The following is a 914,157-nucleotide window of genomic DNA, read 5'->3' on the forward strand; positions in this document are numbered from 1 at the left end:
TTCAGCACCCATTACCTGGCCGCCAAATTCCAGTTGCCACTGGACCCGACCGACGACGCCCACACGCGCCTTGCGCCCTTTGTCCCGGCGGCAAAGCCATGATGGCAAGGTAACGCTACAACCCGCTAAAATGCCCACGGCGTAGTGCTTGACCCTCCAGGCAGCGCTGAGCAAGCTGGGCACCGATCAGGGGCCCCATAAAAACAGGATCATTTAATCAATGGCCACATACGAAATCCTGATAGCCGATGACCATCCGCTGTTTCGCAGTGCGCTGCATCAGGCCGTCACTCTGGGCCTGGGTCCGGATGTTCGCTTGGTCGAAGTGGCCAGCATTGCCGAACTGGAAGCGCGCCTCACCGAAAAATCCGACTGGGACCTGGTGCTGCTCGACCTGAACATGCCGGGTGCCTATGGCTTTTCCGGGCTGGTGCTGCTGCGTGGGCAGTATCCGCAGATCCCCGTGGTGATGGTCTCGGCCCAGGAAGACGCCGATGTGGTGGTGCGCTCCAAGGAGTTTGGCGCCAGCGGTTTCATCCCCAAGTCCAGCGCGATGGAAGATATTCAGCAGGCTGTGCGCACGGTATTGGACGGTGATGTGTCGTGGCCGCCGCAGGCGTTTGAAGAAATCAACGTGTCCGATGAAGCCAAGGCGGCCCGCGATGGCCTGGCGAGCCTGACGCCCCAGCAGTTCCGCGTATTGACCATGGTCTGCGAAGGGCTTCTGAACAAGCAGATTGCCTACGAGTTGAGCGTGTCGGAAGCGACCATCAAAGCCCACGTCACGGCAATCTTTCGCAAGCTTGGGGTGCGTACGCGAACCCAGGCGGCGTTGCTCTTGCAACAACTTGAGTCAATTTCGCAGCATTAAGCTGTTACCGCTTCACGCTTTTTTGACTTTGCGTGATCTAGTTTCCCCACTTCTTTGGTTCAGTTGCCTACATCTATGTCGCCTTTCAAGGGTCAAACCGGTATCAAACGTATCTTCAACGCTGGGGGCTATTCACTGGATGGCCTGCGAGCAGCCTTCACCGGCGAGGCGGCCTTTCGTCAGTTGGTGCTGCTCAACGTCGTCCTGGTGCCGCTGAGCTTTTTCCTGAGTGTCAGCCGGGTCGAGCGGGCGCTGATGATCGCAGTGTGCCTGCTGGCCTTGATCGTCGAGCTGCTCAATTCAGCGGTGGAAGCGGCCATCGACCGTATCTCCCTGGACCTCCACCCTCTGTCGAAGAACGCCAAGGACATGGGCAGCGCCGCGCAATTTGTGGCGCTGACCATGATCGCACTGGTGTGGGCCGTGATCCTCGTCTGATCCTCAGGCAATGCTCGGCAGCACGATCTCGTCGCTGCGCTGGACGCCTGCGGTGAAGGCGCGGCATAGCTCCAGAAACTCGCGCATCGCCGAGGTCTGGTATTTCTGTTTATGCCAGATAAAGTAGAACTGCCGGGCCAGGTCCAGGTCCGGTGTTTCCACCGGCACCAGGCTGCCGCGGCGGAAGGCGTCGCGCAGCGCCAGGCGTGAGATGCAGCCAATCCCCAAACCTGATTCCACTGCACGTTTGATCGCTTCGGTGTGCTCCAGCTCCAGGCGGATATTCAGCGTGCTGCGGTGATGGCGCATGGCTTGGTCGAAGGTCAGGCGCGTGCCCGAGCCTTGTTCCCGCAGAATCCACGCTTCACGGGTCAGCTCGTCCAGACTGGCCGTGCCGCGTTTAGCCAGGTGATGTTGTGGCGCGCAAAACACCACCAGCTCATCCTCCACCCAGGTTTGCACTTCGATATCCGGGTGGCTGCAGTCGCCTTCGATCAGACCCAGGTCAATTTCGTAGTGCGCCACCTGATGCACAATGTTGGCCGTATTCTGCACATGCAGCTTCACCTGGCTTTCGGGGTGCTGCTGCATGAAGCTGCCGATCAGCAAGGTAGCCAGGTAATTGCCGATGGTCAGGGTCGCGCCGACTGCCAGGGAGCCGAAGCCGGACTTGCCGTTGAGCAGGTCCTCGATCTCCTTGGCCTGGTCCAGCAGCGCCACTGCCTGGGGCAAGAGCTGATGGCCGAGGGCGTTGAGGCTCAGGCGTTTGCCGGCGCGGTCGAACAATTGGCAGCTGGATTGACGCTCCAGCTCGGTGATTGAGGTGCTGGCGGCGGATTGCGATAAGGCCAGAAGGCCAGCAGCGCGCGAAACGCTTTCCTGCTGGGCGACGGCGACGAAGACTTGCAGTTGACGGAGAGTAAATCGCATATCGATATAACCGATAACCCTTATCTTAATAATCCAGTTAACAGATATTGTCGCCGCCATTAGAATGCTGTGCAATTGCGCATCCACATCTTTGGCGCAGATCCATTTCCAGGAGTCCCCCGTACATGAGCAACATGAACCACGAGCGTGTCCTCAGTGTTCATCACTGGAACGACACTCTGTTCAGCTTCAAGTGCACCCGCGATCCGGGCCTGCGCTTCGAGAACGGTCAGTTCGTGATGATCGGCCTGCAACAGCCCAACGGCCGCCCGCTCATGCGCGCTTACTCCATTGCCAGCCCGAACTGGGAAGAGCATCTGGAGTTCTTCAGCATCAAGGTGCCCGATGGCCCGCTGACTTCCCAATTGCAGCATTTGAAGGAAGGCGACGAGATCATCATCAGCAAGAAACCGACAGGCACCCTGGTGCTTGACGATCTGAAGCCGGGCAAACACCTGTACCTGCTCAGCACCGGCACCGGCCTCGCTCCATTTATGAGCGTGATCCAGGACCCGGAAACCTACGAGCGTTTCGAAAAAGTGATCCTGTGCCACGGCGTGCGTTACGTCAACGAAGTCGCCTACCGCGAATTCATCACCGAGCACCTGCCGCAGAACGAGTTCTTCGGCGAGGCCCTGCGTGACAAGTTGATCTACTACCCCACGGTGACCCGCGAGCCGTTCGAAAACGAAGGCCGCCTGACCGACCTGATGCGCAGTGGCAAGCTGTTCACCGACATCGGCCTGCCGCCGATCAACCCTGAGGACGACCGCGCCATGCTGTGCGGCAGCCCGAGCATGTTGGACGAAACCAGCGAAGTGCTGAACAGCTTCGGTCTGAAGGTCTCGCCACGCATGCGTGAGCCGGGTGATTACCTGATCGAACGCGCGTTCGTCGAAAAGTAATACCAAGCCAGTCACAACGCAGATCCAAAAAATGTGGGAGGGGCTTGCTCCCGATGACGGTGGATCAGTCACCCGAAACAGTGACTGATACTCCGTCATCGGGAGCAAGCCCCTTCCCACATCTGGTTTGCGTGCTATTGAGCCGGCAGCACTTCCAGCACGCAAATCATCCCGGGCTCCGGATAGTGCCAACGCACATCCACATCCCAGAACTGCGCCCCATATTCGCGCTCTGACGTGGGCACCTGATACGCCGGCCTCGGGTCTTGCGCCAGACACTGCTCAACCAGCTCCACCAGCGGCTCGTCCAGGCGCTGGGCATGGCCTTGCGCCTGTTGCAACGCCGTCTTGAGCCACTGCACGCCGATCAGCTGCGGCGCAGCGCTGGCGACGTCGTTGGTGGCAGTGTCGATGATGTCGGCATACGGCACGTACGGCTTGATATCCAGCACCGGCGTGCCGTCAAGCAGATCGATCCCGGAAATCCACAGCCGGCCCGCTTCCACTTTGTCCAGCTTCACCACCGACTGGCCGATGCCATTGGGCCGATGGGTGGCGCGGGTGGCGAACACGCCCATCGACGTGTTGCCGCCCAGGCGTGGCGGGCGCACTTTGAGGCGCGGCTTGTCTTCCAGCGCTTGATGGAACACAAACAGCAGCCACACATGGCTGACCTGCTCCAGGCCCTGCACCGCCTCACCCTTGTCGAACGGCGCCACCAGTTCCAGCACGCCCCGTGCCGCAGGCGCCAATTGCGGTTGGCGCGGAATGGCGAACTTCTCCTTGAAGCAGGAGCGCACGAAGCCGACAGGCGAGACGTTGTAGGTCATGGCTTACGCACGAACCCGCAGCGTCAGGCCCTTGAGGAAGTTACGCAGCAACTGGTCGCCGCACGGGCGATAGTTGGTGTGGCCGAACTTGCGAAACAGTGCGCTCAGCTCCGGCTTGGACACCGGAAACTCGGCGGCCTTGAGGATGGCGTGCATGTCGTCTTCTTTCAGTTCGAAGGCCACGCGCAGCTTCTTGAGGATGATGTTATTGGTCACCGGCGTTTCGATCGGCTGCGGCGGACGGCTTTCGTCCTTGCCACGCTTGAAGATCACCAAACCATCGAGGAAGTGCGCCATGACTTCGTCCGGGCAGAACACAAAGCCTTCTTCCTCATCTTTTTTGAGGTAGGTCAGCAGGTCTTCCTTGGTCACGTCCATGCCGCCGATCTTGATAATCTCGACCATCTTGTTGTCGCTGATGTCGAGCATGTAGCGCACGCTGCGCAGTACGTCGTTGTGAATCATGGTGGGCAATCCTGGTATTCAACTGAGGACACCGCCCATCAGGCGGTGTCGAGAAAAGGGAAACCGCGTTTTAGAACTTCTCTTTGCCGGACAGATAGCGCCACTGGCCTACCGGAACCTTGCCGATGGACACGCCGCCGATGCGGATGCGGCGAATGGCGACGACCTTCAGGTCAACGGCTTCGCAGAACAGCGCGATCACGCCCGGTTGCGGATTTTTCATCGCAAAGCGCAGGCGGTTTTCGTTCTGCCAGCTGGCCTTGACCGGCGGCAGTTCCTTGCCCTTGTACGTCAGGCCGTGGTTCAGGCGGTTGAGGCCGTGGGCAACCATGTCGCCTTCGACCTCCACCACATACTCCTGCTCGATCTTGGCGGCATCGGCGGTCAGCTTGCGCAGGATCTTCCAGTCCTGGGTGAACACCAGCAGGCCGCTGGCCTTGGCTTGCAGGTCAGCGCTGGCGGTCAGGCGCAGGAAGTGGCCCTTGAGCGGGCGCTTGCTGAAACGGTGTTCTTCGGAGAGCGTCTCGGCGCTGATCGAGGCCATCGCCGTCTCGGCATCCACGCCGGTCGGGGCGTGCAGCAGAATGGTCACCGGCTCCGGCACGGTGGCCTTGGCCTCCGGGTCCAGTTCGACCTTTTGCGTGGTGACCTTGAACTGCGGCTCGTCGATCACTTCACCGTCCACCGAGACCCATCCGCCTTCGATAAACAGCTCAGCCTCCCGACGGGAGCAACCGACCAGTTCGATAAGGCGTTTGGAGAGGCGTATGGGGTCAGTCATGACAAGGGCCGTAACAAAATGGGGCGCCTATTGTACCTGCCTAGCGCCTGTTAATCCCGGCCCCATTTCAGCGCGCATGAAAATGTGGGGGCGGACTTGCCATGGGTGGCTGACGCAAACGCAGATGCAGCAACGGATAGGGCTGGCCCAGGCCGTCATGGGCCGTGCGTCCGACCACTTCAAAACCCTGCTTGAGGTAAAACCCCAGTGCCTTGGGGTTTTGCTCATTCACATCAAGCGCCTCGGCATTCAAATGCGCGATTGCATAACGCAGCAATTGGCGACCCAGGCCCTGGCCTCGGTGCAGCGGGTCGATAAACAGCATTTCCACCTTGCCTGCCGCCACCCCGGCAAACCCGGTGATGCGCTGGCGCGTGTCCTTGGTGCACACCAGCATCACCGCATCGAGGTAGCGGGTGAGCACCAGGTTTTTCAGTAGCACAATGTAACTGTCCGGCAGAAAATCGTGTGTGGCTCGCACGGAGTCCTCCCAGATGCGCGTCAACTCTGCGTAGTCGCCGGTGTTGGGTGTATGGATGACCGAATGCTCGCGCATGTCCGCTGCTCCTTGCCTCGCTCTGCTCTGATGGGCAAAACAATAGACCCAAAAAAGCCCCGCCTCTTGTCCAGAGGCGGGGCTTTTGTATTTCTTTGCAGATTCAGTCGCGCTTTTCGGCCCACAGGTCGTATTCGTCGGCGTCGGTCACGGTGCACCAGACCTTGTCGCCCGGCTTCAAGCCGCTGGCATCGTCAATAAACACGTTACCGTCGATTTCCGGTGCATCGAAGAAGCAGCGGCCAACGGCGCCTTGCTCGTCGACTTCGTCGATCAGCACTTCGATTTCCTTGCCGATGCGCAGTTGCAGGCGCGCCGAACTGATCGCCTGCTGGTGCGCCATGAAGCGCTCCCAACGGTCCTGCTTGACGTCGTCCGGCACCACGGCCAGGTCCAGCAGGTTGGCTGGAGCGCCTTCCACCGGGGAATACTGGAAGCAGCCGACGCGGTCCAGTTGCGCTTCAGTCAGCCAGTCCAGCAAGTACTGGAAGTCTTCTTCGGTTTCGCCGGGGAAGCCGACGATGAAGGTCGACCGGATGATCAGTTCCGGGCAGATCTCGCGCCAGTTCTTGATGCGCGCCAGGGTCTTGTCTTCGAACGCCGGGCGTTTCATCGCCTTGAGCACCTTGGGGCTCGCGTGCTGGAACGGGATGTCCAGGTACGGCAGGATCTTGCCGGCGGCCATCAACGGGATCAGCTCATCCACGTGCGGGTACGGGTAGACATAGTGCAGGCGCACCCACACACCCAGGCTGCTGAGGGCTTCGCACAGTTCGGTCATGCGGGTTTTCACCGGCGCGCCGTTCCAGAAACCCGTGCGGTATTTCACATCGACGCCGTAGGCGCTGGTGTCCTGGGAGATCACCAACAGCTCTTTGACGCCGGATTTGACCAGACGCTGGGCCTCGTCGAGGACATCGCCCACAGGACGGCTGACCAGCTTGCCGCGCATCGACGGAATGATGCAGAAGCTGCAACTGTGGTTGCAGCCTTCGGAAATCTTCAGGTACGCATAGTGACGCGGCGTCAGCTTGATGCCTTGGGGCGGCACCAGGTCGATCAGCGGGTTGTGGTCCTGACGCGGCGGCACCACCTGGTGCACGGCGTTGACCACCTGCTCGTACTGCTGCGGACCGGTCACGGCCAGAACGCTGGGGTGCACGTTGCGGATGTTGCCTTCTTCCACACCCATGCAGCCGGTCACGATGACCTTGCCGTTTTCCTTGATGGCCTCGCCAATCACTTCCAGCGACTCCGCCTTGGCCGAATCGATGAAACCGCAGGTGTTGACCACCACCACGTCAGCGTCCTGATAGGTGGACACCACGTCGTAGCCTTCCATGCGCAGTTGGGTCAGGATGCGTTCGGAGTCGACCAGAGCCTTCGGGCAACCCAGGGAAACAAAGCCAACCTTGGGGTTGGCTTTTGCGATGGTGGTGGACATGTCTAACCTCGGTATTGAATGACGCCGCCGGTCGGGCACGACAAGGCGGTTGCCGGGCACTGGGTGTGCCTCTGATCAAAAAGTGCGCAATTCTAGCGATGGGCGGCGCGCTTGACCAGCTTTATGCAGGGAAATGCGACGAGTGCTGCGCTATGCTTCGCGCCTCTACTCACGGGCCAGCCCCGTGAGTCAATAAAACGTCTGTTACGAGAAGTTAAACGGCGCATGCTAGGGTCCGCTCAGGTGCGTTGTTTATAAGTGGCCGCAGGTCAAAGGGCAGGAGTGGTTGATGGGTCAGGCAAGTAGTCAGGCGGCGGGTGCCGAGCATTCAAACGCCAAGCCGATAGGCATGCTGGTGGCGGCGGTCGGGGTGGTTTACGGCGATATCGGGACCAGCCCGCTCTATACCCTCAAAGAAGTATTCACCGGCGGTTATGGGGTGCAGGTCAACCATGACGGCGTGTTGGGGATCCTGGCGCTGATTTTCTGGTCGCTGATCTGGGTCGTGTCGATCAAATACATGTTGTTCGTTTTGCGCGCCGACAACCAGGGCGAAGGCGGCATCATGGCCCTGACCGCGCTGGCGCGACGTGCGGCGGGGGAGCGCAGGAGACTGCGCAGTTTCCTCGTGGTGTGCGGCCTGTGCGGTGCGGCGCTGTTTTATGGCGACAGCATGATCACTCCGGCGATCTCGGTGCTGTCGGCGGTGGAAGGCCTGGAGTTGGCCTTCGATGGCGTGGATAAGTGGGTGGTGCCCATCGCGCTGGTGGTGCTGGTGGCGCTGTTCCTGATCCAGAAGCACGGCACCGACCGCATCGGCAAGCTGTTCGGGCCGGTGATGGTCACCTGGTTTCTGGTGCTCGGCGGCCTTGGCGTGTATGGCATCACGCTGCACCCCGAAGTGCTCAGCGCGCTGAACCCGATGTGGGCCGTGCGTTTCTTCGAGGCTCACCCCGGCATCGGTGTGGCGATTCTGGGTGCAGTGGTGCTCGCGTTGACCGGCGCCGAGGCGTTGTACGCCGACATGGGCCACTTCGGGCGCAAGCCCATCGCCCGCGCCTGGTTCATCCTGGTGCTGCCGGCGCTGGTGCTCAATTATTTCGGTCAGGGCGCCATGCTGCTGGGCGATCCTGAAGCGGCGCGCAACCCGTTCTACCTGCTGGCGCCAAGCTGGGCACTGATCCCTCTGGTGGTGCTGTCTACGCTGGCCACGGTGATTGCATCCCAGGCGGTCATTTCCGGGGCGTTCTCGTTGACGCGTCAGGCGATCCAACTGGGTTACATCCCGCGCATGCACATCCAGCACACGTCCAGCGCCGAGCAGGGCCAGATCTACATCGGCGCGGTGAACTGGTCGCTGATGGTCGGTGTGATCCTGCTGGTGCTGGGCTTCGAGTCCTCCAACGCACTGGCTTCGGCATACGGCGTGGCAGTGACCGGCACCATGCTGATGACCACCATCCTGGTGTCGGCCGTGATGCTGCTGCTGTGGAAATGGCCGCCGATTCTCGCCGTGCCGGTGTTGCTCTGTTGCCTGCTGGTGGACGGGCTGTACTTTGCCGCCAACGTGCCGAAGATCATTCAGGGTGGCGCCTTCCCGGTGCTGGCGGGGATCGTGCTGTTCGTGTTGATGACGACGTGGAAGCGCGGCAAGCAACTGCTGGTGGAGCGCCTCGACGAGGGCGGCTTGCCGCTGCCGATTTTTATCAACAGCATCCGCGTGCAGCCGCCTCACCGCGTGCAGGGCACGGCGGTGTTCCTTACCGCGCGGCCCGACGCAACGCCCCATGCGCTGCTGCACAACCTGCTGCACAACCAGGTGCTGCATGAGCAAGTGGTGCTGCTGACGGTGGTCTACGAAGACATTCCGCGCGTACCCACTGCCCGACGCTTCGAGGTGGATGCCTACGGCGAGGGCTTCTTCCGGGTGATCCTGCACTTTGGTTTTACCGACGAGCCGGATGTGCCCCAGGCGCTGAAGTTGTGCCATCTGGAAGAGCTGGATTTCAGCCCGATGCGCACCACGTATTTCCTCAGCCGCGAAACCGTGATCGCCTCGCGCATAAAGGGCATGGCGCGTTGGCGCGAAGCGCTGTTCGCCTTCATGCTGAAGAACGCCAACGGCAACCTGCGCTTCTTCAAGCTCCCGGTAAACAGGGTAATCGAGCTGGGCACCCAGGTCGAAATGTAGACCGCAGCGCCCCGGGAGCCGGCAATCGGCTCCCGTCTTTCCTTCTGAACCCTGTGTGATCCACGGTTGTCGACTAGGCTCCAGGCACCGTTGATGTGCCCACAGAACCCGGAAGAGGTGCGCCATGAGTCAACTGCTCGAACCCTATACCCTGCGCCAACTGACCCTGCTCAATCGCATCGTGGTCTCGCCGATGTGCCAGTACTCCAGTGTCGATGGCCTGGCCAACGACTGGCATCTGGTCCACCTTGGCAGCCGTGCGGTGGGCGGCGCCGGGCTGATCTTCACCGAATCCACCGCTGTGACCGCCGATGGCCGTATCACCGCCCAGGACTTGGGTTTGTGGAACGACGCACAGATCGAGCCGCTGCAGCGCATCACCCGTTTCATCGCGGCCCAGGGCGCGGTAGCCGGCATCCAGCTGGGCCACGCCGGACGCAAGGCCAGCACGCACCGTCCGTGGATCGGCAAGCATGGCAGTGTCAAGCCGGAAGACGGTGGCTGGGTGCCGGTGGGGCCCTCGCCGATTGCATTCGACCCTCAGCACACCCAGCCCACGCCGCTGGACGAAGGGCAGATCCAGCAAGTGATCGCCGACTTCGTGGCGGCCGCCAGGCGCGCGTTGACGGCGGGTTTCGAGGTGGTGGAGATCCACGCCGCCCACGGCTACCTGCTGCACCAGTTTCTCTCGCCCATCAGTAACCAGCGCCGGGACCAGTACGGCGGCTCCTTCGAAAACCGCATCCGCCTGGTGCTCGAAGTGACTCGCGCGGTACGCGACGTCTGGCCTCAGGAGCTGCCGCTGTTTGTGCGTGTGTCGGCCACCGACTGGGTGGAAGACGGCTGGAACCCCGATGAAACCGTGGAGCTGGCGCGCCGCCTGAAGGACCTGGGCGTGGACTTGATCGACGTCTCCTCCGGTGGCACCGCCGCCAACGCCGAAATCCCTACCGGCCCCGGCTACCAGACGCGTTTTGCCGAGCGCGTGCGCAAGGAATCCGGGATCGCCACCGGCACCGTCGGCATGATCACCGAGCCGGCACAGGCCGAGCATATCCTGCGCACCTGCCAGGCGGACCTGATCTTCCTCGCCCGTGAACTGCTGCGCGACCCGTACTGGCCCCTGCATGCCGATGACGACCTGGGCGGGCGCAAGGCCACCTGGCCGGCGCAGTATCAGCGCGCGACCCATCGCGACCAGCCGATCCATGAGTCCGATCTGCGCGATTGATGCCGCGCGGGCTGCACCGAAACCCACCCTCACCCGGTGGGTTTTTCTTTGTCCATCTATGTGGGAAAAGGCTGTAGGTATTTGTTACCGAAGCACTTTTTTTAAGTGAATACTCTAAAAAAATCCCACACGGGACGAGATTGTTTCTACGCTTAGGGTATGTCTGGTTTCTGGCCCAGGAAGTCAGTCGGTTTGCCCGCGAAGGTATTGCGCTTCATCGCAGGCAAAGAATGGGCGCAAGGAGCATTTGATCGTTATCAGGAGAAACAGTCCATGGCCAAGTCCTATGGTGTAGCGGGTGTGGTGGCGTGTTTTCTGACCCGCAGGATGTCCCTGCGTGGTCGCAGGTTGAGTTCGGACGAGGCTGAATTGCTGGCGCAGTATCGCGCCCTGACCGAAAACGATCAGGTAGCGATGCGGTATCTGGTGGGGGCGATGAAGAGTGTGTCGCGGTTTTAAAATCAGCGAAAATCAACTGTGGGAGCGGCGGTGCGACGATTCGACTTGCCCGCGAAGGCGATTTTTCGGTGTACATATCCGTTTCTGCGGTAACGGCTGCTGGAGGTTCCGCTCTTACAGCGGGTCACTTTTTGAAGAGCACAAAAAGTAACCCAAAACGCTTCGCCCCAACACTCGGCACCTCGCTCAGGCTCGGTGTGCCCGAACGCAGGCTATGGAGCGTGGGCCGCCGCGATGGGCCATCCTTGGCCCAGCGCGGCTAACCCGGCGTCCTGCCGGGTTACCCACGCTCCAAAGCCTGCGTTCGGCCAGCGTGTTTGACGGGGCGCTCCAGATCAAAAGCAAAAGCGTGGCGGCCTTAGAGCCGACCGGTATCGGGGCGTGTGAGCGCGATCAACTGTGGGAGCGGGCTTGCCCGCGATGACGGCAGGCCAGTTGCTACATGAACAACTGACTCATCGCTATCGCGGGCAAACCTGCTCACATATTTATAACCGGCGCCTCAGGTGTACTTGCGTTTATCCGGCGCAGGCGGGAAGTACTGGTACAGCCAGGTTTCACTCAAGGTGCGGTCCTGGGTGCGGATAAACAGGCGCAGCTCCACCGGTTCCACGCTGTCGCTGGTGGGGTACCAGTCGAACAGGATGCGATAGCCCTTGATGTTGTCGAGCACCAGCACGCTGAAATCCTTGACCTCACCGTGGGAGCAGGTCACCACCGGCTCGATGCCGGTGCCGGCGGGCAGGCGGTCCAGGCCGCCGCCCTTGAAGTCCACGGCAAAGCGGCGCGCCCAGACTTCTGGATAATGCTCGCCGGGTGCCCAGCCCTCGGTAAAGCCGCCCATGCCGGAACGGGTTGCGTCGACCTGCGCCAGCGGCGTGCTGACCGGGGGCAGGGCGCTCCAGTACAACTTGTAGCCGTAATTGAGGGAGTCGCCGGCAGCCACGGGTTTTTTCGGGGTCCAGAAGGCCACGATATTGTCCAGAGTCTCGCCGGTGGTGGGGATTTCCAGCAGGTCGATCGAGCCCTCGCCCCAGGCGGTGGTCGGTTCTACCCACAGGCTTGGGCGCTTGCTGTACCAGTCCACGGTGTCCTGATAGCTGGCGAACTCATGGTCGGTCTGCACCAGGCCGAAGCCTTTGGGGTCGGTGTCGGCAAACGCGTTGAACTGCAGCTTGGCCGGGTTGTTCAACGGGCGGCACACCCATTCGCCGTTACCGCGCCACATCGCCAGGCGGTCCGAATCGTGGATTTGCGGGTGGATGGTGTCGCACATGCGCCGCTCATGGGTGCCGCAGCTGAACATGCTGGTCATGGCCGCGATGCCCAGTTGTTCGATGGCGGTACGCGCGTTGATATGCGCGTCGATTGCCATCACCACCTGATTGGCCTGGCAGTCGATATCGAAGCGATAGGCACCGGTGGCGCTCGGTGAGTCGAGCAGGGCGTACACCACAAAGCGCGTGGCGTTCCTCTCCGGGGTCTCGAACCAGAACTGCGTGAAGTCGGGGAATTCCTCGCGTTTTTTTGCGTAGGTATCAATCGCCAGGCCGCGCGCTGACAGGCCGTACTGGCCGGTGGAGTCCACCGCACGGAAATAGCTGGCGCCCAAAAATGACAACACGTCATGGCGGTCCAGCTCCGGCGCCTTGAACAGCTTGAAGCCGGAGAAACCCAGGTCGCCGGTCAGTTGCCTGGTGTCTACCGTGGTCTTTTCATAGTTGAACAGCGACGGGCGGAAATGCACCTCACGGGCTTCGCGGGTCGTGGGGTCGACACTGTGCATGCGCACCGGCGTCTTGAAGCCCATGCCGACGTGGAAGAACTGCACATCCAACTGGCCGTTCAATTCCTTCCACAGCGAATGATTGCCGTCGTAGCCAATCGCGTTGAAATTTTGCGGGGTCATGTTCGCCAGCGTGGGCGGCAGCACCTGCCGGGTGTCTTTATAGGCTGCGCCAGCGAGCTGTTTGGCCTGGGCCTTGAGCGTTTCAAAATCGAATGCCACGGCCTTGCCATCGGCGGCACGGTTACCGGCCCAGGCCTGCGCGGCCAGCAGGCCACTGGCCGACAAACCGGTGTAAGCCGCAATGGCCATGGACGCTTTGAGCAAATTCCTGCGATGCATAGAGACAACCTGTCGTGAGCAAATCCCGCGCCGTTCCTGGCACGTAATGGATCAGAAATAACGGTTCGGACATGCCTTCGGCCAAACGCAACGGACATTAAACAGACGCCGGATAGCTTAAGCGGTTCGATGGGCAAGGAAAATTGATTGGTGGCACTGTGATAGCTCTGCATGTGCGACAAGACATTTCCAAACCAGCGAAGGGGCGGCTGCGCACTTCACGCTACAAAGGCGGCGTTACATCTGGAAGCACTCTAGCAAGCAGTAAATGTGGCACTTGGTTTTACGCTGAGGTCTGTTTGTCCTATGTACCCAAGTGCCTGGAGGCTATTTATGAATACCCGTGGATTGCTCGATCAGTTGCTTAAGTCTGGTCAGGACATGTTGCAAAAAAAGGCTGGCGGCCAGCGCAAATCGGATGAAAAAGGCGCCCTGGATGGCCTGCTCGGCAGTGGCGGCCTGGGCAGCCTGCTCGGCGGCGCAGGCGGTGGTGCTCTGGCGGCGGGCGCCATGGGCCTGCTGATGGGCAACAAAAAAGCGCGCAAATTCGGCGGCAAGGCGCTCACCTACGGCGGGCTGGCGGCCCTGGGCGTCATCGCCTACAAGGCTTACGGCAACTGGCAGGCGCAGCAGGCCAGCGCGCGCCAGAGCGAACCGCAAACCATCGACCGCCTGCCGCCGGCCCAGGTCGAGCAGCACAGCCAGGGCATCCTCAAGGCGCTGGTCGCCGCCGCCAAGGCCGACGGGCACGTCGACGAGCGCGAGCGCGCGCTGATCGAAGGCGAGTTCACCAAACTGGACAACGACCGCGAGCTGCAAAGCTGGCTGCATGCCGAGCTCAACAAACCCCTGGACCCTGCCGATGTGGCCCGCGCCGCAGGCACCCCGGAAATGGCCGCAGAGATGTACATCGCCAGCGTGATGTTGGTGGACGAGGAAAACTTCATGGAAAAGTCATACCTCGACGAACTGGCCCGCCAGCTCCGGCTGGAGCCCGGCCTGAAGGCCGAACTGGAGAAGCAGGTACGTCTGGCCCAGTAAATACGGGCGGTACGCAAATCAATGATGTGGGAGGCCCCGCTTCTTGTGGCGAGCGGGCTTGCCCCGCGTTGGGGGGCGAAGCGCCCCCAATGAAGGAACCCTCGGTATACCTGATACTACGCGCAGGCTGGTTTTGGGGCTGCTGCGCAGCCCAACGCAGGACAAGCCTGCTCGCCACAGGGAATCTGCGCTTAACTGAACGGCATTAGATCAAGGCTGCTCGCCACAGGGATGTGCTTGCCTGAACCAGTCAGTACTTTTGATACAAACGCACCGCCATCGCAAGCAACCCCCCTCGCACATTCCCCTCAGCTATACTCCCCCCATTTGAATGGCCCTTCGAGGAATTACTGTGAAGAACTGGACCTTGCGCCAACGGATTTTGGCGAGCTTTGCGGTCATTATCGCGATCATGTTGCTGATGGTCGTGGTGTCCTACTCACGGTTGCTGAAGATCGAAGTCAGTCAGGAAGCCGTCAGGGATGATGCGGTGCCAGGGGTCTACTTAAGCTCCATGATCCGCAGCGCGTGGGTCGACAGCTATTTACAGACCATCGACATCATCGGCCTGCGCGAGGAGAAGACCCTCACCAATACCGACAAGAACGACTACAAGTCCTTCGAAGCGCGTATCGAGCAGCAGATGGCCAACTATGAAAAAACCGTGCATGACCAGGCTGACCGCATGGAGTTCGACAACTTCAAGGCCGCGCACATCAATTACAACAAGGTCCTGGCCCAGGTGCTGGAACGCATTGAAGCCAACGACCTGCCCGCTGCCAGTGTGTTGCTCGAAGAGCAATTGACGCCGATCTGGACCGAAGGGCGCATGAAGCTCAACGACATCATCACTGAAAACAAGAACGTGTCCGACCGCGCCACGGCGGCCATTGACGAGGCCGTGATGTCGGCCAAGATCAGCATGGTGGTGTCGCTGATCATCGCCGTCCTCGCCGCCGACCTGTGTGGCCTGCTGCTGATGCGCGCGATCATGGCGCCGATGAAGCGCATCGTCGACATCCTCGAAACCATGCGCACGGGCGACCTGAGCAAGCGCCTGAATCTGGAGCGCAAGGACGAATTCAACGCCGTGGAAACCGGCTTCAACGACATGATGACCGAACTGACCGCCCTGGTGTCCCAGGCCCAGCGTTCCTCGGTGCAGGTCACTACCTCGGTGACCGAGATTGCCGCTACCTCCAAGCAGCAGCAGGCTACCGCCACCGAAACCGCTGCCACCACCACCGAGATCGGCGCTACATCGCGGGAAATCGCCGCCACGTCCAAGGACCTGGTGCGCACCATGACCGAAGTCTCCACCGCCGCCGATCAGGCCTCGGTGGCTGCCGGCTCCGGCCAGCAGGGCCTGGCGCGCATGGAAGAAACCATGCATTCGGTGATGGGCGCCGCTGACCTGGTGAACGCCAAGCTGGCAATCCTCAATGAGAAGGCCGGCAACATCAATCAGGTGGTGGTGACCATCGTCAAGGTCGCCGACCAGACCAACCTGCTCTCGCTAAATGCCGCCATCGAGGCCGAGAAAGCTGGCGAATACGGGCGCGGCTTTGCCGTAGTGGCCACCGAAGTGCGCCGCCTGGCCGACCAGACCGCCGTGGCTACCTACGACATCGAGCAGATGGTGCGCGAGATCCAGTCGGCAGTCTCGGCCGGGGTGATGGGCATGGACAAGTTCTCCGAAGAAGTGCGCCGCGGCATGTTCGAAGTGCAGCAGGTGGGCGAGCAGCTTTCGCAGATCATCCATCAGGTGCAGGCGCTGGCGCCACGGGTGTTGATGGTCAACGAAGGCATGCAGGCCCAGGCCACCGGCGCCGAGCAGATCAACCACGCGCTGGTGCAGCTCGGCGATGCCAGCAGCCAGACCGTGGAGTCCCTGCGCCAGGCCAGCTTTGCCATTGATGAACTGAGCCAGGTTGCGGTGGGTCTGCGCAGCGGCGTGTCGCGTTTCAAAGTCTGATGAGCGACCTCGCGGCTAAACGCGGCGCCGTTACGGCAGCGAAAAAGGCGTTGTTCCTGCTGTTCCACATCGGCAGCGAACGCTTTGCCCTCAAAGCCACCGAAGTGGCCGAAGTGCTGCCGCGCCTGCCACTCAAGCCCATCGCCCACGCGCCCGCCTGGGTGTCGGGCATTTTTGCCCATCGCGGCGCGCTGGTGCCGGTCATCGACCTGAGTGCGCTGACCTTCGGCACCGCCGCCCAGGCCCGCACGAGCACGCGGCTGGTGCTGGTCAACTACCAGCCGCAATCCTGGGCCGCACCGCGCCGGCTGGGGCTGATTCTCGAACAGGCCACTGACACCCTGCGCTGCGACCCCGCCGAATTTAAACCCTATGGCCTGGACAATCGCGAGGCGCCGTACCTTGGGCCAGTGCGCGAAGATGCGGCGGGCTTGACGCAATGGATCGGCGTAAATGAACTGCTCACCGAAGACGTGCGTGCCTTGCTGTTCTCTGCCGAGTTGAGCCTATGAGCAACGACCCGCGCTTTTTTGCCTATTTGAAAGAACGCATCGGCCTGGACGTCGCGTCAGTGGGCGAAGCCATTATCGAGCGTGCCGTGCGCCAGCGCAGCCAGGCGGTGCAGGCGCAGACAGCGGATGATTACTGGCAGCACCTGCAACGCTCCCACGACGAACAGCAGGCGCTGATCGAAGCGGTGATCGTTCCCGAGACCTGGTTCTTTCGCTACCCCGAATCCTTCGCAACCCTGGCGCGGCTGGCCAAGGCGCGTCTGGACGAACTCAAGCAACTGCGCGCCTTGCGCATTCTGAGCCTGCCATGCTCCACGGGCGAGGAGCCCTATTCGATCGCCATGGCCCTGCTCGATGCCGGCCTTGCGCCGCACCAGTTCAAGGTGCAGGGCATGGACGTCAGCCCGCTGTCGGTGGAGCGTGCCCGGCGCGGCGTGTACGGCAAGAATTCGTTTCGCGGCGGCGACATCGATTTTCGCGACCGCCACTTCAGCGAACAGGCCGATGGTTATCACATCGCCGACCGCGTGCGCGAACAGGTGCGCCTGCAAGTCGGCAACCTGCTTGACCCGGCCCTGCTCGCCAATGAATCGGCCTACGATTTCGTGTTTTGCCGCAACCTGCTGATCTACTTTGACCAGCCGACGCAACAGCAGGTGTTCGATGTGCTCAAGGGCTTGACCCACCTGGACGGCGTGCTGTTCATCGGCCCGGTCGAGGGCAGCCTGCTGGGGCGCCACGGCATGCGTTCGATTGGCGTGCCGCAGTCGTTTGCCTTCAGCCGCCATGCGGAACCGGTCAAGCCCGCGCCGGTGTTTGCACCCATGCCCAATCCCGTGCTTGCGCGCAGCGCGGCACCGATGCCGCTGCCGATCAAGCCGCGACCGTTCAGCACGGCCAGCGCCCAGGTGGTGCCGATCAAGGCGCCGCCCTCCGACACGGCCGACTTGCTCAGCCAGATCGCAACCCTGGCCAACGCCGGCAAGAGCGCCGAAGCCCGCGCTGCCTGCGAACGCTATTTGAGCAACCATCCGCCGGCCGCCCAGGTGTTTTACTGGCTGGGGCTGCTCAGCGATGTGGCCGGCAGCGCCCTGGAAGCCCAGGGTTATTACCGAAAAGCCTTGTACCTGGAACCCCAGCACCCGCAGGCCCTGATGCACCTGGCCGCGTTGCTCGAGTCCCAGGGCGACAGTGCGGGCGCGCGTCGCCTGCAGGCACGTGCCGCGCGCAGCGAGCGAGCTGACAGTGAGTCCAAACGATGAGTAGCACCAAGGCGCTCGACACCGCCGGCCTGGACCTGACCCTGGCCGACACCCAGGCCATCGACGATTGCTGGAACCGCATCGGCATCCATGGCGACAAGTCCTGCCCGCTGCTGGCGGAGCATATTCACTGCCGCAACTGCTCGGTGTATTCAGCCGCCGCCACGCGGTTGCTGGACCGCTACGCCCTGCAACAGGAAGACCGCCGCCCGGCAGCGGCCGAGGTCGATGAGGACATCGTCACCCGTTCCCTGCTGATGTTCCGACTCGGCGAGGAGTGGCTGGGGATCGCCACCCGCTGTCTGGTGGAGGTGGCGCCGCTGCAGCCGATCCATTCCCTGCCGCACCAGCGTTCCCGTGCGTTGCTCGGCGTGGCCAATGTGCGTGGCGCGCTGGTGGCGTGCCTGTCGTTGGTCGAACTGCTTGGCCTGGACGCCACCAGCGCCGGGGCGACAGGCGGGCGGATCATGCCGCGCATGCTGATCATCGCCGCGCAGGATGGCCCGGTCGTGGTACCGGTGGACGAGGTTGATGGCATTCATGCGGTCGATGAGCGCACCTTGAAAGCGGCATCGGCCTCCGGCACCCAGGCCAGCGGGCGCTTCACCCAAGGTGTTCTGCAGTGGAAGGGCCGCAGCCTGCGTTGGCTGGACGAGGCACAATTGTTGTCCGCCGTGACCCGGAGCCTCACATGACCCCCGACCAGATGCGCGATGCCTCGCTGCTGGAACTGTTCAGCCTGGAAGCCGATGCGCAAACCCAGGTGCTAAGCGCCGGCCTGCTGGCCCTGGAACGCAATCCCACCCAGGCCGACCAGCTCGAAGCCTGCATGCGCGCCGCGCACTCGCTCAAGGGCGCGGCGCGCATCGTCGGGGTGGACGCCGGGGTCAGTGTGGCCCACGTGATGGAGGACTGCCTGGTCAGTGCCCAGGAAGCGCGCCTGTACCTGCAACCCGAGCACATCGACGCGCTGCTGCAGGGCACCGACCTGCTGATGCGCATCGCCACGCCGGGCAACGACGTCTCGCCTGCCGATATCGCAGCCTATGTGGCGCTGATGGAGCGCTTGCTGGATCCGTCGCAGCCCACGGCAAAGATCGCAGCGCCAGCCGAGCCAGCGCCGGCTCCGACGCCAGTCATGGAAACCTTGCCGCTCGAGCCCGAGCCTGAGCCCGAACCTGCGCCGCCTGCTGCCAGCGAGCCCGCGCGTCAGGGCAAGCGCATGACCGAAGGCGGCGAACGCGTGCTGCGCGTCACCGCCGAGCGCTTGAACAGCCTGCTGGACCTGTCCAGCAAATCCCTGGTGGAAACCCAGCGGCTCAAGCCGTATCTGGCCAGCCTGCAACGCCTCAAGCGCATTCAAAGCCAGGGCGTGCGTGCGCTGGATTCCCTGGATGGCCAGCTCAAGACCCTGAATCTGAACCTCGAAGCCCAGGAGGCCCTGGCCGATACCCGTCGCCTGCTGAGCGAAGCCCAGGCCCTGTTGGCGGAAAAAACCGCCGAGCTGGACGAGTTCGGCTGGCAGGCCGGGCAGCGTGCGCAGGTGCTTTATGACACCGCGCTGGCCTGTCGCATGCGCCCATTTGCCGATGTATTGGCGGGGCAGGCACGCATGGTCCGCGACCTTGGCCGTACCCTGGGCAAGCGGGTGCGCCTGGAGATCGAGGGCGAAAAGACCCAGGTCGACCGCGACGTGTTGGAAAAACTCGAAGCGCCGCTCACCCATTTACTGCGCAATGCCGTCGACCATGGCATTGAAATGCCCGAGCAGCGCGTGCTCGCCGGCAAGCCCGCCGAAGGCCTGATCCGCCTGCGCGCATCCCATCAGGCCGGCTTGCTGGTGCTGGAACTGAGCGACGACGGCAATGGCGTCGACCTGGAGCGCCTGCGCGGCAGCATCGTCGATCGGCACCTGTCGCCGCTGGAAACCGCCTTGCGCCTGAGCGAGGAGGAGCTGCTGACGTTCCTCTTCCTGCCGGGCTTCAGCCTGCGCGACAAGGTCACCGAAGTGTCCGGGCGCGGGGTCGGCCTGGATGCAGTGCAGCATATGGTGCGGCAACTGCGCGGCGCGGTGGTGCTGGAGCAAACGGCGGGGCAGGGCAGTCGCTTCCACCTGGAAGTGCCGTTGACCCTTTCGGTGGTGCGCAGCCTGGTGGTCGAAGTCGGCGAAGAGGCCTACGCCTTCCCGCTGGCCCATATTGAACGCATGTGCGACCTGGCCCCCGATGACATTGTGCAACTGGAAGGCCGCCAGCACTTCTGGCACGAGGGCCGGCATGTCGGCCTGGTCGCCGCCAGCCAGTTGCTGCAGCGCCCGCCGGGGCAGAACAATGACGAAACGCTTAAAGTCGTGGTGATCCGCGAGCGCGACGCGGTGTACGGTATCGCCGTGGAGCGCTTTATCGGTGAGCGCACGCTGGTGGTGCTGCCGCTGGATGACCGCCTTGGCAAGGTTCAGGATATTTCCGCTGGCGCCTTGCTCGACGATGGCTCGGTGGTGCTGATTGTCGATGTGGAAGACATGCTGCGCTCGGTGGACAAACTGCTCAACACCGGCCGCCTGGAGCGCATCGCCCGACGCAGCCAGCAGGCCACCGAAGCGCCGCGCAAGCGCGTGCTGGTGGTGGACGACTCACTCACCGTGCGTGAGCTGCAACGCAAACTGCTGCTCAATCGCGGCTATGAAGTGGCCGTGGCGGTCGACGGCATGGACGGGTGGAACGCATTGCGCTCCGAAGACTTCGACCTGCTGATCACAGACATTGATATGCCTCGTATGGACGGTATCGAATTGGTCACACTCCTGCGCCGAGACACACGCCTGCAATCGTTGCCGGTGATGGTGGTGTCCTACAAGGACCGCGAAGAAGACCGACGGCGAGGGCTCGATGCCGGCGCCGACTATTATCTGGCCAAGGCCAGCTTCCATGATGACGCCCTGCTTGACGCCGTGGTCGAACTGATCGGAGGCGCCCGGGCATGAAGATTGCCATCGTCAACGACATGCCGCTCGCCGTCGAAGCCCTGCGCCGCGCCCTGAGTTTCGAGCCTGCGCACCAGGTGGTGTGGGTGGCGGGCAATGGCCTGCAGGCGGTGCAACGTTGCGCCGAACTGACCCCGGACCTGATCCTGATGGACCTGATCATGCCGGTGATGGACGGTGTGGAAGCCACCCGGCAGATCATGGCCGATAACCCGTGCGCGATTCTGCTGGTGACCGTCGACCGCCAGGCCAACATGAGCCGAGTGTTCGAAGCCATGGGCCATGGCGCCCTGGACGTGGTGGACACTCCCGCGCTGGGCGTGGGCAACCCCAGGGATGCGGCCGCGCCGTTGCTGCGCAAGATCCTCAATATCGGCTGGCTGATCGGCCAGCGTGGCAGCCGCGTGCGCGCCGAAACCGCGCCCCAGCGCACCATGGGCAAACCCCACAGCCTGGTGGCGATCGGCTCCTCGGCTGGCGGTCCGGCTGCCCTGGAAAGCCTGCTCAAGGGGTTGCCGCGGGACTTTCCCGCCGCCATCGTGCTGGTGCAGCATGTGGATCAGGTCTTCGCCGCGGGCATGGCCGAGTGGCTGAGCAGCTCCTCCGGCCTGCCGGTGCGCCTGGCCCGTGAAGGCGAGCCGCCACAGAGCGGCGTGGTGCTGCTGGCCGGCACCAACCACCATATTCGTCTGTTGAAGAACGGCACGCTGGCCTATACCGCAGAGCCGGTGAACGAGATTTACCGGCCGTCCATCGATGTATTTTTTGAAAGCGTGGCCAGCCACTGGAATGGCGATGCCGTCGGCGTGTTGCTGACCGGTATGGGGCGCGACGGGGCACAGGGACTTAAATCAATGCGTGAACAAGGCTATTTGACCATCGCCCAGGACCAGCAGAGTTCGGCGGTGTATGGCATGCCCAAAGCGGCGGCGGCGATTGAAGCCGCTGTTGAAATTCGCCCACTGGACAGGATTGCGCCCCGGTTGCTGGAGGTTTTTGCAAAATGATCAATGCCCCAGTCAACGCCGGCCTGCAGGTGGTAATTCAGGTGACTGCACATGAATGACTTACAGATCGACGACATCAAGACCGACGAAAATGCCGCCATGGTGTTGCTGGTCGACGACCAGGCCATGATCGGCGAAGCCGTGCGTCGCGGCCTGGCCCATGAAGAGAACATCGACTTCCACTTCTGCGCCGACCCGCACCAGGCGATTGCCCAGGCGATTCGCATCAAACCGACGGTGATCCTGCAGGACCTAGTGATGCCGGGCCTGGACGGTTTGACTCTGGTGCGCGAATACCGCAACCACCCGGCCACCGCGAACATCCCGATCATCGTGCTTTCCACCAAGGAAGATCCGCTGATCAAGAGCGCCGCGTTTGCTGCCGGGGCCAACGATTACCTGGTCAAACTGCCGGATAACATCGAGCTGGTGGCGCGCATTCGCTATCACTCACGCTCCTACATGACCCTGTTGCAGCGCGATGCCGCCTATCGCGCGCTGCGCGTCAGCCAGCAACAGCTGCTGGACACCAACCTGGTGCTGCAACGCCTGATGAACTCCGACGGCCTCACCGGGCTGTCCAATCGCCGGCACTTCGACGAATACCTGGAACTGGAATGGCGCCGGGCCATGCGCGACCAGACCCAGCTCTCGCTGCTGATGATCGACGTGGACTTCTTCAAGACCTACAACGACAGCTTCGGCCATGTCGAGGGCGACGAGGCCCTGCGCAAGGTCGCCGCCGCCATCCGCGACGCCAGCAGCCGCCCTTCGGACCTGCCGGCGCGTTACGGCGGTGAAGAGTTCGCCCTGGTGCTGCCCAACACCTCGCCGGGCGGCGCACGGCTGGTGGCCGAAAAGCTGCGCATGGCCGTCGCCGCGCTGAAAATCCCGCACATCGCGCCCACTGAAGGTTCGAGCCTGACCATCAGCATCGGCCTGTCGACCCTCACGCCGGTGCAGGGCACCGATTGCCGGCAGTTGATCATGGCGGCGGACAAGGGGTTGTACATGGCCAAGCATAATGGGCGTAATCAGGTGGGGATCGAATGAGCTGAGTGCGCCGCAAATCAAAGTGTGGGAGGGAATTGCTCTAATGCCAGTCGGTTAAGCGCAGATCCCTTGTGGGAGCGGGCAAGCCCGCTCCCACATTTGATCTTCGTCGCTTTGAGCATTGCGGCCGCTTAACGCAACCCTGCCTTTTCGCCAAGCGGGCTGCCGTTTGCGCCTGTTTGCCGTTATACTCGCCGGCTTTCAAAAGTTCGCCAACGAGTGCTGCCCGCCATGGAAATCAACCCGATCCTGAACACCATCAAGGACCTGTCCGAGCGCTCCGAAACTATTCGGGGGTATCTTTGACTACGATCAAAAGCATGAGCGTCTGACCGAAGTCAATCGCGAGCTTGAAGATCCTGCTGTCTGGAACAAACCTGAATACGCCCAGGAACTGGGCCGCGAGCGCTCGGCGCTGGCGCAGATCGTCGACACCCTCGACGAGCTGAACACCGGCCTGGGCGATTGCCGTGACCTGCTGGACATGGCCGTCGAAGAAGACGATGAAGGCGCAGTGGGCGATGTCGTCGCCGAGCTGGCCCGTCTCGAGGAAAACCTCGCCAAGCTTGAATTCCGTCGCATGTTCAGCCATGAAATGGACCCGAACAACGCCTACCTGGACATTCAGGCCGGTTCCGGCGGCACCGAGGCCCAGGACTGGGCCAACATCCTGTTGCGCATGTACCTGCGCTGGGCCGACAAGCGCGGTTTCGACGCGACCATCATGGAGTTGTCCGCCGGTGAAGTCGCCGGTATCAAGGGCGCCACCGTGCACATCAAGGGTGAATACGCCTTTGGCTGGTTGCGTACCGAGATCGGCGTGCACCGTCTGGTGCGCAAGAGCCCGTTCGACTCCGGCAACCGCCGTCATACCTCGTTCTCGGCGGTGTTCGTCTCGCCGGAGATCGATGACAAGGTGGAAATCGAGATCAACCCGGCTGACCTGCGCATCGACACCTACCGCTCCTCCGGTGCCGGTGGTCAGCACGTAAACACCACCGACTCGGCCGTACGGATCACCCACGTACCGACCAACACCGTGGTCAGCTGCCAGAACGAGCGTTCCCAGCATGCCAACAAGGACACCGCCATGAAAATGCTGCGGGCCAGGTTGTACGAGCAGGAAATGCAGAAGCGCAACGCCGCGTCCCAGGCGCTGGAAGACACCAAGTCGGATATCGGCTGGGGTCATCAGATCCGTTCCTATGTGCTCGATGCGTCGCGGATCAAGGATCTGCGCACCAACATCGAACGCAGCGATTGCGACAAGGTGCTCGACGGCGATATCGACGAATACCTGGAAGCCAGCCTGAAGTCCGGCCTGTAACACCCTCTGTGGGAGCGGGCTTGCCCGCGATCCCCCGCCGAAGGCTGGGGGCAACGAACCTGATGGAATATTTAAAGACATGAGCGACCAACAACTCGACCCGCAAGCCCTGCAACAGGAAGAAAACTCCCTGATCGCCCTGCGCAAGGAAAAGCTTGCTGCCGAGCGCGCCAAGGGCAATGCCTTCCCCAACGACTTCCGCCGCGACAACTACTGCGATGCCCTGCAGAAACAGTACGTGGACAAGACCAAGGAAGAGCTGGCAGAGGCTGCGATTCCGGTCAAGGTGGCAGGTCGCATCATGCTCAACCGTGGCTCGTTCATGGTGATCCAGGACATGACCGGGCGTATCCAGGTCTACGTCAACCGCAAGACCCTGCCTGAAGAAACCCTGGCCTCGGTGAAAACCTGGGACATGGGCGACATCATTGCCGCCGAAGGCACCCTGGCCCGTTCCGGCAAGGGCGACCTGTACGTCGAAATGACCAGCGTGCGCCTGCTGACCAAATCCCTGCGCCCGCTGCCGGACAAGCACCACGGCCTCACCGACACCGAGCAGCGTTATCGCCAGCGATACGTCGACCTGATCGTCAACGAAGATGTGCGCCAGACCTTCCGCGTGCGCTCGCAGGTGATCGCCCACATCCGCAGTTTCCTTGCCAAGCGTGACTTCCTCGAAGTGGAAACGCCGATGCTGCAGACCATCCCCGGGGGGCCGCAGCCAAGCCGTTCGAGACTCACCACAACGCCCTCGACCTGCCGATGTTCCTGCGTATTGCACCGGAGCTATACCTCAAGCGCCTGGTGGTGGGGGGCTTTGAAAAGGTCTTCGAGATCAACCGCAACTTCCGTAACGAAGGCGTCTCGACCCGTCACAACCCTGAATTCACCATGTTGGAGTTCTACCAGGCGTACGCCGACTACGAAGACAACATGGACCTCACCGAGGAGCTGTTCCGCGAGCTGGCACAGCTGGTGCTGGGCAGCACCGACGTGCCGTACGGCGACAAGCTGTTCCACTTCGGCGAACCGTTCGTGCGCCTTTCGGTGTTCGACTCGATCCTCAAGTACAACCCCGAGCTGACCGCTGACGACCTCAACGACATCGACAAGGCCCGCGCCATCGCCAAGAAAGCCGGCGCCAAAGTGCTGGGTTTCGAAGGCCTGGGCAAGCTGCAGGTGATGATTTTCGAAGAGCTGGTGGAGCACAAGCTGGAGCAGCCGCACTTCATTACCCAGTACCCGTTCGAAGTGTCGCCGCTGGCCCGTCGCAACGACGACAACCCGAACGTCACCGACCGTTTCGAGCTGTTCATCGGCGGCCGCGAAATCGCCAACGCCTATTCCGAGCTCAACGACGCAGAAGACCAGGCCGAGCGGTTCATGGCCCAGGTGGCCGACAAGGACGCCGGTGACGACGAAGCCATGCACTACGACGCCGACTTCGTGCGTGCCCTGGAATACGGCATGCCGCCCACCGCCGGTGAAGGTATCGGCATCGACCGTCTGGTGATGCTGTTGACCAACTCGCCGTCGATTCGCGATGTGATTCTGTTCCCGCACATGCGGCCGCAAGCCTGATCGAAGTGAAATCCTGAGCCGCCTTTTATAAGGCGGCTTTTTTATGTGGCGTTTATAAGCGTCAAGCAAACAGCGCCAGGTTTTAATCAAATCCAAGGATGTGTGTGGTGAACCGCGTAATGGCTCAAGAAGGCGCCGCCGGCATTGCTGCTGCCGTGGCTGAAAGTGTCCAGTACCAGGGCCGCAAGGCCAGTCGTCGAGGCAGCGAACAGCGCCGGCAGGAGATTCTCGATGCGGCCATGCGCATCGTGGTGCGTGACGGCGTACGTGCCGTGCGCCATCGCGCCGTGGCGGCGGAGGTCGGTGTGCCGCTGTCAGCCACCACCTACTATTTCAAGGACATCGATGACTTGCTCACCGATACCTTCGCCCAATACGTCGAACGCAGCGCCGCGTTCATGGGCAAGCTGTGGGTGCGCAACGAAGGCCTGCTGCGCGAGATGGTCGCTTACGGCGACGGCAGCCCGGCATCGCGTTCGCAGTTGGCCGATGACATTGCGCGGCTGACGGCGGACTATGTGCAGCGCCAATTGAGCAATCGGCGCGATTACCTGATGGCCGAGCAGGCGTTTCGTCAGGAAGCGCTGCTGAATCCGCGACTGGCCGAACTGGTGCGCTCCCACCAGCAGATCCTGTTGCAGGGCACCGGGCAGTTTTTCCAGGTATTGGGCTCGCGCGAGCCGCAGCAGGATGCCAAAGTGTTGACGGCGATTATCAGTCGGATGGAATATCAGGGCCTGTTGGGCGGCGCAGAGCCGCTGGCCGGTGACGAGATGCTTGAGATCCTCAAGCGTTACATGCATTTGGTGTTGGCCTCGGTGTAGCCATGCCTGTGTGCGATCCGCTTTATGTGGGCGCTGGCTTGCCTGTGATGCAGACTCCCGGGTCATTCAGGCCCACCGCGGTGATGCTATCGCAGGCGAGCCAACTCCCACCCTTCATGGAGTACGCAATGAAAGCCTGGCGTGTCGCGGTCATCGTCCTGTCGTTCCTGCTGCTCAGCGGTTGCCTGGTGACCTTCAAAAACCCGCTGCCCACACGCGAGGCGGCGCCCAGCGAGTTGCTGGGCAAATGGGTCAGCAGGAACGCCTGGGGCGAGCCGCTGAACCTGCAGATTACCCGCGCCGGTGAACAGCGTTACAAAGCCGTGAGCTATCCTTCGACCAAGCCGGGACAGCGTGATGAATACCTGTTCAGCGTGTCGCGCCATGGCGGGCGCTGGTACCTGTCGGCGCCGCTGCCGGCCAAACTGGGCGGGCATTTCATCCTGGCGGGTTTCGAATTCGACGAAAAGCACGAATTGGTGGTCTACAACCTCGACCTTGAGCAGATTCATCAAGCGATGGAACAGAAGACGCTGCAAGGCACTGCCGTGCAAACCGTCGAAGGCGACGGCGTGCTGATCGACAGTCCCGTGGAACAGGTCTTCGCCTACCTGGATGACCCGGCCAACGCCGATGTATTCGTGCAAGCCGCGCGCTACCGGCGCGCGGGCAAATAACGTTTAAAGAGGAAGCACCGGGTGGACGATTACCAGCAGACGATACGCACCTTGTCCGATCGCATTGTGCTGGCGCAAACACCGATTCGCGTGCTCGATGCCGTGAAGTGGGACGAGAACATTCGCCAGGGATTCCTCAAGGCCAAGGGCAGGGAGATGCCCGCCGTTGACCGCGACTATTACCTGAACCGGCCATTGGCGTTCGATTCCAGCGCGGTCAAGCTGGAGTTCCAGAACATTGAGCGCGACATCACCCGTCGCCTCGGCCAGTTCAGCCCGGTGGGGCAGATCATGCGCCGCATGTGCCGCGAATACCGCATGGTGGTGCGCATGCTGGAAGCGCGCGGCACCGAGGACTTCGGCCTGATCTCTCAGGAGCTCTACGGCGCCGCCTCCGATGCCTTTCACGCTGGCGACCCGACCCTGGCCGACCTGGGCCTGATGCTCTCCGACTACCTGAACAACATCGACGGCCGCGGTGACCTCAAGGACGAAGCCAAGACCCTCACCGCCAAGGACGCCGTGGCGCTGCTGCAAACCCGCTTGAACAAAGTGTTTGGCGAGGCCGAAGAGACCATTCGCGTCTTCGAATCCGATGGCATCGTCGCCGACGCCGCAGCCGGCGCCGACTACATCAAGATCCGCGCCGACGCGATGTTCAACGACCGCGACGTGCGCGCCCTGGAAGTGCATGAAGGCCTGGTGCACGTCGGCACCACCCTCAACGGCCAGAACCAGCCGATCTGCACCTTCCTGTCCAAGGGGCCGCCGTCGTCCACCGTGACTCAGGAGGGCTTGGCGATTTTGATGGAGATCATCACGTTCGCCTCCTACCCCAGTCGCCTGCGCAAGCTGACCAACCGCACCCGTGCCATTCATATGGTGGAGGAGGGCGCGGACTTTCTGCAGGTGTTCGAGTTCTTCCGCGAGCAAGGTTTCGAGATTGCCGAAAGCTATGGCAACGCCAGCCGGGTGTTCCGTGGCTCGGTGCCCAACGGGCTGCCGTTCACCAAGGACCTGTCCTACCTCAAGGGCTTCATCATGGTCTACAACTACATCCAGCTTGCCGTGCGCAAAGGCAAGCTGGAGCAGGTACCGCTGCTGTTCTGCGGCAAGACCACCCTGGAAGACATGCGCACACTGCGCCAACTGGTCGACGAAGGCCTGGTGGTGCCACCCAAGTACCTGCCCGAGCAGTTTCGGGACATGAACGCGCTGGCGGCGTGGATGTGTTTTTCCAACTTCCTCAACCACCTGAGCCTGGACCGGATCGAAGCGGATTACTCCAATATCCTGTGACCGAACCCTGGAGCAAACGTTAATTTCAGCCAAATCAAGAGGTTTCAACGGATGAGAATCCTCGGCATCCTGTGCCTGCTGCTCACATTGAGCGGCTGTAGTTCCCTGCTGTTCTACCCCGAACCCGGCCTGCCATTCACGCCGGAAAAAGCCCATTTGCAGTACCGCGATGTCACCCTTACCACCGCCGACGGCGTGAAGCTGCACGCCTGGTGGCTGCCGGTCAAGGCGGGTGTGCCGCTCAAAGGCACGGTGCTGCACCTGCATGGCAACGGCGGCAACCTGGCCTGGCACCTGGGCGGCAGTTGGTGGCTGCCGGAGCAGGGTTATCAGGTGCTGCTACTGGATTATCGCGGCTACGGGCTGTCGCAGGGCAAGCCCTCGTTGCCGGCGGTCTATCAGGATGTGGATGCCGCCTTCAACTGGCTCGACCGGGCCCCCGAAGCCCAGGGACAGCCGCTGATCGTCCTCGGTCAGAGCCTTGGTGGTGCGCTCGCGGTGCACTATCTGGCAGAGCATCCACAGCGCCAGTCCCAACTCAAGGCGCTGGTGCTGGATGGCGTGCCTGCCAGTTATCGTGACGTAGGGCAATTCGCCCTGAGCACGTCCTGGTTGACCTGGCCGCTCCAGGTGCCACTGTCGTGGCTGGTGCCGGATGCTGACAGTGCGATCACGGCCATGCCCCGTCTTGCCGGCGTGCCCAAGCTGTTGTTTCACAGCCTGGACGACCCGATTGTGCCGGTCGCCAATGGCATCCGCCTGTATCAAGCCGCGCCGCCGCCCAGGGTGTTGCAACTGACCCGTGGCGGCCACGTGCAGACCTTTGCCGACAAGACCTGGCAAACCGTAATGCTGCGTTATCTGGATGACCCGCAGCACTTCAATGGCCTGCGCCGCCTGGGGGAAATTCCGAACTACCCCGCTCCTCAGGTCGATTCGTCAGAGACCCCTCAATGAGCGAAGAGCGCAACCTTATCCCGCTGATCCTCACCGGCATCGGCACCATCATCGGTACGGTCGGCTGCCTGTGGTATTACGGCTACCTGCACTTCGCCAAGCCCGAAGATGCGTTGTTGCTCAGCGACTTTACCCTGCTCAAGACCGTGCCGGGCGAGGACTACAAAGTGTCACTGACCCCGGCTGCCCAGGTGGCGCAGTGTGTCGAGGGGGTGCTGGTGATGTTTGATACCGAACACAAAGGCTTGAGTGGCGTGCTGGTTAACAACAAAAAGCAGGCTGTTCGCTGCATGGGCCAGGAAACCCCCACAGTGCGCGAGTAGCGTGTCCCTCACCTGAATCGCCCGATTCCAGAAATATCTGGAACGGTATTGCGTAAGACGCCACTGAGTGACATGTCAGTGTTGCTGGCAGACAACTTACGTATATCGATTCCGGGAGCGTGAACATGATTGGTGGAATGGACGGAATTGGCGCAATCGCCAAGATGATGGAACTGGCCCAGGGCGCAGAAAAGCTGGGCCAGGGTGGTGCGCAAGGCGGCCAGGCGAAACAGGATCCGATGAAAATGCTCATGGAGATTCTGTCCAAGGCCATGGGCGGCGCGCAGGGCGGTGGCGCTGGAGGCGGTGAAGGCGGTCAGATGGACCAGGAGGCGCTTGATAAAATGATGGCCGGTCGCCAAGGCATGGAGGCGATGATGCCGGAGAGTGACAACGGTCGTAAGGTCGAAGTCTGATCGATAAAAAAACCCACCGAAAGGTGGGTTTTTTTACAGCGTCAATCGATCAGTTAGCCATGGAAGAACGTGGCTTGACCGGCTGGTTGTCGTTGGAGATGGTCACTTCAACGCGACGGTTCATGGCGCGGCCCGATGCGCTGCCGTTATCGGCAACCGGGTATTCCTTGCCATAACCCTGGGTCACGATGCGCGAGATGTCCACGCCTTGCTGAGCCAGTGCACGCTGTACGGAAGCCGCGCGGCGCTCGGACAGGCTCTGGTTATACGAATCGGAACCGGTGCTGTCGGTGTAGCCTTCGACAATCACTTTACGATCCGGGTTATCGCGCAGGAACTGCGCCAGCTTGGTGATGTTGACCAGGCCAGTGGATTTCAGATCGGACTTGTTGGTGGCGAACAGCACGTCACCGAAGGTCACCAGGGTGCCACGGTCGGTTTGCTTGGCGTTCAAGCTGTCCTGCAGCTGCTTGATCTGCGCATCACGCGCGTCAAGCAGGGCGCGGGCACGGTCGTCGCCGGCATTTTTCAGCTTGGCTTCGGATTCACGCAGGGAAATGGTGTCTTTGGCCACTTCAACGCGCTGGTTGGTCAGGTACGCCAGTTGGTCGACTTTCTTCTCGTCTTCCTTGTCGCGGTAGGCCTTGTCAGCCTTGTCCAGCCATTCGCTGGCGTCTTTGGTTTCAAGTGCGGCCAGCTTGGTCGCTTGCGGGTTGGTTTGCAGGGCCGTGAAGTTGGTCCGTGCGTTTTCCAGGTTCGCGTTCGGCGGGGTGGAGCAGGCCGCCAGAGCAACGCTCATCGCCAGCAGGGCAGGGATCATCATTTGTTTACGCATAATCGTGTCGTCCTTTCAATTCGATATCAGGTGCGATGCAGTCATCAGTAGCAATGGCTTACTTCTGCTGGATAACGGCCGGGCGCATGCCTTCGCGGCGCAGATCGTCAACCGCCTTCTGGGAATCCTTCACAGCCTGTTCAGCTTTGGCAGCCTGAGCCTTACGCTCGGCGACGCGGGCATCCCACTCGGCTTGTTCAGCCAACTGACGCGCCTTGTCGTAGTTCTTGTCGTGCATGGCAATTTCAGCTTCTTTGAGCTTGTCCTGAGCTGCCTTCATTTCAACGGCCGCAAATTCGGTGCCGCCAGCGCTGACAGCGCTGTTCACCGCGGACTGGGTCACCGCGTACTGTTCGGTCGGAGGATTGCCGGCGCAGCCCGCCAGAACGAAGCTGGTGCCGATTGCCAGCGCGGCCAACTTCAGCCCGCGCAGATGGTTAAACGAGGATTTGGCAGTGCTGGTCTTCATCGTCTTCAACTCCATTGGATAACTCCTGAAAAATATCAAAATCCGGTTCACTGGTTCAGCGGTAGGGGCCGACGGTGAAAAATCGACGTGCCCTTTAAAACGACCGTTCCATGTGATGGCTTACTGGTTGTGACCGGAGGCTTTTTTCAAAAGTTCAGCGGAGATGGCGATTTGCCTAAAAAAATATCTGACTGAATGGTCAGCGTTTGAAACTTGGAACTTTGACGGCGCGCAGCGGTACTCCAAGCCTGCTTGAGGCCCGGAATACAGGGGGTTATTCGCGTTCAGGAGTGCTTCGATTGATCGCCGTCGGCGGATAAATCATGCAGAAAGCGGCGCGACAATTCGAGAAAGCGTGGCGTGGGGCCGACGTCTTCGTATAGCGGATCGCCTTCCTCATCGGTGGCCACCACGTGTTGGCCCTTGACGTAGGGAAAGCTCGCTTCCAGCTCTTCAAGGGCTGCGCCGATCAATTCGCCGAGCAATTCCTCGGTTTGGCGCTTGGGGTACATTTCAGCGATGGCCGAGAGCCTTGCCGCAGCCTCTACGTCCAGATGAATGGCGTACTCGGTCTTGGTCAATCGACCCGTGGCGGTTTCTTCCCAATGCTGGGCCAGATCTCGAATTTTCATGGCAACCTCAATAAAGCCTGTGTCTGCAGGCGGTGATGGGCGTCCAGCCGGCGGCTTGAATGAACCGTCGACTCATGGCTTGAGACTCGCGGCGAGCGCCAAGGTTTAAAGTGTCTTGTCAGAAACCGGCGCGAGCGGCACTCTGGAAAACCTGCGCGTCCCGCAAATTCTGGCTGGAGAGTGGCTGATGAGTGATATCGATGCACGCTTGCGTGAGGATGTTCACCTGCTGGGTGAATTGTTGGGCAATACCATTCGAGAGCAGTACGGCGATGCCTTTCTCGACAAGATCGAGCAGATCCGCAAAGGCGCCAAGGCTGACCGGCGTGGCGCCGGCGATGAGCTGAGCAGCCGCCTGAACCAGTTGCAGGAAGACGAGCTGCTGCCCGTGGCCCGTGCCTTCAACCAGTTCCTCAACCTGGCCAATATCGCCGAGCAGTACCAGTTGATTCACCGACGCGACGAGTCGCAACCCGCGCCGTTCGAGTCCCGCGTGTTGCCTGAGCTGCTGGCGCGCCTGCAGGCCGAAGGCCACAGCGATGAATCCCTGGCCCGCCAACTCGGGCGCCTGGACATTGAGCTGGTCCTCACCGCTCACCCCACCGAAGTGGCCCGGCGTACCCTGATCCAGAAATACGATGCGATTGCCGCGCAACTGGCGCTGCAGGATCACCGCGACCTCACCACTGCCGAGCACAAGCAGATCCGCGAGCGCCTGCAACGCCTGATTGCCGAGGCCTGGCACACCGAAGAAATCCGCCGCACCCGGCCCACGCCAGTGGACGAAGCCAAATGGGGCTTTGCGGTGATCGAGCATTCGCTGTGGCATGCCATTCCCAATTATCTGCGCAAGGCTGATCAAGCCCTGCATGCCGCCACCGGCCTGCACCTGCCCCTGGAGGCGGCGCCGATTCGTTTTGCCTCGTGGATGGGCGGCGACCGCGATGGCAACCCCAACGTGACGGCACCGGTCACCCGCGAGGTCCTGCTGCTGGCGCGCTGGATGGCTGCTGATCTGTACCTGCGCGATGTCGATCAATTGGCGGCCGAGCTGTCGATGCAAAAGGCCAGCGCCGCATTGCAGGCCAAGGTCGGCGACAGCGTGGAGCCCTATCGCGCCGTGCTCAAGCAACTGCGCGAGCGCCTGCGCGCCACACGCCAGTGGGCACATTCCGCGCTGAGCAGCAGCACCCCGGCGCCGGCGGAGGTGTTGCAGGACAACCGTGACCTGCTGGAGCCGCTGCACCTGTGCTACCAGTCGCTGCATGAGTGCGGCATGGGCGTGATCGCTGACGGTCCGCTGCTCGATTGCCTGCGCCGCGCGGTGACCTTCGGGCTGTTCCTGGTGCGGCTGGATGTACGCCAGGATTCCACCCGCCACTGCGCGGCCATGAGCGAGATCACCGATTACCTTGGCCTGGGTCGCTATGAAGAGTGGGACGAAGACGCGCGCATCCGCTTTCTGATGCAGGAGCTGGCCAACCGTCGACCGCTGCTGCCGGCCTATTTCAAGCCTTCGGCCGATACCGCCGAAGTGCTTAACACCTGTAAGGAAGTTGCCGCCGCACCTGAGGCGTCGCTGGGCTCATATGTCATCTCCATGGCGGGCGCGGCGTCGGATGTACTGGCTGTGCAATTGCTGCTTAAAGAGTCGGGCGTGCAACGGCCGATGCGCGTGGTGCCGCTGTTCGAAACCCTGGCCGACCTGGATAACGCAGGGCCTGTGATCGAGCAACTGCTGCTCTTGCCGGGCTATCGCGCGCGCCTGCATGGCCCGCAGGAAGTGATGATCGGCTATTCGGATTCGGCCAAGGACGCCGGCACCACCGCCGCCGCGTGGGCGCAATACCGGGCGCAGGAGCGTCTGGTGGATATCTGCCGCGAGCAACAGGTGGAACTGCTGTTGTTCCACGGCCGCGGCGGCACCGTGGGGCGTGGCGGTGGCCCGGCTCACGCGGCGATCCTGTCGCAGCCACCCGGCTCGGTGGCGGGGCGTTTCCGTACCACCGAACAGGGCGAGATGATCCGTTTCAAGTTCGGCCTGCCGGATATCGCCGAGCAGAACCTCAACCTGTATCTGGCCGCCGTGCTGGAGGCGACGCTGTTGCCGCCGCCGCCGCCCGAACCGGCCTGGCGCCATCTGATGGACGAATTGGCGGCCGACGGCGTCAGCGCCTACCGCGCGGTGGTGCGGGAAAATCCGCAGTTCGTCGAGTACTTCCGCCAGTCTACCCCGGAGCAGGAACTCGGCCGCTTGCCCCTCGGCAGCCGCCCGACCAAGCGCCGTGCCGGCGGCATCGAGAGTTTGCGTGCGATTCCGTGGATTTTCGGCTGGACCCAGACGCGCCTGATGCTGCCCGCCTGGCTGGGCTGGGAAGCGGCGTTGAGCAAGGCGTTGGCGCGCGGTGAGGGCGATCTGCTGGGGCAGATGCGCGAGCAATGGCCGTTCTTCCGCACCCGCATCGATATGCTGGAGATGGTGCTGGCCAAGGCCGACGCCGATATTGCCCGCTTGTACGACGAGCGCCTGGTGCAGCCGGACCTGTTGCCCCTGGGCGAGCATTTACGCGACCTATTGTCGCAGGCGTGCGAGGTGGTATTGGGCCTGACGGGGCAGTCGCAACTGTTGGCCCACAGCCCGGACACTCTTGAGTTCATCCGCCTGCGCAATACCTACCTAGACCCCTTGCACCTGTTGCAGGCCGAACTGCTGGCCCGTTCCCGCGCGCAGGAAGCGGCGCAGGACAGCCCTCTGGAACAGGCGCTGCTGGTGTCCGTGGCTGGTATTGCCGCCGGTTTGCGCAACACCGGCTAAGGTTTTTTGCGTGTTCTCAACGGCTTGCAGTTGAACAAGCGCGACCGCCCAAAACAGGGCGGTCGTTGTTCAGGCACTCGCGTTGCACTCAGGCACACCCAGCCTGCGGAGCACGCGCAGCGTGATTGACTGCGACTTTCGGCGGCTTGTGTGGTTAAGGTCCGCTGTGTATCTTGATCAGCCTTTGGCCGTTTGATCGGCCTCGAACCCTATTTTTACGAGATTGGCCCCACGTGGCGAATCCGAGCGTCATCTCTATAAAAAATTGAGGAGCACATCGATGCGCGTCATTCTGCTGGGAGCTCCCGGGGCCGGTAAAGGTACTCAGGCAAAGTTCATCACTGAAAAATTCGGCATTCCACAAATCTCCACCGGCGACATGCTGCGCGCGGCCGTCAAGGCCGGCACCGAACTGGGCCTGATCGCCAAGAGCGTGATGGACAGCGGCGGGCTGGTCTCCGATGACCTGATCATCAACCTGGTCAAGGAACGCATCAGCCAGGACGATTGCAAGAACGGTTTCCTGTTCGACGGTTTCCCTCGCACCATTCCCCAGGCTGAAGCCCTGGTGAAAGCCGGCGTCGAGCTGGATGCCGTGGTTGAAATCGCGGTTGAAGATGAAGAAATCGTCCAGCGTATCGCCGGTCGTCGCGTTCACGAAGGCTCGGGCCGCGTTTACCACATCGTCTACAACCCGCCAAAAGTGGCAGGCAAGGACGATATCACCGGTGAAGACCTGGTGCAGCGCAAGGACGACACGGAAGAAACCGTGCGTCATCGCCTGTCGGTCTACCATTCCCAGACCAAGCCGCTGGTGGACTTCTATCAGAAACTGTCCGCTGCACACGGCAAGCCGAAATACAGCCATATTCCTGGCGTCGGCTCCGTGGAAGCGATTACCGCCAAGGTGCTTCAGGCACTGAGCTGATCGCTCCTCGATTGTTGACAACGGCCCGCTTGCGGGCCGTTGTTGTTTATACTGGCGCACTTTTTTCCGACCTGGACACCCACACCGATGAGCACCCTGCTGGCCCTGGACACCGCTACCGAAGCTTGCTCCGTTGCCTTGCTGCACGATGGCAAGGTAACCAGCCACTACGAGGTGATCCCGCGCCTGCACGCGCAAAAGCTGCTGCCGATGATCAAGCAACTGCTTGAAGATGCCGGCATCGCCTTGTCTGCCGTCGATGCCATCGCCTTCGGCCGCGGCCCCGGCGCGTTTACCGGCGTACGTATCGCCATCGGCGTGGTACAGGGCCTGGCGTTTGCGCTGGAGCGCCCGGTGTTGCCGGTGTCCAACCTCGCCGTGCTGGCCCAGCGTGCCCTGCGAGAGCACGGTGCAACGCAGGTAGCGGCAGCGATTGATGCGCGCATGGACGAAGTGTATTGGGGCTGCTACCGCGAGACGGCGGGTGAAATGCGCCTGGTGGGTGTGGAAGCCGTGCAGCCGCCCGAGTCCTCGCGGTTGCCTGACGATGCCAGCGGTGAATGGTTTGGTGCCGGCACCGGTTGGGGGTATGGGGAGCGCATCAATGTGCCGCTTGTTGGCCAGGACGCCACCCTGTTGCCCCATGCCGAAGACCTGCTGACCCTGGCACGCTTCGCGTTCGAGCGTGGCGAGGCGATCCCGGCTGATCAGGCCGCCCCGGTTTATTTGCGCGATAAAGTTGCTCAGACCAAGGCCGAGCGGGGTCTCTGATCAAACGATCAGGCCCCTGTGGCGAGCGGGCTTGCCCCGCGTTGGGCTGCGCAGCAGCCCTAAAACCCGGCTCCGCGCAGTGCAGGTACACTGCATTTTATTTAATTGGGCGCTTCGCACCCCAACGCAGGGCAAGCCTGCTCGCCACAGGGCACAGTTGAAGAGGGCGTGGACGCCCAATTCTGCGCCAATCGTCAGAATCTGACCCTGCTTTGAAACATTTTTCAAAATATGTGTTCTAGTTATCACCAGAGCATTTGCGCGCCACGGAAAGCGCCAGTAAAGTGCCATCATTGATTGATAGCGAGCTCGCATCCATGCGTATAGACGGCTTTTCCTCACAGTCCTACCCCATCAAGCGCAAGCCGCGTAAGGCGAACGTTCGGGTGGACGATGCCGTCGAGGATTCGCCCGACTTCATCGAAGTCCACGCCGAAGCACCCGCCCATGCCCAAAGTGGCGCAGGTGCACGTATCAGCGGCCTGCCGGCCCGTCAGCAAGACATGGTCTTCCCCCGCTCCATGAGCAAAAGCGTCGCCACCGCCCTGGCCAGCTACCTGACCACCGCCGGTTTTGTCGAATGGGACATGGAAGTGCTGGGTCTCGACGTCCACATCTGATGCGTCTGCCTTACTACATCGGTTGCCCGTCCTGGAGTGAAAACGCCTGGCGCGAGTACCTGTATCCGGTCGATGCGCGCTCCAGCGATTACCTGGCGCTGTATTCAAAGGTCTTCAATGCCGTTGAAGGCAACACCACCTTTTATGCTCGACCCTCGGCCGCCACGGTGCAGCGCTGGGCCGAGATCATGCCGGATGATTTTCGCTTCACTGCCAAGTTTCCCGGTGACATCAGCCACAGCGGCGACCTGCGCGAACAGTTGCCGGCGGCGGAAAGTTTCGTCGGCTTGATGAGCCCGCTCGGCGAGCGTGTATCGCCGTTGTGGCTGCAATTACCCGCAACGTTTTCACCGCAACGCCTGGGCGAACTGGCCGGGTTTATCGACGGATTGGAACGCCCGATGGCGGTCGAGGTGCGTCATCAGGAATTTTTCGCCAAGGGCGACGCCGAGCGCAGGCTCAACCGCCTGTTGCGTGACCGTGGCGTGGAGCGCATCTGCCTCGATCCGCGCGCGCTGTTCAGTTGCACCGACACAACGCCTGCGGTGCTGCATGCCCAATCGAAAAAGCCCAAGGTGCCAACGCGACCGGCAGCGCTGACGCAATGGCCCCAGGTGCGCTTTATCGGTCATCCAGAGCTGGAGGCCAATGATCCGTTCCTGACGCCCTGGGTGGAAAAAGTCGCCGGCTGGATTGAAGAAGGCCGCACTCCGTACGTGTTCCTGCACACTTCCGACAACCGTCTCGCGGCGCAGCTGGCGTTGCGGTTTCACGCCAGACTGATGGTGCGTCTGCCGGGCCTGCCGGCGTTGCCGACCTTGCATCGTGAGCCCGCAGCGGAGCAACTGGGGTTACTCTAGGGCTCCCTTTCCCGCCAGGAGTCAGTCATGGATGCCCAAACCCTTCGCGCCGAAACCTTCCAGGCCCTGCACACCCGTGATCGCGCGTTCGTGATGCCCAACCCGTGGGACGCGGGTTCCGCCATCATGCTTGCCCATCTCGGCTTCGAAGCCCTGGCCACCACCAGTGCCGGCTATGCCTTCAGCCTGGGGCGCCCGGATGCCGAAGGAGCGTTGTCCCTGGAGGACACACTGGTCAACGCCGGCATGATTGCCAAGGCCACGGCGTTGCCGGTGGCGGCCGATCTGGAAAACGGCTTCAGCGACACCCCTGAAGGCTGCGCCCGGACCATCCTGCGTGCCGCCGCTGCGGGTATTGTCGGCGGCTCCATCGAAGATGCCACGGGCATTGCCGCCGACCCGATCTACGCCTTTGAGCTGTCGGTCGAGCGTGTGGAGGCCGCTGTGGTTGCGGCACGCAGCCTGCCGTTCCCGTTCATGCTGACCGCCCGCGCGGAGAACTTCCTGCACGGTCGCCTGGATTTGCCTGACACCCTGCGTCGGCTGCAAGCCTACGCCGAGGCCGGTGCCGACGTGCTCTACGCACCGGGCCTGCGCAGTGCCGAAGAGGTGCTGGCGGTGGTCAAAGCCGTCGCACCCAAGCCTGTGAATGTATTGATGTCCGGTGGCCTCAAACTCAGCGTGGCGCAGTTGAGCGACATGGGCGTCAAGCGCATCAGCGTGGGGTCGGCCATGGCCCTGGCGGCGTATGGCGAGTTTTATCGGGCGGCGCAGGAGGTGTATGGGTTGGGCACTTTTACCTTTACCGAACGCTCGATGTCCTACAGCCAGGCCAGCCAATTCTTCAAGGAATAAGCGGTGCGCGGCCTGAATGTCACCGGCATGCTGCTGTTGCTCGCGGGCGCCCTCGCCCTGGGTGCCTGGCGCGGCTGGCTGCCCTTGCCGAATCAATGGAACCCCTGGGCGCCGCTGGATGTGCGCGACACGCCCAACCTGTTGACGCGTTTCAAGCTGGGGCGCCTACAGGATGACCTCGCCCTGTGCGGCCAGGTGCTGCAAACCTCGGGCTTGCGCGTCAGCCATCAGGCGGATTCGCCGGCCGATGCTGCGTGCCCGTTGCGCAATGTATTGCGCGTGCAGGGCGCGCAGGTGACCTTGAGCAGCAGCTTTCTCGCCAGTTGCCCACTGGCGGTGGCATTTGCCCTGTTCGAGCGACACAGCCTGCAGCCGGCGGCCCAGGCCGTGTTTGGCCAGGCGGTGACGCGTGTCGATCACCTGGGCAGCTTCGCCTGCCGTAATGTCTATAACCGCGCCGACGGGCGACTCAGCCAGCATGCGTCGGCCAATGCAGTGGATATCGCAGGCTTTCGCCTGGCGGACGGGCGCCGCATCAGTGTGCTCAAGGATTGGCCGGGGGAGGGCGACAGTGCGCGATTCCTGCGCCAGGTGCGTGACAGCGCCTGTAATGATTTCAACGTGGTGTTGAGCCCGGACTACAACGCGGCGCACCGCAATCATTTCCACCTTGATATGGGGCGGTGGTGGGTGTGTCGTTAGGCGGCCAGGCGCAGGTTGTGCGCCACCAGCGGGCGTGCCCAGTAGGCGTCGAAGTCCAGGGCCTTTTGCTGCGCCACCAGCGCTTCGGTCGGGTACGGCTCGGCAGGCGCAGGCAGCAGGTCCAGTTCGAATTCGGCAATTGGCAGGTGCAGCGGGCGCGGTTGCGGCGCAGGGCCTGGCGCAGGTGGTTGCTGGCCGGCGGTCAGCACCAGAGGGCGTACCCAGCCGCTTTCGAAGTTCTGCTGGCGCTGTTGAGCGACGAGTTCTTCTTCGGGGAATGGCGCCGCAGCCGGTGGCAGCAGGTCGGTTTCGAATTCGGCAATCGGTAAGAACAGCGGTTCAGGCGGAGCGATCGGGGTGTCGGTGACGTTGCATTCGCGCTGGGTGAGAATCTGCGACAGCAGGTCGGCGCCGGCGCTTGGCTCAACCGCCGGGTCCGCCACCGCTGGAGCCTGAGCCGCCTGCGCATCCGCCGTCCCGCCCAACTGTTCGGCCAGCGCGCGGGCGAAGAAGTCCTGCCACACATGACTCACCCCGGCCAGCGCTTGAGTATTGCGCAGGCCGTAGTGGTTGTGGGTCGGCAGTACACCGATGGTTAGGGGGAGAATGTCTGACATTTTTCTCGGTCGACGCTCAGCTCTGGCAAAATACCTGACTGTTGGTTTTATCGGCCGTTATTGGCCGATCCTTAATATTTTTGAGCGTAGCGATTGATGAGCGAACAACCAGCGGCCAGCCGCATTCGGGTCGAAGCCTTGACCGACGGATTCCAGGCGCGCGCCGAGCAGTGGGCGGCGCTGCTCGGCTTGCCGGTGCAGCTCGAAGCGGCGGATTTTTCCCTGCAAGTGGGTGAGCACGGCCTGCAACTGCAACAGCTGGGGCCTGACGCGCCGGGGCCGGTACGCGTTGACTTTGTCGACGGCGGCGCTGCGCACCGGCGGCTATACGGCGGCGGCAGTGGGCAAATGATCGCCAAGGCGGTGGGGATTGCTCAAGGCGTGCGGCCACGGGTACTCGATGCCACCGCAGGCCTGGGCAAGGACGCTTTCGTGCTGGCAAGCCTGGGTTGCGAGATGCGCCTGATCGAGCGCCAGCCGCTGATCGGCGCCTTGCTCGAAGACGGCCTCGCACGCGGCGCGGATGATTTTGAAGTCGCGCCGATTGTCGCGCGCATGCAGTTGCTCAAGGGCAACGCCATCGACCTGATGCTCAACTGGCAGGGCGAACCGCCCCAGGTTATCTACCTCGACCCGATGTTCCCGCACCGTGAGAAAACGGCGCTGGTGAAGAAGGAAATGCGCCTGTTCCGCCCCCTGGTGGGCGACGACCAGGACGCCCCGGCCTTGCTCGCGGCCGCCCTGGCCCTGGCCAGCCACCGCGTGGTGGTCAAACGTCCGCGCAAGGCACCCTGCATTGACGGGCCCAAGCCCAGCCATGCGCTGGATGGCAAGTCCAGCCGGTATGACATTTATCCTAAAAAAGCGCTCAAGCCTTAGAAACACGGGCCTCTGTGCGATAAGCCCGCATAAACAACCCCACCACATCCTGAACATGGGCTTCGGCGGCTTGCTCACTTAGCTGTCCGCCGCAGCCATACAGCAGGCGAAAGTTCGCCGTGCCCTTGAGCAGGCAGAAGAAGTGCTCGGCTGCCGTAAACGGTTTGTCGATGCTCAACGCGCCGCTCTGGTCGATCTTGCCCAGCAGGCGCTCCATGCCTTGCAACATGCGCATCGGGCCCGCCTCGAAGAAGATCTGCGAGAGTTTCACGTCCTGATTGCCCGTGGTCATCATCAGGCGATGCAGGTTCACTGACTCTTCACTGTTGATCAACCGATGGAAGCCCCGCGCGATGTTCAGCAGCACCGTCTCTACGGGGATGCCGGCGGGCAGCTCGAAGTACATCACCGGCAGTTGTTCCTCGCAGGTGGCGACCACGGCGGCGGTGAACAGGGTTTCCTTGTCGGTGAAGTGGCTGTACACGGTGAGTTTCGACACACCGGCCTCAAGGGCCACGGCGTCCATGCTGGTGCTGGCGTAGCCATTGCTCAAAAACAGCACCTTCGCTGCTTCGAGGATTGCCTGGCGTTTTGCCATGTCCTTGGGACGCCCAGGGCTGCTGGTGTTCGCGCGATTGTAGGACATTTTACCTTTAATACTGGACTGGTGAGTTTGGTATTAATAACATACCGGTCAGTATAATTATTCCGCGCTCCATTTGCGAAAGGTCCTTCAGCATGCGCAGCACTTTCCTGCCCCTTGCGTTGCCTGCCAGTCTGATTTTCCTGCTGGCCGCCTGTGGCCACGAAGAAGCGGTCCAAACCAGCGTCCGCCCGGCCATGGTGGTGCAACCGCAGCCTTCGGCGCAGGCGATGGACAGCTACACCGGTGAGGTGCGTGCCCGCTATGAACCGGACCTGGCTTTTCGCATCGGCGGCAAGGTCAGCCAGCGCCTGGTGGAGGAGGGCGAGCGGGTCAGGGCCAACCAGCCACTGGCCGAGCTTGATCCGCAGGATGTGCGCCTGCAGCTGGATGCCGCGCGCGCCCAGGTAGCCGCCGCCGAGGCCAACCTGAGCCTGGTGCGCGCCGAGCGGGATCGCTACAAAACGCTGATGGACCGGCAGATGGTCAGCCGCTCGCAGTACGACAACGCCGAAAACCTCTACCGAGCGGGCGAAGCACGGCTCAGACAGATCAAGGCTGAGTTCACCGTGGCCGGCAACCAGGCCGGTTACGCCGTGCTGCGCGCGCTGCAGGATGGCGTGGTGGCCCGGCGCGCGGTGGAAGTCGGCCAGGTGGTGTCCGCCGGGCAGACCGTGTTCACCCTGGCCACCGATGGCGAACGGGAAGTGGCGATCAGCCTGCCGGAGCAGGGCTTTGCCCGTTTCAAAATCGGTCAGCCAGTGTCGGTGGAGCTGTGGAACCAGCCGGACCAGCGCTTTACCGGGCATATTCGCGAGCTGTCGCCGGCGGCCGATCCCAAGTCACGCACCTTTGCCGCACGCGTTGCGTTCACGGGCGGCAAAGTCCCCGCCGTGCTGGGCCAGAGCGCGCGCGTATTCATACAGGCCGATGGCGTTATTGCGCTGTCGGTGCCGCTGTCTGCCCTCAGTGCAGAGAATGGGGCGTCCTACGTCTGGCGCGTGCGCCCGGACAGCACCCTGGAGCGCACCCCGGTGCGTATCGGTGCCTTCGGTGAACACGGCGTACCGGTGCTGGAAGGTTTGAACCCCACGGATTGGGTGATTGCCGCCGGCGTGCATGTGCTCCACGAAGGCCAGCAGGTACGCCCGGTGGATCGTGCCAACCGTGTGGTGAATCTGGCGGCCAAGGAGTAGTCCCCATGGGTTTCAATCTTTCCGCATGGGCGTTGCGTAATCGCCAGATCGTGTTGTTCCTGATGATCCTGCTGGCGGTGGTCGGTACGTTGTCCTACACCAAGCTGGGGCAAAGCGAGGATCCGCCGTTTACGTTCAAGGCCATGGTGATCAAGACCAACTGGCCAGGCGCCACGGCCGAGGAAGTCTCGCGCCAGGTCACCGAGCGCATCGAGAAAAAACTTATGGAGACCGGCGATTACGAGCGCATCGTGTCGTTCTCCCGGCCTGGAGAATCCCAGGTCACCTTCATTGCCCGCGATGCCATGCACTCGGCGCAGATCCCCGAGTTGTGGTACCAGGTACGCAAGAAGATCAGCGACATTCGCCAGACCTTGCCGCCGGATATCCAGGGGCCGTTTTTCAATGACGAGTTCGGCACCACCTTCGGCAATATCTACGCGCTGACCGGTGATGGCTTCGACTACGCCGTGCTCAAGGACTACGCCGACCGTATTCAGATCCAACTGCAGCGCGTAGCGGATGTGGGCAAGGTCGAGTTGCTCGGCCTGCAGGACGAGAAAATCTGGATCGAACTGTCCAACCTCAAGCTCGCGACCCTCGGCTTGCCCCTGGCGGCGGTGCAGCAGGCGTTGCAGGAACAGAACGCTGTCTCCACTGCCGGTTTCTTTGAAACCCCGACCGAGCGCGTGCAACTGCGCGTGTCGGGTAACTTCAAAAGTGTGGAGCAGATTCGCAACTTCCCGATTCGCGTTGGCGAGCGAACCCTGCGTATCAGCGATGTGGCCGATATCCAGCGTGGCTTCAGCGATCCGCCTTCACCGCGCATGCGCTTCATGGGCGCCGATGCTATCGGCCTGGCCGTGGCGATGCGCGACGGTGGCGACATCCTGGTGCTGGGCAAGGCCCTTGAAGGTGAGTTCGCACGTCTGCAAAAGAACCTTCCGGCCGGCATGGAGCTGCGCAAGGTGTCGGATCAGCCGGCAGCGGTGAAAACCAGCGTCGGCGAATTCGTCCAGGTGCTCGCCGAAGCATTGGCCATTGTACTGCTGGTGAGTTTCTTCTCCTTGGGAATACGCACCGGCATGGTGGTGGCCCTGGCAATTCCGCTGGTTCTGGCCATGACCTTCGCCAGCATGTATTACCTCGGCATCGGCCTGCACAAGATCTCCCTCGGCGCCCTGGTGCTGGCGCTGGGCCTTCTGGTGGACGACGCCATCATCGCCGTGGAAATGATGGCGATCAAAATGGAGCAGGGCTACGACCGCTTCAAGGCCGCCAGTTTCGCCTGGACCAGCACCGCCTTCCCGATGCTCACCGGCACGTTGATCACGGCGGCAGGCTTCCTGCCGATTGCCACTGCGCAATCGAGTACCGGCGAATACACCCGCTCGATCTTCCAGGTAGTGACCATTGCGCTGCTGGCGTCATGGGTGGCGGCCGTGGTGTTTGTGCCGTTCCTGGGGGAAAAGCTCCTGCCGGACCTGGCGAAGATTCACGCGGCCAAGCACGGTGCCAGTGGGCCAGATCCCTACGGCACCCCGTTCTATCAACGTGTCAGACGTGTGGTTGAGTGGTGCGTACGCCGACGTAAAACCGTGATTGTGATGACCCTGTTGCTGTTTGTCGGCTCGGTGGTGTTGTTTCGCTTTGTGCCGCAGCAGTTCTTTCCGGCCTCCGGTCGTCTGGAGTTGATGGTCGACCTGAAGCTGGCCGAAGGCGCGTCCCTGAGCAACACCGCCGACCAGGTCAAGCGCCTTGAAGGCTTGCTCAAGCAGCATGTGGGGGTCGATAACTATGTGGCCTACGTGGGCACCGGTTCGCCGCGTTTCTACCTGCCGCTGGACCAGCAACTGCCAGCCACCAGTTTTGCGCAGGTGGTGGTGCTGGCCAGCACCATCGAGGCGCGCGAAGACCTGCGCACCTGGCTGATCGAAACCCTCAACGAACAATTCCCCGACCTGCGCTCCCGCGTCACGCGTCTGGAGAACGGCCCGCCCGTGGGCTACCCGGTGCAGTTCCGGGTGACCGGCGAGCACATCGACGAGGTGCGCGCCCTTGCGCGGAAAGTGGCGGCCAGGGTTCGCGAAAACACCCATGTGGTCAATGTGCACCTGGACTGGGAAGAACCGAGCAAGATCGTCTACCTCAATATCGATCAGGACCGCGCCCGCGCCCTCGGCGTGAGTACCGCCAACCTGTCGCGATTCCTCCAGCGCTCGTTGACCGGCGCCAGCGTCAGCCAATACCGGGAGGACAACGAGTTGATCGAAATCCTGCTGCGCGGCACCGTCCAGGAACGTACGCAGTTGTCGCTGCTGCCAAGCCTGGCGGTGCCCACCGACAACGGCAAGAGTGTGGCGCTGTCGCAGATCGCTACCCTTGAATATGGCTTCGAGGAAGGCATCATCTGGCACCGTAATCGTCTGCCGACCGTGACGGTGCGCGCCGATATCTACGGCAAGGAACAGCCGGCGACCCTGGTCCAGCAGATCCTGCCGACCCTTGCAGATGTGCGCGCCGAGTTGCCGGATGGCTACCTGCTCGAGGTGGGCGGCACTGTCGAAGATGCCGCCCGTGGACAGAACTCGGTAAAGGCCGGCGTGCCGTTGTTCATCGTGGTGGTGCTGACGTTGCTGATGCTGCAACTGCGCAGCTTCTCACGCACGGCCATGGTGTTTCTGACCGCACCGTTGGGCCTGATCGGCGTGACGCTGTTCCTGCTGATATTCCGCCAGCCGTTCGGCTTTGTGGCCATGCTCGGCACCATTGCTCTGTCGGGCATGATCATGCGTAACTCGGTGATTCTGGTGGATCAGATCGAACAGGACATCAAGGCCGACCTTGCGCCCTGGCAGGCGATCATCGAAGCCACGGTGCGGCGCTTTCGTCCGATTGTGCTGACGGCGCTGGCGGCAGTGCTGGCGATGATTCCCCTGTCGCGCAGTGTGTTCTTCGGGCCGATGGCGGTCGCGATCATGGGCGGGCTGATTGTGGCGACGGCGTTGACGCTGTTGTTCCTGCCGGCCCTGTATGCGGCGTGGTTTCGAGTGAGGAAGGACGCGTAGTCCCCGGAACCATTTCTTTCTGGATACCACACAGGGATTACCCGACCGGTAGGTGCCGTCGTACACACAATGCGACGGTTGGGTTGCGATGTGAATTCAACTAGAAAGGAATGTTTATGATCTTGCCAATACTGATGATGCTGCCGATGCAGATGATGAATTCGATGTTAGGGGGAACGGACAAGGCCAGGACCATCGCCATGACAAGGATAAAGGTCAAGGCAATAACAAGCTGGATATCAATATCACCGTCAATAACAGCAACGAAAATTCGACGATGTCGTTCTCGCAAAGCACCAGCAGCTCGTCGGCAGGTCGCATCAGTTATTAAGTGTGCTGACAGGTATGCGCGACATTCGGTTGAGCAAAAAAAAGCCCTGACAGTGTCAGGGCTTTTTCATGCGTCAGTCAGGCTCAGAGCGCACCAAAGACTTTCCTGGCCAGGCTTGTCGCCGCCGCTGCCGGATTCTTGCGAATGGTTTCTTCCTGCTGCGCAATCATCTTGAACAAACCGTCCAGCGCCTGCTCCGTCACGTAGCTTTCGACATTCGCGCTCTTGGCATCCACCGCGCCAAAAGCCGCCGCCTTGCCGGCCAGCGAGTTGTACTGCTGGGCCACGCCGACCTTGTCGGTCGCTGCTTTGACTATTGGCAGGAACTTGGCGCGGATCTGCTCGCGGCTGCTCTTGTTCAGGTACTGGGTGGCCGAATCCTGACCGCCGCTGAGAATGCCCTTGGCGTCGGTCACGCTCATGTTTTTGACGGCGTTGACCAGGATCGGCTGAGCCTGGGTCACGGCGGTTTCGGCGGCTTTGTTCATGCTGGTTTCCAGCTGGGTGACCTGTTCACCCATGCCGAACATCTTGAGCTTGTCGGCGACTTTACCGAGTTTGCCCGGCAGGCCGATTTTCACCTCAGGGTTGTTGCTGAAACCGCCGGGGGTACCCAGTTGTTTCACGGCAATCTGTGCGCCTTGGGTCAGCGCATCCTTGAGGCCGCCACTGGCGTCGCCCTGGGACAGGCTGCCAAGGTCCAGGGCCATGGCGTTGGCACCGAGCAGCAGGCCGGCACACAGGGCAGTCAGGCGAAGCGTGTTACGGAGCATGAAGGGCTTCCTTATGTTCAGAGGTTGATCATTTAATCTAGCGGCTTTGTGCCGGTTCGACCGGCGCCTCGGCCGCGCCATCGACACGGTGCAGCGCCACTTGGCGGATCGACAGGCGAATGTCGGCGGGCAATACGCGCTTGGCGGCGCCTTCGGCCAGCTCGCCGAGCAAATCGTGATAGCTCAACTTGCCGGCATCGTCGCGGCGCAGCACATCTTGCTCCAGCAGCGTCTGGATGAAATGTCGGAAAAGGCTCTTGTCGAAGAATTCCGGGGCATTGAGGCCATGCAGGATCGACAGGCGCTGGGCCATGATCGTGCACAGGTCTTCCAGCTCTTCGGCGCTGATGCTGCTCTGGCCGCTGTTGAGCAGCAGCGAGATTGCCATATAGAAGCGTTGCAGGGTCTGGGCGATGCTCTTGGACAGCAATGTCAGCAGCACGAAATGCCGCGAACTCGGGGCCGGGCGCAGGTACACGTCGTTCTCGAAGCGCAACAGGCCCTGTTCGACAAACGCTTGCAGCCATTGGTCGACCACCGCGTCGAGATCTTCCAGCGACCAGCGGATAAACAGCTCCGATTGCAGGTACGGGTAGAGCGCGTGGGTGTAGCGCAGCATCTGCTCGCGGCTCATGCGCGAGCTGCTCTGGAAGAAGCTCGCCAGCAGGGCCGGCAGGGCGAAGATGTGCAGCACGTTATTGCGGTAGTAGGTCATCAGGACGGCGTTCTGCTCGTCCAGGTAAAGGATCTTGCCCAGGGCATCGCTTTGTTCCGACAGCAGGTCCATGTCCTTGACGTGCTTGATCAGCGCCAGGCCATCACCCTCGGGCACGGTGGTGTACGGCGAATACGGCACGCGGCGCAGCAGCGCCAGGTACAGGTCGAGCTGGCGCGCCATGGCCTGTTCGTCCAGGGCCAGGCGCGTGGTCGAGAGCAAGGCCAGGGCTACCAGATTCACCGGGTTGACCGCCGCCGCTTCGTTCAAGTGGCGCGCCACCTGTTCGCCCAGGCGGTGCGTGGTTTCATGCAGCCACGCCGGCTTGTAGTTCGGAGCCAGTTCCTGGGAACGCCAGTCCGGTTGCTCGCTGTCGAGGAACTCGGCCAGCTTGATCGGCTCGCCGAAGTTGACCGCGACCTGGCCAAAGCGCTGTTTGAGCGCGCCGACCACTTTGAAAATATCGAAGATCGACTCTTTCTTCTTGCTCGCGCCGCGCAGTTCACCGAGGTAAGTGCGGCCCTCAAGCACGCGTTCATAGCCGATGTACACCGGCACGAACACGATTGGCATGCGCGAAGAGCGCAGGAAGCTGCGCAGGGTGATCGCCAGCATGCCGGTCTTGGGCTGCAGCATGCGCCCGGTGCGCGAACGGCCGCCTTCGACGAAGTACTCCACCGGGAAACCCTTGGTGAACAGGGTGTGCAGGTATTCGTTGAACACCGAGGTGTACAGCGGGTTGCCCTTGAAGGTGCGGCGCATGAAAAACGCACCGCCACGGCGCAGCAGGCTGCCGATCACCGGCATGTTCAGGTTTATGCCGGCGGCGATGTGCGGCGGGGTCAGGCCGTTCTTGAACAGCAGGTACGACAGCAGCAGGTAGTCGATATGGCTGCGGTGGCAAGGCACGTAGATCACCTCGTAGCCCTGAGCGACCTGTTGCACACCTTCGATATTGTTGACCTTGATGCCGTCGTAGATCTTGTTCCAGAACCAGCTCAGCACCACTTCGAGGAAGCGGATCGCGGTGTAGGTGTAGTCCGAGGCAATCTCGTTGCCGTAGCGCAGGGCCAGGGCTTTGGCTTTTTCCGGGGTGATTTTTTCCCGTTCGGCTTCATCCAGGATGGCCTGGCGCACCATGGGCATGTTCACCAGGCCCTTCACCAGGTTGCGGCGGTGGGACAGGTCGGGGCCGATCACCGCCGTCTTCAGGTTACGAAAGTGCACGCGCAGGATGCGCTGGGCCATGCGCACGGTGCGTTCGTGCCCCTTATTGTGCTCGATCAATTCGCGCAGGTTGATCGGCGCGGAGAATTGCACCCGGGTCTTGCGCCCCAGGATCAGGATGCTCAACAGGCGGCGCAGGCGCCCGGTGACGGCCCAGCTGTCGGCAAACAGCAGCTTCCACGGGCTGGACTCGCTCTCGGGGGATTGGCCCCAGAACACGCTGACGGGAATGATTTGTGCATTCTCTTCGGCATGTTCGCTGAGGGTGTTGACCAGGCGCGTCAGAGTAGGCGGCGCCCCGCGCTTGTCCTGGCGGCCCAGCCAGTCCGGCTCCGGCGTGAGGTAGAAGAATGCAGCAGCTTCCATCAGCGGGCCCACCGCCACCGGCAGCACCGGGCGCGGCAGGCTGGCCTTGGTGCACTCGGCATCGACCACGGCCAGTTCGGTGAGGGAAGGCGATTGCAGCACGTAGAACACCGGCCGGCTGCGGTCGAGGTTGAGGGTCAGGGACGACTGGTTGATCGTCTCCGAGCGAACCCAGAGGTACAACAGTCGGCGCAAGGTGCCGAACACCAGACGGCGGAACGGGGAGCGGGTCATAGGCGAGCTGCTTGAAGTGGAAAAAACCGAGCAGGCGCTCGGGTGGGTAGTGTGCCGTATTCGCCGAAAATCGGCAAAAAAGCAGCGATGTAAACTTGAGTTGATGGTTTTTGAGCCTGTCTTATACTCGGCAGTTCAATGCACACAACTCAACAATAAAAATGCATGTGGGAGCAAGACGGATGACGACGCGCGAAACCGGCAATGTGAAGTGGTTCAACGATGCAAAGGGTTATGGCTTTATACAGCGTGAAGATGGCAAGGATGTGTTCGTGCACTACCGCGCCATTCGCGGTGAAGGCCATCGCTCGTTGGCCGAGGGCCAGCAGGTGGAGTACGCCCTGGTGAGCGGCGAGAAGGGGTTGCAGGCTGAGGATGTAGTCGGCCTGTAAGTCCACCACTGAACCCATGTGGGAGGGGGCTTGCTCCCGATTGCAGTGAGTCAGCTACAAATAAGCTGGCTGACCCACCGCTATCGGGAGCAAGCCCCCTCCCGCACTTTTGATTGGGTTAACAGTTCACGGTCAGGCGGTTTTCCAGGTGATCTGCTCTTCACCGTCGGCGCTGATGCGAATCCAGGTGTCGGCGCTTTCCTCACCTTCTTCCTCGACCCACGTGCCCGGCGCGCAGCGCACTTCGACGTTCAGCGCGGCAAAGGCGGCGCGGGCGCAGGCGATGTCGTCCTCCCAGGGAGTCTGGTCGCTTTCCAGGTACAGGCTGTTCCATTTGCCAACGGCTTTGGGCAGCCAGGTGACGGGCACGTTGCCGGCCGTGCACTTGTAGGTCTGGCCTTTCTGGACCCAGTCCGAGCAGGCGCCCAGGGCAGCGCCCAGCCAGGCGGCGATGGCCTTGTGGTCGACGTCGGCGTCCTTCAGGTAAATCTCGATATCGGGTTGGCGCATGGATATTCCTCGTTGCGGGATTTTAAAAATCCATTCGCGGGTGCTGAAAAAGTCGGTTATTGAAGCACGAAATAATCGTAGCGCATCGATACGGTGACCAGCAGCGGTTCGGTCGCTTCGATCACCTGTGCACGGCGCTCGGCGCTGGCGCGCCAGCCGTGGGGCGTCATCGCCAGCAGGTTGGCGCGGTCCCCGGGCTCGGCCAGGCTCAGGCTGAACTCGAGAATTTCGCTGTGTGCCAGGCTCATGCCGTCCGGCACCAGGGCCAGGTGCTTGTCATCGGTGTACTCGCGCACTTCGTCGTACAGGCGTTCGCGCAACTCCATCAGGTGGCCGCTGGTGGGGCCGACCTTCATCAGGCCGCCGCCGGGGCTGAGCAGGCGCTTGGCCTCTTCCCAGTCCAGCGGGCTGAACACGCTGGCCAGGAACTGGCAACTGTCTGACGCCAATGGCACACGGGCCATGCTGGCGATCAACCAAGTGACGGCGGGGTTGCGCTTGCACGCGCGTTTGACGGCTTCCCTGGAGATATCCAGTGCATAACCGTCGGCATTCGGCAGGGCTTCGGCGATCTGCGCAGTGTAGTAACCCTCGCCGCAGCCAATGTCCACCCAGCGCTGCGGCGCGCGCTCGGCGGCCAGCTCAGCCAGGCGCCGGGCCACCGGCGCGTAGTGGCCGGCGTTGAGAAAGTCGCGACGCGCCTCGACCATCGCCAGGTTGTCGCCCGGGTCGCGGCTGTTCTTGTGCTGCACCGGCAGCAGGTTCAGGTAACCCTGGCGCGCGCGGTCGAAACGGTGCCCGGCCGGGCACGCCACGCCGTTGTCCACGGGGTTTAGCGGGGCGCTGCAGAGGGGGCAGGCGAGCATCAGGCGAGCAACTTGATCAGGGTCTGGTAGTAGATCTCGGTGAGCACATCAAGGTCGCTGGCCAGGATGCGTTCATTGACCTGATGGATCGTCGCATTCACCGGGCCCAGCTCGACCACCTGGGTGCCGAGGGTTGCGATGAAGCGTCCGTCCGACGTACCGCCGCTGGTCGATGCCTGGGTTTCACGCCCGGTGATCGCCTTGATGCTGGCCGATACCGCATCGAGCAGCGCGCCCGGTTCGGTCAGAAACGGCAGGCCGGACAGCGCCCACTCCACGTACCAGTCCAGGCCGTGCTTGTCGAGAATCTGCGCAACGCGCTGCTGCAGGCCTTCCACGGTGGATTCGGTGGAGAAGCGGAAGTTGAACACCGCCGTCAGGTCGCCGGGGATCACGTTGGTGGCGCCGGTGCCGGAATTGAGGTTGGAGATCTGGAAGCTGGTCGGCGGGAAGAACGTGTTGCCATCGTCCCAGTGCTCGGCAGCCAGTTCCGCCAGCGCCGGTGCGGCCAGGTGAATCGGGTTCTTCGCCAGGTGCGGGTAGGCCACATGGCCCTGCACGCCGCGTACGGTGAGGGTTGCGCCGAGGGAGCCGCGACGGCCGTTCTTGACCACATCGCCCACCAGGGTAGTGCTCGATGGTTCGCCGACGATGCACCAGTCCAGGCGTTCGTTGCGCGCGGCCAGACGTTCGATCACGGCCTTGGTGCCGTGGTGCGCCGGGCCTTCTTCATCGCTGGTGATCAGAAAGGCGACCGAGCCACGGTGGTCCGGGTAGTCCTGCACGAAGCGCTCTGCCGCCACCAGCATGGCCGCCAGGCTGCCTTTCATGTCCGCCGCGCCACGCCCGCAGAGCATGCCATGTTCGTCGATCAGCGCGTCGAACGGATCGTTCTGCCAGGCCTGCAGCGGGCCGGTCGGCACCACGTCGGTGTGGCCGGCAAAGCACAGTACCGGGCCTGCATGCTGGCCGTGGGTGGCCCAGAAGTTGTCCACGTCCTCGATGCGCATCGGCTCCAGGGCAAAACCAGCGTCGCCCAGGCGCTGCATCATCAGCTTCTGGCAATCGGCGTCGATCGGCGTTACCGAGGGGCGACGAATCAGGTCGATGGCAAGTTGAAGGGTCGGCGAAAGGTCGGCATGGGCCGTCATGGGAAAACTCCGGGAAGCGTGTAATGGGCGCAGGACGAATGTGCTGAAACGGCGCAGATCCAATGTGGGAGGGGGCTTGCCTGATCCAACAAAACGGCCGTTATCTTATAGCAAAACGGCGACCAGAGGCCGCCGTTTAGTGCATTACGCAAGTTTTTACGCCGCAGGCACAGGCTCGGGTGCCGCTGCCGGTTTGGGCAGTGACGACAGGAACGCCATGATCAGCGCGGCCACATACGGCAGCGACTGCACCAGCAGCATCACCACCCAGAAACGCATGTCATTGCTCGGCAGGCCCTGCACCAGGTAGATCCCCAGCGCTGCGCCCCACAACAGCAGCATGATGAACATCTCTTCGCGTGCTTCGGAAATCGCCACCCAAAAGCCGTGGTTATCGGCGTTTTTCGGCGTACGGAAGAACGGAATGCTGGTGGTGAAAAAGCCATATAGCACGGCCTTGGCGATGGTGTGAGACAACGCCAGCCCGGCCAGGGCCGCGCAGAACGCGTCCTTGAGGTTCACGCCGACGGCGCGGCGGTACAGGAAGATGATCTTGCCCACCTTGAACACGAACAGCGCCAACGGCGGAATCGCGAAAATCAGCAACGGCGGGTCGACCCGCGTTGGCACGATGATCATCGCCGCCGACCACAACAGCGCGCCGACGGTGAAGAAGATGTTCATGCCGTCCGCCACCCACGGCAGCCAGCCTGCGAGGAAGTGGTAGCGCTGGCCACGGGTCAGCTCGGTGTCCTTGCCGCGCAAGAGGCTCGCGGTGTGACGCTTGATGATCTGGATCGCGCCATAGGCCCAGCGGAAACGCTGCTTCTTGAAGTCGATGAAGGTATCAGGCATCAGGCCCTTGCCGTAGCTGTCGTGGTAATACGCGGCCGACAGGCCCTTCTCGAATACCCGCAGGCCCAGTTCGGCGTCTTCGCAGATGCACCAGTCGGCCCAGCCGAGCTCTTCGAGCACCGAGCGACGGGTCATGGTCATGGTGCCGTGCTGGATGATTGCGTCGCGATCGTTGCGGGTAACCATGCCGATGTGGAAAAAGCCCTTGTATTCGGCGTAGCAGAGCTTCTTGAAGGTGCTTTCGTTCTGGTCGCGGTAATCCTGGGGCGATTGCACCACAGCGATTTTCGGATCGGCGAAGTGCGGCACCATGTGCTTGAGCCAGTTGGGCGACACGCAGTAGTCCGAGTCGATCACCGCGATTACTTCGGCGTCTGCGGCGGTGTGCGGGATCAAGTAGTTCAGCGCGCCGCCCTTGAAACCGGCCAGGGGCGAGACATGGAAAAACTTGAAGCGCGGGCCGAGGGTTTCACAGTAATCGCGCACTGGTTCCCACACCGCCGGGTCCTTGGTGTTGTTGTCGATGATCAGGACTTCGTAGTCCGGGTAATCGAGTGCGGCCAGGGCGTCGAGGGTCTGTTTGACCATCTCCGGCGGCTCGTTGTAGCACGGCACATGGATCGATACTTTCGGGCGGTAGTCCGAATCACCTTCCACCGGCAGGAATTCACGTCGGCGCTTGTGCGTCCACACCGCTTCGGCCAATTCGTGGGCTTCGGTCAGCAACACGATGAACACGCCCATCGCGCCCAGTGCCAGCAGGAATCCAACGGTCAGGCTGAACCAGGTGCTGTACTGCTGGCTGTAGTCGTAGCCAATCCATACCAGCACCGACCCGCACAAAAACGCGATAAAGGTCAGGAAGGTGCGACCGCGCTGACGCAACGCCGAGCCATCGATCATCAGCAGGGTCAGCGAGAGCAGGGCCAGCACCACTGAGCCGATCGCCAGCACCCGCCATTGCGGAATCGCGACCACCGGCCCTTCAAAGTTGAATTTTTGCTGGCGCGCCGCGTTGAACACGCCCCAATAGGCGCCCGCCGAGCCTTCGTCGCTGACCTTCCAGGGCTGGTCGAACGCCTCGATCACGAAATAGTTGAAGCCCTGGCGATTGAGCTTGTTGACCAATGTGCGCAGGTAGATCGCCTGGTCGGCCGGGGACGATTCATTGCCGCCACGCATGCGCCCGTTGCTCGGCCAGCCAACTTCAGACAGCAGCAGCGGTTTTTTCGGGAACAGTTTCTTCAGGTCGCGGGCGCGGTCAAGTACGTACTGGCCGGCCTTGTCCATCGGAATGAACTCCCAGAACGGCAGGATGTGCGCGGCGATGAGGTCGACGTGCCTGGCCAGTTGCGGGTTCTTTTCCCAGATGTGCCACTGCTCGGAGGTGGTTACCGGCACTTTCACGGCGGCGCGCACCCGATCCAGCAGCACGATCAGCGCTTCGGGGGTGATTTCTTCACGGAACAGCGCTTCGTTGCCCACTACCACGCGAACCACGCTGCGCGAGCTGTTGGCGATTTCGATAGCACGCTGGATTTCACGCTCGTTGCGTTCCAGGTCCGGGCTGATCCAGATACCCAGGGTTACCCGCAGGCCGAACTCTTCGGCCAGCTTGGGGATATCGCCCAGAGTGCCGTCGACCGAGTAGGTACGGATGTTGTCCGTCAGCTTGCTCATGATTTCGAGATCGCGACGCATCTGGTCGTCGCTCGGGTACTGGTTTTTCTGCGGGTACTGGCCTTGCTGGAACGGCGAGTAGGAGAACCCCGAGATCTGTTCAGGCCAGTTGGGAGTGGTGACCGGGCGGTTGATCAGCGCCCAGAAACCGGTGAACAGCGCGGCAATTGCCAGCACCACCACCAGGTTGAGTCCAAATTTACGCGATGACATGGCGATTTCGGGTTCCAAAGGGTGTGGAACGAACAGAGGTGTCGGCCTACGCCGAACGGCGCGCATCCTACACCGGCCTTTCCCTGAGCGTACAGCAAGCCGAGAAAAACCTGACTTTGGGCAGCGAAATGCCCGCTAAGTTCTTCACCGGTCAGTTGTCGCTTAAAACTTGCCGCTGCGTAGCCCATAATGCGCGCCGGTTTTTGGGGTAATGGTCATGAGCACAGAAGATCCACGGTTTGCAGGCGTCGCTCGCTTGTATGGCATTGAAGGCCTGGAACGCTTGAAAGCGGCCCATGTGGCGATCGTCGGCGTCGGCGGCGTCGGCTCCTGGGCAGCGGAAGCCGTGGCCCGTTGCGGGGTGGGCGAGATTTCGCTGTTTGACCTGGACGATGTCTGCGTCAGCAACAGCAACCGCCAGTTGCATGCGCTGGACAGCACCGTGGGCAAACCCAAGGTCGAGGTCATGGCCGAGCGCCTGCGCGGCATCAACCCGGCGTGCACGGTGCACGCAGTGGCGGATTTCGTGACCCGCGACACCATGGCTGAATACATCACGCCGAACATCGACTGCGTGATCGACTGCATCGATGCAGTCAACGCCAAGGCCGCGCTGATTGCCTGGTGCAAGCGCCGCAAGATCCAGATCATCACCACCGGCGGCGCGGGCGGGCAAATTGATCCGACGCTGATTCAGGTGTGCGACCTGAACCGCACGTTCAACGACCCGCTGGCCTCGAAAGTGCGCTCGACCCTGCGTCGCGACTACGGGTTTTCGCGCACGGTGACGCGTCATTACAGCGTGCCTTGTGTGTTTTCCAGTGAGCAACTGCGCTATCCGAAGCCGGATGGCAGCATCTGTTTGCAGAAGAGTTTCGTCGGCGATGGGGTGAAGCTGGACTGCGCGGGTGGGTTTGGCGCGGTGATGATGGTGACTGCGACGTTTGGGATGGTCGCGGCGACCAAGGCGGTGGATAAGATTGTGGCGGGGGTGCGCAGGCCGTCGGAGCGTAGGTCTTAAGCAGGTTTAAGGGTGTACATATCCATTGCTGCGGTAATGGCTGATATGGGTTCCGCCCTTACGGCGGGTCACTTTGGAAAAGCCCCAAAGTAACCAAAGGGCTCTTGCCCCAACACTCGGCACCTCGCTAATGCTCGGTGTGCGGCCAGCGTGGTTGACGGGGCGCCTGAGATCAAGATCAAAAGCCAAAGCAAAGCAAAGCAAACCAAACCAGATCAAAAGCAGTGTGATAGCCAACAGACAAATGGAGATCAACTGTGGGAGGGGGCTTGCTCCCGATAGCAGTGGGTCAGCTACCCATAAGCTGACTGACACTCAGCCATCGGGAGCAAGCCCCTTCCCACATTTTGTACAGCGTTCGGCAGCCAAAGCCGGAGTGCGGGCACACCGAGCCTAAGCGAGGTGCCGAGTGTTGGGGCAAAGCGTTTTGGGTTACTTTTTGCGCTCTTCAAAAAGTGACCCGCCGTAAGGGCGGAACCCATATCAGCCGTTACCGCAGCAACGGATATGTACACCCGGATATGTCCCCCCTCAACTCTGCATACAACTCAACGCCCGCATACGCTGCAAAACCGCATTCAACCCATTACTACGCGAAGGCGACAATTGCCGAGACAACCCCAGTTGATTGAACCAATCAGGCAAATCCACCGCCTGCAGCTCAGCCGCCGAAAGCCCGTTAACCCGCGCCAGCAATAGCGCCACCAATCCGCGAATCATCCGCGCCTCGCTGCTGGCCGCAAACTGCCAGTGCCCGTCCTGCAAGCGACCCACCAACCACACCAGGCTTTCGCAGCCCTGCACCAGGTTGGCCTCGATCTTGTCTTGATCCGCCAGTACCGGCAGCCGTTCGCCCCATTGCATCAGCATCCGCGCGCGCTGTTCCCAGTTGCCCACGGCCTGGAACGCTTGCAGCGCGGCCACTGCTTCCACCGGCAATTGGCTCATCGCAACATATCCAGGGCCTGATCCAGGGCCGCGAAGAATCGCTCCAGGTCATCCGAGTCGTTGTACAGCGCCAGCGATACGCGGATCGCCCCGGACAATTGCATGGCCTTGAGCAGCGGCATCGCACAATGATGGCCGGCACGGATGGCGATGCCTTGTTCGGTCAGCAGGTGAGCCAGGTCGGCGTTGTGCGCGCCTTCGACCACGAAGCTGGCCAGCGCTGCCTGCGGCGCGCCCAATACGCGCACGCCGTTGCGCGCGTTCAGGCCGCGCAGCAGGTAGTCATGCAGGGCCGCTTCATGGGTGGTGATGGCGCGCGGGTCCAGGGAACTCAGGTAATCCAGGCTGGCGCCCAGGCCGATCACGCCGGCAATCGGCGGCGTGCCGGCCTCGAAACCCAGTGGCACGGGGCGAAAGTTTGCCGCGTGGTAGTCGACCTGCTGCACCATCTCGCCGCCGAACTGCCAGTGACGCAGGTGATGCAGGGCTTCGTTACGGCCGAACAGCACGCCGACGCCGTCCGGGCCGTAGAGCTTGTGGCTGGAAAACACATAGAAATCGCAGCCCAGGGTTTGCACGTCGTGGCGGCCATGCACAATGCCCTGGGCACCGTCGACCACGCTCAGGGCACCCTTCGCGCGTGCCAGTGCCAGCAAATGTTGCAGGGGTTGCCAGGTGCCGAGCACATTGGACAACTGGCTCACAGCCAGCAGCCGCGTACGCGGGCCGATCAGTTCGGCGGCGGCGTCGAGGTCGATCACACCGGCTGCATCGAGCGGCAATACCACCAGTTTCAGCGCGCGGCGTTTGGCCAACTGCTGCCAGGGTAAAAGGTTGGCGTGGTGCTCCAGGGCGCTGATGACCAGTTCATCCCCCGCATTGAACAAGTGCTCAAGGCCATAGGCCAACAGGTTCAGCGCCGAGGTGGCGCCGTGGGTGAACACGATCTGCCCGCTGTCGCCTGCGTTGAGCCATTGCGCGACCTTCAGACGGCTGTCTTCGAACGCCTGGGTGGCATGGGCCCCCGGCAGATGCTGGGCACGGTGCACATTGGCGGCGCCATTGGCGTAGTAATGGCTGATCGCATCCAGCAAGGCCTGGGGTTTTTGTGTGGTGGCGGCGTTGTCCAGGTAGGTCTGGTCCTGCCGTTGCAGGGTGGCAATGGCCGGGAAATCGGCGCGCCAGGGGGAGGGCAAAAGCATGGTGGTCAAGACTCGTATAAACGAACCGCACCCTGAGGGCGCGGCTCGCCAGTGGCATCGAGTGGCTGCTTAGTTGTGAGCGTGCAGCGCTTCGTTCAGTTCGATGGCCGATTTGTGGGTTTTGCACTCCACGGCACCGGTCTCGGAGTTGCGGCGGAACAGCAGGTCGGTCTGGCCGGCCAGTTCGCGCGCCTTGACCACTTTGACCAGTTGGTTCTGCTCGTCCAGCAGCGCCACCTTGGTGCCGGCGGTCACGTACAGGCCCGATTCCACGGTGTTGCGGTCGCCCAATGGAATACCGATACCGGCGTTGGCGCCGATCAGGCAGCCTTCACCGACCTTGATCACCATATTGCCGCCGCCCGACAGCGTACCCATGGTGGAACAACCGCCACCCAGGTCCGAGCCCTTGCCGACGAACACGCCAGCCGAGACACGGCCTTCGATCATGCCCGGGCCTTCGGTGCCGGCATTGAAATTGACGAAACCTTCGTGCATCACCGTGGTGCCTTCGCCCACATACGCACCCAGACGGATACGCGCGGCGTCAGCGATACGCACGCCGGTCGGGACCACGTAATCGGTCATTTTCGGGAACTTGTCCACCGAGAACACTTCCAGCAGATCGCCACGCAGGCGCGCTTCCAGCTGGCGCTCGGCCAGTTCATTGATGTCGATCGCGCCCTGGCTGGTCCACGCCACGTTCGGCAACTGCGGGAACACACCGGCCAGGCTCAGGCCGTGAGGCTTGACCAGGCGGTGGGACAGCAGGTGCAGCTTGAGGTAGGCCTCGGGCGTGGACGTGAGCGCTGCGTCTTCGGCCAGCAGGGTGGCGACCAGCGGTGTGTGGCTCTCGGCCAGGCGGCTCAGCAGCGCGGCCTGTGCAGTGTCGACGCCTTTAAGCGCGTCGGCCAGTTGCAGAGCCTGGGACACGGTGAACGTGATGGCCTGGTTGCCTTCGGTGTAACCGAGGATTGGCGCGATGGCCGCGACGATTTCAGCCGACGGGTTAAGCAGGGGTTGTGCGTAAAACACTTCCAGCCAGGCACCCTGGCGGTTCTGAGTGCCAACGCCGAAGCCCAGGCTGAACAGGGAATGGGACATGCTGTTACCTCTACAAAAATGGAAGGCTGGCCTACTTGAGGGCCGCCGAATAACTTTCTGGCTTGAAGCCAATCAGGGTTCTGTCTCCGAGATCGAGCACCGGGCGCTTGATCATCGAGGGTTGTACGAGCATCAATTCAATGGCTTTCGACTGATCGAGATCGGCTTTGCGTTCGTCTTCGAGTTTGCGAAAGGTGGTGCCCGCACGGTTCAACACCACTTGCCAACCGTGCTCATCGCACCATTGGGTCAAATGTTCGCGGTCGATACCGGCCGTTTTGTAATCGTGGAACTGATAGGTAACGCCGTGCTCGTCGAGCCAGATGCGCGCCTTTTTCATGGTGTCGCAGGCTTTGATGCCGAAAAGGTGCAACGTTTTGCTTGAATCGGTCAAGGAATTGCCCCCTTTTGGACTAATGAAACCGAAAGATCGCGGATTATGCCATGCCCAGCGGATTTGGGTGCTGTAGGACTTTTGTGCACAAGCCAGCGCAGCATAGGCAGCTAATATGGCACTTCAACTGCCAATTGTTGCCTGATGTGTGTCATTGCAAGTCGATTGTCCGGGAACCCCGCTTTATGCAAACCGCTTACACCGTGCTTATCCTGCTGATGCTGGTCAGCGTTTCGCGTCTCATCGGACGTATCATCCCCCTGCCGTTGCCCCTGGTGCAGATTGCAGCCGGCGCCTTGCTGGCCTGGCCGACGCTCGGGCTGCATGTAGCGCTGGACCCGGAGCTGTTCCTGTTTCTGTTTCTGCCGCCGCTGTTGTTCTCCGATGGCTGGCGCATGCCCAAGCGTGAGTTGTGGCGCTTGCGCGGACCGATCCTGACGCTGGCCGTGGGGTTGGTGCTGTTCACCGTGGTGGGCGCGGGCTATTTCATTCACTGGCTGCTGCCTGCGATCCCGCTTCCGGCGGCCTTCGCGCTGGCGGCGGTGTTATCACCGACGGATGCGGTAGCCGTGTCCGCCATTTCCCAGAATCGTCTGCCCAAACCGCTTATGCACATGCTGCAGGGCGAGGCGCTGATGAATGACGCGTCGGGCCTGGTGACCTTCAAATTCGCCCTGGCGGCGGCGTTGACCGGGGTGTTTTCCCTCGCAGATGCCAGCCTGACGTTTGTGTTGGTGGCGGTGGGCGGCCTGGCAGTGGGTGTGGCGTTGAGCTGGCTGGTCGGCCGCCTGCGCGCCTGGATGATCGCGCGCGGCTGGGACGATCCGGCCACGCACGTGGTGTTCATGTTGCTGCTGCCGTTTGCCGCGTATGTATTGGCCGAGCGCCTGGGCGCGTCAGGCATCCTCTCGGCCGTGGCGGCGGGCATGATGCAAAGCTGGCTTGACCTGCTGCCACGGCAGACCAGCACGCGCCTGCTCAATCGCAGCGTCTGGTCGTTGCTGGAATTCGCCTTCAACGGCCTGATATTTCTACTGTTGGGTCTGCAACTGCCGGACATCATCAAGGCTGTTGTCAGCCATGAGCCGACCGTGTGGCCAACCCTGTTGTATCGCTGCCTGGACGTGATTGCGATTTTCCTGGTGCTGGTGGTGTTGCGCTTTATCTGGGTGCAAAGCATCTGGCGCCTGTCAGTGCTGACCCGACGTATACGTGGGAAAGGTGAGTTGACCCAGGTGCCGACCGCGCGTTCGTGCTGGCTGCTGACCTTCGGCGGCGTGCGCGGCGCCGTGACCCTGGCCGGTGTCATGTCGGTGCCCTTGCTGCTGGCGCCGGGTCAGGATTTCCCCGAGCGCGACTTGCTGATCTTCATCGCGGCCGGCGTGATTCTGTTGTCACTGATTGCGGCCTGCATTGCCTTGCCCCTGCTGTTGCGCGGCATTGAAAAGAGCCCGGATGAAAAGCGCCACAACGAAGTACGCGAGGCCTGGAAGAAAACCGCGGTAGCGGCGATCCATGCGCTGGAGGCCGAGGAGCCCGCCGAAGCGGACCCAGTGGATGCCGCCAAGGCAGCCCTGGCGACCGAGCTGCGGGCGCGGCTGATGTCGGAGTATCGCCATCAGTTGGAGGTGTTCAACGACTCTGCCGAAGCTCAGGCCCTGGCGCTGCAAATGGATCAGCTTGAACGCAAGCTGCGGCTCAAGGCCCTGCGTGCGCAGCGCCTTGAATTGTACCGCCTGAGTCGTCTTCACCAGATTGGTGATGACGTGTTGAGGGAGGTGTTGGCGGAGCTGGATATGAGTGAGGCGAATCTGGGGACGATGAGGCCTGGATAGCTGCAACGTTTACCGGTTGGCACTTGAATTGGCGTCGCTGACTTTGAAGCGGTTGGGCGTATAAAGTGTGCGAATGATTGCCTGGTCTCCGTTGGATAATGAGTAGTTTTGCGGCACTGCTTGTCCATCAATGGTTTCGTTAGCTTCAATGTTGTAATGCATGATTGAGCGGGTGTCGTAGGGGGACAGGAGTACATCGGGTCCGGTGTGAACATCAAACATGTTGATGTCAACCGTATCTGTATCCCAGCCTTGGCTGTCATTCATGGACTTATAGATGTAGTCCTTATCCCAGTTGATCGTGTTAGCCGGGTGTTGGTGTTCATGCTCTATTCCCAGGGCATGCCCGATTTCATGCAAGGCCGTTGTGCGAAAGACTGCCGAGTTGTCATTCCTGTCCAGGTGCATCGTCGGCTCGTCCAGCGGCGTGTTTTTTGCACCGGTGCCGAGCTCCGACCAGCTACCCTGGAAACCCTCGTCATCGCTGATGCGAATATCGCCCTCCTTGCCATCGACAACTTTGAATTGCAGTGCGGGCGTGTGATGAGCCCATTCTCTGAGTGCGTCGATTACCAGTGCTTTACTTCTGTTATCTCTCAGGTCCAATGCGATATGAACAATGCCGTCAGGCCATCTTTTACTTGTATCCGCAACGCCTCTTCTGGTTCGAGATACATGTTCGGAGCCTGAAGCTTCTCTGTGCATGTCAGAGGGATAAGGAATAAAAGTCGATACTTGTATAGGGGAACTCATGCTTTCTGCTCTCGGAATAAGGTACCGAGTAGTGGAAAGCAGGGTTCAATTGGTTCCCAGGGAAAATTGAACCCGCACTGCATTGCACAGTGCGGGATTTGAAAGGAGTTACTGGGCGCGCTGAATGAAATCGCGAATCCGCTCCGCCGCTTCCACGCACTCTGCCAGCGGTGCAACCAGCGCCAGGCGTACGCGACCGGCGCCAGGGTTTACGCCGTCCGCTTCCCGCGACAGGTACGAGCCCGGCACCACGGTCACATGTTCTTGCACAAACAGGTCGCGGCAGAACGCGGCATCGTCACCTTGCACATTCGGCCACAGGTAGAAGCCTCCGTCCGGGTGTTGTACGTCCAGTACCGGCTTGAGGATGGCCAGCACCGTGTCGAATTTTTCGCGATACAGGTCACGGTTGGCCTGCACATGGGCCTCATCCTGCCAGGCCGCAATGCTGGCTAGCTGGGTTTGCACCGGCATTGCGCAGCCGTGGTAGGTGCGGTACAGCAGGAAGGCCTTGAGGATGTCGGCGTCGCCCGCCACGAACCCGGAACGCAGGCCCGGCAGGTTGGAGCGTTTGGACAGGCTGTGGAACACCACGCAGCGCTTGAAATCCTGGCGACCCAGCTCGACGCAGGCACTGAGCAAACCCGGTGGCGGGGTGTCCTCGTCGAAGTAGAGTTCGCTGTAGCACTCGTCGGCGGCGATGACGAAGTCGTATTCGTCGGCCAGGGCGATGAGTTTTTTCAGGGTGTCGACCGGGATGAGTGCGCCGGTGGGGTTGCCGGGGGAGCACAGGAACAGGATCTGGCAGCGTTTCCAGATGTCCGGTGACACCGCGTCGAAATCCGGGTTGAAGCCGTTTTGATCCAGGCACGGCAGGTAATGCGGCTTGGCTCCGGCGAGGAACGCGGCGCCTTCGTAGATCTGGTAGAACGGGTTCGGGCTCACCACCAGCGCATCGTCGCTGCGATTGACCACGGTCTGGGTAAAGGCGAACAGCGCCTCACGGGTGCCGTTGACCGGCAGAATATTGCGCGCCGGGTCCAGCCAGCCCTTGGGCACATTGAAGCGACGTTCGCACCAGGCACCAATGGCTTCGCGCAGTGCCGGGATGCCCAGGGTGGTCGGGTACACCGCCATCTGGTCGAGGTTGTTGCTCAGCGCCTCGGCCACGAAGGAAGGAGAGGTGTGCTTGGGTTCGCCGATGGACAGGGCAATCGGACGCTTGTCCGGGTTTGGCGTGACGCTGCCGAGCAGCGCGCGCAGTTTCTCGAACGGGTAGGGCTGGAGCTGGTTCAGGGCGTTGTTCATGTAAGCCTCGATCATGGTGAACTCGGATCCTGTGGGAGCTGGCTTGCCTGCGATGGCATCACTGCAATCTGTCTGGCAGACCGAGGTGCCTGTATCGCAGGCAAGCCAGCTCCCACATGAATCGGGTTTACAACGTAAAAAATCAGATTGTAAGGCGGGTCAGCTCGACGCCGGGCTCCTGGGTCACGCTCAATTGCTGCACGATCGCCGCCTGCAGGCGCAGACACAGCTCGGGGTCGGACAGCGGCTGGTTGTCGGCATCGGTAATAAAGAACACGTCTTCCACGCGCTCGCCGAGCGTTGCGATCTTGGCATTTTGCAGTGACAGATCGAATTCCAGGAAAATCCCGCCGATGCGCGCCAGCAGGTCGGGGCGGTCGGGCGCGCTGAGTTCCAGCACGGTAACCGGGCGCTGCGCGTCGTTGGAGATGGTGACCTGGGGCGCAAAGGCAAAATGCTTGAGCTGGCGCGGCACCCGGCGCTGGATGATGGTCGGGTAATCGTCCGGGTTGCGCAGGGCGTCGGTCAGGCCATCGCGGATCTTCTTCACCCGCGCCGGGTTGTCGCCGATGGACTCGCCCTCGGTGTCGAGCACGATGTAGGTGTCGAGGGTGAACTGGCTGCTGGAGGTGATCACCCGTGCGTCATGGATGTTCAGGTTGAGCTGGTCCATGGCCGCCACGGTTACCGCGAAGAAGTCGTGCTGGTCGGGCGCATAGATGAAGATCTGCGTGCCGCCCTCGAATTCGCGCTGGGTGGTTTCCTTGATCAGCACCAGCGGGCCGCCATCGGCCGGCTGCTGCAGGATCGCGTCGGTGTGCCAGGCCACATCGCCGGCGGTGTGGCGCAGGAAGTAATCGTCGCCCAGTTGCGACCACAGTTGCTCGACGTCGTCCGGGTCGTTGCCGCCGCGCACCAGAATGTCCAGGGCCGCGCTCTGGGTGCGCCGGATCTGCTCTTCGCGGTCCACCGGGTTTTCCAGGCCGCGGCGCAGGGCGCGCTTGGTCTCGGTGTACAGCTGGCGCAACAGGCTGGCGCGCCAGGAATTCCACAGCGTCGGGTTGGTGGCGTTGATGTCGGAGACGGTCAGCACGTACAGGTAGTCGAGGTGGGTTTCATCGCCGACGATCTGCGCGAAGTCGTGGATCACCTGCGGGTCGGACAAATCCTTGCGCTGGGCGGTGGTCGACATCACCAGGTGGTTCTGCACCAGCCACACGATCAGACGGCTGTCCCACAGCGGCAGTTGGTGGCGCTGGCAGAACGCTTCTGCGTCGACCGCGCCGATTTCCGAGTGATCGCCATGCCGGCCCTTGCCGATATCGTGGTACAGGCCGGCGAGGTAGATCAGTTCCGGCTTGGGCAGCTTGGCCATGAGCTTGCTGGCCAGCGGGAATTTCTCCGACACCTGGGTGTACTGCAACTTGCGCAGATGCTTGATCAGATTGAGGGTGTGGGCGTCGACGGTGTAGATGTGGAACAGGTCGTGCTGCATCTGCCCGACGATAAAACCGAACTCCGGCAGGTAGCGCCCGAGGATGCCGTAGCGGTTCATCCGCCGCAGGTTGCGATGGATGCCGATCCTGCACTTGAACAGTTCGATGAACAGGCTGGTGTTGCGAATGTCGTTGCGAAACTCGTCATCGATCAGGTGACGGTTTTCCCGCAGCAGGCGAATCGTGTCGGCGCGCACGCCTTTGATCTCCGGCTGCTGCGCCATCAGCACGAAAATTTCAAGCATGGCGAACGGGGTGCGGCTGAACACGTTGTCGTTGCGCGCCTCGATGTAGCCGTCGTGCAACTGGAAGCGCGAGTTGATGGGTTGCGGCGGCGCCTCATCCTCGGGCGCGAGGATAACTTCTTCGAAGTGCTGGATGATCAGGTCGCTGAGTTGGGCAATGCTCATTACCACGCGGTAATACTGCTGCATGAAGCTTTCGATGCTGGTCTTTGCGTCTTCGCCCTCGAAGCCAAGCAGGGTGGCGATGGAGCGCTGGTGATCGAACAGCAGGCGGTCTTCCGAGCGCCCGGCGAGCATGTGCAGCGCGTAGCGAACCTTCCACAAAAATTCCTGGGACGACGCCAGCAGGGCGTTTTCGCTTTCGACCAGGAAGCCTTCGCCGGCCAGCGCGCGCAGGTTCAGAGTGCCGTACTGGCGCCGCGCTACCCACAAAATCGTCTGGATATCCCGCAGCCCGCCTGGCGAGCCTTTGACGTTGGGCTCAAGGTTGTATTCAGTGTCGTTGTACTTGTGGTGCCGGGCTTTCTGCTCGGCGCGCTTTGCCAGGAAGAACTCCTTGCTCGGCCACATGTGCGCGGTGCTGGTGACTTCCAGCATGCGCTGGCGCAGGCGCTCGGGGCCGGCGATGGTGCGGCTTTCCATCAGGTTGGTGATGACGGTCAGGTCGGCCCGGGCCTCTTCGGCGCATTCGGCCACCGAACGCACGCTCTGACCGACTTCCAGGCCGATATCCCACAGCAGGGTGAGAAAGCGCTCAATGGAATCGCGAAAGATCTCATGGTCGTCGCTGTCCAGCAGGATCAGCAGGTCGATGTCGGAGTAGGGGTGCAGTTCGCCGCGCCCATAACCGCCGACTGCCACCAGGGCGATATCCGCCTCGCGGCTCCAACTGAACTGCTCCCAGGCCTTTTGCAGGATGTTGTCGACGAACCAGGCGCGATCCTCGATCAGTCGACGAATGTCCCGGCCGCTGCGAAAGCGCGCATCGAGCACTTCGCGGGCCTGGCGGATAGCCTTCTTGAACGCGGCGATGGGGCTCGCCTTCAGGGCCAGTTCGGCCTGGAACTGGCCACGGTCGAAGAGTTCGGGATCCACCTGGGGCATCGATCGGCTTTCCTTTCTATCTATTGAGTCGCACGCAACGTGGGAAAACCAGCGCAAGCCTTATGGCGATACGCGTGCAATCGTGTCGTCAGCGCGCAGGGTGAAGATCTCGTAGCCGGTCTCGGTGACGAGCAGGGTGTGTTCCCACTGGGCCGAAAGCTTGCGGTCCTTGGTGATGGCAGTCCAGCCGTCGCCCAGCACCTTGGTGTCGGCCTTGCCCTGGTTGATCATCGGTTCGATGGTGAAGGTCATGCCCGCCTTGAGCTCCATGCCGGTGCCGGCACGGCCGTAGTGCAGGATCTGCGGCTCTTCGTGGAACACGGTGCCGATGCCGTGGCCGCAGAACTCACGGACCACCGAGAAGCCGTTCTTTTCGGCGTGCTTCTGGATCACTTCACCGATGTCGCCCAGGCGGCAGCCGGGTTTGACGATTTCGATGGCCTTGTACATGCATTCCTGGGTCACCTGGGACAGGCGTTCGGCCCAGACCGGCACGTTGCCGACATGAAACATGCGGCTGGTGTCGCCGAAGTAGCGGTCCTTGATCACGGTGACGTCGATGTTCAGGGTGTCGCCGTCCTTCAGCGGTTTGTCGCCCGGGATGCCGTGGCACACCACGTGGTTGACCGAGGTGCAGATCGACTTGGGGAAGCCCTTGTAGTTGAGCGGCGCGGGGATGGCGCCCTGCACATTGACGATGTAATCGTGGCAGATCTGGTTCAGGGTTTCGGTGGTGACGCCGGGCTTGACGTGTTCGGCGATCATTTCCAGAACGTCCGCAGCCAGCTTGCCGGCGATGCGCATGCCGGCGATGTCTTCGGCGGTTTTCAAACTAACGGTCATACGGGCTCTCTCTAGCGCAACGCGCTGAAATCAATACGGTTCAAGGGCGTGCGATAAAAGGTTACAGAATTCGCACAAGCCGCAAAAAACGCGATTCTATCAGACGCGGGCGGCAAATCATGAGCCCCTGATGATCGCTTCTGTCTATAAGGTGGGGCTAAATAGGCTCTATTCAAAGGGTTACATTCGGGTTGCGCAGGCTGGATGTGATTTCGAGTTCCGTTTTCGTCTTCGCCGTGGTATAAAATGCGCCGCTTTCCGGGGATACCCCGCAGAGCTTAAATCCACACACGTGTCGACACGATGACCTGGGTGCCGGAGGCCTTGATGCCGCTGGTTGGTCATTGGGATACGTGGAGGCCAAACCCGACTTATCAAGGAACTATCATGTCCCAAGTCAATATGCGCGATATGCTGAAGGCCGGTGTGCACTTCGGTCACCAAACCCGTTACTGGAATCCGAAAATGGGTAAGTACATTTTCGGCGCGCGTAACAAGATTCACATCATCAACCTTGAAAAAACCCTGCCAATGTTCAACGAAGCTCTGACTTTCGTAGAACGCCTGGCCCAGGGCAAAAACAAGATTCTGTTCGTCGGCACCAAGCGTTCCGCTGGCAAGATCGTTGCTGAAGAAGCAGCACGTTGCGGTTCGCCGTACGTCGATCACCGCTGGTTGGGCGGCATGCTGACCAACTTCAAAACCATCCGTGCTTCCATCAAGCGTCTGCGTGACCTTGAAGTGCAAGCCGAAGACGGTACTTTCGCCAAGCTGACCAAGAAAGAGGCGCTGATGCGCACTCGCGATCTGGAAAAGCTCGATCGTTCCCTGGGTGGTATCAAGGACATGGGCGGCCTGCCTGACGCTCTGTTTGTAATCGACGTTGATCACGAGCGCATCGCGATCACCGAAGCCAACAAGCTGGGCATCCCGGTTATCGGCGTTGTCGATACCAACAGCAGCCCGGAAGGCGTTGACTACATCATCCCGGGCAACGATGACGCAATCCGCGCTATCCAGCTGTACATGGGTTCGATGGCTGACGCTGTTATCCGTGGTCGCAACCACGTTGCTGGTGGCGCCGAGCAGTTCGTTGAAGAAGCTCCGGTAGCTGCAGCTGAGTAATTGACGCCCTGGCGTTGACTCAGTAAGCAAAAAGGGGGCTTGGCCCCCTTTTTGCCCCCTCGGAAACCGTTTGTCGGTAGCGCAGCTACATGCCTGTAACGTGCAGCGACCTGCAACGGTGATTCGGGAAGAATTGATCCCCCGTTCGATCGGGTGGAATGGTTGAAAACCTATCCAAGAGGAATTTGAAAATGGCAGCAATTACTGCAGCGTTGGTTAAAGAACTGCGTGAGCGTACTGGCGAAGGCATGATGGATTGCAAGAAAGCCCTGGAAAAGGCTGACGGCGACATCGAAAAAGCCATTGATGACATGCGTGCTTCCGGCGCCATCAAGGCTGCCAAGAAAGCAGGCAACGTGGCTGCTGAAGGCGCGATCGCTCTGAAGGAAGACGGCAAATCTGCCGTGCTGCTGGAAGTGAACTCGCAGACCGACTTCCTGGCCCTGCAGGATGACTTCAAGGCGTTTGTTGCCGCCAGCGTTGAAAAAGCGTTCGCCGACAAACTGACTGACGTCGCTCCGCTGATCGAAGCTCAGGAAGCGGATCGCCTGGTACTGGTCGGCAAGGTTGGCGAAAACGTCAACATCCGTCGCCTGGTTCGCGTTGAAGGTGATGTTGTCGGTGGTTACCTGCACGGTAACAAGATCGGTGTTGCCGTTGTGCTCAAAGGCGGCAACGTTGAACTGGCCAAGGATATCGCTATGCACGTAGCGGCCAGCAACCCTGAGTTCCTGTTGCCTTCGGAAGTTTCTGCCGAAGCCATCGAGCGTGAAAAAGCTGTGTTCCTGCAGTTGAACGAAGAAAAAATCAAAGGCAAGCCGGAAAACATTGTTGAGAACATGGTCAAAGGCCGTATCAGCAAGTTCCTGGCCGAAGCAAGCCTGGTTGAGCAGGCGTTCGTCAAGAACCCTGAAATCAAGGTTGGCGAGCTGGCCAAGAAAGCCGGTGCCGAAATCGTTTCCTTCACTTACTTCAAGGTAGGCGAAGGCATCGAGAAGCCGGTCGACAACTTCGCTGAAGAAGTTGCTGCCCAGCTGGCTGCCGCCAAGCAATAAGACAGTTTTAAACTGTCGCCCGAAAGAGGCTGCCCGCTCACGCGCGCAGCCTCTTTTCAAATGGGCAGGCCGATTTAATTTGGCTTCCCTTCGGAACTGGCTTACAAAGCCGTGTTCCGATGGCGCTGTGACAGCGTCCAGCTAGAGTGAACGCAAGCCGTAAACGGCTCGCCAAGAATTTTTAAAAAATACGCCGCAGGAGAGATTCGCAATGGCTCAGCAGGGCAGTGGTTATCAGGCTCGCTATAAACGCATTCTACTCAAGCTCAGCGGCGAGGCCCTGATGGGCTCGGAAGAGTTCGGGATCGATCCCAAAGTGCTCGACCGCATGGCGCTGGAAGTCGGTCAACTGGTCGGTATCGGTGTGCAGGTCGGCCTCGTGATCGGCGGCGGCAACCTGTTTCGCGGTGCCGCGCTGAGTGCAGCCGGCATGGACCGTGTGACCGGCGACCACATGGGCATGCTGGCCACTGTGATGAACGCCCTGGCCATGCGTGACGCGCTGGAGCGTGCCAATATCTCGGCCATCGTGATGTCGGCTATTTCCATGGTGGGTGTGACCGATCACTATGATCGCCGCAAAGCCATGCGCCATCTCAACTCCAAAGAGGTGGTGATCTTTGCCGCCGGCACTGGTAACCCGTTCTTCACCACCGATTCGGCGGCGTGCCTGCGTGCCATCGAAATCGATGCCGACGTGGTGCTCAAGGCCACCAAGGTGGACGGTGTGTACACCGCCGACCCATTCAAAGACCCGCATGCCGAGAAGTTCGATCATCTGACCTACGATGAAGTGCTGGATCGCAAGCTGGGCGTGATGGACCTGACGGCTATTTGCCTGTGCCGCGACCACAAAATGCCGCTGCGCGTATTTAACATGAACAAGCCCGGTGCCCTGCTGAACATCGTACACGGCGGCGCGGAAGGGACTCTGATCGAGGAAGGCCAACAATGATCAACGAAATCAAGAAAGACGCTCAAGAGCGTATGCAGAAGTCCCTGGACTCCCTGAACCATGCATTTGGTCAGATTCGTACAGGCAAGGCTCACCCAAGCATTTTGGGCAGCGTGATGGTGCCGTACTACGGCACAGATACCTCCATCACCCAAGTGGCCAACATCACCGTAAAGGACTCGCGCACCCTGCAGGTCGTGGCGTTTGAGCGCAACATGCTCGGCGCCGTCGATAAGGCCATCCAGAGCGCCGGCCTGAATCTGAACCCGACCAACCTGGGCGAGTTGCTGCTGATCTCCATGCCGGCACTGACCGAAGAAACTCGCAAGGGCTTCACCAAGCAGGCGCGCAGCGCGGCCGAAGATGCGCGCGTTGCCGTGCGTAACATCCGTCGCGACGCCCTGGGCGACCTGAAGAAGCTGGTCAAGGACAAGGAAATCAGCGAAGACGAAGAACGTCGTGCCGTCGCCGATATCGACAAGCTGACCAAGGATGCCGAGGCGCAGATCACCAAGGCTACCGACGAGAAAGAAAAGGACCTGATGGCCGTATAAGGGGTCAGGACGCCTTCATGGAAAAGACCAAGCAGACTGTGCCCTCCGTGGTGCCGCGCCATGTCGCGATCATCATGGATGGGAATAATCGCTGGGCGAAGAAGCGCTTTATGCCGGGTGTTGCCGGGCATAAAGCGGGTGTCGATGCGGTACGGGCTGTGATTGAGGTGTGTGCCGAGGCCAAGGTCGAGGTGCTCACGCTGTTTGCCTTCTCCAGTGAGAACTGGCAGCGCCCGGCTGATGAAGTCAGTGCCTTGATGGACCTGTTCTTCAAGGCCTTGCGTCGCGAAGCCAAGCGCCTCAATGACAACAAGATTAGCCTGCGCATCATTGGTGACCGCTCGCGCTTCCATCCTGAACTGCAGACCGCCATGCGCGAGGCCGAGGCGATTACTGCCGGTGCCGACCGCTTTGTGCTGCAGATCGCCGCCAACTATGGTGGTCAGTGGGATATCGCCCAGGCTGCGCAGCGACTGGCCAGAGAAGTGCAGGCCGGTCACTTGCAACCGGAAGACATCTCGCCCGAACTGTTGCAGACCTGCCTGGTGACCGGCGACCTGCCGTTGCCGGACTTGTGCATTCGCACCGGTGGCGAGCACCGCATCAGCAATTTCCTGCTGTGGCAGCTGGCTTATACCGAGCTGTATTTCTCCGACCTGTTCTGGCCGGACTTCAAACACGATGCCATGCGCAATGCGCTGGCTGATTTCGCTTCCCGTCAGCGTCGCTTTGGTAAAACGAGCGAGCAGATCGAAGCTGGAGCCCGGGTTTAAATGCTTAAACAACGAATCATCACGGCACTGATCCTGCTGCCTATCGCGCTGTGCGGGTTTTTCCTGCTCGACGGTTCCGGCTTTGCACTGTTTATCGGCCTGGTCGTGACGCTCGGTGCCTGGGAATGGGCACGTCTGGCGGGCTTCACCAGCCAGCTGCCACGTGTGGTCTACGCCGCGGTGGTGGCGGTGCTGCTGTTCCTGATGTACATCCTGCCGGACATCGCGCCCTGGGTGCTGGGTGCGGCGGTGCTGTGGTGGGCGATGGCGACATTCCTCGTGCTGACTTATCCGCGCACCAGCGGCCACTGGTCCAGCGTTGCCTGCAAATTGGTGATCGGCCTGCTGATTCTGCTGCCGGCCTGGCAAGGGCTGGTGGAGATCAAGCGTTTCCCGATTGGTAATCAATTGATCCTGGCGGTGATGGTGCTGGTCTGGGGGGCGGACATTGGCGCGTACTTTTCCGGCCGTGCCTTCGGCAAGCGCAAGCTCGCTCCGGCCGTCAGTCCCGGTAAAAGCTGGGAGGGCGTGTACGGCGGGCTCGCGTTGACGCTGCTGATCACGCTGGTAGTCGGTATTGTGCGCGACTGGTCGCTGAAGGAAATTCTCCTGGGTCTGGTGGGCGCAGCGATCGTGGTGTTTATTTCGGTGGTGGGTGACCTCACCGAAAGCATGTTCAAGCGCCAGGCCGGGATCAAGGATAGTAGCAACCTGCTGCCGGGCCACGGCGGCGTGCTGGACCGTATCGACAGCCTCACCGCTGCCATTCCGATCTTTGCCGTGTTGTTGTGGATGATTGCTTCGTGAGTCGTGCGCAACAGGTAACGGTGCTGGGTGCTACGGGTTCGATAGGGCTGAGCACCCTGGATGTGATTGGGCGGCATCCTGAGCGATATCAGGTGTTCGCCCTTACGGGCTTCACGCGCGTGAAGGAATTGCTGGCGCTGTGCGTGCGCCATGTGCCGCGCTTTGCCGTGGTGCCTGAGGCGGCGGCTGCGCGCGGCTTGCAGGATGATCTGCGCGCTGCCGGTCTGGCCACTCGGGTGCTGGTGGGCGAGGAGGGGTTGTGTCAGGTGTCAGCGGACGCCGAAGTCGACACGGTGGTGGCTGCCATCGTCGGTGCCGCCGGACTGCGTCCGACGTTGGCTGCAGTCGACGCCGGCAAGAAAATTCTGCTGGCCAATAAAGAGGCGCTGGTGATGTCCGGCGCGCTCTTTATGCAGGCGGTGCGCAAGAGCGGCGCCGTGCTACTGCCTCTGGACAGCGAACATAACGCCATTTTCCAGTGCATGCCCGGTGATTTTGCCCGTGGCCTCAAGCAGGTGGGTGTGCGTCGGATTCTGCTGACCGCCTCCGGTGGGCCCTTCCGGCAAACCCCGCTGGCGCAGCTGGAGCATGTATCGCCGGAGCAGGCGTGCGCCCATCCGAACTGGTCCATGGGTCGCAAGATTTCCGTCGACTCGGCCAGCATGATGAATAAGGGCCTGGAACTGATCGAGGCGTGCTGGCTGTTCGATGCACGGCCGGAGCAGGTCGAGGTGGTGATCCATCCGCAAAGTGTGATTCATTCCCTGGTCGACTATGTGGACGGTTCGGTGCTGGCGCAGTTGGGCAATCCCGACATGCGTACACCCATCGCCAATGCCTTGACCTGGCCGGAGCGGATTGATTCCGGGGTCGCGCCTCTGGACTTGTTTGCCATTGCCCGCCTGGATTTCGAAGCACCGGACGAGCAGCGCTTTCCGTGTCTGCGTCTGGCGCGCCAGGCGGCAGACGCAGGCAACAGCGCACCGGCGATGCTCAATGCGGCCAATGAAGTGGCCGTGGCGGCGTTTCTCGAACGGCGCATCCGTTTTCCGCAGATCGCGAGTATCATCGACGACGTCCTGAACCTTGAGCCGGTAGTGGCCGTGAATGAGTTGGCGGCGGTGTTCGAGGCTGATACAAAGGCCCGGGCCTTGGCCGGGCAATGGCTGAACCGCAACGCGCGTTAGTCGGTGGGCATGTTTGAGCCTGCGGGCACTGGATTGGAATGCGGAGAAATTAGATGAGTGCGCTCTACATGATTGTCGGCACCCTGGTTGCTCTGGGTGTGCTGGTTACCTTCCACGAATTCGGCCACTTCTGGGTGGCACGCCGTTGTGGCGTGAAGGTGCTGCGCTTTTCCGTCGGCTTCGGTATGCCGCTGGTGCGCTGGCACGACCGTCAGGGCACCGAGTTCGTGATCGCAGCCATCCCGCTGGGTGGTTACGTCAAGATGCTCGATGAGCGTGAAGGCGAAGTGCCCGCTGATCAGTTGGACCAGTCTTTCAATCGCAAGACCGTTCGTCAGCGTATTGCCATTGTTGCCGCCGGGCCGATCGCCAATTTCCTGCTGGCCATGGTGTTCTTCTGGGTGTTGGCGATGCTGGGTAGCCAGCAGGTACGTCCAGTTATCGGCGCGGTCGAGGCGGACAGCATCGCGGCCAGGGCCGGTCTGACGGCGGGGCAGGAGATAGTTTCCATTGATGGCGAGCCGACCATGGGTTGGGGCGCGGTCAATTTACAGCTCGTACGGCGCCTGGGTGAAAGCGGTACCGTCAATGTGGTGGTGCGCGAGCAGGATTCCAGCGCCGAAACCCCGCGTGCACTGGCGCTCGACCATTGGCTCAAGGGCGCCGACGAGCCTGATCCAATCAAATCCCTGGGTATCCGGCCGTGGCGTCCATCGTTGCCGCCGGTGCTCGCCGAGCTGGATCCGAAAGGTCCCGCCCAGGCCGCAGGTCTGAAAACCGGCGACCGCCTGCTGGCGCTCGATGGCCAGCCGCTGAATGACTGGCAGCAAGTGGTCGACCTGGTGCGTGTACGGCCTGACAGCAAAATTGTGCTGAAAGTCGAGCGCGATGCCGCGCAAATCGACGTCCCCGTGACCTTGTCGGTTCGTGGCGAAGCCAAGGCGGCCGGGGGTTACCTGGGTGCCGGAGTGAAAAGCCCGGAGTGGCCGCCGTCGATGGTGCGCGAGGTCAGCTTCGGGCCGTTGGATGCGATTGGCGAGGGCGCGAAACGCACCTGGACCATGAGTGTGCTGACCCTGGAGTCCCTCAAGAAAATGTTGTTCGGCGAGCTCTCGGTAAAAAACTTGAGTGGACCGATAACCATTGCTAAAGTGGCGGGCGCTTCTGCCCAGTCGGGTGTCGCGGATTTCCTGAATTTCCTGGCTTATCTGAGTATCAGCCTTGGAGTTCTGAATTTGTTGCCCATTCCTGTACTGGATGGGGGGCATCTGTTGTTTTATCTGGTCGAGTGGGTGCGTGGTCGCCCCTTGTCGGATCGGGTGCAGGGTTGGGGGATACAGATCGGTATCAGTTTGGTGGTCGGGGTGATGTTGTTAGCCCTGGTCAACGATCTGGGTCGTCTGTAACGCTTCGCTGAATTGCGAATCTGCCGCATTTTGCGGCAGTTTGTTTATTGCCAGTTGGAATAAGAAAGGACTTCATGAAACGTCTGCTGCTAACTGCGGTTCTCACCGTATTGATGATCGCCGAAGTTCACGCCGAGTCCTTCACTATCTCCGATATTCGCGTCAACGGCCTCCAGCGGGTTTCCGCGGGTAGCGTCTTTGGTGCCTTGCCGTTGAACGTCGGGGAACAGGCGGATGATCGTCGCCTGGTGGAATCCACTCGTGCGCTGTTCAAAACCGGTTTCTTTCAAGACATCCAACTGGGTCGCGAAGGTAACGTCCTGGTCATCACCGTCGTCGAGCGACCTTCCGTCGCCAGTATCGAGATCGAAGGCAACAAGGCGATCTCCACTGAAGACCTGATGAAGGGCCTCAAGCAATCGGGCCTGGCCGAGGGCGAGATCTTCCAGCGTGCCACGCTCGAAGGCGTGCGTAACGAACTGCAACGCCAGTACGTTGCCCAGGGTCGTTACTCGGCCACGGTCGAGACCGAAGTGGTGCCGCAGCCGCGTAACCGTGTTGGCCTCAAGGTCAACATCAACGAAGGCACCGTGGCCGCCATTCAGCACATCAACGTGGTGGGCAACACCAAGTTCGATGATGACGAGCTGGTCGGCCTGTTCGAGCTCAAGACCACCAACTGGCTGTCGTTCTTCAAGAACGATGACAAGTACGCCCGTGAAAAACTCTCCGGTGACCTGGAACGTCTGCGTTCCTTCTACCTGGACCGTGGCTATATCAACATGGATATCGCTTCGACCCAGGTGTCCATCACCCCGGACAAGAAACATGTGTACATCACCGTCAACGTCAATGAAGGTGAGAAGTACAAGGTTCGTGACGTCAAGCTGAGCGGCGACCTGAAAGTCCCTGAAGACCAGGTCAAGTCCCTGTTGCTGGTGCAGAAAGACCAGGTGTTCTCGCGCAAGCTGATGACCACCACGTCCGAGCTGATCACCCGTCGTCTGGGCAACGAAGGCTACACCTTCGCCAACGTCAATGGCGTGCCGACTCCCCATGACGAAGACCACACCGTGGACATCACCTTCGTGGTCGATCCCGGCAAGCGTGCCTACGTCAACCGCATCAACTTCCGTGGCAACACCAAGTCCGCCGACGAAGTGCTGCGCCGCGAGATGCGCCAGATGGAAGGTGGCTGGGCGTCGACTTACCTCATCGACCAGTCCAAGACCCGTCTTGAACGCCTGGGCTTCTTCAAGGAAGTCAACGTCGAGACCCCGGCCGTACCGGGTGTGGACGACCAGGTTGACGTGAACTATGCCGTCGAGGAGCAAGCATCGGGTTCGATCACCGCCAGCGTCGGCTTTGCACAGAGTGCCGGCCTGATCCTCGGTGGCTCGATCACCCAGAACAACTTCCTCGGTACCGGTAACCGTGTGTCCATCGGCCTGACCCGAAGCGAATACCAGAGCCGCTATAACTTCGGTTATACCGACCCCTACTGGACTGCTGACGGTGTGAGCCTGGGCTACAACGCCTTCTACCGCACCACCGACTACAAAGACCTCGATGTCGACGTGGCAAGCTACGCGATCGACAGCCTGGGTGCCGGGGTCAACATCGGTTATCCGATCAGTGAGACCTCGCGTCTGACCTTCGGCCTCACCGCGCAGCAGGATGAGATCAAGACCGGTGTTTACACCGTGGATGAGATCTTTGACTTCACCCGTCGTGAAGGCGACAAGTTCCTGAACTTCAAGGCGTCTGCCGGCTGGTCCGAATCGACCCTGAACAAAGGTGTACTGGCGACCCGTGGCCATTCCCAAAGCCTGACTGCGGAAGTCACCACGCCGGGCAGCGACCTGTCGTTCTTCAAGCTCGATTACCGCGGCCAGTTGTTCCAGCCGTTGACCGATAACTACACCCTGCGCCTGCACACCGAGCTGGGTTATGGCGACGGTTACGGTTCAACCAATGGCCTGCCGTTCTATGAGAACTACTACGCAGGTGGTTTCAACTCGGTGCGTGGCTTCAAGGACAGTACGTTGGGTCCTCGTGGTACGCCAAGCCGTGGTCAGGCCTTTACCGGTAACCAGGGCACGCAGGTGGACTCGGACAACGACCCACTGCCGTTCGGTGGTAACGTGCTGATCCAGGGTGGCGCGGAAGTCCTGTTCCCACTGCCGTTCGTGAAAGACCAGCGGTCTCTGCGCACGTCGGTCTTCTGGGACGTGGGTAACGTGTTCGATTCCAAGTGTGACCAGATCACCAACCCGAGCGGTGTGAAGTCCAATACCCAGTGCAACGACGTGAGCCTCAGCAATCTGGCGAGCTCCGTGGGTGTGGGTGTGACCTGGGTGACCGCGCTGGGTCCGTTGAGCTTTGCTCTGGCTATGCCGATCAAGAAACCGGATAACGCTGAAACCCAGATTTTCCAATTCTCCCTCGGCCAGACGTTCTAAGCGTCTGACCCAAGATAACGACAACGGATTCTGTAGGAGTACATCGTGCGTAAGTTGACTCAATTGGTCCTGCTGGCCACTGTGCTGGTAACCACCCCGGCCTTCGCCGAAATGAAAATCGCCGTGCTGAACTATCAGATGGCTTTGCTCGAATCCGACGCGGTCAAGCGTTACGCCGTGGATGCCGAGAAGAAATTCGGTCCGCAACTGACCAAGCTCAAGACCCTGGAAAGCAGCGCCAAGGGCATCCAGGATCGTCTGGTCGCCGGTGGCGACAAGATGCAGCAGGGCGAGCGCGAGCGCCTGGAGCTTGAATTCAAGCAAAAGGCCCGTGACTACCAGTTCCAGTCCAAGGAGCTGAACGAAGCCAAGGCTGTTGCCGACCGTGAAATGCTCAAGCAGCTCAAGCCGAAACTCGACAGCGCTGTGGAAGAAGTCATCAAAAAAGGTGCCTTTGACCTGGTGTTCGAGCGCGGCGCCGTGATTGACGTCAAGCCTCAATACGACATCACCCGTCAGGTGATCGAGCGCATGAACCAGCTGAAGTAAGCCATGACCGCGACTATCAGGCTCGGCGAGTTGGCCGAGTTCCTGGGAGCCACCTTGTGTGGCTCCCCGGAGAAGGAAATCACTGGGCTAGCCACCTTGCAGGAGGCTGGCCCAGCTCAGTTGAGCTTCCTCGCAAATCCCCAATACCGTAAATACCTGGTCGACTGTCAGGCCGCAGCTGTGTTGCTGAAAGCCGCAGACGCCGAGGGTTACGTCGGGGATGCGCTGGTGGTAGCCGACCCGTACCTGTCGTACGCCAAAGCCTCGCACCTGTTCGATCCAAAACCCAGGGCTGCCGGTGGTATTCACCCATCGGCCGTGATCGCCGGGGATGCCCAGGTTGATCCTGCGGCCAGCATCGGCGCCTTCGCCGTGATCGAGAGCGGTGCGCGGATTGCCGCGGGCGTTACCGTCGGCGCGCATTGCTTTATCGGTGCGCGCTGTGAAATAGGTGCCGATGGCTGGCTGGCTCCCCGTGTGACCCTGTACCACGATGTGCGTATCGGACAGCGCGTGGTGATCCAGTCGGGCGCCGTGATCGGCGGCGAAGGCTTCGGTTTTGCCAATGCCAAGGGTGTCTGGCACAAGATCGCCCAGGTCGGCGGCGTATTGATCGGCGACGACGTGGAGATCGGTGTCAACACCGCTGTTGATCGCGGTGCCTTGGCCGACACTGTGATTGGTAACGGCGTGAAGCTCGACAATCAGATTCAGATTGCCCACAACGTGCAGATTGGCGATCACACCGCCATGGCGGCATGCGTGGGCATTTCCGGCAGTACCAGAATCGGCAAGCATTGCATGCTCGCCGGTGGTGTTGGGCTGGTGGGGCATATCGATATCTGTGACAACGTGTTCATTACCGGCATGACCATGGTGACCCACTCGATTACCGAGCCGGGTGCCTATTCTTCCGGTACCGCCATGCAGCCCGCAGCTGAATGGCGCAAAAGTGCAGCACGCTTGAGGCAGCTCGACGACATGGCTCGACGTCTCAAACAGCTGGAAAAGCGTGTTGGGGACGTGACCCCTGACGGTAATGCTTCATCACAAGGCTGATACCATTTCCATATCAAGTGTGCACAGCCGCTAGACTGCCTCCTTGATTTGCCAGCGGGGCGTGCCTTTAGTCCGCCCGCCCCCAATTTTATTACAGGCTTCCCCACGAAATGATGGACATCAACGAGATTCGCGAATACCTGCCTCACCGTTACCCGTTCCTGCTGGTGGACCGCGTAGTGGACCTGAACATTGAGGAAAAGCGCATTCGTGCCTACAAGAATGTCAGCATCAACGAGCCGTTCTTCAACGGTCACTTTCCTGCGCATCCCATCATGCCAGGCGTGTTGATCATCGAAGCCATGGCTCAGGCTGCCGGTATCCTTGGTTTCAAAATGCTCGACCTCAAGCCTGCCGACGGCACGCTGTACTATTTCGTGGGTTCCGACAAGCTGCGTTTCCGCAACCCGGTCACCCCGGGTGATCAGTTGATCCTGGAAGCCAGGTTCATCAGCTGCAAGCGCCAGATCTGGAAGTTCGAGTGCCAGGCTTCGGTGGATGGCAAGGCGGTGTGCTCCGCCGAAATCATCTGTGCGGAACGCAAACTATGAGTTTGATTGACCCTCGCGCAATCATCGATCCGTCGGCCGTTCTGGCCGCAGGCGTGGAGGTCGGCCCCTGGTCGATCATCGGCGCAGGTGTGGAAATCGGCGAGGGTACTGTCATCGGGCCGCACGTGATCCTCAAAGGTCCGACCCGTATTGGCAAACACAATCGTATCTACCAGTTTTCCTCGATAGGTGAAGACACCCCGGACATGAAGTACAAGGGGGAGGAAACACGCCTGGTAATCGGTGATCACAACATCATTCGTGAAGGCGTGACCATTCACCGTGGCACCGTGCAGGATCGTGCCGAAACCACGTTGGGTGATCACAATCTGGTGATGGCCTACGCGCATATCGGACACGACAGCGTCATCGGCAATCATTGCATCCTGGTCAACAACACCGCTTTGGCAGGCCATGTGCACGTTGACGATTGGGCGATCCTGTCAGGCTTCACGCTGGTTCATCAGTATTGCCATATCGGCGCGCACAGCTTTTCCGGCATGGGCACGGCCATCGGCAAGGATGTACCGGCATTTGTCACGGTCTTCGGCAACCCGGCCGAAGCCCGCAGCATGAATTTCGAAGGCATGCGCCGCCGCGGTTTCAGCGATGACGCCATCCACGCTTTGCGCCGCGCCTACAAGACGGTCTACCGCCAGGGTTTCACGGTTGAACAGGCGCTGACTGAATTGACCGAGCCGGCAACGCTGTTCCCGGAAGTTGCGGTGTTCCGTGACTCGATCCAGGCGTCGACTCGCGGCATCACCCGCTGATCATGGCCACTGTGCTTATCGCGCTGGTGGCCGGAGAAGCTTCCGGCGATATTCTGGGCGCAGGCCTGATGCGGGCCCTCAAGGCCCGCCACCCGGCAGTCGAATTCATCGGCGTCGGTGGGCCTCTCATGCAGGCCGAGGGCCTCACGTCCTACTTCCCCATGGAACGTTTGTCGGTCATGGGACTGGTTGAGGTGCTGGGCCGTCTGCGTGAACTGCTGGCACGGCGCAAGCTGCTGATTCAGACGCTGATCGAAGAAAAGCCCGACGTCTTTATCGGCATCGACGCGCCGGATTTCACCCTCAATATCGAGCTCAAACTGCGTCAGGCCGGAATCAAGACCGTGCATTACGTCAGCCCGTCCGTATGGGCCTGGCGGCAGAAGCGCGTGCTGAAAATCCGCGAAGGCTGCGACCTGATGCTCACCCTGCTGCCCTTCGAGGCCAGGTTTTACGAAGAGCAGGGCGTGCCGGTACGGTTTGTCGGCCATACGCTGGCCGATGCGATTCCCTTGCAGGCTGACCGCGCTGCGGCGCGTGCCGAGCTGGGATTGCCTGATGGCCCGTTGGTTGCGCTGATGCCGGGCAGCCGCGGTGGCGAAGTCGGGCGCTTGGGCGCATTGTTTTTTGACGCCGCCGAGCGCCTGCTGGCCATGAAGCCGGGTATTCGCTTCGTGCTGCCCTGCGCCAGCCCGCAACGTCGTGCGCAGATCGAGGCGCTGCTCGAAGGGCGCAACTTGCCGATGACCTTGCTTGACGGCCAGTCGCACCTCGCCCTGGCTGCCTGCGACGCGGTGCTTATCGCCTCGGGCACCGCGACTCTGGAGGCCTTGCTGTACAAGCGCCCGATGGTCGTGGCCTATCGCCTGGCGCCGCTGACGTTCTGGATTCTCAAGCGCATGGTCAAGAGCCCGTACATCTCCCTGCCCAACCTGCTGGCCCAGCGCCTGCTGGTGCCGGAGTTGTTGCAGGACGACGCAACGCCTGCCGCCCTCGCGCAAACCCTACTACCCTTGATCGACGGTGGCGAAGAGCAGACCCGTGGTTTCGACGACATCCACCGCACCCTGCGCCGGGATGCCTCGAACCAGGCGGCCGATGCCGTGCTGAACCTGATCGGTCATACGCAGGAGGCCTTATGAGCAAGCAAATGGGCCTGGATTTCAGCCTGGTTGCACACGCCGACGAGCTGGTGGCCGGTGTCGACGAAGTAGGGCGCGGCCCGCTGTGTGGCGCAGTCGTGACGGCCGCCGTGATTCTCGACCCGAACCGGCCGATCCTGGGCCTGAATGACTCAAAAAAACTCACCGAAGCACGCCGTGAAAAACTCTACGACGAGATCTGTGAAAAAGCGCTGAGCTGGCATATAGCCCGCGCCGAGGTCGAAGAAATCGACAGGTTGAACATTCTGCACGCCACCATGCTCGCCATGCAGCGCGCGGTGGAGGGCCTGCATATCACGCCGAAAATGGCGATGATCGACGGCAACCGTTGCCCAAGACTGGCGATGCCGTCCGAAGCGGTGGTCAAGGGCGACAGCAAGGTGCCGGCGATTGCGGCGGCCTCGATCCTGGCCAAGGTCAGCCGTGATCGCGAGATGGCTGCGTTCGAGTTGATCTATCCCGGCTATGGCATGGGGGGGCATAAGGGCTACCCGACGCCCGTTCATCTGGAAGCGCTGGCCCGGCTGGGACCCACCCCGATCCATCGACGTTCGTTCGCCCCGGTGCGTCAGGCCTATGAGCTGCGCGCGAGCCTGATCGAGGTTTAGTCCCAAAGCTGATGTTTTTGCAAAGGCCCGGTACAATCCCGGGCCTTGTTGTTTCCATGTTTGGACAGGATCACTATGCCGGCTTCATTCGTTCACCTGCGCCTGCACACTGAATACTCGCTGGTCGACGGCCTGGTACGCATCAAGCCGTTGGTCAAGACGCTGGTGGGCATGAACATGCCCGCAGTAGCGGTTACCGATCAGAACAACATGTGTTCCCTGGTCAAGTTCTACAAGAACGCCATGGGCGCCGGGATCAAGCCGATCTGCGGCGTCGACCTGTGGCTGTCCAACAAGGACCCGGATAACCCGCTGAGCCGCATCAGCCTGCTGGCGATGAACGGCGTGGGTTATCGCAACCTCACCGAACTGATTTCCCGTGGTTTTATCGACGGGCAGCGCAACGGTTCGATCATCATCGAGCGCGAATGGGTGGCGCAGGCCAGCGAGGGCGTGATCATGCTCTCGGCGGCCAAAGAGGGTGAGATCGGCATCGCGCTGCTGGGCGGCAACCCCCAGGAAGCCGAAGTGCTGGCGCGCGAATGGATGCAGGTTTTTCCGGATCGCTTCTACCTGGAAGTGCAGCGCACCAACCGCCCCAACGACGAAGAACACCTGCACGCCGCCGTGGCCCTGGCCGACAAGCTGGGCGCGCCGCTGGTGGCGACCAACGACGTGCGTTTTATCAAGAAGGAAGATTTCGAAGCCCACGAAACCCGCGTGTGCATCGGCGAAGGCCGGGCCCTTGACGATCCGCGCCGCTCGAAGAACTACAGCGAAGAGCAGTACCTCAAAAGCGCCGACGAGATGGCCGAACTGTTCAGCGACCTCCCCGAGGCCCTGGAAAACTCCGTCGAGATCGCCAAGCGCTGCAATATCGAAGTGAAACTGGGCAAGCACTTCCTGCCCAACTTCCCGATTCCCGATGGCATGACCATCGATGAGTATTTCCGCAAGGTGTCGTTCGATGGCCTGGAAGAGCGCCTTAGCGTGCTGCTGCCCAGGGACACCACCGAGGACTACGAGGCCAAGCGTCAGGTCTATGTGGATCGGCTGAATTTCGAGCTGGATATCATCATCCAGATGGGTTTCCCCGGTTACTTCCTGATCGTAATGGACTTTATCCAGTGGGCCAAAAGCAACGGCGTGCCGGTAGGCCCGGGCCGGGGTTCGGGTGCCGGTTCGCTGGTGGCCTATGTGCAAAAGATCACCGACCTCGACCCGCTGGAATATGACCTGCTGTTCGAACGCTTCCTGAACCCGGAACGGGTCTCCATGCCCGACTTCGACGTCGACTTCTGCATGGACGGTCGCGACCGTGTAATCGAATACGTGGCCGAGAAGTATGGGCGCAACGCGGTCAGCCAGATCATCACCTTTGGTTCCATGGCGGCCAAAGCGGTCATCCGTGACGTGGCGCGAGTGCAGGGCAAGTCCTACGGCCTGGCTGATCGCCTGTCGAAGATGATTCCGTTCGAAGTCGGCATGACCCTGGAAAAAGCCTACGAGCAGGAAGAAATCCTGCGCGACTTCATCAAGGTCGATGAAGAAGCCGCTGAAATCTGGGACATGGCACGCAAGCTGGAAGGCGTAGTGCGTAACGTCGGTAAGCACGCCGGCGGTGTGGTGATCGCGCCTACGAAACTCACTGACTTTTCGCCTATTTATTGCGACGAAGAAGGCGACGGTCTTGTCACCCAGTTCGACAAGGATGACGTTGAGGCGGCCGGCCTGGTGAAGTTCGACTTCCTCGGCCTGCGGACCCTGACGATCATCGACTGGGCGCTCAAGACCATCAACCGCGAGCGCGCCAAGGTCGACGAAGCGCCGTTGGATATCGCGTTTATTCCGCTGGACGACAAGCCGACTTACCAGTTGCTGCAAAAGGCCGAAACCACCGCCGTGTTCCAGCTCGAGTCGCGCGGCATGAAAGAGCTGATCAAAAAGCTCAAGCCCGACTGCCTGGAAGACCTGATCGCACTGGTGGCCCTGTTCCGTCCGGGCCCACTGCAATCGGGCATGGTTGATGACTTTATCAACCGCAAGCACGGCCGCGCCGAACTGGCCTACCCGCACTCCGACTACCAGTACGAAGGCCTCAAACCGGTACTGGCACCGACCTACGGCATCATCCTGTATCAGGAACAGGTGATGCAGATTGCCCAGGTCATGGCCGGCTACACCCTTGGCGGTGCGGACATGCTGCGTCGCGCCATGGGTAAAAAGAAGCCCGAGGAAATGGCCAAGCAGCGCGGCGGTTTCATTGAGGGTTGCGCGACCAACAATATCGACGCAGACCTGGCCGGTAACATCTTCGACCTGGTGGAAAAATTCGCCGGTTACGGCTTCAACAAATCCCACTCCGCCGCCTACGGGCTGGTGTCGTACCAGACCGCCTGGCTCAAGGCTCACTACCCGGCGCCGTTCATGGCTGCGGTACTCTCGGCGGACATGCACAACACCGACAAGGTCGTGACCTTGATCGAGGAAGTGCGCACCATGAAGCTGCGCCTCGATGCGCCGGACGTGAACGCCTCGGAGTTCAAGTTCACGGTGAACGACGAAGGCCGCATCATCTATGGCCTGGGCGCAATCAAAGGGGTGGGCGAAGGCCCGGTTGAGGCGATCACCGAAGCACGCCAGGATGGGCCATTCACCGACCTGTTCGATTTCTGCGCGCGTGTCGACCTCAAACGCATCAACAAGCGCACCCTGGACGGCCTGATCCGCAGCGGCGCCCTCGACCGCCTGGGCCCTTACTTCCATGATGAGCCCAAGGCGTATCAGGCCAATATCGACCGTAACCGTGCGGTGCTGCTGACCGCCATGGAAGAGGCGATCAAGGCCGCCGAACAGACCGCCCGCACCCATGACAGCGGCCATGCCGACCTGTTTGGCGGTTTGTTCGTCGAAGAAGATGCGGATGTATACGCCAACCACCGCAAGGCCAAGGATCTGACCCTCAAGGAACGCCTCAAGGGTGAAAAAGACACCCTGGGCCTGTACCTCACCGGTCACCCGATCGACGAATACGAAGGCGAGATCCGTCGTTTCGCCCGCCAGCGCATCATCGACCTGAAGCCGGCGCGCGACACCCAGACCGTGGCCGGCATGATCATCGCCCTGCGGGTGATGAAAAACAAAAAGGGCGACAAGATGGGCTTCATCACCCTCGACGACCGCTCGGGCCGGATCGAAGCGTCGCTGTTTGCCGACGCGTTCCACTCCGCCCAGTCGCTGTTGCAGACCGACGCCATGGTGGTGGTGGAAGGGGAGGTCAGCAACGACGACTTCTCCGGCGGCCTGCGCCTGCGCATCAAGCGGGTGATGAGCATGGAGGACGCGCGCACCAACCTGGCTGAAAGCCTGCGTTTGAAGGTGAAAACCGAAGCGCTCAAGGGCGATCAGCTACGCTGGCTGGGGGATCTGCTCAAACGCCACCGTGGCGCCTGTCCGGTGACCATGGAGTACACCGGCAATGACGCCAAGGCCATGCTGCAGTTCGGCGAGACCTGGCGAATTGACCCGGCCGATGGCTTGATTCAAGCATTGCGTGACCAGTTCGGCCGTGACAACGTCTTCCTCCAATACCGTTGACGGCCAGGCAGTTTCTTTTTCATCAAGAGAATCGCCTGATCTCGACGAAACATTTAATCTCGACCTGGACGCGCCTCTCCCTTAAGGTAGGGCGCGAACAGACAACCGGCTGGCCAGGCATGCCCTGGCCGTCGACCCAAGACGGACGCTTATGAACCCGAATTTTCTTGATTTCGAACAGCCGATCGCTGACCTGCAAGCCAAGATCGAAGAACTGCGCCTGGTCGGCAATGACAATTCGCTGAACATTGGCGATGAAATCGCTCGCCTGCAAGACAAGAGCAGCACGCTCACCGAAGACATCTTCGGCAAGCTGACCAGCTGGCAGATCGCGCGCCTGGCTCGCCACCCGCGACGTCCGTACACCCTGGATTACATCCAGCACATCTTCACCGAGTTCGACGAACTGCATGGCGACCGTCACTTCTCCGACGACGCCGCTATCGTGGGCGGCATTGCGCGCCTGGACGACCAGCCGGTGATGGTGATCGGTCACCAGAAAGGCCGTCAAGTGCGCGAGAAAGTGCGCCGCAACTTCGGCATGCCGCGTCCGGAAGGCTACCGCAAGGCCTGCCGCCTGATGGAAATGGCCGAACGCTTCAAGATGCCGATCCTGACCTTCATCGACACGCCGGGCGCTTACCCTGGTATCGACGCCGAAGAGCGCAACCAGAGCGAAGCGATTGCCTGGAACCTGCGCGTCATGTCCCGTCTGAAAACCCCGATCATCGCCACGGTGATTGGTGAAGGCGGCTCCGGCGGTGCATTGGCTATTGGCGTGTGCGACCAATTGAACATGCTGCAATACTCGACCTACGCGGTGATCTCGCCGGAAGGTTGCGCCTCGATCCTGTGGAAAACCGCCGAAAAGGCGCCGGACGCCGCGGAAGCCATGGGCATTACTGCCGATCGCCTCAAGGGCCTGGGTATCGTCGACAAGGTCATCGCCGAGCCATTGGGTGGCGCGCACCGCGACCCGGCTGCGGCCGCCGCTACCATTCGTGCTGAATTGGGTTCGCAATTGGCGATGCTCAAGAAGCTGGATAACGAAGCGCTGCTGGCTCGTCGTTATGAGCGCCTGATGAGCTACGGTCTCTAAGTCGCAGCAATACCAAATGTGGGAGGGGGCTTGCTCCCGATAGCAGTGGTTCAGTCACCCTATGCGTTGACTGACACTCAGCCATCGGGAGCAAGCCCCCTCCCACATTTGCTTTGTGTATGCTCGTATCTCGCATTCCAGAGGGGAGCCCACCTTGATCGCCAAACTCCTGCAGACCCTGGCCCCCTGGCGCAATGCCCCGGCCTGGCACATCGCTTTCTCCGGCGGGCTTGATTCCACTGTTTTGCTGCACCTGCTGGCCTCCCTCGCAAAAACCCAAACCTTGCCCTCTCTGTACGCGGTTCATGTTCACCATGGCCTGCAGGCTGCCGCTGACGCCTGGCCAGATCACTGTCAGTTGATTTGCGACAGCCTGCAAGTGCCCTTGCGCGTCATGCACGTACAGGTGCAGCCCGGCGCAAGTCTTGAGCGCGCGGCGCGGGAGGCACGCTATCAGGCGTTCAGCGAGGTGCTCGGGGCAGGGGAGGTATTGCTGACCGGCCAGCATCGTGACGATCAAGCCGAAACGCTGTTGTTCCGCTTGCTGCGCGGCGCCGGTGTGCGAGGCCTTGCCGCCATGCCAGCGCATCGTCCATTGGCGCGAGGCTATCTGGTGCGGCCGTTACTGGCTCTATCACGCGTCGAGCTCGAAGCCTACGCAGCCGAGCATCAATTAAAATGGATCGAAGACCCTTCCAACGCCGATCCACGCTTCTCACGCAATTACCTGCGTCATGATGTGTTCCCGACGCTGACGCAGCGCTGGCCTCAAGCGGTTGCCAGCCTGGCTCGCGGCGCCGAGCAATTGAGCGAGGCCCGGGACTTGCTGGATGAATTGGCGCAGATCGACCTGCAAACCGCCGATCAAGCTTCAGCCTTTGCCTGGCTGCCACTGCCGTCGCTGGCACTTGGCCCCCTGCAGGCGCTGTCTGACGCGCGCCAGCGAAATGCCCTGCGCCACTGGCTCGCTGCGCTCACCCGCTTGCCCGACAGCGACCATTGGGCGGGCTGGAATTCCTTGCGCGATGCCAAGGGCGATGCACAGCCGCTATGGCATCTGGCTGACGGTGATTTGCACCGCTGTAGCGAGCGGATCTGGTGGCTGCCTTCCACTTATTCGGAATTTTCCGACGCGCCGTTTAGCTGGCCACGCCCGCATAACCCACTAGAGTTACCCGGTAATGGCCGCGTGTGGTGTGAAGGCACCCCGCCAGAGGGGCCGCTTGAAATTCGCTATCGCCAGGGCGGGGAAGTCATGGAAGTGCCAGGTCGAGGGCGGCGTGACCTCAAGCGTTTGCTCAACGAAAGCGGGTTGCCGGGGTTCATGCGTGGCAGATTGCCGCTGCTGTATCAGGGGGAGCGCTTGCTGGCTGTCCCCGCCCTGGCCGGGTTATGGGCCAACTCGCGGGATGGCTGGCAATTGCATTGGATGCCACAGAGCTGCGATCAAGGTTTGAGCTGATAGAGCCTTTCCGGTAGACTACGCTCCCTTCTTGATACAACTTCTGTGGATTCGCCTGAATCGCAGCAGTTGCCGATTACCAAGCAGTCTTTGCTGGGCGATTCCAAAAAATGTGTAGCGATCAACGTACCGGTGTTCCATTGCTGGTCTGTCACCACGCGGCGGTTTTTTTGAAAGGTGCACTGTGATTAATGCAGGTGATCGGGGGCTTCGGCCTTCCTTCGCTTTCCCCGGCGGCTCGGACCGCTTTAACGCAGACTTCTAGGGTTTTTCATGACGCGCTACATATTCGTCACGGGCGGTGTTGTTTCTTCATTGGGGAAAGGCATTGCCTCCGCTTCATTGGCGGCCATCCTGGAGGCGCGGGGACTTAAGGTCACCATGCTCAAGCTGGACCCGTACATCAACGTCGACCCGGGCACCATGAGCCCGTTCCAGCACGGTGAGGTGTTCGTCACTCACGACGGCGCCGAAACCGACCTGGACCTGGGCCACTACGAGCGGTTCATCCGCACGACCATGACCCAGAACAATAACTTCACTACCGGCCGCGTCTACGAGCACGTGCTGCGCAAAGAGCGCCGTGGTGACTACCTGGGTGCAACCATTCAGGTCATCCCGCACATCACCGACGAAATCAAGCGCCGCATCATCAAGGGTGCAGGCGATGCCGACGTGGCGATGGTCGAGATCGGCGGCACCGTGGGTGACATCGAATCCCAGCCGTTCCTCGAAGCCATCCGCCAGTTGCGTTTCGAAGTCGGCGCCAAGCGTGCGATGCTGATGCACCTCACGTTGGTGCCGTACATCGCCACTGCCGGCGAAACCAAAACCAAGCCAACCCAGCACTCGGTCAAGGAACTGCGTTCCATCGGCCTGCAGCCGGACGTGCTGGTGTGCCGCTCCGATCACCCGATCGACATTTCCTCGCGTCGCAAGATCGCGCAATTCACCAACGTTGAAGAGCGTGCGGTGATTGCCCTGGAAGACGCCGACACCATCTACAAGATCCCGGGCATCCTGCATTCGCAAGGCCTGGACGATTTTGTGGTCGAGCGTTTCGGCCTGCAGTGCAATGGCGCGGACCTCTCCGAGTGGGAAGCCGTGGTCGACGCCAAGCTCAACCCTGAGCATGAAGTCACCATCGCCATGGTCGGCAAGTACATGGAGCTGCTGGACGCGTACAAGTCGCTGATCGAAGCGATGAGCCACGCAGGCATCAGCAACCGCACCAAGGTCAACCTGCGCTACATCGACTCCGAAGACATCGAGAACCAGGGCACCGCGCTGCTCGAAGGTGTCGACGCAATTCTCGTTCCTGGCGGCTTCGGTCTGCGTGGCGTGGAAGGCAAGATCACCGCCGTGCAATACGCCCGCGAGAACAAGGTGCCGTACCTGGGCATCTGCCTGGGCATGCAAGTGGCCGTTATCGAGTTCGCCCGTAACGTGCTGGGCTGGAAGGACGCCAACTCCACCGAGTTCGATCACACCAGCGGCCATCCGGTCGTGGGCCTGATCACCGAGTGGGAAGACGCCACCGGCGCCGTCGAAACCCGTACCGAAACCTCCGACCTGGGCGGCACCATGCGCCTCGGCGCGCAGGACTGCCTGCTGGAATCGGGTTCGCTGGTTCACGACTGCTATGGCAAGGACGTGATCGTCGAACGTCACCGTCACCGCTACGAGGTGAACAACAACCTGCTGCCGCAGATCAAAGAGGCCGGCCTGAAAATCTCCGGTCGTTCCGGTGACGGCAAGCTGGTCGAAGTGGTCGAGGCGCCGGATCATCCGTGGTTCGTGGCGTGCCAGTTCCACCCCGAGTTCACCTCGACACCGCGCGATGGCCACCCATTGTTCAGCGGTTTCGTCAAAGCCGCACTGACGCAACATCAGAAGAAGGCGTAACCCTGATGGCCCAGAAGATCATTCGCGTAGGCGATATCGAAATTGCCAACGACAAGCCCATGGTGCTGTTCGGCGGCATGAACGTGCTGGAAAGCCGCGACATGGCGATGCAGGTCTGTGAAGAGTACGTGAAGGTTACCCAGAAACTGGGTATCCCTTACGTGTTCAAGGCCAGCTTCGACAAGGCCAACCGATCGTCCGTGACCTCCTATCGCGGCCCGGGCCTTGAAGAAGGCATGCGGATCTTCCAGGACATCAAGCAAGCCTTCGGCGTGCCGATCATCACCGACGTCCACGAGCCTGAACAGGCAGCCGTGGTCGCCGAGGTGTGCGACATCATCCAGTTGCCGGCTTTCCTGTCGCGCCAGACCGACCTGGTGGTCGCGATGGCCAGGACCGGCGCCGTGATCAATATCAAGAAAGCCCAGTTCCTTGCGCCCCAGGAAATGAAACACATCCTGAACAAATGCGTCGAAGCAGGTAACGACCAGTTGATCCTCTGCGAGCGCGGTTCGAGCTTCGGCTACAACAACCTCGTGGTGGACATGCTCGGTTTCGGCATCATGAAACAGTTCGAATACCCGGTATTTTTCGACGTCACCCACGCGCTGCAAATGCCCGGTGGTCGCGCCGATTCCGCCGGTGGGCGCCGTGCCCAGGTGCTGGACCTGGCGAAGGCGGGCATCAGCCAGTCCCTGGCCGGCCTGTTCCTGGAAGCCCATCCAGACCCTGACAACGCCAAGTGCGACGGCCCCTGCGCCCTGCGCCTGGACAAGCTGGAGCCGTTCCTGGCTCAGCTCAAGCAACTGGACGAACTGGTCAAGGGATTTGCGACGGTAGAAACCGCGTAAGCGGCATTTCTCCGGTAGACTTTCCCACGCTTTATGCTCAGGCATGCGTGCCTGAGCTTTGTCGTCTGCAAGCCTGCCCTGTTGTTCCACCCTTGCGGTCGGTCAAAAGATTTCCTTCAGCTGCGTCGTTTTCGTCAACTTTGGAGTGTTCACAACAATGGCAAAAATCGTCGACATCAAAGGTCGTGAAGTTCTCGACTCCCGTGGCAACCCCACCGTCGAAGCCGACGTGCTTCTCGATAACGGCATCATCGGCAGCGCCTGCGCGCCGTCCGGTGCTTCTACCGGTTCGCGCGAAGCGCTGGAACTGCGCGATGGCGACAAGAGCCGTTACCTGGGCAAGGGTGTACTCAAGGCGGTCGCCAACATCAATGGCCCGATCCGTGACCTGCTGCTGGGCAAGGACCCGCTGGACCAGAAAGCCCTGGACCACGCGATGATCCAGCTCGACGGCACCGAGAACAAAGGCAGCCTGGGCGCCAACGCCATCCTCGCTGTATCCCTGGCCGCTGCCAAGGCCGCTGCCCAGGACCAGGACCTGCCGTTGTACGCCCACATCGCCAACCTGAACGGCACGCCGGGTGTGTACTCCATGCCGGTGCCGATGATGAACATCATCAATGGTGGCGAGCACGCCGATAACAACGTCGACATCCAGGAATTCATGGTGCAGCCAGTGGGCGCCAAGACCTTCTCCGAAGGCCTGCGCATGGGCACCGAAATTTTCCACCACCTCAAGGCCGTGCTCAAAGCCCGTGGCCTGAGCACCGCAGTGGGTGATGAAGGTGGTTTCGCGCCGAACCTGGCGTCCAACGAAGATGCACTCAAAGTGATCTCCGAAGCCGTGGCCAACGCCGGCTATACCCTGGGCACCGACGTGACCCTGGCCCTGGACTGCGCCGCCAGCGAATTCTATGAAGACGGCAAGTACAACCTGTCCGGTGAAGGCCAGGTGTTCAACTCCGAAGGTTTTGCTGAATACCTCAAGGGCCTGACCCAGCGCTACCCGATCATCTCGATCGAAGACGGCCTGGACGAGTCCGACTGGGACGGCTGGAAGATCCTCACCGACAAGATCGGCGAGAAGGTCCAGTTGGTGGGCGACGATTTGTTCGTGACCAACACCAAGATCCTGAAAGAGGGCATCGACAAGAAGATCGCCAACTCGATCCTGATCAAGTTCAACCAGATCGGCACCCTGACCGAAACCCTGGAAGCCATCCAGATGGCCAAGGCTGCGGGCTACACCGCCGTGATCTCCCACCGCTCCGGCGAAACCGAAGATTCGACCATTGCCGACCTGGCCGTGGGCACCTCGGCGGGTCAGATCAAGACCGGCTCCCTGTGCCGTTCCGACCGTGTTTCCAAGTACAACCAATTGCTGCGTATCGAAGAGCAACTGGCGGGTAAAGCCAAGTACAACGGTCGTGGCGAGTTTCGCGGCTGACCGTTAACCGGTTAAAAATGTAAAAAAGTCGACGGACTGCGTCGGAAAACTCACGACAAAGTGAATTTCGACGTTAATCTGTTGGCCATCTAGCACAAGCCTGGTTTTTCCAGGCTTCGTGCTGTCAGTTGCTGCAAAAGTTTTGCATGGCGGTCTTTTTTCACTGGATACCCGATATTCGATGCGCAGTCCCAATTGGTTGTTCCTCGTCTTGCTCTTGTTGCTGGCTGGCCTGCAGTACCGCCTATGGGTGGGTAATGGCAGCTTTGCGCAGGTAAAAGACCTGACTGAGCAAATTGCTGCACAGCACGCCGAAAACGAAATCCTGCTGGAGCGCAATCGCGTCCTCGATGCCGAAGTGCTTGAGCTGAAAAAAGGCACCGAGACCGTTGAAGAACGGGCTCGTCATGAATTGGGCATGGTCAAGGAGGGTGAGACCCTCTACCAGTTGGCCCAATGACTCAGCGTTTGCCGGCCTTCTGGGCCGTGATTCCCGCCGCGGGCGTTGGTGCCCGTATGGCCGCGGACCGTCCCAAGCAATACTTGCAACTGGGCGGACGCACTATTCTCGAACACAGCCTAGGCTGTTTTCTCGATCACCCGATGCTCAAGGGCCTGGTGGTCAGTCTTGCTCCTGATGATCCTTACTGGCCTGGCCTGGCCTGTGCTGCCGACCCGCGTATCCAGCGTGCGGACGGCGGCTCGGAGCGCTCGGGCTCGGTGCTCAACGCGTTGCTGCAGCTCAATGCCCTGGGGGCCGGCGATGAGGATTGGGTGCTGGTGCACGATGCGGCAAGGCCGAATTTGAGCCGCGACGACCTCGACACGCTATTGGCCGAACTGGCGGACGACCCGGTGGGCGGCCTGCTGGCGGTGCCGGCGCGCGACACGCTCAAGCGTGCAGACAAGCGCGGCCGTGTGGTGGAAACCGTTGATCGCAGCCTGATCTGGCAGGCGTACACGCCGCAGATGTTCCGCCTGGGCGCTTTGCATCGTGCCCTGGCTGACAGTCTGGTGGCGGATGCGGTGATTACCGATGAAGCCTCGGCCATGGAATGGTCAGGTCAGGCGCCGCGATTGATTGAGGGGCGTTCGGACAATATCAAGGTGACTCGGCCGGAAGATCTGGAGTGGCTCAGGTTGCGGTGGGCCAATCGTAGATAGTCAGTTAAACCGAGTCGCCTTCATCGCAGGCAAGCCAGCTCCCACATTTGACCGAGGTGTCTGCAATGGCTGCGATCAAGTGTGGGAGCTGGCTTGCCTGCGATGAGGCCGGTGTGGTCAACGCAGACTCACTGGCTGTACTCCGGCCTCCCCGCCAACCCCTCCTTCAAAAAATCCACCAGCTTGCGCACCTTGGGCGACAAATGCCGCTGCTGCGGATACAGCCCCCACACCGCCGTATTCGGCGGCTGATGCGCCTCAAGCAGAGACACCAGCGCGCCACTGTGCAAGTGCTCCAGCACGTAGTAATCCGGCAACTGGCACAACCCGACGCCCTGCAGCGCCGCATCCAGCACCGCCTGCCCGCTGTTGCAGCGCCAGTTTCCCTGGACCCGTTGAGAAAATTCGCGCCCGTCCTGGGCCAGTTGCCAGATATCCGAACTGCCGATCAGGCAGTTATGCCGACTCAACTCCGACAAGCTGTGTGGCCGACCATACCGCGCGAGGTAGGACGGCGACGCGCACACATACATACGCCGTGGCGCCAGGCGGCTGGCGACCATCCGCGAGTCCTGCAGGCGGCCAAGACGGATCGCCAGGTCCAAGCCTTCATGTACCAGGTCCAGCTGTCGGTTGCTCAGTTCGATATCCACGCGTAACTGCGGATACAGCGCCATGAAGCGCGTCACCAGCGGCACGATAAATCGCTCACCGTAGGCCACCGCGCAGGTCATGCGCAGCATGCCCTTGGGTTCGCTGGCCAGGTCGCCGACCGCGCGCAGGGCTTCCTCGCGGCCGTCCTGCAGGCGTTGGCAATGCTGCAGAAAGGTCTGGCCGGCTTCAGTCAGCGTCACCTTGCGCGTACTGCGGTACAGCAACCGCGTTTGCAGGCGCTCCTCCAGGCGCGCCACTTGCCGGCTGATATGGGATGAGGACACCCCCAGCCGCTCGGCCGCCGCCGTGAACTGGCTGCACTCTGCCACCGCCACGAACTCATCAATGCCTTCCCAGCGGTTTTCCAACATTTGATTATCCCTGCACAGCAATAAAGTTTTGCTTTTGTCTGGATTATTAATCAAAGGACGCTGATTTACACTCACGGTCTCAGTTTTAAATTCCCTGGAGAAACCCCGGATGATCAAGTCTCGCGCCGCCGTAGCCTTCGAAGCCAACAAGCCCCTGGAGATCGTTGAAGTGGATGTCGCCATGCCCAAGGCTGGTGAAGTGCTGCTGCGGGTGGTCGCCTCCGGCGTGTGCCACACCGACGCCTACACCTTGTCGGGCGCCGACCCGGAAGGCATCTTCCCGTCGATCCTCGGCCATGAAGGCGGTGCGGTGGTTGAAGCAATCGGCGAAGGCGTGACGTCGGTGGCCGTGGGCGATCACGTGATCCCGCTGTACACCCCGGAATGCGGCCAGTGCAAATTCTGCAAGTCGGGCAAGACCAACCTGTGCCAGGCCATCCGCTCCACTCAGGGCAAAGGCCTGATGCCCGACGGCACCACACGTTTTTCCTACAAGGGTCAGCAGATTTTTCACTACATGGGCACGTCGACTTTTTCCGAGTACACCGTGCTGCCGGAAATCTCCGTCGCGAAAATTCCTAAAGAAGCGCCGCTGGAAAAAGTCTGCCTGCTGGGCTGCGGCGTCACCACGGGCATCGGAGCTGTGCTCAACACCGCCAAGGTCAAGCCAGGCGATACCGTGGCCATCTTCGGCCTGGGCGGCATTGGCTTGTCGGCAGTCATTGGTGCGGCCAAGGCCAAGGCCGGGCGCATCATTGCCATTGACATCAACCCGGCCAAGTTCGAAATCGCCAAGCAACTGGGTGCCACCGAGTGCATCAACCCGAAAGACTACGATCGTCCGATCCAGGACGTGATTGTCGACTTGACCGATGGTGGCGTGGACTTCTCTTTCGAGTGCATCGGCAACGTACACCTGATGCGCGCTGCCCTCGAGTGCTGCCACAAAGGCTGGGGTGAGTCGGTGATCATCGGTGTGGCCGGTGCGGGCCAGGAAATCGCCACGCGCCCCTTCCAACTGGTGACCGGTCGCGTCTGGCGCGGTTCGGCGTTCGGCGGCGTGCGCGGGCGCAGCGAATTGCCAAGCTATGTGGAAATGGCCCAGACCGGCGAAATCCCGCTGGACACCTTCATCACCCACACCATGGGCCTGGAAGACATCAACAAAGCGTTTGACCTGATGCATGAAGGCAAGAGCATTCGTACCGTCATCCACTTCTGAGGTCGGCCATGAGTCTGGAAAACCTGTCCTGCCAGAAAAGCTTCGGCGGCTGGCATAAACGCTACAAGCATCATTCGGCTGTGCTCGATTGCGACATGACCTTCGCCGTCTACCTGCCGCCACAGGCGGAGCAGGGTGGCAAGCTGCCGGTGCTGTACTGGCTGTCCGGCCTGACCTGCACCGACGAGAACTTCATGCAGAAGGCCGGCGCCCAGCGCATGGCTGCCGAGCTGGGCTTGATCATCGTGGCGCCCGACACCAGCCCGCGTGGGCCGGGTGTGCCGGACGACCCGGAGAATGCCTGGGATTTCGGCCTGGGCGCCGGTTTCTACCTGAATGCCACCCAGCAACCCTGGGCCGCGCATTATCGGATGCACGACTACGTGGTGCAGGAATTGCCGGCGTTGGTTGAAGCGCATTTCCCGGCTTCGGACAAACGCGGCATCAGCGGTCACTCCATGGGCGGCCACGGTGCGTTGGTGTGTGCACTGCGCAATCCCGGTCGCTACTTGTCGGTGTCGGCGTTTTCGCCGATCAATAACCCGATGGATTGCCCGTGGGGCCAGAAAGCCTTCTCCCGTTACCTGGGCGAAGAGCGCGCCAAGTGGCGCGAGTGGGATGCCTGCATGTTGATCAGCGAAGCCTCGGAAAAGCTGCCGCTGTTGGTGGACCAGGGCGATCGCGACGATTTCCTCGCCGAGCAGCTCAAGCCCGAAGCCTTGCAGCAGGCGGCCAGGGCGGCCAACCATCCGCTGCAACTGCGCCTGCAACCGGGTTACGACCACAGCTACTTCTTTATTGCCAGTTTCATCGAAGATCACTTGCGCCATCACGGACGCGCTTTGCTCGGTTAATCTGCGGCAAAAGTAGGTAGAATCACGCCCTGAATTAAATCGGGGCGTTTTTTTATGCGTATTGGCCACGGCTACGATGTGCACCGTTTCGCCGAAGGCGAGTTCATCACCCTGGGCGGCGTGCGCATTGCACATCACCGCGGGTTGCTGGCCCATTCCGACGGCGATGTTGTGTTGCATGCCTTGAGCGATGCCTTGCTCGGCGCGGCGGCACTGGGCGATATCGGCAAGCACTTTCCAGACACCGACCCGACGTTCAAGGGCGCGGACAGTCGTGTGTTGCTGCGCCATGTGGTCGGACTCATCCACGCCAGGGGCTGGAAGGTCGGCAACGTCGATAACACCATCGTGGCCCAGGCACCGAAAATGGCGCCCCATATCGAATCGATGCGCGCGCTGATCGCCGCCGACCTGCAAATAGAACTGGATCAAGTGAACGTGAAAGCCACCACCACCGAAAAGCTCGGGTTTACCGGTCGTGAAGAGGGCATTGCGGTGCACTCCGTCGCCTTGTTGCTGCGCGCATGAATGAACTGCAATTGCTGGGCCCGCGGGCTTATGGCGAGGCGCTGGGCAGCGCGGTCCTGAAGGCGACCGCCGAGGACTTCCAGGTCGATGAAGTGCTGGATATTCCGCTGAGCGGCGACGGCGAACACCTGTGGTTGTGGGTGGAAAAACGCGGCCTGAACACCGAAGAGGCGGCCCGGCGTATCGCCAGGGCGGCGGGTGTGCCGCTGCGCACGGTCAGTTACGCCGGGCTCAAGGATCGCCAGGCGTTGACCCGCCAATGGTTCAGCGTGCAGCTGCCCGGCAAGGCCGACCCGGACATGAGCGGTGCGCAAGACGACACCCTCAGGATCCTGGAAATGAAACGCCACAAGCGCAAATTGCAGCGCGGTGCTCATTCGGCCAATGGTTTTACCCTGCGCCTGACGCAACTGGCCGGTGATACCGCCGCCATCGATGCGCGTCTGCAACTGATTGCCCGGCACGGTATTCCCAATTATTTCGGCACGCAGCGCTTTGGCCATAACGGCGGCAACGTCGTGGATGCCCGCGAATGGGCTGCGCGCAAAGCCTTGCCGGAGCAGCGTGCGGTGCGGTCGCGGTTGCTCTCCACTGCGCGCAGTTTCCTCTTCAATAAAGTGCTGGCCGCCCGCGTGGCGGACGGTTCCTGGCAGCGTGCACAGGTTGGCGATTTGCTGGCATTTACCGACAGTCGCAGTTTTTTCCCGGCGGGGGAGGCTGAATGCAACGACCCGCGTCTGGCAATCCTGGACCTGCACCCCACCGGCCCACAATGGGGCGAGGGCGACTCTCCGGCGAAAGGTCTTACCTTTGAACTGGAGCAATCTGTCGCCGCCGGCGAATCTGACCTGCGTGATTGGCTGGTGAATGCCGGAATGAGCCAGGAACGTCGCATTCTGCGGCTGCCCATTGGCGGGTTGACGTGGCATTATCCCCGGCCTGACATTCTGCAATTGGAATTCGTCCTGCCGGCCGGATGCTTCGCCACTGTCTTGGTGCGCGAGCTTGTTGATCTGGTGCCGGTGGGGCAGACGGACAGCCCATGCGTATTCTGATATCAAACGATGACGGTGCCACCGCACCCGGCCTCGCTGCGCTTCATGCTGCGCTCGCGGATTACGCCGAGTGCGTGGTGGTTGCCCCCGACCAGGACAAAAGTGGTGCCAGCTGTTCGCTGACACTTGACCGTCCGCTGCACCCGCACGTCCTCGCCAATGGTTTTATCAGCGTGAACGGTACGCCCACCGATTGCGTGCACCTGGCGATCAACAGCCTGCTTGAGCAGCAGCCGGACCTGATCGTGTCGGGCATTAACCTCGGCGCCAACCTGGGTGACGACGTGCTGTATTCCGGCACTGTCGGCGCGGCGCTTGAAGGGCGTTTCCTCGGGCGAACCTCGTTTGCGTTCTCCCTGGCGTCGCGCCAACTGGACAACCTGCCCACGGCCGCCCATTTCGCGCGCAAGCTGGTCGAGGCGCACGCTTCACTCGACTTGCCGCCGCGCACAGTGCTCAACGTCAATATTCCCAACTTGCCCCTCGGCCATATTCGCGGTATCCGGCTCACGCGTCTGGGCCATCGGGCCCGCGCAGCGGCGCCGCTGAAGGTGGTCGATCCGCGTGGCAAGGAAGGTTACTGGATTGCCGCAGCCGGCGATGCCGAAGACGGTGGCGAGGGCACGGACTTTCATGCGGTGATGCAAGGTTATGTTTCGATTACCCCGTTGCAATTTGATCGCACCTTCAGTGATGCCTTTAGTCGTCTCGATGGCTGGCTGGAGGGGCTGCGCTGATGGCTCGTGAACAGGACGACCTGCTGCGTCGCGGCATCGGGATGACCTCCCAACGCACCCGCGAGCGTTTGATCCAGCGCCTGTATGAAGAGGGCCTGTCCAACGCTCAGGTGCTGGAAGTGATTCGGCGCACACCTCGCCATCTGTTTGTCGATGAAGCCCTGGCGCACCGCGCCTACGAAGACACCGCGTTGCCGATCGGCCATAACCAGACCATTTCCCAGCCTTACATGGTTGCGCGCATGAGCGAGCTGTTGCTGGCGGCGGGCCCATTGGACAAAGTGCTGGAGATCGGCACCGGTTCGGGCTACCAGACTGCCGTGCTGTCGCAGTTGGTGGAGCGGGTGTTCTCGGTGGAGCGCATCAAGGTGTTGCAGGACCGTGCCAAAGAGCGCCTGGTTGAGTTGAACCTGCGCAACGTGGTGTTTCGCTGGGGCGATGGCTGGGAAGGCTGGCCAGCATTGGCGCCGTATAACGGCATTATCGTTACGGCAGTGGCCACGGATGTCCCGCAGGCATTGCTTGATCAACTCGCCCCCGGTGGACGCCTGGTGATCCCGGTGGGGGCCGGTGAAGTGCAGCAATTGATGCTGATTATCCGTGAGGACGACGGCTTTTCCCGACATGTGCTTGGGGCGGTACGCTTCGTGCCGTTGCTCAATGGGCCGCTGGCCTGATCATTTATGGGCAGGCAGTGAATTCCGTTGCGTGGGATGTGTCTTACGGCGGGGTCTATCGAATCACGATGATCAAGCGTTGGTGGTCAACACGATGAGTCTTTCGTTTGCGCCGTGTACCGGTAAAAAGCCAATGCCCAGTTATACTTGCGGCATCTTTCAAGCCTGATACAGGCATTCATGTTCAGCCACCATCAAAGGGAGCGGCGGGTGAGTCTCACAGGTCTTGCGCAGCGTATGAGTAAAACTAGCTTTCAGCGACTGGTGCTTGGCCTTGTCTTGAGTTCGTTACTGGCAGCCTGCTCCAGCACGCCAAGCAGCGGCGCACGGGTCGTTGACCGTACCAAGGCGGTGCCGCAGAAACCTACGGTCACCACCGGGCAATATGTAGTGCGCAAGGGCGATACGATGTTCTCGATCGCCTTTCGTTATGGCTGGGACTACAAGGCGCTCGCAGCTCGTAACAATATTCCCGTGCCCTATACCATCCATCCGGGACAGACGATTCGCTTCGACGGCCGCAGCGGTTCCGCGCCCGTGTCCGTGGTGACAAGCAGTGGGTCTTCGTCATCCTCCTCGAGCAAGACCACCATCACCACCCGGCCTGCCGGTACCGCGGCGCCGACTGTCGCGAGCAGGCCCGCACCCGCGCCGCTGCCTCCTGCGGGCCCTGCGCCGAAGGGCTGGGGATGGCCTTCAAACGGGGTGTTAATTGGAAAATTCTCTTCAAACGGTAGTTTGAATAAAGGCATTGATATCGCTGGGGATTTGGGACAGCCTGTTTTAGCTGCGTCTGATGGGACAGTGGTTTACGCCGGGAGTGGTTTACGGGGCTACGGCGAGCTGGTCATCATCAAGCACAGTGACACCTACGTCAGTGCTTACGGTCACAACCGCAGGCTGTTGGTTCGGGAGGGGCAGCAGGTCAAGGTCGGACAGACGATTGCTGAAATGGGGTCAACGGGGACAGACCGGGTGAAACTGCATTTTGAGATTCGCCGTCAAGGGAAGCCCGTCGATCCGCTGCAATTCCTACCCCGTCGTTGATGTGTTACCAGCCTGTTCCCTCACGTAGAAGGAACAGGCTCCAGCGTTGCCAAGGATAAAGGCGCCGCTTGAGCTTGAGGTCGAACTCACCAAAGGACTATAACAATGGCTCTCAGTAAAGAAGCGCCGGAGTTTGACATCGACGATGAGGTTCTCCTTATGGAGACCGATATCGCTATGGAATCGATGTCGAATGAGGGACCTGCAACACCTTCAGTTCGTACCAAATCCAAGAACGCTTCCGCATTAAAGCAACACAAGTACATTGACTACACGCGGGCACTTGATGCGACGCAGTTGTACCTCAATGAAATCGGTTTTTCCCCTCTGTTGACCCCCGAAGAAGAAGTCCATTTTGCGCGCTTGTCGCAAAAGGGTGATCCGGCCGGGCGCAAACGCATGATTGAGAGCAACCTGCGCCTGGTGGTGAAGATCGCCCGACGTTACGTCAATCGTGGGCTGTCCTTGCTGGACCTGATCGAGGAGGGCAACCTCGGCCTGATTCGCGCGGTGGAAAAGTTCGACCCTGAGCGGGGCTTTCGGTTTTCCACCTATGCCACCTGGTGGATCCGCCAGACCATCGAACGGGCGATCATGAATCAGACCCGTACAATCCGTCTGCCGATCCATGTGGTCAAAGAGCTCAACGTCTACCTGCGGGCGGCACGTGAGCTGACACAAAAGCTCGATCATGAACCTTCGCCCGAAGAAATCGCCAACCTGCTGGAGAAGCCAGTCGCGGAGGTCAAGCGCATGCTGGGCCTTAATGAGCGGGTGTCTTCGGTCGATGTCTCGCTGGGTCCGGACTCGGATAAAACCCTGCTGGACACCCTGACCGATGATCGTCCGACAGACCCCTGCGAGCTGTTGCAGGACGATGACCTTTCCCAAAGCATTGACCAGTGGCTGTCCGAGCTTACGGACAAGCAGCGTGAGGTGGTGATTCGCCGCTTTGGCCTGCGTGGCCATGAGAGCAGCACCCTGGAGGACGTAGGCCTGGAGATCGGCCTGACGCGTGAGCGGGTGCGGCAGATCCAGGTGGAGGGCCTCAAGCGCTTGCGCGAGATCCTGGAGAAGAATGGCTTGTCGAGCGAGTCGTTGTTCCAGTAGTAACGCAGTACAAATGTGGGAGGGGGCTTGCTCCCGATTGCAGTGAAACAGTCACCGGTTGTACCGACTGTTCCACCGCTGTCGGGAGCAAGCCCCCTCCCACATTTTTTGTGCGCGGCATTCCATGGCGCAAAGGCCAGATTCCGGGCATAAAAAAACCCCGCTTTTAAGGGCGGGGTCTTTTCGACTGAGTCAGTACAAGTTAGATAACTTGAACTTCTTCAGCTTGCATGCCTTTCTGACCGCGGGTAGCGATGAAAGAAACCTGTTGGCCTTCTTTCAGGCTTTTGAAGCCGTCGGATTGGATAGCTTTGAAGTGAACGAACAGGTCGTCACCGGATTGTGGAGTGATGAAGCCGAAGCCTTTTTCATCGTTGAACCACTTAACGGTACCAGTTTGGCGATTAGACATGGTGTAACTCCTTGAACAAAGTTAACTGCGACTCAGGAAAAGCCCTGGCCGAGACTGAGTGCAAAGAGCAGGAAAAATTCTTGGAGATGGTTGGATCGAAATTCAACATATCGTGTAGAGATTCTCAGTGACACAAGCAACACAGTGACGCCACCTTAACCGTTTTTCCGGAACGTGCCAATGGTATTTCCACAGGTTTCTATAAATTCGTGACTGGCGGCGGTATTTACAGCGCGCTCTTACGGCAGTCAGAGCCCGACCCCGCTGGCTGTGGCCTGCAGCCACGCGCGCATCCGCGAAGAAATGCCCCGCGCCCTTTGAACCCCATCGCCGGCCCCGGTAAGATGCCCCACAGCCTTTTTTCTACCTCGCTATTCAGGACACCCGCCATGAGCATCAAATCGGACAAGTGGATTCGCCGCATGGCGCAAGAGCACGGCATGATCGAACCCTTCGTCGAGCGCCAGATCCGTGGCGAAGGCAATGACCGCGTGATCTCGTACGGTGTTTCCAGCTACGGCTACGACGTGCGTTGCGCCGACGAATTCAAGGTGTTCACCAACATCAATTCGGCCACTGTCGACCCAAAGAACTTCGACGAAAAGAGCTTCGTCGACATCAAGAGCGACGTGTGCATCATCCCGCCCAACTCTTTCGCCCTGGCGCGTACCGTGGAGTTCTTCCGTATTCCTCGCGACGTGTTGACCATCTGCCTGGGCAAAAGCACCTACGCGCGTTGCGGCATTATCGTCAACGTGACGCCGCTGGAGCCAGAGTGGGAGGGCCACGTGACCCTGGAGTTCTCCAACACAACCACGTTGCCGGCGAAAATCTACGCAAATGAAGGTGTCGCGCAGATGCTTTTCCTGCAGTCCGATGAAGCCTGTGAAGTGTCCTACAAGGACCGTGGCGGCAAGTACCAGGGCCAGCGTGGCGTCACTCTCCCACGCGCTTGATCGAAAGGTCGTACACGTTAAGGGAATTAGTCTGCAAGAAGTGACTCTATTAGGTGTACTGCCTCGGTGCGTGTAAAGCGCGCCGAGCCACGCTTGAGGAGTACCTTATGAAGATTGACCCGCGAATCAGCGCTGAACTTGCCCGGCTTGAACCCAACCAGATTGGTGTTTTAGCCTGGTCCCTGATGGCCAACCCTGCTCACGCGGGTGGCATTCCCGGCCAACCTGAACCGGATTATCCCCAGCCGACCGAGCCAGGCGAGCCCGTCCTCCCGGATGAGCCACCGCCCGCACCTGTCGCCTGATAGATGTGCGGCCAGTCAGTGCCTCACTGAACGGGCCATACCTCGTGATCGCCGATCACAAACAGTCGGCGATCAACGTCCTGCTCAACTGCATAGCCGCCAGTAAATGCGCCGAAGGCCGGCAGAAGGCTGACCTGCGTGCCTATCAGAAAGCACGGCAGGCGCAGGCTTTGCCGGCCCTTGCCGCGCAATCGATACACCGGATGCACATGCCCGGCCAGCACGTGGTGGCTGGGGTGGGCGTCCGGTTCGTGTTGCAGAGCGAAGGGGCCCATCAGAAGCGGTTCGGTGACCACCTCAATACGTAAATCGGCAGGCGGATCGCCCGCACGTTTATCGTGATTGCCGCGAATCAACGTCATTGCCAGATCAGGCGTGCGATCACGCCAGGCCCTTAACGCCCCCAGTGTTCCGCTGGCGTGGGAGCCGGGGCCATGCAGAAAATCCCCCAGAAAGATCACTTGTTCGCAGGCAAACCCGCTTAGCACACGGTCAAGCCTCTGCAGATTGGCCGTGGTGGTCCCCTGCGGCACCGGTTGCCCGAGGCTGCGGTAGGCCGATGCCTTGCCAAAGTGCGCGTCGGCAATCAGCAGCGTACGGCGGGCGGGCCAGTACACGGCCTTGTCCGCCAGCAGCCACAGTTCTTCCCCCTCAAGCGTGACAGAGCAATACATCAACGTTTCCCGTTATCCGCGACTTTTTCCAAGTCCTTGACCATCCGCGCAATACGCTCCGACAGTTTTTCCGAGCTCATGCTCTCGCGCATCCGTTCCACCAGCAGCGGAAAGGCCAGCGGGGTAGGCCGCTCGATCATATGCAGATCGCGTTTGAGCGATGACAGATGCAGCAACGTATCTTCCAGCCGTCGAATATCCAACTCATCACGCAGGACTTCCTCCCCGGCCTGGGTCAGCAACAAGTTGTGCGGATCGTATTGCTTGAACACCTCGAAAAACAAACCACTGGAGGCCTGCACCTGCCGGGTACTCTTCGGCGCTCCCGGGTACCCGGCAAACACCAGCCCGGCAATCCGCGCGATCTCGCGAAAGCGGCGCAGCGCCAGTTCCCCTGCATTCAAGCTTGCGGCAACGTCCGCCAGCAGATGCTCCGGGCTCAGCAGGGCCTCGTTCAATAGACGTGGCCAGTGCACCTCGGTGGCGCTCAGCAGCTCTAGCCCGTAATCGTTCACCGCAATCGAAAACGTCACTGGCTGTTGCTGGCTGACCCGCCATGCCAGCAGGCTTGCCAGTCCCAGGTGCACCTGACGGCCGGCGAAGGGGTAGAGAAACAGATGCCAGCCCTCGCGCGACTTCAGCGCTTCGGCCAGCAGGTGATCGTGGGTGGGCAGCCCCGACCAGCGCAATTGCGTTTGCAGCAACGGTTGCACCGCTTGCATCTCCGGGCCGTCGAAGCGCCCATGCGCCGCCGCGTCAAAGCGTTCGACCACCGCCTGCGCCAGCTCGTTGGAAAGCGGCATGCGCCCGCCATTCCAGCGCGGCACGGCGGCTTTTTTCGCGGTGCTGCGGCGCACGTAGGCGGTCATGTTCTCCACGCGCACCAGTTCCAGCAAGCGGCCGGCAAACAGAAACCCGTCCCCCGGCTTGAGCCGCGCAATAAAACCTTCCTCGACACTGCCCAGATTCTTGCCGCCGCCGCCCTTGCTCCAGTATTTGAGATGGATACTCGCATCGCTGACGATAGTGCCAACGCTCATGCGATGACGCCGCGCCAGGCGCGCATCGGGCACGCGCCAGATGCCATGTTCGTCCGGTTCCACGCGGCGGTAATCCGGGTAGGCGGTCAGCGACAGGCCGCCGTGGCGCACAAAGCCCAGCGCCCAGGCCCAGTCCTCCTCCGTGAGTTCGCGATACGCCCAGGCACCGCGAACTTCCGCCAGCAAGGCATCGGGCGTAAAGCCGCCGCCCAAGGCCATGCTCACCAGGTGTTGTACGAGTACATCCAGCGGCTTGTGGGGCGATTCCCGCGCTTCGATGCGCCGTTCGGCGATTGCATCCTGCGCCGCCGCAGCCTCCACCAGCTCCAGGCTATGGGTCGGCACCAGCGTCACCCGTGACGGCCGCCCTGGCGCATGGCCGGAGCGCCCGGCGCGTTGCATCAGGCGCGCCACGCCTTTGGCCGAGCCGATCTGCAGCACGCGCTCCACCGGTAAAAAGTCCACGCCCAGGTCCAGGCTCGACGTACACACCACGGCCTTGAGCTGCCCGTCTTTCAAGGCGCGCTCCACCCAGTCACGGGTTTCCCGCGACAGTGAGCCGTGGTGCAGGGCGATCAAACCGGCCCAGTCCGGCCGCGCATCCAGCAAGGCCTGGTACCAGATTTCCGATTGTGCACGGGTATTGGTGAACACCAGGCAACTGCTGCTCGAGTCCACTTCGGCCACCACTTGCGGCAGCATCTTCAAACCAATATGCCCGGCCCATGGGAAACGTTCGGTGACGGGCGGCAACAGCGTATCAATGATCAATCGCTTGGCAGTCTGCCCCTGCACATTGATCCCATCGCCCTGTGGGACCAATACCTCCAGCGCGTGGGCCTGATTGCCCAGGGTCGCGGAAATGCCCCACACCATCAATTCAGGGTGCCAGCGCCGCAAGCGGGCCAACGCCAATTGCAACTGCACGCCGCGCTTATTGCCGATCAATTCATGCCATTCATCCACGATCACCATGCGCAGGTGCCCCAGGCTGGCCTCGCTGTCGGCGCGGGCGAGCATCAGGGTCAGGCTTTCCGGGGTGGTGACCAGCGCAGTGGGCTGGCGGCGGGTCTGGCGGGCACGTTCGCTGTTACTGGTATCGCCGGTGCGCAGGCCGACGCTCCAGGGAATCTGCAAGTCAGCAAGCGGTGCTTCGAGGGCGCGGGCGGTGTCGGCGGCCAGCGCACGCATGGGGGTGATCCACAGCACGCTCAGCGGTTCGGCTGGCGGCTTGCGTTTACCGGTGGCCGGCGGGCGCGTGATGGCCAGGCGGTTGAGCGCGGCGAACCACAAGGCGTAGGTCTTGCCGGCCCCGGTGCTGGCGTGCAACAGGCCGGACCGGCCCTGCTTGACCGCCGCCCACACGTCTTTCTGAAACGCGAAGGGCTTCCAACCCTTGGCGGCGAACCATTGCCTGGCGAAGTCGTGGGGTTTTGCCATGCGGCAGCTGACGTCCTGAAGGGTCTATTCCACAGACCCTTCGCGCGGCATAAAGGTTTACTTCAAGTTGCCACTCAAAAATTGCTGCAGACGCTCGCTCTGCGGATTGCCCAGCACCGCGTCCGGCGTGCCTTCCTCTTCCACTCGGCCCTGGTGCAGGAACAGCACCTGGCTCGACACCTTGCGCGCAAAACTCATCTCGTGGGTCACCATGATCATGGTGCGGCCTTCCTCGGCCAGGCCCTGGATCACCTTGAGCACTTCGCCCACCAGCTCGGGGTCGAGGGCCGAAGTGGGTTCGTCGAACAGCATCACTTCCGGCTCCATGGCCAGGGCGCGGGCGATGGCCACCCGCTGTTGCTGGCCGCCGGAGAGAAAGGCCGGGTATTGATCGGCCACCCGCGCCGGCAGGCCGACCTTGTCCAGGTAGCGGCGGGCACGCTCTTCGGCGTCCTTTTTGCTGCAACCCAGCACCCGGCGCGGGGCCATGGTGATGTTTTCCAGCACGCTCATGTGGCTCCACAGGTTGAAGTGCTGGAACACCATCGCCAGCCGCGTGCGCAGGCGCTGTAACTCGGCATCGTCGGCCACGCGCATGCCGTGGCGGTCACTGACCATGCGGATCGCTTTGCCATCCAGGGTCATGGCACCGTCGTCGGGGGTTTCCAGAAAGTTGATGCAGCGCAAAAACGTGCTCTTGCCCGAGCCGCTGGCGCCGATCAGGCTGATCACGTCACCGGTATTGGCCTTGAGCGTGACGCCTTTGAGCACTTGATTGTCGCCATAGCTTTTATGCAGGCCTTCAACGGTCAGTTTGTACATGGGGCGTGCATCCTCAAGGCGAAAGTAGATAGCCGCTGCGGTAGGCCTGTGCGCCTGCGACATGGCCGATAACCATCCCGGCAGTGGCCATGCGGCGCAGCGAACGAGCGTAAAGCAGGCCTGCGTGCCGGCAGTGCACGGGCGTTACGCGGTCGGTAATGGGGTCGATGATCTCGGCGATCAACTGCCCGGCGTGCAGGTATTCCCCCGGCAGGGCGCTGTACACCAGCAAGCCGCCCACTGGCGTGGCCACCGGTTCCACGCCCGCCAGCGGGGTGGCCGGGTAGGGCAGATCGGGCAGCGGCGGCGCCTGGCCGGCAATTGCGCCGAAGTGAATCAGGTAGTCGATGATCGCCTGACAGTCGAGGCTGGCCAGGCCATGGTTGACGTCACCCTGGCCGCGCAACTCGACGGTGACCGCAAAACTGCCCATGGGCAGCGGGAAGCGCTCGCCGAAACGTTGCTGCAATTGCCACCACACCAGGGTGAAACACTCGTCGAAGGACTGCCCGCCCGAGTCGGTGGCCAGCAGGTTCGCTTCGCTGCCGATATAGCGTGCCAGCGGCTCCACCTGCGGCCAGGCCTCGGGCGTGGTGTACAGGTGCGCCACGGCTTCGAAATCGCAATGCAGGTCCAGCACCATGTCGGCATCGCAGGCCAGGCGTTGCAGCACCAAACGTTGGGACTGCAACTGGGTGTCTGCGGTTTGCTCGGCCAGGGCGCCTGACAGCGCGGTGCGCACCCGCTCCACATTGCGCCGGGGATCGTCGTCCAGCAGCGCCTCCACCTGATCGCCGACCTGCGCACTGAGGTCGACAAAATGGCGATTGAAATTCTGCCCGCTTTCCAGCTCGTAGCGTCCCAGCGGGGTGTCCATCAACACCTGTTCCAGGCCGACCGGATTGGCGATGGGCACCAGCACGATTTCGCTGCGCAGGCGCCCGGCTGCCGCAAGTTCGGCCAGACGCTGTTTCAGATGCCAGGCCACCAGCATGCCCGGCAGCTCATCCGCGTGCAGCGAGGACTGGATATAGATTTTGCCGGCGGCCTGTTCCGGGCCGAAGTGAAAACTGTGAATCTGCCGCGCCGTGCCGGGCACCGGCGCGATCAGATCGTGTACCTGATGACGCATGAACACTCCTTAGCGGCTCGGCCCGAGGAAGGCCAGCCAGCGACGCTCCGCCAGTCGAAACAGACCGACCAGTGCGAAGGTCACCGTCAGATAGATCAGCGCGGCGATGCCGAACGATTGAAAGGTCATGTAGGTGGCCGAGTTGGCGTCCCGTGCGACTTTGAGAATGTCCGGCACCGTTGCGGTGAACGCCACGGTGGTCGAGTGCAGCATCAAAATCACTTCGTTGCTGTAGTAAGGCAGCGAGCGGCGCAACGCCGACGGCATGATCACATAGGCATACAGCTTCCAGCCGCTGAGACCGTAAGCCTTGGCCGCCTCGACTTCACCGTGGGCCATGCTGCGAATGGCGCCTGCGAAAATCTCGGTGGTGTACGCGCAGGTGTTGAGGGCGAAGGCGAGGATGGTGCAGTTCATCGCATCGCGAAAGAACGCGCCCAGCAGCGGCTGCTCGCGTACCGCCGCGATGCTGTAGATACCGGTGTAGCAGATCAGCAACTGGATATAGAGCGGCGTGCCACGAAACAGATAGGTGTAGAACTGCACCGGCCAGCGCACCCGGCGTTTGGGCGACACCCGCGCGATGGACAGCGGGATCGACACGATAAACCCGATGACTAGTGCCGCGCTCAGCAGCCACAGGGTCATGGCCAGCCCGGTGATGTGCTGGCCGTCGCTATAAAGGAAGGGGCGCCAGTATTCCTGCAGGAGCTCGATCATCGCACTGCCTCCCGTGAGCCTGCCGAGTAGCGCCGTTCAAGCCGGCGCAGGACGAAGTTGGACGCGCTGGTGATCAGCAGGTAGATCAACGCGGCGATGACCAGAAAATAGAACAGTTGATACGTGCTCTTGCCGGCATCCTGGGCGGCCTTGACCAGGTCGGCCAGGCCGATGATCGACACCAGCGCTGTGGCCTTGAGCATCACCATCCAGTTATTGCCGATGCCCGGCAGGGCAAAACGCATCATCTGCGGGAAGGTCACGTAGCGAAAGCGTTGCCCGCGCTTGAGCCCGTAGGCGGTCGCGGCTTCCAGTTGGCCACGGGGCACGGCGAGGATCGCGCCGCGAAACGTCTCGGTGAAGTACGCACCGTAGATAAAGCCCAGGGTGATGACCCCGGCGCTGAATGGGTCAATCTCGATGTAGTCCCATTCCATGAAGTCGGTAAAACCCGTCAGCCAGATTTGCAGGCTGTAGAAAATCAGCAGCATCAGCACCAGGTCGGGCACGCCGCGAATCAGGGTGGTGTAAAGCTGGGCGGGAATGCGCAGCAGGCGCAGGCTGGACAATTTGGCACTGGCACCGAGCAGGCCCAGCAGGACGCTGACGGCCAGGGACGCGACCGACAACTTGATGGTCATCCACGTACCTTGCAGCAACAGCGGGCCGAACCCTTTCAAGCTGAAGGCACTCAGCCCCAGGGTGTTCAGAAGATCTTCAAACATGAATTCAGGACCTATGGCGATAAAAAAGCGCCCACCGCAAAGCGATGGGCGCCAGCGTGTTATTTACCGCTGTACAGGTTCAGGTCGCCGAAGTGTTTCTTCTGGATGGTGGCGTAGGTGCCATCATCGTGTAACGCTTTGATACCTTTATCGAGCAGGGCCTTGAGGTCTTTGTTACCTTTTTTGATACCGATCGCGGTTTTCGACGGCAGCAACGGGTCGTCGATGGCGGCGCTGACTTCGTAACCTGCGCCGGCCGGCGACTTCAGAAAGCCCAGTTCGGCTTGCAGCATGTCCTGCACCGAAGCGTCCAGGCGACCGGAGGTCAGGTCGGCGTACACCTGGTCCTGGTTGGCGTAGGCCTTGGTGGTCACACCGGCCTTATCCAGTACGGCCTTGGCGTAGGCTTCCTGGATGGTGCCCTGCTCGTAGCCCACGGATTTGCCCTTGAGGGATTCCGGCGTAGAGAACCCTGCGCCTTTCTTGAACACCAGGGAGGTCGGGCCCGAGAACAGCTCACTGGAGAAGTCGATCGCCTTTTCACGGGCCGCAGTCACGGTCATCGACGAAATCACGCCATCGAACTTGTTGGCGTTGAGGCCCGGGATCATGCCGTCGAAATCGCTTTCAACCCATTTGCACTTGACCTTCAGTTCCGCGCAGATCGCGTTGCCCAGGTCGATATCAAAGCCCACGAGGCTGCCATCGGCGGCCTTGGATTCAAACGGCGCGTAGGAGGGATCCACACCAAAACGCAATTCCTTGTATTCCTTGGCCGTGGCTACACCGGCGGCCATGCACAGGGCCAGTGCAGAAAGGGTCAGCAATGCTTTTTTCATTAGGTAATCCCTGGAAACCAAGATAAGCGCTTGTGGCGCGTTTAGGACTGTTACTGAACGGTGTCAGACGGCTCTCAAGTAGCAATTTCTGCACCATAGTTCCGAATGAGCGTTTTAAAAGGCAAGGCGAGGGCGTTGGGAGTGTAGGTGATGCCCAAAAATGGGCATCGAAAATACCGTGCACTCATTCGGATCATTAACGATGATCAAGTTGTGGGAGGGGCTTGCTCCCACAGGGATTTGTATCAGGCGAGGAGGTCCTGCAGGATGGCCAGGTTATCGGCTTCCTCCACCGCCTTGTCCTGGCGCCAGCGCAGCATCCGTGGAAATCTCACTGCAATCCCGCTCTTGTGCCGCTTGGACAGGGCAATGCCTTCAAACCCCAGCTCGAACACCATGCTCGGCGTCACGCTGCTGACCGGGCCGAATTTTTCCACGGTGGTCTTGCGCACGATGGCGTCGACCTTGCGCATTTCTTCATCGGTCAGTCCCGAATAGGCCTTGGCAAACGGCACCAGCGTGCGCTCGGTGCCGGGCGGCCCGTCCCACACGGCGAAGGTGTAGTCGCTGTACAGACTGGCGCGGCGGCCGTGGCCGCGTTGGGCGTAGATCAACACCGCATCGACGCTGAACGGATCGACCTTCCACTTCCACCACAGGCCCATATCCTTGGTGCGGCCAACGCCGTAGAGGCCTTTGCGATCCTTGAGCATCATGCCTTCCACGCCAAGACTGCGTGAGGCTTCACGCTGTTCGGCCAGTGCTTCCCACGTGTCGGCCTGCAACAACGGCGAGGGCAGCAGCACGGGCTGGTCGCACGCGCTGATGACCTGTTCGAGCTGCGCGCGGCGCTCGGCCTGGACATGATTGCGCCAGTCTTCGCCCTGATATTCCAGCAGGTCGTAGGCGAGTACCGCGACCGGGGCATCCTCCAGCACTTTCTTGCTCAATGTCTTGCGGCCAATGCGCTGTTGCAGCAGGGCAAAGGGTTGCACTGCGTCTTTCCACACCACAATCTCGCCGTCGATCACCGTGCCGTCCGGCAGGCCGCTGACCAGGCTGTGCAGCTCGGGGAAGCGCTCGGTTACCAGTTCTTCGCCTCGCGACCAGATCCACAAGCGGCCTTCGCGCTTGACCAGTTGTGCGCGGATGCCGTCCCACTTCCATTCCACTTGCCAGTCCGTCGGCGAGCCGAGCAGCGTGTCGAATTGCTCGACCGGCTGCGACAGGCCATGGGCGAGAAAAAACGGATAGGGCTGCCCGCCGCGTTGCGCATGTTCGTCGGATGATTCAGGCGCAATCAGCTTGAGGTAACCCTCGGCCGTAGGACGATTGGATAAATCGGTGTAGCCCACCAGCCGCTGCGCCACGCGCTTGCTGTCCAGATCGGCCATGGCGGCGAGGGCGCGGGTGACCAGTAGCTTGGACACGCCGACGCGAAAGCTGCCGGTGATCAGCTTGATGCACACCATCAGGCTGGGCTGGTCCAGCTGCGACCACAACGCGGGCAGACGTTCGGCCAGGTCCATTGGCGACAGGCCGCGCAGGGGCAACAGTTTTTCTTCCAGCCAAACGGCCAGGCCATCCTGCGAGGTGTAGGTGGATTCGGGCAATAGCAGGGAAATGGTCTCGGCCAGGTCCCCGACCGATTGGTAGCTCTCTTCGAACAGCCAGGCTTCGATGCCTGACGCTTGGGTGGCCATGTCCCTTAAAAGGCGCGTGGGCACCAGTTGCCGGGGCCGGCCACCGGATAAAAGTACACCGCCCAGGCGGCATCTTCTGGCGGCGCCTGCAGGAAGTAGGCTTGCAATGCGGCGAGCTTGGCATTGCTGGAGGTGGTGGCGTCGAGGTTGGCGTACAGCTCGGCGAAGGCCTTCATGCGGTGGCCTCTTCTTCGTCGTCACCGTATTCGGTGGTGAAGCCCTGGGCGTCCAGGCCTTTTTCCCGCAGATGGCGCACCAATACACCCACCGAGCCGTGGGTGACCATCACCCGTTCGGCGCCGGTTTGCTCGATGGCCCACAGCAAGCCCGGCCAATCGGCGTGGTCGGACAGCACAAACCCCCGGTCTACGCCGCGACGCCGCCGCGTGCCGCGCAGGCGCATCCAGCCGCTGGCGAAGGCGTCGCTGTAGTCGCCAAAGCGCTTGATCCAGCTGCTGCCGCCGGCAGACGGCGGAGCGATGATCAGCGCCTTGCGCAACAGCGGGTCGGTTTTTTTGAAGTCACCTGCGTAAAGGGTTTCGGGAATGTAAATGCCGGCCTCGCGGTACACCCGGTTCAAGGGCTCGACGGCGCCATGGCTGAGGATCGGGCCGATGCTCGCGTCAATGCCGTGCAGGATGCGCTGAGCCTTGCCGAAGGAATAACAGAACAGCACGCTGGCCTTGCCGGCGGCGACGTTGGCCTGCCACCAGTCGTTGATGCCGGCGAAAATCTGCGCCTGGGGCTGCCAGCGATAGATCGGCAGGCCGAAGGTGGATTCGGTGATGAACGTGTGGCAGCGCACCGGTTCGAACGGCGCACAGGTGCCATCGGGCTCGACCTTGTAATCCCCGGATGCGACCCAGACTTCACCCTGGTATTCGAGGCGCACCTGGGCCGAGCCGAGTACGTGCCCGGCCGGATGAAAACTCAGGGTGACGCCGTGGTGCACCAGCCGTTCGCCGTAGGCCAGGGTTTGCAGGTTTATGTCCTGGCCCAGGCGCGAGCGCAGAATGCCTTCGCCGGGCGCCGCAGCCAGGTAGTGTTGATTGCCGGTGCGGGCGTGGTCGCCATGGGCATGGGTGATGACGGAGCGTTCCACCGGGCGCCAGGGGTCGATGTAGAAATCTCCGGCGGGGCAGTAGAGGCCTTCGGGACGGGCGATGACAAGGTCCATGGGGTGACCGGGGAGGTGGGCTTGTCTATTTTGAGGCGGGGGCGAGCGGGTAAGTTCTATCTGAATGCATGGGGCTCAACGGTGGGAGGGGGCTTGCTCCCGATAGCGGTGGATCAGTCAATAAATGCAGTGACTGACACTTTGCTATCGGGAGTAAACCCCCTCCCACATATTGATCCGGGTTCTTCAATAAGAACCCGATTTACTTGCCAGGCGTCAGGGTGAGCCGGTTTTTGCCATACACCTTTTCGAAGTTCTGCGGCTGCATCGGGAAGCTCTGGTACTGCGCCTTGAGCGCCGGGTCAATGCCATTGGCATAGTCGGGGCTGACCGGGTTGCCGGACTGACCGCTGCCGCCCTGGCCCATCATCGGTTCCACCTGACCGAAGTCGACAATCATGCGCAGTGCCGGCACCTGCGTGGTGTCGAAACTCTGGCCCCAGCTGTACGGTGCCGGGTTCAGGGTATTGTGGTCGCCACCACTGGCAAACGGGCCACGGATGACCTGGCCACTGGTGCTCTTCCAGGTGGTGCTGTGCAGTTTGCCCCACTGCCAGGCCGTGTGATCAGTGCCCAGTTGGCTGTCGCCGGCGCTGATCGCGGCGGCGAGGCTGCGGGCAAGGATAGTGGGCTTGTCTTCTTTTTGCGCCGTGCGCACATCGTCCCAGAACGGGCTGTCTTCGCGGCCCAGCAGGTGGTCGGCGTTGGCCGGGTAAGAGAGGTTGGCATTGCTGACAAAGGCTTTCCAACTGGCGCTGGTATCCGGGCCGAGTTCGTCGAGGAAGATCTGCCGCGTACTCTCTTGCAGGAACAGCTCGTAGATCGCCGCGTCGGAGGAGGATGGCGCAAGGCGCCCATCGAACGCCATCAGGCGGCCCAGCGCTTCACGCGCCTTGGCCTGTTCGGCCGCAGGCAGCGCAGCAATCGCCTGTTTCAAGGGCTGGGCCATGCCTGGCGCCTGGAACATGGTCTTGAGCTTGGCGGCGAATGGGGTGGTCTGGTCGTACTGCATGGCGATCATGCTGCGGCTGTCATGCTTGCCGGCGTTGGCCAGTTGCGCCAGGCGCTCGCTGCGCTCCGGTGCGTCCCAGGAATTGGACAGTTGCATGCCATAGCCACGCGGCGCGGTGCGCTGGTTGGCGGTGCCGATCCAGCCCTGGACCGGGTCCTGGTCATAGGGGTGCAGCATCGCGTCGGCGTAGCCGTCCCAGTCAAAGCGCGTGTCCCAGCCCGGCGAGGGCAGCAGGCCTTCGCCTTCGCGGCGGTTGGGGAAGCGGCCGGTGACCTGCCAGCCAATGCTGCTGGCGTCGGCGAACACCATGTTCAGCGCAATCGCACGGATTTCGCGGGTGGCGTCCGACGCCTTGCCGATGTTTTGCGCGCGGGACAGGTCGAAGAACGCATCCAGGCTCTTGTCGTCCTTGAGGTAGGCCGTTTGCAGGGCCAGGCCAAAACCACTGGTGAGTGCCTGGCTGCTGTTAAGCAGGGCTCCGTGGCGGGTTTCGTACACCACTTCACGAATCGAGCCACGGCCCTTGATGAAGAACGTTTCGTTACGCACGCCGGCCGGCAACCACTTGCCGTTGTTCTCGTAGTACAACGCGCTGCCCTGGCGTTTGACCTTCTCCAGGAACAGGTCCTGGGTGTCGCCCTTGACCGTGCTCATGCTCCACGCCACTTTGCCGTTGAAACCGGACAGCAGGGTCGGCAGGCCGGCAATCGAGGCGCCCGCGGCCTGGTATTTCGGCGCGCGGATCTGCACGTAGCTCCACGGCGACGGCGCTTGCGGCTGGGCCGCGAGGTCGTTGGCCAACAGGCTCTTGCCACTGCGGCTGCGTTGCGCGCCGATTGCCCAGTTGCTCGAGGTGGTCACCGCCAGCGCATTGAGCGTGCTCAGTTGCTGGCTGACCGTGTCCAGCCCGGCGAGGCCGGTGATCTGGCTGAGGTTCACGCCTTTGAGCTTATCTGCCTCGGCCAGCGGGATGGGTTCGTCCGGCGCGCTGGGGGTGAGCCAGGCGAGTTTGTCGACGCCGACTTTTTGCGCCAGTACCAGCGAAGACAGCTCTTCCTGCAGGTTGGCCGACTCGCTGAAATTGAGCAGGCAGAACAACAGCGCCGAATCTTCCGGCTTCCAGTATTCGGGCTTGTAGCCGGTCTGGGCCAGGTCCGGCGGCAGCTTGTCGCGGTAGCGGAACAGGTAGGCATTGACCCCGCGCGCATACACTTCGAAGAAGCGCTTGAGGCGTGGACTCGATGCGTTATACAGCTCGCCGGCGCTTTTTTTCAGGTTCACGGCGCGCATCAAGCGGTCGACATCCAGCACGTCAGGGCCGGCCATTTCCGCCAGACGGCCCTGGGCCAGCAGGCGCAGGGTGACCATCTGGGTGATGCGGTCGCTTGCGTGCACGTAGCCGAGGCTGAACAGCGCATCGTGGAAGGTATTGCTCTCGATCAGCGGCATGCCCTGGGCGTTGCGGCGTATCGACACATTCTGGGCCAGGCCTTTGAGCGGCTGCACGCCGGCAACGGGCGGCAGGGTGTCCTGGGTGCTCTGGAGCTGGCAACCGGCCAGGCTTAACGCACTGGCCACTGCCGCGGCAACGCCGAACCGGGGAAGAAAACGTGAGAGGGCTGGCGAGGCCATGGCAAAGCTCCTGCGGGGGTAGTTTTGGGTAAAACATCGCACATCAACGTGGGAGGGGGCTGGCGCCCGATGGCTGAGTGCCAGTCGCTGCATCTGTTGACTGGTCCACCGCCATCGGGCGCAAGCCCCCTCCCACATTTACATCTTCAGGGTGACTTAGACCCCGTGGCACTTCTTGAATTTTTTCTCGCTGCCGCAGGGGCAGGGATCGTTGCGACCAACGTCCTTCAATGCATTGCGCACCGGCTCCTGATGAGCGTGGCCGCAGTTGGGGCCGTGGACATGGCCGTGGTCGTGATCATGGTGCTCGTGATCGTGGTTGCAGTCAGGACCATGGACATGGGGTTGCTGAGTCATCGATGTCGCTCCGGAATAAAATCGCCGGGGATTATCTCGCCATTGTGGGCCACCTGCACGTCATTACCGATGAACAAGCCGGTTTTCAGCTCGCCCTCCAGGCGATAGGGCACGGGCCGGTCGGGGTTTTTGAGCATATGCACCACTTCGCGTATCTGCGGCCAGAGGTTGGTGCGCACCGATACCCTGAATACCGCATGGCTGCGCGGTGCCACGGTGAGCCATTCATTGGACTCGCCTTCGGTCAACACGAAGTCGCCCAGGCTGACCTTGTAGATCAGGCCGCGCACGGTAAGGTCGGCGTCGTCGCGGTTGTCCACGCGGAAATACAGCCTGAATTTCTGTTCCAGCAACTTGGCGCGCACCACTTCGACCTTGACCAGCGAGACGTGAGGCGGCGGCGAATCGTCCTCGAACCACGAGGCGCAGCCGGTAAGACCCAGGGTCAACGCCAGCATCAAGCTGAGTATACGAAGCATGGCGTGTCCCTGTTCTGGTGGTGTTAGAGGTAGCCTGCGCAACATTTCTTGAATTTTTGTCCGCTGCCGCACAGGCACGGATCATTGCGCCCGACCTTCACCTCAACGGTGGGGTCGATGAAGTACCAACGCCCGTCATTCTGTACGAAAGAAGACTGTTCGCGGTGACTATGTTCACCCGTGCTGTCATGCCAGCGAGCGGTAAAGGTCACAAAGGCATGTTCCGGCTGGCCGCCGAGCACTTCGGAACTCTCCACCTCAAGCCCCAGCCAGGTGCTCTGCGCGCTCCAGGCAGCGATGGCGGCGCGGTCGAGGCCGGGTTGCTGGGCCGGCAGCGTGGTCGCCACCAGATAATCGATCAGGCCCAGCACATAGGCGCTGTAGCGCGAGCGCATCAGTGCGCTGGCGCAGGGAGCCGGGTGGCCGTTGTGGTAATGGCCGCAGCAGGCATCCAGCAGGTTGCCACTGCCGCAGGGGCAAATGGGTGTGCTCATGGGTTACCACCAATACTTTCCGAAATTTTCCGGGTTGGCCCAGAAGCGGGCATTGAGCCAGTCCGGTACCTGTTTATAGTCAAGCAGATCGTAGGTGAACAGCGTCAGCACTTGTTCGTCGCGCTGGAAACGCTCGCCGGCCTGCAGGGCCAACGAGAAGAAGTCGGTGTCTTTCCAGCCGCAGGCGTCGAGGTCTGCCAGCACTGCGATGCGACTGGCATTGAGGTTGCGGATGCCGCCGAGCAGCGTCAGGCCCTGTGGCTTGGAAAGGTGTTCCAGGCAATCGACCGCCAGCGCCAGGTCAAAGCGCTGCGCCGCCAGGTGCACAGGCAGCGGACCGGGTTCGGCGACGGCGATAAACGTGTCGGGATGCGCCTGTTTAAACGCCTCCAGCGCCGGAAAGCGGCTGGCGCCCAACAGCAGCAGGCGTTTGGGCTGGTGCAGGTCGAGCAGGGCGGCCAAGGCTTGCTGGGGGGTATGGGCAGAAATACCGGCGGTCATCACAGATCCTCACATCAGAGCCGTAGAGACTAGCGCGGCTGCGCCCGCGGGCCTAGAGCCAGGGAGACAGAAAAAGCGCTGCTGAAGTTTTTTGATGCTTTACTGGCAAATCGCCTGCAGAAGTCGTTACTGTGGCCCTGATAACAATTTGAAAAGAGTCAGGAGCCCCATGATGCGTAAGGTTTTTCTGTTGGCCCTGTTGGTCAGCCCCATTGCCCTGGCCCAGAGCGTCAGTGTCGAAACCAACTCATTGATGCGCCTGCCCAGCAGCACCAGCGTGTTGCAACTCGAGCGCCTGGACGTAGCGGATTACGGCACTTTGCTGATTCCGGCGACGATCAGCCAGGTGACGGTGGAGGAACTGCACCTGGGCCGCGAAGCACGCATCGCCATCGTGCCGGGTAATACCGCGCTGCAACTGCAGGTGCGCCAGGCTCAACTGGAACACGGCAGTCAGATCACCTCGCGCGGAGCCCCGGGCACCCATGAAAAACCGGCCAGGGCGGGGCGCGATCTCACGTTGCGGATCAATTCGCTGACGGCTGAAACATTGTCGGTGGACGCCCGTGGCGGCGCCGGTGCCCAGGGTTATGCCGGGCTCGATGGCGCCAATGGTGAAGACCCGGGTTGCACCTGGGGTTCGGCCGGTCGCGGTTTCAACGGTGATAACGGCGGCGACGGTTTGCCGGGGGCAGCAGGGGCGACGGTACGGGTTGAACTGCCGCAGGACTTCCCGGCCGAGAGCATCAAGGTCTGGGTCGATGGTGGGCCTGGTGGCTTGGCCGGTACTGCGGGTAAACCAGGCAAGGGCGGGCAATCGAAGGGATGCGTGGTGTACCGCGCCGATGGCGGCGACAAGGGCCGGCCTGGTCTGGAAGGGCAGCCGGGGCCGGCCGGGCCTGCGGGGTCTGTGACCCTCCAGCGGCTGTGAGTTGCCTGGCCTGATGCTATCGGGCGCAAGGTCCTTCCCACATTTTGAACTGTGAATACCTTCAAATGTGGGAGGCGGCTTGCTCCCGATAGCGGACTAAAAGGCCGCCTCAGAACATCGGCCGAGCCGAAGCAATCGCCACCACCACCAACCCCACAATCAAATTGACGCCCACCAGCCTGCGAATCTGCCCCAGCGCAGCAGCGCCCGCCGGCCAGTCCTCGGCCACCACCGCCGCGCGCAATTGCGGGAACTTCAGCGCCTGGATGCGGATAAATAAAGCCGTCATCACCAGATACAACCCCATCATGACCTGCACATAACGCGGCGCCGTTTCAAAGCCGCTGAAGCGCAGTTGCAGCAGTCCCACACCGCTGATCGGCAAAACCAGCACCGCCACCCACACCCACACGAAAAAACGTTGAAACACATTTGCCCACAACCTGAGCCGGGCAGGGCCCTCAAGTGCCGCCACAGCGGCGGGACGCAGGATCATCCAGGCGAAAAACATACCGCCAACCCATATCAGGGCGGCCAGTACATGCAGGGTGTAAGCGAGGCTGAAGACGGTCATTGTGGTACTCCGTTCTGCGCGGGATTAATTAGCGGGGTATGATAGCGGCCGATCCGAACCACTGAAAATTTATCCAGCGTTTTTTGCGCCCGACTATCCATGATCAGCACTGAACTCAAAACCACGATCCAGGGCGCCTACTCGCGTTTTCTCGAAGCCAAGAGCTTGAAACCGCGCTACGGCCAGCGCCTGATGATCGCCGAAGTGGCGAAAGTCCTCGGGGATATCGACACCGACGACGAAGGTCGCCGCGAGGGTGACCCTGCGGTCGTGGCCGTTGAAGCCGGCACCGGTACCGGCAAGACCGTGGCCTACAGCCTGGCCGCGATTCCCACGGCCAAGGCCGCCGGCAAGCGCCTGGTGATCGCCACCGCCACCGTCGCCCTGCAGGAGCAGATCGTCTACAAGGACCTGCCCGACCTCATGCGCAACAGCGGTCTGAATTTCACCTTCGCCCTGGCCAAGGGGCGCGGCCGCTACATGTGCCTGTCCAAGCTCGACGTGCTGTTGCAGGAAGGCCATGCGCAAACCGCCACTGCCTCGCTGTTCGAAGAAGAAGGCTTCAAGATCGAAGTCGATGAAGTCAGCCAGAAACTGTTTACCAGCATGATCGAAAAATTGGCCGGCAATAAATGGGACGGTGACCGCGACAGCTGGCCCACCGCCCTCGAAGATGCCGACTGGGCACGCCTGACCACCGACCACAGCCAGTGCACCAACCGTCATTGCCCCAACTTCGGCCAGTGCGCCTTCTACAAGGCCCGCGAAGGCATGGGCAAGGTCGACGTGATCGTCACCAACCACGACATGGTGCTGGCCGACCTGGCCTTGGGCGGCGGCGCCGTGCTGCCGGACCCGCGCGACACCCTCTACGTATTCGACGAAGGCCACCACCTGCCGGACAAGGCCATCGGCCATTTCGCCCATTACACGCGCCTGCGTTCCACCGCCGACTGGCTGGAAACCACCGCCAAGAACCTTACCAAGTTGCTCGCCCAGCACCCGCTGCCGGGCGAGCTGGGCAAGCTGATCGAACAGGTGCCGGAGCTGGCGCGCGAGATCAAGACCCAGCAGCAGTTCATGTTCAGCGCCTGCGAGCAGGTGGCCGATTTCAAGCCCGGCGAAGACGTGGAAGGCCGTGAGCGCCCGCGCCATCGCTTCGTTGGCGGGCTGATCCCCGAGCACATGCGCGAAATGGGGGTTGAACTGAAGAAGGGCTTTTCGCGCCTGACCGATCTGTTCACGCGCCTGACCGATCTGCTCAAGGAAGGCATGGACGGCGAGGTCAACATCGGCATCGCCAGCAATCAGGCCGAGGAATGGTACCCGCTGTTCGGCAGCCTGCTGTCCCGTTCCCAGGGCAACTGGGAGCTGTGGACCGCCTTCACCGTTGAAGACCCGGAAGACAACCCGCCCATGGCCCGTTGGCTGACCCTGTCGGAAAGCGGTGCGCTGTTTGATATCGAGGTCAATGCCAGCCCCATCCTTGCCGCCGAAATGCTGCGCCGCAACCTGTGGAACGTGGCGTATGGCTGCCTGGTAACCTCGGCCACGCTGACCGCCCTGGGCTCCTTCGACCGTTTCCGCATGCGTGCCGGCCTGCCGAAAAAGGCGGTTACCGCCGTGGTACCGAGCCCCTTCCATCATGCCGACGCCGGCGTGCTGCGCGTGCCCGACCTCAAGGCCGACCCGCGTGATGCGCCGGCCCACACCGCCGCGATCATCCGTGACCTGCCGGGCCTGGTTGAAGGCTCGCGCGGTACCCTGGTGCTGTTCTCCTCGCGCAAACAGATGCAGGACGTGTTCGATGGTCTGGACCGTGACTGGCGCAAGCAAGTGTTCATCCAGGGCAACCTGTCCAAGCAGGAAACCCTGAACAAGCACAAGGCACGGGTCGATGGCGGCGATTCCAGCGTGCTGTTCGGCCTGGCCAGCTTTGCCGAAGGCGTGGACTTGCCGGGAGCCTACTGCGAACACGTAGTGATCGCGAAGATCCCGTTTTCGGTGCCGGATGACCCTGTCGAAGCGGCACTGGCCGAATGGATCGAGGCGCGCGGCGGCAATCCGTTCATGGAAATCTCGGTGCCGGATGCTTCACTCAAGCTCGTGCAGGCCTGCGGTCGCCTGCTGCGTACCGAGGAAGACCGGGGCACCATCACGCTGCTTGATCGGCGCTTGGTCACCCAGCGCTATGGCAAGGCTATTCTCAATGCCTTGCCGCCGTTCCGGCGTGAAATTTCCTAAGCCACTGTGGGCGAATTCGCCCACTTCGTGGTCTCTGTTATCGACGTATTTCATCAGGCCATTCATCGGCCGTCTGGAGAACCTTGCTCGTATGATTCGCACGCTGCCCGCTCTTTTTGCCCTGCTGTTCGCCGCGCCCTTGATGGCCGCGCCGGCCGGGCAACAAACGCTGTTCAACTTCGTGCGCCCCGCCGATGTGGTCAAGGTGGCGACCCAGGACGCCAGCCTGCCGCAGTACAACGCCGAGCAAACGGCCGAAGGCGAGGTGCTGCGCCGTATCACCTTCAGCCCTGCGGCCGAACCGAGCCTGGTGCTCAGCCCCCAGAGCGGCAGCTGGGACTGGTCGCAGTCCGGCGCCATGAGCCTGCGTATCCAGAGCGCCATGGACTGGGCCTTGACCCTCTACATCAAGGTGCAGAGCAGCGACGGCAAGACCCTGGTCAGCCGCATCGACCTGCCGGCCGGCCCGGCGCAGACCTTGCTGGTCCCGCTGCAGGCCAATTCGCCCTTGAGCCAGGGCATGAAGGCCGGCCCGCCGATGCCGATCAGCCTCGACGGCCAGCGCGTGTTGCTCGCCGCCAGCAGTGGAGAAATCGACCGCAGCCAGGTGGTGTCGGTGACTTTGTCGATGCTCAAGCCCAATGCCGCCCAAAGCATTCTGCTGGAGCGCTTTGGCGTGCAGGATATCGAACCGGTGATCAAGGCGGCCTATGGCGAACTGGTTGACGCCTATGGGCAATCCACCCGTGCGCGCTGGCCGGAAAAGGTCAGCAGCGACGAGCAACTCAAGGCCGCCGCTGCCCGGGAGCAGCAACAGCTCAAGAGCTGGCTGGCTGAGCGCGACAAGTCCTCACTGGACACATTCGGGGGCTGGAACAAGGGTCCGGCCTTCGAGGCCAGCGGTTTTTTCCGCACCGAGAAGCGCGACGGGCGCTGGTACCTGGTGACGCCGCAGGGCCATCCGTTTTACTCGCTGGGCGTCAACACCGTGGCTGCGGACAACAACCAGACCTACGTGGGCGGTCGCGAATGGATGTTCGCTGCGCTGCCCAAGGCCGGTGAACCCTTCGACAAATACTACGGCAGCAGCGACAACCGCACCGGCAACGGCTCAGGCGAAGGCCGCAACTTCGCCTCGGGGCGCTGGTACGATTTCTACGGTGCCAACCTGCAACGTACCTATGGCAGCGAACACTTTGACCACAAGCGTTGGGTCAACCACACCCTGGACCGTCTGCAGGCCTGGGGTTTCAACACTGTCGGCAATTGGAGCGACGAGGACCTGGCCGACGCCGAACGCGTGCCGTACACCTTGCCGCTGTCGATCGTCGGCGATTACGCCAGCATCAGCACCGGCACCGACTGGTGGGGTGGCATGCCCGATCCGTTCGACCCGCGCTTCGCCATGGCCACCGAGCGCGCCGTGGCCATTGCGGCCCGCGACCATCGCGACGACCCCTGGCTGATCGGCTATTTTGCCGACAACGAACTGGCCTGGGCCGGACCCGGTGATGATCCCAAATCCCGCTATGCGCTGGCCTACGGCACCTTACGCATGACCACCGACGTCCCGGCCAAGCGTGCGTTCCTCAAGCAACTGCGCGACAAATACCGCAACGAAGAAGGCCTTTCCAAAGCCTGGGGCATTCAACTGGCGGGCTGGGAATTGATGGAAGATCCGGGCTTTGAACCGCCGATGCCCAACCCTGAGCACCCGGAAATCGAAGCCGACTTCAAGTATTTCCAGAAGACCTTCGCCGATGCCTACTTCAAGACCATTTCCGACTCGCTGAAATGGCATGCGCCCAACCAGTTGCTGCTGGGCGGGCGCTATGCGGTGAGCACGCCCGAAGCGGTGGCCTCGTGCGCGCAATATTGCGATGTGCTGAGTTTCAACATGTATACGCTCAAGCCTCAGGACGGCTACGACTTCGCCGCGTTGCGCGCGCTGGACAAGCCGGTGCTGATCACTGAATTCAACTTCGGCTCCGCCGACCGTGGCCCGTTCTGGGGCGGCGTGACGCAATTGGCCCGGGAAGAGGATCGTGGTGCGGCGTACGCCACCTTTCTCAAGCAGGCGATGGCCGAGCCTTCGATTGTTGGCGTGCACTGGTTTCAGTACCTGGACCAGCCGGTGACCGGCCGCTTGCTGGATGGCGAAAACGGACACTTTGGCCTGGTGGGTATAACCGATGTGCCATTCCAGGGCTTTGTCGACAGCGTGCGCAAAAGCAACCTGGCGGCGGTCGACCAACTGGGCAAGGCGGCCGAGCAAGCCAGGGCGGCCGGCGCGGTGCGTGAGCATGAAGGCGGCAAGGTCGGGCCGACGGGTGAGGGCGCGGGGAAGGGGGCCGGGCATGCCGGTGGGCATTCCGGGAATGGCCATTGATTCCGCGCTGATGGGTTCACAAATCCTACAAGGGCTGGAACAATGTCCGCCACTTTTAACGGCGTTTTCCGAGGGGGCTTCGGTGCAGGTTCAGGGTCATTACGCGCTCCAGTTTGAAGCTGTGCGCGAAGCGTTTGCCGCGTTGTTCGATGACCCGCAGGAGCGTGGTGCCGGGCTCTGCATCCAGATCGGTGGCGAAACGGTGGTTGACCTGTGGGCCGGCACCGCCGACAAGGACGGGGCCGAGGCCTGGCACAGCGACACCATTGTCAACCTGTTCTCCTGTACCAAGACTTTTACGGCGGTTGCGGCCCTGCAACTGGTGGCCGAGGGCAAGCTGCGGCTGGATGCGCCAGTGGCCAACTACTGGCCTGAATTTGCCGCTGCCGGCAAGCAAGCCATCACCTTGCGCCAGTTGCTCTGCCATCAGGCCGGGTTGCCGGCGATCCGCGAGATGCTGCCTGCCGAGGCGCTCTATGACTGGCAACTGATGGTCGATACCCTGGCGGCCGAGGCCCCGTGGTGGACGCCGGGCCAGGGCCATGGCTATGAGGCGATTACCTACGGCTGGCTGGTCGGTGAGCTGCTGCGTCGCGCCGATGGGCGTGGGCCGGGGGAGTCCATCGTGGCACGGGTTGCACGGCCATTGGGCCTGGACTTTCATGTTGGCCTGGCAGATGAAGAGTTTTATCGTGTTGCCCATATAGCGCGCAGTAAAGGCACTATGGGCGACGAGGCCGCACAACGTTTACTGCAAGTAATGATGCGTGAACCGGCGGCCATGACGACACGCGCATTTGCCAACCCTCCATCCATTCTGACCAGCACTAATAAACCCGAGTGGCGACGCATGCAGCAGCCGGCGGCTAATGGTCACGGTAATGCGCGCAGTCTGGCGGGTTTTTATAGTGGCTTGCTCGACGGTAGTTTGCTGGAGGCCGACATGCTCGAAGAGTTGACCCGCGAACACAGTATCGGGCCGGATAAAACATTATTGACTCAAACCCGCTTCGGCCTGGGCTGCATGCTGGATCAGCCGCAACTGCCCAATGCCACTTTCGGCCTTGGCCCGCGTGCTTTCGGGCACCCTGGCGCGGGTGGTTCGGTGGGGTTTGCCGACCCCGAGCATGATGTTGCATTTGGTTTCGTGACTAATACATTGGGTCCCTATGTACTTATGGACCCGCGTGCACAGAAGTTGGTCGGAATATTGGCCGATTGTCTATAAAGCGCTTGCCGTTTCACAATTTTTTGTTACAAATGCGACTATAAGAAGACGCTGACGGAATAATGCAATTTAACTGTTCTGCAGGCGTCTGTTTATGGGTCAGTCTGACCCCTCCGGTTTTTCTCATTGTGTGGATATCTCATGTTATCGAACAAGTCCTTGGCACTGGCGCTGTGCCTCACTATTACAGGTTGCGCGCAAACGCCACAAAATGATGCCGAAGGAGGGCACTGGTGGTCATTTGGATCCGACAAGGCTGCTACCAAGGACGCAGTGACCCAAACCGACGCCAAGCCTGACGCCAAGCCAACTGCGGGCGCCAAGCCAGCCGCTCCGGCTCCGGCCGCTGCAGCTGCTCCGACACCTGCCACCGCTGCCGCTCCTGCGCCGGCGGCTAAAGCCGACAGCGGCTTCAACTGGTGGCCGTTCGGCGCCAAGAGCACCGACGACAAGGCCGCTGCCGACAAGGCCGACCTGAAAGCCGACGTCAAAGCCGCCACTCCGGCTTCGGACGCTGCGCCTGTCGTCGCCAAGACCGACACCGACACTCACTGGTGGTGGCCGTTCGAAAGCAAGCCCAAGCCATTGGCCAAGGTCGACGTCAGCAACGTGCAGATGCCTGACCCGAAAATTACCCAGGCCTGGCTGGACGACTACGAGCCACGCCTGCGTGAAGCGATCAAGGACAGCAACCTGCAGCTGGAACGTCGCGATAATGTACTGGTGGTGATCGCCCCGGTTGACGGCTCCTACAACCCCAAGCGTCCGGCCATGTTGCTGCCGGTGACCCTGGGCCCGTTCACCCGCGTGGCCAAGGCCGTTGAAGCCGATCCAAAAACGGCCGTACTGGTGCTCGGTCACGTTGATGCCACCGGCACCGCCCCGGCGAGCCAGGCGCTGACCAAGGAGCGTGCACAGTCCATCGCTTCGATCTTCAGCCTCAGCGGCCTGAAGCAGGATCGTCTGATGCTGCGCGGCATGGGCGACCTGATGCCGCGTGCGGCCAACGACAGCAACCAGGGCCGTGCGCTGAACCGTCGCATGGAAATCATGTTCACGCAGCGTACAACCATGTTGGCGCTGCTGAGCAAGTACAACTCGGGCAAGACCCCGCCTGTGGCTGAAATGGTCGCCGTGCAGAATGTTCCTGCACCGGCGCCGGCTGCCAAACCTGCGGCCAAGGCTCCGGCGAAAAAGGCTGCCACCAAGAAAGCCGCTGCCAAGCCAGCCGCCAAAAAGGCCCCGGCCAAACCGGCTGCGAAGAAAACCGCTCCGGTCAAGGCCAAGGCCGATGCACCCGCTGCGGCTGATCAGGCAAAAAACTGAGTCGTTGAACCACAAGGATAAAGCCGCATGACCCAGGCACTGGCCGATATGCGCCGTGATTACACACGGGACGGTTTGAGCGAGGCCCACGCCCCGAGCGAGCCGTTTGCCTTGTTCAGCCAGTGGTTTGCCGATGCGGTGAGCACCGAGCAGGCCCCGGTCGAGGCCAATGCCATGACCCTGGCCACGGTCGACGAGGATGGTCGCCCGCACTGCCGCATCCTGTTGCTCAAGGGCCTGGATGCGCAGGGCTTTACCTTCTTTACCAACTATCAGAGCGCCAAGGGCGAGCAACTGGCGGCGCGTCCGTTCGCGGCCATGACCTTTTTCTGGCCGACCCTGGAGCGCCAGGTGCGCATCGAGGGGCGGGTGGTCAAGGTTTCGCACGAGGAATCGGATGCTTATTATCAGGTCCGTCCCCTGGGCAGCCGGCTGGGTGCCTGGGCTTCTCCGCAGAGTAAGGTCATTCGTGACCGTGAAGAACTGCAGGCACTGCTCAAGGCCACCGAACAGCGCTTCAGCGATACGCAGCCCGACTGCCCCGAGCACTGGGGAGGCTATCGCTTGCTGCCGGAGCGTATCGAGTTCTGGCAAGGCCGTTCCAGCCGCCTGCATGATCGGCTGAACTACCGCCTGCAAGGCACCGACTGGACACGCGAGCGCCTTGCGCCCTGAGCTTCACCTTTCGTCACTCGACTTGAATGTTGCCTGCTGCGCTGGAGTCTTAACTCAACAGATTCCGGGCGCTTTCGGCCGTGCGGCTACACTGGTGAAGAGTGTTGTTGCAGTGTTATCCGCAACGGGACGGAAAACCGTTCGTCGATTTTTCGGGTGATGGCAGTCTGTACTCTGGCTGAATGAAAGCAATTTTCTGACGTGAGTGCCGTGACAGGCGGCAGGTGGCAGCGTCTAATGAATACCTGTCCTTTGGAGTTGATGCTATGCGTAAGTCCGTTTTACTGGTTGCCTGCTTTACCACCCTGTCGTTGCTGCTGGGTGGCTGCGCCTCGAGTCTGACCGGCGACTCGTACTCCCGTGACGAAGCACGTCGTGTGCAGACCGTTCGCATGGGCACCATCGAATCCCTGCGTCCGGTGAAAATCGAAGGCACCAAGACCCCAATCGGCGGCGCTGCAGGCGCAGTCATCGGCGGCGTGGGCGGCAGCGCCATCGGCGGCGGCCGTGGCAGCATTGTCACCGCCGTCATCGGCGCCGTCGCCGGTGACCTGCTAGGCTCGGCCACCGAAGAAGGCCTGACCCGCACCCAGGGTGTGGAAATCACCGTTCGCGAAGACGACGGCAGCACCCGCGCTTATGTGCAGGCCGTGCAGGAAAATGAAATCTTCCGTATCGGTGATCGCGTGCGCATCATGACGGTTGACGGCACCAGCCGCGTTACGCGCTAAACGTCGGTCGTGGAAACACAAAACCCCAACCGGGTGACTGGTTGGGGTTTTTTCGTTTCTGATGCTTTTCGCGGCGTTTATTTCCGGGCGTCAGGTAAACATCTCTATGTCATCCATCGCATCATTCACGGATGCGGATAAGGCGGTGCCCCTTCTTCTTGCTTGTTCGAACGCAGGGATGATTTTCGTCATGTCTATCTCTCCGAATCGACGTGCGATGTGACCTATCGCTACGATAGCGGCTGATGCGATGTCATCGTCAGGGTGCCCGATAAACTGGAGGCACGTGTTTTGTGCCCATCCTCCGTCCATTTCATTCAGCCCAATCGAGATCAATGCCTCTGTTACCTTGCTTCTATCCGTCGTTGCTAAATAACGTACTGCTTCATCGTGATCCAATGATGGGTCGTGGTATCGCATAGTCATTTTGTATCTCCCAATATTTTTCCCTTGCGGTTGGTCTTTCCGGCTCTGATCAAGGCGTTTTTCATCTCCTGCCGTAAGCCACTCCAGGGCCTTACGTGCGCGTGATAGGAGCCTTCAGCTGTGCGGTCTATCACCACAAACTCCTTGGTGTGTGGATCAATTGCTATACGTCTACGCGAGTTGGGTGGATTTACTTCTATCGACTCATTGAGTGAATCCAATCCGTTTTCAGGCCTTTTACTTTTAACTGAGTTTCCCTTCTTGCCGTGATAAGGCGCGTCCTCATACTTCCAGCTTACGACGATATACAGGGGCCTGACCCCGGAGTCCGCGGGGAAGACGAGAATGAAGTCCCTGTACTCAGGCGGGTAAATCGGGTCGACAATAATCGTCGCGGCGTTTTCGGTCGGCGGATATACCCATATGTGCGGTATCGATGGTGCCGCTTCCAGTGCCGGTATTCCGAGTGTATTGGCGGGGTCTGCGGCAGGTGTCCAGATCAGCTCAATGCCATCACCCAAGTGGGCGATGTATTGCGTTCCGGATACCTGAAACTGCACGACATCGACCATCTCCCAGTCGAGATTCTTTCCGGTATAAAAGGCATAGCCCTTGAGCGTGCCGTCGTCTCGTTGTTCGATATGCAGTCGGACGCGAGTGCGTGCCCTGGCCATGGAGCGCAATTGTTCTTCGCTGTAGAGCGCACTGTCACCGAGGTTGGAGGGCCAGACCAGAGCAACCAGGCCTGCCAGAAAGCCTGCACCGACGGTACTGGCACCGGCAGCGGCGATTGCTGCTGTGTGTTCTGCGATGGCGCTGCCGCCTAGTGCCAATGCCCCCAGCCCGGCAGGTATTGCCGCGCCGCTGACTTTTCGCAAGGGCAAACGGCCAGTGGCGTCAGCTTCCAGCGCTCCCAGCAGTGCGTACTCGCCGTAATCCTTGAGTTGATCCAGAGGCACATAACCGGTCGGATCGTGGTAATCGATGAGTGCGTCCGGCAAGTTGCATGACTTGGCAAATACGCAACCCACCTTGGGGTCCTGAGGCGTTGGTGGCTTCACCCGGAAATACGCTTCTTCAGCAATCTGCCGGTCGATCATTTCTCCATGAACGCGCTGCTGGCTTGCCGTCCGGGCCGCTAACTGAGCTTCACTCATGGGCTCAAGTCGTCGATACCCGCCGGTCCCGGTGCCGTAGGATCGCCAGACTTGAACTACGTCCTTGTTGCTTGCCATTGTGCCCTCCTGGCGCGGTGCTTAACGAGATCCGGCGTAGAAGCCGGGTGCCGACGTTAGAGCAAGACGAGGAGGGTGGATGTAGGAAGGAACTGCGAAACAAGGGGGAATTGGATGAAGCAGGAGCCGGCTCACCGGCTCCTGCTAAAAGGGTCAGGCCTTCTTGCGACTTGCCATCGCCGTCACCCCATAACCAATACACGCCGCGAGTATCGATCCGGTGAGGATCCCCATTCGATCCTCCCCGGCAAACTCGCTGGCGCCTGGCACAAACGCCAGGGAGCCGACGAAGAGGCTCATGGTGAAACCGATTCCGCACAGGATCGCCACGCCGAATACCTGGCCCCAGTTGGCACCGGCAGGCAGGGCGGCGAGGCCGGTCTTGATGGCCAGCCAGGTGAGACCGAATACGCCGACGGTCTTGCCGATCAGCAAGCCGGCTGCAATGCCCATGGGGACGTGGTGGGTGAAGCTGTCCAGAGTGACGCCAGTCAGGGAAACCCCGGCATTGGCGAAGGCGAACAGCGGCAGGATGGCATAGGCCACCCACGGGTGCAGCGCGTGCTCCAGGCTCAGCAGCGGTGAAGTTTCAGCATTTTTGGTGCGCAGCGGAATACAGAATGCCAGCGTCACCCCGGCGAGGGTGGCGTGCACGCCGCTTTTGAGCACGCAGATCCACAGAATCAGACCGATGATCAGGTACGGCCCAAGCTTGACTACGCCCAGCCGATTCATCGCGATCAGGGCCACGAGGCAGGCGGCCGCACCGGCCAGCGCAGCACTGGACAGATCGGCCGAGTAGAACAATGCAATGACGATGATTGCCCCCAGGTCATCGATGATTGCCAAGGTCATCAGGAACAGTTTCAGCGACACCGGCACGCGCTTGCCCAGCAGCGCCAGCACGCCCAATGCAAAGGCAATGTCGGTGGCCATGGGGATCGCCCAGCCGGAAAGCGCGGCGGGGTAGTCCTTGTTGATCGCCCAGTAGATCAGCGCCGGCACCACCATGCCGCCAATGGCGGCTGCGCCCGGCAGTACCACCTGGGACGGTTTGGACAGGTGGCCATCAAGCAGTTCGCGCTTGACCTCCAGCCCGATCAGCAGGAAGAACAGCGCCATCAGGCCGTCGTTGATCCACAACAGGGCCGGTTTGGCGATTTTCAGCGCGCCGATCTGCGCCACCACCGGCACATCGAGAAACGCGGCGTACAGGTGCGACAAGGGTGAGTTGTTGATGATCAGCGCCAGGGCGGCGGCCGCGATCAGCAACAGGCCACTGGCGGCTTCCAGCTGGAAAAAACGGGTAAACGAGCTACGCAGAGGCAAGGGATGCTCTCCAATCCAGAGTCAATAGGCGGCTACCCTAACCCGTACCGTTAGTTGTTAAAACAAAAGTTATATTCTTATTTGTTATAAGTGATGGTCTGAGTTGGGTTCGTACTTGAGCCTAGCAATTGTGTGTCCAATTGAGTCGTCACTGTATCTGTGTGATGCGTAGGAAACCCCCTAATATCCTGGTTGAAATCCCTTGAGAACCTCCTGATGAACGACCACCGTAGCTGGGCCCGCGAAGCCATTCGCATCATCGAAGCGGACTTCCAGCGCAGCGCCGACACACACCTGATTCCTCTGACATTACCGGGCCTGCCGGGCATCGAGTTGTACTTCAAGGATGAGTCCAGCCACCCCACCGGCAGCCTCAAGCACCGGCTGGCGCGTTCACTGTTTCTTTATGCGCTGTGCAACGGCTGGCTCAAACCCGGCGCACCGGTGATTGAGGCGTCCAGCGGTTCGACGGCAGTGTCGGAGGCTTATTTTGCACGCCTGCTCGGGCTGCCGTTTATCGCGGTGATGCCGAGCACCACGTCGCGGGAAAAGATTGCCCAGATTGCTTTTTACGGCGGCCAGAGCCATCTGGTCGATGATCCGATGCAGATCTATGCCGAGTCCGAACGGCTGGCGCAGGAAAGCGGCGGGCACTTCATGGATCAGTTCACCTTTGCCGAGCGGGCCACCGACTGGCGCGCCAACAACAACATCGCCGAATCGATCTTCCAGCAGATGCGCTTTGAGCAGCACCCGGAGCCGAGCTGGTTGATTTCCAGCCCCGGTACCGGCGGCACCACCGCGACGCTGGGGCGTTACGTGCGTTATCGCCAGCATTGCACCCGCGTGTTGTGCGCCGATGCCGAGCGTTCGGTGTTCTTCGACTATTACCTGAGCGGTGATGCCGGATTGCGACTGAACTGCGGTTCGCGGATCGAAGGCATTGGCCGGCCACGGGTCGAAGCGTCGTTTCTGCCCAAGGTGATTGATGCGATGGTCAAGGTGCCGGACGCGCTGTCGCTGGCGGCCATGCACTACCTGGCGGGGCGGCTTGGGCGCCGGGTGGGTGGGTCCAGCGGGACCAACCTGATTGGCGCACTGATGGCCGCGCAGCAGATGAAAGCGGCGGGGGAGTCGGGCTCGATCGTGGCTATTTTGTGCGATGGTGGGGAGCGTTATGCCACAACTTATTACGACGAGACCTGGCTGGCGGCCCAGGGGTACGCACTGGAAGGTCTGATCGCGAGTGTGGCGGCCAGTGTGGAACAGGGCGAGCCGTTACCGGACAGCATCCGGCGCGCCAATATCTGAAACCACCCACACTCTGCGCAGGCAACTGCATCCCTGTGGCGAGCAGGCTTGCCCTGCGTTGGGGTGCGCAGCAGCCCCAAAACCAGCCTGCGCGTAGTATCAGGTATACCGAGGGTTTTTTGATTGGGGGCTGCTTCGCACCCCAACGCGGGGCAAGCCCGCTCGCCACAACAAGCCCGCTTGCCACAACACAGTCAGGCCTCGATACCCAACATATCCCGCGCCAGCGCCTCGGCAATCCGAATCCCGTCAACGCCCGCCGACAGGATGCCACCGGCATAACCGGCACCTTCGCCGGCCGGGAACAGGCCTTTCACATTCATGCTTTGCAGCGAATCGTCACGGGTAATGCGCAGTGGCGAAGAGGTGCGCGTTTCGATCCCGGTCAGCACGGCATCGTGCAGCGAGTAGCCCTTGATCTGTTTTTCAAACGCCGGCAACGCTTCGCGAATAGCCTCGATGGCAAACTCAGGCAGCGCCAGGGCCAGGTCGCCCAGTGACACGCCGGGTTTGTAGGACGGCTCCACGCTGCCGATGGCGGTGGACGGTCTGCCCGCAATGAAGTCGCCCACCAGTTGCGCCGGTGCTTCGTAGTTGCTGCCGCCGAGCACATAGGCATGGGACTCCAGGCGCTCCTGCAACTCGATGCCTGCCAGCGGACCGCCCGGGTAATCCACGTCCGGTGTGATACCGACCACGATGCCGGAGTTGGCATTGCGCTCGTTACGCGAGTATTGGCTCATACCGTTGGTGACCACGCGATTGGGCTCGGAGGTCGCCGCAACCACCGTGCCCCCTGGGCACATGCAGAAGCTGTAAACCGAACGGCCATTTTTGGCGTGGTACACCAGCTTGTAGTCGGCGGCGCCGAGTTTCGGGTGCCCGGCGTACTTGCCCAGGCGCGCCGCATCGATCAGCGATTGCGGGTGTTCGATCCGAAAGCCCACCGAAAACGGCTTGGCTTCCATGTACACGCCACGGCCATGCAACATGCGGAACGTGTCTCGGGCGCTGTGGCCCAGGGCGAGGATCACATGCCGGGAGAGAAGCTGCTCGCCGCCGTCGATGACCACGCCGTGCAACTGGCCGTCCTCGATCAGCACGTCAGTCACGCGCTGCTCGAAACGCACTTCCCCGCCCAGCGCGATGATCTGCTGGCGCATGTTTTCCACCACGCCGGTCAGGCGAAACGTGCCGATGTGCGGTTTGCTGACATAGAGAATTTCTTCCGGCGCACCAGCCTTGACGAATTCGTGCAAAACCTTGCGGCCGAGGAATTTCGGGTCCTTGATCTGGCTGTAGAGCTTGCCGTCGGAAAAGGTCCCGGCACCGCCTTCGCCAAACTGCACGTTGGATTCAGGGTTGAGCACGTTTTTGCGCCACAGGCCCCAGGTGTCCTTGGTGCGCTGGCGCACTTCCTTGCCGCGTTCGAGGATGATCGGTTTGAAGCCCATCTGCGCCAGCAACAGCCCAGCAAAGATGCCGCACGGGCCAAAGCCGACCACGACCGGCCGCTCGGTCAAACCCTGCGGGGCCTGGCCCACCACCTTGTAGCTGATGTCCGGCGCGGGGTTGACGTTGCGGTCATCGGCAAACTTGAGCAGCAGGGCGGCTTCGCCCACCACGTTCAGATCGATGGTGTAGATGAAGCACAGCTCCGAGGTTTTCTTGCGGGCGTCGTAGCTGCGCTTGAACAGGGTGAAATCGAGCAGGTCATCACTGGCGATCCCCAGGCGCTGCACGATGGCGGGCCGCAGGTCTTCTTCGGGATGGTCGATGGGCAGCTTGAGTTCGGTGATTCGTAACATGACAGGATCCGGTAGGCGGCGGGCAAACAGGCCGGCTGTTTTGCAAACCGGCGATTATAAGCCCCAACCACGGTTTCCCGTCATGCTAAAACAGCGCAGGCACCAATCAGTCGTCCCGCGAACCACCGAAAGCGGCGCAGCCACGTTGGACTTGACCGTTGATCCGCAATTCGGCGGTCATGTGTTGCAGGCTGCCGCTGACCGGGTCGACGCAGCGTTGCGGGGCCACCCACAGTTCGATGTGCTGGTTATTGGCCTCGGTCATCAGGTTGAAACGGCCATCACCCAGTTGCTCTTCAACATAGGGCACCGGCAGCGGCGGCTGGCCTTCGCGTTCCAGCACCATGCCCTTGGCGGTGACGTTGAGTGCCCAGGCCGGCTTGTGGCCGTTGGCGCGCAGGATCATGCGCTTGAAATCGGGGTCATCGCAGGCCGACGTCGAGCGCTCGACGCGGTAAAGCTGTTGCAGTTCGACTTCACCCTGAGTGCCGGTGGCCACCCCGGAAAACTTGCCACGCAGGTCGGCAAACAGCGCGCCTTGCTGGCCGGCGAGCGACGCGGCCTCCTGCAGGATGCTGGTGCCGCCGGTGTCCTTGACCACGTAGTTACGCTGGTCGCGACACGGCTGGAACAACAGCTTGCCGCCCACTGCCGTGAGTTCGCCTTGCATGCGGGTCAGCCCGACGGTTGACGGTTTCGCAGGCTCCCGCTCGAACATCTGGCAGGCGGCGAACAGGGGGAGCAAGGCACACAGAGCAAGGGTACGGGCGGCACGCATTTTCGGGTCTCCTGACAAGTGCCGCCACGTTACGCAGACTGGCGGTGCATCACAAGTGCGGCACAAGTTATGAGAAATGGCGCATGGCTGATTGGGACGATTCCTATCGTCTAAAGTTAGAGAACCGTGCGAGCGTCGGCATCTTTTTTAAACGGGTACGGCGATGAAAATCAAATTGAGCGTCAGCGTTTTTCTGCTCTGGGCAAGTGTCGCCTTCTCAGACGAGCCCGCGCGGCTCGTCTTCTCGTCAGCGACTGACTTCACGGATATTTCCCTGGGCCTGAAAAAAGCCGAGCGCTCTGATCCGGACCATGTTGAGGTACACGTCAAATTGAGCCCCGAGGCCGAAGCAAGGACAAAGTCCATCACGCTACTGGCCTACCGCAAGTACCTGACGCTCTACGTAGACGGCCATAAGCTCAGTACCGCTATGGTTCAAGGCCAACTGGGCGCAAATATCATGATTGTGGCACCGCGCGCGCTAGTGATTGAGTGGATGAATCAATTCTCGGCCCACACAACCGCTTCTCAGCCCACGATGTAGGTCTGACCGGTCTGCAAGCCTTCCACGCTCTTGGCGTAGGCCAACGCCACGTCGGCAGCGCTGACCGGTTTGTAACCGCGGAAATACGGCGCATAACTGCCCATGGCTTCCAGCAATACCGTCGGGCTCACCGAGTTGACACGCAGGCCCCGTGGCAACTCGATCGCCGCCGCTTTCACAAACGCATCGAGTGCACCGTTGACCAGTGCAGCCGAGGCGCCGGTGCGGATCGGGTCGCGGTTGAGGATGCCGCTGGTGAAGGTGAACGAGGCGCCGTCGTTGGCGTACTCGCGACCGATCAGCAGCAGGTTGACCTGGCCCATCAATTTATCGCGCAGGCCCCGTTCAAAATCGCTGTCGCTCATGTCGCCCAGCGCGACAAAGTTCACGCTGCCGGCCGCGCAGACCAGTGCGTCGAACGTGCCGGTTTGTTCAAACAGTCGACGGATCGAGGCGCTGTCGCTGATATCGGCCTGGAAGTCGCCACTGTGGCGGCCGACGCTGATCACTTCGTGACGTTGTGCCAACTCTGCCTTGACCGCCGAGCCGATGGTGCCGCCGGCGCCTATCAAAAGGATTTTCATCGCGCTGTTCCTCTGGGTTGAAATAAACGTTGGGAGGCCCAGTCTAGGCTGGCTTTTGAAGCGGATAAACGCGCTAATGGGCAACCTTTGGTTTTCAATTGGAAACAGTCCATGAGCGAGATGGATGACCTGGCGGCCTTTGCCGCGTTGATCGAAGCGGGCAGCTTTACCGTGGCGGCCGCGCGTCTGGGCTGCAGCAAGGGGCAGTTGTCCAAGCGCATCAGCCAGTTGGAAGCACAATTTGACGTGGTGCTGTTGCACCGCACCACGCGCAAGCTGAGCCTCACCGCTGCCGGCGTGGCCTTGTTGCCCCAGGCGCAGGCGTTGGTGGTGCAGATGGAATGCGCGCGTCAGGCATTGGCGCGGCTCAAGGACGATGTGGTAGGGCCGGTACGCATGACGGTTCCGGTTTCATTGGGCGAAACCTTCTTTGACGGCCTGTTGCTGGAGTTTTCCAGGCAATACCCGCAGGTGCAGGTCGAGTTGGAGCTCAACAACAGCTACCGCGATCTGGCGCGGGACGGATTTGACCTGGGGGTACGCGCGGGCGACATCGAAAATGAGCGGCTGGTGGCCAGGCCCTTGCTGGCCTGGCACGAGATGACCTGCGCCAGCCCCACCTACCTCGAGCAGTACGGCGAACCGCAGACCCCGGCGGATCTTGCCGCCCATACCTGTTTGCTCAACAGCCACTACAGCGGCCGCGAGGAATGGCTGTACCACCAGCAGCACGAATTACTGCGAGTGCGCGTGAGCGGCACATTTGCCTCCAACCACTACAACCTGCTGAAGAAGGCCGCGTTGGTCGGCGCCGGTATCGCCCGTCTACCGTCCTACGCCTTGCCGGCGGAACTGGCTGACGGACGATTGCGCTGGCTCCTGCGTGATTATCAGACACGGAGCATGCCGATGTACCTGGTTCATCCCTACCAGGGCGGCTTGCCGAGGCGCACTCAGGTATTGGCCGATTATCTGGTGGAGTGGTTCAGGCGCGGCGGCGAGGCGTTGAATCGCCTTTAACGGCAGCGACGGGCGATCAAGTGGTCGATGGACAGCCAGCCCGGGCCCTTGGCGACCAGCAGCAACAACAGTGCGATCCAGGTGCCATGTGTGGGGTAGGCGTCGGGGTAGACGAACAGTTGAATGGTCAGCGTTATGCCGATCAGCGCCAGGGCCGAAAAGCGCGTGGCGAACCCTATCAGGATCAGTGCCGGGAAGAGATGCTCGGCGAACGCCGCCATATGGGCGGCCACTTCCGGCGACAGCAGAGGCACCGCATATTCACTGCGAAACAGCGGCACGGTCGACGCGGCAAGTTTGGGCGCGCCCAGTTCAAAGGTGCCGCTGATCAGGTCTATGGCAAAGCCTTCAACCTTGGTTTGCCCGGACTTCCAGAACACCGCCGCTATCGAGAAACGCGCGAGGAACGCGATCAGGCTGTAGGGGATGCGTTCGAACAGGGCAATGGCCCGTTTTACCGGGCAGGGTGTTGATGTGTTCATGGCGATACCTTCTGTTCCAGATGCGTGATGGTGCCGTGGCTGATCAACAGCCCGAGGCATCGATGCAGGTCGAATTCGCTTGAGGCTTGGAGGGCATGTTCCAAGGCCGTTTCAAGCGCCTTGCCTTGGTGAAGGTTGTTGATAAACGCCACCGAACCGCTGTCGATACTGAAGACCTTGACCGCCAGCCCGTGGCGCAGCACGAGTGCGCCTTGCGCCTGCCACGGGTTTACGCTGGCGATGGCGCCCTCGGTCTGGTGGGCGGCCCATATCGTCACGGCCGCGTAGGGCGAGTGCAGCGTGGCGACGCACGGGTGCAGTTGCAGGCGCGACTGGCCGTTCAGTTGCTCAAGCATGCGCGGTTGATCCAGCGCCGGCATGTCTGCTGCGTGATAGGCGCGCACGCGCAGGCGCTCAAGTCTGGCGACGTCCGCCAGATAGGGCACGCTTTGGGCCGGCTCAAATGCCTGGATAAAATCCGCCAGGGTGCCGCCGTACTCGCTGATCAAGGGGCTGTCGGGCGGGCATGTCTGCACGTAGAGGCCGGCCATGGCGCGGAAGAATTCATCGCCCACCAACTGCCGCGTCACTGGGTAACTGGTCGCCAGCGCATTGATCAACGAGCTGTGCACATTATTGCGATACACCGCAAAACGGCTGGCCGGGTCGGCGCCGTTGCTGCTGAACACGCCCTCGGGGCAACCCGGTTCGTGGGCGAGCAGGGCGGCGCAAAACGCGTGCTGGGTACTCATGCCGTCACCTGCGATAAATGTCGTTCGGCCTGCTGCGCCTCGGCCTGCAGTACGTTGAAGGCCGGCACCTGGTTATCGCGCTCGATCAAGGTTGCGACCGGGCCCGTGCGCGCCAGGACCTGCTCGTACAACTGCCACACCGCGTTGTCGATGGGCGCGCCGTGATCATCGATCAGCAGCCGGTCGCCGAGGCTGTCGATGTCTTCGGCAAAACCGGCCAGATGAATCTCGCCCACCGCACGCAAGGGCAATGCATTGATATAAGCCAGTGGGTCGCGCTGATGGTTGATGCAGGACACGTAGACGTTGTTGACGTCCAGCAGCAGGCCGCAGCCGGTGCGGCGGATGACCTCGCTGATGAAGTCGGTCTCGTCCAGGGTAGAACGCTGGAACAACAGGTAGGTCGACGGGTTTTCCAGCAGCATCGGCCGTTTGAGCGTGCTTTGTACCTGATCGATATGCGCGCACACCCGGTTCAGGGTGGCGGCGTCGTAGGCCAGCGGCAGCAAGTCATTGAGGAACACCGGGCCATGGCTGGACCAGGCCAGGTGTTCGGAAAAGGACTGGGGTTGATAGCGTTCGATCAGCGTGGCCAGGCGAGCCAGGTGCGCGCAATTGAGCGGGCCTTCGCCGCCGATGGACAGGCCTACGCCATGCAGCGACAGCGGATATTGCTCGCGAATCAAGCCCAGGTAGTGATGAAAAGGCCCGCCGGCCACCATGAAGTTTTCGGCGTGCACTTCAAAAAAACCGATGTCAGGGCGGGTTTCGAGCACTTCAATGAAGTGCTCGCTTTTCAGGCCCAGCCCGGCCCGTAAAGGCAAGCCGGGCACCTGAGCCGGTGAGACCGTGTGGTGGGGTAAATGCGTCATCATCGGCACTCAGGTTGGCGGGAATCAGGACTTGGCGGTGAAGGCCTTTTCCTGGCCGAAGCCGGTCGGTGATGTGGTGCTGGGGAGCTGGCCGCAGGTGCCGGCCGGGACCAGTTTCCAGGCGTTGGCCTGGTCCTTGGTTTTGGAGGTGCCGGCGCAGGTTGTGCCGGCGCCCGCGCTGCAATCGTTCTTGCCGGCTTCTGCGACACCGAAGCATTTCTGCATATCGTCGGCGGCAAAGGCAGGGGCGGTGAGGGCGGCCAGGCTCAACGCCAGGACAAGGGAGGTGGCAGACAGTTTGGTGGTCATGGTGTGTCTCCAGCAGTGGGTTGAAGTAGCAGGCTCGATTGCCTGCCTGCACCACTAGAGGCGGTAGGACGATATTCATTACAAGGGCATTCAAAAAAACTGGCTGTTGCCCAAAACCAATGTGGGAGGGAGCAAAGCCCCCTCCCACCGTTCAGAACCGGTTTCGCCAGCGAATGCGGGCTAGCCGCCCAGGTAGGCCTCACGCACTTTCGGATCAGTGAGCAACTGTTCACCCGTGCCCTGCATCACCACCCGGCCGTTTTCCAGCACGTAGGCGCGGTCGGCGATTTTCAGCGCCTGGTTGGCGTTCTGCTCCACCAGAAACACCGTCACCCCGTCCTTGCGCAGTTGTTCGATGATGTCGAAGATCTGCTGGATGATGATCGGCGCCAGCCCCAGGGAGGGTTCGTCCAGCAGCAACAGTTTTGGCTTGCTCATCAGTGCCCGCCCGATGGCAAGCATTTGCTGCTCGCCGCCGGACATGGTGCCGCCACGCTGGCTGAAGCGCTCCTTGAGCCGCGGGAACAGCTGCAGCACCTTGTCCATCTGTTCCTGGTAGTCGCCCTTGTCGGTGAAGAACCCGCCCATGGCCAGGTTCTCTTCGACGGTCAGGCGTGAGAACACGCGACGGCCCTCAGGCACCACCGCGATGCTCTTGCGCATGATGTGCGACGATTCCTGACCCACCAGCTCTTCACCCAGGTAGCGGATGCTGCCGCTGTGGGCCTGGGGCGATCCGCACAGGGTCATCAGCAGGGTCGACTTGCCGGCGCCGTTGGCGCCGATCAGCGTGACGATTTCACCCTGGCGCACTTCCACATTGACGCCGTGCAGGGCCTGGATCTTGCCGTAGAAAGTGGAAACGTTTTCGAATTGCAGCATTTTACGCTTCCCCCAGATAGGCTTTGATCACTTCAGGATTGTCGCGGATCTGCTCCGGCGTGCCGTTGGCCAGGGGCGTGCCCTGGTTGATCACCACGATGTGGTCGGAAATACTCATGACCAGTTTCATGTCGTGTTCGATCAACAGCACCGTGGCGTTGTGTTCCTCGCGCAGCACGCTGATCAGCGCCTTGAGGTCTTCGGTTTCCCTGGGGTTCAGGCCGGCGGCCGGTTCGTCGAGCATGAGGATCCGCGGACGGGTCATCATGCAGCGGGCGATTTCCAGGCGACGTTGCTGACCATAGGCGAGGGTACCGGCGGGGCGGTTGGCGAATTCGGTCAGGTTGACCTTGTCCAGCCAGTACTCCGCGTACTCCATGGCCTCGCGCTCGCTTTTGCGGAACGCCGGAGTTTTGAATAGGCCGGCGAAGAAGTTGGTGTTCAAGTGACGATGCTGGGCGATCAGCAGGTTCTCGACCGCCGTCATATCCTTGAACAATCGCACGTTCTGGAAGGTGCGCACCACGCCCTTGCGGGCGATCTCGTGACCGGCCAGGCCCTGGATCGGCTGGCCATCCAGCAGGATGTTGCCGCCGCTCGGCTTGTAGAAGCCGGTGAGGCAGTTGAACACCGTGGTCTTGCCGGCGCCGTTGGGGCCGATCAGCGCCACCACCTGTTTCTCTTTCACGGTCAGGGCCACGCCGTTGACCGCCAGCAAACCGCCGAAGCGCATGCTCAGATTTTCGACTTTCAGGATCTCGCGGCTCATTTGCGCAGCTCCATGTGTGGACGTTGCATGGGCAGCAGGCCTTGCGGGCGCCAGATCATCATCAGCACCATCATGGCGCCGAACATCAACATGCGGTATTCGCTGAACTCACGCATCATTTCCGGCAGCAGGATCATCACGATGGCCGCAAGGATCACACCCAGTTGCGAGCCCATGCCACCCAGCACGACGATGGCGAGGATGATCGCCGACTCGATGAAGGTGAACGACTCCGGCGTCACCAGACCCTGGCGCGCGGCAAAGAAGCTGCCGGCAAAACCGGCAAATGCGGCGCCGAGGGTGAACGCGGAAAGCTTGATGATGGTGGGGTTCAGGCCCAGTGCGCGGCAGGCGATTTCATCTTCGCGCAAGGCTTCCCACGCGCGACCGATTGGCATGCGCAGCAGGCGGTTGATCACGAACAGTGCCGCCAGTGCCAGCAGCAGCGCCACCAGGTACAGGAACACCACTTTGCTTACCGGGTTGTAGGCGATCCCGAAGTACTCGTGGAAGGTCTGCATGCCTTCGGCAGCGGTGCGGTCGAACGACAGCCCGAAGAACGTCGGCTTGGGGATGCTGCTGATGCCGTTGGGGCCGCCGGTGATATCGGTAAGGTTACGCAGGAACAGGCGGATGATTTCGCCAAAGCCCAGGGTAACGATGGCCAGATAGTCACCGCGCAGGCGCAGCACCGGGAAACCCAGCAAAAAGCCGAACGTGGCGGCCGCCATGCCGGCCAGTGGCAGGCAGATCCAGAAGCTCCAGCCCAGGTAGTGCGAGAGCAGCGCGTAGGTGTAGGCACCCACGGCGTAGAAGCCCACATAGCCCAGGTCGAGCAGGTCGGCCAGACCCACCACGATGTTCAGGCCCAGGCCCAGCAGCACGTAGATCAGGATCAGGGTGGCGATATCCACCGCGCCGCGCGAGCCGAAAAACGGCCAGATCAGCGCGGCCACGATCAGGCCGATGATGATATAGCGCTGGGTGCGCGGCAGGGTCAGGAACTGGCTGACCTTGGGCGACACCAACGGCCCACGGTTGCCCTTGAACAAGGCACCGACCTGCTGGGTAAACAGCACGCGCAGGAACATCAGCACCGAACACAGGGCGATGATGGTCAGCGTCACGGGCCCGGTGCCATGCACTTCCAGGTTGATGCCGACAATGCTCAGCTTGAGGCCCAGCACCGGAAAGGCCACTGCCCACACCAGCAAGGCGCTGAAAAACGCCGATTTAAGATATCTGCTCATACTTTCTCAACCTCCGGACGGCCCAGAATGCCGGTCGGACGGAACAACAGCACCAGAACCAACAGGCCGAACGCGACGACGTCCTTGTACTGGTCGCCGAAGATGTCGGCGCCAAACGCTTCGGCCACACCCAGCACCAGCCCGCCGAGCATGGCGCCCGGAATACTGCCGATGCCGCCCAGTACCGCTGCGGTAAAGGCCTTGAGGCCCACCAGGAAACCGGCGTTGGGGTTGATCACGCCGTACTGCATGCTCAGCAGCACCGCCGCAACAGCCGCCAGCGCGGCGCCGATGACGAAGGTCAGGGCGATGATGTTGTTGGTGTTGATGCCCAACAGGTTGGCCATCTTGATGTCTTCTGCGCAGGCCCGGCAGGCGCGGCCCAGACGGGAGCGGGAGATGAACAGGGTGAGGCCCAGCATGGCCACCAGGGTGACGACGAAGACCAGGATCTGCATGTAGGAAATCAGCACTTCCTGTGCGCCACCCGGACCGAAGGAGAAGCTCCCCGGGATCAGGTTGGGGATGGATTTATCCTTGGAGTCCTGGGACAGCAATACGGTGTTCTGCAGGAAAATCGACATGCCGATGGCGGAAATCAGCGGGATCAGACGGTTGCTGCCACGCAGGGGGCGGTAGGCAACGCGCTCGATACTGTAGCCATAGGCACTGGTCACGATGATCGATGCGAGGAACGCAGCGGTCATCAGCAGCGGCAGTGAGTGGATGCCCATCATGGCCAGCCCGGCAAGGGCGATGAAGGCCACATAGGAACCAATCATGTACACCTCGCCATGGGCGAAGTTGATCATTCCAATGATGCCGTAAACCATGGTGTAACCAATGGCTATCAAGGCATAGGTGCTGCCAATGGTCAGGCCATTAACCAGCTGTTGGAAAAAATGATAGATCTCAGGCATTACAGCGCTCCTAAAAACCCGATACGCATTTCACTGGTGGAGTCATGTTCCGGCCTTGCGCTGTGTTCTGTGAGCACATTTGCACAAAGCGTTTGCCAGCGAACCGCTGGTGACGGTTTTAAGATTTTCAGGTGAGCCAGCGCCCGGATCGCGGGTGACAGGCCCATAAACCTCGTAAAACAAAGCCCACTGCTCTCACAGTGGGCTTGTTGGGGCAGTAACGCCTGGCTTACTGAGGGGAAACTTCGGTTTTTGGTTTGCCGAAGTGCCATTCGTAGACCACGAACTTGAAGTCCTTCAGGTCGCCCTTGGCGTCAAAGCTCAGATCGCCGGTAGGGGTCTTGAAGGTGCCTGCGTGGATGGCTTCGGCCACTTTGGCGGTGTCTTCGCTCTTCGCGGCGGTGATACCGGCGGCGATCACTTCAACTGCCGAGTAGGCCGGGAACACGAATGGACCGGTCGGGTCCTGCTTGTTCTTGGCAAACTCTTCAACGATGGCCTTGTTGGCAGGGTCGGTGTCGAAGGATTTCGGCAGGGTGACCAGCAGGCCTTCGGAGGCGCCCTGGGCGATCTGCGAGATGGAGTCGTTGCCCACGCCTTCCGGACCCATGAACTTGGCGTTCAGGCCTTTCTCTTTGGATTGACGCAGGATCAGGCCCAGCTCCGGGTGGTAGCCGCCGTAGTAGACGAAGTCGACGTTGGCTTGCTTGAGCTTCTGGATGACCGAGGAGAAGTCCTTGTCGCCGGCGTTCAGACCTTCGAAGACGGCCACTTTCACGCCTTTCTTCTCGAGGGTCTGCTTGACGGCGGTGGCGATGCCTTCACCGTATTGCTGCTTGTCGTGCAAGACGGCGACGATTTTCGGTTTTACGTGGTCGGCGATGTAGTTGCCGGCCGCCGGGCCCTGGGCGCTGTCCAGGCCGATGGTGCGGAAGATCAGCTTGTAGCCACGGGCGGTGATTTCCGGGCTGGTGGCGGCTGGGGTAATCATGATGACGCCTTCGTCTTCATAGATGTCCGATGCCGGCTGAGTGGAGCTGGAGCACAGGTGACCAACCACGAACTTGACGCCGTCATTGACCACTTTGTTGGCAACCGCCACGGCCTGTTTAGGGTCGCAGGCGTCGTCGTATTCCTTGGCTTCAAGCATTTTGCCATCGACGCCGCCCTTGGCGTTGATGTCGGCGATCGCCTGCTTGGCACCCATGAATTGCATGTCGCCGTACTGCGTCACAGGACCAGTCTTGGGACCGGCGATGCCGATCTTGATGGTGTCGGCTGCGAACGAATGGCCGGCAACCCCAGCCAGGACCATAGCGGCAAACAGTTTGGAAATCTGCTTAGTAGCCTTATTCATAGTGCTCCACTCATGCTGTTGTATTTTTTATAGTTCCAGCGGCCTTGTGGGCTGCAGAACCGGATCGGATATGCGGATATCCCCCCGGCGGTGCCCTGGCAACTGTACCGGTACAGTGTAGAGCGCCGGTTGATCGCTTGAAAAGCTGGGTGCTGGGGGCAAATCCAGGGGGTGTCGCTTAAATGAAAGTAAAAGACAGAATTGCGGCGGGGTTAATGCCAGCGTTCCGGGCAATCCTTGGCTTTCCTGACACTTTCTTTCGATAACGCATTTGCAACTGGGTTTTTCTGACTGAAGCTCAACGTTATGATTGCGCCGATTTTTTCTTCAGGTGAACTCCCATGACGCAAGAACCTAGCACCCTCTATGCCAAGCTGCTCGGTGAAACCGCCGAAATATCCTGGAAGGAGCTCGAGCCGTTCTTCGCCAAGGGTGCCCTATTGTGGGTCGATGCGGGCCTGGATTTGATCGAGGCAGCCGAGGGAATGGCCGAGGATAACCGCGACAAAGTCGCCGCCTGGCTGGCCGCAGGCCGCCTTGGCGAAGTGTCTGCGACGCGGGCGCTGGACCTGGTGGAACGCGACCCGAGCCTGTGGGCGGTGGTGGTCTCGCCGTGGATTCTGATCCAGGAAAGGGCGGCTCAATAAATGACCGCACAGAAAAGGTGCGTTATTTTGCGCGGTTGAAGTGTGTAGCGGAGTAACCGCTCAAGCGGTGATGGCACCTTGCCGTGGCGAAAGGTCACAGATAGGGTGACGTTAACGTCACGGGAACAGTTTTGAGCAGCGGGGCAGTCGGTAGAGATTGTTTCAGAATGTGGCAGAGCGATCATTATTTTTCGGCTGTCAGGGCTGTCAGATTGTCTTCGCGAGCAAGCTCGCTCTCACACGTGATCACATTCCTGCCGAATGAACACGGTCAAATTGTGGGCGCGGGCTTGCTCGCGAAAAATATCAACGGCGCCGCAGTTCTCATTGAATACCCGCAGCGTCACCGAATCGGCCTGACCAGGGCAGCAGGTCCCGGCTGGCTCTGCGCCGGCTCCTTGACCGCCGAAGCCTCGGGCGCCAGCGGATTACGCAGGTGAATCCCCTGAATCACCCCAATCACTTCACCCGCAGGCACCGCCGGGCTCAGTAGATAGCCCTGGATAAAATCGCAACCATGCTTGTGCAATAAGTCGAACTGCGCCTGGGTTTCCACGCCCTCGGTCACCACGTTCAGATGCAGGGTGTGCGCCATCCCGATAATGGCCTGGACAATCTCGATATCGGCGGCGGACTTGGGCAGGTCCTGGATAAACGAGCGGTCAATCTTCAGCGTGTTGAGCGGTAGTCGCTTGAGGTACGCCAGGGACGAATAACCGGTGCCGAAGTCGTCGATGGCCAGGGATACCCCCAGCGCACGAATGTGCCGCAACAGTGCCAGCGTGCTGCTGATATTGCCCATCAGCGCATTTTCCGTGACTTCCAGTTCCAGACGGGTAGCGGCGATCCCGGTTGAACGCAGGGCGTCTTCGACTTCATCGGCCAACTCATCGCGCGCCAGGTTCAGCGCCGAGCAGTTCACGGTCATGTTCAGGTCGCCATAGCCCTTGTCTGAAAAAACGCTCAAGTCATGACACGCCTGGCGCAACACCCAGTTATCCAGTTCGGCAATCAGCCCATTGCTTTCGGCGATGCCGATAAAACGGTCGGGTGCCAGCAGGCCGTGTTGCGGGTGCTGCCAGCGCACCAGTGCCTCCAGGCGGGTGACCTTGCCCAGTTTCATGTCGAAGATCGGTTGATAGAACAGCACCAGGCCGGTGCGCTCGCGCAAGGCTGCGCGCAACTCTTCTTCCAGCTGCAGCTCCAGGAAGGCGCGGGTTTTCAGGTTGGCGCTGAAGAAATTCAAGCTGTTGCGCCCCGCGTCCTTGGACTGGTAGAGCGCCAGGTCTGCGGTTTTCAGCAGTTCTTCGCAGGTTACGCCGTCATCGGGAAACAGGCTGATACCAATGCTGGTGGTCATCACCATGCGCCGCCCGGCCAGTTCGATGGGCTCTTTCATTTGCTGCATGATGCGTTGGGCCAGGTGCCGCGCTTCGTCGCGGTGGTGGATGCTGATGAGGATGCAGAACTCGTCGCCGCCAAAGCGTGCGACCACATCGGCATGGCTTCGCACCGAGCTCTTGATATGGCTGGCCAGCACGGTCAGCAACTGGTCGCCGGCGTCGTGTCCGAGGCTGTCGTTGATGCGCTTGAAGTGGTCAATATCGAGGAAGATCACCGCCATCATGCCACTGGCAGCGGTTTTCTCCGCGAGCTTCTCCGCGAAGATCTGATTGAAGCCCCGGCGGTTGAGCAGGCTGGTGAGTGCGTCGTAATGGGCCACCTGCTGCAGTGAAGCCCGCGCCTGGTCCAGTTCGCTGAGCAGCGCGTTGACCCGGCGCAGGTCGCGCTCCTTGTGCTGCAACTTCTTGTCGGCCAGGGCGGCGCTGATGCTGCTGCCGATCACCAGCAGCGTGATCACTGCCACCGAGAGGCCCAGTTGGATTGGATTATTGTCCGAAGGTGCGGACAGGTCGGCCCCGGCAGGCACCACCATCTGCATGGCGGCCATGCCGGTGAAATGCATGCTGATGATGCCAGCGCCAAGCACCAGGCTGGCGGCGTATTTGAGCAACTGGTGAAACACCCCCGCGCCGTTGCGCAGGTAACTCGACAGCAACAGGGCCGCGAGGCTGGCGCCGATGGCGATGGCCACGGAGGCCATGAACAGCCCGGCGCCGAAATACACCTGGGCCTGGGAGCGCATGGCCGCCATGCCCACGTAGTGCATCAGCGCGATGCCCATGCCCATCCACAGCGAAGCCAGCAGGTACTGATCAAAGCGCAGGGTCGCGTGGCTGAGGGTTTTCATGGCGAACAGCGACGCGACAAGTGCGATCAGCAGTGAAACGAACGTCGTGATCAGTTCATAGTGAATGGCGATCGGCACCTGAAATGCCAGCATGCTGATGAAGTGGGTGGACCAGATGCCGCCCGCCAGGCACCCGGCGCCCAGCCAGCGCCAGTGGCGACGCGCGGTGGGGTCTTCGACGTGGCCGACGCGCTCGGCCATGTCCAGCGTGCCGAAACCGGCCGCACAGGCGACCAGGTAGGCCAGCAGCACCAGAAAGGGGTTATGGCTGCAATTGAGTAATAAGTGACCGTTGTGCGGAAGGTCGATGAAAAAGTGCAGACCCAGCCATTCCATAGCATGTCCCGTCATTGCGTAGTTGCGTCACGGCATACGGCGATGACCTATGGGGACGAGTATAGAAGGCTCATGGAATTCGCAAGGCGTAATGGCACATTGCTGTCTTTTGATTTTGGCATGCCGGGCATAGCGTTTGGTGCTAAGCGCTGATGGGGAGCGCCAGTTCGAAAGAGGGTGCTTCCAGTGGCAACAGGCCGAACGCCGCGCGGGCCGCATCGCAATCGACGTTCTGCTCGCCCTGGCTCCAGGACGCGTCGAACTCGCGGCACGGGCTTGAGCGCAGTTCATAAATCGAACAGCTGGTGCCTTTGCCCACTTCACCCTCCAGGCTGCAGCAACGCGCGGGTTTCTGGTCGGTGCCGATCATCGCCACGCGAGTCGGGTTGATCTGTACCACCAGGTCATCGGGCACCGTGCCGCCGGATGAGGCGCACTCACCCCAGAAGAAAGACACACGAAAGTATGAACAGCAGGCACCGCAATTCAGACACGGACTGGCTTCGGACATGGGCGTCATCGATAAGAAAGGTAAGGGGGAGGTACAACGGGAAGGCTCGCCATTCTATCCGGGCCGTGGCTGTTGGGAAGAGGGGGACGCACTTATATTTTTTGTAGGAAAAGTCCCGGAATGCCGGGCCAAATCATGCCCTATCAGCTTTACGAATCATTACAGACAAGCGCCGCTTGCCTGACTATGTTGCAGTGACCTGAGCAGGATGCATCGGGCATCGCAGCGCTCATAACAATAAAAAGAGACGGACCCATGCAGAACTCGACCCAAGCGGCGAATGCCTGGCGCATTCTGTTCCTGCTGTTCCTGGCCAACCTGTTCAACTTCTTTGATCGCACCATTCCGGCGATCATCATTGAGCCCATTCGTATGGAATGGCACCTCAGCGACTTCCAGCTCGGCATCATCGGCACTGCGTTCACGCTTGTGTATGCCATCGCCGGCTTGCCGCTCGGGCGCCTGGCGGATACCGGTTCACGCAGCAAACTGATGGGCTGGGGCCTGTTTGCCTGGAGCGGGCTGACTGCCGTCAACGGTCTGGTCGGCAGTTTCTGGACCTTTCTGCTGGTGCGCATGGGCATCGGGATCGGCGAAGCCAGTTATGCGCCGGCCGCCAACTCGCTGATTGGCGACCTGTTTCCGGCGCACCGCCGGGCGCGGGCCATGGGCATTTTCATGCTCGGCCTGCCGCTGGGCCTGTTGCTGGCATTTTTTACCATCGGCTGGATGGTCAAGGCGTTCGACAGCTGGCGCGCGCCGTTCTTTATTGCGGCGGTGCCGGGGATGATCCTTGCGGTGTTCATGTTCTACATCAAGGAACCCAAGCGCGGCGCGGCGGAAACCGTGCAAGTCTCCCAGGAACGCGTCGACCGCCCGATTCGCCGTGTGCTGGCGGTGCCGACCTTCCTCTGGCTGGTGCTGGCCGGGCTGTGCTTTAACTTCGCCACCTATGCGTGCAACTCGTTTCTGGTGCCGATGCTGCAGCGCTATTTTCTATTGCCGCTGCAGGAGGCCGCAGTGGCCACCGGCGTAATCGTCGGCCTGACGGGGCTGGTGGGTTTGACGCTGGGGGGCTGGGTGGCCGACAAGATTCACCAGCGGGTCGCCAATGGGCGGTTGTTGTTTGCGGCGTTCAGCCTGATCATTTCCACCGTCACCACTGCCTGGGCGCTGCACGCCGGACGTATCGAGATTGGCGTGTTCGTGGCGCTGTTCAGTGTGGGCTGGCTGTTTGCGTATAACTTCTACACCTGCGTGTACACGGCGATCCAGGACGTGGTCGAACCCCGTTTGCGCGCTACGGCGATGGCGTTGTTTTTCGCCGGACTGTACCTGCTGGGCGGTGGGATGGGGCCGATTGTGGTGGGCGGGCTGTCTGATCACTTTGCGCATTCAGCGATGTATGCGGCGGGGGCGCAGCAGATGACCGAGGCTTACAAGGCGGTCGGGTTGCATGACGCCATGTACCTGATTCCGGTGGCGCTGTTTCTGACCATGCTGTTTCTGTTCCAGGCGTCGCGCAGTTTTGTGCGCGATGCCAAGAAGATGAAGGAGGGGCTGGGGGCTGTTGAGGTGCCGGATGCGGTGGTGGCTTGAGACCGGGTTGACTCTATCGGGAGCAAGCCCCCTCCCACATTTTATAAGTGTTCACCGTTCAAAATGTGGGAGGGGGCTTGCTCCCGATGCGGCCATCAAAGTCCCTGATATTCCCAAGTGAATAAAAAAGGCCCGCACGGTGCGGGCCTTCCTGTCAGCGGGCAGTGTGGAGATTAACCCGCCACCAGCACCCGGATCGCTTCGAGTCGCAGCGCTGCCTTGTCCAGCATCGCCAGGCCTTGCTCGCGCTGATTGCGCAGCGCCACCAGCTCGCTGTCCCGCACCGTCGGGTTGACTGCCTGCAGCGCGGTCAGACGCCCCAGTTCTTCGTCGGTGTCCGCCGCCAGGCGGCGCTTGGCTTCGGCCACACGCTCGGCATGACGCGGGCTGATCTTCTCTTCGCCGGCGTTGATGCGCGGGGTGAGTTGATCGCGCTGGGCCTGGATGAACTTGTTGGCGCTGGCCCGTGGCACGCTTTCGAGCTGGTCGTTGAGGGTTTCGAACGACACGCGCCCGGACAGGTCGTTGCCGTTTGGGTCCAGCAGGCAGCGCAGCGCCGCCGGCGGCAGGTAGCGACCCAGTTGCAGCGCACGCGGCGCGACCACTTCACTCACGTAGAGCAGTTCCAGCAGCACGGTGCCCGGCTTGAGTGCCTTGTTCTTGATCAGCGCCACCGCCGTGTTGCCCATGGAACCGGACAGCACCAGGTCCATGCCGCCCTGCACCATCGGGTGTTCCCAGGTGATGAACTGCATGTCTTCGCGCGACAGCGCCTGGTTACGGTCGTAGGTGATGGTCACGCCTTCGTCGTCGCCCAGGGGGAAGCTGGCGTCGAGCATTTTTTCGCTGGGCTTGAGGATCAGCGCGTTTTCCGAATGGTCTTCGCTGTCGATGCCGAACGCGTCGAACAGGGTTTCCATGTAGATCGGCAGGGCGAACTGGTCGTCCTGTTCCAGAATGTCCTCCACCAGCGCATCGCCTTCACCCGCGCCGCCGGAGTTGAGCTCCAGCAGGCGGTCGCGACCGGTGTGCAGTTCCTGCTCCAGACGCTCGCGCTCGGCACGGGCCTCGTCGATCAGGGCCTGCCACTCGCTGTCATCGGCGCTCTCCAGCAGCGGCAGCAGGCGCGGGCCGAACTGATGCTGCAAGGCGTTGCCGGTGGGGCAGGTGTTGAGGAAGGCGTTGAGCGCTTCGTGGTACCACTGGAACAGCCGCTCCTGCGGGCTGGTTTCCAGGTACGGCACGTGCAGTTCGATGATGTGCTTCTGACCGATCCGGTCCAGACGGCCGATGCGTTGCTCCAGCAGGTCGGGGTGGGACGGCAGGTCGAACAGCACCAGGTGATGAGCGAACTGGAAGTTGCGGCCTTCACTGCCGATTTCCGAGCAGATCAGCACCTGGGCACCGAATTCTTCATCGGCGAAGTAGGCTGCGGCGCGGTCGCGCTCGAGGATGTTCATGCCCTCGTGGAACACCGTGGCCGGAATGCCGGAGCGTACGCGCAGGGCGTCTTCCAGGTCCATGGCGGTTTCGGCGTGGGCGCAAATCACCAGGACCTTGGTGCGCTTGAGCATTTTGAGCTGGTCGATCAGCCACTCGACGCGCGGGTCGAAGCGCCACCAGCGGTGTTCTTCCTCGACGTCCGGCTGCGATTGGAAGCTGACTTCCGGGTACAGCTCGGCGTGTTCGCCCAGCGGCAGCTCCATGTATTCGTCCGGGTTGGGCAGCGGGTAGGCGTGCAACTTGCGTTCCGGGAAGCCCTGCACGGCGGCGCGGGTGTTGCGAAACAGCACGCGGCCGGTGCCGTGACGGTCGAGCAGCTCACGCACCAGGCGTGCACTGGCTTCGCTGTTGCCATCGTTGACGGCGGTGAGCAGCGCTTCGCCTTCGTTGCCGAGGAAACCCTGGATGGTCTTGTGCGCCTTGGGTGACAGGCGACCCTTGTCCAGCAACTCCTGCACGGCTTCGGCCACCGGGCGATAGTTCTCGCTCTCGGCGCGGAAGGCGTGCAGGTCGTGGAAGCGGTTCGGGTCGAGCAGGCGCAGACGCGCAAAGTGGCTGTCCTGGCCCAGTTGCTCAGGGGTGGCGGTGAGCAGCAGCACGCCGGGGATCACTTGCGCGAGCTGTTCGACCAGCGAATATTCCTGGCTGGCTTTTTCTTCGTGCCAGACCAGGTGGTGGGCTTCGTCGACCACCAGCAGGTCCCAGCCGGCGGCGAACAGCGCGTCCTGGGCCTTCTCGTCATCCACCAGCCACTCCAGCGCCACCAGCGCGAGCTGGGTGTCTTCGAACGGGTTGGAGGCATCGCTTTCGATAAAGCGCTCTTCGTCGAACAGGGCCACCTGCAGGTTGAAGCGGCGGCGCATTTCCACCAGCCACTGGTGCTGCAGGTTTTCCGGTACCAGGATCAGCACGCGGCTGGCGCGGCCCGACAGCAATTGGCGATGGATGACGAGGCCCGCTTCGATAGTCTTGCCCAGGCCCACTTCGTCGGCCAGCAATACCCGTGGCGCGATGCGGTCGGCGACTTCACGGGCAATGTGCAATTGGTGCGCGATGGGTTGCGCACGCACGCCGCCCAGGCCCCACAGCGAGGACTGCAATTGGCGGCTGGTGTGTTCCAGGGTGTGGTAGCGCAGCGAGAACCAGGCCAGCGGGTCGATCTGGCCGGCGAACAGGCGGTCGCTGGCGAGGCGGAACTGGATGAAGTTTGACAGTTGGGTTTCCGGCAGGGTGACCTGCTCGTTCTGCCCATTGAGGCCGTGGTACACCAGCAGGCCGTCGACGTCGTCGACTTCCTGTACGGTCATTTTCCAGCCTTCGAAATGGGTGATGGAGTCACCCGGCGAAAACCTCACGCGAGTGAGGGGCGCATTCCGTAGCGCATACTGGCGTGTGTCGCCAGTGGCCGGATAGAGCACGGTCAACAAGCGTCCGTCCTGTGCCAGAACGGTGCCTAACCCCAGCTCTGCTTCGCTGTCACTAATCCAGCGTTGCCCCGGTTGATACTGCTGCGCCATGCTGCCTGACTCCCGCCGTGAAAAAGCCGACTATCTTAACGGAACAAGGTCCGACCCCCAAGGACTCTGACGAAAACTACTCCGTTTGAGTGGAGGCGCGCGTCTTGAATCGACGGGTGGCGGGCACTTGTGAGTGTCGACTGAGTCACAGGTTGGCGACGCTGCGCTCAAGTCGGTGCGCAGCGCGCCGACAGCCTGAAGATCAGGAGAATAATTATTATGCTGCCACCCATGCTGCCCGTCAGCGTCGTACCGGTCACGTCGCAACTCGACCCGGTAAGGCCCAAGCCGGATATCCCGCCCGTGGTGCCGGTACAGCCGAGTTCCAACGAAAGCACCATCGACCTGAAGAAGGGCGATGCGGAGCAGTCGACCTTTCTGCTGCGCGAGGAACAACGCCGCCAGCAGGAACAGCAGAAGCGCCGCCGAGAAGCGGACCAGGACCCGGAACAGCACCTCGCGATTCCAGGCGACGTGCTCAATGCCGATAACACCGTGCCCGTCATCCCCCTGATCGAGGATGAGCCGCGTCAGGGGCTGTGGGTGGATGTCGAGGTGTGAAGGTGTATTTGCGGTCGCGCGGGGCAGGCCGCATTATTGCGCCATCCCCGCCACTACGTAAGCCAAGCCATGAGTGACGACGACAAGCTGATCGACCTGAATGCCGAACGTGCCAAGCGTGTGCATGACCTCAATGACAAGCGCTTGAATGAAGTGCGTCAGGCGTTTGAACAGGCAATGCCCTTGGCAAAGCCCAAGAAAAAACCGAAGAGCAAGCCGAAAAAGCGCTGAAACAGCGTGCGTCCATTGACCCTGGTCAATTCCTCGCTCCAGACTCTCCGTTAACGTGGCCCTATTGATGTTTATCCGCAAAGGTCTTTGCGGATCACAGGGCACGCAAGGCATTTTGGGCGACTTCGGTCGCCTTTTTTTTGCCTGAAATTCAGCTGCCGAGTATTTGCGGGGTGGCCCCATCCCTGTGGCAAGCCCGCTCGCCACAACGAGTTCGCTCTGCACACAGGATTCGGTGCAGCCAATAAAAAAGGTGCGAACCTCGCGGATCGCACCTTTTTTATTGCAGGCGGCTTATCAGCTGCCCAGCGCCTTGGACGCCAGCCAGAACAACCCGGCCGACAGGGCCACGGTTGCCGGCAGGGTCAGTACCCAGGCCATCAGGATGGTCTTGACCGTGCCACCCTGCAGGCCGCTTTTATTGGCGACCATGGTACCCGCCACACCCGACGACAACACGTGGGTGGTCGACACCGGCAAGGCGAAAATGTTGGCGAAGCCGATCATGGTGGCGGTGGTGATCTGCGCCGACATGCCCTGGGCGTAGGTCATGCCCTGCTTGCCGATCTTTTCGCCGATGGTCAGCACCACCCGCTTCCAGCCCACCATGGTGCCCAGGCCCAAGGCCAGGGCGACCGCCAGAATCACCCAGAACGGCGCATATTCGGTGGTGGCGGTCAGGTCTTTGCGCAGCTTGTCGAGGTCGGACTTCTCACGCGCATCCAGGCCAGGCAACTTGCCGACTTTCTTCGCGGTGTCGTCCAGGCAGAGCAGGTAGCGACGCACTTCGATGCGGTGGTCGGCACTCAGCGAATGATAGTCGGACACGCCTTTCAAGGTGTCGACCAGCGCATTGATGGTCGGCTCGGTCTGCTGCGGGTTGCACTGGAACTTGCCCGGCAGGTCGTCCTTCACGCTTTTGCCCAGTGCCAGGAACTCGCCGAGGGTGGCGTTGTTGCGCTGGTAGAACTGGCTCAAATGCACGGTGGCGTCGCGGGTGCGTTCGATCTGGTAGGTGGTGCTGCCCAGGTCGAGAACGAACTGCGCCGGCACGATGCCGATCAGCACCAGCATGATCAGGCCGATACCTTTCTGACCATCGTTGGAGCCGTGCACGAAGCTCACGGCCATGGCCGAGATCACCAGCACCAGGCGGTTCCAGAACGGCGGGTGTTTCTTGTCGTCAAGCTTGCGGCGCTGGTCAGGGGTCTTGTGCATCTTCGACAGCGGACGCCACCACTTCAGGCCGATCAGCACCAGGGCTGCGACGATGAAGCCGGCCATCGGCGAGAACACCAGCGAGGCGCCGATATCGACCGCCTTCTGCCAGTTCACGCCGTCCGCCAACGGAATATCGTTGATCAGGGCATTGGCCAGGCCGACGCCGAGGATCGAGCCGATCAGCGTATGAGAACTGGAGGCCGGAATACCGAAGTACCAGGTGCCCAGGTTCCAGGTGATCGCCGCTGCCAATAAGGAGAAGACCATGGCCAGACCGTGGCCGGTGTTCACATTGATCAGCAACTCCACCGGCAGCAGATGCACGATGGCGTAGGCGACGCCCACACCGCCGAGCAGCACGCCGAGGAAGTTGAACACCCCGGAGAAGAACACGGCCAGGTGTGGCGGCATGGCTTTGGTATAGATGACTGTGGCCACCGCGTTAGCAGTGTCATGAAAGCCGTTGATGAACTCGAAGGCGAGGACAAAGGCCAGGGCGAGCAACAGGCTCACTAGAACCCACGCATCCAGTCCGCTGAATAAATCGATCATGAAGGTTTTCTGACCCGGTCGTAAGGGGGCGCGATTATGCCAGAAAACCTCGGTAATCGATGCACTAGCTGCTCATCGGTAGCAATCTTCCCGGAAAAAATCTGTGGGAAACGCACGCATCCCAGCGTTTCCGGGGCTTTGACAAGTCGTTGATTTATAACGTGCGGGGCTGCAATGACGCGGTTTTGTCACAAAATCGTCACTTCTGAAACATTTGTATGAAAATTCCCTGGAGGCTGTAGGGCGCTCACCCCGAAGGGCTTATGACTCTTCGGCCTTGAGTTCCTGTTCAATCTTCTCGATTTCCTGAGCAAATGCCTGATCTAGCAAGCTGGCACGCTTGCGCCAAGGCTTGCGCTCCGGCTCAGGCTGCGCGGCGTAGGTGGTGACTTCCCCGCCGTAAACGTCCTTGTAACGTTGTTCCTGGCGCTCAAGTTCCGCGCGCAGTTCGTCTTTCGTCACAGTTGTTACCTAATTGAGTTGAGTTTAATTAATGTGCAGCGATAAGGCAGAAACTCGCGATCGAGGGTTCGAATTGAACAGTTGAACCGTTTAAGTAGAACATTAATGCCCGAGAGGACTTCGTTTAAAACCTTGCGTGTAACCGACGAAGCATTCAACGGGCGCCGTCCGGCGAGCTCCAAAGCCGATACTGATACCGGGCTGACCTCTGCATAGCCTGCATTATAGCGGCGCATTTGAATAACACTACCGGCATAAAGTTAAAAAGCCCTAACTTCGTGTGAGGGTTTTGTTACACAGGAGCCAGTATTGGCTGAAGAAGCTGATGTCATCACTAGTTGTTTTCATCGGCGATGAAGACGGATTAATTCAAGGCGTTATAGCGGGACAAATTGCGATAATCGACTGCTCGTCCGATAATCGCCCAATGACGCTGGCCTCGTCTTGTCTGCCGGGTCGGTGCGGTTTGTAATGGCGAGCAGCCCTCCCTGCGCTTGCAGAACAAGAAAAAGGACCCCAAATGAACGACCAATTGCGTAACGCCTTCGCATCGGTGGCGCCGCCAATCGTGGCTTCACCGGCCAAGCGCATCCAGGCGTTCACCGGCGATCCGGACTTCATGACCTCCCTGGCCCGCGGTCTGGCCGTGGTGCAGGCGTTCCAGGAGCGCAAGCGCCACCTGACCATCGCCCAGATCAGCCACCGCACCGAAATCCCCCGCGCCGCCGTGCGCCGTTGTCTGCACACGCTGATCAAGCTCGGCTACGCCACCACCGATGGGCGCACCTATTCGCTGTTGCCCAAAGTGCTGACCCTGGGCCACGCCTACCTGTCGTCGACCCCGTTGGCCGTGTCCGCCCAGCCGTACCTGGATCGCATGAGCGAGCAACTGCACGAAGCCTGCAACATGGCCACGCTCGAAGGCGATGACATTCTCTACATTGCCCGTTCCGCCACCACGCAACGCCTGATTTCGATAGACCTGTCGGTGGGCGGGCGCCTGCCGGCCTACTGCACCTCCATGGGCCGCATTCTTCTGGCAGCGCTGGACGACGCTTCGCTGCAGGATTACCTCGACCATGCCGACCTGCCCACCAAGACCAGTCGCACCCTGACCACTCCTCAAGCGCTGTTCGAATGCCTGCAACAGGTGCGCCAGCAAGGCTGGTGCATCGTCGATCAGGAACTCGAGCAGGGCCTGCGTTCCATCGCCGTGCCGGTGTACGACGCCTCCGGCCAGGTATTGGCCGCGCTCAATGTCAGCACCCATGCCGGGCGGGTCAGTCGCAGTGAGCTGGAGCAGCGTTTCCTGCCGAGCATGCTCAGTGCCAGTCGCGAGCTGAGTACCCAACTGTTTGCCTAAGCTGTTCGGTGACCGCACAGATCCGGGCGCGATGAATTGACGGTCTTTGCCCGCGCTTATTAATGTGCGGCAGCGCTCCCGGGCGCACCCAATAATAATGACGACCTCAGGTCGTTGGCCCGCCACCGGTGTGGAATAACAATAATGACGCAACCTTCTGTCGGCTCCATCCTGGACGTCCAGTCCTTCATCAATGCCCAGCCACTGTCACGCTACCAGTGGCGCGTGGTGATCCTGTGTTTTCTGATTGTCTTCCTCGATGGCCTCGACACGGCCGCCATGGGCTTTATCGCTCCGGCGCTGTCCCAGGATTGGGGTATAGATCGCGCCAGTCTCGGCCCGGTGATGAGCGCCGCGTTGATCGGCATGGTGTTCGGCGCCCTCGGCTCCGGGCCGCTGGCGGATCGTTTCGGACGCAAGGTTGTGCTGGTGGGGGCGGTGCTGGTGTTCGGCGCCTTCAGTCTGGCGTCGGCTCTATAGCTCGAATGTCGACCAACTGCTGGTGCTGCGCTTTCTGACCGGGCTGGGCCTGGGCGCCGGCATGCCGAATGCCACCACTCTGTTGTCCGAATACACCCCCGAGCGCCATAAATCTTTGCTGGTGACCAGCATGTTCTGCGGCTTCAACCTGGGCATGGCCGGTGGCGGGTTTATCTCGGCCAAGCTGATCCCGGCGTTCGGCTGGCACGCCTTGTTGATGATCGGCGGCATCCTGCCGTTGGTCCTGGTGGTGGCGCTGATACTGTGGCTGCCCGAATCGGCGCGCTACTTGGTGGTGCGCAATCGCGGCACCGACAAGGTGCGCGAGGCGCTGTCTCCCATCGAGCCCACGGTGGTCGCCCAGGCCAGCGCCTTCAGCGTGCCCGAGCAAAAAACCGTCAAGGCGCGCAACGTGTTCGCGGTGATCTTCTCCGGCACCTACAGCGCCGGCACCTTGTTGCTGTGGCTTACCTACTTCATGGGCCTGGTGATTGTGTACCTGCTCACCAGCTGGCTGCCGACCCTGATGCGCGACAGCGGTGCCAGCATGGAACAGGCCGCCTTCATCGGCGCGCTGTTCCAGTTCGGCGGCGTGTTGAGTGCGGTCGGTGTGGGCTGGGCGATGGACCGCTTCAATCCGCACAAGGTCATCGGCACGTTTTACCTGCTGGCGGGGGTCTTCGCCTATGCAGTGGGGCAGAGCCTGGGCAATATCACCCTGCTGGCGACGTTGGTGCTGATTGCCGGTATGTGCGTCAACGGCGCGCAATCGGCGATGCCGTCTCTGGCCGCGCGTTTCTACCCGACCCAGGGCCGCGCCACGGGGGTGTCGTGGATGCTCGGGATCGGCAGGTTCGGCGCGATCCTCGGTGCATGGATGGGCGCCACGCTGCTGGGCCTGGGCTGGAACTTCGAGCAGGTGCTGACTGCGCTGGTGATCCCTGCCGCGCTGGCTACTGCGGCCGTGCTCATCAAGGGCATGGTCAGCCATGCGGATGCCACCTGACTGATACCCCGCTATCGGGAGCAAGCCCCTCCCACATTGGACAAGAGTTAGCTCGCTAACAAATGTTCGATTATCGAACGGTTAGTCGATTATCGGATTGTTTGGCGCCATGCCCTCGGCTTAATCTTCAGGCACTTCGGCGCCACCTCAGCGCCTTTTTCGATCCACACCGGGAGCCCCACCCCATGGCTGACATTCTCACCCTGCGTGATGCGGTCAAGCGCTTCGTGAACGACGGCGACACCGTCGCTCTCGAAGGCTTCACCCACCTGATCCCTACGGCCGCAGGCCATGAAATCATTCGTCAGGGCAAGAAAGACCTGACGCTGGTGCGCATGACGCCCGACCTGATCTACGATCAGTTGATCGGTGCCGGCTGTGCGCGCAAGCTGATTTTTTCGTGGGGCGGCAATCCGGGTGTGGGCTCCCTGCATCGCCTGCGTGACGCGGTGGAAAAACAGTGGCCGCAGCCGCTGGAGATCGAAGAACACAGCCATGCAGACCTCGCCAATGCCTACGTTGCAGGGGCCTCCGGGCTGCCGTTCGCGGTGCTGCGCGCCTACGCCGGTTCCGACCTGCCCAAGGTCAACCCGCTGATCAAGACCGTGACCTGTCCATTTACCGGCGAAGTGCTGGCGGCGGTGCCGTCGGTGCGCCCTGATATCACGGTGATTCATGCGCAGAAAGCCGACCGCAAGGGCAACGTGCTGCTCTGGGGCATTCTCGGTGTGCAGAAGGAAGCTGCCCTGGCGGCCAGGCGCTGCATCGTTACCGTCGAGGAAATCGTCGACGACCTGAATGCGCCGATGAACAGCTGCGTGCTGCCGACGTGGGCCTTGACCGCCGTGTGCCATGTGCCTGGCGGCGCACATCCGTCCTACGCCCACGGCTACAACGAGCGCGACAACCGTTTCTATCAGGCGTGGGACCCGATTGCCCGCGACCGTGGGACCTTTACCGCCTGGATCGACGAATACATCCACGGCACTGCCGATTTCAGTGAATTCCAGGCCAAGCTGGCCACCGCGCAGGAGGCCAAGTAATGGCTTACTCGACCAATGAAATGATGACCGTCGCCGCCGCGCGCCGTCTCAAGAACGGCTCGGTATGCTTTGTCGGCATCGGCCTGCCGTCCAAGGCTGCCAACCTGGCGCGCCTGACCTCATCGCCCGATGTGGTGCTGATCTACGAGTCCGGCCCGATTGGCGCCAAGCCTTCCGTGTTGCCGCTGTCCATCGGCGACGGCGAACTGGCGGAAACCGCCGACACCGTGGTGCCCACCGGCGAGATCTTTCGCTACTGGCTGCAAGGCGGACGCATCGACGTCGGCTTTCTCGGTGCGGCCCAGGTCGACCGTTTCGGCAACATCAACACCACCGTGGTCGGTGACTATCACCAGCCCAAAGTACGCCTGCCGGGTGCCGGTGGCGCGCCGGAAATCGCCGGCTCCGCCAAAAGCGTGCTGATCATCCTCAAGCAGTCGGCGCGCTCGTTTGTCGACAAGCTGGACTTCATCACTTCGGTCGGGCACGGCGAAGGCGGTGATTCACGCAAGCGTCTGGGCCTGCCGGGCGCCGGGCCTGTGGGCATTATTACCGACCTGTGCATCATGGAGCCGGAAGAGGGCACCCATGAGTTCGTGGTCACCGCGCTGCACCCCGGGGTCACCCGCGAGCAAGTGGTGGCCGCCACCGGTTGGGCGATTCGCTTTGCCGACCAGGTCGACACCAGTGCCGAACCGACAGAGGTGGAACTGACCGCCCTGCGTGACCTTGAAGCCCGCACGGCCGCCGCCCACGGCCAAGCGCCTGGAGAAGCCTGATGCGCGACGTATTTATCTGTGATGCCATTCGCACCCCCATCGGCCGCTTTGGCGGTGGCCTGTCCACGGTGCGCGCCGATGACCTGGCCGCGCTGCCGATCAAGGCGCTGATGGAGCGCAACCCGTCGGTGGACTGGAACGCGGTGGACGAGGTGTTCCTCGGCTGCGCCAACCAGGCCGGCGAAGACAACCGCAACGTCGCGCGCATGGCGCTGTTGCTGGCTGGCCTGCCGCAGAGCATTCCCGGCGTAACCCTCAACCGTTTGTGCGCCTCCGGCATGGACGCCATCGGCACTGCCTTTCGCGCCATCGCCAGCGGCGAAATGGAGCTGACGATTGCCGGCGGCGTCGAGTCGATGTCCCGTGCACCGTTCGTGATGGGCAAGGCCGACGCCGCGTTTTCGCGCAACATTAAGCTTGAAGACACCACCATCGGCTGGCGTTTTATCAACCCGTTGATGAAAACCCAGTACGGCGTGGACGCGATGCCGCAGACCGCCGACAACGTTGCCGATGACTACAACGTGTGCCGCGCCGATCAGGACGCCTTTGCCCTGCGCAGCCAGCAACGCACGGCCGCTGCCCAGGCTGCCGGCTTCTTTGCCGAAGAAATCGTGCCGGTGCGGGTCGCCCATAAAAAAGGCGAAACCCTGGTGGAACACGATGAGCATCCACGGGACACCACCCTTGAGGCCCTGGCCAAACTCAAGCCGGTCAACGGCCCCGACAAGACCGTCACCGCCGGCAACGCGTCAGGCGTGAACGACGGTGCGGCGGCGCTGATTCTGGCGTCCGCCGAAGCGGTGAAAAAACACGGCCTCACGGCCCGCGCCCGGGTATTGGGCATGGCCAGCGCCGGTGTTGCGCCGCGTGTGATGGGCATCGGCCCGGTGCCAGCGGTGCGCAAGCTGGTGGAGCGCCTGGGCCTTGCCGTCAGCGATTTCGATGTGATCGAACTCAATGAAGCCTTTGCCAGCCAGGGCCTGGCGGTGCTGCGTGAGCTGGGGATTGCCGACGACGCACCGCAGGTCAATCCGAACGGCGGCGCTATTGCGCTTGGCCATCCGTTGGGCATGAGCGGTGCGCGGTTGGTACTGACAGCCCTGCATCAGTTGGAAAAAACCGGAGGCCATAAAGGCCTGGCGACTATGTGCGTGGGCGTCGGCCAAGGTTTGGCCCTGGCGATTGAACGCGTCTAATAAGAGAGGATTGCTCCATGAGTGACAAGCCCGGTTACCGGCGCCCGCAAGCGGGCACTCAACCTGATTACCTGCACCCGGCCTACCAGTCGACGAACCTGCGTTCGCCGTCCCGGCCGTTGGTGTTCCTGCCCCATTCACTGTCAGAAATTACCGGCCCGAGCATCGGCGCCGAGCGGGTCAATGAGACCGACAACGACCTCACCGCCCAGCATGACGGCGAGCCGCAAGGCGAACGCATCATCATCCATGGCCGTGTGCTGGATGAAAACGGTTTGCCGGTGCCAGGCATCCTGGTGGAAATCTGGCAGGCCAACGCCGCCGGCCGCTACAACCACCCGCGCGACCTGCACGATGCGCCCCTGGACCCCAACTTTACCGGCACCGGCCGCACCGTCACCGACGCCGATGGCTGGTACCAGTTCCAGACCATCAAGCCCGGCGCCTACCCCTGGGGCAATCACCACAACGCATGGCGCCCGGCGCATATCCACTTTTCGCTGTTCGGACCCAGCGTGCTGACCCGGTTGGTGACGCAGATGTACTTCCCCGGCGACCCGCTGCTGGAATACGACCCGATCTACAACTGCGTGCCGGACACCTCGGCCAAGCAGCGCCTGATCGCCAGCTTCGACCTGGAAAAAACCATTCCTTCCTATGCCCTCGGCTACCGCTGGGACATCGTCCTGCGCGGCCGCGACGCCACGCCGATGGAGAAATGAGATGAGCCTGTATGCAACCACGTCCCACACGGTGGGGCCTTACTACCACATCGGCCTGACCTGGCTAAACCGCGAAGACTTGACCGTCGCCGCCACCCTGGGCGACCGCGTGGCGATCAGCGGGCAAGTAGTGGATGGCAACGGCGATGTGGTCAACGACGCCATGCTCGAGGTCTGGCAGGCCAACGCCGCCGGCAAGTACGACCACCCGGAGGATGAGCAGGCCAAACCCGTCGACCCGAATTTCGAGGGTTTTGGCCGCGTGCCAGTGGATGCCGAAGGGCGGTTCCGCTTTACCACGATCAAGCCGGGCAGCGTTCCCGGGCTCAAGGGCACAACCCAGGCGCCGCACCTGGTGGTGCTGGTGTTCGCGCGGGGCCTGGTGAAGCACTTGCTTACGCGGATTTATTTTGCCGGCGAGGCGTTGAATGGGGATGACCCGTTGCTGGCCTGTGTGCCGGCCGAACGGCGCGGGACGTTGATTGCCGAGCAGGATGGGGCCGGTGTGTATCAGTGGAATGTGATTTTGCAGGGCACCGATAAGGAAACGGTGTTTTTCGATTACTGAGTTGGCCTGAAATCCAATCGGGAGCAAGCCCCCTCCCACATTTTGATTTGTGAATACATTCAAAAATGTGGGAGGGGGCTTGCTCCCGATGAGGCCCTTTGAGTCAGAACATCTTCAAACTCTTCTTGCAAGACATGGTTATTGCAAAGTATGTCTAGGCTATACCCGTTCACACTGAGTAAAAAACCATGACAACAACAACGATTCACTACACCGGGGAAGAACGCCGCAAACGTATTTTTGCGATCGTCGGCGCGTCCTCCGGCAACCTCGTCGAATGGTTCGACTTCTACGTCTACGCCTTCTGCGCCATTTACTTTGCCCCGGCGTTTTTCCCCTCGGACGACCCCACGGTGCAGTTGCTCAACACCGCAGGTGTGTTCGCCGCCGGGTTCCTGATGCGGCCCATCGGTGGCTGGTTGTTTGGCCGGGTGGCCGACAAGCACGGGCGCAAGAACTCGATGATGATTTCGGTGCTGATGATGTGCGCCGGCTCACTGGTCATCGCCTTTCTGCCCACCTACAAGGACATCGGCATCTGGGCGCCGGTGCTGCTGCTGATGGCGCGGCTGTTCCAGGGGTTGTCGGTGGGTGGCGAATACGGCACCACAGCCACCTACATGAGTGAAGTCGCCCTCAAGGGCCAGCGCGGTTTCTTCGCTTCGTTCCAGTACGTGACCCTGATCGGCGGGCAACTGCTGGCGGTGTTGGTGCTGGTGATCCTGCAACAGATTCTCAGCGACGAAGAACTGCATGCCTGGGGCTGGCGCATTCCGTTCGTGATCGGCGCCATTGCGGCGGTCATCTCCCTGCTGCTGCGCCGCACCCTCAAGGAAACCGCCAGCACGGACGTGCGCCAGGACAAGGACGCCGGCAGCATAGCCGCGCTGTTCCGCGATCACCGAGGGGCATTCATCACCGTGCTCGGCTACACCGCCGGCGGCTCGCTGATTTTCTACACCTTTACCACCTACATGCAGAAATACCTGGTGAACACCGCTGGCATGCACGCCAAGACCGCCAGCTACATCATGACCGGCGCGCTGTTTGTGTATATGTGCATGCAGCCGCTGTTCGGCATGCTCTCGGACCGGATCGACCGGCGCACTTCGATGCTCTGGTTCGGCGCCCTTGGCACCCTGTGCACGGTGCCGATCCTGATGACCCTGAAAACCGTGACAAACCCGTTCCTGGCGTTTGTGCTGATCTCCCTGGCGCTTGCTATCGTCAGCTTCTATACCTCGATCAGCGGGCTGGTCAAAGCCGAGATGTTCCCGCCCCACGTACGCGCCCTTGGCGTGGGCTTCGCTTACGCCGTGGCCAACGCGATCTTCGGCGGTTCGGCGGAGTATGTGGCGCTGGGCCTCAAGTCCCTGGGCATGGAAAACACCTTCTACTGGTACGTCACCGGCATGATGGCGGTGGCGTTCCTGTTCAGCCTGCGTCTGCCGAAACAGGCAGAGTACCTGCACCACGATTTGTAAGGGATCCGTTATGACGCTGCGCACGAGCAACCAATTGTTCGACGCCTACTTCACCGCCGACAGCATGGCCGAGGTGTTCTGCGACCAGGGCCGCTTGCAGGGCATGCTGGATTTCGAGGCGGCGCTGGCCCGCGCGCAGGCCCGGGTCGGGTTGATTCCGCAGGCCGCCGTCGCGCCGATTGCCCAGGCGTGCCTGGCCTCGCTGTACGACGTCGACGCCCTGAGCGTGGCAATTGCCACCTCGGGGAATTCGGCCATCCCGCTGGTCAAGGCACTGGGCAAGCTGATCGCCAGCGAGGACGCCGGGGCCGAGCGTTATGTGCATTTGGGCGCAACCAGCCAGGACGTGATGGACACCGGCCTCGTTCTCCAGGTGCGCCAAGCACTGGCACTGATCGACGCGGACCTGGCGCGCCTGGGAGACGTTCTCGCTGCCCAGGCCCAGCGCTACGCAGCCGTGCCACTGGCCGGGCGCACCTGGCTGCAGCACGCCACGCCAGTCACCCTGGGGATGAAAATCGCCGCTTGGCTGGGTGCGGTGACTCGCAGTCGCCAGCGCCTGGCGCAGTTGAAGCCGCGCTTGCTGGTGCTGCAGTTCGGCGGTGCGTCCGGCACCCTGGCGGCGCTGGGTGAGCAGGCCATGCCGGTGGCCGAGGCGCTGGCGGCAGAATTGCACTTGAGCCTGCCCGAACAACCCTGGCACACCCAGCGTGACCGTCTGGTGGAGTTCGCTGCGGTGCTTGGCTTGATCGCCGGCAGCCTCGGCAAGCTGGGCCGCGACATCAGCCTGCTGATGCAGACCGAAGCCGCTGAAGTCTTCGAGCCGTCGGCGCCGGGCAAGGGCGGTTCATCCACCATGCCGCACAAGCGTAATCCGGTGGGAGCCGCCGTGCTGATCAGCGCCGCCACCCGTGTGCCGGGGCTGGTGGCGACCATGTTCAGCGCCATGCCCCAGGAACACGAACGCAGCCTGGGCTTGTGGCACGCCGAATGGGAAACCCTGCCGGAGATCTGCCGGCTGGTGTCCGGTGCGCTCAAGCAGGCGTTGCTGGTGAGTGAAGGCCTGGAGGTCGACGCTGAGCGCATGACGCGCAACCTCGACCTCACTCAGGGCCTGGTGCTGGCCGAAGCGGTCAGCATCGTGCTCGCCCAACGCCTGGGCCGCGAAACCGCGCACCATCTGCTGGAGCAATGCTGCAAGCGTGCGGTCGCCGAGGGCCGTCATTTGCGCGCGGTGCTGGCCGATGAAGCGCAGATCACCGCTGAGCTGTCAGCGGCCGAACTGGACCGCCTGCTCGACCCGGCGCACTACCTGGGCCAGGCACACACCTGGGTCAGCCGCGCCGTCACCGAACATTTTGCCTTGAATGCCTGAGGAGGCCGCCGTGCCCTTTGCCCAACTCGCCGACGGCGAACTGCATTACCAACTCGACGGGCCTGCCGATGCCCCGGTGCTGGTGCTGTCCAACTCGCTGGGCACCGACCTGCATATGTGGGATATCCAGATGCCTGCGTTTACCCGGCATTTTCGCGTGCTGCGCTGCGACACCCGTGGCCATGGCAAGTCACTGGTCACGCCAGGGCCCTACAGCATTGAGCAACTGGGCCGAGACGTGTTGGCGCTGCTGGATGCGCTGGGTATTCAGCGCGCGCATTTCTGCGGGCTGTCCATGGGCGGGCTGATCGGCCAATGGCTGGGCATCAACGCCGGCACACGCCTGCAACGCCTGGTGGTGTGCAATACCGCCGCGAAGATCGGCACCCCCGAGGTGTGGAACCCGCGCATCGAGACCGTGCTGCGTGACGGCGCGGCGGCGATGGTAGCGCTGCGTGATGCGTCGATTGCCCGCTGGTTCACCGCTGACTTTGCGGCGGCGAATCCGCACCAGGCGCAACAGATCACCGACATGCTCGCCAACACATCGCCCGCGGGCTACGCCGCCAACTGCGCCGCCGTGCGCGACGCGGATTTGCGCGCGCAACTGGCCTCGATCAAGGTGCCGACGCTGGTGATCGCTGGCACTGAAGATGCCGTGACACCCCCGGCCGGCGGCCACTTTATCCAGAACCATGTGCAGGGCGCCGAATACGCCGAGTTCTATGCGGCGCACCTGTCCAACGTTCAAGCGGGCGCCGCGTTCAGCGACCGCGTTATCGAATTTCTGCTGGCCCACTGACCCAGTGATGGCTGGTCTTGCGGTGGCGAGCGGTATCGTTGTGGCGAGCGGGCTTGCCCCGCGTTGGAGTGCGAAGCGCTCCCAGGATTTTTGGGGCCGCTGCGCAGCCCAACGCGGGGCAAGCCCGCTCGCCACAAAAAAACCGCGCGCCACATTTGCTGTTCAGAGGAGCTTTTTGTGGACGAGAAACAACGTTATGCCGAGGGACTCAAGGTGCGCCGCGAAGTGCTGGGCGATGCCCATGTCGATCGCAGCCTCAACGCCCTGACCGAGTTCAACGGCGAGTTCCAGGAGATGATCACCCGTCACGCCTGGGGCGATATCTGGACCCGCCCGGGTCTGCCTCGGCATACCCGCAGCCTGATCACCATCGCCATGCTGATCGGCATGAACCGCAGTGAAGAGTTGAAACTGCACCTGCGCGCCGCCGCGAGCAATGGCGTGACCCGTGCCGAGATCAAGGAAGTGCTGATGCAGAGCGCGATCTACTGCGGGATTCCAGCGGCGAACGCAACGTTCCACCTGGCCGAATCGGTGTGGGATGAGTTGGGGGTTGAGTCTCGCCAACAAGATCCGACGTGAAATACGCTCAGAAAGGTGGGAGGGGGCTTGCTCCCTCCCACAGGGGACCCTCACATGCTCAACACATCAGTGTGAATCGGCATCCCACACCCAATTCCACACCCCCGGCAGGTGCACCGGCGCATTCACATCCTTGATCGTGCGTGCCAGCGCCGCGTGTTGCAGGGCGGCGGTGTTGGTGTAGAACGGCTCGGCGGCGGTCCTCATGCCATTGACTCGCGCGCTGTCGAGCAGGATCTGCAGATATTCCTGCATGTGCCGCGCCGTGTAGCGGTTGATGTCATGGAAGGTCACCACCACCGGAATCACCCCATCCACTGTCGGCAGTTCGCCCAGGGCAATGTGTTCGCGCACCACCGACAACTGTCGGTACAGGTTGGCGCGCCGCCGGGGGCTGGCGTTGAAGCCCCAGATCTTTCCGTCATTGGCGCTCAGGTCGGTAAGCAACACGGCCATGCCATGGCGCTGGTAGGCGGCGAAGGTGCGCTTGTCGTAATTCCAGAACGGCGGACGCACCAGCACGGGCGGTGCGCCGGTGATCGTGGCAATGTCCGCTGCGCCCAGGCTGAGGGTGCGCTCCAGTTCAGCATCGCTCAACCAGCGGTGGTTGGTGTGAAACGCGGTCGCGGTGTGGAAACCCAGTACATGCCCGGCGGCAAACTCACGCACCATGGTCTTGCGCCCGCGCGCACTGCCGCCGGAACGCGCCCCTTCGGTCTGCACGAAAAACACCGCCTTGATGCCCGGCAAAATCGCGTTGTGCGCCAAGTCACCCAGCACCGAACGGCTCGGGTTGTTGTAGCCCGAGGCGCTGGGACCGTCATCGAAGGTGATTAAAAAGCGGATCGGCGCCTGGGCCTGCAAACGCTGCGCGGTCTGTGGCGTCAAGGCGATGGGCTGGCCGATACAGCCGCTGAGCAGAACCGACAAAAAGACAATGAGGTATTTCATGGCGGCCTTGGCGAAGAGGTAGGCGTCCGTGTCGTTGGGGTCCATATGCCGGGTGAGGGCGCGTGCACAATACAGCATGCACACGCCGCGATCACCGGTATAAATGGCCGCCTGGCCGGGCGAGTCTGATTCAGGCGTAGTGGGTTCGCAGCGCCAGGCCCATTTCTGCGTTCAGCGTGTTTTCGGTAAACGGGGCTGGGTTGGTTGAGGTGGGAGGGGTGGAGGCGTTGTTGTCGAAGTCGAAAGGCGGTGCGTTGCTCACCAGGCCGACGGCTTGCAGTTCGCTGTTGGGTGGGCCCGGGAGCTCGGGTTGATCGCGGGTCGGCGCGCTCGACCCTGGGAGGAAGGTGCCGTTGGCGCCATTCCAGGCGTGCGCCATTTCATGGAAAAGCTGGTTGAGCGGCAAGAACAGCGGATCCGTCCCGTAAATAGTGGCCGGGTTGTAGAAAATCATGCCTTTGTCGGCCCGTGAACCCGGTACTCCGTCCTTTATGTAACCCCACTTGGGGTCGGTGCGTTCTGTGGGAACCTGATTGCTCTGCGCCAGGTGTTGCAGCTCGGTGCTCCAGAAACGGTAGGAATTACCGCGATCACTGGGCACGATGAGAACCGGACTGCCATTTTTTACGGCCATCTCATCCAGCGCTTTCAGCATCTTTTGCCCTTGTGGCGATGTGCGAAGCAAGGTCAGATCGTCTTCGACCCGCGCGACGAAGTCAGGTGGCCCCTGGATACTGAAGGCTTGTCGGCCTGTGTCGGTCGGCGTCACGGGGGTGACCGTTGAGCCTTGTGTGCCCATCAGATGATCTGTCGCTTGTGCATGGATGCGCGCTTTGATCGCATTCGCGCGCAGGGTGTTGCGCCCTGAACCTGAGTAAAACGTGGTGCTGTCGTGGCCCACCAGCAGGTCGTCACCCAGGCCACCGTTGAGCACCGTGTGCCCGTTGCCTGCGTACAACTGGTCGTTGCCTGCACCGCCATCAAGGTGGCTCTGTTTATTGGCCGGCCCGCTGCCGGCGTACAGGCGATCATTGCCGGTATTGCCGTACATTACCGCGTGGCCCCGGCCACCTTTGAGTATGTCGTTGCCCTCGTTGCCTTCGGCGTAGCCAGTGTCGCTGCCGAGGGTAATATCGTCATCGCCACGCCCGCCATATACACAGGTTTTGCCGCCGCCCGCCTGGACCACATCATTGCCGTCTCCGGCGTCGATCTCGACACGTACGTTGACGTTGGGGGCGATGGTAATACGGTCGTCGCCCGCTGCGGACTTGATGTGGAGCAGGGTTGGAATGTTCGAGCGCCCGTCTGGGGTATCGAGTACGTAATCACGACCGTTCACCTGAACGTACAGCTGGCCATCAGGGCGTTGGCTGATATGAATCCGGTCGGCGCGCTCACCTGTTTCGAGGAACAGAGCATTCGCCAGGGTCTCTGGACGCTCAGGGTTTTTCAGGCCAGGGTGAGTGCCTGACCGGCGCGCAGATTTCCATCATCCACCAACACCCTTCTGTGCGTCTGAACAGGCGGTGGGCCGGACGGCGTGTTGGCCGACGGTTGCTCGGGCGCCATGGCGTGGTTGTGATGGGAAGTGACTGTGGTCATGGCCTGTACCTGTGTGTCGGATAAGGTGATGTGCAGCGCCGTCTTACAGCGCATGCCCTTCAGTCGTGCCATGGCAGGGAAACGTTCATGCCTTAAATGAGACAGTTTGCTACAAAAACAGCCACGACCCATCCGTTCGTGGCTGTTATGGGGTGTCTACAACAGGCTGATGGGGTAGCTGACAATCAAGCGGTTTTCGTCGAACTCATTGTTGCTGTAGTCACGCCGCATGCTGGAGTTGCGCCAGCGCATCGTCAGGTTTTTCAGGCTGCCGCTTTGCACGGTGTAGCCCAATTCGCTTTCACGGCCCCATTCCTTGCCGTCCGTCACGCTGCCGGTGTGCACGTTGCTGCCGCTGATGTAGCGGTTCATCAAGGTCAGCCCCGGTACGCCGAGGGCAGCAAAGTTGTAGTCGTGGCGCACCTGCCAGGATTTTTCCTCGGCGTTGTCGTAGCTCGAGTTGTAGCTGTCGTTGGCCAGGGTGCCGCCGCTGGTGCCGTTTACGCGCATCCATTGGCTGTTGCCGCTGAGTTTTTGCAGGCCCACATAGAAGGTGTTGCCGCCGTAGCGTGCGGAGAACAGGCCGGACCAGGTCTTGTTGTCCAGCTTGCCGGCGCGGGCGCTGCCGTCGTCGGTGCCGTAGAAAAAACCGAGGTTGGCGCCCAGGGTCCAGTCGCCCAGGGGCTGGCTGTGGATCAGGTTGATGAACTGCTGGCTGTAGATGTCCTTGAGCTGGGCATTCCACAGGCCGACCTGGGTGCGTTTGTCGTTGAACACGTATTCGCCGCCCTGGAAGTTGAAGCGGTCAGAGGTGAACGCGGTTCTGCCGACCATCGACAGGTCAGTCATGCTGCTGTCGTCGCGCGGGCTGTTGGCGCGGAACTGGCCGCCATACAGGGTCAGGCCGTCGATCTCCTTCGAGGTGATCTGCCCACCCCGCAAGGTTTGCGGCAGTGAGCGGCCATCGTCGGCGCGCAGGATCGGCAGCACCGGCATCCATTCGCCGACCTTCAGTTCGGTTTTGGAAATGCGCGCCTTGAACGCCACGCCCAGGCGCCCGAAGTCGTCCGCCGGGCGGCCATCACGGTCCAGCGGCAGCAACTGGGTGCCGCCAGTGCCGCGCCCGCCATCGAGCTTGAGCGAGTACAGGCCCAGCACATCCACGCCAAAGCCGACCGTGCCCTGGGTAAAGCCGGAGCGCGCATCGAGGATGAAGCTCTGCGTCCACTCCTGTGCGCCGCCCTGGGCCCTGGTCGGGTTGGTGAAATTGCGGTTGAAGAAGAAATTGCGCAAGTTGAGGTTGGCGCTGGCATCTTCGAGAAAGCCGTGTTCCTCGGCGCAGACGGGCAGGGCAAGGCTTGCGACAGCGGTTGCCAGCAATAGCTGGCGCGGGCGAAACGTGCTCATGGCGTAGGACCTGTTGTTATTGGGGTTATGCAGGTGCGCGCATGGTGCGGGGCGGTGCGGGAGCGATGAAAGTGGGGCAGGGCGGGTTTTGGGCGATGATCGAACGCAAGTTGCCGGGTGCCGGGCCCGGCTTTTGCGATTAAGGCTTGGGCGGGGTGAAGTGGGTCCAGGGCACCGCCGGCAGGTAATGCTGGGCGGCAATGATCAGCGCTACCATCGCCACCAGAAACGCCGCTTGCAACGGGCTCCAGAATGCCCAGTGCAGACCGTTCAGCCAGGGCCAGCCTTCGCTGAATCGTTGGCTCATGTGGCCGATGCGTTTTTTGTGCAGCAGGTTGATCAGTAGCGAGCCGGCGTAGGTGACCGCTCCCAGCACGCCGAGCATCAAGCCGCAGGCTATGAGCATGATCACCTGCGGCACACCATGGCGTATCACCAGCCAGTAGTCGTTGGGGTTGAATCGCTTGGGAATCAGGTACTGGGTCAGCCATATATCCTGCACCCTGTATACCGAACTCATGCTCGCCCAGAATTGGGTGACGCGAAATCCGACAATGGCCGGTGCCAACGACATCAACAGGAGGATGAACACGGACATCAAGTCCAACTTGTTCGGTGTGTCGTGGGCAATGCTCAGGCCGATGCCCAGTGCGAAGACTGCCCATAGCCGGATAAACACCTGGGTATAGATCGGCCGTGGCACGAATTTTCGCCAGAAGTACAGGTCGTTTTGATGCAGGCGTTCGACCAGTTGCGGATAGCGCCAGGTCAGGGTGTCTGCCAAGTGCTGACAGGCGTTCCACTCGTTTTCGCCAAACCCGTCGATCATGCGTTTGTGTTGCGTCGCCGTCATCGGCGTGAGCAACAATCGTGCGGCCAGGGCATCGGCTGACATGCGCCGCTTATCCTGGGCCTTGTCTTGCAGATGCTCGTAGAAACTCTCCTGCTCGCAACGCGACACCAGGCTACGCCACATCCACGCCGGTTCCGGAAACACACCTTTCTGGTCATCCCAGCCGAAGGTCTGGCACACGCGCTCGAACATCGGCACGCTCCACTGGGTGTTGTAAAGTAACTGAAGGATCATGCGCTGCCAGTGCTGCTGCAGGTCGAACACCTGCAGCCATGCCTGGCTGTTGAACTGCCTCAACTGGGTGACGAACTCACGCTCGGCCTTTTGCTCCAGCCGTTCCTCCAGGGTCATGCGGTAGGTTTGCAGCAGCTCGTTGCTGAGCGCTTCGTGTTGCCAGGGCGTCATGGCTACCTGCTGCCAGGGTGTCAACCATTCCAGGTGTTGCACGGCCCACAGTGTGATTGCGGTGCGCTCGCCCGGGGCTTCAAAGCAATGACGCAGCAAGGCGGCCTGGAATGCCCCGGTGCACATCTGCTGTTGAGCTTGGGCCCAGCGTTCATCGAGATTGTCGGCGTTCAGGCCCGTGACCAGTGCCAGCGCCGGGTTTGGCGCGGGCGGGTCGAAGGGGGCAGGTTCAAGCGGGCGCACCTGCATCCACGCAGCCGGGTCGTCGAGGCTGGCGCTGATGGCCTCGGTCGCAGGCGTAGCAGCGGCGGGGCCGTCGTCTTCGTGATCGGCCCGCCAGCGCGCTTCATTCAAGCAGTGTTCATAGGCTTCACGCAGGCGCTGAAAGCCCTCGGGGTCATCGTCCGGACGGCACCCCTTGAGCAGCCGCGCATAGGTGCGCTTGATCGTGCGTTCGTCGGCGTCGTCCGCCAGTTGCAATACTGTCCAGCCGTCCATGTGCAATCTTCCTCAGCGCCAGAACCCGTTATCGAGCTGTTCAAGTTGACGGGTCAGTTCGCTGCGAGCCTCTCGGATGCTGCGTTCGTCCTGACTGTCGAGCACCTGCTGGAACTGCGCTGCCCAGTGCCCCAGTTGCTCACGCAGCTCGCCGAGGCTTTCCTGATAGAGACGTTCGAGGCGGGCGGTGAGCACGGTATTGACCTGCTGGTCGCGTGGGTGAATCTTCAACAAGGCCAGCGCCTGCAGGCGTTGCTGGATCTCTTGCGGGCTGAGCACACCGGGGTTGTTCTCGATCACCAGCGAATGCTGTTCACCGGTGAGCGGGATGTTCACCTGGGCTTCGAGCAACCCGTTGTTGTCGTAGGTAAAGCGCACGTCCAGCGAGACTTCGCCCGCCTTGCGCTTGGGCACCGGAATTTCCAGCTGGCCCAGCTCGATATTGTCTTTCACCAGGCGGCTTTCGCCCTGATAGATTTTCAGCAGCACGCGAGTCTGGTCGTCGGCGAGCGTAAACACGCTTTTGACCCGACTCACTGGCACGCTGCTGTTGCGTTCGATCAGCGGCAGATAATGGCCGTTCTCGATGTGGCTGCCATATTGGTTGGCCGTCTCGATGCCCAGGGTGTAAGGGCATACGTCAGTCAGCACCACTTCTTCGAGGGCCGCCGAACGTGCCTTGAGTGCTGCCTGGATCGCCGCGCCGTGGGCGACCACCTGGTCCGGATCAAGGCTGATGGAAGGGAAACGCCCGAACAGCCCAGCGGCGAGTTTGCGCACCAGTGGCATGCGCGTGGTGCCGCCGACCAGCAGAATCTCATCCAGGTCACCCACGCGAATGCGTGCGTCGCGCAGGGCGCGTTCAATCGGCGCGCGCAGGCGTTCCAGCAGCGGTGCGTAGAGTTTGGCAAGTTCGGCCTGGGTGATGGTTTTTACCCATTGCCGGCCATCGACGCGCAGGGCGAACTCGGCGCTGTCGTCCTGGCCCAGGGCTTTGCGCACACGCTCGGCTTCACGGCGCAGGGCTTGCAGCACGCTGCCGGTGGGCGGGAAATCCTCGGCATTGCGCTGGCTGTCGACAAAGTGGTCCAGCAACAGGGTGTCGAAGTCCTCGCCGCCCAAAAAGTTGTCACCGGCGCTGGCGCGCACTTCCATCACACCGTCAAACAGCTCGATGATCGACACGTCGAAAGTCCCACCCCCGAGGTCGAACACCAGGAACGAGGTTTCCTTGTCGCGCTGGTGCAGGCCGTAAGCGAGGGCGGCAGCGGTAGGTTCGTTGATCAGTTTTTCAACGTTGAGGCCCGCCAACTCCCCGGCAATGCGCGTGGCTTTGCGCTGGCCGTCGCTGAAGTAGGCGGGCACGCTGATCACCGCGTCGGTGACAGCCTCACCGTAGCTGCGCTCGATGTCTTCCTTGAGGCTTTTGAGCACCAGCGCCGAAAGCTCTTCGGGTCGAAAGGTGCGGTCACCCAAGCGTACTTCGGTGGCACTGCCCATGTAGCGCTTGAACAGCGATGTGGTCAGGTGCGGGTGAGTATGCAGGCGCTCTTTGGCGGCCTGGCCGACCAGCACGCGACCCTGGTCATCGAGCCCGACTACGCTGGGGGTCAGCAATTGGCCAAGGGCGTTGGGTACCAGTTCGGTAGCATCGCCGCGCCAGACGGCGGCGAGGCTATTGGTCGTGCCCAGGTCGATTCCTACGATCATTACGACAAGCTCCCTCTGTGGTCTGTAAGAATCTGTGACAGATTTTACCCCGAAAGGTTGAAGGGAGCGCAAGACGACGGGGTTACCGCCAGCAAATTCCGAGCATAAAAAAACCGCTTCCGATGACGGAAGCGGTTTTTGATTACACCCGGACGGTCAGAACAACTTCAACTTCGGTGCTTCTTCTTTCACGGGCTCGTTCTGCGCAGTCTGCGCGTTCCAGCCACCGCCGAGGGCCTTGTACAGGTTGACCTCGCTGGTGAGCTGCGCCAGGCGGTCGGTGATCAGCGACTGCTGGGCACTGAACAGCTGGCGCTGGGCGTCGAGGAAGGTCAGGTTGCTGTCCACGCCAATGCGGTAGCGACGTTCGGCCAGGCGGTAGTAATCCTGGTTGGCCGCGACGAAGCCGCGCTGGGCGTCCAGTTGCTGCTTGTAGGTCTCACGCGCGGCGAGGCCGTCGGACACTTCCTGGAAGCCGGTCTGAATGGCCTTCTCGTAGTTGGCCACGTTGATTTCTTTCTGGATCTTCGAGTAGTCCAGGCTGGCGCGCAGGCTGCCGGCATTGAAGATCGGGATGTTGATCTGCGGGGCAAACGACCAGGTGCCCGAGCCGCCCTTGAACAGGCCGCCCAGGTCCGGGCTCAGGGTGCCGGCGTTGGCCGTCAGGCTGATGCTCGGGAAGAACGCCGCGCGGGCTGCGCCGATATTGGCGTTGGCCGCCTTGAGGTTGTACTCGGCCTGTACGATGTCGGGACGTCGTTGCAGCAGGTCCGAGGGCAACCCGGCCGGCACTTCGGCGAGCAGGTCATCGGACAGTGGCTTGCTGGCGATATTCGCCGGCAGGCCGGTGCCCAGCAGCAGGGTCAGGCTGTTTTCGTCCTGGGCCACCTGGCGCGTGTAGCGTGCCAGTTGCACTCGGGCGTTTTCCACAGAAGTGCGCGCCTGGCTGAGGTCGAGGGCCGAGGCCACGCCGACTTCGCTGCTGCGCGAGGTGAGCTTGAAGCTCTGTTCGAACGCGCCCAGAGTGTCCTGGGTGAGCTTGAGCAGTTCCTTGTCGGCCTGCCAGGTCAGGTAGGCGTTGGCCACGCTGGCCACCAGGCTGATCTGCGTGCTGCGCCGTGCTTCTTCGGTGGCGAAGTACTTTTGCAGGGCCTCTTCACTCAGGCTGCGCACACGGCCGAACAAGTCCAGCTCGTAGGAGCTGATCCCGAGGGTGGCCGAGTACTGGCTGGTGATGCCCGATTGACCGGTCTGCGACATGCGTGCCGGGGTGCGCTGGCGGCTGCCGGCACCGTTGGCCGACACGGCCGGGAACAGGTCGGCACGCTGGATGCGGTACTGCGCGGCATACGCGTCGATGTTCAGCGCCGCAACGCGCAGGTCGCGGTTGTTCACCAGGGCGGTCTGGATCAGTTGCTGCAGGGCAGGGTCGTGGAAAAACTGCTTCCAGCCCTGTTCGGCAGCTGCCTGGCCCGGCGCCTGGGCCGACGAATACGCCGGCCCCTGCGGGTACTGCGCGGCCACCGGCGCTTCGGGGCGCTGATAGTCAGGTATCAGCGAGCAGCCACTAAGCACGAAGGCGGTGACGGCTAGGGAAAGTAGCGACTTGCTCATTGGCCAGCCTCGTTAGGAGTGTGCGTGGTTTCAGTCTTTTTGCGCTTGCCGATGGCCGACACGGTTGCGAAGAACAGTGGCACCCAGAATATCGCCAGCACGGTGGCGGTGATCATACCGCCGATCACGCCGGTTCCGATGGCATGTTGGCTGCCTGAACCTGCGCCCGAGGAGATCGCCAGCGGCAGTACGCCGAGGATGAACGCCATGGAGGTCATGATGATCGGGCGCAGACGCATGCGGGAGGCCTCGATGGCCGCCTCGACGATGCCCTTGCCCTGTTCGTGGAGTTCCTTGGCGAACTCCACGATCAGGATGGCGTTTTTCGCCGCCAGGCCCACCGTCACCAGCAAGCCCACCTGGAAGAACACGTCGTTGGACAAGCCGCGCATGCTGGTGGCGATCAACGCCCCCACCACACCCAGCGGCACCACGAGTACCACCGCTATCGGGATCGACCAGCTTTCGTACAGCGCCGCCAGGCACAGGAACACCACCAGCAGCGACAGCGCGTACAGCGCAGGCGCCTGCGAGCCGGACAAGCGTTCTTCGTACGACAGGCCCGTCCATGCGTAGCCGATGCCGGCCGGCAATTGCTTGGCGATGCGCTCGACCTCGGTCATCGCGTCACCCGTGCTGTAGCCCGGTGCCGGGGTGCCGAGGATTTCCATCGCCGCCACGCCGTTATAGCGCGACAGTTTCGGCGAGCCGTAGATCCACTTGCCCGAGGCGATGGCCGACAACGGCACCATCTTCCCGGAGTCGCTGCGCACGTACCATTTGTTCAGGTCTTCAGGCGACATGCGGCTGGCCGCTTCACCTTGTACGTACACCTTCTTCACACGGCCACGGTCGATGAAGTCGTTGACGTAGCTGCCACCCAGGGCAATCGCCAGGGTCTGGTTGATGTTCGACAGCGTGATCCCCTGGGCACTGGCCTTCTCGTCGTCGACGGTGAGCTCGTACTGCGGCTCATCGTTCACGCCGTTGGGGCGCACACCGGCGAGGATCTTGCTCTGGGCGACCATGCCGAGGAACTGGTTGCGTGCCGCCATCAATTTCTCATGGCCGACACCACCCTGGTCCTGCAGGAACACGTCGAAACCGGTGGCGTTACCCAGCTCCAGTACCGACGGCGGCACGATGGCAAACACCATGGCGTCCTGGAACGTCTGCATGAAGTAACCCTGGGCGCGCTTGGCGATCTCGAACACCGAGGTGGAATCGTCACGCTCATCCCACGGTTTGAGCATCACGAAGGCCAGGCCCGAACTCTGGCCGCGACCGGCGAAGTTGAAGCCGTTCACGGTAAACACCGATTTCACGCCCTTGCCTTCGCCCGGCTCGCCTTCCTTGTTGTTGAGCAGGTAGATACGCATGTCGTCGATGACTTTTTGCGTGCGTTCAGCGCTGGAGCCGACCGGGGTCTGCACCTGGGCAAAGATCACGCCCTGGTCTTCGTCGGGCAGGAACGCGGCGGGGATGCGCATGAACAGCCAGATCATGCCGGCGAAGATCAGCAGGTACACCAGGAACGCCGGAATCTTGTGCTTGATCATGTTGCCCACGCCGCGCTCGTAGCTCAGTACGCCGCGGTCGAAGGTGCGGTTGAACCAGCCGAAGAAACCTCGCTTGGGTTGGCCGTGTTTTTCGGGGTCGATCGGCTTGAGCATGGTGGCGCACAGCGCCGGGGTGAAGATCAGTGCAACCAGTACCGACAGCGCCATGGCCGAGACGATGGTGATGGAGAACTGTTTGTAGATCACACCGGTGGAGCCGCCGAAGAACGCCATCGGCAACAGTACCGCCGAGAGCACCAGGGCAATACCCACCAGGGCGCCCTGGATCTGGCCCATGGACTTGACCGTCGCCTCCTTGGGCGACAGGTGCTCCTCGGCCATCACCCGCTCGACGTTTTCCACCACCACGATGGCATCGTCCACCAGCAGGCCGATGGCCAGGATCATGCCGAACATGGTCAGGGTGTTGATGGTGAAACCGAACGCCGCGAGGATGCCGAAGGTGCCCAGCAATACCACCGGTACGGTCATGGTGGTGATGATGGTGGCGCGGAAGTTCTGCAGGAACAGGAACATCACCAGGAACACCAGCACGATCGCTTCGATCAGGGTGTGTACGACACCGGAGATCGATTCGGTGACCACTGGCGTGGTGTCATACGGCACCACTGCCTTCATGCCTGGCGGGAAGAATGGTTCCAGCGACGCCACCGTGGCGCGGATGGCCTTGGCGGTGTCCAGGGCGTTGGCGCCCGAGGCGAGCTTGATCGCCATGCCGGATGCCGGATTGCCGTTGAACTGCGCACTGATGCTGTAGTTCTGGCCGCCCAGTTCGATGCGGGCCACGTCATGCAGGCGCACCTGGGAGCCGTCGGCATTTACCTTCATCAGGATATTGCCGAACTGCTCGGCAGTTTGCAGACGGGTCTTGCCGATGATCGTTGCGTTCAGCTGGGTGCCGGGCAGGGCAGGCAGGCCGCCCAGTTGGCCGGTGGCCACCTGCACGTTCTGCGCGGCGATGGCGCTGCTGACGTCAACCGGCGTGAGCTGGAAGTTGTTCAGCTTGGCCGGGTCCAGCCAGATGCGCATCGCGTACTGCGAGCCGAACACCTGAAAGTCACCGACGCCCGAGGTACGCGAAATCGGGTCCTGGATGTTGGACACGATGTAGTTGGAGAGGTCGTCCTTGGTCATGCTGCCGTCTTCGGACACCAGACCGATTACCATCAGGAAGTTCTTCACCGACTTGGTCACGCGGATACCCTGCTGCTGCACTTCCTGCGGCAGCAATGGGGTCGCCAGGTTCAGCTTGTTCTGCACCTGCACCTGGGCGATGTCCGGGTTGGTACCCTGGTTGAACGTCGCGGTGATGGTCATGCTGCCGTCGGAGTTACTGTCCGAGGCCACATAGCGCAGGTTGTCGATACCGTTGAGCTGTTGCTCGATCACCTGCACCACGGTGTCCTGCACGGTTTGTGCGGACGCGCCTGGGTAAGTCACCTGGATGTCGATGGCAGTTGGCGCGATGGCCGGGTACTGGTTGATGGGCAGTTTCAGGATCGAGAGTGCCCCGACCAGCATGATCACCAGGGCGATCACCCAGGCGAAAATGGGACGGTCGATAAAAAATTTCGACATGGATTACTCCCCTTTGCCGGCTGCGGCAGCAGGAGCGGCAGCGCCGGCAGGCTTGGCGTTGTCAGCCTCCTTGACCTTCACCTCGGCACCCGGCTTGACGTACTGCAGGCCTTCGGTGATTACACGGTCACCGGCGTCGAGGCCTTTTTCCACCAGCCAGTAGGCGCCGGCGGTGCGGTTGGCGACCAGGGTGCGTTGCTCGACCTTGTTGTCCTTGTTCACGATCAGCGCGGTCGGGATGCCCTTGAGGTCACGGGTCACGCCTTGCTGCGGGGCGAGGATGGCCTTGCTGTTCACACCGGCCTGCAACTGGGCGTGCACGAACATGCCGGGCAGCAGGGTGTGGTCAGGGTTGGGGAAGACTGCGCGCAGGGTGACCGAACCGGTGGTCTGGTCGACCGACACTTCGGAGAATTCCAGCTTGCCGTCATGACCATAGTCGCTGCCGTCTTCGAGGGTCAGCTTGACCTTGGCAGCGTTGGCGCCGGCTTTTTCCAGCTGGCCGCTTTCCAGGTCGCGGCGCAGTTTCAGCATTTCGGCCGAAGACTGGGTCACGTCGACGTAGATCGGGTCCAGTTGCTGGATCACCGCCATGGCATCGGCCTGGCCGTTGCTGACCAGTGCGCCTTCGGTGACAGCGGAACGGCCAATGCGCCCGGAGATCGGCGCCAGCACCTTGGTGTAGCGCACGTTGATCTGCGCGGTTTGCATATCGGCTTCGGCGGTCATGCGGTTAGCCAGGGCAGTGTCGTATTCCTGGCGGCTGACCGCTTGCTCATCGACCAACTGCTTGTAGCGGTCGGTGATCGACTGGGTCTGGGTCAGCTTGACCTGGGCGCTTTTCAGCGTGGCCTCATACACCGACGGGTCGATCTGATAAAGCTGCTGGCCTTCCTTCACGTCTGCGCCTTCCTTGAACAGGCGCTTGAGAATGATGCCGTTGACCTGTGGCCGAACTTCCGCGATGCGGTAGGCCGTGGTGCGGCCTGGCAGTTCGGTGGTCAAGGTGAAGGCTTGCGGTTGAATAGTGACTACGCCGACCTGAGGGGTTTGAGCGGGCGGTGCCGCTTCTTCCTTTTTACATCCGCTGAGCAGCGATGCCAGGGCGACGGCAGTGACCAGAGCGGTAACAGCTGGCTTAAGTTGCATGAAGATCCTCGGGTCAGGCGCGCTGAGTGCGCACAAGAAGTGTGGAAGGGTGGAAAACAAGTGAGTGGATAAGTAGCTTGCTACGCAATATACTTACGTTCATGGTTGTTTGTAAACTCTTGACAGGCTTCGTGGAATGTTGACAAAGCAACGTGCGAAGCCTCGATTTCATTACGTTCGGTGCCCATGACGGCGTCGTCCCAAAAATATACGGATGATCGTTCCCGCCTATTAACCGCGCGTTAACGATAGTCTGAAGTGTCCTGATTGAGGTTTTACTGCCATGGTTCGTCGCACCAAAGAGGAAGCTCAGGAAACGCGCAGCCAGATTCTCGACGCCGCCGAGCACGCTTTTTACGAGCGAGGCGTGGCGCGCACCACGCTGGCGGATATCGCCTCGCTGGCGGGTGTCACGCGGGGCGCCATCTACTGGCATTTCAGCAACAAGTCCGACCTGCTGCAGGCGCTGCTCGACACGTTGCACGAACCCCTGGATGACTTGGCCCGGGCCAGTGAAAGCGAGGATGAACTTGACCCATTGGGCTGCATGCGCAAGTTGCTGATTCGTCTTTATCATCAAGTGGCTCTGGACCCGAAAACCCGGCGTATCAACGAGATCCTGTTTCATAAGTGCGAGTTCACCGATGAGATGTGCGACATGCGCCGCCAGCGCCAGACGCACACGCTCGAATGCAACCTGCGCATCGGGCTCACATTGCGTAATGCGGTGCATCGCGGGCAACTCCCGGAAAACCTCGACACAATGCGCGGCGCGGTGTGTATCCACGCCTACATTCACGGCTTGATCGGTCAATGGTTGCTGGTGCCCGACAGTTTTCAACTGCATCAGGACGCCGAGCGTTGGGTCGATGCAGGGCTGGACATGCTGCGCCTGAGCCCCAGCCTGCGCAATTGAGACAAAATGCGTAATTGCATCAGGTTGTGTCAACAGTAAAGCGCAGGAGCGGTCAATCGTCCCTTTGCCTGATTCGTGGGGTGACGTTATATACGGGCTGGCGCGCAGTTGATAGGTAGCCGGCTAAGTATTTTGTAGCGTTATTGTTTCGGTTCTGTGAAGCAATGTTTCCAAAGGGACACATCAGGTTTAAAAATGTGGAAGGGGGCTTGCTCCCGATAGCGGTATACCCGTCAGTAAATCAGCTGACTGGCACACGGCTATCGCAAGCAAGCCCCCTCCTATTTGGTTACAGCGCCAGTGTTGGGTAATCGATATAGCCGACCGGGCCCTTGGCGTAGAAGGTTTCCGGGTGCGCTTCGTTCAGCGGTGCGTCGGTTTTCAGGCGCGCCGGCAGGTCCGGGTTGGCGATGAACGGAACGCCGAACGCCACCGCGTCGGCCTTGCCCGACGCCAGCCAGGCATTGGCGCTCTCTTTAGTGAAGCGTTCGTTGGCGATGTACACACCGCGGAAGGCTTCCTTCAGGCGCGGGCCGAGGCTGTCGCCGGCTTCCTTTTCGCGGGAGCAGATGAACGCGATGCCACGCTTGCCCAATTCGCGGGCCACATAGGTAAAGGTCTCGGCAGGGTTGTCGTCGCCCATGTCGTGGGCGTCGGCGCGTGGTGCCAGGTGCACGCCCACGCGGCCGGCGCCCCACACGTCGATGGCCGCGTCGGTCACTTCCAGCAGCAGGCGCGCGCGGTTTTCCAGGGAGCCGCCGTACTGGTCGGTGCGCTGGTTGGTGCTGCTCTGCAGGAACTGGTCGAGCAGGTAGCCGTTGGCGCCGTGGATCTCGACGCCGTCAAAGCCTGCGGCCTTGGCGTTCTCGGCGCCGGTGCGGTAGGCGTCGACGATGTCGGCGATTTCAGCGGTTTCCAGGGCGCGCGGAGTCGGGTAGTCGGCCAGTGGACGCACCAGGCTGACGTGGCCCGCCGCCTGCACGGCGCTCGGCGCCACCGGGGCTTCGCCGTTCAGGTAGGACGGATGGGAGATGCGGCCGACGTGCCACAGTTGCAGGAAGATCTTGCCGCCCGCGCCGTGAATCGCATTGGTCACATTGGCCCAGCCGCGTACCTGATCGTTGGACCAGATGCCTGGCGTGTCCGGGTAACCCACGCCCATCGGTGCCACTGACGTCGCTTCGCTGAGGATCAGCCCGGCGGAGGCGCGTTGCACGTAGTACTCAGCCATCATCGCATTGGGCACACGGCCTTCATCGGCGCGGCAGCGGGTCAGCGGCGCCATGATGATGCGGTTCGACAGTTCCAGGTCGCCCAGTTTGATCGGATCGAAAATAGTCGTCATCGGAAAAGTACCTTTCTGTTTAAGTGGATCAGTCTGTTCAAGTGGATCAATGCGTCGCAGGGGCCAGGTCGGCATCGCCGCTCTGACGGAAAGTCAGCAGAGTCACCAGCAGCGCGAGGATCGCCAGGGCTGCGGCCGCGAGGGGCACGCTGGTGAGGCCGAAGCCGTGGGCGATCACGCTGCCGCCGACCCAGGCGCCCAGGGCGTTGCCAATGTTGAAAGCGCCGATGTTGAGGGTGGACACCAGGTTTGGCGCCGCCTTGCCAAACGTCACCACGTTGATCTGCAGCGCGGGTACCGCGGCAAATGAGGCGGTGGCCCACAGGAACAGGGTGATTTCGGTGGGGATCAGCGCGACGCTGGTCCAGGTCAGCGCCGTGGAGATCACCGCCATGCTGATGAATACGCCGATCAGGGTGGCCGCCAGACGCTTGTCCGCCAGCTTGCCGCCGATGATGTTGCCCAGGGTCAGGCCCAGGCCGATCAGCAGCAGGGTCCAGGTCACGCCGTGGGGCGAGACACCGGTAACGTCGCCGAGCAACGGGGCAACGTAGGTAAAGAGGGTGAACATGGAGGCGGCGAACAGCGCGGTCATGCTCAGCGACAACCAGATGCCGGCGCCCTTGAGGGCGGCCAGTTCGGCACGCATGTCGAGTTTTTCTTCGTCATGCTTGCCCGGCAGGAAGCGGATGAGGCCGATCAGTGCCACCACACCAATTACCGTCACCGCCCAGAAGGTCGAGCGCCAGCCGGCCTGCTGGCCCAGCGCCGTGCCCAGCGGCACGCCGAGCACGTTGGCCAGGGTCAGGCCGGTAAACATCAGGGCCACCGCCGAAGCGCGCTTGTTGGCCGGCACCAGATTGGCCGCCACCACCGAACCGATGCCGAAGAACGCGCCGTGGCACAGCGCCGTGACCACCCTGGCGAACATCAGCACGTTGTAGTCGCTGGCCAGGGCGCAGAGCAGGTTGCCGACGATGAAAATGCCCATCAACACCACCAGCGCCGCCTTGCGTGGCAGTTTGGCGGTGGCCAGCGCCATGAACGGTGCGCCGATGGCCACGCCGAGGGCGTAGCCGGTCACCAGCCAGCCGGCGCCCGGGATCGACACGCCAAGGTCCGCCGCCACATCGGGCAGCAGGCCCATGATGACGAATTCGGTGGTGCCGATGGCGAAGGCGCTCAGGGCCAGGATGAGTAGCGAGAGGGGCATTGGGGTGTCCTTGGTTAGTGCGCTGCGCTGAGTTCAGCGATGAGCGCCGTGAGGAAAGCCTGGATCACTTCCTCGTTGCGTTTGAAAAAGTGCCACTGCCCGGCCTTCTGGCTGCTGATCAAACCCGCCCGTTGCAAGGTGGCCAGGTGGGCCGACACGGTCGACTGGGACAAGCCGCAGCGCTGGTCGATCTGCCCGGCACAGATGCCGTATTCGTGGTTGTGCAATTGCTCGGGGAACTGCACTTTCGGGTCTTTGAGCCAGGTGAGGATGTCTCGTCGTACTGGGTGCGCCAGGGCTTTTATTATTTCGTCGAGGTCGATGGACATGGCAGGTGCTCGGTGTCGTGCAGCGTTATATCGCGATGAGGCGAACCTTAAATCGTTATAACCCGATATGCCAATATGATTTTGCTCTGAGATCAGCTCAAATCGGTATATCGGGTTATAACGATACGTTGACGGCAGTGCTAGACTGCGCGCCATGAATTATCTCGCACATCTGCACCTGGGCGGCCAACTTCCTGCGCAACTGCTGGGCAGCCTCTATGGCGATTTTGTCAAAGGCCGCCTGCAGGGCCAGTACAGTCCGCAAATCGAAGCGGCGATCCAGCTGCATCGTTCCATCGACCGTTTCACCGACAGCCATCCGTTAATAGGGGAGGCGTTGTCGCGCTTCAGCCTCACGCGCAGGCGTTATGCCGGGATCGTCCTTGATGTGTTTTTCGATCACTGCCTGGCGCGGGACTGGGCGTTGTATGCCGACCAGCCGCTGGAGCATTTTACTGCCCAGGTGTACCGCGTGCTGGCGGCTGAACCGCAACTGCCGGGGCGGCTGGCGCAGATTGCGCCCTGGATGGCAGCGGATGACTGGTTGGGTTCTTACCGCGAGTTTGCGGTGATGGACCAGGTATTGCGCGGGATTTCGCGGCGGCTGACGCAGCCCGAAGAGCTGAGCCATGCCATGCAGGAGTTGCGCACGTTATACGAACCGTTGAGTGACGACTTCCGGCGCTTCTACCCTGAATTGCAGGTGTTCGCACAGTCTCAACTGACAACACAAGACTAAATGTGGGAGGGGCTTGCCCCCGATAGCAAGGGTTCAGCCAGCACATGCAGTGACTGACACGCCGCCATCGGGGGCAAGCCCCTTCCCACATTTTTGACCGTGCCCGCTTCAGGCAGCATAAGCAGGTCGCGCCTCCACGTGCTCAGCCTCCGGCAACGGCCCGAACAACGCCTTCTGCACCGCCTGCTGCGCCTGGAACGCCAGTGCCGCGCGTTCCTGCCCGGCGCAGGCAATCGGCTTGAGCACATGAATCTCGACATCGCCCTGATCATTGGCAAACAGGCGCATCAGGTGCGACAGCAGATCATCATCGCCAATGAACGGTGCCAGCGGGTCGACCTGGCCGTCGCGCAGGTAACGAATCGCCACCGGTTGCAGCGACACGTCGGCATCGATCGCACTGGCCAGCAGGCGCCCGTGGAACGTGCGCAGGCTGCGCCCGTCGGTGGTGGTGCCTTCGGGGAACATCAGCAGTGGGTGCTGTTGCTCGAGATGACGGGTCATCTGTTTGCGAATCAACTGACTGTCGCCCGAGCCCCGACGAATAAACAGGCTCCCGGCCTTGGCTGCCAGCCAGCCCGCCACCGGCCAGGTGCGCACCTCGGCCTTGGACAGAAACGACAGTGGCGTGACCATGCCCAGCAGCGGAATATCGGTCCAGGACACGTGATTGCTCACCCACAGCATCGGCGTGCGCGGCAGCTCACCGTGCACCGTCACGCGAAAGGGCAGGGCATTGCTCAAGCGTGCCATGAAGAACCGCGACCAACGCTGGCGCCGCACCATCGAGTTGGCCACGCCCAGGCGCTCGAACAGGCCAAACACACTGGCCATGCTCAAGCCCAGCGCCACCACCAGCAGCACCCGGGCAATGCGCCCGTACACCCGCAGGCGGCCCATTACACAGCCGCCTTGAAGTGGCGCGCGTAACGCGGGCAGAGGTTGTCGCGCTTGAGCAGGATGAACACGTCGGCCACCTGGAAGTCTTCATCCCAGCACGGCTCGCCGCAGATTTTTGCGCCCAGGCGCATGTAGGCCTTGAGCAGCGGCGGCATTTCGGCGATGACGTTGGACGGCAGGTCCAGCGCCGGCAACGGTTTTTTCGGTTCGGCGCGCAAGTGCTCGTTGCACAGGTAGCGTTCGCGCAGGCGCTGCATGATGGCGTGGGCCTGGATGCCGCCGTCGTGCATTGGAATACTCGCGCAGCCCATCAGGTAGCTATAGCCGCCCTGGTTGAGCACTTCGGCCAACTCGCCCCAGAGCACGGCGATGGTGCCGCCGTTGCGGTAAGCCGGGTCGACGCAGGTACGACCGATTTCCAGGATCGGACCTTGCAGGTGCAGCAGGCCATGCAGACTGAATTCTTCTTCACTGTAGAACCGGCCCAGGGTGCTGGCGGCCTGGTGATCGAGCAGGCGGGTGGTGGCGACCAATCGACCACTGTTCAAATCCCGCACGCCGATGTGGCTGCAGTGAACATCATAGTCATCCATGTCCAGGCCCAGTTCCGCGCCTTTCAGCTTGGCGTTGAATTCGCCGCTGAACACGTTGAACCGCAGGGCCTGTGCTTCCTGCAAAGCCTGTGCGCCAACCAGGCGTTCGGCTTGCAGACGGCGTTCATTGCCGGTGTCGCTGATGCGGGCGATCTGAGTCATGGCGAATCTCCGAGTGCCAGCCACGTTTCGGCCGGTCGACTTGTTTGTCCAAACTCAGGCTATGTAGGCTCGGTGTCATCTCCATGAAACTACGGTGACGGTTGGGTGACACGCCCCGTGTCGCCAAACTGTCATGGGCCTGGGCTAGCCTCGCGGGCTTGAATGCCCCCTTGAGTCTGCGTCCATGGTCAGAGGCCTGTTGTGTGTTGCCCTGCTGTTAGTTTCCGCTGCCGCCCACGCAGAAACCTGGCCCGGCAAGGAGTGGGCCAGAGGTGAGCCGTTGGCCGGGCCCGCTGTCGAGGCACTGGATGCCTACGCGTTTCCTGCGCGCGACGACGCGACCCGTCAGGGCGTTCGCACCGACGCGCTGCTGGTGATCCGCGATGGCCAGATCGTCTATGAACGCTACGCCGCGCCCACCAGCGCCAGCACGCCACACCTGACCTGGTCCATCAGCAAGAGCCTGATGGCCACGGTGCTCGGCGTGGCCTACGGGCAAAATCGCTTCAAACTGAGCGACCCCGCCGCACGTTTTTACCCGCCGATGAAACAGCACCCCAAGGTGACCATGGCCGATTTGCTGCACTGGGCCTCGGGCCTGGACTGGCAGGAAGACTACGAATACGCGCCGCTGAAGTCCTCGGTGGTGGCGATGCTCTACACCCGTGGCCATGGCGACATGGCCGAGTTCGCCGCCGACACCGATGCCACTGTGGCGCCCGGCAAGGCCTTTCGTTACTCCAGCGGCGACAGCAATATCCTCTCTGCCGCGCTCAGGGGCATGCTCGGCCACAAGGCGTACGTGAGTTACCCGTGGGATGCGCTGTTCGAGCCGCTGGGCATTCGCTCGGCCACCTGGGAAACCGACGCCGATGAAACCTTCGTTGCCTCCTCCTATGCCTACCTCACCGCCCGCGATCTGGCGCGGGTCGGCCTGCTGATGGCGCGCGAGGGTCGTTGGGGCGATGAACAGCTGCTGCCCAAGGACTGGGTGGCTTTCAACCGCAAGCCGTTCGACGGCTATAAGGCCGGGCAGGATGAAGCCGTACCGGGCGGTCAGTGGTGGCTCAACCAGGGCACGCCACGGCCCTGGCCCGACGCCCCCGCCGATACCTTCGCCGCACTGGGCCACTGGGGCCAGGCGCTGTTCGTCCTGCCCGACGAACACCTGGTGATCGTGCGCTACGGTGACGACCGCGACGGCACGTACGGCCACAACGAACTGCTCAAGCGCGTGCTCGCGGCGGTGCAGCCATGATCCGTCGTCATCCGATTCTCAGCCTCTTTGCCTTGCTGCTGCTCGTCCTGCTTGGCTGGGTGTGGCATGAGCGCGTCAATCTGCAAGCCTTCCCCGACATCATTGCGGCCTACACCGCCAAGGAATATTGCTCGTGCCGCTATGTGGCGAATAACCCTGCGGAATATTGCCGGGGCTACGTGAAACAATACGTGCCCACCAGCGCGTTTCGTGACAACCCCGAGCGCAGTGAGGTGACGGCGAGTGGGTTGGGGCGCACGCACAGTGCACGGTGGTTGGGCGAACGCCAGGGCTGTCGCCTGACTCCCTGAGACAATGGATTTGCGCAGGTCATGACATTGCGCTTAAGGTTCGTGCAGGTTTTTTGCCACATGAGTCGCTATGTTCTCTGTCAAACCCTTGGCCTTCTTCCTGCTGGCCTGCGCCGCCTTGCCCGCGCACGCCGCCTGGTACCTCGATAACGAATCCTCGCGCCTGTCTTTCGTCACCACAAAAAACACCGAGATCGCCGAAGTGCAGCGCTTTCTGGTGCTGCATGGCAAGGTCGACGGCAAGGGCGCGGCGCAGTTGCAAGTGGAGCTGGAGTCGGTCAACAGTGCCATCCCGCTGCGTGATGAGCGCATGCGCAACGAGCTGTTTGAGATCAAGACGTTCCCCGAAGCGCTGATCAATGCGCAGATCAATCTGCAGCCGATCAACGATCTGGCGCCGGGGGCGCAAATCGAGCTGCGCCTGCCGATAAGCGTCACCCTGCATGGCAAGGTCCAGACTTACAGCGCCGAGCTGCTGGCCACGCGCCTGGATGATCGGCGCTTTCAGGTGGTGACTCTGGAGCCGGTAGTGCTGCATGCCGAGGATTTTGACCTGATGCCTGGCGTGGCTGCGCTGCGCAAGGTGGCGGGGCTCAAGTCGATCAGTTTGTCGGTGCCGGTGGGTGCGGTGCTGATTTTCACGGCGCGCTGACGTGAGTGGCGCGGTGTTCCCGTGGCGCAGCGCCAACCGTTTTGAGTTGTTGATCGACGGACCGTGTTTTTTCCCGCAGATGCTGGTGGGCATCGCCCGCGCCGAGCATCAGGTTGACCTGGAGCTGTACCTGGTGGAGGCGGGGGCGTGTGCCGAAGCGATGGTGCAGGCGCTGGTGCACGCTGCCGAACGCGGCGTGCGGGTGCGCTGCCTGTTCGACGATTACGGCAGCCTGGCGTTCACCCTCGAGCTGCGCAAGCGCTTGACCGACGCGGGAGTGCAACTGCGGTTCTACAATCGCTTGAGCTGGCGCCGCTGGGTGCGCAACCTGTACCGCGACCACCGCAAGCTGCTGCTGATCGACCAGGCAACCGCCGTGGTCGGCGGCACGGGCGTCACCGATGAATTCTGGACGCCAGGGCAGGACAGCGCCGACTGGCATGAAGTGATGGTGCAGATCAACGGCCCGCTGGTGCTGGATTGGCAGGCGCTGTTCGACCGTCAATGGCACGCCAACGCGGCGCGTCGAGCGTGGAAGCCGGCGACCCATTTCGGTTTGCCACGCCTGCCCAAGGTGCCGGCGATCGGCGCGGGCCTTGGTCGCGTCGCCTATGCCGACGCCCGTCAGCATCGCGATATCCTGCAGTCGCTGATCCGCGCCTTGAACAGCAGCCAGCGACGTATCTGGCTGGCCACGCCGTATTTTCTGCCGACCTGGAGCGTGCGCCGAGCCTTGCGCCGCGCAGCCGGGCGCGGGGTGGATGTGCGCCTGTTGCTCACCGGCCCGCGCACCGATCACCCCTCGGTACGTTATGCCGGACATCGCTACTACCCGCGTCTGCTGCGCGCAGGCGTGCAGATTTTTGAGTACCAGCCGTGCTTCCTGCACCTGAAGATGGTGCTGGTGGACGATTGGGTGAGCATTGGCTCATGCAACTTTGATCACTGGAATTTGCGCTTCAACCTGGAAGCCAATCTGGAAGCGTTGGACCCGGCATTGACGCAGGCCGTGGTGAGCAGTTTCGAACGCGATTTTGCCCAGAGTCAGGCGGTCAGTCTGGAGGCCTGGAAAGCGCGGCCGTTATGGCGGCGGGTGAAGCAGCGGGTGTGGGGCTGGATCGACCGGCTGGTGGTCAATCTGTTGGATCGGCGGGGGTAAGCCCCCGCCTGAAACCGCTTAAAACTGCAGCGAATACTGCGCCGTGATGCTCTGGTCCCGCGAGCGTTCACCGCGTTGCTGGTTGAAGCTCAGATCCAGGGCACTGTCACGGCTCAGACGCGCGGTGGCGCCCAGTTCCAGTCGGGTGCTCTGGCGGTCCAGCGGTGCGCCGCTGACACTCATCACCCGCCCGCCATCCCAGGCCGCCCTGGCGGTGGGTTGCAGGTCGCCGCTGGCGCGGGTGTAGGCCAGGCCGCCGCGCAGGCTCAGCCACGACGGCCCGATCTGCGCCTTGCCCAGGTCGAGGTTGACCCGCACACCGCCGGTGGTCAGGTTAACACTGTCTTTCGAGGCTTTACCGCGCAGTGCCGCGATGCCGCTGCTCTCGGTGAAGCCTTCGCTGCGCTGTTGCACATTGGCCAGTTGCACGTACGGCTGCCAATCCCAGGCGTCATGGCTGAACCGGTAGTTGGCTTCGGCAAAGGTCTGCAGGGTGCGGCTGGCGTATTTGGCAGACAGGCGATCCTCTACGCCGGGGAAGCTGACGCGGCGTTTGGTCTCAATCTCATGCCGGGCGTAAGCGATGCCGCCATACAGGCCGAACGCGTCCCAGGTGTGGCCGGCGTGCAGGCCCAACTGGTAGCTGTCGACACTGGCCTTGCCCCGCGAGCCAGCCTTCACGTCGGTGCTGCTGCTGCCTGCCACTATGCCCAGGCGGGTGCCCTGTTCCAACTGATGATCGAAGCCGACCAGCAGGCCCGTGGTGCTGTGGGCTGCACGCGAGGTGCCGCTGTCGCCACCAAGCTGGCCGGACTGGCGAGGCATTTGCACCCACACGCCGCGTTGGGTCGCGTTGGGCCCGGCTGAGCGATGGTCTGGCGCGAGGCGCTGACGGTCGAACACTGCCTGGCGCAATACGCGGCTGTTTTCGATCAGCACTGCCTGGGTGCTGGCATGCAGTTCGCCGCTCAACTGATCCAGGGCTGAGGGTGCCTGGTCGGGGAACAGTGCGGTCAGGCGTTGTGCCAGTGGCGAGGTCAGTGCGTCGCTGTCGGCGGCATTGGCGACGGCCCGCTGGTTGGGCGTTTCGGCTGCCGAAGCCAATGCGCGGCCACGTCCGAATTCCACCAGCAGGGCATTGGCTTGCCTGACCTGGGACACGCTGAGGAACGGCGAAAACTCACGTCGGTCAATCACTGCAAACTCGCCGCTCAAGGCGGCGTTGGCCTGCAGGATGCTGTAGCGCTGGCCGAGGTAATAGCTGTTGGGTTGGGCGCTCAGGTACAGCGTGCCGCCGTTGATCGACGCCTGATTGCTCACCTGCAGTGTCGCCGGCGCGGTCGGGGCCACCAGCCTGGTCATCAAGGTTGAACCGTCAGCTTGTCGGTAGTTACCCTCAACCGCCAGGGAACCGTTGAGGCGCAACGTGCCGCCGTCGACATTGACGTCACCCTTGAGATTATTGGTGCCGTCCAGCTCCAGAATGCCCTGCTTGAGCGTGACGCCGGCAAAGCTGTTATTGCCACTCAGGCGCAGCCAGCCGATACCGGTTTTTTCCAGGCGTCCGGGGCCGCTGATATCGTTGCGCCAATCGTCCCAGGCGCCGCCTTGCCAGACGATTGCACCGCCAGCCGGGCGGTCCATGTTGACCACGGTGTCGACGCGCATCTGGCCGGGACCGTCGATGGCTTTTTTCAGGTTCATCAGGCCCCAGCCGTAGACGTCGTCGACACCTGGGTCACCGAGGTCGGTGGCGGTGGTCAGCAATACGTCGCGGATTTGCGGGTTGTCGAGGTAGGGGAAGCGTTCCATCAGCAGGGCCAGGCCGCCGGTGACGTGGGGGGCGGCCATGGAGGTGCCGGAACTCACCGCATAACCTAATTCAGGTTGATCACCCGTTACTGTGAAGCCGTCGATATCACCGTTCTGGTCCAAGTGGTTCTGTGTTTGTATTGCACCGCTGACCCAGGACGAGTTGATGTCCGTTCCGGGCGCGGCCAGGCACCAGTCTTTGCTGAAGCCGCAGCGCTTGGAAAAATCGCCCAAGGTCAGCTCTCTGTTCAAGTTGACGACGGTCAACCAATAGGGCTCCAACTCTGCAATGGCACGTGGCAGGTTGGGCTGCAGTCCGGCATTTGGCGCTGTTTGAGGAGAGGCGTTTGCGGTGGTCAGGTTGCCTGCTGACCAGACGTGCAGCATCCCATACTTGCTGGCGTTGTCGGCTATGGCCTTGAGTTCTGCATAAACGGGGGTTCCGGTATTGCTTAATGCAATGTCCAGCTCTGCTTCATTCGCAGGGGAAAATGGGCTCCCCCAGCTATGGTTGACGACGCGCGCATTCTGTCTGTGCAAATCGACATAGGCGGCGTCTACCGCTGCAGCTGTCGGAAGAGGGGCTCTCAAAATATCTGTTATGGCAATGGGGCCTCCCAGATAGGTATTGCCGAACTTGCGCACTGCACTCAGGTTGGCCCCGTAAGCCACACCCTGAACCCCGGAGCCGTCACGATTGGCAGTTGCTGTGCCGGCAACGTGAGTGCCGTGTGCATCGTATGTAGCACTTACCAGCCCGAGATATTCATCAAGTTGCTCTCGGGTAAGGTTGCCGTCGGCAATCAGTTCTTCAAGGGTCGCCAATGCTTCGGGTGGCAATGAGTCGATAACGGTTACAGCAGCACGATCGCCTTCGGCGTAGAAGCAGCCATTTTCCAGCGAGGCCCCACTCAGGCAGCCGTTGTCAGCCATAAGCACGCCAATATTCGGCTTCCCGGCAAACTCGCTATGGCGCAGGTCAGTTCCAGAGTCGTAAACCCCTATTTGAACCCCCGCGCCACTCAAACCCCGTGCATAGGCGAAGTCTGCACCGACTGCACCCAACCCCCAGTTACTCTTGAACTCGTCACTGCGTCAACTGGCGGCGTCATGCAGGCGTCCCTGCTCGGTGTAGTTCGCCGCGACAACGGGCGTACCCCACAGGCAGCCGAGCACACAGAGGGTGATGGCATTTCGTTTGAACGATGGTTGAGCAGGCGGTTTTTCAGCGGTCGCTCGAGGGCGAATCGTAGATGACATAGTTCGCACACTTGCACATAAAAATGGGCTGACAGCGTGTGCGAACGGGCGGGGGCATTGATGTAGGGTTAGGCTTGGAGCGCAGAGCGAAAGTGACTTTTTTGCAGGGGATACGTGTCAGCGCGCAAGCCCCCTCTTCAAGTAAGAGGGGGCTGCACGTATTACAACAACTCGAAGGTCTGCTGCTGCACGTCCTGGGAATCCAGGCCGATCTGCACATTGAACTCGCCCGGCTCGGCGGCGAATTTCAGTTGGGTGTTATAGAACTTCAAGTCTTCCTCGGTGATGGTGAAGTGCAAGGTGCGTTCTTCACCCGCCTTGAGCATGATTTTCTGGAAGTTTTTCAGCTCCTTGACCGGACGGATCATCGAGCCGGCCACGTCCTGGATATACAGCTGCACCACCGTTTCGCCATCCACCTTGCCGGTGTTCTTCACCGTGACGCTGGCGTCGAGCTTGCCGGTCTTGTTCAGGGTGGTGGACGACAGCGCCATGTCCGACAGGGTGAACCGCGTGTAGCTCAGGCCATAGCCGAACGGAAACAAGGGGCCGGTGGTGTCATCGAAATACTGCGAGGTGTAGTTGCCCGGCTTGCCCGGGGTGAACGGCCGGCCGACGCTCAGGTGGTTGTAGTAGGTCGGGATCTGCCCCACCGAGCGCGGGAACGTGATCGGCAGCTTGCCCGACGGGTTGTAGTCACCGAACAGCACGTCGGCAATTGCATGACCGCCTTCGGTGCCGGCGAACCAGGTTTCCAGAATCGCGTCGGCTTGCTTGTTCTCGTCGACGATCGACAGTGGACGGCCGTTCATCAGCACCAGCACCAGTGGCTTGCCAGTGGCCTTGAGTGCCTTGATCAGGTCGCGCTGGCTTTGCGGGATGTTCAGGTCGGTGCGGCTGGACGATTCGTGGGACATGCCACGGGACTCGCCCACGGCGGCGACCACTACATCAGCATCTTTGGCGGCCTTGACCGCTTCGTCGATCATTTCCTGGGCCGGGCGGGCGTCATCCACCACTTCCGGGGCATCGAAGTTGAGGAAGTTGAGGTAGTCGACCACGGCCTTGTCGTTGGTGATGTTGGCGCCACGGGCGTAGATGATCTTGCCTTTTTCGCCGATCACCGCGTTCATGCCGTCGAGCAAAGTCACCGATTGCTCGGGTTTGCCGGCGGCGGCCCAACTGCCCATCATGTCGATCGGCGCCTTGACCAGCGGGCCCACCAGGGCGATGGTGGCGGATTTTTTCAGCGGCAGGGTGTCGTTCTGGTTTTTCAGCAGCACCAGGCTGCGGCGCGCGATATCGCGCGCATCGCTGCGGTGCAGGCGGCTTTCGGCGTAAGTGTCGGCCGGGTCGTCCTCGGCCTTGCCGATGCGCAGGTACGGGTCCTTGAACAGGCCCATGTCGTATTTGGCGGCGAGCACTTCGCGCACGGCGTTGTCGATGTCGCTCTGCTCGATCTCGCCGGACTTGAGCAGCCCCGGCAGTTCCTTGGCGTAGAGCGAGTCGTTCATGCTCATGTCGATGCCTGCCTTGATCGCAAGCTTGGCAGCTTCACGCCCGTCCTTGGCCACGCCGTGCTTGATCAGTTCGAAGATCGCGCCGTGGTCGCTCACGGCCAGGCCCTTGAAGCCCCAGTCCTTGCGCAGCAGGTCGTTCATCAGCCAGGTGTTGGCGGTGGCGGGCACGCCGTTGATCGAGTTGAGCGCCACCATCACGCTGCCGGCACCGGCCTTGATCGCCGCGTGATAGGGCGGCAGGTAGTCCTGGTACATCTTGACCGGGCTCATGTCGACCACGTTGTAATCGCGCCCGCCTTCCACCGCGCCGTACAGGGCGAAGTGCTTGACGCTGGCCATAAGGCTGTCGGCATTGGCCGGGCTTGTGCCCTGGAAGGCGTTGACCATCACGCCGGCAATGCGCGAAGTCAGGTAGGTGTCTTCACCGAAGCCTTCGGAGGTGCGGCCCCAGCGCGGGTCGCGGGAGATATCGACCATCGGCGCAAAGGTGATGTCGAGGCTGTCGGCGGCGGCTTCCTGGGCGGCGATGCGCCCGGAGCGGCCGATGGCGTCCATGTCCCAGCTGGAGGCCAGGGCCAGGCTGATCGGGAAAATGGTACGGTGGCCGTGGATCACGTCGTAGGCGAAGAACATCGGGATCTTCAGGCGGCTGTGCATGGCCGCGTCCTGCATCGGACGGTTTTCCGCGCGGGTGATGGAGTTGAACGTGCCGCCGATGCGGCCGGCGGCGATTTCCTTGCGGATCAGCTCGCGGGGCATTTCCGGGCCGATGCTGATCAGGCGCAATTGGCCGATCTTTTCATCGAGGGTCATCTGCCTGAGCAGGTCACTGACGAAGGCGTCCTTGTCCTTGAGCACCGCAGGCTTTGTTTCTGCCCAGGCGGGATGACTGGCCAGAGTGGCAACAAGGCCGAGCAAACACAGCTTCTTCATGAATATCCTTTTTCGGCTCACGGCACAGCACAGGGCTGATCGGCCGAAATGTGGGGAGCGTCTATTGTTGTTCGGGTGTTGTTCAGATAAATGCAGCACACTCTGAACTCTTTTTCGCGCTGGGCATCTTTGTAGCTGATTGGCTCGATGCATGCCAGTGGTGGCGGATTATGCCCCAAGCGTGTTGCTTGTGGGATGAGTCGTCACATTCCATCAAGGTTCGTCAGGAGAAACACCATGCAAGCAGCACACCCTTACCGCTGGGGCTTCAAGGCCGCGGCATTGTTATTGATCAGCACGCTGCTGAGCGGTTGCGGCATCAACACCATTCCCACCCTGGACGAGCAGGCCAAGGCCGCCTGGGGCCAGGTGCAGAACCAGTACCAGCGCCGCGCTGACCTGATCCCCAATCTGGTGGAAGTGGTCAAGGGCTATGCCGCCCATGAACAGGACACCCTCACTGCCGTGATCGAAGCGCGGGCCAAGGCCACCTCGATCCAGGTGGATGCCAGCACCCTCGACAACCCGGAAAAACTCAAGCAGTTCCAGCAGGCCCAGGACGGCCTCAGCGGTGCACTCAGCCGTTTGATGGTGGTGTCCGAGCGCTACCCGGACCTCAAGGTCAACCAGAACTTCCTGGCCCTGCAATCGCAACTGGAAGGCACCGAAAACCGTATCGCCGTGGCGCGTCGCGATTTCATCCAGGCCGTGCAGGCCTACAACACCGAAATTCGCACCTTCCCTGGTCGTCTGTGGCACAGCGTGATGTACAGCGACCTGCCGGTGCGCGCTTCGTTTGAAGCCACCAGTGCCGATGCCGATAAAGCGCCGCAAGTGAAGTTCAAATAAGACTTTCCTGAGGTGTCGATGCGTTTATTACGGATAGGGTTGGCGCTGTGGCTGTTGGCCTGCGTGGGCGCAGCCCAGGCGGCGCTCAACTTCCCCGCGCTGACCGGGCGGGTGGTGGATAACGCCCAGATGATCGACCCGGCGGTGCGCGAGCAGTTGACCCGGCAGTTGCAGGCGCTGGAACAAACCTCGGGCGAGCAGATCGTGGTGGTCACTGTGCCGGACCTGCAGGGCGTGCCCATTGAGGACTTCGGTTATCAATTGGGCCGCGCCTGGGGCATCGGGCAGAAGGGTAAGGACAACGGCGCGCTGTTGATCGTCGCCCGCGATGAGCGCAAATTGCGCATCGAAGTCGGCTATGGCCTGGAAGGCGTGCTGACCGATGCGCAGTCCTGGGTGATTATCAACCAGGTGATCGCGCCCAAGTTCAAGGCCGGCAATTTCAGCCAGGGCATCAGCGATGGTGTGGCCGCGATGATCCAGGTGGTGGGCGGTGAGCCGTTGGCCGTGCCGGCCCATGTGGCGGATGCGAATTTTGCGCTGGATAACCCCGGGTTTTCCATCGGCCTGTTTGTACTGCTGATCGGCGTGTTATGGCTGTGCAACCGCATGGGCCTGCCGGTGGGCGCTATCTTGCTGGCGATCCTCAGCAGCAGCGGTCGCGGCGGCGGTGGGGGAGGCGGTGGCGGCGGTGGTTTCCGGGGCGGCGGCGGTGGGTTTGGCGGCGGCGGTGCTTCAGGTGGCTGGTGATGACAACAACTAAAAACAGGCATGTACAACCATGGCATTACTGACTGAACACGAACAACGCCAGGTCGCCGAAGCGATTGCGCGGGTCGAGCAACAGACCGACGCGGAGCTGGTGACCGTGCTGGCGGCGCGTGCCGACGACTATGCCTACATCCCGCTGTTGTGGGCCAGCCTGATCGCGTTGGTGGTGCCGGGCATCGTGCATTACCTGTCGGGCTACATGACCATGTACACCTTGCTGCTGGCGCAATGGGCGACATTCATCGTGCTGTGCCTGCTGTTTCGTCTGCCCAGCGTCACCACCCGCCTGATCCCGCGTTCGGTGCGCCATTGGCGCGCGTCCAACCTGGCGCGGCGCCAGTTCCTGGAACAGAACCTGCACCACACGCTGGGCAGCACCGGGGTGCTGATTTTTGTCAGCGAGGCGGAGCGCTATGTGGAAATCCTGGTGGATGACGGCATCTCCAAACGCCTGGATGACAGCAGTTGGGACGCCATCGTCAAGGCTTTTACCCGGCAGGTGAAACAGGGGCAGACCCTGGCCGGGTTTATTGCCTGTATCGAGGCCTGTGGTGAGTTGTTGAAGGTGCATGTGCCGGTGACGCAGACGCGTAATGAGTTGCCGAATCGACTGGTCGTGCTCGAATAATCCAGGACAATGAGCCCTGTGGGAGCTGGCTTTATGTTGACTGACTAACCGTTGATCAAATAACTCCGTGCCCCCAGCCGCCATCCCCCCTAAAATGCCCGGCATTCCCTGCCCGAGGCGTTTTTGTTCATGTCTGTCACTGCTACACCCGCCAGCCCCGCGCCGGATCATCATGCCCAGTTCATCGAACTGCTGAACGCAAGCCTTGCGCAGAACGCCTTTATCAAGCTGGTGCTGGCCAGGTACGTCGGTGAAGAAGCCGAGCTGCAACGGCTGATCATCAAGCCGGTAACGGTCAAGGAGCAGGCGTGCCTGTCCTTCGTGTACCGCTACAAGACCCGCGATATTACCCGTAACCTGCCGCTGGCGGACGGCGTGGCGGCGATTGCCGAGCTGCTGCCGGCCTCGTTCAAGAACGCGCACCTGTTGTCGCTGACCGACGAAGTGCAACTGGAATACAGCAAGAAAAACAAAAGCTCACTGTTCAAAAGCAAGCCGCAGCAACTGCGTGAGGCGCCGTCGGCCGAGCATAACCGCGAGAAGCATCGCTTTCTCGATCTGAGCCGGCCGTTCCTTGCCGACCTGGGGGTGACCGATGCCAGGCAGGCGCTGATCCCGTCGATGTCGCGCAAGTGGAAGCAGATCAACAAGTTCATCGAAGTGTTCAGCCATGCGCTGACCTCGTCGCCCCTCAAACTCGACCAACCGGTGCGAGTCGCCGATTTCGGCTCGGGCAAGGGTTACCTCACGTTCGCGATCCACGATTACCTGCGCAACACCCTCAAGGCCGAAGGCGAAGTCACCGGCGTGGAGCTGCGCGAAGACATGGTGACCCTGTGCAACGCCGCCGCCGCGCGGCTGGAGCATCCCGGGCTGGTGTTCAAATGCGGGGACGTGCGCAGCGTGGCGCCGAGCGAACTGGACGTGATGATCGCCCTGCATGCCTGCGACATCGCCACCGACTACGCGATCCACACCGGCATCCGCTCCGGCGCGTCGATCATCATGTGCTCGCCGTGCTGCCACAAACAGATTCGCCTGCAGATCCAGAGCCCGGCGCTGCTCAAGCCGATGCTGCAATATGGTCTGCACCTGGGCCAACAGGCGGAAATGGTCACGGACAGCCTGCGTGCGCTGTTCCTCGAGGCTTGTGGCTATGAGACCAAGGTGTTCGAGTTCATTTCGCTGGAACACACCAACAAGAACAAGATGATCCTTGCGGTGAAACGCGCGCAGCCGTTGGACAACGCGCAGTTGCTGGTGAAAATTCAGGAACTGAAGGCGTTCTATCACATCACTGAACACTGTCTGGAAACCCTGCTGCGTGCGGATGGTTTTTGAGCTGAAGCGTGGGTTTATGGGCTCGGTTCGATCCGCAGGATGCCGTCCGCCGATGCTACGGTTTTCACCGGCAGCAGCGCGGGCAGGGCATTGAGCAGGGCGTCGGGATCGTTCACATCCAGGTTGCCCGACACCTTGAGCGCCGCAACTGCCTTGTTGACCTGCAGCGGCGCCTGAGGGCGGTACAGGCTCAACTCGTCGATCAGGCTGGCCAGTTCCAGATTGCGAAACGACAAGTGGCCGCTGCGCCAGTCGGCCACCTCTTCGGTGGTGAGGGATTGCTGCTGCAGCGTGCCTTGGGCGTAGCGGTAAATCGCGCGTTGCCGGGCGCCGAGCAGGGCGACGGGTTTGTTTGCATCCGGCTCGAACGCCACCTGGCCATGGGCGACGCTGACCACCAATTGCTGCTGGCTGCGGCGCACATCGAAACCGGTGCCTACTGCCCGCACAGTCGCGGTGCCGGCCTGTACGAACAGGGGGCGTTCCTTGTCAGCGGCGACGTCGATGTACAGCTGGCCCTGGTCCAGGCGAAGAATGCGTTGATGCGCGGTGAAGTCAACGCGGATGTGGGTGTTGGCGTTCACGTACAGCGTGCTGCCATCGGGCAGGGCGAGGGTGCGCATGCCCTTGGCGTGAACCGCCACCTGGCTGTGATACGGCTCGCGGGGCGCGCCCAGGTGCGTGGCCAGCACGGCGCAAAGCACGGCGGCTGCCACGGCCAGGGCCGGGCGCCAGAGGGACGGCTTGCGTGCAGGCAGCGCCACGGGCTTGTTCAGTTGTTGAAGTTGGGCGAGGTCGGCCCACAGCTGTTCGAATTCGGCATAGGCCTGCGCATGCGCAGGCACCGACTGCCAGGCGGCAAAGGCTTTGCGCTCGGTGCGGCTCAGGTGGTGGCGGCTGCGTGCAAACCAGCTGGCGGCCTGCGCATCGATGGCGTCGCGTGCGTCGATGTCCAGGGCGTCGGTGTCGCTCAGGCGGTTCATTCTGGCTGCTCCGTGCCGGGGTCGGATTGAAGGCGCCTTTTGCATGCAGCAGGGCGATCTGCGCCTGGCTCAGGCCTTCGAAGCGGTGCAGCATAAGGGCTTCTCGCCTGCGCGGCGAGGGTTCGACGAGGACTTCTTTCAAGTGTTCCAGGCGTTGCGCGACTGCGCATGAGCTATTTCAGGCAACCACACCCCCATGGCGAGCGGCCTCGTTGTGGCGAGCGGGCTTGCCCCGCGTTGGGGTGCGAAGCGCCCCCAATTAAGGAAAACGCGGTGTACCTGACGCTGCTCAGCGCCTGGTTTTGGGGCTGCTGCGCAGCCCAACGCAGGACACGCCTGCTCGCCACATGGCTAGTGGCGCACCTCCCACCTTTTGATCAGCGCTCAACCGGGACGGACAGTGCCGGATTGCCCAGTGGATGGGTACGTGCGGCAAAGAACCTCACTTCCACGCCCGTGCCGTCAAACAACTGCGAATAGCGCCTTTTCTGCTGACGGATAAACCCGTCACTGCGCCCCGACACCGCGATCGCCAGGGTGCTCACATCCGCTTGGCGAATCGCATCCACCAAGTGTTGATCCTGCGGCCCCAGGTCATGCCCGAAGATGCACAGCGCGCCCTTGTGGCTGAGCAATTGTTCATAGCAGAACGACAGGTAATCCGAGCTGCGGATGCTCTTGAGCTTCTCCTGCACCGTGCCTTCGCTGACGAACAGCGGCACATCGTCGAGGGTCTTGATCGTGTTGTTGATGGCAAAACTGCTGAGCAGAGTGCTGTCGGTGGACGCCAGTTTGCGCGCGGTGCCGTCGAGGTTGCGCACCAGGTGCAGGCCGCCGTGCAGGTACAGAATGCGCGTGGCGTCGGTGCGGGTGTCGCGCAGGTCGAAGTGGGCGTCGGCGCTGCGGAACAGGTCGTCGATGCCCGGCGTGTGCAGGATCGCCCAGTAATTGAGCAAGTCGTAGTTGCTGGTGAACACCGTCGGATAGCGCTGCAGTTCCTGGTTGATCGTCGCCAGTGTCGATGGCTGCACTAGGCGCCACGGAATATGCACGGCGTGGATGGTATTGATCAACGCTTCCTTGATCGCGTAGTAGCGGTTGCGCGGCGCCGCCGAGCTGACGGCCAGTGCCTTGTTGACCCGGCTGGTGGTTTTCAGTGCGCCCAGGGCCTGCTCGAAACTGCGGGTTTGCAGGGCGTCGAATACGCTGAGCTCGGAGGGCCCCAGGGGTTTTTCTTCGACGGTGCGCGCGTTTTCAAACAGCGAGTCGTAGGCAAAGTCTTCCCAAATCGTGCGGCTGGCGCCGTTGCCGATCAGAATCCCACTGAAGTCGAGGGCAGCACGCAGCGTGCTCCAGTCTTCAAGGTGGGCGTCGATATCCTGGAAATCCTTCATTGCGGCGGGTCCACTCAAAATCGGCTGGACGGTGACTTTATCACGAGCGGGCATTGATCCTGGTCAACATGCGCCGTGCGGCAAGGGTTGATCCTGTCGGCCTAACGCCTCCGAGGATTGACCATGAGCAGCACCTTCTTCATTCCCGCCGTCAACATCATGGGCACCGATTGCCTGGACGACGCCATGCTCGCCATCCGCAACTACGGTTTTCGCAAGGCGCTGATCGTGACCGACGCGGGCCTGGCCAAGGCGGGCGTGGCCGGCATGATTGCCGAGAAGCTGGCGCTGCAGGACATCGACTCGGTGATCTACGACGGTGCCAGGCCCAACCCCAACGTGGACAACGTCGAGAAAGGCCTGGTGCTGCTGCAACAGAGCGCCTGTGATTTCGTGGTGTCCCTGGGCGGCGGCTCGCCCCATGACTGCGCCAAGGGCATCGCGTTGTGCGCCACCAATGGCGGGCGTATCGGCGATTACGAAGGCGTCGACCGGTCGAGCAAGCCGCAACTGCCGCTGGTGGCCATCAATACCACCGCCGGCACCGCCAGCGAGATGACCCGATTCTGCATCATCACCGACGAAACCCGCCATGTGAAAATGGCCATCGTGGACCGCAACGTTACGCCATTGCTGTCGGTCAACGATCCCGCGCTGATGGTCGGCATGCCCAAGGGCCTCACCGCCGCCACGGGCATGGACGCGCTGACTCATGCCATCGAAGCCTACGTATCCACCGCTGCCACGCCGATTACCGATGCCTGCTCGATCAAAGCCATCGAACTGATCAGCGCAAACCTTCGCCTGGCGGTGCGCGACGGCAGCGACAAAACCGCACGGGAGAATATGGCCTATGCGCAGTTCCTCGCCGGCATGGCCTTCAACAATGCGTCACTGGGTTTTGTGCATGCCATGGCGCACCAATTGGGCGGCTTTTATGACTTGCCCCACGGTGTATGCAACGCGGTATTGCTGCCCCACGTGCAAAGCTTCAACGCCAGTGTCTGCGCCAGACGCCTGAGTGATGTGGCGCGCGCGTTGGGTGCCGATGTCTCCGGCATTACCGCCGAAGAGGGCGCCCAGGCCGCCATTGCCGCGATCCGCAGACTGTCCCACGACGTGGAGATCCCCGCCGACCTGCGCGAACTCGGCGCGAAGTTGCAGGACATTCCACTGCTGGCCAGCAATGCGCTGAAGGACGCATGCGGGCTGACCAACCCTCGTCGGGCGGATCAGCGGCAGATTGAGGAGGTTTTTCGCAGTGCGTTTTAGATCGCCCGGCAGCGAGCCACACAGGCGCAGGCAGTACTCGCCAGCACTACGCACAGCAGCGTAAAGGGCCATGCCTGCTCACTCACCAGCAGGCTCGCCACGCCGCCGATCAGCGCGGCGATCAATTGATGAATGAACCCGCTCAAGGCCATGGCGTAAGCGCCACTGACCGGAGACTGATCATTGGCCATGGATAAGCTGATGGGATAGCTCATCGACTGCCCCACCAATGCCAGGCAATAGGGCATCCACAGCAGCACCGCCAGTGCGCCGGCAAATACACTGCCCAACAGCATGATCACCGTGCCCAGCAACACCAGCGCACTGCCGACGCTCATCATGGTCAACCGCCCTACGCGCGCGACAAGGCGATTGACCAGCAGCGCCCCTGCCAGATACGCGCCGCTGATCGGCCAGCCCAGCCAGCCATATTGCGCCGCGCTCCAGCCAAAGCGCCCTTGCAGGATCAACGGTGCACATGTGTTGAACGCGATGATCACCCCGTAGCCCAGCCCGCCAGCGAGTGCCGCGTACAGGAAGGGGGATGTCGCACAATCTGTGTGTAAACACGCCATGTCGAGACCGAAGGGGCGGCTTTTATACGCGTCGTAACTATCATGCGCTGCACCACCACCATCAGCACACCGGCCCCTAGCGCCAAGGTATAAAAGATCGCCTCCCAACCGAATGCCACCTGCAACAGCGAACCTGCGAACTGGCCCAGGCCCAAGGCAATCACAAAAGTCATTCCCAACCATGACAACCCCTTGGCCAGCAGTGCGCCGCTGAAAGCATCGCGCACCAGCACGCGCGCCATGACCGCAACGCCACCCGCGCCAAGGCCCTGAATCAGCCGCATTGCCAGGAAGAATTCGACATTGACCGCCAACGTAATTGCCGCACTCGCCAGCGCGTACACCGCCAACGCTGCAAGCAATACCCGCTTTCTGCCAAATCGCTCGCCCAGGCTGCCCCATAGCAACATCGGCAGTGCCATGCCCACCAGGTACACCGCAATGGCCATTGCCACCAGCTCTTCTGCGGCTGGCAGGAAGTGGGCGATGGCCGGGACTGCCGGCAAGTAGCTGCTGATGCCGGCTTGAGCAAGGAAGGCGGCGCTGCAGGCGAGGATGAGTGTGGTGGTGTTTTTCAAAATAAATCATCCTTCACCTTAAATGATTAATTATTAATTCTTAGGTAAGGAGCGTTTAAGTTAGGCTGGTTTGCTAAAGGTGTATGTGTTGGGGGTTGTTGTATTGTTGTGCACTATGTATTTTGATTGAGGCCAGGCCAGCTCCTATGGCGGCCGAATTAAGACTTTGCGACCAGTTGCTGGGACCGCCGTATGGGGACATCAGGGTTTTTTGATTTTCGCTGCCAAACATGATTAGTCCTCCGCTCGCGCCAAACGCTTTGCCCAACGAAGCTACTATTATTGTTTGATCATCCAATGGTTCATAGTAGGGTCGGATGAAACCTTTCCCTCTCTCTCCAAATGCCGAAAGAGCGTGGGAGTCGTCCAGATAAATGAACAGCCCATAACGCTTTTTAAGATAGAGCAAGCCTTCGATATCTGCAATCCCGCCCATGCTATAGATGCCGTCCGCGATATAAGCTACTTTGTTGCGCTTCTTGCATAAACTCTCAATGAAGCATAAGTCGTTGTGGGCCAGGCAAATCGAATCGAAATGTTCAGAGAGTTCGGTTTCATATCGATCAAGTAGTTCAAGTTTGCATCGATTTTTTTGAATTTGCAATGCGGAGGGTTTTTGCCTCCCTTATTCCGAGTATGGCGCCCTCCAATGTTTCTTGGTTGTAATCCAGCCCTAAGTAGGAAGTGGTGCAGAAGTGGTGGAGTTCACGACCGTATTGATCACTCAGGTAGTTGTTTTTTTTGACGCTTGCGTTAAGTTCGCAAATTTGTCCAGATTTAGCTGAGTGCCAGTCTTTTTCGGAAATGCTAATAACTTTTCTATAATTGGAGTACAAGTGAGGGTTTTGTGTGTTTTCCATTTTTCTCGTCCTTGGTAGTGGAGAGAAAACGATAGCGGGGAAACCTAGATAGCGTAAGTCAGATGTTTCCTATGCGTAATGCACTGGCTGGAAATTTTGATGTGAGCAGGGTCCTACATTTTTGATGGCCAATTGAAGTCTTTGGCTTGATGTTGTTTAACTTAATTACATAAGCGGCGGCTCCCTTCGAAATGATGGGGAGACCTCATTGAGGCGCGCATTTTGAGGAAGTGGTCGCCGTTGGTCGTAAGCTCTAAACCCAGCGACAGGGCAAGATGTATCAGGTCTTGCCGTTGGTATGCTGGATTTATAGCCTCCAGCGCATTGGCGCACTCCAGCCTCTGGTGGAGCAGGGCGAGAGCTATGGTTTGCCGGCTGAGCGGCGCTGATCAGCCAGCCAGCGCCCGTGCCGGTGTGCTGCTGAGCTGGATCAGTACCACACCGCCCATCAACAACAGCGCGCCCACTACCCTGGGCGCGGTCAGTTGGCGTTCGGCGAGGCCGAACAGGCCGAAGTGGTCGAGCAGCAGCGATGCGAGAATCTGCCCGGCCATGGCCAGGGCGATAAACCCCGAGGCACCGAGTTTGGGCAGCAGCATCAGCGCCAGCGAAATAAAGCACACGCCGAACGCGCCACCGGCCCACATCCACAGCGGGGCGTGGGTGATAAACGCCAGGCTTGGCAATGGCAGGCGCAGGGCAAGAATCACCGGCAGCAGCACAATGATGCTTACCAGCAATGACGCCAGCGTGGCCCAGAGCGGATGGCCGAGGCCGCGCCCGAGGCTGGCGTTGATCGCACTTTGAAACGGCACCACCGCCCCGGCTATTACGGCCAACAGCAATAACCCGGCCCACTGCAACGTCGTCATGTCGAATCTCCCAAAGGTTTTGCTGGACTCTAGGGTATTCGTCGCGCAAATTTAAATTCCAATTGCGTATGGCTGGCATGCATCTGATGAATGATCTGCGACGCATCGACCTCAACCTGTTGGTCATTCTCGACGCCTTGCTCAGTGAGCAACACGTCACCCGTGCCGCCGAGCGCCTGCACCTGAGCCAGCCGGCGGTGAGCCATGCACTGGCACGCCTGCGTGACCTGCTCGGCGACCCGTTGCTGGTGCGGCAGGGCGGTGCATTGGTTGCGACTGCCCGCGCGCTGGAGCTGGCCGCCCCGTTGGCCGAAGCCCTGGCCCACGTGCAGGCATTGCTGGCGCCGAACCGGTTTGATCCGGCGACCGCCAAGCGTCGGTTCCGTGTGGCAATGTCGGACTACGGCGCGGCAATTTTTTTGCCACAGCTGGTGCGCACGTTGCGTCGGGAGGCGCCGGGCATCGACTTGCAGGTCGTCCAGGCCAGCCGTGAAGGCATGGTCGACGGTGTGCTCAATGGCGATCTGGACCTGGCCGCCGGCGTCTTCCCGGACACGCCGGCCGAACTGCGGACTACACCGCTGTTCGAAGAGCACTACACCTGCCTGGTGGACCGCGACAGCCTGCCGGACAGCGGCGTGCTGGACTTGCCGACCTACCTGTCGCGGCCCCATGTACTGCTGGAGATGCGCGGCAGCGGCACTCCTGAAATCGAACGCGCCTTGAAAGCGATTCGGGAGCGGCGGCATGTGGCGATCAGCCTGCCCCACTGGGGCGTGGCGCCGCGGTTGATTCAGGGCACGGATCTGATCCTCACGGTGTCATCACGGGGAGTCCTGGCCATTGATCAGGAGCAATTGCTGGCCGTGCCGCCGCCGTTTCATATCCCCACGTTTGCTTTTGAGTTGGCGTGGCATGCGCGGCGGGGTGGGGATGCGGGGTTGCAGTGGTTGAGTGGGCAGGTGCGGGGTGTATTGTGCGATGGCCGTTTATAACAGGAAACAACAGCATGCTTTCGGGACTCAATCACCTCACGCTGGCCGTCGTCGACCTGCAACGCAGCCTGCACTTCTACCACGAGCTGTTGCGCTTGCAGCTCGATGCGACCTGGGACAACGGCGCTTACCTCTCGCTGCCTGGGTTGTGGCTCTGTCTGTCCCTCGACCCGCTGCGCGACCCTGTGCCGGTGGTTGATTACACCCACTACGCATTCAGCACGCATGCTCGTGATTTTGATGCACTGGTTGAACGCCTCAGGGGCGCGGGTGTGCAAGAGTGGCGGGATAACCGCAGTGAGGGCGCTTCCTACTATTTTCTCGACCCTGACGGGCACAAACTCGAGGTTCACGTCGGCGATCTGGCTTCGCGGCTACGAGCCTGTCGTGACAAACCTTACGCAGGCATGAAGTTTTACCCATAACGCCGGAACGTGCAGAATCCCTCCACCTCAACCATCCGTCAGAGTCACGCCCATGACCCCATCCTTGCTGCTCGCTGTTCTTGCTTCAGGATTCATCTATGGCATTACGCCCGGTCCGGGCGTGCTGGCGGTGTTTGGCATCGGTGCCTCCCGTGGTCGTCGTGCCGGGGCGGGTTTTTTGTGCGGGCATTTGCTGGGGGATGTTGTGTGGTGCAGCACCGCGCTGATTGCGATTGTGGGCGCGCGCGAGGTCGGCAGCACGGCATTCGATGTGCTTGGCATGCTCAGCGGGTTGTATCTGTTCTGGCTCGGCTGGCGCGCGATTCGCACCCAGCGGCGCAACAGTGATGCGCCCCAGGGCGCGGCGCGGCATCCTTTCTGGCACGGTATTCTGTTTGGCCTGACCAATCCCAAGGCGTACCCGGTGGCAGTCGCGACGTTCACGGCATTACTCTCCAGCCGCGCCGAATTGCTGACCTGGGCGATGCTGCCGTCGCTGATTTTCCTGAGCTTTACAGGCGGCCTGCTGGCCTACGCGATTCTGATCGGCGTGGTCGGCGCCCAGCGTGTGCGCACGGTGTATCAACGCCACGAAATCCTGATCACCCGGCTGTGCGGTGTGATGTTCATCGGTTTTGCTATCAATGCTCTGGCCCATGCGTTGCCGGGCCTGTTTGGCAGCAAACCTGCCTGACGCGAAGGTGACCGTTCGTCGCACTGACAAGTTTTTTCTAAACCTTTGCTGCCCTGAAAATTCGAATTCAGGGCGAGGTGTTTGTCCTCGCACCTATTTTTGCCCTGGAGGAACCCATCATGAGCCGCATGGCTATCCGGTTACGCACCGCCAGTTTCGCGATGCTGCTGGGCCTCGGCGCCAGCAATGCCTTCGCCCAGTCGCCTGCTGAATTCATCGAGCAGGCTTCGGCCAAAGGCATGGCCGATATCGAAACCAGTCGCATGGCCCATTCCAAAACCTCGTCCCAGGAAATCAAGGACTACACCATCGAGGTGATCAACGAGCGAACGCTGGCCAACCAGCATCTGGCAGCCATCGCCAAGAAGCTCGACCTGCCCGTGGCGCCGCGCGAAAAGATTGTCGACAAGGCCGAAACCCTGATGCCCGAACTCAAGGACGGCGACTCGTTCGACGCCGCCTACACGGCGCAGCAGGTCAAGGAAAACGAAGACGCAATCGCTCTGTTCAAGCGCGAGGGCGCGGCTTCCAGCGTGCCGGAGATAAAGGCTCTGGTGGATGAGACATTGCCCAAGCTGGAGGAGCGTCTGCAAAAAGCTCGTGCGTTGGCCTCGACTTATGGCAAAGGTCATCAAGGCGACGGTTGAGACGCTGGCTTGAAATGAAAAACGGCGGTTGGAGCAGATCCAACCGCCGTTTTTTCATGCCTGGTTCAGGTCGGTCCTGACCTGTGCGGCATCGTCTGCAGCCATGCCGCAACTGCTGTTCAAGCTGACGGTGCCCGTTTTGCCGATGCTGCGGTATTCCTGGCGTAGTTTTTCCAGCTCCTTGCGGTCCAGGCCATCCAGGCTCAGCACCGCATTCTGCGCATCCTTGGAGACGCGCAGCAGCTCATCGATCTTGATGTGCAGGATGTCATTGTCACGGTTTTGCGTGTTCTGGATCAGGAACACCATCAGAAACGTGATGATGGTAGTCGAGGTATTGATGATCAGTTGCCAGGTGTCGTTGTAGTGAAAGTACGGCCCGCTCAGGCTCCAAAGGCAAATCAATGCGACGGCTGCGTAGAACGTCCGGGCACTGCCTGCCCAGCGGGACAGGGATTGCGAGATGGCGGCGAATTTCATGACCTTTTTCCTTTGAAGTGGGTGATGAACATATCGACCGTGGCGGGCCTGTGAAATTTCTTTTTACAATTAGCCTCCCAAGCCAGGCGATGCTTTTTTGATCCTCTTTTAGGAGCTGGCCTACAGCACGTCGCTGCGTTACATCCAAGACTGGGCTTTTGCCTGGATATTGCCCATGCCCAATGACAGCGCCTGCGAGCTGAACGCGCTCTATCAAAAAACCGACGAGCATTTTTATTCCGCAACCTGCTTGCCGTATCGCCGCTATGGCTCGTGTGTCAGCACCTATTTCATCGATGAGAGCGACGGCCCGCAGAACCTGCTCATCGTTCGGTTGGGCTGCGCACCGTCGAGCGCTGACCTGGCCGCTGCGCTGGCTTTGATCCGCCGTGCCACGCTGCCGATACGCCTGGTCATGCATGAGCAAAAGGTTGAGACGTTACGCGAGCTGCTCACGGGCCTTGGCTTTCGTGCTGCAGAAATGACCACCGCAATGACCCTTCAATTGCTACCGTTTACGCCAGCGCAATGCAACGGCGCGGTGCAGATCAGTCTGACCCGCAACCTCGCGCAATGGGCCGTCCCGCTTGTCAGTGCGTTCTCGTCGACCCCCGTAGAGGTCACGCATTATCAACAGCGGCACGAACGGGCCCTTGAGGCGGGTGAAGCGCTGTACCACTTCGTGTTGTCTGCCGACGGCCAGGTAGCTTCTTCGTTGACGTTGTCGATGTGTGACGGGGCGGCGCGCATTAACGATTTTGGCACCGTTGCGGGTTTTCGCGGTAAAGGCTATGGCACTCGATTGATCCAGACAGCCCTGCTTCATGCCTGGCGCCTGGGCGGACGGTTCTGTTTTCTGGAGGCGACTTCAGCGGCCACATCGCTCTATCGAGCCTTGGGTTTCGAGCGATTATTCGATTATCAGACCTTTGTGCGGGGCCCGTTGGTGCAGGCGTAGTCAGAAGCCCATGTTGGTCTGGCAGCGGTTTTCGAGCGTCAACAGATACTGCTTTGCCTCGAGCCCTCCGGCAAACCCGGTCAAGGTGCCCGATGCGCCAATGACGCGATGGCACGGAGCAATGATCGAGATGGGATTGCGACCGTTGGCAGCGCCCACTGCGCGAACGGCAGTAGGGTTGCCGATCTGCCGGGCAATCTGGCTGTAGCTGCGGGTTTCGCCGAAGGGAATGGTCAGCAGCGCTTGCCAGACCTGCTTCTGGAAAACAGTGCCGGTAAAATCCAGCTCCAGCTCGAAGTGGCTGCGCGTTCCGGCGAAATATTCGCGCAACTGGCGCTGGGTTTCCAGCAGCACCGGGTTATCGCAGGCTTCGATCAGATTATCCAGGCGTACACGGTTGGCGCGCTCCGTTTCCCACAGGATGGCCGCGAGTTTGCCGGCGCGCGCCACCAGAGTGAGCCGGCCGACAGGGGAGGGCATGAGGGTGTATTCGTGGGGCATCAGCGCGCTCCTGGGTCAACGGTCCTTCTGCAGTACCTTGAGTGCTGCCGATGCCAGAAAGCCTGAACGGCTTTTTCTTCCGGGTGGTGCAGCACATAGTCATCAATGCGATTGAGCAGGTAGCCAGGCAAGGTGATGTTGAGTTTTTGCGCCTTGCCCAAATAGCGGGTGACATCGATGTCCACCACTGCCCAGGTACAGCCGGCGTATTGAGGGTTGGCGGCATGCACGGTGACTTTTTGCGCGCCGGGAATCGGCGAGCCGTCTTCGGCAAGGATTTCGAAGTGCCCTTCGATGGCTTCGCGGGCCATGGCCATGGCCTCGTCCAGGTCGTCGCCGGCCGAATAGCAGCCAGGAATATCCGGGACTTCCACGCCCCAGGCGTGGTCTTTGTCACCGGTTGAAATTGCGATGGGGTACAGCATGTTTTTGTCCTCCACAGGCGTTCAACTCAGCAGAGCCTGTTTCAAAATGCTCTTGGCGGTCTTGTCCAACAGGTCCTTTTTTGGATGAGGAATCGTCACCAGTCCCGGCTTGGTCGGGTGCTTGTAGTGGTGATGACTGCCTCTGATGCGCACCAGGTACCAGCCATCCGCAACGATATGACCTATCAAATATCGACTGTCCACAACACCTCCTTGTGGTGTGTGTTGGTGGTGACTATAACCACAGAAAATAAAATATCAACACTCTACCTACCGGAAGTTGATGAGCGGTATTTCGGTGAGTGGTCACTGCAGTGTATGAGCGCCTGGGAACGACGCTGGAGAGAGGTATTGCGAGGTTTTGCGACGCAGGCGAAGCGTTTAGTGCGTCGCCGCGAGCGAAAACGGAATGCGCAAGGCACCGATAGAGCCGGTGCGCGTGCCGCACATTTCGTCATGCACGCACTGCTGCACCAGCACACAGGGGAATGGCGGAACGCGCTGCAACAGATCGCGCAAATGGGTAGTGGAGCGCAGGCGCAGGGTTTTGCCCTGATCGTCCAGCAAGGTCAGTTCACCGTCATCGAGTGTCACACGAGCAATGTAGAAGCCGCCCTCCAGCGACAGCAGTTCCAGCTCCCGTATTGCGCCTTTCTCGGCCAGCTCGGTCAGCATTTGCACGTTCATGATTCACCCTCGCGTTCAGGTTTATTGGCGACGAAAGAACAACGTGACCTGGCCCCATTCAACGCCGAACTTGGACATGCTCGAGCGGTTGATCAGAGTGTCTTCATCCATCAGGTACATCCAGTCGTCAAAACTGACTTCGTACACCGAGCCATCCACCGGCAGGTTGAGCCGGTAGCGCCAGCGCAGCGCATTGCCGGCCACTTCGCCGATCGCCTCGCCCACCACATCACCGGCACGTCCACGCCAGCGGCCAGGGCCATCGGGTGTGAGCGTCCAAACCCGCTGCTGGCGCGTGCCATCGCTGTACAGGAAGCGTTCGTCAAGAATCAGCGCATTGCCCTCGCGCCTGCTGGTGATCTTTACCTCGAAACGCTTGGCCACCTCGCCCGAGCGTTTCTCGAATATCCCCCAGGCCTTGACGGGCTTGCTGAAGAAACGCTGCAGATCCAATTGCGGTTGCTGATTGGCATAGTGCTCGACGCCGACATGGGTGCATCCCCCCAGGCTCAATAGCAGCAACAGTGAAACCAGAAAGCGCGGCATGGCTCGGCTCCTTGACCGCGCACGGCGTATTACCGGCGCTCACGGGTTGATAGTTGTACAGAATTATTGATTTGTACAGGTATTGAAGGGCGGTCTGACGCTTGACTCAAATCGCAGCCATAAAAAAACCGGCCATTCGGACCGGTTTTTTCATGCGTCTTCCGTCAAAACGTCTGCGACGTCGGACTCAAAAAGAGTGGAGCGGGTAGAGGGAATCGAACCCTCAACTAAAGCTTGGGAAGCTTTCGTTTTGCCACTAAACTATACCCGCTCAAAGCGGCTGACTTTGTACCAGATGTTCGCCGCGATTTGAAGTTTTTCTTCAAAAATGTGTGGGCCCACTGTCGCTCGCAGAGCAATGCATTTCAGATTGCGAATGCCTGTTGGGTCAGTCCCTGCTGACACCGCAACCGGCTCAATGGCCGCTCCCCTTTCAAGAATCCCACCACCGCCTCCTGGCTGTCCCGGCATGCCGCCTTGTGCTCCATGTCGAGGAAATGCCCGGTTGCCTGAATCGTGCTGAAGCTGCTGTGCGCCACGTGCTGTCCGAACAACCGGGCATCCTGGGGGCAGGTGTATTCGTCCCATTCGCCATTGATGAACAGCACCGGTATGTCGATGGCGTTGGCCGCCTTGAGATAACACTGTCGATCACCGTCCAGCATCCGGCTGATGTGAAAATGCATTTGTCCGTATTCGTGCTCGGCCAGGCTGCTGACGTGCTTGTAATTGAAGCGTTTGAACAGCGACGGCAGGTGTTTGCCGAGGGTGCTGTTGACCAGATGGCCGACGCGGTGGCGGTCGCGGTTGCCGAGGTAATCGGCGCCGCGTTCAAGATAGTCACGCATGGGCGCGTTGATCACCGGAGAGAACGAGCTGATCACCGCCTTTTCCACGCGCCGGGGCCGTTGTGACAAGGCCACCAGCGCGGCCGTGCCGCCCCAGGAGAAGGACAGCACATGTTCGGCGGCGAAGTGGTCGATGAGTTCCAGCAGGAGCTGGCCTTCGACTTCCTTCGTCAGCATGTGCTCATGGCGGTTGTGGATTCTGGAGCGACCGGCGTAGGGCTGGTCGTACAAAACCACATTGAATTGCGGATACAGGCTTTTTACGGTCTGGGCGAAGGAGGCCGTGGTGGCCATTGAGCCGTTGACCAGGACGATGGTCTTTTCAGCCGCGTCCGCGCGGTAGAACTCCGTGTAAACCCGGTACTGACCCTGCATATCCAACACAGCGATTTCTGGCGTCATGTCGTAAGACTCCTGGCAAGCGGGTAGAGCGCGTAAACCACTCTGCACCTGCTTTATGACAGGCAGGCAATGCTGACACGGCCTCAGACTTGCTGAATCTCTTGCGGGTACAACGCACGATACTCGCCGGGCGCCAGCGCGCTATCCAGCTCAAGCGGTCCCATGCGCTCGCGGTGCAAGGTCAGCACCTTGTTGTCGAAGTGCCCGAACATGCGTTTTACCTGGTGATAACGACCTTCGATGATGCTCAGTCGCGCGGTTCTCGGCCCCAGCAACTCCAGCTCGGCCGGTTGGGTGGTGAGGTCTTCGAAGGCAAAGTACAGACCCGCCTTGAACGTCATCGCGCACTCCTCGCCGATGGCCTGCTCGGTTTCCACCAGGTAGACCTTGGGCAGCTTGGTCGTCGGTTGCGTCAGGCGCCGCGACCACTGGCCGTCGTTGGTGAGCAGCAGCAGGCCGGTGGTGTTGAAGTCCAGGCGACCGGCGATATGCAGCTCGTGCTTGTCCGGTTCATCCAGCAGGTCGAGGACCGTGGGGTGTTGCGGGTCCGTCGTGGCGCTCACGCAGCCTCGGGGTTTGTGCAGCATGAAATAGCGCGCCGGTTTACCGGCTTGCACCACCTCATCGTCCACGCACACCCGGTTGAATTCGCGCACGTCGTGATGCGGATCGCTGACCGCCACCCCATCGACGCTCACCCGCCGTTCCACCAATAACATGCGTACCTGCTTGCGATTAAAACGTGGCAGGTTGCTGAGCAAGCGATCAACGCGCATCTGGATTGCGCAATTGTTCGTCCACTTGGGCGCAACGCGGGCACAGGCAGGCCTTGTTGCGTAATTCATCGGGAAGAGCCTGGAGCAGCGCCGGGTCGATGCTGACGCTGAAGCACCAGCAGGCCATGCCTGCGGTGCGCGGGTCGGCCAGGGTGCAATCATTGGGGGCGCCGCAGGCGGGGCAGAGGGAGGGCGTGGTCATGGGGCTGGCGCTATCGAGCAAGGTTGCCTTGCACGATACAGCGCCTACCCATGCCAGGCTACTTACAGCTTGAACTTGCTCACCAGCAGATTGAACGAGGTCGCCAGGCGCGACAGGTCCTGGCTGGAGGCGTTGGTCTGGTTGGCGCCGGCGGCTGTCTGGGTCGACAGGTCCTGGATGTTCAGCAGGTTGCGGTCGACTTCGCGGGCCACCTGAGCCTGCTCTTCGGACGCGGAGGCGATCACCAGGTTGCGTTCGTTGATCTTCGCCACGCTACTGGTAATTCGCTGCAACGCGTGCCCGGCGTTCTGCGCCAGGGTCTGGGTATTATTGGCCCAGGTGAGGCTCTTGTTCATGGCGGCAACGGCATCGTCGGCGCCGGCCTGTACTTCGCCGATCATTTTTTCAATGTCGACGGTGGAGGTCTGGGTGCGATGGGCCAATGCGCGCACCTCGTCGGCGACCACCGCAAAACCACGGCCTTGCTCGCCCGCGCGCGCTGCTTCGATGGCCGCGTTGAGCGCCAGCAGGTTGGTTTGGTCGGCGATGCCGCGAATCACATCGATCACCTTGCCGATTTCGCGAACCTGATTGGCGAGGTCGGCGACCGACTGCGTCGAGTCGTTGATTTCCACCACCATTGAGCTCATGCCGGAAACAGCCTGTTCCACCTGTTGCTGGCCTTCTTCGGCTTCTGTGGTGGCCTGGCTCGAAGCCTCCGAGGTGGACACGGCGTTGCTGGCCACTTCGTCGACGGCTGCGGTCATCTGGTTGACGGCGGTGGCGGCTTGCTGGATTTCGTCGTTCTGGCGGGTGAGGCTGCGCGTGCTCTCGTCGGTCACCGCGCTCAGCTCTTCAGCAGCGGACGCCAGTTGATCCGAAGCATTGGCTATTTCCAGCAATGTGCTTTTCAAACCACTCTGCATATCTGCAATCGCCATCAGCAGTTGCCCGGCTTCATCGGTGCGATCGGTGAGGATCGCGTGAGTCAGGTCGCCCTTGGCGATCCGCTGGGCGCTTTCCACGGCCTGAGCGATGGGCCGAGTGATCAGGCGTGTGATCAGCAGGCCGACCGTGATGGCGATGATAAAGGCCAGCACGATACCGCCGATCATCCAGTTCATGGCGCTGCTGCGCAGGTCATCGGCGGCGACTGAGCCTTCTTTGATCTGGCGGCTGTTGGAGTCGATCATGACGCGGATCAGTTCGCGAGCCTGCCTGAACATTTCGTTGTTGGTGCTGTTGAGTTGCGCACGCGCCTGTTCGGTCTGGCCAGCATCAAGCAATGCAACGATGCGTTCGGAACTGCTGATGTAGCCGGGCAGCAATTGATCAAACTTGTCCCCTGCAGCGCGTTCGTCATCTTCAAGCGGCGTGGTGCGATAAGTGGCGTAAGCGCTCAGGCCGGCCTTGAGCTGGTTGGCGACGTCCTGACGCACCCGTTCACGGTCTTCTCGCGAAACGTCGCCATTGTTGGCGTCAAGCAACCGGTACAAGCCACGGTTGTGAGCCACCAGGCCATTGAGGGTCGCCGCAGTGTTACTGACCGAGACCAGATTGTTGGAAAACGTTAAATCGAGAGCCGAAGCCAGACGGATGACGCCTTTGATGCCCAGTGCACCAACGCCCAGGGTAATGAACGCGCACAGTACAAAAGAGAGCAGCAGTTTGGTTGAAATCTTCATGGCGGAAATCCGTGGATATAAGAGTAGGGTGCTCGCTTTAGAGCCTCCGTGCTGTTGTGCGATGGCATAGTGACATTATCGAATTATTGAAAGTTTCAATTCGTCCAAAAATGTTCCGTTGTTCAATGATCAAGTCGACCAGCGGTTACGCAATATTCAAGCCAGCAGGGCGTTCGATGAAGATGTATCAAGCCATTACCAAAACGCACCAGATTCAGTTTTTGATGTCAGATATTTCGTCATTCAGTGAAGGCTGAATGCCGCTCTCCAGCGTCGCTGGAGGTGCTCTTCCGCGGTCCAGGAGGCCGCCATGTATCGACGACTGCTGCTTGCTGCATTGCTCGGCCTGACTCTTTCCGGCTGCGTGCCCTATTACGAGGGCACCACCACGTACTATCGTTCCGAGGTCTACACCGAGCCGTCGCCTGTGTATTACTACGGCGGCGGGCCGGCGTATCAGTACCGGCGGGATTACTACCCGGCCCCGCGCTATTACACGCCGGCTCCGCGTTACTACCCGGCCCCTCGTTATTACCAACCGGCTCCGCGCTATTACGGGCCGCGCGCCGGGTACCGACCTTATCCGAACCAGGGATGGGGTGACCGTTGGCATAACGGTGGACGCGGGCGTGGTGGTGACCACGGGGGAGGCCGCGGCGGCCATCGATAAATGCTGAACGATAAAAACGGCGCTTGATGCGCCGTTTTTTTATGGGTGCCGTTCGTCGGTACTGTCAGAATTAACAGGTATCTTATCGGGTTCAAATGTATTTCACTGGCGGCGGCCTTTGTGCCCTCGAAGTAATCAGGGAATAGATGGAACTCTAGAAATGATCAAAAGGTTGGTTTGTGTGTGTTTTCTGATGGCTGGCAGCTTGGCCCAGGCCCATGACGCGTTCAGCTGTCCCTACCCATCGACCATCAGGTACGTTGACGGCTTCTTCCTGACGTCTGATATACGGTTTCCCTGGCTCAGTTCAAAGGTCGAGCATCGTGATTTCGTTGACCGGTTCATTGGCGCGATTTTTATACCGGAGAAGGATCAGGAGCGCGAAAACGGTCGCCTGGATAAATGCGTTTACCGTACCGGCAGCGGCCAGCGCGTTGCTTTGCGCCCAGGGAAACCGGGCGCCGCCGAAGCTATTTCGCTGACAAGCACCTTGCACTGGCAGATCGCCAAGGACCCGCTTGAACAAGAGGTGTATATCTGCCAGGACAGTCAGCCCGACAATTGTGCATTTACAATCGCGAAGCCGAAGCTATAACTGTCAGAAGTAGGAAAAATCCGCCAGGGGATGTCGTCCCTCCCACGCCTTGTGGAAATGCGCCTGCACCACCGCTTCAGGCACTGTGTTGATATCGGACCAGTGCCAACGGGGTTTCTGATCCTTGTCGATCAATCGCGCGCGAACACCTTCACTGAATTCCGGATGACGGCAGCAGTTCAGCGTCATGGTGTATTCCATCTGGAACACCTCTGCCAGCGACAGGTGGCGCGCGCGCTGGAACTGTTCCCACACCAGATGCGCTGTCAGCGGGCAGCCTTCGCTGAGGGTCTTGCCGGCGCGGCTCAGCAGCGGGTCAGCGTGATCACTTAGCTGGCTCAAGGCGCGCCACGCACAGCGTACATCGCCTACATCCAGCCATTCGTCGATTTGCGCCCGGCGGGGTAGCCATTGCGCTTCGGGCTGCTGGTCGACGGCCTCCCGGGCCAGGGCCTTGAGCAGGCTGTTGAGCTGCATCGCGCTCTGTTCCTGCCAATTGAGTTGCAGCAGGCCTTCGAGCAGTTCGTCTTGCTGATCGTCGCGCAGGAAACGGTCTGCCAGGCCCAGGTCCAAGGCGTCTCGTCCATTGATGTGCGCGCCGGTCAGGCCCATAAACAGGCCGAGTTTGCCGGGCAGGCGCGACAGGAAGCTGCTGGCCCCCACGTCCGGGTACAGGCCGATGCTGATCTCCGGCATGGCCAGACGGCTGCCGGGCGTGACAATGCGCACAGATGCACTTTGCAACAGGCCCATGCCGCCGCCCAGCACGTAACCGTGGCCCCAGCAAATCACCGGCTTGGGGTAAGTGTGCAGGCGGTAGTCGAGGCGATATTCGGCGGCGAAAAACGCTGCGGCCAGGGCCGGTACTTCGCCGGGTTGCTCAAGGCACGCCTGGGCCAGGCTGCGCACTTCGCCACCGGCGCAAAAGGCCTTGGGCCCGTTGCCACGCAGCAGCACGCAGACGATGTTCGGGTCTTTGGCCCAGGCCTCCAGGCGTTCGCCAAGGCCCAGAATCATGGGCAGGGAAAGGGCATTGAGGGATTTTTCAGCGTCCAGGCTGGCGATGCCGATACGGGCGCCGCCGCTGCCGGTCAGCTCTTCGAAGTGCAGATTCATCGTGACCTCAAATCGAGAAGGTGAAGGATCAGTATGATCGCTCCACGGGAAAGTGCCGGTGGTGTGTCAGATCAATTGACAAGCGGGGGCACGTTTCCTAGGGTTCGCCCATTCTTTTTCTGCACGATGAACCCACCATGACCGACGGCGACCGTATCAAACTCGAACCCAGCTGGAAGCACGCCCTGCGAGAGGAGTTCGACAAGCCCTACATGGCCCAATTGCGCGAGTTCCTGCGTCAGGAACATGCGGCCGGCAAGGAAATCTACCCACCGGGCCCGCTGATTTTCAACGCCCTCAACTCCACGCCGCTGGACAAGGTCAAGGTCGTGATCCTCGGCCAGGACCCTTATCACGGCCCGGGCCAGGCCCATGGCCTGTGCTTTTCGGTGCAGCCGGGCGTGCCGGCACCGCCGTCGCTGGTCAACATCTATAAAGAGCTCAAGCGCGATCTGAACATCGATATTCCCAACCACGGCTATCTGCAAAGCTGGGCTGACCAGGGCGTGCTGATGCTCAATACCACCATGACGGTGGAACGCGCCAACGCCAATGCCCATGCGGGCAAGGGCTGGCAGTTCTTTACCGATCGGATTATCGAAGTGGTCAGTGAGCATCAGCCGCATCTGGTGTTCCTGCTATGGGGCGCCCATGCCCAGGGCAAGCAGAAGCTGATCGATGCCACCAAGCACCTGGTGCTGACTTCGGTACACCCGTCGCCCTTGTCGGCATATCGCGGGTTCTTGGGCTGCGGTCACTTCAGCCGCACCAACAAGTTTCTTGAGCAGAATGGCGAGGCGCCAATTGACTGGAGGTTGCCGCCGATCTGAAGCCGGCGGCAGGAAAAGGTGGGATGTTCAGGTTTTGCCGGGCTGGCGGTCCCAGCGCCGAAACAATGGCTCGGCCAAAAACAACACGAACAACAAGCGCATCACCTGCATCGCCGTCACCAGCGGCACCGACAGTTGCAAGGTCTCTGCCGTGAGGCTCATTTCCGCAATGCCGCCGGGCATCATGCCCAGGGTCAGTGAGCGCAGGTCCAATTGGGTCAGGGCGCTCAGCCCTACCGCCGCCAGTGTCGCCAGCGCCATGGTCAAGGCCGTGCCGATCAGGGTGCGGCCCATGAATGACGGGGCGCGGCGAAAAAACTGACGGTTGAAGTGGCAGCCCAAACCACTGCCGATCAACCACTGGCCAACCTGACTGCCGCCGTCAGGCAGGCCGATGTGCAGGTCCCAGGTCACGCTGGCGATGGCACTTACCAGCAACGGCCCGAACAGCCAGGGGTTGGGTTGGCGCAAGCGTTGCCAGCCCCAGGCGACCAGCGCGCCTACCGGAAACAGCAGGGCCAGCCAGGCCCAGTCGACGGGTGCCGGATGAAACTGTGGCGCACCGCCGCCCAGCAAATACTTGAAGATCGCCGGGATACACAGCACCACCACCAGCACCCGCAGGCTTTGCCCGGCCGCCACCCGGCTAAGTACAGCGCCATTGCGTGCGCCGAGGTTGACCATCTCACCCGAACCGCCCGGCATGCTGGAGAAAAACGCAGTGGCGCGGTCTTCACCGCTGCGCCGCATCAACCACACGCCGACCACGCTCGACAGGCTGGTAATCAAGGCACCGAAGAAGATCAGCCCGAAGTGGCTCATCACCTGCTCGATCACCACCGGGGTGAAGTGCAGGCCGATGCCGATGCCCACTACCCATTGGCCGCATTTGCGCCCGCCGGGAATCTCGGCCAACTGCCAGGGCGTGAGGCAACGCACCAGGATGATCGCCAGCAACGAGCCGACCATGTACGGCAAAGGCCAGCCGACGAGGCTGGCCAGGTAACCGCCGGCCAGGCCGACCAGCGGTGTTCCCCACCATTGCTTGAAGGTGACGTCAGACATCGGTCAGGGCGCGACGCTGCAGGGCACGTTTACGGTAGATGCGGATCAGCGGGAACATCAGCATAAATACGGTCAGTACCCACACACCCAGGGTGATCGGGCTCGACCAGAGAATCTCCAGCGCACCGTTGGAGATCGACAGCGCACGGCGCAGGTTCTGCTCCATCAAACCGCCAAGGATGAAGCCCAGCAGCACCGGCGACAGCGGGAAGTCCAGCTTGCGCAGGATGTAACCGAAGATACCGATACCCACCATCAGAAACAGGTCGAAGGTGGTGGCGTGAACCGCGTATACACCGATCGCGGTGATGATGGCGATCACCGGCACCAGCGCCCAGTTCGGCACTGCAAGGATGCGGGTGAAGATACGGATCATCGGAATGTTGAGGATCACCAGCATGATGTTGGCGATGAACAGCGAGGCGATCAGGCCCCAGACGATGTCCGGTTGCTGTTGGAACAGCAGGGGGCCGGGGGTGATGTTGTACAGCGACAGGGCGCCGATCATCACCGCGGTAGTGCCCGAACCTGGCACACCGAGGGTCAGCATTGGCACCAGTGCGCCGCAGGCGGAGGCGCCGATGGCGGTTTCCGGCGCAGCCAGGCCGCGCATGTCGCCCTGGCCGAATTTACCGCTGGCACCGGCGATACGTTTCTCGGTCATGTAGGCAACCGCCGAGGCCAGAGTGGCACCTGCACCTGGCAACACGCCCATGATGAAGCCCAACAGGCCGCAACGGATGTTGACGACGAAGACCGAGCCGGCTTCCTTCAGGTTGAACATCATGCGTCCGGTGGCCTTCACCGCTTCCTGGCCACGGTGAGTTTTTTCCAGCAGCAACAGGATCTCACTGATGGAGAACAGGCCCAGGACCAGCACGACAAACTGGATACCGTCGGTGAGGTGGATGTTGTCGCCGGTAAAGCGGTACACGCCGCTGTTGGCGTCGATACCCACTGCCGACAGGAACAAGCCCATCAGCGCCGCCACAAAGGTCTTCAACGGCTTGTCGCCGGCCATGCCGCCCAGGCACACAATCGCGAATACCATCAGGACGAAATATTCCGCCGGGCCGAAGGCAATCGCCCACTTGGCCAGCAGCGGCGCAAACAGCACCATGCCGCAGGTGGCGATAAACGCGCCGATGAACGAACTCCATGCCGACAACGATAGTGCCACGCCGGCCAGGCCTTTACGGGCCATCGGATAACCGTCGAGGGTGGTCATCACAGTGGAGGCTTCGCCCGGGATGTTCAGCAGGATCGAGCTGATACGGCCGCCGTATTCGCAACCCAGGTACACCGCAGCCAGCAGGATCAGCGCCGACTCCGGCGGCAGGCCCAGGGCGAAGGCGATAGGGATCAACAGCGCTACGCCGTTGATCGGGCCCAGACCCGGCAACAGGCCGACAACGGTACCGATCAAGGTGCCGCACAGGGCGGTCACCAGGTTGTACGGGCTCAGCGCGACGCCGAAACCCTGGCCCAAATAGCCAAAAGTATCCATATCAGTTCTCCAGAACGTCGAGCAGGCCGAGGGGCAGCGGCACATCCATGGCTTTATCGAACAACAGGTAAAGACCGATGGCCATCAAGGTCACGATCACCACGCTGGGCAGCCAGCGGCCGCCGTACAGGCGCGCCATCGGGATGCCGATCAGCATGCTGCTGAGAATGAAGCCCAGAGGTTCGAAGGTGCCGGCAAACACGATCAGCAGCGCGACGCAGAGGCCGATCTTGGCCAGGGTTTCGCGGTCCAGCGCCGGTTCTTCTTCGGTGTGCCTGGTGGGTTGCGGGCGAAACAGCATATAGATCAGGCCCAGGCTCATCAGCCCGAGCATCAGCAGCGGGTAAGCGCGAGGCCCGACCGGCTCGTAGGAAAACGCCGCCTGATACGGCCAGGCCATCAAGGCCAGGCCGGCGCAGACGAGCAGCATCATCGCGGCGAAAATGCGTTGTAAGAGCATGGGAAACTCCAAGGCCACTTCGGCAGGCTTGCCGAAGTGGCGTTACATGACGGGCGTTTACTGGATCAGGCCGAACTCTTTGGCCAGCACTTTGTAGTCAGCCACCTGTTTCTTTACGTAGGTGTCCAGCTCCGGACCGGTCATGGCAAACGGGAACAGCTCGCGCTGATCACGCAGCTTGGCGAATTCTTCGGACGCCAGCAGCTTGTCGAAGGCTTCTTTCCACCAGGCGTAGTCAGCATCACTGACCTTTGGCCCGAGGTAGAAACCGCGTACCACTGGCCAGACGATGTCGTAGCCTTGCTCTTTAGCGGTGGGAATATTCTTCATTTCCGGCTCATCCAGACGCTGCTCGGAGAACACCGCCAGCAGGCGCATGTCTCCGCTGAGGATGTGCGGCATGGAGTCGGAGATGTCGGTACTGCCCACCTGGATATGACCACCGAGCAAGGCGGTGGCGATTTCACCGCCGCCTTCGAGGGCCACGTAGCGCAGCTCGCGCGGGTTGATTCCGGCAGCCTTGGCGATCAGCGCGGTTTGCATCCAGTCCTGGCTGCCCACGGTGCCACCGGAACCGATCACCACGCTGCCCGGATCTTTCTTCAAAGCTTTTACGAGATCATCGAGGTTCTTGTAGGGCGAATCGGCTTTTACCGCGATGGCCCCGTAGCTGGTGCCCACCGCCGCCAGCCAACGCACGGCGCTCTCATCGAATCGCCCGAACTTGCCCTGGGCCAGGTTCAACAGCGAACCGCTGGACCAGGCAACCAGGGTGCCGGCGTCGCCAGGGCGCTGGGCGACCACGGCGTTGTAGGCCACCGCGCCGACGCCGCCTGGCATGTAGGTCACGCGCATCGGCTTGCTCAGCAGCTTCTCGTTGACCAGCGCGCTTTGCGCCAGCTTGCAGGTCAGGTCAAAACCACCGCCGGGGGAGGCCGGGGCGATGCACTCCGGGCGCTTGGGCTCGTCGGCGGCCAGCAGTTGGCCGGCGAACAGCATGCAGCCGGCGGCGAGGGCCATTTTACGCAGTGAGAGGGTCATGGGTTTCTCCGTCATTGTTGTTATGAGTTGCTTACCAGAGTGCGACGCTGTAGCTGACCAGCACGCGCATTTCATCCGCATCACGGGCTGAATAGTTGGAACGGTAGGTAGCGTTACGCAGGCGCACCGCCACATTCTTGAACGTGCCACTTTGCACCACGTACTTGATCTCGCTGTTGCGCTCCCATTCCTTGCCGGTCTCGCCGTTCCTCAGCCGGATGTTGTCACCCGACAGGTAACGGCTCATGAAGCTCAGGCCGGGAATGCCCAGTTTGGCGAAGTCGTAGTCGTAACGGGCCTGCCATGAGCGCTCTTCGGCGCCGGCAAAGTCGTTGATCTGCACGAAGTTGACCAGATACGGGTCGCTGCCATCCACATAGGGGAACGCGCTGTCGCCGGACATGCGCTGGTAACCGGCGCTGAGCTTGTGGCCGTTGAGGGCATAGCTGAACAGGCCGCTGAGGGAGGTGTTGTCGATCTTGCCGCCCCGGGCGGCACCGGTGTCGTCGCTGATGGCCAGCCGCAGGTCGGCGCCGAAAGTGCCGGGGCCCATGGGGCGGGCGGCGACCAGGCCGAGGAAGTGCTGACGGTAGACATCGTCGAGCTGAGCGAAGTGGTAGCTGCCGGTGATCTTGTCGGCGAATTTATAGTCCACGCCACCGAAGTTGAAGTGCTTGCCGGTGGCGCCGCTGAGGAAGCGGCTGTTCTTGTTGTTGAGGGCGATGTCCTCATAGTTGCTGTCGTCGCGGTCCTTGGCCTTGTCCAGGCGGCCGCCGGTGAACGTCAGGTTCTCGAATTCCCTGGAGGTCAGCAGGCCGCCGTTGAAGGTCTGCGGCAGGATGCGCCCGTCGTTGGGCTTGAGGATCGGCAGTTCGGGCATCAACGCACCGATTTTCAGCTCGGTGGCGGACACTTTCACTTTGCCCGTCAGGCCCAGCTTGGAATATTCGTTGGCGGCGCGGCCGTCGTCATGGGTGGGCAAGAGGCCGGTGCCGGTGCGGTCGGGGCTGGAGTCGAGCTTGACGCCGAGCATGCCCAGCGCGTCCACGCCAAAGCCGATGGTGCCGTCGGTGTAGCCCGACTGCAGGTTGAGCATGAAACCCTGAGCCCATTCGTCGCGTTTGGATTGCTGGGCACTGGTGCCGTCGCGAAAGTCGCGGTTGAAGTACATGTTGCGGGTTTCGAGGGTCGCGCTGCTGTCTTCGAAGAAGGCAGCCTGGCCGAGTGGTGAAAAACCGGCAAGGGCCGCGGCGCTGGCAAGGGCAGTGTGGGTCATGCGGGGAAAACGAACAGGCGGACAAGCCTGGGACTGTGTCGACAGCATCGTTGTGCACTCCGTTATTGTTCTTATTTTTGGCGAAAACGCATCGAGGCGTTTTTCGGGCGCGACGGTCAGATCGCTCGGCGGGCTGGAACCACCGTGTTTGGATCCTAAAGTGCGAAGCTTTCGCTAACCTTTCAGTAGCCTTTCAATGTTTTCGGGCTTCACAGGCCAGGCGGCGCCTGTAAACTGCCCGGCGAAGCGTGGCATCGACCACTCCTGAATGAGGTAGAAATCCATGCGTGTCCTCTTGGTTGAAGACCATTTGCAGCTCGCCGAAAGTGTCGCCCAGGCGCTCAAGAGCACGGGTTTGACCGTCGACGTGCTGCACGATGGGGTGGCCGCCGACTTGGCCTTGAACAGTGAGGATTACGCGGTGGCGATCCTCGACGTGGGGCTGCCGCGCATGGATGGTTTTGAGGTGTTGGCGCGGCTGCGCGCCCGTGGGAAAAATCTGCCGGTGTTGATGCTGACCGCGCGCAGTGATGTGAAGGACCGTGTGCATGGTTTGAATTTGGGCGCCGACGATTACCTCGCCAAGCCGTTCGAACTGACGGAACTCGAGGCGCGGGTCAAAGCGCTGCTGCGGCGTAGCGTGCTCGGCGGCGAGCGCCAGCAGGCCTGCGGTGTGCTGATCTACGACCTCGACACACGGCGCTTCACCGTCGGCGGCGAGCTGATGACCCTGACGTCCCGCGAGCAGGCCGTGCTCGAAGCGCTGATCGCGCGGCCCGGCCGGGTGATGAGCAAGGAGCAACTCGCCTCCCAGGTCTTCGGCCTGGATGAGGAAGCCAGCCCCGACGCCATCGAAATCTACGTGCACCGCCTGCGCAAGAAGCTCGACGGCCAGCCTATTGCTATCGTGACCTTCCGGGGCCTGGGCTACCTGTTGGAAGCCCGCGATGCATAAGCCGAGCAGCCTGCGCTGGCGCCTGCTGTGGAACCTCGCGCTGTTGCTGGTGGTGTTAATGATCGCCAGTGGCTTGAGCGCTTACTGGAATGGTCGCGAGGCCGCCGACACGGCGTATGACCGCACGCTGCTGGCCTCGGCGCGCACCATCGCCGCCGGCCTGACCCAGGTCGACGGCACCCTCAGCGCCAATGTGCCCTATGTGGCGCTGGACACCTTCGCCTACGACAGCGCCGGGCGCATTTATTACCAGGTCAATGATATTGATCAGAAGCTCATCTCCGGCTACGAGCACCTTCCCGGCCCGCCGCCGGGCACGCCGCGAACTGACGACTATCCGGCCTTGGCGCGTTTCTACAACGCGGTGTATCAAGGGCAGGAAGTGCGGGTGGTCAGCCTGCTCAAGGCCGTCTCCGAGCCGAACATGAACGGCATGGCGGAAATTCGCGTGGCCGAAACCGATGAAGCGCGCGTCAGCATGGCCCGCAGCCTGGCGGCCGACACGTTGTTGCGCCTGGGCATGCTCGGCGTCGGTGCACTGCTGCTGGTGTGGTTCGCTGTGAGCGCGGCGCTGCGCCCGCTGGAGCGCCTGCGCACGGCGGTGGAAGAACGCCAGCCCGACGACCTGCGCCCGCTGCCGCTGGTGGAAGTGCAGCATGAATTCGGCCCGCTGGTGCGATCGCTCAACCACTTTACCGAGCGTCTGCGCGGCCAGTTCGAGCGCCAGGCGCAGTTCATTGCCGACGCTGCCCACGAATTGCGCACACCGCTGGCGGCGCTCAAGGCCCGGCTTGAACTGGGTCTGCGCAGCGACGCGCCCGCCACGTGGCGCAGCACTCTGGAGATCGCCGCCCAAGGCACTGACCGCCTGACCCATCTGGCCAATCAATTATTGTCCCTGGCCCGCATCGAGAACGGTGCTCGCGCGATTGCCGAAGGCGGCGCGCAGTTGCTTGACCTCAGCCAATTGGCCCGTGAGCTGGGCATGGCCATGGCGCCGCTGGCCCATGCGCGCGGCGTGGCCCTGGCGCTGGAGGCCGATGAGCCGGTGTGGCTGCGCGGCGAACCGACGCTGCTGAACGAGCTTTTGAGCAACCTGGTGGATAACGCGTTGGCGCACACGTCGCCGGGCGGCAATGTGATCCTGCGGGTCACGGCGCCGGCGGTGCTTGAAGTCGAGGACGATGGCCCCGGCATCCCGCTGGATGAGCGCGACCGGGTGTTCGAGCGTTTCTATAGGCGCAGTCAGCAGGGCATGGGATCAGGTCTGGGGCTGGCGATTGTCGGCGAGATCTGCCGTGCGCATCTGGCGCAGATCAGCCTGCATGATGGCGAGTTGGCGGGGTTGAAGGTGCGGGTGAGTTTCGTCGCCGGTTGAATCAATAGAACATCGAGCGCGCTTCATCCAGCTGCGCGCGCAGGGTCTCGCTGGCAGGGTCAATGCGTAGCTTGATGATCGACGGCACATCGGCCAGCGGCACGTCAGCCAGCGGATGATCAGTGCCGCGATGGCAATACAGCACCGCTGCCTGGACGATGTCGATGTAGTCGAGCCTGGCGGAATCGCGCTCCAGGTTCAGGTATTGGCCGGGCAGCTTGGCGAGCATTTCCGGAAAGTCCCAGACGCTCAGCAGCTTGTCGCCCAACAGCGGGTGGATGCTGTCGATCACGTGGTTGAGGCTGACCGGGTCGGACAGCAACTGGTAGTGATCTTCGGCGTAGGTGAGAATCGGCAGCACGCCGATCTGGTGTACCAGCCCGCCAAGGGCGGCCTGGTCCGGCTTGAGCTGTGAGTGACTGCGGCACAGGGCGTAGCTGACGCCCGCCACTTCCAGGCTGCGGCGCCACACGTCACGCATTTTCTGTTCGACCACCTCGGAGCGGGCATGGAAGATCTGTTCCATCACCAGTCCGATGGCCAGGTTGCTGCTGTAGTTGGTGCCCAGCCGGGTAATGGCGGTGTGCAGGTTGGTGACTTCCTGAGTGGCACGCAACAACGGACTGTTCACCACTTTGATCAGGCGTGCGGACAGCGCGGTGTCGCGACCGATCACTTTGCTCAAGTGGCTGATGCTGATATCCGGGTTTTCGGCGGCCTGACGAATGTTCAGGGCCACTTCCGGCAATGTCGGCAGAACCAGGTCATCGTTGTCGATGGCCTTTACCAAAGCCTGTTGGACTTTATCCGCCAGTTTGTTCATTCATGCTCTCAAGGGTGCTGCAAAAAAGTACGGTGATCAGCGCTGAATCTCTCGATCTCGATCAAGTTGATAGGGCAGGTCGAGCAGTTGCAGGGCGGGCCCTTCCAGCGAGCCCAAATGCACGTCGCCATTATCGGCAGCTTCGGCTTGCAACACCGCCAGAAGTTCAATCGACAGGTCAGCTTTTGCCGCAATCACCACTTCGCCAATCGAGCTGCCGTGGCTGGGGGAGAACAGCGCAGTGCCGGGCTCCGGCGTGTTTGTGGCATCAAGGCTCAGGCGATACAGGCGGCGTTTGAGTTTGCCCAGGTACTGCATGCGCGCGACGATTTCCTGGCCGGTGTAGCAGCCCTTTTTGAAGCTGACACCGCCCACAGCCTGCAGGTTGAGCATCTGCGGAATGAACAGCTCGCGGGTCTGTGGCATCACCTGGCCGATGCCGGCGCGGATCTGGCCCAGCAGCCATTCGTTCAAGTCCGTTTTATCAAGCTGCGTGGCCAGGTGGCTGCGTACGGTTTCGGCGTGTTCGGCAGGCGCCCAGAGTTCGGCACGGGCAGGGGAGATGCGAATGGCGATCAACGCATCGGTGCGCGCGACGCTGTCGGTGTCGGTCGGCAGTTCGAGGCCCAGGCTGCTCAGCGTTTTATCAGCATTTGAAAGGCCGAAACGGACCCAGGCGGCGCTTTCATCGGTGAGCCTGGATTTGGAAAATACCGCGTATTTTTTCAGGTCCGCCAGTTGCGGCTCCAGCAGCTCAGTGGCCATGGCCATCAGCACGCCGTCACCTTGCAACACAATGCGAAAGCTCGATTGCATGCGGCCTTTTTGCGTGCAGCGCGCGCCAAGGCTGGCCTGGGTGTCACTCAGGTAATTGAGGTTGCAGGTGAGTTGGCCCTGCAGGAATTTGGCGGCATCGGCGCCACGGACGGCGAGAACGCCTTCGTGGGACAGGGGGCAGAAGAAAGCAGAGTCGGCCATGGGTCATCGCAGGTCAAAAAGTCATGCGTGCATCATAGAGGGGCGCCCGGCAAATGGATAGTTTCCTCGGGGCGCGACCAACGCTGGCTGTTCGGGTGCCGCCGGGCCTGTATACTTGCGCGCTATTTGAGGAGCGTTCCATGGTCGAAGACGTAGAAATCAATCGCCTCTACTGGCACAGCCGCCGCGGCATGCTTGAGCTGGATGTGTTGCTGGTGCCGTTCACCAAAGAGGTGTACGCGACGCTCGATAAGGTGGATCGTGACCTGTACGTGCGGTTGCTGGAATGCGAGGATCAGGACATGTTCGGCTGGTTCATGGAGCGCGCCGAGTCTGAAGATCCGGAGCTGCAACGCATGGTTCGGATGATCCTGGATCGTGTCCAGCCCAAGTAATCGCTTTGAATGTCGCTGGCAGGCCTCGCAGCTGTTGCTGGCGGCGTATGCCCTCGCCCCAGCTTTGCGCGCTGGGCGCCTTGCTGGTGCTCGACGTGCCTTTTGCCGCTCTTGGCATGCTGGCGTGCGTAGCCCATGCCGCCTGGGTGTTGCCGCGTCAGATTCTGCTGACTCACCGTTCGTCGATTCTTGGCCTGCGCCGTGATGAAGACGGCTGGCAATTATTCAGCGGCGAGCGCGGCTGGCACAGTGTGCAGCTGCGCCCCGACAGCCTGGCGTTGCCGTTGATCGTGGTGCTGCGCTATCGATTACCGGGGCAATGGCGGGTGCGCTCTACCTGTGTGCCCAGGGATTCGCAGGTCGCCGATGTGCACCGGCGTCTGCGGACTCGCCTGAAATTCAGCCGCCGTAGGTGGTTGGCACCAGAATAGTGTTACGGGCCTCGGGCAGCAGCTGCGGGTAGTCGAGGGTGTAGTGCAGGCCGCGGCTTTCCTTGCGCTCCATGGCTGAGCGGATCATCAGCTCGGCCACTTGGGCTAGGTTGCGCAATTCGATCAGGTCGCGGCTGACTTTGTAATTACTGTAAAACTCGTCGATCTCATCCAGCAGCAGGCGCACGCGGTGTTGAGCCCGTTGCAGGCGCTTGTTGGTGCGCACAATCCCCACGTAGTCCCACATGAAGCGGCGCAGCTCGTCCCAGTTGTGGGCGATGATCACGTCTTCGTCCGAGTCCGTCACCTGGCTGGCGTCCCAGCGGGGCAGGGCGGCGGGTACCGGGATGTTTGGCAATTGTTCGAGAATATCCGCCGCCGCTGAACGTGCGTAGACGAAGCATTCGAGCAGCGAATTGCTGGCCATGCGGTTGGCGCCGTGCAGGCCGGTGAAGCTGGTTTCGCCAATCGCATAGAGACCAGGCACGTCGGTGCGCCCATGCTGGTCGACCATCACGCCGCCGCAGGTGTAGTGCGCGGCCGGCACCACAGGGATCGGGCCTTGGGTGATGTCGATATTGAAGGCCAGGCAGCGCTCGTAGACGGTGGGAAAGTGGGCCTTGATGAAGTCTGCGGGTTTGTGGCTGATGTCCAGGTAAACGCAGTCGATGCCCAGGCGCTTCATTTCATGGTCGATGGCACGGGCGACGATATCTCGCGGCGCCAGCTCGGCGCGCGGGTCGAAGCGTTGCATGAAGCGTTCGCCATTGGGCAGTTTCAGGTGCGCGCCTTCACCGCGCAGGGCTTCGGTGATCAGGAAGCTTTTGGCCTGCGGGTGATACAGGCAGGTGGGGTGGAACTGGTTGAATTCCAGGTTGGCCACCCGGCAGCCCGAGCGCCAGGCCATGGCGATGCCATCACCGCAGGCACCGTCCGGATTGCTGGTATAGAGGTAGACCTTGGCTGCGCCGCCCGAGGCGAGAATGGTGAAGCGCGCGCCGTAGGTATCTACTTCGCCGCTGACGCGGTTGAGTACATAGGCGCCCAGGCAGCGTGCGCCGTCCAGGCCCAGGCGTTTTTCGGTGATCAGGTCGACGGCGACGCGTTGCTCCAGCAGTTCGATGTTGGGACGCTGGCGCGCTTGTTCGAGCAGGGTCTTGAAAATGGCGGCGCCGGTGGCATCGGCGGCGTGGATGATACGCCGTTGGCTGTGGCCGCCTTCGCGGGTGAGATGAAACTCGAACCCGCCATCGTCGCTGCCTGTGTGCTCATCGCGGGTGAAGGGCACGCCCTGATCGATCAGCCATTGGATGGCTTCGCGGCTGTGTTCCACGGTGAAGCGTACCGCGTCTTCGTCGCACAGACCGCCGCCGGCGTTGAGGGTGTCGTCGACATGGGATTTTACTGTGTCGTGCTCGTCCAGCACCGCCGCGACGCCGCCCTGGGCCCAGAATGTCGATCCGTTGGCCAGGTCGCCTTTGCTCAGCACCGCAATGCGCAAATGGCTGGGGAGGGTCAATGCCAGGCTCAAGCCGGCCGCGCCGCTGCCGATCACCAGAACATCGTGTTGAAACTGTTGGCTCATTGGAAGGATTCCGCAAAAAGCGATCCACAGGGCTGGCGCAAGCAGGAACGCCTGGATCGGCGAATCAAAGGGGCACACGGGCCACTAGTATATAGAGGGGGCGCGCGGCACAATAGCCGGGTGTTTGTGGCAATGTGAGATTACGGAGCGCGGTTCCGGTTTCACTTGGCCGGTTATTTAAGGTGGGAACTTTTTGCATGAGCCCCCACTCAATAGCCGGTTGCCCAAAACCTGGAAAAAGTTGAGTTTATTGGCCCGTCGGGAGCATTGGACGCGTCATCAAACCGGCGACAAGATTATTCGCGCAGTCGGCTTTGACCGTGCTGCGTTTTTCGTGTGTGCCAAATCAGTGCATGCCGGAAACTTGCTTGAAAGGGGGAGAACTTTTGCGAAAAGACCGAGTCTATGTTTGCAAGCCTGATCGTTTAGTTATGCAAGCCTCCTTCAAGCACCACGAGGAGTGTTCATGCTAACCCAGGAAGAGGATCAGCAGCTGGTCGAGCGCGTTCAACGCGGTGACAAGCGAGCATTTGATCTGCTAGTGCTGAAATACCAGCACAAAATTCTCGGGTTGATCGTGCGGTTTGTGCACGACACCCATGAAGCGCAGGACGTTGCACAGGAAGCCTTTATCAAGGCATATCGTGCACTGGGCAATTTTCGCGGTGATAGTGCGTTTTATACGTGGCTGTACCGTATCGCCATCAACACGGCGAAGAACTATCTGGTGTCTCGCGGACGCCGCCCGCCGGATAGTGATGTCAGTTCAGAAGATGCTGAATTTTATGATGGTGATCACGGCCTCAAGGATCTCGAGTCGCCGGAGCGTGCATTGCTGCGCGACGAGATTGAAGGCACCGTCCATCGCACAATTCAGCAACTGCCAGAAGATTTACGTACGGCGTTAACTTTACGTGAATTCGATGGTCTGAGTTACGAAGACATTGCGAGCGTCATGCAGTGTCCGGTGGGGACTGTGAGGTCACGGATTTTCCGGGCCCGGGAAGCCATCGATAAAGCCTTGCAACCGTTGTTGCAGGAAAACTAAAGACAGCGGCGACAGCCAAGAGAGGAACCGCCATGAGTCGTGATGCCCTGCAGGAATCGCTGTCCGCAGTGATGGATAACGAAGCGGATGAATTGGAACTTCGTCGAGTGCTCAACGCATTTGATGATGCCCAAACCCGTGATACCTGGTCTCGTTACCAAGTCGCTCGGGCGGTGATGCACAAGGATCTTCTAATCCCTCGTCTGGATATTGCTGCGGCCGTTTCTGCTGCGCTGGCTGACGAAGCCGTTCCGGCAAAGGCTGCACGTGGTCCATGGCGTAGCCTGGGTCGCCTGGCAGTGGCTGCCTCGGTAACTGTTGCCGTTCTGGCCGGTGTTCGCCTGTATAACCAGGACGAAATCGCTGGTGCCGAACTGGCCCAACAGACCCAGCAACCGGTCATGGCCGGTCCGCAGGTCAAGGGCCCGGCAGTGTTGGCCGGCTACAAGGAGAGCTCTGATGCCACAGGCCCTATGGCTAACGGTGTGCTTCAAGGCCAATCCGGCTGGCAGGACCAGCGTCTTCCAGGCTACCTGCGTCAACACGCACAGGAATCTGCCTTGAAAGGCACTGAAAGCGCTCTGCCATACGCTCGTGCTGCAAGCCTGGAAAACCGCTGAACCTCTAAGGAGCCCTATGCGCGCCATATCGCTCCTTACGCTTTTGCTCAGTGGTTGGTCTGCACTCCCCGCCCATGCCGATGAAGCTCAAAACTGGCTGACTCGACTTGGGCGTGCAGAGCAACAACAAAGTTTTCAGGGTACGTTCGTATACGAGCGTAATGGCAGTTTTTCTACACACGACATTTGGCACCGCGTCCAAAAGGGTCACGTCCGCGAGCGGTTATTGCAGCTTGACGGTTCTGCCCAGGAAGTCGTGCGTGTAGATGGTCGTACTCAATGCGTCAGCGGCGTCCTTGTCGCGGGCCTTGGCAATTCGCGTGAATCCTCTTCACGTGCGCTTGACCCAAAGAAACTTACTCAATTCTACGAACTGGCAGTTATCGGTAAATCCCGTGTTGCCGGTCGTAATGCAGTGATCGTCTCGATCACGCCGCGTGACCAGTACCGCTTTGGGTTTGAACTGCATCTGGATCGCGAAACCGCTTTGCCGCTTAAATCCCTGCTTTTGAATGATCAAGGGCAATTGCTTGAGCGTTTTCAATTCACCCGACTGGATACATCTTCCACCCCAAGTGATCGCGATTTGCAACCCACGGGTGAGTGCAAGCCTGTCTCGGTTGTTCAGGAGCAGACGTCAGAGGTCGAGTCCTCCGAGGCATGGCATCTTGAATGGGTGCCACCGGGTTTTCAGTTGATCAAGGGCAGTGCGCGCAAAGATACGCAGACCAAAGCAACGGTCGAAAGCTTGATGTATGAAGACGGGCTTGCACGGTTTTCGGTGTTTCTCGAGCCCATCAGCGAAGTCAGCGCAACGGAAACCCGCACGCAAATTGGCCCTACGGTTGCGGTTTCTCGCCGCTTGAATACGGTGGACGGTGAAAGGATGGTGACCGTTGTCGGCGAAATCCCTATCGGTACTGCCGAGCGCATCGCTCTGTCCGTACGCAGTGAGAAAACGGCTACTGCCCAGCCGTGATTCGTTAATCCTATGTTCATCCTGACCTTTCAGTCTAAAGTCCATGCCAGGTTGGCTGGCGAGACTATGAAATGTATGGATCAGCATTTTCACTTGCAAAAAATCTCCATGTTTTTTATAGGTCAGGGCTTGTCAGCGCTGACCTCGTTTTGTTCGCGGAACAAAGGCGCCGGTCTCGGTTTCCGGCGTCTCTTGAACCCTGTCGCTCAACCCTGCTCGTCGTAACGGGAGCTGTATGTCGATACCACGTTTGAAGTCTTACCTATCCATAGTCGCCACGGTATTGGTGCTGGGCCAGGCCCTGCCTGCGCAAGCGGCCGAGCTGCCTGATTTCACCCAATTGGTGGAGCAGGCCTCGCCTGCCGTGGTCAACATCAGCACCACGCAAAAGCTGCCGGATCGCAAAGTTTCGAACCAGCAGATGCCCGATCTGGAAGGCCTGCCGCCTATGTTGCGCGAGTTTTTCGAGCGCGGTATGCCCCAGCCGCGCGCTCCGCGTGGCGGCGGCGGTGGTCAGCGTGAGGCGCAGTCCCTGGGTTCGGGTTTCATCATTTCGCCGGATGGCTACATTCTCACCAATAATCATGTGATTGCCGATGCCGATGAGATCCTCGTGCGTCTTGCCGACCGCAGCGAACTCAAAGCCAAGCTGGTGGGCACTGACCCACGCTCCGACGTTGCGTTGCTGAAGATCGAAGGCAAGGACCTGCCCGTGTTGAAGCTGGGCAAGTCCCAGGACCTCAAGGCCGGCCAGTGGGTGGTTGCGATTGGCTCGCCGTTCGGCTTTGACCACACGGTTACCCAAGGCATTGTGAGCGCCATTGGCCGCAGCCTGCCGAACGAAAACTATGTACCGTTCATCCAGACTGACGTACCTATCAATCCAGGCAACTCCGGTGGCCCGCTGTTCAACCTGGCTGGCGAAGTGGTTGGGATCAACTCGCAGATCTATACCCGTTCCGGTGGTTTCATGGGCGTGTCCTTTGCGATCCCGATCGATGTGGCCATGGACGTTTCCAATCAACTGAAAAGCGGCGGCAAGGTCAGTCGCGGCTGGTTGGGCGTGGTCATCCAGGAAGTGAACAAGGACCTGGCTGAGTCCTTCGGTCTCGACAAGCCGGCCGGCGCCCTGGTTGCGCAGATTCAGGATGACGGCCCGGCTGCCAAGGGCGGCCTGCAGGTTGGCGACGTGATCCTGAGCATGAACGGTCAGCCGATCATCATGTCGGCAGACCTGCCGCACCTGGTGGGCGCACTCAAGGCCGGCAGCAAGGCCAAGCTGGAAGTGATTCGTGAAGGCAAGCGTCAGAACGTGGAACTGACCGTAGGCGCCATCCCGGAAGAGGGCGCAGCCCTTGATGCACTGGGCAACGCCAAGCCGGGCGCCGAGCGCAGCAGCAATCGCCTGGGTATTGCCGTGGCCGAATTGACCGAGGAGCAGAAGAAAAGCTTCGACCTCAAGAGCGGTGTGGTGATCAAGGAAGTTCAGGATGGCCCTGCCTCCCTGATCGGCTTGCAGCCGGGCGACGTGATCACCCACCTGAACAATCAGGCGATCAACAACACCAAGGAGTTCACCGACATTGCCAAGGCACTGCCGAAGAACCGTACGGTGTCGATGCGCGTCCTGCGTCAGGGTCGAGCCAGCTTCATCACCTTCAAGCTGGCCGAGTAATCCGCTAGCCCACAAAAAAGCCCCGCCGTCGGTTAACGATGGCGGGGCTTTTTTGTGGGCGATGGGTTTAGCTCATCATCCCTTTCACCAGGCGTTCCTGTTCGATCAGTTCACGCTGGCGAGCGTCGATGCGCGACGACAGTGGGAAGTTGCTGCCGGCCCGACGTTTGGCGAAATCCAGTTGCTGGATCGCTTGCTGGAAGTCGCCCACCAAGGCGAAATACTCGGCGCGCGCCTGATGCAGACCGATGATATTTCCCGACAGTCCGCGCGTTTCGGCGACCTGATACCACACATCCGGATCGTCCGGACGAGACTTGAGCAAGCCATCCAGGGCTTTCTCCGCATCGGCGGTGCGGTTCTGTTTAAGCAGCAGATCCACCCGAACCTGGTTCAGCGGGTAATTGCTGGGGTACTGGCTCAGCATGCGATCGGTGCGCTGCTGGGCGTCCGGCATGCGGTTGTTGATGATGTCCAGCTCGATCTGCGCCAGGTTGTAAGTGATGTCATTGGGAGCCTTGGCCAGCAATGGCGCCAGGTTTTCCCGGGCTTCCTTGAGCTGAGTGCCCTTTATCTGAGCGATTGCCAGACCATAACGGGCCACATCGTTTTTCGGGTTCTCGTCCAACTGAGCCTGGAATCGCTTGGCAGCGAGACCTGGCGTGTCCTCATACTTCAACTGTACTCGCGCGCGGATCAACTGATAACGCAGGCTGTCTTCCTTGCCGCCCGATTTGGACTGTTCGGCGCGGTTGCGGGTGTCGGCAATCCGCGATTCGGTCACCGGGTGCGTTAACAGAAACTCCGGCGGTTTGGCGTCGAAACGGTATTGACGCATCAGTCGCTCGAACATGGTGGGCATCGAGCGTGGGTCGTAGCCGGCCTTCTCCAGGTTGACGATACCGATACGGTCCGCTTCCTGCTCATTCTGGCGGGAGAAACGTCGCTGCTCCTGGATTGCTGCGGCCTGGGTGCCGGCGATGGCGGCGATACCCGCGTCGCCTGCACCAGCTGCGGCCGCAATAATGCCGCCGAGCAGGGCCGCCATCATGGGAAGTTGCATGCGCTGCTGCGCTTCGACACCTCGGGCGAAATGGCGTTGAGACAGGTGGGCCAATTCATGAGCCATCACCGAGGCATACTCGCCTTCGGTCTGAGCGTTGAGAAACAGCCCGCCGTTCACGCCGACAATCCCGCCCGGTGCGGCAAAGGCGTTGAGTTGCGGGCTGTTGATCAGAATGAATTCCAGCCGTCGGTCGTTCACCTGACTCGTCTCCACCAGCTTGTACACGCTGGTCTCGACGTAATCCTTGAGTTGCGGATCGTTCAGTTGCGACACCTGGCCGCGCAGGTAGGCCAGCCATGCACGGCCCAGTTGGTATTCCTGTTGTGGCGAGACAATGGCAGAACTGGCGTCGCCAAGTGACGGTAGGTCGTCGGCGAAGCCTGGGGAGGCCAGCAGGCAGGCCAGCGTCAACAGGGTAGGGCGCAAAAAAGTCATGCACAAAGCCTTTTGGGCAAAGAGCTTACTGTAGCCGGACACTGAGCTTCGGACCAGATATTCTAAGCAACCCAACGCTTGCCCGGAGTAAGACCATGACCGACGCTGCACCCTTTGATGCCGAACTCGATGCCAGCGGCCTCAATTGCCCGTTGCCCTTGCTCAAGGCCAAGCTGGAACTCAATCGAATGGCCAGCGGCGCAGTGCTCAAGGTGACCGCTACGGATGCGGGCTCCCAGCGCGATTTCCGCACCTTCGCCAAGTTGGCCGGCCACACCCTGGAGCGCGAAGAAGATGAGGCGGGTGTTTACCGCTATTGGTTGCGCAAGGCCTGAATCGCATCAAGCCTTGTTCAGCGCCTGCGCTGCCACCAACACCGCCTCCACATGCCCCGGTACTTTTACGCCACGCCATTCCTGACGCAGAACACCGTCCTTGTCGATCAGGAAAGTGCTGCGATCCACGCCCAGGTATTCCTTGCCGTACAGCTTCTTGAGCTTGATCACATCAAACAGCTGGCAAACCGCTTCGTCCTTGTCGCTGATCAGCTCGAACGGGAACGCCTGCTTGGCCTTGAAGTTCTCGTGGGACTTGAGGCTGTCGCGCGATACGCCGAACACCTCGGTGTTGGCTGCCTTGAACGCTTCATGCAGATCACGAAAACCCTGGCCCTGGGTGGTACAGCCCGGCGTGCTGTCCTTGGGGTAGAAGTAGATCACCACTTGCTTGCCCTTGAGCGCAGCGAGGCTGAAGGTCTGCCCGCTGGTGGCCGGCGCTTCGAAATCAGTGACCGGTGTATCGATGACTACCGCCATGAATAACCTCCTTACATTGGGTTCTGTGGGCGCCACGGCTCGATCAGCGCGTCCAGGTTGAGCGCGTCGGCGAAATCCAGAAACTGGTCGCGCAGCCAACTGATCTGCACACCGGCCGGCAGAGTCACAGTGAACGTGGCATTAAGCATGGTGCCGCCGGTTTGCGGCGCCTGGTAGGTATCGCAGGTAAGGTTTTCCAGCTCGACGTTATGGTCGATAAAAAACTGGCACAGCTCGTTGACGATGTCCGAACGGTACGCCGAGCTGACATACGCCACATAAGGCAAGGCCTGTGGGCGGTTCTCCAGCGCGGCGCTGCGCACCACATTGACAGTGAAATCATGCTTCTTGGCAAGGCCCGGCAGGCCGGTTTCCAGGCGCGCCAGGGCGTCCCAGGTGCCGGAGATCTGCAGCACCAGCGCGCTGCATTCGCCGTGACGGGTCAGGCGCGAGGTTACGACGGCGCAGCGGTTTTCATGGCTGGCGCGGCACAGGACGTTGGTCAGCTCCATGGGGTTGGCGCCGAGGGCACTGATAACAAGGAATTGTTCGCGAACTGTGGGGGTGGACATGCAGCCTTCCTAAAACGATGAGCGGTCGATACTGTGAGGGCTGTATCGATCAAAGGATCAAGGGTAGCGAAAAGCATCGCGAAGGGATAGGAGATGGCGTTTTCATTGTGTGAATGGCCTGCTTGCGGCAGCGCTTTTGCCCAATGATGGCATTGCCCGTCGTTTAGTTGCACCAGAACGCATCCTCAGGCGGTACTTCGCTTGTACAAGCATCTTGGCGCCAGTACCATTACGGCTCTCTTTTTCCGGCAGGAGCGGTTGCATGATTGCGGGCAGTATGGTGGCACTGGTCACACCCATGGATGCACAAGGTCATCTCGACTGGGACAGCCTTGGCAAACTGGTGGACTTCCACCTGCAAGAAGGCACCAATGCCATCGTGGCGGTCGGCACTACCGGTGAGTCGGCCACCCTTGATGTGGAAGAGCACATCAAGGTCATCGAATTCGTGGTCAAGCGTGTGGCGGGGCGTATCGCGGTGATCGCCGGTACCGGCGCCAATTCCACGCGGGAAGCGATCGAACTGACCAAAAACGCCAAAAAATCCGGCGCCGATGCCTGCCTGCTGGTTACCCCGTACTACAACAAGCCGACCCAGGAAGGCCTGTACCAGCATTTCAAGGCCATCGCCGAAGCCGTCGATATCCCGCAGATCCTTTACAACGTTCCCGGTCGCACTGCCTGTGACATGAAAGCCGAGACAGTTATCCGTCTGTCCACCGTGCCGAACATCATCGGTATCAAGGAAGCCACTGGCGATCTGCAACGCGCCAAGGACATCCTGGCCGGCGTGAGCAGCGACTTCCTGCTGTATTCCGGTGACGACGCCACGGCGGTCGAATTGATGCTGCTGGGCGGCAAGGGCAACATCTCGGTGACCGCCAACGTCGCCCCGCGTGCCATGAGTGACCTTTGCGCCGCTGCCATCGCCGGCGATGCCGTGACCGCGCGAGCGATCCACGAAAAACTGATGCCGCTCAACAAGACACTGTTTGTCGAATCCAACCCTATCCCCGTGAAATGGGCGCTGGTCGAGATGGGCATGATGCCGGACGGTATCCGTCTGCCGCTCACCCAGCTCAGTCAAGCCTTTCACGAACCGCTGCGACAGGCCCTGCGCCAGTCCGGCGTCCTGGTTTAATTGAGGAAGCACTACGCATGAAGCGATTGGCCGGACTTTCCGCACTTGCCTTGATTATCTCCAGCACCAGTGGCTGCGGTTGGATCTGGGGCCCGGATGGCTACTTCCGTGACCGCGGCAGCGATTACCTGGAAGCACAAGCAACCAAACCGATGCAACTGCCGCCGGACGTCAATGTCGCGAAGCGCCTTGACCCGTTGCTGCCGATTCCGCGCAACGTTGCCGACGACACCACCAAGGGTGAGTACGTTGTGCCACGCCCGCAGCCGATCGCAGCCGTGGCGGACGCCAGCGACTACAGCCTGCAGAAGAGCGGCGATTCGCGTTGGATCGTGGCCCAGCGCCCACCTGCCGAAGTCTGGCCGGTAGCGGTGCAGTTCTTCCAGGACAACGGGTTCCGCATTGACGAACAGCGCCCGCAGACCGGTGAATTCACCACCGCATGGCAGCACGGCAGCGAACTGTCCGCCAGCATGGCCAAGCGCCTGCAGTCGAGTGGCGTAGCCGCCGACGGCGAGACCCGCGTGCGCGTGCGCATCGAGCCGGGTGTGCAACGCAATACCAGTGAAGTCTACGTGGTCAGCGCCGAGCGTCCTGCCGGCAGCACCGCGAATGTCGAGTTCACCAATCGTTCGGTCAATACCGGCGTCGACGCTGCCCTGGTCGACGAGATGCTGGCCAGCATGAGCCGCATTTCCGAGAAGGGCGGTTCCGTTTCCCTGCTCGCCGCACGGGATTACGACACCCCGAGCCGCGTCAGCCTCACCGAAGACGGCAGCGGCAACGTGGTGCTGAATCTGGGTGAAGACCTGGATCGCGCCTGGGCCAGTGTCGGTCGCGCGTTGGAACAAGGCCCATGGCGCGTTGAAGACATCAACCGCAGCCTTGGCCTGTACTACATCAACGTGGCTGAAAAGGCCGTGAAGAAGGACGACGAGCCAGGGTTCTTCGGCAAACTGTTCGGCAGCACGCCGACCAAGGAAGAAGTCGAAACCCGTGCCGAGCGCTACCAGGTTCGTTTGAGCAAGGTGGGCGAAAGCGTGCAGGTCACCGTCGAGAAGAACATCAACACCGTTGCTCCCGCTGAAACAGCGCGCAAAGTGTTGGGCGTGATTCAGGACAACCTGGGCTGATCCGATGCGTTTTGCCGTTCTCGGCAGCGGTAGCCAGGGAAACGGCACGCTGGTCGCTCATGACGACACGTACGTGCTGGTCGATTGCGGTTTCTCGCTGAGGGAAACCGAGCGGCGCCTGCTGCGCCTGGGGGTTCACCCCGCGCAGCTGAGCGCGATTCTGGTGACCCACGAACATGCCGACCACGTGCATGGCGTGGGTTTGCTGTCTCGGCGCTACAATCTTCCGGTGTACCTGAGTCGTGGCACCCTGCGCGGGATGCGCAAACCCATTGAGCCTGCAGGTTTCCTGGCCGGCGGTGAGCAACTGCACATCGGCGCCTTGAGCATTGATGTGATCGCGGTCGCCCACGACGCCCAGGAACCCACGCAGTATGTCTTCAGTGACGGCCAGCGGCGCTTCGGCGTGCTGACCGACCTGGGTTCCTACTGCGCCAGGGTGCTGGACGGTTACCGCGACCTCGATGCGTTGATGATCGAGTCCAACCACTGTCGGGACCTGCTGGCGCGCGGTCATTACCCCTACTTTCTCAAGCAGCGGGTGGGTGGCGAACTGGGGCATTTGAACAACCACCAGGCGGCGTACCTGGTGTATGAGTTGGGCTGGCAAGACCTGCAGCATCTGGTCCTGGCCCACCTGAGCAGCAAGAACAATCTGCCGCAGCTTGCCCGGCAATGTTTCGTCGACACCCTCGGGTGCGACCCGGACTGGCTGCAACTGGCCGATCAAGATTCAGGGCTCGACTGGCGCCACATCGCCTAGCCCACCTCACTCAAAGCGGAGCCCATCATGGAAAAACGTGAAGAACTCTACCGCGGCAAAGCCAAGTCGGTGTACAAAACCGACGACGCCAACCGCCTGATCCTGCTGTTTCGCAACGACACCTCGGCGTTCGACGGCAAGCGCATCGAGCAACTTGATCGCAAGGGCATGGTGAACAACAAGTTCAACGCCTTCATCATGCAGAAACTCGAAGCAGCCGGTATTCCGACCCAATTCGACAAACTGCTGGGCGACAACGAATGCCTGGTGAAGAAGCTCGACATGATCCCGGTGGAGTGCGTCGTGCGTAACTACGCCGCCGGCAGCCTGGTCAAGCGCCTGGGCGTAGAGGAGGGCCTCAAGCTCAACCCTTACACTTTCGAGCTGTTCCTCAAGGACGACGCCAAGGGCGACCCGTTCATCAACGAATCCCACGTGGTGGCGTTCGGCTGGGGCACCGCTGAGCAACTGGCGCGCATGAAGGAGCTGTCCCTCAAGGTCAACGACGTGCTGAGCAAGCTGTTCGACGACGCAGGCCTGCTGCTGGTGGACTTCAAGCTGGAGTTCGGCGTGTTCCACGATGGCTCCATCGTCCTGGGCGACGAATTCAGCCCGGACGGCTGCCGTCTGTGGGACAAGGACACCCGCAAGAAGATGGACAAGGACCGCTTCCGCCAGGGCCTGGGTGACGTCATCGAAGCCTACGAAGAAGTCGCCAACCGCCTCGGCGTACCGCTGTAATCGACGCAAGCATCTGATAGCACGGAAAAAAATCGCCTCTGCGCTTTGCATCCACGAACCATGCTGTTATGATGCGCGCCGTTGGAGAGATGCCAGAGTGGCCGAATGGGACGGATTCGAAATCCGTTGTACCTTCACCGGTACCTAGGGTTCGAATCCCTATCTCTCCGCCATTATTGAACAAGACGAAGCCCCTGAAATGGTTAACCATTTCAGGGGCTTTTTCGTTCCCGGCGTTTAACTCCTACGGACATCGAGCCGTTCAATCGTAAGCGAACTGATCAACCAATCCCAAACGAGGCACATGAGTATCGGGTAGCAACAGCGCGCCAGGAGCAATAACGGCGTTTGCGCCAATCTTGCAGCCATCTCCCACCAGGGCACCGAACTTGTTCACGCCCGTCTCGATCACCTTATCCAGGTAACGGATTTTGATGTGTGCCCCGTTCAGTTCGTTGCGGTAATTGGCAATGATCGCACCGGCCTCGATATTTACGCCCTCGCCAAGCAACGAGTCACCGACAAAGTTGAAGTGTGCCAGCTTGCTCCCATCCAGCATGAAGCTGCTTTTAAGCTCGCAGCTTGGGCCGATGATGCAATTCTTGCCCAGGTACACCCCTGCGCGCAGATAAGCGCCCGCCGCCACGAAAGACCCTTCGCCGATGATGATCGCGCCCTTCAGCACAGCGCCTTGCTCGACAACCGCACTTTCGTGGATAGCGCAGTTTCCATGACGCCGGTAGCCGTCGCCGAGGCGGTCCAGCAACGCCATCACCTGGTTTTCACAGTCTTGTGCTACCCGCCAGGCCTCAACAGGCGTGAGGCCCAGAGTGGGCCATCGTTCGATGAATGCATTGATTTCAACCGGCGTCATGGAGAGTCATTCCGAAAAGGGTAAAGGTAGATCTGCATGGCCCATGCTAAAACAATGAAGCTATTTTTTGGGCTTCGATTTTGGCGGCTGCTTTTTATCCGTTTCCCTCACCGTCTCCCTCGGCCTTTTTTTGGCCTCACCCTCCGTCACGTATTCCCCTGTAACCGCATCACGATATCGCGTTGGCATATAAGCTCCCTGACAGTAGGTCGCCACAGCGGCGACAGGTTTGAGGCTAGCTCGCAGGCTTGCGCGCGCAAGTTTCAGTGCGGGCATTCTCTTTACCAGGTTTTTCCAGATCGAATACCTCTGCGCCCAAAACAAAAAAGGCCCGCCAAACTGATCGTTCGGCAGGCCTTTTCAAACGCTACCCGTCAGGCCGGTTGCGCCACCAGGCGGTTACTGACATTCCTTCCCAGCACCAGCACCGTCACAAACCCGAAGCCCACTAATACCGTGGCGAGGCTCAACAGCACCGAGCTGCCCATCTGGTCGACGATGCGCCCGCCGAAGAACGAGCCCAGGGCAATGATCACCTGGAACAGCGCGACAAACAGCGGCATGCCACGCTCCACATCCTTGGGCGCCACCACGAACATCCAGATGCTGGAGCACGCCGGGAACGCGCCGAACGCGAAGCCCCACAGCGCGATCAGCATCGCGGCGCCGGTCATGCCGGTGGCGAAGTGGGGGAACAGCGCGGTGCTGGTGCCGATCATCAGTGCGACCAGCAGCAGGGTGTTGCGCACGCTGCGGTTGGCGGCGAAACCGGCGAAAACATTGCCCGCCACTCCGGCCACACCAAACAGCAGCAGCAACGAGCTGATGGTCGGCCCATCGAAGCCGGCACTGTATTTGAAGAACGGCGCGACATAGGTGTAAGCGGCAAAGTGCGCCAGGCCGATCAGCAATACCGCAATCAGGCCCACCCGCGCCTGCGGGTTGTAAAACAACGCCGGCAGGTCACTGACACGAATCGCCTTTTCCGGATTGAGCCGCGGCAACAGGAGCACCTGAGCCAGCAGCACCGGCACGCCCATCAGGGCGGTGACCAGAAAGGTCATGCGCCAGCCCATCAGGCCGCTGAGCCAGGTGCCCACCGGCACGCCGAGCACGGTGGCCAGGGTCACGCCCATCATGATGATCGATGTAGCCTTCGCCACGTCGACGCCCCTGGGCGCCAGGCGGCCGCTGAGGGCGATGGCCGTGGCCCAGAAACCGCCGATGCTGATGCCCAGCAGGACACGCCCGAGCAACAGCACGTTGAAGTCACTGGCAAACGCCACGATGCCGTTGGCGATGATCATGATCAGCGTCAGGCCGATCAGCAGATAGCGACGGTCCATCGCACCGATGCTCACCGACAGAAACGGCGCGGCAAGGGCTGCCATGATGCCGGGCAGGGTCACCATCAGCCCTGCGTGGCCGGCCGTGATGCCCAAGTCGCTGGCGACGTCGTTGAGCACGCCCACCGGGAGAAACTCGCTGGTCACCAGGGCGAATGCGCCCACGGCAACCGACAGAATCGCCAGCCACTGCTGCTTGACGCTCTGTTGATTATGTTCGGGAAGGCCGCTGGAGGCCTTGCTGGCACTTGGCATGGTGTTGGGTTCCAAGGATGAATGTCGCCTGTCGTCAGGCGGGGGGAGGGATGTGGGAGGGGATTATAGGGATGACCGCCGGCAAATCGGCAGGCGGTCGTTTCGATAGTCATCATCAGTGTGATCGATGCGATGCTCCCGGCTCGAATTCCACATTGGATATTCAGGATTTTTTATTTCCGATTTATTCTCTCAAGTCCAGGCCTGTCAGGCCGAAACCCTGTCATACGATGTCGTATCCCTCCCAATAAGAGCCCTCAAAATGTCCCTTCGCAGCCTGTCCATCGCCCGCCGTGCCGGTCTTGGTTTTGCCTTGATTGCTTTGCTCGTGGCCCTGCTGGGGTTTTTCGCGCTGTCGAATATGGCGAGTATTCGCGCCCGGGCGGTGCAGGTGGAGAGTGGGCTGGTGCCGAAGATGCGGCTGGTGGCCGATATTCGCGAAATCATGCTGCGCATCCGCACGATTTCGTTGCGCATGGCGTTGGACACCAACCCGGCCAACCTTTCAACCTACCGCGGTCAGATGGACACCCGCAGCCAGGACCTGACGAAGAAGCTGGCCGAGCTCGACGCGTTGGTCGACACGCCTGAGGTGCGTGCGCTCTACGACCAGTTTCAGGTCTCGCTGCGCCAGTACCAGCAAGGGCTGGCGCAGTCGTTCGTGCTGGCCGACAAGCAGCAGGGCGCTGAACTCAACAAGCTGCTGCTGGTGGACATGAAAACCGTGGTCGATGGCTCCGGGGCCCAGCTCAATGCGCTCAGCGACTACTACAACGGCCAGATCAACCAGCTGGGCCAGGCGGCGGAGGCGCAGTACAGCCGCTCGCTCACCATGGTGTTCGGTTTTGTGATTCTGGCCGGCGTGAGCACCGTGGCCCTGGCCTGGCTGCTGACGCGCAGTATCGTCGGCCCATTGGGACAGGCCATGCGAGCTGCGGAAAACGTCGCACGCGGCGATCTGACCCAGACCGTCGAAGTCAGCGGCGACGACGAGGTCACCCGCTTGCTCGTCGCCCTGCAATCGATGCAAGGCAACCTGCGCGATACCTTGCAGCTGATTCGCCAGTCTGCGGTACAAATGTCCGCCTCGGCCACCGACCTCAATGGCATCACCGACCAGAGCAGCCGCAGCCTGCAACAGCAAACGGCAGAGATCGAACAGGCAGCCACGGCGGTCAACGAGATGACCTCGGCCGCCGACGAGGTGGCGCGCAACGCGGTGTCGACCTCCGAATCCACCAGGCTTTCCAATGAAACCGCGCGCGAAGGCCAGCACCGCGTTGGCGAAACAGTCAGCGCGATTCAGGCACTGAGCAGCAACATCGGCGAGACCTCCACCCTGGTACAGAACCTGGCCGAGCAATCGCGGGACATTGGCAAGGTGCTCGACGTGATTCGCTCCATCGCCGAGCAGACCAACCTGCTGGCGCTTAACGCCGCCATCGAGGCGGCGCGTGCCGGTGAGTCCGGGCGTGGTTTTGCGGTGGTGGCCGATGAGGTGCGGGCGCTGGCCCATCGCACTCAGCAATCGACCCTGGAGATCGACCAGATGGTGACCGCCATGCGCACCGGCTCCAACGATGCGCTGGCGTCGATGCAGTCAAGCACCCAGCGCGCCACCGAGACCTTGAGCCTGGCCGAAGGGGCCGGTGGCGCGCTGAGTCGGATCACCGATTCGATTGACGAGATTCACCAGCGCAACCTGGTGATCGCCAGTGCGGCCGAGGAGCAGGCCCAGGTGGCCAAGGAAGTCGACCGCAACATCGTGAATATCCGTGACCTGTCGGCGCAATCGTCTTCCGGCGCCGGGCAGGTCAGCGGTTCGAGCCAGGAGCTGGCGCGTCTGGCGGTAGCGCTCAACGACGCCGTGGCGCGGTTCCGCTTGTAGTACCTGTGGAGCGTCGGCCTAGACCTGGCGCTCCACCCCCTGACGAATCTTCTCCAGCAGCTCATCGATATGAAACGGCTTGGTGATCAAGTCCATGCGCTCGCCCAGAAAGCTCTGACGATTGGCCGCATTTTCCGCGTAGCCGGTCATGAACAAAATCGGCAGGTCAGCGCGCAGCACGCGTGCGTGGTCGGCCAGTTCACGGCCGGTCATATACGGCAGGCCATAATCGGTCAGCAACAGGTCGATGCTCGGGTCGGCCTGCAGGATCACCATGGCCTCGTCGCCGTCGGCGGCCAGGCTGCACTGGTAGCCGGCATCCACCAGCACTTCGGCGACAAAGCTGCGCACCGAAGGCATGTCCTCAACGATCAGAATGTGCTCGCCCTTGCTCAACCCAGGCATCGCCAGCAGTTTTGTTGCCAGCGTGGCCGGGCCTTCGGCGGCCGGCAGCATGATGGTGACTTCGGTGCCCTGGCGGGTGACGCTGCGGATCTGCGCATCGCCGCCGGACTGGCGCGCGAAACCGTAGATGGTTGACAGACCCAGGCCCGTGCCCTGGCCCACCGGCTTGGTGGTGAAGAAGGGGTCGAACACTTTGTCGATCACACTGTGGTCGATGCCCACGCCATTGTCGCGCACCGACAGCGCAATGTAGGGGCCGTTTTCCAGTTTGAGGTTGCCATTGGAATACGCCGGGTAAGTGGTGACCCAGATGATGCCGCCCTGGGGCAGGGCATCACGGGCGTTGATCACCAGGTTGAGCACCGCGCTTTCCAGCTGGATCGGGTCCACCAGCGCCACCGCCGGGTTGCTGGTCAGCTCCAGCTTCAGCGCGATGTGCTCACCAATGGTGCGCATCAGCAGCTCTTCGAGTGAGCGAATATGCGCATTGATGTCGATAGGGCGCGTGTCCAGCGGCTGTTGGCGGGCAAAGGCGAGCAGGCGATTGGTCAGGCCGGCCGCGCTCAGCGCCGAGCTCAGGGCCGCATCGGCGTAGCCCAGGACCTTCTCGGTGCGCTGGCTCTCGATGCGTTTTTTGATCAGTTCCAGGCTGGTGATGATTCCGGTCAGCAGGTTGTTGAAATCGTGAGCGATGCCGCCGGTGAGCTTGCCCAGCGCGTCCATCTTCTGCGCCTGCAGCAGTTGCGCTTCAGTGCGGGCCAGTTGGCGCGCGGCATTGGCCAGTTCGGCCTGCTGATGGCGCTCGCGGTGGCGGTGCTCGGTGACGTCCTCCACGAACACCAGGCTCAGCTCGGCGCGGTTATACGGCGAAATCTGCCACTCGGTCTCGCGCAGCTCGCCATTCACGTTCAACTGCAGCGTGCCTTTCCAGCGCTCGCCGGCCGACAGGCGCTGGCACAGTTCGCCGATGACGGCGCGCTGGCCGTCGGCGAAGCATTCGAGCAGGGCGTCGGGGTTGAGGTTGTCATGAATCAATTGCGCGAAGGCGTGGTTGCATTCATGGACTTTGAGCTGCGCGTCCATCACCGCAATCGGCGCGCTGATATTGAAGAAAATCTCGCGAAAGCGCGCCTCGCTTTCACGCAGCGCATATTCGGTGTCACGCACCCGCAGCAGGGTGCGCAGGGTCGCCAGCAGCACATCCGGGTCGACCGGGTGGATCAGGTAAGCGTCGGCCCCCGCGTCCAGGCCGGTGATGATGTCACCGGTCTCGATGGACGCCGCCGACACATGCACCACCGGCAGCAACGCGGTGGACGGGTCTGCGCGCAGGCGACGCACGATATCGAAGCCACTCATGTCCGGCAGGTTGACGTCCAGGATCAGCGCATCGATTTTTTCGCGGGCGATGAGGTCCAGCCCGTCCTGGCCGGTGCCGGCTTCCAGCACATGACCATAGTGACGCTCCAGGCGGCGGCGCAGGGCGTAGCGCGTGGCGGCGTTGTCGTCGACGATCAGTAATCGAATGTCACGCTTCATCGACGTTCTCGTTTGCGATGGACAGGGGGATGATCACATAGAACAGCGAGCCCACGCCGGGCGTACTTTCCACACCCACACGGCCGCCCAGCAGTTCGGCGAAGCGTTTGCACAGCGACAGGCCCAGGCCGGTGCCGCGCAGGCGTTTTTGCAGCGGAGAATCGATCTGCGAAAAATCTTCGAACAGGTTCTTGTGCAGCTCGGCGGGAATGCCCAGGCCAGTGTCCTGCACCGCAAAGCGGATCTCGCGGTCGTTCTCCATGCCGGCCGAAACCCGCACCTCGCCTTGCAGGGTGAACTTGAGCGCGTTGGAGATGAAGTTGCGCAGGATCTGCGCCAGCTTCTTGTCATCGGTATACAGCTTGGGCAGGCCGGCCGGCTCTTCGAAGATCAGGTCCACCGACGAGGCATCGACGATGGGCCGGAACATCCCGCGCAGCGCCGAGAACAGGTCGAACATGTCGAACCATGCCGGCGAGATGGAAATGCGCCCGGCCTCGATCTTGGCCAGGTCCAGCAGGTCATCGACCATTTCCCGCAGCTCGCGGGCAGAGCTGCGGATAAACCCGACCTGGGTGTGTTGTTCAGGGCTCAGCGGGCCATCGAGTTCATCCGCCAACAGGCTGGTGATGCTCAGGATAGAACCCAGCGGCGTGCGAAATTCATGACTCATGTACGACAGGAAGCGGCTCTTGAGGTCCGATGCCTGGCGCAGTTGGTCGGCCTGCATGTCGAGTTCGGCATACAGCGCCAGCACGCCCTGGTTGGTCTCGTCCAGTTCGGCGCGCAGGGCGTCCCCTTCCAGGCGCAGGCGTTTGACTTCATCGGCGAGGGAGGCAGTGGTTTCAGCCATTGATAGCCTCCAGGGCAATCACGAATACGGTAACGTCATCCCGGCCGCGACAGAAGTCACGGTGCAGAATGGCGGCGATCAGGGCCGGGTGGCGGTGTACGAGGCCCGGGTAATCGGCAAGGTTCCAGCGTGACTGCAAGCCGTCGCTGTACAGGATCAGCAACTGGCCGGTCACTTGAGCGTAGTCGAAGGGCTGGGCCTTGCGATATTGCACGCCGACGATCCCCGGATGGGAGGCCAGCCCCCGAGGCTTGCCGTGGCCGATCAGGCTGGCGCCGATGTTGCCGATGCCGGTGAAGCGCAGGGTGTCGGCCGAGGCGTCGTATTGAGCAATCGCCATGGCGCCGCCACGGGTGCCGCTCATGCCCACATGCAGATCGTTCATCAGCACGCTTGGGTCGAGAAATGCATCCTGCGCAAACACCGCCTCGCCGGCCTGCGCAGCGCGCTCGGCATCGATGCCATGGCCCAGTCCGTCAGCCACCATCACGCTGAAACGTCCCGGCTCGACCATCAGGTGCCAGGCATCGCCGCAATGCGGGTCGTCGTGCAACGAATGCTGGCTGACTCCGTAACGGATGTCGCGGGCAGCCGAGGCACGCGGATACAGGCGCGCGAGCATCGCTGTGCCACGCGCGTCGGCATGCACATCGAACACCTGGGCCAGGCGCGAAATCGCGCCCATGCCGATGCCCTGGGTACCGCCCGTGGAGAAACCGTCCACCAGGCAGCTGTCCAGATCGAAGCCTTGGCCTCGGTCCACGGCGATCATCTCCACGCCGCCGTTGCCGGTGGCGCGCAGGTGCAACTGGCCGTGATCGGCATGCTTGAGGATATTGCTGGCAAGCTCGGTGGCCACCAGTGCCACGCGCCCGGCATCGGTTTCGTCAAAGCCCAGTTGCTCGGCCAGCAGTTGCGCCGTGCGGCGCGCGTAGCCCACCTGGCTGACGTCCTCGACCAATAACACCTGGGTCAGTGCACTGTGGATATTCAGGACCATCGAGTGATCGTCACGCGGGTGCCTTTACCCGGCGCGGTATCCAGTTCGAATTCGTCCACCAGGCGCTTGGCACCGGTCAGCCCCAGGCCCAGTCCGCCGCCGGAGGTCCAGCCATCGGTCATTGCCAGCTTGAGGTCGGGAATGCCCGGGCCTTCGTCGCGAAAAGTCAGGCGCACGCCGGGGCGCAGGTCTTTTTCCACCACCGCCCAATCCATGTAGCCGCCACCGCCGTACACCACGGTATTGCGCGCCAACTCACTGACGGCCGTGACCAGCTTGGTCAGGTCGATCAGGCGCATGCCGCATTCCTGGGCCAGCCTGCGTACCAATTGTCGCGCCAGCACAACGTCCTGTTCGATCAGCACGGGATGCGTGCCGCTGCTGGCTTCGGTCATGAGTGTTCAACCCGGTCGCGCAGCAGTTTCATGCCGCGCTCCACGTTCAATGCGGTGGCCACGCCCGGCAGGTTCATGCCCAGTTCCACCAGGGTGATGGCCACGGCCGGCTGCATGCCCACCAGCACCGTCTGCGCGTCCATGATGCGCGACAGGCCCGAGATGGTGCCGATCATGCGCCCGATGAACGAGTCGACCATGTCCAGCGCCGAAATATCGATTAACACGCCGCGCGCCGAGGTGCGGCTGATGCGTTCCGACAGGTCGTCCTGCAGGGTCAGCGCGAGTTGGTCGTGCATGTCCACCTGGATGGTTACGAGCAGAAACTCGCCCATCTGCAAAATAGGGATGCGTTCCATGCTCAGACTGCCTTGCTGACGTTGACGCCCAGACGCTTGAGGGCCAGCGCCAGAGCGTCGGCCAGGTTGGCCTTGGTCACCACGCCTTGCAGGTCGAGCCCCAGGTGCACGATGGTCTGGGCGATTTGCGGACGCACGCCGCTGATGATGCAGTCGGCGCCCATCAGGCGGATGGCGGTAACGGTCTTGAGCAGGTGCTGGGCCACCAGGGTGTCCACGGTCGGCACGCCGGTGATGTCGATAATGGCAATTTCGGAACCGGTGTCGACGATGCGCTGCAACAGGGATTCCATCACCACCTGGGTGCGTTGCGAGTCCAGGGTGCCGATCATTGGCAGGGCCAGCACGCCGTCCCACAGCTTGACCACCGGGGTGGACAGCTCGAGCAGTTCTTCTTGCTGGCGTTTGATCACCGCTTCACGGGATTTCTGGAAGGTGCGGATGGTGTGCATGCCCAGGCCGTCGAGCAGTTCCGACACTTCCCACAGTTGTTCGGCCAGTTGCGCGCCGTCGCTGGAGTATTCGCGCTGCAGCAGGGCGAACACCGGGCCCTTGAGGGCGAAAATGAAGCTGGCGGTCTGCTGGGAATCCTGGCCGATCAGCGCACGGCTGTGGGACAGTTTCTCCAGGAATAGCCGAGTCTGTGCCCAGTTTTCGTGATTGATGTTTTGCGAGCCGCCGTTGTGCAGGGCGTCGGCGAGCAGGTTGAGGAACTCGCCGGTCTGTTGCTTGACGTCGTCTCCCTTGAGATTGCGTGTGGCGCCCGTGGCCTCCAGGCTGTGCGTCCATTCGTTGAGCAGGTCAATGCGATTGTCTTGCAATGCCTGGACTGTTTTTGCCTGCAGAGTTGCCACGGGTAATCTCCTTTAAGCCATGAATAAAGTGATGGCAATTTATACTAAATTGCATTGCTCGGAACGTTTTTCAGCGAATCCAACGGCAACGCCCGGCCGGGCTGACTGCGCGTGAACCGTGCCTGTAAGGTAGTATCGCGATTCACTTTGAGCCAGCAGCCGACCCGTGATCATCAACTTCGACCTCAACGACCTCCAAGCCTTCCGCGCCGTGGTGGACAAGGGCAGCTTTCGCGGCGCTGCCGAGGCCATCCGCATCTCGCAACCGGCCCTGAGCCGGCGCATCGAAAAACTCGAGTCGGCGCTGGACGTGAAGCTGTTCGAGCGCACCACGCGCCGCGTCAGTCTGACCATGGTTGGCCGCGCGTTCCTGCCGCAGGTCGAGCGCATGCTCGACGACCTCGACATCGCGCTGATGGGCATCAGCAACGTCGCCTCCACGCGCATGGGCAACGTGACCATCGCCTGCGTGCCGTCCACGGCGTACTACTTCATGCCCCACGTGATCTCCGAATTCCACAAGCTGTATCCGAAGATCCGCCTGCGGGTGCTCGATGCCAGTGCCGGCGAGGTGTGCAATGCGGTGGAAAGCGGCGAGGCGGATTTTGGCGTGAGTTTCAGCGGCAGCCTGGCCGATGAGGTGGAGTTCGAGTTGCTGCTGCAGGAGCGCTACGTGCTGGCCTGCCGGCGTGATCACCCGTTGGCCGAACGCGAGAGCGTGAGCTGGGCCGAAGCCTACGAGCACGACTACATCACGGTGGACAAGACCTCGGGCAATCGCTTTCTGCTGGACCAGGCTTTGCGTGGGGTGCGGGTGAAAAAACCGAGTATCTGCGAGACGCATCACGTGACCACGATGATCGGGCTGGTGGAGGCGGGGTTGGGCGTGGCGATGGTGCCATCGATTGCGATGCCGGCGTGCGAGCACCCGATTCTGGTGAGTGTGCCGCTGGTGGAGCCGCAGGTGATGCGCAACGTGGGCTTGATAAAACGCCGCGGGCGGACATTGCCGCCAGCGGCGCTGGAGTTGGAACGGTTGGTGCGGGAGATGCCGTTTCGGTCAGCGTGATACCGAGTCCAGGCCGGTGGATTGCACCACCGGTTGCGCCTCGGGAGAAGCGAGGAATTTGAGCAGCGCTTTGGCCTCATCCTTGTGTTCGGCGTTGACCGGGATACCGGCCGCAAAGCGTGTCACCGATTGCACATCTTCCGGCAGCTTGCCGACAAAGGTCACGCCCTTGACCGGCAACAATTCCGCCACCTGCTGCAAGCCCACTTCGTAATCACCCTTGGCCACCTGTTCGGCCACTGGCGCGCGTTCGATCATCGTGCCCTTGGCCGGCATGCCGAGTTTCTTGAACAACTCTTTCTCGACATACACGCCGCTGGCGCTGTCCGAATAGGCCACGGACTTGGCCTTGCTCAGCACCGCCTTCAGGTCCGCATCGGTGTTGATCACAGGCTTTGCCGCGCCTTCCTTGACCACCAGGCCAATACGCGAGTCCGCCAGTTCCACACGGGATGCCGGGTCGACCTTGCCCTGTTTGATCAGCTCATCCAGTGCGTAGCCGACCATGATCACCACGTCGGCGTGTTCGCCACGGGCCAGGCGGTTGGGAATCGCTTCCGGCGCCTTGCCCATGGACGGGCCGAGGATGGTGTCGAGGGTGTCGCCGCTTTGCTTGGCGTATTGCGGGCCGAGCAATTTGTAGGCAGCGGTGAACCCACCGGAGGTCATCACCTTGAGTTGTTCGGCCTGGGCCGTCAGCGCCAGGGCACTGAGGGCCAGGGCGGTCAGGGTTTTAGAGAGAAACTTCATTACACCGCTCCTTGCATCACTTGCCCGCGGGCGTTGGCGCGACGATAGAGCGCCAGGGTCGAACACAGCGCGCACAGAGCGGCAAACATCATCCAGTAGGCCGGTGAGGCTTTGTCGCCGGTGATATGGATAAACCAGGTGGAGATCGCCGGGGTGAACCCGCCGAAGATCGCCGTCGCCAGGCTATACGCCAGGGAGAAACCCGCCACGCGCACTTCCACCGGCATGATTTCGGTCAGCGCCGGAATCATCGCGCCGTTGTACATGCCGTAGAGGAAGGAGAACCACAGCAGGGTTTCCAGCATGTGCGCAAAGCTCGGTGCGTTGACCACGTAGGACAGCGCCGGGTAAGCAGTAAGCACGGTCAGCAACGTCATGGCCAGCAGCACCGGCTTGCGGCCGAAGCGATCGCTCAGGGTGCCGCCGATCGGCAGCCAGATAAAGTTGGAGATGGCCACCAGCAAGGTCACCAGCAGGGCGTCCGAGGTGCTCAGCTGCAGCACGGTCTTGCCGAAAGTCGGCGCGTACACGGTGATCAGGTAGAACGCAGTGGTGGTCATGGCCACCATCAGCATGCCTCCGATGACCACCGTCCAGTTCTTCACCAGGGTTGCCATCACTTCACGCATGGTCGGGCGATGCGTGCGGTTGGCGAACTCTTCGGTTTCCTGCAGGTTGCGACGCAGGATGAAGATGAACGGGATGATCACGCAGCCCAGGGCGAACGGAATGCGCCAGCCCCAATCGGCCACCACCGCAGGTTCCATCCACACGTTGAGGCCATAACCTAGTGCGGCGGCGACCACGATGGAAATCTGTTGGCTGCCCGACTGCCAGCTGGTGTAGAAACCCTTGCGGCCCGGTGTGGCCATTTCCGACAGGTAAACCGACACACCGCCCAGTTCCGCACCGGCCGAGAAGCCTTGCAGCAGGCGACCCAGCAGCACCAGCAATGGAGCCCACAGGCCAATGGTCTGGTAACCCGGTACGAGCACGATCAACAGCGTGCCGCTGGCCATGATCGACAGGGTCAGAATCAGGCCTTTGCGACGACCCACGTCATCGATATAAGCACCCAAAATAATGGCGCCGAGCGGGCGCATCAGGAAGCCGGCGCCGAATACGGCGAAGGTCATCATTAATGATGCGAACTCATTGGCGGAGGGGAAGAACGCGGCAGCGATGTAGGTGGCGTAGAAGCCAAACAGGAAGAAGTCGAACTGTTCGAGGAAGTTGCCCGAAGTAACGCGAAAAACCGCGCCAACTTTCGAGGAGGCAGAGGCGGGCCGGGAAGGGCTTGTCATGGTTTTGTGTCTCCAGCGTTCTTTTTAAAGTGCTTGTTTCGCTTAAGACCCGAGATAGTGGCTGACACATTTAGAAATGATAAGTGACAAATTTGGATAGATTGATGTGCGTTCGCTATCAATCCACGGCGCCACCCTAAACCCGTTCCCGCCTGGATGTGAGCTTTCGGCACGTTCTACTTTGCCAGCACCTCACCCTGATCATCGGCGGCCCTTGATTCGGGCTGAATGCGCCGCGTACATAGACGCCGGCCCCCGCGCTTTCTACACTGCGGCTTGTCGTGGGGAAGGGGCAGGCGCCGATGAATCGCAATGAATTACGCAAGGCCGATATCAACCTGATGGTGGTCTTCGAAGCGTTGATGCTCGAGCGCAATGTAACGCGGGTGGCCGAGAAGCTGTTTCTTGGCCAGCCGACCATCAGTTCGGCGCTCAACCGCTTGCGCACCTTGTTCAATGACCCGCTGTTCATTCGCGTGGGCCACCGCATGGAGCCCACGGCGCGTGCCGAAGAAATTATCCAGCACCTGTCGCCGGCCCTGGACTCCTTATCGTCGGCCTTGAGCCTGACCCACGATTTCGACCCGTCCATCAGCACCATGACCTTTCGCATCGGCCTGTCCGATGACGTCGAGTTCGGCCTGCTGCCGCCGTTGCTGCGCAGCCTGCGCCAGGAGGCGCCGCAGGTGGTGTTTGTGGTGCAGCATGTCGACTACTGGCGCATTCCCGACCTGCTCGCGTCCGGCGACATCACCGTCGGCATCACCCAGACCCGCGGCCTGCCGGCCAATGCCAAGCGCAAGCTGTTGCGCCATATCCACCCGCGCATCCTGCGCGCCGACGCCTCGCAAACGCCGCTGACCCTCGACGAATATTGCGCACGCCCCCATGTGCTGGTGTCCCACACCGCCAACGTGGCCGGGTTTGCCGATGAGTGGCTGGCGGAAATCGGCCGCAAGCGCCAGGTGGTGCTGTCGGTGCCGCAATACAGCGCGCTGCCGGCACTGCTGGCCGGCACCGACCTGATCGCCAGCCTGCCGGACTACACCGCCGAAGCCATGGCGGTGTCGGGCAAGCTGTTCTGCGAACCGTTTCCGTTTCAGACGCCAACCCTGGACCTGTCCATGGTCTGGCTCAGCCACGTGGACACCGACCCGGCCGAGCGCTGGGTGCGCTCGCGGCTGGAGGCGTTCATGAGCGATCGCGGGTTGGCCACGCCGCTCTAGAGCAAGCCCTGGTCGGCGCAGGCCTTGACCACTTGCTCGCGAAACCAGCTGTTGGCGCTGTCCTGCGCGCCGGCTTCCTTCCACTGCATATCCAGCGTGAACCCCGGCAAACCGCTCGGCGCCTCGCAGTGGCCGAACACCGTGGCGGGAGCCAGCAGCTTTTGCACCCGGCGCGGCAGGGTAACGATGAAGTCGGTGCCGGTGATCATTTTCAACGCGGCGCTGTAACTGTTGGCGCGCGCGACCACCTGGCGCTTGTGGGCCTGGCGCGCGAGCCAGCCGTCGATCATGTTGGTGGCCGAGGTCCACGGCGTTGGGAACACGTGGCGCCGGGCCACGAAGGCTTGCAGGCTGAACACCGGCTCCGGCGGCGCCGCGCGTTTGTCGAACACGCACACCAGGTCGTCCTCCAGCAGCATCTGGGTCTTGAAGTCCTTGTGTGCGCGATGAAAGTGCGGGCCGAAGCAGATCACCAGGTCCAGGCGCCCGTCGCGCAGGTCGTCGGCGGGAATGTCGGTTTCGAGTCGCTGCACATTGACGATCACCGGCAGGTCGGCGCGGTCGAAGTCCTTCAACAGACGCGGCAGGATCAATTGCTCGAAGTATTCCGGGGCGCACACGTTGAACGTCACGGCTTTCTGCGCAGGGTCGAACGGCTGGTCGCCGGCGTGGCACAGGTTGATGCTTTCGAGGATCCTCTGCACATGGCCGTACATGGTCGTGGCCTTGGACGTAGGACGCATGCCCGCGCGGGTGTTGATAAACAACTCATCTTCGAAACTGGTGCGCAGTTTCTTCAGGCTGTAGCTCACGGTGGACTGGCTGACGAACAGCGTTTCAGACACGTCGGTAACGCTGCTCTGGTCGTAGACGGCGATAAACACCATCAGATCCTGCATATCGAGTTTTCTGAGCAAGTTACTGTTTAGCATCGGTTCCGTCCGCAAACCTTCGGTACCGAATTCAGTACACGACAGTGCAAAAGCTTAACGGAACGGTCGTGCCAATAGAAAGTTCTGTAGGGCGTTTCTATGTTTGTCGTGGGACAAATAATGTCCACAACACGACCTCAGCGAATATGTCGGGCGTAGTGCCGTGGATTGAAGCGCGTGACCATCAGCAGCATCACCACGACCACCGCTGTCAGCGACCACCAGGCCCACGTGAAGCTGCCCGAGCGTTCACGGATCATCCCCGCGAGCAGCGGCGACAGGCCGGCGATCAGGTAGCCGATGCCCTGCACGAAGGCGGTGAGGCTGCCGGCACGGCGCGGGTGGTCGAGGTGGTCCATGGCGAGGATCAGGCTCATCGGAAACAGCCCGCCGATGCCCAGGCCGAGCAGGCAAGGCCACAACAGACTCAGGTGCTGGGGCTTGAGGATCAGGCCGCAGAAACCGAGGAAGATCAGCACCAGCAGCACCGCGACCACGCCGCGTTTATCCTCGCGACGATTGGCGATGGCCGGGGTGATCAGGCCGGACACCACTTCCATGGCGGTCAGCCAACCCAGGAGCAGCCCGGCGTGCTGTTCGCTCCAGCCCTGCTCGACGTAGTAAGGCGCCAGCCAGGCCAGCACGCAGGTGTAGGACGCGGTGCCGAGGCCGAAAAACAGCGCCAGCAGCCAGGCGCGGGCGTTGCCGAAAAACCCTCGCTGCGTGTCGGAACCCGCCTGGGGCAGTGCGGGTAGCGCCGTGCGTTGTGCACGCCAGGTCAGCACCGCCAGCAGCGCGAGCACGGCCCAGATCGCCAGGCCCGCGCGCCAGCTGTCGGTGTGCATTTGCACGAAGGGTGAGAGCGACGCCGCCAGCGCCGCGCCGCCCATGATTGCAGTGACGTACAAACCCATGAACAGCGAGACATTCGCGCTGAACCGTGACTTGATCAGCACCGGCATCAGCGCCTGGATCAGCGCAATTCCGATACCGGCGGCCATTGCACTGACAATCAGCTCCAGCGCCGAATCGAGGAACAGTCGCGACAACGTCGCTACCCCAATCAGCAGCAACGACGCGACAACGCTGCGGTGCTCGCCAAAGCGCCTGACCAGGCCCATGCCCACGAACATCGCCAGGCCCATGGTCATCACCGGCAGCATGGTCAGTAACGCCGCGTCGCTGAAGCTCAATGGCACATCGGCGCGAATCGACGCCAACAACGGCCCCACGGCCGCCATCGACGGGCGCAGGTTGAGGGCGATCAGGACCACACTGATCATCAGCCATACGGCGGTGGAGGGTTTCGTCTGAACGTTTTGCATGAGCCTGCCTTGAATAAACCAGAGCGAATCAGGCCATGTGCCGGGGAGGGCGGCAAATCAGAAAATCACTGGAGCTATTGAAAAACTGCGGCCTGAGCCACAGCCAATCAAAGTGTGGGAGTGGGCTTGCTCCCGATAGCAGTGTGTCAGCCCAAGAAGTCTCAACTGGCCCACCGCCATCGGGAGCAAGCCCCCTCCCACATTTTTGCCTGCGTTGTGTCAGTGGCAGACGGTGAAGTGGTGCGCCAGTGCCATTGAAAAAATGCTGACTGACCCACCGCCAATCAAAGTGTGGGAGGGGGCTTGCTCCCGATAGCGGTGTGTCAGCCCAAGAAGTCTAAACTGACCCACCGCCATCGGGAGCAAGCCCCCTCCCACATTTTTGCCTGCGTTGTGTCAGTGGCAGACGGTGAAGTGGTGCGCCAGTGCCATTGAAAAAATGCTGACTGAGCCACAGCCAATCAAAGTGTGGGAGGGGGCTTGCTCCCGATAGCGGTGTGTCAGCCCAAGAAGTCTAAACTGACCCGCCGCCATCAGGAGCAAGCCCGCTCCCACATTTTTAACCGCGGTGTATCAGTAGCCGACGGTGAAGCGTTGGCGCGAGTGCCTTGGGGTTTCCACTTCATCGATCAGTGCAATGGCGTAGTCAGCGAAGCTGATCCAGCTGCGTCCCTCGGCACTGACCAGCAACTCATCCTGACCCAGGCGGAATGTACCTGTACGCTCAGCCTCCACGAATTCGGCCGATGGCGACAAAAAGGTCCAGTCCAGCTCCTTCTCCTGGCGCAGCGCTTCCAGAAACTCAGCTCCTGCACTGGCTTCGGCGCGGTATTCCTCAGGGAAACCGGCGCTATCGATCACCCGTCCACCGTCCGGCAGCAGCAGCGAACCCGCGCCGCCGACCACCAGCAGGCGTTGCACCCCGGCCTGTTTCACCGGCCCGATCACGGCGCTGGCGGGCAGGGTGGCGAAGTGCGCGGCGCTGATCACTATGTCGCTGCCGCTGACGGCCTGTTGCAAGGCGTGTGCGTCGAGTGCGTCCACTTGTTTGACGGTGACGCCTGGCTGCGCGGCGAGTTTTTCGGTATTGCGCGCAATAGCCACCACGCTGTGCCCGCGCCGCAGCGCCTCTTCCAGCAATTGACTGCCCGCACGGCCAGTGGCCCCGATGATTGCGATCTTGCTCATGATGTTCTCCAGTTCGGTTAAGGATTGAAACGCTTCACCACTTCATTTCGCCCTTGGCGACTTTGGCGCTCAGTTCCAGCGAGCTTTCGTCGGCGAGGTCGGGGTAACGTTTTTTCATCGCCGCGATCAGGCCGGTGGAATCCTTGGCCTTGGCGGTTTCGAGGTCGAATGCCTTGATGTAGTCAGCGGTAAAGGCCACGGAGGCGGGCGATGGCGTCCCCAGATAATGGCCCGGGACCACGGTGTGCGGCTTCAGGTCCTGAATGCGCTGCAGGGTGGTCAGCCAATCCTTGTGGGATTGCGCGCCCTGGGTGTCGGCCATCCACAGGTGAATGTTTTCGGAGACGACCACCCCGCCCACCACAGCCTTGATCGACGGAATCCACACAAAACTGCGGTCCGGCTGCGGGCCGTCGAGGCCGATCACCTGCAGTGCCTCGCCCTCAAGCGTCAGGCTATTGCCCTCAAGCACCTGCGGCACGATGGTTTTGTCTGGTTTGTCGGCGCCCATTTTCGGGCCCCAGAACGCCAGCTTGCCGGCCACGGTCGCCTTGATATGGTCGACCACCGGCTGCGGCGCCAGCACCTTGGCGTCGGGGAATGCGGCGGTTAGGGTATCCAGGCCGAAGTAGTAATCCGGGTCACCGTGGCTGATGTAGATGGTGGTCAGGTGCTTGCCGCTGGCACGGATCTTCTGCACCAACTGTTCGGCCTGGCCCTTGCCGAATTGGGCGTCCACCAGAATCGCGTCTTTGGCGCCGCTGACCAGCACCGAACTCACCGGGAAAATCGCCGCTTCACCGGGGTTGTACACGTCGAGTTTCAACTCGGCCGCCGCCGCGTGGGCGGCAAAGGCCAGGGCGGCGGTTGCCAGGGTCAAGCGCTTGAGGGTTGAGAACATCGGGCAGCTCCTGCATTCGATAAGGGATGCGCACAGCTTAGTTGCCTGAAACGTCACAAAAAATGCCATGCTGGGACATAGTTTGTTTCTAAAAGTGGGCAGATCATGGATCGTCTTCAGGCAATGCGCGTGTTTGTGAGCGTGGTGGAGCTGGGCAGCCAGTCGGCTGCCGCCGATCACCTGGACCTCTCGCGCCCGGTGGTGTCGCGCTACCTGGCCGAATTCGAGGACTTCGTCGGCGCGCGTCTGCTGCATCGCACCACGCGCAAGCTCAGCCTCACCGCTGCAGGCAGTGAAACCCTGCCGCGCTGCCGGCAATTGCTGGAACTGTGCAGCGACATGCAGGCCGCCGTCGGCACGCCGGATGACGCGCCGCGCGGGCTATTGCGGCTGAGCGTGAGCACCTCGTTCGGCCAGGCGCAATTGGCCGACGCCATCGCCGCCTACGTCAAGCGCTACCCCCTGGTGACCGTCGACCTGCAAATGCTCGACCGCACGGTGAACCTGGTGGACGAGCGCATCGACCTGGCCATCCGCACCAGCAATGACCTGGACCCCAACCTAATCGCCCGGCGCCTCACCGTCTGCCGCTCGGTGGTGTGCGCCACGCCGGCCTATCTGCTTGAGCACCCGGTACCGCAAAAAGTCGAAGACCTGGCCCGGCACAACTGCCTGACTCACTCCTATTTCGGCAAAAGCCTGTGGCATTTCGAGGAAGGGGGTGAGCACGTCTCGGTGCCCATCACGGGCACGATCACCTCCAACGAGGCCAGCACTCTGCTGCGGGTGACGCTGGCCGGGGCAGGGGTGGCAATGCTGCCCAGCTATCAGGCTGGCGATTACATTCGTCGCGGTGAGCTGGTGCGCCTGCTGCCCGAGGCCGAGCCCCGGCAAATGAACATTTACGCGGTGTACGCCTCGCGCAAACACATGCCGTCGGCGCTGCGCAGCCTGCTGGATTTTCTGGTGGAAAGGTTTCCGGAAGAGCCGATCTGGGACATCGGTCTGTAAGTCGACATAAACGGTTTGAATATCGCCCAATAATGGCAACTCGCCCTGGCTGACCTATGCTTTAAACAGTCATCCAGAGGTCTGTGCCATGACCCTCAAAACCAGAAAGTACCTGACGATTTTCGCCCTTTGCGCCCTGGCGAGCGCGCTGTACGGCACCGCGGCCTACCGCGTCGAGCAAACGCGCATGCAGCCAAGTTTTGCGATCACCTGCCACCAGGATCAATGCGTGCCGCACACCGGCAGTTTCAGTGCCTTGCGCTGATCGCGAGGCACCGAAGATCCAACCTGGCCAAGTCAATCCGACTTGAGTTGCTCGCGAAACGCCTTCGGCGAAAACCCCACCCGGCGACGAAACAGTCGCGAGAAGTTGGTCGGGTCGGAAAACCCCAGCACGTCCGACATCTCGTTGATCGTCATGCTGGTATAGGTCAGCAGGCGCTTGGCCTCCAGCAACTGGCGGTCGTGCATGATCTGCAGCGCCGGCTGCCCACCCAGTTCGCGGCAGGTGCCGTTCAGGTGTGACACCGAGATGCCCAGCTTGTGGGCCAGGTCCTCGATCCTGGGATGCTCGCGGTAATGCTGCTCGACCAACTGCGTAAAGCGCCGAAAATATTCGCGCCCACGCGGCGTACGCGGGTGGCGCCGCTGGATGGCCTGGCGGCTGACCCACACCAGCAGCACGCTGACCACGGCGTGCATCATCATGTCGCGGGCCGGTTGGTCGTTTACGTATTCGTCCTGCAGGCGCACGAACAGGCTGTTGAGGTAGTCGCTGTCCTTGCCGGCCGGGTAGCTGCCCAGGGTCTGCAAGCCGTCGACCGTCGCGCCCAGCTGCCCCTGCAAATGGCTGATCAGCGGCGCGGACAAAGTCACCACGTAACCTTCCACATCCTCGGCAAACCGAAACCCGTGCACACACAACGGCGGCAGCACCTGCAGGCTCGCTTCGCTGAGGGTGCTGCGCTGACCTTCGATTTCCAGTTGTGCCTGGCCTTTGTGCACATAGAGCAGCTGGCACAGATCCGCGTGCCGATGGGGCTGGATCTCCCACTGGTATTCCCGACTACGTCGCGAAATGGTTTCGCAGTGCAGCAAATCGGGGGTAGGCCACTGCTGGCTTTCCCCGTACAGCTTGAAGACTGGAATCGCGGTTTGGCTCATGGGTTCAATCCGATACTCGGGAGAGTGGGGCGGTAATCGCCCCGATTGGTAAAAAGCGCAGCCTTTGGCGCAGTTTTCACCTTCTTGTGGCGGCCACTCAAGTGAAAAATGTCAGCAGCACGATCAATGACAACGCTTTCACCCGATCCGTTCGAGGTGGACCTTGCGGGCGATAAAAATAATGAAGACGCTGAAAACCCAAGTCGCCATCATTGGCGCCGGTCCTTCGGGATTGCTGCTTGGCCAGTTGCTGCACAACGCCGGTATCCAGACCCTTATTCTTGAGCGCCAAAGTGCCGAATACGTACAGGACCGCATCCGTGCCGGGGTGTTGGAACAAGGCATGGTCGACCTGCTGCGCGAGGCTGGCGTGAGCCAACGCATGGACGCCGAGGGCCTGGTGCACGATGGTTTCGAACTGGCGCTCAATGGCCGGCTGACCCATATCGACCTCAAGGCGCTCACGGGCGGCCAGTCGGTGATGGTCTACGGCCAGACCGAAGTCACCCGCGACCTCATGGCGGCCCGAGCTGCGGTCGGCGCCACCACGCTTTACGAGGCGCGCGACGTGCAGCCCCATGACCTGAAAACCGAGCGACCCTGGCTGAGCTTCGAGCATCAGGGCCAGATGTATCGTCTGGACTGCGACTACATCGCCGGTTGCGACGGTTTTCACGGGGTGGCGCGGCAATCGATCCCGGCCGAATCGCTGCAGGTGTTCGAACGGGTGTATCCGTTCGGCTGGCTGGGCATGCTCTGCGACACGCCACCAGTGCACCCGGAGCTGGTGTATGCAAGGCACCCGCGAGGTTTTGCGCTGTGCAGCATGCGCTCGCCAACGCGCAGCCGTTATTACCTGCAAGTTCCTGCTGACGAGCCGGTCAGCGACTGGTCGGACGAGCGATTCTGGGCCGAATTGAAAAAACGCCTGCCTGCTGAGCTGGCGGAAACGTTGATTACCGGGCCGTCCCTCGAAAAAAGCGTCGCGCCGCTGCGCAGCTTCGTGGTCGAACCGATGCAGTACGGCCGCCTGTTCCTGCTGGGCGACGCCGCGCACATCGTGCCGCCCACCGGCGCCAAGGGCCTGAACCTGGCGGCCAGCGACGTGAGCACGCTGTATCGTATTCTGCTTAAGGTGTATGGCGAAGGGCGCGTCGACCTGTTGGAGCAATACTCGGCCATCTGCCTGCGCCGGGTGTGGAAAGCCGAGCGGTTTTCCTGGTGGATGACCTCGATGCTGCACCAGTTTCCCGAGGCTGACAGCTTCACCCAACGCATCGCCGAGAGTGAACTGGACTACTTCATCCACTCCCGCGCGGGCCGCCAGACCATCGCGGAAAATTACGTCGGACTTCCTTACGAGGCTATCGAATAGCCTGCTATCGTATCGAGCATTCCCGCAGGCCGTTTTTCCTGCGGGCCCTGCTCGAAGGTTCTGCCGTGACTCAGCTCAATCAGCCCGTTCCCCCGGTTCCCGCCGTGCGCAGCATCCTCATCGCGTTGATGCTGGCAATCTTTCTCGGCGCGCTCGACCAGACCATCGTCGCCGTGTCGATGCCGGCCATTTCCGCGCGGTTCCACGACGTCGACCTGCTGGCCTGGGTCATCTCCGGCTACATGGTGGCGATGACGGTGGCGGTGCCGATCTACGGCAAGCTCGGCGACCTGTACGGGCGCCGCCCGATGATGCTGATCGGCATGGGCCTGTTCACCGTGGCGTCGTTGTTCTGTGGCATGGCGCAAAGCATGGAGCAACTGGTGCTGGCGCGGATTCTTCAGGGCATCGGCGCCGGCGGCATGATCTCGGTGAGCCAGGCGATCATCGGCGACATCATTGCGCCCCGCGAGCGTGGGCGCTACCAGGGCTACTTCAGCAGCATGTATGCGGTGGCCAGCGTGGCCGGCCCGGTGCTGGGCGGCCTGATGACCGAGTACCTGTCGTGGCGCTGGGTGTTCCTGATCAACCTGCCATTGGGCGCCGGCGCCTGGTACGTGGCCCATCGCACCCTGCGCGGGCTGCCGGCGCCGCAGCGCAAACCGATCATCGATTACCTGGGCACTGTGTTGATGATCATCGGCCTCACCGCGTTGCTGCTGGGCATCACCGAAATCGGCCAGGGCCATGCCATGCGTGACCCGGAGGTGCTGGGCCTGCTGGCCTGTGCGCTGGTGGCGCTGTCGGTGTTCGTGTGGCACGAGCGCCGCGCCCGCGAGCCGCTGTTGCCGATGCACCTGTTCGCCAACCGCAGCGCGGTGCTGTGCTGGTGCACGATTTTCATCACCAGCTTCCAGGCGATTTCCCTGACCGTGCTGATGCCCCTGCGTTACCAGACCGTGACCGGTTCCGGCGCCGACAGCGCGGCCCTGCACCTGTTGCCGCTGGCGATGGGCCTGCCGATGGGCGCTTATTGTGCCGGGCGTCTGACCTCGGTGACCGGTCGCTACAAACCGATGATCCTCAGCGGTGCGCTCTTGAGCCCCCTGGCGATCCTCGGCATGGCCTTGAGCGCGCCCCAGGCGGTCGGGCTGACGGCGTTGTTCATGGTGCTGTGCGGGATCGCGGCCGGCATGCAGTTTCCTACTTCACTGGTGGGCACGCAGAATTCGGTGGCGCAACGCGACATTGGCGTGGCCACCAGCACCACCAACCTGTTCCGCTCCCTGGGCGGGGCGGTGGGTGTGGCCTGCATGTCGGCGCTGCTGCTGGCGCTGTTGCAGGATTCCAGCTTCGCCCACATGGCCAGTGGCGCACTGGCGGCCGAAGGCAGTTCCGGCAGCGTGCTGCTCGATGGCCTCAACGCCGCCCCCGGCCCCGCGCAGGACGCCCTGCGCGCGGAGCTGGCGGTGACGTTCCGGCATTTGCTGATGGTGAGTGCGGCGGTGTCGCTGCTGGGCCTGGCGGCGGCCATTGCGATGCCCAATCATGTGCTGCGCGGCCGCGAAGACAAAGCCGACTGACTGACCAGCAAAGATCCACATGCGGGAGGGGGCTTGCTCCCGATAGCAGTGCTTCAGTTAAAGCACCTGTGCCTGACACACCGCCATCGGGAAAGCCCCCTCCCACAAGGAACTGCATTTCAGCGCCGGGTCATGGGCTGTAATAACCCACCGCCACCATGAAGTGCCCGCTCTTGCGCACATAGGCATGCTTGTTCTCGACCTTGCCGGTCACCGGGTTCTGCCAGCGGTATTTGTATTCGCCCTGGTCCTGCTCGGTCATTATTTTGAGAATGGGCTCGCCCACTGGCCTGCCGTCCGGGTCCTTGACCTTGCTGAAGTCGGTGTTGATCATCCGCAGAGTGGTGCCATGGGCCACGTAGCGCCGGGTATTGAGGTCGACCACGAACACATAGAGGTCGTCCTGCAGGAACCCGCCCTGCAACGAGTTGATCGACTTCAGCGTGCCCGCTTCATCCTTCACCAGCGCGTTCACCGCCTTGTTGCGCAGCGCCCGCGCCTGCTCCGGGGTGGCCCGTGGCAGGTAATAGCCGACCGCCAGAATGCGCTCGCCCACCCGCTGGTAAAACACATGCTTGTGCTCGACCTTGCCATCGTTCCAGTTCTGCCAGCGGTAGTCGGCCTGCTGCACGCCCTGGTTTTCCGGCACCTTGAGCGCGTCCTTGAACGACTGGCGCAACTGCGGGCCCAGCACTTCGGACACATCACGGCCAATCAAGGCCGAGGACGGGCCGCCACTGGCCAGCAGTACGCCCTGAGTGTCGACCACGAACACATAACGGTCGTGGTCGACAAACTCCCCTTGGCGGCTGAATGCCGCAAGGGCCTTGTCACCATTGCTCTGATAGTAGGCCAGGGCTTTTTGCAGCAACGCCTTGGCCGCCTCGGCGTCTTCTTCCTGCGCCGTCGCGGCATGCACCTGGCTGGCGCAGATCAGCAGCAGCCAGGTGATTCGCAGCAATGCCTTCATGTTTCATCCCTCATTATTATTGATGTGACAGCAGCGTAGACCGACTTGGCTCAGGGCGCCGCCAGCCATTGGTTGACGATACCGTCGTACACCCCGGTCGCCACGCTCAGGTGCAGCCACTGGTCGACATAGCTTTTCCACGCCACATCATCGCGCGGCAGCAAAAAGGCTTTCTGGCTGTATTGCATCTGGCGCTCGGGGTTGACCGCACACAGCCCGGGCTTGAGCTTTTGCTGGTAGCGCGCCTCGCTGGCGTCGGTGATCATCACGTCGGCCTTGCCGGCCAGCAGTTCGTCAAAAATCGTCACGTTGTCATGCAGGCGGATCTGCGCCTGGCCCAGGTGGGCGCGGGCGAACACCTCGTTGGTGCCGCCTGCCGGTTCGATCACCCGCACCTGCGGCTGGTTGATCTGCTCCACGGTCTGGTAGCGCTGCACATCGGCGCACCGCACCAGCGGGATCTTGCCGTCGACGCCGAGGGATTCGCTGAAGAAGGCTTTTTTCTGGCGCTCCAGCGACACCGAAATACCGCCCACGGCGATGTCGCAGCGTTGCGCGAGAAAATCCGGCATCAGGGTTTTCCAGGTGGTGGGCACCCAGTTGATCTTCGCATTGAGGCTCTGAGCCAGCGACTCGGCCATGGCAATGTCGATGCCTTCATAGCTGCCGTCGGCGCGCAACGAGCTGTAGGGCTTGTAGTCGCCGGTGGTGCACACGTTGAGGGTGCCGCGCTGGATCACCTCATCGAGGCGTGACGGGGCGGGGTCGGCCAGCGCGGTGGTTGCCGAGCACGCCAGTACACACAGGGCCAGGGAAGCTTTCATGGGGGCGGGTCCTTGGGGCAGTTTTTTTATAGGCGCGAGCATTGACGCGACGCTTGCGGCTTTCAACCTTTTTTTCACGTTGCACTGGTTAAGCTGCCCACCAAGGTCGTTCACTCCCGTTCCACCCTGATGAGCCCATGATGTCGCCACAACCTCCATCCTCCATCGAGATTGACTTCGCCCAGCGCTATGACCAGGAGCACGCTCGGGTCTGCGGCGACCCGCGCCCGCCCAGGCTGCGGCGGCGCCTGGCGATGTGGCGCGACGAATGGCTGGTGCGCCAGGCCCTGAAAGTGGCCGGCGAGCCGGGCCTGATCCTCGACCTGGCCTGCGGTTCGGGTCGATTCTGGCCGGTGCTGGGCGAACACATCAACCGTGTGATCCTCGCCTCGGACAACTCCCAGGACATGCTCGACCACGCGCTTACCCACCACCCGGCGGCGTTGCTCAAGCGGGTCAAGACCTTTCAGGGGTCGGCGTTTTCCATCGGCTTGTCGGCGAACGCGGTGGACTGCATTTTCTGCCTGGAGTTGTTTCGCCATGTGCCCAGCGCAGAAGGGCGGCTGGCGCTGCTGCGCGAGTTTCACCGGGTCAGCCGCGACACCGTGATTGTTTCCGTATCCTCACGCACCTTTGTGGAAAGCGAATTTCGCCAGGCGGGCTTCAAGATCCTGAAACATCAGGAATTCATGCCGGGCTCCCGGCTGTGGCGGGTTTACGTGCTGCGTAAGAGGGGATAACTCCCGCCTGTCGGACTATTCTTCAGTGCCTGTCCGAGTTTTCATGATTGCCTGTGCACTGCGAATGCTCGCAAGGCCCTTTCGCGATATATACTGCGCGCCATTCTTCAAGGGAGAGCCGTGTGGCCATCGATATTCACTGGATCTGCGACAACGATAGCCTCGGCCAGCATTGCGCCGAATGGCAGCAGTTGCCATTCGTCGCCCTCGACACCGAATTCATGCGGGTCGACACCTTTTATCCCATCGCCGGGCTGATCCAGATCGGTGATGGCGTACGCGCTTACCTGATCGACCCCCTGACCATCGACAACTGGCAACCCCTGGCCGCGCTGCTGGAAAATCCGGCGGTGATCAAGGTGGTGCATGCCTGCAGCGAAGACCTTGAAGTATTGCTGCGCCTGACCGGCAGCCTGCCGGTGCCGTTGTTCGACACCCAGTTGGCGGCCGCCTACCTGAACCTCGGTTTCTCCATGGGCTATTCGCGCCTGGTGCAGGCCGTGCTCGATATCGAACTGCCCAAGGGCGAGACCCGCTCGGACTGGCTGCAGCGGCCGTTGTCGGACACGCAGGTGAGCTACGCCGCCGAAGATGCGGTGCACCTGGCCGAGGTCTACATCCGCCTGCGTCCGCAGTTGTCCGACGATAAATACGCCTGGGTGCTGGAAGACGGCGCCGAACTGGTGGCCAACCTGCGCCGCGAGATCGACCCCTACGAGCTGTACCGCGATGCCAAGCTGGCGTGGAAACTGTCCCGCGCGCAACTGGCCGTGCTACGTGAACTGTGCGCCTGGCGCGAGCAGCAGGCGCGGGCCCGCGACTTGCCGCGCAACCGCATCATCCGCGAACACTCGCTGTGGCCGTTGGCCAAATCCCAGCCGGACAATCTGGTCGCGCTGGGCAAGATCGAAGACATGCACCCGCGCACCGTGCGCCAGGACGGTCCGTTCCTGCTCGACCTGATCAAGCGCGCCGCCAGCGTGCCCATGGACCAATGGCCACCGGCCGTGGCCGAGCCGTTGCCGGTGGACGCCGCCACGCTGATCAAGCAATTGCGCGCCCTCGGCCAGGCCGAAGCCGAGCGCCTGGACATGGCGCCGGAGCTGATGCTGCGCAAGAAAACCCTCGAAGCCCTGGTCAAGAGTGGCTACCCCGATGGGCCTTATACATTGCCCGACTCGCTGCGTGGCTGGCGCCGCGCGTTGATGGGCCAGGCGCTGCTCGACAGCCTGGCTTCTGCCGGAGAACAGCCTTGAAACGTATTTGCTCCATCTACCGCAGCCTGAAAAAAGACGGCATGTACCTCTACGTGCTCAAGAGCGATGCCCTCGAGCGCGTGCCCGAGCCTCTGATGGTCGCCTTCGGCAAGCCGCACCACGCCTTCGACATGGTGCTGACCCCGGAGCGCAAACTGTCGCGCGAAGACATCCTGGTGGTCCTGGAAAACCTCGACAAGCAGGGCTACCACCTGCAAATGCCGCCGGCCGAGGACGAGTACATCGAACACTTGCCCGAAGAGCTGCTGCGCCGCAACGACCCGATGTGATCGGTGGGTGTCCTGCCCGGGGCACTTTCTTCAACGCAATCGTAATGAGTGGGCGGTGGCCGCAAGGATGCGGGCGGCCGTCTGCACTGTTTTTGAAAGGTTTTAACCATGCGTGTTCTGATTGCTGAACAGGATCACCCGCTCTACGCCCAACTGCTGCGCGACGCCGCGCCGGACCTTGAGGTGCTGACCAGCGGCGACTCGGCCGAACTCTCGCGCCTGGCCGCCGATTGCCCGGTATGGCTGGGCCAGCCAGACCTGCTGGCGACCCTGCTGCGCCAGGGGCATCAGCCGCAGTGGCTGCAATCGACCTGGGCCGGCATCACGCCGCTGCTGGCCGACGGCCTGCCGCGCGGCTATCGCCTGACCCGTGCGGTGGGCATCTTTGGCCAGGTCATGGCCGAGTTCGTGCTCACCTATATGCTGGGCCACGAGCGTGAAGTGCTGGCACGTCTGGTCAGCCAGGTGGAGCGCAAGTGGGACAATCGCACCGGCCAGAGCCTGGCGGGGCGCACGGCGCTGATCGTCGGCACCGGTGATATCGGCCAGCGTGTTGCCGAGTTCCTGGTGCCGTTCGGCGTGAAGCTGTACGGCATCGCCAGCACCGCGCGGGAGCAGGCACCGTTCGTTGAAGTGGCCGCGCTTGATCAACTGGAGCGGTTGGTGGGGGAGGCGGACTACGTGATCAACCTGCTGCCCAACACGCCGGAAACCCACGACCTGTATAACGCGGCGCTGTTCAAGCAGTTCAAGCCGACGGGCGTGTTCATGAACGTCGGGCGCGGCGTGGCGGTGGTCGACGCCGACCTGGTCGAGGCGCTGAAAGAAGGGCACCTGGCCGGCGCGGTGATCGATGTGTGTCGCCAGGAGCCGCTGCCGCAACGCCATCCGTTCTGGACCGCGTGGGGCCTGCTGCTGACCGGGCACAGCTCGGCGCCGACCTCGCCGCCGATGATGGTGGATTTGTTTGTGCAGAACCTGCGCGCCTATCAGGCCCGGGAAGCCCTGCGCGGTGAAGTGGACTTCGAACGCGGTTATTAGTCTTGCAACACCGCCAGTCGCCAGCGCTTGGTTCCACACGGCTTGGGCACTAGACTGGCGGCCTTTTCACCTACCGATACCGATGCAGAGCCATGGCCGCCAAAGTCGAACCCTTCTGGATACGCAAAACCCTTGAACACCTCGACCAGGAAGAATGGGAGTCGTTGTGCGACGGCTGCGGCCTGTGCTGCCTGCAAAAGCTTGAAGATGAAGACGACAACAGCGTCTATTACACGCGCATCGCCTGCAAACTGCTCGACCTGAACACTTGCCAATGCACCGATTACCCCAACCGCAGGGCTTCGGTGCCCGATTGCATCCAGCTCACGCCCGGCCAGGCCGACCAATTCAAATGGCTGCCGCCCACCTGTGGCTACCGGCTGGTCAGCGAGCGCAAGGACCTGCCGTTGTGGCACCACCTAGTCTGCGGCGACCGCGACGCCGTACACCACGAACGCATTTCCCAGTCCGGGCGCATGCTTAGCGAAGGCAGCGTGCCCGAGGATGACTGGGAGGATTACCTGATTTTCCGCGCGGGCTGAACCAGGAGTGGGTATGAGGGAAGTGATCAAGCTGGCCGCCGCCCTGACGCTGCTGACAATGAGCAGCTCGGCCTGGTGTGCGAAGAAGGTCGACCTGGACTATCACGTCAAGCTGCTGCCCCAGAGCGATCAGGCCGAAGTGCGCGTGAGCCTGTCCCACGGCGCGGCGGTGCGCAGCCTGAATTTCGACCTGGGCCACGCGGGCGACTACAGCGACTTCAAAGCCGACGGCCAGTGGAAGATCACCGGCAACCGGGGGCTGTGGCAACCCGAAGCGGACAAGGCCAACCTCACTTACCGCGTGCGCCTGAGCCATGCGCGCAAGCCGGGCACCTATGAAGCGCGGATGACGCCGAGCTGGGCGCTGTTTCGCGGTGAAGACCTGGTGCCGACCGCGCACCTGGACCAGCAGGACGGTGTCGAATTGGTCTCGCGCCTGGTGTTCGAGCTGCCGCCCGGCTGGAAAAGCGTCGAGACCGCCTGGCCGCGCATCGGCAAGCACAAATTCCGCATCGACAATGTGTCGCGCCTGTTCGACCGGCCCACCGGCTGGATGCTCGCCGGCACCCTCGGCAGCCGCCGCGTGCGCCTGGGGGACACCGACGTCACCGTGGCCTCGCCCAAAGGCCAGGCCATGCGCCGCATGGATGTGCTGACCTTGCTGACCTTCGTCTGGCCACAGGTGGAGGCCGCGTTCCCGCGTCACCCGGCCAAGCTGCTGGTGGTGGGCGCCAGCGACCCGATGCGCCGTGGCGCGTTTGCGGCGCGCGACTCGATCTACCTCAACAGCCGCACGCCGCTGGTGAGTGAGAGCGGCAGCAGCCCGTTGCTGCGTGAAGTGGTGCAGGCCATCGGGCGCTTCAATGACCACGACACCAGCGACTGGATCAGCGAAGGGTTCGGCGAATTTTATGCGATTGAGCTGATACGCCGTGCCGGCGGCATTACCGATGAGCGCTACGCAGCGATTCAGGCGCGGTTGGGCAAGCAAGGCAAGGACGTGACCAGTCTGCGCGGCGAGCACGTCAGCGGCGCCACGGTGGCGCGGGCGGTGCTGGTGCTTCAGGAACTGGATCGCGAGATCCGCGTGAAGACCCATAACAAGCGGTCCCTGGATGATCTGGCGCAGGCGGTGATGCGGGCGGACAGCGTGAACACGGCGCGATTTGTGCAGTTGGCTGAAAGCATTATCGGTGAGCCATCAACGGTGCTCGATTCCAAATTACTGCACTGATCTGGAAGCACACACACAGGACAAATGTGGGAGGGGGCTTGCTCCCGATGGCGGTGGTTCAGTCACTGATGTCTTGACTGACACACTGACATCGGTGGCAAGCCCCTCCCACATTTGGATGTTCAACAGGCTTGGAAGCCTGATCAGCCGGTGGTTTTTACCGCTTTCTCGGCGGCCACTTCGGCTTTGGTCTTGAGGTTGTTCAGCTCTGCGCCGGCCCGTTCAATCTTGGTGCGCAGGCTGTTCATCTCCTGACGACCCTGCTCCAGCTTGTCCTTGAACGAACTGTGGCCGGTAAAGCCGCGCTTGAGCGCCACGCCGCCGATTGCCACCTGGATCAGGCCGAACACGCCACCACGGCGCAGGCCTTTGCCCAGCATGATGAAACCGCCGGCCACCGAGCCGATGCGTTCCCAGCCGTGCACGTTTTGCTCATGCTGCGGGGCGGGTTGCAGGTGCTCGATGATAGGTCGCAGGTGTGTGCTGTCACTCATGATCCGTCTCCAACAAGGGCTAGTGTAAATAGCTGACTGCTGACCGGCGCCGGATGTTCCCGAAAAATCAGTACTTGGGCCCCGAGCGGGTGTTGTTGCCCTTGGCCAGGCGGTCGTAGAGCACCACATTGACGGTGGCGGCAAGGTTCATGCAGCCAGTGGTCGGGATGTACACCACGTCTTCGCACCAGTCGCGGATCTCTTTATCCAGCGAGCCGTCTTCCGGGCCGAAGATATACAGCGCGCGGTCGGGATGGGTGTATTCGGGCAGCGGGCGGGCGCCTTCCACCAGCTCCACGGCAACCGGGATGCAGCCCAGGGGCAGGATTTTCTTCAGGTCATCGATGCCGATCAGCGGGATGTCGTGGTGGACCTTCTTGGTGTCGGTGATGAAATCCCGCGCACGCTCGTAACGCACGCCGGTGTAGAACACCGAGGCCACGCCGTAGCAACCGGCGGCGCGCATCACCGAGCCGACGTTTTCGGGGGATTTGGGGTTATACAGACCGATGCAGCTGTAGCGTTTATTGCCCACGGGGAAGGGTGCCTTGACGAAAAGGCGCGATTATACGGCCTTGAAGTGATGCAACGCTTGTACGATCGCTATCGGGGGCAAGCCCCTCCCACCGTTGGACTGCATTTCAGTGTGGGAGGGGGCTTGCCCCCGATGAGGCCGGTTCAGGCGATGACGATGTTCAGCTGTCTTTCTTCATCAACCCCGCCAACGCCGCAAACGGGTTGTGCGTGGCCTTGGCAATCGTCGGGCTGCTGGTGGAGCCTTCGCCGAAATACTGCTGGTCGGTGTAGCGCGAGTGCTCGTTGTCATGGCAATACAGGCACAGCAATTCCCAGTTGGAGCCATCCTGAGGATTGTCATCATGGTTATGGTTGCGGTGGTGTACGGTCAGTTCGCTCAGGCGTTTGCCGGCGAACTCACGGGCGCAGCGGCCGCACACGTGGGGGTACATTTTCAGGGCTTTGTCGCGATAGCCCATTTCCCGGTCGCGCTGGGCATCGGCGAGAATGCGGTCCAGCTTGGCGGTGTGGGAGGGCGGGTTGGTCGAGCTCATCATGGCTCCTGGCTGTTTGATGGTTCACGGATACCGTGGATTCTAGCCGCTCGCGCGCTAAATAACCGCTTCACTTTAGCCATAAGGATTCAACTTCATGCGTCTGCATTCATGGATTGCTGCATTGCTGCTGTGTGGGGTGACTGCCCATGCCCACGCCCTTTCTGCGCCCAGGCCTGGGCAGGTGATCGAAGTGGCCCTCGAGCAACTGCATCCCACTCAGGCCGTGGTGGGTTTTGACCAGATCTATTACAGCCTGGGGCTGTTCGCTGCCAAACCGGCCAAGGTCTTTGACGAGTACTGCGAAACCAATGGCCAGGGCGAAGCGAAAAAGGTGCCGAAAAAGGCCGACCTGCATCACCCCGACAGCTTTACCTGCGAGGATCCGGTAGGTGCTCACCCGGATGAGATGAAAACCGTCGTGGTAGGCCCCGGTGGCCAGTTGTACCTGACCGACGGTCACCACAGCTTCACCACGCTGTGGGAAGTGCCCGGCGGCGGGGCGCGCTTGAAAATGTGGGTCCGGGTGACCGACGATTTCAGCAACAGCCCAGACATGAAAACGTTCTGGCAGCGCATGGCGGCAGCGCGCAAAGTCTGGCTCAAGGACAGTCAGGGCCGGACCCTGGCGCCTGAGCAGTTGCCGGCGCATCTGGGTTTCAAGCACCTGCAGGACGACACCTTTCGCAGCCTGGTGTACTTCACCCGCAAGGCCGCCTATGGCAAGCCGGACGATGGCGGGATTGCCCCGGAATTTCTGGAGTTTTACTGGGGCGACTGGCTGCGCACGCAGATTGATCTGGGCCAGTACAACCTGGACAGCCAAGGCGGCTACAAGGACGCCATCGAAGCCGTTGCCAAACGCATGGTCAGCCTGGCGCCAGGCTCGAAGGTGGGTGACAGCGGGTTTACCGCCCATCAACTGGGCGGCATGAGCGAGCTGGATCGCAAGGCGCTGGAGAAAACCTTCGACAATAAAGTGCCGTACATCTTTGACTACCGCAAATCCCTGCGCTGAAACAGATCAGAAATGTGGGAGGGGCTTGCTCCCGATAGCAGTGTGTCAGTCAACATATCGGTGACTGAGCTACCGCTATCGGGAGCAAGCCCCTCCCACAGGGGATTTGCGGTGTCTGGTATCAGGCTTTCAGTTTTTCGGCGATCCAGATGGTGTGCCGGGTGCCTTTGTTGCCATGGGCAAATACCTGCACTTCCTCGGCCTTGAAGCCGGCCTTGCGCAGTTTGTCGCTGAACAGCCTGTCGGCGCTGGCCGACCACACGGCCAGCACGCCCTTGGGCCGCAGTGCCTTGGCACAGGCGGCCAGGCCGCCGGCGGAGTAGAGCCAGCTGTTGGCTTTTTGCGTGAGGCCTTCGGGGCCGTTGTCGACGTCGAGCATGATCGCATCAAAGCCCTGAGGCTCGGCCTGCAGCACCTTGGCCACGTCTTCCAGGCGGATCACGGTGCGCGGGTCCAGCAACGGGCGGCCGGATTTTTCGCCCAGCGGGCCGCGGTTCCACTCCACCACGCCGGGCACCAGCTCGGCCACCACCACTTCGGCGGTCTTGCCCAGGTGCTTGAGCGCCGAAGCCAGGGTGAAACCCATGCCCAGCCCGCCAATCAATACCCGTGAACCCGGGCGCCCGGCCACCTTGCGGCAGGGAATTTCCGCCAGGGCGTCCTCGGAGCCGTGCATGCGGGTGTTCATCAGCTGGCCGCCGTCACCGCCCTGGATCTTGATGACAAAATCCTCGCCGTATTCGAACAGGCACAGGGCGCCGCCGTTGTCGGGGATCGGGGTGGTGTCGAGCAGAATGAAACGTTTCATGGAAATCTCATTGGGAAGGGCATTCTTGCGCGGTTGGGAGTAGCCTTGAGGCATTCCGGTCAGGCCATGGAGCCATCGATGAAGTGCAGCATTCTAACGGTCATTGTGCTCGGCGCGCTCACATTGGGTGCCGCGCAGGCGCAGGAGGTGCAGAGCGTACCGGCCGCCCCCGCGCCAAGCCCAGGCGCGCCGGGCACTCCGACGCCGACGCTGTACCCGCAGGTGACGCCGCCGGCGTTGCCCAAAGCCAACGCCGACGGCTCGCCGGCGCTGGTGCCGATCGTGTTGCCGACGCCGCCCAAGGACCAGACGGTGCCTGGCCTGCAGCAGAACGACAGCAAACCGAAGACCCCCGGTGGTTAAGCGTCGAGTGCCAGCGCCTTGAACACAAACGCGTATTCCAGCGCCACATCGCGTAGCCCCTGGTAGCGACCGCTCATCCCGCCGTGGCCGGCACCCAGTTCGGTCTTGAGCAGCAGCAGGTTGTCGGAGGTGGCGGTGTCGCGCAGCTTGGCGACCCATTTGGCGGCTTCCCAGTACTGCACGCGGCTGTCGTTGTAGCCGGCGATCACCAGCAGCGCCGGGTAGGCCTGGGCGCTGACGTTTTCGTAGGGCGCATACGCCTTGATGCGCGCATACACCTCGGGCTCTTCGGGGTTACCCCATTCGTCGTACTCGGTGATGGTCAGCGGCAGCTCCGGGTCGAGCATGGTGTTGAGCACATCCACAAACGGCACTTCGGCAATCGCCGCCTGGAACAGCGCCGGGCGCTGGTTGAGCACCGCGCCGATCAACAGGCCGCCGGCACTGCCGCCGCTGATCGCCAGTTGCCGGGAGGTGGTCAGGCCCTCGGCAATCAGGTGCTCGGCGCAGGCGATGAAGTCGCTGAAGGTGTTCTGCTTGTGGGCCTGCTTGCCGTTGCGGTACCAGGCTTCACCCAACTCGCCGCCGCCGCGCACGTGGGCAATGGCGAACGCCACGCCACGGTCCAGCAGGCTCAGGCGCGCGTGGGAGAACCACGGGTCGAGGCTCTGGCCGTAGGCGCCGTAACCGTAGAGGTACAGCGGGGTCGGCTTGCCCAGTTGGTCGCGCTTGATAACCAGGCTGATCGGCACCTGAGTGCCGTCGGCCGAGGTGGCCCACAGGCGCTGGCTGACGTAGTCATCGGCATTGAATGCGCCGAGTACCGGGGTTTCCTTGAGTACCTGTTGCGCGCCGCTGGCCAGCTCCAGCTGACGCACCTGGGCCGGGCGGTTCAGCGCTTCGTAGCGCAGGCGGATCCGGTCGCTGGGGAATTCCAGGCTGTTCTGTACGTAGAGGCTGTAGGCGGCGTCGGGTAACTCCACGCGATAGGCCGGCACGCCCTCGGCGTGCACTTCGATCACCGGCAGGCCGCCGATGCGCAGGCTCAGGGTCATGGCGCGGGCATTCAGGCTCACGCCGTCGAGCATCACCTCGTCACTGTGGGGGATCAGCGTGTGCCAGTCGGCCTCGCCGGGCACCGTGCCGTTGTCTGCAGCCACAAACAATGCGTAATTGATGCCGTCGCGGTTGCTGCGGATAAACCAGGTCCACTCACCGTCAAGCTGGCCGTGGTCGACATCGTATTCATGGTCTTCGACGCGAGGCGCCAGGCAGGTGAAGTCCAGGTGCGGCTGGCCTGCGTCCAGTGCCCAGATTTCGCTGGTGGTCTTGCTGCCCAGGGCCAGCAGCAACTGGCGCTCGGAACTGGAACGGTAGCAGTGCAGGAAGAAACGTCCGTCGGGTTCGTGGAACACTTCCTGCGCCGCCGTGCCGTCCAGGCGGTAGCGATACAGCTTGTGCGGGCGATGGGTGTCGTCCAGCTCGCCAAAAAACAGGGTGAGGCTGTCATTGGCCCAGGTCATGCTGCCGTCGCAGTCCTGGAACTCCAGTTCGCTGACCTTGCCCGAGGACAATTCCTTGACGAACAGGGTGTAGATCTCTTCACCGCTGGTGTCGAGGCTGTAGGCCAGACGCTGGTGGTCGGGGCTGATGCTGAAGGCGCCCAGCGAGAAAAAGCCGCCGCCAGCCAAGGCGTTCGGGTCCAGCAGCAGTTCTTCGCTGGCCTCATCCACCTGATTGCTGTCGTCGACGGGGCGGCGGCAGCGGTAGTGGCGGGCGTATTCGTCGCCGGCGGTGGTGCGCGTGTAATACAGATACGGGCCCCACGGGGAGGGCAGCGACAGGTCGGTCTCGAGGATGCGGCCTTTGATTTCCTCGAACAGCGTGTCGCGCAGCGCCTGCTGGTCGGCGAGCTGGGCTTGCTGCCAGGCGTTTTCGGCCTTGAGGTAGTCGAGGACGTCTGCGTTGTCGCGCTCCTGCAACCAGGCGTACGGGTCTGGGCCTGGGGCCTTGCGGGCGATCGGGGCATTGGATAGGGGCATGGATCACTCTCTGTCTGGCGGACGGTGGCAGGCATTGCAGCCGCGACGCGCAAAAGCCGTTATCATAGCCGCCTCTTTGCCAGCCTTGCCATGGACACCATGACCGAGAACGATTATCTGATTGCCTGGGGCCTTTACGCCTTCGCCGCATTGGGCTGCCTGTTGGTGTGGTGGCGCATGACCCGCTGGATCTGGCGCTGGCTGCGCGAGCCGCTGCAATTGCTGATGGCGGTGCTGCTGTTCAGCCCGACCATCGTCGACCCGGTCAAGACCCAGTTCGCGCCGGCCGTGGCCATTACCGCGCTGGACTTGGTGCTCAAGGTCGGCAACAACGCCTGGCGGGCGATTTCCGATTTGTTCATGTACACGATGATCGTCTTCGCTGTGTATATCGTCATTGTGTTGATCCGCTGGCCCATCGAGCGCGCCGCCAATGCGCGCCGCGAGCGCAAGGCCGCGTTCGATGCGGCGCTGGCCCAGGAGCCGGCTGAAGACGACGAGCCTTTCCACCGTCCGGCACCCGCCAGCGGCACGCGGGTCGAACCGCGCCTTTAACGTTGCAGCGAGAGCCCTGGCATGTGTGAATTATTGGGCATGAGTGCCAACGTCCCCACCGATATCGTGTTCAGCTTTACCGGGCTGATGCAGCGCGGCGGGCGCACCGGCCCGCACCGCGACGGTTGGGGCATCGCCTTTTACGAAGGCCGTGGCCTGCGCCTGTTCCAGGACCCGGCGGCGAGCAGCGAGTCGGAAGTCGCGCTGCTGGTGCAGCGCTATCCCATCAAGAGCGAAGTGGTGATCGGGCATATCCGCCAGGCCAATGTCGGCAAGGTCAGCCTGGCCAACACTCACCCGTTCGTGCGCGAACTGTGGGGTCGCAACTGGTGCTTTGCCCACAACGGCCAACTGGCGCAGTTCAACCCGCGCGCCACCTTTTACCGCCCGGTGGGCGACACCGACAGCGAAGCGGCCTTCTGCGATCTGCTCAACCGTGTGCGCGAAGCCTTCCCGGAACCGGTAGACATCGAGCAGGTGCTGCCCGACCTGATCGCCGCCTGCACCGAATACCGCAGCAAGGGCGTATTCAACTGCCTGCTCAGCGACGGCGACTGGCTGTTTTGCTATTGCACGACTAAATTGGCGCAGATCACCCGACGCGCGCCCTTTGGCCCGGCGCGCTTGAAGGATGTTGACGTGATCGTCGATTTCCAGGCCGAAACCACGCCCAATGACGTGGTGACGGTGATTGCCACCGAACCGTTGACCGACAACGAAAACTGGACCCGCTACGAACCGGGCCAATGGAGCCTGTGGCGACGCGGTGAATGCGTCAGCCAGGGCGTTACCGAGTAAGGATATCGACCATGTTGCTCAGCTATCTGCGGTTGGTGCTGTTTGCCATTGGCCTGTTGGTCGGCGTGCAAGTACCGGGGTTCATCAACGACTATGCCAAGCGCGTCGAAGCCCACCTGATCGAGGCACAGACCGGCCTGCGCGGGTTCGAGACCACCGCGCAGCAGTTTTTCAAGGGCGACTTGCAGGCGCTGGTGGCCCATTACCGCGCCAGTGATGACCCGGTGTTCCAGAGCGACGCCAACAGCCTGGGGGCCATGCTTGACCGCCAGCTTGCGTTGGACAAGCAGTTCCAGGCCATGCAAGGCCCTTGGTACATCCGCGCCCTGCAGGTGGCGGTGGCCGCCGACCCGGACATTCGTCGGGAGACCTGGAATGGCTACAGTTACCAGATCCTGTTGACCCCCGAAGCGATGGGCTGGGGGTTGGGTGGGGCGATGCTGTTGTCGTTCGGCATCGAATGCCTGTTCCGCCTGATCGACTGGGTGGTGTTGGGCGGCAAGCGTCTGCGCCAGAGCCGTCCGATTGAAGAGCGTGACCTCAAAGGCCTTTAAATAGCGGCTCGGTCCACTGTGGGAGCCAGCCCCCTCTTATCAAACACAAAATAACTTTTTGATTTAAAACCTGAAATTTCAGGCAGCCAGTTTCCTGTGGCGAGCAGGCTTGTCCTGCGTTGGGCTGCGCAGCAGCCCCAAAGCCGTGCTCCGGGCAGGGTCAGGTACACCGCGTTTTCCTTGATTGGGGGCGCTGCGCCCCTCAACACGGGGCAAGCCCGCTCGCCACAGAGGCCCCAGTTTGCTGCGCGACAGCGCTACGTCGAAGAGGTAGTGGGGACTCCCACCGTTATTTGGATAGAAAGCGCATGCCTTCTTCCAGCCCGCGCAACGTCAGCGGGTACATCTGATCTTCCACCAACTCGCGCACAATTCCCGTCGACGCCGTATAGCCCCAGGTGTCCTTCGGGTACGGATTGATCCAGATCAGCTTCTTGTACTTGGCCATGAAGCGCTGCATCCACACATAGCCCGGCTCCTCGTTCCAGTGTTCGACGCTGCCGCCGGCCTGGGTGATTTCATAGGGCGCCATTGACGCATCGCCGATAAAGATCACTTTGTAATCGGCGCCGTACTTGTGCAGCAGGTCCTGGGTTGAGGTGCGCTCCGAGGTGCGGCGCTGGTTGTTCTTCCACACCGATTCGTACACGAAGTTGTGGAAGTAGAAGTACTCCAGGTGTTTGAACTCGGTCTTGCATGCGGAGAACAGCTCTTCGCAGATCTTCACATGGGCGTCCATCGAGCCGCCGATATCGAACAGCAGCAACAGCTTGATGGTGTTGCGCCGTTCCGGGCGCATCTGGATATTCAGCAGGCCGGCGTCGCGTGCGGTGTGGTCGATGGTGCCGTCGATGTCCAGCTCTTCGGCCGCACCCTGGCGCGCGAATTTACGCAGGCGGCGCAGGGCAACCTTGATGTTGCGCGTGCCCAGCTCGACCTGATCGTCGAGGTTCTTGTACTCGCGCTGGTCCCACACCTTCACGGCCTTGCCCTTGCGCTCGCCGGCATCGCCCACGCGTATGCCTTCCGGGTTGTAGCCGCCGGAACCGAACGGGCTGGTGCCGCCGGTGCCGATCCACTTGTTGCCGCCGGCGTGGCGTTCCTTCTGTTCTTCCAGACGTTTCTTGAATTCCTCGATCAGCTTGTCGAGGCCGCCGAGGGACTGGATCTGCGCGCGTTCCTCATCGCTCAGCGAGCGTTCGAACTCCTTGCGCAGCCAGTCCTCGGGGATCAGCGCCTGCAGGTGATCGTCGAGTTTTTCCAGGCCGTTGAAGTAGGCCCCGAAGGCGCGGTCGAACTTGTCGAAATGCCGCTCATCCTTGACCAGAATCGCCCGCGCCAGATAGTAGAACTCGTCCATGTCGGCGAAGGTGACGCGCTGTTTGAGCGCGTTGATCAGGTCAAGCAGTTCGCGCACCGACACCGGCACCTTGGCGGCGCGCATTTCATTGAACAGGTTGAGCAGCATCAGCGATTACCGCGACGGCTCATGAACGCCAGCCGTTCCAGCAACTGCACGTCCTGCTCGTTCTTGACCAGCGCGCCCGCCAGCGGCGGAATGGCCTTGGTTGGGTCGCGCTCGCGCAGCACCGCTTCGCCGATGTTGTCGGCCATCAGCAGCTTGAGCCAGTCGACCAGTTCGGAGGTGGACGGCTTCTTCTTCAGGCCAGGTACTTTGCGCACGTCGAAGAACACGTCCAGCGCTTCGCTGACCAGGTCTTTCTTGATGTCGGGGTAGTGCACATCGACGATTTTCTGCAGGGTGGTGCGGTCGGGGAAGGCAATGTAGTGGAAGAAGCAGCGGCGCAGGAACGCGTCCGGCAGCTCTTTTTCGTTGTTGGAGGTAATGATGATGATCGGGCGTTTCTTCGCCTTGATGGTCTCGTCGATTTCGTAGACGTAGAACTCCATCTTGTCGAGTTCCTGCAACAGGTCGTTGGGGAATTCGATATCGGCCTTGTCGATTTCATCGATCAGCAGGATCACCCGTTCTTCGGCCTCGAAGGCCTCCCACAGCTTGCCTTTCTTCAGGTAGTTGCGTACGTCGTGCACCTTGTCCACGCCCAACTGCGAGTCGCGCAGGCGGCTGACCGCGTCGTACTCGTAGAGGCCCTGGTGGGCCTTGGTGGTGGACTTGATATGCCAGGTGATCAGCCGGGCGCCGAAGGATTCGGCCAGCTGTTCGGCGAGCATGGTCTTGCCGGTGCCCGGTTCGCCCTTGACCAGCAGCGGCCGCTCCAGGGTGATGGCGGCGTTGACGGCCAGTTTCAGGTCATCGGTAGCCACATAGGCCTGGGTGCCTTCGAACTTCATCGGTGTGTCCTCGGATTCATCAATGCCCGGACTATACCGCGCGGCCCCGGCGACTGTGAACGCAGACGGGTTATTCAGTCTCTGAATGGACGGTCACGTTCATTCCCGGCCAATGCAATCAATGTGGGAGGGGCTTGCCCCCGATAGCGTTGGTTCAGTCATGGATGTATAAACTGACACACCGCCATCGGGAGCAAGCCCCTTCCCACAGTTTTAATCGGCGCTGGGCTTGGGTTGTTCGTAACGGGCATTGAAGGCCTGGATGAAGCCGTTGCGCAGGATCGCGATGACCGCGCCAAATGCGCTGACATTCTGCTGATGCACGCTGCCGCTCAATTCCACGCGGGTGGCGAACTGGTTTTTGCGCTGGTTCTTGAGCACCGTCTCGCTGGCGCCGACCACGGCTTCCCAGATCGAACGGAAGATATTCTTGTCCTTGTTTTCGACATCCTGCTGCCAGTCGAACACTTCCACATCGCGCAACAGCGGCTTTATATAGCCGCGCAGCTGGCCTTTCTCGGCCTGGGCTTCGATCACTACATCGCCGGTGCCGGCCTTGAAGTCGAACTTGCCATAGGCCGAGGCAAAGTCATTCATGCGCGTCAGTTGCAGGTCGCGGGCACGGAAGCGGAACTCGAATTCTTCGAAATCACTCAGCGGGTCAAAAGTGGCGTTGGCTTCCAGAGGTGCCTGGCCTTGCAGCAGCGCCTTGCCTTCAAAGCGTGCGTCGCGCTTGCCTTCCACGTCCACCACGTTGGTCAGGTTGTAGAAACTGGCGTTGACCCCGGTGGCGTTGATATTGACCTTTGGCTTGGAGGTGAAGTTGTGGAACGCGATCTTGCCGTCTTCGATGCGCATTTCGTTGAGGGTGATCGGCAGCAGCTTGCTCAGTTGTTCCTGCCAGTCGGTGCCTTTACCGGTCTGGGACGCGGCCTTGTTGGCACCGCCGTCGACGAAGTTGATTTCCGGACGCACAAAATGCCCCTCGGCGACTACCGCATGGTCATACCACAGCGAATGCCAGCTCACCGCGAACTCGATCAATGGCGCATTGACGAAGGGCACCGGCACCTTGCCGTCCACCTTGACGATCTGCAGGCCGTTGATCCGGTAGGCGCCGCGCCACAGGGCGAGGTCCACATCGGCAATCTCGCCACGGTAGTCGCCCATGTTGGCGAGCTTTTCGTTCAGGTAATTGCGCACCAGATAGGGCAGGGCGATGTTCAGTGCCACCAGGAAAACCACCAGTGCGGCGACGGTCCAAAGTGGCCAGCTGTAGCGACGTTTCATGAAAGGCTCCTCCGTGCAGATAGGGTGTGGACTGCCGCAGCAGGCGCAACGTTCCGCCGACTGGACGCCTCAAAGCCTGAGGCATACCCTTGTGGCCTTGTTCACATTGCCCCAGGGACCCGTCATGAGCCGCATTTTTGCAGATAACGCGCACTCCATCGGTAACACGCCTCTTGTTCAGATCAACCGCATTGCGCCGCGCGGCGTGACCATCCTGGCGAAGATCGAGGGGCGCAACCCGGGCTATTCGGTGAAGTGCCGCATTGGTGCCAACATGATCTGGGACGCCGAAGGCAGCGGCAAACTCAAGCCGGGCATGACCATTGTCGAACCCACCTCCGGCAACACCGGTATTGGTCTGGCCTTCGTCGCTGCTGCCCGTGGCTACAAACTGCTGCTGACCATGCCGGCGTCCATGAGCATTGAGCGGCGCAAGGTGCTCAAGGCCCTGGGCGCCGAACTGGTGCTGACCGAACCGGCCAAAGGCATGAAAGGTGCCATCGACAAGGCCGCTGAAATCGTCGCCGGCGACCCGGTCACCTACTTCATGCCGGCCCAGTTCGAAAACCCGGCCAACCCTGCCATTCACGAAAAAACCACCGGCCCGGAAATCTGGAACGACACCGACGGCGCGGTGGACGTGCTGGTGGCGGGTGTGGGTACCGGCGGCACCATCACCGGTGTGTCGCGCTACATCAAGCACACGGCGGGCAAGCCGATCCTGTCGGTGGCGGTCGAACCGATGGCGTCGCCGGTGATCACCCAGGCGCTGGCCGGTGAGGAGATCAAGCCGAGCCCGCACAAGATCCAGGGGATCGGCGCCGGTTTCGTGCCCAAAAACCTCGACCTGTCGATGGTTGACCGCGTGGAGCTGGTGACCGACGACGAGTCCAAGGCCATGGCTCGGCGCCTGATGCAGGAGGAGGGCATCCTCTGCGGTATCTCCTGTGGCGCGGCGATGGCGGTGGCCGTGCGTCTGGCCGAGAAACCGGAGATGCAGGGCAAGACCATCGTGGTGATCCTGCCGGACTCCGGTGAGCGTTACCTGTCGAGCATGTTGTTCAGCGATTTGTTCACCGATCAGGAAAACCAGGCGTGATGCTCACCACAACTGCCGGCTGATCGCCGGGTTTGATTTGTGTCAGCTGGTCAGCCGGGGCCTTCTGCATACTGGCCCAAATGTTTATCATGGCCGGCTGCTACGTCTGCTGTTGGCCAGGCGCTTATTTTCAGGAGTTGCTGCATGACCTTTTCTTTGGCCGCCAAGTTGTCGGTGCTGCTGCTGTTTATCGGCAGTACGCTGTATGTGCACCTGCGTGGCAAGGCCCGTTTGCCGATGTTGCGCCAGTTTGTTAACCATTCGGCGCTGTTTGCTCCGTATAACGCCTTGATGTACCTGTTCTCCGCGGTACCGTCCAAACCTTACCTGGACCGCAGCAAGTTCCCGGAGCTGGACGTGCTCAAGGACAACTGGGAAGTGATCCGCGAAGAGGCCATGCACCTGTTCGACGAGGGTTACATCCGCGCCGCCGAAAAGAACAACGACGCTGGTTTCGGTTCGTTCTTCAAGAAGGGCTGGAAGCGTTTCTACCTCAAGTGGTACGACAAACCGCTGCCGTCGGCCGAGGCCCTGTGTCCGAAGACCGTGGCGCTGGTGAGCAGCATCCCCAACGTCAAGGGCGCGATGTTCGCGCTGTTGCCGGGCGGCAGCCACCTCAACCCGCACCGCGATCCGTTTGCCGGGTCCTTGCGTTATCACTTGGGGCTGTCCACGCCCAACTCCGACGACTGCCGCATCTTTGTCGACGGCCAGGTTTACGCCTGGCGCGATGGGGAAGATGTGATGTTCGACGAAACCTATGTGCACTGGGTGAAGAACGAAACCGAGCAGACTCGGGTGATTCTGTTCTGCGATATTGAACGTCCGCTGAGCAACCGCCTGATGACCCGTCTCAACCGTTGGGTCAGCAAGCAGCTGGGGCGCGCGACTGCGCCGCAGAATCTGGATGATGAGCGGGTGGGTGGGATTAACCAGGCTTATGCGTGGAGCAAGACGTTCAGCGACAGGTTCAGCGGTCGGGTTAAACAGTTCAAGCGCAAGTATCCCAAGGTTTACCGGATTGCGCGGCCGGTGTTGGCGGTGGTGGTGTTGGTGTTGTTGTGGAAGTGGTTGTTTGGCTGATTTGGGATAGGGTTAGAACTGGGGGATGGGGGTGCTTCTGGTGTACATATCCGTTGCTGCGGTAACGGCTAATTAGGGTTCCGCCCTTACGGCGGGTCACTTTTGGAAAAGAGCCCGGAATGCCGGCCCAGCCAAAAGTAACCAAAACGGCTCTTGCCCCACCACTCGGCACCTCGCTAAGGCTCGGTGTGCCCGAACGCAGGCTTGAATCCGTGGGCCGCCGCGATGGGCCATCCTTGGCCCAGCGCGGCTAACCCGGCGTCCTGCCGGGTTACCCACGGATTCAAGCCTGCGTTCGGCCAGCGTGGTTGACGGGGCGCCCAAGATCAAGATCAAGATCAAAAGCCAAAGCAAAGCGGTGTGATATCTATCAGACAAATGGAGATCAAATGTGGGAGGGGGCTTGCTCTCGATGGCAGTGGGTCAGCTACAAATAAGCTGACTGACCCACCCTCATCGGGAGCAAGCCCCCTCCCACCTTTGCATCTCCAGTGTTGCTTATGAGGCGATCAACTGGCGCAGCACGTAGTGCAGGATGCCACCGGCCTTGAAGTATTCCACTTCATTGAGCGTATCTATCCGGCACAGCACTTCGACCTTCTCGCTGCTGCCATCCTCCCGCGTAATCACCAGCGTCAGGTTCATGCGCGGTACGATCTCCACGTCGGTGAGGCCGAGGATGTCGATGTTCTCCTTGCCGGTGAGTTTGAGCGATTTGCGGTTCTGATCCAGCTTGAACTGCAACGGCAACACGCCCATGCCCACCAGGTTGGAGCGGTGAATCCGTTCGAAGCTTTCGGCAATGACTGCCTTGACGCCCAGCAGGTTGGTGCCCTTGGCCGCCCAGTCGCGGCTGGAGCCGGTGCCGTATTCCTGGCCGGCGATCACTACCAGCGGCGTGCCTGCGGCCTGGTATTTCATCGCTGCGTCGTAGATCGCCATGCGCTCGCCAGTGGGGATGTACAGCGTATTGCCGCCTTCTTCGCCGCCGAGCATTTCATTGCGGATGCGGATATTGGCAAAGGTGCCGCGCATCATCACTTCATGGTTGCCCCGGCGTGAGCCGTAGGAGTTGAAGTCGCGCGGTTGAACGCCTTGTTCTTGCAGGTAGCGCCCGGCGGGGCTGTCGACCTTGATGTTGCCGGCAGGGGAGATGTGGTCCGTGGTCACCGAGTCGCCCAGCAGCGCCAGCACGTTGGCGCCCGTGACGTCCTTGATCACCGGCAGGGGGCCGGCAATATCGTCGAAGAACGGCGGGTGCTGAATATAGGTGGAGTCCTGCTGCCACACGTAGGTAGCGGCCTGGGGCACTTCGATTGCCTGCCATTGCTCGTCACCGGCAAACACTTCGGCGTATTCCTTGTGGAACATGCCCGTGGTGACTTGCGCCACGGCGTCGGCGATCTCTTTGCTGCTCGGCCAGATGTCTTTGAGGTACACCGGATTGCCGTCCTTATCGTTACCCAGCGGCTCGCTGCTGATATCGATACGCACGGTGCCGGCCAGTGCATAGGCCACCACCAGCGGCGGCGAGGCCAGCCAGTTGGTTTTCACCAGCGGGTGCACGCGGCCCTCGAAGTTGCGATTGCCGGACAGCACCGAGGCCACGGCGAGGTCGGCGGTCTGGATGGCTTTTTCAATCGGCTCGGGCAGCGGCCCGGAGTTGCCGATGCAGGTGGTGCAGCCATAGCCCACCAGGTCGAAACCGAGTTTATCCAGGTACTGGGTGAGGCCTGCGGCGTTGTAATAGTCGGTGACCACCTTGGAGCCCGGTGCCAGTGAGGTCTTGACCCACGGCTTGCGGGTCAGGCCCTTTTCCACGGCCTTTTTCGCCACCAGCCCGGCAGCCATCATCACGCTGGGGTTGGAGGTGTTGGTGCAGGACGTGATGGCGGCGATCACCACCGCGCCGTTCTTCAGGCGATAGGTGTTGCCTTCGTATTCGTAGTCGGCCTCGCCCACCAGGTCTGCATTGCCCACGGCCACGCCACCGCCGCCTTCGCTTTCCAGGCGGCCTTCTTCCTTGTTGGTCGGCTTGAATTGCAGGTCGAGAAAATCGCTGAACGCCTGGCCCACATTCGGCAGCGCCACGCGGTCCTGTGGGCGCTTTGGCCCGGCCAGGCTGGCTTCGACGCTGCCCATGTCCAGCGCCAGGCTGTCGGTGAACACCGGCTCCTGCCCCGCGTTGCGCCACAGGCCCTGGGCCTTGGTGTAGGCCTCTACCAGTTTCACGGTTTCGCTGGGGCGACCGGACAGGCGCAAGTAGTCCAGCGTCACGTCGTCCACCGGGAAAAACCCGCAGGTGGCGCCGTATTCCGGGGCCATGTTGGCGATGGTGGCGCGGTCGGCCAGCGGCAGGTCAGCCAGGCCATCGCCGTAGAACTCGACGAATTTACCCACCACGCCTTTTTTGCGCAGCATCTGGGTGACGGTCAGCACCAGGTCGGTGGCGGTGATACCTTCTTTCAATTTGCCGGTGAGCTTGAAGCCGATCACTTCCGGGATCAGCATCGACACCGGCTGGCCGAGCATGGCCGCTTCCGCTTCGATACCGCCCACGCCCCAGCCGAGCACGCCCAGGCCGTTGATCATGGTGGTGTGGGAGTCGGTGCCCACCAGGGTGTCGGGGAACGCATAGGTGCGGCCGTCTTCGTCTTTGGTCCACACGGTGCGGCCCAGGTATTCGAGGTTGACCTGGTGGCAGATGCCGGTGCCCGGCGGCACCACGCTGAAGTTGTCGAAGGCGCTCTGGCCCCAGCGCAGGAAGGCGTAGCGTTCGCCGTTGCGCTGCATCTCGATGTCGACGTTCTGCTCGAAGGCGTCGGCGTTGCCGAACTTGTCGACCATCACCGAGTGGTCAATGACCAGGTCCACGGGGGACAGCGGGTTGATGCGCTGCGGGTCGCCACCGGCCTTGGCCACGGCGGCGCGCATGGCGGCGAGGTCGACCACGGCAGGTACGCCGGTAAAGTCCTGCATCAGGACGCGGGCGGGGCGGTACTGGATCTCGCGGTCGGACTGGCGCTCTTTGAGCCAGGCGGCGATGGCCTTGAGGTCGGCGCCGGTGACGGTCTTGTCGTCTTCCCAGCGCAGCAGGTTTTCCAGCAGCACTTTGAGCGACATCGGCAGCTTGTCCAGGTCGCCCAGGCTCTTGGCGGCTTCGGGCAGGCTGAAATAGTGGTAGGTCTTGTTGTCGATTTCCAGGGTCTTAAGGGTTCTCAGGCTATCAAGGGATGACATGACACGACTCCTTATGGTCCGCACGGCTACGGACCTGGCGGGACGAACAGAGCGTTTAACTTAGCCCTGTTTTGAGTAGCAGGCTAATAACTGGACTGCCGGGTGAAGTCCAAGGTTCCGAACTCGGCTATCATGCGCGCGTTTTCATGACAGGCCTTGCACGACAGCAAGCCGGTGCCAGGAGATTCAATGAACACCCTTTTTATGCACTGCCGTCCGGGTTTCGAGGGCGAAGTCTGCTCCGAGATCGCCGAGCACGCCGCGCGCCTTAACGTTTCCGGTTACGCCAAGGCCAAGACCGGCAGCGCCTGCGCCGAGTTCGTCTGCACCGAGGAAGACGGCGCCCAGCGCCTGATGCACGGCCAGCGCTTCGCCGAATTGATCTTCCCCCGGCAGTGGGCGCGCGGGGTGTTCATCGACCTGCCGGAAACCGACCGCATCAGCGTGATCCTCGCTCACCTGCATCCATTCCCGGTGTGCGGCAGCCTGTGGCTGGAGATGGTCGACACCAACGACGGCAAGGAGCTGTCGAACTTCTGCAAGAAATTCGAAGTGCACCTGCGCAAGGCCCTGCTCAATGCCGGCAAGCTGGTGGACGACCCGAGCAAGCCGCGCCTGCTGCTGACCTTCAAGAGTGGCCGCGAAGTGTTCATGGGCCTGGCCGAGTCGAACAACTCGGCGATGTGGCCGATGGGCATCCCGCGCCTGAAATTCCCGCGTGACGCGCCCAGCCGCTCGACTCTGAAGCTGGAAGAGGCCTGGCATCACTTTATCCCCCGCGACCAGTGGGACGAGCGCCTGCACGGCGACATGACCGGCGTCGACCTCGGCGCCGCGCCCGGCGGCTGGACCTGGCAACTGGTCAACCGGGGCATGCTGGTGACCGCCATCGACAACGGCCCCATGGCCGAAAGCCTGATGGACACGGGCCTGGTGCAGCACTTGATGGCCGACGGTTTCACCTTCGTGCCAAAACAACCGGTGGACTGGATGGTGTGTGACATCGTCGAGAAACCGGCGCGCAATGCCGCGCTGCTGGAAACCTGGATCGGCGAGGGCCATTGCCGCGAGGCGGTGGTGAACCTGAAGCTGCCGATGAAGCAGCGTTATGCCGAGGCCAAACGCCTGCTGGAGCGGATCGAAGAGGGCTTCAAGGCGCGCGGTATTCGGGTGGAGATTGGCTGCAAGCAGCTGTATCACGACCGGGAGGAGGTGACCTGCCACCTGCGTCGGCTGGAGTCTGTAAAGAAACCCAAGAGACACTGACCGCCCCTGTGGGAGCGGGCTTGCCCGCGATAGCGGTATAACTGTCGAAATTATGTTGAATGTGCCCCCGTCATCGCGGGCAAGCCCGCTCCCACACTGGAGCGGGTGTGTTTCAGGAGTGATGTATGAGTGAATTACCCATTGACGGCACCCTCGACGCCACCGGCCTCAACTGCCCGGAGCCGGTGATGATGCTGCACCAGCACATCCGTGACCTGGCGCCTGGCGGCCTGCTCAAGGTGATCGCGACCGACCCTTCCACCCGTCGCGATATTCCCAAGTTCTGTGTGTTCCTGGACCACGAGCTGGTTGAACAGAAAGAAGAGGCCGGCACCTACCTGTACTGGATTCGCAAGAAAGCCGATTAAACCCGCGCCTTACCTGCGTGAATACGCCGGCGTGCACTGCGCGCCAGGCGCACCAGCAACATGCCTGCGGCGCAACTCAAGCCGACGATCAGGCCTTGCCACAAGCCGCTCGGGCCGCTGGCTGCGCCCAGCCAGTCGGTGAGTCCCAGGGCGTAGCCCACCGGCAGGCCCACGCCCCAATAGGCGAACAAGGTCAGCACCATGGTCACCCGGGTGTCCTGGTAACCGCGCAACGCACCGGCGGCGGTGACCTGGATCGAGTCCGAAAACTGGAACAGCGCGGAAAACACGATCAGCGTCGAGGCGAGGTGGATCACCACCGGGTCCGGCGTATAGATCGCCGCGATCTGCTCGCGAAACAGCAGCATCAGGCTGCAGGACAGGCAGGCATAGGCCAGCGCCGTGCCCATGCCGACCCCGGCGGCAAAGCGCGCCTCACGGGGTTCGCCACGGCCCAGGGCCTGGCCGACGCGCACGGTCACGGCCATGCTCAGGGAATAGGGAATCATGAACACCAGCGAGCTGACGTTCAGCGCGATCTGATGGCCCGACACCACGGTGGCGCCAAGGCTGCCGAGCAGCAGGGCGATCACGGCAAAAATGCTCGACTCGGCAAAGATCGCCACGCCAATCGGCAGGCCAATGCCCAGCACGCGTTTGATCACCGCCCATTGCGGCCAGTCGAAACGCTTGAACAGTTCGCTGCTCTGGTAGGCCGGGCCCCAGCGAGTCCAAAAGGCCAGGCCGAGCATCATCACCCACATTGCAATCGCCGTGGCCCAGCCGCAGCCCACGCCGCCCATGGCCGGCATGCCGAAGTGGCCGTAAATGAAGATGTAGTTCAGCGGAATGTTCAGCGCCAGGCCGCACAGGCCCATGACCATGCTCGGCCGGGTGCGGCCCAGGCCGTCACTGAAACAGCGCAGCACGTAATACAGCGCAATCGCCGGCATGCCGGCGGCGATGCCATGCAGGTAGCCCATGGACGGCGCGATCAGGTCGGGCTCGACCTTCATCGCCTGCAGCACCGGCTCGGCGCACAGCAGTAACAGCGCGCCGCACAGACCGACCACCACCGCCAGCCACAGGGACTGACGCACCAGCGGCCCGATCTCGCTGAACTGGCCCGCGCCGTAACGCTGGGCGACTTTGGGCGTGGTGGCCAGCAGGGTGCCGGTCATCAGCAGGTACACCGGAATCCAGATCGAGTTGCCCAGGCCCACCGCCGCCAGGTCCTGAGGGCTGACCCGCCCGGCCATCACCGCGTCGACGAAGCTCATCGCGGTTGTGGCCAGTTGACCGATCATGATCGGCAGGGCAAGCGTCAGCAGGCCGCGCACTTCCCGGCGGATGCGGGCGGGGCGGGTGAGGGGGGCGGTGGCAGTGTTCACGTACAGATGTCCAATCAAAGGCAAAGCGCAAGGACCGCGGATTCTACGCGTTGACGCAATGGTCAGGAAAAAACCTGTGTTGGGGATTTGTAAACGGCGTCGGCCTGATGTGGGAGGGGTTCTTCAGTGTGAGTCAGATCGCAAGGCTGTACACTGCCGTTCCGCCAAAGGAGCCCCGCCATGCTGATTGTTGCCGACGAGAATATTCCGCTGCTCGATGAATTTTTCCAGGGCTTTGGTGAGATTCGCCGCGTGCCCGGCCGCGCCATCGACCGCGCCACGGTCGAGCAGGCCGACGTGCTGCTGGTACGCTCGGTGACTAACGTCAATCGGGCCTTGCTCGAGGGCAGCAACGTCAAGTTCGTCGGCACATGCACTATAGGCACCGATCACCTGGACCTCGACTACTTCCAGCAGGCCGGCATTCACTGGTCCAGCGCCCCCGGTTGCAACGCGCGCGGCGTGGTGGACTACGTGCTCGGCAGCCTGCAGACCCTGGCTGAAATCGAAGGCGCCGACCTCGCCCAGCGCACCTACGGCATCGTCGGTGCCGGTGAAGTGGGCGGCCGGCTGCTCAAGGTGCTCAAGGGGCTGGGCTGGAACGTGCTGGTGTGCGACCCGCCACGGCAGATCGCTGAAGACGCAGACTACGTGAGCCTGGACCAGATCATCGAGCAGTGCGATGTGATCAGCCTGCACACGCCGCTGATCAAGTCCGGCAATGGTGCAACCTGGCGCCTGTTCGATCGCGAGCGTCTGCGGCAGCTCAAACCCGGCACCTGGCTGATCAACGCCAGCCGCGGCCCCGTGGTGCACAACGCCGCCCTGCGCGAGGTGCTGCTGGAGCGTGAAGACCTGCAGGCCGTGCTGGATGTGTGGGAGGGTGAACCGGAAGTGGACGTCGACCTGGCCGACCTCTGTGTACTGGCGACGCCGCATATCGCCGGCTACAGCCTGGACGGCAAGCAGCGCGGTACGGCGCAGATCTATCAGGCGTTGTGCGCATACCTTGGCCAGGCGCCCGGCATTGCTCTGAGTGACCTGCTGCCGCAGCCGTGGTTGGCCCAGGTGCAGTTGAATGCATCCACCGACCCGGCCTGGGCACTGGCCACGCTGTGCCGCAGCGTGTACGACCCGCGCCGCGATGATGCGGATTTCCGCCGCAGCCTGGTGGGAACCGTGCAGGAGCAGCGCAAGGCCTTCGACCTGCTGCGCAAGCATTACCCCGAGCGCCGTGAAATCGATGGCTTGAAGGTGCGGATCAATGGCGAGTCGCCGGTGCTGTCGAACATCGCGCGCGCGTTGGGCGCAGAGGTCGTTTAAGCGCCCATAAAAAAACCGGCCATCAAGGCCGGGTTTACGAAAGCTCTGGCGCTCGCCTCATTGGGCAGGCTTGACCAATCGCTGCTCCAGTTCGCTGCAGGCTTGCTGGATCATCTCTTCGGTAATCTGTACTTCGCGGCCCTTGGCGTCGATATACGAGCAAGGCAACTGCTGCGGTTGACGGATCACTTCAATCTTGGCATCACTGCTGTTTTGCAAGGTCATGGCCTGTCTCCTCATCAGGTTGTGTCCCTATTCTAAAACCCCCGCGTGACCGCGCTGTGACAACTCCCTGCACGCTCACCGGTTCGAACGACAAGTGCACCAGAAACCGCCATGGATTTCCAGTCGCGCGTTAGACCGATAGCCTCTAGGAGCCTGGGTCGCTGGGCATAATTAACCTGACTCATTGTTATTCGCCCAAGTTCCCCCAATGTTGAGTACAGGTTCCCCATCGGTAATGCCTTTATGTTCTCAGTCCGTCAACGCCGCGCGATTCGCCTGGCCAGTCGCTTTATCGCGCCCTATCGCTGGCAGGCGCTCGGTGCCTTGCTGGCGCTGATCGTTACCGCCGGCATCACCTTGTCCATGGGGCAGGGTATTCGCCTGTTGGTGGACCAGGGCTTCATGACGCAATCCCCACACCTGCTCAATCAGTCCATCGGCCTGTTCATGCTGCTGGTGCTGGGCCTGGCGGTGGGCACGTTTGCGCGGTTCTACCTGGTGTCGTGGATCGGCGAGCGGGTGGTGGCAGACATTCGCCGGCAGGTGTTCAACCACTTGATCTACCTGCACCCAGGCTTCTACGAGAACAACCGCAGCTCGGAAATCCAGTCGCGCCTGACCACCGACACCACCTTGCTGCAATCGGTGATTGGCTCGTCGCTCTCGCTGTTTTTGCGCAATGCGCTGATGGTCATCGGTGGCATCGTGCTGCTGTTTGTCACCAACCCCAAGCTCACCAGCATCGTGGTGGTGGCGCTGCCGCTGGTGCTGGCGCCGATTCTGATTTTCGGGCGTCGCGTGCGCAGCCTCTCGCGGCAGAGCCAGGACCGCATTGCCGATGTGGGCAGCTACGTGTCCGAGACCCTCAGCCAGATCAAGACGGTGCAGGCCTACAACCACCAGGTGCAGGACGAGCAGCGCTTCGCCGTGACCGTGGAAGAGGCTTTCGCCACCGCGCGCAAGCGCATCGCCCAGCGTGCCTGGCTGATTACCCTGGTGATCATGCTGGTGCTCGGCGCCGTGGGCGTGATGCTGTGGGTGGGCGGCATGGACGTGATCAACGGACGCATTTCCGGGGGTGAGCTGGCGGCGTTCGTGTTTTACAGCCTGATTGTCGGCAGCGCCGTCGGCACCCTGAGCGAAGTGCTCGGTGAGCTGCAGCGCGCCGCCGGTGCGGCTGAGCGCATCGGTGAATTGTTGCAGTCGAGCAACGAGATTAAAGCCCCGGTGGAGGGCACGGTGCGCTTGCCGGAGCGTGTCAGCGGGCGGATGGAATTGCAGGACCTGCGCTTTGCCTACCCGTCGCGCCCGGACACTTACGCCATCGACGGCTTGAGCCTGAGCATCAACCCCGGCGAAACCCTGGCACTGGTCGGCCCCTCCGGCGCGGGCAAGTCGACGCTGTTCGACCTGCTGCTGCGTTTCTACGACCCGCAGCACGGTCGCATTTCGCTTGAAGGCCACGCGCTGACCGAACTCGACCCTTTGGACCTGCGCCGCCACTTCGCGCTTGTTTCACAGAACCCGGCGCTGTTTTTTGGCAGCGTCGAAGACAATATTCGCTACGGCAATCCGTCTGCTACCCGCGAACAGGTTGAGGCCGCGGCGCGTATCGCCCATGCCCACGACTTCATCCTGCAAATGCCCGACGGCTACCAGACGCACCTGGGCGAAAGCGGCCTGGGCCTGTCCGGTGGCCAGCGCCAACGCCTGGCCATTGCCCGCGCGCTGCTGGTGGACGCACCGATCCTGCTGCTGGACGAAGCCACCAGCGCCCTCGACGCCCAGAGCGAACACCTGATCCAGCAGGCGCTGCCGCAACTGATGCAGGGCCGCACCACCCTGGTGATCGCGCATCGGCTGGCGACGGTAAAGAATGCGGACCGGATTGCGGTAATGGACCAGGGCAAGCTGGTGGCGGTGGGCACGCACCAGCAGTTGATTGCGAGCAATGCGCTGTACGCGCGGTTGGCGGCGTTGCAGTTCAGTGCGGACACGTAGTGCCACGCTTGTGGATACACTGAAAATCCAATGTGGGAGCCCCAAGCTTCAGGCAGCCACAATAAGCCCACTTTCACATTTGGCTATTACTGATCGTCGAAATAGCGCTCATGCCAATCCACCAGCGGCTGTGGCGAATTGAGCTTCTGCCCGTAGATCACCGAATAAGACAGCACGTTTTGCACATACTGACGGGTTTCGTCGAACGGGATGCTTTCCACCCACACGTCGAAACTCAGGTGGTCGGCACCGCGCAGCCACTGGCGTACGCGGCCGGGGCCGGCGTTGTAGGCGGCGGAGGCGAGCACGCGGTTGCCGTTGAACTGGCTGTGCACCTGGCTCAGGTAGGCGGCGCCGAGCTGGATGTTCTTGTCAGGGTCCAGCACCTGGGCCGGTGAGGCCAGGGGGATGCTGAATTTGCGCGCGGTCTCCTTGGCGGTGCCCGGCATCAGTTGCATCAGGCCGCTGGCGCCGACGCCGGAGCGCGCGTCGTCCATGAATGCGCTTTCCTGGCGGGTGATGGCGAACACCCAGCTCGAATGCAAGCCACGCACCTTGGCTTCACGCACCAGGGTGTCGCGGTGGGCCATGGGGAAGCGGATGTCCAGGTCATCCCAGTACTGCGCCTGGCTGATGGTGCGGATCGCCGGGAAGTACCACTTCATGTCGTAGGCCAGCCTGGCCTGGGCGACCATTTCATCGCGGTTGAAGTGACGGCTGACGTGATACCACTCGCGACGCCCGTCGACGATCTGGCCCCGCGCATAGAACTCCATTGCGCGGCGCACGCCCGGTGTATTGCGCACCTTGTTCATCAGCGCCTGGCTCATCACTAGCGGTTTGTTGGTGAGCTGGTACGGCGACTTGGAGCGGTCGGCGGCGAGGAAGCCGTAGAAATCCCGTTCCTTGGCGACGTTTTTGTACAGCACCATGGCTTGCGGATTTTTCGGCTCGGCCAGTTCCAGGCTGCGGGCCTGCCAGTAGCGCCAGCGGTTAGTGGTGGCCAGGTCCTGTGGCAGTTTGCGGGTGAGCTGGTAGGCCTCTTCCCAGCGTGCCAGGCGCAGCAGCAGGCGCAGGCGCCATTCGGATACCGTGTTGTCGCGCAGTTCGGGGTCGTACTGGGTCATCACGTCGAGGGCGCGCGGGTCATAGCGGCGGGCCAGGGTCAGGCCGATTTCGCGGGCGATCGACACTTTTTCGTCACGGGAAAAGTGCATGCTGCTGGCGTAGCCGTCGAGCAGGGCCATGGCCTTGTCCGGGTCCTGATGTGCCAAACGACGCAGGCCCAGGCCCACGGCATCGGACATGGCCTCGTTGGCCGGCAGGAAGCGTGACGGGTCGCTGAGCATGTCGGGCTTTTGCGCCACATCCACCATCAAGCGGCCTTGGGCGCCGAGGGTGGGCAGGGTTTTCACCAGGCTATTGGCCAGCGCGTAGTTGCGCGCCTCGGCGGCGAGCTTGGTGCGGTCCCAGATTTTCTGTTCGGTGAGCTGCCCGGCAGCTGCCCACTGGCCGAAGGTGACATCACAGGCGGCGGGTTGGGTTTTGCCGGTCATCCACAGCTTTTCGGCGGTCTTGTAGCCTTCGGCTTTCAGGTTGTGGGTGAGCTGGTATTGGCCGTGCAGGCAGTCCAGCTCAACGAAATTGAGCTTGGTGTCGTAGTACTTTTCAAAAGTCTGCCAGTCGCCACGTTCGGCGAGCCAGCGCAACCAACGTAGCTTCATCCAGTTGGCCTGGGGCAGGTCACCGTTCTTGGCGAGGAACTGCTCGATTTCCTCGTTGCTCGCGCTTTTAAGGCGCGCGGTCAGTTCGTCATAGGCCAGGTAGGGCGTCAGCGGATAGTCGGCCAGCGCCTGGCTGTATTGCATGTAGGGGCCAGTATCGCCCTTGGCCAGCGCACGTTTGGCTTCATCGTAGTATTGACGTTGGGTGGTGAGGTCCACGGCCTGGGCGGATTGGGCGGCGGTGGCGGAAAGAAGCAGACAGGATAAAAAGTTGAAAAGGCGACTGCGCATGAGACGTCCGTGCAGAGAAATCACGACTAGCACCGGCACCGCCGACACTGATTGCCCCTAGCTTAGCCTTTTGCCAGCGACCGGCGAAAGCTTTGCCGGGAGGTTCGTTCAAGTTCGACGGAAATGTCCTACAGAACGTGTCGACATCGAAAAAGCCGGCCGCATCCCACCCTCAACTCAGGTAGAATGCGCGCCCGGTTTTTGGAGAAGTGTATGACCCTGCTCAAATTCAGCGATGTGTCCCTTGCTTTCGGCGCTATGCCGTTGTTGGACAAGGTGTCCTGGCAGATCGCCCGTGGTGAGCGGGTGTGCATCATCGGCCGCAACGGCACCGGCAAGTCGAGCATGATGAAGCTGGTAAAGGGCGATCAGAAGCCCGATGACGGCTCTGTCTGGCGCGCTCCGGGCCTCAAGATCGGCGAATTGCCGCAGGAATTGCCGGTGGCCGACGGACGGACAGTGTTCGACGTGGTCGCCGAAGGCCTCGATGGCGTGGGCGAGTTGCTCGCGCAATACCATCACCTGGCGCAGAACTGCGTCACCGAAGAAGACCTGGACAAGCTGATGCATGTGCAGCAGGCGCTGGAAGCCCGTGACGGCTGGCGTTTGCAGCAACTGGTCGACAGCACCCTCAGCCGCCTGCAGTTGCCGGCCGACAAGACCCTCGCCGAGTTGTCCGGCGGCTGGCGTCGTCGCGTACTGCTGGCCCAGGCGCTGGTGTCCGAGCCGGATCTGCTGCTGCTCGACGAGCCGACCAACCACCTGGATATCGGCGCTATCGCCTGGCTTGAAGAAGCCATCAAGGACTTCCAGGGCGCCGTGCTGTTCATCACGCACGACCGGGCGTTCCTGCAGAGCCTGGCCACGCGCATCCTCGAGCTGGACCGTGGTGGTCTGATCGACTGGAACGGCGACTACGCCAGCTTCCTGGTGCACAAAGAGGCTGCGCTGTCCGCTGAAGAAACCGCCAACGCGCTGTTCGACAAGAAGCTGGCCCAGGAAGAAGTCTGGATCCGCCAGGGCATCAAGGCGCGCCGCACCCGTAACGAGGGCCGTGTGCGCGCACTCAAGGCCTTGCGTGTTGAGCGTGGTGAGCGTCGCGAGCGTACCGGCAAGGCCAATATCCAGCTGGACACCGCCGACAAGTCGGGCAAGCAGGTGATGGTGCTGGAGAACGTCAGCTTCCATCACCCGGGCGGTCCGTTGCTGATCAAGGACTTCTCCATGGTGCTGGCACGCGGCGACCGTATCGGTCTGCTGGGCGCCAACGGCACCGGCAAGACCACCTTGCTCAAGCTGATGCTCAATGGCCTGCAGCCGACCAGCGGCAAGGTGGAAGAGGGCACGCGTATCGACGTGGCCTACTTCGACCAGTTGCGCCACCAGTTGGACCTGGAAAAAACCGTGATCGACAACGTTGCCGAAGGCCGCGACTTTATCGACATCGACGGCCAGAGCCGCCACGTGCTGAGCTACCTCGGCGACTTCCTGTTCAGCCCCCAGCGTGCGCGCACGCCGGTCAAGGCGTTGTCTGGCGGTGAGCGTGCGCGCCTGTTGCTGGCCAAGCTGTTCAGCAAGCCGGCCAACCTGCTGGTGCTCGACGAACCGACCAACGACCTCGACGTGGAAACCCTCGAACTGCTGGAAGAAGTGCTGCTGACCTTCAACGGCACCGTGCTGATGGTCAGTCACGACCGGGCATTCCTCGACAACGTGGTCACCAGCACCCTGGTCTTCGAAGGTGAAGGCAAGGTGCGTGAATACGTCGGTGGTTATCAGGACTGGCTGCGCCAGGGCGGCTCGCCGCGTCTGCTGGGCGTGACCGAGAGCAAGTCCGGCAAGGCCGACCTGGCCTCCGCCGTGGTTGCACCGGTGGCGGCCGCACCTGCGCCCGCGCAGGACGCAGCGCCGGCGGCCAGGAAGAAGCTCAGCTACAAGCTGCAGCGCGAGCTGGAAGCCTTGCCGGGAGAGATCGAGGCCAAGGAGCAGCAGATCGCCGCAGTCGAAGCAGAAATGGCTGACGCGGGTTTCTACCTGCGTCCGGCGGCAGACACCGCCAAGGTCATCGCCTCCCTGGAGACGTTGAACCAGGAGCTGGAAGTGCTGGTTGAGCGTTGGGCCGAGCTGGATGCCTGATTGATCGGCAGGCACTAAAAAACCCGGTGTTCATCTGATGAATACCGGGTTTTTTATATGAAAGGCGATTCAAAATGTGGGAGGGGCGGTGCGACGATTAGACTTGCCCCCGATTAGGGAGTGTCAGTGGATACACCTGTAACTGACCCGCCGCCATCGGGGGCAAGTCGAATCGTCGCACCGCCCCTCCCACATTAGCCTCCATCGGTCTTACGAATTTTTTACCAGCTTGACGGCCAGTACATCGCACGGCGCGCCGTGCAGTACATCATTGGCAGTAGAGCCCAGCAACAACGCCAAACCGTGACGACCATGGCTACCCACCACGATCAAGTCGCAAGCCTTTTCCTTGGCCAAGTGGTGGATTTCCTGGCGCGGTTGGCCGTATGTCAGGTGGCAGTCTTCCTTTTTCAGGTGAGGGTATTTGAGAATCAAACGGTCCAGGCGCTCCTTGACCTGGTCAAATTGTTGTTGCTGCAACTGGGAAAGGTCCATCGGTACGTCACCGCCAAAGGCCATGGCCATGGGCTCGACGATATGCACCAGCGACAGTATGGCGCCATTGGCCAATGCAGATTCCTGCGCGCGCTTGATCACCGGATCGCACTCTTCGGTCAGATCGACAGCGACCAGAATATGTTTGTAGGGCATGAGGCGTTCCTCCAAGGGACTGCAATAACTTCAGTATGGCTGCTTTCAAGCGGATGCGGTTGCGTCAGATCAAATCCGCTCATCTGGAAATTCGGGGGTACTTCATATGACGGTCTGGATAGTGGTGTCAATCCTTCTGGTGGTTCTTAGCCCCCTGGCGTGGCTGCGCCCGTCGCGCCAGCAGAGCGGCCGCATGGCCCTGCGCATGGAGGCGCGACGCATCGGCCTGGCCATGCAACTGGCGCCGCAGGAATGGCCGCACTGGCTCAAACACGAGCCGCCTAGCCCCTGCGCGCAGTATTGCCGGCCACGACGCGGCACTGCGCCGGCGCTGTGGAGCTACTGGCAGCTGGAGCCCGGTGTATGGGTCAACCAGTGGCGCGAGGTGTGCGGGGACGAGGCTTTGCTGTCGCATTTTGCAACGCTGCCGGCCAATGTCTACAAGATCGAAGCGGACAAGCAGATGATCGCCGTTTACTGGGGCGAAAAGGGCGAGGCGAGTGTACTCAGAGACATCGACGCGCTGCTCAAGGCCTTGGCCTGAAAGCCGCGCAATAAAAAGCCCGACATTCATCATCGGGCTGGAGTTGGCCAGGCAGGCCGGTAATGCTGTTTGTCGCGTCGGATGTTCATCCTGGCGCAGTAAGGTACTCGCTAGCCTAGCGGGCTTACCCATTCTGTACAGCCCTTTTCATGATCCCGGCATTATTGATTCAGTGAATAATTGAATATTTCCTCTAGGCGGGGCTAGGGTTGTGGTTCCTGAAATGACTGGAAAGTCGCGTTTTCCCTAGCCTTTGGAGCGATTGACAATTGCCTGGAATTGGATGAAGGTGGCGTACCCAAATCAAACGGGCGTATGAATTGAGCGTTTGTCTGTCAGATGCTTCATACATAACCCCGACTATCGCATTGGCGGGTGTGCCTGGCGGATGGGCGTGAACATCGAGCAAAACCTCAATGTCCAACCCTAGGCCAGCGTCCAGTGTGTACTGTTCAGCTTCCATATCGTGGAGATCAGTTGATGATTTACGAAGGTAAAGCCATCACGGTTAAGGCTCTTGAAAGTGGCATCGTCGAATTGAAATTCGACCTCAAGGGTGAGTCCGTCAACAAGTTCAACCGTCTAACCCTGAACGAACTGCGTCAGGCCGTAGACACCATCAAAGCGGATGCTTCAGTCAAGGGCGTGATCGTCTCCAGCGGCAAGGACGTGTTCATCGTCGGCGCTGACATCACCGAATTCGTCGACAACTTCAAGCTGCCCGATGCGGAGCTTGTGGCCGGCAACCTCGAAGCCAACAAGATTTTCAGCGATTTCGAAGACCTCAACGTACCCACCGTTGCCGCGATCAACGGCATCGCGCTGGGCGGCGGCCTGGAAATGTGCCTGGCTGCAGACTTTCGCGTGATGTCGGCGACTGCCAAAGTCGGCCTGCCCGAAGTCAAGCTGGGCATCTACCCGGGCTTTGGCGGCACCGTGCGCCTGCCGCGCCTGATCGGTGCCGACAACGCCATCGAGTGGATCGCCGCCGGTAAGGAAAACAACGCTGAAGACGCACTGAAAGTCGGTGCCGTCGATGCCGTGGTTGCCCCGGACAAGCTGGCTGAAGCTGCGCTGAACCTGATCAAGGGCGCCATCAGCGGCGAATTTGACTACAAGGCCAAGCGTCAGCCAAAGCTGGAAAAGCTCAAGCTCAACGCCATCGAGCAAATGATGTCGTTCGAAACCGCCAAGGGTTTCGTGGCGGGTCAGGCCGGCCCTAACTACCCGGCGCCGGTTGAAGCGATCAAGACCATTCAGAAGGCGGCTAACTTCGGTCGCGACAAGGCCCTGGAAGTGGAAGCGGCGGGCTTCGTCAAACTGGCGAAGACTTCGGCAGCTCAGAGCCTGATCGGCCTGTTCCTGAACGATCAGGAACTGAAGAAAAAAGCCAAGGCCTACGACGAGATCGCCAAAGACGTGAAACAGGCTGCCGTACTCGGCGCCGGGATCATGGGCGGCGGTATCGCCTATCAGTCGGCGTCCAAGGGCACGCCGATCCTGATGAAGGACATCAACGAGCACGGTATCGAGCAAGGCCTGGCGGAAGCCGCCAAGCTGCTGGTCGGCCGCGTGGACAAAGGTCGCATGACCGCGGCGAAAATGGCTGAAGTGCTTAACGGCATTCGTCCTACGCTGTCCTACGGTGACTTCGGTCATGTGGATCTGGTGGTCGAAGCTGTCGTCGAAAACCCGAAGGTCAAGCAGGCCGTACTGGCCGAAGTGGAAGCCCAGGTCAAGGACGACACCATCCTGGCCTCCAACACCTCGACCATTTCCATCACGCTGCTGGCTCAGGCCCTCAAGCGCCCGGAAAACTTTGTCGGCATGCACTTCTTCAACCCGGTACACATGATGCCGCTGGTGGAAGTGATCCGTGGCGAGAAGTCCAGCGAGCTGGCCGTTGCCACCACCGTGGCCTACGCCAAGAAAATGGGCAAGAATCCGATTGTAGTCAACGACTGCCCGGGCTTTCTGGTCAACCGCGTGCTGTTCCCCTACTTTGGCGGTTTCGCCAAGCTGGTCAGCGCCGGCGTGGACTTTGTGCGCATCGACAAGGTAATGGAAAAATTCGGCTGGCCCATGGGCCCGGCGTACCTGATGGATGTGGTCGGCATCGACACCGGCCACCACGGTCGCGACGTGATGGCTGAAGGCTTCCCGGACCGCATGAAAGACGACCGCCGTTCGGCGATCGACGCACTGTACGAGGCCAAGCGCCTGGGCCAGAAGAACGGCAAGGGTTTCTACGCCTACGAGGCCGACAAGAAGGGCAAGCAGAAGAAAGTGGCCGACCCGTCGGTGCACGAAGTGCTGGCGCCGGTCATCTATGAGCAGCGTGAGGTGTCCGACGAGGACATCGTCAACTGGATGATGATCGCCCTGTGCCTGGAAACCGTGCGCTGCCTGGAAGACGGCATCGTCGAAACCGCCGCTGAGGCCGACATGGGCCTGGTGTACGGTATTGGTTTCCCTCCGTTCCGTGGCGGTGCGCTACGTTACATCGACTCGATCGGTGTGGCCGAGTTCGTTGCCCTGGCTGACAAATACGCTGATCTGGGCCCGCTGTACCACCCGACCGCGAAGCTGCGTGAAATGGCCAAAAATGGCCAGAGCTTCTTCGGTTAAGCGCCCCCGGACATTAGAGCGAGACTATTTATGAGCTTGAATCCAAGAGACGTCGTGATTGTCGACTTCGGCCGCACCCCGATGGGTCGCTCCAAGGGCGGCATGCACCGCAACACCCGCGCCGAGGACATGTCGGCGCACCTGATCAGCAAGTTGCTGGAGCGCAACGTCAAGGTCGACCCCAACGAAGTCGAAGACGTGATCTGGGGCTGCGTCAACCAGACCCTGGAGCAGGGCTGGAACATCGCACGCATGGCGTCGTTGATGACCCAGATCCCGCACACTGCAGCGGGCCAGACCGTGAGCCGCCTGTGCGGTTCGTCGATGAGCGCGCTGCACACCGCCGCGCAGGCGATCATGACCGGCAACGGTGATGTGTTCGTGGTCGGTGGCGTGGAGCACATGGGCCATGTGAGCATGATGCACGGCGTCGATCCCAACCCGCACATGTCGCTGTACGCGGCAAAAGCGTCGGGCATGATGGGCCTCACCGCAGAAATGCTCGGCAAGATGCACGGCATCACCCGTGAAGCCCAGGACGCGTTTGGCCTGCGTTCCCACCAGCTCGCCCACAAGGCGACCGTGGAAGGCAAGTTCAAGGATGAAATCATCCCTATGAACGGCTACGACGAGAACGGTTTCCTCAAACTGTTCGACTACGACGAAACCATTCGTCCGGATACCACCCTGGAAAGCCTGGCGGCCTTGAAGCCAGCCTTCAATCCGAAGGGCGGCACCGTGACGGCCGGTACGTCGTCGCAAATCACCGACGGTGCCTCGTGCATGATCGTGATGTCGGCGCAGCGTGCCCAGGACCTGGGTATCCAGCCGATGGCGGTGATTCGTTCCATGGCTGTGGCGGGGGTTGACCCGGCGATCATGGGCTATGGTCCGGTTCCGGCCACGCAAAAAGCCTTGAAGCGCGCAGGCCTGACCATCGCCGATATCGACTTCTTCGAGCTCAACGAAGCTTTCGCCGCACAGGCCCTGCCGGTGCTGAAAGATTTGAAAGTGCTCGACAAGATGAACGAGAAGGTTAACCTGCACGGCGGCGCAATTGCCCTGGGTCATCCGTTTGGTTGCTCCGGTGCACGTATCTCCGGTACTTTGCTCAACGTGATGAAGCAAAATGGCGGCAACCTGGGTGTTGCAACCATGTGCATTGGTCTTGGCCAAGGCATCTCCACCGTCTTCGAACGCGTCTAAGCGTTGTTTGGCGGAACGCCGGGGCCCAGTGCCCCGGTTTTTGTTTTTTGGCGTTTTGTAATATTTTTTTTAACGAATTTTGTGAGGGGGCCGCAGCATGAAAGTCGAACCAGGGCTCTACCAGCATTATAAAGGTCCGCAATACCGTGTTTTCAGTGTGGCGCGACACTCCGAAACCGAAGAACAAGTAGTGTTTTACCAAGCACTGTATGGCGATTACGGCTTTTGGGTGCGTCCCTTGAGCATGTTCCTGGAGTCCGTCGAAGTTGACGGCGAGCAGGTCCCGCGCTTTGCTTTGGTGCAGGCCGAACCCAGTCTTTTTTCAGGGCAATAACGGCAGGTCGCGCAGAATGCTGCGCTTGACCTCACCTTGTTGCCACTATATATAGCGTTGCCGCGTCAGGCGCCAACTGCCTTTCACTTCTCGAATTCAGGAATTTTCCGATCCATGGGCAAATCGCTGGTCATTGTGGAATCCCCGGCTAAGGCCAAGACCATCAACAAGTACTTGGGCAACGAGTACGTGGTGAAGTCGAGTATCGGCCATATCCGAGACCTGCCCACCAGCGGTTCGGCTAGCGCCAGCAAGGAGCCTGCCGCCAAGCGCGGCAAGGCCGCCGCGGGCGAAGGTCCGGTACTCACGCCAAAAGAGAAAGCGCGCAAGCAGCTGGTCTCGCGCATGGGTGTGGACCCGGATCATGGCTGGAAGGCCAAGTACGAAATCCTTCCGGGCAAGGAAAAGGTCATCGAAGAGCTGCGCCGGCTCGCCAAGGATGCCGACACCATCTATCTCGCGACGGACTTGGACCGCGAAGGGGAAGCCATTGCCTGGCACCTGCGCGAAGCCATCGGTGGTGACGACTCCCGCTACAAGCGGGTGGTGTTCAACGAAATCACCAAGAAAGCCATCCAGGAAGCGTTTTCCAAACCGGGCGAGCTGGACATCGACCGTGTCAACGCCCAGCAGGCGCGTCGTTTCCTCGACCGCGTAGTGGGTTACATGGTTTCGCCACTGCTGTGGGCAAAGATTGCCCGTGGCCTGTCTGCCGGTCGGGTGCAATCGGTAGCGGTCAAGCTGGTGGTGGAACGTGAGCGCGAGATTCGTGCGTTCAACCCCGAAGAGTACTGGGAAGTCCACGCGGACCTCGGCACCGCCAAGGGCAACAATGTGCGCTTTGAAGTGGCCCGCGAGAAAGGCGAGGCGTTCAAACCGCTGAACGAAGCCCAGGCCATGGCCGCGCTGGAGAAGCTCAAGGCCTCCAGCTACAGCATCGTCAAGCGTGAAGACAAGCCGACCAGCAGCAAGCCGTCCGCGCCGTTCATCACCTCCACCCTGCAACAGGCCGCGAGCAACCGCCTGGGCTTCGGTGTGAAGAAAACCATGATGATGGCCCAGCGTCTGTACGAAGCGGGCTACATCACCTATATGCGTACCGACTCCACCAACCTGTCCCAGGACGCGGTGGCAATGGCGCGTACCTATATCGAAAGCGAATTCGGCAAGAAGTACCTGCCGGAGAAGCCAAACGTCTACAGCAGCAAGGAAGGCGCCCAGGAGGCTCACGAAGCGATTCGTCCTTCCGATGCCAACACTGAGCCGAGCAAGCTGAGCGGCATGGAACGCGACGCCGAGCGTCTGTACGAGCTGATCTGGCGCCAGTTCCTGGCGTGCCAGATGCTGCCGGCGCAGTACCTGTCCACCACGGTGAGCGTGGGTGCCGGCGACTTCGAGCTGCGTGCCAAGGGCCGTATCCTCAAGTTCGATGGCTACACCCGCGTGATGCCGCAAATCGCCAAACCGGGCGATGACGATGTACTGCCGGACATGGCCCAGGGCGACACGCTGAAGCTGATCAAGCTCGACCCGTCCCAGCACTTCACCAAGCCACCGGCTCGTTACTCGGAAGCCAGCCTGGTGAAAGAGATGGAAAAACGTGGCATCGGTCGTCCTTCGACCTACGCGGCGATCATCTCTACCATCCAGGACCGTGGCTACGTGGCGCTGCACAACCGTCGCTTCTACTCGGAAAAGATGGGCGATATCGTTACCGAGCGTCTGTCCGAGAGTTTCTCCAACCTGATGGACTACGGCTTTACCGCCGGTATGGAAGAGAACCTCGATGACGTGGCCCAGGGCGAGCGCGACTGGAAAAACGTGCTGGACGAGTTCTACGGCGACTTCAAGAAGAAGCTCGAAGTGGCTGAAAGCCCTGACACCGGCATGCGCGCCAATCAGCCGGTGATGACCGACATTCCATGCCTGACCTGCGGCCGGCCGATGCAGATTCGTACCGCGTCCACCGGCGTGTTCCTCGGCTGCTCGGGCTACAGCCTGCCGCCCAAGGAGCGCTGCAAGGCCACCGTCAACCTGGTGCCGGGCGATGAAATCGCCGCCGATGACGAGGGTGAGTCCGAGTCGCTGGTGCTGCGTGGCAAGCATCGCTGCCCGATCTGCAGCACGGCGATGGACGCTTACCTGCTGGACGAGAAGCACAAGCTGCACATCTGCGGTAACAACCCGGATTGCAACGGTTACGAGATCGAAGAGGGCACCTACCGCATCAAGGGCTATGAAGGCCCGAGCCTGGAATGTGACAAGTGCGGCAGTGAAATGCAGCTCAAGACCGGCCGTTTCGGCAAGTTCTTCGGTTGCACCAACCCGACCTGCAAGAACACCCGCAAACTGCTCAAAAGCGGTGATGCTGCGCCACCGAAAATGGATCCGGTGAAGATGCCCGAGCTCAAGTGCGAGAAGGTCAACGACACCTATATTTTGCGCGATGGTGCGTCGGGGCTGTTCCTGGCTGCCAGCCAGTTCCCGAAAAACCGCGAGACCCGTGCGCCGCTGGTGCTGGAAATCGTACCGCACAAGGACGAAATCGATCCCAAGTACCACTTCCTGTGTGAAGCGCCGAAGAAGGACCCGGATGGTCGCCCAGCCGTGATCCGCTACAGCCGAAAAACCAAGGAGCAGTACGTGCAGACCGAAGTGGACGGCAAGCCGACTGGCTGGAAAGCCTTCTACGACGGTGGCAAGTGGAAGGTGGAGGACAAGCGCCAGGGCGCTTGATTCACTAGTCTGTTAAGGTTGAAAGCCGTCTGTATAGACGGCTTTTGCTTTTTGTAGGAGCGAGTTTGCTCCCACACTGTCAGCATCAGGCTTATTCGTTGTGGAGATTGCCGTCATGGCCAACGAACTCTATACCCGTACCAACCAGAAAATTTACTTCGCGGGTTTGTCCCTGGAAGCCCTCGGCCGTGCCGAGCTAGGCAAAGAGATGAACGCTATCGCGCTGACCCAGGCCGGGCGGGAAGCAGCCTTGTTTCATCTGTATGGTGCGTTGCTGGGGCTGTGCCATGAAATCGCCGGGTACTACCGCCTGCCGCAGGCCGGTGCGCCCCGTGCGGAATTGATCATGACCCGCGAAGTGCTGCAAAGCATGGCTATTCCCGAGCTGGCCGAGTTGGTGGAAATGGCTCAGAGCCCGGACAGCTGGATAGCGCGCCTGCTCAAGGCCCATGCCGACATGTTCCAGCCGCCGCGAGTGCCCCATGTGCCCAAAGGCGATGTGACACAGCCGTTGATTGTGGCGATTTCGCTGGAAGACGATGAGCCCAAGCCGTTGAGCCGTGAGGAATTGGAAAGCTGGCGCCAGGAGCTGAAAAAGCTGGCGTTGCGCTTTCGCGAAGGTTTGAACGAGTGCTGAAGCGGGATCACTGATGCTCACAGATCAAAGCTGTGGGAGATTCCAGCGCCGTCGCGCAGCAAACTGGAGTTTCTTTGGCTAGCGGTTTTTTGTGTCTAGCGGGCTTGCCACAGGTGTGTGGTTGCCTGAAATAGCTCATGCTTTTGCGCTAAAGCGCCATTCATCAAGCCGTAAAGAAACCTCTTCAGTTCCACAGCGACGCCGGGTGGATGACTGATATAATCCCGGCCTTTCGTGGAGAACAGATTTTTATGCCGACGTCCTTTCTGGAAATTGTTGAACTGCCTGACGGCCGCATCGAACTGCGCCGGGCTGAGGACGAAGGTTCTCTGGTTATTCTGGACTTTTCCGAGGACGCCAAGGTGTTCCTGCAAGGCCAGCACGTGGAAGTGGCAAAAGCCATGTTGAGCGTGGGTGTGCAGATGGCCGGTCGCCTGGCGGAAGGTGAGCCGGAGAAAGACGATGGCCCGAAGGTGCTTCACTGAATCACTGCCAAGGCTGAATGGGTTTTTGTGGCAAGCCCGCGTGCCACAAAAACCCTGTTTACCCCAGTCGAATATTCAAACTCTGCGCATCGCCCATGCGAGCAGCACTGATCAGTTGCTGTTTGGTTGTCGGATTCAAAGGATTTAACCAGCTCACCACTGTATGGCTACGGCCCAGGCGCAATGCTTCGCAGGTTAACTGCTGGGCGCTTTGCAGGCCGCGTGGCTGCAGCAACAGGATGCGCTCGCGATTAAGGCCGGCGTCCCGCAGCCAGGCCTGAGTAAGGCTGGCGGGCGGGGCGATCAGCGTCAACCAGCGCGCGTCCTGCTCCTCGCTCAATTCCCGAAGGATCGGCGCCAGCAGGCTCAGGCAGTTCCCGGCAGCACCGCGCAACGACAATTCACTGAACGCCTCGGCCTCGGACCCCCACGGGGCCTCGACCGTTTCCTTGAGCAGCGGCGCAAGTGGTTGAGCCATGAAGGCCTCAAACAGCGACAGTTGTGCCTGTTGTGGGGTGTGCATGAACTGCATGATGCCTCCTAGCGGCGTATGACGCCGACACTCAAGCCTTCGATCACCAGGTCCTGATCTTTCAGGTTCACTTCAATCGGGGCGAACTCAGGGTTCTCGACCAGCAGCCAGACCTTGCTGCCTTCACGCTTGAAGCGCTTGACCGTCACTTCATCGCCGATACGGGCGACGACGATCTGGCCGTTACGCGCTTCGCGGGTGGTGTGCACTGCCAGCAGGTCGCCGTCGAAAATGCCCACGTCCTTCATGCTCATGCCATGTACCCGCAACAGGTAATCGGCGCGAGGGTGAAAGAAAGTTGGATTGATGTTGCAGGATTCCTCGACGTGCTGCTGCGCAAGGATCGGCGCACCGGCAGCAACTCGGCCAATGATCGGCAGGGTCGACTCGTCGGCCTTGGCTTCAAAGCCGGGGATGCGGATTCCCCGTGAAGCGCCTGGGGTCATCTCGATCGCGCCTTTGCGGGCGAGGGCCTTGAGGTGTTCTTCAGCGGCATTGGGGGATTTGAACCCCAGCTCCAGCGCAATTTCCGCTCGCGTCGGCGGGTAGCCGTTGTCATCGAGGCAGCGCTTGATAAAAGCCAGAATCTCAGCTTGGCGTGGCGTCAGTTTTAGCATGTTGATCGCTCTGTCTTTTTATACAGTGACTGGGATTATATACAGTGAACTGCGCTTGGCAATCATCCTTTTCCGCACCTCCGCTGGACGGTCATCCGGCAGGCTCCCCACAAGGCAGAGATAGCGCTGCCTACGCATCGTCAAGGATGTGATTAAATACCGGTGAAAAAGGTGACTGCCCGGCCGGAAAACGAACTCACAGGCTTGACAAGACATACCTTGAAACGTATGTTTCAAACAAGTGTTTGTCAGGCGGAGTAGCCATGGCCCAGTCGGAAACCGTTGAACGCATTCTCGATGCCGCCGAGCAATTGTTCGCGGAAAAAGGATTCGCCGAAACTTCATTGCGCCTGATCACCAGCAAGGCCGGGGTTAACCTGGCCGCAGTGAACTACCATTTCGGCTCGAAAAAGGCCTTGATCCAGGCGGTGTTTTCGCGCTTTCTGGGGCCGTTCTGCGCCAGCCTCGACCGCGAGCTGGAGCGCCGCCAGGCCAAGGCCGACCACAAGCCGAGTCTGGAAGACCTGCTGGAGATGCTCGTCGAGCAGGCCCTGGTGGTTCAACCGCGCAGCGGAAACGACCTGTCGATCTTCATGCGCTTGCTGGGCCTGGCGTTCAGCCAGAGTCAGGGCCACCTGCGTCGTTATCTTGAAGACATGTATGGCAAGGTGTTCCGTCGCTACATGTTGCTGGTCAACGAAGCCGCTCCGCGCATTCCGCCGATCGAACTGTTCTGGCGCGTGCATTTCATGTTGGGCGCGGCCGCGTTCAGCATGTCCGGGATCAAGGCGCTGCGTGCGATTGCCGAGACCGATTTCGGCGTCAACACGTCCATCGAGCAAGTGATGCGCCTGATGGTGCCGTTCCTGGCTGCTGGCATGCGCGCCGAAACCGGCGTCACCGACCCCGCCATGGCTGACGCCCAACTGCGCCCACGCAGCAAAACTGCACCCGTGCCCGCCAAGGTTTGACCGCTGCGGGTGTGCGTGGCTGCTTGCATCCGCTAAAGTAGCCGCCATGCCGATTTCAGCTATTTACTCGCAACCCGTCGTGCTCACCGTACCTGGTGAGGGCGACGGGTTGTGCGCGTTATTAAAGGAAGGTTTATGACTGCTGCCCTGCAAGGTTCTTTGATGGTCGACGTTGCCGGCACATGGCTGACGGCCGAGGATCGCCACTTGTTGCGCCAGCCTGAGGTAGGCGGTCTGATCATTTTTGCGCGCAATATCGAGCATCCGCGTCAGGTGCGCGAGCTGAGCGCAGCAATACGCGCGGTGCGTCCGGACCTGCTTTTGGCGGTCGATCAGGAGGGCGGTCGCGTACAGCGCCTGCGCCAGGGGTTTGTACGCCTGCCGGCCATGCGTGCGCTGGCGGACAACCCCAACGCCGACTACCTGGCCGAACAGTGCGGCTGGATCATGGCCACTGAAGTGCTGGCGGTTGACCTGGACCTCAGCTTCGCTCCGGTGCTGGACCTGGACTACCAGCGCAGCGCCGTGGTGGGCACCCGCTCCTTCGAGGGCGACCCCGAGCGCGCCTCTTTACTCGCCGGTGCCTTTATTCGCGGCATGAACAGCGCCGGTATGGCCGCCACCGGTAAACACTTCCCCGGCCACGGGTGGGCCGAGGCGGATTCCCACGTTGCCATTCCCAATGACGAACGCAGCCTGGAGCAGATTCGCGCCAACGACCTGGTGCCTTTCGCGCGCCTGAGTCGGCAATTGGCAGCGGTGATGCCGGCGCACGTTATCTACCCGCAGGTTGACGCCCAGCCGGCCGGCTTTTCGCGTCGCTGGTTGCAGGACATCCTGCGTGGCGAGTTGCAATTTGACGGGGTGATTTTCAGCGATGACCTGTCCATGGCCGGCGCCCATGTGGTCGGCGACGCCGCCAGTCGCATCGAAGCGGCGCTGACCGCCGGCTGCGACATGGGGCTGGTGTGCAACGATCGCGCGGCCGCCGAGCTTGCACTCACCGCCGCGCAACGGATGAAGGTCACGCCCTCTGCGCGCATTGCGCGGATGCGCGGCCAGGCAATTGCGTCGACGGACTACAAGCAGGACCCGCGTTGGATGGCGGCGTTAGGTGCGCTGCGGGACGCGCAGTTGATCGAGTGACAAGAGATGTTGCAGCCCCAGCGCTGGAGCGTGCTGATCCTTGCGCAGCGCATGCAGCAGAAACCCTGGACCGACGCACCCCGGTGAAGAACTTCCAAGCTGAGCACCGAATGCCTCTGTGGCGAGCGGGCTTGCCCCGCGTTGGGGTGCGCAGCGCCCCCAATCAAGGAAAACCCGGCCTATCTGACACTGCGCGGAGCCTGATTTTGGGGCTGCTTCGCAGCCCAACGCGGGGCTAGCCCGCTCGCCACAGAACCTCTCTATCCGGTCAACGCTTTTCCTGCTTGTTGGGCAACGGCGCAAACAATGCCTCAATATCGTCATTGCCCAACTGCCAATCCCCGGTGGTACGGCCGTCCAGTACACCCGCCGCCAAATCCGACTTTTCCTTCTGCAGGTGCTGGATTTTCTCCTCCACCGTGCCCCGCGCAATCATCTTGTACACGAACACCGGCTTCTCTTGCCCGATGCGGTATGCGCGGTCGGTGGCCTGGTTTTCGGTGGCCGGGTTCCACCACGGATCGTAGTGGATCACGGTGTCGGCCTCGGTCAGGTTCAACCCCACGCCGCCGGCCTTGAGGCTGATCAGGAATATCTGCAACTTGCCGCTCTGGAAGTCCTTGACCGGCGTGCGCCGGTCCCGGGTCTGGCCAGTGAGCAAGGCATAGGCGATCCCGCGCTGTTGCAGCTCCACTTCGATCAGGCTCAGCATCGAAGTGAATTGCGAGAACAGCAGCACCCTGCGCCCCTCGGCAAACAACTCATCCAGCATCTGCATCAGGCTGTCGAGCTTGCCCGAGCTGCTGCCATGGGCGGGCAGGCTGGCGTCGTTGACCAGGCGCAGGTCACAGCACACCTGGCGCAACTTCAGCAGCGCCTCGAGGATGATGATCTGGCTGCGCGCCACGCCCTTGCGGGTGATCTCGTCACGGACTTTCTTGTCCATGGCCAGACGCATGGTTTCGTACACGTCGCGCTGCGCCTCGTTGAGATCGACCCAATGAATGATCTCGGTCTTGGGCGGCAATTCGGTGGCCACCTGTTCCTTGGTGCGCCGCAACAGGAAGGGTTTGATCCGACCGTTGAGATGCTGCAAGCGCACCTCACTGGCGCGCTTTTCGATGGGCACGCGGTAATCACGATTGAAGCTTTTGACGTCCCCCAGCCAGCCCGGCAGCAGGAAGTGGAACAACGACCACAACTCGCCCAGGTGGTTTTCCAGCGGCGTACCGCTCAGGCACAGGCGCTGGCGTGCATTCAGCTCGCGTGCCGCCTGGGCCGCCTTGCTGTTGGGGTTCTTGATGTACTGCGCTTCATCGAGGATCAGCACGTGCAAGGGCAGGGCGGCGAGCTGTTCGATGTCCTTGGGCAGCAGCGCATAGGTGGTCAGCAGCAGGTCGTAGTCCTGCAGGCTCTGATCCTTCGACGGCGCGAAGTGTTTCTTGCGTCCGGCGCCGTACAGCGCCAGCACCTTGAGTTGCGGCGTGAAATGCGCCGCTTCGTCGAGCCAGTTGGGAATCAGGCTGGTCGGCATCACCACCATGCAGGGCCGGTCCAGGCGCCCGGCAGCTTTCTCCGTAAGGATATGCGCCAGGGTTTGCAGGGTTTTGCCCAGGCCCATGTCATCCGCCAGAATCCCGCCCACGTCCAGCTGGCGCAGCGACTGCATCCAGCTCAGTCCCTCCAGCTGGTAGGGGCGCAGCGTCGCATTCAAGCCTAGGGGCGCGACGCAGGTGAAGTCCTTGATGTCACGCAGGCGCTGGGCAAAGTTGCGGATCTTTTCGCCGCCTTCCCATTGCAGCGGCAGGTCTTGCAACGGGTTCAAGCGAATCGCGTCGGCCTTGGCCAGGCGCAACGTGGTGGTGCCCGGCTCCTGCAGATAGAACTCGCCGAGGGTGGCCAGCACTGGTTTGAGTCGACCGTACGGCAGCGCCACCTGCAGCGGTCCGTGGCCGTTGGGCAGGCCGGGGATATTCACCAGAATCAGCTCTTCATCGCGGCGCCGCGCCAGTTTCTCCGGGTTGAGAATTTCGGTGTGGGAGCGCATCAGGTTCAGCAGGATCGGCAGCAGGCTCAGGCGTTCGCCGTTGACGATGATGCCCAGCTCCAGGTCGAACCAGTCGCGCTCCGGCGCTTCGTCGACGCTGGCGTACCAGTCGTCCACCGGGCTCAGGTCGAAGCCGAAATCCTCATCGATCTGCAGCTCCCAGCCTTCGGCGTGCAAGCCTGGCGATGCATTGAGGGTGAAGTTCAGCCAGGCGCTGTCGTTGACCATTTCGAACAGTTCGCCAGCGCTCTCAGGCAACGCCTTGCTCTGGCGCGTGGCGATCTTGAAACCGAGCTGGCGCAGGCGCTCGCGATACGATTGCTCAAGCTCCGGGTGGCGTTTGATGCGCAGGCTCCGGGTTTCCTGGCGCACGATGATGTCGGCGTTTTTCTGCCCGCTGACGTAGTTGCCCAGGTAGTTGAACGACAACGCTGCACGGTGCTGGATATAACGCTGCATCTTGCCGTTGCGCGGTTCGAACGCGCTGAACTCGACACTGGCCAGCCACAGACGCGGTAGCGGCAGCACATCCTCCATCACCACCTGCGGCAGCACCACGCGGTTGTCGAGCACTGCCTGCAATTTACCCAGCAGCTCGGCGTCCTGCACCGCCGCCGGGTAGGCCAGGGTTTCCTGGACCTTGAGCAACACCGCCGCGATGTGTTTGCAGTTGGTGTGGACCGGGCAGGTGCAGCGGCTGTCCACCAGGATCAGCATGCCCTTGGCCGACTCGCGCAACGAGATGGTCTGGCGATAGACGTTGCCGCCCGAGCCCTCGCAACTGGCGACGATGGTGCTGTCGCCGGATTCGACGATGCGCACGCGGTTTTCCAGCGCATACCGCCGCCCGCGCTCCAGGCTTTGCTCCTTGAAGCGGTTGGCCCACGAGGGGGCCAGGGGTTTGGTCAGAGACGGCGTCAGGGACATGGCGCAGGATCAGTCCTGAAGGCCCGGCGGTGGCGCACTGGGGGGCTTGGCGGTCAGCGAGGTGATCTTGATCAGCAGCGCCAGGTGGCCGCCGTCCAGGTAGTTGAGCTGGTTGTTCTTGGTGCGCACGTCTTTCTGGGCCAGGTGTTCGCTGGCGATCACGCTGCCGTTGGCGTCGAACTGGTTGATCCAGAAGTCCGCGTCGATATCGGTAAAGCGCCCCAGTTGCAGGCGCAGCACGCCCTGGAGGGGGAACTGGCCGAACTGTTCGGCGCCGTCGGTGATCGCGATGTTTACCGGTTGCTCACCGAGGTTCTGCTCCCAGGCCTTGTGCGCCAACACCGTGTAGCTTGAGTCGGCGCGCAGCTTGTCGACGATGGTGCCCAGGCGCGGCGGGCTCATCCGCTCGCCCAGGCGCGGTGCGCCGGCGTCCCAGTCTTCCGGGGCGGGGCGGCTGTTGATCATCGGTTCCGCGTTCTGGCGCACCAGGATCATTTCGACCTGGTAGGGGCTGTCGGCAAATGCCGCAGGCGCCACGACCACCAGCAACAGGCTCAAGATGCGGAACAGGCGCATGGGGGCGTCCTTCATGCAGATTTCGGAATGAGGCGCTCAAACAGCGCCTCCAGGGTATTGAAGCGTTCTTCCGGGCGTTCCATCGGCACCATGAATTTGAACAACGTCGCCCCTTCGAATTTGTAGCGGTTGGGCTGGCCCTGGATCAGCTTGATCAGTACCAACGGGTCCACCGGCGTCTGCGCTTCAAACTCGATGCGCCCACCCTGCGGCCCGGCGTCGACCTTCTTGATGCCCAACTGCTCGGCCTGCAATTTGAGCAGGGTCAGACGCACCAGGTTTTTGGTCGGGTCGGGCAACAGGCCGAAGCGGTCGATCATCTCGACCTGCAGATCCTTGAGGCCTTCTTCGTCGGTGGCCGAAGCGATGCGCTTGTACAGGATCAGCCGCGCGTGCACATCCGGCAGGTAGTCTTCGGGAATCAACGCCGGCAGGCGCAGGTTGATCTCCGGGCCGCCGCCCAACGGTTGGTCGAGGTTGGGTTGCTCGCCCTTGCGGATGGCTTTGACCGCGCGCTCCAGCATCTCCATATAAAGCGTGAAGCCCACGGCCTGGATCTGCCCGCTCTGGCCGTCGCCCAGCAACTCGCCGGCACCACGGATTTCGAGGTCGTTGGTGGCCAGCACAAAGCCGGCGCCCAGGTCCTGGGTGTTGGCGATGGCTTCCAGGCGCTTTTCCGCATCGGCGGTGATCTGCTGGCGCGGCGGCGTGAGCAGGTAGGCGTACGCCTGGTGGTGACTGCGCCCGACCCTGCCGCGCAACTGGTGCAACTGGGCCAGGCCGAACTTGTCGGCACGCTCGATGATGATGGTGTTGGCGCTCGGTACGTCGATGCCGGTCTCGATGATGGTCGAGGCGATCAGCACGTTGAAACGCTTGTGGTAGAAGTCGCTCATTACCTGTTCGAGTTCGCGTTCGCGCATCTGCCCGTGGCCGATGGCGATGCGCGCTTCCGGCACCAGTTCGGCGAGGTCGGCGGCGCATTTCTCGATGGTCTTCACATCGTTGTGCAGGTAGTACACCTGGCCGCCGCGCAGCAGTTCACGCAGCAGCGCTTCCTTGACCGTGCTTTTGTTCTGCTCCATCACGAAGGTGCGCACCGACAGCCGGCGCGCCGGCGGCGTGGCGATGATGGACAGGTCGCGCATGCCCGACACCGCCATGTTCAGCGTGCGCGGAATCGGCGTGGCGGTGAGGGTGAGAATGTCGACTTCACTGCGCAGGGCCTTGAGCTGTTCTTTCTGACGCACGCCGAAGCGGTGCTCTTCGTCGATGATCACCAGGCCCAGGTTCTTGATCTTCACATCGTCCGACAGCAGCTTGTGCGTGCCGATGACGATATCGATTTTGCCCTCGGCCAGGTCGGCGATGGCGGCGTTGACTTCCCTGGCCGACTTGAAGCGGCTCATCACTTCCACACTCACCGGCCAGTCGGCAAAGCGGTCGCGAAAGCTGTTGTAGTGCTGCTGGGCGAGCAGGGTGGTCGGCACCAGAATGGCGACCTGGCGACCGCCGTGCACGGCAATGAACGCCGCGCGCATTGCCACCTCGGTCTTGCCGAAGCCCACGTCGCCGCACACCAGGCGGTCCATCGGCTTGGGCGCGAGCATGTCGGCGCGCACGGCTTCGATGGTGGTTTGCTGGTCCGGGGTTTCTTCGAAGGCAAATCCGGCGCTGAAGGTGGCGTAGTCGGCCTTGGGGTCGGCGAACGCATAGCCCTCGCGCGCGGCACGTCGTGCGTAGATATCGAGCAGTTCGGCCGCCACGTCGCGCACCTGTTCTGCGGCCTTGCGCTTGGCTTTCTGCCAGGTCTCGGAGCCGAGGCGGTGCAACGGCGCCAGCGCGTCGTCGCTGCCGGTATAGCGTGCGATCAGGTGCAGGCTGGCCACCGGCACATAGAGCTTGGCGCCCTCGGCGTATTCCATGGTGAGGAATTCGGCGGCCTGATTGTCGATCTCCAGGGTCTGCAGACCGAGGTAGCGGCCCACGCCGTGGTCGATATGCACCACCGGTGCGCCTTCACGCAGCTCGGTGAGGTTCTTGATCACCGCGTCGTTGTTGTGGTCGGCGCGTTTTTCGCGGCGGCGACGCTGCATCACGCGCTGGCCGAACAGTGGGCTTTCGGCGATCAGCGCCAGCGCCGGGTCGTCCAGCAGCAAGCCTTCATCGAGCGGCGCAATGGTGATCGCCAGGCGCTCCTTGCTGTTGACGAAGTCCGGCCAGCTATCGACAGTTTTTGGCCGCAGCTTGAGGCGCTCCAACAGCTCCAGCAGCACTTCGCGGCGCCCGGCGGACTCAGCGGTAAACAGCACGCGGCCCGGGAAGTCGCCGAGGAAGTTGGACAGCGCTTCCAACGGTTGTGTGGCTTTGGCCTGGATCGACAGGTCCGGCAGGGTCGCGGCGGGGAAGCGCTCGCGGCCACTGCCGGCGTCCACGTCCTGCTGGCTGGCGACGACGCGCGGCCAGTTTTTCAGGCGGGCGAAGCAGTCTTCCACCGGCAGGAACAGCTCGGCGGGCGGCAACAGCGGGCGGGAAGGGTCGACGCGGCGCTCTTCGTAGCGGTTGCGCACATCGTTCCAGAAGTTTTCCGCCGCCTGCTCGATACCCGGCAGCGAGAACACCTGGGTGTCCTGGGGCAAGTAGTCGAACAGCGTGGAGGTTTCGTCGAAGAACAGCGGCAGGTAGTACTCGATACCGGCCGGGGTAATCCCGCTGCTCAGGTCCTGGAAGATCGGGCAGCGGCGGAAGTCGACGTCGAAGCGTTCGCGAAAGCGCGCCTTGAAGCGCGTGACCGCGTCCTTCTGCAGCGGGAATTCCCGGGCCGGCAACAGCTTGACCGAGTCGACTTTGTCGATGGAGCGCTGGTTTTCCGGGTCGAAGGTGCGCAGCGTCTCGATTTCGTCATCGAACAGGTCGATGCGGTACGGCAACTTGCTGCCCATGGGAAACAGGTCGATCAGCGCGCCGCGCACGGCGAATTCACCGTGCTCGTACACCGTGTCGACGCAACGGTAGCCGCTGGCTTCCAGGCGCGTGCGCATCTGTTCCACGTCGAGCTTCTGGCCGATGTCCAGCACCAGGCTGCTGCCCAGCAGGAACTTGGTCGGCGCCAGGCGGTGCAGGGCGGTGGTGATCGGAACAACCAGCACGCCGTGAGCCAGTTCCGGCAGGCGGTACAGGCTGGCGATGCGCTGGGAAATGATGTCCTGATGCGGCGAGAACAAATCGTAGGGCAGGGTTTCCCAGTCGGGAAAATGCAGCACCGGCAAATCCGGCGCGAAGAAGCTCAGCTCCTGCTCCAGCCGCTCGGCACTCTGGCTGTCTGCGGTGAGCAGCAGGGTAAAGCGCTTGGCAGCGCTGGCAGCCTCGGCAATGGCCAGGCTCAGGGCGGCACCGGGCAGGTTGCCCCAGTGCTGTTTACCTGCCGCGGCAGGGAGGAGCGGTAGACGCAGGACGGGCACGGAAGGTTGAGCTCCAAGCGTTGCGACAAAGTCGGTAATTGTAACGGCCAGAGGTGCCGCCTGTCAGTTGCTGACTGTGCCTGATGCGGTTTTCGGGAAATGTAGTGGCTAAGACAAACAATGCTCGGTTTTGACTCAATATGTAGTGCCAAAAACGACGGATATTTCGGAGGGTTACGGACAAGTCGGCCGTGGCGTGCCACTGGTGGCCTTCTGGAACCCGCGTATTTCAAGGGCTGTGGCGGGGTGGTGGTTTTTTGCAAGGGGTTTTTGTTCGCCCTGGCGCATTGCTCATCGCGCACTCGGACGACATAATGTAGCCCCTTTTTTCAGCCCCTACATGTGGAAGGTTCCCGTGACTCAGAAGCCCGACCAGTGTCTTGGTGAATGGATCGACCGTGAAGCACTCGCAGAAGCGATGATCCCGCTTATCGGTCAGCTGTACCGCAATAACAATGTGGTGAGCTCGATCTATGGCCGCAGCCTGATCAACCAGTCTGTCATCGCGATTCTCAAAGCCCACCGCTTTGCGCGTCACCGTTCCGCCGACGACAGCGAACTCTCCGTCCACGAAACATTCCCGCTGCTCAAGGCCATGAGCGAGCTCAAGCTCGGCGCGGCCTCGGTCGACCTCGGCAAACTGGCCTACAAATTCCGCAAGGAAGGCGCCGGCCGCAGCGCCGAGCAGTTCGTGCGTGAAGAAATGGCCGACGTGGTTGGTCAGCAAAGCGCTGCCGCCCGCAAGGGCACCGACGTTGTGCTGTACGGTTTCGGTCGGATCGGTCGCCTGCTGGCGCGCATCCTCATCGAAAAAACCGGCGGCGGTGACGGCCTGCGCCTGCGGGCCATCGTGGTGCGCAAAGGTGCCGACAACGACCTGACCAAGCGCGCCAGCCTGCTGCGTCGCGATTCGGTGCACGGTCCGTTCAACGGCACCATCGTCATCGATGAAGAAAACAGCACCATCACCGCCAACGGTAACCTGATCCAGGTGATCTACGCGAAGAACCCGTCCGAGGTGGATTACACCCAGTACGGCATCAAGGATGCCCTGCTGGTGGACAACACCGGCGTATGGCGTGACGCCGAAGGCCTGGGCCAGCACCTGGCCTGCCCGGGTATCGACCGCGTTGTATTGACTGCGCCCGGCAAGGGCAAGCTGAAGAACATCGTGCACGGCATCAACCATGGCGAGATCACCGCTGAGGACAAGATTGTCTCCGCTGCGTCCTGCACCACCAACGCCATCGTGCCGGTGCTCAAGGCGGTGAACGACAAGTTCGGCATCGTTAACGGCCACGTCGAGACCGTTCACTCTTACACCAACGACCAGAACCTGATCGACAACTTCCACAAGGGCGACCGCCGTGGCCGCAGCGCTGCGCTGAACATGGTCATCACCGAAACCGGCGCCGCCACCGCTGCAGCCAAGGCCCTGCCTGAGCTGGCCGGCAAGCTGACCGGCAACGCGATCCGCGTGCCGACGCCGAACGTGTCGATGGCCATTCTCAACCTCAACCTTGAGACTGCCGCCAGCCGTGAAGAAATGAACGAGTACCTGCGCTACATGGCGCTGCACTCGGATCTGCACAAGCAGATCGACTACGTTAACTCGCAGGAAGTGGTGTCCACCGACTTCGTGGGCTCGCGCCACGCCGGTGTGGTGGATGCCGAGGCGACCATCAGCCAGGACAACCGCGTTGTGCTGTATGTGTGGTACGACAACGAGTTCGGCTACAGCTGCCAGGTGGTGCGCGTGATGGAAGACATGGCCGGGGTCAACCCGCCGGCGTTTCCGCGTTAAGCCTGTGTTGAAATGAAAAGGCCCCGACTGGTTCGGGGCTTTTTTATGGCTGATGGTTTTTCTGGTGTCTGTAATGGCCTCATCGGGAGCAAGCCCCCTCCCACATTTCGACTGCATTCACACAGTCAAAATGTGGGAGGGGGCTTGCTCCCGATAGCGGTGGGGCAGTCAATATCCTCCTCAATTGAGTAACGCGCTGCGCAGGCTGTCGGACAAGCCTTTGGGCGCCAGCCAGATGCCCAGGTAGGCCTTCGCCAGCGCCTCATCGCGACTGCTGAACACCACCTTGCCATTAATCTCCAGGTTCAAACCCCGTCCAGGTCGAACATCCAGTGCATAGCGGTCGCCGCTGCTGATATTGCGAAAACTGGCGTGCAACTTATCAAGCTCCGGTTTTAACCGGGCGCTGGCCTGCTGGCGCTCCAGCGTGGCCGTGGCCGCCTTGATCACATCATTGCGGTCAATGTCGCGAAAGTAATAGAGCTCCAGGCGCAGCGCTTTCTGCTGGTCCCAGGCTTGCCTTGCGCTCGAATCCGCTGGCGCATACAGCGCAGCCGCGTACACATCCGCCCAGAGATAATTGAGCACCGCCTGGTTTTTCAGCACCAGCCCCTCGAACTGCGGCGGGAAAGCGGCTTGCCTGAGCCGGTCGGCATCGTTGGCGTGCGCGGTGATCGACAGCATGAGCATCAAGCAGATAAAGAGTTGTCGCATAATGGCCCTTCCTGAATTCAGCGCTGATTTGGGTGCTGTAGTATGGCAAGACTGGCCTACGACGCGACCAAGGGTTAATGTGCGCGGCGGTGAGCCTTCTATAGACTGTGCCCCGGTTCACACACTTGAGCCAAATTGTCCTTCATGACCGCTGGCCGCGGCATGATTTAGCCAGGCGTCCAACCGTACGCCTGGCCTGTTCTGAGGAGTACGCATGGCTGTCTACAACTACGACGTGGTGGTACTGGGTTCCGGCCCGGCTGGAGAAGGCGCGGCAATGAACGCCGCCAAAGCGGGGCGCAAGGTGGCGATGGTCGACAGCCGTCGCCAGGTCGGCGGCAACTGCACCCACCTGGGCACCATCCCGTCCAAGGCCTTGCGTCACTCGGTCCGCCAGATCATGCAATTCAACACCAACCCGATGTTCCGGGCGATTGGCGAGCCGCGCTGGTTCTCCTTCCCGGACGTGTTGAAAAGCGCCGAAAAAGTCATCGCCAAACAAGTGGCCTCGCGTACCGGCTTTTACGCCCGTAACCGCGTCGACCTGTTCTTCGGCACCGGCAGCTTCGCCGACGAGCAAACCGTCGAAGTGGTCTGCGCCAATGGCGTGGTCGAGAAACTGGTGGCCAAGCACATCATCATCGCCACCGGTTCGCGCCCGTACCGCCCGGCGGACATCGATTTCCACCACCCGCGTATCTACGATAGCGACACCATCCTGAGCCTGGGCCATACCCCGCGCAAGCTGATCATCTACGGTGCCGGTGTGATCGGCTGTGAATACGCCTCGATCTTCAGTGGCCTGGGTGTGCTGGTCGAGCTGGTGGACAACCGCGACCAGTTGCTTAGCTTCCTCGACTCGGAAATCTCCCAGGCGTTGAGCTACCACTTCAGCAACAACAACATCACCGTGCGTCACAACGAAGAGTACGAGCGGGTCGAAGGCCTGGACAACGGGGTGATCCTGCACCTCAAGTCCGGCAAGAAGATCAAGGCCGACGCCTTGCTGTGGTGCAACGGCCGTACCGGCAACACCGACAAGCTGGGCATGGAAAACATCGGGGTCAAGGTCAACAGCCGTGGCCAGATCGAAGTGGACGAGAACTACCGTACCTGCGTGACCAACATCTATGGCGCCGGCGATGTGATCGGCTGGCCGAGTCTGGCCAGTGCGGCGCACGATCAGGGTCGTTCAGCCGCCGGCAGCATTATCGACAACGGCAGCTGGCGCTATGTGAACGACGTGCCCACCGGGATCTACACGATTCCCGAGATCAGCTCGATCGGCAAGAACGAGCACGAGCTGACCAAGGCCAAGGTGCCTTACGAAGTGGGCAAGGCGTTCTTCAAGAGCATGGCGCGGGCGCAGATTGCCGGTGAGCCGCAAGGCATGCTGAAAATCCTGTTCCACCGCGAGACCCTGGAAGTGCTCGGCGTGCACTGCTTCGGCTACCAGGCCTCGGAGATCGTTCACATCGGTCAGGCCATCATGAGTCAGCCGGGTGAGCAAAACACCCTCAAGTACTTTGTGAACACCACGTTCAACTACCCGACCATGGCTGAAGCCTATCGGGTAGCCGCTTACGACGGCCTCAACCGGCTTTTTTGAGCGGCTCCGGCCGGTGGCCTGAGCCGGCCGGGGAGACCGATTTCAGTAATTCCCGAGAGTGGCAGTGGCCAAACCGGGAAAGTCTGTAATCAGGCTATCTACGCCGAAGTCGGCGAGCCTGCGCATCAGTGCAGGTTCGTTGACCGTCCACACCGACACGTGCAAACCCTGGCGCTGGGCTTTTTCCAGCCGTTCAGGGGTGCACAGCGTCCAGTTCAAGGCCAGGTACTCACAGCCGTAGTTCTGCGCGACCTTCAATGGGTCGAGCCAGGCGTATTCGGCCACCAGCCCGCGTGACAGGTCCGGTGTGAGGTCCACCGCCGCTTTCAATACTTCCCGCGAGCTTGAGGTGACGGTGACCTTGTCCATCAGGCCAAAGCGCACGGCCATCTCGCGAATCGCCAGCACGGTGGTCGCGGCGCGGGTGCGTGAGGCGCTTTTGACTTCCAGTTGCCAATGATCGAAATCGCACTGTTCGAACAACTGCTCCAGGCGCGGGATCGGGCACGGCTTCACCCAGCCGGGTCCGCCTTTGCGCGCATCCATCTTCACCAGGTCCGCCGCTGAATACTCGACCACCTTGCCGCGTCGGTCGGTGGTGCGCTTGAGGGTCGGGTCGTGGATGACCATCAGCTCGCCGTCCATGGACAGGTGCAGGTCCAGTTCGCAGCGGCGTACGCCGTGTTTGAGGCATTCCTGAAAGCTGGTCAGGGTGTTTTCCGGTGCTTCGCCTTTGGCACCGCGATGGCCGTAAATCAGGGTCACAGTTGCTCCTTTGCGCCAGCGTTGCTGACGGTGTGAGTACGCATTCAGAAGTCGTCGCTTTGTTCTCGCGCCAGGCGGCGTTCCTGGGCCTGTTTCTGCAGAATGTAGCGTGCCAGCAATTGGCGTTGGGCATCGGTCATGGATTCGAATTCCGTGGACACCTCAAAGCCGTCGTCCTGTGGCGTGCACTGGGTGACTCGCGCACGCAGCAGCAGGCCGAGCGCCTGGGGCATCAGCACCAGCTTGACCGCCAGGTGCGAATCGGGTGCCACGGGGGCAGGGTGATGAAAGTCGATGCCGCCTTCGGAGATGACCACCGGCTGCGGGGCGCCGACTTCATCGAGCAGGCCGCGCGCCATGATCTGGCTGAGCAGGTCCAGACGTTTGTTCTGCACGCGCAGAAAGGCGGCGAGGGTGCGATCCTTCTCGCTCAGCTGGCGCAGCAGGTGCTGGGCTTCGAATTCGCTGAGGTGCAGTTCGCTGAGGAGATTGAACAGCGGTGAATCATCCAGCAACACTTCCTTGCCCGCCGCTTCGGGGGCCGACAAGGTTTTGATTTGAAGTGCGATCATGTCGTCGATACGGTAGTATTCGCGGCGCTCTTCTTCATCTAATGTCGACATGGCGAACCCCAGTTAGCGGCAATGGTCTGAGTGTAAAGCTGCTGACCAGCCCCCGCCACCGGGACGTCTTCTTTTCCTCCGAACAAGCCCCGACATGTTCAGACCTCTCTTCGTATTTATCGGCACGCGTTATACCCGTGCAAAGCGTCGCAATCATTTTGTGTCGTTCATTTCCCTGACCTCGATGATCGGTCTCGCCCTGGGCGTGGTCGTGATGATCGTGGTGCTGTCGGTGATGAACGGCTTCGATCATGAGATGCGCACCCGCGTGCTGGGCATGGTGCCCCACGCGACCATCGAGGGCGATGCACCGATCAGCGACTGGCAAAGCCTCGCCGCCAAGGTCAAGCAGAACCCCAAGGTGCTGGCCGTAGCGCCCTTTACCCAGATGCAGGGCTTGCTGACCAATGACGGCAAGGTGCAGAAAATCCTGCTCAATGGCGTCGACCCGGCTCAGGAACGCAACGTGTCGATCATCGACAAGTTCATGTTGCAGGGCAAACTCGACGACCTGGCTCCCGGCAGCTTCGGCATCGTGATCGGCGACAAGGCGGCGGCCAAGCTCGGCGTGGGCGTCGGCGACAAGCTGACCTTCGTCGCGCCGGAAGTAACCGTGACCCCGGCCGGCATGTTCCCGCGCATGAAGCGTTTTACCGTGATCGGCACCTTCCACGTCGGCGCCGGCGAGATCGACGGTTACCTGGGCCTTACCAACCTCACCGATCTTGCGCGCCTGCATCGCTGGCAGCCGGACCAGGTGCAAGGCCTGCGCCTCAAGTTCAACGACCTGTTCGATGCGCCGCGCGGCGCCTGGGAAATTGCCCAGCACCTGGGCGAGTCTGAGTACTACGCGCGCGACTGGACCCGTACCCACGGCAACCTGTATCAAGCCATCCGCATGGAAAAAGCCATGATCGGCCTGCTGTTGCTGCTGATCGTCGCCGTGGCCGCGTTCAACATCATCTCCACCCTGGTGATGGTGGTGAATGACAAGAAGGGCGATATCGCGATCCTGCGTACGCTCGGCGCCACGCCGGGGCAGATCATGGCGATCTTCATGGTGCAGGGCACCGTGATCGGCGTGGTCGGCACCCTGATCGGCACGGCGGTCGGGATCCTGGCCGCACTCAATGTCAGCGCCGCGATTGCCGCGCTGGAAAAAGTGCTCGGTCACAAGTTCCTCAACGCCGACGTCTACTTCATCGACTACCTGCCGTCCCAGGTTCAGGCCCAGGACGTGTTGATGGTGGGCGCCGCCGCGTTGGTCCTGAGTTTCCTTGCCACCCTGTATCCAGCCTGGCGCGCGGCACGTACCCAGCCAGCACAGGCCTTACGTTATGAGTGAATCGGGCATGAGTGAAAAAGCAATCCTGAGCTGCCGCAACCTGGGCAAATCCTACGAGGAAGGCCCGGAGTCGGTGGTGGTGCTGTCCAACCTGCAACTTGAGTTGCATCCGGGCGAGCGCGTGGCGATCGTCGGCAGTTCCGGCTCGGGCAAAAGTACCTTGCTCAACCTGCTGGGCGGCCTCGATACGCCGTCCAAGGGCAGCGTATGGCTGGCCGGCGAAGAACTGTCGGCCCTCGGTGAAAAGGCCCGTGGCCAGTTGCGTAACCGCTCGCTGGGCTTTGTGTACCAGTTCCACCACCTGCTGCCGGAATTCACCGCGCTGGAGAACGTGTGCATGCCGCTGCTGATCGGCAAGACCGCGATCCCCGAAGCACGCCAGCGCGCCAAGGCCTTGCTCGAGCGCGTGGGCCTCGGCCATCGCCTGGAGCACAAGCCGGCCGAGCTGTCCGGCGGCGAGCGCCAGCGTGTGGCGATTGCCCGCGCCCTGGTCAACAACCCGGGGCTGGTGATGCTCGACGAGCCCACCGGCAACCTCGACTCCCACACCGCCCAGGGCATCAAGGACCTGATGCTGGAACTGAGCACCCAGATGCGCACTGCGTTCCTGGTGGTGACGCATGACATGAGCATGGCCCGCCAGATGGATCGCGTGCTGCACCTGCAGGAAGGTCATCTGGTCGCCATCTGACCCGTTTCAGGCCCGGTGCTTCACGTGTCGGGCTTTTTCATTTTTCAGACGGTGCCCGCTAATGTTCAGACCGTTATCGATTTTCATCGGCACGCGCTATACCCGCGCCAAGCGCCGCAACCGTTTTGTCTCGTTTATCTCGATGACCTCGATGATCGGCCTCGCCCTGGGTGTGCTGGCGATGATCGTGGTGCTCTCGGTGATGAACGGTTTCCAGCGTGAAATGAGTTCCCGCATCCTCGGCATGGTGCCCCACGCCACCATCGTCGGCGTGAAGCCGATGGACGATTGGCGCCCGGTGGCAGCGGCGGCGATGAAGAACCCTGAAGTGACCGCTGCTGTACCTTTCACCCAGATGGACGGCATGTTTTCCTACAAGGGCGCCATGCAGCCGATCGAGATCAGCGGCGTCGACCCGGCACAGGAAGGCAAGGTGTCGATCGTGGCCCAGCACATCGTGCGCGGCAAACTCGACGACTTGAAGGCCGGCGAGTTCGGCGTGGTGATCGGTGACATCACCGCGCGGCGCTTTCGCCTGAACGTGGGCGACAAACTGACCCTGATCGTGCCGGAAATCAGTACCGCCCCCGGCGGCATCACCCCGCGCATGCAGCGCTTGAACGTGGTGGGTATCTTCAAGGTCGGTGCCGAGCTGGATGGCTCCATGGCGTTGATCCATATGGCCGACGCCGCCGAGATCCAGCATTGGCAGCCCAATCAGGTGCAAAGCGTGCGCCTGGCGGTAAAGGACTTGTATGCGGCGCCCAAGGTCTCGGCCGATATCGCCGCCAGTCTCGGTGCGGCTTATAAACCGGATGACTGGACTCACACCCAGGGCAGCCTGTTCAGTGCGATGAAAATGGAAAAGACCATGATCGGCCTGTTGCTGCTGATGATTGTCGCCGTGGCAGCGTTCAACATCATTGCCACCCTGATCATGGTGGTGAACGACAAGGGCGCGGACATTGCGATTTTGCGCACCATTGGCGCCACGCCACGGCAGATCATGGCGATCTTCATGGTGCAGGGCACTGTGATCGGGATTGTCGGCACCCTGATCGGCGGCGTGCTGGGGGTGATTGCCGCGCTCAACGTGAGCGAGCTGGTGGGTTGGCTGGAGCGGGTGAGCGGGCAGCATATCTTCAGTTCGGACGTGTATTTTGTCAGCAACCTGCCTTCGGAGCTGCAAGGTGGGGATGTGCTGCTGATCTGCACGGCGGGGTTTGTATTGAGCTTTCTGGCCACGCTGTACCCGGCGTACCGGGCGGCGAAAATCGAGCCGGCGCATGCCTTGAGATATTCCTGATTCGATCATGGTGGGAGCGTTTAAATGATCTTGCGTACATCCTTGTTATTGGCGGGCTGCCTGATGGCGTTGAGTGTCGATGCACTGGCCGACGCGGCGCACGGCTACGCCTTTGGTCATCCGGCGGCGGCGGATAAAGCCACGCGCAGTGTCGAGGTGACTCTGCAGGACATTGCGTTCGCGCCCAAGTCCCTGGATGTAAAGGCCGGTGAGACCGTGCGCTTTGTGCTGGTCAACAAAGGCCAGTTGCTCCACGAATTCAACCTGGGCGACGCGGCGATGCATGCCGAGCACCAGAAGGAAATGCTGCAGATGCTGGCCAGTGGCATGCTCACATCCACTGGCATGGCCAAGATGGATCATGCTGCCATGGGCCATGGTGCGATGAAGCACGATGACCCGAACAGTGTGCTGGTGGAACCGGGTAAAACCGCCGAACTGACCTGGACCTTCGCCAAGGCCACCGGTCTTGAGTTCGCCTGCAACCTGCCGGGGCACTATCAGGCGGGAATGGTCGGCAAGCTGACCGTTGAGTGAGGCGATGATTAAGGGCGGGCGCAAAGGCTGGTAGACTGGCGCGGTTTATTTAGCCAGGTTTCCGTCATGCATCCCGCCGCCGAACACTCACCGCTGGGCAAGTCCAGTGAATACATCAGCACCTACACCCCTTCGTTGCTGTTCCCGATTCCGCGCGCCGCCAAGTGGGCCGAGCTGGGCCTGAGCGCCGAGACCCTGCCTTACAAAGGCGTAGACTTCTGGAACTGCTTCGAACTGTCCTGGTTGTTGCCTTCGGGCAAGCCGGTGGTGGCCATCGGCGAATTCAGCATCCCGGCCGACTCGCCGAACATCATTGAATCCAAGTCCTTCAAGCTGTACCTCAATTCCCTGAACCAGACCGCGTTCGCCGACACCCAGGACCTGCAAGCCACACTGCACAACGACTTGAGCTTTGCCGCCGGCAAGCCGGTGAGCGTGCGGATCCGCAGCCTGGTCGAGGTCGAGGCCGAAGGCGTGATGGCCTTGCCGGGTGTGTGCATTGATGCGCTGGATATCAGCGTCAGCAACTATGAGCATCCGCGCCCGGAACTGCTGCGCTGCGACGATTCGCGCGTGGTGGAGGAGAGCGTGCACAGCCACTTGCTCAAATCCAATTGCCCGGTCACCAGCCAGCCGGACTGGGGCAGTGTGGTGGTGGACTATCGCGGCGCGGCGTTGGATCACGCCAGTCTGCTGGAATACCTGGTGAGCTTTCGCCAGCATTCGGATTTTCATGAGCAGTGTGTGGAGCGGATTTTTCTCGACCTGCAGCGCTTGCTCAAACCTGAAAGGTTGACGGTGTACGCGCGCTATGTGCGCCGTGGCGGGCTGGATATCAACCCGTACCGCAGCACTGAGGAGGTGGCGTTCCAGAACGTGCGTCTGGCGCGTCAGTAGCCTGCACATAAAACCCAATGTGGGAGGGAGCAAGCCCCCTCCCACATTAAGCGTTTAGATACCGATGTTGCCAAGGGTGATCATGATGTTGCGCAAGGTCCCGGAAATAACCGGGTGATCAGCGTCGAACTCAATGGCCGCCTGATTCACGTCGTCGGAAATACTCGGCGTCTGGGTGGCCGGTTCCAGTTCAAGTTGCGTTTCAAACCTGGCAAGCAGGGCTTCCAGCGCTTCACGCTTTTCGGCCGGCAGTGGCGGATCCTGTTCCAGTTGCTCGCGCAGAATGTTGACCTGTTCTTGCAGTTTTTCGCGGGCAGGCATGGTGTTCTTCCTTTTATCGATAGGCACTGGCATAGACCGCGGCGTGCCGCGAAAGGTCTACGGGCTGATCGGTAGATTAATCCACTGCGGCCCGCCGTGCATGCTCTCGATCAGGGCTTCTCGCCTTTGAGCCGGCGCAGGCTGATGTCCGCCAGGCAGGTGCTGAGTTCACCGAGGTGGTCGATCACCGAGTGCACACCCAGCCCATACAGGGCCACGGTCGCCTTGCCGCGCTTTTGCTCGCGTTGCTGCTCGGTGAGCGCTTGCCACTGCTCGGGTGCCAGACCGCACAGCGAGCCGCAGGAGGCGAGACCGATGGTCCACAGGCCAGCGTTGAGGCCCGACTGCAGCAGGCGCGGCTCGCCGCTGACCAGCACACAGCCTTCCAGGCGTTCGATGTTCAGTTCCATCAAGGCTTGCCAGCACGCATGGGGCGCGGGCCAGCGAATGGAGGAGGGCGATGTGGCCTTTATCCAGGCGGGCAGCGTAGCCGCCAGGGGCGCGGTCACCGCGGATGGCAGTTCATCCAGCCAGGCGCAGGGCACGCCTTGTTCCTTCAGGCTGCGCAGACTGTTCAGCGCGCCAGGGGTGGCTTGGGAATCGGGGGACGGCGAGTCGCTGCGGGCCTGGGAACCGAAGTCCACCAGGCAGCCACTCAGGCCAAATAGCACGGCAGTCAATGACGGGGCCGTGGCGACGGCAATCTCGGCGTGTGGCATCAGAACATCCCTGAAATAGCTCTGACGCTATCGAGCCGGCATGACAAGTAAATGACACCAAAGCTGATTGTGAGAAAATTGCACATTTTTTGTAAGACGTTTCCTGGTGGCTGCCTAAACCGGCACTTCCGTCATATACTGACGGCCAAATTCAGGGCATAGCGCCCATGACAGATCATTCAAGGAGCAAAAGCTATGCGCTGGAGCCAGTACTTCGCTCAGCTGTCGGTGTGTGCCACCGTATTATTCGTACCGTTTGCTGCACAGGCTGCATCGGAAGATGATCCATGGGAAAGCGTCAACCGCCCCATCTTCACCTTCAACGATACGGTTGATACCTACGCCCTCAAGCCAATCGCCCAAGGCTATCAGTTCATCACCCCGCAATTCGTGCAGGATGGCGTGCATAACTTCTTCCGCAACATCGGCGATGTCGGCAACCTCGCCAACAACGTGCTGCAGCTCAAGCCGCACAACGCTGGCGTGGACACCGCCCGTCTGTTGGTCAACACCACCTTCGGCGTGCTGGGCTTCGTCGACGTTGGCACCCGCATGGGCCTGCAGCGCAGCGATGAAGACTTTGGCCAGACCCTCGGTTACTGGGGCGTGGGCAGCGGCCCTTACGTGATGCTGCCACTGCTCGGCCCAAGCACCTTGCGTGATGCGCCGTCCAAATACGTCGACAGCTACACCTCGCCGTACCGCTACATGAATGACATCGACTGGCGCAACAGTGTCTTCGGCTTGAACCTGGTCGATACCCGCGCCAGCCTGCTCGACAGCGAAAAGCTGATCACCGGCGACAAATACACCTTTATCCGTAACGCTTACCTGCAGAACCGCGAGTTCAAGGTCAAGGACGGCAAGGTCGTCGACGACTTTTGAGTCGAGACGTTTTGAAACGAAAAAGGCGACTCAATGTCGCCTTTTTTGTGCGCAGCTGTTTAGCGCATTTTCAGGATCCTGAGCCCCAGTTGCTGTTCTTCGCCCGCCGTTTTGGCCCATACCACTTCGGTATCAGCCTCCAGGCCCTTGAGGGCGGCGTGCTCCGAATCAATGCGGACGGTCAGCCGATCACCGACGTTGAACTGGCGAGGTGCCTGCACCTGCATGCCGGAACTGGAAAGGTCCACGCAAACCCCGGCAATTTCTTGCCCGGCATGGATCAATGACACATCGGCATCCACTCGCATGCGGATGAAATCGCGTTTTTCAGCGTAGTCGCGCTCGTGTTCGCTCACAGGTTCCATCCTTACTTTGTGTTGTGGTGGTAGCTGTTCTTATAACTCCCGGTGATTTGCGGTGTAAAGAGGCTCGGCGACCATCGGCGTGAGCTTGAAACCCCTGACGGATGGGAGTACCGTCTGCGCCTTAGAAGGGCACCTCTGCTTTACAGTTGTGCGTGGGCAAAACGCCCGTGCTTTGTAGGACAGAGAGGCTAGAAAGCGAATCCAGTAGTGTGAGCCCGACCATTGTCGCGCTGCCTACGCCAACCTAATTCTGGCGCCGTTTGCCCACATGCAAAAAACCAGTGCCACGCTGCTGATAATCGATGACGACGAAGTAGTGCGCGCGAGCCTCGCGGCCTATTTGGAAGACAGTGGCTTCAGCGTCCTGCAGGCCAGCAATGGCCAACAGGGTCTCCAGGTGTTCGAGCGCGACCAGCCCGACCTCGTGATCTGCGACCTGCGCATGCCCCAGATGGGCGGCCTGGAGCTGATTCGCCAGGTGACCGAGCGCGCGCCGCAGACGCCAGTGATCGTAGTGTCCGGTGCCGGCGTGATGAACGATGCCGTCGAGGCACTGCGCCTGGGCGCCGCCGATTACCTGATCAAGCCCCTGGAAGACCTGGCCGTGCTGGAGCACTCGGTGCGCCGCGCCCTTGATCGCGCGCGCCTGCTGCAGGAAAACCTGCGCTATCGCGAAAAGCTCGAAACCGCCAACCGCGAACTCGAGGCCAGCCTGAACCTGCTCCAGGAAGACCAGAACGCCGGGCGCCAGGTACAGATGAACATGCTGCCGGTGAGCCCCTGGACCATCGACGACTTTCAGTTCGCTCACCAGATCATCCCTTCGCTATACCTGTCGGGAGATTTTGTCGACTATTTCCGCGTGGATGAGCGCCGTGTGGCGTTCTACCTGGCCGACGTGTCCGGTCACGGTGCGTCCTCTGCATTTGTCACCGTGCTGTTGAAGTTCATGACCACGCGGCTGTTGTTCGAGTCCAAGCGCAATGGCACGCTGCCGGAGTTCACCCCTTCGCAGGTGCTGGGCCACATCAATCGAGGCCTGATCAGCTGCAAGCTGGGCAAGCACGTAACGATGGTGGGCGGCGTGATCGATGAAGAAACCGGTCTTTTGACCTACAGTATTGGCGGTCACCTGCCGATGCCTGTTCTATACACTCCAGACAGTGTGCGTTACCTGGAAGGCCGTGGTCTGCCGGTGGGCTTGTTCAATGAAGCCACCTACGAAGACCATATCCTGGAACTGCCGCCGACATTCAGCCTTACGCTGATGTCCGACGGCATCCTGGATCTTCTTCCAGAGCCTACACTCAAAGAGAAAGAAGCCGCCTTGCCCCAAAAGGTCAAGTCGGCGGGCGGCAGCCTGGATGGCCTGCGGCAGGTTTTTGGATTGGCCACGCTGGGGGAGATGCCGGATGATATCGCCCTACTGGTGTTGAGCAGGAATCTTTGATGAGTACCGGAAGAATCCAATTCGCCGAGCAGGACGGAACCTTCGTCCTCAAATTCGTCGGTGAAGTGCGCCTGACCTTGTGTTCAGCGCTGGATGCGACGATTGAGCGGATCTTCACTGCGCTGAATTTTTCGGCGATCGTGATCGATCTGACCGAAACCCGCAGCATTGACAGCACCACCCTGGGGCTGCTGGCCAAGCTGTCCATTCTGTCGCGGCAGAAGGTCGGCCTGCTGCCCACCGTCGTCACCACCCACGACGACATTACCCGTCTGCTGCAGTCCATGGGCTTCGATCAGGTGTTCAACATTGTGGATCGCCCGATCCCGTGCCCGGAATGCCTCACCGACCTGCCGTCCCAGGACCAGTCCGAGGAAATCGTGCGGGTCAAGGTGCTCGAAGCGCACAAGATCCTGATGGGGCTCAACGAGTCCAATCGCGAAGCCTTTCACGACCTCGTGAATGCTCTCGAACGCCACTGATCCCCCACTGCTGGAACACAATCAAATGTGGGAGTTCGGCTTGGAATTAGCGACCACAAAAAAGGGCGGCACCCTTACAGGTGCCGCCCTTTTTGCTGCTGCCTGCTTTTACAGCTTGGCAGTCAACAACGCCTCCAGCTTCTCCTGATCGCGGGCAAACTGACGAATCCCCTCCGCCAGCTTTTCGGTCGCCATCGCATCCTCGTTGGACTCCCAACGGAACTGCGCTTCAGTCATATGCACCCGCGCTTCCCCGGCGTGCCCTGGCGACAGCTTGCGCTCAAGCTTGCCTTCATCGGCCGCCAGCTTCTCCAGCAGGTCCGGGCTGATGGTCAGGCGATCACACCCGGCCAGCTCTTCGATCTGGCTCAGATTACGGAAGCTCGCACCCATCACTACGGTCTTGTAGCCATTGGCTTTGTAGTAGTTGTAGATGCGCGTCACCGACTGCACGCCCGGGTCATCGGAACCTGTGTAGTCGTTGCCATTGGCCTTCTTGTACCAATCGTAGATACGGCCCACGAACGGCGAAATCAGGAACACCCCGGCCTCGGCGCAGGCCACGGCCTGGGCAAACGAGAACAGCAGCGTCAGGTTGGTCTGGATGCCTTCTTTTTCCAGCTGCTCGGCGGCGCGGATGCCCTCCCAGGTGGAAGCGATCTTGATCAGCACGCGGTCGCGGTCAACGCCGGCTTTGTCGTACAGGTCGATGATACGGTGCGCACGTTTGAGCACGGCGTCGGTGTCGAACGACAGACGGGCATCCACCTCGGTGGAGATACGACCCGGTACCACCTTGAGAATCTCCTGACCCACCGCCACCGCAAAGCGGTCACTGGCCAGGCCTACATCGCCGTTGCAGTCCTGCACACACTCGTCCAGCAGCTTGGCGTAGCCCGGGATCGATGCGGCCTTGAGCAGCAGGGAAGGGTTGGTGGTGGCGTCCTGCGGCTTGAGCTTGGCGAGGGTGGAAAAATCGCCGGTATCGGCTACCACGGTGGTGAATTGCTTGAGTTGTTCCAGCTTGGAAGTCATGGGCGTGCTCTGTCCTATGGGTCTGATGACATTACCCGAGCGCCAGCAGGCGCTCAAGGGCGCAAATGCGTTCGATCGTTTGCGAGGGCAACAACCTGAAAACAGCCGTTTGAATGGCGGGTCCTGCAAATGGTTTGGAGGCCGGAATCCATGGCAGGTTCAACCCGATTGCCGGATGTCACCCCGATCAAAATGTGGGAGGGGGCTTGCTCCCGATAGCGCCAGCCCAGCCACCACACATTAACGATCAACGCCCTTCCAGCAATTCCCCCGCCTGATCCAGCAACGCTAATGGATCCGCAGCCTTGTGAATATCCACCGACAACAACTGCCGAAACTTCCGAGCCCCCGGAAACCCGGTGCCCAGCCCCAACACATGCCGCGTAATGTGATGCATCGTCCCACCACTGGCCAGATGCTCAGCAATATAAGGCCGCAACTGCACCAGCACCTGCGCCCGACTGATCACCGGCGCCTCGCTCCCAAACAAACGCTGATCCACCTCGGCCAGCACATAGGGGTTGTGATACGCCTCGCGGCCCAGCATCACCCCATCGAACGTCTGCAAATGTTCCTCGCACTGTTCCAGCGTCTTGATCCCGCCGTTGAGAACAATCTCCAGCTCGGGAAAGTCCTGCTTCAACTGCGCCGCCACGTCATAGCGCAATGGCGGAATATCGCGATTCTCCTTGGGCGACAACCCCTCCAGAATCGCGATCCGCGCATGCACGGTAAAACTGGTGCAGCCCGCATCCTTCACCTGCCCGACGAAATCACACAGCTGGGTGTAACTGTCCCGGCCGTTGATACCGATACGGTGCTTGACGGTCACCGGAATCGACACCGCATCACGCATCGCCTTCACACAATCGGCCACCAGCGCCGGATGCGCCATCAGGATCGCGCCAATCATGTTGTTCTGCACCCGGTCGCTGGGGCAACCGACGTTCAGGTTCACCTCATCGTAACCGGCAGCTTCGGCCATGCGTGCGCACGCGGCCAGGTCGGCGGGAACACTGCCACCCAACTGGAGCGCCAGAGGGTGTTCGGCTTCGTTGTGACGCAGGAAACGCTCGTGATCACCGTGCAGGATGGCGCCGGTGGTGACCATCTCGGTGTAGAGCAGGGCGTGTTTGGAGAGCAGACGCAGGAAGTAGCGGCAGTGGCGGTCGGTCCAGTCCATCATGGGGGCGACGGAGAAGCGGCGGGAAAGTGGGGCGGATTGTAGGGGCATGGGGGATCTGAGTCAGCGAGGTGAATGGGGCGCAGTTTATCAGGGATGGGTCTGGGGGGCGGAGGTGCGTGTTTTGCGCCCGTCACCACTGCGAGCGCGGACGTTGTCTTGTGTGGAATATGCCAAGAATTTGTAAGCGATCTCCGCGTACTCGATACGGGATCAGGTAGGACCAGTTGGGCACCGCCCATTCTCGGGTGTGCTTTACCCGACCTTCACGGCCCATGGAAGGAAACTGAGCTAGCTTGTCGACACTAGCGAAAATGGCATCGGAGAAGTCGTCAGCTGCCTTGGGATTTTCGAGAGCGATATAGTTTGCTTCGTCTTCCAGATTTTTGAGTGCTTTTTCAAGCCACTCAACCTGCATTCCGGCTCCAGCGCCGAGCGCGCATTGCTGCCACCTGATCATCGGTGGCGAATTTGCCTTGATCGGCTTCTTTTACTGCCAGCTCGATCTGAGCGGTCAGCGTTTTTTCGTGCTCAATGTAGTCGCGGAGGACATCCATCGCCAGATAGGTCGCAGTCTGGCCGCTGGTTTTGGCCAAGTCGGCTAGAGAGTTGGACAAGTCTTCCGGGAGGTTTAGGGAGATTCCAGTCATGGCGGTCTCGATGGTGGATGGTTGTAGGGCATCTTACACCGCGGAGCGCTGGCTTGAATGAGCAGGTCGTCGCTGTGTGTATCCGAAAGTGATTTGTTCCACCTCACTTAACATTGCTGGGCAACGACTCAAAGCGCCTCTGTCGCCAGGGTTGCGTTCTGACGCTGAGCGACGCTTTATCACGCGTCGGTAGGATCCGAGCTAGTATTGAAGGATGCGGTCTTAAAAAGTTAGCGCTTATTTCTCGCCGAAATTGCCGCGACGTTCTTGATGCCCATCATCGGTTCCCGGCCTGACCGCCAGCACGCAGCCAACTTATGTCCCTCTAGCCATTCGGAGTGATCAGAAAACAATGATAACTATCCAGGAACTCAACGAGTTCACCAGCAACCCGGAGTTGACTGGCAGCATCGCCCAGGTGTGGGAATTGATCGGCCAGCATTTCGAACAGGCCCAGGCCAGCTTGCCGTCTGAGCTGGCGATGGAGCGTCGTGAGTTGTCGTTCCATGATCACGTACGCCTGCTGGGCTACCTGTCGCTTTTGGTGGCCGAACTGCCGGGTGACGTGGTGGAAATCGGCGTGTGGAAGGGCAAGTCGCTGATGCTGATGAACGAGGTGTGCAATGGCGAGCGGCGTGTCATCGGTATTGACCCGTTTGAGTTGCCGAACCAGTTTGAGGATTTCAGTCACTATCAGGCGTTGATGCTGCCTGATGCGGTGGTGATTCGCGGTTTCTCGGAACTCAGTGCCGAACGTTTCTACAATTTGGCGCCCAGGGTCGCGCTGTTGCATATCGATGGCGGCCATACCATGCGCAACGTGTTGCTGGATTTTCTTCTGTATTCGCCGAGCGTGGTGCCGGGCGGTTTTATCGTGCTGGACGATTATCGCGACTTTAAACACTCGCCTGAGGTGGGGCCTGCGGTCGATCTGCTCAGGGCTACGGGGTTCTTTAGAGACTTCAACGTGCTGGGGAGCGTGCATGGTTTTGAGAACAGCTACGTATTACAGCGGATGTAAGCGTTTCCCAAGTCGGCACCCTGGATACATCTTGTCCCAAGCAAAATTTCATCATTCTCTGCAGTGTTGAGGTTTACGATTCTCTGCAAGAGAGGCCCAACGCTTCCAGCGTGCAGAGAACCCGGGAAATGACCTCAAACCTCATCAAACTTTTGCTGATCAGCGGCACATTGCTGTTGAGCGCCTGCTCCTCGGGCGGGAACGTCGGCAGCGACCCATGCTTCTCGGGTGGGTGCCAGGCGTTTGGCGACCATAGCCCGAGTAAAGCCGCCAAAATGAGTTTTGGCGGCAGCGGGCTGGGTAGCAGTTATGGAGAGTACGGTTCGGGGTTGTTGCATGATGATTGATGCGGCACTGGGCCAGCCAGTTTTGTGGTGACTGACCCATTGCTATCGGGAGCAAGCCCCCTCCCATATTGGTACTGCGCAGGTTGGCGGGTTAGTGCCCGCCTTTCATGCGTCGGGCGATGAGGTAAAGGCCCAGGCCGAGCAGTGCGGTCGCTGCGCCGATGTAGCCGGTGCTGGTCCAGCCAAATCCCGCTGTAATCGCCATTCCCCCAAACCACGGCCCCAGCGCGTTCGCCAGGTTGAACGCCGCGTGGTTGGACGCGGCCGCCAGGCTCGGGGCTTCGTGGGCGATGTCCATCAGGCGGATCTGCAACGGTGCCGCCAGCGACACCATGGTGCCGACCAGGCCCATGCTCAGCAGCACGCCCCACAGCGACGATGCGGCGAACGGGAAGAACAGCAGCACGGCAATCGACCACACCAATATCAGCCCCACAGCGCGAAATTGCATACGATCAAACAGTTTGCCGCCTGCGATGTTGCCGATGATCCCGCCGACACCAAACGCCGCGAGGCCAAAGGGAATCCACTGTGGCGACACCTTGGTCACTTCCAGCATGGTCGGCGCCAGGTAGCTGAATACGCAGAACATCCCGGCAAAGCCAATCGCGCCAATGGACAGGGCCATCCACACCTGAGGTTTGGTGAAGGCGCGCATTTCCTTGCGCGGGTCGCTGCGTTCTTCGTCGTGGCGGTGGGGCACGAATTGCCAGACCAGCGCGATGGTACACAGGGCAATCACGCTAACCAGGGCGAAAGCCGAGCGCCAGCCCAGGTGTTGGCCGAGGAAGGTAGCGATGGGGTTGCCCAACAGCATGGCGAGGGTCAGGCCCATCATCACGCGGGCGACGGCGCCGGCGCGTTTATCCGAGGGCACCATGCTCGAGGCGACCACAGCGGCGATGCCGAAGTAGGCGCCGTGGGGCAGGCCGCTGATGAAGCGGAAGGCCACCAGTGAGCTGAAGCTCGGGGTGAAGGCGGTGGCGAGGTTGCCCAAGGCGTAAAGCGCCATCAATAACAGCAGCATATGTTTGCGCAGCAGTTTGGCACCGAGGATCGCGAGCAGTGGGGCGCCGACCATCACGCCCAGGGCGTAGGCGCTGATGGCGTGGCCAACCTGGGGTTCGCTCAGGTTGAGGTTTTGGGCGATGTCGGGCATGAGGCCCATGATGGCGAATTCGCCGGTGCCGATTGCGAAAGCGCCCACGGCCATGGCCGCTTCCATTTTGGCGGCACTGCGCGCGGGCAGCAGGTGCCCGGGTGTTTGCTGGATAGACATGGATGGCTCTGTTTGAATGGGTGCACGAAAGACAGTCGTCGATGCTACGCACGCGACGGTGAAGGTGTCTAGAACAGCCACTTGTCCGAGAGTTCCAGGCCTGTGACCTCTGGTCGCGCCTGCCAGCCTTGACACCTGCGCAATAAAAGCCGCGATTTAATGCTGTCAATTGGCCAAACGACCCATAAACGCTGTTTGGCATGATATTCTGCGCGCCGTTCTGGACAGGTCTTTCCCTGGTGCGTACATCCGTATACGTCCCGGCGGTGGGCTGTCGCCCAGGTAGCTGAAGCCAATAATGATAAAAAGTCAGCGCAGAAGGGACAAAAGTGAGGTCGATACGTCGGCCTTGTGTGCCCACCCTACGGTCTGAAGAGTCAGGGGCGGTAGGGCGGATGGCGTTTTATCATAGGTGCTACTGATGTTTAAGAAAGTAAACACTGCCCTGCTGGGGCTGGCTTTGTCGATGGGGATCACGTCCGTTCACGCGGAAGAGGCAAAGAAAGTCGATGTGCTGCTGATCGGCGGCGGCATCATGAGTGCAACCCTGGGTGTGTGGCTCAACGAACTGCAGCCGGACTGGTCGATGGAGATGGTCGAGCGCCTCGATGGCGTGGCCGAAGAAAGCTCCAATGGCTGGAACAACGCCGGTACCGGTCACTCGGCCCTGGCTGAGCTGAACTACACCCCGGAAAACAAGGACGGCACCGTTGAGATCCCGAAAGCGGTCGAGATCAACGAAGCGTTCCAGATTTCCCGTCAGTTCTGGTCCTGGCAGGTCCAGCAGGGCGTGCTGAAGAACCCGCGTTCGTTCATCAACTCCACACCGCACATGAGCTTTGTGTGGGGCGATGACAACATCAAGTTCCTGAAAAAACGCTACGAAGCCCTGAAAGCGAGCCCGCTCTTCGCCGGTATGCAGTACTCCGAAGACCCGGCGCAGATCGCCAAGTGGGTTCCGCTGATGATGCAAGGGCGTGACCCGAGCCAGAAAATCGCGGCCACCTGGACCCCGATCGGCACCGACGTGAACTTCGGCGAAATCACCCGCCAGTTCGTTGCCCACCTACAAACCACGCCGAAGTTCGACCTGAAACTGTCGAGCGAAGTGCAGGACATCACCAAGAACGCCGACGGCTCGTGGCGTGTGAGCTACAAAAACCTGAAAGACGGCACGAAGACCGAAACCGACGCCAAGTTCGTGTTCATCGGCGCGGGTGGCGGTGCACTGCACCTGCTGCAGAAGTCGGGCATTCCTGAAGCCAAGGAATACGCAGGCTTCCCGGTTGGCGGCTCGTTCCTGGTGACCGATAACCCGGCCATCGCTGAACAGCACATGGCCAAGGCCTACGGTAAGGCCTCGGTTGGCGCACCGCCGATGTCGGTTCCGCACCTGGACACCCGCGTGCTGGACGGCAAGCGCGTGATCCTGTTTGGCCCATTCGCGACCTTCTCCACCAAGTTCCTGAAGGAAGGCTCGTACCTGGACCTGCTGACCAGCACCACCACTCACAACATCTGGCCCATGACCAAAGTCGGTATTCGTGAATACCCACTGGTCGAGTACCTTGCCGGCCAACTGATGCTGTCGGACGACGACCGCTTCAAGGCACTGCAGGAATACTTCCCGAACGCCAAGCAGTCCGACTGGCGCCTGTGGCAAGCCGGCCAGCGCGTGCAGATCATCAAGCGTGACGAAGAACAGGGCGGCGTCCTGAAACTCGGTACCGAAGTGGTCAGCTCCGCCGACAACACCATCGCAGGCCTGTTGGGTGCATCGCCAGGCGCGTCCACCGCGGCTCCGATCATGCTGACCGTGCTGCAGAAAGTGTTCAAGGACAAGGTGGCCACCCCTGAGTGGCAGGCCAAGCTGCACCAGATCGTACCGAGCTACGGCACCAAGCTGAACGACAGCCCGGAAGCGGTTGCCAAGGAATGGGCCTACACCGCCGGTGTCCTGCAATTGACGCCACCGCCTGCGATCCCGCAAATGGCGGCGCCAAAGGCCACCGAGGCTGCCAAACCTGCGGCTGAGCCGAGCAAGCCGGCGTCCGACCTGGCGCTGTAAGCTGCTCAGCAACACGCATCGCTGAAGAAAAAGCCCGCTGAACCGGTGACGGTCAGCGGGCTTTTTTGTGGGCGCCGTTCACACCTTGAAATGCCTGACCTGCTCATGCAGGTGCAAGGCCAGGGCATTACCGGTGTCGCACAGCAGATAGAGGTGCTGCAGCGCGAGGGCGGGCAGGTCTGGCATGTGCATCAGCCCATCGCCCATGCGACTGGTCTCCATCAGGCCCACGGCCACGCCACTGCGTACACAGGCCTCGACCGCCGATGAGTTGGGGCTTTCCAGCAGCAGTCGATGGTAAACCCCGTGGTCCTTCAGCGCCTGCAAGGCGGCCGCGCGATAAGGGCAGCCGGCGATGGGCACGGTCACGGGCAGCGGCGCGGTGGGCGGGCAACTGAAGTGCCGGGCGGCAACCCACAATGGCTGAACGTCGCCCAGGCGTTCACCCTGGGCCAGGGGCTGGGCGCTGACAGTGATCGCCAGGTCCAGCTGATTGGCCATGAACAGATTCAGCAGTTCGCCGCTGGTGCGAGCCTCGATTTCCAGTTCGAGCAAGGGGTTGTCGGCGATCAAGCGCGGCAGGAATGCCTGGATGAATGCGCTGGCGTAGGTGTCCGGCACACCGAGGCGGATCTTGCCCTGCATGCGCTGTGGCATCAGCGAGATCAGCAGGCGGTCGTGGCTTTTGAGAAACTCGGTGGTGTCGCCCAGCAGCTTCGTGCCGTACAGCGTGAGCTCCACGCCCTGATTGCTGCGACTGAACAGGCGCTGGCCCACCTGATCCTCCAGCTTCTGAATCTGCGTGGTCACGGTCGAGGCACTGCGGTGCACATGTTCGGCCGCCTCGTTGAAGCGCCGAAACCGTGCCACAGCGTGAAAGGTGCGCAACAGATCGATATTCAGTTGTTTGGGCATTATTCGTATTTTACGGATTAGTTATGCGATTAATTTCAATATACACAATCATTAGCGGCTCATAGCCTTGGCGTCAATCACAGATGCTGGAGGCTATATGAAGCGCTCACCCTTGGGCCTGCTGTTGTTACAAGGTGCGTTTGTCCTGTCGTGGAGTTCCGGCTATATCGGCGCCAAGCTGGGGACACAGGGAGGCGGGGCGTTCAACTTGCTGTTCTGGCGCTTCTTGCTGGTGTCGGTGTGCCTGGGGTTGTTTCTGAATGTCAGGTTGATGAACGTTTCCTGGGCGCAGATTCGCCATTACGCGGTGATTGGTTTCCTCTCCCAGTTTGCTTACCTGAGCTGCCTCTACGTGGCGATCCAAAATGGCTTGCCACCCGGCATTGCGGCCATTATCGCCGCGCTGCAACCGCTGATGACGGCGGCACTGTCCACCGGCAGCGATACCGAGCGCAGCGGCGGCTGGCAGTGGGTAGGGCTGTTGATCAGTTTCGTCGGCGTGGCGATCGTGATCGCCGGGCAGTACGGCCAGAGTGGACAAGGCGTTGGTCTGGTCATGTATCTGCTGCCATTGGCGGCAGCATTGGGGCTGACACTGGCGACACTCTATGAGCGCCGCTCGCTGCAAAAAAACGACGCGGGCCTGGTTTTGCCGCTGTTTATCCAATCGCTGCTGACCTTGATCGGTTTCACTGGCGCGGTGCTCTACACAGATACCCTGAGCATTCCCAGCGACCCGAATGTGCTGATCTCGATTGTCTGGCTGACGGTGTTCTCCACCTTTATCGCTTACCTGAGCTTGTGGATGCTGTTACGTGTGATGACCGCAACCCGTGTGGCGGCGCTGGTCTATCTGGAACCACCGGTGACGCTGGTGTGGGCGGCGTTGATGTTCGGCGATGTGATCCATGGGGCGACCTATGCGGGCATGGCCGTGGTAGTCGCGGGTTTACTGCTGGTGCGTGTGAAACGACCGGCAGTCGCATGCACCTCGTAAGGCGTGCAGGTTCAGCAAGCTGACAGACACATCCTGTTAAAAAATACCCAGGGCCATGCAGGAGCGTGGTTGCAGCAAGGGGGGATTTTTACCATTGCAGGGTGTAAGCGCCCGAGGGTTTCGTATGTTGTTACGTTATGCGGCATTGGCGGCAGTGGTCGTCGCGGCGTCTGGATGTGTACAGGAGCGTGTGGTGCATGAGCGCGTTCCAATGCAGCGTGATTACGTGGAAGTGGTCGCGCCACAGCCGCCGCCGGTGCAGGTGATCGAGGTCGAGCCGGCGCCACGTTATGGCTATGTATGGTCGCGTGGTTACTGGCGCTGGACGGGCGGGCGGTATGTCGCGGTGCACGGCCACTGGGAGCCGGTTCGCGAAGGTTATCGTTATGTGCATCCGCACTGGGTGCAGCACAGCGATGGTTTCCACTGGCAGGTGGGTGGCTGGGTGCGCTGAGCCTGGTTAAATCGGCTTCCGGGTACCCAGGAGCCGAACCTCTCGCAGCAGTGCCGCACCGAGTTGATCGGTGCCCAGCTCCCGATATCCCACCGCCTTAACGTCACCGTTTTCCTCCGCCTGGATGATGATCACCGGCGTTTCCTTGCCCGATGCTTCGTCCACATGCATCGCGTACTGCGGGATTTTCAGCGCTATGGGCGTACCTGCCGCCTTGCCTTTCACGTTGATCAGGAACGCCGCGCATCCGCTGTCCACATCCTCGCTGGTGGCCGAGCGTCCGCTGACGAAGCAGCTCTGCGGCAGGTCGGGCCAGACGATGGCACCCCCCAGCGCGAGTGCAGGCAGTAGGGTCAAGGCTGTGAGCAGAAGTGTGCGCACGTCAGGTGTTCTCTTGATCAAGGGCCAGTCGATTTTTTACCAAAGCTCACCGTCAGCTGCAACGACGCGGCTCAGCCCAGGCGCTTCATGCCCGTCGTTTTGGCGGCTTCGAGGTCGAACGTGGCGGTGTATTCGCAGCCGGCTGCGTGGGCGCAGCGCTCGATCAGGCAGTCCGCAAAGTCGGCCTTGCTGGCGATGAACTTGCGCAGTGCCTTCCAGACGATATCGGCGTGTTCGATGGTCAGTTCGCGGGTGTGCAGCAGGGTTTCCAGCACCAGCACCACATCGGCCTTGGCCGATTGGTAGCAGGACTGCAGGACCCACACCAATTCCACGATGGACACCACGCTAACAAAACCCGGCGATGCGGCAGTGAGCGATTCGACCAGGTGCGATGCCTTGGCCGACTGTACCGCATCGTCCTGAGTGACGTAGCGCACCAGCACATTGGTATCCAGGCCGATCATCGTGCTTTTGCTCCCCGGGCCGCGATGGCCTGGTTCATGTCATCGATGGACACGGCCCTGGCAGGCGTGTTGATCAGCCCCTTGAGATCCTTGACGGTTTTGCTAGCGGCAATCATGGAAAACTTGCCGTCTTCCATCTCGACGAACTCCACCCGGTCGCCTGTTTCCAGGCCCAGGGCCATTCTGACTTGGACAGGAATAGTGATTTGCCCTTTCGAAGTAAGTGTGGCGGTTGCCATGGTTAATACCTCCAACATAATGCCCCTTACCCTAGAGTAAGGAGTGCTGAAGGACAAGATCCGTTGGTCCATAGGTTGCTCGCAGAAGTGAGTTGGAATAGGAAAACCCTAGTCCGAACTCGTGATCTTCACACGCTTGCCCGTGCCCCAAAGCGCTACAAACTATGACCAGCCGCCAACCCAGGCTTATTGCACCACGCGATAACACGGCACATACGCTGCGCCGCCCGGAAGTTTCATCCGGTGCTGGGCCACGAATGCCTTCAACAGCTCATCCAGTGGTTTCATGATCGCCGGGTCGCCATGAATTTCGTAAGGGCCGTTTTCCTCGATCAGGCGAATGCCCTTGTCCTTCACGTTGCCTGCCACGATTCCCGAGAACGCACGACGCAGGTTGGCCGCCAACTCATGGGGTGCCAGCGCATGACTCAACTGCAGGCTGGCCATGTTTTCGTGGGTGGGATCGAACGGACGCTGGAAGCCCTCATCAATCTTGAGTAGCCAGTTGAAGTGAAACGCATCGTTGCGCTCGCGGCGGAACTGCTTCACCGCCTTGAGGCCGGCGGTCATCTGGCGCGCCACTTCGGCCGGATCGTCGATGATGATCTGGTAATGCTGTTGCGCCGCTTCACCCAGGGTGGCACCGACGAATGCATGCAGTTGTTCCAGATAAGGCGCTGCGTGTTTCGGCCCGGTAAGCACTACCGGGAACGGTACGTCGCGGTTGTCCGGGTGCATCAGGATGCCCAGCAGGTACAGGAACTCTTCGGCCGTGCCCGCGCCGCCCGGAAAGATGATGATGCCGTGGCCCACGCGCACGAAGGCTTCCAGGCGCTTTTCGATGTCCGGCAGAATCACCAGTTCGTTGACGATGGGGTTCGGTGCCTCGGCGGCGATGATGCCAGGCTCCGTCAAGCCCAGGTAACGCCCGCCAGTGATGCGTTGTTTGGCGTGGGAAATGGTCGCGCCTTTCATTGGCCCTTTCATCACGCCGGGGCCGCAGCCGGTGCACACGTCCAGGCTGCGCAGGCCCAGTTCGTGGCCGACTTTCTTGGTGTATTTGTATTCTTCGGTATTGATCGAGTGCCCGCCCCAGCACACCACGATTTTCGGCTCGACGCCTGGGCGCAGCGTACGGGCGTTGCGCAGCAGGTGGAACACGTAGTCGGTGATGCCCTGTGAGTCGCTCAGGTCGATGCGCTGGCTGCCGAGTTCGTTCTCGGTGTAGACGATATCGCGCAGGGCGCTGAACAGCATCTCTCGGGTGCTGGCGATCATTTCGCCGTCGACGAATGCATCCGCCGGCGCGTTCACCAGTTCGAGGCGCACGCCGCGGTCCTGCTGATGGATACGCACTTCAAAATCTTTGTAGGCGTCGAGGATGGTCTTGGCGTTGTCGATGTGCGCGCCGGTGTTGAGGATGGCCAAGGCGCACTGGCGAAACAGGGTGTAGATGCTGCCGGTGCCGGCGGCGCTCAGTTGCTGGACTTCGCGTTGGGAGAGGGTTTCGAGGCTGCCCTTGGGGCTGACGGAGGCGTTGATGACGTGACGTTGGGGCATTCTGATTCCTTGAAAGCACAGCCACCGCACTTTTTGGGATGCGTTGGCTTGAGAAGAGTGGGCGCCGTTGACGGCGCGCGAGCCGAATATTTACCTCAGGCGCAAGGCCGAGCGCAAATACCGTCCACCCCCATCATGCCGCAGAACCTACTGAATCAGCTTCCAGTTTTTGTAGAAAACCCGACGCAGGGTAAAGACCAGGCCGGCAAAACCGGCGATCACGGCGTTCAGCACCGAGGGCAGCATCGTTGGCCGCACGATGTCGATAAACAGGCAGTAACGCTTCGCGTCGTTCTTGTTGAAGGAGGCGTGCATCAGCGTGTCATCGAAAATAAACAGCGGGTCGTCGTGCCAGTAGTGTTTGTGTTTGCCGACCTGGATGTACACGCCTTCGTGGTGCGGTGCCGGCGCCATGTTGTAGAGCACGCGAAACATCATGCGCAGCGGGCCGAAGTGAAACGAAGTGGAGCGGTTTTCGTTGAACACAGATACGCCGATGGTTTTCACGAACGGCAGCTTCTTGCGCAGTTGCGGAATATCCAACGTGGTTTCGATCGGACGGCCGTACCACTGGAAAAACAGCATGCCGCGCTTTTTCTCGGCCATGCGCGTATCCAGGTAGCCGATGATTTCATCCTTGTGGGCCATGGCGTCGTCGATCACCTGTTGCAGGTCCTCGCGCCAGGTCGGCGGCAGGTCATGCATCGTATAAACATGGCGATTACGGCGGCTCAGCAGGTCGAGCAGGGTGTTGAACGGTGCCAGCACCCAGGTGTTGCGTCCGTTTCCGATGAAATATTTCTTGATGGTGTCGCGGTCGTACAGGCCGTTGCGCAGGAAGTCGTACACACCGCACACCAGCACCAGCCCAAGGAACACCGCCGAGGTCAGGGGGAATAGACCAATGATAAGCAGGACGCCCGCTACCCAGGCGAGCGACACTGCTCTTTTACGTAAAACGGACTTGCTCATCAAACTCAGCTCCAGCTGGACGCCATTCGACAGGTCCGGATCCATGGCTGCGAGTGGTGGGTTTTGAAACATATTGAAACAATCCGTTCATGATAAAGGCGTTCTACCGTCAGCGGGCGTTTTAAGTAGTGGGAAATTGTGAAGACTGCGTTCAGTTTTTAACCCTAGCCGCACTTGGCAGACTGTGCGGATTGGATTTTGTAAACGGAAGATTTGCGACTATCGTGACGCTTCGGTTTTTTGGGCGTCATAGACCGGTACGATTAAGTTGAATGGCCACCATTGGCCTTCGGCACCTTGGAAGAGGCAGAATTTTTATGATCATCAAACCGCGGGTTCGTGGCTTCATCTGTGTGACCGCTCACCCTGTTGGCTGTGAAGCGAATGTCAAAGAGCAGATCGACTACGTGACTCAACATGGCGTTATCGAGGGCGGCCCCAAAAAGGTGCTGGTACTCGGCGCTTCCACTGGCTACGGCCTGGCCGCGCGCATCAGTGCTGCGTTTGGCTGTGGCGCCGACACGCTGGGCGTGTTTTTTGAGAAGGAAGGCGAAGAGGGCAAACTCAGTTCCGCCGGCTGGTACAACAGCGCGGCGTTCGAGAAGTTTGCCGTCGAGAAAGGCCTGTACGCCAAGAGCATCAACGGCGACGCGTTCTCCGACGAGATCAAGCGCCTGACCATCGACACCATCAGGAAAGACCTGGGCAAGATCGACCTCGTGGTCTACAGCCTGGCCGCGCCGCGCCGTACCGACCCGCAGGGCGTGGTGCACACCTCCACCCTCAAACCGATTGGCAAGGCCGTGACCCTGCGCGGCATCAACACCGACAAGGGCGTCGTGGTCGACACCACGCTTGAACCGGCCACCCAGGAAGAAATCGACGGTACTGTGAAAGTCATGGGCGGCGAAGACTGGCAGTTGTGGATCGACGCCCTGCGCGACGCCGACGTACTGGCCGAAGGCGCCAAGACCACAGCGTTCACCTACCTCGGCGAAAAGCTGACCCAGGACATCTACTGGAACGGTTCCATCGGTGAAGCCAAGAAAGACCTGGATAAAAAAGTCCTGACCCTGCGCGACAACCTCGCGGCGCTCAAGGGCGATGCCCGTGTGTCGGTGCTTAAGGCCGTGGTCACCCAGGCCAGCTCGGCGATCCCGATCATGCCGCTGTACCTGTCGCTGCTGTTCAAGGTGATGAAGGAGCAAGGCACCCACGAAGGCTGCATCGAGCAGGTTTATGGCCTGTTCAAGGACAGCCTGTACGGCAGCGAGCCCAAGCTGGATGCCGATGGCCGTCTGCGCGCCGACCTGGCCGAGCTGGAGCCGAAGGTCCAGGACGCTGTGGCCGCATTGTGGAACCAGGTGACCGACGACAACGTCAACGAGATCAGCGATTTCGCCGGCTACAAGGCTGAGTTCCTGCGCTTGTTCGGTTTTGAGGTCGACGGCGTGGACTACGATGCCGACGTGAACCCGACCGTGAAGATCAATGGTTTGATCCAGGCCTGAGACGCGGTTTAAAGAATGTGGGAGGAGCAAGCCCCCTCCCACATTTGCTTTGTGTGTTTCTCAGAAGCTTCCTACGTGCTGACGCGCAGCTCCCGCCTGACAAACTCTGCCAGACTCCTTCGGCTATCACGCCATGCCAACGGAGGATCTGATGACGATTCGTGCAGTAGTTTTCGATTTCGGCGGTGTCCTGTTCGACTGGAGCCCGCTGCACCTGTACCGCAAGCTGATTGCCGACGACCATGAACGCCAGTGGTTCCTGGACAACATCTGCACCCAGGCCTGGAACACCGAGCAGGATGCCGGCCGCCCCCTGGCCGAGGCCACCCGCACGCTGATTGATCAATACCCGCACCACGACACCCTGATCCGCGCCTACTACGACCGCTGGCCTGAAATGCTGCGTGGCCCATTACCCGAAGGCGTGGCGATTCTCAAGGCCTTGCACGCCGTCAATATGCCGCTGTTCGGGCTTACCAACTGGTCCGCTGAAACCTTCCCCTACGCCCGCACCAACTACCCGTTCCTGCAGTGCCTGCGCGATATCGTCGTGTCCGGCGAGTTGAAGCTGATCAAGCCCGATCCCGCGATCTATCACGCCAGCCTCGGACAGGTGCGCGCCCACCTGCCGGATATCCAGGCGGGAGAAGTGGTGTTTATCGATGATGTGGCCGGCAATGTCGAGGCCGCCATCGCTCTGGGCTGGCAGGGCATTCATCATCTGTCAGCCGAGCGCACTGCCGCGCAGTTGCGTGGGTTGGGTGTGGGCTTTTAGCGCGCGAACTGTTCCATCACGAAGTCGACGAACGCGCGCAGCTTCGGCAAACGGTAGCGGTCCTGGCGATACACCAGGTGCATGGGGCGGCTGGGCAGTTGGTAGGTGGGCAGCAAGGCCACCAGCTTGCCGGCTTCCAGGTCCGGCCGCACCAGCGCATCGGGCAACATGACGATCCCCATGCCGTGTACGGCTGCCTGACGCAGGCCTTGTGAACTGTTGAGGGTCAGTGAGCCGGACACCTCGACCTCGATTTCCCCTTCGGCGCCGGTCATGCGCCAGAGTTTGTCGGCGTTGCGCCAATCGTCAGCGGCGGGGTAGGCGAAGGCGAGGCAGTCGTGTTGCCGCAGGTCTTCGGGTGTCTGCGGGGTGCCCTGGCGTGCCAGGTAATCCGGTGACGCGCACAGGGTGATGGTGTAGTCCTGCAATGGGCGAGCGATGAGGCCGGGTGTTTCCAGTTCACCCAGGCGGATGGCGACGTCGAAGCCGCTGTCGATCAGGTCCATACGCTCGTTGCTGAGCACCACATACAGCTTGATCAGCGGGTAGCGGCGGGAGAACTCACTCAGCGCCGGCGCGAGGCGCTCGGTGCCAAAGGCCGGCGGTGCGGTGATGCGCAAGGTGCCCTTGGGAATCTCGCTGTGGGCCTGTTCGGCCAGGTGCTCGGAGTCGGCCACCAGCCCCAGCACTTCCAGGCAGCGCTGGTAATACTGGCCGCCGAACTCCGTGAGGCTTTGCTTGCGCGTGGTGCGCTTGAGCAGGCTCACGCCCAGGCGCTGTTCCAGCGCGCGCAGGTGGTTGCCGACCATGGTGGTCGACAGGCCGCACGCCTGGGCGGCGGCGGTCATGCTGCCGCTTTCGACCACCTTCACGTACACCGACATTGCCTGGAACAAATCCATTATCAAGCCCTGCTTTAAAGTCATTGCACGAAAGCGGAGTTTATCCAGCTGACGTGGCTAACGATACTTCAAGTCACCCCAACAAGACACTGGACCCGCCACCATGACCGCCGCCTGCCTGATGAGCACTTATCAACCCCTGGCCCTGAGCTTCACTCGTGGCCTTGGCACACGCCTGTGGGATCAGCAGGGGCTTGAGTACCTGGACGCAGTGGCGGGCGTTGCGGTGACCAACGTCGGGCACTCCCATCCCAAACTGGTGAGCGCCATCAGCGAACAGGCCGGCCTGCTGTTGCACACCTCCAACCTCTACAGCATCGACTGGCAACAGCGGTTGGCCCTGCGGCTGACGCAGTTGTCCGGTTTGGACCGGGCGTTTTTCAACAACTCCGGTGCCGAGGCCAACGAGACGGCACTCAAGCTTGCCCGCTTGCATGGCTGGAAAAAGGGCATTGAGCAGCCGTTGGTGGTGGTGATGGAAAACGCCTTTCACGGCCGCACTCTCGGCACCATGGCGGCCAGTGACGGGCCTTCGGTGCGCTTGGGGTTTCAGCGTCTGCCGGGAGATTTCATCAAGGTCGGCTTTGGTGATCTGCACGCCCTGGACGCGATCACCGCGCAATGGGGCACGCGCATCGCGGCGGTTTTGCTGGAACCGATCCAGGGCGAAAGTGGCGTGCTGATAGCGCCGCCGGGCTATCTGAAAACCCTGCGCGACCATTGCACACGCCACGGCTGGCTGATGATGCTCGACGAGATCCAGACCGGCATCGGCCGCACCGGCACCTGGTTTGCCTTTGAGCATGAAGGCATCGTGCCGGACGTGATGACCCTGGCCAAAGGCCTAGGCAACGGCGTGCCCATCGGCGCCTGCCTGGCCAAGGCCTCGGTCGCTCAATTGTTCACGCCGGGCAGTCACGGCAGCACCTTTGGTGGCAACCCGCTGGCGTGCCGTGTGGGTTGCACGGTGCTGGACATCATCGAAGAACAAGGTCTGTTGCACAACGCGGCGCGCCAGGGCGGGCACCTGCTGGCGCGGTTGCGCATGGAGCTGGACGAGTGCGCGCAGGTGGTAGCGATTCGCGGTAAAGGCTTGATGATTGGTATCGAACTGGCCATTCCCTATCGTGACCTGGCCCGACGCGCCGCCCATGAACATGGACTGCTGATCAACGTGACCCGGGGCAAGATCATCCGTCTGTTGCCTCCGTTGACCCTGGACGGCAAGGAAGTGGAAATGATCGTGCGGGCCATCACCCGACTGCTGAACTGAAAAAATGCAGTCTCACTGTGGGAGGGGGCTTTAAAGGTCAGCGCCATTGAGCCACTCCTGGTTCAGCGTCTCGGTGTCTCCCAGATACTCCAGCAACCACGCCATGGCCGGCGACAGTCTGTTTTGCGCCCAGGCCACGCACGAGGGGCTCGCGGGGAAGGGGCGGTGCAGTTGCAGCGCCATCAACTCGCCACGCTCGATCCACGGCAACACCTGATGCGCCGGTGCCATGCCGACGCATAGACCGTCGCGCAGGCAGTCGATGGCCGAGGACCAGTTGGGCACCACCAGCCGCCGTTGATTGTTCAGGGTCCAGGTGTCGCGCTTGGGCAGGTTGCGGGAGGTATCGGTCATGCACAGCGAGGCGAACGGGCGCAGTTGATCGTCGCTGAGCAAGCCGTCCACTGCCGCCAACGGATGCCTGGCGCTGACCACGCACAGCCAGTTCATAAGGCCCATGTCACGAAAGGTGAAATGGCTGGCCACCGGCACCGCACTGGTGGCGCCGATCACGATGTCGGTGCGTTCATCGGTGAGGGCATCCCACACGCCGTTGTACACCTCGTATTCCAGCAACAACTCGACCTCGGGAAACTGCCGGTAGAAATCCAGCACCAGTTGCCGACAGCGCTGCGGTTTGACGATGGAATCCACCGCTACCTTCAACTGACCGCTCCAGCCATTGGCCACCTGCTGGCACAAGCGCCGGGTGCCGAGCATTTTTTTCATCACGCCACGGGCTTCATCAATAAACAGACGGCCGGCGGGCGTCAATTCCACATCCCGGTGGCGGCGGATGAACAGCGGCACCGCCAGCCATTCTTCGAGCTGCCGCACGGTGTAGCTGATGGCAGACGGCACTCGGTGCAGCTCCTGGGCGGCGGCGCTGAAGCTGCCATGACGCGCCACGGCATCCACCACATCCAGGGAATATTCGGACCACATATGCGGCTGCCTTCAAAATAGTTGATAGGAGTGTCCAATTATTCTCGCTTCACACAGGATCTGTCAGCTTCATAATGGGCGCCAGTCAGCAAATAGTTTGATGGCAAGGTTGAAAGGCTTCAATGAAAAATTCGTTTGGTTTTATCGGGTATCTGGCGGGGCTGAGCATGCTCGGTTATCTCGCCATGGACATGTACTTGCCGGCGTTCGGCGCCATGGGCGAGCAGTTGCAGATCGGCGCGGGCGCAGTGGGCGCCAGCCTGAGTGTTTTCCTCGCAGGGTTTGCCGTGGGCCAGTTGCTCTGGGGCCCGCTGTCGGACCGCCTCGGGCGCAAGCCGATCCTGCTGACAGGCCTGAGCCTGTTCGTGCTGGGTTGTGCCGGGATGTTCTGGGTCGAGACCGCGCCGCAGTTGCTGGCCTTGCGTTTCATCCAGGCCATTGGCGTGTGTGCCGCCGCCGTGAGCTGGCAAGCGCTGGTGATCGACCGCTACCCGGCCGACAAGGCCCATCGCGTGTTCGCCAGCATCATGCCGCTGATGTCGTTGTCGCCGGCCTTGGCGCCGCTGCTGGGGGCGATGGTGTTGAACCATTTTGGCTGGCAGGCGATTTTCGCGGTATTGCTCGGGGTGTCGCTGTTGTTGTTGCTGCCCACCCTGTTCCTGCGCAGCCCGCCGAAACGCCCTGCAGACAAACCGGCAGCACGCATCGGCTACGCCCAGTTGCTCGCCTCGCGAGTGTTCACCGGCAATGTGATGATCTTTGCCGCATGCTCCGCAAGCTTCTTCGCCTGGCTCACCGCTTCGCCGTTCATCCTCGGGGGCATGGGCTACAGCCCCAGCGATATTGGCCTGAGCTATGTAGTGCCGACGCTGGCCTTCCTGATGGGCGGCTACAGTTGCCGCAGTGCGCTGCAACGCTTGGAGGGCAAGGCGCTGCTGCCGTGGCTGCTGGTGGCGTATTGCATCAGCATGGTGGCGCTGTACCTGGTCGCCACCTTTACCGTGCCGACCCTTACCACCTTGCTGATTCCCTTTTGCCTCATGGCGTTGGTCAACGGTGCGAGCTACCCCATCGTGGTGGCGAACGCGCTGATGCCGTTCGCGGAAAACTCCGGCAAGGCGGCGGCGCTGCAAAACACGTTGCAACTGGGCCTGTGTTTTTTCGGCAGCCTGCTGGTGTCGTCGCTGCTCGACCAGCCGCTGATGATCACCGTGAGCGTGATGCTGGCAACCGCGCCGGTGGCGGTGTTGGGTTATTGGCTGGCGCGGCCGAGAGCTGAGTGCGGCACGCTGGCGAGTGACATGTCCGGTTGATTGTATACAACTCTATGGACATATAGTCTTCACATTGCATACAGTGGTCTCACAACAAAAACAGAGACCCTCTCACCATGACTATCCCGAAGGCATCACCGCAGCGGCCAGAAGATGAGAATCTGGGCGTCGCCGCCAACCTGGCGTACGGCCTGCAGCATGTGCTGACCATGTACGGCGGCATCGTTGCCGTGCCGCTGATCGTTGGCCAGGCGGCCGGGTTGGCGCCGGCGGAGATCGGCCTGCTGATCGCCGCATCGCTGTTTGCCGGTGGCCTGGCGACCCTGTTGCAGACCCTTGGCGTGCCGTTTTTCGGCTGCCAGTTGCCACTGGTGCAGGGCGTGTCGTTCGCGGGCGTGGCAACCATGGTGGCGATTATCGGCAACGACGGCGCGGCGGGGCTGCCGGCGGTTCTCGGGGCGGTGATGGCCGCGTCGCTTATCGGCTTGTTGATCACCCCGGTGTTCTCGCGGATCACCCGTTTTTTTCCGCCGCTGGTGACCGGTATCGTGATCACCACCATCGGCCTGACCCTGATGCCCGTGGCCGCGCGCTGGGCCATGGGCGGCAACAGCCAGTCGGCAGACTTCGGCAGCGTGCCGAATATCGGCCTGGCTGCGCTGACGCTGGTACTGGTGCTGTTGCTGAGCAAGATCGGCAGCGCGGCCATCTCACGGTTGTCGATCCTGTTGGCGATGGTGATCGGCACCGTGATTGCGGTGGTGCTCGGCATGGCGGATTTTTCCGGCGTGACCCAGGGGCCGATGTTCGGTTTTCCCGCGCCCTTGCACTTCGGCATGCCCACCTTTCAGGTGGCCGCGATCCTTTCCATGTGCATCGTGGTGATGGTGACGCTGGTGGAAACCTCGGCGGACATCCTCGCGGTGGGTGAGATCATCGACACCCGGGTCGACTCCAAACGCCTGGGCAATGGCCTGCGTGCCGATATGCTGTCGAGCCTGTTCGCGCCGATCTTCGGCTCGTTCACCCAAAGCGCGTTCGCCCAGAACGTGGGTCTGGTGGCCGTTACCGGGGTGAAGAGCCGCTTTGTGGTGGCGACGGGCGGGGCGTTCCTGGTGATCCTCGGCCTGCTGCCGTTCATGGGCCGGGTGATTGCGGCCGTGCCCACGTCGGTGCTGGGCGGCGCGGGCATCGTGTTGTTCGGCACCGTGGCGGCCAGCGGTATTCGCACGCTGTCGAAGGTGGATTACCGCAACAACATGAACCTGATCATCGTCGCCACGTCCATCGGTTTTGGCATGATTCCGATTGCCGCGCCGAGCTTCTATGACCAGTTCCCCGGCTGGTTCGCGACCATTTTTCATTCAGGGATAAGTTCGTCGGCGATCATGGCGATTGTGCTGAACCTGGCATTCAATCACTTCACCGTCGGCAACTCGGACCAGCAGTCTGTGTTCGTGGTCGGCACCGAGCGCAGGCTGTGTTTTCACGATGTGGCGGCGTTGCGTGATGGCGATTATTTCCGCGGCGGCAAACTGTTCGATGCCGAGGGGAAGGAGGTTCCGTTGTTGGCCGACATTCCAGGGAAAACAGCGAAACCTGAAATCACTGAGGTATGAATGCGAGAGGGGGATTGTCACCCCCCTCGCACCGCCTGTTCAGCCGGCCTTGAGTTCACCGTGCCGTACCGAACATACCTCATCCAGAAACTTCACCACCGTGCCCATGCACGCCTGGCGTTCTTCCACATGGGGCATGTGGCTGGAGTCTTCAAACAGTGCCCAGCGTACATCGGTGATCTCATCCAGAAACGGCTTGACTACCAGCGGCGTGGCCTCATCGTGCCGCCCGGAGATCACCAGCGTCGGCACGTTGATCGCCGAGAGCCGGCCGATCACGTTCCAGTCCTTCAAGCTGCCGATCACATGGAACTCGGTCGGGCCGCTCATGGCGTGGTACACCGTCGGGTCGGCGTCGACCTGGGCGAAGGTGCGCGCCACTTCTTCGGGCCACGGGTTGACCCGGCACACGTGCTGGTCATAGAAAACTCGCGAGGCGGCGAGGTATTCCGGGTCCTGGTAGGTGCCGGCTGCTTCGTGCTTGAGCAGGGTTTCATCGACGCCTTCGGGCAACAGTTTGCGCAGGCGGTTGGCTTCGCTGACCCAGGTGCGCATGCAGGTGGGCGAGTTGGCCGGGATGAAGGCGCGCAGGCCCTTGGGTTGCGCAATGGCGTGCTCGCTGCCGAGCATGCCGCCCCAGGATTGCCCGAGGATTGCGTAGTCATTGCTGATTTGCAGGTGGTCCAGCAGGTTGTTCAACTCATCGAGGAACAGGCTGACGGTCCAGAAGGAGGGGGCTTGTCGGGCAGGTGGGTGGAGCGGCCATTTCCCAGTTGATCGTAGTGGATCACCGCGTGGCCGCTGGCGGCGACGTCCTTGAACGCGTCGACGTAATCATGGGTGCAGCCGGGACCGCCATGAATGATGACCAGCGGCGTACGCCCGGTGCTCAGGTCGCCGGTGACCCGGTACCAGGTCTGGTAGGCGCCGAAGGCCGCGTAGCCTTCGCGGATTTTGTCGATGAATTCCATTTCGTACCCTGCTCTGAAAAAAATGATCAGGGCTACGATAGTTGGCTTGGGCGATTCAGGTAACTAGCAAAACAGCTAGGTTTTGCCGAGCGGTCAGTCTTCCAGCAAACGGTAATGGCTGGCACGCACCACCGCCTGCACGCGGTTCCTGGCCCCCAGCTTGTGCATCGCCGAGGCCAGGTGCAGGGTGACCACCGCCAGCGAGCGGCTCAACTGCGCAGCGATTTCGGCGGCGGTCATGCCCTCGGCGGCCCATTTGAGGCACTCGCGCTCGCGTTTGGTCAGGTGTACATGGGGGTAGGTGCGCAGCTCTTTGCTGAACAGCGGGTAGGCCGCTTCCTGCAAGGCGTGGGTAATCAGGCTGAAGTCCGGCAGCGTGTGCCGGGCATCCTGCAGCACCGCGCCGGCGCTGCCGGTGCGCAGGCCGGTCAGTGAAGCGAAGCCGCCTCGCGGCAAGTGGATGGGCACGCTGACGCCGCAGGTCAGTTGCTGGTCGTGCAGGTAGGAGGACACCGGGGCGTGGCAGGGGTCGATGATGGTTTGCAGCGCGGTTTCGGCCTTGGCCTCGTAGGACCACACGAACGGCGACACCGTGCGCAGGGCCAGGTGTTGCACCGGATCGATCTGGTAGAAACCTTCGTTGCACCACAACGCGTGCCAGTCGGGCGGGGTATTGCGCAGTTCCAGCACCGAGGGCGTGATCAGGCTGCCGTCGTGGTCGATCGGCACCGGGGTGTAGTCGTACACCAGCGCATCGAACCCCAGCTGCTGGGCAAGCAGAAACGTATTGTCCATCTGCTCATCCAGGCTCCTGCCCGGCATCAGACGATTGTTGATGGCAGTTAGCTTGGCCAGCATCCGTTCTGCTCCCGAATTCATTTGAATCTCGACTTGCGGCAAGTAGAATGCCACGCCCCGGCGAAGGACTGCCAGACCAAACCTATAAGAACTACTAGGTTATGGACACGCGGCATCCTCGGTAGTGTTGGCCTGATCAGCGGCCACTGCCAGCCAGGCCGATACCACACAAGGAATGTACGCATGTGGCGTGAAATTGCCCCCGACCAGCAGTTCAACGTGCAAGTCGACGGCCACAACCTCGTGGTCTACAGCTTCGGCGAAGGCGATGAGGTGTTGCTGTGCCTCAACGGCGGCCCGGGCCTGCCGTGTGACTACTTGCGCGACGCCCATGGCTGGCTCAAGGACCATAACCTGCGAGTGGTTGCATTCGACCAGCTTGGCACGGGCGCTTCTGCCAGACCCACCGACGTCTCCTTGTGGGAAATCGGCCGTTATGTCGAGGAAGTCGAAACCGTACGCCACACCCTGGGCCTGGGCCGCGTGCATATGCTCGGCCATTCCTGGGGCGGCTGGCTCGGCATCGAATACGCCATTCATTACCCGCACGCGCTGAAAAGCCTGATCCTGGAAAATACCGTCGGCGACATCCCGCACCTGTCCCAGGAGCTGCAACGCCTGCGCGGCGCCCTCGGCAGCGAGACCGTGGCGATGATGCAGCGCCACGAAGCCATGGGCACCCTCGACCACCCGCAGTACCAGGCCGCAATCACCTTGCTCAACTATCGCCATGTGTGCCGCCTGGACGAGTGGCCAGAACCGGTCAAACGCTCCCTTGGCGACTGGAACATGGGGCCTTACGAAACCATGCAGGGCCCCAACGAATTCCTCTATATCGGCAACCTCAAGGACTGGAACCGCCTTGAGGAGATGGCCGCCTTCAGCATGCCGATCCTGATCACCACCGGCCAGCACGACGAACTCACGCCGGCCTGCGCACTGCGCATGAAACTGGCAGCCCGGCACGCCGAGTTGCATGTGTTCCCCAACAGCAGCCATATGCCGTTCTACGAAGAACCCGAGGCGTATTTTCCGGTGCTGCTGGACTTTCTCGCGCGTCATCGAGGCTGACGAATGAACCTTGCGCGCTACCGTTTTGTGCTGTCCCGGCCGCTGCAATTGCTGCCGGTGCTGTTTGGCATCAGCCTGATCACCTTTGTGCTGGTGCGCTCGATCCCCGGCGACCCGGCGCGGGCCTTGCTCGGCTCGCGCAGCACGCCGGACGCGTTGCTGAAGATTCGCGCGCAGTTTGGCCTCGACCAGCCGCTGTGGCTGCAATATTTCTACTTCCTGAAAAACCTGCTCAAGGGCGACCTCGGCCAGTCCCTGCTGTACAAAGTCGATGCCCTGAAGCTGATCGTGACCCGCATCGAACCGACCCTGGTGCTGGTGCTCGGCAGCGTGCTGCTGGCGCTGCTGATCGCGGTGCCGCTGGCCACGGTGGCGGCGCGTCGCAAAGGTGGCTGGGCGGACAACCTGATCCGCGTGTTCACCACGCTGGGCCTGGGCATGCCGGCGTTCTGGCTGGGCCTGATGCTGATTCTTGTGCTGAGCGTGCAATGGGGGCTGTTCCCGGTGTCCGGTTACGGCCGGACCTGGCTGGACAAGGCGCACCACATGGTGCTGCCGTGCCTGACCATTGCCCTGGCGCTCTCGGCAGTGCTGGTGCGCAACCTGCGGGCGAGCATGTTGATGGAATTGCAGGCCGACCATGTCACCGCCGCCCGGGCCCGTGGGCTATCGGAAGCGGCGGTGTTTCGCCGGCATGTGCTGCCCAATTCCCTGGTGCCGGCGGTCAACCTGCTGGCGGTGAATATCGGCTGGTTGATCAGTGGCACGGTGGTTATCGAAAGCCTGTTCGCCATTCCCGGCATCGGCCAGTTGCTGGTACGCGGCATTTTTACCCGCGATTACATGGTGGTGCAGGGCGTGGCGATGGTGCTGGCGTGCGCGACGGTGCTGGTCAACTTCATCGCGGACGTAGTGACCGTGACCCTCGACCCACGGGTGAAGATGCAATGAGCAGCCCTCCGATGATTGCGCCATGGCGCCTGCGCCTGCGGCTGGGCTTTCGCAATGGCCGGCTGACCGCCGCGTGGGGGCTTTTGGTATTGCTGGTGTGGCTGGCCCTGGCGCTGTTTGCGCCCTGGGTCGCGCCCTATGACCCGATTGCGCAGAACACCGAATTCAGCCTGCTGGCGCCGAGCCTGGCGCACCCGTTCGGCACCGACAACTATGGGCGCGACATCCTGTCCCGGGTGATCTGGGGCGCGCGGATTGACCTGCAACTGGCCATTGTCGGCGTGATCTTCCCGTTCATGATCGGTACCTTCGTCGGCGCAGTGTCCGGCTATGTCGGCGGGCGCTTCGACAGCGTCTGCATGCGCGTGATCGACGTGATCCTGGCGTTCCCGTTCCTGGTGTTGATGCTGGCGATCATGGCCATCCTCGGCCCGGGCCTGAAGAGTTTTTATATCGCCATGGCGCTGGTGGGCTGGGTGTCGTACGCGCGGCTGATCCGCTCGCAGATTCTGGTGCTCAAGGAAAGCGAGTTCGCCCTGGCTGCCAGAAGCCTGGGCTTTGGCCATGGGCGCATCCTGTTCCGGCATTTGCTGCCCAACGCGATGTTTGGCTCGATTGTGTTTTCCATGTCGGATGCGGTGCTGGTGCTGCTCAACGGCGCTGCCGTGAGTTACCTGGGCCTGGGCGTGCAGCCGCCGACGGCCGAGTGGGGCACCATGGTGGCGGAAGGGCAGGCATTCATCACCACGGCCTGGTGGATCTGCACCTTTCCAGGGCTGGCCATCGTGACCCTGGCCATGGGCTTCAGCCTGCTGGCCGACGGCGTGGCGCAGGTATTGGGAGACCGCACATGAGCCTGCTGCAGGTGCGCGACCTCAGCGTGATCGCCAACAACGCCGGGCGCGATGTCACGCTGGTCGACCGGGTGTCCTTCGACCTGGCCGAAGGCGAAATCCTCGGCCTGGTGGGCGAGAGCGGCTCGGGCAAGACCATGGCCTGTCGCGGCTTGATGCGCCTGCTGCCGTCGCCGAACCTGCGGGTGCAAGGCGGCACTGTACGGCTGGTCGGCCAGGACCTGTTGCAGCTTGACGATGCCGGCATGCGCGCGGTGCGTGGCGGACAATTGGGCATGATCTTCCAGAACCCCAGCAGTCACCTCGACCCGCTGATGCGCATCGGCGAGCAGATCGCCGAAGGCATCCGCCTGCATCAAGGCGCATCGAAAAAGGAGGCGCGCCTGCAGGCCATCGAGGTGTTGCGCCAGGTGGGCATTCCCGACCCGCAGGCGCGGGTCGACAACTTTCCCCATGAGTTTTCCGGCGGCATGCGCCAGCGCGCAATGATCGCCGTGGCGCTGGGCTGCAACCCGAAGGTGCTGATCGCCGACGAGCCGACCACGGCGCTCGACGTGACGGTACAGGCGCAGATCCTGCGGCTGTTGCTGGACCTGCGTGACACGCGCGGCCTGTCGCTCATCATGATCACCCACGACCTCGGCGTGGTGGCGCAGACCTGTGACTCCATCGCCGTGATGTATGCCGGTCGCCTGTGCGAACACGGCAGCAAGTACGAGCTGCTGGCCCGTCCGCAGCATCCGTACACCGCCGGCCTGATCGACTGCCAGCCCGCTCACAGCAGCGGTCACGCGTTGCTGCGTACCATCCCCGGCCAGCCGCCGTTGCTGGATGCGCTGCCGTCCGGTTGCCGTTTCAATCCACGCTGTCCGCAGGTGGGCGTGTTGTGCACCGAGGTGCTGCCCCAGGGCGCGCGGGTGGCGTGCCACTATCCACTGGGAGAGCGCCCATGAGCCTGTTGCAGATCAAGGATCTTGAGGTGAAGTTTGCCGCGTCCGGCACCGGCTTGTTCGGCTTGAACAAGCAGTGGGTGAGGGCGGTGAACGGGGTGTCGCTGAACCTGGAGGCGGGGCAAACCCTCGGTCTGGTGGGCGAGTCCGGCAGCGGCAAAAGCACCCTGGGCCGCGCGATTTTGCACCTCAATCCCATCAGTGGTGGTCAGGTGCTGTTCGATGGCATCGACATGGCCCACGGCAGCGCCATCGACATCGCCCGCCTGCGCCATGAAACCGCGATGATCTTCCAGGACCCGTACGCGGCGTTGAATCCGCGCCAGACCATCGGCGAAACCCTCGCCGAAGTGTTGCGGGTGCAGCGCAAAGTCGCGCCGCAGCAGATCCCGGCGCGCGTGAATGAATTGCTCGATCTGGTCGGCCTGCGCCCCGAGCTGGCGTCACGCAAGCCTGGCTCCCTCAGCGGCGGCCAGTGTCAGCGCGTCGGCATCGCCCGCGCGCTGGCGGTGGAGCCGCGCCTGATCATTGCCGACGAGTGTGTGGCGGCGCTGGATGTGTCGATCCAGGGCCAGATCATCAACCTGCTGCTGGAACTGCAACAGCGCATGAACCTGGCGATTCTGTTTATCTCCCACGACCTCGCCATCGTGCGCCGCCTGTGCGATCGCGTGGCGGTGATGTACCTGGGCAAGATCGTGGAAGAAGGGCCGGTGGAAGCAGTGTTCACCGCGCCCCGTCATCCGTACACGGCGGCGCTGATCCAGGCAATCCCGGAGATCGATCCTCATCGGCCGTTACCTGCCGAGCCGCTGCCGGGCGAGCCACCCAGCCCGCTGAACCTGCCCGACGGCTGCGCGTTTCACCCGCGTTGCCGGCATGCGCGGGCCATGTGTTCCGTGGTGTTGCCGCCCACCCATTTCCTGCACGAGCATCGGTACAGTTGCGTGCTTGAAGAACCTCTGCTTTGACCCACCCCCTGCCATTCATAGACAAGGAGTTATGACATGCAATCACGCCATTTGAAGTTGCTTGCCGCCGCCACATTGACCGCCTGGTCCCTCACCGCCGGGTTGGCCCAGGCCGCCGGGGTGCTGACCATCGGCTGCCGCGAGGACAGCACCACGTTCGACCCGATCAAGAGCGCGCAGAACCGCGACACCTGGGTGTTCGCCAACGTCTACGACACCTTGGTGCGGGTGGATAACCTGGGTACCAAAATGGAGCCTGGCCTGGCCGAAAGCTGGGAGATTTCCAAGGACGGCCTGACCTACACGTTCAAGCTGCGTGACGCGAAATTCTCCGACGGCTCGGCAATCACCGCTGCCGATGCGGCCTTCAGCCTGCTGCGTATTCGTGACAACAAAGCCTCGCTGTGGGCCGACCCGTTCAACCTGATCAACACCGCCAAGGCTGCCGACGCGAAAACCCTGGTTGTCACCCTGAAGACCCCGGCCGTGGCTTTCCTGTCGCAACTGGCGTCGCCTACCGTTTCGATCCTGTCGGAAAAAGCCATGACCGACATGGGCGAAGACGCCTACTCGGAAAATCCGGTGACCTCCGGCGCGTTCACCGTGGAGGAGTGGCGCAAGGGCGACCGTGTGATCCTGAAAAAGAACCCGAACTTCTGGCAGGCCAAAAACGTCAGCCTCGATGGTGTGGAATGGGTGTCGGTGACCGACGACAACACGCGCATGCGCATGGTGCAGAACAACGAGCTGGACACGGCGATCTTCGTCCCGTTTTCACGGGTTGAAGAGCTGAAGAAAGACAGCAACGTAGTGATCCACGCCGACCCGTCCACCCGTGAGGATCACCTGCTGATCAACCACGCCCACGGCCTGCTGGCCAAACAGCAAGTGCGTGAAGCGCTGGACATGGCTATCGACAAGCAGTCGCTGGTGAAGGCCGCCACCTACGGTCAGGGCACCGTGGCCTATTCCTACATTCCGAAAGGCTCGCTGTACCACTACGCCGACAACCTGCAACGCCCGTACGACCCGACCGCCGCCAAAAAGCTGCTGGAAGCGGCCGGTGCCAAGGACTTGAAGCTCAACTACGTGGTCAACGCCGGCAACGAAGCCGACGAGCAGATTGCGGTGATTATCAAGGACCAGTTGGCCAAGGTCGGCGTCACCGCCAACCTGCAGAAGGTCGACCCGACCCAGAGCTGGCAGATGCTGGTGGACGGTGAGTACGATATTTCGGTGATGTACTGGACCAACGACATCCTCGACCCGGACCAGAAGACCACCTTCGTGCTGGGCCACGACACCAACCAGAACTACATGACCCGCTACAAGAACGACAAGGTCAGGGAATTGGTAGCCGCCGCGCGGATCGAGGCTGACCCGGTCAAGCGCGGGCAGATGTATGTGGAGTTGCAGAAGTTGGCGAAACAGGACGTGAACTGGATCGATCTGTATTACAGCCCCTACATCAATATCTCGCGCAAGAACGTGAGCAACTTCCTGCAAAATCCTCTGGGCCGCTTCACCCTCGAAGAGGTGGTGAAGAACTGACCTTGCAAACCAGATGTGACAGGGTACCTGTGGCAAGCCCGCTCGCCACAAGGCCCCTCCCAAACTGGGATTACTGCGCGTCGAATGCCTGCCCACTCACTCCGGCACTGTCCGGGCCCATCAGGTACAGGTACACCGGCATGATCTCTTCCGGTGCCGGCCTGTCCATCGGGGTTTCTCCGGGATACGCCTGGGCGCGCATGCTGGTGCGCGTGCCGCCCGGGTTGATGCTGTTGGCGCGTACCGCCGCCACGTCTTCCAGCTCATCGGCCAGGGTCTGCATCAAGCCTTCGGTGGCGAACTTCGACACCCCATAGGCGCCCCAATAGGCCCGGCCCTTGCGTCCGACGCTGCTGGAGGTGAACACCACTGACGCATCCTGGGACAGCTTGAGCAGCGGCAGCAGGGTGCGGGTCAGCATGAACATCGCGTTGACGTTCACCTGCATCACCTGCATGAAGTGTTCGCCGGACAACTGCTCAAGCGGCGTGCGCGGGCCGATGATGGAGGCGTTGTGCAACAAACCGTCGAGGCGGCCGAAGGCCTTTTCGATCATCACGGCCAGCTCATCGTATTGATGGGGCAGGGCGGTCTCCAGGTTGAACGGAATCACCACCGGTTGTGGCTGGCCGGCGGCTTCGATGTGGTCATACACCTCGGCCAGGTTGGCTTCTGTTTTGCCCAGCAACAGCACGGTGGCGCCATGGGCCGCATAGGTTTTCGCCGCTGCAGCGCCGATCCCGCGACCGGCACCGGTTACCAGGATCACCCGGCCTTTGAGCAGTTCCGGGCGTGCTGAGTAATCAAACATAAACAACCTCGACTTTGAAAACACTGACTATCCCCCTCCCACACTGGATGTTCAGGGGGCAACAAGACCTTGCAACACTCAGCAGCTGCACAGTGCGTTATCCAGCACCTTGCGCAGTTCCAGCGGGTGGTCCACCACCACGTCGGCGCCCCAGTGACGCGGGTTGTCGTCCGGGTGGATGTAGCCGTAGGTGACCGCAGCGGTACGCGTGCCGGCGTCACGGCCGGATTCTATATCGCGCAGGTCATCGCCCACGAACAGCACGCTGGCCGGGTCGAGGTCGAGCATCTTGCACGCCAGGATCAGCGGCTCCGGGTCCGGTTTGCTGTTTTTTACGTGGTCCGGGCAGATCAGCAAGGCCGAGCGCTCGACCAGGCCCAGTTGCTGCATGATCGGCTCGGCGAAGCGCAGTGGCTTGTTGGTGACCACGCCCCAGATCAGTTTGGACTTCTCGATGTCCTGCAGCAGTTGCTCCATGCCGTCGAACAACGTGCTGTGGATGGCGCAGCCCTTGAGGTAGCGCTCGAGGAATTCCTGGCGCAGGTCTTCAAAGCCTGGAGATTCGGGGTCCATCGAGAAGGTCACCGCGACCATCGCCCGTGCGCCGCCGGAGATTTCATCACGCACATGCTCGGGGTTGATCGGCGCCAGGCCGCGGTCGGCGCGCATGGCCTGGCAGATGGCGATAAAGTCCGGCGCAGTGTCCAGCAAGGTACCGTCCATATCGAAGAGAACTGCTCGCAGCTTCACAGGCTCACTCCTCGCGCAGGGTCTGGATCATGTAGTTGACATCAACGTCGTTGGCCAGCTTGTAGTGCTTGGTCAGCGGGTTGTAGGTCAGGCCGATGATGTCCTTGACGGTCAGGCCGGCCTGACGGCTCCAGGCGCCCAGCTCGCTCGGGCGGATGAATTTCTTGAAGTCATGGGTGCCGCGCGGCAGCAGCTTCATGATGTATTCGGCGCCGATGATCGCGAACAGGTAGGCCTTGGGGTTGCGGTTGATGGTGGAGAAGAACACCTGGCCGCCGGGCTTGACCATGCGGAAACAGGCGCGGATCACCGACGACGGGTCCGGCACGTGTTCCAGCATCTCAAGGCAGGTGACCACGTCGAACTGCTCGGGCATCTCTTCGGCCAGGGCTTCGGCGGTGATCTGGCGGTATTCGACGCTGACGCCCGACTCCAACTGGTGCAGCTGGGCCACGGCCAGCGGCGCTTCGCCCATGTCGATGCCGGTCACGGTGGCACCGCGCAGGGCCATGGCTTCACTGAGGATACCGCCGCCGCAGCCCACGTCCAGCACCTTCTTGCCGGCCAGGTTGACGCGTTCATCAATCCAGTTGACCCGCAGCGGGTTGATGTCGTGCAGGGGTTTGAATTCGCTTTCGCGGTCCCACCAGCGATGGGCCAGGGCTTCGAATTTGGCGATTTCGGCGTGGTCGACGTTGCTCATGGTCAATCCTCTGAATCTGATAATCGGTTGGTCGGTGCTGAACGTGCGGTCCAGCGCCTTCGTTATTCGTTATGCCCGCTGATGCGTTGGCCCCAGGCGATGGCCTTGGCGGTCAACTGTTGTTCATCCATGCGGGTCAGTTGCCGGTCGTCGAGCAACTGCTTGCCGGCGACCCACAGGTGTTTCACGCACTCGCGCCCGGTGGCATAGATAAGTTGTGAGACCGGGTCAAAGATCGGTTGTTGCGCCAGGCCTGAAAGATCGAAGGCGACCATGTCGGCGGCCTTGCCCACTTCCAGTGAGCCGATCTGGCTTTCCAGGCCCATGGCCCGCGCGCCGTTGAGGGTGGCCATGCGCAAGGCGCGGTGGGCGTCCAGCGCGGTGGCCGAGCCGGCCACGGCTTTGGCCAGCAGCGCGGCGGTGCGGGTTTCGCCGAGCAGGTCCAGGTCATTGTTGCTGGCCGCGCCGTCGGTGCCGATGGCCACATTGACCCCGGCCTGCCACAGGCGCTCCACCGGGCAAAAGCCGCTGGCCAGTTTCAGGTTGGATTCGGGGCAATGAATGAGGCTGGTGTTGCTTTCGACCAGCAAGGCCAGGTCGTCCTCGCTGATCTGCGTCATGTGCACGGCCTGGAAGCGCGGGCCAAGCAAACCGAGGCGGCCCAGGCGCGCCAATGGCCGCTCGCCGGTCTGTTCGACGGCCTGCTGCACCTCGAAGGCAGTTTCGTGCACGTGCATCTGGATGACGGCGTCGAGCTCTTCGGCGATGACCCGCACCTTTTCCAGGTTGGCGTCGCACACCGTGTAGGGGGCGTGGGGGCCGAAGGCGATCTTGATGCGCGGGTGGTGCTTGAGGTCGCCGAACAGTTCGATGCCCTGGCGGATCGCCTCGTCGGCGCTGCTGGCGCCGGGGATCGGGAAGTCGAGGATCGGGATCGCGATCTGCGCGCGCATGCCGCTGTTGTGCACGCAGTCGCTGGCGACCTTGGGGTGGAAGTACATGTCGGCAAAACAGGTGATGCCGCCCATGAGCTGCTCGGCGATCGCGAGATCGGTGCCGTCGCGTACGAAGGCTTCATCGACCCACTTGGCCTCGGCGGGCCAGATGTGTTTTTCCAGCCAGGTCATCAGCGGCAGGTCGTCGGCCAGGCCGCGAAACAGGCTCATCGCCGCGTGCCCGTGGGCGTTGATCAGGCCGGGACTGAGCAGCATGCCCGGCAGCTCGCGCACTTCGTTGGCCGCCAGCTTCAACGCGGCCGCCCTTGGCCCGATAAAAGCAATGCAGCCATCGCGAATGCCCAGTGCATGCTCCTTGAGCACCACGCCGGCAGGTTCGACAGGTACCAGCCAGGTCGGCAGCAGCAATAAGTCGAGCGGGGCGGCAGTGGCGGTCATCGCAGGCTTCTTCCCTGGCAGCTATAAAAGAAGGGCGAAGTATACCCGAGCGTCCTGGCTGGCGGATCGCTATAATCGGCGGCTTTTGTTCATGAGTACGGGGTTAGGGATGCGCGACCGACTGTTGGCTGCACAGAAAGTGAAGGCCATCGAGTGGCGCGATGGCGCACTGTACCTGCTCGATCAGCGTACCTTGCCGGCCCGCCAGAGCTGGGTGGCCTGCTCGACAGCGGAGGAAGTGGCCACGGCCATTCGGGCGAGGGTGGTGCGCGGGGCATCGGCCATCGGTATCAGCGCCGCTTACGGTCTGGTGCTGGCCGCCCGCGCGCGTATCACCGAAGGTGATGACTGGCAGGCGGCGTGGGAGGACGACTACGCGCTGCTGGCCGATACCCGTCCGACCGCCGCCAATCTGTTCTGGGCACTCAAGCGCATGCGCGACCGCCTGGACCGCCTCAAGAAGCACGCCGACCCCCTGGCGGCGCTGGAAGCCGAAGCGATCACGATCCATGAGAGCGACCGTGAAGCCAACGTCGTCATGGCCCAATTGGGCATGGAGCGGATTCGCAAGCATCAGGGCAATGTCCAGGCGATCCTCACCCATGGCAACGCTGGCGCCCTGGCGACGGGCGGCGTTGGCACCGCGCTCGGCGTGATTCGCGCGGCCTTTTTGGAGGGCCTGGTCGAGCAGGTTTATGCCAACGAGACCCGCCCCTGGCTGCAGGGCTCGCGACTGACCGCCTGGGAGCTGGCGGGCGACGGGGTCCCGGTCACGGTGAATGCCGACTCTGCCGGCGCACATATCCTCAAGACCAAGGGCGTGACCTGGGTGGTCGTCGGCGCCGACTGCATTGCGGCCAATGGTGATGTGATCAGCACCATCGGCACCTACCAGTTGGCCGTGTGCGCCATGCACCATGGCGTGCGCTTCATGGTGGTGGCGCCGAGTTCGACGGTCGACCTGATGATGGCCACCGGCGAGGATGTGACGCTGGAAGAGCGCGATGTCGAGGAGTTGCTGGAGATTGGCGGCCAGCGCCTGGAGGTGCAGGCGTTGAATCCTGCGTTCGACGTGACGCCGGCCGATCTGATTGATGTGATCGTCACCGAAAAAGGTGTTGTGGAGCGGCCGGATACCGCCAAGCTGGCCAGGTTGATGTGCCGTAAGCGACTGCATTGACGGCTGTGGTGTCTGTGTCATTGCTGTCAGGGGCAAGCCCCCTCCCACATGTTTGACTGTGTTCACCATTCAAGTGTGGGAGGGGGCTTGCCCCCGATTCGCCCTCAAAGTCAATAAAACTCCCGGATTCACCATCAAAAAACACCACCACCCCACCTCTGAGCCCCTCTCGTCCCCCTCAAGCCTGTCACCGGTCAAATTACTGGCCTCCATGCGCATCAGGGGGATAGGTGCGTGGCGGCGATTGTGATAACATCCGGCGGTTTCCAGGGCCACCCAAAGGGGTTGCCTGTAACGTGCAGATCCGTGTCATAACTCGTTGATTTGTCGTAAGTCGTTGTCAGGCACCCTGCCGGCAGCGGCGAGCTTCGTTCATCCCGAATGGATGTGACGAGGTTTCACCCGAAAAAGGAATCAGGCTTCTCATGGGCGAACTGGCCAAAGAAATCCTCCCGGTCAATATCGAAGACGAGCTGAAACAGTCCTACCTCGACTACGCAATGAGCGTAATCGTGGGTCGGGCACTGCCTGATGCGCGCGATGGCTTGAAGCCCGTGCACCGGCGTGTGCTGTTCGCGATGAGCGAGCTGGGTAACGACTGGAACAAGCCGTACAAGAAATCTGCCCGTGTTGTCGGTGACGTGATCGGTAAGTATCACCCTCACGGCGACACTGCGGTGTACGACACCATTGTTCGGATGGCCCAGCCATTTTCCCTGCGCTACCTGCTGGTAGACGGCCAGGGCAATTTCGGTTCGGTCGACGGCGACAACGCCGCGGCCATGCGATACACCGAAGTGCGCATGACCAAGCTGGCGCACGAGTTGCTGGCCGACCTGCACAAGGAAACCGTGGACTGGGTGCCGAACTACGACGGCACCGAAATGATCCCGGCCGTCATGCCCACCCGTATTCCCAACCTGCTGGTCAACGGTTCCAGCGGTATTGCCGTGGGCATGGCCACCAACATTCCGCCGCACAACCTCGGTGAAGTCATCGACGGTTGCCTGGCCCTCATCGACAACCCCGAGCTGACTGTCGATGAGCTGATGCAATATATCCCCGGTCCGGACTTCCCGACCGCCGCGATCATCAACGGTCGTGCCGGCATCATCGAAGCCTATCGCACCGGTCGCGGCCGCATTTACATGCGCGCCCGCTCGATCATCGAAGACATCGACAAGGTCGGTGGCCGCCAGCAGATCGTCATCACCGAACTGCCGTACCAGCTCAACAAGGCGCGTCTGATCGAGAAGATCGCCGAGCTGGTTAAAGAGAAGAAACTGGAAGGCATCACCGAGCTGCGCGACGAGTCCGACAAAGACGGTATGCGTGTGGTGATCGAACTGCGTCGTGGCGAAGTGCCTGAGGTCATCCTCAACAACCTCTACGCCCAGACCCAGCTGCAAAGCGTGTTTGGTATCAACGTGGTTGCACTGATCGACGGCCGCCCACGCATCCTGAACCTCAAGGACCTGCTGGAAGCCTTCGTGCGTCACCGTCGCGAAGTGGTCACCCGCCGTACCGTGTTCGAACTGCGCAAGGCCCGCGAGCGCGGCCACATCCTGGAAGGCCAGGCGGTTGCGCTGTCGAACATCGACCCGGTGATCGCGCTGATCAAGGCTTCGCCGACGCCGTCTGAAGCCAAGGAAGCGCTGATCAAGATGCCGTGGGAATCCAGCGCCGTCGTGGCGATGGTTGAGCGCGCAGGCGCCGACTCCTGCCGTCCCGAGACCCTCGACCCGCAATACGGCCTGCGTGACGGCAAGTATTTCCTGTCGCCCGAACAGGCCCAGGCCATCCTCGAGCTGCGCCTGCACCGTCTGACCGGCCTTGAGCACGAGAAACTGCTGGCCGAATACCAGGAGATTCTCAACCAGATCGGCGAGCTGATCCGCATCCTCAACAGCGCTGTGCGCCTGATGGAAGTGATCCGCGAAGAGCTGGAAGTGATCCGCGCCGAATACGGCGATGTGCGCCGCACCGAAATCCTCGATGCCCGCCTCGACCTGACCCTGGGCGACATGATTCCGGAAGAAGACCGCGTGGTGACCATCTCCCACGGCGGCTATGCCAAGACCCAGCCGCTGGCGGCGTACCAGGCCCAGCGTCGTGGCGGTAAAGGCAAATCGGCTACCGGCGTGAAGGATGAGGACTACATCGCTCACCTGCTGGTCGCCAACAGCCACACCACGCTGCTGCTGTTCTCCAGCAAGGGCAAGGTGTACTGGCTCAAAACCTACGAAATCCCGGAGGCCTCCCGCGCCGCCCGTGGTCGTCCGCTGGTCAACCTGCTGCCCCTGGACAGTGATGAATACATCACCACCATGCTGCCGGTCGACGAGTACACCGAAGGTCACTTCATCTTCATGGCGACAGCCAAAGGCACCGTCAAGAAGACCCCGCTGGAATCCTTCAGCCGTCAGCGCAGCGTGGGCCTGATCGCCCTGGAGCTGGATGAGGGTGACGTATTGATCTCGGCCGCCATTACCGATGGCGCGCGTGAAGTGATGCTGTTCTCCGATGGCGGCAAGGTCACGCGCTTCAAGGAATCCGACGTGCGTGCCATGGGCCGTACCGCCCGTGGTGTACGCGGCATGCGTCTGCCGGAAGGGCAGAAGCTGATTTCGATGCTGATCCCGGAAGAAGGCAGCCAGATCCTCACCGCTTCGGCGCGTGGTTACGGCAAACGCACAGCCATCAGCGAGTTCCCCGAGTACAAGCGTGGCGGCCAGGGCGTGATCGCCATGGTCAGCAACGACCGCAACGGCCGTCTGGTCGGCGCGGTGCAGGTGCTCGACGGCGAGGAAATCATGCTGATTTCCGACCAGGGCACCCTGGTACGTACCCGTGTGGCCGAAGTCTCGAGCCTGGGCCGTAACACTCAGGGCGTAACCCTGATCAAGCTGGCCAAGGACGAGAAGCTGGTAGGCCTTGAACGTGTGCAGGAGCCTTCGGAAATTGAAGGCGAAGAGCTGGAAGGTGAAGAGTTTGACGGTGAGGTGATCGCAACCGGCGATGACAACATCGACGAGCCAACCCTCGATGCTGCCGCAGACGAAGAAGAACCGCAGGAATAAGCGGACACACAGGGGGCGGATGAAGATTCGCCCCCTTGTTGTTTGTGTCCCCTTTGAAATACCTATCCTTGGTCTGGCACCGATCCCCTGTGGGAGCTGGCTTGCCTGCGATAGCATCACCGCGGTATCACTGGAACCACCGCAGTGCCTTTATCGCAGGCAAGCCCGCTCCCACCAGGGTTCGCTCCAGCGAAAGGTTGTTGCCGAACATGATTGCAGCCCCACCAGATCAGAGTGAGATTGGATGTGAGCAAGAGAGCCTATAACTTCTGTGCCGGCCCCGCGGCGCTTCCTGAAGCAGTCCTGCAGCGCGCGCAGGGTGAACTCCTCGACTGGCATGGAAAAGGCCTCTCCGTGATGGAAATGAGCCATCGCAGCGATGAGTTCGTCTCCATCGCCACCAAGGCCGAGCAGGACCTGCGCGACTTGCTGGACATCCCCTCCAACTACAAGGTGCTGTTCCTGCAAGGCGGTGCCAGCCAGCAGTTCGCCCAGATCCCGCTGAACCTGCTGCCCGAAGGCCGCACGGCCGACTACATCGACACCGGCATCTGGGGGCAGAAGGCGATTGATGAGGCCTCCCGCTACGGCAACGTCAATGTGGCAGGTACCGCCAAGCCCTACGACTACTTCGCCATTCCCGGTCAGAACGAGTGGACGCTGACGAAGGATGCGTCCTACGTGCACTACGTGGCGAACGAAACCATCGGTGGCCTGCAATTCGACTGGGTGCCTGAAGTGGGCGATGTCCCGCTGGTGTGTGACATGTCATCGGACATTCTTTCGCGCCCGATCGATGTGTCGCGCTACGGCATGATCTACGCCGGCGCGCAGAAGAACATCGGTCCGAGCGGCATCCTGGTCAACATCATCCGCGAAGACCTGCTGGGCCGCGCCCGTGCGGTGTGCCCGACCATGCTCAACTACAAGGTCGCAGCCGACAACGGCTCGATGTACAACACCCCGCCGGCATTCGCCTGGTACCTCTCGGGTCTGGTGTTCGAGTGGCTGAAAGAGCAGGGCGGTGTCGCCGCGATGGGCAAGCTCAACGAAGAGAAGAAGCGCGTCCTGTACGACTTCATCGACGCCAGCGGCCTGTACAGCAACCCGATCAACCTTGGCAATCGCTCGTGGATGAACGTGCCGTTCCGTCTGGCGGACGACCGCCTGGACAAACCGTTCCTGGCCGGTGCCGACGCGCGCGGCCTGCTGAACCTCAAGGGCCACCGCTCGGTGGGTGGCATGCGCGCCTCCATCTACAACGCTGTCGACATCCACGCGATCAACGCGCTGGTTGCCTACATGGCAGAGTTCGAAAAGGAACACGGCTAATGTCTGAGCAAGAACTCAAGGCCCTGCGGGTCCGTATCGACAGCCTGGACGAAAAGGTCCTGGAACTGATCAGTGAACGTGCGCGCTGCGCCCAGGAAGTGGCGCGGGTGAAGATGGCTGAGCTGGCCGAAGGCGAGGTGCCGGTGTTCTATCGGCCCGAGCGTGAAGCGGCGGTGCTCAAGCGTGTGATGGAGCGCAACCGGGGCCCATTGGGCAACGAAGAGATGGCGCGGTTGTTCCGCGAAATCATGTCCTCGTGCCTGGCCCTCGAGCAGCCGCTGAAAGTGGCTTACCTCGGCCCTGAAGGCACGTTCACCCAGGCGGCGGCCATGAAGCACTTCGGCCACGCCGTGATCAGCAAGCCGATGGCGGCCATCGATGAAGTGTTCCGTGAGGTGGCGGCCGGCGCGGTGAATTTTGGCGTGGTGCCGGTGGAAAACTCCACCGAAGGCGCGGTCAACCACACCCTCGACAGCTTCCTCGAGCACGACATGGTGATCTGTGGCGAAGTCGAGCTGCGCATTCACCATCACCTGCTGGTGGGCGAAAACACCAAGACCGACAGCATCAGCCGTATCTACTCTCACGCTCAGTCCCTGGCCCAGTGCCGCAAGTGGCTGGACGCCCATTACCCGAATGTCGAGCGCGTGGCGGTGTCGAGCAACGCCGAGGCCGCCAAGCGGGTCAAGGGTGAGTGGAATTCGGCGGCGATTGCCGGTGATATGGCTGCGGGCCTTTACGGGCTGACGCGCCTGGCCGAAAAGATCGAGGACCGCCCGGACAACTCCACGCGGTTCCTGATGATCGGCAGTCAGGAAGTGCCGCCGACCGGCGACGACAAGACTTCGATCATCGTGTCCATGAGCAACAAGCCAGGCGCCCTGCATGAACTGCTGGTGCCGTTCCACGACAACGGGATTGACCTGACGCGCATCGAGACGCGTCCTTCGCGCAGCGGTAAATGGACCTATGTGTTCTTTATCGACTTCATCGGTCACCACCGCGACCCGCTGGTCAAGGGCGTGCTCGAGAAGATCAGTCAGGAAGCCGTGGCACTCAAGGTGCTCGGCTCTTACCCGAAAGCGGTTTTGTGAGGCTTTGACATGAGTGGCAACTTCCTCGCCCTGGCGCAGCCGGGCGTGCAACAACTCTCGCCTTATGTGCCGGGCAAGCCTGTGGACGAACTGGCGCGTGAGTTGAACCTGGACCCTTCGAAGATCGTCAAGCTGGCGAGTAACGAAAACCCGCTGGGCCCGAGCCCCAAGGTGCTGGCGGCGATTCGTGAAGAGCTGACCGAGTTGACCCGTTATCCGGATGGCAACGGCTTTGCGCTGAAGTCGCTGCTGGCGCAAAACTGCGCTGTAGAACTTAACCAGGTCACCCTGGGCAATGGCTCCAACGACATTCTTGAGCTGGTCGGCCGTGCCTACCTGGCGCCGGGCCTGAATGCGGTGTTCAGTGAGCATGCGTTTGCGGTCTACCCCATCGTGACCCAGGCTGTTGGCGCCGATGCGCGGATAATTCCGGCCAGGGACTGGGGGCATGACCTGCCGGCAATGTTGGCAGCCATCGACGCGCAGACGCGCGTGGTTTTTATCGCCAACCCGAACAACCCCACCGGCACCTGGTTTGATGCCCAGGCGTTGAACGATTTCCTGCAAGACGTGCCCGAGCACGTGCTGGTCGTGCTCGACGAAGCCTATATCGAGTATGCCGAAGGCGGCGAGTTGCCAAACGGCCTGGACTTTCTGGCGGCCCACCCGAACCTGCTGGTGTCGCGCACCTTCTCCAAGGCCTATGGCCTGGCGTCGCTGCGCGTTGGCTACGGTCTGTCGACGGCGGTGGTTGCGGATGTGCTGAACCGCGTGCGCCAGCCCTTCAACGTCAACAGCCTCGCCCTGGCCGCAGCCTGCGCGGCGGTTAAAGACACCGAGTACCTGGAAGAAGGCCGTCGCATCAATGAACGCGGCATGCTGCAACTGCAGCAAGGTTTCCGTGAATTGGGCCTGGGCTGGATTCCGTCCAAGGGCAATTTCATCTGCGTCGACCTCGGCCAGGTGGCCGCTCCGGTATTCCAGGGCCTGCTGCGCGAAGGCGTGATCGTGCGCCCGGTGGCCAACTACGGCATGCCGAACCACCTGCGTATCACCATAGGCCTGCCGGCCGAGAACAGCCGCTTCCTTGAGGCGCTGGCCAAGGTTCTGGCCCGTGGTTGATGTCACTGCATTGCAACCTGCTGTGCCTATGATCGGTCGCCTGGTGGTGGTTGGCCTGGGATTGATCGGTGGCTCCTTCGCCAAAGGCCTGCGTGAAAGCGGGCTATGCGGCGAAGTGGTCGGAGTGGACCTTGACCCGCAATCGCGCACGCTGGCGGTTGAGTTGGGCGTGGTCGACCGCTGTGAAGCGGACCTGGCCCTGGCTTGCCAGGGCGCGGATGTGATCCAGCTGGCGGTGCCGATCCTCGCGATGGAAAAGCTGCTTGGGGTATTGGCCGGCATGGACCTGGGCCAGGCGATTCTCACCGACGTCGGCAGTGCCAAGGGCAATGTAGTGCGCGCGGCGCAACAGGCGTTTGGCGGCATGCCGACGCGCTTTGTGCCGGGCCACCCGATTGCCGGCTCCGAGCAGAGCGGGGTGGAAGCCTCCAATGCGCAGTTGTTTCGTCGGCATAAAGTGATTCTGACGCCGCTGGCACAAACCGATCCGGCGGCGCTGGCCGTGGTTGATCGTCTGTGGCGCGAGCTGGGGGCGGATGTGGAGCATATGCAGGTCGAGCGCCACGACGAGGTGCTGGCGGCGACCAGCCACCTGCCGCATTTGTTGGCATTTGGTCTGGTGGATTCTCTGGCCAAACGCAACGAAAACCTGGAGATCTTCCGCTACGCCGCTGGCGGTTTCCGTGATTTCACGCGGATTGCCGGCAGCGACCCGGTGATGTGGCACGACATCTTTCTCGCCAATCGCGAAGCGGTGTTGCGCACCCTGAATACCTTTCGCAGCGACCTCGACGCCTTGCGCGACGCGGTCGATGCCGGAGATGGTCATCAGTTACTGGGCGTGTTCACCCGTGCGCGGGTGGCGCGTGAGCACTTCAGCAAGATCCTGGCGCGCCGGGCCTATATGGAAACCGCTGTGAGCGCTGATGAGGTGGTCTTCGTGGCCAGCCCGGGTGGTCGCTTGAGTGGGCGCATCCGTGTGCCGGGCGACAAGTCGATCTCCCATCGCTCGATCATGCTGGGCTCGTTGGCCGAGGGGGTCACCGAAGTTGAAGGTTTCCTGGAGGGCGAGGATGCCCTGGCGACTTTGCAGGCGTTTCGTGACATGGGCGTCGTGATCGAAGGTCCGCACCATGGGCGCGTAACGATTCACGGCGTCGGTCTGCAGGGGCTGAAGGCGCCACCGGGGCCGATCTACCTCGGCAACTCCGGCACCTCGATGCGCCTGCTCGCCGGGTTGCTCGCGGCGCAGCGTTTTGACAGCGTATTGACCGGCGACGCCTCGCTGTCCCGGCGCCCGATGAATCGTGTGGTCCAGCCGCTGCGGGAAATGGGGGCGGTGATCGAGACGAGGCCTGACGGGCGTCCGCCGTTGAGCATTCGTGGTGGTCAGTCCTTGAAAGGGTTGAATTACACGCTGCCGATGGCCAGTGCCCAGGTCAAATCCAGTGTGTTGTTGGCGGGGTTGTACGCTGAAGGCAAGACCGCAGTGACCGAGCCAGCACCGACTCGTGATCATACCGAGCGCCTGTTGCGCGGGTTTGGTTGCCCGGTGTCTGTGGAGGGCGCGACCGCCTCGGTGGAGTCGGGGCATGTGCTCAGCGCCGCGCATATAGAAGTGCCCGGGGATATTTCCTCGGCGGCGTTTTTCCTGGTGGCGGCTTCGCTTGCCGACGGGGCCGAGCTGCTGCTGGAGCATGTCGGCATTAACCCGACGCGCACCGGCGTGATTGATATCCTGCGATTGATGGGCGCTGATATCAGCCTGGAAAACCAGCGTGAGGTGGGCGGTGAGCCTGTCGCGGATCTGCGGGTGCGTTCGGCTGCATTGAAGGGGATCGAAATTCCCGAGGCGCTGGTTCCGTTGGTGATTGATGAGTTTCCGGTGTTGTTTGTGGCGGCAGCCTGCGCTGAAGGTAGAACGGTACTGCGCGGTGCTCAGGAGCTGCGCGTGAAGGAATCCGACCGCATTCAGGTTATGGCCGATGGTCTGTTGATGCTCGGGGTGAAGTGTGAACCTGCCGCCGATGGGATTATCATCGACGGCGGCCCGTTAAGCGGCGGGGATGTGCAGGCCCATGGGGACCACCGGATTGCCATGGCCTTCAGCGTGGCTGGCCTGCGAGCGGCGGCGCCGATTCGTATCCATGACTGTGCCAATGTAGCGACGTCTTTTCCGAATTTTCTTACCCTGTGTGCCCACGTCGGCATGCGTGTTGCCCAAGAGGCTCAATTGTGAATATCAAAGCACCGGTGATTACCATCGACGGGCCAAGCGGCTCCGGCAAAGGCACTATCGCCGGCATCCTGGCCAAGCGCCTGGGCTGGTGCCTGCTGGACTCCGGCGCGCTGTATCGCCTGCTGGCGTTTGCCGCACGCAACCATGGCGTCGACCTTACCAACGAAGAATCCCTGAAACTGCTGGCGGCACATCTTGACGTGCAGTTCGTCGGCGCGACCGAAGGGCATCCGCAGCGCATCATCCTTGAAGGTGATGATGTGACCGATGACCTGCGTAACGAGCAGGTTGGCTCGTGGGCGTCCCAGGTCGCCGCGCTGCCGGCGGTGCGTGATGCATTGCTGCAGCGTCAGCGTGCATTTCAGGAGCCGCCAGGCCTGGTGGCGGATGGCCGCGACATGGGCACCGTGGTGTTTCCTGATGCGCCGCTGAAGATTTTCCTGACCGCCAGTGCCGAGGAGCGGGCGCGCCGCCGTTACTTGCAGTTGAAGGGCAAAGTCGATGGTGTTAGTCTGTCGAGTCTGCTAGATGAGATCCGTGCACGCGATGAGCGTGATACCCAGCGTGCGGTAGCCCCGCTCAAGCCGGCGGCTGACGCCATACAGCTGGATTCCACGGAGCTTTCCATCGAGCAGGTGCTGGAACGCATCATGAGTGAGATCGCCATTCGCGATATTGCCGGGTGACCAAGAAGGCTGCAGGGGACCAGTCAAAGTCCTGTGGTGCTTCTTCTAAATGAAACTGACCCATACCGTCTGGGGTGTGGAGATGGGCGTATTCTTCGCCCTTATCAACAGGAATTAAAATGAGCGAAAGCTTTGCGGAACTCTTTGAAGAAAGCCTAAAAACCCTGAACCTTCAGGCAGGCTCCATCATCACCGGTGTTATCGTTGATATCGATTACCAAGCTCGCTGGGTAACCGTTCACGCTGGTCTGAAGTCTGAAGCTCTGATCCCGCTGGAACAGTTCTACAACGATGCTGGCGAGCTGAACATCAACGTCGGTGACGAAGTTCACGTTGCTCTGGACTCGGTTGAAGACGGTTTCGGTGAAACCAAGCTGTCCCGTGAAAAAGCCAAGCGCGCTGAATGCTGGATTGTTCTCGAAGCAGCCTTCGCAGCTGAAGAAGTGGTCAAGGGCGTTATCAACGGTAAGGTTAAAGGCGGCTTCACTGTCGACGTTAACGGCATCCGTGCGTTCCTGCCAGGTTCTTTGGTCGACGTTCGTCCAGTGCGCGACACCACGCATCTGGAAGGCAAGGAACTCGAATTCAAGGTCATCAAGCTCGATCAGAAGCGCAACAACGTTGTCGTTTCCCGTCGCAGCGTCCTGGAAGCAGAGAACTCCGCCGAGCGTGAAGCTCTGCTGGAATCCCTGCAGGAAGGCCAACAAGTCAAAGGTATCGTCAAGAACCTCACCGATTACGGCGCATTCGTCGATCTGGGTGGCGTCGATGGCTTGCTGCACATTACCGACATGGCCTGGAAGCGTATCAAGCATCCTTCCGAAATCGTCAACGTTGGCGACGAGATCGATGTCAAGGTTCTGAAATACGATCGCGAACGCAACCGTGTTTCCCTGGGCCTGAAGCAGCTGGGTGAAGATCCATGGGTTGCTATCAAAGCGCGTTACCCGGAAAGCACTCGCGTGACCGCGCGTGTAACCAACCTGACCGACTACGGCTGCTTCGCTGAGCTGGAAGAAGGCGTGGAAGGCCTGGTACACGTTTCTGAAATGGACTGGACCAACAAGAACATCCACCCTTCGAAAGTCGTACAAGTCGGCGACGAAGTGGAAGTTATGGTTCTGGACATCGACGAAGAGCGTCGTCGTATCTCCCTGGGTATCAAGCAGTGCAAATCCAACCCATGGGAAGATTTCTCCGGCCAGTTCAACAAGGGCGATAAGATCTCCGGCACCATCAAGTCGATCACCGATTTCGGTATCTTCATTGGTCTGGACGGCGGCATCGACGGCCTGGTTCACCTGTCCGACATCTCCTGGAACGAAGTCGGCGAAGAAGCTGTTCGTCGTTTCAAGAAGGGCGACGAACTGGACACCGTTATCCTGTCGGTTGACCCAGAGCGCGAGCGTATCTCCCTGGGTATCAAGCAACTGGAAAGCGATCCGTTCTCTGAATTCGTTCAGGACAACGACAAAGGCGCCATCGTTAAAGGCATCGTGAAAGAAGTTGACGCTAAAGGCGCCATCATCACTCTGACCGACGATATCGAAGCGACTCTGAAAGCCTCCGAAATCAGCCGTGACCGCGTTGAAGACGCGCGTAACGTTCTGAAAGAAGGCCAGGAAGTAGAAGCCAAGATCATCAGCGTTGACCGCAAGAGCCGTGTAATCCAGCTCTCCATCAAGTCGAAAGACGATGCTGAAGAGAAAGAAGCCATCCAAAGCTTGAAAGACAAGCCTTCGGATAGCATCGCTGCTGGTCCTACCACTCTGGGCGACCTGTTGCGTGCACAAATGGAAAAACAGAACTAAGTTCTGTCAGACCATAGAGAAAGGGCGACTTCGGTCGCCCTTTTTTGTGCCTGAAATTCGTTGAATCATCCTCGGGTATCTCTGGTCTACAGGTCGCTGTCAGAACTGGCTATAGTCATTGTAAAAGCGCTCTCGGCGTTTTGTTTCAATAAGGATTTGAATGAACAGGCTTATCGTAGTGCTCGTATTGGTGGTGCTGTCAGGCTGTTCCGTCACCAGCGCAAAAACGCATGTCAAGCGCGGTGTGAGTGGGATAGAAATAGACTGCTCGGGCCTTGGCGGTAATTGGGAGAAGTGCGAGAAGCGCGCTGCTCGCGAATGCAAGATGCAGGGCTATAAGGTCGTTACGCGGTCCAGTGATGCGAAGGACGAAGAGGGCGATTACTTGTTTGGTTGGAATCCTGCCGGCGCAGTCACTCGAACGATGTTGGTCATCTGTAAATGACCCCTCGCGTTGCCCGCCAGTGCAGCTGTATTAACCTGCACATAAGTTATTATGTGGGCTGTTCAAATTCATCAAGTCATGCTAAAACCTTCGGAGCGCTTTTCCTAGCTGCTTGAAAAAGAAGGGAAAAATATGACGAAGTCGGAGTTGATCGAACGAATTGTCACCCATCAAGGGCTGCTCTCATCCAAGGATGTGGAGCTGGCTATCAAGACCATGCTTGAGCAAATGTCCCAGTGTCTGGCTACCGGCGACCGCATCGAGATCCGTGGCTTCGGCAGTTTCTCCCTGCACTACCGCGCGCCCCGCGTTGGCCGCAATCCAAAGACAGGCCAGTCCGTCAGCCTTGACGGTAAATTCGTTCCTCACTTCAAACCGGGCAAAGAGTTGCGTGACCGGGTGAACGAAGAAGAGGAAGAGGGCGTCTGAGTGTTTTTGGAGTGGGAGAAGGTTATGCGAGGGGTTAAGCGCGTTGTTGCGGTATTTGCGGTGCTGATTGTTGCTTTGATCGTGCTGGCGTTTGTATTGGAAAATCAGCAGGACGTTTCGCTTTCATTCTTGGGTCAATCGACTCGGCAGATGCCTGTTTCGGTGTTTGTTGTGGTCGCGTTGATCGTTGGGATGTTGATAGGGCCACTTCTGAGTGTGGTGGTAGGTCGTCGTAGATTGGTTGCGAAGTGAAGGAACTGAAAGGTTTACTGGTTTGGCTGGATAGCAGGCTCAGATAACCGTCCGTCAGAAAATATCCCGCTTTGGTACGGCTCATCACCTGTATGGTTTTCCGCTGGTGCGTCTCTGGGCGTCTAGAAGTCCTTTAAATCATTGGTCATCATTTGCTGGATTCGAAATTTGCATCCTGCTTCTCTGTTGCGCAGCATCCTTGATAAGGATTATTTTGCGTTGTAAGGAACGCCCTACAGACATTCAAGCCTTGTAATCTACCAAAGAGATGGCAAAATGAAATCTGTTCTCGATAACAGGCATTTTGTGCGCTTGGAATTTGGCAGAGACGCCGGACTCAGGCGGCCATCTAATTAAAATAAAAAATACACAATTTTGTCTGCATAACGAGCCCGCAGTTTCTCTTTGAAGGCAGGTTTTTGTTGTGAGTAGTAGCTTTCGTGTCCCGCCCAGCCAAGCCACTCATGAATTTAATGTCGTTGACATTGTTAGTGCGCTCTGCAATCAAAAAAAGCTTATAGCCGCGACGATAATGATTGGGGCATCAGTTGGCTTCGGCTACGGTATGCTGGTGACTCCTGAGTACCGTGTTAGCAGTGTTCTTCGCCCTGCTGCGCTTAATGAGTTAGACGCACTGAATCGCACAGAAGTGTATGTACTGCCGCCGCGTGAGGCCCTGAAAAGGCTAGGGTCGTCGCTGGAGTCTTATGAAACACGCCTTGAATTTTTTAGATCGCATCAAAACTTGTTTGAGCCTTTTGTGAAGCCAGGCCGCACATTGGAGCAAAGTTTTGAAGAGTTTAACTTAAATTCTGTAAGTGTTACCTCGCCTGAGCTTGATAAGGCTGACTCGCTAAACGACTATATAAAGTTGGAGATGAACTATCCTGCTGATATGGACGGCGTGTCTATTCTTAACGGGCTTGTCGATTTTGCCATTCAGAAAGAGCGTAGGCAAATTGGCGCAGATATCAATGTTATTGTTAATAATCGTCTGAGCGAGTTGCAGGGGAAATTTGCTGCTTCACGAGCCAGTTATCAGTCTGAAAAAGAGGTGAAAGTTGCCTCTCTAGTTGAAAGTGATAATTTAAAGCAAGCGCAATTGAGTGATGAACTTCGTGCGCTGCGAGTTCAATTGAAGGCTGAGCGTAGTAATCGAGTTGCTCAATTGAATGAGGCAATTTCCATAGCGCTAAAATTAGGAATTAAAAAGCCCTCGAGCCCTTCTTCATTGACTGAGCCTGTCAGTAATGGCAGCGCGAATGTGATGCGTACAGAAATTAACAACCAGCAGATCCCACTTTATTTCATGGGGGTGGATGCGCTGGAGGCTGAACGCAGAGCGCTATTAACGCGCAAATCAGACGACTTTGTCAGTTCTCGCATTTCACAGATTGCGAAAGAGCAGCAGTTACTGAAAAGCAATCGTGAAATAGAAGTTTTGGCTGGGCGTGAGAATGAAGATGTATTTCTGAGTGGAGTGCAGCCGCTGCGTGCAGAGATCTCCCGGTTACGCAATATTAATACTGATATGAGCCAGTTAAAGCTGGTAACTGTGGATAAAAAAGCGCTTGAACCTTTGAGTCCGATTCGTCCACAAAAGGCGTTGAACATAATTCTCGGGGCAATGATGGGGGGCTTGTTAGGTATCATTATTGCTTTGGCACTCAAGCGGAATCGTACTCGAAAATGAAATATTCTGGCCAATGCTGCAATTGATGTCAATTTGCAATCGTTTTGCTTGGCTTATGTGCATTTTGTACACGGGTATCCATATAAAAATGTGCAGGTGGCTTGATTCAAGGCTTGATCAAATGTGGCCAGTGTGAAGAATGGGTCAAAAGGCTCGGTCGCTATAGTCCTGGTTAAAGAGACTGTGTTAAATTAAGGCTGGCTTCTTGGTTATTACCATGTTAGCGGCCAAAGGATATCTCGTAATTTTTGGATTTTTTGCATGGCCTTCATCAAAAAATAGCCAATTTTTGAAATTCAGGTGTTGAATATGAGTTTAGTTCGGTGGATTGATTTTCAGGTGCTGGGTGATCATCGAGGTAGCTTGGTTGCCATCGAGCACGGGAAGGTCATACCTTTTGACATAAAGCGTGTCTATTATATATACGGTACTGCAGCGGGTGTCAGCCGTGGCTTTCACGCACACCATGAATTAAAGCAGGTTGCTATATGCGTGGCCGGTAGCTGCCGAATGGTATTGGATGATGGCGCTCACAGGGAGGAGGTTATTCTTGACTGCCCGAAGAAGGGTATTGTCATTGATGAGATGGCATGGCACGAGATGCACGATTTCAGTGAGCATTGTGTACTGCTTGTTTTAGCAAGTGATCATTATGATGAGTCGGATTATATTAGGGACTATCAGCAGTTTATTGAGTTGGCTAAGCTGACTCTCATTTAGTCACGCTTGGATTTTTCCTGTGGGCAGGAAGCTATGTACAGGGTGCTGCTATTTATCCGAATTTAGAGATGTTGGCTTATTAATTATTTATTTTGGCCGTTACACACGAAATAACTGACGGTGGGGCAAGCAGTGACTGCAAAAATTAGCGTGATGGTACCGGTATATAACTCAAAAAATTACCTGAGAGAGTGTCTGGATTCAATATTTAGCCAGGATTATGATAATTTTGAAGTTGTTGTTTCAGATGATGCTTCAACCGATGGTGGGCAAGAAATATTAAAAGAGTACGCCATGGCTCATAAAAACATGGTTTTATTGCTTAATGAGAAGAACCTTGGTATCACAGATAATTGTGATCAGGCTCTTCAGTCATGTGATGGTGATTATATAGTTTTATTTGCAGGTGATGATGTTATGTTGCCTGGAAAACTGTCAATGCAGGTTTCATTCATGGAGCTTCATCCAGATGTCGCGATAAGCTATCACTCGGTGGAGATTTTTAATTCTGATACGAATACAGTGTTGGGTTATACCAGTAGCACACCGGCGGATGAAACTAATAATACAGTCGATATTATTACGAAAATGGGTATCGATGGTTCCATGAGTATTATGTCCCGCTCAAGTATGGTGCCAAAGGATATTTACAAAACTGATGTAAAGTACATCAGTGACTGGTTGTTCCAAATTGAGGTTTCGTTGGCGGGCAGGGTTGTTATGTTGCCTGGGGTTTGGTGTAAGTATCGTAAATATGGGGCCAATAATGGCAAGGACCTTTCAAGGTATCTACATGAATTTGAAGAAGTCATAGATTACGTCAAGGCTAAATATAGCGATAATGTTGAGTTAATGACAGCTTGTAATGTAGGGCTAGCGCGGTTCCTTGCAGGAGAGGCGTTTCGAAACATCGCTGGCGGGCACAAACAACAGGCTAGAAGCAATTTAAAGCGTGCGATCGAGTTAGATAAAAAGCCCGTATATATGCTGGCCTATCTGTTTTCCTTCGTTCCGCTACGCGGTGCACAGCTTGATCAGTTAAAGTACCGTTTAAAGAAAATCCTGAGTAAGATGGGCTTGCTATGAAGGCAGGTTTAATGGTTGATCGCAATGGGCTGATGTTTTTCTGCGGCTATGCAATTTTCATATCCTACATGTTTCATATGGTACGTGGTCTTTTTTCTCTTTATCCACTGTTAGTATTTTTCCTAGTCTTGTGCATGAGTGTTTGGGCTGTATCCAGAGTTGCGGTTGCTGAGTTGGATTCGCGTGGTTTGTTAATAATCTTAATAAGTGTTGGTTATTCTTTATTGATCGTGCCGATTATTTCTTTGATCTGCGCTCCCGATTATTTTACGCCTACATCAGTTGCTCGGTTTTTGTTTGTATTGCCATTGTTGGTGATTGCGCTCGTTTTTGTGAGAGTTGATAGATTTGCCAGAGTTTTAAAATTTTATGTATGGTTTGCTATTTTGTGCGGTGCGTCGGTCTTATATCAAATTCGATTTGGGCCGGTTAGCTGGTTTGCTGAAGCGTCCAGTCGTGATGGATTGGTACGCTATTCTTCTCTTGCCGGCAGCCTTACTATATTGGGCGTATCCGGAGGCTTGGCATTGCCCTTTGCGTTTTTTATGATACGGCGCAATTGGCTAAAGTGCTTAGTGCTGGCTGCAATTGCGCTGGGTATGTTGTTGTCGTTGCAGAAGGCGGCTGTCATCAATTTGATAATCTTCGCGATATTAGTATTTTGGTTTTTCTTGAAGAGGGGCAAGGCTGGCTTGATTATCTTGCTTGGCGGCCTTCTTACAGGCTTTGTTGCATTACTGTATAGTTTGGATGTCAGTTATGCGGTGTCTGTGGTCAATAATGTTTTCCGAATTGGCCAGTCAAGTGACAGCTATACCGATTACTCGTTTTCTGAAAGTATCCTTTCACGGCTATGGGGGTTGCCGTCAGTAGTATTGGATTACCATGGTCCTTACTCATTGCTATTTGGTGTGGGCCTTGCTGGTGGGGCAGGGGTGTTTGGAAATGAAGACCTGCCGATGTCGCACAATGCGCTACTCGACTATCTATTTATCGGCGGAATCCCTTATTTACTTATTTTTTTGGCCTCTGTGGCATATGCGATCCAAAAATGCCTTCTTCATATTCGTAAAGATTATGCGAATCAAGGGTTGCACCGGTCCTGTCTATGGTTTTTCTTGATTTTTTTGGCTAACATGCCTTTTGCGTCTGGAATGCAGTATCAGCCTGTATTGGGCGGTATTTTTTACGTCGTATTAGGCTGGTATTTAATAGTTCCTAAAAAAACATGCAGTGCTTTGCAGAAGAATTAAATATTGGAGGTTATGTGTTTTCAAGTAAGAAACTATTGATCAGCGGCGGCACGGGTTCCTTTGGTAACGCTGTGTTAAAGCGCTTTCTGACCACAGATATCGCTGAAATCAGAATTTTCAGCCGCGACGAAAAAAAACAAGATGATATGCGTAAACGGTATAACAGCCCGAAGCTGAAGTTTTACATCGGTGATGTGCGCGATTATCAAAGCTTACTGACTGCTACGCGTGGAGTCGATTATATCTTTCACGCGGCGGCGCTTAAGCAGGTGCCTTCATGTGAGTTCCATCCGATGGAGGCAGTGAAGACCAACGTTATTGGTACCGATAACTTGCTGGAAGCGGCAATTCAGAATGAGGTAAAGCGTGTTGTTTGTCTAAGTACTGACAAGGCGGTCTATCCTATTAATGCGATGGGTATTTCAAAAGCGATGATGGAAAAAGTCATGGTCGCGAAGTCCAGAAATCTGGATGAGAGCAAGACTGTGATTTGCGGTACCCGATACGGCAACGTTATGGCGTCACGTGGTTCGGTCATTCCGCTTTTTATCGAGCAAATAAGAGCGGGTAAGGCCTTATCGATTACTGACCCTAACATGACTCGCTTTATGATGACGTTAGCCGACGCCGTAGATCTTGTTCTTTATGCTTTCGAACACGGTAACAACGGTGATCTTTTTGTTCAAAAAGCGCCTGCGGCTACTGTTGAAACTTTGGCGCGTGCGGTAACTTCGTTGATGGGGCTGCCGCAGCACCCGATTCAAGTCATCGGAACTCGTCATGGCGAGAAGCTCTATGAAGCGTTGCTCAGTCGTGAAGAAATGGCTTGTGCAGAAGACCGCGGTGAGTATTTCCGTATACCGCCCGATTTACGCGATTTGAATTACAGCAAGTTTGTCGAGCAAGGTGAGGAGAAAATTTCCACAACCGAAGATTACAACTCTCATAACACCGAGCGACTGGATGTTGAAGGCATGAAAAAGCTTTTACTGAAGCTCGATTTCATGCGTGCCATCGAACGTGGTGAGCACGCAACGCCCGAGGAGTAAGTAATGAAGGTTCTGATCACTGGGGCGCAGGGATTTGTTGCTAAAAATCTACAGGCTCACTTGCGTGAACGTCAGGATATAAGTGTTTTTTTGTTTTCTCGGCAAGACAACCTGGCGTCGTTGAAAAATCTGCTCGCGGAAGTTGACTTTGTATTTCATTTGGCTGGAGTCAATCGTCCCGAAAATACAGATGACTTTCGTACGGGTAATACTGATCTGACCAAGTTTATCTGTGAAGAAGTTGGTTTGTTGGGGAGAAAGACACCGATTTTATATACCTCGTCCAGTCAGGCAGAATTTGATAATCTCTATGGGGTGAGCAAGTTAGCAGCCGAGCAGGCCCTTATTGAGCTGTCGGTCGTACAGTCAGTGCCGGTGCATATCTTTCGTCTGCCTAATGTATTCGGAAAGTGGTCAAAACCCAATTATAACTCGGCGGTAGCGACATTCTGCAATAATATCGCCGCAGGTTTGCCGATTAAAATAAACCAGCCGGATGCAGCTATCAAACTGGTTTATATAGATGATGTCATTGCTCAGTTTGTTGCGGTGATGGACGGTCTCGTCGCTGGAGATCCATTTGTTTCGGTCAACCCTGTTTACGACACGACAGTAGGGAAGTTAGCTGCGCAGTTGTATAAGTTTCGTGATAGCCGTGAGACGCTAATTACGGAAACTGTGGGAAAAGGGCTGGCGCGTGCCCTGTATTCGACATACTTGAGTTATATTCAACCAGAGCGCTTTACCTATGAGGTTCCCAAATATGAGGACCCCCGAGGCGTGTTTGTCGAGATGCTGAAGACCAAAGACTCTGGTCAGTTTTCTTATTTTACTGCGCATCCGGGTGTGACGCGTGGCGGCCATTATCACCATTCAAAAACAGAAAAATTTCTGGTAATAAAAGGCGCCGCTTGTTTTCGCTTTCGTAGCATCAACTCAGGTGAATTCTATGAGCTTTTTACTTCGGGCGAAAAGCCAGAAATTGTAGAGACAGTGCCAGGTTGGACCCATGATATAACTAATGTGGGTGAGGATGAAATGATCGTCATGCTATGGGCTAACGAAATATTTGACCGAGAAAAGCCTGATACCTATGCCATGCCAGTGGGCACCGAAGCTTAAATATATTAGTAAATAGAGACAGCCATGAAGAAGATGAAAGTTCTTACCGTAGTTGGAACTCGGCCTGAGATCATACGGCTATCGCGTGTGATTGATTCGCTGGATCGGTATTGTGACCACGTTTTGGTACATACGGGTCAGAACTATGACTACGAGCTCAACGAGATTTTTTTCCAGGATTTGGGTATCCGTAAGCCGGACCATTTTCTTAACGCTGCGGGTGCTACCGGTGCTGAGACGATCGGCAATGTCATCATCGCCGTGGATAAGGTATTAGCGGATGTTCAGCCTGAGGCGTTACTGGTACTGGGAGATACCAATAGCTGCATGGCAGTTATTCCCGCGAAACGTCGCAAAATTCCTACATTCCATATGGAAGCAGGCAATCGGTGCTTCGATATGCGGGTTCCGGAAGAAATCAATCGCCGTATTGTCGATCACACGGCGGATATCAATTTGACGTATAGCACTATTGCGAGAGATTACCTTCTTCGTGAAGGGCTGTCACCGGATATGGTTATTAAAACCGGCAGTCCTATGTTTGAGGTGCTTTCATACTATCGATCTGGCATAGAAGCCTCAGGCGTTCTTGACCGTTTAGGTTTGGAGCAGGGTAAGTTTTTTGTTGTCAGTGCTCATCGTGAAGAAAATATTGATTCAGATAAGAATTTTTTAAAGTTAGTAACTGTGCTCAATACTGTAGCAAGTGAGTACGATCTTCCCGTCATTGTCTCTACTCACCCGCGTACATTAAAGCGTGTTAACGCGATGGGTGTAACCTTCCACAAAAATGTTCAACTGTTAAAGCCATTGGGGTTTAAGGATTATAATAAGCTGCAGTTGACGTCCAAGGCTGTTTTATCAGACAGCGGTACGATCAATGAAGAGTCGTCGATCCTCAACTTTCCAGCCTTGAATATTCGCGAGGCTCACGAACGCCCTGAGGGTATGGAAGAGGCTGCGGTAATGATGGTTGGTCTCGAAGTTAATCGCGTGCTTCAAGGTCTGACTGTGCTGGAAAGTCAAAAAGCCGGTAATGAGCGTACATTACGTTTAGTTAGCGATTACAGTATGCCCAATGTTTCTGAAAAAATCGCCAGGATTATTCATAGCTATACTGACTATGTGAATCGAATTGTGTGGAAGCGCTACTGAAAGAGTTGATTAGATGCCTGAGAATAAGCTTAATATTCTTGTAGTCACACAGTATTTTTGGCCCGAAAATATGCGGATCAATGATCTTGTTCAGGATTTTTCCGCTAAAGGCCATGCTGTAACTGTATTGACGGGGCTGCCTAACTACCCCGAGGGTAAGGTATATGAGCAATACCGCCAGGCTCCGGAGAAATTTTCAGAGTTTTCCGGGTGCAGGGTCGTGCGTGTTCCACTTTTACCCCGAGGGAATCGCAGTATAAATTTAATATTAAATTATCTTTCTTTTTTTACGATGGCAAGCGTCGTCGGACCATGGAAACTGCGTCATGAAAAATATGATGCTATTTTTGTCTACGCAGTATCCCCCATCATGGCGGCCATCCCTGCCTTGGTAATGGGGCGTTTAAAGAAAGCACCAGTGTTCGTGTGGGTTCTGGATTTGTGGCCAGAAACGTTGAGAGCTGTTGGCGTAGTAAAGCATGCACTATTGCTCAAGTGTGTAGGCCGGATGGTGTCATGGATATACAACCGGTCAGATTATCTATTGCTGCAATCACATGGTTTTTTTGAGAACGTAAAGCGATATTGCACAAAAAATATTTCGTCAAATCGTCTGATTTATTTTCCAAGTTGGGCGGAGGATGATTTCTCTGACTGCAATCAGCGAGCATCTACGTTACTTCAGCCTGACCCTAACGTTTTTACTGTTTTGTTCGCTGGTAATCTTGGGGAGGCACAGGATCTTCCTGCGGTTGTTGAAGCGGCACAGATGCTTTCAGGAAAAGTGGCCGTACGCTGGGTCATCGTTGGTGACGGTCGGATGAGCCAATGGCTGGCTGATAAAGTGCTTTCCTGTGGTTTAGGTAATGTTCTGCTGTTGGGGCGCCATCCTCTGGAAGAAATGCCTGCGTTGTTTGCTGGTGCGGATGCGCTCCTTGTCTCATTAAAAACAAATGATGTTTTCGAAAAGACAATCCCCGGTAAAGTCCAGGCATATCTTGCGTCTGGCAAGCCGATTCTTGGAATGATTAATGGTGAGGCCGCCCGTGTCATAGAGGAGTCTGGCGCTGGTTTGTCTTGCTCTTCCGGGGATGCTGCAGCTCTTGCGCAGATTACTCTCCAGCTGGCGACGGCAGGTACAGAGCAACGTACTGCCATGGGTAAGTCAGGTCGTGAATATTATCTGGAAAACTACTCCAAGGTCAGTCTTCTGAATCGCTTGGAGCAGCTTTTCCGCGATGCCACTTTACGAAAAGGACAACAGTAATGTCGCAATCTGTATTTTTGACCGGGGCCACGGGGTTTGTAGGCAAAGCGGTGTTGGGCCGTTTAGTGGCAGATAATTTTGCAGTAACTGCTGCGGTCAGAAATGGAACGCCGATTCGCTTGGCGGATGTGACGGTAGTTCCGTTTCAGTCTTTTGAAGGTATGAACTGGGGCAGCAGCTTGATCGGTATAGGCGCAGTGGTTCACTGCGCTGCGCGTGTTCATGTAATGAACGATACCGAGGCCGACCCCCTTGCTTCATTTCGAAAGGTCAATGTCGAAGGTACGCTGCATCTCGCTCGGCAGGCAGCAGCGGCAGGGGTGAAACGTTTCATCTATATCAGTTCGATCAAGGTCAATGGTGAGGGAACCTCACCGGGCCGCCCGTATACAGCTGATGACCGGCCTGGCCCGAGCGACCCCTATGGCATTTCAAAGATGGAAGCTGAGCAGGGACTGCGAGAGTTGGCAGTACTGACAGGCATGGAGGTGGTTATCATCCGGCCGGTACTCGTCTATGGTCCCGGAGTGAAAGCCAACTTTCTCAGCATGATGCGATGGTTGGACAGGGGGATACCGCTCCCGTTCGGCGCCATTAATAACGGTCGTAGCTTGGTAGCGATCGATAACCTGGTGGATTTGATCGTAACCGCTTTAACTCATCCTTCAGCAGCTAACCAGACATTTCTGGCTAGCGACGGAGAGGATCTTTCAACTACACAGTTGCTGCGTCGTATGGCGAATGCATTGGGCAAGCCTGCTCGCCTTCTGCCCATTCCCAGCTGGATGTTGAGCGCATCAGCCAAGACGCTTGGCAAGAAATCCTTGTCTCAACGGCTTTGCGGGTCGTTGCAGGTTGATATCAGTAAAAACATGAAATTACTGCACTGGGCTCCACCAGTTTCGGTGGATGATGCATTGAAGGCTACCGCGCTGTACTACAGGGAACATAATAAATAATGATTTATTGGTGGTTGATACCTGTCGTTCTTCTTTTGTCATTTGGACTAACCGCTGCGCTGCGTCGTTATGCACTTGCTCGCAGCATCATCGATATTCCAAATGCTCGAAGCTCTCACTCGGTACCTACTCCGCGAGGGGGGGTTGCAATTGTTATCAGTTTCCTGTTTGTGTTGCCAATTATCACTTTGGCAGACCTTCTGCCGTTGCAGGTATTGATCGCCACTTGGGTGGCCGGCGCATTGGTAGCAATCGTTGGATTCATGGATGATCATGGTCACATCGCAGCGCGATGGCGGTTGCTCGGGCATTTCTCGGCAGCAGTATGGGCACTTTTCTGGCTGGGGGGAATGCCGCCAATTACTGTATTCGGTATGACTATCGATCTGGGATGGATGGGTATTCTGGTTGCGGCTCTTTACCTGGTTTGGATGCTCAACCTTTATAACTTTATGGATGGAATCGATGGCCTTGCCAGTATCGAAGCCATCTGTGCATGTCTTGGCGCCTGTTTGATTTATTGGTTCGGTGATTTTAGAGAGCTGTTCTGGTTGCCATTGATTCTAGCGCTGGCTGTTGCAGGTTTCCTTTTTTGGAATTTCCCACCCGCGCGTATCTTCATGGGAGACGCAGGAAGTGGTTTTCTTGGATTAATGTTAGGCGTTATCTCTATACAAGCAGCCTGGGTATCCTCGCAGCTAATCTGGGTATGGTTGATTTTATTAGGTGTGTTCATTGTTGATTCTACGTTTACGTTGATACGCAGGTTATTAAGGGGCGACAAGGTTTACGAAGCGCACCGCAGTCATGCCTATCAATTTGCCACACGGCGATTTGGGAAGCATTTACCCGTAACGCTTGCGGTTGCAGTGATTAACTTGTTTTGGCTATTACCGGTCGCCATGTGTGTCGTGTTGATGAGGTTGGACGGCGCATGGGGGTTGATTCTTGCCTACGCGCCACTGGTGGTGTTGGCGATAAAATTCAAGGCAGGTAGTCTCGAACAGAGCGGCTGAGGCCTTCGCTGGTCATCCAAGGACGGTCAGATATTTAATTGATCGCTTACACGTATTATGGGAGCAGTTTCAAGTGGACCAAGGGGTTATGGAAAAGTTAAGGGCGTTTCTTGTCGGGTTACCACGCCGAAAAAAGCGACTCATTCAGGTAACGGCTGATGTCTTTATAGTTTGGGCGGCGTTATGGCTCGCATTTGTCGTTCGCCTTGGTATTGACGAGATGGTCAATCCTTTTCTGGCTCACCTGTGGTTGTTTTTAGCTGCGCCCGTGGTTGCTATCCCTTTGTTCATTCGTTTTGGAATGTACAGGGCGGTAATGCGGTATTTTGGCAATGATGCACTGATTGCCATCATTAAAGCTGTAAGTTTGTCCTCCTTGATTCTGGGGGTCGTTGTCTATTGGTACAGTAATCACGAGAACGTTGTTCCAAGGTCCATTGTTTTCAACTACTGGTGGCTCAGTCTGATAATGGTAGGCGGTTTGCGCTTGACCATGCGCCAGTATTTCCTGGGCGACTGGTTCGCGGCATCCCAGCATGTGCCTTTTACCAGTCGTGAAAATGGTTTGCCCCGTGTCGCTATTTACGGTGCCGGCGCAGCGGGCAACCAGCTTGTCGCCGCGCTACGCATGGGGCGTGTCATGCGCCCGGTCGCCTTTATCGATGATGATGTAAGTATCTCGGATCGCGTCATTTCAGGCCTCCAGGTTTATAAGCCTAAGCATATTCAACGAATGATTGACACCACGGGGGCGCAGGAAATCCTGCTGGCAATTCCATCATCTAACCGTGCCCGCCGTAGAGAGATCCTCGGCTTCCTCGAAGGTTTTCCACTTCACGTACGAAGCGTGCCAGGTTTTATGGACCTCGCCAGCGGGCGAGTGAAAGTTGATGATATTCAAGAAGTAGATATTGCCGACCTTTTAGGTCGTGATGCTGTTCCAGCGCAAGATGATCTATTGGAGCACTGTATCAAGGGGCAGAGCGTATTGGTAACAGGCGCAGGGGGGTCTATTGGCTCGGAACTCTGCAGGCAGATCCTGTCTTTACGCCCAACGGTCTTACTTTTATTCGAACACAGTGAGTTCAATCTATACAGCATATTGTCGGAACTTGAACGCTCTATAGTCCGGGAATCTCTGCCGGTAAAGTTGCTGCCGATACTGGGTTCGGTACGCAATCCCTCCAAGTTGCTGGACACTATGAAAATGTGGCGGGTGAACACTGTTTACCATGCTGCAGCTTATAAGCATGTACCTATGGTCGAGCACAATATCGCGGAGGGTGTGCTGAATAATGTGATTGGTACATTAAATACTGCCCAAGCGGCGCTTGAGGCAGGTGTTGCGAACTTCGTCTTGATCTCTACCGATAAGGCTGTCCGTCCTACCAATGTAATGGGAAGCACCAAGCGTCTCGCGGAACTAACGTTGCAAGCGCTCAGTCGTGAGCGCGAACCTATTCTGTTTGGTGATAGTGCTAATGTGCCGAGAGCCAACAAAACCCGGTTTACAATGGTGCGGTTCGGCAATGTTCTGGGCTCCTCCGGGTCAGTTATTCCACTGTTTCATAAGCAGATAAAGTCTGGAGGACCACTGACCGTCACACATCCTAAAATTACGCGATACTTTATGACTATCCCCGAGGCCGCCCAGCTAGTGATCCAGGCTGGCTCGATGGGGCAGGGGGGATGTTTTTGTACTGGATATGGGCGAGCCGGTAAAAATTTTTGAGCTCGCCGAGAAAATGATTCATTTATCCGGTTTGAGTGTGCGCTCTGAGAAAAACCCACACGGTGATATCAGCATTGAGTTTTCCGGGCTCAGGCCCGGCGAGAAACTCTACGAGGAGCTGTTGATCGGCGATAATGTCGTTCCTACTCGCCACCCCATGATCATGAGTGCCAATGAGGATTATCTGTCTTGGGAGGCGCTCAAGGAGATGCTCACCGAATTGCTCGCAGCGGTAGAGAAGGATGACTACGACCGAGTTCGACAACTACTGCGAGATACAGTGAGTGGTTATACCCCTGATGGTGAAATTGTAGATTGGATATACCAGCAGCGCCGTTTTGAACCCTAGTAAGCGCTTAATAGGGTCCATGACTTAAACGTCGGCTCTATATCCTATCCTGGAGCTCGCAGCACGCAGCTCCTGGCAGTAAGGCCCCTAACTATTCTTCACTCAGGTCAGGGGCTATAGCTGCCTTCCCGGTACTTAGGCAATCACGTATATGGGGAGCACGTTCCAGCTTGCCCCCCCCCCTATTGTCGTGTACCGGTCTGGTGATGACATCTCCCCCTCTGCTAGTACTACGCACTTTTAATAAAAGAGGGGCTTATGAAGAGTTTACTTTTATAGACTCGCGTCAGGCAAGTCTGATTATATAGCGTCGAGCTACAAATGCAGTGAATAAAAAATACAATGAATAATTTATAATAAACGCATACATTGCGCCTACGAGTCCAAAATAGTCTGTAAGAACGTAAACCCATATCAAGTACGTCAAGCTAAAGAAAACTTCGGAAAATAGAAAGGTCTTGGTCATCGCTTTTGCAAGCATGACAAACGACAATATAAAAGACGCAATTTTAATTACATCGCCCACCAGTTGAGGTGCGTATAAATAAAGTCCACTCAAAAAATCCTCAGAAAAAAGTATTCGTGTGATCAGGTCGCGCATCAAATAAATTATTAGCGCGAGTGTACTCACGACCGGTATCAAGTAAATGTAAGCTGTACGTATTTCTGATATTAATAAGCTTTTTTGTGTGGTCGCTGACAGCTTAGGAAGATAGTAGACATTTATCGCCATTGTAATGAATAACAGGTAAGCGTCTGACACCTTGCTGACGGCTTGCCAATATCCAACCTGCTCCCACGAAAATCGCTCACTTAAAATATTTCGTACGAAAATCTGTATAAGTGGCGCGAGAAGTGCCGAGGTCAACGTCATTAATGAGTATTGCGCCAGCTTGCTCATCATCAGCTTATCCCAGGTGACCTGAAAATAGCGCCAGTTGAAATAGTTGCTTTTTTTGAAGAGAACAAAGCTAATAGCAAATAGACTTGCCTGCCCTAGCAGGAAGGCAAGCAGGACACCGTAGAGTTGGTAGTAGTATCCAAGTATCAAGGGGGCCAGAATACCTGTTAAAGCGCCTAGCACGTGTATGGCGGCGAGGCGCTTAACATCCATCATTCCATTGATAATGGCTATGATGAGGTTGTTTAGAGCTACAAAAATTTGAACGAACGCTAATACCACTATCAGACTTTGGTAACGCAGGTCGCCTAGCAGCCACTGGGTTATATGCTCACTCAGTGATAGCACGCCGACGCACATTACCAGGGAAGAAACCAGCGAAAAGCTGAATGCACAGTTCAAGAGTAGCTTAAGGTCTGTCTTCTGTTCTTTGTATTGTGCCAGATATTTTACAACGCCTGAGCCTACACCGCCGCCGGCAAATACTACCAGCAGCGCGGTCAAGCTCATGAACTGACCAAACTGCGCAACACCTTCCGGGCCAGCCATTACCGCAACCAGTTTCATGACAAGGAATCCCGAGAGCAGCCTTGCCAGTGTGGCGACCGAGGTGAGTACTCCCGTTTTTAATATATTCAAACTTGTACCAAATTCACTATGTTACGGAATGGGAACGTGCGCGCTTCGCTGGACGTACTACTCGATCATTTTGTCTGAAAGTTATTCAGGCATTTAACAATCGTCTCAGCTTCCTCAGCCGTGGTTTCGATATTCAGAGGTATGCTCAATACTCGCTGGTGAATGGCTTCGGTGAGCGGGTAACTGTGAGACGCTAACTCTTTATATGCATTTTGTTTGTGCGCGGGAATCGGGTAGTGAATGAGTGTCTGTATGCCATGGGCGTCCAAATGACTTTTCAAACTTTCTCTGTGATCAGTCTGCACCACAAACAAATGCCAGACATGCTGCTCTTGGCGGGGCACACTGGGTAACTGGATTAAATCGTTTTTTATTTCTTCAATGTAAACATTTGCCAGTTTTCTGCGTTCGATAATTTCGCTGTCAATATAATTGAGTTTTACCCTGAGCATCGCAGCTTGAATTTCGTCAAGTCGGCTGTTTACACCTCTGTGTTGATTTTCGTACTTCTTATAACTGCCGTAGTTACCAAGTGCCCGGATAACAGAGGCAAGCTCCTGGTCATTTGTAGTCACCGCACCGGCATCTCCCAATGCGCCCAGGTTTTTGCCAGGGTAGAAGCTGAAGCCAGATGCATGTCCCCAGTTGCCGGCTTTACGGCCTTCAATGCTTGCACCATGGGATTGTGCGGAATCTTCGAGCACCAGCAAATTGTGCTTTTGCGCAATGTTGCACAGAGCCGGCATATCTGCCAACTGTCCGTAGAGGTGTACAGCCAGAATGACTTTAGTCCTAGGGGTAATCGCTTTCTCTACGCATTCGGCGGAGATATTATATGTTTCAGGATCGGGCTCGACCAGAATTGGAGTCAGTCGATTTTCGCTGATAGCGAGAATGCTGGCGATGTAGGTGTTAGCCGGAACAATGACTTCGTCGCCATCCGAAAGTTTACCCATCTCCTTCCATGCGCGAAGGGTAAGGGTCAACGCATCCAAGCCATTCGCTACGCCTACGCAGTACTGGGTACCGCAATATTTTGCAAATTCTTGTTCGAAACTTGAGAGTTCTTTCCCTCCGATATACCAGCCGGAATCGATGACTCTGGCGCAAGCCTCTTTTAATTCAAGAGTATAGCGCTCGTTGATTTTTTTCAGGTCTAAAAAGTTAATCATTCAGGGCAATCTCATAAAAGTCAATTGTTGTGCCACGTGCGCCGAAACTCTCTTTCTGGGCAATCAGTCCGCTGTTTAGTTGTCGCCCGTTTTCTTCAGTCGAAATTCCGAAACTGAAGTAGTCAACACCGTTCTCCTGACTCTCCTGAATGCAAGATTCTATAAGATGGTCAAGCGCGCCTACTTCTTTGCCTTCTTCACTCGTCGCTAGATATTGCGTATGAACTACCGTGTCAAAAGTGAATAGTAATGTGGCAGCCAGCATTTTCCCTTCACATTCAATTGTTCTCAGTGAAATGTTTTCAGGGAAAAAATCCGATAATAGGGCCAGCTCTGCTGCGCTATGCACGGGAATTGCGTCATGTCGCTCAAGGACTGAACTCAACAATTCGACAAAGCCTTCCCAATTTGTCGATTTGGTCATTACCAGGCTATTTTTCTTGGCACGTGCGATCAGCCATTTCCGGCCTTTTGATAGCTTGAGGCGCCGCTTGAGGTAAATGACACTGGAAAGGTCTCGCCTGGTTAAAGTCGCCCCTACTCTGAACAGGGCGTAGAGATCTTCCTGTGCGCCTTGCATGGCGAATATAAAGGGTATTGCCTTGTAGACAATTTTATTGACGCCTGCTGCTCGTGTGAACGATGCAATAGCTTCGAGGCACGTTAATACGGCATCTGCTTTCACCTTCTGAGAAAGTACCAGACCACCGTAAGTTAATCCGGCATGGCTGGTTAAGACATCGTCTTTACGTGACGCGGGTAATACTGCCAGCAACACGCCATCTTCGTGAATCATTAGAGAGGCATCGTTAAATCGATCAGCGTGATACTCCATGAAGTCACGCTTGAACAAAAATAGCGGCGTCTTGGAATCTGCGATGAAATCATCCCAGACTTGCTTATGCTCTGATGAGTAAAAACTGCAAACTACCACTCTAGAAGCTCCGCGACGCCAAACCCATCGACGCCCATATTGTTACCATTATAGATACAAAAAACTTTGCCATGGGCTGACACCAGTCGTGGGTAGCACAAGTGAGTGGAGTCAAACTCGCCTGGCGAGAGAGCCAATCCGAACTCGGAGTCTCGACGCTCCCAGTGTTTACCGTCCTTGGAGAACGCAACGCCCGGGAAGTAGTCTTCTCCAGACGTACTGCCTTTTGTATAAAACATAATGTAGACGTCATTGTGTTTATACACGGAAGGTCGGCCAATTCGGTATTCGTCGCCTTCTACATCAATGCACAGCAGTTCGGCCTGATCGAAATATATACCGTCAGTGGACTCGGTATACCAGATATTATAGTTAGGGTATTGTTTGCCCTTAATCTCTTCCCAGGAGTCTCCTACCGCAAACCATGCTTTCCAAATGCCATCTTCATATATGATCGAGTGGATAGCGCGAATGGTCGTGCCCCCGTTCGAGCGGTCCAGGACTGGCGCCTCGCTGACTCGATGAAAGGTGTTTCCGCCGTCAGTGCTTTCTGCAAGGCCTGTAAACGCCAGAAACTTCGCCCGTTTCACTAGCTGGAAACCGACATAGTACATTCTTAATACTTCGCCGTGTCTGACGATGTCCCCAAGGATCACACCATTATCATCAAAGCAACCGTCTCGACCGCGATCCAGTACGGGATGGTCGGACACGCCCAGCACCTTTCGCGGATCGCGGGCCGAGATATCGACATAGCCAATTCGGCTTATGCCCTCTTCGTCTCGAAAACCGGCGTACACACGAATGACATCCTCATTCAAGAGGAATGGCGTTGGCGTCATCGCAAAGTCTTTCTTCCAGTCGTTATTCCCTACAGGAGAAAAAACGTGGCCTAGTTTATTCCATTTCATGGCTTCACCTACAACTTTACGCTGAATGAACTTTTCTTTGGCATTTCTTTAGCCGGCGCACCGTAATAGATACGTTCTGGCTCTTTTAAGCTTTTTGATACTAATGCTCCGGAAGCAACGATGCAGTCGCGAGCAATCGTTATCCGATCATTGATGGTAGCGTTGACGCCTATGAAACTGCCACTGCCTATTACACAGTAACCGGAAACGACAACATGCGAGGACAGGAAGCAGTTATCCTCGATTACTGTTCTGTGGCCGATGTGGTTGCCGCTCCACAGCACAACGTTATTTCCGATTTCCACAAACGGTTGGACCGTATTGCTTTCGAAAATAAAGCAGTTATCGCCTATCTTTACATTCCGCCAGACGAAAGCTTTAGAACTGATATAGGTTGCACATTTGTAATTTTTTGATTTCGTCTCGTTGTACAGTCGAGTACGCAAACGATTCAGTTGCGACGCGGGGATTGCGACAAATGCATCGTGTGCATCCGGTGGGAAGTGATCTTCTATATTTTCGAAAGGCACGACAGGTAGGTCATAGAGTGTTGTTTCTGTCAGGTATTCCCGCTCAACGGCGAAACCAGAAACCTCATACTCCGAATCATATGTAAAGTACTCATAAGCAATCATAGCCATTTCTCCAGCGCCGATGATTACTAACTTTTTACCCTTCGCCATTTTCGACCTCCCTATTCAATGTCATCTATATATTATTAATATGCTACACAAAAGATGGAAAAAAATTCAACAATTTGAGCCTTTGTACGCGAAGGTTCCTGCTGTGGATGAGTCCTTGAAAAAACTGACCGGTTTATTTTCTTGGCAGTTTGGCATTGTGGCATTGCAGAACGACGCTCCGAGGCTGTTTTCGCGTCCGGTGCGCGCCCCGGGAGTCTTCACAGGGCCTAGTGTACTGATTGCCGTGGCGAAAATCTCCTTGCAGGTTTATCCCGGCGTGGCCTCGGCCAGCGCCCCGTGCATCGCTTACTGGAGCCAAGTGCCGGTGATGTCCGCTCTCCACGACTTGGCTTTATTTGGCGCTCACCCAACATAAACAAAGTTTTGACTCAGGTTCTTCTCTGCGGGAACACTGAGTGTCTGACGGTGCATAAAGTACGTTTTCTGCGCCTTAATTCTGTGTCGCTTGTCCGTATTGCATCGGTCGCCAGGGAGCGGTGTTCAACATGCCGGATAGAGGCCCTCGTTCACTCCCCAAGTGACCAGACCCAGGCTATCGAATAAGGTTCGTTTCAAGTCTTGATGACGCATTTACCTTCGATTGACAGGCGTTGGAGTCGATTCAGTATCGTGCCCTGACGGGGGCACCCTGCGAAACCCTGTCAGGCATGTGTGTCCATGAGTGTTTCCTGAGACTGGATAATCGCTCTTTCACACCCTGTTACGCACCCACTTTTGACACCTTCCAATCATCGCCTAAGTTAGAAAAGCAGCTTCGGAAAAGCTGCTTTTCTCTCAACGATGTCATGGAGCGTCACCGATGCAAAACACCTATATCTCGTCTCTGATCTTCGCCTTTCTCAGCACTCTCTCCATTGCCAGCAACGCAGCACCGTCCCTGAAGCCCGAACCCCCAACCCCCATCTCCGCCCAAATGACCCAGACTGATCAAGCTGCCAAGGTCAACCTCAATGCCGCTGATGCCGAAACCCTGCGTCGTGAGCTCTTCGGTATTGGCGCCGCAAAGGCCAGGGCGATCATCGCCTATCGTGAAAGCAATGGTCCTTTTACAGCGGTAGACGAATTGCTTGAAGTCAAAGGCATTGGCAAAGCGCTGCTGGAGAAGAATCGTGAAAGGCTGTTGATTAACTAAGGGGATAGCGCGAAAGACCGGTCATTGACCGGTCTTTTTATTTGCGCAACTCTGCGTCGTCGGCCTTACTTGATCATCCTGGGAGGTTTCCTCGTGTACAAAGACTATCCAGCCGCTCACCAAGTCAGTGAAGGTTCGGCATTGCAGGTGGACACGGCGTTCTATGAGCGCATTCGTGATCAAAAGAATCAGCGCACTCTGATCGAACAATTCGAAGTCCCAATCCGCACGGGACGCGCATGGAACGTCCCCGCCAGTCATGTCTTCCGCGTCACCACTCCGGTAGGCCCGCAAGTAGGCGACTTCAACCTCTGGAACGCCCACGACCCGCGCGAGCGCCTGTGGGCGGCACGCACCCGTCAATTGCAGGGCGCCCATGTCAGCACTCACGACCGACTATGGTCGAACCTGCCTTTTCTAAGGCCCCTGGTCACCATCACCGACGACAGCCTGGCCGGCTACGGTATCGATGAACACGGCGGTCGCCTGCACGATCTGCTCGGCACGCGGTGCGATCCCTATGTGAATCGCATGCTGACCGGCGAGGATTTCCATCATCACTGCCACTCGAACCTGACCCGTGCAGTATTGCCCCACGGCCTGACAGAATTCGACGTGCATGACGTGCTGAATATTTTCCAGTGCACCGGGCTCAATCACGATGACTTGTATTTCATGAAAGCCTGCCCGGCGCAGAAGGGCGACTACCTTGAGTTCTTCGCCGAGATTGACCTGCTGTGCGCGCTATCGACGTGCCCGGGTGGAGATTTGTCGTTGCCGATGTGGGGGCCGCAGGCGCAGGACCCGCTGACGGTGTGTCGTCCGTTGGGCGTTGAGATCTACAGGCTGGAGGATGAGCTGCTGAGCGGCTGGAGCCAGCCGGAACGTGCTGCCTATAAAGGTCAGCACGGTTTGCATATTGCCAGAGCGGAGTGGGAGTAAACCCGGTTCAGCGGTCCTGCGCGTCCTTGGCATCCGCTTGCGCATTGCGCTGGGCCACGCGCTTGCGTTGTTCGTCGGTGAGTTCCACCTTGTTGGCGCTGTCACGCAGCATCATGAGGCCACCGACGATCGACCCGATCGCTACTACCATAATCAACCACGCATACCACGGCATAACGCTCTCCTTGAGGCAGATCGCCGTGGGAGAATTTTCCCACGGTAATAACTGCTTTGAGTGACGGGCTTTCTGAGTAGTTCAGTGTAGGCCCGTTCTGCCTCCCACGTCTTATAGGCCGGTCAGCATTGCGTCCGCCGGCGCATCGGCGCGGTCTTGTGCGGTCAATTGGAAGTACACGAAGCCAACGGCCATGAAGCCGAGAAAGATCAGCCCGATCAACGTGTTGAACCAGGCCATGGCCACCAGGCACACCACCGCCAACACCAACGCAATGCCCGGCACGATGGGATAGCCCGGCGCGCGGAAGGTGCGCTCCAGCAGGGGTTCGGTCTTACGCAGTTTGAACAGGCTGAGCATGCTCATGATGTACATGACGATGGCGCCGAACACGGCCATGGTGATCATCGCGGCGGTCAGGGTCATGCCACCGAGGTTGATCAGGCCATCGCTGTAGATGGCTGCGATGCCGACGATGCCGCCGGCGATGATTGCGCGGTGCGGTGTCTGAAAACGCGACAGTTTGGCGAGGAAGGAGGGCAGGTAACCGGCGCGTGCCAGGGCGAAGAACTGCCGCGAGTAGCCAAGGATGATGCCGTGGAAGCTCGCCACCAGGCCGAACAGGCCGATCCACACCAGCATGTGCAGCCAGCCGGAGTTGTCGCCCACTACGGTTTTCATGGCTTGGGGCAGCGGGTCGTTGATGTTCGCCAGGGTGCGCCAGTCACCCACACCGCCGGCGAAGAACATCACGCCCATGGCCAGAATCACCAGGGTGAGGATGCCGCTGATGTAGGCCTTTGGAATGGTGCGCTTGGGATCTTTCGCTTCCTCGGCCGCCATGGCTGCGCCCTCGATGGCGAGGAAGAACCAGATGGCGAAGGGGATCGCCGCAAACATCCCGGCAATCGCCGGTGCGCCGAACGTATCGGACCCGGCCCAGCCATTGAGGGCGAAGTTGCTGAAGCTGAACGCGGGGGCGACCACGCCCATGAACACCAGCAGCTCGGCGACGGCGAGTACGCACACCACCAGTTCGAAGGTGGCGGCGAGTTTCACGCCAAGGATGTTCAGGCCCATGAACACTATATAGGCGCCAACCGCCGCGTGCTTCGGGTCCAGGGCCGGGAACTGCACGTTCAGGTAGGCGCCGATGGCCAGGGCGATGGCGGGTGGCGCGAACACGAATTCGATCAGCGTCGCGAGGCCGGCGATCAAACCGCCTTTTTCACCAAAGGCGCGGCGGCTGTAGGCAAAGGGGCCGCCAGCATGAGGAATCGCGGTAGTGAGTTCGGTGAAACTGAAGATGAAGCAGGTGTACATCGCGGCGACCATCAATGACGTCACCAGGAACCCGAGGGTGCCGGCCACGCCCCAGCCGTAGCTCCAGCCGAAGTATTCCCCGGAGATCACCAGCCCGACGGCGATACCCCATAAATGCAGGGTGCCCAAGGTGGGTTTGAGGTGTGTGTTCATTTTGTTGCGCTCCTTGAACGGTTTGGAATGATTCAAGGTGTTGCAGCGGGCATGCCAGTCAGGAGAACCGTGTCGTAAAGGGGGGCAACTGTCGTGTGGGGAATGGTTTTGGCGTTCAATCCTGTTTGAACAGCACCAGATAAGTGCGGCGGTGATGGGGCTGACGCTTTCGCGGGCAAGCCCGCTCCCACAGTTGACCGCATTTCTGCAGGTCAGACGCGACCCCATGTGAGAGTCGGGCTTGCCCGCGATGAGGCCCGTTCAAGCAATGCAAACCTGCGGTGTAAACCCCGCATAAACCCACTCTTTACGCCGTCTTTACGCCCCGCCCACGGCCTCGCTCTCGTTCCTTTACACCACTCCTGCGGACAATTGCCCCACACGCGGCACTCGCCGCACAACGGAGAGACTTCCATGAGCGTTCTGGACGGGGTGTCACTGCTATTGGCCGTGGCGCTGTTCATTTATCTGCTGGTTGCGCTGTTACGCGCGGATCGGAACTAGGAGTTGGGCATGCACAGTTATGACTATTGGCTGATCATTGCCTTCTTTGCCGTGGTGCTGGTACCGGCACCCTTGCTCGGGCGTTTTTACTACAAGGTGATGGAAGGCCAGCGCACCTGGCTGAGCCCTGTGCTGGGGCCGGTGGAAAGAGCCTGCTATCGCCTGTCCGGCGTGGATGAACAGCAGGAACAGAGCTGGCAGAAATACACGCTGGCCTTGCTCGCGTTCAACCTCGCGGGTTTTCTGCTGTTGTTCGCGATCCTGCTGTTCCAGGACTACCTGCCGCTCAATCCGCAGAAACTGCCGGGTCAGGAGTGGACGTTGGCCTTCAACACGGCGGTCAGTTTCATGACCAACACCAATTGGCAGTCCTACAGCGGTGAGGCGTCCCTGAGCTACCTCAGTCAGATGGCCGGCCTGACCGTGCAGAACTTCGTCAGTGCGGCCACGGGGCTGGCAGTCCTCGTCGCTCTTTGCCGTGGGATCGGTCGCAAATCCACCGCGACATTGGGTAACTTCTGGGTCGACATGACCCGCGCCACCCTCTACGGCCTGCTGCCGTTGTGCCTGGTGCTGGCGCTGTTCCTGGTGTGGCAGGGCGTGCCGCAAACCTTCGCCCACTACGTCGATGCCGTGACAATGCAAGGCGCGGATCAAGTGATCCCCTTGGGTCCTGCGGCCAGCCAGATTGCGATCAAGCAACTGGGCACCAACGGCGGCGGTTTCTTCGGCGTCAACTCGGCGCACCCGTTCGAGGACCCGACCGCTTGGGCCAACCTGTTCGAGCTCGCGGCGATCATCCTTATTCCGGTGGCGCTGGTGTTCACCTTCGGCCACTACGTCAAGGACCTGCGCCAGAGCCGCGCGATCCTCGGCTGCATGCTCGCGTTGTTCCTGATCGGCGGCGCGACCTCGCTGTGGGCCGAATACCAGCCCAACCCGACCCTGAACAACCCCGCCGTGGAGCAGACCGCACCGCTGGAAGGCAAGGAAGCGCGCTTTGGCACCACCGGTACCGTGCTCTGGTCGGTGACGACTACGGCGGCGTCCAACGGTTCGGTCAACGGTATGCAGGACAGCCTCAATCCGTTGAGCGGGATGGTGGCGCTGGTCAACATGATGGTCGGCGAAGTGATCTTCGGCGGCGTTGGCGCCGGTATGTACGGCATGCTGCTCAACGTGCTGATCGCAGTCTTCCTCGCCGGCCTGATGATCGGCCGCACCCCTGAATACCTGGGCAAGAAACTCCAGGCCAAGGAAGTGCAACTGCTCGTGGTGACCCTGCTGGTGATGCCGGTTGGCGTACTGGTGCTAGGCGCCATCGCCGCCAGCCTGCCAGGCCCGGCCGGTGCAATCAGCAACCCCGGACCCCATGGTTTCAGCCAGTTGCTCTACGCCTACACCTCGGCCAGTGCCAACAACGGCTCGGCGTTCGGCGGCTTCAGTGGCAACACGCCATTCCATAACCTGATGCTGAGCCTGGGCATGTTGATCGGCCGCTTCGGCTACATCCTCCCGGTGCTGGCCCTGGCCGGCAGCCTGGCGATGAAGAAGACCGCGCCGATTGGCCAGAACAGCTTTCCCACCCACGGCCCGCTGTTCGTGACGCTGTTGACCGTGACCATTTTGCTGGTGGGCGGCCTGACGTTCCTGCCGACGCTGGCATTGGGCCCTATCGCTGAACACCTGAGCATGGGCTTCTGAGGGATATGAAAATGAATATGCCTGCAAACAACGCGGCCCCGGTCAAACCCCAGGAACCCGCCAAAACCGCAATCTCCGCGCTGTGGCGCCCGGCGCTGGTCCAGGCCTTCGTCAAGCTCGACCCACGGCAGTTGCAACGCTCGCCAGTGATGCTGGTGGTCGAATTGACTGCCATCCTTACCACCGTGCTGTGTTTCGTGCCCGACACCGCCGTGCCCACCTTTGTCGCTGCGCAGATTGCGCTGTGGCTGTGGTTCACTGTGCTGTTCGCCAACTTCGCCGAAGCGCTGGCCGAAGGCCGTGGCAAGGCCCGCGCCGACAGCCTCAAGGCCGGCAGTGAAGGCCTCGGCGCACGGCGCAAAGAGGCCGATGGCACCTTCAAGATGGTACCCGCTGCCAGCCTGCGCAAGGGCGACGTGGTGCGCGTGGTCGTCGGCGAAATGATCCCCGGCGACGGTGAAGTCATCGAAGGGATCGCCGCAGTCAACGAAGCCGCGATCACTGGCGAATCCGCCCCGGTCATCCGCGAATCCGGCGGCGACCGTTCGGCCGTCACCGGCAATACGCGGCTGGTGTCCGACTGGCTGCTGGTGCGTATTACTGCCAACCCCGGTGAATCCACCCTGGACCGCATGATTGCCCTCGTGGAAGGCGCCAAGCGCCAGAAAACCCCTAACGAAGTGGCACTGGACATCCTGCTGATTGGCCTGACCCTGATATTCCTGATGGTCGTGGTCACCCTGCAGCCGTTTGCCCACTTTGCCAATGGCAGCTTGCCCCTGGTGTTCCTCGTCGCACTGCTGGTGACGCTGATTCCTACCACCATTGGCGGCTTGTTGTCGGCCATCGGTATCGCCGGCATGGACCGTCTGGTGCGCCTCAATGTGATCGCCAAGTCCGGCCGCGCCGTGGAAGCGGCGGGTGACGTGCATGTGTTGTTGCTGGACAAGACCGGCACCATTACGTTCGGCAACCGCCGGTGCTCGGCGGTGGTCGCCGCGCCAGGCGTCAGTGGCCGCGAGGTGGCCGAAGGTGCCTTGTTCGCGTCCCTGGCGGATGACACGGCGGAGGGCAAATCCATCGTCGAATACCTGCGCGCCTTGCACCCCCAGGCGGAGCCGTCGCTGGATGAATTGACCGCCGTGCCGTTCAGTGCCGAAACCCGTCTGTCCGGTGTCGACTACCAGGGCCGCGTATTTCGCAAAGGCGCGGTGGATTCGTTGCTGGCGTTTATCGGCCTGCAACGCAGTGACCTGTTACCGGCGCTCTCGCGGGAAATCGACAAGATCGCCCAGAGCGGTGGCACGCCGTTGCTGGTGTGCGCCGACGGCAAACTGCTCGGCGCGATCCACCTCAAGGACGTGGTCAAGCCCGGTATCCGCGAGCGTTTCGCCGAGCTGCGCAAGCTGGGCATCCGCACCGTGATGGTCACCGGTGACAACCCGCTGACGGCCGCCGCGATTGCCGCCGAAGCCGGCGTGGACGATGTGCTGGCCGAGGCCACCCCGGAGAAAAAACTCGCCCGCATCCGCCTCGAGCAAAATGACGGGCGTCTGGTTGCCATGTGCGGCGACGGTGCCAACGACGCTCCGGCGCTGGCCCAGGCAGACGTCGGCATGGCGATGAACGATGGCACCCAGGCCGCCCGTGAAGCGGCCAACATGGTCGACCTCGACAGCGACCCCACCAAGCTGCTGGACGTGGTGCAGATCGGCAAGGAATTGCTGGTGACCCGAGGCGCGCTGACGACGTTCTCCATCGCCAACGACGTGGCCAAGTACTTCGCCATCCTGCCCGCGCTGTTCGCCGCGATCTACCCGCAGTTGGGCGTGCTCAACGTGATGCACCTGCAGAGCCCGCAGAGCGCGATCCTTTCGGCGATTGTGTTCAACGCGCTGATCATCGTGGTGCTGATTCCCCTGGCCCTGCGCGGTGTGCGCGTGCAGGCGGCGAGTGCGGCGGCGTTGCTGCGGCGCAACCTGCTGATCTATGGCCTGGGCGGCCTGCTGGTGCCGTTCGTGGGCATCAAGGCGATCGACATGCTGCTGACGGCGTTGCACCTGGTGTAACGCTCGCCTTCCCGACTTAGTGAGGATTTGACCATGACTAACATGATCCGCCCGGCCTTGAGCCTGCTGGTTCTGATGACCCTGATCACCGGCGTCGCCTATCCGCTGGTGGTCACCGGAGTGGCCCAAGTGGCGTTCCCCGCCCAGGCCAACGGCAGTCTGGTGCGTGATGCCAGCGGCAAGGTGCGCGGCTCCAGCCTGATCGCCCAGGACTTTACCGGCGACGGCTGGTTCCACCCACGGCCTTCGGCCGGGGCTTTCGCCACGGTATCCAGCAGCGCCAGTAATCTGGGCCCAAGCAACCCGGCGCTGGCTACGCGCGTGTTCGACGACGCGACCAAACAGCAGGTGCCAGGCCAGGGCCCGGTGCCGCTGGCCTCGCTGACCACCTCCGGCAGCGGCCTGGATCCGCACTTGCCACCGCCGGCGATTGCCTATCAACTGGCGCGGGTGGCCGCGGCGCGAAATGTGCCGGTGGCGACCTTGCAGCGCTTGCTGGATGAACACATCGAAAGCCCGTTGGTGGGCCCGCCGGTGGTGAATGTCCTGGCCCTGAACATGGCCCTGGAAAAGTTGTAGGCAGCGCCCGTCATCGCGGGCAAGCCCTAATGCCGTTCAGTTAAGGAAAATGTGTGGGCTTATTGTGGCGAGCGGGCTTGCCCCGCGTTGGGGTGCGAAGCGCCCCCAATCGAGCAAAACGCGGTGTACCTGATACGGCTCAGCGCCTGGCTTTGGGGCTGCTGCGCAGCCCAACGCAGGACAAGCCTGCTCGCCACAGGGAATCTGCGCTTAACTGAACGGCATTAGGGCTTGCCCGCGATAAGGCTATAAAAGCCCCTCCCTAAACACCTGAAGGAACCCTGAAGCATGAGCGACTCCGGCCGCGCCGACGCCCTGTTAGCCGATCTGCCCCGGGATGGCCGTGGCCGACTCAAAGTTTTCCTCGGTGCCGCGCCCGGTGTGGGCAAGACCTACGCCATGCTCCAGGCCGCCCATACCCAACTGCGCCAGGGCGTGCGACTGATCGCCGGGGTGGTTGAAACCCACGGCCGCGCCGAGACCGAAGCCTTGCTCGGCGGCCTGCCGCAACAACCGTTGCTGCGCAGCGAATACCGCGGCGTGATGCTCGAAGAAATGGACCTCGACGGCTTGCTCGCGGCCCGGCCCGCGTTGGTGCTGGTGGATGAACTGGCCCACAGCAATGCGCCCGGCAGCCGTCATGAAAAACGCTGGCAGGATATTCAGGAGTTGCTCGCGGCCGGTATCGACGTGTTCACCACAGTCAACGTCCAGCACCTGGAAAGCCTTAATGATCAAGTGCGCGGCATCACCGGCGTGCATGTGCGTGAAACCCTGCCGGACTGGGTGCTGCAGGAAGCCGACGAACTGCTGCTGATCGACCTGCCGTCCCGTGAGTTGCTCGAGCGCCTGCGCGACGGCAAGGTTTATGTGCCGGAGCAGGCCCGCGCCGCCATCGATGCGTTTTTTACCCAGACCAACCTGATGGCCCTGCGCGAGCTGGCGATGCAAACCGCCGCCGCCCATGTCGACGATGACCTGGCCCAGGGCTATCGCCAACTCGGCCAGGCCGCACCGGCGGTGCGTGGCCGCTTGCTGGTGGGCGTGGACGGCGACGCGCAGGCCGAGCGTCTGGTACGGCATGCCAGTCGCGTGGCCCAGCGCCGGCATTTGCCGTGGAGCCTGGTGCATATCGATAACGGCCGGGCGCGGGATGAGCAGTCGCGCCTGCGTCTGCAAAACGCGCAGCAACTGGCCGAGCGCCTGGGCGGCGAGGTGGTGTTGTTGCGCGCCGGCGAGGTGGCCAGGACGTTGATCCAGCACGCCGCCGAACGCCGAGCCAGCCTGCTGCTGGTGGGGCAGTCGCGGATGCGCTGGCGCCGCCGGCTGCTGGGGGGCGGGCTGGCCGTACGCCTGCTGCGCCAGGCGCGGGGCCTGGAAATCAATGTGCTCGACAGCGACGAGTTGCCCGCGCCGCCGCGCTTGCCGCAGGTGATGGGGCTGCGCTGGTTCGATTACGCCCTGGCGGTGGTGGCGACTCTGGTGGCGGCGGCCGTGGCCTGGGGGGTGTCCAGTGTGATGCCGTTGCCGAACATCTCACTGGTGTTTCTTGCCGCTGTGTTGCTGGTGGCGGTACGCAGCAGCCTTGGGCCGTCGCTGGTGTGTGCCGCGTTCTCCTTCATGGCTTACGACTTTCTGTTTATCCCGCCGAATTTCTCTTTCGCCATCCAGCGCGAAGAAGACGTGCTGACGCTGTTGTTCTTCCTGTTGATGGCCGCGCTCACCGGCAACCTGGCCGCGCGGCAGCGCCAGCAATTGCAGGCGCTGCGCGATACCCAGGAAGAAACCAGCGAACTGCTGGACCTGTCCCGCAAGCTGACCGCCGCCACCGATCGCCAGGCGGTGATCAGCGCGGCGACCCTGCACCTGCAGGGGTGGAGCGACCTCGATCTGTGCCTGGTCAATCGCGACGGGCAGGGCGGCTGGACGGTCGAAACCGGCGGCCCGCTGACGTTCACCGAAGCCGAGCGCGCCGCCGCCGACTGGGCCTGGCAACATGACCAGCCGGCAGGCCGGGGCACTGGCACCTTGCCGTTTGGGCGTTGGTGGTGGTGGCCGTTGTCGGGCGAAGAAGGCCCGCTGGGCTTGCTCGGTGTGAGTGCCAAGCCGGGCCTGGAACTGAGCGGCCAGCGTCGACGCTTGCTCACGGCCTTGAGCCAACCGCTGGCGCAGGCCCTGGCCCGCGCGCAGTTGGCGCAGGAGCTCGAATCCGCGCGCTTGCATGGCGAAACCGAGCAACTGCGCAGCGCCTTGCTCGCCTCGGTGTCCCACGACTTGCGCACGCCGTTGACCTCCATGCGCGGTAGCATCGACAGCCTGCTGGCGCTCGGCGAAGCGATTCCTCTGAACGATCGCCGCGAACTGCTGGAAGGCACCCGCGATGAGGCCGAGCGCCTGGACCGCTATATCCAGAACCTGCTCGACATGACCCGCCTGGGGCACGGCGCACTCAAGCTGGCGCGCGACTGGGTGTCGCCGGGCGATATCGTCGGCAGCGCCCTTGGCCGTCTGCGCGCGGTGCTGGCGCCGTTGCAGGTGATCACCGATGTGCCAGCGGAACTGCCGTTGCTGTATGTGCACGCGGCGCTGATCGAACAGGCGCTGGTCAACGTGCTGGAAAACGCCGCGCGCTTTTCACCGGTTCAAGGCCGCTTGCAGTTGAGCGCCGGCGTCGCGGACGATCAGCTGTTTTTCGCCGTGGCCGATGAGGGGCCGGGGATTCCCGAAGATGAACGCGCGAAGATTTTCGATATGTTCTATACCGCCGCTCGGGGTGACCGGGGCGGGCAGGGCACGGGCCTGGGCCTGGCAATCTGCCAGGGCATGGTTGGCGCGCACGGCGGGCATATCCGCGTGGCCGATGGCATCGACGGACGCGGCACCTGCATCACCTTGTTTCTGCCTTTGCCGGCACAACCTGGCCTAGAGCGTGAGGCGTGAGATACCCTGTGTTCTCGACGATTTATGATTGGACGCCATGAGCCAGACCGCGACTATTTTGGTCATTGATGATGAGCCGCAGATCCGCAAGTTTCTGCGCATCAGCCTGGCTTCCCAAGGCTACAAAGTGATCGAGGCCGGCACTGGCACCGAGGGCCTGGCCCAGGCGGCGCTGAACAAGCCGGACTTGCTGGTGCTCGACCTTGACCTGCCGGACATGGACGGCCAACAGGTGCTGCGCGAGTTTCGCGAATGGTCCACCGTGCCGGTGCTGGTGCTGTCGGTCCGCGCCAGCGAAGGGCAGAAAGTCGAAGCCCTGGACAGTGGCGCCAACGACTACGTGACCAAACCGTTCGGCATCCAGGAGTTCCTCGCCCGTATCCGCGCGTTGTTGCGCCAGGCGCCGGCAGGCGAGGCTCAGGAAGCCGCGTTGCGCTTCGGTTCGCTCACCGTGGACCTGGCCTATCGCCGGGTATTGCTTGACGGCGCCGAAGTGGCGTTGACACGCAAGGAGTACGCGGTGCTGGCGCAACTGGCGCGCCATCCGGGGCGGGTGATCACCCAGCAGCAACTGCTCAAGGACATCTGGGGCCCGACCCACACCGAGGACAGCCACTATCTGCGTATCGTGGTGGGGCATCTGCGGCAGAAGCTGGCGGATGACCCGACCCAGCCGCGATTTATCCTGACGGAGCCGGGGGTGGGGTATCGGTTGCTAAGCAGCTGAGTGCCGCTGCGGCTGGACTGGCCTCTTCGCCACTCTCAACCCTGCTCACTCTCATACCGATCCAACGTATCGCTGGCAATCTCCCGCCCCAGCGCGATCAACTCCGGCGCCTTGTAAAACTCGAAAAACCGACACACCCGCTTGGGCACGTTGATCAGCACATCCGGCGGGTACCCGGCGATCTTGTACTGCGCCAGCGATGTTTGCATTACCTCGAAACTCTGGTTGATCAAGTCCAGCAGCGACGCCGGCCCGACGTTATCGATAATGAAAGAGCCGGTGGCCGACTTCGGTGCGCCGGGTTTTTCCGGCGCGGCGGCGGGCTGCTGGGATTCGGGCTCGGCCGACTCCAGCCACGGGTTGATTTCCGCCGCGTGGGCCTGCAGTGCTTCCTGCTCGAGTTTCATCAACTGTTCGGCCTGCTTGCGGCGAAACGGCAGGTGCGAACCGAGTGATTTGGCCAGGCTGTTGAAGCGGCTCTTGAACGCCGGCGGGCGCTGGATCACCGGCAAATGGTAGTGCTTCTGGTTGGTGGCGTTGAGGTTGACCGCGATGATCAGGTCGCAATGGCTCGACACCACCGGCACGATCGGCAACGGGTTGAGCAGGCCGCCGTCCACCAGCATGCGGTTGCCCTGCATCACCGGGGTAAACAGGCTGGGGATTGCCGCCGAGGCGCGCATGGCCTGGTGCAGGCAGCCTTCCTGGAACCAGATTTCCTGCTGGTTGGTCAGGTCGGTGGCGACGGCGGTGTAGGGGATGCGCAGGTCTTCGATATTGATCTCGCCGACGATCTTGCGGATCTGCCCGAACACTTTCTCGCCACGAATCGCCCCCAGGCGAAAGCTCACGTCCACCAGGCGCAACACATCGAGGTAGTCCAGGCTTTCGATCCAGTTGCGATAGTCGTCCAGCTTGCCAGCGGCGTAGATCCCGCCCACTACCGCGCCCATGGAACAACCGGCGATACAGGCGATGTCATAGCCGCGTCGTTCGATTTCCTCGATCACGCCGATATGAGCGTAACCCCGGGCCCCGCCGGACCCCAACACCAAGGCAACACGTTTCTTCATAGTCCCTGTCCTACACAAAACAGGTGCCCACAATGCACCCATTGAGGGGCCCGCTTCAATCGTCGCGGCTGCTTCACAATAGTTCTCCAGAATAGCGACGGGGCTAGGGTATGCTTCGGCAATCAGCGCTTCACGTTACAGGCCGTCCTACAAGGCACTTTTCTTCGTAGGCACCGTCTACAGCGTACGACTGTTTTTCTTATTTTGAGGTGTCATTGATGAAAGCCTGGATGTGTGTGCCCGTGATCCTGTTGGCCCTGGCCGGTTGCGCTGGTAAAACCGCTTACCGCGACAGCTGCGGGTCGCAATTGGATGCCGCCTGGAAAGAGCTGGACCTGGCCAAGGCCGAAGGTTTTGCCGGCACTGTCAGTTACTCCAAGGCTTTGTCGCTGTTGACGGGCGCCAAGACCCAGCAGCAATTCGAAGCGTTCGAGGGCTGCTCCAACAAAGCCGAAAAAGCGCGGTTCTATATTCGTGAGTCGCGCGCCGGGCGTTGATCGGTTAAACAGGGTTTTCATCGAAAAGGGAGGACAGGATGTCAGCGTTGGTTGATCAGTTAGTCACCCAGGTCATTGGCCTGGAAGTAGGGTTGCTGAGCTGCCAGGCTCGCCTTGCCGCCGTCACCGACGATGAAGCCTTGCACGACCTGCGCACCACCGTGCGCCGCCTGCGCAGTCTGTTGCGCCCGTTGCGTGAATTGCCGGGTGTCGAGCAGCTTGAACTGGCGGCCGGCACGGTGGGCCGCTTGACCACGCCGCTACGCGACCGCGAGGTGCTGGCGGCGTATTTGCGTCAGCAAGGGTATCAAGCGGCTGCAGAGCGTCGGCTGCGTCTGCAACCTGACGCCTATCGCCAGGTGGCGCAAAGCCAGGAGCTGGCGCACCTGCTGCAGATTCTCGATGCATTCCCGCGATTTATTCGTGCCGCCCAGCGTCAGAAATTGCTCAAGAGCCTGCGTTCGCGTATCAAAAAGCGCCTGGCCAAACAATGGCGCAAGCTGGGTGATGCGCTGAACGATCCGAGCCACGATCGCCACCGGCTGCGGCTGTTGATCAAGCGCGTTCGTTATGCAGCCGAGGCTTACCCCGAGTTGGACAAGCTGCCGGCCAATGCCTTATCGCGTCTGAAAAAAGCCCAGGGCGCCCTGGGTGATTGGCATGATTGCTGGCAGTGGCTGGCCCAGGCCGAACAGCAGGTTGACCTGCTTCCCTGCGTGCCGGTCTGGCATACCACCATGACAAAGGCCGAGGCGCAGGCTGATCGCGTGCTGGATAAACTGCGCGCCGATTGTTTCTGAACCGTATTTCGCCCGCGTCTGCAGGTCCGGTTTTTGGCGGGAACAGGCGCTGTACCTTAAGGGCGTGATGGTTAAGATGCGTCGATCGATTTTCCTGATATGAGGCTGCCATGCGCTTTAGTGATTTAATCGACGCAGTTCGTCGCAACCCGCTGGATGTCACCATCCCCGCCGAGTGGGGCCAGGGCCGCGCCAGCTTCGGCGGCCTGGTTGCCGCGCTGCTGTATGAAGCCATGATTGCCCAGGTGCCGGCCGGACGGCCGTTGCGCTCCCTGGCGATTACTTTTGTGGGGCCGGTGGCGCCGGATGTGTCGGCCAGCTATCAGGTCGAAGTGTTGCGCGAAGGCAAGGCCGTCAGCCAATTGCTCGGTCGCGTGGTGCAGAACGGCGAAGTCGCAACCTTGGTGCAGGCCAGTTTCGGCGCTTCCCGCGTCTCGGAAATTGACGTGGCCAGCGAGCCGGCCCCGGTGTTCAAACATTGGGATGAAGGCGAGGACTTACCCTACATCAAGGGCGTCACCCCCGAGTTCATGCGGCACATGTCGATGCGCTGGACCGTGGGCGGCCTGCCGTTCAGTGGTCAGAAATCCCGCACCATGGGCGGCTGGATTCGTTTGCGTGGCGACGTGAAAGAGGAGCCCCTGACCGAAGCGCATATCCTCGCACTGGTCGACGCCTGGCCGCCGGCCTTGCTCCCGCACCTGAGCAAACCGGCCCCGGGCAGTTCACTCACCTGGACCATCGAGTTCATTCAACCCCTGCAGGACCTCACCACCCTCGACTGGTGCCAGTACCACGTCACCATCGAACATGCCCGCGACGGCTACGGCCACACCGCCGCCGCCTTTTGGAGCCCGAACGGCGCACTGATCGCCATCAGCCGCCAGACAGTGACCGTGTTCGCCTGAACCTCAGCGACGCTGCAACCCCAAGCCTGCCAGGATCCCGACCACACCCACGGCAACACTGGCCAGGCTGGTGCTGAACACACCCGAAGCGATCAGTAGAAAGCCGGTGATAAACAGCGGCACAGCGATCAACTGCAGCGCCTGGTGAGTGGCGTGTTGCTGGTTTTGCGGGTAGTTGCGCCATTGCCAGGCGGGGAAATCAGGATGACGTTTGCCCATGATGGTAAATCCTCTGTCTGTTTAAACAACATGGGCAGAGTTTAGGTGGGGCAGTGTGGGCGCGGCGAATTGGGGTTGGCTATGGGGGTCATAGACGACATGAGTACACTGTCTTCGGGCCCAAATGACGCAGTCATGGTCGTCCATGTGTACCAGAAACGTGAGGTTGCCATCGGTCACCCAGAATGGATAACCTTGTTCAATAGCAAGCTGAGTCTGGATCATTCATGTATACGGATGGCCCGCTAAGAGAAGGATATTTAGTTCTAAATTCAATTAATGATCCTGTAGATTCCGCTCTTACGGAAAAGAAGTTTTCGTGCTTGTGTACTGACATGTTAAGCGTATCCAATGTAGGTAAGTTTTTTATGATGAGGTCAGTAATTCCGCCACAGCTAAGGCCTATTCGGCAAGTGTTAAAGCCTTCTCTAATCCATTTTTCAGGTGGTCTGTCTGGTATTTCAGATATGTCAAACTCCATGTTTATATGGGATCTGTTGTTGTCTATGTTGAAGGAAAAAATGGTTATTTTTCCTATCGGGATCGACGTAGAGAATACTTGATTAAAGAAAATACTTCTTTCGAAATCATTCCAGAATTTCATTTTCTTGCTCATAAAAATAGTGTTGTCCAGTTCGTTCCAATATTTCATTTTTACCCTTGAATAGCCCAGCAACTTAGGCCTTAGCCAGCAACTCCATCTGCAATCCCTCGCACTGTGTGATCAAGCGAAGGACTTTGCAGAGGTTGGTAGATAAAAGAAGTAGGCCTTATTCGCGGGGATGGATTCGGGATTGTGGGGGCAATATTCATACGCCGGAGGAATATGCTGAGGTGGAGAGTGTGGTGCCGCGGGTGTATTTGTTGAGTCGGATGATTATGGAGCTTTCGAAGCGGTGAGTGGGGGGCTCACTCGGTGTTGAGTGAGCATGTTTTTGTTGCGGTAGCTTCTGCATCATAAGTAACTAGCAGTTGAGTAAAGTTAGCATGAACTTCCTTTTGTTTAAGATTTCGTCTTCGAAGTATGTGTCAAATAGATAAAATACAGACTCAAAGTCATCTCCCTTTTCTAGGAAATATTGAAGTGTATCGATATGCCAGCGCCTTTCATCAGGCTTGTATCTCATGAGCTCTGGTTTTGTAAGGGTTTCAAATAAGCTTATAAGTTCTTGTTCGTTGTTCACGTTTTTTGAACGAATCAACTCTTCTCTTTTAGAGTCTCGTGAGTTTTCTATGCAGTAAGTGAATAGGAGACCTTTGATGATTTGTAAATCTGGTTTAAATTTCATTCGAGGTCACCATAGGCAGTGATAGGCTGTCCATTTTCATTTAAAAAGACTCTTGCATTTCTTGTTTTTCCGTATTCATAATTTTCTTTTTTATAGCCTTCGCCAATAATTTTACCCATGTCCATTGGTCTTTTAGATACCGATAAATTTGTCTGCTTGAAGATGAGCTGTGCACGGTAGATAGCGTTTAACTGATCCCTGTGACTTAAAAAGTGAGTGGCTGCACTGGGCGGTCTAGGTTCTCCCGTATGGGGACCACCCAAAACGGATGCTCGACCTTAGCGCGAACCTAGGCCTTGGCCTTCTCGATTTTGCGGATCGCCTTGTACAAAACACTGCGTTTTCCGTGCTCTTTGTAAGTGCTGCGGCGAGCGGCAATCTGCCAAATGACCTTGCGCCCAGCGTGTTCTTCGCGCTTCTCGACCCCGGTGTAACCTGCGTCAGCGCAGACTACGATTTCCTCGCCGTGCAGCAGTTTGGCAACCTGCGTGACGTCTGCCACATTGGCCGCTGTGACCTCGACGCTGTGCACCAGGCCTGACTCGTCGTCGGCGCCGATATGAGCTTTGGCGCCGAAATAGTACTGGTTACCTTTCTTGGTTTGATGCATCTCAGGGTCGCGTTTGCCATCTTTGTTCTTGGTCGAACTGGGCTTATGAATCAGCGTGGCATCGACGATAGTGCCTTGACGCAACGACAAGCCACGGTCGCCCAGATAACCATTAATTACGCTGAGAATCCCGATCGCCAACTCGTGCTTTTCCTGCAGACGACGGAAGTTGAGAATGGTGGTTTCGTCTGAAATGCGCTCCAGGCTCAGGCCTGAAAACTGACGCAGGATGGTCGTCTCATACAGCGCTTCTTCCATCGCCGGATCGCTGTAGCCGAACCAGTTCTGCATCAGATGAACACGCAGCATCGCCATCAGTGGGTAGGCCGGACGGCCACCTTCGCCTTTTGGATAATAGGGCTCAATCAGGGCAATCAAAACCTTCCAGGGCACCGCCTGATTCATCTCGATCAGGAACAATTCCTTACGAGGCTCCTTGCGCTTGCCGGCGTATTCGGCGTCGGCGAAGGTCATCTGTTTCATCATCGAAAAGCTCGGCAACTGGTGTCCGGAGATTTTGCCAAATTAGGAAGTCTTTTTCAGAGTTTCCTTAGAAGTAGAAAAAAACTCCCGTTTCCTTATCTAGTGCTAATTCATTAATGCTGATTAGTTTTTCCAGGAGTTTAGGGTTTTCGGGTAAAGAATGCTCTTTTAGTATTTTAAGCATTTGTTCGAGCTCCTTGTGAGCGACGATATATTCATCTTCATAATCGTCAATGTTTTTTATAAGAGATGTGTTGATAATGTTGAATAGTCCCGATTTTTCCAGTTGCAGATATTCAGAGTTTGTAAGGAGTAAACGTTCCAACAGGGTTGATGGGCAGGCATCAACGTCTAGTAGAGACATCGCTTTTTTAGAAAGTGGGGTGCAAATTAATTTCACTGCTCTCTTCCTTTTTTAAAGTGTGTGACCTCATTGTACTCAGCTTGTGTCCTGCCCATTTGCTTTCCTGAAGGGGAGATTTTGTTGTTTGGTACTGTCCCCGCCAAACTCAGGTAGCGCCTCGAACCTGATAATGACGGATCGTAGATCCTAAAGTAGGCTCCATTCAAGTCCTCAACTACTTCAATACCACTTTCAGGGTTTTTGTATATCTTTTTGCCTTTGCTCGTAGTGGTTACTATTGAGTCGGAACCGGCGAATTTGATTACATTTTCGTTTAGATCCGCTGTTTGCCAGTTCGCAGAATATCGAGCTGCTCGCTGTGCGCCTCCTGTTTTTGGTAACTCGGTATCACCTTCATCAACTCGCACTGCCTTAATTGGATCATTAGCGTCTAGCTTTGGCTTACAGTCGTCTTTACCAGGACAAGTGTTCAGCCCCAGCGGATCCACCCACCCGGTAGGATTCGGCACGTACTGGTACGCATTGATCCCGCCCGCCAGCTTCACCGGGTCCGGCGTCAGATAGCGCCCAACATCCGGATTGTAGTAGCGATGTCGGTTGTAGTGCAGGCCGCTTTCTTGGTCGAAGTATTGGCCTTGAAAGCGCAGCGGGTTATCGACTTTTCCGACGTCGAGGCGGCTGATGTGGCCGTAGGCGCGGTAGTGGGCGGACCAGACGATTTCGCCGTCTGCGGCGGTGAGTTCCTGCGGGGTGCCGAGGTGGTCGAGTTGGTAGTGGTAGGGTTTGGTGGCGTTGGGGCCGAAACCTTCCAGCAGGGCCAATGGCCGGAAGCTGTCGGGTTCGTAGAGGTAGCTGCGGTGGCGGTCGGCGTGGTGTTCGGCGATCAGTTTGTCGCCTTGCCAGAAAAATTCCGTCGTTATTCCGCCAACGGTTTTGCTGATGCGGCGGCCAAAGGGGTCGTAGCGGTACTCGGCGGTTTGGCCGCTGGGTTGGGTGATGCTGGTTAAACGATGCTGGCAGTCGTAGCGGTATTCGGTGATCAGTGCGTGACCTTTGCCACGACGTTCGCGGATCAGGTTGCCGAAGGCGTCGTAGTCGTAATGCCGGTCGCCCTGGATCATCAGGCGATTGGCGGCGACGATATCCGGGCCGGGGCGGTCGTGCATCAGCAGGTTGCCGGCCGGGTTGTGACCGAAGCGTTCCTGCAGGTCTTGCGAGTGGTCGGCGCGGGTCAGGCGGTGGAGCGGGTCGTAGGCGTAGTGGTGTTCGCCTTTGCGCGTATCGAGAATGCGAGCGAGGTTGCCGGATTTGTCGTAGTCGTATTGGCGGCGGTAGAGGTTTTGGTGCTGCTGAGTGATCGCGTGAGCGTGCAGGCGGTGTTGGTCGTCGTAATGATAATGGCTGAGCAGTTGGCCTTGCTGCCGTTGCTGCTCCTGACCGGCTTTGAATAGATGCGAAGTGAGCACTTCACCGTTGAGTTCGACGGTGCCGAGGTGGCCGCCTTTATCGTGGTTAAACGTGACGCGGTTGTTGTCCGGCAGGCGCAGGCGCTGCAGTTGTCCGCAGGCGTCATAGCCATAACGCAAGGTGCCCCAGCCTTGATGCTCGGCGGTCAGGCGGTTTTGTCGATCGTACTCGTAGGCCAGCGCCCAGTGACCGTCTTCGACGCTGAGGAGATTGCCCTGGCGGTCGTAGGCATAGTCAACAAGGGCGCCATCGGGCAGGGTTTTTCTGATAAGACGTCCGGCGTGGTCACGCGCGTAGCGGGTAACCAACTGACTGCCATCGTCGCCGTATTCAGTCTTTTCCTGCAGGTTGCCGTTGAGGTCGTAAACGTAGGCGCTGCGCTGACCATCAAAGCCGATTTCCTGCTGGATCAGGCCGTTGGGATGGTAGGCAAGCCGGTAGGTCTCGCCGACCTCGTTTTCAATCTCGGTCAGCAATAACCGCGCATTGTCATAGCGATACTGGACCTGAGTGCCGTCGGCATTGAGTCGCCGACTGATCAGGTGCAGCCCATCGGCATACTCGTAGCGGGTGACGTGCCCCCGTTCATCGCGTTCGGCGGTGATTTTTCCGTAGGCGTTGTAGCTGTATTCCCTGCATGCACCGCCCGGCAATACCAGACGAATCAGCCGGCCCACACTGTCCCACTGATACTGGGTCAGCGCGCCATGCTCATCCTCGCGCGCCACCTGTCGCCCGAGGTCGTCATAGCGATAGCGCCTGATCCCGCCATTGGGCAACTGCTCCTCAAGCAGTTGCCCGCGCTCATTCCATACCAGCCGCTGACAACTGTGATCGGGATACCAGACGCCAATCAACTGCCCGTGTTTGTTGTAGCTGTAGTCAGTGACATGTCCGTCAGGATCGGTCTTGCGCGTTACGTCGCCTTGTTCATTACGCTCGTACTTCCAAACCGCCTCACCACGCCTTACAACCCGTACGAACCCGTTGTCATGCTCGTAGGACGTCGGCTCATCGTCCCCCGGAAACAGCGCCACCAAGCGTCCAGCATCGTCGTACTGATACGCCGTCACCGCACCCAGCGGGTTCTGCTCAACCGTCAGCCGGCCTTTTTCATCGTAGGATTTGAAGTGTTGAGCGCCATCCGGATCAACCCGCTGCACCAGCCGCGCCCGCGGGTCATGCACATACACTTCCTGGCTGCCATCGGCGTTATGCACGGTGACGCGCCCGTCATCACCCCACACATAGCGCGTGTCCATCTGCGTAAAACTGGCCCAATGCCGCACACAGCGCGCCGCCTTGCCGGAACGTTCCCACGCCCAGAAGAAACTCGCCCCACCGGCCAGCCCACGCTCGAGAATCACGTGCTGCTCGTCGTACCGATAAACCTCGCACTCACCTACAGCATTGGTCGCCGACACCAGTCGGCCTGCGTCGTCGTAGGTGTAGGACACAACCGTCTGTTCAGTGACCCACTCGTAAGGCTCACGGCCCTTGGCGCGATGCACCTGATAGTCCACCGCGCCAATCCGGCCCTGCGCATAGCGCAACCACAGCGAGCGCCCGGCGCCGTTGTCCAGCCGCTCAATACGCCCCAGCACATCGCGGGAAATGCGCAGCCGGTTGTCATACGCATCACTGATCGACACCAGCACGCCATCGCGAAAGTGGTAAAACCGCGACGCCTGGGCCAGCACCAGTTCATCCGGTAAATCGCCCAGAAAGATCGCTGCTTCTGCCAGGCTGTTGGTGATCGCCGGGCGTGAAGCGGTCGGCAAGGGCAGGGTGGTCGACCGATTCTCATGGTCGGTCCACAGCACCGAATCGCCGGACACCACCAGCCGCTGCGCCAGGGCATGGCTCCAGCCAAACCCCAGCCCAACATCGATTTCCACCGCACTGGTGCGATACACCCGCGTCCACTCAAACGGCAAAATCCCGTCCAGCGTGCCGTCGGTGAGGGTGAGCAATTCCTCGCCGGTGACCATCGACACCGGACAGCCGTTGGTCACGGTTTTATCGGAAGAGGCAGCCGCATCCCCCGCCGGGTTCTTCGCCGAAACCGGCACATCATCCACGGGCGATTCGTGCACGAGTGCGGTGCGCTGCTGCTGGCTGCGCACCGCCGGCACGGCGTTCGGCACCAGCTCCTCGCCCACTTTCAGCGGCGCCACCGTCTTGATCGGCGTGGCCGCGCTCCCCAGCAGCAACGGCTTGGCCGTCTCGACATGCTGCGCCAACCCCGGCGGCGCCAACTGCTCGGCGAGCATCTCCAGCCAGCGGCGTACCTGCCCGGACTTGATATGACCCACCACCTGCACGCCCAGGCGAATCTTCACCCCCATGCCCCGCGTGGCCCAGATCAGCAACAGGTTGATCAGCACCTCGCCGGTGATTTCGCCCACCAGCTCAAGCATCTGCGGTGGCGGTAGCAGGCGGATCCAGCTGGTCAGCGCCGACAGGTAGATAAACAGCAGCGGCTCATCACTGAGCACCAGCAGGCCATGGGCGATGGCGTCCTTGCCCAGTGTGAGCAGCTCATCCAGCTCGCTTTGGGAGACATAGCGCAATAACTGCTCGCTGTTGGCCTTGAGGTTGGCGATCAGGTCGTACAGCTGCGTAATGTTGTCCCACAGGTTGTAGAGGGCTTTGGCCAAACCGCCCGCGAAGGCGGCGCCTTGCAGGGCGCTGCGCTTTAAGGGTGGGGCTTTGGCGAACTCAGCCCACTGCGCTTGGAAGGTGTCTTTCCATTCCTCGCGCAAGCGAATTTCCAGCCCGGCGATCAGCGACTGATAAGACGCATACAGCGCTTTGACGTGGTCTTTGGAAACGTTGGGGTAGAAGGTGATGTGATACGGCTGGCCGCGGGTGCATTCCGGGATTTCAAGCCTGCCGCTGGCATCTATCGTGCGCTGGAGCGGGGCGCCGATCGGACTGCCATCCGCTGCGATGGCCTGCACCATCACCGGCGTATCGCCGATGGGCACAAGGCGAGTGCTCTCGAACAGATGCACCAGGGTCAGCGAACCCTGGGCGGGGCAGGTCGCGACAACAGCGCTTGGCGTGCGCGAAGACGCCGGCGCACTCAGCGTGACGTCGTCGCCGACCTTGAAGATCTGTTCAAGCGCCAGCGCCGAGCCGCTCCAGAAACTCTCGGCCCATGCGTCGAAGGTGTTCAGGCAATCGCGAAAGTCACGAAAAACGCTTTCGACGTCCGGTGCCTTGGCATCCATTGGCGCCAGCACCAGCTTGGCAATGACCGGAATCATGAAGCAGCCCCGCAACCGGGGGCCTTAGCCAGCAACTCCATCTGCAATCCCTCGCACTGTGTGATCAGTCGAAGGACTTTGCAGAGGTTGGGATATAAAAGAAGTCGGCCTTATTCGCGGGGATAGCTAGGAAATTTCGCCAAAGCTTCAAGGTAACTCAGGCCCGGTTGTAGGAACCGGATTACGGGTTGAACAGCCCTACAGCTTCAGTTGCCCAATCGCCATGCTCAGCTCTCCCGCCAGCGTCGCCAGCTCACTGCTGGTCGTGGCTGAACCCACCGTCTGCCGTACGGTGTTTTCGGTCACATCGCGAATGCTCACCACCGCGCGGTTCATTTCTTCGGCGACGTGGCTTTGCTGCTCGGCGGCGACGGCGATCTGGGTGTTGCTTTCGCGCATCTGCGCCACGGCGCGGGTTATGTCGGCCAGTGCTGCGCCGGCTTCCTGGGCTTGCTGCACGCAGTCGTCGGCCTTGAACGAGCTTTCCTGCATGAAGTCCACCGCGTCGCGGGTGCCGGCTTGCAGGGCCGATACCATGCGGGTGATTTCGTCGGTGGAGCTTTGCACGCGTTTGGCCAGGTTGCGCACTTCGTCGGCGACCACGGCAAAGCCACGGCCCATTTCTCCGGCGCGGGCAGCTTCGATGGCGGCATTCAGCGCCAGCAGGTTGGTTTGTTCGGCGATGCTGTGAATGACGCCGACCACGCTGTTGATCTTGTGACTGTCTTCGGCAAGTTTCTGGATCATTTCGGCGGTCTGTTGCACGCCGGTGGACAGCCCGGCAATCGAATGCTGCACGCGGGTGACCACGGCCTGGCCGCTGCCGGCCAGGGTGTCGGCAGTCTGCGAGAGGTCGCGAGTGGCGCCGGCGTGCTGGGCGATATGGTGAACGGTGGCCGTCATTTCATTGATCGCGGTGGCGGCCTGGTCGGTTTCGCTTTGCTGACCGAGCATGCCGTGCTGCACTTCATTCATGCTGCTGGCCAGTCGCGCGGCGCCTTCGTCCAGTTGCCGAGCAGTCTGCGCGACGGTATTCACCACCCGTTGATAGCCCGCCTGCATGGCGTTAAAGGCACTGGCCATCTGCCCGACTTCGTCCTTGCACGCCAGCGGCACACGGGCCGACAGGTCGCCGGTTTTCTCCACGTGCAACATGATGTCCTTGAGGGTGTTGAGCTGGCTGAGCAGGAAGCGGATCAACAGTTGCGAGGCGCCGAGCATGGCCAGCATCAGAATCGCCACGGCCGCCGCGTAGCGGGTGAAGCGTTCGCCCAGCACCTGACTCAGGCTGGGTGCATACGCCAAAATGGCTATGTGTTGGCCATTGGCGCGGTTGATCACTTCAGCACCTGTCAGCGGATTTTCGCCGAACAGCGGTTCGTGTTTCAGTTCGACCCAGCCGTTGGCGCCTTTCAAGGCTGACAGATCCTGTGGGATTTGATCGTCGGTAAACGTCAGCCATGACTCGCCGGAAGGCAGCGGCTTATCGGCAGGCCAGGCGCTGAGCAAGCGTCCTTGCGCCTGCGCCGAAGCCTGGGACGCTTGGCTGCGCGCCTGTTGCTCCAACTGCACGGCGTAAAGCACCAACAGCAGGGTGGTGATGAAGGCGACCGCGTTGACCGCCCAGAATTTGTATTTCAGCGAGATATTGCTAAGCCAGGCACCCATGGAAGGTTTTCTCTGATAGCGGAAACAGCATTGGCAAGGTGCCATTATTGTGCCGCTACTCAGGAGCGCCTGTTTTGATATGGGTCAATGCGCCGTATCACGCCACGACAGGTAATCCGAAAAAGGCGCGGGCGCAGGCGGTGCTGTGCCGGGCCAGGTCTTCGGCGCTTTCGTTGCGGTGCAGGGCGACTTCGCGCAGCACCTCTGGCAGATAGGCCGGTTCATTGCGCCCGTTTTTTGGCTTGGGGCGCAGGGTGCGCGGCAGCAGGTAGGGCGCGTCGCTTTCCAGCATCAGACGGCCACGGGGAATTTCCCTGACCAGCGGATGCAGGTGCGTCCCACGGCGTTCGTCGCAGATCCAGCCGGTGATGCCAATGTGCAAGTCGAGGTCGAGGTAGCTGAACAGCGCCGCCTGTTCGCCGGTGAAACAATGCACCACGGCGGCGGTGAGGTGATCACGGTAATCCTTGAGAATCTCTAGCAGGCGTGCGTTGGCGTCGCGCTCGTGCAGGAACACTGGCAGTTTCAGCTCGACGGCCAGGGCCAGGTGTTCCTCGAGAACTTTTTCCTGCTGTGGGCGAGGGGAGAAGTCCCGATTGAAGTCCAGCCCGCATTCTCCCACGGCGCGCACGCGTGGTTGGCCGAGCAACCCGCGCAAACGCTGGGCGCTGTCGCCGTGCCAGTCGTTGGCGGAGTGGGGGTGCAGGCCAGCGGTGCTGAACAGGCGTTGCCCGCTTTCGTCGAGTTTCTCGCACAGGTCCAGCGCCTGTTCGCTGCCGTCGACGCTGGTGCCCGTCAGCACCAACTGATGCACGCCTGCGGCGTAGGCACGCTCGAGAACGGCCTGATGCTTCCCGTCGAAACTGGGGTTGGTCAGGTTGACGCCGATATCAATGAGTTGCATGGTGCTATCTCCGCCTTCGGCCGGAAAGCATATCAGAGCTGTAGATTTATAAGAAAATCCAAGAACTACAAAAGGTTATAGCTGTCTTTGAACGTCACTCGCGACTTTGTGATGGCCCCGCCGCCTTTCATCCTGCCGCCATTGCGTGCAAAGCCTGCGCATAAAGCGCTCTGTTTCTGACCTCCAGCACCGCGTTTTTCGCACGGGCGCTGGCCAGTATTCTTTCCGGAGAGCGGATGATCCGACCCTCGGCAATGCTTGTGATGTGCCTGACGCTGCTGCTGCCCCTGGCGGCGGTGGCGCGTCTGGACGGGCCGGTGGAAGTGGTCAAGCCCGGCAAGGTGCGAGACCTTGCGCAAATTCGTTCCAGTCGCACCCTGCGGGTGCTGGTCAACCAGAGTCGTAACAGCTCCGGCGAGGTACAGGGACAGGCCATTGGCGTCGAATATCATCGCCTGCGTGCCTTCGAGCAATACCTCAATGGCCACGCCCGTGATGGCCAGGAAATCAACCTCAAGATCATTCCCAAGGCCAAGGACCAACTGCTGGGCGCGCTGGCCCGTGGCGAAGGCGATCTGGTGGCGCCCGGCGAACTGCTGGACATGAAGGCCGCGCACAAGATCAGCACCAGCGACCCGATTGCCAGTGATGTGCCGTTGTGGCTGGTCGGGGTCAAGGGCGAACGACGCTTTACCCGGCTTGAGCAGTTGTCCGGCCGCACCTTGACGCTCACCACCGGCAGCGCGGCGGCGGATGCGATCAGCCAGGTCAACCAGAAGCTGGCCCTGCACAAGCAGGCGCCGATCAAGGTGGAATGGGTCGATCCGAGCCTGGCTGTGGAGGATGTACTGGAGATGGTCCAGGCCGGGATCTTCCACCTGACCATCGTGGAAAAGCCGATTGCCGAACGCTGGTCGAAGATCCTGCCCCGGTTGCGTTTCGACAGGCAGGTGGTGATCAGTGAGCCCGGCGACGAGTACTGGTTTGTCCGTCAGGATGCATCCATGTTGCGCGCCAGCATTGACCGCTTTCTCAAGACTTACCGAACGCCGACCGACCAGGACGTGGCGTTCCAGCGCATCTATCGTCGGCTCTACCAGGTGCGTAATCCACTGGCGCGTGCCGACCGCCAGCGGCTGGAGAAACTGCGTCCGGTCCTGCAAAAGCATGCGCAAGAACAAGGCATGGACTGGTTGAACCTTGCCGCGCTGGCGTTCAAGGAGTCGGCGCTGGATCCGGGCGCGCGCAACAGCGGCGGCCCCACCGGCCTGATGCAGATCACGCCGTCGGCTGCGCAGCGGGTGGGCGTGAATAATATCGAGACGCTCGATAGCAATGTGCAGGCGGGCGCGCGTTACCTGGCGATGATCCGCCGCAAGTTCTTTTCCAGCCCCAAACTCAACGAGCGTGAGCGCATGGCCTTTGTGCTGGCGGCCTACAACATGGGCCCGGAGCGGGTGCAGGGCATGCGCACCGAGGCGAAACGCCGTGGACTGAACCCCAACCAGTGGTTTTTTCAGGTTGAACGCATTGCCATGGAGCAAGTGGGGATGGGCGGCGTGAGCTATGTGAATAGCGTCAACAAATATTACCTGGCGTTCGATCGGGAGAGAGCGTCGCTGGAGCCGCGGACGCTGAAAGTCGCCTTGCGGAAATAATCAATTTTATAGATGTTGATAAAGCGTTTTTTCGACTTTTATCATTTGTTAATCTGATTAATATAGCGGTCAACCATCTTCTACCCACAAAAGGATTCACATCCATGAGCCCATTGATCACACGTGTTCTGTCCACCCGAGCCGGCTACGGCCTGACGATTCTGCGCATCTTTGTCGGTGTCATCTTTGCGGCGCATGGTTCGCAGAAACTCTTCGGCTGGTTTGGCGGCGGTGGCCTGGCGGGTACCGCGCAGTTCATGGAAAGCGTCGGCCTGGCGCCTGGCACGCTGATGGCCCTCCTGTCGGGGGGCACCGAGTTTTTTGGCGGCCTGGCGCTGATCATCGGCCTGCTGGCACGCCCTGCAGCCTTGGGCCTGAGCGTGCTGACGCTGGTGGCGATCTTCTCGGTGCACATCCATAACGGCCTGTTCATGGCCAACAACGGTTATGAGTTTGCTCTGGCCTTGCTTGGCGGCGCGTTGGCGGTGTTGCTGGAAGGGGCGGGCAAGCTGTCCGCTGACCGCGCCATCATCCGCTGAGGCCTGCTTTAGCCCTTTCAAAAGGCCCGCCACGTGCGGGCTTTTTCGTTGCTCGGGATTCTTGACACTGCCCCACCGGCTTCTCTAGGATGCTGCTCATGCGCCGATTTAAACAGCTAATTGCGGGGCGCCACGGGACTGAATGCAGTCCGACAGAACCTTGCGCTCGTCAGCAGACAGGGTTCGAAATACCGCTAAACCGCTGGTTCGGTGTTGCCTCTCACCTGCCCGCAGACTTTTGAGGCAGAGACACGACACGATGAATGCACTACGCCCCTTGATACGCCTGGCTCCCATTACTGCGGACCTGACCCAGCGCAATCCGAAAATTCTCCTCGGCGGCAAGCATCAGCCAACGCTCCTTCGTTATCTGGACGGCTGGCCGCGTCGCACGGGGCGGCCTTCTGCGTTTCTCATCCAGTTTGTGGAAGACGGCGATCCTCTCTCGCGCTTTGCGAACAACAGCTTTGACCTGGCGGTTATCCAGGCACCCAGTGCCATCGATGCCCCTGAAGTGATTCGCCAATTGACGCGTATTGCCCGGCAAGGGTTGATTGCGCGTCGCTGATAAATCAGTGAGCGTTGGCCGCGTACGCTGAGCGGCGTCGGCGCTGGTGCAGCGCGAGTGCCCAGGCAATCAGGCATAACGGCAGCGGCACTGCCAGGACCATGAGCAATACCAGCTCTCGCTCCAATCGCAGGACCTGCGCATAGGCCTCAACTTTCAAAGTGTGCATTTCAATGGGCAGGCGCAGGCGTTCTTTATTGAGTGCCTGCAATTGGACAGTTGTATCCACTGCTTGGGTGACAACGTCGGTGTTGCGCGGGCTCTGCTGTTGCCACGCCTGTTCCGTGCGCGCAAGCCTTCGTTCGAGTTCTCCGGCTTTCTGTAAATACATTTGTGCGGCGGTCTCGCGCATTTGCTTCAGCAGATGTGGCGTCGGGCTCTTCGTTGCTCGCGGACGAATGTTCGCAAGTACAGCGGGTGCAGCCAGGTTGTCCAGCGTATTCAAGACAAACCGCACGTTGCTGTTGCGGGTTGAGCTGACGACGGTGTCTGTGAGCATATCGGTGTCCGCGACCACCGTGACCTGGATCGCCGTCGCGTCTTGCAGACCGGCGGGCAGGCCCTTGATGCCGTCGGGGAATGCCGAGTAGGCGGGCCCTTCGATGCGGGCAGCGATCACATGGGACTGCATGGGGGCATTCGCTTCATTGATTGAATCCAGCGCAAGCATGGAAGCGGATCGACTGGTATCCAGCATTATTGAGCGCCTGGAGCTCTGCAGCAGCGGTGTCAACGTGGTATGGCTTTTGCGGATAAGGGACAGTGCGCCGCTGCTCGACACCGTAACTGAGCTGAGATTCCAGCTGCTTATGTCATGGGTGTTCATGTCCTGGCGGAGCACGTTCAAGCGGGCAGCCTGTTGTACCGTGGTTGTTCCCGGGCCTGACAAGGTGGACGAGGCATACACGTTATCGATCAACATCTGCTCGCTCGGCATCTGGAGGCCCCAGGCAGCAAGGATTCCGTCCAGTGCAGAATCTGCCGGTGCCGGGCTCGATGTCGTCTCGCTCAACGGATCAACAAAAATCATCAGCTTGCCGCCCCGCATTACAAATTGTTCGATCGCGTAAAGCGCGCGCTCGGGCAGCAAGCGGGGGTGCACCACCATCATCGTCTCGATGGAGGAGGGAATCTGGCCGATAGTCGGCGACAACTCCACCAGCTTGAAATGCTTGTGCATCTGCTCCAGCAACTGTCCGGCAGCGGTTTGAAGTTTCAACCCTGACAGCACACCAACGGTCGGCGGCTCGGAACGCGTCAATGTGTGGATCAAATGGCCGATCTCATATTCAAGCAATGCTTCATGATCAGGGTTGAATGCACTGATACGCTGAGTGCCGATGCCTGCGCGGGCGCCTATGAGGCCGAGAAAACCGTGTTGGTCGTCAAGGCCGTATAGCGCGGCTTTGTAGGCGTCTTCCGAATAGGGCGCCGGGTCAATGATGTGCAGATTGAGCATGCCTTTCGCCGCCTTTTCGTACTGCTTGAGCAGGTCCTCCACACGCTCGCCATAACGGTTCAATACCTGGCTTCTTCTCGGGTCATTTCTTGAGTTGAAATAATACAGGTCGAGCGGGCTTTCCAGTGTGGCGAGCAACTGCCGTGCGGGTAGCGATAAGGTGTGGATTTTTTGCTGAGAGGCATCCCAGCGGATGTCGGGGATGTGTTTGATCCACACCAGGTTAAATGCCAGGAACAGCAATGATATGACGATTAGCGTCATACCCGGAAGAAGAGCGGATCGCATACGGTACTTCGCTTCTCAACGGCTTTTATAATTGAGCGTGACCGTAGATGCCAATAGAAAGGCAAGGATCATGCTAATGAAGAATAAACTGGCACTCAGTGTCAGTTTTCCATTATCAATAGTGTCAAAGCGTGAGAGCGGATCAAGGGATATTAAACTGTCAATGATCCAGATCGGCATTTGATGTTCAAACGCCTCAATAACCAGAGACAGTGCACTGGCAGTGAGCAGTAATCCTATGGTTAACAGGAAAATAATTACCTGTTGGCGGATCAGCGTACAGATAAAACACGCTACGGATAAATAACTTCCCGCCAGTAACCAGCTCGACAAAAATTGTGAGCGAATAACGCTGTTGTCCGTCTCTCCCAGGTGATTAGCGATGAGCACGATGGGGAACATCAGCATCAGGACAATCCCGCAGACGAACCAGGCGGCCAGGAATTTGCCGAACACACATTCGAACGGGGTAATGGGCAGGGTTTTTATCAGCGTGCGAAAGCCCACGTCGTGCTCATCCGACCATAGCTGGATCGATAATGCTGGAATCAGCAGCAGGTACAGCCAGGGATGAAACTGGAAAAAAACCTGCAAGTCGCTGCTGTCCCGCTCAAGCCACTGACCCAACTGCAACCCCAGTCCCGCGCACAGCACCAAGAAAACCGCAGCACTCAGGTAAGTGCTGGGCGAGCACGCATACCGGGTGAGCTGATGCGTAAAAATTACCGGAAGTCGTTTCAAGGATGCACCTCCTGACTAAGGTTGTGAACGACATCATTCAGGCGACCCTGCTCCAGGCTTAGCGAGGTGATATTCCAGCCGCGGCTGGCAATTAGGGCGTTGATATGGGGATAAATGGTTTGCCCCGGCAGGGCGAGAACGGTCACCGTACCAGGCGCATGGAGGTCCTCTTCGATTCCCGCAACACCGGGTAATACGGCGAGCGCCAGTAAATCCAGCGGTACTTGCGCAGCCAGGGTTACCGCATGGTGATGCCGGGAGTTGCGCTGCAACTCGGGCAGCGGTGTGTCAGCCACCAGTTGGCCGTCTGCCATAACCAGCGCGCGCGTGCAGAGGGTGGACAGTTCGTCGCAGCGGCGAGAGGCAATGATGATGGTCATCTCGTCGCTCAACGATTTGATGAGCATTTTGAATGGGAGCAGGTGCTCTGGTGACATGCCCTCAGTCGGCTCGTCCAGCAGCAAAAGGCGAGGTGTGTGCAGGATGGCCTGGGCGATTGCGACCTTGCGCTTCCATGGCGTGGACAGTACGGCCAGGGGAGCGTCCATCACAGGGAATAATTCCAGGCGCGTGGCGGTATTATTTATCCGCTCGCGCTTTTCGGAGCCGCTGAACCCTCGAAGGGCAGCAATGAAGTTGAGAACGCTTTTGACTGACATACGGTGATGATTGAGGCCACCCTGGAGTTGATAGCCGAGGGCTTCCTGAGCTTGATACGGGTGGGTTTGAGTATTGAAACCTGCAACGCTGATTCGTCCGCCCGACAGATTCGATAAGCCGGCGATCAAATTCAACAGTGTCGTCTTTCCCGCACCGCTGTTCCCGAACAGGCCAATGCATTCCTGGCGTTGAGCGGAAAACGAAAGGTCATGAATCAGTTTTCTTTTGCCCAAGTACTTTGTAATACCGTCTATCTCGAGCATTTTTTTACCGAATGGTTTGACAGAGCTTAATGTGGGTAATGCCGTTCAGGCATCGTTCAGCGCCTGAAAAAGGGTACGTTTAAACCTGATAATTGGGAACGTGGGGGTGGCTCAATAAGATAAGTCCTACGCTCGGCTGCCTAGCCAGCTGAAACAATAAAATGACTGTTAGCTTGTCAATGGCCAGATATATCTCTGGTGTTTTACTTATATAAGGTTTGCTCTTTTTCAGTGAGGCCTGATTATCATGATGCTGTTACGTACCCTTGTGCTTGAACATGGCGATCAGGGAGCGCCGGTCAACGGCGCACTCCTGTGTGGATTTGCTGTGGCACAGATCCAATCCAACTTTCTGGTCTACAGTCTCGACGAAGAGGTGGAGCCCGGAAATTCCAGAGTCTATATTGCAGCGTTGCGTAAAAAAGCCGATCGTCATTTTCTGAGTGGCGTCGAGTCCAGTGACGACTTGCAAGTGGCTATGCAGGCGTTCAAACAAATTCTGATGGCGGCAGCGGCTTCCTCTAGCAGGACGAGCTCTGCCGAGGCTGCGGTCCCGTATCATTTCATTGATATGAAAGGTTGCAAGTTGCCTCCCGCCAGGCCCGAGGATCATCACTCGATGATCATCAAGAAGGCTCTGGTGATGAAGGTCATTACCTTGGGCATCTCTGCCCCAGTGTTGCCGGCGATCGAAAGTGCTTCGTTGATCGTGCCGTCCATTCGCTTCTCGTCGCAAATGGTCTCGCCTCCCAGAATCGCCAAACCGTCAAGGCAAGCAGAAGAGCAGGTGAGCGAGCCTGCTGTTGACGCGTCGTTGCAGGCCCCACTCGCAGTGGCGCAAGCTTCGACCCGTGTTGAGCCCACAGCGGTCACTCAATTTGAGCCAGATGAGTCGGCATCGCGCCAACCTGTGGCACAGACGGAACACGCCACGCTGGTTGAGGTGGACAGTACGCTGACCAATCTGGCCAAGGTCGCTCAGGAGCTGGCGCAGAAGCAGCTTGCGGTTGTCGAACGAGAGCAGATGCTTGAGCAGTGGGAAGCTCGGTTGCAGCAGGCACAGGCCGCCCATGATGAAAAAAGCCGTGATCTGGAGCAGCGCGAAACGCAACTGCACCAGCGAAATCTGCAGGTTGACCAGAAGGCCGGACGACTCTCGCAGGCGACAGCACAGGTGTCGGACATGCGACAGCACCTGCAGGATGTGCTCCTTGAGTTGGACCGGTCCCTGGACAGCTAGCCCGGAGCCAGGATGTTCTCTCACGTGCTTTCCACGGTTCATTTATCATCTGCCCTTGCCGGTCAATGCCAGGGCATGAAGCTGTGGCATATCGGCACCATTGGACATTGCCTGGGGATGCAAGGGTTTGAGCACCAAGCTGATTACCAAAGAAGGCCACGAAGCGCTGAAGAAAGAGCTGGATTACCTCTGGCGGGAAAAGCGCCCGGACACCACACGCAAGGTGACCTGGGCTGCTTCCCTGGGGGATCGCAGCGAGAACGCGGATTACCAGTACAACAAGAAACTGCTACGTGAGATTGACCGACGGGTGCGCTATTTACGCAAACGCCTGGAAGACATGCGCGTGGTCGAGTACATGCCTGAACAGGAAGGGCGGGTATTTTTCGGCGCGTGGGTCGAGATCGAGAACGAGCAGGGCGAGACCAAGCGCTTTCGTATCGTGGGCTATGACGAGATTTATGAGCGGATGGACTATATCTCCATCGACTCCCCCATGGCCCGGGCGTTGTTGCGCAAGCAAGTCGATGACGAGGCCATCGTGCAAACCCCGGGCGGCGAAGTCTGCTGGTGGATTACCGCTATCGAATACGTGAAATAGGTATCGATGGCCTGTCGTCTGTCATGACGGCGGGCCATCGATTTTTCAGCCTTCGCGCAATACCGTCAGGGGGCTGGCATTCAGCGCCCGGCGGGTACCGAATACGCCGGCGCCGCCGATCAGAACCGCGCCGATCACCGGCAGCAGCAACAACCATGGGTGGGGTTGCCAGGCCAGGTCAAAGGCGTAGCGATACAGCACCCAGGTAACCAGTTCGGTGCCCAACGCTGCCAGCACCCCACTGACCGCCCCCAGCAAACCGAACTCGATGCGCCGCGCCTTCACCAGCAACTTGCGTTCCGCCCCCAGCGCACGCAGCAACGCCCCCTGGCGAATCCGCTCATCGAGGGTGGCCTGCAAGCCTGAAAACAGCACCGCCATTCCCGCCGCCAACACAAACAGCAATACGTACTCGACGGCCAGGGTGACCTGGGCGAGGATGCTGCGCAGCTGTTCCAGCAGGGCTTCGACCTGCAGGATAGAGACGGCCGGGAAGGCCCGCGACAGGTCGACGACCTGCTGGTCGTGGCCGGGCGCCAGGTAGAAGCTGGTCAGGTAGGTAGCAGGCAGGTCCTTCAGCGTGCCAGGCTGGAAAATCATGAAGAAGTTGGGCTGGAAATTATCCCAGTTGATGGTGCGCAGGCTGGTAACCCGCGCTTCACGGTTTTCCCCGGCAATGGTAAACACCAGATGGTCATCGAGCTTGAGCTTCAGGCTTTCAGCGACCTTGGCTTCCACCGATACCCCCGGCACGTCATCCGTGGGTTGCGACGACCACCAGGCGCCTGCCGTCAGGGTATTGCCCGGCGGGAGGTCGGCGGCCCAGGTCAGGCTGAGGTCGCGCTGCACGGCGCGGTCGCCACTGGAGTCCTTGCTGACAATATCCTGCACTGCCTCGCCATTGATGCTGATCAAGCGGCCGGGCACCACCGGATACAGTGGCGCCGACTGCGCCTGCACCTCCATAAGGCGGGCGCTGAAGGCGTCCTTGTCGGCGGGCAGAATGTTCAACGCGAAATAATTGGGCGCGTCCTTGGGCAACTGGTTTTGCCAGGTGTCGAGCAGCTCGCCGCGCAACAGGGCGATCAAGCCCATGGACAGCAGGATCAACCCGAACGCCAGCGACTGGCCCGCCGCCGCCAGCGGGTGGCGCAACAATTGGCCCAGGCCCAGGCGCCAGGGCAGGGAGGCGCGGGCCAGCAGGCGACGCAGGCTTTGCAGTAACAGCAGGAGCAGACCGCCGAGGATCAGCGCAGCGACGACACCGCCGCCGAGCAGGGCGAAGGTGAGTACCAGGTCCAGGCTCAGGCGCCACATGATCAGGCCAAGGGCAAACAGGGCGGCGCCGTACACCATCCAGGTGCTGGAAGGAATCGGCAGCAGGTCGCGCCGCAATACCCGCAGCGGTGGCACGCGGCCCAGCGCCGCCAGGGGAGGCAGGGCGAAGCCGGCGAGCGCGATTAGCCCGGTGCCGATACCGGCCACGGCCGGCAGCAGCCCGCCGGGCGGCACATCGGCCGGCAGCAGGTCGTGCAGGAAGTAGAACAGGCCAAACTGCGCCACCCAGCCCAGCAAGGCGCCGGTCAGGCTGGCCAACAGGCCCAGCACGCTCAGTTGCAGGCTGAACAGCAGCATCGCTTCGCGACGTGACAGCCCGAGACAGCGCAGCAGCGCGCTGGCATCGAAACGGCGACTGGCAAAGCGGTTGGCCGACAGCGCCACCGCCACGCCTGCCAGCAGTACCGCGACCAGGCTGGCCATGTTCAGGTAGCGCTCGGCCTTGCCCAGGGCGCCGCCGATCTGCTGGTTACCGTCCCGTGAATCCTGCAGGCGCTGATTGGCCGCAAGGCCCGGCTTGATCAGGTCGCGGTAGGTTTGCAGCGCCGTGCTGCCTTGCGGTGCGCGCCACAGTTCGCGGTAGCTCACGCGGCTGCCGGGCTGCACCACGCCCGTGGCGTCCAGATCGGCCAGGTTGATCATGACTCGCGGCGTGAGGCTGTAGAAATTGCCGGCGCGGTCCGGCTCGTAGGTCAGGATGCGGCTCAGGCGCAGGGTTTTCATGCCCACGTCGATGCTGTCGCCTACTTTCAGGTCCAGAGCGGTCAGCAGCCGCGCCTCCACCCAGGCTTCACCAGGCTTCGGCTCGCCGCCGGAGGTTTCATCACCGAAGGGCACCGCAGCGCTTTTGAGTTGGCCGCGCAACGGGTACTGCTCGTTGATCGCCTTGATGCTGGAGAGTTGGATGCCATTGTCGGTGGCGATGACGCTGGAGAACTCCACGATTCGCGCGTGATCCAGCCCCAGCTCGGTGCCGGAACGGATTTGCTCCTCGCGGGCGGGTGAGCTGCCCTCGAGCACCAGATCGGCGCCGAGAAACTCGGTGGCACGCAGCAGCATCGCGCCATTTAGGCGTGCGCCGAAGTAGCCGATGGCTGTACTCGCAGCCACCGCCACCAGCAGGGCGAAGAACAACACGCGTAATTCACCGGCGCGGGCATCGCGCAGTAATTGACGCATGGCAAGGCTGAACAGGCGCAACAGCGGCAAACGTGCCATCAAGGCTCCAGGGGCGCGACCATCAGGCCGGCTTCAAGGCGGATCAGGCGCCGGCAACGGTGCGCCAGGCGTTCGTCATGGGTGACCAGCACCAGGGTCGTGCCGCTCTCTTTATTGAGTTCGAACAGCAGGTCGCTGATGCGCTCGCCGGTGTGGCTGTCGAGGTTGCCGGTGGGCTCGTCGGCAAACAGCACGTCCGGTTCGGCGGCGAATGCGCGGGCAATCGCCACGCGTTGCTGCTCGCCACCGGACAACTGGCGCGGCGAGTGAGTAAGTCGCTGGCCCAGGCCGACCCGCTCAAGCAAATGCCTGGCGCGCTCGCGGGCGTCCTTGCGGCCGTCCAGCTCCAGCGGCAGCATGACGTTTTCCAGCGCGTTGAGGCTGTCGAGCAATTGGAATGACTGGAATACGAAGCCCACGTGCTCGGCGCGGATGCGCGCGCGCTGGTCTTCGTCGAGTGTGCTCAGGGCTTGCCCGGCGAGGGTGACTTCGCCACTGCTGGGCAGGTCGAGGCCGACCAGCAGACCGAGCAGGGTGGATTTGCCCGAACCGGAGCTGCCGACGATAGCCAGGCTATCGCCCTTGTTCAGTTCCAGGCTCAGTTCGTGCAGGATAGTCAGATCACCTTCCGCGCTGGGAACCACTTTGCTGAGGTTCCGCGCGGTGAGAATGCTTGCGCCCATGGAGAATCCGATGCGAATGTGGTTTTTGAGTGCTGGCCTGGCCTTGATGTGCATGGCCCAGAACGCAGCGGCGGGTACAGTCCTGATCGTTGGCGATAGTATCAGTGCCGGTTTCGGGCTGGATACCCGCAAAGGGTGGGTGGCCCTGCTCGAGCAGCGGCTCAAGCAGGAGGGTTTCGACGATAAAGTGGTCAATGCTTCGATCAGTGGCGACACCAGTGCCGGAGGCCTGGCGCGGCTGCCGGCGGCGCTTGCAGAGCATAAACCGGACGTTGTAGTGATCGAGCTTGGTGGCAACGATGGCCTGCGCGGGCAGCCGCCAGCGCAATTGAAACAAAATCTTGCGTCGATGATTGACCAGTCCAGGGCCGGCGGTGCGAAAGTACTGTTGTTGGGCATGCAGTTGCCGCCCAATTACGGGCCGCGATACACCACGGCGTTTGCCGAAGTCTATGGCACGCTGGCCAGGGAAAAAGACATCCCGCTGGTGCCGTTTTTCCTTGAGGGTGTAGGCGGGCATCCCGAGCTGATGCAGGCCGACCAACTGCACCCGGCGGTCGGCGCTCAGGGCAAGTTGCTGGAAAATGTCTGGCCGACGCTAAAACCGCTGCTTTGACGCTTTTCTACCGGCAGGCTTTCGGCTAAGGTGGCGCCCCCCGATCTGGAGCCCCCGATGTCGCGTCCTGCCTGGTCCCTGTTTAATTACCAACTGATCGAGCCGGACGAGCAGCTGGACCTGTTTGCCTGCCAGGAAGTGCGGGTGCATCTGGTAGCGCGTCAATTGGAACTGGGCGGCTCAATCGATCGCACGCTGTGCGGTACGCTGCTGCCTGCGCAGCCACGCTGGTCGTCGGTGGATCGGATGGTTTTCCAGGACCAGCGCCTGTGCCCCTTGTGCCGGGCGATTCTAGAATCGCAGAAGCGTGGCACGCCACCGATCTGGCCCGAACTGCGTTTTGAGTTGTAGGCGGTGCCACAGGCTTGCAGCTAGGCGCCCGCTTCACGTATACAATCGAACTTTACCTCCCCGTCGTTCTGCGAAGGATTTACCGGATGTTGTCGCGCCTCTCCGTCGTCACCTGCTGCCTGTCTCTTGCTGCCCTCTGCGCGGCCGGTTCCGCAGCGGCGTTGCAGTTGCCCTTGCCGCCGCCGGGCGAAGACATTGTCGGCCAGGTCCAGGTGATCAAGGCCAAGTATGAAGACACCTTCGCTGACCTGGGCACCACCTACGACCTGGGTTACTCGGAGATGGTCGCCGCCAACCCGGGGGTGGATGCGTGGTTGCCGGGAGCGGGCACTGAAATCGTGCTGCCGACCCGCTTCATCCTGCCGCCGGGCCCGCGCGAAGGCATTGTGATCAACCTGGCTGAGTACCGTCTCTACTATTTCCCCAAGGGCCAGAACGTGGTCTACACCTTCCCGCTGGGGATTGGACGTGAAGGCTGGGGTTCACCGATTGCTCACACCAGCATCATCGCCAAGACGCCGAACCCGACCTGGACGCCGCCCGCGTCGATCAAGGCCGAGCACGCCGCAAACGGTGATCCGTTGCCCAACGTGGTGCCAGCTGGACCGGACAATCCTTTGGGGCCGTTCAAGTTCACCCTCGGCACACCGGGTTACCTGATCCACGGGTCCAACATGAAGTTCGGCATCGGCACCCGCACCAGCCATGGTTGCTTCCGCATGTTCAATAACAATGTGTTGGAAATGGCGGACATGGTGCCGGTGGGCACTTCAGTGCGCATCATCAATGATGCCTACAAGTTCGGCAGCAGCGGCGGCAAGGTCTATCTCGAGGCGCATACGCCGCTCAACGACGACGGCACGCCGTCGGTGGTCGACAAGCATACGGCCGTGATCAATGCCCTGCTCAAGCGCGAAGACCTGGCCAACACGTTGCGGGTGAACTGGGATCAGGTGCGTGACGTGGTTGCCGCAGAGGACGGCCTGCCGACCGAAATCGGTGTACCGGGTGGGGCGCCGGTGGCGTCGAGTACGCCGATCGATCTGCAGCAATAAAAAACCTGTGGAAGGGGACCGGTGCAAGTCCGGAATCTTACACAGGAAATCCGGGCAATAAAAAAGCCGATCCAAACATGGATCGGCTTGATAACAACCCCGAAGGATTATTACTTGCGGCTTGCTTTTTCAAGCATGCGCAGAGCGCGCTCGTTAGCTTCGTCAGCAGTCTGTTGTGCTTTTTGAGCAGCAGCCAGCGCTTCATCAGCTTTACGGTAGGCTTCGTCTGCACGAGCCTGGGAGCGAGCTGCTGCGTCTTCAGTTGCAGTCAGACGAGCTTCGGTTTCTTTGGAGACGCTGCTGCAACCGGTAGCCAGAACTGCGGCCAGAGCCAGAGCAGAGAATTTCAGAACGTTGTTCATCGTGTTCCCCTTCAAGGACTTTCTATTAAATGACTATTGTCTCAGAGTGAGCTAATAGCCGGCGTACATACTACCCATTACTTGTAGTAAGTAAACTGACGTTGCGCAAGAAGCAGAAAAAATTCTTGCACGGAATCTGTTCTGGCCTGTCATGTGGCGGTTCGTATAAAAAACGTCCGCTACCTTACAGTCCGCCTAACATTGGATCCAGCCTGAAAGGGCCGGCCCGCATGCTTGAAACCGTGTATGTAGATGAAATTTTATATATCCAGCTCGGTACTTTCGTGCCGCGTGCCTTTACCGCCTGCGGCATCTTTCACGCATCTAGAGGTGACTTTAAGAGCGGCAGTTCGTCTTAAGGTTCAACTGCCGGCGTTGTTCAGGCTTTCGGTCGCAGGTATCGAAGCCCAGTCTATATCCGCCCATGGCAGGGAATGACGAGTGCACCTTGAGCAATGGCAGGTTTGGTGCCTACTATTTCCACGTGCAGGGTGTGAGCGCCAGAGGTTTTCTCGTTGTCGAAACCGGCACGGGGTGGCGTAGATGTTTCTTCGCCGGAAAAACATCGGTAAGGTAGGGGTCAGAATCAAAGACCCGCGAGGAGTAGTGATGAGCGAGGCGTTGTCCATCCACCATGACCAGGCTGGTCATCAGTTCGAGACCAATGTGGACGGTCATCGTGCCTACCTGACCTACATGGACCTCGGGAAGCAGACCCTGGATATCTATCGCACCTTCGTGCCCAACGCGCTGCGCGGTCGTGGCATCGCCGCGGCGTTGACCGAAGAGGCGTTGAAGTTCGCCGAAGAGTCCGGCTATACGGTAATTCCGTCATGCTCCTATGTGGAGCGCTATATGGAGCGTCACCAGCGCCATGCCGCCAAGCTCTGAGCGAGCCGCCATAAAAAACGCCGGGTAAACCCCGGCGTTTTTGTGTGCGCAGTTCAGCTTCAGGTGCGTTTGCGCTGGGGCAATACATCCTTGAGCTTGGCATGCATGCTGCGCAGAGTGCTCTCGGTGGCAGACCAGTCGATGCAGGCGTCGGTGATCGACACGCCGTATTGCAGGTCGGCCAGGTCTTTTGGAATCGCCTGGCAACCCCAGTTCAGATGGCTTTCGACCATCAGGCCGATGATCGACTGATTGCCTTCGAGGATCTGGTTGGCGACGTTCTCCATCACCAATGGTTGCAGGGCCGGGTCCTTGTTGGAGTTGGCGTGGCTGCAATCGACCATGATGTTCGGCTTGATGCTGGCCTTGTTCAGCGCCTGCTCGCACAGGGCAACGCTGACCGAATCATAGTTGGGCTTGCCGTTGCCGCCGCGCAGCACCACATGGCCGTAGGCGTTGCCCTTGGTGGTGACGATGGACACGCCACCTTCCTGGTTGATGCCCAGGAAACGATGTGGGCTGGACACCGACTGCAGCGCGTTGATCGCCACGGTCAGACCGCCGTCCGTGCCGTTCTTGAAGCCCACAGCCGAGGACAGGCCGGACGCCATTTCCCGGTGAGTCTGGGATTCGGTGGTACGCGCGCCAATGGCCGACCAGCTGATCAGGTCCTGCAGGTACTGCGGGGAGATCGGGTCGAGCGCTTCGGTCGCGGTCGGCAGGCCCATTTCGGCCAGGTCCAGCAGCAACTTGCGACCGATGTGCAAGCCGTCCTGGATCTTGAACGAGTCGTCCAGGTACGGGTCGTTGATCAAGCCTTTCCAGCCGACGGTGGTACGCGGCTTCTCGAAATACACGCGCATTACCAGATACAGGGTGTCGGACACTTCCGCCGCCAGTACCTTGAGACGCTCGGCGTATTCGTGGGCAGCCTTGAGGTCGTGGATCGAGCAGGGGCCGATCACCACGAAGAGGCGGTGGTCGGTGCCGTCGAGAATGTCACGGATGACTTCGCGACCCTTGGTGACGGTCTGCAGGGCAGCGTCGCTCAGGGGGATTTCGCGCTTGAGCTGATCGGGCGTGATCAGGGTCTCGTTGGATTCGACGTTCAGGTCGTTGATCGGTAAATCAGCCATCGTGTTACTCGTCAGGGTCACGGGTGCCGGCCGCCAGCCATCCCCGTGCGGCGGAGCACAGCATGATTTGGATGCAAGGGGGAGGAACCTTAGCGCGTAACCGGGCTGCGCGACAATGGGCAATTGTGCGCCGCGCGGGCCGGCCTGCTAGTGTATGGCCTGCTTGAGGCCCCCACAGGAGATCGCGTGGAAGAGTTGCAGCTGTCCGATTTTGATATTGATCGTCAATTGTTGGCGCTGCCGGGGGCATCGCTGCTGATATTCACCGGCGACGGCTGCTCCAGTTGTCGCTGGGCGCGCCAGCAGTTGCCAGCCTGGAATCTGCCGGTGGCGCGGTTGTGCTGGGTCGATGCCGGGCACAATGGCGGCGCGGTCGAGCGCTACCAGATCTTTCATTTGCCCGCGCTGTTCGTGGTGTGCGAGGGTCAGTTCCTTGGGCCGATTCATACACGTCTTGCGCCCGTTGACATCAGCGAAGCCATCACGACAGCGCTCAGTCGCACTCCGGAGGATTTGCCATGACAGCACAGTCGCCACGTATAGGTATTATCGGCACCGGTGCCATCGGCGGTTTTTATGGCCTGATGCTGGCCCGCGCCGGATTCGACGTGCACTTCCTGTTGCGCAGTGAATACGCCGCCGTCAGAGACCGTGGCCTGCACATCAACAGCAGCATCCATGGAGCATTGAAACTGCATCCGGTGCAGGCCTACGCCAACGCCGCCGACATGCCGCCGTGCGACTGGCTGCTGGTGGGCACCAAGTCCACCGGCAATGTCGAACTGGCGCCCACCCTGGCCCAGGTGGCCGCGCCGGGTGCCAAGGTGGTGCTGCTGCAAAACGGCCTCGATGTGGAAGACAGCCTTCGCGAACATTTGCCGGCCTCACTGCATCTGCTCGGCGGCCTGTGTTATATCGGTGTGTACCGCTCCGCGCCCGGGGTGATCGAGCATCAGGCATTGGGCCGGGTCAACCTGGGCTATCACAGCGGTACGGCCGCCAATGACGAGGCCCTTCAGCAAATGATCGTGGAAGAGGGCGCGGCGCTGTTCCATCAGGCAGGCATCGAGTCCCAGGCCATGGCCAGTGTGCACCTGGCGCGTTGGCACAAGCTGGTGTGGAACGTGCCGTTCAATGGTCTTTCGGTGTTGCTGGGCACGGGCACCACGGCGCTGATGGCGGATGAGTCCAGCCGCGAGTTGATCCAGGCCCTGATGCTCGAAGTGATCAAGGGCGCCCATGCCTGCGGCCACGATATCCCGGCCAGCTATGCCGGGCAGATGTTCGCCATGACCGAAACCATGGACGATTACCTGCCCAGCATGTATCACGACCACCTGCACAAGCGCCCGCTGGAACTGGCGGCGATCTACGCCCGGCCACTGGCGGCCGCTAAGGCAGCCGGCTGCGAGCTGCCGCGCATGCAGGCGCTGTACCAGGCCTTGAGTTTTATTGATCGGCATAACCGCTGATTGGGGGGAGCAGATGGCGAAGGGATTGGGCGACAAACTGGTGCTGGCGATTTCATCGCGGGCGTTGTTCGACCTGAGCGAGAGCCACAAGGTCTACCTCGCCGAAGGGGTCGAGCCGTACCGCAAGTACCAGATTGAGCACGAGGAGGAAATCCTCGAACCCGGCGATGCCTTCCCGCTGGTGAACAAGTTGCTCAGCCTCAATGCCCGCCTGGGCCGGGCTCGGGTCGAAGTGGTGCTGGTGTCGCGCAACAGTGCCGACACCGGCCTGCGCGTGTTCAATTCGATCCAGCATTACGGCCTGGATATCTCCCGCGCCGCCTTCGCAGGCGGGCGTAGTCCCTATCCTTATCTGGCCGCCTTTGGTTGCCATCTGTTTCTTTCCACCCATGCTGAAGATGTGCGCAGTGCCCTTGATGCCGGGTTCGCCGCGGCGACGATCCTGTCCGGCGGCCCGCGTCGGGCCATGAGCGAGGAGCTGCGCATCGCGTTCGACGGCGACGCGGTGCTGTTTTCCGATGAGTCCGAGCGGGTCTACCAGAGCGGCGGGTTGGCGGCGTTCCAGGCCAATGAGCGCGAGTCGGCGCGCCAGCCGTTGCATGGCGGGCCGTTCAAGGGCTTTCTGGCGGCACTCAATTTATTGCAACGCGAGTTTCCTGACGAAGCCTGTCCGATCCGCACTGCGCTGGTCACCGCGCGTTCGGCGCCGTCCCACGAGCGGGTGATTCGCACCCTGCGTGAATGGGACATCCGCCTGGACGAGTCGCTGTTTCTCGGCGGCCTGGAAAAAGCCGCGTTCCTCGAAGCATTTGCCGCCGATGTGTTTTTCGATGACCAGGCCGGTCATTGCGAGAAGGCCAGGGAGGTGGTGGCCACCGGGCACGTGCCCCACGGCATCAGCAACGAGGTCAAGGTGTGAGTCGGCCGAACTCTGCGCGGCGCTGCTAAGCTGAGACAGTCTTCGCCATCCTGGCAGCCCAGGAGGTTCTATGATTCGTTCGATGCTGTACGCCACGGACCTTGGCCTGTATGCGCCTTACGTGATGCAACATGCGCTGGCAATGGCGCGCACGTTCAAGGCTGACCTGTATGTGATCCATGTGGTCGAGCCCATCGGGCTGTTCGCCGAGTCGGTGCTGCAAAGCTACCTTGACGAGCAGGCCTTGAGTGAATGGCAGAACCAGGGGCTGACCACCGTGATGGCGACCATCGAGCAGCGCGTGCTGGACAGTTTTCGCGAGGAGTTGGGGGATAGGGAGCAGGACCTGAAGGTGATCCGCTCGGTAAAGGTGATTCAGGGGGATCCCTGCGACGTGATACTCGACCAGTTGCGCAAACTGTCTGTCGACCTGCTTATCCTCGGCAGTCACAGCCATGCAACGACAGCGGCGACGCCCCTGGGTCGCACTGCCACGCGGGTATTGCAGCTGTCGACGGTTCCCGTTTACATGGTGCCGTCGCTGCGGCGTCGACGCAGTGAAGAAATATGATCGCTGTAAATACATAAAAAGTTCTAGATTTATCTATCTGACCTTTAATATAGTTATATACCGTCGCTGATACCCGTGGCGTCTATCTGCTTTGAGGGACACATATGAAGCTCCAACAACTGCGCTACATCTGGGAAGTGGCGCACCACGACCTCAACGTTTCCGCTACCGCTCAAAGCCTTTACACCTCGCAACCGGGTATCAGCAAGCAGATCCGCCTGCTCGAAGACGAGCTGGGCGTGGAAGTGTTCGCACGCAGCGGCAAGCACCTCACCCGCGTCACTCCCGCCGGTGAGCGCATTATCACCACTGCCGGCGAGATCCTGCGCAAAGTCGAAAGCATCAAGCAGATCGCCCAGGAGTTCTCCAACGAGAAGAAGGGCACGCTGTCCATCGCTACCACCCATACCCAGGCACGCTATGCCTTGCCGCCGGTGATCCGCGACTTCATCAAGCAGTACCCGGACGTCGCGCTGCACATGCACCAGGGCTCGCCGATGCAGATCGCCGAGATGGCCGCTGACGGGACCGTGGATTTTGCGATTGCCACTGAGGCGCTGGAACTGTTCGGCGACCTGGTGATGATGCCGTGCTACCGCTGGAACCGTTGCGTGGTAGTGCCTCAGGGCCATCCGTTGGCCAAGCTGCCGAAATTGACCCTCGAAGCCCTGGCCGAATACCCGATCGTGACTTACGTATTCGGCTTCACCGGCCGCTCCAAGCTCGACGAGGCGTTCAGCCATCGCGGCCTGACGCCGAAAGTGGTTTTCACCGCCGCCGATGCCGACGTGATCAAAACTTACGTGCGCCTTGGCCTGGGCGTGGGGATCGTGGCAAAAATGGCGGTCGACACCCAGCTCGACAAAGACCTGGTGGTGCTTGATGCCAGCGAGTTGTTCGAGTCCAGCGTGACCAAGATCGGTTTCCGCCGTGGCACCTTCCTGCGCGGTTTCATGTGCGACTTCATCGAGAAGTTCGCGCCGCACCTGACCCGTGAAGTCATGGCCAAGGCCATTCAGTGCCACAACAAGCAGGAACTGGAAGAGCTGTTCGCCGGCGTTGAATTGCCCGTCCATTAAAGCGTTTATCTGGCCTCGGTAACCGTAAAGTGTTGCCGGGCGCCTGCCACCAGAATTTCCACCTCATCCCCTTCGAACTTGCCCAGCAGGCTTTTGCCCAAGGGTGAGCGCGGGGTGATGACGGTCACCGGTTGCCCTACCACATCCACCTTCAGGCCCGCCGCATCCGGTGCGAGGAACAGCCATTGCTGGCGTCCGTTCTCGTCTTCCAGGCCCAGCAGCGCGCCGACCTCCACCCCACGTCGATCATCGTAGGCCCGCAGTGGCAGGTTCTGGCACAGCGCCAGCGATTGTTTGATTTCCTCGACCCGCCGGGCCTGCCCGGCCGCCAGGTAGGACGCCTCCAGGCCCAGGGTGTCGTACTTGTTCTCGGCGATGTTTTCTTCGTGGGTTGCGGTTTCGTAGGCGGTCTGCGCGGCGCGCTGGGCGATGTCCAGGTCGACGGCGAGTTTGTCCAGAATCAGCTGGAGCACGGCGTGTTTATTCATGGTGATCAGTCGCAGAGTTGCAGCACATTGGCGCGGGTCTTTTCAGTCGGTGCATTCTGGTCCTGTTGCAGCCAGAACTGGCATTTGGGGTTGGACAGATTGCGCGGGTTGCTGCGCGCCTGCTCCAGAGTCTGTTGCTGTTCCTGTCTCTGCAGGTTCTGCTGGTACTGCTCGAACATGCGGTTGGGCGGCTCCGGCGCAGCGGCCGCAGGTTTGCCCAACTGTTGAACCGCCTGGGCCACAGGCGCGAGGCTCTGTGGGAAGAGGTAGCGGGACGCCAGCCAGGTGGTCAGCGCAATGGCGATAAACCCCAGCCACACGCCCAGGGCAATGGCGATGCAGAGCTTGAGCAGCGACAACGGACGATCAGTCATGGTGGCCTCCCGGCGGGCATTGACGGCGTAGCGGCGATTGTCGCACAGCCACTGTGCAGAATAATCGCGATCAAGCCTTCTGCATCCGGGCATTTATGCGGACAATCGAGCCTTTGAGCCTTGGAGCCCGGAATGAAAGCCCGCTGGGATATTTTTTGCAGTGTTGTCGACAACTACGGCGACATCGGCGTGACCTGGCGCCTGGCCCGGCAATTGGTGGCCGAACACGCGTGTGATGTGCGCCTGTGGGTCGACGACTTGCGCGCGTTCGAGCGCATGTGCCCCGAGATCGATGTGCAGTTGAGCCAGCAATGGCAAGCGGGCGTTGACGTGCGCCACTGGCCTGCCGAGTGGCCGGCAACGTCGGCAGCCGATGTGGTGATTGCCGCGTTCGCCTGCCAGTTGCCGCCGGACTATATGGAAGCCATGGCTGCCTGCGCACGCACGCCGCTGTGGATGAACCTGGATTACCTGAGCGCCGAAGACTGGGTGGTGGGGTGTCATCGATTGCCGTCGGTGAAGTTCAAGGGCGTGCAGAAGTACTTCTTTTTCCCGGGGTTTCGTCCGGGCACCGGTGGCCTGTTGCGTGAGGTCGGGTTGCTGGACCAGCGTCAGGCGTTTCAGCGGGATGCCGTGGCACGGGAAACCTTCCTGCAGGATATGGGCGTATTTCCCGCCGCCGATGCGCTACTGATCTCGCTGTTCGCCTATGAAAATGCCGGGCTGGCCGCTTGGCTCGACGTGTTGTCGACGGACGGGCGTGCCACCCATCTGTTGGTGCCGGAAGGGCGCATCCTCGGCGATGTGCAGCGCTGGCTCGGCGTAGAGCGCCTGGCGGCGGGGGCTTTGCATCAGCGCGGCGCGCTGACCGTGCAAGTGCTGCCGTTCGTGCCCCAGGCGCACTACGACCGACTGCTGTGGTGCTGCGACTTCAATGCGGTGCGCGGCGAAGACTCGTTCGTGCGTGCCCAATGGGCCGGGCGCCCGTTGTTGTGGCACATCTACCGCCAGGATGAAGACATTCACCTCGACAAGCTCGATGCCTTCCTGGTGCTGTACACCGCCGCTTTGTCACCAGCCGCCAGGGCTGCGCTGATTGCGATGTGGCAAGTCTGGAACGCCGGGGGCGATATGGCCCAGGCGTGGAAAAAACTGCTGGAACACTGGCCTGAAGTCAGTCGACACGCCGAATCCTGGTGTCTGGAACAAGGCTTGCAGGCCGATCTTGCGACGGCGCTGGTACAGTTTTATGAAAGTTGGATATGATACGCCACCTTGATTTTTGTAAATCCCATCCAAATTTCGGATATATGCAATGAAAACTGGTAAAGAACTGAAACCCGGTACAGTGATCCGTCTCGAAAACGACCCTTGGCTGGTTCAGAAAGCTGAGTTCACCAAGTCTGGTCGTAACAGCGCCATCATGAAGACCAAGCTGAAGAACCTGCTGACCGGTTACAAGACCGAGATCGTCTACAGCGCCGATGACAAACTGGACGACGTGATCCTTGACCGCAAGGAAGCGACCCTGTCCTTCATCAGCGGCGACACCTACACGTTCATGGACACCACCGACTACACCATGTACGAGCTGAACGCTGAAGACATCGAAGCCGTTCTGCCGTTCGTGGAAGAAGGCATGGACGACGTCTGCGAAGCCATCTTCTTCGAAGAGCGCCTGGTTTCCGTAGAGCTGCCGACCACCATCGTGCGTAAAGTCGCCTACACCGAAGGTTCCGCTCGCGGCGACACTTCCGGCAAGGTGATGAAGCCTGCCAAGCTGGCTAACGGTACCGAACTGCAAGTGGCCGATTTCATCGAAATCGACGACCTGATCGAGATCGACACCCGTGAAGGTGGTTCGTACAAAGGCCGCGCCAAGAAGTAATTCCGGCCGCGCCGTGCCAAAAAGCCCGACCTTGCGTCGGGCTTTTTTGTGGGCGTCTGGCAGGCAATCACTTCCCGCTGCGTCGGTTGTTTCAAGCGAACGTGCTTTGCCAGGCAAGATTGCACTGCGTAGCATGCACGCCCTGGGATTTGTGGAGTGATACGCGGTGTGGGATTTGCTGATGTACCTGGTATTGGGCGCGGCCCTGGGCACGGTGGGCGGCCTGTTTGGCATTGGTGGTGGGTTGATAGCGATCCCGGTGCTCGGCGTATTGGTCGGGCTCGATCAACAGATCGCCCAAGGCACCGCGCTGGTGATGGTGGTGCCCAACGTGATGCTCGCTCTGTGGCGCTACCACCAGCGCAACCGCATCGAGTTGCGCCATGCCCTGGCGCTCGGGGTGATGGGGTTCAGTTTTGCCTGGCTCGGATCGATCTGGGCGGTGGGCCTGGATGCCGGTGCGATGCGCATCGGTTTTATCGTGTTTCTGGTGGTGCTGGCGACCTACAACGGGGTGCGCATGTTCACACGTAACGCGCCGCCGACGGCGCAGATGCGTTATTCCTGGCCCTGGTTGGGCGTACTGGGCGCCGTGTCCGGCGCCATGGGCGGGCTGTTTGGCGTCGGTGGCGCGGTGGTTGCCACGCCTGTACTGACCAGTGTGTTCGGCACCACCCAGGTGGTCGCGCAAGGCTTGTCACTGGCCCTGGCATTGCCCAGCACCGGCGTAACCCTGGTGACTTACGCCTGGCACCACGAAGTGGATTGGGCAATCGGCGTGCCCCTGGCCGTTGGCGGCCTGCTGAGCATCAGTTGGGGCGTGAAAGTTGCCCATGCGCTGCCGGAGCGCATGTTGCGCGGGCTGTTCTGCGGATTTTTGGTGGTGTGTGCGGTGATGCTGACCTTTAAAGTCTGAAGCCTTCGAGGATGTATTGCGCCAGGCATTCGGTGATGGGCGAGGCCATCGCCGGGTTGCGCAGCAGCCGCAGGTTCATCGACGGCAGCGGCGGAAAACCGTCTTCGCTGCCGAGTATGCGCAGGTCTTCGGTCACCAGGCTTTCCAGGCTGACCATCACCGCCAGGCCGGCGCTGACCACGGCCTGGATCGCCGCCACATTGGAGCTGTGATACGCCAGCCGGTAATCGAGCCCGACGCTGTCCAGCGCGGCCTGGCTCCACTGGGTGCCGAAGCACTCAACGCCGGACACCGCCAGGGGCAGGGTATCGTGTTCGTCCACGCAAAAACACGCGGCGGCGGCCCACACCATTCGCTCGGTGCGCAGCAGTTCACCGACATCGTCGCCGGGCTGGCGGCTGATTACCGTCAAGGCCAGATCGCGGCGCTGCATCAGCACGTTCGAGGCCTCGCAGTGCATCTCGATCTGGATCAGCGGATAAGCCTTGGAAAACCGCGTGAGAATCCCCGGCAGGTAGCGCATCACGTAGTCATCCGGCGTGCCGATGCGCACCAGCCCCACCATATGCGGCTCGCGCAGGGTATTGAACACCTCGCTGTGCAGTTTCAGGATGCGCCGCGCATAGCCCAGCAGCACCTGGCCCTCGGGCGTCAGGCGCACCTGTCGACCGTCACGCTCGAACAGCTTGCGTTGCAGCACATCCTCTTCAAGGCGCTTCATCTGCATGCTCACCGCTGACTGGGTGCGATTCACCCGTTCGGCGGCGCGGGTAAAGCCGCCCTGGTCGGCGATGGCGACGAAGGTGCGCAGCACGTCAGTGTCGATGCTCGGGTAGCCGGACAATTGATCAATCTCCGAGATGTATTGCATAAGAAACATTCGTTGGATTGATCATAGAGCCAAGCACACACTTTCGTCATCCCCACAGGAGGGCGAGAAGATGAAAGGTCAAAAAGGTTTTGTGTTGATCGCGAAGCGGCCTTTGGCCGGGCTGTTTCAGGGCATCGTGCGTTGGCACACGGTGTACCGGGAGCGCCGGTTACTGGCGGCCCTGAACGACGATGCGCTCAAGGACATTGGGCTCAGCCGCGCCGACGTGGAGCAGGAAAGCCAACGGCATTTTTGGGACGACCCGTTGCGAAAGTAACTCGGATTGTGGCTGGAGGGCTTGATTGTGGCGAGCGGGCTTGCCCCGCGTTGGGCTGCGAAGCAGCCCCAAAACCAGCCACCGGGATTCTGCCTGGAGAAACTTGATACGCCGAACTGGGGCTGCTTCGCCGCCCAACGCGGGGCAAGCCCGCTCGCCACAGAGAGTCCGTCAGCAGGCATTTCCAGCCACGGCCTTAGCGCTTGACCTGCTTCAACGTCTCGGCAATCAGGAACGCCAGTTCAAGTGACTGATCGGCATTCATCCGTGGGTCGCAGTGGGTGTGGTAGCGGTCCGATAAACCGTCTTCGGTAATCGGCCGCGCGCCGCCGATGCATTCGGTGACGTTCTGCCCGGTCATCTCGATATGAATCCCGCCGGCATAGCTGCCTTCGACCTGGTGCACCTGGAAGAACTCCTTCACTTCGCCAAGGATCTGCGCAAAGTCACGGGTCTTGTAGCCGCTGCTGGCCTTGATGGTGTTGCCATGCATCGGGTCCGAACTCCACAGCACCTGCTTGCCTTCACGCTGCACGGCGCGGATCAGGTGGGGCAGGTGGTCGCCGACCTTGCCTGCGCCCATGCGCGCGATCAGGTTGAGGCGGCCGGGATCGTTGTCCGGGTTGAGAGTGTCGATCAGGCGGATCAGGTCGTCAGGGTTCATGCTCGGGCCGACCTTGACGCCAATCGGATTGTTCACCCCGCGCAGGAACTCGACGTGGGCGCCATCGAGCTGACGGGTGCGGTCGCCGATCCACAACATGTGGGCCGAGCAGTCGTAGTAATCGTTGGTCAGGCTGTCACGGCGCACAAAGGCTTGCTCGTAGTTGAGCAGCAGCGCTTCGTGGGCGGTGAAGAAACTGGTCTCGCGCAATTGCGGCGAGCTGTCCATGCCACAGGCGCGCATGAAGGCCAGGGTTTCGTCGATGCGGTCGGCCAGTTGGCTGTATTTTTCAGCCAGGGCGGAGTTGGCGATGAAGTCCAAATTCCACTTGTGCACCTGGTGCAGGTCGGCGAAACCGCCTTGGGCAAACGCGCGCAGCAGGTTGAGGGTGGCGGTGGACTGGTGATAGGACTGCAACAGGCGGTCCGGGTCGGGCACGCGGCTTTTTTCATCGAAGCCGATGCCGTTGACGATATCGCCGCGGTAGGCGGGCAGGGTGATGCCGTCGATGGTTTCATCGTTGGACGAGCGCGGCTTGGCGAACTGGCCGGCCATGCGCCCGACTTTCACCACCGGGCAGCCGGCGGCGAAGGTCATCACGATCGCCATCTGCAACAGCACCTTGAAGGTGTCGCGGATTTTGGCAGCGGAGAATTCGGCAAAGCTCTCGGCGCAGTCGCCGCCCTGCAGCAGGAACGCGCGGCCCTCGGTGACTTCGGCAAACTGACGGCGCAACTCGCGGGCTTCCCCGGCAAACACCAGCGGTGGGTAGCTGGCCAGATTCTGCTCCACTTGCAGCAAGTGTGCAGCGTCCGGGTATCGGGGTTGTTGCTGGATCGGCAGGGCGCGCCAGCTGTCGGGGCTCCAGGGTTGGCTCATCGTGAACTCGATTGGGTGATTGACGGTCGGGCGCCAATGTTATCAGCAATTAGTGCGTGACCTGTTGCCGCCGGTTGGCCGACAATCGCGCCTTTGCCGTGCGGTAAACCCTTTTAGGAGTAGTGATGACCGAGGAGCGTGTCGAGCGCCTGCTGGCCGAGGTCCATGATGACTTCGGCATGATCCGTGTGCTGGAGGTGGCCGATTACCGGTTTCTCGAATTTGGCGATGCCATCGAGCAAAGCTGCGTCTTCACCGCTGACCCGAGCTGGCTGGAGTACGACTATACCCGCGCCATGCTGGTTGGTGCGTTGTGCCATGAGCAGCCGGACAGCGCGCTGTTCCTCGGCCTGGGCGCCGGCACCCTGACCCAGGCGTGCCTGAAGTTCCTGCCGCTGGAAGACGTCGAAGCCATCGAGCTGCGCCCCGATGTGCCGCGCCTCGCCATCGAGTACCTGGGGCTGGACGATGACCCACGCCTGTACATCCGCATCGGCGATGCCCTGCAGTTGCTGGAAAGCGCTGAGCCGGCTGACCTGATCTTCGTCGACCTCTACACCGATGTCGGGCCCGGCGTCGGGCACCTGGCGTGGACATTTTTGGAAAACTGCCAGAAAAAGCTCAACCCGGGCGGTTGGCTGGTGATCAACCAATGGGCCACCGACGATGGCAAACCGTTGGGGGCAGCGCTGCTGCGTGGGCTGTATCACCGGCATTACTGGGAGCTGCCGGTGAAGGAGGGCAATGTGATCTTGCTGGTGCCTTCGGAGCTGGATCAGGAGCTGGAGCTGGAGGCGCTCTCGGCGCGTGCCGAGGCCCTGGCGCCGCGCTTGGGGTACTCGTTGCAGCCGTTGATCAAGGCGATTCGGCCGGCGACTTAGGTGACTATCAGAGCCTCATCGGGGGCAAGCCCCCTCCCACATTTTGATGTGTGAACATATTTAAGTGTGGGAGGGGGCTTGCCCCCGATGAGGCCCTCACTGCCGCCATCAAATTCCCTTGAACACCCCCGGCCGCTTCTCGATCATCGCCCGCACGCCTTCCTTGGCATCCTCACTGTTAAACAGTTGATCCACCACTGCGGGCAAGGCGGCGGCCGCCACGGTTTCGCCTTCCATGCGCGCCAGACGCGCCGACGTCAACGTGGCCTGAACGCCCAGTGGCGCCTGGCGGGCGATGCGGCTGGCCAGTTCGATGGCGCGCGGCAGCAGGTCTTCGCTGGCCATCACCTCCTGCACCAGCCCCAGGCGCAGGGCTTCATGAGCATCGAACTCGTCGCCGGTGAGCAGCCAGCGCATGGCATTGCCCCAACCGGCGAGTTGGTGAAAACGCAGCGTCGCGCCACCGAACGGAAAGATCCCGCGCTGCACTTCCATTTGCGCAAAGCGGGTATTGCTGGCGCAAAGGTTGATGTCTGCCGCCAGCATCAGCTCGATGCCGAGGGTCAGGCAATAGCCCTGGGCCGCGATAATCACCGGCTTGTTGACTCTTGGTCCGGCAAACACGCCCCAGGGATCGCAACCCCCTGGCGGCGGTTGCCAGCCGCCGGCCATCACGCCGCTGACATTGGCCAGGTCCAGCCCGGCGGTAAAATGGTCGCCATGGGCGAATACCACCGCTACCCGCGCGTCGTCGTTTCGATCAAATTCGCCATATGCCAGGCTCAGGTCATTGAGCAAATCGAGGTCGAAGGCGTTGCGCTTGGCTACCCGGTCCAGGCCCAACAGCAGGACATGACCCCGGAGTTCACGGCTGACGCGGCTACTGCTGGCTTGATTCATCGGGTGTGCCCTCGGGCGCGGAGTTAAGGTTTCGGACCGAAGGTCCGATCCAATGGGTGAATCGTTTAAGCGTTATGCCCAGCAGGGCCGGGCGTTTGCAAAACAGACCCTGCTACGGGTATCTGCAAACCCTGTGACGCAGCGCGGTATATCAGTGCGTTACGAGAAAAAAGCTCCCTTTTTCAGGTATTTCCGGTATAGTGCGCGCCGGCCTTTAACCGGGCCGCGTTCAGGTAGCGCAATTCCCCGAAGCCAGCTTCGGCTGCACGTCCGCACAGCGGACTCTTCCTTGACGAATCTTTTTCATTCATTCGTTTTCGCAAATCCCCGCCGACAAAGCAGCCAGGGCGACTCTTGAGTCTCAACACGGCATGCGCAGCTTTGGAGCATGGGTCTTTGCGGATGCACTTAGAGGCAGACCCATGACCCAGGAAACCGGCGGCTTCGCCGCTTTTAATCTTAACCCGAACATTCTTGCTGCCGTCATCGCGACCGGCTACGAAGAACCTTCGGCGATTCAGCAGCAATCGATCCCGATCATCATGGCCGGCCAGGACATGATTGGCCAGGCGCAAACCGGTACCGGTAAAACCGCCGCGTTCGCCCTGCCTATCCTGCACTGCATCGATCCTGCCAAGCGCGAACCGCAAGCCCTGATCCTGGCGCCAACCCGTGAGTTGGCGCTGCAAGTAGCAACCGCTTTCGAAACCTACGCCAAGCAAATGCCAGGCGTTACCGTTGTGGCCGTTTACGGCGGCGCGCCCATGGGCCCACAACTGAAAGCCATCCGTAACGGCGCACAGATCGTTGTCGCCACCCCAGGCCGTCTGTGCGACCACCTGCGTCGCGACGAGAAAGTCCTGTCCACCGTGAACCACCTGGTGCTGGACGAAGCTGACGAAATGTTGAAGCTGGGCTTCATGGATGACCTGGAAGTCATCTTCAAGGCACTGCCACCGACCCGTCAGACCGTACTGTTCTCGGCCACCCTGCCGCAGTCTATCCGTGCCATTGCCGAACGCCACCTGCGCGATCCGCAACACGTGAAAATCCAGACCAAGACCCAGACCGTTACCGCGATCGAACAGGCTCACCTGTTGGTTCACGCTGACCAGAAGACCTCGGCTGTATTGAGCCTGCTGGAAGTCGAAGACTTCGACGCCCTGATCATGTTCGTGCGCACCAAGCAAGCGACCCTGGACCTGGCCAGTGCCCTGGAAGCCAAAGGCTACAAAGCCGCTGCGCTGAACGGTGACATCGCCCAGAACCAGCGCGAGCGCGTGATCGACTCCCTCAAGGATGGCCGTCTGGACATCGTTGTGGCGACCGACGTTGCTGCTCGTGGCCTCGACGTTCCACGTATCACCCACGTGTTCAACGTTGACATGCCTTACGATCCCGAGTCCTACGTTCACCGTATCGGCCGTACCGGCCGTGCCGGTCGCGAAGGCCGTGCATTGCTGCTGGTGACTCCGCGTGAGCGCCGCATGCTGCAGGTGATCGAGCGTGTAACCGGTCAGAAAGTTGCCGAAGTCCGCCTGCCGGATGCTCAGGCTGTTCTCGATGCGCGCATCAAGAAACTGACCAACAGCCTGTCGCCGCTGGTGGCTGACGCTGAATCGACCCACGGCGATTTGCTTGACCGCCTGACCGCCGATATCGGCTGCACCCCACGTGCCCTGGCTGCAGCGTTGCTGCGCAAAGCCACCAACGGTCAGGCCCTGACCCTGGCAGCCATCGAGAAAGAACGCCCACTGGTGCCGAACAACGCCCCGCGCGGTGATCGTCCAGAGCGTACTGGCGATCGTCCGGACCGTGGTGATCGTGAGCGTCGTGCTCCGGTTCCATTGGCTGAAGGCCGCGCTCGTTGCCGTACCGCGCTGGGCGCGCGTGACGGTATCGCTGCCAAGAACCTGCTGGGCGCTATCCTCAACGAGGGTGGCCTGGCACGTGAAGCCATCGGTCGCATCCAGGTGCGTGACAGCTTCTCTCTGGTAGAGCTGCCGGAAGATGGCCTGGAAAAACTGCTAACCAAGTTGAAAGACACACGCGTTGCCGGTAAGCAGCTGAAGCTGCGTCGCTACCGCGAAGATTGATCTGCCGCTACGGCTGATTGATCGTCCATAAAAAATCCCCGACTGGTTCGGGGATTTTTTTGCCCGATATTTTTTCGGATAAGGTCCCCAATCAACTGTGGGAGGGGGCGTGCTCCCGATAGCGGTCCAACAACAGCCAATACCTGCATGGCTGAGCAAACCCGGCGTCAACCGAAGCGGTAGATGTCCATTCCTAGTGCACCCAGGGTGAAGCCCTGGTGCTCAATGCTGAAAGGGCCACCCGCGCCGCGCGCGAAATACAGCGGCAGCAAATGTTCATCGCTGGGATGGCTGCGCAGCGCATGCGGCGCCAGGCGGCGATAGTCGTGCAGTATTGCCTCGTCATCGGCGGCGAGGGTGTCCACCATCCAGTCACGAAATTCCCTGGCCCACGGCTCGATGCTGTCCGGCCCGGCGCGCCAGTCCAGTTCACCCAGGTTATGGGTGATGCTGCCGGAACCGATCAACAGCACACCTTGCTCGCGCAGGCTGGCCAGGGCATGCCCGACGCGGGTCTGCAGGGCAGGGCCCATGCGACTGGGCAGCGAGATTTGCACCACCGGGATATCCGCCGCCGGGTACATCAACGACAGCGGTACCCAAGTGCCATGGTCGAATGGGCGACGCTCGTCGATCTGCGCCTCCAGGCCGTCTGCGTGAAGCAGTTCGACAATGGCGCTCGCCAACTGCGGATGGCCCGGCGCCGGGTATTGCACCGCGAACAATTCGCGGGGGAAGCCGCCGAAGTCATGCCAGGTTTGCGGTGCCGGGCTGCCACTGACCAGCAGGCCGGCGCTTTCCCAGTGCGCTGAGACCACCACGATCGCCTCTGGCCTTGGCAGCTCCGCCGCCAGCCGCTGCAGGGCAGGGCCGCTGGCGCCTGGTTGCAGGGCGAGCATGGGCGAACCGTGGGAGATGAACAGGCTGGGCAACATACGTAGGGTCCTGAGGGTTAAGATGCTGCCATCTTCAGTCAGATCATTGATCTAAATCCAATATAAGTTTTAGCGCTTTTTGATCGAATTTCCGGGGGATTTATGCAGCCTGAATTTTGGCAAGCGCGTTGGGCGCGCAATCAGATCGGCTTCCACCTGCCCGAGGTCAACCCGTACCTGCAGCGCCACTGGCCGACGCTGGGCGTGGCCGAGGCTGCAAAAGTGCTGGTGCCGTTATGCGGTAAAAGTCTGGATTTGATCTGGCTGGCCGCGCAGGGGTTTCGCGTGATGGGCGTGGAGCTGTCGGAGCAGGCGGTGCAGGCGTTCTTCAGTGAGCAGGGCCTGACGCCGCAGGTCGTTGAGAAGGGCGCCTTCAAGGTTTATCAGACGGGACTGATCGAGGTGTGGTGCGGTGATTTCTTCGCCCTTGATGCGCAGGCGGTGGGTGATTGCAGTGCGCTGTATGACCGCGCGGCGCTCATCGCCTTGCCGCCGTTGATGCGTGCGCAGTATGCCGAGCATCTCACTGCGCTGCTGGGGGCAGGTACAAAAGGCCTGCTGGTCACGCTCGACTATGACCAGGTGCAAAAGGCCGGCCCACCCTTTGCGGTGAATGATGACGAAGTGCGCATGTTGTTGTGTGAGGGCTGGAGCGTGGACGTGCTGCAAGAGCAGGACATCCTGGGCGAGAGCTGGAAGTTCGTGCAGGACGGCGTCACGCGACTTGAGGAGCGCGCCTATCGGCTGGACCGGCGCTGAGGTCTGCACTGTTGCCACGGCTATCGCGGGCGAGCCCTGATGCCAGTCAGTTAAGCGAACGCAATGCTCAAAGCGACAAAGATCAAATGTGGGAGCCGGGCTTGCCCGCGATGGCGATTCAGGCGCCCACAAAAAAGGAGCGATCAAGTCGCCCCTTTCAGTGTCACTGCCTGACCATCAGCCGCGACGGCGCAGTGCGTCGATTCGCTCTTCCAGCGGTGGATGGCTCATGAACAAGCGCGCCATGCCCTGTTTGATGCCACCGTTGATACCGAAGGCGGTCAGGCTGTCCGGCATATGCACCGGCAGGCCCTGTTCGGAGCGCAGATGCTGCAAGGCTGCAATCATCGCCCCGGTACCGGCCAGACGGGCCCCGGCTTCGTCTGCGCGGAATTCGCGTTTGCGCGAGAACCACATGGTGATCGCGCTGGTCAGGAAGCCCAGCACCAGTTCCGCGAAGATGGTTGCCACGAAGTAGGCGATGCCGCGACCCTCTTCGTTCTTGAAGATCACCTTGTCGACAAAGTTGCCGATGATCCGCGCGAAGAACATCACAAAGGTGTTCACCACGCCCTGTACCAGCGCCAGGGTAACCATGTCGCCATTGGCCACATGGCCGATCTCGTGGGCCAGTACCGCCTTCACTTCATCGTAGGAAAAGCGCTCCAGCATGCCCTGGCTGACCGCAACGAGCGCGTCGTTCTTGTTCCAGCCGGTGGCGAAGGCGTTCGCTTCATAGGCCGGGAAAATCCCGACTTCGGGCATCTTGATGCCGGCCTCGCGGGACAATTGCTCGACGGTCTGCAGCAACCATTGCTCATGCCGGGTACGGGGCTGGGTGATGACCTGGGTGCTGGTGCTCATTTTCGCCATCCACTTGGAGATGAACAGCGAAAACAGCGAACCGGCAAAACCAAAGACCGCACAGAAAACCAGCAGCTGATTGAGGTTCAGGTCAACCCCGTTGGCCGCCATGAACCCGTTGAAGCCAAAAAGGCTCAGGGTGATGCTGGCAATCAGCACGACCGCCAGGTTAGTGGCCAGAAACAGCAGGATGCGCATCATGGTTGTAGAGTTCTCCTCATGCTTAATATGTCGCGTACTGCGGGGTATATAAGGTGCAGCCTGGGGTGATTCAACCGGGCGACTATTTCAAACTGTGTCCTACAGCCTTTATGTAAACCTTTGAAGGGATTTTCCTACCCGATAAGCGGTTCTTGAGCCGTCTCCGATTGCCCTTCAGCCTCGCAATTACGGGGCCTGACAGCTACAGGCAGGCCAGGCGGCAGGTGCGCAGCGGGGCAGGTCAGAGAAGTGTTGCCAGATAATCGCTGTACGACCAAAAGCTGGCCGTACAGTGTCATTTTCGTTACTGGCGATAAGACTTGAGGAAGTTGCCAATACGGCCAATGGCCATTTCCAGGTCATCCACACGCGGCAGGGTCACCACACGGAAGTGATCCGGCCACGGCCAGTTGAACGCGGTGCCCTGGACCACCAGCAGCTTTTCCGACAGCAGCAGGTCGAGCACGAACTTTTCGTCGTTGAGGATCGGGCACACCTTCGGGTCGATACGCGGGAAGGCATACAGTGCGCCCATGGGCTTGACGCAGCTGACGCCGGGAATGTCGTTGAGCAGCTCCCAGGTACGGTTGCGCTGTTCGAGCAGGCGGCCCTGGGGCAACACCAGATCGTTGATGCTCTGGTAGCCACCGAGGGCGGTCTGGATTGCGTGCTGGCTCGGCACGTTGGCGCACAGGCGCATGTTGGCCAGCATGTCGATGCCTTCGATGTAGCTTTGGGCATTGTGCTTGGGCCCGGAAATCGCGATCCAGCCGGAGCGGAAGCCCGCTACCCGATAGGACTTGGACAGGCCGTTGAACGTCAGGCACAACAGGTCCGGCGCCAGGGAGCCGGTGCAGATGTGCACGGCATCGTCGTAGAGGATCTTGTCGTAGATCTCGTCGGAGAACACCACCAGATTGTGCTGTCGCGCCAGTTCGAGCATGCCCAGCAACACTTCCCTGGAGTATACGGCACCGGTGGGGTTGTTCGGGTTGATGATCACCAGGGCTTTGGTATTGGGAGTGATCTTGGCTTTGATATCGGCAAGGTCCGGGAACCAGTCGGCACCTTCATCGCACAGATAGTGCACCGGATGGCCACCGGCGAGGGTCACGGCGGCGGTCCACAGCGGATAATCCGGCGCCGGTACCAGCACTTCGTCACCGTTGTTGAGCAGGGCCTGCATGGACATCACGATCAGCTCGGACACCCCGTTGCCCAGGTAAATGTCCTCGATGCCGACACCTTCTACCTGCTTCTGCTGGTAGTACTGCATCACCGCCTTGCGCGCGCTGAACAGGCCTTTGGAGTCACTGTAGCCCTGGGCGGTCGGCAGGTTGCGGATCACATCCTGGAGGATTTCTTCCGGCGCTTCGAAACCAAAGGGCGCCGGGTTGCCGATGTTCAGCTTGAGGATGCGATGGCCTTCCTCTTCCAGGCGCTTGGCGTGCTTGAGCACCGGGCCGCGAATGTCGTAACAGACGTTGGCGAGCTTGTTCGATTTGCTGACCTGCATGGCGATGTGATCCTGAAAATGAACGATCCAGACGGTGAAGACACTACCGTACTGTGAATCCTGCGCGGTCCGCACCTGTAAATACGTTTGAACGGCGGTGGCGCGGGTGCCAGACTGGCGTTTTGAAGAGGCGCAATCATACGTGCCGCCTGATCCATGGAAAAGACACAGATCAGGGTTTTTCAGTGACCGAGGTGTACCGATGGATAAGTTGCAGAAAACCGTTGATGAATGGAAAGCGATGCTTGATCCCGAGCAATACAACGTATGCCGTCTCAAGGGCACCGAGCGCCCGTTCAGCGGCAAGTACAACGACACCAAAGCCGACGGCGTCTATCACTGCATTTGCTGCAATGAAGCGCTGTTCGACTCCACCACTAAATTCGACTCAGGTTGCGGCTGGCCCAGCTTCTACGCGCCGATTGCCGACAGTGCGATGATCGAGATTCGCGACGTCAGCCACGGCATGATCCGCACCGAAGTCACCTGCGCCAAATGCGATGCGCACCTGGGCCACGTGTTCCCGGACGGCCCGCCGCCGACCGGCCTGCGTTACTGCATCAACTCGGTGTGCCTGGACTTCGTCCCGCGTTGAAGTCCAATGCGGGAGGGGCCTTGTTCACTCCCGCATGCTGATTGCGCTCCATCAGCGCCGTCGATGTAAATTGCGCACGATTGAGTTGCCCGCTATTTTTCAAACCCTTCCACTGATCGAGACTGTGCCATGGCCGATACACTGCTGAGCATCCCGTGCACCACCATCAAGGGTGAGCAGAAGACCCTGGCCGACTTTGCCGGCAAGGCCATCCTGGTAGTCAACACCGCCAGCAAATGCGGCTTCACCCCGCAGTACAAGGGCCTTGAACAACTCTGGCAGCAGTACAAGGATCAGGGCCTGGTGGTGCTGGGGTTTCCGTGCAATCAGTTCGGCAAGCAGGAACCGGGCGATGAGGGGGCGATTTCAGAGTTTTGCGAGCTGAACTTCGGCGTGAGCTTCCCGTTATTCAAGAAAGTCGATGTCAACGGCAGCGATGCCCACCCCTTGTTCGTTCAACTTAAAAAACAGGCGCCCGGCCTGTTGGGTTCCAAGGGCATCAAGTGGAATTTCACCAAGTTCCTGATCGGCCGCGATGGCCTGCAGGTCAAGCGATTTGGCCCAACCACCAAGCCACAGGACCTGACCCGGGAGATTGAAACCCTGCTCAAATGAGCGATGTGACAACCGTTTTTTGCGCGACTCAGCGCGCTGTCGCTTCAGGCACCCACAAGTCCAGCAGCGCATTGAGCTCCTCGCGGCGGAACGGTTTGGCCAGGTAATCGTCCATCCCTGCCGCTCGGCAGCGCTCGCGCTCTTCGGACAGCGCATTAGCCGTCAACGCGACAATCGGCAGGTCCGGCCAGCGGCCACTGCGGCGGATCTGGCGGCTGGCTTCGTAGCCGTCCATCACCGGCATGTTGCAGTCCATCAACACCATGTCAAAACGCTGCTCCTCAAGGAACCTGAGCGCCTCGCCGCCATGGGCCGCCACGATCACCTCACAGCCCAGCTTGGCGAGCATGCCTTTGGCTACCAATTGATTGACCGGGTTGTCCTCCACCAGCAGGATGCGCGCTCGGTGTGCTGGCGGCGCAATTTCACGCTGCACGGTATCGAGTGCCAACTGCGTGTCGCTGCGCAGGTTGCGTTGCAGGATCTGGTACAGCGCATTGCGGCTCAACGGGCGCGCCTGTTGCTGCAAGGGCGCGAATGCGGCGACCTCTTCGCCGGGCATGAAATTGCCATAGGCGGTGACCACGAGGATGGGCGCGGTAATGCCCGGGCGGATGCGGAACAGGCATTCCGGGCAGTCGGTGATCAGCAGGTCGGGCGCTTGCCCGGTCATGTCGTCATCCATGGTCAAACAGCGCGTTGTCAGTCCCCAGTGCGGCAGCAGCGAGGTGAGCAACTCCGTCAGCCCGCTGCCGGTATGGGTGATCACCAGCACTTCACCTTTGAGCGGCGCTTGTCGGCTGGCGGGCAGGTGGGTGGGCAGTGGCAGTTCGGCGCAGAACTGGCTGCCAAAGCCCACCTCGGAGCTGATGCTCAACCGTCCGTGCATGGCTTCACACAGGTTGTGGGTCAGCGCCAGGCCCAGCCCGGTACCGCCAAACTGGCGGGTGATGCCGGCGCCGGCCTGGGTAAACGGCTGGAAGATTTTCACCTGCGCGTCTTGGGCGATGCCGATGCCGGTGTCGCAAACCTCGATTTTTACCTGATCGCCCAAGGCGCTGAGCCGCACGTCCACGCGGCCGAAACGCGTGAACTTCAAGGCGTTGGAGAGCAGGTTGCTGACGATTTGCCGCACCCGCGTCGGGTCACCGAGCACCTGCGCCGGAAATTGCGGGTCGATCAGACAGGTCAGCTCGACGCTCGGCGCCGCGTTCTGCGACAGCAGGTTGGCGGTGTCTTCCACCATTGAGCCGAGGTCGAACGGGATGCGCTCCAGTTCCAGCTGGCCCGCGTCGAACTTGGAGAGGTCGAGAATATCGTTGAGCAAGTCCACCAGCACTTTGCCGGAGTCGTGGGCGATCGACAGTTGCTGGCGCTGTTCGGCATTCAGCGGGCTGTCCAGGGACAGCGCGATCATGCCGAGCAAACCATTGAGCGGCGTGCGGATTTCGTGGCTCATGTTGGCCAGGAACGCCGCCCGCGCCTGGGCCATGCCCAGGGCGTTCATCTTCGCCGCCTCCAGTTCATCGTTGGATTGGCTCAGGCGCTGGTTGCTGGCCTTGAGCTCCAGGGTGCGCGCCGAAACGATATCTTCCAGTTGCCCCAGGTATTCGGTGAGGCGGTCCTCGGCGTGGCGGCGCTGCTGGATTTCGGTTTGCATGTTGTCAAATTGCTGGTTGGCCACGTTGACCAGTACGCCGATCTCATCCTGCTCATGCCCTGGCGGGCAGTCCAGACGCGCCTGTTTGCGGTTGCTCAATTCGCGGATGATGCGCACCAGCGGCTGCGTCAGCATCACGTAGAACAGGCCCAGCAGGATCCCGGTCAGCAACAGGCTGCGCACGAACCCGTTGAGCAGGGTGATTTCGGCGCGGCGCAGGAAGCGGCTGCCGAAGGCATAAGTGTCAACGTCCAGGTACAGCACGCCGAGGGACTCGTCGGGCATGTGGCTGAGGAACAGACGGTCTTCGAATTGGCGATTGGCACCAAACAGGAAATCACTGATGGGCCGATAGGTGCTTTCGCTGCGTGGCCGATTGACGTCCGCCAGTATCACGCCGTTGTTGTCGACCAGTTGCGCATGAATGATGGCGGGGGAGTGCAGCAGGCCCAGGGTCAACTCCTTGGCCAGTTCAGCGTCGATGTTGTAGGCGATGCGTGACGCCGGGTTATGGCTGATTTCGATCAGCGAGCGAATTTCACGGTTGATGGATGCGTCTTCGCTGGCATAATCAATGCCAATTTGCCCAAGGCTGAGCAAGGTTCCCAGGATGAAACCTACCAGCACAGTCAGTTTGGCTTGTTTATAAGACAAGCGGTGGGCGAACCTGATATCCATCGAGTGTTGAACCACTTCACGTTTCCTTTCGCCCGGCAAGCATAGCTGAACATCCACAAGCCAAGGCTTGCCCGGCACGAATCGTTTATTTTTACAGGTGCAGCCTGTTGCGGCCAGCAGCACGGCTGCCAATACGCCATCTTTTGCAGGAACTTGCCAGAGGAATAGACGTGGACTCTCGATTGAACGCTTTTCTTGAGCGTGCCGACGCGGTACTCGCGCGGCTGGAACCCTTGTTACCTGCGCCACGCCAAGCCATCGACTGGCACCAGTGCCTGGCCGCCCGTTGGCAGCGCGAGGGCCGCAGCGGCTTCCTGCTGCCACTGGAGGTCAGCCTCGATATGCGCCTGTCCGACCTGATTGGCGTAGATAAACAGCGTGAGCAACTGGCACGCAACACCCAGCAGTTTCTTAATGGCCTGCCCGCCAACCATGCGTTGCTATGGGGCTCGCGGGGCACCGGCAAATCTTCCATGGTGCGCGCCCTGCTGGCCGAACACGCCAAGGCCGGCTTGCGCCTGATCGAGATCGAGCGCGACCATCTGGCCGATCTGCCGCGTGTGGTCGAGCAATTGCTCAAGCTGCCGCAACGTTTCATCCTGTTTTGCGATGACCTGTCGTTTGAAGCCGGTGAGGGCGACTACCGCATTCTCAAGAGTGTGCTCGACGGCTCCCTGGAACAGGCGCCGGACAACGTGCTGTTGTATGCCACCTCGAACCGCCGTCACCTGGTTCCGGAAAACCAGAGCGACAATGACAACTGGAAGCGCGTGGACGGCGAGCTGCACCCCAGCGAAGCGGTGGAAGACAAGATTGCCCTGTCCGACCGATTTGGCTTGTGGCTGTCGTTCTACCCGTTTACCCAGGAACATTTCCTCGATGTGGTCGAACACTGGATCGGCGAGCTGGCAAGCAAGGCCGGGCTGCAGTGGCAGCGCGATGAAGCCCTCGACATTCTCGCCGTACGCTGGGCCACCGGACGCGGCAACCGCAACGGCCGTTGCGCGTATCAATTCGCCCGCTATTGGGTGGGTCTCAAATTGCTGGAGCGTCAACCATGATCGATTTGCAACACGCGGGTACCGGCCTGGACGGCTACGCCATGTTATGCGCGCAGTTGGAGTCACTGCTGGCGGATGAGCGTGATTTCATCGCCAACAGCGCACAGTTTTCCGCGTTTCTGTACAACCAGTTGGACGACCTCAACTGGGCCGGTTTCTACCTCAATCGTAATGAAGAGCTGGTGCTTGGTCCGTTTCAGGGCCAGATTGCCTGTGTGCGTATTCCGTTTGGCCGCGGTGTATGCGGTGCGGCGGCGGCCTCGCGACAAACCCAGCGGGTGGAAGATGTGCATGCGTTTGCCGGGCATATTGCCTGCGACAGCGCCTCGAACAGTGAACTCGTGGTGCCGCTGGTCAAGAATGGCCAGTTGATTGGCGTGCTCGACCTCGACAGCCCGTCGCTGGCCCGTTTCACCGAGCAGGACCAGGCGGGTATCGAACAACTGGCGGCGATTTTTCTGCGTTTGACGGATTGCTGATCAGCCTGGCGCCTTCAGGCTGTTGAGTTGTATGAGCAGTGTCCTTTCCAGCTCAAGCATGCCTTTTTCCAGGATTTTGATGGCCGCTTCGATTGCAGGCCAATCATCTTCCCGGGCACAGGCCTGTTCTACGGTCTCGCACTGCGCGGCCAGGGCGTCGGCCTGCACGATGCGTGCGGCGCCCTTGATCTTGTGCGCCTGCTCGATGAACGCCTGGAGGCTCGCGCGGCGCGTGGTGAGGGCCATCAACTCCTGACGGTCATCACGACTGCTGCTCAATAACTCTTCCAGCAGTCGGCGGCTCAATTGGGCGTCACCTCCCGTCAAATGGTCGAGGCTGGCGAGGGCCAGCGGCGTGTCACAGGATTGTCGCTCGACCTGCGCCAGTTGTCGCTCCAGCACCGTGAGGCTGATCGGCTTGAACAGGCAGTCATCCATGCCGGCCTCCTTGCAGCGCAGTTTCTCCTCCGGCTGGGCGTTGGCGGTAAAGCCCAGCACCACGCAGGGGGGAAGTTGCTCGCGCTGTTCATATTCGCGGATCGAGCGGCTCAACTCGTAGCCGTTCATGATGGGCATGTTGCAGTCGGCGATGACCAGGTCGAAGCGTTCCTGGCGCCACGCCTGGAACCCGGCCGCACCGTGTTGGGCGGCGGTGAACTGATGCCCCAGATAGCCCAGTTGCTGGCACATCAGCAAGCGGTTGGCAGGGTGGTCATCCACCACCAGCACGTTGAGCACCAGTGCAGGGGCGGGGGCGACCGGCTTGGGTTCGTCCACACGCTCGACCGGCTGCAGGCTCGGCATTTTCAAATGGACATGCACCTGTGTACCCACCATCGGCACACTGCTCAGGCTCAGTTGCCCGCCCATCATGGCGCACAGGCTGCGGCATATCACCAGCCCCAGACCTGCACCGCTCCTGGCCAGTTGCCCGGAATTGTCGGCCTGGGCGAAAGGTTCGAACAGGCGCATCTGGTCGTCACGGCTGATGCCGATGCCGGTGTCCTCGACCACCAGCTTCATTTCCACCTGCTGCGGCTGGGCGGTGGGTTGTACGTCCACCTTGATCTTTACCTGCCCGTGTTCGGTGAACTTGATGGCATTGCTCACCAGGTTCGACAGCACCTGTTTGAAGCGCAGCGGGTCGATCAGCACTTCGGTGGCGTCCCGCTCCGGCTTGAACTCCAGCAGCAGGCTGAGAGTTTTCTGCCGCGCCAGGCCATCGAATACGCGCACCACCGATTCAATCACTTCTCGCAGATTCACGCGCTCCGGTGCCAGGCTCAAGCGCCCGGATTCGATACGCGCGATGTCAAGGATATCGCCGATCAACTCCAGCAAGTCCTTGGCCGAGTTGTAGGCCACCTCGATGGCCGGACGATCAAGGTGGCCCTGGTCGGCGCGCTTGAGCGTCAGTTCGAGCATGCCGATCACTGCGTTCATCGGCGTGCGGATTTCATGACTCATGGTCGCAAGGAAGGTGCTTTTTGCTCGATTGGCTTCGTCGGCGCGTTCCTTGGCCGCGCGCAGCTCGTCGAACAATTGGCGGCGATCACTGATATCGATCCAGCCACCGATGATGCCCTGGACCTCCCCGACCGAGTCGCGATAGGGAAGAATCCAGTGATAGATCGTCAGCTTTTTGCCCTGGATATGCAGGGTGCGATCCAGAATCAGCGGGTTGCCCTGCGCCACGACTCGCTGGTAATCGGCGTGGTACTGCGCAGCTTCCGCCTCGATGACCATGTTCATCTGGGTCACGTTTTTGCCGATCACGTCTTCACGCTGGACGCCGAACGCTTGCAGGTAACTGTCGTTGCAGGTCTGCAGCAAACCATTGCGATCCCGTACATAGATCGGATGCGGGGTTTCATTGACCAGTGCGCGCATGAATTCGAACTGATCGTTGAGCGCACGCTCAGCCTGTTTTCGCTGGGTGATCTGGCGGCGCATGTAGGCGTTCCAGGTCAGGGAAGTGAGCAGTAACAGCCCGGCACCGATAATGATCTGCGTAATCAGGCGATGGTAGTTGCGCCAGTAGCTGTCGGAGGCTGCGGAGTATCCCCGCCAGCGGCTGTTGATGACGCCCAGTTCATCCGGGGCAATGCTGAGCAACGCTTTGTCGAGGATCGAACTCAGCTCGGTGGCTTCGCGCGACGTGGCCAGGGCAAAAGTGGCCGGAAGGGTGCCAATGCTGGTGCTGATCTGCAGCTTGTCCTGGAACACCTGGGAAGACATCAGGTAATTGGCGATCACCAGCGAATTCACTGCACCGTCCACCTGTCCCTGTGCCAGCAGTTCGGAGGCCTTGAAGGTGTCGCCGGCCTCCACCTGTTGAATCAGCGGGAAGTCCTGAGCGAGCATGTTAATCAGGGGGTTGCCTTGGGTGATCGCCAGACGTTTGCCCGCCATCTGTTCCAGGTTCAGGGGGGCTTTGGGCTCCTTGCGTGTCAACAGCACATAGGAGTTTTCCAGATAGGGACGGCTGAAGTTCAGTTGGTTCTCCCGCTCATCGCTGGGAATAATTGCACCGATGATGTCGGCTTTTCCGGTGCTGACTTCTTCGATCATCGTGTTGACTTCACGCGTGCGTCGGATCTCGAAGCGCAGGCCGGTACGCAACCGAATCAGTTCCAGCAAGTCGGCGGTGACGCCACGGAAGTTGCCGTCTGCATCAAAAAAGGTCAGCGGCGCAAAGGTTTCATTGACCAGCACGCTGACCACCGGATGTTCCTGCAGCCAACGCTCTTCGCGCGGCGTCAGGTGCAGCTTCTTGTCGGTCAGCAGGATATCGCTGCCGGCACTCCAGCGCTTGGCGATACTGTCTCGTTCGTTGATGGGCACCGCGGCCAGTACCGAGTCGACAAGGGACAGCAGGATGCGTTGGTCCTGGCGTAACGCAAAGCTGAAACCGTAGGCTTCATGTTTGCCGAAATTGGCCATGCGCACATTCTTCAGGTAGCCCTTGTTGATCATGTAATGGGTGGAAATGGTATCGCCCAGGAACACGTCGGCCTGGTCGAACGCCACTGCATTCAAGGCGTTCTGGTACGAGGGATAGGTGCTGATGTGCGCTTGCGGGTACAGCTTTTCCACTTCGTCCAGCGGCAGGTAGTGATACACCAGGCTCAAGCGCAGCCCGGCCAGGTTATCGTTCAGGCTGCGGGTTTCTCCCTCGCGGGTCACCAGCACGGGTTGATCCACCGCGTACGGCTCCGATAGCACAAGGTTCGTGTTGGCGGCCTCGAAGCCATTGGCGGAGCCCAGCATGTCTATGTCGCCCGATTCAAGGGCGCGGATTGCTGCATCACGTGTGGGGTAGCGCAATACTGTGATGGGCAGGTTCAGGGCATTGGCCAGCAGCCCTGCGTAGTCGGCGGTCAACCCCTCGTAGTCGCGACCGCTGGAGGTGAGGTCGAAGGGCGGGTAATCGGGCGCAGCAGTCCCCAGCACCAGTTCGCGTTTGTTCTGCAACCATTGGCGCTGAGTCCTGTCCAGTCGAGACTCCAGTTGAACGGCACCCGCACGGCTCAGTAAGGTGAAGTGTTCCGGGCCGGTTTGATGATCGGCGGGCGCGGTCGTGCTGAAGCACACGCCGGCAATTAATATAACCAAATAGTCCTTTATACGGCTGGGCATCCGCTTTCTCACACTAGCGCGTTTCGTTTTGCCATCTCGATAAGTTCTACCAAGGACTTGGCTTTCAGTTTTTGCATAAGCCGTTTTTTATAAGTGCTTACGGTTTTATTGCTCAAGAACATGCCTTTTGCTATTTCCTTGTTAGTGCGGCCTTGTGCAAAAAGTTGCAAGACCATCAGTTCCCTGTCATTTACCATTTTAAATAGTTCAAGTTCCTCTGTGTCGTTGCCGTCCGTGCTGCCGGCATTCAACGCCTGGCTGGGAAAATAGTTGTAGCCGGACAGTACGGCGCGGATGGCACTCAGCAGCTCACTCAGGTCACCCTCCTTGCACACGTAGCCATCGGCGCCCGAGCGCATGCAGCGCGTGGCGAACAGCGTCGGGCATTGGGCCGTGAGGATCAGAGTCTTCATTGACGTGTTCATGGCGTTGAAACGGCAGAGCACTTCCAGGCCATCCAGTTTCGGGATGCTGATATCCAGAATGATCAGGTCGGGCATGCATTCGCGCACCATCTGTATGGCGTCGCAGCCATTATCCGTTTCACCAACGACTTTATAACCTTCATGTTCCAGCAACATTCGAATCGCCAGCCTGATAACGGGATGGTCATCAATGATAAAAACGGTGTTCATAATCACATTCCATGCAAGTGCAAATAAAGCGGGCACATTAGCTCAGAAGATGAGGGGTGAGCATGAGCCTTGGGGAGACAGGTATAAAACAGGAAAATTCCTACATGAAAAAAGGTGGCAACCTACGCAGCGTTAAGGCTTTGTGGTGTCTGGTGTAAGCAAATTTTGATGGGAAGTAATAACTGGCGGCACGAGGCGGTTCACGTTGCTTTTCAAGTAATTTTTTCGCGTCCTGATGTTTAAAGTCCTACAGTCAGAGTTGAAACAGTGGCGCCATTAACAGTGAAAGTTCGTCCTTGTTTAATGGCTTCGGTAAGTAACCAAGGATGGGCAGGCCGCGTTGCAAGGCTTGCAGGGTCAGGTTGGAGAGCTCCATCGCCGGCAACCCGCTCAGTAGAATGGCACCGGTGATGAAATGCTGGCGGCTGGCAATTTCCACCAGCTCCAGCCCCGGCAGGTCAGGCAGACACTGGTCGCAGAGCATAAGGTCGAAAGGGGCTGTGGCGGTGCACATCGAATGGATGGCTTGTTCAGCGTTTTCTGCAAGGGTCAGTTGCTCGAAGCCGAAGCTTTTGAGCAGGCATTGGGTGGCCAGGAGTTGAAAGGGATGATCCTCCACCAACAGGATTCGAACGGTGCGAGCGGGCATGGAAGGCACACGGGGCAGTCAAGCGTCGATAGGGGGCTTGGGAATGACTCGCTGAGTCGGCCAGAAGCGTGCGCGATTATTCTTTGGATAACTGCGCGAATTCGATCAGGCCGCTCTGTTAGGGTTGTAGGCAATTTCTGCGCACATGACAGGCGGCTTGATCCCATGCTCACTTCGGACTCGAACGCCCAGTCATCTCCCGTGCCATTTGCGTGGCGTAGCTGTCGGTCATGCCGGCGATAAAGTCGATCATCCGCAGGAACGAGGCGTGCAGCGGCCAGGCCGGGTCCGGTGCGCTGTTGCCCAGCAGGTCAAGGATGCGTCGGTTTTTGAACGACGGCGTACGTCCGCCATGCTGCTCCAGGGCGGCACCGCAAAAAGCGTTCAGCAGGATTTCCAGCGTGGTGTAGGCACCGATTTCATGCAGGGTCTTGCGCTTGTCCTGAAATATTTTCTTGCGCGCCATGTCCTTGGCATCCAGTACGCAGCGCTTGGCCGGGCCGTGCATGTGCTCCACCAGATCGCCCGGCAGGGTGCCGGCCAACAAGGCGTCCTGCTGCTCAACGAAGGCGCGCGCAGCCGCGTTGGTGAGGTGCTCGATGGCCTTGCCGCGCAGGATCGCCAGCTTGCGTCGCCGCGAATCCTCGGCGCCCAGTTGCCGATAGGTCTGCGGCAAGTCGTCGCCCACCAGGTCGAGCAGCAATGACTCGACCTCGGCGTATTCCAGCAGCTCCATTTCCAGGCCGTCTTCCAGGTCGATCAAGGCGTAGCAGATGTCGTCTGCGGCCTCCATCAGGTAAACCAGCGGATGACGAGCCCAGCGTTGTTCCTCAAGTTGCGGCAGGCCGAGCTTGTGGGCGATCTGTTCGAGGATCGGCAGTTCGCTCTGATAACAGCCGAACTTGTGCTTCTTGTAGCCCAGGGCATCGGCGTGGCGTGCGGTCCAGGGGTATTTCAGGTAGGTACCCAGGGTGGCGTAGGTCAGGCGAGTGCCACCGTCGAACTGGTGGTATTCCAGCTGGGTGAGTACGCGAAAGCCCTGGGCATTGCCTTCGAAATTGAGGAAGTCGTTGCGCTCGGCGCCGCTCATGTCGTCCAGCCAGCCACGGCCCGCGGCCTGCTGAAACCAGTGGCGTATGGCGTCTTCGCCCGAATGGCCGAACGGCGGGTTGCCGATGTCGTGGGCCAGGCAGGCCGATTGCACCACCATGCCCAGGTCGCTCGGGTCGCACCAGTCGGGCAGGGCGCTGCGCAGGGTTTCACCCACGCGCATGCCCAGGGAGCGGCCGACGCAGCTGACTTCCAGGGAGTGGGTCAGGCGCGTGTGGATGTGGTCGTTACTCGACACGGGATGCACCTGGGTCTTGCGGCCCAGGCGGCGGAATGCGCCGGAGAAAATGATGCGGTCATGGTCTTTGTGAAACGGGCTGCGGCCTAGTTCTTCGGGGCTGTGCAGGGGTTTTCCAAGACGTTCGCGGGTCAGCAGGGTGGGCCAATCCAAGGCGGTTACTCTCCGTGCGGTGAATGACCCGCCCAGCTTCCCGGTTCCGCCCTGGCGGGGCAAGCAAAAATCTACAGGCCGGCTGCATCGATGTCGATTAACAGCAAACGCTGACCGTTGTCGAAGAATTGTCCGGCCGTGAGGCAGTACTGGTTGGTGGTGGCGTCGCGGTAGGTCGACGACAGGATCAGGCGCCGCTCTTCCCAGCCTTCGGCCAGCAAGTGATAGAAGTACGGGCGCCATGACCAGTTGTGGCCCAGGTAGCGGCTGTCGCTGTGCCAGGCACACTCGCGCCATTCGATATTGGGTGTCAGCTGGGTGCCGTGGCGGTCGCACTGGTAGAACCGCAACAGCCAGGGGAAATCCGTCAGGGGCGGTAATTGGTTCAGCGGCGCCTGGCCCTGGGCCCAGCTCTGCAGGATGCTCATCAGTTGCGTCAATTGCTCGCGCAGGTGCATGACGCGCCCGCGTTCTGCCAGCTTCTGCTGCACGTACGCGTTGCGCAGGTGGGCAAAGTGCGGCACGAAGGTATCGGTGGCAAACCAGTCCAACTGTGCCTGGGCAAACAGGTAGCCCTGCACATAGCGCGAGCCACATTCCAGAGCGAAGCTCAGTTGGGCTTCGGTTTCCACGCCTTCGGCGATGATCCAGCAGCCGGTCTTTTCCGCCATCTGTGCCAGCGCCCGCACCACATCGCTGCTCGGCCCGCCTTCGGCCGCCGCCTGGAACAGCCGCATGTCCAGCTTGAGGATGTCCGGCTGCAACGCCAGCACCCGATCGAGCTGGGAATAGCCGGCGCCAAAGTCATCAATGGCGATACGCGCACCGGCCTCGCGATAACGCACCACTACATCGGCCAGGCGCTGGATATTGCCGCCCAGTTCAGTGATCTCGAACACGATGCGTCGTGGGTCGACACCGTGGGTCTGCAGCTGTTTCAGGCTCGGCAGCGCCTGGCCCGGGCGCAGGCGATTGATCCAGCGGGGCGAGATATTCAGGCTCAGGAACCAGTCATGCGGCGCTTCATGCAGGCGGCTCAGGGCGTTATCGCGGATCCGCCGGTCCAGGCGACGCAACGCCGCCCCCGGCGTGCGTGGGTCGGCGAACAGGGGGCCTACCGATAGCAGACTCCCGTCAGCCTGGCGCAGGCGGCCCAAGGCTTCGACGCCGGCAATGCGTCCGGTAGCGGTATCGATAAACGGCTGGAAACAGGCGAGCGGTTGCCCGTCGATCACGGGGCCTCCTTAGCACGTGGGCAAAAAAAGACCCGACCCTCGATATCGAGGGCCGGGCCGTTTCTATCTTTAACGATGCTTGCAAGATTGCAGCCAGCGACGCTTAGCGTTTGCGTGAAGCGCCCGCCATCGCCAGTTTGATCAGCGGGATCAAGCCGGCGCCCAATCGCACCAGGCGTGTCACGCTGCTGATGCTACCGCTTTTGGCGCCCTTGCCGGTGAAGAACCCCATCAGGGTCACCGCTGCCATACCCCACAGTGGCGCGTGCTTGACGCCCAGGCTGTCCTGCCAGTTATGACGCATGTCGCGCATCTTGTGCAGGGGCGCCATCAATTGCTGGGACTCGTGGCGAATCTCCTGGCGGTGCATTTCCATGCGCAGGCGTATCAACGCCTTGCGCATGTCGCGGCGGGAGTCGGTGTTTACAACTTCATTGCGGCTCATGGCAACAGACGCTCCCGATCATTGGCCAGCTCTTCGAGGGTGGCGTGGAACGGCGTGGACTCATCGAACACCGCCGCTTTCAAACGCACCCCGCAGAAGACTGCAGCCAGGCTGTAGAACACACACAGGCAGATAATGCCGGTCAGGCGATAACCTGTATCCCACACCAGGATCATCACCAGGGTCGACAGCCCCACCAGCAACAGGAGCGCAAACACCAGCGCCAGGCCGGCGAACAGCAGCAGGCTGACGGTACGGGCTTTCTGTTCCTGCAATTCGATGCCGAACAACTCGACGTGACTGTGCAGCAAGCCCAGTACGGCTGCGCCCAGACGTCGTGAAGTCGAACCTTGGCCCGTTGACGAGCCGCTTTCGCCGATAGCCATGATTTAGCGCCTTGTAGCCAGCAGACCGATCAAAAAGCCCACGCCGGCAGCAATGCCGACAGACTGCCAGGGGTTGGCCTGCACGTAATCTTCAGTCGCGGTAACGGCCGCCTGGCCGCGCTCGCGCAGGGAGTCTTCAGTGGTTTGCAGGGTTTCGCGAGCCTTGAGCAGACTCTCGTGGATCTTGCTGCGCAGCTCGTCAGCCTGGTCGCCGGCGAGGATGGCGGTGTCGTCCAGCAGCTTTTCGGTATCGCTTACCAGGGTTTGAAAATCCGCCATGAGGATCTCTTGGGCGGTCTGTGCTGTTTTTCTGGCCATGGTTATCTCCGTGATGGGCTGATCGGTACGTGTGGTTTCGAGTCGCGGGTGGTGTCGAAGGTTCAGTGTAATTGTCTGCTGAAGCTTTTGCCGTACCTTGGTGCGCGGGCATCGCGGTTGCGCTGAATGCGGGCGGTCGGGCCGTACGCCTGGCAAGGCTGTGCCGGGCGACTGAAACGCTTAGAATGGTTGCCTGTTTTTTGATCAGGTCCCCACAGCATGCTGCCTGAATGCCAGCTGTTCGGCACCCTGGGTTGCCATCTTTGTGAAATAGCCGAGGCCGAAATCATGCCGTTGGTCGAACACGGATTGTGGGTCGAACGGATGGATATCACCGCTCCCCAGGACCTTACCGACCTTTACGGCCCAAGGATTCCGGTACTTCGCCGGGTGGACACGGGGGCCGAACTCGACTGGCCGTTCGACACTGCCCAAGTGATTGCCTTCCTTGTCTGACATACAGGGCATGGCGGATTTCCGAATATTACTTTACTGTATGTTTGTACAGCTATTGAATTGAGGGAACGCCCGTGGTGAATGTTGAACAACTGAAAAGCAGCGTCAATCGCATGTCCGTCGACATTGTGCGCGATGCGGTGAGCGAGCTGCGCCTGGACGGCCTGGTCACGGAAGGCAAGACGCCGTTCAACAAAGTGCACTTCAACACCTGCTTTGCTGAAATCGAGGCGTTGTTTCAGCGTGCCGGTTATCACAAGCAGCTGGATGTGGTGGGTTACCAGGGCTTGTTGTACGCGCTTTACGATCCGGGCCGCTGGGAAGCGGTGGACGTGTTGCGCTGGCTCAAGGAGTTTACTGAAGCGGCCAGCGCCTCGCCGATTCTGCGCACGCAGTTGGCCAAGGCCTGAGATCTGCCCTAGGCTCAATCCCGCTCCATGCGGGATAATGCCGGCCTGTTTCAGCCAAGGTCTCACGCATGTCCACTTCCGTTTTTTCCGCCTCCCGGCACCAAGCCAGTACCTTGTATTTGCCGCCCGGCCGTTGGCCTACAGTGCTCGAATGCCTGTGTGCGCATTTTCCGGCGATCAGTCGTGAGCAATGGCTTGACCGTATCGCCCGTGGCCGGGTGCTGGACAGCGACGGCAAGGCGATCGACACGCAACTGCCCTACAGGGAAGGCTTGTGCATCCATTACTTTCGTGAAGTGCCCAACGAGAAAGTGATCCCGGTGCAGGAAACCATCCTCTACGCCGACGAACATCTGGTGGTGGCCGACAAACCGCATTTTTTGCCGGTGACGCCCGCCGGTGAGTACGTCGAACAGACCCTGTTACGCCGGCTGATTCATCGCCTGGACAACCCGTCGCTGGTGCCCCTGCATCGGATTGACCGACACACCGCCGGGCTGGTGCTGTTCTCCGCCAACCCACAGAGCCGCTCGGCCTATCAGCAACTGTTTCCCACGCGGCGCATCGACAAATTCTACGAAGCCATCGCCCCGGCCTTACCCGACCTCGTCTTTCCCCTGGTGCACAAAAGTCGTCTGGTGGAGGGCCAGCCGTTCTTTCGCATGCAGGAAGGTGCTGGCGTCAGCAATACCGAAACGGCGGTGGAGGTACGCGAAAAAAATGCCGGGTTGTGGCGCTACGGCCTGTTTCCCGTCACCGGCAAAAAGCACCAGTTGCGCGTGCACATGACGGCGCTCGGCGCGAGTATCTGCAACGATCCGTTCTATCCGGACGTGATCAAGGATGCCGAAGACGATTACGCCAACCCCCTCAAGCTGCTGGCCCAGGGCGTGCGGTTTATCGACCCGGTCACCGGACAGCAACGCAGTTTTCGCAGCGGGATTACCCTCGACTGGTAACCCGCACAAACAAAAAGGCCCGCGCGAGGCGGGCCTTGTGTGCAAGCCGTGGGCTTACAGCTCTTTAACGGTGCGAACCTGGTCTTTATTCAGGCGGGTGCGCTTGCCGTCCAGTTGTTCGAACTCGTAGAAGCCCGACGACTTGTCGAACGACGGCGTATCGACGGCCTGGATTTCGCGACCGTCATTCAGGGTGATCACTGTCGGCGAGGCGCAACCGGCGAGGGTGGCAAGGCCCAGTGCAAGCATGAGAGCGGCGATGGTCCGTTGAGTCATGAGTTTGTCTCCGAGAGAATACTGCTTCTTAATGGCTGACCTTGAGACGTGTACGACGCCTGCAAGTTCCTTGTGCGAGGTTCATTCTGACACGCCGGACCTTTGAAGCAACAGTTCCGGCGTATTCAGGTTGGCCAGTCGCGGGTCATCGGCCGGGCATTGCAGGCCGATTGCACCGCATTGCAGGAAGATTCTGCGCGGGCTGCGCTCACCGGCGTCCCAGGCCCGTTCCACCTCGGCTCCGAGGGCTGTGGGAATAATGCAGATCAGGGGTTCCCAGAATTCGCCGTGGCGCACCATGACCGGCAGTCGGGGATTGCGTTGCGCCTTCTCACAAAGGTCGGCAAGCAATCGCGCGTCGATCTGCGGTACGTCGCACGGGAGTATCAGCAAGTGCGCGTGACGTGCGGCGGCCAGTCCTACACGAATGCCTGCCAAAGGCCCGGGGAAATCCGCATCGTCGTCGCTCACCAGTTGATCGGCATACGGCGCGTACCGCTCGTGGTTACGGTTGCACGAGATGATCAGGTCATCGGTGAGCGGTCGCGTCAGGCGCTGCAGGTGGGCGATCAGGGGCTGGCCGCGCCAGTCCAGCAGGCCCTTGTCCTGACCGCCCATGCGCTGGCCGCGGCCTCCGGCCAGCAGCAGGACCGAGCAGGGCAGTGGGGAAGAATCAACAGACATGGCGGCTCCGCAGCGGCAGCTCAACAGGGGCCTGTGATATAACACCGGGCTGTTCCTTCGACAACCGGACCGAGCCATGAAAGCCAAGGCTGATGCGCCTTTCGTACCCCTGAATATCGCCGTACTGACTGTCAGCGACACCCGCACCCTGGACACCGACACCTCGGGGCAGGTCTTCGTTGACCGTCTCACCGCCGCCGGCCACCGTCTGGCCGAACGCGTATTGCTCAAGGACGACCTCTACAAGATTCGCGCCCAGGTGGCCCACTGGATCGCCGAAGACGTGGTGCAAGTGGTGTTGATCACCGGCGGCACCGGCTTCACCGGCCGCGACAGCACCCCCGAAGCCGTAAGCTGCCTGCTCGACAAGCAGGTCGATGGCTTTGGCGAGCTGTTTCGCCAGATTTCCGTGGCCGATATCGGCACCTCCACCGTGCAGTCCCGCGCCCTGGCCGGCCTGGCCAATGGCACGCTGGTGTGCTGCCTGCCGGGTTCCACCAACGCGGTGCGCACTGGCTGGGATGGCATCCTCGCCGAGCAACTGGATAACCGCCATCGCCCCTGCAACTTCGTACCCCATTTGAAGCAGGCCGAGCCCTGTGAATCACGTGGGTAAGCCCGGCAAGACCGGCGCCCTGATGCCGGTGGAAGAAGCCCTGCAACGCTTGCTGGACATGGCTGACGCGGCGCACATTAGCGAGCGCGAAGTGCTGATGCTGGCTGATTGCGATGGTCGCGTGCTGGCGCAGGATTTGGTGTCCACCCTCGACTTGCCGCCCTGGCCCAACAGCGCCATGGACGGCTACGCGCTGCGTGTGGCGGACTGGAATGGCAAGCCATTGGCGGTGAGCCAGCGCATCTTCGCCGGCCAGGCGCCGACGCCGCTGGCGGCAGGCACTTGTGCACGGATCTTCACCGGTGCGCCGCTGCCGGAGGGCGCCGACTGCGTGGAAATGCAGGAGAACGCGGTGGTTTATGCCGATGAGCGCGTGAGTTTCAGCGAGCCGCTACAGGCGCAGCAGAACATCCGCCCCCAGGGCCAGGAAACCACCGTCGGTGATAAGGTCCTGGCCGCCGGCACGCGCCTGGGCCCTATAGAACTGGGACTGGCTGCGTCGCTTGGACGTGATCGCCTGGACGTGGTGCGCCGCGTGCGCGTGGCCGTGTTGTCGACCGGTGATGAGTTGATCGAACCCGGGCTGCCCCTGGGCCCAGGCCAGATCTACAACAGCAACCGCCGCGTATTGTGCAGTTGGCTGACGCGCATGGGTTGTGAAGTGATCGACGCCGGCATCCTCCCGGACGATCTTGAACAGACCCGCACGCGCCTGGCAGGCCTTGGCAGCGTCGACCTGATCCTGTCCACCGGCGGTGTTTCCGTAGGCGAAGCGGACTTCCTTGGCATCGCTCTGCGTGAAGAGGGCGAACTGGCCCTGTGGAAGCTTGCGATCAAACCCGGCAAGCCGCTGACGTTCGGACATTTTCGTGGCGTGCCGGTGATTGGCCTGCCCGGCAATCCAGCGTCCACCCTGGTGACCTTCGCGCTGCTGGCCCGGCCTTACCTGTTGCGCCGCCAGGGCGTGCCTGACGTCGAACCGCTGCGTTTCAACGTACCGGCGGGATTCGTCTGGCCCAAGCCCGGCAACCGCCGCGAATACCTGCGCGGACGCATCGAGCAGGGCCAGGCGATCATCTACCGCAACCAGAGCTCCGGCGTACTGCGCAGTGCGGCGTGGGCCGAGGGTTTTGTGGAAGTGCTGGAGGGCACCACGCTGGCTCTCGGAGACCGCGTCAGCTTCATCCCCTTGAGCGAAGTCCTGAACTGACCACCGATCCCACTGTGGCCGAGGGTAAGCCCTCTCTTGTATCAAACAAAAATAACCTGTTGATTTTAAAGCCTGAAATTTCAGGCGACCCAATCTCTGTGGCGAGCGGGCTTGCCCCGCGTTGGGCTGCGCAGCAGCCCCAAAACCATGCGCTGAGCAGTGTCAGGTACAACGCGTGCTCTTTAATGGGGGCGCTTCGCACCCCAACGCGGGGCAAGCCCGCTCGCCACATTGAATCCTGGGTGGTTCAGTAATCGTCGCCGCGCTCGGTAACGTCGCGCTCCACCGGCCCGGCATCCGGGTCGTAGTCCACCGGGAATTTACCTTTCAGTGTCCACGCAAACGCGATGATCTCCGCGATGGTGCGGTACAGCTCTTCGGGAATACTGTCGCCCAGTTCCATGCGCGCCAGCAGCTTAACCAGCTCGGCATTTTCATAAATGGGCACCTCGTTTTCCCGGGCCAGCTTGAGAATGGCTTCGGCCAGGGCGTCGTCGCCCTTGGCGGTGAGGGTCGGCGCCTGCTGGCCGTCGTACTTGAGGGCAATCGCCTGGCGGGGTGAGTGGGCGTCATTCATGCGGTTTCATCCACCCAGCGTTGTTCCAGTCCGGTTTTGGGGCCGCGTGGCGGTGTGCCCAAATGGCAATCGAGGTCGCCGACGTTGATGCCGGATGTCACCAGGCGTTCGCGCAACGTGCCCAGATGGCTTTCGATCAGGCTGGCCGTAAACGGCCGTGTCGCCCACAACTGGCTGGACAGTTTGCCCTGGCTCAACTGCGCCTGGACCTGCAACGGCCCCAGCGGCTCCATGTCGAACGCCAGCTCGACGCGCCAGAGCATCTGCCTGGCGTCCTTGCTGGCTTTGCGTTCGGGCTCATCCTTGTCCGGCGCGGGCTCCTCGCGCTGGAACTTGACCTGCAACGGCACGATGTCCTGCAGGTTACGCATGGGGATCTCCATCTGCCAGGTGCTTTGCAGGCGGCCATCGGCGGTGAGACCGGTTTGTTCCAGGCTCGACAGTTGATGGCTCTGTAGCCGGGAAATCGCTCCGGCCGCCAGGCGCAGCAGGTTTTCCAGATCGCCTTCGCCTTCCAGTTTCGCCATCAGCCGCTCGGGCAACGGGAAGCCGGCGGGCGCCTGGCGCGCGCCGACCTGTCCGAGTGTACCCAGCGGGCTGCGCACGAAATTCGGCATGGCCTGGGCCAGCGTGTTGGCGGCAAGAATGGCGTTCAGGTTGGTGGACGCGGGCAGGGCGGGCAGCAGGTCGGCGACCAGGCGCAGCAGCGCGCCTTTCATATCCAGCGGCGGAATCTGCGGGTTTTGCCCGACCAGTAATCTGGCTTCAAGAAAAGCACCGCTGTTCTGGATCACTTGCGCCAGCACCTTGGGATTGCTCACCTGGGCCAGATCCGGCAACGCCGCCAACAAACGGTCGGCCGCCGCGCGTAGATCGGCTGAGACGCTGTCGCCACGGGGCAGGTTCTGCAGGGCGGTGAACACCGCATCCAGCGAGCCCTGACGACTTTGCTGGGTCGCGAGCTGCTGGGTGACGGCCAGTTGGTCCTGGAGCCCGCTCAGCGGCACAAAATTCAGGGTTTGCGCATTCTGCACCACGGCGCTGAGCAAGCTGCCCACCCGCAACGGCTGCGGGCTCTCCACCGTCAGGGTGGCGCCAGCCAAGGCGTTATTGAGCACCGTAACCAGCGAGCGGTAGACCGCCGGTTGCGCAGTGCCCTGGGGCAGCACCTGAGTGGTCAGCACCTTGGCCTGCAACAGCGTGCCGACCGGCAACTGCTCAGTGTCAAGGCTGGTTAGGGCGGCGACATTGGCGCTCATGGCCTGCTGCAGGCTCAAGGTCAGGTTGCCTGCCTGCGTCTGGCTGACCGCGACGTTGCTGCCCAATGGCAGCGGTTGCGGGCTGCTGGCCTGCACCAGCGTCTGGCGGCCGCCGTCGAGCGTCAGCTTGAGCAGCAACTGAAACGCCTCACCGCCTTGTTTGAGCGCGATGACTTCGGCATTCGCGGTTTTTCCCACGTCGATCAGCCCGACCTGTGGCTCCAGCAGTTTCAGCAACTGGCCCACCGCGGGCGCAGCACTGGGCCCTGCCGCCGGGGCGGGAGCAAGCGTGGGAAGGTTGATTTCACCGGTCATCGTGCGCGCCATCTCTGGGGAAATTGCCCTCTTTAGCGTAGGGCATCGCATGTATAATGCCGCCCGTGCGCACAGAGAGCGCTAAAAACCTCACAACCATTTGATCCAGCTCTCTAAATCAGTCGCCAAAGCCGTTATTGTGCTGCTCTCTATAACGGCCGCCGCACCGCCGACTTGAACCGTAAAGGCCCACGATCTTTTGACCAGCCCTCTTCTTGAAGCCATAGCGCTTGCCTGTGAACGCGACCTGCGTCTGCTGTTCGAACACCTCGAATTGCGGATCGCGGCGGGCGACATGGTGCAGGTCAGCGGCCCCAACGGCAGCGGCAAGACCAGTCTGCTGCGCCTGCTGGCCGGGTTGATGCAGCCGACTGCAGGCGAGGTGCAGCTCAACGGCAAACCGCTGAACGAGCAACGCCGCGAGCTTGCACGCAACCTGATCTGGATCGGCCACGCCGCCGGGATCAAGGATGTGCTCAGCGCTGAAGAAAACCTCGGCTGGCTCTGCGCCCTGCATCGCCCGGCCAGTCGCGACGCGATCTGGCAGGCCCTGGCCGCTGTCGGCCTCAAGGGCTTTGAAGACGTGCCGTGCCACACCCTGTCTGCGGGCCAGCAACGGCGCGTGGCGCTGGCGCGTCTGTATCTGCCCGGCCCGCCGTTGTGGATCCTCGACGAGCCGTTTACCGCCCTGGACACACAAGGCGTCGCCCAACTCGAAAAGCACCTGGCCAGGCACTGTGAGCAGGGCGGCAGCGTAGTGCTCACCACGCACCACACCCTCGCGCACACGCCCGCCGGTTACCGCGAGCTGGACCTGAGCCGGTGGCCGGCATGAGTGTGTTCGCCCTGCTGGTCGCCCGCGAGGCGCGGCTGTTGTGCCGCCGCCCGGCCGAGCTGGCCAACCCCTTGGTATTCTTCGCCATCGTCATTGCACTGTTCCCGTTGGCAGTCGGTCCCGAGACCGGGCTGTTGCAAACCCTGTCACCGGGGCTGGTGTGGGTGGCCGCGCTGTTATCCGTGCTGCTGTCGCTGGACGGGCTGTTTCGCAGTGATTTCGAAGACGGCTCCCTGGAGCAGTGGGTCCTTTCGCCGCACCCGTTGCCGCTTCTGGTATTGGCCAAGGTGCTGGCACACTGGGTGTTTTCCGGCCTGGCGCTGGTGTTGCTCGCGCCGCTGCTGGCGATGATGCTGGGCTTGCCCGTCGAGTGTCTGCCGGTATTGTTACTGTCTTTGTTGCTCGGCACGCCGGTGCTCAGCCTGCTGGGGGCAGTGGGCGCCGCGTTGACCGTCGGTTTGAAGCGCGGCGGCCTGCTGCTGGCCCTGTTGATTCTGCCGTTGTATATCCCGGTGTTGATCCTCGGCAGCGGCGCGTTGCAGGCCGCGCTCATGGGGCTGCCGGCCAGCGGTTACCTGTTGTGGCTGGGCAGCCTGACCGCCCTGGCGGTAACCCTGACACCCTTTGCCATAGCGGCCGGCCTGAAAATCAGCGTTGGCGAATAATGAGGTCTGGCTCGGCCAGTAAAGACCCTAAGCGTTTTGCCACGGCAAGACGCAACCGTGAGAAACAGCAATGAACTGGACCTGGTTTCACAAGCTCGGCTCGCCCAAATGGTTTTACTGCATCAGCGGCAAGCTGCTGCCGGGGTTGAGCATCGCCGCACTGCTGCTGATCGGCACCGGCCTGGTCTGGGGCCTGGCCTTCGCTCCGCCGGACTATCAGCAAGGCAACAGTTTTCGCATCATCTACATCCACGTGCCCGCCGCCATGCTGGCGCAGTCCTGCTACGTGATGCTGGCGGTGTGCGGCATCGTCGGGCTGGTGTGGAGGATGAAACTGGCCGACGTGGCGCTGCAATGCGCAGCGCCCATCGGTGCATGGATGACCGCCGTGGCATTGGTGACGGGGGCGATCTGGGGCAAACCCACCTGGGGTTCGTGGTGGGTGTGGGATGCGCGCCTGACCTCGATGCTGATCCTGCTGTTCCTGTATTTCGGCCTGATTGCCCTGGGCAACGCGATCAGCAACCGTGACAGCGCGGCCAAGGCCTGCGCGGTGCTGGCCATCGTCGGCGTGATCAACATCCCGATCATCAAATACTCGGTTGAGTGGTGGAATACCCTGCACCAGGGCGCCACCTTCACCCTCACCGAAAAACCGGCAATGCCCGTGGAAATGTGGGCGCCACTGCTGCTGATGGTGTTGGGCTTCTACTGCTTCTTCGGCGCCGTGTTGCTGCTGCGCATGCGCCTTGAAGTGCTCAAGCGTGAAGCCCGCGCCAGTTGGGCCAAGGCCGAAATACAGCGCTGCTTGGGAGTACGCCCGTGAGCTTCGCTTCGTTCAGTGATTTTCTCGCGATGGGCCACCACGGCCTGTATGTGTGGACAGCCTACGGCATCTGCCTGGCGGTGCTGGCCCTCAACGTCTGCGCGCCGATCCTGGCCCGCAAGCGTTACCTGCAACAAGAGGCGCGTCGTTTGCGCCGGGAGACCGAAAAGTGAATCCGCTGCGTAGAAAGCGCCTGTTGATCATCCTCGCCATCATGGCCGGTGTCGGCATTGCCGTGGGCCTGGCGTTGAGTGCGCTGCAGCAGAACATCAACCTCTTCTACACGCCGACCCAGATCGCCAACGGCGAAGCGCCTCTGGACACGCGGATCCGCGCCGGCGGCATGGTGGAAAAAGGCTCGTTGAAACGTTCCGGCGACTCCCTGGACGTGACCTTCGTGGTCACCGACTTCAGCAAGGCCGTGACCATCACCTATCGCGGTATCCTCCCGGACCTGTTCCGCGAAGGCCAGGGCATCGTCGCCCTGGGCAAGCTCAACGCCAGGGGCGTGGTGGTGGCCGATGAAGTGCTGGCCAAGCACGACGAGAAATACATGCCGCCCGAGGTGACCAAAGCCCTTAAAGACAGCGGCCAGTCCGCGCCAACCCCGGCCAGGGAGGTTAAGCCATGACGTCCGCATTGTTTATTCCGGAGCTTGGCCAGTTGGCGATGATCCTCGCCCTGTGCTTCGCCGTCGTGCAGGCCGTGGTGCCGTTGCTCGGCGCCTGGCGCGGCGACCGGCTGTGGATGAGCCTGGCGCAGCCGGCCGCCTGGGGCCAGTTTGCCTTCCTGCTGTTCGCGTTCGGTTGCCTGACCTACGCCTTCATGACCGACGACTTTTCCGTCGCCTACGTCGCCAACAACTCCAACAGCGCCTTGCCCTGGTACTACAAGTTCAGCGCCGTGTGGGGCGCCCACGAAGGCTCGCTGTTGCTGTGGGCCTTGATCCTCGGCGGCTGGACCTTCGCCGTGTCGGTGTTCTCGCGCCAATTGCCGCAGGTGATGCTGGCCCGCGTGCTGGCGGTGATGGGCATGATCAGCATCGGTTTCCTGCTGTTCCTGATCATGACCTCCAACCCGTTCAGCCGCATCCTGCCGCAAATCCCGATGGACGGGCGCGACCTTAATCCGTTGCTGCAGGACATCGGCCTGATCGTGCATCCGCCGATGCTCTACATGGGCTACGTCGGGTTCTCCGTGGCCTTCGCCTTCGCCATCGCTGCCTTGCTCGGCGGGCGCCTCGATGCGGCCTGGGCACGCTGGTCGCGGCCATGGACCATCGTCGCCTGGGCCTTCCTCGGCATCGGCATTACGCTGGGTTCGTGGTGGGCCTACTACGAACTCGGCTGGGGCGGCTGGTGGTTCTGGGACCCGGTGGAAAACGCCTCGTTCATGCCCTGGCTGGTGGGCACTGCGCTGATTCACTCGCTGGCGGTTACGGAAAAGCGCGGCGTGTTCAAAAGCTGGACGGTGCTGCTGGCAATTGCCGCGTTTTCCCTCAGCCTGCTCGGCACGTTCCTCGTGCGTTCGGGGGTGCTGACGTCGGTGCACGCGTTCGCGTCCGACCCTGCGCGGGGCGTGTTCATCCTGATCTTCCTGCTGTTCGTGGTCGGCGGCTCTCTGACCCTTTTCGCCCTGCGCGCACCGGTGGTCAAGAGCCAGGTGGGCTTCAACCTGTGGTCGCGGGAAACCCTGCTGCTGGGCAATAACCTGGTGCTGGTGGTGGCCGCCTCGATGATCCTGCTCGGCACCCTGTATCCGCTGGTGCTGGATGCTCTGAGCGGCGCCAAGCTGTCGGTCGGCCCGCCGTATTTCAACGCGTTGTTCATTCCGTTGATGGGCCTGCTGATGGTGGTGATGGCAGTCGGCATGCTGGTGCGCTGGAAAGACACCCCGCTGAAGTGGCTGGCCGGCATGCTGATGCCGGTGCTGCTGGGCAGCGTGGCCCTGGCAGTCATCGCAGGCATTGCCTATGGCGACTTCAACTGGGCGGTGCTCGCCACCTTCCTGCTGGCGGGCTGGGTATTGCTCGCCGGTATGCGCGACATCGTCGACAAGACGCGCCACAAAGGCTTGATCAAAGGCCTGCCGGGCCTCACTCGCAGTTACTGGGGCATGCAGATTGCGCACCTGGGCATTGCGGTGTGCGCGCTGGGCGTGGTGCTGTCCAGCCAGAACAGCGCCGAGCGCGACCTGCGTCTGGCACCGGGCGAATCGATGGACCTGGCCGGTTACCACTTTATTTTCGAAGGCGCCAGGCACTTTGAAGGGCCGAACTTCACCTCCGACAAAGGCACCGTGCGCGTCATTCGCAACGGCAAGGAAGTGGCCGTGCTGCACCCGGAAAAACGCCTGTACACGGTGCAGAGTTCGATGATGACCGAAGCCGGCATCGACGCCGGTTTTACCCGCGATTTGTATGTGGCCCTGGGCGAACCGTTGGGCGAGGGCGCCTGGGCGGTGCGCGTGCACGTCAAACCGTTCGTGCGCTGGATCTGGTTCGGCGGCCTGCTCACCGGCGCAGGCGGTTTGCTGGCGGCGCTTGACCGGCGTTATCGCATCAAAGTTAAAACCCGGGTGCGCGAAGCCCTCGGCCTGCAAGGAGCTGCGGTATGAAGCGTGGGTTGATGCTGGTGCCATTGGTGTTGTTTCTGCTGGTGGCGGTGTTTCTTTATCGCGGGCTGTACCTGAACCCCGCCGAGCTGCCGTCGGCCATGATCGGCAAGCCGTTTCCCGACTTCTCATTGCCCAGCGTGCAGGGCGATAAAACCCTGACCCGCGCCGACCTGCTGGGCAAGCCGGCGCTGGTCAACGTGTGGGGCACCTGGTGCATCTCCTGCCGCGTCGAGCACCCGGTGTTGAACAAGCTGGCCGAGCAGGGCGTGGTGATCTACGGCATCGACTACAAGGACGATAACGCCGCCGCGCTGAAATGGCTGGCCGAGTTTCACAACCCTTATCAACTCAATATTCGCGATGACGACGGCAACCTCGGGTTGAACCTTGGCGTGTACGGCGCTCCGGAAACCTTCTTCATCGATGCCAGGGGCGTGATCCGCGACAAGTACGTCGGCGTGATTGACGAGGCGGTATGGCACGAGCAACTGGCCGCCAAGTACCAGGCGCTGGTCGATGAGGCCAAGCCATGAAGCGCCTGCTTGCCGCTGCCGTGCTGGCCCTGGGATTGGCCGGTGTGGCCCACGCTGCCATCGATACCTATGAATTTGCCAGTGACGCCGAGCGCACGCGGTTTCGCGAACTGACCAAAGAACTGCGCTGCCCCAAGTGCCAGAACCAGGATATCGCCGACTCCAACGCGCCCATCGCCGCCGACCTGCGCAAAGAGATCTTCCGCATGCTGGGGGAGGGCAAGGACGACCAGCAGATCATCGACTTCATGGTCGACCGCTACGGTGAATTCGTGCGCTACAAACCGGCCCTCAACGCCAAAACCGCGCTGCTCTGGTTCGGGCCTGCCGGGTTGTTGCTGACGGGGCTGGTCGTCATGGCGGTGATCGTGCGTCGTCGGCGTGCTGCACCGACCAATGGATCCGACGCGCTGTCCCCTGAGGAGCGCAAACGTCTCGACCACTTGCTGGATGCCAAGACCGATGATTGATTTCTGGCTCGCCGCCGGCTTGCTGCTGTTGACCGCCCTGAGTTTTCTGTTGATTCCCGTGTTGCGCGACCGGCGTGCCCAGCGTGAAGAGGATCGCACCGCACTGAACGTCGCGCTGTATCAGGAGCGCCTCGCCGAGCTGCAAGTGCAGCAACAGGAAGGCGTACTCAACGCTGCGCAATTGGAGACCGGCCGTGCCGAAGCTGCGCGCGAGTTATTGGCCGACACCGAAGGCGTGCAACTGCCCCGCGAGTCGCGCCTGGGCAAACCGCTGCCATTGTTGGCGGCGTTTCTGGTCCCGGTGCTGGGCGTTGCGCTGTACTTGCACTACGGCGCCAGCGACAAGGTTGAACTGACCCGCGAGTTCTCGCGGCCGCCGGTGTCCATGGAAGACATGACCCACCGCCTGGAGCGCGCCGCTGCGGCCCAGCCCGACTCGGCCGAAGGCCTGTATTTCCTTGGCCGCGCCTATATGGGTCAGGGCCGTTCTGCCGATGCCGCCAGGATGTTCGAACGCACCGTGGCCCTGGCCGGGCGCCGGCCGGAATTGCTCGGGCAGTGGGCGCAGGCGCAGTATTTTGCCAACAACAAACAATGGTCGCCCAGGATTCAGGCACTCACGGACGAAGCGTTGAAGCTGGATCCTAAGGAAGTCACCAGCCTCGGCCTGCTTGGCATCGCCGCGTTCGAGGGCCAGCGCTATCAGGCAGCCATCGACTACTGGAATCGCCTGTTGGCGCAGTTGCCGGCCGAAGACAACTCCCGCGCCGCACTGCAGGGTGGCATCGACCGCGCGGCGCAGAAACTCAAGGAGGGCGGCGGTGTGGTGGCGCAAAAGTCGGTGATGACGGTGCGCGTGGACCTGTCCGCCGAGGTAAAAGCCAACGTTTTGCCCACCGACAGCGTGTTCATCTTCGCCCGCGCGGTAAAGGGCCCGCCCGCGCCGCTTGCGGTCAAGCGTGTGACCGTCGCCGAGCTGCCGATCACCGTCGAACTGGGGGATGCCGACGCGATGATGCCGTCGTTGAAACTGTCCAACTTCCCTGAAGTCCAACTGGTTGCGCGCATATCCCGGGCAGGTATTCCAACCGCCGGCGAGTGGATCGGCCGCAGCCAACCCCTGGCCAGCAGCACCACTGCGTTGCAGCCGCTGACCATCGACAGTCCGGACCCGTAACTTCGAGGAAACGCCCATGACCGCCATTGCACGCATCACCCTGCTCAGCCTCGTACTCGGCTTGAGTGCCTGCGCGGTCCACCGCCCACCTCCGGCGCCTACCGGCCCTACCATCCCGCCGTCAGGCCCGTCGACGCAGCCGAGCACCCAACCTTCCGGCCCGGTCGCGCCACAGCCCAAGCCTGTACCGAGCAAATCCCCTACCTTCGCCCCGCCACCCGGCGCCGCCAGCCACTGGGACGGCAAGATGCAGGTGTATGTGCTGGAAGAGCAGCCCGACACCTTCTACCGCCAGCGCACCTACTACCGCTGGAGCAACGGCTGGAGCCGCTCCATCAGCCCGAACGGGCCATGGGAAGAAACCGACGTGCAGGGCGTGCCGCCGGGGTTGAGCAAACAGTATGCACAATGACAAAAGGCGACCTTCGGGTCGCTTTTTCCATCTCGTAAAACACTGTGGGAGCTGGCTTGCCTGCGATAGCGGCGGATCAATTGGTAAACCTGCTGCTGACACACCGCTATCGCAGGCAAGCCAGCTCCCACAGGAGATTTTATTCGGCCATCAAGCCGAGGTATTTCCGACTCCGCATACCAGTGGGTGTGTGGCGGTCCGCGCTCCGGTAAGGTAGCCCCCATGTCTGGAAAACAAGCAAACAGGGTGTATTGATGGCCGGCAGGTTGATCTATCTCATCGGGCCGTCGGGTTCGGGCAAGGACAGCCTGTTGGACGCCGCACGCTCACGTTTGGCCGAGCAGGGTTGTCGCATTGTGCGCCGCGTCATCACGCGTTCGGCGGAAGCGGTGGGCGAGGCGGCGCAGGGTGTGAGCCCGGAGCAGTTTGCCGCGCTGCAGGCTCAGGGCGCATTTGCCCTCAGTTGGCAGGCCAATGGGTTGTCCTACGGCATCCCGCGCGAGATCGACGACTGGCTGGCGGCGGGGGAGGACGTGCTGGTCAACGGCTCCCGTGCGCATCTGGCGCAAACCCGCGAGCGCTACCCGGGCATGGGGGTGCTGTTGCTGACGGTGGATCACACCCTGTTGTGCCAGCGCCTGATCGCGCGGGGGCGTGAGTCGTTGGCCGATATTGAGGATCGCCTGGCGCGCAATGCGCGGTTCACGGCGCAGATGATCGCCGATAATGACGCCGGGTTGTACGTACTCGACAATTCCGGCGCTCTGGAAGATACCGTCGAACATCTCTTGTCAGTCCTGCTGAAAATCCAGTGTAGGAGGGGGCTTGCTCCCGATGGCGGTGGAACCGTCGCCTGATGAACTGACTGATCAAGCAAGCCCCTCCTTCACTGGATCCGCATCGTCCTTCGCTACCCCAATATCCCGTCACATAACCGGCAGTCACCCAGCTGAATTTTGTGCTTGAGTAAAGATAACTCTAGGGTTATTTTTAATCGGGCCAAGCCAAGGAGGCCGAGGTGCAAAGCAGGTTGTTGATCAAGGAACTGCAGGAAGCAGGTTGGGTGCTGGATCGCGTCACGGGCAGCCATCATATTTTTACCCACCGCTATAACCCGTACACGATCCCGGTGCCCCATCCAAAAAAGGATTTGCCGCTGGGCACCGTCAGCAGCATCAGAAAACGCGCCGGTCTGTTTCAGTTTTAAGGAGAGCATGCATGCAATACCCAATCTGTATCGAATGGGGCGATGACTTCACCGCCACCGGCATCCAGATCCCCGACATTCCCGGCGCTGTCACCGCCGGGGACAGTTTTGAAGAGGCGTACAACGCAGCGGTGGAAGTCGCACACATCATGCTGCAGGAGATTGCCGCAGAGGGCGGGGTGATTCCGATGCCAACGTCGGTGGCCAATCACCACGCCGACGAAGCGTACGCCGGCATGGGCTGGGGGATGCTGGAGCTGGATATTTCGCCCTATCTGGGCCGGACCGAGAAGGTCAATGTGACCTTGCCCGGTTATGTTATCCAGCGCATCGACCGCTATGTGCGCGAGCACAAGGTCAAAAGCCGCTCGTCATTTCTGGCGGACGCGGCATTGGAGAAGTTGGTGCGTTCCTAGGCGGTTGCTACCGCCGCGTGCCGTGATGCACTCAGGAAGCGCAGCAACGCCAGCAGCGGGAATGCGCTGCCCACCAGCATCACGCCCAGCCAGCCGCCGTGTTCATACACGCTGCTGGCAATCGCCGAGCCGAAGGCGCCGCCGATGAAGATGCTGGTCATGTACAGCGCATTCAGGCGGCTGCGGCTGTTGGCGTCGAGGGCATAGATGGCGCGCTGGCCGAGCACCATGTTCATCTGTACGCAGAAATCCAGCACCACGCCGGTCACGGCCAGGCCGATGACGCTGTACAACGGATGCACCAGGGCCGGCAGGAAGCTCAACGCGGCAAACAGCATGGCCAGCAGCGAGGCGCGATGGGTGTGGCCCGCGTCGGCCAGACGGCCGGCAATGGGCGCGGCGATGGCGCCGATGGCGCCCACCAGGGCGAAGAGTGCGATCTGTGTCTGGCTCAGACCGTGGTTGCGCACCAGCTCCAGCGGAGCGGCGGTCCAGAACAGGCTGAAGGTGGCGAACAGGCAGCCCTGATAAAACGCGCGCTGGCGCAGTAGCGGTTGTTCACGCAGCAGTGTGCCCAGGGAGCGCAGTAACTTCCCGTAGCTGGCGCTGTGGTCGGGTTGACGCTTGGGAATGGTCAGCATCAGCACCACGCTGATAAACGCCATCAACGCGGCGGCCGCCATGAACATCGCGCGCCAGCCGAAGTGGTCGGCCACCAGGCTGGACACCGGCCGTGCGAGCAAAATGCCGAGTAACAAGCCGCCCATGATGCTGCCCACCACCCGGCCACGAGATTCGGCGGGCGCCAGGTGCGCGGCCAGCGGGATCAGGATCTGCACCGACACCGAACTGAAGCCGATCAGCAGTGACACCAGCAGGAACAGGTTCGGCTGCTCGGTAAATGCCGCGCCCAGCAGGCTGGCGATGGCGACCACGGTGGTGGTGATCATCAGCTTGCGGTTTTCCAGCAGGTCACCCAACGGCACCAGAAAAAACAGGCCCAGTGCATAACCGATTTGCGTCAGCGACACGATCAGGCTCGCCATCGCGGGTGTCAGGCCGATGTCCGGCGCGATCAGTTCGATGATCGGTTGTGCATAGTAGATGTTGGCCACAATGGCGCCGCAGCAAAACGCAAACAGCATCACCATGCCTCGGGTCATGCTGCTTGTAGCGTGGGACGTAGCGTTCATGGTGTTCTCATAAAGCAAGGGAGGATGGCGAGCGAGAGTAGAGACAACGCCCTGGGACGAGTAGGCTGTTTGGCGTGATATTACTTATGTCGGGCAATGATACATTCAGTCACAACTGCCGAAACAGGAAATCCACTGCGATGAAGATCACGTTGAACAAGATGATTTTGGCCTCAACCCTCGCCGCTGCCATGGCGGTTGGCCTGGCGCATGCGGCCGAGGCCCCGCGCGTTGGCGTACGCGGCGCCATCACCGCGATGGACGGCGATGCCATGCACGTCAAGGTCAATAGCGGCGAAGACGTCGTCGTGCACCTCACTCCGGCCACCCAGGTGCGAGCTGTGACCCTGACCAAAATTGATCAGATAAAACCGGGCAGCTACATCGGCTCGGCTGCCATGCCCAATGCCGACGGCACCCTGACCGCCCTTGAAGTCCACGTATTCCCCCCGGCCATGGCCGGCACGGGTGAAGGGCATCGCGCGTTCGATTTAAAGGAAGGCAGCAGCATGACCAATGGCACCGTCGGCGACCTGGTGGTCAGCAACGGGCGCACGTTGACCGTCAGATACAAGGGCGGCGAGCAGAAGATCGTGGTGCCGGATGATGTGCCGATCGTCAACCTGGAGCCTGGGGATCGCACGTTGCTCAAGCCGGGCGTAAAGGTGGTGTTGTTCGCGTCGCAGGGGGCGGGCGGGAAAGTGACTGCCCAGGCGATCTCTGCCGGGAAGGATGGCGTGACACCGCCGATGTAATTGGCGAATGCAAAACCAATGTGGGAGCAGGCAAGCCAGCTCCCACAGTTATGACCGCGTTTGATTATTGACCGGAGTAGATCTGGTCAAACACCCCGCCATCATTGAAGTGGGTCTTCTGCACGGTGCGCCAGTCGCCAAAGGTCTTCTCCACCGACAGGAAGTCGACTTTCGGGAAGCGGTCGGTGTACTTGGCCAGCACTGCCGGGTCACGGGGGCGCAGGTAGTTGTTGGCGGCAATTTCCTGACCTTCGGGCGACCACAGGTACTTCAGGTAGTCTTCGGCGGCTGCGCGGGTGCCCTTTTTGTCGACGACCTTGTCGACCACCGACACTGGCGGCTCGGCCTCGGCGGAGACGCTTGGGTAGATCACTTCGAACTGATCGCGGCCGAATTCACGGGCGATCATTTCCGCTTCGTTCTCGAAGGTCACCAATACGTCGCCGATCTGGTTGGTCATGAACGTGGTGGTCGCGGCGCGGCCACCGGTGTCCAGCACTGGCGCCTGTTTGAACAGCTTGCCGACGAAGGCCTTGGCCTTGTCTTCGTCACCACCGTTCTTGAGTACATAGCCCCATGCCGACAGGTAGGTGTAGCGGCCGTTACCGGACGTCTTGGGGTTGGGCACGATCACTTGCACGCCGTCTTTCAACAGGTCCGGCCAGTCTTTCAGGGCCTTCGGGTTGCCCTTGCGCACGATGAACACGGTGGCCGAGGTGAACGGCGCGCTGTTGTTCGGCAGGCGTGTGACCCAGTTGTCCGGCACCAGTTTGCCGTTATCGACCAGGGCATTGATGTCGGTGGCCATGTTCATGGTGATCACGTCGGCCGGCAGGCCATCGATGACCGAGCGCGCCTGTTTGCTGGACCCGCCGAAGGACATCTGCAGGGTCAGCTTGTCGTTCGGGTGCTCGCTGTCCCAGTGCTTCTGGAAGGCTGCGTTGTAGTCCTTGTAGAAATCGCGCATCACGTCATAGGAGACGTTGAGCAGTGTGACGGGGGCTGCCTGCACGGCGCCCGCGAGGGCAAGGCCGGCGGCCAGGAGAGAGGCGCTAACGAGTTTTTTCACTGCTCATTCCTTGTTGTTCGAGAAGAGGGGAGGCACTTTGCCAGCGACTATAGCGGCACCCGCATAGCGCCTTAAAGATTAAAAAGAACTTTGCTTATTCCACTTTCTTGAAAAGGTTACTGCCACAGCGCGAACAGAACGCCGCATTGGGCTCATGGCTGTCTTTCTTGCACACCGGGCAGTCGGTTTGCAGCTGTTCACCGCGCATGGCACTGGCCAGTTCGGCGGTGAAAATGCCGGTGGGCACGGCGATGATCGAGTAACCGGTGATCATCACCAGTGACGAAATCACCTGGCCCAGCGGGGTCTTGGGCACGATATCGCCAAAGCCCACGGTGGTCAGCGTCACGATCGCCCAGTAGATGCCCTTGGGAATGCTGGTAAAGCCGTGCTCCGGGCCTTCGATCACGTACATCAGGGTGCCGAACACGGTCACCAGGGTGCACACACTGACCAGGAACACTACGATCTTCTGCTTGCTGCCGCGCAGCGCTGCCATCAGGTAGTTGGCCTGCTTGAGGTAGGGGCTGAGCTTGAGCACGCGGAAAATCCGCAGCATGCGGATGATGCGGATGATCAACAGGTACTGGGCGTCGCTGTAATACAGCGCGAGGATGCCGGGCACGATGGCCAGCAGGTCCACCAGCCCATAAAAACTGAAGGCATAACGCAACGGCTTGGGCGAGCAATACAGGCGCAGGCAGTACTCGACGGCGAAGATCAGCGTGAAGCCCCACTCGATATAGGCCAGCACATTGGCGTAGTTCTGGTGGACCTGGTCGATGCTGTCGAGCATCACGATCACCAGGCTGGCAAGAATGATCAGCAGCAGGATGCCGTCAAAACGCCGCCCGGCCACGGTGTCGCTCTGGAAAACCATGACGTAGAGCCGCTGACGCCAATCGTTATTGCTGTGCATAAAGAACGCCCGAATCGAAGGTCGGGCAAGCCTAGGGGGATTCGAAGGGGCTGTCCATGCGGGGGCGGGTTTTGGGTGAGTCAGAGAGACCGTGGTGGACCCATCGGGAACAAGCCCCCTCTCACAGGGACTGCATTTACTGGTCGCGAATCGAGAAGTTCGCCATGTGCTCCAGGCCCTTGATCAGTGCCGAATGGTCCCAGTTGCCACCGCCGAGTGCCGTGCAGGTGCTGAACACCTGCTGGGTGGCGGCGGTATTGGGCAGGTTGATTCCCAGCTCCTTTGCCCCGGCCAGCGCCAGGTTCAGATCCTTCTGGTGCAGGTTGATACGAAAGCCCGGGTCGAAGGTGCCGTTGATCATGCGTTCACCGTGCACTTCGAGGATTCGGGAGGCGGCAAAGCCGCCCATCAGCGCTTCACGCACCCTGGCCGGGTCGGCGCCGTTTTTTGCCGCGAACAGCAATGCTTCGGCCACCGCCTGGATGTTCAGCGCCACGATGATCTGGTTGGCTACTTTGGCCGTCTGGCCATCGCCATTGCCGCCGACCAGCGTGATGTTCTTGCCCATGCTCTGCAGCAGCGGCAGGGCGCGCTCAAAGGTCTGCGGCTCACCGCCGACCATGATGCTCAGGCTGCCGGCCCTGGCGCCGACTTCACCACCCGACACTGGCGCATCCAGGTACTGCGCGCCGGTTTCATTGATCTTCGCGGCAAAGGCTTTGGTGACCGTGGGCGAGATCGAACTCATATCGATCACCACCTTGTCTGGCGACAGGCCGGCGGCCACGCCGTCGGCGCGGAACAGCACGTCATCGACCTGTGGCGTGTCGGGCACCATTACGATGATGAACTCGGCTTCCTGGGCGACTTGCTGCGGGTTGGCCAGCGCTACGGCGCCGGCCGCGATCAGCTCGGCCGGAGCCTTGCCGTGGTGCTCTGACAGGAACAGTTGGTGACCGGCTTTCTGCAGGTTGGCGGCCATGGGTTGGCCCATGATGCCGGTGCCGATAAATCCGATTTTAGCCATGAAAAAATCCTCTTTTTATTACACAGCAGGTCCCATATGGGAGGGGGCTTGCCCCCGATGACGGTGTGTCAGATAAAACAGCACTGACAGACCCACCGCTATCGGGGGCAAGCCCCTCCCACATTTGGTTCTGTGTTGTGTTTGTTAGATCGCGTTGTGAGTTTTGAGCCAACCCAAACCAGCTTCGGTGGTGGTCAACGGCTTGTATTCACAGCCGACCCAACCCGTGTAGCCGATGCGGTCCAGATGTTCGAACAGGAAGCCGTAGTTGATCTCGCCAGTGCCCGGCTCGTTGCGCCCTGGGTTGTCGGCCAGTTGGATGTGGTTGATCACATCCAGGTGAGTGGCCATGGTCCGGGCCAGGTCGCCCTCCATGATTTGCATGTGGTAGATGTCGTATTGCAGGAACAGATTTTCACTGCCCACCTGCTCGCGGATCGCCAGGGCTTGCGCGGTGTTGTTGAGGTAGAACCCCGGGATATCGCGGGTGTTGATCATTTCCATCACCAGCCGGATGCCTGCCGCCTGAAGGTGTTCGGCGGCGTACTTGAGGTTGGCGACAAAGGTCTGCTCCACGGTTTTATCGTCCACCCCTTCGGGGCGGATGCCCGCCAGGCAGTTGACCTGGGTATTGCCCAGTACCTGGGCGTAGGCGATGGCGAGCGTGACCCCCGCGCGGAACTCCTCGACCCGGTCAGGGTGGCACGCGATGCCGCGCTCACCTTTGGCCCAGTCACCGGCCGGCAGGTTGAACAGCACCTGCGTGAGGCCGTTGGCCTCGAGCTGCGCCTTGATTTCGGTGGAGCCGAACTCGTACGGGAACAGGTATTCGACGCCGGCGAAACCGGCGTCGGCGGCCGCCTTGAAGCGAGCGAGGAAATCCTGTTCGGTAAACAGCATGGACAGGTTGGCGGCAAAGCGCGGCATAGGGTTCTCCTTAATCGAGCAGGGCAATGGCAGTCGGCGCATCGTTGCCGACCAGGGCCAGGTCTTCGAATTCGTTGACGGCGTTGATCTCGGTGCCCATGGAAATATTGGTCACACGCTCCAGAATAATCTCAACGATCACCGGCACCTTGAATTCTTCGATCAACTCCTGGGCCTTGCGCAGCGCCGGCTGGATCTGGCCCGGCTCGAACACCCGCAGCGCCTTGCAACCCAGGCCTTCGGCGACGGCCACATGGTCGACGCCATAGCCGTTCAGCTCCGGCGCGTTGAGGTTGTCGAAAGACAGCTGCACGCAATAATCCATGTCAAAGCCGCGCTGGGCCTGGCGTATCAAGCCCAGGTAGGAATTGTTCACCACCACATGGATATACGGCAGCTTGAACTGTGCGCCCACCGCCAGTTCTTCGATCATGAATTGGAAATCATAGTCCCCCGACAGCGCCACCACCTTGCGGCTCGGGTCCGCCTTGACCACGCCGAGGGCCGCCGGAATGGTCCAGCCCAAGGGCCCGGCCTGGCCGCAGTTGATCCAGTGGCGAGGTTTATAGACGTGCAGAAATTGCGCGCCGGCAATCTGCGACAGGCCGATGGTGCTGACGTAGCAGGTGTCTTTGCCGAACACCTGGTTCATCTCTTCGTACACCCGCTGCGGCTTGACCGGCACGTTATCGAAGTGGGTCTTGCGCTGCAGGGTGGCCTTGCGTTGCTGGCAGTCATGCAGCCAGGCGCTGCGGTCCTTGAGTTTGCCGGCGGCTTTCCATTCGCGGGCCACTTCGATGAACATCGCCAGTGCGGCGCCGGCGTCGGAAACAATGCCCAGGTCCGGGGTGAATACGCGGCCGATCTGCATCGGTTCGATGTCGACATGGATGAACGTGCGCCCCTCGGTGTACACCTGCACCGAGCCGGTGTGGCGGTTGGCCCAGCGGTTGCCGATACCCAGCACCAGGTCTGACTTGAGCAGGGTCGCGTTGCCATAACGGTGCGAGGTTTGCAGGCCGACCATGCCCACCATCTGCGGGTGATCATCGGGGAGGGTGCCCCAGCCCATCAGGGTCGGGATCACCGGGATGCCGGTCAGTTCGGCGAACGCCACCAGCAAGTCGCTGGCGTCGGCATTGATCACGCCGCCGCCGCTCACCAGTAACGGGCGCTCGGCTGCATCCAGCAGAGCCAGGGCCTTTTCCACCTGAATGCGGGTGGCCAGCGGCTTGGCCAGGGGCAGCGGCTGGTAGGCGTCGATGTCGAATTCGATCTCGGCCATCTGCACATCGAACGGCAGGTCGATCAATACCGGGCCGGGGCGCCCGGAGCGCATTTCATAAAAGGCTTTCTGGAACGCGTAGGGCACCTGGCCCGGCTCCAGCACGGTGGTCGCCCACTTGGTCACCGGCTTGACGATGCTGGTGATGTCGACGGCCTGGAAATCTTCCTTGTGCAGGCGGGCACGGGGCGCCTGGCCGGTGATGCACAGGATCGGGATGGAGTCGGCCGACGCGCTGTAGAGGCCGGTGACCATGTCGGTGCCCGCCGGACCCGAAGTGCCGATACATACGCCGATATTGCCGGCCTTGGTGCGGGTATAGCCCTCGGCCATGTGCGAGGCGCCTTCAACATGGCGAGCAAGGATGTGATCGATGCCGCCGATTTTCTGCAAGGCCGAATACAGCGGGTTGATCGCGGCGCCCGGGATACCGAAGGCGGTGTTCACGCCTTCGCGGCGCATCACCAGGACGGCGGCTTCGATTGCTCTCATTCTGCTCATTTTTTTGTCGCCTCGTATTTTTATAATTGTATACAAGTTGCGTTTGGTCGGAGTTTATTCACGGCGGGCTGTGCAGGTCAATGCATTTTATGAGCAGGCTTTTACGCCTTTCGACGTTTTATGTACTGTGTTTATAATCTTTGTTGGGTTTTTTTGTATACAAAAGTAATAGTGAATGTATTCTATTTTATTCGCGGCTTGATCAAACAGGCCTTGAGCGCATCCTGATAACAAGAAAAAGGACGGCACCATGAGCGCGTTAAGCTTGGAACTCGCCACTCAATTGACCTGCCACGCCATCGCCGCTGGCCGTGCAATGTCCGCCGCACCGCTGACCATCGCGGTGCTCGACAGCGGCGGACATCTGATCACCCTTCAACGTGAAGACGGCGCCAGCCTGCTGCGTCCGCAGATCGCCATCGGCAAGGCCTGGGGGGCTATTGCAATGGGCAAGGGCTCACGGCTGCTGGCGCTGGACGCACAGCAGCGCCCGGCGTTTATCGCCGCGCTGAACAGCCTGGGAAATGGCAGCATGGTGCCGGCTCCGGGCGGGGTGTTGATCCGGGATCGAGCGGGCGTGGTGCTGGGGGCGATCGGGATCAGCGGGGATACGTCGGATATTGATGAGCGGTGCGCGATTACGGCGATTGAGGGGATGGGGTTGCTGGCGGATGCGGGGGGGCCAGATTGACTGGATTATCTTCAGGGCCCCATCGCAGGCAAGCCTGCCCCCACATTGGACGGTGTAATCCTGTGGGAGTCCCCACTACCTCTTCGACGTAGCGCTGTCGCGCAGCAAACTGGGGCCTCTGTGGCGAGCGGGCTTGCCCCGCGTTGGGGCGCAAGCCCCCCAATCAAAGAAAACGCGGTTTACCTGACACTACGCAGAACACGGTTTTGGGGCTGCTGCGCAGCCCAACGCGGGGCAAGCCCGCTCGCCACAGGAATGTGGCTGCCTGGAACTTAAAGTTTAAAATCAATAAGTTATTTTGTGTTTGATAAGAGCGGGCTTGCCCGCGATGGCCTCACCCGGATCTATCAGTCCGGCTCACATCCCTTCAACACCAACCGGATAATCGTCTGCGCCGCCGCCTCATAGTCGGCCTCATCCAGCCTGGCCTTGCCGGTCACGGCTGAAATCTGCCAGTCGAAATCCGCATAGGTCTGGGTGGCCGCCCAGATGCTGAACATCAGGTGATGGGGATCGATCGCTGCGATCAACCCGCGATCCACCCAGCTCTGGATGCAGTCGATATTGTGCCTGGCCTGGGCATTCAGTTGTTCGACTTGCTCCCCGCTCAGGTGCGGCGCGCCGTGCATGATTTCGCTGGCGAATACTTTGGAGGCGAAGGGCAGGTCGCGGGAGATGCGGATTTTCGAGCGGATGTAGTTGCTCAATACCTCCTTGGGGTCGCCTTGGGGATTGAACGGCGTGGAGGCGGCCAATATCGGCTCGATGATGCTCTCGAGCACCTCGCGGTAGAGGTTGTCCTTGGACTTGAAGTAGTAGTAGACGTTGGGCTTGGGCAGCCCGGCCTTGGCGGCGATGTCGCTGGTTTTGGTTGCGGCGAAGCCCTTGTCGGCAAACTCCTCGCTCGCCGCCCGCAGGATCTTTTCTTTATTGCGCTCGCGAATGGTGCTCATAAACCAGAGATTTCCTTGCCAGGACAGGCGGTTGCGCATGGTAGCACCGGCCATCCGCGAGCCTCAACAATGTGCCCGCCAAGGGTGGCGCCTGAGTCTGCATCGCGTTCACTTTGAAAGACTGCTCAAGGTATGGTCGTGGCGAAATATTTTATTGGGTACTTGTCTGTTTTAAAGGCAAAAAAAGGCCATTCGGTTGAATGGCCTTTTTTTATCGACGCGGTTTACTCGGCAATCTGCAACTTGCGCGATTCGGTGTAGATATACCGCACCTTCTCATACTCGAACGGCGAGTTCATCTGACCGTAGCGGAAGCTGGTCTGATAACGCCGGTCCACTGCTCGCAACGCCCAGATTTCCGGGTGGTTGGAGCTGACTTCGGCCACGTTCAGGAAGTTGATCTGGTTTTCGGCGGTGTAGTCCACTAGTAGCCCAGTGGTGTCACGCAGGTTCGACGGACCGAAGATCGGCAGCACCAGGTACGCGCCGCCGGGCACGCCGTAGAAACCCAGGGTCTGGCCGAAGTCTTCGCTCTGGCGCGGCAGGCCCATCGCAGTGGCCGGGTCCCACAGGCCGGCGATGCCGATGGTGGTGTTGACCAGCAGGCGCCCGGTGGTTTCCAGCGAGCGATGGCCCTTGAGCTGCAGCAGGCTGTTGAGCAGGTTGGGCACATCGCCCAGGTTGTTGAAGAAGTTGCTCACGCCGGTGCGCAGGAAACTGGGCGTGACGTAGCGATAACCGTCGACCACCGGCAGGAACACCCATTGGTCGAAGCGGTAGTTGAAGTGGTACACGCGGCGGTTCCACGATTCCAGCGGGTCGTACACGTTGAGGGCGGTGAGCGACGAACGCTCGAACTCGCGCTGGTCCAGGCCCGGGTTGAACTTGAGCTTGGTCAGCGGTTCCTTGAAGCCATCGGCGTCGACCTTGACTGGCTCATGAGCCTTGCTGTTGTCGGCATTGGCCACGCCTGCGCACATCAGGGCGGCAAGCAGCAGAAGATATTTAGCCACGGAAGAACTCCAGCATGGCGTCGGCGTTGACGCGGTAATTAAGGTTGCCGCAGTGGCCGCCCAGCGGGTAGAGGGTCAAGCGATCGCCGAAGGTTTTACGCAGGAAACCCAGGTCGCCAGGGCCGAGGATCACGTCATCGGCATTGTGCATCACCGCGATTTTCGGGCTGTCATGCAGGTAGTCCTTCAGCGCGTACAGGCTGACCTGATCGACCAGTTGCAGCAGGCTGCCGCCATCGGAGCGCGCACGCCACATCGGAATGACTTGCTCGGTGAGGTAGCAATCGAAGTCGCATTGCAGCGCGCGCTTGAGGAACGGCGTGAGGCTGGTGCCTTCGGTGATCGGATATTTGGGTGGAATGATCAGGCCGCGACGGTTGATCAGGTCCGAGGTAAAGGCAATGTCGGCGGCCGAGAAGCGGAACGAGGTGCCGATCAGCATGGCCATCTGTTCGTTGGTCAGGTGCTGCTTGGATTGCTGGAAGTCGTAGAGCAGGGCGTCGTTGAGGTCGATGTAGCCCTTTTGCTGGAAGTAACGGGTCAGCTTGTTCAGCACCAGCTCATAGAACGTGGTGGTGTTGTTGATGCCCTTGACCTCGGTCTGTACCAGCTTGTCGAGGTTGGTGATCGAGGTGTAGAGGTTGACCGGCGGGTTGAGCAGCAGCACTTTCTTGAAGTTGAAGCTGCGGCGGGTCTCGTCGAGCTTGCTGACGAATGCCGCATCCAGCGCACCCAGGCTGTAGCCGGTGAGGTAGAAGTCGGTCACCGGCAGCGAGGCATTCTGCGCACGCACGGCCTGCATCACGCGGTACATGTCTTCGGCGTCTTCCTGGGTGATGCCCGGGGTGGCGAAGCGCGAAGCGGCGCTGATGAAGTCGAAGCTGGTGGGCGACGAGAGTTGCACCACGTGGTAGCCGGCCTGGTAATACAGTTTTTTCAGGTATTCGTTGATGCTGCTGTCGAACCGCGCGCCGGTGCCGGCGATCAGGAAGATCAGCGGCGCGGCGTGGTCCTGCTTGGCGATGCGATAGGTGAGTTTCTTCACCGCCCAGAAGTTGTCCGGCAGGCTGAACTCGCGCTCGGGGCGCATGTTCAGGGTGTGGTCGGACTGGTTGATCTCGTCGTCGCTCGGCAGGGTGGGCCGCAGGTCAGGCGGGGTGGTCGCGATGGTCGCTTCGAACGGGTTGGTCAAAGGGTAGCCATAGCTGGCCTGGTCGATATCGACGGCCAGTGCTGACGCACTCAAAAATAGGCTGCCCAGCAAGGCAGCGCAGCGCAAGGAACGGAGCATGACTGGATCCCTAAGAGGAAAAGGTGCTGAATGAAGTTCGCAGGCTATGACCACCACGTAATCGCCGAAGTGCCATCACTCGGCACCAAAATGTCGGAAAATTACATCAGAATTGGGCTATAGCAGGCAGAAGATACACTTTGCCACGCATTGGTGAACACTAATTGTGTGTATGTCCCTTGCCAACGGCCGGCGGGGGATTAAGCTGAGCGCCGTTTTCGCCTATCGGAGTGCCCCATGTCCCGCCGCTTCCCCTTGATTTTGCTACTGATTGCCCTGCCGTTATGGCTGGCTGCCAGTTATGGCGCACGCTATGGTTTTATGGAAGATGCGCAGTGGGTAGGCCTCTGCGCCGACGAGGCCAGTCGCTGGGAATGCCAGGTGCGTTCGAACCTGGGGTTGATGATTCACTTCCAGGTGCTTGGCTGGCTGACATTGGTGCCGGCGGTACTGGCGTTCTTCGTGCCGGGACGCGCGGGGCTGGGGTTGGCGCTGTTGGCCTTGCTCTTCGGGGTGCCCGCGCTGGTGTTGTACAACGCCAGTTTTGCAGTGTTTGCGCTGGTGATTGCGGGGTTGCGGTTGGTCAGGGTGCCGCGTGGTATCTGACAGGCCTCATCGCGGGCTTGCCTGCGATAGCGGTTTCAGACCTTGCGCACCCTCAGGCACCGCCATAATGCCAAAGCCATGAACAGGCTGACCACCGCCCAACCCCACGCCTGTTGATTGTGCAATCCTTCCTGGTACAACTGCGGCGCAATGCCGACACCGATGATCAGGGCCAGCAGCACCATCTCCCGACGCGGCCCGCCCAACGGGCGCACCAGGTACACCAAAGCCGGCAGCACCAGTGCCGCGCTGGGAAAGCTGCGATAACGCGGGTCGAACACCATGGCGAGCATCATCACCGCGCCGGCGAACCCGCACATAGCCACCAGCCAGCCTCCACGTCGCTCCATCCAGGCGAACGCCCGCTCACGCCAACCCTCGCGAGCGCTCAGGGCAAGGGCCGCGTGAGTCAGCACCAGCAGGTTCAACACCACCAGCACGGCGGCCCAGGCCCATTCATCTGTAGAGCGTGCCGTGACGCGGGCCAGCTCAGCCCAGGTGCCGATTGAGCATGCGGCGACGGCGCCCAGCAGTGGCAGCGCAAGTGCGTTGCGCCTGCTGCGTATGCGGCCGCCCAGTACCAACGCAGCTAACAAAATGACTCCTCCGACGCCCAGCCACACTCGCCAGTACGGCACATTGCTCACCGGTCCGGCGAGGATGCCCTTTTCCTGGCGATCGGCATCGAAAAGCCCCCAATAGCCGCCCACGGCACCTTCATTGAGCCGTTTCCACGGCTGGTCAAAGGCTTCGATCAGGTTGTAGTGCCAGCCATTGGCTTCGGCCATGGCGACGAAGCCGCGCATGAACTTCGCCTGGTTGACCCGACTTGGCACGGCAGTCTCGCGCTGGCGGCCCTGGCTGGGCCAGCCGGTTTCGCCGATCAGTATGTCCTTGTCGGGGAAGTTGTGACCGAAGGTCTGGCGCACATCGCCCACATGCTTGAGGGCCTGGTCGATGCCGGATGGGTCATCTTCCCAGTACGGCAGCAGGTGAATGGTCAGGAAATCCACGGCCGGAGCGATTTCCGGGTGCTGCAGCCAGAATTCCCACACGTCGGCGTAGGTCACTGGCTGTTTGATCTGGCTTTTGACGGTGTGGATCAGCTTCACCAGTTGCGTGGCGGTGACTTCCTTGCGCAGCAGCGCTTCGTTGCCGACGATCACTGACGTCACTACGTCGGGGTTGGCGTTGGCGGCGGCGATCAGCAACTCGACTTCTTTTTTGGTGGCGATCGGGTCACTGCTGACCCAGGCGCCAATCATCAGCTTCAGCCCGTGCTTGCGTGCCAGCGCCGGTATGGCCTCAAGGCCGTACATCGAATAAGTGCGGATGCACTCAAAGCGCGTGGCCAGCAGGGCGAGGTCGGCGTCCACGCGCTCGGGCCGCAGGGTGAACGGCTGGTCATAAGGCGATTGGTCCTTGTCGAACGGCGTGTAGGACGCGCATTGCAACTTGTGGCTGGCGCTGGCGACGTCCGGCAGCACCACGGAACGGCCCAGGCCGTACCAGTAACCAACGAGGGCCAGCAGGCCAAGCAGCAAGGCAAGGCAATAGGGCAGGGCAGGGAAGCGGGCAGTGGCGGGCATGGTCGGCTTTTCTGGGGGAGCAAAGGCGCGCATCTTACCCGGATTTGTCCCGTCCCAGTGGGGCTGCATACTTTTGACATGCAAAGTTCGAGCGGGATATTGGCGTTAAATCCTACAAAGCGTCCTACTGGCTATGTGATGTCGTTTCTTGCTTACCCAAGGTCGCTGACAGAGCAGGTCGAATGCCCGCTCAGGTTGATGATCCAAGCGTCAGCACTCCACTGATGGCGTACCACCGTGATCGACGCGCGTGATGGGGGCGCGGTGCACCCTATAACAACAGGTTGACGTCGCTCGGCATCCGCCGGGCGCAGCACTTTCGGGGAAGTACTATGAAGATGCGACGACTCTTGGGCGCAGCTGCCACTCTGGTAGTTGCGATGGGCTCCACACTGGCCAGTGCCGACAGCAAGACCCTGAGTATCGGCTACGTGGACGGGTGGTCCGACAGCGTTGCCACCACTCACGTGGCGGCTGAGGTGATCAAGCAGAAGCTCGGCTACGACGTAAAACTGCAAGCGGTTGCCACCGGGATCATGTGGCAGGGCGTCGCCACCGGCAAGCTCGATGCCATGCTCTCTGCCTGGCTGCCGGTGACCCACGGTGAATACTGGACCAAGAACAAGGACAAGGTGGTCGATTACGGCCCCAACTTCAAGGATGCGAAAATCGGCCTGATCGTGCCGGAGTACGTCAAGGCCAAGTCCATCGAAGACCTCAAGACCGACACCACCTTCAAGAACAAGATCGTCGGCATCGACGCCGGTTCAGGCGTGATGCTCAAGACCGACGAAGCGATCAAGGCCTACGGCCTGGACTACAAGCTGCAGGCCAGCTCCGGCGCAGCAATGATCGCCGAACTGACCCGTGCCGAAGACAAGCAGGAATCCATTGCGGTCACCGGTTGGGTGCCACACTGGATGTTCGCCAAGTGGAAACTGCGTTTCCTGGAAGACCCAAAAGGGATTTATGGTGCTGCTGAAACCGTCAACAGCATCGGCAGCAAGGGCCTGGAGAAGAAAGCGCCGGAAGTCGCAGCCTTCCTGAAGAAATTCCAGTGGGCCTCCAAGGATGAAATCGGCGAAGTCATGCTCGCGATCCAGGAAGGCGCCAAGCCTGATGCCGCGGCCAAGGACTGGGTCGCCAAGCACCCTGAGCGCGTCGCTGAATGGACCGCTAAATAACCCAGCCTTGATGCAACCCCTTGTGGGAGGGGGCTTGCTCCCGATTGCGGCATGTCAGCCACAGATGTTTTGGCTGACCCACTGCGATCGGGAGCAAGCCCCCTCCCACATTATTTTCGTCCCCCGCAAATGTTTCTGCGCCCTCCCAATCCCTCGCTACACTCCCTCTACTACTAAGGTCGTCTGGAACCTGTTCCAGAGCCGCATACAGTGGCCATGTTCCAATAATAAAAAAGCTGTGCTGCGAGGATAAAAATAATGAACGACAGCATTTACCTCTCGATTCAAAACAGCCCGCGCTTCAAGGAGCTGGTGAGAAAAAGGGAAAGGTTCGCCTGGATTCTCTCGGCGATCATGCTCGGGCTCTACTCCGCTTTCATCCTGTTGATCGCCTACGGGCCACAAGTGCTGGGGGCCAAGATCAGCCCCGGTTCGTCGATTACCTGGGGCATTCCCCTGGGCGTCGGGCTGATTGTGTCCGCGTTCATCCTGACCGGCATTTACGTGCGCCGGGCCAATGGCGAGTTTGACGACCTGAACAATGCGATTCTCAAGGAGGCTGCGCAATGATCCGGCGTCTACTGGCACTCTTCGGCGCTTCGCTGTTTGCTCCCGCCCTTTGGGCGGCGGACGCATTGACCGGCGAAGTGCACAAGCAACCCCTCAACGTCTCCGCCATCGTGATGTTTGTCGCGTTCGTCGGTGCCACCCTGTGCATCACCTACTGGGCGTCCAAGCGCAACAAGTCGGCGGCCGACTACTACGCGGCCGGCGGCAAGATCACCGGTTTCCAGAACGGCCTGGCGATCGCCGGCGACTACATGTCGGCGGCGTCCTTCCTGGGGATTTCCGCCCTGGTGTTCACCTCCGGCTACGACGGCCTGATCTACTCGATCGGCTTCCTGGTGGGTTGGCCGATCATTCTGTTCCTGATCGCCGAGCGCCTGCGTAACCTGGGCAAGTACACCTTTGCCGACGTGGCGTCCTATCGCCTCGGGCAAACCCAGATCCGCAGCCTGTCGGCCTGTGGTTCGCTGGTGGTGGTGGCGTTCTACCTGATCGCGCAGATGGTGGGCGCGGGCAAGCTGATCCAGTTGCTGTTCGGTCTGGACTACCACGTAGCGGTGATCCTGGTCGGCATCCTGATGTGCATGTACGTGCTGTTCGGCGGCATGCTGGCGACCACCTGGGTGCAGATCATCAAGGCGGTGCTATTGCTGTCCGGTGCTTCATTCATGGCGCTGATGGTGATGAAGCACGTCAACTTCGACTTCAACATGCTGTTTGCCGAGGCGATCAAGGTTCACCCCAAAGGTGAAGCGATCATGAGCCCTGGCGGCCTGGTGAAAGACCCGATTTCGGCATTCTCCCTGGGCCTGGCACTGATGTTCGGTACCGCCGGCCTGCCGCACATCCTGATGCGCTTCTTCACCGTGAGTGACGCCAAGGAAGCGCGCAAGAGCGTGCTGTATGCAACCGGCTTCATCGGCTACTTCTACATCCTCACCTTCATCATCGGTTTTGGCGCGATCCTGCTGGTCAGCACCAATCCGGCGTTCAAGGATGCGGCTGGCGCTCTGCTGGGCGGCAACAACATGGCGGCAGTGCACCTGGCCAACGCGGTGGGCGGCAGTATCTTCCTGGGCTTCATCTCGGCCGTGGCGTTTGCCACCATCCTCGCGGTGGTGGCCGGCTTGACCCTGGCCGGTGCGTCGGCGGTGTCCCATGACCTGTATGCCAGCGTGATCAAGAAGGGCAAGGCCAACGAAAAGGATGAGATTCGCGTGTCGAAGATCACCACCGTGGCCCTGGGTGTATTGGCGATCGGCCTGGGTATCCTGTTCGAAAGCCAGAACATCGCGTTCATGGTGGGCCTGGCGTTCTCCATTGCTGCCAGCTGTAACTTCCCGGTGCTGCTGCTTTCCATGTACTGGAAAAACCTCACCACCCGTGGCGCCATGATCGGCGGCTGGCTGGGCTTGATCAGCGCCGTGGGCCTGATGGTGCTGGGCCCGACCATCTGGGTCTCGATCCTGCATCATGAAAAAGCCATCTTCCCGTACGAATACCCGGCGCTGTTCTCGATGATCATCGCGTTCGTGGGGATCTGGTTCTTCTCCATCACCGACAAGTCGGCGGCGGCAGAGAAAGAGCGTGCGCTGTACTTCCCGCAGTTTGTGCGTTCGCAGACTGGCCTGGGGGCGAGTGGGGCGGTTAATCACTAAGGATGCAGCGGGATAAGGAAATGCCCCGGTCGAAAGGCCGGGGCATTTTTTTGTCTGTGTTTTTGTGGTGCTGGTGCTGGCCTCATCGGGAGCAAGCCCCCTCCTACAGTTAACCGGGTACATCATTTGGAATACAGTCAAATGTGGGAGGGGGCTTGCTCTCGATGGCGGTAGGCCAGACAGCACAAACAAAAACGGCCTCCACTAAGGAAGGCCGTTCTCGGTACAACCAGGCAATTGCTTACTTGCGATCTTCCAGCTTGGTAATGTCACGCGACTCGTAGCCGGTGTACAGCTGGCGCGGGCGGCCAATCTTGTACGGGCTGGAGAGCATTTCCTTCCAGTGGGAGATCCAGCCCACGGTCCGCGCCAGGGCGAAGATCACGGTGAACATGCTGGTTGGAATGCCGATCGCCTTGAGGATGATCCCCGAGTAAAAGTCGACGTTCGGGTACAGCGAGCGTTCGATGAAGTACGGGTCGGTCAGGGCGATCTCTTCCAGGCGCATGGCCAGTTCGAGTTGCGGATCGTTCTTGATGCCCAGCTCTTTCAACACTTCGTCGCAGGTCTGCTTCATCACGGTGGCACGCGGGTCGCGGTTCTTGTAGACGCGGTGACCGAAGCCCATCAACTTGAACGGATCGTTCTTGTCCTTGGCCTTGGCGATGAATTTGTCGATGTTGGACACATCGCCGATTTCATCGAGCATGGTCAGCACGGCTTCGTTCGCACCGCCGTGGGCAGGGCCCCAGAGTGCGGCGATACCGGCGGCGATACAGGCAAACGGGTTGGCACCCGAAGAACCTGCCAGGCGCACGGTGGACGTCGAGGCGTTCTGCTCGTGGTCGGCGTGGAGGATGAAGATCCGGTCCATGGCCTTGGCGAGCACCGGGCTGATCGGTTTGATCTCGCACGGGGTGTTGAACATCATGTGCAGGAAGTTTTCTGCATACGTCAGGTCGTTGCGCGGGTACATCATGGGTTGGCCCATGGAGTACTTGTAGACCATCGCGGCCAGCGTCGGCATCTTGGCAACCAGGCGGATCGCGGAGATTTCGCGATGCTGCGGGTTATTGATGTCCAGGGAGTCGTGATAGAAGGCCGAGAGGGCGCCGACCACGCCGCACATGACGGCCATCGGGTGGGCGTCGCGACGGAAGCCGTTGAAGAAGGTCTTCAACTGCTCATGAACCATGGTGTGGTTCTTCACGGTGCTGACGAACTGGGCTTTCTGCTCGGCTGTTGGCAGTTCGCCATTTAGCAGCAGGTAGCAGGTTTCCAGGTAGTCCGACTGTTCAGCGAGTTGCTCGATCGGGTAGCCCCGGTGCAGCAGAATGCCATTGTCGCCATCGATATAGGTGATCTTCGACTCGCAGGAAGCGGTCGACATGAAGCCTGGGTCGAAAGTGAAACGGCCCGTGGCCGTCAGGCCCCGTACGTCGATAACATCGGGACCAACGGTGCCGGTTAAAATGGGCAGCTCGACGGGGGCTGCGCCCTCGATGATCAACTGCGCTTTTTTGTCAGCCATGTGGCCTCCTATTTATGCTTCAAATCATCAGACAGCCCCCCACGCAGGGCCCGCACCACTATAGTGAGATAAATTCAGAAGTCAATTTGCCTAAAGTCTTGCTCCAGAAGGCTTTAACCATACTTTTTCGTCGAAATTGACTGCCGTTTACGCCTTTTATACCGCCAGCGCAATCCGCTATTAGGGTGAGGAGCGCGCGTTGTCATTAGTAGCCTAACTGTCTATACTCGGCCACCGACCGCCAAGGGCTTTTGGGCTTGCTTTCATTGGGGGTCGCACTCCCTGGGTGGTGCTTACCTGACCAGTCGCACTCCCCAACAACTTTGCCCTGATTGTTAGGGGCTCTTCAGTGTGAAAAAAGCCGTGAATAGCCAACGACCTGTAAACCTAGACCTAAGGACCATCAAACTCCCCATCACCGGCGTTACGTCGTTCCTGCACCGTGTTTCCGGCATCATCCTGTTCCTCGGCCTGGGCATCATGCTTTACGCATTGAGCAAATCCCTGGAGTCCGCGGAAGGTTACGCCGAGGTGAAGGCATACTTGACCAGCCCGCTGGCCAAGTTCGTAGCATGGGGCCTCCTGTCCGCTCTGCTGTATCACCTGGTAGCCGGCGTGCGCCACTTGATCATGGATGCAGGCATCGGTGAGACGCTGGAAGGCGGCCGCCTGGGCTCGAAAATCATCATCGCCATTTCCGTGGTGCTGATCGTTCTGGCAGGAGTTTGGATATGGTAACCAGCGTAACGAATCTGTCCCGTTCAGGCCTCTATGACTGGATGGCACAGCGTGTGTCTGCGGTCGTTCTCGCGGCTTATTTCATTTTCCTGATCGGATACCTCGTCGCAAACCCGGGCATCGGCTATGAGCAATGGCACGGCCTGTTCGCTCACAATGCGATGCGAATCTTCAGTCTGCTGGCCCTTGTAGCCCTGGGCGCACACGCCTGGGTCGGCATGTGGACCATCGCGACCGACTACCTGACGCCGATGGCGCTGGGCAAGTCCGCGACCGCAGTCCGTTTTCTCTTTCAGGCAGTCTGCGGCATCGCGATGTTCGCTTACTTCGTCTGGGGTGTGCAGATTCTTTGGGGTATCTGATTCATGGCTAACATTCCAACTATTTCCTTCGACGCCATCATTATTGGTGGCGGCGGTGCCGGCATGCGCGCTGCGCTGCAGCTGGCCCAGGGTGGTCACAAGACTGCCGTGATCACCAAGGTGTTCCCGACCCGTTCCCATACCGTATCGGCCCAGGGTGGCATCACCTGCGCCATCGCTTCCGCCGACCCGAACGATGACTGGCGCTGGCACATGTACGATACCGTCAAGGGTTCCGACTACATCGGTGACCAGGACGCTATCGAATACATGTGTCAGGAAGGCCCGGCTGCGGTGTTCGAGCTGGACCACATGGGTCTGCCGTTCTCCCGTACCGAGCAAGGCCGTATCTACCAGCGTCCATTCGGCGGTCAGTCGAAGGATTACGGTAAAGGCGGGCAGGCTGCCCGTACTTGCGCGGCCTCCGACCGTACCGGTCACGCGCTGCTGCACACCCTTTATCAGGGCAACCTGAAAGCCGGTACCACGTTCCTGAACGAGTACTACGCGGTGGACCTGGTAAAGAACGCCGACGGTGCATTCGTCGGTGTGATCGCCATCTGCATCGAAACCGGTGAAACCTCCTACATCCGCGCCAAGGCCACTGTGCTGGCGACCGGCGGTGCAGGCCGTATCTACGCGTCCACCACCAATGCCCTGATCAACACCGGTGACGGCGTTGGCATGGCGCTGCGTGCCGGCGTGCCGGTGCAGGACATCGAAATGTGGCAGTTCCACCCCACCGGCATCGCCGGCGCTGGTGTACTGGTCACCGAAGGTTGCCGTGGTGAAGGTGGTTACCTGATCAACAAGCACGGCGAGCGTTTCATGGAGCGTTATGCTCCCAACGCCAAGGACCTCGCCGGTCGTGACGTTGTGGCCCGTTCCATGGTTAAAGAGATCATTGCCGGCAACGGCTGTGGCCCGAATGGCGACCACGTACTGCTCAAGCTCGATCACCTGGGCGAAGAAGTGCTGCACAGCCGTCTGCCAGGTATCTGCGAGCTGTCCAAGACCTTCGCTCACGTCGACCCGGTGGTTGCGCCGGTGCCGGTTGTTCCGACCTGCCACTACATGATGGGCGGCGTGCCGACCAACATTCATGGCCAGGCGATCACCCAGAACGCCGACGGCGTGGACGAAATCATCCACGGCCTGTTCGCGGTAGGCGAAGTGGCTTGTGTATCGGTACACGGTGCCAACCGTCTGGGCGGCAACTCGCTGCTCGACCTGGTGGTATTCGGCCGCGCGGCCGGCCTGCACCTGGAAAAAGCGTTGACCGACGGCATCGAATACGATGACGCCACCGACGCCAACATCGAAGCGGCCCTGTCCCGCCTGAACGCGCTGAACGAGCGCACCGATGGCGAAGACGTCGCTACCCTGCGTCGCGAGCTGCAAAGCTGCATGCAGAACTACTTCGGTGTGTTCCGTACCGGCGAATACATGCAGAAGGGCATCGCCCAGTTGGCGGATCTGCGCCAGCGCATCGGCAACGTCAAGATCAACGATAAGAGCCAGGCATTCAACACCGCTCGTATCGAAGCCCTTGAGCTGCAAAACCTGTTGGAAGTGGCTGAAGCAACGGCGATCGCCGCCGAGGTTCGTAAAGAATCCCGTGGTGCTCATGCCCGTGAAGACTTTGAAGACCGCGACGACGAAAACTGGTTGTGCCACACCCTGTACTTCCCGGGTGACAAGCGCGTAACCAAGCGTGCCGTGAACTTCTCGCCGAAGACTGTTCCGACGTTTGAACCGAAAATTCGGACTTACTAAGGGTGGCTGCCATGTTGAAAGTCAGTGTTTACCGCTACAACCCTGATCAGGACGCCGCGCCGTTCATGCAGGAATTCCAGGTCGATACCGGTGGTAAGGACCTGATGGTGCTGGACGTGCTGGCCCTGATCAAAGAGCAGGACGAGGGTTTCTCCTATCGTCGCTCTTGCCGTGAAGGTGTCTGCGGTTCCGACGGCATGAACATCAACGGCAAAAACGGTCTGGCGTGCATCACGCCGCTGTCGGCCGTGGTTAAAGGCAACAAGCTGATCGTTCGTCCACTGCCAGGTTTGCCGGTTATCCGTGACCTGGTTGTCGATATGAGCATCTTCTACAAGCAATACGAGAAAGTTAAGCCGTTCCTGCAGAACGACACGCCGGCTCCGGCCATCGAGCGTCTGCAGTCCCCTGAAGAGCGTGAAAAGCTCGACGGTCTGTACGAGTGCATCCTGTGCGCCTGTTGCTCGACCTCGTGCCCGTCCTTCTGGTGGAACCCGGACAAGTTCCTGGGTCCAGCCGCTCTGCTGCAAGCGTATCGCTTCCTGGCAGACAGCCGTGACACCAAGACATCCGAGCGTCTGGCTTCGCTGGATGACCCGTTCAGCGTATTCCGCTGCCGCGGGATCATGAACTGCGTCAACGTATGTCCCAAAGGCCTGAACCCGACTAAGGCCATTGGTCACATCCGCAACATGCTGCTGCAAAGCGGCGTGTAACCGGCGTTGTAACAAGGCAGGACCGTTGTGCCCGTAAATGCTGCGGCGCAGGCTTCAACCGGCGCCGTAGTTTTAACTTGAGCAGCGACTTACAAAGCCGCAGCTCTTATTTTGAAGAAATGAGACAAGCAGGGGCATTCGGGTTGGTACCCGAACTATCAGCGTGATCCTAAGTGGCTTGTTTTGGTCGCTGCACTTGGCCTTTTGCAAGCAAACTCGGTGTTTTCGCCGGTGGTGTCCCCAAATCGAGGGTGACCAAGCATGCAAGAAAGCGTGATGCAGCGCATGTGGAACAGCGGCTATCTTTCAGGTGGTAACGCTGCCTATGTGGAAGAGCTTTATGAGCTCTACCTGCACGACCCTAACGCTGTGCCAGAAGAATGGCGCACCAAATTTCAGACGTTGTCTTCAGACGGCAACGCTGCCACCGATGTATCGCACGCAACAATTCGCGATCAGTTCGTGCTGCTGGTCAAGAACCAGCGCCGCGCCCAACCGGTTTCCGCCGGCAGCGTGAGCAGTGAGCACGAGAAGAAGCAAGTTGAAGTACTGCGACTGATCCAGGCTTACCGGATGCGTGGCCACCAGGCGGCCCAGCTTGACCCGCTGGGGCTCTGGAAGCGTCCTGCACCGGCTGACCTGTCGATCAATCATTACGGCTTGACCAATGCCGATCTTGATACGACCTTCCGTGCCGGCGACCTGTTCATCGGCAAAGAGGAAGCGAGCCTACGCGAAATTCACGAAGCGTTGCAGCAGACATATTGCCGCACCATCGGCGCTGAATTCACGCACATCACCGATTCCGAGCAACGCCACTGGTTCCAGCATCGCCTCGAAGGCGTGCGTGGCCGTCCGGTGCTGTCCGCCGATGTACGCAGCCACCTGCTTGAGCGCGTCACCGCTGCTGAAGGTCTGGAAAAATACCTGGGCACCAAATACCCGGGCACCAAGCGTTTCGGCCTGGAAGGCGGCGAAAGCCTGATTCCGATGCTCGACGAACTGATCCAGCGTTCCGGTTCCTATGGCACCAAGGAAGTCGTGATCGGCATGGCTCACCGTGGTCGCCTGAACGTGTTGGTCAACACCTTCGGTAAGAACCCGCGCGAGCTGTTCGACGAGTTCGAAGGCAAGAAAAAGGTCGAGCTGGGTTCCGGTGACGTCAAATACCACCAGGGCTTCTCGTCCAACGTCATGACCTCGGGCGGTGAAGTGCACCTGGCCATGGCGTTCAACCCCTCCCACCTGGAAATCGTTTCTCCAGTGGTCGAGGGTTCGGTGCGTGCTCGCCAAGACCGTCGCAACGACGCCACCGGTGAGAAAGTGCTGCCGATTTCCATCCACGGTGACGCGGCATTCGCTGGTCAAGGCGTGGTCCTGGAAACCTTCCAGATGTCGCAGACCCGTGGCTTCAAGACGGGCGGCACCGTACACATCGTCATCAACAACCAGGTAGGCTTCACCATCAGCAACCCGCTGGACGCGCGCTCTACCGAGTACGCCACCGACGTTGCCAAGATGATCCAGGCGCCGATCCTCCATGTGAATGGCGATGATCCGGAAGCCGTGCTGTTCGTGACCCAGCTGGCCGTCGACTACCGCATGCAGTTCAAGCGTGACGTGGTGATCGACCTCGTGTGCTACCGCCGTCGCGGTCACAACGAAGCGGATGAGCCAAGCGGCACCCAGCCGTTGATGTACCAGCAGATCACCAAGCAGCGCACCACCCGTGAACTGTATGCCGAAAGCCTGACCAAGGCCGGCATCGTTGACGAAGCCCGTGTGCAGGCGAAGATCGATGAATACCGCAACGCGCTGGACAACGGTCTGCATGTGGTGAAAAGCCTGGTCAAGGAACCGAACAAAGAGCTGTTCGTCGACTGGCGTCCATACCTGGGTCACACCTGGACGGCGCGTCACGACACCTCGTTCGACCTCAAGACCCTGCAGGAACTGTCGGCCAAGCTGCTGGAAATCCCGGATGGCTTCGTCGTACAGCGCCAAGTGTCGAAGATCTACGAAGACCGTCAGAAGATGCAAGTCGGCGGCCTGCCGATCAACTGGGGTTACGCTGAAACCATGGCGTACGCGACCCTGGCGTTCGAAGGTCACCCGATCCGCATGACCGGCCAGGACATCGGCCGTGGTACGTTCTCGCACCGTCATGCCGTGTTGCACAACCAGAAAGACGCGGGCACCTACGTTCCGCTGCAGAACCTGTACGAAGGTCAGCCGCGCTTCGACCTGTACGACTCGTTCCTGTCGGAAGAAGCCGTGCTGGCGTTCGAATACGGTTACTCCACCACCACGCCGCAGGCGCTGGTGATCTGGGAAGCCCAGTTCGGCGACTTCGCCAACGGTGCCCAGGTGGTGATCGACCAGTTCATCACCAGCGGTGAGCACAAGTGGGGCCGCCTGTGCGGTCTGACCATGCTGCTGCCGCACGGTTATGAAGGCCAGGGCCCGGAGCACTCTTCGGCCCGTCTGGAGCGTTACCTGCAACTGTGCGCCGAGCACAACATTCAGGTATGCGTGCCGACGACCCCGGCGCAGATCTACCACTTGCTGCGTCGCCAGGTGATCCGTCCGCTGCGCAAGCCGTTGATCGTGCTGACGCCGAAATCGCTGTTGCGCCACAAGCTGGCCATTTCGACCCTGGAAGACCTGGCCGAAGGTTCGTTCCAGACCGTTATTCCAGAAATCGACACACTCGATCCGGCCAAGGTGACACGCCTGATCCTGTGCAGCGGCAAGGTCTACTACGACCTGCTGGAAAAACGCCGTGCCGAAGGCCGCGAAGACATCGCCATCGTGCGTATCGAGCAGCTTTACCCGTTCCCGGAAGATGACCTCATGGAGATCATCGCGCCTTACACCCAGCTCACGAATGTGGTGTGGTGTCAGGAAGAACCGATGAACCAGGGCGCCTGGTACAGCAGCCAGCATCATTTGCGTCGCAGTATCGGCAACCACAACCGGGCGCTGAACCTGGAGTACGCCGGTCGTGATGCTTCTGCTGCACCTGCGTGTGGTTATGCGTCGATGCACGCCGAGCAGCAGGAAAAACTGCTGCAAGATGCTTTCACTGTTTAACGCCTTCGCGCTGACTGAAACCGAATTTTAAGGACCCACAGATAATGGCTATCGAAATCAAAGCCCCGTCATTCCCGGAATCGGTTGCCGATGGCACCGTTGCCACCTGGCACAAGAAACCAGGCGAGGCCGTCAAGCGTGACGACCTGATCGTCGACATCGAGACTGACAAGGTCGTACTGGAAGTGTTGGCCGAAGCCGACGGCGTTCTGGGCGCCATCGTTGCCCAAGAGGGAGATACCGTTCTCTCCAACCAGGTACTGGGTTCGATCGAAGAGGGCAGCGCTGCCGCTCCGGCGCCTGCTGCCGCTGCTGCACCGGCTGCTGCTGCGCCTGCTGCCGCCGCACCGGCTGCCGCTGGCGAAGATCCAATCGCAGCCCCGGCTGCGCGTCAATTGGCCGAAGAAAACGGCATCAACCTGGCGTCCGTCAAGGGCACCGGCAAAGATGGCCGTGTGACCAAGGAAGACGTGGTTGCTGCTGTTGAAGCCAAGAAGAACGCACCTGCCGCCGCACCGGTCAAGGCTGCCGCGCCGGCCGCCGCTGCGCCAGTGTTCGCCGCCGGCGACCGCACCGAGAAGCGCGTGCCGATGACCCGTGTGCGTGCCACCGTGGCCAAGCGCCTGGTTGAAGCACAGTCGAACATGGCGATGCTGACCACCTTCAACGAAGTCGACATGACCGAAGTCATGGCCCTGCGTTCGAAGTACAAGGACCTGTTCGAGAAGAGCCACAACGGCGTGCGCCTTGGCTTCATGTCGTTCTTCGTGAAAGCGGCCACCGAAGCGCTGAAGCGCTACCCGGCAGTCAACGCTTCCATCGACGGCACCGATATCGTTTACCACGGCTATGCAGACGTCGGCGTTGCCGTGTCCAGCGACCGTGGCCTGGTAGTGCCGGTATTGCGTAACGCCGAGCTGATGAGCCTGGCTGAAATCGAAGGCGGCATTGCCGGTTTCGGCAAGAAAGCCCGTGACGGCAAGCTGACCATCGACGAGATGACCGGTGGTACCTTCACCATCACCAACGGTGGTACCTTCGGTTCCATGATGTCGACGCCGATCGTCAACCCGCCGCAAGCTGCGATCCTGGGCATGCACAACATCCTCCAGCGTCCGATGGCCATCAACGGCCAGGTTGTGATCCGCCCGATGATGTACCTGGCGCTGTCGTACGATCACCGCCTGATCGATGGTAAAGAAGCCGTGACTTTCCTGGTGACCATCAAGAACCTGCTGGAAGACCCGGCGCGTCTGCTGCTGGATATCTGATAAAAGCAGCTTCAAGTTGCGAGCTGCAAGCTGCAGGAAAAATCAGCTTGGCTTGCAACTTGTTGCTTGAAGCTTGTCGCTAAATAGAGGATCTATTTTCATGTCGCAGAAATTTGACGTTGTAGTGATTGGTGCAGGTCCTGGCGGCTATGTTGCCGCCATCAAGGCCGCACAATTGGGCCTCTCGACTGCTTGCATCGAAAAATACACCGACAAGGAAGACAAACTGGCACTGGGCGGTACCTGCCTGAACGTCGGTTGCATTCCTTCCAAGGCGCTGCTGGACAGCTCCTGGAAATTCCACGAAGCCCAGGACGGTTTCGCGATCCACGGCATCAACCATGCCGGCGTTACCATGGACGTGCCAGCGATGATCGGCCGCAAGGCCAACATCGTTAAAGGCCTGACCTCTGGCGTTGCCACCCTGTTCAAGGCCAACGGCGTCACTTCCCTGCAAGGTCACGGCAAACTGCTGGCCGGCAAGAAAGTTGAAATCACCAAGCCGGACGGTTCGGTCGAAGTCATCGAAGCCGAGAACGTGATTCTGGCCCCAGGCTCGCGTCCAATTGACATTCCACCGGCGCCCGTCGATCAGAACGTGATCGTTGATTCGACCGGCGCCCTGGAATTCCAGGCCGTGCCGAAGCGTTTGGGCGTGATCGGCGCCGGCGTTATCGGCCTGGAACTGGGCTCGGTCTGGTCCCGTCTGGGTTCGGAAGTCACCGTGCTGGAAGCCCTGGACACGTTCCTGCTGGCTGCCGACACCGCCGTTTCCAAGGAAGCCTACAAGACCCTGACCAAACAGGGTCTGGACATCAAGCTGGGCGCCCGCGTGACCGGTTCCAAGGTCAACGGCGAAGAAGTCGTGGTGACCTACACCGATAAAGACGGCGAGCAGACCATCACCTTCGACAAGCTGATCGTGGCCGTAGGCCGTCGTCCGGTGACCACCGACCTGCTGGCTTCCGACAGCGGCGTGAACATCGACGAGCGTGGTTTCATCCATGTCGACGATCACTGCGCCACCACCGTTCCTGGCGTTTATGCCATCGGCGACGTGGTACGCGGCATGATGCTGGCGCACAAGGCGTCCGAAGAAGGCATCATGGTTGTCGAGCGCATCAAGGGTCACAAAACCCAGATGAACTACGATCTGGTGCCATCGGTTATCTACACCCACCCGGAAATTGCATGGGTCGGCAAGAACGAACAGCAGTTGAAAGCTGAAGGCGTAGAAGTTAACGTCGGCACCTTCCCGTTTGCCGCTTCCGGCCGTGCCATGGCAGCCAACGACACCGGTGGTTTTGTCAAAATCATCGCTGATGCCAAGACTGACCGCGTATTGGGCGTGCACGTAATCGGCCCGAGCGCTGCAGAACTGGTTCAGCAAGGCGCTATCGGTATGGAATTCGGCACCAGTGCCGAAGACCTGGGCATGATGGTCTTCTCCCATCCGACCCTGTCCGAAGCGTTGCACGAAGCAGCGTTGGCGGTGAATGGCGGCGCCATCCACATCGCCAACCGCAAGAAGCGCTAAGCGAGATAATAAGAAACCACGGCGGAGTTGCCCGTCGTGAGTCTTGCGCGCAAGGCTCACCGCGGAATATCCGCTGGACGCAGCCTTGTGCAGCTTTACGGGCCATGAGCCCCGCAGGTTGCGCAAGCAGCAGTCACAGGTGGCGCGGCACTCATAATGAGCGCAGCGCCGAATGCGCAGTACCTAACGAAGACGGTAAAAAGCATGAATCTTCACGAGTATCAGGGTAAGCAGCTGTTCGCTGAATACGGCCTGCCAGTATCCAAGGGCTACGCAGTAGACACCCCGGAAGCAGCAGCAGAAGCTTGCGACAAGATCGGCGGCACTGAATGGGTGGTCAAAGCCCAGGTCCACGCTGGTGGTCGCGGTAAAGCGGGCGGCGTCAAGCTGGTTCGCAGCAAAGAAGACGCCAAGGCCTTCGCACAGCAGTGGCTGGGCAAGCGTCTGGTGACTTACCAGACTGATGCCAATGGCCAGCCAGTCACCAAGATCCTGGTTGAATCGTGCACTGATATCGCTAAAGAGCTGTACCTGGGCGCTGTCGTTGACCGTTCGAGCCGTCGCATCGTGTTCATGGCTTCCACCGAAGGTGGCGTGGACATCGAGAAAATCGCTCACGAAACCCCAGAAAAAATTCTGAAAGCCACGATCGATCCACTGGTTGGCGCTCAGCCGTTCCAGGGTCGCGAGCTGGCTTTCCAGCTGGGCCTGGAAGGCAAGCAAGTTGCCCAGTTCGCCAAGATCTTCGTGGGTCTGGCCAAACTGTTCCAGGATCACGATCTGGCCCTGCTGGAAGTGAACCCGCTGGTGATCAAGGCTGACGGCGATCTGCACTGCCTGGACGCGAAGATCAACATCGACGCCAACGCCATGTACCGTCAGCCAAAGCTGAAGACTTTCCACGATCCGTCGCAGGACGATCCGCGCGAAGCGCACGCTGCCAAGTTCGAACTGAACTACGTAGCCCTGGAAGGTAACATCGGTTGCATGGTCAACGGTGCCGGTCTGGCCATGGGTACCATGGACATCGTCAACCTGCATGGCGGCAAACCAGCCAACTTCCTCGACGTAGGCGGTGGTGCCACCAAAGAGCGCGTGACCGAAGCGTTCAAGATCATCCTGTCCGACTCCAACGTCGCAGCAGTATTGGTCAACATCTTCGGCGGCATCGTTCGTTGCGACATGATTGCCGAAGGCATCATCGGTGCAGTGAAAGAAGTCGGCGTTAAAATCCCGGTTGTTGTTCGCCTTGAAGGTAACAACGCTGAACTGGGCGCCAAAGTACTGGCAGAAAGCGGTTTGAACATCATCGCGGCTACCAGCCTGACCGACGCTGCTCAACAAGTTGTCAAAGCTGCGGAGGGCAAGTAATGAGCGTCCTGATCAATAAAGACACCAAAGTTATCTGCCAGGGTATTACCGGTTCGCAAGGTAGCTTCCACACCCAGCAAGCCATCGAATACGGCACCAAGATGGTTGGCGGCGTAACGCCAGGCAAAGGCGGCACCGAGCACCTGGGCCTGCCAGTGTTCAACACCGTGAAAGACGCTGTAGAAAAAACTGGCGCCACCGCCAGCGTGATCTACGTTCCTGCGCCTTTCTGCAAGGACTCCATCCTGGAAGCGGCATTCGGCGGCATCAAGCTGATCGTCTGCATCACCGAAGGCATTCCTACCCTGGACATGCTGGACGCCAAGGTTAAGTGCGACGAGCTGGGCGTAGTCCTGATCGGCCCTAACTGCCCAGGCGTGATCACCCCAGGCGAATGCAAGATCGGCATCATGCCAGGTCACATTCACTTGCCAGGCAAAGTCGGTATCGTTTCCCGTTCCGGCACCCTGACCTACGAAGCTGTGAAGCAGACCACTGACGCCGGTTTCGGTCAGTCCACTTGCGTTGGCATCGGCGGTGACCCGATCCCGGGTTCGAACTTCATCGACATCCTGAAGCTGTTCCAGGAAGACCCGAAGACCGAAGCGATCGTGATGATCGGTGAGATCGGCGGTTCGGCTGAAGAAGAAGCGGCGGCCTACATCAAGGCCCACGTGACCAAGCCGGTTGTTTCCTACATCGCTGGTGTGACTGCCCCTGCGGGCAAGCGCATGGGCCATGCGGGCGCAATCATCTCCGGCGGCAAAGGCACTGCAGACGAGAAATTCGCTGCACTGCAGGACGCAGGCGTTAAAACCGTGCGTTCGCTGGCAGATATCGGCAAGGCCCTGGCCGAGCTGACCGGTTGGGCCGTCAAGTAAGCCTCGCGCCTAACTGACGCTTCACCACACAAAGGCCACCTTCGGGTGGCCTTTGTGCGTCTGGAAATACCCATTTATTGAAATGTACTCGATCCAAGGTGGGAGCAAGCCCCCTCCCACAAGGACCGGTACCGTCAAATTAAGTGTGAAAACACGACATTAAAATGTCGCTTATCGGACAGTGCGCCCCGCAACAGTGCGTTTGTCAGTCTATTTCTGTACCCTGACCGCCTCTTTATGCGCCCGCATCCCAAAAGGAAGCGGCGCGCTGGACCGGTCGGCCCCCACCAGGGCCGACAGCCTTTCCCTCATCCACAGGGAAGCCCTCTCTAAATTCCGATTCAGTAGTGTGGTATTTCCTCAAATGAAAGTGTTGAAAAGCCAGGATATCCTGGCACTGGGCTTTATGACGTTTGCGCTGTTCGTGGGCGCCGGCAACATCATCTTCCCGCCTATCGTTGGTTTGCAGTCCGGGCCTCACGTCTGGATGGCAGCGCTGGGGTTCCTCATCACCGCAGTGGGTTTGCCGGTGGTTACCGTGATTGCCCTGGCCAAGGTCGGCGGCGGCATGGACGCGTTGAGCAGCCCAATCGGCAAGATCGCCGGCGGCCTGCTCGCGGCAGCGGCGTACCTGGCGGTAGGCCCGCTGTTCGCCACCCCGCGTACTGCGACCGTGTCGTTTGAAGTCGGCCTGGCGCCGCTGACCGGCGAAAGCCCACTGGCGCTGTTCCTCTACAGCTCTGTGTATTTCCTCGTGGTGTTCTTCGTGTCCCTGTACCCAGGACGTCTGCTGGATACCGTCGGCCGTTTCCTTGCGCCCTTGAAGATCATCGCGCTGGCGATCCTCGGCATTGCCGCGTTTGCCTTGCCGGCCGGTGAAGTGGGCGTCGCCACCCCGGAATATGTCGCTGCGCCATTCTCCCAGGGCTTTATCAATGGCTACCTGACCATGGATACCCTGGGGGCGCTGGTGTTCGGCATCGTCATCGTCAACGCGATCCGCTCCCGCGGCGTCGAATCGCCCAAGCTGATTACGCGCTATGCGATCATCGCCGGGCTGATAGCCGGTGTGGGCCTGGCGCTGGTGTACATCAGCCTGTTCCGCCTGGGCTCGGGCAGCCATGCCGTGGCGGCGGGCGCCAGCAACGGCGCGGCCGTGCTGCATGCCTATGTGCAAAGCACTTTCGGCTCGTTGGGCAGCGGCTTTTTGGCCGTGCTGATCTCCCTGGCGTGCCTGGTGACCGCCGTGGGCCTGACCTGCGCGTGCGCCGAATACTTCAGCAAAGTTTTGCCACTGTCCTACAAGACACTGGTGGTGATCCTGGCGCTGTTCTCACTGTTCGTGTCCAACCTTGGCCTGACCAAGCTGATCGCGTTCTCCATTCCGGTACTCACCGCCATCTACCCGCCATGCATCGTGCTGGTGGCGCTGAGCTTCTGCAAAGACTTCTGGCAGGAGCAGGGCCGTATCGTCGGCCCGGTGATGCTGGTGTCGTTCATTTTTGGCGGCATCGACGCGCTCAAGGGGGCCGACTCTCGCCGATTGGATGCCCGCGCAGCTGACGCACCTGCCATTGAGCGAGCAGGGGCTGGCGTGGCTGGTGCCGTCGGTGATGACGCTGGTCGTGGCGGTGGTGGTGGATCGCATGCTTGGCAAGCGCAGCGAAGCGATCGCCTGACACGGCAACACGGTTGCACAGAAATGCCTCGTATCAATCGATACGGGGCATTTTTTTGGTTCTTCACGGATTACCGGGAAAGACGCTCTTGATCTTCATGAAAAAGAACTCGCTATCCCGGTAACCGTACGCCATCCGCTTGATGACCTTTATTCGATTGTTTATTCCTTCCAACTGACCCGTATGCATCGGCCAGCGAACCCGGCTTACGATGCCTCGCCAGTAACCCTTTAGCCGTTTGGCAAACTGCACCAGAGCCGGTATTTCGCTTTCATGAGCATGGCGCAGCCATTGTTTCCAAGCCGCTCGCCAAGCCCAGGCAGCGCTTGCTGTCCAGAGCGTTTTGAGCTCAGCCTTCATCAAATAAACCGTCATCAGCGATTGGTTGGCCGCCAACAAATCCTGCAAACGAACCTGTTGTTCCGGCGTTTTCAGATTCTGCGGATTGCGCAGCAACAGCCATCGCGCCTGCTTGATGACCTTGCGAGCCGGCTTGTCATGACGCAGTCGATTGGCCTCGTCGACGCGGACCCGATCTATCACCTCTCGGCCATATTTGGCCACCACATGAAAGAGGTCGTAGACCACTCGCGCTTTCGGGCAGTGCTGACGGACCTCCAGGTCAAAAGCGGTATTCATGTCCATCGCAACCGCTTCGATTCGAGCACATCCCTCTGGCCCCAGCTCTTCGAAAAAGGGCCGAACCGCCGCCCTGCTACGGCCTTCGCCAATCCATAGCACTCTTCGCGTATCGGCATCCAACACCACACTGGCGTAGCGATGCCCTTTGAACAGCGCGAATTCATCCATCACTAGGCGTCGTGGCTGCGCCTTTGGCAGCGTGCTCAACGCCGCCTGTAAGGCTCGACGCTCCAGCAACCGAACGGTGTCCCAATGCAGGCCAAACATCTGTGCCACGTGCAGGGTTGGAAGGCGCTCGCAGGCTTGAATGACCGCATCCGCCAAGCGGCGCGTCATCCGGGCATAGCGATCCAGCCAACTGACGGCCTCCATGCGTTTGCCACAGTCGCGGCAGCCAACCCGCCTGAGCAAAACGCTGAGGCGTACCGCGCGACCGAGAATGGGAAGATCACGAACGGTTCGCTCGCAATACTCATGAGTGGTTGAACAAGGTTTTTGGCAGCCACCGCAGGAAGGAAATCGAGTGGCGTGGGGAGCCAGATCGATCTGTAGGGTGTCACCATCAGTCTTGATCGTGACGACAGAAAAGCCCTCCCAAAAAGGAAGGAAAGTATTAATATCGCGCATAAGAACGCCGGTTTGTTAGATGTGTTTGCTCGCACGAACATCATCAACCAAATCGGCGTTCTTGTTTCTGTCTTTCCCGGGATTCCGTGAAGAACCATTTTTTTTGCCTGCTTATCGCCAAGGTTCTAGAGTTGCAAGCCCGCTCCCACATTTTGACTGTGTCGCCCATATTTTCTTGTTTATCAGGACCCCTATGTCGTTCATCGAAACCAACCAAGTCCATATGCTCGCCGCCCTCTGGTTCGTGCTGTGCTGGGGCGGCTACACCCGTTATGCCCTCTGGAAAGCCCGCGATACCGCATGCCTGGCCAGTGTGCTGCACCTGTACCGTGAAGACTGGATGCGCCGCATGTTGCTGCGCGACAACCGCATTGCCGACGCCAGCGTGATCGGCAACCTGGAGCGCAACGCCTCGTTCTTCGCCTCCAGCACCTTGATCATCCTCGCAGGCATCCTCACCGTGCTGGGCGCCTCGGAGCGCGCCGTGTCGCTGCTGGCGGACATCCCCATGGTGCAGCAGGCGTCCCAGGGCATGTCGGAAATCAAGCTGCTGTGCCTGGCGCTGGTGTTCGTCTACGCGTTTTTTACGTTCAGCTGGTGCATGCGCCAGTACAACTTCGCAGCGGTACTGGTGGGGTCAGCGCCGATGATTGGTGAGCGCCAGGTGTCCGAGCAGGAACGCAAGGCGTTTGCGCTACGGGCAGCGCGGGTCATCTCCATGGCCGCCAACCAGTTCAACTTCGGCCTGCGTGCTTATTACTTTGGCATGACCATGCTGGCGTGGTTTGTCAGCCCCTGGCTGTTCATGTTGATGAGTGCCGGGGTAGTGGTGGTGTTGTATCGCCGCGAGTTTCATTCCGATGTGCTGCAAGTGATGGTGTATACGCAGACGGACACGCCGCCGGAGGCGCTCAAGGACGCAGTTTAGTTTGAGGCACGTCGAATTTTAAAAACGCCGGACAAAGAAAAGCCCGCTATTGAAGCGGGCTTTCTTTTACAACCAGGCTACATCAGACCGCGGTATCAGGAACCGGTCGAAGGCGTGGCTTCTTTTGCAGCGGCTGCGTTCGATTCGGCCTGAGCTTTGGCAGCTTCGGCGTTTTCTTTTGCAGCGTCATTCACTTTATCCTGAGCCTTCGCCATATCTTTCTGAGCTTGCTCAGAGTGCGAAGCGGCATCTTGTGCTTTGTCTTCGGATTTCTTGTCGCAGGCAGCGAGGCCAAGGGCAGCAGCCAACATCATGGAAACAGCTAAAGTCTTGCGCATGGGGTGTTTCTCCTTATTGAAGATATCTTCTGGCCTTTCGAGCCTGGGGGTTCAGCATTAGTTCCTTTTATTGCGCAGATATATAAACAAAGGCTGCCAAGGAACTTAAACCCGCACTGCCTGTTCCGCGGATCACTGCAAACAAGAGTCTAGACCCAATGACCGAAAATTCACTGCTGGAGCGTGCGACACGCTTTGTTTGCGCGTTGCGCCATTGCCAAATACTCGGCATTACCGTGCATGACGCCAGCAATACGGGCATGACGCTGCTGCTGCCCTATGGGCCAGCTATCGTGGGTGACCCCGAGACCGGGATCATCCACGGCGGCGCGCTCACCTCCCTGATGGACACCACCTGCGGCATCGCCACTCTGTGCGTGCTGCCCGAATTCGAGGTGTGCCCGACCCTCGACCTGCGCATCGACTATATGCACCCGGCTGCACCGCACCAGCCGGTCTATGGGTTTGCCCAGTGCTACCGGGTCACCGCCGACGTGATCTTCACCCGCGGCTTCGCCTACCAGGACGATCCACAGCAGCCCATCGCCCATGTGGTGGGCACGTTCATGCGCATGGGCAAGCTGCTCAAAGGTGCACAGGGCCTGAGCGCCACCCTCGACGGAGAGCCGGCATGACGCACCGCTTCCATAACCGGCTTGAACAAGCCCACGCGCGCGGCGATTACGCGGCGCTGCTTGAACTGATCCCTTACGCCAAACTGATCGGCATAGAATGCACCCGCCAGGGCGATGAATTGCTGTTCTGTCTGCCGGTCAACAAGGACAACATTGGTAACCCCATATTGCCGGCGCTGCATGGCGGAGTGATTGCCGGTTTCATGGAGCTGTCGGCGGCGCTGCACTTGCTGGTGTCTACCGGCGCGCCGGGCCTGCCGAAAATCATCGACTTTTCCCTGGATTACCTGCGCGCCGGGCAGTTTCGCGACACCTACGCCACCTGCCAGGTGTGGCGTCAGGGCCGGCGGGTGGCCAACGTTTCGGTCACTGCCTGGCAAAACGCGGCGGCAGAACCGATTGCCACGGCCCGTGCGCATTTCAAGATCGAGGAACCTTGCCGCCCTTGAAATCCTCCCGTTAGCCCCCAACTTTGATGACAACCCGCCGCCAACCCTTTCGGGCGCGGCCATTGCCATCCAATTGGAGTTTGATGACCATGAGTGTGGAAACTCAAAAGGAAACCCTGGGCTTCCAGACCGAGGTGAAGCAACTGCTGCACCTCATGATCCATTCGCTGTATTCCAACAAGGAAATTTTCCTTCGCGAATTGATCTCGAACGCCTCTGACGCTGTCGACAAATTACGCTTCGAGGCCCTGTCCAAGCCTGAGTTGCTGGAAGGTGGCGCGGAGCTGAAAATTCGCGTGAGCTACGACAAGGACGCGAAGACCGTCACCCTCGAAGACAACGGTATCGGCATGAGCCGTGACGATGCGATCACCCACCTGGGGACCATTGCCAAATCCGGCACCGCCGATTTCATGAAGAACCTGTCGGGCGATCAGAAGAAGGACTCGCACCTGATCGGTCAGTTCGGTGTGGGCTTCTACTCGGCCTTCATCGTCGCCGACAAGGTTGAAGTGTTCAGCCGCCGTGCCGGCCTCCCGGCCAGCGAAGGCGTGCACTGGGCCTCCAAAGGCGAGGGCGAGTTTGAAATCGCCACGATCGACAAGGCCGACCGTGGCACCCGCATCGTGCTGCACCTCAAGTCCGGTGAAGACGAATTCGCCGATGGCTGGCGCCTGCGCAACATCATCAAGAAATACTCCGATCACATCGCATTGCCGATCGAGTTGCCCAAGGAACAAGCCGCGGCTGAAGGCGAAGAGAAGCCTGCCGAGGAGTGGGAAACCGTCAACCGCGCCAGTGCCCTGTGGACCCGTCCGCGTACCGAGATCAAGGACGAGGAATACCAGGAGTTTTACAAGCACATCGGTCACGACTACGAGAACCCGCTGAGCTGGAGCCACAACAAGGTTGAAGGCAAGCTCGAATACAGTTCGCTGCTGTACGTGCCTGCACGCGCCCCGTTCGACCTGTACCAGCGCGAAGCCCCCAAGGGCCTGAAGCTCTACGTGCAGCGCGTGTTCGTGATGGACCAGGCGGAATCCTTCCTGCCACTGTACCTGCGCTTCATCAAGGGCGTGGTTGACTCCAATGACCTGTCGCTGAACGTGTCGCGGGAAATCCTGCAGAAAGACCCGATCATCGACTCCATGAAGTCGGCGCTGACCAAGCGTGTACTCGACATGCTGGAGAAACTGGCGAAGAACGAGCCTGAGCAATACAAGGGCTTCTGGAAAAACTTCGGCCAGGTCATGAAAGAAGGCCCGGCCGAAGACTTCGCCAACAAAGAGAAGATTGCCGGCCTGCTGCGCTTTGCTTCCACCCAGGGCGAAGACGGCGAGCAGGTTGTGTCGCTGGCCGACTACCTGGCGCGCGCCAAGGAAGGTCAGGACAAGATCTACTACCTGACTGGCGAAACCTACGCTCAGGTCAAGAACAGCCCGCACCTGGAAGTCTTCCGCAAGAAGGGCATCGAAGTCCTGCTGCTGACCGACCGTATCGATGAGTGGCTGATGAGCTACCTCACCGAGTTCGACGGCAAGTCGTTCGTCGACGTGGCCCGTGGTGACCTGGACCTGGGTAACCTCGACTCCGAAGAAGAGAAGAAGGAAGCCGAAGAGGTCGCCAAGTCCAAAGAGGGTCTGGTTGAGCGGATCAAGGCGTCTCTGGGCGAGGCCGTCAGCGAAGTGCGGGTTTCCCACCGCCTGACCGACTCCCCGGCGATACTGGCCATCGGCGAGCAGGACCTGGGCATGCAGATGCGCCAGATCCTCGAAGCCAGCGGCCAGAAAGTGCCCGATTCCAAGCCGATCTTCGAATTCAACCCGGCGCACCCGCTGATCGAGAAACTCGATGGCGAGCAGAGCGAAGAGCGGTTTGGCGACCTGTCGCACATCCTCTTCGACCAGGCGGCGCTGGCCGCTGGCGACAGCCTCAAAGATCCGGCCGCCTACGTGCGTCGACTGAACAAGCTGTTGGTTGAACTGTCGGTTTAACACCGCTGCAGGAAAAACCCGCTTCGGCGGGTTTTTTCATTTTAGTGCACCTCAACTGGAGTAAATGATGAGCCAAGTCACCGTGCGTTCTGTGGTCTATCAGATTGATGGCCAGTCTTATGAAAGCCGCCTGGCGTTCGACGCCAGCCACAAGGGGCCACTGCCGGGCCTGTTGATGGCGCCGAACTGGATGGGCGTGAGTGCAGGCGCCGAAGAGATCGCCAGGAGCGTCGCCGCCAAGGGTTACGTGGTGCTGATTGCCGACCTGTACGGACAAACCGTGCGTCCATCGAACGGCGATGAAGCCGGCGCGGCGATGATGCCGTTGAAGAACGACCGCCCGTTGCTCAACAAACGTATGCAGGTGGCGTTCGAGCAACTGCAAGGACCAGACCGAAGCGGCAGTGGATACCTCGAAGCTCGCGACCTTTGGTTTCTGCTTCGGCGGCTGCTGCTCCCTGGAGCTGGCGCGCACTGGCGCACCGTTGAAAGCTGCCGTGTCGCTCCATGGCACTCTCGACACGCCAAACCCTGCGGATGCGAAGCACATCAAGGGCTCGGTGCTGGTGCTGCACGGCGCCTCTGATCCGTTGGTGCCCAAGGAGCAGTTGCCTGCGTTCGAAGATGAAATGAACGCAGCCGGCGTGGATTGGCAACTGCTGAGCTACGGCGGCGCGGTGCATTCCTTCACCGACCCGCACGCGAACGTGCCGGGCAAGATGATGTATGACGCGAAGACCTCCGCGCGCGCGTTTCAGTCCATGCATAACCTGCTGGATGAAGTGTTCAAGGGCTGATGCTTCGGCGTCTGTCCGGGCCTAATCGGGAGCAGGCCCCCTCCCACAGTCGGATCGGTGAACACGATCAAAATGTGGGAGGGGGCTTGCTCCCGATAGCTATCTGATAGGCAACCCTATTCCCCCTGACTCACCTCGATGGAGATCGCCCCCGTGCCCTGGACTCGCCTGAGCCTCGCCCTGGTGCTCACCGCCGCCAGCCTTGCCGCACAGGCCCGCGACTATGCCTACAGCGACGCCCACCTGCATTACGTGGATTTCTTTCAGGAAACCGCCGGCATGGACAAGCTGCTCAAGGCCATGGCGGACAATCGCATCGAGCATGTGATGATTTCCGGCATTCCCGTGGCGAAAAAATGGCATGAAGACGAGCCCAAGCGTCCGCGCTATTACGCTGGTGACGATGCCGATGCCTATTGGTACAGCGCCACCGACGTGATCGTCGCGGCGGCGGTCAATAAACTCACGCCTGAGCAGCGCCTGCGCTTTCATCCTTTCCTGTCCGGCTTCAACCCCAATGACAAGAATTCCGATGCGCATATCCAGCGCATGCTCGACCTAAACCCGGGCCTGTGGCAGGGCATCGGTGAAGTGTTCACCCGCCATGACGACCTGACAGCCCTGACGGCGGGGGACACCCCGCGCGCCAACAACGAAGCCATGACGCGCATCTACCACCTGGCGGCCGAAAACGATTTGCCGGTGATGCTGCATTCCAACATCACTTCAAAGCGCGAGCGCAACCCGTTGTACCTGGCTGAGGTCGAGGAGCCGCTGCGCAATCACCCGCACACGCGGTTTATCTGGGCGCACGCGGGCACCAGCATGGAGATCCACCGTCATCAGGTGCAGATGGATTTTTTGCTGCCCACCTTGACGCGCATGCTGGAGGCCTACCCCAACCTCTACATCGACCTCTCCTGGAGCATGCTCACGCCTTATCTGCTGGACGAGGCGGGCAAGCCCAGGCCCGAGTGGGTAAAGCTGGTGGAGCGCTTCCCGGAGCGCTTCATGCTCGGCTCCGACGTAGTAGGGCGCTTCAACAAGCTGGGTAAGGAAATGCGCCGCTTTGATCCCTTCCTCGATGCGCTGCCCGAGGACGTGGCCCGCAAGGTTGCGCGGGACAATTTCCTGGCCGTGCTGCCCAAGACCTCTCGCTGAGCGCAGTACCTAATGTGGGAGGGCGCAAGCCCCCTCCCACCTGTTGATTTTTGTTATCTGGTGATCATCACCCACAAAAAAGCCCCGAACCAGTCGGGGCTTTTTCATGGAGTCAAGCTGCAGGCCTTACTTGCCCTGCCAGCGCTTGAGCACCAGCGTCGCGTTGGTGCCGCCAAAACCGAAGCTGTTGCTCATCACGGTATTGATGGTGGCGTTCTCAACGGTCTTGGTCAGGATCGGCATATCTGCCACAACCGGATCGATCTCGTCGATGTTGGCTGAACCGGCCATGAAGTTGCCTTCCATCATCAGCAGGCAGTAGATCGCTTCGTGAACGCCGGCGGCGCCCAGGGAGTGACCCGACAGGCTCTTGGTAGAGCTGATGGCCGGTGCCTTGTCGCCGAATACCGCACGCACGCCTTCCATTTCCTTGGCGTCGCCGACCGGAGTGGAGGTGCCGTGGGTGTTCAGGTAGTCGATCGGGGTGTCAACGGTGGACATGGCCATCTGCATGCAACGGATGGCGCCTTCGCCGCTTGGCGCGACCATGTCGTAGCCGTCGGAAGTGGCACCGTAGCCGACGATTTCCGCGTAGATCTTCGCACCACGGGCCAGAGCGTGTTCCAGCTCTTCGACCACGACCATGCCGCCACCGCCGGCGATGACGAAACCGTCACGCTTGGCGTCATAGGCGCGGGAGGCCTTTTCCGGAGTTTCGTTGTACTGGGTGGAGAGGGCGCCCATGGCGTCGAACAGGAACGACTGGCTCCAATGCTCTTCTTCACCACCGCCGGCGAACACGATGTCCTGCTTGCCCAGCTGGATCTGCTCAACGGCAGTACCGATGCAGTGGGCGCTGGTGGCGCAGGCCGAGGAGATCGAGTAATTGACGCCCTTGATGGCGAACGGCGTGGCCAGGCAGGCCGACACGGTGCTGCCCATGGTCCGCGTGACACGGTACGGGCCGACGCGCTTCACGCCTTTCTCGCGCAGGATGTCCAGCGCTTCCATCTGGTTGAGGGTGGATGCGCCGCCGGAACCGGCGATCAGGCCGGTGCGTACGTTCGATACCTGGTCTTCGCTGAGGCCGGAGTCGGCGATCGCGTCTTTCATGGCCAGGTAGGCGTAGGCGGCAGCGTGGCCGACGAAGCGATAGATCTTGCGATCGATCAGCTCTTCGAGGGGCAGGTCGATGGAGCCGGAAACCTGGCTACGCAGACCCATTTCGGCATATTCCGGGTTGAAGCGGATGCCAGGGCGACTTGCACGCAGGTTAGCGGTGACGGTCTCTTTGTCATTGCCCAGGCAAGAAACGATGCCCAGACCAGTGATAACGACGCGGCGCATGCGGATAACCCTTAAAAGTTGTCAGTGGAAGTGAACACGCCGACCCGAAGGCCTTCGGCAGTATAAATCTCGCGACCGTCGACAGTCACCGAACCATCGGCAATGGCCAGGTTCAGCTTGCCCTTGAGGACGCGCTTGATTTGAATGTTGTAGGTGACTTTCTTGGCGGTCGGCAGGACCTGGCCAAAGAATTTCACTTCGCCCGAACCCAGAGCACGACCGCGACCCGGCAGGCCTTGCCAGCCCAGATAGAAGCCGACCAGTTGCCACATGGCATCGAGGCCCAGGCAGCCTGGCATTACCGGGTCGCCTTCGAAATGGCAGGCGAAGAACCACAGGTCCGGATTGATATCCAGCTCGGCGACCAATTCACCTTTGCCGTACTTGCCACCCTCTTCGCTGATATGGGTGATGCGATCCACCATCAGCATGTTCGGGGCGGGCAGTTGCGCGTTACCTGGGCCGAACAGCTCACCGCGACTGCAGCGCAGCAGGTCTTCCCGAGTAAAGGCGTTTTGTTTGGTCATGCGAGCTCCTCAATAATCCCATGCGGCAGGGCAGGGCAAATCTTCCCGAACCGAATGAAGCGTTCATGCCTCATGCCGGCAGCCTACACGTAGACTATTGCGTTGTAGTGAAAGTCACAGCGTCAAGGCACTCAATGTACACTTGTTCACTGAAATTTTAAACCGGGCCTGTTTATCTGCCCGTTTGGGTGCCTAAGACTGCCGCACTTTCGTGTTTCACGCCAGTCGCAGATGCCTGATGGCGCGGCGCTATTGCACCCAACGCTGCAGGATCTGCTGCAAATCCGTACGTTTGAACGGCTTGGCCAGGTAATCGTTCATTCCGGCCGCAAGGCACGCTTCACGGTCGCCCTGCAACGCGTTGGCGGTGAGCGCGATGATCGGCAGATCGGCGCAACCCGGCAGTTGGCGAATCTGCCGGGTAGCCTCGTAGCCGTCGATCAGTGGCAACCGGCAATCCATCAGGATTGCGGTGAACATCAGGCTTTCTGCGCTACGGATTGCCTCGGCGCCGTCGGTAGCCAGACTGACTTCAAAGCCGAGGCTGCGTAGCATGGCTTCCACCACCGTGCGGTTGACCGGATTGTCCTCCACCAGCAACACATGGCGGCCATCACCGGCGCCGTGCTTGCTTTGGGCATCCTGGGCAATCGCTGGCAGGCTGTGCTGGTCGATGGCCAAGGGGATTTCCAGGGTAAACACCGAGCCATGGCCTTCTTCGCTTTGCGCGCGCAGGGTGCCGCCCATGCGTTCGGCCAGCGTGCGCGCGATGGGCAGGCCCAGGCCGGTGCCGCCGTAACGTCTGGAAATCGAGCTGTCAGCCTGCTGGAATGCGTCGAACATCGACTCCAGGTGTTCGGCGCCAATACCGATGCCGCTGTCGCGCACGCTGCAGGTGAACCACACCAGCTCATGGTCGAGAGGCTGCCAGTGGGGCTCGACACTCACGCTGCCCTGCTCGGTGAACTTGAGGGCGTTGCCGATCAGGTTCACCAGAATCTGGCGGATACGCGTGGGGTCGCCCTTGACCCGCAGCGTATCCAGGCCCGGCGGCATCGGCAGGTTGAGCGTCAGCCCGCGCTGCTGGGCGCTGTGCCGGAAGGCATGGGCGCTGCTGTTGACCAGGTCGGCGAGGTTGAACGCAATATGCTCCAGCTCCAGGGCCGCGCGCTCGATGCGCGAGAAATCGAGGATGTCATTGATGACCTTCAGCAGATGTTCGGTGGACTCGGAGGCCAGCGCCGCGTATTCGGTCTGCTCCTCCGTCATCTCGGTGGTTTCCAGCAACTGCAGCATGCCCAGCACCCCGTTCATCGGCGTGCGCAGCTCGTGGCTCATCATCGCCAAAAAATCCGACTTGGCATTGTTGGCCCGCTCGGCTTCCTCGCGGGTCTGAATCAACTGCGCCATTGCCTGCTGCTGTTCGCGGCTGGCCTGTTGCAGGCCGGCGGCCAGATTGTTGATGTGGCGTGACAGGTCGCCCAGTTCCGAATCATCCACGATAGGCAGCGTGGTCTTGTAGTCGCCTTGCTGGATGGCCTTCACCGCATGGCCCATTGCGCTGATCGGCTGCGACAGGCTGGCCGCCAGACGCCGCGCCAGCAGGAAGGTAAACAGCAGGGCGAACAGCGCCAGGATGCCGGCCTTGAATAGAATCTCCTGCTGACGCTGACTGAAGGCATCGTTGGACATGCCGACGATCACGCGCCCCAGATAATCGGCGCGCGGCGCCTTGGATTCGTTGAGGTTGTCCTGGAAAAAATCGCTGCCCAGCTGGATATGCTGCAGGCGGATCGGCGCCTGGAACACTTTCACCGCCAACGAGCGGTCGTGCTTTTCCGACGGTTGCTCGACGTACACCAGAATGTTTTCTGCGGCGTCCTGAATCTCTAGAAAGCGCACGTGGGGCGTGGCCAGCGTGGCGCGAAGCAGGCTGTCGAGCACATCGTTGTTGCCGGAAATGACGCCGTACTCGGTGGCGGGCGCCAGTTGGTTGGCAATCAGTTGGCCGGTATGGTCCAGTTCCTGGCGCAGGTCCTGGATGCGCACAAAGGTAAAGAAGCTGATCAACAGCAGCGTCAGCAACAGCGCCGGGCCCAGGGTGATGAGCTGGGTGCGGGTGTTGATATCCCAACGACGACGCAAGGTCATGGGCGTTTTTCTCCTTCGGCGAGCCGCGCGGCGACGTTGCTTTCATCGACCTGTTCGATGCCCAGTGAGCGCGCGACCTGCGGGTTGCCCACGACTTTGAAATGGTGCGGGTACAACGTGCGCGGCCAACTGGCCGGCGGGCGGTCAAGCAAACGGTCGAGCACGCCCAGCCAGTCGGTCTGGTCGCTGTAGGTGCTGGCCAGGCTGCCGGCCTTGACGAAGCCGGCGTTGGGCCCCACCAGCGGCAGTTGCTGGGCGTAGCTGCTCAGCAGCAGGTTCTTTGCGGTCTTCGGGTTGTACAGTTGCGGGTCGTCGAGGCCGAGCAGTACATCGCTGGTCCTGAACAGGCTTTGCAGCGGGCGACTGTCGTTAATGTTGTTCCACAGTTGAGGCACGATTTGCAGACCCAGGGGCGCGGCGTATTGGCTCAGCTCGCGCAGCAGGAACTCACTGTCGCTGCCGTAGAGCACGCCGATGCGCCGGGCCTGGGGCAGAATGCCGGTGATCAGGCGTAACTGACGGTCCAGCGGCGGGTCGCTCCACAGCAGACTGATGTGCGCCGGCAGGCGGGTGCCCAGGCGCTGGCGGGCTTGCAGGCGGCTGATGCGCAACACCAGGGTCGGCGGACCTTCGGCATCCTGCAGGCGCCAGTCGAGGCCGGGCAGGTCGAGCAGGATCAGGCGCGTGTCGGCAGGCAGTTGGTGCGGCGCCGGCAGGTCCTTGAGCGGGGTGAAGGTGACCTGGTCTGCGGGGCGCTGCCGGGCCAGTGCCTGGGCGAAGTCCTGCACGCCGACGCTGTCTTCGGCGGCGGTCAGCAGGATGTTGGCACTCCACGCCGGCGCGGTCAGCAGCAGGCCGATCAGCAGCAGGGCCCGCTGCCACAGCCTGGCGAAAGAGAAGTAGGTCGTCCGTGACTGATTGGCCATGTCAGAACTCCAGCTCCGCGCTGAAGTACAGGACGTGACGATGGTCATAAATATTGTCGGGCCAGGTGGTCGGCTGATTGTCGAGGCGTTGTTGCAGCATGCCCGCCAGCTCCACGTTGGCGTTGCCCACGGCAATGCGCTTGGCCACCCGCAGGTCGACCCGTTCGAAGCGATATTGGTTGAGCGCATCGTCACCGTAATAGAACAGCGCGCTGGACCAGCCGCGACCCCACTCGCGCAGCCAGCCGGCGGAGCCGCTGTTGCGCGCGGTCTGGGCCTTGTCCAGCGGGTTGCTCGCCGTGGCGTCGACGTAGGCGTAGGTGAACCGCAGACGGTCGGCGTTACTCAGTCGCCAGTCAAATTGCGACTCGGCGCCGACAAAACGCGAGCTGTTGCCATTGCTGGCAATGTATTGGTTGTTGCGTAGCGGCGAGCTGATCATGTCAGTGATTTCGTCATAGAACAGCTTCACGTCCAGGTTCAACCCCAGGTCGGCAAAGAAGCCGTTATAGCCCAGTTCCCGCGATTTCATCAGCTCTTTATCGAGGTTGCCCGGCCCTCGTGTCACCACAAAATATTGCCCGGCGTTCTGCCCATAGGCCGGCGAGCTGAGATTGTTGACGCGGTAGCTCCAGTTGACGTTGTTCTCGAACATGTCCGGCGAGCGGATGGCCTCGGAGTACACCGCGCGCAGGCCGTGGCGCGGGTTGATCAGGTAGTTCAGCGCCACTCGGGGCGTCAGTGAGTGGCCGCTCAGGCGCGTGTCTTCATACATGGCGCCGCCCTGCAGCAGCCAGTGTTCACTGGCACGCCATTCGAGCTGGCCGAACAGGCGCCAGGTGACGTCGTCGAGGGTGCCATTGAAGTAGGTGTCGGAATCGGCACGGTCATAGCGGTAATTCATACCGCTGACCAGGCGCAGGCTGTCGGACAGGCTGAGGGTGTCCTGAATCTCCAGATCGTAGCGGCTTTCGCGGGTGCTCTGGTCGATGTCGCCGCATACGCTCTGGCTGGCACCGTTGCGCCATTGGTCCAGCACCTGATTGCCCAGCGTCTGTTCAGCGGTGCTGCCCGGTGGGGCGCTACCCTGGCTGTAGGTGTCCATGTGCCGCGCCAGCAGTTCGGCGTAATTGGGATTGAGTTGCCACAGGCGGGTCAGCTCCGGGCTGAACGAGACTTTCGCATCGCAGGCCTTCCAGACCTGGCGGCGGTCCCACTGCTGGGCCGAGCCCTGGATATACAGGCTGTGGTCGGGGTTGAAATCGATGTTCCAGCGCAGTGAGCCGGCGTAGTCCCTGGCATTGACGTCGGAGTTATTGCCGCCTTCGGTAATCCCGGCGAACACCGGTGTGTAGGTATAAGGACGCTGGTTAGTGCCTTCCTTGGCGTTCAACTGCCAGTCGAGGCTCTGTTGCGCATTCAGCGTCTGGCTCACGGCCAGGCTGAAGCGGCTCAGGCGGCGACTGTCGCGGCGGTCGGCGCCTGCGGCGTCGCTGTCAAAGCCATCATCCTGCTGGCCGGACATCGACAAGCGCAAATCGCCGGTTTCCCAGCCCAGGCCCTGGCTGGCGTAGACATCGTTGATCCCCCGTTCGCCGCGCTGCACCTTCACCCGCGTGCCCTGGCTGTTGGCCGGTGAGCGCGTGAGGATGTTGACCACCGCCATCAGTGCATTGGCGCCATAGCTGACGGTGTTGGGGCCGCGGAACACTTCGATGCGCTCGATATCTTCCATGGCCACCGGAATATCACTCCAGTCGACGGTGGCGAGGCCCGCGCGGTACACCGAACGGCCATCGATCAGCACCTGCATGCGCCGCGCATCGCTGGCGCTGGTGCCGTGATAGTTCACGGCGGCCTGATTGCCGGTGGTGTAGCCGACCATCATGCCCGGCACCAGCCGCAGCAGCTCGGCGATATCCCGCGCACCGCTGGCCTTGATCAATTCGCTGTCGATCACCGTCATGCTGCCGGGCACGGCGGCGGCCGATTGTTTGAGGCGTGTGGCGGTGAGCACCTGCGGCAACGGCTGGCTGTCGAGGAACAGGTCATCGGCGCATGCAACAGCGCTGCACAACAGCATCAACAACAGGGATGAGCGGGGAGGAGGGCCCAGATACACGGCACGGCCTTGATCATTGCGGATAGCCGCCCATGTTAACTGAGGTAGCGCCTTATGCCAGTCGTTGAAATTGCAATTCGTTCATCCAATTGTGGCATTTTCCGACGGGCGTACGAATTGACGCGGGGGCTGGCTGCAATTGAGCCGCTCCGTATAATGCGGCCATTGCCACTGGTATGGATTAACGGATTGCATATGACTGAACAGCGCCCTATTGCGGTCCTGGGAGGCGGAAGTTTTGGTACCGCCGTGGCTAACCTGCTGGCCGAGAATGGCCACGCGGTGCGCCAGTGGATGCGAGATCCCGAGCAGGCCGAGGCCATTCGCGTGCACCGGGAAAATCCCCGTTACCTTAAAGGCATCAAGATTCATGAGGCGGTCGAGCCCGTCACCGATCTGCTGGCGACCCTGGAGGCCTGCGACCTGTGCTTTGTCGCGCTGCCCTCCAGCGCCCTGCGCTCGGTGCTCGCCCCCCATGCCGAACTTCTGGCCGGCAAGCTGCTGGTCAGCCTGACCAAGGGCATCGAGGCGCAGACCTTCAAGCTGATGAGCGAGATCCTCCAGGAGATCGCTCCACAGGCACGCATCGGCGTGCTGTCCGGGCCGAACCTGGCGCGGGAAGTGGCCGAGCACGCGCTGACCGCCACCGTGGTCGCCAGTGAGGACGAGCAACTGTGCGAACGCGTCCAAGCCGTGCTGCATGGCCGTACGTTTCGCGTGTATGCCAGCGGCGATCGGTTTGGCGTCGAACTGGGCGGGGCGCTGAAAAACGTCTACGCCATCATCGCTGGCATGGCCGTGGCCCTGGGCATGGGCGAAAACACCAAGAGCATGCTGATCACCCGCGCCTTGGCGGAAATGACCCGCTTTGCGGTCAACCAGGGCGCCAATCCGATGACCTTTCTGGGCCTGGCGGGCGTCGGCGACCTGATCGTCACCTGCTCCTCGCCCAAAAGCCGCAACTATCAGGTCGGCTTCGCGCTGGGCCAGGGCCTGAGTCTGGACGATGCGGTGACGCGCCTGGGTGAAGTGGCCGAAGGGGTCAACACCCTCAAGGTGCTCAAGGCCAAGGCTCAGGAAGTGGGCGTCTATATGCCGCTGGTAGCTGGCTTGCATGCGATTCTGTTCGAGGGTCGCACCCTGGAGCAGGTGATCGAGCTGCTGATGCGCGCCGAGCCGAAAACCGATGTCGACTTTATTTCCACCAGCGGTTTCAACTGAGGAACGCGTCATGAACGATCCCAAAGCAGCCCCCAAGTATGAGTCCATTGTGCTGCGCATCCTCTGGATGCTGGTGTTCGCCCTGGTGTGGCAGGTCGCGCAGTTTCTGCTCGGCGCGCTGGTGGTGGTGCAGTTGGTATACCGTTTGATCTACGGCGCGCCGAATCTGGGCCTGATGAACTTCGGCGACAGCCTCAGCCAGTTCCTGGCGCAGATCGGCCGCTTCGGCAGCTTCCATACCGAGCACAAGCCCTGGCCCTTCGCCGATTGGCCGACTCCGCGTGCACCCGAAGGCGAGCCCGCCCACAGCGTGCCACCGGCGCCGCACCCGGTGCGCGATGAGGAGCCAAAGCTGTGAGGCTGTGGATTCTGCGTCACGGCGAGGCCCAAGCCCACGCGCGCAGCGACGCCGAGCGTAACCTCACCGAGCACGGCCGTGGCGAAGTGTTGCGCAGTGCTGCGCACCTGATCGGCCAGCCCATCAGCGCCATCATTGCCAGCCCTTACGTACGGGCGCAGCAAACCGCGCAGCTGGTGCGCGAGGCCCTCGGTTTTCAGGCCGATATCCGCACAGTGCCGTGGTTGACGCCGGACGCTAATCCGCCCCAGGTGCTGGAAAACCTCGACACCGATGACAACGTGTTGCTGGTCAGCCATCAGCCTCTGGTGGGCAGCCTGATCAGCTTTTTGCAGCACGGCCATCTGCGCCAGTCGCAGCCGATGCACACCGCGAGCCTCGCGGAACTGGAAGGCGATTTCCCGCTGGCGGGGCTGATGAGCCTGGTCAGCGTGAAAAACCCGTAGGCCATCCTGATAACAACAACAGAAAGGACACTCCCAATGAGCCTGTGGCGCACCCAACCGAACATCGAGCACCTCAATACCCTGCAGAAAAACACCATTGGTGAACTGCTGGACATCCGCTTCGAAAGCTTCGATGAGCACTCCCTGACCGCGAGCATGGTGGTCGACCACCGCACCCATCAGCCCTACGGCCTGCTGCATGGCGGCGCGTCGGTGGTGCTGGCCGAAAGCGTTGGTTCCATGGCCGCCTACCTGTGCATCGATGCCAGCAAGTTCTATTGCGTGGGCCTGGAGGTCAACGCCAACCACCTGCGCGGTGTGCGCAGCGGGCGGGTGACGGCGGTCGCCACCGCGATTCATATCGGGCGCACCACCCAGGTATGGGACATTCGCCTGACCAGCGACGAGGGCAAGGCCAGCTGCGTATCGCGTCTGACCATGGCCGTCGTGCCCCTGGGCGAGAACCCGCCGGCGCGATAGGCGTGGCGTGAGTGCCATCATTCCTGGCAGTTACGGTCATTGCCGTACACGCCAGGCATGGTGACAATCGCTCCACTGTCTGTGCAGAGGGTCCGGTATGTCGCAGCACGTGTTTTTTGCCCACGCCAATGGTTTTCCTTCGGCCACCTATGGCAAGTTGTTTGCCGGCCTGGCGCCGGAATACGAAGTGGCTCACTTGCCGCAGCACGGCCACGACCCCAGGTTCCCGGTGGATGACAACTGGCAGAACCTGGTGGATGAGTTGATCCATCACCTTGAGCAACAGCCCGAGCCGGTGTGGGGCGTGGGCCATTCCCTGGGTGGCGTGCTGCATCTGCATGCGGCCATGCGCTGCCCGCAGCTGTATCGCGGCGTGGTGATGCTCGACTCGCCGGTACTCACGCGCGCCGACCGCTGGGTGATCCGCGCGGCCAAGCGCTTTGGTTTTATCGACCGTCTTACGCCGGCCGGGCGCACACTTGGCCGCCGCGAAGAATTCACCGACCTGGCCGCGGCGCGCAGTTACTTTGCTACCAAGGCACTGTTTCGCGGGTTCGACCCGGACTGCTTCGAGGCTTATCTGCAGCATGGCCTGTACCCGGTTGGCGATCACTTGCGGTTGCGCTTCGACCCAGCCACCGAAATCAGCATCTACCGCGGCGTGCCCCACACCAGCCCGGGACAGGTGCGTCAATTGCGGGTGCCGTTGGCCATGGTGCGTGGCCGCCAGAGCCGGGTGGTGATGCGTCACCATGCCAGCGGCGTCGATCGCCTGCCCATGGGCGAAACGCTCACCGTGCCCGGTGGCCATATGTTCCCCCTCGAACACCCACAGGACACCGCTGCCTTGATCAAAACCCTGTTCGCCCGCTGGGAAAACCGTGAGCGCAGTTGCGCATGAGCACGCCCGTCGAAGAAGTGCGCCTGAGCTTGTCGCATATCGAGTTGGCCGCCCATCTGTTCGGCCCCGAGGACGGCTTGCCGGTGATCGCCTTGCACGGCTGGCTGGACAACGCCAACAGCTTTGCGCGTCTGGCGCCGAAACTCACCGGCTTGCGCATCGTCGCCATCGATATGGCCGGCCATGGTCACTCGGCGCATCGCCCGACGGGCGCAGGTTACGCCTTGTGGGATTACGTGTTCGATGTGCTGCAGGTAGCCGAACAACTGGGCTGGAAACGTTTTGCATTACTTGGCCACTCCCTCGGCGCCGTCGTGTCCACGGCCCTGGCCGGGGCCTTGCCGGAACGGGTCACACACCTGGGCTTGATCGACGGCGTGATCCCGCCGACCGCCAGCGGTGAGCATGCCGCCGAGCGCCTGGGCATGGCGTTGCAGGCGCAACTGAGCCTGCAGGACAAACGCAAACCGGTCTACACCACCCTGGACCGTGCGGTTGAGGCGCGCATGAAAGGCCTGGTGGCCGTCAGCCGCGAAGCCGCCGAACTGCTGGCCCAGCGCGGCCTGATGCCGGTGCCTGGCGGTTACACCTGGCGCACCGACAGCCGCCTGACCCTGGCTTCGCCGATGCGTCTGACCGACGAGCAGGCGATGGCGTTCGTGCGTCGCGTGGCTTGCCCTGCGCAGTTGATCGTGGCGGCTGAGGGCATGCTGGCGAAACATCCCGAATTGCTTTCTCAACTGCCTTTCTCGGCGACCACGCTGCCGGGCGGCCATCATTTACACCTGAATGATGAGTCCGGCGCAGTTCTTGTTGCAGACTGTTTCAATCGGTTCTTCTCCGCGCCTTGACTTGGTGCGGTCAACTGCCGAGGCTGGGCGGATTGAAAGGGAGTCAACCATGAACAATCCAAACATAACGCCTGCTTGCACTGGCCCAGGCTCACCGATCCGATGAGCCTGGGTAAAAGATGTTTCCGTGTTCTGGGGCTGGGTATGTTCAGCCCGCTGGTATTCGCCGCCGATGTACCGGGCAGTCAGGATCTGCCTGCCGTCGCCCGTCAGGTCGATGCGCAGATCGTCGATTACCGCCCGGCTGAAGAGAAAGAGCGTATCTACCCCATGGGCGCGATCCGCAGGATCAGCGGCCAATTGCGTTCCGAGGGCCATGCCACCGCCCGTGGGCAAGCCACGGCCATCACCTATGAACTGCCCGCCGAACACACATCGAGCGCCGCGTTTACCGCCACGCGCGAAGCGTTGCAGGCCAACGGCGCGCAATTGCTGTTCTGGTGCCAGGCCCGTGACTGCGGCGAGAGCAGCCTGTGGGCCAATGAAGTGTTCGGCAACGCCAAGCTGGTGGGCGCCGACGGTCAGCAGGAATACCTGCTGTTGCGCCTGGCAGCCCCGCAGGACAATTCCCTGGTGGCGCTGTATGGCATCACACGAGGCAATCGCCGCGCCTATCTCCATGTCGAGCAGCTCGACTCCGGCACGCCGCTGGGCACGCTGCTGCCCACCTCCGCCACACTGCTGCGTGAGCTGAAAAGCACCGGCGAGCTGGACTTTCCCGCGCTGGCCGCCGAGCCGGATACCACCTGGCTGACCCTGATTTCCCGAGCACTTAATCTCGATACCAACTTGCGCGTCAGCTTGAGCGGCCCTTCGGCCGAGGCCTGGCGCCAGGCGCTGGTTGGCAACGGCGTACGCGCAGCCCGCCTGGAAACCGGCACTGGTGACACTAAAGGCTTGCACCTGCATCTGATACGCTGAGCATCCCCAGGCGAACGGACCCGTGCCGTTCGCCTAAGCTATGTTCCTGAGACCTTCCTTTCGAGATTTTCCATGCCCAATAATGATCGCCTGCTGGTGCAAATCCTGCTGCTGGTGCTGTTTGGTGCCAGCTTCTGGGTGATGGCGCCGTTCTGGTCGGCGCTGTTCTGGGGCGCGGTGCTGGCGTTTGCCAGTTGGCCGCTGATGCGCCTGTTGACCCGTGCGCTGGGCGGGCGCGAGTCGCTGGCCGCCGGCATCCTGACCCTGGGCTGGATGCTGTTGGTGGCAGTGCCGCTGGTGTGGCTGGGCTTCAACCTGGCCGACCATGTGCGCGATGCCACGGTATTGATCAAGGATATTCAGGTCGATGGCCTGCCCGAAGCGCCAGGCTGGCTGGGTTCGATCCCGTTGGTGGGCGAGCGGCTGGTGGGCATGTGGGACAGCATCGACGAGCAGGGCGCCGCGCTGATGATCAGCATCAAGCCGTACCTTGGCCAGGTGGGCAACTGGCTGCTGGCACGCAGTGCGCAGATTGGCGGTGGCATTCTCGAACTGACCTTGAGCCTGGTCTTCGTGTTCTTTTTCTACCGCGACGGGCCGCGCCTGGCGATGTTCGCCCACCGCCTGCTGGAACGCCTGATCGGTGAGCGGGCCGGTTACTACATCGAACTGGTGGCCGGCACGGTGCAACGGGTGGTCAACGGCGTGATCGGCACCGCAGCGGCCCAGGCCCTGCTGGCGCTGATCGGCTTTCTGATCGCCGGCGTACCCGGCGCGCTGGTACTGGGCATCGTCACCTTCCTGCTCAGCCTGATTCCCATGGGCCCGCCGCTGGTGTGGATCCCGGCCACGGCGTGGCTGGCGTGGAAAGGTGACTACAGCCACGCGATATTCCTTGGCGTCTGGGGCACGTTCATCATCAGCGGCGTGGACAACGTGCTCAAGCCCTACCTGATCAGCCGCGGCGGCAACCTGCCGTTGGTGATCGTGCTGCTTGGCGTGTTCGGCGGCCTGATCGCCTTTGGCTTTATCGGCCTGTTCATCGGCCCTACCTTGCTGGCAGTGGCGTACAGCCTGCTGATGGACTGGAGCGCGAGCCAGGCCCAGGAGCGGCGCGAAACATAAGTCTGCAAATTACACTGTGGCAAGCGGGCTTGTTGTGGCGAGCGGGCTTGCCCCGCGTTGGACTGCGCAGCAGCCCCAAAACCATACTCTGCGCAGTGTCAGGTACACCGCGTTTTCCTTGATTGGGGGGCGCTGCGCACCCCAACGCGGGGCAAGCCCGCTCGCCACAACAGAGTCGCCCGCCACAGAGGACCCCGTTTTCCTACCAGGACTCAAGCCCGAGGCAACCACATCACCGCCGTCAACCCACCCCCTGGGGTTTCCTCCAGGCTCAAGCGGCCGCCGAGGCGTTCGACGGCTTCCCTGGCAATCGTCATGCCCAGGCCGACGCCGCCGGAGTTGCGGTTGCGCGAGCCTTCCAGGCGAAAGAACGGCTCGAACACGGCCTCGCGCTGATCCGCCGCGATCCCCGGGCCGTGGTCGATGACACGAATCACCAGGGCCTCGCGGCTGTCCGTCAGTTCCACGCGTGCGCTGCCGGCGTAGCGCAGCGCGTTGTCGATCAGGTTGTTGAGGCCCGAACGCAGTGCCATCGGCTGCACCTGCAGCGGCGTGCATGAACCGGCATATTGCACGTCGCACCCCCGGTCCTGGGCGTTTTCGCTCAGGGACTCCACCAGCGCCTGCACATCGAGCCAGTGCCGGGTTTCGCTGGTGCGCTGTTCGTGCAGGTAGCTCAGGGTGGCGTCGAGCATGCCGATCATGTCGTCCAGGTCCTGGCGCATCTGACCCTGCAGGCGGGTGTCTTCGATCTGTTCCAGGCGCAACTTGAGGCGCGACAGCGGCGTGCGCAGGTCATGGGACACGGCGCCGAGCATGCGCGCGCGCTGGCTCACCTGCTCGCGAATGCGCCGTTGCATGAGGTTGAAGGTCGAGGCTGCCTGTCGCGCCTCGCGAGGGCCGGACTCGTTGAGCGGCGGGCTGTCGAGGTCCAGGCTCAGGCGCTCGGCCGCTTCGCTCAGGCGCTGGATCGGCCGGCTCAACAGTTTGGCGCCGTACCATGCAGCGATGATCAGCGTGATGACCTGAAACGTCAGCGGCACGACCGGGCCGCCAAACCACGGGCGTTGGCGCTTCTGGTGCACGGGTGTGAAACTGCCATCGGCCATCTGCACATACAGGTCGCCGTTGGGCGGCGGGGGCGGGCCGTAGTGGTGAAACCAGAAGATCGTCAGCCCGTGGGCCAGCACAATCGCCACCAGCAACACTCCGAACAGCCGCCCGAACAGCGTGTTGAAAGCGTTGCGCATCAGCCGATATCCCGTGCGTCGAACAGGTAGCCTTCACCGCGCACGGTCTTGATCAACTGCGGGGCTTTTGGGTCGTCGCCCAGTTTCTGGCGCAGGCGCGACACCAGCAGGTCGATGCTGCGGTCGAAGGCTTCGATGGAGCGACCGCGCGCAGCGTCAAGCAACTGCTCGCGACTGAGCACGCGGCGCGGACGTTCGATGAACACCCACAGCAGGCGGAACTCGGCGTTGGACAGCGGCACCACCAGGCCGTCGTCGGCCACCAGCTGGCGCAGGACGCTGTTGAGGCGCCAGTTGTCGAAGCGGATATTCGCGCGCTGCTCGGTGCGGTCATCGCGCACCCGGCGCAGGATGGTCTGGATGCGCGCCACCAGCTCGCGGGGCTCGAATGGCTTGGACATGTAATCGTCTGCGCCCAGCTCCAGGCCGATGATGCGGTCGGTGGGCTCGCAGCGCGCAGTCAGCATCAGGATCGGGATGTCCGACTCGGCGCGCAGCCAGCGGCACAGCGACAGGCCGTCCTCGCCCGGCAGCATCAGGTCGAGCACCACCACATCGAAGGTGCCGGCCTGCATGGCCACGCGCATCGCGGCGCCGTCATTGACGCCGGTGGCGAGAATATTGAAGCGCGCCAGGTAATCGATCAGCAGTTCGCGGATCGGCACATCATCATCGACAATCAGGGCACGGGTATTCCAGCGCTTGTCGTCGGCAATTACCGCGTCTTTGGGCTCTTCGTTTACGGCGGAGGGGGTCTGCATAGTGCGGTCATCTGCCTGGTGGTGGTGCTCAGCATAGGCGCCCAGCCCCATGGCTGGAAGTGCTGGACGGTCGGTCGTGGGCGCGAGGCTAGCGCCGGGGCGTGTTGAGGGCATGTCGTGAATGTATCGGCGCCGACACAAATGCAAAAAAGCCAGCACCGTCGGTATTTACCGATCACCGGATCCCGCAACGGCGCCGCTTGCGCTACAATCCGCGCCGATTTCGACCTGCCTGAGAGCCCATGCCAATGTCCGTCTGCCAGACGCCTATCATCGTCGCCCTGGATTACCCTACCCGTGAAGCCGCACTGCAGTTGGCCGACCAGTTGGACCCCAGGCTTTGCCGGGTCAAGGTCGGCAAGGAGCTGTTCACCAGTTGTGCGGCAGACATCGTCGGCACCCTGCGCGACAAGGGTTTCGAGGTGTTCCTCGACCTTAAATTCCACGACATTCCCAATACCACCGCCATGGCGGTCAAGGCGGCGGCCGAGATGGGCGTGTGGATGGTCAATGTGCACTGCTCCGGCGGCCTGCGCATGATGAGCGCCTGCCGTGAAGTGCTGGAACAGCGCAGCGGCGCCAAACCGCTGTTGATCGGCGTGACCGTCCTCACCAGCATGGAGCGTGAAGACCTGGCCGGCATCGGCCTGGATATCGAGCCCCAGGAGCAAGTGCTGCGCCTGGCGGCCCTGGCGCAAAAAGCCGGGCTCGACGGTTTGGTCTGCTCGGCCCTGGAAGCCCAGGCGCTGAAGACGGCGCACCCGTCGCTGCAACTGGTGACGCCAGGGATTCGTCCGGCGGGCAGCGCGCAAGACGACCAGCGGCGCATCCTCACCCCGCGCCAGGCCCTGGACGCAGGCTCGGACTACCTGGTAATCGGCCGTCCGATCAGCCAGGCCGCCGATCCGGCCAAGGCGCTGGCAGCGGTCGTCGCTGAAATCGCCTGATACTCAAGGCAAGCACAGAAAAAATGTGGGAGGGGGCTTGCTCCCGATGGCAGTGGGTCAGTCGACACAGGCATTGACTGATCCATAGCTATCGGGAGCAAGTCCCCTCCCACAGGTGGACTCAGGTCTCAGAGAGAGTGTCTCAGCTGACCTTGAGCACCAGCTTGCCGAAGTTCTCGCCATTGAACAGCTTCATCAGGGTCTCGGGGAATGTCTCCAGCCCCTCGACGATATCCTCCTTGCTCTTGAGCTTGCCCTGAGCCATCCAGCCGGCCATTTCCTGCCCGGCGGCGGCGAAGTTGGCCGCATGGTCCATCACCACGAAGCCTTCCATGCGCGCGCGATTGACCAGCAATGACAGGTAGTTGGCCGGGCCTTTCACCGCTTCCTTGTTGTTGTACTGGCTGATGGCGCCGCAAATCACCACGCGCGCCTTCAGTGCCAGACGGCTGAGGACTGCATCGAGAATATCGCCGCCGACGTTATCGAAATACACGTCCACGCCTTTGGGGCACTCGCGCTTGAGCGCGGCAGGCACGTCTTCGCTTTTGTAGTCGATGGCCGCGTCGAAGCCGAGCTCATCCACCAGGAACCTGCATTTGTCGGCGCCACCGGCAATGCCGACCACACGGCAGCCCTTGAGCTTGGCGATCTGCCCGGCAATGCTGCCTACCGCGCCGGCAGCGCCGGAGATCACCACGGTTTCGCCGGCCTTGGGCGCGCCGGTGTCCAGCAGCGCGAAGTAGGCGGTCATGCCGGTCATGCCCAGGGCCGACAGGTAGCGCGGCAATGGCGCCAGGGCCGGGTCGACCTTATAAAAGCCACGCGGCTCGCCGACGAAGTAATCCTGCACACCCAGCGCGCCGTTCACGTAATCGCCGACGGCAAATTTCGGGTTGTTCGAAGCAATCACCTTGCCCACGCCCAGCGCGCGCATCACTTCACCAATGCCGACCGGCGGAATGTAGGACTTGCCCTCATTCATCCAGCCACGCATCGCCGGGTCCAGGGACAGATACTCGTTGTGCACCAGCACCTGCCCATCGCCAGGCGTACCCACCGGGACTTCCTGATAGGTGAAGGTGTCACGCGTGGCCGCGCCGACCGGGCGTTTGGCGAGCAGGAACTGGCGGTTGGTCTGGTCAGTCATGGCAGGGACTCTTGAGAAATGAACCCCGAGTGATAGACCTGCAGTGGCGTGAATGCAAGTGTTTGCCAGACGTGCGAATGCTCGCCGATAGACGGGGATGATAGTAATGCCGGTGCACTTATCACTGCGATTCATGCAGCCACAACCGGGCCTTTGATAGTGCTGACGCGCCAGGCCTGGCCTTGGCTAGACTCGGCCTACGGTTATCTCTCCCACAGGATCTTTCCCATGAGCATGACATTTTCCGGCCAGGTCGCCCTGGTGACCGGCGCCGCCGCCGGTATCGGCCGCGCCACCGCGCTGGCGTTTGCCGCCGAGGGTTTGCAGGTGGTGGTCGCTGATCTGGATGTGGCGGGCGGGGAGGGTACGGTCACGCTGATTCGTCAGGCCGGTGGTGAAGCGGTGTTTGTGCGCTGCAACGTTACCCTCGAAGAGGATGTGCAGCAGTTGATGGCGCACACCATCGCCGCCTATGGCCGGCTGGATTACGCTTTCAATAATGCCGGCATCGAAATCGAGAAGGGCAAGCTGGCGGACGGTAGCCTGGACGAGTTCGATGCGATCATGGGGGTCAACGTCAAGGGCGTGTGGCTGTGCATGAAGCACCAGTTGCCGCTGCTGCTGGCCCAGGGCGGCGGGGCGATCGTCAATACCGCGTCGGTGGCCGGGCTGGGCGCGGCGCCGAAGATGAGCATTTATGCGGCCTCCAAGCACGCGGTGATCGGCCTGACGAAGTCGGCGGCGATTGAGTACGCGAAAAAGAAAATCCGCGTCAACGCGGTATGCCCGGCGGTGATCGACACCGACATGTTCCGCCGTGCGTGGGAAGCCGACCCACGCAAAGCCGAGTTTGCCGCAGCCATGCACCCGGTGGGGCGCATCGGCAAGGTCGAGGAAATTGCCAGCGCCGTGTTGTACCTGTGCAGTGATGGCGCGGCCTTTACCACGGGTCAGGCCTTGGCGGTGGACGGTGGCGCGACGGCGATCTAGGACGCGATCCCGCTCGCCATTCGAAAACACCGGGGGTGGTTGTGGGGCGTTTCCAGAACGGACGAGCGCCGCTTCGAATGTGTGTCATCAGGTAAATAATTCAATAAAATCAATACTTTAATAAGAATTCAAAAAGGGCCTGAAGGGGCTTCTGTGCTTAACTGCTCGGGTTGAATAACTGACAGTTCAAGTGAGTGGCTCATGGATTTAGGGATCGATCGACAAGCCCTTGTACCGGTGGTGCAGCAAATCGTCAGCGCGGTGGCCGAGTGGATCCGCAGTAATGGAGTCAGCCCCGGCACGCGTCTGCCCTCCATTCGGCAATTGGCCCTCGACAATCTGCTCAGCCAGTCCAATGTGGTCGAGGCTCTTGAGCGGCTGGTGGCTCAGGGGCTACTGGCCTCCAGCAAAGGCTCGGGGTTTGTGGTGGCGCCGCCGCCGGTATTTTACGAACCTCCGTGGCATGAAGGTGCGGAACGCGAGTGGGGCACCTTCACCGACGGCCCCCTGGGGGAGCTGAAACTGGGCTGCGGCTGGTTGCCGGACGACTGGCGCGAAAGTGATGACCTCAGTTATGCGATCCGCGAAGTCAGCCGTACCGATACCGCCGACCTGTTCAACTACAGTACGCCCCTGGGGTTGCCGGCGTTGCGCGAGCAATTGCTCAAGCGCCTGAACCAGATTCAGGTGAGCAGCAACCTGGAGTGTATTCTCACCACCCACGGTGCCAGCCATGCCCAGGACCTGCTCATCCGCACGCTGCTCAAGGCCGGGGATGCGGTGGTGGTCGAGACGCCGGGCTATGGCAACCTTTACCGTCAATTGGCGTTTCACGGCGTCACGCGGCTGGAGGTACCCCGCACCTGTTCCGGCCCGGATATTCCTGCGCTGGAAGCGCTGCTGCAACGTCATCGGCCCAAGTGCCTGTTCACCAGCAGCCTCTATCACAACCCCACCGGGTCCAGCCTGAGCCGCGATGTGGCCGAGCGTTTGCTGGCACTTGCGCGCTGCAACGACTTCCTGATCATTGAGGAGGACGTCTACGGTGACCTGCAACATGCCAGTTGTACACGGCTGGCGGCGCTGCCCCATGCTGATCGCGTCATCTATGTATCGAGCTTTTCCAAGACCCTGAGCAGCGCCTTGCGCGTGGGCTATCTGAGCGCAGGCGCCTCGCTCATTGCGCAACTGGCCCACCTCAAGACCCTGACGGGCATCGGCACCTCGCGTTTTGCCGAAGCCGTCGTGACGACGTTGCTGGCCAACGGCACTTACCGAAAGTGGGCGCAACGCTTGCGCAAGCGCTTGAACGCGCAGATGGCCGCCACCCTGCAAGTGCTGGAAGACGAGGAATGGCAAGTGTTCACCGTGCCCGTTGGCGGCATGTTTCTATGGGCGCGGCCAGGGTTGGGCGACCCATCGCAGGTGCAGGCCTGCGCCCGGCAGTTGGGCGTGCTGTTGACGCCAGGCGCGCTGTTCAATCCGGCGGGTGAATCCAGCGATTGGTTGCGCATCAATGTGGCCCATGCGGGCGATCAGCGCGCGCTGGCGTTATTCCGCGCGATGGGGCCAGCCAGATCGACCTCGACCATTCTGAAAACGACCAGTACGTAGCTTTTTGCCATTATTGTGGCGTCAACGACTTGTGTTCAGGGCCCTGTGGTTGCCAATCTCGCTGCTGATAAATCGGGCGTGTGGCATCCGCCATTGCTGGAGGGGCAAGTGCAATGATTTCGGGCGTGCAACGACGTTTCGCCAACCTCGGTATGGCGAAGAAGCTGGGCTTGGGTTTTGCGCTGGTATTGCTGCTGACGGCGCTGGTGGCCGCGATTGGCGTGTGGTCCCTGCACACCGTGGGCCAGCGTTTCGATGGGCTCAAGCGTATGTCGTCGCTCAACGACGGCTTGCTCAAGGTGCGTTTGATCGAGCAGGACTACGCGCTGCACGCCGACCCCAAAGCGGTGGATGCCCTGCATGAAAGTGTCGATGCACTGGCCGCGCTGGCGGCCAGTCTCAAGGTGCAGTCGGCGGCCAATGGGCCGGTCATGACCGATGTCGAGCAGGCCCTCGGCGCCTACCGCAAGGCATTCGACGAGTTTGTCGAGCTGACCCAGACCAAGGACCTGGCGCTGGAAATGGCCAGTTGGTCGGTGTCCAGCGTGGCCAATAACCTCGACGTGTTGCAGTCCGGCCTGGCGGACGATGGCGCCGAAGGCCTCAAGGAGAGTCAGGGCCGGGAAGGCGCCGAGCTGGTCGAGCAGGCGGGGCAGATCAGCCAGGTATCGCGCTTGATGCTGCAGGCGATGAACGAAGCCCGGCTGCGACTGGACCAGAGCCGCCGCGCGGATGCCGAGGACGCCGAGCAGGGCAAGATCGAACAGGCCGACCAGGCGCTGGCCCAGGTCGAGCAGTTGAAAACGTCGGTCAAGGACGCCGGCTATCAGACCGTACTCAATGAAGTCTCCGGGCATATCGCTGCGTTCAGCGAAAAGCTTGGTGAATACACCGACCTGCTGGCCCAGGAAAAAGGGGTCTACAAACAATTGCATGAGCGCGCCGATCAGGTGGTCAGCCGGGTCAACCAGGCGTATGACGCCGAAGACCAGTCGATGCAGGCGCAGTTGGTCAAAAGCACGCTGCTGATCATCGGCTCGTCTGCGCTGGCATTGCTGGTGGGGCTGATGGCGGCGTGGCTGATTACCCGTTTGATCGTCGCGCCGCTGCGTAGCGTGATCGCGGTGGCCAGACAGATTGCGGCCGGCGACCTGACCGGGCGCATGGAGGTCAGCCGCCGCGATGAAATCGGCCAGTTGATGCAGGCGATGCAGCAGATGGGTAATGGCCTGAGCCAGATGGTCAGCGGGCTGCAGGCTGGTATCGAACAACTGGCCAGTTCGGCGCAGTCGTTGTCCAGCGTTACCGAGCAGACCAACATCGAAGTCAGCAGCCAGAAAGAAGAGACCGAGCAGGTCGCCACGGCGATGAACCAGATGACCGCCACCGTACACGACGTTGCGCGCAATGCCGAAGAGGCTGCGCAAGCCGCGCAGACCGCGGATGAGAAGGTCGACAGCGGTCAGCAGGTGGTACGCCTGAGTCTGCAGCGCATCGAATTGCTCGCTACCTCCAGCACCAGTGCCAGCGCCAGTATCGAAAGCCTCAGTGCCGAGATCCAGCATATCGGCACGGTTCTGAGCGTGATCAAGAGCGTGGCTGAGCAGACCAACCTGCTGGCCCTGAACGCAGCCATCGAAGCCGCCCGCGCCGGTGAGCAGGGGCGGGGTTTTGCGGTGGTGGCCGACGAGGTGCGAGCGTTGGCCAAACGGACCCAGCAATCGACGGAAGAAATCGAGCGGCTGGTGAGTACCTTGCGCAATGCGGCGCAGTCGTCGGTGCAGCAGATCCAGCAGAGTGGCGAATTGGTGAAGCTGGCGGTGAGTGACGCGCTGGAAACCGAAAGTGCCCTGGGCAGTATCGCGACGGCCGTGTCCTTGATCCAGCAGATGAACCAGCAGATTGCCGCTGCCGCCGAGGAGCAAAGCTCGGTGGCCGAAGAGATCAACCGCAGCGTCACCAGCATCCGGGCGAGTGCCGATCAGTCGGCATTGAGCATGCAGGGCAACGCTGCGTCGAGCATCCAGCTGGCGCAGTTGGGGGCCGAACTCAAGGGCATGGTAGGGCACTTCCGCCTTTGACCGCCGCGCAGCACGGCGATCAAAAAGGGAGGGCAGTCAGGCGTGGTTGGCGAGGAACGTCAGCAGCGCTTCATTGACGAAATCCGGGTTCTCCCGACTGGAAATATGCCCGGCATCGGGGATCAACGTCAGGGCGCAGCCGATCAGCTCGGCCATTTCGGCAGACTCGGCCGGTGGGCGCGGTTTGTCCTGCTCGCCGCACATCACCAGGGTGGTATCGGCATCCAGGCGAGGCAGCTGTTGCAGGATGTCTTCACGGCTGAAGATCAGGCGGCCCAGGGGCACGATACTGTGTACCAGGCGCTCTGTGGGGAAAGCCTGCAAGGCGCTGCGAAAACCCTGATAGAGCGCGGATTCGCGGTCGATATCGGCACGAAAGAAGATCGGCGCGACCACATCCAGCAACGGCTCGGGAATGGCGCCGGCGTCTTCGATCATCTTGAACAGTGAGAAATAGTACTGGCGCGTGGCTTCCGGTTCGGCACCGAGGTAGGTGTCCATCAGCACCACGCTGTTGATGCGCTCCGGGGCGCGCAATGCCAGGCGTGCGCCCCACATGCCGCCGACCGACAGGCCGACGAGGTTGACCCGGGGGATTTCCAGCTGGTCCAGCAGCGCCAGGGTCTGGCGTGCCAGGTCGTCGAGGGACTGGGTTTGCGGGGGCAGCGTGCCTGATTCGCCGTGGCCCCATAGTTCGGGGACGATGACGCGATATTGCTGAGAGAGGGCTTCGATCTGTGGTGCCCACATGGTGTGGTCCCAAAGGTAGCTTGAGCCCAGCAGGACGACCGGGCCGGCGCCCTGGTCGAGGTAGTGGAGAGGTTGTCCATCAATTATGGCGACAGGCATATGGGGGCCTCGGGCTGGCGGGAGTTAGGGGACTTTTTTACGCTAGTCGGGGGCGGGGGGATAGGTGCAAAGTGATGGCACTACCGGGGCTTCTACGGGGAGATTTTGTGGGGCGCGGTCGAATGTGGGAGGGGGCTTGCTCCCGATGGCGGCCTATTGTGTACATATCGGTTGCTGCAGTAACGCGCAAGTTGGTTCCGTCCTCACAGCGGGTCACTTTTGGAAAGAGCCGGAATGCCGGCCCAGCCAAAAGTAACGAAAGGCTCTTGCCCCACCATTCGGCACCTCGCTTAGCCACGGATTCAAGCCTGCGTTCGGCCAGCGTGGTTGACGGGGCGCCTGAGATCAAGATCAATAGCGGATCAGTCGTAGATTGCCTTCTTCTTCCACGCTGCATCGGCGTCGTCGACTTTCAGGCCTTCGGTCAGTTCGTTGACTTCGTTTTCGGCGGGCTGGCTGTTGGTCAGGACGGTGGAGTTGGCGCGGGCCAATTGGGATTCGAGCATTTTCAATTGGGTGCTGTAGAGCACCGGTTCCGGTTGTTTGCGCAGGTATTGCACGCCGCGCTCGAAGGCCAGACGTGCCTGGCCTGGTTGGCCTTGCAGCAATGCGTGCTGGCCGAGGTTGTTGAAGAACTCGATATGCAGCAGCACCAGGATGTGACGAATTTCGCGGATCCAGTGCTTGGCTTCGTTGGCCGGCAGGAAGCCGTCCTGGGCGGCGCGGGTGACCTGACCGTGCAGAGCTTCGAGGAGGAAGCGCACGTCCTTGGCCTTGGCTTCGGTCTGGATCGGCGCGGGCGGATTGGCGACCGGGATCGATTCACCCTGGGCGATCAGCGCATCGAGTTCGCTGATCCGCGCCTTGAGTGCCGCGCTGGACCTGTTGAGGTTGAGCAGGCGCTGGTTGACGTTGAGTTCCAGGCGGGTGAGCAACAGCTTGAGCGCCGGGGTCATCAACTGGCCGGGGAAGGTCTCGGTGATTTCGCCGCAGCGACGCAGCCGGTCGTTGAGTTCGATCTCGGTACGTTTCTTTTCCAGCTTGTTGTTTTCCACCACGTGGTTCATGTAGCCAATGGCGATCAATATTACGATCCCGACTACTACCAGCAGGGTGATCATGAGTGGTGTCACCGGCGTGACCTCTTAATAGGGTTTGCTGTGGAGTGTAGTGACTGGGCCATCCGGCGGATAGGACTGTTCGACCAGTTGCCCAGGTACCTTCTTCTATATAGGTATAGCGTTCGATAAATGGGCGCACATTGCCATCATCTGTTGGAGCGAACTATAGCGCCTTGTCGGGCGCCAGAATATAGGCGCCGGGTTGCAGGGCCGCGCAATGCTCGTGCAGGCGCGTAAACACGGGGGAAGTCATTGATTTAAATAAATTTATCCTTGGGGGTTGACGACCTTTCAATCCATCCATAGAATGCGCGCCACTTACAGCGTAAAGCACACAGCGAAACGCGGTAGGGAGTGAATGTTGTACGTGTGTCCCCTTCGTCTAGTGGCCTAGGACACCGCCCTTTCACGGCGGTAACAGGGGTTCGAGTCCCCTAGGGGACGCCATATGCGGGAATAGCTCAGTTGGTAGAGCACGACCTTGCCAAGGTCGGGGTCGCGAGTTCGAGTCTCGTTTCCCGCTCCAGTTTTTAAGCAGTGTTGCTCTCGGGCGACACTGAGTGAAACCAGGACCACGTCTTCGGATGCGGCCTCTGGGCACTGAAATACACACCATGTGTTTCAGTAGCGTGTCCCCTTCGTCTAGTGGCCTAGGACACCGCCCTTTCACGGCGGTAACAGGGGTTCGAGTCCCCTAGGGGACGCCATTTGCGGGAATAGCTCAGTTGGTAGAGCACGACCTTGCCAAGGTCGGGGTCGCGAGTTCGAGTCTCGTTTCCCGCTCCATATTCAACGAAAACGCCGATCAGAGATGATCGGCGTTTTTGTTTGTGCGTTTTTTAATCCCATGCATACCAACCGCTGCTCGGGCGGGCTGGAAAGCGAAAAACTTACCCCGCGTGTAGGTTTTTTTGTGAAGTGCGTAAGAACGTTCTGTACTTCGCTTCGGGTAGCTGTGCCCGGGGGGCTGCGTCTCTACTCTGACCGGCCCATTGTTCCCGTTCACTTCAGAGAGCTGCCCGGATGTTTCAACTCGACTTTTATTCGACCCTGGTCGCCGCCTCCCTGGTGCTGTTGCTGGGGCGCTGGCTGGTAGCTGGCATCGGCTTTTTACGCACCTACAGCATTCCCGAGCCGGTGGCCGGTGGGTTACTGGTGGCCGCGCTATTGGTGGTGTTGCGTTTAATGGCGGGTATTGAAGTTCGCTTCGATGCATCGCTGCAAGCGCCTTTGATGCTGGCGTTTTTCGCCACCATTGGCCTCAATGCGGACTTCGCCAGCCTGAAGACAGGTGGGCGCATACTCGGCACTTTCCTGTTGGTGGTGACGGGCCTGCTGGTGCTGCAAAATGCCATGGGCATCGCGCTGGCCAAGGTGCTCGGGCTCGACCCACTGATGGGTTTGCTGGCCGGCTCCATTACCCTGTCCGGTGGGCACGGCACCGGTGCGACCTGGGGCGGGGTGTTCAGCGACAAGTACGGCGTGGCCTCGGCCGCCGAGCTGGCGATGGCGTCGGCGACCTTTGGCCTGGTACTGGGCGGCTTGATCGGTGGGCCAGTGGCCAGGCTGCTGATCAAACGGGTCCAGGTGCCTGGCGTCGAGCTGACGTTGCCGCGTCTGCCCAAGGGCTTTGAGCAACCCCATCGCGAACGCATGATTACCTCGTCCTCGTTTATCGAGACCCTGGCGTTGTTGGCAATAAGCCTGCAGGTGGGTACTTTCCTCAGCGGATTGATCCAGGGCACGGCATTCGAGTTGCCAACCTTCGTCTGTGTGTTGTTTGTGGGCGTGGTGTTGCGCAACGGCCTGTCGGCGCTGGGTTGGCACCAGGTGTTCGAACGTGAGGTGTCGCTGCTGGGCAATGTCAGCCTGTCGTTGTTCCTGGCGATTGCCTTGATGTCGCTCAAGCTGTGGGACCTGGCTGCCCTGGCCTTGCCGATTGTGATTCTGCTGGCGGCTCAGGCGCTGTTGATGGCGCTGTTCGCGATATTCGTGACCTTCCGCGTGATGGGCAGCAATTACGATGCGGCAGTATTGGCGGCGGGGCACTGCGGGTTCGGCCTGGGTGCCACGCCCACCGCGATTGCCAATATGCAGGCCGTGACTCAACGTTTCGGGCCCTCGCAGATCGCCTTTCTGGTGGTGCCGATGGTGGGCGCGTTTTTCATCGACATCACCAACGCGGTGGTGATCAAGCTGTATCTGGTGCTGCCGTTCCTGGGCGCGGGCGGGTGAGGGGCCTGCACTACGGCGCTGACAAAAACGCCGATCAGGATTGATCGGCGTTTTTATTTGTCAGAGCTTCGGCAACTGACCTATGCGGCCCATCATTTCAGTCACGATCTGCAAGTCCAGCAGAAACTGGTCGACGGTCTTGAATTCGCCGTCGGTATGCCCGGTGTACTTGGTTTCCGGGCGCGCCAGACCAAATTGCACACCATTGGGCAGATCGTGCACGGACGTGGCACCGGCGGAGGTGCCGAACGTGTGCGCCATGCCGAGGTTTTCGGTGGAAACCGCCAGCAGGGCCTTCACCCATTCACCTTCGGGGTTGCGGTACATCGGCGTGTCGAGCGAGCAGGTGAAACTCACGTTGACCTTGGCATGAGCGTTCCAGGCGTTCAGCTTCTGCTCGATCTGCGCCTTGAGCGCCTCCGGTGATTTGCCTTTCGGAGCGCGCAGATTCACCGCCAGCTTGAAAGCCTTGTCGTCCTGGCTGACGAAGGTCAGCGAGGTGGTCAGCGGCCCCATGAACGCATCGGAAAAACCCACCCCCAGCTTGCCACCCAGGTAATCCAGGCCCCAGTTGTCGGATGCGTACCGCGCGGCGTCGGTGATGTGGTTGTGCTTGAGCGCGATCTTGCCGTCGACGCTGTGGATCAACTCCAGCATGCGCGCTACCGGATTGATCCCGGATTGCGGCGCCGAGGAATGGGCAGACACGCCCGTGACGATGAGCTTGACGTCCTTGCCGTCGACCTTGGCACTCACCTGGAAATCACCGCCGTTGCGCTTGGCGTATTCAGTACCGGCCTGCTGCAGGGCGGCGGCCAGTTCTGCAGGTTTATCGCTGATCAGCGTGGCTACCGACGCTGACGGAATCTGGTTGGTGGCCTTGCCGCCGGTCATGGAGATGATTTCTGCGCCGCTGCCTTTGCCCTTGCGCACCGGGAATGTGGCCATGACGGTGCCTGAGCCTTTTTCGGCAATCACCACCGGGTAGCCGCCGTCCAGGGCCAGGTTGTATTGCGGCACCGGGTTACGCGCGAAGTAGTAGGGGATGGCATCGCCGGCGGTTTCTTCGGTGGTGTCCACCAGCAACTTGAAAGTGCGCGCCAGCGGCAGTTTTTCTTCCTTGATTACTTTCATCGCGTACATCGCCACCACAATGCCGTTCTTGTCATCCTCGGTACCACGGCCGTACATGCGATCACCGATCAGCGTGACCTTGAACGGGTCAAGCCGCGTACCGTCCTTGAGCACCCAATTCTCCGGCGTCACCGGGACTACATCGGCGTGGGCATGGATGCCTACCAGCTCATCGCCACTGCCTTCCAGGGAGATCTCGTACACCCGGTTGTCAACGTTGCGGAAGGTGAGGTTGAATGACTTGGCCAGCGCCTGGATCCTGTCGGCGATCTTGAGAAATTCTGGGTTTTTGTACTGCGGCAGACCGTCGACGTTGAAAGTTGGAATCTCTACCAGCTCGCGCAGGCTTTCGAGAGCGGCTTTGCCGTATTTCACGCGGGTGTAAAGGCCGAGCAGTCGATGTATTTCGTTTTGTTGGTCGGCGGTGAGGGGGTTGTTGTCGAGAAACGCGTTGATCGCCGGACCTGTTTCAATGGTCTTGCCCAAGTCATCTTTATTCAGAGCACCGAGGAAACTGCGGAAATCGGTGGCCGGCGCTTCGCTGAAATTTTTCAGGATCGCGGCGCTTTGCTCGGGAGTGATGTTGGCAAAAGCGGAGGGGATGACGCTCGAAAGGCTGGCGGCCAGGAGGGTCGCTACGGCCATTTGCTTGAGTGGAAAGTGCATGGAGAGTCGCATTCCTTTGCAGGTATTGGTGACGTTTCTGACCGATCTGTCAGAAACATTTCCACACATTACCATCACTCAGGTGCGCTGTGCGCTCAAAAATGTGGGAGGGTTTTGCTCCCACATCTGGACTGTCAGCGTTGCGACAATCAGTGTTTGCTCTGATCATCCGGCATGGCCAGCAGCTGCTTTTCCTGGTTCCAGTCGAACGGTTCGTCATTCAGCTCGGCTTCATGACGACGTTCTTCGAGCGCCTGGTACAGGTCCAGTTCTTCGTCGGGCATGAAGTGCAGGCAGTCGCCGCCGAAGAACCACAGCAGGTCGCGTGGCACCAGGTGGGCGATTTGCGGGTAGCGCAGGATGACCTGGCTCATCAGGTCTTGGCCCAGGTACTGGCTTTCTATCGGGTCGATCGGCAGCAGGGCACGCAGTTCGTCGAAGCGCTCCAGGAACAGGGTGTGGCTTTCCTCGGGCACTTGTTCGGCTTCGCCAACGGCAACCAGGATGCTGCGCAGGTGGTCGAGCAAGACGAGATGATCGGCAACGACGTTGGACACGCGATAAGTCCTCTAAAGCAAAAACGGGCGCGAGAGTATATAGCTCAAGCGCCCGTAATTATATGACCGCAGGTATCAGCGGACCTTGCCTTCAGCCTGAGTCAGCTCTTCCTTGCTGAAATCATCCACGTCGATCACCTTGCGTCGCGCCGCTTCGGCGTCACGCAGGGTCTGCGCTTCGGCCGGTTGCAGCACGCCCGCTTGCAGGGCGGCGTCGATGGCGTGTTCGCCAGCAGTCGGTTTGACCTGGCCACTTTTCAACGCGCTGTGCAGTTTCTTTTGCAGCGGATGGCTGGCGCCGAGCAGGTCGTAGGCATGCTGCAGGGCGCCGACTGGATCCTGCGCCGATTGCGGGCGGTAGCAGCCGGCCAGAAGCTCTTCAAGCGTCGGGTCGCCCTTGGCGCGGCCAATCACTGCAGCCACTTCGGCATCCAGTGCATCGGATGGCCCGGTATGGCGCCGTCCGAACGGGAACACGATCACTCGCAACAGGCAGCCCAGCACCTTGTTCGGGAAGTTGCTCAGCAATTCATCCAGCGCGCGTTCCGACTCGCCAAGGCTTTCTTCCATGGCCCAGGCAAACAAGGGCTCCAGGTGGTCCGGCGAATCCAGGTCGTGGTAACGCTTGAGCGCCGCCGAGGCCAGGTACATATGGCTCAGCACATCGCCCAGGCGCGCCGACAGGCGTTCGCGGCGTTTGAGCTCGCCACCGAGCAGCATCATGCTCAAGTCGGCAAGCAATGCGAAGGCCGCCGCTTGACGGTTCAGAGCGCGGAAATAACCCTGGCTCAGGCGGTTGCCCGGGGCTTTCTCGAAGTGGCCAAGGCCCAGGTTCAGCACCAGGGTGCTGGCGGCGTTGCTGACGGCAAAACCGATGTGCTGCATCAGCAGGCCGTCGAACTCCTTGAGGGCCTGGTCACGGTCTTCACGCCCGGCCAGCGCCATTTCCTTGAGCACGAACGGATGGCAGCGAATCGCGCCCTGGCCGAAGATCATCAGGTTACGCGAGAGAATGTTGGCGCCTTCCACCGTGATGAAAATCGGCGCGCCCTGCCAGCTGCGGCCCAGGTAGTTGTTGGGGCCCATGATGATGCCCTTGCCGCCGTGCACGTCCATGGCGTGGGTGATGCACTCGCGGCCACGTTCGGTCAGGTGGTACTTGAGGATCGCCGACAGCACCGAGGGCTTTTCCCCCAGGTCGACGGCGTTGGCGGTGAGCATCCGCGCGCTGTCCATCAGCCAGGCGTTACCGCCGATACGTGCCAGGGACTCCTGAATACCTTCGAATGCCGACAGCGGTACATTGAACTGTTCGCGCACCTGGGCGTACTGGCCAGTGACCAGACTGGTGAACTTGGCCGCACCGGTGCCGACGGCCGGCAAGGAGATCGAACGGCCCACCGACAGGCAGTTCATCAGCATCATCCAGCCCTTGCCGAGCATCTCCTGACCACCGATGAGGTATTCCAGGGGAATGAACACGTCCGTGCCCGAGTTGGGCCCGTTCATGAACGCAGCCCCCAGTGGCAGGTGACGACGGCCGATCTCCACGCCCGGGGTGTCGGTGGGAATCAGCGCGAGGCTGATGCCGAGGTCTTCTTCCTCGCCCAGCAGGTGATCCGGGTCATGGGCCTTGAAGGCCAGGCCCAGCAGGGTCGCCACCGGGCCGAGGGTGATGTAGCGTTTTTCCCAGTTCAGGCGCAGGCCGAGGGTTTCCTTGCCCTCCCATTCACCTTTGCAGATCACTCCGGTGTCGGGCATGGCGCCTGCATCGGAGCCGGCCAGTGGGCCGGTGAGGGCGAAGCACGGGATGTCATCGCCGCGTGCCAGGCGCGGCAGGTAGTGGTTGCGTTGTTCATCAGTGCCGTAGTGCAGCAGCAGTTCGGCCGGGCCCAGGGAGTTTGGCACCATTACGGTGGACGCGAGGTCGCCGCTGCGGGTGGCGAGTTTCATCGCCACCTGGGAGTGGGCGTAGGCGGAAAAGCCCTTGCCGCCGTACTCCTTGGGAATGATCAGCGCGAAGAAACCGTGGGTCTTGATGTGCTCCCAGGCGGCGGGCGGCAGGTCCATGGCCTGGCCGATTTCCCAGTCGCTGACCATGGCGCAGAGTTCTTCGGTGGGGCCGTCGATAAACGCCTGCTCTTCTTCGGTCAGTTTTACCTTGGGGTAGGCCAGCAACTTGTCCCAGTCGGGGCGACCGCTGAACAGTTCGCCATCCCACCACACCGTGCCTGCGTCGATGGCGTCGCGCTCGGTCTCGGACATTGGCGGCAAAACTTTCTGGAACCAGCTGAACAGCGGCTTCGTGAAGTATTGGCGGCGCAGGTCGGGCAGCAGCAGGGGCGCGGCCACCAGAGCGATCAACACCCAGAAGATCAGCAGCAGCCAACCCGGTGCGTGGCTCCAGGCGCCCATCGCCAGCAGGTAAACGGCAACCACGCCCAGGGCGGGCAGCGGGGCGACGCGGCGGTGTGCCAGGTAGGCAATGCCGACCACCAGCACCAGTATCCACAACAACAGCATATTCAATCCTCCGTGAAACCAGGGGCGAAACCACCAGGGAGCTTAGTCGGCATGCGAGCAAGCACGGTGATCAAGGTGTTACCACGTGTTCAAGACAGTTCCAGTCGCTCACTGGGTAGTGACCGTCTGGTGAGGGGGAGTTCGTATGAAAACGTACCGGAACTCGTGCGGATTTATCTGACCTGGCAGTCATCCAGTACCGTTTCGCGACCCAGGCGTCGTATGCTGCGGTTTCCATTACAACATGTTGTCCATTCACCCAATCAGGGAGCGGTCATGCTGAAGATCTGGGGTCGTAAAAATTCGTCAAACGTCAGGAAAGCGCTGTGGTGCGCCGAGGAACTTGGCCTGGATTACGAGGCGATTGATGCGGGTGGGGCATTCGGGGTCGTCGACACGCCGCAATACCGGGCATTGAATCCCAACGGTCGGGTGCCGATGATCGAAGACGGCGACTTTGTGCTGTGGGAATCCAACACCATCGTGCGCTACCTATGCGCCAAACACGCGTCGGAATTTTACCCGGCTGACCTGCAAGCCCGCGCCAACGCGGAAAAATGGATGGACTGGACCACCTCGACCCTGGCCGATCCGTTCAAAGCGGTGTTCTGGGGCATCGTGCGCACTGCGCCGGAAAAACGAAACCCGGACAGCATCAACGCCGGGCGCCAGGCCTGTATCGATGCACTCAACACCGTTGAGCAAGCGCTCGCCGGGCAACCTTATCTGTCCGGCAACGCGTTCGGTATGGGCGATATTCCCCTTGGCTGCTTCATCTACGCCTGGTTCGAGATGCCCATCGAGCGCCCGCCGATGCCGCACCTGGAGGCCTGGTACCAGCGCCTGCAACAGCGTCCGGCCTTCCGCAAGGCAGTGATGACCGCGTTGACTTAATACCCACTATTAATGCGCTTGACTGTACTTGTGTGACGCGGGCACTCACCATGCCCGCCATGCACCCCGGTTGAACTACCTGCGGTGCGCCTTCATCTACCCTTTCCATTCCCTTCTTTTGGTGCGTATTCCGATATGAGTTCCGCTCTGTCCATCCGGCAGCTAACCAAAACCTACGGCAACGGTTTCCAGGCCTTGAGTGGTATCGATCTGGACGTTGCCGAAGGTGATTTCTTCGCCTTGCTCGGCCCCAACGGTGCCGGCAAATCCACCACCATCGGCATTCTCTCCACCCTGGTCAACAAGACCAGCGGCACGGTGAACATCTTCGGCCACGACCTGGACAAATCCCCGGCGGCGCTCAAGCGCTCCATTGGCGTGGTGCCTCAGGAATTCAACTTCAACCAGTTCGAAAAGACCTTCGACATCGTTGTGACTCAGGCCGGTTACTACGGCATCCCGTCGAAAGTCGCCAAGGAACGCGCCGAGCAGTACCTGACGCAACTGGGCCTGTGGGACAAACGTGACGTGCCGTCGCGCTCGCTGTCCGGTGGCATGAAGCGCCGCTTGATGATCGCCCGCGCACTGGTGCATGAGCCGCGCCTGCTGATCCTCGACGAGCCCACTGCCGGCGTGGACATCGAACTGCGCCGCTCCATGTGGACCTTCCTCACCGAGTTGAACGAGAAGGGCATCACCATCATCCTCACCACTCACTATCTGGAAGAGGCCGAGCAGCTGTGCCGCAACATCGGCATCATCGACCACGGCACCATCGTCGAGAACACCAGCATGCGTAATCTGCTGGGCCAACTGCACGTGGAAACGTTCCTGCTCGACCTGAAGAACCCGTTGTCGGCGCCGCCGCAGTTGCTGGGCTACCCGAGCCGCCTGGTGGACAGTCGCACCCTGGAAGTCCAGGTGGACAAGGCCATGGGCATCACCGCGCTGTTCACGCAACTGGCGACCCAGAACATCGAAGTGCTGAGCCTGCGTAATAAAACCAATCGCCTTGAGGAGTTGTTCGTGTCCCTGGTGGAGAAAAATCTGGCGAAGGTGGCGGTATGAGTTCCGAACTGCAACCCAACCTCGTCGCGCTGCAAACCATCGTCTATCGCGAAGTGAAGCGCTTCACCCGGATCTGGCCGCAGACGCTGCTGCCGCCGGCGATCACCATGGTCCTGTACTTCGTGATCTTCGGTAACCTGATCGGTCGGCAGATCGGTGACATGGGTGGTTTCACCTACATGGAGTACATCGTGCCGGGCCTGATCATGATGTCGGTGATCACCAACTCCTACGGTAACGTGGTCTCCAGCTTCTTCGGCAGCAAATTCCAGCGCTCCATCGAAGAGCTGATGGTGTCGCCGGTTTCGCCGCACACCATCCTGATCGGCTACACCGCAGGCGGCGTGCTGCGCGGCTTGATGGTCGGCGTGATCGTTACCCTGCTGTCGCTGTTCTTCACCCACCTGCAGGTGCACCACCTGGGCGTCACCATTCTGGTGGTGGTGCTGACGGCGACGATCTTTTCGCTGCTGGGGTTTATCAACGCGGTGTTTGCACGCAATTTCGACGATATCTCCATCATCCCGACCTTCGTGCTCACACCGCTGACCTACCTGGGCGGGGTGTTCTACTCCATTACCCTGCTGCCGCCGTTCTGGCAGACCGTGTCGCTGGCCAACCCGGTGCTGCATATGGTCAATGCTTTCCGCTACGGCATCCTGGGTGTGTCGGATATCAGGATCAGCGTGGCGATCACCTTCATGATCGTTGCCACTATTGTCTTGTACTTCGGCTGTGCACGGTTGCTGGTGAGCGGGCGCGGGATGCGTACCTGAGCCGGAAAAAGCGTGGGAGGGGGCTTGCTCTCTCCCACGTTTGGATCTGGGAATTGCCTTTACTCTTGCAGGGCCAGTTCGATCAGTGCGTGCAGTTCCTGCACGGTCAGCGGCGCAGTTGAAAACAGAATCCGAAATACCGTCGGCGCCGCGATCAGATTGATCAAGTGGGCCACGCTCGGTGGGTTGCTGTCGGGATAGCGATCAACAATCGCTTGAAGCTGCCCGCTGAGGATGCTTACGCAGTAGCCCGGGGTCACGCTGCATTGCAGGTCGCGCATCATGTTGCGCCCTGGCTCGGAGCTCATCTCATCCAGATACTGCTCGGCCCAGGCCTGCAAATCGCCGCGCAGGCTGCCGGTGTTGGCCGGCTCACTGTCCGGGCGCATGCGGGCCAGGGCCACATCTGCGAGCAACACACCAAGGTCACCCCAACGCCGGTAGATGGTCGAGGGCGTGACACCTGCACGTGCGGCGATCATCGGCACCGTAACACTGGAACGCTCATGGGTTTCCAGCAGTTCACGCGCCGCCGAATGTACGGATTCTTGTACCCGGGCACTACGGCCCCCCGGGCGGAGGCCTTCTTTTATCGCCATGGTTGCGACCTTAACACAAAGAATTTGCTTTAAGAGCCAGCCGGTAGCACACTCCGCAAAAGCAAAATATTAGCTTTAGCGGAGCATGCCCATGTCCAGTCCCACTTCTCATCGTCCCAGCCTGGTGTTCCTCGCGATCACCTTGCTGACGTTCCTGGCCGCTTCCAGCGCGCCGACGCCGCTGTATCACCTCTACCAGGAAGGTCTGCATTTTTCGGCGGGCATACTCACACTGATCTTCGGGGTGTACGCCATGAGCTTGCTGGCCGCCCTGCTGACAGTGGGTTCGTTGTCGGACTACCTCGGACGCAAGCCGGTGATTTTTGCTGCGCTGGTCCTGAATATGCTGGCGATGTTGCTGTTTATCAATGAAGGCAGTGTGGCCTGGCTGATTGCTGCGCGCACCCTGCAAGGGTTTGCCACCGGCATGGCCACCGCGGTGTTGGGCGCGGCGCTGCTCGACAGCGACCGCCAGCAGGGCCCGCTGGTCAACAGTGTGGCGCCGCTGCTGGGCATGGCGTGTGGGGCGATGGGCAGCAGTTTGCTGGTGGAGTTCGCGCCGCTGCCGACCCAGTTGATCTACTGTACATTGTTGCTGCTGATGGTATTGCAGGCCGTGTATGTGTGGCGTCTGCCGGAAAGCGTCAGCCGTATCCCGGGTGCATTGGCCTCGTTGCGTCCGACCCTGCATGTGCCGCCTCAGGCACGCCGGGCGTTGTGGTTATCGTTGCCGGTGGATGTGGCGGTGTGGGCGATGGGCGGTTTCTATCTCTCCCTGGCGCCGTCGCTGGTGCGGGCGGCTACCGGCTCGACGTCCAACCTGATCGGTGGAGGCCTGGTGGCGGTGCTGACCTTGAGTGGCGCGCTGATGATCCTCACCCTGCGCAATCGACCCGCGGACAAGGTGCTGCGTCTGGGCGCCGGGTTGCTGGCCATCGGCGTGGCCCTGATCCTTATGGCGGTGCATAGCGCCAGCCTGCCGCTGTTTTTCATCGCCACCCTGATCGCCGGCAGCGGCTTTGGCGCAGGTTTTCTGGGTGCCTTGCGCAGTGTGGTGCCGCTGGCCTTGCCCCATGAGCGTGCGGGCTTGATGTCGGCATTTTATGTGCTGAGTTACCTGGCGTTCTGTTTGCCGTCGTTATTGGCAGGCAACCTGATTCACAGTTTTGGCTTGATCGCTACCACCGACGGTTATGGCGCGGTGCTGATCCTGCTGGCGTCTGGTGCCCTGGCTGCGCTGATGTGGCAGGGCCGGCAGTCGGTGCATATTGGTAAAACAGATAACAGTTAGAGATATTACCAGTTATATAGATATTCGATCAGCTTCTATGATGGCCTCCACCTCATACGAGGAAGAGGATCGCCAGCATGACCTGCCCGAATACCATCAGTTACAAGCCGTTCAGTCACCTGACCCGTCCCCGGGAAGTGATTCGCCAGTTCACCCCCAACTGGTTCGCCGCCACCATGGGCACCGGCGTGCTCGCGCTGGCCCTGGCCCAATTGCCGGTCAACCTGCCCGCGCTGCGCACGCTGGGTGAAGGGTTATGGCTGTTCACCATCGGCCTGTTCATTCTGTTCAGCGTGTTGTACGCCGCGCGCTGGGTGATGTTTTTCGATGAAGCGCGGCGTATTTTCGGGCACTCCACGGTGTCGATGTTCTTCGGCACGATCCCCATGGGCCTGGCGACCATTCTCAACGGCCTGCTGGTGTTCGGCCTGCCGCGCTGGGGCGGCGATGTGATCGCGGTGGCCGAAGTCATCTGGTGGCTCGATGTGACGATGGCCATGGCCTGCGGCGTATTGATCCCATTCATGATGTTCACCCGCCAGGAGCACAGCATCGACCAGATGACGGCCGTGTGGCTGTTGCCGGTGGTCGCCGCTGAAGTCGCGGCGGCGAGCGGTGGGCTGCTGGCGCCGCACCTGGCGGATGCGCATTCGCAGTTGGTGATGCTGGTGACCAGCTATGTATTGTGGGCGTTTTCCCTGCCGGTGGCGTTCAGCATCCTGACCATTCTAATGCTGCGCATGGCCCTGCATAAGCTGCCCCATGCCAACATGGCCGCGTCGAGCTGGCTGGCGCTTGGGCCCATCGGCACTGGCGCCCTGGGCATGTTGCTGCTGGGCGGCGATGCGCCAGCGATTTTTGCCGGCAACGGGTTGCCCGGGGTTGGCGAGATGGCCAACGGTCTGGGCCTGGTGGCGGGCATTACCCTCTGGGGCTTCGGTTTGTGGTGGATGTTGATCGCCGTGTTGATCACCCTGCGTTACCTGCGCGCCGGTATTCCGTTCAACCTCGGCTGGTGGGGCTTTACCTTTCCATTGGGGGTGTATGCGCTGGCAACGTTGAAGTTGGCGAGTCTGCTGCACTTGGGCTTCTTCAGCGTGTTTGGCAGCGTGCTGGTGGTGGCGTTGGCGCTGATGTGGCTGATCGTGGCCAGGCGTACCGTGCAGGGCGCCTATAAAGGTGAGCTTTTTGTTTCACCTTGCATTGCAGGGTTAGCGAATAAGTAGGCGCAGTTAGGTAAAGTCGTGGCCTGACTCGATAACAGGCCACGCAGGAACACGGACGATGAGCCACCCCTCACAATTCACCTTGCTGCGCACCCGGCGTTTCCTGCCGTTTTTCATCACCCAGTTGCTGGGCGCATTTAACGACAACATCTTCAAGCAATCGCTGATCCTGGCGATTCTCTACAAGCTGACCCTCGACGGTGATCGCTCGATCTGGGTCAACCTCTGCGCGTTGCTGTTTATCCTGCCGTTCTTCCTGTTCTCGGCACTGGCCGGGCAGTTTGGCGAGAAATTCAACAAGGATGCGTTGATCCGCGCGATCAAGATCGGCGAAATCGTGATCATGGCCGTGGGCGCCACCGGCTTGCTGATCAATCACCTCGAGCTGATGTTGCTGGCGCTGTTCGCCATGGGCACGCATTCGGCGCTGTTCGGCCCGGTGAAGTATTCGATCATGCCCCAGGCCCTGCACGACGATGAACTGGTGGGCGGCAACGGTCTGGTGGAGATGGGCACCTTCCTTGCGATCCTCGCCGGCACCATTGGTGCGGGCATCATGATGTCATCCGCCCATTACGCACCCTTGGTGGCCACCGCGATTGTTGGCGTGGCGGTGCTGGGCTATCTGGCCAGCCGCAGCATTCCACGGGCGGCGGCGTCTACCCCGCACTTGCGCCTGGACTGGAACATTTTCACCCAGTCGTGGGCCACCTTGCGCATGGGTCTTGGGCAGACGCCGGCGGTGTCGCGCTCGATCGTCGGTAACTCATGGTTCTGGTTCGTCGGGGCAATCTACCTCACGCAGATTCCGGCCTACGCCAAGGAGTGGCTGTACGGCGACGAAACCGTGGTGACGCTGATCCTCACGGTGTTCTCGGTAGGCATCGCGCTGGGCTCGATGCTCTGCGAAAAACTTTCCGGGCGTAAGGTGGAGATCGGCCTGGTGCCGTTCGGCTCGTTCGGGTTGACGGTGTTCGGGCTGCTGCTCTGGTGGCATTCCGGCAGTTTCCCGCAGAACGTTCAGCCCAATGATTGGCTGGCGGTGCTCGGCTACGGCCAGGCGTGGTGGGTGCTGCTCGATATTCTCGGCCTGGGCGTGTTCGGCGGTTTCTACATCGTGCCGCTGTATGCGCTGATCCAGTCGCGCACTGCCGAAAACGAACGTGCGCGGGTGATTGCCGCCAACAACATTCTCAACGCGTTGTTCATGGTGGTGTCGGCCATCGTGTCGATCCTGCTGCTGAGCGTGGCCAAGCTATCGATCCCCGAATTGTTCCTGGTGGTTTCGCTGCTCAATATTGCGGTCAACACCTACATCTTCAGGATCGTCCCCGAGTTCACCATGCGTTTCATGATCTGGCTGCTCAGCCATTCCATGTACCGCGTGGAGCATCGCAACCTGGAACAGATCCCGGACGAAGGCGCCGCCTTGCTGGTGTGCAACCATGTGTCGTTTGTCGACGCGCTGTTGATCGGCGGCGCGGTGCGTCGGCCGATCCGGTTCGTGATGTATTACAAGATCTACCGCCTGCCGGTGCTGAACTTCATCTTTCGCACCGCAGGGGCGATCCCGATTGCCGGGCGGCATGAAGATATCCAGATCTACGAAAAGGCCTTCACGCGCATTGCGCGGTATCTGCAGGAGGGCGAACTGGTGTGCATCTTCCCCGAAGGCAAGTTGACGGCTGACGGCGCGATGAATGAGTTTCGCGGTGGGCTGACGCGCATTCTCGAGGAGACGCCGGTACCGGTGATTCCGATGGCGTTGCAGGGATTGTGGGGCAGCTTCTTCAGCCGTGATCCGCACAAGGGGTTCTTTCATCGCATCTGGTCGCGGGTGGTGCTGGTAGCGGGCGAGCCGGTATCGGTCGAGTCGGCGACGCCTGCGCACTTGCAGGCGGTGGTGGGTGGGTTGCGCGGGAGTATCAGGTAGTTTTGTGTCGGCAGTGAGGGCCTCATCGCAGGCCAGCCAGCTCCCACATTTGAAATGCATTCCAAGTGTGGGAGCTGGCTTGCTCCCGATAGCGGCAGTGGTTTAGGTGGAGATCTTGAGGCCAATGAGCCCGCAGATAATCAACGCTACACTCGCCAATCGGAACAGCGCCATGGATTCCCCAAACAGAACAATCCCGGCAATCACTGTGCCCACCGCACCCACGCCGGTCCAGATGGCGTAGGCAGTGCCCAGCGGCAGCTCCTTCATGGCCAGGCCCAGCAAGCCAAGGCTGATGGCCATGGCGGCAATCGTCAGGGCGGTGGGCAGTGGCTTGCTGAAGCCGTCGGTGTACTTCAAACCGACGGCCCAGCCGACTTCGAACAGACCGGCAAAAAACAGAATGATCCAGGACATGATGACCTCGCTTTCTCAGGCGGGGTCGTCCCCGGATTCGGCGCTTTGACAGCGTCGCGAGGTCGTCCCCGCGAAGCTCGGTAGAGTGCCGAAGATTGATCGAACGATCAAGTTTGCGGTACGTCCTCCAGCAGACGACGGTCTTCTTTCTCGCTCATGCGGCGGAAGTAGGTCGACAGCAACGCCCCGGAAATATTGTGCCAGACGCTGAACAACGCGCTCGGCACCGCCGCCAGTGGCGAGAAGTGCGCGCTGGCCAATGCCGCGCCCAGCCCGGAATTCTGCATGCCCACTTCCAGTGCCAGCGATTTGCGTTGCGCCAACGGCAGCTTGAACACGCGCGCGGTAAAGTAGCCCAGCAGGTAGCCGAAACTGTTGTGCAGCATCACCACGGCCATGATCAGCAGACCCGACTCGGCAATCTTCGCCTGGCTGGCAGCCACCACTGCGGCGACGATGATCACGATACTGATCACCGACACCAGCGGCAGCACGTCCACCGCATGGCGCACCCGCGCGCCGAGCACGCGTTGCGCCAGCACGCCGAGTATGATCGGCAGCAGCACCACCTGCAGGATCGACCAGAACAGCTCCATGAACGACACCGGAAGCCAGGCCGAGGCCAGCAGCCAGATCAGCGCCGGCGTAAGCAGCGGGGCGAGGAGGGTGGTGACGGCGGCAATTGCTACCGACAACGCCAGGTCGCCCCGGGCCAGCCAGGTCATCACGTTGGACGAGGTGCCGCTCGGGCAGCAGCCGACCAGGATCACGCCGACGGCAATTTCCGCTGGCAGATTGAAGGCCCGGCACAGCAACCAAGCTACGCCCGGCATGATTACAAAATGCGCGACCACGCCCAGGGCGACGCGCCACGGGTGACGGGCGACCTCGGCGAAGTCTTCGAGTTTGAGGGTCAGCCCCATGCCGAACATCACCAGGCCCAGCAGCGGGACGATGGCGCTTTTCAGGCCGATGAACCAGCCGGGTTCGAGGAAGGCGAGCACCGCGAAGATCAACACCCAGTAAGCGAAGGTATTGCCGACGAAGCGGCTCAGGGAGGCGAGTGCGCGCATGGGGATGTCCTTTTTATTGGATTCTTGAAGTGTAAACACACATCAAATGTGGGAGCGAGCAAGCCCGCTCCCACATTTTTATCTTCACATGGCTTTAGATGCCCTGTGGGGTCTCTTCGCCGCCCAGCGCTTCGATCAACGCCGGCAGGAAATCACCGAACGTCAGCATCATCAGGGTAAAGCTTGCATCCAGTTGGCCCAGCGCTTCGTCGCCGCCGTCCTGTTCGGCCTGATCCTGCAGCAGGTCTTCGAACTTCAGGCGCTTGACGGTCATCTTGTCGTCGAGCATGAACGACAGCTTGTCCTGCCAGGCCAGCGACAACTGGGTCACCACCTTGCCGGTGGTCAGGTGCAGCTGGATCTCTTCGCTGGTCAGGTCCTGGCGCTTGCAGCGCACGATGCCGCCGTCTTCGTGGGTGTCGCGCAGTTCGCATTCGTCGAGCACGAAGAAATCGTCGGCCGGCTTCTGGGTGGTGACCCAGTCGGTCATGATCGCGGTCGGCGCGGTTTTCACCGTGAGCGGGCGTACCGGCAGGGTGCCGATCACTTCGCGCAAAGTCGACAGCAGGTCTTCGGCGCGTTTCGGGCTCGCCGAGTTGACCAGGATCAGGCCCTGTTTCGGCGCGATGGCGGCGAAGGTCGACGAGCGACGAATGAAGGCCCGTGGCAGGAACGCCTGGATGATTTCATCCTTGATCTGATCGCGTTCCTTCTTGTAGACCTTGCGCATCTGCTCGGCCTCGATCTCTTCGACTTTCTCTTTGACCGCATCACGTACCACGCTGCCCGGCAGGATACGTTCTTCCTTGCGCGCAGCGATCAGCAGGAAGTCGCCGCTGACGTGAACCAGAGGCGCGTCCTCACCTTTACCGAAAGGGGCGACGAAACCGTAAGTGGTCAGCTCCTGGCTTGCACACGGGCGCGCCAGTTTGGTGGCCATGGCCGCTTCCAACGCCTCGGCATCAACGGGCAGATCTTGGGTCAGGCGATAGATAAGCAGGTTCTTGAACCACATGGGGTGAGTCTCTCCTCTATACAAAGGGGAGCATTATTCTCTTGATATGGCCGCAGGCCAACCCTGCGTAAGCCATTGGAAGCGCTGAAAAAAAAGATTCAAGAAAGTGCTTGCCAGACCCAGGGTCGCTCCGTAGAATGCGCGCCACACCGAAACGAAGGGTGATTAGCTCAGCTGGGAGAGCATCTGCCTTACAAGCAGAGGGTCGGCGGTTCGATCCCGTCATCACCCACCATTCGCTTCACGTGTTACGCGCAGCGGTAGTTCAGTCGGTTAGAATACCGGCCTGTCACGCCGGGGGTCGCGGGTTCGAGTCCCGTCCGCTGCGCCATATTCGGTTACCTGGAATGCTGAACGCCAGGTCGCCAACGAAAGCCCGCTTAACCGCGGGCTTTTTATTGTCCGAAATATGGCAAACAGTCGTGAGTTGATCTTTTTTTAGATAAAGTGCATTTAAATCAAGATATTACGATTTTTTGGTGTATGATGCGCCCACACCGAAACGAAGGGTGATTAGCTCAGCTGGGAGAGCATCTGCCTTACAAGCAGAGGGTCGGCGGTTCGATCCCGTCATCACCCACCATTCGCTTCATGTGTTACGCGCAGCGGTAGTTCAGTCGGTTAGAATACCGGCCTGTCACGCCGGGGGTCGCGGGTTCGAGTCCCGTCCGCTGCGCCATATTCGGTTACCTGGAACGCTGAACGCCAGGTCACCCGGGAAAGCCCGCTCATATGAGCGGGTTTTTTTTCGCCTGCGCAAAAGCACCGCGCTTTATTTGCGACCCGCGAGCAATTTGGATACGGTGCACGCCTGCCCACAAGGACGTCTCCATGATCAAGCCCGCCCCCAAAACCCGTCGCGCTCCCAAAGGTGAAAAACGCCGCGAAGAGCTGCTCGACGCTGCCTTGCAGGTGTTTTCCCTGGAAGGCTACAGCGGTGCATCCGTGGCCCGGGTGGCGGCGATTGCCGGCATCTCAGTGGCCGGCCTGCTGCATCATTTTCCCAGCAAGATTTCATTATTGATGGGCGTATTGCAGCGCCGCGACGAGGTGAATCAGCGGATTGCCGACGAGGTGCGGGCGGAGAAGTCGCTGTCTGGATTGCTTGGCAGCCTGCGCGCGATCAACCGCTCCAATGCCAGTGCGCCGGGGGTGGTGCGGGCTTTCACGATTTTGAATGCGGAAAATCTGCTCGACACTCAACCCGCCTGGACCTGGTTCCAGGAGCGTTATGCGGGCATTCAGCAGCGACTGCATGGGCAGTTTGCCGATCTGGTGGCGATGGGGGAGGTGCGCGGGGATGTGGACCTTGCCGGGCTGACCGAAGAGATCCTGGCCATGATGGACGGCCTGCAGATCCAATGGCTGCGCTTTCCCGAGCAGGTGGACCTGGTGGCGCGGTTTGATACTTACATCGCGCGGGTCGATGCAGCCATCAGGTTCGTCCCTGAACCGTGATCTATCCCTGAATCAGCCGATCAATTGCCGGCTGCGCTGCCCTGACTGCTGTCATCGGACATGTCGTAGCCATCACCTTCGCTGGTGTCGCTGTCGGTATTTTCGTTCTGCTTGAGCACGCCACCGGTCTTCACCTTTGGCGCTTCACGCAGCGTCGAATTGAGCGCCGAACGCGGCAACGGGTTGCTGCTGGTGGTCGACAGTTCCTGGCGGAACGAGTTGACCAGTTTGGCGTTCAGGCGGATGTCCTGGGACGACCCACCCACCGACAGGTTGAAGCTGTCGGCATCCACCACCCACTGCTTGCTGACCTCGTCAAAGTAGGCCAGCGAGCGGTCGTTCAGCTCGATGGTCACGCGCTTGCTTTCGCCTGGTTTGAGGAACACTTTCTTGTAGCCCTTGAGCTCTTTGGGTGCGCGTTCAACCTTGGGATTGTTCTGCCCCACATACAGCTCGGCCACCTCGGCACCGGCGACCTTGCCGGTGTTGGCCAGGTCGAACGACACCTTGATCGGTGCGCCGGCCACCGCGACCCCAGGGGTCACACTGATGTTGCTGTAGCCGAAAGTGGTGTACGACAGGCCGTAGCCGAACGGGTAGAGCGGCTTGATGCCTTTTTTCTCGTAACCGCGATAGCCGACGAACAGGTCATCCTTGTAGCTCATCTCGGCCAGGGTTTCCTGGTTGTCGAACTTGGGGAAGGTCGCGTAGATCGGGTTGTCTTCGATGTTGCGTTCAATACTGATCGGCAGCTTGGCCGATGGATTGACCTTGCCCAGCAGGATTTCCGCCAGGGCCTGGCCGCCGTTTTGCCCAGGGTAGAACGCATGCAGCGCGGCCGGCACCTGGTCGATCCAGTCGCTCATTTTCAGCCCGGTGCCGCCGTGCAGGGTTACCACGGTGTTCGGGTTGACCTTGGCGATGCTCTGGATCAGCTGACCCTGGAACTCCGGCAGGTCGAAGCTGTGGTCGAAGCCTTCACCTTCGTATTCACTGCTGTTGCCGGCGGCTACCAGCACGGCGTCGTACTTGGCCAGGTCCTGCGGCGCAACCAGCGATGCCCAGCTCATCTGCACGCCCACCAGACCGCCCATGGTCGAGAGGTAGCCGTTGCGGCGCGAGTACTCGAGCTTGATGTCCACCGGCTTGCCGGCTTCCAGGTTGACCTTGGCGAACACGGGGATGGTCGGCGGGATGCTGTTGTTCGGCAGTGGCTTGCCGTCGCCGTTGTCGAGCACCTTCTTGCCGTTGACGTAGAGGCGTACCGCACCGTCGGCGCGAATCTTGAACACCTGTTCGCCGCTGACGGTCGGGGTGATCTGGCCGCTGTAGCGGATCGACGTGGCCGCCGTATCGCCGTTCACCGGCAGGCTGTCGGTCGACCAGTCCAGGTCAACGTGCTGATCGGTGCGGCTGGCCGCCGGGTCGCCGGACCAGTTGGTGTTGCTGAAGAACTCGGTCTTCACGCCTTTGACGCTGTTGCCGTTGCCGTCCAGATGGGTCCAGTTCGAGGCGGTCGGGTCCAGGGACAGACTGTCGATGAACTCGACCTTGGCACCCGGTGCCAGTTGCTGCAGGCCGCTCAGTTCGCTGACGTAGTTGGCCGCCATCACGTTCGCGCTGCCGAAACCGGTCGGCGGTGCGTACTTGGCCAGGTTGCCCACCACGGCGATGGTCTTGACCTTTTTCGCGTCCAGCGGCAGCAGGTTATTCTGGTTCTTCAGCAGCACGATACCTTCGCGCGCCGCGTTCAGCGCCACGCGGTTGCTGGTGGCGCTGTTCATGTTGTGGCTGGTCAACGGCGCCTTGCTGTCGAACTTGTACAGGTAAATCTGCTTGAGGATGCGGCGCACCTTGTCATCGATGGTCGCGCTGCTTAGCTCGCCACTGTCCAGGAACGGTTTGAGCACCGTGCTGTTCATCTGGTAGCCCATCATGTCCAGGTCGGTGCCGGCCTGTGCGGCGGGCAGGCCGTTGACCACGGCGTTGTAGTCGCTCTGGACGAAGCCCGGATAGCCCCATTCTGTTTTCAGGATGTCGTGGATCAGGTGCGAGTTTTCGCAGGCGAATTCGCCGTTCACCTTCTGGAACGCACACATCATCATCGCCACCTTGCTGTTCTTCGAGGCGGACTCGAAAGGCGGCAGGGTCATCTCGCGCAGCACGCGCTCGCTGATGGTTTCGTTGAGATGGAAGCGGTTGCTTTCCTGGTCATTGGCCGCGTAGTGCTTGGCGTTGGCCCACACCCCGCGTGACTGGATGCCGTTGATCAGTGCCGGGCCGAGGCTGGCGCCGAGGAACGGGTCTTCACCGGATAGGTACTCGAACGCACGGCCGCTGTAGGGCATGCGGTACAGGTTCATGCCGGGGCCGGTGACGAACTGGTAACCACCACTGGCGGTGTCGTAGCCCAGGGCGCGACCCACGTCGATGGCGCGGCGCGGGTTCCAGCTGGCCGCCAGGTTCGGGCCGGACGGGTACACCACGCCCTGGGCATTGCCCTCGCTGGTGTAACGCACGCCCACGCCGCCATCGGCGCCGTGAATCTGCGGGATGCCGTACTGGCTCAAAGGCTTGACGTCCCAGCCTCCGGTGCCGCCGATGTAGGCGAGTTTTTCTTCCATGGTCATTTTGGCCAGGGTTTTATCCGCGGCCTTTTCCGCGCGGCTCACGCGGCCTTCATCCAGCGCCGGGCTGGTCGCCGCGTGCACCTGGGATACCGCCAGTGCCAGCAGGGCAAAAGCCGACTGCGCACCGATCATCTTGCGTTTACTCATGGGTCTCTCCAGTCACTGTTTATTGAACATGGCGCTGCAGCAAGTGTGTTCCAGCGCACACGCTCGTCACTTTTTCACAGGCAATAGTTGGCCATTAACGCAATTTTTAGCCGATGGCTAATTGCAATTACTTGGCGAATTTCACTGTTTTAAGAGTGTTAAAAATGTGTGAGTTATTCTTATAAGTAGTGTCTATGCGATATCATGCGATGGCATTTTGAATCGCAAAAACCCGATAATTAAGGCAATTCTTGCGGTAATAAGTCAAACAAAAGCTATTTTTTGCGCGAAATAAGAAATATTTCATTACGTTTTGGAACCAATACTAAACCTACCGGTCGATTGGTTTAAGAAAATGTCAGCCGGGGTGGCGAACTAATGGCTCTGTCCAGTAGTTCTAAAAGGCCATGCCCTAAACAGGCTGTCATATACACGGCTTTGGTGTAGGGTCTTGAGCAAGTTCAAGGCGCCACTCGAGCTAATCGCTGTTGTTGATCTGGAGAAAGTTGATGAAGATTTCCCTGTTGAGTGCCGGTGTTGTGCTGGGCGTTGCACTGAGTGGCGCGGCCATGGCTGCTGAATCCACCGATGCCGACGCCAAGTCCGGCGCCACCGATTCCACCGTGCTGACCCAGGCCCACGACGCCAAGGCAGCCAAAAAACAGAAGGCCGAAACCACCAGGGGCGGCCGCCCGCAGAACAGTTCGGGCACGCCGAAAACGTCCAACTAAGCGCAACCCTTTGCAGGAGCGAGCTCCTGGCTCCTGCAAACTATTCCTCTCAGACAGTCGCCCATGCCCAGCCCGTCAATGCCCCTCAATGCCTGCCAAATGCACATCCCGGATACCGACCAGGTATGCGCGTGGCTGATGCAGCAGGCCGGGTTGAAAACGGTTGACCTGGAGCGCGCCCGGCGCCTGTCCCAGGAATCCGACGACACCGAATTGCTCGGCCTGCTCACCCGCCTCGGGCTGGTCTCGGAAATAGAGCTGGCCCGCGCCTGGGCCGACCTGCTCGGCGCACCGCTGGTGCTGGCCGATGCCGCACCGCCGTTGCTCGACCCACTGCCGGCCCTGACCGAGCGCTTCATGCGCCATTACCAGGTGGTGCCCGTGGGCTGGAGCCAGGGCGGTTTGCGCGTGCTGGCCGCCAACCCCGCGCAGGCCTATCCGTTCCAGGCCATGGCCTATGCCTGCGGCGTACCGGTGTGGCTGGCGGTGGGCCCGCGCAATGAGGTCGAAACCCTGATCGAGCGTTACTACGGCCAGGGCCGCTCGGCCATGGGCACCCTGATCGAAAACCTCGACGAGCAGGGCGGCACGCTGGAAGACATCGAACACCTCAAGGACATGGCCTCCGAAGCGCCGGTGATTCGCCTGGTCAACCTGATCCTGCAGCGCGCGGTGGAACATCGCGCCTCCGACATCCATATCGAACCCTTCGAAAACCAGCTCAAGGTGCGCTACCGCATCGATGGCGTGCTGCACGAAGCCGAGGCGCCGCCGTCCAGCTCGTCGGCGGCGGTGATTTCGCGGGTAAAGATCATGGCGCGGCTGGACATCGCCGAGCGGCGCCTGCCCCAGGATGGCCGCATCATGCTGCGCATCCAGGGCAAGGAACTCGACTTGCGGGTGTCCACCGTGCCCACCAGTTTTGGCGAATCGGTGGTGATGCGCCTGCTCGACCGCCAGACCGTGCAGTTCGATTTCCAGAGCCTGGGCTTCGACGGCCAGCGACTGGAAACCTTCATTGAAGTGCTGGAGCGTCCCCACGGCATCCTGCTGGTCACCGGCCCCACCGGCTCGGGCAAGACCACCACGCTGTACACCGCGCTGTCACGGCTCAACACCGCCGAGCGCAAGATCATCACGGTTGAAGACCCGGTGGAATACCAGCTCGAAGGCATCAACCAGATCCAGGTCAAACCGGCCATCGGCCTGGACTTCGCTGGCGCGCTGCGCTCCATCGTGCGTCAGGACCCGGACGTGATCATGATCGGTGAAATCCGCGACCTCGAAACCTGCCGCATCGCCATCCAGTCTTCGCTGACCGGCCACCTGGTGCTCTCGACCCTGCACACCAACAGTGCGGCGGCGAGTATCACGCGCCTGTTGGACATGGGCGTCGAAAGCTACCTGATCGCCTCGACGGTCAACGGCATCCTCGCCCAGCGCCTGGTGCGCCGTCTTGACCCGGCCACGCGTGAAGCCTTCGAAGCGCCGCCGGAACTGATCGCCGAACACGGCCTGGACCGCTTTACCGAACAACGCCCGATCCTGCTTTACCGCCCCCGCGCCGACGCGCCGGGCGGCGGCTATCATGGGCGTAGCGCAATCACCGAATTGCTGGTGATGAACGACGAACTGCGCAGCCTGCTGATGCGCCAGGCCGACGCCGCTACCCTCGAGCAGGCCGCCCGCCGTGGCGGTCTGCGCACCTTGCATGAAGAGGGCCTGCGTCAGGCCGTGGCGGGTGTCACCTCGCTGGAAGAAGTGCTGCGCGTCACCCGTGGAGATGGCGCATGAGCCTGTTCAAATACCGCGCCCTCGACAGCCAGGGCCAGCCGCAAAACGGCACCCTTGAAGCCAGGGACCAAGACGCCGCCGTTGCCGCGCTGCACAAGCGCGGCCTGCTGTTGTTGCACATCGATGTGGCCGGCGCCCAGGGCCTGCGCAAGGCCTTCGGCCGTGGCCAGTTGAACGGCGCGGCGCTGGTCAGTTTCACCCAGCAACTGGCAACCCTGCTCGGCGCCGGGCAACCCCTGGAACGTTCCCTGGGCATCCTGCTCAAACAGCCTGACCAGCCGCAGACCCGCGCGCTGATCGAGCGCATTCGCGAACACGTCAAGGCCGGCCAGCCGTTATCCAAAGCGCTGGAGGAGGAGGGCAGCCAGTTCTCGCCGCTGTACCTGAGCATGGTGCGCGCCGGCGAGGCCGGTGGCGCCCTGGAAAATACCTTGCGTCAGCTCAGTGATTACCTGGAGCGCAGCCAGCTGTTGAGAGGGGAAGTGATCAACGCGCTGATCTACCCCGCGTTTCTGGTGGTCGGCGTGCTCGGTTCGCTGGCCCTTCTGCTGGCGTACGTGGTGCCGCAATTCGTACCGATCTTCAAGGACCTGGGCGTGCCGATCCCGTTGATCACCGAAGTGATCCTCGGTCTCGGGCAGTTTCTGGGTGCGTATGGGCTGGCCGTGCTGGCCGGCCTGATCGTCGCCTGCTGGACACTGGCGGCACGCCTGCGCGACCCGCAGCGGCGTGAGCGTTACGACCGCCGCCTGCTCGGCATCCGCGTGATCGGCCCGTTGTTGCAACGCGTCGAGGCGGCCCGCTTGACGCGCACCCTTGGCACCTTGCTCAGCAATGGCGTGGCGCTGCTGCAAGCGCTGGTCATCGCGCGGCAGGTTTGCACCAACCGTGCGCTGCAGGCCCAGGTCGCTGACGCCGCCGATTCGGTCAAGGGCGGCGGCACCCTGGCCAGCGCCTTTGGCGCGCAACCACTGCTGCCCGACCTGGCCCTGCAAATGATTGAAGTCGGCGAACAGGCCGGCGAACTCGACAGCATGCTGCTCAAGGTCGCCGACGTGTTCGACGTGGAGGCCAAGCGCGGCATCGACCGCCTGCTGGCCGCCCTGGTGCCGTCCCTGACCGTGGTCATGGCGGTGCTGGTGGCGGTGATCATGCTGGCGATCATGCTGCCGCTGATGAGCCTGACCAGCAATATATGAACCCTTGAGGAAACAACCCATGCGTCACACCCGATTCAAGCCTGCCCGCCGCCAGGGCGGTTTCACCCTGCTGGAAATGCTCGCAGTGATCGTGCTGCTGGGCATCGTCGCCACCATCGTGGTGCGCCAGGTCGGCGGCAACGTCGACAAGGGCAAGTACGGCGCCGGCAAGGCGCAACTGGCCAGCCTGGGCATGAAGATCGAAAGCTACGGATTGGACGTCGGCTCGCCGCCCAAGTCCCTGCAGCAACTGGTCGAAAAGCCGGGCAACACCGCCGGTTGGGCCGGCCCGTACGCCAAGCAGTCGGACCTCAAGGACCCGTTCGGCCATGCCTTCGGCTATCGCTTCCCCGGCGAGCACGGCGCGTTCGACCTGATCTTCTACGGCCAGGATGGCCAGCCCGGCGGCGAAGGCTACAGCGCCGACCTGGGCAACTGGGAATAAACCTGCGCCCATGCCCAACCTCCAACGCGGCTTTACCTTGCTCGAAATGCTGGTGGTGATCGTGCTGATCAGCATCGCGGCCGGCCTGGTGGGGTTTGGCCTGCAACAAGGCCTGCGCGCGGCAAAAGAACGCCAGGTGGTGGGGCAGATGGTCGAAGCGCTGCGCAGCACGCGGGCACGGGCCATTGTCAGCGGCACGGCGCAACACACCGTGTTCGACTTGCGCAGGCTGAGCTTTGCCGCGCCGGGCCGACCAACAAAATACTGGCCGGCCGATCTGCAGGTCACCTTGCACACCGCTGAACAGGCAGGTTCCACCGTGGAGTTCTACCCGGATGGCAGTTCCACCGGCGGCAACCTGCTGTTGGCCAACGGCACTCGGCGCTGGCGCATCGACGTTGGCTGGCTGACCGGCAGCGTAGAATCCAGGGCCTTGCCATGAAGCGCCAGCGCGGTTTTACCCTGCTGGAAATGCTCGCCGCGCTGACGCTCATGGCCATCTGCAGCACGGTGTTGCTGGTCGCTTTCGGCCAGAGCGCGCGCTCGTTGTTGCAGGTCAATCACAGTGATCGCCTGACCCTCGCGGCGCAGAGCCTGCTGGACCAGGAAACCATGGGGCCGCTGGCCAGCGAGGTGCGCCAGGGCGAGTTCGATGGAATCCATTGGCAACTGAACATCGCCCAGCAGCCGAGCCGCATGGGCCAGCCTCACCTGTTTCGCCTCGACCTGACCGTCAGCGAGGGCGCGCATCAGGCGCACTTCAGCACGTTGAAACTGCGTGCCGCCGGGGCCGGTTTGTGACGCGGCGGCAGCAGGGCTTCACCCTGCTTGAAATCATGATCGTGCTCAGCCTGCTCGGCGTGTTGCTGACCCTGGTCGGCGGTGCCTTGCTCGGCGCCAATCGCGCGGTGCTCAAGGCCCAGCGCTACACGGTCAGCCTGGATGAAATGCGTGCTGCCCAGCAGTTTTTGCGCACCGCCATCAGCGAGGCGCTGCCGCTGGACGTGACCGAGGACGACAGTCAGGCCGACGGTTTTTTCAGCGGCACCGCGCAGCGCATGCAGTTTGTCGCGACCTTGCCCGGTGTGCTGGGCGGCGGCATCCAGCGCTTTACCCTGCAACTGAGCGGCCCCGAGGCCGCGCGTGATTTGCAGGTGGCGTTCGCGCGGTTCGAGTCGGCGGCGCAGGTCAGCGTGCCGGCCTCGCGCGGCGAACCGCAGGTGCTGCTCAAAGGTGTCGAGGACTTGCAGTTCAGCTATCGCGGCGTGTCGCCCAAGGGCCAGGCCACCGGCTGGATCAACGAGTGGCCGTGGAGCAAGCGTCTGCCCTATGCGGTGCGCATCGACGCACGGGTGAACGGGCCGGTGCCCTGGGTCACCCAGGTGGTTGCGCTGCGGTTGAACCTGTCGGGCGGGGCGCCGGAATGATCAAGCAGCAACGCGGTGTCGCGCTGTTATTGGTGCTGTGGGTGCTGGCCTTGCTCAGCCTGCTGCTGGGCGGGCTGGCCGGCTGGGTACAACTGCAGACCCGCCAGGCCGCGTGGCATCGCCAGCACACCCAGGCGCTGCTGGCCGCCGAGGCGGGCGTGGCATTGACCCTGCAGGCCCTGGCTGATCCGACGCAGCGCAAGCAGTGGGTGGCCGACGGTCGTGAGGTCCCGCTGACGTTCGATGATGCGCAATTGCGCGTCAGCGTTCGCAGCGACCTCGGCAAGCTGTACCTCAACAGCGCCGACGTGGGCGATTTTGCGCGCCTGGCCCTGGCCTGCGGCGCCACCCAGGCCCAGGCCGACCAGTTGGCCAGAGCCCTGGAGGTGCGGCGCAACCAGGGCCATGCGCCGTTTCGCGTGGTGGAAGAACTGCGCCAGTTGCCGGGCATGAGTCGTGCGCTGTACAGCGAAATGGTGCCGCAGATCAGCCTGTGGAGCGGGCTGGACCGGCCCGACCCGGCGTTCGCCAGCCCGTTGATGCGCCGCGCCCTGAACCTGCCGCGTCAAAGCGCGGTGGGCGCCAACGCCGGTGATGTGCTGGTGATCGACAGCCGCGCACAACGCCCCGGCGGTTATCACGCGCAGTTGCAAGTCACGGTTTTATTGAGTCCCGCGCAAGGCAGCGCACAACCTTATCGAGTCCTACGTTGGCAAGAATGAATGAACATCTGGCCGCCCGCCTGCAGGTGCTGACCGAACCGGTCACACGGCGCTGGCACGGCAGCGTCCTGCAACAGGGCTGGCGGCTGTGGCTCAAGGAGCTGCGCGGCTGCGTGCCGGCATGGCTGCTGGTGCAGGATGCCGCCGAGCAGGTTTACCGCTGGCCGCTGACCGCGCCGGTGCAAGCCCTCGCGGGCGACGCGCGCCAGGTACTGCTGCTGGGCCGCGACGCGGTGCTGCGCCAGACCCTGCAATTGCCGCTGGCCGCGGCGCGCAACCTGTCGACGGTGGTCGGCTATGAGCTTGACCGCTTTACGCCGTTCGACGCCACGCAGGTGTACTTCGTCGCGCGCCAGGAGCGCCGCACAGCGACCCATGTCGAGGTGACGCTGGTGGCGATCCTGCGCGAGCGCCTGGACCGGATTCTCGAAGAGTGCGTCGCCCTCGGCCTGCGTCCCCATGCGGTGGACGTGGACGATGGCGCGGGGCAGGTGATGGGCATCGATCTGCTGCCGGCGCCGCTGCGTCCACGCCAGCGCCCTGCCGGCAAGGGTTTGCAGCGCAGCCTTCCGTGGCTGTGCGGCGCTCTGCTGATTGCGGCGATGCTGTTGTGGCTCAACGACCGCCAGCGTGGGCTCGACGCCATGCACCACAGTGTGCGCGAGCAAAAAGCCGAGGTGGCGCAGGTGCAGGCGCTGCGTCAGCAATTGCTCAATACCCGTGGCGCCGCGCAGTACCTGATCCGCCGCAAAATGGCGCAACCGCCGCTGGCGGCGCTGCTCAATGAACTGACCGCGTGCCTGCCGTCCGACACCTGGATCGACCAGTTGGAAGTCAACGATGGCGCCGACGTTTCGTTCTCCGGGCAAAGCGCCAAGGCCAGTGCCCTGATCACCCGCATCAAGGCCTGCCGCAGCCTGGAAAACGCCCAGTTCGAAGGGGTGATCCAGCCCGATGCGCAAACCGGCAAGGATCAGTTTTCCTTGCGCGCCCACCTGCACCAGGAGGCTGCCGATGCGCCGTCCACTGACACCCCGTGAACGCCGTGGCGCGGCCTTGATCGCCCTTGCACTGGTGCTCGGCGCCGCGTACTGGCTGTTGATCGACAGCTGGTTCGCCGGGCCGTTGCGCGCCATGGGCGAGCAGGCCGAACAACTGCGCGAGCAGCAGCAGCGTTACGCCGGCGTGTTGCGCCAGCGCGACAGCCTGCGCGAACAACTGGAGCAGGCGCGCCAGGACCCGGCGAGCAGCACCAGCCTGCTGCCGGGGGACGATCCCAGCGCCGTGGCGGCGGACCTGATGCAACGCCTCGCCGACCTGATCAACAGCCGTGCCAGCCTCGGCGGCGGCTGCAGCCTGACCCAGCGCATGCCCATTACCCCGGAGCAGGACGAGGCCGAGCCGTATCGCCAGGTCAAAGTCAGCCTGACCCTCAATTGCGCGATTGAACCGCTGACGGCGATCCTGCATGAGCTGGAATATCAGCGCCCGTTTCTGTTCGTCGATGAAATGAGCATTCGCCGTGGCCCCAATGCGCCCGCCAGCGGCGCCGTCGGCAAACTGGTGGTGCACCTGCTGGTGCGCGGCTACCTGCAACCGGCCGCTGCCGCGCAGGTGCGCCGATGATCAATCCATTGCGTCCCCTGGAGTGGGGCCTGCTCGGCGTGGCCGGGCTGCTGGGTGTTTTGATGGTCGGCATTCTCAGCAACCTCGGCGATGCGCCGCAGTGGTTGCCGCCGCCCGCGCCGGATGCGCGGGCCAACGCCTCGGCCACGGTGCTGGTGGCGCCGAGCGCGACCCTCGACAGCCTGGCCGGCACCTGGCAGGCGCCGCTGTTCAGCCCCGACCGCAGCCCCGACCGCGCCGTCGGCCAGGCCGAGACCTCCAGCCTGTCGAGCCTGACGCTGACCGGCATCGTGCTCGACGGCGACCTGCGCGTGGCCCTGCTCAAGCGTGCCGACGGCCCCGCGCTGAAAGTCCGCCAGGGCCAGACCCTGCCCAATGGCTGGGTGCTGGAACACCTCGACGCCCGAACTGCCCGTTTCGTACTTGATGGCCGCACGCAAACCCTGAGCCTGCGGGCCCTGCGTTTGCCGCCGCCGTCCAGCACACCTCCGATTACCCTTCCTCACGAGCCATCCCCTTGATCGATACCTACCCCGGCGCCTTGCGCACCACCGTGTTTTGCCTGGCCACCGCCGTTGCCCTTGGCGGCTGCGGGTCCTTCCCCAAGCACCCAGCGCCTGACGAGTCCCTGCTGCATGAGGCGCTGCAGGGCACCGGTTCGCAGCGCCCGGCCGTGGACCCGGCCAGTGAACAAGCGTCGCCCAGCAGCAGCCAGCCCCAGGCAAGCACGCCGCCGCAGCGTCAGTTGATTCGTGGCAACCAGCAGTTCGTGCGTCAGCCGGCCGCGAGCCGCGCTGGCAAGGAGGACGCCGGCGGCGACATCGTGTTCAACTTCGCCGACCAGCCCATCGAGGCGGTCATCAACAGCGTGATGGGCGACCTCCTGCACGAGAGCTACAGCATTGCCCAGGGTGTGAAAGGCAACGTCAGCTTTTCCACCTCCAAGCCGGTGAACAAACAGCAGGCGCTGTCGATTCTCGAAACCCTGTTGTCGTGGACCGACAACGCCATGATCAAGCAGGGCAACCGCTATGTGATCCTGCCGGCCAACCAGGCGGTGTCGGGCAAGCTGGTGCCGCAGATGCGCGTGTCGCAACCGTCCAGCGGCCTGTCGGCGCGGCTGTTTCCGTTGCGCTACATCTCGGCCACCGAGATGCAGAAACTGCTCAAGCCGTTCGCCCGGGAAAATGCATTTTTGCTGGTGGACCCGGCGCGCAACGTACTCAGCCTGGCCGGCACGCCCGAGGAATTGGCCAACTATCAGGACACCATCGACACCTTCGATGTGGACTGGCTCAAGGGCATGTCGGTGGGCGTGTTCGGCCTGCAACGCGCGTCCGTGGCCGAGCTGATGCCCGAGCTGCAAAAGATGTTCGGCCCCGACAGCGGCATGCCCCTGGCGGGCATGGTGCGCTTTTTGCCCATCGAACGGACCAATTCGGTGGTCGCGATCTCGTCCCAGCCGCAGTACCTCAGCGAGGTCGGCGACTGGATACACACCATCGACGAAGGCGGCGGCAACGAACCGCAGATGTACGTCTACGACGTGCGCAACATGAAGGCCACTGACTTGGCCAAATACCTGCGGCAGATCTACGGCAATGGCGCGATCAAGGACGATGCGCCGGCGAAAGTCGCCCCCGGCCTGCGCACCGCGACCTTGTCATCGCCCGGCACCAACAGCACCTCCGGCAGCATGCCCGGCGGCCTCAATGGCAACGGCAATGGCATGGGCAATAGTCAGCTCGCCTCTGCCGAGCAAGAGGAGCAGGAACCAGACACTGAGGCCGAGCAGGGCAGCGACAGCGCCGAGCAGGGCGCCGGCGAAGGAGAAGGCGCACCGGCCAAAAGCCTCGACGCCGGCACGCGCATCACCGCGCAAAAAAGCAGTAACCAGTTGCTGGTGCGCACGCGCCCTGTGCAGTGGAAGGAGATCGAGTCGGCGATCAAGCGCCTCGACAATCCGCCGCTGCAGGTGCAGATCGAAACGCGCATTCTGGAGGTCAAGCTCACCGGCGAACTGGACCTCGGTGTGCAATGGTACCTGGGTCGCCTGGCGGGCAATTCCACCAGCACCACCGTGGCCAATGCGGCCGGCAGCCAGGGCGCATTGGGAGCGGGCGGTGCCGGCCTGGGCGCCGATTCGTTGTTCTATTCGTTCGTCAGCACCAACCTGCAAGTGGCGCTGCACGCGCTGGAAACCAATGGCCGCACCCAAGTGCTGTCGGCGCCGTCGCTGGTGGTGATGAACAACCAGCCGGCGCAGATTCAGGTGGGCGACAACATTCCCATCAGCCAGACCACGGTCAACACCGGCGCCTCCGACACCACCTTGAGCAGTGTCGAATACGTACAGACCGGGGTGATCCTCGACGTGGTGCCGCGCATCAATCCGGGGGGCCTGGTGTACATGGACATTCAGCAGCAAGTCAGCGATGCCCAGGACCAGCCGTCCAACAACGACCCGCAAAACAACCCGCGTATTTCCACGCGTTCGGTGTCCACCCAGGTGGCCGTGCAAAGCGGGCAGACCGTGTTGCTCGGCGGCCTGATCAAGCAGGACAACGCCGAGAGCGTCAGCGCCGTGCCTTACCTGGGCCGCATCCCCGGATTGCGCTGGTTGTTCGGTAACACCAGCAAATCCAAGGACCGCACCGAGTTGATCGTGCTGATCACGCCGCGAGTCATCACCAGCAGCAGCCAGGCACGGCAGGTGACCGATGATTACCGCCAGCAGATGCAGTTGCTGCGGCCGGCAAAATGACCACGCGCGGGTTCAACCGCGCAGGAACAGCTGCTCGACCTCTGGGTTGAGCTGATTGTTGGCGCCCAGGTACTCGATCAACTGCGCCGTCCTGCTGCCGCGCAGTCCGGCGGTAGTCAGCGTTTTGTCGTTGACGTAGGTGTAGAGGCCGGACACCGCAAAGGCCTTGAGCTGGGCGATGTGTCGGGCCTGACCTGCCAGGGTGCGCTGGAACGTCTCGCTGGCAAAGAACGCGCGGCGCGTCAGCGGGCTGGCGAAGGCGATTTCCATGATGGCCAGTTCTTCCCGCGCAGGGCTGGCATGGTGCGCGACATTCGGCGCCGGCGGATGCATGCCGTCATTGTTGAAGCGCGACGTCAGGTGCAGCGTGAGTTTCAGCACGTCATCGGCGCTGCCGAGCACGTCGGCCAGCTCATGGCTGAGATAGTCGTGCAGTTCGGCGAGGCTGCCGCGCGGGCTGAAATGCACATGGAGGCGGTCGACGCTGTCCGTGCCGTTGAAGGTGCTGTCATGCAAGCGATTGACGCGCTTTTGCGAGCCGTGCGGCAGGTCATAGGCGAGGGTTTCCTCGAACATGTTTTGTTCGTCGGAAAACAGCAGTGAGGCGGCCTCCTGGAACCGCTTCTGGTCATCAGCGTTGGCGAAGCCAATCTCGACGCCACCGTCCAGCTCGTAGTGTTCGATCTCGCTGATGCCGTCGGCCAGCGGCCACAGGTGCGCGTCCTGGTTGCGGTCGAAGTGATGCTGAATGTACAAACCGAGCCCGGGCAAGCGCGAGCACAGCGGCCCGTGTGCGTCGCGCCAGTAGGTGGCGAAGATGTCGTGGGGGACGCGCTCGCGACGTTTCACGGTGGTGTAGCTGTTTAGCTGGATCATCACTGGCTTCCTTCAAGACTGTATTCAAGAAGGTTGTGATCCAGCTGGCATCCCCGTCGTTCAAGATTTCTCCTCAATCGGCGGCTCCCGTGCCTCAGTCGGTTGCCGCTGGTGTTTCTTCAGCCGGTAAGCAAATTGCGCGCGGCTCAGCCCCACCAGTCTGGCGGCGGCAGCCAGGTTGCCGGCGTTGCGTTGCAGCGCCTCGTTGATCAGGCGTGCTTCCAGGCCGTCGATGGAAAAACCCTGGTCCAGTTGGCCAAGGGTGTCGAGCAGGGCAGGGCGCACCACCGCAGTGGCATTGGACAGGCTGCCTTGCCCGTCGAGGCTGTACGGGTCCGCCGGCATGGGTTCATTGCGAAACAGGTGCACCAGGTCGATGGCCTGACCTTCGTCGCTGGCGATCAGGCCGCGTTCGATCAGGTTTTGCAGCTCGCGCACATTGCCGGCGAAGTCGTAGCGCAGCAGCACCTTGAGCGCGCGCATGGTCAGGCCGGCGGGCGTGCGCCCGTAGTCCTGGCAGAAGCGCGTGAGGAATGCGTTGATCAGCAACGGAATGTCATCACGGCGTTCGCGCAGGGGCGGCAGCGCGATGGGGTAGACGTTGAGCCGGTAGAACAGGTCTTCGCGAAACGTGCCGTCGGCGACAGCCTTGCGCAGATCGATATTGGTGGCGGCCACCACCCGCACATCCACCTGGATGGCGCGCACGCCGCCGACCCGTTCGATTTCCCGCTCCTGCAGGGCGCGCAGCAGCTTGCTTTGCCCGGCCAGGCTGAGGCTGGTGATTTCATCCAGGAACAGCGTGCCGCCCTGGGCGCGCTCGAAGCGGCCGGGGCGCGCATGGGTGGCGCCGGTATAGGCGCCGCGCTCGACGCCAAACAGCTCGGACTCGATCAGGTTGTCCGGGATGGCCGCGCAATTGAGCGCCACGAACGCGCCGTCACGGCGTGGGCTGAGCTGGTGCAACTGGCGGGCGAACATCTCCTTGCCCACCCCGGATTCGCCGCTGATCAGCACCGTCGCCGGGGTCGATGCGACGCGCGCCAGGGCTTGCGTGGCGGCGTTGAAGGTGGCGCTGGCGCCGATCAACGTGTCACGGGCGTTACTGCCGGGCGGGCTGTCGGGCGTGGACGCGAGTGGCGGGGTGCCAGGCGTCTGCGACACATTCAGGTAGCGCAGGTCTTGCTCGACGTCACCCCATTGCGCGGCCGTCTTGCCCACCACGCGGCAACTGCCGTGGCCCATGCCGCGGCATTCGACTTCACGAAAAATCACCATCTGCCCAAAGAGCCCGCTGACGAAGCCCATGGCGTAGCCGGTTTCAGTCCAGCACACCGGGTCCTGGCCGATGCCGTACGCATTCACATGCTCATCGGCCTCGCACGAGTGGTGCCAGAGAAATTCGCCTTCGTAGAAACCGGAGTCGGCGTCGAACTTGAAATGCACGGGCTCCACCTTGGTCATGCCTTCCAGCGTGTGCAGGTGGGTGCCGGCGCGAAACACGGCGGCAGCATCGGCCTGGGGCCAGCGCTCGCGGATCAGGCGCGCGTCCCGTGCACCGGAGGCAAAGCCGGTGCGGGTGAACAGCCCGCGCGCCTGTTCCTGCCCCAGGCGCTCGATGATCTCTGCCCGCAGCGCGCCGAATGACGAACCGTGCAGCAGCACCATGCGCTGGTCGTTGAGCCAGATGCGCCCGTCTTCGGGCGAAAAGAACAGGCAGTCGGCAAGCTCCGCTGGCGTGGGCGAGCTGCTGTCGCTGAGCTGGCGGCTGTCGCCGCGCGGGTGATAAGGCGTGGTGGCCGCGTGAACGTCGGGGTGTGCGCTGAAGGGATGAGTCATTGTTATGCCCTTATGCCGTTCAGTTAAGGAAAATGTGTGGGCTTATTGTGGCGAGCGGGCTTGCCCCGCGTTGGGGGGCGGAGCGCCCCCAATCGAGCAAAACGCGGTGTACCTGATACGGCTCAGCGCCTGGTTTTGGGGCTGCTGCGCAGCCCAACGCAGGACAAGGCTGCTCGCCACAAGGAATCTGCGCTTAACTGAGCGGCGTTGTTGTTATGCCCCTGCAAAGCGTGTGATCGATATGAGTAACCGCTGAGATAGTTATTAAACATAACCTTATCAATTGAACAAGTGGCAGCGAGGCGGTTTTTGCTGACGTTCCTGTGCGTGTGCCTGAGCCGTGAACGGCAAGCCCCGACGCAGAGCCTTCGAGGCGTTATGTCAGCGCCTTGGCCTTTAAACGGCACAGCCTTTGCTCAAGGCTTGAGGCGGCGTTTGCCTTTGTGCAGGCGATGACAATTACAAGAACCGGGAGTCACCATGTCAGTGTCTGAAACCATCCCCCTGTTACAGCGGGCCATCGAGTCCGAGTGCCTGTTCGACGGCGACTGGAGCAAAGCGTCCGGGGCTGTGCTCCCGGTGATCGAGCCGGCCACCGGCGAAACCCTGATGCAATGCGCCATGGCCAGCCCGGCCGAGGTTGCCGTTGCCTGTCGCAGCGCGGCGCTGGCCCAGCCGGCCTGGGCCGCGCTGGGCCCACGGCAACGCGCCGAGGTGTTTCGCAAGGCGGCGGATGTGGCGCAGCGCTCGTTCGCCGAATTGGCGCTGTATGTCGCCCGCGAAACCGGCGGCGCGCTGTACAAGGGCGAACACGAAGTGCGCGAGGCGATTGTGCTGTTGCATCAGGCGGCGGGCCTGTTGTCCCAACCCCACGGGCTGGTACTGCCCAGCGAGGCCGGGCGGTTGTCCTATGCGCGCCGCCAGCCCCATGGCGTGGTGGGGGTGATTTCACCGTTCAATTTCCCTCTGGTGCTGTCGATGCGTTCGGTGGCGCCGGCCCTGGCCGCCGGCAATGCGGTGGTGCTCAAGCCCGACCCGCAAACCCCGGTCAGTGGCGGTTTTCTTATCGCGCGGCTGTTCGAAGAGGCGGGCCTGCCCAAAGGGTTGCTGCACGTGCTGCCAGGTGCGGCGCCGGCGGGTGAAGCGCTGTGCCGCGACGCCAATGTGCGCATGATCGCCTTCACCGGTTCCACGGCGGCGGGGCGCAAGGTCGCTGAGGTGGCCGGACGGCATCTGAAAAAAGTCGCGCTGGAACTGGGCGGCAAGAACGCGCTGATCATTCTCGAAGACGCCGACCTGGACCTGACCGCGAGCAACGCGGCCTGGGGCGCGTGGCTGCACCAGGGGCAGATCTGCATGGCGACCGGGTTGATTCTGGTCCACGAGTCCATCGCCGCCAGCCTCACGCGCAAACTGGTGGAAAAGGCCCGCGCGCTGAGCGTGGGCAATGCCGCCCGGGGCGAGGCGGCGCTGGGGCCATTGATCAATGAGCGGCAATTGCAGCGCGTGCACGCCATCGTCAACGACAGCCTGCAGGCCGGCGCGCGGCTGGAGGCGGGGGGTGAATACGACCGGTTGTTCTACCAACCCACCGTGCTCAGTGGCGTGCGTCCCGGCATGCGCGCCTTCGAGGAAGAGGTGTTCGGGCCGGTTGCCACGGTGGTCAGTTTTGCCACAGACGAGCAAGCCATCGAATTGGCCAACCGCAGCGAGTACGGCCTCAGCGCCGCCATCATCTCGCCGTCGGTTGGCCGCGCCATGGCCATCGGCGAGCGGCTTGACTGTGGCCTGCTGCACATCAACGACCAGACCGTGGCCGACGAATGCATCAACCCGTTCGGCGGGCGCGGCGCCTCCGGCAATGGCGGCAACGTCGGTGGGCCGGCCGACTGGGACGAGTACACACAGTGGCAGTGGGTCACGGTAAAAAACACACCACCGACCTATCCCTTCTGAGCCCTGGCTCGGGGGTTTGAAACACGCACGCCTATACAAAAACAAGAGGGCTGAACATGAACCTGCATAACAAAACCTTGATTGTCACCGGTGTCGCCTCCGGCATTGGCGCCGAAGTGGCGCGGCTGGCGCGGTTCCAGGGCGCGACGGTGATCGGTGTCGATCGTGCTGAACCGCACCTGACCCTGGATGGCTTCCTGCATGCCGACCTCGGCGATGCGGCGAGCATCGACGCGCTGGTGGCGCGCTTGCCGGCGCGGGTCGACGCGCTGTGCAACATTGCCGGCGTGCCCGGCACGGCGCCGGCGCACACGGTGGCGCAGGTCAATTACCTGGGGGTGCGCCACCTCACCCAGGCGCTGCTGCCGCGCATGCCGGCGGGGGCCAGTGTGGTCAATGTCGCCTCGATCCTTGGCGCGCAATGGCCGCAGCGCCTGGAGCAGCACAAGTCGCTGGCCGCCACCGACAGCTTTGCTGCCGGTCAGCAGTGGCTGGCGGCCAATCCGGTGGAACAGGCCACCTGTTATCAGTATTTCAAGGAAGCGCTGATTGTCTGGAGTTACCAGCAGGCCCAAGGCTGGTTTCGCGATCATGGGGTGCGCATCAACTGCGTGGCGCCGGGACCGGTGTTTACGCCGATCCTTGGCGATTTCGTCAGCATGCTCGGCCCGGAGCGCGTGGCCCGCGACAGCCAGCGCATGACCCGTCCGGCCCTGGCCGATGAGGTGGCGGCGGTGATCGCCTTCCTCTGTTCGGATGCTTCGCGCTGGGTCAATGGGGTCAACCTGCCGGTGGATGGCGGGCTGGCAGCCACCTACGTGTAAGCGTAGCCAACCCCGGTGTGGAACCCTGCACCGGGGGTCTTGAACAACAACAAAAATACAGGACATACAAGATGCTCAAGCCTATCTTGCGGGCGGCTGCGGCCGTGACGTTGATCGTTGTGTCGGCGGCGGCCCATGCCTATGACTTGCCCGGGCTCAACCTGGGCACCACCAGTTTCTACGACGGCTCACCGGCCCCGGCGGGTCCGGGCTGGTACCTGGAGGAATACCTGACTTACAGCCGTGCCAGTCGCTTCAATGACGCCAACGGCAACAAACTGGCGCTGCCGCGACAGGACGTGGAAGTGGTGGCGCCGACCACGCAGATCATCTACGTCGGTAAGCCCCTGGCCAACGGCGCGATGCCCGGTTTCACCCTGATCAACACCTCCCTGGCCCACGCCGAGGTCGACGATGGCTTGAACAACGCGGCGCTGAGTTCGCGCGCAGGCTTTGGCGACCTGACGCTCGGCGCGTTTGTGCAACTGCCGACCCTGAGCCGGGCCGATGGCAGCCCCTTGCTGACCCAGCGCGTGGAGGCCGATGTGTCGATACCGGTGGGCGCCTATGACCGCACGCGCTCGATCAACCCGGGCAGCAACTTCTGGTCATTCAACCCGTACTACGCGGCGACCTACTGGTTCAACCCCAAGTGGTCGGCCAGCGGGCGTTTCATGTACCTGTGGAACGGCAAAAACGACGAGCCGCAGGCAGGCTTCGGCGACGTCTCCAACACCCAGGCCGGCCAGGCGCTGCATGCCAACCTGACCCTGCAATATGCCGTGAGCGAGCAACTGAGCGTCGGCCTCAACGGCTACTGGCTCAAGCAGATCACCGACACCGAGGTGGACGGTCATGCCGTCAGCGGGCGGCGGGAAAAGGTGTGGGCCATCGGCCCGGGGCTGGTCTATGGGTTCAACAAGGAGAATGTGCTGTCGGTGAACGCCTACTTCGAGCAGCAGGCCGAGAACCGCACCCAGGGCAACAAGCTGGTGCTCAACTGGCTGCACAAGTTCTAGGGGCACTCAGTCCTGATACACCTTCTTCAACAGGCGCAGCAGGGTGGCGCGTTCCTCGCTGTCCAGCGCGGCGGTGGCGTCCAGGTCGCTCTGGGCGGCGATGTCCTTGAGCGTCTTGAGCAGGGTTTCGCCGCTCTTGCTGAGGAAGATTCCGTAGGAGCGCTTGTCCGGCTTGCAGCGCAGGCGCACGGCGAGGGCGCGGCTTTCGAGCTTGTTCAGCAGCGGCACCACTTGCGGCGGTTCGATGGCCAGGGCGCGGGCGAGGTCGGTCTGCATCAGGCCGGGGGTCTGTTCGATGATCGCCAGGGCCGAGAACTGCGCGGGACGCAGGTCGTGTTCGGCCAGCCGGCCGATCAGGTTCTGGAACAGCTTGAGCTGGGCGCGGCGGATGGCGTAGCCGATCAGGTCGTCCAGCGCCGAATCCAGCGGCGGCGGCATGTCGGCGATGGGGGATGGCTTGGCCATTGCGATGCAATCCTCAAAAGTGGTGGTTATGAAGGCTATGCAGTTTGCCGGGGTTGGCGCGCCGTGGCTATGCCGGCGTTATACAAAGCCTGAAAATCAGGCAATATTCGGATTAATAGTTAATTGACATAACTATATTTGCGGTTTAGTTTCGAAGCATCTTCACTCACAGAACAAGAGCGTACCGCCATGAGCAATTACGAAGGTCGTTGGAGCACTGTCAAGGTTGAGATCGAGCAAGGCATCGCCTGGGTCATCCTCAATCGTCCGGAAAAACGCAACGCGATGAGCCCCACCCTCAACCGGGAAATGATCGATGTGCTGGAAACCCTGGAACAGGACCCTGACGCCGGCGTACTGGTGCTGACCGGTGCCGGCGAGGCGTGGACCGCCGGCATGGACCTCAAGGAATATTTTCGCGAAGTGGATGCCGGCCCGGAAATCCTCCAGGAAAAAATCCGCCGCGAAGCCTCGCAATGGCAGTGGAAACTGCTGCGCATGTACGCCAAACCCACCATCGCCATGGTCAACGGCTGGTGCTTCGGCGGTGGCTTCAGCCCGCTGGTGGCTTGCGACCTGGCGATCTGCGCCGATGAAGCCACCTTCGGTCTCTCGGAAATCAACTGGGGCATCCCTCCGGGCAACCTGGTGAGCAAGGCCATGGCCGACACCGTGGGCCATCGCCAATCGCTGTACTACATCATGACCGGCAAGACGTTCGGCGGGCAGAAAGCCGCCGAGATGGGCCTGGTCAACGAGAGCGTGCCGCTGGCACGGCTACGCGAGGTGACCATCGAACTGGCGCGCAACCTGCTGGAGAAAAACCCGGTGGTGCTGCGTGCCGCCAAGCATGGCTTCAAGCGCTGCCGCGAACTGACCTGGGAGCAGAACGAGGATTACCTCTATGCCAAGCTCGATCAGTCGCGTTTGCTCGATACCGAAGGCGGCCGCGAGCAGGGCATGAAACAGTTCCTCGACGACAAGAGCATCAAGCCTGGCCTGCAGACCTATAAACGCTGAGCGCAGCGGCCACAGGCCGCCCCTCGCAAACCTGCTTGAACGTATTCCCGATAAAGACAAAAAGAGGAATCACCATGCTGGATGTGCCCCTGTTGATCGGCGGCCAGTCGCGTCCCGCCAGCGACGGCCGAACCTTCGAACGCTGTAACCCGGTGACCGGCGACGTCGTCTCGCGGGTCGCCGCCGCCACCCTGGAAGATGCCGACGCTGCCGTTGCCGCCGCCCAGGCCGCGTTCCCCGTGTGGGCGGCGCTGGCGCCCAACGAGCGCCGCACCCGCCTGCTCAACGCCGCCGAACAGCTGCAGGCGCGCAGCGCCGAATTCATCGCCGCCGCCGGCGAAACCGGCGCCATGGCCAACTGGTATGCGTTCAACGTGCGCCTGGCTGCCAACATGCTGCGCGAAGCGGCGTCGATGACCACGCAGATCACCGGCGACGTCATTCCCTCCGATGTGCCCGGCAGTTTCGCCATGGCCTTGCGTCAGCCCTGCGGCGTGGTGCTGGGCATTGCACCGTGGAATGCGCCTGTGATCCTCGCCACGCGGGCCATCGCCATGCCGCTGGCCTGCGGTAATACCGTGGTGCTCAAGGCCTCCGAGTTGAGCCCGGCGGTGCACCGCCTGATCGGTCAGGTGCTGCAGGACGCCGGGCTGGGCGATGGCGTGGTCAATGTGATCAGCAACGCCCCGGCCGATGCCGCCGCGATTGTCGAGCGGTTGATCGCCAACCCCGCCGTGCGCCGGGTCAATTTCACCGGCTCCACCCATGTGGGGCGAATCGTCGGCGAGCTTTCGGCGCGGCACCTCAAGCCGGCGCTGCTGGAACTGGGCGGCAAGGCGCCGCTGCTGGTGCTCGATGACGCCGACCTCGACGCCGCGGTGGCGGCGGCGGCCTTTGGCGCGTATTTCAATCAGGGGCAGATCTGCATGTCGACCGAGCGCCTGATTGTCGACGCCAGCGTCGCCGACCGTTTCGTGACCCAGCTGGCCGCCAAGCTCGCGACCTTGCCGGCCGGCGACCCCGCCGCAGCGGATTCGGTGCTCGGCTCGCTGGTGGATGCCAGTGCCGGCACGCGCATCAAGGCGCTGATCGACGATGCCCTGGCCAAGGGCGCGCGGCTGGTGGCAGGTGGGCAATTGCAGGGCAGCATTTTGCAGCCGACCTTGATCGATGGGGTGACCGACGCGATGCGCCTGTACCGCGAAGAGTCGTTCGGCCCGGTGGCGGTGCTGCTGCGCGGTGACGGTGACGAGGCGCTGCTGCGCCTGGCCAACGACTCCGAGTTCGGGCTGTCGGCGGCGATCTTCAGCCGTGACACCGGGCGTGCGCTGGCGCTCGCGCAGCGGGTGGAATCGGGCATCTGCCATATCAACGGCCCCACCGTGCACGACGAGGCGCAGATGCCCTTCGGTGGCGTCAAGTCCAGTGGCTACGGCAGTTTTGGCGGCAAGGCCGCCATCGAGCACTTCACCCAATTGCGCTGGGTGACGTTGCAGAACGGCCCACGGCATTACCCGATCTGAGCCGGTGCCGCCGCGTTGCGGTGGCCCCGTAGACCCCTAAAAAACGGCAGAGGACATCCCCCGTGAGTTCCGAATTCAGATCGCAATCCCAGCCCGCACCGCGCTACCGCGACGTGTCCATCGGCCAAGCGCCGGTGGCGATCACTGAAGAACACGGCGTGCTGCACATGCGCTCCCTCGAACCCCTGGCACCGCTGCCGCCGCGCCTGCTTGACCGGCTGGTGCACTGGGCGCAGGTGCGCCCCGCGCAGACGTTTATCGCGGCGCGCCAGGCCGGCGGAGACTGGCGCCACGTCAGCTACAGGGAAATGCTCGACAGCGTGCGCGCGATTGCCCAGAGCCTGCTCGGTTACGGGCTGTCGGCGCAGAAGCCGCTGGCATTGCTTTCGGGCAACGACATCGAGCACCTGCAGATGGCGCTCGGCGCGATGTATGCCGGCATTCCCTACAGCCCGGTGTCGCCGGCGTATGCGTTGTTGTCCCAGGATTTCGCCAAGCTGCGGCACGTGTGCGACCTGCTGCAACCGGGGCTGGTGTTCGTCAGCGATGCCGCCGCCTACCGTCGCGCGATCGAGGCGGTATTGCCGGCCACGACGCCGCTGATCACGGTGCGCGGCGAGGTGCCGGGGCGTCCCTGCACGGCGTTCGCCAGCCTGCTGCAAACCCCGGGCGGGCAGGCGGCCGAGGCGGCGTTCGAGGCCACGGGGCCGGACAGCATCGCCAAGTTCCTGTTCACCTCCGGCTCCACCAAGCTGCCCAAGGCGGTGGTCACCACCCAGCGTATGCTCTGCGCCAACCAGCAAATGCTGTTGCAGACTTTTCCGGTGTTCGGCGAGGAGCCGCCGGTGCTGGTGGACTGGCTGCCGTGGAACCACACCTTTGGCGGCAGCCACAACGTCGGCATCGTGCTCTACAACGGCGGCACCTTTTACCTTGATGACGGCAAGCCCACGGCCCAGGGTTTCGCCCAGACCCTGCGCAACCTCAAGGAGGTGTCGCCCACGGCCTACCTCACCGTGCCCAAGGGCTGGGAAGAACTGGTCAATGCCCTGGAGCAGGACGGCGAATTGCGCGAGCGGTTTTTTGCGCGCATGAAACTGTTCTTCTTTGCCGCCGCCGGCCTGTCGCAAAGTATCTGGGATCGCCTCGACCGCGTGGCCGAACAACACTGCGGTGAACGCATCCGCATGATGGCCGGGCTGGGCATGACCGAAGCCGCGCCGTCCTGCACCTTCACCACCGGGCCGTTGTCCATGGCCGGCTACATCGGTTTGCCCGCGCCGGGCTGCGAAGTGTGCCTGGTGCCGGTGGACGGCAAGCTGGAAGGGCGCTTTCGCGGGCCGCACATCATGCCGGGCTACTGGCGCGCGCCGGAGCAGACCGCCGAGGTGTTCGACGAGCGAGGTTTCTACTGTTCGGGCGACGCGATCAAGCTCGCCGATGCGCAGCAGCCACAGTTGGGGTTGATGTTCGACGGGCGCATCGCCGAGGACTTCAAGCTGTCTTCCGGGGTGTTTGTCAGCGTCGGGCCGTTGCGCAATCGCGCGGTGCTCGAAGGCTCGCCCTATGTGCAGGACCTGGTGATCACCGCGCCGGACCGCGAGTGCCTCGGCGCGCTGGTCTTCCCCAGGCTCTACGAGTGCCGGCGGCTGGCAGGCTTGCACGCCGACGCCAGCGACGCCCAAGTGCTGGCCAGCGCGCCGGTGCGCCAGTGGTTCGGCGACTGGCTGCAGCGGCTCAATCGCGAAGCGACCGGCAACGCCAGCCGCGTGGAATGGATCGCCTTGCTCGACGAGCCGGCGTCCATCGACCGAGGGGAGATCACCGACAAGGGCTCGATCAACCAGCGTGCGGTGTTGCAATGGCGCGCGGCGCGGGTCGAGGCGCTGTATCGCGGCGAAGACCCCACAGTCCTGCGCGCCTGACGCGCGCTGCGGCACTACGCTGCGGTACTATGGCAGCCCGTGTTTTTCTGGAAGCTGCCTGGATGAGCAAGCCCGGTCAATTGGTACTGGTTGCACTGCGCAAGATGATTGCCAGCGGAGAGCTGGCGGCGGGCGAACGGCTGCTGGAAGTGCCCACCGCGCAGCGCTTCGGCGTGTCGCGCATGCCGGTGCGCATGGCCTTTCGCACCCTCGAACAGGAAGGGCTGCTGGTGCCCTTTGGCGGGCGCGGGTATCAGGTGCGCTCGGTCAGCCCCAGCGATATCGCCGGCGCCGTCGAAGTGCGTGGCGTGCTTGAAGGGCTGGCGGCGCGTCAGGCTGCCGAGCATGGGCTGTCCGACGAGGCGCGGCGCGCGCTGGAGCGCTGCCTGGTGGAGGGCGATCAACTGTTCGAGAAGGGCTATGTCACCGAGGACGACCTTGAGGTCTATCACGACCTGAACATGCGTTTTCACCAGGTCATCGTCGCCGGCAGCCACAACCCGGCAATCACCGACGCGCTGGCACGCAACGATCACCTGCCGTTCGCTTCCGTCACCGCGCTGGCCATCGACCGCGAGGACATGGCGCGCGAGTACCGCCGTTTCAACTACGCCCACCTGCAGCATCACTCGGTGTTCGATGCGCTGGTCAATCGCCAGGGCGCGCGGGCCGAGGCGATCATGCGCGAGCATGCCAACGCGACCTTGCGCTATGCCGAGATCTTCAGCGCCGCCACCGCCCGCGAGCGCATCAAGGTCATTGTGCCGTCGGCCTGAGGCGGGTCAGATATCCAGCACCAGCAGCGCGGTTTTGGCGCGCGAGCAGCACGGCGTGAACTGATCGTTCAACGCCTGCTCCTGCTCGGTGAGAAACAGGTCGCGGTGCTCGGGAATGCCCTCGAGCACGCGGGTCAGGCAGGTGCCACAGATCCCTTGTTCGCAGGACACGGCAATCTCGATGCCGTGGCTTTGCAGGACCTGCACCACGCTCTTGTCGGCGGGTATGTCGAACACCTCACCGCTGCTGGCGACCTGCACCGCAAACGCGCCGTCAACACCCCCTTCCACAGCCGGCGCCGAGAAATACTCGCGGTGCAGGCAGTCCTCCTGCCAGCCCTGGGCGCGTGCGCTGTCGAGCACATGCTGCATGAAGCCGCCGGGTCCGCACACGTACAGATGGACATCATCGGCCGGGGTGGCGAGCACCTCGGCAGCGTTGAGGGCGGTGTGCGGTTGCGCGTCAAAGTGCAGGAACACCCGCTCGGCAAACGCCGACGCCTTGAGCCGCTGCACAAACGCTGCGCGCTCACTGGCGCGGGCGCAGTAATGCAGTTCGAAGTCGGCGCCGGCCTCGGCCAGGTGCTCGGCCATGCACAGAATCGGGGTGATGCCGATGCCGCCGGCAAACAGCAGGCTGCGTCGCGCCTGCGCGGCGAGGGGGAACAGGTTGCGCGGTTCGCTGATGCTCAGGTGCGTGCCGACCTGCACCTGCTCGTGCAGGCCGCGCGAGCCGCCGCGCGTGGCGGGGTCCTTGAGCACGCCGATCTGGTAACGGTGGCGCTCCCGAGGGGGATTGCACAGCGAATACTGACGCACCAGGCCGCCTGGCAAGTGCACGTCGATGTGTGATCCGGCGCTGAACGCCGGCAGCGGCGTGCCGTCGACGCTGGTCAGCTCATAGCTGCAAATATCCAGCGCCTCGTCGTTGCGGGACGTCACCACGACCTCGATCATGTCGGTTCTCCGGCGCGTTCCCTGGCGATCAGGCGTTCGAGAATCTTGCGCGACTGCACACCTCCGGCATCGATATTCAGCTTGAGCAGGTTACGCGTGGGGTGTGCCAGCAGGTTCTGTTGCTGGCGTTCGAGCATCTCCAGGTCTTCGCTGAAAATCTTGCCCTGGCCTTCGCGGATACTGGCGGTCAGCGCCTCGTCGTGGGGCTGGAAATTGCGCGCCATGCCCCAGAAATACCAGATCGAGGTGTCGGTCTGCGGGGTGATGAAATCCACCACGATGCTCGCCGCCTTGTGTTCCGGCGCGGCGTGGTAGCCACCCTTGCCGGCGTGGGCCACGCCGACTTCGATCATCACGTGGCTGGGCGGGGTGAAGCGGCAGATCTGCCAGCGGTCCACGGGCACATCGTCGGCCAGTTGGTTGCCGCGCAGCGCCATGCGCCAGAAGGGCGGCGCCATGATGTTCTGCATGTGCCGGGCGGTCACCACCTCATCGCCTTCCACGGTGGTCACGGGCGGCGCTTCGTCGATCTCCTTCTGGCCGATGCTGGAGGCGTGCACGTAGGTTTCGTGAGTCAGGTCCATCAGGTTGTCGATCATCAGGCGGTAGTCGCACTGGATGTCGAACAGCCCGCCGCCGTAAGCCCATTGTTCGCTGTCGGCCCATTCCAGGTGCGGAATCAGCGCGGGGTCGGCCTGCTCCTGATCGCCAGGCCACACCCAGATAAAGCCGTGACGCTCAACGGCAGCGAATGCCTTGTTGCAGGGAAACCCGCGTACCCGCTGGCCGGGCATTTCCACGGTCTTGCCATCGCCGCCCATCACCAGGCCGTGATAGCCGCACACCAGGTTTCCGTTTTCGACATAGCCCAGGGACAGCGGCGCACCACGGTGGGGACAGAAGTCTTCAAGGGCTCTGACCTGATTCGTCTGGTCTCGATAAAACACCAACTTTTCTCCGCAGATCTGCCGGCCGAGGGGTTTGTGTGCCAGTTCATCGGGGGTGCAGGCGACATACCATGTGTTTTTCGGATACATGACGGTTCTCCAGGCTGATCGTTGTTTTTATTTAATGGATCCATTAGAGGCGCGGGAGGTTGTGCGGTCAATTCGCAACTTTCATGTTTCATGGAAAATAAGGGCGATTATCGGCCAATTTTTCATGCCTTATTGGATCCATAAAAGAAAAGGATTTCTGAAATATCTGTTAAATATTTTATTGACTAAAATAATTAATAAGCGTAATTATTTTCCTGCATCTGCTCTCACGCAGAGTCATTTCCAGGATCACAGAGATGAGCCAGAACGCCGTCCCTTTACTCGTCAGACTGTATGTCGAGGCCAATGAATCTTCACCGATCGAGCCACCCGCACCGCGTTTGATGCAGGGGTTTCCCGCCGCGCCGGAGCAGCGCGTGACCTGGGATAACTGGATGCGCCCGCCGTTCAACCGCTGGGGGTTTCGTCACCTGGCGCGCTTGCGTCCCTCCATCGATGTGCAGGCCGGGCGTGGCCCGTGCGCGCCGCTGATCGAAGCACCCCAGGCGCTGGACGCGCTGCACTTTGACAGCGTCTGCGGCCTGAGCATCAGCGTGCTCGACCACCTCAAGGCCAGTCACACCGACGGCCTGCTGGTGCTGCAGGGCGATCAGGTGCTGTTCGAGCGTTACTTCAACGGCCAGCGGCCGGACGATCGGCACATCATGTTTTCGGTGACCAAGTCGCTGATCGGCGTGCTCGGCGAACAACTGGTCAGCGAGACCGTGCTCGACCCGACGCGGCTGGTCGGCAGCTACGTGCCGGAGCTTGCGTGCAGCGCCTTCGGCGATGCGACGGTGCGCCAGCTGTTCGACATGGCCGTGGGCATCGACTACCGCGAGGTGTACGACGACCCGACGTCCGAGAGTTCGCAATACGGCTACGCCTGCGGCTTCAACCCGGCGCCGAGCCAGTTTTGCGAATTCGAATCCCTCTACCAATACCTGCCGTCGCTGCGCAAACGCGGCGAGCATGGCGGGTTCTTCCACTACGTGACCGCTGCCACCGAGGCACTGGCCTGGGTCATGGAGCGTGCCTCGGGCGTGCCCTGCGCGCAGCTGTTGCAAAGGATCTGGAGCCAACTGGGTTGCGAGCGCGACGGCTACTTCATGGCCGATCCCTGGGGCCGCAGCGTGGCCGGCGCCGGCTTCAGCGCGACCCTGCGCGACATGGCGCGTTTCGGTCGATTGCTGGCCAATGACGGCCGCCACAACGGCGACCAGCTGCTGCCAAGCGAGGCCATCGCGCGCATCGCCAGGGGCGCGGACCCGGCGATCTACGCGGCCAACCCGGAGTTCGCCGAGTGGGCCCCCGGCGCGTCCTACCGCAGCCAGTGGTACGTGTTCAATGACCACAGTCAGGCGCTGATGGCGGGCGGTATCCATGGCCAATACCTGTTCATCGACAAACCGTCCCGTGTGGTGATCGTCAAGCAGTCATCGTTGCCCGAGGCGGTCGGCCCGGTCGATGCCGACAGCGTGCGCATGCTGCGCGCCATCGCGGCGCACCTGACGCGCTGAGACCCTTTCAACAATAACGATCCAGCGTCTGGATTCAACCTGGCTTGCCCAGGTGTTGGCGGCGTACTGCGCCGCCTGTAACTGCCCTGTACAACAATAACTACACAGGAGCTTCACGATGTATTTCACGACGCGTTTTACCCGCGCGCTGGTGGCGGTGAGTCTGCCCCTGAGCGCCCAGGCAGCCCTTGCGGGCTATACCTTCGAGGACGGCGACCTCAAGGGCGAGGTCAACCTCACCGCCGGCGGCGCCAGCATCACCACGCGCAACGTCAACTTCGGCAGCGGCCGGGTCGACCAGCGCAGCGGACGCAATGACGGCAGTTCGATTGGCTGGCAGGAGTTCTACGTCAAGCCCGGTATCACCTTCAGCTACGCGCTGAACCCCGACGTCAGCCTGCTCGGCGGCGCGTCGGTGGTGGCCGCCACCACCTTCGGCGATGGCGACGCCGGCGGCTTTAGCCGCAGCTCCGATGGACGGGTGGCCACCGAAGAGCTGTTCGGCGGGGTGCGGGTCGGCGAGTGGACATTCACCGCCGGACGCCAGAACTACAAGGTCGGCACCGGTTTCATCGTGATGGATGGCAACCTCGACCAGTTCAAGGACGGCGCCTATTGGCTTAGCCCGCGCACCGCGTTCAAGGACTCAGCGATCCTCGCCTGGGACCATGGCGCGCTGAAGAGCCAGGTGTTCAGCCTGCGCACCGACGACGACCTGGGTGACTTTCGCATGACCGGGGTCAACCTCGACTACAACCTCGAGGACCAGGTGACCCTCGGCGCAATGGCGCTCAAGGTCAACGCCCTCGGCCCACGGGGCAGTACCTTGCCAAGGCGCCGCGACGGCATGCAGGTGTACAACCTGCGCGCGCTGAATGCCAGGGTGCCGGGCATCGCGTCGCTGACCCTGAACGCCGAATACGCGGTGGAACGCGGCAGCGGCGAGGGCGTCGACTACGCGGCCAACGCCTGGTATGCCCAGGCCGACTATGCCTTTGGCGACCTGCCGCTGACGCCGATCCTCGGCTACCGCTACGCAAGCTTTTCGGGTGACGACAACCTGGGCGACAACCGGCAGAAGGCTTGGGACCCGTTGAGCAAGGGCTTCATTGACTGGGGCACCTGGCTGGTGGGCGATGTGGTCGGCAACTACCTGTTGTTCAACAGCAATGAAAACGTCCAGCAGTTCTCGCTCAAGACGCACCTGAGCCAGACCCTCACCCTGGGCGCAATCTACTATCAGTTCTGGCTCGACGAGAAAAACTACATGGGCGCGGCGGTCAACGACCGGCGCTTTGCGGACGAAAGCGTGGTGTTCCTCGACTGGACCCCCACGCCGTCCTTCTACACCTCGCTTTCCTACAACTGGGTAAAACCGCTGGCGGCGGCCAGGCAAGTGTTCGGCGATGACCAGAAATTCAGTGCCCTGGAACTCTACTTCACCTACCGTTATTGAGCGCCGCGAGCCATTGCGGCCGCGCAGGAGTGTGTGTGCATGAACAAGTCTTTGCGTAATACCGTGCTGGGCGTCGCCATCGCCTGGCTGTGCAGCGGTTGGTGCCTGGCCGAGGAGCGCACGGTGCGCATCTATAACTGGATCGAGTACCTGCCGCCTGAAATCCTCAAGAACTTCGAACAAGAGACCGGCATTCACCCGATCTACGATGTGTTCGACAGTGTCGAGACGCTGCAAGCCAAATTGCTGACCGGCAACTCCGGCTATGACGTGGTATTTCCCGGCAGCTCCTACATCAGTAATCTGATCACCGCCGGCGCCATCCAGCCGCTGGACCGCAGCCAGTTGCCCAACTGGAAACACCTCGACCCGCAATTCATGACCTCTCTGGAGGCGGTGGGTGATCCCGGCAATCGTTACGCCGTGCCTTACCTGTGGGGCACCACGCTGATTGGTTACAACGTCGACAAGATTCAGAAAATCTTCGGCGCGGATGTGCAGATGAACACCTGGGACATGATCTTCAAGGAAGAGAACCTGAAAAAAATGACCGGCTGCGGCGTCGGCTTCCTCGACGCCGGCAATGAGATTCTTCCCATCGCCTTGCACTATCTGGGTCTGGATCCCAACAGCCAGAAGCGTGAGGACTACACCCAGGCGCAGCAGTTGATGCTCAAGATCCGCCCCTATGTCACCTACTTCAACTCCTCGCGATACGGCATGGACCTGGCCAACGATGATGTCTGTGTGGCGGTGGGCTGGTCCGGCGGTGTGGCCCTGGCCAAGCGACTGGCGGACGCGGCAGGCAAGGGCGTCAAGGTGGCGATGGCGTTGCCCGTGGAGGGCGCGCCGATGTGGTCGGACGTGATGACGGTGCCGAAAAATGCGCCGCATGCGGCAGAGGCCTACGCGTTCATCAACTATATCCTGCGTCCGGAAGTGATCGCTCTGATCAGCAACCGAATCGGTTACCCGAACCCCAACAAGGATTCGACGGAAATGGTCAACGCCGAGATTCGCAACGACCCGAACATGTACATTCCCGACGCGGCGCGCAAAACCCTGTTCCCCCTGCAACCGATGCCGGCGGCGATCGAGCGTGTCCGGACCCGCGTATGGACCACCATCAAGACCAACCGCTGAACAGCGCAACGGCCGGCTGCCACTGGCTGGCGCGAGTTCAGGTGCGCATGCCCTGGAACAGCAGGGCAGTGATGCGGCGCACCTGACTGGAGTGGGATTCGATGTCCGGCGGGGTCTGACTGACCAGGCGCAACAGCTGCAGGTGCGCGTAGTCGTTGAGCAGGAACGCCGCGAGGTCGACGTCCAGATCATCGCGCAGCTTGCCGACCTGTTGCAGCTCGCGCAGCAGGCCACTGATTTGCCCACGCAGTGCGTCGTTCATCGCGCGGTAGCCGGCGGGCAATTCGCTTTCGCCGCCGAACAGAATCAACGGCAGCAGCTCGCGCCACAGGTTGGGGTGCATGACCTCGAGCGCATAGTTGGTGAGCAGTTTTTCGAGGTAGCAGAGCGCGTCCACCGGGTCGTCCATGGCCGGCATCAGGCGGCGCGTGTCGTGCAGGGCGCGGCGGTCGGCCTCGTGCAGGATTTCCAGGATGATTTCCTGCTTGTTGCCGAAGTACTTGAATACCGTGGGCGCCGAGACACCCGCCTGATTGGCGATCTGCTCGATGGTGGTGTTCTGGTACCCCTGACGTTCGAACAGTTCGATCGCCGCTGTACTGATGGCCTGGCGGCGTTCGAGCCGTTGCCGTTCACGCAGTCCGCTCACGCAAGATCCTTGTTGGAGAAAGAGCAGGGCAGTCGGCCCCGGCAGTGCTGTGAAAATACTTTACGGGGTAAAAACTTTAAAGCGCTCATTTTTTTGCGGATGCACTAGCCGATTTCGGCACAGCTTGTTCAAGGGCGTGCCAGGGGGAATGGAAATTGCCTGCGCTTGACCAGGCTTGCAGGCTCAACAGGAAACAGTCGATGAACAATAATAATTCACGGGTAGCGCCGACGTGCCCTGCACCGGGCGACCCTTGCGCGCTGCAGCGCTATCGCACCCACGACATCGACCAGCACGCGCGCAATATGCACGGCTGGCAGGTGCGTTATGACCAGTTGACCCCGGGGCGCTTTGACGGCGAGCTGATCACGTTGCGAGCCGGCTGGATGCAACTGGTGCGCGACCGTGCCAACCAGTCGATGCTCAAAAGCGGCCGCGCGTGGAAAGGCGCGATCACCTTCAGCGTGCCGCTCAGCCCTAGCGGGCCGCTGTTTTGTGCCGGGCATCCGTTCCAGGAGCAGCACCTGCTGGTGGCCCACGGCGAGCATCTGCCGGATTTGCGCGTGCCCGCGCAGCTCGACCTGCTGAGTGTCGCCGTCGACGCCCAGGCCCTGGAGAGCGTGTTGCAACGCCAGGGCGTGGGTTTTCGAATTACCGATCTTCCCACCTGTTACCGTTTGGCCGCGACGTCGATGCAGGCGCAACTGGCGAACCTGTTCGATGACCTGGTCACGGCCGATCAGGGGCAGGGCAACCTGTTGCGCCACGAGGCGGTTCGCCATGGGATCCGCGACGCGGTGATGGTGCAGTTGCTTGAGCTGATCGCGCCGGATCAGGCCGCAGCGCTAAGCCCGACCGCGCGCAAGCGCATGGTGGACCGTGCCAGGGAATACGCCTTGGGGCATCTGGATGAGCCGTTGTCGATCCTCGACCTGTGCAATCACATCGGCGCCAGTCGCCGCAAGCTTCAGTACTGTTTTCAGGAAACCCTGGGCATCAACCCGGTGGCCTATCTGCGCGCGCTGCGCCTCAATGCGGTGCGTCGCGAGCTGTGCGCGCACGCTGCCATCCATGGCGTTCAGCAGGTGGCGGCGCGCTGGGGGTTCTGGCACTTGAGCCGGTTTGCCAGCGATTACCGCACCCTGTTCGGCGAGTCGCCCTCGCAGACTCTGCACCGCCGCTAACTGTGCTGAAAACGGCTAACCCGCTGCGGCGCGCGCTGCCTAGGATGCCCCCACACCATGGGTCGGGAGGGGCATTCGATGAACAACAACAACACCAGCATGCGCCGCGTCAGAGGTTTCACCCTGGGGCTGCTGGCGCTGTGCGCTGGCGCACAGGCCACGGAAAACGGTGCGCCGACCACGGCGGTCGGGGTCTACGACTTTGGCGCCGGCATGATGCCGCCCGCCACGGCGAACGGCACCCTGGGCCTGCGCACGGGGTTCTATAGCGCCAACGTGCAAAGGAACAGTCAGGGCAGGGCGGTGGATAATCATTTATCGCTGGACGTGCTGTCCATCGGCCTGGCTTACCTGCGCATGACGGACTACCACCTGCTGGGCGCGCAATATGGCTTCGGCGCGGTTGTACCCTTCTTCAGGATGGATGCCTCGCTGCAGGTGCCCACCCCCAACGGTCCGTTGCAGCTGTCGGCCGACCCGTTCCGGCTGGCCGATGCGCAGATCATTCCGCTGATCTTGCAGTGGGGCCTGTCGCCCAACCTGTTCGTCAATACCCAGCTGCAGATCCAGGCACCGACCGGTGACTACGAGCGCAGCCGCCTGGTGTCGCCGGGGCTGAATCACTGGACATTTTCCCCGGCCGTCAACGCCACTTATATCAGCGACACAGGCTTTGAGCTGTCGTCGAGCTTTCAACTGGACATCAACACGCGCAACCCCGACACCCATTACCGCAACGGCGTGGAGTACCGCCATGAGTTTGCCGTGGGCCAGCACTTCGGGCCCTGGACGGCGGGCATCGGCGGTTATTACTACCGCCAGCTCAGCGACGACGATGCGCCTGGCCTGACCCGCGGCAACCGCGCGCGGGTGATGGCCCTCGGTCCGGCGCTCAGCTACATCGCGCCGGGCCTGCCGCCGGTGTGGCTGCACCTTTACAAGGAGTTCGATGCGCGCAACCGCGCCGAGGGCTACACCGTCGCCCTGCGTGTTTCCCACAGTTTCTGAGGGTCGGATCATGAGCACTGTCATTCCTGCTTCAACCGTTTCATCCGGCGACGTGCGCCAGGCCACTGGCCGCCGCGAAGGGCGGGTGCTGATCCTCGGCAGCAGCCTGACCATCATGGGCGCCGTGATGATCGCGCCCGTGCTGCCCAAGCTCGGCGCCGAGTTCGGACCGGTCACCGCCCACGCCGATCTGCTGGTGCCGCTGGCCGTGACCGGGCCTGCGCTGGCCATTGCGTTATGCGCGCCGCTGGCCGGCTGGCTGGCCGACCGGGTCGGGCGCAAGGCCTTGCTGGTGGTCGCCACCGTGCTCTATGCGTTGCTGGGCGTGACGCCGGCACTGCTCGGCGACCTGCACGCCATCGTCATCGTGCGCCTGCTGTTCGGTGCGGCGGAAGCGGCGGTGATGACCTGCTGTTCGGCACTGATCGCCGATTACTGGCACGGCGGCGAACGGCTGCGCTACATCAATCGGCAGATGGTCACCATCGGCCTGGTGGGCGCGCTGTTCTTCGTGCTCGGCGGTGCGCTGGGCGAGTACTCCTGGCGCTTGCCGTTCCTGTTGTACCTGCTGCCGTTGCTGCTGGTGCCGGCGATGTTGACGGTGCTGTGGGAGCCGATCCGCGAGCGGCCGGGGGCACAGGCGCCAGGCCCTGAGCGGGTGGCGCTGGTGCCGGTGGTGCTGGGTTACCTGCTGATTTTCGGCGGCATGGTGCTGACTTTTATCGCGCCGGTGCAGGTGCCGGTTCTGCTGGTGCAAGTGGGTGTCACGTCCAGCACGCAGATTGGGCTTTGCGCCGGCCTGAGCCTGCTCGCCACCCTGGGCGGTTCCCTGGCCTGGCCGTTGATGCGGCGCAGCTTGAAGGGCGCCGGGACCAACGCGGTGTTGCTGCTGCTGTTCGCGGCCGGGCTGTGGTTGCTCAACCATGCGCAGAGCTACAGCGAGGTGGCGTTGGCCATGCTGATTCACGGGCTGGGCGCGGGCCTGCTGGTGCCGAACGTGATGGCGCCAGTGATGCAGGCTCTCACGCCGCGAACCCGTGGGCGCGGCCTCGGCGGGCTGACCGCGTGCATGTACCTGGGGCAGTTTGTCAGCCCCTTGGTGGTGGCGGCACTGGTGGTCTGGGTGGGCGATTTGCGCCACGCGCTGCAGTGGCTGGCGTTTGCCAGCCTGGTCGCGGCGTTGCTGTGGGGCATGGCCGCCGTGGCGCGCCGGCGTTCGGCGGCTTGAACAGCGTGTGGGTTTTTACTGAAATGGATCGGAGAAGTGGGTATGCGTGATATTCAACAGTTGATCGACGACGAAGACGCCATCGACCTGGCCGCTTGGGTGCGGCGTGGCGAGGTGCAGCCGGTGGAGTTGGTGGAGGCGGTGATCGCGCGGCTGGAGCAGGTCGAGCCTCGGCTCAACGCCGTCGCCGAGCGCCTGTACGAGCAGGCGCGGGAGGCCGCCCTTGGCGCCGATGCCGGGCAAGGGGTGTTTGCCGGTGTGCCGACTTTGATCAAGGATCTGTTCGCCCCGCTGATGGGTGCGGCCATGACCAACGGTTCATTCGCCCTGGGCGATGCCCGCGCGGACATGGATGCCGAGGTGGTGGCGCGCCTGCGTCGTGCCGGCTGCGTGTTCGTCGGCACCAGCACGGCGCCGGAGTTCGGCACCTCGTATTCCACCGAGTCGAACCGTTTTGGCGCCACCCGCAACCCCTGGAACACCGGGCACAGCGCCGGCGGTTCGAGCGGCGGGGCGGCGGCGCTGGTCGCGGCGCGGGTGGTGCCGTTTGCCCATGGCAACGACGGCGGCGGTTCCCTGCGCGTGCCGGCCTCCTGCTGCGGCGTGTTCGGGCTCAAGCCCAGCCGTGGCTTGCTGCCCTCGGGGCCGATGGTGGGGGAAGGGTGGGCGGGTATGTCGACCAACCATTGCATCACCCTGTCGGTGCGCGACAGCGCGGGATTACTCGATGCCACCGCTGGCATCGAGCTGGGCGCACCCTACGCCGCGCCGATGGCGGCGCAGCCTTATGCGCTGGCCCTGCAACAGGCGCCGCGGGCGCTGCGCATTGCGCTGGTCGAGCAGGTCGGGCCGTGGCCCACCTCCGCGCAGAGCCTGGAAGCGGTGCGCCAGGCCGCGCGGTTGTGCGAATCCCTGGGGCATCGGGTAACACCCGCGCAGTTGCCGGTGGCGCTGCCGGAGTTTCTCGACCAGGTGTTCACCATCATCGGCGCCAGCACCCGCAACTACGTGGACCTGCTCGGCCAATTGCGCGGCACGCCGGTGCAGCCTGGGGAACTCGAGGCGCGCACCCGCATCATTCTGCGTGACAAGGGCGCCGTCAGCGGCGCGCAGTACGCTGCGGCCGTGGAGTGGATCCATGCCTTCGGCCGGCAAATGGCATGGTTCATGCGCGACCATGACGTGATCCTCAGCCCGACCCTGGCCCGCGAGCCGGCGCCCATCGGCGAACTGCACCTGCAGGACGACAGCCTGCGTCTCGACGAGTTGATCGAGCGCTTCCACAGCTACTCGCCGTTCACTGCCTTGTTCAATGCCAGCGGCCAACCGGCGATGTCGGTGCCGTTGTACTGGAGCGCAAGCGGCCTGCCCATGGGCGCGCATTTTGCCGCGCGTTTTGGTGAGGACGCGACCTTGCTGGCGCTGGCCGCGCAACTGGAGCAAGCGCAGCCCTGGCGCCACAGGATTGCCCCGGTGAATGCCTGTGTGACTGGCGCCTTTGTGCCTGCGACTTGACCCAGCCTTGCCTTGCCATCGTGCACGGCATGCTCGCTCTGACCGCTGCAGGTGCGTCATGCCGTGGCGGAATACCCCCATGCACATTGGTTGATTGCGCCCCTCGCCGCTTAAACGTTTAGCTATGACCCACGCGAAGACTTCCAGGCGCGGCACCGGCAGCAGGACGCTGCGGTGCCCGCTCTTCTAAAAAATAGTCGGCAAGGGGAATGGCTCCAGATGAAATATCCACTGCGTGCGTTGGTGTTCTGGCCAACCTTTCTGATCCTGCTGGCGGCGGTGATCGCCAGCTACATCGACCTGGATGCATTCCTGGCGGTGAGCAAACAGCTCAATGGCGTGATCCTGAAAAACTTCTCATGGCTGTTCAGCGCCGGCTCGTTTGCCATGGTGGTGCTGACGGCCGTGGTGTATTTCTCCGCGCTGGGCAAGGTGCGTATCGGCGGTGAAGACGCCCAGCCTTTACTGAGCAAATGGCGCTGGTTCATGGTGGCGCTGTGCACCACGCTGGCGGTGGGCGTGCTGTTCTGGACCACCGCCGAGCCGCTCTACCACCTGTACGCCCCACCCACCAGCCTGCCGATCCAAGCAGGCAGTGCGGCGGCCAGAAGCTTTGCCATGTCGACGATGTTCCTGCACTGGACCATCACCCCCTACGCCATTTACCTGGTGCCCTCGCTGGTGTTCGCGCTGGTGTTCTATAACCGGCGCAGCCGTTTCTCCATCGGCGCCATGCTCGAGCCGCTGCTGGGTCCGGCGCGGATCACGCGTTACGCCGGGCTGATCGACACCCTGGCGATGTTCGCCCTGGTGGCCGGCATGGCCTCGTCCCTGGGCACCGGCGCGTTGACCCTGGCGGGCGGCTTGAGCCAGTACATCGGCGGCGACACCACGCCGTTGCGCCTGGCGATCATCATTGCGATTATCGTGATCACCTTTGTCGCCTCGGCGGCCAGCGGCTTGCAGCGCGGCATTGTGATGCTGTCGTCGTTCAACACCTGGATCATGCTGGCCCTGGGGCTGTTCGTGCTGGTGTGCGGGCCGACCCTCTACATGTTCAGCCTTGGCGTCGAATCGCTGGGCGTCTACCTCGACACGTTCTTCAGCCGCAGCCTGTTTACCGGCGCCGCCAGCGGTGACAGCTGGCCGCAGAGCTGGACGGTGTTCTACTGGTCGGTCTGGTTTGCCTGGGCGCCGGTGAGCGCGCTGTTTCTGGGCAAGATCGGGCGCGGCTACACCGTGCGCGAATTCATCCATATCAACATGCTTTACCCGGCGCTGTTCACGGCGCTGTGGATCTGTATTTTCTCCGGCACCAGCCTCTACTTCGATGCGCTGGGCGACGGCAGCCTCAACCGCGTGCTCAACGAGCAGGGCGTGGAGCACGTGCTGTACCAGATGTTCCAGCAGTTGCCGGCCAGCGGCCTGATGATTGCGTTCCTGCTGTTCGTGGCGTTCATCTCTTTTGTCACGGCGGCCGACTCCAGCACCGACGTGATCGCCAACCTGTGCAGCAAAGGCGTGACCGCCGACTCGGACCTGGACGGCAACCCGCTGCTGAAGATCATCTGGGGCCTGATCATCGGCACGGTGTCGTGGGTGATGGTCGCGTTTGTCGGCATCGACGGGGTGAAGATGCTCTCCAACCTCGGCGGCCTGCCCGGCATGATTCTGGTGCTGCTGGCCAGTACCTCGCTGATCTTCTGGCTGAAAGATCCTGCATTGCTGGATGTAAAACGCCTTCAGCCAAGCCCCGAAACGCCGTTGCGCGGCGCCAGCCCGGTGGTGGATTTCGCGCGCTGATTGATTGAACCGTTGCTGGAGTTACCGATGGAAATCGTCACTGAATTTGCTTACACCGTGCGCGAGATCGAGCACTGCCTGATCCCGCTCAAAGACGGCACCCAACTGGCCGCGCGCATCTGGCTGCCGCAGGACGCCGGCCACGGGCAGACTTTCCCGGCGATCCTCGAATACCTGCCGTATCGCAAGCGCGACGGCACGGCGGTGCGCGACGCCTTGACCCATCCGTGGATGGCAGGGCAGGGCTATGTCTGCGTGCGCGTGGACATGCGTGGCAACGGCGAGTCCGAGGGGTTGATGGCCGACGAGTACCTGTTGCAGGAGCAGGAAGATGCCCTTGAAGTGATCGACTGGCTGTGCCGGCAGCCCTGGTGCGACGGCAACGTCGGCATGATGGGCATCTCCTGGGGCGGTTTCAACGGCCTGCAGGTCGCGGCGCGCCAACCTCAGGCGCTGAAAGCGATCATTACACTGTGCTCCACCGATGACCGCTTTGCCGACGACATCCATTACAAGGGCGGCAACCTGCTGCTGGAAAACTTCGGCTGGGCCGCCACCATGCTCAACTTCAGCGCGGCGGTGCCGGACCCCTTGCTGGTGGGCGACGGCTGGAAAACCCTTTGGCACCAACGCCTGGACGCCATGCCGTTGCTCGCCGAAACCTGGTTGCAACACCAGACCCGTGATGACTACTGGCGCCATGGCTCGGTGTGCGAGGACTACACGCAGATCAAGGCGGCGGTGTACGCGGTGGGCGGATGGGGCGATGCCTACCGCAATACCGTGTCGCGGCTGATGGAACACCTGCCGGGGCCAAAGAAGGCCATGCTCGGCCCGTGGATCCACAAATACCCGCATTTCGCCGTACCCAATCCGGCCGTTGGCTTTCTGCAAGAGGCCAGGCGCTGGTGGGATTACTGGCTCAAAGGCATTGATAACGGGGTGATGGATGACCCGGCCTGCGCCTTTTTCCTACAGGATGTTCTGCCACCGAAGGGCAGTTACGCCGAGCGGCCGGGCGTCTGGGTGCAAACGGCAGGCTGGCCGGATCCGCAGGTGCAATGGAAGGATTTCTGCCTCGATGAACGGGGCTTGAGTGCTGGTGCGCAGGTTTTGGCAGCACCGCTTAGCGTCTGTTCACCGCTGACCACCGGCCTGCATCAGGGTGAATATTGCGCCATCTGGTTTGGCCCCGATGGGCCGACCGACCAGCGTCGCGATGACGCCCATTCGCTGTGTTTCGACTCGCCGCCGCTGCTTGAGCCTTTGGCGCTGCTGGGCGATGCGCGGCTTACTCTGCGCCTGGCCAGCGACACGACCTGTGGGCAATTGGTCGCACGGCTGAACGCCGTGGCGCCGGATGGGCAAGTCACACAGATCAGTTATGGCGTGCTCAATCTCACGCTTCGCGAAGACTTTTCCCACGTAACCCCGGTAGTCCCGGGCGAACCGATGGACGTGCAATTGAGTCTGGACCACATCGGCGTGCGCCTGCCTGCCGGCTACCGTTTACGCCTGGCCTTGAGCACCGCCAGTTTCCCGCTGCTGTGGCCGAGCCGTGAACTGACCACCCTGACCTTGCTGCCGGCTCTGCAACGCCTGCAATTGCCGGTGTTCAGAGGCGATGCGGTGGAGTGCCCGTTTGAGCCGCCGCAGTCGGCGCCGCCGGCGGCCCTGGAGGTGCTGCGCGCCGCCGCGCCCAAACGCACCCTGATCGAAGACGTGGGCAGCGGCGAAGTCTGCGTGAAGATCGAGGACGACCTCGGTGCGATGCGCTTTACCGATCACGGCCTATCGGTGGACCAGCATTGCACCGAACAGTACCGCACCTTGCCGTGGGACCCGCTGTCGACGCGTGCCGATATTGAATGGCATTACCGCGTCGGCCGTGACGGGTGGGAGGTACAGGTGGAAAGCCGCCTGAGCGTGCACGCCGACGCCGAGTGGTTCTACGTCGAAGCCGAGCAGACGGCCTGGGAAAATGGCTGCCTGGAACACCGTCGGCAATGGAGCAAACGCGTGGCCAGGGTCACGCTGTAAGTGAGCAGCTGGCATGATGCACGCCTGCGTGATGAGTGCGGGCCGGGGCGAACCCCGGACCCGTAGTTGCCGCTTAATCTGCTTACGGACCCGCCCATGTCGCGCCGAAACGTCGATCTTCCTCCGCTCAATTGTCTGCAGACCTTCGAAGCGGCTGCGCGTCATCTGAGCTTTACCCAGGCCGCCCATGAGCTGAACCTGACCCAGAGCGCGGTGAGCCGCCAGGTTAAACGCCTCGAAGAAGACCTGGCCCGGCCGCTGTTTTACCGGCTGGCCCAGGGCCTGAGCCTGACGCCCGCCGGGGTGCGCTACTTTCGCACCGTCCAGCGCCTGTTGCGTGAACTCGACCGCGAGTCCGCCGAGCTGCGCCGTCGCGGCGCCGACCGCCAGCTGACGCTGGCCAGCACGCCCACCATCAGCTCCCTCTGGCTGGCGGGTTTGCTGCCGGACTTCCAGCGCGAATACCCGGACCTGGAGATCCGCATCCTGTGCAGCGAGAGTCCGCAGCATCTGGATGTGAGCGAGTACGACCTGGGCCTGTTCTACCACCTCGACGAGCTGCCGGCGCCCCATGGCCTGGAGCTGTCGCCGGTGTTTGACAGCGAAGAGGTGATCGCCGTGTGCAGCGGTGCTTACCTTGCGCGCCACGGTCCGATTCGCGACCTGCACCATTTGCTGCACGCCCACACCTTGCTGATCGTGGAAGACCATCACCACGACTGGCTGACCTGGACCGACTGGTTTGCCGGCCTCGGCGCCGATTACTTCACCCCGCGCCACGGGTTGCGTACCAATAGCTATCAGTTGGTAATGCAGTCGGCGGTGATGGGGCACGGCGTGGCGCTCGGCTGGAAGAGCCTGCTGGATGGCGAATTTGCCGCCGGCCGCCTGCAAACGGCTTTGCCCCACGCCTTGCCCAGCCGGGGGCGCCTGCACCTGATGCAGCCCCTGCATCGCAACCCGCCAGCGGCGGCGCGCAGTTTTCAGCAGTGGCTGCGCACGGCGCGGCAGGCGCCGGGGTCAGGGTGAGGTGTTGCGGCTGTGACGGTAATCGCTGATAGCTTCATACACGGCTTTGCGCAGGCGGTTGATGCCGCCGATGGGGCGGTGTGCTTCCACGCCGAACCAGGGGTTGAATGACTGGTTGTCGCACGCCAGATTCAACGCCGGGGTGTCGAAATCCTGGGCGGGAATCCGCACGTTGGCCACGGTCTCGTAGGGCGCGTCGCTTTCCTTCCACTCGATGCTGGTGTCCTCGATCGGCATGAATTTTTGCGGGTTCTGCCGCTGGACCTGCAGCACGAAGCAGGCCGCCACGCGGTCGGTGGACAACTGCTGGCTGAGGGCGCTGCGCAGGAAGTTCGGCAGGTCCTCGTTCTGTTTGGGCAGCGTGTATTGCGGGCAACTTTGCGGGTCGGGCGCCACGCGGAATTTGGCGTTGGCCGCGCCGAATTTATACGGTGAAACAGAGAAATAGGTGGTCTGCGTGGGGCTGGCCGGCGCGGGGGCCAGGGTCGCCAGCGCGATGAACAGGTGGCGCACCTGCCAGCTGCGCGGGTCGAGGCTGGGGAAGAATGCCTGGATTTTTTTGCCGTCCGCCTGGGCGCCGATATTCTGCGCGTATTCGGCCACATCACTGACGAAGAAGTTCGGATGGCTGAACATCACGAAGTCCTGCTCCATGCGAGTCTGCTGATCGGCCATCAACTGCTTGCCCGGAACGTCCAGCAACTTGAGGGCCATGCCCCGGGCGTCGCGGATGCTGTCGAACTGCGGGTAGGCATTGCCGTTGGACAGGCGCATCGTCGCTTGCCAGGTTTTGCCGGGTTCGGCAAATACGCCCTGGCGCAAGGCCGGGTCAAGGTCGGCCAGCACGCTGACTTCGGCCTTCACGCAGCCATGGGCCTTGGCGTGGGCATCGCGCAGGTAGCGTGTGCCTTCGCGGTGCTGGTCGACGATGCGTACGGCGGTCTGAATGATGCCCTGGGTCATCGCCGCCTCGCCGGGCGGGATCTGCTCGTTCGGTGACACCGGGCCGCTGTGCTGCCAGGCGTACCAGGCGGTTGCCGCCAGCCAGCCCAGCAGTCCCAGCCCCACCAGCCACAGCAGGGTTTTGCCGAGCAGGGCGCCCAGGCGCAGCCAGAGGCGGGCGAGCAGTGAACGTTCGTTGTATTGCGATCGGATAATCATGGCAGTTGTTGCTCCAACGGGCCGCCCAGCACTTTCAGGTATTCCAGCAGCGCCCAGCGTTCCTGCGGCAGCAGGCCACGGCCGATAACGCCGTCGCCACGCTTGCCGTCACGAAATTCGTGGCCGCTGTTGTGGTTGCCGGTGATTTTGGTATCGAACAGGAAGGCATTTTTGAATGCGCCGGTTTCAAACCCGAGATGGCGCGGGTCGTAGGCGAAGGTGCCTTTATAGAAGGTGACGCTGCGCTCGTCCTGGGGCGAGAGCAGTTGGTAGAGCGTGGGCACCGAGCCGTTGTGCAGGAACGGCGGGGTGGCCCACACACCGGCCAGTGGCCGCGCCTTGTAGGCACGCAGTTCGCGCACGCCGATGGGTTGATCGAAACCGTCCAGGTTCGGGCGCTCGGCCGGGGTGACGCCGGCGGCACGGTAGGCGTGGTCTTCGACGTAGGCGGTGACGTAGGCCAGACCCTTGGCCACGGACATGCTTTTCAGGTCCAGCGGTTCGCCCGGTTTGGGGTGCAGTTGCACATTGAGCGCGGCCAGTTCTGCGGTGTCCCATTTCAGCGCGCTGAGGTCGTAGCGCTGGTCGGCGATGTTAGTGGCGGCGGTAGGGTCGGTGCCGATGTAGTCGACGGTGAGCATTTGCAGGTGCTGCATCGCCCGGCCCGGTTCCTGGGTAACGGTGGGCACGTGGCAGGCGGTGCAGTTTTCGGCAAAGAGCGCGCGGCCCTGGGCGGCGAGCGGTTTGTCGATGGCGCCGAACAGGTCCTGCGGCCAGGTGGGCGGCTTGAGGCGTTGCAGGGTTTCTTCGATCAGGTGCAGGTCGCGCACGCGTACGCTGGACGGGTATCGGGCCTGGCCCTGCAGCGGCTGGCCGGCGCTGTCAAAAAAATCCAGGGTCGCGCCCACGCCCAGGGCTTCGCCGATATTGCGCGCCATGGGTTGTTGGGCCGAGCCGTTCCATTGCACCCAGTCGAAGGTCCAGATATCCCACAGCTGCGGGTAGTCCACGGGCGCATTGGCAATGCGGTAGTTGTCCGGGGAAATCGCATCGCCAAAACTGGCATTGGCGATGCGGCCGAACGCGTCGGTACGGCCGGGGCCTTCCTGGGTGGGGTAGAGGCCGCGATGGGTGTCGTTCCAGGCGACCTTGATAAACCGGTTGAGGGACTGTTTGAAGGCCTCGCGCAGTTGGCGGTGTTCGGCTTCATAACGATCCCCCAGCACCTGGCGGGCGAAGCGTTCGAATTTCCACGGGTTGTAATAGGTGGCCGCCAGACTTGCCACCAGGGCCTGGCCGAAACTGCCGCCGCGCAGGGTGGGTACGCTGGAGGGCAGCACGTGCTGGGCCGAGCCGCCGTCGATACGCAGGGCCTGGCCTTTGAAATGCAGCTCGCCGGTGTGGCAGGCGGCGCAGGTGATGTCCAGGTATTCAACGTTGCTGTCAGCATTTTTATGCCGGGCGAAACCGACCGGCAGGTTGCCGGGGTTCTGCGCGGTGGGCACTTGTTTGGGGTCTACGAGGAAGCCGAAGCGTGCCAGGTACTCGGGTGCGGCAAAGCGCTGTTCGGAGAACGGCAGTTCGAGGGCGGTGAACCAGTCGTAATGCAGGCCCTTGACCTGGGTGCCCTGGGGTGTGAAGTAGTAGGTCTGGCGGTCGGTGGCGCTCCATTGGTCCTGGTAGTGCACCTGCTCCACGGGCACGTAATCGGGCAGCCTGGGGTTGACGATGTAGTAGAGCACCACGCCCAGGAGCAGGCCCAGGGCGATAAGAAGCAGAAGTAATGCACGGGAGAAAATGCGCAAGAGGGCTATCCTTGTCTCGGTCTTGTCGAACGGTAGCGCTGTTATGCCACTACGCCACAGGTGCGGCAAGTGGCCATGAATGCGCGTGAGGGCGGTCCGCGATCCGTCGCGGGCCTGCATCATGAATGAAAATGCTTTTAAACACGTGAACTTATCAGGCGATTCCCGCTCACATGCCGGTAGCCATTGGTCGTGGCCGGCTGATAAGCTCGCGACTTTATTCAAATGCCCTATTGGCGCATGAACAAGGAAATAGCATGAAACAGCATCGGTTGGCGGCGGCGGTGGCCCTGGTTGGCCTGGTACTTGCGGGTTGTGATTCGCAGACCAGCGTAGAGCTGAAAACCCCGGCGCAGAAAGCTTCCTACGGCATCGGCCTGAACATGGGCAAGAGTCTCGCCCAGGAAGGCATGGACGACCTGGATTCCAAAGCCGTAGCCCAGGGCATCGAAGATGCCGTCGGCAAGAAAGAACAGAAGCTGAAGGACGACGAACTGGTAGAAGCGTTTGCCGCTCTGCAAAAGCGCGCTGAAGAACGCATGACCAAGATGAGCGAAGAGTCGGCAACCGCCGGCAAGAAATTCCTCGAAGAAAACGCCAAGAAAGACGGCGTGGTTACCACCGCTTCCGGTCTGCAGTACAAGATCGTGAAGAAGGCCGACGGCCCTCAGCCCAAGCCGACCGACGTGGTGACTGTGCACTACACCGGCAAGCTCACCAACGGCACCACCTTTGACAGCTCCGTGGATCGCGGCAGCCCGATTGACCTGCCGGTCAGCGGCGTGATCCCGGGTTGGGTCGAAGGCCTGCAACTGATGCACGTTGGCGAGAAGGTCGAGTTGTACATCCCGTCCGACCTGGCCTACGGCGCCCAGAGCCCGAGCCCGGCCATCCCGGCCAACTCGGTGCTGGTATTCGACCTTGAGCTGCTGGGTATCAAGGACCCGGCCAAGGCTGAAGCGCCTGCCGCACCTGCTGCACCTGCCGCCAAGAAGTAATCGGCGTCTGAACACACAACGCCCCGTTTCGACGGGGCGTTGTTGTTTCTGTCGATTGGAAAATGATGTGGCTGTAAATCCGATCGAACCCGGGCCCTGGCGCACAGTCACACGTAAGACCCGAGCAGGGGTAACGGCACATCACTACCAAGTCAATGAAATCTTGGGGTTTTTTATGTGCGCAAAAAACGCCCGATCTGACTGCAAGCCTTGCCGGGCGTGGCTTTGAGCTGCGAAAAAAGGCTCTGTTCACAAGGTTATCCACAATTTGTGTGGATAACCTTTCATTCGCATGGAACTGGAGTGACACATGAGACCACCGTTCAACTTCACCCGCTTCCTGCCCATCGCCGCGCGGCTGCTGGGCCGTGGCCGTCTGCCCACCCTGTTGTTTGCCGTCGCCGCCAAAGGATCGAGCCAGGGCAATCGCCTGGGCAAACTCAAGGATGACCTGAAGCTGCTGCAGGGTCTGTGTCTGGCGTACTGGCGCGGCGAGTACCGTGCAATCAGCCCCAAGGCCTTGATCTCGGTGGTGGCGGGGCTGATGTACTTCCTCAGCCCGATTGATGCAATCCCGGATTTTATCCCGATGTTCGGCATGCTCGATGACATTGCCGTGCTGGCGTGGGTCATGAAGACCCTGGACGGCGAGCTGAGCGCCTTTCGCGCGTGGCGTGACGCCCAGCGTCCGGAAAAGCTTGCGGTGGTTGAGCGGCTTCCGGCGAGCGCTGCGTTGCTGGCCGGGGAACAGCCGCAAAAAAACGCCTGAGGCGGTGATCCCCCGGCGACCTTTACGGCTGTTAGGATTACACTCCCCGGGAAGGTACTTAAGGAAAGTGCTTACCTGGTAAGTGTTGTTATCCTACGGGGCAGTCATGGATATTCAGATAATTTCACGCAATGGCGAGCCCGAATATGCGGTCTTGCCTTGGGACCAGTACCAGGCGCTGTTAACTGCTGCCGGTGTGCAGCAACCCACGCCAGCGCCAGTTTCGTCCAATCCCCAAGCCGCTCCCGCAGAAGACCTGCGCCCGCTTGCCGACCTGCGCGGTCTGCGCGAAGCCAAGGGCCTGGCCATTGAAACCCTGGCGCGCACCGTGGGCATCAGCCCGTCATACCTCGGTTTGATCGAAAGTGGCGAGCGCCAGCCCGATGCCGCGATCCGCCGCAGTCTTGCCTGGGAATTGGGCGTTGCCGGCTGGAGAGATGAATCGTGAGCCTGCGTATCAGCCGTCAACACTGGGACGGGTTACTCAACGAACTCGACCAGGCGCGCCGCCAGCGTCACCTGCTGACCTACCGTGCGCTGCTCGAGCGTCTGCAATTTCCTTCGCCAGCCATGCAGACCCTGGCCGCCGCCCTTGAGCATCTGGCTGCCCTGGATGCCAAGGCCGATCAGCCATTGCGCAGTTCCCTGGTGATCAGCCAGGGCGCCAGCCGTCTGCCGCGCACCGGGTTCTTCGAGTGTGCCGAGCGCCTCGGGCGTTTCAGCGGGCCCTCCGATGGCGTGGCGGCTGCCTCCTGGCATGCGTCGGAAGTGGTGCGGGTGTTCGAATATCAATACCCGGAATCCGCCGAGGCCTGAGGCGTCTGTACCAGCGCGTCCAGGCTGTTGATCACATGAATGCTATAGCCCGCCACGTCCTTGGCGTGGTGCTTGACCTGGGACGCCAGTTCGGCCAACCGGCTTGCATCCAGTTGCGCACAGGCCTGTGGGTATAAGTGCACCACGCCGATGGACAGCGACAACAGCGCAAATTCCTGCCGCACGCCCTGGCGGTTGAGGGCCACGAAGCAGCCCGCATCGAGGTGTTCGGCGCGGTAAAAGCGCCGGCATTGGGTGTGGAAGTCATCCAGCAGTTGATTGAGCCGCTTGCGCCAGTCCTGCGGGCCCAGCACCAGCAAAAAATCATCGCCGCCAATATGCCCGACAAAATCGCGGCTGGGGTCGACCCGGTCGTTGAGGCATTGCGCCAGGCACAACAACACTTCATCCCCGCGTCCATAACCGTAGATATCGTTGAACGGCTTGAAGCTGTCGATATCCACGTAGCAGATCACCGACTCACGCTGCTGATGCAGCAAGCGCGTCAGGCATTGCTGGATCGGCACGTTGCCGGGTAGCAGGGTCAGCGGGTTGGCATGGCGCGCCTGCTGGATTTTCAACTCGGTGATCAGCTTGAGCACATCGATCACCCGACCCAGGCCCAGGTAGTCGCCGTTCAGGGTGATGATGAAATCTTCTTCGATGCGTTGCCGCGCGCGGCTGGTAAGCAAGCGGCTGACCTGCTGCAAGGACTGGCTCAGTTCCACCGCGAGAAAGTCTGCGCTCATCAGCCGGCTGATCGGCTTGCGCGCGAACAGATCGGTGGCAAACGGCTTGAGCAGCGCGTCCGACAACGAATGCCGGTGCACGATGCCAATCGGCTGACCCAGCCCATTGAGCACGGCCAGGGAATTAAGATTGGCCTGGCGGCGAAAGGCCTCGAGCACCTTTGCGGTCGCGGTGTCCTGATGCACGGCCGGCTGCTCGTTGAGCAATGCGCCAAGGTCACCGGCTTCCTCACTGAGGGCGACGTTGGCGGTGTCCGGCTTGGGCAGCATCAGGCGCGCTTCCTGCGGCGGATGTTCCTGCGGCCTGCAGAGCAAGTAGCCCTGGACCAGGTCGACGCCCATTTCCGTCAGCACCGCCAATTCTTCCGGCAGTTCAATGCCCTCGGCAATCACCTGGGCGCGGGACGCCCTGGCGATCTGCAATATCGATCCGACAAACTCACGCTTGAGCGCATCCTGATGAATGCCATCGATAAAGTGCCGGTCGATCTTCACGTAGTCCGGGCGCAGTTCCGACCACAGGCGCAGGCTGGAATAGCCGGCGCCGAGATCGTCAAGCGCAATGGCAAAGCCCATGTCGCGATAATGATGCAGCGCCTTCTGCAGCAGGTCGAAATCGTCGGTGGGCGTCTGCTCGGTGAGTTCGATCACCACTTGGCTCGGCGGGATACCGAATTCGCGCAACAGTTGCAGGGTGCGCCCAGGCTGGTGGGCCGTCTCCATCAGCGAGTGCGGTGAGATATTCAGGAACAGCTTGCCCGGCAGCTTCTGCTCGCTGAAGCGCCGACAGGCACTTGATCGGCAGGCCATTTCCAGTTCACTGAGGCGCCCGGCCTGGCCGGCCACGGCGAAGAGGGCGACGGGGGAGTGCAGCGTGCTGTTGGACGGGCCACGGCTCAAGGCTTCATAGCCGAGGATGCGTCGTTCGGAGAGGCAGACAATCGGTTGGAACAAGCTGTGCAAACTGCCTTGAGCCAGGATAGCGCCCAGTGCATTCAGCTGTTCGGTCATGGTCATGGCGATCTCGGTCGAAAAAAAGGACCGCATGCGGTGAGCATGCAGTCCTTCATTTCACGACAGAATGATGTCTATATGATGACACTCCGAGGAGCGATCATCTTAAATCGCCATCCTTTACTGCTTGGCCACCTGTTTGCTGATCTTCAGGTAGTCCAGCAGGATCCGGCCTGTCTCGGCCAGGTAAGCGTCGTCTTCCGGCTTGGTTTTTTCCGCCTCGGTTGGCAACGCGTCTTCGTCTTCTTTTTTCAGTTCCTTGAGCGGGTCTTCGCCCTTGGCCTTGCGGCGCACGTTTTCCAGGGCCAGTTGCTGGCTCTCGATGTCGGCGTGCTGCTTGCGACGGTCCACTTCGTTGAGGCTGACGGTTTTCTCTTCCATCAGCTTCTTGGCCAGGGCCAGCTTGTCGCGGATGAACACGAACTCGGCATCCTTGGCGGAGCGGGTGTCGTGGTCAGCCTTCAACTGCGCCAGAAACGGTTTGAACGGATCCGACGCCGGCTTGATCGCAGGACGGATGGTGTCCCACGGCATGGCTTCGGGCAGGGCGCTTTCGCCGATTTCCTTGGTGTCGATGATCGACGGGAAATCGATGTCCGGCAGTACGCCCTGATGCTGGGTGCTCTGCCCGGAAACCCGGTAGAACTTGGCAAGGGTCAGCTTCAGCTCGCCATGGTTGAGCGGCTGGATGGTCTGCACGGTGCCTTTGCCGAAGGTCTGGCCGCCGACGATCAACGCACGGTGGTAGTCCTGCATGGCGCCAGCGAAAATCTCCGAGGCCGAGGCCGAAAGGCGATTGACCAGCAACGCCATAGGGCCTTTGTAGAAGGCGCCCGGGTTCTCGTCTTCCAGTACGTCGACACGGCCATCGGCATTGCGCACCAGCACGGTCGGGCCCTTGTCGATGAACAGGCTGGTCAGCTCGGTGGCTTCCTGCAGGGAGCCGCCGCCGTTGTTGCGCAGGTCGATGACCACGCCGTCGACTTTTTCTTTCTGCAGTTCGGTGAGGATTTTCTTCACGTCACGGGTGGTGGACTTGTAGTCCGGGTCACCGGCACGGAACGCCTTGAAGTCGAGGTAGAAGGCCGGGATTTCAATCACGCCCAGCTTGTAGTCCTTGCCATCCTGCTTGAGGTTGAGGACTTTCTTCTGCACGACCTGGTCTTCGAGCTTCACCGCTTCACGGGTGATGGACACGATCTTGCTGGTCTGGTCGTTCGGTGCGTTGGTGTGCGGAATCACTTCCAGGCGCACTACGCTGCCTTTGGGACCACGGATCAGCTTGACCACTTCGTCCAGGCGCCAGCCCACCACGTCGACCATCTCTTTATCAGCCTGGGCCACGCCGATGATCTTGTCCGCAGGGGCTACCTGCTTGGTCTTGTCCGCCGGGCCCGCTGGCACCAGACGCACGATCTTGACCTGGTCGTTGTCGCTTTGCAGGACGGCACCGATGCCTTCCAACGACAGACTCATGTTGATATCGAAATTTTCCGCGTTATCCGGCGACAGGTAATTGGTGTGCGGATCGTAGGACATTGCGAAGGTGTTGATGTAAGCCTGGAAGATATCTTCGGCACGGGTCTGGTCCAGACGTGCCAGCTGATTCTTGTAGCGCTTGGTCAGCAGCTCTTGAATGGCCTTGGGCTCTTTGCCGGCGATCTTCAGGCGCAGCACTTCGTCCTTGACGCGTTTGCGCCACAGGTCGTCGAGGGCGGCGGTGCTGGTCAGCCAGGGGGCGTCCTTGCGGTCCACCAGAAGGGTTTCCTTCTGGGTGAAGTCGAGCTTGTCGACGCCTTTGTTCAGCTCACCGAGGGCGAAGTCCAGACGCGCTTTGACGCGGTCCAGGTAGCGCTTGTAAATGGTGAAGCCGGGCTGCAGGTCGCCGCTTTTGAGGAAGTCGTCGAACTGCGTCTTCCATTTGTCGAACTCAGCGATATCGCTGGCCAGGAAGTAGCTGCGCGACGGGTCCAGCAGCTTGAGATAGCTGTCGTAGATGATCACCGAGCGCGCGTCGTCCAGCGGCGGCTTGCTGTAGTGATGACGCTTGAGCAACTCGACGACGTTAAGGCTGGCAATCACCTCATCGCGATCAGGCTGAAGGTTGTCCCAGCTGTTGGCTGCGAACGTATTGGTCGACATCGACGCGAAGCCGAGACCAATGAAAAAAGCGAGGGCGGTGCTGGGGAACAGATGCTTCATGCTGATTCGACGCGGGGGCAATTGATAACGCATATTAGGCCGTCTTTGAGGGAGCCGGTTCCATATGGTCCGGTCGCATAATGCAAAAAGCCCGGCGCTACTGCTACGGGCTCAGTCCGGACTCACTATGGAGGCACTGTGAGAGCATTGCAAGGCGTTGACGGTGATGTGGTGGCCTGGAACGACCCGCTCCTACACCCTGTGTAGGCCCGATCGACTAAAGCCTGACCTGTTACCGGATTGAAATGCCGTCACTGTGGGAGGGGGCTTGCTCCCGATTGCGGTGTATCAGATGAAAAAATCTTCACTGACGCGCCGCAATCGGGAACAAGCCCCTCCCACAGTTAATCAATGTCAGACCCAGTGATGGATCGGCCAGCCGGCCTGTTCGGCGTGGGCACGCAATACCGGATCAGGGTTCACCACTTGCGGGTGATCGACCTTCAGCAGCAGCGGCAGGTCATTGCGCGAGTCCGAATAGAAGTACGCGCCCTCCAGCGTTTCACCTGTCTGTTCGAGCCACTCCAGCAAACGCGTGATCTTGCCTTCGCGGTAGGTCAGCACCCCCACGGTCTGACCGCTGTACACGCCATGGCTCACGTCCAGGTCAATCCCCAGCACTTCATCAATGCCGATACGCGCCGCAATCGGCGTGACCAGGTGCGTGCCCGATGCGGAAATCACTAGGATGCGGTCGCCGTTCGCACGGTGGCGGGCGATGGTTTTGGTCGCGTCGCTGTAGATCAACGGCTCGATCACATCCTCGACCCAGGGTTCGACCAGGTGTTCGATTTCTGCCGGCGTACGCCCGATCATCGGCTCCAGGCTGAAGTCCATGAAGTCCTCCATGCGTAACTCGCCTCGGCTGTAGGCGTCCATCAGCTCGGTGTTGCGGCGCATGAACGACTCGGGGTCGACCCAGCCCAGGCGGCCCATCTGCTCGCTCCACAGGGTGGCGCAGTCACCGTGGATCAGGGTGTCGTCCAGATCAAAAATTACCAATGCCATCCGTGATGCTCTCTCTTTCGTCAGTCAGTGCCGGTCAGGCTACTTCACACAGTGCGGTTGGGTCGATGGAAAGTGCCAGGCGCTGGCCGTCCGGGTACAGGTCTTGCGCCGAGCGGTTGAGCACGTCCACCACCAGCTCCACGCCTCGGGCTTCGATGCGGTAACGGATCACGTTGCCCAGCAGGCTGTGGCTGCGCACCAGCGCGTCGAGTTCGCCGTTGCGGCTCAGTTCGATGGCCTCGGGGCGGATCGCGATTCGGCCGTGGACCGGTCGCTGCAACAGCTGGCTGGCTTTGCCGGCGTCAAGCAGGTTGTAGTTGCCGATGAAGCCGGCGGCAAAGGCATCCACCGGCGCGGTGTAGAGGGTCTCGGCGTCGCCGCTCTGCACGATCCTGCCCTGGTTCATCAGGAAGATGCGGTCGGACATGGTCAGCGCTTCCTCCTGGTCGTGGGTCACGAAAATCGTGGTCAGCCCGAGTTCGCGCTGGATCTGGCGGATCTGTTCGCGCAGGTGCTTGCGAATCCGCGCATCCAGCGCCGACAGCGGCTCGTCCAGCAGCAAAAGGCGCGGGCGGGTGACCAGGGAGCGGGCCAGCGCGACGCGCTGACACTGGCCGCCGGACAGCTGGTGCGGGTAGCGCCCGGCGAAATCGCGCAGCTCTACCAGTTGCAGCACGTCCTGCACGCGCTGATGGCTGTCGTCGGCGTTGACCTTCTGCATGCGCAGGCCGAAGGCGACGTTCTGTTCCACGGTCATGTTGGGGAACAGCGCGTAGCTCTGGAACACCATGCCGATGTGGCGTTTTTGCGGGCTCAGCGGGACGATGTCCTGGCCATCCAGCAGGATTTTCCCACTGTCCACCGAGGTCAGCCCGGCGATGCAGCGCAGCAGGGTGGACTTGCCGCAGCCTGACGGGCCGAGCAGGGTGACGAATTCACCCTTGGCGATCTCGCAACTGATGTCGCTGAACACTGGCGTGCCGGAATAACCTTTTTGCAGATGTTGGACGCTGACGAAGCTCATTGGCTTTTGTCCTTGTTCAAGATATTGGCGGCCCAGGTCAGCACCAGCACAAAGGAGAAGTAGGAAATGACGATGGCGCTGGTGAAGTGGCCGCTGCTGTTGCGCATGTTGTTCAGGTACACCTGCAGGGTCTCGTATTGAGTACCCACAAGGATATTGGCGAACACGAATTCGCCAAACAGGAACGAGAACGACAGCAGCAGCGCCACCATCAGGCCCTTGCGCAGGTTGGGCAGCACCACCAGGATCGCCGCCTGCCAGGTGCTGGCACCGAGCAGTTGCGAGGCGTCCATCAGGTCGCGCAGGTTGATGGCCTGCAGGTTATTGGTGATCGCGCGGTACATGAATGGCAGCGCCACGGTGAAGTAGCAGCCGATCAGAATCCACGGCGTGCCCACCATCGCCAGCGGCCCGGAGCCATAGAGTTGCAACAACCCCACCGACGACACCACCGGCGGCACCGCGAAGGGCAGCAGGATCAGAATGTTCATCAGCGCATCGAGCCGGGGGAAGTGGTAGTGCACCACAAACAGCAGCGGCAGAATCAGCACCACCGACAGCGCCAGCGCGCCGACGCACACCAGCAGCGACTGCCCGAAGGCCATCAGAAAGCGCGGGTCACTCCACAGTTGCACGTACCATTTCACGGTAAAGCCGGCGGGCAGGATGGTTGCCGACCAACTGCTGGCAATGGAGTAGACAAAGGTGCCGATCAGCGGCAGCACCAGGATCGCAAACAGCAGGTATACCACCGCGCGGTGGTAGAGGGAGGCCGGGCCGGCTTCAGCGCGAGACATGGTAGCTCCTCTTGAGCAGCAGTTGATGGACTACCGTGACCACGGTCATCAACGCCACCAGCACCACGGCCAGGGCACTGGCCATGTTCGGGTCGAGCGAAACATCACCGGAGACCAGGCCCGCGATGCGAATCGGCAGCACGTTGAAGTTGCCGGTGGTCAGCGCGTAGACCGTGGCGTACGCACCGAGGGCGTTGGCCAGCAGGATCACGAACGTGCCCAGCAGCGCAGGCGTGAGCACCGGCAGGCCGATATGCCGCCAGAACTGCCAGCCATTGGCCCCCAGCAGCGCGGCCGATTCACGCCAGTCTTCGCGCAATGCATCGAAGGCCGGGTACAGCAGCAGCACGCCCAATGGAATCTGGAAATAGGTGTAGAGGATGATCAGGCCGGTTTTGGAATAGAGGTTGAAGTCCTGAATGATCCCGGCCTGCTTGAGCATGATGGTGATGCTGCCGTTGAAACCGAGCAGGATGATGAACGCGAAGGCCAGGGGCACGCCGGCGAAGTTGCTGGTCATGTTGGTGAAGGCGGTGACGAAGTTGCGCAGCGGCGAGTCCACCCGGCGCAACGAGTAGCTGCCCAGGGTGGCGATGAGGATCCCGAACACGCTGGAGTAGAAGCTGATTTCCAGGCTGAGCTGGATTGCCTGCAGGTAGAACTTGGAGCTGAAGATACGGGTGAAATTTTCCAGGCTCCAGCCGGCTTCTTCGGTTTGCACGCTGTTGATCAGCACCCACACCAGCGGGGCGATTTCGAACACCATGAAGAACAGGGCGAAGGGCGCCAGGCAGAGCAGGGCCAGCCATTTGCCGCGGGTCAGTGAGTTCACGCGAGCAGCTCCCGGCAGACAGGTTTGTCGTGGGGCACGCCGAGCAGTTCGCAGACCGTGCCGCACAGCTCGGTTTGTGCTGGCGCAGCGTCAGGGTTGAGGCTGAAGGCGTCGCCGAGGACAAACAGCGGCACTTCACGTTCTTCCGGCAGCAGGCCGTTGTGGGAGCGGTCGTTGTTCATGCCGTGATCGGCGGTGACCAGCACCTGATAGCCCGCGTCGAGCCAGCCTTGCAGATAGTCGGCCAGGATGATGTCGGCCGAGCGCGCGCTGTTGCGGTATTGCGCGGTGTCGAGGCCGTGCTTGTGGCCGGCGTCGTCGATGTTCATCGGGTGTATCAGCAGAAAGTCCGGTGCGTGCTTGAGGCGCAGGCTCTCGGCGTCGGCGAACAGGTGGGAGTCGGGGTAGTGGTCATTCCAGTAGAAATGCCCGTGCTGGATCGCCAATGTCTCGTCGTCTGTGTGGCGGTCGCGAGCGGCGAGGAAGGGCGTGCGGTTATACAGTTCGCTGATCCAGTGATAAGCCGCCGCCGCCGTGGTCAGGCCGGCGTCGGTGGCGTAGTGGAAAATACTGCGCTGGTTGGACAGGCGCGCGACCTGGTTGTGCACGATGCCGCTCTGGATCGGCGGCACCCCGGTGAGGATGCATTCATACAGCGGGCGGGACAGGGCGGGCAGTTCACATTCCACTGTGTAGAGGGCTGCGCGTCCTGCGCCGACATAGGCCTGCAAGTGTCCCATGGCGTGCCTCGCAACCTCGAAGTTCAGGCCGTCGAGCACGACAAGGATGACAGTGTGCTTCATGGGGGCTGGCGCTCCGCAACAGAGGGGTTGACTCGATACTGGCTGTAGGACCGGACTCAGTGTGGGAGGGGGCTTGCTCCCGATAGCGGTGTGTCATTCAACGGGTTCATTGACTGACCTGCTGCTATCGGGAGCAAGCCCCCTCCCACAGACACCGGTTTTCGGGCTTACTTCATCTCTACGATGACCTGCTCGTTCCACAGCTGCGGCAGCTTCTTGGAGGTTGCTTCCCAGGCATCCGCGTCCTTGATCGGCTGCGGGTTGGCCTTGGTGTACTGCTCGGCAGGGATCAGGTTCTTGGCGATGTCGGCCGGCAGTTTCAGGTCGGTTTCGGCACGGATCGGACGCGCATTACCCTTGGCCAGGGCGAGCTGGCCGGCATCGCTGAACACGTATTCGCGGGTCAGCTTGGCGGCGTTGGGGTGCTTGGCGTATTTGTTGATGATGGTGGTGTAGCCGGATTTCACCGAGCCGTCCGACGGGATCAGCACCACATAGTCATCCGGGTTGGCCATCTTGGCTTTGTAGCTCAGGCCGTTGAAGTCCCAGACGATGCCCACTTCGACTTCGCCCTTTTCCATGGTGGCGATGGTGGGGTTGGACAGCGACAGGCGACCTTGCTGGGCAATCTTGGTGAAGAACAGCAGGCCGGGCGCGATGTTCTTTTCATCGCCCTTGTTGGCGATGGCAGCGGCGAGTACCGCGTTGGAGGCCTGGGCCGCGGTGCTCACGTCACCCACCGACACCTTGTACTTGCCGGTTTGCAGGTCCGACCAACTGGTCGGCACTTCGGAGCCGTGCAGCAGTTTCTTGTTGACCACAAACGCGATGGTGCCGGTATAGGCCAGGGCCCAGTGACCGTCCTTGTCTTTCGCCCAATCGGGCACCGAAGCCCAGTTGGACGGTTTGTACGGCTGCGTCACGCCCTGCTTGACCGCGAGTGGGCCGAAGGCTGCGCCCACGTCGCCGATATCCCCGCTGGCGTTGTCTTTTTCGGCTTTGAACTTGGCAATTTCCTGGGCCGAGCTCATGTCGGTGTCCATGTGCTTGAGGCCGTAAAGCCGGGTCATGTCCGCCCAGATGCCTCCCCAGTTGGCCCAATCGTCGGGCATGCCGAGGCTGTTGACGGCGCCTTCACTCCTGGCGGCCGCTTCAAGGGTTTTCAAATCGGTATCAGCGGCCATGGCGGTGGTGCACAGGGCAATGGTCGAGCCTAACAGTGATGCCAGGAAAAGCTGTTTCATCCGAAGCTCCTTTGGGCGTTTTCAACGCGGCGTTGTAGCGGGCGGTGTTGTTGGTCTAGGTCAGAGCAATACCTGAGCCAATCTAGACGCGATGGATGACAGTTTCGTGTCGATGTCGTTTTTGAAACGCCAATGTCGTCTGGCGCTGACTTAGCGTAGACCATGCCCAAATGCCCGCAGGCCAGGGACTTGGCCGATGTATTGCAAGGTTTTCTGGCGGGCCGGGCAGCGGCTGTCATCTGTCGGTCATCTACACTGCCTAGGCTGACATGGCAAGGAACAGGAGCGGTTATGCAGGGTTTTGTGCCCTCCAATGGTGCTGGTCTAGTCCAGATAGGTAACGTTGATGCGGGATGAGGCAATCAAGGCGGTAACTTCCATTGGCCTGGCGCTGCAGGAGCAGATTACCCATGGCCTGCTGGCGCCGGCGAGCAAACTGCCGGCCGAGCGCAAGCTCAGCGAGCTGTTCGGCACCACACGCATTACGGTGCGTGAGGCCTTGCTGCAGTTGGAGGCTCAAGGGCAGATCTACCGCGAGGAGCGCCGTGGCTGGTTTGTCTCGCCGCCACGACTGGCCTACAACCTGATACAGCGCAGCCACTTTCACGCCATGGTGGCCGACCAGGGCCGGGTAGCCTCCACCGAAGTGATTTCTGCACGCCTGCAACCGGCGTCGGCGGCGGTGTGTGCGTGGTTGCAACTGCCGGCGTTGTCCAGCGTGATCCAGATCTGCCGCAGCCGGCGGATCGATGGCCGGCTGGTGCTGTACGTGGAGCACTACCTGAACCCGCAGTACTTTCCGGGGATTCTTGAGTGCGACCTGAACCAGTCAATGACCGAGTTGTACGCGCGCATTTACGACCTGCATTACGGTCGCGTGCGCTTTGAAATTGTGCCGACGTCACTGCCAGTGGAGGCCGCCGCTGCGTTGCGCGTGTCGGCGGGCGGCCCGGGCTTGCGCATTGCCCGGGTCAATTATGATCAGCACCAGCGGTTGATCGACTGCGATCTGGAGTTCTGGCGGCATGATGCGATTCATGTTGGGGTTGATGTGGTGTGAGAGGCACTGTGTGGGAGGGAGCAAGCCCCTCCCACAGTTTAAGTGTCAGTCAGTGGCGAGTGTCTTGATCACCTGACCCACATTGGTTTCCAGCTCTGCCACCGGGTCGGCACCGTCGACGTTCAGCACCAGCAACTTCGCGCCGCCTTCGGTGATGGCTGCCTTCACCGCCTCACTCGGCTGGCGATGATGCAGTACCACCGCCACATCGTTTTCCTTCAGTTCAGCACTGAGTTTTTGCAAATCTTCGGGCGTCCACTGGGCGTCGGGGCGTGCGTCTGTGCGCACTGCTTCCAGGTTCAGGCTGCTGACCAGATAAGCGAAGTGATCGCTTAGGCTGACCACGCTCAGGTTGTCCGCCTTGGCCAGCCGTGCCTCGCTGTCGGCGCTGAGCTGGAGCAGGCGGTGTTTGAGTGCGGCCAGGTTGACGTCGATCTTCGCCTTGGCGCCGGGCGCCAGGCGGCTGAGGTCGGCGCCCATCACATCGGCCATGCGTCCCATGTTATTGCTGGACTGCCAGGGCTGGCTGTTCAGCCCATCGGCGGCACCCGGCTGCAGGGCGATGCCCGGCAAGCCACCGTCCACGGGGCGCCCGGCATCAACCTCGACGATGCGGATGTTGCTGCGACGCGCCACCGGGTAAAGCGGGTCGTCCGGCCACAGTGAGCGCAGCCCGATGGCCGCGTCGGCGTCTTGGGCAAGAGTGCCCAGCGCCTGGGCGCCGCGCCCGGTGAAGTAGGACGCCTGCCGCGAGCCGGGCAGGTTGGCCGGCGCGGCGCGTTCCAATAGCACATCGGTGCCGTTGAGCAGCACCTCGGCCAAGCCGTAGGTGATGGGCAGCGAAGCCAGCACCTTGATCGGCTTGACGGATTTGGCCTTGATCAGCGCGGCATGGCCGAGCCCGTGATTGGCGACGAAATCCTTTGTGTGGAAACCATCCACCACGGCCAGCGCCGGTGTACTGAGCAAGCAAGCGATGGCCAGAGCCAATGGGCGACATACAGGACGCATTATCCAAGATTCCCTTTGAGGCTGGGCACGGTGCCGCGCGCGATGGCGGCCACGGCGAAAGCGATACCGGCCACCAGAATGATCGCGGCGCCGGACGGAACAGGCAGGTCGAAGATGATCGGCAGCAGGATGCCGCACAGGGTGCTGACGGTGGCGATCAGCACCGAGATCCAGAAGAAGCCTTTGAGCGACTGGCTCAACAAACGTGCCGCCGCCGCCGGAATCACCAGCAGCGCACCCACCAGAATGGCGCCGATCACCTTGACCGCCGCCACGGTGATCAGCGTCACCAGGATCACGAACAGGTAGTCCAGGGTCTTTACCGCCACCCCGCGCACTGCCGCCAGCTGCGGGTTGAAGCTGGCGAGCATGATGCGGTTGTACAGCGGCAACGCCAGGGCCATCACCAGTGCACCGACAATCGCCAGCACCAGCAGATCATTGCCGTTGACCGTCAACACCGAGCCGAACAGCACGTTCTCGAGGATGTGCACGTTGATCTTGCCGGCCAGGATCAGCAGCAGGCTTGCCCCCAGCGCCAGGGACACCGAGAGGAACACGCCGATCAAGGTATCGGGCGCCAGGCCGGTGCGGTTGCGCAGGTAGTTGAGCAGAATGCCGAACAGCAGGCAGTAGCCGAACAGGCTGCCATAGGGCCCGGTGTAGGGCTCGCCGAGCAGGATGCCCACGGCCACGCCGGTCAGCGCGGCGTGACCGACCGCCTCGGAGAAAAACGCAAAGCGCTTGACCACCACCAGGGTGCCGAGGCCGCCCAGCACCGGGCCGATCAGCAGGCCGGCAAGCAGGGCGTTGACCACAAAACCGTAGGCCAGTGCTTCCGGCAGGTAGCCGGACGAGGCCCAACCCTGAACCATCAGACGAAACGCTTCATAACTCATTGCGCCGGGCTCCGAGGGTGGGTAGAGAACAGCGTGAGCAGGCGATCCGGTGTGAGCGCCTCTTTCGGGGTGGCGTCGAACAGCACGCGGCGGTTCAGGCCGGTGACGCGATCCGCCAGGCGGCCAACGGCTTCCAGGTCGTGCTCGATCCATAGCAAGGTGATGCCGGCCAGGCGCCAGTCGTGCAGCAGGCGCTCGAACACCTGGATGCCCGCCTCATCGAGGGCTGACATCGGTTCGTCCAGCACCAGCAAGTGCGGGGCCGGAATCAGGCCCTGGGCCAGCAGCACGCGTTGGCGTTCACCGCCAGACAACGCGCCCATGCGCCGCTTGCGTTTGTCCTGCATGCCGACGCGCTCCAGCGCCTCGCCAATCGCTGCCGCGTAATGCCGGGACAGGCCGAGAAACGCAGGGCGGCGCTGGCACATGGCGGCCATGAAATCGTCCACCGTCATCGGCAGACCACGGTCGAACTCCAGCGCCTGTGGCACGTAGCCGATAGTGCCGGGGCTGTGCGGCCACGCCAGGCTCAAACGGCCCTGGTGCGGCGTCTGCCCCAGCAGGGTCTTGATCAGCGAGCTTTTGCCGCCGCCGTTGGGCCCCACCAGTGCATGGATGCTGCCTGGCTGCACCTGGAAACTCACGCTGTCCAGAATCAGCGTGCGGCCCAGGGTCAGGGATACCTTGTCGAAATCGATGGTCGGGCCGACGCTGGCAACGTTGAGCTGTTCGGCCGCCGTCATGCCCCCGACTCCTGAATCGCGCGCACCACCGTGTTGAGGTTGCCGGTCATTTCCACTTCATACTTTTCGGCGCTGTAGTCGCCGTAGGAAATATGCGACAGCGGGTACAGCTTGACGCCTGACTCACGCTGGATGGTGTCGACATAGGTGGACGGGAAATCCATCTCCGAGAAGATCACTTTCACGTCCAGCGCACGCAGCTCATCGATGGTCTTCTTCAACTGGCTGGGGCTCGGTTCGATGCCATGGGCCGGTTCGACCACGGCGGTGACTTCCAGGCCGAACTCGCGCAGCAGGTAGTCGTAGGCTGCGTGCACGGTGGCCACGCGCAAGTCCGGGTTGGGCGCGCGGGTGAGCTTGGCCAGGGCGTCGGCGCGCATCTGGCGCAGGCGCTTGCCGTAGGCACGGGCGTTCCGGGTGTAGGCACTGGCGTTGTCCGGGTCGAGCTTGCCCAGCTCGCGGGCGATGTTGTTGACCTGGGCAATCGACGCGCTGATCGACAGGAAGGTGTGCGGGTTGACCACCTTGCCCGCACCGCGCGCGGCGTTGCCGGTGGCGGCCAGCAGTGGCACGTTGGCGTTGGCCTCGATCACGGGAATATCCGGGCGTTCGCTGGTGGCGATCATGCGGTCGGCGAAGTCGTCATGGCCGACGCCGTTGAGCACGATCACGTCGAGGGTGCCGATGCGCTTGATGTCTTCGGCGCGCGGTTCGTAGGCGTGGGGGTTGAAGCCGGCCGGGATCAACGGCACCACGTCGGCCTTGTCGCCGACAATGTTCGCCACGTAGCTGTAATAAGGGTGCAGGGTGATGCCGATGCGCAGGCGTTTGGCCGCCTCGGCGTTGGCGAGGGGTGCCAGCAGCAGACTGAGCAGGCCAACCAGTAACAGGCGCAACAGGGGAGATGAAATGGACATAAGCAATCGGTCTTCTCGTTCAGTGACGGTGCTGGCGGGTGACGCCGGCATCGAATTGCGCAACCACCTGCCGCCAGCCGGCGGCGATCAGCGCCTGGTCAGTAAGGTCGGAGGGTGTGGCGAGGTTGGCGTTGCGGTTGAGCCAGATATCCGGCTCGCTGCCCTGCACGCGCATCAGCAGTGAACCGCTGGTGGCCGGTGCCTGGCTCAGCCCCAGGTAGGCCGCCGGCGCCAGCAACTGCCAGCGATGGCCGCCACGGCTGACCGAGCTTGCGTCTTGGGCAAATGGCGCGAACCCTTCTTCGGCCAGTTGTTCAGGCGTCGGCAGCGCGCTTTGCTCCTGTTGCAGCAGATGGATTTCATCCAGGGTCACCCGCAGGTCGGCGTAGATGCCTTGCTCGGCGGCGCTGAGGTCGCGGCGGGCGTCCAACTGATGGCTGGGCACGGCGGTCACTTCGCGGGATTCACCGTGCAACGCCACCACGCTGCCCGCCACTGCCAGAATGATCAGGCACAGCAGTAGCACGTAGAGGGTTTCGTGGCCGGCCCCTGCTGGGCGTACAACCTGTGTGGTACTCATTGCGGCTGGATATCCGCTTGGTCGATTTCCACCACATGGCCGGGACCCGCATCGAACAGCACATAGAACTCGGCCGAAGGCTTCTTGAAGGTCAGGGTCGAATCCTCGCCGAGCTTGCCCGGCACCAGGATGGTCTCGTCGTAGCCGATCACGTCCAGGGTCACGCCGGGTGCGCCGCTGCCGTCGGAAAATCCGCCTTTGCACTGGATCTGCTCGCCGGGGATTTCCTTGCATTCGCACATCGGGTTGTGAGCTAGCGCCGGGCTACTAAAGCCGGCGCACAGCAGCAGCGCTGCGGCGACGCGGGCCGGATGCATCATGTTCATGGTTTGACTCCTTGCTTGTTCAGCCAGGCAATAGTGGCAGGCGAGGCCTGGCTCAGCGGGATGGAACCCTGGTGCATCGTGCCGTCCCAGCCTTCCATGGTGACCCACAGTTCAGCGTCGGCCGGCGTGCGTTCCGGCACGGGCAGGGCGGCGCCCATGCGGTACGGCGTACCGAAGAAGATCACCCCGGCGGCGCGCAGGCTGCGGGGTTTACCGATGCGCAGGTAGGTGGCCTTGACCTGTTCGGCGCAGCTGTCGCACAGGGCGGCGTTGAAAAACTTCATCGGGCCGGCCGGATCCGGGCTTGGGCCCTCGTTGCGAAATTCGGCGAGGGTCAGGCTCCAGGGCCCGACCTGCACCTGGCCGGCCACCCGTTCGCCCAGGCCGGTGTCGCCGCGAAACAGCGCGGCGTCGGCAAAGTACTTGGGCATGAAACCCAGGGGGATCAGCAGCAGCAGGACATTGATGTGGAAGCGCCATTTGAGCCAGAAGGCGCGCAGTGGCGGGGGCGGTACGGCAGCGACCTTGCTCATGAGTGGACCTCCGAGGACTCGACCGGTTTTGCAATCTGCGCCTGCTGCTTTTTGGCTTCGCGCTTGAGGGCATTGAGCGTGACCAGCGCTGTGCGCTTGGTCCAGATCAACAGGCCGCTCAACACCATCATGCTCAGTACCAGGCCGAAGAAGGCCCAGATCAGCTTGATCCACAGCCCGCCAAAATCACCGGTATGCAGCGGGCGCATGGATTCGGTGACGAACTCCAGCGTGCTGCGGTCGGACAGCAGGTGCGACACGGCGATTTCACCGTTATAGGGGTTCAGTTGCGCGGTCTGGAACATCAGCGGGTACCAGCCCCGACCACCGATCTGCAGATGGCTGTAGGCGTTGAGCGGCAGGAAGGCAAAGGTGGCATCCAGCCCGGGAATGCGCTGGGTGGCGATTTTGATCGCCTCGTCCAGCGCAATCATGGGCGCCGGCACGCCGGGGGCCGACAACGGCACCTTGTCGCGGGCTATCACTGGCACGATGGGTTCGCTGGAGATGGAGATCTGGTTGTCGCCCAGGATCGCCTGGATCAGGAACCAGGTGCCGGTGATGGAGATCACTGCGATGAACCAGATCGACCAGATCCCGCTGAGGCGGTGAAAGTCGCCCCAGAAAATGCGCGCGCCATGGCGGATGCGCAGGGTCGGGCGCAGGAAGCCTTTCCAGAAACGCTTGTACACCACCAGCCCGGTGATCAGGGACGCCAGCAGCGGCAGACCGAGCAGCGACACCAGGTACCAGCCCCAGCTGTAGCCATTGGTGAACGGCACCAGCCACCAGCCGTGCAGGGCGCGGGTGAATTGCTGGAAGTTGAACGACGGGCTGATGCCCTGGATCGCGCCGGTGTATGGATTGGCGTAGGCCTCCACTGTGCGGCCGTCGGGGTAGCTGAGGCCGACGGTCAGGGCAAAGTGTGATTCATCGGGGCGGATGATCGATCGCACGATCGCCTTGGGCTCGTCGCGCCCGATGGCGGCGATCACCTGGTCGAAGCTCAGCGGTTGGGCGTCATCCGACGGTTTGCTCGCGCGAATGTCCGGGTTGGCCAGCCACACGATTTCCTGGCTGACCACTGCCAGGGTGCCGGTGACGCAAACGATCAGCACGAAGAACCAGATGGGCAATGCCAGCCAGCTGTGTACGAGAAACCAGAGTTTTGAGCGTGACTTCTTCGACATGTCAATGCGGGTCTTGATGGGAGAGGGCGCTGCTGGCCCGGGAAAGGCCGGTCGTAGCTTTTGCTGACGCGACAGGCTGTATCTAAGTTAAGACGGATGAGGATGAGAAAACCCCAAGGCGCAAATGAAAGAAAATGTTTCGGACGGCCACGTGAATGCCCTTGTGGGAGCGGGCTTGCTCGCGAATGCGGCGTGTCAGTTGCCGGATTTATCGACTGACACAGCGTATTCGCGGGCAAGCCCGCTCCCACATGAGTTCCTCATATATTTATCGGGGTGAAAAGGGCGAAGCTTTGCACTGCAGCCTAAACGGACAGGTGCAGCACCCGTTCGCCTTGCATGTTTTCGCCGGGCCGCCGTTTGTTCACCGCCAATTCGCCGATCTTGATCAGGCGCGTGCGCGTGACATTACGGCTCAGGCCCAGCAGATTGGCCGTGTGCACTTGGTTGTAATGGCTGAAGCGGTAGGCGGCGCGCAGCAGCGCGTCTTCGACTTTCTCATGCAGGGCGCCGGCCTGCTCTTCGAACAGTTTTTGAAAGGCACGCGCCAGCAGGGCTTCGGCACTGTTGTCGATGTGCTGGCTGTCGTCCTGGCGCTCGATGCGCAGGTTCGACAGGCGCAGGTCGTCGCGTTCGATCACGCGGTTACGGCAGATCAGCAGAGTGTGATGGATGACGTTTTCCAATTCGCGGATATTGCCCGGCCAGCTGTAGCTCTTGAGTTTCTGTTCGGCCTCACGGCTGATGCTGATCGAGCCGTAGCCCAGGCGCCGGCTGTAGGCTTCGATAAAGTGCCTCACCAGCGGCATGATATCGCCGGGGCGTTCGCGCAACGGGCTGAGCTCCAGGCTGACCACATCGAGTCGATAATAAAGATCCTCGCGAAAGTGCCCGGCGTTGATGGCTTTTTCCAGTTGCACGTTGGTGGCCGCGAGCACGCGCACATCGATCGGGATGCTCTTGCGCGACCCCAGGCGCACCACTTCGCGCTCCTGCAACACGCGTAATAACTTGACCTGGATCGCCATCGGCAAATCGCCGATCTCATCCAGGAACAGCGTGCCGCCATCCGCCTCTTCGAACCAGCCAGCCTTGGCGCCAAGGGCGCCGGTAAACGCGCCTTTTTCATGGCCGAACAGTTCGGCTTCCACCAGCGATTCGGAAAACGCGCCGCAGTTGACCGCCACAAATGGCCGGTTGCGCCGCGCGCTGAGGTTGTGGATGTGGCGCGCCACCAACTCTTTACCGGTGCCGGTCTCGCCGATGATCAGCACGCTGGCTTCGCTGGGTGCCACTTGCTGGATATGGTCGAGCAGCGCTTGGGATTTGGGGTCTTCGAACACCTGGGCCGTGGCGCGGATCGAGGTGGCGAGGGCGGGCGAGGGCGGTAGGGTCAAAAGCTGCATGGTTTGCTCACTCTTTTTGTCTGGCGAAGATCTCAGGTCTTGGCGGGCAGTACATCGTTGGCAATCATTTCGCCAAACGGGCCCGTCAGGTTGGTAACGCCGCGGCCGACCAGGCTGGCGTACGGTTCCGGCAGGAGCGGAAAAACCAGCTCGGCGAACCGATAGGCCTCTTCAAGGTGCGGGTAGCCGGAGAAAATAAAGCTCTCGATCCCAAGGTCGGCGTATTCCTTGATGCGTTCGGCCACCTGCTGTGGGTTGCCCACCAGTGCGGTGCCGGCGCCGCCACGTACCAGGCCGACGCCGGCCCACAGGTTGGGCGCGATTTCCAGGTTGTCGCGACGCCCATCGTGCAAGGCGGCCATACGGCGCTGGCCTTCGGAGTCGAAGCGCGAGAAGGATTTTTGCGCGGCGGCAATCGTCTCGTCGCTGATGTGTTCGATCAGTTTGTCGGCGGCTTTCCAGGCCTCTTCTTCGGTTTCGCGCACGATCACATGCAGGCGGATGCCGAACTTCACTGTGCGGCCATGGCGCGCGGCGCGCTCGCGAACGTCAGCGAGTTTTTCCGCAACAGCGGCCGGCGGCTCGCCCCACGTGAGGTACACGTCAACCTGCTCGGCGGCCAGGTCGTGGGCGGCGTCGGAGGAGCCACCGAAGTAGAGCGGCGGATAGGGCTTTTGCACCGGTGGGTAAAGCGCCTTGGCGTTTTGCACGCGCAGGTGTTTGCCTTCGAAATTGACCGATTCGCCCTGCAAGACGCGGCGCCAGATTCTGAGGAATTCGTCGGAGACTTCGTAGCGTTCGGCGTGGTCGAGAAAGCTGCCGTCACCGCGGTTTTCATCCGGGTCTCCGCCGGTGACCACGTTGATCAGCAAGCGACCGTTGGACAGGCGATCCAGAGTGGCTGCCATGCGTGCCGAGACGGTGGGCGAGATGATGCCCGGGCGGATCGCCACCAGATAACGCAGGCGGTCCGTCAGCGGTACCAGCGCCGAGGCGATGACCCAGGAGTCTTCGCACGAGCGACCAGTAGGAATCAACACGCCGTAGTAACCCAGGCTGTCAGCCGCCTGCGCGACCTGCTTCAGGTAATTGAGCGTGACCGGGCGAGCACCCTGGGTAGTGCCCAGGTAATGACCGTCGCCATGTGTTGGCAGAAACCAGAAAACATCCATGACAGATCCTTGAGCGATATTCAGCAGGGAGGTGGCGCGTGCGGTTCTAAAGGCGGCATTAGTTATAGAAGGTTATTTTTATTCCGTAAATGAACGTATTTCTCTATTTATAGATCTTAATTGAATATGAGTGCGTTGCTGTCGAAGCGGCTGAAACGGTTAATAGCGACTATCACGGGCGGTGATTTTTCACCTGAAGGGGTCGGGAGTAGCCTGTGTTCATTGACTCGCAACCGACTCCCCAAGGCCATCGCCATGAACCGTTCACTCGCTGTTTTGCTACTGCTCGTTACCGCTGTGTTGGCCGGATGTGCGACGCATACGGCGCCGCAATTGCGTCCCTATACCGCGCAAGAAACCCGCCAGTTGGCGCTGGAAGCGTTGAGCCGTCGCGGTTTGTCGTTTGACGATTATCAACAGCAGCGTGCCGCACTGACCCGGCAGTCGCCCAAGCCGATCGGTTTTGATCGCCAGGGCGAAATGAATGCGGAGCGCAGCGCCAAGTTGTTGGGTCGTCCCAGTTGAGCGTGCAGCCGGCGGCAAAAAGCCCGAGGTTTCCCTGGAGGAATCTCGGGCTTTTTGTTTGCCATGGGATCACTTCAGCCTGTTAAGCTGAATTTCAGGAGCGTTCCTACGCACATTTACATACAGTGGCCCTTCTTCAATGGCATTTGATCGGTTAAACCTGACGAACTCTGTTCTGGTCAATGCCCCGGGATGTTGCTCTCGGTAATACGCGCTGCGAGTTTTTAACGTCATGAATAAACGTCCGTTGTATTTCGACTACGCCGCCACCACGCCAGTGGATGAGCGCGTGATCCAGGTGATGGTCGAGTGCCTGGGCTTCAATGCCAACTTCGGCAACCCAGCGTCCAGTTCCCATGCGTTTGGCCAGGCGGCCCGGCATACGGTTGAGCAGGCACGTGGCCAGGTGGCCGAGTTGGTGGGGGCCCGGTCCGAGCAGATCGTCTGGACCTCCGGCGCCACTGAATCCAGCAATCTCGCGATCAAGGGGGTAGCCCAGGCGCGCGGTGTGCCAGGTGGGCATGTCATCACCAGCCAGATCGAGCACAAGGCTACGCTGGATACCGCTCGGCAACTGCAGGACACCGGCGTGGCGGTGACCTACCTGGTGCCGGACGCCGATGGCCTGATCAGTGCCGATGCGGTCAGCGAAGCGTTGCGCGAAGATACTTTTCTGGTCTCGCTGATGCTGGTGAACAACGAGCTGGGCACCCTCAACGACATCCCGGCCATCGGCGCGCGCGTGCGAGCGCATGGCGCGTTGTTCCATGTGGATGCGGCGCAGGGTGCGGGCAAGGTGGCTATCGACCTGGCCCAGTGGCCAGTGGATCTGATGTCATTTTCTGCTCACAAACTTTACGGTCCCAAGGGGATCGGCGCGTTGTATGTCGGGCCACGTGCGCAGCAGAAGGTGCTGGCGCAGATTCACGGTGGTGGTCACGAGGGCGGACTGCGTTCCGGCACCTTGCCCACGCACCAGATTGCCGGCATGGGCACGGCATTCGCCCTGGCGGCGCAGTCTTTTACTGAAGAGAAGGCACAGATCGCGGCCTTGCGTCAGCGCTTGCTGGATCAACTGCAGTCGATTGCCGGCGTGCGCCTCAATGGCAGCCCCACCCAGCGTATTCCCCACACGTTGAGCCTCACGTTCAGCGAAGGCGAATTCAATTCCGCTGCACTGAGTGCGGGCATTGCGTTTTCAGCGACGTCGGCGTGTAACTCGGCAAGCAACGCGCCGTCCCACGTCCTTCTGGCGTTGGGACATGATGCGCGTGCTGCCGGTCGTACCATTCGCTTGAGCCTCGGTCGGTTTACCACCGAGCAGGATATCGATGAGGCCGTGCAACTGATCAAGGCAGCAGTCGCCAGTGCACCGGCATTCTGGGCTGTCTGAGTTTTGATTCGCACACATAATAATGATGAGTGGTTAGCAGGAGACACAATGAGTACGCAGCCTTTGAACCATGGCACGGTGCCCCGGCGCCTGGCAGTTACCCGTGAACTGATGAGCCGCGAGGGCATTCATGCCCTGCTGGTGCCGTCGGCCGACCCGCATTTGTCTGAATACCTGCCGGGTTACTGGCAGGGTCGCCAATGGTTGTCAGGATTTCATGGCTCGGTGGGTACGCTGATCGTCACTGCAGATTTTGCCGGTGTGTGGGCAGACAGTCGCTACTGGGAACAGGCGACCAAGGAGCTCAAGGGCAGCGGCATCGAGCTGGTCAAGCTGCAACCGGGTCAACCCGGCCCGCTGGAATGGCTGGCCGAACAGACTCCCGAAGGCGGTGTGGTGGCAGTGGATGGCGCAGTAATGGCAGTGGCCTCGGCGCGCACCCTGGGCGGCAAGCTGGCCGAGCGGGGCGCGCGCTTGCGCACCGATATCGATGTGCTCAGTGAAGCCTGGCAGGACCGACCGGCGCTGCCGAATCAGCCGATTTACCAGCATCTGCCGCCGCAGGCGACCGTCAGCCGTGGCGAGAAGCTTGCCGCTCTGCGCGCCAGCCTGGCGGAAAAGGGTGCCGATTGGCATTTCATCGCGACCCTGGATGACATCGCCTGGCTGTTCAACCTGCGCGGCGGCGATGTGTCGTTCAACCCGGTGTTTGTGTCATTTGCCTTGATCAGCCAGCAGCAGGCCACCCTGTTTGTGGCCCTGAGCAAAGTCGACGCCGAGCTGCGTGCCGTGCTCAAGCAGGATGGCGTGACCTTGCGTGACTACAGTGAGGTGGCCGATGGGCTGCGTGCAGTGCCGTCGGGTGCGAGCTTGCAGATTGATCCCGCGCGGGTGACGGCGGGCTTGCTGGAAAACCTCGATGCTGGCGTCAAGCTGGTGGAAGGCCTAAACCCGACCACGCTTGCCAAATCCCGCAAGAGTCTGGCCGACGCGGAACATATCCGTCAGGCGATGGAGCAGGATGGTGCGGCCTTGTGCGAATTTTTCGCCTGGTTGGACAGCGCTCTGGGGCGTGAGCGTATTACCGAGCTGACGATTGATGAACACCTGACCGCTGCGCGTACGCGTCGCCCGGGTTATGTGTCACTCAGTTTCAACACCATTGCCGCGTTCAACGCCAATGGCGCAATGCCGCACTACCACGCTACCGAAGAAGAGCATGCGTTAATCGAGGGTGATGGCCTGCTGCTGATCGACTCGGGCGGCCAATATCTGGGGGGCACCACGGATATCACGCGGATGGTGCCCATCGGTACGCCGAGCGAAGAGCAGAAGCGCGACTGTACGCGGGTGCTCAAGGGCGTGATTGCCTTGTCACAGGCGCATTTTCCCAAGGGCATCCTGTCGCCGTTGCTGGATGCCATCGCACGCGCGCCAATCTGGGCTGAAGGCGTGGATTACGGTCACGGCACCGGTCACGGCGTAGGCTATTTCCTCAATGTGCACGAAGGTCCTCAGGTGATTGCCTATCAGGCCGCCGCCGCGCCACAGACGGCGATGCAACCCGGGATGATTACGTCCATTGAACCTGGCACGTATCGTCCGGGCCGCTGGGGAGTGCGTATCGAGAACCTGGTGTTGAACCGTGAGGCGGGTAAAACCGAGTTCGGTGAGTTCCTCAGGTTTGAAACCCTAACCCTGTGTCCGATTGATACGCGTTGTCTGGAGGCGTCGTTGCTGACGGTTGACGAGCGCGCGTGGCTCAATGCTTACCATGCCGAGGTGCGTGAACGTTTGAGTCCATTGCTCAATGGCGTTGCGCTGGAGTGGTTGCTGGTGCGTACGGTCGCTATTTAAGAGGCTGCGCCCGGTTCAGGGCGCTTTTGCGGCGATGGTCGAGCTGGCGGGGATATAGAAGAGCGGTCATGGGTGGGCCGCTCAGGTGATTACTTGCAGATAACGATCATGCTGCGACTGGTGTAACCGGCAGGGTTGAGGCCGAACGGATAGTCCCCGGGTTCTTCGGAGTTTTCGCCGGACTTGGCGATCACCCGGTAGCCCTTGGCGCCGCATGCGTTGGCCGCACTGGTGTAGCACTGATCCCAGGAGGAGGACAGGCCGGAACAGTTGATATGCAGCCCTTTTTTGCCCCGCTTAACTTCTGTCTTGGTGGTCGCGGCACAGCCTGAAACGGCCACGATCACTAACAGTATCAAAATTCGCTTCATTCCCATCCTTAATAGCCGCCTGGCAAAAATGCCTGAAGCAGGCTGTGCTCGCTCTCGATTGTGCGTCCGCGCTGTCCCTGTCGAAACTCTCCATGAATGACATTCGTTTAAGGCTTAAACATGGCCTAAAAGAGCAGTAAATACCATACCTGGTTTTGAAAGCTGATCAGTCGACCGGCACCAGCGGCTTGGCTTGGTTGCGCATCGTCAGGGTGGCGCCTGTGGACGCCAGGATGATGCAGGTGATGGCCATCCATTGCGCGAAGGAAAGGTGTTCATGCAGAAAGAGCAGACCCGACAGTGCGCCAAATGCGGGCTCGATGCTCATCAGCGTGCCGAATGTGCGGGCGGGAAGGCGGGTGAGCGCGACCATCTCGAGGGTGTAGGGCAGGGCGGTTGAGAGAATAGCCACGGCGATGGCGACGGGTATCAAGGCTGGCGTCAACAGTGCGCTGCCGGCGTGCACGATGCCGATCGGTGCGACGAACAGGGCAGCGATCATTACACCCAGCGCTGCGGTCTGGACGCCATTGTCGTTACCGGCCTTTTGCCCGAACAGTATGTAGAGCGCCCAGCACGCGCCTGCGCTCAGCGCGTAGGCTGCACCCGTCAGGTCAATGCTGCTGCTGGCTTCGCCGGTTGGTATGAGCAGGAGCAGGCCGATAATCGCTAGCGCGATCCATAGAAAATCTATTGCCCTGCGCGAGGCGTAGATCGCCACAGCGAGAGGGCCGGTGAACTCGAGGGCTACCGCGATACCCAGGGGGACGGTGCGCAGCGACATATAGAAGAGGAAGTTCATGCCGCCCAGCGCTATCCCGTAGATGAACACGGTGCGCAGCGATCTCGCCGTAAATGTAGCGCGCCACGGACGTAATATGAGCAGCATGATAATGCTGGCGAAAATCAGGCGCAAAGTGGTGGTGCCTTGTGCGCCAACGATCGGGAACATGCTCTTGGCCAGCGAGGCACCGGTTTGGATCGAGGCCATGGCTATTAACAGGAGGCCTACCGGGAACAGCGTCGATGCCAGGCTGCGGGGTGCGGTGATCATTAAGTATGTTTGTCCAGGGTTATAAAGGCAGAGGACGCTATGATGCTCAAGTGTTGCTTGATGAGCAATATATTGCTCAACGCTACGTACCTATAGAATGGTCTGCTCAATTTGATATGGATTGATAGAAAATCAAAATTAAGGGTTGACGGCAGATTCTGGAAGTCTATAATTCGCCCCACTTCCGGCGCAGTCGAAACGGAAAACTCCTTGGTAAACAAGTAGTTATGCAAGTTTCGACAGCGAGTTGCTTCAGTTCATCGAAGCCCAGAAGGAGTTGATAGTGCGGTGTTGTTTGGCGCTATTAACGTTTCGATCTTCTCGGTCGAAAGCGCAGAAAAAGAGGTGTTGACAGCAGCGTGTAACGCTGTAGAATTCGCCTCCCGCTGACGAGAGATCGGAAGCGCAAGTGGTTGAAGTTGTTGAAGAATTCTTCGAAAGCTTCTGAAAATAATCACTTGACAGCAAATGAGGCTGCTGTAGAATGCGCGCCTCGGTTGAGACGAAAGGTCTTAACCAACCGCTCTTTAACAACTGAATCAAGCAATTCGTGTGGGTGCTTGTGGAGTCAGACTGATAGTCAACAAGATTATCAGCATCACAAGTTACTCCGCGAGAAATCAAAGAATAACCAACGATTGCTGAGCCAAGTTTAGGGTTTCTTAAAAACCCAAAGATGTTTGAACTGAAGAGTTTGATCATGGCTCAGATTGAACGCTGGCGGCAGGCCTAACACATGCAAGTCGAGCGGTAGAGAGAAGCTTGCTTCTCTTGAGAGCGGCGGACGGGTGAGTAATGCCTAGGAATCTGCCTGGTAGTGGGGGATAACGTTCGGAAACGGACGCTAATACCGCATACGTCCTACGGGAGAAAGCAGGGGACCTTCGGGCCTTGCGCTATCAGATGAGCCTAGGTCGGATTAGCTAGTTGGTGGGGTAATGGCTCACCAAGGCGACGATCCGTAACTGGTCTGAGAGGATGATCAGTCACACTGGAACTGAGACACGGTCCAGACTCCTACGGGAGGCAGCAGTGGGGAATATTGGACAATGGGCGAAAGCCTGATCCAGCCATGCCGCGTGTGTGAAGAAGGTCTTCGGATTGTAAAGCACTTTAAGTTGGGAGGAAGGGCAGTTACCTAATACGTGATTGTTTTGACGTTACCGACAGAATAAGCACCGGCTAACTCTGTGCCAGCAGCCGCGGTAATACAGAGGGTGCAAGCGTTAATCGGAATTACTGGGCGTAAAGCGCGCGTAGGTGGTTTGTTAAGTTGGATGTGAAATCCCCGGGCTCAACCTGGGAACTGCATTCAAAACTGACTGACTAGAGTATGGTAGAGGGTGGTGGAATTTCCTGTGTAGCGGTGAAATGCGTAGATATAGGAAGGAACACCAGTGGCGAAGGCGACCACCTGGACTAATACTGACACTGAGGTGCGAAAGCGTGGGGAGCAAACAGGATTAGATACCCTGGTAGTCCACGCCGTAAACGATGTCAACTAGCCGTTGGAAGCCTTGAGCTTTTAGTGGCGCAGCTAACGCATTAAGTTGACCGCCTGGGGAGTACGGCCGCAAGGTTAAAACTCAAATGAATTGACGGGGGCCCGCACAAGCGGTGGAGCATGTGGTTTAATTCGAAGCAACGCGAAGAACCTTACCAGGCCTTGACATCCAATGAACTTTCTAGAGATAGATTGGTGCCTTCGGGAACATTGAGACAGGTGCTGCATGGCTGTCGTCAGCTCGTGTCGTGAGATGTTGGGTTAAGTCCCGTAACGAGCGCAACCCTTGTCCTTAGTTACCAGCACGTAATGGTGGGCACTCTAAGGAGACTGCCGGTGACAAACCGGAGGAAGGTGGGGATGACGTCAAGTCATCATGGCCCTTACGGCCTGGGCTACACACGTGCTACAATGGTCGGTACAGAGGGTTGCCAAGCCGCGAGGTGGAGCTAATCCCACAAAACCGATCGTAGTCCGGATCGCAGTCTGCAACTCGACTGCGTGAAGTCGGAATCGCTAGTAATCGCGAATCAGAATGTCGCGGTGAATACGTTCCCGGGCCTTGTACACACCGCCCGTCACACCATGGGAGTGGGTTGCACCAGAAGTAGCTAGTCTAACCTTCGGGAGGACGGTTACCACGGTGTGATTCATGACTGGGGTGAAGTCGTAACAAGGTAGCCGTAGGGGAACCTGCGGCTGGATCACCTCCTTAATCGACGACATCAGCTGCTCCATAAGTTCCCACACGAATTGCTTGATTCATTGAAGAAGACGATAAGAAGCAGCCCGAAATTGGGTCTGTAGCTCAGTTGGTTAGAGCGCACCCCTGATAAGGGTGAGGTCGGCAGTTCGAATCTGCCCAGACCCACCAATTTTGTGTGGGAAACGCCTGTAGAAATACGGGGCCATAGCTCAGCTGGGAGAGCGCCTGCCTTGCACGCAGGAGGTCAACGGTTCGATCCCGTTTGGCTCCACCACTACTGCTTCTGTTGTATGAAAGCTTAGAAATGAGCATTCCATTGTGATGATGGTGAATGTTGATTTCTAGTCTTTGATTAGATCGTTCTTTAAAAATTTGGGTATGTGATAGAAAGATAGACTGAACGTTACTTTCACTGGTAACGGATCAGGCTAAGGTAAAATTTGTGAGTTCTCTTAACTGAGAAATTCGAATTTTCGGCGAATGTTGTCTTCACAGTATAACCAGATTGCTTGGGGTTATATGGTCAAGTGAAGAAGCGCATACGGTGGATGCCTTGGCAGTCAGAGGCGATGAAAGACGTGGTAGCCTGCGAAAAGCTTCGGGGAGTCGGCAAACAGACTTTGATCCGGAGATGTCTGAATGGGGGAACCCAGCCATCATAAGATGGTTATCTTACGCTGAATACATAGGCGTAAGAGGCGAACCAGGGGAACTGAAACATCTAAGTACCCTGAGGAAAAGAAATCAACCGAGATTCCCTTAGTAGTGGCGAGCGAACGGGGACTAGCCCTTAAGTGGCTTTGAGATTAGCGGAACGCTCTGGAAAGTGCGGCCATAGTAGGTGATAGCCCTGTACGCGAAAATCTCTTAGTCATGAAATCGAGTAGGACGGAGCACGAGAAACTTTGTCTGAATATGGGGGGACCATCCTCCAAGGCTAAATACTACTGACTGACCGATAGTGAACTAGTACCGTGAGGGAAAGGCGAAAAGAACCCCGGAGAGGGGAGTGAAATAGATCCTGAAACCGTATGCGTACAAGCAGTGGGAGCCCACTTTGTTGGGTGACTGCGTACCTTTTGTATAATGGGTCAGCGACTTATTTTCAGTGGCGAGCTTAACCGAATAGGGGAGGCGTAGCGAAAGCGAGTCTTAATAGGGCGTCTAGTCGCTGGGAATAGACCCGAAACCGGGCGATCTATCCATGGGCAGGTTGAAGGTTGGGTAACACTAACTGGAGGACCGAACCGACTACCGTTGAAAAGTTAGCGGATGACCTGTGGATCGGAGTGAAAGGCTAATCAAGCTCGGAGATAGCTGGTTCTCCTCGAAAGCTATTTAGGTAGCGCCTCATGTATCACTGTAGGGGGTAGAGCACTGTTTCGGCTAGGGGGTCATCCCGACTTACCAAACCGATGCAAACTCCGAATACCTACAAGTGCCGAGCATGGGAGACACACGGCGGGTGCTAACGTCCGTCGTGAAAAGGGAAACAACCCAGACCGTCAGCTAAGGTCCCAAAGTTATGGTTAAGTGGGAAACGATGTGGGAAGGCTTAGACAGCTAGGAGGTTGGCTTAGAAGCAGCCACCCTTTAAAGAAAGCGTAATAGCTCACTAGTCGAGTCGGCCTGCGCGGAAGATGTAACGGGGCTCAAACCATACACCGAAGCTACGGGTATCACGTAAGTGATGCGGTAGAGGAGCGTTCTGTAAGCCTGTGAAGGTGAGTTGAGAAGCTTGCTGGAGGTATCAGAAGTGCGAATGCTGACATGAGTAACGACAATGGGTGTGAAAAACACCCACGCCGAAAGACCAAGGTTTCCTGCGCAACGTTAATCGACGCAGGGTTAGTCGGTCCCTAAGGCGAGGCTGAAAAGCGTAGTCGATGGAAAACAGGTTAATATTCCTGTACTTCTGGTTATTGCGATGGAGGGACGGAGAAGGCTAGGCCAGCTTGGCGTTGGTTGTCCAAGTTTAAGGTGGTAGGCTGAGATCTTAGGTAAATCCGGGATCTTAAGGCCGAGAGCTGATGACGAGTGTTCTTTTAGAACACGAAGTGGTTGATGCCATGCTTCCAAGAAAAGCTTCTAAGCTTCAGGTAACCAGGAACCGTACCCCAAACCGACACAGGTGGTTGGGTAGAGAATACCAAGGCGCTTGAGAGAACTCGGGTGAAGGAACTAGGCAAAATGGCACCGTAACTTCGGGAGAAGGTGCGCCGGTGAGGGTGAAGGACTTGCTCCGTAAGCTCATGCCGGTCGAAGATACCAGGCCGCTGCGACTGTTTATTAAAAACACAGCACTCTGCAAACACGAAAGTGGACGTATAGGGTGTGACGCCTGCCCGGTGCCGGAAGGTTAATTGATGGGGTTAGCTAACGCGAAGCTCTTGATCGAAGCCCCGGTAAACGGCGGCCGTAACTATAACGGTCCTAAGGTAGCGAAATTCCTTGTCGGGTAAGTTCCGACCTGCACGAATGGCGTAACGATGGCGGCGCTGTCTCCACCCGAGACTCAGTGAAATTGAAATCGCTGTGAAGATGCAGTGTATCCGCGGCTAGACGGAAAGACCCCGTGAACCTTTACTATAGCTTTGCACTGGACTTTGAATTTGCTTGTGTAGGATAGGTGGGAGGCTTTGAAGCGTGGACGCCAGTCTGCGTGGAGCCAACCTTGAAATACCACCCTGGCAACTTTGAGGTTCTAACTCAGGTCCGTTATCCGGATCGAGGACAGTGTATGGTGGGTAGTTTGACTGGGGCGGTCTCCTCCTAAAGAGTAACGGAGGAGTACGAAGGTGCGCTCAGACCGGTCGGAAATCGGTCGTAGAGTATAAAGGCAAAAGCGCGCTTGACTGCGAGACAGACACGTCGAGCAGGTACGAAAGTAGGTCTTAGTGATCCGGTGGTTCTGTATGGAAGGGCCATCGCTCAACGGATAAAAGGTACTCCGGGGATAACAGGCTGATACCGCCCAAGAGTTCATATCGACGGCGGTGTTTGGCACCTCGATGTCGGCTCATCACATCCTGGGGCTGAAGCCGGTCCCAAGGGTATGGCTGTTCGCCATTTAAAGTGGTACGCGAGCTGGGTTTAGAACGTCGTGAGACAGTTCGGTCCCTATCTGCCGTGGACGTTTGAGATTTGAGAGGGGCTGCTCCTAGTACGAGAGGACCGGAGTGGACGAACCTCTGGTGTTCCGGTTGTCACGCCAGTGGCATTGCCGGGTAGCTATGTTCGGAATAGATAACCGCTGAAAGCATCTAAGCGGGAAACTAGCCTCAAGATGAGATCTCACTGGAACCTTGAGTTCCCTGAAGGGCCGTCGAAGACTACGACGTTGATAGGTTGGGTGTGTAAGCGCTGTGAGGCGTTGAGCTAACCAATACTAATTGCCCGTGAGGCTTGACCATATAACACCCAAGCAATTTGACTACTCCTGACTTGGAAACAAGCAGAAGCATCAGATTGCGGTGTGTGAAGACGAGATGAACCGAAAGTTCGACGCTCACAAAACACCGACAGCTGTCACATACCCAATTTGCTGAAGCGAGGCCATCTGGTCGCGACTCAGTACCCGAATTTCTTGACGACCATAGAGCATTGGAACCACCTGATCCCATCCCGAACTCAGTAGTGAAACGATGCATCGCCGATGGTAGTGTGGGGTTTCCCCATGTGAGAGTAGGTCATCGTCAAGATTAAATTCCAGAACCCCATTTGCGAAAGCAGATGGGGTTTTGTTTTGGGCGATTGGAAAGTGTTCACTAAACGCTCACCGTTTTGTTCCACGCTCGACGCCCATTACCGAACTGCCGTTCGGGAATTCGATGCAAAGTGTTTCTGCATTTTTGGTATGGTGCAGCACCTTTTCACAAGGATTGATCTCTTTCCGCAGGACGCGGCGTCGACCTTATTCAACGAGATGCTGTAGAAATGCCCGGACCCATACCGATCAAAGATCACGAAAAAGAAAACAGCCTGGTCAACAAGCGCCTGCTGACCTGCGCCCTGTTGGTGATTGGCATCACCTGCGCCCTGGTGGGCCGCTTGTATTTCCTGCAGGTGGTGCAGTTCGATTACCACTCCACGATCTCTGAAAACAACCGGGTCCATGTTCTGCCCATCACCCCGACCCGCGGCCTGATTTATGACCGCAACGGCGTGGTGCTGGCTGACAACCGTCCCAGTTACAACCTCACCATCACCCGGGAGCGCGCCACTGATCTCAAGGCGGAGCTGGACGCCATCGTCAGCCTGCTGCACTTGCCTGCCGAAGACCGTGCGGTATTCGACAAGGCATTGAAGCAGGCACGTCATCCTTTCGTTCCTGTCACATTGTTTTATGAGCTGACGGAAGAACAGATTGCTCTGTTTGCGGTTAACGAATTCCGCCTGCCCGGAGTGGATGTCGAACCGCAGTTCGTTCGCCATTACCCGCTCGGTGCGCACTTCGCGCACTCCATCGGCTACGTTGGTCGTATCAACGAGAAAGAGTCCAAGGCCCTGGACTCGGTGGAATACCGCGGCACCCAGTCCATCGGAAAAACCGGTATTGAACGCTTCTACGAATCCGAGTTGCATGGCCATGTCGGTTATGAAGAAGTCGAGACCAATGCCCAAGGCCGCGTATTACGAGTGCTGAAGCACACCGATCCGATCCCCGGTAAAAATATTGTCCTGAGCCTCGACGTTCACCTCCAGGAAGCCGCCGAAGAAGCCCTGGGCGACCGTCGTGGTTCGGTGGTCGCTCTCGATCCGCAAACCGGCGAAGTGCTGGCCATGGTCAGCAAACCCAGTTTCGATCCGAACCTGTTCGTCACCGGTATCAGTTTCAAGGAGTACGCCGCACTGCACGACTCCATTGACCGACCGCTGTTCAACCGCGTCCTCAGAGGCTTGTACGCCCCAGGCTCAACCATCAAGCCGGAAGTGGCTATCGCGGGCCTGGACAGTGGCGTCGTCACCCCACAAACCCGCGTGTTCGACCCGGGCTATTACCAACTGCCGGATTTCGATCACAAATACCGCAACTGGAACCACAGTGGCGACGGCTGGGTGGACATGGACGCGGCGATCATGCGCTCCAACGACACCTACTTCTACGACCTCGCCCACAAGTTGGGCATCGACCGCCTGCACGACTACCTGACCGAATTCGGCCTCGGCCAGAAAGTCTCGCTGGACATGTTTGAAGAGTCCGCAGGCCTCATGCCATCCCAGGCCTGGAAGCGCGCGACCAGGCGTCAACCCTGGTTCCCCGGCGAAACCGTGATCCTCGGTATCGGCCAGGGCTATATGCAGGTCACGCCATTGCAGTTGGCCCAGGCCACGGCCTTGATCGCCAACAAGGGCGTATGGAATCGGCCGCATCTGGCCAAGACCATCAACGGTGTGCCGCCGGTGGACGAAAACCCGATGCCCAATGTCGTCCTCAAGGATCCGCGTGACTGGGAGCAGGTTAACCACGGCATGCAACTGGTGATGCATGACCCGCGCGGCATCGCCCGGGCTGCCGCACAGGGTGCGCAATACCGCATCGCGGGCAAGAGTGGTACGGCGCAGGTGGTGGCGATCAAACAGGGCGAGCGTTACAACCGCGACAAGACCCTGGAGCGTCATCGCGACAACGCCTTGTTCGTCGGCTTCGCGCCCGCCGAGCACCCTAAAATCGTGATCTCGGTGATGATTGAAAACGGCGAGGCCGGCGGGCGCGTGGCCGGCCCTGTGGTCAGGCAGATCATGGACGCCTGGCTGCTCGACCAGGAAGGCCACCTGAAGCCGCAGTACGCGACGCCGAGCAAGGCGCCAGGTGACCCGCGCGTCTAGATCAAGCCGTTAGCGCGCAGATTACAAAAGCAACTTCCCTGCAACGGGTCAGTCATAACCATTGGCTTGGTCAAGGACGTGGCATCAGCGCGCGCAACCCGGGTTGCGCATCTGTCGATGTCACCTAAGGTCAATGGAGGAGGTGACTTATGCACGTATTGGATCGCATCGAGCGGAAAATTCTGCTCAACGCTTCACGTAAAAAGGTGTGGGAAGCACTCACCGACGCAGAGCAATTTGGCGCCTGGTTTGGCGTTGCCCTCAAGGGCAAGCGCTTTGTCGAAGGGGAGACCGTCGAAGCGCCGATTACTTATCCCGGCTACGAACACGTGGTCTGGAAAGCCAGAATCGAACGCATCCTGCCGCAAACCCTGTTCTCTTTCCATTGGCATCCCTTCGCGGTGCTGGAGGGCGTCGACTACGACAACGAAACCCCGACGCTGGTGGAATTTACCATCGAGGACCGTGCACCAGGCATCCTGCTGCGGGTTGTCGAATCCGGTTTCGACAAGGTGCCTGAAGCCCGTCGTCAGAAGGCGTTCAAGATGAACTCCCGTGGCTGGGACGACCAGATGGGCAATATCGAAAGCTACCTGGGCGCCGCCCGCCAGGCTTGACCCAAACGGGCATCGATAGCGATGCCCGGTTTCGATGGCGATTAAAAATCAATCGTCGCCGACAACTTGGCAACACGCGGTTCACCCTGACTCAGGTAACCCCCCAACGCCGACTCCCAGTATTTCTCATTGGCGACATTCTCCACATTGGCGCCAAGCGTCACATCGCGCTGATCCACCTTGAAGGTATAGCGCGCACCCAGGTCGAAGCGATTCCAGGCCGGCAGACTCAGGTTGTTGGCGGCATCGGCGTATTGGCCGCCAGTGCGCAGCATGCGACCACTGAGGGTTGCGCCCTGCAGTCCCGGCACATCCCAATCCACCCCCGCATTGAGCTGGAACGAAGGCACACCGATCGCGCGATTGCCGTCGTTGGCGCCATTGAGCGTGTCCTTGAGCTCGGTCTTCATTACCGTTACGCCACCGAGCAAACGCAAACCACTCACAGGCTCACCGAAGACATTCAGCTCCACCCCCTGGTTGATTTGCTGGCCTTCGCGCACATAGGTCGCGGTGGTCGCGTCGGTCTGGATCGAGTAGCCATCACTCGGTTGCTCGATACGGTATACACCCAGCGTTGCGCCGTAGGTGCCCATGTCCAGTTTTACCCCCGCTTCAGTCTGTTTCGAGCGGGCGGGCGCGTAGGCTTGTGCACCATTGGTCACCGTCAGGCCACCGGACGACACCGGCGCCGTCGGCCCCTGGGTCAAGCCTTCGATATGGTTGGCATAAAACGACACATGCTCCCAGGGTTTGAACACGATCCCGTAAACCGGCGTGTTGATTGACGCCGTGTAGTTGGAGCTGCGCGGGCCGGAACCATACGCATAGTTCTGCATGACCATTTCCTGATGGCGCAGCCCGGCAGTGAACAGCAGACGGTCATCCAGGAAGCCAAAGGTGTCAGAGATGGCCGCACTGCGCACGAACGTCTTGGCGGTGATGCCAGGGTCCCCCAGGTCACCGCCGTTCACCGTGCCGCGCACCGGTTGTGCAATGTCGCTGGAAGGGTGGTAGAGGTTGCTGGCGTTGGGCGTAAAGTCGAACTCGTAGGCATTGCGTGCCTGCGTCCAGGTGCCTGTCAGGCCTATGTTAAGTTGGTGGCTGACCGCACCGGTCTGGAACTTGCCATTGAGACCGGTCATCAGGCTGGTGTTGTCTTCCTGATGGGCTATGCGCGAACCGGTCACCTTGGCCGTGCCGAAGTTATCGGTCAGGGTCACCGACGAATAGCGCCCGCTTTCATTGGTGTGCTTGGCGCCGGCGGCAAGGTAGGCGGTCCAGGTGTCGTTGAGGTCGTATTCGCCGCGCAGCATGCCCAGCGTGTCTTCGATGTTGGTTGCGTTCCAGCTTGGCGCGTAGTTGGTATCGGCCGAGGGTGCACTCGGGATGTGGGTGACGCCGGTGCCCAGGAACACCGAGTTACGGCCGCCGTTGACGCGCTGTTTCTGGTAAACGAAATCACCCGACAAACGCAGGGCATCGCCACGATAATCCAGGCCGACGGCGAACAGCTTGGCCCGCTGGTTCTCGTCATCAATGCCGGTATCGCCTTCGCGCTGGGAAATATTCACCCGCGCGCCAAAACGATTGCCCTCGCCAAACCGCTGGCCCACATCCAGATGCTCGCCCACCCGGCCATCACTGCTGATATCCGTGCTGAAGCGGCGCAGCGGCACATCATCGGCGCGTTTGGGTTGCAGGTTCACGCCGCCGCCAATGCCCGAGCCGCCCGGCGTGACGCCGTTGATAAAGGCATTGGGACCCTTGAACACTTCCACGCGCTCCAGCGCGTCGGTGGACATGATCTGACGTGGCAGGATGCCGTACAGGCCGTTGAAGGAAATGTCGTCACCATTAAGTTGCAGGCCGCGAATCACAAAGACCTGCGCCTGGTTCGCATACCCCGAGGCCTGACGCACGGACGAGTCGTTGAGCAGCACATCGGCCACCGTTTCGGCCTGCTGGTCGCGGATCAACTTCTCGGTATAGGACGCCATGCTGAACGGCACATCCATGATGTCCTGATTGCCCAGCACACCTAATTGACCACCGCGTGCCACCTGTCCGCCGCTGTACGCCGGCGGCAGCGCGTTCGGCGCGGGTGCGTCGGCGCTGATGTTGGTGGCGCCCAATTCCAGTGTGTTGCCGTCCTGGCGCGTATTCGGATCGGCCGGGGTAGCAGCATGGGCGGTAAGGCTCAGGAAGCAGCAAAGGGCGAGCAGGGTAGGGCGAAACGGCACGGCGAGTCGGTTACAGGTGGGCATGGTCGATCCTGACGGAGAACCGTCAATGTGAGGAAAAGGGCAACAGCGTTGCGCGTCCTCACTGCGCGGATACGACTCCGATGCAAATGATAGTAATTATTATTAGCGCTTTGCAACAAATTTGTCAGATTAAGGTCCGCGCGAGCGTTAACCTGCCTCGTCCGGCCGGATGCCGGGTAGAATCACGCCCTGAACGCAATGTTTGAGGTGCGGCACGGTGGATTTACAGCAGGGTTTCGTCCTGACCCGGCATTGGCGCGACACCCCGGAGGGGACGCAGGTCAGTTTCTGGCTGGCCACCGACCAGGGGCCCAGGTTTGTCCGCCTGCCCGTGCAGACCTCGGTGATGTTCATCCCCGAAGCCCATCGCAAGCCGCTCGACTGGCTGCTCAAGGACGAGCGCGACATCGAGCTGCGGCCGTTGCAGTTGTGCGATTTCCATCACCGCCCGGTCCTTGGCCTGTATACGCGCCAGCACCGTCAGGCAATGGACCTGGAAAAGCGCCTGCGCACCGCCGGCGTTGACGTCTACGAGGGCGATGTGCGCCCGCCCGAGCGCTACATGATGGAGCGCTTCATCACCGCCCCGGTGTGGTTCGGCGGCACCCCTGATGCCGACGGCACCTTGCTCGACGCTCAGATGAAGCCCGCCCCCGACTATCGCCCGCCGCTCAAGCTGGTGTCCCTGGACATTGAAACCACCGCTCAGGGCGACCTCTATTGCATCGGCCTGCAAGGCTGCGGCGAGCGCCAGGTTTACATGCTCGGCCCGCCGAACAAAACCTGCGTGGTGGACTTCAAGCTTGACTACTGTGACACCCGCGCCCAACTGATCGAAGCCCTCAACCTTTGGCTCGCCACCCATGACCCCGATGCGATCATCGGCTGGAATGTGGTGCAGTTCGACCTGCGCGTGCTCCACGAACATGCCCAGCGCCTCAACGTGCCGCTGATGCTCGGCCGTGGCGACGAGCCGATGGCCTGGCGCGAACATGGCAGCCGCAATCATTACTTCGCCGCCGCCGCCGGGCGTCTGATCATCGACGGCATCGAAGCCCTGCGCTCGGCCACCTGGAGTTTCGAGTCCTTCAGCCTGGAAAACGTCGCGCAAACCCTGCTCGGCGAAGGCAAGGATATTTCCACGCCGTACCAGCGCATGGACGAAATCAACCGCATGTTCGCCGAGGACAAGCCCGCCCTGGCGCGCTACAACCTCAAGGACTGCGAGCTGGTCACGCGGATCTTCGCCAGGACCGAGCTGCTCAAGTTCCTGCTGGAGCGGGCCAGCGTCACCGGGTTGCCGGCCGACCGCAACGGTGGTTCCGTCGCCGCATTTACCCACCTGTACCTGCCGCTGATGCACCGTCAGGGCTTCGTTGCGCCGAACCTGGGCGACAAACCACCCCAGGCCAGCCCCGGCGGCTTCGTCATGGATTCGCGTCCGGGCCTGTATGAATCGGTGCTGGTGCTGGACTACAAAAGCCTCTATCCGTCGATCATCCGCAGCTTCCTGATCGACCCGGTGGGCCTGATCGAAGGCCTCAAGCACCCCGACGACAGCGACTCGGTGGAAGGTTTTCGCGGCGCGCGTTTTTCCCGCACCCGGCACTGCCTGCCCGCTATCGTCGCGCGGGTTTCCGAAGGCCGCGAGGTGGCCAAGCGTGAGCGCAACGCGCCGCTGTCCCAGGCCCTGAAAATTATCATGAATGCCTTTTACGGCGTTCTCGGTTCCAGCGGTTGCCGGTTCTTCGACACACGCCTGGCCTCGTCGATCACCCTGCGTGGCCATGAAATCATGCGCCAGACCCGCGAGCTGGTTGAAGCCCAGGGCTATGAAGTGATCTACGGCGACACCGACTCCACCTTCGTCTGGCTCGGCAGCGCCCACGCCCAGGAGGACGCCAGCCGCATCGGCCAGGCGCTGGTCGCCCACGTCAACGAGTGGTGGCGCACACACCTGCAGACGGCGTTCGGCCTGCACAGTGCGCTGGAGTTGCAATTCGAGACCCACTTCACGCGCTTTCTGATGCCGACCATCCGCGGCGCGGAGGAGGGCAGCAAGAAACGCTACGCCGGCCTTGTGGTGCGCGCCGACGGCAGCGAAGAGATGGTCTACAAGGGCCTCGAGACCGTGCGCAGTGACTGGTCGCCCCTGGCCCGGCGGTTCCAGCAGGAACTTTACCAGCGCATCTTCCACCGCCAGCCCCACCAGGATTACATTCGCGACTACGTGCGTCGCACCGTGAGCGGCGAGTTCGATGAACTGCTGATCTATCGCAAACGCCTGCGCCGGCGCCTGGATGACTACGAGCGTAACGTGCCGCCCCATGTACGCGCCGCGCGCCTGGCTGATGACTACAACGACCGCCTGGGCCGGCCGCGCCAGTACCAGCGTGGCGGCTGGATCAGCTACGTGATCAGCGTCAACGGCCCGGAGCCGCTGGAAGTGCGGCAGGCGCCAATCGACTACGACCACTACGTGACGCGACAATTGCAGCCGGTGGCGGATGCGATCCTGCCGTTCGTGGATGACGATTTCAGCACCCTGGTCGGCGGACAGATGGGGCTGTTTTAAAGGAGGCAATACCATGTACATGCTCTACGGCACCGACGAATCCGGCTCATGCATGATCGAGATTGCCCTGCAACGTTGCGCCGTGCCGTGGCACCGCGTGGACGCCAGTTCCTGGCATGAGGGCGAGGGCAGCGAAGCGCTTGCGCGAATCAATCCGCTCAAACAGATCCCCACCCTGGTCACACCCGATGGGCAGGTCCTCACCGAAAGCGCGGCCATTCTGATCCACCTCGGCCTGGAGTTTCCCGACGCTGGCCTGCTGGCCGGCAATCGCGGGCAAATTCTGCGTGGCCTGCTGTACATCGCTGCCAATTGCTATTCGGCCATTGGCATCATCGACTACCCGCAACGCTGGCTGGGCGAAGTCGATCAAGCGCTGCAGGCGCAACTGGTCAGCGGCACACGACGCTACCTGCACCAGGCCTGGGTGGTGTTTGCCGATCAGTTTGCCGAACAGTTGTTCGCGCCCAACCATGCACCGAACGCTTTGGGCATCATGGCGGCGGCGGTGTCGCGCTGGGACGGCGCGCGGGCAGCGTTGAGCGCATTGGCCCCGGGATTTGCCCACACCCTGGCGCAGGTGGATGCCGACCCGATAGTGGCCCCGGTATTCGCCCGGCATTGGCCACAATGGAATGGCCTCTGATGTTCGTGCAATCAGAAGAAACAATCACCGCCCAAGCGACCTGATCCCTTGCGCGGCGGGCGTCCTGACCTACGCTTTCAGAACCCGGCGTAGGAATCATCCTTGAAATTGACGGTCGCACACATGAAACTCAAGAACCTGCACGCAATTCAAAGGAGGTGCGCATGCTCATCCGGTCGCTGACCCTGGCTACCTTGATGGCTTTTACGGGGCCGCTGTTGGCCGCGGATGATATCAACCCGCTCAAGCAGGACATGGGCAAGGCCCGTCCGCTGGTGGTGGTGGAGCTCGATTCCGGTAACGCCACATTGTCCACGCTGCAGAAGCAGCTGGACGAGCCTGCCAACAAGCAGTCGTTCGAAGAGCGCAACATGGTGTTCTACACCGTCAAGTTCGGCAGCATCGGCGCCGAAGGGGAAAAGTTCGCCAAGGAGGCCAAGGACAACAAAAAGCTCACGCCGCCTGAAACCAATGCGCTGATCCGCGCCCTCAAGCTGGGCGCCGGCAGCGGCACCAAGGTGATCCTGATCGGCAAGGACGGCGAGAAGAAACTCGAGAAGACCGTGCCTCCGGATACCCTAGACCTCAAAGAGTTCTTCAGCACCATCGACCAGATGCCCATGGCCGAGAAAGAGGCCGCCGCCGCCGCAGAGGCTACGCCAGCCGAACCTGCCCCCGCCAAGGGAAAACCCGGCAAGCCCGGCGCCAAAGCCCCCCAACAACTCGACGACTAACCCACCACCCTTGTGGGAGCGGGCTTGCCCGCTCCCACAGTCGCCTCAGCGTTGCTTCGCCACCGGAAACGGAAAGTAGAAAAACCGCAACACCGCCACCCGCTTGATCACTTCCCCGATCAGCAACGGCCCCACCACCGCCACCACCAAACCCACACCCGCCGCCAGGAATGGATGCAGCCCCAGGCGCTGCATCAGGTCGAAGGTCTTGTGCTGGATCTCCCCGTGAAAAATCAGCAGGATCAGTGTGGACTGGCCGATGTAAGTCATGGCCCGCGTCACCAGCGCCGAGACCGTCAACACCTTCGCCAACGCCCAGCACGCGTACATGCCAATCACCGCCAGCAGGCTGGTCCACAACCAGTGGTCATAACGCCGTTGCGCCAGGTCCATGGTGTCCCAGGTCAAGTCGAACAACACGGCGAACACCACCACCGCGGTCAACAGCGTCAGCCAACTGCCAGGGTGCGTGCGCAGCCAGTCGCGCAGCAGGTAGCCGGCGATGAAGCAGGCACTGCTGATCAGGGTGATATCCAGGCTGAACGGCAGCCCCGGCAGTATCCAGGTGTGCTCGCCAAGCGTCACCGGCCATTGCCAGAACAGCGGCAACATCCAGATACCGAGCAGCAATTGCACGGCAAGCAGCAGGGCACTGGCCCACGGCGCAAGCTTGAGCCGCAGGATCAGGCGCAGCATCACCCAACTGAACAGGATCGCCACCCACATGTGCGGCAGAAACCACATGGCCTGCCACGGAATGGTGTTCACCGAGGCATAGAGCACGCCGCCAATGTCCGGCAGCAAGGGTTGGTCGCGCAGCAGCGCACGCAGGCTGACATACAGCAGCAGGGTGAAAAAACGGCTTGAGCAGGCCGTCTGCCTTGCGCACGGCCATCTCCACAAACGGCTGCTCCGGCTTGAAAAACACCCCGGACAAAAAGAAGAACAGCGGTATGACGAACGACGCGAGTATCGGGTACATCAGGTCCCGGGAGTTGGCCACGAACCAGCTGTGAGCGAACACGATCACCAGGATGCCGATGCCTTTGGCGATATCCATTTGAATCCAACGATGTTTCATGGGCGTCTTCCCGATCGATCATTCATGCCTTGCGCCACGGCTTGAGCCACAGCCCCATGCCCAGTAACACCACGGCCCCGGCCAGAGTGCTGAGCCCCAGTTGCAGCCACACGCCGTCAATTCGAAACAGCAGCAAAGCCGCCAGCAGCATCAGTGCTGCGCTGAGCAGCCAGTGCCTGGCCCAGGGCAGGGCGCCAAGCAGCGCCTGACGCTGCATCAACAACAGCGCCGTGCAGATCACCCCGGCCAGCGCGGCCAAGGGAATACCGGCTAGACCAAACACGAAGGGCAGGGCGCCCAGCAACAGCACATTGACCAGGCTGCCGAGCAGCTCGCAGCGCAGGGGCTGGCGCGTGTCACCGGCCGCATAGGCATAACGCGCCAGCAATGCGTTCCACGCGCCGAACACCAGTGGCACCGCGAACCACGCCAGCAGCAGCGGCAATGGCGAGTCCGCCGACTGCCTGGGCAACAGCAGTGCCACCAGGCTCGGTGCTGCCGCCACCAGGCCGACGCCGGCGGGCAGGGTCAGCATGCTCGCGGTGTCCAGGCCGCGCTTGAGCAGGGCCAGGCGCGCATCGCCCTGGCGGCGGCTCATCATGCCCAGCAGCACCTGATTGAGGCTCATCAACGCAATCAGCGGCAGGTTCATCAGCTTGCGCGCGAGGTTCACCCAGGTCACCGCGCCTTCGCCCAGCAGCGACGCCACCAGCCGTTCGATCAATGCCAGGCCCTGGCTCGCACCGTTGCTCAGCAACAAGGGGCCGATGCGCTGGCCCAGTTCCCGCAACGGCGCCGCCGACCACTGCCAGCGCCACGGTCGCCAACCCTGGCGCCAGATCGACGGCAACAGCGCCAGCGGCATCAGCAGGCTGCCGGCCAGGCACGCCAGGGCCAGGGTGTGCGGCGCGGTCGCAGTTCCGGCCAGGGCGAGGTAGGTCACTGGCGGCAGGTTGAACAGCAACGAGCCCAGCCCCGCCAGTACAAAACGCTCACTGGCCTGCAGCGGAATGCTGAACAGCGCATGCAGCATCAGGCCCGGCACGCACCAGGCGACCACCTGCAGATTGCCGGCGGCGAGTGCCGTGGCGCTGTCCGCCAACCCCGGCCCCAGCAGTTGCACCAGCCACGGCGCCAACAGCGTCAGCAGCAGGCTGGTGACCAACGCAATCGCCATCAGGGCCGGGAACAGCACGGCCAGCCAGCCCAGGCGCTCGGCATCCTTGCGCTGCAGATACAGTGGCAACGCCGCGGCACTCAGCACACCGCCGGCCAATGACATGCGCAGCGCCTCAGGCAAAAACAGTGCGATCAGGAATGCGTCACTGCGCTCGCCCGCGCCCCAGGCCGCTACCAGCAGCCATTCACGCGCAAACCCCAGGCACAGGCCCAGCAGGGTCGCCAGCGTCAGCCAGGCGGCGGAGCCAAGCATCAGGGACGCGCGCCATCAGTTAGCGGTTTGCGATAGGCCAGGCGCTTGACCTGCGGCACGCGCGCCGGAAACAGGCGGCGTGCCTCCAGCACATTGAGCCCCACCATCAGCCAGAACAGCGCCACCATCACCACCGCAAAACTGAAGTAGTGGTCGAACAGCCCGCTGACCAACGCCGCCAGGATCCCGGCGGTGCTGCCCAGCCACAGCGCATTGTCCTTGGTCAGGCGGATCGGGCCGCGTTCCGGGCGCGCCTCACGCCACCAGCGCACGGTCACGGCAACAAACAGCAGCATGCCGACAATGCCGGTCTTGTAGATGAAGTTCAGCCACAGGTTGGAGATCCCCAGAAACGGCGTGCCCGGTACAGGCGGGTCGACCTTGAAGCCGATGCCGAACGGGTAGGCCGCCACCGCCTGAGGAAACATGCGGTACTCGTCGAAACGGATTTCGGTACTGGCGTTGTCCGACGAAAATATCGTCGCCAGCCGTTCCTGCAACGGCGGATACGCCAGCACCAGCGCCACGGTCAGCGCCGCGCCAATCATCAACAGGCGGCCGGTGTACGGCACACGGCGCGTGGCCATCCACATCAGCACCAGCGCCAGGCTGACCATCGCACCACGGCTGCTGGCCAGCAGCAACGCCGCCGCGCCCAGGCACGCCACGCCCAGGCCCAATGCGCGTTTCCAGCCGCGCTCGGTCATGCCGAAACAGAATGCCAGGGGCAGCAGCAGCGCCATGATCCCGCCGATGGCGTTCGGGTGCATCCACGGCGAGCCCATGCGCGAAGACATCGCTTCCAGGCCGAATTTGAGCATGTCGAAGTTGCCGTAATTGAGCAGCGCCAGGATCGGCGCAATGCCCGCCCCGGAACGCGTGCGCACGAACACCGCAATCGACATCACCAGCATCGCCAGCGTGCCCAGCAGCAGAGCGACCACCAGCGACTCGCGCTGTTTGGGTTCCACCAGCAGTTTGGCGCACAGAAACACCGCCGACAGGCTCAGCAACCAGCGCAGCCAGTTGGCCACGCCGCTGGTTTCGACGTTGACGACGATCACCTGGCCGACAATGAACGGGAACACGCTGAACAGCATCAGCCACAGCAGCATCTGATCGGTGGGCCGGCGCCACAGGCTGGGCGCCGCCGGCAGGCGCGAGAGAAACGTCTGCCACAGCACCGCGCCCCAGGTCAGCGCGAGGATCGCCTCGCTGACCGTGCTGCGAATCCCCAGGTTAATGGTGGAATACGGCATGAACGTCGCGAGCATGGCGAACAGCGACAAGCCCCACAGCGGGAAGCGCAGGATGGTCACCGCCGCCGCCAGGCCAACCACGCCCAGCAACGCCTTGGCCGGTGACAGCGCCAGTGCCATCACGCCGAACAGCAGGCCGAACAGGATCGCGATAGGGGCGCCCAGGGAGTCTCTCATTGCAATTCCTCGATCAGTTGCGCCAGGCGCTGGCGGTAGGCCTGGTGGTTGAAACGCTGCGCCCACTGCCGGCGTTGCTCGGGTGACTCTTCGTCCGGCTGCTCGCCCAGGTTCACCATCAGTTGCACCAGCGCCGGCCCATCGGTGGGCGAAAAACGCGGTGCCGAGGGTGGGGTGATTTCATCCAGCGACGTACCGCTGGCCACGGCCACCGGCGTACCGACGCTCAGCGCCTCGATCACCGGCAAGCCGAAGCCTTCGGCATAGGACGGCTGCCACAGGCGCGCGGCGCGGCGGTACAGCGCGTGCAGCTCGGCATCCGACACGCCGCTCAAGGCGCGAATCCCCGGCACGGTGCGCTGGGCCTCGGGCAGATGATCCAGGCTGCCCACCAATACCAGTTCCGGCACCTTGGGGGAAAGTCGACGGGCCTCCTGCCAGGCCTGCACCAGGAAAGGCACGTTCTTGCGCAACTCGCGGGTGCCCACCAGCAGCCAATAGCGCTCGGGCAACTGCCGCGCAGTGAGGTCCGCCGCCAGTTCGATAAAGCTGTCCACCTGGTTGGGCAGTACGCGAACCTTGCCCGCCGCTTTGGGAAACAGGCGCACGGTTTCATCGGCGCTGTACTGCGACGGCGTCCACACGCGGTCGGCGCTGTGCACCGCATAGGCAATCGACAGGCGATCGCTGGTCTTGTAGATCAATGCCTTCAGACGGTTGGCGTGGTAATTGTCCAGAGTGATCTGGAACAGGTCATGCAGCAGCACCACCGTGCGCAAGCCCTTGGGTTTGGGTGGTAACGGCAGGCCCATGTTGAAGGTGCTGATGTACAAATCGATATGCTGCTCGCGCAACGCCCGTGGCAAAAAGCCTGCTTCGAAGCGCAGGCGATTGTGCGGCTGGTGCATCGCGGTCTTCGCGCAGCCCCAGGCCGGGCAGTGCGCCTGCAAACGCGTTTCGTCCCCCAGCGGCGCCACGGTAAAGCGCTCGAGCGCAATGCCCGGCAAGGTGTGCAAGGCGCTTTCCAGCGCATACACCTGGCGGCTGATGCCCGATTGCGGCGAGGTGCCGACGGTGCGGTAATCAAGGCCTACACGCATGCGGGTTCCTTTTCGGTGAGCGGCGAAAGGCTGGCGTATACGCGCTCCAGCTGGCTGGCGGCGACGCTCCAGTCATGGGCGCGGCGCACGTAGGCGCGGCCGGCTTCGCCCATGGGCGTGGCGGCGTCGGGAAACTGCAGCAGGCGCACCACGGCGTCGGCCAGGCCGGTGGCGCTCTGGGCGCCGAGGTAGTCCAGGCCTTCCACCAGGTCCAGGCCGGACACGCCCTGTTCGGTGCTCGCCAGCGGCAGGCCGGCTGCCAGCGCTTCGAGCACCTTGAGCTTGGAGCCGCCCCCGTGGCGCAACGGCGCCAGAAACACCGAGCAACTCGATTGCAGGCTCAGCAGATCGGGCACGAAACCCTGCCACTCGATACGCGGGTCCGGCCAGCGCGTGCGCCAACTGTCGGGCATGCCGAAGCCGCACACGCTCATGCGCGCCTGCGGGCAGCGCTCCCAGACCTTGGGCAGGATCTCATCCAGCGCCCACTCGATGGCGTCCACATTCGGCGCGTATTCGTAGTTGCCCAAAAACAGCACGCGGCGGCTGGTCGGGTCCGGGCGGGCGCCGGCGAAATGGTCGCAGTCCACCCCGTTGACCACCACCGGCACCGGCTTGCCGGCGATCTTTGCCAACGTTTGCGCATCGCTGTCGGTGACCGCCACCACCTGCGTCGCCTGGCGCATCACCCGGTGTTCCCAGCGGCCGTAGCGCCACTGGTCGTAGCGAATAAACGGCAGCGCCCAGTTCGGCAGGCGATCGTAAGTGGCGGCGCCGAGGGCCGATTCGACGTTGTGTTCGGTCAGCACGAAAGGCTGGGCGGTGCGCGCCAGTGCGTCTTCGTAAGGTTGGAAGCTGTAGGTGTGCTCGATCTGCACCACGTCCCAGTGTTCGTTGAGCAGTTGGTTGAAGCGCGCCTGCAAGGGCGCGGACAGGCCATTCACGCTGGCCAGCAGCGGGTAGGGCGCAAACAGCCCGGCCACCAGGGTCTTCAGGCTGCGCAGTGGACGGCGCGGCAGCACGATCAGGTGGTCGAGAAAGGTCTCCAGCACCTGGCGGTCGGCGAGCGACACCGGGTGCTTGTCATGCAGCAACAGGGTGATCCGGTGCCCGCGCGCCGCGAGGCTGCGCAGCAGATGGAACTGACGCGTCTTGCCGCCGCTGGTGGCCGGCCAGGGCGAGTAGGGCAGGATCCATAAAATGCGCATGGCTGGCTTCAATCCCATAGCAGAATTTGCAGGTTCGATTTGACCGGCACGGTCAAGCCGCCGGTGCCGCTGACCGGGGTTTGCGTGCCGCGCAGCGGGTCGTACAGCGTCGCGCTGGCAAGGCCCGGCAAATGCGCGTTGCCGCCCTGGGCCGCCCAGAAAAACCACAACTTGCGCCCATCGGCGCGGGTCCAGCCGATGCTGAACAGCCCGTCGGGCAATTGGTCGGCTCTGGGTGGGTCGCCGGGGGTGAGGCTCGGTCCGCTCACATCGAGAAAGTACTTCAAGGCGGTGTAGACAGGTTTGGGATTGGCGTCGATATCAAGCAGGCCGTAGGACTGGTCGCGCACGCTGGCGCGCTGGTCGAGGTCGCTCAGGGTGAACAGGAACGTACGGTCGTAATCCAGCGCGCTCATCAGCGCCAGGCGCCGCACTACGTAATCGGCCTGGCCTTGCAGGGAGATGATGTCCTGGGCGTCCTTGGGGCCGGTGTAGGTGGACCAGCCCCACTCAGTGGTCCACAGCGTTTGCACGCCGCCTGCGCGCAAGGCCTGGTTGAGCGCGGTGGTTTTAGCGATGAAGTCCAGGTTGGCCGGGTCGTTACCCTCAGGCAGTTGGGTGTAGGGGTGGTAGGCAATCACCGTATTGAGGCTCGCGATACCCAGCGCGCCCAGAGCGTCGAACATGGTCTGGCCGTTGGGCATCTCACTGAAGAAAGCCATGCCGGCGGCCACCACCGGTTTGTCCGGGCGCATGGCACGCAGCGCAGCGGCGGCGGTGGTCAGCAGCGTGGCGTAACCCGCGGGATCAGCCACTGGGCGCCAGAAGCCGAGCAGGTTCGGCTCGTTCCACACCTGCCAGGCGTCCACGCTGGGGTAACGCTCGGCCAGCAGCGCCATGCGGTTGGCGAACACGTGCGGGTCTTTGGGCGGGTACTGGTCCTGATAGGGCGCGCCCGCCGGTGCGGTGGTGGCGAAGGGCGCTGAACCGACCAGATAGAACACCGACTTGAGCTGGTTGTCCTGCAGCTTCTTCACCAATTGGTCGAGGGTTGCGACCTGGTATTGGTTCTGCACCGGCTCCAGTTGATCCCAATGCAGATCCAGGCGCACCCACTCCAGGCCCAGCGCCTTGAGACGGTCGATCTGCTTCTGGTAGCGCTCGGGGCTGAACCACAGGAACTGCGCGTTAACGCCCAGAAAGTCCTTCCACACCAGCACCTTGCTGCCCTTGAGTACATGGCTTTCGGCGTCGGCCTGGCGCCCCCACAGCACGGCGCCCAGGCCCAGCGCCGCAACCAGCACAAGCGTCAAAACGTACGTGCCCTTACGCACCATGGGGACCTCCCACAATTGCCTGCTTGAAAAGTTGCCTGAACTGCTGCGCGGTCGACGGCCACAATCGTTCTCGGCCGATTTCCCCGGCGCGCTCGGCCCAGTCCCGCGCCAGTGTCGGTGTACGGGCCAGGCGCAGCAGTTGCGCACTCAGGGCGGCCACATCGCCCTGGGGATAGATCGCGCCATTGCCACTGGCGACCTCTTCGGCGAACGCCCGCGCATCCGAAGTGATCGCCCCACGCCCGCACGCCGCCGCCCATGACAACGCACCGCTGGTGCCACGCTGGCGCCCCAGCAGGCCGAGTTTTTTCGACTCGCGGTAGGGCAGCACCATCACATGATGGGCCTGGATCGTCGCGGCAATCTCATCGGCCGGCAGGTTCAATTGCCAGTCGATGGCGTCGGCCAGCTGGAGGTCGGCGATCTGGCTGTGCAACTGGTCAAGGTAATTGCCCCCTGCGCCGAACGCCATTTCCGCAGCCGTGCCACCGGCCAGTGTCAGCCGCACGCGGCCCCGCAACTCGGGCGCTTGCCTGAACACGTCGGCCAGGGCCTGCAACAGGTCCTCGATGCCTTTGCCCCGGTAGATGAACCCGAAGTAAAGCAGGCGCAGCGTGTCCAGCGGTGGCAACGGCGCCGGTGCAATTGCCAGGTTGGCGTGGTTGATCACCGCGACTTTGCCGGCCGCCAGGCGCATGCGCTGACTCAGGCACTCGGCCCCTAGGCGCGTCAGGGTGACCAACCGGGTCAAACCAGCGGCGACCTGGCGCTCTTCGCGCAACGTCAGCGGATCGGCCAACACCACCGCCGCCTGCGGCAACGGGCTGGGCAATCGCTCCAGCAGTTGCAGTGGAAACGGCAGGCGTTCGCGGCGCCACACCATGCGCTCCGGGTCGTGCACCGTGGCGGTCAGCGGCAGGGCAGGGTAGGCCTTGTGCAGTTCGCGCAGGGCCAGAAATTCCCCCAGTCGTCCGCCGCCCAGCTCGCCGTGGACCAGGTCCACGCTGTGCCAGTCGAACGTGTCGATGGCCCGCTTGATCGCCGCGCTCGATCCTTCGACGCCGCTCAACGGTGTCAGCACCGTCACACCCAACTGTTCCAGCGCCAGCTTGAAATGGTTCGCGTAATCGGCGATGCCGTTTTTCTCGGGTGGCAAAGGAGCCAGCAGGGCAATGCGCATCAGAACACCCCCCGGTACTTGGCAATGGTCTTGAGCACTTTGGCCGGTACCTCGAACCTTCGTCGGTTGATAATGATGCCGTCCACCTTGCCGAAGGCCGTATTGAGGATCGACAGCGCATGCTCCACCACCGGCACCGTGCTTTTCTGGGCCTCCACTACCAACGCAATCAGATCGGCCCGTCTGAGGCTGACAAAGGCGTCGCGGTTATCCAGCAGCGCTGAGGCATCGAGCAGCACCACTTCTCCCGGCGAGGCCGTCCGCGCACCTCCGACGCGGACCGTGATGCCATTTTCCTGAAGCAGTTGTCGTAATTGCGCCACCACAAAACTCACCCCTTCGCCGTGGCGCGCCGAGGTCAGGCCGAGTGTCATGCCTTGTTCGGCTATTCGTTCCGGCTCAAGCAGACCGTAGAGTCGGTAGATGCTGGCATTGAACGCGTTGGTGCTCTGCGCGGTGCTGGTGTCCAGCTCCGGCAGGGTGGTCCACAGCGGCAGGCCGAACTTGCGTTCCACCAGCCCGCCGTCGTGGATACGCTGATCGAGCAGGTAGCACAGGTACACCACCAGCAGGCCGACGACGATGGCGAATGGGATCGCCAGTGTCAGCATCACCAAGGTTTTCGGGAAGATGCGCCCCGGGTTCAGGGTGGCTTCTTCGATCACCGCAATGTTGCTGATCTGGCTGTTGTCCAGTTCACGGTCGATGCGCGATTTTTCCAGGTTGTCCACATACAGCGCGTAGTTGCGCTCGGTGGCGCTCAGCTCGCGGGACAGGCGCGTCAACTCCGGTTCAATCTCCAGGGCCTGCTTGCGCTGGGCTTCCAGATTGACCAGTTGTTTCTGCTGCTGAACCAGTTGGGTACGCAGCGCCAGGTTATTGCTGGACTCGTCCAGCAGCACCCGTTGCAGGTGGATTTCCAGGGTATTCGGCGCGCGGTTTTCCGAGCTCTGTACGGTGTTGCTTTCAGCTGCCACCTGTACCTGCATGGCACGGATCGATGCATCCAGGGCTTTGACCGGCGGTGCGTTATCGGTGTAGGTGCGCATCATGTCGGCGCGTTCCAGCAGCTTCTGGTTGAGCAGGCGGCGCAGATCCTGTTGCTGCGGATTCAGCGCAATCTGGCGCACCGTGGTCACTTCCTTGGGCTGGCTCTTGAGCTGGGTGCGGGTGCTCTCGATGGCGCTGTCGGAGGATGCGATCAGGCGTGTGGTGTTGAAGGTTTCGCCGCGCAGCACGTTGATGCGCTCAGACAGATCCTCCAGGCGATCGGTGATGCTCGCCGCGCCGATTTCGTTCAAGTGCGTGAGGATCTGCTCCTTGTAGCTCTTGATCTCGGTGGCGCTGTTGGACACCTGGCCCTCATAGAACGCGTAGAGGCTTTTGCGCCCCAGCGCCTGGGTACGCTCGTTGATGTAGATCTCGACCCAGCTTTTGACCACGGCCTGGGCGATCTGCGGGTCGCCCCACTTGAAGGTGATGTCCATCACCGTGGAACCGGCCGCGTGGCTGACCTCGAAGCTTTGCTCCAGGCCTGCGGCCAGGCGCTCGACCGGAGTGGTTTTTTCAATGACGCCCAGGGATTCCAGCACCACGCGCACGCCATCGGAGATCGCGGCGGTGGCATTTTTGACATGGTATTTGCCCAGCTTCCAGACGCCTTCCGGCGGCGGCTGGTTGGCCAGCACTTCCAGGTAACGCTCGGCGACCGCCCGCACAATCGGGCGTCCGGTCAGCAGGCGCTCCTCGTCGACAATCGGGTCGCGCTGGGTGCTGGGCATTACCAGCGCCTGACGGTTGCTGATCTCGATGGGCAGCGTCGAATCACGCCCCGGCTTCACCAGCAGGCGCGCGGTGGATTCATACTTGGCCGGCAGCAGGAACGCCCCCAGCAGGATAATGACCAGCGCAGCGATGGCTGCCAGCTTGAACTCGTGGCGGAAGATGAAAAACAGGCGCAGAAGATCACGAAAAGAACGGATCTCGATCATGGGATGTCGCTCCTTTAGTTGGTGCCGCCGCTGGTTCGGGAATAGTTGTAGCCAACCCCGATGGACTTGGTGAACGGAATCAGCTGGTTCAAGTAGGTGTCCACTCCCTGGATACGCTCGCCCACGTTGGATTTGGGCACGAACACCACGTCGCCGCGTTGCAGTCGCACCGGTTTACGGCCGACGGGGCCGGTCTTGAGGTATTGGCTGAAGTCCAGGAAGTAGGCGCGGTAGGTGCCCTCGGCATCCTCACGCAGCAACGCAACCATGCTTGCGTTGCCCGCGGGGTTCACGCCGCCGGCGCCGACAATCGCCTGTTCCAGTGTGTTGGCGATACCGATCTGCACCGAAGTCGGGTTATTCACCGCGCCGCCGACGATCACCGAGTTGCTCGGTGCCTGGTTGATATTCACCGTCACCCGCGGTTCGCGGTACACCGGTGCAAGTTTGTTGCTCAATTCGGCGGCCAACTCCGAGGGCTGGCGCCCGGCGACCTGCAGTGGCCCCAGGAACGGGTAGTTGATCTTGCCGTCGGTCTGCACCGTGTACAGCGTCAGCTCGTAGATGGTGCTGACGTTGAACGCCGACAGCGTCGGCATCTCCCCGGCATCGCGCACGATACGCAACTGGTCGCCGACGCGGATGCGTTCCACCGCCGGTGGCAACTGGGCCAGTTGGTCGAGGGCGCGCTTGCCTTCCTCCACCGCCTGGTCATCCGGCGTGACAATGCGGGCCGGCGTGTTGCACCCGGCCAGGGCGAGCATCGCTACAACAAGCAAGATTTGTTTCATCATAGGTGACTTCCTGTAGGTCATGATGCTCACTTCCAATAGCCGGGGAACATGCTGATGCGTCGCTTGACCGCAACGGGGAGGCGGCGCTCCAGGTGGCCCAGGCGATAGCCGAGCAACTTGAACGCACTGCGCACCAGCACTTCGGGGACGCGGTGCAGTGCACCGGCCTTGCGCAGTGCCGCCAGCTCCGCCAGCACGTAGCGTTTACCTTCACCGCCGGCATCGCCAAAGGCCTGGCGAATCCACGGTTCGCGACCGTAAAACACGCCAATGTCGAAGTAGCGGTGAAATTCATCCATGACACGGTAATCGTGGGAGTGGTACACCCGCGCCGAGGCGGCGTAGCGCACCTTGTAGCCGTCGAGCAGCATCCGCGCGGCCACGTAGGCGTCTTCGCTGCCGATCACATCGGCGGGGAAGCCACCCACGGCTTGCAGTGCGCTGCGCCGGTACACCGAAAACGAATCGGAACTGAAGCAGGTCTTGATCCCCAGTTGCGGGGCGTCGGCCAGGCTTTTGCTGCGGCTCTGGGCCGGGTAGTTGAAGTGCCGCGACTGCGCGCCGAGCACACCGGCGTCCGGGTGCGGCAATTGGCGCCCGTAGGCCACGCCGTTGAGCGGGTCCTGCTGCAGTTCATCGAGCAGGTTGGCAAACGTTTCGGGGTCGGCAGGAATCGCGTCCTGGGTCATCACGATCAGCGCATCGCCGCTCACCTGTTCGCTGGCCCAGCGCCGCGTGCCGCCGTGGTTGAAATCGCGGGCGTCGATCACCTCGACCCGGGCGCCGAACTCGCGAAAGCGCGCCACTGTGTCATCGCTGGAGGCGCTGTCCACCACCAGCATCTCGTCCGGTTGCCTGGTTTGCATCTTCAGCGCAGGCAACAGCCGCGCCAGGTGGCCGGCGGCGTTGCGGGTCGGGATGATCAGCGAGGTGCGCATGTCACTTCTTCACGTCGGCAGGCGCGCGCCCGTAGATATCGTCAAAGCGCACGATATCGTCCTCGCCCAGGTACTCGCCGCTCTGCACCTCGATCATCACCAGATCGATGATGCCGGGGTTGGTCAGGCGATGCTTGTGCCCGGCGGGAATATAGGTGGACTCATTGGCGTTGATCAGAAATTCGCGCTCGCCATTGGTGATCTGCGCAGCGCCGCTGACCACCACCCAGTGTTCACTGCGGTGATGGTGCATCTGCAACGACAACGACGCCTGCGGCTTGACCACGATGCGCTTGATCTTGAACCGGCTGCTTTCCTCCAGCACGGTGTAGGTGCCCCAGGGCCGGGTGACGGTGCGGTGCAGGCTGTACGCCGGATGGTTCTGGCGCTTGAGTTCGGCAACGATATAGCGCACATCCTGGCTGCGGTGGGCGTCGGCAATCAGCAGGGCATCGGGGGTGTCGACAATGATCAGATCGCGCACGCCCACGGCACCGAGTACGCGCTTGGGCGAGTCGATGTAGCAGTTGTGTACGTCATGCAAAATCGCTTCGCCGTTGATCTGGTTGCCATGGGCATCGCTCGGCGTGAGCTGGCGCAGGGCTTCCCACGAGCCGATGTCGCTCCAGCCGATATCGCAGGGCACCACGGCCACTTGCGTGGATTTCTCCATCAGCGCCACGTCGATGGAAACGTCCGGCGCGCTGCCGAAGGCCTCTGCGTCCAGCTCACGCTGGCGCGAGGTTTTGTTCTGCAGGTGCTGGCTGTGCTCCAGGGCCGCGCGGGCCGCCTGCAATACCTCGGGCGCGTAAGTGGTCAGTTCGTCCACCAGGGTTTTGGCCTTGAAGCAGAACATCCCGGCGTTCCACAGGTGCTTGCCGCCGTCGAGGTAGGCTTGTGCGGTGGCCAGGTCCGGTTTCTCGACAAAGCGCTGCACGCGGTTGCCGGTGCTCAGTGCCTCGCCTTTTTCGATATAACCAAAGCCGGTTTCCGGGTGGTCGGGCTGGATGCCGAAGGTCACCAGAAAGCCTGCCTCGGCCAGGTCACGGGCCTGGGTCACGGCGGCGGCGAACGCAGTCTCGTTGTGGATCAAATGGTCGGCGGGCATCACCAGCAGTTGTGCGTCATCGCCAAAATGTTCCTGCACATGCAGCGCCGCGACGGCAATGGCGGCGGCGGTATTGCGACCGAACGGCTCCAGCAGCAGGTCCAGGGGCAGGCGGGACGGGTTGACCAACCGGTAGTCATCGAGTGTACGAAACAGCATCTCGCGGTTGGTCACCGTCAGCACGCTCTCCACACCGGGCAGGCGTGCGGCACGCTGGAAGGTCTTCTGCAACAGGCTCTGGCCATCGCGCATGCGCATGAACGGCTTGGGCATGTTCTGGCGTGACACCGGCCACAGCCGCGTGCCCGACCCACCGGAAATAATGCAGGGTATCAATCCGTTGAGGGTATTCATCAATAGACTTCCTTGGTGGACAGAACGGCGGGAACCGTCATGAAGACGATGTACAAGTCAAACCACACCGACCACTTGGAGATGTATTCCAGGTCGTACTCGACACGTTTCTGGATCTTGAACAGAGTGTCGGTTTCACCCCGGTAACCATTGATCTGCGCCCAGCCGGTAATGCCCGGTTTGACCCGGTGCCTTGAGCTGTACTCGCTGACCGCCACCTCGAAGGGCACGCCGGCAGCCTTGGTGGCAGTGGCGTGAGGGCGCGGGCCGACCATCGACATGTTGCCCAGCAGCACATTGAACAGCTGCGGCAGCTCGTCGATGCTGGTCTTGCGGATGATGCGCCCGACGCGGGTGATGCGCGGGTCGTGCCGGGTGGTTTGTTGTTGCGCGGTGAAATCGCTCTGGTCGGTGTACATCGAGCGAAACTTGAACACCCGTATTTCATTGTCGTTGTAGCCAAAGCGGTTCTGGCGAAACAACACCGGGCCCCTGGAGTCGAGCTTGATCGCAATGGCCGTGATGATCATCACAGGCGACAGCGCCACCAGCGCCAGGCTCGCCAGCAAACAATCTTCAAGACGTTTGATCACCGGCGACCAGCCGCGCAGCGGTAACTGCGACGTGTTGAACATCAGGATGCCGCCCACGTCGGTGATCTTGCTATGGCCGTAGCGCAGCGCGGCCATGTCCGGCACCAGCATCACGTTCACCGACAACTGTCGCAGACGATTGACCAACCCATGGATGCGCTGCTCCGCAGCCCAGGGCAGACAGATCATCACCTGGTTGACCTGCTCGGCGCGGATCAGCTTTTCCAGGTCGCGGGTGTTACCCAGCAATGGCAGATTGCTTAACTCCTTGGGGATGCGCTCGGTGCGATCATCAATAAAACCGATCAGACCGGAGCGGATATCGCCGTTGCGTTGCAGGTGGTCGGCAACGTGCACGGCGGTGTCGGTAAACCCAAGGATCACCGTGCGCTGCAGGTACTTACCCTTGCGCATCAAACTGCTGTAAAGGCGCAGCATCAACAAACGTTCGAGACAAAACAGCCCAAGGCTGGCGAAGTACCAGGTCAACAGGTTACGTGGCGTCAATTGTGGAAAAAATTGCAATATCTGATACATGAACAGCAGGATGCAGAAGGCGGCTGACCAGGCCTTGACCTTGGTTTTCAATCGGAGACGGTTGCTGAACAATTCCTCCGAATAAATGCCCAATGCCTGAAACAAAATGATGGTCAGAAACGCAAAAAATACGAGCAGACCAAGGAAGTGCGAACGCATCTCTGGGTTCATCGGATCGATGAAAAAAACCAGTACCAGCGGGGGTAATATCGCACTTAGACCATGAATAAATTTGACAAAAACAACAAAAAACTCAACAAAACCGGCACGCGTTAAAAACAAGCTATCGACTGATGACTTTTCTCGCATAAAACATCCCTCATTGCACTCCATGCGTTTAACCGGTATGCGTTAGTAGTGCATTAAACTCGGCTACGCTGGTGAAATCGCAACTAATCAATCCAAATGCGACAAATCCATTCGAAGGGATCTTGCGGAGCAGTGGCTAAAGGAAGTGTTCCTCATGGTTGCTTAGTCAACGAATTGACGGTGGTGCGGATGCAGCGTTCTAAAGGTGTTAAGCAGGTTTTTCTGAGGCATTTTATTGACATTCCTTGTCTGGATACTTGGTTAGAGGAGGGTGTGTTTTTGAGTGTAGGAACAAAAATGAAATTTTTCCTGCTCAACAGCGAAGGTTTTTCAAAAGGCGGTGGGAAAGGGGGACAAGGAGAAGGTGGAAGTTACGACTAAGCGCCGTGGCTGCGGGGTTTTAACGAAGTGGAAGTTGTCTTTTTAACTTCAAAAATAAATGGAAAAAAGTTATTCGAAGGACGATAGCGACCATTTTGAATGGTGGTGCTTGTTCCCGACGGGGCGGCATTACTCGGTAAAAAATGTGGGAGCGGGCTTGTTCGCGAAAGCGGTGTGTCAGTCACAGGATTCAGCGAATGACACACCACCTTCGCGAGCAAGCCCGCTCCCACATGGATTCTGCGTTTTCAGCCTAATCGCGCGGCCGCGCGTGCGGTAATTTCACCTCGTACCTTGCGTGACTCGGCGGTGCGCTTGTGGGCTTCGTCCAACACATGCTGTGGCGCAGTGTCCGGGCGCCCGGCGTTGAACGGTGGCGCGGGTGCGTATTCGATCTGCAACTGCACCAGTTGCGCCGCCGCTTCGCTGTACAGCTCCGCTGCCAGCACCAGCGCAAAGTCGATCCCTGCCGTAATGCCGCCGCCGGTGAAGAGGTTGCCGTCGCGCACCACGCGCTCCTGTATCGGGATTGCCCCGAGCGGGGCGAGCATGTCGTGGTAGGCCCAATGGGTGGTGGCCTTGCGACCGCGCAGCAAACCCGCTGCGCCGAGTACCAGCGAGCCGGTGCACACCGAGGTCACGTAACGCGCAGTGAGCGACTGGGCCTTGAGGAAGTCGAGGGTGTCGACATCTTCCATCAGCGCACCGACGCCGGCACCGCCGGGTACGCAGAGCACATCCAGGTTGGGGCAGTCGGCATAGGTCATGGTCGGCGTGAACACCAGGCCGGTGCTGGAGGTGACCGGTGCGAGGTCCTTCCATACCAGATGTAATTTCACGTCCGGCAGCGAGCCCAGTACGTCGTAAGGGCCGGTGAGGTCCAGTTGCTGAATGCCGGGGAACAGCAGGAAGCCGATCTGCAAGGTCATGAATGAAACTCCGCTGAGAAGAAGTAGACGCTTGCACTGTAGAAGCCTAGGCTCTGGCGTATACGCCATTGAACCCACAAATCGCGCCAATCATGCCCAGAATCATTCACGTACTCGCTTTTGATAACGCCCAGGTGCTCGATGTGACCGGGCCATTGCAGGTGTTCGCATCGGCCAATGATCTGGCCCGTCAGCGTAGTCAGACGTTGCCGTATCGCGTCTCGGTGATCGCGGCCCAGGCCGAACCGGTCATGACTTCCGCCGGCCTGGCGCTGGTGGCCGAGCCGTTGCCGGCGTTCGACACGCCGTGCGACACCCTGGTCATCGCCGGTGGCTGGGGCGTCTACGGTGCCGCCGAGGACCCGGCGCTGGTGCAGTGGGTACGCGCAAAGGCCCGGCACACGCGGCGCATGGCTTCGGTATGCACCGGTGCTTTTCTGCTGGCAGCCAGCGGCCTGCTCGACGGTTGCCGCGTCGCCACCCACTGGACACGTTGCGAGGAACTGGCGCGCAAGTTTCCCGCGTTGACGGTGGAGCCAAACCCGATCTTCATCCAGCAGGGCGCCGTGTGGACGTCGGCCGGTGTGACCGCCGGTATCGACCTGTGCCTGGCGCTCGTCGAGGAAGATCTCGGCCGCGCCGTGGCCCTGGAGGTGGCGCGGCACCTGGTGGTGTTCCTCAAGCGCCCCGGCGGGCAGTCGCAATTCAGCGTCACCCTGTCGCTGCAAAACGGCGGCAGCCGTTTCGCCGAATTGCATGCCTGGATCGCGGAGAACCTGACGCTGGACCTGAGCATCGCCACCCTGGCAGCCCAGGTCGGCATGAGCGAGCGCAGCTTCGTGCGCCACTACCGCGCCGAAACCGGCCAGACTCCCGCTCGCGCCGTCGAACTGATCCGCGTCGAAACCGCCCGCCGGCAACTGGCGGACAGCGCAGCGTCGATCAAGCGCATTGCCGTGCAGTGTGGGTTTGGTTGCGAAGAAACCTTGCGCCGCAGCTTCCTGCGCGCAGTGTCGGTGACACCTCAGGCATACCGGGAGCGTTTTTCACCGGCGTAGCCATGGTGCCAATTGAAACGGCCCTGCCAAACAAGTAGCTCCTGTGGCGAGCGCCAATCCCTGTGGGAGCTGTCGAGCTTCAGCGAGGCTGCGATGCAGGCGACTCGGTATGGTAGGTACACCGAGGTGATCCCATCGCAGCCTCGCCGGGGCTCGACAGCTCCCACATTTGATTGGGGTCGACTGTGAGGGTGTGTCCGGCGTGAGACTTGCGAATGGAAATACAGACCACACCACCGATCTTCTGTGGGAGCTGTCGAGCTTTAGCGAGGCTGCGATGCAGGCAACTCGGTCCAGCAGGTACACCGAGGTGATCCCATCGCAGCCTCGCCGGGGCTCGACAGCTCCCACATTTGATTGGGGTCGACTGTGAGGGTGTGTCCGGCGTGAGACTTGCGAATGGAGATACAGACCACACCACCGATCTCCTGTGGGAGCTGTCGAGCTTTAGCGAGGCTGCGATGGGATCGCTGCGGTGTATCTGCCAGACCGCATCGCCTGTATCGCAAGCCTTATCCTGCGGGGAGGGGGCTTTTATCGTTGCAGCAATTCCAGCAACGCCGCCAGGGTCGCTCGCGGTGCTTCCTGAGGAATATTGTGGCCCACGCCAGGCAATACCTGGCGTCGATAAAACCCGCTGAAATGTGCGAGGTCTTCATCTTCTTCCGGCGCAGGACCTACGCCGTCGTCGGCCCCGCACAACGAAATACTCGGCACTGAAATCGGTGGTTGTTGCGCCAGCGCCTGTTCAATGGGTTCCAGCGCAGGATCACCCGGGGCGTACATGAATCGATGGCGATAGGAGTGAATCACCACCTCGACAAAGTCCGGGTTATCGAATGAAAGCGCGGTCTGCTCATACAGGCTCGGTCCTTCTGCCCACGACGGCGACCAAAGCGCCCACAGCAATCGGCAGAGCTCGCGGCGGTTGTCCGTCAAACCCGTCGCGCCGCGTGGGGTGTGAAAATAGTACTGGTACCACAGTCGATGCTCCGTCGCAGGCGCTTGAGGCTCGTCGGAGTGGGCAATGTCCTGAATGTTGTAGCCATCCCCGGTGACCAGCCCACGCACCCGCTCCGGCCACAGTGCCGCGACGATACAGGCAGCGCGCCCGCCCCAGTCGTAACCGGCCAGCGTGGCTTGCGCAATCGACAGCGCATCCATGAAGTCCAGCAAGTCCCTGGCCAGCGCCGCTTGCTGCCCCGAGCGCATCACCTGTGTGTTGATGAACCGCGTCGGCCCGTAGCCGCGCAAGTAGGGCACCAGCACGCGATAGCCCTGCTCGCCCAGGACCGGCGCAATCCCATCATAGCTGCGCGGGTCATAGGGGAAACCGTGCAACAGAATCACCGGTTCACCGTCGGCCGGGCCATGGGCCTCATAGGCCATGTCCAGCATGGAGGTACGCACGTAAAGCAGCGGGGCAGGGCAGTTCATCGTAGGCTCCTATCGACGCGTCAAAAGTTAAACCCTATGGTCACGGCTGCCACACCGTCTTCTCCCCACTCAACTTCCTGTCCAGAAACGTCGCCGCGCTGATCAACGCCAGATGGCTCAGCGCCTGGGGCGTGTTGCCCAGGTGCCGTGCCTGGGTGTCGAATTCTTCGGCGTACAAGCCCAGCGGGTTGGCGTAGCGCAGCAGTTGCTCGAATTCCAGGTGGGCCTTTTCCACCTGGCCGGCGCGGGCCAGGCATTCGACATACCAGAATGAGCAGGCCGCGAAAGCGCCTTCGGTGCCCTGCAGGCCGTCGATCTGGCTGTCGTCGTTGCGATAGCGGTAGACCATGCCGTCGCGTACCAGGCTTTTCTGGATCGCGGCCAGGGTCGACAGCCAGCGCGGGTCGGTGGCGGCGACGAAGCGTACCAGCGGCATCAGCAGCATTGAGCCGTCGAGGGCGGTGCTGCCGATGTGCTGCACGAAATGCCCTCGCTCCTCGTTCCAGAAGTTTTCCCAGATGTCGGCGTAGATCGCCTGGCGCGTCTGGTCCCAGCGGGCGAACGGCGCCGGCAGCGAACGTTTGGAGGCCAAGCGAATCGCGCGGTCCAGCGCCACCCAGCACATCAGCCGCGAGTGCAGGAAGTGATGCTGTTCGCCGCGCATCTCCCAGATGCCCACATCCTTGGTGTTCCAGATTTCGCAGACCTGGTTCGCCACGTCCACCGTGTGTTTCCAACCCTCATGGGAGATGGCTTCACCGTATTTGTTCACCAGGTAAACCGCGTCCATCAGCTCGCCGTAGATATCCAGCTGGACCTGATCGAACGCTTCGTTGCCGATGCGCACCGGCGTGGCGCCGCCATGGCCGCTGAAGTGATCCAGGGTGTCTTCCGGCAACTCCTGGCGACCGTCGATGCCGTAAAGAATGTTGATCTTGATCGACTGGCCGCAGCAGTCGCTGACGCGGCCCTTGAGCCAGCGCATGTAGCTGTTGGCTTCCTCGATAAATCCCAGGCGCATGAACGCGTAAACCGTGAAAGAAGCGTCGCGGATCCAGGTGTAGCGATAATCCCAGTTGCGCTCGCCGCCGGCAGTTTCAGGCAGGCCGAAGGTAGCTGCGGCGATGATCGCGCCGTGTTTGCGCGAGGTCAGCAGTTTCAGCGCCAGGGCCGAGCGGTTGACCATTTCGCGCCAGCGCCCGCGGTAATTGGATTGGCTGATCCAGCCGCGCCAGAACTTCAAGGTGCGTTCCAGGTAGAGGTCGGTGCAAGCGTTGGTGACACGTGGATCATCCTCACCGCCGAGCACGAATTCGGCACCTTCGTCCTGGGCCAGACTGAAGCTGGCGACGGCGGCATCGTCTTCGAGGGTCAGCGGATGGCTGCCGCTCAGGCGCAGGCCTGGCTGGTCGGCGGCGCTGAACAGCACGCCGGAATTGGCCATCTCGGCGCGGGTGGTGGCCCGCGCATAGTCATGGCGCACGGCGCAGCGCAGGTGAATGGTCGCCTTGCCGCTGACCACGCGCACGCGACGAATCAACAGCGGCAGGTCATCGATATCCTCACTGACGGTGAGCAGATCGGTGATCTCCACCACGGCTTCGTCACTCAACCAGCGGGTTTGCAGCACATTGGTGTCGGGCAGGTAGATCTGCTCGCGACGGGCGTCAGGCAGGTCGGGGGTGAGCTGGAAAGTGCCGGCTTCGGGGGTGTCGAGCAACGCGCAGAAGATCGACGGGCTGTCGAATTCCGGCCAGCAGAAAAAGTCGATGCTGCCCTTGTCGTTCACCAATGCTGCGCTGCGCATGTCGCCGATGATGCCGTGCGCGTCAATCGCGCTCTGGGGTTCGTTTCTGAAATCAACCATTGCCACGAAACTCCGGATAAAGGCTCATGCCGCCGTCAATGAACAAGGTGCTGCCGACCACATAATCGGACGCGTCACTGGCCAGCCATACCACCGCATTGGCCACGTCTTCCACGTCGCCAACCCGGCCATAGGGGATCAGCTTGAGCAGCTCTTTTTGCGCCGCGCCTTCGGTGGCTGCGCGGTTGATCGCCGTGCGAATCGCCCCCGGCGCAATGCCATTGATGCGAATGCGCTGCTCGCTGACCTCCTGGGCCAGGGTGCGCATCAACATCTCCACACCGCCTTTGGACGCTGCGTAATTCACATGGCCGGCCCAGGGAATCAACTGGTGCACCGAACTCATGTGGATGATCTTGCCGGCCGCGCGGGAAACACCTTCGCGCACACCCTGGCGATTGAAAATGCGCACCGCTGCACGGGCGCAGAGGAACTGGCCGGTGAGGTTGACGCCGATCACGGTGTTCCAGTCGTCGAGGGTCATATCGACCAGGTTGGCGTCCTTTTGCAGGCCGGAGTTGGCGACCAGAATATCCAGGTGACCGAATGCGTCGAGGGTCTGGGCAAACAGATGCTCCACGTCAGCCTCTTTTGACACATCGCCGCCGATGGCAATGGCGCGGCCGCCGTCGGCATTGATCTGCGCGGCCAGGGCTTCGGCCGGTGCCGCCTGGGAATTGTAATTGAGCACCACCGCCGCGCCGGCTTCGGCCAGGGCCTTGGCGGCGCCTGCGCCGATGCCGGAGCTGGCACCGGTGACCAGCGCTACTTGTTGCTGCAATGTGATTTGCATCGGCCCACCCACTGATTGTTGAGAGTCCCTTGTGCTGACTGGCGGGCAGCGCTGGAAGTTCAGGGCCATGCATGATTGCCCGCCAGGAACCGATTCCGACCGATGTGCCACACAGGAGGTCAGTTGATGCGTTTCGACCGCAGGTCGGATCTGTCGACTGAAGACCGCCCCGTTCACTGGAGAAACCCATGTCGGTATCGACGACTGATCCATCCGTATCCACTTCATCGTTCCATGGTCACTCGCAGACTAATGCCAGGCCTGAGGACGCTGCCCCGCGTTCTTCGCCTGCTGCGTCGTCCGTCATTGGACAAAAAGCGACCAATGTGAGCTTTCATTTCCATCAAAACCACGGCGGACCGGTTTTCGGTCAACCACCTACCACAGCGCCTTATCAGCATCAGCACGCCGAGCCTCAGCGCCCTGCGCCCTCGATGTGGGGTTTGCTGGCAATGGTCAATAACTTGATGAGCCTGCTAGGGTTCGGTCGGCCACCCCAGCTTGCGGGCGTGTCGACGAAGAATAACGAACAGCTGGCGCAGATGCTGTTCAATAATTTCGATGCCTTCAGAGACCCGAAGAAGCCGAGTTATGTCAGCCTCGACAGTATTCGAACGATGTCAAAAAAAGCCTGGACCAGCGATCCGGTCATGAACCAGAACATCCTTCTGGCCAGAGAAATGCTCAAGCGCCCGGCGCTTATGAGAGGTCTCGATCAGGATAAATTCACGGGCGCGCAGGATGGCCTGATCAGTTTGCAAAACCTGGCCGCCGTCAGCCGGGGCGATACCTACTTCAAGTACAAAAGTGATAAAGAGCTGGTCGGGTCGATATTCCAGCACTTCAACGAATTGAAAATGCCCGGGGCGCAGCATCTCCAGATCAGCGACCTGGCAAGGTGGGCTGCCGAACCTCTGATGGGTAAAGATCATCAGGATGACCTGATTCAGATGGCGCGTGAAATCCTCAAGCGTTCTCAGTTGTTGGAAAACCTCAATGCCTTTCAACTCGGGTCCAACGGCGACACTATCAGCCTGTCAGCGCTCTATCACTTGTCTCGCTGACAGTTGCCCCGGCGCCACCCACCGTGCGTGGCGCCTGGTAACGGGTTGGCCACCCGCCATGGCGCAACGATTTTTACATGCTGTCATTGGTGTTTTTCGAGCACTCGGAACTGGCTCCCTTATCCAGCCACATATCAGGTGTTTGCCTGACCTGAGTTTACTCGATGACCGGGCTCATCAAGTTGATGCTCACCAGGCAGGCCTATATTTGAAAAAGTTGGAGATAGCTCATGAGTATCGAGAGCGCATTACCTTACGCACGGCTTTCTGCGCTGGATACAACGGCTACGCCGTCAGCCGTGCCAACACCGGCATCGTCTCCCGCGGCCTGGGGTGAAAATCGGGATGCAGTAACGGCCGAGGCACCTCGTCAGTCTTCAAGGTTGCGCGGATCATTGTCCGTGCTGCATCACCGAGGTTTGCAGAATTTCCCCAATGTGCGGGCGCGGACTTCTCCCATCGGCTGCGCAACGACGGACAGCCAGTTGGCCTCGGCACTGGAAAAAGACTATTACCTGTTGTGCCCCTTCCTGAAGGAGGGCCGCCTGACCCTGTCATCACTGCAGCAGTTTGCGGCTGAGCCCAACGACGATTGCGACGAGCGAAGCCGCCTGAGCCCGATAGTGGGGGAAATCCTCAAGCGCCCGCGACTGACTGATGCGATCTTGACCCGCGATGGCGACATCACCCGCGACAGCCTCAAGATGGCCGCTTCGGCGATGCAGGGCAGCAGTTCGCCGCAGGTATTCAGCCAGGATCCGTTTCATGGCAAGGGCAATCACGAGGTGGTATTGGCCCTTAAAGAACTGTTCGAGCAACTGCGCGAGCCGGCGAAGGATCGAAAGTTTTTCTTTGGCGCTCGCCAGTACGTGGCAATCGCGGCGCTCAAGGAGGTGATGCAGGACCCTTACGAGGTTGATCGGCACGCAGTGCCTGTAGTCGATCCGTCCACAGGCATGCCCAGACCCAAATACAGCGAGCGCTGTGTGTACATGGCGAAGAATGTGTTTGCTCGACCGGAATTGATGCCCTCTCTGGAGCGCGCCAACGCCGGGCTGCTGTTTGGTCCGATGTGTCCGCAGGGCTATCTCAGCAATACGTGCCTTGATCATTGGCTTGAGCAGGACGCGGAGCGCAAGGCACGTTGAGTGCAGTTGGCGGAGCCACTTTACAGGCGTTTGGAGCGGTCAGGCGGGAACCATTTGCGGCGGTTTGCCACGAATAAGGCACCCATCGGCAGGAGTATGTCGGTGGGTGTCTTCAACTACTGGATCAGGTCTGGATCATGAACTCGACATCCGTTGAATCTCGTCACGCCCAGTACACCGTAGTACCCCTGACTGCTGCATGTGAGGCCAAAAACCAGGACAAGTCTCTGCCGCAGGGCCTCAACCTCACGTCCACGCCTAAATTCAGCTTCAAGGCACCTACTACCGAGGACTTTCATAAAGGTTCGAGAGCGCTCACGGAGAAGTCTGAGTCCGGTTTATCGAGTTCACTGCTCGCCAGCTTACGGAACCTGTTTTCCCGTCGAGCGTGATCATGTCCGCAGTATTTTCCCGCTGACCGCTACCCCTGCCAGCAGAATCCCGATCAGCATGAAGGCGGTGGCCAGACTGCTGCCGTGAGCAATGAACCCGATCACCGCAGGACCCGCCAGAATCCCTGCATAGCCCAGGGTCGTGATGGCCGGCACGGCAATGTGTTCCGGCATTACGGTCTGCTTGCCGACTGCGGTATAGAGCACCGGAACGATGTTTGAACAGCCCGCGCCCACCAGCGCATAACCGAGCAATGCCATTTCCCAGGCAGGGGAGAGTGTCGCGAGGAATATGCCGGCCGCCGCCAGCGCACCGCCGACCACGATCACACGCGTTGCGCCCAGTCGACGCACGATCACATCACCAGTCAGGCGTCCGGCGGTCATGGTCAAGGCAAAGGCCGCATAGCCCAGGCCCGCATAGGCTTCATCCAGGCCACGTTCGGCATTGAGGAACACTGCGCTCCAGTCCAGCACCGCGCCTTCAGCCAGGAACACGATAAAGCACAGACAGCCGATAAACAGCACCACGCCATGGGGAATGGCAAACGCAGGTCCGGAGCTTTCACTGCCGTACGGCAACAGATGCGGCGCGGCCTTGAGCAGCGCCACAACCATGATCACGATCACCACCAGCGTCGCCTGCAGGGGCGAGCAGCCGAGCCCCAGCAGGCCGGCGACACCCGCAGCGCCGACGATGCCTCCCAGGCTGAACAACCCATGGAAGCCCGACATCATGGTCTTGCCACTGGCACGCTCGACGATCACCGCTTGCAGGTTGACCGTAGAGTCCACCGAGCCGAGGCCCGCACCGAACAGGAATAACCCGGCAATCAGTAGCGGTATCGAACTGACTGTGGCCAGCATGGGCAAGGCCAGGCAGATCATGACCGTACCCGCCGTCAGTACGCGACGGCAGCCGTAGCGCGATGCGAGCACCCCCGCCACCGGCATGGCGAGGATCGACCCGACGCCCAGGCACAACAGCAGCAGGCCAAGTGTGCCTTCGTTGAGGTTCGCGCGTGCCTTGGCATAGGGCACCAGAGGGGCCCAGGCCGCGATGCCGAAACCGGCGATAAAAAAGGCGATGCGTGTCGACATTTGTTCCAGCCGGCCGGGAACCACGGGCGCTGGGGTGGGGATGGCAGTCATGCAGAGTCCTTGGTTTGACGTTCAACTAACGATGTCCTGCGCGACATCCTTGCACATCAGACCGTGCCGAGCGAGCGTGCTTGCGTCGGCGTTCTGGCTTAAAAGCGCCGGTCGCGAATATTATTTTACAAATGCGGGAACGCTCAGCACGTTACTGACCACAGAAAGGCTATCGAGCCTGCGGGAGGTGTTCTTGAAGGTGTGCTGTCCCCGGAGGAAAGGTTGAACCCCGGATTTCCTGCGGGGATTACTCTTTTTCAGTGCACCTCCCACAGGATCGGTTTTTTGTGATGGGTCAACACTTGCTTAACCAGTGCCTACAACTCGTTAGTTATCTGCCTACGAACTAACGTACGAAATTTCTTATTGGTAGCAATCAGTCTGTTGGTCTTTTTATTGTTTTGTAAAAGACACTTCCATCCTCGTCGTACGAAACTTCCTTTTTATTTTTGAAAGGCCGAATTCCCTCTGGAATCGCTAAGCTTCAGGGCGTTCAGGCACTTTTTTTCGGCGCCCAGCAGGGAGTGACGAGGAAAAGTATTTCAATCAGGAAGTTGATTGGCGGTTACCCAAGATGGCTGATGCGTTTGTTTCTTCACGGTTTAAATTGATATTTCCAGGGCTGGATACAGACTTTCAGGTATTGGCATTCAAGGGCACTGAGGCCATTGATCAGCCATACTTTATTCAGGTTCAGTTAGTCAGCGAAAACGCCTCGATTGACCTGGAGGCCTTGCTTCATCAACCAGCCTTCCTTTGCCTGGGTGAAGTCGATGAAGGCCTGCATGGGCAGGTCTACAGCGTCGGGCGCGATGACCCTGGTGCACGGCTCACGCGTTACCGCCTCACCCTGGCACCGCGACTGGCGTGCCTGGCCCATCGCCGCGACCAGCGGATTTTCCAGCAGCGCAGCGTGCCGCAGATCATTGCGGCGGTGCTCGAACACCACGGCATCCTGGCCGACGCCTATGCCTTTGAGCTTGGCCCGGTGGTGTATCCGCCGCGCGCGTTCTGCGTGCAATACGCGGAAACCGACCTGCATTTTATCCAGCGGCTGTGCGAGGAGGAGGGCATCCATTTCCACTTTCGCCACACTGCGGACAATCATCTACTGGTATTCGGCGATGACCAGACGGTGTTCCAGCGCCTGCCCGCGCAGCGTTACAGCCCGTCAGCCGACCCGATGCACCAGGGCGCTCCGGTGGTCCAGCGTTTCGACCGGCGGCTGGCGACACGCAGCCGGCAAACCGTGCGCCGTGATCACGATTTCGAGCACCCTTCGCTATGTCTGCAGGACACCGCTGGGGACGCTGGTGCGCAACCCCATCAAGACTATCACTACCCCGCAGGCTTCACCGGCCATGCGCGCGGTGTGCAATTGGCGCGACGTGGCCTGGAGCGCCATCAAAGCGATCGACATCGCGTGCTGGGCAGGAGCGATCAACCTGCGCTGCGCAGTGGTCACTTCCTGCCGTTGCAGGACCACCCGGACCCGGATTGCAATGACCTGTGGCTGCTCACGTCGGTGCACCATGAGGGTTATCAACCGCAGGTGCTGGAGGAGGCGGTATTCGAGGCTGGCAAATTCCGTGGCTATCGCAACCGCTTCACCGCGACACCCTGGCGCGCCGTACACCGACCGCCCCTCAAACATCCCGGGCCAACCATCAACGGCAGCCAGACCGCGACGGTGACCGGGCCTGCCGGGGAGGATGTGCATTGTGATGCCTATGGCCGGGTGAAGGTCCGCTTTCATTGGGATCGCCTGGACAAGACCGACGAAAAGAGCAGTTGCTGGGTGAGGGTGGCGTCGGGATGGGCAGGTAATGGCTTCGGCGCGATGATGATTCCACGGGTGGGAATGGAAGTGCTGGTGACGTTCCTGGAAGGCGATCCGGATCGGCCGCTTGTCAACGGCTGCCTGCCCAATGCATCACACCTGCCCACCTACCCGTTGCCACAACACAAGACGCGCAGCGTGTTGCGCAGTTGCAGCTCACCCGGCGGCGATGGCGCCAACGAGTTGCACCTGGAAGACCGGCGTGGCGAGGAACTCATCTTCCTGCGCGCCCAGCGTGACCTGGAACAACAGGTCGGGCACGACAGCCGCCTTGAGGTGGTCGGCGAGCGGCGTGAAATCATTCGCGGAGTGAACACGGTGCGCCTGGAAAGCGAGGATCATCGCCATGTCGTGGGTGATCGCAAGGTGGTGCTCGAAGCTCACGATCACCTCGATGTACAGGGCGACAGCCTGACCCATGTCGGCCAGACCCTGGTGATTGAGGCCGGGCAGCAACTGCACCTCAAGGCCGGTGCCAGCCTGGTGATTGATGCGGGGGCGCAACTGAGTCTGAAGGCCGGGGGAGAGCACTTGGTGATCCAGGCCGGCGGTATCTTCAGCAGCCGGCCAATCATCCCGGGCGGCGCGCCGTCCGTCACGCGCTCAATCAGTGCTATGCCAACGGCTGCTCCGAGCATCTCCAGGGCACAGGGCGCGATCATGAATCTGGCTCGAAAGCTGGACGCGGATTTTTGCCCACTCTGCGAACGCTGCCGCGAAGGCCTGTGCGACGTGCTTGGGAGGGCTGCATGATGGAGAACCTGCCCAGCGAATGGATGGCCCGGCAACAACAGGCGGGACGGCGTCTGTGTCTGATACTCGAGGGAAGCAACCGTGCGCGCCAGCCACTGCTGGCCGTGCGTGAGCCGCCTTACTACCGCAGCCTGTACAGCGAGACCGCTGCAGCGGAGCTGGCAGACTCAGGTCCCGTGATCCTGCTGTTGGAGCATCTGAGTGAACCCGCTCTGGTTGAGTTGTTGCAACATCCCGAGGTCCATTGGGGCTGGCTGGGCAGCCTGCCCGATGAAGACCTGACCAGTCTGACGCGACACTGGCGCGAGCGGTTGATCATGGGGCCGGCGGGTAGTCAGGCGCTCTACCGTTTCCACGACAGTCGCACCTTCGCCCGTGCCCTGGCTCATTTACCGAAAGCACACTGGCCGACCTTTCTCGGTCCTCTGATCAGCGTGTGCTACTGGCATGAAGGCACCTGGCAACAAGCCGAGAACCCTGCACCCGGAGACTATCCGGTGCCTGATCCGGTCCCATGGCAGACCATCCCGAACCCACAGTCTGAAGCGATCCTGCACGCCAATATCCTGCGCTACCTGTTGGCCGAACACAGCGAAAACCTTGCTGCGCTGTTTGAATTCCAAGACCCCGGAATCTGGCTGACGCAGGTACTGGAACAGGCACGTGCCTGGCAATGGAGCGGGGCGCAGCAGCTGGAATTCCTGGTGGTGCGCAGGTTGGAGGAAGCGACGCGAGGCAGCATTGTTCATTGGCAACCGAGAACCGGCGAGGCGCCGGGAGAGCATTTTGAACGGGTTGCTGGGCAATGGCGGGGGGCGGAGCGCGAGGATGAATAAGTGGGTGGGAGTGACGTTATTTGTCTGTGTGATGTCGGGGCTTTATGGGTGTGCGAGGGGGGCGGCGGAGCGCTTTACGTTGGAGGTGGATTTGCCGGCGGACTTTAAAATTAAAACGGCTGCCAATTATCGACCTGCAACGGGGGAGACCTGCACGCTGCCCCGGCGTCGAGGCAAAAGACCTGAACGGAAGGTGTTTTCTTCTGAGTACGCATCGGTAGCGAGTCGAGTGAGTTATGAGCTTCCTCTGACCGAAACGGCGGGCGGATGTCCCCTGGTGTTACGCGACCTGGAGTTTGATATTTATGCAAAGTGGGGCGCGCGGTACTCGGATGTGGCGGGAGAGGTCACGAGCGTCTTTATCGCTGATGGCGCAGCGGCGGGCGCTTCACCCGAAATGGATTCTAGTGTTCAGGTATTACGCCGGCAGTGCCAGTGGTTGTTTCGAACTGCAGGGCCCCAGCACGCAATCATCAAGGTTCTTAAATGCAATTCGGTAACCGATGAGGAAGGCGAGCACAAAAAATCTGTGGCGGTTGAACGGGACCAGCTTGCGAAGAAAACCCTCAGGGTTGTCATAGGCGTCATCAACGAAGAACGACCTTACATGGGCGACAACTGGGTCCAGTTTCCACAGGGCTGGAAGCGTTGTCGGGGAAGCAGCCTGGAGGACCAGAACGCTTTTTGCGCCGCAAATACGGTGGACTTCAAGTCTTTCAAAATGCCCGATGGACGTAGATGCACTATTTATCCAACCTGCACTGAATAAGGATATCCAGCATGGCAATCGAGCAATGGAAGCAGCCTTTTTTTAACGAGAGAATGCCTGCTTGTGCATTACGTGGTGATTGGCTGAGCTTCCGTCTTGTGGAGGCATCAGGGGATGGAAAAGCCTATGGAGGGCTTGCGTACGAGGTGATTGATAGTGCCGGGCAGACACACAAAGGGCAGCTGGACGGAAATGGCTTTGCGCGGCTGGAGGATCAATGCAGAGGTCCTGTCGTGCTGATTTTCAATGCACTCTATGAGGTGGGGGAGAGCGTGTATCAGCATTTGCAGAAGCGCAGTAGCTATCCATTACTTATTACCGACCTCCAGGTCAGAGCTGAAAAAACGCAATTTCCCGATCCTTTAGCTGAGCGTAATGAGAAGAACCCTGCCTGGCAGAAGGGAGATCATTACTATGAGGTTGAGGTGCGTGATCTGGTTCGACACGGTGCCCATTTGCCACCGTTGACACCCGGCATTCATGGCTCCCAACGACACGCGTTAAAAATGGTGGCCGAGTTGGGTTTTGGTCCTCCTGAACAGACACTGTCAGGCGTCGTGTTGTTTCCCAATCGGCATACGGTTCTTGAGGTTCGGCCATTACGTGCGCTTCGGCCAATCCTTTCCAGTGATGATCAATTCTGTGCCTTGAACCTTTACCAATTGGCGCTGATGTCTACTTTGAGTTACTGCGGTTTTGGTCAGGAACCTGCGGATAAACCAATTGAAGAGGTACGTTTTTCGCTGGAGCCCAGTGTGGGAAATGTCTTTGCACAAAAGCTTTCAGGGTATCAGCAGGCATGGAAATTTGACGGCACGCAGGTGCAGCGCTTTTATCCTTTGTATGAGGAGGTGCCGTACTCCAGTCGTTTTGAAATATTGCCCTTCGACCCTGAGTTGTATCCGCAAAACTCTCCAGACTTGGGGATGGCCCAGGAACATCCCGCCAAATTGCATTTTTTTGACGACGAGGCGTTTGGCACTGATACCCAAGCCTTTATCTGCCATCACGATGAGATTGTCTTGATTGCTGTGCGCGGCACCGCCAGTACATCTGATGGATTAAGGGATGCAAATGCTCACCAGGTGCCCTTTTCCGAGGGTGTCGGCAAAGTTCATCAGGGCTTTTACCAGGCATACGGTGCCATGCGCGATTTTGTGTTGCGATATCTCAGCCTGTTTCATAGGGGGCAACGCATCATCATTTGCGGTCACAGCCTGGGCGGCGCAATTGCCTTGTTATTGGCTGAAGGACTGCGTCGCGTCCCTGACCGAGATTACAACCCACTCCTCTACACCTACGGTGCCCCCCGCGCCGCCGATTCCGAATTCGTCGCCGGTGCTTCCAGCCTGGTGCACCACCGCATCGTCAACCACAACGACCCTGTGCCCAGCGTCCCGGCGACATGGATGAACACCACCGCCAAGCTCTGGATTCCCGGTGCCGTCGCATTGTTCAGTGCACCAGGCCCCGGCGGCTTGTTGTTCGCCGCCGGGCTGGTGCGCGTGGGCGGCGACCCCTATCAGCACCATGGCGAACAACAGCATTTCATGCCGATCAAGCTGCCGGATGGCACGCAGTCTTCGGTGTTGTGGAAACCCGGTTGTGAGTCCATCCAGGAAGCGGCCTGCAATCGCGCGCTGCAGTTGTACGGTGACATGCCCGCGCGTGACAACCTGCTGAAACAGCTATTCCAGGCCAGCCAGCATTTCATGACTGCCAGCTACATACCGGCGGCCTGGGCAACCTTGCGTCGTTGGCAGCAGACCCAGGAGAGCCAGGGTACGTTGGTCACGCCGAGGGAGTTCGAACGGATCGACCAGGCGCTTGAGCAAATGGGCCAGCAACTGCGCAACAGGAACCGTGAACTTGATGGTCGTCGGCCGACCAACCAGCGCAGTCGCGCGCACCCACTTAGTCAGGCCTTGAGTGCGGAGATCGACCGCTTGCGCACTAGCCGCGAGCGCCTGCAAAGCTTGCGCTGGCGCCGTCTTGATGCCCGCGACGTCTATGGCAGCCATGCGGACGCGCCGCACATGCTGCCCTGTCTCAAACGCTGGTTCAGCCATCGCGAGAACCGCGCATTGTCCCAGGTTGCCAGCATTCCGCCGCCCACCCTCAATGATCGAGGGAGGGCGCATACACTGGACATCGACTCGATCGTCTAACCTGCGGCGTGCAAAAACTCCACCTGCGCGGGCTGGCGTTTCATCAGCACCTTGCCATTGCGGATCGAGTACAACGGCAGGCCCTGGCTGCGAATTACCTCATAGTCGCTGTCTGCCGAGAGAATCAGCAGGTTGGCCGGCCTTCCAGGCGCCAGGCCGTACCGGTCACCCAGGGCCATGGCCTTGGCGCTGTTGTCGGTGACCAGGTCAAGAGCGCTTTGCAGGTTGCGGTAGCCGAGCATATGGCAGATATGCAAGCCCGCTTCCAGTACGCGCAGGATATTGCCGTTGCCCAGCGGGTACCACGGATCGACGATGGAGTCCTGGCCGAAGCACACGTTCATGCCCGCCTCCAGCAGTTCGTTGACGCGCGTAACGCCACGGCGTTTCGGGAAACTGTCGAAGCGCCCTTGCAAGTGAATGCTTTCGGTGGGGCAGGACACGAAGCTGATACCCGAATGCCCCAGCAGGCGGAACAGTTTGGCGCAGTAGGCATTGTCGTAGGAGCCCATGGCCGTGGTGTGGCTGGCGGTGACACGGGCACCCATGTCGCGGCTGCGTGCTTCTTCGGCGAGTACTTCGAGGAAGCGCGAATGGGGGTCGTCGGTTTCGTCGCAATGCACGTCCACCAGGCAGCCGGTGCGCTCGGTCAGGTCCATGAGAAATTTCACCGAGCTTACGCCCTGGTCACGGGTGTACTCGAAGTGCGGAATGCCGCCGACCACATCGGCCCCCAGGCGAATGGCTTCTTCCATCAGCTCGCGGCCGTTGCGGTAGGACTCGATGCCTTCCTGGGGAAAGGCGACGATTTGCAGGTCGATCAGGTGCGCGCTTTCCTCGCGCACCTGCAGCATGGCCTTGAGCGCGGTGAGGTCCGGGTCGGTAACGTCGACGTGGGTGCGCACATGCTGGATACCGTGGGCGGCCAGGGCCTGGATGGTCTTGCGGGCACGGGTACGGGTGTCTTCTTCGGTGATGGTGGCCTTGCGTTCGCCCCAGCACTCGATGCCTTCGAACAACGTACCGCTCATGTTCCAGCGTGGTTCGCCGGCCGTGAGGGTGGCATCGAGATGGATATGCGGTTCGACAAAGGGCGGTATCACCAGATTGCCAGCGGCGTCCAGGTCGTGGGCTGTTAACGCAGGCACGGCGGTCTGTGTCGTGATGCTGGCAATCCGGCCATTTTCCAGGTGCAGATCATGCAGGCCTTCACGGTTGCGCAGGCGGGCATTGATGATGTGCATGGGCAAGTTCCTCTTGGCTAAAAACAATCAGGCGGCCGACAGATTACCATCGGCACCGGTAAGGCTCATGCCTGCGCGTCAGCCAATGGTTCGCGTACGTGCAGTACGGCGGTGAGCAGCATGTAGGTTATGGAAGCGGCGACTATCCCCACCAGTGGCGCCACCCAGGGCGAGCTGAACGCCAGCACGGTGCCGACGGCATACGCAGCCAACCCTGGCCAGTTGAAGGCGGGCAGGCGGGCAACGGCCAGCTGCGGGTAACGGCCACGATAGCGGTAGAAGAAATCCGCCATGATCACTCCTCCTATTGGGGGGATCACGGTGCCCAGCAGAATCAGGTACGGGACCAGCATGTCATACATGCCCAGCAAGGCCAGCAAGGTGCCGATCACTGCGCCGGCCAGGGTCACGGTCTTGCGGCGGCGAGTGCGTAACAGATTGCAACCGGCCACGGCGAAGTTGTAAATGGTGTTGTCCTGAGTGCTCCAGATGTTGAGCAGTAACATGGCCATCGCCGCCATGGCAAAGCCTTGCAGCAGCAACACTTCAACCACGTCAGGTTGCTGATAGACGATGGCGCCGTAAGCGCCGATCAACACCATCAAGCCATTGCCGACAAAGAATCCGATCAGACTGGCCAGCACCGCGACTCTGGCCGAACGGGAAAATCGCGTCCAGTTGGTGGCCTGGGTCGCCCCGCTGACAAAGGTACCAAACACCAGGGTGATCGCCGTGGACAGGTCCAACTCACCCGTCGGCACCACCGCCAGCAGGCCATCCAGCCCGCCAACCTGTACCGTTGCCACCCACATCGACAGGCATAACAGAATGCCCATCGCCGGCACCGCGATATACGACAGGATCTCAAGGCCGCGATACCCCACGTATGCCGTCGCGCAGAACACCAGTCCAAACAGCACCATCAAACCCAGCACGCTGCCCTGGCTCAATGCGAAATATTTGCCCAGTACCACGGCTGCCGTGGCGGTACCCCAGGCATACCAGCCGATCTGGGTAAAACCGAGAATCAGGTCGCTGAGCTTGCTGCCCACCTCGCCGAAACAGAAGCGACCCATCAGCACCGAGTTCAAGCCGCTTTTGAACGCGATGTATCCCAGTCCTGCAGCGTAGATGCCCAATAGCAGGTTACCCAACGCCACGACACCGAGCATATCGACGAAGCTGAACGCCACACCCAGCTTGCCGCCGGCAAACATGGTCGCTGTAAAAAAGGTGAACCCCAGCAGCACCATCGCGGTGGACGCCAGGCCCTTGCGCGCATGCAGCGGGACCTCGCTGAGAGGGTAATCGTTGCCCGGTTCGTGCTGCGTCATGTGCCTTGCTCCCTGATGGTTGACGCAGGTTTGTTGCACCGCGCGTGCCAAACCGGCAGGCGGTCAGTAATCACTGCACAGTACTTTTAGCCATCTGAAAGAAGCTGTGTTCACCCAGCGCGAAAGCGGTGCAGCAGTGAGACACATTGGATCGTTCGCCGAGTCAGAGTTGTTTGCTCATATACACCCTGCGCAGGCCGTTCTCGACGCAATGATGGGTTTTTACATAGCCTCTGCGAGTGTAGAGCGCGATATTCTCGGTCATGGCTTCATTGGTGTAGAGGACGATGTTCGTAGCGCCCGACTGAACAGCCTGTTGCTCGGCAAAGTCCATCAGCTGCCGCCCGAACCCGAGGCCCTGGGCATTCGGGTCGACGGCAAGATTATCCAGCAAGAGCGCATTACTTGCAGCGGCCAGGATGATAAAGCCCTGAACCCGACCGGCATTGTCCAGCACATGCACCCCGCCGCAGGCAACCCGTTGCTGATAGTCCTCCAGCATCGGGCCGGGTTTACGGCCGATGCGCTCTATGTAAGGCGCGTAGGCGGCCTTGACAATGAGTTCAATGGCAGCGACATCGAGGGCGGTAGCGGGGCGTATCATAGTTGCGAGCTCCGTCGAAAAATGACTGACATGCAGCCGTGCACAAAAAAGCCACCCGCAGGTGGCTTTCCATTCATCAACCGCTCATTCGCCGCGATAGATGCAACCGCTGGTGCAGGTCTCATGGATGCGGATCGCGCTGAGTTCCGGCAGCAGGGGTTTGAGTTCGGTCCAGATCCACTTGGCCAGCACTTCACTGGTCGGGTTTTCCAGGCCGGGGATGTCGTTTAGGTAGTTATGGTCCAGGCGTTCGTAGAGTGGCTTGAAAATCGCCTTGATCTCCGAGAAGTCGCGAATCCAGCCGGTATGGGGATCCAGGTCGCCGCTGAGATGGATCGCCACCTTGAACGAATGCCCATGCAGGCGCCCGCATTTGTGGCCTTCCGGTACATGGGGCAGGCGGTGGGCGGATTCGAACGTAAACTCTTTGAAGATTTCCACGGTATTTTCGGCTCGGTCAGGTATCTGGCAGGCGGCGAGTTTAACAGCTTGATCCCGCACTGCGCACACCGTCCCTCTTATTGCAGGAACGTAGTCAGAGAGCCAGCAGCCTCTCGCCCAACCTGCCGTTATCCGCCAGTTCCAGAAACTCATCCCCCAGCCGCTGGCTCTCGCTCATCGCGGTTTGCCAGTATTTGTGGCGGCTTGCGTCATCCCCCAGGAAGCGTTTGAAGTCGCTGCGGTCCGGCAGCTTGCCGTGCGGCAGGCGAGCGAGGTAGTCCTTTGAGGGCGCCAGCAGCAACACATCCTGCAACCCCTGTTGACTGCTGCGGCGCCATGGCAGGCCCTTGTCGAACCAGCCTGGAATGACCCGGTCGGTGAAATGCGGGTACAGCACGATGTCATCGCCGTCGTAGGGCAGGTCGAGGTGGTAATCCAGCAGGCCGCCGTCTCGGTAGGTGCCCGCACCGGCGCCGGGCAGGTCGCGCACGCCTTGCATCACCATGGGGATTGAGCCAGACGCGAGCAGGGCCTGGCGCAGGTTGTCCAGGCCCAGCTCAATGAAGCGCGACGGGAAATCCTCCAGGGCATGCACCGGCGGCGCCTGGCGCGGGTCGTGGACGATCAGCCGCTCGAAATGCCGCGACAGCCGGGCGCGAGCGCGCAGGTTGTCGGCAATCACCGACGACAGGCCCAGACCCAGCCGTCCGCGGTGGTCATCGGCGAGCAGGCCGTGGCTCTTGACCACCATGATGTTCAGCCGATAGTCGGGGTTGTCCAGCACCTGCGCATCGCGGCCGGCCAGCAGGTCGTCAAGCATGCGCTGGCAACTGCGGGTGACCTCGGCCATGGTCACGCCTTTGGCAAACCGTTGCTCGTTATACAGACGCCCGAGATCAAGCAGGCCTTGCGCAGGGTCCGGCAGGCACGCGCTGGCAAACCGCCAGGAACCGATGGACGCGCCGATCAGTGCGCGCTCACGTGGTGCACGGCGCAGCCAGTCGCCGAACAGCGCCAGGTCCAGCCCCTGGATCCCCAGAGCCTTGGGGCCGCCAGCTGCGCCCGGCAGGATGCCGACCTCCGCAGGCCCAAGGCCTTGCTCGCGGATACGGGTGAATGCGCGTTTGCCAGCCTTGAGGGTCAGGGCGGGAAACTTGACATGGATAGCGGCCATACACGTCTCAAACTGAAGGAGCGAGTTCGCTCGCGAAAAACGCCAACGATAACGCGTGTATTCGGAATAAACAGAGTGACGTTGAGATTTTTCTTATGGAAAATTGCCATGGTGGCAATTCAGTTTGAGTTAAGTTGCAGCGCGTACCGTCGCAGATGTAGGAAAAACATCCTGAAACGGAGACTCATCATGAAGCGCCTCACAGCGCTGGTCGCCGCCGGTATCATCGCTGCGTTTGCGGTGCAGGCGTGGGCAGTGAACCCCGACAAACCACCGAATGTGCCCGGCGCTGTTACCATTATCGCCTTCGATCAGCTTGAAGCCACGGCGCTGGCTTTGCATCCAGGTTCGACCCTGCTGGACACCGACCTGGACGAGCACTATGGCCGTTACATCTATGAGGTCGAGATCGAGGATGCCCATGGCGTCGAATGGGACGTTGAACTGGACGCGCTCTCCGGGCACGTTCTCAAGAATCATCAGGATACGTAATGACGGTATATCGACGCGTCGCGAGTCTGGCAGTGCTGGTGCTCCTGGCCTTCTGCTCAAGCCTGGCCGCCCGCGACCTCAACCAGGACGAAGCCCTGGCGCTGCGCCAACAGGGAGTGATCCTGCCGCTGGAGCAACTGCTGCAACAGGCCATGGCGCGGCATCCCGGATCCAGACTGCTGGAAGCGGAGCTTGAGAAAAAGCACGGCGAGTATGCTTATGAAGTCGAACTGGTGACGACTGACGGCGTGGTGCGCGAAATCAAACTCGACGCCACCACCGGTGTGTTGATCAAAGATAAGGAAGACTGATGCGCCTGCTACTGGTGGAAGACAACGTACCGCTGGCCGATGAACTGCTGGCCGGTCTGCAGCGTCAAGGTTATGCGGTCGACTGGCTGGCCGATGGGCGCGACGCCGTGTATCAGGGCCGCAGTGAACCCTATGACCTGATCATCCTCGACCTTGGCCTGCCGGGCCTGCCCGGGCTCGACGTATTGGCGCAGTGGCGCGCAGCGGCATTGGCCACGCCGGTGCTGATTCTCACCGCCCGCGACTCCTGGGCCGAACGCATCGAAGGGCTCAAGGCCGGCGCCGACGATTACCTGAGCAAGCCCTTTCACCCTGAAGAACTGCACCTGCGCATCCAGGCGCTGTTGCGTCGCTCCCATGGACATGCGAACCAGCCGACCCTGCAAGCGGCCGGTCTGCATCTGGACGAAGGCCGCCAGTGCGTGCTGCGCGACGGCGAGGAAATCCAGCTGACCGCCGCGGAATTCCGTCTGCTGCGCTATTTCATGCTGCACCCTGAACAGATTCTGTCGAAAAGCCATCTGGCCGAGCACCTGTATGACGGCGAGACCGAGCGCGACTCCAATGTGCTGGAAGTGCACGTCAATCACCTGCGTCGCAAACTGGGACGCAGCGTGATCGAAACCCGGCGCGGCCAGGGTTACCGGTTTGGCGCCAGCCCTGCATGAGGTCGATCCAGCGGCGCCTGAGCCTGGGGTTGATCAGCGTGATGGTGATCGTCGGTCTGGTGCTGGCGCAAACCAGTCTGTGGTTGTTCGAGACCGGATTGCAGCGCTACCTGGAAGCCGGTCTGCGTAACGACAGCGAGAACCTGCTGGTGGCGCTGGTGCGTGGGCCGGGCGGCGTGCAGTTGGATGAACAACGCTTGTCGCCGGCCTATCAGCGGCCATTTTCGGGGCATTATTTCCGTATCGATTTTGCCGATACCCACTGGCGCTCCCGTTCACTGTGGGACCAGGAGCTGCCCAGGCTGCCCGAGACCGGTCTCAAGGGTAACCTGCAGTTGGGGCCGGAAGGCCAGCAATTGCTGGTGTTGCGATCGGATTACAAACGCTTTGGTCAGTCAATTTCCATCAGCGTGGCCCAGGATTACACGCCAGTGCGCGAAAGCTTTCGCCTGATGCGTCAGATCGGTCTGGTGATGGGGCTGGCGGCCCTGTTGCTGGTGCTGGTACTGCAGCGGGTCACTGTGCGTCGCGCCTTGCGCCCGCTGGAAACCGCGCGTAACCAGATCGCCCAGTTGCAACAGGGCCAGCGTTCGCAACTGGACACCCAAGTGCCGCTGGAACTCGAGCCGCTGGTGGCGCAGATCAACCACCTGCTGGCCCACACCGAAGACAGCCTCAAGCGTTCACGCAATGCTTTGGGCAACCTTGGCCACGCGCTGAAAACGCCGTTGGCCGTGATGCTGAGTGCGGCGTCGAGCGAGGCGCTCAGGGAGCAGCCGCAGTTAAGCAAACTGCTGCGTGATCAGCTTGAGCAGGTGCAACAACGCCTTAACCGTGAACTCAACCGCGCGCGCCTGACCGGCGAGACCCTGCCGGGGGCGTTGTTTGACTGTGAACAGGAGCTGCCAGGCCTGCTTGCCACCTTGAACATGATCCATGGCGAGCACCTGGACCTGAGCTACCACGTCCCCCCTGGCCTGCAGTTGCCGTGGGACCGGGAAGATTTGCTGGAACTGCTCGGCAACCTGCTGGACAACGCCTGCAAATGGGCCGATGCCGATGTACGGCTGACGATCAGCGAAACCGAAAAGGGTTACCTGCTGGCCGTGGAAGATGACGGCCCGGGCATTCCCGAGACCCAGCGGCAGCAAGTGCTGAGCCGTGGTACCCGCCTGGACGAACAGATCGATGGCCACGGCCTGGGCCTGGGCATCGTGCGTGACATCGCCGAGGTGTGGGGAGGGGTGTTGCAGTTGCAGGAGTCCGAATTGGGTGGCCTGAAGGTATTGATCGAGCTGCCCAAACGCCATTCCTGAGTGGCCAAAAACCAAAGTGTGGGGGGAAGCGCTCAAGCTGAAGTAATGGCTGCGTACGCGTTATTTCAATCACATCCCTGAGGCGAGCAGGCTTGTTGTGGCGAGCGGGCTTGCCCCGCGTTGGGCTGCGCAGCAGCCCCAAAACCATGCTCTGCGCAGTGTCAGGTATACCGCGTTTTCTTGATTGGGGGCGCTTCGCACCCCAACGCGGGGCAAGCCCGCTCGCCACGGAGGCTGCTGGTGCAGCCGCCACGATGGATTTTCCTGAGGCTTACACCCTGAACTGATCCATCAGCCCCTGCTGCTGATTGGCCAGGCTGTTCAATGCCTGGCTCACTCGCGCGGACTCGTTGGCCTGCTCCGACAAGGACTCGGTCACATCCCGGATCGTCGCCACATTGCTGTTGATCTCCTCGGCCACCGCGCTTTGTTCCTCTGCGGCGCTGGCGATCTGCAGGTTCATGTCGCTGATCACCGTGACCGCCTCGCCAATCTGACGCAGTGCCGTCACCGCCTGGCCGACCTGTTCGACGCTGCCCTGCGCCTGGCGATAGCTGTTGCCCATGGCGCTTACCACGGTTTCTGTCCCGCCTTGCAGCTGTTCGATCACCCGCCGGGTTTCTTCCACCGACTCCTGAGTGCGCCGCGCCAGGTTGCGCACTTCGTCGGCCACCACCGCAAAGCCGCGACCGGCCTCACCAGCACGGGCGGCCTCGATGGCAGCGTTCAGCGCGAGCAGGTTGGTCTGCTCGGCAATGGCGCGAATCACTTCCAGCACCGAGCCGATTTTTTCGCTGTTGACGGCCAGGCCTTCGACCTGAGCCATGGCGGTGCTCATATCAGCGGCAAGTTCACCGATATTGCGTGTAGTGCGATCGATCACCGTCAGGCCTTCGCGGGTCGCCTGGTCGGCATCGCGTGCGGCCTGGGCGGCCTGGGCGGCACTGCGGGCCACGTCCTGCGCGGTGGCGCTCATCTCATGGGAGGCGGTGGCCACCTGGTCCACCTGGCGATACTGCTGTTCCATGCCGGCGCTGGTCTGAGTGGCAATCGCAGCGGATTGGTCAGCGGTGCCGCGGGCATCCTGCACCGAGCGTTTGACCTCGGCAATAATCGGTTGCAGCTTGTCGAGAAAGCGGTTGAACCAGCCGGCCAGTTGCCCCAGCTCATCCTGTTTGGCGTAGGCCAGGCGGCGGGTCAGGTCGCCTTCGCCGCTGGCGATATCTTCCAGCATGCGTGCCACGCCGAGGATCGGCCGCGTCACACTGCGGGCCATCAGCCACACCAGGATCAGGCCGAGCACGGCGGCCAGCAGGCCCAGGCTCAACTCCAGCCAGGTGCCGCGGGCGTTGTCGGCATCCAGTTGCGCCTTCAGCGCTTCGGCCGGGCCCATCAGGACTTTTTCTGGCACATCCAGCAACACGCCCCAGGGTTTGCCGTCTGGAATGGGGGTGAACGGCGCGAGCACTTTCAATTGATGGTCGGCGCGCAGGCTGCGCACCTGGGTACTGCCGGCGAGTGCGCTGATCAGTTGCGCGCCACTGGTGCGGTCGACCTGGTCCAGGCGTTGGCTGAGCTTGCTCGCATCCGGGCTGTAGCCGGCGAGCACACCGGTGGGGCTGAGGATACTGACCTGGGTCTGACCGTCATAGAGTTTCTGGCTGGCCTGCTTGCTCACCGCCTGCAGGCTGTTGAGGTTGATGTCCACCGACAGTGAAGCGACGACCTTGCCATCGACCATCAGCGGAAACACGATGCTGGTCATCAGCACATTCTGCCCGTCGATCACATAAAAATACGGTTCGATCACGCAAGGTTTGAGGGTGGTGCGCGGGCACGTGAACCAGGCGTTGGCTTTCTCGCCGCTGGGGCCGACGGACACGTCGGCCATGTCGCTTTCGGGCAGCGCCATCGAGGTGATCTTGCCCGGCGTCGGTTGCGACCAATACAGCGCGAAACGTCCCTTTTCATTGCTGCCCAGTTCGGCCTGGTTGGCGAACAGCTCATCCTTGCCGTCCAGTGCATTGCTTTCGAACACCAGGGAAAGGCCGAGCAGATCGGGGTTGGCCTGCAATGCGGCCTTGACCTGCCGGGTCAGGTCTTCGCGCGTGTCGAAGGCGTCGAGAAAACGTTTTTCGGCCTGTTCACGCAGGAACAATACCTGGCGGGAAAAACCGTGACCGTACTGGTAGGCGTCCATGAACTGCCGGCGAATGCTCAGCGCCTGTCCCTCACCCTGTGCCTCGATGCGAGCCTGCGCCGCCTCATCGAGCATTTGCATGCTGGCCGCCTTGACCTGCGCCGAACTGTGTTCCATGCGATACAGCGACAAGCCTACGAGCAGGGTGACGATGCCCAGCAGGCACAAACCGGCGAGCAGGGTGATTTTCCATTGAATGGACAGTTGTCTAAGGGACATCAAAAAGCATCCTTAACCTGAAGGCACAGAGAACTACTGTGTCGGCTGCGGCGAAAGATTCTTTATTCAACTGATCCATTCGAACCTGAAAACGGCGCCGTTTTTTGACATGCGGCCCTGCCTGCTGCAAAGTGCGCGCCCTCTAACAAGACCTCCTTGAAGCCTGTTCGCCGGCCGCCCTATTCATTGGCTGCGCGCGCGGGCATGCCTGTCTTTTTATGTTTCTGCTTGAGGTAACCATGATTAACGCAGTCATCGCCGCGGTCGGCACCATGCTGGTGCTCAGCCTGTCCCGTGTGCATGTGGTCATCGCCATCATTATTGGCGCCCTCGTGGGTGGCTTGACCGGTGGCCTGGGCATCGAGGCCACGCTTCAGGCGTTCAACGGCGGCTTGGGTGGTGGTGCGACCGTGGCCCTGTCCTACGCTTTGCTCGGTGCTTTCGCGGTGGCGATTGCCAAATCCGGCCTGGCCCATGCGCTGGCGGACAAAGCGCTGATGCTGGTCGATCGCCAGGAAACCACCGGTGGCAGCCACGTCAAATGGTTGTTGATCGGACTGCTGTGGGTGGTGGCGATTGCCTCGCAGAACATCCTGCCGATCCATATCGCGTTCATCCCGTTGCTGGTGCCTCCGTTGCTGTATGTGCTGACCAAGCTGCAACTGGACCGCCGCCTGATCGCCTGCGTGATGACTTTCGGCCTGATCACGCCGTACATGTTCCTGCCGGTGGGCTTCGGCAATATCTTTCTCAACCAGATCCTGCTGGCCAACGTGGCCAAGAGCGGGGTGGACATCAGCCAGGTCAACGTCACCCACGCCATGGGCCTGCCGGCACTGGGCATGGTGGTCGGCCTGCTGGTGGCTGTGTTTGTCAGCTACCGCAAAAAGCGCGTGTATGACCTCGAGAAGATCGAGCGTGTCGAGCAGGTGGCCGTGCAGTACAACCCGCTGACCCTGCTGGTGGCCGGGCTGGCGATTGCCTCGGCGTTCATCATTCAGTTGTGGCTGGACTCGATGATCATCGGCGCCTTGGCCGGGTTCCTGATCTTCTCGGTATCGGGCATCGTGCGCTGGCGCGAAACCGATGATCTGTTCACCGAAGGCATGAAAATGATGGCGATGATCGGCTTCATCATGATCGCCTCGTCGGGCTTTGCCGAAGTGCTCAAGGCCACCGGTGACGTGCGCTCGCTGGTGGAAACCTCGGCGGCGTTCATCGGCCACAGCCGTGGGGTGGGGGCGCTGTTGATGCTGCTGGTGGGCCTGCTGGTTACCATGGGCATTGGCTCGTCGTTTTCCACGGTGCCGATTCTCGCAGCGATCTTCGTGCCGCTGTGCGTGCAGCTGGGCTTCAGCCCGCTGGCCATCGTGTGCATCGTCGGCACGGCCGGCGCGCTGGGCGACGCCGGTTCGCCTGCCTCCGACTCCACCCTCGGCCCGACCTCCGGCCTGAACATCGACGGCCAGCATCACCATATCTGGGACACCGTGGTGCCGACCTTTCTGCACTACAACATCCCATTGCTGGCTTTCGGCTGGATCGCTGCCATGACCCTTTGAGGCGAACGCCGCCATCGACCGTTGTACGGCGGCTACGCTCAGTGCAACAAAGATGGCACTCGCAGGATTCGCTGCGGACTAAGCAGCAGGATGCACCCCGCTTTTTTCACACGGACCGGACATGAACGCGACCAACCTTCAATTCAAAACCCTGCTGCTGATGCTGGTCCTGGTGACCGTGGCGTTCATCTGGATATTGCTGCCGTTCTACGGCGCGGTGTTCTGGGCAGTGATCCTCGGCATCATCTTTGCGCCCATGCAGCGCCGCGTGCAGACGAAATTCGGCTGGAACCGCAACCTCACGTCCCTGACCACGTTGACGGCGTGTCTGGTGATCGCGATCCTGCCGGTGATCATCACCAGTGCCTTGCTCGTGCAGGAGGGTGCCACGCTGTACAAGAACATCGAAAGCGGCAAGCTGGATGTGGCCGGTTATATCGAGCAGTTCAAGAACTTCCTGCCGCCTTACTTCCAGCATTTGCTGGACCGGTTTGGCATGGGCAATCTGGAGGGGCTGCGCGAAAAGATCGTCAAGGGCGCGATGCAGGGCAGCCAGTTTTTTGCGTCCCAGGCGTTCAGCTTTGGCCAGGGTACGTTTGATTTCCTGGTGAGCTTTTTCATCATGCTGTATCTGCTGTTTTTCCTGCTGCGCGATGGCCCCGAGCTGGTGCGCAAGGTACGCACCGCGGTGCCGTTGGCCGAGCCGCAGAAGCGTCGCCTGCAATTGAAGTTCAACCGGGTGGTGCGGGCGACGGTCAAGGGCAACGTACTGGTGGCGGTGACTCAGGGCGCGCTGGGCGGCTTGATTTTCTGGTTTCTCGACATTCCCAGCGCGCTGCTCTGGGCCGTGCTGATGGCGTTTCTATCTTTGTTGCCAGCGGTCGGCGCGGGGATTGTCTGGGCGCCGGTGGCGGTTTACTTCCTGCTCAGTGGGGCGATCTGGCAGGGTGTGGTGCTGGGGCTGTTCGGCGTGTTCGTGATCGGCCTGGTCGACAACGTGCTGCGCCCGATTCTGGTAGGCAAGGACACCAAGATGCCGGACTACCTGATCTTGATCTCGACCCTGGGCGGTCTGTCGGTGTTTGGCCTCAACGGCTTCGTGATCGGACCGCTGGTGGCAGCGCTGTTCATGTCCAGCTGGGCGCTGTTTGTGGAGACCAAGCCGCGGGTCAAGTTGCCGTTGCCTTAAGCGCGAAGCGACGTTTGTTGCAGCTGCTGTTTTGCGTCAGACAGTGACAGGAGCGGGCCGCTGATGGGCTCGCCATTGCTTACCAGGTACCAGCAGGCCAGCAGACCCCTGTTGCGCAGGGGGGCGGGAACGGCGGTGCCGACGACGGACATGATGTGAACGGTGGGCATACAGACCTCCAAACGTGATGATGGGGCTACCTTAAGGGGCATGACGAGACGGGAAAAATCATCTGTCTCGATAGTCGTCATCAACGCCAGGCGTTACTCCACCACCTGATCAAGCATGTGCACCACTTCCGCTTCACTGAGCACGCCTTTGCGCACCAGGTTTTCCGCCAGCAACGCCAGAAACTTCGCGTTGCGGTGGCCTTCCAGGTGCTTGAGTTCGGTCAATGCGTTATAGACCTTGCTGGATGTGCACAGGCCGGCGGTGCGGTGGGGGTTCTGCGTGGGCATGGTCAGTCGTCCTTTGTTGTTATTGGGTGGACAGGCGCAGTGATGAGCGTGTGAGTGGCTCAACATGCCAGCGCCGGCCCCGGTCAAGCAAGTAGACTTTTGTCCTCAATGATGTGTGATTACGCTTTGGTCGCTGTCCTCAGAGCGACCCCCGCGCGGTTGAATTGGACGTGGCCCCCATGAATTGCGCGCAAAAAAAGGCCCCGCGTGTGGGCGGGGCCTGTTCATGCAAGGTGATTACGCTTACCAGCCACGGCCGTAATAGCCATGGGGAGGACCGTAGTAGTGGGCAGGTCCGTAATAGCCGCGCGGTGGACCGTAGTAAACCGGCGCCGGGCGGTAATAGACCTCACGCTGCACATACACCGGCGGCGGGGCGTAGTAGACCGGCGGAGGTGCTGCATAGACCGGCTGCGGTTGCACATACACCGGCTGCTGCTGCACATAGACCTCACGGGGCTGGTTGGCCACCACGGAGCCCACTACGGCGGCGCCCACCAATGCACCCAAGACGGCAGGGCCACCCCATCCACCACCGTGGGCGGAGGCTTGGCCGGCCATTGCGAGTGCGCCGATAAGCAAGGCGATCCTGGGGAGTTTACGCATCATGGTCATTCCTCGGTTAGCCCCTGCGCTTGTGGTCTGCAATCAATAGACTCAAGTAATGTCGCGGGGATACTTTTAAGACAACGTATTTCTGAAAAACAGCACAGCCGCCAGGTAAAGGTTGTGTAAGGTCTGTACCGATTTGCTTACTTTCAAGGAGCTACCCATGCAGATGCACCCCAACAAGGACACCCAGCTGTGCATGTCACTGTCGGCGCGTCCCGGAAATTTTGGCCTGCGTTTCCATAACCATCTGTACGAGCAGTTGGGCTTGAATTTCTACTATAAGGCCTTCAGCAGCCGTGATCTGTCCGGCGCGATCGGCGGCATCCGGGCGCTGGGTGTACGCGGTTGCGGGGTGTCCATGCCGTTCAAAGAGGCTGCCATTGCCTTGATGGACGAACTTGACGAGTCGGTTCAAGCCATTGATTCCCTGAACACCATCGTCAACACCGATGGCCATCTCAAGGCATACAACACCGACTACATCGCCATCGAACAACTGCTGAAAAAACATACGGTGCCCAAGGATTCCACGTTTGCCCTGCGCGGCAGCGGCGGCATGGCCAAGGCCGTGGCCAGTGCACTGCGCGATGGCGGCTATGCCAAGGGCGTGATCGTGGCGCGCAACGAAGCGGCGGGCAGGGCGCTGGCGCAGAACCTGGGCTATGAATGGCAGGCGCACCTGGGCGAACTGCGCCCGCAGATGCTGATCAACGTGACCCCGATCGGCATGACCGGCGGATCGGAAGCGGATCAGTTGGCGTTTGACGCCGATGCAGTGGATAGCGCGGACACGGTGTTCGATGTGGTGGCGATTCCTGCCGAAACGCCGTTCATCCTACGAGGCAGGGCCAAAGGCAAGCGAGTGATTACCGGGCTGGAGGTGATCGCGATTCAGGCACTGGAGCAGTTTGTGCTTTACACCGGCGTACGGCCGACGAGTGAGCAATTCGAGGCGGCAGTCGCCTTCGCCCGCGGTTGAAGACCCGCGCCGATCCAAATGTGGGGGAGCAAGCCCCCTCCCACCCGGATCATCGCGTTACGCCTGTTCCAGCTGTGCCAGGCGCTCTTCCAGGGCGGCAATGCGTGCTTCCAGTTCTTCAATGCGCTCGACCGGGACGCCCTGCGCCCCACGTTCCACCGGACTTCCGCGCGCCGCGATGATCACTTCGATATCCGCCGGGTCGCCCAGCGCGTGGGTGTAGCGGTCTTCGCGTTGACCCGCGTGGCGCGGTACCAACAGCGCCAGGCCTCGTGCAATCAGGCGTTCGAGCTGGTGCACCACCTGCTCGGCATCTTCAAAATCATGCATGCGCCCGCTGCGGGTCAGCAACTCGTTGACCGTCTGCGGCCCGCGCAGAAACAGCAGGCCGATAAGAATCACCTGGGCCGGCACCAGTTCCAGGGCTTTTTCCACACGGTGTTCCCAGCGGTCGGCGCGGCTGCCCATCACCAGCCGGGTAAATCCCTGGCCTTCAAGCACGCGCAGGCTCTGGCCGACCTGACCCGGGCTCAGGTTCATCACTGGCTCGCGGCTGGTCTTCTGGTTGCAGAGCCAGCACCAGCGCGTTGAGGGTCAGGGGATAGGTTTCCGGGTTGGTCGCCTGTTTTTCGATCAGGCAGCCCAGGATGCGGATTTCCGTGCTGTTCAGGCGCGGCTCAGGGGTGTCGGTGTCGTGCTCGGCGGTCATCGCGCTTTCCCTATGCAGTGAGAGCACTAGCCTATGCCGGAAAAAATAAAAGACAAGCGGCTGGCATGCCTATAATCGACGCTGGTTCAAACCCTGCCATAACCGTGAGACTGTCATGACTATTTCCCTGTACGCCGCCTCAATCCCGGTCTTCAAGCAAATGCTCAGCGCCCTGAGCGATGTGCTGAACAAAGCCGAAGCCCACGCCACCGCCAAAAATATCGAGCCGAACGCGCTGCTGCAGGCGCGCCTGTTCCCGGACATGTTCGCACTGGTGCGCCAGGTGCAGATCGCCGTCGACTTCGCCAAGGGCGTCTCGGCACGCCTGGCCGAGATCGACGTGCCCAAGTACGAAGACAACGAAGTCACCTTCGCCGACCTGCAAGCGCTGATCGCCAAGGTGCTGGCCTTCATCGATACCCTCAAGCCCGAGCAGATCGACGGCAAGGAAGGCATCGAGATCGTCACCCGTCCAGGCACGCCGAAAGAGAAGCGCTTCACTGGCCAGTCCTACCTGTTGACCTACGGCCTGCCGCAGTTCTTCTTCCATGTCACCACGGCCTATGCACTGCTGCGTCATAACGGTGTGGAAGTGGGCAAGCGCGATTACATGGGCGCGTTCTAAGCCGCCATTTACAAAAAACCGGGGTGGTTCTTCAACGAGCCATCCCGGTTTTTTTTGCATTTTGCGTTGGCGGTCAGGGCAGGGCGGTAAACAACTCGCGTCGTGCGCCTTCGGTAATCGCCACGATGCCGGGGTGCTTGACCTTGCGCTCCACCGAGATGGCGTAGAACGACTCGGTCACTGCATCGGTCTGGCCAATTAAAGCCACGCCGTACTGGCGCACCACCTCGTCGGCAATCACGCTGGGGGCGATGAATATGCCGCTGCCGGATTGGCCGAAGGCCTGCATCAAAGCGCTGTCGTCGAACTCGCCGATGATCTTCGGCTGGATCTGCTGCTCGGCAAACCAGCGCTGCAAACGGCTGCGTATTACCGTCTCCGCGCCCGGAATCAACAATGGCGCGCCCTGCAAGCATTGTGGGAAAGCGCCGGGATGCCGGTCGGCCAAGGCCTGGGTGGCGAAAAAGCTGATGCCGCATTCGCCCAGTTTCTGGCTGTAGCCCTTGATGTCGAGGTGCGTCGGCATCGGGCTGTCGGAGATCACCAGGTCCAGGCGCTGGATCGCCAGGTCTGCCAGTAAGCGTTCGAGCTTGTCTTCGCGGCAGGTGATGCGCAGCGGCTCGCTCAACTCCATGGTGGGCGCGATCAGCCGGTAAACGATGGACTTGGGCACCACATCCGCCACCCCGACCCGGAACAGGATCTGCTGTTCATCCGGTTGCGCGCGCAACATCGCCTCCAGTTCATTGCCGGTCTGGAACATCTGTTCGGCGTAGGGCAGGGCATTGCGTCCGGCCTCGGTGAGTTCCAGCTGGCGTCCTACCCGCTGAAACAATGCGATGCCATAGGTATGTTCGAGCAGGCTGATCTGCCCGCTGATGGTCTGCGGCGTGAGGTTCAGTTGTTCGCAGGCACGCACGATACTGCCTGTCTTGGCCACCACCCAGAAGTAATGCAGTTGTCGATAATTGAGCATGGCGGCCTACACTTCGTGAAAACCGAAGTATACGTGAGAAAAATACGAATTTTACTGAACTGTTCGCTTGCATAGAATGCCTCGCTATCACGGGGCCACTCTCTGGACCCATTGGTTCTAAGGAGGAATGCATCATGAAACTCAATTTCCTGGGCGCGGCGTCCTTGCTTGCGCTTTCATTGGTGATGATCAGCGGGTGTGATCAGGTCGAAAAAAGTGCACAGCAGGTGTTGGGCAAAGCCACCGAATCGGCCAGGCAGGCTATCGATGACACCCACAAGGCCGCCGAACAGGCGTTGAGCGAGGCGACACAAGGCCTGATCAGCCCGCAAAAAAAGGATGATCAGGAAAAAAACGAGTCAGACTCCAATACCCAAGACACCTAACTTCCCGGCACAACCTCAGGACTGACCTATGGACTACCTTTTACAACTGGCCGCCAGCCCCACCGCCTGGATCGCCCTGGCGACCCTGATCGTCATGGAAATCGTGCTGGGCATCGACAACCTGATCTTCATCTCGATCCTCACCAACAAACTGCCGGAGAAACATCGGGCGAAGGCGCGGCGCATCGGTATCAGCATGGCGCTGATCCTGCGTCTGGGCCTGTTGAGCACCATCGCGTTCATCGTGCAACTGACGGCGCCGGTGTTCGAGATCTTCGGCCAGGCGTTTTCGTGGAAAGACATGATCCTGATCGCCGGTGGCCTGTTTCTGGTGTGGAAGGCGACCACCGAGATCCATCACAGCATGGACCCGGAGCCGGAAGAAAAGACCAGCACCGGCAACGCCGTTACCATCGGTTTTGCCGCGGCCATCGGCCAGATCCTGCTGTTGGACCTGGTGTTCTCCATCGACAGCATCATCACCGCTGTGGGTATGACCGAGCACTTGCCGATCATGATCATTGCCGTGGTGACCTCGGTGATCGTGATGCTGGTAGCGGCCGAACCTTTGGCAAAGTTCATCAACGACAACCCGACCGTGGTGATGCTGGCCCTGGGCTTTTTGATCATGATCGGCATGACGCTGATCGCCGAAGGCTTCGGTGCCCACGTGCCCAAAGGCTACGTGTATGCGGCCATGGCCTTCTCGGCGGTGATCGAATGCCTGAACATCGCCCGGCGTAACCGCCACAAGCGTTTGCTCGCTGCTCGTCAGTAAGCGCTGAAACAAACAGGCCGGCTGCGCTCACAAGAGCCAGCCGGCCTTTTGCTGTCTGCTAGAATCGCCCCACTTGATAGCTTGAGGTTTCCCATGAACGAGCCGATTCGCCTTACCCAGTACAGCCACGGCGCGGGATGTGGCTGCAAGATTTCGCCCCAGGTGCTGGAAGTGATCCTTGCCGGCAGCGGCGCGCAGAACCTTGACCCCAACCTGTGGGTGGGCAACGCCTCGCGCGACGATGCGGCGGTTTACGCCATCGACGACGAGCGTGGCGTGGTCTCCACCACGGACTTTTTCATGCCGATTGTCGATGATCCCTTCGACTTCGGCCGCATCGCCGCCACCAATGCCATCAGCGACATCTACGCCATGGGCGGCGACCCGCTGATGGCCATCGCGATCCTTGGCTGGCCGGTCAATGTGCTGGCGCCGGAGGTGGCCCGCGAAGTCATCCGTGGCGGCCGTTCGGTGTGCGACGAAGCCGGCATCCCATTGGCGGGCGGGCATTCGATCGACGCGCCGGAGCCGATCTTCGGCCTGGCCGTTACGGGCCTGGTGCACAAGCGCCACATGAAGCGCAACGACACCGCCACCGCCGGTTGCCGGCTGTACCTGACCAAGCCCCTGGGCATCGGCATCCTCACCACGGCGGAAAAGAAGGGCAAGCTGCGCGAGTCGGATATCGGCCTGGCCCGGGACTGGATGTGCACCCTCAACAAACCGGGCAGCCGCTTCGGCAAGTTGGCCGGGGTGACCGCCATGACCGACGTCACCGGTTTTGGTCTGTTGGGCCATCTGGTGGAAATGGCCGACGGCAGTGGTCTTACGGCGCGCATCGAATACGAAAAGGTCCCACGCCTGCCAGGGGTGGAATACTACCTCGACCAGGGCTGCGTGCCCGGCGGTACCTTGCGCAATTTTGACAGCTACGCCAAAAAGCTGGGGCGCGTGCAGGAGCTGCACAAGCGCGTATTGTGCGACCCGCAAACCAGCGGTGGCCTGCTGATCGCCGTCACGCCTGAAGGCGACGCCGAGTTTCACGCCGTGGCGGCGGAGCTGGGCCTGAACCTTGCGCCAATCGGCGAATTGCTCGAGCGACAGATCAACGCGGTCGAGGTGATTTGATGGCGGCCGACATCACCGATTACCGCGACATTTTCCTGAGCGACCGGCCGATGATGGATACCCGCGCGCCGGTTGAATTCGCCAAGGGCGCGTTCCCGGGGGTGATCAATCTGCCACTGATGACCGACCACGAGCGCCAGCGGGTCGGCACCTGCTACAAGCAGCAGGGCCAGCAAGCCGCAATCGTCCTGGGCCACGACTTGGTGTCCGGGGCGATCAAGGCTCAGCGTATCGAGCAATGGGCGCACTTCGCCCAGGTCAACCCCCATGGCTACCTGTACTGCTTTCGCGGCGGGCTGCGCTCGCAGATCGTGCAGCAATGGCTGAAGACCGAAGCCGGCATCGAATACCCGCGCGTCGGCGGTGGCTACAAGGCAATGCGTACGTTCCTGGTGGACACCATCGAGCAAGCGACTGCGCAGTGTGATTTCGTGCTGCTCGGCGGCATGACCGGCACCGGCAAGACCGAAGTACTTGGCCAGTTGCACAACGCCCTTGACCTGGAAGGCCACGCCAACCATCGCGGCTCCAGCTTCGGCAAGCGCGCCACGGCGCAACCATCCAACATCGACTTCGAGAACCGCCTGGCGGTGGACCTGCTGAAAAAACGCGCTGCCGGCATCGAGCAGTTCGTGGTCGAGGACGAGAGCCGCATGATCGGCAGTTGCGCGCTGCCGCTGCCGTTGCACAAAGGCATGCAGCGCTTTGCGATGGTGTGGCTGGAAGACAGCGTGGAAGGGCGCGTGGAGCGGATCCTGCGCGACTATGTGGTGAACCTGCGTGCCGAGTTCATTGCGGTGTTTGGCGAGCAGGGCCAGGTACTGTTTGCCGAACGCCTGACCCAGAGCCTGGCCAATATCCACAAGCGCCTGGGCGGCGAACGCTTCCAGCGGTTGCAGGCGATTTTGCAGGACGCTCTGGCGGAGCAGGCGCGCAGTGGCGAGGTGCATTTGCACCGAGTGTGGATTGAGGGGTTGTTGCGCGAATACTACGACCCGATGTACGCCTTCCAGCGCGAGAGCAAAGGTGCACGGATCGAGTTTGCGGGGGAGCAGGGGGCTGTGGTGGAGTATTTGCGCGAGAGGTTGGCCAGACTGAGCTGAGAGGCAATCCAGCTCCCACCTATGAATGTATACACCGTTCAAAATGTGGGAGGCTCCGCCAAGTCTTCGACTTAGCGCTGTCGTGCAGCAAACTGGGGCCTCTGTGGCGAGCGGGCTTGCCCCGCGTTGGTGCGCGAAGCGCCCCCAATCAAAGAAAACGCGGTGTACCTGACACTACGCGGAACATGGTTTGGGGGCTGCTGCGCAGCCCAACGCGGGGCAAGCCCGCTCGCCACAGGAATGTGGCTGCCTGAAACTTCAGGTTTTAAAATCAATAAGTTATTTTGTGTTTAATAAGCGCTGGCTTGCCTGCGATGAGGCCCTCAGCCTCACCCAAACTCTAGAGAATCACTGCCCCGATCAAGCCACAGACCACCCCGATCAGCATGGTCAATCCGGCCACCGTCACCAGCACCCGCGCATCGAAATCCTTGCGCAGCATCAACAGCGACGGCAGGCTCACGCTGGGCAGGGTCATCAGCAGCGCCACCGCCGGGCCGGTGCCCATGCCAAGGGCCATCATGGTTTGTACGATAGGAATCTCCGCCGCCGTAGGAATCACGAACAGCGTGCCGACAATCGCCAGCGGCACCAGCCACACCAGGCTGTTGGCCATTTCGCCGTCCACGTGGGGGAACAGCCACACCCGTGCCGCGCCCAGGACCAGCACCGCCAGGATGTACACCGGGATGGTGCTCCAGAACAGCTGCCACAGGGTACGCAGCCAGCGGCCGAAAAACGGTTGCGCGTCCACGGTGCTCACATCGGCCACAGCTTCCAGCGCGGCCTCCGGCACCTGCTCGGGGCGTGCGATACGCTGGGCTACGAGGGACACGCCCACCACCAGCACAATCCCCGCCACCAGCCGCAACGTGGTAAAGCCCCAGCCCAGCACGAAGCCCATGAACACCAGAGTGGCCGGGTTCAACACCGGGTTGGCGATCCAGAACGCCAGTGCCGCGCCCACCGATACCTGCTGACGGCGCATGCCCGCCGCCACAGGCGCGGCGCAGCAACTGCACATCATCCCCGGCAGGGCGAACAACCCACCGCGCAGGGTCGAGCCAAGCCCGGCACGGCCGAACAGGCGCAGCAGCCAGTCACGTGGGATCAGCACTTGCAGCAATGAGCCAAGAATCACCGCCAGTACGGCGGCTTTCCAGATCGCGAGGAAATACACTTGGGCGTAGGCCAGCGCGGCCGCCAGGGGCGAGCTTTGCTGGTCATTGAGAATCGAGGCGCCGATGCTGTGGTTGTCGGCCGCGACAAACGCCTTGAAGTAGTAGGGCGACCACTTCACATAGTAGAGGCCGACGCAGGCCACCAATAGGAACAGCGCCGGCTTCCACCAGAAAGACCAGCCCCGGTTGGGCTGGGTGGAGATGAGGTTGGACATGCTGATAATCCGCAGAGGAGTCGATAGCGCAGCATCATACGCCCCTGCCGCTCAACCTTCAGATATCTGCACTCACCTGTGTCGCTTCCGGGCAGCTTTGCTCGCCGTTGTTCAGGCCCTGCTTATAGTTGCGACTCAACAACGACGCCTTGCCGTTGTGCCAGGTCAGCGTGAGCACGTAGAGGGTATCGTAATCGCTGCCGGACCAGTCTTCGGTGATGGTGTGCTTCTCGCCCACCGCTTCGCTGGCCACCTTGTTGATCAGTTCCGGCAGATAGCCGTGAGACCAGGCGGTATAGATGGTCGCGTTGTGGTACTTGTCTTCCACCAACTCGTCGGCCAGGGCGCTGGTGTCGTTGGCCGAAAACTTGATGTTGACCGGCAGGCCGAGCTTGATCGCGCTGGGGCTGATGGTCATCAGCGGGCGAATGTAGCTGTAGGAATTATCCTTCTCGCCTTCCTCGATATTGCGCGTTGGGTTGGCCGCAAACACGTAATTGGCCTTGCCGAATTTTTCCGGCAGCACCGTGGCCAGGTTCATCGCACGGTTAAGGCCCTGACAATTGAGCTGACCGAGGCCGCCGGCCGGTTTTTCGCCGTGGCGCAAAAATACCAGGGTTTGTACGCCGTCCACCGGCTGCGCACGGCTTTCACGCGCGTCGAGGGCGGCAACCATGGCGCCGCTGACCAGCAGCATCGGTAACATAATGTATGAATAGCGCTTGAAACGTTGCACTAGGCGCGGAGGCTTGATCTTCATGATAGGTTCGAGTCTTCGTGCGTCAGGTTAAGGCCGACAGGCCCGGCCACAGTGGCGCTTGGCGCGTGCTGCGGTGTTCCTTGTCGATATTCACCCATGAGGGCGCACTTAAGAGTGCATCGGGGCACTTTGGTTCGCGCTCGCGGCAGATTAGCGCACCATTGTTGCGCAATGATGACCCATGCACGAAGGCGGGCAGATGACTATGATGGTGGGTTTCCGCCCAGGGGTTTCCCGATGAATCCACTCGCTGCCTTCCCGATCAACGCCAAATGGCCCGCCCAGCACCCCGAACGCCTGCAGCTGTATTCGTTGCCCACGCCCAACGGCGTCAAAGTCTCGATCATGCTGGAGGAACTGGGGCTGCCCTATGAGGCGCACAAGGTCAGTTTCGACACTCAGGACCAGCTCTCCCCCGAGTTCCTGTCGCTCAATCCCAACAACAAGATTCCCGCCATCATCGACCCCAATGGCCCCAGCGGCCAGCCGCTGGCATTGTTCGAGTCGGGCGCGATCCTCATCTACCTCGCGGAAAAAACCAGCCAGTTGCTCTCCGAAGACCCGGCCACCCGTTACGAAACCCTGCAATGGCTGATGTTCCAGATGGGCGGCATCGGCCCGATGTTCGGCCAGCTCGGATTCTTCAACAAGTTCGCCGGCAAGGCTTACGAAGACAAACGCCCCCGCGACCGCTACGCCGCCGAATCACGGCGCCTGCTCGAGGTGCTGGAAAAACGCCTGCTGGGCCGTACCTGGATCATGGGCGACGACTACAGCATCGCCGACATCGCAACCTTCCCCTGGATTCGCAACCTCATCGGCTTCTATGAATCCGGCGACGTGGTGGGCATCGCCGACTTCCCCAATGTACTGCGCGCGCTGGATGGCTTCGTCGCCCGGCCAGCGGTGATCCGTGGCCTGAGCATGCCGAGCTGACCCATGCCGACTTTCGATTTCAAGCAACTGGATGTGTTCAGCAGCGTACCGCTCAAGGGCAACCCACTGGCGGTGGTGCTGGGCGCTGACAGCCTGACCGACCAGCAGATGGCCGATTTCGCCAAGTGGACCAACCTCAGCGAAACCACGTTTTTGCTGACGCCACGCGATCCACGGGCTGACTACCGGGTTCGCATCTTCACCACCCTGCGGGAACTGCCGTTCGCCGGGCACCCGACCCTGGGCAGCTGTCACGCGTGGCTGCAGGCCGGCGGTGTGCCGAAGGGCGAAGAGATCATTCAGGAATGTGAAATCGGCCTGGTGCGTATCCGGCGCCAGGGCGAAGCGCTGGCGTTTATTGCGCCGCCGTTGTTGCGGTCCGGTGAGGTGGAGGCCTCATTGCTGGAGCGCGTTCGCCTGGGGCTGGGCCTGGCACCCGGTGCCATCCTGCGCAGCCAGTGGGTCGACAATGGCGCCGGTTGGCTGGCCGTGATGCTGGCCGACCGACAGAGCGTGCTGGACCTGCAGCCCGATTACGCGCAATTGCTTGGCCTGGCGGTCGGCGTGATTGCGCCGAACGACGTGGGCGACACTCAGTTTGAGGTCCGCGCCTTTGTCGCGGGGGACGGCGCTCCGGAAGATCCGGCCACCGGCAGCCTGAATGCGGGTGTCGCACAATGGTTGCTCAGTGAGGGCCTGGCGCCTGAACGCTACGTGGTCAGCCAGGGCACGGCGATGGGCAGGGCAGGGCGTATCCATATCGAACGCCAGGGCGATGAGATCTGGATCGGTGGCGCCGTTGCGGTCTGTATCGACGGGCGTCTGCAGCTCTAGCGCAAGGCAATTGTTACAGGCCATGCAACAGACTATTGGGCCTTCGGCGTTTGTTCCATGCAATCAAGGGGCATAAGCTTTTGCCCCACTGTTTCTGCCGTTTTTCAGGAGTTCCATGACCAGCCAGTTCCCCGAGTCCCGTCCCCGCCGCCTGCGCCGCTCACCGCAGTTGCGCGGCCTGTTCCAGGAAACCGAATTCACCCTCAACGACCTGGTGCTGCCGATCTTCGTCGAGGAGGAGATCGACGACTTCGTGCCGATCACCAGCATGCCGGGCGTGCAGCGCATCCCTGAGAAAAAGCTTGCCGGTGAAATCGAGCGCTACGCCCGCGCCGGCATCAAGTCGGTGATGACCTTTGGCGTGTCCCACCACCTGGACGCCAACGGCAGCGACACCTGGCAGGAACGTGGCCTGGTCTCGCGCATGTCGTCGATCATCAAGGACGCCGTGCCGGAAATGATCGTGATGTCCGACACCTGTTTTTGCGAATACACCGACCACGGTCACTGCGGCGTGATGCACGGCGCCCATGTCGACAATGATGCGACCCTGGTCAACCTCGGCAAACAAGCCGTGGCCGCCGCCCGCGCCGGTGCCGATGTGATCGCCCCGTCAGCCGCGATGGACGGTCAGGTCCAGGCCATCCGCCGCGCCCTGGATGACGCCGGCTTCACCCACATCCCGATCATGGCCTACTCCACCAAATTCGCCTCGGCCCTCTACGGCCCCTTCCGCGAAGCCGGCGGCAGCGCCCTCAAGGGCGACCGTAAAAGCTACCAGATGAACCCAATGAACCGCCGCGAAGCCGTCCGCGAATCGCTGCTGGATGAACAGGAAGGCGCGGACGCATTGATGGTCAAGCCAGCAGGCGCCTACCTCGACATCATCCGCGACATCCGCGAAGCCTCGCGTCTGCCGGTGGCGGCGTATCAGGTAAGTGGTGAGTACGCGATGATCAAGTTCGGTGCCCAAGCGGGTGCGATTGACGAGGATCGCGTGGTGCGGGAGACGTTGGGTTCGATTAAGAGAGCGGGTGCGGATTTGATTTTTACGTATTTTGCGATGGAGTTGGCGTTGGCTGGGATTTGATTTTGGTTTGTAGGTCTGTGGCGAGGTGAGTTGCTCGCCACAGGTGCAGTGCTCTTTGATATTTCGAGATCATGCTCAGTTAAATTTTTCATAATCTTGTGCTCCCAATGATGCCAGCCATTTTTTAAAGAAGTCGATCTGTTCTTTTGGGTCGTTTGTTAGGTTTTCCTCCTCGTAATCAAAAATGCGGACGATATCTTCATTGGTCGCTTGTTTGCCTAAGTTCATTTCGTAAGCAACTAGTCCTGCGCTCATTTGAGAGGCCATTCTTGAAGGTTTTACATTTATCTTTGCGCCTTTGCATAGAAAGGTAATATGGGGAAATTCCGCTCGAATTTTAGCCAGGCAAACATACATGTCATTTCCTTCATAAGTTTTCTGAAAGTTTTCAGCCTCCGAAAACGTCATCGTAAGTTTTCCAGAGTCATATTTTACTGTCACCTCTGCTTTTTGGTTGTTGACGATCACCTGTATTTTTTGTGTTTTCATGTTATTTCCTATTTGGGTTTGGAATTGAGTAGCCTATATAGCTTCCATCAGCCTTTACCGGTGTAGCCCCCAGAATGTCCTCTGAGTTTATTACATGATGGATGGCAAATTCTTTTTCTTTTGGATAAGGTGTTTGCTTTCCTAGCTCTAAGTTTATATCGTGACCCTCAATGCTTTTGAGCGTGTATAGATAACCTTTGTTAGTGCCGTAACTTGTGGCGAACATGATTCCTACCGTCCGCGAAGGTGAAGTGCTTATGAAGTTACTCGCAGGGTCATCACTATCTACCGCGTGCAAGTATAGGTCCTCACTGTCTCCTTTGCTCTTAAACCCATTTTTGAATACCTCGTCAGGTGATGCTTTATCTCCACGGAAAAGATAGTCTTCACTTTCCTGCGGAGTGGGCGGTGCGGGTTCTATTTTCTTTATAGATGCTTGTTCAGCGGGATCATTAATGCTTAGTGAAGGTTTGCAGCCGTTGTTTTCAGGGCACGTGTTCAAGCCTAGCGGATCCACCCAACCCGTAGGATTGGGCACATACCGGTACGCATTGATCCCACCCGCCAGCTTTACCGGGTCCGGCGTCAGATAGCGCCCAACATCCGGATTGTAGTAGCGATGGCGGTTGTAGTGCAGGCCGCTTTCCTGATCGAAGTATTGACCTTGAAAGCGCAGCGGGTTGTCGACTTTTCCGACGTCGAGGCGGCTGATGTGGCCGTAGGCGCGGTAGTGGGCGGACCAGACGATTTCGCCGTCTGGTGCGGTGAGTTCCTGTGGGGTGCCGAGATGGTCGAGTTGGTAGTGGTAGGGTTTGGTGGCGTTGGGGCCGAAACCTTCCAGCAGGGCCAATGGCCGGAAGCTGTCGGGTTCGTAGAGGTAGCTGCGGTGGCGGTCGGCGTGGTGTTCGGCGATCAGTTTGTCGCCTTGCCAGAAAAACTCCGTCGTTATTCCGGCAACGGTTTTGCTAATGCGGCGGCCAAAGGGGTCGTAGCGGTAGTGGGCGGTTTGGCCGCTGGGTTGGGTGATGCTGGTTAAACGATGCTGGCAGTCGTAGCGGTATTCGGTGACCAGTGCGTGAGCTTTGCCACGGCGTTCGCGGATCAGGTTGCCGAAGGCGTCGTGGTCGTAATGCCGGTCGCCCTGGATCAGCAGGCGATTGCCGGCGACGATGTCCGGGCCGGGGCGGTCGTGCATCAGCAGGTTGCCGGCCGGGTTGTGGCCGAAGCGTTCCTGTAAGTCCTGCGAGTGGTCGGCGCGGGTCAGGCGGTGGAGCGGGTCGTAGGCGTAGTGGTGTTCGCCTTTGCGGGTGTCGAGAACGCGGGCGAGGTTGCCGGATTTGTCGTAGTCGTATTGGCGGCGGTAGTAGCGATTTTCCTGTTGCGTGATGGCGTGGGCGTGCAGGCGGTGTTGGTCGTCGTAGTGGTAATGGCTGAGCAGTTGGCCTTGCTGTCGTTGCTGCTCCTTGCCCGCTTTGAATAGATGCGAGGTAAGCACTTCACCGTTGAGTTCGACGCTGCCGAGGTGGCCGCCTTTATCGTGGTTAAACGTGACGCGGTTGTTGTCCGGCAGACGCAGGCGCTGCAGTTGTCCGCAGGCGTCATAGCCATAACGCAAGGTGCCCCAGCCTTGATGCTCGGCGGTCAGGCGGTTTTGTCGATCGTACTCGTAGGCCAGCGCCCAGTGACCGTCTTCGACGCTGAGGAGATTGCCCTGGCGGTCGTAGGTGTAATCCACCTGATTGCCGTCCGGCAGGGTTTTTCTGACAAGGCGCCCGGCAGAATCTCGCTCATAACGGGTGATGAGCTGACTGCCATCGTCGCCATGTTCGGTCTTTTCCTGCAGATTGCCGTTGAGGTCATAAACGTAGGCGGTACGCTGGCCGTCAAAGCCGATTTCCTGCTGGATCAGGCCGTTGGGATGGTAGGCAAGCCGGTAGGTCTCGCCGACCTCGTTTTCAATCTCAGTCAGCAATAACCGCGCATTGTCATAGCGATACTGGACCTGAGTGCCGTCGGCATTGAGTCGCCGACTGATCAGGTGCAGCCCATCGGCATACTCGTAGCGGGTGACGTGCCCCCGTTCATCGCGTTCGGCGGTGATTTTTCCGTAGGCGTTGTAGCTGTATTCCCTGCATGCACCGCCCGGCAATACCAGACGAATCAGCCGGCCCACACTGTCCCACTGATACTGGGTCAGCGCGCCATGCTCATCCTCGCGCGCCACCTGTCGCCCGAGGTCGTCATAGCGATAGCGCCTGATCCCGCCATTGGGCAACTGCTCCTCAAGCAGTTGCCCGCGCTCATTCCATACCAGCCGCTGACAACTGTGATCGGGATACCACACCCCAATCAGTTGCCCGTGTTTGTTGTAGCTGTAGTCCGTGACATGGCCGTCAGGATCGGTCCTGCGCGTTACGTCGCCTTGTTCATTACGCTCGTATTTCCAAACCGCCTCACCACGCCTTACAACCCGTACGAACCCGTTGTCATGCTCGTAGGACGTCGGCTCATCGTCCCCCGGAAACAGCGCCACCAAGCGTCCAGCATCGTCGTACTGATACGCCGTCACCGCGCCGAGCGGGTCCTGCTCAACCGTCAGCCGGCCTTTTTCATCGTAGGATTTGAAGTGTTGAGCGCCATCCGGATCAACCCGCTGCACCAGCCGCGCCCGCGGGTCATGCACATACACTTCCTGGCTACCATCGGCGTTATGCACGGTGACGCGCCCGTCATCACCCCACACATAACGCGTGTCCATCTGCGTAAAGCTGGCCCAATGCCGTACACAGCGCGCCGCCTTGCCGGAACGTTCCCACGCCCAGAAGAAACTCGCCCCACCGGCCAGCCCACGCTCGAGAATCACGTGCTGCTCGTCGTACCGATAAACCTCGCACTCACCTACAGCATTGGTCGCCGACACCAGTCGGTCTGCGTCGTCGTAGGTGTAGGACACAACCGTCTGTTCAGTGACCCACTCGTAAGGCTCACGGCCCTTGGCGCGATGCACCTGATAGTCCACCGCGCCAATCCGGCCCTGCGCATAGCGCAACCACAGCGAGCGCCCGGCGCCGGTGTCCAGCCGTTCGATACGCCCCAGCACATCGCGGGAAATGCGCAGCCGGTTGTCATACGCATCACTGATCGACACCAGCACGCCATCGCGAAAGTGATAAAACCGCGACGACTGGGCCAGCACCAGTTCATCCGGCAAATCGCCCAGAAAGATCGCTGCTTCCGCCAGGCTGTTGGTGATCGCCGGGCGTGAAGCGGTCGGCAAGGGCAGGGGGGTCGAGCGATTCTCATGGTCGGTCCACAGCACCGAATCGCCCGACACCACCAGCCGTTGCGCCAGGGCATGGCTCCAGCCAAACCCCAGCCCAACATCGATTTCCACCGCACTGGTGCGATACACCCGCGTCCACTCAAACGGCAGAATCCCGTCGAGGGTGCCGTCGGTGAGGGTGAGCAATTCCTCGCCGGTGACCATCGACACCGGGCAGCCGTTGGTCACGGTCTTGTCCGAAGAGGCAGCCGCATCCCCCGCCGGGTTCTTCGCCGACACCGGCACATCATCCACGGGCGATTCGTGCACGAGCGCTGTGCGCTGCTGCTGGCTGCGCACTGCCGGCACCGCGTTCGGCACCAGCTCCTCGCCCACCTTCAGCGGCGCCACCGTCTTGATCGGCGTGGCCGCACTGGCTAACAACACCGGCTTCAGCGCATCGGTATGCTCGTCCAGGTTCGCCTTGCCAAAGTGACTGGCTATCTGCTGCAACCACTGGCGTGTACGGTGAGACTTGATGTGGCCGAGCACTTTCGTACTGATGCGCACCGCCATGCCCATCCCGGCCGTCGCCATCCCCAGCAACAAATTGATCAGTACTTCGGCGCCGAGCTCTCCCAGCATTTCGTTCATGTAGGGCGGCGGCAGCAGGCGCATCCAGCTGACCAGCGCCGCCAGGTACACGAACAACAAGGGTTCATCGCTGAGCACCAGCAGCCCCTTGGCGAGGGTCTCGGCACTCAACGCCAGTAACTGGTCAAGTTCTGCCTGTGAGAGGTAATGCAGCAGCTTTTCAGCATTTGCCAGCGGGGCTGAAAGCCACTCCAGCAGCTGCTTGATGCTGTCCCACAATGAATACAGCGCTTCGCTGAAGCCTTGGGCGTAGGCTCGATGCAACGAGAGGTAGCGCTTGAGAAAATTCGCCTCGGAATAGCCCTTCCACAAGGGTTCGAATGTGTCGTGCCATTCATTGCGCAGCCAATTTTCGAGGGGGGCGATCACCGATTGATAGGAGGCGTACAGCGCTTTGAAATGGTCCTGGGAAACATTGGGATAAAAGCTGATGCGGTAACGCTGGCTGCGATCACATTCCTTGACTTCAAGAATGCCGCCGGGCCCGATGGTGTGATGGATGGGCTCGCCCAGCGGCCCACCGTTCGGGTCAATCCGCTGCAGCACCACCGGCGTATTGCCAATGGGCACAAAGCGTGAACTCTCGAACATATGCACCAGCGTCAGCGTGCCGTCAGCAGGGCAGGCGGCGACGGTGCTGCTGGGGAAGAGTGAACGGGTGATCGGCGCGATCACCACCTCGTCGCCGACCTTGAACACCTGCTCGATATCGAGCGCGGAAAAGCTGAAATAGCTTTGCGCCCATAGATCGTAGGAATTGAGGCAACGCCGGAAATCGCCGAGAACGGATTCGACGTCCCGCGTCTTCGAGTCCATGGCGGCCAGCACCAGAAAGCCAATGGCCTGACTGGTAGGGTTGATCATGAGACAGCCCCGGCAACCAGGGCCTTAACGAACAAATCCATCTGCAATCCCTCGCACTGTGTGATCAGGCGACGGACTTTGCCGAGGTCGGGGTAGGAGGGGAGTAGAGGTTATCCGAGGCTCATGTGGGAGATTTCAGCGGAATGTGTCCCCTTTCAAATGGCGCAGGGTAGAGTGGCGAACCCGCGCTAGACTTGCCTGTCGATATCCGCACTGCCTGGTCCATCGTTATCCAAGGAAGCTCCATGTACTCAACACGCTTGATCCTCAGCCTCACGACTTTGCTGGTGCTGGCCGGCTGCTCAACGTCACGCGGCCCGCAGCAGCCGGAGCGCAGCGAGGCCGAGGTGAAGGCGCAGATCGTGCGCCTGCTGCCCGCTAAAGTCGCCGACCGCAACGGTTGGGCCCAGGACATTTACACCGCGTTCGACACCCAGCACATCTACCCCAGCACCGAAAATATCTGCGCCGTGCTGGCGGTGACTGAGCAGGAATCCACCTATCAAGTCGACCCGGCCGTGCCGAATATGGGCAAGATCGCCCAGGATGAAATCCTGCGCCGTGCCGGCAAGGTGCATGTGCCGGCATTTGTGGTCCGCAGCGCCTTGCAGGTGCGTTCGCCCGGCGGCAAGACCTACGCCGAGCGCCTGAATGCCGCGCGCACCGAGAAGGACCTCAGCGGTATCTTCGACGATTTCATCAGCATGGTGCCCCTGGGCAATACGCTGTTCGGCGGCTTCAACCCGGTGCACACCGCAGGTCCGATGCAGGTCAGCATCGAGTTTGCGCAGAAGCAGGCGCGCGATTATCCCTACACGGTGGACGGTACGATTCGCCGCGAAGTGTTCACCCGCCGTGGCGGCATGTACTTCGGCATTGCTCACTTGCTGGGCTACCCGGTCACTTATGACCAGCCGCTTTATCGCTTTGCCGACTTCAATGCGGGGTGGTACGCAAGCCGCAATGCTGCGTTCCAGGCGGCGGTCAGCCGCGTTTCCGGCAGTGAGTTGGCGTTGGATGGGGACTTGATTCGCTACGGCTCGGTGCTGCCGGGCACCACCGAGCTGGCGGTGCGCTCGCTGGGCGCGAAACTGGACATGCGCAACCCCAGCATTCGCAGCCAGCTGGAACAGGGCGAGCAATTGGATTTCGAGGACACGACCCTCTACAAACGCGTGTTTGCCCTGGCCGACAAAGCTGCCGGCAAGCCGCTGCCGCGTGCCGTGTTGCCGGGCATTGTGCTCAAGAGTCCGAAGATCACCCGAAACCTCACCACGGCGTGGTTTGCCAAACGGGTGGATGAGCGTTATCAGCGCTGCATGAAGCGCTGAGCCTTTCCAACCGTGATGAAGAGCACCATGTGGGAGGGGCTTGCTCCCGATGGCGGTGATGCAGTCAAAGATGTGCTGACTGAACCACCGCCATCGGGAGCAAGCCCCCTCCCACAGTTGGGCTGTGTTGGTCTTTAGATCAGCTGCGTTCGAGGGCCAGGGCCACGACCTGACCGCCGCCGATGCACAGGGGAGCCAGGCCTCTTTCGCAGCCAGTTGGAACAGGGCGAGCAATTGGATTTCGAAGACACGACCTTCTACAAGCGCGTTTTTGCCCTGGCCGACAAGGCGGCCGGCAGGCCGCTGCCGCGTGCCGTAAGCGCTGAGCCTCTCCAGCCATGATGAAGATCAACATGTGGGAGGGGCTTGCTCCCGATGGCGGTGATGCAGTCAAAGATGTGCTGACTGAACCACCGCCATCGGGAGCAAGCCCCCTCCCACAGTTGGGCTGTGTTGGTCTTTAGATCAGCTGCGTTCGAGGGCCAGGGCCACGACCTGACCGCCGCCGATGCACAGGGGGAGCCAGGCCTCTTTCGCAGCCAGTTGGAACAGGGCGAGCAATTGGATTTCGAAGACACGACCTTCTACAAGCGCGTTTTGCCCTGGCCGACAAGGCGGCCGGCAGACCGCTGCCGCGTGCCGTAAGCGCTGAGCCTCTCCAGCCATGATGAAGATCAACATGTGGGAGGGGCTTGCTCCCGATGGCGGTGATGCAGTCAAAGATGTGCTGACTGAACCACCGCTATCGGGAGCAAGCCCCTCCCACAGTTGGAGTGTATTGGCCTGTGAAATCAGCTGCGTTCGAGGGCCAGGGCTACGCCCTGACCGCCGCCGATGCACAGGGTGGCCAGGCCTTTTTTGGCATCGCGCTTGATCATTTCATGCAGCAGGGTCACCAGCACGCGGCAGCCTGAAGCGCCGATCGGGTGGCCGATGGCGATGGCGCCTCCGTTGACGTTGACCTTGTCGGCGTCCCACTCCAGTTCCTTGCCCACCGCCAGAGCTTGCGCGGCGAAGGCTTCGTTGGCTTCGATCAGGTCCAGGTCGGCGAGTGTCCAACCGGCCTTGTCCAGGCAGCGGCGGGTCGCCGAGACCGGGCCAATGCCCATGATGGCCGGGTCGACGCCGGCATTGGCGTAGCCGGCGATACGCGCCAGCACCGGCAGTCCAAGCACCTTGGCTTTGTCCGCACTCATCAGCAACACCGCTGCAGCGCCGTCGTTGAGGCTGGAAGCGTTGCCGGCCGTGACGCTGCCGTCTTTCTTGAACGCGGGCTTGAGTTTACCCAGGGACTCGGCCGTGGTGCCGGCGCGTGGTTGCTCATCCACGGTAAAGGCTATGGGGTCGCCCTTGCGCTGGGGAATCAGGACCGGCGTAATCTCATCGACAAATCGCCCGGCTTCAATGGCCGCAGCGGCTTTTTGCTGGGACGCGACGGCGAAGGCATCCTGGGCTTCACGGCTGATGCCGTACTTGTCCACCAGGTTCTCGGCGGTGATGCCCATGTGATAGTTGTTGAACGCATCCCACAGGCCATCGGTGATCATGCTGTCGATCATTTTGGCGTGGCCCATGCGCAAACCGGTGCGCGCGGCCGGCAACACATAGGGGGCCAGGCTCATGTTTTCCATGCCGCCGGCGATGATCACCTCGGCGTCGCCGCAGCGAATCGCCTGCGTGCCCAGGTGCAGGGCCTTGAGGCCCGAGCCGCAGACCTTGTTCAGGGTCAGAGCCGATACGGCGTGGGGTAAACCGGCGAGGATCGAGGCCTGGCGCGCCGGGTTCTGGCCCGAGCCTGCGGTGAGCACCTGGCCGAGGATTACTTCATCCACCTGGGCCGGGTCCAGGCCGGTCTGCTCCAGCAGGCGGCGGATCACGGCGGCGCCGAGTTCCGGTGCCGGAATAGTCGCCAGCGAACCCTGGAAGCTGCCCACGGCGGTGCGGGTGGCAGCAACAATCACGACGTCTTGCATGGAATCGGTCCTCACTGAAAATGCATTTCCGGAACATGGTCCGGGACGATGAGTTTACCGGCGGTCTTGCTCACAATTTCTTCAACGCTGACGCCTGGTGCGCGTTCCTTGAGGATAAACGCGCCATTGTCGATTTCCAGGTAAGCCAGGTCCGTGAGCACACGCTTGATGCAGTGGGCGCCGGTCAGCGGCAGGCTGCATTGGCTGAGCAACTTCGACTCACCGTCCTTGGACGCGTGGGTCATGATCACGATGATGTTTTCCGCACCGGCCACCAGGTCCATGGCGCCGCCCATGCCCTTGACCATCTTGCCGGGGATCATCCACGAGGCGATGTTGCCCTGCACGTCGACTTCAAACGCCCCGAGTACGGTGAGGTCGACGTGGCCGCCGCGAATCATCGCGAAGGACTCGGCAGAGGAGAAGATCGAGGCGCCGATGCGCGCGGTCACCGTCTGTTTGCCGGCGTTGATCATGTCGGCATCAAGCGTCTCTTCAGTAGGAAACGGGCCCATGCCCAGCAGGCCGTTTTCCGATTGCAGCATCACTTCCATGCCGTCGGGGATGTAGTTGGCCACCAGGGTTGGAATGCCGATGCCGAGGTTCACGTAGAAACCGTCCTGCATTTCGCGTGCGACGCGTTGAGCCATTTGTTCGCGGGTAAGCGCCATTTTATGAGTCCTTGTTGTCAGGGCCTGGGGCAGATTATGTGCGGACGGTGCGCTGTTCGATGCGCTTTTCGAAGGTGCCGCAGATGATCCGGTCGACATAGATGCCAGGGGTGTGGATCTGCGCCGGATCCAGTTCGCCCGGTTCGACGATTTCCTCGACTTCCACCACGGTGATCTTGCCGGCGGTGGCGGCCAGCGGGTTGAAGTTCTGGGCGGTGTGGCGGTAGATGACATTGCCGAAGTGGTCGGCTTTCCAGCCTTTGACGATGGCGAAGTCGCCGGTGATGGATTCTTCCATCAGGTAGGGGCGGCCGTTGAATTCACGGGTTTCCTTGCCTTCGGCCACCGGGGTGCCGACGCCGGTGGCGGTGAAGAACGCCGGAATGCCGGCGCCGCCTGCGCGCATTTTTTCCGCGAGGGTGCCTTGCGGGGTCAGCACCACTTCGATTTCGCCGCTGAGCAGTTGCTTCTCGAACAGGGCGTTCTCACCCACGTAGGACGCGATCACTTTGCTGATCTGTTTTTCTTCGAGCAGCACGCCGAGGCCGAAACCATCGACACCGCAGTTGTTGGAGACCACGGTCAGGTCGCGCGTGCCCCTGCGCTTGATCTCGTTGATGAGGTTTTCCGGAATGCCGCACAGACCAAAACCACCGGCGAGGACGGTCATGCCGTCTTCCAGGCCTGCCAGGGCTTCCTCGTAGGACGCCACGCGTTTATCGAAACCTGCCATATGCACCTCTTTTATTATGTGTGGGCCAGCCAATGAACCGAGTGTTGCGCTGCCGGATTGATTTGTTAAGTTGTTTTTTAAGGTTGATTGATTTAGAAAACAGCATAGTCGAGCCGCCACCCGGAGCAGTCATGACCGTCAAACAGCTACGTGCCTTCCTGGCTGTGGCGCAAAGCCTGAGTTTTGCCGCCGCGTGTGAGCGCCTTCACCTGTCCCAGTCGGCGCTCAGCCTCACCATAAAAGGGTTGGAAGAAGGCCTGGGCGGTCGTCTGTTCAGCCGCACCACGCGCAATGTGGCGCTCACCCCTGAGGGCGAATCCCTCTTGCCGCTGGCGCGTCGGTTGATTGCTGACTGGGACAATGCCGAAGACGAACTTCGTCAACGTTTTACCTTGCGGCGCGGGCGCGTGACCGTGGCGGCGATGCCATCGTTTGCCGGCAACCTGCTGCCGCCGATCCTGACCCTATTCCGCGCGCGTTACCCTCAGGTGAATGTGACCGTGCATGACCTGATCAATGAGCAGGTGCTGGAAATGGTCCGCGACCGCCAGGTGGAGCTGGGCGTGGCGTTCGAGCCGGGTGAAGGTTCGGCATTGGCGTTTACGCCCCTGTATCTGGACCGCTTCATTGCCGTAGTGCCAGGCGACTCACCCTTGGCGCGGCACACGGCAATCAACTGGCAAACCTTGCTCGAATACCCGTTCATTACCTTGCAACGACCCTCCACGGTGCGGGTGATGCTGGAGGAGCACCTCGGTGCGTTGCACATGACGCTGCCGGTGGCGCTGGAAAGCCATCAACTGGCGACGGTGGGCAAGATGGTAGCCAGTGGCCTGGGCGTGAGCGCCGTGCCGGCGTTATGCAGAGGGCAGATGGAGGAGGCGGGCGCGCGGTGCATCACCTTGACCGGCCCGGTGATCGAGCGGCCGATTGGCGTGTTGACCAAACCGGGGCATGAGCTGTCGGCGGCGGCGCAAGTGTTGTTTGATATCTTTCGGGATGAGGCGCAGAAGGGAAGTTTTCCAACGTTCTGAGTGACTGCGCAGTAACTTCAGGAAGCAGTCAAACCTGCTCCCTGAAGTTGCACTTGGCTAGTAGTAACGATCGATCACTTTAACTTGCGAGCTGTCTTTGAAAGAGGCCCAGGCATTGTTGATTGTGTCGAATACCTGCTCGATAAAGTTGCGATCGGCGGCTGCTTTCTTGCCGACATAACCCTGGCCGCGACGGTACATCTTCAGGCGCGCCGCCAGCTCTCGGTGGCTGCGGTCGAAATCGGCTTCTTCGGAGTGGGGCGCCAGGCAGTCAATTTTCACTTCGCCCGATTTTTCCACCCACAGGATATGGTCGTCGAGTGTGTCTTTCTGCGCGGCGAACATCTCAGCCAATTCATCGATAGTGGGTTGGTTATTCAGATTCATGTGTAAGCCCCTTGACCAGTTGGTGATCTATCCGTTAATTCCGTTAAAACTGCTTAGTTGTCTCCGGCTCAAAAAACCGGGCGTCAGTGACGGTCTGCCAAATACGGGCAGGGTCTTGAAACTGATGCATGTAGTCTTGCTGATGAACTGCTACGCAATGCATTCATAACGAAGACAGGCCGCATTTGAGCGCCTGTACCCAACCCTTGCGGGACAGGTCAGCTTCATCAATCTGCCTTGTGGGCAGTGCACATCCGGAAAAAACAGCTCGGCGGTCAGACGAGTGCTGTCAAAACGCGTGTTACGAACGCTCCCGATGCGGGAGACGTCTAGATCATGCAAGGACTAAAACGTCGCGTCAATGATTATGTAGTGATTATTTTTTCGCACTACATAAAATGCTTTGATGACGGGAGAATGCGTAAAAACGTGACTTGGGCGTCATTTTGGGAGCGGCGGGTCGCCTCTGTGGCAAGCCAAAAGGCATTTTTGGTGTGCAGTGTTTTGCTAGCTCAATCGCTCGGCAAGCAAGGGCAGCAAATGTTCACAGGACGCTTCAATCTTCACCTGCAACAGCTCATCGCCACGGGTTTTGCCCAAATTGATGGCGATCACCGGCTTGTCCTGTTCAACCATCGTTTTGCACAGACGAAACGCCGAATAGGCCATCAATGACGACCCCACCACCAACAGCCCATCGGCATGCTCCACCGCCGTCATGGCCCTGGCGGCTGTCGCCGCTGCCACATTTTCGCCAAAAAACACCACGTCGGGCTTGAGCCGCTCGCCATTGCAGCGTGGGCATCGGGGCACCTGGAAGCGTTCTTCGAATGTGGGCTCGAGCAAGGTGTCGCCGTCCGGTAATTGCACGGCATGTACCTGGGCGAGGTAGGGATTGTCGATCTCCATCTGCCGCTGGATTCCATCGCGCGGGCTGCGCTGCTGGCAGTCCAGGCACAGCACCCGATGCAGGCTGCCATGCAGCTCGATCACATCCTGGCTGCCGGCCTGATCATGCAGGGTGTCGACATTTTGCGTGATCAGCCCGCTGATGTGCTGGCGCTGTTGCAGGGTCGCCAGTGCCAGGTGGGCCGCGTTGGGCTGCGCGATGCGCACCTTCGGCCAGCCCAGCATTGCCCGCGCCCAGTAGCGACGGCGCGCTTGGGGTGTGGCGAGAAATTCCTGGTACATCATCGGCGCCTTGCCACGGCGCACGCCTTCGCTGTCGCGGTAGTCGGGGATGCCCGAGGAGGTGCTGATCCCCGCACCGGTCAGGACCAGAAAGCGCCGTTCGCTTATTGCCCGGTGCAGGGTGTCGAGTTGATCGGCAAGATGTTCCAGCGTGTCGAGCATGGGTTCCCCTATTCGCCGCGAATGTATTGCTCCAGTTGCCTGATCAGGTCCGTCTGTTCGGCAATGGCTTCCTTGACCAAATCGCCAATGGACAGCAAGCCCAGCAGCTTGCCATCTTCTACCACCGGCAAGTGGCGCAGGTGACTGTCGGTCATGATGTTCATGCACTCCTCGACACTTTTATGGGGCTCAACGGTAATGACCGGAGAACTCATGACCTGATCGACCCGCGTGGTCACCGACGACAGACCCTTGAGGATGAGTTTGCGCGCGTAGTCACGTTCGCTGATGATCCCCACCACCGCACCGTCCTTGACGACCGGCAAGGCGCCGACGTTTTTTTCCGACATGCGCACCAGCGCTTCGAACACGGTGTGGTCCCATTGAATGGTATGCACGTCGTGATGCTTCTGGTCCTTGGCTTTGAGCAGTTGTGCAACGGTTTTCATGGCGGCCACTCCGATATTGTTGTTGGTGAGTCAGGGTCCTACAGAATCCTAGACGGCCCACAACCGGGCAAGGTCCAAAGCGGCGTTAAACCCGTCGAAAAACGTCATTTACCGGATTTTTTCGTGTTTTAACCCGCTTTGGTTGGTTTTTTCGCGCGCTTGGCGCTGGTCGCCGTCTTGCGCGGGGCGCTCTTGCGTTTGTTTTTCCAGGGCGTGGCACCCCGGCCTGCCGGACTGGCCGGGCCGGTGATGGTCATGCGCATGCCATTGCACCGGGCCACCTGCTTGCTCATCCAGGCCGCTTGTTTGGCGACGAATTCCTCTAGGCTCATTTCGCCGCTTTGCACCATGTCCAGCGCCTGTTCCCAGATGGCGGTAGTGCCGGGGTCGGCGATGGCCCGGGGCACCGCGTCGATCAGGCTGAACGCTGCCGGCGTGGCCGACAGCGCCTTGCCATTCTTCACCAGGTAACCGCGGTCCAGCAGGCCCTGGATTATCCCGGCGCGGGTGGCTTCGGTGCCGATGCCGGTGGTGTCCTTGAGTTTTTGCTTGAGCAGCGGGTCTTGCACCAGCTTGGCGACGTTCTTCATCGCCTTGATCAGGTCGCCTTCGGTGAACGGCTTGGGCGGTTGGGTCCACAGGTCCTTGAGGTTGACCCTGGCCACCGCGTAGTCCCGACCTTGCGCCAGCGTCGGCAATGCCTGGGGCGCGGGGGCTTCGCGGCCTTTGGCGGGGGCCAGTGCTTCGGGCAGGGCGCGTTTCCAGCCCGGCTCGATCACCACCTTGCCCACTGCGCGCAACGCCTGGCCGGCGCAGTCGAAATCGGCCTGGGTGCGATCGTATTCATGGTTGGGCAGGAACTGCGCCAGGTAACGCGCACGAATGAGCGTGTACACCGCTCGCTGCTTGCCGGCGAGTTGCCCGACATCCTTGCCGGCCCCGGTGGGAATGATGCCATGGTGGGCGCTGACCTTGGTGTCGTTCCAGGCCCGCGAGCGGCGCTGAGGGTCGATATGGGGCATCAGCTCGTTTACCGCGGCATCCGCGCGGCCCAGCGCCGCGAGAATCTTCGGCGCGTCGCTGTGCTGGCTCAAGGGCAGGTAGCCGCAGTCGCTGCGTGGGTAGGTGATGACCTTGTGCGTCTCGTAGAGGGATTGGGCGATATCCAGGGTTTCCTGGGCGCCGAGGCCGAGTTTCTTCGAGCAGATTTCCTGCAGGGTGCCCAGGTCGAAGGGCAGGGGCGCCACCTCACGCATGCGCTCGGTGCGCAGCTTCACCAGCCGGGCGCTGGCGGCCTGGGTCATCGCTTGGGCGGCGTCACGGGCGATTTGCGGGTTGAGGCAGCGGCCCTGGTCGTCACAGGCATCCTCTGCGGCACGCCACTGAGCAGTGAAGGTGATGGCGTCGTGCCGCAGGTCGACATCGATGGCCCAGTACGCCACCGGTACGAAATCGGCGATGCTGCGGTCGCGGTCCACCACCAGGCGCAGGGTCGGGGTTTGTACGCGACCGACCGGCAACACGCCCTGATAACCGGATTGACGACCCAGCAAGGTAAACAGGCGGCTCATGTTCATGCCGATCAGCCAGTCGGCGCGCGAGCGACCCAGGGCCGAGTGGTACAGGCTGAAGGTTTCGGCGCCGGGCTTGAGCGCGGCAAGGGCCTTGCGGATGGAGGCGTCGTCCAGCGCCGACAGCCACAGCCGCTGGATCGGCCCGCGATAACGGCAGTGCTCCACCAGCTCACGCGCGATCATCTCGCCCTCACGGTCGGCGTCGGTGGCAATGATCAGCTCCTGGGCTTCCCCCAGCAGGCGCTTGACCGCCTTGAACTGGCTGGCGGTCTTGGGCTTGACCTGCATTTTCCATTTTTCCGGGACGATCGGCAGGTCGGCCAGTACCCAGCGCTTGTATTTGGCGTCGTAGGCGTCGGGCGGAGCGGTTTCCAGCAGATGGCCGATGCACCAGGTGACGGTGACCCCGTTGCCCAGCCAGCAACCGTCGCCGCGGCGACTGGCGCCGAGCACGGCCGCGATATCCTTGGCCTGGGAAGGTTTTTCACAGAGGTACAGCCGCATGGTCATCACATCAGCTCGGGTTGATGCCTTGCAGGATGCTTAGTCGAAGGCAATTGAGCAACCATTATCTGTATGGATGTACAGCTATTTGTGTATTCATTGCAAAACCCTGTGGGAGAGGCTTGCTCCCACAGGGATTTCCACCGATCAATCAGTTGTTATCGATGTCGACGTGGCGCGTTTCCTTGAGGCAGAACAGCCCTACGACCAGGCTCACACCCGTCACCACCACCGGATACCACAACCCGTAGAAAATATCCCCGGTGTACACCACCAACGCAAACGACACCGTCGGCAGGAACCCGCCGAACCAGCCGTTACCAATGTGATAGGGCAGGGACATCGAGGTATAGCGGATGCGCGTCGGGAACAGCTCCACCATCAGTGCCGCCAGCGGGCCGTAGCACATGGCCGCGATCAGGATGAGTGCGACGATCAGCACCACCACCATCACCTTGTTCACCTGGGCCACATCCGCCGAACTCGGGTAGCCGGCCAGGGTCACCGCGCCGCGCAGGGCGGCTTCGTCGAAGCCATCGATGCGCACGTCACCCACGCTCACCTGCACCGGGCTGCCGGCCGGTGCGGCGGCGCTGGTGTAAGGCAGGCCTTGCTTGACCAGGAAGGTCTTGACCTTGTCGCAGGGGCTGTCAAACCGCGCCTTGCCCACCGGGTCGAACTGGAAGGTGCAGGTGGCAGGGTCGGCCAGTACGGTGATCGGCGCCTGTCGGCTGGCCTGGTCCATGGCCGGGTTGGTGTAGTGCGCCAGGCTCTTGAAGATCGGGAAGTACAGCACGGTTGCCAGCAGCAGGCCGAGCATCAGCACCGGCTTGCGCCCGACCTTGTCCGACAGCCAGCCAAAGAAGATAAAGAACGGCGCGCCGATCACCACGCTGATGATCAGCAGCATGTTGGCCAGGGCCGGGTCCATTTTCAGGAACTGGGTCAGGAAGAACAGCACATAGAACTGCGCGGCATAGAAGGTCACCGCTTGCCCGCCGTTGATGCTGAACAGGGCGATCAGCACCACCTTGAGGTTTTCCCATTTGCCGAAGGAATCGCGGATCGGCGCCTTGCTGGCCTTGCCTTCCTCTTTCATCTTCAGAAAGGCCGGCGACTCATGCAGGCTCATGCGGATCCAGGTGGAAATGCCCAACAGCACGATGGAGAACAGGAACGGAATGCGCCAGCCCCATACTTCGAATTGATCGCCCGTGAAGTAACGGCAGGCCAGCACCACCAGCAGCGACAGCAGCAGGCCGAGGGTGGCGGTGGACTGGATCCAGCTGGTGTGCAGGCCGCGTTTGCCTGCGGGTGCGTGCTCGGCCACGTAAGTCGCTGCTCCGCCGTATTCCCCGCCCAGTGCCAGGCCTTGCAGCATGCGCAGCACGATCAGGATGATCGGCGCCGCGATGCCGATGCTGGCGTAGGTCGGCAACAGCCCGACGCAGAACGTGGCCACACCCATCAAAATGATGGTGACCAAAAACGTGTATTTGCGCCCGATCATGTCACCCAGGCGGCCGAACACCAGCGCGCCGAACGGGCGTACCACAAATCCCGCCGCGAAGGCCATCAAGGCAAAGATGAACGCCGTGGTGTCGTTGACCCCGGCAAAGAACTGCTTGCTGATCACGGCCGCCAGGGCGCCGTAGAGGAAAAAGTCATACCACTCGAACACTGTGCCGAGGGAGGAGGCGAAGATGACTTTTCTGGAGTCGTTACCGGCGCTGGCAGGCAGTGCGGCGCCGAGCGGTTGAGCATGTTCTGACATCGGGTAGTCCTCACAGTGATTATTTATTGTTGTTCCACTGTCGGCGTCAAAGGTGACGCCGCTGTTCAGATTGCATGAACCCGTTCTTTCTCCGGGGCGAGGCTCCTTGTGGGCGGTGAAAGGATCAACTGCGCAGCCTTCTCGGCAATCATCAGCGTGGGTGAGCAGGTGTTGCCGGAGGTGATGCGCGGCATGATTGAGGCGTCGGCAATGCGCAGCCCCGGTACGCCGTGTACTCGCAGTTGCGCGTCGACCACGGCGTCTTTGTCGCTGCCCATGCGGCAGGTGCCCACTGGGTGGAAGATCGTGGTACCGATACGGGCGGCGGCTTCGTGCAGTTGTTCTTCGGTCTGCAACGCCTCGCCCGGCAGGTATTCCACCGGTTTGAACTGGCTCAGCGCCGGTGCGGCGACGATGCGTCGGGTCAGGCGAATGGCGTCGGCGGCCACGCGCAGGTCTTCGGGATGGCTCAGGTAATTGGGCTGGATCAGCGGCGCATCCGCCGGGTTGGCCGAGCGAATATCGATATGCCCGCGGCTGTGCGGGCGCAGGTCGCAGACCGATGCGGTAAACGCCGGGAATGCATGCAGCGGCTCACCGAAGCGCTCCAGGGACAGCGGCTGCACGTGGTATTCGAGGTTGGCCGAGGTCTGCTCCGGCCCCGAGCGGGCAAACGCGCCGAGCTGGCTGGGCGCCATCGACAGCGGGCCACTGCGGTCATACAGGTATTGAAGGCCCATGCCCATCTTGCCCCACACGGTGCCAGCGATCTGGTTGAGGGTGCGGGCATTTTCCAGTTTGTAGATCAGCCGCAGTTGCAGGTGGTCCTGCAGGTTGCCGCCGACGCCCGGCAGTTCATGCAGCACCTCGATGCCCAACGGCTTGAGCACGCTGGAGGGGCCAATGCCCGAACGCTGCAGTATGCCCGGCGAGCCCACGGCACCTGCGCACAACACGATTTCCTTGTGCGCTTTCCAGGTTATCTGCTGGCCCTGTCGACGGCCGACCACCGCTGACGCACGGCCGTTTTCCAGTAGCACGCGGTCGACTTCCACGTCGGTCAACACGGTGAGGTTGGGTCGCTGGCGGACGGGTTTGAGAAACGCCTTGGCCGCGTTCCAGCGCACTCCGGCTTTCTGGTTGACCTGGAAATAACCGCAACCTTCGTTATCGCCCTGATTGAAATCACTGACCGACGCGATGCCGCTTTGCGCCGCCGCATCGCGAAAGGCATCGAGGATCGGCCAGTGCAAGCGCTGCTGCTCGACGCGCCATTCGCCGCCGTCATTGTGGAACTCCGAGCCACCGGCAAAATGGTTTTCGCTGTGCTTGAACAGCGGCAGTACGTCCTTCCAGGCCCAGCCGGGATTGCCGGCGTCCGCCCAGCCGTCGTAGTCCCGGGCCTGGCCGCGCATATAGATCATGCCGTTGATCGACGAGCAGCCCCCCAGCACCTTGCCCCGTGGATAACTCAGCGCACGGCCTTGCAGGCCTGCCTGGGCTTCGGTCTTGAAGCACCAGTCGGTGCGCGGGTTACCGATGCAGAACAGGTAGCCGACGGGAATGTGAATCCAGGGGTAGTTGTCGCGGCCACCGGCTTCCAGCAGCAGGACGCGGTGGGCGGGGTTGGCGGACAGTCGATTGGCCAGCAGGCAGCCTGCGGGGCCGGCACCGACCACCACGTAATCGTATTGCGCAGTTGCAAGAGGCATCTGGGGTCTCGCTTGTTTTTCTTATTGGTTCCATCCTAGTTGTTAGTTTTCGTCTTAAAAATGTTAGTTTTTGCCCAGCTGCTGTGCGTTTTTAAACAGCGCTGCCCGAGGCCACGCAATGGAGGCGACATGTTCGACTGGAATGACCTGCGGTTTTTTCTCGAGTTGCAGCGCAGCGGCCGCCTGCTCACCGCCGCGCAGCGCCTGAAAACCACACATGCCACGGTGGCCCGGCATATCGAAGCGATTGAAAAGAGCCTCGGCACCGCATTGTTTGTGCAGCATGCACAAGGCTATGAACTGACGCCCTCCGGCGAAGCGCTGCTCAAGCACGCCGAGGCCATGGAAAACCTTGCGTTGCTGGCTGAAGACGAACTCACCCACTCCGCCGCGCCCCTGGGCAAGATTCGCCTGGGCGTGGCGGAAGGGTTGGGCGTGATGTTCCTGGCCGGGCGCATGGGAGGCCTGTTCGAGCGTTATCCAGGCCTGGAAGTGGAGCTGGTGGCGGTGCCGCGCTTCGTCAGCATCCTCAACCGCGAGGCGGAAATCAGCATCCACCTGGAGCGTCCCAGTGTCGACCAACTGGTCACCCGCAAACTCACCGACTACCGCCTGGCGCTCTACGCCAGCCGTGCCTACCTGGACCGCCACCCGCCGATTGAAAAGCGCGAAGATCTCGCGGCCCATGCCTGGATCGATTACGTCGACGACCTGCTGTTCAGCCAGGAGCTCAAATTCCTCAGCAGCTTCTGCCGCACCCCCAAAGTGGTATTCCACAGCACCAGCGTCATCGCCCAGCATCAAGCGGCGCGCTCCGGCTTGGGGATCGCCGTACTGCCATGCTTCATGGCCGCCGGCGATCCGGACCTGATCGCGCTGCTGCCGGAGGAAGGCATTCAGCGCAGCTACTGGATCAGCTCGCGCCGTGAACTGCATAAATCGGTGCGGCTGCGGGTGTTGTGGGATTACGTGGTGGAGCTGTGTGCACGGGAGCAAGCGCTATTGCTCGGCGCGTCTACCTGACGAAATTGGGTAAAAGGTGGGAAGCTTGGCGCTGTCATGCAGCCAGTTGCAGCCTCTGTGGCGAGCAGGCTTCTTGTGGCGAGCGGGCTTGCCCCGCGTTGGGGTGCGAAGCGCCCCCAGTCCAGCAAAACGCGGTGTACCTGATACGGCTCAGCGTCTGATTTTGGGGCTGCTGCGCAGCCCAACGCAGGACAAGCCTGCTCGCCACAGGGAATCTGCGCTTAACTGAACGGCATTAGGGCAAGCCCGCTCGCCACAAGCCTGTAATCGCCTGAAAAGGTGATTTTCGTCCTTGAAGAACAACGCCAGGTTCAGAGAAACCAGCGATATTCCCGCGCATTAATCTCCTGCTGAAACGCCAGGTGATCCTGGCGTTTGTTCTCGCAATACACGTCAACAAACTCTGCACCCAGCGTGTCGCGCACGACCGTGTGATGCTGCATGGCGCGGACGGCGTCGAGCATTTCCACCGGGAAGTCGGTGCCGCTGCTGCGGTCGTCGTTCAGCGGGGCGATGGGTTCTTGTCGGGTTTCAAGCCCGTGTTCGAGTCCGGCCAGGATCGCCGCCAGCACCAGGTAGGGGTTGGCGTCGGCGCTGGCCAGGCGGTGTTCGATGCGCAGGTTGCGCGGGTCGGACTCGGGGATGCGCAGGCACGCGTCGCGGTCTTCGAAGCCCCAGCTGGCGCGGGTGGCGGCGTTGACTGTGCCGCCCAGGCGGCGCAAGGCATTGTGGTTGGGGGCGAAGATCGGCATGCAATGGGGCAGCAATTGCAGGCAGCCGGCCACCGCGTGGCGCAGCGGCTGCTGTTGGTGCGCGGCCAGCAGGTTGTTGCCCGCTCCGTCGTACAGGCTGACGTGCACATGCATGCCGCTGCCAGGAAATTGCAGGTAGGGCTTGGCCATGAAACTGGCGCGGTAGCCGTGCTTGAGCGCCACGCCGCGTGTACTGCGGCAGAACAGGGCGGCCCAGTCGGCGGCGCGCAGGGCGTCGTCCGAGTGGCCGAAATTGATCTCGAACTGGCCGGGGCCGATCTCGGCAGTGATTACGGTGCTGTCGATGCCCTGGTCCCTGGCGGTTTGCGCCATGTCGTCGAGCACGGCACTGAACCGCGACAGCCGCTCGATGTGCAGGTTGGGCTGGTCATCGGCGTCATCGCTCAGCGGGTCGCGGGGGAATTGCGGCAGGCCGTTGGCGAGCTTTTTATCGAACAGGTAAAACTCCAGCTCGAATGCCACCACCGGGTGAATGCCCTTGTGCTGCAAGCGCTGCAAGACCCTGGCCAGCACTTCGCGGGGTTCGAACTCGATGGGCGCGTCGGTGCCGTCGGAGGTGATCAGCATCTGCCCCAGGGGCTGCGACTCCCAGCTCACCGGCTTGAGCGTGCCCGGTACCAGGCGGCGATTGGCGTCCGGGTCGCCGTCGTTGAAACAGTAATCGCCGATCTTGAACAGTCCGCCCTGAACCCCCAGCAGCACGGCGTTCTGGGGCAGCTTCAGGGGGCTGCCGGCGGCGACTTTTTCGAGCATCTCCACCGGGTAGCGCTTGCCGTAGAAATGCCCGGGAATGTCCAGTGCGATCAGGTCGACATAGCGCACATCGGGGTGCTTCTGGCGAAACGCGCGGACTTCGGCCAGCAACGTGCAGGATGGGGTTTTCACAGGGGTTGCTCCTAGTTGTACACCCACAGCACGCGGGCAGGCACATCGGTAAGGTTGGCGTAGCGACAGTGGGCGAAACTGGCCAGGTGGAAACTGTCGCCCGGACCGAGGGTGACGCTGTCGGCCTCGCCCTCCACCCACAGCGTCAACTCGCCTTCGAGCACGAAGCCGGCCTGCTCGGCGCGGTCGCTCATGCTCTGCTCACCACTGTTGGCGCCGGGCGCCAGCAGGCTGTCGAGCAGGGAGAAGGCGCCGTTCATGCTCGGCGAGACAAGGATGTCGGTGATGCCATTGGCGTAATACACCGTGCGCCGCTCGTTGGGGCGCGTGACCCAGTCCACCGCCTTGGGCTTGGGCAGGCTGTAGAAATAGGTCGTGGGCACGTCGAGGGCGTGGCTGATGGCGGTGAGGTCCGCCACGGTCGGGCGCGACAGGCCGCGTTCCACCTGGGACAGAAAGCCTACCGAGCGTTCGATCTTTTGCGCCAGCTGGGCGAGGGTGAGTTTCTTGTGCTTGCGCAGATCGTGGATCAGGGCGGCGAGGGTGGCGAGTTCTTCTTGCTGGTTCATGAAATTAATTTCGATAAATTTCATGAAAAAATACCGCATAAATTTCATACGGGCAACCAGTGCCAAGGATCTATGCCGAACCGTGGCGAGCGGGCTTGCCCCGCGTTGGGGTGCGAAGCGCCCCCAATCGACGAAAATGCGGTGTACCTGATACTGCGCAGAGCCTGGACTTGGGGGCTGCTGCGCAGCCCAACGCGGGGCAAGCCCGCTCGCCACAACACGCCCGCTCGCCACAGGGAATTTGCGTTTAACTGAACGGCATCAGGGCAAGCCCGCTTGTCACAAAAACGTGGCCTGAATGATTCCACGCGGCTGCGGTCGGAATCTGGGTACGCGTCATTAATTGAAGGAGCACCCATGAAGTCCAGATCCCTAGCTGCCTGCGTTCTCGTTGCTGCAAGCCTGTCCACCGCCAGCTTTGTGGCCAAGGCCGGTGATACCCCCCAGGAAACCGTGCAGCCTTCCAACATCAATGCCCGTGACCTGAAAGAGGGCGACCGCGCGCCGGATATCCTCATGCGCGAGGAATCGGCGGTAAAAGACTGGAAAAAACATGGCCTCAAGGACCCAGGTGAGAACAACCAGTGGGCAAAGGCAGCCGACAAGTACGTGCTGCTCAAGACCACCAACGGCACCATTCTTGAGATCACCCCTGCGAAGAAGTAATCGCGCGCAGCGCCCTGCATCAAGGTAACCGGCCGCAAGGGTCGCGTTACCTTCCTACAGATGGGGGAGTTTATCGTCGGGAGAGGGGGGTCTATTTCATCGGGGCGTTACTGGAGGCCAATCATCCAGCGTTAGCTTGCCCACGGTGTTGCTTTGCAGTTCGTAGCGCAACTCTTCGACCATCCTGGCCACTTCTTCCGGGGTATGCAGCCGGTTGGTGGTAATCCCGGTGACGACCAGGTCCACGCGGCCACTTTCGGCGTCGTAGACCTTGAGGGTCAGTGACGCATCCCGGCACAGGGTGAACTCACAGGTTAACGGCAACAGGCCTTCCTCGATGCAATTGCGCAATTGAGAGACGGTGAGCATGCAGTTTCCTTCAGGGCATTCAATGCGGTCCCTTCAAGGTTATTGATCGCTCCTGCGCGCCAGAAGGCGAATTCGCACTAGAGGCACTAGTGCATTTGCATGTCTAAGGCTTGTTTTTCAGGCGCAGTTCTCCGGCAAACAGCCCGCGCTCACGGGCCCAGACGATCGCTGCGCTGCGGCTGTGCACTCCCAGTTTGGAATACACCGTGGCCACATGGTTACGCACCGTGTTGGGTGCCAGTTTCAGGCGCGAGGCGATTTCCTTGTCGGCCAGGCCTTCGCAGATCAGCCCCAGTACATCGCGTTCGCGCGCGGTCAGGTCGGTGAAGGCCACGTTTGGCAGGTTGGGGCTGTTGACGCTTTTGGCGTTGGCCAGTTTCTCGATCAGGGTCTGGCTGAACCACGAGGCGTCCTGCATCACTTCTTCGATGGCTGCCACCAGTTCCAGCTCCGAGCGTTTGCGTTCGGTGATGTTCATCAATACCAGCAGGTAGCAGGGCACGTTTTCGATGCTCACGGTATCGGCGGACACCACGCAGTCGATCACTTCATTGCCTTTTTTGCGCACTTTCAACTCTTGCCCGTCGAGGTTGCCGACCTTTTCCAGGGTCGCGAACAACTGCGCGCCGGCTGAAGCGCTGTCGATAAAGTCGATGTCTTCGATGGCCTTGCCGATCAGCTCCTGGCTGATATAGCCGGTGATGTTCATGAACGCTTCGTTGACGTCCACCACCTGGCGGTTGGCGGCGTTGCACACCAGTGTCGGCACAGGCGTGAGGCGGAAGGATTTGGCAAAGCGCTCCTCGCTCTGGCGCAGGGCGATTTCTGCCTTGCGCCGTGGCTCCAGGTCCATGAAGGAAAACAGCATGCAGTCTTCCTCGTTCATGTCCAGCGGCTGCCCGGCGACGATCACCAGTTTGCTGCCGCCTTCGGGCAGTTTGAGTTCGGCCTGCATCTGCGGGATCGTCGCGCCTTCCCCCAGACGCTGGATGGCCAGGTCCTTGCGTTCAGCCTGTTCCAGCACATCCAGTTCATACACGGACTTGCCGATGACCTGGTCGCGGTTGTAGCCGGTCATCTCCAGAAAGCCCTGGTTGACCTTGATGTAGCGCAGATCACTCAGGCGGCAGATCACGGCGGGCGCCGGGTTGGCGTTGAAGGTTTTTTCGAAGCGCTGCTCGGCGCTGGCCCACTCGGTGGCGTCGCTGAGAATCAGCACCAGCAATTCCGGCTCACCCTTGGCATCGGCGATCACCAGGCTGCGCAGGCGGTGCACCCAGGTTTTGTCCGGGTCGGCGGTGGACGTGACTTCGACCACCACGTCGCTGAACTCATCGCCGGCGGCGGCACGGGCGAGGGGGTAGTTGTCCGCCTGCACCGGGTGGTTGTTTCGATAGCGCAGAGCGAAGCGTTCGGCGTATTGCCCGCCGTCGCTACCGAGGCCCATCACATCGCCGACGCCGTGCATGGCCAGCGCGGCTTCGTTGGCCCAGAGGATGGTCTGGTCGACCTCGGCCAGGATCACGCCATCGGATAATCCCGAGATGATCTGCTGAAGTTGGCGGCGGTTGGTTTCTTTGGCAAGAACGTCCTGTGTCATAGGGTCTCCGAGCTGTAGGTGCATGAAGCTACGACAGGGGAGGTTCGCGAACGTGCAGAAAAAATGACCCCGTTTAGGTGCGAATGCACCAGTCAATCTAGTGCAGATGGGCCAGGACTGAACGTATGTCGTTTCGCCACACTCACAACATCAAGGCACTTTGCCTTGCTCCTATAACTTGTGAAGGACCTCTTGTATGACCACTGTCTATGAAACCAACCGTTCGTTGTTTCGCGTGTCCTGGAGCTCGGTATTGGCCGGTAGTGCAATTGCACTGGTGACCTATCTGGTCTTGAGCGTGCTCGGCACTGCAATCGGCGCCAGCGCCGTCAACCCGATGGAAGCGGGTAACCCGCTGAGTGGTTTCGGCACCGGTGCCGGGATCTGGCTGTTCGTTTCGACGCTGGTGGCAATCGCCGTCGGTGCATTCGTGGCCGGGCGTACTGCGCCGGATCGCGGCGGTCTGCACGGCGTGCTGACCTGGACCCTGACCACCCTGTTCACCACCTGGCTGCTGGCCGGCCTGGCCTCAAGCGTGGTCGGCACTGCCGGCAATGTTGTGGGCAAAGGCCTGTCGGCTGCCGGTAGCGGTATCGCTGCCGCAGCACCGGGCATCGGTGACAGCATCAAGCAGCAATTGAACGAGCAGGGCATCCAGCTGGACTGGAACAGCCTGCAGGGTCAACTCGACACCTTGCTCAAGCAGACCGGCAAGCCTGAGTTGGACCCGTCCAACGTCGAGCAGAAAACCGACCAGGCTGCCGCTGATGGCAAGCAGTCGGCAACCGATGCTGCGAACAATCCTGCCCAGGCCGGCGATGAGTTGAAGCAGTGGTTCGAACGCGTCAAGGCTTCGGGCGAACCGGCGCTGAACGCTGCCGATAAGGAAGCACTGGTCAATATCGTTGCTGCGCGTACTGGCAAGAGCAAGGCAGAGGCTACCCAGATCGTCGACAACTATGCCCAGGCTTATCAGCAAGCCATGCAGAAGGTCGAACAACTGAAGCAGCAAGCCGAACAGAAAGCCCGCGAAGCCGGTGAAGTGGCCGCCAAGCAACTGTCGCGCGCTGCCTGGAGCACCTTGGCGATGCTGTTGCTGGGCGCTGCCTTGAGCTTCTTCGTAGGCCGTTTCGCACTGACCAGCCGTCGCGTGCCATTGGCCTGATTCAAGCCAGCGCTCGCGCCACGGTGTGGCGCAGGCGCTGGAGACGCGATGAGCAGTCGGCATCGGCGTCAATGAGTGCGTAAAATGGGCGCCTTTCGCATATCACGCAAAGGTGCCCCTTGAGCGCAGGCAAAGCTGTCGGACTGTTGGTCCTCACCTCCTTACTGGCCGCGTGCGGCACCTCGCCGCCGCGCAGTCCCAATGACCTGTGTGCCATCTTCCGCGAAAAGGACGACTGGTACGATGCCGCCAAGGTCACGCAAAAGCGTTGGGGCGTGCCTATCGAAGTACCATTCGCCATCATGTATCAGGAGTCGGGCTTTCGCCACGACGCCAAGACCCCGCGTAAATACCTGCTATGGATCATCCCCTGGGGCCGCGTTTCTACCGCATCCGGCTACGCCCAGGCCAAGGATGAAGTGTGGAACGACTACCGCAAAAGCACCGGCCGCAGCGGCGCCGACCGTGAAGACTTCGACGATGCCATCGACTTCGTCGGCTGGTACATGGACAAGACCTACACCATCAACGGCGTCTACAAATACGACGCCTACGGCCAATACCTGAACTACCACGAAGGCTGGGGCGGCTACCGCCAGCGCACCTATGCCGGCAAGCCCTGGCTGCTCCCGGTGGCGGGCAAGGTGCAGGCGCGTTCGCAGATGTATGCGCGCCAGTACGCCGGGTGCAAGGATGATCTGGGGCGGGGATGGTGGAGCCGGTTCTGGCGGTGGTTGTAGGTTGATCGCTTGATCGTTCCCACGCAGGTGCTGCCGCACTTGCCGCACGTATTCGTCAATGAGAATCCTATGAACAACGACCAATTGCAGATCACCGATACGCGGCCGGGCACCGGCAAAGCCGTGGTCAAGGGCGCGCTGATCACCACCCAATACACCGGCACCCTGGAAGACGGCACGGTGTTCGATTCGTCCTGGGAGCGGGGCAAGCCGTTCCAGTGCGTGATCGGCACCGGGCGTGTGATCAAGGGCTGGGACCAGGGCCTGATGGGCATGCAGGTGGGCGGCGTACGCACCTTGTTCGTGCCCGCGCACCTGGCGTATGGCGAGCGGTCGATGGGCGCGCACATCAAGCCCAACAGCAACCTGCGCTTTGAGATCGAGTTGCTGGAAGTGCTGACGCGCGAGGATTGAGGTCAGTTGGTTGTGGTTGTGGTTGTGGTTGTGGCGAGCGGGCTTGCCCCGCGTTGGGCTGCGCAGCAGCCCCAAATCCAGCGGCTGCGCAGTGTCGCGCTCCTGAAGGGGGCGCTTCGCACCCCAACGCGGGGCAAGCCCGCTCGCCACAGAGGTCTCGGGTTGCTGGCGTATTCGGTGGCGCGGCCTTTACATCTGGCTTAACCAGCCTACCAGCGGCACCACCAGGAGCGTACTCAGTGCCATTGAAATCACATTGCCAATATATGGATGAAAATGTGCCGGCAATCGCGCCGCAATCGCACAGGCCAATGGTGGTGCGATCAGCGCACCCAACAGCGCGCTTGAGCCCACGACCATCCAGCTGCCGCCAAGGGTCAATACGGCGGCAGGCACTACCGATACCAGCGGCACATACGTGGGGAACCAGCCGCGCTTGATCCACTGTTGCCTCCAGATCAGCACACCCAACGCCGAAGTCAGGGCTTGTGCGCCAAGCAGTGGCAAGACCAGTCCCGAGCCATAGGCCGGGCTGGCGGGGTTCAGCGCATAGGCCAGCAACACCCCCGCAATCAGCCCGAGGCTGGCCCATTCATTGCCGAAAAACGGCGCTTCGGAAAAGTCCGCCAATACCCTGCGCGCGCTCCAGACCACGCCGTAGGTGGACGGTTTGACAGGGGCTGGCCGGCTGGGTGCGAGGTAGTCCGAACGCACCAACGAGGGCATGTGACGGCAGAGTACAAACGCCACCACGCTACCCAGCGCCATGCCCGACACGTTGCCGATCACCACGGGCAGGTCAAGCGGCACACACACGAAGTTCACGATCAACAGGCACATCGGCGTTACCAGTAATGCGCCCATTACCGCCCCATTGATCGTCACTTTCCAGCCACCGCCGAACATCAGCACCATGGCGGCCGGTAATGAAACAAACGCTGCGAATGTCGGTTGCCACGTCTGCGCAGTGACGCTCCAGCCCCAGAGCATATTGCTCAGCAGCAGCCCGAGCAGTGAGCTGGTCACCAGCCAGGGCCATACTCCGCTGCCGTAGCAAATCGAAAAGCCTTGCCAGGCCTTATTGCGCGTACTCGCCCACCAGGCCAGGTACGCACCGGCCAGCAGGCCAAGGGAGGCCAGTTCATGCTTGTAAAAAGCGACTTCACTGATGTCTCCCAGTACCCAGCGCAGCCAGGCAATCGGGTGGGGAAGGCTTTGCGTCATGTCGCTGTAGCCTGGCCAGGAGCCGCCGTAGCGGATGGCAATCCACAGCACCAGCAATGCACTGATGAGAAACAGGCTGAGCGCCACTGTGTCGGCCCTTGAGCGCGCCGCCTTGGACTTGGTTGATAACATCTCCATGCTGTGCCCTCCGATCAGCGTGGAAGGGCGGGGTGTTGGGCATACCCGAGCATCTGATCGTAGAGATCGCAGCGTCGGTCGCGCTGCAGGTCATTGAGGCTGTTCCAGATCGGAGCGCTGCGGGCGCTGGTGATGTCGATGTCGGCAAACAGTATCTCCTGGCGATTGGCCGAGGCCACGGCGCCGATGGGCCAGCCATTGGTGCCGGCAATCAGCGAGCAGCCAAGGTAACGAGCGTCCCGTTCTTCGCCAATGCGACTGGCGGCCGCGATAAATACGTTATTGACATGGGCGGCCGTCATCGTCAGATAGGACGCCATGCATTTGCCCGCCTCATCGAACAGCGGCGGCGGGGTCCACACCCAGTTGTTCAGGCTGCAAATGATATCGGCGCCTTGCTGGCTGAGAATCCGCGGCACTTCCGGAAACCAGATGTCCCAGCAGATCAGCAAACCGATGCGCCCGATGGGCGTTTCAAACACGGGAAAACCGGTGTAGCCCGGGGTGAACCACAGTTTTTCCCTGTTCCATAAATGGGCTTTGCGGTATTTACCGATGAAGCCATCCGGGCCAAGCAGCACCGCAGTATTGAACAGCTGCGTACCGTCTATTTCGCTCAACCCGGCCACCAGATACACCTGATGTCGGCTGGCAAAATCCATCCAGGCCCTGACGCTGGCTCCCTCCGGGACTGCTTCGGCGTGATCGAAAGCGTCCTGGCGACTGGTGAAGTAATAGCCACAATTGGAAAGCTCTGGCAGCACGATCAGGTTGGCGCCACCATTCGCGGCTTCGGTGGCCAAGGTCAGTGTCTGACGCAGGTTGTTGGCGCGGTTGACGGTGCCGACCTGGGGATCAAGCTGTATCACGGCTACGCGGGCGGGGCTTGCTGCTTCGGTCATGGGTGTGGCCTCTTATTTTTATACAACCGGAATGGTTGGGCGTTTATAAGAGGCGACAATATGTTTATATAAAAGTCAGACGATTCCTATTGAATCGTGGCCTGTTTCTCTTGATTTAACGCTCAACCCGATACTCTGGATAATCACTCAGGGTAAAGCCGCCGTGGAAGGATGCCTGGGTCTTCTCGCAGATGTTGATCACGGTATCTATTGCTCCCCTGAAGCACGGTTCCGTCCAGCCAGCGTCAACCGAAAACGACTCGCCGCACAGGTAGAGCCCTGACGTGTGTGAGTAATCCCTGTTGTACTTCATCAAGCTCACCGCATCGTAGTAAGTGCCCGCGCGATAAAGTTTCGCGCAACCGAGTGAGTGCTTGTCATTCATCCAGCGCTGAACGACAGCCTGTTCACGCGCTATATAAGGCGAGATCTTTTGGTTTATGTTGGTCGATTTCAGAAGTATTCTGTCCAGCTCGTCTATACACTTTTCAACCAACTCTTCATCGGTGAAAAATAATAGTTTCGTGGCGTCGTCTTCCCATGTGTAGCTGAGCAGAATACAGTCGTAGGTGTGGTTGTTGTTATAGCGGTAAGTGTATGCGTCGTGTATCAGGCTGTCCGTTACGATGGTTTGCGGGATAGTTATGTTATGCGAAATAAACGATTTTTTTAACGGCGCATAAACCTTGCAACTGGTTTCCCAGTGGGCCGTTTTATAGGCTGATATTATTTCGAAGGGAAGCATTTTCTGATCGAAGTTTTCGAGTGATATCTGCGTTTCTATTAGCCAAGAGGGTAGGGTCATGACGACGGAGTCAGCGTCGATAAACTCTTTTTTTGCCCTCTCTGGATCGGCGCTGTTCCAATCGTAGTAAACCCGTATTTTTCCGCTGTTCAACTTTTTTAGTTTTGTTACCGAGCTGCTGGTCAGTAATCCGTGCCGATGCTCAACCAAATGTTCGTACAGCGATTGCCGGGTTTCTCCAGGCTTTATGAGAAGCAGTGACTCTGCCAAAGACCCAAGGCCAATATAACTGGGTTTGCTGAACGGCAGGCCTCTTGAATCGACGGTCTCCAGGGCATTCAAATAAGGTGAGTCTTTCGGAGTTCCGTCTTCATTCACGCGGCCATGGATCAACTGTAAGTGACTGCTGAAACCGAATATTGCGGTGCGAAGTGGATAAAGCGAGCAGACATCGTAAAACGCTCCCCAACTGCCATCACCAATACCTATGGCATAGAAAATTGCCGACTCCTGTGCGTTCATGCCCATCCCGCCAAAATTGCCGGGGTCATCTTGCCTCCATGTGTCGATGGCTGGCATTTTCACCAAATTCCGAAATGAAATACCTTCGTATTTTTTGACAATGGCTGTCCACATGTCATCCCAGTTTTCAGCACCATAATGTTCGGATACGTTTAACGTCATGCGTTCAGCGAATATTTTCCATTTTGCGAAAACCGTGCTTAAGGCTGCTCCGGGCGGCGGGGTTTTTCCATCAGTGTTCTTCCATATAAGCATGGTCGGCTCTTCACTTCCTTCTACGCTGCCTTCCCTGAGGTATATACCAGTTGATCGAACTGCAGGGCTGCCCGGATTTGGGAAGTCGGAATGCACTAATTCGAATGCGTCAGCGTAATAGGCCATGAGCGAGCGGCCCTCTTTAGGGTGTTCACCTGATTTGTTGAAGAATGGCATTCTCATTGCCCCCATTTCAAAAGGGGGACGGCCATATGTGCGCGTGTTGTGTTTCCCAAAAGCGGTAAGGTGTCTGCCGCCGATGCGCTGGGATTTTTCAAACAACGTGATATTTTTAAACCCGCATCTATGCAATTCGCGTGCGGCTGTCAGGCCGGTGATGCCTGCACCGATGATGCAGATTTTATGGTGGGTATCCGTTGCTTGAGCGACACCATTTTCCTGTTCTACCAAGGCGCGATAGTCAAAGCATAAATCCGGCGGGCCAGGGAAAGTTGCTCGCCATTTATTATCTGCGTCGCGTTTTTTCCGATGGGCCTGCGAGGCTATGTCTGCTGGGTAATTGAAGTTGGAACCGATGGTCATCCTGATATTCCCTGTTCAGTGTTGAGTCTCTGCTACAGGGTGAAGGCGGGTGCTGCTGGACGGGAATAAGCCGGGAGTGATTGTTGGATAGGGAATATCGTGTTCTCGCGTAGGTGTTGCCAATGCTGTTCAGTTAAGCGCGGATTCCCCGTGGCGAGCAGGCTTGTCCTGCGTTGGACTGCGCAGCAGCCCCAAAACCAGGCCCTGAGTAGTATCAGGTACACCGCGTTCTCCTTAAATCGGGGGGCGCTTCGCACCCCAACGCGGGGCAAGCCCGCTCGCCACAGCGCCAGGTCGGGGAATTAGCGGGGGCTTTCATTGATCAAGGGGGGCTTGAAAATTGGTTCCTGAACCCACCCTGAAGAATTTTCGTATTCACCATTTCGACACTTTCCTACGGTTTACTCTGCCGGCACCGGGGCGTAAGCTTCGCGCGTTTTCATCAATAGCGGAGACCCTCAGTGGGTACTTGTTCGAGCGACAGTTGTCGGCCGGTCTCGGTAACCGGCACGTACTTGGCAAGGTAACGCGCATTCTTTTCGATGCCGTTGTCTCGCCAAAAAAGCGAGAAGCGGCATCCCGGTAGCGGCCAGTCCTGGCCCTGCCTCGATCCTCTCTCATCGACGCTGACCAGCCACCCGATTACCTCGGGAGGCTACGGACGCGCCTGCCTGTTACGGCAGGCGGGCCAAATCTGTCTGTGCCTGTGAAATGGGCGCGGTGCAGAGGGCAGTACCTGCACGACGGGTTTTTACCTCGCGCAGGAGTAACACCATGAAACTCACTCTGCTCAAAGAGTTCTTCGCAGGCTTTCTGCGGACCCGCCATATCGCCCGGCATTTTCGCCGCCTGGCTATGCTCGAAACAGTGACCGACGCCAGCGTCAGCCGTGAAGTGCCGCCGACGTTGGCGCAAACCCTGGTGGCCGCCGCCAACAGTAATGCCGGGCAATTGCTCGGCACGCTGGGCAGCCATGCCGAGGGTCTGAGCACCCAGGACGCCGATGCCCTGCGCGTGCAATACGGCCTCAATGAAGTCGAGCATGAGCAGCCGCTGCCATGGTGGGTGCACCTGTGGCACTGCTACAAGAACCCGTTCAACTTGCTGCTGACCCTGCTGGCAGTGATCTCGTGGCTGACCGAGGACATGAAAGCCGCCACGGTGATTTTCTCCATGGTGGTGCTCTCGACCCTGCTGCGCTTCTGGCAGGAGGCCAAGTCGAACAAGGCTGCCGATGCGTTGAAAGCGATGGTGAGCAATACCGCGACCGTGCTGCGCCGCGATGCCGCCAAGCGCATTGAGCTGCCGATCAAGCAACTGGTGCCGGGCGACCTGATTGTGTTGTCGGCCGGCGACATGATCCCGGCGGACTGCCGCGTGCTCACGGCCAAGGACCTGTTCGTCAGCCAGGCGGCAATGACCGGTGAATCGATGCCGGTGGAGAAATTCGTTCAGCAGCAGGACGCCGCCACGCGCAACCCGCTGGACCTGGAAAACATCCTGTTCATGGGCACCAATGTGGTGTCCGGCGCCGCCACCGCAGTGATCCTGGCCACCGGCAACAGCACCTATTTCGGCGCGCTGGCCCAGCGCGTGACGGCCACCGACCGCGCCACCACGTCGTTCCAACATGGCGTGAACAAGGTCAGCTGGCTGCTGATCCGCTTCATGTTCGTGATGGCGCCGGCGGTGCTGTTCATCAATGGTTTCACCAAGGGCGACTGGACCGAAGCGCTGTTGTTTGCGCTGTCGATTGCCGTGGGCCTGACCCCGGAAATGCTGCCGATGATCGTCACCTCCACCCTGGCAAAGGGGGCGGTGTTTCTGTCGCGCAAGAAGGTCATCGTCAAGCGCCTGGACGCGATCCAGAACTTCGGCGCCATGGACGTGCTGTGCACCGACAAGACCGGCACGCTGACCCAGGACAAGATTTTCCTGGCGCGCCATGTCGACGTGTGGGGCGAGGACTCCGACGACGTTCTGGAAATGGCCTACCTCAACAGCTACTACCAGACCGGCCTGAAAAATCTGCTGGACGTGGCGGTGCTGGAGCATGTGGACGTACACCGCGAGTTGAACGTGGGCACGGCCTTCCACAAGGTCGATGAGATTCCGTTCGACTTCAATCGCCGACGCATGTCGGTGGTGGTCGCCGAACAAGGCTTGCCGCACTTGTTGATCTGCAAGGGCGCCGTGGAAGAAATCCTGTCGGTGTGCACCAGCGTGCGTCACGGTGACGTCAACGAGGCGCTGACCGACGAGTTGCTGGCGCGCATTCGCCAGGTCACTGCAGCGTTCAACGAAGAAGGTCTGCGCGTGGTGGCGGTGGCCGCGCAACCGATGGCGCCGGGTCGTGATACCTACAGCCTGGCGGATGAAAACAACCTGACCCTGATCGGCTATGTCGCGTTCCTCGATCCACCCAAGGAAAGCACCGCGCCGGCGCTCAAGGCGCTCAAGGCTCATGGTGTTGCGGTCAAAGTACTCACCGGCGACAACGAACTGGTCACTGCCAAGATCTGCCGCGAAGTGGGCCTGGAACAGCAAGGCTTGCTGATGGGCAATGACATTGAAGACATGAGCGACGCCGAACTGGCCAAGGCGGTGGAAACCACCAATGTGTTCGCCAGGCTCACACCCAGCCACAAGGAGCGCATCGTGCGCCTGCTCAAGGCCAACGGCCATGTGGTCGGGTTCATGGGCGACGGCATCAATGACGCGCCGGCGCTGCGTACTGCCGATATCGGGATTTCGGTAGACAGCGCGGTGGATATCGCCAAGGAAGCGGCCGACATCATTCTGCTGGAAAAGAGCCTGATGATCCTCGAGGAAGGCGTGCTCGAAGGCCGTCGTACCTTCGCCAACATGCTCAAGTACATCAAGATGACCGCCAGTTCCAACTTCGGCAACGTGTTCTCGGTGCTGGTGGCCAGTGCGTTTATTCCGTTTTTGCCGATGCTGCCGATGCACCTGCTGGTGCAGAACCTGCTGTATGACATTTCGCAGATCGCGATTCCGTTCGATAACGTTGACGAGGAGATGCTCGCCAAGCCGCAACGCTGGCAGCCGGGGGACGTGGGGCGCTTCATGCTGTTCTTCGGGCCGATCAGTTCGATCTTCGACATCACCACGTTTGCCCTCATGTGGTACGTGTTCGATGCCAACACCCCGGACCACCAGACCCTGTTCCAGTCCGGCTGGTTTGTGGTGGGGCTGCTGACCCAGACGCTGATCGTGCACATGATCCGCACCCCGAAAATTCCGTTCCTGCAAAGCCGTGCGGCGATGCCGTTAATGGTGATGACCGGAGTGATCATGGCCGTGGGGATTTTCCTGCCGATGGGGCCGCTGGCGCATTACTTCAAACTGCAGGCGCTGCCGTCGCTGTACTTCGTGTTCCTGCCGGTGATTCTGCTGGCGTACATGGCGCTGACCCAGGCAGTGAAGGGCTACTACATCCGTAAATTTGGCTGGCAGTAAGACTTTATTGGCAACATTGCCTGCCCCTGTGGGAGCCCGCTCTCACAGGGGCAGGGTCGTTTTAATCAATGGCTGCAGACAGGGAAATTTTTTATGCAGGCAATCCATAACATTAACCTCGATTCGCTGATCGATACCCTGATCAGCCTCACGGCGGCGTTCATCTTTGGTGGCCTGATCGGCTTCGAACGCCAGTACCGTCAGCGCACGGCGGGCCTGCGTACCAACGTGCTGGTGGCGGTGGGTGCGGCGATTTTCGTCGACATGGCCAGCCGTCTTGGCGGTGCGGAAGGCGCAGTGCGGGTGGTTGCCTATGTGGTCTCGGGCATCGGCTTTCTCGGGGCCGGCGTGATCATGCGCGAAGAAGGCAATGTGCGCGGGCTCAACACGGCGGCCACGTTGTGGGGCTCGGCTGCGGTAGGCGCCTGTGCCGGTGCCGACCTGATTCTGGAAGCGTTGTTGGGAACTCTGTTCGTGCTGGCCGCCAATACCTTGCTGCGGCCGATCGTCAATAACATCAACCGCCAACCGCTGGACGTGGTATCGGCCGAGGTGACCAACATCCTCTATGTCATCGCGCGTCGCAGCCAGCAACAGGCGGTGATGGTGTTGCTGGAAGCCGAGCTGGCGCGCTGCAATTACCCGGCCAGTGACATTGACGTGCGGCCGTTCGGCAGCGAGGAAGTGGAAATCGAGGCCACCCTGGCCGCGACATCGGTGGACGGCGACGAGCTGGACGCGCTGGTGGCGCGTATTTCCAGCTCGACCCTGGTGGTGCAGGCGTTCTGGAGCCCGAGTACCACCGACTGACGGGGCGCGCGCGAGGCGCGTCCAAGGTGCCGGCTCTTCAGGCGTTGCGAGGATAAGTCCTACGCCTGGTCAGGAATATCCCTTCGGTTCAGGCGTTATTACGTTGCTAAGGTTGCGCTCTCGCTGCTATCCGGCGGCGAAGATTCGGCTGTGTCTATCCGAAAATACTTTCAATCGAAGGGGCCAGGCTGAGCCGGTGTTGAGCAAGCGCAGTGCCGCCGGTCGGAACTGTCATTTCTCACAGGTACCTGCGTTCCGTTTGATGTGTGAGTGTACTTGCGTCTCAGGGGAGTGTTATGAGTAAAGCGTTAATCGTCGATGATCACCCGTTTATCCGCCAAACCGTCCGGTTCCTGCTCAAGCAGGAGGGTTTCACCGAGATCGATGAGGCGGGTAATGGCGCGGACGCGGTACAGAAGGCTCGGGAAGGTCGCCCGGACTTGATGATTCTCGACCTGTCCATCCCGAAGCTGGGTGGGCTGGAGGTGATCAGTCGGGTCAAGACACTGGGCTTGCCGTGCAAGATGCTGGTGCTGACCGCGTCCCTTGCGGAGTTTTTCTCTGCCCGCTGCATGCGTGCCGGCGCCATGGGGTTTGTCGCCAAGACCGGTGAGTTGGACGAGCTGCAAAAGGCGATCAAGGCGGTGATGTCCAATTACAGCTGCTTTCCCAGCTTGCCGAGCAGTTCGGTACGGCGGGACGACTTGCAATCCACCGAGCTGCAACTGGTGGAGTCGCTGTCTGATCGCGAGTTGGAAGTACTGCGCATGCTCGCACTGGGGTTGGGCAACAACCAAATTGCCGAGCAGATGCTGCTCAGCCATAAGACGATCAGCACCTACAAGACGCGCCTCAAGGAGAAGTTGCGTATGTCCTCGGTGGTGCACATCGCAAAATTTGCCCAGCGCAACCACTTGATCTGACCGCACATGAGGTTCGTCAGGATTCGCCCCTTCATCATGGCCCTGCTGCTGGGCTGGCTGCCGATGGTGGCGGTCGCTCTCGACGAGCCATCCTCCCTGCGATTGTTGGCGCATTCCAGTTTTCATGGTCCGTCCCCGGTATTGAAGGAATCTGACTGGCGCTGGCTGCGTGAGCGGCGCACGTTGCTGATGGGGATTTCCGCCCCCGATTACGCGCCCTTTGACCTGACGAACAACAATGGTGAGTTCCAGGGGATCACCGCTGATTTTGCGGCGCTGATCAGCCAGGCTTTGAATGTCACCATCGAGGTCCGATCCTACGAGACCCGCGATGAAGTGATCGAAGCCCTCAAGCAGGGCGCCGTTGACTTCATCGGTTCCGCCAACGGCTATGAAGCCGCAGACCCGCAACTGGTGATGTCGCGGGCCTATGCCAACGATCAGCCGACCCTGGTTACCCGCACCAGCGACAGCCAGGCGCTGACCAGCGACCTTGCGGGCAAGCGCGTGGCGATGCTTTATCACTACCTACCGCCAGAGACGGTGCGCGGCTTTTACCCCGACGCTCGACTGGAGCTGTTTTCCTCGACGTTCGAGGCGATCGCCGCGGTGGCGTTCGGTCGCGCCGATGTGTATCTGGGCGACGCCATCAGCACCAGTTACCTGATCAACCGTAACCACCTGAATAATGTGCGCATGGTGGACTTTTCCACTCTGGAAGTCAGCCCGTTTGCGTTCGCCCTGACGCGTGACAATAAGCAATTACTGGCGATTATCAACGCCGCGTTGGCGGCGGTGCCGGCCAGTGAGCAAATGGAAATTCTGCGCCGCTGGAGTGGCGGCAACCTGGGGATTGTCGGCGCCGAGCGCTTGCAATTGAGTGCCAGTGAACAGCGTTGGCTGGAGAAGCATCCACGGGTCAAGATTGCGGTGCCCGACAAGTTCATGCCGCTGTCTCTGATCGATGATCAGGGGCAATTCGAAGGCTTGAGCGCCGAGTTGCTGTCCCGTATCAGCCTGCGCACCGGCCTGAAATTCGATACCGTGCCGGGCCGCTCGATCCCGCGTCAGATCGATCAGGTGAGCGCGGGCGGGGCGGACATGCTGGCGGTGGTGACGCCCAGTGTCGAGGGGGCCGAAAAGGTTCGTTTCACCCGGCCTTACCTGACCAATCCGCTGGTATTGGTGACCCGTGGCGAAGAACGCAGTCCGCTTACGTTGGAGGACATGGTGGGTAAGCGTCTGGCGCTGATCGGCGGCAGTGGCCTGCACGATACGATTGCGCAGAACTATCCCGGTATACGCTTCGTGGACGTCGAGAACCCGGAACAGGCGCTGGCGCTGGTAGCCAATGGCGGCGCAGAGGGCGCGGTCAACTCGCTGCTCAGTGCGCGCTTTATGATCGCTCGGTCTTACCGCGACAGTCTGCGCGTTACCAGCACGATCGGCTCGGACCCCGTGCGTATCGCCTTCGGGGTTAACCGCAGCCAGTTGGAACTGTTTTCGATCCTCGACAAGGCGCTGCTGAGTATCACGCCGCAGGAAATGGATGAAATCATCAGCCATTGGCGCAATGAGGTCATCATCGAGGACAGTTACTGGCTGCGTCATCGCAACGTGATCATGCAGGGGTTTGGCCTGGCCGCGCTGTTGTTGGTGATCACCCTGGGCTGGGCCATTTACCTGCGCAGCCTCATCCGCAAGCGGGTGCAGGCCGAGCGCGCCTTGAGCGATCAGATGCGCTTCATGAGCGTGTTGATCGACGGTACGCCGCACCCGATTTACGTGCGTGACCGCCAGGGACGGTTGATGGCCTGCAACAACGCGTACCTCGACGTCTTCGGCTTCAGGCTCGAAGAGGTGATAGGCAAGACCGTGGTGGAAACCGACACCGGCAACCCGCCCCAGGCGCAGCTGTTCCATGAGGATTACATGCGCCTGATGACCAGCGGCGTGCCGCAGATTCACGACAGAATCCTCAAGGTGCCGGGTAACAAGGTGCTGACCATTTACCAATGGATGCTGCCGTACCGCGATGGCGATGAGAACGTGGTGGGCATGATTGCCGGTTGGGTGGATGTAAGCGAACGGCAACGGTTGCTCGGTCAGTTGCAGGAGGCCAAGGAAGATGCGGACGCCGCCAACCGTGCCAAGACCACGTTCCTGGCGACCATGAGTCACGAGATTCGCACGCCCATGAACGCGGTGATCGGCATGATCGAGCTGGCCCTGGCGAACGCCGAGCAGGGCCGCCCCGACCGCGATGCCCTGCAGGTGGCTTCGGTGGCGTCACGCGGCATGCTGGAGTTGATCGGCGATATCCTGGACATCGCCAGGATCGAGTCCGGCCATCTTTCGCTGGCCCAGGAACCGGCCAATTTGCATGAACTGCTGCTGTCGGTGGCGCGAGTGTTCGAAGGGCTTGCAAGATCCAAGGGGCTGGCGCTGCAGGTGGAACTGGATCCGTTGATGGATTGCCCGGTGCTGGTTGATCCGTTGCGGTTCAAGCAGGTGATGTCCAACCTGCTGAGCAATGCGATCAAATTTACGTCTCGGGGCCAAGTGCGGTTGGGAGGATGCGTTTCGCCGACCTGCGATGCAGACCAACTGGAGTTCAAGTTGTGGGTCGAAGACGCCGGAATCGGCATCAGTGCGCAAGACCAGCAGCGCCTGTTCAACCCGTTTATCCAGGGCAGCAACAGCGAGCAATCGGCGCGCAGCGGGTCCGGGCTGGGGCTGGTGATCAGCCGTAACCTGTGTGAAATGATGGGGGGCAAACTGCACCTGAGCAGCGTGCTGGGCAAGGGCACGCGAGTGGAGGTGGTCGTGACGCTGGCCCGCACCGCGCGGTTACCCACCGAGCATCCGGCGCCGGTTGCGCGGGTGCAACCGGTCAGGGCACTGGACATCCTGGTGGTGGATGACTATCCGGCCAACCGCGTGCTGCTGGCCCGTCAATTGAGCTTTCTGGGGCATCGGATCAAGACTGCCGAGGAGGGTGATCAGGGGTTCGAGCTATGGAAAGCCGCGCTGCCGGACGTGGTGATTACCGATTGCAACATGCCGCTCAAGAACGGCTACGCATTGGCCCGTGATATTCGCGCTTATGAACGCGAGCATGGCCGGGTGCCCTGCCTGCTGCTGGGTTTTACCGCCAATGCGCAACCTGAAGAAACCGAACGCTGTCGCGAGGCCGGCATGGACGGTTGCCTGTTCAAGCCGGCGGGCCTGGAAGACTTGCGGTCGGCGTTGGCCGCGCTCACCGATCAATCGCCTGTTGCGGGCCCCGTCGTTGCAGTTGATCTGGGCGCTCTGGTCTCGCTGACCGGCGATGATCGCGCCGCGCTGCTTGAACTGCTGGCGCCGTTGCTCGACAGCCTGCAGGCTGACCGCGTGCTGCTTTCGACGCTGCATTGTGAACTCGACTTTCACGCGTTGCATGATCTGGCTCACCGCGTCAAAGGCGGCGCGCGAATGGTCAGGGCCCAGGTGCTGGTCGCGTGTTGCGACACGCTGGAGGTGGCTTGTCTGCGCCAGGAACGCGACGCACTGGATGCGGCGGTAGAGGCGGTAGGTGTGGCGATTGACAATGTGCATCACGGCTTGAATGCTTATTGCAACCAGCCTTGACTGTGCTTTATGGCCATTCGGTAAGTTTGGGACAAGTCCTACGCGAAGGGGGAACAAGCCTGATTTTGTCTGCGGGATATGTCTGGAAAATGGGCCCTGCTCACCGACGAGCTCCGCCTGCGCAGGTACCCGATATGCCGAACAAAGCACTGACCATCCTGATTGCCGATGAACAGCACCTGCAACGGCTGCACATCGAGAGAATGCTCAATCAGCTGGGGTATCACCGCATTCTGCCGGTGCAAACCTTAGAAGAAGTCCAGATCCTGACGGCCATTCCGGCCGAGCCCTTCGATGTATTGATCATCAATGCGGGGCTGGCGGCCCAGGCGACCGGGCCGCACCCCCAGGCCCGTCATGTGTTGGTGTACGACCACCTGGACCTGGCAGCACCCGCCGGCGCAACGCCGACGTTGCTGGTACGTTTGCCCGGCGTTCCGGACACGGTCAACCTCGAGCACTTCATGGACATCATCGACCCCCCTGGGGCTTCGCGGGGTTTGCGGGTTTTACCGTGGCTGCGGGAGTTGTCCCGCAAGCCGGCCGCCTGAGTTCAATCCCACTGCGGTGCGATGCTCTTGGGGCTGGTCAGACGATGGCCACGTTCCAGGCTGGCAATGTGCGTCATGTCGTCCGCGCTCAAGGTCAGTTGCAGGGCCTTGAGGTTGCTTTCCAGGTTGGCGCGCCTGGTCGACGACGGAATCACCGCGTGGCCCAGTTGCATGGCCCAGGCCAGCGCGACTTGCGCCGCAGTGGCTTGATGGCGTTCGGCGATTTGCTTGAGTACCGGATCGTTGAGCACTTCGCCATAGGCCAGGGTCATGTACGAGGTGATCTGAATATCGTTGGCGTGGGCGAATTCCACCACCTTGCGATTTTGCAGGTAGGGGTGCAGCTCGATCTGGTTGGTGGCGATATTTTCCGCGCCAACGGCGGCAATCGCCTGTTTCATCAGGTCGACCGTGAAGTTGGAGATACCGATCTGACGCGTCAGGCCCAGGCGCTTGGCTTCCAGTAACTGGCCCATGAACTCGGCGACGGGCACCTGGTTTTCCGGTGACGGCCAGTGAATCAGCGTCAGGTCCAGGTAATCGGTTTTGAGCTTGCGCAGGCTCTCCTGCAGGCTGGGAATCAACTGGTACTGGGCGAAATTGGATACCCAGATTTTGCTGGTGATGAACAGCTCGTCACGCGGCACGCCACTGTCGGCAATGGCCTGGCCGACGTCGGCTTCGTTCTCGTAGATCTGCGCCGTGTCGATGGCGCGGTAGCCCAGTTCCAGGCCGGTGCTGACGGAGTCGATCACCACCTGGCCCTTCAATCGGAAGGTGCCAAGGCCGAAGGCGGGGACTTTTTGCGTTGGAATGGACATCGGATGCTCCTGAACGGGTGTGAACAATGGAGTCGAGTATCCACGCGTCGTTCCGTTGGAAAAACCGCTGAATCCGCAAAGGACTGTTGACCGAGTGGCACGAATCGCGGGGCGACTCGATCAACGGTGGAAGGGGCAAGCCCCTCCCAGACTTTGATCTTTCTCGGTCAGACGAGTGGGCGGGGCGCGCGCAAGCGTTCGGCCGCACTGCGCAGCAGTTGCTCGGTGGCGGTCCAGCCCAGGCAGCCGTCGGTCACCGAGACGCCGTATTTCATCGACGCGCTCAACGGCTGGCAGCCTTCGAACAGGTGGCTTTCGAGCATCATGCCGATCAGCGCCATGTCGCCCTGCAAGCGTTGCTCCAGCACCTCGTTGAACACGGCCGGCTGACGCAGCGGGTCCTTGCCGCTGTTGGCATGGCTGCAATCGACCATGACGCGTGCGGCCACCTTGGCATTGGTGAGGTCTCGCTTTACCTGTTCCACATTCTGCGCATCGTAGTTCGGCCCGCGGTGACCGCCGCGCAGCACCAGGTGGGTGTCGGGGTTGCCCGGGGTCTGGATGATCGCCGGGTGGCCCTGGCTGTCGACACCGAAGTGGCGATGGGGGTGGGCGGCCGAGCGCATCGCGTCACAGGCAATGGCGACGCCGCCGTCGGTGCCGTTCTTGAAGCCCACGGGCATGCCCAGACCGCTGGCCATTTCGCGATGGATCTGCGATTCGGTGGTGCGCGCGCCAATCGCGACCCAACTGAGCAGGTCATCGAAGTAGCTGGCCGCCATGGGCTGCAGCAGCTCGGTCGCGACCGGCAGGCCCAGGCGCAGCATTTCGCGCATCAGCTCGCGCGACAGCGTGAGGCCGGCGGCCATGTCATCGCTGCCGTCCAGGTGCGGGTCATAGGCCAGGCCTTTCCAGCCGATGGTGGTGCGGGGTTTTTCGACGTAGGCGCGAATCACCAGCAGCATCTGGTCGCTGACGTCCAGTGCCAGCTTCTTCAGGTTGCGTGCGTATTCCATGGCCGATGCCGGGTCGTGGATCGAACACGGGCCGACAATCACCAGCAAGCGTGAGTCTTCGCCATTGAGGATGGCGCGCACGGCTTGGCGATGGGCATGGATCTGTTCATTCAGGAACGGGCTGAGGGGCAACTGGTGCTTGAGCTCAAGTGCGCTGGGCAGTCGCCGGGTCAGGGCTTCATTGGCGCAGGTCAAAGCGTGGAGGGGCAGGGCGGCGGCGGAGGAGTTCATATTCAAGGCTTCCTGGGCAAGCGGCGGGCTATTCCCGCGCACTTGGCCTACTGGGGTGTTCGACAATTGGCCGGGTTGGCTACGTGTGTGGATTTGCCACCAGCGGGTGACCGATCGGAGGCGGCAGGCTGTCCCGAGCGGAGCTGGCTAAATCGCCATGCAGTGCAAGTGTCGTAACGGTAATAAGTGGCGTAGTTCATGGCTTGATTCCTTGTGTACTTGCAAAGTTGTTAAGGGCTGAAAAAACAAAACCCCCGGTCGGGGAGCCGACCGGGGGTTAGATTTCTCTGGTAGGCGACCCCTTGAACAGTGGGCGCCGATTTCAGGTATCAGGCGCGCCAGTGGCTGAACCAATACCCAAAATAAAAGCTGACCAGCGCGCTCGAACTGTTCACGCGGGCAGCCGCAACCGAGCGCTGTGCTCTGGCAGCAGGGCAAACCTGAGTGTGAGTGAGTTGCAGCATGGTCGCTCTCCGAAATGATGGTGCCGAGCTTACTAGAGGCGCGCAGGCAGATTCAATCAGTAATTTCTATTGCCCGGAGGTACTTACGGCTATGGGGTGAGTGCCGATATGCTGGTCGCCTGTTGATGACTGATCGGATGCGACCATGACTGCCCTGACCCTTGCTGCTGCGCAATCCATTTCCATTGCTGGCGATGTGCCGGCGAATATCCAACGGCATGTGGCGTTCATGCGCGAGGCGGCTGAACAAGGCGTGCATTTGCTGGTATTTCCCGAGCTGTCGTTGACCGGGTATGAGCCTTCGTTGGCGGCTGAACTGGCAATCGCTCCAGAGGACACGCTGTTGTCACCGTTGCGCGAAATGGCGCGCGAACTTCAGATAACGGCGGTAGTGGGCATGCCGATTCGATTGACACCTCAGGGAGGCGTACTGATCGGCGCACTGGTACTGGGCGCGGACGGTGGCCTGGCGCTCTACACCAAACAGCACCTGCACCCAGGCGAAGATGTGGCCTTTGTTGCAGGGCAGGGTGGTGCCGCTCTGGAATGGGGGAGCGACCAAATCGCGCTGGCGGTATGCGCAGATTTTTCCCACGCCAGTCATCCTCTTGCTGCGGCGCAGGCAGGGGCCAATGTATATGCCGCCGGTGTGCTGATCAGCGAAGGAGGGTATGCGGGGGATAGTGCGCTGCTGCAGGGCTGTGCCGTTGAACACAAACTGCTGGTGTTGATGGCCAACCATGGCGGCCCTTCGGGTGGCTGGGCCTGTGCCGGGCGCAGCGCAATCTGGGCGGCGGATGGCCGACTGCTGGCGGCTGCGCCTGGCATCGGCGAAGCGCTGGTGATTGCCCATCGCGATGGCGCTCAATGGGCTGGCCGGGTGGTGGCGCTTTAAATGGCCTTTCACCTTCGCGCAGCCACGCAGCAGGATTTGGCCTTTGCCCGCACGCTGACCCACGAGGTCATGAGCGATTACTACCAGCAATACGGCTTGCTGTGGTCTGACAGAGGCTTCGATACCGCTTGGGCCGACCGGGAAAACTGGCTCATTTGCCGGGACGCCGATGTTCTGGGTTTTATCAGCCTGAGCCGCGACAGCCGGGCGCTCTATATCCGCGAGCTGCATATGATCGAGGGCTGTCGCGGTCTGGGTGCGGGAAGCTGGGTGCTGCAACAGATGGCGTTAAAAGCACAGGCGCCAGGCCTGTTGCGGTTGACCGTGTTCAAGACCAACCCGGCGCGCAGGCTCTATCAGCGCATGGGCTTCAGCATCGCCGGTGAAGAGAATTGTTTCTGGCGAATGGAGCAGATTTGCCGCGCAAGCTAACCATGCGTCAAATCCTAATAAGCGCATACTGGCTTCAGGAACCGAATTCCTGATCTTCGTTCTGGCCATCAGCCTCAGCAAGGATGATCCCTTCTTTCATGCCCAAAAGGACCGCTACCTTATGGGCCTCCCCACGCCGCCCCTTTTTGCGCCCAGCGAGCACTTGATAGGTGGTTGCCGGATCCACGCCATTTTCACGGGCGAACGCTTGCACAGACTTTCCTTGATGTTCCAGCCAGGCCTTGGCTTGTGCAGCAGTGCGGATTCCGGGCATAGTTCAAAACCGTTCAAGTTTGTTTAACTAAGAAGTGAGTGTGTCACCTCTTGGGGTGTGCCAAATAGGATCATACATCCAAATGAGTGGAATCGGTTCGCGTTTAAGGCAAGAAAGAGAGCGGCTTGGCTTGTCGCAAAAAGTTTTTGGTGAAATTGGCGGCGTGGAGGCCAACGCACAAGGCAAATATGAAAGTGGCGGTAGGGCGCCTAAAGCCGACTACCTGTCTCGTGTGGCCGAGAAGGGCGTGGACGTGCTGTACGTGCTAACGGGCAACGCTACACCGATCCAACTGGAGAATCTGAGCCAGATCGAAGAAAAAGTGCTGGGTGATTACCGCGCGATGTTCAAGGAAGACCAGGATGCGATCCGCCGCCTGACGTCGACCCTGGCTGAGCATTCCCTTACGGTGAACGGCAGAATGACGGTGAACGGCAAATCCAGGCAGCCGCTTCAGGATTCCTGACGGTTTACCCAGGAAACAGCGCCGTTCGTCATCAGACGAACAGGCGCGCGGCGCCAAAAAATCATATATGACACGTGCAACTAGGTCTGTGCCTTGGTTTTTTGCTAAGGTGTTCGGCAATGTATAAAGACCATTTCGCGAGGTGTCTGCTTGATTAGGGTGCTAGTAGTCGATGACCATGATCTCGTTCGTACAGGCATTACACGAATGCTGGCTGACATCGACGGCCTGCAAGTAGTTGGCCAGGCCGAATCAGGAGAAGAGTCCCTGATCAAGGCCCGTGAATTGAAACCCGATGTGGTGTTGATGGACGTCAAGATGCCCGGTATCGGCGGGCTTGGCGCCACGACCAAACTGTTGCGCAGCCATCCGGACATCAAGGTCGTGGTGGTCACCGTGTGCGAGGAAGACCCGTTTCCGACTCGCCTGCTGCAGGCCGGTGCCGCCGGTTACCTGACCAAGGGCGCAGGCCTGGCAGAAATGGTACAGGCCATTCGCCTGGTATTTGCCGGCCAGCGGTATATCAGCCCGCAGATCGCTCAGCAGTTGGCCATCAAGTCTTTCCAGCCCACCAGTGATTCGCCGTTCGATGCGCTGTCGGAGCGTGAAATCCAGATCGCCCTCATGATCGTCGGCTGCCAGAAGGTGCAGACGATTTCGGACAAGCTGTGCCTCTCACCCAAGACCGTCAACACCTACCGTTATCGCATTTTCGAGAAGCTCGCCATCAGCAGTGATGTTGAATTGACCCTGCTTGCGGTGCGTCACGGCATGGTGGACGCCAGCGCCTGACATGACCACGCCGTTTGATCCAAGTGCCTTCCTCTCGACCTGCAGTGGCCGCCCCGGCGTGTACCGCATGTTCGACAGCGAGGCGCGCCTTCTGTATGTCGGCAAAGCCAAGAACCTGAAGAACCGTCTGGCGAGCTACTTTCGCAAGACCGGTCTGGCGACCAAGACCGCCGCCCTGGTGGCGCGTATCGCCCAGGTCGAAACCACCATTACCGCCAACGAAACCGAGGCGCTGCTGCTTGAGCAGACGCTGATCAAGGAATGGCGGCCGCCCTACAACATCCTGCTGCGTGACGATAAATCCTACCCCTACGTATTTTTATCCGACGGCGCCTTTCCGCGCCTGAGCATTCACCGTGGGGCCAAGAAGCAGAAGGGCAAGTATTTCGGGCCCTATCCCAGCGCCGGCGCGATTCGTGAAAGCCTGAGCCTGTTGCAAAAGACCTTTTTTGTGCGTCAGTGCGAAGACAGTTTTTACAGGAACCGTACCCGGCCGTGCCTGCAATTTCAGATCAAGCGGTGCAAGGCGCCTTGTGTCGGCCTGGTCGAGCCTGCGGAGTACGCCGAGGATGTGCGCCATTCGGTGATGTTTCTCGAAGGGCGCAGCAATGCCCTCACCGATGAGCTCTCCGGCGCCATGGAGCAGGCGGCCAGCACCCTGGATTTCGAGAAGGCCGCCGAACTGCGCGACCAGATCTCGTTGCTGCGTCGCGTGCAGGACCAGCAAAGCATGGAAGGTGGCACTGGCGACGTCGATGTGATCGCCGCCTTCGTCAACCCCGGCGGTGCCTGTGTGCACCTGATCAACGTTCGCGGCGGCCGGGTGCTGGGCAGCAAGAACTTCTTCCCGCAAACCGGTATCGACGAAGAAGTGGCCGAAGTCATGGCCGCGTTCCTCGGCCAGTATTACGTGAGTAGCCCGGAGCGCGATCTGCCCTCGGAGCTGATCGTCAACGTGGTGCACGAAGACTTCCCCACGCTGATCGAAGCGATTCACGAGTTGCGCGGCCGCGAGCTGGACATCAGCCACCGCGTACGCGGCACCCGTGCGCGTTGGCAGCAATTGGCCGTGACCAACGCCGAACAGGCCCTCAGCGCGCGCCTTGCCAATCGGCAGCACGTCGCCGCACGGTTTGACGCGCTGGCCGAAGTCCTCAAGCTCGAAGAGCCCCCGCAGCGCCTGGAGTGCTATGACATCAGCCACTCCAGCGGCGAAGCCACCGTGGCCTCTTGCGTGGTGTTCGGGCCGGAAGGACCGATCAAATCCGATTACCGACGCTACAACATTGAAGGCGTGACAGCTGGCGATGACTACGCGGCCATGCACCAGGCTCTCATGCGCCGCTTCAGTAAACTGAAGGAAGGTGAGGGCAAGTTGCCCGATATCCTGTTGGTGGACGGCGGCAAGGGCCAGCTGTCGATGGCCCGCGACGTGCTCAACGAGCTGGCGGTGCCGGACCTGATCCTGCTCGGTGTGGCCAAAGGTGCGACGCGCAAGGCCGGTTTCGAGACCTTGTACTTGAATGATGCCGCCCATGAGTTCACCTTGAAGGGCGATTCACCTGCTCTGCATCTGATTCAACAGATCCGCGACGAAGCCCACCGATTCGCCATTACCGGCCACCGCGCCCGTCGCGGTAAAACCCGGCGAACCTCAACCCTGGAAGGGGTGGCAGGGGTAGGGCCGACGCGCCGACGTGACCTGCTTAAACATTTTGGTGGCTTGCAGGAGCTGTCCCGTGCCAGCATTGACGAAATAGCCAAAGCACCCGGTATCAGTAAAAAGCTCGCTGAGCTGATTTATGCAAACCTGCACAGCGAATAGAATGCCTTTCCACCTCGTAGCCAGTTGTGCCGATGAATATCCCTAATCTGATCACCGTTCTACGCGTCCTGCTTATCCCGATTTTCATTCTGTTGTTCTATTTGCCCTACGAATGGAGCTATGCGGCGTCAAGTTCCGTGTTCGCTTTCGCCGCCGCCACCGACTGGCTCGACGGCTACCTGGCCCGCCGACTGGAGCAGAGCACACCGTTCGGCGCGTTTCTCGACCCCGTGGCCGACAAGCTCATGGTGGCCGTTGCCCTGGTATTGCTGGTGCAGGAACACGGCAATCTGTGGCTGACCCTGCCGGCCGCGGTCATCATTGGCCGCGAGATCGTGGTCTCGGCCCTGCGCGAGTGGATGGCCGAAATCGGCGCACGCGCCCACGTTGCTGTCTCCAACATGGGCAAGTGGAAAACCGCTGCGCAGATGCTTGCGCTGGTCATCCTGCTGGCCAACCCGTCGGACTTCTCCTTCTGGGTGCTGACAGGCTACGCCTTGCTATTGATCGCCGCCGGCCTGACCCTGTGGTCCATGCTCCAATACCTGCGCGCCGCCTGGCCGCATCTGCGGACTACCGTCGAAAAGAAATAAAACTTTTTTGAATCAAGGTGTTGACGAGCGCCGAGGATTCTATAGAATGCGCGTCACCAAGCGGGAATAGCTCAGTTGGTAGAGCACGACCTTGCCAAGGTCGGGGTCGCGAGTTCGAGTCTCGTTTCCCGCTCCAAATATAGATCTACAGGGTTCCATGGAAGTCTGTAAATCATTGAAAAAAGACGCTTAGGCGTCTTTTTTCGTTCCGCCAGCATCCATCGAAAGCCACGGGTATCCGGACGTTTTTAGTCCAGAATCTAGTCCATGAAAATGGCAGGCGTCGAGATCGGATTGTTGCAGGAGCCCGACGAGTCATTTGCTGAACATCTAGCCCTGAATTCCACCTTCAGGAGGCTAGAAGCATGGCTCTTTCAGATGCTGCCGTCCGGCAGGCCAAGCCTACCGGCAAAGACTACACCCTCGGCGATATTGACGGCTTGTCCCTAGCGGTGACGGCCTCGGGTGGGCGTTCGTGGCACTTCCGTTACTGCTGGAGCGGCAAGCAAAAGCGCATGTCGTTGGGCACCTATCCGCAAGTCAGTTTGCGTGACGCGCGTTCACTTCGGGATGAAGCGCGCAAGTTGTTGGCTCAAGGGGTCAATCCCCAGGCGCATCGCCGGCACACCCGTGAAGCTGACCGGCAAGCAGAAGAAAACACGTTTAAGAGTACGTTCGACTACTGGGTCGAGCATCGGTCGCTCTCCCTCAAGGAAGGCCGCCAAAGCACGCTGTCTCAGATTCGGCGGATCTTTGACAAGGACGTTCTGCCCACATTGGTCTATCGGTGAGGTACGCCGCCCCGATCTGTTAGCGGGTTGGCGCGAATAGAGCAGCGCGGTGCGTTCACTACTGCCGAGAAGTGCCGGACCTGGTCCAATCAGTTGTTTCGTTTCGCTATGGTCAAGGAGTTGTCAGCGAGAGTTCGTGATCCGGGAAGTCCGCTGGATTGATTGACTCGCACCGAGCGCTGACTACATCCAGCCCGATAAACGTTTTCGATCGTATCCCTGCTGAACATGTGTTGCACCTTGCCTGCACGATCGCCGAGTGTGTGGCTGGTGCCAACATGCGCGTGTCCATGGAGAACTGAAAGGGTTGTCGCCGTAGCGCACGAGTTTTTGTGCGAGGGTAAACATGCCTGGTAGAAGCACGGCAGCGTTATCAACCGGCAGCCGATTGACTGATTCGTCCAGCCCAGGTTGGCTGGCCTTTCGATCGGAGCTGCGGTGCGATCTTTTCAATGGTGCTTGGGGCATAGGTGGCTGAACTGCGCTAAAAGCCACTCTGCGAGTTCAAACTCCACACCTTGCAGCTCACTTGACCCTAACCATATCAACCCATATTGACTGCCATCAGGGTCAAAGCCAGCAGGTGCCGCCAGGCTTCCTCGTCCCACATCGTCAACGGCGAGTATCAGCGGACTGAGGGCGACACCCAGACCTGCAGCCGCAGCTTCGACAATCAGGGAGTGATGGTCGTAGTACCGGATTTCTGTGGGCCGAAGCGCCGACGGATGGGTTCTCAGCCATTGCGCCCAGGCGTCAGGTCGCGTTTTCGACCCGAGAGCAAGATAGTCGCCGCGTTCGAACTTGGGCACCAATTCCGGCCTCATGACAGGCCCAACCTTTTCGGGGAAAAGGGGCCGGACGTTCCACGTCTCGGGTATAGCGAAGTCTAGCCGTCGAATAGCGAGATCCACCTGACTCTTACGAAAGTCCACCAGCCCGCCACCCACGCAGAGGTGGAGGGCAATGTTCGGATGCGTCAGTTGAAATCCGCCCAGTCGCGGAATGAGCCAGCGCATGGCAACTGAAGGCTCGCAGGAGAGCACCAGGGCAGTCTTCTCAACACTGGTAGCACGCAGGCTTTGCACCGTCGCGGACAACTCGCCGAAGAACCTGCCAAGGGTGAGGTTGAGTGTCTCGCCGGCCGGTGTGAGCCGTAGGCCTCTGCCACTCCTCTCAAATAACTTGACCCCGATGTCGTCGGCCAATTTGGTGATGCGGCGACTGACGGCGCCGTGCGTAAGTGCGAGCGAGTCAGCGGCACGCCGGACTGAACCCAGCCGTGCTGTTGCTTCGAATGCTCGCAGGTCATCGAGCGAAGGTATGTCTGAATGGTCCATTGGTGAGAAATTATCACCAATAGCGATCAGAAACTATCGCTTTTTATAGTGTGAACCAATTTTTACAATCGATGCATGTTCAGGAGACATCAACCGAATATTGGGGGCCTAATGCTTACAAATCATCAACCCAATATCGGGGTTCTTGCCGATGATCTGACCAGCGCGGCAGATGGCGCGGCACCCTTTGTCGCTCGCGGGCTGAGCGCGCGAATCGGAAGGGGCCAGCTTCCGCGTCAAAAGGCAGCGGTCATCGCTGTCGATAGCGGTTCGCGTTCCGCCACTCTGTCGCAAGCATGTGAAGACATCACGCGATTGACCTCCCTGCTTGCCGGCTGCGCCGTACTCTACAAAACGGTGGACTCCACGCTACGCGGCCACATAACGCAAGAGCTTGAGGCGTGTTTTGCGGCGAGCGGCCGTAGGTCGGTGGTGTTCGCACCTGCCTTCCCCCAAGCCGGGCGTACGACGGTGGGGGGCATTCAGCTTGTTGACGGCGTCCCGGTTTCCGAGAGTGTATATGGCCAGGATCCTGTGCATCCGGCGCGGCATTCCGCGCTCGTCGATCTGCTCCCGAACTGCATTAAGGATGTCACGCTGCTTGATGCGGTAACGCAGGAAGAACTCGATACGCAGATTGCTGCCATCGAGGACCCGGAATCGATTCTGTGGCTCGGCTCTCCTGGAATGGCGGCAGCCCTGGCGCGGCGTTTTGTGCCAGCGAAGACTGCACCGCAATTGCCTGATTGCATCAGCAGCGATGTCCTGGTCGTCATTGGGAGCGCGAATCCGCGCAGCCACCGACAGGCCGATCTGGTCCGCAAACTCAGCAGCGTCACGCTGCTGCGCGGGCCCGCTATGCGTGAGCGCGACCCGGCGGCGGTGCTGCGCCGCATTGCAGACGACGCGGCGCGCGAACTTCAAGACCCTCGCTTCGGCGCGTTGATCGCCACCGGCGGCGACACGATGGAAGCTGTCCTGGATCGTCTCAACGTCCGTGAATTCGAGATCGTGCAAGAACTCGAACCCGGTTTTCCCCTTTCTCGCGCCAAGCTTGGCGATGGACGCACGCTCCTGCTCGCCATGAAAGCCGGTGGCTTTGGCAGTGACGATGCGCTAGAGCGCGCTGTCGCGCGGATACGCGGTGCAGCCCACGCCTTACCGAAGGATTTACTATGAAAAATATCGTTCCTCCCATTGCCCTGACGATGGGCGATGCATCCGGCATTGGGCCGGAAATCGTTGCCAAGCTACTTGCGAAGGGCGGCCAACGCGTGGTCGTGTTCGGCAGCTGTGTCGTGATGCAGGACATCGTGCGTCGGCTGGGCTTGGACATTGAGGTGAGACGCATCGATGCACCCGATGCGGCGCAGTTCCAGCCGCGCATCATTGAAGTCATCGAGACCACCCGGATCGTCGAGCCACCCCCTTGGGCAGATCAGCGCGATTTCCGGGCAGGCGGCCTTCGATGCCATCGTTGCAGCGATCGCGGCAGCCAAGTCCGCAGAGGTGAGCGGTATCGTCACCGCGCCGATCAACAAAGAGGCCATGAGCAGCGCCGGAATTCGCTACCCCGGCCATACGGAAATTCTGGCCGAGTACGGTGGCGCCAGTCGTGTCGCAATGATGCTGGCCAACGACGACATCCGTACCGTGCTCGTCACGATCCACACCTCGCTGCGTAAAGCGATCGAGCAAGGTGATTTCGACGCGCAGATGTCGGCCATCCGCCTTGCCCACGAGGGCGGGAAAGCGCTCGGCTTCCCGAACCCGCGTATCGCCGTCGCAGGTCTCAATCCGCACGCCGGTGAAGGCGGCCTGTTTGGCGATGAGGAAATCAGGATCATCCGGCCTGCAATTGAAGCGGCCCGTGCCGAAGGCATCAATGCCAGCGGCCCACATCCAGGCGACACGGTCTACATGCAGGCACGGACGGGCCGGTTCGATGTCGTGGTAGCCCAGTACCACGATCAAGGGCTGATCCCTGTGAAGTACCTCGGCCTGGAAAAAGGCGTGAACATCACGCTGGGCTTGCCGTTTGTCCGCACCAGCCCGGATCACGGCACAGCGTTTGACATCGCAGGCCAGGGTATTGCCGACCACGCCAGCCTGGAAACTGCACTTGCCTACGCACAGCGTCTCGTCGCTGCGAAAGCCACGCCAAACTAACCGAAAGGAAACCGTCATGGGACTTCGCTTCATTTTCATGCTCACGCGCAATGACCGCACGGTCGCAGACGCATCGCAGCAACTCCAGACGGCGCTCGGACTCGGCGTGCGCCACATTGGCTTCAAGGACATCGGCTTGCCGATCGAGCAGTTGAAGAGCCTCAATGCGGCCATCAAGGCGGGCGGTGCCACCTCCTACCTTGAGGTCGTGTCGTTGGACCGGGAAAGCGAAATCGTGTCAGCGAAGGCGGCTGTCGAGATCGGCGTCGACATTCTTCTGGGTGGCACGCGGGTCGACGACGTGCTGCCGATCATCAAGGAGACCGGCATCCGGTACTTCCCCTTCCCGGGTCGGATCACCGGTCACCCGAGCGTGCTGGAAGGCAGCATCGAGGAGATTGTCGACAGTGCCAAGGCCATGGCCGCGCGCGATGGCGTGCATGGCCTGGACCTGCTGGCATACCGCTCGGCGCAGAACGTGCCCGAGCTGATGAAGGCCGTCTGCGCTGCAGTCTCCAAGCCCGTCTACATTGCCGGCTCAATCGCCAGCCCTGAGAGAATTGCAATCGTCCAGAGTGCAGGCGCAGCTGGTTTCACGATTGGGACTGCGGCCTTGGACGGTCAATACCCCGCCGACGGGAAGGACGTGCTCAGTCAACTCGCTGCGATCCTGCGCGACGTCGCCGCCCTGAACAAGCATCTTTCGCCGATTCGCAAGAAGAACCTGTCAAGCGTGTTTGCCAACAAAGTCGAAGGGCAGTTCAACAATACGCACATCAAGGTCGCCATGTTCAAGGGCGCCTCCAACTGGTCCTTTCGACAGGACGACGATGAGCTGTTCTTCGTTCACCGGGGGCGCCTGCTCATGAAATTCCGTGACCGTGAAGAGATTGTCGAACCGGGAGAGTTCATCGTCGTACCGCATGGCGTTGAGCACTGTGCGGTGGCGTTGGACGCCGAGGCATGTGAAGTGTTGCTGGCAACCGCCGGCTAGGTTTCCACAGAAATCATCTCGCAACGCGCAGGAGCAATCATGTCCGAAGCCCAAGTGCTGCATCGCGCCAACGGCGCACCCGTTTCAACTTCCTTCCGCCAGGCAGCGTTCGGTGAGGACGATCCTTTTGCACGACATCGCGAGATCGCGTGGGAAGGCCCCGACTCAATGATCGCGGGTCGTACCCGTTTCATCGGTGAACTCGACGTTCCGGGCTTCCCTCACACCGAAACCATCATCGTCGTCGAGGGAGAGCTGACCCTGACCGCAGACGGAGCGGCGCCGCTGGTGCTCGGCCCGCAAGCGGGTGCTGTCATCGGATGCGGTACGGTGCTTCGCATCCAGGCCCAATCGGGCGCGCGATTCGTGTTTTGCGCGACCGCTTGCGACAAGCCGACCCAACGCGGGCTGTTCCCGCTGTGCGCTGAGGCCGACTTCAAACCATCCGCTTCGCTGCCCCCAGAGGCACTGCTGAGCCAGCCCCCGCAATGCCGCAAGGACAATGTCTTCACCGAAGACGGCATGCATTACAGCGCGGGCATCTGGGACTCGACACCGTACCACCGAATTGTTCGCCCGCATCGCATCAACGAATTCATGTACCTACTGGCCGGCAGCGTGCGGTTCGCGACACCTGACGGCAGCGTGCTGTCGCTGGGCACTGGCGACGCGCTGTTCGTGCCTCAGGGCGTGCAGGTTGGATGGGAAAGCAGTGATCGCGTGGCGAAGTTCTATGTGACCCAAAGCGTGCAGGCCTGAATCGACGAGCGAGATCCATCATGTCCCCACCACTGAACCACATCAACACATCCTCCCAGCCACCGGCGTCCGCTGATGTCGTCGTGATCGGCGGGGGCATCATCGGTGTCTTTACCGCCTACTACCTGGCCAAGCGCGGCGTATCCGTCGCCCTGGTCGAGAAGGGGAGGATCGGGGCTGAGCAGTCCAGCCGCAATTGGGGCTGGTGCCGGCAGCAGAACCGCGATGCCCGCGAACTGCCCATGGCGAGCAAGAGCCTTGATCTCTGGGAGCAATTTGCCATTGAGAGCGGCGAAGACACGGGTTTTCGTCGCTGCGGGCTCTTGTTTCTCAGTGACGACGAGGCCGAGATTTCGCGTTGGGCCGCCTGGCATGATTTTGCCAAGACCGCCGGCGTGACCACCCACATGCTGAGCAGCCGCGATGCCGCCCAGCGCGGGCAAGCGACCGGCCGGGCCTGGAAGGGCGGCGTCTTCGCGCCCAGCGATGGCACCGCCGATCCTGGCAAGGCTGCGCCGGCCGTGGCAGCTGCGCTCATCAAGCTCGGCGGCAGCGTTCACCAGAACTGTGCCGCCCGTGGCATCGAGACCGAAGGTGGGCGGGTTAGCGGCGTCGTGACAGAAGCCGGGGTTATCAAGACCAGGACGGCTGTGCTCGCTGGTGGCGCGTGGGCCTCCTCGTTCTGCCGTCAGTTGGGCATTCGTTTTCCCCAGGCCTCGATACGCCAATCCATCCTGAGCGTGTCCCCAGTGGAGCATTGCTTGCCGGATGCCCTGTTTACCAAAGGCATTTCCGTCACGCGCCGCAACGACGGACGCTACGCCCTGGCCATCAGCGGCCGCGCACGCGTGGACGTGACGCCACAGTTCATGCGATTCGCGCCGCAATTCTTGCCCATGTTCGCGGAGCGCTGGCGCAACCTTCTTCCGGGAGGCCTGCAAGGCGTTCAGAGCGGGCACGAAACGCTAAAGCGTTGGCGGCTCGATGCGCCGACCCCCATGGAGCGGATGCGCATCCTCGATCCGAAGCCTTGTATGTCCACGATCAAGGAGACCCAACGCCGCGCCGTTGAACTGCTGCCCCAACTTCAAGATGCAAAGATCACGCACGCGTGGGCCGGCTTCGTCGACTGCACGCCGGACGGTGTTCCCGGCATCGGCGAGGTGCCGGGGGTGCCAGGCTTCATCCTCGCAGCAGGCTTTTCCGGGCACGGCTTTGGCATTGCCCCTGGCGCCGGCCACCTGATCGCGGACCTTGCCAGCGGTGCTGAACCGATCGTTGATCCTGTGCCGTACCGGCCGGGCCGGTTCAGCAGCTCCGCATGGGGCAAGGTCGCTGAATTTTAGGCGGTGCTCACTCGATCAAGCCTGAATCCCACCACGGCTTTCTCGTGGAAGTTCAGATGCCGGCATACCGTTGCGGGATGAGGCCAGGATCCTGCGAATGGTGCACGTCCAAAGCCTCGGGCTTGCACTGGTCGGGCCCTCGGTGCGCATGGTGCGCGGCCAGGCACCGGTATCGGACGGCACGGTCAAGCAATACGCGATCCTCAGCCAGGCCATGGGTTGAGCGCGGCCGCAATGCCGTCTGCCTAATTCATGCAGTTGCGTCACGTTGCAAAAACGCTTCGGCAATGCGGGAGCATTCGAACCTTAGAACCTTCAAAAGGTAGAACCGATATGACTTACGATAAAAACAAAGTCGATTCCCAACTGATCACAGGCCAGGAAAGCCTGCGTGTTTTTGAAGGGCTCAATCGTGGAATGTCGCGTCGTGATGCCTTGCGCATGCTGGGGGTCGCCGGGATTGCTGCCGCGGGCTCGGGCAGCCTGTTCGGTTCGGCCGGCCAAGTGTTCGCCGCAACCTCCGCAACTTCCGCAAGCACGGATAAAGGCAGGCAGGGTGGCCGCATCAAGGTCGCCACTTCGACCAGCTCGACCGCCGATACACTGGATCCGGCGAAGGGCGCGAACTACACCGACTACTGTCGGCACAACATGTTCTATAACGGTTTGACGGTCCTGGACGCGCAACTGACGCCGCGCATGGCTCTGGCGGAGTCGTTCGATACAAGTGATGCGTCCTCTTGGACCATCAAGCTGCGCAAGGATGTCGTGTTCCACGATGGCAAGCCATTCACCTCGGCCGACGTCGTCTATTCGTTGACCCGCCACAAGCTGCCGGAGACTGGCTCAAGGGTGGTAGCCATTGCGCAGCAGTTAGACGAAGTGAAGGCCGTTGGCCCACATGAGGTGCAGGTCCGCCTGGTCAGCCCGAACGCCGACCTGCCGGCAATCCTCGCCACTACTTATTTTCTTATCGTGCGTGACGGTACCACCGACTTCGCCATCGCCAACGGCACCGGGCCTTTCAAGTGTGCGCAGTTCCAGCCAGGCGTGCGCTCGATCAGCGCGCGCAACGCCAGCTATTGGAAGCCGGGCCTGCCCTACCTCGACGAGATCGAGTTCTTTTCGATTCCCGACGAGGCTGCTCGTATCAGTGCCCTGCTTGCCGGTGATGTGGACCTGATCAACCCGATCAATCCGCGTTCGGTGGCGCGCATCCAGGAAAGCCCCAAGGTAGCGTTGATGGAGACCGCGACCGGTGGCTATACCAACCTTGGGCTGCGCGACAATCTGGGCCCGGTGCAGAACCCGGACTTCGTCCTGGCGATGAAGTATCTGCAAGATCGCAAACAGATCAATCGGGTTGCTTTCCGGGGCTACGGCGTGATCGCCAACGACCAGCCGGTCGCCCCCAGCAATCGTTACTACTTCGCCGGTCTGCCACAACGTGAGTACGACCTGGATAAGGCCAAGTTCCACCTGCAGAAATCTGGCATGGCCGGACGTCCCTTGCCCCTTGTGTGTTCCGATGCCGCTACGGGCTCGGTAGACATCGCGCAGTTGCTGCAGCTCTCGGGGCAACAGATCGGCCTCAAGCTGGATATCAAACGGATGCCAGCGGATGGTTACTGGTCCAGTCACTGGATGAAGCACCCGTTGTACTTCGGCAACATCGGCGCGCGCCCGACCGTCGACCTGATGTTCAGCCTGTTCTACCAGTCCAGCGCCGGCATGAACGAATCGGGGTGGAAGAACGAACAGTTCGACCAGTTGCTGGTCGCCGCGCGCGGTGAGACTGACGACGCCAAACGCAAGCAAATGTATGGCGATATGCAGGTGTTGGTGAATGAACACTGCGGCGTTGGTATTGCGCAGTTCAACAGCAGCCTCGATGGCCACAACATCAAGTTGAAAGGACTTACCCCTCATCCACTCGGTGGGATGATGGGTTACATGTTCGCAGAGAACGTCTGGCTGGATGCCTGAGCGATTGGAAAAACGAGAGCTCGATAACCAGGGTGTCGCCTGCTGCTCATGCGGGCGGCACTAAGCGAAGGTATGAATTATGAACGGTACTGTTGCACGCTTGGTGGGTGGTCGATTGGCTGTAGGCGTGATCACGCTGCTTTTCGTCTCGCTCGTGGTGTTTTTCCTCACCAGCCTGCTACCGGGTGACGCGGTCCAGGAACAGCTCGGCCAAGAGGCAACGCCAGAAGTGCTGGCGGCGCTGCGCGCGCAGTTGGGTCTGGATCTACCCGTGCACCTGCGTTACGTGAACTGGCTGGGCGGGCTGATCACCGGTAATCCTGGCGTTTCCCTGGTCAACGGAATGCCGGTGGACGAGATGATCGCCAGCCGGCTGCCCAATACCCTGAAACTGGGAGCGATCGCCGCGTTGTTCTCGGTGCCGCTGGCGTTGGCCATAGGCATTCTGTCAGCGATGTACCGCGGCTCGATCTTCGACCGTTACAGCAACATGCTGACGGTGTTCGCCGTCTCCGTGCCGGAGTTCCTGATCGCCACCGTCGCGGTACTGATCCTGGCGGTCAAGCTCGGCTGGCTGCCGGCGCTGTCGCGTAACGTCCAGACTGAGTCGTTTGGCGAACTGGTTCAAGTCTATGCGTTGCCGGTGTTGACGCTGTGCTGCGTACTGACGGCGCAGATGGCACGCATGACGCGGGCCGCAGTGGTCGATCAGCTCAGCGCCTCCTACGTCGAAATGGCAATGCTCAAAGGGGCAGGGCCGATACGGGTAGTGCTTCGTCATGCATTGCCCAATGCGATAGGGCCGATCGCCAACGCCATAGCGCTGAGCCTGTCGTACCTGTTGGGGGGCGTGGTCATAGTCGAGTCGATCTTCAACTATCCGGGTGTAGCGACGCTGATGGTAAACGGTGTAGTCACGCGTGACATGCCGTTGATACAGGCATGCGTGATGTTGTTTAGCCTGGGTTTTCTGGTGCTGGTTCTGCTGGCTGACCTCTGTGCAATCCTGTCCAACCCGAGGCTGCGCAAATGAAACCGAACAGTATTTCACTTAACGGCCACAAGCAGGATGGTACGAACCCGCCGCTGCGAGCACGTCGGCGGCGGCTCTCGCTGTCTGTCAGCGGCGTCATCGGCCTGCTGATCGTGACCTTCTGGGCGCTGATGGCCGTCGCCGGGCCCCTGTTGGCGCCTTACGATGCCAACGCCATGATCAGTGACGATTACTTCGGCCCGCTTAGCCTGGCGTTCCCCTTGGGTACTGACTACCTGGGGCGGGATATCCTCAGCCGCTTATTGCACGGCGCGCCTTTCACCATCGGTGTGGCGTTGGCGGCCACAGTGATGGCCTGCACGGCTGGCGTCGTACTGGCGCTGGTGGCGGCTGCGGCCGGTGGCTGGGTCGATGCATTCATAAGTCGTACCCAGGATGCGCTGATCGCGATTCCAAACAAGATTTTTGCCCTGCTGATAGTGGCCACGTTCGGCTCCTCGGTGCCGCTGTTGTTGCTGATGGCAGCATTCGCCTATATGCCGGGGGCCTTCCGGATGGCGCGTGCAGTGGCGGTAAACGTCATGACCATGGACTTTGTCCAGGTTGTGCGTACTCGCGGCGAAGCCATGCCCTACATCATCTTCCGCGAAGTGCTGCCGAACATGCTGCGCCCGGTGCTGACCGACTTCGGTCTGCGCTTCGTCTACGTGGTGCTGCTGCTCAGCGCCATGAGTTTCCTTGGGCTGGGCGTGCAGCCACCGGACGCCGACTGGGGGTCGCTGGTGCGGGAAAACATCGACGGCCTTTCGGCGGGCGCCCCGGCCGTGCTGGTTCCGGCGGTCGCCATAGCCACCCTGACTATGGGGGTCAACCTGCTCATCGACAGCTTCGGCGGCCGATCCAAGCGCTGGATGGAGAAGTGAGATGAACGAAATCGTCCGGGTAAGTGGCCTGCGTGTGGTCGCACGTAACGAAGAGGGCATCGATGTACCCATAGTGCACGGTGCCGATTTCAGCCTGAAAAAAGGTGAAGTGCTGGCGCTGATCGGCGAGTCCGGTTCCGGCAAGAGCACCATAGCGCTGTCGCTGATGGGTTATGCCCGCTCGGGTTGCCGTATCGTCGGCGGCTCGATACGGGTCGGCGATGTCGACGTGCTCACACTGTCCAATGGCGAGCTGGCAAAGCTGCGCGGGCGCACCGTGGCGTATATCGCGCAGAGCGCGGCTGCGGCATTCAATCCGTCCAAAAGCATCATGGAGCAGGTGATCGAAAGCGCGCTGATCCACGGCGTTTTGTCGCGCAAGCAGGCGCAGGCCAAGGCCGTCGAGCTGTTCCACGAGCTGGCGCTGCCGGAACCGGAACGCATCGGCGCGCGCTATCCGCACCAGGTCTCGGGTGGGCAACTGCAGCGGCTGATGGCGGCGATGGCGCTGATAACCGATCCGGCCCTGGTGATTCTGGATGAGCCGACCACGGCGTTGGATGTCACGACCCAGATTGAAGTGCTGCGGGCGTTCAAAAAGGTGGTACGCGAACGCGGCACCACGGCCATTTACGTCTCCCACGATCTGGCGGTGGTGGCGCAGATGGCCGACCGCATCGTCGTGCTGCGCGACGGCCAGATTCAGGAAAACAACGCGACCAAACAGATCCTGGCTGCGCCGGAACACCCCTATACCCGCAGCCTGCTGGCCGCGATAAGGCCGGCGGCGCGCCTGGAAACAGGTGTACAAGAGGCCGCTTCGGTGCAAGAGGATGTGTTGCTCGACATCCACGGCCTGGAGATTTGCTACGGCACCAAGAAGGTGCTGCAGAATGTCGATCTGAAGATCCGCCGCGGCGCAGCGGTCGGCGTGATCGGCGAGTCGGGGTCGGGGAAAACCACCCTGGCGCAGGCCATCGCCGGCCTGGCGCCAACGTCGGCCGGACGTATCCTGCTGGACGGCCAGCCGCTCAGCAGGACGCTGGCGAAGCGTACCCGCGAGCAGTTCCGGCGTATTCAGTTCGTCTTCCAGAACGCCGATACGGCGCTGAACCCAACCCACAGCATTGAACAGATCCTCGGTCGCCCGCTACGTTTCTATCACGGTATGAGCGGCGCGCAGCAGCAGCGTCGGGTCGCCGAATTGCTGGCGCTGGTGCAGTTGCCGGCCAGCATCGCGCAACGCCGGCCCGGCGAGTTGTCCGGCGGCCAGAAGCAACGCGTCAACCTGGCGCGGGCGCTGGCGGCGGAGCCGGATCTGATCCTCTGTGACGAAGTTACCTCGGCGCTGGATACCGTGGTGGGCGCTGCGATTCTCGAACTGTTGCGCGACCTGCGCCGCGAACTGGGGGTCTCTTACCTGTTCATTAGCCATGACATCTCCACCGTACGTGCGCTGTGCGACGACATAGTGGTGATGTACAGCGGCTACAAGGTCGAGGCCGGCGATCAGCAGGCGTTCGTCCAGGCACCGTTCCACCCCTACACCAACCTGTTGACCAGTTCGGTGCCGGAGTTGCGCCAGGGCTGGCTGGAAACCTGCGGGGCCGCTATAGGCGGGCTGCCGCCGATCGGCGAGCCGGTAAACGTGGCGAACCTCTGTCCGTTTCTCGACCGCTGCCCGGTGCGCATCGACGCCCTGTGCAATCGTAGCGCGCCACCGCGCGTCAACATCGTCGGCGGCAGTGAGATTCTTTGCCACCACACCAGTGCCGCGCTGCTCAAGGCGCAGGAAGGTGTGAGCAGCCTGAAATTAGTGGGTACCTGCGTATGAGTGCGCATTTCGTACGCTTGGACGAGCGTGAGCGGCCAACGGTCAGGCTGATGGAATGATGCCCCAGTAAAGCCTATCGGGCCGGACTCGTTGGCGTGGAATGCGGTTCTACGGTCTGGAGAAAGCCTCGCGCTAATTGCTGATACAACTCAGGCCCCATTCTTGAACTGACGGCCTTGGCAACCAAGGCAACCGCCATGAGGCTGATCACCATACTGTGACTATCAATCATCTCCATCACGATGATTGCGCAAGTGATCGGCGACTGAGTTACAGCGGCTAGAAAACCAACCATGCAGAGTGCAATAGTCGGCTGCGGTGCCAGCTGGAAAAACTCTGCGGCATTGGCGCCGACTGCGGCCCCTACAGCCAGTGAAGGGGCAAAAATCCCACCAGGGATACCCGAAAAATAGGTCACTACAGTCGCCAGGAAACGCGTAACGGGTGCGTGCCATGGCAGGACAATATCGGAGGCGATGACCTGAGAAGTAATGCCGTAACCGCTGCCGAATGACATTCCGCCGCTCAGCCAGCCCAATAGGGCAACGATCAATCCGCAGATACCGGCAAACCACACCGGATGCAGGCGCCGCCATCGCCACATGACGAAATGTGGGTGACGCTGTGGCCATAACAACATTCGGCTGAACAAACCACCCAATAGCCCGCATCCAATTGCGATTACCAACGCGGGCATGATGATGTCGACGTTGATGTCCTGAACGCCGAAGTGACCGAAATAGTTATAGTTGCCCTGCAAGGCAATGGCGACCATCCCGGACAGGATAATGGTGCTGAGAAGAACGCCGCTGGTGCGAGTTTCCAGCTTGCGTCCCAGTTCTTCTACCGCAAAGGCAATTCCTGCGAGTGGCGTATTGAATGCGGCTGCGATACCCGCTGCGCCTCCCGCCAGAATGAGATCCTCGCTGCGTACGATCCGCGCACTAGGTAGGAAGCGGTGAAAGAAATGCATGATGGATGCCGCCACCTGAACTGAGGGGCCCTCGCGTCCCGCTGAAAAGCCGCCCGTCAGCGCCAGACTCCCAAGGCTTATCTTGGCAAAAGCAATGCGCAGTGAAACCAGTTGGTTAATAGCTTTACCCTGACGCACAAGGCGTGTCGCGGCGATTACTTGCGGAATTCCGCTGCCTTGGGCGCCTGCGAAAAAACGCGTCGTCAACCAAACTATGAACATGCCGATCAGCGGGGTGTAAACAAGAGGCAGCCACGCTCGCTCAGCGGTCTGTTGAGCAAACTGCGCCAGGGCCATGTCGGCCATCCTTGTAAAAGCCACCACCAACAGGCCCGAAATGGTTGCTGCAATCCATAGCGTGACTCTGGTGCGCCAACGCATGGAGGCGAAGCCCCGGCGTAGCAGCTTCATCGGTTTGATCACCCCGGAACTCCCGTTAAAGTAGCCGTAATAAGGACAAGACTAAACAAATAAACCGTCAGCGCCAAACAGCTACAGCGGTGACGGCGTGCAGGTCTTCGTTGCACTAACGGTAGCCGGCGATGCATTGATTGTCAGCTGGGTGAAACTGTGCAACAGACTATCCGGTACCAGGGCGGGGGAGCCATATTGGGAAGCCCGCCGCGGCGGCGCGAGGCGCAGAGGGGGACACATTGTTTCATCGTTCAATACGATATCGCTGATCCCCTCAGGTCGCCAGACGAGCATCGGCTGCTGACTCCGCCCGACCTACTGATAAACACCGATCCGCTTGAACGTGGCTGACGACAACCGTGTCTGTACATAGGTCAGGGTTGGCGCTGTTGGCGTGCAGGTCAGGATTGACAGTTCAAGCACGTCGCTCTTCAAATCCAGCGTGCCGCACAACGACAGTACGCCGGTTTCCTGCGCAGCAGTGATTGCTGTCGATTGCAGTGTGAGCCCACTTTCAACAGCACAGATGTCGGTGAACCCGGACACCTCCATCGCCCCTGCAGGGCCTGACAGCTTGCCAGTCACGCGGCCAAGGCGGCCTTTGCTCTGCGCCTCTACAGTCAGCGTCAGCACGTTTGCATCAGGTGTCATCCAACGGCCGGTTAATGGGTTATCGATCTTCGCCTGAAGGAAGCTGTTTGCGTCCTGGCGCTCTGTCACGCCAGGGCTGCACCGACGATAGCGCAACTTGTCGACGTAGGTACCCTGTTGCGCCAACCCCGGAAAGTCACTGCTAGCCACCAGCAGGTGCGAGAGCTCCAGCACCTCTTCATGTTCCACAAGACTGATTTGGCCACAGAGCCCGGATGTCCAGTTCCAGCTTGGGTCCGCCGGTTCGTTACCCAAGGAATGCCAGTCGATGGCGAGTGCGACGGGCCGGCCTTGATTCGATGCCGCCGCAGAGCTTGATTGGTAGCCTGTTACTGCGTACTGGCCGGTGGACCCGGTGGACGACTGGTAAATTCCCGAAATCTGGTTGCCTGTGACGGTAAGCGTCATGACTGATCCATAGTCATTTTTCCAGGTGCCCGCTACAGACGTCGAACGCAGTGGTTGAACGGCGCGAGCGGGAAGGGTGACCTTGCCGGTCGCCACCGATCGTGCGCCCGCAATAAAACGACGCGAGGAAGATCGCGTGATGATCTGCGGCCCGTCCGGCCGGTTGAACAACCAGATTCCCACCGGTGCCAACGAGTACACCTCATGCCCGCATTTCACGACCTGGTATTCATGTACGGTATAGCAATGCTCCATGACCAGTGAGCCAACCAGTACCAGGTCCGCCAACCCCAGCGGCGCAAACTGTGGCAGCGTCTTGCCCTTGTCGGGGCCTTCTTCGATCAGCACGTTGTACAACTGCGCCCCCAGGGTGATTTCACCTTCGGCAAATCCCAGCACGACCGCAGGACTCCCCCCACGGGCAATCCGCGCCAGGGTTTGCTGCATGATGCGGTCATCCCCTTTGAACTGTGAGGAGCCAGAGTCCAGCGCGAACGTGACGTCGGTGGCCAGTGTTTCATCGCCCACCGAATAGGACTTCAGGTCGGCAGACCAGATGTACTCCACGCCCGGCACTTTGCTGTACACCGACCACGGCAGAAACACATGCGGCCCGTGGGTTTTGGATTCATCGATGGCGCCCATTTGGCAGGTGCCTTCTCGATCATTCGCGTTCCAATCGAAGGCTACGTAGGGATGGGTAGGGTCGAGCTGTCCGCTGCGCAGCAGCTCCTGAAACAGGAATGAGCTGCGGCCTTCGACATAGGCGCTGCTGCACGGCAGGCCAATACCGCCATCCCAGTCCAGTTGTTTGAACTGTGCGCCGCCATAGCCCGTCGCGAGGAACAGCTTCATTGGCAAGGTAGCGCCGGTGGGCGTGTTCAGTACGTCCGAGGCTGATTCAATCTGCATGGTGCCCCAGGGACCAAAGCTGTAGGGGCGCTGCAGGCAATCGGTGAAGGTAAAACTGCTCGACGCCCGATAGTCGAACCGGCCCGTGCCAAAGTGAGTGCATTGATCGGGTGGGCACAGTGTCGAGGTCACCCAGGTGATATTGGTCCCGCTGTCGATGGCCAGCTTCAACGGCTGACCCGGTGTACCCAGCGCGATGGTCGAATACCACGGTGTGGCGCCGTTATTCTGGAAGGGGCCGCGCTGCATTGGAAACACCAGCCGTTTGCCCGGTAAACAGGTATTCATGATGAATTCCGTTTCTAAAGTGAGAGCTCCCCGCAGGGTGCGGGAGCGCTCTATTCAAACGGCCCGGCTCTGCAGCGCGCTGTCGGGCAAGGGCGCGCTGTCGATCGGGAAACAGCGATAAATGCATGCCGATCAACGCAATGCCTCGCCCTCGGTTTCCGGGATAAATACCACCAGCAGCACAGAAACCAACATAAAGGCATTTATGAAGGTGGTGGTCACGTTGAACGACGCGCCATAGGCCACCAGCGCGCCTATCAGTGAGGGCGCGAGTATATTGGCCACGCGCTGGGCAAAGATCGCCCAGCCATAGCCCAGCGTGCGCAATGGCGTGGGGTACAGTTCCGACACCCACGTTCCCCAGACCCCCCAGGCGCCAAGGCTGAAAAACGCCAGTGCGAAGTTGCTCAGATAGAGCATCTCCAGAGATTGTGAATTGGCAAAGCCATAGCCCGCCAGCACTGCGGCACTGATGAACGTAACGAGGATCTTTTTGCGCCCGAAGCGGTGGGTCAGCCAGGAGGCGGCCATGTAGCCCGGGATCATGCACACCGCCGACAATGCGATAAAACCATAACTTTGCGGCAGGCTCAGGCCGCGCTGTTGCAGCAGGGTCGGCAGCCAGGTCTGCAGGCCCCAGTAACCCCAGGAAAAGGTGAAATTGACGAGTATCTGCAGGGTGCTGATCTTCAGCATCGGCGCAGTGAACAGGTCCCGTTGCCGGCCCTGGGTCGTCTGGTCGACCCCTAACTGGCAGTCTTCGGGTACTTGCACCGCGCCACGGCTGAGACGTTCGATCACCTTTCGCGCCTGGGCTTGACGGCCAACCCTGGCCAGCCAGTACGGCGACTCCGGTACCCAATACGCGATCACCAACGCCCACACGCTGCCCAATGAACTCAACACGATGATTGCGCGCCATCCCCAAGGCATCAGCCAGACGGTTGCCCCAAGTGCCAGCAGCATACCGATCGGCCAGCCAGAGGCCAGGTAGACGGTCAGCGCGCCGCGATGTCGCACGGGCAACAGCTCCTGATAGTGGGCAAAGATGACCACCATCATGCCCACCACGGCGATGCCGGATAGCAAGCGCAATGCGTACAGGCTGATGTAGTCGGGCGCAAAAGCACTGGCCATCGAGATCATGCCGTAGAGCACCAGGCTCAAAAGGATCGCTTTTTTACGGCCAATACGTTCAGCGACATTGCCCCACGGCAGCGCGCCCAGCAGCATGCCGATAAACATGGCACCAATCAGGTTGCCCACGGCGATTGCATCCAGGGCAAAGTCCTGAGCGATCAACGGCGCGGTGTAGACGATGATCATCATCTCCCAGGCCTCGATCGCCAGCAAAAAGAACAGCGCCAGGCAACACTTCAGGTGTTCGCGCGTCAGGGGGACATCCCTGAAGACATCGCCCACCTGCCGGTTAGACGTATAGCCATCCATCAGGGGCGTCGAAGGGGTGGTGTTCATGGTGGTTTATCCCAGTGAGAGAGGGTTACGCCTTGACTCGATTGCCAATCGGCACCGGCCCTTGAAACAGCCCGAACGCCTTCATTTCGGCTTCCGGTGGCGGCTCGCAGCTACCCACCCGGCTGGGTGACCAGCCAAACCGGCGCTTCATGCCGGCCAGGGTCTCGGCCATCTTGAAGGCGGCCACCACCGGGTCGATCACTGGAACACCGACTTCGCGCTGCACCTGTTCGAAGAAGCCGAATTCGATGGTGCAGCCGAGCACGATTGCTTCAGCGCCATCTTCTTCGACGGCGAGCATGGCTTGCTCAATGATCCTGCGACGGGTGACGGCCGGGTCTTTCTGGAATTCATCGACGCCCATACCCAGCGGCCTCATCGACGCAAGCCGGTCCGCCGCGCCATAACGGCGCACCCTGTCGTGCATCTGCTCCATCCATTTGGTGCGGCCTACGATGATCGAAAACCGATTGGCCAGGTGCTCGACCACCTGCAGGCTGGCCTGGCAAGGCGCGACGACAATCGTGTCGCCGGAAATTTCCCGCGCATCTTCGAGGGCCGGATCGTAGAAGCAGCCGATCACCAGCGCGTCGATGTGCTGTTGGCCGCAATCGCGCGCGATGCGCAGGGTGCGCTCATAGGTGAGTGCTTCGTACGCGCGATATTCAAGGTGTGTCGGGCTGTGTGGCATGTCAAACGACACCACCTCGATTTGGGTGGACGGTTGCTTGATGCCATGCAGCAAGTCGGCAATCGGCGCGTCGAAGGTTGGGCAGCCGATGGGGTTGAGCCAACGCACGCTGACGGGAACATCCTGTGGCTGGGCGGCAAGGGTATGAGTGTCCATGCTGTATTCCTTGTAAATACGCGCCTAGAAAAACTTCACCAGTGCCATGGTCAGCTCATTGGAGCGAGACAGGTTGGCGCTGCGGTAGTAGTCGAAATTCAGATTGGCAGACAGGTAGAACCCTTGTTGGGCAAACCCGGTGTACGTCATGGACGGGCCGATTTTTCCAACTCGCGATTCAGCAAAGTCAGACGCGGCAGTGTTGTTGATGTGATAAACGTGATGCACGCCCAGCCATAAATCATCGGTGACCAGGTAGCCGGCAGCGACGTTGACCAGCCACAGGCTGACGCCGCCACGCAGGCGCTGCGGATCGCCCGTGCCAGGGTCTGTGGCATTGCGGTTACGTGCCGCGTAATGAATGCCGACGGGTGTGAAGGTGGCCGCAAAGCGCCCGACGCGCAGATAGTTGGCGAGGCTGAAGCTCACGGCATAGCGATTGGCGAAGGCGCCGTAGCCGGCTACTTCGTCATTGCCATTGGGGAACTCGACCATCAGGGTCGGGTTGGTCCAGAAGGTGGTGTAGTCGTCCGATCCGTACTCGGTGGTGGGTTCGACCACGTTGTAGTAATAGGAAAATCCAAGATTGGGCGAAGCAATCCCCCATGGGCTGGCGTCCCGTGCATCCTTGTTGCTGGAGTAGCCCGGAATCGCGCCGACCCAGAACTGCAACTGGTCACGCGTTGTGTCGGTAAAGCCTGTTTCGGAGAAGTACGCCAGCACGGTATTGCCACCGGCGCGCACATTGCCTTCGGCGGTACGGTTGAACACCGGAAATGATTCCAGCGCCCACTTGCCGGGCAGTCCCGGCTGGCCGAAACCGATGAATTGTTCGGCGCGGGCGGTGGCTCCGAGGGTCAGACTGGAGGCGAAGAAAAGCCCTGCGCCGAGGCGCAACAGAGGATGTGTAAACATGATGAGTCTCTCTTGTTGTTATGTGAGATGAACGATCAAGCCCTGGCGCTTTCGATCGCTTCGGCCTGGCGGCACTGGGTATGAACCGTGGCTGCAAACATGGGGTTGCTTGATCAAAGCTGCACGCCATAGATCGAGCGTGCGGTGTCGACATCGACGTAGCCGTTTTTCACGTCGTCCCGTACCGCCTGCGGATCGCGGTCTGTCGGCAGGCCATAGCCACCGCCGGCCCCGGTGCGGACCCGCACCAGATCACCTGCGTTGAGGCTGATGCTGCTGGCCATCGCATAGCGTTCGTGCGCGCCATCCTGGCGGACGACTACGATGTAATTGGGCGTGCCCTCCAGGCCTTGCTCCAGGCCCCAGGGCGGAATGACGGCGCGGGTGTAGCCGCAGGTCAGAAAGCTGGCATCGGCGCGAACGCGGTAGTCGATGCAGATCCCGCGACCTCCGCGGAACTGCCCATGGCCACCCGGCTCGTCATTCAGGGCCATGCGTTCGACGTAGAGGCCATAACGGGCTTCACACACCTCAACAGGGCAGTTGAAGGTCTCGCCGTGCAGGCCCGAGTACACGGCGTTATTACCGTCACGCCCGGGCTCGGCGCCCCAGCCACCGATCTCGGGTTCCACCAGGGTGAAGGCCCGCCCGGTGTCGGGGTGCACGCCGCCGATGATGGTGGCGCACACCGAGGCGAAGTTGCCGGCGGGCAGGCGCTGCGGAAAACGCTCGGCCAGGCAACGCAGGATCAGGTCGTGGGCGCGGATCAGGTTCTCGAAATAAAAGCCTTCGGCGGCGGGGGGCGTGCATCGAACAGCGAGCCGGGGCGGGTCAGTACGCGCAACGGGCGAAACGTGCCGCCATTGGTCACGCCTTGCGGCGCCGTCAGCGCCTTGAACGCCATCTGTGCTGCGACCACTGCACCATCGCGGCTCAGGTTGGTAGGGCCTGCGCACTGGTCGGGATTGTCCCGCAGGTCGATGATCAGTTCGCGCTCGGTGATCTGAATGGCAACCTTGAACACGCTGCCGTCGTCCTGCAATTCCTCTTTTTGCAGTCTCCCGGGCGGCAAGCTGCGTAGCGCGCTCAGCGAGGTTTTCTCGCCCAGCTCCATAAAGGCCTGCATCGCCGCAAGGAACACCTCGATGCCGTATTTCCCACTCAGTACCTGCAAGCGTGTGGCGCCGCCACGTACGGCAGCGATGCCGGCCCACAGGTCGCCTTCCATGAAATCCGGCATCCGTGTGTTGCAGCGCAGAATCTGTAACACCGAACGAATCGGCTGGCCTCGGCTGATCAGCTTCACCGATGCCAGGCGCAGGCCCTCCTGGAAAATTTCCGTGGCCTCGGTCGACAGCGAGCCTGGCACCATGCCGCTGACGTCGTTCCAGTGGGCGATGTTTGCAGTCCAGGCCAGCAAGCGACCCTCGGCAAAGACCGGCATTGCCAGCACCACGTCATTGAGATGGGTGACACCGCCGCTGTGGGGATCGTTGGTGATAAACACATCACCTTCCTCGATCTCGCCAGGCGTTGGGTGTTGCAGCAGGATCTGTTTGACCGCTTTATCGAGCACCCCGACAAACGCCGGAATACCCGCGCCGGAGCTGGCGATTTCGCCTTGGGCATCGGTGATGCCGGTGCCCATGTCCAGTACTTCATAGATGATCGGGCTCATGGCCGCCTTGCGCATGGCCGTGAACATTTCGTCGGCGATGGCCTGCAAGGAGTTCTGGATAATATCCAGGGTGAACACATCGAGGTGGCTCATCAGGCTGCTCCTTCCTGGGTCAGGGTGATATGCAGGTTGCCAAGCCGATCAACCAGCACCTGGTTGCCCGGATGCACCACCACGGTGGAGCCGGCGTCTTCGATAATGGCCGGGCCGCGCAAGTGCATCTGCGGCTCAAGCAGGGCGTAGTCGTAAATCGCCGTGTCGTGGATCCCTTCCAGGGCAAAGTCCACCGGGCGTTGGCCTTTGTGCGCGTCCAACAGCGTGCGGCCCGTATTGGGCAGCGCTTGCAGGCTCAACTTGCCGATCTGCGCAACGGCCACCAGGTGGAAACCAATCACCTCCAGCGGCGCCTGCAGGCGGTAGGTGTAGTGCTGCTCATAGAGGGCATGGAAGCGCTGCGCGATGGCAGGCCAATGCTCGGTCAGCGACTCGCCGATGTTCAGCGCAACTTCGACGGCATGCTCCTGGTTCTGATAGCGCAACTTGCAATACACCTGCAGGTCGACCTGTTCCGGGGCGATGGCTTCGCTGATGAATTGCGCGCGGGCGTTGAGCATCAATTCCTCAAGAAATACCTGGGTCTGCGCCAGCGCACCGTCGCGTTCAGCCTCGACAAAACGATTGATAAACAAATCGCGGCGCAGGTCCGACATGGTCATGCCCCAGGCGGAGAACACCGAGGCGCCGCGCGGTACGATGACTTTCCTGACGCCCAGTTCCTGGCCCAGCGCCACCGCATGCATTGCGCCGCCGCCGCCAAAGGCGACCAGGGTCAACTCGCGGGGGTCATGACCGCGGCTCAGCGAAACCAGCTTCAACGCATTGACCATATTGTCGTTGGCGATGCGCACAATGCCGCGTGCCACTTGCTCTATGGGCAGCGCCAGGCGCTTGCTCAACTGAGCGAAAGCCCGCTGCACCGCCGCCATATCGGCAACCAGTTCGCCGCCGCAAAAGTAATCGGGATTGATTCGACCCAAGAGCAGGTTGGCGTCGGTGGTCGTGACCTGAGTGCCGCCGTTGCCATAGGCGGCAGGGCCGGGCAGGGCACCGGCAGACTCGGGGCCGACATGCAATTTGTCGAATTCATCGACCCAGGCGATGGAGCCGCCGCCGTTGCCGATTTCTACCAGATCGACCACAGGCACCATGATCGGATAGCCGGCATTCAGGCGGTTGCGTTCGATCCAGTAGTCGGTCTTGATCGACACCTGGCCGTTGCGCACCAGCGAGCATTTGGCCGTGGTACCGCCGATGTCGAGGGCCAGCAGATTGGGTTCGTCGAGTAGCCGTCCGAGTTCGGCTGCCGCCCAGAAGCCACTGGCCGGGCCTGACTCGACCATGGTGATGGGGATATCACGGGCATGTTTGACGCTGTCGACGCCGCAGTTGGATTGCATGATGTACAGCGGGGGTTGGTAGCCGCCCTCTCGCAGGCCCGCTTCCAGATTGTCCAGGTAGCGCGCAGCGATAGGCTGCACGTAGGCCGAAAGTACGGTGGTGCTGGAGCGTTCGTATTCACGCCATTCGCGGGTGATTTGGTGAGAGGCGACGACTGACACTTCTGGCCAAAGACGCCGTACCTCGCTTAGCACGGCTTGCTCATGGGCTGGATTGGCATAGGCGTGCAACAGGCAGATGGCGATGGCTTGCACGCCGTCTGCGCGAAAGGTACGCAGCATGTCAGGCAGGTGTGACAGATCCAGCGGCTCGCGCTCGCTGCCATCGGTATGCAGTCGGCCACTGACCTCCTGGCGAAGATAGCGCGGTACAAAGGGGGCCGGTTTGACCCACTTCAGGTTGAAGTAGTCCGGGCGATTGGCGCGGGCGATTTCCAGGATGTCGCGAAAGCCCTGGGTGGTAATCAAGGCCGTCTTCACGCCGCGCCGCTCGGTCAGCGCGTTGATGACCACGGTGGTGCCGTGGACCAGAAAGTCGACGGTGTTCAAGTCCACCTCGGCCTTGTGGAGCACATTCAGCACACCCTGCGCAAAGTTCGGTGGCGTGGTGTCGACCTTGGCCGTACGAATGAGTTGATGGCCGGTGGCCGCATCGCTTTCGAAATAGACCAGGTCGGTAAACGTTCCACCGACATCGGTCGCTACACGTACAGTTTTGCCGTCCTTTCCCACGGGCAACTCCTGGAATAGTTGTTGTTATGGAAGGCAGGAGACAGTGATTGCCCCCGCCGGTAGGACCGATGCTAGGTGCGGATATACGTGCCCTGCCACGGGCGGCGAGGGTAGGTCGCAGGGGGTGGCTTGCGGCCTACCCGGATGGGTAGCGGGGTGGGTTACAGCGGCGGATCAAGCAGGCCAAGACGCAAGGCCGCGCTGATCGCGGCGGTGCGGTTGTCCACTGAAAGTTTGGAAAATATATGCTTGAGATGGAATTTCACGGTGTTTTCCGAGATATCCAGGGCCTGTGCGATCGCTTTGTTGGATTGTCCGTGGCCCAGCAATGTGAGGAGGTGGGTTTCCTTGCCGCTAAAGTGCAGACGCGGGCGTGCCGGGTGCGCGCGCCAACCGCGCAAGCGCGTGAGGATGGCAGCCTGGCCGGGGAAACGATCTGGACAGGCTTCCAGGGCGGGCAGCACGCAGGGGCCGGCTTCAAGCAACAAGCCGGGGATGGCGTGTGCAATGACGGGCGCCAGCGGTTGCATCAGGTCACTGAGCGACTCAGGTAACTGGCCATTGCGATAAGCCGCCAGGGTCAGTATTTGCAGACGCCAGGTAGGCAAGCATAAACCCTTGTCCTGCAGGGTTTCGCTTGCGCGTTTGAGCCGGCTCAATGCGGCGCTGGAACTCCCGGTTGCCAGTTGCAAGCGGGCCAGCGCCAGGGTGGCGGCTTCGTGATTGCGCCAGTGTGCCGTATTGCTCGCCACGTCTTCCAGATCGCTACGCAATGCTTCCTGGCGACCTTGCACCAGCGATCCTCCCTGCACCAGCACATCCACCCGCCAGGCGCTGACCAGGCGTATCAGCCGTTGCCAGTTGCGGGCGGTGGCCAGTTGATTGACTTTTTCCAGCTCAACCAACGCGGCATGTACGCCGTGCGCCCGCAACGCCGTGCGCCAGGCGACTTCGGCGGTTACGGCGGCAATGTCCAGCCAACCATCGGTGTGTTCGACAGCCGCCCAGCCGTCACGTAGCCAGGGTGTGGTTTCAGCCCAGGCGCCTTGCAAATACAGATGCTGTGCCTTGAGGCAACCCGCCAGCGCCCTGACGGAGCTTTCACTGCCAAAATGGTTATTCGTAAGCCTCAGCACCTCATCGACCATACGGCTCGACGGTTGAATGTGTCCCGCCAGGGAGAGCACCTGGGCCTCATGCACACGGCAGTAGTTTTCGCCGCGTGGATTGTTGATCAAGCGCATCTTGTCATGCGCTGCGCGGATTGTGTTCAGCGCGCCGGGCAGATCGCCGCGTGTCAGGGCTTTGAGGGTGTGCACGCACTCCAGCGTGGCCTGGGTCAGGAGTTCGTCTGCGCGCAGCTGCTGCTGGTCAAACGCTTCGCCAGCGTCGTCTGGAAAGTAATCGGAGTAAGCGTTTACCAGGGTTTGGACGATATAAAAGTCCCGCGCCAGGCGTCGGTTGTCCTGGAAGAGTCCACGCGCCAACTGCAGCAAGTGAGCTGCCAGCACATGATCGCCAAGTTTGGCATGCAGATAGGCCTGTAACAGCAGAAGGTCAGGATCGTTGCGCAGGGTGGACTCGTCGAACTGTTGCAGCAGACTTTGCGTGTAGCGGATGCCGTGGTGCAGAACGGTTTCCCATCCGCCTGCACGTACCACCAGGCTCACCGCGAGCGCGCTGTCATCGGCGCGCAATGCATGGCTGACCGCCTGTACCCAGTCCCGTTCCCGGGCCAGCCATTGGGCGGCGCAGCGGTGAATCCGCTGGGCATCCTGGGCGTCAATCCTCAGGCTCAGGAAGTCACGCAACAAGCGGTGGTAACGAAACCACTGACGCCCGACGTCCAACGGCACCAGCAACGCGTCCAGGTGGCTCAATTGCGCCAGCAACTGCGCGCTGTCCCCGCGCGCCCGAACCGCATCGGCGAACCCTGCGTTGAAGCGTTCAAGCAACGCAGTGTCGAGCAGAAAGGATTGGCAGTCCAACGGCAAGCGTTCGACCACTTGTTCGGTCAGGTACGCGGCCATATCGCTCACCCGGCCGGAGAACTCTTCCAGGCGGTAGAGCGAGCCGTTATCGCTGGCTCGCCAGAGCCGCGCCAATTGCACGGCTACAGCCCAGCCTTCGGTTGTTTCATGCAGGTGCTGCAGCTCGGGTTGTGAAAGGTCCGTGCCAAAAATACTGTTGGTTTCGGCAAGCGAAAGGGTCAGCTCGCGCGCTGACACTTCATGCACCCAGCCCATGGTTTTCCAACGCGCCAGCGGCCATTTGGGACGTGTACGACTGGCCACTACCCATTGCAGCCAGGGGGCGACCTGCTCCAGCAGGGTTTGCACCAAATGATCGAGCTGCGCGTTTGCCGCACTGTGGTAATCGTCCAGCAGCAGCGTGACCTGCCGGTTTTCTCGCGCCAGGGCATGGAGCAGGGCGGTGATAGTGCGGTGTGGCTGGGTATCCAGCGACTGGCACTCAGCCAGTGTGCGCAAATGGCCTAGATCAATACCCGCATGGTCCAGTGCAAGGATCAAATACGCGAGAAAACGATTGGGTTCCGTATCCGCCTCATCGAGGGATAACCAGGCGACTGGCGTGGCGCAAGAAAGGCGCAGCAGCTCCTGACGCCATTGCATCAATAGCGTGGTTTTTCCATAACCGGGCGGCGCGATCACCAGCACCAGCGGGCCCTGAATCCGGGATTTTAACGAGGCCAACAGTGCCTGACGCGGCATTGAGGTCAATAACGTCAGCGGCGGCGTCAGTTTGCCGATCCAGCGCCAATCCTGGGGCAGGGTGCAAGATGAGTCATACGTCATGACGAACAGGCTCGTGCAGAAAGTAGCTGAAGGAGTTATCAGCAATAGCCTGGTAGCGGGGATCTGATGGGTTACGGAATGTTTATTTTTGAGGGCGTTTGTGGCATCCAGAAGAATAGTGGCGGGAATGTTCAGGCGCGACAGCGCAGTTGTAGAGCAGTTTGTTTGCTTGGTCCTACGAAAGGTGAAGGATTCTTCCGAATCTTTATGGCGGGGCGTTTTGTTCAATCGGTTTTCGAGGCGGTATTGGAATAGTTCCGGTATGGGGTGAGCGCCGCTTGCAATCGTCAGCCTGCCGCTTAGGCAGGCAATCGTCGTGTAGAGGCTTCGCGCTGAGGGAGCAGGTTCAAGGCGCGGTGCGTGACTCCAGGTCTATCTGCGTAGGCCACCGCACTTTGGGCGCCAAACGGCATGCGAGGTTGAACGTCATTGCTTCGTTGTTCCAGTCACGGGGCGGGCAGGGGAAGGAGGGCAGGGCTTGCGGGTCTTTCGGCGCGCAGTACGCACTTGTTCGGTGTGATGGAAGCGGGTCAACGCCGGTTCCATGGAATCGTCGCCCCCCATGGGCTGGTAGATCACCGGTCAATCGGTGTGTGTGCCGATGGTGCCCAGACCGCCGACGTGGTCGGTAAGGACGAGGGCGTGGTCGCTGATGATCACGGCACCGCAGCCCAGAGCGTCGCCGACACGGGCGACGGCGCGGCCGTTTACGGTGACGTTGCGCGTACCGCTGTTGACGGTGGTGGGGCCACACAAAGGGCAATCGTGGTCGTGTCCGACCAGAACGACGGCAGGCATAGAACCTCCTGGAAATTATCGAGTCAGTGAACATTCCGCCGCCTGCGCAGCGGAACGTTCCGGTTGGCGATTAAGCTGGCTTGCGCCAGTCCTCTGAGGCTTCGGTACCGGCCACCACGTGGGTCCAGCTGACCTTGCGATAGGCCAGACTGGTCTTGATCAGTTGGGTGTAGTTTTCATTGCTGCTGTTTTGCGCGTGCGGCAGCACGGTGTGAATGTCGACGACGGTGGCGTCTTCGAGCCTGGTGGTGAAGAAGTGCTCCTGCTTGCCGTCGCCCGAGGTGCGGAACCACTTCACTTCGACGGTCGGCAGCATTTCGCCGGTGGCCAGGGCTTGATAAAGCATCGGTGAGGCTTTGTTCAGTGCACTGGTGAACGTCAGCGGTTTATGCGCGCGCTGGCCAGATGTCTGGCCGCTTTGTGGGTCGGTGGGCGCGGCGATCTGGTGGTCGACTTCCTGGGCGAGGATTTCGTCTTCGTGGCCTTCCACGTAAACGTTGCCCACCGAGTCAGCGGTGAACGTACCTTTGGTGATGTGGCCCTTGTCTTGCCGTGGGTGCTGATATACGCGATTTGGCCGACCGCGCTGCTGTCGACGATTTCCAGCGAGTAGGGCGGCGCCAGGTCGTGAGGGATATAGGCTACTTCGATTGATGGCTTGTATTCAGGGCACGCTGCGTGACTCCAGGTCTATTTCGGCTGGCCATCGTACTTTGGGGGCCAAGCGACGCGCGAGATTGAAGGTCACGTCCTCGTTGTTCCAGTCACGAGGTGGGCGGGGGAAAGCGGGCAGGGCTTGCGGGCCTTGTTGCATGAACAGTTGGGCCATGGCCCAGTACATTTCGCCTTGTTGAATTTCGTGGGCGAAATGAAAACGATCTATTACCTGATGAGTGCCAGGTTTCACCACGGCGAGGGTGACGGTTTCGATGAGGCCGCCACTGCCCATGGGGCCGTACACGCTGCAGGCTTCGGCCCGCAGGTTATCCCAGTCATAGACTTCGGCCCTTACGCCCCAGGCGATTCGGCTGAAGGGCCTGAGGCCGTTGTGATGGAAGCGGTAAACATAGACTTTGCGTCGGAAACGGTTGAAGCGGATGGGTTCGTCGCAGGGGGCTTCTACGTCCATTCTCCAGATGAACACGCTTCCCCATAGGGGGATGATAAATCCGATGAGACCGAAGAAATGAAATACAAATGAAGGTATATCTCCAGTCGCTATTAGGATGACGATCCAAGTGACGGGAGGAATGAGAGCAAACAGAAACATACAAGGAGCCATCCAGACTCCAATCCCACGAGTCCGAACTGTGGTGCGTGCCAGTTCAAGATATACATCGTCAACATGATTGGGCGGATTCGAAAGTACGGGAGGATACGGTTCATTGAAGGGCGACTCGTTTGGTCCCGGCAGATCGTGCTTCCAGCCAGGAGCAGGTTTGTCGAGTAAAGGTGTTTTAAATATCATGATGAGTCGTTCCAGTTCGGGGTGATCGCCGCTTGTATTCTTTAGCCTGTCGTCGTATTGAGACTGCTTCGGTTGATGGCTTGTATTCAGGGCGCGGTGCGCGACTCCAGGTCTAGTTCCGCAGGCCACCGCACTTTGGGGGCCAAGCGACGCGCGAGATTGAAGGTCACGTCTTCGTTGTTCCAGTCACGAGGTGGGCGGGGGAAAGTGGGCAGGGCGTGCGGGCCTTGTTGCATGAACAGTTGGGCCATGGCCCAGTACATTTCGCCTTGTTGAATTTCGTGGGCGAAATGAAAACGATCGATCACCTGGTGGGTGCCAGGTTTCACCACGGCGAGGGTGACGGTTTCGATGAGGCCGCCACTGCCCATGGGGCCGTACACGCTGCAAGCTTCGGCGCGCAGATCATCCCAGTCATAGACTTCGACGCGTACACCCCAGGCGGTGCGGCTGAAGGGCCTGAGCCCGTCGTGGTGGAAACGGTAGACATAAACTTTGCGTCGGACGCGGTTGAAGCGGATGGGTTCGTCGCGGGGAGGAGCAACGTCCATCCGCCAAGCGTAAACGCCCAGCCATATGCCTGTAATAAACCCAATAGGCCCGAAAAAAATCAGTACTAAGGGAGGGGCGCTGTGCTCTGTCATAACAAACATAATCAAACTGACTGGAAAAGCCATGGACAGCAGGAATGTAAATGGAGCTATCCAAACACCAACTCCACGAGTCCTTACTGTGGCGCGCGCCAGTTCAAGGTACACATCGTCAACATGATTGGGTGGATTCGAGAATGCGGGAGGGTACGGTTCAATAGAGGGCGCCTCGTTTGGCCCCGGCAGATCACGCTTCCAGCCAGGAGCCGGCTTGTCGAGTAAAGGTGCTGTAAATAGCATGATGAGTAGTTCCGGTTCTGTGTGATAGCCGCTTGCGACCTGTTTAAGGGGGAGGGGCAAGCACAATGTTGATGAGCACCAGCAATAGTCGCTACGGGACTCATGGCAAATGAGCACGCGAAGGGCGCTGCCGGCTGTGGCTTACAAGCTGTCCATTAACTCGATCTCCGCATAGGCGTCGTGAATACCTCGATCAGGCCAGTAAGTTAACGACAAGGTTGCGGCCTCGATGTTGTGCCGGCGGGTATCAGGCAACAGTACTATCGCGCCTCTGATGTCCTTGACCTGATGGGGACTGGCGTTGGCCAATTCGACGGTGCGTATTTCCTGGATGGGTGTAGTGCTGTCGGCTCGGTAATCAGGCTTGTTCGGGCGTTTGGGTACGACCAGCGCCGCTCGGCGTTCGCCGACGGCGGTGGCCAGGGTGGGGGGATTCAACTCGCCTTCGGCCAGCACTTCGCCGCCGGTGTACTGGTTGGCCGAGCCATCGCCGTAGCGATGAACCGTCATTGACCAGCGATAGGCGGAGCGGTTGGCGTCGAAGAGCGGCAGAACCAGGCGATATTCGAGGTGCTGTTCATAGATCGGCGCGCCCACGCTGCCTATGGGACCACCCCAGCCATGCGAGTCGCTGCCGACGATGCGCAGACGGAAATTGACGCCGGCCTCTACGCCCAGGGTTGCGGCATTCAGCTCGGCAATGGCGATGTGGGCGTGTTCAGGTTTGTTCCAATGAATGGGTGGATCTTCGTTGTGTTTTCCGAAATAACAACGGCGTGCCCAGCGGTCGAGACGTGTTGACTCTTCGTCTTCGGCCCATTTGTAAAATGCATATCCTACTAATCCGAGCAGTACGGCTATACCCAACGGCCCCAGCAGAGCCATGTTTCCTGATGCTGCGGCTAGAACACCTGCGACTGCTCCGAAACCTGAAGCAGCAGCAGAGAAGACATATCCTGCTGTTGCAGAGATATCACCCGCTTTGAAGGTACGGTTAGCAGCAAACCCCGCTCGCGTCGCATCATACAATCCCGCCACCGCACCAATACTCCCCCCGACCCGTACGAATACGTTGCCTACGCGTGCAGTCGCTGTTGCGGCAGTCATCGCCTGGGTCGACAAGCTGCCGACCTTCTGCACCTGCACCGCCCCTTTTTCCAGTGCGATGCCAACAATTTCCACCCCTCCACCTAACACCCCCAAGCTACTTCCATACAACGCCAACCTCGCCTCAACAGCCTTCTCCCCCATCGCCAGTTCCACATCCTTGAGACTTTTGTTCAATGAGTCGCTGAGCAGGTACATCCCGCCCATCGCCAGCAACAGCTCGCTGCTGCCGACCGCGCCACGCAGCCCGGTAAAGCCGCTGCGCACCCATTTCGCCGCCAGGTACGAGGACACCTTGACGCCTTGCAGCACCTTGCGCGCCTGCGGGTCCAGCGTGCCAACCCCGACGGCGATTTCGACTAGCGCAGCATGGGCACCTTTGCCCAGATGGTCCACGCCGAGGTTGGCCTGGCGCATCAGGGTGTCCTGCAGTTCGGTGACCTTGCCCTCAACCCAGACGCTGATGGTCACGCTGAGGTTGGCTATTTTGGGGTCCAGCACCGCCAGGCTGAGCAGGCCGCCCTGGATCAGCGGGCGCACTTGCTTGCGCGCCTTGCGGGCCTCATCGTCGATTTTGCCCAGCTCGTCCTTAAGGCCTTCCCAGGTGCGGTCGATGGCATCACCGGCCTTGCGTTGCAGGCTGCGCAGGTGCTCGCATTGCAGGGCGTAGTATTCACCCAGTTTCATTTTCACCTTGAGCTCGGTCAGATGAATGCCGTTATAGAGCAGTTGACTGGCACTGTTGAGACGCGAAACTACCCGTCCTACGCCAGGGCCGAGCGACGGTTGCAAGCGGGCGGCAGCGGCGTTGAGGGCACCGAGAAGCTGTGCCATGGCGTGTTGTAAACGGGGGCGGACATGGTGCTTGAAATCATCGTTGTCGATGAGCTTGGTAAGGGCGGAATAGAGCTTTTCACTGTCGTTCCAGTCGCTATCACCCGTGGCATTGAAACTGGGTAATAGATCGGCCAGCAAGCGTTTGTCACGCAAGAGAAGGGCGCGGTAGACCGGGCTCTTTGGGTCGTTCAGCCAGCTACTCCAGAGGGAGGCGGTGTGGCCGTCATCTTGTGTCGCGGGCGCCTCACTGATGCCGCCCTCCAGGCACAGCGCCATCGTCTGGCTGTAAGCCCGTCCTGACGGGCGATCATCACCGTCGTAGTCATTTTGCTCGACACACGCAAACAGGCTGGAGCGGCACGCCGCCGCATAGGCGTGTGCGCTTTGGTCGATGTAACGCTGATAATTCGCCGATTCTTGCTCATAGCGGTGGTTGTGCGCTTCTGGACGATCCGCTCGCGTTGCTGCTCATGGCTGGAAAATACAGGCGGGCCATCACCGGTCATGGGCTCGACCGACGCCGGTAGGGGCGTCTGGCCTTCTGCCTGTTCGCGATGGATTTCGCGAATGGCCAGCAGTAACTGAGAGGTCTGGTAACGATAAGCCCGGTCCGGGTCATTCATCCAGGCCTGGCGCTGCTGGACCCAGCGGTTGCGGGTGTCGTTGAGCTCCTGCACCAGGCCGATGATGTCATCCAGTACAAACGCAAGGACGCCGTGTTGGAGTTGATGCTGTGGGATGGCGTTGCGCAGGAAGCCCTTCAGTGCGCTCAGGCGATGGGCGCGGCCATGGAAACCATGCACGCTGTCGAATCTTGGCGTTGACTCTTGCTGCGATAATGGGGTCGTCTGGTGCCGCTGGTATTCGTAGACCTGCTTGTCCACCTGCAGGTTTTCATCTGTCATGGCCAGGCCAACGCTGGCGGGGTTGTCGCGTGCACTGGCGAGGTCGAGCTTGTGGAATCGCTCTGAAGCATGACCGGCCTTGTAGGCGTCCAGCACGCTAGCAGGCCACGGGTCATTGGCAAAGGCCAGCCACGCTTGAGTGTGTTTGCTGGTGTCGATGTTGAGGAACGATGCCGGGCAATCGTGATTGGCCGAGACGCAAGCATCGGACAGCGGGGTCTCGTTGGCTGGCGCAGGTGCGTAGGGGTTGAATTGACGTAGATACCCGTCCGGGCTGACCTGATATGCCTGCCAGATTTTGCGATCCAGCAATACATACAGGTAGCCGGCGCGCAACGTGCGTAAGCCCAGGCGCGTATCAATGTGCACGGTATCCGGCCGCACCGGCTCATTCGGTGAGCGCGGCACCAGGGCGTGGCGCAATGGCAGGATGGGCAGCCCTTTACGTTGACAGGCCTTGCATTGATCGTTTGAAACGGCGGTTTCGGCTATGGCGATGCTCAGTTGAGTGCCCAAGGTCATTGAAGTACTCCGGCATGGGTCAGATCCGACACGGCCCGCTGCCAGGCGTTGTCGTTGTAGGGGGCCAGCAATTGGCTAAGCGGCGCTTGCCCTTGGACCGCTTGTTCAATCAACGCGCGAACACCGGTGTGCTGGTGCATGTGCGGATGCAGCATCAGGCGATGCAAGGCTAATGTCAGGATGTCGTCCTGGTGGCTAAGCCCAAGCTGGCGGGCTTGCTGGATCTGAATATAGGCCTGTGCCGCCGCTTGAGGCGGGAGTGCAGTAGGGCCGCTCCAGCGCGCAGGGGCATACGCCAGCGGCAAGCGAAGGGCGCGTCGCCAACTATTCAGTAAGGAGGACACCATGAGGGCGTCCAACTGCACGGCCGCCGCGCAGATACCCATGGCGGTGCGATGTTCGGGTTTGCCCAACAAAACGCTGCCGGTACCGCTGCTTGTGGGCACCAGCCAGTGACGGATCGGCCACCAAGGCCCCTTATTGTTACGGAAGGTGCCAGCCAGCAACTCCAGGCGAAGGGGCTCATGGACCGGAAAAAACGCTCGGCCCTGCTCTACGGGAAGTTGTCCGAGCGACACGATGTGGGCACTTAGGTCTCGGGATGGAGCGCTGCTACTAAGCCAGCCGCACACGTAACGTTTGTAACGGTCCAGATCTTCATGAGCGCGTAAGGCGGATAGCGTCAATAGTTCTTGTGACGGTGAGGTCCCGGGCGTGGCGAGGGCCACCAGTACTGGGCAGGCCGATGGCGTATGGATTAGATCGGGCCGATGCAGAGGCATGACGGCGTCATTGCCAAGCGTTTGACGCAATGCCTCGATATGTAACGGATCGTCTGCGGCGCAGTCGGCCAAGAGGTCGAGTAACACGTACAGCGTTGCATCGGGTGCATGCTGTTCGGCCACGAACGCATGGACGCTAACCGGGGTCATCGTTTTTTCTCCACACAGCTCTGACCTGATTCAGGTTGCAACTGCAGCGCCAAGGCGTGGCCATTGCCAGGGGCCGTAGAGGTCACCGGACCACGTAGGGTTATCGCTACGCCATTAAGGTGGATTCCTTGCGCATCCAACGTGAGGCTGCCGCCGGGACTTTGAAAAACCACACGCTCACTGGCTTGCAGTTGATAGACCGTGGTGGTGTGGTGCATGCCTTGGCCAGCAGTTAGACGATGTTGCCCTGAGATCGTTTGCTGGCTGTGACCGCCCACTTCGCTTTGGTGGTTGGCCGTGGTGGTGTCGTAGCGATTATTGCCGACCTGCACACTGCGATCCCGGCCAATAGTTGCCTCATGGTCACGTCCGGTGGAGAGCGTGTGGTCTCGCCCGATCTCGTGGGACTGGTCGTTCCCGATTGTGATCTGATCATCATTGCCTACTTCCTCTTTGCGGTTATTACCCACAAAGGTTGTGTTGTCATGTTTGATATGGACGTTCTTGTCCTTTTCAGCGTGGATGTACACCTCTTCCTGTCCCAGCTCATCCTCAAAACGCAGCTCATTGAAGCCTTCGCCCTTATGCGTACGGCTCTTGATGGTCATCCGCGTCTTGTGCTTGGGCAGCTCATAGGGCGGCAGGTTGGTCTCGCGGTAGGTGCGGCCCGTGGCGATCGGCTGGTCAGGATCGCCGCTCAGGTAGCTGATCACCAGCTCCTGACCAACGCGAGGAATGGCCATGGCACCCCAGGTCGCCCCGGCCCAGCCCTGAGCCACACGGATCCAGCACGAACTCTGATCGTTGTTTTTGTCCGAGCGGTCCCACGGGAACTGCACCTTGACCCGGCCCCATTCATCGCAATAAATCTCTTCCCCTGGCGGACCGACTACGGTGGCGATCTGCGGGCCGTCGATGCAGGGTTTGTCGCACAGCGGCGCTTTCCAGTCGGACATCCAGTGGATCGCGCTGGCCTTCATTTCGTAGGAAGTGCCGCTGTCGCTGCCGAATGCTTCCTCCTCCAGACTGCTGTGCTGTTTGCCTTCGTGGGTAACAGCAATGGTGCGCCAGCGATCATTGAAATCCTCACGGGGATGCTCGTTGAGGTCGAACGCCAACCCCGGTTGCAATCGCGCATCGTCACCGGCCACATGCGCAAGCTTGGCGTCGTTGCGCAGCGCGGTCAGGCGGGTCTTGGTAAAGGGCTTGCCGGCGATGTCGCGTTTGTAGCGGCCGGGATAGTCGTAGCGTTCGTAGTCCTTGTGCTGGTTGTTCAGGTCCTGGTCGCCGGTGGCGGTGTGCTGCTGGTTGTAGCGCGGGTGGGTGAAGGTGTAGTCGCGCTGTACCTGGCGCGCGGTGCGCACTTGTTCGGTGTAGTGAAAGCGGGTTAACGCTGGTTCCGTGGAATCGCCGCCACCCATGGGTTGGTAGATCACCGGACAGTCGGTGTGGGTGCCGATGGTGCCGAGGCCGCCGACGCGGTCGGTGAGGACGAGGGTGTGGCCGTCGGCGCGGTGTTCGAAGGTGTAGAGCAGACCTTCTTCGGCGGCGAGGCGGGCGATGAAATCGAGGTCGGTTTCGCCGGCCTGTACGCAATATTCGCGGGGTTGGTGTTCGAAGCAGATTTCCGTGCGCAGGTCGGTGAGTTTTTGCTCGGCCAGGACGTTGGTGATGATGTCGGGCACGCTCTGGCTCTGGAAAATTCGCCAGTTGGAACGCAGGTCGAAACGCGCCAGGGTCGGTTCGATGATGGCGGTGTAGCGGGTGCGGCGAAAGCCGGTGTTGCCCTGCTGGAACAGGCTGACCAAGCCGTGGACGTAGCGCACCGGGGTATCGCCACGCCATAGGGTAAAGAGCCCCGCCAGATCGAGCACGCGATTGAAGTCGATGGCAGCGTTGTGGCTGACCAGTTCCAGTTCCAGTTTGAACGGCCGGGACAGTCCTTCTTCAAGGGTGAACGAGACCACGTTGAAGGCGTCGCCTTTCAAGGGTTCAAAGGTGAAACGCAGGTCGCTTTGGCGGGGCATGGGGCCTCCTTGTCGAGAGTGTGAATGTCAGTCGATCAACCAACTGATATCACCGTTTTCCAGTTCTCCATCGTGATCGGTGGTATCGCCGACACGGGCTACTGACTGTCCATTGACGGTCATCGAGGGCGAGCCACTGGTAATCACGGCACCGCAACCCAGGGTGTCGCCGACAAGGGCGACGGCGCGACCGTTGACGGTGACGTTGCGCGTACCGCTTTTAACCGTGGTGGGGCCACACATCGGGCAATCATGGTCGTGACCGACCAGAACGACGGCAGGCATAGAGCCTCCTGAAAATTATCGAGTCAGTGAGCATTCCGCCGCCTGCGCGGCGGAACGTGTCGGTTGGCGATTAAGCCGGCTTGCGCCAGTCATCCGAGGCTTCGGTGCCGGCCACCACGTGGGTCCAGCTGACCTTGCGATAGGCCAGGCTGGTCTTGATCAATTGGGTGTAGTTTTCGTTGCTACTGTTTTGTGCGTGGGGCAGCACGGTGTGAATGTCGACAACGGTGGCGTCTTCGAGCTTGGTGGTGAAGAAGTGCTCCTGCTTGCCGTCGCCCGAGGTGCGGAACCACTTCACTTCGACGGTCGGCAGCATTTCGCCGGTGGCCAGGGCCTGGTAGAGCAGGGGCGAGGCCTTGCTAAGCGCGCTGGTGAAGATCAGCGGTTTATGCACGCGCTGGCCTGAGGGCTGGCCGCTTTGCGGGTCGGTGGGCGCGGCGATCTGGTGGTCGATTTCCTGGGCGAGGATTTCGTCCTCATGGCCTTCCACATAAACGTTGCCCACCGAGTCAGCGGTGAAGGCGCCCTTGGTGATATGGCCCTGGTTTTTGCCGTGGATGCTGATGTACGCGGGTGTTGGCATGACAAGCTCCTTGTCGCAATCAAGTGAACGACCCATGGGGTCGCGGGTTATGGCCGTTACGGCCATGGCTTTGCAGGCGCTCGGGATGAGCGCGCTGAAAATTGGTTACAGGTGAAACACTCGCTCCAGCGACACCAGCACCTGCTGGGTGATGGCGTTCAGGCGGATGGAGTAGATCGTGTAGGCGACCGTCAGCACGACGGCGGCCATGGCCCAGGGCGTCCACAACGGCCAGGCGCGTTTGATCCGGTAGTTGCGCGGCGCGACGTTTTTCAGCGGGTCGGTCAGGCGCTTGGGCGTCTCGCCGCGCAAGGGGCGCAGCAGGCCGTGCAGTTGGTCGATGATTTTCTGTATTTCGTCATCGCCCCTGATATGGGCGCCGTATTTGCCCATGAGGCCGGAGATCAGGCACTGGTACATGAACTCCAGCACATGCTGATACCGAGCCGCTTCGGGGATCATGTTGTTCATGACGGTGAAGAATTTATCGCCGCCTTGGGTTTCTCCATGAAACTGGCTTAGCAATGAGCGCGCGCTCCACGTGGAGAGCCTGCCCCAGGTGGTGCGCATGACCACCTCGTCCACTAGCAGGCACAGGCTGTAGGAGTAGGCCTTGAGCATGCCGGCGTCGTAGTCGAGCTGGCTGACTTCTTCCATGATCGTGGTGATCTGGTTGCTGACGCTCAGGTACAGCGCAGGTACGTCATCGTGGTGGTCCAGACGGCGCAGGCGGATCACCAGACCGATCAGCGGCGTGGCGGCATCGCACAGTGGGTTCCAGGCCACGCCGCGCATGTCGAATTCAGGGTCGGCGAGCAGCACGGGCGGCTTTGGCTTGGCCTGCTCTTCAACGGGGTCTGGTTTTTTGCTGCCGGTTGCCTGTTGCAAATAACTCAAGAGTTGAGGGTTGTCCGCAGGTGGCGGGGTTTCGGTGGGCGTTGCTTCATTCATCTCTCTCACTCCTGATCGCCCAGAACTGCAACTCCAGCTCCGGGAATTCACCGGCAATATGGAAACCGAACCCGCTGGCGCTGCTCAGGTTTTGCCAGGCCGGGTGATGGCGGTCGAGTTCGAAGTAGCTGAAACCGGCATGGAACGGCAGGTGCCGTGGCGCCACCGGCAGCGGCAGCAGCGGGATACCTGGCAGTTGCAGGCTGACCAGTTGCTCCAGCCCTTCGGTGGAGGTGATCTTGATCTGCCGGGGCAGTTGCTGACGCAGGGTCTCGGCGGGCAGTCCGGCGCGCACGGCGAGGATAAATTCGGCGTTGTCCAGCAGGCGCTTATCGTTCAACTCGGCAGTACGCACGCCGTATTGCTGAACGACGATCGGTAGCGACACCGCACGCGGTTGCAGCACGGTGCCCAGGGCCCGGCGCAGGGTGTGTTCCAGCAGCTGGAAGGACTCACGCAGGTTGTCGTGCTGGTAGGCCGGGTATTCCTGGGGCAGATGGCCTTCGTCGGTAAAGGTCACCAGTTCACCGCAGGCTTGCGCCAGTGCGATGTACAGCCGCTCGGGGTGGACCTGACGCTGCCGGGCCAGGTGCTGGAATAGCGGAAACAAGCGGTTGAGGGTTTGCAGCAGGTTGAAGTCGGTAACATCGGCGACGCCCGACTGTCCTGGCGAACCGATCCGCTGGGCCAGGTTTTTTGCCCGCTCACGCATCAGCCCGGCGACTTCACCCAGGTAGCGATGCAGCGCCGGCACCGCTTGCAGCGACAGACTGGTGGGGTAGAAATGCTCGTCCATCACCAGGCTGCCGTCCGGGCGCTTGTCCTCGATTTTGCCCAGGGCAATGCCGGTAAAGGCGCTGCGGTCGCTGCGCTCGAGCATCAGTTGCAGGTTGGGTACGGCCAGGTCCATGCCGACCTGATCGCCGTCATCGCTGTGGGTGTCGCGGATTTCCTCGCGGCGGGCGATGTAGCGGCTGTTGCCGTACTGGTCGGGCCAGCGCACTTCGAGGGCTCCGTTGGAGCGCAGCGGCAGGGCCAGGTAGACGATCTGGCCGACCGCGCTGCTGTCAGCGATCTCCAGCGGGGAGGGCGGTGCCAGGTCGTGGGGAATGTCGAAGACGCTGCCGTCGGGCATGATCCCGCGTGCCCGGGTGATGGCGATTTTGCCGAAGCTCAGGTATTCGTCGTTCAACGCCAGCTCGCTGAAGCCGTAAAGGGCGTCGTTGAGGCTGTGCAGGCGCTGGTGCACGGCGGCTTCGGCGGCGCGGGCCTGTTGCTGGAAGTGCTGGGGCTTGACGAACAAACCTTCATGCCAGATGACGGGGTTGCGTGAACTCATCGGTGATTACTCGGGGCAAAAGCGGCTGAAAAAGGCGTCATCGGGTTTCTCCCTTGAGGCTGACCTGGTCGGCATCCAACTGCACCAGTACGGCGTACTGGCGACCCTTGGGTTCGACGCGCAGGAGCTGTTTCCACTGGCCGACATCAGTGCTGTGGTAGTTGGCGATCACTGCGATAAAGCGGGTGTCTTCATCCAGGGCGCGCAGGTCGATGAACTTGAATTGGCCAGGGCTGAGCAGGTAGTCGTCGGCGCGGATGTAGGTACTGCCAAGGGTCTTTTCCAGGTCATCGGGCATGGCTTGTGGGCTGGCGTTGACCAGCAGCGAGTCGTCGGTCAACTGCAAGACCTTGAAGGCGATGGGCGTGGCGACATGCGCCAGCGCCGGGTTGCCCCACGGCGTGATCAGGCTCACACCCTGAGCGTCGTAGTCGCCCAGCAGCGCGTCTTCGATGGGCGACATTGGCACCACGGGGCTTGGCTCCAAGGACAGCGACGATTGAGCTGGCACGTTTTCATAGAGGTGGTTGAGCAAGGTTTGCACTTTGTCCGTCAGCGCCTGCGGGCTGGTTGCCTGCACGTTGAGGGTGTAGGGCGAACGGCTCGCGTCTTCATCCATTGCCGTGCCGGTGCTGATCAGGCGCGGATTGACGTTGTCGCTGGCGTACAGGCTCAGGGAGTAGCGGCTGGGCTGATCGTCGGGGCCGCCGACCGGGATGGAGGGCGTCCAGATCACCTGGCCGATCTTGCCGAGCATGGTGCAGCCGCTGAGGGTCAGACAGGCCAGCAATAGGGTGCCCAGACGAAGGTTGCTGAACAGGCTGACGCTACGCTTGTGTGCTGGCGCGCCAATATCCGCCAGCGGTTCGGCCGGCGGCGCTTTATGCATCGCTCGGAGAGGGTCGCCTTGCTCGGCTAAATCCACGGATCGGCAAAGACGCTCAAATTCCGGGCAAATGGCAGGTCGCTTATCCGCCGGTGGCCGACTCGGCAGGTCTTTCTGGTGCCACACGTGCATGCCCTCAGGGTGGTCGCCAAATAGCTCATCGAGCGAATGCTGTCCTGGGACGTGTTCGCCCAACTGCACCGCGACCTGATACGCACCAATCTGCAATCGATCACCGTCGTTGAGGCTTATCGCAACATGGCGCTCAAGCGGCAGATCGTGGCTGTTGACGTAGGTTCTACCGCTGCGGTCGATCACGCAGAAGCGCCCTTCGACGATGCGGATGTCGCAGTGGTTGGGCCGCACGCTGTTGTGGCGATCTTGCAGGCGCCAGTCCGCTGCGGCGCTGCCGATGCGGCCGCCCTGTGGGCCAAACCGGTGAAGGGGCAAATACCCGTGCAGTAACTGCGCTGGATTGTTGATGACCACGGTCAGCTTCATGCGCGCCCCCGAATCCGCACCACGGCGGGATGACGTTGTTCCTGATCTTCGATAAAACTGGTCCAGCCCAGATGGGTGCCGCGGGCGCGTTGCAGGTTGAACGGCGGTACATCTTCTTCGCGAAGCCCCAGTTCCAGGTCGTAGGCGGTGGCATCGCGCAGCAGAAAATCCATCAACTGGCGCAATCGCCCGAACTGATCGCCGCTGGGCAAAAACTGGCGAAAGCGCGCCTGGGTCAGGTTGGGAATGACGAGGGTGAACTTGCTGGCGCGAGTCTTGCTGCGGTCACCCACCACGAAATCGCTGCCCAAGGTGCCGTTGGCCTTGCCCAGCGCCAGGCGCTGACGCTGCGGCAAATTTACCGAGCGCACCTCGAACTCACGAATATAAACACCTTGCAGATCAAAGCTGTGCTCGACAATGCCGGACACTATCGAAGGTGAACGGCTGCGACTGGCGATCAACCCGGCAAAGCTCAGCAGGCGGCTCCACGGCAACGGTGTGGCGCCACGCAGGTCGTTGTCGTTCAGCCCGACCATGGAGAATACGTAGCGCGAAAAGCGGTCGCTGGCCTCGGCCTGAAAGCGGATGTAGTAGCGGTACTTGCGCCAGCTGGTGTGCAGCAGGGTCAGCAAGCGATGATTAAAAAAGTCCATGAACGCCGGGCGAATACCGCGCTCCTGGGCCTGCTCGTAGGCCAGGCGATCCAGGTAATAACCGGGCAGTGGCGAGTCGGCGCCATGTAGCCCAAAGAAGCTGGTCTGCAAGCGATAGCGCACCTCTTCGCGGTCCTCCTCAATGCGTGCCGCGTCGACCACATCGGAGGCCGGAAAGCCCAACCCTGCATGGCTTTGCAGACGCACGCGGCGGCGAGTCGCCGCACTCAGGGGCTGCGCCTCCAGGTCATCGCCGTGCAAAGCATGCAGATGCTCCAGCAGACGGTGAAACGAATAGTTTCGCGCGTCGGCCAGCAGCACATCGGCTAGATCACGGGTTGTCTGCCGGTCAACAGTGGCCATTCGTAGCGCTCGTTGTTAGTGGTATTGATCACTTCCAGGCGATGGAAGGAGTTGATGCTCGCGTATAGTGCGAAGAAGTGCGAAAGCACGCTGGCGAACAGGTACAACTCGCCTTCGCAGAGGAAGGCGTTCTGGTCCAGTTGCAGGCGGGTCTGCACGCCACGTACCGCCTGGCCTTTCATCAGCCAGTCGATGGGGGTGGTCACGGCGTCGTGGATGCCATTGAGGCGTTTGCGCGTGGCGCGGGCCTGTTGCAGGTCGTGCAGGGCGGCGAAGTCATAGGCGCGGATGACCGCCTTGAGCGGCTCGGCCGACAACAACGACAGGTAGTTCAGCGACAGGTTTGAAATCAGCGTCCAGTGCAGGCTGCTGTCCAGCACCGGCCGGTAGCTTCGAGTCGGCGCGATCAGGTTGGTGTAGGTGGCAAACGACGGGGTGGCCTCGGTGGACAGCGACACATCACCCACGCCCAGCAACTGCGGCAGGTCACGGTTGGTGCAGGTCAACTCGATGGACGCTGCTTCATGCTCACCGATGTACAGGCTTTCATCGCCGCGCACGAAAGCGATGCGATGGCGCAAGCCCTCACGCCCATGGGACTCCTCGATATGCGTGCGGAAATACAGCGCGGTGCGGCCCCGCGCATGTTCGATCTCATGCTGGAACGACTCGAATGGGGTGAAGCGCCGCAATGGATCACCCTTGCGCTCCTTGTCGGCGGCGTCCCAGCCGGCCACGTGGTCGACACTGAAGATTTCATAAGCATCGTGGCGGTTGCCCGTGGGGCTGATACGGCGTTCCTGGCTGCGTCCATCCAGCATGATGGGTTCAGCATCGTGGCGGAACAGATTGACCGCCGGCGCACAGAACAGGTGAAGGTCTGATGTGCGCAAATGCGTATTGACCGGCATCGGCCGAGAGAACTGAAACTCGAAGCGAATCTGTCCCGTGCTGACCGCCGGCCAGACCTTGGCAAGTCGGGTCAGGCTGAAAAAGTGGAAGCGCTGCGGGAACACAAAGTATTCCTGCAGGATGCGGTAGCCATCGAAGACGTTGCGCGGGTAGGGCAGCAATGCTTCTTCGGCGGTGAAGCCGGGGAAGCCCAACTCGGTGGGGTTCAAGCGGCAAGACGTGTTGTTGACGTACAGCGTGATGCTTTTGAGGTAATGGGCCAGCCACAGGTACAGCGTCAGTGCGGTGGCAGTGTCGCCGTCCAAGTGAAAGTCCAATTGGTCGCACTCAAGGCTGTTGAGCGGTTGCTGGGTCAACACGTTGAGGTCAATGCGCAGTGTCGAGGCTTCGCGGCTGTGGGCATCGCTGACTTCGTGCAACGCTAACGGGTACAGGTTGACGTCGGTGCAGGTACGAAACTCGCAGGAGACGCCGTCCACGGGGTTGGCAAACAGCCGCGTCCCTTTGGGAATCACCTTGCGTTGACTGATTGCATTGGGCAGTGGCGCGAAGCGGATGATAGTTGCGCTGGGCAAGGGCCGCAGGTAGTTGGGCCAGAGCATCTGCAACAGTGGATGAGTCAGCTCCGGCAAATCGTCATCGATCTTCATGCCCAGCTTGGCAGTGAGGAAGGCAAAGCCTTCCAGCAAGCGTTCCACGTCCGGGTCGCCGGCCTGATCGCCGAGAAAATGCGCCAGTTGCGGGTTGTCCTCGGCAAACTCGCGGCCGAGTTCGCGCAGGTAGCGCAACTCCTCGGCAAAGCGTTGTTTCAAGTCCATTGCATTCTCATCTCACACGGGTGTAGCCGTCGCGGCCGTGCATGGCCACCTCGATCTGCACCTGTTCTTCCTTGTGGTTGACCTGCACCTGGCAATCCAGGCGAAAGTTCAGCTCCAGCGGCAGGTCCGGGTCGGGCTGAAAGCGCACACCCGTGACCTTGATGCGCGGTTCAAAGGCTTCCACCGAACGCCGGATATCGGTGCTGATGGCCACCACCAGATCACTGCTGGCTTGGGTGACGCCGTTGAAATCGCGCAGGCCCAGCTCAGGGCTGCTTTGCGAGCAGCCCTGGCGTGAGTTGAGCACCTGTTCCAAGTGGCGTTTGATCGCCTCGACCCGCTGGCGCGCCTGTTCACCCGCACTGCCGGGGCGGTAGCGCGGTGCGTCGGGCTCCAGGCGTTCGAACAGGCTGGCGCCCACTTATTGGGTGTCCAGCCGACCGACCAGGGAGATCTCGAAGTTGGCGCCCATGTACTTGAAGTGCGGGCGCACGGCCAACGACACCTGGTACCAGCCTGGATTGCCTTCCACGTCCTGCACCACGACTTTTGCGGCGCGCAAGGGGCGACGGCTGCGCACGTCGGACGAAGGGTTTTCCTGGTCGGCGATGTACTGCTTGAGCCAGTCGTTCAGCTCGCGCTCCAGGTCCTGGCGTTCCTTCCAACTGCCGATCTGCTCGCGCTGCAGCACCTTGATGTAGTGGGTCAGACGGTTGACGATAAACAGGTACGGCAACTGGGTGCCGAGTTTGTAGTTGGTCTGGGCTTCCTGACCTTCGCGGGTCTTGGGGAAGTTCTTCGGTTTCTGTACCGAGTTGGCCGAGAAGAACGCCGCGTTGTCGCTGTCTTTGCGCATGGTCAGCGGGATAAAACCGGCTTCGGCCAGCTCGAATTCCTTGCGGTCGGAGATCAGCACTTCAGTTGGGATCTTGGCCTGCAATTGGCCCAGGGATTCATACAGGTGCACCGGCAGGTCATCCACCGCGCCGCCGGACTGCGGGCCGATGATGTTCGGGCACCAGCGGTAGCGGGCGAAGCTGTCGGTGATGCGCGAAGCCATCAGGAACGCGGTGTTGCCCCACAGGTAGTTGTCGTGATTGCCGTCGACGGTTTCGTCGTAGCCGAAGCTGCGCGTTGAATTGTCGTCGGTGCTGTAGGGCGGGCGCAGCAAGAAGCGCGGCAGGGTCAGCGCCAGGTGGCGGGCGTCTTCGGATTCGCGCAGGCTGCGCCATTTGGTGTGGCGTGGGCCGTCGAAAATATCGCTGATTTCCTTGAGATCGGGCAGGCCCTGGAAGCCTTCGAGGTTGAACAGTTCAGGCCCGGCCGCCGAGACAAACGGCGCATGGGACATGGCGCCGATGGAGGCCACATAGCTGAGCAATTTGATGTCTGGCGAGCTGGGGCCAAAAGTGTAGTTGCCGACGATGGCGCCCACCGGTTCGCCGCCAAACTGGCCATAGCCGGCGGTGTAGACGTGCTTGTACAAGCCGCTGCGGGTGATGTCGCCGGCATTGTCGAAGTCGTCCAGCAGTTCATCCTTGGTGACGTGCAGCATTTCCAGCTTGATGTTCTCGCGAAAGTCCGTGCGATCCACCAGCAGCTTCAGCCCACGCCAGGCCGATTCCAGTTGCTGGAACTGCGGCTGATGCAGGATCACGTCCATCTGCTTACCCAAGGCGCGGTCGATTTCGGCAATCATCTGGTCAACCCGGTGCTTGTTGACCGGCTGCCGGTGATCTCCGCTTTGCAGGATTTCGCTGATGAACGCGGCCACGCCTTGGCGGGCCACGGCATAACCTTCCTGAGACGGGCGAATGGTGGTGTTGGCCAGCAGTTGGTCGAGCAACGACAGGGGTTCGTCAGCCACCAATACTTGGGCGGCGGCGCTTTCCATAGGCATGGGGAGTACTCCGTTGAGAAGGGCGTTCAAATCAGTGGTTGGGCGCGTCGAGCACCAGGTTCAGTTCACTGGCCAGGCGTTGACGGGCGGTTTCATCGGTCAGCAGGTTTTGCAGGTGTTTACGAAAGGCCGGGACATTGCCCATCGGGCCCTTGAGCGCAACTAAGGCTTCGCGCAGTTCCAGCAACTTGTTCAACTCCGGTACTTGGCGGGCGACCGCGTCGGGGCCGAAGTCATTGATGTTTTTGAATTGAAGTTGCACGTTCAAATCGGTGTCTTGGTCGTTGTTCAAAACAGACGGAACCGCCATGTCCAGAGCAACTTCGGCTTTGGTAAGGACTTCAGTGAAGGTGTCTTTATCTATTCGAACGGATTGCCGGTCTTCAAGGGCGGTTAGTTCACCGTGGCCTTTGAAGTCACCGGTAATCAACAGCTTCAAGGGCAACTCGACTTCGGCTTGTTGATCGCCCGTGGCCGGCACGTACTTGATGTTGATGCGTTCTTTAGGCGCGACGGAACTTTGAGATTTCGACATGGGAAAAATCCTTTTTTGAAAGTGGCGCCATTAAAAGCGCCTGTTTCGTAAAAGTCATGTCGGACAAAGTCGATTCGTTTCGTGGTCTTGGGATGTAAGACGTTTCGCTGTTTAATGATTTTTATTGCTGCGGAGAAAATTCTTACGCTAGTTGGTTTTATTGTCTGAGGGGGATGTCTGTTATTTGAAGATTTTGCAGAAAAGTTACGCCTGCGACTTGCCTGTTTGTTATCTGAGCGTTCACGCTAAGTTGCTGCGCTTAATGGTGGGTTTTCACCGTCGGCTCAACAATAGTAGAAGTTGAATTAAAGTCCCCGGAGGAGACGTTGATGTGCAAAGGAAGGCGACGTTGGCGTTGTTTTGGGGGCCTGTGTGTGGCGCTGCTTGCCGCGCAAGTGCAGGCAATCCCCGCCGCGCAGGATTGCCCGGCGATCGTGTCGCCTCTTAAACGCCTGGAGTGTTTCGACCTGGCCGCCGGCACACCCATCCATCATCCGCCCGCGTCGCCAAAGGCGCTGGGCAGGGTGCTGCCGATTGTCGACCTGGTGCAGCGCAACGAGGTCAGGCGTACAGCCGAGGACCAGCGCTTTCTGCTGTCGTCTTTCCCGGAGCCAGATAACGTCCAGCCACCGCGGCTGGTGATATCCGCCCCGGCCTTGGGTGCATTGCCGCCCCGTCCCTATTTGGCGATCAGCTGCGAATCGCGTATTTCGCGGCTGCAATTGGTACTCGATGAGCCGGCCAAGCCCAACAGAATTCGTATTCAGCTATTCAAGGATGAGCGTCCGATCTTTGCGGCCTATCAATGGCAGGTGCTGGACGACGCCGGCCTGGTGGTCGATGCCGGACGCGGGCTGCAAGCCATCTCGCTGTTGCGCAACATGGGCGGTGGTCAACGCCTGCGCGTGGAGAGCGATTATCCAAGGCTGCACGGCCTGGTATTCGATGCCGAAGGGCTGGGCGAACTGATCGAACAGGAGCGTCAGGCATGTCGCTGGTAATCGACGTTCCGGTCGATGTCGTGAACCGCTTGCTGGCCCCGATTTACCCCGAGCAACCTGCCGGGCATTTCGATGTGGAGGACGAAACCTACCAGGCCATCGACCAGGAAATGGTCAAGCTTGGCGGCTTGCGCGAAAGTGATATCGACTGGCCCTACATCGACGAAGCCTCCCGCGAATACCTGACCTCCCAATGCAAGCACTGGCGCATCGTGGCCCATCTGCAAGTGGTCTGGTTGCGTACCCGTCAGTGGCCGCGCTGGGCGGATGCCCTGGCGTTGGTCGCCGGCATGGTCGAACAGTATTGGGACAGCGCGCACCCCAAGCCCGGCCCGACCGGCTACCTGAACAAACGCAAGCAGGTGCAGCGTCTGTTGAGCGACCTGGAACACGGATTGCCGACGCTGGAGCGCAGCAGCTTTGAACCCGCCTATCAAGCAGTGGCGCAGCATGCCCTGGCCAGCCTGAAACAGTGCCTCAAGAGCGCCAAGCTCGAGCATGCGCCACTGGATTCGCTGCAACGGCAGTTGGACAAATACGGCGAGCCGCTGGTGGCGAGCGAGCCTGCCCGTGCGGCCACCGGCGCTGGCGTTCTGGACTCGGCTTTTTTCGCCAGTCCCAAGCCGCACGCCCCGGGCAACGAGCGTGAACAGCGCCGAGCCGTATTGAGCATGGCCGAACAGATCAACCAGCAGGACCCCTACGACCCCACCGGCTATCAGTTGCGCCGTTTCGGTCTGTGGTCCCATCTGCGCACCGCGCCTTCAATCGTCCGAGACCGCCGCACTGAATTGACCGCCGTGCCCAAGGACATCGTCGACGGTTATCAGGACGCGCTGAACCAGAGCGCCGCCGACCCGAACCTATTGCTGCGCATCGAAAAAAGCGTCTGTGCCTCGCCGTACTGGCTGCGCGGCAGTTACCTCGCCGCCCACGCCGCCTCGCGCCTGGCGATGGAGGAGGTGGCCGCCGCCATTCGCCAGACCTGCGAACGTTTTGTCTGCCGTTTGCCGGCCCTGCTGGAGCTGTGCTTCAGCGACGGCACGCCGTTCGTGGATGCGCAGACCCAGGCTTGGATCACAGGCGCCGATCAGACCGACACAACGGGCAGCCCGGTACAGGAATACGCCGGCCTGCGCGATGAACTGGCCACCCAACTCACTCAGGAAGGCGTCGAAGTGGTGCTGCTGCGCCTGCAGGACCTGCACGCCACCCATGACGCCCCGCGCCAACGCAGCTACGCCACGGTGATCGCTGCCGACCTGTTGGCATCCCGTGGCTTGTCATGGCTGGCGGACGACCTGTACGCCAGCGTTGCGCGATTGATGCGCGATACCACGGCGCAGGGGTGGGAGCCGCAGCTGTATCAGAAGGTGGCAACCGTCATCAGTGAAAGTAAGGACTAGTCACATGCCCCGCCAAAGCGACTTGCGTTTCACCTTCGAGCCCTTGAAGGGCGACGTCTTCGACGTGGTCTCGTTCAAGCTCGAAGAAGGCCTCTCCATGCCGTTCAAACTGGAGCTGGAGCTGGCCAGCCACAATGCCGCCATCGACTTCAATAACATGCTCGACCTGGCGGCATTGTTCACCCTCTGGCGCGGCGAAACCCCGGTGCGCTACGTGCACGGCCTGGTCAGCCTGTTCAGCCAGGGGGACACCGGCTTTCGCCGTACCCGCTACACCGCCGTCATCGAACCCACCCTGGCACGCTTCAAGCTGCGCTCCAACTGGCGCATTTTCCAGGGCCAGGGCGTGCCCGACATCATCACCAGCCTGCTTGCCGAGCATCAGTTGACTGATCTGCGCAGCGAAATATGCTTTGAGCACCCACCCCGCGAATACTGCGTGCAGGCCGGCGAAACCGACTTCGATTTCATCAGCCGCCTCGCCGCCGAAGAAGGCATGCTCTACCGCTTCGAGCACCGCGCCGATGGCCACACCCTCATCCTTACCGACCGCGTCGGCGGCCTTGGCACCGTCGGCACTCACACCGATTGCGCGGTGCTCTATCAGCCCATGCCCGGCGGCGATGCCATGGAGCCGGCACTCACCCGTTTCCACTACACCGAACAGGTGCGTACCGCCGTGCAGGTGCAGCGCGACTACACGTTCACCCACCCGCGCTACAACCAGCAACACACCGCCCGCAGCGGCCAGGATCTGAACAACCAGCACAAGGACTACGAACGCTACGACTATCCCGGGCGCTACAAACGCGACATCGCCGGCGCACCCTTTACCAAAACGCGCCTGGCCGCCCTGCGCAACGACGCCAGGCTGGCCCACGTGAGCGGTAACGACGCGCGCCTGCAACCGGGGCTGGCGTTCGACCTCAACGAGCACCCGCGCGAGGATTTCAATGACCGTTGGCGCACCATCGCCATCACCCACGAAGGCACGCAGCACAGCAGTCTGGAGGAGGAAGCGTTCGCCAGCACCAGCGGCACGGCCTATGGGCTGAAGGCCACGGCCATTCGTTGGGCCTGCGACTGGAAAGCCCCGTTGGGCGAGAAACCCTGCATTGACGGTCCGCAGATCGCCACCGTGGTCGGGCCGCCGGGCGAGGAGGTTTATTGCGATGAATGGGGCCGGGTGAAAGTGCAGTTTCCGTGGGATCGCACGGATAAAAACAACGACCACAGTTCCTGCTGGATTCGCGTCACTCAGGGCTGGGCCGGCGCAACCTGGGGTGCCATGGCCGTGCCGCGAGTGGGGCAGGAACTCATCATCAGCTACCTGGACGGCGACCCCGATCAGCCTATTGCCACCGGTCGCGCCTACCGGCAGACCAACTTGCCGCCTTATGAACTGCCCAGACTCAACGCTGTAGCGACCACCAAAAGCCGCGAGTTCAAGGGCACACGGGCCAACGAGTTGCGCATTGACGACACCACCGCGCAAATCAGTGCGGCATTGATGAGTGATCACGATCACAGCGCCTTGCACCTGGGTTACCTCACACATCCGCGCCACTACGGTGGCGGAAAACCAAGAGGCGAAGGGTTTGAGCTGCGTACCGACGGTCACGGGGCGCTGCGCGCAGCCAAAGGCTTATTGCTGACCGCCGAAGCACAACTGAACGCCGGCGCGGGCCAACTGGAACGCGGGCAAGTCATCGAGGTGTTGCAGGCAGCCCTGACGCTGGCAAAACACTTGGGGGCATCGGCTGAGGTTGCGCAAGGCATTGCTCAGGATTGGCAGCCGCAACAGGCCCTCGCCGATGCCGTGAAGGTGCTGGGGCAGGGCGCCAATGATCAGCCCAACGGCAGCGGCGAGGGTGCGCAACCGATCATCGCGTTGAGCGGGCCTGCCGGCGTCGTCGCCGCCACCTCCCGCAGTATCGCCTTGGGCGCAGGCGAACACATCGACAGCGTTGCACAACAGAACCAGCAACTCACCGCCGGAAAAAAAGTGGTGATCAATGCCGGCGACGAGCTGGGCCTGTTCGCCCAGGGCGGTGACATGCGCCATATCGCGCAGAACGGGCAACTGCTGTTGCAGGCCCAACACAACAGCATTCAGGTGCAAGCGGACCAGAGCGTGGAAATCAGTGCCAGCCAGCAACACGTGCTGGTGGCGGCAGACAAGCACATCACCCTGCTGTGCGGCGGCGCCTATATCAAGATGCAGGGCGGCAACATCGAGCTTGGCATGCCGGGTGACTTTACGGTGAAGGCCGCTAACACACGCTTCCTTCAGCCAAGCCATGCCAGCGCGCACTTCAATAGCTGGCCCGCCACCTCGTTCAACGAACGCTTCCAAACCTTTTTCAGCAATGGTCACCCCATCCGCAACCGTGCGTACGCCCTGGTCCGCAAAGACGGCGCACGTATTGAAGGGCGCAGCGATGGCGAAGGCTTCGTCACCCTGCAACAGGGCATGACGCTGGAAGGGCTGGTACTGGAATGGCTTGAAAACGGAGACCTCACATGACCGATAACCCGACGGCGCCGCGTATTGCGCCCATGACCTACAACGCGCGTGGCAATCCGGTGCATACCTGGACTCTCACGCCGAGCCATATCACTGACCCGGTGCATTGCATATTGCCGCCGGATGGGGTGCTGCCGGTGATTTTTGTGCCGGGGATTATGGGGTCGAATTTGAAGAGTAAGCCTGCGGAGCAGGAAAGCGAAGATCAGGGGGAGGAGGGGGTTCCCATCTGGCGGTTGGATGCTGGATTTTTGGGTAAAAATATGTGGTTGGCGAAAAACTGGATATTTAAAACAGCGGGCGAGCGTCAAAAAATTCTGCACCCGGTACGCGCCACTGTCGATAACAAAGGTGCGGTACCCCGACACTCTGTAGGCACGGTCATAGCGCAGTCAGGCTCGGATAAAAAACAGACAACTATGGCCCTGACCAAGCGCTACCAAGAACGCGGCTGGGGCGAAGTCAGCGAAACCAGCTATCACGCGTTTCTGCTGTGGTTGGAAGACGCCATGAACAACGAATTCCTGCCGCATAAGTGGCCGCAGTTCGATATCCAGCCGGAGCACTTGCACACCGTTGCCGTTGAGCCTGGGCCCACCCAGATCACCCAGCTGAAGCCTGAGCTGCCCATCGCCATGCCGGGGTTGGGTGCCACCCTTGCGGCCCAGTTGCCCTCGATTATTTCCGACGAGTTGGTGGCGCGCGGCGACTACCGCATGCCGGTGCACGCGTGCGGTTACAACTGGCTGGACTCCAACGACAGCGCCGCATCAAGACTGGCCGAGCGCATCAATGAGTTGATGCACCAGTACGGTCGCAACTGCCAACAGGTGATCCTGGTCACCCACTCCATGGGCGGGCTGGTGGCGCGTCGTTGTGCGCAGTTGCCGGGGATGGCCGACAAAATCGCCGGTGTCGTTCATGGGGTAATGCCCGCTACCGGCGCGCCGGTCGCTTATCGCCGCTGCAAGGTCGGCATGAGTGACGAAGACCCCATTGCTGGCGCGGTGATCGGCCCGTCCGGCCAGGAGGTCACCGCCGTGTTTGCCCAGGCGCCAGGCGCCTTGCAGTTGTTGCCTACTCAGGATTACACCCCGGGTTGGCTGCGGTTGGTGGACGAGCGCGGCGCGCCGGCCATGCCGCGTCAGCCGGTAAAAGATCCTTACGAGGAGATATATCTGCGTCGTGACCGTTGGTGGGGGTTGTTGCGTGAAGAGTGGTTGGCGCCGAAGGGTGGGCACCCGATCACGTGGGAGACATTTGCGAGGAACATAAGAAAGGCAGGCAGCTTCCATCAACGTATTGCTGGCTCCTACCATCCGCAAACCTACGTCTACTACGGCAACGACGACAAACATCCCAGCTTCGAATCCATCACCTGGGAAATGCAACGCGGGTCTCGTCTCAACGGACCCAATGCCTCTCGACCCGATGCCTTCACGGTGTCCAGCCTGCAGATGCACGAGGTCCGAGACGACGGACGCAGTCCGATCTACGTAGGAGGGCAAGCCGAAGCTATCGCGCCCCCACGCGGCGACCCCGATATGCCGGTAAAAACCGTGCAGACCAGCTATTGGGAACTGCATTGCCGCATGCAGGACGGCGCGGGCGACGGCACCGTACCGGTGAGTTCTGGTCGCGCACCGGTAATGCTCGCGCGCAAGGACTCGATCCGCCAGCAGGTTCAAGCGCCCGGCTTTGACCATGAAGCGTCTTATGGCAACCCATTAACCCAGCAGTTCACCCTCTACTCCCTCATCAAAATCGCGGCGAAAGCCAAGAGGCCTCTATGCGTGGGTTGACCATTTTTTTGACATGCCTGCTGTTTGGGGCGGTCGCTGCGTGCACCGCCTTCAAACAACCCAGCGAACAGGAGAAACGAACCGTGCACGAACTGACCAGCAATATGCGCACCTGGGCGCTGGGCCGGGGATTGATCGATGTGCCCGCCAATTGGACAGGCAGCGGGGATGTAAAACTGTATTACGGCTTGGGGGCCGATCACACATCCGTTGAAGTGCGCGTGCTGGGGGAGGGCGTGACGCAGGAGAGATTTGATGCGGCTTTGCGCGAACGCGTTGAGCGGATTGCGGCGATCAAGAACTCGGAGATGAATGATATACCCATGCTGGTTTCTGCCCGGGAAGAGACACCGCAAAATGTCCTGTTGCAATACTACATGCGTAAAACACAGCGCCAGACCTTCGTTCACGAACTTCACCTACTGGTCGACGACGTCTACGTCATGCTCCGTGCTGATTCCTTCAAAGGCAAGATCGGCCCTGTTGAGAATCGCTTGTTAAAACTGTCAAAGGAAATCTTCAAAGTCACCCCAGACAATGCAGGCGCGGGGTTCGCGCTTGGGCCGGTTGTGATTCGCAGCCATCACGATCAGGAGATTGCGACATTCAACTTCCGCCCCCCGGCTTCGGATGTATTGCTGAATATCTACATCAACGCGTTATCACCTGATGATGAAGATCGCTTGCAGGTTCGAACCCAAAAGGACGGGAAAATATTCCTCGCTGGCGACTACGAGCAATTGCGGATAGGCCAAATTATATTGGCCGGCATGTCGGCCGAGGAATCCTTGATCGGCTTCAGTGACGACACGCACCGTCAAATACTCTTTGTGAGCGAGAACTATCGCAATAATCCCTCCTTAAGTCGTCCAGCCATGAGTATTCGTTTATCAGCAGGTGGAAAAAAGCGTACTGCCATAGATCCTGATAAACCTAGGGACCTCGTGCGCTGGACGCTTCCCGAGTTCGCCAACAAAGGCTACGACCTCCCGCTCTGGCAACGTCCCGCCCGCCGCGCGCCCGTCAACCCCTCCCTCACCGACTACGAAGCCATGGCCGTATGGGACGCGATCCTCAAATCCGTGCGCCTGCGCCCCAACGCGGTCGCGCCCAAGCCTGACCCCTGGGCCAACTACCGTGGACCCAGCGCTGCAGAAGCTGCCGAAAGCAAACGCATCCTCGATGAGTTCATCGCCAGCTTTGAAAAGCCCAAGCCATGACCATGGAGGTGCGTGAGAAAAAGAAAACAGCCTCATCGTCGGTAAGCAACGAACTCCGAACATTCGCTGGGAGCGATTTATGAAAACGGTCTGGACCAACCTCAAGCGCTGGGGCCTGGCGGTACTGCGTCAATTCAACCAGGCAACACCGGTATTGGTGCTGCTAAGCATGTTGTTCTTGCTGATCGCCATCTGGTGGCTGGGCCCGCAGTGGACTTGGCGTGAGCGCCAGCCATTGGGCGAGCTGGCGATGCGGGTCTCGGCCAGTGTGGTGGTGATCGTCGTGCCGCTGCTGATCTGGGCGTGGCGCGTGCGCGAGCGTTACCAGCGTTTGCAGAGCGAACGCCAACACGAGACTGCGGTGCAAGCCGATCCGTGCCTGGCTTATATCGAAGCTCAGGAGCGGGCACTGGACTGCAGCCTGGGCAACCTGCTGAACAATATGGAGCGCTGTCGTTCGCTTTATCAACTGCCGTGGTACCTGGTGCTCGGTAAGGAGAATGCCGGCAAGACCAGCCTGATTACGCGCTCCAACCAAAGCTTTGCCTTGTCCCATATGACCAGGGCCGGGGTCAGGACAAACCAGGAAGAGCCACTGGCGTATCCGGTGGATTGGTGGATCGGTGATGAGGCGGTATTGATTGACCCGCCGGGTGAGTTCATCAGCCAACCGGATTCTGCGGGTGAAAACGTCGAGCAGCAGGGCAAGGCCAAACCGGTGCTGCCCGCCGGTAGCCACACGCGCCTTTGGTCGCACCTGCTCGACTGGCTGGCGAGCAACCGCAGCCGTCGGGCACTCAACGGTGTGGTGCTGGTGGTCGACGTGCAGACCTTGCTGGCGCAGCGTCCCGAGCAGCGTAGAGACCACGCTAACCTGCTGCGTACGCGGTTGTTTGAGCTGACGCGGCAGTTGGGCACGCGCCTGCCGGTGTACGTGACGCTGAGCAAGTTCGACCTGCTGGAAGGTTTCGAGGAGTTCTTTGCTCGTTTGTCGCGCAGTGGCCGTGAAGACCTGCTGGGATTCACCTTCAGCCTTGACGCCGTGGATGATTTCGATGCGTGGTTGGTGGAGTTGAGCGGCCAATATCAAGCCTTTGTCACCTGCTTGAGCGAGCAAGTGTTCGATGGTGTCGGTGATGCACGCACACAGATCGAGCGCGACCGCTTGCAGGCGTTGACGCAACAGATAACAGGGCTGCGCCCGGCTCTGTTCGGTTTTCTCAGTGAAATGCTTGGCAGTGAGCGATTCACCACCCCGGCACTTGTGCGCGGAGTGTATTTTTCCTCGGTGTTGCAGCAGGGCACCTTGAGCAACGCCTTTATCCAAGAGGCGGGAAAGGCCTATCAATTGCCGCCACCGCCGCCCGAGGTCAAGCCGACCGGTGGCACGGTCATCTACTTTGCGCAGCAACTGTTCCAGCGGGTGATCTATCCCGAATCGGGGCTGGCGGGCGATAACATCAAGGTGGCCCGCAACAAGCGGCGAGTGCTCCTGGCGGGGTTCGGCGTCGCGTCTTTGGGGTGTCTGGTGACCATCGGTACCTGGCAGTTTTACTTCGATATCAACCGTGACAAGGCAGCCAGCGTATTGGCAAAGAGCCAGGAGTTCAGTGAGCGGGACATCGATGCCAAGCTCGACCCCACCGGGCGCAACCTGTTGCTGCCACTGGAACAGATCCGTGATGCGGTGCTGGTCTACGGCGACTACCGCCAAGCGTGGCCATTGTTGTCGGATATGGGGCTGTACCAGGGGAGGGTGATCGGTCCCACGGTGGATGAGGCCTATTTGAATCTGCTGTCCAAACGCTTCCTGCCGGCGATTGCCAGTGGTGTGCTCGATGCTATCAACGCCGCGCCTGCGGGCAGCAATCAGCAACTGGCGGCCTTGCGCGTCTACCGCATGCTCGAAGAGCGGCAAAACCGACGCGCCGCGATTGTCGAAGAATGGGTCGCCAGGCAATGGCAGCGTGCCTATCCGGGCCAGGGCCAGTTGCAGGCGGACTTGATGGGGCACCTGGGCTACGCGCTGAAATACGCCGATGCCGACTTGCCGCATTACCGCGAACGCATTGCCCAGGTGCAGCAGCAACTGCGCCAGTTGCCCATGGCTGAACGGGTCTATATGAGCCTGAAACAGGACGCACTGGAACGTTTGCATCGTCCGCTGGACCTGCGCAACGAGGTCGGGCCCGCGTTCGATATCGTCTACCGCCCACTGAACACCGATCAAGAGGGCAGCGGCCTGCAGTTGCCGCCGCTGCTCACCGCCAAGGGCTTCAAGGACTACTTCGAGCCCGGCACCGAGGGCATCATCGAACTGGCCATGATCGACCAGTGGGTGCTCGGCGAGCGACAACGCCTGGACTACTCCGACGAAGACCGCAAAGTGCTGACCCAACGTATCCGCGCCCTTTACAGCGCCGACTACGTGGACAGCTGGCGGCGCGCACTGAATCAGTTCGCGGTCACCGACTTCGACGACCTCAGTCACGGCGTGGCGGTACTGGAACAGGTTACCGGCCCGGCCGCACCGTTGCGGCGCCTATTGGAAACCCTGCGCGACAACAGCGTGATCTACCCGGCGGCACCCTCAGCCGAAGGGCAAGCGCAGCTGGCGCTGGACAAGGTATCGCCAGGTCAGCAACAGGCAGCAGGGATTCGGCGCGCATTCTCCAGTCTTTCAGAGCTGATCAGCGCACGAGGCGAGCAGCCGTCTTACTACGAAGAAACCCTGCGCTCGGTCAGCGCCGTTTACGACTACGCCAAAGCCGCGCACGACAACCCAGATCCCGGCAAGGCGGCGCTGAAAACCGTACTCAACCGCTTCTCCCTGGACGGCACTGACCCGATTGCCAACCTGCAACGCGTCGCCGTGAGCCTGCCCGAACCGTTGAACCAGCAGGTCAAAAAGCTTGCTGATCAGACCTCGCAGGTGTTGGTGATCGCCGCCCTGCGCGAGCTGGAAAAGCGCTGGGACAGTGAAATCTACAGCTTTTACCGCGAGCGTCTGGCGGGGCGTTATCCGTTCAAGGCCAGTGGCGAGGACGCCTCGCTGGAAGATTTCGAAGCCTTCTTTGGCCCACAAGGGCGCCTGCAACAGTTCAACGATCAATACCTGAAGGTGTTCCTCAAGGACAACCTCGACGCCCTGTACTCCGACAGCCTCGGCGGCTATCTGGTACGCGGTGACGTGCTTGAACAGCTGAAAAAGGTCGAGCGCATCCGCGACACTTTCTTCAACCATCGCGGCCAGCTGGCAGTGCAACTTACCATCGAACCCCTGGCCCTGAGTGCGACCCGCCTGAGCAGCATGCTCAGCGTTGACGGCCAACTCATCCCCTACCAGCACGGCGCGCCGCAACGCACCGGGCTGGTGTGGCCCAACAGCCTGGGCAACAGCAACGGCAGTCAATTGACCCTGGTGCACAGCACTGGCAATACAGCGAGTTTGAGCTATCGCGGGCCGTGGTCGTTGTTCCGGTTACTCAGTCGTGGACACCTCAATGGGCGGACCGACACCAGCGTAGACCTGACCTTTGCCGTAGCCGATGGGTTGATGCGCTATCGGATTGGGGTGGAGAAGCTCAATAACCCGGTTACCCAGCGCAGTTTTGAAGGGTTTGTGTTGCCCAGAACATTGCTGGAAGAACGTCGATCAAAGAGCGCCCCAGGCAGCATTGACGGTTTTTCAGCAACAGCGTTCAGCGAAGGACGCACACATCCGTAACCACAAGTGAAACAGGAACCTGTACATGGCAATCAAGCTACAAATATTGACCGAAGATCCCAAGGAAATTGAGTTGATCGAGCGTTACTGGGCGGCCGATGAGTCAGGGCAGTACCTTGAAAAAGTAAGTGCGCTGGCAGACGTTATTGAAATGGCTCCAGGCGTTACACTCGCAAGCTTCATACGGCAACGTTGCAAAGCATTCGATGACAATCAGGTGTGCCCAAAGTGCGCAGAACTGATCGAAATCAAAAGTCGCTCCGAAGCTAAAAAGGTCCCTCAGCGCTCCACCAGGCTTTGTACGCTGTGTCAGAACGACCAGGACGCGATTGCGCTTGCGGCTAAAAAGGCAAAAGCCGCAGAACTTGAACGTCAGTTGGCCGAATACGTACGCAAGCAGTCAACCCGAACGGTGGACTACTCAGCGGTGCCGGATAGTCAGGTGCTGCTCCTGCTGGCGTTGGACAGGGCCGTTGCTCCGAGACTGACCAATGGCAGCTTCAGATCAGGTGATTGCCGAGGGTTGGCGCCTCAGTATGTCGATGAGTTCATGCTGCAATTGCGCGACGCAGGGCTCGTGCTTGATGACCCCGGTAAAGCAAGGCCGGGTACCTACTATTGGGAAGGCGATGAGATTTGGATGTTGAGGGATCAAGTTGTCTATCGTTTGGCGCCGGATGCGGCGTCAAGGCGTGCGGACGAAGTCATTCGTAGCCTGTGGGATAGGATCTACACCGATGCGGACGGGCTTTTCAACCTGTGGCTTGATTACGCAGTCGCTGATGTCATGCGTTATCTGGCTACCCAATGCGAACTCTACAACCACTCACTGTCCGAACAGGAGCTGGAGGAAATCAAAAGCACCCTGCGCTGCGCATTGGAAACCTACAGTGTTTCGCAGCTCTGGTCGGTGGTCTGGAAGGTTGTCCGAGACGCCGCGAGCCTCGCTAATCGCGAGTACTACAATCGTTGGAAAGCAGCCGCAACCATTCCCGGCAAGATTCGGCGGAACCTGGAGAAGGTGCAGCGCGAGTCGATTGAACTCAAGGCATGGAGCCGCCCGGAGCAGCATCCTGCCGGCACGCTGGGAATGGTCTTGGGCGAAGTTCTGGGTATCGACGAAAATACCTCAGGCGCTAGAGTCTCTTCTCTTCTTGCCTGGCTCACGGGGCACGCCTGTTCACCTGCTGTCGAAGCTGCCCTGGACGAGCCGGTACGGGAATTGATGACCTTGGCACTGTCCCGTGACATCGGTGCTTCAGTGATGCTGCGGTTCGCGCAATTGATTCGCGCCGGTCATGACGCTGGTTTTGCTATTGAAGAAGTTGGTGAGGCGCTTCGGTCGTGAAGGGGGCAGGGTGCTTTTAGAGCGTTGCCAGGACGCGAACAAGGTAACGCTCACCGCCGACTCTCGAAATTCGCGCGCAACAGCTTCGTACTCAAATCCTCCCAGTGCTCGACAAAGGCTGCCCGAGCCGTTTCGAAATCCCGACTGCGCAAGCACTCTATCAAGTGCTCGTGGTCGGCGACGATATCTTGCGGGTCTTCGTAGCAGGGTTGTTGCAGCACCAGCAGCAGTTCGATCTCGCTCTCCAGCATGGCGTAGCTGCGTTGTAATCGCGGGCTGCCGCTGGCGCGGATAATTGCCCGGTGAAAGTCACCATCGGCAACCACAACCTCTGAACGGGGCGCATCGGCTGGGGTCTGGCGCAACTTTTCCACGGCACTCAGTGCGTCAGGTGGGATCACGCCGCTCAGAATAATCATGCGCACCGCTTCGGTTTCCAGCACCCCTCGCAACCTGGCGATATCCACGATTTCGTTCGGCCCGAACTCGGGTATGCAAAAGCCGCGATGCGGCACTTTGAGCAGCAGGTCGAATGTTACAAGCAGCTGCGCAGCGCTGCGGAACGTGTTGCGGGCGACTTCGTATTCCTCCGCCATTTTGATGTCCCGCAGAAATTCACCGGGCTCGAAATCACCGTTCAGGATTCTGGCTTTGAGCTTGGCAGCCAACACCTCTACCGCCGACAGATTGGCGGCGGGGGCTTGGGTGTTCGTGGTAAGAAAATTCATTTCGTGCAAGACCCGGGTGGAGGCGCGGCTGACGGCGATTCTAATACGTGATGGGGATATTGCACCAGTGAGGACCTGAGCATCCCCGATAATTGTGCGACAACTACAAAAAATCAAAAAAATTTTAATTTAATTATTTTTATTTAAATACAGATAGTTATGTGTGATCAATGTGTCTTTTAGGGCGATTTTTCAGCGAGTCTCCGTTTTATCCTCTTTAAAATTAAAAAGTTGTAGCACAATATTGCCTCATCGAAGGCTGCTCTACACGGTCTTCCAAGGCCTGGAGTTCAGCGATGCGAAAGATGCACGAAGCTGTAGATACGAACGGCCTTACGGCGTTGCAGGGCGATCTGGCAGCCCCTTTTACCCCGATTGCATTAGAAGAGGCCGGGCTGATTCTGCTGGATCAGTTCGGGATCAATGCCGATATGACGCGCTTCTCGACGGAAAAGGACGACACATTTCGCTGTGACACGGCTGACGGAAAATCCTGCGTTCTCAAAATTTCCAACCCGCAGGAAGTGCCGGTTGAGCTTTCGCTGCAAATCGAAGTCATGCGTCACATTGGGCATACGGCTCCTGAGCTTCCGGTCCCCAGGGTGTACCCGTCGCTGGAGGGCGAGTACCTCACGCCCATTGCGACGGCCAATGGCGATGTCAGGCACGTGAGGCTGATGAGTTTTCTGCCGGGCATGCCGCTGGATAAAACCAGCGCGAATGCTGAAATTCGTGAGCATATCGGCGAAATGCTGGCACGCCTCAGGTTGGCCACTGCCGGTTTTTCCCACCCGGGCGAGTCTCGAAAAGTGTGCTGGGATGTTCAGCACCTGAGCACGCTTGAGCCCTTGATGAGCTACGTGCCAGAGCGCCCACTTCGGCAGTTGCTGGAAAAAGCGCTCACTCGATTCCTGGACATCGAGGGCTTGATCGCCGGCTGTCGCAAACAGGTGCTGCATAACGACTTCAATACCTCAAACATCGTCGTTGACCCGCACAACCCGATGTCCGTCAGCGGCATTATCGACTTCGGTGACACCGTCAAAACGGCCATTGCCATTGATGTTTCCACTGCAATGATGAACCAGTTGGGCGTGGTCGGCGCAGGCAATGACGTCGATATCTTTGCCCCGGCAAACGATGTGCTGAGGGGGTATTTACGTGTCGCCGATCTGACCGCCGAAGAGCTCTCCCTGATCCCCCATCTGGTGATGGCGCGCCTGGTCACCCGAGCTTTGCTAACCACCTGGCGATCGCAGCTTTTTCCGCAAAACAGTGCCTACATCCTCAGGAATGCTGCCCCGGGCCGCGCTCAGCTGGACTGGATACTGGGCCGTTCACCGTCACACATGTCAGAGCTTCTGATGTCCTTCGCCGATTGATTCATCCTTGTGAGTGAGGATTCAAATGAGTAATGCAAAAATCGAGGCTGTCCGCGGTGATATGCCCAACGGCTTCAACCCGGCCCATACCGAGCACCTGGACGCTGCGGCGCGTGAGCATATACAGCGACGCACCAACCTGCTGGGGCCCGGCTATCGATTGTTCTATAACGAGCCGGTAGGCGTGGTCCGCGCCAAGGGTGCCTACCTCTATGACAAGGACGGTAACGAGTACCTGGACGCCTACAATAATGTGGTGTCGGTAGGGCATTGCCATCCGCGCGTTGTGGCCGCAATCACCCAGCAAATGACCACCTTGTGCAGCCACACCCGGTACATGCAGGAAGGGATTCTTGATTATGCCGAGCAATTGCGCGCTACCGCAGACGGTGAGATGGCGGCCGACGGCCAGATGATGTTTACCTGCAGCGGTTCGGAAGCCAACGATCTGGCAATCCGTATTGCACGCCATCACACCGGCAATACCGGCGTCATCGTCACCTCTGAGGCCTACCACGGCAACTCGGCAACGGTGGCGGCTTTTTCGCCGTCGCTGGGTGCCAATGCCAAACTCGATCCCTATGTACGCCGCGTGCCCGCGCCGGATTCCTACCGTATCCCGCGTGAAGCATTGGGGCGCTATATGGCCGATCAGGTCTCTGCCCAGATCCAGGATATTCAGCGCCATGGCGGTGGCGTCGCTGCCTTCATTGCCGACTGCCTGTTTTCGTCCGATGGCCTGTTCTGTGATCCGGTGGACGTGTTCGGACCGATTGCCGAGGTGGTGCGCAAGGCCGGCGGCTTGTTTATCGCCGATGAGGTGCAGTCGGGATTTGGTCGCAGCGGCACGCATTTTTGGGGCCATCAGCGCCACGGCGTGGCACCGGACATCATCACCATGGGCAAACCCATGGGTAACGGCTATCCCGTTGCCGGGTTGATGGTGCGCCCGCAGGTGGTTGAAAGCTTTGGCCGTGACATGCGTTATTTCAACACCTTTGGCGGTAACAGCGTGGCCATTGCTGCCGCCCAGGTCACCCTCGACGTCATCCAGCAAGAGCAGCTAATGCCCAACGCCAACCGCATCGGCGGACTGATCCTGGCAGGTCTCAGGGACCTCGCCGAGCGGTATGAGCAGATTGGCGACGTGCGCGGCACGGGCATGTATTTTGCCGTCGAGTTGGTCACAGACAGGGGCAGCAAAACCCCGGACATGAAAACCGCCCTGCGGCTGGTCAACCATTTACGTGACAAGCGTGTGCTTATTTCCGCCACCGGACCTGACGCAAGCATCCTGAAAATTCGCCCACCCCTGATCTGGACCGAAAGGGAGGTGGGGCGGCTGCTTGATGCCCTGGAGAGCGCGTTCGCGGCGTTGTGAAAAACACACGCCGGCTGCCTCGGCAAAGTCTGCCGGAGCAGGCCTCTCAAACAGTGTTTTGTACCAGTTAAACGTTACTTTCAATCGGTTTGCAGGGCGTCATGGTGTTTCAATAAATCCATCACAAACCGCCGTGTGCACCGAGTAAGGCTTGACCCGTTGCGACCTCATTAATCATTCAGGACTGCACTCATGAGCTTTCTTCGCCCCAAGTACATTACTTTCGACTGCTACGGCACGTTGACCAATTTCAAAACCGCTGCCTTGACGCGCGAGTTTTTCGCCGATCGCGTCCCGGCCGAGCGGATGGATCAGTTCATCAAGGACTTCGCGGCCCATCGGCTCGACCAGGTGATGGGCGACTGGCGGCCCTATGACGAGATTCTCAAGACAGCCCTGGCGCATACGTGCAAGCGTTGGGGGATTGAGTACCGGCAAGAAGGCCAGCTGTATTACGACGCAGTGCCGACCTGGGGCCCGCACGCGGACGTACCCGCAGGGCTTTCAAAAATTGCCGGCAAGATCCCCTTGGTGATTTTCTCCAACGCCATGGACGAGCAGATCATGCACAACGTCGACAAGCTTGGCGCACCCTTCCATAAAGTCTTCACCGCCCAACAGGCGCAGGCTTACAAGCCACGCCTGGCGGCGTTCGAATTCATGCTCGATAACCTGGGCTGCGGGCCGGAGGACGTGTTGCATGTGTCCTCAAGCTTTCGCTACGACCTGATGTCTGCCCATGACATGAAGATCAAGCACAAGGCATTCGTTGCCCGTGGGCATGAACAGCCGGCGAACGCTGCCTTTGGCTACCACCAGATCCCGGATATTGGCGGGCTGCCTGGCCTGGTCGGACTCTAGCCCATGAAAACCCTGCATGCCGCATCAGCGGACCCTCAATTGATGCCCTTGCGCGCAGATCATCTGCCGCAGGCGGTCGATCTGTCACGCGCCTTGGCGTGGCCATACCGTGAGGCTGACTGGCGCTTTGCCTTTGAGCTCGGCACCGGTCTTGCCGTGGAGGCAGAGGGCCGACTGGTCGGCACTGCACTGTGGTGGCCGCAAGGCGAAAGCCACGCCACGGTAGGCATGATCATTGTGTCGTCAGCCATGCAGGGCAAGGGCATCGGGCGCGCGCTGATGGACGGTTTGTTGCAGCGCACCGGCGAGCGCACGCTGATGCTCAATTCCACTCAAGAGGGCCTGGCGCTGTATACCCGCCTGGGGTTCATCGCCCACGGGCAGATTTATCAGCATCAGGCGTTGCTGGATCAGGCGTCTCATTTTGCCGCCCCTGATGGGGCACATGTCAGGTTCATGCAGGTCGAGGATGAGCCGTCGGTGCGACAGCTGGACAGGGCTGCCACCGGCAGGGATCGCAGCGCATTGTTAAGTCACTTGTTCGACATCGGCAGCCTCCTCGTGGTCGATCACGGTGATGGCGTGGCGGCTTATGCCTGCGCGCGCGAATGGGGCCGTGGCGTGGTGATCGGTCCGGTGATTGTCAGCGGGCCAGAGGCCGTGCCGGACGCCAAAGCGCTTATCGCCACACTCGCCGAGTCTCATCGAGACCGTTTCATTCGCATCGACGTGACCGAAGACAGCGGCTTGTCACCCTGGTTGAGCGAGAACGGCTTGCCCTGCGTGGGTCATGCGAAACCCATGGTGCGCACCACGCACGCTTTCCCGAACACGGCTGAAACGGATGCGCATTTGTTTGCCCTGTCCAACCAGTCGATCGGCTGACCCCGGCAACCGCTGCAAAGCCTGTATGGCACCAATGGCTCAATTACCCTCAGAGGATGGATGTTGCGTATGAAGATGATGCCCTACTGGCTGGATACCGCTCCCAGGTTTGCCGCGGGTGAACGTGACGCGCCCAGTGGTGAGGTCGACGTGGCAATCGTCGGCGCCGGGTTTACCGGCCTGTCTGCTGCCATTGCGCTGGCCAAAAAGGGCGCAAAGGTCGCGGTGTTCGAGGCCGGGCTGGTCGGCAACGCAGCGTCAGGACGCAATGGCGGGATGTGCAACAACGGCTTTGCGCAGGACTACCATGCGTTGTCGACCGCTATCGGGCGCGAGCGCGCGAACCTGCTGTATCGCGCCTTTGACGCTGGCGTCAGTAAAGTGGAGTCACTGATCACGGAAGAGAACATTGACTGCAGCTTCAAGCGCGTCGGCAAGCTCAAACTGGCGGCAAAGCCTGAGCACTTCGACAAGCTGGCCCGGTCCCAGGCGCTCATGGCACAGGAATGCGACCCTGACACCTCCATGCTGACGCGCGAGCAGTTGAGCGGCGAAGTCGGCACAGACCGTTATTTTGGCGGGCTGCTCTTCGGCAAGAGTGCCGGCATGCACGTGGGCCGCTATGGTCAGGGGCTCGCCGAGGCCGCCGCCCGACGTGGCGTGCGTATCTATGAGCAGGCGCCGGTGCTTGGCCTGTCCCGTCAGACAGGCACCGTGCATCAGGTGAAGACGCCACGCGGCGAGGTCCGTGCCAAACAGGTTTTGCTGGCGACCGGCACGTCTGCCGTTGGGCCGCTTTCCTGGTTTCGCCGACGCATCGTACCGGTGGGGGCCTTCATCATCGTCACCGAGCCCTTGTCCGTCGAGATGCTCGACCGCCTGGTGCCGAGTCGGCGCATGTACACCGATACGAAAAACTTCGTTAACTACTTTCGCATCACGCCGGACAACCGTTTGCTGTTCGGGGGCCGTGCGCGCTTTGCCACGTCCAACCCTGCCTCCGACGCGAAAAGCGGCGTCATCCTGCAAAAAGCGCTGATCGATATCTTCCCCGAGCTGAGCGGTACGCGCATTGACTACTGCTGGGGAGGCATGGTGGACATGACCCGCGACCGGCTGCCCCGTGCCGGTGAGCACGACGGATTGTTCTACTCCATGGGTTACAGCGGCCACGGCACGCATATGGCGACCTACATGGGCGCGATCATGGCCGAGGTGCTTGATGGTCGTGCCGACCTCAACCCATGGCGGGACTTTAATTGGCCCGCTATCCCGGGGCATTTCGGCAACCCATGGTTTCTGCCGTTGGTGGGCGCCTATTACCGGTTTCAGGACCTGGTGCGCTAAGTCGCGACCTGGATCGTTGCACGCTGCACGCTAGTTACATTGATGTTGGCATCACCGTCGTTCGCGTTTGAAAGGACGTTCCGCTCAGTCGGGACACGCCGTTTTTCTCATTTTTCGACAGGTACAACTGAAATGACCGACACCGAAATCGACTCCCAACTGATCAGCGGCCAGGAAAGTCTGCGCGTCTTCGAAAGCCTGAATCGTGATGTCTCTCGACGCAGAACGCTGCAGATGCTGGGACTCGCCGGTGTCGCCGCCGCCGGGGCCGGTAGCCTGTTCGGCGCCGCCGGCAAGCTGCTCGCCGATGAAGCGGCCGCCCCCGGCAAAGGCAAGCCCGGTGGACGGATCCGCGTCGCCGGCATGAACAGCTCCACCGCTGACACCCTCGACCCGGCCAAGGGCTCCGGCTCTACCGACTACACGCGCCATTACATGTTCTATAACGGGCTCACGCGTTTCGACAGTCACATGGTGCCGCAGCTGGAGTTGGCCGAGCGCTTTGAGACCACCGATGCCACGCTCTGGGTGATCACCCTGCGAAAAGAGGTGACCTTCCACAACGGCAAGCCCCTGACGGCGGCCGACGTGGTGTTTTCGTTGTTGCGGCACAAGGACCCCATCTCCGGCTCCAAAGTCCTGTCGCTGGCAGAGCAGTTCAGCGAGATCAAGGCGCTTGGTCAAAACGAAGTGCAGATCCGCCTCACTGGCCCGAACGCCGAGCTGATGTCGATTCTCGCGGTGTCGCACTTCCTGATCGTGCCCGAAGGCACCACCGACTTTAACCTGGGCATCGGCACGGGACCGTTCAAGGTCAAGGAGTTCAAGCCCGGCGTGCGCTCGATTGCCGTGCGCAATACCCAGTACTGGAAACCGGGGCTGCCTTACCTGGATGAAATCGAATTCATCGGCATTGCCGACGAACCTTCAAGGATCAACGCGTTGCTCTCGGGCGATGTGCATATCACCAATGAAGTCGACCCGCGCTCCACCGTACGCATCAAGGCCAGCAACACGCACAAGGTGATTTCATCACCCTCGGGCAACTACACCGACCTGATCATCCGGCAGGATCAACTGCCAGGTCAGAATCCGGACTTTACCCTGGCGATGAAATACCTGCTGGACCGCGAGCAAGTCGTATCCGCCGTGTTCAGGGGCTTCGCCGTGGTCGGCAACGATCACCCGATTGCGCCCAACGCGCGCTACTTCAATGCCGCGCTGCCGCAACGCGCCTATGACCCGGAAAAAGCCAAATTCCTGCTGAAAAAAGCGGGTATGGAGAGCATCACCATGCCGTTGTTCGCCTCGCCGGCGGCCACCGGCTCGGTGGAGATGGCGGTGCTCCTGCAACAGTCGGCCAAGCAGGTCGGGCTCAAGCTCGACGTCAACCGGATGCCAAGTGATGGTTACTGGAGCAATCACTGGGCCAAGCACCCGCTGACGTTCGGCAACATCAACCCACGGCCGAACGCCGACGTGATGTTTTCGCAGTTCTTCAAATCGAACGCCCCGTGGAACGAGTCCGCCTGGAAGAACGAGCAATTCGACCAGTTGCTGCTGCTGGCCCGTGCCGAAACCGATGACGCCAAGCGCGGCACCATGTACGCGGACATGCAGACACTGGTGCACGATCATTGCGGCATTGGCGTACCGGTGTTCATCAGCAACATTGACGGTGTCGATCAGCGCATCAAAGGCTATGGCGCCAATCCGCTGGGCGGTTTCATGGGCTACATGTTCGCCGAGCAAGTCTGGCTGGATGCCTGATCGAGGCGGTGCAATCAAGCACCCGCCAGACGCGCCCATAACGCTTGCGCCTGCGTATTGCGGTTACCCAGCCAGCGCACCAGTATGACCTCGAGATGGTCAGGCTCCATTTGTGGATACAGCCTGACCAGCTCGCCCTGTTCAATCATCCCAGCGACCATGGTGTGGGGCATGCAAGCGACACCGTGGCCGTTGGCGACCATGGATTTGAGCGCCTCGGACACCGTCGCTTCGAATACCCGTTGCAGGCGTTCTGGTTGAGGGTGGCGACTGACCTGGGTGCGCGAGAGTTCGTGCAATTGGGCGCTGCGCGAGTAGGTCAGCCACGGGATCGGGCCATCTGACTGAGTGCAATGCTCAGCCAGTTGAGGCGTTGCAACCCAGTAAAGCTCGTCGTGACCCAGCGACAGTGTTTCGAACTCCTCACGCTGGGCGTAAGCCTGCGATTCAGCTTCCCGATAAAACAGGATGAAGTCGCAGCGGCCGGACAGCAGTGCCATGTAGTAATCATCTGTGCTGCGATAGCTGGTGTCGATGCGGGTAAACACCTGTTCGCCTGGCGGCATTGCGTGGCTGATCCACTCTGGAAAGAAATTGCAGGCCAGGGTGTGCAGCGATGCGAAGCTCAACGGGCAGTCGAGGATCTTCACGCTCTGCTCACAGTCGCGCGCCAGACGTACCAGTTCCAGGGCGTTCGGCAGCAGGGCCCGGCCGGCGACTGTCAAACGGATGGGGTTCTTGCTGCGGTCAATCAGGACGGCGCCCAGGCGCGTTTCCAGCAATTGGATGCGCCGACTCAAGGCTGACTGCGATGAGCCACGCATGCTCGCAGCGGCGGTAAATTTTCCCGTGTCTGCCAATGCGAGGAAATCCTCATACCACTCAATATCCATAGTTATTCCAATAGTCGATAGGCCGAACTGGAAAGTGAATCAATCGGCGCTAACGTTACCTTTCGATGGCTGGTTATTGTATTGACGAACCCAAGCCTGCAAAGACCCTTTGGGTGCATCGTCGATCATAAGAACAACTACCGCTCTGGGGCAATGTTATGCATAAAGTGAATGGTCTGAACGCGTTGCTCAAGACGTGCTCGCTGGCGTTGATCCTGTTCGGCGCCTGCACGGCACAGGCAGGTGTGCTGGAAAACGTAAAAGCGCACGGTAGCCTGCGTTGTGGCGTCGCCAGCGACAAACCGGGGTTTTCGATCATCGATAACCAGGGCCGATGGACCGGCATGGATGCTGACCTTTGCCGAGGCATCGCGGCTGCAGTGCTGGGCGATGCGAACAAGGTGGAGTTCATTGCTACCACCGGCAAAAACCGTTTCACCGCGCTGGCCTCTGGCGAAATTGACGTGCTGTCGCGTTCCACCTCATGGACGGCGGACCGCGTGGCGAGCCTGGGCGTCGACTTTACGGCGATCTGGTTCTATGACGGGCAAGGCTTCATGACGCACGCCGAGGACAAGATCGCCAAGCTCACCGACCTGGCAGGCGCGACCTTTTGCTTGTCGCCAGGCACCACCTCTGAGCAGAACCTTGCAGACTATTTCGGCAAGCGCGGCCTGACCTTCCGCACGGTGGTCATTGAGAAGAGCCCTGAACTGTTCGCCGCCTTCCAGAAGGGCCGGTGCAATGCCATCACCAACGACATGTCCGGCTTGGCGGCGCGCCGCGCGTTGTTCAACAAACCTGACGATTACCCGCTGCTGCCCGAGGTCATTTCCAAGGAACCGCTGGGGGCCTACGTCGCGCAGGGCGATGCCGTGTGGCGCAACATCGTGACCTGGACCGCCTATGCGTTGATCACGGCCGAAGAGCTGGGCGTGGACTCCGACAACGTCGATAAACTGCACGCGGACAAAACCGCGTCAGCCGATGTCGCGCGTTTGTTGGGCACCGATGGCAACGTCGGCAAGGCGTTCAGCCTGGACAGCGATTGGGCGTACCGGGCGATCAAACAGGTCGGCAACTACGCGCAGATTTATGACCGTAATCTCGGCCCACAAACCGGTTTGAACTTCCCCCGTGAAATGAACCGCCTCTGGAAAGACGGCGGGTTGTTGTATGCGCCACCGATCCGCTGAGTGGCCAACTTCAATCAACGCAACGGGATGTCGTCATGCTGACCCAACGTTTTAACCGTGTACGCCTGCTGAGTGCGCTGCAGCAGGGGCTCGTGCTGCTGCTGGTTGTGCTGGTGTTTTATGGCCTGGCACACAACGCAAGCCTCAACCTCAAAGCCCTGAACATTGCGTCCGGTTTCGGCTTTCTGACGGACCGGGCAGGCTACGACATCAGTTTCCAGCTGATCGACTACGTGCCCTCCGACACCTACGGGCGGGCGTATCTCGTTGGCCTGCTCAATACCTTGCTGGTGTCAGTCATCAGCATCGTGCTGGCAACGCTGATCGGTGTGCTGCTGGGCGTTGGCCGGGTTTCGGAAAACTGGCTGGTCAATCGCCTGTGCGGGATGAGTATCGAGTTTCTGCGCAACGTGCCGTTGGTGGTGCATCTGATCTGGTGGTACGGATTGATGCTCGCACTGCCCGGCGTCCGCCAGGCTTTCTCGCTGGCAGACGTGTTTTTCCTGAGCAACGCGGGCCTGCAGGTGCCTTGGCCGCAGCAGGGTGCAGCGGTCGGCTGGGGCCTGGTGTTAATGGGCGTGGGCGCACTGTCCGCCATCGTCGCCTTCAAGTGCCGTGATGCCCGTGCCCGCTGGCGTGGTTTTACGCCACGCCGCTGGCCCTGGGTGCTGGCGTGCGCGTTATTGCTACCCATGCTGGTGTACGCGATCAGCGGTACCGCGTTGCACTGGGACGTGCCGACCCGCCAGGGCTTCGGGTTTCATGGCGGTGCCACCCTGGTGCCAGAGTTGCTGGCGCTGTGGCTGGCGCTTTCTTTCTACAGCGCCAGTTACATCGCTGAAACGGTGCGTGCCGCCATCCAGGCGGTGCACCGAGGCCAGTACGAAGCAGCGAAGGCGCTGGGCTTTGTGCGAGGCACCGCCATGCGTCAGCTGATTGCACCGCAGGCGCTTTACGCCATGGTCCCGCAAATAACCAACACCTACATGAACATCGTCAAGAACTCATCGCTTGGCGTTGTGGTTGGGTTCATGGAACTGGTGTCGTCGACTGGCGGCACCACGTTGAACCAGACGGGGCAGGCTATCGAATGCATTGTGCTGGTGATGGCGACCTATTGCGTGATCTGCCTGGTGATTTCTCTGGCGATGAACGTCTACAACTATCGCATCGGCAAGCGGGGGCACTGAGCATGAACGAATTGACTCATATCGTCCCGGTGCGTTTGCCACCGCAGTCGACCCTCTCAGTGCGCGTCTGGCGCTGGGTGCGCCAGTCGATGTTCCCCAGTGTCGGCCACTCGTTGCTGACCCTGCTGGTGCTGGCCCTGCTGGCATGGTGCATTCCCAAGGCGCTCAACTGGCTGGTGCTGGACGCGACGTTCGTCGGCAGCACCCGCGACGCCTGCAACCCTAACGCCGCCTGCTGGTTGCCGGTCATCGAGCGCTGGAATCTCTTCGTTTACGGTTTCTACCCGGAAGCTCAGCGCTGGAGAGTCAACCTGGCATTCCTGCTGGCGGTCGGCGCGTTCGTCCTGTTGTTCTTCAAGCGTCTGGACCGCCGTGCCTTGCTGGCGTACCTGGTGATGTTGCCGCTGTTGATGTGGTGGCTGCTCAAGGGCGGGGCAGGTCTGCCAGGCGTTTCGTCAACGCAGTTTGCCGGCATGACCGTGACCGTGATGCTGGGCACCATCGGCATGATTTTCGCGCTTCCGCTGGGCATTCTGCTGGCGCTGGGGCGGCGCTCGAAGAAGCCGGTCATCCGCCTTCTCTGCGTGCTGTACATCGAGCTGGTGCGCTCGGTACCGGTGATCAGCCTGTTGTTCATGGCATCGCTGATGATCCAGTTGTTCCTGCCGCCGGGCGTGGCGTTCGACATTCTGCTGCGGGTGCAGGTGGTGCTGATTCTGTTCACCGCGGCCTACATGGCCGAAACCGTACGCGGGGGCTTGCAGAGTCTGCCCAAGGGGCAATACGAGGCGGCGCAGGCGCTGGGCTTCGGTTACTGGAAAACCATGGGGCACATCATCCTGCCGCAGGTACTCCGGCAGACCATTCCTCCACTGTTGACCCAGTTTATCGGCCTGTTCAAGGAAACCACGCTGGTGATGGTTGTCGGCGTGCTGGACATCGTCGGCATCGCCAGCAGCACGGCCGCGTCGGCTGAATGGGCGGGGCATGACCACGAGATCTACATCTTCCTCGCCCTGTACTTCTTCATTATTTGCTTCGCGTTGTCGCGCTATGCCCGCCATCTCGAAAATAACCTGGAGCATGACCGCTCATGAACATTGCCAATCACACCGATGTCGGCCCTGTCGTGCGTATCGAAAACCTCAACAAGTGGTACGGACAGACCCACGTGCTGCGCGATATTTCACTGTCGGTGGCACCGGGTGAAAAGCTGGTGATCTGCGGGCCTTCGGGCTCCGGCAAGTCGACACTCATTCGTTGCATCAACCAGCTCGAGCAGCACCAGCAGGGCACGATCGAAGTCCTGGGCCAGGCACTCGACGGCAAGCGTCTGGAGCAGTTGCGTCGTCAGGTGGGTATGTGTTTCCAGAGCTTCAATCTGTTTCCGCACCTTACGGTGCTGAAGAACTGCACCCTTCCTCAAACGGCCAACCTGGGTGTGCCGGTGGCCGAAGCCATCGAGCGCGCCTTGCAATTGCTGGACAAGGTGAAGATGCGTGATCACGCCAACAAGTATCCCTCGCAACTCTCCGGCGGCCAGCAGCAACGTATCGCCATCGCGCGCGCACTGTGCATGCAGCCACGGATCATGTTGTTCGATGAGCCGACCTCTGCACTGGACCCGGAAATGATCGCCGAAGTGCTTGAGGTGATGACCGACCTGGCCGAAGACGGCATGACCATGATCTGCGTGACCCACGAAATGGGTTTCGCCCGCAAGGTCGCCGACCGTGTGGTGTTCATGGATGGTGGAGAAATCATTGAGCAGGCGCCGCCCTCCGAGTTTTTCCATTCGCCGCAGTCGCCACGCACGCAGCGCTTCCTCAACCAGATTCTGAACCATGGGGCGCAGCCGGCATGACATCTCCTATCGCAATCGCGTTGCACGGCGGGGCCGGCGTCCTGCAAGCGGGTGTTTTGAGCGCCGAAGACGAGAACGCTGTGCACGCCAGTCTGCTGAGCGCGCTCAAGGCCGGACTGAGCATCCTGGAGGAGGGCGGCAGCGCGCTCGACGCCGCCCAGGCCAGCGTGGTGGAACTTGAGGAGTGTCCCTGGTTCAACGCGGGCAGAGGCGCCGTATTCACGGACAAGGGCGATCATGAAATGGACGCCGCGATCATGAGCGGCGACCACCGTGAAGCGGGCGCCGTGGCCGGGATACATTTTGCGCGCAACCCCATCAAGGCTGCGCGTGCGGTGCTCGAGCACAGCGACCACGTGCTGTTGTCCGGCGTCGGTGCCGACCAGTTCGTTGCTGCCCAGGCGCTGGAGCATGTCGACAATGCATGGTTCGACACCGAACTGCGCCGCAGGCAATGGCAAGCCCAGCGCATGAACCCGCAAACGCTCAGCCTGGAACCCGGCGGTATCGAGAAAAAGTTCGGCACGGTGGGGGCGGTAGCGTTGGACCGCAGCGGGCAGGTGGCTGCGGCGACATCCACCGGCGGCATTACCAACAAGCGTTACGGACGCATCGGTGATACGCCGCTGATTGGCGCCGGCACCTGGGCCGACAATCGCAGCGCGGCCATTTCCGCCACCGGGCATGGCGAATTTTTCATTCGATGTGCCGTCGCCCACGACATCGCCGCACGCATGCGTTACGCCGGCGCCAGACTGCGCAAGGCGTGCGACCAGGTGGTGCTGGGTGAGCTGAAAGCGTTGGGCGGCAACGGCGGCGTGGTTGCCGTGGCCCCCAACGGTGACACCGCGCTGGTGTTCAATACACCCGGCATGTACCGCGCCTGGCGCGATGCCGAGGGCGGGCTGCATACGGCGATCTACGCCGCAGAGGATCGGTTGCACGTTCAGGAGGCAACGACCTGAGCGTTTTGATGAATGTTGATGTTGTGATGAAGACCCCTTCAACCTGGAGCGCAATGATGAAAATAATAAAAACGTTGAAGAACGCCAAAGGTGTTCTGCTGTGTGTCCCCTTGTCCATCGCACTGTACGGATGTCAGCAGTTACCGCCCAAAGCGGTGATTGCCAACGCCGACGCCGTACTGGATGAACCGGTTAAAAAAGTAGGCAATCAGCAACTGCTGGTCCGTGGATCGAGCGGCGAAGGCGTGATTCCGGTGTTTGCCAGTGGCGATATCAACGCGGTAGCGCCGGACGTCACGAAAGTGTTTATCGTCATACATGGCACGCTCAGAAACGCCGACACCTATTTCGCAACGGGTCAACAGATCCTCGCGGGCGCTGGGTCGTTGGGTAAAGGGGCAATGATGGTTGCCCCGCAATTTCTGACGGCGCCGGATGTGAAAGCCTTCTCGCTGCCTGCCCGGAGTCTGGCGTGGACGCAGGAGGGCTGGAAAGGTGGAGAGGCGGCGGTCGGGCCTGTGCCCCTGAGTTCCTTCGCGGCGCTTGACGCGCTGCTCGAGCATTTTGCCGATAAACGTCTGTACCCGGCGCTGTCCAGCGTGGTGTTGATGGGGCACTCGGCCGGCGCGCAGATCCTGCAACGTTATGCCGTAGTGGGGCGCGCCGATCCGATATTGACGCGTGCCCATATCGATCTTCGCTACGTGGTTGCCAATCCATCCAGCTATTTGTACTTCAGTGACGAACGCCCCGACATCCAGGCTCTTGCCGGCGGTGCGTGCCCGGAAGCGACGAAATGGAAATATCAACTCAAAGACGGCCCCGAGTATGTGTCATCGCAGAATGTGAAAACGCTGGAGTCCGACTATGCCGCGCGCAATGTCGTCTACCTGCTCGGTGAGGCAGACACAGACCCCTACAAGCACTTCATCGATCGGTCATGCGCGGGTATGTCGCAAGGGCCTTATCGGCTCGCACGAGGACGCGCTTATTTCGATTACATGAAAAAGCGGCACCCGGCGCACTTGAAACAGAAGGTGGTCATGGTGCCAGGCGTCGGCCACGATAATTTGAAAATGTTTACATCCAACTGCGGGATGGCTGTGTTGTTTGATCAACCGACACCCAAGACCTGTCCGGTCATCACGGGCGCTAAATAACCAGCGTGGACTCAAAGAGTCTTTTGATAGCGCTCCATGAGTTAGCGCGTCAATAAGACGCTCCGCGTTTGGATACTGGTAGTCAACAGGTCAGAAAGTTCCAGCGTTTCATTAATATCAGGGGTGCCCGTCAGTGAACATCATTGATGGGCTGGCCCGCGGACCCATTCAACTATAAAAAAGCGCCGCTTATCGCTGCGGTGTTAATAAGCCACGTTCGTTGGCACACTATTTGGGGGCAGTATGAACAAGCAAACTCTGGCGGTGGCCATTGCGCTCGCCAACGTATCTTCGTTCAGCGTATATGCCGGCGAAGCAGCAGGCGCAGGCGACTTTATCTCTGGATCCAAGGCAAGCATCAGCTCGCGCACCATGTATTTCAATAACGACAACCGCGCCGGTGGTGCGGATCAGAAGGAAGCCGCCCAGGGACTGCTCTTCAATTATGCGTCGGGTTATACCCAAGGCACCATTGGCCTGGGCGTGGACGCGCAAGTGCTCACGGGGATTCATCTGGACGGGGGCAGGGGGCATCATCCGGATAAAAACACGTTTTCGCCAAGCGATTCGGATGGCTCTGCCGAACAGACCTGGAGTCGCGCGGGCGCCAACGTGAAGGTCAAACTCGCCGATACAACGTTGAAGGTGGGCAATGCGCTAAGTCCTGAACTGCCGATTCTCAATGCCAGCGAAAGTCGTGTGCTGCCGCAGACTTTTCAGGGCGGTATGTTAACTTCCAAAGTACTCAATGATGTAACGCTGAACGTTGGCAAGATCACGGACGCTGTTGGTCGCGCCTCCAGCAATAGTTCCGGGCTGTCTGTATCCGGCGCAACAAAGGACTCCAACAGTTTCCAGTTCGCGGGAGCCGACTGGAAAATTACCAGGAACTTGACCGCTCAAGCCTATCACTCTCAACTCAAGGATTTTTACAATCAAACCTTCCTCGGCCTGGTTTATCTGGTGCCGATTGGCAATGATCAAACCCTGAAAACCGACCTGCGTTACTTCGATAGCAACTCCGATGGCAAGAATGGCCAGGTGGGTTATCGCTTCAACAACAATGGTGGTTACGCAAAAGATGCAGGTGAGGTTTCCAACAAGACATGGAGTGCCATGTTTACTTATGCCCTAGGTGGTCACTCCATCATGGTCGGTCATCAGCGCGTGAGTGATGATGGCGGGTTTGTGTGGGTCAATAATGGAAGCATCGCCGACAGCCGTGGGCGTAACGAGGGACAGGGCGGGTCGGATTTCTATCTGTTCACCAACAGCATGATCAATCAGTTCGCCCGTGCAGGGGAAAATACGACATTCGGCCAATACAGCTTCAACTTCGCTTCCATGGGCATCTCCGGTTTGAAAATGAGCGTCGCCTACTTGCACGGTGATGACATCAAGGACGTGAAAAACGGCAGTGATCATTCTGAATGGGAACGCGACATGCGTGTTGCCTACACCGTGCAGGAAGGACCGCTGAAAAACCTGAGCGCGACGCTGCGACACGGTGCGTATCGAGGCGACGGCTCGGGGGGATCCAATACCGATCAAACCCGCCTTATTTTCGATTACACCTATAACTTCATGTAAGGCCAACGGCAGGAGACGTTGCGTGCAGCAGCGGGGGGAGGTCGTTAGAGCTCAAGGCTTATAGCGGCTCTCGCAACCGACTCCCGCTGATTCGCTATTGGCCTGTATCCTATTGAGTCGACCCATCATGACGCTTCGTAATCTTGGTATCGCGCCGCGTGCCTCACTCTTTTTTGCCTTCATGGCCTTGCTTGTACTGTTCCTCGGTGTAATGAGCCTGGGCAAGATGGCTGACCTGTATCACACGACCCAGTCCATCGTTAAAGGCGGGCTGGCGCCCACTCGCCTTCTGGGAGAGTTGGCGGACACGACAGCGCGTCTTCGCACCATGTCTTATGCGGTATTGGTCAACCGTAGCGCAGGCCAGGCGGATATTGAAAAGTCTGATGCGCGGATCGAAGAGTTGACTAAAAAAGCAAACCGAATAGTCAATGACTACGAGCCGCTGCTCAATGGCAATGAAGAAACGGCCAGGTTTGGCCAGTTCAAGGAAGCACTTGGTCATTATGTGAAGGCCCAGGATGAACTGCGCAAGGCATCGCTGACCAACCGTGAAGATGAGATCCGGGCTTTGATCAAAGGGGATCTCAAGAAGTACTCAAGCCAAATGGCGCCACTGGTTGACTGGCTGCTGGAGGATAACCGCAAGGATTCAGAAGCTGCGGTGATGGCGTCTTCCAGCAACTACCTGACGGCACGTAACGTCATCATCGCAGTACTGATATTGACGGCCGTTCTGACCGCGTTACTGGCCGTTATCCTGACGCGAAGCATTATTCGGCCCCTCAATGACGCCCTACGAACAGCCGAAGACGTAGCCCGAGGTGATCTGACCCAGACTGTGAACATTCAGGGCCGTGACGAGGTGACTCGCCTGCAACAGGCCTTGACCGCTATGCAGACCAACCTGCGCGATACCTTGCAGCATATCTCCGGCTCGGCGACCCAATTGGCGTCGGCCGCCGAAGAGCTCAACGCCGTGACCGAGGAAGGCTCAAGTACGCTCGAGCAGCAGAACAACCAGATCGAGCAGGCGGCGGCAGCCGTCAATCAGATGACCGCCGCCGTGGAAGAAGTGGCCAGCAATGCTGTGAGTACCTCGACCGCGTCGCAACAGTCGAGTGTGGCGGCGATGCAAGGCCGTCAGCGCGTGCAGGACACGGTCAATGCCATTGAGCAGATGACCACCGATGTCGAGGTCACCGCCGAGCAAGTGGGCAGCCTGGCCGGTCAGACGCGCGACATTGGCAAGGTGCTGGAGGTGATTCGCGCCATTGCCGAGCAAACCAACCTGCTGGCCCTCAACGCGGCCATCGAGGCTGCTCGAGCCGGTGAAGCGGGTCGAGGTTTTGCCGTCGTTGCCGACGAGGTGAGGGCGCTGGCTCATCGCACGCAACAGTCCACTCAGGAAATCGAGGTAATGGTCAGCGGCATACAGCAGGGCAGCAGCCAGGCGGTCGCGTCAATGCAAAACAGCAGTGTCCGCGCCCAGGCCACGCTGGGTGTGGCCCGCAGTGCGGGGCAAGCATTGGAGGAAATTACCCGCAGCGTTGACGAAATCTGCGAACGAAACCTGGTGATTGCCAGCGCCGCCGAAGAACAGGCCCAGGTGTCGCGAGAGGTTGACCGCAACCTGGTTAACATCCGTGATTTGTCACTGCTGACATCGGCAGGTGCTCTTCAGACCAACTCGGCGAGCCATGAACTCTCGCGCCTGGCGATTGAGCTTAATCAGAGGGTCATGCGGTTCAAACTATAGATCGCGTCCCGCCTGGCTTTTTCCGAGGGGCCGAACAGTATTTAAAATGGAGTGCTACGGCTATGAAGTATCGGCTTTTATTCTTGATCGCAGGCGTGTTGTCCGTCTCGTCGCTCAACGCTGGAGCGACGGAAATCAAGACGCCTTCGTCACACGTGCAGTCAACGTTTATCGTATTGTGTGATTGCAATACCCACCTGAAGCGCACGCTGGTCCAGCGTGAAATCAATAAAGCCGGCGCAAAGATCCTTTTCACGTATGACAATCTTGGCGGCTTTGCCGTCAGGGCGTCGAAGTCAGATGATCCCGGCCAACTTGAACAAAGGTTGCGTGGCATACCCGGAGTCAAGTCGGTAGAGCTTGATGGCGAGGCCGGCATCAATACCGGGAGCTGAACAGCGGGAGCGCCCGCGCAGAGTTGCGAGGGCGCCCCCGACCGTTACGCCGCAGGCCTGACCCGAAAGGCCAGAAACACCGGGCCTGCGGGAAAGGAGCTGATCTCCAGCTCGTCCAGTGGATTGAGCGTGTTCATGCGGCTGCCGGCGTTGCTGTACAGCGTATGGTCACCCGCGGCGGCGAGGTTGATCTTGCCGGCGGCGGCCTGGATCAGCGTCACCTTGAATCCTTCGGTCACTTCCTCACCTATCGTCAGGGTGACGTCGGTGTTGCTGATGACCAGAATCGATTTGCCTGAATCGGCCATGGTCAGGGGGCGGCTGCCGGTGATCGAGGTATTGGTGTGCACGTGGCCACCGGCGTGGTAGGTCACCATCCTGGGGTCGGCGAAGACGCGCGCGAAGGCGCCCACGTAATTGACGCTGGCGCGCATGTCATCAAATTGCTCGACCACATAGGTGCCGATGCTGCCGGCGGTGTCGGCATCGGAGTCAAACACCCATTTGCGACCGACCATCAGCCCGATCTGGGTGTTGGCGCGCACGCCCGTGCGCAGTTCTTCGAGGTACAGCGTGCCGATCTGGCCGCCGCCCTTGCCCTGCACGTAGGTAAGCCGCGCAATGGAGTGGCTGTTGCCCGTCGGGCTGCCCTGGGAGGTGTCGACCCGATAGTCGACACAGTCTGCCGAGAGGATGGTGGTGGTGGTGTTGGCGTTGGGGGCCCAGGTGAACTCCAGCACCCTGCCGGCCTTGGCCTGTTCCAGTGAGACAGTGGTCTGCGATGTGGTGCTGGAGCCTGACTGCTTCAGATCGTCGGTCATGATACTTGTCCTTAAGTGAGGTGCTTTTTTACTGTTCATCCATACAGTAGTCGTAATGTGGTCGGTGCGCGAGGTGAGGCGACGAACTGCACGAGCGAGCCTCATTTGGCCACAGCTTCGCCATCCTGATGGAACTTCAACTGGGCAACAGTCCTCCACCAAGGATGCCTTCATCACCTGCCGCCAGAGCCGCCCATGACCCAATCCTCCAGTAGCTCCAAACCGTCCCTGCGCCGGGCCATTACCGGCCCGATGCTGTTTCTGTTCATCCTCGGTGACGTGCTCGGCGCTGGCGTGTATGCGCTGGCCGGCACCATTGCCGGCGAGGTGGGCGGGGCAATCTGGGTGCCGCTGCTGGTGGCGCTGTTTTTTGCCATGCTCACTGCCGGCTCCTACGCGGAGCTGGTGACCAAGTACCCGCACGCGGGCGCCGCGTCGGTGTTCGCCGAGAAGGCCTTCAAGTCGCCGCTGATTTCCTTTCTGGTGGGCTTCAGCATGCTCGCCGCAGCGGTGACCAGCGCCGCCGGGCTTTCGCTGGCGTTTGCCGGCGACTACCTGGCAGCGTTCATCGATATCTCGCCTCATCTGGCTGCGCTGATCTTTCTGGTGGTGATTGCGCTGCTCAATGCGCGCGGAATCAAGGAGTCGCTGGGCGCCAACATGCTAATGACGGCGATTGAACTGTCCGGGCTGTTGCTGGTGGTGGTCGCGGCCGCCTGGTGTTTCCAGGCGGGCGAAGCCAACCTGGGCCGCGCGTTCGAATTCAAGCCCGGCATCAACCCGATGCTTGCCGTGCTTGGCGCGGCGCTGCTGGCGTTCTACTCGTTCGTTGGCTTTGAGACATCGGCCAACCTCGCCGAAGAAATCCGTGACGTGCGCAAGGTGTACCCGCGCGCGCTGTTCGGCGCGCTGGTGACGGCGGGCATTGTTTACATGGCGGTAGGTGTCGCCGCGTCCACCGTGCTGCCGATGGACAGACTGATGGCGACCTCGGCACCGTTGCTGGAAGTGGTGCGCGCCTCAGGCTTGAACATCCCGCCCAGGCTGTTTGCGTTCATTGCCCTGGTGGCGGTGGCCAACGGCGCGTTGTTGACCATGATCATGGCCAGCCGCCTGACCTACGGCATGGCCCGCCTGGGCCTGCTGCCCGAGCCACTGTCGCGGGTGCTGCCCAAGCGGCGTACGCCCTGGGTGGCAATCATCGCCAGCAGCCTGGTGGCCATTGCATTGACGTTGACCGGCACGCTGGCGGCCTTGGCGCAGACGGTGGTGCTGTTGCTGCTCTTTGTGTTTCTGAGCACTAACCTTGCGGTGCTGGTACTGCGCCGTGACACCCTCGACGTCGACCATTTTCGCGTGCCCACCTGGGTGCCGGTGCTGGCGATTGTGTCGTGCCTGCTTCTGCTCAGCCAGCAGAGCCTCGACACCTGGTTGCGGGGCGGCGCGCTGCTGCTGTTGGGCATGCTGTTGTACGGCTGCAACCGGCTGGCGACCCGGCCTAAAGCTTGAACTGGCGGGTCAGTTGATTGAGGTCGGTCGCCAGCTTGGTCAGCTCGGCCGTGGCAATCGCCGTCTGGTTCGAGCCTTCGGAGGCCTCGCTGGACAGGTCGCGGATACTCACCAGGTTGCGATCCACTTCGCGCGCGACCTGGGCCTGTTCCTCGGCGGCGGTGGCAATCATCAGGTTGCGCTCGTTGATCTGGCTCAGGGAGTCGGTGATGTCGCCCAGCACTTTTCCGGCGCCATTGGCCATGTCCAGGGTCTGGCTGGCTTGAGCGCTGGTCTGGTTCATCGACGACACCGCATTGCCCGTGCCCGTCTGGATCGAGCTGACCATCTGCTCGATTTCCTGGGTGGATTTCTGCGTGCGATGGGCCAGGGCTCTCACTTCATCGGCCACCACCGCGAAGCCACGACCGGCTTCACCGGCGCGCGCGGCTTCAATGGCGGCGTTCAAGGCCAGCAAGTTGGTTTGCTCGGCAATCGCCCGGATCACGTCCAGCACCTTGCTGATGTCGTTGGCCATGGTCGCCAGCACTTGCACTTCACCGGAGGTGGACTGCACGTTGGCGACCATCAGGTTGATGGCCGCGACGGTGTCGTTCACCTGATTGCGCCCCGCGATGGCGGCCGAGCTGGATTGCGCGGTCAGTTCGGAGGTGGTGGACGCGTTGCCTGCGACTTCTTCCACGGCTGCAGTCATTTCGGTGACGGCGGTGGCGGCCATTTCGATTTCATGGTTCTGCCGCTGGATAGTGCGCGACGCGCCCTCGGTCACTGCGTGCATTTCTTCGGCGGTGGCCGCCAGTTGCGTGGAGGAGTCGCCGATCAGCGCCAGTGCATCACGCAGATTCGATTGCATGGTGGCAATGGCTTTTGACAGCTGCGCCGCTTCATCGGAGCCGTCCACCTCGATGCGCTGGCTCAAGTCATTGGCGGCAATGCGTTGGGCCATCAGCAGCGATTGATTGATCGGCACTGTGAGACTGCGGGTGTAAAGCCAGGCCAACAGTAAAGAGGCGGTTATCGACAGGAGCAGGAACACGCCGACGATCATCAGTGTTTGCTCATAAACGTCATCGGCCTCCTGTCCGGCTTTTTTTGCTTTGTCCTGGTTAATGCTGATGAGTTTTTTCAACGCGGTTTCGACTTTGTCCGCGGATTCTTTCATGGGCCCGTTTGATACGGCGACTGCGCCTTCCAATTGTTGTGCGCCAACTAAGGCAAGGTAATTGTCCTGGATTTTAAAATAGTCGGTTTGTATCTCCCGCAACTGCGCAAACGCTTCCTGGCCTTGCGGTGTGACGATAAAGTTTTTCAAGGACTGCGCGTATTGATCGACCAACTGCCGCGATTGCTGGATATCGCTCACCGCTTTGGTCCGGCGCTCCTGGGGCTCGATCGGGTTGCGCACCCGTGCGTTGTTGGATCGGATGGCGACAAACTCCCGGTCCAGTTGGCCCAATAGTTGTACGCTGGGTAATATGTTGGTTTCGACATATTTCTCTGCCGTTCTAAGCAGTCCGGCTTGCCTGAGTGCGAGCAATCCCATCGCAATAATGATCAGGCAGAAAAAACCGAAACAAACAGCAGATCGCGGTGCGAGATTTAGCTTTCGCAAAAACATGTCAACTCCTCAGGTGTGGGCGCTTTCACCCGTGGAATTAATATCGACACTCTTGTTCGGAACTTTAAGTTTGTTCGAAATATAGTTTTGGCTGTTGGGTGTTGCAGTTAGTCAATAATAATTAGATGTCCAATTGTTTCGGTATTCACGAAGGATCAGTCCTGCACCCACTGCACACTGTCGAACACAAAGCCCGGGCTCAGAAAACCCTGGCCCGTCTTGCCCGAAGCAACGCCAATCTCCAGTGAATTTACTCCTGCATGCAAGGCCGTGGACGGCACATTGATGTCGAACACGGTGTTGTTGCCTCGATACGTCCCACGGGTGATGCCACGGCTGTGGGGCTGGTTGGAGGCCGGCAGCACCGGCGCCGTCCACTGCTGATTCACGCTCACCGTCGGCCGCCCGCCAGCCTGGGCCAGTGAGATGAACAGGCGCAGGCGGTAAGCGCGCAGCTCATTGGCAGCCAGGACGAACTGGATGCGCGCAGGGCTGTTGACGTCGCGCCATTGCGCGGCGGGGAAGGCGTCGGGCTTGCTGGTGCCAACGCTGTAGGTGACGGGCGCCCAAGGGGTCATGCGTGCATCACTGGGATGGGCGGAGGGCAGCAGACGCGCATTGAGAAACCCGGCCGGCGTGCCATCGGGTGTGCCGATCTGCCATTTCACCTGACCCGCTGGCGGATGTGCCTGCAAGCTCGCCTGACTGGTAGCGCCTGCGCTGATATCCACCCAGCTCTGCGCCACCTCAAGTTCACCCTGATACAGCGTCATGCGGTAATGCCCCGGCCGCACCCCCGTCAACTGGAACCGCCCGCTGCCGTCGGCCCGCGCCCAGTATTGGGCGTTGCCATTGCTCAAGCCCACCACTGCCGGCAGTCCATGGGCCACGCCGCCAACCTGGCCGGTAATGGCACCGCGTTCTGCGCTGCCCACAAAACCTGCGAGTCCCAGGCGGTTGTCGACGAACCCCAGGTCGGTCAACGCCGCGCCGGGTGCGTCACCGTCGGTGAACAGCAGCCCGTAGACGCCGTGCAGGCCGCCGCGATAGGGCTCGGTCTGGGTGTGGTTGGAGAACATGTAGTTGTACAGCTCGTGGGTGACGGGGGTTTTCTGCGTGGCGATGTCCTTGAAGAACGGGCCGCCCGCGCTCAGCTCGCGGTTGCCCATCAGCATGTACACCGCCACCCCCGGGCCTTTGACGCCGTGCAGGGGGTCATCGATCATCGGTTGCGCCGAATAGAACTTGGAACTTGTGCGCCCGTCGGCCAGCAAAAACACGTCCTTGCCTTCGATGGCCGTGCCGACGTTGGAGTCGGTGCCACGCTGTGCCTTGGGCAGCTTGCTGACATCCAGCCGCGCTACAAAGCGCAACTCGCCCACCGGCAGCAGCGTCGGCGCGTAGGTCGCCATGTAGATCGCCGCGCGCCCTTTATCGGCCAGGTAGTAGTGGATCAGCTCTCCCGAGCGCGCGCTGATCACAATCACATCGCCCACAGTGCGCGCCTCCACCTGAGCACTGCCAAGGCCCGAAGCAATCTGCGAAGCCTTGGGTTCGGTGGTCTGCAGTTCGTTGCCGCGATAGCGCATCGAGACCAGGTCTCCATTGTGCGTGTCCACGCTGAAGACCAGGTTGGCGCCGGTGTCGACCACGATGTGCGAGTCACTGCGGCTAAAGCCGAAACCGGCGGCGTGGGCCTGGGCTGCCAGGGTGCACAGCATGATCAGCATGAGACGTCGCATCAGCTTTTCTCCAGGTTCATATGGCCCGCACCGGCATTGCGGGGCACCTGCAGGCGCACCTTCTCGGGCGCCTGCGGTGCCACAAGGTACTGGCGGTATGGGCTGAACGCCTCCAGTGCCGCCGCGTCCTGCGGCCGATAATCGTCGCCACTCTGGTGCTGCTGGTTCGGCACACAGGGCCTGCCGATGGCTGCCTGGCAGGCGTTATCGGCGGCGGAGGCGAAGAGGGCGAAGGCGGTGCCGGGCTGGCGGGCATCGTTGAACAGCGGGTGGGACACGTCGTCGAAGACATTGCCTTCCACCAGCAGATGGGCGCTGGCGGTGCGCGACATGATCGCGCCCTGGTAAGTCAGGTGGGCGAACACATTGTTGACCAGTTGCGCACGCACCTCGGCATCGCCCATTCCCCCGGCGTGAGGCGCACGCCCCGAGGTGTCGTGCACGTAGTTGCCCACCAGCGTCAGGGTGTCGTGGTGACCGAGAAACAGCCACACCCAGTAGTGGTGACCGTCACAGGTCGCCGAATAGGGCGTGCGGCCGTCGAATTCGTTGTTGGAAATCGTCACATGAGTGGCGCTGCCCCAGCCGCTCACGATCATCTGCCGACCGATCCGCGCGAAGGTGTTGTGGTCGATCCATACGCCATCGGTATCGTCCAGGGTCAGCGCATCACCGCCCCAGACCACGCGGGGGTTGATGTCCGAGAGCGTGAGGTTACGCACGATGACATTGCGCGCGCCGCCGCCGATGAACAAGCCCATGCCCTGGATCCCGGCATGGGCGCCCACGCCCAGCAGCGTCTTGTTAGAACCGACCTTCAAGCGCTGCAGGCCGGCCTTGTCATAGCTCACCGTGGCCGGCGGTTTGGACTGGCAAAAATGGTTGGCGCCGTCGATGGCCCACTGGCCACCGCCCTTGGGGCAGGCATTGGCCATGCAACCGGCCTCGGTCACCCGGGCGCTGCCGTCGGTTACTACTGAGCCGCGAAAATCGAACGAGTGGTCCAGAGCGATCACGCGCGGCGTGGTGTCGGTGCAATTGCCGCGCGCATCGAAGCGGTCGCACAGGGCGTTTTTCAGCTCGGCTGGGGTGGCGGGGTGCACGGCGGCGGCCTGGTCACCGCCGCTGACCCCTTGGGCAAAGCCTTCAGGCGCGTCAGCAGCGTGACACAGCGGCGCCGCCAGCAAACACAGGCAGAGCACAAAAGAATTTCGACGCATCATCGGCATGTTCCTGAGTGGCCTACTGCAGGCCGGCCATCATCCAAATACCCGGGGGCTTTTTCAAATGGTTTGAAACCGATTGCGATGTTCTTCAGCTGCTGTTCAGTTGCGGCAAACCGGCGCTGTGGCTAAGGAGCTTGTTGTGGCTCGCGGTTTTTTGTTGTGAACAGGCTTGTTGTGGCGAGCGGGCTTGCCCCGCGTTGGGCTGCGCAGCGGCCCCAAAAGCCATGCTCCGCGCGGTGTCAGGCACACCGCATGTTCCTTGATGGGGGGCGCTACGCACCCCAACGCGGGGCAAGCCCGCTCGCCACAACAAGCCCGTTTGCCAAGAAAAAACTGCTCCTACAACAAGCTCGATTGCCACAAAGCCGTGCCTCACGGCACCAGTTCAGCTTTGGTCAAACCATACTCCCCCAGCGAATACAGCAAGGTCCCATACCCCAACTGATCGTAGCCGCCGCTGTCGGGGCCGTAGTCGCCGCCGCCGCCTTCGGGTTGGACCTTTTGCGCGAACGCTTTCACATAAGGCGCGTTGAGGCCCTTGAGTACCACGTAGTGGTTATAGAGCAATTCCCAGATCGGGCGGATATCGCCACGCTTGTCGGGCGAGATCACCTTCTGCTTGAACGCGCTGTTGATAAATGTGGTGAACGGCACTTCATGGTTCAGGTTGTACTTGGCCACATACTCGGCGCCTTGCAGCACGCGGTTGTTCTGGTAGCCGAACAGATCGTCGCCCTGGCTCCAGGCCATCTGGCAGAAGCTGCCGAGCAGGGCGATGTCGAGCATCGTGTGGGCCTGGTCGCGGCCGCTTTCCTGAACCTGGCCCAGGCCCTCGGGGTAGAGCTTCCACACCGCGTGCTCGATGGCGCCATTGCCGGCCCCGTGCTTGAAGTAGTCGACGGCTTCGTTGTAGAGATCGCGGCGGTCGGTCAGCACGCCGATGGCCAGGATCGAGTTCATGTTCGCCAGGTCCCAGTTGGCCCAGTGGTGATCCGGCAGCATGCCGTCCTGATGCACCAGGAAGTCATGGTTGATGGGGTAGAACACGCTGAGCATCATGCTTTGAAAACGGTGAAAGTCCTCAGCCTTCCATTTCGGGTAGCCGCGCAGGATTTCCCCGGCATTGGCCAGTTGGTAACCGTACAAGCCTGCCGCCAGGGACCTGCCGTTTTCGCCCTCGATGCCGGTGAGGGTGGATGCCCACTGGTCGAGGATACTCACGGCCTTGTCGGCATAGGCCGCATCGCCGGAGATCTGCCAGCGCAGGGCCAGGGCATAGGCTGCCGCGGCGTCGTTGAACAGTTTGTTGTAGTTGTTGGGGCCGCCGGAGGTACGGTAAACCACCGGCACCGGGTTGGCTTGCCAGGTCAGTGACGCGTGTTTGTTGTCGATCAGCTTCTGCCAACCCTCCAGCCAGGGATGGTTATGGTTGGCGATTTTTTCGCGAATACGCGTGAAGTCCTGCTGGGTCTGCAACAGGCCCGGGTGCACGAACGCGCCCGTGTGGGAGGTGGAGGCGAGGGCGCCGAGACTCATCGACAACGCGCCAAGCAGCACGGCCCCTTTGGATAATTGATGGATACCGCGCGTTGCCTTGAGCAGAACGTTCATCGTGTTGTCGCCTCTGTATGTGGAATCCTGCGCTGCGTGAACAGCATGACGTAAAGCACCGGGATCAGTCCCAGCGTGACCAGGGTGCCAAGCGCCAGGCCGCCCATCAGGGTGATCGCCATGCCTTCCCATAGCGGCCCGGCAAACAGCATCAGCGGGACCAGCCCGATGATGCAGATCAGTTTGGTCATGACGATGGGGCGCAGGCGTTTGACGGCGGCATTCACCACCGCGTCGTGCACCGCCAGGCCGTCATGCAGTTCCGCTTCGATGCGTTCGAGCAGCAGCACCGCGTTGTTCACGATAATCCCCGCCAGTGACAGCAGACCGAACGTGGCCATGAAGCCGAACGGGTAGCCGGTGATCAGCAGCGCGGCCGCCACGCCGATCAACACGAACGGGATGGCCGAGACCACGATCAGCACCTTGCGCAGCGAATTGAATTGCCAGACGAACAGCAACAGCATGGCCACCAGCGCGTGGGGCAGGTATTGCAGGAGCGCCTGGTTGGCCTCCGCCGAATCTTCGATCTCGCCGCCCAACTCAATCCGGTAGCCGGGCGGCAGGCGCAGGGCGGCCACTTGTGGCGCTAGCCGTTCGACGATGGAGGTGGCGGTCAATCCCGGGTTGTGCCCGACCACGGTGATTGCGCGCTCCTGATTGCGGCGCACCAGGGTCGACGGTTCGCTGGACGCACGAATCTGTGCAATCGCAGTCAGCGGTACGGGTGTAGAACCATCGGCCGGATACACCAGAATGCCGCGCAGGTCGGGCGCGGCGCCGCTCACCGCCGCCGGCTCGCGCACCACCAGCGGCACGCGGGTTTCACCGTCCTGCAGGGACGAAACCTGAAGGCCGCCAAAATGCAGTTGCAGGGCCTGGGCGATGGCTTGGGTGTCCACGCCGGCGCGGCGTGCGCCGGGTTGATCAACCTCGACGGTGTAGCGCGTGAGTCGCGTGCTCCAGTCGTCGCGCACATCCAGGGTGCCCGGCACTTGCAGCAGGGCGGCTTCGATCTGCGCAGCGAGGGTGCGCAATACGTTTTCATCCGGGCCGATGATGCGATAGATCGCCACGCCGACCTCGGTGGTGCCCAGGGAAAACCGCTTGGGCTCGGCGCGCAGCTCTGGGTGTTGCTTGAGCAGGTAGCGGCGCACGTTGGCGATCTCTGCATCGATGTCGCTGCCGGCCTTGACGCTGACGGTGAAGTACGCGGTCTCCGGCGCCGGCAGCGGCGGGTTGAGGCCCAGCACGATGCGCGGCCCGCCGTCGCCGACGTAGCCGATGCTGTCGACCACCGCCGGCTCCTTGCTCAGCCACAAGCTGATCTCGCGCACGCTTTGCAGGGTCTTGCGCGAACCGCTGCCCGGCTCCAGGGTGATCGGCACCTGGAACTGCAAACGGTCCGACTGCGGCAAAAAGTCATAGGGCACGCGCATCAGCTCGAACACGGCGGCGGCCAGCAGCACCAGCATCGCTATCAGGAACAGCAGCTTGTGCTGCAAAACGCGGCAGATCACGGCGCGATAGCCACGGTAAAAGCCGCTGTCGTAACCCTCGTCCGCCGCCTCGTTGGGTGCGGCCCTGGTGAAATACAGGCACAGCAGCGGCGTCACCGTGATGCTCAGCAGCCACGAGCCGAGCAGCGTCAGCGCCAGCACGATGGCCAGCGAGCGCAGGTATTCGTTGGTGCTGGTCTGGCCCAGAAAGAACGGCGAGAACGCCAGCACGATCACCAGCGATGAGGTCAACAACGGAATCGCCAGGGTGCGCCCGGCCTCCACGCAGGCCTGACGACGCGCCTCGCCGGCATGCAGGCGGCGCTCGATGTCTTCGGCAATCACGATGCCGTTGTCCACCAGCAAACCGAGGGCGAGGATGATCGCCGCAATCGACACGGTCTGCAGTTCGACGCCGAGCATGCGCATGGCTATCAAGGTGCCGAGAATGGTCAACGGCACGATGGCCCCCACTACCAGCCCGGTGCGCCAGCCGAGAAACAGCATCACCACCGCCATCACAATGACCACCGTCTCGATCATCACTTGCTTCATTTTGCTCATCTGCAGATCGACCACATCCGCCTGGAACGTCACCACATGGGTGGCAAACCCCAGCGGCAATTGCGGTTCCAGCTGCGCCAGACGGCTGCGCAGCGCGGCGCCGAACTGCTGGATGTTCTGCCCGGCCGCCATGGACACGGCCAGCACCACCGCGTCCTCGCCTTGATAGATCGCGGCAGTCTGCGGCGGGTCGGCGGCCATCACCGACACCTGCGCGATGGCGCCGAGCGCGACCGACTGCGCACTGCCGGCGGCGCCCGGCAGCTGGATCGGCAACTGGCGCAGTTGCTCCACGCCGAGCAGTTCGCCGCTGACGGTGAGGGTGGTGCTCTGCCCGCCGATCTCGGCGATGCCGCCGGGCGCCAGCACGTTCTGTTGCTGCAACTGCTGGAACAGCTGCTGCGGTGACAGGCCCAGCCCCGCCAGGCGCTGCGGGTTGAAGTCGATGGACAGTTGTTGCTCCTGCACGCCGTGCAACGTCACCTGGCCGATGCCGGGCAAGCCGCCCAACTGATCGCGCAGGCGTTTGAGCGGCCCGCGCATCTCGCTCATGCTGTAGCCGGGCGCGGTGACGGCAATGGAGGCCACGGCGACCCGGCCGAAATTGTCATCCACAAAAGGCCCCTGGGTGCCCGGCGGAAAGCTTGCACCGGCCTCGGTCGCCTTGTTGCGCACCTGTTGCCACAGCACGCCGAGGTCCTTGATGTCGTCGCGGGCGGTCACCTGGATGACCACGCTGCCGGGGTGGATTGTGGTGGCGATGGTTTTGATCTGCGGCAACTCGCGCAGTTTTTCTTCGGTAGGCCGCGCCAGCAGTTCTTCCACGCGCTCGCTGGGCAACCCCGGGAACTGGATGCTCACCAGCGCATCGCGGATGGTGACCGACGGTTCCTCCTGAGTCGGGAAACCAAGGAAGGTGGCCACGCCCGCCAGCAGAATCAGCAGCGCGCTGAATAACGTCAGGCGGCTGGCATTCAAGGCATGCAGGGTCAGGTTGCTCATTGGGTGACGCTCAAGCGGCTGGAGGATTGCAGCAGGTTGACGGGCTGGCCGTCATCGAGAAACGCGACGCCGGTGGTTACCACTTGTTCGCCGTCCGCAAGGCCCGCGTCGATGGCGACGCGACCCTGGTCGATCAGGCCGATGCGGATGTCGCGCAGCGCGACCTTGCCCTTGGCCGGGTCATACACGAATACCTGCACCTGTCTGGGGTCGGCGCCGATGCGCAGCGCCTGGGTCGGAATCGACAGCGGCAACGGGGCGCCACTCACCAGATTCACTGTGAGGTTCACGCCACTGGGCAGCGCAAGATCGTTGGCGAGCAGGCGAAAGCGTGCGCTTTGCACCACGCCGTTCTGCGCGCGCATCGACAGGCCCTCCAGCACCAGCGGCAGGCTGGAGCCGGGCGCGCTCGGGTCGGTGGCGACGGCGCGATCCCCCGGTTTGAGGCCGATGGCCTGTTCCACCGGGATCGGCACGATGACCTGCGCGGCATCCGCGGCCTCCAGTTCCATCACCACCTGACCCGGCGACAACTCGCTGTACAACTGCGCCGTGCGCGCCACGATGCGTCCGTTGAACGGCGCAACAAGCTGGCCCTGGCGCTGATCGCGGCGCAGCAGATCCAGCGCCGTTTCATCCGCCGCCTGTTGCGCGACGGCCGCTTGCCAGGCCGTTTCGGCTTGCTCCACGGCGCTGGCGGCGACGCTGCCCTGGGCAAACAGCTGTTGCTGGCGCAGCCGGTTGCGCTTGCGCTCGCCGGTCTGCGCGACACTGGCAAACAGACCGGCCTGCGCCTGCTTCAGGCGCAGTTGCACCGCCGCGCTGTCCAGGCTTGCAAGGACCTGGCCCTGTTTCACGGCATCGCCCACGTCGACATTCAACGCGACCAGGCGTCCCGCGCCTTCAAAGGCCAGTTCGGCACGCTGGCGCTGGCGCACCACGCCTGTCAACGGCAGGCCCTCGGCATCTGCGGCGTGCACGCGGGTGACCTTCACCGACCTCACGGTCGGCTCCGGCAGCGACTCCTCGCGCGAACAGGCTGCCACCACCAGGTAGGTCAGGCCAAGCAGCAGGCAATGGGCCCAGGGACGAAGTGGGGAGGTGGTCACGTTCATGGTGAAACCCTGTCTGCAAAGGAGGCCAACGGTGCGCCCGACAGCGCGCGATACAGCGCCAGGCGATTGAACAACACGGGATAGGCGGCGTTGCGCACTTGGAGGGTGGATTCGGCGAGCCGAATCGCGGCGACCGGCTGCTCCATTTGCGCTGCCGCACCGACGGCAATCTGCTGCTCGACACGCCTGACCTGCGCTGCGGTCAAGGCCGCCAGCTCGACCTGCGTGGCGGCATCGGCCAGGGCTTGACGGCGCTGGCTCAGCAGGTCGGCGATGTCGCGGAAGGCGTCCTGCACGGTCTTTTCGTACTGGGCGACGGCTGCTTGTTGGCGCACGTGGGCCAGGTCAAGGTTGGCCTGATTGCGCCCGCCGTCGAACAGCGGCAGGTTCAGTTGCGGCGTGAACAGCCAGGCGCCGCTGCCGGAGGCGAACAGGCTGCTCAAGTGCGGGCTGGCGATGCCGGCGCCGGTGCTCAAGGTGATCGACGGGAAGAACGCCGCACGGGCGGCTCCGATGTTCGCATTGGCGGCGCGCAGTGCCTCTTCGCACTGGCGCACATCGAAGCGCTGCAACAGCCGTTGCGAGGGCAGGTCGACCAGCCATGGCGGGGTGCTCAGGTCCATCGTGGGGCCGAGGGTGGCCGCCGTTGAAGGTGCCACCTGATAGCCGCTGACCCACGACAGCGCCTGCACGGCGCGCTCGTGCTCGGCGCGCGCGTTCTGCGCTTGCAGTGTGGCGCGGTGCACCTGCAGGCGTTGCGTGTCGACCGTGTCCTGGGCCACCAGGCCTGCCTGTTGCTGGCCGTCGAACAGGTGCAGCAACTGGTTCTGGTGCTCGAGGATGGTCTGGGTGTCGAGCTGGATGCCGGCCTGCAAGCGCTCCTGCAAATACAGGCGCGCCACCTCGACGATCAACGCCTTGCGCGCAGCCAGGGCGCCGTAGCGCGTGGCCAGGTAGTCATGCCGGGCCGCGTCGGACAGGCTGCGGACCCGGCCGAAAAAGTCCAGTTCGAAATCCGAAATGCCCACGGACGCCACCGCGATGTCCTGCCCGTAGCGCTCGTCGGCGGCCTTGTCGTGCAGGTGCTGGCGGTTGCGTTGCAGCCCCAGGCCGACGGTGGGCAGGCGATCGGCACGGGATAGGCCGTACTCGGCGCGGGCCTGTTCGACGCGCAATGTCGCCAGGCGCAGGTCGCGGTTGTAGGCCAACGCCTGCTCAACCAGATGGGGCAACTGCGCCGAGGCGTCCAGCCCGGTCAGCAGCTGTGTTTCTTCTTCGGACAGCGGCTGCACGGAGGTTTGCAGGGTGGGCGCCAGGGCGGTTACCGGTGCGTCGGTCCAACTGCCCGGCACCGGCAGCGCCGGCGTCTGGTAGGCAGGCGCCAGTGAACAAGCGGTCAGCGCGCCGCTCAGCAGCAAAACCGCACAGAGGCGTTCAGGCAGCTTGATAGGCTTGGACAGTGGTGCGGTGGTCGGCATAGCATCGGTTCGCGAAAGTCGGTGTAGGGCGATACTGACAGCGGACTTTCAATAAACCGTTCGTGAATTATCAAGGTTTCATCAAGAGGCTTCTTTGTGTCAGGAAAACGTATCCTCATTGTCGAAGACGACGCCGACAGCGCCAATATCCTCGAAGCCTACCTGCGCCGCGACGGCTTTGAGGTGGCCCTGGCCGAGGATGGCCGGCGCGCGCTCGACCTGCACAAAAGCTGGCAACCGGACCTGATATTGCTCGACGTGATGCTGCCGCACCTGAGTGGCACCGAAGTGTTGTCCGCCGTGCGCCGCAGCAGCGACACACCGGTGATCATGGTCACGGCCATGGGCGACGAGCCGGAAAAACTCGGTGCCCTGCGCTATGGCGCCGACGACTATGTGGTCAAACCCTACAGCCCGCGCGAAGTGGTGGCGCGGGTGCATGCGGTGCTGCGGCGCACTGGTGCCAGCCAGCCGGTCGAGCAGGTGCTGCGGCACCAGAACCTGCGGGTGGACCTCGGCGCCTTCACCGCCGCGATTGAACAGCACGATGCGCCGCTGCAGTGGCTGGACCTTACGCCCACCGAATTCAAGTTGCTGGCGACCCTGCTCAAGACCCCGTCCAAGGCGTTCACCCGCGACGAACTGCTGGAAATCTGCCTACCCGACAGCGAAGCGCTGGCCCGCGTGGTCGATGCCCACGTGCATAACCTGCGGCGCAAACTGGAAACCCATGGCATCGCCGGCGTGCTGGTGACGGTGCGCTCCATTGGCTATCGGTTTCGGTAATCGACATGACACAGACCTCTGGCGTCAACGACAAGCCTTTATGGCGCTGGGTGGGCATGCGCATGAGCCTGCTGGCGATTGGCGCGGTGGTGGTGATTGCGCTGTGCATGTGGATCAACTTCTGGGTGTCGGACTGGTATTTTCTCCAACACCTGCCGCCCGACGCGCGCGAGGAGTTGCTGCAACTGCGCGCCGAGCCGCAACTCAACGAGGTGCGCCTGCGTCAGCTGGTGGCCGAGTATTACCCGGTGGAGTTCTTCCAGCCGGACATCGCCAATCGCGACTGGCTGATCCTCGCCGGCCTGGTGCTGGTCGCCATTCCGATCATTATTTTCTTTGGCCTGTGGTTTTCGCGGCCCTTGTCCAGCCAGTTCTCGGCGATTGCCCAAGGCGCGCGACGGGTCGCCGGGGGGATTTCCTGACACGCCTGCCGATCCAGCCGCACACACCGGACGAGCTGCGCCGCCTGATTGGCGACTTCAACAGCATGACCACCCGGTTGCAGCGCTACGAGCGCGATGTGCGCGAGTCCAGCGCGGTGATCGCCCACGAATTGCGCACCCCGTTGAACGCAGCCATGGGGCGGGTCCAGGGCATGCTCGATGAGGTGTTCCCCAGCGATGCTGCGCAACTGAGCATGGTCAAGCGCCAGCTCGACCAATTGCGCAAACTGGTGGATGACCTGCACCTGTTGTCGATGACCAGGGCAGGGCGGCTGGTGCTGGAGCGCAGCGAGTTCTCCCTGGCAGCGCTGGTGAGCGAACGCCTGGCGTGGTTCCAGCCGCAACTGGACGAGGCCGCCATCGAGACCCACGTCAGCATTGCCCGGACGTTGTCGATCAATGCCGATCGCGACCGCCTGGGCCAGGTGCTCAACATCCTCATCGACAACCTGCTGCGCTACGCGGCCGGTGGCGGCGCGTTGACCATCACCGCGCGGCAGGTCCAGGCGCGCATCGTGATCGAGATCGCTGACCGAGGGCCGGGCATCGAAGCCGAGCACCTGGACAGTGTGTTCGATCGCTTCTGGCGTGCGGAGCGCTCCCGCGCCCGTTATTCCGGCGGCAGCGGGCTGGGCCTGTCTATCGCCCGCGCCATCTGCCAGGCCCATGGCGGGTCGATCACCGCCAGCAACCGCGAGGGGGGCGGAACCCTGATCAGGGCGGAATTTTTGCTGTAGCGGCCGCGTGGCGTGGAGTATTGGACGTGCTCACTCAATATTTCAGGGTTGGTTATATAGCAATCTTGATTGATCTAGTTGTAAGTAGTTGCTCAAGGCCATTAACTTGCCATGTAGTAGATAGTGGCCTTTGACTCCTTAAATAATTTTTCATAATGCCTGTTGCAAGTTCTATGTTAAACCTTGTTTCGCACTATTAACGCTATTCGACTGAATGCCATTAATCATTCGAAGTGATCGTGCGCCTTGAATTCAAATACCGCTTGTCACTTGAGCGTCAGTAAAAGGACATCAACATGAAACCTGCGAATCACACACCCACACGCTGGACCCGGGCTGATGCGCTGAAAGTCAATGAAAATGACCCGACTACCACGCAACCGTTAGTACGGCCTGACTTCCCCGTCATGAGTGACACTGTCTTTATCTGGGACACCATGCCCCTGCGCGACCTCGACGGCGCGGTGGTTTCCGTCGATGGCTGGTCGGTGATCTTCACGCTCACCGCCGACCGTCGCCCCCACGACCCGCAGTTTATCGATGCCAACGGGCGCTATGACATCAAACGCGACTGGGAGGATCGACATGGCCACGCGCGCATCTGCTACTGGTATTCACGCACCGGCAAGGACTGGATTTTCGGCGGCCGCGTCATGGCCGAAGGTGTGTCGCCCACCACCCGGGAATGGGCCGGCACGCCTATTCTGTTAAATAACAACGGTGATATTGACCTGTATTACACCTGTGTTACGCCGGGTGCGACCATTGCCAAGGTAAAAGGCCAGATCGTGACAAGTGAAGAAGGCGTGCAACTTGTCAATTTCAATAAGGTGAAGTTTTTATTTGCGGCAGACGGCACTTATTATCAAACCGAAGCACAAAATGCGACGTGGAACTTTCGTGACCCCAGCCCGTTTATCGATCCGCAGGATGGCAAGTTATATATGGTGTTCGAAGGCAATGTAGCCGGCGAGCGCGGCACCCATACGGTCGGCCCTGAAGAAATGGGCCTGGTTCCGCCGGGGCATGAGGACGTCGGCGGCGCGCGTTTTCAGGTGGGCTGTATCGGCATCGCCGTGGCCAAGGACCTGACTGGCGAAGAGTGGGAAATACTGCCGCCCCTGGTCACGGCAGTCGGCGTCAACGACCAGACTGAACGCCCGCATTACGTATTCCAGGACAACAAATATTATCTATTCACCATCAGCCACAAGTTCACCTACGCCGACGGCGTCACCGGCCCGGATGGCGTATACGGCTTTGTCAGCGAACACCTGTTCGGCCCATACCGCCCGATGAACGCCTCCGGGCTGGTGCTGGGCAATCCCCCCGCGCAGCCTTTCCAGACCTACTCGCATTGCGTGATGCCCAACGGCCTGGTGACTTCATTCATCGACAGCGTCCCCACTCAGGACGGCGACTTCCGCATCGGTGGTACCGAGGCGCCCACCGTCAGAATCGAGCTGCACGGCGACCGCTCGTTTGTGCGCGAAGCCTATGATTACGGCTACATTCCGCCGATGCGCGATGTTGTGTTGAGTTAACGCTGTAAGCCGCTTGCCTGTGCCCGTCAGGCAAGCGGCCTGATCGTTCAGTCACCTTCAAACCGAAAAAAATGAACCCCCGCAGTTTCTTCAGAACCTAAATGGACATGACCTGAAGGAGGTGCATCATGCAAATCACTTATCTGTGGATTTTCCTCGCCGTCATCGCACTGTTGCTCGATCTGTGGGTGATCAACAGCGTCTGGCGCAGCGACAATGCGTCAGGGAGCAAAGCCGGCTGGACAGCGCTGGTGCTGCTGTTGCCATTCGTCGGCGCTGTTATCTGGGGCGTCTCCGGCCCGCGCGGGGTGGCCAAAGCACCGTCCTCGCCGGAACACAGCAAGGGCTGACCTCATGGCGCAGCCCGATCACAGCGACCTGCACAACCGCCACTACCCGGTCGACGAAGACATGGCGCTGCAACGCAGGGTCTGGCGCTTTGAGCGTGTCGGTTGGTACACGCTGGTGCTGTTGATCGGTCTGACCCTGGCCGGCCTGTTTTCCAAGGGCCCCTTGAGCAACGCCGAAAGCAACAGTGCCGATGGGCAACTGCGGGTTGAGTACCAGCGCTTCATGCGCAATGGCGCCTCCGATGCGTTGATCATTCATCTGCAGGGTAAACCTGGTGAGCCGATTGAAGTGGCGATAAATGGTGAGCTGCTGCAAGGCTTCAACGTTGAAATGCTGCAACCCCAGCCGCTCAAGGCCAGCACGGCGGGCGAGGGCGTCAGGCTGTGGGTGCTCAGCGACATCGACGGTCGGGCTGCCCTGCATGTGACCCTGCGCAGTGACGGCGTGGGCCGTTTTGCCACACGGGTAACGTCAGCCAGCGGCGCGTCGGTGCAACTCTTACAATTCATTTACCCGTAGGGGGCATCATGGACTCGGTGCTGCGCGCAGCCGCGATTTACCTGGTGTTGATGGTGCTTTTCAAGATCGCCGGCAGGCGCTCGCTGGCCGAACTCACCACCTTTGACCTGGTGCTGCTGATGGTCATCGGCGAGGCCACCCAGCAGGCATTGTTGGGCGATGATTTTTCGCTGACCAATGCGCTGCTCGTCATCGCCACGTTAATCACCATCGACATCGGGTTGTCTCTGCTCAAGCAACGCTCGCGCTGGTTCTCGCGGGTGCTTGATGGCGGGCCGACCATCGTGGTCGAACAGGGTCAGCTGCTGCACGAACGCCTCAAACGAGCCCGCCTCGATGAGGGCGATATTCTGGAAGCCGCACGTTCCGCCCAGGGCATCGTGGAGATCAGCCAGATCAAGTTCGCCATTCTTGAACGCAATGGCAAACTTTCGGTGATTCCGTATGAATAACGCTATCGGCCTCCTCGCCTGCCGACGCGCCGATATCCACTACCGGGAACGTCAAATGGCTGGGGATCAGATCCTTGCGTTGCGCAACGTCGGGCGACCGCGAGGGGCAGACTCAGACTGACGAGTGGGCAGGCTGAGCCGCACCGGCACCGATTTGGCGGCAGGCACTTTACTGCGCTCAGCGTGATGCCAAAGGGGTAGCAGCGGGTTGCATTCAGGGTAATACGCCGCGGCGCAGCCTTCGGGAATGTCGTAGGCGATGATCTCGAACGGCCCCACCTGGCGCGTTACCGCAGGCTCGATGGCGGTGGTCAGCATGACCTGCTGGCCGGCCGCGAAACCCAGGCGCACGATGTCGTTGGCATGCATGAAAATGACTTCACGGGTGCCGCTCACCCCGCGAAAACGGTCGTCGAACCCATAGATGGTGGTGTTGAACTGATCGTTGCTGCGCAGCGTCATCAGTTGCAGTACATCGCGGTCAGGTTCGGTGAGGTTTACGTCATCGTCTTCGGCGAGGGTCACGGGGGTGACGAACTGCGCCTTGCCGCTGGGCGTTTCCCACTGTCTTTGCGCGGCGGCAATCGGGCGATGGAAGCCGCCGGGCTCGGCCATGCGGGTTTCCATGTCGTGGAAAATCTTCGGATAGACCGTGGCGATGGCGGTGCGGATCCTGGAGTAGTCGTCGTTCCAGGCTTGCCAGTCGATGGTGCAGCCGTTGGTGAGGGTGGCCATGGCCAGGCCGGCGACGATGCTGGTTTCGGCGCGCACCTGCGGGCCAACCGGTTCGGCATTGCCACGCCAGCTGTGGATGCAGCCGGTGCTGTCCTCGGTGGTATACAGCTGCGGCACGCCGTGCTGGCGGTCGATTTCGATGCGCCCCAGGCAGGGCAGCAGCCACATGGCGCGCGCGGGCAGCAGGTGAGTGCGGTTGAGCTTGGTCGCCACTTGCACGTTCAGCTGCAGATCTTGCCAGGCCGGTTCCATGCGCGAGGTGTCGGGAATCGCCCGCAGGAAGTTTCCGCCCAGGCCGATGAAGCCACGCACGCGGCCGTCGAGAATGCCTTCGCAGGCATCCACCGTGCACAGGCCCTTATGCGGCGGCACGCTGAAACCGAAGTGCTGTTCGATCAGCTCCGCCGGGACTTTCTTCGGGTCTTCGGTAATGCCCACGGTGCGCTGGCCCTGCACGTTGGAATGGCCACGCACCGGGCAGATGCCCGCGCCCGGCTTGCCGATATTGCCGCGCATCAGCAACAGGTTGACCAGCATCTGCACGTTCGTCACGCCGTGTCGGTGCTGGGTGATGCCCATGCCATACACCAGCATCACGCGCTGGCTGCGCGCATACACGGTGGCGGCGGCTTCCAGCGCGCCACGGGTCAGCCCGCTCTGGCGTTCCAGTTGCGCCCAGTCACAGCCACGAACGTAGGTAGTGAACGCCTCGAAGCCTTCGGTGTGGCTGGCGATGAAGTCATAGTCCAACACCGCCGGCGTGCCGTGCTCGGTGGCCTGGTCATCCATGGTCAGCAGCGCCTTGGCGATGCCGGTGACAGCCGCCGTGTCGCCACCAATGGCGACCTGGTGGTATTGGGTGCTGATCAGAGTCGACTCGGGCGTAAGCATTTCTCTGGGCGACTGCGGGTTGACGAAGCGCTCCAGGCCGCGCTCGCGCAGGGGGTTGAAGGTGATGATCGGCACGTCGCGTCGGCGCGCGTCCTGCAGTGGGTGCAGCATGCGCGGGCTGTTGCTGCCGACGTTCTGACCAAAGAAAAACAGGCAGTCGGTGTGCTCGAAATCGTCGAGGGTCACGGTGCCCACGGGCACGCCGATGCTCTCCTGCAACCCCACCGAGGTGCTTTCGTGGCACATGTTGGAGCTGTCGGGCAGGTTGTTGCTGCCGTAGGCACGGGCGAACAGCTGGTACATGAACGAGGTTTCCAGCGACGCGCGCCCCGAGGCGTAAAACACCACGCTGTCCGGGTCCATGGCTTTGAGCTGCGCGCCGATGTCGCGGTAGGCCTCTGCCCAGGAGGTTTCGCGGTAGCGGTCCGTGACGGGGTCGTAGCGCATGGGGTGGGTCAGGCGACCCTGCTGCTCCAGCGCATAGTCCGACCATTCGCGCAGCTCGCTGAGGCTGTGCTCGGCAAAGAAGGCTGGGTCGGTCTTGAGTGAGGTAAGTTCCCAGGCGGTCGCCTTGGCGCCGTTCTCGCAAAATTCCAGCGCATGGGGACGGCCGGGTTTGGCCCAGGCGCAGCTCACACAGGCGAAGCCGTCCGGCTTGTTCTGTTTGAGCAATGCCGCCGGCGCTTTGCCCAGTGCCTGCTCGCGCCACAGGATGCGCATCACCGATTGGGCAGAGCCCCATCCGCCACTGGCGTGGGTGTAGGGCTGGAAGTGACTCTTGGGGTAGATGAGCATCAGGCACTCCCAGGCATCGGCCGGAACCGGTCAAGGTCCCCGTTTGGTGCAAGCTTCGCGCTACGTGCGCATCGCGCGCTGAATGCGCATCCACTCGCGATACGCCGCTGTGCGCTGGGTATCAGCGAGTTTTTTCGCTTCGGTAAAACGTGCCCAGGTGAGCGGATCGCCGCTGTAGGACTCGATCAACTGGTAAGCCAGGGCGTCCAGTCGGTCGGCTTCGAAGAACATGGCGGTGTTCTGCGCGATTTCGTCATCCCAGGTATGGCTGGGGCTGGGGCTGGTGCTGCGATTGAGTGTCTGACTGTTCATGATGTAACGCTCTGTGCCCAATTAATCTCGGTAGCGCTGCTCCACTGCACATCAGTGATGCCGTATTTCTCGGCCATGGGGCGGGAGACACGCTTGAGGTTCTGCTGACCAAACCTGGGTATCACAGCCACCCCCGCATCGCAGCTTGCCCAATGCCAGGCTTCGGCATTGTTCATCTGCGATGCGCGCACGATGAAGGACTTGGGTTCACCGTGCAGCTGGTAGTGAATAGTGAATAAATCGTTGCGTTTCATGAGACCTCCCTATGCTCATGAGTAACAGATGATTGACGTCACAGAAGATTCAAAATAATTGAGGCGTCAATCGTCCACGGTAAAGGTGACAAAGCCTGGCCCGTCATTTGGCCGTTCAATCTCGACAATCACACCGCCCACGGCGGTGCCATCAGGCAGGTTGACGGTCACATGGTTGGGGTGACCCGGCCACTGCAGCGGCGTTTGGAAACTCAGGCGCACGATGGTCGGTTTACCACTGCCGGTCATCTGAATATCAACCGACTCATTCAGGCGTTCCACGGCCTCGGTGCCGAGGTGGCGCGACGCGGTGATAACGCTGGCAGGACCTTGATAGTCGTAAGACATGCGGAGTTACCTCAGGTGATAGGGGGCAATCTTGCCAAGCGGTAGAGCCCGCGGCGCGGGCGATCGTTCAATGCAAATGAGCGAACGGCGGCCGTCAGTGCCGATGGGGTGTTGCCGTGGGATCGACGATCTGGATGATCTCGCCCTGCTGCCACGCATCCGCGCCAGGGGCAATCGGTGGCGCGGGAATGTCGGCCCGTCCGGCTTTCTTTTTGTTGCTGTCGATCCCCAGCCGCTGATCGCGTTCGGCGACCATCGCCGAATCGGCCTGCCCCTCGGCGGTAAACCCCATCATCAGTTGGGGCACGCCCAGAGGCAGACGCTTGTCGAGGTCGGTGTGCCAGGTATGCCAGGTCTTGCCGTAGGTGTGCACCAGCTTTTCCATCAGGGCGTGCTCGGCCACTTCAGGAATGCCGGGCGCCACCAGTTGCCCCGAGTTCACCTCATGCACATGGCTGTGCCACAGGGCTTTTTCCGCCGTCGGCAGCGCGTTGAACAACTGCTCGCTGATGATGTATTCCACCCCCATCAGCTTTGCCTCCTTGCGATTGCCGTCATAGATCACGCACTGGATCACCTCTTCGTTGAGGATGGCGCAGTAGTGGTGCGCTTCCATTTGTACATCGGGGTGACCGTTGTAGAAGTGGAAGCCATCCAGGTAGGCATTCAGCGCATCGATCGGCGGGCGTGACTGCAGCACGGCGGCGCCGGTATCGAGTGCGCGCGTGGTCGCAGTTTTGGCCTTGCCGGGCGCCTCGACGTTGGAGGGCGAATCATTGCCGGCGCAGGCGCCGAGCAGGGTGAGGGCGGCTGCCAGGCACACGGCCCTGGCGGTGCGGTGGGAAGTGGTGTCAGTCATCGTAGCGTCCATCCTGTTGGCATCCATGTACTGCTTGGAAAGACTGCGCCCGCGCACGTTCAAAACTCTTTAAACCTTCTGCACATGCACAGTGTCGATTGCTCAGGACACGTCGGAGGGAATGCAAATGATAGGGATCGTGATACCTGCCCATAACGAAGAGCGATATATCGGCGAATGCCTCGACTCCGTGTTGCGCGCCACTGAGCATCCGGCCCTCAAGGGTCAGACGCTGGAGATTCTGGTGGTGCTGGACGACTGCTCGGATGGCACGCCCGCGCAGGTGTCGGCAAAGCAGGTAGAGCGCCTGGACGTGTGCTTTCGCAATGTCGGCAGGGCCCGGGCCACAGGGGCCGAGCAGCTCTTGAAGCGCGGCGCGCGCTGGCTAGCCTTTACGGATGCCGACACGGTGGTGCCGCCGGACTGGCTGGCACGTCAGATCGGCTTTGGGGCCGACGCGGTGTGCGGCACCGTCGACGTGGATGGCTGGAGTGAACACGACGAAGCCGTGCGCTCGCGGTACCTGGCGCTGTACCAGTTCATCGAAAACCATCGCCATATCCACGGCGCCAACATCGGCCTGAGTGCCGAGGCCTATCTGACGGCCGGCGGCTTTCAGCACCTGGCTGCCCACGAGGATGTGCGCCTGGTGGCAGATCTTGAACGGACCGGTGCACGCATCGTCTGGACCGCCACCAACCCGGTGATCACCAGCGCACGTCGCGACTACAAGTGTCGCGGAGGGTTTGGCGAATATCTGGCCACGCTGGTGCCCGGCTTTGGCGTCGATGCTTGTCCGGGAGCGAGCGCTGCGCTCGGTGTGGAGTAGACGTGGATCTGGTTGACTGGGTGCAATGGCCCGCCATGGCCGTGACCGTGCTTTCAGCCTGGTTCATCGGTTCGCAACGCCCGCGCCGACGCATGCTCGCGTTCTGGGGTTTCATCCTCAGCAACACGTTGTGGGTGGCCTGGGGCTGGCATACCAATGCCTACGGCTTGATCGTGCTCGAATGCGTTCTGCTGGGCATGAACGCGCGGGGCTTCACAAAGAACCTGCGCGCGCAGCGCAATGCCGGATGATCTTGATCATCGATTTTGCACGTTCTTTCTGAAGCCGCGCAGGTTCATCAGACACAGGCATATTTGCAGCACAATCAGCGCATACGCATGGGCCTGAACGCCCCAGATGACCCACAGAATATTGCTCAAGATAAAACAGACAAATCCTGCCATCCGTCTTGCCGGGCGCTGAGACCCGATCAGCCATGCCGCCATTACGGTGACCGCCATGGCAGGCCATTGCACCCAATCCACATCACTCAAGCCAGCGTCCTCGTTCTTTATTCCGTTTAAAACACAGAGGGCCGCCTGGGTGAATGATTCAGATTTTTTGCCGGTGGTGCCTTGACCGCTTGTCAGCCAGGCAGACTATTTGTTGAACAGGCACAGGTGTGTCCGGGCCAGATAAAACAAGGGCTGACGGCCCGTGTTTGAATCCGCCTGGAGATGATCATGAAAAAACTATCGATGTGCCTGAGCCTCTGCAGCGTGTTCCTGCTGCACGGGTGCTTTGACAATGCCGACAACAACACCAAAGGCAATACCGATGGAAGCAAGTCGTCGGTGCAGATGCAGGAAGGGAAGGTGGAAGGTGGGAAGTGAAAGCGGGGATGCATCGCGGCGCTCATTGTCCGTATCGAAGGGTGCCGTGAATCCATCGAAAACGTATTCCGGTAATTCCTGCAGCAACGCCAACTGTTTCAGATGAGCTGATTAGGCGCTGTCTGGAAGCGGCGCCCAGCTTCTGCGGTGAGCAGGCTTTATGTGGCGAGCGGGCTTGCCCCGCGTTGGGGGGCGAAGCGCCCCCATTCAAGGAAAACGCGTTGTAACTGATGCTGCGCAGCGCCTGGTTTCAGGGCTGCTGCGCAGCCCAACGCGGGGCAAGCCCGCTCGCCACAACAAGCCCGCTTGCCACATACAGCCTGCTTGCCACAACAAGCCTGTTCTCCATATAAGTCTCTGAGATGGCGCAAGAAAGAGGGCTTGCAATGCTCGCGGCCTCACTCACAGCTGCTCCAACAGCCAGGTGCGAAACGCAATCAACGAAGGCAGCCTTTCATTGCGCGGCGGATAAGCCAGGTAATAACTGCGCTGACTGGCGAAGGGCTGCCATCGAAAACGTATGCCGGTAATTCCTGCAGCAACGCCAACTGTTTCAGATGAGCTGACCAGACGCTGTCTGGAAGCAACCCCCAGCTTCTGTGGCGAGCAGGCTTTATGTGGCGAGCGGGCTTGCCCCGCGTTGGGGTGCGTAGCGCCCCCATTCAAGGAAAACGCGTTTTAACTGACGCTGCGCAGCGCCTGGTTTCAGGGCTGCTGCGCAGCCCAACGCGGGGCAAGCCCGCTCGCCACATAGAGCCTGCTTGCCACAACAAGCCTGTTCTCCACATAAGTCTCTGAGATGGCGCAAGAAGGAGGGCTTGCGGTGCTGGTGGCCTCACTCACAGCTGCTCCAACAGCCAGGTGCGAAACGCAATCAACGAAGGCAGCCTTTCATTGCGCGGCGGATAAACCAGATAATAACTGCGCTGACTGGCGAAGGGCTGCCCCAGGCTGATCAATTCGCCCTTGGCCAGTTCGTCGCTCACCAGGATACGCGGCACCAGGCCGATGCCGATGCCTGCGCGCACGGCCTGGATCAGGTGCGACGTCAGCTCAAAGCTCGGCCCCAGGCGCATCAGGCGATGGGGCAGGCGGTGGTGGCTGAACCACTCGCCCCAGACGCTGGCATTGTTTGCCACATTCAACAGCATCTGCTGTGCCAGGTGCTGCGCTTGCCAGTCTTCGTGGGCCTGGGCGGCTTCGGGCGAGATGATCACCAGCAGTTCTTCCATGTGCAACCGATGGCTGATCAGCCCTGGCAGATCGGCACTGCCCACGACGATGGCGGCATCGATGCCGCTGGTTTCGAAGTCGATGGCGTCGATCCGCGAATGGATGTGCACCAGCATGCCGGGATGGCTTTTGTAAAAATCATGCAGGCGCGGCAACAGCCACTTTGAGCCAAAGGTCGGCAAGGTGGCCAGGCGCAGGGTGCCGCTGCCCGATTGGTAGGCCAGGGCCTGCAACGTGGCGCTGCGGATCAGGCCGAGCGCATGGCTCATCTCGCGCTGATACAGCCTGCCCACATCGGTCAACTGGACGTGCCGGCCTTCGCGGCGAAACAGCGTCAGGCCCAGTTGCTGCTCCAGCGCCTGAACCTGTCGGCTCACGGCGCTCTGGGTCAGGGACAGCTCCACGGCCGCGCGGGTGTAGCTCTCATGTCGAGCAGCGGCTTCAAACGCCAGCAGCAGCGACATCGAAGGGGTGAGGTGACGGTAATTCATTCGTAAAAGTCATCGATGGCGGCAGGATTATGCGTTTGTAGCGCGCCGTAACCTGCAGGATCATGGGCCAAACCAACGACCTGAGGCTGACCTATTAATGCCCAGGCGACAAGTATTTCGACTTTCCGTGACCAGAGACCTGCCCGCGATGATCGCCCCGCTGCCTACCGCTGCACCTGCGCCACAGTACCCGGAGTTTCTGCAGGCCTTGCACGCCAGCGGTTTTCGCGGCCAGCTCAGTGCCGACTACGCCACCCGCACCGTGTTGGCCACCGATAACTCGATCTATCAGCGCCTGCCCCAAGCGGCCGTATTTCCCCTGGACGCCGACGATATTGCGCGCATCGCCACCCTGATGGCCGAACCGCGCTTTCGCCAGATCAAACTGACCCCGCGCGGCGGTGGCACCGGCACCAACGGCCAGTCGTTGACCGATGGCATCGTGGTCGACCTGTCGCGCCACATGAACGCGATTCTTGAGATCAACGTGGCCGAGCGCTGGGTGCGGGTGCAGGCAGGCGTGGTCAAGGACCAGCTCAATGCCGCGCTCAAGCCCCACGGGCTGTTCTTCGCCCCGGAGCTGTCCACCTCCAACCGCGCCACCGTGGGCGGCATGATCAACACCGACGCCAGCGGCCAGGGCAGTTGCACCTACGGCAAGACCCGCGACCATGTCCTTGAACTGCACAGCGTATTGCTCGGCGGCGAGCACCTGCATAGCCGGCCGCTGTCCGACGGCGAACTTGACGCGGCGTGCGCGCAGGGCGGGCGTATCGGTGAGGTGTACCGTACCGCGCGGCAGATCCACGACACCCAGGCCGAACTGATCGCCTCGGTGTTCCCCACGCTCAATCGCTGTCTCACCGGTTACGACCTGGCGCACCTGCGTGACGAGCAGGGGCGTTTCAACCTCAACAGCGTGCTGTGCGGCGCCGAAGGCTCACTCGGCTACGTGGTCGAAGCCCGGCTCAATGTGCTGCCGATTCCGCGCTATTCGGTGCTGGTCAATGTGCGCTACGCCAGCTTCATGGACGCGCTGCGCGACGCCAATGCCTTGCTTGCGCACGCGCCGCTGTCCATCGAAACCGTGGATTCCAGGGTGCTGCAGCTGGCAATGAAGGACATTGTCTGGCACAGCGTCGCCGAGTATTTCCCCACCGAGGCCGTGCGCCCGACGCTGGGCATCAACCTGGTGGAATTCAGCGGCGACGATGTGGCGCAGGTCAACGCGCGGGTGGCGTCCTTTGTCGCGCACTTGCAGAGCGACGCCACCCTCGAGCGGCTGGGCCACACCCTGGCCGAAGGCGCCGAAGCGGTGACCCGCGTCTACGCCATGCGCAAACGTTCGGTGGGGCTGCTGGGTAACGTCGACGGTGAGATTCGCCCGCAGCCCTTTGTCGAAGACACTGCCGTGCCGCCGGAGCGTCTGGCCGATTACATCACCGAGTTTCGCGCCTTGCTCGACAGCTATGGCCTGGCCTACGGCATGTTCGGCCATGTCGACGCCGGCGTGCTGCACGTACGCCCGGCGCTGGACATGAAAGACCCGGCCCAGGCTGCCCTGGTCAAACCGATCTCCGACGCCGTGGCTGCCCTGACCCAGCGTTACGGCGGGCTGCTGTGGGGCGAGCACGGCAAAGGTTTGCGCTCCGAATACGTGCCCGCATTTTTCGGCGAGCTGTACCCGGCGTTGCAAGCGCTCAAGGGCGCCTTTGACCCGCACAACCAGCTCAACCCCGGCAAGATCTGCACGCCGCCAGATGCCCCCCAGGGGTTGCTCAAGGTTGACGAAGTGACGCTGCGCGGCGACCTCGACCGGCACATCGACGAGCGCGTGTGGCAGAGCTTCGGCACCGCCATGCATTGCAACGGCAACGGCGCCTGCTACAACTACGACCCCGATGACGCCATGTGCCCCTCGTGGAAAGCCACCCGCGAACGCCAGCATTCGCCCAAGGGCAGGGCGTCGCTGATCCGCGAGTGGTTGCGCCTGCAGGGCGCAGCCAATATCGACGTACTGGCCGTGGCCCGTGGCCGGCTGGCCTGGTTGGGCGGGTTACCGGCGCGGCTGCGCAACAACCTGGCGCGCTCGCGCGGTAAGGCGGACTTTTCCCATGAGGTGTATGACGCCATGGCGGGCTGCCTGGCGTGTAAATCCTGCGCGGGCCAGTGCCCGATCAAGGTCAATGTGCCGGAGTTCCGCTCGCGGTTCCTGGAGCTGTATCACGGTCGCTATCAACGTCCGTTGCGCGATTACCTGATCGGCTCGCTGGAGTTCAGCATTCCCTACCTGGCTTACGCACCGGGCCTGTACAACGCGGTCATGGGCGCCGGCTGGATGAGTCGCCTGCTGGCGCGCCATGTCGGCATGCTCGACAGCCCGCTGATCCACCGCCACGACCTGCAGGCCACGCTCAACGCGTGCAAGGTCAAGGTTGCCAGCGTGCCGACCCTGCGCGAGCTGACGCCCGCGCAACGCGAGCGCAGCGTAGTGCTGGTGCAGGATGCGTTTACCCGTTACTTCGAAACACCGTTGCTGGCGCACTTTATCCAGTTGGCCCATCAGTTGGGCTATCGGGTGTTTCTGGCGCCCTACAGCGCCAATGGCAAACCCTTGCATGTGCAGGGCTTCCTCGGTGCCTTCGCCAAAGCGGCGATTCGCAATGCCACGCAACTCAAGGCGCTGGCCGACTGTGGCGTGCCGCTGGTGGGGCTGGATCCGGCGATGACGCTGGTGTATCGCCAGGAGTACCGCAAGGTGCCGGGGATTGGCGAGTGCCCGACGGTGCTGTTGCCTCAAGAGTGGCTGGTCGACGCGCTGCCGGAGCGCGCGCCCCACAGCTCGCAGACCTTTCGCCTGCTGGCGCACTGCACCGAAAAGACCAACGCCCCGGCAAGTACCGCGCAGTGGCAGGCCGTGTTTGCCCGATTGGGGCTCACGCTGGTCAGCGAGGCGAGTGGCTGCTGCGGGATGTCCGGCACTTACGGCCATGAGGCCCGCAATCAGCACACGTCGAAGACCATTTTCGAGCAGTCATGGGCGGGCAAGCTGGACCAGCCCGGTGAGGCGCTGGCCACCGGGTATTCCTGCCGCAGTCAGGTCAAGCGTCAAGCCGGCAAGCACCTGCGCCACCCGTTGCAAGTGGTGCTGGAGCATGCCGTGAGCCTTACTCTTTGACGTCCATGAACTCTTCGGCCCACGCCATGTAGCTGGCCGGCAACGTGTAGGTGTGCGTGAGTTCGGTGGCGCTGAGGTTGGAGGTGCGGTGGGTCAGTTGGCGCTGCGCGCGCAGGCTGTCGTAGGTGGCCTTGATTGCCGCAAAGTAGGCGCCATGGCCGGCCACCACCACGCGCACACCGAGGCTGGCCAGGCGCGCTGCGTCGTTGAGCTTGGGGTTGGCGTAGGTCACCAGCATCAGCGGCACGCTGAGGTTCTCGGCAATCTGCTCCAGGTGCTCGAAGTCCTTGACGCCGACCATGCAGATGCCGTCGGCACCGGCCTTTTCGTAGGCCCTGGTGCGCTTGATCACGTCCTCGGTGGGCAGCACGCCGGCATTGGTGCGCGCAATGATCGACAGCGCGGGATCGACCCGAGCCTCGAGAGCTGCCCTGACCTTGCCGATGCCTTCGTCGATGGAAATCAGGTCGGTGGATTTGCGCCCGAATTGCGCGGGCAGCAGGGTGTCTTCGATGGTCAGCGCGGCCACGCCGGCGCGTTCGAGTTCCTCGACGGTGCGCATCACGTTGAGGGCATTGCCGTAACCGTGATCGGCATCGGCGATAAAGGGCAGTTGGGCGACGCGGCCGATGCGCGTGGCCTGTTCGACGAACTCGCTGAGGGTGATCAGCGCGAAATCGGGCGCTGCCAGCACCTGCAACGAGGCGACCGAGCCGCCCAGGATGCCGACCTCAAACCCCAGGTCGGCCGCAATGCGTGCGGACATCGGGTCGAACACAGAAGCTGTTTCGACGCACTGGGGGGCGGCAAGCAACTCACGAAAATTGCAGCGAAGCGCTGAGTGGGAAATTTTTGGCATGATCTTTCCTGGTTCTGGCCATCGTCTAATGCACGATCAATGCCTGTTTATAAACCAGCGAGCCTACCACGCAGATGAAATCAGCGTTATGACGTTTAAGAATGGGCCATGCGCCAGGCACATAACCCTCAAGGGCAGGCATAACGCTGCCGGGCGGTCCTGAGCAGGTCGCGCAGTTTATCGGCCTGCAAGGACAGCGTCATTTGCCGCTCATCGATCACGATTTCGGCGACGATCAACGCAAGGATCAACGGCGCGGTCACCATCCAGTGCGCGTAGAACTCGGTGATCAACGAGAAGAACACTCCCAGAATCCACAGCCCCAGGACCCATTTTGGTGCGCGCTGCTGCAAGGGCACCCACAGCCGCTGCCACTTTTTCAACCGGGTGGTGTGCAGTCTCAGTGAGTCTTCAAGCTTGGACAGATACGTGTTCGACATAAGAGTAGGCCACTGCGTACAGGACGAAGGTTGTTAAACGGTCCGGGCTTTGCCGGGCAACGGTCTGCCCAGCCAGCTCAGGTTGATCTCATTGACGGCGACCCAGTCCCCGTTTGCGGGCTGGGCGGTACAGCGTTTGAATGCGATACACACGCCATGGTTATCCAGTAAAGCGAAGTCCCGGTAGTCGGGGGTGGAGCTGAACAGCCAGGCAAAGACGCGCATCGCGGTATCCGATTGATCAAACGGGCCAGCTGAATTCGAACAGAGTGCCGCCGTTTTCCATGCGTCGGCAGCTCACCGCACCGCCATGGGCGAGGGCAATCGCGCGCACCACCGCCAAGCCCAGGCCGCTGCCGCCCTGGGCCCGGGAGCGCGAGTTTTCGCCGCGCTGGAACGCTTCGAACAGGTGCGCGGCAAATTCGGCGTCGATGCCGGGGCCGTCATCGCGCACCCGCAGATAATGGATCGCATCGCGCGTGCTCAAGTGGATGTTGACGTTACCCGGCGTGGCGTGGCGGCGGATATTGTCCAGCAGGGCGAGCAAGGCCTGGCGGATCCGCCCGGGATCGCAGCGCATCAAACGGCGTTGCAGGTCCAGGTGCAGCACGAACCCGGCGGCCGTGAGGCTCGGTTCGAACAGCCGCACATCGTCCTCGATCCCGGCAGCGAGGTCGGCATTCTGCAGGTGCAGTTCCAGATAGCCGCTGTCGGCCAGCCCGACCACCCGCAGGTCTTCGATCAACCGCGTCAGCCCTTCGACCTGGCCCAGCAGGCTGTAGAACTGTGCGTTGTCCGGTTCGAAAACGCCTTCGGCCAGGCCTTGCAGGCGTCCGCGCAGAATTGTCAGGGGCGTGCGCAGTTCGTGGGCAATCGCCGCGTTCCAGAACGCCTGCTCCTGGGCCATGCGTTTAAGGCGCTGAGCCATGCTGTTGAAGTCATCCACCAGAATCGCCGCCTCGCCGATGGGGTGTTCACCCGCCACGGCTTGGGCTTCCAGGTCACCGTCGGCCAGTTTGCGCAGGCTCTCGGCGACCGAGTTCAAGGGCATCAGAATCCGGCGCGATAACTTCAACGCCACCACCGCGCCCACGGCCAGGCTGACCAGCGTGATCAGCCCCATCCAGGCCCACTCGATATTGGACGGCATCCACGTGTCCACGTCTTCTTCGGACAGCGGCCAATAGGCCCACAACAGCGAATAGAACACGTAGGAGCCGACCACGGCGAGGGCGATGACGCACAGCACCACGGCTGACATCGACACAATGATCTGGCGGCTCAAGCCGTTGAGGATTTTCACGTCACACTCCCAAACCGGTAACCCACACCCCGGATACTTTCGGGCACGCCTTGCAGGCCGAGGTCTTCGATCTTGCGGCGCAGCTTGCTGATGTGGCTGTCCACCGTGCGTTCCAGGCTGTCGCTTTCCGGCGAGCACAGCGCCAGCAGCTCGGCGCGGCTGAACACGCGCTTGGGCGCTTTGGCCAGTTGCGCGAGCAACTTGAATTCGGTGGCGGTGAGCAGCAGCGTTAATGCCTCGCCCGCCCTGCGCACCGTGACTTCGTGGCTTTCGATATCGATCTCGAACGCATCCACGCGCAGCACGCTGCTGGCCGACACGTATTGATAGTCGGTGGTGCGACGCAGCACCGCCTGGGTGCGCGCCACCACTTCGGCCGGATTGAACGGTTTGACGATGTAGTCGTCGGCGCCGATGCGCAGGCCCATCAGCTTGTCCAGGTCCTGGTCCTGCGCGGTCAGCATGATCACCGGTGTATTGCCGCGATGGCGTACTTCGGCGAGCACCTTCCAGCCGTCCACGTGGGGCATCAGCACATCGAGCAGCAGCAGGTCCGGCTTGAGCGTCTGATGCAGCTCCAGCGCGCGTCGGCCGTCGAGCGCGTGGGCGGTGCGAAACCCGGCGCGCTTGAGGTAGGCGATGAGGATGTCGGCGATTTCGGGTTCGTCTTCGGCGATCAGTACCAGCGCCTGGGTTTCCCGGAGGGTATTGGGCAGGTCATTCATGTTGGGCTCGGTGTGGTTGCCGTGGGGGCAGGGGGATTGTGCGTAATTACCATGCGCTTTTGTGGGAGGGTTTGTGGAGAAATGATGGAGAGGGGGATATTGGCAAAAATGTTGGGGATTTGGGGGCTTTTGATGGGGGGATATCCGTTGCTGCGGGGACGGCTGCTATGGGTTCCGCCCTTACGGCGGCCCACGGATTCAAGCCTGCGTTCGGCCAGCGTGGTTGACGGGGCACCCACGATCAAAAGCAGTGTGATATCCATCAGACCAATGGAGATCAAAATGTGGGAGGGGGCTTGCTCCCGATGGCAGTGTGTCAGCTACACATAAGCTGACCCACCCTCATCGGGAGCAAGCCCCCTCCCACATTTTGTACAGCGCTCGGCAGACCATCCCTGTCGGCTCTCAGGCTGCCCCGCTCTTACCGCATATGCAAAATGATCGGGCTACTGCTGGCCGGGTCGGTGTGGCCGCGCAGTTTGTTGACGTCCTTGGCGTCTACTGCGCCGCCCGTGTTGCCCCAGGTGCTGCGCATGTAGGTGAGCACCTGGGCGATCTCCTGGTCGGAAAGTTGCTCGCGGAACGCCGGCATGCGGTAGGCATCGGGTACGCCAGCGGCGACGATGCGTTGGGAGCCGTTGAGGGTGATGTTGATGGCCGAGGCGGCTTCCTTGGCCAGCGCCGAGGTGGCGCCGGCCAGGGGTGGCATCCAGTCAGGCTGGCCCTTGCCGTCCGGGCCGTGGCAGGAGGCGCAGCGTGTCGCGTACAGATGGGCGCCGGGGCGTGCGTCGGTCGCGGCGGCCTGATACTGCCAGGGCGCGCCGTCGCGCTGCGGATCGCCGGGCAGTGACTTGAGGTAGCGGGCGATGGCGGCCAGGTCGTCGTCGGTCATGAACTGCGTGGAGTTGTTGAAGGCCTCGGTCATCGAGCCATACACCACCGCGTGCTGGTTGCGCCCGGTCTTGAGGAATTGCACGATCTGCGGCTCGCTCCAGCGGCCCAGGCCGGTGTTGTGGTCCTGGCGCAGGCTCGGCGCGTACCAGCCATCGAGCAGCGCGCCGGCGAGGAACGGCGGGCCGGTCTCATCCAGGGCTTTCTCGTTGAAGGCCAAACCGCGCGGCGTGTGGCAACTGCCGCAATGGCCCGGGCCCTGGACGATATAGGCGCCACGGTTCCACAGCGCATCCTGATCGGTTTTGGCGGCGTAGGTGGCCGTGGGGGCGAACACGCCGTTCCACAGGGCGATGGGCCAGCGCATATTCAGCGGCCAGGGAATGGCGCCGGGAATATTGGGCTCACTGGCCGGTTGCACGCCTTTCATGAAGAACGCATACAGCGCGCGCACGTCATCGTCGCTGAGCTTCACATAAGACGGGTAGGGCATGGCCGGGTAGAGTCGGCGGCCGCCCGGCGCCACGCCTTGGCGTACCGCGCGGTCGAAGTCGGCCAGGCTGTAGGCGCCGATGCCGACGTCTCGATCCGGGGTGATATTGGTGGCGTGGATCGCCCCCAGCGGCGTGGCCATTTCCAGGCCGCCGGCAAAGGGCGCCTTGCCGGCGAGGCTGTGGCAGGCCACGCAGTCGCCGAGGCGCGCGACATACTCGCCACGGCTGACCAGCGCGGGGTCGAAGGTCGTGGCCTGTTCCTGCTCGAACGGCGAGGCAGGCTCACGGGTGACATACCAGGCCAGCAGGCCGGCTGCGATCAGGCAGGGCAGGGCAAGCCAGCCTGCGGTTCGGGCGAATCGTCGGGTGTTCATGGGCGTTCCCTGTCCTTAGCTGAAGGTGTATCGGCTCAATGGCAAGCTGCGGATGCGCTGGCCGGTCAACTGCGCCACCGCGTTAGCCACGGCAGGCGCCACTGCGGGCAGCGGAGGTTCGCCGATACCGCCCATTTTTTCGCCACTCTCGACGATCTTTACGTGCACCTGCGCCATGCGCGAGGGTGGCAGGATCGGGTACAGGTCGTAGTTGCGTGCTCGTGGCTTGCCGTCCACGTACACCGCTTCCTCGATCAGGGTTTGCGACAGACCCAACGCTACGGCGCCGGCCACTTGCGCCTGCACGATGGCGGGGTTGACGATGCTGCCGGGGTCGATCGCCTCCCAGATGTGATGCACCTTGACCTGGCTATGCTCGATCGACACTTCGGCGACCACCGCCGCATGGGAGCCGAACGGCGACGCCATCGCCACGCCACGGGCACGGCGGCTGCCGTCTTCGGCGGTGTAGGGGCCCCGCTTCCAGCCGCCGGACAACTCGGCTGCAGCCTTGAGCAAGGTAGTCAGTCGCGGGTTGTCGCGCAGCAGGTGCAGGCGCAACTCATAGGGGTCGTGACCGCCCTTGTCCGCCAGTTCATCGAGGAACGCTTCATAGAAAAAATCGTTGAGCGAATTGCCCACCGAACGCCAGTACCCGAGCATGGCCGGGCCTTTGACGTAGATCTGCGCGATGCGTTTGTTGGGGATTGCGTAGCTTTTGCCCGACAACCCTTCAAGGGCCGCAGGGTCGATCTTGTCGCCCTGTTTGCCGGCGAGGGCTTCGGTCGGGCCTTCGGTGGCACTGACCGCCTCAATGGCGACCGGCAGGCCTTTGTCATCCAGTGCAGCGCGGAACTTGACCACCGCCAGCGGGCGCAACACGTCACGCAGGAACTCTTCCTCGCGGCTCCAGATCAGTTTGATCGGGCGACCCACGGCCTTGACCAGCGCGATGGCCTGCGGGTAGGGATTGGCCGACTCATAGAGGAAGTGCCGACCGAAAAACCCGCCCAGCAGCGGCGAGTGCAGGGTGATGTTCGCAGGATCAAGGCCGGTGCGCTTGGCGATGTCAGCGCGGAACATGTCCGGTGCCTGGTTGGGCAGCCACACCTCGAGTGAGCCATCGGGGTTGAAGCGCGCCAGCGCCGACGGCGGTTCCAGTTGGGCATGGTTGAGGTATTGGTTGTGGTAAGTGGCCTCGACCCGGGTTTTGGCGTTTTTCAGCGCGCCGGCCACGTCGCCTTCGTTCTCGTCGTCGCGGGTCGGACCTTGCTGGGCGGCGAGAAATTCGCGGTGCTTGTCGGTGGAAAAGTCGGCGGGCATTGCGCGCAGCTTCGAATCGGCGGCCGCTTCCAGCCAATCCACCTGGATCGCTTCGACGGCGCGTTTGGCGTGCCACCAGCGTTCGGCCACCACCGCCACGGCGCCGGGCAGGGTGTGCACCGAATGCACGCCTTTCATCGCTTCGACCTGCGCCTGATTGCGCAGGCTGCCGACGGTCATGCCCAGGCGGGGCGCATGCTGCACGGCGGCGTGGAGCATGTCGTCGACCTTCAGGTCGATGGTATACAGCGCTTTGCCGGTGGATTTGTCGTAGGCGTCCAGGCGTTTGACCGGTTTGCCGATCCAGCGGAACTGGCTCGGGTCGCGCAGGGTGATGCTGGCCGGGTCGGGCACCGGCATGTCCAGGGCGCGCCCGGCCAATTCGCCGTAGCCCAGCGAACGGCCGGACGCTGCGTGCACCACGCGGCCGGGCTGGGTGGTGAGTTCGGCGAGCGGCACGCCGAGCTGTTCGGCGCCGGCCTGCAGCAGCATGGCGCGCGCAAGGGCGCCCAGGCGGCGCATGGTCGGGTAGCTCATGCGCACCGACATGCTGCCGCCGGTGATGCGCATGCCGTTTTCCATCACCACGTAGGCTTCGCCCGGTGGAGCGGCCTCGACCACGAAGGTGGCGGGATCGGCGTCCAGCTCTTCGCCGACGATCTGCGCCATGGCGGTGTGGGTGCCCTGGCCGCCTTCCATGAAGGGGCTGAGCAGACGCACGCTGCCGTCCGGGCGAATTTCCAGAAACGCCGGCACCTGGGTGCCGCGCTCTGCGGCGTTGGCGGTGGCAGCCTGCACCCGGGCCGAGCCCATCGGCAGGCCGAAGCCGATCACCAGCGCGCCCACGGCGGTACTGGCCAGAAAGCGTCGGCGCGACAGGTTGACCGGATCACCCAGGGGCAATTCAGGCAGTGGCAGATGCGTATTCATCAGGCACGCTCCTGCTTGGCCAGGTCATCCATGGCGGTGTGGATCGCGTTGTACGTGCCGCAGCGGCACAGGTTGACCATGGCCGCGTCGATCTGTGCTGTGGTGGGCGCGGGGGTGTGCTTGAGCAGCGCAGTGGCGGCCATCACCTGCCCGGACTGGCAATAACCACATTGCGCCACTTGATGTTCGACCCAGGCGGCGACCACACGCTTGCCCACATCATCGGCTTCGATGGCCTCGATGGTGGTGATCTCGCGGCCCGCCACGGCGGCCACCGGTGTGACGCAGGCGCGTACCACGTTGCCGTCCACCAGCACCGAGCAGGCGCCGCACTGGGCCAGGCCGCAGCCGTACTTGGTGCCGGTCATGCCCAGGTCATCGCGGATCACCCACAATAGGGGCGTGTCGGCGTCGGCCTCGACTTGATAGGCTTTTTGGTTGATGCGTAATTCCATGGCGGGTTCACCTGCTGATCATCGGTCGGTGTAGCTGAGTTCTTATAAGAGGTGCGACGCAGGTCGCCCATGATTGCACTCTAGACCACGGGGCCAGGGCTATCTATCCAATCGGCGGCAAGTCCGCAGGATCAGGCAAGTATTCAACAGGAATGCGCTAGTGCAGGGTTGTAGTCCTTTGCTGATCTGCCGGGCAGGGCTGCACTTTTTTTCATTCTTCTGATCTATCCCTGTCATGAACGCGCGCATTCAGCGCGCAGGCAGCAGGACCCGACCGGATGCGGATGAGCCACCTTTCAACCTGTTTAACCAGACGCTGGCCGCTGTTGCTCGCGGCGATGCTGACGCTCTGTGCCACGGCGTGCAGCCAGCAGCAGGGCCGCGACATGGCCCGGCAGTTCAGCGAAGGCAAGCCTGATGAGTTCTTCCAGACCAGCGTGGACCGCATGGCCACCCTGGGCATGCGCGATAACCTGCAAAGCCTGTATCTGTTGATGAACAAGCTCTACCTGCGCAACCCCAGCCAGTGGCGTCAGTCGGGCTACCCGGATGCGGTGACCGCCGCGCGGACAATCCGCCAGGCCATCGAAAACCGCCAACCGTTGCCGGCACTTGGCGAGCGCCGTGACCTGGCAGCCTTGAGTTACTCGCTGAGCCCGGAGTTTCGCGGCGACCGCGTCGGCGCATTCATCTACGCCATCGGCAGCATGCTGGTCACCGCCCACGGCGGGCGTACCCAGTTTTACGTGACCGATTCGATCAACCCGCAGTTCGTCAGCAACGCCGCGCGCAATATCGAAAAGGCCACCTGGTTGCTCGGCCAGCGCCAGGACGCCAATGGCGTGCTGCTGCTGTTTTCCAACGAGATCTCGGAGGAGGGCAGCAACCTCAGTTTTGCCGTGGAATTCGGCAAGATCGTCGCGCGCCTTGACCTGCTTACCCAGATCCTCGACGAGCGCTACCGCCGCATCGGTCTCAACTATGCGCAAAGCCTGTTGCTGATGAATTTTCTGCCGGTGCAGTGACACCTATGACCGGGGAGTGCGGCGTTTCGCTTTCCCATGTAGGACACGGCCTATCTTGCAATGGGCCGCTTGAAACGTCCCTCCACCGGCAATAGCCTCGGACTTTTCCTAAATATCGAGGCCTACCTTGGGTAAGAAAAAAATGGTTTGGCTCACGGATCGCGACATTCGTTTGCGCTTTATCCTGTTTGCGGTGATCGACACCGCGAGCGTCCAGGGCGTCGCGGCGGAGCTTTTGCTGCCAGCGCAGAAACTGCTGCAGGACTCGCCGACCGAAGCACAGTTGTGCAACACCCTGGACGCAATTCTGGCCACGGATGAAATGTATGGTTTCAGGTTCCCTCCGGGGTCGGAGGCCGATGATTTCATGCAAACGCTGGAGGCTGTTGCGGCAAGGTAAGGATTCGTTTGCAAGGAGTGACCCGGCGAAGCCGCCAGGCTTCTTATGCTTCCGAATGCCAAGGACCTGCCCCATGCTGTTGCGCCAATCCCCGCTTCTGTTTGCCGCCCTGACCCTCAGCCCGACGGTGCACGCCGAAACACTGCAACTGGCACCGGTCGAAGTCAGCACGGCGCCCGCCAGTGCCGGTGAAATAGCCCAGGCGCAGCTCAAGAGCGTGCCTGGCGCCACCAACTACATCGACATGGACAGCGTGCAACAGGGGCGGGTCAGCACCAATGAGGATGTGTTCAAGTACCAGGCCGGGGTGTATGCCAAGGCTGCAAATAATGAAGGGGTGAAGCTGTCCATCCGTGGCTCGGGCCTGAACCGCAGCCCTGGGTCCCATGCGTCCGGCCTGTTCGAGATGCTCGACGGTTTGCCGCTCACCGGGCCCGGCGGCACGCCCTATGAACTCAAGGACCCACTGTGGCACAGTCGCGTTGAGGTGCTGCGCGGCGCCAACGGCTTTGATCGCGGTGCGCTGGCGCTGGGTGGGGCGGTCAACTACGTCACCCGTACCGGCTACGACGCGCCCACTTTGCAACTGCGCTATGAGGCGGGCAGTCGTGGTTATGCCCAGCGTGAAATCAGTTCCGGCCAAGTGCTGGGCGACGCCGATTACTACATCAGCCTCACCGACTCCGCGTCCGACGGCTATCAGCGGCAGAGCGCGGGCACCGGCAAGGGCGTTGCCGCCAACTTCGGCTATCAACTCAACCCGGACCTGGAAACCCGCTTCTATTTCCGTTATCGCGAAACCGCCAACGACACCCCCGGCAAGCTCACGCGCTACCAGGTCAGCCATGCCCCGCGCGCCGCCAATAGCCTCAACGCCGCCCGCGATTCCAAACGCCTGCAACCGGGGTCCACCTGGATCGCCAACAAGACCACCCTGCAATTGGATGACCGCTCGAAGGTCGAGGTCGGCCTGGCCTATCACGATTACCCCATGGACCTGCGCGAAGGCACCAACCGCCTGAAAGTCGCCTACACCGACATCAGCGGCACCCTGAACTACATCCGTCAGGACAGCCTGTTCGGCCATGACAGCAAAACCACCCTCGGCCTGCGCACCACCCAGGCGATGCCCAACAATGGCGCGTCGGAATATGTACGCACGCCGGCCGCAAATACCGCCAGCTATGCGCCAGGCACCAAAACGCGTGATTATTCCTACCTCGGGTCCGACACCGTGCTGCATATCGGCAATGACCTGGAACTGCTGCCGGACCTGTGGCTGACCACCGGCCTGGCAGCCATTTATACGCGCCGCGAGACCCAGGTCACCTACCCGCAAGGTCAGGCGCCGCTCAGTCAGCATGACTGGGACTACGCACCGCGCGTTGGCCTGCGTTATGACTTCAATCCGCAATTGCAGGTGTACGGCAACCTCAGTCGTTCGGTCGAGCCCCCGCATGCGTGGTCGATGATCTGGGGTTCGAACAAATACTTCACCGGCGGCCCGGCCAAGGGGCTGGCGCGCGAAGGCGTGAGCCTGAAAAACCAGACCGCCACCACCCTGGAAGTCGGCGGACGGGGTGAAGCGTGGCTTGGCGCCTGGGACCTGGCGCTGTACCGCTCCGAAGTGCGCCACGAACTGCTGGCCGTGGAAACCCAGGCTCAGACCGCCACCAGCAACGCCGTGATTGCTGAGGCCAACGCCAGCCCCACCGTGCATCAGGGCGTGGAACTGAGCCTGCTCAGCCCGCTGTGGGACGGCGGCCGCGAGGGCCGGCTCGATCTGCGCCAGGCCTACACCTTCAGCGACTTCCACTACCGTGACGATGACCGCTTTGGTAGCAACACGCTGCCGGGCATCCCCAGACACTACTATCAGGCGCAAGTTCGCTACAGTCACCCGAGCGGCTTCTACACCAGCCTCAACACCGAGCACTCTTCGCGGGTAGCGGTGGACTATGCCAACTCCTATTACGCTGCGGCATACACGCTACTGGGTGCAACGTTTGGCTACGATGCGCCGAAGCAGGACTGGCAGGCATGGGTCGACCTGCGCAATCTCACCAACCGCCGCTATGCCAATACGGTCACGCCGGGGTATGACGACAAGGGGCTGGACGTCGCGCGCTCGACCCCGGCGGATGGGCGGGGGATCTATACCGGGGTGTCCTGGAGCTGGCGTTGAGTCCAAAACCCGCAACGAATTAATGGGTGGCAGGCAATTTCACGGTGAAGGTTGTGCCAGCCTCTGCCGATGAGCTTACCGCCACATCGCCGCCATGCACCTTGGCCAGTTCGCGCACGATATACAGGCCAAGGCCCACGCTGCGCACCTGGCTGCCTTGATCGGTGCCGCGGGTCATGGGTTCGAACAGATTGGCGAGCAACCCCTCGGGAATCGCAGTGCCATGGTTGTGCACGGCAACTTCGCAGACGTTATTGCCGATTCGTGAGGTGATACGGATTTCTCGCTGCAGGTCGCCATACGCCACGCTATTGGCCACCAGGTTGCCGATAATCTGCTGTACGCGGTCGGCATCCAGGCTCGCGCTGCCATAGCCCTCGATATGGTGCACCAGTGTCGCCTTGGGGAATGCGACGCGCAGTTCCTCGACGGCGTGGCGAATGACTGTGTGAAAGTCCAGCGGCGCTGTGCGGATACTGATGCCGTGACCGACCCTGGCCTGGGTGAAATCGAGCAGGTCTGCGATCATGCGTTGGGCGCGCTCGGATGACTGATCGATATGCCCGAGCAGTTGGCGCTCCTTGGGTGTGTGCTCACCCCTGCTGAGAAAATCCGAAGCCATGCGAATCGCCGTGAGCGGGTTTTTCAGGTCGTGGCTGACAATCGCCACCATCTGCTCGGCGAACATCGCGCGCCGCTGGGAGATGGCATAGGCTTGCTTGAGTTCTGCCTGCGCCTGATGCAGGGCGATCTCGGTGGCGGTTTTTTCCTGCAGCAAGGCTTCCGCCAGCTTGCGCGCGTTCAACAACTCGCGTTCGTACTTGTCGCGGTCAGTGGTGCCGAACAACGCGAGGTCGTACACCAAGGCGTCGTCGAGTTGGCGGCGATTGCCATTGAGCAGCACCGTCACTTTCTGCCCGTCGCGGTGCACGGTGTCGAGCTTCACCTCGGTGACGCTGCCATGCATGCGCAGCATTGGCGCCAGGTGCGTCTGATGGAAAATTCGCCCGCCCATGGTCAGCAGGTCCTGAAAGCGACGGCCACACAGCTCCTGGGCACTGAACCCCAACCAGTCAGTGAAGCGGGCATTGACCTGCAGGATCGTGCCGTCTTCAGCCGTCACGGCCAGCGCACAGGCGGCGCTGTCGAACAGGTCAACTGCCATGGGTGACTGCCCACGGCGCCAGGAAGCTGTGCATCGCCGCCGCGCACGCCACTGGCGCACTCATGTGCGGGCAATGGCCGACGTTGTCGATCAGGCAATAAGTGCTGTTGGGCACTACGCGATGCAGGTATTCACCCACCACGACCGGGGCAATCAGGTCGTCGCTCGATTGCAGGATCAGCACCGGGGCGGCGAGGTCGGTCACGTCCTCACGGTTATCCGACATGAAGGTCACGCGTGCGAATTGCCTGGCAATGTCCGGCTCGGTGCGGCAGAAACTCTCGGTCAGCGCCTCGCTGAGTTCCGGTTGCCCGGGCGCGCCCATGATCACCGGGGCCATGGCACTGGACCAGCCGAGGTAATTGCTGTCGAGGGTATCGAGCAGGTCGTCGATGTCGTTGCGCTTGAAACCGCCGATATAGTCCGCGTCGTCGATGTAGCGGGGCGACGGGCCAATCATTACATGGGCAGCGATGCGCCCGGGCTGCAGGCGGTCGGCGAGGGCGCCGATCATCGCGCTGACCGAGTGGCCCACCAGAATCACCGGCCCTTGCGCATAGGTGTCGACGATTTCATTCAAATCACGGGCGTAACCGTCCAGCGTGCCGTACCTGGTCTTGTCGAAGGCCGCGAGGTCCGACAGGCCGGCACCCACCAGGTCATACATCACCACGCGGAAACGCTGGGTAAAATGCGGCGCCAAATAGTTCCACATCGCCTGGTTGCAGCCGAAGCCATGGGAGAACACCAGGGTCGCCATGCCGTCGCCCATGACATTCACATTGTTGCGGTGGCGTAGGTCCATGGAGGTCTCAAAATTATGGCGTATTGCTATGTGAGGCGCAGTTTAGATAGTCGACGCCTTTGGGTCACGCGTTATAGCGCCGATAGGTTACAGTCAGCGCCTTTCAGGATGAAACTTCAGGTAACAAAACATGATGCGGTGGATACGGCTGTCCGTCTTGAGTCTGCTGACGCTGATGTGCCTCAGCGTGTTTACTGCCGTCCAGGCTGACGTTTCGCCGCTTGGCGTGGCCCTCGACCAGCGGGTGATCGACCTCACCAACACACTCGACGCAGACACCACCGCCCGTCTGAAAAGTCAGCTCGCCGACCTCGAGCGACGCAAAGGTTCACAAATTGCCGTGTTGCTGGTGCCCGGAACCGGCGGGGCCAGCATCGAGGATTATGCCAATCAGCTGTTTCGCGCCTGGCAACTGGGGCGCAAGGACGTCAACGACGGCATCCTGCTGTTGGTGGCCAAGGACGATCGCAAGGTACGCATCGAAGTCGGGTACGGGCTGGAAAGCACGGTCACCGACTTGCTTGCCCACCGGATCATCGAAGAACACATCACCCCGGCGTTTCGCCAAGGCGATTTTGCCGGTGGCGTCAGCCAGGGTGTGAACAACCTTGTTGTGCTGGTTGAGGGCGGCGACTTGCCGGCAGTCGCCGTCCCTGGCGTCAGTTCCCAGGCCATAGCGATACTGCTGGCACTGATCGCCGGCGCTATCGGTGGTGTGTTGATGGCCGCAGGCACGTTGCACTGGCGCCGTGCCTTGATTGCCACAGCCGGGGTGACCCTGCTGCTGACGGTGTACATCGGTGGGCGTGAGTGGCCGATATTCCTGCTGGTATTACCGCTGACGATAGTGATCGGCGGAGCCACGTTTGGCGCATTGTGGCTGGCACGCGCAGTCTTTTACTGCGTGATGGCGGTACTGGCGTATACCGTCGGCGTGCTGGCCGCGGCTCGGTTTGTCGAGCTCAGCCTTGTCCACTGGCTGCTGTGGCCGTTGGGCGCTGCCGTGGTGCTGGGTCTGTACGTGGGGTTGTTCTTCCTGATCAAGGCATCATGGAAAAGCAGCCCGCGTTTCTTCCTCGTACGCGTACTGGCGGTCGTCGCGATTTATACGGCGGCGGGCCTGCTGCTGGGCCATGGTGCTCAAGGCTGGTTGGTGGCCATACCGGTGGCCACGATTGCGGCGTTTATTCTGTTCGTGCAGAGCGTCTCCGGCTCGGGCTCGGGGTCGAGCAGCCGTTCGAGTTCAAACTCAAGCAGCTCGCGCTCCAGCAGCAGTTCGTCCGGCGGCGGCGGATCCAGTGGCGGCGGCGGTGCGTCAGGCAGTTGGTGAAACGTGCGCTCAAGACAATACGATGTAGTCATTGCGTTGCACGATGGGCTCGTGTGCGCCCTGCACCAGATGCACATAGCGACCGTCCACCAGGTCGATGGGCAGGCAGTCATCCACATCCATCACGGCATCGGTATGCGCCAGGGACCAGCCGCGCAGCATCTGGCGCTTGCCCAGCGTCCTGGCTTCCTGCTTGTTGCGCGCGACGACCAGGAGGTAGTGATGGGCCTCGCCGAAACTGTGGGTGTCATACCCGCCAAGGTTGATGAAATACAGGCGCGGCGCTCCGGCTTGCGGGGCCAGTGGGCTGAGCTCGACTTTCCAGCCATCGACGCCATCCACCGCCATCCAGGCGTCGATGTGTACGCCCTTGGCGCTGCCGAACCAGTTTTCACGCAATTGCGGGTAAGTGGCTTGCAGGGTATCCGCCACGGCGAATACCACATCATGGACTTCGATCCTCGCCCGCGGGTGCTTGCCCCCGAGCATCACGACAAACAGCATTGCAGGTTCTTCCTGGCGACTTGGCAGAGGGCAACCATACTTCGATTGAACCCTTTTGTCCGGTCAATGCCCCACTGTTTACTTGCGAACTCATCAGGAGGTTGTCATGCGTACCATCGATCTGGCCGGCGTACCGGTCCCCGTCATCGGCCAGGGCACCTGGCGCATGGGAGAAGACCCCGACCAGCACCGCGCTGAAGTGGCGGCATTGCAACTGGGGATCGACGAGGGCATGACCCTGATCGATACCGCCGAAATGTACGGCGAAGGGGGCGCCGAGTCCGTCGTCGGCGAAGCCATACGCGGCAAGCGTGACCAAGTGTTCCTCGTGAGCAAGGTCTACCCGCACAATGCCAGCCGAACGGGCGTCCCTCGTGCCTGTGAAGCCAGTTTGCAACGCTTGGGCACCGACTATATCGACCTGTACCTGTTGCACTGGCGCGGCCAGTATCCTCTTGAAGAAACGGTCGAGGCATTCGAGCGTTTGCGCGAAGCTGGCAAGATCGGCCGTTGGGGTGTTTCCAATTTTGACGTAGCCGACTTGCAGGAACTCGCCTCACCGGCCTGCGCCACCAATCAGGTGCTCTACAACATCGAGGAGCGGGGAATCGAGTTCGACCTGCTGCCCTGGTGGCAACAACATCATTTGCCGCTGATGGCTTACTGTCCCATCGCCCAGGGCGGCAAGTTGCTGTCCAGCCCGACGCTCAAACAGATCGCCCAGCGTCACGAAGCAACGCCCGCCCAGGTCTCCCTGGCGTGGATATTGCGCCAGGACGGCGTGATCGCCATCCCCAAGGCCGTTACGCCGGAGCATGTGCGACTCAATGCCCGTGCTGCGAACCTGATGCTGGATGAACATGATCTGGACGCGATCGATCGGGTATTCGGCGCGCCCAAGCGCAAGCATCCGCTGGCGATGGTCTAGCCCTCAGTAATAACCCATCTCGATGGAAACGGCGCCCGTCCCTGGGCGTCGTTTGCGCATCACGCTACCTTAGCTGGACACCGGGCTGCGCCAATCGTCCGAGCCGGAAGTGCCCGACACTTCATGGGTCCAGACAATCTTGCGATACGTGAAATACACATCTTCCAGATGCGTGAAGTGCGCGTTGTCCGGGTCCTGGCAGTTGGGCATGCGTGACTGGATATCGACGATGGTCGCTCCCTCGAGTTCGATGGTGAAGTAATGCTCCTGGGTGCCGGCCGACGAAGTGCGCAGCCACTCCAGCCGGCATTTCACCTCCTCGCCACTGGTGAGTGCGCTGAAGAGCAGGGGCGATGACTTGTCGAACACCTTGCTAATCATCAATGGCTTGTGCACCCGTTGCCCTGTTGGCTGACCGGATTGCGGATCGCGCGGGATGATGACCTGGTGCGCAAACGCCTGGACGAGAATCTGGTCCTCGTGCCCTTCCTGGTAAATATTGCCTACCGAGTCCTGAGTAAAAGTGCCTGCCGTAATCAAACCTTGCTTGACGCCAGTGATGGAGAGATATGCGGGTGTTGGCATGACGGGTTTCCTTGTCTGATTGATAGGGGAGTCCATCTCATATTGAAACCGGATGGCCCTGTCTCCTTAACAAAAAGCGTGCCGGAAAGTGCAAGACCTAGTGAAATATGGGAGCAGGGTTAGTGAGCGAGTGTCTTTTGATAAGTTGCTGTGAATAAGTGAGTAAGTTTATTGAGGTTGTTTGCGCATGAGTGCGCAATTAGTTGCCAATTTCATTGGGTGGGTGGCAGTGGGCTGGATACGCGATATTTGAAGTTTTCTTCGAAATAAATTGCGCAATTTTCTGCGCAGGCCGTGTTTTTAGGGCGTTGTAGGATAAGTCTCAAGTTTTAATTTTTCGCTTGATGAATCTCTTTGTCGTGGCTAGTGTTTGCAACTCTTGTGGGGCTTCTCATCGCTGTCTCAATAGCGTCTTAATGATTTATTGCTTGTTCAATGTGTTTTATGAGGTGAGTGGTTGTGCGTGGAACAAAATGGATTATTTGAAAACGCTTTGTGATTATTATCTTGAGTTGGCGCGGCGACCTTGCTCGGATGCAAGTTTCGCCGGCAATGAAATACGCTTTTCCAGCGAATATGAGGCCCTGGAAAACGAGCTGGCGAAAATGCAATCGATACACGGTGAAAGCCAGCCGGATTGGCAGAAAGTCGTTGAAACCGGCGAGAGCGTGTTGCGCGAGCATTCCAGGGATCTGCGTGTCGCGGTATGGCTGGTCTGGGCGCTTTACCAGCGTGAATCGTTTGCCGGCCTGTTGGCCGGACTCGGCCTCCTGTTGCATCTCTGCGAGCAGCATTGGGCGGTTGTCTACCCGCTCAAGCTGCGCACCCGCAGTGCGGCTTTTGGCTGGTTGGTATTGCGCCTTGATCCGGTGTTCGACCAAAGCCTGGCGGTTGCAGGCCAGCAGCCGGTGTTTCATCTGCTCCACGAACACCTTTCGCGCCTCGATGAGTGCTGGCGTCAGCGTCTGGGTAACGATGCTCCGTTGCTGCTGCCGATTCGCAGGCAACTGTCGGAGCGCCTTGAACATGCCGCGCAAGGCAATCCAGCTCCCGCAGCGTTGCCACATGTGATGACCCAGGTCAAACAGGTGGCGGCTCAATTGCTCAAGCCCGAGCCCGCCATCGAAAACGAAAGGGATGCGAACAAACGCCTGCGCACCTTGCAGGACCAGGCTCGTCCCCTGTGTAAATGGTGGTTGAGGCAAGGCGCTGCAGACCTGCGGGCCTTGCGCCTGAGTCGAACACTGGCCTGGCTCTCGCTGACCAGTTATCCAGACGCAGACAACCATAGAACCACGACCTTGCGTGGCCCCTCGGTCGACAAGCTTAAGCGGTGCCAGGAGCGTCTTGCCCAGGGGCATTACGCCGATCTGATACTTGAATTCGATACAAGCCTGAGCAGCGCGATGTTCTGGTTTGACGGACTGCGCATGCAGTGGGAGTGCCTTGACGCACTGCAGGCCAACCTGGCGAAAACCGAGCTGGAGGTGAGTTTTGCCCTGTTGCTGCAACGCCTGCCGGACCTGCCTGAGTATCGTTTTTACGAGGGCATGCCGTTTGCCGATGCGAGCACCCGGGACTGGATTGCGTTGCATGTGGCCCGTCACCTGCAAACAAACCAACCTCTCGCGCCGGCGAGAAACATCGACGCCGAACCCTGGGAGACGGCATTACAGGAAGGGCTGCCCAGGTTGCGCAAGGACGGGCTCAAGGCTGTCGTCGGCGAGTTCACGCAGAGTCTGCACGCCGCGCGAAGCGAGCGCGACCGTTTCCACTGGCGCCTGGCCCAGGCCCGTCTGTGTGTGCTGGCAGGCAAGCATGAGTTGGCGAAGATCCAGCTCGAACAGCTGGATGATCACCTGCAGCACGCAGGGCTTGAGCGCTGGGAACCTGATCTGGCGCTGCAAGTGGCACAGCTGTTGTTTCGCTGCTGTGAGCTGCTGCCGCAAGACCAGGCAGTGCGTGAGCGCAAGGAAAAAACCCATCGCAGGTTGTGCCATTTCGATCTTGAAGCGGTACTTGAATAGGCTGCAGAGCCGCACGCAAAAAGGAGAAAAACCATGCCCAAAGAGGGTTCGGTAGCACCCAAGGAACGCATCAATATCACCTTCAAACCCGCCGTTGGTGGCGCGCAGGAAGAAGTCGAACTGCCGTTGAAACTGCTGGTGCTGGGAGACTTCACCCAACGCGAGGACCTGCGCAAGCTCGAAGACCGCAAGCCTGTCGGGATCGACAGGAACAACCTGGATGAGGTGCTGGCCAAGCAGGCACTGAGCTTGACGCTCAGCGTACCCAATCGTCTTCAGGACGACGCCGAGGTGGAGGAGCTGGGTATTCAGGTGCACATCAATTCAATGCAGGACTTCAATCCCGCGAGCCTGGTCGAGCAGATTCCCGAACTGAAAAAGCTGATGGCCCTGCGTGAAGCGCTGATGGCATTGAAGGGCCCGCTGGGTAACACGCCGAGCTTTCGCAAGGCTATCGAACAGGCCCTGGCCAACGACGAGTCGCGCACGCGTGTACTCGCCGAATTGGGGCTGGACCGGCCTTCCGCATGATTTTTCAGTAAAAGGACACTGATCCCATGAACACTCAAGCCACTTCACTGGCCGCACTCAAGGCGGACGAGTCGAGCATCCTCGACAACATCATTGCGCAAACCCTGCTGACTGCGGACGACGAGGCCTACGGCATCGCCAAGCGCGGCGTCTCGGCGTTTATCGAAGAATTGGTCAAACCGCACAACAGCGCAGAACCGGTCAAGAAACGCCTGGTGGACCGGATGATCGCCGAGATCGACAGCAAGCTCAGCCAGCAAATGGACGAAATCCTCCATCACCCGCAGTTCCAGGCACTGGAAGCTGCGTGGCGAGGTTTGCAGTTGCTGATCGAACGCACCAATTTACGTGAAAACATCAAGATCGAATTGCTGAATGTGTCCCGCGAGGACCTGCTCGATGACTTCGAAGACTCGCCGGAGATTAACCAGTCCGGGCTCTACAAGCACATCTACAGTGCCGAGTATGGCCAGTTCGGTGGTCAGCCCGTGGGAGCCATCATCGCCAATTATTTCCTTTCACCCAGTGCGCCCGACGTGAAGCTCATGCAGTACGTTTCCACTGTCGCCTGTGTGGCCCACGCGCCTTTTATCGCAGCGGCCGGGCCGGCCTTTTTTGGCCTGGAAAGCTTTACCGGCCTGCCTGACCTGAAAGATCTGAAGGACCATTTCGAAGGTCCGCAATTTGCCAAATGGCAGAGCTTTCGCCAGAGCGAAGACGCGCGTTACATCGGCCTGACCGTACCGCGTTTTTTGCTGCGCACGCCTTACGATCCCCTTGAGTCTCCGGTCAAGACCTTTGCCTATCAGGAAAACGTGGTCAACAGCCACGAACACTATCTGTGGGGGAACACGGCTTACGCATTCGCCACGCGCTTGACCGACAGCTTCGCCAGGTTTCGCTGGTGCCCCAATATTATCGGTCCGCAAAGCGGCGGGGCGGTGGAAGACCTGCCCTTGCACCACTTTCACAGCATGGGGGAAATCGAAACGAAGATCCCCACCGAGGTGCTGGTCTCCGATCGACGCGAATATGAACTGGCCCAAGAGGGTTTCATCGCGTTGACCATGCGTAAAGGCAGTGACAACGCCGCCTTTTTCTCCGCGAGTTCGGTGCAGAAGCCCAAATATTTCGGCACCAGTGTCGAGGGCCGGGAAGCGGAGTTGAATTACCGGCTGGGCACCCAGTTACCTTACATGATGGTGGTCAACCGACTGGCTCATTACCTGAAAGTGCTGCAGCGAGAGCAGCTGGGGTCGTGGAAGGAGCGCACCGACCTTGAGCTTGAACTCAATAAATGGATTCGTCAGTACGTCGCCGACCAGGAAAACCCCAGTGCCGAAGTGCGTGGTCGTCGCCCCCTGCGTGCGGCACGCATTGTCGTCAGCGATGTTGATGGTGAGCCAGGCTGGTATCGCGTCAGCCTGAGTGTGCGACCTCACTTCAAGTACATGGGGGCGGACTTCACCCTGTCCCTGGTCGGCAAGCTCGACAAAGAATGAGCAGGCTCCCGGGGATGACCTGTCACCACAGCTTTTTCGAGCGCCTCGAAGGCCACGCATCCGCTCAGTCGGGCGGCATGGCCTCGGTGGCCGCCCACTTGGGGAAAATGCTCAGCACGCGCGCCGGCAGTGTCCAGACCGCGCGCGATTACGGCCTGCCGGATCTCAATGACATGCGCCAGAGCCTGCACGAGTCCTTGAGCCAGTCGCGCCTGTCGATCGAGCGCTTTATTCAGGCCTACGAACCACGCCTGACGAATGTTCGGGTCAGGGCACTGCCGCGTGATCGCGACCCTCTGGTCCTGGCATTTTCCATCGCAGCGATCCTGACGATTGAAGGTGAGACGCGAGCCGTTGTTTTCAGCGCGCGCCTGGGTGGCGGCGGGCAGGTGGAGGTCGCGCCGAATGGCCTTTAATCGCTATTACCAGAGTGAGCTCAGCGCCTTGCGTCAGCTTGGGCGACGTTTCTCGGAGCGTAATCCGGCGTTGGCACCTTTCCTGTCCGCAGGCGGGCAGGACCCGGATGTCGAGCGTTTACTGGAAGGTTTCGCGTTTCTCACTGGACGCTTGCGTCAAAAGCTTGATGACGAGTTACCGGAGCTGACCCACTCGCTGATGCAATTGCTGTGGCCCAACTACATGCGGCCGTTGCCCTCGTTCAGCATCCTGCAGTTCGATCCGCTCAAACGTGCGGGGCCGGCCATCCGGGTAGAGCGGGATACCGCAGTGGAAAGCGTGGCGATCAATGGCGAGCGCTGCCGTTTTCGCACCTGCTATCTCACCCAGGTGATGCCGCTGCAACTCAGTCGTGTGGACTACGCATTCCAGGGTGAGCGCGCCTTGCTGGATCTGCATCTGGGGATGAGTGCGCCGGGCAATTTCACCGAGTTGGCGTTCGAGCCTCTGCGTTTGCACCTGGCAGGCGATCGTTATGTCAGCCAGGGCCTTTATTTGAGCCTGTTGCGTCATCTTGAAGGCATTGAACTGTTGCTGCTCGACGAGAGTGGATGCCCCGTTGACGGGACTGATGGACAGCCGCTGTCGCTGCGGCTGGCTGCCAGCCAGGTAAAGCCGGTCGGGTTCAACGAAGACCAGGCATTGATCCCTTATCCACTGAATACCTTCAGTGGCTATCGCCATCTGCAGGAGTATTTTGCCTTTCCCGACAAGTACCTGTTCGTCGATGTCGCGGGCCTGGACGCCCTGCACCGGGTTCCCCACGCGCAGCTCAAACAGGTGCGCAGCATGGTGATGCGTTTCGAACTGCGTATCCAGGGGCATGAGCCACAGTGTCCGGGGCTGGATAACGTAAAGCTGTATTGCACGCCCATCGTCAATCTGTTCAGCCATGATGCGGTGCCGATCCGCCTGGATGGCAAGCAGGACGAATACCTGCTGGTGCCTGGCGAATACACCCGGGGCCATGCAGGCGTCTTTTGCGTGGACCGCGTGACGGGTTGGCGCCCAGGCGGGCTGGGCCACCGGGCGTTTGTGCCGTTCGAGTCCTTCGAACATGACGCCGATGCCGGGGCATCAGTTGCGGCGCCCAGTTTCAGCATCCGTCAGCGTCCATCCGTACAGCATGTCGGGCTCGACACCTGGATGGCATTCGGTAACGGCCACGGGAGTGAGCAGGAAACACTGTCGATCGAGCTGACGTGCACCAATCAGAACCTTCCACAGCAACTGGCCATCGGTGAGATCAACCAACCCGGCGAGCACACTCCAGAATTCCTGACGTTTCGCAATATCACGGTGCCTACCGCAAGTTTCGCGCCCCCCTGGACCAGGATTTCCTGTGGCGGCTGATCAGCAACCTCTCGCTCAATTATCTGTCGCTGACCGATATCAACGCCTTGAAAGTGATTCTGGAAACCTACGACCTGCCGCGTTATCACGGTCGCCAAGCGCAGCAGATCAGCCTGAAGAGGCTCGGCGCATTGCAGGCCGTCAGCCACAAGGCGGTGGACCGACTGCATCAGGGCCTGCCGTTTCGCGGGTTGCGGGTGGACCTGACGATTGATCCCCAGGGTTTCCTCGGTCAAGGCGATGTTTTTGTTTTTGCCTCGGTACTCAACGAGTTTTTTGCGCTTTACGCCAACCTGAATTCGTACCACGAACTGCGCGTTATCAGCACACAAGGAGATGTGTACCTATGGCCACCCCGGTTGGGCCAACAGCCCCTGCTTTAACCGAACTGTCGCGCTGTATTCGCGACTATTCGCTGTTTCAGGCGGTGCTCCTGGTGATTGAGCGCCTGCGTGAGGCTCATCCGTTGCTGGACGAGGACGCGTTGTATGACCAGCTGGAATTCCAGGCCAATCCCAGTCTTGGCTTTCCCGGACACGACATAGACCAAGTGGAGTTCTTTGTGGAGCAGGGCCAGTTACGCGCGCGGCTGCGCCTCAATGTATTGGGGCTGTTTGGCGCAGGTTCACCGCTGCCGGCGTTCTATGGCGAGCAGGCGTGTGCAGAACCCATGGGGGCCAACGTCACGCGGGACTTCCTGAACGTCTTTCACCATCGCCTGCAGCGGCTGATGTTGCCGATCTGGCGCAAGTACCGTTATCGAGCGCGTTTCCGAAACGGTGCCAGCGATGGTTTTTCGGCACAGATGTTCGCCCTGATCGGCCTGGGCAGTCGGGAAGTTCGCGCAGCGGCACGTCTGGATTGCAGGCGCCTGCTGCCTTACCTGGGCTTGTTGGGGCTGCGGGCACATTCGGCGTCGATGATCGAAACGGTGTTGCGCCATTACTTCAAGCACAGCCGAGTGTTCATCGAGCAGTGGGTGGCGCGCCGTGTCTGCATCGACCCGCAGCAGCGCAACCAGTTGGGCGTTACCCACCACGCGCTCGGCCACGATCTGGTGCTGGGGCAGCAAATAGCGGACCGCTGCGGCAAGTTCAAGGTGCACGTGCTGGGGCTGAGCTGGCAGCGCTTTCACGAGTTCCTGCCCACCGGAGCGGCGTTTCTGCCCTTGTGTTCATTGGTGCAGTTAACCGCACGCGCGCCCCTGGAGTATGACCTGCGCCTGGTGCTGGCCGAGGGCGAAATGCGTGCGCTGCACATCGGCGAGCGCAATGTCTGTCGTCTTGGCTGGACCAGTTGGCTGGCCCACGAACGTGCTGATGGAGCTGTAACGCTCGCCGGCAATCTGATTAGGGATCGATGATTATGATGAATGTAGATCTGCAACACCTTATCCGCACCCTGGCCGCGCAGACCCGATACGACCTTGAGCGATCAGCCGAGCGCTGTGTCGCACGCGGTGGCCGCGAGGTGCTGGTAGAGGACCTGCTGCTGGCGTTGCTGGAGCACGTCGACGGCCTGCTGATGCGGGCGCTGGCGGACGCGGGCGTGCAACTGTCGGAGCTCGAGTCGACGCTTTATCCAAAGAGCGAACACAGTGCAACCCGCAACCCGGTTTTCGCGACGACGCTGGTGCAGTGGTTGCAACAGGGACTGATGGTTGCGCACGTCGAACTGGGGCAAGCGGAGGTCGATCAGGGTGCCTTGTTGCTGGCGCTGCTGCGTCATCCTTTTGAGCACGCAGGCAGCGCGTACCAGAAGATTCTGAGCCGCCTTGATGTCGACCGTGTGCGCGATTTTCTGCTGAGCCAGCAGCCGCACGGGAATACCCCGTCGGCTGACTCGCTGTTGCAGCGCTTCACCCATGACCTCACCCTCCAGGCGCGTGAAGGTCTGATTGACCCGGTGCTGTGTCGCGATGCCGAAATTAGACAACTGGTCGACATCCTCACCCGCCGGCGCAAGAACAACCCGATTCTGATCGGGGAGGCAGGGGTGGGTAAAACCGCGATTGTCGAAGGCTTTGCCTTGCAAGTCGTCGCATCTCGGGTACCGCCGTCGCTCCAGCAGGTGCGTGTACTCACGTTGGATCTGGGCCTGCTGCAAGCGGGGGCGGGAATCAAGGGCGAGTTCGAGCGCCGCCTCAAGGGCGTGATCGACGAGGTCAATGCGTCGCCCCAGCGAGTGATCCTGTTTATCGATGAGGCCCATACCCTGGTGGGCACGGGCGGGCAGGGCGGGGCGTCCGACGCAGCGAACCTGCTCAAGCCCGCGCTGGCCCGTGGCGAGCTGCGTACCATCGCCGCCACCACCTGGTCGGAATACAAAAAGCATATCGAGAAAGACCCGGCGCTGGCGCGACGCTTTCAACCAGTACGGGTGGGCGAACCTGGTGTCGAGCAAGCCGTCGCCATCCTGCGCGGGCTGGTCCCGGCCTACGAGGCCAGCCATGGTGTATACGTACGCGACGATGCCGTTGTCGCTGCGGCACAGATGAGCGCGCGTTACCTGGCGGGGCGCCAGCTACCAGACAAAGCGGTGGATGTATTGGACACCGCGTGCGCAAGGGCGCGTACACATCTGGCCGTGCCCTCTGAGGCGCTGCAGCGTGTGAACGCTGAACTGGCCGAAGGCTGGCAGCAATACCATGCGCTGCGCCGCGACGCTGATGCGGGTTTGCCTGTCGATGGATCCGGGCTGCAAGCGCTGCAATCTCGGCTCGAGACTGTCGAATGCGAGCGCCAGGCGTTGGAGCAGACCTGGCTTGAACAGCGCGAACAATCACCCGAACAGCCTGAGGTTTGCCCACGCCTGGTGGCTCAGGTCATCAGCGCATGGACCGGCATTCCCACCGAGCAACTGGTGCTTGAACACAGCGACAAGGTGCTGGGTTTTGCCGATGCGCTGGGCGCACGCATCCTCGGCCAGGATCACGCGGTGCAGGCGCTTGACCGCTGCATGCGCGCCACGGCGGCCGGGCTGAACGAGCCTGACGCGCCAGTGGGCGTGTTTCTGCTGGTCGGACCGAGCGGCGTGGGCAAGACCGAAACGGCGCTGGCGCTGGCGGACCTGCTGTACGGCGGCCGGCGGTTTGTCACCCTCCTTAATATGTCGGAATACCAGGAGCAACACTCACTGTCCCGATTGATCGGCGCGCCGCCCGGTTATGTCGGTTACGGCGAAGGCGGCGTCCTCACCGAGGCAGTGCGTCAGCGTCCGTATTCGGTGGTGTTGCTGGATGAAGTGGAGAAGGCTGACCCGCAAGTGCTGAACCTGTTCTACCAAGTGTTCGACAAGGGCTTGGCCAATGATGGCGAAGGTCGTGAGATCGATTTTCGCAACACTCTGATCCTGATGACCTCCAACCTCGGCAGCGATTGCATCAGTGCCTTGTGTGCCGACGGCCGGCGCCCCGAGCTCGAGGTTTTGCACGAGGCGCTTGTTCCGTCGTTGCGCGCCTGCTTCAAACCCGCATTGCTGGCGCGGATGCATGTGGTGCCCTATTACCCGATTACCGCCGAGGTGTTGGGTGAGGTGGTCAGGCTCAAGCTCGTTCGTCTCGGGCACCGGCTGGCCCGGCGCAAGCTGGCCTTCACCTATACGCCGCAACTGCTTGCGCACATGGCCCAACGCTGTGCCCATGGTGACAGTGGCGCACGTTACATCGACCAATGGATCGAGACCGACCTGCTGCCGCAGATCGTGGACCGCCTGCTCGTGGCAACGGCCGTAGGAGAGTCTCTCTCGCTGGCCCATGCGTCGCTGGACAGTACGGGTCGACCGGCGTGTGAGTTCAGCCAATGACCGACGAAATGTTTAGCCGACTGCCGCAGCCCCTGGCCTACGCCGAAACCTTGATGGGCTGGTTCTGCCGGCTGGGCCGCAGGGCTGATGAAAACACCCTCGCGGACCTTTGCGTGGCTGGTGTGGCACAACTGAGTCAGTGCGAGCTTGGCCAGCTGTACCGGCTTGATAAAGCCACCGGCAGGCTCGAGCTGATTGCCCAGCATTTGCACGGAGGTCGGTCGTCGAGCGATCCCGCTCTGGGCCAGGGAGCGCAGGATGAGCAGCTGTTGCAGTACGTCCTGACCCAGGGGCAAGCCGTCGCCCTGGATGACTTGAGCCAGTGTGTGTATGACTGCGGTTTTTTGCCTGAGGCGACGACACCCTGGCGCTCTCTTTGCGCTATCCCGTTGTGTTGCCGAGGCGACGCCGTCAGCGCCGTCATGCTGTGTGCCAGCCAGCGTCCGCTTGCGTTGCAAGGCTATGTAGCGTCGTTGGCGCAATTGGGCAGTTTTGCCTTGGGGCAACTGGCCAGGGCATCGTGTGCCGCGCCTGAGGTCACCGAGCTGAAGTCTGGCGCTGCGTTGGCGGCAGCGTTTGGCCTGATTGGCAGCAGCACGGCGATGGAGGCGACGTGTCGTCTGATCAGCAAGGTTCTGCGCACGCCCTATACGGTGTTGTTACGTGGCGAGACCGGCACCGGCAAGGAGGTCGTGGCGCGCGCCATCCACGCCGCAGGCCAAAGGAGTAACAAAGCCTTTGTGGTGCAGAACTGCGCGGCGTTTCCAGAGGGGTTGCTGGAGAGCGAACTGTTCGGTTATCGCAAAGGTGCGTTTACCGGTGCGCTGCGTGACTACGCGGGGCTATTCGATGCTGCCGACGGTGGCACGTTGCTGTTGGATGAAATCGGCGATATGCCGCTGTCGTTGCAGGCCAAGTTGCTGCGTGTGTTGCAGGAAGGCGAGATTCGGCCCTTGGGGGCCAACGCCTCGCACAGGGTCGACGTGCGAATCATTGCCGCGACGCACCGCGACCTCGCGGCAATGGTCGCCGATGGCAGTTTCCGCGAGGATCTGTATTACCGATTGGCACAATTTCCAATCGAGCTGCCGGCGCTGCGTGATCGAGACGGCGACATGCTGCAGCTCGCCCGGCACTTCGCGGACAAGGCCTGTGTGGCACTCGGACGAGGGAGCGTCGGCTGGTCCAGTGAGGCCTTGGACCAACTGACGAATCACGACTTCCCCGGCAATGTTCGCGAACTCAAATGCCTGGTGGAGCGTGCCGTGCTGATGTGTGACGAAGACGTGATCCTGCCGGTGCACCTCGCGTTGGCCCCCAGCCCGGTCACTGTCGTTGACACCACGTTGCGCCAGCGTCTGGAACGCGTTGAGCGCACGGTGCTGATCGATTGCCTGCACAGAAATCGCGGCAATCGCACCCGCACCGCGCGTGAGTTGGGGGTGGCGCGGCGCACGCTGCTCTACCGCCTCGCGCGTTTGAATATTCCCTGCGGCGAGGCCAGGGGCGAATGCTGACTATTGCTTCGTATCACCGGCGCCCTGTCTACCCAGGTCGCCCCCGCGTCACTTCCTGGGAGATACCTGATGCTTGATCGTCCATGGCAGGCCCTGGTGCTTGCGCTGTTTTTGCTGAGCGGCTGCAACGCCAACTACGTGTTTGACGATGCTGATTACCGTCCGCTGGGCGATCCGCAGGCCGGCACGCGCGGCCAACAGAGGGAGGTATGACCATGCAACTGGTGTTTGAAGTATATGAAAGCGCTGGCGCAGATTCCGCATCCACGGCCCCCAAACGGTTCACCGAGGCCGGCGGCGTCATTGGGCGTGGCGCCGGTTGCGACTGGGTCATTCCCGACTCGAGTCGGCTGCTGTCCAGTCACCATGGGTTGGTGAGTTTTCGCGAAGGTCAGTATTTTCTGACTGACATCAGCAGCAATGGAATCTGCGTGGCGAGCAGCGGCGAGCGGCTGTGCAAGGGGCAGGCGCGCCTGGTCGAAGATGGCGACATATTCCAGTTGGGTGCACTGGCCATAAGGGCGCGGCTGGTCACATCACCGGCTTGGCATGACAGACTGCAGATCGCAGCGAGTGACTCGATCCCCGACGATGCGTTCCTCGGGCTTGATCCTGTCGGGGCGACGGATCAGGCCCCGTTTCCAGCGGATGACACCGTCGCAACCAGCGACGAACCCGCACAATGTGTTTATCAGCAAGCGCCGGACAGGGATTACATGAGGCTGCCGCGCCGGGCCGAGCCTGTTCCCGATGCGCCTGCGCGCGAATACCTCGAAAAGACGCCGGCTTTGCATGCGTCGTTCTGGGGGCAGTTTTCGGCGGCACTCGGGCTTGACCTCAATAACATCGACACTCCACGGCGCGAGGCATTGGCGATCAAGGTCGCCAGTTTGCTCAAGCAGGGCATCGAGGGCTTGCAGCAAAGTCTGCGCACCTGCGACGAGCTGAAAAAAGAGTCGAACCTGACACCTCCAGAATCCCGCTTACAGAGTGCCAACCCCCTGCGCCATTGTTCCGACGGTGAAGCCGCGTTGGCCGCTTTGCTGGGCATGAACGAGTGGGGGCAATTGTCGGCCGAGACCGCACTGGTCCAGGCCCACCGGGACCTTCAATCCCATCAGGTCGCCCTGCTGACAGCGTGTCGCACCGCGTTGCGCAATGGGTACCGCGCATTCGCGCCCAGCCACTTGATGTTGTGCTTCGAGCACCAGGCAAAAGCGCCCAGGTTCAACGCCGACGGTGCGCATTGGCGTGCCTATCAACGCCACTATCAGCGCCTGCTCGAGAAAGAACCGTTGAGCGAGGACCTGTTGGGCAATGACTTTGCCAAGGCCTACGACGAGCAGGTTCGCCTGATTTCCACCCTTCATGCGGCTTGCCCGGGATGATGTTCATGCACAGAGCAACCTTTGTATCAATGTGGGTGCTGCTCGGCTTGCTGGCCGGGTGCAGCGCATTGTCGCCCTTTTCGACCCTGACCAAACTCGACCTGACAGTGACGGCCAGCGAACGGGTCAATCCCGACCTGCACGGTCGTCCCTCTCCGGTGGTCATGCAGCTGATTGAGCTGCGCCACCCCGCAGCGTTCGAAAACGCGGACTTCTTCAGCCTGTATGGGCGTGCCGAACAGACGCTGCCCAAGGACTGGGTGAGCGCAGAAGAACTTGAAATGCGCCCCGGCGACCGCCTGGCACTCAAACTCAGCGTCGGGCCGCACAGTCGCTATGTGGGTGTGCTCGCAGCCTATCGCGACTTGCCTCACGTGCAATGGCGGCTGGTAATGCCGGTGACACCGGGCCGATTGACCCGTGCCGACCTGGTGCTGGACGAGGACGGCATACGCCTCGCCAACCTGCCCGCCGATGCGTTGGAGAACTGATATGCAGGCTCATAACGTTATCTGGCAGGAAGGCATGTTGTTGCGGCCCCAGCACCTGCAACACCAGGACCGCTACTACAACCAGCAACTCAATCGCACCCGTTTGCTGGGCAGTGATGCCTGGGGGTTTCTCAGCCTTGAAGTGGATGTGCAGTACCTCAAGCTCGGCAAGTTTGTCGTGACCCAGGCCAGTGGCGTGTTGCCCGATGGCAGCCTGTTCGAGCTGAGCGGCGCCATGGAACCGCTGATGCTGCAGGTGCCGGCCAACGTCGGCAGACAGGGTATTTACCTGGCATTACCGTTGGCGATTGGTAATCAGATCGAGGCCCGTCAACCGGAGCAGGTCGATGTGGTGGCCCGCTATGTCACCTGTACCACAGAGGTCGGTGATTCGAATGCGGGGGTCGACTCACGCTGCCAGATCAGCTGTGGACATCCGGATCTGCGCCTGTTGCTGGGCGAACAGCACAGTAACCAGACGTTCGTGACGCTTCAGGTCGCTCAAGTACTGGACGCCACGCAGGACGACGGTGTGAGCCTGGATGCGGACTTCGTGCCGACCTTCATCTATCTCCAGGGCGCGGGTTATGTGGGCGCGTGCCTCAAGGAAGTGATCAGTCTGCTGGCGTGTCGCGGGGACGCCATTGCCGAGCGGGTTCAGGGCAATGGTGCGGCTTCGGGTACGCACATTGCGGACTTTCTGATGCTGCAGTTGATCAATCGGGGCGAGCTGGTGCTGCGCCATTACCTGAGCCAGGCCCAGGTTCGTCCGCAAGCGTTGTACCGAGAGTTACTGGGCATCCTCGGCGAATTGTCGACCTTTGCCCACGACACCCGGCGGGCGCAGTGGGACGTGCGTTATCGGCACAACGACCAGGGCGCCAGTTTTCGCGGCTTGATGGAAGGGCTGCGAAGCGCGCTGTCCATGGTGCAGGAACAGCATGCCATGGAACTGGTGCTGCAACCGCGCCAGTACGGCGTGCTGGTCTGCCCCGTGGGCGACCTCAATTTGCTGGGCAGCGCCACCTTCGTTCTCGCGGCCAGCGCCCACTGTGAGTCGGAGGAGCTGCGCCAGCGTTTGCCGGCCCACCTCAAGGTCGGACCGGTGGAGCGTATACGCGAGCTGGTCAACCTGCATCTGGCCGGCATCAAGGTCAAGCCGCTGCCGGTGGCGCCGCGCCAACTGCCGTTTCATGCCGGTAAAACCTATTTCATGCTCGAACTCAGCGCCCGCGATATCACGCAACTGGAGCAGTCAGGTGGTTTTGCCTTCCATGTGGGCGGCGAATTTACCGCGCTCGAACTCAACTTCTGGGCCATCAGGAACTGAACATCATGAACAGGGACAGTGACTACCCTCAGGACGAGAAAACCGTCCTGCTCGACCGCGACGGTCCGGGACCGGTGCAGGGGCCGCTGACGGATTTCCCGTCGCCGCCGCGTTTCGAACAGCTGGAAGACCGCATGATCTATGCCGCTCAGGCGCAGGGTCTGCAGATGTTCAATGCCGGGCTCAATCCCCTGGTATCCGCTGCCTGGGAGCTGCTGTCGCAGCCGCATCGGCTCAGTGCCAGCGTCGGCCGTGAGAGTTTGCATACCCTTAATGAACGGCTGTCGGCGGGGATCACTCAGTTCGAGACACGCGCCCTGCATGAAGGTGCGGATCACGCAGCGGTCATGTCGGCGCGCTACGTAATCTGCAGCGTGCTGGATGAAGCCGTGGTGACCACCTCATGGGGGACCGCAGGCGACTGGTCGAAGATGAGCCTGCTCAGTCGCTTTCATAACGAGACCTTCGGTGGCGAAAAGGTCTTTCAGTTGCTGGAGCGACTGTCCCGCGACCCGCTCAAGCACCTCGCGCTCCTTGAACTGCTGTACCTGTGTCTGTCGCTGGGTTTCGAGGGCAAATACCGCGTCATGGAACGCGGCGTGGTGCAGCTCGAAGCGGTACGCGACGGCCTGTATCGGCAGATCCGGCAGGTGAGGGGAGACCCGCCGCCCGTGCTGGCGTTGCCGTCGGCAATGGAGCCGGTACGCCGCAAAAGGCTGTTGCTGATCTCTGCGCCCTGGGCGGCGGCAGTGTGCCTGCTCTGCCTGTTGGCGATGTACTCGGGTTTTGCCTGGGTGTTGGCCACCGAGCGTACGAAGGTCCTGCAACCCTTTCAATTTTCGGCGCCGGACCTGACTCGGACGCCCCTGTAACGCTGGAGCAATGAATGAACGCATTCGTAAGGAACGCGGGCGCCATGCTGGCTCAGATGTGGGTGTGGAGCCTGCTGCTGGTGCTTGCAAGCGCACTGCTGGTCTGGTTCGTGGGGCCTTTGCTGGCGGTGGACGATTACCGGTTCTGGGCGTCGTCGACCGCTCGTTTGTTGACCATCAGCGTGTTGTTTCTGCTGTGGGGGCTGGCCATGGTTGTGGCAGGCGCGCGGCGTGCAGCGCGCCTTCGAACGCCTGAGCATCAGGCCGACCAGACGCAATACCAGCGCATTGAAAACGAGCAAAACCAAGTGCGAGGTCGCTTCAAGGAAGCGCTGCATACCCTGAAAACCTCTGGCCGATACGGCGAGCGCAGTCAGCGCTGGCGTGACGATTTGCCCTGGTACCTGCTGATCGGCGCGACGCAGAGTGGCAAGACACGCCTGTTGGCCGCCAGTGGCCTGCAATTTCCACTCGACCGGCTCGAACCGACCTCGACCGGGCAGACGCCTTATTGTGATTGGTATTTTGCCGATAACGCGGTCCTGGTCGACACTGCCGGTCGCTACCTGACCCAGGCCGATCGGGCGGTGGATGCTGCGGGCTGGTCAATGCTGCTGCGACTGCTGAGGACACGCTGGCGTGTGCGCCCGCTCAATGGCGTTGTGGTGACCCTGTCGGTGGACACGCTGATAGGCCTGAACGATCACGATCTGGACCATCACGCACGGCATGTACATACGCGGTTGCAGGACGTCCAGCGAACCCTGCGTGTCGATGTGCCCGTCTACCTGGTCCTGACCCAGGCCGACCGACTGACGGGCTTTGCCGAATACTTCGATTCAGCCCAGGGTGATGCTGCCGAAGCGGTGCTGGGGGAATGCCTGGTTGCAGACGCGGCGGGAGTCGAAATAGCCCAGGTGCGCCAGGCTTTCGAAGCCTTGTTGCAGCGCTTGAGTGGTGAGTTGATCCCGCGCCTGCACCAGCAGCGTAACCCGCAGCATCGCGGGCCGATGCTGGATTTTGCACAACACGCGGCGCAACTGGGCGAGCGCCTGTGCGCGTTTATCGAGTTGGGGTTTTCCGCACATCGCTACCAGCGCATCAACGGCTTGCGCGGCTTCTACCTGACCAGCGCTGCCGAGCCGCGTGCCCGTTTTATCCAGGGCCTGTTCAACCGGGTGATTTTTGCCGAGGCAGGCCTGGCCGCTCTCCAGGGCCAGGAGCAACAGCGCATTCGCCGGCGCCAGTGGGCAGGCGCGCTGGCGGCATCGCTTGTTATCGGCGGGGCGGGGTGGTCGTGGGCTAACAGTTATGCGCTCAATCAGCAGCGTCTGTCGCAGTTGGTGGCACTGGCCGTGGAGCCGCCGGTTACGGACGGTGCGCTTGAGGCGTTGCCGCTGCTGGATGCGCGCCTTGCGGCAACCGGGGTTTTTCCGCCATCACGGGAGGTCGGCTGGGTGGAGCGCGCGGGACTGTATCAGGGCGCGGCGAGCCGCCCGACGTTGATGGATGCCTACGCACAATCCCTGCAACAACAATTGTTGCCGCGGGTGGCTGCATTGCTTGAAGAGCAGGTGCGCAACAATCTTGGTGACCGTGAGCGTCTGCTGGACAACCTGCGCGCCTACCTGATGCTGGCGCTGCCGGAACGTCGTGACAATCCTTGGCTGACGCAGCATATGGCCGCGCTTTGGTCTGCACGCCACGCCGCCGACGGCTCGGCGCAAACGCGCTTGAACCTGCATCTGGCGCGTTTGCTGGGGCAAACCTTCGTGGCGCCGCTTGACGATGACCTGGTGGCGCAAGCACGCCAGGCCTTGCGCGGTGAGTCCCTGGCCGATGTGGTTTATCGGATGCTGCGAGAGCAGGCACGCAACCTGGAGCCTTTGCGGCTTGCCGAGGGCAGCCTGTTCGCTGCGAGTGATCAGCCTATACCGGGGTTCTACAGCAAAAAATACTGGCTGTATTTCGAGGCGCAGGGTGCGCGCCTGGTGAATGCCATCGCCCAGGATAACTGGGTGCTCGGCGAGGCGAATGACCTCAGTGCCATGGACTTGCGCCGGCTGATGCTCGAACTGGAACAACGCTATTTCAGCGAGTACGCCGAGGCCTGGAGCGACGCACTGGGTCGCATCCGGCTCCAGGAAGCCAGCAGCCTCAAAAGAGCTGCCGAGCAACTGGCAGGCCTAACATCAGCCCAGTCGCCATTGGTGCAGGTGTTGCAGCAGGTCAGGGAAAATACCCGGTTGTTGCCCGCGAGCGAGCGCCTGGGCGACATCGCAAGTCAGGTCGGGGAACTCGGCGCAAAGGTCGAGGCGGCAGGTGCCATATTAGCCGGCCCATTGCAGCGGCATACCCAGGCGGATACCGCTCGACGCGCGTTGCAGCGACGTTTTGAACCCTTGCACCAGTTGCTGGATGAGCAGCACAACCCTGGCACGGCAGTGAGCCATGTGCTGCAACTGTCCGATCAGTTGCAGTTGCAACTGGCGACGCTGACTCGGGAAAGTTCGCCGGAGCAGGCGGCCTTCCACAGGGTCAAGCGGCGCATGGATGGCCAGCAGGATCTGCTCGGCAATTTGCGCGACGGCGCCGCCCGGTTGCCGCTGCCGCTGTCTGCGTGGGTCGGCGCGATTGCGGACGACACCTGGCAGCGCCTGCTGGAGGAGGCCTACGTGCATGTGAACCAGCGTTACCAGAGCGAGGTGTACAGCGTTTACAGCAAAGCCATTCGCCAGCGGTATCCGTTCAATGCCACCGCGGGCGGCGATGTCGCCCTCAGTGACTTTCAGGAATTTTTCGGCCCTCAGGGCGTGCTGGCAAGGTTTCAGGAGACTTACCTGCGACCTTTTATCAGCGCCGATGGCAGTCGGCATCGTCTGCGGGGCATCGACGGTCGCAGCTTGCCTGTGTCGCGCTTGCTGCTGGATCAACTGAGTAAGGTGCAGCTTATCCGGCGCGGTTTTTTCAGCGAGCAAGGCGAGTTGTCGGTGCGTTTCAGCCTGGCGCCCTACAGCCTGGATCAGGCGGTCAATCGCGCGATCCTGCGCCTGGGCGATCAACAGCTGGAATACCGCCATGGGCCCATCGTACCCATGACGTTCCAGTGGCCTGTCGAGGGTGACAATGGTCGCAGTAGCCTGGTGCTGGAGCGGGGCGCCGAGCGGCCGTTGGGTATTGAAAGAAATAGCGGAGCCTGGTCGGTGTTCAGGTTGTTTGACTTGCTGCACAGCGAGCCCGCCAGCGGTCGGGATGCGCAAGTGCTCAAGTCCGACCTGGCAGGCTTGCGCGCCAACTACCTGCTGACCAGTCAGCGGACGCCCAGCCCGTTTCAGATGGCGGACTGGCGCACCTTCCGGTTGCCGGAGCAACTGTGAGCCAGGCGCCTGCGCGCTGGCGCAGTGCCGGCCATACGCTATGCGGCAGGGATCGCTCACGCAACGAGGATGCATTGCTCGATTGCCCGGAGCGGGGGTGTTGGGCGGTGGCGGATGGCATGGGTGGACATCGCGCCGGGGACGTGGCCAGCCAGTGGGTGGTGAGCAGCCTGGCGTCAATGGCTGGTCACGGCGACCTTGATCAGCGCGTGGGCGCTGTTCGGCGTTGCCTGCAAGAGGTCAACCGGCAACTGCGGCATACGGCGCAGGGTCCGCATGACATTATCGGCAGCACCGTTGTAGCACTGCTGCTGGAGGGCGATCGCGCGGCATGTGTCTGGGCTGGGGACAGCCGCTGCTATCTGTGGCGTGGGCAAAGTCTTTACCAACTGTCCCGGGATCATTCGCGAATGCGGCAACTGATGGAAGAGCACCGGATGGACGCGCAGCAGGCCGGTGCTCACCCGGATGCGAGGGCCCTGACCCGTGCGGTTGGCGCGCGCGAGCGCTTGCATCTTGAGGTGCTGGAACTCGGTACACGTCCTGGCGATGTATTTTTGCTGTGCAGCGACGGTGTCTACCAGGCACTTGATCATAGCGAGCTGAGCCAGGCGCTGAGCCTGAACACACCGCGACAGATGCTGGATCGGGTGTTTGAGTCGGTATTGTGCGGCGCGGCGCGAGACGACCTCACGGCCGTGGTGATCCAGCGATGACAATGCCCTTGTGTACCGGCGACCTGCTCGCCGGGCGCTATCGGCTCGAACGCGTGCTGGGCATCGGAGGCATGGGCGTGGTCTACCGCGCTCGCGACCTGTTGCATGAGCAGTTCGGCGAACCTTGCTCCAGCGTCGCCTTGAAAGTACTCGGCGAGTGTTTTTCCGAGTGCCCCGATGGCCATGTGATGCTGTACAGCGAGTTCTCCCTTACACGGGGCTTATGGCACCCGGGTGTGGTTCGCCTATTCGGGTTCGACGTCGATACCTCCCGCCAATTGGTGTTTTTCACCATGGAGCTGATGCACGGCATGACCCTGGACCGGCTCATGCTGGAACGTCCTCACGGCCTCGGCTGGCATGAGTGGCAGCCAATGGCATTGCAACTGCTGGACGCATTGGCCTACGCCCATGGGCGGGGCGTGCTGCATGGCGACGTGAAGCCGGGCAATGTCATGGTGGGGGAGACGGGGATACGTCTGTTCGATTTTGGCTTGGGCCAGTCGCAGGCAGTGACCGGGCTGCCAGGTCTGGACCGTCATCGCATCAGCGCCTGGACGCCCGCTTATGCCGCGCCGGAGCTGCTGGATGGGGCGCAGCTTTCAGCGTCGGCGGATGTGTATGGCGTAGCGTGCGTGTTGTACGAGATGGCGCAAGGGCGGCGTCCGCACGAACGTAAACTCACTCAAGCGCTCGACAGACCCCGCCAGTTACCTCGTCATTGCTGGGCGGCCTTGCGCGCGGCATTGGCGACAGATCCGGAGCAACGAACGATCACGGTTGCCGAACTGCGCGAGGCACTGGCCGGCCGATCATGGTACGGGTTTGCGTAGCCAGGGATTACCCGACCACGTCATACAGCTTGCAATACTCAGCCCAGCTCAGGCCCGCCATTTGCGCCACTTCCCTATGCACCTCGAGACGCTGGGCGGCGAAGGTTTCGGGCGATTCGGCGGTGAGCTTGAGTGTCAACTCCCAGGCGAACAGACCCTGACGCTCGGCTTCGGCTTCAAAGGCTTCGTTCAGGCGCTCGGCGCGGTATTCCGCCAGGGTTTCACCCTTGGCCCGGGCAGCGAGCGGGTTCAGGGTGTCCAGCTCGGTTGCAAGTGCCGGGTGATCGCTCAGGAAGCGATCCAGGGCGAGTTGATGGTTATCGCCGGGTTGGGACAAGGGCGTGCTCCTTAGCAAGATCTCAGAGGTCGGTCTGCAGGTTGCGCCGTGCGCGTTTGCGCAGACGACGGTCGATTCTGGAACTGATCGGCTGCAACAGAAAGAACATCAGGTAGGCCGTCAGTACCAGCGTCAGGTCCACCCAGGTTCCGGCGACCGGTTCGTCTGAAAATATCTCGACCACGTCCTTGATCAGGAACAGCAGAGCGACCCCGCCCAGCCACAGCAAGGCCTTGAACAGCAATGGTTGCAGGTTGTTCGACAGTTTGTGTTGCATCCCGAGCTTACCTCTGCGGTGCATGACTTCCTCTCAGGCGAGGGTGGAGGTAGGCCACCGCGCCTGAAAGCGTCACCGATGATAACGATTAGGCAGGTTTAGGGATTGATCCAGAGCAGAAAGTTCATTTATTTGGTGACGAATGCCGAAGTCACGCCCCCGCAGCAGGCACCAGAAAAGCGGCCTCCAGCAATTGACGCGTATACCCATGTTGGGGATCGGCAAAGATCGTCGCCGCATCGCCCTGTTCCACCACTTGTCCCTGTTTCACCACCATCAACTGATGACTCAACGCTTTGACGACCGCCAAATCATGGCTGATGAACAAATAGGTCAGGTTGTATTTGGCCTGCAACCCGCGCAACAACTCCACCACCTGGCGCTGCACCGTGCGATCCAGCGCTGAAGTCGGTTCGTCGAGCAAAATCAGCCTGGGCTTGAGCACCAGCGCCCGTGCAATAGCAATACGCTGGCGTTGCCCGCCGGAAAACTCGTGGGGGTAGCGGTGCCGCGACGCCGGGTCCAGACCCACTTCCTTGAGCGCCGCAATAATCGCCGCCTCCTGTTCAGCCGCTGTGCCCATCCTGTGAATGCGCAGGCCTTCACCGACGATTTCACTGACGCACATCCGCGGGCTCAAACTGCCGAACGGGTCCTGGAACACCACCTGCATCTCCCGACGCAACGGCCGCACCTGTTGCTGAGTGAGCTGATCCAACTGCTGGCCTTCGAAACGAATGCCGCCCTTGCTCGCGATCAACCGCAGGATCGCCAGGCCCAGGGTGGATTTGCCCGAGCCGCTCTCACCGACGATGCCCAGGGTCTGGCCCTGGGGCAGGCTGAAGTTGATGCCGTCCACCGCCTTGACGTAATCGACGGTACTGCGCAGAAAGCCCTTCTTGATCGGGAACCAGACCTTCAGGTC

At 60.9% G+C, this 914,157-nt stretch carries 814 protein-coding genes, 13 tRNA genes, 3 rRNA genes and 30 pseudogenes (2 of these 860 running past the window's edge); 474 read left to right on the top strand and 386 right to left on the bottom strand.

What is annotated here, in order from left to right; genetic code table 11:
- From VRB54_RS05510 to VRB54_RS05520, 3 genes are all read left to right on the top strand, one after another.
- Positions 1 to 102, top strand: the 3' end of a protein-coding gene (locus VRB54_RS05510; RefSeq protein WP_338479840.1) for a tRNA-uridine aminocarboxypropyltransferase. 624 nt of this gene lie to the left of the window's left edge; 102 of the gene's 726 nt are visible here — the last part of the coding sequence; its start codon lies off the left edge, out of view; its stop codon occupies positions 100 to 102.
- A 118-nt stretch (positions 103 to 220) separates the two neighbouring features.
- Positions 221 to 871: a response regulator transcription factor ErdR gene (gene erdR / locus VRB54_RS05515; protein ID WP_338479841.1), complete on the top strand. Its 651-nt coding sequence runs from the start codon at positions 221 to 223 to the stop codon at positions 869 to 871.
- A gap of 75 nt (positions 872 to 946) precedes the next feature.
- On the top strand, positions 947 to 1,309 hold the full coding sequence (locus VRB54_RS05520; RefSeq protein ID WP_209989377.1) for a diacylglycerol kinase: 363 nt from the start codon (positions 947 to 949) through the stop codon (positions 1,307 to 1,309).
- Positions 1,310 to 1,312: 3 nt separating this feature from the next.
- Here the strand turns inward: VRB54_RS05520 and VRB54_RS05525 are convergent, their stop codons facing one another.
- Positions 1,313 to 2,239 carry a LysR family transcriptional regulator gene (locus VRB54_RS05525; RefSeq protein ID WP_003231346.1) on the bottom strand — a complete coding sequence of 309 codons (927 nt, stop codon included), beginning with the start codon at positions 2,237 to 2,239 and terminating at the stop codon, positions 1,313 to 1,315.
- 125 nt (positions 2,240 to 2,364) lie between these two features.
- On the opposite strand from VRB54_RS05525, the gene fpr reads away from it, so the two are divergent.
- Positions 2,365 to 3,144 carry a ferredoxin-NADP reductase gene (gene fpr, locus VRB54_RS05530; protein ID WP_003231344.1) on the top strand — a complete coding sequence of 260 codons (780 nt, stop codon included), beginning with the start codon at positions 2,365 to 2,367 and terminating at the stop codon, positions 3,142 to 3,144.
- 134 nt (positions 3,145 to 3,278) lie between these two features.
- On the opposite strand, the gene tsaA is transcribed toward fpr, so the two are convergent.
- The 5 genes from tsaA to rimO all read right to left on the bottom strand — a co-directional run bounded on the left by tsaA (position 3,279) and on the right by rimO (position 7,220).
- Positions 3,279 to 3,974 (bottom strand): tRNA (N6-threonylcarbamoyladenosine(37)-N6)-methyltransferase TrmO, encoded by a 696-nt coding sequence (tsaA, locus tag VRB54_RS05535; RefSeq protein ID WP_338479845.1) that lies wholly within the window; start codon positions 3,972 to 3,974, stop codon positions 3,279 to 3,281.
- A gap of 3 nt (positions 3,975 to 3,977) precedes the next feature.
- Positions 3,978 to 4,439 carry a DUF1456 family protein gene (locus VRB54_RS05540; protein ID WP_057007725.1) on the bottom strand — a complete coding sequence of 154 codons (462 nt, stop codon included), beginning with the start codon at positions 4,437 to 4,439 and terminating at the stop codon, positions 3,978 to 3,980.
- A gap of 70 nt (positions 4,440 to 4,509) precedes the next feature.
- Complete coding sequence (locus VRB54_RS05545) at positions 4,510 to 5,220, bottom strand: rRNA pseudouridine synthase (RefSeq protein ID WP_338479846.1); 711 nt, start codon at positions 5,218 to 5,220, stop codon at positions 4,510 to 4,512.
- A gap of 67 nt (positions 5,221 to 5,287) precedes the next feature.
- Positions 5,288 to 5,776, bottom strand: a complete 489-nt coding sequence (locus tag VRB54_RS05550; protein WP_338479847.1) for a GNAT family N-acetyltransferase — start codon at positions 5,774 to 5,776, stop codon at positions 5,288 to 5,290.
- Positions 5,777 to 5,879: 103 nt separating this feature from the next.
- The gene (gene rimO / locus VRB54_RS05555) at positions 5,880 to 7,220 is read right to left on the bottom strand and encodes a 30S ribosomal protein S12 methylthiotransferase RimO (protein WP_046384502.1); all 1,341 of its coding nucleotides are present in this window, start codon (positions 7,218 to 7,220) and stop codon (positions 5,880 to 5,882) included.
- Between the two features lie 289 nt (positions 7,221 to 7,509).
- Here rimO and VRB54_RS05560 point away from each other — a divergent pair, with 289 nt between their 5' ends.
- The 3 genes from VRB54_RS05560 to VRB54_RS05570 all read left to right on the top strand — a co-directional run bounded on the left by VRB54_RS05560 (position 7,510) and on the right by VRB54_RS05570 (position 11,101).
- Positions 7,510 to 9,411 (top strand): potassium transporter Kup, encoded by a 1,902-nt coding sequence (locus VRB54_RS05560; RefSeq protein ID WP_209989395.1) that lies wholly within the window; start codon positions 7,510 to 7,512, stop codon positions 9,409 to 9,411.
- A 124-nt stretch (positions 9,412 to 9,535) separates the two neighbouring features.
- Positions 9,536 to 10,642 carry an NADH:flavin oxidoreductase/NADH oxidase gene (locus tag VRB54_RS05565; protein ID WP_338479849.1) on the top strand — a complete coding sequence of 369 codons (1,107 nt, stop codon included), beginning with the start codon at positions 9,536 to 9,538 and terminating at the stop codon, positions 10,640 to 10,642.
- A gap of 273 nt (positions 10,643 to 10,915) precedes the next feature.
- Positions 10,916 to 11,101 (top strand): hypothetical protein, encoded by a 186-nt coding sequence (locus tag VRB54_RS05570; protein WP_338479851.1) that lies wholly within the window; start codon positions 10,916 to 10,918, stop codon positions 11,099 to 11,101.
- A 502-nt stretch (positions 11,102 to 11,603) separates the two neighbouring features.
- On the opposite strand, the gene VRB54_RS05575 is transcribed toward VRB54_RS05570, so the two are convergent.
- On the bottom strand, positions 11,604 to 13,229 hold the full coding sequence (locus VRB54_RS05575) for a glucan biosynthesis protein D (protein WP_338479853.1): 1,626 nt from the start codon (positions 13,227 to 13,229) through the stop codon (positions 11,604 to 11,606).
- A gap of 333 nt (positions 13,230 to 13,562) precedes the next feature.
- Here VRB54_RS05575 and VRB54_RS05580 point away from each other — a divergent pair, with 333 nt between their 5' ends.
- From VRB54_RS05580 to VRB54_RS05655, 16 genes and pseudogenes are all read left to right on the top strand, one after another.
- On the top strand, positions 13,563 to 14,270 hold the full coding sequence (locus tag VRB54_RS05580; RefSeq protein WP_338479855.1) for a tellurite resistance TerB family protein: 708 nt from the start codon (positions 13,563 to 13,565) through the stop codon (positions 14,268 to 14,270).
- 412 nt (positions 14,271 to 14,682) lie between these two features.
- On the top strand, positions 14,683 to 16,245 hold the full coding sequence (locus tag VRB54_RS05585; RefSeq protein WP_422396093.1) for a methyl-accepting chemotaxis protein: 1,563 nt from the start codon (positions 14,683 to 14,685) through the stop codon (positions 16,243 to 16,245).
- Positions 16,245 to 16,757 (top strand): chemotaxis protein CheW, encoded by a 513-nt coding sequence (locus VRB54_RS05590; protein WP_338479859.1) that lies wholly within the window; start codon positions 16,245 to 16,247, stop codon positions 16,755 to 16,757. The genes VRB54_RS05585 and VRB54_RS05590 overlap by 1 nt, the downstream gene beginning before the upstream one ends.
- The gene (locus tag VRB54_RS05595; protein WP_338479861.1) at positions 16,754 to 18,019 is read left to right on the top strand and encodes a CheR family methyltransferase; all 1,266 of its coding nucleotides are present in this window, start codon (positions 16,754 to 16,756) and stop codon (positions 18,017 to 18,019) included. Before VRB54_RS05590 ends, VRB54_RS05595 begins: the two co-directional genes overlap by 4 nt.
- Complete coding sequence (locus tag VRB54_RS05600) at positions 18,016 to 18,714, top strand: chemotaxis protein CheW (RefSeq protein ID WP_338479862.1); 699 nt, start codon at positions 18,016 to 18,018, stop codon at positions 18,712 to 18,714. The genes VRB54_RS05595 and VRB54_RS05600 overlap by 4 nt, the downstream gene beginning before the upstream one ends.
- Entirely contained in the window at positions 18,711 to 21,002 is a 2,292-nt protein-coding gene (locus tag VRB54_RS05605) for a hybrid sensor histidine kinase/response regulator (protein WP_338479863.1), read from the top strand. Before VRB54_RS05600 ends, VRB54_RS05605 begins: the two co-directional genes overlap by 4 nt.
- Positions 20,999 to 22,009, top strand: a complete 1,011-nt coding sequence (locus VRB54_RS05610) for a chemotaxis response regulator protein-glutamate methylesterase (protein WP_338479864.1) — start codon at positions 20,999 to 21,001, stop codon at positions 22,007 to 22,009. Before VRB54_RS05605 ends, VRB54_RS05610 begins: the two co-directional genes overlap by 4 nt.
- A 51-nt stretch (positions 22,010 to 22,060) precedes the next feature.
- Positions 22,061 to 23,062: a diguanylate cyclase gene (locus tag VRB54_RS05615; RefSeq protein WP_057007744.1), complete on the top strand. Its 1,002-nt coding sequence runs from the start codon at positions 22,061 to 22,063 to the stop codon at positions 23,060 to 23,062.
- Positions 23,063 to 23,293: 231 nt separating this feature from the next.
- Positions 23,294 to 24,389, top strand: a protein-coding gene (gene prfB / locus VRB54_RS05620; RefSeq protein ID WP_139136795.1) for a peptide chain release factor 2 whose coding sequence is annotated in 2 segments (ribosomal slippage) — positions 23,294 to 23,365 and positions 23,367 to 24,389 — 1,095 coding nt in all. Because the reading frame shifts where the segments join, the coding sequence is not laid out codon by codon here.
- Between the two features lie 79 nt (positions 24,390 to 24,468).
- Positions 24,469 to 25,970 (top strand): annotated as a pseudogene (lysS, locus tag VRB54_RS05625) (lysine--tRNA ligase).
- A gap of 107 nt (positions 25,971 to 26,077) precedes the next feature.
- A complete protein-coding gene (locus VRB54_RS05630; protein WP_338479865.1) occupies positions 26,078 to 26,794 on the top strand; it encodes a TetR/AcrR family transcriptional regulator in 717 nt (238 codons plus the stop codon).
- Between the two features lie 128 nt (positions 26,795 to 26,922).
- Positions 26,923 to 27,471, top strand: a complete 549-nt coding sequence (locus VRB54_RS05635) for a hypothetical protein (RefSeq protein WP_338479866.1) — start codon at positions 26,923 to 26,925, stop codon at positions 27,469 to 27,471.
- Between the two features lie 21 nt (positions 27,472 to 27,492).
- Entirely contained in the window at positions 27,493 to 28,770 is a 1,278-nt protein-coding gene (locus tag VRB54_RS05640) for a flavohemoglobin expression-modulating QEGLA motif protein (protein WP_209989431.1), read from the top strand.
- A 51-nt stretch (positions 28,771 to 28,821) separates the two neighbouring features.
- The gene (locus VRB54_RS05645) at positions 28,822 to 29,727 is read left to right on the top strand and encodes an alpha/beta hydrolase (protein ID WP_338479868.1); all 906 of its coding nucleotides are present in this window, start codon (positions 28,822 to 28,824) and stop codon (positions 29,725 to 29,727) included.
- On the top strand, positions 29,724 to 30,050 hold the full coding sequence (locus tag VRB54_RS05650) for a hypothetical protein (RefSeq protein ID WP_338479869.1): 327 nt from the start codon (positions 29,724 to 29,726) through the stop codon (positions 30,048 to 30,050). The genes VRB54_RS05645 and VRB54_RS05650 overlap by 4 nt, the downstream gene beginning before the upstream one ends.
- Before the next feature lie 125 nt (positions 30,051 to 30,175).
- On the top strand, positions 30,176 to 30,466 hold the full coding sequence (locus VRB54_RS05655) for a hypothetical protein (RefSeq protein WP_338479870.1): 291 nt from the start codon (positions 30,176 to 30,178) through the stop codon (positions 30,464 to 30,466).
- Positions 30,467 to 30,515: 49 nt separating this feature from the next.
- On the opposite strand, the gene VRB54_RS05660 is transcribed toward VRB54_RS05655, so the two are convergent.
- The 3 genes from VRB54_RS05660 to VRB54_RS05670 all read right to left on the bottom strand — a co-directional run bounded on the left by VRB54_RS05660 (position 30,516) and on the right by VRB54_RS05670 (position 32,402).
- Complete coding sequence (locus VRB54_RS05660; RefSeq protein ID WP_003231302.1) at positions 30,516 to 31,301, bottom strand: OmpA family protein; 786 nt, start codon at positions 31,299 to 31,301, stop codon at positions 30,516 to 30,518.
- Between the two features lie 58 nt (positions 31,302 to 31,359).
- Positions 31,360 to 31,785, bottom strand: a complete 426-nt coding sequence (locus tag VRB54_RS05665) for a DUF4398 domain-containing protein (RefSeq protein WP_057007751.1) — start codon at positions 31,783 to 31,785, stop codon at positions 31,360 to 31,362.
- A gap of 269 nt (positions 31,786 to 32,054) precedes the next feature.
- Entirely contained in the window at positions 32,055 to 32,402 is a 348-nt protein-coding gene (locus VRB54_RS05670; protein WP_338479871.1) for a pilin assembly protein, read from the bottom strand.
- Positions 32,403 to 32,589: 187 nt separating this feature from the next.
- On the opposite strand from VRB54_RS05670, the gene ppc reads away from it, so the two are divergent.
- From ppc to VRB54_RS05705, 7 genes are all read left to right on the top strand, one after another.
- Positions 32,590 to 35,217: a phosphoenolpyruvate carboxylase gene (gene ppc, locus VRB54_RS05675; RefSeq protein WP_338479872.1), complete on the top strand. Its 2,628-nt coding sequence runs from the start codon at positions 32,590 to 32,592 to the stop codon at positions 35,215 to 35,217.
- A 280-nt stretch (positions 35,218 to 35,497) separates the two neighbouring features.
- On the top strand, positions 35,498 to 36,145 hold the full coding sequence (gene adk, locus VRB54_RS05680; RefSeq protein ID WP_003231293.1) for an adenylate kinase: 648 nt from the start codon (positions 35,498 to 35,500) through the stop codon (positions 36,143 to 36,145).
- A gap of 87 nt (positions 36,146 to 36,232) precedes the next feature.
- Positions 36,233 to 36,916 (top strand): tRNA (adenosine(37)-N6)-threonylcarbamoyltransferase complex dimerization subunit type 1 TsaB, encoded by a 684-nt coding sequence (gene tsaB, locus VRB54_RS05685; protein ID WP_338479873.1) that lies wholly within the window; start codon positions 36,233 to 36,235, stop codon positions 36,914 to 36,916.
- Positions 36,917 to 37,233: 317 nt separating this feature from the next.
- Positions 37,234 to 37,536, top strand: a complete 303-nt coding sequence (locus tag VRB54_RS05690; RefSeq protein WP_209989456.1) for a hypothetical protein — start codon at positions 37,234 to 37,236, stop codon at positions 37,534 to 37,536.
- Positions 37,536 to 38,396, top strand: a complete 861-nt coding sequence (locus VRB54_RS05695; RefSeq protein ID WP_338479874.1) for a DUF72 domain-containing protein — start codon at positions 37,536 to 37,538, stop codon at positions 38,394 to 38,396. Before VRB54_RS05690 ends, VRB54_RS05695 begins: the two co-directional genes overlap by 1 nt.
- A gap of 27 nt (positions 38,397 to 38,423) precedes the next feature.
- Positions 38,424 to 39,251 carry an isocitrate lyase/phosphoenolpyruvate mutase family protein gene (locus VRB54_RS05700; protein ID WP_338479875.1) on the top strand — a complete coding sequence of 276 codons (828 nt, stop codon included), beginning with the start codon at positions 38,424 to 38,426 and terminating at the stop codon, positions 39,249 to 39,251.
- A gap of 3 nt (positions 39,252 to 39,254) precedes the next feature.
- The gene (locus tag VRB54_RS05705; RefSeq protein ID WP_338479877.1) at positions 39,255 to 39,953 is read left to right on the top strand and encodes an extensin family protein; all 699 of its coding nucleotides are present in this window, start codon (positions 39,255 to 39,257) and stop codon (positions 39,951 to 39,953) included.
- Here VRB54_RS05705 and VRB54_RS05710 read toward each other — a convergent pair.
- A complete protein-coding gene (locus VRB54_RS05710) occupies positions 39,950 to 40,570 on the bottom strand; it encodes an energy transducer TonB (protein ID WP_338479879.1) in 621 nt (206 codons plus the stop codon). The two genes, VRB54_RS05705 and VRB54_RS05710, sit on opposite strands and share 4 nt — an antisense overlap.
- 96 nt (positions 40,571 to 40,666) lie before the next feature.
- Between VRB54_RS05710 and VRB54_RS05715 the strand changes: the two genes are divergently transcribed.
- On the top strand, positions 40,667 to 41,449 hold the full coding sequence (locus tag VRB54_RS05715; RefSeq protein ID WP_338479881.1) for a class I SAM-dependent methyltransferase: 783 nt from the start codon (positions 40,667 to 40,669) through the stop codon (positions 41,447 to 41,449).
- Here VRB54_RS05715 and VRB54_RS05720 read toward each other — a convergent pair.
- Positions 41,439 to 42,095 (bottom strand): TetR/AcrR family transcriptional regulator, encoded by a 657-nt coding sequence (locus tag VRB54_RS05720; RefSeq protein ID WP_338479882.1) that lies wholly within the window; start codon positions 42,093 to 42,095, stop codon positions 41,439 to 41,441. The two genes, VRB54_RS05715 and VRB54_RS05720, sit on opposite strands and share 11 nt — an antisense overlap.
- A 92-nt stretch (positions 42,096 to 42,187) precedes the next feature.
- On the opposite strand from VRB54_RS05720, the gene VRB54_RS05725 reads away from it, so the two are divergent.
- Together VRB54_RS05725 and VRB54_RS05730 are read left to right on the top strand one after the other, a co-directional pair.
- Positions 42,188 to 43,288 carry an efflux RND transporter periplasmic adaptor subunit gene (locus VRB54_RS05725; protein ID WP_338479883.1) on the top strand — a complete coding sequence of 367 codons (1,101 nt, stop codon included), beginning with the start codon at positions 42,188 to 42,190 and terminating at the stop codon, positions 43,286 to 43,288.
- Between the two features lie 5 nt (positions 43,289 to 43,293).
- Positions 43,294 to 46,356, top strand: a complete 3,063-nt coding sequence (locus VRB54_RS05730; protein WP_338479884.1) for an efflux RND transporter permease subunit — start codon at positions 43,294 to 43,296, stop codon at positions 46,354 to 46,356.
- Positions 46,357 to 46,770: 414 nt separating this feature from the next.
- Here the strand turns inward: VRB54_RS05730 and VRB54_RS05735 are convergent, their stop codons facing one another.
- Positions 46,771 to 47,460, bottom strand: a complete 690-nt coding sequence (locus VRB54_RS05735; protein ID WP_338479885.1) for a DUF4197 domain-containing protein — start codon at positions 47,458 to 47,460, stop codon at positions 46,771 to 46,773.
- 37 nt (positions 47,461 to 47,497) lie between these two features.
- Positions 47,498 to 50,002 carry a glycerol-3-phosphate 1-O-acyltransferase PlsB gene (gene plsB / locus VRB54_RS05740; RefSeq protein ID WP_338479886.1) on the bottom strand — a complete coding sequence of 835 codons (2,505 nt, stop codon included), beginning with the start codon at positions 50,000 to 50,002 and terminating at the stop codon, positions 47,498 to 47,500.
- 182 nt (positions 50,003 to 50,184) lie between these two features.
- Here plsB and VRB54_RS05745 point away from each other — a divergent pair, with 182 nt between their 5' ends.
- The gene (locus VRB54_RS05745; RefSeq protein WP_057007767.1) at positions 50,185 to 50,394 is read left to right on the top strand and encodes a cold-shock protein; all 210 of its coding nucleotides are present in this window, start codon (positions 50,185 to 50,187) and stop codon (positions 50,392 to 50,394) included.
- A 132-nt stretch (positions 50,395 to 50,526) separates the two neighbouring features.
- Here VRB54_RS05745 and VRB54_RS05750 read toward each other — a convergent pair whose 3' ends face one another.
- The 4 genes from VRB54_RS05750 to VRB54_RS05765 all read right to left on the bottom strand — a co-directional run bounded on the left by VRB54_RS05750 (position 50,527) and on the right by VRB54_RS05765 (position 55,669).
- Positions 50,527 to 50,904 carry a hypothetical protein gene (locus VRB54_RS05750; protein WP_338479887.1) on the bottom strand — a complete coding sequence of 126 codons (378 nt, stop codon included), beginning with the start codon at positions 50,902 to 50,904 and terminating at the stop codon, positions 50,527 to 50,529.
- Positions 50,905 to 50,960: 56 nt separating this feature from the next.
- Positions 50,961 to 51,770, bottom strand: coding sequence for a putative RNA methyltransferase (locus tag VRB54_RS05755; RefSeq protein WP_338479888.1), 810 nt, complete (start codon positions 51,768 to 51,770; stop codon positions 50,961 to 50,963).
- A complete protein-coding gene (gene dapE / locus VRB54_RS05760) occupies positions 51,770 to 52,921 on the bottom strand; it encodes a succinyl-diaminopimelate desuccinylase (RefSeq protein WP_338479889.1) in 1,152 nt (383 codons plus the stop codon). The genes VRB54_RS05755 and dapE overlap by 1 nt, the downstream gene beginning before the upstream one ends.
- A 156-nt stretch (positions 52,922 to 53,077) precedes the next feature.
- On the bottom strand, positions 53,078 to 55,669 hold the full coding sequence (locus tag VRB54_RS05765) for a glycosyltransferase (protein WP_338479890.1): 2,592 nt from the start codon (positions 55,667 to 55,669) through the stop codon (positions 53,078 to 53,080).
- Positions 55,670 to 55,886: 217 nt separating this feature from the next.
- Between VRB54_RS05765 and tcdA the strand changes: the two genes are divergently transcribed.
- Entirely contained in the window at positions 55,887 to 56,690 is an 804-nt protein-coding gene (gene tcdA / locus VRB54_RS05770) for a tRNA cyclic N6-threonylcarbamoyladenosine(37) synthase TcdA (RefSeq protein ID WP_338479891.1), read from the top strand.
- Positions 56,691 to 57,221: 531 nt separating this feature from the next.
- Here tcdA and VRB54_RS05775 read toward each other — a convergent pair.
- The 4 genes from VRB54_RS05775 to VRB54_RS05790 all read right to left on the bottom strand — a co-directional run bounded on the left by VRB54_RS05775 (position 57,222) and on the right by VRB54_RS05790 (position 60,284).
- The gene (locus VRB54_RS05775) at positions 57,222 to 57,638 is read right to left on the bottom strand and encodes a SufE family protein (RefSeq protein ID WP_338479892.1); all 417 of its coding nucleotides are present in this window, start codon (positions 57,636 to 57,638) and stop codon (positions 57,222 to 57,224) included.
- On the bottom strand, positions 57,635 to 58,840 hold the full coding sequence (locus tag VRB54_RS05780; protein WP_338479894.1) for a cysteine desulfurase: 1,206 nt from the start codon (positions 58,838 to 58,840) through the stop codon (positions 57,635 to 57,637). Before VRB54_RS05780 ends, VRB54_RS05775 begins: the two co-directional genes overlap by 4 nt.
- A gap of 69 nt (positions 58,841 to 58,909) precedes the next feature.
- On the bottom strand, positions 58,910 to 59,944 hold the full coding sequence (gene dapD, locus VRB54_RS05785) for a 2,3,4,5-tetrahydropyridine-2,6-dicarboxylate N-succinyltransferase (RefSeq protein WP_338479895.1): 1,035 nt from the start codon (positions 59,942 to 59,944) through the stop codon (positions 58,910 to 58,912).
- Between the two features lie 31 nt (positions 59,945 to 59,975).
- Positions 59,976 to 60,284 carry an arsenate reductase gene (locus tag VRB54_RS05790; RefSeq protein WP_338484208.1) on the bottom strand — a complete coding sequence of 103 codons (309 nt, stop codon included), beginning with the start codon at positions 60,282 to 60,284 and terminating at the stop codon, positions 59,976 to 59,978.
- Positions 60,285 to 60,523: 239 nt separating this feature from the next.
- On the opposite strand from VRB54_RS05790, the gene VRB54_RS05795 reads away from it, so the two are divergent.
- The gene (locus VRB54_RS05795; protein WP_338479898.1) at positions 60,524 to 62,173 is read left to right on the top strand and encodes a Na+/H+ antiporter; all 1,650 of its coding nucleotides are present in this window, start codon (positions 60,524 to 60,526) and stop codon (positions 62,171 to 62,173) included.
- 9 nt (positions 62,174 to 62,182) lie between these two features.
- On the opposite strand, the gene VRB54_RS05800 is transcribed toward VRB54_RS05795, so the two are convergent.
- From VRB54_RS05800 to map, 4 genes are all read right to left on the bottom strand, one after another.
- Positions 62,183 to 62,926, bottom strand: coding sequence for a M12 family metallopeptidase (locus VRB54_RS05800; protein WP_338479899.1), 744 nt, complete (start codon positions 62,924 to 62,926; stop codon positions 62,183 to 62,185).
- A gap of 108 nt (positions 62,927 to 63,034) precedes the next feature.
- Positions 63,035 to 64,234 carry a succinyldiaminopimelate transaminase gene (dapC, locus tag VRB54_RS05805; protein ID WP_338479900.1) on the bottom strand — a complete coding sequence of 400 codons (1,200 nt, stop codon included), beginning with the start codon at positions 64,232 to 64,234 and terminating at the stop codon, positions 63,035 to 63,037.
- A gap of 142 nt (positions 64,235 to 64,376) precedes the next feature.
- Positions 64,377 to 67,079, bottom strand: a complete 2,703-nt coding sequence (locus VRB54_RS05810; RefSeq protein ID WP_338479901.1) for a [protein-PII] uridylyltransferase — start codon at positions 67,077 to 67,079, stop codon at positions 64,377 to 64,379.
- A gap of 60 nt (positions 67,080 to 67,139) precedes the next feature.
- On the bottom strand, positions 67,140 to 67,922 hold the full coding sequence (gene map, locus VRB54_RS05815) for a type I methionyl aminopeptidase (protein ID WP_209989528.1): 783 nt from the start codon (positions 67,920 to 67,922) through the stop codon (positions 67,140 to 67,142).
- Positions 67,923 to 68,309: 387 nt separating this feature from the next.
- Here map and rpsB point away from each other — a divergent pair, with 387 nt between their 5' ends.
- The 23 genes from rpsB (at position 68,310) to ispD (ending at position 94,474) form a co-directional block, all read left to right on the top strand.
- On the top strand, positions 68,310 to 69,047 hold the full coding sequence (gene rpsB / locus VRB54_RS05820) for a 30S ribosomal protein S2 (RefSeq protein ID WP_049709669.1): 738 nt from the start codon (positions 68,310 to 68,312) through the stop codon (positions 69,045 to 69,047).
- Between the two features lie 191 nt (positions 69,048 to 69,238).
- The gene (gene tsf, locus VRB54_RS05825; protein ID WP_003231235.1) at positions 69,239 to 70,102 is read left to right on the top strand and encodes a translation elongation factor Ts; all 864 of its coding nucleotides are present in this window, start codon (positions 69,239 to 69,241) and stop codon (positions 70,100 to 70,102) included.
- A 211-nt stretch (positions 70,103 to 70,313) separates the two neighbouring features.
- The gene (gene pyrH, locus VRB54_RS05830; protein ID WP_003189161.1) at positions 70,314 to 71,057 is read left to right on the top strand and encodes a UMP kinase; all 744 of its coding nucleotides are present in this window, start codon (positions 70,314 to 70,316) and stop codon (positions 71,055 to 71,057) included.
- Positions 71,054 to 71,611, top strand: a complete 558-nt coding sequence (gene frr / locus VRB54_RS05835; RefSeq protein WP_338479903.1) for a ribosome recycling factor — start codon at positions 71,054 to 71,056, stop codon at positions 71,609 to 71,611. The genes pyrH and frr overlap by 4 nt, the downstream gene beginning before the upstream one ends.
- 17 nt (positions 71,612 to 71,628) lie before the next feature.
- On the top strand, positions 71,629 to 72,384 hold the full coding sequence (gene uppS / locus VRB54_RS05840; protein ID WP_209989532.1) for a polyprenyl diphosphate synthase: 756 nt from the start codon (positions 71,629 to 71,631) through the stop codon (positions 72,382 to 72,384).
- Positions 72,385 to 73,191, top strand: a complete 807-nt coding sequence (locus VRB54_RS05845) for a phosphatidate cytidylyltransferase (RefSeq protein ID WP_338479905.1) — start codon at positions 72,385 to 72,387, stop codon at positions 73,189 to 73,191. It abuts the gene before it with no gap.
- Positions 73,188 to 74,378 carry a 1-deoxy-D-xylulose-5-phosphate reductoisomerase gene (gene ispC / locus VRB54_RS05850; RefSeq protein WP_338479907.1) on the top strand — a complete coding sequence of 397 codons (1,191 nt, stop codon included), beginning with the start codon at positions 73,188 to 73,190 and terminating at the stop codon, positions 74,376 to 74,378. Before VRB54_RS05845 ends, ispC begins: the two co-directional genes overlap by 4 nt.
- Positions 74,379 to 74,431: 53 nt before the next feature.
- Positions 74,432 to 75,784 (top strand): sigma E protease regulator RseP, encoded by a 1,353-nt coding sequence (gene rseP, locus VRB54_RS05855; protein ID WP_338479908.1) that lies wholly within the window; start codon positions 74,432 to 74,434, stop codon positions 75,782 to 75,784.
- A 74-nt stretch (positions 75,785 to 75,858) separates the two neighbouring features.
- Positions 75,859 to 78,246: an outer membrane protein assembly factor BamA gene (gene bamA / locus VRB54_RS05860; protein ID WP_209989542.1), complete on the top strand. Its 2,388-nt coding sequence runs from the start codon at positions 75,859 to 75,861 to the stop codon at positions 78,244 to 78,246.
- Positions 78,247 to 78,291: 45 nt separating this feature from the next.
- A complete protein-coding gene (locus tag VRB54_RS05865; protein ID WP_338479909.1) occupies positions 78,292 to 78,795 on the top strand; it encodes an OmpH family outer membrane protein in 504 nt (167 codons plus the stop codon).
- 3 nt (positions 78,796 to 78,798) lie between these two features.
- On the top strand, positions 78,799 to 79,854 hold the full coding sequence (lpxD, locus tag VRB54_RS05870) for a UDP-3-O-(3-hydroxymyristoyl)glucosamine N-acyltransferase (RefSeq protein ID WP_338479910.1): 1,056 nt from the start codon (positions 78,799 to 78,801) through the stop codon (positions 79,852 to 79,854).
- A 110-nt stretch (positions 79,855 to 79,964) separates the two neighbouring features.
- The gene (gene fabZ / locus VRB54_RS05875; protein WP_057007789.1) at positions 79,965 to 80,405 is read left to right on the top strand and encodes a 3-hydroxyacyl-ACP dehydratase FabZ; all 441 of its coding nucleotides are present in this window, start codon (positions 79,965 to 79,967) and stop codon (positions 80,403 to 80,405) included.
- Positions 80,402 to 81,178 (top strand): acyl-ACP--UDP-N-acetylglucosamine O-acyltransferase, encoded by a 777-nt coding sequence (gene lpxA / locus VRB54_RS05880; RefSeq protein WP_338479912.1) that lies wholly within the window; start codon positions 80,402 to 80,404, stop codon positions 81,176 to 81,178. The genes fabZ and lpxA overlap by 4 nt, the downstream gene beginning before the upstream one ends.
- A gap of 2 nt (positions 81,179 to 81,180) precedes the next feature.
- Entirely contained in the window at positions 81,181 to 82,320 is a 1,140-nt protein-coding gene (gene lpxB, locus VRB54_RS05885) for a lipid-A-disaccharide synthase (protein ID WP_338479913.1), read from the top strand.
- Positions 82,317 to 82,949 (top strand): ribonuclease HII, encoded by a 633-nt coding sequence (rnhB, locus tag VRB54_RS05890; RefSeq protein ID WP_209989555.1) that lies wholly within the window; start codon positions 82,317 to 82,319, stop codon positions 82,947 to 82,949. The genes lpxB and rnhB overlap by 4 nt, the downstream gene beginning before the upstream one ends.
- Positions 82,950 to 83,024: 75 nt before the next feature.
- Positions 83,025 to 86,546, top strand: a complete 3,522-nt coding sequence (gene dnaE / locus VRB54_RS05895) for a DNA polymerase III subunit alpha (protein ID WP_209989559.1) — start codon at positions 83,025 to 83,027, stop codon at positions 86,544 to 86,546.
- Positions 86,547 to 86,697: 151 nt separating this feature from the next.
- The gene (locus VRB54_RS05900; protein ID WP_338479914.1) at positions 86,698 to 87,645 is read left to right on the top strand and encodes an acetyl-CoA carboxylase carboxyltransferase subunit alpha; all 948 of its coding nucleotides are present in this window, start codon (positions 86,698 to 86,700) and stop codon (positions 87,643 to 87,645) included.
- A 154-nt stretch (positions 87,646 to 87,799) separates the two neighbouring features.
- On the top strand, positions 87,800 to 89,107 hold the full coding sequence (gene tilS, locus VRB54_RS05905; protein WP_338479915.1) for a tRNA lysidine(34) synthetase TilS: 1,308 nt from the start codon (positions 87,800 to 87,802) through the stop codon (positions 89,105 to 89,107).
- A gap of 273 nt (positions 89,108 to 89,380) precedes the next feature.
- Positions 89,381 to 91,012, top strand: a complete 1,632-nt coding sequence (locus VRB54_RS05910) for a CTP synthase (protein WP_029297256.1) — start codon at positions 89,381 to 89,383, stop codon at positions 91,010 to 91,012.
- 5 nt (positions 91,013 to 91,017) lie between these two features.
- On the top strand, positions 91,018 to 91,863 hold the full coding sequence (kdsA, locus tag VRB54_RS05915) for a 3-deoxy-8-phosphooctulonate synthase (protein WP_057007795.1): 846 nt from the start codon (positions 91,018 to 91,020) through the stop codon (positions 91,861 to 91,863).
- A gap of 157 nt (positions 91,864 to 92,020) precedes the next feature.
- The gene (gene eno, locus VRB54_RS05920; protein ID WP_057007796.1) at positions 92,021 to 93,310 is read left to right on the top strand and encodes a phosphopyruvate hydratase; all 1,290 of its coding nucleotides are present in this window, start codon (positions 92,021 to 92,023) and stop codon (positions 93,308 to 93,310) included.
- Between the two features lie 181 nt (positions 93,311 to 93,491).
- Positions 93,492 to 93,770, top strand: coding sequence for a cell division protein FtsB (gene ftsB / locus VRB54_RS05925; protein WP_003231201.1), 279 nt, complete (start codon positions 93,492 to 93,494; stop codon positions 93,768 to 93,770).
- A complete protein-coding gene (gene ispD, locus VRB54_RS05930) occupies positions 93,767 to 94,474 on the top strand; it encodes a 2-C-methyl-D-erythritol 4-phosphate cytidylyltransferase (RefSeq protein ID WP_209989565.1) in 708 nt (235 codons plus the stop codon). Before ftsB ends, ispD begins: the two co-directional genes overlap by 4 nt.
- A gap of 128 nt (positions 94,475 to 94,602) precedes the next feature.
- Here the strand turns inward: ispD and VRB54_RS05935 are convergent, their stop codons facing one another.
- Positions 94,603 to 95,499: a LysR substrate-binding domain-containing protein gene (locus tag VRB54_RS05935; protein ID WP_209989569.1), complete on the bottom strand. Its 897-nt coding sequence runs from the start codon at positions 95,497 to 95,499 to the stop codon at positions 94,603 to 94,605.
- 109 nt (positions 95,500 to 95,608) lie between these two features.
- Between VRB54_RS05935 and VRB54_RS05940 the strand changes: the two genes are divergently transcribed.
- The 8 genes from VRB54_RS05940 (at position 95,609) to rpoS (ending at position 102,729) form a co-directional block, all read left to right on the top strand.
- Positions 95,609 to 96,721: an S-(hydroxymethyl)glutathione dehydrogenase/class III alcohol dehydrogenase gene (locus VRB54_RS05940; RefSeq protein WP_338479917.1), complete on the top strand. Its 1,113-nt coding sequence runs from the start codon at positions 95,609 to 95,611 to the stop codon at positions 96,719 to 96,721.
- Between the two features lie 8 nt (positions 96,722 to 96,729).
- Positions 96,730 to 97,575 (top strand): S-formylglutathione hydrolase, encoded by an 846-nt coding sequence (fghA, locus tag VRB54_RS05945; protein WP_338479918.1) that lies wholly within the window; start codon positions 96,730 to 96,732, stop codon positions 97,573 to 97,575.
- A gap of 54 nt (positions 97,576 to 97,629) precedes the next feature.
- Positions 97,630 to 98,103, top strand: coding sequence for a 2-C-methyl-D-erythritol 2,4-cyclodiphosphate synthase (ispF, locus tag VRB54_RS05950; protein ID WP_338479919.1), 474 nt, complete (start codon positions 97,630 to 97,632; stop codon positions 98,101 to 98,103).
- Positions 98,100 to 99,158: a tRNA pseudouridine(13) synthase TruD gene (gene truD, locus VRB54_RS05955; RefSeq protein WP_338479920.1), complete on the top strand. Its 1,059-nt coding sequence runs from the start codon at positions 98,100 to 98,102 to the stop codon at positions 99,156 to 99,158. Before ispF ends, truD begins: the two co-directional genes overlap by 4 nt.
- A complete protein-coding gene (surE, locus tag VRB54_RS05960; RefSeq protein WP_338479921.1) occupies positions 99,146 to 99,895 on the top strand; it encodes a 5'/3'-nucleotidase SurE in 750 nt (249 codons plus the stop codon). The genes truD and surE overlap by 13 nt, the downstream gene beginning before the upstream one ends.
- 41 nt (positions 99,896 to 99,936) lie before the next feature.
- Positions 99,937 to 100,572 (top strand): protein-L-isoaspartate(D-aspartate) O-methyltransferase, encoded by a 636-nt coding sequence (locus VRB54_RS05965; RefSeq protein ID WP_173670290.1) that lies wholly within the window; start codon positions 99,937 to 99,939, stop codon positions 100,570 to 100,572.
- Between the two features lie 210 nt (positions 100,573 to 100,782).
- Entirely contained in the window at positions 100,783 to 101,619 is an 837-nt protein-coding gene (locus VRB54_RS05970) for a peptidoglycan DD-metalloendopeptidase family protein (RefSeq protein ID WP_338479922.1), read from the top strand.
- A gap of 105 nt (positions 101,620 to 101,724) precedes the next feature.
- Complete coding sequence (rpoS, locus tag VRB54_RS05975) at positions 101,725 to 102,729, top strand: RNA polymerase sigma factor RpoS (protein WP_338479923.1); 1,005 nt, start codon at positions 101,725 to 101,727, stop codon at positions 102,727 to 102,729.
- A 202-nt stretch (positions 102,730 to 102,931) separates the two neighbouring features.
- On the opposite strand, the gene VRB54_RS05980 is transcribed toward rpoS, so the two are convergent.
- The gene (locus VRB54_RS05980) at positions 102,932 to 103,141 is read right to left on the bottom strand and encodes a cold-shock protein (RefSeq protein WP_002554837.1); all 210 of its coding nucleotides are present in this window, start codon (positions 103,139 to 103,141) and stop codon (positions 102,932 to 102,934) included.
- Positions 103,142 to 103,530: 389 nt separating this feature from the next.
- On the opposite strand from VRB54_RS05980, the gene dcd reads away from it, so the two are divergent.
- Both dcd and VRB54_RS05990 read left to right on the top strand, forming a co-directional pair.
- Positions 103,531 to 104,097 carry a dCTP deaminase gene (dcd, locus tag VRB54_RS05985; RefSeq protein WP_003231181.1) on the top strand — a complete coding sequence of 189 codons (567 nt, stop codon included), beginning with the start codon at positions 103,531 to 103,533 and terminating at the stop codon, positions 104,095 to 104,097.
- Positions 104,098 to 104,204: 107 nt separating this feature from the next.
- A complete protein-coding gene (locus VRB54_RS05990; protein WP_003231179.1) occupies positions 104,205 to 104,402 on the top strand; it encodes a hypothetical protein in 198 nt (65 codons plus the stop codon).
- A gap of 23 nt (positions 104,403 to 104,425) precedes the next feature.
- Here the strand turns inward: VRB54_RS05990 and pdeM are convergent, their stop codons facing one another.
- The 14 genes and pseudogenes from pdeM to VRB54_RS06060 form a co-directional block, all read right to left on the bottom strand.
- Positions 104,426 to 105,076 carry a ligase-associated DNA damage response endonuclease PdeM gene (pdeM, locus tag VRB54_RS05995; protein ID WP_338479925.1) on the bottom strand — a complete coding sequence of 217 codons (651 nt, stop codon included), beginning with the start codon at positions 105,074 to 105,076 and terminating at the stop codon, positions 104,426 to 104,428.
- Positions 105,076 to 107,556: a ligase-associated DNA damage response DEXH box helicase gene (locus VRB54_RS06000; protein WP_338479926.1), complete on the bottom strand. Its 2,481-nt coding sequence runs from the start codon at positions 107,554 to 107,556 to the stop codon at positions 105,076 to 105,078. The genes pdeM and VRB54_RS06000 overlap by 1 nt, the downstream gene beginning before the upstream one ends.
- 57 nt (positions 107,557 to 107,613) lie before the next feature.
- Complete coding sequence (locus VRB54_RS06005; protein ID WP_209989600.1) at positions 107,614 to 108,378, bottom strand: ABC transporter ATP-binding protein; 765 nt, start codon at positions 108,376 to 108,378, stop codon at positions 107,614 to 107,616.
- 13 nt (positions 108,379 to 108,391) lie between these two features.
- Positions 108,392 to 109,510, bottom strand: coding sequence for a succinylglutamate desuccinylase/aspartoacylase family protein (locus VRB54_RS06010; protein ID WP_338479927.1), 1,119 nt, complete (start codon positions 109,508 to 109,510; stop codon positions 108,392 to 108,394).
- A 9-nt stretch (positions 109,511 to 109,519) separates the two neighbouring features.
- Positions 109,520 to 110,230, bottom strand: a complete 711-nt coding sequence (locus tag VRB54_RS06015; RefSeq protein ID WP_057007810.1) for an ABC transporter permease — start codon at positions 110,228 to 110,230, stop codon at positions 109,520 to 109,522.
- Positions 110,227 to 110,955 carry an ABC transporter permease gene (locus VRB54_RS06020; RefSeq protein WP_057007811.1) on the bottom strand — a complete coding sequence of 243 codons (729 nt, stop codon included), beginning with the start codon at positions 110,953 to 110,955 and terminating at the stop codon, positions 110,227 to 110,229. Before VRB54_RS06020 ends, VRB54_RS06015 begins: the two co-directional genes overlap by 4 nt.
- 59 nt (positions 110,956 to 111,014) lie before the next feature.
- The gene (locus tag VRB54_RS06025; RefSeq protein ID WP_338479928.1) at positions 111,015 to 111,794 is read right to left on the bottom strand and encodes a transporter substrate-binding domain-containing protein; all 780 of its coding nucleotides are present in this window, start codon (positions 111,792 to 111,794) and stop codon (positions 111,015 to 111,017) included.
- Between the two features lie 245 nt (positions 111,795 to 112,039).
- Positions 112,040 to 113,673: pseudogene (locus VRB54_RS06030) on the bottom strand (ATP-dependent DNA ligase).
- Entirely contained in the window at positions 113,670 to 114,674 is a 1,005-nt protein-coding gene (locus tag VRB54_RS06035; protein WP_057007813.1) for a ligase-associated DNA damage response exonuclease, read from the bottom strand. Before VRB54_RS06035 ends, VRB54_RS06030 begins: the two are co-directional and overlap by 4 nt.
- 202 nt (positions 114,675 to 114,876) lie before the next feature.
- On the bottom strand, positions 114,877 to 117,318 hold the full coding sequence (locus tag VRB54_RS06040; protein WP_338479929.1) for a penicillin acylase family protein: 2,442 nt from the start codon (positions 117,316 to 117,318) through the stop codon (positions 114,877 to 114,879).
- Between the two features lie 156 nt (positions 117,319 to 117,474).
- The gene (locus VRB54_RS06045) at positions 117,475 to 117,675 is read right to left on the bottom strand and encodes an SEC-C metal-binding domain-containing protein (RefSeq protein ID WP_003231158.1); all 201 of its coding nucleotides are present in this window, start codon (positions 117,673 to 117,675) and stop codon (positions 117,475 to 117,477) included.
- Positions 117,672 to 118,154 (bottom strand): LEA type 2 family protein, encoded by a 483-nt coding sequence (locus VRB54_RS06050; RefSeq protein WP_338479930.1) that lies wholly within the window; start codon positions 118,152 to 118,154, stop codon positions 117,672 to 117,674. Before VRB54_RS06050 ends, VRB54_RS06045 begins: the two co-directional genes overlap by 4 nt.
- 23 nt (positions 118,155 to 118,177) lie before the next feature.
- Positions 118,178 to 118,648, bottom strand: a complete 471-nt coding sequence (locus tag VRB54_RS06055) for a YchJ family protein (RefSeq protein WP_338479932.1) — start codon at positions 118,646 to 118,648, stop codon at positions 118,178 to 118,180.
- Positions 118,649 to 118,651: 3 nt separating this feature from the next.
- A complete protein-coding gene (locus VRB54_RS06060; RefSeq protein ID WP_338479933.1) occupies positions 118,652 to 119,149 on the bottom strand; it encodes a DUF6231 family protein in 498 nt (165 codons plus the stop codon).
- A gap of 172 nt (positions 119,150 to 119,321) precedes the next feature.
- On the opposite strand from VRB54_RS06060, the gene VRB54_RS06065 reads away from it, so the two are divergent.
- Positions 119,322 to 120,080, top strand: coding sequence for a collagen-like protein (locus tag VRB54_RS06065; protein ID WP_338481060.1), 759 nt, complete (start codon positions 119,322 to 119,324; stop codon positions 120,078 to 120,080).
- Positions 120,081 to 120,189: 109 nt separating this feature from the next.
- Here VRB54_RS06065 and VRB54_RS06070 read toward each other — a convergent pair whose 3' ends face one another.
- The gene (locus VRB54_RS06070; protein ID WP_338479934.1) at positions 120,190 to 120,654 is read right to left on the bottom strand and encodes a CopD family protein; all 465 of its coding nucleotides are present in this window, start codon (positions 120,652 to 120,654) and stop codon (positions 120,190 to 120,192) included.
- A 99-nt stretch (positions 120,655 to 120,753) separates the two neighbouring features.
- Here VRB54_RS06070 and dinG point away from each other — a divergent pair, with 99 nt between their 5' ends.
- The 6 genes from dinG (at position 120,754) to VRB54_RS06100 (ending at position 129,247) form a co-directional block, all read left to right on the top strand.
- Positions 120,754 to 122,898, top strand: coding sequence for an ATP-dependent DNA helicase DinG (gene dinG, locus VRB54_RS06075; protein ID WP_338479936.1), 2,145 nt, complete (start codon positions 120,754 to 120,756; stop codon positions 122,896 to 122,898).
- Positions 122,899 to 122,989: 91 nt separating this feature from the next.
- Positions 122,990 to 125,287 carry a beta-galactosidase gene (locus tag VRB54_RS06080; RefSeq protein ID WP_338479937.1) on the top strand — a complete coding sequence of 766 codons (2,298 nt, stop codon included), beginning with the start codon at positions 122,990 to 122,992 and terminating at the stop codon, positions 125,285 to 125,287.
- An 82-nt stretch (positions 125,288 to 125,369) separates the two neighbouring features.
- Entirely contained in the window at positions 125,370 to 126,515 is a 1,146-nt protein-coding gene (locus tag VRB54_RS06085; RefSeq protein WP_338479938.1) for a serine hydrolase domain-containing protein, read from the top strand.
- A 141-nt stretch (positions 126,516 to 126,656) separates the two neighbouring features.
- The gene (locus tag VRB54_RS06090) at positions 126,657 to 127,841 is read left to right on the top strand and encodes an OmpA family protein (RefSeq protein ID WP_338479940.1); all 1,185 of its coding nucleotides are present in this window, start codon (positions 126,657 to 126,659) and stop codon (positions 127,839 to 127,841) included.
- Between the two features lie 27 nt (positions 127,842 to 127,868).
- Complete coding sequence (gene pdxH, locus VRB54_RS06095; RefSeq protein ID WP_338479941.1) at positions 127,869 to 128,516, top strand: pyridoxamine 5'-phosphate oxidase; 648 nt, start codon at positions 127,869 to 127,871, stop codon at positions 128,514 to 128,516.
- Between the two features lie 266 nt (positions 128,517 to 128,782).
- Positions 128,783 to 129,247 (top strand): glycine zipper 2TM domain-containing protein, encoded by a 465-nt coding sequence (locus VRB54_RS06100; RefSeq protein WP_338479942.1) that lies wholly within the window; start codon positions 128,783 to 128,785, stop codon positions 129,245 to 129,247.
- 90 nt (positions 129,248 to 129,337) lie between these two features.
- Here VRB54_RS06100 and VRB54_RS06105 read toward each other — a convergent pair whose 3' ends face one another.
- The 3 genes from VRB54_RS06105 to nhaA form a co-directional block, all read right to left on the bottom strand.
- Complete coding sequence (locus tag VRB54_RS06105) at positions 129,338 to 129,673, bottom strand: hypothetical protein (protein ID WP_338479944.1); 336 nt, start codon at positions 129,671 to 129,673, stop codon at positions 129,338 to 129,340.
- Positions 129,670 to 130,908 carry an S-type pyocin domain-containing protein gene (locus VRB54_RS06110; RefSeq protein WP_338479945.1) on the bottom strand — a complete coding sequence of 413 codons (1,239 nt, stop codon included), beginning with the start codon at positions 130,906 to 130,908 and terminating at the stop codon, positions 129,670 to 129,672. Before VRB54_RS06110 ends, VRB54_RS06105 begins: the two co-directional genes overlap by 4 nt.
- 153 nt (positions 130,909 to 131,061) lie before the next feature.
- A complete protein-coding gene (gene nhaA / locus VRB54_RS06115; protein ID WP_338479946.1) occupies positions 131,062 to 132,237 on the bottom strand; it encodes a Na+/H+ antiporter NhaA in 1,176 nt (391 codons plus the stop codon).
- Positions 132,238 to 132,450: 213 nt separating this feature from the next.
- Between nhaA and VRB54_RS06120 the strand changes: the two genes are divergently transcribed.
- Positions 132,451 to 133,548 (top strand): PLP-dependent cysteine synthase family protein, encoded by a 1,098-nt coding sequence (locus VRB54_RS06120; RefSeq protein WP_338481061.1) that lies wholly within the window; start codon positions 132,451 to 132,453, stop codon positions 133,546 to 133,548.
- A gap of 194 nt (positions 133,549 to 133,742) precedes the next feature.
- Here VRB54_RS06120 and VRB54_RS06125 read toward each other — a convergent pair whose 3' ends face one another.
- Positions 133,743 to 135,356 carry an NAD(P)/FAD-dependent oxidoreductase gene (locus VRB54_RS06125; RefSeq protein ID WP_338479947.1) on the bottom strand — a complete coding sequence of 538 codons (1,614 nt, stop codon included), beginning with the start codon at positions 135,354 to 135,356 and terminating at the stop codon, positions 133,743 to 133,745.
- A gap of 106 nt (positions 135,357 to 135,462) precedes the next feature.
- On the bottom strand, positions 135,463 to 136,134 hold the full coding sequence (locus tag VRB54_RS06130) for a COG3650 family protein (RefSeq protein WP_003231124.1): 672 nt from the start codon (positions 136,132 to 136,134) through the stop codon (positions 135,463 to 135,465).
- 163 nt (positions 136,135 to 136,297) lie between these two features.
- Between VRB54_RS06130 and VRB54_RS06135 the strand changes: the two genes are divergently transcribed.
- Positions 136,298 to 136,678 carry a hypothetical protein gene (locus VRB54_RS06135; protein WP_338479949.1) on the top strand — a complete coding sequence of 127 codons (381 nt, stop codon included), beginning with the start codon at positions 136,298 to 136,300 and terminating at the stop codon, positions 136,676 to 136,678.
- On the opposite strand, the gene VRB54_RS06140 is transcribed toward VRB54_RS06135, so the two are convergent.
- The gene (locus VRB54_RS06140) at positions 136,663 to 137,262 is read right to left on the bottom strand and encodes a short chain dehydrogenase (RefSeq protein ID WP_338479950.1); all 600 of its coding nucleotides are present in this window, start codon (positions 137,260 to 137,262) and stop codon (positions 136,663 to 136,665) included. The two genes, VRB54_RS06135 and VRB54_RS06140, sit on opposite strands and share 16 nt — an antisense overlap.
- A 111-nt stretch (positions 137,263 to 137,373) precedes the next feature.
- Between VRB54_RS06140 and VRB54_RS06145 the strand changes: the two genes are divergently transcribed.
- A complete protein-coding gene (locus VRB54_RS06145; protein ID WP_338479951.1) occupies positions 137,374 to 138,282 on the top strand; it encodes a LysR family transcriptional regulator in 909 nt (302 codons plus the stop codon).
- Here the strand turns inward: VRB54_RS06145 and VRB54_RS06150 are convergent.
- The 9 genes from VRB54_RS06150 to VRB54_RS06190 form a co-directional block, all read right to left on the bottom strand.
- Complete coding sequence (locus VRB54_RS06150) at positions 138,279 to 138,764, bottom strand: DoxX family protein (protein ID WP_338479952.1); 486 nt, start codon at positions 138,762 to 138,764, stop codon at positions 138,279 to 138,281. The two genes, VRB54_RS06145 and VRB54_RS06150, sit on opposite strands and share 4 nt — an antisense overlap.
- Positions 138,761 to 139,516: a DNA-binding domain-containing protein gene (locus tag VRB54_RS06155; RefSeq protein WP_338479953.1), complete on the bottom strand. Its 756-nt coding sequence runs from the start codon at positions 139,514 to 139,516 to the stop codon at positions 138,761 to 138,763. Before VRB54_RS06155 ends, VRB54_RS06150 begins: the two co-directional genes overlap by 4 nt.
- Positions 139,513 to 140,391 carry a DUF692 domain-containing protein gene (locus tag VRB54_RS06160; protein WP_338479954.1) on the bottom strand — a complete coding sequence of 293 codons (879 nt, stop codon included), beginning with the start codon at positions 140,389 to 140,391 and terminating at the stop codon, positions 139,513 to 139,515. Before VRB54_RS06160 ends, VRB54_RS06155 begins: the two co-directional genes overlap by 4 nt.
- Positions 140,392 to 140,412: 21 nt before the next feature.
- On the bottom strand, positions 140,413 to 140,697 hold the full coding sequence (locus VRB54_RS06165) for a DUF2282 domain-containing protein (protein ID WP_338479955.1): 285 nt from the start codon (positions 140,695 to 140,697) through the stop codon (positions 140,413 to 140,415).
- Positions 140,698 to 140,877: 180 nt separating this feature from the next.
- The gene (locus tag VRB54_RS06170) at positions 140,878 to 141,579 is read right to left on the bottom strand and encodes an ABC transporter ATP-binding protein (protein WP_338479956.1); all 702 of its coding nucleotides are present in this window, start codon (positions 141,577 to 141,579) and stop codon (positions 140,878 to 140,880) included.
- A gap of 1 nt (position 141,580) precedes the next feature.
- On the bottom strand, positions 141,581 to 142,348 hold the full coding sequence (gene livG / locus VRB54_RS06175; protein WP_338479957.1) for a high-affinity branched-chain amino acid ABC transporter ATP-binding protein LivG: 768 nt from the start codon (positions 142,346 to 142,348) through the stop codon (positions 141,581 to 141,583).
- Positions 142,345 to 143,598: a high-affinity branched-chain amino acid ABC transporter permease LivM gene (locus VRB54_RS06180; protein WP_338479959.1), complete on the bottom strand. Its 1,254-nt coding sequence runs from the start codon at positions 143,596 to 143,598 to the stop codon at positions 142,345 to 142,347. The genes livG and VRB54_RS06180 overlap by 4 nt, the downstream gene beginning before the upstream one ends.
- Positions 143,595 to 144,518: a high-affinity branched-chain amino acid ABC transporter permease LivH gene (gene livH / locus VRB54_RS06185; RefSeq protein WP_209989679.1), complete on the bottom strand. Its 924-nt coding sequence runs from the start codon at positions 144,516 to 144,518 to the stop codon at positions 143,595 to 143,597. Before livH ends, VRB54_RS06180 begins: the two co-directional genes overlap by 4 nt.
- A 229-nt stretch (positions 144,519 to 144,747) precedes the next feature.
- On the bottom strand, positions 144,748 to 145,875 hold the full coding sequence (locus VRB54_RS06190; protein ID WP_209989684.1) for a branched-chain amino acid ABC transporter substrate-binding protein: 1,128 nt from the start codon (positions 145,873 to 145,875) through the stop codon (positions 144,748 to 144,750).
- A gap of 341 nt (positions 145,876 to 146,216) precedes the next feature.
- Here VRB54_RS06190 and VRB54_RS06195 point away from each other — a divergent pair, with 341 nt between their 5' ends.
- Positions 146,217 to 146,522 carry a DUF2288 domain-containing protein gene (locus tag VRB54_RS06195; protein ID WP_338479960.1) on the top strand — a complete coding sequence of 102 codons (306 nt, stop codon included), beginning with the start codon at positions 146,217 to 146,219 and terminating at the stop codon, positions 146,520 to 146,522.
- A gap of 343 nt (positions 146,523 to 146,865) precedes the next feature.
- On the opposite strand, the gene VRB54_RS06200 is transcribed toward VRB54_RS06195, so the two are convergent.
- Positions 146,866 to 149,109 carry a bifunctional diguanylate cyclase/phosphodiesterase gene (locus VRB54_RS06200; protein WP_338479961.1) on the bottom strand — a complete coding sequence of 748 codons (2,244 nt, stop codon included), beginning with the start codon at positions 149,107 to 149,109 and terminating at the stop codon, positions 146,866 to 146,868.
- A gap of 142 nt (positions 149,110 to 149,251) precedes the next feature.
- Entirely contained in the window at positions 149,252 to 149,620 is a 369-nt protein-coding gene (locus tag VRB54_RS06205; RefSeq protein ID WP_338479962.1) for a YkgJ family cysteine cluster protein, read from the bottom strand.
- A gap of 255 nt (positions 149,621 to 149,875) precedes the next feature.
- On the opposite strand from VRB54_RS06205, the gene VRB54_RS06210 reads away from it, so the two are divergent.
- The gene (locus tag VRB54_RS06210; RefSeq protein WP_338479963.1) at positions 149,876 to 151,219 is read left to right on the top strand and encodes an MFS transporter; all 1,344 of its coding nucleotides are present in this window, start codon (positions 149,876 to 149,878) and stop codon (positions 151,217 to 151,219) included.
- Between the two features lie 173 nt (positions 151,220 to 151,392).
- Here VRB54_RS06210 and rapA read toward each other — a convergent pair whose 3' ends face one another.
- Complete coding sequence (gene rapA, locus VRB54_RS06215) at positions 151,393 to 154,239, bottom strand: RNA polymerase-associated protein RapA (RefSeq protein ID WP_338479964.1); 2,847 nt, start codon at positions 154,237 to 154,239, stop codon at positions 151,393 to 151,395.
- 219 nt (positions 154,240 to 154,458) lie between these two features.
- Between rapA and VRB54_RS06220 the strand changes: the two genes are divergently transcribed.
- Positions 154,459 to 154,800, top strand: a complete 342-nt coding sequence (locus tag VRB54_RS06220; RefSeq protein ID WP_338479965.1) for an aspartate-semialdehyde dehydrogenase — start codon at positions 154,459 to 154,461, stop codon at positions 154,798 to 154,800.
- A 69-nt stretch (positions 154,801 to 154,869) separates the two neighbouring features.
- Complete coding sequence (locus VRB54_RS06225) at positions 154,870 to 155,031, top strand: hypothetical protein (protein WP_169793792.1); 162 nt, start codon at positions 154,870 to 154,872, stop codon at positions 155,029 to 155,031.
- 297 nt (positions 155,032 to 155,328) lie between these two features.
- Here the strand turns inward: VRB54_RS06225 and VRB54_RS06230 are convergent, their stop codons facing one another.
- The gene (locus VRB54_RS06230) at positions 155,329 to 156,804 is read right to left on the bottom strand and encodes an inorganic phosphate transporter (protein ID WP_338479968.1); all 1,476 of its coding nucleotides are present in this window, start codon (positions 156,802 to 156,804) and stop codon (positions 155,329 to 155,331) included.
- A 261-nt stretch (positions 156,805 to 157,065) separates the two neighbouring features.
- Positions 157,066 to 157,266, bottom strand: a complete 201-nt coding sequence (locus VRB54_RS06235) for a hypothetical protein (RefSeq protein WP_003231079.1) — start codon at positions 157,264 to 157,266, stop codon at positions 157,066 to 157,068.
- A gap of 520 nt (positions 157,267 to 157,786) precedes the next feature.
- Between VRB54_RS06235 and pcaR the strand changes: the two genes are divergently transcribed.
- The 11 genes and pseudogenes from pcaR (at position 157,787) to pcaC (ending at position 168,669) form a co-directional block, all read left to right on the top strand.
- Positions 157,787 to 158,629, top strand: coding sequence for a pca regulon transcriptional regulator PcaR (pcaR, locus tag VRB54_RS06240; protein WP_209989709.1), 843 nt, complete (start codon positions 157,787 to 157,789; stop codon positions 158,627 to 158,629).
- Positions 158,630 to 158,773: 144 nt separating this feature from the next.
- Positions 158,774 to 160,115: pseudogene (locus VRB54_RS06245) on the top strand (MFS transporter).
- 185 nt (positions 160,116 to 160,300) lie between these two features.
- A complete protein-coding gene (locus tag VRB54_RS06250; protein WP_338479969.1) occupies positions 160,301 to 161,158 on the top strand; it encodes a CoA transferase subunit A in 858 nt (285 codons plus the stop codon).
- Positions 161,158 to 161,937, top strand: coding sequence for a CoA-transferase subunit beta (locus VRB54_RS06255; RefSeq protein WP_338479970.1), 780 nt, complete (start codon positions 161,158 to 161,160; stop codon positions 161,935 to 161,937). Before VRB54_RS06250 ends, VRB54_RS06255 begins: the two co-directional genes overlap by 1 nt.
- Positions 161,934 to 163,136, top strand: a complete 1,203-nt coding sequence (pcaF, locus tag VRB54_RS06260; protein WP_338481062.1) for a 3-oxoadipyl-CoA thiolase — start codon at positions 161,934 to 161,936, stop codon at positions 163,134 to 163,136. Before VRB54_RS06255 ends, pcaF begins: the two co-directional genes overlap by 4 nt.
- A gap of 17 nt (positions 163,137 to 163,153) precedes the next feature.
- On the top strand, positions 163,154 to 163,858 hold the full coding sequence (gene pcaH / locus VRB54_RS06265) for a protocatechuate 3,4-dioxygenase subunit beta (protein WP_209989722.1): 705 nt from the start codon (positions 163,154 to 163,156) through the stop codon (positions 163,856 to 163,858).
- Between the two features lies 1 nt (position 163,859).
- Positions 163,860 to 164,426, top strand: coding sequence for a protocatechuate 3,4-dioxygenase subunit alpha (gene pcaG / locus VRB54_RS06270; protein WP_338479971.1), 567 nt, complete (start codon positions 163,860 to 163,862; stop codon positions 164,424 to 164,426).
- Between the two features lie 188 nt (positions 164,427 to 164,614).
- Positions 164,615 to 165,910: an MFS family transporter gene (locus VRB54_RS06275; RefSeq protein ID WP_338479972.1), complete on the top strand. Its 1,296-nt coding sequence runs from the start codon at positions 164,615 to 164,617 to the stop codon at positions 165,908 to 165,910.
- Positions 165,911 to 165,920: 10 nt separating this feature from the next.
- Positions 165,921 to 167,285, top strand: a complete 1,365-nt coding sequence (locus VRB54_RS06280; RefSeq protein WP_338479973.1) for a 3-carboxy-cis,cis-muconate cycloisomerase — start codon at positions 165,921 to 165,923, stop codon at positions 167,283 to 167,285.
- 10 nt (positions 167,286 to 167,295) lie between these two features.
- Complete coding sequence (gene pcaD, locus VRB54_RS06285) at positions 167,296 to 168,087, top strand: 3-oxoadipate enol-lactonase (RefSeq protein WP_338479974.1); 792 nt, start codon at positions 167,296 to 167,298, stop codon at positions 168,085 to 168,087.
- A gap of 177 nt (positions 168,088 to 168,264) precedes the next feature.
- Positions 168,265 to 168,669 carry a 4-carboxymuconolactone decarboxylase gene (pcaC, locus tag VRB54_RS06290; RefSeq protein WP_057007855.1) on the top strand — a complete coding sequence of 135 codons (405 nt, stop codon included), beginning with the start codon at positions 168,265 to 168,267 and terminating at the stop codon, positions 168,667 to 168,669.
- A 66-nt stretch (positions 168,670 to 168,735) separates the two neighbouring features.
- Here the strand turns inward: pcaC and VRB54_RS06295 are convergent, their stop codons facing one another.
- The 9 genes from VRB54_RS06295 to VRB54_RS06335 all read right to left on the bottom strand — a co-directional run bounded on the left by VRB54_RS06295 (position 168,736) and on the right by VRB54_RS06335 (position 182,019).
- A complete protein-coding gene (locus VRB54_RS06295; protein ID WP_338481063.1) occupies positions 168,736 to 169,620 on the bottom strand; it encodes a polysaccharide deacetylase family protein in 885 nt (294 codons plus the stop codon).
- Between the two features lie 130 nt (positions 169,621 to 169,750).
- Positions 169,751 to 170,962, bottom strand: coding sequence for a M91 family zinc metallopeptidase (locus VRB54_RS06300; protein ID WP_338479975.1), 1,212 nt, complete (start codon positions 170,960 to 170,962; stop codon positions 169,751 to 169,753).
- A gap of 110 nt (positions 170,963 to 171,072) precedes the next feature.
- The gene (locus tag VRB54_RS06305) at positions 171,073 to 171,225 is read right to left on the bottom strand and encodes a hypothetical protein (protein WP_338479976.1); all 153 of its coding nucleotides are present in this window, start codon (positions 171,223 to 171,225) and stop codon (positions 171,073 to 171,075) included.
- A gap of 156 nt (positions 171,226 to 171,381) precedes the next feature.
- Positions 171,382 to 172,632 carry an OprD family porin gene (locus VRB54_RS06310; protein WP_338479977.1) on the bottom strand — a complete coding sequence of 417 codons (1,251 nt, stop codon included), beginning with the start codon at positions 172,630 to 172,632 and terminating at the stop codon, positions 171,382 to 171,384.
- A 139-nt stretch (positions 172,633 to 172,771) separates the two neighbouring features.
- Positions 172,772 to 174,388, bottom strand: a complete 1,617-nt coding sequence (locus VRB54_RS06315; RefSeq protein WP_338479978.1) for a J domain-containing protein — start codon at positions 174,386 to 174,388, stop codon at positions 172,772 to 172,774.
- Between the two features lie 12 nt (positions 174,389 to 174,400).
- The gene (locus tag VRB54_RS06320) at positions 174,401 to 176,098 is read right to left on the bottom strand and encodes a molecular chaperone HscC (protein ID WP_338479980.1); all 1,698 of its coding nucleotides are present in this window, start codon (positions 176,096 to 176,098) and stop codon (positions 174,401 to 174,403) included.
- 156 nt (positions 176,099 to 176,254) lie between these two features.
- Positions 176,255 to 177,712 carry an AdeC/AdeK/OprM family multidrug efflux complex outer membrane factor gene (adeC, locus tag VRB54_RS06325; RefSeq protein WP_338479981.1) on the bottom strand — a complete coding sequence of 486 codons (1,458 nt, stop codon included), beginning with the start codon at positions 177,710 to 177,712 and terminating at the stop codon, positions 176,255 to 176,257.
- A complete protein-coding gene (locus VRB54_RS06330; protein WP_338479982.1) occupies positions 177,709 to 180,870 on the bottom strand; it encodes an efflux RND transporter permease subunit in 3,162 nt (1,053 codons plus the stop codon). Before VRB54_RS06330 ends, adeC begins: the two co-directional genes overlap by 4 nt.
- A gap of 3 nt (positions 180,871 to 180,873) precedes the next feature.
- On the bottom strand, positions 180,874 to 182,019 hold the full coding sequence (locus VRB54_RS06335; RefSeq protein WP_338479983.1) for an efflux RND transporter periplasmic adaptor subunit: 1,146 nt from the start codon (positions 182,017 to 182,019) through the stop codon (positions 180,874 to 180,876).
- 283 nt (positions 182,020 to 182,302) lie between these two features.
- On the opposite strand from VRB54_RS06335, the gene VRB54_RS06340 reads away from it, so the two are divergent.
- Positions 182,303 to 182,935, top strand: a complete 633-nt coding sequence (locus tag VRB54_RS06340; protein WP_338479984.1) for a TetR family transcriptional regulator — start codon at positions 182,303 to 182,305, stop codon at positions 182,933 to 182,935.
- A gap of 289 nt (positions 182,936 to 183,224) precedes the next feature.
- On the opposite strand, the gene VRB54_RS06345 is transcribed toward VRB54_RS06340, so the two are convergent.
- Genes VRB54_RS06345 through VRB54_RS06355 form a run of 3 tightly spaced genes read right to left on the bottom strand, consistent with a single transcriptional unit; the run spans position 183,225 to position 185,822 of the window.
- Positions 183,225 to 184,280 (bottom strand): alkene reductase, encoded by a 1,056-nt coding sequence (locus VRB54_RS06345; RefSeq protein ID WP_338479985.1) that lies wholly within the window; start codon positions 184,278 to 184,280, stop codon positions 183,225 to 183,227.
- Positions 184,281 to 184,326: 46 nt separating this feature from the next.
- The gene (locus tag VRB54_RS06350; protein WP_338479987.1) at positions 184,327 to 185,493 is read right to left on the bottom strand and encodes an MFS transporter; all 1,167 of its coding nucleotides are present in this window, start codon (positions 185,491 to 185,493) and stop codon (positions 184,327 to 184,329) included.
- Between the two features lie 14 nt (positions 185,494 to 185,507).
- A complete protein-coding gene (locus VRB54_RS06355; protein ID WP_057007863.1) occupies positions 185,508 to 185,822 on the bottom strand; it encodes an ArsR/SmtB family transcription factor in 315 nt (104 codons plus the stop codon).
- 154 nt (positions 185,823 to 185,976) lie between these two features.
- Between VRB54_RS06355 and VRB54_RS06360 the strand changes: the two genes are divergently transcribed.
- The gene (locus tag VRB54_RS06360; protein ID WP_338479988.1) at positions 185,977 to 186,561 is read left to right on the top strand and encodes an ACP phosphodiesterase; all 585 of its coding nucleotides are present in this window, start codon (positions 185,977 to 185,979) and stop codon (positions 186,559 to 186,561) included.
- Between the two features lie 108 nt (positions 186,562 to 186,669).
- Here VRB54_RS06360 and VRB54_RS06365 read toward each other — a convergent pair whose 3' ends face one another.
- Together VRB54_RS06365 and olsB are read right to left on the bottom strand one after the other, a co-directional pair.
- Complete coding sequence (locus tag VRB54_RS06365; protein ID WP_338479990.1) at positions 186,670 to 187,461, bottom strand: lysophospholipid acyltransferase family protein; 792 nt, start codon at positions 187,459 to 187,461, stop codon at positions 186,670 to 186,672.
- Entirely contained in the window at positions 187,461 to 188,216 is a 756-nt protein-coding gene (gene olsB, locus VRB54_RS06370; protein ID WP_003233840.1) for an L-ornithine N(alpha)-acyltransferase, read from the bottom strand. The genes VRB54_RS06365 and olsB overlap by 1 nt, the downstream gene beginning before the upstream one ends.
- Before the next feature lie 184 nt (positions 188,217 to 188,400).
- On the opposite strand from olsB, the gene VRB54_RS06375 reads away from it, so the two are divergent.
- The 4 genes from VRB54_RS06375 to VRB54_RS06390 all read left to right on the top strand — a co-directional run bounded on the left by VRB54_RS06375 (position 188,401) and on the right by VRB54_RS06390 (position 191,596).
- Positions 188,401 to 189,474, top strand: coding sequence for a serine hydrolase (locus tag VRB54_RS06375; protein ID WP_338479991.1), 1,074 nt, complete (start codon positions 188,401 to 188,403; stop codon positions 189,472 to 189,474).
- A complete protein-coding gene (locus tag VRB54_RS06380) occupies positions 189,471 to 189,785 on the top strand; it encodes an amidase (RefSeq protein ID WP_338479992.1) in 315 nt (104 codons plus the stop codon). The genes VRB54_RS06375 and VRB54_RS06380 overlap by 4 nt, the downstream gene beginning before the upstream one ends.
- A gap of 70 nt (positions 189,786 to 189,855) precedes the next feature.
- Complete coding sequence (locus VRB54_RS06385; RefSeq protein ID WP_338479993.1) at positions 189,856 to 190,437, top strand: YceI family protein; 582 nt, start codon at positions 189,856 to 189,858, stop codon at positions 190,435 to 190,437.
- 1 nt (position 190,438) lies between these two features.
- Complete coding sequence (locus VRB54_RS06390) at positions 190,439 to 191,596, top strand: phosphatidylserine/phosphatidylglycerophosphate/cardiolipin synthase family protein (RefSeq protein WP_338479994.1); 1,158 nt, start codon at positions 190,439 to 190,441, stop codon at positions 191,594 to 191,596.
- Positions 191,597 to 191,614: 18 nt separating this feature from the next.
- Here the strand turns inward: VRB54_RS06390 and VRB54_RS06395 are convergent, their stop codons facing one another.
- Positions 191,615 to 194,473 (bottom strand): autotransporter outer membrane beta-barrel domain-containing protein, encoded by a 2,859-nt coding sequence (locus tag VRB54_RS06395; protein WP_338479995.1) that lies wholly within the window; start codon positions 194,471 to 194,473, stop codon positions 191,615 to 191,617.
- 356 nt (positions 194,474 to 194,829) lie between these two features.
- Positions 194,830 to 197,121, bottom strand: a complete 2,292-nt coding sequence (gene bglX / locus VRB54_RS06400) for a beta-glucosidase BglX (RefSeq protein WP_338479996.1) — start codon at positions 197,119 to 197,121, stop codon at positions 194,830 to 194,832.
- A gap of 237 nt (positions 197,122 to 197,358) precedes the next feature.
- Here bglX and VRB54_RS06405 point away from each other — a divergent pair, with 237 nt between their 5' ends.
- The 4 genes from VRB54_RS06405 (at position 197,359) to VRB54_RS06420 (ending at position 200,710) form a co-directional block, all read left to right on the top strand.
- On the top strand, positions 197,359 to 197,970 hold the full coding sequence (locus tag VRB54_RS06405; protein WP_338479997.1) for a LemA family protein: 612 nt from the start codon (positions 197,359 to 197,361) through the stop codon (positions 197,968 to 197,970).
- Between the two features lie 18 nt (positions 197,971 to 197,988).
- Entirely contained in the window at positions 197,989 to 198,720 is a 732-nt protein-coding gene (locus tag VRB54_RS06410; RefSeq protein ID WP_231422052.1) for a TPM domain-containing protein, read from the top strand.
- A gap of 31 nt (positions 198,721 to 198,751) precedes the next feature.
- The gene (locus VRB54_RS06415) at positions 198,752 to 199,369 is read left to right on the top strand and encodes a TPM domain-containing protein (protein ID WP_338479999.1); all 618 of its coding nucleotides are present in this window, start codon (positions 198,752 to 198,754) and stop codon (positions 199,367 to 199,369) included.
- A 129-nt stretch (positions 199,370 to 199,498) separates the two neighbouring features.
- Positions 199,499 to 200,710 carry an SAM-dependent methyltransferase gene (locus VRB54_RS06420; RefSeq protein ID WP_338480000.1) on the top strand — a complete coding sequence of 404 codons (1,212 nt, stop codon included), beginning with the start codon at positions 199,499 to 199,501 and terminating at the stop codon, positions 200,708 to 200,710.
- Positions 200,711 to 200,724: 14 nt separating this feature from the next.
- On the opposite strand, the gene VRB54_RS06425 is transcribed toward VRB54_RS06420, so the two are convergent.
- The 3 genes and pseudogenes from VRB54_RS06425 to VRB54_RS06435 all read right to left on the bottom strand — a co-directional run bounded on the left by VRB54_RS06425 (position 200,725) and on the right by VRB54_RS06435 (position 203,087).
- Positions 200,725 to 201,693: a FecR family protein gene (locus tag VRB54_RS06425; RefSeq protein ID WP_338480001.1), complete on the bottom strand. Its 969-nt coding sequence runs from the start codon at positions 201,691 to 201,693 to the stop codon at positions 200,725 to 200,727.
- Positions 201,690 to 201,850 (bottom strand): annotated as a pseudogene (locus tag VRB54_RS06430) (sigma factor-like helix-turn-helix DNA-binding protein); the annotation flags it as partial. The gene VRB54_RS06425 and the pseudogene VRB54_RS06430, both read right to left, overlap by 4 nt.
- 220 nt (positions 201,851 to 202,070) lie before the next feature.
- Entirely contained in the window at positions 202,071 to 203,087 is a 1,017-nt protein-coding gene (locus VRB54_RS06435; RefSeq protein WP_338480002.1) for a DUF4917 family protein, read from the bottom strand.
- 123 nt (positions 203,088 to 203,210) lie between these two features.
- On the opposite strand from VRB54_RS06435, the gene yiaY reads away from it, so the two are divergent.
- Positions 203,211 to 204,359 (top strand): L-threonine dehydrogenase, encoded by a 1,149-nt coding sequence (gene yiaY / locus VRB54_RS06440; protein ID WP_338480004.1) that lies wholly within the window; start codon positions 203,211 to 203,213, stop codon positions 204,357 to 204,359.
- Here the strand turns inward: yiaY and VRB54_RS06445 are convergent.
- The 3 genes and pseudogenes from VRB54_RS06445 to VRB54_RS06455 all read right to left on the bottom strand — a co-directional run bounded on the left by VRB54_RS06445 (position 204,356) and on the right by VRB54_RS06455 (position 207,244).
- Positions 204,356 to 205,512 (bottom strand): annotated as a pseudogene (locus VRB54_RS06445) (MFS transporter). The gene yiaY and the pseudogene VRB54_RS06445 sit on opposite strands and share 4 nt — an antisense overlap.
- A gap of 100 nt (positions 205,513 to 205,612) precedes the next feature.
- Positions 205,613 to 206,372 (bottom strand): annotated as a pseudogene (locus tag VRB54_RS06450) (aminotransferase class I/II-fold pyridoxal phosphate-dependent enzyme); the annotation flags it as partial.
- 389 nt (positions 206,373 to 206,761) lie between these two features.
- Positions 206,762 to 207,244: a DMT family transporter gene (locus tag VRB54_RS06455; protein ID WP_338480005.1), complete on the bottom strand. Its 483-nt coding sequence runs from the start codon at positions 207,242 to 207,244 to the stop codon at positions 206,762 to 206,764.
- Positions 207,245 to 207,321: 77 nt separating this feature from the next.
- Between VRB54_RS06455 and VRB54_RS06460 the strand changes: the two genes are divergently transcribed.
- From VRB54_RS06460 to VRB54_RS06475, 4 genes are all read left to right on the top strand, one after another.
- Entirely contained in the window at positions 207,322 to 208,239 is a 918-nt protein-coding gene (locus VRB54_RS06460; protein WP_338480006.1) for a LysR family transcriptional regulator, read from the top strand.
- A gap of 14 nt (positions 208,240 to 208,253) precedes the next feature.
- Entirely contained in the window at positions 208,254 to 208,664 is a 411-nt protein-coding gene (fos, locus tag VRB54_RS06465; protein WP_338480007.1) for a fosfomycin resistance glutathione transferase, read from the top strand.
- 52 nt (positions 208,665 to 208,716) lie between these two features.
- Positions 208,717 to 209,358, top strand: a complete 642-nt coding sequence (locus VRB54_RS06470; RefSeq protein ID WP_057007884.1) for a LysE family translocator — start codon at positions 208,717 to 208,719, stop codon at positions 209,356 to 209,358.
- A gap of 119 nt (positions 209,359 to 209,477) precedes the next feature.
- Complete coding sequence (locus VRB54_RS06475; protein ID WP_209989876.1) at positions 209,478 to 210,005, top strand: DUF4142 domain-containing protein; 528 nt, start codon at positions 209,478 to 209,480, stop codon at positions 210,003 to 210,005.
- A gap of 54 nt (positions 210,006 to 210,059) precedes the next feature.
- Here the strand turns inward: VRB54_RS06475 and VRB54_RS06480 are convergent, their stop codons facing one another.
- Positions 210,060 to 210,485, bottom strand: coding sequence for a low affinity iron permease family protein (locus VRB54_RS06480; RefSeq protein WP_057007886.1), 426 nt, complete (start codon positions 210,483 to 210,485; stop codon positions 210,060 to 210,062).
- Between the two features lie 175 nt (positions 210,486 to 210,660).
- Between VRB54_RS06480 and VRB54_RS06485 the strand changes: the two genes are divergently transcribed.
- On the top strand, positions 210,661 to 211,443 hold the full coding sequence (locus tag VRB54_RS06485) for a GNAT family N-acetyltransferase (RefSeq protein WP_338480009.1): 783 nt from the start codon (positions 210,661 to 210,663) through the stop codon (positions 211,441 to 211,443).
- On the opposite strand, the gene VRB54_RS06490 is transcribed toward VRB54_RS06485, so the two are convergent.
- The 10 genes and pseudogenes from VRB54_RS06490 to VRB54_RS06535 all read right to left on the bottom strand — a co-directional run bounded on the left by VRB54_RS06490 (position 211,444) and on the right by VRB54_RS06535 (position 217,515).
- Entirely contained in the window at positions 211,444 to 211,944 is a 501-nt protein-coding gene (locus VRB54_RS06490) for a methylated-DNA--[protein]-cysteine S-methyltransferase (protein ID WP_338480011.1), read from the bottom strand. It lies immediately after the preceding gene.
- Between the two features lie 15 nt (positions 211,945 to 211,959).
- Positions 211,960 to 212,369: pseudogene (locus VRB54_RS06495) on the bottom strand (type II toxin-antitoxin system HicB family antitoxin).
- A gap of 21 nt (positions 212,370 to 212,390) precedes the next feature.
- The gene (locus tag VRB54_RS06500) at positions 212,391 to 212,573 is read right to left on the bottom strand and encodes a type II toxin-antitoxin system HicA family toxin (protein ID WP_003233882.1); all 183 of its coding nucleotides are present in this window, start codon (positions 212,571 to 212,573) and stop codon (positions 212,391 to 212,393) included.
- 177 nt (positions 212,574 to 212,750) lie between these two features.
- Positions 212,751 to 213,056 (bottom strand): DUF6482 family protein, encoded by a 306-nt coding sequence (locus VRB54_RS06505; protein WP_338480012.1) that lies wholly within the window; start codon positions 213,054 to 213,056, stop codon positions 212,751 to 212,753.
- Positions 213,057 to 213,077: 21 nt separating this feature from the next.
- Positions 213,078 to 213,602: a DUF3833 domain-containing protein gene (locus VRB54_RS06510; RefSeq protein WP_338480013.1), complete on the bottom strand. Its 525-nt coding sequence runs from the start codon at positions 213,600 to 213,602 to the stop codon at positions 213,078 to 213,080.
- A gap of 197 nt (positions 213,603 to 213,799) precedes the next feature.
- Positions 213,800 to 213,873 (bottom strand) — tRNA-Gly (locus VRB54_RS06515).
- Positions 213,874 to 213,967: 94 nt separating this feature from the next.
- Complete coding sequence (locus VRB54_RS06520; RefSeq protein WP_338480015.1) at positions 213,968 to 214,852, bottom strand: alpha/beta hydrolase; 885 nt, start codon at positions 214,850 to 214,852, stop codon at positions 213,968 to 213,970.
- 83 nt (positions 214,853 to 214,935) lie between these two features.
- Positions 214,936 to 215,628, bottom strand: a complete 693-nt coding sequence (locus VRB54_RS06525) for a pseudouridine synthase (protein ID WP_338480016.1) — start codon at positions 215,626 to 215,628, stop codon at positions 214,936 to 214,938.
- Positions 215,618 to 215,830, bottom strand: a complete 213-nt coding sequence (locus tag VRB54_RS06530) for a cysteine-rich CWC family protein (RefSeq protein WP_338480017.1) — start codon at positions 215,828 to 215,830, stop codon at positions 215,618 to 215,620. Before VRB54_RS06530 ends, VRB54_RS06525 begins: the two co-directional genes overlap by 11 nt.
- Before the next feature lie 62 nt (positions 215,831 to 215,892).
- Positions 215,893 to 217,515: a methyl-accepting chemotaxis protein gene (locus VRB54_RS06535; protein ID WP_338480018.1), complete on the bottom strand. Its 1,623-nt coding sequence runs from the start codon at positions 217,513 to 217,515 to the stop codon at positions 215,893 to 215,895.
- A gap of 310 nt (positions 217,516 to 217,825) precedes the next feature.
- Between VRB54_RS06535 and VRB54_RS06540 the strand changes: the two genes are divergently transcribed.
- Both VRB54_RS06540 and VRB54_RS06545 read left to right on the top strand, forming a co-directional pair.
- Positions 217,826 to 218,185, top strand: a complete 360-nt coding sequence (locus VRB54_RS06540; protein WP_338480019.1) for a hypothetical protein — start codon at positions 217,826 to 217,828, stop codon at positions 218,183 to 218,185.
- 160 nt (positions 218,186 to 218,345) lie between these two features.
- Positions 218,346 to 218,780 (top strand): DUF3757 domain-containing protein, encoded by a 435-nt coding sequence (locus VRB54_RS06545; RefSeq protein ID WP_338480020.1) that lies wholly within the window; start codon positions 218,346 to 218,348, stop codon positions 218,778 to 218,780.
- 3 nt (positions 218,781 to 218,783) lie between these two features.
- On the opposite strand, the gene VRB54_RS06550 is transcribed toward VRB54_RS06545, so the two are convergent.
- Entirely contained in the window at positions 218,784 to 219,896 is a 1,113-nt protein-coding gene (locus VRB54_RS06550) for an enoyl-CoA hydratase/isomerase family protein (RefSeq protein WP_338480021.1), read from the bottom strand.
- A gap of 137 nt (positions 219,897 to 220,033) precedes the next feature.
- Between VRB54_RS06550 and ung the strand changes: the two genes are divergently transcribed.
- The gene (gene ung / locus VRB54_RS06555) at positions 220,034 to 220,726 is read left to right on the top strand and encodes a uracil-DNA glycosylase (RefSeq protein WP_003233900.1); all 693 of its coding nucleotides are present in this window, start codon (positions 220,034 to 220,036) and stop codon (positions 220,724 to 220,726) included.
- Positions 220,727 to 220,753: 27 nt separating this feature from the next.
- Here the strand turns inward: ung and VRB54_RS06560 are convergent, their stop codons facing one another.
- From VRB54_RS06560 to VRB54_RS06580, 5 genes are read right to left on the bottom strand one after another with little or no spacing between them, the layout of a single operon-like run.
- On the bottom strand, positions 220,754 to 221,791 hold the full coding sequence (locus tag VRB54_RS06560) for an AbrB family transcriptional regulator (RefSeq protein ID WP_338480022.1): 1,038 nt from the start codon (positions 221,789 to 221,791) through the stop codon (positions 220,754 to 220,756).
- Complete coding sequence (locus VRB54_RS06565) at positions 221,784 to 223,298, bottom strand: tripartite tricarboxylate transporter permease (RefSeq protein WP_338480024.1); 1,515 nt, start codon at positions 223,296 to 223,298, stop codon at positions 221,784 to 221,786. Before VRB54_RS06565 ends, VRB54_RS06560 begins: the two co-directional genes overlap by 8 nt.
- A 1-nt stretch (position 223,299) precedes the next feature.
- Positions 223,300 to 223,758, bottom strand: a complete 459-nt coding sequence (locus VRB54_RS06570; protein WP_338480026.1) for a tripartite tricarboxylate transporter TctB family protein — start codon at positions 223,756 to 223,758, stop codon at positions 223,300 to 223,302.
- Between the two features lie 57 nt (positions 223,759 to 223,815).
- Positions 223,816 to 224,799 (bottom strand): tripartite tricarboxylate transporter substrate binding protein, encoded by a 984-nt coding sequence (locus VRB54_RS06575; protein ID WP_338480027.1) that lies wholly within the window; start codon positions 224,797 to 224,799, stop codon positions 223,816 to 223,818.
- Between the two features lie 31 nt (positions 224,800 to 224,830).
- A complete protein-coding gene (locus VRB54_RS06580; RefSeq protein WP_338480029.1) occupies positions 224,831 to 226,123 on the bottom strand; it encodes an OprD family porin in 1,293 nt (430 codons plus the stop codon).
- A 235-nt stretch (positions 226,124 to 226,358) separates the two neighbouring features.
- On the opposite strand from VRB54_RS06580, the gene VRB54_RS06585 reads away from it, so the two are divergent.
- Both VRB54_RS06585 and VRB54_RS06590 read left to right on the top strand, forming a co-directional pair.
- Entirely contained in the window at positions 226,359 to 227,030 is a 672-nt protein-coding gene (locus VRB54_RS06585) for a response regulator (RefSeq protein WP_338480030.1), read from the top strand.
- The gene (locus tag VRB54_RS06590; protein WP_338480031.1) at positions 227,023 to 228,408 is read left to right on the top strand and encodes a sensor histidine kinase; all 1,386 of its coding nucleotides are present in this window, start codon (positions 227,023 to 227,025) and stop codon (positions 228,406 to 228,408) included. The genes VRB54_RS06585 and VRB54_RS06590 overlap by 8 nt, the downstream gene beginning before the upstream one ends.
- Before the next feature lies 1 nt (position 228,409).
- Here the strand turns inward: VRB54_RS06590 and VRB54_RS06595 are convergent, their stop codons facing one another.
- Both VRB54_RS06595 and VRB54_RS06600 read right to left on the bottom strand, forming a co-directional pair.
- On the bottom strand, positions 228,410 to 229,231 hold the full coding sequence (locus tag VRB54_RS06595) for an HDOD domain-containing protein (protein ID WP_338480032.1): 822 nt from the start codon (positions 229,229 to 229,231) through the stop codon (positions 228,410 to 228,412).
- Positions 229,232 to 229,267: 36 nt separating this feature from the next.
- Positions 229,268 to 230,209 carry a folate-binding protein YgfZ gene (locus VRB54_RS06600; RefSeq protein WP_338480033.1) on the bottom strand — a complete coding sequence of 314 codons (942 nt, stop codon included), beginning with the start codon at positions 230,207 to 230,209 and terminating at the stop codon, positions 229,268 to 229,270.
- Between the two features lie 140 nt (positions 230,210 to 230,349).
- Between VRB54_RS06600 and VRB54_RS06605 the strand changes: the two genes are divergently transcribed.
- Positions 230,350 to 230,604 (top strand): succinate dehydrogenase assembly factor 2, encoded by a 255-nt coding sequence (locus VRB54_RS06605; RefSeq protein ID WP_003233917.1) that lies wholly within the window; start codon positions 230,350 to 230,352, stop codon positions 230,602 to 230,604.
- Positions 230,588 to 231,035: pseudogene (locus VRB54_RS06610) on the top strand (protein YgfX). Before VRB54_RS06605 ends, VRB54_RS06610 begins: the two are co-directional and overlap by 17 nt.
- On the opposite strand, the gene nadB reads toward VRB54_RS06610, so the two are convergent.
- Positions 231,004 to 232,620 carry an L-aspartate oxidase gene (nadB, locus tag VRB54_RS06615; RefSeq protein ID WP_338480034.1) on the bottom strand — a complete coding sequence of 539 codons (1,617 nt, stop codon included), beginning with the start codon at positions 232,618 to 232,620 and terminating at the stop codon, positions 231,004 to 231,006. The pseudogene VRB54_RS06610 and the gene nadB sit on opposite strands and share 32 nt — an antisense overlap.
- Positions 232,621 to 233,086: 466 nt before the next feature.
- Between nadB and rpoE the strand changes: the two genes are divergently transcribed.
- The 4 genes from rpoE (at position 233,087) to VRB54_RS06635 (ending at position 236,942) form a co-directional block, all read left to right on the top strand.
- Positions 233,087 to 233,668 carry an RNA polymerase sigma factor RpoE gene (rpoE, locus tag VRB54_RS06620; RefSeq protein ID WP_003172477.1) on the top strand — a complete coding sequence of 194 codons (582 nt, stop codon included), beginning with the start codon at positions 233,087 to 233,089 and terminating at the stop codon, positions 233,666 to 233,668.
- A gap of 32 nt (positions 233,669 to 233,700) precedes the next feature.
- Entirely contained in the window at positions 233,701 to 234,288 is a 588-nt protein-coding gene (locus tag VRB54_RS06625) for a sigma-E factor negative regulatory protein (RefSeq protein WP_338480036.1), read from the top strand.
- A gap of 16 nt (positions 234,289 to 234,304) precedes the next feature.
- Positions 234,305 to 235,267, top strand: a complete 963-nt coding sequence (locus VRB54_RS06630; protein ID WP_338480037.1) for a MucB/RseB C-terminal domain-containing protein — start codon at positions 234,305 to 234,307, stop codon at positions 235,265 to 235,267.
- Between the two features lie 235 nt (positions 235,268 to 235,502).
- On the top strand, positions 235,503 to 236,942 hold the full coding sequence (locus tag VRB54_RS06635; protein WP_338480038.1) for a DegQ family serine endoprotease: 1,440 nt from the start codon (positions 235,503 to 235,505) through the stop codon (positions 236,940 to 236,942).
- A gap of 67 nt (positions 236,943 to 237,009) precedes the next feature.
- Here VRB54_RS06635 and VRB54_RS06640 read toward each other — a convergent pair whose 3' ends face one another.
- Positions 237,010 to 238,443: a M48 family metalloprotease gene (locus VRB54_RS06640; RefSeq protein WP_338480039.1), complete on the bottom strand. Its 1,434-nt coding sequence runs from the start codon at positions 238,441 to 238,443 to the stop codon at positions 237,010 to 237,012.
- A gap of 95 nt (positions 238,444 to 238,538) precedes the next feature.
- Between VRB54_RS06640 and VRB54_RS06645 the strand changes: the two genes are divergently transcribed.
- Positions 238,539 to 238,778, top strand: a complete 240-nt coding sequence (locus VRB54_RS06645) for a sulfurtransferase TusA family protein (RefSeq protein ID WP_231422087.1) — start codon at positions 238,539 to 238,541, stop codon at positions 238,776 to 238,778.
- A 6-nt stretch (positions 238,779 to 238,784) separates the two neighbouring features.
- On the opposite strand, the gene VRB54_RS06650 is transcribed toward VRB54_RS06645, so the two are convergent.
- Positions 238,785 to 239,258, bottom strand: coding sequence for a peroxiredoxin (locus tag VRB54_RS06650; protein WP_338480041.1), 474 nt, complete (start codon positions 239,256 to 239,258; stop codon positions 238,785 to 238,787).
- Positions 239,259 to 239,269: 11 nt separating this feature from the next.
- Entirely contained in the window at positions 239,270 to 239,830 is a 561-nt protein-coding gene (locus tag VRB54_RS06655; RefSeq protein WP_003172487.1) for a glycine cleavage system protein R, read from the bottom strand.
- A gap of 262 nt (positions 239,831 to 240,092) precedes the next feature.
- Here VRB54_RS06655 and dapA point away from each other — a divergent pair, with 262 nt between their 5' ends.
- From dapA to VRB54_RS06680, 5 genes are all read left to right on the top strand, one after another.
- Positions 240,093 to 240,971 (top strand): 4-hydroxy-tetrahydrodipicolinate synthase, encoded by an 879-nt coding sequence (dapA, locus tag VRB54_RS06660; protein WP_209989953.1) that lies wholly within the window; start codon positions 240,093 to 240,095, stop codon positions 240,969 to 240,971.
- A gap of 17 nt (positions 240,972 to 240,988) precedes the next feature.
- A complete protein-coding gene (bamC, locus tag VRB54_RS06665; RefSeq protein ID WP_338480043.1) occupies positions 240,989 to 242,104 on the top strand; it encodes an outer membrane protein assembly factor BamC in 1,116 nt (371 codons plus the stop codon).
- Positions 242,105 to 242,108: 4 nt separating this feature from the next.
- The gene (locus tag VRB54_RS06670) at positions 242,109 to 242,867 is read left to right on the top strand and encodes an MBL fold metallo-hydrolase (protein WP_057007916.1); all 759 of its coding nucleotides are present in this window, start codon (positions 242,109 to 242,111) and stop codon (positions 242,865 to 242,867) included.
- A gap of 27 nt (positions 242,868 to 242,894) precedes the next feature.
- A complete protein-coding gene (gene purC / locus VRB54_RS06675) occupies positions 242,895 to 243,608 on the top strand; it encodes a phosphoribosylaminoimidazolesuccinocarboxamide synthase (protein ID WP_003211975.1) in 714 nt (237 codons plus the stop codon).
- A gap of 83 nt (positions 243,609 to 243,691) precedes the next feature.
- Positions 243,692 to 243,781, top strand: a tRNA-Ser gene (locus tag VRB54_RS06680).
- 89 nt (positions 243,782 to 243,870) lie between these two features.
- On the opposite strand, the gene VRB54_RS06685 is transcribed toward VRB54_RS06680, so the two are convergent.
- Both VRB54_RS06685 and VRB54_RS06690 read right to left on the bottom strand, forming a co-directional pair.
- Positions 243,871 to 244,482 (bottom strand): transferase, encoded by a 612-nt coding sequence (locus VRB54_RS06685; RefSeq protein ID WP_338480045.1) that lies wholly within the window; start codon positions 244,480 to 244,482, stop codon positions 243,871 to 243,873.
- A 374-nt stretch (positions 244,483 to 244,856) separates the two neighbouring features.
- A complete protein-coding gene (locus VRB54_RS06690) occupies positions 244,857 to 246,083 on the bottom strand; it encodes an MFS transporter (protein ID WP_338480046.1) in 1,227 nt (408 codons plus the stop codon).
- Positions 246,084 to 246,345: 262 nt separating this feature from the next.
- Here VRB54_RS06690 and VRB54_RS24460 point away from each other — a divergent pair.
- Positions 246,346 to 247,116 (top strand): annotated as a pseudogene (locus VRB54_RS24460) (MCP four helix bundle domain-containing protein); the annotation flags it as partial.
- A gap of 45 nt (positions 247,117 to 247,161) precedes the next feature.
- On the top strand, positions 247,162 to 247,971 hold the full coding sequence (locus tag VRB54_RS24465) for a methyl-accepting chemotaxis protein (protein ID WP_373460611.1): 810 nt from the start codon (positions 247,162 to 247,164) through the stop codon (positions 247,969 to 247,971).
- Positions 247,972 to 247,989: 18 nt separating this feature from the next.
- On the opposite strand, the gene VRB54_RS24470 is transcribed toward VRB54_RS24465, so the two are convergent.
- The 7 genes and pseudogenes from VRB54_RS24470 to VRB54_RS06725 form a co-directional block, all read right to left on the bottom strand.
- Positions 247,990 to 248,739, bottom strand: coding sequence for a response regulator (locus VRB54_RS24470; RefSeq protein ID WP_422396094.1), 750 nt, complete (start codon positions 248,737 to 248,739; stop codon positions 247,990 to 247,992).
- A 165-nt stretch (positions 248,740 to 248,904) separates the two neighbouring features.
- Positions 248,905 to 249,915, bottom strand: a pseudogene (locus VRB54_RS24475) (response regulator); the annotation flags it as partial.
- On the bottom strand, positions 249,905 to 250,768 hold the full coding sequence (locus VRB54_RS06705; protein ID WP_338480051.1) for a sensor histidine kinase: 864 nt from the start codon (positions 250,766 to 250,768) through the stop codon (positions 249,905 to 249,907). The pseudogene VRB54_RS24475 and the gene VRB54_RS06705, both read right to left, overlap by 11 nt.
- Positions 250,761 to 251,768, bottom strand: coding sequence for an ATP-binding SpoIIE family protein phosphatase (locus VRB54_RS06710; protein ID WP_338480053.1), 1,008 nt, complete (start codon positions 251,766 to 251,768; stop codon positions 250,761 to 250,763). Before VRB54_RS06710 ends, VRB54_RS06705 begins: the two co-directional genes overlap by 8 nt.
- Positions 251,759 to 252,163, bottom strand: a complete 405-nt coding sequence (locus VRB54_RS06715; RefSeq protein WP_338480054.1) for an anti-sigma regulatory factor — start codon at positions 252,161 to 252,163, stop codon at positions 251,759 to 251,761. Before VRB54_RS06715 ends, VRB54_RS06710 begins: the two co-directional genes overlap by 10 nt.
- Positions 252,160 to 252,522, bottom strand: a complete 363-nt coding sequence (locus tag VRB54_RS06720; RefSeq protein WP_003233973.1) for an STAS domain-containing protein — start codon at positions 252,520 to 252,522, stop codon at positions 252,160 to 252,162. Before VRB54_RS06720 ends, VRB54_RS06715 begins: the two co-directional genes overlap by 4 nt.
- Before the next feature lie 2 nt (positions 252,523 to 252,524).
- Positions 252,525 to 253,376 carry an STAS domain-containing protein gene (locus tag VRB54_RS06725; protein ID WP_338480055.1) on the bottom strand — a complete coding sequence of 284 codons (852 nt, stop codon included), beginning with the start codon at positions 253,374 to 253,376 and terminating at the stop codon, positions 252,525 to 252,527.
- 166 nt (positions 253,377 to 253,542) lie between these two features.
- On the opposite strand from VRB54_RS06725, the gene VRB54_RS06730 reads away from it, so the two are divergent.
- Positions 253,543 to 254,445, top strand: coding sequence for a LysR family transcriptional regulator (locus VRB54_RS06730; RefSeq protein WP_338480057.1), 903 nt, complete (start codon positions 253,543 to 253,545; stop codon positions 254,443 to 254,445).
- Here the strand turns inward: VRB54_RS06730 and VRB54_RS06735 are convergent.
- Positions 254,437 to 255,195 (bottom strand): substrate-binding domain-containing protein, encoded by a 759-nt coding sequence (locus tag VRB54_RS06735; protein ID WP_057007926.1) that lies wholly within the window; start codon positions 255,193 to 255,195, stop codon positions 254,437 to 254,439. The genes VRB54_RS06730 and VRB54_RS06735 overlap by 9 nt on opposite strands.
- On the bottom strand, positions 255,195 to 256,499 hold the full coding sequence (locus VRB54_RS06740) for an MFS transporter (RefSeq protein ID WP_338480058.1): 1,305 nt from the start codon (positions 256,497 to 256,499) through the stop codon (positions 255,195 to 255,197). Before VRB54_RS06740 ends, VRB54_RS06735 begins: the two co-directional genes overlap by 1 nt.
- 302 nt (positions 256,500 to 256,801) lie before the next feature.
- On the opposite strand from VRB54_RS06740, the gene VRB54_RS06745 reads away from it, so the two are divergent.
- Entirely contained in the window at positions 256,802 to 257,725 is a 924-nt protein-coding gene (locus VRB54_RS06745) for a LysR family transcriptional regulator (RefSeq protein ID WP_338480060.1), read from the top strand.
- Here VRB54_RS06745 and VRB54_RS06750 read toward each other — a convergent pair.
- The 4 genes from VRB54_RS06750 to VRB54_RS06765 form a co-directional block, all read right to left on the bottom strand.
- The gene (locus tag VRB54_RS06750; protein WP_322212938.1) at positions 257,722 to 258,657 is read right to left on the bottom strand and encodes a LysR family transcriptional regulator; all 936 of its coding nucleotides are present in this window, start codon (positions 258,655 to 258,657) and stop codon (positions 257,722 to 257,724) included. The genes VRB54_RS06745 and VRB54_RS06750 overlap by 4 nt on opposite strands.
- Before the next feature lie 137 nt (positions 258,658 to 258,794).
- Entirely contained in the window at positions 258,795 to 259,982 is a 1,188-nt protein-coding gene (locus VRB54_RS06755; RefSeq protein WP_338480061.1) for a cyanate transporter, read from the bottom strand.
- A gap of 573 nt (positions 259,983 to 260,555) precedes the next feature.
- Positions 260,556 to 261,170, bottom strand: coding sequence for an NAD(P)-dependent oxidoreductase (locus VRB54_RS06760; RefSeq protein ID WP_338480063.1), 615 nt, complete (start codon positions 261,168 to 261,170; stop codon positions 260,556 to 260,558).
- 34 nt (positions 261,171 to 261,204) lie between these two features.
- Positions 261,205 to 262,071: an MBL fold metallo-hydrolase gene (locus VRB54_RS06765; protein ID WP_338480064.1), complete on the bottom strand. Its 867-nt coding sequence runs from the start codon at positions 262,069 to 262,071 to the stop codon at positions 261,205 to 261,207.
- A 105-nt stretch (positions 262,072 to 262,176) separates the two neighbouring features.
- Between VRB54_RS06765 and VRB54_RS06770 the strand changes: the two genes are divergently transcribed.
- Together VRB54_RS06770 and VRB54_RS06775 are read left to right on the top strand one after the other, a co-directional pair.
- A complete protein-coding gene (locus tag VRB54_RS06770) occupies positions 262,177 to 263,082 on the top strand; it encodes a LysR family transcriptional regulator (RefSeq protein WP_338480065.1) in 906 nt (301 codons plus the stop codon).
- An 88-nt stretch (positions 263,083 to 263,170) separates the two neighbouring features.
- The gene (locus VRB54_RS06775; RefSeq protein WP_003233987.1) at positions 263,171 to 263,347 is read left to right on the top strand and encodes a hypothetical protein; all 177 of its coding nucleotides are present in this window, start codon (positions 263,171 to 263,173) and stop codon (positions 263,345 to 263,347) included.
- Between the two features lie 32 nt (positions 263,348 to 263,379).
- Here the strand turns inward: VRB54_RS06775 and VRB54_RS06780 are convergent, their stop codons facing one another.
- Positions 263,380 to 264,246: a helix-turn-helix domain-containing protein gene (locus tag VRB54_RS06780; RefSeq protein ID WP_338480066.1), complete on the bottom strand. Its 867-nt coding sequence runs from the start codon at positions 264,244 to 264,246 to the stop codon at positions 263,380 to 263,382.
- Positions 264,247 to 264,436: 190 nt separating this feature from the next.
- On the opposite strand from VRB54_RS06780, the gene pobA reads away from it, so the two are divergent.
- Positions 264,437 to 265,621: a 4-hydroxybenzoate 3-monooxygenase gene (gene pobA / locus VRB54_RS06785; protein WP_338481064.1), complete on the top strand. Its 1,185-nt coding sequence runs from the start codon at positions 264,437 to 264,439 to the stop codon at positions 265,619 to 265,621.
- A gap of 65 nt (positions 265,622 to 265,686) precedes the next feature.
- Entirely contained in the window at positions 265,687 to 267,204 is a 1,518-nt protein-coding gene (locus VRB54_RS06790) for an MDR family MFS transporter (protein ID WP_338480068.1), read from the top strand.
- Positions 267,205 to 267,334: 130 nt separating this feature from the next.
- Here the strand turns inward: VRB54_RS06790 and VRB54_RS06795 are convergent, their stop codons facing one another.
- Together VRB54_RS06795 and VRB54_RS06800 are read right to left on the bottom strand one after the other, a co-directional pair.
- Positions 267,335 to 268,174: a cache domain-containing protein gene (locus VRB54_RS06795; RefSeq protein ID WP_338480070.1), complete on the bottom strand. Its 840-nt coding sequence runs from the start codon at positions 268,172 to 268,174 to the stop codon at positions 267,335 to 267,337.
- A 50-nt stretch (positions 268,175 to 268,224) separates the two neighbouring features.
- Positions 268,225 to 268,998: a transporter substrate-binding domain-containing protein gene (locus VRB54_RS06800; RefSeq protein ID WP_338480071.1), complete on the bottom strand. Its 774-nt coding sequence runs from the start codon at positions 268,996 to 268,998 to the stop codon at positions 268,225 to 268,227.
- 140 nt (positions 268,999 to 269,138) lie between these two features.
- Between VRB54_RS06800 and VRB54_RS06805 the strand changes: the two genes are divergently transcribed.
- The 6 genes from VRB54_RS06805 to VRB54_RS06830 all read left to right on the top strand — a co-directional run bounded on the left by VRB54_RS06805 (position 269,139) and on the right by VRB54_RS06830 (position 274,101).
- Entirely contained in the window at positions 269,139 to 269,738 is a 600-nt protein-coding gene (locus VRB54_RS06805; protein ID WP_338480072.1) for a class I SAM-dependent methyltransferase, read from the top strand.
- Positions 269,739 to 269,860: 122 nt separating this feature from the next.
- The gene (gene rnd / locus VRB54_RS06810; RefSeq protein ID WP_003233994.1) at positions 269,861 to 270,994 is read left to right on the top strand and encodes a ribonuclease D; all 1,134 of its coding nucleotides are present in this window, start codon (positions 269,861 to 269,863) and stop codon (positions 270,992 to 270,994) included.
- Entirely contained in the window at positions 270,991 to 271,284 is a 294-nt protein-coding gene (locus tag VRB54_RS06815; RefSeq protein WP_053136663.1) for a YcgL domain-containing protein, read from the top strand. Before rnd ends, VRB54_RS06815 begins: the two co-directional genes overlap by 4 nt.
- Positions 271,285 to 271,392: 108 nt before the next feature.
- Positions 271,393 to 272,325: a D-2-hydroxyacid dehydrogenase gene (locus VRB54_RS06820; protein WP_338480074.1), complete on the top strand. Its 933-nt coding sequence runs from the start codon at positions 271,393 to 271,395 to the stop codon at positions 272,323 to 272,325.
- Between the two features lie 92 nt (positions 272,326 to 272,417).
- Positions 272,418 to 272,867 carry a YcgN family cysteine cluster protein gene (locus tag VRB54_RS06825; protein ID WP_209990028.1) on the top strand — a complete coding sequence of 150 codons (450 nt, stop codon included), beginning with the start codon at positions 272,418 to 272,420 and terminating at the stop codon, positions 272,865 to 272,867.
- A 13-nt stretch (positions 272,868 to 272,880) separates the two neighbouring features.
- Positions 272,881 to 274,101, top strand: coding sequence for a hypothetical protein (locus VRB54_RS06830; protein ID WP_338480076.1), 1,221 nt, complete (start codon positions 272,881 to 272,883; stop codon positions 274,099 to 274,101).
- A 143-nt stretch (positions 274,102 to 274,244) separates the two neighbouring features.
- Here VRB54_RS06830 and VRB54_RS06835 read toward each other — a convergent pair whose 3' ends face one another.
- From VRB54_RS06835 to VRB54_RS06845, 3 genes are all read right to left on the bottom strand, one after another.
- Positions 274,245 to 274,595, bottom strand: a complete 351-nt coding sequence (locus VRB54_RS06835; protein WP_338480077.1) for a DUF2892 domain-containing protein — start codon at positions 274,593 to 274,595, stop codon at positions 274,245 to 274,247.
- A gap of 67 nt (positions 274,596 to 274,662) precedes the next feature.
- Positions 274,663 to 275,130: an RNA methyltransferase gene (locus VRB54_RS06840; protein WP_003189607.1), complete on the bottom strand. Its 468-nt coding sequence runs from the start codon at positions 275,128 to 275,130 to the stop codon at positions 274,663 to 274,665.
- Between the two features lie 160 nt (positions 275,131 to 275,290).
- Positions 275,291 to 275,665 carry a YajD family HNH nuclease gene (locus VRB54_RS06845; protein ID WP_003172528.1) on the bottom strand — a complete coding sequence of 125 codons (375 nt, stop codon included), beginning with the start codon at positions 275,663 to 275,665 and terminating at the stop codon, positions 275,291 to 275,293.
- Between the two features lie 97 nt (positions 275,666 to 275,762).
- Between VRB54_RS06845 and VRB54_RS06850 the strand changes: the two genes are divergently transcribed.
- Positions 275,763 to 276,683, top strand: a complete 921-nt coding sequence (locus VRB54_RS06850) for a ParB/Srx family N-terminal domain-containing protein (RefSeq protein WP_338480079.1) — start codon at positions 275,763 to 275,765, stop codon at positions 276,681 to 276,683.
- A 121-nt stretch (positions 276,684 to 276,804) separates the two neighbouring features.
- Here VRB54_RS06850 and VRB54_RS06855 read toward each other — a convergent pair whose 3' ends face one another.
- On the bottom strand, positions 276,805 to 277,491 hold the full coding sequence (locus VRB54_RS06855; RefSeq protein WP_057009540.1) for a spermidine synthase: 687 nt from the start codon (positions 277,489 to 277,491) through the stop codon (positions 276,805 to 276,807).
- Positions 277,492 to 277,569: 78 nt separating this feature from the next.
- Here VRB54_RS06855 and VRB54_RS06860 point away from each other — a divergent pair, with 78 nt between their 5' ends.
- Positions 277,570 to 277,854, top strand: coding sequence for a hypothetical protein (locus VRB54_RS06860; RefSeq protein ID WP_338480080.1), 285 nt, complete (start codon positions 277,570 to 277,572; stop codon positions 277,852 to 277,854).
- Here the strand turns inward: VRB54_RS06860 and VRB54_RS06865 are convergent.
- Positions 277,851 to 279,896, bottom strand: coding sequence for a S9 family peptidase (locus VRB54_RS06865; protein ID WP_338480081.1), 2,046 nt, complete (start codon positions 279,894 to 279,896; stop codon positions 277,851 to 277,853). The genes VRB54_RS06860 and VRB54_RS06865 overlap by 4 nt on opposite strands.
- 24 nt (positions 279,897 to 279,920) lie before the next feature.
- On the opposite strand from VRB54_RS06865, the gene VRB54_RS06870 reads away from it, so the two are divergent.
- The 3 genes from VRB54_RS06870 to VRB54_RS06880 are packed head-to-tail and all read left to right on the top strand — an operon-like array spanning position 279,921 to position 281,803.
- Positions 279,921 to 280,451, top strand: coding sequence for a hypothetical protein (locus tag VRB54_RS06870; RefSeq protein ID WP_057009543.1), 531 nt, complete (start codon positions 279,921 to 279,923; stop codon positions 280,449 to 280,451).
- A 21-nt stretch (positions 280,452 to 280,472) separates the two neighbouring features.
- Positions 280,473 to 281,249 (top strand): class II glutamine amidotransferase, encoded by a 777-nt coding sequence (locus VRB54_RS06875; RefSeq protein WP_003234016.1) that lies wholly within the window; start codon positions 280,473 to 280,475, stop codon positions 281,247 to 281,249.
- Positions 281,250 to 281,260: 11 nt separating this feature from the next.
- Positions 281,261 to 281,803 carry a DUF2937 family protein gene (locus tag VRB54_RS06880; protein WP_057009544.1) on the top strand — a complete coding sequence of 181 codons (543 nt, stop codon included), beginning with the start codon at positions 281,261 to 281,263 and terminating at the stop codon, positions 281,801 to 281,803.
- A gap of 289 nt (positions 281,804 to 282,092) precedes the next feature.
- Here the strand turns inward: VRB54_RS06880 and VRB54_RS06885 are convergent, their stop codons facing one another.
- The 3 genes from VRB54_RS06885 to VRB54_RS06895 form a co-directional block, all read right to left on the bottom strand.
- Positions 282,093 to 283,271, bottom strand: a complete 1,179-nt coding sequence (locus VRB54_RS06885; protein ID WP_057009545.1) for a vWA domain-containing protein — start codon at positions 283,269 to 283,271, stop codon at positions 282,093 to 282,095.
- The gene (locus VRB54_RS06890) at positions 283,271 to 284,116 is read right to left on the bottom strand and encodes an AAA family ATPase (protein WP_209990058.1); all 846 of its coding nucleotides are present in this window, start codon (positions 284,114 to 284,116) and stop codon (positions 283,271 to 283,273) included. Before VRB54_RS06890 ends, VRB54_RS06885 begins: the two co-directional genes overlap by 1 nt.
- Before the next feature lie 213 nt (positions 284,117 to 284,329).
- Entirely contained in the window at positions 284,330 to 285,406 is a 1,077-nt protein-coding gene (locus VRB54_RS06895; protein ID WP_338480083.1) for a DUF748 domain-containing protein, read from the bottom strand.
- Positions 285,407 to 285,530: 124 nt separating this feature from the next.
- Here VRB54_RS06895 and cysK point away from each other — a divergent pair, with 124 nt between their 5' ends.
- On the top strand, positions 285,531 to 286,505 hold the full coding sequence (gene cysK, locus VRB54_RS06900; RefSeq protein WP_338480084.1) for a cysteine synthase A: 975 nt from the start codon (positions 285,531 to 285,533) through the stop codon (positions 286,503 to 286,505).
- Positions 286,506 to 286,649: 144 nt separating this feature from the next.
- Positions 286,650 to 287,588, top strand: a complete 939-nt coding sequence (locus VRB54_RS06905; protein WP_338480085.1) for an aspartyl/asparaginyl beta-hydroxylase domain-containing protein — start codon at positions 286,650 to 286,652, stop codon at positions 287,586 to 287,588.
- A gap of 498 nt (positions 287,589 to 288,086) precedes the next feature.
- Here the strand turns inward: VRB54_RS06905 and acnA are convergent, their stop codons facing one another.
- Positions 288,087 to 290,828 (bottom strand): aconitate hydratase AcnA, encoded by a 2,742-nt coding sequence (gene acnA, locus VRB54_RS06910; RefSeq protein WP_338480086.1) that lies wholly within the window; start codon positions 290,826 to 290,828, stop codon positions 288,087 to 288,089.
- A gap of 189 nt (positions 290,829 to 291,017) precedes the next feature.
- Here acnA and rlmM point away from each other — a divergent pair, with 189 nt between their 5' ends.
- Both rlmM and tusA read left to right on the top strand, forming a co-directional pair.
- Complete coding sequence (gene rlmM / locus VRB54_RS06915) at positions 291,018 to 292,094, top strand: 23S rRNA (cytidine(2498)-2'-O)-methyltransferase RlmM (RefSeq protein WP_338480088.1); 1,077 nt, start codon at positions 291,018 to 291,020, stop codon at positions 292,092 to 292,094.
- Positions 292,095 to 292,219: 125 nt separating this feature from the next.
- Positions 292,220 to 292,462 carry a sulfurtransferase TusA gene (gene tusA / locus VRB54_RS06920; protein ID WP_003234025.1) on the top strand — a complete coding sequence of 81 codons (243 nt, stop codon included), beginning with the start codon at positions 292,220 to 292,222 and terminating at the stop codon, positions 292,460 to 292,462.
- Here tusA and VRB54_RS06925 read toward each other — a convergent pair.
- Complete coding sequence (locus VRB54_RS06925; RefSeq protein WP_338480089.1) at positions 292,459 to 293,853, bottom strand: MATE family efflux transporter; 1,395 nt, start codon at positions 293,851 to 293,853, stop codon at positions 292,459 to 292,461. The two genes, tusA and VRB54_RS06925, sit on opposite strands and share 4 nt — an antisense overlap.
- A 180-nt stretch (positions 293,854 to 294,033) precedes the next feature.
- On the opposite strand from VRB54_RS06925, the gene pdxB reads away from it, so the two are divergent.
- Complete coding sequence (gene pdxB / locus VRB54_RS06930) at positions 294,034 to 295,176, top strand: 4-phosphoerythronate dehydrogenase PdxB (RefSeq protein ID WP_338480090.1); 1,143 nt, start codon at positions 294,034 to 294,036, stop codon at positions 295,174 to 295,176.
- 57 nt (positions 295,177 to 295,233) lie between these two features.
- On the opposite strand, the gene VRB54_RS06935 is transcribed toward pdxB, so the two are convergent.
- Positions 295,234 to 295,401, bottom strand: coding sequence for a PA1571 family protein (locus tag VRB54_RS06935; RefSeq protein WP_003234031.1), 168 nt, complete (start codon positions 295,399 to 295,401; stop codon positions 295,234 to 295,236).
- A 243-nt stretch (positions 295,402 to 295,644) separates the two neighbouring features.
- Here VRB54_RS06935 and VRB54_RS06940 point away from each other — a divergent pair, with 243 nt between their 5' ends.
- The gene (locus VRB54_RS06940; RefSeq protein ID WP_338480092.1) at positions 295,645 to 297,402 is read left to right on the top strand and encodes an ABC transporter transmembrane domain-containing protein; all 1,758 of its coding nucleotides are present in this window, start codon (positions 295,645 to 295,647) and stop codon (positions 297,400 to 297,402) included.
- An 86-nt stretch (positions 297,403 to 297,488) separates the two neighbouring features.
- Here VRB54_RS06940 and VRB54_RS06945 read toward each other — a convergent pair whose 3' ends face one another.
- Positions 297,489 to 299,417: a transglycosylase SLT domain-containing protein gene (locus tag VRB54_RS06945; RefSeq protein ID WP_338480093.1), complete on the bottom strand. Its 1,929-nt coding sequence runs from the start codon at positions 299,415 to 299,417 to the stop codon at positions 297,489 to 297,491.
- A 213-nt stretch (positions 299,418 to 299,630) separates the two neighbouring features.
- Between VRB54_RS06945 and VRB54_RS06950 the strand changes: the two genes are divergently transcribed.
- Complete coding sequence (locus VRB54_RS06950) at positions 299,631 to 301,553, top strand: ATP-binding cassette domain-containing protein (protein ID WP_338480095.1); 1,923 nt, start codon at positions 299,631 to 299,633, stop codon at positions 301,551 to 301,553.
- Positions 301,554 to 301,763: 210 nt separating this feature from the next.
- Here VRB54_RS06950 and VRB54_RS06955 read toward each other — a convergent pair whose 3' ends face one another.
- Entirely contained in the window at positions 301,764 to 302,204 is a 441-nt protein-coding gene (locus tag VRB54_RS06955; RefSeq protein WP_338480096.1) for a universal stress protein, read from the bottom strand.
- Positions 302,205 to 302,310: 106 nt separating this feature from the next.
- On the opposite strand from VRB54_RS06955, the gene VRB54_RS06960 reads away from it, so the two are divergent.
- The 7 genes from VRB54_RS06960 (at position 302,311) to VRB54_RS06990 (ending at position 310,774) form a co-directional block, all read left to right on the top strand.
- A complete protein-coding gene (locus tag VRB54_RS06960; protein ID WP_338480097.1) occupies positions 302,311 to 302,748 on the top strand; it encodes a hypothetical protein in 438 nt (145 codons plus the stop codon).
- Positions 302,749 to 303,228: 480 nt separating this feature from the next.
- Positions 303,229 to 305,376: a fatty acid oxidation complex subunit alpha FadB gene (gene fadB / locus VRB54_RS06965; protein WP_209990103.1), complete on the top strand. Its 2,148-nt coding sequence runs from the start codon at positions 303,229 to 303,231 to the stop codon at positions 305,374 to 305,376.
- Positions 305,377 to 305,406: 30 nt separating this feature from the next.
- Positions 305,407 to 306,582, top strand: coding sequence for an acetyl-CoA C-acyltransferase FadA (gene fadA / locus VRB54_RS06970; RefSeq protein WP_003234046.1), 1,176 nt, complete (start codon positions 305,407 to 305,409; stop codon positions 306,580 to 306,582).
- 97 nt (positions 306,583 to 306,679) lie between these two features.
- On the top strand, positions 306,680 to 306,916 hold the full coding sequence (locus VRB54_RS06975; protein WP_338480099.1) for a DUF1653 domain-containing protein: 237 nt from the start codon (positions 306,680 to 306,682) through the stop codon (positions 306,914 to 306,916).
- 114 nt (positions 306,917 to 307,030) lie between these two features.
- Complete coding sequence (gene topA, locus VRB54_RS06980; protein ID WP_338480101.1) at positions 307,031 to 309,652, top strand: type I DNA topoisomerase; 2,622 nt, start codon at positions 307,031 to 307,033, stop codon at positions 309,650 to 309,652.
- Between the two features lie 115 nt (positions 309,653 to 309,767).
- Entirely contained in the window at positions 309,768 to 310,289 is a 522-nt protein-coding gene (locus tag VRB54_RS06985; protein WP_338480103.1) for a DUF6586 family protein, read from the top strand.
- Between the two features lie 251 nt (positions 310,290 to 310,540).
- A complete protein-coding gene (locus tag VRB54_RS06990) occupies positions 310,541 to 310,774 on the top strand; it encodes a hypothetical protein (protein WP_209990112.1) in 234 nt (77 codons plus the stop codon).
- Positions 310,775 to 310,832: 58 nt separating this feature from the next.
- Here the strand turns inward: VRB54_RS06990 and sulA are convergent, their stop codons facing one another.
- Both sulA and lexA read right to left on the bottom strand, forming a co-directional pair.
- Positions 310,833 to 311,306, bottom strand: a complete 474-nt coding sequence (gene sulA, locus VRB54_RS06995; RefSeq protein ID WP_209990116.1) for an SOS-induced cell division inhibitor SulA — start codon at positions 311,304 to 311,306, stop codon at positions 310,833 to 310,835.
- Positions 311,307 to 311,314: 8 nt separating this feature from the next.
- Positions 311,315 to 311,923: a transcriptional repressor LexA gene (gene lexA, locus VRB54_RS07000; protein WP_338480106.1), complete on the bottom strand. Its 609-nt coding sequence runs from the start codon at positions 311,921 to 311,923 to the stop codon at positions 311,315 to 311,317.
- A 263-nt stretch (positions 311,924 to 312,186) separates the two neighbouring features.
- On the opposite strand from lexA, the gene VRB54_RS07005 reads away from it, so the two are divergent.
- Both VRB54_RS07005 and nagZ read left to right on the top strand, forming a co-directional pair.
- Positions 312,187 to 312,894: a TetR/AcrR family transcriptional regulator gene (locus tag VRB54_RS07005; protein WP_003234056.1), complete on the top strand. Its 708-nt coding sequence runs from the start codon at positions 312,187 to 312,189 to the stop codon at positions 312,892 to 312,894.
- A 135-nt stretch (positions 312,895 to 313,029) separates the two neighbouring features.
- Complete coding sequence (nagZ, locus tag VRB54_RS07010; protein ID WP_338480107.1) at positions 313,030 to 314,040, top strand: beta-N-acetylhexosaminidase; 1,011 nt, start codon at positions 313,030 to 313,032, stop codon at positions 314,038 to 314,040.
- Positions 314,041 to 314,308: 268 nt separating this feature from the next.
- Here nagZ and VRB54_RS07015 read toward each other — a convergent pair whose 3' ends face one another.
- From VRB54_RS07015 to mfd, 3 genes are read right to left on the bottom strand one after another with little or no spacing between them, the layout of a single operon-like run.
- Positions 314,309 to 317,014: a DEAD/DEAH box helicase gene (locus VRB54_RS07015; RefSeq protein WP_338480108.1), complete on the bottom strand. Its 2,706-nt coding sequence runs from the start codon at positions 317,012 to 317,014 to the stop codon at positions 314,309 to 314,311.
- A gap of 9 nt (positions 317,015 to 317,023) precedes the next feature.
- Positions 317,024 to 317,590, bottom strand: coding sequence for a CsiV family protein (locus VRB54_RS07020; RefSeq protein ID WP_338480110.1), 567 nt, complete (start codon positions 317,588 to 317,590; stop codon positions 317,024 to 317,026).
- A gap of 11 nt (positions 317,591 to 317,601) precedes the next feature.
- On the bottom strand, positions 317,602 to 321,051 hold the full coding sequence (gene mfd, locus VRB54_RS07025) for a transcription-repair coupling factor (protein ID WP_338480111.1): 3,450 nt from the start codon (positions 321,049 to 321,051) through the stop codon (positions 317,602 to 317,604).
- A 340-nt stretch (positions 321,052 to 321,391) separates the two neighbouring features.
- Here mfd and VRB54_RS07030 point away from each other — a divergent pair, with 340 nt between their 5' ends.
- Positions 321,392 to 322,855, top strand: coding sequence for a glyceraldehyde-3-phosphate dehydrogenase (locus VRB54_RS07030; RefSeq protein ID WP_338480112.1), 1,464 nt, complete (start codon positions 321,392 to 321,394; stop codon positions 322,853 to 322,855).
- A 180-nt stretch (positions 322,856 to 323,035) separates the two neighbouring features.
- On the opposite strand, the gene VRB54_RS07035 is transcribed toward VRB54_RS07030, so the two are convergent.
- Positions 323,036 to 323,569, bottom strand: a complete 534-nt coding sequence (locus VRB54_RS07035; RefSeq protein ID WP_338480114.1) for a chalcone isomerase family protein — start codon at positions 323,567 to 323,569, stop codon at positions 323,036 to 323,038.
- A gap of 214 nt (positions 323,570 to 323,783) precedes the next feature.
- Here VRB54_RS07035 and sthA point away from each other — a divergent pair, with 214 nt between their 5' ends.
- Complete coding sequence (sthA, locus tag VRB54_RS07040) at positions 323,784 to 325,178, top strand: Si-specific NAD(P)(+) transhydrogenase (RefSeq protein ID WP_057009571.1); 1,395 nt, start codon at positions 323,784 to 323,786, stop codon at positions 325,176 to 325,178.
- A 42-nt stretch (positions 325,179 to 325,220) separates the two neighbouring features.
- On the opposite strand, the gene VRB54_RS07045 is transcribed toward sthA, so the two are convergent.
- On the bottom strand, positions 325,221 to 325,943 hold the full coding sequence (locus tag VRB54_RS07045; protein WP_057009572.1) for a glycerophosphodiester phosphodiesterase: 723 nt from the start codon (positions 325,941 to 325,943) through the stop codon (positions 325,221 to 325,223).
- 44 nt (positions 325,944 to 325,987) lie between these two features.
- Complete coding sequence (locus VRB54_RS07050; RefSeq protein WP_338480115.1) at positions 325,988 to 326,566, bottom strand: PilZ domain-containing protein; 579 nt, start codon at positions 326,564 to 326,566, stop codon at positions 325,988 to 325,990.
- A gap of 94 nt (positions 326,567 to 326,660) precedes the next feature.
- Between VRB54_RS07050 and VRB54_RS07055 the strand changes: the two genes are divergently transcribed.
- From VRB54_RS07055 to queF, 5 genes are all read left to right on the top strand, one after another.
- Entirely contained in the window at positions 326,661 to 327,911 is a 1,251-nt protein-coding gene (locus VRB54_RS07055; protein WP_338480116.1) for a lipoprotein-releasing ABC transporter permease subunit, read from the top strand.
- A gap of 7 nt (positions 327,912 to 327,918) precedes the next feature.
- On the top strand, positions 327,919 to 328,602 hold the full coding sequence (lolD, locus tag VRB54_RS07060) for a lipoprotein-releasing ABC transporter ATP-binding protein LolD (RefSeq protein WP_167325114.1): 684 nt from the start codon (positions 327,919 to 327,921) through the stop codon (positions 328,600 to 328,602).
- A 61-nt stretch (positions 328,603 to 328,663) separates the two neighbouring features.
- Complete coding sequence (locus tag VRB54_RS07065) at positions 328,664 to 329,908, top strand: lipoprotein-releasing ABC transporter permease subunit (protein WP_209990150.1); 1,245 nt, start codon at positions 328,664 to 328,666, stop codon at positions 329,906 to 329,908.
- 24 nt (positions 329,909 to 329,932) lie between these two features.
- Complete coding sequence (locus VRB54_RS07070; protein ID WP_338480117.1) at positions 329,933 to 330,445, top strand: cupredoxin family protein; 513 nt, start codon at positions 329,933 to 329,935, stop codon at positions 330,443 to 330,445.
- Between the two features lie 66 nt (positions 330,446 to 330,511).
- Positions 330,512 to 331,342, top strand: a complete 831-nt coding sequence (gene queF, locus VRB54_RS07075) for an NADPH-dependent 7-cyano-7-deazaguanine reductase QueF (protein ID WP_338480118.1) — start codon at positions 330,512 to 330,514, stop codon at positions 331,340 to 331,342.
- Between the two features lie 54 nt (positions 331,343 to 331,396).
- Here the strand turns inward: queF and VRB54_RS07080 are convergent, their stop codons facing one another.
- Both VRB54_RS07080 and VRB54_RS07085 read right to left on the bottom strand, forming a co-directional pair.
- A complete protein-coding gene (locus tag VRB54_RS07080) occupies positions 331,397 to 331,663 on the bottom strand; it encodes a DUF4404 family protein (RefSeq protein WP_057009578.1) in 267 nt (88 codons plus the stop codon).
- 110 nt (positions 331,664 to 331,773) lie between these two features.
- Positions 331,774 to 332,382: an HAD family phosphatase gene (locus tag VRB54_RS07085; protein WP_338480120.1), complete on the bottom strand. Its 609-nt coding sequence runs from the start codon at positions 332,380 to 332,382 to the stop codon at positions 331,774 to 331,776.
- Positions 332,383 to 332,577: 195 nt separating this feature from the next.
- Here VRB54_RS07085 and VRB54_RS07090 point away from each other — a divergent pair, with 195 nt between their 5' ends.
- Positions 332,578 to 333,267 (top strand): MlaA family lipoprotein, encoded by a 690-nt coding sequence (locus VRB54_RS07090; protein ID WP_057009580.1) that lies wholly within the window; start codon positions 332,578 to 332,580, stop codon positions 333,265 to 333,267.
- A 59-nt stretch (positions 333,268 to 333,326) separates the two neighbouring features.
- Here VRB54_RS07090 and VRB54_RS07095 read toward each other — a convergent pair whose 3' ends face one another.
- Positions 333,327 to 333,623 (bottom strand): PilZ domain-containing protein, encoded by a 297-nt coding sequence (locus tag VRB54_RS07095; protein WP_338480122.1) that lies wholly within the window; start codon positions 333,621 to 333,623, stop codon positions 333,327 to 333,329.
- 277 nt (positions 333,624 to 333,900) lie between these two features.
- On the opposite strand from VRB54_RS07095, the gene rssB reads away from it, so the two are divergent.
- Positions 333,901 to 335,082 (top strand): two-component system response regulator RssB, encoded by a 1,182-nt coding sequence (rssB, locus tag VRB54_RS07100; RefSeq protein WP_209990164.1) that lies wholly within the window; start codon positions 333,901 to 333,903, stop codon positions 335,080 to 335,082.
- Positions 335,082 to 335,564: an anti-sigma factor antagonist RssC gene (rssC, locus tag VRB54_RS07105; RefSeq protein ID WP_003235194.1), complete on the top strand. Its 483-nt coding sequence runs from the start codon at positions 335,082 to 335,084 to the stop codon at positions 335,562 to 335,564. The genes rssB and rssC overlap by 1 nt, the downstream gene beginning before the upstream one ends.
- 108 nt (positions 335,565 to 335,672) lie before the next feature.
- Here the strand turns inward: rssC and tal are convergent, their stop codons facing one another.
- The 4 genes from tal to VRB54_RS07125 all read right to left on the bottom strand — a co-directional run bounded on the left by tal (position 335,673) and on the right by VRB54_RS07125 (position 338,432).
- A complete protein-coding gene (gene tal / locus VRB54_RS07110) occupies positions 335,673 to 336,599 on the bottom strand; it encodes a transaldolase (protein ID WP_338480123.1) in 927 nt (308 codons plus the stop codon).
- A gap of 247 nt (positions 336,600 to 336,846) precedes the next feature.
- Positions 336,847 to 337,833 (bottom strand): tRNA dihydrouridine(20/20a) synthase DusA, encoded by a 987-nt coding sequence (dusA, locus tag VRB54_RS07115; protein WP_338480124.1) that lies wholly within the window; start codon positions 337,831 to 337,833, stop codon positions 336,847 to 336,849.
- Between the two features lie 82 nt (positions 337,834 to 337,915).
- On the bottom strand, positions 337,916 to 338,200 hold the full coding sequence (locus VRB54_RS07120; RefSeq protein WP_338480125.1) for a type II toxin-antitoxin system RelE/ParE family toxin: 285 nt from the start codon (positions 338,198 to 338,200) through the stop codon (positions 337,916 to 337,918).
- Positions 338,190 to 338,432 (bottom strand): CopG family ribbon-helix-helix protein, encoded by a 243-nt coding sequence (locus VRB54_RS07125; RefSeq protein ID WP_231423173.1) that lies wholly within the window; start codon positions 338,430 to 338,432, stop codon positions 338,190 to 338,192. Before VRB54_RS07125 ends, VRB54_RS07120 begins: the two co-directional genes overlap by 11 nt.
- 352 nt (positions 338,433 to 338,784) lie before the next feature.
- Between VRB54_RS07125 and VRB54_RS07130 the strand changes: the two genes are divergently transcribed.
- Both VRB54_RS07130 and VRB54_RS07135 read left to right on the top strand, forming a co-directional pair.
- A complete protein-coding gene (locus tag VRB54_RS07130; RefSeq protein WP_338480126.1) occupies positions 338,785 to 339,453 on the top strand; it encodes a class I SAM-dependent methyltransferase in 669 nt (222 codons plus the stop codon).
- Between the two features lie 128 nt (positions 339,454 to 339,581).
- Positions 339,582 to 339,800 carry a hypothetical protein gene (locus tag VRB54_RS07135; protein WP_057009586.1) on the top strand — a complete coding sequence of 73 codons (219 nt, stop codon included), beginning with the start codon at positions 339,582 to 339,584 and terminating at the stop codon, positions 339,798 to 339,800.
- 91 nt (positions 339,801 to 339,891) lie between these two features.
- On the opposite strand, the gene VRB54_RS07140 is transcribed toward VRB54_RS07135, so the two are convergent.
- Positions 339,892 to 341,079 carry an MFS transporter gene (locus VRB54_RS07140; protein ID WP_003235282.1) on the bottom strand — a complete coding sequence of 396 codons (1,188 nt, stop codon included), beginning with the start codon at positions 341,077 to 341,079 and terminating at the stop codon, positions 339,892 to 339,894.
- 421 nt (positions 341,080 to 341,500) lie between these two features.
- Here VRB54_RS07140 and mqo point away from each other — a divergent pair, with 421 nt between their 5' ends.
- Positions 341,501 to 343,147 (top strand): malate dehydrogenase (quinone), encoded by a 1,647-nt coding sequence (gene mqo / locus VRB54_RS07145; protein WP_338480127.1) that lies wholly within the window; start codon positions 341,501 to 341,503, stop codon positions 343,145 to 343,147.
- A 78-nt stretch (positions 343,148 to 343,225) separates the two neighbouring features.
- On the opposite strand, the gene VRB54_RS07150 is transcribed toward mqo, so the two are convergent.
- Positions 343,226 to 344,062 (bottom strand): LysR substrate-binding domain-containing protein, encoded by an 837-nt coding sequence (locus VRB54_RS07150; RefSeq protein ID WP_338480128.1) that lies wholly within the window; start codon positions 344,060 to 344,062, stop codon positions 343,226 to 343,228.
- Positions 344,063 to 344,159: 97 nt separating this feature from the next.
- On the opposite strand from VRB54_RS07150, the gene VRB54_RS07155 reads away from it, so the two are divergent.
- Both VRB54_RS07155 and VRB54_RS07160 read left to right on the top strand, forming a co-directional pair.
- Positions 344,160 to 345,059 carry a DMT family transporter gene (locus VRB54_RS07155; RefSeq protein ID WP_338480129.1) on the top strand — a complete coding sequence of 300 codons (900 nt, stop codon included), beginning with the start codon at positions 344,160 to 344,162 and terminating at the stop codon, positions 345,057 to 345,059.
- Between the two features lie 124 nt (positions 345,060 to 345,183).
- The gene (locus VRB54_RS07160; protein WP_057009591.1) at positions 345,184 to 345,513 is read left to right on the top strand and encodes a YXWGXW repeat-containing protein; all 330 of its coding nucleotides are present in this window, start codon (positions 345,184 to 345,186) and stop codon (positions 345,511 to 345,513) included.
- Positions 345,514 to 345,519: 6 nt separating this feature from the next.
- Here VRB54_RS07160 and VRB54_RS07165 read toward each other — a convergent pair whose 3' ends face one another.
- From VRB54_RS07165 to VRB54_RS07185, 5 genes are all read right to left on the bottom strand, one after another.
- Positions 345,520 to 345,894, bottom strand: a complete 375-nt coding sequence (locus VRB54_RS07165; protein WP_338480131.1) for a hypothetical protein — start codon at positions 345,892 to 345,894, stop codon at positions 345,520 to 345,522.
- A gap of 71 nt (positions 345,895 to 345,965) precedes the next feature.
- Positions 345,966 to 346,361, bottom strand: coding sequence for a type II toxin-antitoxin system VapC family toxin (locus VRB54_RS07170; RefSeq protein WP_338480132.1), 396 nt, complete (start codon positions 346,359 to 346,361; stop codon positions 345,966 to 345,968).
- Complete coding sequence (locus VRB54_RS07175; RefSeq protein WP_338480133.1) at positions 346,358 to 346,672, bottom strand: AbrB/MazE/SpoVT family DNA-binding domain-containing protein; 315 nt, start codon at positions 346,670 to 346,672, stop codon at positions 346,358 to 346,360. Before VRB54_RS07175 ends, VRB54_RS07170 begins: the two co-directional genes overlap by 4 nt.
- A gap of 114 nt (positions 346,673 to 346,786) precedes the next feature.
- Positions 346,787 to 348,160, bottom strand: coding sequence for a nucleotide 5'-monophosphate nucleosidase PpnN (gene ppnN, locus VRB54_RS07180; protein ID WP_338480134.1), 1,374 nt, complete (start codon positions 348,158 to 348,160; stop codon positions 346,787 to 346,789).
- 147 nt (positions 348,161 to 348,307) lie between these two features.
- A complete protein-coding gene (locus tag VRB54_RS07185; protein WP_338480135.1) occupies positions 348,308 to 349,132 on the bottom strand; it encodes an aspartyl/asparaginyl beta-hydroxylase domain-containing protein in 825 nt (274 codons plus the stop codon).
- 317 nt (positions 349,133 to 349,449) lie between these two features.
- Between VRB54_RS07185 and fabV the strand changes: the two genes are divergently transcribed.
- Both fabV and VRB54_RS07195 read left to right on the top strand, forming a co-directional pair.
- Positions 349,450 to 350,643 carry an enoyl-ACP reductase FabV gene (gene fabV, locus VRB54_RS07190; protein WP_338480136.1) on the top strand — a complete coding sequence of 398 codons (1,194 nt, stop codon included), beginning with the start codon at positions 349,450 to 349,452 and terminating at the stop codon, positions 350,641 to 350,643.
- 151 nt (positions 350,644 to 350,794) lie between these two features.
- Positions 350,795 to 351,418: an HAD family phosphatase gene (locus tag VRB54_RS07195; protein ID WP_338480137.1), complete on the top strand. Its 624-nt coding sequence runs from the start codon at positions 350,795 to 350,797 to the stop codon at positions 351,416 to 351,418.
- On the opposite strand, the gene VRB54_RS07200 is transcribed toward VRB54_RS07195, so the two are convergent.
- On the bottom strand, positions 351,415 to 352,320 hold the full coding sequence (locus VRB54_RS07200; RefSeq protein ID WP_338480138.1) for a LysR family transcriptional regulator: 906 nt from the start codon (positions 352,318 to 352,320) through the stop codon (positions 351,415 to 351,417). The two genes, VRB54_RS07195 and VRB54_RS07200, sit on opposite strands and share 4 nt — an antisense overlap.
- A gap of 103 nt (positions 352,321 to 352,423) precedes the next feature.
- On the opposite strand from VRB54_RS07200, the gene VRB54_RS07205 reads away from it, so the two are divergent.
- Positions 352,424 to 353,593, top strand: a complete 1,170-nt coding sequence (locus tag VRB54_RS07205) for an aspartate aminotransferase family protein (protein WP_338480139.1) — start codon at positions 352,424 to 352,426, stop codon at positions 353,591 to 353,593.
- Between the two features lie 30 nt (positions 353,594 to 353,623).
- On the opposite strand, the gene punR is transcribed toward VRB54_RS07205, so the two are convergent.
- The gene (gene punR / locus VRB54_RS07210) at positions 353,624 to 354,538 is read right to left on the bottom strand and encodes a DNA-binding transcriptional activator PunR (protein WP_338480140.1); all 915 of its coding nucleotides are present in this window, start codon (positions 354,536 to 354,538) and stop codon (positions 353,624 to 353,626) included.
- A gap of 122 nt (positions 354,539 to 354,660) precedes the next feature.
- On the opposite strand from punR, the gene punC reads away from it, so the two are divergent.
- Both punC and VRB54_RS07220 read left to right on the top strand, forming a co-directional pair.
- Positions 354,661 to 355,851 (top strand): purine nucleoside transporter PunC, encoded by a 1,191-nt coding sequence (gene punC / locus VRB54_RS07215; RefSeq protein ID WP_338480141.1) that lies wholly within the window; start codon positions 354,661 to 354,663, stop codon positions 355,849 to 355,851.
- Between the two features lie 77 nt (positions 355,852 to 355,928).
- Positions 355,929 to 357,431: a nucleobase:cation symporter-2 family protein gene (locus VRB54_RS07220; protein WP_338480142.1), complete on the top strand. Its 1,503-nt coding sequence runs from the start codon at positions 355,929 to 355,931 to the stop codon at positions 357,429 to 357,431.
- Between the two features lie 39 nt (positions 357,432 to 357,470).
- Here the strand turns inward: VRB54_RS07220 and VRB54_RS07225 are convergent.
- Positions 357,471 to 358,402: pseudogene (locus VRB54_RS07225) on the bottom strand (proline iminopeptidase-family hydrolase).
- A gap of 93 nt (positions 358,403 to 358,495) precedes the next feature.
- A complete protein-coding gene (locus tag VRB54_RS07230; protein WP_338480144.1) occupies positions 358,496 to 359,260 on the bottom strand; it encodes a LuxR family transcriptional regulator in 765 nt (254 codons plus the stop codon).
- A 183-nt stretch (positions 359,261 to 359,443) separates the two neighbouring features.
- Here VRB54_RS07230 and VRB54_RS07235 point away from each other — a divergent pair, with 183 nt between their 5' ends.
- The 6 genes from VRB54_RS07235 to VRB54_RS07260 are packed head-to-tail and all read left to right on the top strand — an operon-like array spanning position 359,444 to position 365,608.
- Positions 359,444 to 360,331, top strand: coding sequence for a proline iminopeptidase-family hydrolase (locus tag VRB54_RS07235; protein WP_338480145.1), 888 nt, complete (start codon positions 359,444 to 359,446; stop codon positions 360,329 to 360,331).
- A 3-nt stretch (positions 360,332 to 360,334) separates the two neighbouring features.
- Positions 360,335 to 361,282, top strand: coding sequence for an ABC transporter permease (locus tag VRB54_RS07240; RefSeq protein WP_057009602.1), 948 nt, complete (start codon positions 360,335 to 360,337; stop codon positions 361,280 to 361,282).
- Positions 361,279 to 362,136 carry an ABC transporter permease gene (locus VRB54_RS07245; protein ID WP_338480147.1) on the top strand — a complete coding sequence of 286 codons (858 nt, stop codon included), beginning with the start codon at positions 361,279 to 361,281 and terminating at the stop codon, positions 362,134 to 362,136. The genes VRB54_RS07240 and VRB54_RS07245 overlap by 4 nt, the downstream gene beginning before the upstream one ends.
- Complete coding sequence (locus VRB54_RS07250) at positions 362,133 to 363,089, top strand: ABC transporter ATP-binding protein (protein ID WP_338480148.1); 957 nt, start codon at positions 362,133 to 362,135, stop codon at positions 363,087 to 363,089. The genes VRB54_RS07245 and VRB54_RS07250 overlap by 4 nt, the downstream gene beginning before the upstream one ends.
- On the top strand, positions 363,086 to 364,057 hold the full coding sequence (locus VRB54_RS07255) for an ABC transporter ATP-binding protein (protein ID WP_338480149.1): 972 nt from the start codon (positions 363,086 to 363,088) through the stop codon (positions 364,055 to 364,057). Before VRB54_RS07250 ends, VRB54_RS07255 begins: the two co-directional genes overlap by 4 nt.
- 36 nt (positions 364,058 to 364,093) lie before the next feature.
- Complete coding sequence (locus tag VRB54_RS07260; RefSeq protein ID WP_338480150.1) at positions 364,094 to 365,608, top strand: ABC transporter substrate-binding protein; 1,515 nt, start codon at positions 364,094 to 364,096, stop codon at positions 365,606 to 365,608.
- Between the two features lie 70 nt (positions 365,609 to 365,678).
- Here the strand turns inward: VRB54_RS07260 and VRB54_RS07265 are convergent, their stop codons facing one another.
- The 4 genes from VRB54_RS07265 to VRB54_RS07280 all read right to left on the bottom strand — a co-directional run bounded on the left by VRB54_RS07265 (position 365,679) and on the right by VRB54_RS07280 (position 369,266).
- The gene (locus tag VRB54_RS07265) at positions 365,679 to 366,419 is read right to left on the bottom strand and encodes a YciK family oxidoreductase (RefSeq protein ID WP_338480151.1); all 741 of its coding nucleotides are present in this window, start codon (positions 366,417 to 366,419) and stop codon (positions 365,679 to 365,681) included.
- A 78-nt stretch (positions 366,420 to 366,497) separates the two neighbouring features.
- A complete protein-coding gene (gene mupP, locus VRB54_RS07270) occupies positions 366,498 to 367,169 on the bottom strand; it encodes an N-acetylmuramic acid 6-phosphate phosphatase MupP (RefSeq protein ID WP_338480152.1) in 672 nt (223 codons plus the stop codon).
- 4 nt (positions 367,170 to 367,173) lie between these two features.
- Complete coding sequence (gene ubiG, locus VRB54_RS07275) at positions 367,174 to 367,872, bottom strand: bifunctional 2-polyprenyl-6-hydroxyphenol methylase/3-demethylubiquinol 3-O-methyltransferase UbiG (protein ID WP_057009609.1); 699 nt, start codon at positions 367,870 to 367,872, stop codon at positions 367,174 to 367,176.
- A 62-nt stretch (positions 367,873 to 367,934) separates the two neighbouring features.
- A complete protein-coding gene (locus VRB54_RS07280; protein WP_322213005.1) occupies positions 367,935 to 369,266 on the bottom strand; it encodes a TRZ/ATZ family hydrolase in 1,332 nt (443 codons plus the stop codon).
- A 109-nt stretch (positions 369,267 to 369,375) separates the two neighbouring features.
- Here VRB54_RS07280 and mtnA point away from each other — a divergent pair, with 109 nt between their 5' ends.
- The 22 genes and pseudogenes from mtnA (at position 369,376) to VRB54_RS07390 (ending at position 396,337) form a co-directional block, all read left to right on the top strand.
- Positions 369,376 to 370,446 carry an S-methyl-5-thioribose-1-phosphate isomerase gene (gene mtnA, locus VRB54_RS07285; protein ID WP_338480154.1) on the top strand — a complete coding sequence of 357 codons (1,071 nt, stop codon included), beginning with the start codon at positions 369,376 to 369,378 and terminating at the stop codon, positions 370,444 to 370,446.
- 425 nt (positions 370,447 to 370,871) lie between these two features.
- Complete coding sequence (gene gyrA, locus VRB54_RS07290; protein ID WP_209980365.1) at positions 370,872 to 373,526, top strand: DNA gyrase subunit A; 2,655 nt, start codon at positions 370,872 to 370,874, stop codon at positions 373,524 to 373,526.
- Between the two features lie 246 nt (positions 373,527 to 373,772).
- On the top strand, positions 373,773 to 374,858 hold the full coding sequence (gene serC, locus VRB54_RS07295; RefSeq protein WP_338480155.1) for a 3-phosphoserine/phosphohydroxythreonine transaminase: 1,086 nt from the start codon (positions 373,773 to 373,775) through the stop codon (positions 374,856 to 374,858).
- On the top strand, positions 374,858 to 375,952 hold the full coding sequence (gene pheA, locus VRB54_RS07300) for a prephenate dehydratase (RefSeq protein ID WP_057009614.1): 1,095 nt from the start codon (positions 374,858 to 374,860) through the stop codon (positions 375,950 to 375,952). The genes serC and pheA overlap by 1 nt, the downstream gene beginning before the upstream one ends.
- A gap of 9 nt (positions 375,953 to 375,961) precedes the next feature.
- Entirely contained in the window at positions 375,962 to 377,074 is a 1,113-nt protein-coding gene (gene hisC, locus VRB54_RS07305) for a histidinol-phosphate transaminase (RefSeq protein WP_338480156.1), read from the top strand.
- 28 nt (positions 377,075 to 377,102) lie between these two features.
- On the top strand, positions 377,103 to 379,313 hold the full coding sequence (locus VRB54_RS07310) for a bifunctional prephenate dehydrogenase/3-phosphoshikimate 1-carboxyvinyltransferase (RefSeq protein WP_338481065.1): 2,211 nt from the start codon (positions 377,103 to 377,105) through the stop codon (positions 379,311 to 379,313).
- On the top strand, positions 379,310 to 379,999 hold the full coding sequence (cmk, locus tag VRB54_RS07315; protein WP_034102642.1) for a (d)CMP kinase: 690 nt from the start codon (positions 379,310 to 379,312) through the stop codon (positions 379,997 to 379,999). The genes VRB54_RS07310 and cmk overlap by 4 nt, the downstream gene beginning before the upstream one ends.
- Positions 380,000 to 380,118: 119 nt before the next feature.
- The gene (gene rpsA, locus VRB54_RS07320; protein WP_338480158.1) at positions 380,119 to 381,810 is read left to right on the top strand and encodes a 30S ribosomal protein S1; all 1,692 of its coding nucleotides are present in this window, start codon (positions 380,119 to 380,121) and stop codon (positions 381,808 to 381,810) included.
- A 160-nt stretch (positions 381,811 to 381,970) separates the two neighbouring features.
- A complete protein-coding gene (locus VRB54_RS07325; RefSeq protein WP_057009617.1) occupies positions 381,971 to 382,255 on the top strand; it encodes a hypothetical protein in 285 nt (94 codons plus the stop codon).
- Positions 382,256 to 382,387: 132 nt separating this feature from the next.
- Complete coding sequence (gene ihfB / locus VRB54_RS07330) at positions 382,388 to 382,684, top strand: integration host factor subunit beta (protein ID WP_003189779.1); 297 nt, start codon at positions 382,388 to 382,390, stop codon at positions 382,682 to 382,684.
- A 24-nt stretch (positions 382,685 to 382,708) separates the two neighbouring features.
- Positions 382,709 to 382,936: a lipopolysaccharide assembly protein LapA domain-containing protein gene (locus VRB54_RS07335; protein ID WP_338480160.1), complete on the top strand. Its 228-nt coding sequence runs from the start codon at positions 382,709 to 382,711 to the stop codon at positions 382,934 to 382,936.
- Positions 382,937 to 383,360: 424 nt separating this feature from the next.
- Positions 383,361 to 384,629, top strand: a complete 1,269-nt coding sequence (locus VRB54_RS07340) for a Wzz/FepE/Etk N-terminal domain-containing protein (RefSeq protein ID WP_338480161.1) — start codon at positions 383,361 to 383,363, stop codon at positions 384,627 to 384,629.
- A gap of 309 nt (positions 384,630 to 384,938) precedes the next feature.
- Positions 384,939 to 385,349 (top strand): FdtA/QdtA family cupin domain-containing protein, encoded by a 411-nt coding sequence (locus VRB54_RS07345; RefSeq protein WP_338480162.1) that lies wholly within the window; start codon positions 384,939 to 384,941, stop codon positions 385,347 to 385,349.
- A gap of 132 nt (positions 385,350 to 385,481) precedes the next feature.
- Positions 385,482 to 386,435 carry a glycosyltransferase family A protein gene (locus VRB54_RS07350; RefSeq protein ID WP_338480163.1) on the top strand — a complete coding sequence of 318 codons (954 nt, stop codon included), beginning with the start codon at positions 385,482 to 385,484 and terminating at the stop codon, positions 386,433 to 386,435.
- Between the two features lie 11 nt (positions 386,436 to 386,446).
- Entirely contained in the window at positions 386,447 to 387,688 is a 1,242-nt protein-coding gene (locus tag VRB54_RS07355) for a hypothetical protein (RefSeq protein ID WP_338480165.1), read from the top strand.
- A 14-nt stretch (positions 387,689 to 387,702) separates the two neighbouring features.
- Entirely contained in the window at positions 387,703 to 388,737 is a 1,035-nt protein-coding gene (locus tag VRB54_RS07360) for a polysaccharide biosynthesis protein (protein ID WP_338481066.1), read from the top strand.
- Between the two features lie 3 nt (positions 388,738 to 388,740).
- Positions 388,741 to 389,859: a UDP-2-acetamido-2,6-beta-L-arabino-hexul-4-ose reductase gene (gene wbjC / locus VRB54_RS07365; RefSeq protein ID WP_338480166.1), complete on the top strand. Its 1,119-nt coding sequence runs from the start codon at positions 388,741 to 388,743 to the stop codon at positions 389,857 to 389,859.
- 24 nt (positions 389,860 to 389,883) lie between these two features.
- Positions 389,884 to 391,014, top strand: a complete 1,131-nt coding sequence (gene wecB / locus VRB54_RS07370) for a non-hydrolyzing UDP-N-acetylglucosamine 2-epimerase (protein ID WP_338480167.1) — start codon at positions 389,884 to 389,886, stop codon at positions 391,012 to 391,014.
- 13 nt (positions 391,015 to 391,027) lie between these two features.
- Positions 391,028 to 392,281 carry a glycosyltransferase family 4 protein gene (locus tag VRB54_RS07375; protein ID WP_338480168.1) on the top strand — a complete coding sequence of 418 codons (1,254 nt, stop codon included), beginning with the start codon at positions 391,028 to 391,030 and terminating at the stop codon, positions 392,279 to 392,281.
- Positions 392,281 to 393,240: an SDR family oxidoreductase gene (locus VRB54_RS07380; protein ID WP_338480169.1), complete on the top strand. Its 960-nt coding sequence runs from the start codon at positions 392,281 to 392,283 to the stop codon at positions 393,238 to 393,240. The genes VRB54_RS07375 and VRB54_RS07380 overlap by 1 nt, the downstream gene beginning before the upstream one ends.
- Positions 393,240 to 394,256 (top strand): glycosyltransferase family 4 protein, encoded by a 1,017-nt coding sequence (locus VRB54_RS07385; RefSeq protein WP_338480170.1) that lies wholly within the window; start codon positions 393,240 to 393,242, stop codon positions 394,254 to 394,256. Before VRB54_RS07380 ends, VRB54_RS07385 begins: the two co-directional genes overlap by 1 nt.
- Positions 394,257 to 394,344: 88 nt before the next feature.
- Positions 394,345 to 396,337 (top strand): annotated as a pseudogene (locus VRB54_RS07390) (polysaccharide biosynthesis protein).
- 286 nt (positions 396,338 to 396,623) lie between these two features.
- On the opposite strand, the gene VRB54_RS07395 reads toward VRB54_RS07390, so the two are convergent.
- From VRB54_RS07395 to VRB54_RS07415, 5 genes are all read right to left on the bottom strand, one after another.
- Entirely contained in the window at positions 396,624 to 397,877 is a 1,254-nt protein-coding gene (locus tag VRB54_RS07395) for an O-antigen translocase (RefSeq protein WP_338480171.1), read from the bottom strand.
- Positions 397,878 to 397,942: 65 nt separating this feature from the next.
- Positions 397,943 to 399,049 carry a DegT/DnrJ/EryC1/StrS family aminotransferase gene (locus tag VRB54_RS07400; RefSeq protein WP_338480172.1) on the bottom strand — a complete coding sequence of 369 codons (1,107 nt, stop codon included), beginning with the start codon at positions 399,047 to 399,049 and terminating at the stop codon, positions 397,943 to 397,945.
- Complete coding sequence (locus VRB54_RS07405; RefSeq protein WP_338480173.1) at positions 399,042 to 399,983, bottom strand: GNAT family N-acetyltransferase; 942 nt, start codon at positions 399,981 to 399,983, stop codon at positions 399,042 to 399,044. The genes VRB54_RS07400 and VRB54_RS07405 overlap by 8 nt, the downstream gene beginning before the upstream one ends.
- Positions 399,977 to 400,894: a hypothetical protein gene (locus VRB54_RS07410; protein WP_338480174.1), complete on the bottom strand. Its 918-nt coding sequence runs from the start codon at positions 400,892 to 400,894 to the stop codon at positions 399,977 to 399,979. Before VRB54_RS07410 ends, VRB54_RS07405 begins: the two co-directional genes overlap by 7 nt.
- 8 nt (positions 400,895 to 400,902) lie before the next feature.
- Positions 400,903 to 401,577 (bottom strand): acetyltransferase, encoded by a 675-nt coding sequence (locus VRB54_RS07415; RefSeq protein WP_338480176.1) that lies wholly within the window; start codon positions 401,575 to 401,577, stop codon positions 400,903 to 400,905.
- Between the two features lie 115 nt (positions 401,578 to 401,692).
- Between VRB54_RS07415 and VRB54_RS07420 the strand changes: the two genes are divergently transcribed.
- From VRB54_RS07420 to VRB54_RS07430, 3 genes are all read left to right on the top strand, one after another.
- The gene (locus tag VRB54_RS07420; RefSeq protein WP_338480177.1) at positions 401,693 to 401,953 is read left to right on the top strand and encodes a hypothetical protein; all 261 of its coding nucleotides are present in this window, start codon (positions 401,693 to 401,695) and stop codon (positions 401,951 to 401,953) included.
- Positions 401,954 to 402,397: 444 nt separating this feature from the next.
- The gene (locus VRB54_RS07425) at positions 402,398 to 402,730 is read left to right on the top strand and encodes a ComEA family DNA-binding protein (protein ID WP_338480178.1); all 333 of its coding nucleotides are present in this window, start codon (positions 402,398 to 402,400) and stop codon (positions 402,728 to 402,730) included.
- A 93-nt stretch (positions 402,731 to 402,823) separates the two neighbouring features.
- Positions 402,824 to 403,672, top strand: coding sequence for an urea carboxylase-associated family protein (locus VRB54_RS07430; protein WP_338480179.1), 849 nt, complete (start codon positions 402,824 to 402,826; stop codon positions 403,670 to 403,672).
- A 7-nt stretch (positions 403,673 to 403,679) separates the two neighbouring features.
- Here the strand turns inward: VRB54_RS07430 and VRB54_RS07435 are convergent, their stop codons facing one another.
- Together VRB54_RS07435 and eat are read right to left on the bottom strand one after the other, a co-directional pair.
- Positions 403,680 to 403,847: a DUF2897 family protein gene (locus tag VRB54_RS07435; RefSeq protein WP_069665401.1), complete on the bottom strand. Its 168-nt coding sequence runs from the start codon at positions 403,845 to 403,847 to the stop codon at positions 403,680 to 403,682.
- 111 nt (positions 403,848 to 403,958) lie between these two features.
- Complete coding sequence (gene eat, locus VRB54_RS07440; protein WP_338480180.1) at positions 403,959 to 405,323, bottom strand: ethanolamine permease; 1,365 nt, start codon at positions 405,321 to 405,323, stop codon at positions 403,959 to 403,961.
- 414 nt (positions 405,324 to 405,737) lie between these two features.
- On the opposite strand from eat, the gene kdpF reads away from it, so the two are divergent.
- From kdpF to VRB54_RS07470, 6 genes are all read left to right on the top strand, one after another.
- The gene (gene kdpF / locus VRB54_RS07445) at positions 405,738 to 405,827 is read left to right on the top strand and encodes a K(+)-transporting ATPase subunit F (RefSeq protein ID WP_003218754.1); all 90 of its coding nucleotides are present in this window, start codon (positions 405,738 to 405,740) and stop codon (positions 405,825 to 405,827) included.
- Positions 405,828 to 405,836: 9 nt separating this feature from the next.
- Positions 405,837 to 407,531 (top strand): potassium-transporting ATPase subunit KdpA, encoded by a 1,695-nt coding sequence (kdpA, locus tag VRB54_RS07450; RefSeq protein WP_338480181.1) that lies wholly within the window; start codon positions 405,837 to 405,839, stop codon positions 407,529 to 407,531.
- Between the two features lie 11 nt (positions 407,532 to 407,542).
- Positions 407,543 to 409,600: a potassium-transporting ATPase subunit KdpB gene (gene kdpB / locus VRB54_RS07455; RefSeq protein WP_209980427.1), complete on the top strand. Its 2,058-nt coding sequence runs from the start codon at positions 407,543 to 407,545 to the stop codon at positions 409,598 to 409,600.
- Positions 409,601 to 409,633: 33 nt separating this feature from the next.
- Positions 409,634 to 410,179 (top strand): potassium-transporting ATPase subunit KdpC, encoded by a 546-nt coding sequence (gene kdpC, locus VRB54_RS07460; protein WP_057009635.1) that lies wholly within the window; start codon positions 409,634 to 409,636, stop codon positions 410,177 to 410,179.
- A 288-nt stretch (positions 410,180 to 410,467) separates the two neighbouring features.
- Positions 410,468 to 413,119, top strand: coding sequence for a sensor histidine kinase KdpD (locus tag VRB54_RS07465; protein ID WP_338480182.1), 2,652 nt, complete (start codon positions 410,468 to 410,470; stop codon positions 413,117 to 413,119).
- Between the two features lie 37 nt (positions 413,120 to 413,156).
- Entirely contained in the window at positions 413,157 to 413,846 is a 690-nt protein-coding gene (locus VRB54_RS07470; RefSeq protein WP_338480183.1) for a response regulator, read from the top strand.
- A gap of 35 nt (positions 413,847 to 413,881) precedes the next feature.
- Here the strand turns inward: VRB54_RS07470 and VRB54_RS07475 are convergent, their stop codons facing one another.
- Positions 413,882 to 414,919 (bottom strand): patatin-like phospholipase family protein, encoded by a 1,038-nt coding sequence (locus tag VRB54_RS07475; protein WP_057009638.1) that lies wholly within the window; start codon positions 414,917 to 414,919, stop codon positions 413,882 to 413,884.
- 218 nt (positions 414,920 to 415,137) lie between these two features.
- Between VRB54_RS07475 and VRB54_RS07480 the strand changes: the two genes are divergently transcribed.
- From VRB54_RS07480 to VRB54_RS07490, 3 genes are all read left to right on the top strand, one after another.
- The gene (locus VRB54_RS07480; protein ID WP_003238638.1) at positions 415,138 to 415,416 is read left to right on the top strand and encodes a hypothetical protein; all 279 of its coding nucleotides are present in this window, start codon (positions 415,138 to 415,140) and stop codon (positions 415,414 to 415,416) included.
- 38 nt (positions 415,417 to 415,454) lie between these two features.
- Positions 415,455 to 416,216, top strand: coding sequence for a CHAD domain-containing protein (locus VRB54_RS07485; protein ID WP_338480184.1), 762 nt, complete (start codon positions 415,455 to 415,457; stop codon positions 416,214 to 416,216).
- Positions 416,217 to 416,326: 110 nt separating this feature from the next.
- A complete protein-coding gene (locus VRB54_RS07490) occupies positions 416,327 to 417,124 on the top strand; it encodes a thioesterase family protein (protein ID WP_338480186.1) in 798 nt (265 codons plus the stop codon).
- 9 nt (positions 417,125 to 417,133) lie between these two features.
- Here VRB54_RS07490 and VRB54_RS07495 read toward each other — a convergent pair.
- Both VRB54_RS07495 and VRB54_RS07500 read right to left on the bottom strand, forming a co-directional pair.
- A pseudogene (locus tag VRB54_RS07495) lies at positions 417,134 to 417,343 on the bottom strand (terminase); the annotation flags it as partial.
- A gap of 199 nt (positions 417,344 to 417,542) precedes the next feature.
- Positions 417,543 to 417,995 (bottom strand): Imm50 family immunity protein, encoded by a 453-nt coding sequence (locus tag VRB54_RS07500; protein ID WP_338480188.1) that lies wholly within the window; start codon positions 417,993 to 417,995, stop codon positions 417,543 to 417,545.
- Between the two features lie 111 nt (positions 417,996 to 418,106).
- Between VRB54_RS07500 and VRB54_RS24480 the strand changes: the two are divergent.
- A pseudogene (locus VRB54_RS24480) lies at positions 418,107 to 418,243 on the top strand (glutamate carboxypeptidase); the annotation flags it as partial.
- A 65-nt stretch (positions 418,244 to 418,308) separates the two neighbouring features.
- On the opposite strand, the gene VRB54_RS07505 reads toward VRB54_RS24480, so the two are convergent.
- From VRB54_RS07505 to VRB54_RS07535, 7 genes and pseudogenes are all read right to left on the bottom strand, one after another.
- Positions 418,309 to 418,632: a hypothetical protein gene (locus VRB54_RS07505; RefSeq protein ID WP_338480189.1), complete on the bottom strand. Its 324-nt coding sequence runs from the start codon at positions 418,630 to 418,632 to the stop codon at positions 418,309 to 418,311.
- Positions 418,629 to 418,751 carry a hypothetical protein gene (locus VRB54_RS07510; RefSeq protein WP_338480190.1) on the bottom strand — a complete coding sequence of 41 codons (123 nt, stop codon included), beginning with the start codon at positions 418,749 to 418,751 and terminating at the stop codon, positions 418,629 to 418,631. Before VRB54_RS07510 ends, VRB54_RS07505 begins: the two co-directional genes overlap by 4 nt.
- A gap of 173 nt (positions 418,752 to 418,924) precedes the next feature.
- Positions 418,925 to 419,725: pseudogene (locus tag VRB54_RS07515) on the bottom strand (IS5 family transposase); the annotation flags it as partial.
- Between the two features lie 67 nt (positions 419,726 to 419,792).
- A complete protein-coding gene (locus tag VRB54_RS07520; protein ID WP_338480191.1) occupies positions 419,793 to 420,125 on the bottom strand; it encodes a hypothetical protein in 333 nt (110 codons plus the stop codon).
- On the bottom strand, positions 420,122 to 424,828 hold the full coding sequence (locus VRB54_RS07525; RefSeq protein ID WP_338480192.1) for an RHS repeat-associated core domain-containing protein: 4,707 nt from the start codon (positions 424,826 to 424,828) through the stop codon (positions 420,122 to 420,124). The genes VRB54_RS07520 and VRB54_RS07525 overlap by 4 nt, the downstream gene beginning before the upstream one ends.
- A gap of 198 nt (positions 424,829 to 425,026) precedes the next feature.
- A complete protein-coding gene (locus VRB54_RS07530) occupies positions 425,027 to 426,496 on the bottom strand; it encodes a methyl-accepting chemotaxis protein (protein WP_338480193.1) in 1,470 nt (489 codons plus the stop codon).
- Positions 426,497 to 426,593: 97 nt separating this feature from the next.
- Positions 426,594 to 427,400: a TatD family hydrolase gene (locus tag VRB54_RS07535; RefSeq protein WP_338480195.1), complete on the bottom strand. Its 807-nt coding sequence runs from the start codon at positions 427,398 to 427,400 to the stop codon at positions 426,594 to 426,596.
- A 236-nt stretch (positions 427,401 to 427,636) separates the two neighbouring features.
- On the opposite strand from VRB54_RS07535, the gene VRB54_RS07540 reads away from it, so the two are divergent.
- The 3 genes from VRB54_RS07540 to VRB54_RS07550 all read left to right on the top strand — a co-directional run bounded on the left by VRB54_RS07540 (position 427,637) and on the right by VRB54_RS07550 (position 430,165).
- Positions 427,637 to 429,058, top strand: a complete 1,422-nt coding sequence (locus VRB54_RS07540) for a transglycosylase SLT domain-containing protein (protein ID WP_338480196.1) — start codon at positions 427,637 to 427,639, stop codon at positions 429,056 to 429,058.
- Positions 429,059 to 429,162: 104 nt separating this feature from the next.
- Positions 429,163 to 429,597: a DoxX family protein gene (locus VRB54_RS07545; protein ID WP_338480197.1), complete on the top strand. Its 435-nt coding sequence runs from the start codon at positions 429,163 to 429,165 to the stop codon at positions 429,595 to 429,597.
- A gap of 259 nt (positions 429,598 to 429,856) precedes the next feature.
- Positions 429,857 to 430,165: a class I SAM-dependent methyltransferase gene (locus VRB54_RS07550; RefSeq protein ID WP_338480198.1), complete on the top strand. Its 309-nt coding sequence runs from the start codon at positions 429,857 to 429,859 to the stop codon at positions 430,163 to 430,165.
- Between the two features lie 4 nt (positions 430,166 to 430,169).
- On the opposite strand, the gene VRB54_RS07555 is transcribed toward VRB54_RS07550, so the two are convergent.
- From VRB54_RS07555 to VRB54_RS07565, 3 genes are read right to left on the bottom strand one after another with little or no spacing between them, the layout of a single operon-like run.
- Entirely contained in the window at positions 430,170 to 431,912 is a 1,743-nt protein-coding gene (locus VRB54_RS07555) for a GldG family protein (RefSeq protein ID WP_338480199.1), read from the bottom strand.
- A 15-nt stretch (positions 431,913 to 431,927) separates the two neighbouring features.
- Complete coding sequence (locus VRB54_RS07560) at positions 431,928 to 432,653, bottom strand: ABC transporter permease (RefSeq protein WP_338480200.1); 726 nt, start codon at positions 432,651 to 432,653, stop codon at positions 431,928 to 431,930.
- Entirely contained in the window at positions 432,650 to 433,576 is a 927-nt protein-coding gene (locus VRB54_RS07565) for an ABC transporter ATP-binding protein (protein WP_338480201.1), read from the bottom strand. Before VRB54_RS07565 ends, VRB54_RS07560 begins: the two co-directional genes overlap by 4 nt.
- Positions 433,577 to 433,823: 247 nt before the next feature.
- Here VRB54_RS07565 and VRB54_RS07570 point away from each other — a divergent pair, with 247 nt between their 5' ends.
- Together VRB54_RS07570 and greB are read left to right on the top strand one after the other, a co-directional pair.
- The gene (locus VRB54_RS07570) at positions 433,824 to 434,816 is read left to right on the top strand and encodes a hypothetical protein (protein WP_338480202.1); all 993 of its coding nucleotides are present in this window, start codon (positions 433,824 to 433,826) and stop codon (positions 434,814 to 434,816) included.
- A 127-nt stretch (positions 434,817 to 434,943) separates the two neighbouring features.
- Positions 434,944 to 435,417, top strand: a complete 474-nt coding sequence (gene greB, locus VRB54_RS07575; protein ID WP_338480203.1) for a transcription elongation factor GreB — start codon at positions 434,944 to 434,946, stop codon at positions 435,415 to 435,417.
- Positions 435,418 to 435,462: 45 nt separating this feature from the next.
- On the opposite strand, the gene VRB54_RS07580 is transcribed toward greB, so the two are convergent.
- Positions 435,463 to 437,973 carry an ABC transporter permease gene (locus VRB54_RS07580; RefSeq protein ID WP_338480204.1) on the bottom strand — a complete coding sequence of 837 codons (2,511 nt, stop codon included), beginning with the start codon at positions 437,971 to 437,973 and terminating at the stop codon, positions 435,463 to 435,465.
- Positions 437,973 to 438,656, bottom strand: a complete 684-nt coding sequence (locus VRB54_RS07585) for an ABC transporter ATP-binding protein (RefSeq protein ID WP_338480206.1) — start codon at positions 438,654 to 438,656, stop codon at positions 437,973 to 437,975. Before VRB54_RS07585 ends, VRB54_RS07580 begins: the two co-directional genes overlap by 1 nt.
- A 10-nt stretch (positions 438,657 to 438,666) precedes the next feature.
- Here VRB54_RS07585 and VRB54_RS07590 point away from each other — a divergent pair, with 10 nt between their 5' ends.
- From VRB54_RS07590 to VRB54_RS07600, 3 genes are all read left to right on the top strand, one after another.
- Positions 438,667 to 439,272: an arylesterase gene (locus VRB54_RS07590; protein WP_338480208.1), complete on the top strand. Its 606-nt coding sequence runs from the start codon at positions 438,667 to 438,669 to the stop codon at positions 439,270 to 439,272.
- Positions 439,273 to 439,329: 57 nt separating this feature from the next.
- Positions 439,330 to 439,623, top strand: a complete 294-nt coding sequence (locus VRB54_RS07595) for a hypothetical protein (RefSeq protein WP_338480209.1) — start codon at positions 439,330 to 439,332, stop codon at positions 439,621 to 439,623.
- A gap of 86 nt (positions 439,624 to 439,709) precedes the next feature.
- The gene (locus tag VRB54_RS07600) at positions 439,710 to 440,678 is read left to right on the top strand and encodes a L,D-transpeptidase family protein (protein WP_338480210.1); all 969 of its coding nucleotides are present in this window, start codon (positions 439,710 to 439,712) and stop codon (positions 440,676 to 440,678) included.
- A gap of 110 nt (positions 440,679 to 440,788) precedes the next feature.
- Here the strand turns inward: VRB54_RS07600 and oprI are convergent, their stop codons facing one another.
- A complete protein-coding gene (gene oprI / locus VRB54_RS07605) occupies positions 440,789 to 441,040 on the bottom strand; it encodes an outer membrane lipoprotei OprI (protein WP_003172710.1) in 252 nt (83 codons plus the stop codon).
- A gap of 609 nt (positions 441,041 to 441,649) precedes the next feature.
- Between oprI and VRB54_RS07610 the strand changes: the two genes are divergently transcribed.
- The gene (locus tag VRB54_RS07610; protein WP_003233387.1) at positions 441,650 to 441,931 is read left to right on the top strand and encodes a GNAT family N-acetyltransferase; all 282 of its coding nucleotides are present in this window, start codon (positions 441,650 to 441,652) and stop codon (positions 441,929 to 441,931) included.
- A gap of 59 nt (positions 441,932 to 441,990) precedes the next feature.
- Here VRB54_RS07610 and VRB54_RS07615 read toward each other — a convergent pair whose 3' ends face one another.
- On the bottom strand, positions 441,991 to 443,067 hold the full coding sequence (locus tag VRB54_RS07615; protein ID WP_338480212.1) for a 3-deoxy-7-phosphoheptulonate synthase: 1,077 nt from the start codon (positions 443,065 to 443,067) through the stop codon (positions 441,991 to 441,993).
- Between the two features lie 186 nt (positions 443,068 to 443,253).
- Between VRB54_RS07615 and VRB54_RS07620 the strand changes: the two genes are divergently transcribed.
- From VRB54_RS07620 to cysB, 5 genes are all read left to right on the top strand, one after another.
- Positions 443,254 to 443,589, top strand: coding sequence for a thioredoxin (locus VRB54_RS07620; protein WP_338480214.1), 336 nt, complete (start codon positions 443,254 to 443,256; stop codon positions 443,587 to 443,589).
- Entirely contained in the window at positions 443,586 to 444,539 is a 954-nt protein-coding gene (locus VRB54_RS07625) for a putative 2-dehydropantoate 2-reductase (protein WP_338480215.1), read from the top strand. Before VRB54_RS07620 ends, VRB54_RS07625 begins: the two co-directional genes overlap by 4 nt.
- Positions 444,540 to 444,552: 13 nt before the next feature.
- Complete coding sequence (locus VRB54_RS07630; protein WP_209980481.1) at positions 444,553 to 445,458, top strand: 5'-nucleotidase; 906 nt, start codon at positions 444,553 to 444,555, stop codon at positions 445,456 to 445,458.
- A 70-nt stretch (positions 445,459 to 445,528) separates the two neighbouring features.
- Complete coding sequence (locus VRB54_RS07635; protein WP_338480216.1) at positions 445,529 to 446,029, top strand: universal stress protein; 501 nt, start codon at positions 445,529 to 445,531, stop codon at positions 446,027 to 446,029.
- A 104-nt stretch (positions 446,030 to 446,133) separates the two neighbouring features.
- Positions 446,134 to 447,108, top strand: a complete 975-nt coding sequence (gene cysB, locus VRB54_RS07640; RefSeq protein WP_209980485.1) for an HTH-type transcriptional regulator CysB — start codon at positions 446,134 to 446,136, stop codon at positions 447,106 to 447,108.
- A gap of 5 nt (positions 447,109 to 447,113) precedes the next feature.
- Here the strand turns inward: cysB and VRB54_RS07645 are convergent, their stop codons facing one another.
- Both VRB54_RS07645 and VRB54_RS07650 read right to left on the bottom strand, forming a co-directional pair.
- Entirely contained in the window at positions 447,114 to 447,596 is a 483-nt protein-coding gene (locus VRB54_RS07645; protein WP_209980487.1) for a GreA/GreB family elongation factor, read from the bottom strand.
- Between the two features lie 5 nt (positions 447,597 to 447,601).
- Complete coding sequence (locus VRB54_RS07650) at positions 447,602 to 447,970, bottom strand: hypothetical protein (RefSeq protein WP_338480218.1); 369 nt, start codon at positions 447,968 to 447,970, stop codon at positions 447,602 to 447,604.
- Positions 447,971 to 448,102: 132 nt separating this feature from the next.
- Here VRB54_RS07650 and earP point away from each other — a divergent pair, with 132 nt between their 5' ends.
- The 3 genes from earP (at position 448,103) to VRB54_RS07665 (ending at position 450,774) form a co-directional block, all read left to right on the top strand.
- A complete protein-coding gene (gene earP, locus VRB54_RS07655) occupies positions 448,103 to 449,236 on the top strand; it encodes an elongation factor P maturation arginine rhamnosyltransferase EarP (RefSeq protein WP_338480219.1) in 1,134 nt (377 codons plus the stop codon).
- A gap of 49 nt (positions 449,237 to 449,285) precedes the next feature.
- Positions 449,286 to 449,858: an elongation factor P gene (locus tag VRB54_RS07660; protein WP_003233368.1), complete on the top strand. Its 573-nt coding sequence runs from the start codon at positions 449,286 to 449,288 to the stop codon at positions 449,856 to 449,858.
- A 166-nt stretch (positions 449,859 to 450,024) separates the two neighbouring features.
- Positions 450,025 to 450,774, top strand: coding sequence for a sulfite exporter TauE/SafE family protein (locus VRB54_RS07665; RefSeq protein WP_338480220.1), 750 nt, complete (start codon positions 450,025 to 450,027; stop codon positions 450,772 to 450,774).
- Here the strand turns inward: VRB54_RS07665 and VRB54_RS07670 are convergent.
- Positions 450,764 to 451,645, bottom strand: coding sequence for a LysR family transcriptional regulator (locus tag VRB54_RS07670; protein WP_231423560.1), 882 nt, complete (start codon positions 451,643 to 451,645; stop codon positions 450,764 to 450,766). The two genes, VRB54_RS07665 and VRB54_RS07670, sit on opposite strands and share 11 nt — an antisense overlap.
- Before the next feature lie 70 nt (positions 451,646 to 451,715).
- Here VRB54_RS07670 and VRB54_RS07675 point away from each other — a divergent pair, with 70 nt between their 5' ends.
- A complete protein-coding gene (locus tag VRB54_RS07675) occupies positions 451,716 to 451,922 on the top strand; it encodes a DUF1127 domain-containing protein (protein ID WP_338480221.1) in 207 nt (68 codons plus the stop codon).
- 196 nt (positions 451,923 to 452,118) lie between these two features.
- On the opposite strand, the gene VRB54_RS07680 is transcribed toward VRB54_RS07675, so the two are convergent.
- Positions 452,119 to 453,465 (bottom strand): class II 3-deoxy-7-phosphoheptulonate synthase, encoded by a 1,347-nt coding sequence (locus tag VRB54_RS07680; protein WP_338480222.1) that lies wholly within the window; start codon positions 453,463 to 453,465, stop codon positions 452,119 to 452,121.
- Positions 453,466 to 453,590: 125 nt separating this feature from the next.
- Between VRB54_RS07680 and VRB54_RS07685 the strand changes: the two genes are divergently transcribed.
- Positions 453,591 to 454,346 (top strand): spermidine synthase, encoded by a 756-nt coding sequence (locus VRB54_RS07685; RefSeq protein WP_209980505.1) that lies wholly within the window; start codon positions 453,591 to 453,593, stop codon positions 454,344 to 454,346.
- A gap of 108 nt (positions 454,347 to 454,454) precedes the next feature.
- On the opposite strand, the gene VRB54_RS07690 is transcribed toward VRB54_RS07685, so the two are convergent.
- Entirely contained in the window at positions 454,455 to 455,246 is a 792-nt protein-coding gene (locus tag VRB54_RS07690) for a crotonase/enoyl-CoA hydratase family protein (protein WP_338480223.1), read from the bottom strand.
- Between the two features lie 422 nt (positions 455,247 to 455,668).
- Between VRB54_RS07690 and VRB54_RS07695 the strand changes: the two genes are divergently transcribed.
- Complete coding sequence (locus VRB54_RS07695; RefSeq protein ID WP_027606997.1) at positions 455,669 to 457,342, top strand: DEAD/DEAH box helicase; 1,674 nt, start codon at positions 455,669 to 455,671, stop codon at positions 457,340 to 457,342.
- A gap of 167 nt (positions 457,343 to 457,509) precedes the next feature.
- Here VRB54_RS07695 and VRB54_RS07700 read toward each other — a convergent pair whose 3' ends face one another.
- Positions 457,510 to 458,277, bottom strand: a complete 768-nt coding sequence (locus VRB54_RS07700) for a class III extradiol ring-cleavage dioxygenase (protein WP_338480224.1) — start codon at positions 458,275 to 458,277, stop codon at positions 457,510 to 457,512.
- A gap of 102 nt (positions 458,278 to 458,379) precedes the next feature.
- On the opposite strand from VRB54_RS07700, the gene VRB54_RS07705 reads away from it, so the two are divergent.
- A complete protein-coding gene (locus tag VRB54_RS07705; protein ID WP_338480225.1) occupies positions 458,380 to 459,036 on the top strand; it encodes a thiopurine S-methyltransferase in 657 nt (218 codons plus the stop codon).
- Positions 459,037 to 459,213: 177 nt separating this feature from the next.
- Here VRB54_RS07705 and htpX read toward each other — a convergent pair whose 3' ends face one another.
- Together htpX and VRB54_RS07715 are read right to left on the bottom strand one after the other, a co-directional pair.
- Positions 459,214 to 460,101, bottom strand: a complete 888-nt coding sequence (gene htpX, locus VRB54_RS07710) for a protease HtpX (RefSeq protein WP_338480226.1) — start codon at positions 460,099 to 460,101, stop codon at positions 459,214 to 459,216.
- A 304-nt stretch (positions 460,102 to 460,405) separates the two neighbouring features.
- Positions 460,406 to 461,617, bottom strand: a complete 1,212-nt coding sequence (locus VRB54_RS07715) for a pyridoxal phosphate-dependent aminotransferase (protein WP_338480227.1) — start codon at positions 461,615 to 461,617, stop codon at positions 460,406 to 460,408.
- A gap of 202 nt (positions 461,618 to 461,819) precedes the next feature.
- On the opposite strand from VRB54_RS07715, the gene msrB reads away from it, so the two are divergent.
- Both msrB and VRB54_RS07725 read left to right on the top strand, forming a co-directional pair.
- Positions 461,820 to 462,212, top strand: coding sequence for a peptide-methionine (R)-S-oxide reductase MsrB (msrB, locus tag VRB54_RS07720; protein ID WP_338480228.1), 393 nt, complete (start codon positions 461,820 to 461,822; stop codon positions 462,210 to 462,212).
- A gap of 129 nt (positions 462,213 to 462,341) precedes the next feature.
- The gene (locus tag VRB54_RS07725) at positions 462,342 to 462,827 is read left to right on the top strand and encodes a glutathione peroxidase (RefSeq protein ID WP_338480229.1); all 486 of its coding nucleotides are present in this window, start codon (positions 462,342 to 462,344) and stop codon (positions 462,825 to 462,827) included.
- Positions 462,828 to 462,855: 28 nt separating this feature from the next.
- On the opposite strand, the gene VRB54_RS07730 is transcribed toward VRB54_RS07725, so the two are convergent.
- Positions 462,856 to 465,165: a hybrid sensor histidine kinase/response regulator gene (locus tag VRB54_RS07730; protein ID WP_338481067.1), complete on the bottom strand. Its 2,310-nt coding sequence runs from the start codon at positions 465,163 to 465,165 to the stop codon at positions 462,856 to 462,858.
- A gap of 170 nt (positions 465,166 to 465,335) precedes the next feature.
- Here VRB54_RS07730 and VRB54_RS07735 point away from each other — a divergent pair, with 170 nt between their 5' ends.
- Positions 465,336 to 466,226: an ATP-binding protein gene (locus tag VRB54_RS07735; protein WP_338480230.1), complete on the top strand. Its 891-nt coding sequence runs from the start codon at positions 465,336 to 465,338 to the stop codon at positions 466,224 to 466,226.
- A complete protein-coding gene (locus tag VRB54_RS07740) occupies positions 466,223 to 466,705 on the top strand; it encodes a GAF domain-containing protein (protein ID WP_231423567.1) in 483 nt (160 codons plus the stop codon). Before VRB54_RS07735 ends, VRB54_RS07740 begins: the two co-directional genes overlap by 4 nt.
- On the opposite strand, the gene VRB54_RS07745 is transcribed toward VRB54_RS07740, so the two are convergent.
- The 8 genes from VRB54_RS07745 to VRB54_RS07780 all read right to left on the bottom strand — a co-directional run bounded on the left by VRB54_RS07745 (position 466,706) and on the right by VRB54_RS07780 (position 475,513).
- Entirely contained in the window at positions 466,706 to 470,344 is a 3,639-nt protein-coding gene (locus tag VRB54_RS07745; protein ID WP_338480231.1) for a transporter substrate-binding domain-containing protein, read from the bottom strand.
- A gap of 8 nt (positions 470,345 to 470,352) precedes the next feature.
- The gene (locus VRB54_RS07750; protein WP_338480232.1) at positions 470,353 to 470,979 is read right to left on the bottom strand and encodes a response regulator transcription factor; all 627 of its coding nucleotides are present in this window, start codon (positions 470,977 to 470,979) and stop codon (positions 470,353 to 470,355) included.
- A gap of 253 nt (positions 470,980 to 471,232) precedes the next feature.
- Positions 471,233 to 471,628, bottom strand: coding sequence for a response regulator (locus tag VRB54_RS07755; RefSeq protein ID WP_338480233.1), 396 nt, complete (start codon positions 471,626 to 471,628; stop codon positions 471,233 to 471,235).
- Positions 471,629 to 471,797: 169 nt separating this feature from the next.
- The gene (locus tag VRB54_RS07760) at positions 471,798 to 473,129 is read right to left on the bottom strand and encodes a deoxyguanosinetriphosphate triphosphohydrolase (RefSeq protein WP_338480234.1); all 1,332 of its coding nucleotides are present in this window, start codon (positions 473,127 to 473,129) and stop codon (positions 471,798 to 471,800) included.
- Positions 473,130 to 473,200: 71 nt separating this feature from the next.
- A complete protein-coding gene (locus tag VRB54_RS07765; RefSeq protein WP_338480235.1) occupies positions 473,201 to 474,364 on the bottom strand; it encodes an EAL domain-containing protein in 1,164 nt (387 codons plus the stop codon).
- A 103-nt stretch (positions 474,365 to 474,467) separates the two neighbouring features.
- Complete coding sequence (locus VRB54_RS07770) at positions 474,468 to 474,809, bottom strand: hypothetical protein (RefSeq protein WP_003233325.1); 342 nt, start codon at positions 474,807 to 474,809, stop codon at positions 474,468 to 474,470.
- Positions 474,806 to 475,195 (bottom strand): phage holin family protein, encoded by a 390-nt coding sequence (locus tag VRB54_RS07775; protein ID WP_003233323.1) that lies wholly within the window; start codon positions 475,193 to 475,195, stop codon positions 474,806 to 474,808. Before VRB54_RS07775 ends, VRB54_RS07770 begins: the two co-directional genes overlap by 4 nt.
- A 3-nt stretch (positions 475,196 to 475,198) precedes the next feature.
- Positions 475,199 to 475,513, bottom strand: coding sequence for a DUF883 family protein (locus VRB54_RS07780; protein ID WP_057008372.1), 315 nt, complete (start codon positions 475,511 to 475,513; stop codon positions 475,199 to 475,201).
- Positions 475,514 to 475,732: 219 nt separating this feature from the next.
- Here VRB54_RS07780 and VRB54_RS07785 point away from each other — a divergent pair, with 219 nt between their 5' ends.
- From VRB54_RS07785 to VRB54_RS07795, 3 genes are all read left to right on the top strand, one after another.
- Complete coding sequence (locus tag VRB54_RS07785; protein WP_338480238.1) at positions 475,733 to 475,969, top strand: glutaredoxin family protein; 237 nt, start codon at positions 475,733 to 475,735, stop codon at positions 475,967 to 475,969.
- A gap of 74 nt (positions 475,970 to 476,043) precedes the next feature.
- Positions 476,044 to 476,379: a transcriptional regulator gene (locus VRB54_RS07790; RefSeq protein WP_209980536.1), complete on the top strand. Its 336-nt coding sequence runs from the start codon at positions 476,044 to 476,046 to the stop codon at positions 476,377 to 476,379.
- Positions 476,380 to 476,447: 68 nt separating this feature from the next.
- On the top strand, positions 476,448 to 477,338 hold the full coding sequence (locus VRB54_RS07795) for a pseudouridine synthase (protein WP_338480239.1): 891 nt from the start codon (positions 476,448 to 476,450) through the stop codon (positions 477,336 to 477,338).
- 54 nt (positions 477,339 to 477,392) lie between these two features.
- Here VRB54_RS07795 and VRB54_RS07800 read toward each other — a convergent pair whose 3' ends face one another.
- Together VRB54_RS07800 and mobA are read right to left on the bottom strand one after the other, a co-directional pair.
- Complete coding sequence (locus tag VRB54_RS07800) at positions 477,393 to 477,614, bottom strand: YgdI/YgdR family lipoprotein (protein WP_015371619.1); 222 nt, start codon at positions 477,612 to 477,614, stop codon at positions 477,393 to 477,395.
- 81 nt (positions 477,615 to 477,695) lie between these two features.
- Complete coding sequence (mobA, locus tag VRB54_RS07805) at positions 477,696 to 478,298, bottom strand: molybdenum cofactor guanylyltransferase MobA (protein WP_338480240.1); 603 nt, start codon at positions 478,296 to 478,298, stop codon at positions 477,696 to 477,698.
- Positions 478,299 to 478,374: 76 nt separating this feature from the next.
- On the opposite strand from mobA, the gene moaB reads away from it, so the two are divergent.
- On the top strand, positions 478,375 to 478,914 hold the full coding sequence (gene moaB, locus VRB54_RS07810) for a molybdenum cofactor biosynthesis protein B (RefSeq protein ID WP_057008368.1): 540 nt from the start codon (positions 478,375 to 478,377) through the stop codon (positions 478,912 to 478,914).
- Positions 478,898 to 480,124, top strand: coding sequence for a gephyrin-like molybdotransferase Glp (gene glp, locus VRB54_RS07815; protein WP_338480241.1), 1,227 nt, complete (start codon positions 478,898 to 478,900; stop codon positions 480,122 to 480,124). Before moaB ends, glp begins: the two co-directional genes overlap by 17 nt.
- Before the next feature lie 247 nt (positions 480,125 to 480,371).
- Here glp and VRB54_RS07820 read toward each other — a convergent pair whose 3' ends face one another.
- Together VRB54_RS07820 and VRB54_RS07825 are read right to left on the bottom strand one after the other, a co-directional pair.
- Positions 480,372 to 480,701: an EscU/YscU/HrcU family type III secretion system export apparatus switch protein gene (locus VRB54_RS07820; RefSeq protein ID WP_338480242.1), complete on the bottom strand. Its 330-nt coding sequence runs from the start codon at positions 480,699 to 480,701 to the stop codon at positions 480,372 to 480,374.
- Positions 480,698 to 482,275, bottom strand: a complete 1,578-nt coding sequence (locus VRB54_RS07825; RefSeq protein ID WP_338480243.1) for a flagellar hook-length control protein FliK — start codon at positions 482,273 to 482,275, stop codon at positions 480,698 to 480,700. Before VRB54_RS07825 ends, VRB54_RS07820 begins: the two co-directional genes overlap by 4 nt.
- Positions 482,276 to 482,474: 199 nt before the next feature.
- Between VRB54_RS07825 and ccmA the strand changes: the two genes are divergently transcribed.
- The 13 genes from ccmA (at position 482,475) to VRB54_RS07890 (ending at position 491,432) form a co-directional block, all read left to right on the top strand.
- Positions 482,475 to 483,110, top strand: coding sequence for a cytochrome c biogenesis heme-transporting ATPase CcmA (gene ccmA, locus VRB54_RS07830; RefSeq protein WP_338480244.1), 636 nt, complete (start codon positions 482,475 to 482,477; stop codon positions 483,108 to 483,110).
- Complete coding sequence (gene ccmB / locus VRB54_RS07835; protein WP_209980551.1) at positions 483,107 to 483,775, top strand: heme exporter protein CcmB; 669 nt, start codon at positions 483,107 to 483,109, stop codon at positions 483,773 to 483,775. Before ccmA ends, ccmB begins: the two co-directional genes overlap by 4 nt.
- A gap of 70 nt (positions 483,776 to 483,845) precedes the next feature.
- Positions 483,846 to 484,601 carry a heme ABC transporter permease gene (locus VRB54_RS07840; protein WP_338480245.1) on the top strand — a complete coding sequence of 252 codons (756 nt, stop codon included), beginning with the start codon at positions 483,846 to 483,848 and terminating at the stop codon, positions 484,599 to 484,601.
- Positions 484,598 to 484,774 (top strand): heme exporter protein CcmD, encoded by a 177-nt coding sequence (ccmD, locus tag VRB54_RS07845; protein ID WP_322213111.1) that lies wholly within the window; start codon positions 484,598 to 484,600, stop codon positions 484,772 to 484,774. The genes VRB54_RS07840 and ccmD overlap by 4 nt, the downstream gene beginning before the upstream one ends.
- The gene (gene ccmE, locus VRB54_RS07850) at positions 484,771 to 485,232 is read left to right on the top strand and encodes a cytochrome c maturation protein CcmE (protein ID WP_338480246.1); all 462 of its coding nucleotides are present in this window, start codon (positions 484,771 to 484,773) and stop codon (positions 485,230 to 485,232) included. The genes ccmD and ccmE overlap by 4 nt, the downstream gene beginning before the upstream one ends.
- Complete coding sequence (locus VRB54_RS07855) at positions 485,229 to 487,217, top strand: heme lyase CcmF/NrfE family subunit (RefSeq protein WP_338480248.1); 1,989 nt, start codon at positions 485,229 to 485,231, stop codon at positions 487,215 to 487,217. Before ccmE ends, VRB54_RS07855 begins: the two co-directional genes overlap by 4 nt.
- A complete protein-coding gene (locus tag VRB54_RS07860) occupies positions 487,214 to 487,750 on the top strand; it encodes a DsbE family thiol:disulfide interchange protein (protein WP_338480249.1) in 537 nt (178 codons plus the stop codon). Before VRB54_RS07855 ends, VRB54_RS07860 begins: the two co-directional genes overlap by 4 nt.
- Positions 487,747 to 488,220, top strand: coding sequence for a cytochrome c-type biogenesis protein (locus VRB54_RS07865; RefSeq protein ID WP_338480250.1), 474 nt, complete (start codon positions 487,747 to 487,749; stop codon positions 488,218 to 488,220). The genes VRB54_RS07860 and VRB54_RS07865 overlap by 4 nt, the downstream gene beginning before the upstream one ends.
- Positions 488,213 to 489,397: a c-type cytochrome biogenesis protein CcmI gene (ccmI, locus tag VRB54_RS07870; RefSeq protein ID WP_338480251.1), complete on the top strand. Its 1,185-nt coding sequence runs from the start codon at positions 488,213 to 488,215 to the stop codon at positions 489,395 to 489,397. Before VRB54_RS07865 ends, ccmI begins: the two co-directional genes overlap by 8 nt.
- Positions 489,398 to 489,413: 16 nt before the next feature.
- On the top strand, positions 489,414 to 489,809 hold the full coding sequence (locus VRB54_RS07875; protein ID WP_338480252.1) for a hypothetical protein: 396 nt from the start codon (positions 489,414 to 489,416) through the stop codon (positions 489,807 to 489,809).
- A 254-nt stretch (positions 489,810 to 490,063) separates the two neighbouring features.
- Positions 490,064 to 490,666, top strand: coding sequence for a phosphonate metabolism protein/1,5-bisphosphokinase (PRPP-forming) PhnN (gene phnN / locus VRB54_RS07880; protein WP_338480253.1), 603 nt, complete (start codon positions 490,064 to 490,066; stop codon positions 490,664 to 490,666).
- A gap of 161 nt (positions 490,667 to 490,827) precedes the next feature.
- The gene (locus VRB54_RS07885) at positions 490,828 to 491,016 is read left to right on the top strand and encodes a type II toxin-antitoxin system HicA family toxin (protein ID WP_338480254.1); all 189 of its coding nucleotides are present in this window, start codon (positions 490,828 to 490,830) and stop codon (positions 491,014 to 491,016) included.
- Positions 491,017 to 491,027: 11 nt separating this feature from the next.
- The gene (locus VRB54_RS07890; RefSeq protein WP_209980583.1) at positions 491,028 to 491,432 is read left to right on the top strand and encodes a type II toxin-antitoxin system HicB family antitoxin; all 405 of its coding nucleotides are present in this window, start codon (positions 491,028 to 491,030) and stop codon (positions 491,430 to 491,432) included.
- Here the strand turns inward: VRB54_RS07890 and VRB54_RS07895 are convergent.
- Positions 491,429 to 492,625: an MFS transporter gene (locus VRB54_RS07895; protein WP_338480255.1), complete on the bottom strand. Its 1,197-nt coding sequence runs from the start codon at positions 492,623 to 492,625 to the stop codon at positions 491,429 to 491,431. The two genes, VRB54_RS07890 and VRB54_RS07895, sit on opposite strands and share 4 nt — an antisense overlap.
- A 140-nt stretch (positions 492,626 to 492,765) precedes the next feature.
- Between VRB54_RS07895 and VRB54_RS07900 the strand changes: the two genes are divergently transcribed.
- Positions 492,766 to 493,380 (top strand): DUF5666 domain-containing protein, encoded by a 615-nt coding sequence (locus VRB54_RS07900; RefSeq protein ID WP_209980587.1) that lies wholly within the window; start codon positions 492,766 to 492,768, stop codon positions 493,378 to 493,380.
- 64 nt (positions 493,381 to 493,444) lie between these two features.
- Here the strand turns inward: VRB54_RS07900 and VRB54_RS07905 are convergent, their stop codons facing one another.
- From VRB54_RS07905 to gcl, 5 genes are all read right to left on the bottom strand, one after another.
- Complete coding sequence (locus VRB54_RS07905) at positions 493,445 to 494,449, bottom strand: sulfate ABC transporter substrate-binding protein (RefSeq protein WP_209980589.1); 1,005 nt, start codon at positions 494,447 to 494,449, stop codon at positions 493,445 to 493,447.
- A 94-nt stretch (positions 494,450 to 494,543) separates the two neighbouring features.
- Positions 494,544 to 495,368 carry an ion transporter gene (locus VRB54_RS07910; protein ID WP_338480257.1) on the bottom strand — a complete coding sequence of 275 codons (825 nt, stop codon included), beginning with the start codon at positions 495,366 to 495,368 and terminating at the stop codon, positions 494,544 to 494,546.
- Positions 495,369 to 495,504: 136 nt separating this feature from the next.
- On the bottom strand, positions 495,505 to 496,395 hold the full coding sequence (locus VRB54_RS07915; protein WP_338480259.1) for a 2-hydroxy-3-oxopropionate reductase: 891 nt from the start codon (positions 496,393 to 496,395) through the stop codon (positions 495,505 to 495,507).
- Between the two features lie 144 nt (positions 496,396 to 496,539).
- Positions 496,540 to 497,322 carry a hydroxypyruvate isomerase gene (gene hyi, locus VRB54_RS07920; protein WP_338480261.1) on the bottom strand — a complete coding sequence of 261 codons (783 nt, stop codon included), beginning with the start codon at positions 497,320 to 497,322 and terminating at the stop codon, positions 496,540 to 496,542.
- 10 nt (positions 497,323 to 497,332) lie between these two features.
- Entirely contained in the window at positions 497,333 to 499,108 is a 1,776-nt protein-coding gene (gcl, locus tag VRB54_RS07925) for a glyoxylate carboligase (protein ID WP_338480263.1), read from the bottom strand.
- A 250-nt stretch (positions 499,109 to 499,358) separates the two neighbouring features.
- Between gcl and VRB54_RS07930 the strand changes: the two genes are divergently transcribed.
- Positions 499,359 to 499,799 (top strand): heme-binding protein, encoded by a 441-nt coding sequence (locus VRB54_RS07930; RefSeq protein WP_338480264.1) that lies wholly within the window; start codon positions 499,359 to 499,361, stop codon positions 499,797 to 499,799.
- A 347-nt stretch (positions 499,800 to 500,146) separates the two neighbouring features.
- On the opposite strand, the gene VRB54_RS07935 is transcribed toward VRB54_RS07930, so the two are convergent.
- The 3 genes from VRB54_RS07935 to VRB54_RS07945 all read right to left on the bottom strand — a co-directional run bounded on the left by VRB54_RS07935 (position 500,147) and on the right by VRB54_RS07945 (position 503,056).
- Positions 500,147 to 500,752, bottom strand: coding sequence for a TetR/AcrR family transcriptional regulator (locus tag VRB54_RS07935; RefSeq protein ID WP_057008345.1), 606 nt, complete (start codon positions 500,750 to 500,752; stop codon positions 500,147 to 500,149).
- Positions 500,753 to 500,976: 224 nt separating this feature from the next.
- On the bottom strand, positions 500,977 to 501,765 hold the full coding sequence (locus VRB54_RS07940) for an MlaA family lipoprotein (protein ID WP_231423585.1): 789 nt from the start codon (positions 501,763 to 501,765) through the stop codon (positions 500,977 to 500,979).
- Positions 501,758 to 503,056: a serine/threonine protein kinase gene (locus tag VRB54_RS07945; RefSeq protein ID WP_338480266.1), complete on the bottom strand. Its 1,299-nt coding sequence runs from the start codon at positions 503,054 to 503,056 to the stop codon at positions 501,758 to 501,760. Before VRB54_RS07945 ends, VRB54_RS07940 begins: the two co-directional genes overlap by 8 nt.
- A gap of 237 nt (positions 503,057 to 503,293) precedes the next feature.
- On the opposite strand from VRB54_RS07945, the gene VRB54_RS07950 reads away from it, so the two are divergent.
- The gene (locus VRB54_RS07950; protein WP_338480267.1) at positions 503,294 to 503,662 is read left to right on the top strand and encodes a hypothetical protein; all 369 of its coding nucleotides are present in this window, start codon (positions 503,294 to 503,296) and stop codon (positions 503,660 to 503,662) included.
- 35 nt (positions 503,663 to 503,697) lie between these two features.
- Here the strand turns inward: VRB54_RS07950 and VRB54_RS07955 are convergent, their stop codons facing one another.
- Entirely contained in the window at positions 503,698 to 505,251 is a 1,554-nt protein-coding gene (locus VRB54_RS07955; RefSeq protein ID WP_338480268.1) for a glycosyl hydrolase family 17 protein, read from the bottom strand.
- Positions 505,252 to 505,583: 332 nt separating this feature from the next.
- On the opposite strand from VRB54_RS07955, the gene VRB54_RS07960 reads away from it, so the two are divergent.
- The 3 genes from VRB54_RS07960 (at position 505,584) to VRB54_RS07970 (ending at position 508,660) form a co-directional block, all read left to right on the top strand.
- Positions 505,584 to 506,435: a glycine betaine ABC transporter substrate-binding protein gene (locus VRB54_RS07960; protein ID WP_338480269.1), complete on the top strand. Its 852-nt coding sequence runs from the start codon at positions 505,584 to 505,586 to the stop codon at positions 506,433 to 506,435.
- Between the two features lie 258 nt (positions 506,436 to 506,693).
- On the top strand, positions 506,694 to 507,005 hold the full coding sequence (locus tag VRB54_RS07965) for a DUF485 domain-containing protein (RefSeq protein WP_003190001.1): 312 nt from the start codon (positions 506,694 to 506,696) through the stop codon (positions 507,003 to 507,005).
- A complete protein-coding gene (locus VRB54_RS07970) occupies positions 507,002 to 508,660 on the top strand; it encodes a cation acetate symporter (RefSeq protein WP_209980614.1) in 1,659 nt (552 codons plus the stop codon). Before VRB54_RS07965 ends, VRB54_RS07970 begins: the two co-directional genes overlap by 4 nt.
- Before the next feature lie 241 nt (positions 508,661 to 508,901).
- Here the strand turns inward: VRB54_RS07970 and gltA are convergent, their stop codons facing one another.
- A complete protein-coding gene (gltA, locus tag VRB54_RS07975) occupies positions 508,902 to 510,191 on the bottom strand; it encodes a citrate synthase (protein WP_012723087.1) in 1,290 nt (429 codons plus the stop codon).
- A 351-nt stretch (positions 510,192 to 510,542) separates the two neighbouring features.
- Here gltA and sdhC point away from each other — a divergent pair, with 351 nt between their 5' ends.
- The 10 genes and pseudogenes from sdhC to brnQ all read left to right on the top strand — a co-directional run bounded on the left by sdhC (position 510,543) and on the right by brnQ (position 523,615).
- On the top strand, positions 510,543 to 510,929 hold the full coding sequence (gene sdhC, locus VRB54_RS07980; protein ID WP_338480271.1) for a succinate dehydrogenase, cytochrome b556 subunit: 387 nt from the start codon (positions 510,543 to 510,545) through the stop codon (positions 510,927 to 510,929).
- Positions 510,923 to 511,291 (top strand): succinate dehydrogenase, hydrophobic membrane anchor protein, encoded by a 369-nt coding sequence (sdhD, locus tag VRB54_RS07985; protein WP_003233245.1) that lies wholly within the window; start codon positions 510,923 to 510,925, stop codon positions 511,289 to 511,291. Before sdhC ends, sdhD begins: the two co-directional genes overlap by 7 nt.
- Before the next feature lie 3 nt (positions 511,292 to 511,294).
- Positions 511,295 to 513,067, top strand: a complete 1,773-nt coding sequence (gene sdhA / locus VRB54_RS07990; RefSeq protein WP_057008336.1) for a succinate dehydrogenase flavoprotein subunit — start codon at positions 511,295 to 511,297, stop codon at positions 513,065 to 513,067.
- 11 nt (positions 513,068 to 513,078) lie between these two features.
- On the top strand, positions 513,079 to 513,783 hold the full coding sequence (locus tag VRB54_RS07995; protein WP_003172807.1) for a succinate dehydrogenase iron-sulfur subunit: 705 nt from the start codon (positions 513,079 to 513,081) through the stop codon (positions 513,781 to 513,783).
- Positions 513,784 to 514,044: 261 nt separating this feature from the next.
- Positions 514,045 to 516,876, top strand: coding sequence for a 2-oxoglutarate dehydrogenase E1 component (locus tag VRB54_RS08000; RefSeq protein WP_338480274.1), 2,832 nt, complete (start codon positions 514,045 to 514,047; stop codon positions 516,874 to 516,876).
- A 44-nt stretch (positions 516,877 to 516,920) separates the two neighbouring features.
- Positions 516,921 to 518,147, top strand: a complete 1,227-nt coding sequence (gene odhB, locus VRB54_RS08005; protein WP_338480275.1) for a 2-oxoglutarate dehydrogenase complex dihydrolipoyllysine-residue succinyltransferase — start codon at positions 516,921 to 516,923, stop codon at positions 518,145 to 518,147.
- A gap of 100 nt (positions 518,148 to 518,247) precedes the next feature.
- The gene (lpdA, locus tag VRB54_RS08010; RefSeq protein WP_338480276.1) at positions 518,248 to 519,684 is read left to right on the top strand and encodes a dihydrolipoyl dehydrogenase; all 1,437 of its coding nucleotides are present in this window, start codon (positions 518,248 to 518,250) and stop codon (positions 519,682 to 519,684) included.
- Between the two features lie 204 nt (positions 519,685 to 519,888).
- Positions 519,889 to 521,055: an ADP-forming succinate--CoA ligase subunit beta gene (gene sucC / locus VRB54_RS08015; protein ID WP_003233235.1), complete on the top strand. Its 1,167-nt coding sequence runs from the start codon at positions 519,889 to 519,891 to the stop codon at positions 521,053 to 521,055.
- The gene (sucD, locus tag VRB54_RS08020) at positions 521,055 to 521,936 is read left to right on the top strand and encodes a succinate--CoA ligase subunit alpha (protein WP_003233233.1); all 882 of its coding nucleotides are present in this window, start codon (positions 521,055 to 521,057) and stop codon (positions 521,934 to 521,936) included. Before sucC ends, sucD begins: the two co-directional genes overlap by 1 nt.
- A 364-nt stretch (positions 521,937 to 522,300) precedes the next feature.
- Positions 522,301 to 523,615 (top strand): annotated as a pseudogene (gene brnQ / locus VRB54_RS08025) (branched-chain amino acid transport system II carrier protein).
- Between the two features lie 63 nt (positions 523,616 to 523,678).
- On the opposite strand, the gene VRB54_RS08030 reads toward brnQ, so the two are convergent.
- Positions 523,679 to 524,884: an ISL3 family transposase gene (locus VRB54_RS08030; RefSeq protein ID WP_338479005.1), complete on the bottom strand. Its 1,206-nt coding sequence runs from the start codon at positions 524,882 to 524,884 to the stop codon at positions 523,679 to 523,681.
- A 193-nt stretch (positions 524,885 to 525,077) separates the two neighbouring features.
- Here VRB54_RS08030 and VRB54_RS08035 point away from each other — a divergent pair, with 193 nt between their 5' ends.
- Positions 525,078 to 525,812, top strand: coding sequence for a DUF599 domain-containing protein (locus tag VRB54_RS08035; protein WP_209980625.1), 735 nt, complete (start codon positions 525,078 to 525,080; stop codon positions 525,810 to 525,812).
- A 95-nt stretch (positions 525,813 to 525,907) separates the two neighbouring features.
- Here VRB54_RS08035 and VRB54_RS08040 read toward each other — a convergent pair whose 3' ends face one another.
- On the bottom strand, positions 525,908 to 526,150 hold the full coding sequence (locus VRB54_RS08040) for a hypothetical protein (RefSeq protein WP_003233227.1): 243 nt from the start codon (positions 526,148 to 526,150) through the stop codon (positions 525,908 to 525,910).
- 158 nt (positions 526,151 to 526,308) lie between these two features.
- On the opposite strand from VRB54_RS08040, the gene VRB54_RS08045 reads away from it, so the two are divergent.
- The 5 genes and pseudogenes from VRB54_RS08045 (at position 526,309) to VRB54_RS08065 (ending at position 531,186) form a co-directional block, all read left to right on the top strand.
- Positions 526,309 to 526,785: a PaaI family thioesterase gene (locus VRB54_RS08045; protein ID WP_338480279.1), complete on the top strand. Its 477-nt coding sequence runs from the start codon at positions 526,309 to 526,311 to the stop codon at positions 526,783 to 526,785.
- Positions 526,782 to 527,234: a PaaI family thioesterase gene (locus tag VRB54_RS08050; protein WP_338480280.1), complete on the top strand. Its 453-nt coding sequence runs from the start codon at positions 526,782 to 526,784 to the stop codon at positions 527,232 to 527,234. Before VRB54_RS08045 ends, VRB54_RS08050 begins: the two co-directional genes overlap by 4 nt.
- A gap of 89 nt (positions 527,235 to 527,323) precedes the next feature.
- Positions 527,324 to 529,228, top strand: a complete 1,905-nt coding sequence (gene htpG, locus VRB54_RS08055; RefSeq protein ID WP_057008441.1) for a molecular chaperone HtpG — start codon at positions 527,324 to 527,326, stop codon at positions 529,226 to 529,228.
- 67 nt (positions 529,229 to 529,295) lie between these two features.
- A pseudogene (locus tag VRB54_RS08060) lies at positions 529,296 to 530,025 on the top strand (dienelactone hydrolase family protein).
- Positions 530,026 to 530,178: 153 nt separating this feature from the next.
- The gene (locus tag VRB54_RS08065) at positions 530,179 to 531,186 is read left to right on the top strand and encodes an amidohydrolase family protein (RefSeq protein ID WP_322213146.1); all 1,008 of its coding nucleotides are present in this window, start codon (positions 530,179 to 530,181) and stop codon (positions 531,184 to 531,186) included.
- 126 nt (positions 531,187 to 531,312) lie between these two features.
- Here VRB54_RS08065 and fabB read toward each other — a convergent pair whose 3' ends face one another.
- The 5 genes from fabB to VRB54_RS08090 form a co-directional block, all read right to left on the bottom strand.
- Positions 531,313 to 532,533 carry a beta-ketoacyl-ACP synthase I gene (gene fabB, locus VRB54_RS08070; RefSeq protein WP_057008326.1) on the bottom strand — a complete coding sequence of 407 codons (1,221 nt, stop codon included), beginning with the start codon at positions 532,531 to 532,533 and terminating at the stop codon, positions 531,313 to 531,315.
- Between the two features lie 11 nt (positions 532,534 to 532,544).
- On the bottom strand, positions 532,545 to 533,060 hold the full coding sequence (gene fabA / locus VRB54_RS08075; RefSeq protein WP_017529299.1) for a 3-hydroxyacyl-[acyl-carrier-protein] dehydratase FabA: 516 nt from the start codon (positions 533,058 to 533,060) through the stop codon (positions 532,545 to 532,547).
- A gap of 249 nt (positions 533,061 to 533,309) precedes the next feature.
- Complete coding sequence (locus tag VRB54_RS08080; protein ID WP_338480283.1) at positions 533,310 to 535,211, bottom strand: ATP-binding protein; 1,902 nt, start codon at positions 535,209 to 535,211, stop codon at positions 533,310 to 533,312.
- Positions 535,208 to 536,137, bottom strand: coding sequence for an ABC transporter substrate-binding protein (locus VRB54_RS08085; RefSeq protein WP_209980642.1), 930 nt, complete (start codon positions 536,135 to 536,137; stop codon positions 535,208 to 535,210). Before VRB54_RS08085 ends, VRB54_RS08080 begins: the two co-directional genes overlap by 4 nt.
- A gap of 1 nt (position 536,138) precedes the next feature.
- Entirely contained in the window at positions 536,139 to 538,259 is a 2,121-nt protein-coding gene (locus VRB54_RS08090) for a TonB-dependent receptor plug domain-containing protein (protein ID WP_338480284.1), read from the bottom strand.
- 195 nt (positions 538,260 to 538,454) lie between these two features.
- On the opposite strand from VRB54_RS08090, the gene VRB54_RS08095 reads away from it, so the two are divergent.
- The 8 genes from VRB54_RS08095 (at position 538,455) to VRB54_RS08130 (ending at position 544,562) form a co-directional block, all read left to right on the top strand.
- Positions 538,455 to 539,480, top strand: a complete 1,026-nt coding sequence (locus tag VRB54_RS08095) for an NAD(P)H-dependent glycerol-3-phosphate dehydrogenase (protein WP_338480286.1) — start codon at positions 538,455 to 538,457, stop codon at positions 539,478 to 539,480.
- Positions 539,481 to 539,490: 10 nt separating this feature from the next.
- Positions 539,491 to 539,838 (top strand): DUF4389 domain-containing protein, encoded by a 348-nt coding sequence (locus VRB54_RS08100; protein ID WP_338480287.1) that lies wholly within the window; start codon positions 539,491 to 539,493, stop codon positions 539,836 to 539,838.
- Positions 539,835 to 540,284 (top strand): phosphohistidine phosphatase SixA, encoded by a 450-nt coding sequence (gene sixA, locus VRB54_RS08105; protein WP_338480288.1) that lies wholly within the window; start codon positions 539,835 to 539,837, stop codon positions 540,282 to 540,284. The genes VRB54_RS08100 and sixA overlap by 4 nt, the downstream gene beginning before the upstream one ends.
- 36 nt (positions 540,285 to 540,320) lie before the next feature.
- Positions 540,321 to 540,764 carry a hotdog fold thioesterase gene (locus VRB54_RS08110; protein ID WP_209980654.1) on the top strand — a complete coding sequence of 148 codons (444 nt, stop codon included), beginning with the start codon at positions 540,321 to 540,323 and terminating at the stop codon, positions 540,762 to 540,764.
- A gap of 97 nt (positions 540,765 to 540,861) precedes the next feature.
- On the top strand, positions 540,862 to 541,665 hold the full coding sequence (locus tag VRB54_RS08115; protein WP_338480291.1) for an alpha/beta hydrolase: 804 nt from the start codon (positions 540,862 to 540,864) through the stop codon (positions 541,663 to 541,665).
- Complete coding sequence (locus VRB54_RS08120; protein ID WP_338480293.1) at positions 541,662 to 542,516, top strand: alpha/beta hydrolase; 855 nt, start codon at positions 541,662 to 541,664, stop codon at positions 542,514 to 542,516. Before VRB54_RS08115 ends, VRB54_RS08120 begins: the two co-directional genes overlap by 4 nt.
- Positions 542,517 to 542,618: 102 nt before the next feature.
- Complete coding sequence (locus VRB54_RS08125) at positions 542,619 to 543,437, top strand: DUF4892 domain-containing protein (protein WP_338480294.1); 819 nt, start codon at positions 542,619 to 542,621, stop codon at positions 543,435 to 543,437.
- Between the two features lie 72 nt (positions 543,438 to 543,509).
- Positions 543,510 to 544,562, top strand: a complete 1,053-nt coding sequence (locus VRB54_RS08130; RefSeq protein ID WP_338480295.1) for an AI-2E family transporter — start codon at positions 543,510 to 543,512, stop codon at positions 544,560 to 544,562.
- A gap of 212 nt (positions 544,563 to 544,774) precedes the next feature.
- Here VRB54_RS08130 and VRB54_RS08135 read toward each other — a convergent pair whose 3' ends face one another.
- Positions 544,775 to 545,812 carry a sensor histidine kinase gene (locus VRB54_RS08135; protein WP_338480296.1) on the bottom strand — a complete coding sequence of 346 codons (1,038 nt, stop codon included), beginning with the start codon at positions 545,810 to 545,812 and terminating at the stop codon, positions 544,775 to 544,777.
- Positions 545,812 to 546,573 (bottom strand): response regulator transcription factor, encoded by a 762-nt coding sequence (locus VRB54_RS08140; protein ID WP_338480297.1) that lies wholly within the window; start codon positions 546,571 to 546,573, stop codon positions 545,812 to 545,814. The genes VRB54_RS08135 and VRB54_RS08140 overlap by 1 nt, the downstream gene beginning before the upstream one ends.
- A gap of 248 nt (positions 546,574 to 546,821) precedes the next feature.
- On the opposite strand from VRB54_RS08140, the gene pyrF reads away from it, so the two are divergent.
- Complete coding sequence (gene pyrF / locus VRB54_RS08145) at positions 546,822 to 547,520, top strand: orotidine-5'-phosphate decarboxylase (protein WP_209990247.1); 699 nt, start codon at positions 546,822 to 546,824, stop codon at positions 547,518 to 547,520.
- 142 nt (positions 547,521 to 547,662) lie between these two features.
- Here the strand turns inward: pyrF and VRB54_RS08150 are convergent, their stop codons facing one another.
- Complete coding sequence (locus VRB54_RS08150; RefSeq protein ID WP_338480298.1) at positions 547,663 to 548,670, bottom strand: NADP-dependent oxidoreductase; 1,008 nt, start codon at positions 548,668 to 548,670, stop codon at positions 547,663 to 547,665.
- Between the two features lie 228 nt (positions 548,671 to 548,898).
- Between VRB54_RS08150 and VRB54_RS08155 the strand changes: the two genes are divergently transcribed.
- From VRB54_RS08155 to VRB54_RS24490, 4 genes and pseudogenes are all read left to right on the top strand, one after another.
- Entirely contained in the window at positions 548,899 to 549,660 is a 762-nt protein-coding gene (locus tag VRB54_RS08155; RefSeq protein ID WP_209980672.1) for an SDR family oxidoreductase, read from the top strand.
- A gap of 201 nt (positions 549,661 to 549,861) precedes the next feature.
- Entirely contained in the window at positions 549,862 to 551,274 is a 1,413-nt protein-coding gene (locus VRB54_RS08160) for a PLP-dependent aminotransferase family protein (protein ID WP_338480301.1), read from the top strand.
- Positions 551,275 to 552,341: 1,067 nt separating this feature from the next.
- Positions 552,342 to 552,497: pseudogene (locus VRB54_RS24485) on the top strand (HAMP domain-containing protein); the annotation flags it as partial.
- Positions 552,498 to 552,512: 15 nt separating this feature from the next.
- On the top strand, positions 552,513 to 553,355 hold the full coding sequence (locus VRB54_RS24490) for a methyl-accepting chemotaxis protein (protein ID WP_373460613.1): 843 nt from the start codon (positions 552,513 to 552,515) through the stop codon (positions 553,353 to 553,355).
- Positions 553,356 to 553,391: 36 nt separating this feature from the next.
- Here VRB54_RS24490 and VRB54_RS08170 read toward each other — a convergent pair whose 3' ends face one another.
- Positions 553,392 to 554,204: an alpha/beta fold hydrolase gene (locus tag VRB54_RS08170; protein ID WP_338480303.1), complete on the bottom strand. Its 813-nt coding sequence runs from the start codon at positions 554,202 to 554,204 to the stop codon at positions 553,392 to 553,394.
- 362 nt (positions 554,205 to 554,566) lie between these two features.
- Positions 554,567 to 555,325, bottom strand: coding sequence for a hypothetical protein (locus VRB54_RS08175; RefSeq protein ID WP_338480304.1), 759 nt, complete (start codon positions 555,323 to 555,325; stop codon positions 554,567 to 554,569).
- A gap of 371 nt (positions 555,326 to 555,696) precedes the next feature.
- Between VRB54_RS08175 and VRB54_RS08180 the strand changes: the two genes are divergently transcribed.
- From VRB54_RS08180 to gltS, 5 genes are all read left to right on the top strand, one after another.
- Positions 555,697 to 555,772 (top strand) — tRNA-Glu (locus VRB54_RS08180).
- Positions 555,773 to 555,775: 3 nt separating this feature from the next.
- Positions 555,776 to 555,851: transfer RNA gene (locus VRB54_RS08185), tRNA-Gly, on the top strand.
- Between the two features lie 105 nt (positions 555,852 to 555,956).
- Positions 555,957 to 556,032, top strand: a tRNA-Glu gene (locus tag VRB54_RS08190).
- A gap of 3 nt (positions 556,033 to 556,035) precedes the next feature.
- Positions 556,036 to 556,111: transfer RNA gene (locus tag VRB54_RS08195), tRNA-Gly, on the top strand.
- Between the two features lie 237 nt (positions 556,112 to 556,348).
- Positions 556,349 to 557,560, top strand: a complete 1,212-nt coding sequence (gene gltS, locus VRB54_RS08200; RefSeq protein ID WP_338480305.1) for a sodium/glutamate symporter — start codon at positions 556,349 to 556,351, stop codon at positions 557,558 to 557,560.
- 60 nt (positions 557,561 to 557,620) lie between these two features.
- Here the strand turns inward: gltS and VRB54_RS08205 are convergent, their stop codons facing one another.
- From VRB54_RS08205 to VRB54_RS08215, 3 genes are all read right to left on the bottom strand, one after another.
- Entirely contained in the window at positions 557,621 to 559,360 is a 1,740-nt protein-coding gene (locus tag VRB54_RS08205; RefSeq protein ID WP_338480306.1) for a dipeptidase, read from the bottom strand.
- A 149-nt stretch (positions 559,361 to 559,509) separates the two neighbouring features.
- On the bottom strand, positions 559,510 to 559,917 hold the full coding sequence (locus VRB54_RS08210) for a PA2817 family protein (protein WP_003237131.1): 408 nt from the start codon (positions 559,915 to 559,917) through the stop codon (positions 559,510 to 559,512).
- 75 nt (positions 559,918 to 559,992) lie between these two features.
- Positions 559,993 to 562,440 (bottom strand): acyl-CoA dehydrogenase, encoded by a 2,448-nt coding sequence (locus VRB54_RS08215; RefSeq protein WP_338480307.1) that lies wholly within the window; start codon positions 562,438 to 562,440, stop codon positions 559,993 to 559,995.
- Positions 562,441 to 562,716: 276 nt separating this feature from the next.
- On the opposite strand from VRB54_RS08215, the gene VRB54_RS08220 reads away from it, so the two are divergent.
- From VRB54_RS08220 to VRB54_RS08230, 3 genes are all read left to right on the top strand, one after another.
- On the top strand, positions 562,717 to 563,334 hold the full coding sequence (locus VRB54_RS08220; RefSeq protein WP_338480308.1) for a glutathione S-transferase: 618 nt from the start codon (positions 562,717 to 562,719) through the stop codon (positions 563,332 to 563,334).
- Positions 563,335 to 563,469: 135 nt separating this feature from the next.
- Entirely contained in the window at positions 563,470 to 564,402 is a 933-nt protein-coding gene (locus VRB54_RS08225) for an ABC transporter ATP-binding protein (RefSeq protein ID WP_057008301.1), read from the top strand.
- Positions 564,399 to 565,178 (top strand): ABC transporter permease, encoded by a 780-nt coding sequence (locus tag VRB54_RS08230; RefSeq protein ID WP_209980690.1) that lies wholly within the window; start codon positions 564,399 to 564,401, stop codon positions 565,176 to 565,178. The genes VRB54_RS08225 and VRB54_RS08230 overlap by 4 nt, the downstream gene beginning before the upstream one ends.
- Before the next feature lie 59 nt (positions 565,179 to 565,237).
- Here the strand turns inward: VRB54_RS08230 and VRB54_RS08235 are convergent, their stop codons facing one another.
- The gene (locus tag VRB54_RS08235; protein ID WP_338480309.1) at positions 565,238 to 565,777 is read right to left on the bottom strand and encodes a TetR/AcrR family transcriptional regulator; all 540 of its coding nucleotides are present in this window, start codon (positions 565,775 to 565,777) and stop codon (positions 565,238 to 565,240) included.
- A gap of 91 nt (positions 565,778 to 565,868) precedes the next feature.
- Between VRB54_RS08235 and VRB54_RS08240 the strand changes: the two genes are divergently transcribed.
- The 3 genes from VRB54_RS08240 (at position 565,869) to VRB54_RS08250 (ending at position 570,227) form a co-directional block, all read left to right on the top strand.
- Positions 565,869 to 567,068, top strand: coding sequence for an MFS transporter (locus VRB54_RS08240; RefSeq protein ID WP_338480310.1), 1,200 nt, complete (start codon positions 565,869 to 565,871; stop codon positions 567,066 to 567,068).
- A gap of 77 nt (positions 567,069 to 567,145) precedes the next feature.
- On the top strand, positions 567,146 to 568,294 hold the full coding sequence (locus VRB54_RS08245) for a TDT family transporter (RefSeq protein ID WP_338480311.1): 1,149 nt from the start codon (positions 567,146 to 567,148) through the stop codon (positions 568,292 to 568,294).
- 58 nt (positions 568,295 to 568,352) lie between these two features.
- Positions 568,353 to 570,227 (top strand): MFS transporter, encoded by a 1,875-nt coding sequence (locus VRB54_RS08250; RefSeq protein WP_338480312.1) that lies wholly within the window; start codon positions 568,353 to 568,355, stop codon positions 570,225 to 570,227.
- A gap of 102 nt (positions 570,228 to 570,329) precedes the next feature.
- Here the strand turns inward: VRB54_RS08250 and sugE are convergent, their stop codons facing one another.
- From sugE to rdgC, 3 genes are all read right to left on the bottom strand, one after another.
- On the bottom strand, positions 570,330 to 570,644 hold the full coding sequence (sugE, locus tag VRB54_RS08255) for a quaternary ammonium compound efflux SMR transporter SugE (RefSeq protein ID WP_015371673.1): 315 nt from the start codon (positions 570,642 to 570,644) through the stop codon (positions 570,330 to 570,332).
- A 107-nt stretch (positions 570,645 to 570,751) separates the two neighbouring features.
- Positions 570,752 to 571,717: a bile acid:sodium symporter family protein gene (locus VRB54_RS08260; RefSeq protein WP_338480313.1), complete on the bottom strand. Its 966-nt coding sequence runs from the start codon at positions 571,715 to 571,717 to the stop codon at positions 570,752 to 570,754.
- Between the two features lie 94 nt (positions 571,718 to 571,811).
- The gene (gene rdgC, locus VRB54_RS08265) at positions 571,812 to 572,732 is read right to left on the bottom strand and encodes a recombination-associated protein RdgC (RefSeq protein WP_057008294.1); all 921 of its coding nucleotides are present in this window, start codon (positions 572,730 to 572,732) and stop codon (positions 571,812 to 571,814) included.
- Positions 572,733 to 572,891: 159 nt separating this feature from the next.
- Between rdgC and VRB54_RS08270 the strand changes: the two genes are divergently transcribed.
- The 5 genes from VRB54_RS08270 to VRB54_RS08290 all read left to right on the top strand — a co-directional run bounded on the left by VRB54_RS08270 (position 572,892) and on the right by VRB54_RS08290 (position 574,190).
- A tRNA-Val gene (locus VRB54_RS08270) sits at positions 572,892 to 572,967 on the top strand.
- A 19-nt stretch (positions 572,968 to 572,986) separates the two neighbouring features.
- Positions 572,987 to 573,063: transfer RNA gene (locus VRB54_RS08275), tRNA-Asp, on the top strand.
- 176 nt (positions 573,064 to 573,239) lie between these two features.
- Positions 573,240 to 573,315, top strand: a tRNA-Val gene (locus tag VRB54_RS08280).
- A gap of 19 nt (positions 573,316 to 573,334) precedes the next feature.
- Positions 573,335 to 573,411 (top strand) — tRNA-Asp (locus tag VRB54_RS08285).
- Positions 573,412 to 573,563: 152 nt separating this feature from the next.
- Positions 573,564 to 574,190 carry a TetR/AcrR family transcriptional regulator gene (locus VRB54_RS08290; RefSeq protein WP_338480314.1) on the top strand — a complete coding sequence of 209 codons (627 nt, stop codon included), beginning with the start codon at positions 573,564 to 573,566 and terminating at the stop codon, positions 574,188 to 574,190.
- A gap of 20 nt (positions 574,191 to 574,210) precedes the next feature.
- Here the strand turns inward: VRB54_RS08290 and VRB54_RS08295 are convergent, their stop codons facing one another.
- Positions 574,211 to 576,967, bottom strand: coding sequence for a beta-glucosidase (locus VRB54_RS08295; protein ID WP_338480315.1), 2,757 nt, complete (start codon positions 576,965 to 576,967; stop codon positions 574,211 to 574,213).
- A 509-nt stretch (positions 576,968 to 577,476) separates the two neighbouring features.
- On the opposite strand from VRB54_RS08295, the gene VRB54_RS08300 reads away from it, so the two are divergent.
- From VRB54_RS08300 to gspD, 12 genes are all read left to right on the top strand, one after another.
- On the top strand, positions 577,477 to 577,698 hold the full coding sequence (locus tag VRB54_RS08300; RefSeq protein WP_338480316.1) for a hypothetical protein: 222 nt from the start codon (positions 577,477 to 577,479) through the stop codon (positions 577,696 to 577,698).
- Between the two features lie 63 nt (positions 577,699 to 577,761).
- Positions 577,762 to 579,492 carry a type II secretion system ATPase GspE gene (gene gspE / locus VRB54_RS08305; protein ID WP_338480317.1) on the top strand — a complete coding sequence of 577 codons (1,731 nt, stop codon included), beginning with the start codon at positions 577,762 to 577,764 and terminating at the stop codon, positions 579,490 to 579,492.
- Positions 579,489 to 580,691: a type II secretion system inner membrane protein GspF gene (gene gspF, locus VRB54_RS08310; RefSeq protein ID WP_338480318.1), complete on the top strand. Its 1,203-nt coding sequence runs from the start codon at positions 579,489 to 579,491 to the stop codon at positions 580,689 to 580,691. The genes gspE and gspF overlap by 4 nt, the downstream gene beginning before the upstream one ends.
- Before the next feature lie 19 nt (positions 580,692 to 580,710).
- A complete protein-coding gene (gene gspG / locus VRB54_RS08315) occupies positions 580,711 to 581,136 on the top strand; it encodes a type II secretion system major pseudopilin GspG (protein ID WP_003231965.1) in 426 nt (141 codons plus the stop codon).
- A gap of 10 nt (positions 581,137 to 581,146) precedes the next feature.
- Positions 581,147 to 581,578 (top strand): type II secretion system protein, encoded by a 432-nt coding sequence (locus tag VRB54_RS08320; protein ID WP_057008264.1) that lies wholly within the window; start codon positions 581,147 to 581,149, stop codon positions 581,576 to 581,578.
- Positions 581,575 to 581,937, top strand: coding sequence for a type II secretion system protein (locus VRB54_RS08325; protein ID WP_338480322.1), 363 nt, complete (start codon positions 581,575 to 581,577; stop codon positions 581,935 to 581,937). The genes VRB54_RS08320 and VRB54_RS08325 overlap by 4 nt, the downstream gene beginning before the upstream one ends.
- Entirely contained in the window at positions 581,934 to 582,563 is a 630-nt protein-coding gene (locus VRB54_RS08330; RefSeq protein ID WP_209980731.1) for a prepilin-type N-terminal cleavage/methylation domain-containing protein, read from the top strand. Before VRB54_RS08325 ends, VRB54_RS08330 begins: the two co-directional genes overlap by 4 nt.
- Entirely contained in the window at positions 582,560 to 583,285 is a 726-nt protein-coding gene (locus VRB54_RS08335) for a type II secretion system protein GspK (protein WP_057008261.1), read from the top strand. The genes VRB54_RS08330 and VRB54_RS08335 overlap by 4 nt, the downstream gene beginning before the upstream one ends.
- Positions 583,282 to 584,325, top strand: a complete 1,044-nt coding sequence (locus tag VRB54_RS08340; RefSeq protein WP_338480326.1) for a PilN domain-containing protein — start codon at positions 583,282 to 583,284, stop codon at positions 584,323 to 584,325. Before VRB54_RS08335 ends, VRB54_RS08340 begins: the two co-directional genes overlap by 4 nt.
- Positions 584,300 to 584,911, top strand: a complete 612-nt coding sequence (gene gspM / locus VRB54_RS08345; RefSeq protein WP_338480327.1) for a type II secretion system protein GspM — start codon at positions 584,300 to 584,302, stop codon at positions 584,909 to 584,911. The genes VRB54_RS08340 and gspM overlap by 26 nt, the downstream gene beginning before the upstream one ends.
- Positions 584,908 to 585,432 carry a hypothetical protein gene (locus tag VRB54_RS08350; protein WP_338480329.1) on the top strand — a complete coding sequence of 175 codons (525 nt, stop codon included), beginning with the start codon at positions 584,908 to 584,910 and terminating at the stop codon, positions 585,430 to 585,432. Before gspM ends, VRB54_RS08350 begins: the two co-directional genes overlap by 4 nt.
- A complete protein-coding gene (gene gspD / locus VRB54_RS08355) occupies positions 585,429 to 587,675 on the top strand; it encodes a type II secretion system secretin GspD (protein ID WP_338480330.1) in 2,247 nt (748 codons plus the stop codon). The genes VRB54_RS08350 and gspD overlap by 4 nt, the downstream gene beginning before the upstream one ends.
- A gap of 12 nt (positions 587,676 to 587,687) precedes the next feature.
- On the opposite strand, the gene VRB54_RS08360 is transcribed toward gspD, so the two are convergent.
- Both VRB54_RS08360 and VRB54_RS08365 read right to left on the bottom strand, forming a co-directional pair.
- Complete coding sequence (locus VRB54_RS08360) at positions 587,688 to 588,551, bottom strand: hypothetical protein (protein WP_338480332.1); 864 nt, start codon at positions 588,549 to 588,551, stop codon at positions 587,688 to 587,690.
- Positions 588,552 to 588,611: 60 nt separating this feature from the next.
- Entirely contained in the window at positions 588,612 to 590,390 is a 1,779-nt protein-coding gene (locus tag VRB54_RS08365) for a sigma 54-interacting transcriptional regulator (RefSeq protein WP_338480333.1), read from the bottom strand.
- Positions 590,391 to 590,870: 480 nt separating this feature from the next.
- Here VRB54_RS08365 and VRB54_RS08370 point away from each other — a divergent pair, with 480 nt between their 5' ends.
- The 3 genes from VRB54_RS08370 (at position 590,871) to VRB54_RS08380 (ending at position 594,189) form a co-directional block, all read left to right on the top strand.
- Entirely contained in the window at positions 590,871 to 592,346 is a 1,476-nt protein-coding gene (locus tag VRB54_RS08370; protein WP_338480334.1) for a benzaldehyde dehydrogenase, read from the top strand.
- 56 nt (positions 592,347 to 592,402) lie between these two features.
- On the top strand, positions 592,403 to 593,170 hold the full coding sequence (locus tag VRB54_RS08375; protein WP_338480335.1) for a coniferyl-alcohol dehydrogenase: 768 nt from the start codon (positions 592,403 to 592,405) through the stop codon (positions 593,168 to 593,170).
- Positions 593,171 to 593,241: 71 nt separating this feature from the next.
- Entirely contained in the window at positions 593,242 to 594,189 is a 948-nt protein-coding gene (locus VRB54_RS08380) for a SphA family protein (RefSeq protein ID WP_338480336.1), read from the top strand.
- Between the two features lie 6 nt (positions 594,190 to 594,195).
- Here the strand turns inward: VRB54_RS08380 and VRB54_RS08385 are convergent, their stop codons facing one another.
- Positions 594,196 to 594,654: a MarR family winged helix-turn-helix transcriptional regulator gene (locus tag VRB54_RS08385; RefSeq protein WP_338480337.1), complete on the bottom strand. Its 459-nt coding sequence runs from the start codon at positions 594,652 to 594,654 to the stop codon at positions 594,196 to 594,198.
- A 189-nt stretch (positions 594,655 to 594,843) separates the two neighbouring features.
- Here VRB54_RS08385 and VRB54_RS08390 point away from each other — a divergent pair, with 189 nt between their 5' ends.
- The 4 genes from VRB54_RS08390 (at position 594,844) to VRB54_RS08405 (ending at position 599,898) form a co-directional block, all read left to right on the top strand.
- A complete protein-coding gene (locus VRB54_RS08390; protein ID WP_338480338.1) occupies positions 594,844 to 595,674 on the top strand; it encodes a p-hydroxycinnamoyl CoA hydratase/lyase in 831 nt (276 codons plus the stop codon).
- A gap of 74 nt (positions 595,675 to 595,748) precedes the next feature.
- A complete protein-coding gene (locus tag VRB54_RS08395) occupies positions 595,749 to 597,197 on the top strand; it encodes an aldehyde dehydrogenase (protein ID WP_338480340.1) in 1,449 nt (482 codons plus the stop codon).
- Positions 597,198 to 597,259: 62 nt separating this feature from the next.
- On the top strand, positions 597,260 to 599,122 hold the full coding sequence (locus VRB54_RS08400; protein ID WP_338480341.1) for a feruloyl-CoA synthase: 1,863 nt from the start codon (positions 597,260 to 597,262) through the stop codon (positions 599,120 to 599,122).
- Positions 599,123 to 599,184: 62 nt separating this feature from the next.
- On the top strand, positions 599,185 to 599,898 hold the full coding sequence (locus tag VRB54_RS08405; protein WP_057008247.1) for a GntR family transcriptional regulator: 714 nt from the start codon (positions 599,185 to 599,187) through the stop codon (positions 599,896 to 599,898).
- 6 nt (positions 599,899 to 599,904) lie between these two features.
- Here VRB54_RS08405 and VRB54_RS08410 read toward each other — a convergent pair whose 3' ends face one another.
- The gene (locus VRB54_RS08410; protein WP_338480342.1) at positions 599,905 to 600,855 is read right to left on the bottom strand and encodes a PDR/VanB family oxidoreductase; all 951 of its coding nucleotides are present in this window, start codon (positions 600,853 to 600,855) and stop codon (positions 599,905 to 599,907) included.
- Positions 600,852 to 601,892, bottom strand: coding sequence for an aromatic ring-hydroxylating dioxygenase subunit alpha (locus VRB54_RS08415; RefSeq protein WP_338480343.1), 1,041 nt, complete (start codon positions 601,890 to 601,892; stop codon positions 600,852 to 600,854). Before VRB54_RS08415 ends, VRB54_RS08410 begins: the two co-directional genes overlap by 4 nt.
- Before the next feature lie 257 nt (positions 601,893 to 602,149).
- On the opposite strand from VRB54_RS08415, the gene VRB54_RS08420 reads away from it, so the two are divergent.
- The 3 genes from VRB54_RS08420 to VRB54_RS08430 all read left to right on the top strand — a co-directional run bounded on the left by VRB54_RS08420 (position 602,150) and on the right by VRB54_RS08430 (position 606,011).
- On the top strand, positions 602,150 to 603,412 hold the full coding sequence (locus VRB54_RS08420) for a serine hydrolase (RefSeq protein WP_338480345.1): 1,263 nt from the start codon (positions 602,150 to 602,152) through the stop codon (positions 603,410 to 603,412).
- Between the two features lie 118 nt (positions 603,413 to 603,530).
- Positions 603,531 to 604,868, top strand: a complete 1,338-nt coding sequence (locus VRB54_RS08425) for an alginate export family protein (protein ID WP_338480346.1) — start codon at positions 603,531 to 603,533, stop codon at positions 604,866 to 604,868.
- A 39-nt stretch (positions 604,869 to 604,907) separates the two neighbouring features.
- On the top strand, positions 604,908 to 606,011 hold the full coding sequence (locus tag VRB54_RS08430) for a polyamine ABC transporter substrate-binding protein (protein WP_322213216.1): 1,104 nt from the start codon (positions 604,908 to 604,910) through the stop codon (positions 606,009 to 606,011).
- 37 nt (positions 606,012 to 606,048) lie between these two features.
- Here the strand turns inward: VRB54_RS08430 and VRB54_RS08435 are convergent, their stop codons facing one another.
- On the bottom strand, positions 606,049 to 606,660 hold the full coding sequence (locus VRB54_RS08435) for a helix-turn-helix domain-containing protein (RefSeq protein WP_338480347.1): 612 nt from the start codon (positions 606,658 to 606,660) through the stop codon (positions 606,049 to 606,051).
- A gap of 200 nt (positions 606,661 to 606,860) precedes the next feature.
- On the opposite strand from VRB54_RS08435, the gene VRB54_RS08440 reads away from it, so the two are divergent.
- From VRB54_RS08440 to VRB54_RS08470, 7 genes are all read left to right on the top strand, one after another.
- Positions 606,861 to 607,844 carry a helix-turn-helix domain-containing protein gene (locus tag VRB54_RS08440; protein ID WP_338480348.1) on the top strand — a complete coding sequence of 328 codons (984 nt, stop codon included), beginning with the start codon at positions 606,861 to 606,863 and terminating at the stop codon, positions 607,842 to 607,844.
- A 78-nt stretch (positions 607,845 to 607,922) separates the two neighbouring features.
- Positions 607,923 to 608,852 carry a SphA family protein gene (locus tag VRB54_RS08445; protein ID WP_338480349.1) on the top strand — a complete coding sequence of 310 codons (930 nt, stop codon included), beginning with the start codon at positions 607,923 to 607,925 and terminating at the stop codon, positions 608,850 to 608,852.
- Positions 608,853 to 608,862: 10 nt separating this feature from the next.
- Positions 608,863 to 610,080, top strand: coding sequence for an MFS transporter (locus tag VRB54_RS08450; RefSeq protein ID WP_338480350.1), 1,218 nt, complete (start codon positions 608,863 to 608,865; stop codon positions 610,078 to 610,080).
- Positions 610,081 to 610,122: 42 nt separating this feature from the next.
- Positions 610,123 to 611,595 carry an amidase gene (locus VRB54_RS08455; RefSeq protein WP_338480352.1) on the top strand — a complete coding sequence of 491 codons (1,473 nt, stop codon included), beginning with the start codon at positions 610,123 to 610,125 and terminating at the stop codon, positions 611,593 to 611,595.
- A 219-nt stretch (positions 611,596 to 611,814) separates the two neighbouring features.
- The gene (locus tag VRB54_RS08460; RefSeq protein WP_338480353.1) at positions 611,815 to 613,398 is read left to right on the top strand and encodes a BCCT family transporter; all 1,584 of its coding nucleotides are present in this window, start codon (positions 611,815 to 611,817) and stop codon (positions 613,396 to 613,398) included.
- A 27-nt stretch (positions 613,399 to 613,425) separates the two neighbouring features.
- On the top strand, positions 613,426 to 615,438 hold the full coding sequence (locus VRB54_RS08465; RefSeq protein WP_338480354.1) for a CocE/NonD family hydrolase: 2,013 nt from the start codon (positions 613,426 to 613,428) through the stop codon (positions 615,436 to 615,438).
- 96 nt (positions 615,439 to 615,534) lie between these two features.
- Positions 615,535 to 616,467 (top strand): LysR substrate-binding domain-containing protein, encoded by a 933-nt coding sequence (locus VRB54_RS08470; protein ID WP_338480355.1) that lies wholly within the window; start codon positions 615,535 to 615,537, stop codon positions 616,465 to 616,467.
- Here VRB54_RS08470 and VRB54_RS08475 read toward each other — a convergent pair.
- The gene (locus tag VRB54_RS08475; RefSeq protein ID WP_338480356.1) at positions 616,459 to 617,628 is read right to left on the bottom strand and encodes a catalase family protein; all 1,170 of its coding nucleotides are present in this window, start codon (positions 617,626 to 617,628) and stop codon (positions 616,459 to 616,461) included. The genes VRB54_RS08470 and VRB54_RS08475 overlap by 9 nt on opposite strands.
- The gene (locus tag VRB54_RS08480; protein WP_338480357.1) at positions 617,625 to 619,433 is read right to left on the bottom strand and encodes a di-heme-cytochrome C peroxidase; all 1,809 of its coding nucleotides are present in this window, start codon (positions 619,431 to 619,433) and stop codon (positions 617,625 to 617,627) included. Before VRB54_RS08480 ends, VRB54_RS08475 begins: the two co-directional genes overlap by 4 nt.
- Positions 619,434 to 619,690: 257 nt before the next feature.
- Between VRB54_RS08480 and VRB54_RS08485 the strand changes: the two genes are divergently transcribed.
- From VRB54_RS08485 to VRB54_RS08500, 4 genes are all read left to right on the top strand, one after another.
- Positions 619,691 to 620,431 (top strand): FKBP-type peptidyl-prolyl cis-trans isomerase, encoded by a 741-nt coding sequence (locus VRB54_RS08485; protein WP_057008231.1) that lies wholly within the window; start codon positions 619,691 to 619,693, stop codon positions 620,429 to 620,431.
- Positions 620,432 to 620,741: 310 nt separating this feature from the next.
- Positions 620,742 to 621,200 (top strand): YkvA family protein, encoded by a 459-nt coding sequence (locus VRB54_RS08490; protein WP_338480359.1) that lies wholly within the window; start codon positions 620,742 to 620,744, stop codon positions 621,198 to 621,200.
- A gap of 106 nt (positions 621,201 to 621,306) precedes the next feature.
- The gene (locus tag VRB54_RS08495; RefSeq protein WP_338480360.1) at positions 621,307 to 621,648 is read left to right on the top strand and encodes a helix-turn-helix transcriptional regulator; all 342 of its coding nucleotides are present in this window, start codon (positions 621,307 to 621,309) and stop codon (positions 621,646 to 621,648) included.
- Positions 621,645 to 622,016, top strand: coding sequence for a hypothetical protein (locus VRB54_RS08500; RefSeq protein ID WP_209980783.1), 372 nt, complete (start codon positions 621,645 to 621,647; stop codon positions 622,014 to 622,016). The genes VRB54_RS08495 and VRB54_RS08500 overlap by 4 nt, the downstream gene beginning before the upstream one ends.
- Here the strand turns inward: VRB54_RS08500 and VRB54_RS08505 are convergent.
- The 8 genes from VRB54_RS08505 to VRB54_RS08540 form a co-directional block, all read right to left on the bottom strand.
- A complete protein-coding gene (locus VRB54_RS08505; protein ID WP_338481068.1) occupies positions 621,989 to 623,782 on the bottom strand; it encodes a bifunctional diguanylate cyclase/phosphodiesterase in 1,794 nt (597 codons plus the stop codon). The two genes, VRB54_RS08500 and VRB54_RS08505, sit on opposite strands and share 28 nt — an antisense overlap.
- Before the next feature lie 117 nt (positions 623,783 to 623,899).
- Positions 623,900 to 625,981: a carboxy terminal-processing peptidase gene (locus tag VRB54_RS08510; RefSeq protein WP_338480361.1), complete on the bottom strand. Its 2,082-nt coding sequence runs from the start codon at positions 625,979 to 625,981 to the stop codon at positions 623,900 to 623,902.
- A 354-nt stretch (positions 625,982 to 626,335) separates the two neighbouring features.
- Entirely contained in the window at positions 626,336 to 626,989 is a 654-nt protein-coding gene (locus VRB54_RS08515; RefSeq protein ID WP_338480362.1) for an HAD family hydrolase, read from the bottom strand.
- A 34-nt stretch (positions 626,990 to 627,023) separates the two neighbouring features.
- Positions 627,024 to 628,013: an ABC transporter ATP-binding protein gene (locus tag VRB54_RS08520; RefSeq protein WP_338480363.1), complete on the bottom strand. Its 990-nt coding sequence runs from the start codon at positions 628,011 to 628,013 to the stop codon at positions 627,024 to 627,026.
- Positions 628,010 to 628,810: an ABC transporter permease gene (locus VRB54_RS08525; protein WP_338480365.1), complete on the bottom strand. Its 801-nt coding sequence runs from the start codon at positions 628,808 to 628,810 to the stop codon at positions 628,010 to 628,012. The genes VRB54_RS08520 and VRB54_RS08525 overlap by 4 nt, the downstream gene beginning before the upstream one ends.
- On the bottom strand, positions 628,797 to 629,576 hold the full coding sequence (locus tag VRB54_RS08530; protein ID WP_338481069.1) for an ABC transporter permease: 780 nt from the start codon (positions 629,574 to 629,576) through the stop codon (positions 628,797 to 628,799). The genes VRB54_RS08525 and VRB54_RS08530 overlap by 14 nt, the downstream gene beginning before the upstream one ends.
- Before the next feature lie 62 nt (positions 629,577 to 629,638).
- Complete coding sequence (locus VRB54_RS08535; protein WP_338480367.1) at positions 629,639 to 630,445, bottom strand: alkaline phosphatase family protein; 807 nt, start codon at positions 630,443 to 630,445, stop codon at positions 629,639 to 629,641.
- Positions 630,446 to 630,612: 167 nt separating this feature from the next.
- Entirely contained in the window at positions 630,613 to 631,689 is a 1,077-nt protein-coding gene (locus VRB54_RS08540) for an ABC transporter substrate-binding protein (protein ID WP_231423255.1), read from the bottom strand.
- A gap of 346 nt (positions 631,690 to 632,035) precedes the next feature.
- On the opposite strand from VRB54_RS08540, the gene VRB54_RS08545 reads away from it, so the two are divergent.
- Positions 632,036 to 632,749, top strand: a complete 714-nt coding sequence (locus VRB54_RS08545; RefSeq protein WP_338480368.1) for a UTRA domain-containing protein — start codon at positions 632,036 to 632,038, stop codon at positions 632,747 to 632,749.
- 45 nt (positions 632,750 to 632,794) lie between these two features.
- Here the strand turns inward: VRB54_RS08545 and VRB54_RS08550 are convergent, their stop codons facing one another.
- The 10 genes from VRB54_RS08550 to ssuD all read right to left on the bottom strand — a co-directional run bounded on the left by VRB54_RS08550 (position 632,795) and on the right by ssuD (position 641,526).
- Positions 632,795 to 633,760, bottom strand: a complete 966-nt coding sequence (locus tag VRB54_RS08550) for a metal ABC transporter solute-binding protein, Zn/Mn family (RefSeq protein ID WP_338480369.1) — start codon at positions 633,758 to 633,760, stop codon at positions 632,795 to 632,797.
- A complete protein-coding gene (locus VRB54_RS08555) occupies positions 633,760 to 634,659 on the bottom strand; it encodes a metal ABC transporter permease (protein WP_003231872.1) in 900 nt (299 codons plus the stop codon). The genes VRB54_RS08550 and VRB54_RS08555 overlap by 1 nt, the downstream gene beginning before the upstream one ends.
- On the bottom strand, positions 634,656 to 635,402 hold the full coding sequence (locus VRB54_RS08560) for a metal ABC transporter ATP-binding protein (protein WP_338480370.1): 747 nt from the start codon (positions 635,400 to 635,402) through the stop codon (positions 634,656 to 634,658). The genes VRB54_RS08555 and VRB54_RS08560 overlap by 4 nt, the downstream gene beginning before the upstream one ends.
- Positions 635,399 to 636,319: a metal ABC transporter substrate-binding protein gene (locus VRB54_RS08565; RefSeq protein ID WP_186751405.1), complete on the bottom strand. Its 921-nt coding sequence runs from the start codon at positions 636,317 to 636,319 to the stop codon at positions 635,399 to 635,401. Before VRB54_RS08565 ends, VRB54_RS08560 begins: the two co-directional genes overlap by 4 nt.
- A gap of 19 nt (positions 636,320 to 636,338) precedes the next feature.
- On the bottom strand, positions 636,339 to 636,899 hold the full coding sequence (locus VRB54_RS08570; protein ID WP_338480372.1) for a DUF6162 family protein: 561 nt from the start codon (positions 636,897 to 636,899) through the stop codon (positions 636,339 to 636,341).
- The gene (locus tag VRB54_RS08575) at positions 636,896 to 637,225 is read right to left on the bottom strand and encodes a hypothetical protein (RefSeq protein ID WP_231423250.1); all 330 of its coding nucleotides are present in this window, start codon (positions 637,223 to 637,225) and stop codon (positions 636,896 to 636,898) included. The genes VRB54_RS08570 and VRB54_RS08575 overlap by 4 nt, the downstream gene beginning before the upstream one ends.
- Entirely contained in the window at positions 637,222 to 637,758 is a 537-nt protein-coding gene (locus VRB54_RS08580) for a thiamine pyrophosphate-binding protein (RefSeq protein WP_338480373.1), read from the bottom strand. Before VRB54_RS08580 ends, VRB54_RS08575 begins: the two co-directional genes overlap by 4 nt.
- Positions 637,755 to 638,948 (bottom strand): PepSY domain-containing protein, encoded by a 1,194-nt coding sequence (locus tag VRB54_RS08585; protein ID WP_338480375.1) that lies wholly within the window; start codon positions 638,946 to 638,948, stop codon positions 637,755 to 637,757. Before VRB54_RS08585 ends, VRB54_RS08580 begins: the two co-directional genes overlap by 4 nt.
- A gap of 305 nt (positions 638,949 to 639,253) precedes the next feature.
- The gene (locus VRB54_RS08590) at positions 639,254 to 640,354 is read right to left on the bottom strand and encodes a sigma-54 dependent transcriptional regulator (protein WP_338480376.1); all 1,101 of its coding nucleotides are present in this window, start codon (positions 640,352 to 640,354) and stop codon (positions 639,254 to 639,256) included.
- A gap of 32 nt (positions 640,355 to 640,386) precedes the next feature.
- Positions 640,387 to 641,526, bottom strand: a complete 1,140-nt coding sequence (gene ssuD / locus VRB54_RS08595) for an FMNH2-dependent alkanesulfonate monooxygenase (protein WP_338480378.1) — start codon at positions 641,524 to 641,526, stop codon at positions 640,387 to 640,389.
- A gap of 255 nt (positions 641,527 to 641,781) precedes the next feature.
- Here ssuD and VRB54_RS08600 point away from each other — a divergent pair, with 255 nt between their 5' ends.
- From VRB54_RS08600 to VRB54_RS08610, 3 genes are all read left to right on the top strand, one after another.
- Positions 641,782 to 642,051 (top strand): hypothetical protein, encoded by a 270-nt coding sequence (locus VRB54_RS08600; RefSeq protein WP_338480379.1) that lies wholly within the window; start codon positions 641,782 to 641,784, stop codon positions 642,049 to 642,051.
- A gap of 232 nt (positions 642,052 to 642,283) precedes the next feature.
- Complete coding sequence (locus VRB54_RS08605) at positions 642,284 to 643,444, top strand: cysteine desulfurase family protein (RefSeq protein WP_338480381.1); 1,161 nt, start codon at positions 642,284 to 642,286, stop codon at positions 643,442 to 643,444.
- Positions 643,445 to 643,492: 48 nt separating this feature from the next.
- Positions 643,493 to 645,301, top strand: coding sequence for an aminopeptidase P family protein (locus VRB54_RS08610; RefSeq protein ID WP_338480382.1), 1,809 nt, complete (start codon positions 643,493 to 643,495; stop codon positions 645,299 to 645,301).
- 89 nt (positions 645,302 to 645,390) lie between these two features.
- Here VRB54_RS08610 and VRB54_RS08615 read toward each other — a convergent pair whose 3' ends face one another.
- Together VRB54_RS08615 and rhtA are read right to left on the bottom strand one after the other, a co-directional pair.
- Positions 645,391 to 645,672 (bottom strand): hypothetical protein, encoded by a 282-nt coding sequence (locus tag VRB54_RS08615; RefSeq protein WP_209980821.1) that lies wholly within the window; start codon positions 645,670 to 645,672, stop codon positions 645,391 to 645,393.
- Between the two features lie 166 nt (positions 645,673 to 645,838).
- Entirely contained in the window at positions 645,839 to 646,726 is an 888-nt protein-coding gene (rhtA, locus tag VRB54_RS08620; protein WP_338480383.1) for a threonine/homoserine exporter RhtA, read from the bottom strand.
- Between the two features lie 682 nt (positions 646,727 to 647,408).
- Between rhtA and VRB54_RS08625 the strand changes: the two genes are divergently transcribed.
- From VRB54_RS08625 to VRB54_RS08655, 7 genes are all read left to right on the top strand, one after another.
- Positions 647,409 to 648,945: ribosomal RNA gene (locus tag VRB54_RS08625) — 16S ribosomal RNA — on the top strand.
- A gap of 82 nt (positions 648,946 to 649,027) precedes the next feature.
- Positions 649,028 to 649,104 (top strand) — tRNA-Ile (locus VRB54_RS08630).
- 30 nt (positions 649,105 to 649,134) lie between these two features.
- Positions 649,135 to 649,210, top strand: a tRNA-Ala gene (locus VRB54_RS08635).
- A gap of 247 nt (positions 649,211 to 649,457) precedes the next feature.
- Positions 649,458 to 652,349 (top strand): 23S ribosomal RNA (locus VRB54_RS08640).
- A gap of 172 nt (positions 652,350 to 652,521) precedes the next feature.
- Positions 652,522 to 652,637, top strand: a 5S ribosomal RNA gene (rrf, locus tag VRB54_RS08645).
- The 16S, 23S and 5S rRNA genes sit together here with 2 tRNA genes alongside, the layout of an rRNA operon.
- Positions 652,638 to 652,872: 235 nt before the next feature.
- Positions 652,873 to 654,765 carry a penicillin-binding protein 2 gene (mrdA, locus tag VRB54_RS08650; RefSeq protein WP_338480384.1) on the top strand — a complete coding sequence of 631 codons (1,893 nt, stop codon included), beginning with the start codon at positions 652,873 to 652,875 and terminating at the stop codon, positions 654,763 to 654,765.
- 149 nt (positions 654,766 to 654,914) lie between these two features.
- Complete coding sequence (locus tag VRB54_RS08655) at positions 654,915 to 655,382, top strand: SRPBCC family protein (RefSeq protein WP_209980830.1); 468 nt, start codon at positions 654,915 to 654,917, stop codon at positions 655,380 to 655,382.
- Between the two features lie 41 nt (positions 655,383 to 655,423).
- Here the strand turns inward: VRB54_RS08655 and VRB54_RS08660 are convergent, their stop codons facing one another.
- The gene (locus tag VRB54_RS08660; RefSeq protein WP_338480386.1) at positions 655,424 to 657,649 is read right to left on the bottom strand and encodes a TonB-dependent siderophore receptor; all 2,226 of its coding nucleotides are present in this window, start codon (positions 657,647 to 657,649) and stop codon (positions 655,424 to 655,426) included.
- Between the two features lie 217 nt (positions 657,650 to 657,866).
- On the opposite strand from VRB54_RS08660, the gene VRB54_RS08665 reads away from it, so the two are divergent.
- From VRB54_RS08665 to VRB54_RS08675, 3 genes are all read left to right on the top strand, one after another.
- The gene (locus tag VRB54_RS08665; protein WP_338480387.1) at positions 657,867 to 660,224 is read left to right on the top strand and encodes a DNA polymerase II; all 2,358 of its coding nucleotides are present in this window, start codon (positions 657,867 to 657,869) and stop codon (positions 660,222 to 660,224) included.
- Positions 660,225 to 660,237: 13 nt separating this feature from the next.
- The gene (locus VRB54_RS08670; protein WP_338480388.1) at positions 660,238 to 660,870 is read left to right on the top strand and encodes a glutathione S-transferase; all 633 of its coding nucleotides are present in this window, start codon (positions 660,238 to 660,240) and stop codon (positions 660,868 to 660,870) included.
- Positions 660,871 to 661,034: 164 nt separating this feature from the next.
- Positions 661,035 to 661,604, top strand: a complete 570-nt coding sequence (locus VRB54_RS08675; protein WP_338480389.1) for a DUF4174 domain-containing protein — start codon at positions 661,035 to 661,037, stop codon at positions 661,602 to 661,604.
- Positions 661,605 to 661,649: 45 nt separating this feature from the next.
- Here the strand turns inward: VRB54_RS08675 and VRB54_RS08680 are convergent.
- The 12 genes and pseudogenes from VRB54_RS08680 to VRB54_RS08735 all read right to left on the bottom strand — a co-directional run bounded on the left by VRB54_RS08680 (position 661,650) and on the right by VRB54_RS08735 (position 677,002).
- Positions 661,650 to 662,685 (bottom strand): annotated as a pseudogene (locus VRB54_RS08680) (acyltransferase family protein).
- 22 nt (positions 662,686 to 662,707) lie between these two features.
- Entirely contained in the window at positions 662,708 to 664,117 is a 1,410-nt protein-coding gene (locus VRB54_RS08685; protein ID WP_338480390.1) for a murein biosynthesis integral membrane protein MurJ, read from the bottom strand.
- Positions 664,117 to 665,553 (bottom strand): O-antigen ligase family protein, encoded by a 1,437-nt coding sequence (locus tag VRB54_RS08690; RefSeq protein WP_338480391.1) that lies wholly within the window; start codon positions 665,551 to 665,553, stop codon positions 664,117 to 664,119. Before VRB54_RS08690 ends, VRB54_RS08685 begins: the two co-directional genes overlap by 1 nt.
- Positions 665,550 to 666,653, bottom strand: a complete 1,104-nt coding sequence (locus tag VRB54_RS08695; RefSeq protein ID WP_338480392.1) for a glycosyltransferase family 1 protein — start codon at positions 666,651 to 666,653, stop codon at positions 665,550 to 665,552. The genes VRB54_RS08690 and VRB54_RS08695 overlap by 4 nt, the downstream gene beginning before the upstream one ends.
- Positions 666,644 to 667,861 carry a glycosyltransferase family 4 protein gene (locus VRB54_RS08700; protein WP_209980848.1) on the bottom strand — a complete coding sequence of 406 codons (1,218 nt, stop codon included), beginning with the start codon at positions 667,859 to 667,861 and terminating at the stop codon, positions 666,644 to 666,646. Before VRB54_RS08700 ends, VRB54_RS08695 begins: the two co-directional genes overlap by 10 nt.
- A gap of 8 nt (positions 667,862 to 667,869) precedes the next feature.
- Positions 667,870 to 669,198: a GH39 family glycosyl hydrolase gene (locus tag VRB54_RS08705; RefSeq protein ID WP_338480394.1), complete on the bottom strand. Its 1,329-nt coding sequence runs from the start codon at positions 669,196 to 669,198 to the stop codon at positions 667,870 to 667,872.
- Positions 669,188 to 670,378: a glycosyltransferase gene (locus tag VRB54_RS08710; protein ID WP_338480395.1), complete on the bottom strand. Its 1,191-nt coding sequence runs from the start codon at positions 670,376 to 670,378 to the stop codon at positions 669,188 to 669,190. Before VRB54_RS08710 ends, VRB54_RS08705 begins: the two co-directional genes overlap by 11 nt.
- Complete coding sequence (locus VRB54_RS08715; protein WP_338480396.1) at positions 670,378 to 672,369, bottom strand: exopolysaccharide transport family protein; 1,992 nt, start codon at positions 672,367 to 672,369, stop codon at positions 670,378 to 670,380. The genes VRB54_RS08710 and VRB54_RS08715 overlap by 1 nt, the downstream gene beginning before the upstream one ends.
- 14 nt (positions 672,370 to 672,383) lie before the next feature.
- A complete protein-coding gene (locus tag VRB54_RS08720) occupies positions 672,384 to 673,160 on the bottom strand; it encodes a polysaccharide biosynthesis/export family protein (protein WP_338481070.1) in 777 nt (258 codons plus the stop codon).
- A 29-nt stretch (positions 673,161 to 673,189) separates the two neighbouring features.
- Entirely contained in the window at positions 673,190 to 674,101 is a 912-nt protein-coding gene (locus VRB54_RS08725; RefSeq protein WP_338480397.1) for a glycosyltransferase family 2 protein, read from the bottom strand.
- A gap of 1 nt (position 674,102) precedes the next feature.
- Complete coding sequence (locus VRB54_RS08730) at positions 674,103 to 675,563, bottom strand: mannose-1-phosphate guanylyltransferase/mannose-6-phosphate isomerase (protein WP_209980858.1); 1,461 nt, start codon at positions 675,561 to 675,563, stop codon at positions 674,103 to 674,105.
- A complete protein-coding gene (locus VRB54_RS08735) occupies positions 675,563 to 677,002 on the bottom strand; it encodes an undecaprenyl-phosphate glucose phosphotransferase (RefSeq protein WP_060549840.1) in 1,440 nt (479 codons plus the stop codon). Before VRB54_RS08735 ends, VRB54_RS08730 begins: the two co-directional genes overlap by 1 nt.
- A gap of 189 nt (positions 677,003 to 677,191) precedes the next feature.
- On the opposite strand from VRB54_RS08735, the gene VRB54_RS08740 reads away from it, so the two are divergent.
- Entirely contained in the window at positions 677,192 to 677,383 is a 192-nt protein-coding gene (locus VRB54_RS08740; RefSeq protein WP_338480398.1) for a hypothetical protein, read from the top strand.
- Positions 677,384 to 677,631: 248 nt separating this feature from the next.
- On the opposite strand, the gene inhA is transcribed toward VRB54_RS08740, so the two are convergent.
- Positions 677,632 to 678,312, bottom strand: a complete 681-nt coding sequence (gene inhA / locus VRB54_RS08745; RefSeq protein WP_338480399.1) for an isonitrile hydratase — start codon at positions 678,310 to 678,312, stop codon at positions 677,632 to 677,634.
- Between the two features lie 92 nt (positions 678,313 to 678,404).
- Between inhA and VRB54_RS08750 the strand changes: the two genes are divergently transcribed.
- Entirely contained in the window at positions 678,405 to 679,370 is a 966-nt protein-coding gene (locus VRB54_RS08750) for a GlxA family transcriptional regulator (RefSeq protein ID WP_338480400.1), read from the top strand.
- Between the two features lie 534 nt (positions 679,371 to 679,904).
- Here VRB54_RS08750 and VRB54_RS08755 read toward each other — a convergent pair.
- The 3 genes from VRB54_RS08755 to VRB54_RS08765 are packed head-to-tail and all read right to left on the bottom strand — an operon-like array spanning position 679,905 to position 683,467.
- Positions 679,905 to 680,807 carry an alpha/beta hydrolase gene (locus VRB54_RS08755; protein ID WP_338480401.1) on the bottom strand — a complete coding sequence of 301 codons (903 nt, stop codon included), beginning with the start codon at positions 680,805 to 680,807 and terminating at the stop codon, positions 679,905 to 679,907.
- Between the two features lie 40 nt (positions 680,808 to 680,847).
- Complete coding sequence (locus VRB54_RS08760) at positions 680,848 to 682,674, bottom strand: glycoside hydrolase family 15 protein (protein WP_338480403.1); 1,827 nt, start codon at positions 682,672 to 682,674, stop codon at positions 680,848 to 680,850.
- The gene (locus VRB54_RS08765) at positions 682,667 to 683,467 is read right to left on the bottom strand and encodes a glucose 1-dehydrogenase (RefSeq protein WP_338480404.1); all 801 of its coding nucleotides are present in this window, start codon (positions 683,465 to 683,467) and stop codon (positions 682,667 to 682,669) included. Before VRB54_RS08765 ends, VRB54_RS08760 begins: the two co-directional genes overlap by 8 nt.
- A gap of 188 nt (positions 683,468 to 683,655) precedes the next feature.
- Here VRB54_RS08765 and VRB54_RS08770 point away from each other — a divergent pair, with 188 nt between their 5' ends.
- Both VRB54_RS08770 and VRB54_RS08775 read left to right on the top strand, forming a co-directional pair.
- Positions 683,656 to 684,531, top strand: a complete 876-nt coding sequence (locus tag VRB54_RS08770; protein ID WP_338480405.1) for a type III secretion effector protein — start codon at positions 683,656 to 683,658, stop codon at positions 684,529 to 684,531.
- 230 nt (positions 684,532 to 684,761) lie between these two features.
- Positions 684,762 to 685,679 carry a type III secretion protein gene (locus VRB54_RS08775; RefSeq protein ID WP_338480406.1) on the top strand — a complete coding sequence of 306 codons (918 nt, stop codon included), beginning with the start codon at positions 684,762 to 684,764 and terminating at the stop codon, positions 685,677 to 685,679.
- Between the two features lie 392 nt (positions 685,680 to 686,071).
- On the opposite strand, the gene VRB54_RS08780 is transcribed toward VRB54_RS08775, so the two are convergent.
- Positions 686,072 to 687,223 (bottom strand): MFS transporter, encoded by a 1,152-nt coding sequence (locus VRB54_RS08780; protein ID WP_338480407.1) that lies wholly within the window; start codon positions 687,221 to 687,223, stop codon positions 686,072 to 686,074.
- 574 nt (positions 687,224 to 687,797) lie between these two features.
- Here VRB54_RS08780 and VRB54_RS08785 point away from each other — a divergent pair.
- Genes VRB54_RS08785 through VRB54_RS08800 form a run of 4 tightly spaced genes read left to right on the top strand, consistent with a single transcriptional unit; the run spans position 687,798 to position 693,589 of the window.
- Positions 687,798 to 689,816 (top strand): type VI secretion system tip protein VgrG, encoded by a 2,019-nt coding sequence (locus VRB54_RS08785; RefSeq protein ID WP_338480408.1) that lies wholly within the window; start codon positions 687,798 to 687,800, stop codon positions 689,814 to 689,816.
- Positions 689,816 to 690,652: a DUF4123 domain-containing protein gene (locus VRB54_RS08790; protein WP_338481071.1), complete on the top strand. Its 837-nt coding sequence runs from the start codon at positions 689,816 to 689,818 to the stop codon at positions 690,650 to 690,652. The genes VRB54_RS08785 and VRB54_RS08790 overlap by 1 nt, the downstream gene beginning before the upstream one ends.
- Positions 690,645 to 691,421 (top strand): hypothetical protein, encoded by a 777-nt coding sequence (locus tag VRB54_RS08795; RefSeq protein ID WP_338480409.1) that lies wholly within the window; start codon positions 690,645 to 690,647, stop codon positions 691,419 to 691,421. Before VRB54_RS08790 ends, VRB54_RS08795 begins: the two co-directional genes overlap by 8 nt.
- A gap of 11 nt (positions 691,422 to 691,432) precedes the next feature.
- Positions 691,433 to 693,589 carry a lipase family protein gene (locus tag VRB54_RS08800; protein ID WP_338480410.1) on the top strand — a complete coding sequence of 719 codons (2,157 nt, stop codon included), beginning with the start codon at positions 691,433 to 691,435 and terminating at the stop codon, positions 693,587 to 693,589.
- On the opposite strand, the gene codA is transcribed toward VRB54_RS08800, so the two are convergent.
- From codA to VRB54_RS08825, 5 genes are all read right to left on the bottom strand, one after another.
- Positions 693,586 to 694,833: a cytosine deaminase gene (codA, locus tag VRB54_RS08805; RefSeq protein ID WP_338480411.1), complete on the bottom strand. Its 1,248-nt coding sequence runs from the start codon at positions 694,831 to 694,833 to the stop codon at positions 693,586 to 693,588. The genes VRB54_RS08800 and codA overlap by 4 nt on opposite strands.
- Positions 694,834 to 694,898: 65 nt before the next feature.
- Positions 694,899 to 696,167 carry a cytosine permease gene (codB, locus tag VRB54_RS08810; RefSeq protein ID WP_338480412.1) on the bottom strand — a complete coding sequence of 423 codons (1,269 nt, stop codon included), beginning with the start codon at positions 696,165 to 696,167 and terminating at the stop codon, positions 694,899 to 694,901.
- Positions 696,168 to 696,330: 163 nt separating this feature from the next.
- Complete coding sequence (locus VRB54_RS08815) at positions 696,331 to 696,771, bottom strand: GNAT family N-acetyltransferase (RefSeq protein ID WP_338480414.1); 441 nt, start codon at positions 696,769 to 696,771, stop codon at positions 696,331 to 696,333.
- A gap of 84 nt (positions 696,772 to 696,855) precedes the next feature.
- Complete coding sequence (gene queD / locus VRB54_RS08820; protein ID WP_003237990.1) at positions 696,856 to 697,212, bottom strand: 6-carboxytetrahydropterin synthase QueD; 357 nt, start codon at positions 697,210 to 697,212, stop codon at positions 696,856 to 696,858.
- A 94-nt stretch (positions 697,213 to 697,306) separates the two neighbouring features.
- A complete protein-coding gene (locus VRB54_RS08825) occupies positions 697,307 to 698,386 on the bottom strand; it encodes a patatin-like phospholipase family protein (protein WP_338480415.1) in 1,080 nt (359 codons plus the stop codon).
- A 189-nt stretch (positions 698,387 to 698,575) separates the two neighbouring features.
- Between VRB54_RS08825 and VRB54_RS08830 the strand changes: the two genes are divergently transcribed.
- Genes VRB54_RS08830 through VRB54_RS08845 form a run of 4 tightly spaced genes read left to right on the top strand, consistent with a single transcriptional unit; the run spans position 698,576 to position 701,173 of the window.
- Positions 698,576 to 698,878, top strand: a complete 303-nt coding sequence (locus VRB54_RS08830; protein WP_338480416.1) for a PepSY domain-containing protein — start codon at positions 698,576 to 698,578, stop codon at positions 698,876 to 698,878.
- Positions 698,878 to 699,189 carry a PepSY domain-containing protein gene (locus VRB54_RS08835; protein WP_209980896.1) on the top strand — a complete coding sequence of 104 codons (312 nt, stop codon included), beginning with the start codon at positions 698,878 to 698,880 and terminating at the stop codon, positions 699,187 to 699,189. The genes VRB54_RS08830 and VRB54_RS08835 overlap by 1 nt, the downstream gene beginning before the upstream one ends.
- A complete protein-coding gene (locus VRB54_RS08840; protein WP_057009034.1) occupies positions 699,189 to 699,857 on the top strand; it encodes a response regulator transcription factor in 669 nt (222 codons plus the stop codon). Before VRB54_RS08835 ends, VRB54_RS08840 begins: the two co-directional genes overlap by 1 nt.
- Complete coding sequence (locus tag VRB54_RS08845) at positions 699,854 to 701,173, top strand: sensor histidine kinase (RefSeq protein WP_338480417.1); 1,320 nt, start codon at positions 699,854 to 699,856, stop codon at positions 701,171 to 701,173. Before VRB54_RS08840 ends, VRB54_RS08845 begins: the two co-directional genes overlap by 4 nt.
- Positions 701,174 to 701,444: 271 nt before the next feature.
- On the opposite strand, the gene VRB54_RS24495 is transcribed toward VRB54_RS08845, so the two are convergent.
- Positions 701,445 to 702,200, bottom strand: coding sequence for a methyl-accepting chemotaxis protein (locus tag VRB54_RS24495; RefSeq protein WP_422396095.1), 756 nt, complete (start codon positions 702,198 to 702,200; stop codon positions 701,445 to 701,447).
- 102 nt (positions 702,201 to 702,302) lie between these two features.
- Positions 702,303 to 703,592: pseudogene (locus tag VRB54_RS24500) on the bottom strand (HAMP domain-containing protein); the annotation flags it as partial.
- 242 nt (positions 703,593 to 703,834) lie between these two features.
- On the opposite strand from VRB54_RS24500, the gene VRB54_RS08855 reads away from it, so the two are divergent.
- Positions 703,835 to 705,154, top strand: a complete 1,320-nt coding sequence (locus VRB54_RS08855) for a Na+/H+ antiporter family protein (protein WP_338481072.1) — start codon at positions 703,835 to 703,837, stop codon at positions 705,152 to 705,154.
- Positions 705,155 to 705,275: 121 nt separating this feature from the next.
- Positions 705,276 to 706,343, top strand: a complete 1,068-nt coding sequence (locus VRB54_RS08860) for an AI-2E family transporter (RefSeq protein WP_057009037.1) — start codon at positions 705,276 to 705,278, stop codon at positions 706,341 to 706,343.
- A gap of 263 nt (positions 706,344 to 706,606) precedes the next feature.
- Here the strand turns inward: VRB54_RS08860 and VRB54_RS08865 are convergent, their stop codons facing one another.
- Positions 706,607 to 706,801, bottom strand: coding sequence for a hypothetical protein (locus tag VRB54_RS08865; protein ID WP_209980906.1), 195 nt, complete (start codon positions 706,799 to 706,801; stop codon positions 706,607 to 706,609).
- Between the two features lie 243 nt (positions 706,802 to 707,044).
- Positions 707,045 to 707,416 carry a hypothetical protein gene (locus VRB54_RS08870; protein WP_338480420.1) on the bottom strand — a complete coding sequence of 124 codons (372 nt, stop codon included), beginning with the start codon at positions 707,414 to 707,416 and terminating at the stop codon, positions 707,045 to 707,047.
- Between the two features lie 157 nt (positions 707,417 to 707,573).
- On the opposite strand from VRB54_RS08870, the gene VRB54_RS08875 reads away from it, so the two are divergent.
- On the top strand, positions 707,574 to 708,392 hold the full coding sequence (locus VRB54_RS08875; protein WP_338480421.1) for a shikimate 5-dehydrogenase: 819 nt from the start codon (positions 707,574 to 707,576) through the stop codon (positions 708,390 to 708,392).
- A 57-nt stretch (positions 708,393 to 708,449) separates the two neighbouring features.
- Here the strand turns inward: VRB54_RS08875 and VRB54_RS08880 are convergent.
- A pseudogene (locus tag VRB54_RS08880) lies at positions 708,450 to 709,101 on the bottom strand (YceH family protein).
- 115 nt (positions 709,102 to 709,216) lie between these two features.
- On the opposite strand from VRB54_RS08880, the gene VRB54_RS08885 reads away from it, so the two are divergent.
- Entirely contained in the window at positions 709,217 to 709,726 is a 510-nt protein-coding gene (locus tag VRB54_RS08885) for a DUF1993 domain-containing protein (protein WP_057009041.1), read from the top strand.
- A 73-nt stretch (positions 709,727 to 709,799) separates the two neighbouring features.
- Here the strand turns inward: VRB54_RS08885 and nhaR are convergent, their stop codons facing one another.
- Complete coding sequence (gene nhaR, locus VRB54_RS08890) at positions 709,800 to 710,702, bottom strand: transcriptional activator NhaR (RefSeq protein WP_338480422.1); 903 nt, start codon at positions 710,700 to 710,702, stop codon at positions 709,800 to 709,802.
- A 134-nt stretch (positions 710,703 to 710,836) separates the two neighbouring features.
- Here nhaR and VRB54_RS08895 point away from each other — a divergent pair, with 134 nt between their 5' ends.
- From VRB54_RS08895 to mnmH, 4 genes are all read left to right on the top strand, one after another.
- Positions 710,837 to 711,088, top strand: a complete 252-nt coding sequence (locus VRB54_RS08895) for a hypothetical protein (protein WP_338480423.1) — start codon at positions 710,837 to 710,839, stop codon at positions 711,086 to 711,088.
- A 28-nt stretch (positions 711,089 to 711,116) separates the two neighbouring features.
- The gene (locus tag VRB54_RS08900) at positions 711,117 to 711,866 is read left to right on the top strand and encodes a TerC family protein (RefSeq protein ID WP_057009045.1); all 750 of its coding nucleotides are present in this window, start codon (positions 711,117 to 711,119) and stop codon (positions 711,864 to 711,866) included.
- A 93-nt stretch (positions 711,867 to 711,959) separates the two neighbouring features.
- The gene (gene selD, locus VRB54_RS08905) at positions 711,960 to 712,994 is read left to right on the top strand and encodes a selenide, water dikinase SelD (protein ID WP_338480424.1); all 1,035 of its coding nucleotides are present in this window, start codon (positions 711,960 to 711,962) and stop codon (positions 712,992 to 712,994) included.
- Positions 712,994 to 714,097 carry a tRNA 2-selenouridine(34) synthase MnmH gene (gene mnmH, locus VRB54_RS08910; protein ID WP_338480425.1) on the top strand — a complete coding sequence of 368 codons (1,104 nt, stop codon included), beginning with the start codon at positions 712,994 to 712,996 and terminating at the stop codon, positions 714,095 to 714,097. Before selD ends, mnmH begins: the two co-directional genes overlap by 1 nt.
- A gap of 340 nt (positions 714,098 to 714,437) precedes the next feature.
- Here mnmH and VRB54_RS08915 read toward each other — a convergent pair whose 3' ends face one another.
- Positions 714,438 to 715,493, bottom strand: a complete 1,056-nt coding sequence (locus tag VRB54_RS08915) for a permease (RefSeq protein WP_338480426.1) — start codon at positions 715,491 to 715,493, stop codon at positions 714,438 to 714,440.
- 58 nt (positions 715,494 to 715,551) lie between these two features.
- Positions 715,552 to 716,253 (bottom strand): histidine phosphatase family protein, encoded by a 702-nt coding sequence (locus tag VRB54_RS08920; RefSeq protein WP_338480427.1) that lies wholly within the window; start codon positions 716,251 to 716,253, stop codon positions 715,552 to 715,554.
- 237 nt (positions 716,254 to 716,490) lie between these two features.
- Between VRB54_RS08920 and VRB54_RS08925 the strand changes: the two genes are divergently transcribed.
- From VRB54_RS08925 to hemB, 3 genes are all read left to right on the top strand, one after another.
- Positions 716,491 to 717,189, top strand: a complete 699-nt coding sequence (locus VRB54_RS08925; RefSeq protein ID WP_338480428.1) for a glutathione S-transferase N-terminal domain-containing protein — start codon at positions 716,491 to 716,493, stop codon at positions 717,187 to 717,189.
- A gap of 3 nt (positions 717,190 to 717,192) precedes the next feature.
- On the top strand, positions 717,193 to 718,023 hold the full coding sequence (locus tag VRB54_RS08930; protein ID WP_338480429.1) for a PhzF family phenazine biosynthesis protein: 831 nt from the start codon (positions 717,193 to 717,195) through the stop codon (positions 718,021 to 718,023).
- 115 nt (positions 718,024 to 718,138) lie between these two features.
- Entirely contained in the window at positions 718,139 to 719,113 is a 975-nt protein-coding gene (gene hemB / locus VRB54_RS08935) for a porphobilinogen synthase (protein WP_338480430.1), read from the top strand.
- A 75-nt stretch (positions 719,114 to 719,188) separates the two neighbouring features.
- On the opposite strand, the gene VRB54_RS08940 is transcribed toward hemB, so the two are convergent.
- Together VRB54_RS08940 and VRB54_RS08945 are read right to left on the bottom strand one after the other, a co-directional pair.
- Complete coding sequence (locus VRB54_RS08940; RefSeq protein WP_338480431.1) at positions 719,189 to 719,602, bottom strand: hypothetical protein; 414 nt, start codon at positions 719,600 to 719,602, stop codon at positions 719,189 to 719,191.
- 1 nt (position 719,603) lies between these two features.
- A complete protein-coding gene (locus VRB54_RS08945) occupies positions 719,604 to 724,382 on the bottom strand; it encodes an RHS repeat-associated core domain-containing protein (RefSeq protein WP_338480432.1) in 4,779 nt (1,592 codons plus the stop codon).
- Positions 724,383 to 724,627: 245 nt separating this feature from the next.
- Between VRB54_RS08945 and VRB54_RS08950 the strand changes: the two genes are divergently transcribed.
- From VRB54_RS08950 to VRB54_RS24505, 3 genes and pseudogenes are all read left to right on the top strand, one after another.
- Positions 724,628 to 725,713, top strand: a complete 1,086-nt coding sequence (locus VRB54_RS08950) for a DUF1615 domain-containing protein (RefSeq protein ID WP_338480433.1) — start codon at positions 724,628 to 724,630, stop codon at positions 725,711 to 725,713.
- A 204-nt stretch (positions 725,714 to 725,917) separates the two neighbouring features.
- Positions 725,918 to 726,031: pseudogene (locus VRB54_RS08955) on the top strand (DUF1615 family protein); the annotation flags it as partial.
- A 216-nt stretch (positions 726,032 to 726,247) separates the two neighbouring features.
- Positions 726,248 to 726,357, top strand: a pseudogene (locus VRB54_RS24505) (DUF1615 family protein); the annotation flags it as partial.
- Positions 726,358 to 726,504: 147 nt separating this feature from the next.
- Here VRB54_RS24505 and VRB54_RS08965 read toward each other — a convergent pair.
- The 3 genes from VRB54_RS08965 to VRB54_RS08975 are packed head-to-tail and all read right to left on the bottom strand — an operon-like array spanning position 726,505 to position 729,090.
- Positions 726,505 to 727,686: an acetyl-CoA C-acetyltransferase gene (locus tag VRB54_RS08965; RefSeq protein WP_338480436.1), complete on the bottom strand. Its 1,182-nt coding sequence runs from the start codon at positions 727,684 to 727,686 to the stop codon at positions 726,505 to 726,507.
- Positions 727,687 to 727,697: 11 nt separating this feature from the next.
- Positions 727,698 to 728,357, bottom strand: coding sequence for a CoA transferase subunit B (locus tag VRB54_RS08970; protein ID WP_003232829.1), 660 nt, complete (start codon positions 728,355 to 728,357; stop codon positions 727,698 to 727,700).
- A gap of 34 nt (positions 728,358 to 728,391) precedes the next feature.
- Positions 728,392 to 729,090 carry a CoA transferase subunit A gene (locus VRB54_RS08975; RefSeq protein ID WP_231421746.1) on the bottom strand — a complete coding sequence of 233 codons (699 nt, stop codon included), beginning with the start codon at positions 729,088 to 729,090 and terminating at the stop codon, positions 728,392 to 728,394.
- A gap of 131 nt (positions 729,091 to 729,221) precedes the next feature.
- On the opposite strand from VRB54_RS08975, the gene VRB54_RS08980 reads away from it, so the two are divergent.
- Positions 729,222 to 730,124, top strand: coding sequence for a LysR family transcriptional regulator (locus VRB54_RS08980; protein ID WP_338480439.1), 903 nt, complete (start codon positions 729,222 to 729,224; stop codon positions 730,122 to 730,124).
- 57 nt (positions 730,125 to 730,181) lie between these two features.
- On the opposite strand, the gene VRB54_RS08985 is transcribed toward VRB54_RS08980, so the two are convergent.
- The 6 genes from VRB54_RS08985 to VRB54_RS09010 form a co-directional block, all read right to left on the bottom strand.
- Positions 730,182 to 730,511, bottom strand: coding sequence for a hypothetical protein (locus VRB54_RS08985; RefSeq protein ID WP_057009060.1), 330 nt, complete (start codon positions 730,509 to 730,511; stop codon positions 730,182 to 730,184).
- 507 nt (positions 730,512 to 731,018) lie between these two features.
- On the bottom strand, positions 731,019 to 731,864 hold the full coding sequence (locus VRB54_RS08990; RefSeq protein WP_338480441.1) for an NAD-dependent protein deacetylase: 846 nt from the start codon (positions 731,862 to 731,864) through the stop codon (positions 731,019 to 731,021).
- An 8-nt stretch (positions 731,865 to 731,872) separates the two neighbouring features.
- On the bottom strand, positions 731,873 to 732,313 hold the full coding sequence (locus VRB54_RS08995; RefSeq protein ID WP_209980949.1) for a CBS domain-containing protein: 441 nt from the start codon (positions 732,311 to 732,313) through the stop codon (positions 731,873 to 731,875).
- 128 nt (positions 732,314 to 732,441) lie between these two features.
- Positions 732,442 to 734,391, bottom strand: coding sequence for a DNA topoisomerase III (locus VRB54_RS09000; protein ID WP_338481073.1), 1,950 nt, complete (start codon positions 734,389 to 734,391; stop codon positions 732,442 to 732,444).
- Positions 734,392 to 734,542: 151 nt separating this feature from the next.
- Entirely contained in the window at positions 734,543 to 736,165 is a 1,623-nt protein-coding gene (locus VRB54_RS09005) for an MFS transporter (RefSeq protein WP_338480443.1), read from the bottom strand.
- A gap of 65 nt (positions 736,166 to 736,230) precedes the next feature.
- Entirely contained in the window at positions 736,231 to 737,877 is a 1,647-nt protein-coding gene (locus VRB54_RS09010; RefSeq protein WP_338480444.1) for a GMC family oxidoreductase, read from the bottom strand.
- 129 nt (positions 737,878 to 738,006) lie between these two features.
- On the opposite strand from VRB54_RS09010, the gene VRB54_RS09015 reads away from it, so the two are divergent.
- The gene (locus VRB54_RS09015; protein WP_338480445.1) at positions 738,007 to 738,900 is read left to right on the top strand and encodes a LysR family transcriptional regulator; all 894 of its coding nucleotides are present in this window, start codon (positions 738,007 to 738,009) and stop codon (positions 738,898 to 738,900) included.
- 311 nt (positions 738,901 to 739,211) lie between these two features.
- Here VRB54_RS09015 and VRB54_RS09020 read toward each other — a convergent pair whose 3' ends face one another.
- Complete coding sequence (locus VRB54_RS09020) at positions 739,212 to 740,558, bottom strand: glutamine synthetase family protein (RefSeq protein ID WP_338480446.1); 1,347 nt, start codon at positions 740,556 to 740,558, stop codon at positions 739,212 to 739,214.
- An 11-nt stretch (positions 740,559 to 740,569) separates the two neighbouring features.
- The gene (locus VRB54_RS09025; RefSeq protein WP_338481074.1) at positions 740,570 to 741,127 is read right to left on the bottom strand and encodes an XRE family transcriptional regulator; all 558 of its coding nucleotides are present in this window, start codon (positions 741,125 to 741,127) and stop codon (positions 740,570 to 740,572) included.
- Positions 741,128 to 741,484: 357 nt separating this feature from the next.
- Here VRB54_RS09025 and VRB54_RS09030 point away from each other — a divergent pair, with 357 nt between their 5' ends.
- Complete coding sequence (locus VRB54_RS09030; protein WP_338480447.1) at positions 741,485 to 741,793, top strand: RcnB family protein; 309 nt, start codon at positions 741,485 to 741,487, stop codon at positions 741,791 to 741,793.
- A 96-nt stretch (positions 741,794 to 741,889) separates the two neighbouring features.
- Here the strand turns inward: VRB54_RS09030 and VRB54_RS09035 are convergent, their stop codons facing one another.
- Together VRB54_RS09035 and VRB54_RS09040 are read right to left on the bottom strand one after the other, a co-directional pair.
- Positions 741,890 to 742,162 carry a DUF1652 domain-containing protein gene (locus VRB54_RS09035; RefSeq protein ID WP_338480448.1) on the bottom strand — a complete coding sequence of 91 codons (273 nt, stop codon included), beginning with the start codon at positions 742,160 to 742,162 and terminating at the stop codon, positions 741,890 to 741,892.
- A gap of 103 nt (positions 742,163 to 742,265) precedes the next feature.
- Positions 742,266 to 743,762, bottom strand: a complete 1,497-nt coding sequence (locus VRB54_RS09040) for a helix-turn-helix transcriptional regulator (RefSeq protein ID WP_338480449.1) — start codon at positions 743,760 to 743,762, stop codon at positions 742,266 to 742,268.
- Between the two features lie 196 nt (positions 743,763 to 743,958).
- On the opposite strand from VRB54_RS09040, the gene VRB54_RS09045 reads away from it, so the two are divergent.
- The 3 genes from VRB54_RS09045 (at position 743,959) to VRB54_RS09055 (ending at position 746,081) form a co-directional block, all read left to right on the top strand.
- Positions 743,959 to 744,927, top strand: coding sequence for a hypothetical protein (locus VRB54_RS09045; RefSeq protein WP_003232798.1), 969 nt, complete (start codon positions 743,959 to 743,961; stop codon positions 744,925 to 744,927).
- Positions 744,928 to 745,046: 119 nt separating this feature from the next.
- Positions 745,047 to 745,667: a hypothetical protein gene (locus VRB54_RS09050; RefSeq protein WP_122457676.1), complete on the top strand. Its 621-nt coding sequence runs from the start codon at positions 745,047 to 745,049 to the stop codon at positions 745,665 to 745,667.
- A 69-nt stretch (positions 745,668 to 745,736) separates the two neighbouring features.
- On the top strand, positions 745,737 to 746,081 hold the full coding sequence (locus VRB54_RS09055; RefSeq protein ID WP_209990257.1) for an FKBP-type peptidyl-prolyl cis-trans isomerase: 345 nt from the start codon (positions 745,737 to 745,739) through the stop codon (positions 746,079 to 746,081).
- A gap of 189 nt (positions 746,082 to 746,270) precedes the next feature.
- Here the strand turns inward: VRB54_RS09055 and VRB54_RS09060 are convergent, their stop codons facing one another.
- The 3 genes from VRB54_RS09060 to VRB54_RS09070 all read right to left on the bottom strand — a co-directional run bounded on the left by VRB54_RS09060 (position 746,271) and on the right by VRB54_RS09070 (position 750,410).
- A complete protein-coding gene (locus VRB54_RS09060; RefSeq protein ID WP_338480451.1) occupies positions 746,271 to 747,443 on the bottom strand; it encodes a hypothetical protein in 1,173 nt (390 codons plus the stop codon).
- Positions 747,444 to 747,457: 14 nt separating this feature from the next.
- Positions 747,458 to 748,345, bottom strand: a complete 888-nt coding sequence (locus tag VRB54_RS09065) for a nitrilase family protein (RefSeq protein ID WP_338480452.1) — start codon at positions 748,343 to 748,345, stop codon at positions 747,458 to 747,460.
- A gap of 115 nt (positions 748,346 to 748,460) precedes the next feature.
- On the bottom strand, positions 748,461 to 750,410 hold the full coding sequence (locus VRB54_RS09070; protein WP_338480454.1) for a flavin monoamine oxidase family protein: 1,950 nt from the start codon (positions 750,408 to 750,410) through the stop codon (positions 748,461 to 748,463).
- A gap of 774 nt (positions 750,411 to 751,184) precedes the next feature.
- Here VRB54_RS09070 and mgtA point away from each other — a divergent pair.
- The 5 genes from mgtA (at position 751,185) to VRB54_RS09095 (ending at position 759,804) form a co-directional block, all read left to right on the top strand.
- Entirely contained in the window at positions 751,185 to 753,890 is a 2,706-nt protein-coding gene (gene mgtA / locus VRB54_RS09075; protein ID WP_209980975.1) for a magnesium-translocating P-type ATPase, read from the top strand.
- Between the two features lie 93 nt (positions 753,891 to 753,983).
- Positions 753,984 to 754,700, top strand: a complete 717-nt coding sequence (locus VRB54_RS09080; protein ID WP_338480456.1) for an MgtC/SapB family protein — start codon at positions 753,984 to 753,986, stop codon at positions 754,698 to 754,700.
- A 296-nt stretch (positions 754,701 to 754,996) separates the two neighbouring features.
- Complete coding sequence (locus VRB54_RS09085; RefSeq protein ID WP_209980979.1) at positions 754,997 to 755,623, top strand: response regulator transcription factor; 627 nt, start codon at positions 754,997 to 754,999, stop codon at positions 755,621 to 755,623.
- A 36-nt stretch (positions 755,624 to 755,659) separates the two neighbouring features.
- On the top strand, positions 755,660 to 759,253 hold the full coding sequence (locus tag VRB54_RS09090) for a transporter substrate-binding domain-containing protein (protein WP_338480459.1): 3,594 nt from the start codon (positions 755,660 to 755,662) through the stop codon (positions 759,251 to 759,253).
- Positions 759,254 to 759,387: 134 nt separating this feature from the next.
- A complete protein-coding gene (locus VRB54_RS09095) occupies positions 759,388 to 759,804 on the top strand; it encodes a chemotaxis protein CheY (protein WP_338480461.1) in 417 nt (138 codons plus the stop codon).
- Positions 759,805 to 759,806: 2 nt separating this feature from the next.
- On the opposite strand, the gene dkgB is transcribed toward VRB54_RS09095, so the two are convergent.
- Positions 759,807 to 760,625, bottom strand: a complete 819-nt coding sequence (gene dkgB / locus VRB54_RS09100) for a 2,5-didehydrogluconate reductase DkgB (protein ID WP_338480462.1) — start codon at positions 760,623 to 760,625, stop codon at positions 759,807 to 759,809.
- A gap of 167 nt (positions 760,626 to 760,792) precedes the next feature.
- A complete protein-coding gene (locus VRB54_RS09105) occupies positions 760,793 to 761,872 on the bottom strand; it encodes a 3-deoxy-7-phosphoheptulonate synthase (protein WP_338480463.1) in 1,080 nt (359 codons plus the stop codon).
- Between the two features lie 609 nt (positions 761,873 to 762,481).
- Here VRB54_RS09105 and VRB54_RS09110 point away from each other — a divergent pair.
- Positions 762,482 to 763,231, top strand: coding sequence for a carbon-nitrogen hydrolase family protein (locus tag VRB54_RS09110; protein WP_338480464.1), 750 nt, complete (start codon positions 762,482 to 762,484; stop codon positions 763,229 to 763,231).
- Entirely contained in the window at positions 763,232 to 763,663 is a 432-nt protein-coding gene (locus tag VRB54_RS09115; protein ID WP_338480465.1) for a GNAT family N-acetyltransferase, read from the top strand.
- A gap of 34 nt (positions 763,664 to 763,697) precedes the next feature.
- On the opposite strand, the gene VRB54_RS09120 is transcribed toward VRB54_RS09115, so the two are convergent.
- On the bottom strand, positions 763,698 to 763,937 hold the full coding sequence (locus tag VRB54_RS09120; RefSeq protein WP_338480466.1) for a DNA-binding protein: 240 nt from the start codon (positions 763,935 to 763,937) through the stop codon (positions 763,698 to 763,700).
- A gap of 82 nt (positions 763,938 to 764,019) precedes the next feature.
- Between VRB54_RS09120 and VRB54_RS09125 the strand changes: the two genes are divergently transcribed.
- From VRB54_RS09125 to VRB54_RS09150, 6 genes and pseudogenes are all read left to right on the top strand, one after another.
- Positions 764,020 to 764,403 (top strand): helix-turn-helix transcriptional regulator, encoded by a 384-nt coding sequence (locus VRB54_RS09125; protein WP_338480467.1) that lies wholly within the window; start codon positions 764,020 to 764,022, stop codon positions 764,401 to 764,403.
- 150 nt (positions 764,404 to 764,553) lie between these two features.
- Positions 764,554 to 765,195 (top strand): response regulator transcription factor GacA, encoded by a 642-nt coding sequence (gene uvrY, locus VRB54_RS09130; RefSeq protein ID WP_003190387.1) that lies wholly within the window; start codon positions 764,554 to 764,556, stop codon positions 765,193 to 765,195.
- 1 nt (position 765,196) lies between these two features.
- Positions 765,197 to 767,020 (top strand): excinuclease ABC subunit UvrC, encoded by a 1,824-nt coding sequence (uvrC, locus tag VRB54_RS09135; RefSeq protein WP_338480468.1) that lies wholly within the window; start codon positions 765,197 to 765,199, stop codon positions 767,018 to 767,020.
- A gap of 32 nt (positions 767,021 to 767,052) precedes the next feature.
- On the top strand, positions 767,053 to 767,613 hold the full coding sequence (gene pgsA, locus VRB54_RS09140) for a CDP-diacylglycerol--glycerol-3-phosphate 3-phosphatidyltransferase (protein WP_003232771.1): 561 nt from the start codon (positions 767,053 to 767,055) through the stop codon (positions 767,611 to 767,613).
- A gap of 60 nt (positions 767,614 to 767,673) precedes the next feature.
- Positions 767,674 to 767,749 (top strand) — tRNA-Gly (locus VRB54_RS09145).
- A gap of 229 nt (positions 767,750 to 767,978) precedes the next feature.
- Positions 767,979 to 768,518, top strand: a pseudogene (locus VRB54_RS09150) (tyrosine-type recombinase/integrase); the annotation flags it as partial.
- 335 nt (positions 768,519 to 768,853) lie between these two features.
- Here the strand turns inward: VRB54_RS09150 and VRB54_RS09155 are convergent.
- Positions 768,854 to 769,741 (bottom strand): LysR family transcriptional regulator, encoded by an 888-nt coding sequence (locus VRB54_RS09155; protein WP_338480469.1) that lies wholly within the window; start codon positions 769,739 to 769,741, stop codon positions 768,854 to 768,856.
- A 111-nt stretch (positions 769,742 to 769,852) separates the two neighbouring features.
- Between VRB54_RS09155 and VRB54_RS09160 the strand changes: the two genes are divergently transcribed.
- The gene (locus VRB54_RS09160) at positions 769,853 to 770,920 is read left to right on the top strand and encodes a four-carbon acid sugar kinase family protein (protein WP_338480470.1); all 1,068 of its coding nucleotides are present in this window, start codon (positions 769,853 to 769,855) and stop codon (positions 770,918 to 770,920) included.
- A gap of 71 nt (positions 770,921 to 770,991) precedes the next feature.
- On the opposite strand, the gene VRB54_RS09165 is transcribed toward VRB54_RS09160, so the two are convergent.
- Positions 770,992 to 771,291 carry a hypothetical protein gene (locus tag VRB54_RS09165; RefSeq protein WP_338481158.1) on the bottom strand — a complete coding sequence of 100 codons (300 nt, stop codon included), beginning with the start codon at positions 771,289 to 771,291 and terminating at the stop codon, positions 770,992 to 770,994.
- Here VRB54_RS09165 and pdxA point away from each other — a divergent pair.
- The 9 genes from pdxA (at position 771,188) to VRB54_RS09210 (ending at position 780,746) form a co-directional block, all read left to right on the top strand.
- Complete coding sequence (pdxA, locus tag VRB54_RS09170; protein WP_338481075.1) at positions 771,188 to 771,910, top strand: 4-hydroxythreonine-4-phosphate dehydrogenase PdxA; 723 nt, start codon at positions 771,188 to 771,190, stop codon at positions 771,908 to 771,910. The genes VRB54_RS09165 and pdxA overlap by 104 nt on opposite strands.
- A gap of 16 nt (positions 771,911 to 771,926) precedes the next feature.
- The gene (locus VRB54_RS09175; RefSeq protein ID WP_338480471.1) at positions 771,927 to 772,904 is read left to right on the top strand and encodes a cupin domain-containing protein; all 978 of its coding nucleotides are present in this window, start codon (positions 771,927 to 771,929) and stop codon (positions 772,902 to 772,904) included.
- A gap of 39 nt (positions 772,905 to 772,943) precedes the next feature.
- Complete coding sequence (locus VRB54_RS09180) at positions 772,944 to 773,663, top strand: cupin domain-containing protein (RefSeq protein ID WP_338480472.1); 720 nt, start codon at positions 772,944 to 772,946, stop codon at positions 773,661 to 773,663.
- Between the two features lie 20 nt (positions 773,664 to 773,683).
- The gene (locus VRB54_RS09185; protein ID WP_338480473.1) at positions 773,684 to 775,009 is read left to right on the top strand and encodes an FAD-binding oxidoreductase; all 1,326 of its coding nucleotides are present in this window, start codon (positions 773,684 to 773,686) and stop codon (positions 775,007 to 775,009) included.
- A gap of 97 nt (positions 775,010 to 775,106) precedes the next feature.
- Positions 775,107 to 775,232 (top strand): hypothetical protein, encoded by a 126-nt coding sequence (locus VRB54_RS09190; protein WP_338480475.1) that lies wholly within the window; start codon positions 775,107 to 775,109, stop codon positions 775,230 to 775,232.
- Between the two features lie 110 nt (positions 775,233 to 775,342).
- Positions 775,343 to 776,995, top strand: a complete 1,653-nt coding sequence (locus VRB54_RS09195; protein ID WP_338480476.1) for an ABC transporter substrate-binding protein — start codon at positions 775,343 to 775,345, stop codon at positions 776,993 to 776,995.
- Between the two features lie 79 nt (positions 776,996 to 777,074).
- Complete coding sequence (locus VRB54_RS09200; protein WP_338480478.1) at positions 777,075 to 778,028, top strand: ABC transporter permease; 954 nt, start codon at positions 777,075 to 777,077, stop codon at positions 778,026 to 778,028.
- Positions 778,025 to 778,912: an ABC transporter permease gene (locus VRB54_RS09205; RefSeq protein WP_338480479.1), complete on the top strand. Its 888-nt coding sequence runs from the start codon at positions 778,025 to 778,027 to the stop codon at positions 778,910 to 778,912. The genes VRB54_RS09200 and VRB54_RS09205 overlap by 4 nt, the downstream gene beginning before the upstream one ends.
- 1 nt (position 778,913) lies before the next feature.
- Complete coding sequence (locus VRB54_RS09210; RefSeq protein ID WP_338480481.1) at positions 778,914 to 780,746, top strand: ABC transporter ATP-binding protein; 1,833 nt, start codon at positions 778,914 to 778,916, stop codon at positions 780,744 to 780,746.
- A 73-nt stretch (positions 780,747 to 780,819) separates the two neighbouring features.
- On the opposite strand, the gene VRB54_RS09215 is transcribed toward VRB54_RS09210, so the two are convergent.
- From VRB54_RS09215 to tssB (VRB54_RS09345), 26 genes and pseudogenes are all read right to left on the bottom strand, one after another.
- A complete protein-coding gene (locus tag VRB54_RS09215; RefSeq protein WP_338480483.1) occupies positions 780,820 to 782,142 on the bottom strand; it encodes a chloride channel protein in 1,323 nt (440 codons plus the stop codon).
- A gap of 306 nt (positions 782,143 to 782,448) precedes the next feature.
- The gene (locus tag VRB54_RS09220) at positions 782,449 to 784,392 is read right to left on the bottom strand and encodes an avidin/streptavidin family protein (protein WP_338480485.1); all 1,944 of its coding nucleotides are present in this window, start codon (positions 784,390 to 784,392) and stop codon (positions 782,449 to 782,451) included.
- 132 nt (positions 784,393 to 784,524) lie between these two features.
- Positions 784,525 to 785,868 (bottom strand): MFS transporter, encoded by a 1,344-nt coding sequence (locus tag VRB54_RS09225; RefSeq protein WP_338480486.1) that lies wholly within the window; start codon positions 785,866 to 785,868, stop codon positions 784,525 to 784,527.
- A 25-nt stretch (positions 785,869 to 785,893) separates the two neighbouring features.
- Positions 785,894 to 786,715 (bottom strand): aspartate/glutamate racemase family protein, encoded by an 822-nt coding sequence (locus VRB54_RS09230; RefSeq protein WP_338480487.1) that lies wholly within the window; start codon positions 786,713 to 786,715, stop codon positions 785,894 to 785,896.
- Between the two features lie 24 nt (positions 786,716 to 786,739).
- Positions 786,740 to 787,630, bottom strand: coding sequence for a hypothetical protein (locus VRB54_RS09235; protein ID WP_338480488.1), 891 nt, complete (start codon positions 787,628 to 787,630; stop codon positions 786,740 to 786,742).
- A 113-nt stretch (positions 787,631 to 787,743) separates the two neighbouring features.
- Positions 787,744 to 789,401 (bottom strand): annotated as a pseudogene (locus VRB54_RS24510) (hydantoinase B/oxoprolinase family protein).
- The gene (locus VRB54_RS09250) at positions 789,401 to 791,497 is read right to left on the bottom strand and encodes a hydantoinase/oxoprolinase family protein (protein ID WP_338480490.1); all 2,097 of its coding nucleotides are present in this window, start codon (positions 791,495 to 791,497) and stop codon (positions 789,401 to 789,403) included. The pseudogene VRB54_RS24510 and the gene VRB54_RS09250 overlap by 1 nt, the downstream one beginning before the upstream one ends.
- 161 nt (positions 791,498 to 791,658) lie before the next feature.
- Positions 791,659 to 794,313: a LuxR C-terminal-related transcriptional regulator gene (locus tag VRB54_RS09255; RefSeq protein ID WP_338480491.1), complete on the bottom strand. Its 2,655-nt coding sequence runs from the start codon at positions 794,311 to 794,313 to the stop codon at positions 791,659 to 791,661.
- A 582-nt stretch (positions 794,314 to 794,895) separates the two neighbouring features.
- A complete protein-coding gene (locus VRB54_RS09260; protein ID WP_338480492.1) occupies positions 794,896 to 795,111 on the bottom strand; it encodes a PAAR domain-containing protein in 216 nt (71 codons plus the stop codon).
- Between the two features lie 70 nt (positions 795,112 to 795,181).
- Positions 795,182 to 795,616: an Hcp family type VI secretion system effector gene (locus tag VRB54_RS09265; RefSeq protein WP_338480493.1), complete on the bottom strand. Its 435-nt coding sequence runs from the start codon at positions 795,614 to 795,616 to the stop codon at positions 795,182 to 795,184.
- Positions 795,617 to 795,775: 159 nt separating this feature from the next.
- The gene (locus VRB54_RS09270; RefSeq protein ID WP_338480494.1) at positions 795,776 to 796,579 is read right to left on the bottom strand and encodes a DUF6708 domain-containing protein; all 804 of its coding nucleotides are present in this window, start codon (positions 796,577 to 796,579) and stop codon (positions 795,776 to 795,778) included.
- Positions 796,580 to 796,665: 86 nt separating this feature from the next.
- Complete coding sequence (locus VRB54_RS09275) at positions 796,666 to 797,469, bottom strand: DUF6708 domain-containing protein (protein ID WP_338480495.1); 804 nt, start codon at positions 797,467 to 797,469, stop codon at positions 796,666 to 796,668.
- 141 nt (positions 797,470 to 797,610) lie between these two features.
- Complete coding sequence (locus VRB54_RS09280; RefSeq protein WP_338481076.1) at positions 797,611 to 799,806, bottom strand: T6SS effector BTH_I2691 family protein; 2,196 nt, start codon at positions 799,804 to 799,806, stop codon at positions 797,611 to 797,613.
- A gap of 119 nt (positions 799,807 to 799,925) precedes the next feature.
- Positions 799,926 to 800,840: pseudogene (locus VRB54_RS09285) on the bottom strand (T6SS effector BTH_I2691 family protein); the annotation flags it as partial.
- Positions 800,837 to 801,772 (bottom strand): hypothetical protein, encoded by a 936-nt coding sequence (locus VRB54_RS09290; RefSeq protein ID WP_338480496.1) that lies wholly within the window; start codon positions 801,770 to 801,772, stop codon positions 800,837 to 800,839. The gene VRB54_RS09290 and the pseudogene VRB54_RS09285, both read right to left, overlap by 4 nt.
- Positions 801,769 to 803,799, bottom strand: a complete 2,031-nt coding sequence (locus tag VRB54_RS09295) for a type VI secretion system Vgr family protein (protein WP_338480497.1) — start codon at positions 803,797 to 803,799, stop codon at positions 801,769 to 801,771. Before VRB54_RS09295 ends, VRB54_RS09290 begins: the two co-directional genes overlap by 4 nt.
- Before the next feature lie 27 nt (positions 803,800 to 803,826).
- Positions 803,827 to 804,084, bottom strand: coding sequence for a PAAR domain-containing protein (locus VRB54_RS09300; RefSeq protein ID WP_338480498.1), 258 nt, complete (start codon positions 804,082 to 804,084; stop codon positions 803,827 to 803,829).
- Between the two features lie 70 nt (positions 804,085 to 804,154).
- Entirely contained in the window at positions 804,155 to 804,667 is a 513-nt protein-coding gene (locus tag VRB54_RS09305; RefSeq protein WP_057024162.1) for an Hcp family type VI secretion system effector, read from the bottom strand.
- Between the two features lie 105 nt (positions 804,668 to 804,772).
- Positions 804,773 to 805,618: a type IVB secretion system protein IcmH/DotU gene (gene icmH / locus VRB54_RS09310; RefSeq protein WP_338480499.1), complete on the bottom strand. Its 846-nt coding sequence runs from the start codon at positions 805,616 to 805,618 to the stop codon at positions 804,773 to 804,775.
- On the bottom strand, positions 805,611 to 806,957 hold the full coding sequence (gene tssK, locus VRB54_RS09315; RefSeq protein ID WP_338480501.1) for a type VI secretion system baseplate subunit TssK: 1,347 nt from the start codon (positions 806,955 to 806,957) through the stop codon (positions 805,611 to 805,613). Before tssK (VRB54_RS09315) ends, icmH (VRB54_RS09310) begins: the two co-directional genes overlap by 8 nt.
- Before the next feature lie 37 nt (positions 806,958 to 806,994).
- Positions 806,995 to 808,344 (bottom strand): type VI secretion system lipoprotein TssJ, encoded by a 1,350-nt coding sequence (gene tssJ, locus VRB54_RS09320; protein ID WP_338480503.1) that lies wholly within the window; start codon positions 808,342 to 808,344, stop codon positions 806,995 to 806,997.
- Positions 808,341 to 809,363 (bottom strand): type VI secretion system baseplate subunit TssG, encoded by a 1,023-nt coding sequence (gene tssG, locus VRB54_RS09325; RefSeq protein WP_338480504.1) that lies wholly within the window; start codon positions 809,361 to 809,363, stop codon positions 808,341 to 808,343. The genes tssJ (VRB54_RS09320) and tssG (VRB54_RS09325) overlap by 4 nt, the downstream gene beginning before the upstream one ends.
- On the bottom strand, positions 809,327 to 811,093 hold the full coding sequence (tssF, locus tag VRB54_RS09330; protein ID WP_338480505.1) for a type VI secretion system baseplate subunit TssF: 1,767 nt from the start codon (positions 811,091 to 811,093) through the stop codon (positions 809,327 to 809,329). Before tssF (VRB54_RS09330) ends, tssG (VRB54_RS09325) begins: the two co-directional genes overlap by 37 nt.
- 7 nt (positions 811,094 to 811,100) lie before the next feature.
- A complete protein-coding gene (gene tssE, locus VRB54_RS09335) occupies positions 811,101 to 811,514 on the bottom strand; it encodes a type VI secretion system baseplate subunit TssE (protein WP_338480506.1) in 414 nt (137 codons plus the stop codon).
- Complete coding sequence (gene tssC / locus VRB54_RS09340; RefSeq protein ID WP_338481077.1) at positions 811,515 to 812,987, bottom strand: type VI secretion system contractile sheath large subunit; 1,473 nt, start codon at positions 812,985 to 812,987, stop codon at positions 811,515 to 811,517.
- Positions 812,988 to 813,024: 37 nt separating this feature from the next.
- On the bottom strand, positions 813,025 to 813,528 hold the full coding sequence (gene tssB, locus VRB54_RS09345; RefSeq protein ID WP_338480507.1) for a type VI secretion system contractile sheath small subunit: 504 nt from the start codon (positions 813,526 to 813,528) through the stop codon (positions 813,025 to 813,027).
- 374 nt (positions 813,529 to 813,902) lie between these two features.
- Here tssB (VRB54_RS09345) and vasI point away from each other — a divergent pair, with 374 nt between their 5' ends.
- From vasI to VRB54_RS09380, 7 genes are all read left to right on the top strand, one after another.
- Positions 813,903 to 814,529 carry a type VI secretion system-associated protein VasI gene (gene vasI / locus VRB54_RS09350; RefSeq protein WP_338480508.1) on the top strand — a complete coding sequence of 209 codons (627 nt, stop codon included), beginning with the start codon at positions 813,903 to 813,905 and terminating at the stop codon, positions 814,527 to 814,529.
- Positions 814,517 to 815,935, top strand: coding sequence for a type VI secretion system protein TssA (gene tssA / locus VRB54_RS09355; protein WP_338480509.1), 1,419 nt, complete (start codon positions 814,517 to 814,519; stop codon positions 815,933 to 815,935). Before vasI ends, tssA (VRB54_RS09355) begins: the two co-directional genes overlap by 13 nt.
- A 4-nt stretch (positions 815,936 to 815,939) precedes the next feature.
- Entirely contained in the window at positions 815,940 to 818,462 is a 2,523-nt protein-coding gene (locus tag VRB54_RS09360) for a type VI secretion system Vgr family protein (protein WP_338480510.1), read from the top strand.
- Positions 818,459 to 820,264, top strand: a complete 1,806-nt coding sequence (locus VRB54_RS09365; RefSeq protein WP_338480511.1) for an alpha/beta hydrolase — start codon at positions 818,459 to 818,461, stop codon at positions 820,262 to 820,264. The genes VRB54_RS09360 and VRB54_RS09365 overlap by 4 nt, the downstream gene beginning before the upstream one ends.
- Positions 820,252 to 821,484: a T6SS immunity protein Tli4 family protein gene (locus tag VRB54_RS09370; protein ID WP_338480512.1), complete on the top strand. Its 1,233-nt coding sequence runs from the start codon at positions 820,252 to 820,254 to the stop codon at positions 821,482 to 821,484. The genes VRB54_RS09365 and VRB54_RS09370 overlap by 13 nt, the downstream gene beginning before the upstream one ends.
- A 79-nt stretch (positions 821,485 to 821,563) precedes the next feature.
- Positions 821,564 to 825,211: a type VI secretion system membrane subunit TssM gene (tssM, locus tag VRB54_RS09375; RefSeq protein WP_338480513.1), complete on the top strand. Its 3,648-nt coding sequence runs from the start codon at positions 821,564 to 821,566 to the stop codon at positions 825,209 to 825,211.
- Positions 825,212 to 825,236: 25 nt separating this feature from the next.
- Positions 825,237 to 826,559 carry a hypothetical protein gene (locus VRB54_RS09380; RefSeq protein ID WP_338480514.1) on the top strand — a complete coding sequence of 441 codons (1,323 nt, stop codon included), beginning with the start codon at positions 825,237 to 825,239 and terminating at the stop codon, positions 826,557 to 826,559.
- A gap of 50 nt (positions 826,560 to 826,609) precedes the next feature.
- On the opposite strand, the gene VRB54_RS09385 is transcribed toward VRB54_RS09380, so the two are convergent.
- A complete protein-coding gene (locus VRB54_RS09385) occupies positions 826,610 to 827,287 on the bottom strand; it encodes a GntR family transcriptional regulator (protein WP_338480516.1) in 678 nt (225 codons plus the stop codon).
- A 296-nt stretch (positions 827,288 to 827,583) separates the two neighbouring features.
- Between VRB54_RS09385 and VRB54_RS09390 the strand changes: the two genes are divergently transcribed.
- The 6 genes from VRB54_RS09390 to VRB54_RS09415 all read left to right on the top strand — a co-directional run bounded on the left by VRB54_RS09390 (position 827,584) and on the right by VRB54_RS09415 (position 834,913).
- Positions 827,584 to 828,669 (top strand): phosphotransferase, encoded by a 1,086-nt coding sequence (locus VRB54_RS09390; RefSeq protein ID WP_338480518.1) that lies wholly within the window; start codon positions 827,584 to 827,586, stop codon positions 828,667 to 828,669.
- Between the two features lie 25 nt (positions 828,670 to 828,694).
- Positions 828,695 to 830,050 carry an aspartate aminotransferase family protein gene (locus tag VRB54_RS09395; protein WP_338480519.1) on the top strand — a complete coding sequence of 452 codons (1,356 nt, stop codon included), beginning with the start codon at positions 828,695 to 828,697 and terminating at the stop codon, positions 830,048 to 830,050.
- Positions 830,051 to 830,242: 192 nt separating this feature from the next.
- Positions 830,243 to 830,911, top strand: coding sequence for a haloacid dehalogenase type II (locus VRB54_RS09400; RefSeq protein ID WP_338480520.1), 669 nt, complete (start codon positions 830,243 to 830,245; stop codon positions 830,909 to 830,911).
- Positions 830,912 to 830,914: 3 nt separating this feature from the next.
- Positions 830,915 to 831,796, top strand: a complete 882-nt coding sequence (locus tag VRB54_RS09405; RefSeq protein WP_338480522.1) for a GNAT family N-acetyltransferase — start codon at positions 830,915 to 830,917, stop codon at positions 831,794 to 831,796.
- 69 nt (positions 831,797 to 831,865) lie between these two features.
- Positions 831,866 to 833,143, top strand: a complete 1,278-nt coding sequence (locus tag VRB54_RS09410) for an FAD-binding oxidoreductase (RefSeq protein ID WP_338480524.1) — start codon at positions 831,866 to 831,868, stop codon at positions 833,141 to 833,143.
- Between the two features lie 132 nt (positions 833,144 to 833,275).
- Positions 833,276 to 834,913: an ABC transporter substrate-binding protein gene (locus tag VRB54_RS09415; RefSeq protein WP_338480525.1), complete on the top strand. Its 1,638-nt coding sequence runs from the start codon at positions 833,276 to 833,278 to the stop codon at positions 834,911 to 834,913.
- Between the two features lie 14 nt (positions 834,914 to 834,927).
- Here VRB54_RS09415 and VRB54_RS09420 read toward each other — a convergent pair whose 3' ends face one another.
- Complete coding sequence (locus VRB54_RS09420; protein ID WP_338480527.1) at positions 834,928 to 835,806, bottom strand: LysR family transcriptional regulator; 879 nt, start codon at positions 835,804 to 835,806, stop codon at positions 834,928 to 834,930.
- A 158-nt stretch (positions 835,807 to 835,964) separates the two neighbouring features.
- Between VRB54_RS09420 and VRB54_RS09425 the strand changes: the two genes are divergently transcribed.
- The 10 genes and pseudogenes from VRB54_RS09425 (at position 835,965) to VRB54_RS09465 (ending at position 845,925) form a co-directional block, all read left to right on the top strand.
- The gene (locus VRB54_RS09425; RefSeq protein WP_057009089.1) at positions 835,965 to 837,002 is read left to right on the top strand and encodes an amino acid ABC transporter substrate-binding protein; all 1,038 of its coding nucleotides are present in this window, start codon (positions 835,965 to 835,967) and stop codon (positions 837,000 to 837,002) included.
- A 35-nt stretch (positions 837,003 to 837,037) separates the two neighbouring features.
- Positions 837,038 to 838,192 (top strand): ABC transporter permease subunit, encoded by a 1,155-nt coding sequence (locus VRB54_RS09430; protein ID WP_338480529.1) that lies wholly within the window; start codon positions 837,038 to 837,040, stop codon positions 838,190 to 838,192.
- Positions 838,193 to 838,194: 2 nt separating this feature from the next.
- Positions 838,195 to 839,289: an amino acid ABC transporter permease gene (locus VRB54_RS09435; protein WP_338480530.1), complete on the top strand. Its 1,095-nt coding sequence runs from the start codon at positions 838,195 to 838,197 to the stop codon at positions 839,287 to 839,289.
- Positions 839,286 to 840,056, top strand: coding sequence for an amino acid ABC transporter ATP-binding protein (locus VRB54_RS09440; RefSeq protein ID WP_338480531.1), 771 nt, complete (start codon positions 839,286 to 839,288; stop codon positions 840,054 to 840,056). Before VRB54_RS09435 ends, VRB54_RS09440 begins: the two co-directional genes overlap by 4 nt.
- Positions 840,053 to 841,021, top strand: a complete 969-nt coding sequence (locus VRB54_RS09445) for an isoaspartyl peptidase/L-asparaginase (RefSeq protein ID WP_338480532.1) — start codon at positions 840,053 to 840,055, stop codon at positions 841,019 to 841,021. Before VRB54_RS09440 ends, VRB54_RS09445 begins: the two co-directional genes overlap by 4 nt.
- An 8-nt stretch (positions 841,022 to 841,029) precedes the next feature.
- Complete coding sequence (locus tag VRB54_RS09450) at positions 841,030 to 842,181, top strand: alpha/beta hydrolase (RefSeq protein ID WP_338480533.1); 1,152 nt, start codon at positions 841,030 to 841,032, stop codon at positions 842,179 to 842,181.
- Positions 842,182 to 842,424: 243 nt separating this feature from the next.
- Positions 842,425 to 843,771: an OprD family outer membrane porin gene (locus VRB54_RS09455; RefSeq protein ID WP_338480534.1), complete on the top strand. Its 1,347-nt coding sequence runs from the start codon at positions 842,425 to 842,427 to the stop codon at positions 843,769 to 843,771.
- A 127-nt stretch (positions 843,772 to 843,898) separates the two neighbouring features.
- A pseudogene (locus tag VRB54_RS24515) lies at positions 843,899 to 844,675 on the top strand (MCP four helix bundle domain-containing protein); the annotation flags it as partial.
- The gene (locus VRB54_RS24520) at positions 844,667 to 845,530 is read left to right on the top strand and encodes a methyl-accepting chemotaxis protein (protein WP_422396096.1); all 864 of its coding nucleotides are present in this window, start codon (positions 844,667 to 844,669) and stop codon (positions 845,528 to 845,530) included. The pseudogene VRB54_RS24515 and the gene VRB54_RS24520, both read left to right, overlap by 9 nt.
- A gap of 62 nt (positions 845,531 to 845,592) precedes the next feature.
- Positions 845,593 to 845,925, top strand: coding sequence for a hypothetical protein (locus VRB54_RS09465; protein ID WP_338480536.1), 333 nt, complete (start codon positions 845,593 to 845,595; stop codon positions 845,923 to 845,925).
- A gap of 44 nt (positions 845,926 to 845,969) precedes the next feature.
- Here the strand turns inward: VRB54_RS09465 and VRB54_RS09470 are convergent, their stop codons facing one another.
- Positions 845,970 to 846,746: a hypothetical protein gene (locus VRB54_RS09470; RefSeq protein WP_338480537.1), complete on the bottom strand. Its 777-nt coding sequence runs from the start codon at positions 846,744 to 846,746 to the stop codon at positions 845,970 to 845,972.
- Between the two features lie 195 nt (positions 846,747 to 846,941).
- Between VRB54_RS09470 and VRB54_RS09475 the strand changes: the two genes are divergently transcribed.
- Entirely contained in the window at positions 846,942 to 848,255 is a 1,314-nt protein-coding gene (locus VRB54_RS09475; protein WP_338480538.1) for an APC family permease, read from the top strand.
- On the opposite strand, the gene VRB54_RS09480 is transcribed toward VRB54_RS09475, so the two are convergent.
- The 7 genes from VRB54_RS09480 to VRB54_RS09510 form a co-directional block, all read right to left on the bottom strand.
- Positions 848,245 to 849,873, bottom strand: coding sequence for a methyl-accepting chemotaxis protein (locus tag VRB54_RS09480; RefSeq protein WP_338480539.1), 1,629 nt, complete (start codon positions 849,871 to 849,873; stop codon positions 848,245 to 848,247). The two genes, VRB54_RS09475 and VRB54_RS09480, sit on opposite strands and share 11 nt — an antisense overlap.
- Before the next feature lie 155 nt (positions 849,874 to 850,028).
- Entirely contained in the window at positions 850,029 to 851,615 is a 1,587-nt protein-coding gene (locus tag VRB54_RS09485; protein ID WP_338480540.1) for a rhamnogalacturonan lyase B N-terminal domain-containing protein, read from the bottom strand.
- Entirely contained in the window at positions 851,615 to 852,838 is a 1,224-nt protein-coding gene (locus tag VRB54_RS09490; RefSeq protein ID WP_338480541.1) for a pectate lyase, read from the bottom strand. The genes VRB54_RS09485 and VRB54_RS09490 overlap by 1 nt, the downstream gene beginning before the upstream one ends.
- 375 nt (positions 852,839 to 853,213) lie before the next feature.
- Positions 853,214 to 854,452 (bottom strand): alginate lyase family protein, encoded by a 1,239-nt coding sequence (locus VRB54_RS09495; RefSeq protein WP_338480542.1) that lies wholly within the window; start codon positions 854,450 to 854,452, stop codon positions 853,214 to 853,216.
- Positions 854,449 to 857,517, bottom strand: coding sequence for an efflux RND transporter permease subunit (locus VRB54_RS09500; protein ID WP_338480543.1), 3,069 nt, complete (start codon positions 857,515 to 857,517; stop codon positions 854,449 to 854,451). The genes VRB54_RS09495 and VRB54_RS09500 overlap by 4 nt, the downstream gene beginning before the upstream one ends.
- Positions 857,514 to 858,632 carry an efflux RND transporter periplasmic adaptor subunit gene (locus VRB54_RS09505; RefSeq protein ID WP_338480545.1) on the bottom strand — a complete coding sequence of 373 codons (1,119 nt, stop codon included), beginning with the start codon at positions 858,630 to 858,632 and terminating at the stop codon, positions 857,514 to 857,516. Before VRB54_RS09505 ends, VRB54_RS09500 begins: the two co-directional genes overlap by 4 nt.
- Entirely contained in the window at positions 858,629 to 860,110 is a 1,482-nt protein-coding gene (locus VRB54_RS09510) for an efflux transporter outer membrane subunit (protein ID WP_338480547.1), read from the bottom strand. The genes VRB54_RS09505 and VRB54_RS09510 overlap by 4 nt, the downstream gene beginning before the upstream one ends.
- Before the next feature lie 96 nt (positions 860,111 to 860,206).
- Here VRB54_RS09510 and VRB54_RS09515 point away from each other — a divergent pair, with 96 nt between their 5' ends.
- From VRB54_RS09515 to VRB54_RS09540, 6 genes and pseudogenes are all read left to right on the top strand, one after another.
- Positions 860,207 to 860,896, top strand: coding sequence for a response regulator (locus tag VRB54_RS09515; protein WP_338480549.1), 690 nt, complete (start codon positions 860,207 to 860,209; stop codon positions 860,894 to 860,896).
- 5 nt (positions 860,897 to 860,901) lie between these two features.
- Positions 860,902 to 862,076: pseudogene (locus tag VRB54_RS09520) on the top strand (sensor histidine kinase).
- Positions 862,077 to 862,372: 296 nt separating this feature from the next.
- Complete coding sequence (locus VRB54_RS09525; protein ID WP_338480550.1) at positions 862,373 to 863,620, top strand: glycoside hydrolase family 68 protein; 1,248 nt, start codon at positions 862,373 to 862,375, stop codon at positions 863,618 to 863,620.
- A gap of 128 nt (positions 863,621 to 863,748) precedes the next feature.
- Positions 863,749 to 863,970 (top strand): PLD nuclease N-terminal domain-containing protein, encoded by a 222-nt coding sequence (locus VRB54_RS09530; protein WP_338480551.1) that lies wholly within the window; start codon positions 863,749 to 863,751, stop codon positions 863,968 to 863,970.
- Positions 863,971 to 863,974: 4 nt separating this feature from the next.
- Complete coding sequence (locus tag VRB54_RS09535; protein WP_338480552.1) at positions 863,975 to 864,490, top strand: hypothetical protein; 516 nt, start codon at positions 863,975 to 863,977, stop codon at positions 864,488 to 864,490.
- Between the two features lie 8 nt (positions 864,491 to 864,498).
- A complete protein-coding gene (locus VRB54_RS09540; RefSeq protein WP_057009494.1) occupies positions 864,499 to 864,942 on the top strand; it encodes a DUF421 domain-containing protein in 444 nt (147 codons plus the stop codon).
- A gap of 66 nt (positions 864,943 to 865,008) precedes the next feature.
- Here VRB54_RS09540 and VRB54_RS09545 read toward each other — a convergent pair whose 3' ends face one another.
- The 5 genes from VRB54_RS09545 to VRB54_RS09565 form a co-directional block, all read right to left on the bottom strand.
- The gene (locus tag VRB54_RS09545; RefSeq protein ID WP_338480553.1) at positions 865,009 to 867,363 is read right to left on the bottom strand and encodes an FdhF/YdeP family oxidoreductase; all 2,355 of its coding nucleotides are present in this window, start codon (positions 867,361 to 867,363) and stop codon (positions 865,009 to 865,011) included.
- 60 nt (positions 867,364 to 867,423) lie between these two features.
- Positions 867,424 to 867,675 (bottom strand): hypothetical protein, encoded by a 252-nt coding sequence (locus VRB54_RS09550; protein ID WP_338480555.1) that lies wholly within the window; start codon positions 867,673 to 867,675, stop codon positions 867,424 to 867,426.
- Positions 867,672 to 867,929 carry a DUF6555 family protein gene (locus tag VRB54_RS09555; protein WP_338480556.1) on the bottom strand — a complete coding sequence of 86 codons (258 nt, stop codon included), beginning with the start codon at positions 867,927 to 867,929 and terminating at the stop codon, positions 867,672 to 867,674. The genes VRB54_RS09550 and VRB54_RS09555 overlap by 4 nt, the downstream gene beginning before the upstream one ends.
- Before the next feature lie 66 nt (positions 867,930 to 867,995).
- Positions 867,996 to 868,277: a hypothetical protein gene (locus VRB54_RS09560; RefSeq protein ID WP_338480557.1), complete on the bottom strand. Its 282-nt coding sequence runs from the start codon at positions 868,275 to 868,277 to the stop codon at positions 867,996 to 867,998.
- A gap of 94 nt (positions 868,278 to 868,371) precedes the next feature.
- Positions 868,372 to 869,136 (bottom strand): OBAP family protein, encoded by a 765-nt coding sequence (locus VRB54_RS09565; RefSeq protein ID WP_338480558.1) that lies wholly within the window; start codon positions 869,134 to 869,136, stop codon positions 868,372 to 868,374.
- Between the two features lie 127 nt (positions 869,137 to 869,263).
- On the opposite strand from VRB54_RS09565, the gene VRB54_RS09570 reads away from it, so the two are divergent.
- Both VRB54_RS09570 and VRB54_RS09575 read left to right on the top strand, forming a co-directional pair.
- Positions 869,264 to 869,965 (top strand): glycosyltransferase family 2 protein, encoded by a 702-nt coding sequence (locus VRB54_RS09570; protein ID WP_338481078.1) that lies wholly within the window; start codon positions 869,264 to 869,266, stop codon positions 869,963 to 869,965.
- Positions 869,966 to 869,967: 2 nt separating this feature from the next.
- The gene (locus VRB54_RS09575) at positions 869,968 to 870,216 is read left to right on the top strand and encodes a hypothetical protein (RefSeq protein ID WP_003235658.1); all 249 of its coding nucleotides are present in this window, start codon (positions 869,968 to 869,970) and stop codon (positions 870,214 to 870,216) included.
- Between the two features lie 6 nt (positions 870,217 to 870,222).
- Here the strand turns inward: VRB54_RS09575 and VRB54_RS09580 are convergent, their stop codons facing one another.
- A complete protein-coding gene (locus VRB54_RS09580) occupies positions 870,223 to 870,426 on the bottom strand; it encodes a hypothetical protein (protein ID WP_422396097.1) in 204 nt (67 codons plus the stop codon).
- Between the two features lie 222 nt (positions 870,427 to 870,648).
- Here VRB54_RS09580 and VRB54_RS09585 point away from each other — a divergent pair, with 222 nt between their 5' ends.
- A complete protein-coding gene (locus VRB54_RS09585; RefSeq protein ID WP_338480560.1) occupies positions 870,649 to 870,798 on the top strand; it encodes a hypothetical protein in 150 nt (49 codons plus the stop codon).
- 402 nt (positions 870,799 to 871,200) lie between these two features.
- Here the strand turns inward: VRB54_RS09585 and VRB54_RS09590 are convergent.
- Positions 871,201 to 871,299, bottom strand: a pseudogene (locus VRB54_RS09590) (LysR family transcriptional regulator); the annotation flags it as partial.
- Between the two features lie 338 nt (positions 871,300 to 871,637).
- A complete protein-coding gene (locus VRB54_RS09595; RefSeq protein ID WP_338480561.1) occupies positions 871,638 to 872,522 on the bottom strand; it encodes a LysR substrate-binding domain-containing protein in 885 nt (294 codons plus the stop codon).
- 148 nt (positions 872,523 to 872,670) lie between these two features.
- On the opposite strand from VRB54_RS09595, the gene VRB54_RS09600 reads away from it, so the two are divergent.
- Entirely contained in the window at positions 872,671 to 875,700 is a 3,030-nt protein-coding gene (locus VRB54_RS09600; protein WP_338481079.1) for a D-2-hydroxyglutarate dehydrogenase YdiJ, read from the top strand.
- On the opposite strand, the gene VRB54_RS09605 is transcribed toward VRB54_RS09600, so the two are convergent.
- The 8 genes from VRB54_RS09605 to VRB54_RS09640 form a co-directional block, all read right to left on the bottom strand.
- Positions 875,690 to 876,559, bottom strand: coding sequence for an isocitrate lyase/PEP mutase family protein (locus VRB54_RS09605; protein ID WP_209981131.1), 870 nt, complete (start codon positions 876,557 to 876,559; stop codon positions 875,690 to 875,692). The genes VRB54_RS09600 and VRB54_RS09605 overlap by 11 nt on opposite strands.
- A gap of 128 nt (positions 876,560 to 876,687) precedes the next feature.
- A complete protein-coding gene (locus VRB54_RS09610) occupies positions 876,688 to 876,999 on the bottom strand; it encodes a hypothetical protein (protein ID WP_338480563.1) in 312 nt (103 codons plus the stop codon).
- 33 nt (positions 877,000 to 877,032) lie between these two features.
- On the bottom strand, positions 877,033 to 877,224 hold the full coding sequence (locus VRB54_RS09615; RefSeq protein WP_338480565.1) for a hypothetical protein: 192 nt from the start codon (positions 877,222 to 877,224) through the stop codon (positions 877,033 to 877,035).
- Between the two features lie 16 nt (positions 877,225 to 877,240).
- A complete protein-coding gene (locus tag VRB54_RS09620; protein ID WP_338480566.1) occupies positions 877,241 to 878,302 on the bottom strand; it encodes an ATP-binding protein in 1,062 nt (353 codons plus the stop codon).
- Complete coding sequence (locus VRB54_RS09625; protein WP_338480567.1) at positions 878,299 to 879,027, bottom strand: response regulator; 729 nt, start codon at positions 879,025 to 879,027, stop codon at positions 878,299 to 878,301. Before VRB54_RS09625 ends, VRB54_RS09620 begins: the two co-directional genes overlap by 4 nt.
- Before the next feature lie 421 nt (positions 879,028 to 879,448).
- Positions 879,449 to 880,786, bottom strand: a complete 1,338-nt coding sequence (locus tag VRB54_RS09630; protein ID WP_338480568.1) for a cytochrome c — start codon at positions 880,784 to 880,786, stop codon at positions 879,449 to 879,451.
- Positions 880,787 to 880,801: 15 nt separating this feature from the next.
- On the bottom strand, positions 880,802 to 883,039 hold the full coding sequence (locus VRB54_RS09635; RefSeq protein WP_338480570.1) for a xanthine dehydrogenase family protein molybdopterin-binding subunit: 2,238 nt from the start codon (positions 883,037 to 883,039) through the stop codon (positions 880,802 to 880,804).
- A complete protein-coding gene (locus tag VRB54_RS09640; protein ID WP_209981143.1) occupies positions 883,039 to 883,494 on the bottom strand; it encodes a (2Fe-2S)-binding protein in 456 nt (151 codons plus the stop codon). The genes VRB54_RS09635 and VRB54_RS09640 overlap by 1 nt, the downstream gene beginning before the upstream one ends.
- Before the next feature lie 278 nt (positions 883,495 to 883,772).
- On the opposite strand from VRB54_RS09640, the gene VRB54_RS09645 reads away from it, so the two are divergent.
- From VRB54_RS09645 to VRB54_RS09655, 3 genes are all read left to right on the top strand, one after another.
- The gene (locus VRB54_RS09645; protein WP_338480571.1) at positions 883,773 to 884,519 is read left to right on the top strand and encodes a hypothetical protein; all 747 of its coding nucleotides are present in this window, start codon (positions 883,773 to 883,775) and stop codon (positions 884,517 to 884,519) included.
- Between the two features lie 127 nt (positions 884,520 to 884,646).
- Positions 884,647 to 884,919: a hypothetical protein gene (locus VRB54_RS09650; RefSeq protein ID WP_338480572.1), complete on the top strand. Its 273-nt coding sequence runs from the start codon at positions 884,647 to 884,649 to the stop codon at positions 884,917 to 884,919.
- 73 nt (positions 884,920 to 884,992) lie between these two features.
- Complete coding sequence (locus VRB54_RS09655) at positions 884,993 to 887,104, top strand: TonB-dependent receptor family protein (RefSeq protein WP_338480573.1); 2,112 nt, start codon at positions 884,993 to 884,995, stop codon at positions 887,102 to 887,104.
- 19 nt (positions 887,105 to 887,123) lie between these two features.
- On the opposite strand, the gene VRB54_RS09660 is transcribed toward VRB54_RS09655, so the two are convergent.
- Together VRB54_RS09660 and VRB54_RS09665 are read right to left on the bottom strand one after the other, a co-directional pair.
- Positions 887,124 to 888,269 carry a PAS domain-containing sensor histidine kinase gene (locus VRB54_RS09660; protein ID WP_338480574.1) on the bottom strand — a complete coding sequence of 382 codons (1,146 nt, stop codon included), beginning with the start codon at positions 888,267 to 888,269 and terminating at the stop codon, positions 887,124 to 887,126.
- Entirely contained in the window at positions 888,259 to 889,074 is an 816-nt protein-coding gene (locus VRB54_RS09665; RefSeq protein ID WP_338480575.1) for an alpha/beta hydrolase, read from the bottom strand. The genes VRB54_RS09660 and VRB54_RS09665 overlap by 11 nt, the downstream gene beginning before the upstream one ends.
- Before the next feature lie 130 nt (positions 889,075 to 889,204).
- On the opposite strand from VRB54_RS09665, the gene VRB54_RS09670 reads away from it, so the two are divergent.
- On the top strand, positions 889,205 to 890,404 hold the full coding sequence (locus tag VRB54_RS09670) for a YgcG family protein (protein WP_338480576.1): 1,200 nt from the start codon (positions 889,205 to 889,207) through the stop codon (positions 890,402 to 890,404).
- 9 nt (positions 890,405 to 890,413) lie between these two features.
- On the opposite strand, the gene VRB54_RS09675 is transcribed toward VRB54_RS09670, so the two are convergent.
- Positions 890,414 to 890,908 (bottom strand): DUF1543 domain-containing protein, encoded by a 495-nt coding sequence (locus VRB54_RS09675; RefSeq protein ID WP_338480577.1) that lies wholly within the window; start codon positions 890,906 to 890,908, stop codon positions 890,414 to 890,416.
- A 106-nt stretch (positions 890,909 to 891,014) separates the two neighbouring features.
- Here VRB54_RS09675 and VRB54_RS09680 point away from each other — a divergent pair, with 106 nt between their 5' ends.
- Positions 891,015 to 891,836, top strand: a complete 822-nt coding sequence (locus VRB54_RS09680) for an aldo/keto reductase (protein ID WP_338480578.1) — start codon at positions 891,015 to 891,017, stop codon at positions 891,834 to 891,836.
- Between the two features lie 69 nt (positions 891,837 to 891,905).
- On the opposite strand, the gene VRB54_RS09685 is transcribed toward VRB54_RS09680, so the two are convergent.
- Entirely contained in the window at positions 891,906 to 892,421 is a 516-nt protein-coding gene (locus tag VRB54_RS09685) for an Hcp family type VI secretion system effector (protein ID WP_003235468.1), read from the bottom strand.
- A gap of 473 nt (positions 892,422 to 892,894) precedes the next feature.
- Here VRB54_RS09685 and tssA (VRB54_RS09690) point away from each other — a divergent pair, with 473 nt between their 5' ends.
- From tssA (VRB54_RS09690) to VRB54_RS09765, 16 genes and pseudogenes are all read left to right on the top strand, one after another.
- Positions 892,895 to 894,448: a type VI secretion system protein TssA gene (tssA, locus tag VRB54_RS09690; protein WP_338480579.1), complete on the top strand. Its 1,554-nt coding sequence runs from the start codon at positions 892,895 to 892,897 to the stop codon at positions 894,446 to 894,448.
- Between the two features lie 33 nt (positions 894,449 to 894,481).
- On the top strand, positions 894,482 to 894,979 hold the full coding sequence (gene tssB, locus VRB54_RS09695; RefSeq protein WP_338480580.1) for a type VI secretion system contractile sheath small subunit: 498 nt from the start codon (positions 894,482 to 894,484) through the stop codon (positions 894,977 to 894,979).
- Between the two features lie 26 nt (positions 894,980 to 895,005).
- Complete coding sequence (gene tssC, locus VRB54_RS09700) at positions 895,006 to 896,481, top strand: type VI secretion system contractile sheath large subunit (RefSeq protein WP_338480581.1); 1,476 nt, start codon at positions 895,006 to 895,008, stop codon at positions 896,479 to 896,481.
- A 14-nt stretch (positions 896,482 to 896,495) separates the two neighbouring features.
- A complete protein-coding gene (tssE, locus tag VRB54_RS09705; protein ID WP_338480582.1) occupies positions 896,496 to 896,897 on the top strand; it encodes a type VI secretion system baseplate subunit TssE in 402 nt (133 codons plus the stop codon).
- Positions 896,887 to 898,673: pseudogene (gene tssF / locus VRB54_RS09710) on the top strand (type VI secretion system baseplate subunit TssF). The gene tssE (VRB54_RS09705) and the pseudogene tssF (VRB54_RS09710) overlap by 11 nt, the downstream one beginning before the upstream one ends.
- Positions 898,637 to 899,653 (top strand): type VI secretion system baseplate subunit TssG, encoded by a 1,017-nt coding sequence (gene tssG, locus VRB54_RS09715; protein WP_338480583.1) that lies wholly within the window; start codon positions 898,637 to 898,639, stop codon positions 899,651 to 899,653. Before tssF (VRB54_RS09710) ends, tssG (VRB54_RS09715) begins: the two are co-directional and overlap by 37 nt.
- Before the next feature lie 2 nt (positions 899,654 to 899,655).
- Positions 899,656 to 902,094 carry an AAA family ATPase gene (locus tag VRB54_RS09720; RefSeq protein WP_338480584.1) on the top strand — a complete coding sequence of 813 codons (2,439 nt, stop codon included), beginning with the start codon at positions 899,656 to 899,658 and terminating at the stop codon, positions 902,092 to 902,094.
- Positions 902,091 to 903,611: a sigma 54-interacting transcriptional regulator gene (locus VRB54_RS09725; RefSeq protein WP_338480585.1), complete on the top strand. Its 1,521-nt coding sequence runs from the start codon at positions 902,091 to 902,093 to the stop codon at positions 903,609 to 903,611. Before VRB54_RS09720 ends, VRB54_RS09725 begins: the two co-directional genes overlap by 4 nt.
- A gap of 69 nt (positions 903,612 to 903,680) precedes the next feature.
- A complete protein-coding gene (locus tag VRB54_RS09730; protein WP_338480586.1) occupies positions 903,681 to 903,824 on the top strand; it encodes a type VI secretion protein in 144 nt (47 codons plus the stop codon).
- Between the two features lie 2 nt (positions 903,825 to 903,826).
- Positions 903,827 to 904,999 carry a type VI secretion system-associated FHA domain protein TagH gene (gene tagH, locus VRB54_RS09735; RefSeq protein ID WP_338481080.1) on the top strand — a complete coding sequence of 391 codons (1,173 nt, stop codon included), beginning with the start codon at positions 903,827 to 903,829 and terminating at the stop codon, positions 904,997 to 904,999.
- Positions 905,000 to 905,004: 5 nt separating this feature from the next.
- Positions 905,005 to 905,490: a type VI secretion system lipoprotein TssJ gene (tssJ, locus tag VRB54_RS09740; protein ID WP_338480587.1), complete on the top strand. Its 486-nt coding sequence runs from the start codon at positions 905,005 to 905,007 to the stop codon at positions 905,488 to 905,490.
- Position 905,491: 1 nt separating this feature from the next.
- Positions 905,492 to 906,820 carry a type VI secretion system baseplate subunit TssK gene (gene tssK / locus VRB54_RS09745; RefSeq protein ID WP_338480588.1) on the top strand — a complete coding sequence of 443 codons (1,329 nt, stop codon included), beginning with the start codon at positions 905,492 to 905,494 and terminating at the stop codon, positions 906,818 to 906,820.
- Positions 906,821 to 906,825: 5 nt separating this feature from the next.
- Complete coding sequence (gene icmH, locus VRB54_RS09750) at positions 906,826 to 907,692, top strand: type IVB secretion system protein IcmH/DotU (protein ID WP_338480589.1); 867 nt, start codon at positions 906,826 to 906,828, stop codon at positions 907,690 to 907,692.
- A 14-nt stretch (positions 907,693 to 907,706) separates the two neighbouring features.
- Positions 907,707 to 911,069, top strand: coding sequence for a type VI secretion system membrane subunit TssM (tssM, locus tag VRB54_RS09755; protein ID WP_338480591.1), 3,363 nt, complete (start codon positions 907,707 to 907,709; stop codon positions 911,067 to 911,069).
- Positions 911,066 to 911,785, top strand: a complete 720-nt coding sequence (locus tag VRB54_RS09760) for a PP2C family serine/threonine-protein phosphatase (RefSeq protein WP_338480592.1) — start codon at positions 911,066 to 911,068, stop codon at positions 911,783 to 911,785. Before tssM (VRB54_RS09755) ends, VRB54_RS09760 begins: the two co-directional genes overlap by 4 nt.
- Entirely contained in the window at positions 911,782 to 912,618 is an 837-nt protein-coding gene (locus VRB54_RS09765; protein WP_338480594.1) for a serine/threonine-protein kinase, read from the top strand. The genes VRB54_RS09760 and VRB54_RS09765 overlap by 4 nt, the downstream gene beginning before the upstream one ends.
- Before the next feature lie 7 nt (positions 912,619 to 912,625).
- On the opposite strand, the gene VRB54_RS09770 is transcribed toward VRB54_RS09765, so the two are convergent.
- From VRB54_RS09770 to VRB54_RS09780, 3 genes are all read right to left on the bottom strand, one after another.
- Positions 912,626 to 912,955, bottom strand: a complete 330-nt coding sequence (locus VRB54_RS09770; RefSeq protein ID WP_338480595.1) for a DUF6388 family protein — start codon at positions 912,953 to 912,955, stop codon at positions 912,626 to 912,628.
- A 22-nt stretch (positions 912,956 to 912,977) separates the two neighbouring features.
- Positions 912,978 to 913,232, bottom strand: a complete 255-nt coding sequence (locus tag VRB54_RS09775) for a hypothetical protein (RefSeq protein ID WP_209981193.1) — start codon at positions 913,230 to 913,232, stop codon at positions 912,978 to 912,980.
- A gap of 151 nt (positions 913,233 to 913,383) precedes the next feature.
- Positions 913,384 to 914,157 carry the 3' portion of an ABC transporter ATP-binding protein gene (locus VRB54_RS09780; RefSeq protein ID WP_338480596.1) on the bottom strand. 837 nt of this gene lie beyond the right edge of the window, so the window shows 774 of its 1,611 coding nt (coding positions 838–1,611); the start codon falls outside the window, past its right edge — the gene reads right to left on this strand; it ends in the stop codon at positions 913,384 to 913,386.

The organism is Pseudomonas trivialis (genome assembly GCF_036864995.1).
GTDB classification, from domain to species: domain Bacteria; phylum Pseudomonadota; class Gammaproteobacteria; order Pseudomonadales; family Pseudomonadaceae; genus Aquipseudomonas; species Aquipseudomonas trivialis.

Coding starts and splice junctions, on each gene's coding strand:
- VRB54_RS07825 (WP_338480243.1), bottom strand. CDS start 482,275: ATGACCGGTGAAATCAACCTTCCCACGCTTGCTCCCGCCCCGGCGGCA.
- gspE (WP_338480317.1), top strand. CDS start 577,762: ATGCCCAGCCCGTCAATGCCCCTCAATGCCTGCCAAATGCACATCCCG.
- fabB (WP_057008326.1), bottom strand. CDS start 532,533: ATGCGCCGCGTCGTTATCACTGGTCTGGGCATCGTTTCTTGCCTGGGC.
- VRB54_RS08550 (WP_338480369.1), bottom strand. CDS start 633,760: ATGCGTCCTGTATGTCGCCCATTGGCTCTGGCCATCGCTTGCTTGCTC.
- VRB54_RS08610 (WP_338480382.1), top strand. CDS start 643,493: ATGAGTACGCAGCCTTTGAACCATGGCACGGTGCCCCGGCGCCTGGCA.
- VRB54_RS07255 (WP_338480149.1), top strand. CDS start 363,086: ATGAGCCTGTTGCAGATCAAGGATCTTGAGGTGAAGTTTGCCGCGTCC.
- rapA (WP_338479964.1), bottom strand. CDS start 154,239: ATGGCGCAGCAGTATCAACCGGGGCAACGCTGGATTAGTGACAGCGAA.
- VRB54_RS06595 (WP_338480032.1), bottom strand. CDS start 229,231: ATGAACAAACTGGCGGATAAAGTCCAACAGGCTTTGGTAAAGGCCATC.
- VRB54_RS07730 (WP_338481067.1), bottom strand. CDS start 465,165: ATGGATATCAGGTTCGCCCACCGCTTGTCTTATAAACAAGCCAAACTG.
- VRB54_RS08325 (WP_338480322.1), top strand. CDS start 581,575: ATGAAGCGCCAGCGCGGTTTTACCCTGCTGGAAATGCTCGCCGCGCTG.
- gltA (WP_012723087.1), bottom strand. CDS start 510,191: ATGGCTGACAAAAAAGCGCAGTTGATCATCGAGGGCGCAGCCCCCGTC.
- fabA (WP_017529299.1), bottom strand. CDS start 533,060: ATGACCAAACAAAACGCCTTTACTCGGGAAGACCTGCTGCGCTGCAGT.
- VRB54_RS08115 (WP_338480291.1), top strand. CDS start 540,862: ATGTCGCAGCACGTGTTTTTTGCCCACGCCAATGGTTTTCCTTCGGCC.
- ccmB (WP_209980551.1), top strand. CDS start 483,107: ATGAGTGTGTTCGCCCTGCTGGTCGCCCGCGAGGCGCGGCTGTTGTGC.
- VRB54_RS06165 (WP_338479955.1), bottom strand. CDS start 140,697: ATGACCACCAAACTGTCTGCCACCTCCCTTGTCCTGGCGTTGAGCCTG.
- VRB54_RS06155 (WP_338479953.1), bottom strand. CDS start 139,516: ATGAGTACCCAGCACGCGTTTTGCGCCGCCCTGCTCGCCCACGAACCG.
- VRB54_RS06200 (WP_338479961.1), bottom strand. CDS start 149,109: ATGGAATGGCTGGGTCTGCACTTTTTCATCGACCTTCCGCACAACGGT.
- VRB54_RS07310 (WP_338481065.1), top strand. CDS start 377,103: ATGATCGGTCGCCTGGTGGTGGTTGGCCTGGGATTGATCGGTGGCTCC.
- VRB54_RS08510 (WP_338480361.1), bottom strand. CDS start 625,981: ATGAAGCATCTGTTCCCCAGCACCGCCCTCGCTTTTTTCATTGGTCTC.
- VRB54_RS06295 (WP_338481063.1), bottom strand. CDS start 169,620: ATGAAATACCTCATTGTCTTTTTGTCGGTTCTGCTCAGCGGCTGTATC.
- VRB54_RS08035 (WP_209980625.1), top strand. CDS start 525,078: ATGTCGTTCATCGAAACCAACCAAGTCCATATGCTCGCCGCCCTCTGG.
- VRB54_RS08975 (WP_231421746.1), bottom strand. CDS start 729,090: ATGGCAGGTTTCGATAAACGCGTGGCGTCCTACGAGGAAGCCCTGGCA.
- VRB54_RS07800 (WP_015371619.1), bottom strand. CDS start 477,614: ATGACTCAACGGACCATCGCCGCTCTCATGCTTGCACTGGGCCTTGCC.
- map (WP_209989528.1), bottom strand. CDS start 67,922: ATGACCGTTAGTTTGAAAACCGCCGAAGACATCGCCGGCATGCGCATC.
- VRB54_RS09000 (WP_338481073.1), bottom strand. CDS start 734,391: ATGCGGCTGTACCTCTGTGAAAAACCTTCCCAGGCCAAGGATATCGCG.
- VRB54_RS08320 (WP_057008264.1), top strand. CDS start 581,147: ATGCCCAACCTCCAACGCGGCTTTACCTTGCTCGAAATGCTGGTGGTG.
- VRB54_RS06210 (WP_338479963.1), top strand. CDS start 149,876: ATGCAGAACTCGACCCAAGCGGCGAATGCCTGGCGCATTCTGTTCCTG.
- VRB54_RS09190 (WP_338480475.1), top strand. CDS start 775,107: ATGGTGCACGTCCAAAGCCTCGGGCTTGCACTGGTCGGGCCCTCGGTG.
- VRB54_RS08385 (WP_338480337.1), bottom strand. CDS start 594,654: ATGGCCAAGCCATCCCCCATCGCCGACATGCCGCCGCCGCTGGATTCG.
- uppS (WP_209989532.1), top strand. CDS start 71,629: ATGGAAAAGACCAAGCAGACTGTGCCCTCCGTGGTGCCGCGCCATGTC.
- VRB54_RS05715 (WP_338479881.1), top strand. CDS start 40,667: ATGAGCGAACAACCAGCGGCCAGCCGCATTCGGGTCGAAGCCTTGACC.
- VRB54_RS08750 (WP_338480400.1), top strand. CDS start 678,405: ATGCCCAGAATCATTCACGTACTCGCTTTTGATAACGCCCAGGTGCTC.
- VRB54_RS24465 (WP_373460611.1), top strand. CDS start 247,162: ATGTCCGCCTCGGCCACCGACCTCAATGGCATCACCGACCAGAGCAGC.
- VRB54_RS06835 (WP_338480077.1), bottom strand. CDS start 274,595: ATGAGTGACAGCACACACCTGCGACCTATCATCGAGCACCTGCAACCC.
- VRB54_RS09635 (WP_338480570.1), bottom strand. CDS start 883,039: ATGAATACGCATCTGCCACTGCCTGAATTGCCCCTGGGTGATCCGGTC.
- VRB54_RS05845 (WP_338479905.1), top strand. CDS start 72,385: ATGCTTAAACAACGAATCATCACGGCACTGATCCTGCTGCCTATCGCG.
- VRB54_RS09295 (WP_338480497.1), bottom strand. CDS start 803,799: ATGCCCCGCCAAAGCGACCTGCGTTTCACCTTTGAACCCTTGAAAGGC.
- VRB54_RS08225 (WP_057008301.1), top strand. CDS start 563,470: ATGAGTTCCGCTCTGTCCATCCGGCAGCTAACCAAAACCTACGGCAAC.
- lpxA (WP_338479912.1), top strand. CDS start 80,402: ATGAGTTTGATTGACCCTCGCGCAATCATCGATCCGTCGGCCGTTCTG.
- VRB54_RS07345 (WP_338480162.1), top strand. CDS start 384,939: ATGAGTTTAGTTCGGTGGATTGATTTTCAGGTGCTGGGTGATCATCGA.
- VRB54_RS05655 (WP_338479870.1), top strand. CDS start 30,176: ATGATTGGTGGAATGGACGGAATTGGCGCAATCGCCAAGATGATGGAA.
- rlmM (WP_338480088.1), top strand. CDS start 291,018: ATGAACACCCTTTTTATGCACTGCCGTCCGGGTTTCGAGGGCGAAGTC.
- VRB54_RS08000 (WP_338480274.1), top strand. CDS start 514,045: ATGCAAGAAAGCGTGATGCAGCGCATGTGGAACAGCGGCTATCTTTCA.
- sdhA (WP_057008336.1), top strand. CDS start 511,295: ATGGCTAACATTCCAACTATTTCCTTCGACGCCATCATTATTGGTGGC.
- tusA (WP_003234025.1), top strand. CDS start 292,220: ATGAGTGAATTACCCATTGACGGCACCCTCGACGCCACCGGCCTCAAC.
- pcaG (WP_338479971.1), top strand. CDS start 163,860: ATGAGCCTGTATGCAACCACGTCCCACACGGTGGGGCCTTACTACCAC.
- VRB54_RS05795 (WP_338479898.1), top strand. CDS start 60,524: ATGCAAACCGCTTACACCGTGCTTATCCTGCTGATGCTGGTCAGCGTT.
- VRB54_RS09110 (WP_338480464.1), top strand. CDS start 762,482: ATGACTGCCCTGACCCTTGCTGCTGCGCAATCCATTTCCATTGCTGGC.
- VRB54_RS06670 (WP_057007916.1), top strand. CDS start 242,109: ATGCGTTTTGCCGTTCTCGGCAGCGGTAGCCAGGGAAACGGCACGCTG.
- VRB54_RS08405 (WP_057008247.1), top strand. CDS start 599,185: ATGAGCAAGCCCGGTCAATTGGTACTGGTTGCACTGCGCAAGATGATT.
- mgtA (WP_209980975.1), top strand. CDS start 751,185: ATGAAACTCACTCTGCTCAAAGAGTTCTTCGCAGGCTTTCTGCGGACC.
- VRB54_RS06860 (WP_338480080.1), top strand. CDS start 277,570: ATGAAGTGCAGCATTCTAACGGTCATTGTGCTCGGCGCGCTCACATTG.
- VRB54_RS09025 (WP_338481074.1), bottom strand. CDS start 741,127: ATGAACCAGCAAGAAGAACTCGCCACCCTCGCCGCCCTGATCCACGAT.
- VRB54_RS07220 (WP_338480142.1), top strand. CDS start 355,929: ATGACTATCCCGAAGGCATCACCGCAGCGGCCAGAAGATGAGAATCTG.
- VRB54_RS08685 (WP_338480390.1), bottom strand. CDS start 664,117: ATGCTTGGCTCCGCCGCCTGGCTGACGCTGGCGACCCTGCTGGGCCTG.
- VRB54_RS09210 (WP_338480481.1), top strand. CDS start 778,914: ATGAACGAAATCGTCCGGGTAAGTGGCCTGCGTGTGGTCGCACGTAAC.
- VRB54_RS24520 (WP_422396096.1), top strand. CDS start 844,667: ATGCAGACCAACCTGCGCGATACCTTGCAGCATATCTCCGGCTCGGCG.
- VRB54_RS09605 (WP_209981131.1), bottom strand. CDS start 876,559: ATGCCAAAAATTTCCCACTCAGCGCTTCGCTGCAATTTTCGTGAGTTG.
- truD (WP_338479920.1), top strand. CDS start 98,100: ATGAATGAACTGCAATTGCTGGGCCCGCGGGCTTATGGCGAGGCGCTG.
- VRB54_RS05700 (WP_338479875.1), top strand. CDS start 38,424: ATGGATGCCCAAACCCTTCGCGCCGAAACCTTCCAGGCCCTGCACACC.
- fadB (WP_209990103.1), top strand. CDS start 303,229: ATGATTTACGAAGGTAAAGCCATCACGGTTAAGGCTCTTGAAAGTGGC.
- VRB54_RS06625 (WP_338480036.1), top strand. CDS start 233,701: ATGAGTCGTGATGCCCTGCAGGAATCGCTGTCCGCAGTGATGGATAAC.
- VRB54_RS08710 (WP_338480395.1), bottom strand. CDS start 670,378: ATGCGCATTGCCCTGCTGGCTCCTTTGCCACCCGAGAAAAACGGCATC.
- VRB54_RS05600 (WP_338479862.1), top strand. CDS start 18,016: ATGAGTAGCACCAAGGCGCTCGACACCGCCGGCCTGGACCTGACCCTG.
- VRB54_RS06350 (WP_338479987.1), bottom strand. CDS start 185,493: ATGCCCCTCTCGCTACTCATCCTGGCCCTGAGCGCCTTCGCCATCGGC.
- VRB54_RS09195 (WP_338480476.1), top strand. CDS start 775,343: ATGACTTACGATAAAAACAAAGTCGATTCCCAACTGATCACAGGCCAG.
- VRB54_RS07675 (WP_338480221.1), top strand. CDS start 451,716: ATGAAAGGTCAAAAAGGTTTTGTGTTGATCGCGAAGCGGCCTTTGGCC.
- punC (WP_338480141.1), top strand. CDS start 354,661: ATGAAAAATTCGTTTGGTTTTATCGGGTATCTGGCGGGGCTGAGCATG.
- nadB (WP_338480034.1), bottom strand. CDS start 232,620: ATGAGCCAACAGTTTCAACACGATGTTCTGGTGATCGGCAGCGGCGCG.
- VRB54_RS09365 (WP_338480511.1), top strand. CDS start 818,459: ATGACCGATAACCCGACGGCGCCGCGTATTGCGCCCATGACCTACAAC.
- VRB54_RS06905 (WP_338480085.1), top strand. CDS start 286,650: ATGACCTTTTCTTTGGCCGCCAAGTTGTCGGTGCTGCTGCTGTTTATC.
- VRB54_RS08410 (WP_338480342.1), bottom strand. CDS start 600,855: ATGATCGAGGTCGTGGTGACGTCCCGCAACGACGAGGCGCTGGATATT.
- VRB54_RS09005 (WP_338480443.1), bottom strand. CDS start 736,165: ATGTCAGAACATGCTCAACCGCTCGGCGCCGCACTGCCTGCCAGCGCC.
- VRB54_RS08160 (WP_338480301.1), top strand. CDS start 549,862: ATGGATTTAGGGATCGATCGACAAGCCCTTGTACCGGTGGTGCAGCAA.
- VRB54_RS08885 (WP_057009041.1), top strand. CDS start 709,217: ATGACTATTTCCCTGTACGCCGCCTCAATCCCGGTCTTCAAGCAAATG.
- VRB54_RS06225 (WP_169793792.1), top strand. CDS start 154,870: ATGAGTGACGACGACAAGCTGATCGACCTGAATGCCGAACGTGCCAAG.
- VRB54_RS06090 (WP_338479940.1), top strand. CDS start 126,657: ATGTTATCGAACAAGTCCTTGGCACTGGCGCTGTGCCTCACTATTACA.
- VRB54_RS07185 (WP_338480135.1), bottom strand. CDS start 349,132: ATGAGCAAGTCCGTTTTACGTAAAAGAGCAGTGTCGCTCGCCTGGGTA.
- VRB54_RS07380 (WP_338480169.1), top strand. CDS start 392,281: ATGTCGCAATCTGTATTTTTGACCGGGGCCACGGGGTTTGTAGGCAAA.
- VRB54_RS08770 (WP_338480405.1), top strand. CDS start 683,656: ATGTCGGTATCGACGACTGATCCATCCGTATCCACTTCATCGTTCCAT.
- phnN (WP_338480253.1), top strand. CDS start 490,064: ATGGCCGGCAGGTTGATCTATCTCATCGGGCCGTCGGGTTCGGGCAAG.
- VRB54_RS08235 (WP_338480309.1), bottom strand. CDS start 565,777: ATGGCGATAAAAGAAGGCCTCCGCCCGGGGGGCCGTAGTGCCCGGGTA.
- VRB54_RS06145 (WP_338479951.1), top strand. CDS start 137,374: ATGAGCGAGATGGATGACCTGGCGGCCTTTGCCGCGTTGATCGAAGCG.
- tsf (WP_003231235.1), top strand. CDS start 69,239: ATGGCAGCAATTACTGCAGCGTTGGTTAAAGAACTGCGTGAGCGTACT.
- VRB54_RS06110 (WP_338479945.1), bottom strand. CDS start 130,908: ATGGCAAGCAACAAGGACGTAGTTCAAGTCTGGCGATCCTACGGCACC.
- gspM (WP_338480327.1), top strand. CDS start 584,300: ATGCGCCGTCCACTGACACCCCGTGAACGCCGTGGCGCGGCCTTGATC.
- VRB54_RS07070 (WP_338480117.1), top strand. CDS start 329,933: ATGATCTTGCGTACATCCTTGTTATTGGCGGGCTGCCTGATGGCGTTG.
- VRB54_RS08690 (WP_338480391.1), bottom strand. CDS start 665,553: ATGAGAGACTCCCTGGGCGCCCCTATCGCGATCCTGTTCGGCCTGCTG.
- VRB54_RS09720 (WP_338480584.1), top strand. CDS start 899,656: ATGATGAATGTAGATCTGCAACACCTTATCCGCACCCTGGCCGCGCAG.
- VRB54_RS09525 (WP_338480550.1), top strand. CDS start 862,373: ATGAAACCTGCGAATCACACACCCACACGCTGGACCCGGGCTGATGCG.
- icmH (WP_338480589.1), top strand. CDS start 906,826: ATGAACAGGGACAGTGACTACCCTCAGGACGAGAAAACCGTCCTGCTC.
- VRB54_RS08895 (WP_338480423.1), top strand. CDS start 710,837: ATGAAACTCAATTTCCTGGGCGCGGCGTCCTTGCTTGCGCTTTCATTG.
- VRB54_RS06080 (WP_338479937.1), top strand. CDS start 122,990: ATGATTCGCACGCTGCCCGCTCTTTTTGCCCTGCTGTTCGCCGCGCCC.
- VRB54_RS07375 (WP_338480168.1), top strand. CDS start 391,028: ATGCCTGAGAATAAGCTTAATATTCTTGTAGTCACACAGTATTTTTGG.
- adeC (WP_338479981.1), bottom strand. CDS start 177,712: ATGAGCAAGTCGCTACTTTCCCTAGCCGTCACCGCCTTCGTGCTTAGT.
- pdeM (WP_338479925.1), bottom strand. CDS start 105,076: ATGTATTGCTCTGTCACGCTTGAGGGGGAAGAACTGTGGCTGCTGGCG.
- VRB54_RS06890 (WP_209990058.1), bottom strand. CDS start 284,116: ATGAAGTTCGAAGGCACCCAGGCCTATGTGGCTACCGATGACCTGAAA.
- VRB54_RS06010 (WP_338479927.1), bottom strand. CDS start 109,510: ATGCGTCATCAGGTACACGATCTGATCGCGCCGGTGCCCGGCACGGCG.
- VRB54_RS06020 (WP_057007811.1), bottom strand. CDS start 110,955: ATGTTTGAAGATCTTCTGAACACCCTGGGGCTGAGTGCCTTCAGCTTG.
- VRB54_RS07325 (WP_057009617.1), top strand. CDS start 381,971: ATGAACAGGCTTATCGTAGTGCTCGTATTGGTGGTGCTGTCAGGCTGT.
- VRB54_RS08825 (WP_338480415.1), bottom strand. CDS start 698,386: ATGGCCGCTATCCATGTCAAGTTTCCCGCCCTGACCCTCAAGGCTGGC.
- VRB54_RS08985 (WP_057009060.1), bottom strand. CDS start 730,511: ATGAATCTGAATAACCAACCCACTATCGATGAATTGGCTGAGATGTTC.
- rpoE (WP_003172477.1), top strand. CDS start 233,087: ATGCTAACCCAGGAAGAGGATCAGCAGCTGGTCGAGCGCGTTCAACGC.
- VRB54_RS05540 (WP_057007725.1), bottom strand. CDS start 4,439: ATGATTCACAACGACGTACTGCGCAGCGTGCGCTACATGCTCGACATC.
- VRB54_RS09125 (WP_338480467.1), top strand. CDS start 764,020: ATGAGTGGAATCGGTTCGCGTTTAAGGCAAGAAAGAGAGCGGCTTGGC.
- VRB54_RS09080 (WP_338480456.1), top strand. CDS start 753,984: ATGCAGGCAATCCATAACATTAACCTCGATTCGCTGATCGATACCCTG.
- VRB54_RS06635 (WP_338480038.1), top strand. CDS start 235,503: ATGTCGATACCACGTTTGAAGTCTTACCTATCCATAGTCGCCACGGTA.
- VRB54_RS07650 (WP_338480218.1), bottom strand. CDS start 447,970: ATGACTGATCGTCCGTTGTCGCTGCTCAAGCTCTGCATCGCCATTGCC.
- VRB54_RS09035 (WP_338480448.1), bottom strand. CDS start 742,162: ATGCTCACCGTCTCTCAATTGCGCAATTGCATCGAGGAAGGCCTGTTG.
- bamA (WP_209989542.1), top strand. CDS start 75,859: ATGAAACGTCTGCTGCTAACTGCGGTTCTCACCGTATTGATGATCGCC.
- VRB54_RS06160 (WP_338479954.1), bottom strand. CDS start 140,391: ATGATGACGCATTTACCCCACCACACGGTCTCACCGGCTCAGGTGCCC.
- VRB54_RS08465 (WP_338480354.1), top strand. CDS start 613,426: ATGGAAATCGTCACTGAATTTGCTTACACCGTGCGCGAGATCGAGCAC.
- VRB54_RS06520 (WP_338480015.1), bottom strand. CDS start 214,852: ATGACGCCAGAAATCGCTGTGTTGGATATGCAGGGTCAGTACCGGGTT.
- VRB54_RS07280 (WP_322213005.1), bottom strand. CDS start 369,266: ATGACCGCCACTGCCGCCCCGCTCGACTTATTGCTGCTGCCGACCTGG.
- VRB54_RS07385 (WP_338480170.1), top strand. CDS start 393,240: ATGATTTATTGGTGGTTGATACCTGTCGTTCTTCTTTTGTCATTTGGA.
- pyrH (WP_003189161.1), top strand. CDS start 70,314: ATGGCTCAGCAGGGCAGTGGTTATCAGGCTCGCTATAAACGCATTCTA.
- VRB54_RS06415 (WP_338479999.1), top strand. CDS start 198,752: ATGGCATTACTGACTGAACACGAACAACGCCAGGTCGCCGAAGCGATT.
- VRB54_RS07660 (WP_003233368.1), top strand. CDS start 449,286: ATGAAAACTGGTAAAGAACTGAAACCCGGTACAGTGATCCGTCTCGAA.
- VRB54_RS09425 (WP_057009089.1), top strand. CDS start 835,965: ATGCATAAAGTGAATGGTCTGAACGCGTTGCTCAAGACGTGCTCGCTG.
- VRB54_RS07615 (WP_338480212.1), bottom strand. CDS start 443,067: ATGGCTGATTTACCGATCAACGACCTGAACGTCGAATCCAACGAGACC.
- VRB54_RS06135 (WP_338479949.1), top strand. CDS start 136,298: ATGAAAATCAAATTGAGCGTCAGCGTTTTTCTGCTCTGGGCAAGTGTC.
- VRB54_RS07840 (WP_338480245.1), top strand. CDS start 483,846: ATGAACTGGACCTGGTTTCACAAGCTCGGCTCGCCCAAATGGTTTTAC.
- VRB54_RS06780 (WP_338480066.1), bottom strand. CDS start 264,246: ATGAGCCAAACCGCGATTCCAGTCTTCAAGCTGTACGGGGAAAGCCAG.
- VRB54_RS08845 (WP_338480417.1), top strand. CDS start 699,854: ATGAGGTCGATCCAGCGGCGCCTGAGCCTGGGGTTGATCAGCGTGATG.
- VRB54_RS08785 (WP_338480408.1), top strand. CDS start 687,798: ATGGCTGATGCGTTTGTTTCTTCACGGTTTAAATTGATATTTCCAGGG.
- VRB54_RS09010 (WP_338480444.1), bottom strand. CDS start 737,877: ATGCCTCTTGCAACTGCGCAATACGATTACGTGGTGGTCGGTGCCGGC.
- icmH (WP_338480499.1), bottom strand. CDS start 805,618: ATGAATGAAGCAACGCCCACCGAAACCCCGCCACCTGCGGACAACCCT.
- VRB54_RS09415 (WP_338480525.1), top strand. CDS start 833,276: ATGACCGACACCGAAATCGACTCCCAACTGATCAGCGGCCAGGAAAGT.
- pdxB (WP_338480090.1), top strand. CDS start 294,034: ATGCTGATTGTTGCCGACGAGAATATTCCGCTGCTCGATGAATTTTTC.
- VRB54_RS09645 (WP_338480571.1), top strand. CDS start 883,773: ATGCGGATGAGCCACCTTTCAACCTGTTTAACCAGACGCTGGCCGCTG.
- VRB54_RS05690 (WP_209989456.1), top strand. CDS start 37,234: ATGCGTATAGACGGCTTTTCCTCACAGTCCTACCCCATCAAGCGCAAG.
- VRB54_RS07265 (WP_338480151.1), bottom strand. CDS start 366,419: ATGTTTGATTACTCAGCACGCCCGGAACTGCTCAAAGGCCGGGTGATC.
- VRB54_RS08695 (WP_338480392.1), bottom strand. CDS start 666,653: ATGCGTGTAGGCCTTGATTACCGCACCGTCGGCACCTCGCCGCAATCG.
- VRB54_RS06655 (WP_003172487.1), bottom strand. CDS start 239,830: ATGTCCACCCCCACAGTTCGCGAACAATTCCTTGTTATCAGTGCCCTC.
- VRB54_RS07785 (WP_338480238.1), top strand. CDS start 475,733: ATGCTGCCTGAATGCCAGCTGTTCGGCACCCTGGGTTGCCATCTTTGT.
- VRB54_RS09115 (WP_338480465.1), top strand. CDS start 763,232: ATGGCCTTTCACCTTCGCGCAGCCACGCAGCAGGATTTGGCCTTTGCC.
- VRB54_RS09045 (WP_003232798.1), top strand. CDS start 743,959: ATGACCACTGTCTATGAAACCAACCGTTCGTTGTTTCGCGTGTCCTGG.
- VRB54_RS05650 (WP_338479869.1), top strand. CDS start 29,724: ATGAGCGAAGAGCGCAACCTTATCCCGCTGATCCTCACCGGCATCGGC.
- purC (WP_003211975.1), top strand. CDS start 242,895: ATGGAAAAACGTGAAGAACTCTACCGCGGCAAAGCCAAGTCGGTGTAC.
- VRB54_RS07875 (WP_338480252.1), top strand. CDS start 489,414: ATGACCGCCATTGCACGCATCACCCTGCTCAGCCTCGTACTCGGCTTG.
- VRB54_RS09495 (WP_338480542.1), bottom strand. CDS start 854,452: ATGAACGTTCTGCTCAAGGCAACGCGCGGTATCCATCAATTATCCAAA.
- VRB54_RS08220 (WP_338480308.1), top strand. CDS start 562,717: ATGCTGAAGATCTGGGGTCGTAAAAATTCGTCAAACGTCAGGAAAGCG.
- VRB54_RS09655 (WP_338480573.1), top strand. CDS start 884,993: ATGCTGTTGCGCCAATCCCCGCTTCTGTTTGCCGCCCTGACCCTCAGC.
- VRB54_RS05570 (WP_338479851.1), top strand. CDS start 10,916: ATGGCCAAGTCCTATGGTGTAGCGGGTGTGGTGGCGTGTTTTCTGACC.
- VRB54_RS05545 (WP_338479846.1), bottom strand. CDS start 5,220: ATGACTGACCCCATACGCCTCTCCAAACGCCTTATCGAACTGGTCGGT.
- VRB54_RS09470 (WP_338480537.1), bottom strand. CDS start 846,746: ATGACCGACGATCTGAAGCAGTCAGGCTCCAGCACCACATCGCAGACC.
- VRB54_RS06190 (WP_209989684.1), bottom strand. CDS start 145,875: ATGAATAAGGCTACTAAGCAGATTTCCAAACTGTTTGCCGCTATGGTC.
- VRB54_RS05810 (WP_338479901.1), bottom strand. CDS start 67,079: ATGCCCCAGGTGGATCCCGAACTCTTCGACCGTGGCCAGTTCCAGGCC.
- VRB54_RS09410 (WP_338480524.1), top strand. CDS start 831,866: ATGAAGATGATGCCCTACTGGCTGGATACCGCTCCCAGGTTTGCCGCG.
- VRB54_RS08080 (WP_338480283.1), bottom strand. CDS start 535,211: ATGACCTTGCGTCGTCGTTGGGATATCAACACCCGCACCCAGCTCATC.
- uvrC (WP_338480468.1), top strand. CDS start 765,197: ATGACCACGCCGTTTGATCCAAGTGCCTTCCTCTCGACCTGCAGTGGC.
- ppc (WP_338479872.1), top strand. CDS start 32,590: ATGAGTGATATCGATGCACGCTTGCGTGAGGATGTTCACCTGCTGGGT.
- VRB54_RS07570 (WP_338480202.1), top strand. CDS start 433,824: ATGATGCTGTTACGTACCCTTGTGCTTGAACATGGCGATCAGGGAGCG.
- ubiG (WP_057009609.1), bottom strand. CDS start 367,872: ATGAGCAACGTCGACCACGCCGAAATCGCCAAATTCGAAGCCCTGGCC.
- VRB54_RS09560 (WP_338480557.1), bottom strand. CDS start 868,277: ATGTCTTACGACTATCAAGGTCCTGCCAGCGTTATCACCGCGTCGCGC.
- VRB54_RS07740 (WP_231423567.1), top strand. CDS start 466,223: ATGATCGATTTGCAACACGCGGGTACCGGCCTGGACGGCTACGCCATG.
- lolD (WP_167325114.1), top strand. CDS start 327,919: ATGAGTGAAAAAGCAATCCTGAGCTGCCGCAACCTGGGCAAATCCTAC.
- VRB54_RS05790 (WP_338484208.1), bottom strand. CDS start 60,284: ATGAAAAAGGCGCGCATCTGGCTCGACGAGCACGGCGTTACCTATCAG.
- VRB54_RS07715 (WP_338480227.1), bottom strand. CDS start 461,617: ATGCAGGTCAGCAAATCGAACAAGCTCGCCAACGTCTGTTACGACATT.
- VRB54_RS07055 (WP_338480116.1), top strand. CDS start 326,661: ATGTTCAGACCTCTCTTCGTATTTATCGGCACGCGTTATACCCGTGCA.
- VRB54_RS08445 (WP_338480349.1), top strand. CDS start 607,923: ATGAACAACAACAACACCAGCATGCGCCGCGTCAGAGGTTTCACCCTG.
- VRB54_RS07410 (WP_338480174.1), bottom strand. CDS start 400,894: ATGAAATGGAATAAACTAGGCCACGTTTTTTCTCCTGTAGGGAATAAC.
- VRB54_RS07415 (WP_338480176.1), bottom strand. CDS start 401,577: ATGGCGAAGGGTAAAAAGTTAGTAATCATCGGCGCTGGAGAAATGGCT.
- VRB54_RS06410 (WP_231422052.1), top strand. CDS start 197,989: ATGCGTTTATTACGGATAGGGTTGGCGCTGTGGCTGTTGGCCTGCGTG.
- VRB54_RS08540 (WP_231423255.1), bottom strand. CDS start 631,689: ATGAAACAGCTTTTCCTGGCATCACTGTTAGGCTCGACCATTGCCCTG.
- VRB54_RS09480 (WP_338480539.1), bottom strand. CDS start 849,873: ATGTTTTTGCGAAAGCTAAATCTCGCACCGCGATCTGCTGTTTGTTTC.
- VRB54_RS06795 (WP_338480070.1), bottom strand. CDS start 268,174: ATGAAGGCATTGCTGCGAATCACCTGGCTGCTGCTGATCTGCGCCAGC.
- VRB54_RS07645 (WP_209980487.1), bottom strand. CDS start 447,596: ATGAATAAACACGCCGTGCTCCAGCTGATTCTGGACAAACTCGCCGTC.
- VRB54_RS08915 (WP_338480426.1), bottom strand. CDS start 715,493: ATGTCCAACCTCATCTCCACCCAGCCCAACCGGGGCTGGTCTTTCTGG.
- VRB54_RS06315 (WP_338479978.1), bottom strand. CDS start 174,388: ATGGACGGCTGGACAGTATTGCAACTGGCGGACGACGCCGACGAACGC.
- VRB54_RS24490 (WP_373460613.1), top strand. CDS start 552,513: ATGGTCAGCGGGCTGCAGGCTGGTATCGAACAACTGGCCAGTTCGGCG.
- VRB54_RS06690 (WP_338480046.1), bottom strand. CDS start 246,083: ATGCCAAGTGCCAGCAAGGCCTCCAGCGGCCTTCCCGAACATAATCAA.
- VRB54_RS09105 (WP_338480463.1), bottom strand. CDS start 761,872: ATGAACTCCTCCGCCGCCGCCCTGCCCCTCCACGCTTTGACCTGCGCC.
- tssK (WP_338480588.1), top strand. CDS start 905,492: ATGCAGGCTCATAACGTTATCTGGCAGGAAGGCATGTTGTTGCGGCCC.
- VRB54_RS07590 (WP_338480208.1), top strand. CDS start 438,667: ATGCGAATGTGGTTTTTGAGTGCTGGCCTGGCCTTGATGTGCATGGCC.
- VRB54_RS06060 (WP_338479933.1), bottom strand. CDS start 119,149: ATGACCGCCGGTATTTCTGCCCATACCCCCCAGCAAGCCTTGGCCGCC.
- VRB54_RS08365 (WP_338480333.1), bottom strand. CDS start 590,390: ATGACTCATCCCTTCAGCGCACACCCCGACGTTCACGCGGCCACCACG.
- VRB54_RS06055 (WP_338479932.1), bottom strand. CDS start 118,648: ATGAGCACACCCATTTGCCCCTGCGGCAGTGGCAACCTGCTGGATGCC.
- rssB (WP_209990164.1), top strand. CDS start 333,901: ATGCAAAAAACCAGTGCCACGCTGCTGATAATCGATGACGACGAAGTA.
- VRB54_RS06570 (WP_338480026.1), bottom strand. CDS start 223,758: ATGCTCTTACAACGCATTTTCGCCGCGATGATGCTGCTCGTCTGCGCC.
- tcdA (WP_338479891.1), top strand. CDS start 55,887: ATGAGCACAGAAGATCCACGGTTTGCAGGCGTCGCTCGCTTGTATGGC.
- mobA (WP_338480240.1), bottom strand. CDS start 478,298: ATGTCTGTTGATTCTTCCCCACTGCCCTGCTCGGTCCTGCTGCTGGCC.
- VRB54_RS07930 (WP_338480264.1), top strand. CDS start 499,359: ATGAGCGCGTTAAGCTTGGAACTCGCCACTCAATTGACCTGCCACGCC.
- gyrA (WP_209980365.1), top strand. CDS start 370,872: ATGGGCGAACTGGCCAAAGAAATCCTCCCGGTCAATATCGAAGACGAG.
- kdpF (WP_003218754.1), top strand. CDS start 405,738: ATGAGCGTTCTGGACGGGGTGTCACTGCTATTGGCCGTGGCGCTGTTC.
- VRB54_RS06875 (WP_003234016.1), top strand. CDS start 280,473: ATGTGTGAATTATTGGGCATGAGTGCCAACGTCCCCACCGATATCGTG.
- VRB54_RS07910 (WP_338480257.1), bottom strand. CDS start 495,368: ATGCACAGCAATAACGATTGGCGTCAGCGGCTCTACGTCATGGTTTTC.
- VRB54_RS06950 (WP_338480095.1), top strand. CDS start 299,631: ATGACCCTGCTCAAATTCAGCGATGTGTCCCTTGCTTTCGGCGCTATG.
- VRB54_RS09305 (WP_057024162.1), bottom strand. CDS start 804,667: ATGCCAACACCCGCGTACATCAGCATCCACGGCAAAAACCAGGGCCAT.
- VRB54_RS08735 (WP_060549840.1), bottom strand. CDS start 677,002: ATGCGAGAAAAGTCATCAGTCGATAGCTTGTTTTTAACGCGTGCCGGT.
- sugE (WP_015371673.1), bottom strand. CDS start 570,644: ATGTCCTGGATCATTCTGTTTTTTGCCGGTCTGTTCGAAGTCGGCTGG.
- rpsA (WP_338480158.1), top strand. CDS start 380,119: ATGAGCGAAAGCTTTGCGGAACTCTTTGAAGAAAGCCTAAAAACCCTG.
- VRB54_RS06825 (WP_209990028.1), top strand. CDS start 272,418: ATGGCCGCCAAAGTCGAACCCTTCTGGATACGCAAAACCCTTGAACAC.
- lexA (WP_338480106.1), bottom strand. CDS start 311,923: ATGCTAAAACTGACGCCACGCCAAGCTGAGATTCTGGCTTTTATCAAG.
- VRB54_RS06380 (WP_338479992.1), top strand. CDS start 189,471: ATGATCCGTCGTCATCCGATTCTCAGCCTCTTTGCCTTGCTGCTGCTC.
- VRB54_RS08535 (WP_338480367.1), bottom strand. CDS start 630,445: ATGAAGCACACTGTCATCCTTGTCGTGCTCGACGGCCTGAACTTCGAG.
- wbjC (WP_338480166.1), top strand. CDS start 388,741: ATGAAGGTTCTGATCACTGGGGCGCAGGGATTTGTTGCTAAAAATCTA.
- livG (WP_338479957.1), bottom strand. CDS start 142,348: ATGAGCCGCGAGATCCTGAAAGTCGAAAATCTGAGCATGCGCTTCGGC.
- VRB54_RS07230 (WP_338480144.1), bottom strand. CDS start 359,260: ATGCTGGCCAAGCTAACTGCCATCAACAATCGTCTGATGCCGGGCAGG.
- VRB54_RS08350 (WP_338480329.1), top strand. CDS start 584,908: ATGATCAATCCATTGCGTCCCCTGGAGTGGGGCCTGCTCGGCGTGGCC.
- VRB54_RS06220 (WP_338479965.1), top strand. CDS start 154,459: ATGCTGCCACCCATGCTGCCCGTCAGCGTCGTACCGGTCACGTCGCAA.
- VRB54_RS07150 (WP_338480128.1), bottom strand. CDS start 344,062: ATGCCCAAACAACTGAATATCGATCTGTTGCGCACCTTTCACGCTGTG.
- VRB54_RS08170 (WP_338480303.1), bottom strand. CDS start 554,204: ATGCCTGTCGCCATAATTGATGGACAACCTCTCCACTACCTCGACCAG.
- VRB54_RS06045 (WP_003231158.1), bottom strand. CDS start 117,675: ATGACTCAGCAACCCCATGTCCATGGTCCTGACTGCAACCACGATCAC.
- tssJ (WP_338480587.1), top strand. CDS start 905,005: ATGCACAGAGCAACCTTTGTATCAATGTGGGTGCTGCTCGGCTTGCTG.
- VRB54_RS08045 (WP_338480279.1), top strand. CDS start 526,309: ATGACCGAAAATTCACTGCTGGAGCGTGCGACACGCTTTGTTTGCGCG.
- htpX (WP_338480226.1), bottom strand. CDS start 460,101: ATGATGCGCATCCTGCTGTTTCTGGCCACTAACCTGGCGGTCGTGCTG.
- VRB54_RS08100 (WP_338480287.1), top strand. CDS start 539,491: ATGAACGATCCCAAAGCAGCCCCCAAGTATGAGTCCATTGTGCTGCGC.
- VRB54_RS07895 (WP_338480255.1), bottom strand. CDS start 492,625: ATGAACGCTACGTCCCACGCTACAAGCAGCATGACCCGAGGCATGGTG.
- VRB54_RS06345 (WP_338479985.1), bottom strand. CDS start 184,280: ATGACGACTATTTTCGATCCGATCAAACTGGGCGACCTGGAACTGTCG.
- VRB54_RS06770 (WP_338480065.1), top strand. CDS start 262,177: ATGGATCGTCTTCAGGCAATGCGCGTGTTTGTGAGCGTGGTGGAGCTG.
- VRB54_RS08295 (WP_338480315.1), bottom strand. CDS start 576,967: ATGAGTAAACGCAAGATGATCGGTGCGCAGTCGGCTTTTGCCCTGCTG.
- VRB54_RS07600 (WP_338480210.1), top strand. CDS start 439,710: ATGTTGTCGCGCCTCTCCGTCGTCACCTGCTGCCTGTCTCTTGCTGCC.
- VRB54_RS06205 (WP_338479962.1), bottom strand. CDS start 149,620: ATGTCCGAAGCCAGTCCGTGTCTGAATTGCGGTGCCTGCTGTTCATAC.
- VRB54_RS06460 (WP_338480006.1), top strand. CDS start 207,322: ATGCATCTGATGAATGATCTGCGACGCATCGACCTCAACCTGTTGGTC.
- VRB54_RS06180 (WP_338479959.1), bottom strand. CDS start 143,598: ATGAGCAGATATCTTAAATCGGCGTTTTTCAGCGCCTTGCTGGTGTGG.
- VRB54_RS06740 (WP_338480058.1), bottom strand. CDS start 256,499: ATGACAAGCCCTTCCCGGCCCGCCTCTGCCTCCTCGAAAGTTGGCGCG.
- VRB54_RS05965 (WP_173670290.1), top strand. CDS start 99,937: ATGACCTCCCAACGCACCCGCGAGCGTTTGATCCAGCGCCTGTATGAA.
- VRB54_RS09420 (WP_338480527.1), bottom strand. CDS start 835,806: ATGGATATTGAGTGGTATGAGGATTTCCTCGCATTGGCAGACACGGGA.
- VRB54_RS07205 (WP_338480139.1), top strand. CDS start 352,424: ATGACCGCCGCCTGCCTGATGAGCACTTATCAACCCCTGGCCCTGAGC.
- eat (WP_338480180.1), bottom strand. CDS start 405,323: ATGAACACACACCTCAAACCCACCTTGGGCACCCTGCATTTATGGGGT.
- VRB54_RS06305 (WP_338479976.1), bottom strand. CDS start 171,225: ATGACCACAGTCACTTCCCATCACAACCACGCCATGGCGCCCGAGCAA.
- livH (WP_209989679.1), bottom strand. CDS start 144,518: ATGCCTGAGATCTATCATTTTTTCCAACAGCTGGTTAATGGCCTGACC.
- VRB54_RS08875 (WP_338480421.1), top strand. CDS start 707,574: ATGCAGATGCACCCCAACAAGGACACCCAGCTGTGCATGTCACTGTCG.
- mrdA (WP_338480384.1), top strand. CDS start 652,873: ATGCCCGGACCCATACCGATCAAAGATCACGAAAAAGAAAACAGCCTG.
- VRB54_RS06050 (WP_338479930.1), bottom strand. CDS start 118,154: ATGCTTCGTATACTCAGCTTGATGCTGGCGTTGACCCTGGGTCTTACC.
- VRB54_RS24495 (WP_422396095.1), bottom strand. CDS start 702,200: ATGGAACAGCAGTATCGCCAGGTGGACCAGGTGGCCACCGCCTCCCAT.
- dapD (WP_338479895.1), bottom strand. CDS start 59,944: ATGTCCCATTCCCTGTTCAGCCTGGGCTTCGGCGTTGGCACTCAGAAC.
- VRB54_RS05525 (WP_003231346.1), bottom strand. CDS start 2,239: ATGCGATTTACTCTCCGTCAACTGCAAGTCTTCGTCGCCGTCGCCCAG.
- VRB54_RS09500 (WP_338480543.1), bottom strand. CDS start 857,517: ATGAGCAACCTGACCCTGCATGCCTTGAATGCCAGCCGCCTGACGTTA.
- VRB54_RS07250 (WP_338480148.1), top strand. CDS start 362,133: ATGAGCCTGCTGCAGGTGCGCGACCTCAGCGTGATCGCCAACAACGCC.
- VRB54_RS07020 (WP_338480110.1), bottom strand. CDS start 317,590: ATGCGCCTGTTCCGCATCTTGAGCCTGTTGCTGGTGGTCGTGGCGCCT.
- VRB54_RS07200 (WP_338480138.1), bottom strand. CDS start 352,320: ATGGATTTGTTCCAGGCAATGTCGGTGTACGTGAAGGTGGTCGAAAGC.
- bamC (WP_338480043.1), top strand. CDS start 240,989: ATGAAGCGATTGGCCGGACTTTCCGCACTTGCCTTGATTATCTCCAGC.
- VRB54_RS09055 (WP_209990257.1), top strand. CDS start 745,737: ATGAACAACGACCAATTGCAGATCACCGATACGCGGCCGGGCACCGGC.
- VRB54_RS07245 (WP_338480147.1), top strand. CDS start 361,279: ATGAGCAGCCCTCCGATGATTGCGCCATGGCGCCTGCGCCTGCGGCTG.
- VRB54_RS08395 (WP_338480340.1), top strand. CDS start 595,749: ATGCTGGATGTGCCCCTGTTGATCGGCGGCCAGTCGCGTCCCGCCAGC.
- dnaE (WP_209989559.1), top strand. CDS start 83,025: ATGCCGGCTTCATTCGTTCACCTGCGCCTGCACACTGAATACTCGCTG.
- VRB54_RS07795 (WP_338480239.1), top strand. CDS start 476,448: ATGTCCACTTCCGTTTTTTCCGCCTCCCGGCACCAAGCCAGTACCTTG.
- VRB54_RS07120 (WP_338480125.1), bottom strand. CDS start 338,200: ATGCAGGTTGAGTGGCTTGAAAAAGCACTCAAAAATCTGGAAGACGAA.
- cysK (WP_338480084.1), top strand. CDS start 285,531: ATGAGCCGCATTTTTGCAGATAACGCGCACTCCATCGGTAACACGCCT.
- VRB54_RS08600 (WP_338480379.1), top strand. CDS start 641,782: ATGAACCGTTCACTCGCTGTTTTGCTACTGCTCGTTACCGCTGTGTTG.
- fabV (WP_338480136.1), top strand. CDS start 349,450: ATGATCATCAAACCGCGGGTTCGTGGCTTCATCTGTGTGACCGCTCAC.
- VRB54_RS08520 (WP_338480363.1), bottom strand. CDS start 628,013: ATGAGCTTCGTCAGCGTCCAACATCTGCAAAAAGGTTATTCCGGCACG.
- VRB54_RS05615 (WP_057007744.1), top strand. CDS start 22,061: ATGAATGACTTACAGATCGACGACATCAAGACCGACGAAAATGCCGCC.
- VRB54_RS09510 (WP_338480547.1), bottom strand. CDS start 860,110: ATGCCGACCACCGCACCACTGTCCAAGCCTATCAAGCTGCCTGAACGC.
- VRB54_RS09630 (WP_338480568.1), bottom strand. CDS start 880,786: ATGAACACCCGACGATTCGCCCGAACCGCAGGCTGGCTTGCCCTGCCC.
- VRB54_RS08040 (WP_003233227.1), bottom strand. CDS start 526,150: ATGCGCAAGACTTTAGCTGTTTCCATGATGTTGGCTGCTGCCCTTGGC.
- yiaY (WP_338480004.1), top strand. CDS start 203,211: ATGAGCAGCACCTTCTTCATTCCCGCCGTCAACATCATGGGCACCGAT.
- VRB54_RS09725 (WP_338480585.1), top strand. CDS start 902,091: ATGACCGACGAAATGTTTAGCCGACTGCCGCAGCCCCTGGCCTACGCC.
- VRB54_RS09185 (WP_338480473.1), top strand. CDS start 773,684: ATGTCCCCACCACTGAACCACATCAACACATCCTCCCAGCCACCGGCG.
- VRB54_RS05750 (WP_338479887.1), bottom strand. CDS start 50,904: ATGCGCCAACCCGATATCGAGATTTACCTGAAGGACGCCGACGTCGAC.
- VRB54_RS05595 (WP_338479861.1), top strand. CDS start 16,754: ATGAGCAACGACCCGCGCTTTTTTGCCTATTTGAAAGAACGCATCGGC.
- VRB54_RS06640 (WP_338480039.1), bottom strand. CDS start 238,443: ATGACTTTTTTGCGCCCTACCCTGTTGACGCTGGCCTGCCTGCTGGCC.
- VRB54_RS06070 (WP_338479934.1), bottom strand. CDS start 120,654: ATGACCGTCTTCAGCCTCGCTTACACCCTGCATGTACTGGCCGCCCTG.
- VRB54_RS08675 (WP_338480389.1), top strand. CDS start 661,035: ATGCTCATCCGGTCGCTGACCCTGGCTACCTTGATGGCTTTTACGGGG.
- VRB54_RS09290 (WP_338480496.1), bottom strand. CDS start 801,772: ATGACCCCGGTTAGCGTCCATGCGTTCGTGGCCGAACAGCATGCACCC.
- kdsA (WP_057007795.1), top strand. CDS start 91,018: ATGGCCCAGAAGATCATTCGCGTAGGCGATATCGAAATTGCCAACGAC.
- VRB54_RS06005 (WP_209989600.1), bottom strand. CDS start 108,378: ATGTACAAACTGACCGTTGAAGGCCTGCATAAAAGCTATGGCGACAAT.
- queF (WP_338480118.1), top strand. CDS start 330,512: ATGCATCCCGCCGCCGAACACTCACCGCTGGGCAAGTCCAGTGAATAC.
- VRB54_RS07355 (WP_338480165.1), top strand. CDS start 386,447: ATGGTTGATCGCAATGGGCTGATGTTTTTCTGCGGCTATGCAATTTTC.
- VRB54_RS05560 (WP_209989395.1), top strand. CDS start 7,510: ATGGGTCAGGCAAGTAGTCAGGCGGCGGGTGCCGAGCATTCAAACGCC.
- VRB54_RS08605 (WP_338480381.1), top strand. CDS start 642,284: ATGAATAAACGTCCGTTGTATTTCGACTACGCCGCCACCACGCCAGTG.
- VRB54_RS08670 (WP_338480388.1), top strand. CDS start 660,238: ATGTACATGCTCTACGGCACCGACGAATCCGGCTCATGCATGATCGAG.
- VRB54_RS08835 (WP_209980896.1), top strand. CDS start 698,878: ATGACGGTATATCGACGCGTCGCGAGTCTGGCAGTGCTGGTGCTCCTG.
- VRB54_RS06895 (WP_338480083.1), bottom strand. CDS start 285,406: ATGAAACGTCGCTACAGCTGGCCACTTTGGACCGTCGCCGCACTGGTG.
- VRB54_RS09165 (WP_338481158.1), bottom strand. CDS start 771,291: ATGGCCTCTTTGTTGATCGGCGCGGTGACGATACCGCTCACCTCTGCG.
- VRB54_RS08715 (WP_338480396.1), bottom strand. CDS start 672,369: ATGATCGAGATCCGTTCTTTTCGTGATCTTCTGCGCCTGTTTTTCATC.
- VRB54_RS09180 (WP_338480472.1), top strand. CDS start 772,944: ATGTCCGAAGCCCAAGTGCTGCATCGCGCCAACGGCGCACCCGTTTCA.
- lpdA (WP_338480276.1), top strand. CDS start 518,248: ATGTCGCAGAAATTTGACGTTGTAGTGATTGGTGCAGGTCCTGGCGGC.
- VRB54_RS07065 (WP_209990150.1), top strand. CDS start 328,664: ATGTTCAGACCGTTATCGATTTTCATCGGCACGCGCTATACCCGCGCC.
- VRB54_RS06855 (WP_057009540.1), bottom strand. CDS start 277,491: ATGAAACGTTTCATTCTGCTCGACACCACCCCGATCCCCGACAACGGC.
- VRB54_RS06375 (WP_338479991.1), top strand. CDS start 188,401: ATGGTCAGAGGCCTGTTGTGTGTTGCCCTGCTGTTAGTTTCCGCTGCC.
- gcl (WP_338480263.1), bottom strand. CDS start 499,108: ATGAGCAGAATGAGAGCAATCGAAGCCGCCGTCCTGGTGATGCGCCGC.
- inhA (WP_338480399.1), bottom strand. CDS start 678,312: ATGACCTTGCAGATCGGCTTCCTGCTGTTCCCCGGCATTCAGCAACTG.
- VRB54_RS08425 (WP_338480346.1), top strand. CDS start 603,531: ATGTATTTCACGACGCGTTTTACCCGCGCGCTGGTGGCGGTGAGTCTG.
- tssG (WP_338480504.1), bottom strand. CDS start 809,363: ATGGCCACTGTTGACCGGCAGACAACCCGTGATCTAGCCGATGTGCTG.
- lpxB (WP_338479913.1), top strand. CDS start 81,181: ATGGCCACTGTGCTTATCGCGCTGGTGGCCGGAGAAGCTTCCGGCGAT.
- VRB54_RS08700 (WP_209980848.1), bottom strand. CDS start 667,861: ATGCGCATTTTATGGATCCTGCCCTACTCGCCCTGGCCGGCCACCAGC.
- VRB54_RS09490 (WP_338480541.1), bottom strand. CDS start 852,838: ATGATGCGTCGAAATTCTTTTGTGCTCTGCCTGTGTTTGCTGGCGGCG.
- VRB54_RS06355 (WP_057007863.1), bottom strand. CDS start 185,822: ATGTCCATCGACCTCGACGAAATAATAAAAGCCCTGGCGCACCCAGTA.
- VRB54_RS05745 (WP_057007767.1), top strand. CDS start 50,185: ATGACGACGCGCGAAACCGGCAATGTGAAGTGGTTCAACGATGCAAAG.
- VRB54_RS07745 (WP_338480231.1), bottom strand. CDS start 470,344: ATGCCCAGCCGTATAAAGGACTATTTGGTTATATTAATTGCCGGCGTG.
- VRB54_RS09595 (WP_338480561.1), bottom strand. CDS start 872,522: ATGAATTACCGTCACCTCACCCCTTCGATGTCGCTGCTGCTGGCGTTT.
- VRB54_RS06645 (WP_231422087.1), top strand. CDS start 238,539: ATGACCGACGCTGCACCCTTTGATGCCGAACTCGATGCCAGCGGCCTC.
- VRB54_RS08740 (WP_338480398.1), top strand. CDS start 677,192: ATGCAGCGTTCTAAAGGTGTTAAGCAGGTTTTTCTGAGGCATTTTATT.
- VRB54_RS09255 (WP_338480491.1), bottom strand. CDS start 794,313: ATGACGTATGACTCATCTTGCACCCTGCCCCAGGATTGGCGCTGGATC.
- VRB54_RS09530 (WP_338480551.1), top strand. CDS start 863,749: ATGCAAATCACTTATCTGTGGATTTTCCTCGCCGTCATCGCACTGTTG.
- VRB54_RS07240 (WP_057009602.1), top strand. CDS start 360,335: ATGAACCTTGCGCGCTACCGTTTTGTGCTGTCCCGGCCGCTGCAATTG.
- VRB54_RS09585 (WP_338480560.1), top strand. CDS start 870,649: ATGAAAAAACTATCGATGTGCCTGAGCCTCTGCAGCGTGTTCCTGCTG.
- VRB54_RS08490 (WP_338480359.1), top strand. CDS start 620,742: ATGAGACCACCGTTCAACTTCACCCGCTTCCTGCCCATCGCCGCGCGG.
- VRB54_RS06775 (WP_003233987.1), top strand. CDS start 263,171: ATGACCCTCAAAACCAGAAAGTACCTGACGATTTTCGCCCTTTGCGCC.
- VRB54_RS08965 (WP_338480436.1), bottom strand. CDS start 727,686: ATGCAAGACGTCGTGATTGTTGCTGCCACCCGCACCGCCGTGGGCAGC.
- VRB54_RS07755 (WP_338480233.1), bottom strand. CDS start 471,628: ATGCCCGCTCGCACCGTTCGAATCCTGTTGGTGGAGGATCATCCCTTT.
- VRB54_RS06015 (WP_057007810.1), bottom strand. CDS start 110,230: ATGATCGAGCTCCTGCAGGAATACTGGCGCCCCTTCCTTTATAGCGAC.
- VRB54_RS08370 (WP_338480334.1), top strand. CDS start 590,871: ATGTCAGTGTCTGAAACCATCCCCCTGTTACAGCGGGCCATCGAGTCC.
- VRB54_RS08585 (WP_338480375.1), bottom strand. CDS start 638,948: ATGTCGAAGAAGTCACGCTCAAAACTCTGGTTTCTCGTACACAGCTGG.
- VRB54_RS06990 (WP_209990112.1), top strand. CDS start 310,541: ATGCCGACGTCCTTTCTGGAAATTGTTGAACTGCCTGACGGCCGCATC.
- ppnN (WP_338480134.1), bottom strand. CDS start 348,160: ATGCCCCAACGTCACGTCATCAACGCCTCCGTCAGCCCCAAGGGCAGC.
- VRB54_RS07915 (WP_338480259.1), bottom strand. CDS start 496,395: ATGGCTAAAATCGGATTTATCGGCACCGGCATCATGGGCCAACCCATG.
- VRB54_RS06935 (WP_003234031.1), bottom strand. CDS start 295,401: ATGACCTTGCAAAACAGCAGTGATGCCAAGATTGAAGTGATCCGTCAA.
- VRB54_RS07085 (WP_338480120.1), bottom strand. CDS start 332,382: ATGCCACACGCCGAGATTGCCGTCGCCACGGCCCCGTCATTGACTGCC.
- VRB54_RS06105 (WP_338479944.1), bottom strand. CDS start 129,673: ATGACTATGCGATACCACGACCCATCATTGGATCACGATGAAGCAGTA.
- VRB54_RS05695 (WP_338479874.1), top strand. CDS start 37,536: ATGCGTCTGCCTTACTACATCGGTTGCCCGTCCTGGAGTGAAAACGCC.
- VRB54_RS07995 (WP_003172807.1), top strand. CDS start 513,079: ATGTTGAAAGTCAGTGTTTACCGCTACAACCCTGATCAGGACGCCGCG.
- VRB54_RS06955 (WP_338480096.1), bottom strand. CDS start 302,204: ATGCCCTACAAACATATTCTGGTCGCTGTCGATCTGACCGAAGAGTGC.
- VRB54_RS06590 (WP_338480031.1), top strand. CDS start 227,023: ATGCATAAGCCGAGCAGCCTGCGCTGGCGCCTGCTGTGGAACCTCGCG.
- VRB54_RS06985 (WP_338480103.1), top strand. CDS start 309,768: ATGGCCAACGAACTCTATACCCGTACCAACCAGAAAATTTACTTCGCG.
- VRB54_RS06880 (WP_057009544.1), top strand. CDS start 281,261: ATGTTGCTCAGCTATCTGCGGTTGGTGCTGTTTGCCATTGGCCTGTTG.
- VRB54_RS05990 (WP_003231179.1), top strand. CDS start 104,205: ATGAAGATTGACCCGCGAATCAGCGCTGAACTTGCCCGGCTTGAACCC.
- VRB54_RS07435 (WP_069665401.1), bottom strand. CDS start 403,847: ATGCCGTGGTATGCGTGGTTGATTATGGTAGTAGCGATCGGGTCGATC.
- VRB54_RS09300 (WP_338480498.1), bottom strand. CDS start 804,084: ATGCCTGCCGTCGTTCTGGTCGGTCACGACCATGATTGCCCGATGTGT.
- VRB54_RS08705 (WP_338480394.1), bottom strand. CDS start 669,198: ATGGTGCGTAAGGGCACGTACGTTTTGACGCTTGTGCTGGTTGCGGCG.
- VRB54_RS05755 (WP_338479888.1), bottom strand. CDS start 51,770: ATGCTCGCCTGCCCCCTCTGCAGCGCCCCGCTAAACCCCGTGGACAAC.
- VRB54_RS08455 (WP_338480352.1), top strand. CDS start 610,123: ATGCGTGATATTCAACAGTTGATCGACGACGAAGACGCCATCGACCTG.
- VRB54_RS09155 (WP_338480469.1), bottom strand. CDS start 769,741: ATGGACCATTCAGACATACCTTCGCTCGATGACCTGCGAGCATTCGAA.
- VRB54_RS08135 (WP_338480296.1), bottom strand. CDS start 545,812: ATGCGCAACGCTTTCAACACGCTGTTCGGGCGGCTGTTCGGAGTGTTG.
- VRB54_RS07535 (WP_338480195.1), bottom strand. CDS start 427,400: ATGCAACTCATTGATATCGGCGTCAACCTGACCAACCCCAGTTTCGAC.
- gltS (WP_338480305.1), top strand. CDS start 556,349: ATGTTTCAACTCGACTTTTATTCGACCCTGGTCGCCGCCTCCCTGGTG.
- VRB54_RS08530 (WP_338481069.1), bottom strand. CDS start 629,576: ATGGTGTTCGAAATCGCCCCGCTGGTGTGGGTGCTGATCAACAGCGTG.
- VRB54_RS08130 (WP_338480295.1), top strand. CDS start 543,510: ATGCCCAATAATGATCGCCTGCTGGTGCAAATCCTGCTGCTGGTGCTG.
- VRB54_RS08030 (WP_338479005.1), bottom strand. CDS start 524,884: ATGCGCGATATTAATACTTTCCTTCCTTTTTGGGAGGGCTTTTCTGTC.
- tssB (WP_338480507.1), bottom strand. CDS start 813,528: ATGTCGAAATCTCAAAGTTCCGTCGCGCCTAAAGAACGCATCAACATC.
- VRB54_RS07135 (WP_057009586.1), top strand. CDS start 339,582: ATGACCTCAAACCTCATCAAACTTTTGCTGATCAGCGGCACATTGCTG.
- tssK (WP_338480501.1), bottom strand. CDS start 806,957: ATGAGTTCACGCAACCCCGTCATCTGGCATGAAGGTTTGTTCGTCAAG.
- kdpC (WP_057009635.1), top strand. CDS start 409,634: ATGACTAACATGATCCGCCCGGCCTTGAGCCTGCTGGTTCTGATGACC.
- VRB54_RS08940 (WP_338480431.1), bottom strand. CDS start 719,602: ATGAAAACACAAAAAATACAGGTGATCGTCAACAACCAAAAAGCAGAG.
- VRB54_RS08970 (WP_003232829.1), bottom strand. CDS start 728,357: ATGGCGCTTACCCGCGAACAAATGGCTCAACGCGTCGCACGCGAAATG.
- VRB54_RS07175 (WP_338480133.1), bottom strand. CDS start 346,672: ATGGACCAACGGATCTTGTCCTTCAGCACTCCTTACTCTAGGGTAAGG.
- VRB54_RS06140 (WP_338479950.1), bottom strand. CDS start 137,262: ATGAAAATCCTTTTGATAGGCGCCGGCGGCACCATCGGCTCGGCGGTC.
- punR (WP_338480140.1), bottom strand. CDS start 354,538: ATGTGGTCCGAATATTCCCTGGATGTGGTGGATGCCGTGGCGCGTCAT.
- VRB54_RS08125 (WP_338480294.1), top strand. CDS start 542,619: ATGAGCCTGGGTAAAAGATGTTTCCGTGTTCTGGGGCTGGGTATGTTC.
- VRB54_RS09270 (WP_338480494.1), bottom strand. CDS start 796,579: ATGATATTTAAAACACCTTTACTCGACAAACCTGCTCCTGGCTGGAAG.
- VRB54_RS09060 (WP_338480451.1), bottom strand. CDS start 747,443: ATGGAGATGTTATCAACCAAGTCCAAGGCGGCGCGCTCAAGGGCCGAC.
- VRB54_RS09580 (WP_422396097.1), bottom strand. CDS start 870,426: ATGGCGGTCACCGTAATGGCGGCATGGCTGATCGGGTCTCAGCGCCCG.
- VRB54_RS06865 (WP_338480081.1), bottom strand. CDS start 279,896: ATGCCCCTATCCAATGCCCCGATCGCCCGCAAGGCCCCAGGCCCAGAC.
- VRB54_RS09430 (WP_338480529.1), top strand. CDS start 837,038: ATGCTGACCCAACGTTTTAACCGTGTACGCCTGCTGAGTGCGCTGCAG.
- VRB54_RS08925 (WP_338480428.1), top strand. CDS start 716,491: ATGAATCCACTCGCTGCCTTCCCGATCAACGCCAAATGGCCCGCCCAG.
- VRB54_RS06960 (WP_338480097.1), top strand. CDS start 302,311: ATGACGGTCTGGATAGTGGTGTCAATCCTTCTGGTGGTTCTTAGCCCC.
- VRB54_RS06600 (WP_338480033.1), bottom strand. CDS start 230,209: ATGGCCGACTCTGCTTTCTTCTGCCCCCTGTCCCACGAAGGCGTTCTC.
- VRB54_RS08870 (WP_338480420.1), bottom strand. CDS start 707,416: ATGACCATGATGCGTAAACTCCCCAGGATCGCCTTGCTTATCGGCGCA.
- codA (WP_338480411.1), bottom strand. CDS start 694,833: ATGCACATCATCAATGCCCGCCTGCGCAACCGTGAAGGCCTGCATGAT.
- VRB54_RS09555 (WP_338480556.1), bottom strand. CDS start 867,929: ATGAAACGCAACGATTTATTCACTATTCACTACCAGCTGCACGGTGAA.
- tssC (WP_338480581.1), top strand. CDS start 895,006: ATGAACACTCAAGCCACTTCACTGGCCGCACTCAAGGCGGACGAGTCG.
- nagZ (WP_338480107.1), top strand. CDS start 313,030: ATGACTGCTGCCCTGCAAGGTTCTTTGATGGTCGACGTTGCCGGCACA.
- VRB54_RS07685 (WP_209980505.1), top strand. CDS start 453,591: ATGACCGAGGAGCGTGTCGAGCGCCTGCTGGCCGAGGTCCATGATGAC.
- VRB54_RS06335 (WP_338479983.1), bottom strand. CDS start 182,019: ATGCAACTTAAGCCAGCTGTTACCGCTCTGGTCACTGCCGTCGCCCTG.
- VRB54_RS06630 (WP_338480037.1), top strand. CDS start 234,305: ATGCGCGCCATATCGCTCCTTACGCTTTTGCTCAGTGGTTGGTCTGCA.
- VRB54_RS06035 (WP_057007813.1), bottom strand. CDS start 114,674: ATGGACCTTGTCATCGCCCGTCCCGAAGGCCTCTACTGCCCCGCCGGA.
- earP (WP_338480219.1), top strand. CDS start 448,103: ATGAAAGCCCGCTGGGATATTTTTTGCAGTGTTGTCGACAACTACGGC.
- VRB54_RS09235 (WP_338480488.1), bottom strand. CDS start 787,630: ATGTTTACACATCCTCTGTTGCGCCTCGGCGCAGGGCTTTTCTTCGCC.
- VRB54_RS05520 (WP_209989377.1), top strand. CDS start 947: ATGTCGCCTTTCAAGGGTCAAACCGGTATCAAACGTATCTTCAACGCT.
- VRB54_RS09390 (WP_338480518.1), top strand. CDS start 827,584: ATGCGAAAGATGCACGAAGCTGTAGATACGAACGGCCTTACGGCGTTG.
- codB (WP_338480412.1), bottom strand. CDS start 696,167: ATGACGCAGCACGAACCGGGCAACGATTACCCTCTCAGCGAGGTCCCG.
- VRB54_RS08140 (WP_338480297.1), bottom strand. CDS start 546,573: ATGCAGACCCCCTCCGCCGTAAACGAAGAGCCCAAAGACGCGGTAATT.
- VRB54_RS06100 (WP_338479942.1), top strand. CDS start 128,783: ATGCGTAAGTCCGTTTTACTGGTTGCCTGCTTTACCACCCTGTCGTTG.
- VRB54_RS05765 (WP_338479890.1), bottom strand. CDS start 55,669: ATGTCATCGCGTAAATTTGGACTCAACCTGGTGGTGGTGCTGGCAATT.
- VRB54_RS07030 (WP_338480112.1), top strand. CDS start 321,392: ATGTGGAAGGTTCCCGTGACTCAGAAGCCCGACCAGTGTCTTGGTGAA.
- dkgB (WP_338480462.1), bottom strand. CDS start 760,625: ATGTCCATTCCAACGCAAAAAGTCCCCGCCTTCGGCCTTGGCACCTTC.
- lpxD (WP_338479910.1), top strand. CDS start 78,799: ATGACCGCGACTATCAGGCTCGGCGAGTTGGCCGAGTTCCTGGGAGCC.
- VRB54_RS07425 (WP_338480178.1), top strand. CDS start 402,398: ATGCAAAACACCTATATCTCGTCTCTGATCTTCGCCTTTCTCAGCACT.
- VRB54_RS07955 (WP_338480268.1), bottom strand. CDS start 505,251: ATGCCCGCCACTGCCCGCTTCCCTGCCCTGCCCTATTGCCTTGCCTTG.
- VRB54_RS09360 (WP_338480510.1), top strand. CDS start 815,940: ATGCCCCGCCAAAGCGACTTGCGTTTCACCTTCGAGCCCTTGAAGGGC.
- VRB54_RS06250 (WP_338479969.1), top strand. CDS start 160,301: ATGGCTGACATTCTCACCCTGCGTGATGCGGTCAAGCGCTTCGTGAAC.
- VRB54_RS07965 (WP_003190001.1), top strand. CDS start 506,694: ATGAACGACAGCATTTACCTCTCGATTCAAAACAGCCCGCGCTTCAAG.
- VRB54_RS08995 (WP_209980949.1), bottom strand. CDS start 732,313: ATGAAAACCGTTGCACAACTGCTCAAAGCCAAGGACCAGAAGCATCAC.
- VRB54_RS06360 (WP_338479988.1), top strand. CDS start 185,977: ATGAATTATCTCGCACATCTGCACCTGGGCGGCCAACTTCCTGCGCAA.
- VRB54_RS06585 (WP_338480030.1), top strand. CDS start 226,359: ATGCGTGTCCTCTTGGTTGAAGACCATTTGCAGCTCGCCGAAAGTGTC.
- nhaR (WP_338480422.1), bottom strand. CDS start 710,702: ATGCTCAATTATCGACAACTGCATTACTTCTGGGTGGTGGCCAAGACA.
- rpoS (WP_338479923.1), top strand. CDS start 101,725: ATGGCTCTCAGTAAAGAAGCGCCGGAGTTTGACATCGACGATGAGGTT.
- rssC (WP_003235194.1), top strand. CDS start 335,082: ATGAGTACCGGAAGAATCCAATTCGCCGAGCAGGACGGAACCTTCGTC.
- VRB54_RS07480 (WP_003238638.1), top strand. CDS start 415,138: ATGAAAGCCTGGATGTGTGTGCCCGTGATCCTGTTGGCCCTGGCCGGT.
- VRB54_RS08950 (WP_338480433.1), top strand. CDS start 724,628: ATGTACTCAACACGCTTGATCCTCAGCCTCACGACTTTGCTGGTGCTG.
- VRB54_RS06750 (WP_322212938.1), bottom strand. CDS start 258,657: ATGCTAAACAGTAACTTGCTCAGAAAACTCGATATGCAGGATCTGATG.
- fpr (WP_003231344.1), top strand. CDS start 2,365: ATGAGCAACATGAACCACGAGCGTGTCCTCAGTGTTCATCACTGGAAC.
- bglX (WP_338479996.1), bottom strand. CDS start 197,121: ATGAAGAAGCTGTGTTTGCTCGGCCTTGTTGCCACTCTGGCCAGTCAT.
- mnmH (WP_338480425.1), top strand. CDS start 712,994: ATGGCGGCCGACATCACCGATTACCGCGACATTTTCCTGAGCGACCGG.
- VRB54_RS08150 (WP_338480298.1), bottom strand. CDS start 548,670: ATGACTGACCAGACCAACCGCCAGTTCCTGCTCGCCAAACGCCCGGTC.
- VRB54_RS09205 (WP_338480479.1), top strand. CDS start 778,025: ATGAAACCGAACAGTATTTCACTTAACGGCCACAAGCAGGATGGTACG.
- rnhB (WP_209989555.1), top strand. CDS start 82,317: ATGAGCAAGCAAATGGGCCTGGATTTCAGCCTGGTTGCACACGCCGAC.
- VRB54_RS09625 (WP_338480567.1), bottom strand. CDS start 879,027: ATGAATGACCTGCCCAATACCCTCCGGGAAACCCAGGCGCTGGTACTG.
- VRB54_RS08930 (WP_338480429.1), top strand. CDS start 717,193: ATGCCGACTTTCGATTTCAAGCAACTGGATGTGTTCAGCAGCGTACCG.
- VRB54_RS07035 (WP_338480114.1), bottom strand. CDS start 323,569: ATGCGACAACTCTTTATCTGCTTGATGCTCATGCTGTCGATCACCGCG.
- VRB54_RS05585 (WP_422396093.1), top strand. CDS start 14,683: ATGTTGCTGATGGTCGTGGTGTCCTACTCACGGTTGCTGAAGATCGAA.
- VRB54_RS09385 (WP_338480516.1), bottom strand. CDS start 827,287: ATGAATTTTCTTACCACGAACACCCAAGCCCCCGCCGCCAATCTGTCG.
- sthA (WP_057009571.1), top strand. CDS start 323,784: ATGGCTGTCTACAACTACGACGTGGTGGTACTGGGTTCCGGCCCGGCT.
- VRB54_RS05660 (WP_003231302.1), bottom strand. CDS start 31,301: ATGCGTAAACAAATGATGATCCCTGCCCTGCTGGCGATGAGCGTTGCT.
- dapA (WP_209989953.1), top strand. CDS start 240,093: ATGATTGCGGGCAGTATGGTGGCACTGGTCACACCCATGGATGCACAA.
- VRB54_RS08760 (WP_338480403.1), bottom strand. CDS start 682,674: ATGGTTGATTTCAGAAACGAACCCCAGAGCGCGATTGACGCGCACGGC.
- VRB54_RS08920 (WP_338480427.1), bottom strand. CDS start 716,253: ATGAAGATCAAGCCTCCGCGCCTAGTGCAACGTTTCAAGCGCTATTCA.
- acnA (WP_338480086.1), bottom strand. CDS start 290,828: ATGTCATCCCTTGATAGCCTGAGAACCCTTAAGACCCTGGAAATCGAC.
- VRB54_RS07400 (WP_338480172.1), bottom strand. CDS start 399,049: ATGATTAACTTTTTAGACCTGAAAAAAATCAACGAGCGCTATACTCTT.
- VRB54_RS08375 (WP_338480335.1), top strand. CDS start 592,403: ATGAACCTGCATAACAAAACCTTGATTGTCACCGGTGTCGCCTCCGGC.
- VRB54_RS05775 (WP_338479892.1), bottom strand. CDS start 57,638: ATGAGCCAATTGCCGGTGGAAGCAGTGGCCGCGCTGCAAGCGTTCCAG.
- sulA (WP_209990116.1), bottom strand. CDS start 311,306: ATGCAGTTCATGCACACCCCACAACAGGCACAACTGTCGCTGTTTGAG.
- VRB54_RS08260 (WP_338480313.1), bottom strand. CDS start 571,717: ATGCGCGCACTCGCCTCCCTGAGCCGCTTCGTCGGCAATACCTTCGCT.
- hisC (WP_338480156.1), top strand. CDS start 375,962: ATGAGTGGCAACTTCCTCGCCCTGGCGCAGCCGGGCGTGCAACAACTC.
- VRB54_RS07970 (WP_209980614.1), top strand. CDS start 507,002: ATGATCCGGCGTCTACTGGCACTCTTCGGCGCTTCGCTGTTTGCTCCC.
- pcaH (WP_209989722.1), top strand. CDS start 163,154: ATGAGTGACAAGCCCGGTTACCGGCGCCCGCAAGCGGGCACTCAACCT.
- VRB54_RS09030 (WP_338480447.1), top strand. CDS start 741,485: ATGAAGTCCAGATCCCTAGCTGCCTGCGTTCTCGTTGCTGCAAGCCTG.
- VRB54_RS05980 (WP_002554837.1), bottom strand. CDS start 103,141: ATGTCTAATCGCCAAACTGGTACCGTTAAGTGGTTCAACGATGAAAAA.
- VRB54_RS08420 (WP_338480345.1), top strand. CDS start 602,150: ATGAGCCAGAACGCCGTCCCTTTACTCGTCAGACTGTATGTCGAGGCC.
- VRB54_RS06805 (WP_338480072.1), top strand. CDS start 269,139: ATGTCGCCACAACCTCCATCCTCCATCGAGATTGACTTCGCCCAGCGC.
- VRB54_RS09570 (WP_338481078.1), top strand. CDS start 869,264: ATGATAGGGATCGTGATACCTGCCCATAACGAAGAGCGATATATCGGC.
- VRB54_RS07960 (WP_338480269.1), top strand. CDS start 505,584: ATGAAGATGCGACGACTCTTGGGCGCAGCTGCCACTCTGGTAGTTGCG.
- adk (WP_003231293.1), top strand. CDS start 35,498: ATGCGCGTCATTCTGCTGGGAGCTCCCGGGGCCGGTAAAGGTACTCAG.
- dapC (WP_338479900.1), bottom strand. CDS start 64,234: ATGAACAACGCCCTGAACCAGCTCCAGCCCTACCCGTTCGAGAAACTG.
- VRB54_RS07860 (WP_338480249.1), top strand. CDS start 487,214: ATGAAGCGTGGGTTGATGCTGGTGCCATTGGTGTTGTTTCTGCTGGTG.
- VRB54_RS07595 (WP_338480209.1), top strand. CDS start 439,330: ATGTCGCGTCCTGCCTGGTCCCTGTTTAATTACCAACTGATCGAGCCG.
- VRB54_RS08580 (WP_338480373.1), bottom strand. CDS start 637,758: ATGAGCAAGGTCGCTGCCGTACCGCCCCCGCCACTGCGCGCCTTCTGG.
- VRB54_RS08945 (WP_338480432.1), bottom strand. CDS start 724,382: ATGATCAACCCTACCAGTCAGGCCATTGGCTTTCTGGTGCTGGCCGCC.
- VRB54_RS06480 (WP_057007886.1), bottom strand. CDS start 210,485: ATGAAATTCGCCGCCATCTCGCAATCCCTGTCCCGCTGGGCAGGCAGT.
- VRB54_RS09730 (WP_338480586.1), top strand. CDS start 903,681: ATGCTTGATCGTCCATGGCAGGCCCTGGTGCTTGCGCTGTTTTTGCTG.
- VRB54_RS07485 (WP_338480184.1), top strand. CDS start 415,455: ATGTCAGCGTTGGTTGATCAGTTAGTCACCCAGGTCATTGGCCTGGAA.
- tsaA (WP_338479845.1), bottom strand. CDS start 3,974: ATGACCTACAACGTCTCGCCTGTCGGCTTCGTGCGCTCCTGCTTCAAG.
- VRB54_RS07170 (WP_338480132.1), bottom strand. CDS start 346,361: ATGATCGGCCTGGATACCAATGTGCTGGTGCGCTACGTCACTCAGGAC.
- VRB54_RS06530 (WP_338480017.1), bottom strand. CDS start 215,830: ATGACCACGCCCTCCCTCTGCCCCGCCTGCGGCGCCCCCAATGATTGC.
- VRB54_RS06125 (WP_338479947.1), bottom strand. CDS start 135,356: ATGTTACGAATCACCGAACTCAAGCTGCCCATCGACCATCCCGAAGAA.
- VRB54_RS09670 (WP_338480576.1), top strand. CDS start 889,205: ATGATGCGGTGGATACGGCTGTCCGTCTTGAGTCTGCTGACGCTGATG.
- VRB54_RS05710 (WP_338479879.1), bottom strand. CDS start 40,570: ATGTCAGACATTCTCCCCCTAACCATCGGTGTACTGCCGACCCACAAC.
- VRB54_RS09400 (WP_338480520.1), top strand. CDS start 830,243: ATGAGCTTTCTTCGCCCCAAGTACATTACTTTCGACTGCTACGGCACG.
- VRB54_RS06685 (WP_338480045.1), bottom strand. CDS start 244,482: ATGACGCCGGTTGAAATCAATGCATTCATCGAACGATGGCCCACTCTG.
- VRB54_RS06330 (WP_338479982.1), bottom strand. CDS start 180,870: ATGTCGAAATTTTTTATCGACCGTCCCATTTTCGCCTGGGTGATCGCC.
- pcaR (WP_209989709.1), top strand. CDS start 157,787: ATGAACGACCAATTGCGTAACGCCTTCGCATCGGTGGCGCCGCCAATC.
- VRB54_RS08245 (WP_338480311.1), top strand. CDS start 567,146: ATGACCTGCCCGAATACCATCAGTTACAAGCCGTTCAGTCACCTGACC.
- VRB54_RS08155 (WP_209980672.1), top strand. CDS start 548,899: ATGAGCATGACATTTTCCGGCCAGGTCGCCCTGGTGACCGGCGCCGCC.
- hyi (WP_338480261.1), bottom strand. CDS start 497,322: ATGCCGCGCTTTGCCGCCAACCTGTCCATGCTGTTTACCGAACAGGAT.
- VRB54_RS07335 (WP_338480160.1), top strand. CDS start 382,709: ATGCGAGGGGTTAAGCGCGTTGTTGCGGTATTTGCGGTGCTGATTGTT.
- VRB54_RS09160 (WP_338480470.1), top strand. CDS start 769,853: ATGCTTACAAATCATCAACCCAATATCGGGGTTCTTGCCGATGATCTG.
- VRB54_RS05725 (WP_338479883.1), top strand. CDS start 42,188: ATGCGCAGCACTTTCCTGCCCCTTGCGTTGCCTGCCAGTCTGATTTTC.
- VRB54_RS06715 (WP_338480054.1), bottom strand. CDS start 252,163: ATGACCGAAGCCAGCAGCGGCACGCATCCCGTGCTGATCGAACAGGAC.
- VRB54_RS07585 (WP_338480206.1), bottom strand. CDS start 438,656: ATGGGCGCAAGCATTCTCACCGCGCGGAACCTCAGCAAAGTGGTTCCC.
- VRB54_RS07780 (WP_057008372.1), bottom strand. CDS start 475,513: ATGGCCAGAAAAACAGCACAGACCGCCCAAGAGATCCTCATGGCGGAT.
- VRB54_RS07555 (WP_338480199.1), bottom strand. CDS start 431,912: ATGCGATCCGCTCTTCTTCCGGGTATGACGCTAATCGTCATATCATTG.
- VRB54_RS05730 (WP_338479884.1), top strand. CDS start 43,294: ATGGGTTTCAATCTTTCCGCATGGGCGTTGCGTAATCGCCAGATCGTG.
- dcd (WP_003231181.1), top strand. CDS start 103,531: ATGAGCATCAAATCGGACAAGTGGATTCGCCGCATGGCGCAAGAGCAC.
- VRB54_RS08840 (WP_057009034.1), top strand. CDS start 699,189: ATGCGCCTGCTACTGGTGGAAGACAACGTACCGCTGGCCGATGAACTG.
- VRB54_RS06735 (WP_057007926.1), bottom strand. CDS start 255,195: ATGAAGTTTCTCTCTAAAACCCTGACCGCCCTGGCCCTCAGTGCCCTG.
- VRB54_RS08380 (WP_338480336.1), top strand. CDS start 593,242: ATGCTCAAGCCTATCTTGCGGGCGGCTGCGGCCGTGACGTTGATCGTT.
- wecB (WP_338480167.1), top strand. CDS start 389,884: ATGAAGAAGATGAAAGTTCTTACCGTAGTTGGAACTCGGCCTGAGATC.
- VRB54_RS06830 (WP_338480076.1), top strand. CDS start 272,881: ATGAGGGAAGTGATCAAGCTGGCCGCCGCCCTGACGCTGCTGACAATG.
- VRB54_RS08765 (WP_338480404.1), bottom strand. CDS start 683,467: ATGCAAATCACATTGCAGCAACAAGTAGCGCTGGTCACCGGTGCCAGC.
- gspG (WP_003231965.1), top strand. CDS start 580,711: ATGCGTCACACCCGATTCAAGCCTGCCCGCCGCCAGGGCGGTTTCACC.
- VRB54_RS07610 (WP_003233387.1), top strand. CDS start 441,650: ATGAGCGAGGCGTTGTCCATCCACCATGACCAGGCTGGTCATCAGTTC.
- VRB54_RS06130 (WP_003231124.1), bottom strand. CDS start 136,134: ATGCGTGCCGCCCGTACCCTTGCTCTGTGTGCCTTGCTCCCCCTGTTC.
- VRB54_RS08175 (WP_338480304.1), bottom strand. CDS start 555,325: ATGATCACCCTGCTGGTAGTAGTCGGGATCGTAATATTGATCGCCATT.
- rdgC (WP_057008294.1), bottom strand. CDS start 572,732: ATGTGGTTCAAGAACCTGCTTATCTATCGCCTGACCCAAGATCTGCCC.
- VRB54_RS08795 (WP_338480409.1), top strand. CDS start 690,645: ATGAATAAGTGGGTGGGAGTGACGTTATTTGTCTGTGTGATGTCGGGG.
- VRB54_RS05605 (WP_338479863.1), top strand. CDS start 18,711: ATGACCCCCGACCAGATGCGCGATGCCTCGCTGCTGGAACTGTTCAGC.
- VRB54_RS08755 (WP_338480401.1), bottom strand. CDS start 680,807: ATGAACTGCCCTGCCCCGCTGCTTTACGTGCGTACCTCCATGCTGGAC.
- VRB54_RS06975 (WP_338480099.1), top strand. CDS start 306,680: ATGAAAGTCGAACCAGGGCTCTACCAGCATTATAAAGGTCCGCAATAC.
- VRB54_RS08830 (WP_338480416.1), top strand. CDS start 698,576: ATGAAGCGCCTCACAGCGCTGGTCGCCGCCGGTATCATCGCTGCGTTT.
- pyrF (WP_209990247.1), top strand. CDS start 546,822: ATGTCCGTCTGCCAGACGCCTATCATCGTCGCCCTGGATTACCCTACC.
- tssM (WP_338480513.1), top strand. CDS start 821,564: ATGAAAACGGTCTGGACCAACCTCAAGCGCTGGGGCCTGGCGGTACTG.
- VRB54_RS06170 (WP_338479956.1), bottom strand. CDS start 141,579: ATGCTGCAATTCGAAAACGTTTCCACTTTCTACGGCAAGATCCAGGCC.
- selD (WP_338480424.1), top strand. CDS start 711,960: ATGAACGAGCCGATTCGCCTTACCCAGTACAGCCACGGCGCGGGATGT.
- VRB54_RS09230 (WP_338480487.1), bottom strand. CDS start 786,715: ATGGACACTCATACCCTTGCCGCCCAGCCACAGGATGTTCCCGTCAGC.
- VRB54_RS09065 (WP_338480452.1), bottom strand. CDS start 748,345: ATGACCGAAGCAGCAAGCCCCGCCCGCGTAGCCGTGATACAGCTTGAT.
- VRB54_RS09540 (WP_057009494.1), top strand. CDS start 864,499: ATGGACTCGGTGCTGCGCGCAGCCGCGATTTACCTGGTGTTGATGGTG.
- VRB54_RS06025 (WP_338479928.1), bottom strand. CDS start 111,794: ATGAAAAAAGCATTGCTGACCCTTTCTGCACTGGCCCTGTGCATGGCC.
- VRB54_RS06280 (WP_338479973.1), top strand. CDS start 165,921: ATGACGCTGCGCACGAGCAACCAATTGTTCGACGCCTACTTCACCGCC.
- VRB54_RS08205 (WP_338480306.1), bottom strand. CDS start 559,360: ATGCACTTTCCACTCAAGCAAATGGCCGTAGCGACCCTCCTGGCCGCC.
- oprI (WP_003172710.1), bottom strand. CDS start 441,040: ATGAACAACGTTCTGAAATTCTCTGCTCTGGCTCTGGCCGCAGTTCTG.
- VRB54_RS09405 (WP_338480522.1), top strand. CDS start 830,915: ATGAAAACCCTGCATGCCGCATCAGCGGACCCTCAATTGATGCCCTTG.
- VRB54_RS07935 (WP_057008345.1), bottom strand. CDS start 500,752: ATGAGCACCATTCGCGAGCGCAATAAAGAAAAGATCCTGCGGGCGGCG.
- VRB54_RS08290 (WP_338480314.1), top strand. CDS start 573,564: ATGATCAAGCCCGCCCCCAAAACCCGTCGCGCTCCCAAAGGTGAAAAA.
- VRB54_RS06575 (WP_338480027.1), bottom strand. CDS start 224,799: ATGACCCTCTCACTGCGTAAAATGGCCCTCGCCGCCGGCTGCATGCTG.
- VRB54_RS06420 (WP_338480000.1), top strand. CDS start 199,499: ATGTCTGTCACTGCTACACCCGCCAGCCCCGCGCCGGATCATCATGCC.
- VRB54_RS06745 (WP_338480060.1), top strand. CDS start 256,802: ATGAATCGCAATGAATTACGCAAGGCCGATATCAACCTGATGGTGGTC.
- VRB54_RS05910 (WP_029297256.1), top strand. CDS start 89,381: ATGACGCGCTACATATTCGTCACGGGCGGTGTTGTTTCTTCATTGGGG.
- VRB54_RS09260 (WP_338480492.1), bottom strand. CDS start 795,111: ATGCCTGCCGTCGTTCTGGTCGGACACGACCACGATTGCCCTTTGTGT.
- VRB54_RS09660 (WP_338480574.1), bottom strand. CDS start 888,269: ATGGCAGTTGACCTGTTCGACAGCGCCGCCTGTGCGCTGGCCGTGACG.
- VRB54_RS07530 (WP_338480193.1), bottom strand. CDS start 426,496: ATGGGTGCCTGGCTTAGCAATATCTCGCTGAAATACAAATTCTGGGCG.
- gspF (WP_338480318.1), top strand. CDS start 579,489: ATGAGCCTGTTCAAATACCGCGCCCTCGACAGCCAGGGCCAGCCGCAA.
- dapE (WP_338479889.1), bottom strand. CDS start 52,921: ATGACGGCCCATGCCGACCTTTCGCCGACCCTTCAACTTGCCATCGAC.
- VRB54_RS06000 (WP_338479926.1), bottom strand. CDS start 107,556: ATGGCAAAACCCCACGACTTCGCCAGGCAATGGTTCGCCGCCAAGGGT.
- VRB54_RS09565 (WP_338480558.1), bottom strand. CDS start 869,136: ATGACTGACACCACTTCCCACCGCACCGCCAGGGCCGTGTGCCTGGCA.
- VRB54_RS09465 (WP_338480536.1), top strand. CDS start 845,593: ATGAAGTATCGGCTTTTATTCTTGATCGCAGGCGTGTTGTCCGTCTCG.
- VRB54_RS08575 (WP_231423250.1), bottom strand. CDS start 637,225: ATGAACATGATGCATCCGGCCCGCGTCGCCGCAGCGCTGCTGCTGTGC.
- VRB54_RS07725 (WP_338480229.1), top strand. CDS start 462,342: ATGGCCGATACACTGCTGAGCATCCCGTGCACCACCATCAAGGGTGAG.
- VRB54_RS09505 (WP_338480545.1), bottom strand. CDS start 858,632: ATGAACGTGACCACCTCCCCACTTCGTCCCTGGGCCCATTGCCTGCTG.
- VRB54_RS09120 (WP_338480466.1), bottom strand. CDS start 763,937: ATGCCCGGAATCCGCACTGCTGCACAAGCCAAGGCCTGGCTGGAACAT.
- VRB54_RS09370 (WP_338480512.1), top strand. CDS start 820,252: ATGCGTGGGTTGACCATTTTTTTGACATGCCTGCTGTTTGGGGCGGTC.
- VRB54_RS06485 (WP_338480009.1), top strand. CDS start 210,661: ATGCCCAATGACAGCGCCTGCGAGCTGAACGCGCTCTATCAAAAAACC.
- tssM (WP_338480591.1), top strand. CDS start 907,707: ATGAACGCATTCGTAAGGAACGCGGGCGCCATGCTGGCTCAGATGTGG.
- VRB54_RS07130 (WP_338480126.1), top strand. CDS start 338,785: ATGATAACTATCCAGGAACTCAACGAGTTCACCAGCAACCCGGAGTTG.
- VRB54_RS08415 (WP_338480343.1), bottom strand. CDS start 601,892: ATGTATCCGAAAAACACATGGTATGTCGCCTGCACCCCCGATGAACTG.
- VRB54_RS05610 (WP_338479864.1), top strand. CDS start 20,999: ATGAAGATTGCCATCGTCAACGACATGCCGCTCGCCGTCGAAGCCCTG.
- VRB54_RS05735 (WP_338479885.1), bottom strand. CDS start 47,460: ATGCTCCGTAACACGCTTCGCCTGACTGCCCTGTGTGCCGGCCTGCTG.
- VRB54_RS08110 (WP_209980654.1), top strand. CDS start 540,321: ATGAGCCTGTGGCGCACCCAACCGAACATCGAGCACCTCAATACCCTG.
- VRB54_RS06365 (WP_338479990.1), bottom strand. CDS start 187,461: ATGGGCCGCCTGCGGGTGTACGGGCGCATTGCCCGGGTGCTGCTGGTG.
- VRB54_RS07630 (WP_209980481.1), top strand. CDS start 444,553: ATGGCGAAGGGATTGGGCGACAAACTGGTGCTGGCGATTTCATCGCGG.
- VRB54_RS06310 (WP_338479977.1), bottom strand. CDS start 172,632: ATGAGCACGTTTCGCCCGCGCCAGCTATTGCTGGCAACCGCTGTCGCA.
- VRB54_RS08860 (WP_057009037.1), top strand. CDS start 705,276: ATGAACGCGACCAACCTTCAATTCAAAACCCTGCTGCTGATGCTGGTC.
- VRB54_RS06560 (WP_338480022.1), bottom strand. CDS start 221,791: ATGTCTGACGTCACCTTCAAGCAATGGTGGGGAACACCGCTGGTCGGC.
- VRB54_RS05550 (WP_338479847.1), bottom strand. CDS start 5,776: ATGCGCGAGCATTCGGTCATCCATACACCCAACACCGGCGACTACGCA.
- VRB54_RS06720 (WP_003233973.1), bottom strand. CDS start 252,522: ATGGAACGCATCCCTATTTTGCAGATGGGCGAGTTTCTGCTCGTAACC.
- VRB54_RS08450 (WP_338480350.1), top strand. CDS start 608,863: ATGAGCACTGTCATTCCTGCTTCAACCGTTTCATCCGGCGACGTGCGC.
- sucD (WP_003233233.1), top strand. CDS start 521,055: ATGAGCGTCCTGATCAATAAAGACACCAAAGTTATCTGCCAGGGTATT.
- mqo (WP_338480127.1), top strand. CDS start 341,501: ATGTTTAAGAAAGTAAACACTGCCCTGCTGGGGCTGGCTTTGTCGATG.
- VRB54_RS07750 (WP_338480232.1), bottom strand. CDS start 470,979: ATGAACACCGTTTTTATCATTGATGACCATCCCGTTATCAGGCTGGCG.
- VRB54_RS08800 (WP_338480410.1), top strand. CDS start 691,433: ATGGCAATCGAGCAATGGAAGCAGCCTTTTTTTAACGAGAGAATGCCT.
- tssF (WP_338480505.1), bottom strand. CDS start 811,093: ATGGACTTGAAACAACGCTTTGCCGAGGAGTTGCGCTACCTGCGCGAA.
- VRB54_RS06940 (WP_338480092.1), top strand. CDS start 295,645: ATGTTCTCAGTCCGTCAACGCCGCGCGATTCGCCTGGCCAGTCGCTTT.
- VRB54_RS07635 (WP_338480216.1), top strand. CDS start 445,529: ATGATTCGTTCGATGCTGTACGCCACGGACCTTGGCCTGTATGCGCCT.
- pheA (WP_057009614.1), top strand. CDS start 374,858: ATGTCTGAGCAAGAACTCAAGGCCCTGCGGGTCCGTATCGACAGCCTG.
- VRB54_RS08780 (WP_338480407.1), bottom strand. CDS start 687,223: ATGACTGCCATCCCCACCCCAGCGCCCGTGGTTCCCGGCCGGCTGGAA.
- VRB54_RS07855 (WP_338480248.1), top strand. CDS start 485,229: ATGACGTCCGCATTGTTTATTCCGGAGCTTGGCCAGTTGGCGATGATC.
- VRB54_RS06230 (WP_338479968.1), bottom strand. CDS start 156,804: ATGATCGATTTATTCAGCGGACTGGATGCGTGGGTTCTAGTGAGCCTG.
- VRB54_RS06545 (WP_338480020.1), top strand. CDS start 218,346: ATGATCAAAAGGTTGGTTTGTGTGTGTTTTCTGATGGCTGGCAGCTTG.
- VRB54_RS08590 (WP_338480376.1), bottom strand. CDS start 640,354: ATGCAGCTTTTGACCCTACCGCCCTCGCCCGCCCTCGCCACCTCGATC.
- VRB54_RS06550 (WP_338480021.1), bottom strand. CDS start 219,896: ATGAATCTGCACTTCGAAGAGCTGACCGGCAGCGGCGGCGCCCGTATC.
- VRB54_RS06470 (WP_057007884.1), top strand. CDS start 208,717: ATGACCCCATCCTTGCTGCTCGCTGTTCTTGCTTCAGGATTCATCTAT.
- VRB54_RS06755 (WP_338480061.1), bottom strand. CDS start 259,982: ATGCAAAACGTTCAGACGAAACCCTCCACCGCCGTATGGCTGATGATC.
- VRB54_RS09450 (WP_338480533.1), top strand. CDS start 841,030: ATGAATGTTGATGTTGTGATGAAGACCCCTTCAACCTGGAGCGCAATG.
- VRB54_RS07680 (WP_338480222.1), bottom strand. CDS start 453,465: ATGAGCCAACCCTGGAGCCCCGACAGCTGGCGCGCCCTGCCGATCCAG.
- msrB (WP_338480228.1), top strand. CDS start 461,820: ATGGATAAGTTGCAGAAAACCGTTGATGAATGGAAAGCGATGCTTGAT.
- VRB54_RS07195 (WP_338480137.1), top strand. CDS start 350,795: ATGACGATTCGTGCAGTAGTTTTCGATTTCGGCGGTGTCCTGTTCGAC.
- VRB54_RS08240 (WP_338480310.1), top strand. CDS start 565,869: ATGTCCAGTCCCACTTCTCATCGTCCCAGCCTGGTGTTCCTCGCGATC.
- VRB54_RS08495 (WP_338480360.1), top strand. CDS start 621,307: ATGGATATTCAGATAATTTCACGCAATGGCGAGCCCGAATATGCGGTC.
- topA (WP_338480101.1), top strand. CDS start 307,031: ATGGGCAAATCGCTGGTCATTGTGGAATCCCCGGCTAAGGCCAAGACC.
- pgsA (WP_003232771.1), top strand. CDS start 767,053: ATGAATATCCCTAATCTGATCACCGTTCTACGCGTCCTGCTTATCCCG.
- VRB54_RS08300 (WP_338480316.1), top strand. CDS start 577,477: ATGAAGATTTCCCTGTTGAGTGCCGGTGTTGTGCTGGGCGTTGCACTG.
- VRB54_RS06535 (WP_338480018.1), bottom strand. CDS start 217,515: ATGAAGATTTCAACCAAACTGCTGCTCTCTTTTGTACTGTGCGCGTTC.
- VRB54_RS06760 (WP_338480063.1), bottom strand. CDS start 261,170: ATGAGCAAGATCGCAATCATCGGGGCCACTGGCCGTGCGGGCAGTCAA.
- VRB54_RS06455 (WP_338480005.1), bottom strand. CDS start 207,244: ATGACGACGTTGCAGTGGGCCGGGTTATTGCTGTTGGCCGTAATAGCC.
- VRB54_RS09015 (WP_338480445.1), top strand. CDS start 738,007: ATGTTCGACTGGAATGACCTGCGGTTTTTTCTCGAGTTGCAGCGCAGC.
- VRB54_RS08980 (WP_338480439.1), top strand. CDS start 729,222: ATGACCGTCAAACAGCTACGTGCCTTCCTGGCTGTGGCGCAAAGCCTG.
- VRB54_RS06385 (WP_338479993.1), top strand. CDS start 189,856: ATGTTCTCTGTCAAACCCTTGGCCTTCTTCCTGCTGGCCTGCGCCGCC.
- ispD (WP_209989565.1), top strand. CDS start 93,767: ATGACTCAGCGTTTGCCGGCCTTCTGGGCCGTGATTCCCGCCGCGGGC.
- fghA (WP_338479918.1), top strand. CDS start 96,730: ATGAGTCTGGAAAACCTGTCCTGCCAGAAAAGCTTCGGCGGCTGGCAT.
- VRB54_RS06605 (WP_003233917.1), top strand. CDS start 230,350: ATGGTCGAAGACGTAGAAATCAATCGCCTCTACTGGCACAGCCGCCGC.
- VRB54_RS07470 (WP_338480183.1), top strand. CDS start 413,157: ATGAGCCAGACCGCGACTATTTTGGTCATTGATGATGAGCCGCAGATC.
- VRB54_RS09200 (WP_338480478.1), top strand. CDS start 777,075: ATGAACGGTACTGTTGCACGCTTGGTGGGTGGTCGATTGGCTGTAGGC.
- VRB54_RS08460 (WP_338480353.1), top strand. CDS start 611,815: ATGAAATATCCACTGCGTGCGTTGGTGTTCTGGCCAACCTTTCTGATC.
- tssJ (WP_338480503.1), bottom strand. CDS start 808,344: ATGAAGCTGACCGTGGTCATCAACAATCCAGCGCAGTTACTGCACGGG.
- VRB54_RS06705 (WP_338480051.1), bottom strand. CDS start 250,768: ATGGCTGAAACCACTGCCTCCCTCGCCGATGAAGTCAAACGCCTGCGC.
- VRB54_RS07690 (WP_338480223.1), bottom strand. CDS start 455,246: ATGAATCAAGCCAGCAGTAGCCGCGTCAGCCGTGAACTCCGGGGTCAT.
- VRB54_RS06565 (WP_338480024.1), bottom strand. CDS start 223,298: ATGGATACTTTTGGCTATTTGGGCCAGGGTTTCGGCGTCGCGCTGAGC.
- VRB54_RS05780 (WP_338479894.1), bottom strand. CDS start 58,840: ATGCTTTTGCCCTCCCCCTGGCGCGCCGATTTCCCGGCCATTGCCACC.
- VRB54_RS08340 (WP_338480326.1), top strand. CDS start 583,282: ATGAATGAACATCTGGCCGCCCGCCTGCAGGTGCTGACCGAACCGGTC.
- VRB54_RS07550 (WP_338480198.1), top strand. CDS start 429,857: ATGAATGCACTACGCCCCTTGATACGCCTGGCTCCCATTACTGCGGAC.
- VRB54_RS06425 (WP_338480001.1), bottom strand. CDS start 201,693: ATGAACCGCCTGAGCGACACCGACGCCCTGGACATCGACGCACGCGAC.
- VRB54_RS05580 (WP_338479855.1), top strand. CDS start 13,563: ATGAATACCCGTGGATTGCTCGATCAGTTGCTTAAGTCTGGTCAGGAC.
- VRB54_RS07945 (WP_338480266.1), bottom strand. CDS start 503,056: ATGCTCCGTTCCTTGCGCTGCGCTGCCTTGCTGGGCAGCCTATTTTTG.
- VRB54_RS06065 (WP_338481060.1), top strand. CDS start 119,322: ATGCGTAAGGTTTTTCTGTTGGCCCTGTTGGTCAGCCCCATTGCCCTG.
- VRB54_RS09550 (WP_338480555.1), bottom strand. CDS start 867,675: ATGAACAGTCAGACACTCAATCGCAGCACCAGCCCCAGCCCCAGCCAT.
- VRB54_RS08515 (WP_338480362.1), bottom strand. CDS start 626,989: ATGGCATTGGTAATTTTTGATCTGGACGACACCCTGATCCACGGTGAC.
- VRB54_RS09275 (WP_338480495.1), bottom strand. CDS start 797,469: ATGCTATTTACAGCACCTTTACTCGACAAGCCGGCTCCTGGCTGGAAG.
- hemB (WP_338480430.1), top strand. CDS start 718,139: ATGACCAGCCAGTTCCCCGAGTCCCGTCCCCGCCGCCTGCGCCGCTCA.
- VRB54_RS08990 (WP_338480441.1), bottom strand. CDS start 731,864: ATGCTCGACACGCTGGAACATCTTGCCGATCAACTCGACACCCTGCAC.
- VRB54_RS09610 (WP_338480563.1), bottom strand. CDS start 876,999: ATGTCGAACACGTATCTGTCCAAGCTTGAAGACTCACTGAGACTGCAC.
- kdpB (WP_209980427.1), top strand. CDS start 407,543: ATGAATATGCCTGCAAACAACGCGGCCCCGGTCAAACCCCAGGAACCC.
- VRB54_RS06490 (WP_338480011.1), bottom strand. CDS start 211,944: ATGCCCCACGAATACACCCTCATGCCCTCCCCTGTCGGCCGGCTCACT.
- fadA (WP_003234046.1), top strand. CDS start 305,407: ATGAGCTTGAATCCAAGAGACGTCGTGATTGTCGACTTCGGCCGCACC.
- VRB54_RS06340 (WP_338479984.1), top strand. CDS start 182,303: ATGGTTCGTCGCACCAAAGAGGAAGCTCAGGAAACGCGCAGCCAGATT.
- ccmI (WP_338480251.1), top strand. CDS start 488,213: ATGATTGATTTCTGGCTCGCCGCCGGCTTGCTGCTGTTGACCGCCCTG.
- olsB (WP_003233840.1), bottom strand. CDS start 188,216: ATGACTCAGATCGCCCGCATCAGCGACACCGGCAATGAACGCCGTCTG.
- VRB54_RS05665 (WP_057007751.1), bottom strand. CDS start 31,785: ATGGAGTTGAAGACGATGAAGACCAGCACTGCCAAATCCTCGTTTAAC.
- VRB54_RS07900 (WP_209980587.1), top strand. CDS start 492,766: ATGAAGATCACGTTGAACAAGATGATTTTGGCCTCAACCCTCGCCGCT.
- VRB54_RS09090 (WP_338480459.1), top strand. CDS start 755,660: ATGGCCCTGCTGCTGGGCTGGCTGCCGATGGTGGCGGTCGCTCTCGAC.
- VRB54_RS06945 (WP_338480093.1), bottom strand. CDS start 299,417: ATGCGCAGTCGCCTTTTCAACTTTTTATCCTGTCTGCTTCTTTCCGCC.
- kdpA (WP_338480181.1), top strand. CDS start 405,837: ATGCACAGTTATGACTATTGGCTGATCATTGCCTTCTTTGCCGTGGTG.
- VRB54_RS05935 (WP_209989569.1), bottom strand. CDS start 95,499: ATGTTGGAAAACCGCTGGGAAGGCATTGATGAGTTCGTGGCGGTGGCA.
- VRB54_RS09395 (WP_338480519.1), top strand. CDS start 828,695: ATGAGTAATGCAAAAATCGAGGCTGTCCGCGGTGATATGCCCAACGGC.
- VRB54_RS06435 (WP_338480002.1), bottom strand. CDS start 203,087: ATGAAGGATTTCCAGGATATCGACGCCCACCTTGAAGACTGGAGCACG.
- VRB54_RS06800 (WP_338480071.1), bottom strand. CDS start 268,998: ATGAAAGCTTCCCTGGCCCTGTGTGTACTGGCGTGCTCGGCAACCACC.
- VRB54_RS06525 (WP_338480016.1), bottom strand. CDS start 215,628: ATGCGCGTTGATCGCTTGCTCAGCAACCTGCCACGTTTTAATCGCAAG.
- VRB54_RS08430 (WP_322213216.1), top strand. CDS start 604,908: ATGAACAAGTCTTTGCGTAATACCGTGCTGGGCGTCGCCATCGCCTGG.
- rhtA (WP_338480383.1), bottom strand. CDS start 646,726: ATGATCACCGCACCCCGCAGCCTGGCATCGACGCTGTTCCCGGTAGGC.
- VRB54_RS06320 (WP_338479980.1), bottom strand. CDS start 176,098: ATGATCGTAGGAATCGACCTGGGCACGACCAATAGCCTCGCCGCCGTC.
- VRB54_RS08335 (WP_057008261.1), top strand. CDS start 582,560: ATGATCAAGCAGCAACGCGGTGTCGCGCTGTTATTGGTGCTGTGGGTG.
- VRB54_RS07820 (WP_338480242.1), bottom strand. CDS start 480,701: ATGAATGACGCCCACTCACCCCGCCAGGCGATTGCCCTCAAGTACGAC.
- VRB54_RS07155 (WP_338480129.1), top strand. CDS start 344,160: ATGAAGCGCTCACCCTTGGGCCTGCTGTTGTTACAAGGTGCGTTTGTC.
- VRB54_RS09225 (WP_338480486.1), bottom strand. CDS start 785,868: ATGAACACCACCCCTTCGACGCCCCTGATGGATGGCTATACGTCTAAC.
- VRB54_RS07490 (WP_338480186.1), top strand. CDS start 416,327: ATGCGCTTTAGTGATTTAATCGACGCAGTTCGTCGCAACCCGCTGGAT.
- VRB54_RS08775 (WP_338480406.1), top strand. CDS start 684,762: ATGAGTATCGAGAGCGCATTACCTTACGCACGGCTTTCTGCGCTGGAT.
- VRB54_RS07510 (WP_338480190.1), bottom strand. CDS start 418,751: ATGGGTAAAATTATTGGCGAAGGCTATAAAAAAGAAAATTATGAATAC.
- VRB54_RS09435 (WP_338480530.1), top strand. CDS start 838,195: ATGAACGAATTGACTCATATCGTCCCGGTGCGTTTGCCACCGCAGTCG.
- VRB54_RS09545 (WP_338480553.1), bottom strand. CDS start 867,363: ATGCTCATCTACCCCAAGAGTCACTTCCAGCCCTACACCCACGCCAGT.
- VRB54_RS06845 (WP_003172528.1), bottom strand. CDS start 275,665: ATGAGCTCGACCAACCCGCCCTCCCACACCGCCAAGCTGGACCGCATT.
- VRB54_RS09085 (WP_209980979.1), top strand. CDS start 754,997: ATGAGTAAAGCGTTAATCGTCGATGATCACCCGTTTATCCGCCAAACC.
- VRB54_RS08505 (WP_338481068.1), bottom strand. CDS start 623,782: ATGACCATGACCGAACAGCTGAATGCACTGGGCGCTATCCTGGCTCAA.
- VRB54_RS08250 (WP_338480312.1), top strand. CDS start 568,353: ATGAGCCACCCCTCACAATTCACCTTGCTGCGCACCCGGCGTTTCCTG.
- VRB54_RS08050 (WP_338480280.1), top strand. CDS start 526,782: ATGACGCACCGCTTCCATAACCGGCTTGAACAAGCCCACGCGCGCGGC.
- VRB54_RS07465 (WP_338480182.1), top strand. CDS start 410,468: ATGAGCGACTCCGGCCGCGCCGACGCCCTGTTAGCCGATCTGCCCCGG.
- tssG (WP_338480583.1), top strand. CDS start 898,637: ATGGCCACCCCGGTTGGGCCAACAGCCCCTGCTTTAACCGAACTGTCG.
- frr (WP_338479903.1), top strand. CDS start 71,054: ATGATCAACGAAATCAAGAAAGACGCTCAAGAGCGTATGCAGAAGTCC.
- sdhD (WP_003233245.1), top strand. CDS start 510,923: ATGGTAACCAGCGTAACGAATCTGTCCCGTTCAGGCCTCTATGACTGG.
- VRB54_RS09675 (WP_338480577.1), bottom strand. CDS start 890,908: ATGCTGTTTGTCGTGATGCTCGGGGGCAAGCACCCGCGGGCGAGGATC.
- VRB54_RS08725 (WP_338480397.1), bottom strand. CDS start 674,101: ATGCGCACCTCGCTGATCATCCCGACCCGCAACGCCGCCGGCCACCTG.
- VRB54_RS07160 (WP_057009591.1), top strand. CDS start 345,184: ATGTTGTTACGTTATGCGGCATTGGCGGCAGTGGTCGTCGCGGCGTCT.
- tssA (WP_338480579.1), top strand. CDS start 892,895: ATGGATTATTTGAAAACGCTTTGTGATTATTATCTTGAGTTGGCGCGG.
- dinG (WP_338479936.1), top strand. CDS start 120,754: ATGATCAGCACTGAACTCAAAACCACGATCCAGGGCGCCTACTCGCGT.
- VRB54_RS09220 (WP_338480485.1), bottom strand. CDS start 784,392: ATGAATACCTGTTTACCGGGCAAACGGCTGGTGTTTCCAATGCAGCGC.
- ung (WP_003233900.1), top strand. CDS start 220,034: ATGACCGACGGCGACCGTATCAAACTCGAACCCAGCTGGAAGCACGCC.
- VRB54_RS07775 (WP_003233323.1), bottom strand. CDS start 475,195: ATGGCTATCGGCGAAAGCGGCTCGTCAACGGGCCAAGGTTCGACTTCA.
- VRB54_RS05590 (WP_338479859.1), top strand. CDS start 16,245: ATGAGCGACCTCGCGGCTAAACGCGGCGCCGTTACGGCAGCGAAAAAG.
- moaB (WP_057008368.1), top strand. CDS start 478,375: ATGAAAGCCAAGGCTGATGCGCCTTTCGTACCCCTGAATATCGCCGTA.
- rpsB (WP_049709669.1), top strand. CDS start 68,310: ATGTCCCAAGTCAATATGCGCGATATGCTGAAGGCCGGTGTGCACTTC.
- VRB54_RS07005 (WP_003234056.1), top strand. CDS start 312,187: ATGGCCCAGTCGGAAACCGTTGAACGCATTCTCGATGCCGCCGAGCAA.
- VRB54_RS07580 (WP_338480204.1), bottom strand. CDS start 437,973: ATGGCACGTTTGCCGCTGTTGCGCCTGTTCAGCCTTGCCATGCGTCAA.
- VRB54_RS07705 (WP_338480225.1), top strand. CDS start 458,380: ATGCAGCCTGAATTTTGGCAAGCGCGTTGGGCGCGCAATCAGATCGGC.
- VRB54_RS07540 (WP_338480196.1), top strand. CDS start 427,637: ATGATCCGACCCTCGGCAATGCTTGTGATGTGCCTGACGCTGCTGCTG.
- VRB54_RS05645 (WP_338479868.1), top strand. CDS start 28,822: ATGAGAATCCTCGGCATCCTGTGCCTGCTGCTCACATTGAGCGGCTGT.
- VRB54_RS09095 (WP_338480461.1), top strand. CDS start 759,388: ATGCCGAACAAAGCACTGACCATCCTGATTGCCGATGAACAGCACCTG.
- VRB54_RS08475 (WP_338480356.1), bottom strand. CDS start 617,628: ATGATTATCCGATCGCAATACAACGAACGTTCACTGCTCGCCCGCCTC.
- VRB54_RS09040 (WP_338480449.1), bottom strand. CDS start 743,762: ATGACACAGGACGTTCTTGCCAAAGAAACCAACCGCCGCCAACTTCAG.
- VRB54_RS06405 (WP_338479997.1), top strand. CDS start 197,359: ATGCAAGCAGCACACCCTTACCGCTGGGGCTTCAAGGCCGCGGCATTG.
- VRB54_RS07670 (WP_231423560.1), bottom strand. CDS start 451,645: ATGCAATACATCTCGGAGATTGATCAATTGTCCGGCTACCCGAGCATC.
- VRB54_RS09685 (WP_003235468.1), bottom strand. CDS start 892,421: ATGCCAACACCCGCATATCTCTCCATCACTGGCGTCAAGCAAGGTTTG.
- VRB54_RS09445 (WP_338480532.1), top strand. CDS start 840,053: ATGACATCTCCTATCGCAATCGCGTTGCACGGCGGGGCCGGCGTCCTG.
- VRB54_RS05635 (WP_338479866.1), top strand. CDS start 26,923: ATGAAAGCCTGGCGTGTCGCGGTCATCGTCCTGTCGTTCCTGCTGCTC.
- htpG (WP_057008441.1), top strand. CDS start 527,324: ATGAGTGTGGAAACTCAAAAGGAAACCCTGGGCTTCCAGACCGAGGTG.
- VRB54_RS08660 (WP_338480386.1), bottom strand. CDS start 657,649: ATGCCCACCTGTAACCGACTCGCCGTGCCGTTTCGCCCTACCCTGCTC.
- VRB54_RS06580 (WP_338480029.1), bottom strand. CDS start 226,123: ATGCTGTCGACACAGTCCCAGGCTTGTCCGCCTGTTCGTTTTCCCCGC.
- VRB54_RS09175 (WP_338480471.1), top strand. CDS start 771,927: ATGGGACTTCGCTTCATTTTCATGCTCACGCGCAATGACCGCACGGTC.
- VRB54_RS08120 (WP_338480293.1), top strand. CDS start 541,662: ATGAGCACGCCCGTCGAAGAAGTGCGCCTGAGCTTGTCGCATATCGAG.
- VRB54_RS08440 (WP_338480348.1), top strand. CDS start 606,861: ATGAACAATAATAATTCACGGGTAGCGCCGACGTGCCCTGCACCGGGC.
- VRB54_RS08730 (WP_209980858.1), bottom strand. CDS start 675,563: ATGAATACCCTCAACGGATTGATACCCTGCATTATTTCCGGTGGGTCG.
- tsaB (WP_338479873.1), top strand. CDS start 36,233: ATGAGCACCCTGCTGGCCCTGGACACCGCTACCGAAGCTTGCTCCGTT.
- VRB54_RS05800 (WP_338479899.1), bottom strand. CDS start 62,926: ATGAGTTCCCCTATACAAGTATCGACTTTTATTCCTTATCCCTCTGAC.
- VRB54_RS08545 (WP_338480368.1), top strand. CDS start 632,036: ATGCGGGATGAGGCAATCAAGGCGGTAACTTCCATTGGCCTGGCGCTG.
- VRB54_RS08720 (WP_338481070.1), bottom strand. CDS start 673,160: ATGAAACAAATCTTGCTTGTTGTAGCGATGCTCGCCCTGGCCGGGTGC.
- VRB54_RS07890 (WP_209980583.1), top strand. CDS start 491,028: ATGCAATACCCAATCTGTATCGAATGGGGCGATGACTTCACCGCCACC.
- odhB (WP_338480275.1), top strand. CDS start 516,921: ATGGCTATCGAAATCAAAGCCCCGTCATTCCCGGAATCGGTTGCCGAT.
- tssA (WP_338480509.1), top strand. CDS start 814,517: ATGTCGCTGGTAATCGACGTTCCGGTCGATGTCGTGAACCGCTTGCTG.
- VRB54_RS08790 (WP_338481071.1), top strand. CDS start 689,816: ATGGAGAACCTGCCCAGCGAATGGATGGCCCGGCAACAACAGGCGGGA.
- pdxH (WP_338479941.1), top strand. CDS start 127,869: ATGACCCAGGCACTGGCCGATATGCGCCGTGATTACACACGGGACGGT.
- VRB54_RS07140 (WP_003235282.1), bottom strand. CDS start 341,079: ATGTCTATCCAGCAAACACCCGGGCACCTGCTGCCCGCGCGCAGTGCC.
- VRB54_RS08230 (WP_209980690.1), top strand. CDS start 564,399: ATGAGTTCCGAACTGCAACCCAACCTCGTCGCGCTGCAAACCATCGTC.
- VRB54_RS07695 (WP_027606997.1), top strand. CDS start 455,669: ATGACCCAGGAAACCGGCGGCTTCGCCGCTTTTAATCTTAACCCGAAC.
- VRB54_RS07950 (WP_338480267.1), top strand. CDS start 503,294: ATGTCCCGCCGCTTCCCCTTGATTTTGCTACTGATTGCCCTGCCGTTA.
- tal (WP_338480123.1), bottom strand. CDS start 336,599: ATGACTTCCAAGCTGGAACAACTCAAGCAATTCACCACCGTGGTAGCC.
- VRB54_RS09455 (WP_338480534.1), top strand. CDS start 842,425: ATGAACAAGCAAACTCTGGCGGTGGCCATTGCGCTCGCCAACGTATCT.
- VRB54_RS08900 (WP_057009045.1), top strand. CDS start 711,117: ATGGACTACCTTTTACAACTGGCCGCCAGCCCCACCGCCTGGATCGCC.
- VRB54_RS05720 (WP_338479882.1), bottom strand. CDS start 42,095: ATGTCCTACAATCGCGCGAACACCAGCAGCCCTGGGCGTCCCAAGGAC.
- VRB54_RS07505 (WP_338480189.1), bottom strand. CDS start 418,632: ATGAAATTTAAACCAGATTTACAAATCATCAAAGGTCTCCTATTCACT.
- VRB54_RS07865 (WP_338480250.1), top strand. CDS start 487,747: ATGAAGCGCCTGCTTGCCGCTGCCGTGCTGGCCCTGGGATTGGCCGGT.
- VRB54_RS09440 (WP_338480531.1), top strand. CDS start 839,286: ATGAACATTGCCAATCACACCGATGTCGGCCCTGTCGTGCGTATCGAA.
- rimO (WP_046384502.1), bottom strand. CDS start 7,220: ATGTCCACCACCATCGCAAAAGCCAACCCCAAGGTTGGCTTTGTTTCC.
- VRB54_RS09775 (WP_209981193.1), bottom strand. CDS start 913,232: ATGCAACACAAACTGTCGAACAACCTGCAACCATTGCTGTTCAAGGCC.
- VRB54_RS08655 (WP_209980830.1), top strand. CDS start 654,915: ATGCACGTATTGGATCGCATCGAGCGGAAAATTCTGCTCAACGCTTCA.
- VRB54_RS07500 (WP_338480188.1), bottom strand. CDS start 417,995: ATGAAATATTGGAACGAACTGGACAACACTATTTTTATGAGCAAGAAA.
- VRB54_RS08215 (WP_338480307.1), bottom strand. CDS start 562,440: ATGCTGTTGTTGTGGATACTGGTGCTGGTGGTCGGCATTGCCTACCTG.
- VRB54_RS07625 (WP_338480215.1), top strand. CDS start 443,586: ATGACAGCACAGTCGCCACGTATAGGTATTATCGGCACCGGTGCCATC.
- fabZ (WP_057007789.1), top strand. CDS start 79,965: ATGATGGACATCAACGAGATTCGCGAATACCTGCCTCACCGTTACCCG.
- fos (WP_338480007.1), top strand. CDS start 208,254: ATGCTTTCGGGACTCAATCACCTCACGCTGGCCGTCGTCGACCTGCAA.
- VRB54_RS05565 (WP_338479849.1), top strand. CDS start 9,536: ATGAGTCAACTGCTCGAACCCTATACCCTGCGCCAACTGACCCTGCTC.
- VRB54_RS07475 (WP_057009638.1), bottom strand. CDS start 414,919: ATGAAGAAACGTGTTGCCTTGGTGTTGGGGTCCGGCGGGGCCCGGGGT.
- VRB54_RS06765 (WP_338480064.1), bottom strand. CDS start 262,071: ATGTTCTCAACCCTCAAGCGCTTGACCCTGGCAACCGCCGCCCTGGCC.
- VRB54_RS05900 (WP_338479914.1), top strand. CDS start 86,698: ATGAACCCGAATTTTCTTGATTTCGAACAGCCGATCGCTGACCTGCAA.
- tssE (WP_338480582.1), top strand. CDS start 896,496: ATGACCTGTCACCACAGCTTTTTCGAGCGCCTCGAAGGCCACGCATCC.
- VRB54_RS08865 (WP_209980906.1), bottom strand. CDS start 706,801: ATGCCCACGCAGAACCCCCACCGCACCGCCGGCCTGTGCACATCCAGC.
- VRB54_RS09600 (WP_338481079.1), top strand. CDS start 872,671: ATGATCGCCCCGCTGCCTACCGCTGCACCTGCGCCACAGTACCCGGAG.
- VRB54_RS06505 (WP_338480012.1), bottom strand. CDS start 213,056: ATGAACGTGCAAATGCTGACCGAGCTGGCCGAGAAAGGCGCAATACGG.
- ispF (WP_338479919.1), top strand. CDS start 97,630: ATGCGTATTGGCCACGGCTACGATGTGCACCGTTTCGCCGAAGGCGAG.
- VRB54_RS05940 (WP_338479917.1), top strand. CDS start 95,609: ATGATCAAGTCTCGCGCCGCCGTAGCCTTCGAAGCCAACAAGCCCCTG.
- ftsB (WP_003231201.1), top strand. CDS start 93,492: ATGCGCAGTCCCAATTGGTTGTTCCTCGTCTTGCTCTTGTTGCTGGCT.
- VRB54_RS08095 (WP_338480286.1), top strand. CDS start 538,455: ATGACTGAACAGCGCCCTATTGCGGTCCTGGGAGGCGGAAGTTTTGGT.
- VRB54_RS07235 (WP_338480145.1), top strand. CDS start 359,444: ATGTGGCGTGAAATTGCCCCCGACCAGCAGTTCAACGTGCAAGTCGAC.
- VRB54_RS07090 (WP_057009580.1), top strand. CDS start 332,578: ATGCGCTGGAGCCAGTACTTCGCTCAGCTGTCGGTGTGTGCCACCGTA.
- VRB54_RS08085 (WP_209980642.1), bottom strand. CDS start 536,137: ATGGCCAATCAGTCACGGACGACCTACTTCTCTTTCGCCAGGCTGTGG.
- VRB54_RS08560 (WP_338480370.1), bottom strand. CDS start 635,402: ATGACGGCGGCCGAACAGCTCAACGTTGCCAGCGTCGGCCCGACCATC.
- tssC (WP_338481077.1), bottom strand. CDS start 812,987: ATGGAAAGCGCCGCCGCCCAAGTATTGGTGGCTGACGAACCCCTGTCG.
- VRB54_RS08615 (WP_209980821.1), bottom strand. CDS start 645,672: ATGAAGCGAATTTTGATACTGTTAGTGATCGTGGCCGTTTCAGGCTGT.
- VRB54_RS05670 (WP_338479871.1), bottom strand. CDS start 32,402: ATGAAAATTCGAGATCTGGCCCAGCATTGGGAAGAAACCGCCACGGGT.
- VRB54_RS06650 (WP_338480041.1), bottom strand. CDS start 239,258: ATGGCGGTAGTCATCGATACACCGGTCACTGATTTCGAAGCGCCGGCC.
- VRB54_RS06710 (WP_338480053.1), bottom strand. CDS start 251,768: ATGGTCCTGAATATCCACAGTGCACTGACCCAGGTGTTATTGGTCGAG.
- VRB54_RS09640 (WP_209981143.1), bottom strand. CDS start 883,494: ATGGAATTACGCATCAACCAAAAAGCCTATCAAGTCGAGGCCGACGCC.
- VRB54_RS08525 (WP_338480365.1), bottom strand. CDS start 628,810: ATGTCTCGCGCTGAAGCCGGCCCGGCCTCCCTCTACCACCGCGCGGTG.
- VRB54_RS07260 (WP_338480150.1), top strand. CDS start 364,094: ATGCAATCACGCCATTTGAAGTTGCTTGCCGCCGCCACATTGACCGCC.
- VRB54_RS09070 (WP_338480454.1), bottom strand. CDS start 750,410: ATGACCATCGGTTCCAACTTCAATTACCCAGCAGACATAGCCTCGCAG.
- VRB54_RS07700 (WP_338480224.1), bottom strand. CDS start 458,277: ATGTTGCCCAGCCTGTTCATCTCCCACGGTTCGCCCATGCTCGCCCTG.
- VRB54_RS08360 (WP_338480332.1), bottom strand. CDS start 588,551: ATGATCCAGCTAAACAGCTACACCACCGTGAAACGTCGCGAGCGCGTC.
- eno (WP_057007796.1), top strand. CDS start 92,021: ATGGCAAAAATCGTCGACATCAAAGGTCGTGAAGTTCTCGACTCCCGT.
- VRB54_RS06510 (WP_338480013.1), bottom strand. CDS start 213,602: ATGCCGCGCTTTCTGGTTTCACTGTTGCTGCTATTGAGCCTGGGGGGA.
- VRB54_RS06255 (WP_338479970.1), top strand. CDS start 161,158: ATGGCTTACTCGACCAATGAAATGATGACCGTCGCCGCCGCGCGCCGT.
- VRB54_RS07125 (WP_231423173.1), bottom strand. CDS start 338,432: ATGACTGGAATCTCCCTAAACCTCCCGGAAGACTTGTCCAACTCTCTA.
- VRB54_RS06040 (WP_338479929.1), bottom strand. CDS start 117,318: ATGGCCTCGCCAGCCCTCTCACGTTTTCTTCCCCGGTTCGGCGTTGCC.
- sucC (WP_003233235.1), top strand. CDS start 519,889: ATGAATCTTCACGAGTATCAGGGTAAGCAGCTGTTCGCTGAATACGGC.
- tssB (WP_338480580.1), top strand. CDS start 894,482: ATGCCCAAAGAGGGTTCGGTAGCACCCAAGGAACGCATCAATATCACC.
- VRB54_RS07565 (WP_338480201.1), bottom strand. CDS start 433,576: ATGCTCGAGATAGACGGTATTACAAAGTACTTGGGCAAAAGAAAACTG.
- VRB54_RS09475 (WP_338480538.1), top strand. CDS start 846,942: ATGACCCAATCCTCCAGTAGCTCCAAACCGTCCCTGCGCCGGGCCATT.
- VRB54_RS06150 (WP_338479952.1), bottom strand. CDS start 138,764: ATGAACACATCAACACCCTGCCCGGTAAAACGGGCCATTGCCCTGTTC.
- VRB54_RS09765 (WP_338480594.1), top strand. CDS start 911,782: ATGACAATGCCCTTGTGTACCGGCGACCTGCTCGCCGGGCGCTATCGG.
- VRB54_RS08390 (WP_338480338.1), top strand. CDS start 594,844: ATGAGCAATTACGAAGGTCGTTGGAGCACTGTCAAGGTTGAGATCGAG.
- VRB54_RS07525 (WP_338480192.1), bottom strand. CDS start 424,828: ATGATTCCGGTCATTGCCAAGCTGGTGCTGGCGCCAATGGATGCCAAG.
- erdR (WP_338479841.1), top strand. CDS start 221: ATGGCCACATACGAAATCCTGATAGCCGATGACCATCCGCTGTTTCGC.
- VRB54_RS09615 (WP_338480565.1), bottom strand. CDS start 877,224: ATGCGCGTCTTTGCCTGGCTGTTCAGCTCCACCCCCGACTACCGGGAC.
- VRB54_RS07080 (WP_057009578.1), bottom strand. CDS start 331,663: ATGCCTGCCCGCGAAAAACTGCAAGAACAGGTCAACATTCTGCGCGAG.
- VRB54_RS08555 (WP_003231872.1), bottom strand. CDS start 634,659: ATGAGTTATGAAGCGTTTCGTCTGATGGTTCAGGGTTGGGCCTCGTCC.
- VRB54_RS09665 (WP_338480575.1), bottom strand. CDS start 889,074: ATGGACCTACGCCACCGCAACAATGTGAATGTCATGGGCGACGGCATG.
- VRB54_RS08485 (WP_057008231.1), top strand. CDS start 619,691: ATGAAACAGCATCGGTTGGCGGCGGCGGTGGCCCTGGTTGGCCTGGTA.
- VRB54_RS07015 (WP_338480108.1), bottom strand. CDS start 317,014: ATGTCCCTGACGCCGTCTCTGACCAAACCCCTGGCCCCCTCGTGGGCC.
- VRB54_RS06540 (WP_338480019.1), top strand. CDS start 217,826: ATGTATCGACGACTGCTGCTTGCTGCATTGCTCGGCCTGACTCTTTCC.
- tagH (WP_338481080.1), top strand. CDS start 903,827: ATGCAACTGGTGTTTGAAGTATATGAAAGCGCTGGCGCAGATTCCGCA.
- VRB54_RS08470 (WP_338480355.1), top strand. CDS start 615,535: ATGTCGCGCCGAAACGTCGATCTTCCTCCGCTCAATTGTCTGCAGACC.
- VRB54_RS08570 (WP_338480372.1), bottom strand. CDS start 636,899: ATGAGTACCACACAGGTTGTACGCCCAGCAGGGGCCGGCCACGAAACC.
- VRB54_RS08565 (WP_186751405.1), bottom strand. CDS start 636,319: ATGTCCATTTCATCTCCCCTGTTGCGCCTGTTACTGGTTGGCCTGCTC.
- VRB54_RS09380 (WP_338480514.1), top strand. CDS start 825,237: ATGGCAATCAAGCTACAAATATTGACCGAAGATCCCAAGGAAATTGAG.
- VRB54_RS06820 (WP_338480074.1), top strand. CDS start 271,393: ATGCGTGTTCTGATTGCTGAACAGGATCACCCGCTCTACGCCCAACTG.
- VRB54_RS07545 (WP_338480197.1), top strand. CDS start 429,163: ATGAGCCCATTGATCACACGTGTTCTGTCCACCCGAGCCGGCTACGGC.
- ssuD (WP_338480378.1), bottom strand. CDS start 641,526: ATGGATGTTTTCTGGTTTCTGCCAACACATGGCGACGGTCATTACCTG.
- VRB54_RS06275 (WP_338479972.1), top strand. CDS start 164,615: ATGACAACAACAACGATTCACTACACCGGGGAAGAACGCCGCAAACGT.
- VRB54_RS06475 (WP_209989876.1), top strand. CDS start 209,478: ATGAGCCGCATGGCTATCCGGTTACGCACCGCCAGTTTCGCGATGCTG.
- VRB54_RS06885 (WP_057009545.1), bottom strand. CDS start 283,271: ATGCTGCTCAACCTGTTCAATGAAATGCGCGCCGCCAAGGTGCCGGTG.
- dusA (WP_338480124.1), bottom strand. CDS start 337,833: ATGCCCCTACAATCCGCCCCACTTTCCCGCCGCTTCTCCGTCGCCCCC.
- VRB54_RS09535 (WP_338480552.1), top strand. CDS start 863,975: ATGGCGCAGCCCGATCACAGCGACCTGCACAACCGCCACTACCCGGTC.
- VRB54_RS08815 (WP_338480414.1), bottom strand. CDS start 696,771: ATGATACGCCCCGCTACCGCCCTCGATGTCGCTGCCATTGAACTCATT.
- VRB54_RS05575 (WP_338479853.1), bottom strand. CDS start 13,229: ATGCATCGCAGGAATTTGCTCAAAGCGTCCATGGCCATTGCGGCTTAC.
- VRB54_RS09680 (WP_338480578.1), top strand. CDS start 891,015: ATGCGTACCATCGATCTGGCCGGCGTACCGGTCCCCGTCATCGGCCAG.
- rseP (WP_338479908.1), top strand. CDS start 74,432: ATGAGTGCGCTCTACATGATTGTCGGCACCCTGGTTGCTCTGGGTGTG.
- VRB54_RS06195 (WP_338479960.1), top strand. CDS start 146,217: ATGACGCAAGAACCTAGCACCCTCTATGCCAAGCTGCTCGGTGAAACC.
- VRB54_RS09485 (WP_338480540.1), bottom strand. CDS start 851,615: ATGCGACGTCTCATGCTGATCATGCTGTGCACCCTGGCAGCCCAGGCC.
- VRB54_RS07050 (WP_338480115.1), bottom strand. CDS start 326,566: ATGTCGACATTAGATGAAGAAGAGCGCCGCGAATACTACCGTATCGAC.
- cysB (WP_209980485.1), top strand. CDS start 446,134: ATGAAGCTCCAACAACTGCGCTACATCTGGGAAGTGGCGCACCACGAC.
- mtnA (WP_338480154.1), top strand. CDS start 369,376: ATGCGCGACCGACTGTTGGCTGCACAGAAAGTGAAGGCCATCGAGTGG.
- ihfB (WP_003189779.1), top strand. CDS start 382,388: ATGACGAAGTCGGAGTTGATCGAACGAATTGTCACCCATCAAGGGCTG.
- plsB (WP_338479886.1), bottom strand. CDS start 50,002: ATGACCCGCTCCCCGTTCCGCCGTCTGGTGTTCGGCACCTTGCGCCGA.
- VRB54_RS06850 (WP_338480079.1), top strand. CDS start 275,763: ATGCGTCTGCATTCATGGATTGCTGCATTGCTGCTGTGTGGGGTGACT.
- surE (WP_338479921.1), top strand. CDS start 99,146: ATGCGTATTCTGATATCAAACGATGACGGTGCCACCGCACCCGGCCTC.
- VRB54_RS07770 (WP_003233325.1), bottom strand. CDS start 474,809: ATGAGCCGCAATGAAGTTGTAAACACCGACTCCCGCCGCGACATGCGC.